General features: G+C 73.8%; 796 protein-coding genes, 2 tRNA genes, 13 pseudogenes and 2 riboswitches (1 of these 813 only partly in view). Of the genes and pseudogenes, 350 read left to right on the top strand and 461 right to left on the bottom strand.

The annotated features are described in order from the left end of the window. Positions 1–417: 417 nt before the first annotated feature. Both QPK52_RS01995 and ptsP read left to right on the top strand, forming a co-directional pair. Entirely contained in the window at positions 418–867 is a 450-nt protein-coding gene (locus QPK52_RS01995) for a PTS glucose transporter subunit IIA (protein WP_410535146.1), read from the top strand. Between the two features lie 111 nt (positions 868–978). Further along, positions 979–2649 (top strand): phosphoenolpyruvate--protein phosphotransferase, encoded by a 1671-nt coding sequence (gene ptsP / locus QPK52_RS02000; RefSeq protein WP_410535148.1) that lies wholly within the window; start codon positions 979–981, stop codon positions 2647–2649. A 67-nt stretch (positions 2650–2716) separates the two neighbouring features. Here ptsP and QPK52_RS02005 read toward each other — a convergent pair whose 3' ends face one another. Next, positions 2717–3643, bottom strand: a complete 927-nt coding sequence (locus QPK52_RS02005; RefSeq protein WP_410535149.1) for a hypothetical protein — start codon at positions 3641–3643, stop codon at positions 2717–2719. Between the two features lie 77 nt (positions 3644–3720). Continuing rightward, entirely contained in the window at positions 3721–5754 is a 2034-nt protein-coding gene (locus QPK52_RS02010) for an acetoacetate--CoA ligase (RefSeq protein WP_410535151.1), read from the bottom strand. Positions 5755–6017: 263 nt separating this feature from the next. Between QPK52_RS02010 and QPK52_RS02015 the strand changes: the two genes are divergently transcribed. The 5 genes and pseudogenes from QPK52_RS02015 (at position 6018) to glpK (ending at position 13530) form a co-directional block, all read left to right on the top strand. Next, complete coding sequence (locus tag QPK52_RS02015; RefSeq protein WP_410535152.1) at positions 6018–8387, top strand: glycoside hydrolase family 31 protein; 2370 nt, start codon at positions 6018–6020, stop codon at positions 8385–8387. 83 nt (positions 8388–8470) lie between these two features. Then, positions 8471–9349 (top strand): M15 family metallopeptidase, encoded by an 879-nt coding sequence (locus tag QPK52_RS02020; protein ID WP_410535154.1) that lies wholly within the window; start codon positions 8471–8473, stop codon positions 9347–9349. Between the two features lie 282 nt (positions 9350–9631). Next, a pseudogene (locus QPK52_RS02025) lies at positions 9632–10798 on the top strand (EAL domain-containing protein); the annotation flags it as partial. Between the two features lie 380 nt (positions 10799–11178). Next, on the top strand, positions 11179–11913 hold the full coding sequence (locus QPK52_RS02030; protein WP_410535155.1) for an MIP/aquaporin family protein: 735 nt from the start codon (positions 11179–11181) through the stop codon (positions 11911–11913). Between the two features lie 96 nt (positions 11914–12009). Continuing rightward, positions 12010–13530, top strand: a complete 1521-nt coding sequence (gene glpK / locus QPK52_RS02035) for a glycerol kinase GlpK (RefSeq protein ID WP_410535157.1) — start codon at positions 12010–12012, stop codon at positions 13528–13530. Between the two features lie 90 nt (positions 13531–13620). Here glpK and QPK52_RS02040 read toward each other — a convergent pair whose 3' ends face one another. After that, positions 13621–14271: a GTP-binding protein gene (locus tag QPK52_RS02040; RefSeq protein WP_410535159.1), complete on the bottom strand. Its 651-nt coding sequence runs from the start codon at positions 14269–14271 to the stop codon at positions 13621–13623. Positions 14272–14480: 209 nt separating this feature from the next. Between QPK52_RS02040 and QPK52_RS02045 the strand changes: the two genes are divergently transcribed. After that, positions 14481–15461 (top strand): Rieske 2Fe-2S domain-containing protein, encoded by a 981-nt coding sequence (locus QPK52_RS02045; RefSeq protein ID WP_410535160.1) that lies wholly within the window; start codon positions 14481–14483, stop codon positions 15459–15461. Positions 15462–15500: 39 nt separating this feature from the next. Here QPK52_RS02045 and QPK52_RS02050 read toward each other — a convergent pair whose 3' ends face one another. Both QPK52_RS02050 and QPK52_RS02055 read right to left on the bottom strand, forming a co-directional pair. Continuing rightward, positions 15501–15956 (bottom strand): DUF742 domain-containing protein, encoded by a 456-nt coding sequence (locus QPK52_RS02050; RefSeq protein ID WP_410535162.1) that lies wholly within the window; start codon positions 15954–15956, stop codon positions 15501–15503. A 59-nt stretch (positions 15957–16015) separates the two neighbouring features. After that, complete coding sequence (locus QPK52_RS02055; RefSeq protein ID WP_410535164.1) at positions 16016–18526, bottom strand: nitrate- and nitrite sensing domain-containing protein; 2511 nt, start codon at positions 18524–18526, stop codon at positions 16016–16018. Between the two features lie 311 nt (positions 18527–18837). On the opposite strand from QPK52_RS02055, the gene QPK52_RS02060 reads away from it, so the two are divergent. Then, positions 18838–19128, top strand: coding sequence for a hypothetical protein (locus tag QPK52_RS02060; RefSeq protein ID WP_410535166.1), 291 nt, complete (start codon positions 18838–18840; stop codon positions 19126–19128). Between the two features lie 196 nt (positions 19129–19324). Here the strand turns inward: QPK52_RS02060 and QPK52_RS02065 are convergent, their stop codons facing one another. The 5 genes from QPK52_RS02065 to QPK52_RS02085 form a co-directional block, all read right to left on the bottom strand. After that, positions 19325–24103 carry a hypothetical protein gene (locus tag QPK52_RS02065; RefSeq protein WP_410535169.1) on the bottom strand — a complete coding sequence of 1593 codons (4779 nt, stop codon included), beginning with the start codon at positions 24101–24103 and terminating at the stop codon, positions 19325–19327. 43 nt (positions 24104–24146) lie between these two features. Next, the gene (locus QPK52_RS02070; RefSeq protein ID WP_410535171.1) at positions 24147–25094 is read right to left on the bottom strand and encodes a hypothetical protein; all 948 of its coding nucleotides are present in this window, start codon (positions 25092–25094) and stop codon (positions 24147–24149) included. Then, a complete protein-coding gene (locus QPK52_RS02075; protein ID WP_410535173.1) occupies positions 25091–26614 on the bottom strand; it encodes a hypothetical protein in 1524 nt (507 codons plus the stop codon). The genes QPK52_RS02070 and QPK52_RS02075 overlap by 4 nt, the downstream gene beginning before the upstream one ends. A gap of 83 nt (positions 26615–26697) precedes the next feature. Continuing rightward, the gene (locus QPK52_RS02080; RefSeq protein WP_410535174.1) at positions 26698–28257 is read right to left on the bottom strand and encodes a HEAT repeat domain-containing protein; all 1560 of its coding nucleotides are present in this window, start codon (positions 28255–28257) and stop codon (positions 26698–26700) included. Between the two features lie 264 nt (positions 28258–28521). After that, the gene (locus QPK52_RS02085; RefSeq protein ID WP_410535175.1) at positions 28522–30030 is read right to left on the bottom strand and encodes a hypothetical protein; all 1509 of its coding nucleotides are present in this window, start codon (positions 30028–30030) and stop codon (positions 28522–28524) included. Between the two features lie 246 nt (positions 30031–30276). On the opposite strand from QPK52_RS02085, the pseudogene QPK52_RS02090 reads away from it, so the two are divergent. After that, positions 30277–31400 (top strand): annotated as a pseudogene (locus QPK52_RS02090) (aminoglycoside phosphotransferase family protein). Positions 31401–31680: 280 nt separating this feature from the next. After that, positions 31681–33684, top strand: a complete 2004-nt coding sequence (locus tag QPK52_RS02095) for an N-acetylmuramoyl-L-alanine amidase (protein ID WP_410535176.1) — start codon at positions 31681–31683, stop codon at positions 33682–33684. Between the two features lie 95 nt (positions 33685–33779). On the opposite strand, the gene QPK52_RS02100 is transcribed toward QPK52_RS02095, so the two are convergent. After that, entirely contained in the window at positions 33780–34277 is a 498-nt protein-coding gene (locus QPK52_RS02100; protein WP_410535177.1) for a hypothetical protein, read from the bottom strand. 279 nt (positions 34278–34556) lie between these two features. On the opposite strand from QPK52_RS02100, the gene QPK52_RS02105 reads away from it, so the two are divergent. The 3 genes from QPK52_RS02105 to QPK52_RS02115 all read left to right on the top strand — a co-directional run bounded on the left by QPK52_RS02105 (position 34557) and on the right by QPK52_RS02115 (position 38391). After that, the gene (locus QPK52_RS02105) at positions 34557–35669 is read left to right on the top strand and encodes a terpene synthase family protein (RefSeq protein ID WP_410535178.1); all 1113 of its coding nucleotides are present in this window, start codon (positions 34557–34559) and stop codon (positions 35667–35669) included. A 26-nt stretch (positions 35670–35695) separates the two neighbouring features. Next, positions 35696–36406: a leucine-rich repeat domain-containing protein gene (locus QPK52_RS02110; protein ID WP_410540162.1), complete on the top strand. Its 711-nt coding sequence runs from the start codon at positions 35696–35698 to the stop codon at positions 36404–36406. 122 nt (positions 36407–36528) lie between these two features. Beyond that, entirely contained in the window at positions 36529–38391 is a 1863-nt protein-coding gene (locus QPK52_RS02115; RefSeq protein ID WP_410535179.1) for a serine hydrolase, read from the top strand. A 67-nt stretch (positions 38392–38458) separates the two neighbouring features. Here QPK52_RS02115 and QPK52_RS02120 read toward each other — a convergent pair whose 3' ends face one another. Both QPK52_RS02120 and QPK52_RS02125 read right to left on the bottom strand, forming a co-directional pair. Beyond that, entirely contained in the window at positions 38459–38758 is a 300-nt protein-coding gene (locus QPK52_RS02120; protein WP_410535180.1) for an STAS domain-containing protein, read from the bottom strand. Beyond that, the gene (locus tag QPK52_RS02125) at positions 38755–42897 is read right to left on the bottom strand and encodes a SpoIIE family protein phosphatase (RefSeq protein ID WP_410535182.1); all 4143 of its coding nucleotides are present in this window, start codon (positions 42895–42897) and stop codon (positions 38755–38757) included. The genes QPK52_RS02120 and QPK52_RS02125 overlap by 4 nt, the downstream gene beginning before the upstream one ends. 296 nt (positions 42898–43193) lie before the next feature. Between QPK52_RS02125 and QPK52_RS02130 the strand changes: the two genes are divergently transcribed. Beyond that, entirely contained in the window at positions 43194–43550 is a 357-nt protein-coding gene (locus tag QPK52_RS02130) for an STAS domain-containing protein (RefSeq protein WP_410535183.1), read from the top strand. A 67-nt stretch (positions 43551–43617) separates the two neighbouring features. Here QPK52_RS02130 and QPK52_RS02135 read toward each other — a convergent pair whose 3' ends face one another. Continuing rightward, positions 43618–44751 carry a serine/threonine-protein kinase gene (locus tag QPK52_RS02135; protein WP_410535184.1) on the bottom strand — a complete coding sequence of 378 codons (1134 nt, stop codon included), beginning with the start codon at positions 44749–44751 and terminating at the stop codon, positions 43618–43620. A gap of 234 nt (positions 44752–44985) precedes the next feature. On the opposite strand from QPK52_RS02135, the gene QPK52_RS02140 reads away from it, so the two are divergent. From QPK52_RS02140 to QPK52_RS02155, 4 genes are all read left to right on the top strand, one after another. Next, entirely contained in the window at positions 44986–45687 is a 702-nt protein-coding gene (locus QPK52_RS02140; protein WP_410535185.1) for a phosphodiesterase, read from the top strand. Positions 45688–45773: 86 nt separating this feature from the next. Continuing rightward, entirely contained in the window at positions 45774–46229 is a 456-nt protein-coding gene (locus tag QPK52_RS02145) for a DUF4383 domain-containing protein (RefSeq protein WP_410535186.1), read from the top strand. Between the two features lie 116 nt (positions 46230–46345). Continuing rightward, a complete protein-coding gene (locus tag QPK52_RS02150; protein ID WP_410535187.1) occupies positions 46346–47209 on the top strand; it encodes an MBL fold metallo-hydrolase in 864 nt (287 codons plus the stop codon). An 88-nt stretch (positions 47210–47297) separates the two neighbouring features. Next, positions 47298–47561 (top strand): hypothetical protein, encoded by a 264-nt coding sequence (locus QPK52_RS02155; RefSeq protein WP_410535188.1) that lies wholly within the window; start codon positions 47298–47300, stop codon positions 47559–47561. Between the two features lie 27 nt (positions 47562–47588). Here QPK52_RS02155 and QPK52_RS02160 read toward each other — a convergent pair whose 3' ends face one another. From QPK52_RS02160 to QPK52_RS02185, 6 genes are all read right to left on the bottom strand, one after another. After that, a complete protein-coding gene (locus QPK52_RS02160) occupies positions 47589–48902 on the bottom strand; it encodes a PP2C family protein-serine/threonine phosphatase (protein ID WP_410535189.1) in 1314 nt (437 codons plus the stop codon). A gap of 7 nt (positions 48903–48909) precedes the next feature. Then, positions 48910–49920, bottom strand: coding sequence for a SpoIIE family protein phosphatase (locus tag QPK52_RS02165; protein ID WP_410535190.1), 1011 nt, complete (start codon positions 49918–49920; stop codon positions 48910–48912). Further along, positions 49917–50363, bottom strand: coding sequence for an anti-sigma regulatory factor (locus tag QPK52_RS02170; protein ID WP_410540163.1), 447 nt, complete (start codon positions 50361–50363; stop codon positions 49917–49919). The genes QPK52_RS02165 and QPK52_RS02170 overlap by 4 nt, the downstream gene beginning before the upstream one ends. 7 nt (positions 50364–50370) lie before the next feature. Continuing rightward, entirely contained in the window at positions 50371–50784 is a 414-nt protein-coding gene (locus tag QPK52_RS02175; RefSeq protein WP_410535192.1) for an STAS domain-containing protein, read from the bottom strand. Then, positions 50781–51653, bottom strand: a complete 873-nt coding sequence (locus tag QPK52_RS02180; protein ID WP_410535194.1) for an STAS domain-containing protein — start codon at positions 51651–51653, stop codon at positions 50781–50783. The genes QPK52_RS02175 and QPK52_RS02180 overlap by 4 nt, the downstream gene beginning before the upstream one ends. A 409-nt stretch (positions 51654–52062) precedes the next feature. After that, entirely contained in the window at positions 52063–52569 is a 507-nt protein-coding gene (locus QPK52_RS02185; protein ID WP_410535195.1) for a MarR family winged helix-turn-helix transcriptional regulator, read from the bottom strand. A 101-nt stretch (positions 52570–52670) separates the two neighbouring features. Between QPK52_RS02185 and QPK52_RS02190 the strand changes: the two genes are divergently transcribed. The 7 genes from QPK52_RS02190 to QPK52_RS02220 all read left to right on the top strand — a co-directional run bounded on the left by QPK52_RS02190 (position 52671) and on the right by QPK52_RS02220 (position 59464). Further along, entirely contained in the window at positions 52671–53840 is a 1170-nt protein-coding gene (locus QPK52_RS02190) for a PP2C family protein-serine/threonine phosphatase (RefSeq protein WP_410535196.1), read from the top strand. A 388-nt stretch (positions 53841–54228) separates the two neighbouring features. Next, entirely contained in the window at positions 54229–55197 is a 969-nt protein-coding gene (locus QPK52_RS02195; RefSeq protein WP_410535197.1) for an anti-sigma factor RsbA family regulatory protein, read from the top strand. 508 nt (positions 55198–55705) lie between these two features. Further along, entirely contained in the window at positions 55706–57085 is a 1380-nt protein-coding gene (locus QPK52_RS02200) for an MBL fold metallo-hydrolase (protein ID WP_410535198.1), read from the top strand. An 83-nt stretch (positions 57086–57168) separates the two neighbouring features. Beyond that, positions 57169–57750, top strand: a complete 582-nt coding sequence (locus tag QPK52_RS02205) for a rhodanese-like domain-containing protein (RefSeq protein ID WP_410535199.1) — start codon at positions 57169–57171, stop codon at positions 57748–57750. A 5-nt stretch (positions 57751–57755) separates the two neighbouring features. Next, on the top strand, positions 57756–58616 hold the full coding sequence (locus tag QPK52_RS02210) for a sulfite exporter TauE/SafE family protein (RefSeq protein WP_410535200.1): 861 nt from the start codon (positions 57756–57758) through the stop codon (positions 58614–58616). A gap of 161 nt (positions 58617–58777) precedes the next feature. Next, on the top strand, positions 58778–59158 hold the full coding sequence (gene trxA / locus QPK52_RS02215) for a thioredoxin (protein ID WP_410535202.1): 381 nt from the start codon (positions 58778–58780) through the stop codon (positions 59156–59158). Positions 59159–59197: 39 nt separating this feature from the next. After that, the gene (locus tag QPK52_RS02220; RefSeq protein ID WP_410535203.1) at positions 59198–59464 is read left to right on the top strand and encodes a metal-sensitive transcriptional regulator; all 267 of its coding nucleotides are present in this window, start codon (positions 59198–59200) and stop codon (positions 59462–59464) included. A 58-nt stretch (positions 59465–59522) separates the two neighbouring features. Here QPK52_RS02220 and QPK52_RS02225 read toward each other — a convergent pair whose 3' ends face one another. Genes QPK52_RS02225 through QPK52_RS02260 form a run of 8 tightly spaced genes read right to left on the bottom strand, consistent with a single transcriptional unit; the run spans position 59523 to position 66760 of the window. Next, complete coding sequence (locus tag QPK52_RS02225; protein WP_410535204.1) at positions 59523–60605, bottom strand: AI-2E family transporter; 1083 nt, start codon at positions 60603–60605, stop codon at positions 59523–59525. A 2-nt stretch (positions 60606–60607) separates the two neighbouring features. Continuing rightward, positions 60608–60961, bottom strand: a complete 354-nt coding sequence (locus tag QPK52_RS02230) for a monovalent cation/H(+) antiporter subunit G (RefSeq protein ID WP_410535205.1) — start codon at positions 60959–60961, stop codon at positions 60608–60610. Then, positions 60949–61206 (bottom strand): monovalent cation/H+ antiporter complex subunit F, encoded by a 258-nt coding sequence (locus tag QPK52_RS02235; protein WP_410535206.1) that lies wholly within the window; start codon positions 61204–61206, stop codon positions 60949–60951. The genes QPK52_RS02230 and QPK52_RS02235 overlap by 13 nt, the downstream gene beginning before the upstream one ends. Beyond that, a complete protein-coding gene (locus QPK52_RS02240) occupies positions 61203–61613 on the bottom strand; it encodes a Na+/H+ antiporter subunit E (RefSeq protein ID WP_410535208.1) in 411 nt (136 codons plus the stop codon). Before QPK52_RS02240 ends, QPK52_RS02235 begins: the two co-directional genes overlap by 4 nt. After that, on the bottom strand, positions 61610–63082 hold the full coding sequence (locus tag QPK52_RS02245) for a monovalent cation/H+ antiporter subunit D family protein (protein WP_410535209.1): 1473 nt from the start codon (positions 63080–63082) through the stop codon (positions 61610–61612). Before QPK52_RS02245 ends, QPK52_RS02240 begins: the two co-directional genes overlap by 4 nt. Beyond that, positions 63079–63432: a sodium:proton antiporter gene (locus QPK52_RS02250; RefSeq protein WP_410535210.1), complete on the bottom strand. Its 354-nt coding sequence runs from the start codon at positions 63430–63432 to the stop codon at positions 63079–63081. The genes QPK52_RS02245 and QPK52_RS02250 overlap by 4 nt, the downstream gene beginning before the upstream one ends. Then, positions 63429–66137 (bottom strand): hydrogen gas-evolving membrane-bound hydrogenase subunit E, encoded by a 2709-nt coding sequence (gene mbhE / locus QPK52_RS02255; protein WP_410535211.1) that lies wholly within the window; start codon positions 66135–66137, stop codon positions 63429–63431. The genes QPK52_RS02250 and mbhE overlap by 4 nt, the downstream gene beginning before the upstream one ends. After that, positions 66134–66760: a universal stress protein gene (locus QPK52_RS02260; RefSeq protein WP_410535213.1), complete on the bottom strand. Its 627-nt coding sequence runs from the start codon at positions 66758–66760 to the stop codon at positions 66134–66136. Before QPK52_RS02260 ends, mbhE begins: the two co-directional genes overlap by 4 nt. A 90-nt stretch (positions 66761–66850) precedes the next feature. Between QPK52_RS02260 and QPK52_RS02265 the strand changes: the two genes are divergently transcribed. Continuing rightward, positions 66851–67537 carry a CBS domain-containing protein gene (locus tag QPK52_RS02265; protein WP_410535214.1) on the top strand — a complete coding sequence of 229 codons (687 nt, stop codon included), beginning with the start codon at positions 66851–66853 and terminating at the stop codon, positions 67535–67537. 500 nt (positions 67538–68037) lie between these two features. On the opposite strand, the gene QPK52_RS02270 is transcribed toward QPK52_RS02265, so the two are convergent. Then, the gene (locus tag QPK52_RS02270; protein ID WP_093659334.1) at positions 68038–68547 is read right to left on the bottom strand and encodes a DinB family protein; all 510 of its coding nucleotides are present in this window, start codon (positions 68545–68547) and stop codon (positions 68038–68040) included. Between the two features lie 358 nt (positions 68548–68905). Next, positions 68906–69799 (bottom strand): universal stress protein, encoded by an 894-nt coding sequence (locus tag QPK52_RS02275; protein WP_410535216.1) that lies wholly within the window; start codon positions 69797–69799, stop codon positions 68906–68908. Positions 69800–70127: 328 nt separating this feature from the next. Here QPK52_RS02275 and dhaK point away from each other — a divergent pair, with 328 nt between their 5' ends. The 3 genes from dhaK to dhaM all read left to right on the top strand — a co-directional run bounded on the left by dhaK (position 70128) and on the right by dhaM (position 72230). Further along, complete coding sequence (gene dhaK / locus QPK52_RS02280) at positions 70128–71120, top strand: dihydroxyacetone kinase subunit DhaK (protein ID WP_410535218.1); 993 nt, start codon at positions 70128–70130, stop codon at positions 71118–71120. A gap of 67 nt (positions 71121–71187) precedes the next feature. Further along, on the top strand, positions 71188–71826 hold the full coding sequence (gene dhaL / locus QPK52_RS02285) for a dihydroxyacetone kinase subunit DhaL (RefSeq protein WP_410535220.1): 639 nt from the start codon (positions 71188–71190) through the stop codon (positions 71824–71826). Next, entirely contained in the window at positions 71823–72230 is a 408-nt protein-coding gene (gene dhaM, locus QPK52_RS02290) for a dihydroxyacetone kinase phosphoryl donor subunit DhaM (RefSeq protein ID WP_410535221.1), read from the top strand. The genes dhaL and dhaM overlap by 4 nt, the downstream gene beginning before the upstream one ends. Before the next feature lie 11 nt (positions 72231–72241). On the opposite strand, the gene QPK52_RS02295 is transcribed toward dhaM, so the two are convergent. Together QPK52_RS02295 and QPK52_RS02300 are read right to left on the bottom strand one after the other, a co-directional pair. Further along, positions 72242–72757 carry a hypothetical protein gene (locus QPK52_RS02295; RefSeq protein WP_410535223.1) on the bottom strand — a complete coding sequence of 172 codons (516 nt, stop codon included), beginning with the start codon at positions 72755–72757 and terminating at the stop codon, positions 72242–72244. Then, positions 72757–73236, bottom strand: a complete 480-nt coding sequence (locus QPK52_RS02300; protein WP_410535225.1) for an ATP-binding protein — start codon at positions 73234–73236, stop codon at positions 72757–72759. Before QPK52_RS02300 ends, QPK52_RS02295 begins: the two co-directional genes overlap by 1 nt. Before the next feature lie 218 nt (positions 73237–73454). On the opposite strand from QPK52_RS02300, the gene QPK52_RS02305 reads away from it, so the two are divergent. The 4 genes from QPK52_RS02305 to QPK52_RS02320 all read left to right on the top strand — a co-directional run bounded on the left by QPK52_RS02305 (position 73455) and on the right by QPK52_RS02320 (position 76467). Then, positions 73455–74315, top strand: a complete 861-nt coding sequence (locus QPK52_RS02305; RefSeq protein ID WP_410535227.1) for a helix-turn-helix domain-containing protein — start codon at positions 73455–73457, stop codon at positions 74313–74315. After that, positions 74316–74552, top strand: coding sequence for a DUF397 domain-containing protein (locus QPK52_RS02310; RefSeq protein ID WP_410535229.1), 237 nt, complete (start codon positions 74316–74318; stop codon positions 74550–74552). Between the two features lie 112 nt (positions 74553–74664). Next, positions 74665–75495 carry an SAM-dependent methyltransferase gene (locus QPK52_RS02315; RefSeq protein WP_410535231.1) on the top strand — a complete coding sequence of 277 codons (831 nt, stop codon included), beginning with the start codon at positions 74665–74667 and terminating at the stop codon, positions 75493–75495. Between the two features lie 291 nt (positions 75496–75786). Further along, a complete protein-coding gene (locus tag QPK52_RS02320) occupies positions 75787–76467 on the top strand; it encodes a lysophospholipid acyltransferase family protein (protein WP_410535233.1) in 681 nt (226 codons plus the stop codon). A 22-nt stretch (positions 76468–76489) separates the two neighbouring features. Here the strand turns inward: QPK52_RS02320 and QPK52_RS02325 are convergent, their stop codons facing one another. Beyond that, positions 76490–77221: a hypothetical protein gene (locus tag QPK52_RS02325; RefSeq protein WP_410535234.1), complete on the bottom strand. Its 732-nt coding sequence runs from the start codon at positions 77219–77221 to the stop codon at positions 76490–76492. Position 77222: 1 nt separating this feature from the next. Continuing rightward, a complete protein-coding gene (locus QPK52_RS02330; RefSeq protein ID WP_410535235.1) occupies positions 77223–77840 on the bottom strand; it encodes an RNA polymerase sigma factor in 618 nt (205 codons plus the stop codon). 402 nt (positions 77841–78242) lie between these two features. On the opposite strand from QPK52_RS02330, the gene QPK52_RS02335 reads away from it, so the two are divergent. Then, positions 78243–78998: an SAM-dependent methyltransferase gene (locus tag QPK52_RS02335; protein ID WP_410540164.1), complete on the top strand. Its 756-nt coding sequence runs from the start codon at positions 78243–78245 to the stop codon at positions 78996–78998. 485 nt (positions 78999–79483) lie between these two features. On the opposite strand, the gene QPK52_RS02340 is transcribed toward QPK52_RS02335, so the two are convergent. Further along, positions 79484–79765 (bottom strand): GlsB/YeaQ/YmgE family stress response membrane protein, encoded by a 282-nt coding sequence (locus QPK52_RS02340; RefSeq protein ID WP_093850170.1) that lies wholly within the window; start codon positions 79763–79765, stop codon positions 79484–79486. Between the two features lie 377 nt (positions 79766–80142). Here QPK52_RS02340 and QPK52_RS02345 point away from each other — a divergent pair, with 377 nt between their 5' ends. Then, positions 80143–80562, top strand: a complete 420-nt coding sequence (locus tag QPK52_RS02345) for a VOC family protein (RefSeq protein WP_410535237.1) — start codon at positions 80143–80145, stop codon at positions 80560–80562. 21 nt (positions 80563–80583) lie between these two features. On the opposite strand, the gene QPK52_RS02350 is transcribed toward QPK52_RS02345, so the two are convergent. Both QPK52_RS02350 and QPK52_RS02355 read right to left on the bottom strand, forming a co-directional pair. Beyond that, the gene (locus QPK52_RS02350) at positions 80584–82050 is read right to left on the bottom strand and encodes an MFS transporter (RefSeq protein ID WP_410535238.1); all 1467 of its coding nucleotides are present in this window, start codon (positions 82048–82050) and stop codon (positions 80584–80586) included. Positions 82051–82092: 42 nt separating this feature from the next. Beyond that, the gene (locus tag QPK52_RS02355; RefSeq protein WP_410535239.1) at positions 82093–82494 is read right to left on the bottom strand and encodes a DUF3291 domain-containing protein; all 402 of its coding nucleotides are present in this window, start codon (positions 82492–82494) and stop codon (positions 82093–82095) included. Between the two features lie 155 nt (positions 82495–82649). Between QPK52_RS02355 and QPK52_RS02360 the strand changes: the two genes are divergently transcribed. Beyond that, positions 82650–83291: a MerR family transcriptional regulator gene (locus QPK52_RS02360; protein ID WP_410535240.1), complete on the top strand. Its 642-nt coding sequence runs from the start codon at positions 82650–82652 to the stop codon at positions 83289–83291. 1 nt (position 83292) lies between these two features. Here the strand turns inward: QPK52_RS02360 and QPK52_RS02365 are convergent, their stop codons facing one another. The 10 genes from QPK52_RS02365 to QPK52_RS02410 form a co-directional block, all read right to left on the bottom strand. Then, the gene (locus QPK52_RS02365; protein WP_410535241.1) at positions 83293–84057 is read right to left on the bottom strand and encodes a 4'-phosphopantetheinyl transferase family protein; all 765 of its coding nucleotides are present in this window, start codon (positions 84055–84057) and stop codon (positions 83293–83295) included. Then, a complete protein-coding gene (locus QPK52_RS02370; protein ID WP_410535242.1) occupies positions 84054–85838 on the bottom strand; it encodes an acyl-CoA dehydrogenase family protein in 1785 nt (594 codons plus the stop codon). The genes QPK52_RS02365 and QPK52_RS02370 overlap by 4 nt, the downstream gene beginning before the upstream one ends. Positions 85839–85863: 25 nt before the next feature. After that, positions 85864–87609 carry an acyl-CoA dehydrogenase gene (locus tag QPK52_RS02375; RefSeq protein ID WP_410535244.1) on the bottom strand — a complete coding sequence of 582 codons (1746 nt, stop codon included), beginning with the start codon at positions 87607–87609 and terminating at the stop codon, positions 85864–85866. After that, the gene (locus QPK52_RS02380) at positions 87606–89216 is read right to left on the bottom strand and encodes a PfaD family polyunsaturated fatty acid/polyketide biosynthesis protein (protein ID WP_410535245.1); all 1611 of its coding nucleotides are present in this window, start codon (positions 89214–89216) and stop codon (positions 87606–87608) included. Before QPK52_RS02380 ends, QPK52_RS02375 begins: the two co-directional genes overlap by 4 nt. Next, the gene (locus QPK52_RS02385) at positions 89213–96463 is read right to left on the bottom strand and encodes a beta-ketoacyl synthase N-terminal-like domain-containing protein (RefSeq protein ID WP_410535246.1); all 7251 of its coding nucleotides are present in this window, start codon (positions 96461–96463) and stop codon (positions 89213–89215) included. Before QPK52_RS02385 ends, QPK52_RS02380 begins: the two co-directional genes overlap by 4 nt. Before the next feature lie 132 nt (positions 96464–96595). Continuing rightward, positions 96596–98698, bottom strand: a complete 2103-nt coding sequence (locus QPK52_RS02390; RefSeq protein WP_410535247.1) for an SDR family NAD(P)-dependent oxidoreductase — start codon at positions 98696–98698, stop codon at positions 96596–96598. A gap of 209 nt (positions 98699–98907) precedes the next feature. Continuing rightward, positions 98908–102666 carry a beta-ketoacyl synthase N-terminal-like domain-containing protein gene (locus tag QPK52_RS02395; RefSeq protein WP_410535248.1) on the bottom strand — a complete coding sequence of 1253 codons (3759 nt, stop codon included), beginning with the start codon at positions 102664–102666 and terminating at the stop codon, positions 98908–98910. 58 nt (positions 102667–102724) lie between these two features. After that, complete coding sequence (locus QPK52_RS02400; RefSeq protein WP_410535250.1) at positions 102725–103615, bottom strand: thioesterase domain-containing protein; 891 nt, start codon at positions 103613–103615, stop codon at positions 102725–102727. After that, positions 103605–103904 carry an acyl carrier protein gene (locus tag QPK52_RS02405; protein WP_245770085.1) on the bottom strand — a complete coding sequence of 100 codons (300 nt, stop codon included), beginning with the start codon at positions 103902–103904 and terminating at the stop codon, positions 103605–103607. The genes QPK52_RS02400 and QPK52_RS02405 overlap by 11 nt, the downstream gene beginning before the upstream one ends. A 151-nt stretch (positions 103905–104055) precedes the next feature. Continuing rightward, a complete protein-coding gene (locus QPK52_RS02410) occupies positions 104056–105366 on the bottom strand; it encodes an NAD(P)/FAD-dependent oxidoreductase (protein ID WP_410535251.1) in 1311 nt (436 codons plus the stop codon). A 1237-nt stretch (positions 105367–106603) separates the two neighbouring features. Between QPK52_RS02410 and QPK52_RS02415 the strand changes: the two genes are divergently transcribed. After that, a complete protein-coding gene (locus QPK52_RS02415; RefSeq protein ID WP_410535252.1) occupies positions 106604–108019 on the top strand; it encodes an FAD-binding oxidoreductase in 1416 nt (471 codons plus the stop codon). Between the two features lie 99 nt (positions 108020–108118). Here the strand turns inward: QPK52_RS02415 and QPK52_RS02420 are convergent, their stop codons facing one another. Beyond that, a complete protein-coding gene (locus QPK52_RS02420; RefSeq protein ID WP_410535253.1) occupies positions 108119–108472 on the bottom strand; it encodes an ArsR/SmtB family transcription factor in 354 nt (117 codons plus the stop codon). A gap of 124 nt (positions 108473–108596) precedes the next feature. Here QPK52_RS02420 and QPK52_RS02425 point away from each other — a divergent pair, with 124 nt between their 5' ends. The 3 genes from QPK52_RS02425 (at position 108597) to QPK52_RS02435 (ending at position 110366) form a co-directional block, all read left to right on the top strand. Next, positions 108597–109040 (top strand): DUF6153 family protein, encoded by a 444-nt coding sequence (locus tag QPK52_RS02425; protein ID WP_410535254.1) that lies wholly within the window; start codon positions 108597–108599, stop codon positions 109038–109040. Between the two features lie 108 nt (positions 109041–109148). Continuing rightward, entirely contained in the window at positions 109149–109799 is a 651-nt protein-coding gene (locus QPK52_RS02430) for a DUF305 domain-containing protein (RefSeq protein ID WP_410535255.1), read from the top strand. A 159-nt stretch (positions 109800–109958) separates the two neighbouring features. Next, positions 109959–110366, top strand: a complete 408-nt coding sequence (locus QPK52_RS02435; RefSeq protein ID WP_410535256.1) for a four-helix bundle copper-binding protein — start codon at positions 109959–109961, stop codon at positions 110364–110366. 151 nt (positions 110367–110517) lie between these two features. On the opposite strand, the gene QPK52_RS02440 is transcribed toward QPK52_RS02435, so the two are convergent. From QPK52_RS02440 to QPK52_RS02455, 4 genes are all read right to left on the bottom strand, one after another. After that, positions 110518–111528: a potassium channel family protein gene (locus tag QPK52_RS02440; protein WP_410535257.1), complete on the bottom strand. Its 1011-nt coding sequence runs from the start codon at positions 111526–111528 to the stop codon at positions 110518–110520. Beyond that, positions 111525–112781, bottom strand: coding sequence for a cation:proton antiporter (locus QPK52_RS02445; protein WP_410535258.1), 1257 nt, complete (start codon positions 112779–112781; stop codon positions 111525–111527). Before QPK52_RS02445 ends, QPK52_RS02440 begins: the two co-directional genes overlap by 4 nt. 606 nt (positions 112782–113387) lie before the next feature. After that, on the bottom strand, positions 113388–114632 hold the full coding sequence (locus tag QPK52_RS02450; protein WP_410535259.1) for a DUF1266 domain-containing protein: 1245 nt from the start codon (positions 114630–114632) through the stop codon (positions 113388–113390). A gap of 81 nt (positions 114633–114713) precedes the next feature. After that, on the bottom strand, positions 114714–117428 hold the full coding sequence (locus tag QPK52_RS02455) for an ABC transporter substrate-binding protein (RefSeq protein ID WP_410535260.1): 2715 nt from the start codon (positions 117426–117428) through the stop codon (positions 114714–114716). A gap of 244 nt (positions 117429–117672) precedes the next feature. On the opposite strand from QPK52_RS02455, the gene QPK52_RS02460 reads away from it, so the two are divergent. Continuing rightward, the gene (locus tag QPK52_RS02460) at positions 117673–118383 is read left to right on the top strand and encodes a hypothetical protein (RefSeq protein ID WP_410535261.1); all 711 of its coding nucleotides are present in this window, start codon (positions 117673–117675) and stop codon (positions 118381–118383) included. Here QPK52_RS02460 and QPK52_RS02465 read toward each other — a convergent pair. The 5 genes from QPK52_RS02465 to QPK52_RS02485 all read right to left on the bottom strand — a co-directional run bounded on the left by QPK52_RS02465 (position 118341) and on the right by QPK52_RS02485 (position 120706). Continuing rightward, on the bottom strand, positions 118341–118889 hold the full coding sequence (locus tag QPK52_RS02465; protein WP_410535262.1) for a copper chaperone PCu(A)C: 549 nt from the start codon (positions 118887–118889) through the stop codon (positions 118341–118343). The genes QPK52_RS02460 and QPK52_RS02465 overlap by 43 nt on opposite strands. Further along, on the bottom strand, positions 118886–119338 hold the full coding sequence (locus QPK52_RS02470; RefSeq protein ID WP_410535263.1) for an SPW repeat protein: 453 nt from the start codon (positions 119336–119338) through the stop codon (positions 118886–118888). Before QPK52_RS02470 ends, QPK52_RS02465 begins: the two co-directional genes overlap by 4 nt. A 104-nt stretch (positions 119339–119442) precedes the next feature. Further along, complete coding sequence (locus QPK52_RS02475) at positions 119443–119973, bottom strand: DUF421 domain-containing protein (RefSeq protein WP_410535264.1); 531 nt, start codon at positions 119971–119973, stop codon at positions 119443–119445. A gap of 74 nt (positions 119974–120047) precedes the next feature. Beyond that, positions 120048–120293 carry a hypothetical protein gene (locus QPK52_RS02480; RefSeq protein WP_410535265.1) on the bottom strand — a complete coding sequence of 82 codons (246 nt, stop codon included), beginning with the start codon at positions 120291–120293 and terminating at the stop codon, positions 120048–120050. Next, entirely contained in the window at positions 120290–120706 is a 417-nt protein-coding gene (locus tag QPK52_RS02485; RefSeq protein WP_410535267.1) for a DUF1622 domain-containing protein, read from the bottom strand. The genes QPK52_RS02480 and QPK52_RS02485 overlap by 4 nt, the downstream gene beginning before the upstream one ends. Before the next feature lie 389 nt (positions 120707–121095). On the opposite strand from QPK52_RS02485, the gene QPK52_RS02490 reads away from it, so the two are divergent. The 6 genes from QPK52_RS02490 to QPK52_RS02515 all read left to right on the top strand — a co-directional run bounded on the left by QPK52_RS02490 (position 121096) and on the right by QPK52_RS02515 (position 126815). Beyond that, positions 121096–121701 carry a TetR/AcrR family transcriptional regulator gene (locus tag QPK52_RS02490; protein ID WP_410535268.1) on the top strand — a complete coding sequence of 202 codons (606 nt, stop codon included), beginning with the start codon at positions 121096–121098 and terminating at the stop codon, positions 121699–121701. 149 nt (positions 121702–121850) lie between these two features. After that, positions 121851–123065 carry an acyl-CoA dehydrogenase family protein gene (locus QPK52_RS02495; protein WP_410535269.1) on the top strand — a complete coding sequence of 405 codons (1215 nt, stop codon included), beginning with the start codon at positions 121851–121853 and terminating at the stop codon, positions 123063–123065. Between the two features lie 94 nt (positions 123066–123159). After that, positions 123160–123912, top strand: coding sequence for an SDR family oxidoreductase (locus QPK52_RS02500; protein ID WP_410535270.1), 753 nt, complete (start codon positions 123160–123162; stop codon positions 123910–123912). Position 123913: 1 nt separating this feature from the next. After that, on the top strand, positions 123914–125014 hold the full coding sequence (locus tag QPK52_RS02505) for a phosphotransferase family protein (RefSeq protein ID WP_410535271.1): 1101 nt from the start codon (positions 123914–123916) through the stop codon (positions 125012–125014). Positions 125015–125081: 67 nt separating this feature from the next. Continuing rightward, the gene (locus QPK52_RS02510; protein ID WP_410535272.1) at positions 125082–125792 is read left to right on the top strand and encodes a histidine phosphatase family protein; all 711 of its coding nucleotides are present in this window, start codon (positions 125082–125084) and stop codon (positions 125790–125792) included. A 48-nt stretch (positions 125793–125840) separates the two neighbouring features. Further along, complete coding sequence (locus tag QPK52_RS02515) at positions 125841–126815, top strand: NADPH:quinone oxidoreductase family protein (protein WP_410535273.1); 975 nt, start codon at positions 125841–125843, stop codon at positions 126813–126815. A 169-nt stretch (positions 126816–126984) separates the two neighbouring features. On the opposite strand, the gene QPK52_RS02520 is transcribed toward QPK52_RS02515, so the two are convergent. From QPK52_RS02520 to QPK52_RS02535, 4 genes are all read right to left on the bottom strand, one after another. Next, positions 126985–129204, bottom strand: coding sequence for an NADP-dependent isocitrate dehydrogenase (locus QPK52_RS02520; RefSeq protein WP_410535275.1), 2220 nt, complete (start codon positions 129202–129204; stop codon positions 126985–126987). 158 nt (positions 129205–129362) lie between these two features. Next, positions 129363–130436, bottom strand: a complete 1074-nt coding sequence (locus QPK52_RS02525) for a transglycosylase family protein (RefSeq protein ID WP_410535276.1) — start codon at positions 130434–130436, stop codon at positions 129363–129365. Between the two features lie 6 nt (positions 130437–130442). Further along, positions 130443–130617, bottom strand: a riboswitch (cyclic di-AMP (ydaO/yuaA leader). Positions 130618–131154: 537 nt separating this feature from the next. Beyond that, the gene (locus tag QPK52_RS02530; protein WP_410535278.1) at positions 131155–131325 is read right to left on the bottom strand and encodes a hypothetical protein; all 171 of its coding nucleotides are present in this window, start codon (positions 131323–131325) and stop codon (positions 131155–131157) included. Next, the gene (locus tag QPK52_RS02535; protein ID WP_410535279.1) at positions 131322–132620 is read right to left on the bottom strand and encodes a zinc-dependent alcohol dehydrogenase; all 1299 of its coding nucleotides are present in this window, start codon (positions 132618–132620) and stop codon (positions 131322–131324) included. The genes QPK52_RS02530 and QPK52_RS02535 overlap by 4 nt, the downstream gene beginning before the upstream one ends. 215 nt (positions 132621–132835) lie before the next feature. Between QPK52_RS02535 and QPK52_RS02540 the strand changes: the two genes are divergently transcribed. Both QPK52_RS02540 and QPK52_RS02545 read left to right on the top strand, forming a co-directional pair. Next, positions 132836–134218: an erythromycin esterase family protein gene (locus tag QPK52_RS02540; protein ID WP_410535281.1), complete on the top strand. Its 1383-nt coding sequence runs from the start codon at positions 132836–132838 to the stop codon at positions 134216–134218. Positions 134219–134522: 304 nt separating this feature from the next. After that, positions 134523–135944 carry an FAD-dependent oxidoreductase gene (locus tag QPK52_RS02545; RefSeq protein WP_410535283.1) on the top strand — a complete coding sequence of 474 codons (1422 nt, stop codon included), beginning with the start codon at positions 134523–134525 and terminating at the stop codon, positions 135942–135944. A gap of 63 nt (positions 135945–136007) precedes the next feature. On the opposite strand, the gene QPK52_RS02550 is transcribed toward QPK52_RS02545, so the two are convergent. The 3 genes from QPK52_RS02550 to QPK52_RS02560 all read right to left on the bottom strand — a co-directional run bounded on the left by QPK52_RS02550 (position 136008) and on the right by QPK52_RS02560 (position 139020). Further along, positions 136008–136763: a spermidine synthase gene (locus tag QPK52_RS02550; RefSeq protein ID WP_410535285.1), complete on the bottom strand. Its 756-nt coding sequence runs from the start codon at positions 136761–136763 to the stop codon at positions 136008–136010. Positions 136764–136826: 63 nt separating this feature from the next. Continuing rightward, entirely contained in the window at positions 136827–138512 is a 1686-nt protein-coding gene (locus QPK52_RS02555; RefSeq protein ID WP_410535287.1) for a ribonuclease J, read from the bottom strand. Between the two features lie 124 nt (positions 138513–138636). Continuing rightward, positions 138637–139020, bottom strand: coding sequence for a MerR family transcriptional regulator (locus QPK52_RS02560; protein WP_410540165.1), 384 nt, complete (start codon positions 139018–139020; stop codon positions 138637–138639). Between the two features lie 369 nt (positions 139021–139389). Here QPK52_RS02560 and QPK52_RS02565 point away from each other — a divergent pair, with 369 nt between their 5' ends. Then, positions 139390–140892: a SulP family inorganic anion transporter gene (locus QPK52_RS02565; protein ID WP_410535289.1), complete on the top strand. Its 1503-nt coding sequence runs from the start codon at positions 139390–139392 to the stop codon at positions 140890–140892. Positions 140893–141031: 139 nt separating this feature from the next. Here QPK52_RS02565 and QPK52_RS02570 read toward each other — a convergent pair whose 3' ends face one another. Continuing rightward, positions 141032–141598 (bottom strand): DM13 domain-containing protein, encoded by a 567-nt coding sequence (locus QPK52_RS02570; protein WP_410540166.1) that lies wholly within the window; start codon positions 141596–141598, stop codon positions 141032–141034. 338 nt (positions 141599–141936) lie between these two features. On the opposite strand from QPK52_RS02570, the gene QPK52_RS02575 reads away from it, so the two are divergent. Next, positions 141937–143115 carry a Cmx/CmrA family chloramphenicol efflux MFS transporter gene (locus tag QPK52_RS02575; RefSeq protein WP_410535291.1) on the top strand — a complete coding sequence of 393 codons (1179 nt, stop codon included), beginning with the start codon at positions 141937–141939 and terminating at the stop codon, positions 143113–143115. Between the two features lie 47 nt (positions 143116–143162). Here the strand turns inward: QPK52_RS02575 and QPK52_RS02580 are convergent, their stop codons facing one another. Further along, positions 143163–144080 (bottom strand): aminoglycoside phosphotransferase family protein, encoded by a 918-nt coding sequence (locus tag QPK52_RS02580; RefSeq protein ID WP_410535293.1) that lies wholly within the window; start codon positions 144078–144080, stop codon positions 143163–143165. An 11-nt stretch (positions 144081–144091) separates the two neighbouring features. After that, positions 144092–145351, bottom strand: coding sequence for an MFS transporter (locus QPK52_RS02585; RefSeq protein ID WP_410535295.1), 1260 nt, complete (start codon positions 145349–145351; stop codon positions 144092–144094). A 106-nt stretch (positions 145352–145457) separates the two neighbouring features. Between QPK52_RS02585 and QPK52_RS02590 the strand changes: the two genes are divergently transcribed. From QPK52_RS02590 to QPK52_RS02600, 3 genes are all read left to right on the top strand, one after another. Next, positions 145458–145988, top strand: coding sequence for an ArsR/SmtB family transcription factor (locus QPK52_RS02590; RefSeq protein ID WP_410535297.1), 531 nt, complete (start codon positions 145458–145460; stop codon positions 145986–145988). A 669-nt stretch (positions 145989–146657) separates the two neighbouring features. Continuing rightward, complete coding sequence (locus QPK52_RS02595; protein ID WP_410535299.1) at positions 146658–148553, top strand: ATP-binding cassette domain-containing protein; 1896 nt, start codon at positions 146658–146660, stop codon at positions 148551–148553. A gap of 273 nt (positions 148554–148826) precedes the next feature. Then, entirely contained in the window at positions 148827–150263 is a 1437-nt protein-coding gene (locus tag QPK52_RS02600; protein WP_410535301.1) for an MFS transporter, read from the top strand. Positions 150264–150300: 37 nt separating this feature from the next. Here QPK52_RS02600 and QPK52_RS02605 read toward each other — a convergent pair whose 3' ends face one another. From QPK52_RS02605 to QPK52_RS02615, 3 genes are all read right to left on the bottom strand, one after another. After that, a complete protein-coding gene (locus tag QPK52_RS02605; RefSeq protein ID WP_410535303.1) occupies positions 150301–152289 on the bottom strand; it encodes a helix-turn-helix domain-containing protein in 1989 nt (662 codons plus the stop codon). Positions 152290–152391: 102 nt separating this feature from the next. After that, the gene (locus tag QPK52_RS02610) at positions 152392–153240 is read right to left on the bottom strand and encodes a 3-hydroxybutyrate dehydrogenase (RefSeq protein WP_410535305.1); all 849 of its coding nucleotides are present in this window, start codon (positions 153238–153240) and stop codon (positions 152392–152394) included. Between the two features lie 55 nt (positions 153241–153295). Continuing rightward, on the bottom strand, positions 153296–153775 hold the full coding sequence (locus tag QPK52_RS02615) for an NUDIX hydrolase (RefSeq protein ID WP_410535306.1): 480 nt from the start codon (positions 153773–153775) through the stop codon (positions 153296–153298). A gap of 193 nt (positions 153776–153968) precedes the next feature. Here QPK52_RS02615 and QPK52_RS02620 point away from each other — a divergent pair, with 193 nt between their 5' ends. Next, the gene (locus tag QPK52_RS02620; RefSeq protein ID WP_410535307.1) at positions 153969–154997 is read left to right on the top strand and encodes an O-antigen ligase family protein; all 1029 of its coding nucleotides are present in this window, start codon (positions 153969–153971) and stop codon (positions 154995–154997) included. 77 nt (positions 154998–155074) lie between these two features. Here QPK52_RS02620 and QPK52_RS02625 read toward each other — a convergent pair whose 3' ends face one another. Next, positions 155075–155866: a glutamate racemase gene (locus QPK52_RS02625; protein ID WP_410535308.1), complete on the bottom strand. Its 792-nt coding sequence runs from the start codon at positions 155864–155866 to the stop codon at positions 155075–155077. A gap of 82 nt (positions 155867–155948) precedes the next feature. Next, positions 155949–157211, bottom strand: a complete 1263-nt coding sequence (locus QPK52_RS02630; protein ID WP_410540167.1) for a TerD family protein — start codon at positions 157209–157211, stop codon at positions 155949–155951. 289 nt (positions 157212–157500) lie between these two features. On the opposite strand from QPK52_RS02630, the gene QPK52_RS02635 reads away from it, so the two are divergent. Then, positions 157501–157965 carry a DUF6643 family protein gene (locus tag QPK52_RS02635; protein WP_410535309.1) on the top strand — a complete coding sequence of 155 codons (465 nt, stop codon included), beginning with the start codon at positions 157501–157503 and terminating at the stop codon, positions 157963–157965. Positions 157966–158002: 37 nt separating this feature from the next. Then, complete coding sequence (locus tag QPK52_RS02640) at positions 158003–158830, top strand: MOSC domain-containing protein (RefSeq protein ID WP_410535310.1); 828 nt, start codon at positions 158003–158005, stop codon at positions 158828–158830. 342 nt (positions 158831–159172) lie between these two features. Here the strand turns inward: QPK52_RS02640 and QPK52_RS02645 are convergent, their stop codons facing one another. Further along, the gene (locus QPK52_RS02645) at positions 159173–160492 is read right to left on the bottom strand and encodes a GAF domain-containing protein (RefSeq protein ID WP_410535311.1); all 1320 of its coding nucleotides are present in this window, start codon (positions 160490–160492) and stop codon (positions 159173–159175) included. Between the two features lie 233 nt (positions 160493–160725). On the opposite strand from QPK52_RS02645, the gene QPK52_RS02650 reads away from it, so the two are divergent. After that, positions 160726–163104, top strand: a complete 2379-nt coding sequence (locus tag QPK52_RS02650; protein ID WP_410535313.1) for a phosphoketolase — start codon at positions 160726–160728, stop codon at positions 163102–163104. 23 nt (positions 163105–163127) lie between these two features. Here the strand turns inward: QPK52_RS02650 and QPK52_RS02655 are convergent, their stop codons facing one another. Then, complete coding sequence (locus QPK52_RS02655) at positions 163128–164111, bottom strand: universal stress protein (protein WP_410535315.1); 984 nt, start codon at positions 164109–164111, stop codon at positions 163128–163130. A gap of 344 nt (positions 164112–164455) precedes the next feature. Here QPK52_RS02655 and QPK52_RS02660 point away from each other — a divergent pair, with 344 nt between their 5' ends. Continuing rightward, the gene (locus QPK52_RS02660) at positions 164456–165040 is read left to right on the top strand and encodes a hypothetical protein (RefSeq protein ID WP_410535316.1); all 585 of its coding nucleotides are present in this window, start codon (positions 164456–164458) and stop codon (positions 165038–165040) included. Positions 165041–165205: 165 nt separating this feature from the next. Then, positions 165206–167677, top strand: a complete 2472-nt coding sequence (locus QPK52_RS02665) for a right-handed parallel beta-helix repeat-containing protein (protein ID WP_410535317.1) — start codon at positions 165206–165208, stop codon at positions 167675–167677. 39 nt (positions 167678–167716) lie between these two features. Here the strand turns inward: QPK52_RS02665 and QPK52_RS02670 are convergent, their stop codons facing one another. Further along, positions 167717–170173: a hypothetical protein gene (locus tag QPK52_RS02670; RefSeq protein WP_410535319.1), complete on the bottom strand. Its 2457-nt coding sequence runs from the start codon at positions 170171–170173 to the stop codon at positions 167717–167719. 246 nt (positions 170174–170419) lie between these two features. On the opposite strand from QPK52_RS02670, the gene QPK52_RS02675 reads away from it, so the two are divergent. The 3 genes from QPK52_RS02675 (at position 170420) to QPK52_RS02685 (ending at position 172527) form a co-directional block, all read left to right on the top strand. Continuing rightward, positions 170420–171298: a DeoR/GlpR family DNA-binding transcription regulator gene (locus tag QPK52_RS02675; protein WP_410535320.1), complete on the top strand. Its 879-nt coding sequence runs from the start codon at positions 170420–170422 to the stop codon at positions 171296–171298. A 239-nt stretch (positions 171299–171537) separates the two neighbouring features. Continuing rightward, a complete protein-coding gene (locus QPK52_RS02680) occupies positions 171538–171897 on the top strand; it encodes a hypothetical protein (protein WP_245770088.1) in 360 nt (119 codons plus the stop codon). 210 nt (positions 171898–172107) lie between these two features. Continuing rightward, positions 172108–172527, top strand: a complete 420-nt coding sequence (locus QPK52_RS02685) for an ATP-binding protein (protein ID WP_410535322.1) — start codon at positions 172108–172110, stop codon at positions 172525–172527. A gap of 51 nt (positions 172528–172578) precedes the next feature. Here QPK52_RS02685 and QPK52_RS02690 read toward each other — a convergent pair whose 3' ends face one another. Beyond that, the gene (locus tag QPK52_RS02690; RefSeq protein WP_410535324.1) at positions 172579–173811 is read right to left on the bottom strand and encodes an ROK family protein; all 1233 of its coding nucleotides are present in this window, start codon (positions 173809–173811) and stop codon (positions 172579–172581) included. Between the two features lie 91 nt (positions 173812–173902). Here QPK52_RS02690 and QPK52_RS02695 point away from each other — a divergent pair, with 91 nt between their 5' ends. Together QPK52_RS02695 and QPK52_RS02700 are read left to right on the top strand one after the other, a co-directional pair. After that, complete coding sequence (locus tag QPK52_RS02695; RefSeq protein ID WP_410535326.1) at positions 173903–174673, top strand: maleylpyruvate isomerase family mycothiol-dependent enzyme; 771 nt, start codon at positions 173903–173905, stop codon at positions 174671–174673. A 108-nt stretch (positions 174674–174781) separates the two neighbouring features. Further along, a complete protein-coding gene (locus QPK52_RS02700) occupies positions 174782–175570 on the top strand; it encodes an AfsR/SARP family transcriptional regulator (RefSeq protein ID WP_410535328.1) in 789 nt (262 codons plus the stop codon). A gap of 41 nt (positions 175571–175611) precedes the next feature. Here the strand turns inward: QPK52_RS02700 and QPK52_RS02705 are convergent, their stop codons facing one another. After that, a complete protein-coding gene (locus QPK52_RS02705) occupies positions 175612–176337 on the bottom strand; it encodes a TetR/AcrR family transcriptional regulator (protein WP_410535330.1) in 726 nt (241 codons plus the stop codon). Positions 176338–176511: 174 nt separating this feature from the next. On the opposite strand from QPK52_RS02705, the gene QPK52_RS02710 reads away from it, so the two are divergent. Further along, positions 176512–177003: a nitroreductase family deazaflavin-dependent oxidoreductase gene (locus tag QPK52_RS02710; protein WP_410535331.1), complete on the top strand. Its 492-nt coding sequence runs from the start codon at positions 176512–176514 to the stop codon at positions 177001–177003. Between the two features lie 37 nt (positions 177004–177040). Here the strand turns inward: QPK52_RS02710 and QPK52_RS02715 are convergent, their stop codons facing one another. Beyond that, the gene (locus tag QPK52_RS02715; protein WP_410540168.1) at positions 177041–178207 is read right to left on the bottom strand and encodes a geranylgeranyl reductase family protein; all 1167 of its coding nucleotides are present in this window, start codon (positions 178205–178207) and stop codon (positions 177041–177043) included. 212 nt (positions 178208–178419) lie between these two features. Between QPK52_RS02715 and QPK52_RS02720 the strand changes: the two genes are divergently transcribed. Beyond that, positions 178420–179784 carry a dipeptidase gene (locus QPK52_RS02720; RefSeq protein WP_410535332.1) on the top strand — a complete coding sequence of 455 codons (1365 nt, stop codon included), beginning with the start codon at positions 178420–178422 and terminating at the stop codon, positions 179782–179784. A 69-nt stretch (positions 179785–179853) separates the two neighbouring features. Here QPK52_RS02720 and QPK52_RS02725 read toward each other — a convergent pair whose 3' ends face one another. Together QPK52_RS02725 and QPK52_RS02730 are read right to left on the bottom strand one after the other, a co-directional pair. Next, positions 179854–180900, bottom strand: coding sequence for an NUDIX hydrolase (locus QPK52_RS02725; protein ID WP_410540170.1), 1047 nt, complete (start codon positions 180898–180900; stop codon positions 179854–179856). A gap of 131 nt (positions 180901–181031) precedes the next feature. Further along, the gene (locus QPK52_RS02730) at positions 181032–181973 is read right to left on the bottom strand and encodes an ROK family protein (protein ID WP_410535334.1); all 942 of its coding nucleotides are present in this window, start codon (positions 181971–181973) and stop codon (positions 181032–181034) included. A 196-nt stretch (positions 181974–182169) separates the two neighbouring features. Here QPK52_RS02730 and QPK52_RS02735 point away from each other — a divergent pair, with 196 nt between their 5' ends. Continuing rightward, positions 182170–183168 (top strand): LacI family DNA-binding transcriptional regulator, encoded by a 999-nt coding sequence (locus QPK52_RS02735; RefSeq protein ID WP_410540171.1) that lies wholly within the window; start codon positions 182170–182172, stop codon positions 183166–183168. 128 nt (positions 183169–183296) lie between these two features. On the opposite strand, the gene QPK52_RS02740 is transcribed toward QPK52_RS02735, so the two are convergent. The 4 genes from QPK52_RS02740 to QPK52_RS02755 all read right to left on the bottom strand — a co-directional run bounded on the left by QPK52_RS02740 (position 183297) and on the right by QPK52_RS02755 (position 186379). After that, complete coding sequence (locus QPK52_RS02740) at positions 183297–184259, bottom strand: electron transfer flavoprotein subunit alpha/FixB family protein (protein WP_410535336.1); 963 nt, start codon at positions 184257–184259, stop codon at positions 183297–183299. Positions 184260–184326: 67 nt separating this feature from the next. Continuing rightward, positions 184327–185124, bottom strand: coding sequence for an electron transfer flavoprotein subunit beta/FixA family protein (locus QPK52_RS02745; RefSeq protein WP_410535337.1), 798 nt, complete (start codon positions 185122–185124; stop codon positions 184327–184329). A 177-nt stretch (positions 185125–185301) separates the two neighbouring features. Continuing rightward, the gene (locus QPK52_RS02750) at positions 185302–185835 is read right to left on the bottom strand and encodes a flavin reductase family protein (protein WP_410535338.1); all 534 of its coding nucleotides are present in this window, start codon (positions 185833–185835) and stop codon (positions 185302–185304) included. A 127-nt stretch (positions 185836–185962) separates the two neighbouring features. Then, positions 185963–186379, bottom strand: a complete 417-nt coding sequence (locus QPK52_RS02755) for a TlpA family protein disulfide reductase (RefSeq protein ID WP_410535339.1) — start codon at positions 186377–186379, stop codon at positions 185963–185965. 142 nt (positions 186380–186521) lie between these two features. Here QPK52_RS02755 and QPK52_RS02760 point away from each other — a divergent pair, with 142 nt between their 5' ends. Together QPK52_RS02760 and QPK52_RS02765 are read left to right on the top strand one after the other, a co-directional pair. Next, a complete protein-coding gene (locus QPK52_RS02760; RefSeq protein WP_410535340.1) occupies positions 186522–186929 on the top strand; it encodes a DUF4395 domain-containing protein in 408 nt (135 codons plus the stop codon). Between the two features lie 135 nt (positions 186930–187064). After that, a complete protein-coding gene (locus tag QPK52_RS02765; RefSeq protein WP_410535341.1) occupies positions 187065–187784 on the top strand; it encodes a lysophospholipid acyltransferase family protein in 720 nt (239 codons plus the stop codon). 16 nt (positions 187785–187800) lie between these two features. On the opposite strand, the gene QPK52_RS02770 is transcribed toward QPK52_RS02765, so the two are convergent. From QPK52_RS02770 to QPK52_RS02785, 4 genes are all read right to left on the bottom strand, one after another. After that, positions 187801–188397 carry a transglutaminase-like domain-containing protein gene (locus QPK52_RS02770; RefSeq protein ID WP_410535343.1) on the bottom strand — a complete coding sequence of 199 codons (597 nt, stop codon included), beginning with the start codon at positions 188395–188397 and terminating at the stop codon, positions 187801–187803. A gap of 70 nt (positions 188398–188467) precedes the next feature. Next, positions 188468–189526, bottom strand: coding sequence for a threonine aldolase family protein (locus tag QPK52_RS02775; protein WP_410535344.1), 1059 nt, complete (start codon positions 189524–189526; stop codon positions 188468–188470). Positions 189527–189561: 35 nt separating this feature from the next. After that, positions 189562–190332 (bottom strand): SDR family NAD(P)-dependent oxidoreductase, encoded by a 771-nt coding sequence (locus QPK52_RS02780; protein ID WP_410535346.1) that lies wholly within the window; start codon positions 190330–190332, stop codon positions 189562–189564. Between the two features lie 29 nt (positions 190333–190361). Further along, positions 190362–191774, bottom strand: a complete 1413-nt coding sequence (locus QPK52_RS02785) for a DUF6421 family protein (protein ID WP_410535347.1) — start codon at positions 191772–191774, stop codon at positions 190362–190364. A 309-nt stretch (positions 191775–192083) separates the two neighbouring features. On the opposite strand from QPK52_RS02785, the gene QPK52_RS02790 reads away from it, so the two are divergent. Further along, complete coding sequence (locus QPK52_RS02790) at positions 192084–192767, top strand: glycerophosphodiester phosphodiesterase (RefSeq protein ID WP_410535348.1); 684 nt, start codon at positions 192084–192086, stop codon at positions 192765–192767. On the opposite strand, the gene QPK52_RS02795 is transcribed toward QPK52_RS02790, so the two are convergent. Further along, positions 192739–193353, bottom strand: coding sequence for a GNAT family N-acetyltransferase (locus QPK52_RS02795; protein ID WP_410535349.1), 615 nt, complete (start codon positions 193351–193353; stop codon positions 192739–192741). The two genes, QPK52_RS02790 and QPK52_RS02795, sit on opposite strands and share 29 nt — an antisense overlap. 85 nt (positions 193354–193438) lie before the next feature. On the opposite strand from QPK52_RS02795, the gene QPK52_RS02800 reads away from it, so the two are divergent. From QPK52_RS02800 to QPK52_RS02820, 5 genes are all read left to right on the top strand, one after another. Next, positions 193439–193831, top strand: a complete 393-nt coding sequence (locus QPK52_RS02800; RefSeq protein ID WP_410535350.1) for a VOC family protein — start codon at positions 193439–193441, stop codon at positions 193829–193831. A gap of 173 nt (positions 193832–194004) precedes the next feature. Further along, positions 194005–194601, top strand: coding sequence for a DUF5134 domain-containing protein (locus QPK52_RS02805; protein ID WP_410535352.1), 597 nt, complete (start codon positions 194005–194007; stop codon positions 194599–194601). A 100-nt stretch (positions 194602–194701) separates the two neighbouring features. Beyond that, a complete protein-coding gene (locus QPK52_RS02810) occupies positions 194702–195646 on the top strand; it encodes a M56 family metallopeptidase (RefSeq protein WP_410535353.1) in 945 nt (314 codons plus the stop codon). A gap of 88 nt (positions 195647–195734) precedes the next feature. Next, complete coding sequence (locus QPK52_RS02815) at positions 195735–196439, top strand: phosphatase PAP2 family protein (protein ID WP_410535355.1); 705 nt, start codon at positions 195735–195737, stop codon at positions 196437–196439. 236 nt (positions 196440–196675) lie between these two features. Then, on the top strand, positions 196676–197335 hold the full coding sequence (locus QPK52_RS02820; protein WP_410535357.1) for a TetR/AcrR family transcriptional regulator: 660 nt from the start codon (positions 196676–196678) through the stop codon (positions 197333–197335). Positions 197336–197445: 110 nt separating this feature from the next. On the opposite strand, the gene QPK52_RS02825 is transcribed toward QPK52_RS02820, so the two are convergent. Beyond that, entirely contained in the window at positions 197446–198930 is a 1485-nt protein-coding gene (locus tag QPK52_RS02825) for an LVIVD repeat-containing protein (RefSeq protein WP_410535358.1), read from the bottom strand. Positions 198931–199131: 201 nt separating this feature from the next. On the opposite strand from QPK52_RS02825, the gene QPK52_RS02830 reads away from it, so the two are divergent. Beyond that, entirely contained in the window at positions 199132–199845 is a 714-nt protein-coding gene (locus QPK52_RS02830) for a DUF305 domain-containing protein (RefSeq protein ID WP_410535360.1), read from the top strand. A gap of 127 nt (positions 199846–199972) precedes the next feature. Here the strand turns inward: QPK52_RS02830 and QPK52_RS02835 are convergent, their stop codons facing one another. Then, on the bottom strand, positions 199973–200332 hold the full coding sequence (locus QPK52_RS02835) for an ArsR/SmtB family transcription factor (RefSeq protein ID WP_410535361.1): 360 nt from the start codon (positions 200330–200332) through the stop codon (positions 199973–199975). 150 nt (positions 200333–200482) lie between these two features. On the opposite strand from QPK52_RS02835, the gene QPK52_RS02840 reads away from it, so the two are divergent. The 4 genes from QPK52_RS02840 to QPK52_RS02855 all read left to right on the top strand — a co-directional run bounded on the left by QPK52_RS02840 (position 200483) and on the right by QPK52_RS02855 (position 204500). Then, positions 200483–201562, top strand: a complete 1080-nt coding sequence (locus QPK52_RS02840; RefSeq protein ID WP_410535363.1) for an NADH:flavin oxidoreductase/NADH oxidase — start codon at positions 200483–200485, stop codon at positions 201560–201562. A 99-nt stretch (positions 201563–201661) separates the two neighbouring features. After that, positions 201662–202339 (top strand): uracil-DNA glycosylase, encoded by a 678-nt coding sequence (locus QPK52_RS02845; RefSeq protein ID WP_410535365.1) that lies wholly within the window; start codon positions 201662–201664, stop codon positions 202337–202339. After that, on the top strand, positions 202336–203352 hold the full coding sequence (locus tag QPK52_RS02850) for an N-acetylglucosamine kinase (RefSeq protein WP_410535367.1): 1017 nt from the start codon (positions 202336–202338) through the stop codon (positions 203350–203352). The genes QPK52_RS02845 and QPK52_RS02850 overlap by 4 nt, the downstream gene beginning before the upstream one ends. Positions 203353–203507: 155 nt before the next feature. Continuing rightward, entirely contained in the window at positions 203508–204500 is a 993-nt protein-coding gene (locus QPK52_RS02855) for a hypothetical protein (protein ID WP_410535368.1), read from the top strand. A 67-nt stretch (positions 204501–204567) separates the two neighbouring features. Here the strand turns inward: QPK52_RS02855 and QPK52_RS02860 are convergent, their stop codons facing one another. Then, complete coding sequence (locus tag QPK52_RS02860; RefSeq protein ID WP_410535369.1) at positions 204568–205623, bottom strand: lactonase family protein; 1056 nt, start codon at positions 205621–205623, stop codon at positions 204568–204570. A gap of 154 nt (positions 205624–205777) precedes the next feature. Next, complete coding sequence (locus QPK52_RS02865) at positions 205778–206200, bottom strand: secondary thiamine-phosphate synthase enzyme YjbQ (protein WP_410535370.1); 423 nt, start codon at positions 206198–206200, stop codon at positions 205778–205780. Positions 206201–206264: 64 nt separating this feature from the next. Between QPK52_RS02865 and QPK52_RS02870 the strand changes: the two genes are divergently transcribed. Beyond that, positions 206265–207407, top strand: a complete 1143-nt coding sequence (locus QPK52_RS02870) for an NAD(P)-binding domain-containing protein (RefSeq protein WP_410535372.1) — start codon at positions 206265–206267, stop codon at positions 207405–207407. 200 nt (positions 207408–207607) lie between these two features. Here the strand turns inward: QPK52_RS02870 and QPK52_RS02875 are convergent, their stop codons facing one another. Together QPK52_RS02875 and QPK52_RS02880 are read right to left on the bottom strand one after the other, a co-directional pair. Next, positions 207608–208627, bottom strand: coding sequence for a LacI family DNA-binding transcriptional regulator (locus QPK52_RS02875; RefSeq protein WP_093659535.1), 1020 nt, complete (start codon positions 208625–208627; stop codon positions 207608–207610). Between the two features lie 174 nt (positions 208628–208801). Continuing rightward, complete coding sequence (locus tag QPK52_RS02880) at positions 208802–209122, bottom strand: L-rhamnose mutarotase (protein WP_410535374.1); 321 nt, start codon at positions 209120–209122, stop codon at positions 208802–208804. 251 nt (positions 209123–209373) lie between these two features. On the opposite strand from QPK52_RS02880, the gene rhaI reads away from it, so the two are divergent. From rhaI to QPK52_RS02915, 7 genes are all read left to right on the top strand, one after another. After that, positions 209374–210534: an L-rhamnose isomerase gene (gene rhaI / locus QPK52_RS02885; protein WP_410535376.1), complete on the top strand. Its 1161-nt coding sequence runs from the start codon at positions 209374–209376 to the stop codon at positions 210532–210534. Positions 210535–210539: 5 nt separating this feature from the next. Beyond that, the gene (locus QPK52_RS02890) at positions 210540–212594 is read left to right on the top strand and encodes a bifunctional aldolase/short-chain dehydrogenase (protein ID WP_410540172.1); all 2055 of its coding nucleotides are present in this window, start codon (positions 210540–210542) and stop codon (positions 212592–212594) included. Between the two features lie 98 nt (positions 212595–212692). Then, positions 212693–214189, top strand: a complete 1497-nt coding sequence (locus QPK52_RS02895; protein WP_410535378.1) for a rhamnulokinase — start codon at positions 212693–212695, stop codon at positions 214187–214189. After that, positions 214180–214971 carry a (Fe-S)-binding protein gene (locus tag QPK52_RS02900; protein WP_410535379.1) on the top strand — a complete coding sequence of 264 codons (792 nt, stop codon included), beginning with the start codon at positions 214180–214182 and terminating at the stop codon, positions 214969–214971. Before QPK52_RS02895 ends, QPK52_RS02900 begins: the two co-directional genes overlap by 10 nt. Beyond that, the gene (locus QPK52_RS02905; RefSeq protein ID WP_410535380.1) at positions 214968–216506 is read left to right on the top strand and encodes a lactate utilization protein B; all 1539 of its coding nucleotides are present in this window, start codon (positions 214968–214970) and stop codon (positions 216504–216506) included. Before QPK52_RS02900 ends, QPK52_RS02905 begins: the two co-directional genes overlap by 4 nt. Next, complete coding sequence (locus QPK52_RS02910; RefSeq protein WP_410535381.1) at positions 216503–217156, top strand: LutC/YkgG family protein; 654 nt, start codon at positions 216503–216505, stop codon at positions 217154–217156. The genes QPK52_RS02905 and QPK52_RS02910 overlap by 4 nt, the downstream gene beginning before the upstream one ends. A 160-nt stretch (positions 217157–217316) precedes the next feature. Beyond that, positions 217317–218606: an exo-beta-N-acetylmuramidase NamZ domain-containing protein gene (locus QPK52_RS02915; protein WP_410535382.1), complete on the top strand. Its 1290-nt coding sequence runs from the start codon at positions 217317–217319 to the stop codon at positions 218604–218606. 55 nt (positions 218607–218661) lie between these two features. Here QPK52_RS02915 and QPK52_RS02920 read toward each other — a convergent pair whose 3' ends face one another. Both QPK52_RS02920 and QPK52_RS02925 read right to left on the bottom strand, forming a co-directional pair. Continuing rightward, the gene (locus QPK52_RS02920; RefSeq protein WP_410535383.1) at positions 218662–219171 is read right to left on the bottom strand and encodes an O-acetyl-ADP-ribose deacetylase; all 510 of its coding nucleotides are present in this window, start codon (positions 219169–219171) and stop codon (positions 218662–218664) included. 68 nt (positions 219172–219239) lie between these two features. Continuing rightward, the gene (locus tag QPK52_RS02925; RefSeq protein WP_410535384.1) at positions 219240–219905 is read right to left on the bottom strand and encodes a ThuA domain-containing protein; all 666 of its coding nucleotides are present in this window, start codon (positions 219903–219905) and stop codon (positions 219240–219242) included. Positions 219906–219954: 49 nt separating this feature from the next. On the opposite strand from QPK52_RS02925, the gene QPK52_RS02930 reads away from it, so the two are divergent. Further along, complete coding sequence (locus QPK52_RS02930; protein WP_410535385.1) at positions 219955–220347, top strand: VOC family protein; 393 nt, start codon at positions 219955–219957, stop codon at positions 220345–220347. Further along, entirely contained in the window at positions 220344–220787 is a 444-nt protein-coding gene (locus QPK52_RS02935) for an NUDIX hydrolase (protein WP_410535387.1), read from the top strand. The genes QPK52_RS02930 and QPK52_RS02935 overlap by 4 nt, the downstream gene beginning before the upstream one ends. Before the next feature lie 260 nt (positions 220788–221047). Here QPK52_RS02935 and QPK52_RS02940 read toward each other — a convergent pair whose 3' ends face one another. Then, positions 221048–222943 carry an ABC transporter ATP-binding protein gene (locus QPK52_RS02940; RefSeq protein ID WP_410535389.1) on the bottom strand — a complete coding sequence of 632 codons (1896 nt, stop codon included), beginning with the start codon at positions 222941–222943 and terminating at the stop codon, positions 221048–221050. A 190-nt stretch (positions 222944–223133) separates the two neighbouring features. Continuing rightward, entirely contained in the window at positions 223134–223895 is a 762-nt protein-coding gene (locus QPK52_RS02945) for a L,D-transpeptidase family protein (RefSeq protein ID WP_410535391.1), read from the bottom strand. A 115-nt stretch (positions 223896–224010) separates the two neighbouring features. Between QPK52_RS02945 and QPK52_RS02950 the strand changes: the two genes are divergently transcribed. Together QPK52_RS02950 and QPK52_RS02955 are read left to right on the top strand one after the other, a co-directional pair. Beyond that, on the top strand, positions 224011–225858 hold the full coding sequence (locus tag QPK52_RS02950; RefSeq protein WP_410535392.1) for an ABC transporter transmembrane domain-containing protein: 1848 nt from the start codon (positions 224011–224013) through the stop codon (positions 225856–225858). Beyond that, positions 225855–227636, top strand: a complete 1782-nt coding sequence (locus tag QPK52_RS02955; RefSeq protein ID WP_410535394.1) for an ABC transporter ATP-binding protein — start codon at positions 225855–225857, stop codon at positions 227634–227636. The genes QPK52_RS02950 and QPK52_RS02955 overlap by 4 nt, the downstream gene beginning before the upstream one ends. A 107-nt stretch (positions 227637–227743) precedes the next feature. Here the strand turns inward: QPK52_RS02955 and QPK52_RS02960 are convergent, their stop codons facing one another. Then, positions 227744–228538 carry a metal-dependent hydrolase gene (locus tag QPK52_RS02960; RefSeq protein WP_410535395.1) on the bottom strand — a complete coding sequence of 265 codons (795 nt, stop codon included), beginning with the start codon at positions 228536–228538 and terminating at the stop codon, positions 227744–227746. A gap of 121 nt (positions 228539–228659) precedes the next feature. On the opposite strand from QPK52_RS02960, the gene QPK52_RS02965 reads away from it, so the two are divergent. Then, positions 228660–231173, top strand: a complete 2514-nt coding sequence (locus QPK52_RS02965; protein ID WP_410535397.1) for a DUF3516 domain-containing protein — start codon at positions 228660–228662, stop codon at positions 231171–231173. Positions 231174–231207: 34 nt separating this feature from the next. Further along, positions 231208–232101, top strand: coding sequence for an acyl-CoA thioesterase (locus tag QPK52_RS02970; RefSeq protein ID WP_410535398.1), 894 nt, complete (start codon positions 231208–231210; stop codon positions 232099–232101). Here QPK52_RS02970 and QPK52_RS02975 read toward each other — a convergent pair. Both QPK52_RS02975 and QPK52_RS02980 read right to left on the bottom strand, forming a co-directional pair. Beyond that, a complete protein-coding gene (locus tag QPK52_RS02975; RefSeq protein ID WP_410535399.1) occupies positions 232032–232958 on the bottom strand; it encodes a DUF6397 family protein in 927 nt (308 codons plus the stop codon). The genes QPK52_RS02970 and QPK52_RS02975 overlap by 70 nt on opposite strands. A gap of 181 nt (positions 232959–233139) precedes the next feature. Further along, positions 233140–233532, bottom strand: coding sequence for a roadblock/LC7 domain-containing protein (locus tag QPK52_RS02980; RefSeq protein ID WP_093663172.1), 393 nt, complete (start codon positions 233530–233532; stop codon positions 233140–233142). Positions 233533–233703: 171 nt separating this feature from the next. Between QPK52_RS02980 and QPK52_RS02985 the strand changes: the two genes are divergently transcribed. Beyond that, positions 233704–234303: a class I SAM-dependent methyltransferase gene (locus QPK52_RS02985; RefSeq protein WP_410535400.1), complete on the top strand. Its 600-nt coding sequence runs from the start codon at positions 233704–233706 to the stop codon at positions 234301–234303. Between the two features lie 106 nt (positions 234304–234409). Next, a complete protein-coding gene (locus QPK52_RS02990; RefSeq protein ID WP_410535402.1) occupies positions 234410–235249 on the top strand; it encodes a hypothetical protein in 840 nt (279 codons plus the stop codon). 43 nt (positions 235250–235292) lie between these two features. On the opposite strand, the gene QPK52_RS02995 is transcribed toward QPK52_RS02990, so the two are convergent. The 5 genes from QPK52_RS02995 to QPK52_RS03015 all read right to left on the bottom strand — a co-directional run bounded on the left by QPK52_RS02995 (position 235293) and on the right by QPK52_RS03015 (position 238925). Next, entirely contained in the window at positions 235293–235478 is a 186-nt protein-coding gene (locus tag QPK52_RS02995; protein WP_093663170.1) for a hypothetical protein, read from the bottom strand. A gap of 269 nt (positions 235479–235747) precedes the next feature. After that, positions 235748–236554, bottom strand: coding sequence for an SGNH/GDSL hydrolase family protein (locus tag QPK52_RS03000; RefSeq protein ID WP_410535403.1), 807 nt, complete (start codon positions 236552–236554; stop codon positions 235748–235750). Between the two features lie 331 nt (positions 236555–236885). Continuing rightward, positions 236886–237725, bottom strand: coding sequence for an SAM-dependent methyltransferase (locus tag QPK52_RS03005; RefSeq protein ID WP_410535404.1), 840 nt, complete (start codon positions 237723–237725; stop codon positions 236886–236888). Between the two features lie 34 nt (positions 237726–237759). After that, complete coding sequence (locus QPK52_RS03010; protein WP_410535405.1) at positions 237760–238050, bottom strand: DUF397 domain-containing protein; 291 nt, start codon at positions 238048–238050, stop codon at positions 237760–237762. Between the two features lie 8 nt (positions 238051–238058). Next, the gene (locus QPK52_RS03015; RefSeq protein ID WP_093663166.1) at positions 238059–238925 is read right to left on the bottom strand and encodes a helix-turn-helix transcriptional regulator; all 867 of its coding nucleotides are present in this window, start codon (positions 238923–238925) and stop codon (positions 238059–238061) included. A gap of 143 nt (positions 238926–239068) precedes the next feature. Here QPK52_RS03015 and QPK52_RS03020 point away from each other — a divergent pair, with 143 nt between their 5' ends. From QPK52_RS03020 to QPK52_RS03030, 3 genes are all read left to right on the top strand, one after another. Then, positions 239069–239548 (top strand): ATP-binding protein, encoded by a 480-nt coding sequence (locus QPK52_RS03020; protein ID WP_410535407.1) that lies wholly within the window; start codon positions 239069–239071, stop codon positions 239546–239548. 136 nt (positions 239549–239684) lie between these two features. Beyond that, positions 239685–242030, top strand: a complete 2346-nt coding sequence (locus tag QPK52_RS03025) for a glycosyl hydrolase family 95 catalytic domain-containing protein (RefSeq protein ID WP_410535409.1) — start codon at positions 239685–239687, stop codon at positions 242028–242030. An 86-nt stretch (positions 242031–242116) separates the two neighbouring features. Continuing rightward, a complete protein-coding gene (locus QPK52_RS03030; RefSeq protein WP_410535410.1) occupies positions 242117–242377 on the top strand; it encodes a hypothetical protein in 261 nt (86 codons plus the stop codon). Between the two features lie 93 nt (positions 242378–242470). Here the strand turns inward: QPK52_RS03030 and xylA are convergent, their stop codons facing one another. Further along, positions 242471–243643 carry a xylose isomerase gene (gene xylA / locus QPK52_RS03035; RefSeq protein ID WP_410535412.1) on the bottom strand — a complete coding sequence of 391 codons (1173 nt, stop codon included), beginning with the start codon at positions 243641–243643 and terminating at the stop codon, positions 242471–242473. A 78-nt stretch (positions 243644–243721) separates the two neighbouring features. On the opposite strand from xylA, the gene xylB reads away from it, so the two are divergent. From xylB to QPK52_RS03055, 4 genes are all read left to right on the top strand, one after another. Continuing rightward, positions 243722–245149 carry a xylulokinase gene (gene xylB, locus QPK52_RS03040; RefSeq protein WP_410535413.1) on the top strand — a complete coding sequence of 476 codons (1428 nt, stop codon included), beginning with the start codon at positions 243722–243724 and terminating at the stop codon, positions 245147–245149. Between the two features lie 109 nt (positions 245150–245258). Beyond that, positions 245259–246497, top strand: a complete 1239-nt coding sequence (locus QPK52_RS03045; RefSeq protein ID WP_410535414.1) for an ROK family protein — start codon at positions 245259–245261, stop codon at positions 246495–246497. 199 nt (positions 246498–246696) lie between these two features. After that, positions 246697–248157 carry an acyl-CoA synthetase gene (locus QPK52_RS03050; RefSeq protein ID WP_410535415.1) on the top strand — a complete coding sequence of 487 codons (1461 nt, stop codon included), beginning with the start codon at positions 246697–246699 and terminating at the stop codon, positions 248155–248157. Next, positions 248150–249592, top strand: a complete 1443-nt coding sequence (locus QPK52_RS03055; RefSeq protein WP_410535417.1) for a carboxyl transferase domain-containing protein — start codon at positions 248150–248152, stop codon at positions 249590–249592. Before QPK52_RS03050 ends, QPK52_RS03055 begins: the two co-directional genes overlap by 8 nt. 60 nt (positions 249593–249652) lie before the next feature. On the opposite strand, the gene QPK52_RS03060 is transcribed toward QPK52_RS03055, so the two are convergent. Beyond that, positions 249653–250684, bottom strand: a complete 1032-nt coding sequence (locus QPK52_RS03060) for an MsnO8 family LLM class oxidoreductase (protein ID WP_410535419.1) — start codon at positions 250682–250684, stop codon at positions 249653–249655. A gap of 140 nt (positions 250685–250824) precedes the next feature. Here QPK52_RS03060 and QPK52_RS03065 point away from each other — a divergent pair, with 140 nt between their 5' ends. After that, positions 250825–251487, top strand: a complete 663-nt coding sequence (locus tag QPK52_RS03065; RefSeq protein WP_410535421.1) for a GOLPH3/VPS74 family protein — start codon at positions 250825–250827, stop codon at positions 251485–251487. Positions 251488–251603: 116 nt separating this feature from the next. Here QPK52_RS03065 and QPK52_RS03070 read toward each other — a convergent pair whose 3' ends face one another. Then, positions 251604–252515 (bottom strand): LysR family transcriptional regulator ArgP, encoded by a 912-nt coding sequence (locus QPK52_RS03070; RefSeq protein ID WP_410535422.1) that lies wholly within the window; start codon positions 252513–252515, stop codon positions 251604–251606. A gap of 70 nt (positions 252516–252585) precedes the next feature. Between QPK52_RS03070 and QPK52_RS03075 the strand changes: the two genes are divergently transcribed. Then, positions 252586–253182 (top strand): LysE/ArgO family amino acid transporter, encoded by a 597-nt coding sequence (locus QPK52_RS03075; protein ID WP_410535424.1) that lies wholly within the window; start codon positions 252586–252588, stop codon positions 253180–253182. Between the two features lie 129 nt (positions 253183–253311). On the opposite strand, the gene QPK52_RS03080 is transcribed toward QPK52_RS03075, so the two are convergent. From QPK52_RS03080 to QPK52_RS03100, 5 genes are read right to left on the bottom strand one after another with little or no spacing between them, the layout of a single operon-like run. Next, positions 253312–253995: an ABC transporter ATP-binding protein gene (locus QPK52_RS03080; RefSeq protein WP_410535426.1), complete on the bottom strand. Its 684-nt coding sequence runs from the start codon at positions 253993–253995 to the stop codon at positions 253312–253314. Continuing rightward, the gene (locus QPK52_RS03085) at positions 253988–254956 is read right to left on the bottom strand and encodes an ABC transporter ATP-binding protein (protein ID WP_410535427.1); all 969 of its coding nucleotides are present in this window, start codon (positions 254954–254956) and stop codon (positions 253988–253990) included. The genes QPK52_RS03080 and QPK52_RS03085 overlap by 8 nt, the downstream gene beginning before the upstream one ends. Continuing rightward, a complete protein-coding gene (locus QPK52_RS03090; protein WP_410535429.1) occupies positions 254953–255864 on the bottom strand; it encodes an ABC transporter permease in 912 nt (303 codons plus the stop codon). Before QPK52_RS03090 ends, QPK52_RS03085 begins: the two co-directional genes overlap by 4 nt. Continuing rightward, positions 255861–256868 carry an ABC transporter permease gene (locus tag QPK52_RS03095; RefSeq protein ID WP_410535431.1) on the bottom strand — a complete coding sequence of 336 codons (1008 nt, stop codon included), beginning with the start codon at positions 256866–256868 and terminating at the stop codon, positions 255861–255863. The genes QPK52_RS03090 and QPK52_RS03095 overlap by 4 nt, the downstream gene beginning before the upstream one ends. Beyond that, entirely contained in the window at positions 256865–258463 is a 1599-nt protein-coding gene (locus QPK52_RS03100; RefSeq protein ID WP_410535433.1) for an ABC transporter substrate-binding protein, read from the bottom strand. Before QPK52_RS03100 ends, QPK52_RS03095 begins: the two co-directional genes overlap by 4 nt. A gap of 285 nt (positions 258464–258748) precedes the next feature. Here QPK52_RS03100 and QPK52_RS03105 point away from each other — a divergent pair, with 285 nt between their 5' ends. Next, a complete protein-coding gene (locus QPK52_RS03105; protein WP_410535435.1) occupies positions 258749–260014 on the top strand; it encodes a sugar ABC transporter substrate-binding protein in 1266 nt (421 codons plus the stop codon). Positions 260015–260056: 42 nt separating this feature from the next. Here QPK52_RS03105 and QPK52_RS03110 read toward each other — a convergent pair whose 3' ends face one another. Next, positions 260057–261037, bottom strand: coding sequence for an acetylxylan esterase (locus QPK52_RS03110; RefSeq protein WP_410535436.1), 981 nt, complete (start codon positions 261035–261037; stop codon positions 260057–260059). Between the two features lie 320 nt (positions 261038–261357). On the opposite strand from QPK52_RS03110, the gene QPK52_RS03115 reads away from it, so the two are divergent. Both QPK52_RS03115 and QPK52_RS03120 read left to right on the top strand, forming a co-directional pair. Further along, the gene (locus QPK52_RS03115) at positions 261358–262554 is read left to right on the top strand and encodes a thiolase family protein (RefSeq protein WP_410535437.1); all 1197 of its coding nucleotides are present in this window, start codon (positions 261358–261360) and stop codon (positions 262552–262554) included. 97 nt (positions 262555–262651) lie between these two features. Further along, positions 262652–264103, top strand: coding sequence for a lipase maturation factor family protein (locus tag QPK52_RS03120; protein ID WP_410535439.1), 1452 nt, complete (start codon positions 262652–262654; stop codon positions 264101–264103). A gap of 16 nt (positions 264104–264119) precedes the next feature. On the opposite strand, the gene QPK52_RS03125 is transcribed toward QPK52_RS03120, so the two are convergent. Beyond that, positions 264120–265439 carry an NAD(P)/FAD-dependent oxidoreductase gene (locus tag QPK52_RS03125; RefSeq protein ID WP_410535441.1) on the bottom strand — a complete coding sequence of 440 codons (1320 nt, stop codon included), beginning with the start codon at positions 265437–265439 and terminating at the stop codon, positions 264120–264122. Between the two features lie 329 nt (positions 265440–265768). Between QPK52_RS03125 and QPK52_RS03130 the strand changes: the two genes are divergently transcribed. Next, positions 265769–265842, top strand: a tRNA-Pro gene (locus tag QPK52_RS03130). Between the two features lie 68 nt (positions 265843–265910). Here QPK52_RS03130 and QPK52_RS03135 read toward each other — a convergent pair. The 5 genes from QPK52_RS03135 to QPK52_RS03155 form a co-directional block, all read right to left on the bottom strand. Next, positions 265911–267185: a tyrosine-type recombinase/integrase gene (locus QPK52_RS03135; protein WP_410535443.1), complete on the bottom strand. Its 1275-nt coding sequence runs from the start codon at positions 267183–267185 to the stop codon at positions 265911–265913. Further along, the gene (locus QPK52_RS03140; protein ID WP_269744182.1) at positions 267185–267382 is read right to left on the bottom strand and encodes a helix-turn-helix domain-containing protein; all 198 of its coding nucleotides are present in this window, start codon (positions 267380–267382) and stop codon (positions 267185–267187) included. Before QPK52_RS03140 ends, QPK52_RS03135 begins: the two co-directional genes overlap by 1 nt. A gap of 219 nt (positions 267383–267601) precedes the next feature. Beyond that, positions 267602–268777 carry a DUF3631 domain-containing protein gene (locus QPK52_RS03145; RefSeq protein WP_410535445.1) on the bottom strand — a complete coding sequence of 392 codons (1176 nt, stop codon included), beginning with the start codon at positions 268775–268777 and terminating at the stop codon, positions 267602–267604. 343 nt (positions 268778–269120) lie between these two features. Next, entirely contained in the window at positions 269121–270014 is an 894-nt protein-coding gene (locus QPK52_RS03150) for a bifunctional DNA primase/polymerase (protein ID WP_410535447.1), read from the bottom strand. Beyond that, complete coding sequence (locus tag QPK52_RS03155) at positions 270011–270715, bottom strand: DNA methylase (protein WP_410535448.1); 705 nt, start codon at positions 270713–270715, stop codon at positions 270011–270013. Before QPK52_RS03155 ends, QPK52_RS03150 begins: the two co-directional genes overlap by 4 nt. A gap of 104 nt (positions 270716–270819) precedes the next feature. Between QPK52_RS03155 and QPK52_RS03160 the strand changes: the two genes are divergently transcribed. After that, complete coding sequence (locus QPK52_RS03160; protein WP_410535450.1) at positions 270820–271755, top strand: HNH endonuclease; 936 nt, start codon at positions 270820–270822, stop codon at positions 271753–271755. Between the two features lie 131 nt (positions 271756–271886). Here the strand turns inward: QPK52_RS03160 and QPK52_RS03165 are convergent, their stop codons facing one another. The 8 genes from QPK52_RS03165 to QPK52_RS03200 form a co-directional block, all read right to left on the bottom strand. Continuing rightward, the gene (locus tag QPK52_RS03165) at positions 271887–272183 is read right to left on the bottom strand and encodes a hypothetical protein (RefSeq protein WP_410535451.1); all 297 of its coding nucleotides are present in this window, start codon (positions 272181–272183) and stop codon (positions 271887–271889) included. Positions 272184–272403: 220 nt separating this feature from the next. Then, positions 272404–274512, bottom strand: coding sequence for a hypothetical protein (locus tag QPK52_RS03170; protein WP_410535453.1), 2109 nt, complete (start codon positions 274510–274512; stop codon positions 272404–272406). A 2-nt stretch (positions 274513–274514) separates the two neighbouring features. Beyond that, positions 274515–276077 (bottom strand): hypothetical protein, encoded by a 1563-nt coding sequence (locus tag QPK52_RS03175; RefSeq protein ID WP_410535454.1) that lies wholly within the window; start codon positions 276075–276077, stop codon positions 274515–274517. Positions 276078–276204: 127 nt separating this feature from the next. Further along, the gene (locus tag QPK52_RS03180) at positions 276205–276537 is read right to left on the bottom strand and encodes an RRQRL motif-containing zinc-binding protein (RefSeq protein WP_410535456.1); all 333 of its coding nucleotides are present in this window, start codon (positions 276535–276537) and stop codon (positions 276205–276207) included. After that, a complete protein-coding gene (locus QPK52_RS03185) occupies positions 276534–277694 on the bottom strand; it encodes a hypothetical protein (RefSeq protein ID WP_410540173.1) in 1161 nt (386 codons plus the stop codon). The genes QPK52_RS03180 and QPK52_RS03185 overlap by 4 nt, the downstream gene beginning before the upstream one ends. Continuing rightward, positions 277694–278329, bottom strand: a complete 636-nt coding sequence (locus QPK52_RS03190) for a GGDEF domain-containing protein (RefSeq protein ID WP_410535458.1) — start codon at positions 278327–278329, stop codon at positions 277694–277696. The genes QPK52_RS03185 and QPK52_RS03190 overlap by 1 nt, the downstream gene beginning before the upstream one ends. Continuing rightward, positions 278326–278661: a hypothetical protein gene (locus QPK52_RS03195; protein ID WP_410535460.1), complete on the bottom strand. Its 336-nt coding sequence runs from the start codon at positions 278659–278661 to the stop codon at positions 278326–278328. Before QPK52_RS03195 ends, QPK52_RS03190 begins: the two co-directional genes overlap by 4 nt. Then, entirely contained in the window at positions 278658–278921 is a 264-nt protein-coding gene (locus tag QPK52_RS03200) for a DUF6284 family protein (protein ID WP_410535461.1), read from the bottom strand. Before QPK52_RS03200 ends, QPK52_RS03195 begins: the two co-directional genes overlap by 4 nt. A gap of 456 nt (positions 278922–279377) precedes the next feature. On the opposite strand from QPK52_RS03200, the gene QPK52_RS03205 reads away from it, so the two are divergent. Beyond that, the gene (locus QPK52_RS03205; protein WP_410535462.1) at positions 279378–280163 is read left to right on the top strand and encodes a GntR family transcriptional regulator; all 786 of its coding nucleotides are present in this window, start codon (positions 279378–279380) and stop codon (positions 280161–280163) included. Beyond that, positions 280163–280822, top strand: coding sequence for a 2'-5' RNA ligase family protein (locus QPK52_RS03210; protein ID WP_410535464.1), 660 nt, complete (start codon positions 280163–280165; stop codon positions 280820–280822). The genes QPK52_RS03205 and QPK52_RS03210 overlap by 1 nt, the downstream gene beginning before the upstream one ends. A 488-nt stretch (positions 280823–281310) precedes the next feature. Here QPK52_RS03210 and QPK52_RS03215 read toward each other — a convergent pair whose 3' ends face one another. Further along, on the bottom strand, positions 281311–282192 hold the full coding sequence (locus QPK52_RS03215; RefSeq protein ID WP_410535465.1) for a hypothetical protein: 882 nt from the start codon (positions 282190–282192) through the stop codon (positions 281311–281313). Beyond that, positions 282189–282596, bottom strand: coding sequence for a RusA family crossover junction endodeoxyribonuclease (locus tag QPK52_RS03220; protein ID WP_410535466.1), 408 nt, complete (start codon positions 282594–282596; stop codon positions 282189–282191). The genes QPK52_RS03215 and QPK52_RS03220 overlap by 4 nt, the downstream gene beginning before the upstream one ends. 474 nt (positions 282597–283070) lie before the next feature. Here QPK52_RS03220 and QPK52_RS03225 point away from each other — a divergent pair, with 474 nt between their 5' ends. The 4 genes from QPK52_RS03225 (at position 283071) to QPK52_RS03240 (ending at position 286757) form a co-directional block, all read left to right on the top strand. Continuing rightward, positions 283071–283688, top strand: a complete 618-nt coding sequence (locus QPK52_RS03225; protein ID WP_410535468.1) for a class I SAM-dependent methyltransferase — start codon at positions 283071–283073, stop codon at positions 283686–283688. Beyond that, the gene (locus QPK52_RS03230; protein ID WP_410535470.1) at positions 283688–284701 is read left to right on the top strand and encodes an HNH endonuclease; all 1014 of its coding nucleotides are present in this window, start codon (positions 283688–283690) and stop codon (positions 284699–284701) included. Before QPK52_RS03225 ends, QPK52_RS03230 begins: the two co-directional genes overlap by 1 nt. Before the next feature lie 226 nt (positions 284702–284927). Beyond that, a complete protein-coding gene (locus QPK52_RS03235) occupies positions 284928–285410 on the top strand; it encodes a hypothetical protein (protein WP_410535471.1) in 483 nt (160 codons plus the stop codon). A 282-nt stretch (positions 285411–285692) separates the two neighbouring features. Further along, positions 285693–286757 carry a protein NO VEIN domain-containing protein gene (locus QPK52_RS03240; protein WP_410535472.1) on the top strand — a complete coding sequence of 355 codons (1065 nt, stop codon included), beginning with the start codon at positions 285693–285695 and terminating at the stop codon, positions 286755–286757. Between the two features lie 282 nt (positions 286758–287039). On the opposite strand, the gene QPK52_RS03245 is transcribed toward QPK52_RS03240, so the two are convergent. After that, entirely contained in the window at positions 287040–288200 is a 1161-nt protein-coding gene (locus QPK52_RS03245) for a tyrosine-type recombinase/integrase (RefSeq protein ID WP_410535473.1), read from the bottom strand. A 1442-nt stretch (positions 288201–289642) separates the two neighbouring features. On the opposite strand from QPK52_RS03245, the gene QPK52_RS03250 reads away from it, so the two are divergent. From QPK52_RS03250 to QPK52_RS03260, 3 genes are all read left to right on the top strand, one after another. Next, the gene (locus QPK52_RS03250; protein WP_410535474.1) at positions 289643–290302 is read left to right on the top strand and encodes a DUF4232 domain-containing protein; all 660 of its coding nucleotides are present in this window, start codon (positions 289643–289645) and stop codon (positions 290300–290302) included. Between the two features lie 359 nt (positions 290303–290661). Further along, positions 290662–295116 carry a DNRLRE domain-containing protein gene (locus QPK52_RS03255; RefSeq protein WP_410535476.1) on the top strand — a complete coding sequence of 1485 codons (4455 nt, stop codon included), beginning with the start codon at positions 290662–290664 and terminating at the stop codon, positions 295114–295116. 1 nt (position 295117) lies between these two features. Further along, on the top strand, positions 295118–295564 hold the full coding sequence (locus QPK52_RS03260; protein ID WP_410535477.1) for a lipoprotein: 447 nt from the start codon (positions 295118–295120) through the stop codon (positions 295562–295564). 239 nt (positions 295565–295803) lie between these two features. Here QPK52_RS03260 and QPK52_RS03265 read toward each other — a convergent pair whose 3' ends face one another. The 7 genes from QPK52_RS03265 to QPK52_RS03295 all read right to left on the bottom strand — a co-directional run bounded on the left by QPK52_RS03265 (position 295804) and on the right by QPK52_RS03295 (position 304334). Then, complete coding sequence (locus QPK52_RS03265; RefSeq protein WP_410535479.1) at positions 295804–296079, bottom strand: hypothetical protein; 276 nt, start codon at positions 296077–296079, stop codon at positions 295804–295806. Between the two features lie 719 nt (positions 296080–296798). After that, positions 296799–297128, bottom strand: a complete 330-nt coding sequence (locus tag QPK52_RS03270; RefSeq protein ID WP_410540174.1) for a tyrosine-type recombinase/integrase — start codon at positions 297126–297128, stop codon at positions 296799–296801. A gap of 603 nt (positions 297129–297731) precedes the next feature. After that, positions 297732–299120: an SMI1/KNR4 family protein gene (locus tag QPK52_RS03275; protein ID WP_410535481.1), complete on the bottom strand. Its 1389-nt coding sequence runs from the start codon at positions 299118–299120 to the stop codon at positions 297732–297734. Positions 299121–299284: 164 nt separating this feature from the next. After that, complete coding sequence (locus QPK52_RS03280; protein ID WP_410535482.1) at positions 299285–299968, bottom strand: SMI1/KNR4 family protein; 684 nt, start codon at positions 299966–299968, stop codon at positions 299285–299287. A 271-nt stretch (positions 299969–300239) separates the two neighbouring features. Further along, complete coding sequence (locus QPK52_RS03285) at positions 300240–300716, bottom strand: hypothetical protein (protein WP_410535484.1); 477 nt, start codon at positions 300714–300716, stop codon at positions 300240–300242. 918 nt (positions 300717–301634) lie between these two features. Further along, on the bottom strand, positions 301635–303695 hold the full coding sequence (locus QPK52_RS03290) for a serine/threonine protein kinase (protein WP_410535486.1): 2061 nt from the start codon (positions 303693–303695) through the stop codon (positions 301635–301637). A gap of 381 nt (positions 303696–304076) precedes the next feature. Then, on the bottom strand, positions 304077–304334 hold the full coding sequence (locus tag QPK52_RS03295) for a hypothetical protein (RefSeq protein WP_410535488.1): 258 nt from the start codon (positions 304332–304334) through the stop codon (positions 304077–304079). Between the two features lie 278 nt (positions 304335–304612). Between QPK52_RS03295 and rpmF the strand changes: the two genes are divergently transcribed. Beyond that, entirely contained in the window at positions 304613–304783 is a 171-nt protein-coding gene (rpmF, locus tag QPK52_RS03300; RefSeq protein ID WP_410535489.1) for a 50S ribosomal protein L32, read from the top strand. Positions 304784–304790: 7 nt separating this feature from the next. Beyond that, on the top strand, positions 304791–306005 hold the full coding sequence (locus QPK52_RS03305; protein ID WP_410535490.1) for a GTP-binding protein: 1215 nt from the start codon (positions 304791–304793) through the stop codon (positions 306003–306005). 626 nt (positions 306006–306631) lie between these two features. On the opposite strand, the gene QPK52_RS03310 is transcribed toward QPK52_RS03305, so the two are convergent. The 17 genes from QPK52_RS03310 to QPK52_RS03390 form a co-directional block, all read right to left on the bottom strand. Next, complete coding sequence (locus tag QPK52_RS03310) at positions 306632–307435, bottom strand: hypothetical protein (RefSeq protein WP_410535492.1); 804 nt, start codon at positions 307433–307435, stop codon at positions 306632–306634. Continuing rightward, positions 307435–308709, bottom strand: coding sequence for a VWA domain-containing protein (locus QPK52_RS03315; RefSeq protein WP_410535493.1), 1275 nt, complete (start codon positions 308707–308709; stop codon positions 307435–307437). The genes QPK52_RS03310 and QPK52_RS03315 overlap by 1 nt, the downstream gene beginning before the upstream one ends. A 278-nt stretch (positions 308710–308987) precedes the next feature. Then, positions 308988–309140 (bottom strand): hypothetical protein, encoded by a 153-nt coding sequence (locus QPK52_RS03320; RefSeq protein WP_410535494.1) that lies wholly within the window; start codon positions 309138–309140, stop codon positions 308988–308990. Beyond that, the gene (locus QPK52_RS03325; protein ID WP_410535495.1) at positions 309140–309412 is read right to left on the bottom strand and encodes a glutaredoxin family protein; all 273 of its coding nucleotides are present in this window, start codon (positions 309410–309412) and stop codon (positions 309140–309142) included. The genes QPK52_RS03320 and QPK52_RS03325 overlap by 1 nt, the downstream gene beginning before the upstream one ends. An 86-nt stretch (positions 309413–309498) precedes the next feature. Next, a complete protein-coding gene (locus tag QPK52_RS03330) occupies positions 309499–310980 on the bottom strand; it encodes an MFS transporter (protein ID WP_410535496.1) in 1482 nt (493 codons plus the stop codon). Between the two features lie 254 nt (positions 310981–311234). Next, a complete protein-coding gene (locus tag QPK52_RS03335; RefSeq protein ID WP_410540175.1) occupies positions 311235–312698 on the bottom strand; it encodes an NADH-quinone oxidoreductase subunit N in 1464 nt (487 codons plus the stop codon). A 72-nt stretch (positions 312699–312770) separates the two neighbouring features. Next, a complete protein-coding gene (locus QPK52_RS03340) occupies positions 312771–314258 on the bottom strand; it encodes a complex I subunit 4 family protein (protein WP_410535497.1) in 1488 nt (495 codons plus the stop codon). 2 nt (positions 314259–314260) lie between these two features. Beyond that, positions 314261–316147 (bottom strand): proton-conducting transporter membrane subunit, encoded by a 1887-nt coding sequence (locus QPK52_RS03345; protein ID WP_410535498.1) that lies wholly within the window; start codon positions 316145–316147, stop codon positions 314261–314263. Beyond that, positions 316144–316449, bottom strand: a complete 306-nt coding sequence (locus QPK52_RS03350; protein ID WP_410535499.1) for an NADH-quinone oxidoreductase subunit NuoK — start codon at positions 316447–316449, stop codon at positions 316144–316146. The genes QPK52_RS03345 and QPK52_RS03350 overlap by 4 nt, the downstream gene beginning before the upstream one ends. After that, positions 316446–317087: an NADH-quinone oxidoreductase subunit J gene (locus tag QPK52_RS03355; RefSeq protein ID WP_410535500.1), complete on the bottom strand. Its 642-nt coding sequence runs from the start codon at positions 317085–317087 to the stop codon at positions 316446–316448. The genes QPK52_RS03350 and QPK52_RS03355 overlap by 4 nt, the downstream gene beginning before the upstream one ends. Before the next feature lie 6 nt (positions 317088–317093). Then, on the bottom strand, positions 317094–318044 hold the full coding sequence (locus QPK52_RS03360) for a complex I subunit 1 family protein (protein ID WP_410535501.1): 951 nt from the start codon (positions 318042–318044) through the stop codon (positions 317094–317096). Then, on the bottom strand, positions 318041–319507 hold the full coding sequence (locus QPK52_RS03365) for a hypothetical protein (protein WP_410535502.1): 1467 nt from the start codon (positions 319505–319507) through the stop codon (positions 318041–318043). The genes QPK52_RS03360 and QPK52_RS03365 overlap by 4 nt, the downstream gene beginning before the upstream one ends. Further along, the gene (locus QPK52_RS03370) at positions 319498–319848 is read right to left on the bottom strand and encodes an NADH-quinone oxidoreductase subunit A (RefSeq protein WP_410535503.1); all 351 of its coding nucleotides are present in this window, start codon (positions 319846–319848) and stop codon (positions 319498–319500) included. Before QPK52_RS03370 ends, QPK52_RS03365 begins: the two co-directional genes overlap by 10 nt. Before the next feature lie 133 nt (positions 319849–319981). Continuing rightward, entirely contained in the window at positions 319982–320404 is a 423-nt protein-coding gene (locus tag QPK52_RS03375; protein WP_410535504.1) for a hypothetical protein, read from the bottom strand. A gap of 180 nt (positions 320405–320584) precedes the next feature. Further along, on the bottom strand, positions 320585–320716 hold the full coding sequence (locus QPK52_RS03380) for a hypothetical protein (RefSeq protein ID WP_410535505.1): 132 nt from the start codon (positions 320714–320716) through the stop codon (positions 320585–320587). Positions 320717–320839: 123 nt separating this feature from the next. Next, positions 320840–321754 (bottom strand): M56 family metallopeptidase, encoded by a 915-nt coding sequence (locus QPK52_RS03385; RefSeq protein ID WP_410535506.1) that lies wholly within the window; start codon positions 321752–321754, stop codon positions 320840–320842. Further along, positions 321751–322119, bottom strand: a complete 369-nt coding sequence (locus QPK52_RS03390; RefSeq protein ID WP_410535507.1) for a BlaI/MecI/CopY family transcriptional regulator — start codon at positions 322117–322119, stop codon at positions 321751–321753. Before QPK52_RS03390 ends, QPK52_RS03385 begins: the two co-directional genes overlap by 4 nt. A gap of 408 nt (positions 322120–322527) precedes the next feature. On the opposite strand from QPK52_RS03390, the gene QPK52_RS03395 reads away from it, so the two are divergent. Further along, a complete protein-coding gene (locus tag QPK52_RS03395; RefSeq protein ID WP_410535508.1) occupies positions 322528–323568 on the top strand; it encodes an NlpC/P60 family protein in 1041 nt (346 codons plus the stop codon). 75 nt (positions 323569–323643) lie between these two features. On the opposite strand, the gene QPK52_RS03400 is transcribed toward QPK52_RS03395, so the two are convergent. From QPK52_RS03400 to QPK52_RS03410, 3 genes are all read right to left on the bottom strand, one after another. Continuing rightward, positions 323644–324933 carry an MFS transporter gene (locus QPK52_RS03400; RefSeq protein WP_410535509.1) on the bottom strand — a complete coding sequence of 430 codons (1290 nt, stop codon included), beginning with the start codon at positions 324931–324933 and terminating at the stop codon, positions 323644–323646. After that, positions 324930–325997, bottom strand: a complete 1068-nt coding sequence (locus QPK52_RS03405; RefSeq protein ID WP_410540176.1) for a PLP-dependent cysteine synthase family protein — start codon at positions 325995–325997, stop codon at positions 324930–324932. Before QPK52_RS03405 ends, QPK52_RS03400 begins: the two co-directional genes overlap by 4 nt. 914 nt (positions 325998–326911) lie before the next feature. Then, on the bottom strand, positions 326912–327901 hold the full coding sequence (locus QPK52_RS03410) for a hypothetical protein (RefSeq protein ID WP_410540177.1): 990 nt from the start codon (positions 327899–327901) through the stop codon (positions 326912–326914). Positions 327902–328096: 195 nt separating this feature from the next. Here QPK52_RS03410 and QPK52_RS03415 point away from each other — a divergent pair, with 195 nt between their 5' ends. From QPK52_RS03415 to QPK52_RS03455, 9 genes are all read left to right on the top strand, one after another. Further along, the gene (locus QPK52_RS03415; RefSeq protein WP_410540178.1) at positions 328097–328378 is read left to right on the top strand and encodes a heavy-metal-associated domain-containing protein; all 282 of its coding nucleotides are present in this window, start codon (positions 328097–328099) and stop codon (positions 328376–328378) included. 198 nt (positions 328379–328576) lie between these two features. Beyond that, positions 328577–330850 (top strand): heavy metal translocating P-type ATPase, encoded by a 2274-nt coding sequence (locus QPK52_RS03420; protein ID WP_410535510.1) that lies wholly within the window; start codon positions 328577–328579, stop codon positions 330848–330850. Positions 330851–330967: 117 nt separating this feature from the next. After that, a complete protein-coding gene (locus QPK52_RS03425) occupies positions 330968–331249 on the top strand; it encodes a metal-sensitive transcriptional regulator (RefSeq protein ID WP_093663396.1) in 282 nt (93 codons plus the stop codon). 62 nt (positions 331250–331311) lie between these two features. After that, positions 331312–331680, top strand: coding sequence for a BlaI/MecI/CopY family transcriptional regulator (locus tag QPK52_RS03430; protein WP_093663397.1), 369 nt, complete (start codon positions 331312–331314; stop codon positions 331678–331680). After that, the gene (locus tag QPK52_RS03435; protein ID WP_410535511.1) at positions 331677–332579 is read left to right on the top strand and encodes a M56 family metallopeptidase; all 903 of its coding nucleotides are present in this window, start codon (positions 331677–331679) and stop codon (positions 332577–332579) included. Before QPK52_RS03430 ends, QPK52_RS03435 begins: the two co-directional genes overlap by 4 nt. A gap of 188 nt (positions 332580–332767) precedes the next feature. Beyond that, positions 332768–333259, top strand: a complete 492-nt coding sequence (locus QPK52_RS03440) for a GNAT family N-acetyltransferase (RefSeq protein WP_410535512.1) — start codon at positions 332768–332770, stop codon at positions 333257–333259. Positions 333260–333428: 169 nt separating this feature from the next. Next, positions 333429–334340, top strand: coding sequence for a class I SAM-dependent methyltransferase (locus QPK52_RS03445; RefSeq protein WP_410535513.1), 912 nt, complete (start codon positions 333429–333431; stop codon positions 334338–334340). Between the two features lie 105 nt (positions 334341–334445). Continuing rightward, on the top strand, positions 334446–335501 hold the full coding sequence (locus QPK52_RS03450) for a helix-turn-helix transcriptional regulator (RefSeq protein WP_093663400.1): 1056 nt from the start codon (positions 334446–334448) through the stop codon (positions 335499–335501). Between the two features lie 109 nt (positions 335502–335610). After that, on the top strand, positions 335611–336039 hold the full coding sequence (locus tag QPK52_RS03455) for a Fur family transcriptional regulator (RefSeq protein ID WP_410535514.1): 429 nt from the start codon (positions 335611–335613) through the stop codon (positions 336037–336039). Here QPK52_RS03455 and QPK52_RS03460 read toward each other — a convergent pair. The 6 genes from QPK52_RS03460 to asnB all read right to left on the bottom strand — a co-directional run bounded on the left by QPK52_RS03460 (position 336030) and on the right by asnB (position 343186). Continuing rightward, on the bottom strand, positions 336030–336242 hold the full coding sequence (locus tag QPK52_RS03460; RefSeq protein WP_093663402.1) for a hypothetical protein: 213 nt from the start codon (positions 336240–336242) through the stop codon (positions 336030–336032). The genes QPK52_RS03455 and QPK52_RS03460 overlap by 10 nt on opposite strands. Positions 336243–336431: 189 nt before the next feature. Further along, on the bottom strand, positions 336432–337847 hold the full coding sequence (mshA, locus tag QPK52_RS03465; protein WP_410535515.1) for a D-inositol-3-phosphate glycosyltransferase: 1416 nt from the start codon (positions 337845–337847) through the stop codon (positions 336432–336434). Between the two features lie 134 nt (positions 337848–337981). Next, positions 337982–339559: a class I tRNA ligase family protein gene (locus QPK52_RS03470; RefSeq protein ID WP_410535516.1), complete on the bottom strand. Its 1578-nt coding sequence runs from the start codon at positions 339557–339559 to the stop codon at positions 337982–337984. A gap of 23 nt (positions 339560–339582) precedes the next feature. Then, the gene (locus QPK52_RS03475; protein WP_410535517.1) at positions 339583–340311 is read right to left on the bottom strand and encodes an SDR family oxidoreductase; all 729 of its coding nucleotides are present in this window, start codon (positions 340309–340311) and stop codon (positions 339583–339585) included. A gap of 86 nt (positions 340312–340397) precedes the next feature. Next, positions 340398–341381: a PrpF domain-containing protein gene (locus QPK52_RS03480; RefSeq protein WP_410535518.1), complete on the bottom strand. Its 984-nt coding sequence runs from the start codon at positions 341379–341381 to the stop codon at positions 340398–340400. Next, complete coding sequence (asnB, locus tag QPK52_RS03485; RefSeq protein ID WP_410535519.1) at positions 341378–343186, bottom strand: asparagine synthase (glutamine-hydrolyzing); 1809 nt, start codon at positions 343184–343186, stop codon at positions 341378–341380. The genes QPK52_RS03480 and asnB overlap by 4 nt, the downstream gene beginning before the upstream one ends. A 144-nt stretch (positions 343187–343330) precedes the next feature. Here asnB and QPK52_RS03490 point away from each other — a divergent pair, with 144 nt between their 5' ends. Further along, on the top strand, positions 343331–344071 hold the full coding sequence (locus QPK52_RS03490; RefSeq protein WP_410535520.1) for a PIG-L deacetylase family protein: 741 nt from the start codon (positions 343331–343333) through the stop codon (positions 344069–344071). Positions 344072–344124: 53 nt separating this feature from the next. Here QPK52_RS03490 and QPK52_RS03495 read toward each other — a convergent pair whose 3' ends face one another. The 15 genes from QPK52_RS03495 to QPK52_RS03565 form a co-directional block, all read right to left on the bottom strand. Then, positions 344125–344838, bottom strand: a complete 714-nt coding sequence (locus QPK52_RS03495) for a maleylpyruvate isomerase family mycothiol-dependent enzyme (protein ID WP_410535521.1) — start codon at positions 344836–344838, stop codon at positions 344125–344127. A 5-nt stretch (positions 344839–344843) separates the two neighbouring features. Further along, positions 344844–346307 carry an adenosylhomocysteinase gene (gene ahcY, locus QPK52_RS03500; protein ID WP_410535522.1) on the bottom strand — a complete coding sequence of 488 codons (1464 nt, stop codon included), beginning with the start codon at positions 346305–346307 and terminating at the stop codon, positions 344844–344846. Further along, the gene (gene metF, locus QPK52_RS03505) at positions 346285–347211 is read right to left on the bottom strand and encodes a methylenetetrahydrofolate reductase [NAD(P)H] (RefSeq protein WP_410535523.1); all 927 of its coding nucleotides are present in this window, start codon (positions 347209–347211) and stop codon (positions 346285–346287) included. Before metF ends, ahcY begins: the two co-directional genes overlap by 23 nt. Further along, a complete protein-coding gene (gene metH / locus QPK52_RS03510) occupies positions 347208–350714 on the bottom strand; it encodes a methionine synthase (protein WP_410535524.1) in 3507 nt (1168 codons plus the stop codon). Before metH ends, metF begins: the two co-directional genes overlap by 4 nt. Continuing rightward, entirely contained in the window at positions 350711–351694 is a 984-nt protein-coding gene (locus QPK52_RS03515) for a carbohydrate kinase family protein (protein WP_410535525.1), read from the bottom strand. The genes metH and QPK52_RS03515 overlap by 4 nt, the downstream gene beginning before the upstream one ends. A 29-nt stretch (positions 351695–351723) precedes the next feature. Further along, positions 351724–352953 (bottom strand): methionine adenosyltransferase, encoded by a 1230-nt coding sequence (gene metK, locus QPK52_RS03520; RefSeq protein ID WP_410535526.1) that lies wholly within the window; start codon positions 352951–352953, stop codon positions 351724–351726. 1 nt (position 352954) lies between these two features. Further along, positions 352955–353197, bottom strand: coding sequence for an acyl carrier protein (locus QPK52_RS03525; RefSeq protein ID WP_410535527.1), 243 nt, complete (start codon positions 353195–353197; stop codon positions 352955–352957). After that, positions 353194–353577: a holo-ACP synthase gene (locus tag QPK52_RS03530; protein WP_410535528.1), complete on the bottom strand. Its 384-nt coding sequence runs from the start codon at positions 353575–353577 to the stop codon at positions 353194–353196. The genes QPK52_RS03525 and QPK52_RS03530 overlap by 4 nt, the downstream gene beginning before the upstream one ends. A gap of 49 nt (positions 353578–353626) precedes the next feature. Beyond that, on the bottom strand, positions 353627–354493 hold the full coding sequence (locus QPK52_RS03535; RefSeq protein WP_410535529.1) for a hypothetical protein: 867 nt from the start codon (positions 354491–354493) through the stop codon (positions 353627–353629). A 54-nt stretch (positions 354494–354547) separates the two neighbouring features. Continuing rightward, complete coding sequence (locus QPK52_RS03540) at positions 354548–355438, bottom strand: diiron oxygenase (RefSeq protein ID WP_093655870.1); 891 nt, start codon at positions 355436–355438, stop codon at positions 354548–354550. 58 nt (positions 355439–355496) lie between these two features. Further along, positions 355497–356576, bottom strand: coding sequence for a methyltransferase domain-containing protein (locus QPK52_RS03545; protein ID WP_410535530.1), 1080 nt, complete (start codon positions 356574–356576; stop codon positions 355497–355499). Beyond that, positions 356573–357412 carry a class I SAM-dependent methyltransferase gene (locus QPK52_RS03550; RefSeq protein ID WP_410535531.1) on the bottom strand — a complete coding sequence of 280 codons (840 nt, stop codon included), beginning with the start codon at positions 357410–357412 and terminating at the stop codon, positions 356573–356575. The genes QPK52_RS03545 and QPK52_RS03550 overlap by 4 nt, the downstream gene beginning before the upstream one ends. A 45-nt stretch (positions 357413–357457) precedes the next feature. Beyond that, positions 357458–357979: a MaoC/PaaZ C-terminal domain-containing protein gene (locus QPK52_RS03555; protein WP_410535532.1), complete on the bottom strand. Its 522-nt coding sequence runs from the start codon at positions 357977–357979 to the stop codon at positions 357458–357460. Positions 357980–358043: 64 nt separating this feature from the next. Continuing rightward, positions 358044–359249 (bottom strand): trans-sulfuration enzyme family protein, encoded by a 1206-nt coding sequence (locus tag QPK52_RS03560; RefSeq protein WP_410535533.1) that lies wholly within the window; start codon positions 359247–359249, stop codon positions 358044–358046. 445 nt (positions 359250–359694) lie between these two features. Beyond that, positions 359695–360087 (bottom strand): ArsR/SmtB family transcription factor, encoded by a 393-nt coding sequence (locus tag QPK52_RS03565; RefSeq protein WP_410535534.1) that lies wholly within the window; start codon positions 360085–360087, stop codon positions 359695–359697. Positions 360088–360182: 95 nt separating this feature from the next. Between QPK52_RS03565 and QPK52_RS03570 the strand changes: the two genes are divergently transcribed. Together QPK52_RS03570 and QPK52_RS03575 are read left to right on the top strand one after the other, a co-directional pair. Continuing rightward, positions 360183–362156, top strand: a complete 1974-nt coding sequence (locus QPK52_RS03570; RefSeq protein WP_410535535.1) for a heavy metal translocating P-type ATPase — start codon at positions 360183–360185, stop codon at positions 362154–362156. Next, positions 362153–362563, top strand: coding sequence for a (2Fe-2S) ferredoxin domain-containing protein (locus tag QPK52_RS03575; protein WP_410535536.1), 411 nt, complete (start codon positions 362153–362155; stop codon positions 362561–362563). Before QPK52_RS03570 ends, QPK52_RS03575 begins: the two co-directional genes overlap by 4 nt. A gap of 96 nt (positions 362564–362659) precedes the next feature. On the opposite strand, the gene rpsN is transcribed toward QPK52_RS03575, so the two are convergent. Both rpsN and rpmB read right to left on the bottom strand, forming a co-directional pair. Beyond that, on the bottom strand, positions 362660–362965 hold the full coding sequence (gene rpsN, locus QPK52_RS03580) for a 30S ribosomal protein S14 (protein ID WP_410535537.1): 306 nt from the start codon (positions 362963–362965) through the stop codon (positions 362660–362662). Next, a complete protein-coding gene (gene rpmB / locus QPK52_RS03585) occupies positions 362965–363201 on the bottom strand; it encodes a 50S ribosomal protein L28 (protein ID WP_093655886.1) in 237 nt (78 codons plus the stop codon). The genes rpsN and rpmB overlap by 1 nt, the downstream gene beginning before the upstream one ends. Positions 363202–363271: 70 nt before the next feature. On the opposite strand from rpmB, the gene rpmG reads away from it, so the two are divergent. From rpmG to rpsR, 4 genes are read left to right on the top strand one after another with little or no spacing between them, the layout of a single operon-like run. Next, complete coding sequence (rpmG, locus tag QPK52_RS03590) at positions 363272–363436, top strand: 50S ribosomal protein L33 (protein WP_093655888.1); 165 nt, start codon at positions 363272–363274, stop codon at positions 363434–363436. A gap of 59 nt (positions 363437–363495) precedes the next feature. Beyond that, complete coding sequence (locus QPK52_RS03595; RefSeq protein ID WP_410535538.1) at positions 363496–363750, top strand: type B 50S ribosomal protein L31; 255 nt, start codon at positions 363496–363498, stop codon at positions 363748–363750. Continuing rightward, complete coding sequence (locus QPK52_RS03600; protein ID WP_410535539.1) at positions 363750–364901, top strand: CobW family GTP-binding protein; 1152 nt, start codon at positions 363750–363752, stop codon at positions 364899–364901. Before QPK52_RS03595 ends, QPK52_RS03600 begins: the two co-directional genes overlap by 1 nt. A 46-nt stretch (positions 364902–364947) precedes the next feature. Then, the gene (gene rpsR, locus QPK52_RS03605) at positions 364948–365184 is read left to right on the top strand and encodes a 30S ribosomal protein S18 (RefSeq protein ID WP_410535540.1); all 237 of its coding nucleotides are present in this window, start codon (positions 364948–364950) and stop codon (positions 365182–365184) included. A gap of 169 nt (positions 365185–365353) precedes the next feature. Here rpsR and QPK52_RS03610 read toward each other — a convergent pair whose 3' ends face one another. From QPK52_RS03610 to QPK52_RS03660, 11 genes are all read right to left on the bottom strand, one after another. Continuing rightward, on the bottom strand, positions 365354–367147 hold the full coding sequence (locus tag QPK52_RS03610; protein WP_410535541.1) for an ABC transporter ATP-binding protein: 1794 nt from the start codon (positions 367145–367147) through the stop codon (positions 365354–365356). Continuing rightward, positions 367144–368910, bottom strand: a complete 1767-nt coding sequence (locus QPK52_RS03615) for an ABC transporter ATP-binding protein/permease (RefSeq protein WP_410535542.1) — start codon at positions 368908–368910, stop codon at positions 367144–367146. The genes QPK52_RS03610 and QPK52_RS03615 overlap by 4 nt, the downstream gene beginning before the upstream one ends. Beyond that, entirely contained in the window at positions 368907–370061 is a 1155-nt protein-coding gene (locus QPK52_RS03620) for a SagB/ThcOx family dehydrogenase (protein WP_410535543.1), read from the bottom strand. Before QPK52_RS03620 ends, QPK52_RS03615 begins: the two co-directional genes overlap by 4 nt. 10 nt (positions 370062–370071) lie before the next feature. Next, positions 370072–371451, bottom strand: coding sequence for a YcaO-like family protein (locus tag QPK52_RS03625; protein ID WP_410535544.1), 1380 nt, complete (start codon positions 371449–371451; stop codon positions 370072–370074). Further along, positions 371448–372929: a CocE/NonD family hydrolase gene (locus QPK52_RS03630; protein WP_410535545.1), complete on the bottom strand. Its 1482-nt coding sequence runs from the start codon at positions 372927–372929 to the stop codon at positions 371448–371450. Before QPK52_RS03630 ends, QPK52_RS03625 begins: the two co-directional genes overlap by 4 nt. Then, positions 372926–373795 carry a hypothetical protein gene (locus QPK52_RS03635; protein WP_410535546.1) on the bottom strand — a complete coding sequence of 290 codons (870 nt, stop codon included), beginning with the start codon at positions 373793–373795 and terminating at the stop codon, positions 372926–372928. The genes QPK52_RS03630 and QPK52_RS03635 overlap by 4 nt, the downstream gene beginning before the upstream one ends. A gap of 124 nt (positions 373796–373919) precedes the next feature. Beyond that, on the bottom strand, positions 373920–374033 hold the full coding sequence (gene amiA / locus QPK52_RS03640; protein ID WP_241270818.1) for a streptamidine family RiPP: 114 nt from the start codon (positions 374031–374033) through the stop codon (positions 373920–373922). A 57-nt stretch (positions 374034–374090) separates the two neighbouring features. Beyond that, on the bottom strand, positions 374091–374912 hold the full coding sequence (locus QPK52_RS03645; protein WP_410535547.1) for an ABC transporter ATP-binding protein: 822 nt from the start codon (positions 374910–374912) through the stop codon (positions 374091–374093). A gap of 20 nt (positions 374913–374932) precedes the next feature. Beyond that, the gene (locus QPK52_RS03650) at positions 374933–375940 is read right to left on the bottom strand and encodes a FecCD family ABC transporter permease (protein WP_410535548.1); all 1008 of its coding nucleotides are present in this window, start codon (positions 375938–375940) and stop codon (positions 374933–374935) included. Continuing rightward, positions 375937–376944 (bottom strand): FecCD family ABC transporter permease, encoded by a 1008-nt coding sequence (locus tag QPK52_RS03655; RefSeq protein ID WP_410535549.1) that lies wholly within the window; start codon positions 376942–376944, stop codon positions 375937–375939. The genes QPK52_RS03650 and QPK52_RS03655 overlap by 4 nt, the downstream gene beginning before the upstream one ends. Before the next feature lie 107 nt (positions 376945–377051). Continuing rightward, on the bottom strand, positions 377052–378029 hold the full coding sequence (locus QPK52_RS03660) for an ABC transporter substrate-binding protein (protein ID WP_410535550.1): 978 nt from the start codon (positions 378027–378029) through the stop codon (positions 377052–377054). Positions 378030–378119: 90 nt separating this feature from the next. On the opposite strand from QPK52_RS03660, the gene QPK52_RS03665 reads away from it, so the two are divergent. After that, positions 378120–379328 (top strand): hypothetical protein, encoded by a 1209-nt coding sequence (locus QPK52_RS03665; RefSeq protein ID WP_410535551.1) that lies wholly within the window; start codon positions 378120–378122, stop codon positions 379326–379328. Positions 379329–379620: 292 nt separating this feature from the next. Here the strand turns inward: QPK52_RS03665 and QPK52_RS03670 are convergent, their stop codons facing one another. The 3 genes from QPK52_RS03670 to QPK52_RS03680 form a co-directional block, all read right to left on the bottom strand. After that, on the bottom strand, positions 379621–381426 hold the full coding sequence (locus QPK52_RS03670; protein WP_410540179.1) for a thiamine pyrophosphate-requiring protein: 1806 nt from the start codon (positions 381424–381426) through the stop codon (positions 379621–379623). Between the two features lie 228 nt (positions 381427–381654). Next, complete coding sequence (locus QPK52_RS03675) at positions 381655–382311, bottom strand: alpha/beta fold hydrolase (RefSeq protein ID WP_410535552.1); 657 nt, start codon at positions 382309–382311, stop codon at positions 381655–381657. Positions 382312–382602: 291 nt separating this feature from the next. Next, complete coding sequence (locus QPK52_RS03680; RefSeq protein WP_410535553.1) at positions 382603–382878, bottom strand: hypothetical protein; 276 nt, start codon at positions 382876–382878, stop codon at positions 382603–382605. Positions 382879–383377: 499 nt separating this feature from the next. On the opposite strand from QPK52_RS03680, the gene QPK52_RS03685 reads away from it, so the two are divergent. Continuing rightward, positions 383378–385072, top strand: coding sequence for a cellulose binding domain-containing protein (locus QPK52_RS03685; protein WP_410535554.1), 1695 nt, complete (start codon positions 383378–383380; stop codon positions 385070–385072). Between the two features lie 114 nt (positions 385073–385186). Here QPK52_RS03685 and QPK52_RS03690 read toward each other — a convergent pair whose 3' ends face one another. From QPK52_RS03690 to ectA, 3 genes are all read right to left on the bottom strand, one after another. Further along, entirely contained in the window at positions 385187–387313 is a 2127-nt protein-coding gene (locus tag QPK52_RS03690) for a SpoIIE family protein phosphatase (RefSeq protein ID WP_410535555.1), read from the bottom strand. A gap of 246 nt (positions 387314–387559) precedes the next feature. Continuing rightward, positions 387560–388828 carry a diaminobutyrate--2-oxoglutarate transaminase gene (gene ectB, locus QPK52_RS03695; RefSeq protein ID WP_410535556.1) on the bottom strand — a complete coding sequence of 423 codons (1269 nt, stop codon included), beginning with the start codon at positions 388826–388828 and terminating at the stop codon, positions 387560–387562. A 78-nt stretch (positions 388829–388906) separates the two neighbouring features. Further along, the gene (ectA, locus tag QPK52_RS03700; RefSeq protein WP_410535557.1) at positions 388907–389416 is read right to left on the bottom strand and encodes a diaminobutyrate acetyltransferase; all 510 of its coding nucleotides are present in this window, start codon (positions 389414–389416) and stop codon (positions 388907–388909) included. Positions 389417–390067: 651 nt separating this feature from the next. On the opposite strand from ectA, the gene QPK52_RS03705 reads away from it, so the two are divergent. Both QPK52_RS03705 and QPK52_RS03710 read left to right on the top strand, forming a co-directional pair. Then, positions 390068–390946, top strand: coding sequence for a lysozyme (locus QPK52_RS03705; protein WP_410535558.1), 879 nt, complete (start codon positions 390068–390070; stop codon positions 390944–390946). 139 nt (positions 390947–391085) lie between these two features. Beyond that, positions 391086–391739, top strand: coding sequence for a peptidoglycan recognition family protein (locus tag QPK52_RS03710; RefSeq protein WP_410535559.1), 654 nt, complete (start codon positions 391086–391088; stop codon positions 391737–391739). A gap of 88 nt (positions 391740–391827) precedes the next feature. On the opposite strand, the gene QPK52_RS03715 is transcribed toward QPK52_RS03710, so the two are convergent. Together QPK52_RS03715 and QPK52_RS03720 are read right to left on the bottom strand one after the other, a co-directional pair. Continuing rightward, positions 391828–392973 carry a GH12 family glycosyl hydrolase domain-containing protein gene (locus tag QPK52_RS03715; protein WP_410535560.1) on the bottom strand — a complete coding sequence of 382 codons (1146 nt, stop codon included), beginning with the start codon at positions 392971–392973 and terminating at the stop codon, positions 391828–391830. A 202-nt stretch (positions 392974–393175) separates the two neighbouring features. Then, entirely contained in the window at positions 393176–393709 is a 534-nt protein-coding gene (locus QPK52_RS03720) for a sugar O-acetyltransferase (protein WP_410540180.1), read from the bottom strand. Between the two features lie 391 nt (positions 393710–394100). Between QPK52_RS03720 and QPK52_RS03725 the strand changes: the two genes are divergently transcribed. The 5 genes and pseudogenes from QPK52_RS03725 (at position 394101) to QPK52_RS03745 (ending at position 396345) form a co-directional block, all read left to right on the top strand. Beyond that, positions 394101–394412 (top strand): STAS domain-containing protein, encoded by a 312-nt coding sequence (locus QPK52_RS03725; protein ID WP_410535561.1) that lies wholly within the window; start codon positions 394101–394103, stop codon positions 394410–394412. 106 nt (positions 394413–394518) lie between these two features. Further along, a complete protein-coding gene (locus QPK52_RS03730) occupies positions 394519–394968 on the top strand; it encodes an ATP-binding protein (RefSeq protein ID WP_410535562.1) in 450 nt (149 codons plus the stop codon). 16 nt (positions 394969–394984) lie between these two features. Next, positions 394985–395416, top strand: a pseudogene (locus QPK52_RS03735) (hypothetical protein); the annotation flags it as partial. Between the two features lie 253 nt (positions 395417–395669). After that, positions 395670–396029: a cupin domain-containing protein gene (locus tag QPK52_RS03740; protein ID WP_410535563.1), complete on the top strand. Its 360-nt coding sequence runs from the start codon at positions 395670–395672 to the stop codon at positions 396027–396029. Positions 396030–396051: 22 nt separating this feature from the next. Beyond that, a complete protein-coding gene (locus QPK52_RS03745) occupies positions 396052–396345 on the top strand; it encodes a hypothetical protein (protein ID WP_410535564.1) in 294 nt (97 codons plus the stop codon). Positions 396346–396634: 289 nt separating this feature from the next. Here QPK52_RS03745 and QPK52_RS03750 read toward each other — a convergent pair whose 3' ends face one another. Next, the gene (locus tag QPK52_RS03750) at positions 396635–397195 is read right to left on the bottom strand and encodes an NAD(P)H-dependent oxidoreductase (RefSeq protein WP_410535565.1); all 561 of its coding nucleotides are present in this window, start codon (positions 397193–397195) and stop codon (positions 396635–396637) included. 109 nt (positions 397196–397304) lie between these two features. On the opposite strand from QPK52_RS03750, the gene QPK52_RS03755 reads away from it, so the two are divergent. After that, positions 397305–397976, top strand: a complete 672-nt coding sequence (locus QPK52_RS03755) for a TetR/AcrR family transcriptional regulator (RefSeq protein WP_410540181.1) — start codon at positions 397305–397307, stop codon at positions 397974–397976. Positions 397977–398048: 72 nt separating this feature from the next. Here QPK52_RS03755 and QPK52_RS03760 read toward each other — a convergent pair whose 3' ends face one another. Together QPK52_RS03760 and QPK52_RS03765 are read right to left on the bottom strand one after the other, a co-directional pair. After that, the gene (locus QPK52_RS03760) at positions 398049–398681 is read right to left on the bottom strand and encodes an MBL fold metallo-hydrolase (protein ID WP_410535566.1); all 633 of its coding nucleotides are present in this window, start codon (positions 398679–398681) and stop codon (positions 398049–398051) included. Beyond that, positions 398678–399763 (bottom strand): S-(hydroxymethyl)mycothiol dehydrogenase, encoded by a 1086-nt coding sequence (locus QPK52_RS03765; RefSeq protein WP_410535567.1) that lies wholly within the window; start codon positions 399761–399763, stop codon positions 398678–398680. The genes QPK52_RS03760 and QPK52_RS03765 overlap by 4 nt, the downstream gene beginning before the upstream one ends. A 227-nt stretch (positions 399764–399990) precedes the next feature. Here QPK52_RS03765 and QPK52_RS03770 point away from each other — a divergent pair, with 227 nt between their 5' ends. Both QPK52_RS03770 and QPK52_RS03775 read left to right on the top strand, forming a co-directional pair. Beyond that, complete coding sequence (locus QPK52_RS03770) at positions 399991–400653, top strand: zinc ribbon domain-containing protein (protein WP_410535568.1); 663 nt, start codon at positions 399991–399993, stop codon at positions 400651–400653. A 131-nt stretch (positions 400654–400784) separates the two neighbouring features. Beyond that, positions 400785–401636: a putative protein N(5)-glutamine methyltransferase gene (locus QPK52_RS03775; RefSeq protein ID WP_410535569.1), complete on the top strand. Its 852-nt coding sequence runs from the start codon at positions 400785–400787 to the stop codon at positions 401634–401636. 77 nt (positions 401637–401713) lie between these two features. Here the strand turns inward: QPK52_RS03775 and QPK52_RS03780 are convergent, their stop codons facing one another. The 3 genes from QPK52_RS03780 to QPK52_RS03790 all read right to left on the bottom strand — a co-directional run bounded on the left by QPK52_RS03780 (position 401714) and on the right by QPK52_RS03790 (position 407359). After that, entirely contained in the window at positions 401714–404317 is a 2604-nt protein-coding gene (locus tag QPK52_RS03780) for a glycoside hydrolase family 9 protein (RefSeq protein WP_410535570.1), read from the bottom strand. Positions 404318–404604: 287 nt separating this feature from the next. Next, positions 404605–405867, bottom strand: coding sequence for an NAD(P)-binding domain-containing protein (locus QPK52_RS03785; protein WP_410535571.1), 1263 nt, complete (start codon positions 405865–405867; stop codon positions 404605–404607). A 31-nt stretch (positions 405868–405898) separates the two neighbouring features. Next, on the bottom strand, positions 405899–407359 hold the full coding sequence (locus QPK52_RS03790) for an ATP-grasp domain-containing protein (RefSeq protein WP_410535572.1): 1461 nt from the start codon (positions 407357–407359) through the stop codon (positions 405899–405901). Between the two features lie 301 nt (positions 407360–407660). Between QPK52_RS03790 and QPK52_RS03795 the strand changes: the two genes are divergently transcribed. Next, positions 407661–408824 (top strand): glycoside hydrolase family 26 protein, encoded by a 1164-nt coding sequence (locus tag QPK52_RS03795; protein WP_410535573.1) that lies wholly within the window; start codon positions 407661–407663, stop codon positions 408822–408824. A 103-nt stretch (positions 408825–408927) separates the two neighbouring features. Here the strand turns inward: QPK52_RS03795 and QPK52_RS03800 are convergent, their stop codons facing one another. The 8 genes from QPK52_RS03800 to QPK52_RS03835 all read right to left on the bottom strand — a co-directional run bounded on the left by QPK52_RS03800 (position 408928) and on the right by QPK52_RS03835 (position 419242). Continuing rightward, on the bottom strand, positions 408928–409860 hold the full coding sequence (locus QPK52_RS03800) for a hypothetical protein (protein WP_410535574.1): 933 nt from the start codon (positions 409858–409860) through the stop codon (positions 408928–408930). Positions 409861–409866: 6 nt separating this feature from the next. Then, complete coding sequence (locus tag QPK52_RS03805; RefSeq protein WP_410535575.1) at positions 409867–411123, bottom strand: glycosyltransferase; 1257 nt, start codon at positions 411121–411123, stop codon at positions 409867–409869. Between the two features lie 70 nt (positions 411124–411193). Further along, positions 411194–412021 (bottom strand): polysaccharide deacetylase family protein, encoded by an 828-nt coding sequence (locus QPK52_RS03810; RefSeq protein ID WP_410535576.1) that lies wholly within the window; start codon positions 412019–412021, stop codon positions 411194–411196. Continuing rightward, complete coding sequence (locus QPK52_RS03815) at positions 412011–413744, bottom strand: lipid II flippase MurJ (RefSeq protein ID WP_410535577.1); 1734 nt, start codon at positions 413742–413744, stop codon at positions 412011–412013. Before QPK52_RS03815 ends, QPK52_RS03810 begins: the two co-directional genes overlap by 11 nt. Beyond that, positions 413741–415087 carry an O-antigen ligase family protein gene (locus QPK52_RS03820; protein ID WP_410540182.1) on the bottom strand — a complete coding sequence of 449 codons (1347 nt, stop codon included), beginning with the start codon at positions 415085–415087 and terminating at the stop codon, positions 413741–413743. Before QPK52_RS03820 ends, QPK52_RS03815 begins: the two co-directional genes overlap by 4 nt. Before the next feature lie 163 nt (positions 415088–415250). After that, a complete protein-coding gene (locus tag QPK52_RS03825) occupies positions 415251–416804 on the bottom strand; it encodes an exopolysaccharide biosynthesis polyprenyl glycosylphosphotransferase (protein ID WP_410535578.1) in 1554 nt (517 codons plus the stop codon). Beyond that, positions 416801–418051 (bottom strand): glycosyltransferase family 4 protein, encoded by a 1251-nt coding sequence (locus QPK52_RS03830; protein ID WP_410535579.1) that lies wholly within the window; start codon positions 418049–418051, stop codon positions 416801–416803. Before QPK52_RS03830 ends, QPK52_RS03825 begins: the two co-directional genes overlap by 4 nt. A gap of 93 nt (positions 418052–418144) precedes the next feature. Then, positions 418145–419242: a hypothetical protein gene (locus QPK52_RS03835; protein WP_410535580.1), complete on the bottom strand. Its 1098-nt coding sequence runs from the start codon at positions 419240–419242 to the stop codon at positions 418145–418147. A 294-nt stretch (positions 419243–419536) separates the two neighbouring features. On the opposite strand from QPK52_RS03835, the gene QPK52_RS03840 reads away from it, so the two are divergent. Then, positions 419537–420061, top strand: a complete 525-nt coding sequence (locus QPK52_RS03840) for a chaplin (RefSeq protein WP_410535581.1) — start codon at positions 419537–419539, stop codon at positions 420059–420061. A gap of 89 nt (positions 420062–420150) precedes the next feature. Then, positions 420151–420348: a hypothetical protein gene (locus tag QPK52_RS03845; RefSeq protein WP_410535582.1), complete on the top strand. Its 198-nt coding sequence runs from the start codon at positions 420151–420153 to the stop codon at positions 420346–420348. A 43-nt stretch (positions 420349–420391) separates the two neighbouring features. On the opposite strand, the gene QPK52_RS03850 is transcribed toward QPK52_RS03845, so the two are convergent. Further along, on the bottom strand, positions 420392–420802 hold the full coding sequence (locus tag QPK52_RS03850) for a hypothetical protein (RefSeq protein WP_410535583.1): 411 nt from the start codon (positions 420800–420802) through the stop codon (positions 420392–420394). 140 nt (positions 420803–420942) lie between these two features. Between QPK52_RS03850 and QPK52_RS03855 the strand changes: the two genes are divergently transcribed. From QPK52_RS03855 to QPK52_RS03865, 3 genes are all read left to right on the top strand, one after another. Then, positions 420943–421824: a DUF72 domain-containing protein gene (locus tag QPK52_RS03855; protein WP_410535584.1), complete on the top strand. Its 882-nt coding sequence runs from the start codon at positions 420943–420945 to the stop codon at positions 421822–421824. A gap of 7 nt (positions 421825–421831) precedes the next feature. Continuing rightward, positions 421832–422521, top strand: coding sequence for an endonuclease (locus tag QPK52_RS03860; RefSeq protein ID WP_410535585.1), 690 nt, complete (start codon positions 421832–421834; stop codon positions 422519–422521). A 270-nt stretch (positions 422522–422791) separates the two neighbouring features. Next, positions 422792–424177: a transglycosylase family protein gene (locus tag QPK52_RS03865; RefSeq protein ID WP_410535586.1), complete on the top strand. Its 1386-nt coding sequence runs from the start codon at positions 422792–422794 to the stop codon at positions 424175–424177. A 69-nt stretch (positions 424178–424246) separates the two neighbouring features. On the opposite strand, the gene QPK52_RS03870 is transcribed toward QPK52_RS03865, so the two are convergent. Both QPK52_RS03870 and QPK52_RS03875 read right to left on the bottom strand, forming a co-directional pair. Continuing rightward, a complete protein-coding gene (locus tag QPK52_RS03870) occupies positions 424247–425788 on the bottom strand; it encodes an FAD-dependent oxidoreductase (protein WP_410535587.1) in 1542 nt (513 codons plus the stop codon). Further along, positions 425785–426447, bottom strand: a complete 663-nt coding sequence (locus tag QPK52_RS03875; RefSeq protein ID WP_410535589.1) for a hypothetical protein — start codon at positions 426445–426447, stop codon at positions 425785–425787. The genes QPK52_RS03870 and QPK52_RS03875 overlap by 4 nt, the downstream gene beginning before the upstream one ends. A gap of 269 nt (positions 426448–426716) precedes the next feature. Between QPK52_RS03875 and QPK52_RS03880 the strand changes: the two genes are divergently transcribed. Next, entirely contained in the window at positions 426717–427925 is a 1209-nt protein-coding gene (locus QPK52_RS03880) for a hypothetical protein (RefSeq protein WP_410535591.1), read from the top strand. Between the two features lie 120 nt (positions 427926–428045). Here the strand turns inward: QPK52_RS03880 and QPK52_RS03885 are convergent, their stop codons facing one another. Next, complete coding sequence (locus QPK52_RS03885; protein WP_410535592.1) at positions 428046–428648, bottom strand: hemerythrin domain-containing protein; 603 nt, start codon at positions 428646–428648, stop codon at positions 428046–428048. A 186-nt stretch (positions 428649–428834) separates the two neighbouring features. Here QPK52_RS03885 and QPK52_RS03890 point away from each other — a divergent pair, with 186 nt between their 5' ends. Together QPK52_RS03890 and QPK52_RS03895 are read left to right on the top strand one after the other, a co-directional pair. Then, entirely contained in the window at positions 428835–429971 is a 1137-nt protein-coding gene (locus QPK52_RS03890) for a glutamate--cysteine ligase (RefSeq protein ID WP_410535594.1), read from the top strand. Continuing rightward, positions 429968–431050, top strand: a complete 1083-nt coding sequence (locus QPK52_RS03895) for an iron-containing redox enzyme family protein (RefSeq protein WP_410535595.1) — start codon at positions 429968–429970, stop codon at positions 431048–431050. The genes QPK52_RS03890 and QPK52_RS03895 overlap by 4 nt, the downstream gene beginning before the upstream one ends. 45 nt (positions 431051–431095) lie before the next feature. On the opposite strand, the gene QPK52_RS03900 is transcribed toward QPK52_RS03895, so the two are convergent. Beyond that, positions 431096–431404 carry a CDGSH iron-sulfur domain-containing protein gene (locus QPK52_RS03900; RefSeq protein WP_410535596.1) on the bottom strand — a complete coding sequence of 103 codons (309 nt, stop codon included), beginning with the start codon at positions 431402–431404 and terminating at the stop codon, positions 431096–431098. Continuing rightward, on the bottom strand, positions 431388–432053 hold the full coding sequence (locus tag QPK52_RS03905) for a HemK2/MTQ2 family protein methyltransferase (RefSeq protein ID WP_410535597.1): 666 nt from the start codon (positions 432051–432053) through the stop codon (positions 431388–431390). The genes QPK52_RS03900 and QPK52_RS03905 overlap by 17 nt, the downstream gene beginning before the upstream one ends. Before the next feature lie 120 nt (positions 432054–432173). Here QPK52_RS03905 and QPK52_RS03910 point away from each other — a divergent pair, with 120 nt between their 5' ends. After that, positions 432174–433355, top strand: coding sequence for a zinc-dependent alcohol dehydrogenase (locus tag QPK52_RS03910; protein WP_410535598.1), 1182 nt, complete (start codon positions 432174–432176; stop codon positions 433353–433355). Between the two features lie 108 nt (positions 433356–433463). On the opposite strand, the gene QPK52_RS03915 is transcribed toward QPK52_RS03910, so the two are convergent. Beyond that, positions 433464–433766 (bottom strand): DUF6343 family protein, encoded by a 303-nt coding sequence (locus QPK52_RS03915; protein WP_410535599.1) that lies wholly within the window; start codon positions 433764–433766, stop codon positions 433464–433466. Positions 433767–433948: 182 nt separating this feature from the next. Here QPK52_RS03915 and ggt point away from each other — a divergent pair, with 182 nt between their 5' ends. Further along, positions 433949–435895: a gamma-glutamyltransferase gene (gene ggt / locus QPK52_RS03920; RefSeq protein ID WP_410535600.1), complete on the top strand. Its 1947-nt coding sequence runs from the start codon at positions 433949–433951 to the stop codon at positions 435893–435895. 15 nt (positions 435896–435910) lie between these two features. On the opposite strand, the gene mnhG is transcribed toward ggt, so the two are convergent. The 8 genes from mnhG to QPK52_RS03960 all read right to left on the bottom strand — a co-directional run bounded on the left by mnhG (position 435911) and on the right by QPK52_RS03960 (position 442672). After that, positions 435911–436309, bottom strand: a complete 399-nt coding sequence (gene mnhG, locus QPK52_RS03925; protein WP_410535601.1) for a monovalent cation/H(+) antiporter subunit G — start codon at positions 436307–436309, stop codon at positions 435911–435913. Beyond that, a complete protein-coding gene (locus QPK52_RS03930) occupies positions 436306–436572 on the bottom strand; it encodes a monovalent cation/H+ antiporter complex subunit F (protein ID WP_410535603.1) in 267 nt (88 codons plus the stop codon). The genes mnhG and QPK52_RS03930 overlap by 4 nt, the downstream gene beginning before the upstream one ends. Next, complete coding sequence (locus tag QPK52_RS03935) at positions 436569–437189, bottom strand: Na+/H+ antiporter subunit E (RefSeq protein ID WP_410535605.1); 621 nt, start codon at positions 437187–437189, stop codon at positions 436569–436571. The genes QPK52_RS03930 and QPK52_RS03935 overlap by 4 nt, the downstream gene beginning before the upstream one ends. Further along, positions 437186–438700 (bottom strand): Na+/H+ antiporter subunit D, encoded by a 1515-nt coding sequence (locus QPK52_RS03940; protein ID WP_410535606.1) that lies wholly within the window; start codon positions 438698–438700, stop codon positions 437186–437188. Before QPK52_RS03940 ends, QPK52_RS03935 begins: the two co-directional genes overlap by 4 nt. Then, positions 438697–439068, bottom strand: coding sequence for a Na(+)/H(+) antiporter subunit C (locus QPK52_RS03945; RefSeq protein ID WP_410535608.1), 372 nt, complete (start codon positions 439066–439068; stop codon positions 438697–438699). The genes QPK52_RS03940 and QPK52_RS03945 overlap by 4 nt, the downstream gene beginning before the upstream one ends. Then, positions 439068–441959 (bottom strand): Na+/H+ antiporter subunit A, encoded by a 2892-nt coding sequence (locus QPK52_RS03950; protein ID WP_410535609.1) that lies wholly within the window; start codon positions 441957–441959, stop codon positions 439068–439070. Before QPK52_RS03950 ends, QPK52_RS03945 begins: the two co-directional genes overlap by 1 nt. Before the next feature lie 132 nt (positions 441960–442091). Then, on the bottom strand, positions 442092–442292 hold the full coding sequence (locus QPK52_RS03955; RefSeq protein ID WP_410535611.1) for a DUF2180 family protein: 201 nt from the start codon (positions 442290–442292) through the stop codon (positions 442092–442094). Further along, positions 442289–442672, bottom strand: a complete 384-nt coding sequence (locus tag QPK52_RS03960; protein ID WP_410535612.1) for a hypothetical protein — start codon at positions 442670–442672, stop codon at positions 442289–442291. The genes QPK52_RS03955 and QPK52_RS03960 overlap by 4 nt, the downstream gene beginning before the upstream one ends. 192 nt (positions 442673–442864) lie before the next feature. Here QPK52_RS03960 and QPK52_RS03965 point away from each other — a divergent pair, with 192 nt between their 5' ends. Continuing rightward, positions 442865–443263 (top strand): hemerythrin domain-containing protein, encoded by a 399-nt coding sequence (locus QPK52_RS03965; RefSeq protein WP_410535613.1) that lies wholly within the window; start codon positions 442865–442867, stop codon positions 443261–443263. Next, the gene (locus tag QPK52_RS03970) at positions 443260–444411 is read left to right on the top strand and encodes an NAD-dependent epimerase/dehydratase family protein (protein WP_410535614.1); all 1152 of its coding nucleotides are present in this window, start codon (positions 443260–443262) and stop codon (positions 444409–444411) included. The genes QPK52_RS03965 and QPK52_RS03970 overlap by 4 nt, the downstream gene beginning before the upstream one ends. A gap of 47 nt (positions 444412–444458) precedes the next feature. Here QPK52_RS03970 and QPK52_RS03975 read toward each other — a convergent pair whose 3' ends face one another. Both QPK52_RS03975 and QPK52_RS03980 read right to left on the bottom strand, forming a co-directional pair. Further along, the gene (locus QPK52_RS03975; RefSeq protein ID WP_410535615.1) at positions 444459–445475 is read right to left on the bottom strand and encodes a polysaccharide pyruvyl transferase family protein; all 1017 of its coding nucleotides are present in this window, start codon (positions 445473–445475) and stop codon (positions 444459–444461) included. Positions 445476–445489: 14 nt separating this feature from the next. After that, a complete protein-coding gene (locus QPK52_RS03980; RefSeq protein WP_410535616.1) occupies positions 445490–445717 on the bottom strand; it encodes a DUF6480 family protein in 228 nt (75 codons plus the stop codon). A gap of 81 nt (positions 445718–445798) precedes the next feature. On the opposite strand from QPK52_RS03980, the gene QPK52_RS03985 reads away from it, so the two are divergent. From QPK52_RS03985 to QPK52_RS04040, 12 genes are all read left to right on the top strand, one after another. After that, positions 445799–446764, top strand: a complete 966-nt coding sequence (locus tag QPK52_RS03985) for an NAD-dependent epimerase/dehydratase family protein (RefSeq protein ID WP_410540183.1) — start codon at positions 445799–445801, stop codon at positions 446762–446764. A gap of 227 nt (positions 446765–446991) precedes the next feature. Next, on the top strand, positions 446992–448629 hold the full coding sequence (locus tag QPK52_RS03990; RefSeq protein WP_410535617.1) for a carbamoyltransferase: 1638 nt from the start codon (positions 446992–446994) through the stop codon (positions 448627–448629). Continuing rightward, positions 448626–449735, top strand: a complete 1110-nt coding sequence (locus QPK52_RS03995) for a glycosyltransferase family 2 protein (RefSeq protein ID WP_410535618.1) — start codon at positions 448626–448628, stop codon at positions 449733–449735. The genes QPK52_RS03990 and QPK52_RS03995 overlap by 4 nt, the downstream gene beginning before the upstream one ends. Then, positions 449732–450469, top strand: coding sequence for a D-glycero-alpha-D-manno-heptose-1,7-bisphosphate 7-phosphatase (locus QPK52_RS04000; RefSeq protein WP_410535619.1), 738 nt, complete (start codon positions 449732–449734; stop codon positions 450467–450469). Before QPK52_RS03995 ends, QPK52_RS04000 begins: the two co-directional genes overlap by 4 nt. Then, on the top strand, positions 450466–451515 hold the full coding sequence (locus QPK52_RS04005; RefSeq protein WP_410535620.1) for a glycosyltransferase family 9 protein: 1050 nt from the start codon (positions 450466–450468) through the stop codon (positions 451513–451515). Before QPK52_RS04000 ends, QPK52_RS04005 begins: the two co-directional genes overlap by 4 nt. Next, positions 451512–452477 (top strand): glycosyltransferase, encoded by a 966-nt coding sequence (locus QPK52_RS04010; protein WP_410535621.1) that lies wholly within the window; start codon positions 451512–451514, stop codon positions 452475–452477. The genes QPK52_RS04005 and QPK52_RS04010 overlap by 4 nt, the downstream gene beginning before the upstream one ends. Next, positions 452474–453694, top strand: coding sequence for a glycosyltransferase (locus QPK52_RS04015; protein ID WP_410535622.1), 1221 nt, complete (start codon positions 452474–452476; stop codon positions 453692–453694). The genes QPK52_RS04010 and QPK52_RS04015 overlap by 4 nt, the downstream gene beginning before the upstream one ends. Before the next feature lie 149 nt (positions 453695–453843). Then, positions 453844–454452, top strand: coding sequence for an SIS domain-containing protein (locus tag QPK52_RS04020; protein ID WP_410540184.1), 609 nt, complete (start codon positions 453844–453846; stop codon positions 454450–454452). Then, a complete protein-coding gene (rfaE2, locus tag QPK52_RS04025) occupies positions 454445–456112 on the top strand; it encodes a D-glycero-beta-D-manno-heptose 1-phosphate adenylyltransferase (RefSeq protein WP_410535623.1) in 1668 nt (555 codons plus the stop codon). The genes QPK52_RS04020 and rfaE2 overlap by 8 nt, the downstream gene beginning before the upstream one ends. Positions 456113–456183: 71 nt before the next feature. Then, entirely contained in the window at positions 456184–457143 is a 960-nt protein-coding gene (locus QPK52_RS04030; RefSeq protein ID WP_410535624.1) for a glycosyltransferase family 9 protein, read from the top strand. Next, a complete protein-coding gene (locus tag QPK52_RS04035) occupies positions 457140–458012 on the top strand; it encodes a glycosyltransferase family 2 protein (RefSeq protein WP_410535625.1) in 873 nt (290 codons plus the stop codon). The genes QPK52_RS04030 and QPK52_RS04035 overlap by 4 nt, the downstream gene beginning before the upstream one ends. A gap of 121 nt (positions 458013–458133) precedes the next feature. Continuing rightward, on the top strand, positions 458134–459006 hold the full coding sequence (locus QPK52_RS04040) for a glycosyltransferase family 2 protein (RefSeq protein ID WP_410540185.1): 873 nt from the start codon (positions 458134–458136) through the stop codon (positions 459004–459006). A gap of 211 nt (positions 459007–459217) precedes the next feature. On the opposite strand, the gene QPK52_RS04045 is transcribed toward QPK52_RS04040, so the two are convergent. Then, positions 459218–459616: a ChaB family protein gene (locus QPK52_RS04045; protein ID WP_410535626.1), complete on the bottom strand. Its 399-nt coding sequence runs from the start codon at positions 459614–459616 to the stop codon at positions 459218–459220. Between the two features lie 184 nt (positions 459617–459800). Between QPK52_RS04045 and QPK52_RS04050 the strand changes: the two genes are divergently transcribed. Continuing rightward, positions 459801–460235, top strand: a complete 435-nt coding sequence (locus QPK52_RS04050) for a DUF2267 domain-containing protein (protein WP_093656032.1) — start codon at positions 459801–459803, stop codon at positions 460233–460235. 153 nt (positions 460236–460388) lie between these two features. Here QPK52_RS04050 and QPK52_RS04055 read toward each other — a convergent pair whose 3' ends face one another. Further along, on the bottom strand, positions 460389–460739 hold the full coding sequence (locus tag QPK52_RS04055) for a hypothetical protein (protein WP_410535627.1): 351 nt from the start codon (positions 460737–460739) through the stop codon (positions 460389–460391). A gap of 193 nt (positions 460740–460932) precedes the next feature. Here QPK52_RS04055 and QPK52_RS04060 point away from each other — a divergent pair, with 193 nt between their 5' ends. Both QPK52_RS04060 and QPK52_RS04065 read left to right on the top strand, forming a co-directional pair. Then, the gene (locus QPK52_RS04060) at positions 460933–461748 is read left to right on the top strand and encodes an SAM-dependent methyltransferase (protein ID WP_410535628.1); all 816 of its coding nucleotides are present in this window, start codon (positions 460933–460935) and stop codon (positions 461746–461748) included. A gap of 20 nt (positions 461749–461768) precedes the next feature. After that, the gene (locus QPK52_RS04065) at positions 461769–463940 is read left to right on the top strand and encodes a putative bifunctional diguanylate cyclase/phosphodiesterase (protein WP_410540186.1); all 2172 of its coding nucleotides are present in this window, start codon (positions 461769–461771) and stop codon (positions 463938–463940) included. Positions 463941–464021: 81 nt separating this feature from the next. Here the strand turns inward: QPK52_RS04065 and QPK52_RS04070 are convergent, their stop codons facing one another. Continuing rightward, a complete protein-coding gene (locus QPK52_RS04070) occupies positions 464022–464366 on the bottom strand; it encodes a DUF3140 domain-containing protein (RefSeq protein ID WP_093656038.1) in 345 nt (114 codons plus the stop codon). Between the two features lie 129 nt (positions 464367–464495). After that, positions 464496–464957 (bottom strand): redox-sensitive transcriptional activator SoxR, encoded by a 462-nt coding sequence (gene soxR / locus QPK52_RS04075; RefSeq protein WP_410535629.1) that lies wholly within the window; start codon positions 464955–464957, stop codon positions 464496–464498. A 144-nt stretch (positions 464958–465101) separates the two neighbouring features. Between soxR and QPK52_RS04080 the strand changes: the two genes are divergently transcribed. Next, positions 465102–465752, top strand: coding sequence for a transketolase (locus QPK52_RS04080; RefSeq protein WP_410540187.1), 651 nt, complete (start codon positions 465102–465104; stop codon positions 465750–465752). A gap of 30 nt (positions 465753–465782) precedes the next feature. Next, positions 465783–466712, top strand: a complete 930-nt coding sequence (locus QPK52_RS04085) for a transketolase family protein (RefSeq protein ID WP_410535630.1) — start codon at positions 465783–465785, stop codon at positions 466710–466712. 84 nt (positions 466713–466796) lie between these two features. Here the strand turns inward: QPK52_RS04085 and QPK52_RS04090 are convergent, their stop codons facing one another. Next, the gene (locus QPK52_RS04090) at positions 466797–467717 is read right to left on the bottom strand and encodes an alpha/beta fold hydrolase (RefSeq protein ID WP_410535631.1); all 921 of its coding nucleotides are present in this window, start codon (positions 467715–467717) and stop codon (positions 466797–466799) included. Positions 467718–468129: 412 nt separating this feature from the next. Between QPK52_RS04090 and QPK52_RS04095 the strand changes: the two genes are divergently transcribed. Beyond that, a complete protein-coding gene (locus QPK52_RS04095) occupies positions 468130–469506 on the top strand; it encodes an acyl-CoA dehydrogenase family protein (RefSeq protein ID WP_410535632.1) in 1377 nt (458 codons plus the stop codon). A 114-nt stretch (positions 469507–469620) separates the two neighbouring features. Here the strand turns inward: QPK52_RS04095 and QPK52_RS04100 are convergent, their stop codons facing one another. From QPK52_RS04100 to QPK52_RS04125, 6 genes are all read right to left on the bottom strand, one after another. Further along, a complete protein-coding gene (locus tag QPK52_RS04100) occupies positions 469621–470196 on the bottom strand; it encodes a GAF domain-containing protein (protein WP_410535633.1) in 576 nt (191 codons plus the stop codon). Continuing rightward, positions 470177–470767 carry a GTP-binding protein gene (locus QPK52_RS04105; protein ID WP_093656048.1) on the bottom strand — a complete coding sequence of 197 codons (591 nt, stop codon included), beginning with the start codon at positions 470765–470767 and terminating at the stop codon, positions 470177–470179. The genes QPK52_RS04100 and QPK52_RS04105 overlap by 20 nt, the downstream gene beginning before the upstream one ends. Beyond that, a complete protein-coding gene (locus tag QPK52_RS04110) occupies positions 470745–471119 on the bottom strand; it encodes a DUF742 domain-containing protein (protein ID WP_093656050.1) in 375 nt (124 codons plus the stop codon). The genes QPK52_RS04105 and QPK52_RS04110 overlap by 23 nt, the downstream gene beginning before the upstream one ends. Before the next feature lie 3 nt (positions 471120–471122). Continuing rightward, positions 471123–471539 carry a roadblock/LC7 domain-containing protein gene (locus QPK52_RS04115; RefSeq protein ID WP_410535634.1) on the bottom strand — a complete coding sequence of 139 codons (417 nt, stop codon included), beginning with the start codon at positions 471537–471539 and terminating at the stop codon, positions 471123–471125. Between the two features lie 40 nt (positions 471540–471579). Continuing rightward, positions 471580–473286 (bottom strand): sensor histidine kinase, encoded by a 1707-nt coding sequence (locus QPK52_RS04120; RefSeq protein WP_410535635.1) that lies wholly within the window; start codon positions 473284–473286, stop codon positions 471580–471582. A gap of 456 nt (positions 473287–473742) precedes the next feature. Beyond that, positions 473743–474384: an alpha-ketoglutarate-dependent dioxygenase AlkB family protein gene (locus QPK52_RS04125; RefSeq protein ID WP_410535636.1), complete on the bottom strand. Its 642-nt coding sequence runs from the start codon at positions 474382–474384 to the stop codon at positions 473743–473745. A 236-nt stretch (positions 474385–474620) separates the two neighbouring features. Between QPK52_RS04125 and QPK52_RS04130 the strand changes: the two genes are divergently transcribed. Continuing rightward, positions 474621–475415 carry a tyrosine-protein phosphatase gene (locus QPK52_RS04130; protein ID WP_410535637.1) on the top strand — a complete coding sequence of 265 codons (795 nt, stop codon included), beginning with the start codon at positions 474621–474623 and terminating at the stop codon, positions 475413–475415. Between the two features lie 81 nt (positions 475416–475496). Here the strand turns inward: QPK52_RS04130 and QPK52_RS04135 are convergent, their stop codons facing one another. From QPK52_RS04135 to QPK52_RS04155, 5 genes are all read right to left on the bottom strand, one after another. Continuing rightward, the gene (locus tag QPK52_RS04135) at positions 475497–476579 is read right to left on the bottom strand and encodes a polyprenyl synthetase family protein (protein ID WP_410535638.1); all 1083 of its coding nucleotides are present in this window, start codon (positions 476577–476579) and stop codon (positions 475497–475499) included. Positions 476580–476607: 28 nt separating this feature from the next. Continuing rightward, positions 476608–478035, bottom strand: a complete 1428-nt coding sequence (gene hpnE / locus QPK52_RS04140; RefSeq protein ID WP_410535639.1) for a hydroxysqualene dehydroxylase HpnE — start codon at positions 478033–478035, stop codon at positions 476608–476610. Then, positions 478032–479003, bottom strand: a complete 972-nt coding sequence (gene hpnD / locus QPK52_RS04145) for a presqualene diphosphate synthase HpnD (RefSeq protein ID WP_410535640.1) — start codon at positions 479001–479003, stop codon at positions 478032–478034. The genes hpnE and hpnD overlap by 4 nt, the downstream gene beginning before the upstream one ends. Positions 479004–479008: 5 nt before the next feature. Continuing rightward, positions 479009–479932, bottom strand: a complete 924-nt coding sequence (gene hpnC / locus QPK52_RS04150; RefSeq protein WP_410535641.1) for a squalene synthase HpnC — start codon at positions 479930–479932, stop codon at positions 479009–479011. A gap of 268 nt (positions 479933–480200) precedes the next feature. Beyond that, positions 480201–480860: a TetR/AcrR family transcriptional regulator gene (locus tag QPK52_RS04155; protein WP_410535642.1), complete on the bottom strand. Its 660-nt coding sequence runs from the start codon at positions 480858–480860 to the stop codon at positions 480201–480203. A 109-nt stretch (positions 480861–480969) separates the two neighbouring features. Between QPK52_RS04155 and QPK52_RS04160 the strand changes: the two genes are divergently transcribed. Beyond that, on the top strand, positions 480970–483186 hold the full coding sequence (locus QPK52_RS04160; protein ID WP_410535643.1) for an MMPL family transporter: 2217 nt from the start codon (positions 480970–480972) through the stop codon (positions 483184–483186). Between the two features lie 90 nt (positions 483187–483276). Here the strand turns inward: QPK52_RS04160 and QPK52_RS04165 are convergent, their stop codons facing one another. From QPK52_RS04165 to QPK52_RS04195, 7 genes are all read right to left on the bottom strand, one after another. Continuing rightward, positions 483277–484110: an ABC transporter ATP-binding protein gene (locus QPK52_RS04165; protein ID WP_410535644.1), complete on the bottom strand. Its 834-nt coding sequence runs from the start codon at positions 484108–484110 to the stop codon at positions 483277–483279. After that, entirely contained in the window at positions 484097–485035 is a 939-nt protein-coding gene (locus QPK52_RS04170; RefSeq protein WP_410535645.1) for an ABC transporter permease, read from the bottom strand. The genes QPK52_RS04165 and QPK52_RS04170 overlap by 14 nt, the downstream gene beginning before the upstream one ends. A gap of 97 nt (positions 485036–485132) precedes the next feature. Then, positions 485133–486005, bottom strand: coding sequence for a glycosyltransferase family 2 protein (locus QPK52_RS04175; protein WP_410540188.1), 873 nt, complete (start codon positions 486003–486005; stop codon positions 485133–485135). Between the two features lie 60 nt (positions 486006–486065). Then, positions 486066–486851: a CDP-alcohol phosphatidyltransferase family protein gene (locus tag QPK52_RS04180; protein ID WP_410535646.1), complete on the bottom strand. Its 786-nt coding sequence runs from the start codon at positions 486849–486851 to the stop codon at positions 486066–486068. Beyond that, on the bottom strand, positions 486829–487890 hold the full coding sequence (locus tag QPK52_RS04185; protein ID WP_410535647.1) for an iron-containing alcohol dehydrogenase family protein: 1062 nt from the start codon (positions 487888–487890) through the stop codon (positions 486829–486831). Before QPK52_RS04185 ends, QPK52_RS04180 begins: the two co-directional genes overlap by 23 nt. Beyond that, on the bottom strand, positions 487878–488627 hold the full coding sequence (locus tag QPK52_RS04190) for a sugar phosphate nucleotidyltransferase (RefSeq protein ID WP_093656070.1): 750 nt from the start codon (positions 488625–488627) through the stop codon (positions 487878–487880). The genes QPK52_RS04185 and QPK52_RS04190 overlap by 13 nt, the downstream gene beginning before the upstream one ends. Beyond that, positions 488624–490534, bottom strand: a complete 1911-nt coding sequence (locus tag QPK52_RS04195) for a DUF5941 domain-containing protein (RefSeq protein ID WP_410535648.1) — start codon at positions 490532–490534, stop codon at positions 488624–488626. The genes QPK52_RS04190 and QPK52_RS04195 overlap by 4 nt, the downstream gene beginning before the upstream one ends. Positions 490535–490823: 289 nt before the next feature. Here QPK52_RS04195 and galE point away from each other — a divergent pair, with 289 nt between their 5' ends. The 3 genes from galE to idi all read left to right on the top strand — a co-directional run bounded on the left by galE (position 490824) and on the right by idi (position 493643). After that, positions 490824–491831 (top strand): UDP-glucose 4-epimerase GalE, encoded by a 1008-nt coding sequence (galE, locus tag QPK52_RS04200; RefSeq protein ID WP_410535649.1) that lies wholly within the window; start codon positions 490824–490826, stop codon positions 491829–491831. A gap of 177 nt (positions 491832–492008) precedes the next feature. Further along, on the top strand, positions 492009–492947 hold the full coding sequence (locus QPK52_RS04205; protein ID WP_410535650.1) for a cation diffusion facilitator family transporter: 939 nt from the start codon (positions 492009–492011) through the stop codon (positions 492945–492947). Positions 492948–493082: 135 nt separating this feature from the next. Then, the gene (idi, locus tag QPK52_RS04210; protein ID WP_093656079.1) at positions 493083–493643 is read left to right on the top strand and encodes an isopentenyl-diphosphate Delta-isomerase; all 561 of its coding nucleotides are present in this window, start codon (positions 493083–493085) and stop codon (positions 493641–493643) included. Between the two features lie 36 nt (positions 493644–493679). Here the strand turns inward: idi and QPK52_RS04215 are convergent, their stop codons facing one another. After that, positions 493680–494339, bottom strand: a complete 660-nt coding sequence (locus tag QPK52_RS04215; protein ID WP_410535651.1) for an ATP-binding protein — start codon at positions 494337–494339, stop codon at positions 493680–493682. 239 nt (positions 494340–494578) lie between these two features. Between QPK52_RS04215 and QPK52_RS04220 the strand changes: the two genes are divergently transcribed. The 6 genes from QPK52_RS04220 (at position 494579) to QPK52_RS04245 (ending at position 501432) form a co-directional block, all read left to right on the top strand. After that, positions 494579–495373 carry an enoyl-CoA hydratase/isomerase family protein gene (locus tag QPK52_RS04220; RefSeq protein ID WP_410535652.1) on the top strand — a complete coding sequence of 265 codons (795 nt, stop codon included), beginning with the start codon at positions 494579–494581 and terminating at the stop codon, positions 495371–495373. A 9-nt stretch (positions 495374–495382) separates the two neighbouring features. Next, complete coding sequence (locus tag QPK52_RS04225; RefSeq protein ID WP_410535653.1) at positions 495383–496246, top strand: SCO6745 family protein; 864 nt, start codon at positions 495383–495385, stop codon at positions 496244–496246. A gap of 103 nt (positions 496247–496349) precedes the next feature. Then, complete coding sequence (locus QPK52_RS04230) at positions 496350–496475, top strand: LPFR motif small protein (RefSeq protein WP_269846161.1); 126 nt, start codon at positions 496350–496352, stop codon at positions 496473–496475. Between the two features lie 90 nt (positions 496476–496565). Beyond that, entirely contained in the window at positions 496566–499010 is a 2445-nt protein-coding gene (locus QPK52_RS04235; protein ID WP_410540190.1) for a Tex family protein, read from the top strand. A gap of 220 nt (positions 499011–499230) precedes the next feature. Further along, complete coding sequence (locus QPK52_RS04240) at positions 499231–500211, top strand: acyl-ACP desaturase (RefSeq protein WP_410535654.1); 981 nt, start codon at positions 499231–499233, stop codon at positions 500209–500211. A 363-nt stretch (positions 500212–500574) separates the two neighbouring features. Beyond that, on the top strand, positions 500575–501432 hold the full coding sequence (locus QPK52_RS04245) for a glycoside hydrolase family 16 protein (RefSeq protein WP_410535655.1): 858 nt from the start codon (positions 500575–500577) through the stop codon (positions 501430–501432). 72 nt (positions 501433–501504) lie between these two features. Here the strand turns inward: QPK52_RS04245 and QPK52_RS04250 are convergent, their stop codons facing one another. The 4 genes from QPK52_RS04250 to QPK52_RS04265 form a co-directional block, all read right to left on the bottom strand. After that, positions 501505–502200, bottom strand: a complete 696-nt coding sequence (locus QPK52_RS04250; RefSeq protein WP_410535656.1) for an ester cyclase — start codon at positions 502198–502200, stop codon at positions 501505–501507. 410 nt (positions 502201–502610) lie between these two features. Further along, positions 502611–503423: an ABC transporter permease gene (locus QPK52_RS04255; RefSeq protein ID WP_410540192.1), complete on the bottom strand. Its 813-nt coding sequence runs from the start codon at positions 503421–503423 to the stop codon at positions 502611–502613. 41 nt (positions 503424–503464) lie between these two features. After that, positions 503465–504286: an ABC transporter permease gene (locus QPK52_RS04260; RefSeq protein WP_410535657.1), complete on the bottom strand. Its 822-nt coding sequence runs from the start codon at positions 504284–504286 to the stop codon at positions 503465–503467. After that, on the bottom strand, positions 504286–505434 hold the full coding sequence (locus QPK52_RS04265; RefSeq protein ID WP_410535658.1) for an ATP-binding cassette domain-containing protein: 1149 nt from the start codon (positions 505432–505434) through the stop codon (positions 504286–504288). Before QPK52_RS04265 ends, QPK52_RS04260 begins: the two co-directional genes overlap by 1 nt. A gap of 201 nt (positions 505435–505635) precedes the next feature. On the opposite strand from QPK52_RS04265, the gene QPK52_RS04270 reads away from it, so the two are divergent. The 6 genes from QPK52_RS04270 (at position 505636) to QPK52_RS04295 (ending at position 512477) form a co-directional block, all read left to right on the top strand. After that, complete coding sequence (locus QPK52_RS04270) at positions 505636–506397, top strand: DUF1206 domain-containing protein (RefSeq protein ID WP_410535659.1); 762 nt, start codon at positions 505636–505638, stop codon at positions 506395–506397. A gap of 163 nt (positions 506398–506560) precedes the next feature. Further along, complete coding sequence (locus QPK52_RS04275) at positions 506561–507934, top strand: glycoside hydrolase family 18 protein (protein ID WP_410535660.1); 1374 nt, start codon at positions 506561–506563, stop codon at positions 507932–507934. Positions 507935–508232: 298 nt separating this feature from the next. After that, entirely contained in the window at positions 508233–508580 is a 348-nt protein-coding gene (locus QPK52_RS04280) for a hypothetical protein (protein ID WP_410535661.1), read from the top strand. Continuing rightward, positions 508577–510382, top strand: a complete 1806-nt coding sequence (locus QPK52_RS04285; protein ID WP_410535662.1) for an alpha/beta hydrolase — start codon at positions 508577–508579, stop codon at positions 510380–510382. Before QPK52_RS04280 ends, QPK52_RS04285 begins: the two co-directional genes overlap by 4 nt. Before the next feature lie 92 nt (positions 510383–510474). Further along, positions 510475–510990: a hypothetical protein gene (locus tag QPK52_RS04290; protein ID WP_410535663.1), complete on the top strand. Its 516-nt coding sequence runs from the start codon at positions 510475–510477 to the stop codon at positions 510988–510990. Positions 510991–511349: 359 nt separating this feature from the next. Next, complete coding sequence (locus tag QPK52_RS04295) at positions 511350–512477, top strand: family 43 glycosylhydrolase (protein ID WP_410535664.1); 1128 nt, start codon at positions 511350–511352, stop codon at positions 512475–512477. Positions 512478–512526: 49 nt separating this feature from the next. On the opposite strand, the gene QPK52_RS04300 is transcribed toward QPK52_RS04295, so the two are convergent. Together QPK52_RS04300 and QPK52_RS04305 are read right to left on the bottom strand one after the other, a co-directional pair. After that, on the bottom strand, positions 512527–513177 hold the full coding sequence (locus QPK52_RS04300; protein WP_410535665.1) for a uridine kinase: 651 nt from the start codon (positions 513175–513177) through the stop codon (positions 512527–512529). Then, entirely contained in the window at positions 513174–513860 is a 687-nt protein-coding gene (locus QPK52_RS04305; RefSeq protein WP_410535666.1) for a nitroreductase family protein, read from the bottom strand. The genes QPK52_RS04300 and QPK52_RS04305 overlap by 4 nt, the downstream gene beginning before the upstream one ends. 433 nt (positions 513861–514293) lie before the next feature. Between QPK52_RS04305 and QPK52_RS04310 the strand changes: the two genes are divergently transcribed. Genes QPK52_RS04310 through QPK52_RS04320 form a run of 3 tightly spaced genes read left to right on the top strand, consistent with a single transcriptional unit; the run spans position 514294 to position 517109 of the window. Next, on the top strand, positions 514294–515925 hold the full coding sequence (locus tag QPK52_RS04310) for an ABC-F family ATP-binding cassette domain-containing protein (protein ID WP_410535667.1): 1632 nt from the start codon (positions 514294–514296) through the stop codon (positions 515923–515925). Next, positions 515846–516367: a class I SAM-dependent methyltransferase gene (locus tag QPK52_RS04315; RefSeq protein ID WP_410535668.1), complete on the top strand. Its 522-nt coding sequence runs from the start codon at positions 515846–515848 to the stop codon at positions 516365–516367. Before QPK52_RS04310 ends, QPK52_RS04315 begins: the two co-directional genes overlap by 80 nt. A gap of 19 nt (positions 516368–516386) precedes the next feature. Then, complete coding sequence (locus QPK52_RS04320; RefSeq protein WP_093656115.1) at positions 516387–517109, top strand: MerR family transcriptional regulator; 723 nt, start codon at positions 516387–516389, stop codon at positions 517107–517109. 49 nt (positions 517110–517158) lie between these two features. On the opposite strand, the gene QPK52_RS04325 is transcribed toward QPK52_RS04320, so the two are convergent. From QPK52_RS04325 to QPK52_RS04380, 12 genes are all read right to left on the bottom strand, one after another. Next, entirely contained in the window at positions 517159–519360 is a 2202-nt protein-coding gene (locus tag QPK52_RS04325) for a 3-hydroxyacyl-CoA dehydrogenase NAD-binding domain-containing protein (RefSeq protein WP_410535669.1), read from the bottom strand. Positions 519361–519448: 88 nt separating this feature from the next. After that, positions 519449–520675: an acetyl-CoA C-acetyltransferase gene (locus tag QPK52_RS04330; protein WP_410535670.1), complete on the bottom strand. Its 1227-nt coding sequence runs from the start codon at positions 520673–520675 to the stop codon at positions 519449–519451. Between the two features lie 29 nt (positions 520676–520704). Continuing rightward, positions 520705–521847 (bottom strand): acyl-CoA dehydrogenase family protein, encoded by a 1143-nt coding sequence (locus QPK52_RS04335; RefSeq protein ID WP_410535671.1) that lies wholly within the window; start codon positions 521845–521847, stop codon positions 520705–520707. Beyond that, positions 521844–522998 (bottom strand): CaiB/BaiF CoA transferase family protein, encoded by a 1155-nt coding sequence (locus tag QPK52_RS04340; RefSeq protein ID WP_410535672.1) that lies wholly within the window; start codon positions 522996–522998, stop codon positions 521844–521846. Before QPK52_RS04340 ends, QPK52_RS04335 begins: the two co-directional genes overlap by 4 nt. Before the next feature lie 238 nt (positions 522999–523236). Continuing rightward, entirely contained in the window at positions 523237–523995 is a 759-nt protein-coding gene (locus QPK52_RS04345; RefSeq protein WP_410540194.1) for a GntR family transcriptional regulator, read from the bottom strand. Positions 523996–524100: 105 nt separating this feature from the next. Next, positions 524101–524817, bottom strand: a complete 717-nt coding sequence (gene deoC / locus QPK52_RS04350; protein WP_410535673.1) for a deoxyribose-phosphate aldolase — start codon at positions 524815–524817, stop codon at positions 524101–524103. Positions 524818–524887: 70 nt separating this feature from the next. Continuing rightward, complete coding sequence (gene rbsD, locus QPK52_RS04355) at positions 524888–525343, bottom strand: D-ribose pyranase (RefSeq protein WP_410535674.1); 456 nt, start codon at positions 525341–525343, stop codon at positions 524888–524890. A gap of 72 nt (positions 525344–525415) precedes the next feature. Beyond that, a complete protein-coding gene (locus tag QPK52_RS04360; protein ID WP_410535675.1) occupies positions 525416–526966 on the bottom strand; it encodes a sugar ABC transporter ATP-binding protein in 1551 nt (516 codons plus the stop codon). After that, entirely contained in the window at positions 526966–527988 is a 1023-nt protein-coding gene (locus QPK52_RS04365) for a sugar ABC transporter substrate-binding protein (RefSeq protein WP_410535676.1), read from the bottom strand. Before QPK52_RS04365 ends, QPK52_RS04360 begins: the two co-directional genes overlap by 1 nt. Before the next feature lie 80 nt (positions 527989–528068). Continuing rightward, positions 528069–529070 carry an ABC transporter permease gene (locus QPK52_RS04370; protein ID WP_410535677.1) on the bottom strand — a complete coding sequence of 334 codons (1002 nt, stop codon included), beginning with the start codon at positions 529068–529070 and terminating at the stop codon, positions 528069–528071. Continuing rightward, entirely contained in the window at positions 529067–529984 is a 918-nt protein-coding gene (locus tag QPK52_RS04375; protein WP_410535678.1) for a ribokinase, read from the bottom strand. The genes QPK52_RS04370 and QPK52_RS04375 overlap by 4 nt, the downstream gene beginning before the upstream one ends. A 695-nt stretch (positions 529985–530679) precedes the next feature. Further along, entirely contained in the window at positions 530680–531096 is a 417-nt protein-coding gene (locus QPK52_RS04380) for an MmcQ/YjbR family DNA-binding protein (protein WP_410535679.1), read from the bottom strand. A gap of 72 nt (positions 531097–531168) precedes the next feature. Here QPK52_RS04380 and QPK52_RS04385 point away from each other — a divergent pair, with 72 nt between their 5' ends. Beyond that, a complete protein-coding gene (locus QPK52_RS04385; RefSeq protein WP_410535680.1) occupies positions 531169–532359 on the top strand; it encodes a saccharopine dehydrogenase family protein in 1191 nt (396 codons plus the stop codon). A 47-nt stretch (positions 532360–532406) separates the two neighbouring features. Here QPK52_RS04385 and mmpA read toward each other — a convergent pair whose 3' ends face one another. Continuing rightward, on the bottom strand, positions 532407–532571 hold the full coding sequence (mmpA, locus tag QPK52_RS04390) for a morphogenic membrane protein MmpA (RefSeq protein WP_177213893.1): 165 nt from the start codon (positions 532569–532571) through the stop codon (positions 532407–532409). 135 nt (positions 532572–532706) lie between these two features. Between mmpA and QPK52_RS04395 the strand changes: the two genes are divergently transcribed. Next, positions 532707–534131: a CoA transferase gene (locus tag QPK52_RS04395; protein WP_410535681.1), complete on the top strand. Its 1425-nt coding sequence runs from the start codon at positions 532707–532709 to the stop codon at positions 534129–534131. 12 nt (positions 534132–534143) lie between these two features. Here QPK52_RS04395 and QPK52_RS04400 read toward each other — a convergent pair whose 3' ends face one another. Both QPK52_RS04400 and QPK52_RS04405 read right to left on the bottom strand, forming a co-directional pair. Continuing rightward, a complete protein-coding gene (locus QPK52_RS04400; protein ID WP_410535682.1) occupies positions 534144–534839 on the bottom strand; it encodes a DUF1707 domain-containing protein in 696 nt (231 codons plus the stop codon). A gap of 53 nt (positions 534840–534892) precedes the next feature. Then, entirely contained in the window at positions 534893–536365 is a 1473-nt protein-coding gene (locus QPK52_RS04405) for a glycine hydroxymethyltransferase (RefSeq protein ID WP_410540196.1), read from the bottom strand. A 219-nt stretch (positions 536366–536584) separates the two neighbouring features. Between QPK52_RS04405 and QPK52_RS04410 the strand changes: the two genes are divergently transcribed. Together QPK52_RS04410 and QPK52_RS04415 are read left to right on the top strand one after the other, a co-directional pair. Continuing rightward, entirely contained in the window at positions 536585–536800 is a 216-nt protein-coding gene (locus tag QPK52_RS04410) for a dodecin (RefSeq protein ID WP_093656151.1), read from the top strand. A 175-nt stretch (positions 536801–536975) separates the two neighbouring features. Continuing rightward, positions 536976–537335: a GNAT family N-acetyltransferase gene (locus QPK52_RS04415; protein WP_410535683.1), complete on the top strand. Its 360-nt coding sequence runs from the start codon at positions 536976–536978 to the stop codon at positions 537333–537335. Positions 537336–537381: 46 nt separating this feature from the next. Here QPK52_RS04415 and QPK52_RS04420 read toward each other — a convergent pair whose 3' ends face one another. Continuing rightward, positions 537382–537645 carry a hypothetical protein gene (locus tag QPK52_RS04420; RefSeq protein WP_410535684.1) on the bottom strand — a complete coding sequence of 88 codons (264 nt, stop codon included), beginning with the start codon at positions 537643–537645 and terminating at the stop codon, positions 537382–537384. A 106-nt stretch (positions 537646–537751) separates the two neighbouring features. Next, on the bottom strand, positions 537752–539098 hold the full coding sequence (locus QPK52_RS04425) for an RICIN domain-containing protein (protein WP_410535685.1): 1347 nt from the start codon (positions 539096–539098) through the stop codon (positions 537752–537754). Positions 539099–539613: 515 nt separating this feature from the next. Between QPK52_RS04425 and QPK52_RS04430 the strand changes: the two genes are divergently transcribed. The 7 genes from QPK52_RS04430 (at position 539614) to QPK52_RS04460 (ending at position 548391) form a co-directional block, all read left to right on the top strand. Next, positions 539614–540663: a LacI family DNA-binding transcriptional regulator gene (locus tag QPK52_RS04430; RefSeq protein ID WP_410535686.1), complete on the top strand. Its 1050-nt coding sequence runs from the start codon at positions 539614–539616 to the stop codon at positions 540661–540663. Positions 540664–540818: 155 nt separating this feature from the next. Then, on the top strand, positions 540819–542495 hold the full coding sequence (locus QPK52_RS04435) for an ABC transporter substrate-binding protein (protein WP_410535687.1): 1677 nt from the start codon (positions 540819–540821) through the stop codon (positions 542493–542495). Between the two features lie 166 nt (positions 542496–542661). Further along, entirely contained in the window at positions 542662–543858 is a 1197-nt protein-coding gene (locus QPK52_RS04440) for an ABC transporter ATP-binding protein (protein ID WP_410535688.1), read from the top strand. Beyond that, the gene (locus tag QPK52_RS04445; RefSeq protein WP_093656764.1) at positions 543855–544835 is read left to right on the top strand and encodes an ABC transporter permease; all 981 of its coding nucleotides are present in this window, start codon (positions 543855–543857) and stop codon (positions 544833–544835) included. The genes QPK52_RS04440 and QPK52_RS04445 overlap by 4 nt, the downstream gene beginning before the upstream one ends. 3 nt (positions 544836–544838) lie before the next feature. Next, the gene (locus QPK52_RS04450; RefSeq protein WP_410535689.1) at positions 544839–545867 is read left to right on the top strand and encodes an ABC transporter permease; all 1029 of its coding nucleotides are present in this window, start codon (positions 544839–544841) and stop codon (positions 545865–545867) included. Beyond that, a complete protein-coding gene (locus tag QPK52_RS04455) occupies positions 545864–546943 on the top strand; it encodes an ABC transporter ATP-binding protein (RefSeq protein ID WP_410535690.1) in 1080 nt (359 codons plus the stop codon). Before QPK52_RS04450 ends, QPK52_RS04455 begins: the two co-directional genes overlap by 4 nt. Further along, a complete protein-coding gene (locus tag QPK52_RS04460) occupies positions 546940–548391 on the top strand; it encodes a GH1 family beta-glucosidase (RefSeq protein ID WP_410535691.1) in 1452 nt (483 codons plus the stop codon). Before QPK52_RS04455 ends, QPK52_RS04460 begins: the two co-directional genes overlap by 4 nt. Positions 548392–548415: 24 nt before the next feature. Here QPK52_RS04460 and QPK52_RS04465 read toward each other — a convergent pair whose 3' ends face one another. Next, positions 548416–549330 carry a lysophospholipid acyltransferase family protein gene (locus tag QPK52_RS04465; RefSeq protein WP_410535692.1) on the bottom strand — a complete coding sequence of 305 codons (915 nt, stop codon included), beginning with the start codon at positions 549328–549330 and terminating at the stop codon, positions 548416–548418. A gap of 46 nt (positions 549331–549376) precedes the next feature. After that, positions 549377–550189 (bottom strand): GNAT family N-acetyltransferase, encoded by an 813-nt coding sequence (locus QPK52_RS04470; RefSeq protein ID WP_410540198.1) that lies wholly within the window; start codon positions 550187–550189, stop codon positions 549377–549379. Positions 550190–550532: 343 nt separating this feature from the next. Here QPK52_RS04470 and QPK52_RS04475 point away from each other — a divergent pair, with 343 nt between their 5' ends. After that, positions 550533–551543 (top strand): DUF3048 domain-containing protein, encoded by a 1011-nt coding sequence (locus QPK52_RS04475; RefSeq protein WP_410540199.1) that lies wholly within the window; start codon positions 550533–550535, stop codon positions 551541–551543. A gap of 144 nt (positions 551544–551687) precedes the next feature. Here the strand turns inward: QPK52_RS04475 and QPK52_RS04480 are convergent, their stop codons facing one another. Beyond that, the gene (locus QPK52_RS04480; RefSeq protein ID WP_410535694.1) at positions 551688–552521 is read right to left on the bottom strand and encodes a PaaX family transcriptional regulator C-terminal domain-containing protein; all 834 of its coding nucleotides are present in this window, start codon (positions 552519–552521) and stop codon (positions 551688–551690) included. A 120-nt stretch (positions 552522–552641) separates the two neighbouring features. Here QPK52_RS04480 and QPK52_RS04485 point away from each other — a divergent pair, with 120 nt between their 5' ends. From QPK52_RS04485 to QPK52_RS04495, 3 genes are all read left to right on the top strand, one after another. Next, complete coding sequence (locus QPK52_RS04485; RefSeq protein WP_410535695.1) at positions 552642–554279, top strand: acyl-CoA dehydrogenase family protein; 1638 nt, start codon at positions 552642–552644, stop codon at positions 554277–554279. A gap of 182 nt (positions 554280–554461) precedes the next feature. After that, a complete protein-coding gene (locus QPK52_RS04490) occupies positions 554462–555025 on the top strand; it encodes a hypothetical protein (protein WP_410535697.1) in 564 nt (187 codons plus the stop codon). After that, positions 555022–556239, top strand: a complete 1218-nt coding sequence (locus QPK52_RS04495) for an MAB_1171c family putative transporter (protein WP_410535699.1) — start codon at positions 555022–555024, stop codon at positions 556237–556239. The genes QPK52_RS04490 and QPK52_RS04495 overlap by 4 nt, the downstream gene beginning before the upstream one ends. 61 nt (positions 556240–556300) lie before the next feature. Here the strand turns inward: QPK52_RS04495 and QPK52_RS04500 are convergent, their stop codons facing one another. From QPK52_RS04500 to QPK52_RS04520, 5 genes are read right to left on the bottom strand one after another with little or no spacing between them, the layout of a single operon-like run. Next, positions 556301–557665, bottom strand: a complete 1365-nt coding sequence (locus QPK52_RS04500) for an ABC transporter substrate-binding protein (protein WP_410535701.1) — start codon at positions 557663–557665, stop codon at positions 556301–556303. Between the two features lie 26 nt (positions 557666–557691). Continuing rightward, positions 557692–558675 (bottom strand): hypothetical protein, encoded by a 984-nt coding sequence (locus QPK52_RS04505; RefSeq protein ID WP_410535703.1) that lies wholly within the window; start codon positions 558673–558675, stop codon positions 557692–557694. Next, complete coding sequence (locus QPK52_RS04510) at positions 558672–560348, bottom strand: VWA domain-containing protein (protein WP_410535705.1); 1677 nt, start codon at positions 560346–560348, stop codon at positions 558672–558674. The genes QPK52_RS04505 and QPK52_RS04510 overlap by 4 nt, the downstream gene beginning before the upstream one ends. Then, positions 560345–562780: a tetratricopeptide repeat protein gene (locus QPK52_RS04515; protein ID WP_410535706.1), complete on the bottom strand. Its 2436-nt coding sequence runs from the start codon at positions 562778–562780 to the stop codon at positions 560345–560347. The genes QPK52_RS04510 and QPK52_RS04515 overlap by 4 nt, the downstream gene beginning before the upstream one ends. Then, a complete protein-coding gene (locus QPK52_RS04520) occupies positions 562777–564528 on the bottom strand; it encodes a trypsin-like peptidase domain-containing protein (RefSeq protein WP_410535708.1) in 1752 nt (583 codons plus the stop codon). The genes QPK52_RS04515 and QPK52_RS04520 overlap by 4 nt, the downstream gene beginning before the upstream one ends. 80 nt (positions 564529–564608) lie before the next feature. Between QPK52_RS04520 and QPK52_RS04525 the strand changes: the two genes are divergently transcribed. Next, positions 564609–564926, top strand: coding sequence for a trypco2 family protein (locus tag QPK52_RS04525; RefSeq protein ID WP_410535709.1), 318 nt, complete (start codon positions 564609–564611; stop codon positions 564924–564926). A 52-nt stretch (positions 564927–564978) separates the two neighbouring features. Beyond that, a complete protein-coding gene (locus tag QPK52_RS04530; RefSeq protein WP_410535710.1) occupies positions 564979–565272 on the top strand; it encodes a hypothetical protein in 294 nt (97 codons plus the stop codon). Here the strand turns inward: QPK52_RS04530 and QPK52_RS04535 are convergent. After that, positions 565256–565504 carry a WhiB family transcriptional regulator gene (locus QPK52_RS04535; protein WP_093656188.1) on the bottom strand — a complete coding sequence of 83 codons (249 nt, stop codon included), beginning with the start codon at positions 565502–565504 and terminating at the stop codon, positions 565256–565258. The genes QPK52_RS04530 and QPK52_RS04535 overlap by 17 nt on opposite strands. 349 nt (positions 565505–565853) lie before the next feature. After that, complete coding sequence (locus tag QPK52_RS04540; RefSeq protein WP_410535711.1) at positions 565854–566450, bottom strand: dihydrofolate reductase family protein; 597 nt, start codon at positions 566448–566450, stop codon at positions 565854–565856. A 170-nt stretch (positions 566451–566620) separates the two neighbouring features. On the opposite strand from QPK52_RS04540, the gene QPK52_RS04545 reads away from it, so the two are divergent. Next, positions 566621–566752 (top strand): hypothetical protein, encoded by a 132-nt coding sequence (locus QPK52_RS04545; protein ID WP_410535713.1) that lies wholly within the window; start codon positions 566621–566623, stop codon positions 566750–566752. A gap of 39 nt (positions 566753–566791) precedes the next feature. On the opposite strand, the gene QPK52_RS04550 is transcribed toward QPK52_RS04545, so the two are convergent. The 4 genes from QPK52_RS04550 to QPK52_RS04565 form a co-directional block, all read right to left on the bottom strand. After that, a complete protein-coding gene (locus QPK52_RS04550) occupies positions 566792–567313 on the bottom strand; it encodes a DUF421 domain-containing protein (RefSeq protein ID WP_410535714.1) in 522 nt (173 codons plus the stop codon). Positions 567314–567420: 107 nt separating this feature from the next. Further along, positions 567421–568272, bottom strand: coding sequence for an ABC transporter permease (locus QPK52_RS04555; RefSeq protein ID WP_410535716.1), 852 nt, complete (start codon positions 568270–568272; stop codon positions 567421–567423). After that, complete coding sequence (locus QPK52_RS04560; RefSeq protein ID WP_410535717.1) at positions 568269–569264, bottom strand: ABC transporter ATP-binding protein; 996 nt, start codon at positions 569262–569264, stop codon at positions 568269–568271. The genes QPK52_RS04555 and QPK52_RS04560 overlap by 4 nt, the downstream gene beginning before the upstream one ends. Before the next feature lie 316 nt (positions 569265–569580). Then, positions 569581–570615, bottom strand: coding sequence for a saccharopine dehydrogenase family protein (locus tag QPK52_RS04565; RefSeq protein ID WP_410535719.1), 1035 nt, complete (start codon positions 570613–570615; stop codon positions 569581–569583). A gap of 109 nt (positions 570616–570724) precedes the next feature. On the opposite strand from QPK52_RS04565, the gene QPK52_RS04570 reads away from it, so the two are divergent. Further along, positions 570725–571717 (top strand): helix-turn-helix domain-containing protein, encoded by a 993-nt coding sequence (locus QPK52_RS04570; protein ID WP_410535721.1) that lies wholly within the window; start codon positions 570725–570727, stop codon positions 571715–571717. A gap of 787 nt (positions 571718–572504) precedes the next feature. Then, a complete protein-coding gene (gene nhaA, locus QPK52_RS04575) occupies positions 572505–573749 on the top strand; it encodes a Na+/H+ antiporter NhaA (RefSeq protein WP_410535722.1) in 1245 nt (414 codons plus the stop codon). Here the strand turns inward: nhaA and QPK52_RS04580 are convergent. Beyond that, complete coding sequence (locus QPK52_RS04580; protein WP_410535723.1) at positions 573703–575019, bottom strand: dienelactone hydrolase family protein; 1317 nt, start codon at positions 575017–575019, stop codon at positions 573703–573705. The genes nhaA and QPK52_RS04580 overlap by 47 nt on opposite strands. Positions 575020–575638: 619 nt before the next feature. On the opposite strand from QPK52_RS04580, the gene QPK52_RS04585 reads away from it, so the two are divergent. Then, positions 575639–577744 carry an N-6 DNA methylase gene (locus QPK52_RS04585; protein ID WP_410535725.1) on the top strand — a complete coding sequence of 702 codons (2106 nt, stop codon included), beginning with the start codon at positions 575639–575641 and terminating at the stop codon, positions 577742–577744. A 58-nt stretch (positions 577745–577802) separates the two neighbouring features. Here QPK52_RS04585 and QPK52_RS04590 read toward each other — a convergent pair whose 3' ends face one another. Both QPK52_RS04590 and mgrA read right to left on the bottom strand, forming a co-directional pair. Beyond that, a complete protein-coding gene (locus QPK52_RS04590) occupies positions 577803–578555 on the bottom strand; it encodes a ThuA domain-containing protein (RefSeq protein WP_410535727.1) in 753 nt (250 codons plus the stop codon). 83 nt (positions 578556–578638) lie between these two features. Next, positions 578639–579631 carry an L-glyceraldehyde 3-phosphate reductase gene (mgrA, locus tag QPK52_RS04595; protein ID WP_410535729.1) on the bottom strand — a complete coding sequence of 331 codons (993 nt, stop codon included), beginning with the start codon at positions 579629–579631 and terminating at the stop codon, positions 578639–578641. A 508-nt stretch (positions 579632–580139) separates the two neighbouring features. Between mgrA and QPK52_RS04600 the strand changes: the two genes are divergently transcribed. Then, entirely contained in the window at positions 580140–581294 is a 1155-nt protein-coding gene (locus QPK52_RS04600) for a cellulase family glycosylhydrolase (protein WP_410535731.1), read from the top strand. Between the two features lie 91 nt (positions 581295–581385). Here the strand turns inward: QPK52_RS04600 and QPK52_RS04605 are convergent, their stop codons facing one another. After that, positions 581386–582666, bottom strand: a complete 1281-nt coding sequence (locus QPK52_RS04605; RefSeq protein ID WP_410535732.1) for a hypothetical protein — start codon at positions 582664–582666, stop codon at positions 581386–581388. A gap of 596 nt (positions 582667–583262) precedes the next feature. Between QPK52_RS04605 and QPK52_RS04610 the strand changes: the two genes are divergently transcribed. Further along, a complete protein-coding gene (locus tag QPK52_RS04610; protein ID WP_410535734.1) occupies positions 583263–585701 on the top strand; it encodes an AAA family ATPase in 2439 nt (812 codons plus the stop codon). A gap of 86 nt (positions 585702–585787) precedes the next feature. On the opposite strand, the gene htpG is transcribed toward QPK52_RS04610, so the two are convergent. Then, entirely contained in the window at positions 585788–587749 is a 1962-nt protein-coding gene (htpG, locus tag QPK52_RS04615; RefSeq protein ID WP_410535736.1) for a molecular chaperone HtpG, read from the bottom strand. A gap of 274 nt (positions 587750–588023) precedes the next feature. Here htpG and QPK52_RS04620 point away from each other — a divergent pair. Further along, positions 588024–589634 (top strand): annotated as a pseudogene (locus tag QPK52_RS04620) (DUF262 domain-containing protein); the annotation flags it as partial. After that, positions 589620–590609, top strand: coding sequence for an MGMT family protein (locus tag QPK52_RS04625; RefSeq protein ID WP_410540200.1), 990 nt, complete (start codon positions 589620–589622; stop codon positions 590607–590609). The pseudogene QPK52_RS04620 and the gene QPK52_RS04625, both read left to right, overlap by 15 nt. Before the next feature lie 75 nt (positions 590610–590684). Here the strand turns inward: QPK52_RS04625 and QPK52_RS04630 are convergent, their stop codons facing one another. The 4 genes from QPK52_RS04630 to QPK52_RS04645 form a co-directional block, all read right to left on the bottom strand. Then, on the bottom strand, positions 590685–591803 hold the full coding sequence (locus QPK52_RS04630; protein ID WP_410540202.1) for a methyltransferase domain-containing protein: 1119 nt from the start codon (positions 591801–591803) through the stop codon (positions 590685–590687). 107 nt (positions 591804–591910) lie between these two features. After that, entirely contained in the window at positions 591911–592069 is a 159-nt protein-coding gene (locus tag QPK52_RS04635; protein ID WP_177213898.1) for a hypothetical protein, read from the bottom strand. Positions 592070–592125: 56 nt separating this feature from the next. Continuing rightward, positions 592126–592320: a hypothetical protein gene (locus QPK52_RS04640; RefSeq protein WP_093656220.1), complete on the bottom strand. Its 195-nt coding sequence runs from the start codon at positions 592318–592320 to the stop codon at positions 592126–592128. Beyond that, positions 592317–592520 (bottom strand): hypothetical protein, encoded by a 204-nt coding sequence (locus tag QPK52_RS04645; RefSeq protein WP_093656222.1) that lies wholly within the window; start codon positions 592518–592520, stop codon positions 592317–592319. The genes QPK52_RS04640 and QPK52_RS04645 overlap by 4 nt, the downstream gene beginning before the upstream one ends. 125 nt (positions 592521–592645) lie before the next feature. On the opposite strand from QPK52_RS04645, the gene QPK52_RS04650 reads away from it, so the two are divergent. Together QPK52_RS04650 and QPK52_RS04655 are read left to right on the top strand one after the other, a co-directional pair. Continuing rightward, a complete protein-coding gene (locus QPK52_RS04650; protein ID WP_410535738.1) occupies positions 592646–593473 on the top strand; it encodes a helix-turn-helix domain-containing protein in 828 nt (275 codons plus the stop codon). Beyond that, positions 593470–593670 (top strand): DUF397 domain-containing protein, encoded by a 201-nt coding sequence (locus tag QPK52_RS04655; protein ID WP_410535740.1) that lies wholly within the window; start codon positions 593470–593472, stop codon positions 593668–593670. The genes QPK52_RS04650 and QPK52_RS04655 overlap by 4 nt, the downstream gene beginning before the upstream one ends. 141 nt (positions 593671–593811) lie before the next feature. Here QPK52_RS04655 and QPK52_RS04660 read toward each other — a convergent pair whose 3' ends face one another. Beyond that, the gene (locus tag QPK52_RS04660) at positions 593812–594381 is read right to left on the bottom strand and encodes a DinB family protein (RefSeq protein ID WP_410535742.1); all 570 of its coding nucleotides are present in this window, start codon (positions 594379–594381) and stop codon (positions 593812–593814) included. Between the two features lie 108 nt (positions 594382–594489). Beyond that, entirely contained in the window at positions 594490–595236 is a 747-nt protein-coding gene (locus QPK52_RS04665) for a restriction endonuclease (protein WP_410535744.1), read from the bottom strand. Positions 595237–595326: 90 nt separating this feature from the next. On the opposite strand from QPK52_RS04665, the gene QPK52_RS04670 reads away from it, so the two are divergent. Further along, entirely contained in the window at positions 595327–595467 is a 141-nt protein-coding gene (locus QPK52_RS04670) for a hypothetical protein (RefSeq protein ID WP_410535746.1), read from the top strand. 315 nt (positions 595468–595782) lie between these two features. After that, complete coding sequence (locus QPK52_RS04675) at positions 595783–596262, top strand: hypothetical protein (RefSeq protein ID WP_410535748.1); 480 nt, start codon at positions 595783–595785, stop codon at positions 596260–596262. A gap of 998 nt (positions 596263–597260) precedes the next feature. Here QPK52_RS04675 and QPK52_RS04680 read toward each other — a convergent pair. Then, positions 597261–598062, bottom strand: a pseudogene (locus QPK52_RS04680) (transposase); the annotation flags it as partial. Positions 598063–599603: 1541 nt separating this feature from the next. Next, positions 599604–600236, bottom strand: a pseudogene (locus QPK52_RS04685) (RHS repeat-associated core domain-containing protein); the annotation flags it as partial. 578 nt (positions 600237–600814) lie between these two features. On the opposite strand from QPK52_RS04685, the gene QPK52_RS04690 reads away from it, so the two are divergent. After that, the gene (locus tag QPK52_RS04690) at positions 600815–601147 is read left to right on the top strand and encodes a hypothetical protein (RefSeq protein WP_410535750.1); all 333 of its coding nucleotides are present in this window, start codon (positions 600815–600817) and stop codon (positions 601145–601147) included. Here QPK52_RS04690 and QPK52_RS04695 read toward each other — a convergent pair. Beyond that, positions 601129–601213, bottom strand: a tRNA-Leu gene (locus QPK52_RS04695). The genes QPK52_RS04690 and QPK52_RS04695 overlap by 19 nt on opposite strands. A 286-nt stretch (positions 601214–601499) precedes the next feature. Here QPK52_RS04695 and fdhD point away from each other — a divergent pair. From fdhD to QPK52_RS04730, 7 genes are all read left to right on the top strand, one after another. Continuing rightward, positions 601500–602420 carry a formate dehydrogenase accessory sulfurtransferase FdhD gene (gene fdhD / locus QPK52_RS04700; RefSeq protein WP_410535752.1) on the top strand — a complete coding sequence of 307 codons (921 nt, stop codon included), beginning with the start codon at positions 601500–601502 and terminating at the stop codon, positions 602418–602420. A gap of 232 nt (positions 602421–602652) precedes the next feature. Further along, positions 602653–604479: an AMP-dependent synthetase/ligase gene (locus QPK52_RS04705; protein WP_410535753.1), complete on the top strand. Its 1827-nt coding sequence runs from the start codon at positions 602653–602655 to the stop codon at positions 604477–604479. A 159-nt stretch (positions 604480–604638) separates the two neighbouring features. After that, positions 604639–605466, top strand: a complete 828-nt coding sequence (locus QPK52_RS04710) for an aldo/keto reductase (RefSeq protein ID WP_410535755.1) — start codon at positions 604639–604641, stop codon at positions 605464–605466. Between the two features lie 55 nt (positions 605467–605521). Further along, complete coding sequence (locus tag QPK52_RS04715) at positions 605522–605815, top strand: hypothetical protein (protein ID WP_410535756.1); 294 nt, start codon at positions 605522–605524, stop codon at positions 605813–605815. Positions 605816–605928: 113 nt separating this feature from the next. Further along, a complete protein-coding gene (locus tag QPK52_RS04720) occupies positions 605929–607137 on the top strand; it encodes a S1 family peptidase (RefSeq protein ID WP_410535757.1) in 1209 nt (402 codons plus the stop codon). 887 nt (positions 607138–608024) lie between these two features. Then, positions 608025–609773, top strand: coding sequence for a protein kinase domain-containing protein (locus tag QPK52_RS04725; RefSeq protein WP_410535758.1), 1749 nt, complete (start codon positions 608025–608027; stop codon positions 609771–609773). A gap of 408 nt (positions 609774–610181) precedes the next feature. Further along, complete coding sequence (locus QPK52_RS04730; RefSeq protein ID WP_410535760.1) at positions 610182–611387, top strand: S1 family peptidase; 1206 nt, start codon at positions 610182–610184, stop codon at positions 611385–611387. 81 nt (positions 611388–611468) lie between these two features. On the opposite strand, the gene QPK52_RS04735 is transcribed toward QPK52_RS04730, so the two are convergent. Continuing rightward, entirely contained in the window at positions 611469–611777 is a 309-nt protein-coding gene (locus QPK52_RS04735) for a 4a-hydroxytetrahydrobiopterin dehydratase (RefSeq protein WP_410535761.1), read from the bottom strand. A 52-nt stretch (positions 611778–611829) separates the two neighbouring features. On the opposite strand from QPK52_RS04735, the gene QPK52_RS04740 reads away from it, so the two are divergent. Beyond that, positions 611830–612675: a helix-turn-helix domain-containing protein gene (locus QPK52_RS04740; protein WP_410535762.1), complete on the top strand. Its 846-nt coding sequence runs from the start codon at positions 611830–611832 to the stop codon at positions 612673–612675. Positions 612676–612725: 50 nt separating this feature from the next. Here QPK52_RS04740 and QPK52_RS04745 read toward each other — a convergent pair whose 3' ends face one another. Next, complete coding sequence (locus QPK52_RS04745; RefSeq protein WP_410535764.1) at positions 612726–613169, bottom strand: hypothetical protein; 444 nt, start codon at positions 613167–613169, stop codon at positions 612726–612728. A gap of 178 nt (positions 613170–613347) precedes the next feature. Between QPK52_RS04745 and QPK52_RS04750 the strand changes: the two are divergent. Further along, a pseudogene (locus QPK52_RS04750) lies at positions 613348–613538 on the top strand (TetR/AcrR family transcriptional regulator); the annotation flags it as partial. 135 nt (positions 613539–613673) lie between these two features. Here QPK52_RS04750 and QPK52_RS04755 read toward each other — a convergent pair. Continuing rightward, on the bottom strand, positions 613674–615752 hold the full coding sequence (locus tag QPK52_RS04755) for a phage holin family protein (protein ID WP_410540204.1): 2079 nt from the start codon (positions 615750–615752) through the stop codon (positions 613674–613676). A gap of 248 nt (positions 615753–616000) precedes the next feature. Here QPK52_RS04755 and QPK52_RS04760 point away from each other — a divergent pair, with 248 nt between their 5' ends. Further along, on the top strand, positions 616001–616777 hold the full coding sequence (locus QPK52_RS04760) for an MBL fold metallo-hydrolase (protein WP_410535765.1): 777 nt from the start codon (positions 616001–616003) through the stop codon (positions 616775–616777). After that, entirely contained in the window at positions 616777–617409 is a 633-nt protein-coding gene (locus tag QPK52_RS04765) for a DedA family protein (protein WP_410535767.1), read from the top strand. Before QPK52_RS04760 ends, QPK52_RS04765 begins: the two co-directional genes overlap by 1 nt. 43 nt (positions 617410–617452) lie before the next feature. Here the strand turns inward: QPK52_RS04765 and QPK52_RS04770 are convergent, their stop codons facing one another. The 3 genes from QPK52_RS04770 to QPK52_RS04780 form a co-directional block, all read right to left on the bottom strand. Continuing rightward, positions 617453–618508, bottom strand: coding sequence for an MBL fold metallo-hydrolase (locus tag QPK52_RS04770; protein ID WP_410535768.1), 1056 nt, complete (start codon positions 618506–618508; stop codon positions 617453–617455). Further along, positions 618505–619914 (bottom strand): hypothetical protein, encoded by a 1410-nt coding sequence (locus QPK52_RS04775; protein WP_410535770.1) that lies wholly within the window; start codon positions 619912–619914, stop codon positions 618505–618507. The genes QPK52_RS04770 and QPK52_RS04775 overlap by 4 nt, the downstream gene beginning before the upstream one ends. Positions 619915–620009: 95 nt before the next feature. Then, positions 620010–620765: an ANTAR domain-containing protein gene (locus QPK52_RS04780; RefSeq protein ID WP_410535771.1), complete on the bottom strand. Its 756-nt coding sequence runs from the start codon at positions 620763–620765 to the stop codon at positions 620010–620012. A 254-nt stretch (positions 620766–621019) separates the two neighbouring features. On the opposite strand from QPK52_RS04780, the gene QPK52_RS04785 reads away from it, so the two are divergent. Continuing rightward, the gene (locus QPK52_RS04785) at positions 621020–622180 is read left to right on the top strand and encodes a PAS domain-containing protein (RefSeq protein ID WP_410535773.1); all 1161 of its coding nucleotides are present in this window, start codon (positions 621020–621022) and stop codon (positions 622178–622180) included. Positions 622181–622319: 139 nt separating this feature from the next. Here the strand turns inward: QPK52_RS04785 and QPK52_RS04790 are convergent, their stop codons facing one another. Further along, a complete protein-coding gene (locus QPK52_RS04790; protein ID WP_410535775.1) occupies positions 622320–623189 on the bottom strand; it encodes a SigB/SigF/SigG family RNA polymerase sigma factor in 870 nt (289 codons plus the stop codon). 237 nt (positions 623190–623426) lie between these two features. Here QPK52_RS04790 and QPK52_RS04795 point away from each other — a divergent pair, with 237 nt between their 5' ends. Beyond that, entirely contained in the window at positions 623427–624398 is a 972-nt protein-coding gene (locus QPK52_RS04795) for a TIGR03557 family F420-dependent LLM class oxidoreductase (protein ID WP_410535776.1), read from the top strand. Between the two features lie 157 nt (positions 624399–624555). Here the strand turns inward: QPK52_RS04795 and QPK52_RS04800 are convergent, their stop codons facing one another. Further along, positions 624556–625074, bottom strand: a complete 519-nt coding sequence (locus QPK52_RS04800) for a DUF402 domain-containing protein (protein WP_410535778.1) — start codon at positions 625072–625074, stop codon at positions 624556–624558. Between the two features lie 621 nt (positions 625075–625695). Next, the gene (locus tag QPK52_RS04805; protein WP_410535779.1) at positions 625696–625959 is read right to left on the bottom strand and encodes a DUF6158 family protein; all 264 of its coding nucleotides are present in this window, start codon (positions 625957–625959) and stop codon (positions 625696–625698) included. 216 nt (positions 625960–626175) lie between these two features. Here QPK52_RS04805 and QPK52_RS04810 point away from each other — a divergent pair, with 216 nt between their 5' ends. The 3 genes and pseudogenes from QPK52_RS04810 (at position 626176) to QPK52_RS04820 (ending at position 628299) form a co-directional block, all read left to right on the top strand. Beyond that, positions 626176–627375 (top strand): Vms1/Ankzf1 family peptidyl-tRNA hydrolase, encoded by a 1200-nt coding sequence (locus tag QPK52_RS04810; RefSeq protein ID WP_410535780.1) that lies wholly within the window; start codon positions 626176–626178, stop codon positions 627373–627375. 91 nt (positions 627376–627466) lie between these two features. Further along, positions 627467–627736 (top strand): annotated as a pseudogene (locus QPK52_RS04815) (methyltransferase domain-containing protein); the annotation flags it as partial. 218 nt (positions 627737–627954) lie between these two features. Continuing rightward, positions 627955–628299 (top strand): VOC family protein, encoded by a 345-nt coding sequence (locus QPK52_RS04820; RefSeq protein WP_093660001.1) that lies wholly within the window; start codon positions 627955–627957, stop codon positions 628297–628299. A gap of 173 nt (positions 628300–628472) precedes the next feature. On the opposite strand, the gene QPK52_RS04825 is transcribed toward QPK52_RS04820, so the two are convergent. The 5 genes from QPK52_RS04825 to QPK52_RS04845 form a co-directional block, all read right to left on the bottom strand. After that, positions 628473–629396 (bottom strand): NADP-dependent oxidoreductase, encoded by a 924-nt coding sequence (locus QPK52_RS04825; RefSeq protein WP_410535781.1) that lies wholly within the window; start codon positions 629394–629396, stop codon positions 628473–628475. A gap of 81 nt (positions 629397–629477) precedes the next feature. Beyond that, complete coding sequence (locus QPK52_RS04830; protein WP_410535782.1) at positions 629478–629708, bottom strand: DUF1049 domain-containing protein; 231 nt, start codon at positions 629706–629708, stop codon at positions 629478–629480. A gap of 47 nt (positions 629709–629755) precedes the next feature. Further along, complete coding sequence (locus tag QPK52_RS04835; protein WP_410535783.1) at positions 629756–630400, bottom strand: 4'-phosphopantetheinyl transferase family protein; 645 nt, start codon at positions 630398–630400, stop codon at positions 629756–629758. 28 nt (positions 630401–630428) lie between these two features. Further along, positions 630429–631136: a class I SAM-dependent methyltransferase gene (locus QPK52_RS04840; protein ID WP_410535784.1), complete on the bottom strand. Its 708-nt coding sequence runs from the start codon at positions 631134–631136 to the stop codon at positions 630429–630431. 43 nt (positions 631137–631179) lie between these two features. Continuing rightward, positions 631180–631314 (bottom strand): hypothetical protein, encoded by a 135-nt coding sequence (locus QPK52_RS04845; RefSeq protein ID WP_410535785.1) that lies wholly within the window; start codon positions 631312–631314, stop codon positions 631180–631182. A 337-nt stretch (positions 631315–631651) separates the two neighbouring features. Between QPK52_RS04845 and QPK52_RS04850 the strand changes: the two genes are divergently transcribed. Continuing rightward, a complete protein-coding gene (locus QPK52_RS04850; RefSeq protein WP_410535787.1) occupies positions 631652–632596 on the top strand; it encodes an aminoglycoside phosphotransferase family protein in 945 nt (314 codons plus the stop codon). 65 nt (positions 632597–632661) lie between these two features. Here the strand turns inward: QPK52_RS04850 and QPK52_RS04855 are convergent, their stop codons facing one another. The 6 genes from QPK52_RS04855 to QPK52_RS04880 form a co-directional block, all read right to left on the bottom strand. Next, entirely contained in the window at positions 632662–633618 is a 957-nt protein-coding gene (locus QPK52_RS04855; protein WP_410535788.1) for an LD-carboxypeptidase, read from the bottom strand. Further along, positions 633615–635639 (bottom strand): prolyl oligopeptidase family serine peptidase, encoded by a 2025-nt coding sequence (locus tag QPK52_RS04860; RefSeq protein WP_410535789.1) that lies wholly within the window; start codon positions 635637–635639, stop codon positions 633615–633617. The genes QPK52_RS04855 and QPK52_RS04860 overlap by 4 nt, the downstream gene beginning before the upstream one ends. A gap of 83 nt (positions 635640–635722) precedes the next feature. Beyond that, the gene (locus tag QPK52_RS04865; RefSeq protein WP_410535790.1) at positions 635723–637051 is read right to left on the bottom strand and encodes a M20/M25/M40 family metallo-hydrolase; all 1329 of its coding nucleotides are present in this window, start codon (positions 637049–637051) and stop codon (positions 635723–635725) included. Beyond that, positions 637044–637880 carry a M55 family metallopeptidase gene (locus tag QPK52_RS04870; RefSeq protein WP_093660017.1) on the bottom strand — a complete coding sequence of 279 codons (837 nt, stop codon included), beginning with the start codon at positions 637878–637880 and terminating at the stop codon, positions 637044–637046. The genes QPK52_RS04865 and QPK52_RS04870 overlap by 8 nt, the downstream gene beginning before the upstream one ends. An 85-nt stretch (positions 637881–637965) precedes the next feature. Further along, positions 637966–638730 carry an SAM-dependent methyltransferase gene (locus tag QPK52_RS04875; protein ID WP_410535791.1) on the bottom strand — a complete coding sequence of 255 codons (765 nt, stop codon included), beginning with the start codon at positions 638728–638730 and terminating at the stop codon, positions 637966–637968. A gap of 169 nt (positions 638731–638899) precedes the next feature. Next, complete coding sequence (locus QPK52_RS04880) at positions 638900–639358, bottom strand: SRPBCC family protein (protein ID WP_410535792.1); 459 nt, start codon at positions 639356–639358, stop codon at positions 638900–638902. A 165-nt stretch (positions 639359–639523) separates the two neighbouring features. Here QPK52_RS04880 and QPK52_RS04885 point away from each other — a divergent pair, with 165 nt between their 5' ends. Then, a complete protein-coding gene (locus QPK52_RS04885) occupies positions 639524–640558 on the top strand; it encodes an Rv2578c family radical SAM protein (RefSeq protein WP_410535793.1) in 1035 nt (344 codons plus the stop codon). Here the strand turns inward: QPK52_RS04885 and QPK52_RS04890 are convergent. Further along, positions 640545–641138: a GNAT family N-acetyltransferase gene (locus tag QPK52_RS04890; protein ID WP_410535794.1), complete on the bottom strand. Its 594-nt coding sequence runs from the start codon at positions 641136–641138 to the stop codon at positions 640545–640547. The genes QPK52_RS04885 and QPK52_RS04890 overlap by 14 nt on opposite strands. A gap of 261 nt (positions 641139–641399) precedes the next feature. Here QPK52_RS04890 and QPK52_RS04895 point away from each other — a divergent pair, with 261 nt between their 5' ends. Next, entirely contained in the window at positions 641400–641639 is a 240-nt protein-coding gene (locus QPK52_RS04895; protein WP_093660023.1) for a hypothetical protein, read from the top strand. A gap of 281 nt (positions 641640–641920) precedes the next feature. Here the strand turns inward: QPK52_RS04895 and QPK52_RS04900 are convergent, their stop codons facing one another. Beyond that, entirely contained in the window at positions 641921–642478 is a 558-nt protein-coding gene (locus tag QPK52_RS04900; RefSeq protein ID WP_410540206.1) for a HEAT repeat domain-containing protein, read from the bottom strand. Positions 642479–642827: 349 nt separating this feature from the next. Between QPK52_RS04900 and QPK52_RS04905 the strand changes: the two genes are divergently transcribed. The 9 genes from QPK52_RS04905 to pssA all read left to right on the top strand — a co-directional run bounded on the left by QPK52_RS04905 (position 642828) and on the right by pssA (position 653810). Beyond that, positions 642828–644612, top strand: coding sequence for a 3-hydroxyacyl-CoA dehydrogenase family protein (locus tag QPK52_RS04905; RefSeq protein ID WP_410535795.1), 1785 nt, complete (start codon positions 642828–642830; stop codon positions 644610–644612). A gap of 107 nt (positions 644613–644719) precedes the next feature. Further along, on the top strand, positions 644720–645538 hold the full coding sequence (locus QPK52_RS04910; protein WP_410535796.1) for a TetR family transcriptional regulator: 819 nt from the start codon (positions 644720–644722) through the stop codon (positions 645536–645538). 399 nt (positions 645539–645937) lie between these two features. Further along, positions 645938–647275: a crotonyl-CoA carboxylase/reductase gene (ccrA, locus tag QPK52_RS04915; protein WP_410535797.1), complete on the top strand. Its 1338-nt coding sequence runs from the start codon at positions 645938–645940 to the stop codon at positions 647273–647275. Positions 647276–647286: 11 nt separating this feature from the next. Beyond that, positions 647287–649299, top strand: a complete 2013-nt coding sequence (locus QPK52_RS04920) for a protein meaA (RefSeq protein WP_410535798.1) — start codon at positions 647287–647289, stop codon at positions 649297–649299. After that, positions 649296–650261 carry an HpcH/HpaI aldolase/citrate lyase family protein gene (locus QPK52_RS04925; RefSeq protein ID WP_410535799.1) on the top strand — a complete coding sequence of 322 codons (966 nt, stop codon included), beginning with the start codon at positions 649296–649298 and terminating at the stop codon, positions 650259–650261. The genes QPK52_RS04920 and QPK52_RS04925 overlap by 4 nt, the downstream gene beginning before the upstream one ends. 136 nt (positions 650262–650397) lie before the next feature. After that, positions 650398–650931 carry a MaoC family dehydratase gene (locus QPK52_RS04930; RefSeq protein ID WP_410535800.1) on the top strand — a complete coding sequence of 178 codons (534 nt, stop codon included), beginning with the start codon at positions 650398–650400 and terminating at the stop codon, positions 650929–650931. A gap of 1 nt (position 650932) precedes the next feature. Continuing rightward, positions 650933–652138, top strand: a complete 1206-nt coding sequence (locus QPK52_RS04935) for an acyl-CoA dehydrogenase family protein (RefSeq protein ID WP_410535801.1) — start codon at positions 650933–650935, stop codon at positions 652136–652138. A gap of 180 nt (positions 652139–652318) precedes the next feature. Beyond that, complete coding sequence (locus tag QPK52_RS04940) at positions 652319–652966, top strand: phosphatidylserine decarboxylase (protein ID WP_410535802.1); 648 nt, start codon at positions 652319–652321, stop codon at positions 652964–652966. After that, on the top strand, positions 652953–653810 hold the full coding sequence (pssA, locus tag QPK52_RS04945) for a CDP-diacylglycerol--serine O-phosphatidyltransferase (protein ID WP_410535803.1): 858 nt from the start codon (positions 652953–652955) through the stop codon (positions 653808–653810). Before QPK52_RS04940 ends, pssA begins: the two co-directional genes overlap by 14 nt. A gap of 398 nt (positions 653811–654208) precedes the next feature. Here the strand turns inward: pssA and QPK52_RS04950 are convergent, their stop codons facing one another. The 6 genes from QPK52_RS04950 to QPK52_RS04975 all read right to left on the bottom strand — a co-directional run bounded on the left by QPK52_RS04950 (position 654209) and on the right by QPK52_RS04975 (position 660663). Beyond that, the gene (locus QPK52_RS04950) at positions 654209–655504 is read right to left on the bottom strand and encodes an ABC transporter substrate-binding protein (protein ID WP_410535804.1); all 1296 of its coding nucleotides are present in this window, start codon (positions 655502–655504) and stop codon (positions 654209–654211) included. Then, complete coding sequence (locus QPK52_RS04955) at positions 655501–656553, bottom strand: branched-chain amino acid ABC transporter permease (RefSeq protein WP_410540207.1); 1053 nt, start codon at positions 656551–656553, stop codon at positions 655501–655503. Before QPK52_RS04955 ends, QPK52_RS04950 begins: the two co-directional genes overlap by 4 nt. A 124-nt stretch (positions 656554–656677) precedes the next feature. Further along, complete coding sequence (locus QPK52_RS04960; RefSeq protein WP_410535805.1) at positions 656678–657568, bottom strand: branched-chain amino acid ABC transporter permease; 891 nt, start codon at positions 657566–657568, stop codon at positions 656678–656680. Continuing rightward, positions 657565–658329 carry an ABC transporter ATP-binding protein gene (locus tag QPK52_RS04965; RefSeq protein WP_410540209.1) on the bottom strand — a complete coding sequence of 255 codons (765 nt, stop codon included), beginning with the start codon at positions 658327–658329 and terminating at the stop codon, positions 657565–657567. The genes QPK52_RS04960 and QPK52_RS04965 overlap by 4 nt, the downstream gene beginning before the upstream one ends. A gap of 74 nt (positions 658330–658403) precedes the next feature. After that, entirely contained in the window at positions 658404–659240 is an 837-nt protein-coding gene (locus QPK52_RS04970; protein ID WP_410535806.1) for an ABC transporter ATP-binding protein, read from the bottom strand. 274 nt (positions 659241–659514) lie between these two features. Beyond that, positions 659515–660663: a glycerate kinase gene (locus QPK52_RS04975; protein ID WP_410535807.1), complete on the bottom strand. Its 1149-nt coding sequence runs from the start codon at positions 660661–660663 to the stop codon at positions 659515–659517. A gap of 151 nt (positions 660664–660814) precedes the next feature. On the opposite strand from QPK52_RS04975, the gene QPK52_RS04980 reads away from it, so the two are divergent. Beyond that, the gene (locus tag QPK52_RS04980) at positions 660815–662530 is read left to right on the top strand and encodes a BCCT family transporter (RefSeq protein ID WP_410535808.1); all 1716 of its coding nucleotides are present in this window, start codon (positions 660815–660817) and stop codon (positions 662528–662530) included. Positions 662531–662712: 182 nt separating this feature from the next. On the opposite strand, the gene QPK52_RS04985 is transcribed toward QPK52_RS04980, so the two are convergent. The 4 genes from QPK52_RS04985 to QPK52_RS05000 all read right to left on the bottom strand — a co-directional run bounded on the left by QPK52_RS04985 (position 662713) and on the right by QPK52_RS05000 (position 667221). After that, complete coding sequence (locus QPK52_RS04985; RefSeq protein WP_093660055.1) at positions 662713–662916, bottom strand: type II toxin-antitoxin system VapB family antitoxin; 204 nt, start codon at positions 662914–662916, stop codon at positions 662713–662715. 106 nt (positions 662917–663022) lie between these two features. Next, positions 663023–664438 carry a phytoene desaturase family protein gene (locus QPK52_RS04990; protein WP_410540210.1) on the bottom strand — a complete coding sequence of 472 codons (1416 nt, stop codon included), beginning with the start codon at positions 664436–664438 and terminating at the stop codon, positions 663023–663025. 45 nt (positions 664439–664483) lie between these two features. Continuing rightward, on the bottom strand, positions 664484–665293 hold the full coding sequence (locus QPK52_RS04995) for an inositol monophosphatase family protein (RefSeq protein ID WP_410535809.1): 810 nt from the start codon (positions 665291–665293) through the stop codon (positions 664484–664486). Between the two features lie 122 nt (positions 665294–665415). Further along, positions 665416–667221, bottom strand: a complete 1806-nt coding sequence (locus QPK52_RS05000) for a gamma-glutamyltransferase family protein (protein ID WP_410535810.1) — start codon at positions 667219–667221, stop codon at positions 665416–665418. Positions 667222–667359: 138 nt separating this feature from the next. Here QPK52_RS05000 and QPK52_RS05005 point away from each other — a divergent pair, with 138 nt between their 5' ends. Continuing rightward, positions 667360–668166, top strand: coding sequence for an SIR2 family NAD-dependent protein deacylase (locus QPK52_RS05005; protein WP_410535811.1), 807 nt, complete (start codon positions 667360–667362; stop codon positions 668164–668166). 16 nt (positions 668167–668182) lie between these two features. On the opposite strand, the gene QPK52_RS05010 is transcribed toward QPK52_RS05005, so the two are convergent. The 3 genes from QPK52_RS05010 to QPK52_RS05020 all read right to left on the bottom strand — a co-directional run bounded on the left by QPK52_RS05010 (position 668183) and on the right by QPK52_RS05020 (position 672739). Then, a complete protein-coding gene (locus tag QPK52_RS05010) occupies positions 668183–670108 on the bottom strand; it encodes a glycoside hydrolase family 15 protein (protein WP_410535812.1) in 1926 nt (641 codons plus the stop codon). Then, positions 670105–671064, bottom strand: a complete 960-nt coding sequence (locus tag QPK52_RS05015; RefSeq protein ID WP_410535813.1) for a TIGR03885 family FMN-dependent LLM class oxidoreductase — start codon at positions 671062–671064, stop codon at positions 670105–670107. Before QPK52_RS05015 ends, QPK52_RS05010 begins: the two co-directional genes overlap by 4 nt. Positions 671065–671341: 277 nt before the next feature. Then, positions 671342–672739 (bottom strand): hypothetical protein, encoded by a 1398-nt coding sequence (locus QPK52_RS05020; RefSeq protein WP_410535814.1) that lies wholly within the window; start codon positions 672737–672739, stop codon positions 671342–671344. A 133-nt stretch (positions 672740–672872) separates the two neighbouring features. Here QPK52_RS05020 and QPK52_RS05025 point away from each other — a divergent pair, with 133 nt between their 5' ends. Together QPK52_RS05025 and QPK52_RS05030 are read left to right on the top strand one after the other, a co-directional pair. Then, complete coding sequence (locus tag QPK52_RS05025; protein WP_410535815.1) at positions 672873–673655, top strand: hypothetical protein; 783 nt, start codon at positions 672873–672875, stop codon at positions 673653–673655. Between the two features lie 179 nt (positions 673656–673834). Beyond that, entirely contained in the window at positions 673835–674590 is a 756-nt protein-coding gene (locus QPK52_RS05030) for a GntR family transcriptional regulator (RefSeq protein ID WP_410535816.1), read from the top strand. 100 nt (positions 674591–674690) lie between these two features. Here QPK52_RS05030 and QPK52_RS05035 read toward each other — a convergent pair whose 3' ends face one another. The 5 genes from QPK52_RS05035 to QPK52_RS05055 all read right to left on the bottom strand — a co-directional run bounded on the left by QPK52_RS05035 (position 674691) and on the right by QPK52_RS05055 (position 679247). After that, a complete protein-coding gene (locus tag QPK52_RS05035; protein WP_410535817.1) occupies positions 674691–675134 on the bottom strand; it encodes a DUF6278 family protein in 444 nt (147 codons plus the stop codon). Positions 675135–675191: 57 nt separating this feature from the next. After that, positions 675192–675980 carry an exodeoxyribonuclease III gene (locus QPK52_RS05040; protein ID WP_410535818.1) on the bottom strand — a complete coding sequence of 263 codons (789 nt, stop codon included), beginning with the start codon at positions 675978–675980 and terminating at the stop codon, positions 675192–675194. A gap of 85 nt (positions 675981–676065) precedes the next feature. Beyond that, on the bottom strand, positions 676066–676731 hold the full coding sequence (locus QPK52_RS05045; RefSeq protein WP_410535819.1) for an MBL fold metallo-hydrolase: 666 nt from the start codon (positions 676729–676731) through the stop codon (positions 676066–676068). A gap of 92 nt (positions 676732–676823) precedes the next feature. Continuing rightward, positions 676824–678140 carry a 4-carboxymuconolactone decarboxylase gene (pcaC, locus tag QPK52_RS05050; protein ID WP_410535820.1) on the bottom strand — a complete coding sequence of 439 codons (1317 nt, stop codon included), beginning with the start codon at positions 678138–678140 and terminating at the stop codon, positions 676824–676826. Positions 678141–678281: 141 nt separating this feature from the next. Continuing rightward, on the bottom strand, positions 678282–679247 hold the full coding sequence (locus QPK52_RS05055; protein ID WP_410535821.1) for a glycoside hydrolase family 6 protein: 966 nt from the start codon (positions 679245–679247) through the stop codon (positions 678282–678284). A 411-nt stretch (positions 679248–679658) separates the two neighbouring features. Here QPK52_RS05055 and QPK52_RS05060 point away from each other — a divergent pair, with 411 nt between their 5' ends. After that, the gene (locus tag QPK52_RS05060) at positions 679659–680672 is read left to right on the top strand and encodes a LacI family DNA-binding transcriptional regulator (protein WP_410535822.1); all 1014 of its coding nucleotides are present in this window, start codon (positions 679659–679661) and stop codon (positions 680670–680672) included. A gap of 270 nt (positions 680673–680942) precedes the next feature. Here the strand turns inward: QPK52_RS05060 and QPK52_RS05065 are convergent, their stop codons facing one another. The 7 genes from QPK52_RS05065 to QPK52_RS05095 all read right to left on the bottom strand — a co-directional run bounded on the left by QPK52_RS05065 (position 680943) and on the right by QPK52_RS05095 (position 687490). Then, positions 680943–681500, bottom strand: coding sequence for a hypothetical protein (locus QPK52_RS05065; RefSeq protein WP_410535823.1), 558 nt, complete (start codon positions 681498–681500; stop codon positions 680943–680945). Then, complete coding sequence (locus QPK52_RS05070) at positions 681497–682678, bottom strand: ROK family glucokinase (RefSeq protein WP_410535824.1); 1182 nt, start codon at positions 682676–682678, stop codon at positions 681497–681499. Before QPK52_RS05070 ends, QPK52_RS05065 begins: the two co-directional genes overlap by 4 nt. A gap of 16 nt (positions 682679–682694) precedes the next feature. Next, positions 682695–683561 carry an ATP-binding cassette domain-containing protein gene (locus QPK52_RS05075; protein WP_410535825.1) on the bottom strand — a complete coding sequence of 289 codons (867 nt, stop codon included), beginning with the start codon at positions 683559–683561 and terminating at the stop codon, positions 682695–682697. Then, on the bottom strand, positions 683528–684568 hold the full coding sequence (locus QPK52_RS05080; protein ID WP_410535826.1) for an ABC transporter permease: 1041 nt from the start codon (positions 684566–684568) through the stop codon (positions 683528–683530). The genes QPK52_RS05075 and QPK52_RS05080 overlap by 34 nt, the downstream gene beginning before the upstream one ends. Beyond that, positions 684565–685533: a sugar ABC transporter substrate-binding protein gene (locus tag QPK52_RS05085; protein WP_410540211.1), complete on the bottom strand. Its 969-nt coding sequence runs from the start codon at positions 685531–685533 to the stop codon at positions 684565–684567. Before QPK52_RS05085 ends, QPK52_RS05080 begins: the two co-directional genes overlap by 4 nt. A gap of 321 nt (positions 685534–685854) precedes the next feature. Further along, positions 685855–687057: a cytochrome P450 family protein gene (locus QPK52_RS05090; protein WP_410535827.1), complete on the bottom strand. Its 1203-nt coding sequence runs from the start codon at positions 687055–687057 to the stop codon at positions 685855–685857. Positions 687058–687175: 118 nt separating this feature from the next. Beyond that, the gene (locus QPK52_RS05095; RefSeq protein WP_410535828.1) at positions 687176–687490 is read right to left on the bottom strand and encodes a DUF5955 family protein; all 315 of its coding nucleotides are present in this window, start codon (positions 687488–687490) and stop codon (positions 687176–687178) included. A 403-nt stretch (positions 687491–687893) separates the two neighbouring features. Between QPK52_RS05095 and aceB the strand changes: the two genes are divergently transcribed. Both aceB and QPK52_RS05105 read left to right on the top strand, forming a co-directional pair. After that, the gene (gene aceB / locus QPK52_RS05100) at positions 687894–689531 is read left to right on the top strand and encodes a malate synthase A (protein ID WP_410535829.1); all 1638 of its coding nucleotides are present in this window, start codon (positions 687894–687896) and stop codon (positions 689529–689531) included. 183 nt (positions 689532–689714) lie between these two features. After that, positions 689715–690455 carry a hypothetical protein gene (locus tag QPK52_RS05105; RefSeq protein WP_410535830.1) on the top strand — a complete coding sequence of 247 codons (741 nt, stop codon included), beginning with the start codon at positions 689715–689717 and terminating at the stop codon, positions 690453–690455. 52 nt (positions 690456–690507) lie between these two features. On the opposite strand, the gene QPK52_RS05110 is transcribed toward QPK52_RS05105, so the two are convergent. Next, entirely contained in the window at positions 690508–690936 is a 429-nt protein-coding gene (locus tag QPK52_RS05110) for a VOC family protein (protein ID WP_410535831.1), read from the bottom strand. 250 nt (positions 690937–691186) lie between these two features. On the opposite strand from QPK52_RS05110, the gene QPK52_RS05115 reads away from it, so the two are divergent. After that, on the top strand, positions 691187–691660 hold the full coding sequence (locus QPK52_RS05115; protein ID WP_410535832.1) for a nuclear transport factor 2 family protein: 474 nt from the start codon (positions 691187–691189) through the stop codon (positions 691658–691660). Between the two features lie 66 nt (positions 691661–691726). Here the strand turns inward: QPK52_RS05115 and QPK52_RS05120 are convergent, their stop codons facing one another. Beyond that, complete coding sequence (locus QPK52_RS05120; RefSeq protein WP_410535833.1) at positions 691727–693196, bottom strand: NCS2 family permease; 1470 nt, start codon at positions 693194–693196, stop codon at positions 691727–691729. Positions 693197–693548: 352 nt separating this feature from the next. Between QPK52_RS05120 and QPK52_RS05125 the strand changes: the two genes are divergently transcribed. The 5 genes from QPK52_RS05125 (at position 693549) to QPK52_RS05145 (ending at position 698898) form a co-directional block, all read left to right on the top strand. Further along, positions 693549–695327 (top strand): PucR family transcriptional regulator, encoded by a 1779-nt coding sequence (locus QPK52_RS05125; RefSeq protein ID WP_410535834.1) that lies wholly within the window; start codon positions 693549–693551, stop codon positions 695325–695327. A gap of 79 nt (positions 695328–695406) precedes the next feature. Beyond that, the gene (locus tag QPK52_RS05130; protein WP_410535835.1) at positions 695407–695604 is read left to right on the top strand and encodes a DUF3099 domain-containing protein; all 198 of its coding nucleotides are present in this window, start codon (positions 695407–695409) and stop codon (positions 695602–695604) included. Positions 695605–695739: 135 nt separating this feature from the next. Further along, positions 695740–696621: a hypothetical protein gene (locus QPK52_RS05135; protein ID WP_410535836.1), complete on the top strand. Its 882-nt coding sequence runs from the start codon at positions 695740–695742 to the stop codon at positions 696619–696621. Between the two features lie 101 nt (positions 696622–696722). Continuing rightward, complete coding sequence (locus tag QPK52_RS05140; protein ID WP_410535837.1) at positions 696723–697580, top strand: (2Fe-2S)-binding protein; 858 nt, start codon at positions 696723–696725, stop codon at positions 697578–697580. A gap of 283 nt (positions 697581–697863) precedes the next feature. Continuing rightward, complete coding sequence (locus QPK52_RS05145; RefSeq protein ID WP_410535838.1) at positions 697864–698898, top strand: DUF2637 domain-containing protein; 1035 nt, start codon at positions 697864–697866, stop codon at positions 698896–698898. 136 nt (positions 698899–699034) lie between these two features. Here QPK52_RS05145 and QPK52_RS05150 read toward each other — a convergent pair whose 3' ends face one another. Beyond that, on the bottom strand, positions 699035–699517 hold the full coding sequence (locus tag QPK52_RS05150) for a methylated-DNA--[protein]-cysteine S-methyltransferase (RefSeq protein WP_410535839.1): 483 nt from the start codon (positions 699515–699517) through the stop codon (positions 699035–699037). Then, positions 699514–701013, bottom strand: coding sequence for an AlkA N-terminal domain-containing protein (locus tag QPK52_RS05155; RefSeq protein WP_410540212.1), 1500 nt, complete (start codon positions 701011–701013; stop codon positions 699514–699516). The genes QPK52_RS05150 and QPK52_RS05155 overlap by 4 nt, the downstream gene beginning before the upstream one ends. A 140-nt stretch (positions 701014–701153) precedes the next feature. On the opposite strand from QPK52_RS05155, the gene QPK52_RS05160 reads away from it, so the two are divergent. Then, positions 701154–701735: a helix-turn-helix domain-containing protein gene (locus QPK52_RS05160; RefSeq protein WP_410535840.1), complete on the top strand. Its 582-nt coding sequence runs from the start codon at positions 701154–701156 to the stop codon at positions 701733–701735. A gap of 41 nt (positions 701736–701776) precedes the next feature. Further along, a complete protein-coding gene (locus tag QPK52_RS05165) occupies positions 701777–701995 on the top strand; it encodes a hypothetical protein (RefSeq protein ID WP_410535841.1) in 219 nt (72 codons plus the stop codon). 126 nt (positions 701996–702121) lie between these two features. Here the strand turns inward: QPK52_RS05165 and QPK52_RS05170 are convergent, their stop codons facing one another. Then, complete coding sequence (locus tag QPK52_RS05170) at positions 702122–702640, bottom strand: hypothetical protein (RefSeq protein ID WP_410540213.1); 519 nt, start codon at positions 702638–702640, stop codon at positions 702122–702124. Positions 702641–702762: 122 nt separating this feature from the next. Beyond that, positions 702763–703863, bottom strand: a complete 1101-nt coding sequence (rsgA, locus tag QPK52_RS05175; protein ID WP_410535842.1) for a ribosome small subunit-dependent GTPase A — start codon at positions 703861–703863, stop codon at positions 702763–702765. A gap of 403 nt (positions 703864–704266) precedes the next feature. On the opposite strand from rsgA, the gene QPK52_RS05180 reads away from it, so the two are divergent. Continuing rightward, positions 704267–704716, top strand: coding sequence for an SPW repeat protein (locus QPK52_RS05180; protein WP_410535843.1), 450 nt, complete (start codon positions 704267–704269; stop codon positions 704714–704716). A gap of 86 nt (positions 704717–704802) precedes the next feature. Here QPK52_RS05180 and QPK52_RS05185 read toward each other — a convergent pair whose 3' ends face one another. From QPK52_RS05185 to QPK52_RS05205, 5 genes are all read right to left on the bottom strand, one after another. Further along, positions 704803–705933, bottom strand: coding sequence for a YihY/virulence factor BrkB family protein (locus QPK52_RS05185; protein WP_410535844.1), 1131 nt, complete (start codon positions 705931–705933; stop codon positions 704803–704805). Positions 705934–706055: 122 nt separating this feature from the next. Beyond that, entirely contained in the window at positions 706056–706865 is an 810-nt protein-coding gene (gene pflA, locus QPK52_RS05190; protein WP_410535845.1) for a pyruvate formate-lyase-activating protein, read from the bottom strand. After that, entirely contained in the window at positions 706865–709141 is a 2277-nt protein-coding gene (gene pflB, locus QPK52_RS05195) for a formate C-acetyltransferase (RefSeq protein ID WP_410535846.1), read from the bottom strand. Before pflB ends, pflA begins: the two co-directional genes overlap by 1 nt. Before the next feature lie 88 nt (positions 709142–709229). Next, positions 709230–711905 (bottom strand): bifunctional acetaldehyde-CoA/alcohol dehydrogenase, encoded by a 2676-nt coding sequence (gene adhE / locus QPK52_RS05200; protein ID WP_410535847.1) that lies wholly within the window; start codon positions 711903–711905, stop codon positions 709230–709232. A 152-nt stretch (positions 711906–712057) separates the two neighbouring features. After that, complete coding sequence (locus QPK52_RS05205) at positions 712058–713113, bottom strand: carbohydrate kinase family protein (RefSeq protein ID WP_410535848.1); 1056 nt, start codon at positions 713111–713113, stop codon at positions 712058–712060. A gap of 88 nt (positions 713114–713201) precedes the next feature. Between QPK52_RS05205 and QPK52_RS05210 the strand changes: the two genes are divergently transcribed. The 13 genes from QPK52_RS05210 to QPK52_RS05270 all read left to right on the top strand — a co-directional run bounded on the left by QPK52_RS05210 (position 713202) and on the right by QPK52_RS05270 (position 723058). Next, positions 713202–713780, top strand: coding sequence for a GNAT family N-acetyltransferase (locus QPK52_RS05210; RefSeq protein ID WP_410535849.1), 579 nt, complete (start codon positions 713202–713204; stop codon positions 713778–713780). Between the two features lie 130 nt (positions 713781–713910). Further along, complete coding sequence (locus QPK52_RS05215; RefSeq protein WP_309471194.1) at positions 713911–713994, top strand: putative leader peptide; 84 nt, start codon at positions 713911–713913, stop codon at positions 713992–713994. Between the two features lie 156 nt (positions 713995–714150). Continuing rightward, positions 714151–715848 (top strand): nitrite/sulfite reductase, encoded by a 1698-nt coding sequence (locus QPK52_RS05220; protein WP_410535850.1) that lies wholly within the window; start codon positions 714151–714153, stop codon positions 715846–715848. 172 nt (positions 715849–716020) lie between these two features. Continuing rightward, positions 716021–716206 (top strand): hypothetical protein, encoded by a 186-nt coding sequence (locus tag QPK52_RS05225; protein WP_410535851.1) that lies wholly within the window; start codon positions 716021–716023, stop codon positions 716204–716206. Beyond that, positions 716203–716925, top strand: coding sequence for a phosphoadenylyl-sulfate reductase (locus tag QPK52_RS05230; protein ID WP_410535852.1), 723 nt, complete (start codon positions 716203–716205; stop codon positions 716923–716925). Before QPK52_RS05225 ends, QPK52_RS05230 begins: the two co-directional genes overlap by 4 nt. 47 nt (positions 716926–716972) lie before the next feature. Continuing rightward, positions 716973–717560 carry an adenylyl-sulfate kinase gene (gene cysC, locus QPK52_RS05235; RefSeq protein ID WP_410535853.1) on the top strand — a complete coding sequence of 196 codons (588 nt, stop codon included), beginning with the start codon at positions 716973–716975 and terminating at the stop codon, positions 717558–717560. Between the two features lie 29 nt (positions 717561–717589). Further along, complete coding sequence (gene cysD / locus QPK52_RS05240) at positions 717590–718525, top strand: sulfate adenylyltransferase subunit CysD (protein WP_410540214.1); 936 nt, start codon at positions 717590–717592, stop codon at positions 718523–718525. A gap of 3 nt (positions 718526–718528) precedes the next feature. Next, on the top strand, positions 718529–719926 hold the full coding sequence (locus QPK52_RS05245; protein WP_410535854.1) for a sulfate adenylyltransferase subunit 1: 1398 nt from the start codon (positions 718529–718531) through the stop codon (positions 719924–719926). Beyond that, positions 719914–720042: a hypothetical protein gene (locus QPK52_RS05250; protein WP_093660142.1), complete on the top strand. Its 129-nt coding sequence runs from the start codon at positions 719914–719916 to the stop codon at positions 720040–720042. Before QPK52_RS05245 ends, QPK52_RS05250 begins: the two co-directional genes overlap by 13 nt. A 176-nt stretch (positions 720043–720218) precedes the next feature. After that, the gene (locus QPK52_RS05255; RefSeq protein ID WP_410535855.1) at positions 720219–721037 is read left to right on the top strand and encodes an ABC transporter ATP-binding protein; all 819 of its coding nucleotides are present in this window, start codon (positions 720219–720221) and stop codon (positions 721035–721037) included. Next, the gene (locus QPK52_RS05260; RefSeq protein ID WP_410535856.1) at positions 721024–721998 is read left to right on the top strand and encodes an ABC transporter permease; all 975 of its coding nucleotides are present in this window, start codon (positions 721024–721026) and stop codon (positions 721996–721998) included. Before QPK52_RS05255 ends, QPK52_RS05260 begins: the two co-directional genes overlap by 14 nt. An 8-nt stretch (positions 721999–722006) precedes the next feature. After that, a complete protein-coding gene (locus QPK52_RS05265; RefSeq protein ID WP_410535857.1) occupies positions 722007–722801 on the top strand; it encodes a sirohydrochlorin chelatase in 795 nt (264 codons plus the stop codon). Between the two features lie 80 nt (positions 722802–722881). Further along, positions 722882–723058, top strand: coding sequence for a CsbD family protein (locus QPK52_RS05270; RefSeq protein ID WP_410535858.1), 177 nt, complete (start codon positions 722882–722884; stop codon positions 723056–723058). Positions 723059–723170: 112 nt separating this feature from the next. Here QPK52_RS05270 and QPK52_RS05275 read toward each other — a convergent pair whose 3' ends face one another. Further along, entirely contained in the window at positions 723171–724451 is a 1281-nt protein-coding gene (locus QPK52_RS05275; protein WP_410535859.1) for an SAV2148 family HEPN domain-containing protein, read from the bottom strand. 217 nt (positions 724452–724668) lie between these two features. On the opposite strand from QPK52_RS05275, the gene glgX reads away from it, so the two are divergent. The 3 genes from glgX to QPK52_RS05290 all read left to right on the top strand — a co-directional run bounded on the left by glgX (position 724669) and on the right by QPK52_RS05290 (position 730703). After that, positions 724669–726783, top strand: a complete 2115-nt coding sequence (gene glgX, locus QPK52_RS05280; RefSeq protein WP_410535860.1) for a glycogen debranching protein GlgX — start codon at positions 724669–724671, stop codon at positions 726781–726783. A gap of 123 nt (positions 726784–726906) precedes the next feature. Continuing rightward, positions 726907–729381, top strand: coding sequence for a malto-oligosyltrehalose synthase (treY, locus tag QPK52_RS05285; RefSeq protein WP_410535861.1), 2475 nt, complete (start codon positions 726907–726909; stop codon positions 729379–729381). 239 nt (positions 729382–729620) lie between these two features. Then, complete coding sequence (locus QPK52_RS05290) at positions 729621–730703, top strand: lytic polysaccharide monooxygenase (RefSeq protein ID WP_410535862.1); 1083 nt, start codon at positions 729621–729623, stop codon at positions 730701–730703. A 41-nt stretch (positions 730704–730744) separates the two neighbouring features. On the opposite strand, the gene QPK52_RS05295 is transcribed toward QPK52_RS05290, so the two are convergent. Then, positions 730745–731287, bottom strand: a complete 543-nt coding sequence (locus tag QPK52_RS05295; protein ID WP_410535863.1) for an FHA domain-containing protein — start codon at positions 731285–731287, stop codon at positions 730745–730747. A 358-nt stretch (positions 731288–731645) separates the two neighbouring features. Between QPK52_RS05295 and QPK52_RS05300 the strand changes: the two genes are divergently transcribed. Both QPK52_RS05300 and treZ read left to right on the top strand, forming a co-directional pair. Continuing rightward, positions 731646–732560 carry a GNAT family N-acetyltransferase gene (locus QPK52_RS05300; protein WP_410535864.1) on the top strand — a complete coding sequence of 305 codons (915 nt, stop codon included), beginning with the start codon at positions 731646–731648 and terminating at the stop codon, positions 732558–732560. Between the two features lie 59 nt (positions 732561–732619). Beyond that, complete coding sequence (treZ, locus tag QPK52_RS05305) at positions 732620–734359, top strand: malto-oligosyltrehalose trehalohydrolase (RefSeq protein ID WP_410535865.1); 1740 nt, start codon at positions 732620–732622, stop codon at positions 734357–734359. A gap of 60 nt (positions 734360–734419) precedes the next feature. On the opposite strand, the gene QPK52_RS05310 is transcribed toward treZ, so the two are convergent. From QPK52_RS05310 to QPK52_RS05330, 5 genes are all read right to left on the bottom strand, one after another. After that, positions 734420–735067 (bottom strand): LysE family translocator, encoded by a 648-nt coding sequence (locus QPK52_RS05310; protein ID WP_410535866.1) that lies wholly within the window; start codon positions 735065–735067, stop codon positions 734420–734422. Between the two features lie 139 nt (positions 735068–735206). Next, positions 735207–735614: a peptide-methionine (R)-S-oxide reductase MsrB gene (msrB, locus tag QPK52_RS05315; RefSeq protein WP_410535867.1), complete on the bottom strand. Its 408-nt coding sequence runs from the start codon at positions 735612–735614 to the stop codon at positions 735207–735209. A gap of 10 nt (positions 735615–735624) precedes the next feature. Beyond that, positions 735625–737037 carry a UDP-N-acetylmuramate--L-alanine ligase gene (gene murC, locus QPK52_RS05320; RefSeq protein ID WP_410535868.1) on the bottom strand — a complete coding sequence of 471 codons (1413 nt, stop codon included), beginning with the start codon at positions 737035–737037 and terminating at the stop codon, positions 735625–735627. A gap of 264 nt (positions 737038–737301) precedes the next feature. After that, positions 737302–737787 (bottom strand): indole-3-glycerol phosphate synthase, encoded by a 486-nt coding sequence (locus tag QPK52_RS05325; protein ID WP_093660168.1) that lies wholly within the window; start codon positions 737785–737787, stop codon positions 737302–737304. A 140-nt stretch (positions 737788–737927) separates the two neighbouring features. Further along, a complete protein-coding gene (locus QPK52_RS05330; protein ID WP_410535869.1) occupies positions 737928–738773 on the bottom strand; it encodes a pyrimidine reductase family protein in 846 nt (281 codons plus the stop codon). Between the two features lie 144 nt (positions 738774–738917). On the opposite strand from QPK52_RS05330, the gene zapE reads away from it, so the two are divergent. Together zapE and QPK52_RS05340 are read left to right on the top strand one after the other, a co-directional pair. Next, a complete protein-coding gene (gene zapE / locus QPK52_RS05335) occupies positions 738918–739985 on the top strand; it encodes a cell division protein ZapE (protein ID WP_410540216.1) in 1068 nt (355 codons plus the stop codon). A 260-nt stretch (positions 739986–740245) separates the two neighbouring features. Then, the gene (locus QPK52_RS05340) at positions 740246–741637 is read left to right on the top strand and encodes an alkaline phosphatase PhoX (protein WP_410535870.1); all 1392 of its coding nucleotides are present in this window, start codon (positions 740246–740248) and stop codon (positions 741635–741637) included. A gap of 27 nt (positions 741638–741664) precedes the next feature. Here the strand turns inward: QPK52_RS05340 and QPK52_RS05345 are convergent, their stop codons facing one another. Next, a complete protein-coding gene (locus QPK52_RS05345; protein WP_410535871.1) occupies positions 741665–742306 on the bottom strand; it encodes a GNAT family N-acetyltransferase in 642 nt (213 codons plus the stop codon). A 135-nt stretch (positions 742307–742441) separates the two neighbouring features. Between QPK52_RS05345 and QPK52_RS05350 the strand changes: the two genes are divergently transcribed. Continuing rightward, positions 742442–743167 (top strand): siderophore-interacting protein, encoded by a 726-nt coding sequence (locus QPK52_RS05350; protein WP_410535872.1) that lies wholly within the window; start codon positions 742442–742444, stop codon positions 743165–743167. Positions 743168–743305: 138 nt separating this feature from the next. Next, positions 743306–744445, top strand: coding sequence for a polysaccharide deacetylase family protein (locus tag QPK52_RS05355; protein ID WP_410535873.1), 1140 nt, complete (start codon positions 743306–743308; stop codon positions 744443–744445). A gap of 34 nt (positions 744446–744479) precedes the next feature. Here QPK52_RS05355 and QPK52_RS05360 read toward each other — a convergent pair whose 3' ends face one another. Then, entirely contained in the window at positions 744480–744698 is a 219-nt protein-coding gene (locus QPK52_RS05360; protein WP_410535874.1) for a hypothetical protein, read from the bottom strand. Positions 744699–744787: 89 nt separating this feature from the next. Between QPK52_RS05360 and QPK52_RS05365 the strand changes: the two genes are divergently transcribed. After that, positions 744788–745564: a peptidyl-tRNA hydrolase gene (locus QPK52_RS05365; RefSeq protein WP_410535875.1), complete on the top strand. Its 777-nt coding sequence runs from the start codon at positions 744788–744790 to the stop codon at positions 745562–745564. Positions 745565–745569: 5 nt separating this feature from the next. On the opposite strand, the gene QPK52_RS05370 is transcribed toward QPK52_RS05365, so the two are convergent. Further along, complete coding sequence (locus QPK52_RS05370) at positions 745570–747291, bottom strand: BCCT family transporter (RefSeq protein ID WP_410535876.1); 1722 nt, start codon at positions 747289–747291, stop codon at positions 745570–745572. A gap of 163 nt (positions 747292–747454) precedes the next feature. Here QPK52_RS05370 and QPK52_RS05375 point away from each other — a divergent pair. Then, positions 747455–748826: pseudogene (locus QPK52_RS05375) on the top strand (DUF692 domain-containing protein). Between the two features lie 59 nt (positions 748827–748885). On the opposite strand, the gene QPK52_RS05380 reads toward QPK52_RS05375, so the two are convergent. Both QPK52_RS05380 and QPK52_RS05385 read right to left on the bottom strand, forming a co-directional pair. Then, positions 748886–749098 (bottom strand): DUF397 domain-containing protein, encoded by a 213-nt coding sequence (locus QPK52_RS05380; protein WP_410535877.1) that lies wholly within the window; start codon positions 749096–749098, stop codon positions 748886–748888. After that, complete coding sequence (locus QPK52_RS05385) at positions 749095–749943, bottom strand: helix-turn-helix domain-containing protein (protein WP_410535878.1); 849 nt, start codon at positions 749941–749943, stop codon at positions 749095–749097. The genes QPK52_RS05380 and QPK52_RS05385 overlap by 4 nt, the downstream gene beginning before the upstream one ends. Before the next feature lie 417 nt (positions 749944–750360). On the opposite strand from QPK52_RS05385, the gene QPK52_RS05390 reads away from it, so the two are divergent. Then, on the top strand, positions 750361–751569 hold the full coding sequence (locus QPK52_RS05390; RefSeq protein WP_410535879.1) for a hypothetical protein: 1209 nt from the start codon (positions 750361–750363) through the stop codon (positions 751567–751569). A gap of 63 nt (positions 751570–751632) precedes the next feature. On the opposite strand, the gene QPK52_RS05395 is transcribed toward QPK52_RS05390, so the two are convergent. Further along, positions 751633–751827: a DUF397 domain-containing protein gene (locus QPK52_RS05395; protein WP_410535880.1), complete on the bottom strand. Its 195-nt coding sequence runs from the start codon at positions 751825–751827 to the stop codon at positions 751633–751635. A gap of 272 nt (positions 751828–752099) precedes the next feature. Here QPK52_RS05395 and QPK52_RS05400 point away from each other — a divergent pair, with 272 nt between their 5' ends. After that, positions 752100–755654: an AAA family ATPase gene (locus QPK52_RS05400; protein ID WP_410535881.1), complete on the top strand. Its 3555-nt coding sequence runs from the start codon at positions 752100–752102 to the stop codon at positions 755652–755654. Positions 755655–755668: 14 nt separating this feature from the next. Here the strand turns inward: QPK52_RS05400 and QPK52_RS05405 are convergent, their stop codons facing one another. Beyond that, positions 755669–756373: a DUF397 domain-containing protein gene (locus QPK52_RS05405; protein ID WP_410535882.1), complete on the bottom strand. Its 705-nt coding sequence runs from the start codon at positions 756371–756373 to the stop codon at positions 755669–755671. Positions 756374–756535: 162 nt separating this feature from the next. Between QPK52_RS05405 and QPK52_RS05410 the strand changes: the two genes are divergently transcribed. The 7 genes from QPK52_RS05410 to QPK52_RS05440 all read left to right on the top strand — a co-directional run bounded on the left by QPK52_RS05410 (position 756536) and on the right by QPK52_RS05440 (position 765527). Continuing rightward, positions 756536–757096, top strand: coding sequence for an ATP-binding protein (locus QPK52_RS05410; RefSeq protein WP_410535883.1), 561 nt, complete (start codon positions 756536–756538; stop codon positions 757094–757096). A gap of 136 nt (positions 757097–757232) precedes the next feature. Next, positions 757233–757664 carry a hypothetical protein gene (locus tag QPK52_RS05415; RefSeq protein WP_410540217.1) on the top strand — a complete coding sequence of 144 codons (432 nt, stop codon included), beginning with the start codon at positions 757233–757235 and terminating at the stop codon, positions 757662–757664. After that, positions 757661–758338, top strand: coding sequence for a hypothetical protein (locus tag QPK52_RS05420; protein ID WP_410535884.1), 678 nt, complete (start codon positions 757661–757663; stop codon positions 758336–758338). The genes QPK52_RS05415 and QPK52_RS05420 overlap by 4 nt, the downstream gene beginning before the upstream one ends. After that, positions 758338–763017, top strand: coding sequence for a putative T7SS-secreted protein (locus QPK52_RS05425; protein ID WP_410535885.1), 4680 nt, complete (start codon positions 758338–758340; stop codon positions 763015–763017). Before QPK52_RS05420 ends, QPK52_RS05425 begins: the two co-directional genes overlap by 1 nt. 467 nt (positions 763018–763484) lie before the next feature. Next, positions 763485–763901 (top strand): Imm50 family immunity protein, encoded by a 417-nt coding sequence (locus QPK52_RS05430; protein ID WP_410535886.1) that lies wholly within the window; start codon positions 763485–763487, stop codon positions 763899–763901. Positions 763902–764043: 142 nt separating this feature from the next. Further along, complete coding sequence (locus QPK52_RS05435; protein WP_410535887.1) at positions 764044–764316, top strand: hypothetical protein; 273 nt, start codon at positions 764044–764046, stop codon at positions 764314–764316. A gap of 518 nt (positions 764317–764834) precedes the next feature. Beyond that, positions 764835–765527: a glycoside hydrolase family 11 protein gene (locus QPK52_RS05440; RefSeq protein WP_410535888.1), complete on the top strand. Its 693-nt coding sequence runs from the start codon at positions 764835–764837 to the stop codon at positions 765525–765527. 56 nt (positions 765528–765583) lie between these two features. Here QPK52_RS05440 and hemQ read toward each other — a convergent pair whose 3' ends face one another. Then, the gene (gene hemQ / locus QPK52_RS05445; RefSeq protein WP_410535889.1) at positions 765584–766300 is read right to left on the bottom strand and encodes a hydrogen peroxide-dependent heme synthase; all 717 of its coding nucleotides are present in this window, start codon (positions 766298–766300) and stop codon (positions 765584–765586) included. Between the two features lie 4 nt (positions 766301–766304). Continuing rightward, positions 766305–767717 (bottom strand): protoporphyrinogen oxidase, encoded by a 1413-nt coding sequence (gene hemG / locus QPK52_RS05450; protein ID WP_410535890.1) that lies wholly within the window; start codon positions 767715–767717, stop codon positions 766305–766307. 178 nt (positions 767718–767895) lie between these two features. Here hemG and QPK52_RS05455 point away from each other — a divergent pair, with 178 nt between their 5' ends. Beyond that, complete coding sequence (locus tag QPK52_RS05455; RefSeq protein WP_410535891.1) at positions 767896–769077, top strand: DUF4349 domain-containing protein; 1182 nt, start codon at positions 767896–767898, stop codon at positions 769075–769077. 76 nt (positions 769078–769153) lie between these two features. On the opposite strand, the gene hemE is transcribed toward QPK52_RS05455, so the two are convergent. Further along, positions 769154–770161 (bottom strand): uroporphyrinogen decarboxylase, encoded by a 1008-nt coding sequence (gene hemE, locus QPK52_RS05460; protein ID WP_245770143.1) that lies wholly within the window; start codon positions 770159–770161, stop codon positions 769154–769156. A 159-nt stretch (positions 770162–770320) separates the two neighbouring features. Between hemE and QPK52_RS05465 the strand changes: the two genes are divergently transcribed. The 7 genes from QPK52_RS05465 to QPK52_RS05495 all read left to right on the top strand — a co-directional run bounded on the left by QPK52_RS05465 (position 770321) and on the right by QPK52_RS05495 (position 777820). After that, positions 770321–770956: a DUF3000 domain-containing protein gene (locus QPK52_RS05465; protein WP_410535892.1), complete on the top strand. Its 636-nt coding sequence runs from the start codon at positions 770321–770323 to the stop codon at positions 770954–770956. 181 nt (positions 770957–771137) lie between these two features. After that, on the top strand, positions 771138–771800 hold the full coding sequence (locus QPK52_RS05470) for a helix-turn-helix transcriptional regulator (protein ID WP_093660214.1): 663 nt from the start codon (positions 771138–771140) through the stop codon (positions 771798–771800). A gap of 194 nt (positions 771801–771994) precedes the next feature. Continuing rightward, positions 771995–773266: an HRDC domain-containing protein gene (locus tag QPK52_RS05475; RefSeq protein ID WP_410535893.1), complete on the top strand. Its 1272-nt coding sequence runs from the start codon at positions 771995–771997 to the stop codon at positions 773264–773266. A gap of 109 nt (positions 773267–773375) precedes the next feature. Continuing rightward, complete coding sequence (locus tag QPK52_RS05480; protein ID WP_410535894.1) at positions 773376–773648, top strand: hypothetical protein; 273 nt, start codon at positions 773376–773378, stop codon at positions 773646–773648. Positions 773649–773882: 234 nt separating this feature from the next. Further along, complete coding sequence (locus tag QPK52_RS05485; RefSeq protein ID WP_410535895.1) at positions 773883–775097, top strand: thiolase family protein; 1215 nt, start codon at positions 773883–773885, stop codon at positions 775095–775097. Then, entirely contained in the window at positions 775094–777223 is a 2130-nt protein-coding gene (locus QPK52_RS05490; protein WP_410535896.1) for a 3-hydroxyacyl-CoA dehydrogenase NAD-binding domain-containing protein, read from the top strand. Before QPK52_RS05485 ends, QPK52_RS05490 begins: the two co-directional genes overlap by 4 nt. 168 nt (positions 777224–777391) lie before the next feature. Beyond that, positions 777392–777820 carry an NTP pyrophosphohydrolase gene (locus QPK52_RS05495; protein ID WP_410535897.1) on the top strand — a complete coding sequence of 143 codons (429 nt, stop codon included), beginning with the start codon at positions 777392–777394 and terminating at the stop codon, positions 777818–777820. A 13-nt stretch (positions 777821–777833) separates the two neighbouring features. Here the strand turns inward: QPK52_RS05495 and QPK52_RS05500 are convergent, their stop codons facing one another. From QPK52_RS05500 to QPK52_RS05545, 10 genes are all read right to left on the bottom strand, one after another. Further along, the gene (locus QPK52_RS05500; RefSeq protein WP_410535898.1) at positions 777834–779417 is read right to left on the bottom strand and encodes an ArnT family glycosyltransferase; all 1584 of its coding nucleotides are present in this window, start codon (positions 779415–779417) and stop codon (positions 777834–777836) included. Positions 779418–779503: 86 nt separating this feature from the next. Continuing rightward, complete coding sequence (gene dxs / locus QPK52_RS05505) at positions 779504–781444, bottom strand: 1-deoxy-D-xylulose-5-phosphate synthase (RefSeq protein ID WP_410535899.1); 1941 nt, start codon at positions 781442–781444, stop codon at positions 779504–779506. A gap of 254 nt (positions 781445–781698) precedes the next feature. Then, positions 781699–783015, bottom strand: coding sequence for a sugar ABC transporter permease (locus QPK52_RS05510; RefSeq protein WP_410535900.1), 1317 nt, complete (start codon positions 783013–783015; stop codon positions 781699–781701). Then, on the bottom strand, positions 783012–783800 hold the full coding sequence (locus QPK52_RS05515) for an ATP-binding cassette domain-containing protein (protein WP_177214031.1): 789 nt from the start codon (positions 783798–783800) through the stop codon (positions 783012–783014). Before QPK52_RS05515 ends, QPK52_RS05510 begins: the two co-directional genes overlap by 4 nt. Before the next feature lie 95 nt (positions 783801–783895). Next, on the bottom strand, positions 783896–785002 hold the full coding sequence (locus QPK52_RS05520) for a sugar ABC transporter substrate-binding protein (protein ID WP_410535901.1): 1107 nt from the start codon (positions 785000–785002) through the stop codon (positions 783896–783898). A gap of 247 nt (positions 785003–785249) precedes the next feature. Beyond that, a complete protein-coding gene (locus QPK52_RS05525) occupies positions 785250–786470 on the bottom strand; it encodes an ROK family transcriptional regulator (protein WP_093660234.1) in 1221 nt (406 codons plus the stop codon). A gap of 298 nt (positions 786471–786768) precedes the next feature. After that, a complete protein-coding gene (locus tag QPK52_RS05530) occupies positions 786769–787737 on the bottom strand; it encodes a carbohydrate ABC transporter permease (protein WP_410535902.1) in 969 nt (322 codons plus the stop codon). A 22-nt stretch (positions 787738–787759) separates the two neighbouring features. Next, complete coding sequence (locus QPK52_RS05535) at positions 787760–788785, bottom strand: carbohydrate ABC transporter permease (protein WP_410535903.1); 1026 nt, start codon at positions 788783–788785, stop codon at positions 787760–787762. Positions 788786–788868: 83 nt separating this feature from the next. After that, entirely contained in the window at positions 788869–790287 is a 1419-nt protein-coding gene (gene ngcE, locus QPK52_RS05540; RefSeq protein WP_410535904.1) for an N-acetylglucosamine/diacetylchitobiose ABC transporter substrate-binding protein, read from the bottom strand. Positions 790288–790689: 402 nt separating this feature from the next. Continuing rightward, a complete protein-coding gene (locus QPK52_RS05545; RefSeq protein ID WP_410535905.1) occupies positions 790690–793545 on the bottom strand; it encodes an aconitate hydratase in 2856 nt (951 codons plus the stop codon). Positions 793546–793888: 343 nt separating this feature from the next. Between QPK52_RS05545 and QPK52_RS05550 the strand changes: the two genes are divergently transcribed. Further along, positions 793889–795418 (top strand): helix-turn-helix domain-containing protein, encoded by a 1530-nt coding sequence (locus tag QPK52_RS05550; RefSeq protein WP_410535906.1) that lies wholly within the window; start codon positions 793889–793891, stop codon positions 795416–795418. A 132-nt stretch (positions 795419–795550) separates the two neighbouring features. Here the strand turns inward: QPK52_RS05550 and QPK52_RS05555 are convergent, their stop codons facing one another. The 7 genes from QPK52_RS05555 to QPK52_RS05585 form a co-directional block, all read right to left on the bottom strand. Then, positions 795551–796810: an ABC transporter permease gene (locus QPK52_RS05555; RefSeq protein ID WP_410535907.1), complete on the bottom strand. Its 1260-nt coding sequence runs from the start codon at positions 796808–796810 to the stop codon at positions 795551–795553. Next, positions 796798–797493: an ABC transporter ATP-binding protein gene (locus QPK52_RS05560; protein ID WP_410535908.1), complete on the bottom strand. Its 696-nt coding sequence runs from the start codon at positions 797491–797493 to the stop codon at positions 796798–796800. The genes QPK52_RS05555 and QPK52_RS05560 overlap by 13 nt, the downstream gene beginning before the upstream one ends. Beyond that, on the bottom strand, positions 797490–798836 hold the full coding sequence (locus QPK52_RS05565; RefSeq protein WP_410535909.1) for a peptidoglycan-binding protein: 1347 nt from the start codon (positions 798834–798836) through the stop codon (positions 797490–797492). The genes QPK52_RS05560 and QPK52_RS05565 overlap by 4 nt, the downstream gene beginning before the upstream one ends. After that, positions 798833–799759 carry a hypothetical protein gene (locus QPK52_RS05570; protein WP_410535910.1) on the bottom strand — a complete coding sequence of 309 codons (927 nt, stop codon included), beginning with the start codon at positions 799757–799759 and terminating at the stop codon, positions 798833–798835. Before QPK52_RS05570 ends, QPK52_RS05565 begins: the two co-directional genes overlap by 4 nt. Positions 799760–799815: 56 nt before the next feature. After that, a complete protein-coding gene (locus QPK52_RS05575; RefSeq protein ID WP_410535911.1) occupies positions 799816–800307 on the bottom strand; it encodes a hypothetical protein in 492 nt (163 codons plus the stop codon). 52 nt (positions 800308–800359) lie between these two features. Then, positions 800360–800758, bottom strand: a complete 399-nt coding sequence (locus QPK52_RS05580) for a hypothetical protein (RefSeq protein ID WP_410535912.1) — start codon at positions 800756–800758, stop codon at positions 800360–800362. Between the two features lie 134 nt (positions 800759–800892). Further along, complete coding sequence (locus QPK52_RS05585) at positions 800893–801630, bottom strand: LuxR C-terminal-related transcriptional regulator (protein ID WP_410535913.1); 738 nt, start codon at positions 801628–801630, stop codon at positions 800893–800895. A gap of 800 nt (positions 801631–802430) precedes the next feature. Between QPK52_RS05585 and QPK52_RS05590 the strand changes: the two genes are divergently transcribed. Beyond that, the gene (locus QPK52_RS05590) at positions 802431–803507 is read left to right on the top strand and encodes a helix-turn-helix domain-containing protein (protein WP_410535914.1); all 1077 of its coding nucleotides are present in this window, start codon (positions 802431–802433) and stop codon (positions 803505–803507) included. A 248-nt stretch (positions 803508–803755) separates the two neighbouring features. On the opposite strand, the gene QPK52_RS05595 is transcribed toward QPK52_RS05590, so the two are convergent. The 3 genes from QPK52_RS05595 to QPK52_RS05605 all read right to left on the bottom strand — a co-directional run bounded on the left by QPK52_RS05595 (position 803756) and on the right by QPK52_RS05605 (position 807642). Further along, positions 803756–805360, bottom strand: a complete 1605-nt coding sequence (locus tag QPK52_RS05595; RefSeq protein WP_410535916.1) for a CAP domain-containing protein — start codon at positions 805358–805360, stop codon at positions 803756–803758. Positions 805361–805480: 120 nt separating this feature from the next. Next, positions 805481–806938 carry a sensor histidine kinase gene (locus tag QPK52_RS05600; protein ID WP_410535917.1) on the bottom strand — a complete coding sequence of 486 codons (1458 nt, stop codon included), beginning with the start codon at positions 806936–806938 and terminating at the stop codon, positions 805481–805483. Continuing rightward, positions 806935–807642 (bottom strand): response regulator transcription factor, encoded by a 708-nt coding sequence (locus QPK52_RS05605; RefSeq protein WP_410535918.1) that lies wholly within the window; start codon positions 807640–807642, stop codon positions 806935–806937. The genes QPK52_RS05600 and QPK52_RS05605 overlap by 4 nt, the downstream gene beginning before the upstream one ends. A gap of 110 nt (positions 807643–807752) precedes the next feature. On the opposite strand from QPK52_RS05605, the gene QPK52_RS05610 reads away from it, so the two are divergent. After that, positions 807753–808322, top strand: coding sequence for a hypothetical protein (locus tag QPK52_RS05610; RefSeq protein ID WP_410535919.1), 570 nt, complete (start codon positions 807753–807755; stop codon positions 808320–808322). A 346-nt stretch (positions 808323–808668) separates the two neighbouring features. On the opposite strand, the gene QPK52_RS05615 is transcribed toward QPK52_RS05610, so the two are convergent. From QPK52_RS05615 to QPK52_RS05670, 12 genes are all read right to left on the bottom strand, one after another. Further along, positions 808669–809532 (bottom strand): ABC transporter permease, encoded by an 864-nt coding sequence (locus tag QPK52_RS05615; RefSeq protein WP_410535920.1) that lies wholly within the window; start codon positions 809530–809532, stop codon positions 808669–808671. After that, positions 809529–810545, bottom strand: coding sequence for an ATP-binding cassette domain-containing protein (locus QPK52_RS05620; protein ID WP_410535921.1), 1017 nt, complete (start codon positions 810543–810545; stop codon positions 809529–809531). Before QPK52_RS05620 ends, QPK52_RS05615 begins: the two co-directional genes overlap by 4 nt. A gap of 179 nt (positions 810546–810724) precedes the next feature. Continuing rightward, complete coding sequence (locus QPK52_RS05625; RefSeq protein WP_410535922.1) at positions 810725–811429, bottom strand: pentapeptide repeat-containing protein; 705 nt, start codon at positions 811427–811429, stop codon at positions 810725–810727. 161 nt (positions 811430–811590) lie between these two features. Further along, entirely contained in the window at positions 811591–812595 is a 1005-nt protein-coding gene (gene argF / locus QPK52_RS05630) for an ornithine carbamoyltransferase (protein WP_410535923.1), read from the bottom strand. A 192-nt stretch (positions 812596–812787) separates the two neighbouring features. Next, positions 812788–814074, bottom strand: coding sequence for an arginine deiminase (locus tag QPK52_RS05635; protein WP_410535924.1), 1287 nt, complete (start codon positions 814072–814074; stop codon positions 812788–812790). 46 nt (positions 814075–814120) lie between these two features. Further along, complete coding sequence (locus QPK52_RS05640) at positions 814121–816745, bottom strand: polynucleotide kinase-phosphatase (RefSeq protein WP_410535925.1); 2625 nt, start codon at positions 816743–816745, stop codon at positions 814121–814123. Next, the gene (locus tag QPK52_RS05645; protein WP_410535926.1) at positions 816742–818244 is read right to left on the bottom strand and encodes a 3' terminal RNA ribose 2'-O-methyltransferase Hen1; all 1503 of its coding nucleotides are present in this window, start codon (positions 818242–818244) and stop codon (positions 816742–816744) included. Before QPK52_RS05645 ends, QPK52_RS05640 begins: the two co-directional genes overlap by 4 nt. A gap of 65 nt (positions 818245–818309) precedes the next feature. Then, the gene (gene mmuM, locus QPK52_RS05650) at positions 818310–819302 is read right to left on the bottom strand and encodes a homocysteine S-methyltransferase (protein ID WP_410535927.1); all 993 of its coding nucleotides are present in this window, start codon (positions 819300–819302) and stop codon (positions 818310–818312) included. Between the two features lie 7 nt (positions 819303–819309). Continuing rightward, positions 819310–820233, bottom strand: coding sequence for an LLM class F420-dependent oxidoreductase (locus tag QPK52_RS05655; protein ID WP_410535928.1), 924 nt, complete (start codon positions 820231–820233; stop codon positions 819310–819312). A 21-nt stretch (positions 820234–820254) separates the two neighbouring features. Further along, positions 820255–820983, bottom strand: a complete 729-nt coding sequence (locus QPK52_RS05660; RefSeq protein ID WP_410535929.1) for a DUF6099 family protein — start codon at positions 820981–820983, stop codon at positions 820255–820257. Next, positions 820913–821308 (bottom strand): nucleotide pyrophosphohydrolase, encoded by a 396-nt coding sequence (locus QPK52_RS05665; protein WP_410540218.1) that lies wholly within the window; start codon positions 821306–821308, stop codon positions 820913–820915. The genes QPK52_RS05660 and QPK52_RS05665 overlap by 71 nt, the downstream gene beginning before the upstream one ends. 506 nt (positions 821309–821814) lie before the next feature. Further along, positions 821815–822450, bottom strand: coding sequence for a DUF4352 domain-containing protein (locus QPK52_RS05670; RefSeq protein ID WP_410535930.1), 636 nt, complete (start codon positions 822448–822450; stop codon positions 821815–821817). 309 nt (positions 822451–822759) lie between these two features. Here QPK52_RS05670 and QPK52_RS05675 point away from each other — a divergent pair, with 309 nt between their 5' ends. Then, positions 822760–823560: an inositol monophosphatase family protein gene (locus QPK52_RS05675; protein ID WP_410535931.1), complete on the top strand. Its 801-nt coding sequence runs from the start codon at positions 822760–822762 to the stop codon at positions 823558–823560. Between the two features lie 102 nt (positions 823561–823662). Further along, the gene (locus tag QPK52_RS05680; protein ID WP_410535932.1) at positions 823663–824052 is read left to right on the top strand and encodes a hypothetical protein; all 390 of its coding nucleotides are present in this window, start codon (positions 823663–823665) and stop codon (positions 824050–824052) included. An 80-nt stretch (positions 824053–824132) separates the two neighbouring features. Here QPK52_RS05680 and QPK52_RS05685 read toward each other — a convergent pair whose 3' ends face one another. After that, positions 824133–825155 (bottom strand): hemolysin family protein, encoded by a 1023-nt coding sequence (locus tag QPK52_RS05685; RefSeq protein WP_410535933.1) that lies wholly within the window; start codon positions 825153–825155, stop codon positions 824133–824135. After that, positions 825152–826504 carry a hemolysin family protein gene (locus QPK52_RS05690; RefSeq protein ID WP_410535934.1) on the bottom strand — a complete coding sequence of 451 codons (1353 nt, stop codon included), beginning with the start codon at positions 826502–826504 and terminating at the stop codon, positions 825152–825154. The genes QPK52_RS05685 and QPK52_RS05690 overlap by 4 nt, the downstream gene beginning before the upstream one ends. A gap of 405 nt (positions 826505–826909) precedes the next feature. Here QPK52_RS05690 and QPK52_RS05695 point away from each other — a divergent pair, with 405 nt between their 5' ends. Then, positions 826910–827365, top strand: coding sequence for a tellurite resistance TerB family protein (locus tag QPK52_RS05695; protein ID WP_410535935.1), 456 nt, complete (start codon positions 826910–826912; stop codon positions 827363–827365). Positions 827366–827411: 46 nt separating this feature from the next. Here QPK52_RS05695 and QPK52_RS05700 read toward each other — a convergent pair whose 3' ends face one another. The 3 genes from QPK52_RS05700 to QPK52_RS05710 all read right to left on the bottom strand — a co-directional run bounded on the left by QPK52_RS05700 (position 827412) and on the right by QPK52_RS05710 (position 830119). Further along, positions 827412–828059, bottom strand: coding sequence for a hypothetical protein (locus tag QPK52_RS05700; protein WP_410535936.1), 648 nt, complete (start codon positions 828057–828059; stop codon positions 827412–827414). A 217-nt stretch (positions 828060–828276) separates the two neighbouring features. Next, a complete protein-coding gene (locus QPK52_RS05705; RefSeq protein WP_410535937.1) occupies positions 828277–828669 on the bottom strand; it encodes a DUF2267 domain-containing protein in 393 nt (130 codons plus the stop codon). Between the two features lie 112 nt (positions 828670–828781). Further along, positions 828782–830119: a wax ester/triacylglycerol synthase domain-containing protein gene (locus QPK52_RS05710; protein ID WP_410535938.1), complete on the bottom strand. Its 1338-nt coding sequence runs from the start codon at positions 830117–830119 to the stop codon at positions 828782–828784. A gap of 345 nt (positions 830120–830464) precedes the next feature. Between QPK52_RS05710 and QPK52_RS05715 the strand changes: the two genes are divergently transcribed. Genes QPK52_RS05715 through QPK52_RS05730 form a run of 4 tightly spaced genes read left to right on the top strand, consistent with a single transcriptional unit; the run spans position 830465 to position 834670 of the window. Further along, complete coding sequence (locus QPK52_RS05715) at positions 830465–831685, top strand: aminotransferase class I/II-fold pyridoxal phosphate-dependent enzyme (RefSeq protein WP_410535939.1); 1221 nt, start codon at positions 830465–830467, stop codon at positions 831683–831685. A gap of 38 nt (positions 831686–831723) precedes the next feature. Continuing rightward, positions 831724–832929 (top strand): GNAT family N-acetyltransferase, encoded by a 1206-nt coding sequence (locus tag QPK52_RS05720; protein WP_410535940.1) that lies wholly within the window; start codon positions 831724–831726, stop codon positions 832927–832929. Continuing rightward, positions 832926–833996 (top strand): NAD-dependent epimerase/dehydratase family protein, encoded by a 1071-nt coding sequence (locus tag QPK52_RS05725; RefSeq protein ID WP_410535941.1) that lies wholly within the window; start codon positions 832926–832928, stop codon positions 833994–833996. The genes QPK52_RS05720 and QPK52_RS05725 overlap by 4 nt, the downstream gene beginning before the upstream one ends. Continuing rightward, positions 833993–834670: a sterol desaturase family protein gene (locus QPK52_RS05730; RefSeq protein WP_410535942.1), complete on the top strand. Its 678-nt coding sequence runs from the start codon at positions 833993–833995 to the stop codon at positions 834668–834670. Before QPK52_RS05725 ends, QPK52_RS05730 begins: the two co-directional genes overlap by 4 nt. A gap of 79 nt (positions 834671–834749) precedes the next feature. Here the strand turns inward: QPK52_RS05730 and QPK52_RS05735 are convergent, their stop codons facing one another. From QPK52_RS05735 to QPK52_RS05745, 3 genes are all read right to left on the bottom strand, one after another. Continuing rightward, entirely contained in the window at positions 834750–835973 is a 1224-nt protein-coding gene (locus QPK52_RS05735) for a beta-ketoacyl-[acyl-carrier-protein] synthase family protein (protein ID WP_410535943.1), read from the bottom strand. Then, on the bottom strand, positions 835970–836227 hold the full coding sequence (locus tag QPK52_RS05740) for an acyl carrier protein (protein ID WP_177214033.1): 258 nt from the start codon (positions 836225–836227) through the stop codon (positions 835970–835972). The genes QPK52_RS05735 and QPK52_RS05740 overlap by 4 nt, the downstream gene beginning before the upstream one ends. Before the next feature lie 235 nt (positions 836228–836462). After that, entirely contained in the window at positions 836463–836705 is a 243-nt protein-coding gene (locus tag QPK52_RS05745; protein ID WP_410535944.1) for a general stress protein, read from the bottom strand. A gap of 246 nt (positions 836706–836951) precedes the next feature. Between QPK52_RS05745 and QPK52_RS05750 the strand changes: the two genes are divergently transcribed. Continuing rightward, positions 836952–837647 (top strand): formylglycine-generating enzyme family protein, encoded by a 696-nt coding sequence (locus tag QPK52_RS05750; protein WP_410535945.1) that lies wholly within the window; start codon positions 836952–836954, stop codon positions 837645–837647. Positions 837648–837776: 129 nt separating this feature from the next. Next, the gene (locus QPK52_RS05755; protein WP_410535946.1) at positions 837777–838148 is read left to right on the top strand and encodes a signal peptidase I; all 372 of its coding nucleotides are present in this window, start codon (positions 837777–837779) and stop codon (positions 838146–838148) included. A 45-nt stretch (positions 838149–838193) separates the two neighbouring features. Here QPK52_RS05755 and QPK52_RS05760 read toward each other — a convergent pair whose 3' ends face one another. From QPK52_RS05760 to QPK52_RS05780, 5 genes are all read right to left on the bottom strand, one after another. Next, positions 838194–839312, bottom strand: a complete 1119-nt coding sequence (locus tag QPK52_RS05760; RefSeq protein WP_410535947.1) for an NADH:flavin oxidoreductase — start codon at positions 839310–839312, stop codon at positions 838194–838196. Between the two features lie 170 nt (positions 839313–839482). Further along, on the bottom strand, positions 839483–841702 hold the full coding sequence (locus QPK52_RS05765) for a SpoIIE family protein phosphatase (RefSeq protein WP_410535948.1): 2220 nt from the start codon (positions 841700–841702) through the stop codon (positions 839483–839485). Positions 841703–841960: 258 nt separating this feature from the next. Beyond that, positions 841961–843895: a molecular chaperone DnaK gene (gene dnaK, locus QPK52_RS05770; protein WP_410535949.1), complete on the bottom strand. Its 1935-nt coding sequence runs from the start codon at positions 843893–843895 to the stop codon at positions 841961–841963. A 407-nt stretch (positions 843896–844302) separates the two neighbouring features. Next, complete coding sequence (locus tag QPK52_RS05775) at positions 844303–845004, bottom strand: hypothetical protein (RefSeq protein ID WP_410535950.1); 702 nt, start codon at positions 845002–845004, stop codon at positions 844303–844305. 140 nt (positions 845005–845144) lie between these two features. Continuing rightward, a complete protein-coding gene (locus tag QPK52_RS05780) occupies positions 845145–845555 on the bottom strand; it encodes a nuclear transport factor 2 family protein (RefSeq protein WP_410535951.1) in 411 nt (136 codons plus the stop codon). A gap of 88 nt (positions 845556–845643) precedes the next feature. Here QPK52_RS05780 and QPK52_RS05785 point away from each other — a divergent pair, with 88 nt between their 5' ends. After that, entirely contained in the window at positions 845644–846084 is a 441-nt protein-coding gene (locus QPK52_RS05785; RefSeq protein WP_410535952.1) for a MarR family winged helix-turn-helix transcriptional regulator, read from the top strand. An 86-nt stretch (positions 846085–846170) separates the two neighbouring features. Here the strand turns inward: QPK52_RS05785 and QPK52_RS05790 are convergent, their stop codons facing one another. From QPK52_RS05790 to QPK52_RS05800, 3 genes are all read right to left on the bottom strand, one after another. Next, positions 846171–847163, bottom strand: a complete 993-nt coding sequence (locus QPK52_RS05790) for an alpha/beta fold hydrolase (protein ID WP_410535953.1) — start codon at positions 847161–847163, stop codon at positions 846171–846173. A 193-nt stretch (positions 847164–847356) separates the two neighbouring features. After that, complete coding sequence (locus tag QPK52_RS05795; protein WP_410540219.1) at positions 847357–847833, bottom strand: hypothetical protein; 477 nt, start codon at positions 847831–847833, stop codon at positions 847357–847359. A 66-nt stretch (positions 847834–847899) separates the two neighbouring features. Beyond that, positions 847900–848967, bottom strand: coding sequence for a MerR family transcriptional regulator (locus QPK52_RS05800; protein ID WP_410535954.1), 1068 nt, complete (start codon positions 848965–848967; stop codon positions 847900–847902). A 336-nt stretch (positions 848968–849303) separates the two neighbouring features. Between QPK52_RS05800 and rox the strand changes: the two genes are divergently transcribed. Then, a complete protein-coding gene (rox, locus tag QPK52_RS05805; protein WP_410540220.1) occupies positions 849304–850734 on the top strand; it encodes a rifampin monooxygenase in 1431 nt (476 codons plus the stop codon). A gap of 91 nt (positions 850735–850825) precedes the next feature. Here the strand turns inward: rox and QPK52_RS05810 are convergent. Both QPK52_RS05810 and QPK52_RS05815 read right to left on the bottom strand, forming a co-directional pair. Beyond that, positions 850826–850921: pseudogene (locus QPK52_RS05810) on the bottom strand (MerR family DNA-binding transcriptional regulator); the annotation flags it as partial. Between the two features lie 99 nt (positions 850922–851020). Next, positions 851021–852829 (bottom strand): flavin-containing monooxygenase, encoded by a 1809-nt coding sequence (locus QPK52_RS05815; protein WP_410535955.1) that lies wholly within the window; start codon positions 852827–852829, stop codon positions 851021–851023. Positions 852830–853027: 198 nt separating this feature from the next. Between QPK52_RS05815 and QPK52_RS05820 the strand changes: the two genes are divergently transcribed. Further along, positions 853028–854050, top strand: a complete 1023-nt coding sequence (locus tag QPK52_RS05820) for an SMP-30/gluconolactonase/LRE family protein (RefSeq protein ID WP_410535956.1) — start codon at positions 853028–853030, stop codon at positions 854048–854050. 36 nt (positions 854051–854086) lie between these two features. Here QPK52_RS05820 and QPK52_RS05825 read toward each other — a convergent pair whose 3' ends face one another. Next, positions 854087–854692 carry a TetR/AcrR family transcriptional regulator gene (locus tag QPK52_RS05825; protein ID WP_410535957.1) on the bottom strand — a complete coding sequence of 202 codons (606 nt, stop codon included), beginning with the start codon at positions 854690–854692 and terminating at the stop codon, positions 854087–854089. A gap of 258 nt (positions 854693–854950) precedes the next feature. After that, positions 854951–855136, top strand: a riboswitch (cobalamin riboswitch). Between the two features lie 29 nt (positions 855137–855165). Here QPK52_RS05825 and QPK52_RS05830 point away from each other — a divergent pair. The 4 genes from QPK52_RS05830 to QPK52_RS05845 are packed head-to-tail and all read left to right on the top strand — an operon-like array spanning position 855166 to position 857937. Then, positions 855166–855876: an energy-coupling factor ABC transporter permease gene (locus QPK52_RS05830; protein WP_410540222.1), complete on the top strand. Its 711-nt coding sequence runs from the start codon at positions 855166–855168 to the stop codon at positions 855874–855876. After that, on the top strand, positions 855876–856322 hold the full coding sequence (locus QPK52_RS05835) for an energy-coupling factor ABC transporter substrate-binding protein (protein ID WP_410535958.1): 447 nt from the start codon (positions 855876–855878) through the stop codon (positions 856320–856322). Before QPK52_RS05830 ends, QPK52_RS05835 begins: the two co-directional genes overlap by 1 nt. A 5-nt stretch (positions 856323–856327) precedes the next feature. After that, entirely contained in the window at positions 856328–857077 is a 750-nt protein-coding gene (gene cbiQ, locus QPK52_RS05840; protein WP_410535959.1) for a cobalt ECF transporter T component CbiQ, read from the top strand. Beyond that, complete coding sequence (locus QPK52_RS05845) at positions 857074–857937, top strand: energy-coupling factor ABC transporter ATP-binding protein (protein WP_410535960.1); 864 nt, start codon at positions 857074–857076, stop codon at positions 857935–857937. Before cbiQ ends, QPK52_RS05845 begins: the two co-directional genes overlap by 4 nt. 87 nt (positions 857938–858024) lie before the next feature. Here QPK52_RS05845 and QPK52_RS05850 read toward each other — a convergent pair whose 3' ends face one another. Both QPK52_RS05850 and QPK52_RS05855 read right to left on the bottom strand, forming a co-directional pair. After that, entirely contained in the window at positions 858025–859569 is a 1545-nt protein-coding gene (locus tag QPK52_RS05850) for a fused MFS/spermidine synthase (protein WP_410535961.1), read from the bottom strand. 256 nt (positions 859570–859825) lie between these two features. Beyond that, positions 859826–862120 (bottom strand): peptidoglycan recognition protein, encoded by a 2295-nt coding sequence (locus QPK52_RS05855; protein WP_410535962.1) that lies wholly within the window; start codon positions 862118–862120, stop codon positions 859826–859828. A 257-nt stretch (positions 862121–862377) separates the two neighbouring features. On the opposite strand from QPK52_RS05855, the gene QPK52_RS05860 reads away from it, so the two are divergent. Next, positions 862378–862836, top strand: a complete 459-nt coding sequence (locus tag QPK52_RS05860) for an RrF2 family transcriptional regulator (protein WP_410535963.1) — start codon at positions 862378–862380, stop codon at positions 862834–862836. A 111-nt stretch (positions 862837–862947) separates the two neighbouring features. Here QPK52_RS05860 and QPK52_RS05865 read toward each other — a convergent pair whose 3' ends face one another. From QPK52_RS05865 to QPK52_RS05890, 6 genes and pseudogenes are all read right to left on the bottom strand, one after another. Further along, positions 862948–863487, bottom strand: coding sequence for a winged helix-turn-helix domain-containing protein (locus QPK52_RS05865; protein ID WP_410535964.1), 540 nt, complete (start codon positions 863485–863487; stop codon positions 862948–862950). 373 nt (positions 863488–863860) lie between these two features. Then, positions 863861–863953, bottom strand: a complete 93-nt coding sequence (locus tag QPK52_RS05870; protein WP_410535965.1) for a putative leader peptide — start codon at positions 863951–863953, stop codon at positions 863861–863863. 276 nt (positions 863954–864229) lie between these two features. Further along, positions 864230–865654: a non-reducing end alpha-L-arabinofuranosidase family hydrolase gene (locus tag QPK52_RS05875; protein WP_410540223.1), complete on the bottom strand. Its 1425-nt coding sequence runs from the start codon at positions 865652–865654 to the stop codon at positions 864230–864232. A 381-nt stretch (positions 865655–866035) separates the two neighbouring features. Continuing rightward, a pseudogene (locus QPK52_RS05880) lies at positions 866036–866848 on the bottom strand (family 43 glycosylhydrolase); the annotation flags it as partial. Positions 866849–867381: 533 nt separating this feature from the next. Further along, a complete protein-coding gene (locus QPK52_RS05885; RefSeq protein WP_410535966.1) occupies positions 867382–868689 on the bottom strand; it encodes a TIGR02679 family protein in 1308 nt (435 codons plus the stop codon). Then, positions 868686–869085 (bottom strand): annotated as a pseudogene (locus QPK52_RS05890) (SbcC/MukB-like Walker B domain-containing protein); the annotation flags it as partial. The gene QPK52_RS05885 and the pseudogene QPK52_RS05890, both read right to left, overlap by 4 nt. Here QPK52_RS05890 and QPK52_RS05895 point away from each other — a divergent pair. The 4 genes from QPK52_RS05895 to QPK52_RS05910 all read left to right on the top strand — a co-directional run bounded on the left by QPK52_RS05895 (position 869080) and on the right by QPK52_RS05910 (position 870777). Further along, a complete protein-coding gene (locus QPK52_RS05895) occupies positions 869080–869502 on the top strand; it encodes a hypothetical protein (protein WP_410535967.1) in 423 nt (140 codons plus the stop codon). The pseudogene QPK52_RS05890 and the gene QPK52_RS05895 sit on opposite strands and share 6 nt — an antisense overlap. Positions 869503–869783: 281 nt before the next feature. Further along, positions 869784–869930: a hypothetical protein gene (locus tag QPK52_RS05900; RefSeq protein ID WP_410535968.1), complete on the top strand. Its 147-nt coding sequence runs from the start codon at positions 869784–869786 to the stop codon at positions 869928–869930. Continuing rightward, on the top strand, positions 869927–870109 hold the full coding sequence (locus QPK52_RS05905; protein WP_410535969.1) for a hypothetical protein: 183 nt from the start codon (positions 869927–869929) through the stop codon (positions 870107–870109). The genes QPK52_RS05900 and QPK52_RS05905 overlap by 4 nt, the downstream gene beginning before the upstream one ends. Before the next feature lie 365 nt (positions 870110–870474). Continuing rightward, positions 870475–870777, top strand: coding sequence for a hypothetical protein (locus tag QPK52_RS05910; protein WP_410535970.1), 303 nt, complete (start codon positions 870475–870477; stop codon positions 870775–870777). 27 nt (positions 870778–870804) lie between these two features. Here QPK52_RS05910 and QPK52_RS05915 read toward each other — a convergent pair whose 3' ends face one another. The 3 genes from QPK52_RS05915 to QPK52_RS05925 are packed head-to-tail and all read right to left on the bottom strand — an operon-like array spanning position 870805 to position 874840. Then, positions 870805–873027: a DEAD/DEAH box helicase gene (locus QPK52_RS05915; protein WP_410535971.1), complete on the bottom strand. Its 2223-nt coding sequence runs from the start codon at positions 873025–873027 to the stop codon at positions 870805–870807. Continuing rightward, positions 873027–874376, bottom strand: a complete 1350-nt coding sequence (brxD, locus tag QPK52_RS05920) for a BREX system ATP-binding protein BrxD (RefSeq protein WP_410535972.1) — start codon at positions 874374–874376, stop codon at positions 873027–873029. The genes QPK52_RS05915 and brxD overlap by 1 nt, the downstream gene beginning before the upstream one ends. Next, complete coding sequence (locus QPK52_RS05925; RefSeq protein WP_410535973.1) at positions 874373–874840, bottom strand: hypothetical protein; 468 nt, start codon at positions 874838–874840, stop codon at positions 874373–874375. Before QPK52_RS05925 ends, brxD begins: the two co-directional genes overlap by 4 nt. A 583-nt stretch (positions 874841–875423) precedes the next feature. On the opposite strand from QPK52_RS05925, the gene QPK52_RS05930 reads away from it, so the two are divergent. Both QPK52_RS05930 and QPK52_RS05935 read left to right on the top strand, forming a co-directional pair. Beyond that, positions 875424–877241, top strand: a complete 1818-nt coding sequence (locus tag QPK52_RS05930) for a DUF262 domain-containing protein (protein ID WP_410535974.1) — start codon at positions 875424–875426, stop codon at positions 877239–877241. Further along, the gene (locus QPK52_RS05935) at positions 877238–878290 is read left to right on the top strand and encodes a CBS domain-containing protein (RefSeq protein WP_410535975.1); all 1053 of its coding nucleotides are present in this window, start codon (positions 877238–877240) and stop codon (positions 878288–878290) included. Before QPK52_RS05930 ends, QPK52_RS05935 begins: the two co-directional genes overlap by 4 nt. A 75-nt stretch (positions 878291–878365) precedes the next feature. On the opposite strand, the gene pglZ is transcribed toward QPK52_RS05935, so the two are convergent. From pglZ to QPK52_RS05965, 6 genes are all read right to left on the bottom strand, one after another. Continuing rightward, entirely contained in the window at positions 878366–881296 is a 2931-nt protein-coding gene (gene pglZ / locus QPK52_RS05940; RefSeq protein WP_410535976.1) for a BREX-2 system phosphatase PglZ, read from the bottom strand. Next, positions 881293–885180 (bottom strand): BREX-2 system ATPase PglY, encoded by a 3888-nt coding sequence (pglY, locus tag QPK52_RS05945; protein ID WP_410535977.1) that lies wholly within the window; start codon positions 885178–885180, stop codon positions 881293–881295. Before pglY ends, pglZ begins: the two co-directional genes overlap by 4 nt. Positions 885181–885310: 130 nt before the next feature. Then, positions 885311–888925: a BREX-2 system adenine-specific DNA-methyltransferase PglX gene (pglX, locus tag QPK52_RS05950; protein WP_410535978.1), complete on the bottom strand. Its 3615-nt coding sequence runs from the start codon at positions 888923–888925 to the stop codon at positions 885311–885313. After that, on the bottom strand, positions 888922–893625 hold the full coding sequence (gene pglW / locus QPK52_RS05955) for a BREX system serine/threonine kinase PglW (protein ID WP_410535979.1): 4704 nt from the start codon (positions 893623–893625) through the stop codon (positions 888922–888924). Before pglW ends, pglX begins: the two co-directional genes overlap by 4 nt. Before the next feature lie 178 nt (positions 893626–893803). Next, positions 893804–894067 (bottom strand): hypothetical protein, encoded by a 264-nt coding sequence (locus QPK52_RS05960; protein ID WP_410535980.1) that lies wholly within the window; start codon positions 894065–894067, stop codon positions 893804–893806. A gap of 258 nt (positions 894068–894325) precedes the next feature. Further along, positions 894326–895147 carry a helix-turn-helix domain-containing protein gene (locus QPK52_RS05965; RefSeq protein WP_410535981.1) on the bottom strand — a complete coding sequence of 274 codons (822 nt, stop codon included), beginning with the start codon at positions 895145–895147 and terminating at the stop codon, positions 894326–894328. 318 nt (positions 895148–895465) lie between these two features. On the opposite strand from QPK52_RS05965, the gene QPK52_RS05970 reads away from it, so the two are divergent. Continuing rightward, positions 895466–896587, top strand: a complete 1122-nt coding sequence (locus QPK52_RS05970; protein WP_410535982.1) for a hypothetical protein — start codon at positions 895466–895468, stop codon at positions 896585–896587. 333 nt (positions 896588–896920) lie between these two features. Further along, complete coding sequence (locus QPK52_RS05975; RefSeq protein ID WP_107425008.1) at positions 896921–897049, top strand: DUF6408 family protein; 129 nt, start codon at positions 896921–896923, stop codon at positions 897047–897049. Between the two features lie 54 nt (positions 897050–897103). Here QPK52_RS05975 and QPK52_RS05980 read toward each other — a convergent pair whose 3' ends face one another. The 6 genes and pseudogenes from QPK52_RS05980 to QPK52_RS06005 form a co-directional block, all read right to left on the bottom strand. Further along, positions 897104–899218, bottom strand: a complete 2115-nt coding sequence (locus tag QPK52_RS05980; protein WP_410540224.1) for a DNA/RNA helicase domain-containing protein — start codon at positions 899216–899218, stop codon at positions 897104–897106. Positions 899219–899413: 195 nt separating this feature from the next. Beyond that, complete coding sequence (locus tag QPK52_RS05985; RefSeq protein WP_410535983.1) at positions 899414–901300, bottom strand: DNA/RNA helicase domain-containing protein; 1887 nt, start codon at positions 901298–901300, stop codon at positions 899414–899416. A gap of 168 nt (positions 901301–901468) precedes the next feature. After that, a pseudogene (locus QPK52_RS05990) lies at positions 901469–901714 on the bottom strand (ATP-binding protein); the annotation flags it as partial. A 75-nt stretch (positions 901715–901789) separates the two neighbouring features. Then, positions 901790–902203, bottom strand: coding sequence for a DUF317 domain-containing protein (locus QPK52_RS05995; protein WP_410535984.1), 414 nt, complete (start codon positions 902201–902203; stop codon positions 901790–901792). A gap of 81 nt (positions 902204–902284) precedes the next feature. Continuing rightward, positions 902285–903664 carry a class I SAM-dependent RNA methyltransferase gene (locus tag QPK52_RS06000; RefSeq protein ID WP_410535985.1) on the bottom strand — a complete coding sequence of 460 codons (1380 nt, stop codon included), beginning with the start codon at positions 903662–903664 and terminating at the stop codon, positions 902285–902287. Between the two features lie 67 nt (positions 903665–903731). Continuing rightward, the gene (locus QPK52_RS06005) at positions 903732–905789 is read right to left on the bottom strand and encodes an APC family permease (protein ID WP_410535986.1); all 2058 of its coding nucleotides are present in this window, start codon (positions 905787–905789) and stop codon (positions 903732–903734) included. A 140-nt stretch (positions 905790–905929) separates the two neighbouring features. Between QPK52_RS06005 and QPK52_RS06010 the strand changes: the two genes are divergently transcribed. Beyond that, positions 905930–907639, top strand: coding sequence for an SDR family oxidoreductase (locus QPK52_RS06010; RefSeq protein WP_410535987.1), 1710 nt, complete (start codon positions 905930–905932; stop codon positions 907637–907639). Here the strand turns inward: QPK52_RS06010 and QPK52_RS06015 are convergent. Next, positions 907536–908066, bottom strand: a complete 531-nt coding sequence (locus QPK52_RS06015; protein ID WP_410535988.1) for a MarR family winged helix-turn-helix transcriptional regulator — start codon at positions 908064–908066, stop codon at positions 907536–907538. The genes QPK52_RS06010 and QPK52_RS06015 overlap by 104 nt on opposite strands. 95 nt (positions 908067–908161) lie before the next feature. On the opposite strand from QPK52_RS06015, the gene QPK52_RS06020 reads away from it, so the two are divergent. The 3 genes from QPK52_RS06020 to QPK52_RS06030 all read left to right on the top strand — a co-directional run bounded on the left by QPK52_RS06020 (position 908162) and on the right by QPK52_RS06030 (position 911760). Beyond that, a complete protein-coding gene (locus tag QPK52_RS06020; protein ID WP_410535989.1) occupies positions 908162–910303 on the top strand; it encodes an MMPL family transporter in 2142 nt (713 codons plus the stop codon). Between the two features lie 108 nt (positions 910304–910411). Then, entirely contained in the window at positions 910412–911080 is a 669-nt protein-coding gene (locus QPK52_RS06025) for a potassium channel family protein (RefSeq protein WP_093662723.1), read from the top strand. After that, the gene (locus QPK52_RS06030; RefSeq protein WP_410535990.1) at positions 911077–911760 is read left to right on the top strand and encodes a potassium channel family protein; all 684 of its coding nucleotides are present in this window, start codon (positions 911077–911079) and stop codon (positions 911758–911760) included. Before QPK52_RS06025 ends, QPK52_RS06030 begins: the two co-directional genes overlap by 4 nt. A 94-nt stretch (positions 911761–911854) precedes the next feature. Here the strand turns inward: QPK52_RS06030 and QPK52_RS06035 are convergent, their stop codons facing one another. From QPK52_RS06035 to QPK52_RS06045, 3 genes are all read right to left on the bottom strand, one after another. Further along, positions 911855–912634: a DUF3159 domain-containing protein gene (locus QPK52_RS06035; protein WP_410535991.1), complete on the bottom strand. Its 780-nt coding sequence runs from the start codon at positions 912632–912634 to the stop codon at positions 911855–911857. Between the two features lie 3 nt (positions 912635–912637). Then, the gene (locus tag QPK52_RS06040) at positions 912638–913048 is read right to left on the bottom strand and encodes an OB-fold nucleic acid binding domain-containing protein (protein WP_093662721.1); all 411 of its coding nucleotides are present in this window, start codon (positions 913046–913048) and stop codon (positions 912638–912640) included. A gap of 185 nt (positions 913049–913233) precedes the next feature. Further along, positions 913234–913382 carry the end of an ABC transporter ATP-binding protein gene (locus QPK52_RS06045; protein WP_410535992.1) on the bottom strand. The gene runs 562 nt beyond the window's last position, so 149 of the gene's 711 nt are visible here — the last part of the coding sequence; the start codon falls outside the window, past its right edge; it ends in the stop codon at positions 913234–913236.

The raw sequence follows: 913382 nt of genomic DNA on the forward strand, positions 1-913382 counted from the left end.
ACATATCTGGCGTTGACTTTTGGCACGCTGTTGAGTTCTCAAGGAACGGACGCTTCCTTCGGCACCCCTCCCGGGGCCCCTCCGGGCGCTTCCCTTCGGTGTCTCCGACTCTATCAGCCCCTCCTCCGAATTCTGAAATCCGGATCTTGTCTGCGAACACACAGAACCGAATCGGTTTCTCGGAGGGAGATGAGGTCGGACGTCACTGGCGCCACTGGCGCCGGACGGAGGTATGAGAGTACAGGCGGGTTGATGCGGAGGCAAATCGGTCCGGCGGCCCCGGACAGGCCGCCACGCGCGCGCTCCCCGGAACCGGAGGTTCCCATGTCATACGCTTCTGATCAGTGCGCCGATTCAGGACAACTCAGGACACACGACGACGGCGACCGCTCGGTCTCCGCGCCCGGGAGGCTTTCCATGACCACCGTGACGTCCCCGCTGGCCGGACGTGCCATCGGCCTCGCGGCCGTGCCGGATCCGGTGTTCTCCGGAGTGATGGTGGGGCCCGGGACCGCCGTCGACCCGGTCCGTGAACCGTCCATCGCCGTGGCTCCGGTCGACGGCATCGTCGTCTCGCTGCACGCACACGCCTTCGTCGTCGTGGACGGTGAGGGGCACGGGGTGCTGACGCATCTGGGTATCGACACCGTGCAGCTGAACGGCCAGGGTTTCGAGTTGCTGGCTGCCAAGGGCGACACCGTGCGGCGTGGTGATCCGATCGTCCGCTGGAACCCGGTCGAGGTGGAGGCCGTGGGGAAGTCTCCGGTGTGCCCGGTCGTCGCGCTGGAGGCCACTCCCGACGCGCTGGCCGACGTGGCCGAGGGCGTCGACGTGCCCTCCGGCGGCACGCTGTTCACCTGGCGGTGATCCATCGCCCCCTCGCCGGCCGTGAGGTCTTCGCGGTCGGCGGGCAGGAGGCGGACGCGTCCCGCCTACGAGACGGAACCGGCCGGAGATCCGGAGACGGGTGAGGGTGAGATGGAGACGACACTTCGAGGGATCGGGGTCAGCCACGGGGTGGCGATCGGCGAGGTGCGGCACATGGGCACCGCCGAGTTGGAGCCGCCGACCCGGCGAATCACCGGGGAGGCGGTGCCGACCGAGCTGAGGAGAGCGCGTCAGGCTGTGGAGGCCGTGGCCGCCGACCTGGTCGCGCGGGGGAACCTCGCGGGCGGCGAGGCGCAGGCCGTGCTGGAGGCGCAGGCCATGATGGCCCGGGATCCGGAGCTGATCGCCGATGTCGAACGGCGCATCGCCGTGGGCAGCACCGCCGAGCGTGCGGTGTACGACGCCCTCGCCGCCTACCGGGCGCTGCTCGCGGGCGCCGGCGACTACCTCGCCGGACGGGTCGCGGACCTGGACGACGTGCGGAACCGCATCGTCGCCCGGCTGCTCGGGGTCCCGATGCCGGGAGTGCCGAACAGCGACAGGCCCTACGTGCTGGTAGCGCGTGATCTGGCGCCCGCGGACACCGCGCTGCTGGATCCGTCGCTCGTCCTCGGTTTCGTGACCGAGGAGGGCGGCCCCACCAGCCACAGCGCCATTCTGGCCCGGGCGCTGGGAGTGCCCGCGGTGGTGGCGTTGCGGGGCGCCGTCGAGCTGGCCGAGGGGACGGTCGTCGCGGTGGACGGCAGTACGGGCGCGGTCACCGTGGATCCGGACCCGGAGCAGCGGGAGGAGATGCTCAGGCTCGCCGAGGAGCGGAGGGCGGCACTCGCGTCCGCCACCGGTCCGGGTGCGACCTCCGACGGGCACAAGGTGCCGCTGCTGGCGAACATCGGCGGTCCGGCGGATGTGGCGGACGCGGTGGAGGCGGGCGCCGAGGGCGTCGGCCTGTTCCGTACCGAGTTCCTCTTCCTGGACTCCCGTGGGAAGGCTCCGTCGGAGAAGAAGCAGGTGGAGGCGTACCGGCAGGTGCTGGAGGCGTTCCCGGAGGGGCGCGTCGTGGTGCGGGTGCTGGACGCGGGCGCGGACAAGCCGCTGGATTTCCTCACCCCGGCCGAGGAGCCCAATCCCGCGCTGGGCGTGCGCGGGCTGCGTACGCTGCTCGGCCATCCCGAGGTGCTGCGCGCCCAGTTGCGGGCGCTCGCCAGGGCCGCCGAGGGGCTGCCGGTGTATCTGGAGGTCATGGCGCCGATGGTCGCCGACAGGGCCGACGCCAGGGCGTTCGCCGATGCCTGCCGGGAGGCGGGGCTGCGGGCGAAGTTCGGCGTGATGGTGGAGGTCCCCTCGGCGGCGTTGAGGGCCCGTTCGGTGCTCCAGGAGGTGGAGTTCCTGTCGCTGGGGACCAACGACCTGGCGCAGTACACCTTCGCCGCCGACCGGCAGGTGGGAGCGCTGGCCCGCTACCAGGATCCGTGGCAGCCGGCGCTGCTGGACCTGGTGGCCATGGCCGCGGAGGCGGCCGGGGCGGAGGGCAAGAGCTGCGGTGTCTGCGGTGAGGCCGCCTCCGACCCGCTGCTCGCGTGTGTGCTGGTCGGGCTGGGCGTCACGAGCCTGTCCATGGGTGCCAAGGCCATCCCCTACGTACGTGCGGAGCTGTCCAGGCGCACCATGGCCCAGTGCGAGCGCGCGGCGTCCGCCGCGCGTGCCTCGGACGGCGGTGAGCAGGCGCGGGCGGCCGCGCAGTCGGTGCTCTCCGGGGAGTGAGCGCCGCCCGCCGGTGTGTGGGGTCCGGCCGTCCCGCGGCGGGACGGCCGGACCTCGGGGGCGGGGGTCAGCGGTCCTCCTTCCCTCGCCCGTGCCGTCGCTCCTCCGCCGTGCGCTCCGGCAGCGGGAAGCCGGCCCGGTAGGTGAGGCCGGGCTCCGGCGGGACCGGGTCTCCCGTACGGCTGTCGGTGCAGTAGGCGAAGAAGACCTCCGCCTCGGTGAGCGGGCGGAGGCGGCCGCCTTTCAGGCCCCAGCCGCGCACCTCCTCGTTCCCGTCGCGGGTGGTGCGCATCACCACTCCCCCGGGGCGTCCGGTGGCCAGTCCCGAGGCGAGCACCGTGCGGAAGGCCGATTCCTGGGCGGTGGCCGGCTCCGTCCCGCCGCGCGGTGTGCGCTCGATGCGCAGGACGGCGACCAGAGGGCCGGTGGCCCCGGTGACGCTGCACACCAGGTGGTGGGCGCCCGGACCGGCTCCGGCGGTGAGCCGGTCCAGGATTCCGGCGGCGGCGTCGAGGGCCTCCTGTCCGAGGTCCTTTCCGCAGCCGGGGCAGGTGCCGAGGCCGGTGAGGGCGTCGGTGGCGCGCTCCCCGGCCTCCTGCCGCTCCCAGCCGTCGAGCAGCAGGGGCAGCAGCCGGTCCAGTGGCTGGCCCCGGTAGCGGACGGTGGCCCCGGTGGCGGCGATCTCGGCCACGTAGCGCGCACGGCTGTCCGGGGTGTCGGGGTCGATCCGCTCCTGGGCGCAGAAGTGCGCGTAGTCGTCCGGTTCGAAGAGGCCGACGCGGGTGTGGACGCCCTGGGCGGTGAGCGAGCGCAGCAGTCCTTCCGTCTGCCGCAGGTAGCGGTGGTGGTCGTCGAAGGCGAACGTGGTGTAGCGGCGCATGACCGCGAAACCGGCCGGGTCGGCCACGACGGCGACCGTGCTGGGCGCCTCGCGGCGCAGGGCTCGTCGCGCCGTCCCCGGCCCGCGGCGGTCGCGCCTTCCGTGGTGTGCCATGCCGTCTCCCCCTCGATGGTGCGTTCATCTGGTGACTCACCGTAATCGAGAGGGCTGACAACGGGTCTTTTAAAGGCTCAGGAGGTGCGGCGCTCCCGGGCCAGGCGCTCGTAGAAGCGGAGGAGGCCGACGTCGTCGACCGAGCCGGGGTTGACCGCCCTGTCGAGGTCGGCGCCCTGGAGGAGGCGCTTGACCGGGACCTCCAGCCGCTTGCCGGTGAGGGTGTGGGGGACGCCCTCCACCTCGATGATCTCGTCGGGGACGTGCCGGGGCGAGAGCTGTTCGCGGATGGCGCGCCTGACGCGGTCGCGCAGGGCGTCGTCGAGGACCGCGCCCTCGGCGAGGTGGACGAACAGGGGCATCCAGTAGCCGCCGTCGGGCTGTTCCGCGCCGATGACGAGGGACTCGCGGATCTCCGGGAGGCGTTCGACGACTTCGTATATGTCGGCCGAGCCCATGCGGACGCCCTGCCGGTTGAGGGTGGAGTCGGAGCGGCCGTGGATGACGACGGTGCCGCGCGAGGTGAGGGTGGTCCAGTCGCCGTGCCGCCACACGCCGGGGAACATCTCGAAGTAGCTGTCGCGGTAGCGGGAGCCGTCCGCGTCGTTCCAGAAGCGGATCGGCATGGACGGCATGGGGCGCGTGACGACCAGTTCGCCGACCTCGTCGACCAGCGGCTTGCCGTGCGGGTCCCAGGACTGCAGGTCGGTGCCCAGGCAGGGGGCCTGGAGTTCGCCGATGTGGACGGGGAGGGTGGGGACGGCGCCGGCGAAGCAGCTGCACACGTCGGTGCCGCCGCTGACGGAGGCGATCCACATGTCCTCGGCGACCTCGTCGTGGATCCAGCGGAATCCGTCGGGCGGGAGGGGGGAGCCGGTGGTGGCGACGCACCTGACGCGGGAGAGGTCGAGGTCGCGGCCGGGGTGGACGTCGGCCTTGCGGCATGCCATGACGTACGCGGCGGAGGTGCCGTAGAAGGTGGCGCCGGTGCGCTCGGCCACGCGCCACTGGGCGTCGGTGCCGGGGTGGCCGGGGCTGCCGTCGTAGAGGACGACGGTGGTGCCGGTGAGCAGGCCGGAGACGAGGAAGTTCCACATCATCCAGCCGGTGGAGGTGTACCAGAAGAAGCGGTCGCCGGGACCGAGGTCGCAGTGGAGGCCGAGCTGCTTGAGGTGCTCGACCAGGATGCCGCCCTGGGACTGGACGATGGCTTTGGGCAGTCCGGTGGTGCCGGAGGAGTACAGCACCCACAGCGGGTGGTCGAAGGGGAGGTGCTCGAAGACCGGTTCGGCCGACGTGCCGTCGGCGGCGGTCAGGGCGTCCCACTCCAGGGTGCCCTCGGGGGCCGGGGTGCCGAGCAGGGGGATGTGGACGACGGCGCGCAGGGAGGGCAGTTCGCGGCGCAGTTCGGCGACGGTGTCGGTGCGGTCGTGCCGCTTGCCGCCGTAGCGGTAGCCGTCGACGGTGAACAGGACGACCGGTTCGACCTGCTGGAAGCGGTCCAGGACGCTGCGGGCGCCGAAGTCGGGGGCGCAGGAGGTCCACACGCCGCCGACGGCGGCGGTGGCCAGCAGGGCGACGGCGGCCTGGGGGATGTTGGGCAGGTAGCCGCTGACGCGGTCGCCGGGGCGCACCCCGAGGCGGCGCAGTTCGGCGGCCAGCGAGCCGACCTGGCGGCGCAGCTCCGCCCAGGTGACGGGGGTCGGCTCGTGGCTCTCGTCGACGTACAGCAGGGCGGGGGTGTCGGCGCGGGCGGGGTCCTCGCCGGCGCGCAGGGCGTGTTCGGCGTAGTTGAGGGTGGCGCCGGGGAACCAGCGGGCGCCGGGCATGGCGGGGTCGGCGAGTACGGTCTCGTACGGGGTGGCGAAGCGTACGTCGAACCACTCGGTGACCGCCCGCCAGAAGGCCTCGAGCTCCTCGACGGACCAGCGGTGCAGCGCGGCGTAGCTCGCGGCCGGGTCGCCGGGTACGGCGGCCGGGGCTCCGAAGCGTTCGGCCGCCCATGCCTGGAAGCGGGTGATCCGGGCGCCCTCGATCCGGTCGGGGCCGGGGCTCCACAGGGGCTCCGGCTGGTCTGCGGTCGTCGGTGCGGCGCTGTGCGCGGCGGTCATGGCGGCTCCCGGGCTGTTTCCCACGCTTCGTGTGCGTTCGCCTCCCCGCACCGCTCGGCCCCTGGGATGGTGGCCGGGGGTGTGCGGGTGCGCGGCGGCTGTAGAGGACTGTGCCAGGACTGTGCCATGTGATCGGTTTCCGCACCAGGGCTGGTCCCCCATACCGGGGGGCCGGACGGTGTGGTGCAACCACGGGGGGACGTTCGGTGAACGGCGGTTGAACGGGGCATCGGCCGCTCGTCGGTAATGGCACTCTGATCAGCATGGATGCACGTGGCCTGGTGCGGTCGGTGAGGTTGGTCGGTGCGGCGCAGGGGTTGCGTGCGGCCCGGTCCGCGTGGCGGGGCCGGCGCATGGACGCCCGGACGCTGCCGCGCGGCGGCCGGGAGCGGGCGCGGGTGCCGGGTCCGGCGCGGGGGGCCGAGCCGCGGCCGGGCGGCGGCGTGGTGCACTTCGAGCGGTCGTCGCTGCGGGTGCGGGTGACGGCGGGCGGGATGGTGTTCTGCGGCTGGGACGGCGCGGGGCCCGAGCCGTCGTACGCGCTGGCGGGCGCGTACCCGCAGGCGGACCCGCGGGCGGTGCTGGAGCCGGACAAGGACGGCGGCTGGCGGGTGGTCTCCGAGCGGGTGCTGGTGACGGTGACCCGGCTGGGTGCGGTGGAGGTGCGCACCCCGGGCGGTGTGGTGCTGCGGCGTGACCTGCCGCCGCGCTGGTGGGAGCCGGCGGACGGTGCGGAGGGGGGTGCGGGGAGCCGCTGGACGCAGCGCTCGGAGGTGCCGGCGGACGCGCGGTTCTTCGGCCTGGGCGGGCGGGCGCCCGGGCCGAGGCTGCGCGGCGGCCCGTACCGGCTGTGGAACGCGGGTCCGGTTCCGTTCCGGACCGGGCGCGGCACGCGGTCGCTGACGATGCCGGTGCTGTGGGTGGTGGCGGACGCGGGCGGTCACCTGCTCTTCCACGACAACTCCTGGGACGGCGTGGTGACGCTGCGCGAGGGCGTGGAGGGGGCGGGTTCCGGGCACGACCGGCCGGGCCGGTGCGAGGTGCGGATGTCGGGCGGTCCGCTGCGCTACTGGGTGCTGACCGGTGCGCCCTCGCGGGTGCTGCACGGCTGGCGGGCGCTGACGGGTGCGCCCGTGCCGCCGCCGCGTTGGGCGCTGGGTCACCAGGCGGGCCTGTGGGGGGCGGGGGGCGAGCACGAGGTGCGGCGGGTGGTGGCGGGGTACGCCGAGCGGGGGCTGCCGTTGAGCGCCGTGCACCTGGGGGCGGGCCACCACCGGGGGCGGCGGGGGTTCACGGTGGACTCCGGGCGGTTTCCGGATCTGCCGGCTCTGGCGGCCTCGCTGCGCGGGGCCGAGGGGGGCGGGGTGCGGCTGGTGTCGTGCGTCGACCCCGCGGTGCGGGCGGAGCCGGGCGACGCGGTGTACGACGGCGGGCGGGACGAGGACGCCTTCGTCCGGGGTCCGCTGGGCGGGCCGGTGCGCGGGCTGGGCCTGGCGGGTGAGGCGGTGTACCCGGACTTCACCGATCCACGGGTGCGCAAGTGGTGGGGAGGGCTGTACTCCGAGCGGCTGGCGCGGGGGTTCGCCGGGTTCTGCCACGAGATGAACGATCCGGTCTCCCTCGCCGTCCTCGGCGATCCGACGCTGCCGCGGTCGGCCGGGCACTGCCTGGAGTCGCGCGGCGGTGACCACCGGGAGGCGCACAACGTCTACGCCCTTGCCATGGCCCGCGCGGGTTTCGAGGGGCTGCGGGGGCTGCGGCCCCATGAACGGCCGTTCCTGCTGTCGCGCTCGGGCTGGGCGGGGCTGCAGCGCTACGGCGGCACCTGGACGGACCAGACCTCGGCCGGCTGGGAGGGGCTGCGGGACGCGCTCGCCCAGGTGATCGGGCTGGGGTTGTGCGGGGTGCCGTACTGCGGTGCGGACGTGGGGGGTCCTGCGGGGGCGCCTCGGCCGTCGCCGGAGCTGTATCTGCGCTGGTTCCAGCTGGCCGCGTACCTGCCGCTGTTCCGCACCTCCGCCGTGCCGGGCTCCGGGCGGCTGGAGCCGTGGGAGTTCGGTCCGGAGGTGCTGGGGCACGCGCGGGCGGCCCTGCGCGAGCGGGAGCGGCTGCTGCCGTACTTCGCGACGCTGGCCCGGCTGGCGCACCGCTCGGGGGCTCCGTACGTGCGTCCGCTGTGGTGGGCGGCGCCGAAGGACCGGGCGCTGCGGGAGTGCGAGGACGCGTTCCTGCTGGGGGACGCGCTGCTGGTGGCGCCGGTGCTGGAGCCGGGGGTGGTGCGCCGTACCGTGCGGCTGCCGCGCGGGCGGTGGTACGACACGGCCACGGGACGGGTGCACAGGGGCCCGGGCCAGGTGGTCGTCGAGGCCCCGCCGGCACGGATACCGGTGCTGGCCCGGGCGGGGTCGGTGGTGCCGGTGGCCGGGCCGGAGGGCGGGATCGAGCTGGAGGTGTGGGCTCCGCCGCCCGGGCGCACGGGCGGCGGGGTGGTCGCCGCGGACCCGGGGGACGGCTTCGGGCGGGTGGAGCTGGAGCGGTTCTCGGTGCGGGTGCTGGGCCGGGAGGTGGTGGTGGCGCGGGAGGGGGCCTCGGAAGTGGGGTACCCGGTGCGGGTGCGCGGCGCGGGGGCGTGAGCGCACGGGGAGCGCAGGGCCCTTGCGCGGGGCGCGTGGGCGCTCTTCCAAGACGCACCGGTCACCTGGTAGACGGAGGGGTCATGCCGATCAGGGAACCGATCACACCGCCGTCCGCGCAGCCGGCCGGGAAGTCCTCCGCCCCAAGGCCCGGGGCGCGCTCCCCGGTGGCCGCGGTCCTCCTCGTGCTCGCCGTGCTCCTCGCTCCCACCGTCCTCGTCGCCGCGGCACCGGCCGCGCGGGCCGAGCCGGAACCGAAGGCGCCGCCGGAGTTCGTGGCGCTCTCCGAGGTGGATCCGACGATCCTCCAGGAGATCCGCTACATCACCGCGCACAACTTCGTCGGCGATCCCGTCGACGGGTACCGCAAGCCGATGTGCCTGCTGACCCGCGACGCCGCCGAGGCGCTGCGCCGGGCGCAGTGGAAGCTGCTGTGGCGGGGGTACTCGCTGAAGGTCTACGACTGCTACCGCCCCCAGCGGGCGGTGGACCACTTCGTGGCGTGGGCGCAGGATCTCGGCGACCAGCGGATGAAGGAGGAGTTCTACCCCCGGGTGGACAAGACGCGGCTGTTCTCGGACGGGTACATCGCCGAGCGCTCCGGGCACAGCCGGGGCAGCACCGTCGATCTGACCCTGGTGCGGCTGCCCGCCTGGCCGACCCGGCCGTACGTGCCGGGTGAGCCGCTGACGCCGTGCTTCGCTCCGCGGGAGGATCGCTTCCCGGACAACTCGGTGGACATGGGGACGGGCTACGACTGCTTCGACACCCTGTCGCACACCCTGGACCCGCGGATCACCGGTGAGCAGCGGGCCAACCGGCTGCTGCTGAAGGAGGCGCTGGAGGAGGTGGGCTTCGTGAACTACGAGGCCGAGTGGTGGCACTACACCTTCCGGCGGGAGCCGTTCCCCGACACCTATTTCGACTTCCCCGTGCACCCCAGGTCGCTCACCGGCCGCTGAGCCCCTCCCCGCCGGAGTGCACCGCCCGGCGCCAGGTGTGCCCGGGTGCGGCGCGGCGGAGCGGCGGTACGGCACCACCCCCGTGGGTCCCGTACCGCCGTCATCCGGTGGTGGGGACGCGGCCCGCTCCGCAGCGGTTCTGGGGCCGCCGCACTGTCACCCGTTCGCGACATTTCCCGGACCTTCCGTCCACGTCCGGGGCAGGGCCCACGGCACGGAAATGCTCGTGAACTCTGCGCGAACAACACCTCCGGGCGCTCGGGCCGGCAGCATGCTGGTGCCGTGCGTGCCTGGATGAGCCAACTCCGATTCGCCTATCAGCCGGTCGTGGACCTGGGGACCGGTTCCGTGACGGCCCTGGAGGTCCTGGCCCGCTCCGAGGGGGGCGATGTCGTGGCCGAGGCGTGCCGCGACCCGGAACTGGACGCCGAGCTGGCCGCGCTGGCCCTGCGGTCCGCCGCGCGCCGGGAGGGGCTGCTGCCCCTCCACGTCAACGTCTTCGCCGCCACCCTCGCCGGTCTCGGCGACCTCGCCGCGCTGCGCCGGGCCGTGCGGGACGCCGGCCGCCGGCCGTGGGAGGTGACGCTCGACATCACCCCGCGGCCGGGGCCGGCGCCCCGTGGGGCGCTGGTGTCGGCGGTCGGCGCGCTGCGCGAGGACGGCTTCCGGATCTGCGTGGACGGGGTCGGCGCCGGGGATCCGTCGCTGCTGCTGCTCGCCGACCTCTCCCCCGACCTGCTCAAGGTGGACGCCGAGGTCGTGGCCGGGCTGCCGCACCGGCCCGCCTACCGTGCGGCGGTCGCCGGGCTGCGGCGGTTCTGCGACGGCGTCGGCGCCCTGCTGGCCGTCGAGGGGGTGGAGACCGAGTTGCAGTACGCGTCCGCGCGTGCGGTCGGCGCGCATCTGGCGCAGGGGCATCTGTTCGCTCCGCCCGCGCGCCGTCCCGCCGTCGAAATCCGCGTGCCGGTCTGCCCGCCCGCCGCTCCGCCGGCCGGGAGCGGCGCGCAGGGGCCGTCGGTCGCCGAGTTCCTGCACCCCGCGGCCCTGCTGCCGCTGTCGGCCTCCGCCTCCCAGGTGCGGGCGCTGCTCACCGGCTCGCCGGAGGTGACCGGGGTGCTGCTGGTGGACCCCGACGGAGTGCCGGTGCGCGCGGTGGACCGGGACCGCTTCCTGCTGGCCATGTCGGGCCGGTACGGCCACGCCCTGTACGCCGACCGGCCCGCGGTCCGGCTGGCGGACCGGCCGCGCACGGTGCGGGTGGGCGCCACCGCCTGGGAGGTGCTCGACGTGGTGGCCGCGGGGGACAGCAGCCGTACGGCCGACGACGTGGCGGTCGTGGACGAGGCGGGGCGCTGCGTGGGGGTGGTGCGGCTGGCCGAGGTGATCAGGGCACTGGCCGACAGCCGTATGGATGACGCCCCGGGACTGGATCGGCTCACCCGGACGCCCCGTCCGGGCGCGGGCTGAGCCGTCTACGGGCGGGGTGCCGGGCCGTCAGGACGCCCGGCCGGGCAGGCCGGTGGCCCCGGCGGCCGCCTGTGAGGCGTGCCGCGGGGTGCGGGATGGGGCGGGCCTCCCCGCCCTGCGGGTTGCCTTGACGGTCCTCCTTACCGGAGGAACACTTCCGATTATCAGACGGTATCGCCGCACGTCGGTCTCCATGGCCGGATGCTCCCCGGGGCGGTTCCGCTGGACACGCACGCTCGTCGCGGACGCCGGGCGGGGCGCGGCCGTGCCGTGCCGTGCCGCCGGGCCCGCCGGCACGGCACAACGCACCCCGCAGGGACGCCCGGGGCCGATGCCCGGGGTGAGGGCACGGAGGAGCGGCAATGAATCTTCCCAGCAGCGACATCTTCATCGGCGAGATCATCGGAACGGCGATCCTGATCCTCTTCGGCGCGGGGGTCTGCGCCGCCATCACGCTCAACCACTCCAAGGCGCAGAACGCGGGCTGGATCGTCATCGCCTTCGGATGGGGCTTCGGAGTGCTCGCGGGCGCCTACACCGCGGCGCCGCTGTCCGGAGGGCACATCAACCCCGCCGTGACCGTCGGCATCGCCACTCAGACGGGTGAGAACTGGGACAAGGTCCCGGTCTACATCGCGGGGCAGATCACCGGCGCGATGCTCGGCGCCGTACTGGCCTGGCTGGTCTACTACTCGCAGTTCGCGGCGAACCGCGACAAGGAGACCGCGATGCCGACCCTCGGCATCTTCTCGACGATCCCGGAGATCCGCAGCCCGGTGGCCAACCTGGTCACCGAGATCATCGCGACCGTCGCCCTGGTGCTGCCGATCCTGGCCTTCGGTTTGACCAGGGGCCTGGGCGAGTCCGGCACCGCGCTCCTCATCGTCGCGCTGCTGGTCGTCGGGATCGGCCTGTCCCTGGGCGGCCCCACCGGTTACGCCATCAACCCGGCCCGCGACCTGGGCCCCCGCATCGTCCACACGCTGCTGCCCATCCCCAACAAGGGCACCTCCGACTGGGGATACTCCTGGGTTCCGGTGGTGGGACCGATCATCGGCGGCGTCCTCGGGGCACTCGTCTACAACCTCGCTTTCTGACCCGGGCCGCGGGGAACGGGAGCCAAGGACGGAGAAGGACCGGGAAGAGCGGGAAGGACCGAGGACAACCAGCAGAAGGGGACCGGAGGGACCGCCATGACGGACACCGCAGCCACCTACGTCGCCGCGATCGACCAGGGCACCACGTCGAGCCGCTGCATCATCTTCGACCACGACGGCGCGATCGTCGCCGTCGACCAGCGCGAGCACCGGCAGATCTTCCCCAAACCCGGCTGGGTGGAGCACGACGCCACCGAGATCTGGTCCAAGGTCCAGGCCGTGGTCGCGGGAGCGCTCGCCAAGGCGGGACTGCGCGGCCGCGATCTGAGCGCGCTGGGCATCACCAACCAGCGCGAGACGACCGTGCTGTGGGACCGCGCCACCGGCAAACCGGTCCACAACGCCATCGTCTGGCAGGACACCCGCACCTCCGCGCTCTGCCGGGAGCTGGGCGGCGACGTGGGGCAGGACCGTTTCCGCGACCGGACCGGGCTCCCGCTGGCCAGCTACTTCTCCGGACCGAAGGCCGCCTGGCTGCTGGAGCACGTGCCCGGGCTGCGCGAGCGCGCCGCCGCGGGCGAGATCGCCTTCGGCACCATGGACTCCTGGCTGATCTGGAACCTCACCGGAGGCACGGAGGGCGGCGTGCACGTCACGGACGTCACCAACGCCAGCCGGACGATGCTGATGAATCTGGAGACCCTCCAGTGGGACTCCTCGATCCTGGAGGCCATGGGCATCCCCGAGGCGATGCTGCCCGAGATCCGCTCCTCGGCCGAGGTGTACGGCACCACCTCGGTGGGGACGAGCACCGGGGTGCCGGTGGCCTCCGCGCTCGGTGACCAGCAGGCCGCCGTCTTCGGCCAGACCTGCTACGACGTCGGCGACGCCAAGAACACCTACGGCACCGGCTCGTTCCTGCTGCTGAACACCGGCCACCGCCCGGTGACCTCCAAGAGCGGTCTGGTGACCACGGTGGGCTACCAGCTCGGCGGCGAGCGGCCCGTCTACTGCCTGGAGGGCTCGATCGCCATCACCGGCGCCCTGGTGCAGTGGTTCCGCGACCAGCTCGGGATCATCAGGGAGGCCGCCGAGATCGAGTCCCTGGCCGCGAGCGTGGAGGACAACGGCGGCGCGTACATCGTCCCGGCCTTCTCCGGCCTGTTCGCCCCGTACTGGCGCTCGGACGCGCGCGGCGTCATCACCGGCCTGACCCGCTACGTCACCAAGGCGCACCTGGCGCGGGCCGTGCTGGAGGCGACGAGCTGGCAGACGCGCGAGGTCGTCGACGCGATGTACCAGGACTCCGGGGTGGAGATCACCAGTCTCAAGGTGGACGGCGGCATGACCGCCAACGGACTGCTGATGCAGCACCAGGCGGATGTGCTCGGGGTGCCGGTGATCCGGCCGGTGATCTCCGAGACCACCTGCCTGGGGGCGGCGTACGCGGCCGGTCTGGCCACCGGGGTCTGGTCGGACCTGGAGGAGCTCAGGGCGCACTGGAAGAAGGACGCCGAGTGGACCCCGCGGATGGACGCGGAGCTCCGTGAACGGGAGCACCGCAACTGGCGCAAGGCCGTCGAGCGCAGCCTCGGCTGGGAGGAGGACGGCGACTGAGCGGCCCTCCCCGGTGGGTCCGGCTCCGGGGCCGGACCCACCGGGCGCCGAGGTCCGGGGCCCGGGGTCCGGGGCCCGGGGCGCGCGAGGTCAGAGGGCGCTCTCGCCGCGCCGGGGGGCACCGGCGGCCATGGCGTGCTCGACGACCGAGGCCAGCACCTCGCGCACGGAGCCGCGGTCGCGCACGTCGCACCGCAGGACCGGCACCGCCGCGTCCAGTCCCAGCGCGGTGCGCACCGCCTCCTCCGACGGCCGGCGGGCGCCGTCGGAACGGTTGACGGCCACGGCGTACGGAACGGCGTGCCGCTGGAGGCGGTCGAGCGCGCCGAGGCAGTCCCGCGGCCGGTGGGTGTCGGCGAGGAGCACCGCGCCGAGCGCGCCCTGGGCCAGTTCGTCCCACAGGGGCCGGAAGCACTCCTGTCCCGGGGCGGCCAGGAGGCAGAGGGTCAGCCGCTCGCTCAGGGTGATACGGCCGAAGTCCATGGCGACGGTGGCGGCCTTCCACGCACCGGGTCCCCCCGCTTCCGCCGCACCCCGCGCCCGCCCGGGTCCGCCGGACGGGGGGAGAACCCCGGCCAGGAACTCCTCGGTGCGCAGCGGCCCGACCTCGCTGGCGGAGCCGACCAGGGTGGTCTTGCCCGCTCCGGGTCCGCCCGCCACCAGCACCTTCAGCGCCATCGGCGCGGCGGTGGCGGCGCTTCCCCGGTGCTTCCGGCAGGCGCCGGAGTCCGCGAAGACCATCGGTTCTTCCTCCGCATCTCGCAGTGCGGCCCGCATCCCCGCGGTGCCGCCCGTCGGAGCAAGAGATCGTTCCGTACCGGCGCGGTGACGACAAGTCCCCGGGGCGGCCGGGGCGGAATCCGGCCAAGTACCGCCGGGTGCCGCCGAGTACGGACCTGCGCCACCTCGGCGGGTCGTTTACGGCCGGTATCGTCAGGGAACTGGGCGGTATGCCTGTTTCTCGGAACGTCCGTACCGTCTTCTCGACCGCCCGTTCCGCCGCCCGTTCCGCGCTTCCGGACCCCGAGCGTCCGGGGCGGGTGCTGACCGCGGTGGAGAGGCTGGAGAGCACCCCGCGTCTCGACGCCGCGCTCGGACCGCTGCGGCGGGCCGTGCGCGCGCTTCCACTGGGCGGCGCACGCGACGCCCTGCACGGCCGCTGGCTGGGCCACGCGGTGCACCCGCTGATGGTGCAGGTCCCCATCGGGACCTGGATGTCCGCCGCCGTGCTCGACCTGCTGCCCGGGCAGCGCCGCGGCGCCGACACCCTGGTGGGACTGGGTCTGGCGGCTGCCGCCCCGGCCGCCCTGGCGGGCTGGGTGGACTGGGCCGAGCTGCGCAAGCCGCAGATGCGGGTCGGCCTGGTGCACGCCGCGGCGAACGTCGCGGCCGTGGGTCTGTACTCGGCCTCGCTGACCGCCCGGCTGCGCGGCCGGCGGGCCCGGGGCCGTCTGCTGGGGTTCGCGGGGCTGACGGTGGTGAGCGTGGGAGGGGCCCTGGGCGGCCACCTGGCCTACCGGCAGGCCGCCGCCGTCAACCACGCCGAGCATGTGCCGGCCGTGGTCGAACCCGGCTGGCACCCCATCGGCGACGTGGCGGACCTGCCGGTGGGCGAGCCGGTGCGGCGGTACGTGGGCGAGACACCGGTGGTCGTCGTCCGCGAGACCGGCGGGCAGGTGCACGCCCTGGCCGACCGGTGCAGCCACATGGCCGGACCGCTGTCTCAGGGCACGGTCGCCGACGGATGCGTACGGTGCCCCTGGCACGGCAGCGTCTTCCGCCTGGCGGACGGCTGGAACGTACGCGGTCCCGCGACGTCCCCGCAGCCGGTCTTCGAGACCCGGCTGGTGGACGGCCGGGTGGAGGCGCGCCTGGTCGCGGATCCGGTCCAGGCGCACCGCTCCGTGGCCGGACCGGCCGGACCGGCCTGAGCGGGCCGCCCGCTGCGCTCCGGACGCCTCGGGAGGGGCTCAGAGCGAACGCAGGCCGTTGATCACATCGCGCAGGATGCGCTCGTCCGGCAGCTCGGCCGGGGGCACGGGGCGGGTGACGCGGACCAGCTCGGCCTCGACGAGGTCTCCGACCAGGACGCGTACGACGCCCACCGGCAGATCCAGCACGGCCGCCAGTTCGGCGACCGGCTGAGGGGCCCTGCGGCACCGGGCGACGATGTCGAGGTGCTCCGGGCCGAGGACGCCGGTGTCGCCGTTGGCACCGGCCGCGCCGGTGAGGGTCGGGAGCCGGGTCCCGGGGGCATCGCCCGGCCCGGCCTCCGAAGGTGCGCCGGGGAGCCCGTCCACCGCCTCGGCGACCACCAGCGCGACCGGGTCGATGCGGCCTCCGGTCGCGCTGCGGGTGCGGCCGCGCGTCATGGCGTACGGCCGCACCACCGGTCCGGCGGCGTCGTCGAACCAGCGGTCCGTCATGGCGGGCTCACCCCGCACCGGTCGCGCCGTGCCGGGGCGGGCCGCCCGGACGTTCCGGCTCACCCGCCGCCCGGATGGCGCCCTCCCCCGTGCCGTGCACTGCGGTCATCGGCCGTCCCCCTCCAGTGTGTCGGTCGCGGTGCCGTGTCGTCCGAACCGTCCCCACCGTCCGAGCCGTTCCCGTCCTCCGGGCCGTCCACACCCGTGCCGCCGGGGGAGTTCGCACTCCGCTGCCGGCCGCGCCGCAGTCCGTGCTGGAGCGAGGCCATCCGGGCGCGCGCCCGGTCGGCGTCCCGTCCCCGGGCCCGGCCCTGGTCCCGGCCCTGGTCGCCGTCCCCGCCCGGGATCCGGCCGGTGCCGGGCCGGAGCTCCCGGACGAGTCCGGTGCCGGCGCCCCCGCCGGACGGGCGGTGGGACGGGGGCCGCGGTGCCGGTTGACCGCGGTGGCCGGCGGCACGCCCGCGCAGAAGGGCTCCTGCGCCCCCGCCGCTCTCCCCGGCCTCCTCGGACTCCCCGGCGGACGGCTCCAGTTCGACGGGGCCGACCCGGCCCGCTCCGATGGCGGGCCGGGCTCCGCGCAGCGGAAGCCCCGCGGCGGTCCGGGCGTGGTCGCCGGCGCGGTGCTCGGCGGTGTCCGCCCCCTCCCCCGCCGCCACGGCGCTCCGGGGCGCGGCCGCGATCTCGGTGAGCAGCGCGCCCGGGATGAGCACGACGGCCGTGGTGCCGCCGTAGGGCGAGGGCTGCAGTGAGACGCGGACGTTCTGGCGCCGGCCGAGCCGGGAGACGACGAACAGGCCGAGCCGGTCGGTGTCGGAGAGCCGGAAGTCGGGCGTCTCGGAGAGCCGGAGGTTGGCCTCCAGCAGCGCGTCGGGGGACATGCCCAGGCCCCGGTCGTGGATCTCCAGGGCGAAGCCGCTGGGGACCCGCTCGCCGAGCACCTGGACCGCGGTGTGCGGCGGCGAGAACACCGTGGCGTTCTCCAGGAGTTCGGCGATGAGGTGGGTCAGGTCGGCGATGGCGGCGCCGTCGACCGCCAGCGGGGGCAGCCGCCGCACCTCGATGCGCTCGTAGTCCTCCACCTCGGAGACGGCGGCGCGGACGACGTCCATCAGCGGGATGGGCTTGCGCCACTGGCGCGAGGGCGTGGCGCCGGAGAGGATGACCAGACCCTCCGCATGGCGGCGCATACGGGTGGTGAGGTGGTCGAGCCGGAAGAGGTCGGCCAGTTCCTCGGGGTCCTCGGTGCGGCGCTCCATCGCGTCCAGCAGGGTGAGCTGGCGGTGCAGCAGCACCTGGCTGCGGCGGGCGAGGTTGACGAAGACCTCGGAGACGCCGCGGCGCATGTCCGCCTGTCTGACGGCGGCCTCGACGGCGGCCCGCTGGAGGGTGTCGAGGGCCTGCCCGACCTGCCCGATCTCGTCGCGTCCGTACTCCAGGCGCGGCGCCTCGGTCTCCACGTCGACCCGCTCGCCCGCGGCGAGCCGCCGCATGACGTCGGGCAGCCGTACCCCCGCCGCCTCCCCCGCCGCCCTGCGCAGGGCGCCGAGGTCGCGGACCAGGCCGCGGCCGATGCGCAGGGAGACGGCCACGGAGACGACGACGGCCGCGAAGCCCAGGATCCCGGCGACCGCGGCCCGCAGCAGCACGGAGGCGGCCTCCGGTTCGACGCGCCGGTGGTAGCGCTCGCCGGTCTCCCGGTCCATGCGCCGCAGTTCCTCCAGGACGGCGCCGGAGGTCTTCTGCCAGCGCTCCGCGTCGAAGGCCTTCACCGCTCCCGCGGCGCCGGCGCCGATGATCTCGTCCTCCGCAGCGCGCAGGGCCCGGCCGTCGGTGCCCGACCAGAACCTCTGGTACCTCTCCCGGTCCTCGGCCGGAAGCATCGACAGGTGCGTGCGGTAGGTGAGTTCGCGTTCGGCCACCCGGTCGGAGACGGCCCGCAGCTGCTCCCCGGTCATCCGGCCGGCGGTGAACGCGGCGGCCAGCAGGGCGTCCTCACGGGAGAGGTACTCGCGGGCGCGGGAGAGTCCGATGAGGGCGCGGCCCTCCCTCTCCAGCCGGACGTCGTCGACGCCGCGAATGCCGGTGAGGAGGGCGTGGCAGGGGTCGACGAGGGCGTTGTACTCGTCGTAGGCGTCCTGGCGCCCGGCGGTGTTGTCCGCGACCCGGGCGCGCACCCTGTCCAGCCGGTCGAGCGCGGCGAGGAGGTCGTCCAGGCGCCTGCGGGCATCGCCGTCCAGCTCGCCGCGGACCTCCTCTCCTTCCGCCCGGGCGCGCAGGGCCGCCACCGCCTCGTCGGTGGCGCGCTGTCCGTCGTGCAGGGCGGTCAGGGAGTCCGAGCGGCGCGGGTCGGCGATGTGGACGAGGGTGTGGCGGCGCTCGGCCTGGAGGGCGAGGACGGCTTCCTGGACCGGTTCGCCGAGTTCGCCCATGACGGCCGCGGCGTCGAGCAGCTGGTCCGCCTCGCGGCCGGTGATCACAGTGGCGAACGCCCAGATGGAGGTGAGCGCCACCAGGGGGACCAGCAGCAGCGCCATGATCTTCCGCCGGATCGACTTGCCGCGAAAGCGCATGGCCTCCCCTGTGTCCGACCCGCCGAGCGGGAGCATGGGTTCCCTCAGCAAACGGCGCGAGCCTACTACTGGCAACGCACCGGCCGTGGTCGCGTCCGGGACATCGGGCATCTGTACGGGCGCCTGTCGTGCGCTGTTGTGACGCTGTGTTGTGATACGCCGGATGCCGCACGGTGCGCGGGGAACGCGCGCACGACAGGGCACGGGGAGACCGCATGGGGCTGAGCAGGGCCGACTGGGGACCGGGTGGTTTCGATCAGTTTCGATCGGACCGGGATGAGGACGAGGTGTACGAGGAGAGTGGAGATCCTGTGGGCGCCGGATCGGGGCTGCCCGGTCCGGTGCGGGCGGCGGCCGTGCGCGCGGTCGTCCTCGTGGCCGTGACCCTGGTGCTGGTGATGGTCGCCGTCCTGTGCTCCCTGGCGCAGGTGTGGCTGGCCCTTCCCATGGTGCTCGCGGCGGTGGCGGGCACGGTGGTCACCACCTGGGGGGTGCTGGACGTGTGGGTCACCCGGCAGATGTGGAACCAGCGCAACGGGGTGGTCTCCACACCGAGCAGCGTGGCGCGCGAGCGCCGCGCCTTCCGCCGAAGACACGGCTAGAGGGGGTGGCCGGAGGGCCGGGCTCCCCGGATCCGGCAGCCCCTCCCCGCACCCGGGGACGCTCGCCGCCGCCGTGTCCGGCCCGCCCGCTGCCGTACCCCGGGGCCGTCCGCGATGAGACGGGCGGACGGTGCCTTCCGTGCGAGGGCCGCCGCATCGCGGGCCTCCGCCTCGCCCGGCCCGGGGAGCCGGGACCTCAGTTCGAGGTGCCGGCGGCGGACGCGGGGGCGTCCGCCGCGGTGGTCCCCTCGCTTTCGCCGGGGGCGGCCGGCGCCGGGACGGAGGGCGGAGTGTCCTGCGCCCGGCCGGGGCCGTCGGGGCGGCGGAACATCCGGGTGGCGGTGATCTCGCCGTGCACCGGTTCGGACTCCGGATCCTGCTTGGGCAGACCGGGCCGCAGGTGCTCCTCGACACTGATGTACTTCAGCCCCGCCCGCAGGTCGGCGTCGTTGCGCAACCGGATGACCAGCGGGAACTCCGCCAGCGCCGTGGTGTCGAACAGGCCGGTGGTGTAGATGAGCTGGACGCCGAGCGCGTCGGCCACCGCGCGCTGGAGCTCCAGCAGATAGGTGGCGTTGGCGCGGCCGATGGGGTTGTCGAGGAAGAGCGTGCCCGCGTGCCGGTGCCTGTCGCGGCCCCGGTCGTTGCTGCGCAGCGCGGCCATCGTGCAGTACAGGGCGATGGCCGCGGTCAGCAGCTGGCCGCCGGAGAAGACGTCCCCCATCTGCCCGACCGGCACCCGCTCGGCGCGCAGCACCGCGTCGGGCTTGAGGATCTCCACCGACACCCCGCGCGGCCGGAGGGCGGCGTGGACGCCCCGCAGCAGCAGCGTCATGCCGTCCCGGCGCAGATCGGAGTTGCGGCGGACGGCCGCCCGGGTGGCCTCGTCGATGACCTCTCCCAGTCGCTCGGCGAGGGCTGCCTGGTCGGGGTCCTCGAAGCGGATGCGCAGGAACTCCTGGCCGGACCACTCCCCCAGCCCTCCGGGGAGCCGGGACAGGCGCTGGGCGGAGCGGAGGGTGGCCAGCGAGGACTCCACCAGGCCGCGCAGCCGGTCCACGATGCTGTCCCGGTTGCGCTCCAGCTGGTCGAGCTCGTCGGTCAGGACGCGCAGCCGGGGCTCGAAGGCGGCGGCCCAGGAGGCGGCGTGGTCGGGCAGGGCGGCGGCCGGGAGCTCGCGGATCTGCTGGCGGGCGGGGGTGCGCACCTGCTCGTAGCGGGTGGAGTTGGCGTGCCGCACCAGGACGTCGCTCGCCTCGCGCACGGCCGACTCGGCGGCGGTGAGGTCGGCGGCGCAGCCGCGCAGGGAGCGGCGGGCCTCGGCGGCCGCCTGCCGGGCCTGGTCGAGGGTGCCGGCGTACGGCTCGGGCCGCGCCCCGCCCTCCTCCGGGCCCGTACCGCCCGTGCCGTGCGGGTCGCGCAGCAGGTCGCGGAGCATGGCGGCCAGCTCGTCGAAGGCCCCGGCGGCCTCCTCGGCGGCGCGCTGGGCGCGGACCAGCTCGGCGTGGGCGGCCCGGGCGGCCTCCAGCGCCTCGGTGCGGGCGGCCAGTTCCGTGTTGGCGCCGCGCAGCAGGGTCTGTGCCTGCTCGGCGTCGGCGGGGACCAGCTCCTCCGGCAGTTCGGTGTAGGCGTCCCGCTCCTCGCCGGGAGCAAGTCGCTCGGCCTCGCCGCGCAGCCGGCCGAGCTGCTCGCTGGCGGCCGAGGCGCGGGACTCCAGCATCTGGACCAGCGCCTCGGCGCGGGCCGCGGCGGCTTGCCGGGAGGGGCCGTCGGCGCCGTCGGGCCCCTCCAGGAGCTGGGCTGCGCGGGTGCGGACCTTGTTGGTGAGCCGGTCCAGGGCGGCGCGCGCGGCGCTCTCGTCACCCTCGGCACGCGCCTGTTCGGCACGCAGGTCGGCGCCGACGCCGACCTTCTCGTAGAGCTGGGAGGCCGCGCGGTACGCCTCGCGCAGGGCGGGCAGGGAGGCCGGGGGGCCTGCGGGCGGCGCGGCGGCGTCCGGGCCACCGGCCGCGTCGAGCGTGTCGGGGGCGCCCGCGATCTCGGCGCGCTCGGCGCGCAGCGCACGGGCGGTACGGCGCGCGTCGTCGGCGGCGCGCTGGGCGGCGCGCCGGTCCTCGTCGGCGGCCCGGGCGCGCTCCAGGCATGCGCCGGCCCGGGCCTCGGCCTCGGCCGCCTCGTCGGCCAGCTCCCGCAGCCGTGCCTGCCACTTGGCGCGCTCGCGCAGCCGGAAGGCCAGTCCGGCCAGGGCGTCGGCGGAACGGCGGGCCTGCTGGGCGCGCTCCTGCCTCTCCTCGCGTACGCGGGCGGCCTCGGCCGCGCTCTCCTCGGCCTCGGCCGCGGCGGCGCGGGTCTCCTCCAGGTGCTGCCGGGCGGTCTCGGCGGCCTCGGCGGCGGCCCGCGCCCCGGCGGCCAGCTCGGCCAGGCGGCCGGGCGGGCAGCCGGTGCGCCAGGAGGCGATCCGGGCGGCCAGGGAGCGGTCGGCGGACAGCCGCGCGGCCAGGGCGCGGATCTCCTCGTCGCGGGCGGCGGCGCGCTCGCGCAGCCGGCGGCGCTCGTCGTCGGCGGCGTGCTCGTCGTGCATGGCCGGGTTGGGCGGCACGAGGAACACACCGGAGCCGTCGGAGGCTCCGCCGTCCTCGCCTCCGGGTGCGGGAACGGGTGCCAGCAGCGCGGCGGCGGTGCCGACGGCGACGGCCGAGCGGGGCAGCAGGGCCGCGCCCGACAGGACCTCCCGGGCGCGGGCGTGGCTTCCGGGGTCGGTGATGACGACGCCGTCGACCAGTTCGGGCCGGGCGGCCAGGACGGCGACGTGGTCGGCCGGGTCCACGGACTGGGCGAGGTAGCGCCAGCCGGGCAGGGCGGGGATGCCGTGCTCGCCCAGGTACTCGACGGTGGCCAGGACGTCGGGGCCGGGCGGCAGCAGTCCGCCGTCGCCGAGGGCTCCGAGGATGCGGGAGTCGTCCGCGGCGGCCGTACGCAGGTCGAACAGCTGGCGCTCGGCGGCCGCGACCGACTCCTCCAGCAGCTCGCGCAGGGTCTCGGCGTTGCGGTCCAGCCCCTCGGCGTCCAGCGCGCCGCCGGGACTGGACTCGGCGGGACCGGGCTCCGGGGAAGCCGCCGACCGGTCGCCGGCGGGCAGACCCAGCAGCTCGGCCAGGCGCTCCTCGGCGCCCAGGGTCTCGGCGGCGCGCCGCTCGGCGGCGTACGCGCTCCCGGCCGCCTCGGCGGCGTCCGCGGCGCGGGCCGCGGCCAGCTCGGCGCGGGAGCGGGCCGCGGCGGTCTCCCGGGCGCGCTCGGCGGTGCGCCGGGCGCTCTCGCGCGCGGTCTCCCAGGCGGCGACGGCGGCCTTCTCCGCGTCACTGGCGGCCAGGGCGGCGCGGGCCGGGTCGGCGTCGGGCGAGGAGCCGTCCAGCCAGCCGGCGCGTACGGCCTCGGCCGTCTCCTGCTCGACCTCGGCCAGGCGCTGGCGCAGATGCTCGCTCTCGCTGCGGGCGCGCTGGGCCTCGGTGGCGGCGGCGGTGGCGTCGCGGTGGGCGGCCTCGCCCTCGCCCTGCAGGGCGGTGGAGCGCTCCTCCTCCTCGGCCGCGAGGTGCTCGGCCTTCTCCGCGGCGGCGTGCAGGGCGCGCACCAGCTCGGTGGCCGCCCGGGCGCGGGCGGCCAGCGCGGGGGCGGCGTCGCGCTCGGCCTCCCGGATGGCCGCGGCGACCCGGGCGGCGCGGTCGGCGGCGGCGCGGTGCGCCAGCACCGTCTCGGCCGCCTGCCAGGCGGCGTGCAGGGTGCGGGCCTCGCTCAGCTCCCGGCGCTGGGCGGCGGCGCTCCTCTCACCGGCGGCCAGCGCCAGGGAGGCGTGGCGGTAGGCGAGTTCGGCGGCGATGAGCGCGGCGCGCCCGCGTTCGCGTTCGGCCTCGGCGGCGGACCCGGCGGCGTGGTCGGCCCGCTCGGCGAGTTCGGCGGCGCGTCCGCGCTCCTCGGTGCCCCGGGCGGACAGCCGCCGGGCCAGGGCGCGGGTGCGCTGCTCGGCTCCGGCGTGGACGGCTCGGGCCTGCTCGCGGTGGCGGGCGGCCTCGTCGATGCGGCGCAGCAGGTCCAGCGACCCGGCGGTGAAGTCCTTCTCGGCGGTCAGTTCGGCGCGGCGGCCGAGCTTGTGGGCGAAGCCGTGCACCAGGTCGGCCAGCCCGTCGGTGTCGCGGGTGTCGGTGACCGCGCGCAGCAGCAGATCGGTGAAGTCGGAGTCGTTCTTGACGGCGAACAGGCCGGCGGCCTCCCCCTCGTCGGCGTTCATCTCCCGCTGGTAGCGGAAGAGCTCGGGGTCGAGGCCGAGGTTGCCCAGGTGCTCGTTCCAGCGTTCGTGGACCTCCTCCCAGACCACGTCGAGGTTCGGGTAGGTCTTGCCCGTCTCCACCAGGACGTCGCGGAAGCCCTTCATGGTGCGGCGCCGGCCGCGGGCGGCGGAGGCGCCCTCGGCGACGGGCCGCAGCGCGGTGGACTCGGCCACCGGCAGGGAGTCCAGGTTCATGCCCGGGCCGGGCCGGAAGCTGTACCAGGCCTCGGCGAACTTGCGCGGGTCGCTGGAGACCTGGCGGCCGCGCCACTCGCTGACCTTGCCGACGACGACGGTCTCCCCGGTGAGGGTGTGCTGCCACTCCAGGGCGACGTGCCCGCAGTCGTCGGCCAGCAGGAACTTGCGCAGCACGCCGGAGCTGGCGCCGCCGAGGGTGTTGCGGTGACCGGGCAGCATCACCGAGAAGATCAGCTTGAGCAGGACTGACTTGCCGCCGCCGTTCTCCAGGAAGAGCACGCCGGCGGGCGCGGGGCGGCGCGGCGGGCCGATCGGCTCGTCCTCGAAGAAGTCCGCCTGGGCGGGGGCGGGGCTGGGCACCGGCTCGCCGACCCCGCGCAGGTCCAGCACGGTGTCGGCGTAGCGCGCACCGGCGGGCCCGATGGAGTAGAGGCGGATCCGGGACAGCTCGTACATGGCGGCGGGGCTCTCGTTGCTCTGGCGTCGCTGGGGACGGGGTTCAGCTGTGGAAGGGCAGTCCGGCGTCGGCGGCCGGTTCGAGGGCGTCGGGGTCGGGGGGAGGCAGCAGGGTGGCGCTGCCGTCGCCGACGGGCACGACGCCCAGCTCCAGCAGCTCGGTCATGGCGGCGCTGCCCGCCATGTCGCGCACCTGGAGCTGGTAGCGGGCGGTGGTGCGGTAGGTGCCCCCGGCATCGTCGCCGGTGCGCTGGAGGAAGCCGGAGTCGGCGAGGAAGGCGGCGGCCTTGGCGACGATCCCGGTGGTGGAGCCGGCCAGCCGGCGGGAGTCCTTGGTGGCCCCGGTGGCGCTGCGCCGGGTGTACACCCGCCAGGCGGCCTCCAGGCCGGGCGCGTCGCTGGCCGGGTCGGTGTTCTCGCCCTCCCGCTCGGCGCGCTCCTCCAGTCTCCGGCAGGCCTGGCGGACGAAGGCGTCCACGCCGTTGACGGAGATCCTGCCGACGTAGCCGTCGTCGGCCAGGTCCTCGGGGCGGGGGAAGGCCAGGGCGGCGATGGCCAGATGGGCCAGGCCGTGCAGGAAGCGGTCGGTGGAGTCGGAGGTGGCGCGGCGGGCGTAGTCGCCCATGCGCACGGCGAAGACGGAGTCCTCGGCGGCGGTGACGGCCATCCCCGCGCGCGGGGAGACCTCCAGCACGACCAGCCCGAGGCCGGTGGCGACGGCGTCGGCGAGCCGGGCGAACGCGGGCTCCTCCCGGTAGCGGCGCAGCAGCTCCGCGTACTCGGCGTCACGGGCGGGCAGCAGCTTGGGCTGGAGGCCGAAGGAGACCAGCCGGGCTGCGTCGGCGGCGTCCGGTGGGGAGAGGGGGCCCCTGCCGGACGCGGCGGGGGCGCCGGACCGCTCGGCGGGCTCCGCGCCGGGCCCGCCGTGTCCGCCCGGCTCCTCCTGCTCGTCGTGGACGCCGTAACCGGTGTACGGGCCGTACTCGTTCAAGATGCCACCTCCGTGCGGTCCGCCGCCATACCCGCGGCGTCCAGCAGGGCCGTCCCCACCACGAGGTCGGCACCGCCGAACTCCGGGTCGTCCAGTTCCGTGCCGTCGTCCACGGCGAACAGCAGGCGCCGTTCGCCCTGCCGGTAGGCGGTGCCGACCGGCGGGCTGGCGGCGTGCACCGCCAGCAGGGCCACCAGGTAGGGCAGCTCCGGGTCGCGGCGGCGGGCCTCGGCCAGCAGGCCCGACAGCCGGCGCGGGGCGTCGGCGGGCAGCTCCAGCAGCTCCCGGGCGGCCTCCATCTGCTCCTCGCTGAACCGGCTGTCGTCGGGGGTGGCGACCAGGTCCGGCTCGGGCATCTCGGCGCCCAGGTGCTCGCGGGGCGCGGGCGGGGTGAGCAGCATCTCGGTCAGGTCCCCCAGCCGTACGGCCGCCGGGGCGCGCAGCCCGGTGCCGCGGGCGAAGAAGGCGTCGGTGACCTTGGTGGCCCGCTCCACCGGCAGCGGCAGCAGGGGGGCGAGCAGCTGCCCGTACAGGTCGAGTCCGACGACGGCGGCGGGTGGGGCGAACGCCTGCCGGTCCTGCTCGGCGCGGAAGAGCGGTCCGGCCTCCAGCAGCCGGGACTGGAGCTGGGTGTGGCGTCGGATGCAGTCCTTGACGATGTCGACCAGTTCGGCGGCGCGCAGCTTGTGGCCGGGGTTCTTGTCGGCGGGGGCCTCGTCCCGCGCCCTGCGGATGTTGGTGAGGATCGCGTTCTCGTGGCGGTAGCGGTCGGCGACGTGGTCGAGCGCCTCGGCGATCATGTCGGGGACGGCGTTGAGCCAGTCGACCGCGCGGACGTTGCGCCGGGTGGCCTCCAGGGTGCGGCGCAGCGTCTCGGCGTACTGCACGGTGCGGTAGCGGGCCTGCTCGGCGGCGAGCTGGGCGTCGGCCAGGCGGCCCCGGCTGACCAGCACCTCCAGCTTGACCTCGGCGGCGATCTGCGCGCTGGTGACGTCGGTGTCGAGGGCGCCGACCAGGACGTTGACCGCCTCGTCGGTGGTGCGCAGGTACACGCCTCCGCCCGGCCCCGGCACCTCCTCGATCAGCTTGAAGTCGTAGTCGCGCCGCACGTACTCGCCGTCGGGGCCGAAGGTGCCGTAGACGGCGCGGAACCCCCGGTCGACGCTGCCGACGTTGATCAGGTTCTCCAGGACCCAACGGGCGACCCGCTCGTGCTCGGCGGCGGGCCGCCGCGGCGCCTGGGCCGCGACCCGCGGCAGCAGCCGGGCCACTATCTCCTCGTGGTCGGCGCCGGTGTCGAAGTCCATGTGCAGGGTGACCAGGTCGATGGCGGCCAGCGCCACCTCCGCCATCGAGTACGTGCCGTACTCCCCGGCCAGGTTGGCCTTGCGCGCGTCCAGGTCGTGCAGGGGCGCGGTGCAGGCCAGCGCCCGCAGGCGCCGGGCCAGGCCCTCGTCGGCGGCCGGGCCCGGTGCGGGCCGCGCGGCGCCGGGGGATGAGGCGGATACTGCTGTGGTCACACGGCACAGATTAGGCGCTGGCACTGACAGAGATCGAAACGGCGGGAACGCTCCCGGGCGGCGCGGGTCCCCGGGCCGCCGGGTCAGCGGGCCGCCGCGCCGCCGGAGCCGAGCCGGCCGCGCACCGCGCTCTGCACGCCCTCCTCCTCGGCGGGATCGGCGGCCAGCCGCCGCAGCCGCTCGACGACCCGGGTGTCGCCGGTGGCGGCGTGGCGGGCGGCGATCTCGCGGGTGGACTCCTCGCAGTCCCACAGGCACTCGATGGCGAAGCCCGCCGCGAAGGCGGGGTCGGTGGCGGCCAGGGCGCGGGCGGCCCGGCCGCGCAGCTGGGAGGAGGAGGTCTCGCGGTAGACGTGCCGCAGGAGGGGGGCGGCGCGGTGCACGGCCAGCCGGCCGGCGCCGTCGACCAGCGGCCACAGGGCGCCGGAGTCGGGCCCCTCGGCGCGGACGGTGCGGCGCAGCGCGGCCAGTACCAGGGGGGCGTCCCGCTCCGCGCCGTGGCAGGCCAGCAGCGTGGCGGCCGCCGTGCCCAGGGGGTCCTCGCGCCGCGCCCAGCGGCGGGCGCGTTCGAGCGCGGCGGTGCCGCGCATCCGGGAGAGGGCGTCCAGCGCGGCCCGGGCGACGGTGCCGGAGGGACCGCCCGCGAGGTCCGCGGGGTCGGCGGCGGCCGGCTCCCCCGCGGCGGCCTCGATCAGGTCCAGTGCGGCCGGGTCGCCTCGCTCGGCGAGGTGGCGCAGGGCGACGGCGCGCGCGATGTCGGGGCCGGACCGGGCGGCGTCGAGCAGTTCGGGGCGGTCGTCGGGCCCGGCGACGGCGGCCAGGCAGCGGGCCGCCGCGGCCTCGCGGTGCCGCGGGCCGGGGCCCGGAGCCGCCATGGGCGCCGCGGACCCCGCGGGCGCGGAGGCGAGCGGTCCGTCGGCGGCGGGACGGGCGGCGGAGAGCAGCGGATCGCCTTCCTGGGCCCAGTCGAGCACCGCGCGCACGCTCCAGCCGGGGCGCGGCCCGGCCGGCCTCATCTGGCGCTGCCAGCGGCCGAAGGAGCCCTGCTCACGGGCGCGCCCGAGGCGTTCGCCCTGCTCGGGGCGGGCCGGGTCCTCGGCCCACAGCCGCCAGGGCCTGGGCTCGAAGGCGTCGCGGACGGCCGCCGCCAGCTCGGCGTCGCCCTCGGGGGTGCGCGGGAAGCGCGCCAGGACGGCGGGGCCCAGCGGGCGCAGTCCGGCGTCGTCGTCGCGGACGGCCAGTTCGTCCAGGGCCCAGCGCCAGTTGGCGCCGCGCGAGGCGTAGCGGCGCAGCAGCAGCAGTGCGCCGCGGTCGCCGTAGGAGGCCAGGTGCCCGAGGACGGAGAGGGCCAGCCCGGTGCGTTCCTCGCCGCTGTCGGTGAGGTCGTCGGGGCCGAACAGGTGCTCCTCGATGTCGTCGAGCCCGGCGTCCAGCTCCACGTGGAGCCGTGCGTAGTACAGGGAGCGGTGCTCGAGCCGCCAGTCGCGCCGGGGGTCACAGCGCAGGCAGTGGCTCAGGGCGGCGAGCGCTTCGGCACGCGGGGCCGCCAGAGCGTGCAGCGTGCCGTCGCCGCGGCCCCTCTGGAGGAGGCCGAGCAGCGTACCGCTGGGCGCTATGTCGGAATCGACGGAATCGGCGAACATAAGGTCAGCATCCGGTGCGGGGTGAGGGACTGGCAACGGGATTTCCGCTCTCCGGAGTTCCGGCCGGTCATCGCGGGTTCCTCCCCCGTTCGTCCCGGGTCCTCCCACGGGTTCCCGGCACCGGCGGAAAGCGGTCACTCCGGCCGCCGAAGGATACCGGGATCACGGCGCCGCGCCGAGTCCGCGCGCACGGGCGGTGCGGAGACGGCGGCCCCGGGCGTCCGCGGCCGCAGGACGGCCGCGGGCCCCGGGGCCCGCCCGCCGCTACACCGCCGCCCCGCCCCCGGCCCGCCGGGGGCGGGGCACCTCGGCTGCCGCGCCGGGGGAGCCGGGCGCCGCGGGGAGGGCGAGCGCGATCTCCTCGCGCAGGTCCTCGACCTTGGGGTACCCGGCGTACCGTCCGGTGAGCCGGTACATCTCCCGCAGCCGGTCCCAGGTGCGGTGGGAGGAGGTGTTGCCGATGGTGACCAGGGCCAGCCGCGCGTAGCGGTCCGCCTGCTCGGGGTCGTCTGCGATGAAGCAGGCGGAGGCGAGTGAGATGTAGTCGAGGATCTTCGACCGCTCGCGGCCCTTCTCCCGCAGCCGCAGCGCCTCCTTGGCGTGCTTCTCGGCCGTCCTCGCAGCCGAGGGGTCGTGCTCGGCCAGGGTGCGGTACGCCAGCGCCTGCATCCCGTGCAGGTCGGCCTCGTCGAACAGCTGCATCCAGCTCGGCGGCGGTACGTCCCCCCGGTCGGAGACGAACAGGTCCTCGGCCCGGCCGAGGGTGCGCCGCATCGCCTGGCCGCGCCCCATCGAGGCGTGGGCCCACGCCTCGATGGTGTGGAGCATCGCGCGGGTGCGCGGCAGGGTCTCCTCTCCGCAGCCGGCCTTGGCCAGCTTCATCAGGTCCAGGGCCTCGTCGGGCCTGCCCAGGTGCACCATCTGGCGCGCGGCCCGGGAGACGGCCTCCCCGGCGCGGGGCCGGTCGCCGCCCTCGCGGGCCGCGTGCGCGGCGATGACGAAGTACTTCTGCGCGGTGGGTTCCAGGCCGACGTCGTGGGACATCCAGCCGGCGAGGACCGCCAGGTTGGCCGCCACCCCCCACAACCGCCGCTGGATGTGCGGTGGGTGGCGGTAGGCGAGCATGCCGCCCACCTCGTTGAGCTGGCCCACCACCGCCTTGCGCTGGAGACCGCCGCCGCGGGCCGCGTCCCAGGCGCGGAAGACCTCCACGGAGTGCTCCAGGGACTCGACCTCCTCCACGCCGACGGGTGCGGCCTCGTAGCGGTCGGAGGAGGCGGGGGCGGCGAGGGCGGAGCCGCCCGGCCGGGAGGCGCCCGCCGAAGCCGGATCGTTCCGGAGCCAGTCGTACAGGGCGCTGCTGAGCGCCGGTCCTGCGGTGAGCGCGGCGCCCGCGCCCACCAAGCCGCGTCGGTTGAGCATGAGGTCCATTCCCGTGAATTCGGTGAGGACCGCGGCGGTCTGTTCGGGGGCCCACGGCAGTCCGTGGACGGACTGCCGTCTCCCTGCCTGCCCAGACCGGCTGAACCCGAGGTCCTCGATGGTCACGACACGGCCGAGTCGCTCGGTGAACAGGGTCGCCAGCACCTTCGGCACCGGGTCGCGCGGGGTCTCCCCCATGTCGATCCAGCGCCTCACCCGGGAGGTGTCGGTCGCCAGCTGCGGGTGGCCCATGGCCGCCGCCTGCCGGTTCACGCGCCGGGCGAGTTCGCCCTTGGACCAGCCGGTGAGGCCGAAAAGGTCCGCGAGGCGGGTGTTGGGTCCCTTGGTCACGTCGTAGCCCCCAGGTTCTCGGCTGTGTCGACAGTAGCCCTCGCGGGCCGCCCCCGAAGGGGCGCGCGGGCATTCGCCAGGGTTCGCCAGGGTCCGCCAGATGGTGTGCCACCCGTGTCCGGGTGTGCTGTAGGAACGCGCCATCCCGTCCGGTCGCCGGGCTTCCGCATTCCCCAGGGTGCGGCACGCCCCGGCCGGCCGGGTGGCGCGGCAATCCGTCGGCGCACGAAGGGATCCGGCTCGTCCATGAATCCAACCCCGTCTCCCGTGCCGGCCCCGGTCCGGCCGCGTCCGCGACCGCAGTACGGCACCGTCCTCCCCGAGCCGGTGCGCACGCCGCCCGCGGTCGTCGGCCTGCCCCGGCCGCGCCGGGCGCCCGGCGCGGGGGCCCGCCGGCCGCCGGGGGGCCGGAGCCGTCCGGCCTGCGGGACGGGCGGCTGCGTACCGCCATCGCCTCGGTGCACCGGGTCTGCCCGGAGTTCCAGCCGGTGCAGGTGCTGCGCCGGGGCGGGCGCTCGGTGCTGCTGGCGGGCACCGTCGGCCGCGTCGGCGTGGTCGCCAAGTGCCTGCTGGACCACTCGCCCGCGCGGGTCGAGCGGTTCCGGCACGAGATAGCGGTCTACCGCGCCTTCGTGCGCCACCGGCCGCCGGTGCGGGTGCCCCGGCTCATCGCCGCCGACCCCGACGGCTGCGTACTGGTCGCCGAGCGGGCCCCGGGCCGCCCGATGGCACTCCAGCGGCATCCGCTGGAGCTCCCGTCGCCGACCGACCTGCGCGCGGTGCTGGGCGCGGTGTGCCGGGTGAACGCCTGGCAGCCGCCCGCGGGCCTCTTCGGGGCTCCGGTCGACCACGGTGTGCGGATCGCCCGCTACCACGGGCTGGGGCTGCTGACGGACCGTGACCTGGGCGATCTGCGCAAGCTGCTGCACGGCCTGGCGCGTGGCGGCGTCCGCGCGCAGTTCTGCCACGGCGACGCCCTGCCGGTGAACGTGCTGCTCTCCCCGGCCGGTCCGGTGCTGCTGGACTGGGAGCACGCGGGCTGGTACCTGCCGGGCTACGACCTGGCCACCTTGTGGTCGGTGATGGGCGACAGCCCGATGGCCCGCCGCCGCATCAGCCGACTCGCCCAGGCCGGGGGCCGCGACGCGCGGGACGCATTCCTGGTCAATCTGATGCTCGTCCTCACCCGGGAGGCCCGCACCTGCGAGACGGCCGTGCAGCGCGCCATGCGGGACCCGGGGCCGGCCCCGGGCGGCGACCGGACCGGTCTGCCGAGCACCGGCGAGGAGCAGCGGCTGCTGCTGCGCCGTCTGCACGACGACTGCGCGATGGTCCGGCGCGCGGTGCGGGCGGCGGTGGGCACACGCTGACGACCGGCCCCTGCGGCGTCCCGTCGCCGGGCCGTTCCCGGACCGGCGACGGGACGCCGCGGGGCGCCGCGGGGCGCCGCGGGGCGTCACCGGGCTGGACCTGTGACGCCGCGCAGGTCCGGGCCCACTCCGAGGTGAAGACTCCCCCGGATGGCCTCTGACGTGCGGAAACCCGTCAGCGACGGGTTCTCGCGCGATCGTTGACGGATCGTCGGCCGGCCGATACCCCTGTGGGCAGTCCCGTGCCGCGCCACCGCGGCGTACCCGTCAGGAGGCCGTCTTGCCAGGAGCCGTTCCAGTCCGCCCGTCAGCTTCCCCGCCCGGTTCCGCCCGCCGGCGGCTGCGGGTGCTCACCGCGGCCTCGGTGGCCGCCCTGCTGCTGCCCCTCCTCCCGGCCACCGCCGACGCCGGCGGGCGGGAGCCGGATTCGCTGCAGGAGGCGTTCGCCCGCGCCGCCGACCGGTACCAGGTGCCCGAGAGCGTGCTGCTGGGGGTGTCGTACCTGCAGTCCCGCTGGGACGGCCACCGCGGCGCGCCCAGCGTCTCGGGCGGCTACGGACCCATGCACCTGACCGACGCGCGCACCGCCCTGGCCGAGGACCCGCACCACAGCCACGGCACGGAGGACCCGCGCGGCGACACCGCCCGGGGCACCAGGCAGGTCCACGACGCGGTGCCCGATCCCGCCGCGCTGCCCGCCCGGCTGCGCACCCTGGAGCGGGCGGCCGAGCTGACCGGGCTGGACGAGGAGGAACTGCGGCGGGACCCGGCGGCCAACGTCGCCGGCGGCGCGGCGCTGCTGGCCGCCGCCCAGAAGGAACTGGGCCTGCCGCTCAGCGACGACCCCGCCCAGTGGTACGGAGCCGTGGCGCGCTACCCGGGCTCCGGGGACGCGCGGGCGGCCGGGGTCTTCGCCGACGAGGTCTTCGACGTGCTCCGCGAGGGCGAGCGGCGCACCACCGACTCCGGCCAGCGCGTGGTGCTGGAGGGCGACCCGGACCTGGCCCCGGACACCGCGCAGCTGGACGGCCCGGACCTGCGTCCGGCGTCCTCCGGGAGCGACGGGCCGGTGGAGTGCCCGAGGTCCGTCTCGTGCGAGTGGCTCCCGGCGCCGTACGAGGAGTACACCAATCCCGACGGATCGCCGAACTACGGCAACCACGACAAGGCGGACCGGCCCGCGTCGCAGAAGATCGACTACATCGTGGTGCACGACACCGAGGCGACCTGGGACACCACCCTGCGGCTGGTGCGGAACCCGAAGTACGTCTCCTGGCACTACTCCCTGCGCGCCTCCGACGGCCACATCGCCCAGCACGTCCCCACCAGGGACGTGGGCTGGCACGCGGGCAACTGGTACGTCAACGCCAAGTCGATCGGGCTGGAGCACGAGGGCTTCCTGACCGCACCCGACGCCTGGTACACCGAGGCGATGTACCGCACCTCCGCGCGGCTGGTGCGGTACCTGGCCCACAGGCACGGCATCCCGCTGGACCGCCAGCACATCATCGGGCACGACAACGTGCCGGGCGTGACGTCCGCCAACATCCCCGGGATGCACACCGATCCGGGGCCGTACTGGGACTGGCAGCACTACTTCACGCTGCTGGGCGCGCCCTTCCACCCCACGGCCGCGCCTGACTCGGAGCTGGTGACCATCCGGCCCGACTACGAGAAGCACAAGCCGGTCTACACCCGGTGCGACGGCTCCGGGCAGCCCTGCCCTCCGCACGGTTCGGGCGCGGTGCGGCTGCACACCGGGCCCAGCGCCGACGCCCCGCTGGTGAAGGACGCCGGGCTGCGGCCGGGCGGCGGCGACTCCACCACCGGGGTCAACGACACCGGCGCCCGCGCCTCGACCGGCCAGCGGTACGCGGTGGCCGAGCGCCGGGGCGAGTGGACGGCGATCTGGTACCTCGGGCAGAAGGCGTGGTTCCACAACCCCGCCGACGCGCCGACCGCGGTGGGCTCCCGGGGCCTGGTCGTCACCCCGAGGGAGGGCGTGGAGTCGGTGCCCGTCTACGGCCGCGCCTACCCGGAGGCGTCCGCCTACCCCGAGGGGATCCCGGCCCAGGCGATCTCGCCGCTGCCGTACAAGGTGGGGGCGGGCCAGGCGTACGCGCTGGGGCTGCGGACGAAGGGCGAGTACTACTACGCCAGGACCTTCGACCCCGCGGGCCACGTGGTGGTCCGCGGCGAGGAGGAGTACTACCAGATCCAGCTCGGGCACCGGGTGGCCTTCGTCAGGGCCGCCGACGTCACGGTGCGGCCCGCCCTGCGGTGAGCTGACGGGCGGTCGCACGGCGTGGGGAGGGGCGCTGCGCAGCGCCCCTCCCCACGGTGTCCCTCATGTCCTCGGCCGTCCGCGCCGCCGGTGCGTCAGCGCCGGAACAGCTCCGCGGGCAGCGGCTTCAGCAACTGGTAGAGGTCCTCGGTGATCGGCCGGTCCCAGCTGGCGATGGTGACCAGCACGCCGTCGCTGCGGTCGAACTGGACGCATGAGATCCGGGTCTCCGAGCACAGGATCCGCCGCACGATCAGGAGGTTGTCGTCCAGCATCACCGGGCTCTCCTCCGTCCCGGTGACGGTGACCTCCTCGTCGTTCTCCAGCGCCGCCAGCAGCTGCGCGACCTCGAAGGGGACCTGTCCCTCGGCCGTCTCGCGGGCCGGGGAGCCCTCCGGCAGGTTCCCGATGACCATGGCCGGTCCGCGCCCGCCGAACAGGTCGTAGCGCAGGAAGACGCCCTGGCAGCTTCCGTCCGGCGCGGGCAGCAGTCCGGCTCCGAGGTTGCCCGGCCAGTCCCCCGGGTCCATGGCCAGCACGTCGAAGTCGGGTCCGGCGGGTGTGGCGGCGCTGCGGCGGCGGAGAAAGGACATGCGGCCATGGTACGGGCCCGGTACCGCCGCGGGGCTCCGGCCCGCGGCGCTCCCGCGGCGGGCGGCGGAGGGCGTACGCGGGTGCGAACCGGGTGCGGTGTTCCCGTCCGTCCCCGGTGGGGCACCGCTTCGGGCGGCGCCGCTTCCCCGCACTCCCCGTACGGGGCGGAGCACGGAGTGTCCCCGGCGCTCTTGACCGGCGACCGCCCCTGCCCAAGGGTGGTCCGGCGTATGCGCCGTCATCCTCACCGCCGCGCCCACCGCCCGCCAGGAGGCGTCATGTCCAGGACTGAGGCCGGTGCCGCCGGGGACACCGCCGGACGGGAGGGCCCGCCGCGGCGGACGGCCCGCCTGGAGACGCCCTTCCGCAGCGCCGCCGGTCCCGGTGCCGGGAAGGCCGGGCTCCGCACCCTGCGGTGGCTGCGGGACCTCGGGCTGTTTACCGGGGGAGCCGCGTTCGAGGAGTACGCCCTGCGGCCGGAGCGGGCGGTGGCCCGCTTCTGTCCACGGGCCTCGGACGAGGACCTGATGCCGGCCACCGACGTCAACGGCCGGTTCCTCGTCTTCGGCGACCGGTTCGGCGGCCCCCCGGGACGGCGGCCGCGGGACGTCGCCCGCCTCGTGGACCGCCCGGCCCGCGCCATGGATGGGCGGGAGCCGCCGGCCGGCGCCCCCGCGGGCCCGCTGGTCGAGGGCTTCTGCGGCCTGTGGCACCGGGTCAACGAGGGGATGCCGCCGGTGTGGCGGGACCGCTTCCGCCGGCACCGGCACGGCTGTCCGCCGGCCCGCCACCGGGAGGCGCTCAACCGCTCCGGGGACCGGCTGCCCACGGTGGGGGAGATCCCGGCGGCCCGGCGGCACACCGCCGGCACACAGCCCTGTCCGGATCCGGCCGAGCGCTTCGGCCGCCGCACCCTGCCGTCCGCGCTGCACGTCGGTCACCCGCTGAAGGGGATGCGGCGGCTCGCCGACGAGGTGGCGATCTTCGTCAACGGCATCGTCTCGCCGGACGAGGAGCCGGCCGCCGGCGACGTCGACGACACCGTCGTCCTCCTGCGGCACGGCACCGGCCGCCCGCTCCCGGACCGCGTACGGGAGATCCGCGCCGCCGCCGACGGGCGGGCCGCCCGCTTCCGGGGGCTCGCCGCGAGCCTGCCCGCCCTGCCGGAGGCCATGGGCGTGCCCGGGGAGACGCGGGCGCACGTGGAGGACTACGTCGACGGCATGCGCAACGTGATGCGGGGCGACCCCGACCGGTCCCCGGAGAGCCGGCGCTACGACGGCGCCGGGGTGGCCGCCGTCGGCGGCGGGCGCCTGCGCCCGTGGGCCGGCCCGCCGGACGAGGCAGTGCCGGAACGCGGGATCGGGGCCGCGGGTCCGGTGCGGCCGTGAGACGGGAGACGGACGGCGGGACGACGGTGAACCTCTGGCGCGCGGGCCTGACCCGCGTCCCCGAACAGGTGTGGGAGCACCGGGAGTCGCGTGTGCTGATCCTCGCGGACAACGCTCTCACCTCCCTCCCGCCGCGGATCGGCCGGATGCGGCGCCTGCGCACCCTCGACCTCGGCCACAACGCGCTCACCTCCCTCCCGGAGGAGATCGGGGAGCTGACGGGCCTGGACGGCTGCCTCTACCTCCACGACAACCGGCTCACCGCGCTGCCCCGCTCGCTGGGGCGGCTGCGCTCGCTGACGTATCTGAACGTCGGCGACAACCCGCTGGGCACGCTGCCCGAGGAGGTCGGCTGCATGGCGGGACTGGTGGAACTGCGCGCCCAGCGGTGCGGGCTGCGGGAGCTGCCCGCCTCACTCGGGCGGCTCACCGCGCTGCGGGAACTCTGGCTGCGCGGCAACGCCCTGGCCTCGCTGCCCGCCACCGTCCGCGGGCTGCGGGAGCTGCGGGAGCTGGAACTGCGCGAGAACGCCCTGACACGGGTGCCCGAGGCGCTGCGCGGCCTGTCGCGGCTGCGCCGCCTGGATCTGCGGGCCAACCGGCTGCGCACGGTTCCGGACTGGCTGGAGCGGGAGCTGCCCGCGCTGGAGAAGCTGGACCTGCGCTGGAACGGGGCGGCGGTCGAGCCGAAGCTGCTGGAGGGGCTGGAGCGGCGCGGCTGCGTGGTGCTCGGCTAGGCACGAGGACCGCCCGGGGCGCTCGTCCGCCGTGCCGCGGGGGTTGACTAATGGCACGCTCCGGAAGAAGGTTTCAGCGTTTTCCCGGTCCGTTGAAAGATATTTTCCCCAGGGGGCACGGTATGACAGATTCGGCACGGGATCGCGCACCGGGCCGGGCGCCCGCATCCGGCCCTGCCACGAGCGAGGGCATCGGCCGGCGGCAGCTCGGCCTCCGGGCCCTCGCGCTCGGCGGCGGCCTGGTCCTGGCCTCGGCGCCCGCCGCGGCGGCCCGCTCCCGGGGCGGGCACCCCTCCGCCGCCGGCCGCGCACCCGTCCTGCGCCGCGGCTCCGCACGGCGCGCCGGGCTGCTGGAGCCGCATCTGCGGCGGCTGGTGGAGGACGCGCGGACCTTCCTCGGCCCCTCCCCCGAGCACCCCTGGTACGCGGGCGCGGTCCTGCTGGCCGGGCGCGGCGGCACCGTCGCCCTCCGCGAGGCCATCGGCCACGCGGTGCGCTACTCGGCCTACGACGAGACCACCGGCACCGGCGTCGAACTCCCCGCCGGCGAACAGGTCCCCGCCACCCCGGAGACCGTCTACGACCTCGCCTCCGTCTCCAAGCTGTTCACCGCGATCCTGGCCGTGCGGCAGATCGAGCGCGGCGCACTGGAACTGGAGGGTACGGTCGCCTCCTACCTGCCGGAGTTCGGCGCGGCGGGCAAGGACGGGATCACCGTGCTGCACCTGCTCACCCACACCTCCGGGCTGGCCGCCTGGCTCCCGCTGTACGCCGAGCCCACCCGGGAGGACCGGCTGCGGCGGCTGTGGCGCGAGGCGCCCCTGAACCCGCCGGGCACGGTCTACCGCTACTCCGACCTGAACCTGATCACCCTCCAGCTCGTGCTGGAACGGATCACCGGCAAGGGGCTGGACACGCTGCTGCGCGAGGACGTCACCGGACCGCTGGGCATGCGGTGGACCCGCTACAACCCGCCCGCCTCCTGGAGACCGCGCATCGCCGCCACCGAGGACGCGCGCCGCCCCTGGTCGGGCCTGGACCGGGGCATGGTGCACGGCGAGGTGCACGACGAGAACGCGTACGCCTTCGGCGGCGTGGCCGGCCACGCCGGGGTCTTCTCCTGTGCCTGGGATCTGGCCGTGCTGTGCCGTGCCCTGCTGAACGGCGGCGCGTACGGCGACGCCCGCGTCCTGCGCCCGGAGTCGGTGGACCTGCTCTTCCGCGACTTCAACACCGCCTTCCCCGGCGACGAGCACGGTCTGGGGTTCGAGCTGTACCAGCACTGGTTCATGGGGGCCATGGCGACCCCCCGCACGGCCGGGCACACCGGCTTCACCGGCACCTGCCTGGTGCTGGACCCGACCACCGACACCTTCCTGGTGCTGCTGGGCAACTCCGTCCACCCGGTGCGCACCTGGCGCTCCGGCAGCGCACCGCGCGTGGCCGCCGCCAACCACCTGGCCCGGGCCGTGCCGGTGCGCCCGGCCGAGGGGCGCGAGGCCTGGTTCTCGGGGATGGCGAGCGGCGCCTCGGCCGTGCTCGCCCTGCCCGAGGTCGCGCTCGGCGACGGCGCGGAAGAGGGCGCGGACGGCGCGGGCGCCCGGCTGCGCTTCTCCGTGTGGTGGGACACCGAGCGCACCTTCGACGTCCTGCGCCTGGAGGCGTCCGGCGACGGCGGCGGCACATGGGAGCCGGTGCCGTTCACCACCTCCCGCCCCGGCCAGGCCCCGGTGGAGCGCCCGGAGGGGGCGCTGCACGGCTTCTCCGGGCGGGTCTGGCACCGGGCTCTGGCGGACCTGGGCGCCTGGCGCGGCCGGGCGGTGCGGCTGCGCTGGCGGTACACCACCGACGCCCGCTACGTGGGGCGTGGCGCGTACGTCGACGGGGTCCGGATCGAGGACGGCGGGCGCACGGTGTTCGACGGCTCGCGGCGCGGGGACGCCGGACGCGTGACGGCCGACGGCTGGTCGCTCTCGGCCGACTGACGCCCGGTCACCGCCGGACTCCGCCGGGCGGTCCGGCGTCCCGGCGGCCCCTCCGCCCGTCGGCCCTTCAGACGATGCGCACGGTGGCCAGGTCGGCGAGTCCCGAAACGGTGAGGACCGGGTCCAGCAGCGGCGGGGCGATCAGTTCCAGGCGGCCGGCGTGGGCGAACAGTGCCGCCAGCCCGGCGCTGTCCAGGTAGCCCACGGCGGTGAGGTCCACCACCAGCCGTCCGTCGCCGCCGGCGGCGGCCCGGTCCACCGAGGCCCGGAACTCACCGACGTTGCTCATGTCGATCTCGCCCTCGGCCACGAGGACCGGGGTGCCGTCGGGACGCCGCTGGTCGGTGAGCGTCAGAGGGGTGGTCAACGTGTGATCCTCACATGCATGTCTACGGTGGTTCCGGCGTCGTCGGTGACGATGTCGACCTGGTCCATGAGCGCGCGGATCAGGATCAGGCCGCGGCCGCGGTGGGCGTTGGCCTCGGGCCGCGGTGGCTTCCAGCTCCCGGAGTCGATGACGGTCAGGCGGAGGCCGTCCGCGGTGGCCGCGGCCCTCAGGCACACGGTACGGCCGGGATTGTGGCGGTGGCCGTGCTCGATGGCGTTGGCGCAGGCCTCCCCCGCCGCGACCAGGACCGCCTGCGTCAGGCGCGGGCCGGCGTCCAGGCGCCCCAGCCAGTCGCGCAGGGCGCCGCGGACACGGGCGAGCTGGGCGGAGTCTGCGGGGAAGGCCACTTCCAGGGGCGCGGGATGGCGGTAGAGCAACAGCGCCATGTCGTCGTCGTAGCCGCCGGCCGGTTCCAGGCCGGTCCGGATGGCGTCGGCCAGCTCCTCCAGGTCCGCGGCGCGCCCCCGCCGGGCGGCGGCCGAGGCCGCGGCGATGCCCGCGTGCAGCGGGCGGCTGCGCCGCTCGATCAGACCGTCGGTGTACAGCAGCAGGACGGAGGCCGGCGGCATGGTGCGCGTTCCCGTGGGCCGGGGGCGGCCCGGCTGCACCGCCAGGGGGATGGAGCGGCCCTGGTCGAGCAGTTCGGTGGCGCCGTCCGGATGGGTCAGGATGCCCGGGGGGTGGCCGGCGCTGCTGTAGGCCAGCCGGCCGGTCACGGGGTCGAGCACACCGCAGAAGACGGTGGCGCACGTCGCGCCGGGGATCAGGGCCGCGAACCGGTCGAGCGCGCTCAGCACCTGGGCCGGGTCGGCGAACTGCAGCAGCAGGGCCCGGCAGGCGCTGCGCAGCTGGCCCATGACGGTGGCGGCCTCCAGGCCGCGGCCGACGCAGTCGCCGACGACGATGCCGATACGGCCGTCGGGCAGCTCGACGGTGTCGTACCAGTCCCCGCCGACCTCCAGGGGCCGGGCTGCGGGTTCGTAGCGGACGGCGAACCCCCGCGGCAGGCGGTCGGGGCCCAGGATGGCCCGCTGGAGGGCCAGCGCGGTCTCGCGCTGCTGCTCGAAGGCGTGGACGCGTTGCAGCATCTGCCCGAGGTAACCGCCCAGCACGGCCAGCAGGGTGTGGTCCTCGGAGATGAAGGGCCGCTCCTCACTGGCCTCGACCCACAGCGCCAGCGGTCCGCCGGGATGTTCCAGGGTGATGCCGATTCCGGCCGGCCGGCCGGTGGCCACCGGGTGCAGGGGGTTGCGGCCGCGCAGGGCCTCGACGGCCTCGCGGGCCGGATCGCCCGGCTCCCCCCACGCGGTGCCGGGCACCGCGGCGACCAGCCGGGGCACCCGGTCCGGGCCGTCCCAGGTGACGGCCAGGGCGCGGGGGGCCCGCCACACCCCGCGCAGTTCGTCCAGCGCGGCCCGCAGGGCCTCGGGGACGCTCCCGGCCTCGGACAGCCGTACGCTCAGCGCCGCCAGGGCGGTCTCGCGCTGGGCGGTGAGGCGCTCGGCGGTGACGTCCCGGAAGGTGCCGACCACCATGCGCCTGCCGGTGTCGGGGTCGCGGACCTCGTTGAAGGAGGCGTACACCCACAGCCGGTGCCCGTCGCGGTGTTTGACGGGGGTGATGTAGCTGCCCTTCTCCTCGCCCACGACCTGGGCGAAGGCCTTCTCGATGGCCCGGTGGGCCTCGGGGTCGGTCTCCTCGTCCGGCCACCAGGGGTGCTTGGGCCGGTAGGGCAGGCCCTCCGGACCGTAGCCGAGGATGTCGGTGAAGGCGGAGTTGATCTCGACGACGGCGCCCTCCTCGTCGCAGACGAAGAACGCCTCCTGGAGCGAGTCGACCAGCGCGGTGCGCCACTGCGCGTGGTGGTTGCGCAGTCGTGACAGCTTCACCGCGGTCCGTACCCGTGCCAGCAGCTCCGCGGCGGAGAACGGCTTGACCAGATAGTCGTCGGCGCCCGCCTCCAGCCCCTCGATGGACGCCTCCTGGCCGGCCCGGGCCGACAGCAGCAGCACCGGCACCCCGGCGGTGCGGGAGTCGGCGCGCAGCGCCTCCACCAGCTCCAGGCCGCCCATCCGGGGCATCATCACATCGCTGACGACCATGTCGGGGGCGTCGGCGCGGACCGCCTCCAGTGCCTCCCGGCCGTCGGCGACCGTCGTCACCCGGTAGCCGGGGGCCAGGATCCGCTGGAGGTACTCGCGCATGTCGGCGTTGTCGTCGGCGACCAGCACCCGGGCCCGCGTCTCCCCGGGGACCGGCTGCGCGGACTCCGCCCGCCCGGCGGCCGGTTGTGCGGATTCCTCCGGTCCGGCCTCCCCGCCCCCCTCCGGCAGCCACCGCAGCGCCTCCTGGAGGTAGGGGTCGGCGGCGGAGGCCGGGAACGGTTCGGCGCCCCGTGCCACCGAACCGGCCGGCAGATGGGCCGACCCGAAGGGCACGCGGACGGTGAGGACGGTGCCCCCGCCCCCGGAGCTGTCGGCGGTGATCGTGCCGCCGTGCAGGCCGACCAGCTCCTTCACCAGCGCCAGTCCGATGCCGCTGCCCTCGTTCGAGCGCGCGCGGACGTTCTCGATGCGGTGGAAACGCTCGAACAGCCGCGGCAGCTCGTCCGGGGGCACCCCGATGCCGGTGTCGGACACCCGCAGCACCGCCTGCCCGTCCTCGGCGCGCAGCGTCACGCCGATGGAGCCGTCGAAGGTGAACTTCAGCGCGTTGCTCAGCAGGTTGAGGACCACCTTCTCCCACATGCCGCGGTCGACGTGGACCGGTTCGGGCAGCGCGGGGCAGTCCACCTCGAAGGCCAGACCGGCCCGTTCCACCGCCGAGCGGAAGACGCTGGCCAGTTCCGCGGTGACGGCCGCCAGGTCCACCGGCTCGAAGCGGGCCTGCATCCGCCCCGCTTCGATGCGGGAGAAGTCCAGCAGGGTGTTGACGAGCTTGCCCATGCGCAGCCCGTTGCGGCGGATGACCTCCAGCTCCTCGCGGACCTGCTCACCGGCTCCGGCCAGCTGCCCGCGCAGCTCCTCCAGCGGGCCCATGATCAGGGTGAGCGGGGTGCGGAACTCGTGGCTGATGTTGGAGAAGAACGCGGTCTTGGCGCGGTCCAGCTCGGCGAGTTCCTCGGCCCTGCGCTGCTGGACCTCGTACGCCACCGCCCCGTTGACCAGCGCGGCGGTCTGCCGGGCCACCAGGTCCAGGAAGGTCCGGTAGCTGTCGTCCAGCACGCGCCCGGCGCTGACGGCCAGGACGATCGCCCCGACCGGTCCCGTTCCGGTCTCGCCCGGCAGCGGCAGGACCACCGCCTGTGTGGGCGGCTTCTCCCACTCTCCGGACGGCAGCCGCCCGAACCGCCGCAGGACGTCCTCGACGACCACCGGCTCGCCGGTGGCCAGCACCTGCTCCAGCGGCCAGTCGCCGCGGCCGCCCGGCGGGCCGGGGGCGGTGCCGGGCGGGCTGACGGCGGCCGGGACCGGCTCGCCGCCGGGGCGTCGCAGGTAGACCGCGGCGAACGGCACGTCCCGCTGCGCGCGGCCCAGCACCCGGGCGACCAGCCGGCACGCCTCCCCCACGCTGCGGGCGGTGCCCGCATGGGCGCCCAGGTCCTGCAGCACGGCGAGCCGCCGCTCCCCCACGACACGCTCGGTGGTCTCGTTGCACGCGGTGAACACCCCGCGCACCCGGCCGTCCTCGTCGTGCAGGGGGCTGTAGGAGTAGGTCCAGTACGTCTCCTCCAGGTAGCCGTGCCGCTCCATCTTCAGCAGCAGGTCCTCCGACCAGGTGGCCTTTCCGGTCTCCGTCACCGACCGCAGCATCGGGCCGATGACGTCCCAGATCTCGCCCCACACCTGCCGGCCGGGCCGGGCCAGCGCGGGATGCTTGTTGCCCAGCAGGTGCTGGTAGGCGTCGTTGTACAGCAACCGCAGGTCATCGCCCCACCACAGGAACATGGGGTAGCGGGAGGTCAGGCAGATGCGGCAGGCCGTGCGCAGACTCGCCGGCCAGCCGGCCGGGTCGCCCATCGGGGTGCCCGCCCAGTCGAAGGCGCGCATCCGCTCGGCCATCTCGCTGTGCCCGGGGAAGAGCAGCTCCAGCGGCCCGGCCCCGTCGGCGTCGCCCATCGCCTCTGCCCTCCTCGCCCACCGCGCGTACCGGTGTTCCGCGGTCCCGCGTCACGGATGCGCATATCCACTGGTACGGCGACGATGCGCCGCAACCGGTCCCGTAGGATAAACGCGGCCGGCCACGGCCTGCGGCGCGGTCGGCCCGCGGGGTTCACTCGCCCCGTAAGCGGGCAGTCGATCAGCGTCCCGGCGGATCCGCGCCCCGGAGCGTTCCGTCTCCGGCCCCGGCGCCGTCCCGCCGCTCCGGCCGTGCCGGGGAACGACCGGACCGACCAGCGCGTACAGGAGAACGGGTGCCCGACCGAGATCTGACCGTCACGCTGCGCCCCCACCCCGCAGGTCCCTTTCTGCTGGAGGTGTCCGGCGAGCTGGACCACCACACCGCCGACAGGATGCGCGAGGCGCTGAACGAGCTGCCCCGCGACCGCGGGACCGCGGTCGTCATCGACCTGTCCGGCCTGGTCTACTGCGACTCCAGCGGCATCACCGTCCTGATCACGGCCTACCACCTCACCCAGTCCCTGGGCGGCAGCCTGGCGCTGGCCGGTCTGGACGACGACATCATGCGCGTCTTCGGGATCGTCGGACTGGATCAGATCTTCGCCTTCCACGACAGCGTCGAGGAGGCGGTGGCGGCCCTCGCCGGGTGATCCCGCCGGGTGGACCGGGACCACGGGCCGAAAGCGCGGACCGGGCCGCGGCTCCGGCGGCCCCGGGTCAGTCCGGCACCGCGGCGGCCGGCGAGCAGGGCCGGCGGGCCGCGGCGGGGTCCTCGCCGCCGGGCGCGTCCGGGACGCTCCGCCCGGTGCCGGCACCCGCACCGGAGCCGGTCCACGGGCCGCTGAGCACCCCCGGGTACCCGGGGGGCACCGAAGGACCGGAACGCGGGGGGCGGCCGGCGACGGCCCTGGCGCCGATGCGCACTCCGTACGCCCACTCCGGCAGCCGCCCGGCGGACCCGGGCGACCCCCGGAGCGGGATCCGCTGCCCGTCCGGGCTCCCCGCGCGGCGCGCCTCGGCGGTGCGGCGGCCGAGTTCCGCCGCGTCCCCGGGCCGCTCGTCCGGCTCCTTGGCCAGCAGGTCGAGGATGATCCGCTCCAGGTCCCCGGGCAGGTCGGGGCGGAGTTCCCGCGGCGGCCGGGGCGCGGTCTCGCGGTGGCCGACGAGGACGCCCCAGGTGTCCTCCAGGTCGAAGGGCGGGGCGCCGGTGGCGATCTCGTACAGCACGCAGCCGAGCGAGTACAGGTCGCTGCGGTGGTCGAGGTGGGCTCCGGTTATCTGCTCGGGCGACATGTAGTGCGGGGTGCCCATGGGGAAGCCGCCGGCGGTCCCGGCGGCCGGGCCCGCGCTGCGGTCGAGCCGGGCGATGCCGAAGTCGCAGATCTTCACGGTGCCGTCGGCGGTGCGCACCACGTTGGCGGGTTTGAGGTCGCGGTGGACGATGCCCCGGTCGTGGGTGTAGGCGAGGGCGGCGGCTATCTGCTCGGCGATGTCGAAGAGGTCGGGCACGGGCAGCGGCCGCCGCCCGCCCAGCTCCAGGAGCCGGCTGAGGTCGTACCCGTCCAGCAGCTCCATCACCAGGTAGAGCACCCCGTCGTGCTCCCCGAAGTCGTGGACGACGGTCACGCCGCGGTGCTGGAGCGAGGCCGCGAGGCGCGCCTCGCGGCGGAAGCGCTCCCGCAGCGCCACGGTCTCCCGGGGGCCGGGCCGGCTCCCCGGCGGCTTGAGGCACTTGACGGCGACCTCCCGGTCCAGCGACTCGTCGTGCGCCCGCCACACCTGGCCCATGCCACCGCGTCCGACGAGGCCCAGCAGCCGGTACCGGCCCTGGATCAGTGTGCTCTCCCTCATCGCGCGCTGCCGCCCCCTCTCGCCCGTGCCGCCCCCCGGCCCGCCCAGTATGGGCCCTTCCCCGACCGTGCGGTAAGGCGGCAGGGCGGTCGGCCGGTGCCGGGTGTGCCGGTGCGCACCGGAGCGCCGCCGCCGGGTGCACCGGGGTTTCGGCACGTGCGATGCGGCAACTGCGGACCGGGACGGTTCGCCCGGAACGTGCCGGCGGGCCCCGCCGGGAAGAGGGAGGCGCCGATGTCCCGACCCGTGCCCCTGCGCGTACGCGGCAGCCGGGCGGGCTTCCGGCAGCTCGCCCGGCTGCGCCACGCCCCCGCCTTCCACCCCGACGGCCTGACCTGCACCGGTGAGCTGGCGATGCCCGGTCCCCAGGGGACCGCCTGGGGCGTCCCCTGGCTGGACGGGCTCGGCCGGTACGAGTGCGTGGTACGGCTGTCCCGGGGCGCCGGCCTGCCGCGGCCGCTGCCCGACTGGCTCGGGCTCGCCGTCCGGGCACAGGACGCGGGCGGCCCCGGCCGGCCCGTGGACCTGCTGCTGACCAGCAGCGCCCGGCCCCCCGTGCTGCGCCGGCTGCCCCTGCCGCGCGGCGACGCGCTGGGCGGCCCGTACAGCAGCCTGCTCACCTACCGGGTCGGCGGGCGCGACATGGTGCTGGCCGCCTTCCCGCGCCGCCGGCTGCGCCCGGTCCACGGCAGCCCTCCCGCCCTGCGGCGGGCGCTCGCGGACGGGCCGCTGGTGTTCGACCTGCGGGCGGCCGAGCCGGCGGGCCGGTGGCGGACCTTCGCGGTGCTCACCGTCCGCTCGCCGCTGCGGGAGCCGTCCCGTTCCACCCCGGGCTTCGACGTCCACCGGAACAGCCTGCCGGGGCTGGCGCCGGGCACGGCCTTCGCGGCGGTGCGGCCCGCGGCGTACGAGGGGTCCCGGGAGGGCCGCGGCTGAAAAGCCGTCACCCCGTGCCGTTTCCGTCCGGAAGGCGGGGGTACTCCGAACCGGCCGGTACCCGATTCGCAGTGGAGATGATGACGATGGCCAGCACAGGTCCGAGGACCGCGGGCACGGCGCACCGGGCGCCCGTGATCACCGCAGCCAAGGTGGTCTCCGCGGTTTTCCTGCTCGTGGGGATCCTGGGGTTCATCCCCGGTATCACCACCGACTACGGCGACATGGAGTTCGCCGGACACGAGTCGGGCGCCATGCTGCTCGGCGTCTTCATGGTGTCGATCCTGCACAACCTGGTCCACCTCGCCTTCGGCGTCGTCGGACTGGTGATGGCCCGCAGCGCCGCCGGAGCCAAGGCGTTCCTGATCGGCGGAGGCGTGATCTACCTGCTGCTGTGGATCTACGGGCTGATCATCGACAAGGACAGCGGCGCGAACTTCGTGCCCCTGAACACGGCCGACGACTGGCTCCACTTCGTGCTGGGCGTGGGCATGATCGCGCTCGGCGTGGTCCTGGGCGGCCGCCGCAACGCGGCCCCCTGACCCGGACCGCGCACCCGGACACCTTCCCCTCCCCGGCGGGGCGGCACAGCGCCGCCCCGCCGCTCACCGGCCTGCCGGCCCACCGGAAACGATGAAGAAGGCGAGGAGGCTCCACCATGCAGCCCGCGCCGCCCCCGGGAGCCGCCGAGCTCCTCTTCGTCGGCAACGCCACCCTCCTGATCCGCTACGGCGAGCTGACGCTGCTGACCGATCCCAACTTCCTCCACCGCGGCCAGTACGCCTACCTGGGCAAGGGTCTGCTGTCCCGGAGGCTGAAGGAGCCGGCCCTGCGGGTGACGGACCTCCCTCCGGACCTGGACGCGGTGGTGCTGTCGCACCTGCACGGCGACCACTGGGACCGGGTCGCCCGCCGGAACCTGCCCCGATCCCTGCCGATCGTCACCACCCCGCACGCCTCGCGGCGGTTGCAGGGGCTGCACGGGTTCAGCCGCGCCACGGGCCTGCCCACCTGGCACGACCACGTCCTGGTGCGCGGTGGCAGCCAGGTGCGGATCACGGCGCTGCCCGGCCGCCACGGACCGGGCCCGGTGGACTTCCTGCTGCCCCCGGTGATGGGCAGCCTGCTGGAGTTCGGCGATCCGGGGGGGACGGTACGGCTGCGGCTGTACATCTCCGGCGACACCCTGATGTTCCCCGGCGTCCACGAGATCGCGCGCCTGTGCCCGGACATCCACCTGGCGGTGGTCCACCTGGGCGGTACCACGCTCCCCGGGGGGCTGCTGGTGACCATGGACGCGCTCCAGGGCGCCGACCTCGTCTCCGCGCTGCGGCCCCGTCGCGTGCTGCCGGTGCACTACGACGACTACACCGTGATGAAGTCCCCCCTGTCTGACTTCCTCCGGGAGGCGGAGCGGCCCGGCTTCCCCTCCGGCGTACTGCACTGCCCCCGGGGGGAGCGGGTGACCGTCGACGCCTCCGGCCCGGTCGGGACCGGGCCCGCGCGGCAGGGAGACCCCTGAGAAGCCCGGCCGCCGGCTCCGCGGCAGCGGGAGTCGGACACCCAGAAGGACCTGAAGACCCCAGAGGACCGAGAGGAAGGCCCACAAGGTGCCGAGCACGAGCACGATCACAGCCCAGCACGTGAGGGAGCTGCTCAGCTCCTCCGACCCCGACCCCCGGCTGGTCCTCCTGGAGGGCAGCCCGCGGGTCGTGTCCGCCGCCGAGGCGGGCGCCGACCGCTACCGAGGAGCCGTGGAGGTCGTCTCCCGCGACGACCTCGCCGCCCGGCTCGGCCCGGGGGCGCCCTCCGACCGGGACCTGGAGGCACTGGCCTCCAGGCTGCAGACCGTGGTCTCCGAGCTGGGCGGCTGAGGGACCGCCCGTGCGCGTCCCGCCCGCTCAGGCGGGCGGGACGCGCACGGCCAGCGCCAGTGTGTCGTCGGGGTGGAGGATGACCGTGTGCATGTCCTCGGCGATGGCGCCGGGAACCTCCGCGATGGGCCTGTCCGAGTGGCGGCGGGCCGCCTCGACCAGCCGCTTCTCGCCCTCGCGCGGGTCCTTGCGGCTCTCGGTGAGGCCGTCGGTGTAGAGGATGAGCATGTCCCCGGGCCCCATCCGAACGTGCAGCAGGCGCTCGCTGCCCGGCAGCGGGTAGCCGATGCCCCGCCCGCGCACCTCCAGGTACTCGGGCTCGCCCCCGGCCGGCAGCAGCAGCGCGGGCGGGTGGCTGCCGTTGGCCAGGAACAGGTCGCCGGTGGCCGGGTTGATCCTGGCCAGCAGCACGGTGGACATCAGCTCGCTGTCGAAGGGCATCAGGATCTCGGCGGTCCGGGCGATGATCGACTCCAGCGGGTGCCCCTCCAGCGCCAGGGTCCGTACCGCGTGGGTGACGTTGAGGGCGCCGCGGGTGCTGGTCACACCGTGGCCGAGGGCGTCGACGACGGTGATGTGGACGGTGCCGTCGGGTAGCTGCAGCCAGTCGTACAGGTCGCCGCCGGTGGGCGCGTCGGTGCCGGCCGGCGCGTAGTGGACGGCCATCTCCAGGCCGTCGACCTCGATCGGGGCGGGCCGCAGCGCGTCCTCCAGCTCGCGCAGGGTCTGGCCGTGGGCCTTGCGCAGCTGCTCGTCGCGCTCCTCCAGCTGGACGTAGAGGGCGAGGGTGCCCCGGTTGGTCTCGGCGATCTCGTGCTTGAGCCGCCGGTGCTCGGCGGTGAGGGAGTCCAGACGGGCCAGCACCGCGCGCAGCTCCTGCTCCACCGCGTGGATCTCCGACGTGGGGCAGCCGCTCCCGGCCGCCGCTCCGCCGTTCTGGGCGGGCAGGACCGTGCCCTCGTCGCTCCCCCTGTCCCCCTTGCCCGCGCTGCCGCCGTCACCACGCCGCCCGGGCAGCGGCATGCGCCAGGTGACCGAGCCCCCGGAGGCGAACTGGGCGGGAAGGGGCAGGTCGGCGATGCCGCCGCGGTCGGCCGTCAGATCGCTGAGGGTGTCGAGCGTGACGACGAGCTGGTCCGCCGTCCCACCGGGGGACGGCTCGGCGCACGCCTCCAGCCGTACCGGCCGTCCCGCCGCGATCTCGGTGCGTGCCAGGTCCACCGCGGACATCACCAGCCGGGCCCTGGTCTCCACCGGCACCCGGTGGACGCGCGCGACCTTGCGCACCGCCTGTCGCAGGCTCAGCAGTGTGTGGTGGTGGGAAGTGGTGTTGTCGGTCATGGAACCTCTACGCCGCTTGGACGGTGAGCACGGTGGCGTCGTCGCGGACGCGCCGGTGCCCGTGGGCCAGGGCCGCCGCCAGCAGGGACGGCGGAAGCCGCAGCAGAAAGGTGGGCGGGCTGTGCGACCAGCGGGACTCGATGCCGTCGCTGTGCAGGACGACCGCCGCCCCCCGCGCCAGGGACACGGTGCGCGGCCGGGGGGTGGGGACGTTCCAGCCCACGATCCCGGGCTGACCGGCCATACGGTGGGCCACCTCGCCGTTCGAGAGCACCGTGGCGCGGATGTTGCCCGTGCCGCAGTACTCGGCGCGGTCCGGGTGCACCCGCACCACACCCGTCGCCGCGCCGCGGGTGTGGCGCAGCGAGCGGTGCAGCGAGGCCAGGATCTCGGCCAGGGGGCGGTCGGGGGCGGTGCGGAAGGCCCGCAGGGCCGAGCGGGCCGCCTCGGCTGCCGCCGCGCCGTGTCCCAGCCCGTCGACGACGAGGCCGGTGAGGGCGTCACCGGTGTCGGCCACGGTGCAGGCGTCGCCGCAGTGCTTCTCGCCGTGGGCCGGCAGGCACACCGATCCGACGCCGTACCGGGCCTTCGGCCGTCCGCCGGGAGCGGACAGCCGTGCGTTGACCAGGGTGCCCGAGCCCGGCTGGGTGCGGATGGTGAACTCGGTGGCGATCCGGCGGACCGCGCCCAGTCCCGCGCCGAGGGAACCGGTCGTGGTGTAGCCGTCGGCCATCGAGCGGTCCAGGTCGCGGATGCCGGGGCCGCGGTCGACGGCGGTGATCTCCACCCCGTCGCCCTGGAGCGCCGGCTGTATGTACACCGTTCCGTCGATGGCGTGCTTGACCTGGTTGCTGGCCAGTTCGCTGGCGAGGACGGCCGCCTGGTCGGGCATGGCCCCGGGCAGCCCGCACCGCTGTGCGCAGCGGCGCGCGGCCGAGGCCGCCACGTGGATCGCGCTCTCGTGGTCGATGCGGATCTCGTCGGTCAGGCTCTCCACGGCGGAGGGCGGTCGGCTCACTGCGTGTTCCAGCGGGTCACGCTGATGGTGGTGCCCCTGCCCGGCTCGGTGTGCACCTCGAACTCGTGCATGAGGCGGCGCGCGCCTCCCAGGCCGTGCCCCAGACCGGAGCCGGTGGTGAAGCCGTCGGCCAGCGCCGCCTCCAGGTCGGGGATGCCGGGCCCCTCGTCCCTGACGGTCAGCCGGACGCCCCGGCGTCCCGCGTTCCTGGGGAACTCGATGGTCACCGTGCCGCCGCCGCCGTGGATGTAGGCGTTGCGCGCCAGTTCGCTGGCCGCGGTGACGACGCGGGTCTGGTCGACGAGCCCGAAGCCGGTCTCGACGGTGGCGGCCCGTACCGCGTGCCGGACCGTGATGAGGTCCTCGTCGGTACGGACCGGGTAGGTCGCCCCGGCGCTCGCGGCGCCGCCGCCCGCTTCGACGGGGGCCGCCGAGGCGCCCATCGTCCTTTCACCCGAGAGTTTCACGCCGGGTCCCCCCTTCCGGGGGCCGCGGGGCGTGGTGCCAGCCCAGTGCGGCCATCCCCTGCTCCGCGTTGAGTGCCGTCTCCACTCCGGTGAGTTGCAGGCCCAGTTCGACGAGGGTGATCGCCACGGGCGGCCGCATGCCGGCCACGATCACCCGGGCGCCCAGCAGCCGGGCCATGGTGCTCAGCTCGGTCAGGGTGCGCGCCACGAACGAGTCGATGATCTCCAGCCGGGAGATGTCGATGAGGACACCCCTGGCCCGCTCGGCGGCGATGCGCTCGGTCAGCTCGTCGGCGAAGACGGTGGCCGTCTTGTCGTCGAGCTCGTTGATGAGCCCGGTGACCAGTACGTCACCGAGCCTGAGGATGGGGATGTCCATGGACTGGCGGTCGGTCATCGGCTCTTCGTCGTTCCGGTGGCCGGTGAGTCCTGTCCGGTCATGTCGACCGCCGCGGCCAGGGCGTCGGCGAGGGTGGCCCGGGTGAGGATGGTGGACAGGTCGATGCCCAGCTGGGCGATGGTCTGCGCGATGGAGGGCCGCACGCCGCTGATGAAGCAGTCGGCGCCCATCAGGCGCACCGCGTTGACGGTCTGCATCAGGTGCTGGGCAACGGCGGTGTCGACCGTCGGCACACCGGTGATGTCGATGATCGCCACCCGGGCCTCGTGGGTCTGGATGGCCTGCAGGAGGTTCTCCATCACCACCTGGGTGCGCGCGGTGTCCAGGGTGCCGATCAGCGGCACGGCCAGGGTCTGCCTCCACAGGTGGACCACGGGGGTGGACAGTTCCAGCAGCTGGCGGCTCTGCCGCTGGATGATCTCCTCGCGGCGCTCCACGTAGGCGTTGAAGGACAGGGCGGCGGCCTCGTCCAGCAGCCGGTTGATCGTCAGGGCCGCCGGGAACAGCTCCCGCGGGTCGTGGTTGTCGCGCTCCACGGCCTCCAGCAGGGCGTCCTTGAGCGCCAGGATCGCCAGGGAGGTGGCGGTGGGGGTCGCGCCGCTGCGCTCCCTGCGCAGGGACAGCTCCATGACCGCGCCGCGCAGGTCCTGGTGGGCGTCGACCACGCTCTCCATCCCGTGGTCGCTGTTGAGGGCCCCGCCCAGCAGGACGAGGAGCGCGTCGGCCTCCTCGCGGAGTTCGCCCTCGTCTATCCCGATCGCCGCACGCTCCTGCTGCAACTGCACCCACCGGTCGGCGATCTCGTCGCCGCGCTCGCGGATTGCGGTTGTCAACCGGTCTCGTACGGCTGCGTCGCTGGCGTTCACTGACAGGCCCTCTCACAGTCGTTCGTCGCCGGCCCACGCCCGTGACGTCGGCGTCCGGCTGGATGTACGGAGTGACGGGACGGCACCGTTCACCCCTTTTGTTGCCGTCCGGCAAATGTTAGCAGCGGCCACGGAGGCTGCCAGCCCCAACTGACGCCGCATCAGAGCCCGGTGGAACTCACCGGCTCTTGACGTGCCCTTCCCTGAAACCGGCCTCCAATGCGTCCCGATCGATTGTTTCCATTTGACAACTGTGTACGCAGCACAACAATCTTTCCCTGTCGCACCCGCCCCGACCGGCCATCACGCCAGGACTCCCCCCGCGGTGCGGCGCTCCGCGGCGGCCATGAGGTGTGTGATGTATCGGTGAGGCAGAATGGCGATGCACATGCCGCCCAGGACGATGGGCTCACGCCGATCTCACATCTCCGTCCGCTCCGGCATCCCGGCGCCTGGGCAGCGTCTCGTCAACCGCCGCCCGGAACCCCCGCAGCCCCTCGGCGAGCGCCCTGCGTGCCGCGGGCGACATCGCCGCCATGGCCGTAGCCAGCGCCTCCTCCCGCAGGCTCCGCAGATCCCGCAGATACGTCCTGCCCCGGCCGGTCAGCCTCAGTTCGAGTTCCCGCCGGCTCGCCGGGCTGGGAGCGCGTTCCACGAACCCGACCGCCTGCAGCCGGTCGCACAGACGGCTGACCGACGAAGGGGCGGAACCCAGGGTCTCGCTGAGCGTGCGCAGATTGATGCCCTCGTCGCGGTCGAGGGTGTAAAGGACCCTCAGCTGGGAGGCGGAGACAGGCGCGGGCGACGCGGCCTCCCGGCCCCGTTCCCACAGCACTTCCAGGAGCTCTATCACCTCGGACGCGGCATGTGCCGCGTCCGCGGAGCGGCGCTGGGAGGGTCCGGGATTCACGACCATAACTGTGACACTCCGCGTCTGTATTGTCAGCCCGAGCTCCGAACGGCACTTAACTTCCCATATCGGCTTTTTCTGCAGAAACAGAAAGTAGTTGTGACACGGTGGACAGATTCACGGCCGTGGAGCGCGCCCTGCGCGATGCCGCTCCCCACGCACTGCTCGACGCACTCCGCGCCTCACTGGCGCGGCACTTCGGGGCGATCACCGTGGACCTGCTGATGGCCGACTACGGGACGACCATACTCCAGCCGGTCGGTCCTCTTCCCTACCCGACGGAGTCCGTTCCGGTCCACTCCACCGAACCCGGAAGGGCGTTCGGCTCCCAGCAGCCGCGCCTCTCCTCCGACGAGCGCTCGGGCGTCGTCACCGCGCACCTGCCGGTCACCGTCCGCGGCGACCGGCTGGGCGTGCTGTCGGTGACCCTTCCCTGCGAGGAGGCCTCGCCCGAGGCTCTGGGAGAACTACGGCAGTTGTGCGAGGTGCTCGGCCGGGAGATCCTCGTCGCCGACCACAACACCGACGTCTATCTGAGGGCACGGCGGGCCGAGCGCCTCACCCTCGCGGCCGAGATGCAGTGGCAGCTGCTGCCCGGCCGGTCCTGCTCCGGCCCCGAGTACGAGCTCGGCGCCCAGCTCGAACCCGCCTACGCCGTCTTCGGCGACAACTTCGACTGGTCCGTCTCGGCCGACCACCTCACCGTGACCCTGACCAACGGGATGGGCGAGGGCGTCGACGCGGCCCTCCTGACCAACCTCGCCCTCAGCGCGATGCGCAACGCCCGCCGGGCCGGGCTGGACCTGGTCGGCCAGGCGGTCCTGGCCGACCAGGCGGTCTACGGGCAGCACCGCGGGGCCGTCCATGTCTCCGTCCTGCTGCTGCGCATCCATCTGGCCACCGGGCGGCTGGAGGCCGTCGACGCCGGGTCGCCGCGCATCTGGCGGCTGCGCGGCGGCGTCGTCGAACCGGTCGAGCTGGAGGCGCAGCTCCCGCTGGGGATGTTCGAGGACACCCCCTACGCCGTCCAGCACTTCCGGATCGAGGCCGGGGACCGCCTGCTGTTCGCCAGCGACGGGGTCTATGAGGTGGCCTCGCCGTCGGGCGAGCGGTTCGGCGAGCGGGCCCTGGCCCGCGCCATGACCAGCACCCGGCTCCTCCCCCCGTCCCAGGTGCCGCGGGCTGTCCTCGCCGAGCTCGCCCGGCACCGCGGCGAGCCGCCCGCGGACGACGACGCCATGGTCGTGTGCCTGGACTGGCACGGCAGGAGGAGCTGACGGCCCGGGCCCGCCACCCCGCCCGGGCCGTGCTCCGGGACCGCTGTACCCTTGTCTCTCGCATTCCCCACGTGTCCCCCGTACGAGCGGGAGCACGTCCGCCTCCGCGCGGCGCGTCCGGCCCCGCCGGTGTCACCGGAAGACGAGGACACCGGTGTACGCCGGGCACCACAGGGCACACGGACCCGTGGAGCAGAGTCGAGGACCGAGCGGAGGTGTTCGCCGACGTGCCGATACCGGCACCGAGCCGGTGTGTCCGGCGCGTCCCCTCCCGGGCGGCCGCTTCGGCGTCTGCCCGCTCACGCGGGTCCGCGACCGGTTTCCGGCCGTCGGCGCGCGTGGTCGGTCCTCTCTCGCACGTTCCCGCCACGCCAGAGGTGGTCCCTCCGTGACCAGAAGCGAACACGCCCTCACCGAACGGGGGAGTTCGGATCCCTTCGTCCATCCCGCGCTGTTCTACCGGAATCCCGGTGATTACCTCGCCGGGGTGGGCGGGTTCGTCGACGGCGCGCTGGAGGCGGGCGACCCCGTTCTGGTCGCCGTCCCCGGCCCGCGGCTGGAGATGCTGCGCGAGCACCTGGGGGACACCGCCTCGGCGGAACGTCTCACCCTGGTGGACATGACCGACTTCGGCCGCAACCCCGGCCGCATCCTCTCGGGCCTGCGCGACTTCGCCGACCGGCACCCGGGCAGGCCCGCCCGCATCGTCGGGGAGCCGATCTGGGCTCGGCGCTCCCCCGCCGAGCTGGTGGAGGCCACCCGGCACGAGGCCCTGATCAACGCCGCCTTCACCGGCCGCGCCGCGACCGTCCTGTGCCCCTACGACGTCTCCGAGCTCCCCGAGCGGGTGTGCGCCGACGCCCGACGCACCCATCCGGTGCTGTGGGAGGACGGCCGGGAGCGGACCAGCCCGCACTACACCGATCCCCGCACCCTCAGCGCCGAGTGCGACGCCCTCCCGCTGGCTCCCGCGCCCGCGCGGACCCCGGCCCTGGCGTTCACCACCGGCGACCTCGGCGAGGTCCGCCACCACGCGGACGCCTGGGCCGGCACGGCCGGACTCGGCATGCCGAGGCGCGGCGACTTCGTCCTGGCCGTGGCGGAGGCCGCGGCCAACTCCATCGCCCACGGCGGCGGGCACGGCACCCTGCGCCTGTGGTCCGACGGCCCCTGCTGCGTGGCCGAGATCCGCGACGGCGGGCACCTCACCGATCTGCTGGCCGGCCGCCGCCGCCCGACGCTGGACTCCGCCGACGGCGGGCGCGGGCTGTGGATGATGCACCAGCTGTGCGACCTGGTCGAGACCCGTGCCACGCCCGCCGGTCTGACCGTACGGCTGCACATGAGGCACTCCTAGGGCCGCCGGCGGGCCCCCCTTCCCCCCTTCTCCGCCACCCGTGCGGCGCGGGTGCGAACGGCGTCCCCCGACCTCGTCCTGACCTCGGCGTGTCCGCTGTGGCCGCCGCCCGGCGAACCCCGGCCGCACCCCTGCGGCCGGGGTTCGCCGCACGAGCGCCCCCGCCACCGCGGCCGGGCCGGCCCGGAGCCGGAAGCCACCCCGCCCCCGCGTGATCGCAGCGGCGGCACCCCGGTCCCCCTCACCGGAGGTCCTGAGCCCGCCCCGACAGCCGCCGCGGGCCCCCGGCTGTGGTCCGGATCACCTTCGTATACCCCCGGGGGCATGTGGAGGATCCTGTTACCGTTGACTTCACACATACCCCCCGGGGTATTTCCCGAAGGCAAGTGAGCAGGAGTCCCCGCATGGTTCCCGAGACCGACCGGCAGCGGTTCGCCGAGGTGTGCGCGGCCGGCGCCCCCGACGTCCCCGCCACCACCGCCACCACCGCCACCACCGAGGAGACCCGATGATCACCGTTCTGCCCATCGAGACCCCCGGTCTGGGCGACCGCACCTACCTGGCCCACGACGGCTCCACCGCGCTGGTGGTCGACCCGCAGCGCGACTACGACCGCGTCACGGCGCCGGCCGAGGCCGCGGGCGTGCGGATCACCCACGTCTTCGAGACCCACATCCACAACGACTACGTCACCGGCGGCCTGGCCCTGGCCCGGGAGACCGGCGCGCAGTATCTGGTCAACGCCGACGACGAGGTCTCCTACGAGCGCACCGGTGTCCGCGACGGCGACATCGTCGAGGTCGGCACCATGCGGGTGCGGGTGATCCACACACCGGGCCACACCCACACCCACCTCTCCTTCGCGCTGGAGGCCGACGGCGAGCAGATCGCGGTGTTCACCGGCGGATCGCTGCTGTACGGCTCCACCGGGCGTCCCGACCTGCTCGGCCCGGACCACACCGACAGCCTGGTGCGGGCCCAGTGGCGCTCGGCGCACCGGCTGGCGAAGGAGCTGCCGGACTCCACCGCCGTCTACCCCACCCACGGTTTCGGCTCGTTCTGCTCCGCAACCCGGTCCGCCGGCCCGTCCAGCACCATCGGCGAGGAGAAGAGGACCAACAGCGCCCTGACCACCGACGAGGATGCCTACGTCGAGCAGCTCCTGGCGGGTCTGGACGCCTACCCGGCCTACTACGCCCACATGGGCCCGGCCAACTCCCGCGGGCCCGGCAAGCCGGACCTGTCCGCGCCCTCCGTCGCCGACCCGGCCGAGCTGCGCCGCCGCATCGAGGCCGGCGAGTGGGTGGTCGACCTGCGCGACCGCACCGCCTTCGCCGCGGGGCACCTGGCCGGCAGCCTCAACTTCGGCCTGGACGGGCAGTTCGTCACCTACCTGGGCTGGCTGATCCCGTGGGGCACCCCGGTCACCCTCCTCGGCGAGACCGCCGAGGAGGTGGCCGAGGCCCAGCGCGAGATGGTCCGCATCGGCATGGACCGCCCGGCCGCCATGGCCACCGGCGGCCCCGAGGACTGGGCCGGCGGCGAGCCGCCGGCCGCCTACGAACGCGCCACGTTCGAGGACCTCGAGGCCGCCCTGGACAAGAGCTCGGACGGCGGGGAGGAGTTCGTCGTCCTCGACGTGCGCCGCGACCGGGAGCGCGGCGAGGCGCACATCCCCGGCTCGGTGCACATCCCCGTCCACGAGGTGCCGGACCGCCTCGGGGAGATCCCCGCGGGCCGGGTCTGGGTGCACTGCGCCGGCGGCTACCGCGCGGGGGTCGTCGCCGCCCTGCTCGACGCCCGCGGCCGCGACGTCGTCGCCGTCGACGACAGCTTCGACAACGCCCGCGGCCTGGGGTTGTGCCGCGCCGCCGACGAGACCCCCTGAGACCTCCGGCGGCCCGGAAGACCCCGGCGGCCCGGAAGACCCGTGAAACCCGAGCACCCGAAGACCTCACAGGAGACCAGCGCATGACCGCCTCCACCACCCCCCGCAGCCTGACCGCCGACGAACTGCGCGCGAAGCTCGACTCGGACCACCCGCCGCGGTTGCTCGACGTCCGCTCCCCCGCCGAGTTCGAGGCCGCGCACATCCCCGGCTCCTGCAACGTCCCGCTGGACACCCTGCGCGAGCACCGCGAGGAGCTGACCGAGCACCTGGACGCCGACGTGGTGCTGGTGTGCCGCTCCGGGCAGCGGGCCGGCCAGGCCGAGCGCGCCCTCGCCGAGGCCGGTCTGCCCGGGCTGAGCGTCCTGTCGGGAGGCATGGCCTCCTGGGAGAAGTCCGGCGCCCCGACCAACCACGGGCAGGAGCGCTGGGACATGGAGCGCCAGGTCCGGCTGGTGGCCGGCTCCCTCGTCCTGGTCGGCGCCCTCGGCAGCTTCCTCCTCCCCGGGCTGCAGGCGCTGTCCGCTTTCGTCGGCGGCGGCCTGGCCTTCGCGGCCGTCAGCAACACCTGCGCCATGGGCGTGCTGCTGTCGAGGATGCCGTGGAACCGCACGCCGTCCTTCGACCCGCGCAAGGCCGTCGCGCAGCTCGCCGGCGGCAGGTGACCGCCATGACGCTGACGCTCGTCCTGGTCCTCGCGCTGCTGGTCGGCGTCTCCCTCGGGCTCCTCGGGGGAGGCGGATCGATCCTGACCGTGCCGCTGCTGGTCTACGTCGCGGGCATGGACGCCAAGGAGGCCATCGCCACCTCCCTGTTCGTCGTCGGCGTCACCTCCGCCGTGGGCATGATCAACCATGCCCGCGGCGGGCGGGTCCGCCGGCGTACCGGCGTCCTGTTCGGAGCCGCCGGCATGGCCGGCGCCTACGCCGGCGGGCTCATCGGCGGCGGCATCCCCGACGTCGTCCTGCTGGCCGCCTTCGCGGTCATGATGATCGCCACCGCGGCCGCCATGCTCCGGGGCCGCCGCGATGCCGGCCCCGGCAGGGCGCACAGGCAGGTTCCGGTGGGCCGGGTGCTGCTGGACGGAGCGGCCGTCGGCCTGGCCACCGGCCTGGTCGGCGCGGGCGGGGGCTTCCTCGTCGTGCCCGCCCTGGCCCTGCTGGGCGGCCTGCCCATGCCGGTGGCCGTGGGCACCTCGCTGCTGGTCATCGCGATGAAGTCCGCCGCCGGATTCGCCGGCTACCTCTCCACCGTCCGGATCGACTGGTCCCTGACCCTGGCCGTCACCGGCTTCGCGATCGCCGGCAGCCTCGCCGGCGCCAAGCTGGCCGGACGCGTCCCCGCGGACGTCCTGTCCCGGCTGTTCGCCTGGTTCGTGCTGGCCATGGGCGCCCTCGTCCTGGTCCAGCAGGCGCCCGCCGGCACACGTCTGCCGATCCTCGCCGCCGTAGCCTCGCTCGGCGCCGGAGCGGGTGTCTGCTACGGCTTCGTCGCCCGCTGTCCGCTGCGGCGCGCCGTGCACGGCACCTGACACCTCCCGCCCCGGCCCCGGTACCCCGGCGCACCGCCCCATCGGTGCGCCGGGGTACCGGGACACCGGCGCTCCGGTGGAATGTTCCGCCCCACCCCGGCGTTGGCTACCCCAGGGGGTATCAACCGCCGCCACCCCGGCGAAACGGAAGGAACCACCACATGAGCACCGTCGCCCTCACCGCCGCCGACTTCGAGAAGACCGTCACCGGCAACGACATCGTCCTGGTCGACTTCTGGGCCTCCTGGTGCGGCCCGTGCCGCATGTTCGCCCCGGTCTACGAGAATGCCTCCGAGGCCAACCCCGACATCGTCTTCGGCAAGGTCGACACCGAGGCCGAGCAGGCCCTGGCCGCCGCCGCCGACATCACCTCCATCCCCACGCTGATGGCCTTCCGCGAGGGCGTCCTCGTCTTCGCCCAGCCCGGCGCGCTGCCGGCCCAGGCCCTGGACCAGGTGATCACCGCCGTCCGCGGACTCGACATGGACGAGGTGCACGCCTCCGTCGCCGCCCAGGAACCCGGCTCCGGCCCGCGCGGCTGAGCCCGCCCACCGCGGAACGAACCGAAAGGACCGACCATCGTGGTCCAGCTTCCTCCCGAGGACGTGCGATCGGCCGTCAACCGCCTCAAGCGCGCCCAGGGCCAGCTCGCGGGCGTCCTGCGCATGCTGGAGGAAGGGCGCGACTGCGAGGACGTCGTCACCCAGCTCGCCGCGGTCAACCGCGCGCTGGACCGGGCGGGCTTCTCCATCGTGGCCGGCGGTCTCAAGCAGTGCATGGCCCAGGAGGGCGGCGCCGACAGTCTCGACGCCCAGAAGATGGAGAAGCTCTTCCTCTCCCTGTCCTGAGGGCTGCGCCCCGGACGCTCCGGGCGGGGCCCGCCCGGAGCGTCCGGGGCGCGTCCGGTCACGTGCGCAGGTGCCGCGCCACGATCCGGGCGCTGGTGGTGAGCGGCACGGCGACCAGCATCCCGAGTACGCCCGCCACGACGCCTCCCGCCAGCACCACCACGAGCACCACCAGCGGCGGCAGGCGGACCACCCGGCCCAGTGCCAGCGGCGCGACGACCTGGCTCTCGACCTGCTGGACGACGGTGAGGGCCAGCGCGGCCCACAGCGCCTGCCACGGGTCGCCGGTCAGCAGGGCGATGAGGACGGCCAGCACACCTCCCACCAGGGGACCGACGAAGGGCACCAGGTTGGTCACCCCCGCGACCACGCCGACGAACAGCCAGTAGCGCAGCCCGACGGCCCACAGCGCCAGCGACGACGCGACCCCCACGAACGCGGCGACCAGCAACTGCCCCCGCAGATAGGCGCCGGTGGCCTGCACGCAGCGGGCCGCCACCCCGGTGATCTCCTCGCGCCGCCGGCCGGGGAGCAGTCCGGCCGCCCAGTTCCTGATCCGGGGCAGGTCGACGAGCGCGTAGAAGCCGATCACCACACCCGCGAACGTCAGCACCAGGCCGAAGCCGACCGCCGCCGCCCCGGTGCCGACACCGGCCAGGAGACCGGCGACGGAGTCGCGGTTCTCCTGCCGCCGCAGCCACCGCGTGACCGCCTCGCCGTCGAACCTCACCCGCACGTCCAGCCCCAGCCGCTCGGCCAGGGCCGCCAGCTCGCGTTCCACCCCCTCCAGCGAGGTCGGCAGGCCGGCGAGCACGCCGGAGACCTGTTCCAGCAGCAGCGGGGCGATCAGCAGGGCCGGCACGGTGACGGCCACGACCAGTGCGGCCACCACCAGGGCCGTGCCCGCCGCGCGGGGGAGGCCCCGCCGCTCAAGCAGGCCGACCGCCGGAGCCAGCAGGTAGACGATCACCACCGCGACGATCACCGGCCACAGCAGCGGCGCCAGCGGCCTGAGCACCCGCAGCAGCCCCCAGACCAGGAGGGACAGGCCCAGCAGCGTCCAGACCACCACCCCGGCACGGACCCACCGGTCGCCGGTCCGGCCGGGGGCGTGGCGCCACTCCGGAACGGAACGGGCCAAGGTCACCACCCTCCGTCGCGCGGGGCGCCGCCCAGGTCGTCACGGTGCGTGGCCCGTGCCAGCGGGGCGCCCGAGCGGTACGCGGAGCGGCCCGCCGCGTACGCCGCGAACGGGGTGGTGACCAGTTGCAGCAGCACCCCGAGGCCGAGGACGACGGCCGTGAACACGCCGGGCATCAGCAGGAGGACGCCCAGCAGTACGCACACCACCCCCAGGGCCGCAGCCTTGGCCACCGCGTTGGCCCGGTTGTACGCGTCGGGCAGGCGGATCAGGCCCAGCGCGGCGACGGCCACCAGGGCGGTGCCGGTGGTCGTGAGGACGTGGCCGAGCAGTTCCAGGACGGTCACGACGGCCACCGCTCCAGCAGATGGGCCACGGCGACGGTGGTCAGGAAGCCGAGCAGCGTGGCGGCCAGCACCAGGATCAGCACCGCGGGGGTGTCCAGCCGCACCGCCAGCAGGGCGACGGCCGCCACGAACACCACGAAGGCGAGGTCCACCGCGACCACCCGGTCGGCGTCCGTGGGGCCGGCCGACATGCGCCACACGGCCACGGCCATGGTCACCGCGAGCACGCCGAGCAGGACCGCGGTCATCGTCATGGGTTCCCCTCCTGTCTCCTCGTCCCCCGCGCCGCCCGGGAGTCCGGGGGGCGCAGGGCCGTCAGCAGCCGGTCCTCCAGATCGCCGAGTTCGCCGAGGAAGCGGTCGGCGTCGGCCGCGTGCATTCCGTGGACGAACAGGGTCGGCGGCTCCGCGCGCACCTCCAGCACGAGCGTTCCCGGCGCCAGCGTGATCAGGTGCGCCAGCACGGTCGTCTCCGCCGTGGTACGGCAGCGCAGCCGCATCTCGACCACGACGGGCGCCAGCCCGCTGCCCGGTGTCACGATCTCCCGGGCCACGGTCACGTTGGCGTGCAGGAACCGCACCCCGTAGTGGCCGAGGAAGGCCACCACCCGTGCGCAGCGGACGGCCGCACGGCGCAGCCGGGCCGGCGGCCGGGCGGTCATCGCGTCACCGCCCGTACGTAGGCGGAGGCGTCCAGCAGTCCGGCCGCCGCCTCCGTCGCCGCGGTGAGCAGCGGCTGCGCCGCGATGCCGAGCACCACCGACGGAACGGCGAGCACCAGCGCGGGCACGGCGAGCGCCGGCCGGACGGCGGTGCGGGCCATCAGCCGGAGCAGGGGCTCCTCCCTGGACGGGTCCTCCCCGCCCCAGAAGGAGCCGGACCAGATCTTGACCATGGAGACCAGGGTGAGGAAGCTGACCCCGACGGCGACCCCGACGGCCAGGTGGTCGGCCTCGGTCGCGGCGGCATCGACCAGGCCCAGCTTGGCGACGAATCCGGACAGCGGCGGCAGCCCGGCCAGGGAGAGCGCCGAGACCAGGAACGCGGAGGCGATCAGGGGTTCGCGGCGGGCGAGCGAGTCGACCCGGTCGGTGCCGTAGGCCGTCTCCACGGCGCCCGCGCACATCAGCAGCGCGGCCTTCACCAGCACGTACTGCACCAGGAAGAAGACCGCGGCGGCGAGGCCGGCGCGGGTGAACAGCGCCAGGCCGAGCAGGATGTAGCCGATCTGGCTGACCATGTGGAACGTCAGGATGCTCCGCATCCCCCGTTCCCCGACGGCGCCCAGCACCCCCACCACCATGGTCAGCAGTGCCGCGGCCATGACCGTCCGGCGCAGTCCCGTCCCCTCGTGGACGACCGCGTAGATCCGGATGATCCCGTACACCCCGACCTTGGTCAGCAGCCCGGAGAACAGCACGGTGACCGCGGGCGGGGCCTCGGGGTAGGTGCGCGGCAGCCAGCCGTGCAGCGGCACGACCGCGGCCTTGGCCGCCAGGGCGACGAGCACCACGCCGCCGGCCAGGGCCGCGGCGGTGCTCTGCCGGGCCGCTCCGGCCAGTTCCCCCAGGTTCACGGTGCCGGTGACCCCGTAGACCAGGCCGACGCCGGCGAGCAGGAGGGTGGAGGCCAGCAGGCTGAAGGTGAGGTAGATCCGTCCGGCGGCCGTCCGGGCGCGGCCGCCGCTCATCGTCAGCAGCGCGTACGACGGCACGAGCATGACCTCGACGAAGACGAAGAGGTTGAACAGGTCCGCGGTCAGGAAGGCCCCGTACACCCCGGCCGAGAGGATCATCGTCAGCGGGGCGAACCGCGGGCTCGCGTCGTCCCCGGTCCCGGCGGCGTAGGCGAGGCCGGCCAGCACCAGGACGGCGCTGACGCACAGCATGAGCGCGCTGAGCGCGTCGGCGGCGAACGCGATCGCGAAGCCGGGCGGCCATCCGCCCATGCTCAGGCTCCGAACCGTTCCGTCCAGGCTCCCGGCGAGCAGGACCGCGGACAGCGCCAGAACCCCGGCGCTGACCGCCGACGTGGTCAGCCGGCGCGTCCGCAGGCCACCGGGAAACGCCACGAGCAGACCGGCCGCGAGCAGCGGAACGGCCACCGGGAGGGCGAGCACCGGGCCGCTCACCGCGGGGGCTCCGCGGTCTCGGCGGGCCCGCCGGGCCCGGCGCCGGAGCGGCTGCCGGAGCCGGCGAGGTGCTCGGCGCGGGCCAGGCCCAGCAGGTACACGGTGATGCCGAAGGTGATGACGATGGCGGTGAGCACGAAGGCCTGAGGCAGCGGGTCGGCCATGCCGGCCGGGTCGCCGTCGCCGATCAGCGGGGGCTCCCGGCGCTCCAGCCCCCCGGCCGCCAGCAGCAGCACGTTCGCCGCGTGGCCCAGCAGCACGAACCCGAACGTGATCCGGACCAGGCCGGGCCGCAGGAGCAGGAAGAACCCTCCCGCCGTCAGGACGCCGACGGCGATCGCCGCGGTCACCGGTGCTCCCCCCGGCCGGCGCCGAGCCGGTCCACCACCGTGACCACCAGCCCGAGGACCATCAGGTAGACGGCGGCGTCGAACAGCAGCGGCGAGGACAGACCGCCACCGGGCACCGGAATGGTGAAGGGGGTGAGGAAGGGGTCCCCGAGCGCCATGGCGGCCAGGCCCACGGCCGCGCCGAGCACCAGCCCCGCGGCCAGCAGCGGCCGGGGGCTCAGCCACCGCGTGCCGGTACGGCCCGCCAGGTAGCCGAAGGCGACCGCGGTGCCCGCGACCAGTGCTGCGCTGAAACCCCCGCCCGGCTCGTTGTGCCCGCGCAGGAACAGATACGCCGAGAAGCCCGCGATGCCCGGGAGCAGCAGGCGGTGGGCCGGGCCGAGCACCCGGCCGTACGGCGCCCGCGGCCCGCCGCCCGTCCCGTCCGGCTGCCCGGGCAGCAGCAGGAGCAGGCCGAGCGCGGCGGCGGCCAGTACGCTCGCCTCGCCGAGGGTGTCCAGACCGCGGAAGTCCACCAGGACCGTGTTGACCACGTTGCGCCCGCCGGTCTCCGGCTCGGCGGCCTCGAGGAAGTACGTGCCCGCGGGCGACAGTTCCCGCCCCCCGGTCAGCGCCAGTGTGCCCAGCGCGGCGACGAGCCCGGCCGCCCCGGCCAGTGCCGCCGCGGCCACGCCGCGGCGGGGCCGCGGGAACCGGGGCGACAGGTCGCTCAGGACGAACGCCGCGGTCATCGCGGTCAGCACCTCCACCAGGAGCAGCGTCAGCGCCACGTCCGGTGCGCCGACCAGCAGGAACCACACCGCCACGATCAGTCCGACCGCTCCCAGCAGCGCCACGGCGGCCAGCGCCGACCGCGTCCGCACCAGGGCGGCCACCGCCACCGCCAGCAGTGCGAGCACACCCCAGTCCACCGGGTCCGACGGCGCCCCGGCCCGGATCCCCGGCCCGTCGGCCGCGAACACCCCCACGCAGCCGAGAACCACCAGGGCGGCCGCGGGGCGGGCCAGGAACGCCGCCGTGGAGTCGCTGCGGTCGGGCCGTCCCACCACCGCGCCCGCGCCCAGTACGGCCGAGTGGACCCGGTCGAAGGCGGCCGCGCCGTCCGGCCGGGGCAGCCGCTGCAGCATCCGGTCCACCCGGTCGCGTTCCGAGAACAGCACCAGACCGCTCGCGATCGTGAGGGCGGACAGGAACAGTTCGGGACTGAGCCCGTGCCAGAAGGCGAAGTACGGCGGCACGGCCCACGGCTCGGCGTCCAGGACGGCCTGGCGCATCAGCGGGTCGAGGACGGACACCGCGGGGCCGAGCACCGCCCCGGCGACCGCCGCCACCGCGGCCGGGGCGATGAACGCCCAGGAGGGCTCGTGCAGTTGCCGCTGCAGCATGGGCCCGGCGAAAGCGCCGTAGAAGATCCGCATGCCGTAGGCGAAGGTCAGCACCGAGGCGGTGACCGCGAGCGCCGCGGCCACCACCCCCGCGCCGGGGAAGGCGTCCGCGCCCGCGAAGCCCTGGAAGAGCGACTCCTTGCTGACGAAACCGATCATCGGCAGGACCCCGGCCATCGACAGCCCGGCCAGACCGGCCAGCGTGGCGGTGACCGGCATGATCCGCATCAGGCCGGACAGCTCCCGGATGTCGCGGCTGCCGGCCTGCCGATCGATGACGCCGACGATCATGAAGAGAGTGGCCTTGAACAGCGCGTGCGCGAAGGTGTGCAGGATGGCGGCGGCCAGCGCGACGGTCGTCCCCACCCCGATGGCGGCGACCAGCAGGCCGAGCTGGCTGACCGTGGAGTGGGCGAGCATGGCCTTGAGGTCGTGCTCGCGCAGCGCCTGGGCGGCGCCCAGCACGGCGGTGAGCAGCCCGACCCCCATCAGGCAGACGCTCCACCCGGTCTGCCCGGAGTACAGCGCGGAGAACCGCAGCAGCAGGTAGATGCCGGCCTTCACCATGGTGGCCGCGTGCAGATAGGCGCTCACCGGTGTGATCGCCACCATGGCTCCGGGCAGCCAGAACTGGAACGGCACCTGCGCCGACTTGGTGAAGGCCGCGAGGATGAGCAGGGCCGCGACGGCGGGTGACAGCGGGGAGTCGAGCACCTCCTCCCGCGCCATCAGCACGGTGGCCAGGTCGGTGCTGCCCGCGGCGATGCCGAGGAGCACCATCGCCACCAGCAGGGCCAGTCCTCCCATGCCCGTCACCAGCAGGGCGCGCACCGCCGGCCTGGCCGCCCTGGTCCCGCCGGTCCCGATCAGGAAGAAGGAGGCGATCGTGGTCATCTCCCAGAACACGAACAGCAGCAGCAGGTCGCCGGCGAGGACCAGGCCCAGCATCGCGCCGCCGAAGAGGGTGAGCAGGAGGTAGGTCCTGCCGTGCCTCTCGCCGGCGTTCAGGTAGCGCGGGCAGTACGCCATGATCAGCGCGCCGACTCCCAGGACCAGCAGGCAGAACAGTGTGGCCAGCCCGTCCATGCGGAGCGTGAAGGAGATCTCGGGCGAGTCGGTCCAGGTGCGGGAGAAGGTGACCGCGCCGCCGTCCAGCGCCGTCGAGGCCGCCGGGGTGAGCACCACGGCCACGGCGAGGAAGCCGACCGCGAGCACATAGCCCGTGTCGCGCCCCAGGCGGCGGTCCAGGACGGGCGAGAGCAGCGCCAGTACGCCCATCGCGAGCAGCGCGGCGACCAGCGCACCCCCCTCGCCGCTCATCGCCCGGACACACCGTGGCGCCCACCGGTCACGAGGACCGGCACCGATCCGTCGCGCAGCAGTTCCTGGGCCACGTTGCCCAGCAGCCGCTTGGACAGCCCGCGACCGTGCCTGCCCACGACCACCACGTCGATGCGGTTCTCACCGGCGAACCGCGCCAGTGCGGCCGCGGGCGGACCCGCCAGGACCTCGCACGCGGTCACACGCCCGCCGGACTCCTCCGCCACGGCGCTGAGACGGCTCTTGGCCTCCACGACCCGCCCATGCCAGTCGAGCTCCGCCGCGTCGTAGTCCACGACCTGGGCGGCCACCAGTGTCTCCGTGCACGGTCCGAGCAGGCCGACCGCGAGCCTGAGCGCCGCCTCGGACTCCGGTGACCCGTCCACGCCGACCAGCACCCGCAGCCGGCCGGGGCCGCGGGGGCCTGCCTCGGTCCGTGCGACCCTCGTCGGCCGGCGCCGGACGCGCTCGCCGGCGATCAGGGCCAGGACGGGGCCGAAGACGACGCCCATGAACAGCCAGCCCGGACCCCCGTGCCCCCGGCGTGCCATCCACCAGACGGTCAGGAGCCCGGCCGCGATCCACACGGCGACGGCGATCAGCACGTACCAGAGGTCACCCATATAGTCCCTTTTGCCGGATTCAGGGAGATTTTGGCAGGATTATGCCATCCAGGGTCAGGCGATCCGGCGACGACACCCGCAGGAGCCCCGATGAGGCAGTGGCACGTACGCGACCTGATGACCGGCGACGTGGTCTCGGTGCGCGAGGACACCCGGTACCGGGAGATCCTCCGGGCACTCGACCGCAACCGCGTCAGCGCCCTCCCCGTCGTCGACGCGCAGGACCGGGTGGTCGGCGTGGTCTCCGAGGCCGACCTGCTGCGGGCCGAGGGGAACTGCGAGGAAAGGCCGCGCGCCCTCCCCCGGCTCCCCCGGCTTCCGCGCCCCCCGCGCGCCCCGGACCGGACCGGGACCGCGGGGGAGCTGATGACCGCGCCGGCGGTGACGATCGGACCGGACGAGCCGGTGGCCCGGGCCGCGCGGCTGATCGAGGACAAGGGGGTCAAGCGGCTGCCGGTGGTCGACGGCGAGTGGCGCCTGCTCGGCATCGTCTCGCGCCGCGACCTGGTGCGGATGCATGTGCGCGCGGACGCCGACATCCGCGGGGACATCGTGGACGGGGTCCTCAAACACACGCTGTGGGTCGACCCGTCCCAGGTGGACGTCGACGTCGACGACGGCGTGGTCGAGCTGCGCGGCCGGGTCGACCGGCGCACCACGGCCGCGTTCGCAGTACGCCTGGCCGAGCAGGTCCCCGGCGTGGTGAGGGTGGTGGACCGGCTCGCCTGGGAGGAGGACGGCACCGCGCCGCCGGACGTGATCGTGCACCCGTCCTAGACGGTCGGTTCCAAGGGGTTCGGTGGCCGCGGACGGCGGGCGTGCGTCCGGTCCCCCGGCCGGTGCGGAGTCCACCACCCGCACACCGCCGGTCCACGGCGTGGTGTCGCGGGCCGGCGTACGGGCGAGGTGCCGGATCGGATCAGCCGCCTTGCCCACTCGCTTGCCGCAACCGGGCTGCTGGGACACGCAGGGAACAGGCACCGAAGGTGAGCGCGGGCGTGCCGCGGTCACCGGGCCCCGGAGGCGAGGCCCAACACGGCCTGTGTCACCGCCGCGCCATCGACCCCCGCGTCGCCGAGCCGCGGCACGGTGCCCCCGGCCGGACGCCAAGGGGCCATTGCGGCGAATCCCTCGGCAGATCGCCGGTCCTCACACGGAGCGCGACGGCGGGGGGAGTCCGACTCTGCTTTCGCACCCCGACCCCGGACCCCCTCTTTCCGGCCGCGGGCGGTTCTCCGGACCGGATCAGTACGTGGGGACAGGCGGCTCCTGCGGGCTCAGGCGCCTACGGTCCCGTCGACGCCCTCCCGCAGAAGGTCCGCGTGCCCGTTGTGGCGGCCGTACTCCAGGAGCACGTGCATCATCACCATTCGCAGCGACACCTCCTCGCCCCATCTCGGCTGATATCCGGCCTGGTCCAGGGACTCCGCCTCCCGCTCGACACGGCGCGAGTTCTCCACCTCGGCCTCCCAGGCCGCGAACGCCTCGTCCCTGGTCGACGCGCTCGCGTCGTACGCCGCCTGGAAGTCGGTTTTGTCGGACCAGACCATGGGCGCGTCGTTGTCCTCGAACACCCGACGGAACCAGGCACGCTCCACCTCCGCCATGTGCCGCACCAGGCCGAGCAGCGAAAGCGTGGACGGCGGCATCGACCGCCGCCGCAGCTCCTCGTCGGCAAGTCCTTCGCACTTCATGGCGAGGGTCGCGCGGTGATAGTCGAGGAAAGCCCGCAGCATGTCGCGTTCGCTTCCAAAACTGGGCGGTCCTGTGCGATTGTCGCCGGTCACTGTCCGCGCTCCTCATCCGTGCCTGCGTTCAGGGGCAGTATCCACTCCCGTCGGCCGCTCCCGGACGGGGGCCGCCAACCGGACCCGGCCGTCACCACGGAGGTCCCTGTCACAGGGATCGGCAAGGCCCGACGGTCACCCGCAGCCGCGGCCACCTCCTGGAAGCGATGATCTGGGCGGAAAGGACGACGGGGCGGCACGGGGCGGGCGCTCCGGCCGCCGCGCCGCCCCGTCCCCCGCCGGGCCGCGATCGGGACCGCTCTCCGGCAGCACGACCTCGTGGACGGAAAGCCCGTGGTGGGCTTCGCCGCGGGCGAGGACGGGGGCCGCGGGGGAGCCGGGACGGCGCGGCACCGCCTCACCCCTTCCTGTCCGTGCCGGAGGCGCGTACCACGGCGACGGGGCAGTGCGCGTGGTGCAGGGCGGCCTGGCTGACGGAACCCAGCAGCAGACCGGAGAAGCCGCCCCGGCCGCGCGCCCCGACCACCAGCAGCTGGGCGCTGCCGCTGGCCTCGATCAGCGCCTGGCGGGCACCGCCCTGGACCAGCTGCCGGTGCACGGTGACGTCGGGGTACTTCGCCTGCCAGCCCGACAGCGCCTCGGCCATCGCCCGCTCCTCCTCGTCCCGGAGCATGTCCACGTCGTAGACCAGGGGCAGCGGCTCGGCGGGGCCGCCGGAGACCGGACCGGTCCAGTTGTTCCAGGTGTGCAGCGCGACCAGGGCCGCGCCCCGCGCCGAGGCCTCGGCGAACGCGAATCCGATCGCGGCCTCGCCGGACGCCGAGCCGTCCACCCCCAGCAGCACGTGCCCCGTCGGGTCCGGCCTGCCGCGCACCACCAGGACCGGGCAGCGGCTGTGCGCGGACAGGTGCACGGCGGTGGAGCCCAGCAGCAGCCCGGTGAAGCCGCCCAGGCCCCGGCTGCCGACCACGACCAGCGACGCGGCCTCCGACCGGGCCTCCAGCACCGTCAGCGCCTCGCCGACGACGACCTCGCCCTCGACCTCGACCCCGGCCTCCGCGTCACGCGCGTGCTCGACCGCCTGAGCCACCAGCCGGTCGGCCATGTTGCGCAGCCCGCCCTCGGGCGGACCCATCGGCGACGGTCCCAGCGGCACGTGCAGGACCGGCCACAGGAACGCGTGCACCACCCGCAGCCCCACACCGCGCAGCCGTGCCTCGTGCGCCGCGGCGGCCACCGCGTCCAGGCTCGACGGCGAGCCGTCCACACCCACCACGACCGGTCCGTTCATCTTCGCTCTCCCAGTTCCGTGCGGGAGCCGCGGTCACGCCCGTGCTGACCGCTCACCCTCTTCGCACCGTGTTCCGTTGTGCACTGATCACACTGATCCTCTTCCATGCTCGCCCATAGGGCCGTACGGCAGGGGGGGCCGGGGCCACACGTCCCTCGTTTCCTCCCGGAGACCGCTTGGCACACTTTTCTGTGTGACGTGTCCGCGGCCATCCGTCCGTACGACGCGGGGGTGACCCGGAGCGCGTCCGCCGCGATACTGATCTTCCAGCCCCTCCGTCCTGTCCCTTCCTCGCCGCGGCAATCGCCGAACCCGTCCGGAGGTAGTCATGAAGATGCTGATCAACGTGCCGGAGACGGTGGTGGCCGACGCCCTGCGCGGCATGGCCGCCGCCCATCCGGAGCTGACGGTCGACGTGGAGAACCGGGTGGTGGTGCGCCGGGACGCGCCGGTCGCGGACAAGGTGGGGCTGGTCTCCGGCGGCGGGTCGGGGCACGAGCCGCTGCACGGCGGGTTCGTCGGCCCCGGGATGCTGGACGCCGCCTGCCCCGGCGAGGTGTTCACCTCCCCCGTCCCGGACCAGATGGCACGGGCCGCGGCGGCCGTGGACAGCGGCCGGGGGGTGCTGTTCGTGGTGAAGAACTACACCGGCGACGTGCTGAACTTCGACATGGCCGCCGAGCTGGCCGAGGACGAGGGCGTGCAGGTCGCCAGGGTGCTGGTGGACGACGACGTGGCGGTGGTCGACAGCACCTACACCGCCGGGCGGCGCGGCACCGGCGCCACGCTGTTCGTGGAGAAGCTGGCGGGCGCGGCGGCCGAGGCGGGCGCACCGCTGGAGCGGGTGGAGGCGGTGGCCCGGCAGGTGGTGGAGTCCTCCCGCAGCTTCGGCGTCGCGCTGAGCGCCTGCACCACCCCGGCGCGGGGCGTGCCCACCTTCGACCTGCCGTCCGGCGAACTGGAACTGGGCGTCGGCATCCACGGGGAGCCGGGCCGCGAGCGGCGGGGGATGATGACCTCCGGCGAGATCGCGGACACGGCGGTGGACGCGGTGCTGGACGACCTGCGCCCGGACCGCCCCGTGCTGGCGCTGGTCAACGGCATGGGCGGCACCCCGCTGCTGGAGCTTTACGGCTTCGCCGCCGAGGTCCACCGCGTGCTCGGCGAACGCCGCGTGGCCGTGGCCCGCACCCTCGTCGGCAGCTATGTCACCTCGCTCGACATGGCGGGCTGCTCCGTCACGCTGTGCCAGGCGGACGAGGAACTGCTGCGGCTGTGGGACGCGCCGGTGCGCACTCCCGCGCTGCGCTGGGGCATGTGACCTCGGCCGGCCGGGCAGGGAACCGGACGCAGCCCCCGAGACACCGCCCGCAGACAAGGAGACCGTGGTGACCGTCGCACTGGACGCCGATTTCTTCCGCCGCTGGTTGTCCGCGGTCTCGGCCGCCGTGGACCGGGAGGCGGAGCGGCTGACCGAGCTGGACTCCGCCATCGGCGACGCCGACCACGGCGCCAACATGCGGCGCGGCCTGGCCGCCGCGGTCGCCGCCCTGGAGGAGGAGACCCCCTCCTCCCCCGGCGCGGTGCTCACCCTCGCCGGACGCCGGCTGATCTCCACCGTCGGCGGCGCCTCGGGCCCGCTCTACGGGACGCTGCTGCGCCGTGCGGGCAAGGTGCTGGGCGACCGGGAGAGCGTGGAGCCGGAGCGGTTGCGGGAAGCTCTGCACACCGGGGTGGAGGCGGTGGCGCAGCTGGGCTCGGCGGCACGGGGCGACAAGACGATGCTGGACGCGCTGTACCCGGCCGTCGAGGCGCTGGGCGACTCGGGCGGCGACTTCGAGGCGGCGCGCAGGGCCGCCGAGGAGGGGGCCGCCGCCACCGTGCCGATGCGGGCGCGCAGGGGCCGGGCCAGTTATCTGGGCGAGCGCAGCGTCGGACACCAGGACCCCGGCGCCACCTCCTCGGCGATGTTCTTCGCCGCGCTCGCCGAAACCGCCGGAACCGCCGAGACCGGGGAGTCCGCATGAGCGAGGCGAGCAGGCAGGTCGGCATCGTACTGGTCTCGCACAGCAGGCAGGTGGCCGAGTCCGTCGCCCACATGGCGCTCGGGCTGGCGGGCGGCGTCGCCGTCCCGGTCGCGCCCGCCGGCGGCGCCGGGGACGGCGGGCTGGGCACCAGTTCGGAGCTGATCGCCGAGGCGGCCCACCGGGTCGACCGGGGCGCGGGCGTCGCGGTGCTGGCGGACCTGGGCAGCGCGGTGCTGACGGTGCGCACGCTCCTGGCCGAGGACGAACTGCCCCCGGGCACCCGCCTGGTGGACGCACCCTTCGTCGAGGGCGCGGTCGCGGCCGTGGTCACCGCCTCCACCGGCGCGGACCTGGAGGCGGTCGCGGCGGCCGCGACGGAGGCGTACGACTACCGCAAGCTCTGAGAGGCGTACGGCTACCGCAAGCTCCGACCGGAGCCCGCGCCGTCCGGCCCCCGCCCGCGCGGGGGCTCCCGTACCGCCGCCGCGTCGTGTCCCTCCGTCCAGACCGGGCGGACGCCGACGGCGTTGCACACGGCGATGTAGAGCACCACGGGGTGGGTGTAGGGGATGCCGTCCTCGGGCCGGTGGGCCAGGCGCGGGCCGCCCCCCGGCGGGTGCGCGGCGACGAGGGCGCCGGCCGCGTAGCGGGCCGCCGACGGCCAGGCCACCCCGATGTCGGCCCCGGAGGGAACGATCCACCACCACCGCTCGGCGTCGGCGAACACGCACCCCGCGCGGGGCAGCTTCCCCGTGATCCGCGTCCCCAGGGCGGCGTCCACTCCTACGGCGTCGTACCCGAGCGGAGCGGGCAGGTCGGCGGGGAGCCGCAGTCTGCCGTGCCCGCCCGTCACGGCGGCCGCGCCCCGCACGACCGGCGAGCACAGGCGGCGTACGAGACGCGCCGGCCGGCCGACGCCCGGTGCGCGCATCAGCGTTCCGCGGCGGCGGCCGGCAGCCGGGCCCACACCGACCAGCCGCAGCCGCGTACGTCCCGGATCCCCCAGGCTTCGCTGACGGCCTCGACCAGCAGCAGTCCCCGGCCGTGCTCCTCCTGCGGAAGGCGGGCCCGGGGGGCGGGGCAGGTGGGCGGGCCCGGCCTGCGGCCGCACACCTCCAGGCGCAGCGGCGTCCCCTCCTGGGCGGTGGGCCCCCTCTCCTCCCGCAGTTCGCACACCACCGATCCGCTGCCGGTGTGCACCACCGTGTTGGTGAACAGTTCCGAGACCACCAGGGCCGCCGTGTCGCAGGTCGCCTCGTCCGCGCCCCACCCGGCCAGCAGGCCGCGGACGAGGCGGCGTGCCTTCGCCACCGACTCGGCGCGCGCCGGCAGCGCGAAGTCCGTTCTGCGCAGCGGGGGCCTGCTCCGGGCGCGCAAGGCCGGGTGCCCGGCGGTCCCGCCGAACGGCACGGCCGGTCCCAGGGGTGGGGGGAGAAGGCGGTCGTGGAGCGCGCAGCACGTCCTGGACCGCGTCGAGGTGAACCGTGTCACACCGTCACTATGCTCACCGCAGAGGACAGTTGGCAAGGGTCACTCTGGAAATTCCAGAGTTGCCGGTGCAGGGTGTTCGCGCCGTCAACTCCGTGGCACACTGCGGGACATGGCCAGGACACCAGGAGGAACACGCGATGAGTGAGCCCCGGTCTGCCCCGACCGTGGGCCAGCTCGTGCTGGGCAGGCGGCTCCAGGACCTGCGCGAGAAGGCGGGACTGAGGCGCGAGGAGGCCGCGAAGGTCCTCCACGTCGCCTCCGCCACCATCCGCAGGATGGAGACGGCCGAGGTCGCGCTGAAGATCCCGTACGTCCGTTTACTGCTGGAGGCCTACGGGGTCACCGGCCGCGACGCCGATACCTTCGTCGCACTGGCCGAGGAGGCCAACAGGCCCGGCTGGTGGCAGCGGTTCCGCGATGTGCTGCCGGACTGGTTCAGCGTCCACGTCAGCCTGGAGAGCTCCGCCAGGGTGATCCGGGCCTACGAGCCGCACGTCGTCCCGGGTCTGCTGCAGACCGAGGAGTACGCCCGGCACATACTGCGCAAGGGCGCGATCGGCCGGACCGTCAAGGGCGAGGCCGAGCGGCACGTGGCACTGCGCATGGAGCGCCAGCACCTGCTCACCCGCGCGGACGCCCCGCACCTGTGGGTCCTGGTGGAGGAGACGGCGCTGCGCCGCCCCGTCGGCCCGCCGCGGGTCATGCGGGCCCAGGTCGACCGGCTGCTGGAGGAGGCGGAGCGGCCGAACGTCACGCTGCAGATCACCGAGTTCTCCTCCGGGTTCCACCCGGGCACCTACGGGCCGTTCGTCCTCTTCCGCTTCGGCCTGCCCGAACTCCCGGACATGGTCTACGTGGAGTACCTCACCGGCGCCGTCTACCTGGACGAGCGCACCGAGGTCGCCTCCCACCTCGAACTCCTGGACCGCATGTCGGCCCAGGCGGCAACGGCACGACGTACCAAGGAGATCCTCCGGGATTTCCGCAAGGAGCTCTGAATGGACCGCATATACAACGGCATGCGCGCCAGCGATCTCGGCACCGAGGGCTGGCACAGGCCGTGGAGCGGTGGGAACGGCGGCAACTGCCTGGAGGCGAGGAGACTGCCCGACGGGCGGGTCGCCATCCGCCAGTCCACCGATCCGGACGGTCCCGCGCTGATCTACACCCCGGGCGAGATCAGCGCTTTCATCCGGGGCGCCAAGGCGGGAGAGGCGGACTTCCTCCTCTCCTGAACCCCGCGGGCCCCGGCCGGCCGGCTCCAGGCCCGCCCGCCGTCCGGGGACCCGCTCACGCACCCGATCCGCACGACCCGACGACCACTCACACAGACGGAGGACGAACCAGATGGCCGACGACATGAGCTGGACACGGAGTCGGTCGGCCCGGGAGCCGGTCGAGATCGACACCTCCGTCCCGAGCATCGCCCGCGTCTACGACGCGATCCTCGGAGGCAAGGACAACTACCCGGTGGACCAGGAGATCGCCGAGCAGGTGGCCAGGGCCTTCCCCGACGGGGGCGAGGGCGCGCGCACCAACCGCAGGCTGCTGGTGCGCGCGGTGCGCTACATGGCCCGCCAGGGCATCGACCAGTTCCTGGACATCGGCTCCGGCCTCCCCACCGCGCAGAACACCCACCAGGTGGCCCAGGAGGTCAACCCCGAGGCGAAGGTCGTCTACGTCGACAACGACCCCATCGTCCTCGCGCACGGCCGTGCGCTGCTGGAGGACGACGACCGCACCGTCGTCGTCACCGCCGACATACGCGAGCCCGACGTCCTGCTCGGCCATCCCGACGTGACCTGCATGCTGGACCCGGACCGCCCGGTGGGTCTGATCCTCAACGCCGTGGTCCACCACCTCCTCGACGAGGAGGACCCCGACGGGCTGGTGGAGACCTACAAGAAGTGGCTGGGTCCGGGCGGCTATCTGCTGCTCACCCACTTCTGCTCCTCCACCCCGGAGGCCCTCGGCCTGGAGTCGGTGCTGCGGCAGGCCCTCGGCCGGGGGCAGCTGCGGAGCATGGCCCGGATCGCCGCCTTCTTCGAGGGCCTGGAGATGGTCGAGCCCGGCGTGGTCTACCTGCCGTACTGGCAGCCCGACGAGCCGGTGAAGGCCCCGCTGGACATCGCCGGCCTGCTGGTGGCCGGCGGCATGGGCCGCAAGCCGGGCCGGTAGCCGCCGCTTCCCCGCGCCTCGGCGCACGCGTCCGTACGGTGCGCCGAGGCGTACGGCCGCGCCCGGCGGGCCCCGCCGCTTCCCCCACGAGCTGCGGGGGCCAGGGGCAGGGGGCCTGGGGCACGAGCCGCCGCGACCGTGCGGGAAGAACCGGGGGCGGATGAGTACGGCTACTCAGGCGCCGCCGGGCGCGCCCGGCGAGTATGGGGTCCGCCGCCCCTCCCGGCGTCCGGCTTCCGGCGTCCGGCGGACGCACCGGAACCGCACAGGAGTCACCCAGAGGAGCCCGCCGTGCTCAGCACCGTCGCCCGTACCGTCGTCCCCGCTCTCGGCCGCCTGCGGGTCACCAGCGACCCCGGCGCCGACCTCGCGCCCGGCAGCATCGTCGCCGCCAACCACACCTCCCTGGTCGACCCCGGCGTGGTCCTGGCCGCCCTGCACCGCCTGGACACCAGGCCCGTGGTGCTGGCGACCGCCGGGCTGTGGCGGATACCCGGCCTGCGCCAGGCACTCGTCCGCGACGGGCACGTACCGGTGCACCGGGGCACCGAGCGGGCCGCCGCCTCGCTGGAGGGCGCCGCCGCCGCGCTCGCGGCGGGGCGGGTCGTGCTCATCTACGGCGAGGGCGGTCTGCCGCGCCGCGCGGACTCCGGCGAGGCCGAGCCCGGTCCGTTCCGCAGCGGGCTGGCCCGGCTGGCGCTGGCCACCGGCGCTCCGGTGGTCCCCCTCGGGCAGGCCGGCTCCCGCCGGATCAGCTCCGGGTCCACCGCCAAGCAGGTCGCCGGATTCGTCACCGCCCCGCTGCGCCGTCCCGGCGTACACGTCCACGTCGGCGAGCCGGTCCGGCTGTCGGGCGACGTGGTCACGGCCACCGCCCGCGCCCGCCGGGCGGTCGTCGCCGCCTGGCGGATCGCGGCGGACCGGGCCGGCCACCCCGTCCACTCCCCCGGGGACTTCACGGCGACCGCCTGAACCGCGCCCGCTTCAGTGCGCCTCAGTGGGGGCGGGGCCCGGCGAGTTCGTCCGGCAGCCCCGGCTCGGGCCGGGGGATCTCGCCGTAGTCCTCGTCGTCCCCGGCGACGCGCAGCCGGTTGACCACCGCCTCCACCGCGGGCGGCAGCCGGGGGTGCCGTCCGCGGTGGCACTGGCTGAGCAGGTCCCGGCGGATGGCGTCGGGCAGCAGGAAGCCGCGCAGGCCGGGCACGGCGGCGGTGTTCCGGGGGGCGCGGGCGGCGCTGCGGGCGCTCCCCAGCAGGGCGGCCTGCCGGCGCCAGTAGTCGGCGTCGCGGAACTCCCCGAGGCGCCGGTGGTGGAGGCAGAGGCAGAAGGCCGCGGTGCGGCTGCCGCCGCCGGCCGCGAACTGCCACCAGAACTGGGCCGCGTCCCGGTGACCGACCAGATGGAGCAGGCAGGCGAAGACCAGTGCGCCCTCGGGCTCGGTGCGCCGGTGGTCGACCAGTCGCGCCAGGCTCTGGGCCGCCCCGGGCGAACCCACCACCAGGGAGATGGCCAGGTCCAGGTCGTGGGCGGCCTGTTCGTGGACGGTGCGGTACCGCCACCCGATGTCCGGGTGCGTGGGCGGCTGCGCGCGGGACGGGACGGCGGTGAGGGCGCGGGCGATGCGCTCCCGCGCGGCGGCCGGGTCGTAGTCGTCGTACTCGCCGCCCAGGATCTCCGCCCCCTCCAGCAGCGCGTCGATCCTCCGGTGCTCCTCGGTACCGCGCACGTCACCGCTCTCCCGTCCTGTGGTTCCTTCTCGGGCCCAGTCTGGCCGCCAGTTTCCGCTTGGCGTGCCGCACGTGCGCGCGCACGGCGACCGTGCCGCAGCCCAGGTACTCGGCCACGTCCTCCTCCGGGCACCCCAGTACATAGCGCAGGACGACGATGTCGTGCTGCCGTTCGGGCAGTTCGGCGATGGCCGTGTACAGGCACAGCCCGTTCTCCAGGGCGGCGAAGCCGTCCGCTCCGTCCGTCCCGTCCAGCAGTTCCTCCAGCAGTCGGCCGCGGCAGGCGGCGTCGAAGGCCGCGGTCTCCGCCAGGGCCGGAGCCCGGTCGTCGCGGTCCAGCCACTCCCGGATCCGCTCCTTGAGCACGGCCCAGGCGTAGGCCGGGACGGACTCCTGTTCCAGTACGTGGTTCCAGTGGGTGAGCAGATGCGCGCAGGCGGCCTCCACCACCGTCTCCGCGCCGGTGCGGCTGCCCACCTGGGTGCGGGCGTACCGCAGCCACACCCGGTGGTGGTACTCGTGGAAGGCGTCGAAGGTCAGGGCCATGCGCCGGTGGGGGGCGGGGGGTTGTGGGGGGTCGGCGTCCACGTCGACGGGGACGTTGTCAGGGGTGTTCACCGCGGGTCTTCCCGGCTCCGTGTGGGTGCTCGTCGGGTCGTCGGTCGCGGGCGTCCCGCCCCACCGGCGCCGCGGCGCTCCCGGTGGAGGCCGCTGCCGGCGCGAGAGGACGGGACCTCGCCCGCCAAGCCAATCGGATCGTGGGCATCGTCGGACAGTGGTTTTCCCAAAAAATGAGCCCAGCGTAATAGTGTGATTACCGCTGTGATGGGTGGAGGGGGCGGTGCGGTACACCACCCTCCCTCAACCACCCTCTCCAGCAGAGGCGTTGAGAAACCGACGGCGAACCGACGAGTGCTCACGAAGGGCGGGGTCAAGGTGTCCCAGACGGTCGACGGCACCACCGGCGGCGCGGACGACAGCGCGGTCGACCTGGAACTGGACCGGGCGCACTCCGCCCGTATGTACGACTACTACCTCGGCGGCCACACCAACTTCCCCGCGGACCGCGAGGCCGCCGGGCGGGCCATGGCCCTCTTCCCGTCCGTCCTGGTCGCCGCCCGCACCAACCGGGAGTTCATGCACCGCGCCACCCGTTTCCTGGCCACCATCGGCATGCGCCAGTTCCTCGACGTGGGCACCGGCATCCCCACCTCCCCCAACCTGCACGAGGTGGCCCAGGACGTGGCGCCCGGGTCACGGGTCGTCTACGCCGACAACGACCCCATCGTCCTCGCCCATGCCCAGGCCCTGCTGCGCAGCCACCCCGCGGGGCGCACCGCCTACGTCCAGGCCGACGCCACCGACCCGGCCGCCCTCCTGGCCGCACCCGAGGTGAAGGAGACCCTGGACCTGGGCGAACCGGTGGCGCTCAGCCTCAACGCGCTCCTGCACTTCGTGCCGGGCGAGCACCGGGCGCACGAGATCGTCGAGTACTTCAAGGACGCGCTGCCGTCCGGCAGCACCCTTGCCATCAGCCATGTCACCCCCGACTTCGACCCGGAGGGCATCGCCCGCCTCACCGAGGCCTACCGCGCTTCGGGGACCCCCGGACAGGCCCGCACCAGGGAGGAGTTCACCCGGTTCTTCAGCGGCTGGGAGCTGTTCGAGCCGGGGATCACCACCTCCCACCGCTGGCGCCCCGACCCCGGCCAGACCTTCGGCAACGTCACCGACGCCGAGGCGGCCTGCTACGCCGCGGTCGCCCGCAAGCCCTGACCGCGGGCCGCCCGGGCACCGGAGCCCGTGTCCCGCCGGGCAGGGTGACGGCGTATTCCTCCGGTGCGGCGGAACGGTCCGTGATGCCGTTGCGTTCCGTTCCGGTTCCGGTTTCCCGGAAAGGGGCTCGTGCCTGACAATTCACCGGCCGGCGCGGGGCCCGGTGGGGAAAACGCACCGCGCTCGATCCTCGCTCCGAATCGCCCGGTTGAATTCTCCCTTTCCCGTCCTCCCAGCCTCCCGGCCCCGGCGGGTCCCGGCCGGAATCGGGGGCGTGTCGAGGTGTGTTCCGGTGATTTCGGCCGCCCCGTCAGCACGGCGCACCCCCGGCGGCCCGCTCTGGTGAGGGGGCCGCCGGGGGTGCGCGGATCGCCCGCGATTCGGCCGGCGGGACCGGTCCGAAGGGCGCGCCGTACCACGCCGGCCGGCCGATGCGGCGACAGGTCGGTCAACGACCACCGCATGTCCGGAAGACCCGTGCCGGGTCAGGCGTGTACGTGGCGGCGGTTGCCGCGACCGGTCACGGCCCGGTAGACGGCCAGAACGATGACCGAGCCGATGATGGCGGCGATCCAGGTGGAGAGATCGAAGAATCCGTCGATCGAATCGACGCCGAATATCACCTTGCCCAGGAAACCGCCGAGAAGGCCGCCCACGATACCGATCAGCATCGTGACGAGGATGCCGCCCGGGTCCTTGCCCGGCATGAGGGCTTTGGCGATCGCTCCGGCGAGCAGACCGATGAGAATCCACGCGATGATGCCCATGTCTGGGTACCTCCTTGTCGTCTTCACAGAAGCGCATTGCCATGAACTCGCCACCCAAACAAGGGAGTTTCCCGGAGCACCGCGAAAAGGCGCTCGGAACAGGGGATTTCCTTCCCGCCCCGGCCGCTCCCCTCCCCCGCCGAGCCCCACGGACCGCGGGCCGCGGGCCGGACCCGGCGCCTCGCCGTGGCTCCGCGCCGTTCCGGGCGGCGCGACCGCCGGCGGGTACCTCACGTCCCGTGGTGACGCGGCCTCACCGCCGAACGCGGGACGTCGGCCGAGCGGCGCGACCGGCGCACCGGGCGACCCGAAGGGCCGTTGCGGCCGGGGCCCCGGCGACGGCCCCGGCGCACGGCTCCTTCTGGGAGCATCGAGGGATGGCAGACATCCACCTGGACATCGGCGCCGTCGTCATCGATTCCGAGGATCCCGAGCGACTGGCGGCGTTCTGGTCCGAACTCCTGGGGCGGCCGGTCGCGGCGAGGACGGGCCCGTACGTGTGGCTCGAGCGCGGCGACGGTCCCGTCCTGGGGTTCCAGCGAGCCGACACCCCGAAGACCGGCAAGAACCGCGTCCATCTCGACATCACCTCGCCGGACCCGGCCGCCGAGCGGCGGCGGATCGAGTCGCTGGGCGGCCGATGGCTGCCGCGGTACGCGGAGGAGGGAGGCTTCCTGGTCATGGCCGACCCCGAGGGAAACGAGTTCTGCGTCATCCCCCGGGGCACCATCGATCTCGACGACGAGGGCCGCGCGAGCTATCTCGGCGAGCACCGCGCCACTCCCCCGCCCGCCTGACCCGCCTCCCGTCCGTCCCGGTCAGACGGCCTGCCGCACCTCCCGTACGTCCGGGGCGGCCGGTCCGGTGCCTTCACCGTCCGGTTCCGGGGGCGCGGCGTGCCGCCTGGGGATGGCGAAGGCCACCAGGCCGCCGAGCGCGGTGACCGCGGCCCCGATCCACAGTGCGGGCCGCACGCCGTCCACGAAGTCCTGCGGGGACAGGTAGCCGCCGTGGGCCGCGAAGACCGTACCCAGGACGGCCACGCCCAGGGCGCCGCCGATCTCCCGGGCGGTGCTGTTGGCGCCGGAGGCCTTGCCGTGCTCCGTCTTGCGCACGGAGGAGAGCACCACCGTGGCGGCGGGAGCGAAGGTCAGCCCCATGCCGATGCCGGCGAGGACCATCGGTGCCACCAGGCGGGAGTAGGGGGTGTCGGTGGTCGCCACCAGATTGATCCAGACCAGACCGCCCGCCTGGAGCAGCAGGCCCAGGCCCATGAGCCGGCCGCCGCCCACCCGCTCGGTGAGCATGCCCGCCAGCGGTGCCACGAACATCGGCATCAGGGTCCAGGACAGGGTGAGCACACCGGCGTGCAGCGGGGTGCGCGGGGGCGCGATCTGCAGGTACTGCGCCAGCAGGAAGATGGAGCCGAAGACCCCGAAGTACATGGCGGCGGAGACGATGTTGGTGAGGGTGAAGGCGCGGATCCGGTAGAAGCGCAGCGGCAGCAGCGGGGCCTTGGTGCGCCGCTCCCAGAGGGTGAACAGCGCGAGCAGCACCACGCCGCCGGCCAGGGCGAGCAGCACCCGGCCGTCGCTCCAGCCGCGGGTCTCCCCGTTGACGATGCCCCAGACCAGGGCGAGCAGGCCGGCGGTGACCAGCAGCATGCCCTCGACGTCGATGCGGGCCCGCTCGCCGCGGCTCTCCTTGAGGACGAGCAGCGCCAGCGGCACCGCGACCAGCCCGACCGGCACGTTGATCCAGAAGATCCACTGCCAGTCGAGGCCTTCCACGACCGCGCCGCCCACCACCGGCCCGAGCGCGACGGCGGTGCCGCTGACCGCGCTCCACAGGCCCACGGCCAGGCCGCGCAGGCGGTCCGGTACCGCGGCGGAGAGCAGGGTCAGCGACAGGGGCATGACCGCGGCTGCGCCCAGTCCCTGAAGGGCGCGGAAGGCGATGAGCTGGCCGCTGGTGTCGGAGAGGCCGCAGCCGACGGAGGCCAGCGTGAAGACGACGATGCCCAGGACGAAGAACCGGCGGCGGCCGTAGCGGTCGCCCAGGCCCGCGCAGACCAGCAGGAAGCAGGCGAAGCCCAGGGTGTAGGCGTTGACGAACCACTGCAGGTCCTGGGTGCTGGCCGAGAGGTCCTGCTGGAGGGTCCGCAGCGCGGTGGACACCACCAGGTTGTCCAGGGCGGTCATGAACATCGGCAGGGAGCAGGCGACGATCGCCGGCCACAGCGGCGTACGCCTGGCGGTCGGCGCGGGTGGTGCGGCGGTGGGCATGGTGTTCTCCCGTCAGGGTGGTCGGCGGCGGGTGCGGGCGGGTCAGGACTGCCGGGCCCGTTCCTCCGCCAGTCGGGCACGGGCGTCCTCCCAGGAGACGGGAAGCCGCTCGGCGGGGACGGTCCAGAAGACGAACTGGGACTCGCGCATGGTGGGCCGCAGCCGCCTCATGATCGAGTTGTGCGGTTCGGCCTTGGCGTAGGCGTACACCGCCTCCCTGCTCTCCCAGGCCGAGAGGGTCCAGAAGACGCCGCGGCCGAGCTGGGCGATGAGCGAGGCCCCGAAGGCCCCCGGCGACCGGCGGGCCTGACGCCACGACACCAGGGAGAGCCAGAAGAAGCGGGGGACGTGCCGCAGGGAGCGGACCTCCAGCCGGGAGGCCATGACGACGGCTTCGGCGGTGGGGTCGGCGGGGTTGATCGTGGTCCAGGGAAGCTTCGGCATGGCGCGGGGTCCTTGACTCGCGGGCAGGGCGCGCGGGCGTCACCTGCGGTGAGCTAATAGTGGCACTATCCACTATCGATAGTGGCACGTTACACTTGCTGTGTCCACATGTGGTACGTGCCGCGTCCGCCGCAGAATCGAGGAACCCCGTGAGGATGTCCGAGCTGAGCCGCCGCAGCGGCGTCCCCGTTCCGACGATCAAGTTCTATCTGCGGGAAGGGCTGCTGCGGCCCGGTCGGGCGACCGCCAGCAACCAGGCCGAGTACGAGGAGGAGCATCTGCGCCGGCTGCGGCTGGTCAGAGCGCTCATCACGCTCGGAGGCCTCTCGGTGGCCGCCACCAGGGAGGTCCTGGAAGCGGTCGGCGAGCCGCTCGGCCGGTACGAGACCCTCGGCGTGACGCACTACGCCCTGCGGTCGCCGGTGGCCGCGGCGCCGGAGGGGGACGACACGGACGGCAGCACGGCCGAGGTGGAACGGCTCGTCGAGCGGATGGGCTGGACCGTCACCGAGCAGTCGCCGCTGCGCGGGGCGCTGGCCTCCGGGCTGCGGGCGCTGCGCGAGGTCGGTGCCGACTACGGCGCCGAGGAGCTGGTGCCGTACGCCGAACTGGCCGCCGCCACCGCCCGGCTGGACCTGGACCAGCTCGCCGGAATCGAGGACCGCATCGACATCGCCGAACGGGCCCTGGTGCTGACCGTCCTGATGGAGCCGGTCCTGGCCACCCTGCGCCGGATGGCGCAGGAGAACGAGGCCGCGCTGCGGTACGCCGGCCAGGACGGCGGCGCCGACGGGTGAGTCACCGGCCGGCACCGGCCACCACCGTGCGCGGGTCGAGGTACCGCGGCCGGGGCGCGGACCACGGGCCGTCCGCGGTGTCGTCCCGCCGCACCGCCACCGCCAGCCGGTACCCGCCGGGCACCGACAGCAGGGCGAAGCGCCAGCGCGCGGCCGCCTCCGGCGGCACCGACGGGTCCTCCAGCACGATCCGGCCGTGTTCGTCCGGGCCGAGCCGGAACCCGTCGAAGCGGTGCTGGAACCCCAGCCCCAAGGCCTTTGTGTACGCCTCCTTCAGCACCCACAGGTCGGTGAACGCCCGCGCCCGCCGTACCGGGTCCAGCCCGGCCAGCAGCTCCCGCTCCGCGGGGGCCAGCCACCGCTGCCCGTACCGGACCGCCGGTCCGGCCGCCTCCGCCCGCTCCACGTCCAGTCCGCACGGCCCCTCCCGGCTCACCAGGCAACCGATGAGACCCTGGGTGTGGGAGACGCTGAACCGCACCCCCCACGGGTTGGGATCCAGCTCCGGCCGGCCCAGCCCGCCGCGGACGAACCGCAGCGCGGCCGGGGGCCGGCCCAGCAGCTCCCCCAGCACCGTGCGGCACAGCAGCCGCGCGCCCAGGAAGCGGCGCCGCCCGTCCGGCGGGCGGAGCCGCTCCAGCCGGCGCCGCTCGTCGGCGCCGAGCAGTGCGGTGGCGTACCGCGCCGCCTCCGCGTCCACCGACTCCTCGGCCAGCAGCCAGAGCTGTGCCCGGTGCTCCGCCCGTCCTGCCCCTCCTGCGGTCACTCGGGCCCCGGCGCGGAGGCACGGACGGGAACGGGCCGGGCGGAGAACAGCCGCGGTGCGGTGTGCAGGTCGCGCAGCACCTCCATCACCCGGTCCACGACCTCCGGGTCGGTCACCGTCTCGGTGGGGTGAAGCAGCCGCCACACCCTCTCCAGGGAGAGCAGCAGCACCGCGCCGTCGGGGAACCCCTCCCCGAACACCCGGGCCGAGCCGACGGCCAGCTGCACCGAGGCGGCGGCCGCGTGCAGGGCGCAGTAGCGCTCGGCCAGCCGGAACAGCTCGGCCGAGGCCCCGTAACCGCGGCCCTGGGCCCGCTTCAGCAGGTCCAGTTCGGCCCGCAGCCGGGCGAACTCCCCCGACAGCCTCACCGCCAGGTCCGCCGCGCGGCCCAGCCACTCGCGCTGGCGCCGATCGCCGTGCCGGGCCGCCATGGCCCGCAGCCGCTCCACGGCCACCGGCAGCGAGACCACCGTGTCGTCGCGGCCGCGGCTGACCAGGAGCTGCCGGTGCGGTTCCCAGACCGGCAGCGGCGCGTCCGCGTCGTACACCCCGGACGCGCGCTCCGCGGCCTCGGCGCGGGTCGCGTCGTCCGCCGAGACCGCCGCCGCCAGCAGTCCGTCGAGCTGGGCGCCGACGCTCTTGAGGTTCACCACCGTGTTGCCGTCGACGAAGTGCACCGCGAGCAGGTCGCGCAGCATCTTCTGGTAGACGCCGTAGTGCGGGTGGGCGCGCAGGTACTGGCGGGCGCCCAGCACCACCGAAAGCTGCGCCATCGTGCGGTCCAGCAGCGTGGGCACGAAGTACTTCACGACCGAGGAGAAGACGCTGGCCTGCTCCGGGACGGCCTGCAGGGAGCGGACCGCCGCCGTGGAGACCGCGTCGGCCACCATCAGGTCGGCGAAGGACTCGGCGAGCTGGCGCCGCGAGTAGGGGATGTCGGCGACCTTCCGGCCGAAGATCGAGCGCTGCTCGGCGAAGTCCAGGGTCACCCGCAGCGCGGTGTCCACCGCACCCAGCGCGATCGCGCAGATCACCGTGCGGGCCACCTGGGCGCCCTGGAGGGCCAGTTCGAGCCCCTGCCCCTCGGCTCCGATCCGGCACTCCTCGGGCACGAACACACCGTCCAGCCGGATGCCGCTCATGTCGATGGCCCGCAGCCCGTGGAGGCGCTCGGCGGGCAGCGGCATCACCGAACCGGCCGGGCAGCGCCGCTTGTCCACCGCGAAGACCGACCAACCGCCCGGTCCGCCCCGCGGGTCGGTACGGGCCTGGACGCTGACCACGTCGGCCACCGTGGCGTTGCCGATCAGCCACTTCTCACCGGTCAGGACATAGCCGCCGGGGACCTTCTCGGCCCGCATCTCGTTGGCGAGGATGTCGCTGCCGTGCTCGCGCTCGGTCAGTCCCCAGGCCATCCTTCCGCCGTGCTTGATCGCGTCGACGGCGGCGCGGCCCTGTTCGTCGGTGGCCGCGATCCAGGTCGGCATGAACGCCACGTTCGTGATCATCAGCGCGGTGGCGGTGGTCGGGTCCCGGCGGGCCACCAGCCGCACGAGCTGGAACCCCACCTCCACGTCACCGGCCCGTCCGCCCCACCGCTCGGGCAGGCAGTAGTGCTGCAGGCCCCAGTCCTGCAGCAGGCTCACCATCCCGTGGGGGTACTGCTCCCGCTCGTCGTGCTCCAGGACGCGGGCGAACGGCATCCGCGACCGGTCGTCGTGCGGGTCGCCCAGGTAGTCCTCCAGCTCCCCGGCGAGAGAGGCGAGTTTCCCGGCGTTCATACGGCTGCTCCTTCCTGAGGGCGGGTCATGCGGACGCTCCTTCCGCCGGCGCGGGCCTTCCGTGCGCCAGGGGCAGGGCGGCGAGGGAGAACAGCCGGTCGGCCTCGTGCAGCGGCAGCACGGTGGCCAGGAGCGCCTCCGCGTCCTCCCCGGGCAGCGGTGCGGGGCGGCCGGCCGCCCGGGCCGTCAGCACCGTCAGGACGGCCGTGAGCCAGGCGGGGTCGCCCCCGGGCGCGCCGCACAGCCGGCGGTCGCGGTTGTGCCACCACAGCAGCAGGCAGCTCGCGGCGGCGTGCACCCAGCACAGCCTCGCGGCCAGGTCCTGGTCGCGCAGCGGGTCGGCGCCCCGGCGGGTGCGCAGGGCGTGCCCCGACCAGGACACGGCCCGCTCCAGCCGGGTGACGGCCCGCGCCGCTCGCAGTTCGCCCGCCTTCTCCAGCACCTCCCTGGCCCCGGCGGCCACCGCCGGCACCGCGTCCAGCACCGGGTCCGGGCCGCGGTCGGACAGCTCCAGACGGTCCAGGCGCGGTTCGGGCAGCGGAGCGTCCAGCGTGCACGTCCGGGCGAGGGCGCCGGGGTCCGCGTCCGCCGCGGGCCGTGCGGCGGCCAGCCGGGCGAAGTGGGCGGCGACCAGGCGGAGGTTGGCCGTGGGGCTGGTGTCGATGTGGCGGACGACGGCGTTGTCCCGCCGCAGCGTGTCGAAGGCCGCGTACGGACCGTCGCGCAGCACCCCGCGGCTGCCGAGCACGTCCGCGCAGCGCGCGAGCGCCTCCTCACAGGCGTCGGTGAGGACCTTCTTGGCCACACTCGACCACAGGCTCTGGGCGGCGGGCAGCACGTGCAGACCGCGAGCAGCGGTCAGGGCCACCGCGTCCCCGGCCAGCAGCAGGGCCGCCGCGGTGGCCAGTTCGCGCCGGGTGCCCGGGTGCGCCAGCACCTCGCGGCCGGCCGCCCGGTGGGCGGCGGCGAAGTCCAGCGCCAGGCGCAGGCCGGTGTCGGCGCAGGCCAGGCCGGCCGCCGTGCTCATGGTGCGGACCACCTGCATGGCCTTCATCGCGGTCTCCAGGCCCCGGCCCGTCTCCCCGACCAGCGCGCTCCGCGGCACGGTGAGGCCGTCGAAGCGGAAACCGGCCAGATCGGCACCGCGCATGCCCGTGGGGCGGCGGGTGCCGCGACGGGCCGCGGCGGCCTGCTCACCGTCCAGCAGCAGCGCGGAGAAGGCGGCCGGGCCGCGCCCGCCGGTGCGGGCCACCACCAGCAGCCCGTCGCACCTCCCGCCGAGTCCGACCAGCCACTTCTCGCCGGTCAGCGCATAGCCGCCGGGGACCGGCTCGGCCCGCGTCTCGTTGGCGAGCAGGTCGCTGCCGTGGTCGGCCTCGGAGAGGGCGAAGCCGAGCGAGCCGCCCTCGTCCAGCAGCCGTACGACGTGCTCGCGCTGCCGGGGGGAGCCGGCGATCAGCACACAGGTGGCCGCGGTGATGCCGAACATGGTGGCGGGCATGATCGCCGCGTCCCGGCGGGCGGCGGTCCTCACCAGCATCAGCGTGGCGTCCAGGGCCTCCAGGGTGCCGCCGAGGGCGGCCGGGACGAAGGCGGTGCGCAGCCGCGGCCCGGCCTGTGCGGCCAGTGCGTGCGGCCGGGCGTCGGTGGCGTCCCGGCCGGCCGCGGCGGCGAACCCGAACGGGTTGCGCGCATCGCGCGGGTCGCCCAGCTCCTGTTCCAGGGCGGTGGCGGCGGCGTACCGCGGCCACCGGTCCGCGCCCGCCGTCATCGCAGCTCCCCTTCCGCGGCCGGCGGTGCGGGCCGGTACTCCGCGCAGGAGCGCGGCAGCCGCACCCCGGCGAGGGCCAACTGGTGCACTCGGGCGGTGTAGGCGGCGCCGCGCAGCAGGTGCCCGGCCACGTCCGCGGCCCGCCGGTTCTCCGGCGCCGCCAGATAGGTGCCGCGCGCCCAGGCGTTGAAGGCGCCCATGGCCGGACCGCACCACACCTGGAAGTCGGCGGTGCGGTCCGCCTCGCCGGTCACCGCCCATCGCGAGGCCATCCCCAGGTACCAGCGGAACAGCAGCGCCATCCGGCGGCGCGGGACGGCCGCCGCGCGCCGCAGCTGGTCGGGGTCGCGGCGGGCGAAGTACGCCTCGACCTCCTGCCAGACCTCCTCCACCGGGCGGCGGAAGATCTGCTTCTCCAGGCGGCGCAGCTCCTCCTCGGGAAGTGCCTCGATGCCGTCGTGGCGCTGGTACAGCTCGTAGAGGCGCTTGGCGCGCATCGGGAACAGGGTGCCCTTCTTGAGCACCTGGAGTTCCACCCCGAGTTCGAACATGTCGGCCGCGGGGGCCATTTCGCAGTCGGCCAGTCCCGCTTCGGCCAGCAGCCGCCGGGCGGGCTCGGAGGTGCCGGCCTCCAGGCACGACTGGTGCACCGAGCCCACCACGACGTAGTCGGCCCCCATGGCGTAGGCGGCGGCCGCCGCGTGCGGGGTGCCGATGCCTCCGCCCGCGCCGAGCCCCACCGGCACCGGGTAGCGCATCTCGCGCTGGATCGCGTCGCGCGTCTCCAGCAGCGCCGGGAAGAGCGCGGTGAGCGGGCGCCGGTCGGTGTGCCCGCCGGAGTCCGCCTCGGCGGTGACGTCGTCGGCCAGCGGCACGTACCGCGCCAGCTCCGCCTGTTCGGCGGTGATCAGCCCGCGGGCCAGCAGGTCGGCGGTGATCGCCTGTGGGGCGGGGCGCATGAACCGCTCGGCCACCTCCGGGCGCGAGACCTTGGCGATGAGCCGGTTGGCGGCCACCGCCCGGCCGTCGCGGCCCCGGCGCAGCCCGGCCACCCGGTAGCGCACCACGTGCGGGGTGAGGTCCAGGTAGGCCGATGCCTCGACGCACCGCACCCCGTGCCTGAGCAGCAGCTCCACCCCGTCGCGCTCCAGGGCGTCCTCGCTGGGGCTGTGGATGAGGTTGACCGCCCAGGGCAGGTCCGGGAGTTCGGCGGCGAAGCGGCGCAGCGCGCGGTCGATGCGCTCGGGCAGCAGGCCGGCCGCGCCGAAGGAGCCCAGGCAGCCGGCGCGGGCCAGGGCGATCACCAGTTCCTCGGAGGCTATGCCGCCGGCCATCGCGCCGCCCATGTAGGCCAGGCGGACGCCGTGCCGCTCGCGGAAGGCGCGGGAGCCCAGGCGCTCGGGTGGCAGCGGGCCGAGTGCGGCCAGGACCCGGGTGCCGGGCCCGGGCCGGGCAGTGGTGGCGCCGGGGCCGTTCGGGGTGTCGACGATGTAGCAGGGCTCCTCCAGCCGTTCCAGGACGTGCTGGATGCCGGCCGGGTCGGTGCGGGGCGTCCGGGGTGCGGTGCGGGCCCGGTGGTGGGCGCCGCCCGTCGTGGGGATGGTCATGCTCCGGTCTCCTTGTCCGTGCCGTCCTCCGCGTGGGCCCGTTCCGCCCGCGCGGCGGGGACGACCTCCACGGCCACGTCGGTGAGTTCGTAGATGCGCAGGCCCGGCTTCCAGACGGCGGCGTCGGCGACGACGACGAGGCGGCCGTCGTCCCGCCGGACCTCCTTGATGTGGGCCTCGAAGGTCATCTCGCCGTCGCCGCGCAGGATCTGGCCGCGGTACTTCCAGCCCATGGCGACGTCGAGGGGCACCCCGAACCGCACCGGCCCCATGCCGTCCGCCAGGCCGGAGTCGATGACGTGGACCTGGAGGGCCTGGATGACGGCCTCCACCCCCAGCGATCCGGGCATCACCGGATCGCGGTGGAAGTGGCAGTCGAAGTACCAGTCGTCGTCGGCCACGGTGCGGCTGCCGTGGATGTAGCCCTGACCGTGGACGCCGCCGCCGTCCACCACGGTCACCTCGTCGACCATCCGCAGGTGGTCGTCGGCCAGGCGCAGCCCGGTGCCGGGTTGGGGCCTGAACCAGCGGTCGTCGGAGCGGACGGCCAGGGTCCGCGTCCGGGCCGGGTCGAGGCCGGCCCGCTCGGCCTCCAGCCACGGCGGGACGTAGGTGCCGGAGTCCAGTCCGACCTGGTTGGAGAGCGCCTGCTCGGTGAAGTACCCGAAGAGCGACTCGCCCTCGTAGAAGACCTCGTCGTCGGCGAGCAGCCGGTAGCGGAACTTCTGGAGGGTGGCGCCCGGCACGGACTGGCTGGACAGCAGCTCCGACTCGTGCCGGACCGTCTTGCCGGCCAGTTCGGGGCGGCGCACGAAACGGGCGCGGCCGTCCAGGTTGCGGATCGACAGCTCCTCGTCCGGGCTGGCCAGGGTGGCGCCCAGGTAGTAGCCGAGCAGGATCGCCGCCTGCAGGGAGGTCTCCATCACCACGCAGTTGGGCATCTCCGGTCCGGCGGTGTCCCGGTAGTACCAGGCCTCGGGCGGGGAGTCGTACTCGGTGGCCATGGTGGCGCCGGGGCGCAGTTCGCCGCGGGTGCCGTCCAGCCGCATGATGCGGTCCACGAACCGGAAGTCGCCGTTGGGGATGTAGGGCGCGCGCCGGCCCGCGTAGATCTCGAACTCCGTGCCCATCGCCGTGCCCAGGTCGCCCTTGGCGGCGTGGGCGAGGTGGAGCTCGTTGATGAAGGCCGCCTCGCCGCGCTCGTTGCGGCGGCCGAGGAAGGCCGGGAGGCCGCCGGCCTCGGGCCGGTAGGCGGTGCCGGGCTTCTCCTGCACCCGCACCCCGAAGTTCCGCATGGCCACGATGGGCTTGTCACCGTCGTAGACGGTGATGTCGGCGACGACGGTGGGCCGCGGCAGCATGGTCAGCTCGGTGATCTCCACCTCGTAGCGGACCTCGCGGGTCCGCGGGGTGATCTGGCCGCGCACCTTGACCTCGGTCTCCAGGCCCGGCACCGCCTGGAACTCGGCGTCCGGGAAGACCAGGTGCATCCCCAGGTACATGGCGTACGTCTGCAGCAGCTGCACCCCGCCCTCGGCGATGAGCGACCCGGCCAGCACCGGGTCCCCGGTGAAGTGGCAGGTGAAGTACCAGCCCTCGGGGTCCAGCCGCTTGACGGCGGTGAGCGCGCCGAGCCGGCGCGGTCCGCCCAGCCGGTCGACGACCGGGATCTCGTCGATCATGCGCAGCATGTCCCCGGGCAGGCGCAGCGAGCGGTTGCAGCCGTCGGCGCTCTGGTCCCAGCGCGGGCCGAACACCTCCCCCGGGCGGCCCGCGGCCAGCAGCTCCAGGTCCTTCCCGGTCAGGGAGGTGCGGTCGGTGCGGGCCAGCGGCTTGAACCAGGCGGGCTCCATCGCCGCACGCCGCCTGCGGTCCGCGGCGTTCTCCACCACGCCCAGGGAGTCGGCGAGTTCGGCGGGGGTGAAGAACCCGGCGCAGGCGTCGAGCAGCTCCAGGATCAGCTCGCCGTCGGCGTAACAGCGGTAGTTGAAGAAGAACAGCAGGTTGTCGCCGTTCCACACGAAGCGGTCGATGCGGATGTCGTAGCGCAGCGTCTGCCCTTCGCGGGGCAGTCCTCCGTGGAAGACCAGGCGGCTGTCCAGCAGCCGGTAGACGCGCTCGCCGCGGGTGCGGAAGTCGATGCCCAGGTAGGCGATGAGGAGCATGTCGCACTGGCCGGCCTCGATGGTCACCGCACACGGGACCAGGCCGTCCACCGTGTACCAGGCGCCGACCGGGACGTCGTACTCGGTGGTGATCTCGGCGGGCTCGAAGCGCCCCGTCTCACCGGTGATCCGGGTGACCCGGCTGACGAAGAGGTACGGCGGCTCGGGCAGGCGGCAGCGCCGCGGGTAGGTGTCGACCTCGGCGAAGGCCGGGCCGAAGACCGGCGCGACCCGGCCGCGTGCGAACTCCAGCAGGTCCCGCTCGTCCCACAGTACGGTCTTCTCCCGCCCCGCGGACGCCGCGGGCACGACGGGCGGCGCGGCGGAGGCGGCGCCGGACTCCAGGGACCGCAGCGTGTTCTCGGTGAACGCGGCCTGCGCGCGCAGCGCGGCGCGGTGCGCGCGGGCGACGGTGGCCGCCATCGCCCGCAGCGGGGGCGCGGCGGGACGGGCCAGAGCCGCCGGACGGTACCGCTCGGGGGCGGAGCGCGGCAGCGGTTCGGGCAGGTGGACGAACGGCTCCTCCTCGATGACGATCCGCTCCGCGGCGGGGTCGGGGCCGGGGGCGGGGACGGGCTCCGGGGCGGGGAGCGGCGTCGCCGGGGACGCGGGTGGCATGGCCGTGGTCACCTCACTGGGCTGGATGTCCGGGGTGATCGGGGGGTGCGCGGGATGCTCGGGCAGGACCTCGGGCGGGTCGGGGGTGAGAACGGCGGCGGCCGCCCGTGCCGTCCGGTCCGCGATCGACTCGCCGCCGCACGGCACGGAGAGCACCGGTCCGGCCGGTGCGGCCGCCCGCGGCTGCGGCGCCAGTTCCTCCAGACCGACGGGCAGGCCGTGGGCGACCAGCCGGGCCAGTGCCTGGGCGAGCGCGGTGGCGGCCGGGGCGCCGCGCCGGTCGACCGAGACCGCCACGTGGTCGCGGCCTTTGAGGGTCTCGCCGATCCACCGGGTGCAGGTGGCGCCCGGACCGACCTCGACGAAGTAGCGGTAGCCGCGCTCGTGGGCGGTCTCGGTGAGCCGGACGAAGTCGATGGTGCTGCGCAGGGTGACCGCGATGCGCTGGGCGATCAGGCCCCGGTCGGTGGTGTCCACCCGGTCGTAGTCGTAGGCGGACAGCAGTTCCAGGGCGGGGTCCGGCGTACCGAGCGGGTAGTCGTTGAGCGCGGCCAGCGCGTCGAGCTCGGGGTCGACCACGGGGCAGTGCATCACGTGGTTGGCGGGCGCCTTCGCCGCCTGGCACCCCACCTTCCCGATCACCTGGGCGACCTGCTTCGGGTCGCCGGCGATCACCACCTCGCGCGGGGTGTTGACATGGGTGAGGAAGACCCGTTCCAGGCCGGCCATGGCCGAGCGCACCACGTCCGGCCCGGCGAGCAGCACCCGGGTCGCCCACACCTCGCCGTCCGGCACGGAGGCGGGGATGCCCCAGGCCTCGCGGACGCGCAGCTTCGGGCCGCGCAGCCGGTCGCGGAACAGCGGAGTGGCCGCAAGCGCCGCGTCGTCCCGGGCCGATTCGGCCCAGACCCCGCCGGCGAAGAGCATGCTGGACTCGCCCAGGCTGTAGCCGAAGCCGCCGTCGGGCCGGATGCCCAGCACGTCGCGCAGCAGCCGGGTGTGCAGCACCGCGAAGTTGGTGCCCGCGGCGAGCATCACCGGGATGTCGTCGATCAGGCGCTCCTCGTGGCGCATCAGGTCCCGGCGGCCGAGCGGGCCCCGGGCGCGGGGGTGGAGCGCGCGGTGCTTCAGCCGCCGGGCGGGGTGGTCGGCTTCCCGCTCGAAGCCGTCCAGGAGCCCGGGGAAGAGGCGGAACAGGTCTCGGCCGGCGCCGGGGTAGGTGGTGAACGCGCCGGGGTAGACGAAGGCGACCCGGCCGCCGGGGCCCATCGGACGCGCGGTGCAGTAGCTCCCGGAGGGCGTGGACCACTCGCCGCCCTCGGCGATGACGCGCGGCAGGTCGCGTTCGGCGGCGGCCAGTTCGCCGGCGAGCCGGCCGGCGTCGGCGGCGACCAGGACGGCGGTGTGGCGGGAGCGGCGGGCGGTCAGTTCCCGTACGGCCCGGTGGGTCACCGCCCGCGGTCCGTGCTCGGCGAGTTCGGCGGCGGCGGCGCGGGCCGCGGCGGCCAGCCCGGGGCCGTCGTCGGCGGTGAGCGGCAGCAGCAGCACGCCGGGGCCGTCGCGCCAGTCGGCGGCGGGACGTGCCGGGCCGGTGCCCTGCGGCATCCCGCGCAGCACCACGTGGGCGGCTGTGGCGCCGGCAGGGCCGGTGTCGCCGAGCAGGCTGAGCGCGGCGACGCGGGCGGCGCCGCGGCGGCGGACGGGCCAGGGCTGCGGCTCCCCCAGCACGGTGAAGCAGGAGTCCTCGAACGCGGGGTCCTGCGGGTCGGGCAGCAGGCCGTCCGGAGCGGCGGGGAAGTCGGCGTGGTGCAGGACCAGCGCGGCCGCGACCAGTGCGGCCAGCGGTGCCGCGCGCTGGGTGTCCCCCACCAGTGCTCCCGTGCTCCCCAGTACGCAGCCGTAGGGGTCGCCCGCGTCCGCCTCCCGGGCGGCCTGCGGGTCGGGCCGGTAGACGGCGGCCAGGGCCGCGGCCTCGCCGTGGCGGGCGGCGGGGGTGGCGCCGCCGAGCTCCAGGTATTCGACGTCGCCGGGGGAAACCCGGGCGTCGGCGAGGGCGGCGCGGGCGGCGGCGGCCACGGCGGGGCCGTGGCCCTGGCCGCCCTCACCGCTGTGCACGCGCAGGGCGTCCACCGTCGCGTACACCTTGCGGCCGGTCTCCCCGGCCCGGGTGACGACCACGGCCGCCGCCCCGTCACCGAGCGGCGGCGGCTCCTGGCCGTCGCGGGCGGCCAGCCGGGCCCGGGCCCGGGTGTTCTCCGCCCCGGCGGCCAGGTCCACCCCGCCCACCAGCACCGCCTCGACGGTCGGGTCCAGCAGCAGCAGTCCGGCCACCTCCAGCGCCCGGACCCCGGCCGTCCCGTCCGCGGCGACGGTGAAGGACGGCCCGGTGAGGTTGCGCGACGAGGACAGCCGGCTGGCCATGATGTTGCCGATGTAGCTGAGCACCTCGTTGGCGCCGATCGGCTCGTGCACGGCGCCGCGCACCGCCTCCTCCAGGCGGTCGAGCTCCTCCCGGCCCAGACGCACCCCGGCACGCTCGCACTCCGCGCGTACGTGGGCGCCGATGTCGAACCGGGCCCGGTGGGTGTGGGTGCGTGGTTCCATCTCCATCGCGACCACCACGCCGACCCTCCGCTCGGGCAGTTCGTCGGCCTTGGTGCCGGGCGGCGGAGCGGGGTAGCCCGCGTCGGTGAGGGCCTGTTCGGCGGCCTCGAACAGGGCCAGGTGCTGAGGGTTGGCCTGGGCCAGCTCGTTGGGCGGGATGCGGTAGACGCGGGGATGGACGTCGATGCGGTCCAGGTAGCCGCCCGGCACGGCGGAGTCCTGGGCGGGCGTGCCGGACAGCGGACCGCGGGTGAGCCCGTCCGCGCCGTACCAGCGGTGCGGCGGACGCTCGGTGAGGGCGGACCGGCCCGGACGCGCGGCGCGGTGCAGCGCGCCGGTGCCGGACAGCGCGCCGAGGCGGGCGCCCAGGCCGGTCACCGCGAGCCTGGCGAGAGGGCGCGGTGCGGGGGCCTGCGCGTCCGTCCCGGCGGAGGCGGACACGGGCGCGGGCGCGGACACGGGCATGGGAGAGGGCGCCGGGAGGGGTTCGGCGGCGGCCTCGGGGCCGGCCAGCACCAGATGGGCGTTGGTGCCGCCGAAGCCGAACGCGGAGACCGCCGCGCGGCGCGGCACCGCTCCCCGGGGCCAGGGCGTGTTCTGGCGCACGATCCGCTCGGCGGCCGCCTCGCCGCCCTTCGGGCGCAGGGGGTCGGTCACACCCGGTGTGGCGGGAACGGTGTCGTGCCGCAGCGCGAGGACGACCTTCAGCAGGCTGGTGAAGCCCGCCACGGTCAGCAGGTGCCCCACGTTGCCCTTGACCGACCCCAGCAGCGGCGGCACGCCGCCGTTCCCGGCGAAGAAGGCGGTCAGCCCGCGCAGCTCGGTGGCGTCGCCCAGCGGCGTGCCGGTGGCGTGGCACTCGATGTAGTCCACGGTGGCCGGGTCGATCCCGGCGTATGCCTGACGGTAGGCGGCCAGTTGCCCGGACTCGTTGGGGCTCAGCAGGTGGCGGCCGGCGCCGTCGTTGCCCAGGCCGACGGCCTCCAGCACCGCGTACACCCGGTCGCCGTCGCGCAGTGCGTCACGGAGCCGTTTCAGGACGACGACCCCGGCGCCCTGACCGGTGACGATACCGGTGGAGCGGCCGTCGAAGGGCTGGCTGACGCCGTTGTCCGGGTAGGCGCGGAGGTCGGAGAAGGAGAGGTGGATCAGCAGCGGGTCGGGCGCGCACACCGCTCCGGCGACCATGGTGTCGGCCCGGCCGGTGGCAAGGTAGTCCCGGGCCAGGGAGACGCCGTAGAGGGCGGAGGAGCAGGCCGCGTCCAGGGCCAGCCGGGGGCCGCCGAGGCCGAGGGCGTCGGCGGTGGTCACGGCGGGTCCCCCGAACGGCCACAGGTTCTCGGGGGCGGGTTCGGGGTCCGCGCCGGCCGGGGCCGCGGGCAGCGGCAGTCCTGCGCGGGAGAGGCCCTCGGTGACGGCCTGCCGCACCGGCGGGACGCACATTCGCACCGACTGCTCGGTGGGGAAGGCGTAGTTGCCCAGGACCAGGCCGGTACGCGCCAGGGCGTCGGGGCGGGTGTCCAGTCCGGCGTCGGCGAGCGCCAGGCGCACGGTGTGCAGGGACCACCGGACCACGCGGTCCAGGCCCGACAGGCGGTCGGCGGGCAGGCGCAGGCCGTCCAGGTCGATGGCGGGCTCGGTGACGAATCCGCCGCGCACGGCGGTGACGCGGTGGTCCGGATCGCCCCAGCCGCCCGGCACGTCGGGGCTGGTTCCGAAGACCTCCGGGCCGCCTTCGGTGCGGTGGTCCGTTCCGGCGAGCAGCCCGGTCCAGAACTCCTCGGGGCTGTGTGCGCCCGGGAGCAGACAGGCCATGCCGACGATGGCCACCGGCTCGTCCCGGTGAGGTGAACGCGACATTTCTCTCCGTGTCTTCCGCTCAGTGGTGGGTTCTGGGGCGGGCGGGAAGCCGGCCGGCGGCGGCCCGGCGGTGCGGGAGGGCGTCTGCCGCCCTCCCGCACCGCCGGCCGTCCGGGTCGTGCGCTCACGCGCTCATCCGGAGGTGGGACGGAACTTCGCCTCGAGGCCGGGGGCGTGGACGGCCTCGACGCCGCGGCACTCCAGCAGGACGCGTCCTTGCGGGGTGCACGCGGTGACGGTGCAGCGGATGCCGCCCGCGGTCTCCGCCACCCCGTCCACGACCACCAGGAACGTCTGCCCGCCGGGCAGTTCGGCGTGGCGCAGCACCTCGCCGATCGCGCTGGGCAGCACCGCCTGGCCGCGGTGCAGCCGGGCCCAGACCAGCACCGCCTGGAGCAGCAGGTCGGTCTGCACCGGGCTGTACCCGGGGGCCTGCCAGGCACCGTCGGCGATCGGCCGCTCGGGCAGCCGGCACGCCAGCACCAGCCTCTGCCCGTCGTCCAGGACCTCGGTCAGACCGCGCAGCCGGGGACCGTGGAAGAGGGTGCCGTCGGTGTACGCGGTGACCGGGCGCCCGGTGCCGGGCGCCGGCAGACCGGCCAGGGCCGGTGCGGGCGCCGGGGCACCGGCCACGGCCCGCGCCCGGTAGCGGGGCCGGCCCTCGCTGTCGTGGATCGCTACGTCCCAGGCCCCCGGTGTGCAGGCGGGCCGGACCGCCAGCCGCAGCCCCGCCGGCCGGTCGTCGTCCAGGACCAGGCCCTTGTGCACCGCGAAGCCGGTCACCCGGCCCACCGGGGTGCCGGGCAGCACCTGGTGGACGGCGTTGAGGACCGCTCCCAGCGCCGCCGTGGCGGGCAGCACCGGGTGGCCGCCGATGGCGTGGTCGGCGAGCACCGGGTCGCCGGCCAGGGGCGCCAGGGAGCGGTGGAGTTCCACTCCCCCGGCCGGGAACCCGGCGGGCTCCGGCGCGGACAGCGGGGTCACCGGGCCCACCACGCACACCGTGTCGCCACCGTGCTCGGCACCGAACTGCTCGGTGAAGTACCGGACCCCCTCCTCCAGGGGGATCAGCGGCACACCCCGTTCGGCGAACATCCGCTCCAGTTCCGGGGTGACCATGCCGCCGGCCCAGGCACCCCAGTTGACGGAGGTGATCCGGGCCCGGGGCGTCTGCCGGCGCAGCGCGCAGGCGAGCTGGTTGAGCGCCTCGTTGGCCATGGCGTAGTCGGACTGGCCGCGGTTGCCGAAGAACCCGGCGACCGAGGAGAACAGCAGCAGGTGACGCAGTCGCCCGGCGGGAAGCGCCTCCAGTACGTGGCGCAGCCCCGTCAGCTTGGTGTGCAGCACCCGGTCCACGTCCTCGCCGCGCTTGGCGGTGATCAGGGTGTCGGCGAGCACCCCGGCCCCGTGCACCACTCCGGTGACGCGGTCGGCGTAGGGGGCCAGGACCCGTGCCACGGCCTCGGGGTCGGTGATGTCCACCGCGGCGTACTCGGCCCGTGCCCCGGCCTCCTCCAGCTCCGCCAGGGTGCGGCGGATCTCCCGCTGCCCGGCCAGGTCGCGGGCGATGCGGCCGACCTCGCGGGGAGTCGGCTTGTGCCCGGCCCGCTTCAGCTCCGCGGCTGCGGCGGCCCGCAGCCCGCTCTCCGGTACCCCTTCGGCCCAGCCGGGCTCGTCGGCCAGTTCGGTGCGGCCGAGCAGCAGCAGCCCGGGACGGTGGGCGCGGGCCAGGCCGACGGCGCAGGCCGCGGTGACTCCGCGCGCCCCGCCGGTGACCACCAGCAGGTCCTGCGGACCGGGCTCGGGGGCGCCGGGCTCGCCGGGCAGGTCGCCGGGTGTCTCGGCCAGGTCCAGGGTACGGCGGGCGCCGTCCGCGGCGAGTCCCACCTGGACGGTTCCGGCGCAGGCGTCGTGCGCCTCGGCCAGGAGCAGCTCCGCGCACCGGTCGGCGGGCAGGTCCGGGTCCAGGTCGACCGCGCGGCACAGCAGCGACGGGGCCTCGATGGCGAGGGTCTTCACCAGGCCCGGGACGCCGCCCAGGACGGCCCGTTCCACACCGGCGGCGCCGGTCATGCCCATCCGCCCGTCGAGCCTGGTGACGGTGAGGAACGCCGCCCGGCCGCCGTCGGCCGCGCTCCGCTCCAGCAGGGGCTGGACGGAGCCGGCCAGCAGCAGGGTGTCCCGCAGCGCGGTGACCGCGGCCTCCTGCCCGTCGGCCTCGACCTCGGCGACCACCAGGTCCAGCCGGTCGCCGTCCCCGGGGGGACGGGTGCCGGTGCGGACCGTCCAGCCGCGGGCGCGCAGCGCGTCCGCGAGGGCCGCCAGGGGGCCGCTGCCGGTGTCACCGGCCAGGAGCGCGCACGGGGCGTCCCGGTAGGCGTCCGGCAGGAGGTCGGGGGCGGGCAGGGTGCGCAGCCGGGCGTGCCGCCGTCCCAGGCCCGGGCTCAGGCTTTTGGGGCGGACATCGCCTCCTCGGCGGCGGTGCCGGCGCCGGCGGCGCCGGAGACGAAGGCGATGATGTCGTCCAGGGTGCGCAGCTCGGCGAGCTTCTCGGGGTCGGCGGAGGCGGAACCGGGGAAGCGATCACGGAGCGAGCCCATGATCTCGACACGCTTGATGGAGTCGATGCCCAGGTCGGCCTCGACGTCCATGGAGGTCTCCAGCATGTCCACCGGGTAGCCGGTCTTCTCCGCGACGCTCTCCAGCAGTGCCTTGCGGACGTCCTCCTCGGTGACGACGGCGGCGGGGGCCGGGGCGGAAGCCGGAGCGGGAGTCTGCGCGACGGGGGCCGGGGCAGGAGCGGCAGGGGCCGGAGCAGGAGCCTGCGCGACGGGAGCCGGAGCAGGAGCCTGCGCGACGGGAGCGTACCGGGGCTCCGTCTCCGCGGGCGCGGCGGGAGCCGGCGGCAGGGCCGGGGCCCACTCCTGCGCGGGGAGCCAGTTCTGCGCCGGGGCGTAGGCGTGGGAGTCGGCGGCGACGGGCGCGATACCGCTCTCCAGCAGCGCGAAGCTGCGCAGCACCTCACTGGCCTGGGCATGGCTCTGCCCGATCGCCACGCCCTGCTGGCTGATGGCGGTGATGCCGGTGAGGACCTTGTCGTCGAGGGAGCCGTCCAGCAGGTTGGTCAGCCGCTCGGCCACTCGCAGCTGGCTGCCGAGGTACTCGCGGTGCATGGACAGGTGCTCCCAGGCGACCGCACCGGTGCCCGGAAGGCCGGCGGCGCGGGGTATGCCGCCCTGCGGGGCGGATGCCGCCGGGGCCGTCGCGGCGGCCGGCTCCTGCTGCGGTGCGGCGGGCTCGGTGCCGATCGCCGGGGCGCCCGCGGCGCCTTCGACGCGGTAGCCGTTCTCCAGGGCCTCCTGGTAGGCCTGCCTGCGCTGCTCGGAAACGTGGTTCACACCGTTCAACGGAATCGTCATCCCCTCTGCCGGACGGGCCGGCTCGATGTCAGCGGTGTAGCGGTTGCAGTCGGTCAGGGGCGCGCCGAGCACGAGGAGCCGTGCGGCGAGTTGCTTGAGCGCGCGGTCGCCGTCCCCCTTGGGGCCGGGGTCCGCGCTGAGGACGACGACGTCATCGCGGTCGGCGAGGGTGCGGCGCACCAGGCCGGAGAGAACCGACTTGGGGCCGAACTCCACGAAGACCCGGAAGCCGTCCTGGTACATCTCGGTGACCCGCGGGGCGAAGTGGACCGGGGCGGTGAGCTGGCCGACCAGCACCTCGCGGTTGCCCGCGATGCGCCGCCCGTAGGAGGCGCCGGGGGCGTCGGCGTACACCGGGAACGCCGGCGGGCGCACCCGGGTGGCCTCCACGGCTTCTTTGAAGGCATCCACCGCATGGGCGACGTAGCGGGTGTGGAAGGCGGCGGCGACGGGCAGTTCGCGGGCGGTCAGCCCCTCCCGGCCGCAGTCCTCGGCGAAGGCGCGCACCGCCTCCGTACCGCCGCCCACGACCACCTGGTCGGGGGCGTTGACGTTGCACACCTCGACGTCCTCGTGGCGGGCGGCGATCTTCTCGACCGTCTCCAGGTCCGCGGAGACCGCGGCCATGGTCCCGGGGTCCTCCGCTCCCTCGGGCCGCAGCGCCATCGCACGGCCGCGGGCCCGGGCCAGTCGGTGGAGGTCCTGGTCGGTGAGGCTGCCCGCCGCCCAGAGCGCGGTCAGCTCGCCGAAGCTGTGGCCGAGCGCTCCGTCGGGGGTGAACCCCAGTTCGTTCAGGTAGCGGTACTGGCCGGCCGAGAGCGCGCCGATGGCGGGCTGGGCGTAGTCGGTACGGCGCAGCGCGGCCTCCTGTGCCGCGCGGGTGTCGTCGTCGAAGGCCGGCGGCGGGAAGACGGTGCGGCCCAGCGGCCGGTCACCGGCGAACTCGGCGGCGGCCGCGTCGTACGCCGCGCGCACCGGGGGCACGGCCATGGCGGTGCGCGCACCCATGCGCAGGTACTGGCTGCCCTGCCCGGCGAAGAGCGCGGCCGCCTTCACCGGGCCGGCGCCGGCCCGTCCCCCCTCCCCGCCCAGGAGCGCGGTGCGCCGGTAGTAGGCGCCGCGCGGCAGGGTGAACTCCTCTGCTTCCGGCCGGGCACGCAGTTCCCGGGCGGCTGCGGCGCGCAGTTCGGCCGCCTCCTCGGCTCCAGAGGCCACCAGCGCCAGCCGGGCGTGACCGGCCGGAACCGGGTCGGTGCCGTCGGCGGGCGCGGCGTCCGACTCCAGCAGGTCCAGCAGCGCCGCCGGCTCCTCGGCGTGCCAGAGGTGGACGCGGGCGGCGGGGGCGAGGACGGCGAGTCCCTCGCCGTGCGGGTCGTGCTCCTCCAGCACGCAGTGGAAGTTGGTGCCTCCGAACCCGAAGGAGGAGACCGCGGCGCGGCGGCGCTCGCGCGCCGGGTCGGCGATCCACGGCTGGGCGAGGGTGTTGACGTAGAAGGGGGAATTGGGGAAGTCGACCGCCTCGCGGGGCCGTTCGACGTTGATGGTGGGCGGGAGCACCTTCTGGTGCAGCGCCAGCGAGAGCTTGATCAGCCCGGCCGCGCCGGCGGCCGCCTTGGTGTGCCCGATCTGCGACTTGACGCTGCCCACCGCCGCGAACTGCCGCTCCTCGGTCGCCGAGGCGTACACCTCGCGCAGCGCGGAGAGTTCGGTGAGGTCGCCGACGCTGGTGCCGGTGCCGTGGCACTCGACCAGGCCGACCTGCTCGGGTCCGAAGCCCGCGTCCTCGTAGGCCCGGCGCAGCGCGGTGACCTGGCCCTCCACGCGGGGGGCGTAGATGGACTTGAAGCGGCCGTCGCTGGAGGTGCCGATGCCGCGCAGCACGGCGTAGACGCGGTCGCCGTCACGCTCGGCATCGGCCAGGCGCTTGAGGGCCAGCATTCCCAGCCCCTCGCCGATCAGGGTGCCGTCGCTCTCCTCGTCGAACGGCCGGATGCGGCCCGACCGGGAGAAGGCCGGGGTCTTGGAGAAGCACATGTACATCAAGATCGTGTTCTCCGCGTCGCAGCCGCCGGTGAGCATCAGGTCGGCACGGCCGGACACCAGTTCGGAGACGGCCATCCGCACGGCGGCCAGCGAGCTGGCGCAGGCCGCGTCCACGGTGCAGTTGGTGCCGCCGAGGTCGAAGCGGTTGGCGATACGCCCGGCGACGACGTTGCCGAGCATCCCGGGGAAGGAGTTCTCCTCCCAGGGGGCGAAGGCCTTGGTGAACTTGTCGGCGATCTCCTCGGCGTCCCGCTCGGTCAGGCCGCAGCTGCGCACCACCTCCTTGAGCACCGGCGTCTGCAGGCGGGTGGCCAGGGGCTGGGTGAGGGAGTTGGCTCCGGTGATGCCCAGGATGCAGCCGGTGCGGGAGGCGTCGTACCAGCCGGAGCCGGGCGCCCCGGCGTCCTTGAGGGTCTGCTTGGCCACCACCAGGCTGAGCAGCTGGAGGACGTCGGTGACCTCCAGGGTGTTGGGCGGCAGGCCGAACTCCATCGGGGAGAACGGGACGGTGGGGATGAAGCCGCCGCGTTTGGCGTAGGTCTTGTCCGGCTTGGACGGGTCGGGGTCGTAGTAGTCGGAGATCTTCCAGTGGGACTCCGGGACCTCCTCGATGCAGTCGTTGCCCTCGGCGAGGTTCTTCCAGAACTCGTTCAGGTCGCCGGAGCGCGGATAGAGGGCGCCCAGACCGACGATGGCTATCGGGGTGTCGGAAAGTTTCCTGGCGGAAGGTTGCTGAACCATGGGGACTCCAACCTGTGTCGGGGAGAGCTCCTGTGTGGCGGGCAGCGGCGGGCGCCCTTCATCCCGGGGCGGGGGCCGTCTCGGGGACCGCCGCGGCGGCGATGCGCCGCAGGGCCTCCGGGTCGCGCAGCATCGAGTAGTGGTCCCCGGGGGTGAGCCCGGTGTCGAGGTCTCCTCCGAGCCCGGACCAGCCGAGCGGTTCGGGGGTGGCGAGGAGGCCTCGCTCGGGGCGCAGCAGGACCAGGGGCAGGCCGACGGGGCGCGGCCGGTGTGCGGCGGCCAGCCGGTTGTTGCGCCGGAGGCCGTCGAGGTAGGTGTCGTAGACCTTGCGCAGGCCCGGGAGGGTGGTGCCGGGCCGCAGGATGCCGCTGTCCAGCCCGGCCCGCAGCACCTGCTCCAGCGCCGCGTCCGGCCGGCCGGCCGGGTCGTCCGGGAAAGCGGTGGGCAGGGCGCCCGGATCGCCGCCGCGTTTGGCGGCCAGGTACATGCAGAACCAGGGCAGGGCCAGTCCGTGCCCGATGGCGTCCTCGGGCTGTACGTAGCCGGGCACCGGCGCGATGCTGTCCAGCAGCACCAGCCGGCGGGGCCGCTCGTCCTCCTCGAGCAGGCCGGTGAGCGCATGGCCGACCACCCCGCCGAAGGACCAGCCGAGCAGGACCCAGCGCTCCGACAGCAGCCCTCGGGCGCGTAGTTCCTCGGCGGCCCGGGCGGCGAGCCGGTCGATCGAGGTGGTGACGCGTCCGCTGTCCAGCGCGGCCCGGAAGTACTCGGGGATCTGCTCGAGGTCCACCACGTGCAGCCCGGTGCCGGGCGGGAGCGCGTCGGCCAGGCCCGCGTAGTCGGCGGTGGGGAGGGCGCCGGGGTGGATCACCAGGACCCGGGCGCGCTCCGGTGCCGAGCCTCTTCGGAACGCCCGGACGAGTTCGGGCCGGGGGCGTTCAGGCCGCATGCTCGGCCTGCTTCTCGGCGATGTAGCGGGACAGCTGCGCGATGGTCGGGTGGTACCACAGCGCGGTGGTCTCCAGTTCGAACCCCAGCCAGTCCTCCAGTTCCCCGGAGAGCACCAGCGCCTCGGTGGAGTCCAGGTCGAACTCGTCGAAGTACTGCTCGGGGTCGACCTCGGCGGGCGCGACGCCCAGCTTGTGGGCGACCTTCTCCAGCAGCCACTCCTGGACGGCCTCGGTGGTGAGCGGTTCCGCAGTGGTCCGGGCGGTCTCGGCGGACGGGGTGTCGGACACGGGTTCTCTCCTTCTGGTCGGCCTCGGGGGCCGGGACGGGGCCGCGGCGTCGGCGGCCTGGATTCCGAGCATCTGGGTCAGTTCCGCCACCAGCCACGCGGCGGCCGGGCGGGCGGAGACCCGGCGGTACGCGTGCTGTGCCGGCACGGGGTCAGGCGGCCGCGTCGCGGGACCTGCGCATCGCTTCACGGATCGCCTCGGCCGCCGCGAGGCCGGAGTCGAACGCGGACTCGTGCAGGCCGATGACGTCCGGGCCGAGTTTGCGCGAGTGGAAGTAGGAGCCGGCGAACATCAGGCGTCCGGCGGGGTCGTTGAGGGAGTAGATCTCGCTTTGGAGCCTGCGGGCCTCCATGGTGAAGACCGGGTGCCGGTAGGAGATCTCCTCGATGACGTGTTCGTCGCGGATGTCCACTCCGGAGTCCAGGGTGAGGAAGTAGTCCCTGGTGCCCTCCAGGCACTGGAGGTCGTTGAGGTAGTAGTTCACCCAGGAGATCTGCCGGCCGTCCTGGTTCCTCCGGCCGTAGTTCCAGCTCCGCCAGGCGGTCCGGTCGTCCGGCATCACCGACGTGTCGGTGTGCAGGGTGGCGCGGGTGGGGTGGTAGGCGAACGCCTCCAGCATCCGCTGCCGCGGGGCGGGGTTCTCCAGCATCCTCAGGGAGTCGTCCGCGTGGGTGGCCAGGACCGCGTAGTCGAAGCGCTCGGCTCCGGCGGCGGTCCGCACCACGACGCCGTCCGGCTCCTGCCGCACGCCCACCACGGGGGTGGCCGGCCGTATCCGGGCGCGGGCCGCGCGCAGCCGGGCGGCCGCGGCGCGGACGTAGGAGACGCTGCCACCGGTCACCGTCCGCCAGGGAGCCGTCCGGCCGCCCAGGCCCTCGGCGCCGTGGGCGAAGAAGAAGGCGATCACCGTGGAGGCGGGCATGTCCCAGATGCGGTCGGCGGGCACCGACCAGGCCGCGGTGGAGATGAGCACGATGAAGCCGTACCGGAACTCCTCCGAGTAGCCGTTCCGGTCGAGGTACTCGCCCAGCGGGATGTCGGCCTGCTTGCGGATGAAGTGCCTGGGGGACTCCTCGAGGAAGCGCCGGGCCTCCTGCCACAGACGGACGAACTCGTCCGGGTACCGCGCCCGCACCTCCTCCTCGGGCTGCTCGAAGTCGTCGGAGACGTAGGCGCTCCTGGCGTCCAGGTCGAAGAAGCAGAACTTCCCCGGGTGGCTCTGGGTCGCCACGCCCAGGTCGGCGAAGAAGCGGGTGATCTTCGGGTAGTGCGGCTCGTTGTAGACGATGAAGGCGGTGTCCAGCCCGAAGGTGCGGCCGGCGTCCTCCACCTCGACCGTGTTGGCGTGCCCGCCCAGCCGCGGCTCGGACTCGAACAGCGTCACCTGGGCGTCCTCGCACAGCCCACAGGCTGCCGATATGCCCGCCGCCCCGCCTCCTATGACGGCGACCTGCGGTTTCATCGATATCTCCTCACGGGACTCAGGGAACCGGACACGGTTGTCCGGCATTCGACGGACAGGGTGAACACAGAGTTCTCCTCGCATTGCTCCCACATCTCCACACGGACGGGGTGTGAGTGGGCAGGCTGCTTCGGACCGCCCGGCAGGAGCCGACGGCTTCATCCCTTAATTCATTTCAGCGCAGGGCAGGGCGGGGCAGCCCGATTCAGGCGGCCGACACCATATGCCCGACTCCCGCCCCGGGGCAGGACGGATTTATTACCGACCGATTCCGGAGCCGGAGGGAGAGGGAAAGGGCTACCCGCGTAGAAGAATTGGCTCGGACACTCCGGTGAAAGTGGGAACTAGAGTGTTGCGACGAGGCACACCCGGCCGCTCGGACCGCCTTCGCAGGAGCCCGGACCCCACCCCGGTCCGGCGGACGCGGACGGCCCGCCGCCGAGTGGAGCGACCGGGGAGGAATGCCTCGACCGGAATTCCGGAAGGGAGTGAAGGGTCCCCCGGCCGGCGGACCGGGGGCCCCGCCCCCGGCTGTCGAACAGCCCGGACCGGCCGACCGAGCCGGCCAACTGGGCCTCGAACGAATGCTTTTGACGCATCGTCACCGATGCGCGAACCTCCGTGCCACCCTTCTCAGAGGCCGGAGGTCCCGGGTAACAGGCCGGGTAACCGGCCTTCGCCGCGAGAGCTCGGAGCGATCCGCACGGGCAGCCGGCGCGAACCGCCGCCCGCCGCCCCACGACACCTCCCGGCCGTCGGCGTCCGGCCGGACACCCCGGCCTCCGCAGCACCGCGGGGAAAGAGCCTCGGGCCATCCCCCGACGAACCGCTCGAACCGAATACGCCAGGAGCCCCCGTGAGTGTCTCGGCGGTCACTGACCTCCACCTCCGCGTTTTCAGAGATGAAACACCACTCCAGGCCCCCGCTGCGTCCTGGAACGGGCATGACCTTAGCAGGGAACACACGAGCCACGCATCAAAAGAACACATTTTTTCTCACGTTGTTAATAATTCGACACAGCGTCAACATGGCGTCATCGGTGCACCTCTGATACACACGCTGACCTCGGGTTCTCCGACAGACGGGCGAGTGTGTCCGCGTTTGCGCCCCGTCCACTTCCCGCTCCCCTGTTGTTTATTTATGAACGTCCCATGATCGATTTCGCACACGGCCTCGGCCCGGCGGCCGGAGGACCGGCCGGGGCGCCGGAGGGACCGGCGCGGAGCTACGGTGGGGATGAGGCTGCCAGTGCCCCGGGAAGGGAGCTGCACGGTGACCCACGGCATGCGCGACACGGCTCTCACCGGCCTCCGCGCCGGCTTCGCCGGCCGTGTCCTCACTCCCGGCGACGCGCCCTACGACGAGGCCCGCAAGGTCTTCAACTCGATGATCGACCGGCGCCCCGCCGTCATCGCCCAGTGCGAGACCGAACGCGACGTGGCCGAGGCGATCCGCTTCGGGCGGGAGAACGGTCTGGAGGTCGCGGTCCGCGGCGGCGGACACAGCGTCGCGGGCATGGCCCTGACCGAGGGCGGCATCGTCATCGACCTGCGGCGCATGCACACGGTCGTGGTCGACCCCGGCAGGCGCACCGTGCGGGTCGGCGGCGGCGCCGTCATGAGCGATCTGGACCGGGCCACCGAGCCGTACGGTCTGGCGACGACCGGCGGCCGGGTCTCCACCACCGGGGTGGGCGGGTTCGTGCTGGGCGGCGGGTCGGGCTGGCTGGACCGCAGGTTCGGTCTGGCGAGCGACAACCTGCTGTCCGCCGAGCTGGTCACCGCGGACGGCCGCACCGTGCGCGCGAGCGGGCAGGAGAATCCGGAGCTGTTCTGGGCGCTGCACGGCGGTGGCGGCAACTTCGGCGTGGCCACCTCCTTCACCCTGCGGCTGCACCCGCTTCCGGTGGTGACCGCGGCCCTGCTGATGTGGCGGCCCGAGGCGGGTCCGGAGGTGGCGCGGACCTACCGAGGCTTCATGGAGTCCGCCCCGGACGAGGTCGGCGGGGGGCTCATCTACCTGACCGCGCCGCCCGAGGAGTTCGTTCCCGCGGACATGGCCGGGAAGCTCGTCTGCGCGGTGCTGGTCACCTACGCGGGCGGGATGCAGGAGATGCGCGACGTCGCCGAGCCCGTGCTCGACATGGACCACGACGCCGAGATGGCCGCCGAGCTGTCCTACGCCGACCTGCAGTGCATGCTCGACGACCCGCCCGGTTACCGGAACTACTGGTCGGCCGAGTACCTGGCCTCCTTCCCGGACCCGGCCGTGGAGGCCTTCTGCGCCCGCGCCGGCGACCTGCTCGTGCCCTCGCCCTCCCAGCACGTGCTCTTCCCCCAGGGCGGCGCGGTCGCGCGGGGCCCGGGGGACCACCCGATCCCCTGGCGGCGGGCGCCGTGGGTGGTCCACCCCTTCGGGCTGTGGGAGGACCCGGCCGACGACGAACGCGTCAGGCGGTGGGCCCACGACGTGCGCGCCGACGTCAGGCCCTGGTCGACCGGCGCGGTCTACCTCAACTTCATCGGCCACGAGGGCGAGGACCGCGTCGTAGCCGGATTCGGGCCGGACAACCACCGGCGGCTGGCCGCGGTCAAGGCCGAGTACGACCCCGGCAACGTCTTCCGGCTCAACCACAACATCAGGCCCCGCTGACACCACGCCACGCTCGCCGGCGTCGGCCCGCGCACGGTCGAGGAGGTCCTCACCGACCGCGACCTCGCCTGTGGCGCCCGGCCGTCCCGGGCAGGGCGGTCAGGTTCCCGCGGAGACGAGGGACCGCCCCAGGGCGGCGAGCACCGACGGATCGACGCGGTAGTACACCCAGGTGCCGCGGCGCTCGGAGGTGAGCAGACCGGCTTCGCGGAGCTTCTTCAGGTGGTGGCTGACGGTGGGCTGGGAGACGCCGACGTCGGAGATGTCGCACACGCAGGCCTCGCCGCCTTCGTGCGAGGCCACCAGGGAGAACAGCCGCAGCCGCACCGGATCGCCCAGCGCCTTGAACATCGCGGCGGTCCGCTCGGCCTCCTCGGCCGTCAGCGGGCGCTCGGTCAGCGGCGGGCAGCACGGCTCCACCTTCGGAACCGACGGCGCCTTCATGTTCGACATGCCCTTATGTTGACACATGTCGAATCAACCGGACCAGGTCGCACGGTCCGCGGGACCACCCCGGTCACCGTCCGCGTGCACCCCGTCCACGGTTCCCGTGGCGGCGTGGCCGTAGAATGCCCGCGTGAACCGGCGACCGCATCCACCGATCCGCCCCCACCGGGCCCGGGTCCGCACGGTGCTGCTGGTTCTGGCGGTGCTGGCCGGAGTGGTGGCCATGCACGGCCTGGGCCCGGTCGGCGCGGTCGCCCCGCCGGACGCACCTCGCACCGCCCTCGCGTCCGCCGGTCACGCGACGCCCGGAGAGGCGGACACCGCCGCGCACGGCTCCCCCGGCGCCGCCGCGGACGATGCCTGCGCGCACCCGGGCCACGGGACGAACGGGCACCCGAACCACGCCGACGCCACCTGCGCGGCCGTGGGCACCTCCGGCCCGCCCGTCCTGCCGACGCTCCTCGCCTCCGCCGCCCCGGCCGCGGATGCGGCCGCCGCGGGGCCGGCGCCCTCGGCGGCCCTCTCCGGCCGCGCTCCTCCGTCACTGAGCGAACTGCAACTCCTGCGCATATAGAAGCCGCCGCGCGGCCCCGCCCCGCCCCGGGGCCCGGTACCGCGCGCGACGCGCCCTTCACTCCCCGCATCCGGGGATTTCCCTCCCACAGCAGGAGTTCGTATCACCATGACCGCACACCGCTCCGTCCTGCGCCGCGCCGCTCTCGCGGTGACCGCCGCGACCGCCGCCGCAGTCCTGACCGCCTGCGGTTCCCAGGAGCCCTCTCCCGCGGGCCACGGCGGCCACGGCGGCAAGCCCGCCGCGGGCGCCTCCGCCCCGACCTCGGCCGGCTCCCACAACGCCGCCGACGTCTCCTTCGCCCAGGGGATGATCCCCCACCACCGGCAGGCGGTGGTGATGGCCGAGATGGCCGAGACCCGGGCCGCCTCGCAGGAGGTCAAGGACCTGGCGGCCGAGATCAGGAAGGCCCAGGACCCGGAGATCGAGACCATGTCCGGATGGCTGGAGTCCTGGGGCGAGCAGGTGCCCCCGGAGACGGAGGGCACGTCCGGGACGGACCACTCCGGCCACGGCTCCCACGGGATGGACGGGATGATGACCCCCGAGGAGATGTCGGAGCTGGAGAAGTCCTCCGGCAAGGCGTTCGACACAGCCTTCCTGGAGATGATGATCGAGCACCACAAGGGTGCGGTGGCCATGGCCGGGGACCAGAAGGAGAACGGCTCCTACGGCCCGGCGAAGGCCATGGCCGACGACATCGTCACCGCCCAGAACGCCGAGATCGACACGATGGAGAAGCTGCTCGGCCGGAAGTAGGGCCGGCCCCGGGGACCGGGATCCGCGTGGCACGGATCCCGGTCCCCGGTTTACCAGCCGCTTCGGGGTGTTACCCGTCCGCACGGTATCGCGGGTTCTCCGGTCGCTGCGTACCGGAAGCCCGCAGGATCGAACAGAACCGCGCGAAAGGGGACAACCATGACGACGATGGTCAGCGAGATGCTGCGCACCTACCCGGCCGACCTCGGCGGTGTGAACCGCGAGGCCATGGAGCGCTGCATCGCCGAGTGCTTCGACTGCTCGCAGGCCTGTACGGCCTGCGCGGACGCCTGCCTGTCGGAGGACATGGTCGCCGAGCTGCGCAAGTGCATCCGCACCAACCTGGACTGCGCGGACATCTGCGAGGCCACCGGCAAGATCCTGTCCCGGCACACCGGCTACGACGCCAACATCACCCGCACCCAGCTCCAGGCCTGCGCCATGGTCTGCAAGTCCTGCGCGGAGGAGTGCGAGCGCCACGCCGACATGCACGAGCACTGCCGCGTCTGCGCCGAGGCCTGCCGCCGCTGCGAGCAGGCCTGCAACGAACTGCTGGCGACCCTGTGAGACCGGGGAGCGCCGTCCTCCGCCGCCCCGGCCCCAGCGGCCGGGGCGGCGCGACGGCTCTGCCGGCGGCCGTCCCGGCCGGCCGCCCGGGCGGTGCGGACGAGGACGGCCGCCAGGGCCTCCCGGCCCGGAGGGCGGTGGGGGCGCCTCGTCACCGGTCGCCGCGCTCGTCCCGCCACCCGTCGCTGTAGAGGAACCCGCGCACGCTGCGCCGCCGCCGGGCGTGCTCCCGGACACCGGCGGCGTACCGCTCCTCGCCGACCACGGGGACGCCCACCTGCCGCAGCACCGACAGCGGGGGCGCGGGACGTTCGTGTTCGGCCCGGCTGAAGAACTGCCCCCGCAGGGTGTCCAGCACCTGGTCCATGGCGGACAGCAGGGGGCCGGTGGCCGCCGGGTCGGGCCGGGCCCCGGGAGCCGCGCCGGCGCACAGCAGCAGCAGGGTGTCGTCGAGGACGGCGACGGCCGGGGCGGGGGCCTTGTGGAGCGAGGCGGAGTGGAAGTAGTGGACGACCGGGTAGGCCAGGTGCTGCTCGCCCATGCGCAGCAGCGGGGCGGTCAGGGAGACCAGGTGCTGGTTGAACATGGAGCTGAAGCCGTCCCCGGTCCATCCCCCGGCGATGACGGCGGCGGCGTCCCGTCCCAGGGCGTGGATCTGCTCGGCCAGGACGCGCTTGTGGACCACCGCCTGGACCACCTGCACCAGGTAGGTGATGGAGAGGGTGACCAGGAACAGTCCCGACAGGGAGGCGACGGTGGTGGCCACCTGGGCCCAGGCGGTGCCGGGGACGTAGTCGCCGATGCCCAGGGTGAAGACGGTGTAGCCGGTGAAGTACACCCGTGCCCAGCCGTCGGCGGGCACGGCGGTGACGGAGGTGACGACGGCCTCTTCGTGGGAGGCGAACACCAGCCACCACCCGGCCCACAGCAGTGCCGTCCAGGTCAGGAAGGTGGCCAGCAGGGTGAGCGTCCCGCTCCACTCCAGCAGTCGTGTCCCGCGCGGCGCCCGGGCCTGGAGGGCCAGGAGGGACCGCCACACTCCTCTGGCCGTCCGTCCGCCGACCGGGCCGGTGCCCGTGACCATCGACAGCGAGGTGATCACCGCGTCGGCCAGCGCCAGGGCGACCAGGGCACAGCCGGCCACCGTCGTCAGCACGTTCATCGCGCCGCCTCACGCCCCCTCTCGCCGGCCTTGGCGTAGAGGGACAGGCCGGGGGCGGTGGTGACGCCGTGCGCGACGGTGCTGGCGGCGATGACCAGAGTTCCGGCCGCCAGTACCACCGGGTCGGCACCGAGCCGGTGGGCCTCCATGGTGAGGTAGAACAGGGCCGAGACGCCGATGGGGCCGAACCAGCCCATGAAGAGGGTGTCGCGCCAGGTCAGTGAGAGCGGCCGCTTCAGGGCCAGCAGGACCGGCAGGCGGCGCAGCAGCAGGACGCCCAGGACCAGCAGGACGCAGCGCCACCAGCCCAGTTCGCCCCACTCGCGCCACGGGATCATGGCGCCGAGCACGACGAACAGCGGCAGGACGAGGAAGCGGTTGACCGCCTCGTCGTTCTTGTCCTCGTCCGCGCGCTCGCTGACCGAGCTCGTCGCGTTGAAGGCCAGTCCGCTGACGAAGACGGCGAGGACGCCGTCCAGGCGCATCAGCCCGGCCGCCCCGAGGACGAGGAGGGCCAGCAGCAGGGTGTAGACGAGCAGGGGGCCGGACTGGACGGTCCGGTGCTCCTCCGCGCTGCGCAGCGCCTTGCCCCCCAGCACGCCCGCCACCGCTCCGAAGGCGACCGCGCCCAGCACCTGCCACAGGGATTCCAGCAGCGCGTCGGTGCCGCTCAGGGTTCCGGCGATCGCCACCGCGGCCAGCACCAGGGGCAGGGCGAGACCGTCGTTGGCGCCCGATTCCAGGGAGAGCACCTGCCGGGTGCGGGCGGTGACCGTCTTCTCGGCCGGTTCGCCGGTGACCACGCTGGAGGCGAGCACCGGGTCGGTGGGGCACAGGGCAGCGCCCAGCAGCGCCGCCGCGCCGAGGCCGATCCCGAGGACGGCGGCCGACAGCGCCGTGGTGATCAGCGCCATCCCCAGCATGGCCGCCACCAGCAGGACGGCCACCGGCTTCACCCTGGAGCGCACGTCGTGGAACGGGTAGCGCAGGGCGATCGCCATCACCGACACCGCCAGGAGCAGCCGGGAGAACTCGTGCAGTTCCCTGTGCCCCTCCACCACGGTGGGCAGGTCGAGGACGCCCAGCACCTCGGGGCCGAAGGCGATCCCGGCCAGCAGCGCCAGCATCGGCCCGCTCAGCGGGGCGCGCTGGATGCGCACGGAGAAGACCGCGAACACCAGGGCGAGGGCGGCGGTGACGGTCAGGAGTTTGTCCAGCATGCCCCTGCGGCTGCCCTGCTCCATTCTTGTCATGCACCGGTAGCCACATCGGCCCCCCGGTGGGCGAGGGCGTCCGGGTGAGCGGACGGCCGGAGCGCCCGGGCGGGCCGCGGAAACGGACGGGCGCCGGGCCGGGCGTTCGGGGCGGAAGCGGTCGCCCTCCGTCCCGGCGGCGCCCTGCGGACGCCCATAGCGCCCTACAAGTGTTCGCCTCCGGTACGGAGGAGCAGCGCCGTCTCACCCGAAGGGGTGGTGTCGGGCGCTCTCCGTCGACACCCGGAGTTCTGACGGTCCGTCAGCGGAAACCCGGTCCGTCAGGAAGCCGCGACGGCGGGTCGCACTGAGGAGAGGAGAAACCCTTGAGGGCAGCCGACTCGAGTGATCGCGCCGCTCACCGGGGCCGCCGCATCCCACGGCAGCGGCGGGGCCCCGGCGGACCCCGCACGGCCGTCTGTCCGCTCCGGCGGGAGCGGGCACGCCACCGGGAAGGCCGGCTCCTGCCTCGGCGGGCCGAGATGTAGGAGGTTCCCGGCACACCAGAACACCACTGCGAGCGACACGCCTCCCCCGAGGACGCGGGCGGGGCCCGGTGACCGGGCCCCGCCCGCACACGCGCCCGCCCACGCGCCCGGCGGGCCGTCACTTCCAGGGAATGGTGCGCCAGGGGCCGGCCGGATCGGTGGTCAGGACCCGGTGGGCGGCCAGCATCTCCTGGTACCAGTCGCCGAACTCCTCCTCGTCGAAGTGCAGGCAGCGGCCGAGGACGTAGCCGGCCGAGAAGGACTCCCAGGAGTCGTAGGCGACCTGGCTGACCCGGCCCGCCCGCACCACGGCCTGCTCGGCCTCGGCCACGTCGCAGAAGCGGGCGCCCAGGCCCCAGCGGGCCATCTTCGAGGCCCGGCCGTAGTCCCAGGCGAGGACGGAGGTGACGTACCCGTTCCCGGCCAGCAGTCCGTCCGCGCGGAAGCGGGCCTCGTAGCGCACGATGCGGCCGATGAGCCGCTGGAGCCGGCGGGTCTCCGCCTCCGGGTCGGGGCGGTCGGCGCCGGCCGCCGCCTGCCCGGCGCGTGCGCGCACGAAGCGGTCGACGGTCCGGCGCCAGTGGTCGATCCCGACCGGCCCGCCGTACTCGCGGGCGATCGCCCGGCGGACCTCCAGCACGAACTCCCAGGCCGAGTCGCTCGCCTCGCCCCGCAGAAGCCGCTGCTGGGCCGACGCCCACTCCTCGCGGGTGGTGATGCCCCACCAGTCGGCCAGCCGCTCCCGTTCGCCGCCGTAGCCCGTGCCGTGCCACCCCATGGCGTTCCACAGGGAGCCGTTGGACACGCACAGCAGGGCGCCGCAGGCCAGGCCGCGCGCCACGGGCCCCTGGTGCACCCCTCCGACCCGCAGGGTGCGCAGCGTGCCCCTCCCCGCGTTCCGGGGGACCCTCGCCGCGTGCTCCGCCCATGTCCGCCGGTGCTCGGGGGTGGCGGCGAAGTACGCCTCGCAGGGGCTTCCCGGGTTGACCGCCAGCCACCGGCCGGAGTCCGGCCACCACTGGGCGTGCCCCTTCAACGGACGCTCCAGGAACACCGGGTCCGGCGCCGGGCAGGGCAGCATCCCCTCCGTCAGGACTGCCACGCAGTGCCTGCGCGCCCTGGGGTCCCAGTAGGGGAAGAAGGCGAAGAACCCCGGATTGGCGTCCGCCCACGACCGGGGTACGGCGTGGAAGAGCCTGGCCCCGGCCAGGACCTCGAGGTAGGCGCTCCAGTCGCCGCGCGTCCTCGCCTCGTACAGCCGCTGCTCGACGTCGGTGGGCGGCTGCCACGGTATGTGCGCCGGCCCGCCCCGTATCTCCCCCGCCGCCCTCTTCCCGGCGGCCGTTCCGCTCCACGTGTCCATCGCGGAATCACTCTACAGAGTGACCCGGTCACCTTCCGGTACGGGGTGGCGCGGCCGGCCGCGCCACCCCGAGCGGTACGCCTAGTCCGCCGCGCACAGCGGTCCCTGGTCCCGGCTCCTCACGTCCTTCTCGTAGGCTCCGCACACCCCCACGACCTCCGGCCCCCCGTCCGTCTGCCTCAGCAGCACCAGCGTCTTGTCCGCCGGCGGCCTGTTCGGGGACAGGGGCCGGTGGATGTAGCCGGTGGCGCCCTCGAAGGAGACACCGCCGCGCAGCACGGCGAGGACCGCGCTGCGGTGTACGTCCCGGCCCGAACGGGCGCCGTCCACCGCCTGGGAGAGCATGTGGAAGGCGTCGTAGGACACCGCGGAGTGCCCGTCGTGGCGCCAGGGGTCCGCCTTCGCCGGTCCGCCGACGAACGCGTCGTACTCCCGGGCGAACCGCTGCGTCCTCCAGCTCGCCCGCTTGTCGGTGGTGGGCAGTCGGTGGGCGGAGTGGTACAGGCGCAGCCACGTCTTGTCGGCGTACTCGCCGGTCAGCGCGACGTTCGTCAGCTCGTTGCCGCCCAGCACCGTCAGGCCGTCCTTCACGCAGGTGCCCTGCTTGTCGAAGGCGTTGACGAAGGCGGTGAAGTCCCTGGCCCGCGCCGACCAGTAGACGATCGGGTCCCCGCCCGCCGAGCCGAGCATCTCGCAGACGGTGCCGGCCAGTTGCGCCGCGGTGGTCACGTTGGGACTGCCGGGCGGGGCGGTCCCGAACGCGCCCTCCTGGGAGAAGTTGACCAGTTGCTCGTCGCCCGGGAACCACTTCGTGAACTTGCCCGCCAGACTGGCGCTGTACAGGTCGTCGGAGTTCTGGACCACGACGGCGTGCCGGGCCGGGACGCAGCCGTCCGCCCCCTCCGGCCTGGCCACGATGTTCGACGTCGTGGCGAACTCCGCCGCCATCCGCGCCTCGTCGCTGTTGAGCGGGGTGAAGGGCCAGTAGGTCTGGCTGACCAGCATCTCGTCCGCGGTGGCGGTGGTGCCCACCACCGGGATGTCCGCCGACTCCAGGATGTCCAGCGCGTCCCTGGTGGCCTCCTTGCTCTGCGCGAATCCCAGGACCCCGACGACCGTCTCGTGGTTCCGGACGCCCCGCCGGTCGGCCTCCCCGACCTCCTCGACCAGTTCGCGGGCCTCGGCGGCCGCGTCCTTGAAGCCCTTCCCGGTGGTGCGGACGTCCACGATCAGGGGCACGAGCGACTCGTCGGCGCCCGCCTCGCGCAGTATCCGGCCCTGCCACATGGCGATGCCGCGCAGCTCGGGGATGGTCCCGTCGAACAGGGTGTCGGTGCGGTCCGTGGGCTCGTCCGAACCGAAGTGGACCACCGTGCGGACGGTGCGGCCCTCCTCCTCGGCGAACCGCACGGCCCTGGCGTTCTGCCGGTCGATCGCCTCGCGCATCTCGTCGTACCACTTCTTGGGCTCGACGGGGACCGGCTCGGCCAGTTCGGTCACCGCGGCGGTGCCGCCGCCGGCGCACCCGGTGTCCCGCTCCGGGCCGGAGAGCAGTTCGACGCCGCCGACGCCCAGCAGGGAGACGGCCAGCGCCGTGCCCCCGGCCAGCGCCGACGTCTGGGTGCGCCAGCTGAGCCGGAAACGCCTCGGGGAGACCCTGCGCACGGGCAGCCCGGCGCGGGAGAAGGGCTCCTCCCGCAGGCCGACCCACACCGGGCGGTGGGCGTCCTCGTGCAGCAGCAGACCGGCCTGGGAGAGGTTGCACTCCTCCGGGTCCAGCTCCGCCCGGAGCGTCCCGGAGATCCGGCCGACCGCGACGACCAGCGGTCCGGGGCCGCCGACCGTGGCGCCCGCCTGCCGGAAGGAGCGCAGGAAGCGTTCGGCCGCCTGGGCCCCGTCCGCCGCGTCCCTGGGCATCTCCAGCAGGATCACCGGGCGCGCCCTGCGTCGTCGGCGCTTGGGCAGGAAGCGGCCGACCGAGGGCCTGCCCAGGTCCTCCAGGAGCGCGCGCAGCAGGAGCCGGTCGACGGCCTGGAGCGCCTCCGCGTGGCGCGGGTGGTCCGCGGGGAGCGCCAGCCGCGGCGCCTGGCGGGCCGCCACCGCGTCCATCACCCCGAAGAGGTCCTCGCCGCTGCGGCGGACGTTCAGCTCCGCGCCGAGCCAGCGGGAGCGGCGGTTGGGGGAGAGGCGCCCCGGTCTGACCAGTCGTGCCGTCTTGCGCCGGGCCCACAGCCACCGGGGCAGCGTCCTGGTCAGGCTCAGCCACCACGTCCTCAGCAGCCAGCCCCGCAGGCCCGTGGCCGGCGGGGCCTCCTTCCCGCCGAGCGACCACAGCAGGCCGGGCAGCCCGCCGCGTTCGGCCCGCCTGCGGTACGCGTGGTCCCGGAGCTCCTTCGCGGCGGGGGCCGTCCAGTCCCCGGGGTGCTCCCGGACGTAGGCGACGGTGTCCCGCAGCAGCTCGAAGTCGGGGAAGCGGTCGGGGGTCATGTTCCCGGGGATGCCGAACGCGAGCTGCTTGCCCGCCTCCCCGGCCAGCAGGTCGCCGTCGGAACCCGCCTGCAGGATGGCGTAGGGAACCAGTTTGCCGCCGTCGCTCAGCGGGTCCACCAGTGCGTTGATGACCCTGCGGACGCGGGTCTCGTACTCCTCCCCGTGCCCCGGCACATGGAGGATGAGCAGCGGCGGCCTGGTGGTCAGATAGCCCGGTGCGTCGGGCACCACGGCGGTGGGGTACTCGCGGACGAATATGTCCGCGCCGGTGTCGTCCGGAAATCGGTTGGGCGCAGGCGTCGCCATGGAGGACCCCCCGGTTTTCGCGTGTCTCCCCCGGTCCGGGGTGTGAGAAGTTACCGACTGTGCTCCACCTGTCACAAGCGCTTTGCCGCAAGCGGTCCGGCCGCCCCTTCCGCCGGCCCCGGGCCCGGGGCCGGCGGAAGGGGCGGTGCGCTGGGCGGTGTGCTGGGCGGTGTGCTGGGCGGCGGGGCGCCCGGCCGGTGAAAGCGGCACGAGTGCGCGGCCGCGCGGGGGGAAGGGCTGCGGTGTGCCTGCTCTGCCTTCCCGTCCGTCCTCCCGTACCCGCTCCGAACGCGAGCGGCTCGCCCAGGAGCTGCTGGACCGCGCGACTCCGGTGATGAGCGCGCTGGGCGTGCTGTTCCTGCTGCTCGTGCTGGGCGAGCGGCTGGCCCGGCCCGGAAGTGCGCTGAGCACGGTCATGGCCGTGGCCGGCTGGCTGCTGTGGGCGGTGTTCGCCGCGGAGTTCCTCGCCCGGCTGCTCATCGCTCCCGATACCAGGGCCTTCTGGCGCCGCAACTGGTGGCAGCTGCTCTTCCTGGTGCTGCCCTTCCTCCGGGTGCTGCGGCTGGCGCACTCGGTCCGGATGCTGCGCACCGGCCGGGTGCTCTCCTCGGTGGTGCGCTCCTCCCGCTCAGCGCGCCGGGTGCTCGGCGACCGGATCGGCTGGCTGGCGGCCGTCTCGGCGATCACCGTCCTGGGCAGCGGCGAGCTGCTGTACGAGTTCGGCTCCTACCGGTCCCTGGGCGAGGCGCTGCACGCCACCGCGCTGGCCACCGTCACCGGAGAACCGCTGGACCGGCCCGGCGCCTTCCCCAAGGTTCTGGAGATCGTGCTGGCGGTCTACTCCGTCGCCGTCTTCGCCACCCTCGCGGGCAGCCTGGGGGCCTACTTCCTGGAGTCGCGCGCCACCGGCGATCACCCGGTGAGGGTGGGCAGCGGAGGAGGCGAGGACTCCTGATCGTAGGTGGGCGTCTGCGCGGGGACCTGCATGGACAGCGAACCGGCGTCCTCGAAGTGGAAGGTCACCCACACGAAGTCGCCGCCCCGGATCTCCTGACGCACGTCGCGCAGCGCCAGGTAGGTCCCCCCTTCCTCCAGGCCGACCGACCTGTCCGGGGTCAGCTCCACCCCGTCCTCGACCACCTCACCGCCCCGGCCGACGATCTCGACGGACCCCGCCGCCGGCGACTCGGCCGAGACCAGCCGGTCGGCGGGCGGTTCCTGGTCGTACAGCTGCGCGTACAGGGGGACGTCGCCGCCGGTCTCCCAGGGGCCGTCCGCCGGTTCGGCGAGATGGGCGTAGCGCACCAGGACCGAACCGACCCGTGCGTTGGCCCCCGGCGAGTCGGCCTCTCCCCCGCCTCCGGTGCCGCATCCCGCGGCCGGGAGGGCGAGGAGGGCCGCCAGGAGCGGGACGAGCGGGCGGCGCGGTGTGCGCGGGGTTCCGGACGGCGCTCCGTTCACCTGGCCTCCTCCGGGGTCATGCGGCGTGCCCGGAACAGCAGCAGCATGCTCACCAGCGCCAGCACCACGAGCACGATGCCCATGACGACCTCGTTGGTCTGGGCCGCCCGGGGGGTGTTCTGCGGACCGCCGTAGTCGACCAGGGCCGGCGCGACCAGCAGCCACAGGCCCATGAGCAGGACGATCAGATCCGACAGCCACCCGCGCGGGCGTACGATCCGGGCGGCTGCGGTGAGCAGCAGCACGATGCCGACACCGGTCTCGTTGCGCTGGGCGTCGACGGCGGCGTCGCTGAAGGGGTACCTGAGGAACCACGCGGCCAGGACCAGCCAGATGCCGGCCAGCATCATCAGGCCGGTCACGAGCTGGTCCCGCACGCCGGTGGGGCCGGGCGTGGTCGCGGCGCCCCGGGCGGCTGCCGGTCCGCGTGGGGAGGAATGACGAGCCATGGGAACTCCTTACGGGGTCTTCCAGACCATCTTGGTGCCGTTCGCGGCGATTCGCCCGGTGCGCACCCCCGCCCCGGCTCCGTTCGGCGGCTTCCTTTCCGGAATCACCCCGCCGTCCGCGCCCCGGCCGCTTCCCCGACGTCCGACAGGGAGCTGCCCGAGCCGGCCCGGGAGCGGGTGATCACGCTGAACTTGCCGTCGGTCTCCAGCACCACCGCGGCGACCTCCTCGACCGAGCCGACCCCCTGGGAGCGGATCGCCTGGAGCACCTCGCTCCCGGTGACGCGCTGCCGGGCCATCGCCTCGTCGAGCATGCGCCCGTCCCTCAGCAGCAGGGTCGGTTCGGCCTTGACCAGCCGCCGGAAGCGGCGGGAGCGCACCGCCGTCCAGGCGCTGACGAACTGGAGGGCCACCAGCAGGGCCAGGGCAAGCGCCCCCTCGGCGAGGGAGACGGTCGCGTTGAGCAGGATGGTGGCCAGCGTCGAGCCCAGGGCCACGGTGACCACCAGGTCGAACGCGTTCATCTTCGCCAGCGTGCGTTTGCCCGAGAGCCGCACCGCCGCGATCAGGGCCGCGTAGGAGCACGCGGCCATGACGGCCACACGCAGCAGGTCGTATCCGGTGTCGAAGAACATCGGGCACGACTACCCCGCGGTTCCGTTCCGCAACGTGTCCGCGCCGCCCTGCGACCGAGCCGGTGTCCGCGGGATCAGCCTGGCTGCGAGGCGCGCAGACCGGCGGTGACCAGCTTGCGGACGGCGATCACGGCGGCGGCCGCCGCGATGGTGCTCCAGTCCGGGTCACCGGCCAGCCGCAGCAGTCCCGCCGCGGTCAGGAAGTCCAGGAGGACGGCCAGCGCCGGCACGACCCGCATCCCCGACGCGAGCGCCATCGCGGCGGCCGCCAGACCGAAGGCGGTGGTGGCCAGCGCCGCCAGGCTCAGGACGGTGGTCATACCGGTTCCGCGGGGGCGCGGGAGCCGTCCGCGTCCTTGCGGCGCTCGCGTTCGATCTCGGCGCGCTCGGCCGCGATCTCCCGGCTGAGGAAGAAGTTCAGGGCGGTGCGGATCGCCGCGATCGCGGCGAGCTGCCCGATCTCGGTGAAGCTCGGGGCGACGGCCGTGCGCAGGACGTCCCCGGCGAGCTGGAACTCCAGGCCGAGCGCCAGGAAACGCCCCAGGGTGAGCCGGATCCTGTTGAACCTGCGGTCCGGGCCGGCTCCGCGGACCATGGTGAGCAGGAAGCGCCCGAACGCCCAGACGGCACCCACGAAGATGATCAGGGCGCCCGCCGCCTCCACCAGCCCCACCAGGAGGTCGACCGCTTCTCTCAGCGCGGACTCGGGCAGCACCTCGGCGGTTGTGTTCATGATCCGCGAGTACCCTCGCCGGTCCGCTCATTCCACGGGGGGCCGACGTGACGCACCTCACCTGATTTGACCCGAATTCGCTCACTCCGGTGCGGAATGTCCGCGGCGGTCGGCCGGTTGTACTCGTCGCGGGCGCCGGAGGGCGGGACAGTGTCCCCGGGCCTCACCCACCGCCTGCGAGGACGATCGTCCGGCTGAAGCCTCGCAGTGCCATTCGCCGCGAAGGCGACCGCCGTCCCCGGCGCCCGCACCTCAGACCGGCGCCGGCCAGGTTCCCCCCCGTCCTGGCCGGCGCCTTGCCGCACCCGCCCACCCCGTACCGGCGCGGACGGGCGTCGCCGCCGGGCGGATGTTTACCGGTTGCGCGGCGGCGGGTTACCGTCGCCTCCATGACCGCCGATCCCGTCCGCGCCCGGGTGCGCCTGAGCGCCGAGGACCGGCGCGGGCAGCTGATCGGCATCGGGCTGAGACTGCTGGCCGACCGCCCCGTCCACGAGCTGTCGATCCACGAGGTGGCCGCCGAGGCGGGCATCTCGCGCGGCCTGCTCTTCCACTACTTCCCGACCAAGCGCGACTACTACGCCGCGGTGGTCCGGGCCGCCGGGCAGCGGCTGCTGCGGCACGCGCGCCTGCCGGAGGAGGGCGGGCCCGAGGAGCGGGTGCGCGCCGTGGTCGGGGGTTTCACCGGCTTCGTGCGGCGCCGCCGCGCCAACTACGTGGCCCTGGTGCGCGCCGGAGCCGGCGGGGACGACCTGGTGGTGGAGGTGTTCGAGGACATCCGCGCCACACTGGCCGAGCGGGTCCTGACGGCGCTGGGCGACCCCTCCCCCGATCCGCTGGTGCGGCTCGCGGTGCGCGGCTGGCTGGCGATGGCGGAGGAGATGGCGATCGGGGCCGGGGAGGGGATGGCGGCCGAGGAGCTGGTGGGCTTCCTCGTGGACGGCCTCGGCCGGCTGCTCGCACCACTGGGTACGCCGCTCGCCCCGCCTCGCTGACCGTCCCCCACCCGCCGGGCGCGGGAGGGAAGGTGATCCGGGCCACCCCGCGCCACCGCTATTGAGTACTGCTCAGTATGTTGGCTACGCTCGCCGTCGCAACGACACCGCCCCGGGCGCCCCGGGCACCCTTCAGCAAGGAGCCGGCCGTGGACTTCGCCCACTCGCCGCGGGCTCGGGATTACGTCGAGCGCGTCGCCGGGTTCGTCGAAACCGAGATCATCCCCCGCGAACGCGAGTACCTCGGCGCCCTGCGCGGCCGGGCCGACCGGTGGGCGGTCCCGCCGCTGGTCGGGGAACTCAAGGCCAGGGCCCGCGAGCAGGGCCTGTGGAACCTCTTCCTGCCCGACGCGCGCCACGGCGCCGGGCTGGGCGTGGTGGAGTACGCGCCGGTGGCCGAGGTGATGGGCCGCTCCCTCATCGCGCCCGAGGTGTTCAACTGCAACGCCCCCGACACCGGCAACGCCGAGGTCCTGCTGCACCACGGCAGCGACGAGCAGCGCGAGCGGTGGCTGGAGCCCCTGCTGGACGGGCGCATCCGCTCGGCGTTCTGCATGACCGAGCCGGAGGTCGCCTCCTCGGACGCCTCCAACATGGAGGCGACCGCCGTCCTGGACGGGGACGAGGTGGTGCTCGACGGGCGCAAGTGGTGGAGCACCGGCATCGGGCACCCCGACTGCCGCTTCGTGATCTTCATGGGGCTGACGGACCCCGGCGCCCACCGCCACCGTCGGCACTCGATGGTGCTGGTGCCCCTGGACACCCCCGGGGTGCGGATCGAGCGGATGCTGCCGGTGCTCGGCTATCTGGACGAGCCCTACGGCCACGGCGAGGTGTCCTTCACCGGCGTGCGCCTGCCGGGCAGCGCGATCATCGGCGGGCCGGGCCGCGGCTTCGAGATCGCCCAGGGCAGGCTGGGCCCCGGCCGCATCCACCACTGCATGCGTCTGGTCGGAATGGCCGAGCGCGCCCTGGAGCTGGCCTGCCGCCGTGCCGTCTCCCGCACCGCGTTCGGCAAGCCGCTGGCCAACCTCGGCGGCAACCGGGAGCGCATCGCCCGGGCCCGCATCGCGATCGACCGGGCACGCCTGCAGGTGCTCCACGCCGCGTGGCTGCTGGACACCGCCGGGCCGCTCGGGGCCCTCGGGCAGCTCTCCCAGGTCAAGGCGGCCGTACCCGCCATGGCGCAGGAGGTCGTCGACATGGCCGTCCAGCTGCACGGCGGGGCGGGGCTGTCCGACGACACCCCGCTGGCCGGCTTCCTGGCCGCCGCCCGCGCGCTGCGCCTGGCCGACGGGCCCGACGAGGTGCACCTGGGCGTCGTCGCGAAGCTGGAGCTCTCCCGCCACCGGGAGCGGCCGTGAGCGGGGAGGCGACGCCGGCCCGGCCTGCCGCCGCCGCGAAGGGCTCCGGGAACAGGGCGGGGAACACGACGGAAGACACACAGGAGCACACGGCATGAGCACCCGCAAGAACATCCTCATCACCGGGGCCAGCGCCGGGCTGGGCGAGCAGATGGCCCGCGAGTTCGCCGCCAGGGGGCGCGACCTCGCCCTGTGCGCCCGCCGCACCGACCGCCTGGAGCGGCTGCGCGAGGAGCTGCTGGCCGCCCACCCCGGCATCACCGTCTCGGTACGCGCGCTGGACGTCAACGACCACGGAGCCGTCTTCGAGGTCTTCCGCGCCTTCCGCGCCGACCTGGGTTCCCTGGACCGGGTCGTGGTCAACGCCGGACTGGGCAAGGGCCGGCCGATCGGCACCGGGCGCTTCGACGCCAACCTCCAGACCGCGCAGACCAACTTCACCGCCGCGCTGGCCCAGTGCGAGGCCGCCGTGGAGGTCTTCCGCGACCAGGGGGCCGGCCATCTGGTCGTCGTCTCCTCGATGAGCGCCATGCGCGGCCTGCCCCGCAACCTCACCGCGTACGCGGCCAGCAAGGCCGGCGTCGCGGCCCTCGCCGAGGGCATCCGCGCCGAGCTGCTGCGCACCCCGATCAAGGTCACCACCCTCTTCCCCGGCTACATCGCCTCCGAGATGAGCGGGTCGGCGGGCCGGACGCCGCTGATGGTCTCCACCGAGAAGGGGGTGCGCGCCATGGTGAAGGCCATCGAGGCCGAACGCGCCCAGGCGAAGGTGCCCGCCTGGCCCTGGGTGCCCCTGGGCTTCGCCATGCGCCGGCTGCCCCTGGGCGTCGTGGCGAGGATGAGCTGAGATGAGCCGCTCCCCCGCCTCCCCCGAACCCCCCGGCCCGCCCGCCTCCCGGTCCGGCCGGCGTGCCGTACGCGCCGAGGACGCCTTCGACGTCGCCCGGGTGGACGCCTGGCTCAAGGAGCGGCTGGACGGCCTCACCGGCACCCCGGAGGTCACCCAGTTCTCCGGCGGCGCCTCCAACCTCACCTACCTGCTGCGCTATCCGGGCGCCGAGCTGGTGCTGCGCCGCCCGCCGGCCGGGCGCAAGGCATCCTCGGCCCACGACATGGCCCGCGAGTACCGCGTGCAGGAGCGGTTGCGGCCGGTCTTCCCGTACGTGCCGGCCGTGCGCGCCCTGTGCCGGGATCCGGAGGTCATCGGCGGCGACTTCTACGTCATGGACCGCGTGCCCGGCCTGATCCTGCGCGGCCGCCTCCCCGAGGGCCTGACGCTGGACCGTGCGCGGGCGCGCCGGCTCTCGGAGACCTTCGTCGACACCCTCGCCGACCTCCACCGCGTAGACGCCCGGGCCGCCGGCCTGGGCGACCTGGGCAGGGGGACGGGGTACGTCCGGCGCCAGGTGGAGGGCTGGACCCGCCGCTACGCCCAGGCCCGCACCTGGAACACCCCGCGCTTCGGCAGGGTGACGTCCTGGCTCGCCGACAACCGGCCCGACGACGTGGCCACCTGTGTGATCCACAACGACTGGCGGCTGGACAACATCGTCCTGGACCCCGGGGACCTGCGTGTGACCGGTGTCCTGGACTGGGAGATGGCCACCCTCGGGGACCCGCTGATGGACCTGGGCAGCGCGCTCGCCTACTGGGTCCAGGCCGACGACGACCGGATGGCGCGGGCCACCCGGCGCCAGCCCAGCCACCTGCCCGGCATGCTCACCCGCGCCGAGATCGTCGAGCGCTACCGCGAGCGCACCGGGCTGCCGGCCGGCGACTGGACCTTCTACGAGGTCTTCGGCCTGTTCCGGCTGGCCGCGATCGCCCAGCAGATCTACTACCGCTACCACCACGGGCAGACCCGCAACCCGGCGTTCCGGAACCTGTGGCTGGCGGTGCACTACCTCGACCGGCGCTGCCGCCACGCCATCGCCCGGGCGGGCCGCTGAGCGGCGCCGCGGGTCCCGGCAGCACCGGCGAGCAGTTCGACGGCACTTCGACGGCAGGAGGGCAGCGATGCCGGTCATCCATCTGGTCCGCCACGGCCAGGCCACGTTCGGCGCCGACACGGCCGAGGGGTACGACGTGCTGTCGGACCTCGGGCGCAGACAGGCGGAGGTCGCCGGGGCCGAGCTGGCCCGGCGCGCGCCGCGCGATCCGGTCGTGGTCTGCGGCACCCTGGCCCGGCAGCGCGACACGGCGGAGATCATCGTGAGGACCGCCGGGCTGCCCGGGGCGCCGCGCGCCGATGCGCGGTGGAACGAGTACGACCACATCGACCTCGTCGGACGCTACGGCGGCACCACTCCGCAGGACCTGCCCGCCGACGCGTCCACCGGCGCATCCACCGACGCCCCAGCCGGCTCGCGCGGTGGTTCGCGAGGCGTACAGGCGCTCCTCGACCGGGCCCTCGGGGCGTGGATGGCGGACACGGACGAGGGCGGCTGGCAGCGGTTCGCCTCCGGCGCCGCCGGCGCGCTGCGGGAGCTGGCCGCCGGACTCGGGCCCGGGCGCGACGCGGTGGTGGTCACCTCCGGCGGGGTGCTGGCGGCGCTGTGCGGGGAGCTGCTGTCCGCGCCGCCCGCCGGGGTCGTGGCACTGAACCGGGTCGCCGTCAACGCGGCGATCACCACCCTCGCCGCAGGCTCCTCCGGCATCAGCCTGCTGACCTTCAACGACCATGCGCACTTCACCGGGGACCGGCGCGCGCTGCTCACCTACCGCTGACCCGCCGCTCCCCGATCGTCCGCTCTCCCGGAAGGAATCCCCGTCCCCATGCGCGCAGTACAGGTGGTGTCCCTGGACGGCCCCGGCGCCGTACGGGTCGCCGAAACCGGCGACCCGCGGCCGGCTCCGGGCCAGGTGCTCGTCGACGTCCACGCCGCGGGCGTCACCTACCCGGACGTCCTGCTGACCCGCGGGCAGTACCAGCTCAGGCCCGAGCCGCCGTTCGTGCCCGGCTCGGAGGTGGCCGGCACCGTCCGCAGCGCCCCCGGGGACAGCGGCCTGGCGCCGGGCGACCGGGTGGCCGCCTTCCCCGGTTTCGGGGGTTTCGCGGAACGGGTGGCGGCCGACCCGTCGGTCGTCTTCCCGCTGCCGGAGCGGCTGTCGTTCACGGCAGGCGCCGGGGTGCCGATGAACTACCTGACGGTCCACTTCGCGCTGGCCCGCCGGGGGCGGCTGCGCGCGGGCGAGACGGTGCTGGTGCACGGGGCCGCGGGCGGCGTGGGCACGGCGGCGGTGCAGCTGGCGCGCGCCCTGGGGGCGCGGGTGATCGCGGTGGTCTCCACCGGGGCCAAGGCGGAGGTCGCCCGCCGGGCCGGGGCCCACGAGACGGTGCTCGCCGAGGGGTTCCGGCAGTCGGTGGCGGAGCTGACCGGAGGGCGGGGCGTCGACGTCGTCCTCGACCCGGTCGGCGGGGACCGCTTCACCGACTCGCTGCGCAGCCTCGCCCCGGAGGGGCGCCTGCTGGTGGTCGGCTTCACGGGCGGGGAGATCCCCACCGTGAAGGTCAACCGGCTGCTGCTGAACAACATCGAGGTCGTCGGAGTGGGCTGGGGCGCCTTCTGGCTGCCCCGGCCGGAGTACCTGCGCGAGCAGTGGGAGGAGATCCTGCCCCATCTGGAGAGCGGTGCGCTCGACCCGCTGGTCGGCTCCGTCCACCCCCTGGAGGGGGCCGCGGACGCGCTGCGCGAGCTCGACGGGCGCGGCGCGGCGGGCAAGGTAGTCCTGCGGGTGCGGGAGGACTGAGCACACGGGAGGACTGAGCGCACGGGCGGACCGGGCGCACCGGCGGCGCCCGCCGGGCTCACCCCCCGGGAACAAGGAAGGCCGCCCCGGCCGGACGAGGAGTCCGGCCGGGGCGGCGGCGTCACGGGAAGGGCACGGGTGCGGAGGAGCAGCCCCCGCGCCCGCCGCGTCAGGCCAGGCTCGCCAGGGCCCGGTTGAAGGTCTCCGACGGGCGCATCACGGCCGAGGCCTTGTCGTCGTCGGGCCGGTAGTAGCCGCCGATGTCGGCCGGGGAGCCCTGGACGGCCACCAGCTCGCCGACGATCGTCTGCTCCTGCTCGGTCAGCTCCTGCGCCAGCGGGCCGAAGGCCTGCGCGAGCTCGGCGTCGTCGGTCTGCTTCGCCAGCTCCTGCGCCCAGTACAGCGCCAGGTAGAAGTGGCTGCCGCGGTTGTCGATGCCGCCGATGCGGCGGGTGGGCGACTTGTCCTCGTTGAGGAAGGTGGCCGTGGCCCGGTCGAGGGTGTCGGCCAGCACCTGGGCCTTGGCGTTGCCCGTGGTCTGCGCGAGGTGCTCGAAGCTGACCGCCAGGGCCAGGAACTCGCCCAGGCTGTCCCAGCGCAGGTAGTTCTCCTTGACCAGCTGCTGGACGTGCTTGGGCGCGGAGCCGCCGGCGCCGGTCTCGAACAGGCCGCCGCCGTTCATCAGCGGGACGACGGAGAGCATCTTGGCGCTCGTGCCCAGCTCGAGGATCGGGAACAGGTCGGTGAGGTAGTCGCGCAGCACGTTGCCGGTGACCGAGATGGTGTCCTCGCCGCGGCGGATGCGCTCCAGGGAGAACTTCGTGGCCTCCACCGGCGCCATGATCTCGATCTGCAGGCCCTCGGTGTCGTGCTCGGCCAGGTAGGTGCGGACCTTCTCGATCAGCATGGCGTCGTGGGCGCGGGTCTCGTCCAGCCAGAACACCGCCGGGGCGCCGGTGGCGCGGGCGCGGGTGACGGCCAGCTTGACCCAGTCCCTGATCGGGGCGTCCTTGGTCTGGCACATGCGGAAGATGTCGCCGGCGCCGACCGTCTGCTCCAGCACGACGTTGCCGTCGCCGTCGGTCACCCGGACGGTGCCGGTGGCGGGGATCTCGAAGGTCTTGTCGTGGCTGCCGTACTCCTCGGCCTTCTGCGCCATCAGGCCGACGTTGGGCACCGAGCCCATGGTGGCCGGGTCGAAGGCGCCGTTGGCGCGGCAGTCGTCGATGACGGCCTGGTAGACGCCGGAGTAGGAGCTGTCGGGCAGGACCGCGAGGGTGTCGTGCTCCTGGCCGTCGGGGCCCCACATGTGGCCGGAGGTGCGGATCATGGCCGGCATGGAGGCGTCGACGATGACGTCGCTGGGGACGTGCAGGTTGGTGATGCCGCGGTCGGAGTCGACCATGGCCAGCTCGGGGCCCTCGGCCAGCTCGGCCTCGAAGGACTCCTTGATCTTCGCGCCCTCGGGCAGCGACTCCAGGCCCTTGAGGATGCCGCCGAGGCCGTCGTTCGGGGTGAGGCCGGCGGCGGCGAGGGTCTGGCCGTACTCGGCGAAGGTCTTCGGGAAGAAGGCGCGCACCACGTGGCCGAAGATGATCGGGTCGGAGACCTTCATCATGGTGGCCTTCAGGTGGACCGAGAACAGCACGCCCTCGGCCTTGGCGCGGGCGACCTGCTCCTTGAGGAACTCGCGCAGCGCGGCCACCCGCATGACGGCCGCGTCCACGACCTCGCCGGCGAGCACGGGCACGGACTCGCGCAGCACGGTGGTGGAGCCGTCGTCGCCCACCAGCTCGATGCGGAGGGCGTCGTCCTTGGCGAGGACCGCGGACTTCTCGGTGGAGCGGAAGTCGTCCACGCCCATGGTCGCGACGTTCGTCTTGGACTCGGCGGTCCAGGCGCCCATGCGGTGCGGGTGGGTCTTGGCGTAGTTCTTCACCGAGGCGGGGGCGCGGCGGTCGGAGTTGCCCTCGCGCAGCACCGGGTTGACGGCGCTGCCCTTGACCTTGTCGTAGCGGGCGCGGATCTCCCGCTCCTCGTCGGTCTTGGGGTCGTCGGGGTAGTCCGGCAGCGCGTAGCCCTTCTCCTGGAGCTCGGCGACGGCGGCCTTGAGCTGCGGGATGGAGGCCGAGATGTTCGGCAGCTTGATGATGTTGGCCTGGGGGGTCTTGGCCAGCTCGCCGAGCTCGGTGAGCGCGTCGCCGATGCGCTGCTCCTCCTTGAGGTACTCGGGGAAGACCGCGATGATCCGTCCCGCCAGGGAGATGTCACGGCTCTCCACGGCGACGCCCGCCTTGGCGGCGTAGGCCCTGACCACCGGCAGGAGAGAGTACGTCGCCAGGGCCGGGGCCTCGTCGGTCTGTGTGTAGATGATGGTCGAGTCAGTCACCGGGTGCTCCGCTCCACGTCTGCAACATTGCTCGACATCAAGATATCCCGTGGAGGGCCTCCCCCCGAAAGGGCCCTGCCCCTTGTGGCGGCGCGTTCGCGCCGCCACAAGGGGCAGGGAGGCGGGGGCGGGGCGCCGGGCCCGCGGGCCCGGCCGTCTCAGTAGGGTCCGTTGACGTTGTCGATCGAGCCGTAGCGGTCGGCCGCGTAGTTGCAGGCGGCGACGATGTTGGCGACCGGGTCGTACTGGCTGTTCGCCGTGCCCGGGACGTGGTAGGCGTCGAAGGTCGGCTTGATGACCTGGAGCAGGCCGATCGAGGGGGTGCCGCGCTGGGCGTTGATGTCCCAGTTGTTGATCGCGTTCGGGTTGCCGCCGGACTCGCGCATGATGTTGCGGTGGATGCCCTCGTAGGTGCCGGGGATGCCGTTGGCCCGCATGATGTCCAGGGCCTCGCGGATCCAGCCGTCGAGGTTGTCCGCGTAGGCCTTCGGCGAGGCCTGGGGCGCGGTCTTCTGCGCGGCCGGGCGGGCCTGTGTCCGGTTCGCGCGCCCGGGGGTGCGCTCCTGCCCCCCGCCGGAGGACCGGGCGGACAGGGTCAGTTCCTGGCCGGGGAAGATCAGGTGCGGATTGCCGCCGACGGTCTCGCGGTTGGCCTCGTAGACGGCCTGCCAGCCGCCCTCGACACCGTGGCTGGTGGCGATCGAGTGGAGGGTGTCGCCGGAGGCGACGGTGTGGGAGCCGGCGGTGGATCTGCGCTCCGCCTGGGACTTCGCCGCGGACTTCGCCCCGGCTCCCACCTTGGAGTCGCCGCGCGTCTGGGTGGCGGTGCCGCCGGCCGGGGTGCCGGAGTCCCGGCCGAGCCCGGCCGCGGGTCCGCAGGTGGGCCAGGCTCCCGGCCCCTGGAGGGCGAGCAGCTTCTCGCCGGCGGCGATCTGCTCCTCCTTGGTGGCCAGGTCGGCGCGCGGCGCGTACTCGGTGCCGCCGGCGGCCTCCCAGCTGGACTGGGAGAACTGCAGTCCGCCGAAGTAGCCGTTGCCGGTGTTGATGGACCAGTTGCCGCTGGACTCGCACTCGGCGACCTTCTCCCACACCTCGGTGGAGGCCGCGTTCGCGCTGCCGGCGGCGACCACCGGCGCGGCGATGCCCGCGCCGGTGGTGAGCGCGAGGGATACACGCGAGAATTGACGGGATATCAGGGGTGTGCGGGGGCGGCGGTGACGACCACGGGACATGGGTGTGCTTCCTCTCCCACGCCTGCGAGGTTAGCTGTCGGATTCGGGCCGGAGTCGCCCGGCCGTTCCCTTCGCCTCAGAGGGCGTCGGGAATCGGCTTCACCCCAAGCCGGGCCGCCGAAGGCGCGGCACGGCGCGTATGTGGTTTCCCCGCTCCTGCCATGGTCAGCTGCTGCCTCTCCCCGGCCGGGCGGCAGGACTCGGCGTCCCGGCGGTGGAGCCCCCGCCATGGGCGGCGAAGGCCAGGCCACATAAACACAGGGAATTCACGGAAGACAAGGCGCCGGAAATCCGACGACCCCTCACTTTGTCACCGATCCGACAAACACGGCCGCCGTGCGTGTCCGGAAACCGGCCGGACACCGGAGCGCGGAGGGCGGCACACGCGTCAAAACGCTTTCCGGCCAGGAATTTCGGCCGCCGGCAATTAAGGATCTCGACGGCGGGCACAGGAGGAGTGCGGAGGTGTGATTCCCGGCACACTTCCCCAACAGACCGCCCATTATGGGGCGTTGTTCACGACAACACCCCTTGGCGAACATGGCGGCCATAAATACTCGGCCGGGGTTTTTGGCCTGAATGGCCGGTTGGGCATTGCGTAGGCGTTTTGCCGTTTTTTCGGCGCGGTCGCGGGGCGGAGACGGACAGCGGAAGCGGCTCCTCGCACGAAGACGCGCGAGGGGCCGCTTTCGTTGCGCGGCCCGTTCAGGCCGCCGCCTCAGGACCTGTCGCCCGGTTCGTGGCGCCGGGTCTCGAACTCGGTGTGGCCGTTGGGACAGCGGGGGATCTCCTCCCCCTGCTCGGCATGGACCCTCTCCGAGCACTGGGCGCAGTAGAAGTCGCCGGTCTTCCGCGCCCTCTCCCCCGCGTGCGCCGCCACCGCGCTCACCTCCTCTCCGTCTCCCCGGTTCCCGCGGTGGTGGCCGCGCCGGTACCGGCCGCCTCACCGAGGCCAGGGGCGACCGAGCCGCGGCCGTCCACGCCGAGGGCCACCTTCGTCCAGCCCGACTCCCGGCGGTCGAACGTCCGGTACGCCTCGACCGCGTCCGCGACCTCGGCCCAGCGGGTCAGCAGCGGGGTGGGGTCCAGTTCGCCGGAGGCGACCATGGACACCAGGCGGGGCAGGTAGCGGCGGTGGTTGCAGTTGCCCATCCGCAGGGTGAGGTTCTTCATGAACGCCTCGCCGAACGGATAGTGCTCCACCTGCGGCGGATAGACCCCGATGGTTCCCACCGTGCCGGCCTTGGCCGCCATCTGCACCGCCCAGCGGGCCGCCAGCGACGGCGCGTCGCCGGGGACCCAGGTGTCGCCGTCGGGCCGCTGCTCGGGGGCGACCTCGTCGCGCTCGCGGTCGAACCCCTCCGCCTGCCCGGCCAGGGCCTCGGCGGCCGGACCGCGGGCGGGGCGCTGCGCGTCGACGCCGACCGCGTCGACCACCCGGTCCACACCGATGCCGCCGGTCAGGTCCAGGACCGCCCCGACGGGTTCCTCGGCGTTGAAGTCGACCGTCTCGGCGTGCTGGTCGCGGGCCAGGTCCAGGCGGTCGGGAACGCCGTCCACCACGATGATCCGCCCGGCGCCCTGCAACCGGGCGCAGGCGATCGCGGCCTGGCCCACGGGGCCGGCGCCGAGGATCGCGACCGTGTCGCCGGAGCCGATCTCGGCCAGCCGCGCGCCGAACCACGCCGTGGGGTAGATGTCGGACAGCAGGACCGCCTGGGCGTCGTCGACGGTGTCCGGCAGCGGCACCAGCCCGACGTGGGCGTACGGGATCCGGGCGTACTCCGCCTGCAGTCCGTCCAGGCCGCCGGCGGCCTCGGGACCGCCGAAGAACACCGTGCCCGCCCGGCGCCCGCCGGGGTTGGCGTTGTCGCACTGGGCGTAGTAGCCGGCCCGGCAGTAGCTGCACGTCCCGCAGGCGACCGTGGAGGGCACCACCACCCGGTCGCCCGGGCGGAAGTTCCGCACGCCCGCGCCGACCTCCTCCACGATCCCGACGGCCTCGTGGCCCAGGATCCGCCCCTCCTTCATGCCCGGCATCGTGCCGCGCACGAAGTGCAGGTCGGTCCCGCAGATCGCCGACGAGGTGATCCGCACGATCGCGTCGTACGGTTCGTGGATCTTCGGTTCCGGTACGTCCTCCACGCGGATGTCGCCCACACCGTGCCATACGACGGCCTTCATCAGCACGCACCCCTTCGCAGGTCGGTCGCGTTCATCCGAACGGGTCGCGGGTGCCCGGGGCCCCGCCACCGGAAACAGCGGGCATCACCCCGCGGACCGCGGACCGCGGGAGGGGTGTTACGCCGTCCGCCCCGGGGTACCGCGGACCGGGCACCGGCGGCCGGGCGGGCCGGGGCCCGCCCGCAGGCACCCGCGCGACCAGGGAGAGCACGGCGATGGCAGTCACCGGGGGTTCGGCCGACGGCACGGCGGCGCGGGAGGTGCGGGAGATACGCGGTGAAGCCCTGCCGCTGACCGGCCCGCGCTCCCTCGATCCCCTGCTGGAGCGGATCGGCGACGCCCGCTACGTGGCCGTCGGCGAGGCCTCCCACGGCACCGCGGAGTTCTACCGGTGGCGGGCGGAGCTGACCCGCCGGCTGATCGCGGAGAAGGGCTTCTCGCTGGTGGCCGTGGAGGGCGACTGGCCCGACTGCCAGTCCCTGCACCACTGCGTCACCGGCGCCCCCGGCACCCCGGAGGACCCCGGGGAGGTGCTGGACGCCTTCGGACGCTGGCCGCGGTGGATGTGGGCCAACACCGAGGTGCTGGAGTTCGCCCGGTGGCTGCGCGGGCACAATCTCGCCCTGCCCTCCGGGGAGCGCGTCGGCTTCTTCGGACTCGACGTCTACAGCCTGTGGGAGTCGCTGCACGCCGTGCTGGACCACGTGCGCGAGCACGACCCCGACCGGATGGAACAGGCCCTCGCCGCCTGCCGCTGCTTCGAGCCGTACGCCCGGGATCCGCAGTCGTACGCGCTGGCCACCCGGGTGGTGCCCGCCGGGTGCCAGGCGGAGGTGGTCTCCCTGCTGACCGGGCTGCGGGAGCGGGCCGGCCGGGGGCAGGCGGCCGGCGCCGACGGCGGCCGGGCGGCGGAGTTCACCGTCCGGCAGAACGCCGAGATCCTGGCGGGCGCGGAACGCTACTACCGGGCGATGGTGCGCGGCGGCCCGGAGTCGTGGAACATCCGCGACCACCACATGGCCGACACCCTCGACCGGCTCGTGGCCCACCGCGGCCCGGGGACCAAGGCGGTGGTCTGGGAGCACAACACCCACGTCGGGGACGCCCGGGCCACCGACATGGCCGACGCGGGCATGGTCAACGTCGGGCAGTTGCTGCGCGAACGGCACGCGGCCGAGGGCGTGGTGCTGGTCGGCTTCGGCTCCTACGAGGGAACGGTGGTCGCCGCACAGCAGTGGGGCATGCCGCCGGAGACGATGGAGGTGCCGCCCGCCCGGGACGGCAGTGTGGAGCACCTGCTGCACCGGGCACTGCCCGGGGACTCGGCCCTGTTCGTCTGGGGCCGCGGGGACGGTACCGGGGGCGGGCGGAAGGGCGTGGGCGCCCCCGCGCCGGCCTGGCGCCGCGAGGAGCGGGACCACCGCGCCGTCGGGGTCGTCTACCGGCCGCAGGCCGAACGCTGGGGCAACTACGTCCCCACCGTGCTCACCGATCGCTACGACGCCTTCCTCTACCTGGACCGCACCCGGGCGCTGGACCCCCTCCACCGCTACGAGCACGGCACGGGCGAGGAGGAGACGTACCCCACCGGGCTGTGAGCGCCCCGGGCCCGCCCCGTCCGCAGCCCTCGCCGTCCGCCCCCGTACCCGGCCCGGGTACGGGGGCGGACGGCGAGGCGGGACAGGACGCGGGCGGCGGGGCGCGGGCATGACCACACAGACATTACTTCGACACGTATCTATCTTGACGTTTGTCGATGCAGCGTGGCAGGCTCCAGGACATCGGCAGCGATCGAAGCGACGGTCCGGGCGGAACGCCCTTCCTCGCGGAGACCGCGGCCCCAGCATCCGCTGATCCGCCTCGCCCCCCGGCCCCAGCCACCCGCACCAGGGAGAGAAAGCCATGAGCGTCCAGCACCACCCGGTCGTCGTCATCGGAGCCGGCCCCGTCGGCCTGGCCGCAGCCGCCCATCTGACCGAGCGCGGCCTGGACCACCTGGTCCTGGAGGCCGGACCGGCCGCGGGCAGCGCGGTGCGGCAGTGGGCCCACGTACGGCTGTTCTCCACCTGGGGCGAGGTCGTCGACCCGGCCGCCGAGAAGCTGCTCGCCCCCACCGGCTGGGTCCGGCCCGACGCCTCGGCCTACCCCTTGGGGGCGGACTGGGCCGAGCACTACCTCCAGCCGCTCGCCGACGTCCTCGGGGAGCGCGTGCGCTACGGCGCCACCGTCACCGGCGTCTCCCGCGCCGGGCGCGACCGCGTCGTGGACGCCGACCGCGAGGCCCGGCCCTTCACCGTGCACGTCCGGTACGCCGACGGCCGCGAGGAACGTCTCCTGGCCCGCGCCGTCATCGACGCCTCCGGCACCTGGACCACCCCCGGCCCGGCCGGCGGCGACGGCCTGCCCGCGCTCGGCGAGCGCGCCGCGGCCGACCGCATCGCCTACCGCGTCCCCGACCTCGCCGACCCGGCCGTCCGCGCCCGCTACGCCGGAAAGCGCACCGCCGTCATCGGCTCCGGCGCCTCCGCCTTCACCGCGCTGGCCCACCTGGCCGACCTCGCCCGCACCGACGGCGGAAAGGGCACCCACGCCACCTGGATCCTGCGCCGCGGCATCTCCGGCTCCACCTTCGGCGGCGGCGAAGCCGACCAGCTCCCCGCCCGCGGCGCGCTGGGCCTGGCCGCCAAGGCCGCCGTCGACGACGGCTACGCCGACGCGGTCACCGGCTTCCGCACCCAGGCCGTCGAGCACGACGGCGACGGACGCCTGGTGCTGGTCGGCGAGGACGGCCGGCGCACCGAGCCGGTGGACCGGGTCGTCGTCCTCACCGGCTTCCGCCCCGACCTGTCCTTCCTGTCCGAGCTGCGCCTGGGCCTGGACGAGCGCCTCCAGGCGCCGGTGGAGCTGGCGCCGCTGATCGACCCCAACGTCCACTCCTGCGGCACCGTCTACCCCCACGGCCACCGCGAGCTGTCCCACCCCGAGCAGGGCGTCTACCTGGTGGGCATGAAGTCCTACGGCCGCGCCCCGACCTTCCTGGCCATGACCGGCTACGAGCAGGTCCGCTCCGTCGTCGCCGCCCTCGCCGGGGACATCGAGTCGGCCGACCGCGTGGAGCTGACCCTGCCGGAGACCGGAGTGTGCGGCGGCGCCGGACTCTTCGACACCCCCGAGGCGGCCGAGGCCGACGGCGGAGGCTGCTGCGCGGCCCCCGCGCCGGAACCCGTCCAGCTCACCGCCACGGCTCCGGCCGCGCGGACCGGCCAGGCCGCACCGGCCGACCGGACCGAGCAGAACCCGGCGGGCGGCTGCTGCGGCGCTTGACCGCCCCTCACAGCAGCGGGGCCGCGACCGGATCGGGGGACCGGTCGCGGCCCCGCGCCGCCTTCACGCTCCGGCGGCCTTGCCGGCCACATAGACGGTGTTGGCCGCCGCTCCCGGCTGGTAGGGGTTGTCGAAGCGGACGACATGGGCTTCGGCGGTGGCGAAGACCCGCGCCAGTACGGCGGTGAAGTCCTCGTCCGGCGGGTCGTTGGACCACAGGGCGAAGACGCCGCCGGGGTGGAGGTGCCCGGACAGGGCGCGCAGCCCGGCCTCCTCGTAGAACGGGGCGTGGCTCGGGTGCAGCACATGGCGCGGCGAGTGGTCGACGTCCAGCAGGATCGCGTGGAGCCGGCGGCCCGGCCGCCGCGGGTCCAGCCCTTCGGTTCCCGCGGCAAGCGCGAAGAAGTCCCCCCGGACGAGCCGGCAGCGCCGGTCCGACACCAGTGCCTCGCCCAGTGGCACCAGCTTCTCCTCGTGCCAGCGGATGACGTCGGGGAGGGCGTCGACGACGACCAGCGAACGCACCCTCGGGTCCTCCAGCACGGTCCGCGCGGTGTAGCCGAGGCCGAGCCCGCCCACGGCGACGTCCAGCCCGGCGCCGGTGCCTGTGCCGCTGCCGGCGCCCCCGTCCGGGAGCGCGGCCAGGCCGAGCCGCGCCAGCTCGGTCTCCCCGGCCGTGAAGAGGCTGGACATGAGGAACTCGTCGCCGAGCTTGACCTCGTACACCTCCTGACCGGTCAGCGGATCCCGGCGGCGGCGCAGGCTGATGTCGCCCATCGGGGTGGGGCGCCAGTCGATCTCCTCGAAGCGCGGACTCATGCGGTCGCCTTCCGGTACGGGCTGGACGGACGGAGTGGAAAGCGGCAGGGCGGTCCGGCCCGGTCAGGCGTCGATGACGACGGGAATGATCATCGGCTTGCGGCGGTAGGTGCGGAAGGCCCAGGAGGCCACGGAGCGGGCGATGAGCTGCTCGAGCTGCTGCGCGTCCCCCACCCCCTCCTCGGCCGCCGAGGCGAGGGTCTTCTCGATCACGGGGACGGCCGACTCGAACGTCTCCTCGTCGTGGACGAAGCCGCGGGCCAGGAAGTCCGGGGGCTCGGCCAGCGCCCCGGTGTCGGCGTCGACGATGGCGACGACCGTCACCACGCCCTCGGCGGCGAGGGTGAGCCGGTCCTTCAGGGAGGCCTCGGTGGCGCCGCCGACCTCCATGCCGTCGACGTAGACGTTGCCCGCGGGCACCTTGCCGGTGATGGAGGCGCGCCCGTCGACGAGGTCGACGACGACGCCGTCCTCGGCGATGACGACCCGGTCGGGGTCGACGCCGGTGCGCACGGCCAGGTCGGCGTTGGCCTTGAGGTGCTTGAACTCGCCGTGCACCGGCATCACGTTGCGGGGCCTGACGATGTTGTAGCAGTAGACGAGCTCGCCGGCGCTGGCGTGGCCGGAGACGTGGACCTTGGCGTTGCCCTTGTGGACGACGTTGGCGCCCCACCGGGTCAGCCCGTTGATCACCCGGTAGATGGCGCTCTCGTTGCCGGGAATGAGGGAGCTGGCCATCAGCACGGTGTCGCCCTTGCCGATGCGGATCATGTGGTCGCGGTTGGCCATGCGGGACAGCGCCGCCATCGGCTCGCCCTGCGACCCGGTGCACACCAGCGTGACCTTGTGGTCGGGCAGCTTCTCCAGCTCCTTCATGCCGACCACCAGGCCGGCCGGGACCTTCAGATAGCCCAGCTCACGGGCGATGCCCATGTTGCGGACCATCGAGCGGCCCACGAAGGCGACCTTGCGGCCGTGGCTGTGGGCGGCGTCCAGCACCTGCTGGATGCGGTGCACATGGCTGGCGAAGCTGGAGACGATGACCCGCCGGGGCGCGGTGCGCATCACCTGCTCGATCGCGGGGTTCAGATCGGCCTCGGCGGTGGTGAAGCCGGGGACCTCGGCGTTGGTGGAGTCGGTGAGGAAGAGGTCGACGCCCTCCTCGCCGAGCCGGGCGAAGGCGCGCAGGTCGGTGATGCGGCCGTCCAGCGGGAACTGGTCCATCTTGAAGTCGCCGGTGTGCAGCACCAGACCCGCGCCGGTGCGGATGGCGACGGCCAGGCTGTCGGGGATGGAGTGGTTGACCGCGACGAACTCGCAGTCGAAGGGGCCGAAGCCCCGCCGGTCGCCCTCGCGCACCCGCACCGCGCGCGGCTTGATGCCGTGCTCCTTGAGCTTGGCCTCCAGGAAGGCCAGCGTCAGCCTGGAGCCGACGACGGGGATGTCCGCCCGCTCGCGCAGCAGGTAGGGCACGCCGCCGATGTGGTCCTCGTGGCCGTGGGTGAGCACCACGGCCACCACGTCCTCCAGGCGGTCGCGGATGGAGGTGAAGTCCGGCAGGATCACGTCCACGCCGGGCTGGTGCTCCTCGGGGAACAGCACTCCGCAGTCGACGATCAGAAGCTTGCCGCCGTACTCGAAGACGGTCATGTTGCGGCCGATCTCCCCCAGGCCGCCCAGGGCGACGACCCTCAGCCCTCCCTCGGGCAGTTCGGGGGCGGGCTTCAGCTCAGGGTGTGGATGACTCATACCCTGACGCTACCGGAGGGTCGCGGAGCCGCTCCACCGCCCCTCCCGGCAGGTCACCTCTCCCACCTGCCGGTTCGCGCCGCGGGCGGGGCGGCAGGCGGGCCGTGCGGGCGGCGCTGCCCGCTCAGTTCCGCGGGTCGAGCCTGCGGCGGAGGGTGGCGGCGAAGTCCTCGGCGGCCATGAGCTGGGCGCGCAGGGTCTCGCAGCGGGCGTCGGCCACCTTGCGGTAGGCGTCCAGGCGTTCGCGCAGCCGCTCGCGCTCGGCGTCCGGCAGTGGTTCGCCGGAGGCGAGCCGGTCGGTGATGGACAGCAGGTCCCGCATCTCCTCCAGGGAGAAGTCCAGCGGCTTCATCCGGCGGATGACCATCAGACGGTCGACGTCGGCGGCGGTGTAGAGCCGGAAACCCCCCTTGGTCCGGGCGGAGGGGACGACGAGACCGACCTCCTCGTAGTGCCGGATGGTGCGCAGCGACAGGCCCGTCCGGTCGGCCACCTCACCGATCTGCATCCGCTGCTCGTCCGTCACTGCCCATTCCCCCTCTGGTCCCCGAACACTTCTCGGATCCTTGAATCCCAACCCTACCGCGTGAGGAGGATCACAAGATCCCGCACGGGAATCACCTGCGATTCAAAGGATCAAGGGTCGCGGTCATCCCTCACGTCAGGGTAGAGTTCGTTTCCGGGCGGAACACCGCCCTCCCCCGATCCCGTCGGGCAATGATGCCCGACCGGCGGCCCCCCGCGGCCCGCCGATCCCCGGTTGCGCCCCCGTCACCGACGACGGCCGCGGCCGACCGGCCCCTCCCGCTCCCACCCGGAGTCGCGCACGCTGCGCGCGCACGCCTGACGCCTGCGCGCCCGATACGGAAACGGATGCATGTCCGCTGACACCTCCGCAGCCCGGCGGCTGCGCCCCTCCCGCCCCGACTGGCTCGCCTCGGCGAAGGTCTTCCGTACCGAGGTGCTGGCCGGCCTGGTCGTCGCCCTGGCGCTGATCCCCGAGGCGATCTCGTTCTCCATCATCGCCGGGGTGGACCCGGCCGTCGGCCTGTTCGCCTCCTTCACCATGGCCGTGGTCATCTCCATCGTGGGCGGCCGCAAGGCGATGATCTCCGCCGCCACCGGCGCCATCGCCCTGGTCATCGCCCCCCTCAACCACGAGTACGGCCTGGGCTACCTGGTCGCCGCCGTCATTCTGGGCGGCCTGATGCAGATCGCCCTCGGCGCACTCGGGGTGGCCAAGCTGATGCGCTTCGTCCCCCGCAGCGTGATGGTCGGCTTCGTCAACGCGCTGGCCGTCCTGATCTTCATGGCCCAGGTGCCCGAGCTGCGGAACGTGCCCTGGGCGGTCTATCCGCTGGTGGCCGGCGGCCTGGCCCTGATGGTGCTCTTCCCCAAGGTCACCAAGGCGGTGCCCGCCCCGCTGGTGTCCATCGTCATCCTCACCGCCATCACCATCGCCGCCGGCATCGCGGTGCCCACCGTCGGCGACAAGGGCGAGCTGCCCTCCGCCCTGCCCGCCCCCGGCCTGCCCGACATCCCCTTCACCACCGCCACCCTGGTCACCATCGCCCCCTACGCCCTCGCCCTCGCCCTGGTGGGGCTGATGGAGTCGCTGATGACGGCCAAACTGGTCGACGACATCACCGACACCCACTCCAACAAGACCCGCGAATCCATCGGCCAGGGCGTCGCCAACGTCGTCACCGGCCTCTTCGGCGGCATGGGCGGCTGCGCGATGATCGGCCAGACCATGATCAACGTAAAGACCTCCGGCGCCCGCACCCGCCTGTCGACCTTCCTCGCCGGCGTCTTCCTCCTCGTCCTGGTCGTCACCCTCGGCCCCGTGGTCTCCACCATCCCGATGGCCGCCCTGGTCGCGGTGATGATCCTGGTCTCCTTCGCCACCTTCGACTGGCACTCCATCCAGCCCAGGACCCTCAAGCGGATGCCCGTCGGCGAGACCGCCGTGATGGCCGTCACCGTCGCCGTGGTCGTCGCCACCCACAACCTCGCCATCGGTGTCGTCGTCGGCGTCATCACCGCCATGGTGATCTTCGCCCGCCGCGTCGCCCACCTCGCCGAGGTCTCAGGCGTCGTCGACCCCGACGGCACCAGCGTCGTCTACGCGGTCACCGGCGAGCTGTTCTTCGCCTCCTCCAACGACCTGGTCTACCAGTTCGACTACGCCGGCGACCCCGACGACGTGGTCATCGACCTGTCCGACGCCCACATCTGGGACGCCTCCTCCGTCGCCGCCCTGGACGCGATCGAGACCAAGTACGCCGCCCGCGGCAAGAAGGTCACCATCGTCGGCCTCAACAAGGCCAGCGCCGCCATCCACGGCAAACTCGCCGGGCAACTCGCCGACAGCCACTGACCCGCGGGGACACGTCCCCCCTCGCCCCGGGATCCGCCGACCGCCCGGGCCCCGCGCCGACCCACGCGGCCGGCGGATCGCCGCCTACCGCACCCCGGCGATGGTGACGACCACGCCGGGCCGGACCACCGGGCCTCGGTCAGACCCGCTCCAGCTCCGCCGCTCCGAACGAGACGTCGAAGCGGTCGCACCAGATGCTCACGCTGGTGAACGCGTCCGGATCGACCCCGGCGGGCAGCGCGTAGTTCTGGTCGCCCTTGTTGCCCTTCAGCTTGCCGAGGCTGACGTACTGCCCGTCGTCGAAGACCCCCCAGCCGGCCCGGCCTTCCTTGACCGGAGCGTCGGTCAGCCAGACGTGCAAGTCGGGGCCGTTGCTGGTGTCGAGGTCCTCCAGGCGTACGACGTGGGAGCCGTCGGCCAGTCGGACCAGCCGCACCTTCCCCGACGTCGCGTGCTCGTGGGAGATCAGGTCGCCGCCGGCCAGCGTCCGCGGTCCGGCCTGCGCGGGCGGCTCGGAGGCGGCGTCCGGGCCTGCCGCCGACGGGGAGGGCGCGCTCGATGCTGCGGGCAGGGCCTCCCGCACGGTCTCGTCCTGCCACAGCTTCCACGGCTGGAACCAGTACAGCCCCACACCGGCGGCCACCACGGCCACCACCGCGGCCGCCGCCACCAACGGCCTGCCCACCACAGCGCGCAACACGCCCACCCCCGTCCGCTCGAAAGGCCCGCCCCCATTCAACTCCGGCAGCGGCTCCGGCGCACCGTCCAGGACGTGACGGAACACTCACCGTCCGCCCGGCGGCGGGTGCCGGTGAAACCGGGGTGCTCCGGCGGGCGCCGGTCGGGTAGCGTGCGGGTCATGTCGAGTCCTGAGTCGGACAGGGTGGGGGCTTTCGGTCACGCCGTCAGCCCCCTGCACCACTGAGTCCGCAGCTCCCCGCCGTCCCGCCGCGCTCCGCGGCCGAACGCGCGTGCCCTCCAGGGGGCCGACCGCGGTGACGAGATGACCTCCCCTCACTCTTCTCATCGCCTCGGAGCCACTCGATGCCTCTCGCGCTGTACCTGCTCTCCCTGGCCGTCTTCGCCATGGGCACCTCGGAGTTCATGCTCGCCGGTCTCCTGCCGGACATCGCCGGCGATCTCGGCGTCACGGTCGGGGCGGCGGGCACGCTCACCTCGGCCTTCGCGGTCGGCATGGTCGTCGGCGCCCCCCTGATGGCCGCACTGGCCCGCTCCTGGCCCCGGCGCGCCGCCCTGCTCGGGTTCACCCTCACCTTCGCGGCGGCCCACGCCGTGGGCGCCGTCACCTCCAGCTTCCCGGTCCTGTTCGCCACCCGGATCGTCTCCGCGCTTGCGAACGCCGGATTCCTGGCCGTCGCGCTGACGGCCGCCGCCGCACTGGTCCCGCCCGGGCGGAAGGGACGCGCGCTGGCCGTGCTGCTGTCCGGCACCACGCTGGCCACCATCGCCGGCGTACCCGGCGGATCGGTGCTGGGCACGCTGCTGGGCTGGCGGGCCGCCTTCTGGGCCGTCGCCGTGCTCTGCCTGCCCGCGGCCCTCGGCATCCTGACGGGCGTCCCGGCCGGGCGCGTGCGGCAGGAGACGGCAGGCGGGCCGGCCCTACGGGCGGAGTTCGCCCAGCTCACCAGGGCGCCGCTGCTGCGGGCGATGCTGCTGGGCGCGCTGGTCAACGCCGCCACGTTCGCCGGCTTCACCTTCCTCGCCCCGGTGGTGACCGGTCCTGCCGGGCTGGGCGCGTGGTGGGTCCCTCTCGCCCTGGTCCTCTTCGGCGCCGGATCCTTCGCCGGGGTCACCGTCGCCGGCCGACTGGCCGACCGGCGCCCCGGCATGGTCGTCGCGGTCGGCGGCCCGCTGCTGCTGCTCGGCTGGCCGGCCCTGGCGCTGCTGGCCGAGGAACCGGCCGCCCTGTTCACCCTGGTGTTCGTGCAGGGCGCGCTGTCGTTCGCGCTGGGCGCCACCCTGATCACCCGGGTCCTGTACGAGGCCGCCGAAGCCCCCACCCTGGCCGGGGCGTACGCCACCGCCGCCCTCAACACCGGCGCCGTCGTCGGCCCCCTGATCGCCGCGGCCACCCTCACCACCGCCGCCGGGGTCCTCGGACCGCTGTGGGCCGGCGGACTCCTGGTAGCTGTCGCACTGCTCATCGCCCTCCCCTCCCGCACCACGACCACACCCGGCCCAAGCACCGAAGCGGTCCGGTGAGACAAGCGCACCTCCTTCGCCGAAGGACCGGGAAGTCGGGGGCGCGGTCAGCGGTGGGCCGTTGCGGTCAGCCGCCCGAGCGCGGCATGGCCGGGCGGGCCCCAGGTGGGTTTGCCGCCGGGGCGGCCGTGAACGCCGGCGTCTGCGATGAGGATGCAGGTGAGGGCCTTCGACACCGCCCAGCCCCGGGCACGGCGCAGGGTGGCCGCGTCCGGGGCCGGCTGGTACGCGGCGTGGAAGCGATCGGCGGCGCCGTCCGGCAGCAGCAGCCACGCGGCGGCGAGGTCGCAGGCGGGATCGCCCGCGCACAGGTCGCCGAAGTCGATCACACCGCAGAAAGCGCCGCCCCTGATGAGGACGTTGGCCGGATGCAGGTCGCCGTGGAGCCACAGCGGCGGGCCCGCCCAGCCGGGCGCGGCGGCGGCGTCCTCCCAGACGGCGCGGACGGCGTCCGGGTCGGGCACCAGCCCCGCCTCCGTGGCCGCGGCGAGCTGCCCGGCGAATCCCTCGGCACGGTCGGCCAGTGATCCCCCGTGGTAACGGCCGGCGGGAGCCCCGGCGGGAGCGGGCCGGTGGAGAGCGGTGAGGAAGGCGGCCAGGGTGTCGGCCGCCTCCGCGGCGTGCGTGACGGGGGCCCGGTCGGCGGGCTCGCCAGGCACCCAGGTGGTGACGATCCAGGGCCGCGGAAACCGCTCGGAGGGCTCACCCAGGCGGTGCGGTACGGGGACCGGCAGCGGCAGGCGCGGGGCGAGTACGGGCAGCCACGCGTACTCCTTGCGCAGCAGCTCGTCCGCGGACCGCGTCGCCCAGGGCAGTCGTACGGCGAGGTCGTCGCCGAGTCGCCACAGCTGGTTGTCCCAACCACGCGCGCCGAGCTTCAACGGGCGGTCGGCCAGGTCGGGGTGCTGGTCGCGCAACAGGTCCCGGACCAACTCCGCGGTGATCTCGATCTCGGTACGGGTCACACGAAGGCACGCTAGCCGCACGGGGATCCGGTGTCGGCTTCGCGCGGCCGGTGATCCTCGTTCGGCCCGGCGGACGGCACGGCGTGGGAACGGCCGGTGACCGCGAGCAGCACGGCCGCCGTCAGGACGAGCGCACCGGCCGCGAGGAGTTGAACCCTGTAGTCCAAGGTGGCCACCAGGGCTGTGCCGGCGAGGAGGGCAAGCGCGGTCGGTGCGAAGACCAGGGTGTTCGCGGTGGCCGCCACCCGGCCGAGCAGTTCGCCCGGCGTCTCCTTCTGGACCGTGGTCAGGGCGCTGATGAGCGGCCAGGGCAGGCCCAGACCGATGAGCAGGCTGCCGGCCACCACCACCGGGAGGAGGCCGGTGGTCCGGGCCAGTGCCCCGAGGGCGAAGAGCGTGAGCCCGAGCACCGACAGGACCCGGGCCGGGACACGGCGCAGGAGCGTCCCGGCCGCCAGGCCGCCGATGACCGACCCGAGCCCTTGGACCGAGGTGAGGACGCCGGCGAACGCCGCGGGCTGTCGCAGTCCGGTGTCGAGGAGCGCGTAGGTGGCTGTGCTGCTGAGACTCGATGCCGCCATGGCGCAGCCGCCTGCGACGACCAGGGCGCGCAGCGTCGTGTGCCGCCACAGGTGGCGGACGCCTTCCGCGGTCTCGGCGGTCCAGTTCCGCCGTGGTCGGCGTGCGGGCGCGGCTTCACGCACGCGGATCAGACCGAAGGCGGCCGCGCCCAGCAGGAAGGACAGCGCGTTCAGCAGGGCGACGGCGGGGCCGCCCAGAACGGTGAACAGGCCCGCGCCGATCAGGGGGCCGAGCAGGCTGGTGCTCTCGATCGCGGTCCGGGCCAGGCCGTTGAAGTCTCCGCGCAGCTCGCCCGGGACGGCGGAGGCGATCAGCGCGGTCTCGGCGGCGTCCATGAGCACGGTTCCCGTGCCCACCATAGTCAGCGCAGCGAAGAGCAGCCAGACGTCCTGCGCAGACCGCACGGCGACGGGTGCCGTCATGACGGCGGCCAGCACCAGGCTCGTGGCGATCAGGAGCGTACGGCGGCGCATCCGGTCGGCCAGGTTGCCCAGGAACGGTCCCGCGAGAGTAGGGGCCCAGGCGCAGAAGCCCACCAGGGCGGCGAGGCCGTTGGAACCGGTGAGCTCCTTCACCCAGACCCCGGAGGCGAGAAGCATTGCCGAGTCCCCGAAGCCGGAGACGACCACTCCCATCAGGTAGACGCGGGCGTTGTGGTCCCGCAGCACCGTGAACAGGCCCACGGCCATGCCCGGCCCCCTTGGAGACGTCGCTTCGCGGACTTCGGCACCCTACCCCCAACAGAATGGTTGGGGGTAGGGTGCCGTGCCGACGGCATGCGCTTTACTGGCTGGCGTGACCGACGCCGATCCCGTTCTGAGGGCGCTCGCCCATCCCGTGCGCCTGCGGATGCTCACGCTCATGTGGCCCGGACCGATGTCCGCCGCCGAACTCGCCCGTGAGCTGGACATCTCGCACGCCCTGGCCAGCCGTCACCTGCGGAACCTGGACGCCGCCGGTCTGGTGGAACTGGCCGAGGAACGCACCCGCCGCGGTGGCCGGGAACGCCGCTACCGAACCGTCCACGGCTCCCCGCTGTCCGACCACCGCGACGGAACCCGGATGCTGGCAGCGACCCTGGCGCACACCCTCCAAGAACGTGCAACGCACCGGGACCCGGACGGCAGAGGGGTGACGGTCGACGCGGAACTGTGGGTGACGCCGGAGGCATGGGAAGCGGCCAGGCGGCGGCTCGCCGACACCGCGGCCGAACTCCACGACGCCGCGCGCCCACCACGCGCACCCGGAACGATCCCCGTGAGCATGAGCCTGATGGCCTTCCCCTTGCGGAAAACACCACATGCCGACACCAACGTGGAACCGTAACGCCCGCCGACGAGAAGTCCGGCGAGAACGCGGAGCGCGCGGGGAACCGCGGAAGACCTTCGGCTACCTCCGCGAACGGGGCACCCTCATCGTCCCCTCGCCCGGGCGGGCAGCCGCAGCCGGGCCCGGCTGTTCCCCGGCCGGCAACCCGGACAGCCGATGAACCGGGTCGGCCTGCTCGGCCTCCCCCGGGACGTCGGAGTGCCCATCCAGCGTGGCCGAGCCTCGGCGGTCCGCCGGCTCGTGCCTCAAGCCCCTGCCTCCGTCGTTGCCCGGCCCCTCGGCCACCACCACCAAGACCGCCACGCCTCTCGTCCACCATCCGGTGGCCGTCGCCCGCCGGGCATTCGCACCGCTGCCCGCCGTCGCATACCGAGTTCCTCACCGGCCGGGCGCAACGGGGGTGTCTCCATGGCCCGGCCCTGACCGCCGACACGCTCTGCCGGACACCGGAGGCCCCGCAGGCCCCTTGCGTTCCGGGCGCCGGCGATTCGGCCAACCCCCGGCGCTCGGCGAGGGCTTCGGCGCGGTGGCCGAGTGGTGGTGCCCTTGCCGCGCAAGGGGTCCGGCACGTCCGAAATCGAGCGCGTTCGGTTCCGTCGCCGCGTCGTTATGCCGTGCACCGCCGGGCCACCCGGGTGCGGTGCCGACCCGCAAGGAGAGACGCAGATGACGGTGACCAACGCCCCGACCACGCACACGGATACGGATACGCCTCCCCCGCCACCACCGGCCACCATCACCTTCGAGGGCAAGCACGGCAAGAACCCCCTGGCAGAAGCCGGTTTCGGGGCGATGTGCCGGCGCCTGCCCGCCGTGCTCGGACACACCGCGCGCATGGCCTGGGCCGTCGACAGATACTGCGTCGTGCTCCTGCTGGCATGCCAGCTGCTGGCCGGCGCCACGGCCGCGACCGTCCTGGCCTTCACCGCGCAGGCCATGACCCACCTTCTGGGCACCGGCACCGCATCCGAACGCCTGCACGGCGCGCTGCCCGCCCTGGCCGTCGTGACGGCCGCCGCGGGACTCGGCCGGATCAGCGGCGCCCTGGCCTCCTACGCCGACGGGCGGATCACCCCGCGGCTGACGACCGAGGCGGACATCGCGCTGGTGGCCGCCGTATGCCGCGTGGAGGCCTCCGCGTACGGCGAGGACGGGTTCGCCGACCGGCAGGAGGCCGCCGAGGTCGGAGTCACCCGTACCCGGCTGATGGTGCAGGACGGCCAGCGGTTCATGGCCGCCCTCGTCCGCATGACCGCCGCCGGCGGCGTCATCACCGCCCTGCACCCGATGATGCTGCCCCTGCTCCTGCTGGCCGTGATCCCCGCCGGCGTCGGCGCCGTGCTGTCCGCCCGCGTCGACTACGAGACCCACTACCTCAACGTCGGCGACCGCAACGTGCGCTCCATGATGCGCTGGTGGGCCACCTACTCCCGCTACGGCGACGAGGTCCGCGCCAACGGCATGACCGGCTACCTCGTCCACTGGTACCGCGCCCTGTCGGACCGGATCGACCAGCGCACCCTGACCGCCGCGCCCCGCATGCTGCGCATCACCCTGGCCACCAGCGCCCTGGGCGGCGTGTTCCTGCTGGGCACCTGGGCCACCCTCGCCTGGCTGGCCACCACCGGACGGGTGGCCCTGCCCGTCGCCGCCACCGCGGTCGTCGCCGTCCAGACCACCCTGGCCGCGCTCTCCCAGTTCGTCGTCCACGGCGCCGCGATGTTCCACACCTCGCTCTACCTGGCCGACATGCGCTCCTTCCTCGACCTGGCCGCCGACCGCGCACCCCGGCGCGGCCAGGCGGCCATTCCCGACCGGGTGGAGGAGATCCGGCTGGAGGAGGTCCGCTACCAGTACCCCGGCAAGGACGAGCCGGCCGTCGCCGGCGTCTCCCTCACCCTGCGCCGCGGCGAGATCCTGGCCATCGTCGGCGAGAACGGCTCGGGCAAGTCCACCCTGGCCAAGCTCATCACCGGCATCCTCCTGCCCGACAAGGGCCGCGTCCTGTGGGACGGCACCGACCTCGCCGCCGCCGACCCCGACGCGGTGTGGAAGCGCACCGCCCTCGTCCCGCAGAACTTCGCCTGCTGGCCCCTGCGCACCCGCGAGAACATCACCCTCGGCCAGCCCAGAACGTACGACGACGCCCCCGTGTGGGAGGCCGTCGACGCCGTCGGCATGCGCGAGACGGTCGAGAAACTGCCCCGGCGGCTCGACACCCTCCTGGCCAAGGAGCTGTGGGGCGGCGCCGAACTGTCCGGCGGCCAGTGGCAGCGCCTGGCCTGCGGCAGGGCGCTGTACCGGCAGACCCCCCTGCTGATCCTGGACGAACCGACCTCCCAGATGGACGCGCGCGGCGAGCACCAGATCTTCCTGGAGATCAAACGCATCGCCGCCGAGCGCATGACCATCGTCGTCACCCACCAACTGGAGAACACCCGCCTGGCCGACCGCATCATCGTCATGAGCGAGGGACGCGTGATCGAGCAGGGCGGATACGAGGAACTGGCCGACGCGGGCGGCCTGTTCGCCGAACTCGTCGCCCTGTCCAAGGACCGGTGAGGAACGCGGCGACCCCAACCTGACCTCCGCCGGACCACCGCGGCCAGGGAAGCAGACGCCACCGCTGCCCTGGCCGCAGCCACGAGAGAAGGTCCTCCGGTTCCGGGTGCCCGGCACCGGGTGCGGCGGCCGCGCGCCCGCCCCGCGGCATGGCGGGCGCGCGCACCGCGGAGCGCGGAACTGTGGTGTCCCACCACATACGCCCGCGACCTGGGCTTTCCTACGGTGTGGCGGCACACGAACGTCCCCGTCGAGTATCAGGAAGTGGTGCCGATGCCGTCACCCGCAAGCGCCCCGCCCGCTCCTTCCAACCTCAGGCGCGTGGTCACCGCGTCCCTGATCGGCACCACCATCGAGTGGTACGACTTCTTCCTCTACGGATCCGCCGCCGCGCTCGTCTTCGACAAGCTGTTCTTCCCCGAGTCCGACCCGCTGGTCGGTACGCTGCTGGCCTTCCTGACGTACGCGGTCGGCTTCGTCGCCCGCCCGGTCGGCGCGCTGGTCTTCGGCCACTACGGCGACCGGCTCGGCCGCAAGAGGCTGCTGGTGATCAGCCTGTTGCTGATGGGCGGCGCGACCTTCGCCATCGGGCTGCTGCCCACCCACGCCCAGCTCGGCTCCACGGCGGCCGTCCTGCTGACCGTGCTGCGGCTGATGCAGGGCTTCGCGCTCGGCGGCGAGTGGGGCGGCGCGGTGCTGCTGGTGTCGGAGCACGGCGACGCGCGCCGGCGCGGCTTCTGGGCGTCCTGGCCGCAGACCGGCGCTCCGGCGGGCCAGTTGCTGGCCACCGCCGTACTGGCGGTGCTGACGGCGGTGCTGACGGAGGAGGCGTTCGTCTCCTGGGGCTGGCGCGTGCCGTTCCTGCTCTCCGGGGTGCTGGTGCTGGTCGGCCTGTGGATCCGGCTGTCGGTCGACGAGTCGCCGGTCTTCAAGGCCGCGCTGGCGAAGGCCGAGGCGCGCAGGACCGCCGAGAACGCCGGGGCCGCGGCGGCGAAGGCGGAGGCCATGCCGCTGCTGGCCGTGCTGCGCCACCACTGGCGCGACGTGCTGATCGCGATGGGCGCCAGGATGGCGGAGAACATCAGCTACTACGTCATCACCGCCTTCGTCCTGGTCTACGGCACCAAGCACCTGGACATGGACAAGCAGACCGTGCTCAACGCGGTGCTGGTCGCCTCCGCCGTCCACTTCGCGACGATCCCGGTGTGGGGCGCGCTGTCGGACCGGTGGGGCCGCAAGCCGGTCTATCTGCTGGGCGCCGCCGGGGTGGGTCTGTGGGCGTTCCCGTTCTTCTGGCTGATCGACACCGAGTCCTTCGGCGCGGTGCTGCTGGCGGTGACGGTCGGGCTCGTCCTCCACGGTGCGATGTACGCCCCGCAGGCGGCGTTCTTCTCCGAGCTGTTCGCGACCCGGGTGCGCTACTCCGGGGCCTCGATCGGCGCGCAGTTCTCGTCGGTCGCCGCCGGCGCCCCGGCACCGCTGATCGCCACCGCCCTGCTGGCGGACTTCGGCGGCTCGACGCCGGTGGCGCTGTACGTGATCGCCGCCGCGCTGCTCACAATGCTCGCGGTCGGGGTGGCCAAGGAGACCCGGATGCGGGATCTGGAGCGGATCGGCGAGCCCGATGAACCGGGGAAACCCGAGGAGCCGGGGGGTTCCGGCATGGCTGCGGCCCCGCGCGGCGTCTCCTCCTCCGCTGACGGCCGCTGAGCGCCGTCGCCCGCCGACCGCCCCTCCCGCCGGGCGGTCAGCGGGCGACGGCGGCGGACATCCGGTGCAGCCGCAGCGCGAGTTGCACCTCCAGGGCCCTCTCCGGGCACTGCCAGTCGCTCCCCAGCAGCCGCCCGACCCGCTCCAGCCGCTGGGCCACGGTGTTGACGTGGACGTGGAGAACGTCCTTGGTGCGGGCCGGGCTGGAGCCGGAGGCGAAGTAAGCCTCAAGGGTGCCCACCAGATCCGTGCCGCGGCGCTCGTCGTACTCCAGGAGCGGGCCGAGGGTACGGCGGACGAAGCCGCCGATGTCCCGGCCGTCGGCCAGCAGCAGCCCGAGGAAGCCCAGGTCCCCGGCTGCCGCGCCCTCGCCGAGGCGGCCCAGCAGCCGCAGGGTGTCCAGGCAGCGGCGGGCCTCGTCGCAGGCGGCGGCCACCGCCGCCGGATCGGCTGCGGGCGCGGGCACCGGCGGGGAGGCCCCGACGGTGACGGGGGCGTGGACGGCCGCGCCGAGCTGGGCGGCGACCTGCCGGGCCGTGCCTCCGGGATCCCCCGGCTCCCTGGGGTCCCCGGGGACCGCGCACCCTCCGGATGCCTCCCCGCCGGCCAGCGGCAGCAGCAGGACGGTGCCGCCCTCGCGGGCGGCGGCCAGTCCGTGCCGGGTGGCGGCCAGGTGGGAGGCGGCCGACCACAGCCGCTGCCGGTCGGTGGTCTCCCGCCGCCCCGTGCCGCCGTCGGTGTCCAGCCGGGCAGCGAGGACGACGTGCGGGACGTCGAGGTCGGCGCCGAGCCGGGCGGCGCGCTCGCGCAGCAGCCGGGGGTCGCGGTCGGCGGCGTCCAGCAGGTCGTCCAGGAGTTCGCCGCGCACCCTCTGCTCGGCCTCGCCCGCCGAGCGGCGGGCGAGCAGCAGCAGCGAGGTGACCATGGCGGCGCGTTCGAGGGTGCGCTGGTCCATGGGGTCGAGTTCGCGGTGGCCGCGCAGCACCAGCGCGCCCAGCAGTTCGCCGCCCGCGGAGACGGCCGCCACCCAGGCGTCGCCGTCGCGCACCGCGTGGCCGTCGCGGCGGGATCGCTCGACGGCCCGGGCGGGCGCGCTCCCGCCCTCTTCGGAGATCTCCGCGAACTCCACACCGCCGTCGAGGACTTCGGAGACGGCGGCGGCCACGTCGCCCACGCCTCCGCCGCGCAGGACCAGTTCGGTGAGCCGGTCGTGGACTTCCGAGGAGCGTTCGATGGCGGCGCTCCGGTCGCGGATGATGGCGTTGGCGGCCTCCAGTTCGGCCATCGCCTCGCGGGTCTCGGCCAGCAGCCGGGCGGTGTCGATGGCGACGGCCGCGTGGGCGGCGAAGGAGGCCAGCAGCGCGACCTGCTCGCGGTCGAAGACGCGGGGGCGGCGGTCGGCCGCGAAGAGCACGCCGATCACCTCGCGGCCGAGCATCAGCGGCACTCCGAGGATCGCCACCAGACCCTCGTCGCTGACCCCGGAGTCGATGTTGCGGGTGTGCAGGAAGCGCTCGTCGCGCATGTAGTCGTCGGTGACGTAGGGGCGGGCGGTCTGGGCGACCAGTCCGCCCAGCCCTTCCCCCATGCCCAGGCGGAGCTGCTGGAAGCGTGCGGAGACCGATCCCTCGGTGACGCGCATGTAGGTGTCGCCGGCCTCGGGGTCGTTGATGGTCATGTAGGCGACCTCGGTCCCCAGCAGGGAGCGGGCGCGCTGGACGATAGCGCGCAGCACGTCGTCCAGTTCCCGCACCCCCGCCAGGTCGTGCGCGGTGGCGAACAGCGCCGTCAGCTCCGCCTCGCGCCTGCGGCGCCCCTCCAGTTCGGAGCGCACCCGCAGGGCGAGCAGCCGGGCGCGGTCCGCCGCGGGGGTGCCGTCCGGCCGGCCGAGCCGCTCGTACTCCTCGGCGGGCGCACCGCGGGCGAGGAGTTCCAGGAACGCCAGGGGCACGGATTCGGCGGCCGGTCGGGCGGCCGATCCGGCGGCGGACTCGGCGGTGGGCTCGGCGGCGTGGTGCTCGGACATGGGCACAGGGATACCTGCCGGTGGTACGGGCGCGCCAGGGTCGGTGCGCGGGCGTGTGCGCCGGGCGCGCCGGTGTGCGGGCCGGTTGCGCCGGTGTGCGGGTCAGTGCGCCGTCCAGCCGCCGTCCATCACCAGGGACGCGCCTGTGACGAAGGACGCCTGCGGGCCGCAGAGGTAGGCGACGGCCTCGGCGACCTCCTCCGGTTCGATCAGCCGCTTGACGGCGGCGTCGGCGAGCATGACCTCGGAGACCACGCGGTCGGCGGGGATGCCGTGCGCCTCGGACTGGTCCGCGATCTGCCGCTCCACCAGCGGGGTGCGCACATAGGCGGGGTTGACGCAGTTGGACGTGACGCCGTGCGCGGCTCCCTCCAGCGCGACGACCTTGGACAGCCCCTCCAGCCCGTGCTTGGCGCTGACGTACGCGGACTTGTAGGCGGAGGCGCGCAGCCCGTGGACCGAGGAGATGTTGACGATCCGTCCCCAGCCCCGGCCGTACATGTGCGGCAGGGCGCCGCGCACCAGCCGGAAGGGGGCCTCCAGCATCACCGTCAGCACGGTGCGGAAGACGTCCGGCGGGAAGTCCTGTATGGGGCGGACCAGTTGGAGACCGGCGTTGTTGACCAGCACATCGGTGCCGGTTGCGGCCCGCTCGGCGGCGTCGAGGTCGGTGAGGTCGAGGTGGACCTGCTTCAGGGCGCCGGGCAGACCCTCCGCCCGCTCGGCCAGCCTCCGCAGTCCTTCGGCGTCCCGGTCCACCGCGCGGACCTCGGCGCCCGCGGCGGCCAGCCGCAGGGCGCAGGCCCTGCCGATGCCTCCGGCCGCGCCGGTGACCAGGGCGGTGCGCCCGGCGAGGTCGAGCGGCACGGCCGGGACGCCCGGAGCCGGGCCGGAGGCAGGGGACGGGGACGGGGACGGGGGGACGGTACGCGGAGTTCGCGGCGCGGTCATGGCCAGCACCCTAGGCAGCGGCCGCTTCCCCACCGATGTGCGTCGCACCCATACTTCACTCCCCCGCGGTGGTCTGGAACCACGTGGGTCCGTCGCTCCCCGCCCGCTCGATGCGCGTCAGCGCGAACTCCTCCAGCGGGGGCAGCTCGTCCGGGCCGAACCACCCCACCTCCAGGGACTCCTCGTCGTTGACCCGCGCCCGGCCGCCCACCGCGCGGCAGCGGAAGGACATGTCCACGAACTGGCAGACGTCGCCGTTGGGGTAGCGGACCGGGGCCAGCGTCTGCACCAGCACCAGCCGCTCGGGCACGGCCCGCACCGCGGTCTCCTCGTACACCTCGCGCACCACGGCGTCGGCGGGTTGCTCGCCGGGCTCGGGGATGCCTCCGACGATCGACCAGTGGCCGGTGTCGGCCCGCCGTACGAGCAGGACGCGGCCCTCGTCGTCGAAGACGACGGCGCTGGTGCCGGGCAGGAAGAGCAGTTGCCGCCCCACGCCGGTGCGCAGCTCGCGGATGAAATCGGGAGTCGCCATACCGTGAGCGTACGGACCCCTCGCCGCCGGCCGCGGGCGGCCTCGCGGGTACGGGGCGGACCCGTTGCCGCCGGATCGTATCCCGGTGTCGGCCCCAGGGGCTACGGTGTCCCCCACGTCACGGCCCGCGGCGGGCGCCCGGAAGACCTCCGGGCCCGGCGCGGCGGCCGTATGTCTCGGGGAGTCGCAGACGATGGCTTCACCGGCGCTCGGATCACTGTCCGCCGCACCGGAGCGAAGCGGCGTGCCGGATGTCGCCGGTGCCGCGGTGCTGGGCTGCTGCGCCGGCTGGGTGCTGCTGTGCGCGGCCGGGCGGGACGCCCGGCCGGAGGGGGTGCTGCTGGCGGTGCTGGCGGTCGCCGCCGGGTACGCCTGCGGGCGGATCGGGGGGTCCCTGCTGCCGGCCGCCGCGCCCGCCGGGGCGGCTCTGGCCGGGCTGGTCTCGCTCCTGCTCTCCCCCGCCTTCCCGCTGCCGGATCCTTCGGCCACCGTGCCGGCCGGCCGGACGGGCGCCGAGGCAGCCCTGGCGGTGCTCACGGCGGGCGCGGCGTGCTGCGCCGCGTGGGCGGCCGGGAGCGCGCGGGCGCGGCGGCTGCTGCACACGCTGGTCCTGGCGGTCGCGGCGGCGGCGCTGGCGACCGGCTCGCCCGCCGGGTGCGCCGCGGCGCTCGGGGTGCTGCTGTGCTCGCTGGCCGCGGGCCGGATACGCCGCAGACCGCCGGCGCTGACCGCTCTGGCGGCGGCCGCCGCGGCCGTGGCGGGCACCGTCTGGGCGGTGGCCGGCGGCGTGCTGCCGGCGGCGCTGGAGAGGCCGCTCCAGGAGCCCCTCACCTCGCAGCGGATCGTGCTGTGGCGGGAGGCCCTGGCGCTCGCGGCGGAGCATCCGATGCGCGGCGCGGGGCCCGACCGGTTCGGCACGCTGAACCGGGCCGCCGAGCAGGGCGCCGCCCCGGACGGCAAGCCCCACTCGGCACCGCTGCAGGCCGCGGCCGAGCAGGGGGTGCCCGGTGTGCTGCTGCTGGGGGCCGCCTTCGGCTGGGTGCTGCTCGCGCTGTACCGGTCGCCGCGCCCGACGCCGGTGGTGCTGGCGGCGGGCGCGGCGCTCACGGGACTGGCCGCGGTGGCGAGCGTGGGCAACGCGCTGAGCTTCAGCCAGATCACCATGGGCGCGGGGCTGCTGGTGGGTCTGGCGACCGCCGGGGAGGGCGGGGAGGTCCCGTAGCGGGCCGCGGTGGCGAGCGGAGCGCGGTGGGCCCGGCGGGGGCGCGGGGCCCGGCCGGTCCGCTCGGTCTGTCCGGCTCAGCCGGCCCGTACGGCGCGGTCCGCCACCAGCAGCCGCCCCTCGGCGTAACCGCGTGCGGGGGCGGGAAGCTCGGTGGGCCTGCCGCTGTGGAGGACGGTCAGACCGCCGGTGGGGGGCGCCGCCGGGTCCGGTTCCGCGCCGATGCGCCGCAGCGCCTGGGCGGCGACCGCGGCGGCCGAGCCGTACAGCACCGGATCGGGGGCCGGCGGGGATCCGACGGCGGCGCGGATGCGCTCGGCGACCAGTTCGTAGTGGGTGCAGCCCAGCACCACCGACCGCACCGCGCGCGGGGTGAGGGCGGCGGCCGCGGCGACGGCGGCGTCGACGGCGGCCTCGTCCCCCTTCTCCACGGCGTCGGCCAGTCCGTGGCAGGGCACCTCGGTGATCTCGGCCCCGTTGCCGAACCGGGCGATGAGGCGGCGCTGGTAGGGGCTGCCGGTGGTGGCGGGGGTGGCCCAGACGGCCAGGGGCCCGCCCGCGGCGGCGGCCGGCTTGACGGCGGGCACCGTGCCGACCACCGGCACCGCGGGCTCGAGCTCGGCGCGCAGCACCTCCAGGGCGTGCACGGAGGCGGTGTTGCAGGCGACGATCAGTGCGTCGGGCCCGTACGCGGCCGCCGCCCGCGCGCAGTCCAGGGCGCGGGCGGTGATGTCCTCGGCGGTCCGCGGCCCCCAGGGCATGCTGTCGGGGGCGGACGACAGGACGAGGTCGGCGTCGGGTCTCGCACGCCGCACCGCGGCCGCGGCGGCCAGCAACCCGATCCCGGAGTCCAGAAGCGCGATTCTCACGGACCACAGCGTACGGGCACGGGCGGGCGCGGCGCCCGCCGGACGGCCCGGTCGGCGCCGTGCGCGCGGCCGCCCGGGGAGGTCACTTGCGGCCGGGAGTCCACTGCATGCCCCAGCCGTAGGCCTGGTCCACCGTCCGCTGCGGGCTCATCCCGCGTTCGGGCACCAGGAAGCGCGACTCGCGCTGGACGACGAGGTCGCCTCCCTGGTTGGTGATCAGCGCCAGGGCGCAGACGGTGGAGGGAAGGGTGCACTCGTCGAGGGAGAAGTCGACGGGCGCGCCGTGCTGCGGGGTGAGCGTCACCGTGGCGTGGAGTCCGGCGAAGCTGCGGGCGCCCTCGTAGATCGTGACGAAGATCAGGACACGCCGGAACCTCTCCTTGTGGTCGAGGTTGACCGTGAGGTTCTCGCCGGTCTCCACGGCGCCGGTGCGGTCGTCGCCGTCGAGGTGGATGTACGGCGGACGGTGCAGTGCCCCGAAGGCGTTGCCGAGGGCCTGGACGACCCCCTTGCTGCCGTCGGTGAGCTCGTACAGGGCGCACAGGTCCAGGTCGAGGTCCGCGTGCATCGCCATGGCCCGGCCCAGCTTGCTCCCCCAGCCCCTGAACTGCTTGTGCGTCTGCCAGTTGAGGTTGACCCGCATCGTGCCGGAGGTGCCGCCCTGCTTGGCGAGGGAGACCGTGGGGGCCTCCTTGGTCAGGGTGACCTTGCTCAGCCGCACCGGCTGCGGCGCGGACCGCGGTGGCGCGGCGGTGACGGGGGACGCCGGGGCGGGGGCCCCCGGCGAGGAGGCCGCGGGTGCGGAGCGGGACGGCGGCGCCTGCGGCTCGTCGACGGTGATCCCGAAGTCGGTGGCGAGGCCGGCCAGTCCGCTGTCGTAGCCCTGCCCGACGGCCCGGAACTTCCAGGCGCCCTGCCTGCGGTAGAGCTCGCCGAGGACGAAGGCGGTCTCGACGGTGGCGTCCCGGCTGTCGAACCGGGCGAGTTCGGCCCCGCTGCCGGCGTCGAGCACCCGTATGCACAGCTCCGGCACCCGGCCGAAGTCCCCGCCGTCCGCGGAGGCGGCGACGACGACCTTCTCGACGGCGGGCTCCAGGCGGGCGAGGTCCACGGCGAGGGTGTCGGTCACGGCGCCGCCCGCGGGGCGCTTGCCCTCGTGGCGCACGGCGCCCGAGGCGTGCCGCGCCTGGTTGTAGAAGACGAGGTCGCCGTCCGAGCGGACCCTGCCCGAGGAGGCCAGCAGCAGTGCCGAGGCGTCCACGTCCGGCACCCCCGGCCCGGTGCGCCATCCCACCTCGACCCGGACCGAGTCCGCGGGAACCGGGACGTTGGCGCCTTTGAGCATGGTCATGCCTCCCCCTCCGTGGCCGGGCCGTCCGCGTCCTCCGCGTTTCCCCGGACCACCAAACCTATTGCAGCGGGCCGCCTGCCGGGACGCGCGGGAACCGGTTTTCCCCGCCGGACACCCCGCCGGCCTCCGCCGGTCCGCTCTCCGGCCCTCTCGCTCCGGAGCAGGCGGGATGACCGTTTTCTTCGCCTTTGACCAAAGCCGCGGCCGATGACCGCGGAGAACCCGTCAAATGACCTTCTTTTCGCTCTCCCCAACCAGCACATCGTGGGCTTAACTTATGAGTATGACGTCCCCCCGCAGCACCTACGGCGGTGGCTACTACAGCGCGCCGTCCTTCGCTGACACCCCGATCTACGACAGCCTGGTCGCCGAGCGGGGCACCCCTCAGATCGCACCCATACGCGTTCCGGCCTCCCCGTACGAGACCTCGGACCATCTGCCCGCCCTCCCGGCCGCGCTGCCCGCACTGCCCTCGGGGCCCTCCTACCAGTCGCAGCCGGCGCGGGGCTACCCGGCCCCGGCCTACCCGCAGCCCGCGCCGGTCCAGCAGCCCGCGCCGCTGCAGCAGGCGCCCGCGCCGTACATCCCGCAGCAGGCCACCGCGCCGCGCGGCGGGTACGGCTACCCGCAGCAGCCGCAGCCGCAGCAGATGCGTCCGGTCGCCGCCCGCCCGGCGCCCGCCCAGAACCCGTACCCCGGCTCGTACGAGGAGCCCTACGGCCACTCGTACCAGGGGCGCGGTTACTGACCCGCCGGCTGTCCGACCCGGGTGGCAGGATGGGCGCATGACCACGTCCACACTGGCCGCGCTCAACGTCTACCCGGTGAAGTCGTTCGCGGGCGCCGGCACCGCCCGTGCCGTCGTGGAGCCATGGGGACTGTCGGGGGACCGGCGCTGGATGGCGGCCGGTCCCGACGGCGCACCGCTCACCCAGCGCGGGCACCCGCGCCTCGCACTGGCCGCCGCCGAGCCGCTGCCCGGTGGCGGCCTGCGGCTGTCCGCTCCCGGGATGCCGCCGCTGACCGTCGAGGTGCCGGATCCGGCCTCGGGCACCGAGGTGTTCGAGGTGTGGCGCACCAAGGTGGAGGCGGTGCCCGCGTCCGGTGAGGCGCACGGCTGGCTGACGGAGTATCTGGGGACGGATGCGCGGCTGGTCCACATGGACGCGCCCGAGCACCGGCGTCCGGTCACCTCCTCGCACGGCCGCCCCGGCGAAACGGTGAACCTGGCCGACTCGTTCCCGGTGCTGCTCACCACGGTGTCGTCGCTGGACGCCCTCAATCTGCTGATAGAGCAGGGGGATCACCCGGACGAGGGTCCGCTGCCGATGGACCGCTTCCGGCCCAACGTGGTCGTCGAGGGCACCGCGCCCTGGTCCGAGGACGCCTGGCGCCGCATCCGGATCGGCGAGGTGTCCTTCCGGGTGGCCAAGCCCTGCGGCCGCTGCGTGGTGACCACGACCGACCAGGCCACGGCCGAGCGGGGCAAGGAGCCGCTGCGCACCCTGGCCAGGCACCGCCGCTCCGGCGACCGGCTGCTGTTCGGGCAGCTCCTCGTTCCCGAGAACACCGGCACCCTGCACACGGGAGACCCCTTGGAAGTCCTGGACTGACCGACTCGGGTGGCACGGCGGGGCCGGATGAGGCCCCGCACACGCGGGGTCCCCACCGGGCGCCGTTCGTCCTGCTCGCCGTCAAGCAGGTCGTGCGGCCCCGCCGTGCCACCTGGCGGTCCGGGAGAGGAGCGCCGCTCCACGCCCCGCCCCCGGGTGCGCCCCGCCCGAGCGGGCGGCCCCTCCCGGCGCCGGCGGCCACGGGGCGATCGGCCCGGGCAGGGCCCGGGCGCCGCCGGGCGGCCGGGAGCCTTTCCGAAGGCGTCCCCATGGAACGGAACACGGAGGCTGCACCGCACCGGCCGCCCATGGGCGGCCGGACGGCGAAGGCGCACCGCCACGTTAGGCAACGGGAGGTTGCGGGAACGTTGCGCCCCGGCTGCGCGGGGCGCCCGCCCCCCGCGGACGTCCGATCCCGTAGGCGTCGCGCAGAGCTTCCAGCCGTGCGCCGGGCACCGCCCCGGCCTCCGGGGGCAGCGCGCCGACCAGGGTTTCCCATGCCTGGAGGTCGTCCTCCCCCCAGGGGGTGCGCACCCAGGTGTCCAGCAGTTCCGGGTCCCGGCGGGCGAGCAGCGCCCGCCGCAGCCTGTCCTCCAGCTGCCGCCGCATCCGCACCACCCCGGGCGCCTCGGACAGCGGCAGCAGCGGACCGCGGTAGGCGGCCAGCGCGGTGGACAGGTCGCCGGCGTCCAGCGCCTCGGCCACCGTGTCGCGGTCGGTGCGCACCCGGGCGGTCAGGCGGTACGGGCGGGAGGCCAGCAGCGGCCCCAGCACCCCGCGCAGCCGGGACAGTTCGGCGCGCAGGGTGACGGGGCTGACGTCGCGTTCGCCGTACAGCTCCAGGGCGAGCCGGCCGCCGGAGAGCCCCTCGGGGTGGGAGGCGAGCAGCAGCACGATCTCGCTGTGTCGCGCCCCCAGCCGTACCGGCGCATCGGACCGGCCGGTGCGGAGCAGGGCGCCGTCGCGGCCCAGGGCCTCCAGGGTGCGGACCGGGGCGGCGGCCGGGAGCAGGGCGGCGAGCTGTGCCTCGGCAGCCCGGGCGGTGGCCTGGACGAGGGCGAGGCTGTGCGGTGAGGCGAGGTGGTCGCCGCCGGTGATGTCCACGACGCCCAGCACCCGGCGGGTGCGCGGATCGTGGACGGGGGCCGCGGCGCAGGTCCAGGGCTGGGCGGGGCGGCAGTAGTGCTCGGCGGCGAAGATCTGCACCGGATGTCCGAGGGCGAGCGCGGTGCCGGGGGCGTTGGTCCCGGCGTGGGACTCGGACCAGCGGGCGCCGGGGACGAAGTTCACCCGCTCCGCGCGCCGCCTGACCTCCGCGTGGCCCTCCACCCACAGCACACGGCCCTGCTCGTCGCAGACCGACAGCAGATGGGCGCCGTCCTCGGCGATGCCTCCCAGCAGCTCCCGGAACAGCGGCATGACCCGGCCCAGGAGGTGCTCCCGGCGGTGGGCGTCGAGGTCGTCGTCGGCGAGGTCCACGGGGGCCATCTGGTCCGCTGCGACCGACGCCCTGGCCGATCGCTGCCAGGAGTCGGCTATCAGTCGGCGCACGGGCGCGCCGACCGCTCCCCCGGCCAGGAACGCCTCGTGGGCGCGGCGCACCGCTCCGGACCGTTCGGCCGGGTCCGCACCCGCCTCCAGCGCCAGCCATTGTCTGAACACGCCGCCATCGTGCTGCCGGGGAGGGCGCCGCGGCAACCGGGCGGCGGACGCGGAGTGTCGCGCGGGCGCTCGTCACGGAGCGCGGCCTCCGCCCCGGCGGCGCGCACGGGTGTGGCCGGCCGTGCGGAGGGGACACGGGGCACAGGCGCCGCGTGTCCCGGAGGGCCCCGAAGCCTCCGGGGGCCGGCCGGGCGGCGGCCCGAGTGACAGCCCGAGCCACGACCGGAGGTTCCATGCAGACGCACCCCCCGCTCACCGACCGCGAGTGCGCCGAGCTGGACGCGCACTGGCGTGCCCTGAACTACCTGGCCGCGGGCCAGCTCCACCTCCGGGGCAATCCGCTGCTGCGCGAGGAGTTGCGGCCCGAGCACGTCAAGCCGCGGCTGCTGGGCCACTGGGGCACCTGTCCGGGCCTGGGCCTGGTCTACACCCATCTGAACCGGGTGATCGGCACCCGTGACCTTGACGTGCTGTGCGTGTGGGGACCGGGGCACGGCGCGCCCGCGGTGCTGGCGGGGAGCTGGCTGGAGGGCACCTTCGGGGAGCTCTGGCCCGGTATGGGGCGCGACGAAGCGGGGATGGCGCGGCTGTTCGAACGGTTCTCCTCCCCCGGCGGGCTGCCCAGCCACACCTCCCCGGTGGTGCCCGGCTCGATCCAGGAGGGCGGGGAACTGGGACACTCCCTGTCCCACGCCTACGGGGCCGCCCTGGACAACCCGGACCTGGTGGCCGTCTGCGTCGTCGGGGACGGCGAGGCGGAGACGGGGCCGCTGGCCGCCTCCTGGCACTCGAACAAGTTCCTGGACCCGGTGCACGACGGCGCGGTGCTCCCCGTCCTGCACCTCAACGGCTACAAGATCGCCAACCCGACCGTCCTGTCCCGCATCCCCCATGAGGAGCTGGACGCCCTGCTGCGCGGCTACGGCCACGAGCCGCTGTACGTGACGGCCGCCCCGGACACCCCGCCCGCCGAGGTCCACCGCGCCCTGGCCGCCGCCATGGACACGGCGCTGGAGGAGATCGCCGCGATCCGGCGGGCGGCGCGTGAGGAGGGGGCGGCCGGGCGGCCCCGCTGGCCGGCGATCGTGCTGCGCACCCCCAAGGGCTGGACCGGTCCGCGGGAGGCGGACGGCGACCCGGTGGAGGACACCTGGCGCTCCCACCAGATCCCGGTCAAGGACGTGCGCGACGATCCCGGCCGGCTGCGCGCGCTGGAGCGGTGGCTGCGCTCGTACCGGCCAGAGGAGCTGTTCGACGGCTCCGGCCGCCCCCTGCCCGGGGTGCTGGCGCACGTACCGCGCGGGGAGCGGCGGCTGGGGGCCTCGAAGCACGCCGACGGCGGCCGGCTGCGGCGGCCGCTGCCGCTGCCCGGCCCGGAGGCCTTCGCAGTGCCGGTGGATCGGCCCGGCGCCTCCTCCCACGAACCGACCCGGGTGCTGGGCGGCATGCTGCGGCGGATCTTCGAGGACACCGCGCAGCGGCGCGACTTCCGGCTGACGGCCCCGGACGAGGCCGAGTCCAACCACCTCCAGGACGTCCTGGAGGCCACGCCCCGCGCCTGGCAGGGCGCCTCGCTGGAGACGGACCGGAACCTCGGCGGCGGCGGCCGGGTGATGGAGGTGCTCTCCGAGCACCTGTGCCAGGGCTGGCTGGAGGGCTACACCCTCACCGGGCGGCACGGGCTGTTCACCTCCTACGAGGGGTTCTCCACCATCGTGGCGAGCATGGTCACCCAGCACGCCAAGTGGCTGCAGAGCGCCCGCGAGGTGCCCTGGCGGGCTTCCGTCCCGAGCCTGAACTACCTGCTGACCTCGCATGTGTGGCGCCAGGACCACAACGGCTTCTCCCACCAGGACCCCGGCTTCGTCGACCACGTCCTCACCAAGAGTCCCGAGGTGGTGCGCGCCTACTTCCCCCCGGACGCCAACACCCTGCTGTGCGTGGCCGACCACGTGCTGCGGACGACGGACACGGTGAACGTGGTCGTCGCCGGCAAGCAGCCCTGCTTCGACTGGCTCGCACCGGAGCAGGCCCGCGACCACTGCGAGCGCGGCGCCGGGGTGTGGGAGTGGGCCGGGACCGAGCGGCCGGGACGGGAGCCGGACGTGGTGCTGGCCTGCGCGGGGGACGTGCCCACCCAGGAGGCGCTGGCCGCGGCCTCGCTGCTGCGCGAGCGCCTGCCCGAGCTGGCGCTGCGGGTGGTGAACGTCGTGGACATCGCCCGGCTGATGCCCGCCTCGCGGCATCCGCACGGGCTGCCGGACGCGGAGTTCGAAGCGATGTTCACCCGTGACCGGCCGGTGGTGTTCGCCCACCACGGCTATCCGTGGCTGATCCACCGGATCGCCCACCGGCCGGGCCTCCACGACCGGCTGCACGTGCGCGGCTACCGGGAGAGCGGGGCGACCACCACCCCGTTCGACATGGTGGTCCGCAACGACCTGGACCGCTACCGGCTGGTCATGGACGTGATCGACCGGGCGCCGGGGTTCGCGGAGCGCGCCGGGGGGCTGCGGAGGTCGGTGCGGGACGCGCGTGAGCGGCACCACGGCTGGATCCGCGAGCACGGCACCGACATGCCCGAGGTCGCCGACTGGCGCTGGCCCGGCTGACGGGCCGGGCGGCCGGGCGGCGGTCAGGCGGCGGTGGGGACGAGCACCACGGGGCAGTGGGCGTGGTGCAGCACCGCGTGGGTGACCGGGCCCAGGCGCATGCCGAAGAGGCGGTGGCGGCGGTGCGCGGCCAGGACGACCAGGTCGGCGGCGGCGCTGGCCTCGACCAGCGCGTGGCCGGGCCCGGCGTACACCGTCTCGGCGCGGGCGTCGACGTTCGGGTACGCCTCGCGCAACCCGGCGACGGCGTCCACCGGCACGCTCTCCTCGTAGCGGGCCTGCTCCTCGGCGATCTCCTCCAGCATCCGGGTCGGCGGCGGCACCATGACACCGGGGTAGACCGGCAGCTCCCAGGCGTGCAGGACGAGCAGTGCCGCCGCCCGCCGCTCGGCCTCCTCGAAGCCGTAGCGCGCCGCGTCGGTGTCCGTCCCGTACTCCACGCCGACGACCACGGCGTGCCGGGGGCGCTCGTTGTCGCCGCGCACGACCATCAGGGGCCCCTCGATGTGCGCCGCCACGCGCAGGCTCACCGAGCCCAGCAGCAGCCCGGTGAAACCGCCGTGGCCGCGGGTGCCGACCACGGTCAGCGCGGCCCGGCGCCCGGCGCGCACCAGCGCGGCGACGGCGTTCTCCTGCGCCGCCGACGGCATCACCTCCAGCCCCGGGGCGCTCTCCCGGGCCCGCTCCGCGGCCGCCTCGGCGATGTGCCGGGACTGCCGGGCCAGCGCCCGCCGGTGCTCCTCGTCGGCCGAGCCGGCCCTCGCGGACGCGTCCGCGCCCCCGGCCGCATCGGCTCCCCCGCCCCCCTCGTCCTCCCGGGCGGCACCGGGGACTCCGGGGGCGGCGCCGGGCGCGAGCCGGTGGGTGGGAGCGCCGCACAGGACCTGCAGGGGCGCGCCCCGCAGCACGGCCTCCTCCACCGCCCGGTCCAGGGCGCGCAGGGAGTGGTCCGAGCCGTCGACGCCGACCACGACGGGGAGCTGGGCGGAGCGGTTCACTGTCCTCACGTCTCCGTGGGCGGGCGGTCCTCGCGGACCGCGGCGGGCGGGTGTGCAGACCAAGTCCCCCGCCACGGGCGGATCAGACCCTCCGCGCCCCTCGAAGGGCGCCGGGCCGGACCGGGGGCGCCCGGGTCCCCTTCCCGCCCCCTCCGTTCACCCCTTCCGGGCCCGTTGAGCGGCTGTGCAGTGCGCTCCGGTGCCGATAAGCTCGGCCGTGGAAGAGGAACGGCGTCACCGGGTTTCCCGGCCTTCGACCTGCCCGGAGCCGTGCCGTCGTCCTCTCCCCGTCCACCCGCTCCCGTGCGAGGCCGGGCAGGCGGCGACCGGCGACGGCAAGGGGGTGAGCGATCGTGCGAGCGATCGCCGGGCTGTGGCGGTGGCGGGGCAACCCGCTGTGCCGGACCACCGACCGTGTGGAGGGCTGGCTGGCGCTGGCCGCCGTCCTGCTGATGACTCTGGCCACCCCCGCCGTCGCGCTGTGGGGCACCCGGACCGCGCACGAGACGCTGATGGGCGTCGTACGCGAGCAGCACCGGCAGCGGCACCAGGTGTGGGCGACGGTGGCCCAGAGCACTCCGCCCGCGGCCGACAGTCCCGAGGCCGAGTCCGGTCACCGGGTGAACGCCACCTGGACGGCGGCCGACGGCCGCACCCACTCGGGCACGGTCGTCACCAGACGCCCGACCGAGCCCGGTGACCGGCTGCGCGTGTGGGTGGACGCCCGCGGGGAGATCGCCGCACGTCCGATGGACGCCGCCGCCGCGTCCTCGCACGCCGCCCTGGCCGGATTCGGTACGGCGGTGGCCGCGGCCGGACTGGTGGAGGCCGTACGGCGGTTGCTGGTACGGCGGTTGATGGCCCGGCGCTACGCGCGCTGGGAGGAGGAGTGGGCCCGGGTGGGCCCCGACTGGGGGCGTGCCGGGCGGTCGAACTGACCCCAATCCGGCCCGAATCCGACCAGGACAGACACGCGGGGGCCCCGCCTCCGCCATGGCGGGCGGACCGGTCATCCCATCGGTCCGGCACACGCTACGGTGGTGCATCCGGATGCGCGCGGCAGCGCGATCGAGGTTCGCACGAGGTTTGGGGCAAGGCGGTCCATGGCACAGGGCTTGGTCCAGGTGACGCACACCAGCTCGTCGCGGTGGCGGCGCCGCACGGGAGACTACGCCACCATCTCCGCCGCCCTCTCCGCCGCCGGCGACGGCGACGTGCTGACCGTCGCACCCGGCACCTACCGCGAGAACCTGGTGGTCGAACGCGCCGTCACCCTGCGCGGCCCCGAGCGCTCCGACGCCGGTTCGGTGCGTCTGGCCCCCGCCGACGGGGTGGCGCTGACCGTACGCGCCGCCGCGGTCGTGCGCGACCTGCAGATCGAGGGCCAGGACGCCGCGGCGCCCGCGCTGCTGATCGAGGACTGCGTGGCCGAGCTGTCCGGGCTGCGGGTGGTGACGCGGTCGGCCTCCGGCATCGAGGTGCGCTCCGGGGCCAGGCCGACCCTGCGCCGCTGCACGGTGGACAACCCGGCCGGGGTGGGCATCGGCGTCGGTGGGGGCGCGGGCGGGCTGTTCGAGGAGTGCGAGGTGGTCGCGGCGGGGCAGTCGGGCATCGCGGTGCACGAGGGCGCCCATCCCCGGCTGGAGCGCTGCCGGGTCCACCACGCCTCGGGCGCGGGGCTCTCGCTGTCCGGGGAGGGCAGCGCGGTGGACGCCGTGGGCTGCGAGGTGTACGAGATCAAGGGCGCGGGGGTACGGGTCGCCTCCCGGGCGGTCGGGAACCTCACCGAGTGCCGGGTGCACCGCACCTCCGCCGACGGCGTCACCCTGGACACCGACGCGGTCCTCACCCTCGCCGACTGCGAGATCCACGACATCCCGGAGAACGCGGTCGACCTGCGCTCGCGCTCGGTGCTGACGCTGACCCGCTCCACGGTGCGCCGCTTCGGCCGCAACGGCCTGTCGGTGTGGGATCCGGGCACCCGCGTGGACGCCAACGGGTGCGAGATCCAGGAGAGCACGGGCGACTACCCGGCGGTCTGGGTCAGCGACGGCGCCTCGGCGCTGCTGGACTCCTGCCGGGTCCACGACGTGCCGGACGCGTTGTTCGTCCTGGACCGGGGCTCGCGGGCGGACGTCCTCGACAGCGATCTGGCGCAGGTGCGCAACACGGCGGTGTCGGTGAGCGACGGCGGGACGGTCCAGCTGGACGACTGCCGTATCCGGGAGGCCGCCACCGGCGCCTGGTTCCGCGACCACGGCAGTGGCGGCACCCTGGCGAACTGCACGGTCGACGCCGTCGGGACGGGCGTGATCGTCACCAAGGGCGCCGATCCGGAGATCGACCGCTGCACCGTGACCGATCCGGCGGAGGCGGGCTTCTACGTCTCCGCCGAGGGCCGCGGCACCTTCTCGAACTGCCGGGTGGCAGGCTCGCGCGGCTACGGCTTCCACGTGATCGACGGCTGCCGCACCACGCTGCGCCGCTGCCGCACCGAGCGCTGCGCGCGCGGCGGTTACGAGTTCGCCGACGGGGGGCCGGTCGTCGAGGACTGCACCAGCGACCAGAGTTCCGCGCCGGTCGCCTCCGAGCCCGGGCCGGCGCTCCCCCCGGCCCCCCCGGCCGTCCAGACCGCGGGTCTGCTGGGCGGCATACCCCAGCAGTCGGCGGCCGCGGCGCCTTCCGCCTCGCCCGCCCCCGCGTCCCCGTCCGGCGGGGGCTCCTCCGGTGAGGTCTCCGGCGGGCCGGCGAAGGAGGCACGGCCGGCGAAGGAGGTGCTGGGCGAACTCGACGCGCTGGTGGGCCTGGAGAGCGTCAAGCGGGAGGTGCGGGCCCTCATCGACATGATCGAGGTGGGCCGCAGGCGCCGCGAGGCCGGTCTCAAGGCGGCCTCCGCGCGCAGGCACCTGGTGTTCACCGGGTCCCCCGGCACCGGCAAGACCACGGTCGCCCGGCTCTACGGGGAGATCCTGCACTCCCTCGGGGTGCTGGAGCGCGGTCACCTGGTGGAGGTCTCCCGGGTGGACCTGGTCGGCGAGCACATCGGCTCGACGGCGATCCGCACCCAGGAGGCGTTCGACCGGGCGCGCGGCGGCGTGCTGTTCATCGACGAGGCGTACGCCCTCTCACCCGAGGACTCGGGCCGGGACTTCGGCCGGGAGGCGATCGACACCCTGGTGAAGCTGATGGAGGACCACCGCGACGAGGTGGTCGTCATCGTCGCCGGCTACACCGCGGAGATGAAGCGCTTCCTGGAGGTCAACCCCGGTGTGGCCTCCCGCTTCTCACGGACCATCACCTTCGGCGACTACACGCCCGAGGAGCTGCTGCGGATCGTGGGGCAGCAGGCCGAGGAGCACGAGTACCAGCTCGCCGAGGGCACGGCCGACGCGCTGCTGGAGTACTTCGCCGAGCTGCCCAAGGGGCCGACCTTCGGCAACGGCCGCACCGCGCGGCAGACCTTCGAGGCCATGGTCGAGCAGCACGCGGGCCGGGTCGCCCAGCTCGACGACCCGGACACCGACGATCTGACGCTGCTCCACCCCGAGGACCTGCCGCGGGGGCCGCGGCACTGAACCGGCCCGCCCGGCCCGGCGGCTGCCCCGGTGCTCGGGTCACCGCTCGGACTGCTGTTCGGGCTGCTGTTCGTGCCGCCGTTCGGGCTGGGCCGGTACGCAGGGCGCCTCGCGCCCCTCGGTCAGCCGGTCCAGCCGGTCCAGCAGCGCCGCGCGTTCGGCGTCGAAAGCGGGGTCGGCCTGGTAGTCGCCGTGCCCCAGGATCGGCGCGGGCAGCGGGTGTTCGGGGGTTCGGCCGTAGTGCAGCGGGTCCCTCAGCGGGCCGCGGTCCACCTCCTGTCCGCCCTCCTCCCCGACCATCACCGGGCCGCCGATCGGATCGGTGAGGCGCCACAGGTTCCGCCAGCAGTCCACCTCCTCGCTCAGCGCGCGCAGCGGAGCGGGGCCGAAGCAGGACGGGAACCAGCGCCCGTAGAGCCGCTCCAGCGGGGAGCCGTAGGTGAGCAGCGCGACCCGTCCGCGGGTGTCGGGGTCGAGCTGCCAGACGGCGGCGGCGGCCAGCACGCTGCCCTGGGAGTGCCCGGAGATCACCAGCCTGCCGCCGGTGCGCGCGGTCCAGGTGCACATCCGCCAGGTGAGGTCCGGCACCGCGCGCTCGGCGTAGCAGGGCGGCGCGAAGGGGTGGGCGGCGCGCGGCCAGAAGGTGCCCACGTCCCACAGGATGCCGACGGTGCGGCGGGCTGCCGCGTCGCGGTAGGCGCGGCGGCCCATCGCCACCAGCAGCACCACCATCGCGCCCATCAGCCAGGAGCCGAGCGCCTGGACGGCCTGGGCCACGGCGGGCAGCGGGCCGGGCCAGGAGGCCGCGGCCGGCCCCGGTGGGAGGCCGGTGCGGGCCGCGCCCGCCAGGGCGCCGGCGCCCAGCAGCACGGTGGCGACGGTGACGGAGGCGATCAGGACCGGCGCGGAGTCGGTCAGCCGCGCCCAGGCGACGACACGGGCGATCTGGCGGCTGCGGGACTCCAGCTCGCGGGGCTCGCCCTCGTATGAGTCGACGATCTCGGGGGTCAGCCGCCTGCGCGTCCGCCCCGCCCGTACCGCCGCGCCCAGCGCGAAGGCCACCACGACCAGCAGCAGGACGGGGATCACCGCGGCCTGCCAGCTCAGCAGCACCGGCGGCCCCGCTATGGCGCCGCCGGCCACGCCCGGAGTGCCGTCCTTGTCCAGCCAGTCCGCCACCCGCTGGGCCACGCCGCCGGTGAGCACTCCGCCGAGCGCGCAGGCCAGTAAGGCGACCGCGGCGCCGCCCAGTCCGCCCATGGCGCACCGTCCGGCGCACGAGCCCGGCGGCGCCGCCCGGTGCAGGACGTACGCGGTGACGGCGATGGCGGCGGCCAGCGCGCCCTGGAGGAGCGCGAGCCAGGCGAACACGCCGGTGCCGGGCAGCTGGGCGGAGGAGGTCCAGCCCGGACGCGGCCAGGCGGCGTACACGGCGGTCAGCACCAGTGCGCCCAGCGCGGCGCCCGGCAGGACCTTCGACGCCCACCGGTCGATCCGCTCGTCCGGCTCGGACTCGGTGCGGCCCTTGCGGACCGCGACCAGCAGGGCCGCCGCCCAGCCGGCCGCGAGGACGACGGTCAGCGCCCGCCCCAGGGCCTCCGGCGCGGTGTCGCCGCCGGGGCGCAGATCGTGGGAGGCGGCCGCGGTCAGCAGGGTGGTGGCGACCGTGAGCAGGCCGGCCGCGGTGTGGGCGGCGCGCAGCCGGGAGACCATGCGGCGGCCGTACCAGAATCCCGGCAGGGAGAGCGCGGGCCGCTCCCCGCCGGGCAGCGGCCGGGCCGGGCCCGGCGGGCGCGGGGGCGGCGAGGCGGACTCGTAGGCGCTCCAGGTGCGGTGCGACAGCCACCACAGCAGGGCGGTCAGCGCGGCGGGCACCAGCGCGGCCAGGACCAGGCGGCGGCCGGGCGAGGCCCACCAGCCCTCGGTGAGCGGCCCGAGCCAGGACTTGCCGCGCGCGCAGCGCTCGGAGGCGGCGCACTGCCAGGCCACCAGGTCGAGCGCGACCTCGCAGGCCGCGGCGGTGAGCAGCACGGTCAGGGAGAGCGCCACCAGCCGCACCAGGACGTCGTAGACGCGCTGGCCGCGGTGGCGTGCGGGAGCGGCCGGACGCATCCAGTGGGCGAGGTTGGCGACCATGAACGGCAGCAGGAGCAGCCACAGGGCGCGGGCGCTGTTGCCGGAGGTGAGGTTGGACCAGCAGTACGCCTCGGGGATCGGCCGCTGCCGGGCGCGGTCGGCCGACGGCTCGGCGAGGGGATCGGCCGACCGGTCGGCGGTCAGGCCGCCGGAGTACTCCCCGAAGCGGCTCTCGGCGTCCGCGTCTTCGGCGCGGCGGTGGATGCCGGCCGTGTCGTCACCGGTGACCCGCACCGTGCGCGGGTCGCCGAGCATCTCCTGCGGTGTGGTGCCGCCGACTCCGTGCACCAGGAGTTCCAGCGCCGGTTCCCCCTGGCCGCGGTGCTGTCCCGCCGGTGTCGCCGGCCGGTTGTCGGGCATGCTGCGCTCCTCCCGATCCGGTGTGCGTCCCCGTTTCCCGCGGCGTCCCCGCGGCGGCATCCAGGATGGCGGCTGCGGGGCCCTGTGCGCAGCCCGACCGGCCGGACCGGGCGTCACGATCGAGCCTCGGAGCGCGCCGCGGCCGCGTGGAAGGATGGGGCCGAACAGATGCCCGTATCCGCGCACACGGCCGCGCCCGCGATCACACGTGCGGCCGCCGGTGGACCAGAAGGGACGGACCAGCAGGTGGGTGACAACCAGAACCTCCTGGCGGAGCAGCGGCGCGCGCTCATCCTGGAGGAGGTCAGGCGCCGCGGCGGGGCGCGGGTCAACGAGCTGACCCGCAGGCTCAACGTCTCGGACATGACCGTGCGCCGCGACCTGGACGCACTGGCGCGGCAGGGCGTGCTGGAGAAGGTGCACGGCGGTGCGGTGCCGGTTTCGGGGGCGAGCACGCACGAGCCGGGGTTCGAGGCGAAGTCGTCGCTGGAGCAGGACGCGAAGGAGGACATCGCGCGGGCCGCGGCGGCCATGGCGGCACCGGGCGGTGCGATCGCGCTCTCCGGGGGGACGACGACGTACGCGCTGGCCCGGTGTCTGCTGGACGTGCCGGATCTGACTGTGGTCACCAACTCGCTGCGGGTGGCGGACGTCTTCCACACCGCGCAGCGGGCGGACGCCTCGCGGAGCGGCCGTCCGGGGGCGGCGACGGTGGTGCTCACCGGCGGGGTGCGCACCCCGTCGGACTCCCTGGTGGGGCCGGTGGCGGACGCGGCGATCGGCTCGCTCCACTTCGACGTGCTCTTCCTCGGCGTGCACGGCATATCCGCCGAGGCCGGGCTGTCCACGCCCAATCTGGCCGAGGCGGAGACCAACCGCCGTCTGATGCGCTCCGCGCGGCGGGTGGTGGTCGTCGCCGACCACACCAAGTGGGGGACGGTGGGCCTGAGTTCGTTCGCCTCCCTGGCGGAGGTGGACACGCTGGTCACCGACGGCGGCATGCCGGAGCGAACGCGTGCGGAGATCCGCGAGGCGCTGCCGGACCTGGATCTGGTGGTGGCGGACGGAGGTCCCGCCGAGCAGGGCCGGAGCCTCGGCGGAGACCGGCAGGAGGCCGACCGCTGAAGCACCGGCCGGGGCGTGCGGGACGGTGCCGGGGCCGGGGTGGTGTTCTCGGGGCGCGCGCCGCCGGGCGCGTACCGCGGTGCGCGCAGTGGGGTACGCGCACCCTGGCGCGTCGGTCCCGGCGGGTGCAGACTTCATGACAGGACAGGACAGGACAGGGCAGCACCCGGTGGGGGTGGCGCCGGTGACGGCCCGGCCGTGAGGCGGGCCGACGGTGACGAGGTGGGAGGCGTTGCGCTGTGGCGGAGCCCGAGTTCAGTGCCACCGGAGTGCGGATAGCCCGGTGGCTGCGGTCCCTCACCCGGGCCGGGCAGGTCGTCGTCCGCGACGGGCGGCTGGTGCTGCTGACCAGTTACGGCCGTGAGATCGACAGTGCGCCGGTGGAGCAGGTCCGCGTCAGCGAGCCGTGGTACGCCGCGCGCGGACGGGCCCTGGCGGCCGTCAACGGCACCTGGTACGCGCTGCGCCTGAAGGGGCAGACGAGCGACGGCCTGGTGGCCGCGCTGCGCGGCGCCCGCGCCCGGGCGAGCGGGGCGCCGGGGAGGTCCGGGGCGGCGAAGGTCGCGGCGAAGCGGCGCGCGGCCCCGGCCGACGGCTGAGGCGCCCGGGACCCGAAACCCGGAGCCCCGGCCCGGCGGGCGCCCACCGGGGTGCGCCTGCCGTGGTGCACCCACCCGGAAAGGTCGCCTGATTTGCACCTTTTCGTCACCTGAATCACGCTGATGTCTATGCCGTAGCGGCCGTCAGAGTGCCCGACGCCCTCCTTCCGTGGTCCGGACACCCCCAACTCTCACCAGGGAGCCGCAGTCGTGATCAGTCACCCCAGCGCGTCCGGCCGGCAGCGGACGGTGGAGTTCCAGGCGCTGCCCTCTCGAACCGGTCAGATCCGCCGCATCGTGTCGGCCCAACTGCGCTACTGGAAGCTGGAGGCGCTCGTCGGCCCGGCCGCCGACGGCGTCACCGAACTGCTGGCGGGAGCCCTCCGGCAGACGGGCCCGGACGGGCGCTGCACCGTGGAGATCGCGCTGCTCCTCGACCGGTTGACGATCTCCGTGCGCGACCACGCGCCGCAGCTCTCCCCCACCCACGCCATGGGGGCGCTCCTGACGGGCGAACGCTCACCGGCCCGGAGCGGCGGTACCGGCCGGGCCGCGCGGATCACCCTGCCGGTGCCGGCGCCCGCCGCGCCGGGCCCCGCGGCCCGGCCCGAACCCCTGCCGCGCGCCTGACGGGCCCGGGCCGGAAGCGGCACCCGGCCCGCGAAGCCCGGTCGGCCCCGGTCAGCCCCGCGCCACCGTCATGGGATCGTCCAGGACCGGCTGCCAGGCGAGTTCGGCGGCGCCCACCAGGCCGCTGTAGTCCAGTGCGCAGGCGAGCACCGGCACCCCGCCGTCACGCCCCCACAGACTGCGCTCGGCGATGACGTTCTGCAGCCGCTCGGCGTCCGCCTCCAGCAGGGCGCGGTGCAGCCCGCCGAGGATGATCCGGTCCGGGTCGAGGATGTTGACCAGGCCGGCCAGGCCCAGGCCGAGCCGGTCGATCAGCAGGTGCGCGGCGTCGCGCACGGCCGGGTCGGTGGAGTACTCCGTGCGCAGCAGCTCCAGGGCGCGCTTGAGCAGGCCGGTCTCCGGACCGGGCTCGCGGCCGGCGGCCTCCAGGAAGGCCAGCGGGTCGGTCTCCACGTCCAGGCAGCCGCGCCCGCCGCAGTGACAGGGCCTGCCGTCCGGGTCCACGGTCAGATGGCCGACCTCCAGGGCCAGCCCCGAACTGCCGGTGTGCAGGCGGCCGTCGAGGACGAGCGCGCCGCCGACGCCGCGGTGCCCGGTGGCCACGCACAGCAGGTCGCGGGCGCCGCGGCCCGCGCCGTGGCGGTGCTCGGCCAGGGCCACGAGATTGACGTCGTTGGCGGCGAAACCGGTCGCGGGCGCGTCGCCGGACGGTCCGGTGACGCCTGCCTCGGCCAGGCAGCGGGTGAAGATCTCCCGCACCGGCGCACCCGGGGGCCAGGCCAGGTGCAGCGGATTGAGGGCGGTGCCCTCCGGCTCGGCGACGGCGGAGGGCACCGCCAGACCGGCGCCCAGGCAGCGCCGCCCGGTCTCGCGCAGCAGCCCGGCCCCGGCGCCGACGACCTCGGTGAGGACCTGGGCCGGATCGGCCTCCACTGTCACGGTGCCGGGCACGGTGGCGACGATCCGGCCGCCGAGCCCGACGAGGGCGGCACGGAACCCGTCGGCGTGCACCTGGGCCGCCAGGACGACCGGGCCCTCGGGGTCGACCGACAGCCGGTGGGAGGGACGGCCCTGGGAGCCGGCGGCGACGGCGGGCCGGGAGTCGACGGTGATCAGCCCGAGCGCCTCCAGCTCCGCGGCCACGGCTCCGGCGGTCGCCCGGGTCACACCGAGTTCCGCGGTGAGCACGGCGCGGGTGGGCGCGCGTCCGGTGTGCACGAGTTCCAGCGCCGGGCCGAGGGCGCCGCGGCCTCTCTCCAGCTTTGTTGTACGCGTCGGGGTCACCGTCCCATTCTGGCTTTGTATCCACCGCGAACAAAGCGGGGTGGTCCGACCGCCGCGAACGAACCGCGGCACGCCCTGGCACACTGCCTCCGTGGACATCGACCGCTACCTCGAAATCCTCCGGGAGGAAGGCGAGTTACTGCTCGCCGCGGCTCTGCGTGCGGGATGGGACGCCGAGGTCCCCACCTGTCCCGGCTGGCGCGTCCGCGATCTGGTGACCCACCAGGGGACGGTCCACCGCTGGGCGGGCCGCATCGTCTCCGAGGGGCGCACCCGCGACGTGCCCGCGCCGGAGGCGGACGTGCCGGACGAGCTGCTGCCGGACTGGTTCGCCCGGGGGCACCGAAGGCTGCTGGCCGCGCTGCGGGAGGCCCCCGCGGACCTGGAGTGCTGGACGTTCCTGCGCGGGGCGCGCTCCCCCCTCCTCTTCTGGGCCCGGCGCCAGGCCCATGAGACGGCCGTCCACCGCGTCGACGCCGAACTGGCCTCGGGCCCGGACCTCTCCCCCGTGGACCCGCTCTTCGCCGCCGACGGGGTCGACGAACTCCTGGTCGGCTTCCACACCCGCCCCACCAGCCGGGTGCGCTCCGCCCGCCCCCGGGTCCTGCGGGTGACGGCACGGGGGTTCGCCCCGTGGACCCTCCGCCTCTCCCCGGAGCCGCCGGTGGTGAGCCGGGAGGGGGACGAGACGGCGGACTGCGCCGTCACCGGAGAGGCCGCGGACCTCTACCTCGCGCTGTGGAACCGGCGGCCGTACGGGGAGCGGGTGTCCGTCGAGGGGGACGCGGGGCTCGCCCGCCTGTGGCACGCCGACTCCGCCGTCCGGTGGAGCGACCCGGCCCCGGAGCACGTGGACCCCTGAGGGGGCGTGCGGCGCCGACCGCGGTGACGCGGATCGCCGGCCTTCGCGGGAAGATCCACTGGAACGCCGTCCAGGACGTAGGCTCATTGGGGCGGCGAGGGAGGGCACATGGCTGAGGGTCTGCGATTCGAACTGCTCGGTCCGCTGCGAGCCTTGCGCGGGGGGAGCGAGGTGCCGCTGGGGCCGCCCCGGCAGCAGGCGGTGCTCGCCGTCCTGCTGCTCCAGGAAGGGCGGCCGATGTCCTACGACGCGCTGGTGAGCGCGGTCTGGGGCTGCGAACCGCCCTCGCACGTGCGGAATCTGGCCCAGAAGTACGTCTCCGGTCTGCGCCGGGCCTTCGCGGCGGCGGGTAAGGGCTGCTCGTCCCCGGAACTGGTGTGGACCGGCAGCGGTTACCGGCTGGAGAACGCCGGGATCGACGATCTGGCGGAACGGCGGACGCTGCTGCGCGAGGCGCTGTCCGCGCGCGAGTCGGGCGATCTGCACCGGGCGGGCGCACTGGCGAGGGAGGCGGAGGAGCTGTGGCGCGGCGAGTTCGCCGAGGGCCTGGCCGGCCCCTACCTGGACGGTGAGCGGCGCCGCTGGGCGGAGAAGCGGCTGATGGTGCTGGAGACCCGGCTGGAGGGCGATCTGGAGCTGGGCCGGTACCGCGAGTGCGTCCACGAGCTGACGCGGCAGGTGGCCCGGCATCCGCTGCGCGAGCGGCTGGTGGGGCTTCTGATGCTGGCGCTGTACCGCTGCGACCGTTCCGCGGACGCGCTGCTGGCCTACGAGGAGGCCCGGCGCCGGCTCCTGGAGGAGCGGGGCGCGGAACCCGGTCCCGCGCTGCGGGAGCTGCACGCGCGGATCGTGCGCCAGGACCCTTCGCTGTTGCCGGAGTCGGCGCTGGCGTCCTGACTCCGGCCCGGCCCCGGGGAGGGAGCGGGCCCCGCCCGTGGTCAGGAGACCTCCCCGGAGCCGGTCAGCCCGACGGCGGCGGCGAGCCGGGTGACGGCGTGATCGAAGAACTCCTCGCGTGCGTCGATCAGTTGGTTGAACTGGCCGAACACCTCGAAGCCGATCAGGCCGAACAGCTGGGCCCAGGCCGCGATGAACCCCGCGGCCACGGGGGCGGGCAGGTCGAGGCCGAGCAGCTCCATGAGCCGGTCGGCGTCCTCGGCGACGGGCCCGGGGACGGCCGGCGCGGACGCGCCGCCGGCGGGTTCGCTCAGGGCTCCGGCCGCACGGGCGTCGCGGACGACGACGATCAGGGCGAGGCCGACGCGCGAGGCGGGGGCGACGGTGCTCCGGGGCGCGGAGTAGCCGGGCACGGGCGAGCCGTAGATCAACGCGTACTCGTGCGGATGGGCCAGGGCCCACTGCCGTACGGCCCGGCAGACCGCTCGCCAGCGGGCGACCGGCGCGTCGCGGTCCGCCGCGGCCAGGGCGCGTTCGGCGGTGGAGCCGATGGCGTCGTAGGCGTCGATGATCAGCGCGGTCAGCAGGTCGTCGCGGCTGGGGAAGTACCGGTAGAGCGCGGAGGAGACCATGCCCAGTTCGCGGGCGACCGCGCGCAGCGAGAGCCGGGCGGCGCCCTCCTCGGCGAGCTGTCTGCGCGCCTCCTCCTTGATGGCGGCGGTGATCTCGGCGCGGGCCCGTTCCCTGGCTCCTCGGATCGCGTTCATGGGGTCAGTCTGCCAGCTTCGGAAGCGCCGCACGGAAAGGAGAGCAGTGCTCTTGTACCGACCCGGACGGCGTGCGACACTGCTCTCCAGGGAGAGCACCGATCTCGTTCCGGAACGCTTTTCTCGCACCCTGTCGTCCCACACGGCCCGGAGCCCTCGCCCAGGAGGCGGATCATGACCGCACAGCCGCACAGCGGATCGCAGCCGACACCCCGCACCGCACCGCACTACAGGAAGGCCGGCGCGCTCACCGACCACGTGCTCAACAGGCTGGTGGCCTGGCTGATCCGGCGGGGCGTCGGCCTCGCCGGATCCCGGACCCTGGCGGTGCGGGGGCGCAAGAGCGGCGAATGGCGCACCACTCCCGTCAATCCTCTGGAGTTCGAAGGCGCCCGGTACCTCGTCGCGCCGCGCGGGCACACCCAGTGGGTGCGCAATCTGCGCGCGGCCGGCGGCGGGGAGCTGCGCATCGGCGGACGTGTGGACCGGTTCACGGCCGTGGAGCTGCCGGACGAGGAGAAGCCGGCCGTGCTGCGGGCCTACCTGAGGAAGTGGAAGTGGGAGGTCGGCGCCCTCTTCGACGGTGTCGGGCCGGCCTCGAGCGACGGGGAGCTGCTGGCCGTGGCCGACCGGCACCCCGTCTTCCGGATCACCCGGGAGGGATGAGCCGGTGACCTGGGTGCCGGGAAGCGGCGCTCGGCGCTCAGCGGTCCATTCTCTCCAGGGCCCGCTGGGCCAGGGGGTGGGTACGGACGAGTTCTCCGAGGGTGGTCGTCCCCCGGGTGATCCGCGCGAAGGCGTTCCACGCCGGGCGGAAGCCGGTGAGCACCGCGTGCAGCAGCTTCGGGCGGCGGGCGAAGACGGCGTGCATCCGGCTTCCCACGCCCATCTCCACACCCAGCCCCGACTTCACGGCGAAGGCGTAGTTGAGGGCCTGGCGGCGGGCGTCCACCGCGTCGTGCGCCTCGGCGACCCGCACCGCCCACTCCCCCGCCAGCCGCCCGGAGCGCAGGGCGAAGGAGATGCCCTCGCGCGTCCAGGGCTCCAGCAGTCCGGCCGCGTCCCCGCAGACCAGGACCCGGCCCCGGGTCAGCGGGGAGTCCGCCGAGCGGCAGCGGGTGAGGTGGCCCGAGGAGACCGCGGGCTCGAAGCCGGAGAGCCCGAGGCGGGCGATGAAGTCCTCCAGGTAGCGCTTGGTGGCCGCGCCCTCGCCGCGGGCGGAGATCACCCCCACCGTGAGCGTGTCGCCCTTGGGGAAGACCCAGCCGTAACTGCCGGGCAGCGGGCCCCAGTCGATGAGGATGCGGCCCGCCCAGTCCTCGGCCACCGTCGGCGGCACCGGGATCTCGGCCTCCAGCCCCAGGTCCACCTGGTCGAGCTTCACCCCGACATGGGCTCCTATCCGGCTGGCGCTGCCGTCCGCGCCGACCACGGCGCGGGCCAGGACGGTGCGGCCGTCGGAGAGGACCACGGCCACGGTGCGCCGGTCGGGGACGGCCGGGCCGTGCTGCTCGACGCGGGTGACGGTGGCGCCCGTCCACAGCTCCGCGCCGGCCTTCTGCGCGGACTCCACCAGCGCGTGGTCGAACTCGGGCCGGTTGACCAGCCCGAACAGCATGTTCCGGGAGCGCCGGGTGCGGGCGAACCTGCCGTCCAGCGAGAAGGTCACCGCGTACACCCGGTCGCGCAGGGGCAGTTCGAAACCGGGCGGCAGGGCGTCCCTGGAGGGCCCGATGATGCCTCCGCCGCAGGTTTTGTAACGGGGGAGTTCCGCCTTCTCCAGGAGCAGGACCCGGCGTCCGGTGACGGCCGCGGCGTACGCCGCGGAGGCTCCGGCCGGCCCCGCTCCCACCACCACCACATCCCACACCGGGTTCTGCCGGTCCGTGTCCTCGGCGCCCTCGACGCTTTCCCTGCTCACGTGTGTTACCGCTCCCGCTCGGCCGCTTCCGGTTACCGCCGCATCCTAGTGTCGCGGCCGTCCGGATCCCCCTGTGGGAGTATCGGCATCACACATTCGCCTGTACGCACGGTGATCCCGCCCACAGGCGCACAACGCAGCACCCCGAAGGAGCGTTCCCCATGGCGCACGACGCATTGGCAGCCACCGTAGCCTCGCTGATGCCCCGGGCCCGTACCGAGCTCGGCGAGCTGGTGGCCTTCAGATCGGTCGCCGATCCGGCCCAGTTCCCGCCCGAGGAGTGCGCGGGGGCGGCCCGGTGGGTGGCGGACGCGCTGCGCGCCGAGGGCTTCACCGACGTGGCCCTGCTGGACACCCCGGACGGCACGCAGTCGGTCTACGGCTTCCTGCCCGGTCCGGCCGGCGCCCCCACCGTGCTGCTGTACGCCCACTACGACGTGCAGCCGCCGCTGGACGAGGCGGCCTGGCTCTCCCCGCCGTTCACGCTGACCGAGCGCGACGGGCGGTGGTACGGGCGCGGTGCCGCCGACTGCAAGGGCGGCGTCATCATGCACCTGCTCGCGCTGCGCGCCCTGAAGGCGAACGGCGGGGTGCCGGTGAACGTCAAGGTGATCGTCGAGGGCTCCGAGGAGATGGGCATGGGGGGCCTGGAGCTCTACGCCGAGGCGCATCCGGAGCTGCTGGCCGCCGACAGCATCGTCATCGGGGACGCCGGGAACTTCCGCGCCGGTCTGCCGACCGTCACCGCGACGCTGCGCGGAATGACCATGCTGAAGGTCCGGGTGGACACCCTGGAGGGCAATCTGCACTCCGGCCAGTTCGGCGGCGCCGCCCCGGACGCGCTCGCCGCGCTCATCCGGATGCTGGACTCGCTGCGCGCCGAGGACGGCTCGACGGCCGTCGACGGGCTGTCCTCGGACTCCGTCTGGGAGGGTCTGCAGTACCCGGAGGAGGACTTCCGCAGGGACGCCAGGGTGCTCGACGGGGTGGAGCTGATCGGCTCCGGCACCGTCGCCGACCGCATCTGGGCCCGCCCCTCCGTCACCGTCCTCGGCATCGACTGCCCTCCCGTGGTCGGCGCCACTTCGTCGCTGCAGGCCAGCGCCCGGGCACTGGTCAGTCTGCGGGTGCCGCCGGGCACGGACGCCGCCGAGGCCACCAAGCTGCTCACCGCCCACCTGGAGTCCCACATCCCCTGGGGCGCGCGGCTGTCCGTGGAGCAGGTGGGCCAGGGCCAGCCGTTCAGCGCGGACACCACCAGCCCGGCGTACACCGCGATGGCCGAGGCGATGGGCGAGGCGTACGACGGCGCCGAGATGGCCACTGCGGGCCTGGGCGGCTCGATCCCGCTGTGCGACACCCTGGGCAGGCTCTACCCCGAGGCGGAGATCCTGCTGATCGGCCTGAGCGGGCCGGAGGCGCAGGTCCACGCGGTCAACGAGAGTGTCTCCCCCGACGAACTGCGGCGGCTGTCGGTGGCCGAGGCGCTGTTCCTGCGCAAGTACGCCGAGTCCGCGCGCGGCTGACCGGTCGCCGGCGCGGCGGCGGCCGGTCGGCGGCGGCCGGGCGGCCGCGCACCGCGCGGGTCCCGGCCGTCACGCGCCGACCGGTGTGCCCGCCTCCAGGTTGAGCGTGACGCCCCGTTCGCGCGCCCGCAGCGCCCAGCGCAGCCGCTCCATCCGCACCGGGGGCAGCATCGCGGCGGCCTCCCGCTCGGTGACGAAGCGCCAGCCGCGCAGCTCCGCGCCGGGCAGCAGCAGGTCGCGGGCGGCCGTGGTGGTCAGCCGGCCGCCGTCGAAGAGCAGCCGCAGACCGCCGTAGCCGGGCGGCCGGGGCGGCTCCCAGTCGACGACGAGCAGCCGGAGCGCGGTGTCCAGCCGCAGCCCCAGTTCCTCGGCCACCTCGCGCAGCCCGGCGCGGGCGGGCGGCTCACCGGGTTCGACCACTCCGCCGGGGAACTCCCAGCCGGGCTTGTAGGTCGGGTCGACCAGCAGCACCCGGTCCGTCTCGTCGAAGAGGAGGACCCCGGCCGCCACGGTCTCCGCGGTCGGTTCCGGGGTCTGCACGATGTCGCAGGCGCCTCTTCCGGCGCGTATCGCCTCCGCCACCTTCTCGGCGGTCTGCCGGGGGGTGAGGGAGGTGGCGTCGACGGTGTGCGCGTCGGCCCGGAGCCAGTCCGGCACCCGGTGGTGGGCCGCAGGGCGCCGGACCGGTTCCGCGCACCGGCCGCGTACGGCTGTGCCGGCCCCGCCGTCCCCGGGCGCCTCCCCGCGCCGGGCGGCCCGCTCGCGGAGGATCGTTTCCTCGACGTCCAGGAGCACATGGCGCACGGGGATGCGGCGGGCCGCGAGCCCGCCGAAGACCTCGTCGCGGTACTCCTGCCGCAGCAGCGTCACCGGCACCACCAGGGTGCCGCCCACCTCACCGTGGACGGCGGCGGCCGTGTCCACCACGAGCCGCCGCCAGGCGGGCAGGTCCTGGCAGTCCGGGACCTCGTCCAGACGCTTGCGCGGCAGGAGCGCGCGCAGTCCCGCGCCGATCAGGCCGGGGTCGAAGAGGTTGCCGTCCGGAAGCAGCTCGACCAGCTCACGGGCCACTGCGGTCTTGCCCGCGCCGAAGGCGCCGTTCAGCCAGACGATCACGGTTCCCCCCATTCCGTCGTCCCCGGTTCACTGCCCGCTCCACCCCGCCCCGGAAACGCGCCCCCGCGCCCCGCCCCGTGCGCCGTCCCGCGGGTTCCGCCCGGCACGCTCCCGTCCACGCGCCGGGACCCTCACACCGGCCGGCCCAGCGCCTCCCGGCAGGCCGCCGCGGCCCCGACGAGGCCGGCCCCGGTGCCCGTTCCCGCGGGGACGACCTCCAGCCCCCGGACGAAGGAGAGCGTGGCGTACTCCCCCAGCGCCCGGCGCAGCGGCGCGAACAGCACCTCGCCGGCCTGGGCCACTCCCCCTCCGATCACCGCGATCTCGATCTCGGCCAGGGTCGCGGTCGCGGCGATCCCGGCCGCCAGGGCCCGCGCGGCGCGTTCGAAGGATGCCGCGGCCACCGGATCCCCGGCCCGCGCGGCGGCGGCCACCCCTCGGGCGCTGGCGTCTCCGTCCGGCCCGGGCCGCCAGCCGTTCGCCAGGGCCCGGCGGGCGATGTTGGGCCCGCTGGCCAGGCCTTCCACACAGCCGCGCGCTCCGCACGGGCAGGGGTCGCCGTCGAGGTCCACACTGATGTGCCCGATGTGGCCGGCGTTGCCGGTCGGCCCGGGGTGCAGCCTGCCGTCCAGGACCAGCCCGCCGCCCACCCCGGTGGAGACGACCATGCACAGGGCGTTGTCACGGCCTCGCGCCGCGCCCTGCCAGTGCTCGGCGGCGGTGATCGCCACGCCGTCGCCCACCAGTGTCACGGGCATTCCCCCGACGAGGGCGCGCACCCCGTCCACCAGGGGGTAGTCCCGCCAGCCGGGGATGTTGACCGGGCTCACCGTGCCCCGCCGGGCGTTCACCGGCCCGGCGCTGCCGATGCCCAGGGCCGCCACGCGCGGCCACTGGGCCGCCGCCCTCAGTTCGCCGAGCACCTCGGCCACCGTCCGCATCACGCCGTCGCCCGGCTCCCGCGCCGGGGTCGGCCGCTGGGTCCGCAGCAGCAGCCGCCCGCAGTCGTCCACCAGCGCGCCTGCGATCTTGGTTCCGCCGATATCGAGGGCCGCGAGAAGATCCTGGTCCATGGGCGGAGAGTCTCACCTATTTCTGACAACGTTGTCCACTCCGTTGACCGGCTCTATGCTCTGAGGCCATCGACGCACCAGGACGTGCCGCGTGCGACCGTGCGTCACCGCCCGCCGACGACAGGACGAAACCGCAGTGGCCGACACCGCCCGCCCCGCCCGCACCTCCCAGCGCCGCTACGGGCTGCGGCCGACGATGAAGGACGTGGCCGCCCGTGCCGGAGTCGGCCTCAAGACCGTGTCCCGGGTCGTCAACGGCGAACCCGGCGTCACCCCCGACACCGAGCGCAGGGTGCAGGAGGCCATCACCGCCCTCGGCTTCCGCCGCAACGACAGCGCCCGCATCCTGCGCAAGGGCCGTACCGCGAGCATCGGGCTGGTTCTGGAGGACCTCGCCGACCCCTTCTACGCCCCCCTCAGCCGCGCCGTCGAGGAGGTCGCCCGGGCGCACGGCGCGCTGCTGATCAACGGCTCCAGCGCCGAGGACGGCGAGCGCGAGAGGGAACTGGTACTCGCCCTGTGCGCCCGGCGCGTGGACGGGCTGGTGATCATCCCGGCCGGTGACGACCACCGCTATCTGGAGCCGGAGATCTCCGCCGGGATCGCCACCGTCTTCGTGGACCGCCCCGCCGCCCGCATCGAGGCCGACGCGGTGCTCTCCGACAGCTTCACGGGGGCGCGCGAGGGCGTCGCCCACCTCATCGCCCACGGCCACCGCCGGATCGGCTTCATCGGCGACCTGCCGCGCATCCACACCGCCGCCGAGCGGCTGCGCGGCTACCGGGCCGCGATGGAGGAGGCCGGGCTGCCGGTGGACGGCTCGTGGGTCGCGCTCGGGCCCACGGATCCCGCACGCGTACGGGCCGACGCCGAGCGCATGCTGGCGGGGCGGGGAGCGGCCGGGGGGCCGGTCACCGCGCTGCTGACGGGCAACAACCGGGTGACCGTCACCGCGGTACGGGTACTGGCGGGCCTGGAGCGGCGCGTGGCGCTGGTGGGCTTCGACGACTTCGAACTGGCCGACCTGCTGACCCCGCCGGTCACCGTCATCGCGCAGGAGCCCGCTCTGCTGGGCCGCAGGGCCGGCGAGCTGCTCTTCCGCCGGCTGGAGGGCGCCGGCGAAGCGCCGCGGCGCGTGGTGCTGCCCACCCGGCTGATCCCGCGCGGCTCGGGGGAGGTGCCCCCGTACTCCTGAGCCGCCCGAAGGCCCGGCCGCCCGCAGGGAGCGGGCCTTCGGGACGCGGCCGTGCGGACGCGGCCGGGGCCGCGCGGATCCACACCGACCGCGCGGCCCCGGCCGCCGTCCGCCTTCCGCGGAGGCTGTCAGCCCTTGCGGGCCTTGACCTCCTCGGTGAGCTTCGGGAGGACCTCGAAGAGGTCGCCGACCACGCCGTAGTCGACCAGGTCGAAGATCGGGGCCTCCTCGTCCTTGTTGACGGCCACGATGGTCTTCGAGGTCTGCATGCCGGCCCGGTGCTGGATGGCGCCGGAGATGCCCGCCGCGATGTAGAGCTGCGGCGAGACCGACTTGCCGGTCTGGCCGACCTGGTGGGTGTGCGGGTACCAGCCCGCGTCCACCGCGGCGCGCGAGGCGCCGACGGCCGCGCCGAGGGCGTCGGCGAGGTTCTCGATGACCGAGAAGTTCTCGGCGCCGTTGACACCGCGGCCGCCGGAGACCACGATCGCGGCCTCGGTCAGCTCCGGACGGCCGGTCGACTCGCGCGGGGTGCGGGAGACGACCTTGGTGCCGGTGGACTTCTCACCGAAGGTCACCGAGAGCTGCTCGACCTGGCCGGCGGCCGGGGCGGCCTCGGGGGCGGCGGAGTTGGGCTTGACGGTGACGACCGGGGTGCCCCTGGTGACGCGGGACCTGGTGGTGAAGGCCGCGGCGAAGACCGACTGGGTCGCCACCGGGCCGGAGTCGCCGGCCTCCAGGTCGACCGCGTCGGTGATGATGCCCGCGCCGATGCGCAGCGCCAGGCGGGCCGCGATCTCCTTGCCCTCCGCGGAGGAGGGGACCAGGACGGCGGCCGGGGAGACGGCCTCGTAGGCGGCCTGGAGCGCGTCCACCTTCGGCACGACGAGGTAGTCGGCGAACTCGGGGGCGTCGGCGGCGAGGACCTTCACCGCGCCGTACTCGGCCAGCGTGGCGGCGGCGCTGTCGGCGCCGGCGCCCAGGTGCACGGCGACCGGGTCGCCGATGCGGCGGGCCAGGGTCAGCAGTTCGAGGGTGGGCTTGCGGACGGCGCCGTCCACGTGGTCGACGTAGACAAGGACTTCAGCCATGGGAGTTGCTCTCCTGCGAGGATTGCGAGGACGGTGGAGGAGTGAGGGGTGCGTCGGGCCTTGGGGCTCAGATGAACTTCTGGCCCGCGAGGAACTCGGCGAGCTGCTTGGCGCCCTCGCCCTCGTCCTTGACGATCGTGCCCGCGGTGCGGGCCGGACGCTCGGCGGCGTCGTCGACCTTGGTCCAGGAGCCCTCGAGGCCGACCTCGTCGGCGTCGATGTCCAGGTCGTCCAGGTCCAGGGACTGAACCGGCTTCTTCTTGGCGGCCATGATGCCCTTGAAGGAGGGGTAGCGCGCCTCGCCGGACTGGTCGGTCACGGAGACGACGGCCGGGAGCGCGGCCTCGAGCTGCTCGGTCGCGGCGTCGCCGTCCCGGCGGCCGGTGACCTTGCCGTCCTCCACGGAGACCTCGGAGAGCAGGGTGACCTGCGGCACGCCCAGGCGCTCGGACAGCAGCGCGGGCAGCACGCCCATGGCGCCGTCGGTGGAGGCCATGCCGCAGACGACCAGGTCGTAGCCGGTCTTCTCGACGGCCTTGGCCAGCACCAGGGAGGTGCCGATCACGTCGGTGCCGTGCAGGTCGTCGTCCTCCACGTGCACGGCCTTGTCGGCGCCCATGGACAGCGCCTTGCGCAGCGCGTCCTTGGCGTCCTCGGGGCCGACGGTCAGCACGGTGACCTCGGCGTCGTCCCCACCCTGCCGGCGGCCTTCGGCGATCTGCAGGGCCTGCTCGACGGCGTACTCGTCGAGCTCCGACAGCAGGCCGTCCACGTCCTCGCGGTCGACGGTCAGGTCATCGGCGAAGTGCCGGTCGCCGGTGGCGTCGGGCACGTACTTCACACAGACAACGATCCTCAAGCTCACGCCGGCTCTCCTACATGCGTCGTCATTACTGGCTGCCTTGTCTCACAGGCAGCATAGGCGCCTGATCGGGCGGAATCCGGTCCGGTGGGGCCGGCTCTCCATCCAGGATATTACTCGTCAGTACACCCAGGCCCCTACCCGGAGGCAAGGCCGGTGAACTGTGACCTTCCCAACGGCTCAGGAGGGCACTGTGCCCTCACGCAGCGCGTTGTAACGCCCCGCGTGGTACAGCAGCGGACGGCCCGCTCCGGAGGAGTCCCCGGCCACCACCTCCGCCAGGACCACCCGGTGGTCGCCGGTCGGCACCCGGGCCACCACCCCGCACACCGTCCAGGCGAGCACGCCCTCCAGCACCGGCACCCCGTGCGGCCCCCGGCGCCACCGGGTGGGCGGCGCGAAGCGGTCCGCCCCGGGGCGGGCGAAGGTGGCGGCCAGCTCGCGCTGGTGCTCGCCCAGGATGTGCACTCCCACGTGCTCCGCCTCGGCGACCACCGGCCACACCGAGGAGGCCGTGGCGATGTTGAAGGAGATCAGCGGCGGCTCGACGGCGACGGAGGCCAGGGAGGTCGCGGTGAACCCGGCGGGGCGGCCGTGCCCGTGGGCGGTGATCACGGCGACCCCGGCGGCGTGCCGCCGGAAGACGGCGCGCAGCAGGGCGGGGCCGGCTTCGGCCGCCTCCGGTGCCCGCTGGATGCCGTTCGGTGCGCTCATATGAGATCCCCTGCCCACAGCAGGCCAGGCTGTCCACCGCGAACGGTCCGCGTCAAGTTCGCCCCCTTGGATGGGACCAGGGTCACGCGGCCGGCGCCCCTCCCGGCCGCCGCGGTTCTCCCGTGCCTCACACCGCCTCCCCGATCGCGGCGATGACGTCGGCCTTGCGCGGCAGGCCGCTCGCCCGCCGCACGATCCGGCCGCGCGCGTCCAGCACCAGGACGGTGGGGGTGCGCATGATCCGCAGCCGCCGCACCAGATCCAGCCGGGACTCGGCGTCCACCTCGATGTGGGCGACGCCCTCCACCAGCTCCGAGACCTCGGCCAGGATCCGCCGGGTGGCCCGGCAGGGCTGGCAGAAGGCACTGGAGAACTGCACCAGCGTGGCCCGCTCCCCCAGCCGCTCGGCGCCCACCTCTCCGGCGGTCAGCCTCTCCTCCGCGTCCCGTCCGCGCACCGTCATCCTTCCGTTCCGCCTGCTGTGCACCATTCCGAAGGCGCCGGCCAGTGCCAGCACCGCCAGACACACGATCAGCCCCGTCATCCCCGCCGTCCCCCCATACCCCGTGCCCGCCGTCCCGCCGCACCTCGTCGCTTCCCGCATCGTCTCCCACAGCGCCCGGGTCCGTGCCGCCGATTCCCGCATCCGGCCGCCACCGCCGCCCCGGATGCGGAATGCTGTCGCCATGAGGGTCGACATACGGGGAACGAGGTTCGCCGCCGCCGTGACCACCGCGGTCCTGGCCGCCGTGCTGGTCAGCGGGAGTTTCCGGCTGCTGGCCGCGCAGGCGCTGGTGTTCGCCGCCGGGGCGGCGCTCGGCGTGGCGCGTTCGCCGTACGGACTCCTCTTCCGCCGTCTGGTCCGGCCCCGGCTGGGGCCCCCGGCCGGGACGGAGGACGCGGCGCCGCCCCGTTTCGCCCAGGGCGTGGGCCTGGTCTTCGCCCTGGTGGGTCTGGTGGGGTACGGCGCGGGGCCCCTGTGGCTGGGCATGGCCGCGACCGCCTGCGCGCTCGCGGCGGCCTTCCTCAACGCCGCGTTCGGCTACTGCCTGGGCTGCGAGGTGTACCTGGCGCTGCGCCGGGTCGCGGGGTGAGGCACCGGACGGCGCCCGAACGTGACGAGGATCTCCTGCCTCCGGAATTGGCCAGGGAAGTTACGGCAGCGTAGGTTCGGGTAGATCCGCCGGGAGAACCCTCCCCAGGCAGCCTCCCAGAAGGGTCCTCCACAGATGGCAGAACTGGTGTATCCACCCGTGATCGGTGCGGCCCGCACCCTGTTCAGGGCGCTCGACCTGCGTTTCGACATCGACGGCACCGAGCACGTCCCCCGGCGCGGCGGCGCCGTGCTGGTCAGCAACCACATCGGCTACCTCGACTTCGTCTTCGCCGGACTGGCCGCCCGGCCCGCCAAGCGGCTGGTGCGCTTCATGGCCAAGGAGTCGGTCTTCCGGCACAAGGTCTCCGGACCGCTGATGCGGGCGATGAAGCACATACCGGTGGACCGCTCGCAGGGCGAGCACGCCTACCGCCACGCGCTGAGGGCGCTGCGCTCGGGTGAGATCATCGGCGTCTTCCCCGAGGCGACGATCTCGCAGTCGTTCACCCTGAAGACCTTCAAGACGGGTGCGGCCCGGATGGCGCAGGAGGCGGGCGTACCGCTGCTGCCCGTCGCGCTGTGGGGCACGCAGCGGCTGTGGACCAAGGGCCACAAGCGGGACTTCGGCCGCAACCACTTCCCGATCACCATCCGGGTGGGCGAGCCGATGCGGCCCGCCGAGGGCGAGTCGGCGGCCGGGCTCACCGAGCGGCTGCGCGACCGTGTGCAGGAGCTGCTGGAGGCGGCCCAGCGGGCGTACCCGGTACGGCCCAAGGGGCCGGAGGACACCTGGTGGATCCCCGCGCACCTGGGCGGCACCGCCCCGACCCCGGCCGAGGCGGGCTCGCTGTAGGGCCGGACGAGGGGCGTCAGAGCCTCTCGGGGAGCAGCCGCTCCAGCCGTGCGCGGTCACGGGCCCGCTTCAGGGCGGTCAGGACGGGCTCGGGCGGGACCGCGTAGAGCGCGGGTATGTCGTACTCCCCCGCGTCCGGGTCCGGTGTGAAGGCGAGCCGCTCTCCGTCGAGCGAGAAGCGCGCGTCCACGCCGGGCTTGTTGCCGCGCGGGTCCTGGCGCGCCCAGGGGCGGCCGGGCAGCTTGAGTGCGATCAGGCCGTGGACGACGTTCAGCTTCTGGTAGCACAGGGCGGCCGGGATGCCCTCGTGGCGCAGCAGCGCCGCCAGCGCGTGCGACTTGGCGTAGCAGATGCCGTTGCGGGTGGCGAGGACGTCGGAGGCGCGCCAGGCCACCCGCTGGTCGCCGCTGTCGAAGGAGTGCGGGACGGCGTCGCGGACGAAGTCGAAGGCGGCCTCGGCGTAGCGCACCAGGCCGCCTTCGCCGTCGGTGCGCCCGCCGGTCCGCTCCCGCAGCCGCGAGGCCGTCTCCGCGACCAGGGGATGCCGGTGGTCGACGGTCTCGCAGGCGGCGAGGTAGGCGGACGGGTCCGGGTCCTGCCGGATCAGCTCCATGCCCCGGAAGCCTAGGGAGGGAGGGGGCGACCCGCCTCCCTTTTTCCGGTCCGGCGGGCCTCCCCCGCGGTCAGCGGGCCATCTCCTCCCGCAGCGCGGCGACGAAGTCGTCGACGTCCTCCTCGGTGGTGTCGAAGGAGCACATCCAGCGCACGTCGCCGGCGGCCTCGTCCCAGAAGTAGAAGCGGTGGCGCTTGCGCAGCCGCTCGCTCACGTCGTGCGGGAGCCGGGCGAAGACGGCGTTGGCCTGGACGGGGTGGAGGATCTCCACGCCGTCGACGGTGCGCGCGCCCTCGGCCAGCCGCCTGGCCATGGCGTTGGCGTGGGAGGCGCTGCGCAGCCACAGGTCGCCGGCGAGCAGCGCCTCGAACTGCACGGAGACGAACCGCATCTTGGACGCCAGCTGCATCGACAGCTTCCGCAGGTGCTTCATCGCCCGCACCGCGCCGGGGTTCAGCACGACGACGGCCTCGCCGAAGAGCATGCCGTTCTTGGTACCGCCGAAGGAGAGCACGTCCACACCCGCGTCCGTGGTGAACGCCCGCAGCGGCACGCCCAGCGCGGCCGCCGCGTTGGCGATGCGGGCTCCGTCGAGGTGGACGGTCATGCCGCGCTCGTGGGCCGTCTCGCAGATCGCCCGGATCTCCTCGGGCGTGTAGACGGTGCCCAGTTCGGTGTTCTGGGTGATCGAGACCACCTGCGGCATCGCCCGGTGCTCGTCGTCGAAGCCGTACGCCTCGCGCTCGACCAGCTCGGGGGTGAGCTTGCCGTGCTCGGTGGGCACGGTCAGCAGCTTCAGTCCGCCGACCCGTTCGGGCGCGCCGCACTCGTCCACGTTGATGTGGGCGCTCTCGGCGCAGACGACCGCGCCCCAGCGGTCGGTGAGGGCCTGGAGGGCCACGACGTTGGCGCCGGTGCCGTTGAAGACCGGGAAGACCTCGGCCGCCGGCCCGAGGTGGGCCCGGAAGACCTCCTGGAGGTGGGCGGTGTACTCGTCCTCGCCGTAGGCGGTCTGGTGACCGCCGTTGGCGAGGGCGAGCGCCGCCAGGATCTCCGGGTGCGCGCCCGCGTAGTTGTCGCTGGCGAAGCCGCGCACCCGCGGGTCGTGGCGGCGCCGGGCGTCCGTCACGGGGGGCGCCGGGGGTGCCTCGGTCGGGTGGGCCTCTACGGTTGCGGGGTCAGCCACAGGCGGTGTCCGTTCACTTCCTCGGCGGGCTTGTCCCAGACGCCGGCGATGGCCTCGGCCAGTTCCCCGACGTCGGTGAAGCCCGCGAACTTGGCGTTCGGGCGCTCGGCGCGCATCGCGTCGTTGACCAGCGCCTTGACCACCAGGATGGCAGCCGCGGCGGGCGGCCCCGCATCCGCCCCCTTGCCCGCCTTGCGGAAGGCGTCGGCCAGGGCCAGGGTCCATGCCTCGGCCGCGGCCTTGGCGGCCGCGTAGGCGGCGTTGCCGGCGGTGGGGCGGGTGGCGCCGGCTGCGCTGATCAGGACGTAGCGGCCGTTTCCGCTGCGGCGCAGGGCTCCCTCGAAGGCCAGCGAGGTGTGCTGCACGGTGCGTACCAGCAGCTTCTCCAGCAGGTCCCAGTGGGACAGGTCGGTCTCGGCGAAGGCCGCCGAGCCGCGCCAGCCGCCGACCAGGTGCACCAGCCCGTCGACGCGGCCGTACTCCTTCTCGGTGCGGGTGGCCCACTCGCGGGTGGCCTCCAGGTCGAGCAGGTCCACGGTGTCGCCGGTGACGGCGGCGCCGCCGTGCGCGAAGCGGGCCCTGTCGACGGCCTGGGCCAGCCGCTCGGGGTCCGCGTCGGCGGCGACGACGGTGGCGCCCCGTTCGGCCAGGCTCAGCAGCGCGGCCTGGCCGGCGGGACCCGCCGCGCCGGCGACGGCGACGACGGCGCCGTCCAGGGGGCCGCCGTTGCCGTTGGATGTGCTGGTCATGGTGATCGCCTCTCTGTGACGTCCGGTGGTCACGCCGCGACCGGTACGGCGGACTCGGCGGTGATGCCCTTGGTCGATGCGATCACGTTGCGCAGCTTCTTGGCGAGTGCTTCGTAGAACATGCTCAGCGGGAACTCGTCGGGGAGCACCTCGTCCACCAGCTTGCGCGGCGGCAGGCTCAGGTCCAGGGCGTCGGGGCCCTTGGCCCAGGTCGAGCCGGGGTGCGGGGCGAGGTAGGTGGAGACCAGCTCGTAGGCCTTGAACCAGTGGACCAGCTTCGGGCGGTCGATGCCCTCGCGGTAGAGGGTCTCGATCTCCTCGCGCAGGTGCACGGTCACCTCGCGGGCCCGCTGCCAGTCGATGCTGAGCTTGTTGTCCGTCCAGCGCAGGGCGTCGTGCTTGTGGAGGTAGGCGAACAGCAGCTGGCCGCCCAGCCCGTCGTAGTTGCGGCTGCGCTCGCCGGTGACGGGGAAGCGGAACAGGCGCTCCAGCAGCACGGCGTACTGCACGTCGCGGCCCTGCTCGAAGCCGTCGGCCTCCAGCTTCACGGCCTCGTGGAAGGCGGTGAGGTCGCAGCGCAGCTCCTCCAGTCCGTACATCCAGAACGGCTGGCGCTGCTTGATCATGAACGGGTCGAAGGGCAGGTCGCCGTGGCTGTGGGTGCGGTCGTGGACCATGTCCCACAGCACGAAGGTCTGCTGGGCGCGCTTCTGGTCGGTGAGCAGTCCCCGGGCGTCCTCGGGCAGCTCCAGCTTGGTGACCTCGCAGGCGGCGTCGACGACGCGGCGGAAGCGGGCGGCCTCGCGGTCGCAGAAGATCCCTCCCCAGGAGAACCGCTCGGGCGCCTCGCGCACGGCGACGGTCTCGGGGAAGAGGACCGCGGAGTGGGTGTCGTAGCCGCTGGTGAAGTCCTCGAAGGTGATGCCGAGGAAGAGCGGGTTGTCGTAGCGGGTGCGCTCCAGCTCGGCCAGCCAGTCCGGCCAGACCACGCGCAGGACGACGGCCTCCAGGTTGCGGTCGGGGTTGCCGTTCTGCGTGTACATGGGGAAGACGACCAGGTGCTGGATCCCGTCGACACGCCGGGACGCGGGCTGGAAGGCCAGCAGGGAGTCCAGGAAGTCGGGGACGCCGAAGCCGCTCTCGGCCCAGCGGCGCAGGTCGGCCACCAGGGCGCGGTGGTACGCCTCGTTGTGCGGAAGCAGCGGCGCGAGTTCCTCGACGCAGGCCACGATCCGCTCGATGTGCCGCTCGATCTCGGCCCGCGCGGGGGCGCCCTCGGCGCCGAAGTCGATGGAGCCGTCCTTGGACTGGGCGGGGCGGACGGCCTCGACGGCCTCCTTGAGCACCGCCCAGGCGGGGTGCTCCACCACACGGCCGGCGAACGGGCCGTCGGCGGTCGGAGCGCCACCCGTCGTCACCGCGGGCGAAAGGATTTCCGTCATTGATACCCCTCCACAGAAGAAACTCTCGTACCAGCACCGTAGCTGCGCAGACTTCCCCGATCAACCTGGGGGCAAGGAAATTCTTCTGCCAGCTACCCGCAATGCGGATGTTTTTCCTGTGGACAACCCCTGAAACGGAAGAGATGGCCATATGTGCGGCGAAGGCACGGATCCGGCACGCTCCGTGGCCGGGCCGCCGGGCCGCCGGGACCACGGGCGCCCCGCGGCTCCGGCGGTGATCCTCCGTGGCTACCCTTGCCGCGCGTACGCACCGCCGCCCCGAACACCGCAGGAAAGCGAGAACGCGCCGTGCCACTGCTGACCGTCGGCCACCGCGGGGTGATGGGCGTCGAGCCCGAGAACACCCTGCGCTCCTTCGTCCGGGCCGACCGCGAGGGCTTCGACGTCATCGAACTGGACCTCCACCTGAGCCGGGACGGCGCGCTGGTGGTGATGCACGACGCCGACGTGGACCGCACCACCGACGGCTCCGGTCCGGTCGCGGAGAAGACCCTCGCCGAGCTGCGCGAGCTGGACGCCGGCCTCGGCGAGCGCGTCCCGGTCTTCGAGGAGGTCGTGGAGGCGGTCTCCGCACCGCTCCAGGCCGAGATCAAGGACCGCGCCGCGGCCCGGGTGCTGGCGGAGGCCGTCGAGCGGCTCGGTCTTCACCGGCGGGTCACGGTGATCTCCTTCCACGACGACGCCCTGCGCGAGACCCGCAAGCTGCTGCCGGACATCCCCATCGCGCTGGTCACCGGCAGGTCGACGCCCACCGCCCCCGAGCGCGCCGTGGAGCTGGGGGCTCCGATGGTCTCCTGCGAGCTGCGCCGGCTGGACGCGGAGGTCGTCGGGCGCTGCCGCGCCGCGGGTCTGAAGGTGATCTCCTGGACGGTCAACACCGACCAGGACCTGGCCCGCGTCCGCGAGCTGGGCCTGGACGGCGTGGTCACCGACCTGCCCGCCGTCAGGAGGGCGGCCGGTCAAGCGGCTTGACCAGCAGCTCGAACTCCAGGTCGTCGCGGAGCGGGACGCCGAACCGCTCGTCGCCGTACGGGAAGGGACTGGTGCGCCCGGTGCGGACGTAGCCGCGGCGCTCGTACCAGGCGATCAGGTCCGCCCGGGCGGTGATCACCGTCATGTGCATCTCGCCGGCGCCCCATCGCTCCCGCGCCACCCGCTCGGCCTCCGCCAGGACCGCCCTGCCCAGCCCGCCGCCCTGGAGGGCCGGACGGACGGCGAACATCCCGAAGTACGCGACGGGCTGCCCCGCCCCGCCCTCGCGGCGCTCCAGCTGGCAGCAGGCGATCGGCTCCCCGTCCCGCTCGGCGACCAGCATCAGGCTGCCGTGGGCGCGGATGACATCGGCGACGCCATCGGGGTCGGTGCGCTGCCCGTCCAGCAGGTCCGCCTCGGTGGTCCAGCCCGCCCGGCTGGCCTCGCCCCGGTACGCCGACTCCACCAGGGCGACCAGCGCGGGGACGTCGTCCTCGCCCGCGGTCCTGAAGCTCAGGGCGGAGGCGGCCGCGGGGGCGGTGGAACCGGCGGAACCGGGGGTTTTCAAGGCGTCCGGGACGTTCATGGGGCCGAGCCTAACCGTCCGCCCGCGCGGTCCGGCCGCTCGGCCCGTATACCGGACGGCGCCCCGGCGGCCTAGGCTCGGTGCCATGGTTCACGTACTGAGCAGCCGGGTCCTGCTGCGCCCCACCGACCCGGAGCGTTCGCGGGCCTTCTACGGCGGCGCCCTGGGACTGGCCGTGTACCGGGAGTTCGGCACCGGGCCGGAGCGCGGGACCGTCTACTTCCTGGGCGGCGGTTTCCTGGAGGTCTCCGGCCGGTCCGAGACCCCGCCCGCGCCCGGTCTCCGGCTGTGGCTCCAGGTGGCCGACGCGGCCGGGGCGCACCGGGAGCTCACCGCACGCGGTGTGGAGGTGCTGCGGGAGCCCAGGCGCGAGCCGTGGGGGCTGGTGGAGATGTGGATCAGCGATCCGGACGGGGTGCGGATCGTCCTCGTCGAGGTCCCCGAGGACCACCCGCTGCGCTACCGGCCCGGCATCTGACGTTCTGACGCCTTCCACACGGGCCTCGGGCCGGTGCCCCGGCGTCCGGGGCGTACGCTCCGGCCCGCGCTCCCCACTGCCCCCGCGCGCTCCCGTACACGCGTCCGGCGCCGGGCATCCTCCCCGCGGAAACGGCCGGGGAAGCCGGTCGGGAAAGCGGTCGGGGAGGCGGGGTGCACGGACCGGAACCGGTCGGCTGGATGCTGGCGGCCCTGTGCGGCGGGGTGGGCGCGTACTGCCTGCGGCGGATGCGCGGCGGCACGCCCGGGCAGCGGCGCGAGGCCGCCGGCGAGGCGGTGATGGCCCTGGGCATGGCCGTGATGGCGCTGCCCGCCTCGGCGGTGGAGCCGCCGCCGGCCGCGGCCTTCGCCGCCCTCTTCGGCGCCGCCGCGGTGTACGGGCTGGCTCTGGTCCTGTTCGACGGGGAGCACCGGTTCCACCATCTGCACCACACCGTCGGCGCCCTGGCCATGCTCCACATGGCACTCGCCATGGCCGCCGCCCCAGCCCACGGGCCGCATGCGGCGCATGCGGCACCGCCCGCCGCGCCTGCCCCCGCGGCGGCGCTGACCGGGGCGCTGCTGGTCTACTTCGCGCTGTACGCACTGCTCGCGGGGGCCCGGCTGGTGCCCGCGCCGGGTCCCCTCCGCCTCCCGGCCGCCGCTGCGGACGGCGGCCGGGGCGCCGGGCCGCCGCGGGCACCGGAGGTGGCCGCGGCCTGCCGACTGGCGATGGGCATGGGGATGTTCGCGATGCTGCTCACCCTCTGAGGTCCCGTGCGGACCGGTGGAACGCCGTGCCGGTGAGGCGTGCGTCACTTCCCGTTTCCCGCCGGCCGCGGGGCGGCCGCCGGCTCATAGGCTGTTCCTCATGATGGTCGCGCTCGCACTGATCGTCCTGGGCGCACTGATCGCGGCGACGGCGCCGCGCGTGCTGGCCCGCGGCTCCTGGCCGGACCGCGAGCCGGTGCTGGCGCTGCTGGTGTGGCAGTGCGTGGTGGCCGCCGTGCTGCTGTGCTGCGTGCTCGCCATGGCCCTGTCCGGCGCGGCGGCCTGGCAGGCCGTGCGCGGCCACGTCTTCGCCCCGGCCCCGAGCCGGGTCGTCGAGGCGTACGGGCTCAGCGCGTTCGGCGAGTCCTGGCCCGCGGTGGTGGCCGTGGTGCTCGCCTGCGGCGGTGTGTGGACCGCCGTGATGCTCACCCGGGAGATCCACCACGCACGCGCCCGGCGGCGCGCCCGGCGCGCCGAACTCCTCACCCGCGCCCCGCTGCTGCCCGGCGAGGAAGCGGCCCCCGGGGAGCGGCTGGTGGTCCTGGAGAGCGAGCGCCCGGACGCCTGGTGGCTGCCGGGCAGCACGCCCCGGCTCGTGGTCACCACCGCGGCACTGCGGCGGCTCCGGGGGCGCAGGCTCGACGCCGTCCTCGCCCATGAGCGGGGCCATCTGCGGGCCCGTCACGACTGGCTGCTGCACTGCTCGTCCGCGCTCGCCGCCGGCTTCCCGCGGGTGCCGGTCTTCCGCGCGTTCCGGGACCAGGTGCACCGGTTGGTGGAGCTGGCGGCCGACGATGTGGCCTCACGGCACTGCGGACGGCTGGAGGTCGCCCTGGCGCTGGTCGAACTCAACGAGGACCGCGGGGTCTTCGACCCGTACGCCTCGCACCCCGGCGCACAGGTGCCGCAGCGGGTCGACCGGCTGCTGAGGGCCGCTCCCCGGCTGACGGTGGTCCGGCGGCTGCGGACGACCGCGCTGGCGGCCCTGGTGCCGCTGGTTCCGCTGCTGGTGGCCTTCGCCCCCGGGCTCAGGGCGCTGGGCTGAGGTACGCGCGCCGCTGCGCGCGCTCCCTCCACCGGCCAACCCGCCGACCGGGCGGTTGGACCGCCCTGCAGTGGCGACCCTTTCCACCATGGCCCCATCCTTCCGGCGTCCCTCCCCGCGTTCCTTCCCGCACCTGGCCGCCCCGCTGTGCACCGCCGTGGCCGCCGTGCTCACCGTGCTCGTCCTGGCGGGATGGGACCCGCTGCTGGAACTCGACTCGCGCGTCACGGCCGAACTGCACCGCACGGCGGTCGCCGAGCCCGGCTGGACACGGCTCAACCGGGTGCTGACCGACTGGGTCTGGGATCCGTGGACGATGCGGGCCGTGCTGCTGGTGACGGTCGTGTGGCTGGTGCTGCGCGGCGCGCGCCGGCCGGCGCTCTGGCTCCTGGCCGCCGCGGTCGCCGGCACCGTCCTCCAGCAGGCGCTGAAGGCGCTGTTCGACCGCGACCGCCCCCGCTGGAGTGATCCGGTGGACTCCGCGGGCTTCGCGGCGCTGCCCTCCGGCCATGCCATGACGGCGGCGCTCACCTGCGGTCTGCTGCTGTGGCTGGCGCATCTGCACGAAGCGGGCCGCCCCGTGCGCCTGGCCGTCCTGTGGGTGGGCGCGGTGAGCGTGGCCGGGGTGGGCTTCACCCGGGTCTACCTGGGTGTGCACTGGCCCACCGACGTGGTCGTCGGCTGGCTGCTGGGCTTCGCCGTGGCCGCCGCCACGGCGGCGCTGTGGAGCGGACGCGGCGCCCGGAGCCCCCGCCCCGAGCGGCACGGACCGGGAGGGCGGGCTCCACGGTGATCCAGGGCGTACTCTTCGGCTTCTCCGGCACACTGCCGCGCGTCGGGCCGACGGCGGAGCCGGGCAAGGACGGCATGCCGTCCTTGCCCGGCTGCGCATGAGGAGGGCCGATCTCGGGCGATCCCCCGCGTCGCCCGAGATCGGCGTCCGACCGGACACCGCCGTGACTCGCCGGCCGGCGTCCGGAGACCGCTGAGTATATTGGCTCTGAGCCAGTCAACGCAGGAGTTAACAGGATGTCCCCTCGCAGCGCATCGGTCAATGAGGAGTTGCGCCGGCGATCCCGCGAGCGGCTGCTGCAGGCGACGGTGGAACTCGTCGACGAGCGCGGATACGAGGCGACGACCCTGGGGGACATCGCGGACCGGGCCGGGTCCGCGCGGGGTCTGGTGTCGTACTACTTCCCGGGCAAACGGCAGCTGCTGCAGTCGGCCGTCCACCGGCTGATGCACCTCACCCTGGCCGAGGCGCTGGAGCGCGAGCCGCGGCCCGCGGGCCCGGACGCCGGGCGGGAGGCACTGGCCCGGGCGATCGACGCGATCCTGGGCCTCGCCCGCGACCGGCCGACGCTGATGCGCACCCACATGGCCGGGATCCTGCAGCACGAGGGCTTCGTCCAGTGCGACGAGCAGCAGCGGCTGGCCGGACTGCTGCGCGACACCGTCGTCCGCTACGGCTCACGCGATCCGGACACCGACTATCCGCTGCTGCGCGCGCTGCTCATGGGAGCGGTGGTGGCCGTGCTGCTGCCCGGGGCGCCGATGCCGTCGGCGAGACTGCGCGCCGAGCTGTTCGCACGGTACGGGCTGGACTGGGAGCTGGGGTTCCCTCCCGAGGCCCCCGGCAGGGAACCGTCCGGGCAGGACCCGCTGCTGCCGCTGCCGGGCCCGCTCTGACGGAGCCGGGCGGGCGGAGCCAACGGCCGGACCCCGGCGGCCGTGCCGCCGGGGTCCGGTGTTCAGTGGTCGGGGCCCTTCCGGGCCGGCTCGGGCCGGCTCGGGCCGGCTCAGCGGTAGTCGGGCTGGGTCTGGGGGTTGAGCTCGTCCAGCCTGACGCGCTCGGCTCCGGCGGTGCGCCGGTCCCGGATCTGCAGGACGTCGAAGCCCATCTGGATGTCGTTCGAGTAGACGTGGCCGTTGTAGTAGTACGCCGACCACGAGCCGCCGATGGAGTCGGGGTCGGAGTACGGGCCGCGCTCGAAGTACCCGATCTCCCGGGGCTTGGTGGAGTCGGTGAAGTCCCAGAAGGAGACACCGCCCTGGTACCAGGCCTGCACCATGATGTCCCGGTCCTTGACCGGGATCAGCGAGCCGTTGTGGGCCACGCAGTTCTCGGTGTCGGCCTGGTGACGGGGGATCTTGAAGTAGCTCTTGAACACCAGCTTGCGCTGATCGCCCTTGCCGGTGATGTGGTAGATGCCGTTGGCGCCGCGCTTGTCGCCGACCTCCGCGTTGCAGGTGGCGCCGACGCCGCCGCCGAGCTCGTCGGTGAAGACGACCTTCCGGCCGTTCTCGTTGAAGGTCGCCGAGTGCCAGAACGCGAAGTTCTCGTTGTCCTGGACGCGGTCGATGACGCGGGGCGCGGCCGGGTCCGAGATGTCCATCAGGATGCCGTCGCCCATGCAGGCGCCCGCCGCGAGCTTCAGCTCGGGGAACGCGGTGATGTCGTGGCAGCCGGTGGTGGGCACCATGGCGACCGGGTTCTCCGGCGGGCCGGGGTTGCCGCCGTCCGGGAAGAGGACGGGGAAGTCGATCACCGACGCTTCCTCGGGAGCCTTGCGAGGCACCTTCACGATGGAGATCCCGTCGTGCGGCGGCTGGCAGTCGGGGAAGGTCTCGTCGGGGAAGTAGGACGAGACGTAGACGTAGACGTTCCCGCGGTCGGGCACCAGCGTGTGGGTGTGCGAGCCGCAGGCGGTCTCGACGGCCGCGACGTACCGCGGGTTCCGCTTGTCGCTGATGTCGAAGACCTTGATGCCCTCCCAGGAACTCTTCTCCGTGGGCGACTGGGCGGTGCTGTTGCAGGAGTCGTCGCTGCGCGAGGCGTCGGTGGACAGGAAGAGCAGGTCCCCGGAGACGGAGATGTCGTTCTGACCGCCCGGGCACAGGACCTGGCTGACGACCTTGGGGGACTTCGGGCGGCTGATGTCGTAGACGGTGAAGCCGTCGTAGTTGCCGGCGAAGGCGTAGCGGCCCTGGAAGGCCAGATCCGTGTTGAGGCTCTTGAGCGCCCCCTTGGGCAGGTTGGTCAGGTGGGAGACGTTCCTGCTGTGGACGATCTCGTCCACACCGGGTATCCCGCCGCTTTCGATGGCGGCCTCGGCTTCCGCGCGGTCCTGCTTCGACACCTTCCCTGACGTGGCCGGCGAGTCACCGGGGTCGGGAATTGCCGCCGCCGGTCCGGCGGCCAGGAGCGTGGACAGCAGGCCGATCACGGCCGCCGCCGCGCCGAGGTGTCTGCGCCGCGCACGGGGTCTGGGCAACGACGTCACTGCGTTCCTCCCTGTCGATCCGCTTGGCGCCGCCCCGAGTTGGGCGGCTCACGGACTCGGGCAGTATGACTCCTTACGCCCCTCCTCCGACAGGGGAATACGAACGCGGTGCCGAGTCCCTCCGTGTCAGGATTCGGCCGTGCCGGAGCGTCCCGTGTCAGGATCGGGGGAACCGGCGTACCCCGTGCCACAGGAGGAAAAGTGACAGACCGTCACAGATCCCGGTTCTCCGCCCGCGCGCTTCCGTCCGCGCTGGCGGCACTGGCCGCACTGACAGCCCTGACCGTGCTGACCGGCTGCGAGGACGGCTCCGACGAGGCGGCCTCCGGCGGCGGCCCCTCCGTGATCGCGCCCGGCAGGCCGGGCGAGGCCGCCGAGACGCTCTCCGCCGAAGAAGCGCGGAAGGCGGGCGAGAGGCGCGAGGAGAAGCCGAACGCGGCGGACTTCTCGTACGTCACAGGGATGATCGAGCACCATCGGCAGGCGCTGGTGATGACCGGCCTGGCCGAGGAGCACGCCGGATCGGGCAAGGTGCGCCGGCTCGCCGACCGGATCTCCGCGGCCCAGGGGCCGGAGATCGCGGCGATGCGGTCCTGGCTCAAGCGCAACGGCCGCGGCGAGGGCGGGCACGGAGGAGGCCACGGCGACCACGGGGACCACGACGGCCACGGGGATCACGGCGACGGGCCGATGCCCGGCATGGCGACCGAGGAGCAGCTCGACGAGTTGCGGCAGGCCCGCGGCGAGGACTTCGACCGGCTCTTCCTGAAGCTGATGATCGCCCACCACCAGGGCGCCGTGACGATGGCCAAGGACGTGGCGGCCGACGGCCGCGACATCCAGGTCCAGGAGATGGCCGGGGACGTGGCCGCCCAGCAGACGGCCGAGATCAACCGGATGCGCTCGATGTCCTGACGGACTGTGACGGGCGGGGGTCACCACGGGGCGCGCGGACGCAGGTTCCGCGCGCCCCTTTCCATCGCTTCCATCGCTCCGCGCACCCCCGGAATCCGCCCGCCCCCGGAACACGGCGGGGCGGCGCTCAGCCGCCCCGCCGCTCCTCCTGCCGGGCCGCCGCGGCGAGCACGCTGTCCAGCAGTCCGGGGAACAGCCGCTCCAGCTCGTCGCGGCGCAGGGCGTTCATCTTCGCGGTGCCCCGGTAGTTCTGGCTGACCAGGCCGCTCTCGCGCAGCACCCGGAAGTGGTGGGTGGTCGTCGACTTGCTGACCGGCAGGTCGAAGAGCGAGCACGCCATCTCCTCCCCGCTCGCCGCCAGGGCGCGGACGATCCGCAGGCGCACGGGGTCGGCGAGTGCGTGCAGGACCTCTTCCAGCCGGATCTCCCGCGCGGCCGGATGCTCCAGCTCTCGGGCGGCGTTCGGGGTCTGGGCTCGGGGTGTCACGGCTCCATACTACGATAGGCATCGTAGTTTGACATCCGCCGTACTACGATGCCTATCGTATAAGCCCGGCGGACCGGGTCGCCCCGCGCCCGGACCCCGGCCTGTTCCGAACCGGTCCCGGACCGGTCCCGAATCCACGAGGAGCCTTCCGTGAGCGCTCTGTTCGAGCCGTACACCCTGCGTTCGCTGACAGTGCCCAACCGCGTCTGGATGTCGCCCATGTGCCAGTACTGCGCCGAGCCCACCGGACCGGACGCGGGCACCGCGGGCGACTGGCACCTGGCCCACTACGGGGCCCGGGCGGCCGGCGGCGCCGGGCTGGTCATGGTGGAGGCCACGGCCGTCTCCCCCGAGGGCCGGATCACCCCCGGCGACCTGGGGCTGTGGAACGACCGGCAGGTCCGTGCGCTGCGGCGGATCACGGACTTCGTGAAGGAGCGGGGCGCCGTGGCCGGCGTCCAGCTCGCCCACGCCGGCCGCAAGGCGTCCACCGACGCCCCCTGGCGCGGTGGCGCCCCGCTGGACGCAGGCCACGGCGGCTGGCGGCCGGCCGCCCCCAGCGCGCTGCCCTTCTCCGAGGGCCACCCCGTACCGCGGGAGATGACCCTGGAGGAGATCGACGGCCTGGTCGGCCGGTTCGTCGACGCGGCACGGCGGGCACTGGCGGCCGGATTCGAGGTCGTCGAGGTCCACGGCGCGCACGGCTACCTGATCCACGAGTTCCTCTCCCCGCTCTCCAACCGGCGCACGGACGCCTACGGCGGGAGCTTCGAGAACCGCACGCGCCTGGCCCTGCGTGTCGTGGACGCGGTGCGGGAGGTGTGGCCCGCGGATCTGCCCCTGTTCTTCCGGGTCTCGGCGACCGACTGGACGGAGGGCGGCTGGAGCCCCGAGGAGACCGTGCGCCTGGCCGCACTGCTGCGCGAGCGCGGCGTGGACCTGCTCGACGTCTCCAGCGGAGGCGCCGTGCCGGGGGCGCGCATCCCCGTCGGCCCCGGCTACCAGATCCCGCTGGCCGCCCGCGTCAGGGCCGAGACGGGGCTGCCGGTGGCGGCGGTGGGCCTGATCACCGAGCCGGAGCAGGCCGAGAAGACCGTCGCGAACGGCGAGGCGGACGCGGTGTTCCTCGGCCGGGAGCTGCTGCGCGACCCGCACTGGGCGCTGCACGCCGCGCGGGTGCTCGGCGCCGGGTCCGTGCGTCTGCCCGACCAGTACGCCTGGGCTCTGTGACGCCCCGGCACGGTGACGCCCCGGCACGGTGGCGGCCCGCTCGGCCGCCGGCCGAGATCGGCTGAGAGACGGCGGGCCGAACCAGTAGAGTGACCGCCCGTGGCAGCACGACCGTTGAACGAGATCGTCGAACCGGGCTGGGCCAAGGCGCTGGAGCCGGTGGCCGGACGCATCGCCGCGATGGGCGACTTCCTGCGCGCGGAGATCGCCGCGGGGCGCACCTATCTGCCCGCCGGACCGAACGTGCTGCGCGCCTTCCAGCAGCCCTTCGACGACGTGAGGGTCCTCATCGTGGGCCAGGACCCCTACCCCACACCGGGTCACGCCGTCGGGCTGAGCTTCTCCGTCGCCCCCGACGTGCGCCCGCTGCCCGGCAGCCTGGAGAACATCTTCCGCGAACTGCACAGCGACCTCGGGACGCCCCGGCCCTCCAGCGGCGACCTCACCCCCTGGACGAAGCAGGGCGTCCTGCTCCTCAACAGGGCCCTGACCACCGCTCCGCGCCGGCCCGCGGCGCACCGCGGCAAGGGCTGGGAGGAGGTCACCGAGCAGGCGATCAGGGCGCTGGCGGCGCGCGGCAAGCCGCTGGTGGCCATCCTGTGGGGCCGGGACGCGCGGAACCTGCGGCCGCTGCTGGAGGCGTACCCGGCGGTGGAGTCGGCCCACCCCTCCCCCATGTCGGCGGACCGCGGCTTCTTCGGTTCGCGCCCGTTCAGCAGGGCCAACGAGCTGCTGGTGCGGCAGGGCGGGGAGCCGGTCGACTGGCGTCTGCCGTGACGGGCACGGCCCCCTGGGTCCTGGGGGTCGACTCGGGCGGATCAGGACTGCGCGTCGCCCTGGCCCGGGCCGGCGGCGACGGCCGCACGGCGGCGCCGGCCCCCGTGGACACCGCATCGTCGGACCGGCCGGTGCGCACCGGCCCGGCCGGCATCGAAGCGGCCCATCTGCTGGAACTGGTGCTGCCCCGGGCCCGCTCCCTGCTGGCCGCCGCCGAGCCGGACTCCGCCGCCGGGGCCGGCGCCTCCCGTCCCCGGATCGACACCGTGTGCGTGGGGGCGGCGGGCATGGCGACGCTCGGCGGCGAACTGCGCGCCGTGCTGCCGGGGGCGCTCGCCCGGGAGCTGGGCGCCCGGCACGTGGCGCTGGCCGCCGATGCCGTGACCGCGTACGCCGGCGCGCTGGGCGAGCGGCCGGGCGCCGTGGTCGCCGCCGGGACCGGGATGATCGCGACGGGCACGGATCTGCGCTCCTGGCGGCGTGCCGACGGCTGGGGCCACCTGCTGGGCGACTGCGGCGGCGGCGCCTGGATCGGCCGGGCCGGCCTGGAGGCGGCGATGCGCGCCCACGACGGCAGGCCGGGCGGCTCGGCCGCGCTGCTCGCCCGCGCCGAGGCCGTCTTCGGCCCGGCGGCCTCCCTGCCGGGGAAGCTGTACCCGCGTACCGACCGCCCGGCGGTGCTCGCCTCGTTCGCCCCGGAGGTGGCCGGATGTGCCGACCGGGACCCGGTGGCGGCGCGCGTCGTCGAGGAGGCGGCCGTCCACATCGCCGAGAGCGCCGCCGCCGTCTGCCCCGCCGCCGAGGGCAGTGTCGTCGCCCTGACCGGCGGGCTCCTCGGGATCGGCGAGCCGCTCCTCGCCCCCCTCCGCCGGGAGCTGGCCGTACGACTGCCGCACGCCCGGACCGTCCCGGCGGCGGGAGACCCGCTGGCCGGAGCCCTGCTCGTGGCCGGCCGGCTGGCCCGGGGCGCGCTGCGGCTGCCGCAGGACCCGGCGCTCCTCCACGTCCGGTGAGGGGGGGGTGCGGGAGCGGGCCCGCCGGGCGGCACGGCCCGGTCACACAGCGGAACTGAGCCGTCACCACGACGCGCGGGATGAAAGGGGACAGACCGGCACTCCTCCGCCCCGCCCGAACAGCCAAACCCGTCAAGGCATTAGCATGCGGCGCCATGAGCACCCCCACTGGGCCCGCAAACGGCCTGCCCGTACGAATGCCGCGTCCCCGACAGCCCGGACGGCACCGCCGGCCTCGGCCGGCCATAGCGCCTGAGGGTGCGCCCGCTCTGGTGCTGGCCGTCCCCGGGGTGCCCTCCGGCACCTCCCGAAGCCTCGCCGAGGAGATCCTGAGCATCACCCGCTCCGAGCTGCCGGGGCTCGACGCCCGGGTCGGTTTCGTGGACGGCGACGACGGTGAGTTCCCCGCCCTCCGGAGCGCGCTGACGCAGGCCGCGGCCGACCGCACCTCCCGTGCCGCCGCGGCGACGGCCGCCATCGAGGCCGCGGCCGCCGAGGCCGTGGAGTCGGGCGCGGAGGCCGCCGAGGTGGAGGCCGAGGCCGAGGCCGCCCGCCGCCGGATCGAGGAGGCCCCGCTCGCGGTGGTCGTCCCCCTGCTGGCCGGGCCCGACGGCGCGCAGATGCGGCGGATACGCCAGGCCGTGCTCGAGAGCGGCTCCGGCGCCGAGCTGACCGACGTGCTCGGCCCGCACCCGCTGCTGGCCGAGGCCGTCCACGTCAAGCTCTCGGAGGCGGGGCTGGCCCGGGCGGACCGCGCCCGGCTGTTCACCGTGGCGACCGCCGCCGACGGCATCATCCTGGCCGCCATGGGCGGCGAGGAGGCCGTGCAGGCCGCCGGGATCACCGGAATGCTGCTGGCCGCCCGCCTGGCGGTGCCGGTGCTGTCCGCGGGACTGGACGAGGAGGGCGCCGTCGCCCGCGCCGCCGAGCAGCTGCGCGAGGCCGGTTCCCGGCAGCTCGCCCTGGCGCCCTGTCTGATCGGCCCCGAGATCCCCGAGGGCCTGCTGGAGTCCGCGGTGCGGGAGGCCGACTGCCAGGCGTCCGAGCCGCTGGGCTCCTACACGGCGGTGGGCAGGCTGGTGGCCTCCACCTATGCCGCCAAGCTCGGCATCGCCCAGCGGGCGCCGCAGGGGGCGCAGGCCCACTGACCCGGGCCCTCCCCCCTGCGGCCCGCCGGGTCGCGGGCCGCACGGCGGCCGGACGGCGGGCCGCCCCTCAGCCGAGGGCGACGCAGGTGGCGGCCGGAGCCTGGATCGAGCCCGCCCGGTGCGGCACCCCGGTGTCCGGGTCGAGGTCGAACCAGGTCACGTCGCCCGACCGCTCGTTGGCGGCGTAGAGCCTGCGCCCGGCCGGGTCGAGGGCCAGGTCGCGCGGCCAGTGCCCGCCGCAGGGGACGGTGGTGACCAGCTCCATACCCTCGCCGTACGGCTCCAGGGCCAGTACGGCGATGCTGTCGTGTCCGCGGTTGGCCGCCCAGGCCCAGCGGCCGTCGGCGGAGATCACCAGTTCCGAGGGATGGTTCTCCCCCTCGGCCCCGGAACCCGCCGGCAGCGTGCCGACCTCTCCCGCGGGCTCCAGCACGCCGCTCGCCCGGTCCCAGCGGCAGCAGACCACGGTCGAGACCAGTTCGTTGACGACGTACGCCCTGTCGCCGCGCGGGTGGAAGGCCAGGTGGCGCGGTCCGCTGCCGGGCCGCATCGGCGTCAGCCCGTGCGGGCGGAGCGCGGCCGCGGCGTGGTCGAGCCGGTAGACCCACACCGAGTCGGCGCCGAGGTCGACCGCCAGCAGCCAGCGCCACGAGGCGTCGGCGACCACGGCGTGGGCGTGCGGCCCCTCCTGTCGCCCGCGCACCGGTCCGCGTCCGCTGTGGGGCAGTACGGCCGGCTGCGCGCCGAGGGTCCCGTCGGGCCGCAGCGGCAGCGAACTGACGCTCCCGGAGGTGTAGTTGGCGGTGATCAGTTGCCCGGCCGCGCAGGTCAGATGAGCGGGCCCGGCGCCTTCGACGGGCACCGGCGCCCCGGCGGGGCTCGGCCGGTCGGGGTCGGCCAGGGAGAGCGCGGCGGCGCGGCCGTCCTCGGTCTCGCTCACCGCGTAGAGCATCCCCCCGCCCGGTCCCGGCACGAGGTAGGAGGGGTCGGGCACCGCGTCCGTGTGGTGCAGCACCGTCAGCGCCCCGGTGTCCGGGTCGACGGCGGCCGTGGTGATGCCGCGTCCGCCCGCCGAGGTGTAGGACCCGATGTACGCCCGCCGTCCGCCGCCCGCACCGTCCACTGTGCCGCCCCTCTTCCGCTCGATCCCGCTCGGTCCTGCTCGAAGCGCTGCCCCCGTTCCGGGCACCGGGGGCGACCGTAGCATTGGCCTGGACCAGACTGGGAGGGCTCCCAGGTCTCCCCGGTCCGGCCCTGCGGCCGGCGCGGTGGGGCGGCTAGCCCAGGAAGGACAGGCGCACCCGCCGGTCGGGGTTGTCGCCGTTGGTGTCCACCAGGCAGACCGACTGCCAGGTGCCCAGCTCCAGCCGTCCGCCGATCACCGGCAGGGTGGCGTGCGGCGGGACGAAGGCCGGCAGGACGTGGTCGCGGCCGTGGCCGGGACTGCCGTGCCGGTGGCGCCAGCGGCCGTCGGCGGGCAGCAGGTCGCGCAGCGCGGCGAGCAGGTCGTCGTCGCTGCCCGCTCCGGTCTCGATGATCGCGATGCCGGCCGTGGCGTGGGGGACGAAGACGTTGAGCAGCCCGTCGCGGCCGCCGGCCACCTCCGCGAGGAAGCCCTCGCATTCGCGGGTGAGGTCGGCGACGGTCTCGTCCGGGCCGGTGGTGATGTGGAGGGTGCGGGTGGTGAAGCGATCGCTCATGACTCCATATTGGGGGCTGCCCCCGCTCCGGGAAGCATCCGGCCCCACCCGTGGTTGGCCGGGTATGGAGTTCTCGGAGGCGGAGGTCGTGGTCGTGGGCGCCGGGCAGGCGGGTCTGTCGAGCGCCTACCACCTGCGGCGTGCCGGGTACGAGCCGGGCCGGGGCTTCGCCGTGCTGGACCACTCCCCGCGCCCCGGCGGGGCCTGGCAGTTCCGCTGGCCCACCCTGACGTACGACCGGGTGCACGGGATGCACTCCCTGCCCGGCATGGAGCTGACCGGCGCCGACCCCCACCGCCCCTCCTCCGAGGTGGTCGGCGGGTACTTCGCGGACTACGAGCGCGCCTTCGACCTGCGGGTGCGGCGGCCGGTGCATGTGCGCGCGGTGCGCGAGGCCGGGGACGGACGGCTGCTGGTGGAGACCGATGCCGGGGTGTGGGCCGCCCGGGCGCTGATCAACGCCACCGGGACCTGGGACCGCCCCTTCCGGCCCCGGGTGCGCGGTCAGGAGTCCTTCGCCGGCCGCCAGTTCCACACCTCCCGCTACCCCGGCCCGAGCACCTTCGCGGGCGAGCGCGTGGTGGTCGTGGGCGGCGGCACCTCCGCCGTGCAGCATCTGCTGGAGATCTCACGGGTCGCCGCCGCCACGGCCTGGGTGACCCGGCGCGAGCCGGTCTTCACCGAGGAGCCGTTCGACGCCGAGCGCGGACGGGCGGCGGTCGCCCTGGTGGAGGAGCGTGTGCGCGACGGGCTGCCGCCGCGCAGCGTGGTCTCCGTGACGGGGCTGCCCATGACCGAGGAGATGCGCCGCGCCCGGGAGAGCGGGGTACTGCGGCGCCTGCCGATGTTCGACCGGATCACCCCCGGCGCGGTGGAGTGGGACGACGGGCGCTCGATCGCGGCGGACAGCATCGTGTGGGCCACCGGCTTCCGTCCCGCGATCGGCCATCTGGCGCCGCTGCGGCTGCGCGAGCCGGGGGGCGGCATCCGCATGGACGGCACCCGTGTGGTGCGCGATCCGCGGATCCACCTGGTCGGCTACGGCCCCTCGGCGAGCACCGTCGGAGCCAACCGCGCGGGCCGGGCCGCGGTCCGCGCGATCCGGGACCTCCTCGGCCACTCCTCCGGAGACGAGCAGACACTCGGGGAACCACCCGCACGCGCGGCGGTCGGGGAGACGGCCGCGCGGTGGCCGCAGGACACGTGACGCCCACGTTGTGCGAGTGACGCGCCGCGGATCGTCACCGCCCCTGCGGCCCTGAGTCCCACCGGGGGACGGGGGACCTGTCCCGGCACGCACAAGGGGAAAGTTCCCGTGGACCTCATCACCGGCCTGCCCGCCGGCCTCGTCCACTTCGCCGGCCGGCCCGTCCGGCCGAACGGCGGGCGAGGACCCGGCGGTGAGCGTCAGTGGCGCGGCGCGGAGATGCTGGAGTCGCGGACGACCAGTTCGGGCTGGAGCACGATCCGCTGGTGCCGGTGCTCCGCGGCCGCCTCCCCGGTCTCCTCGATGAGCAGATCGGCGGCCGTGCGCCCCATCCGGAAGGCGGGCTGCCGCACCGAGGTCAGGGGGACGGCCGCCGCCGCGGCGAACTCGATGTCGTCGTAGCCGACCAGGGCGATGTCCCCCGGCACCGAGACGCCCGCCGCGAACAGCGCCTGGAGCACCCCCAGCGCGAGCAGGTCGTTGGCGCAGAACACCGCCGTCGGCCTGGGCGCCATCCCCAGCAGCCTGGCGCCCGCGTCCCGCCCCGCCGCCACATCCAGCCGCTCGCCCTCGATCCGCCGCAGCGCGTCCTGGGGCAGCCCCGCCTCCCGGAGGGCCGCCAGCGCGCCGGTGTGCCGGTCGCGGCACTGCGACAGATGCATCGGCCCGCTCACGTAGACCAGTTCCCGGTGGCCCTGGGCCAGCAGGTGCCGGGCGGCCAGCGATCCGCCCGTGATGTCGTCGACGGAGACCGAGCAGCCCTCGTCGGCGCTGGCCAGCACCCGGTCCACCACGACGTAGGGGATGTCGTGGCGGCGGAAGTCGGCCAGGTTCCGGCCGGAGGTGTCGGCCGGGGTGACCAGGACGCCGCGCACCCGCTGCTCGGCGAAGAGGGAGAGGTAGTCGGCCTCCTCCGCGGGGCTCTGCGCACTGTTGCACAGCATCACCCCGAGCCCCTCCTCCCGCGCCGCCCGCTCGGCGCCGGAGGCGACGTCGGCGAAGAAGGGGTTGGCCATGTCCAGGACGAGCAGGGCGATGATCCGGCTGCGGCCCGCCCGCAGATGCCGCGCCGACTCGCTGCGGACATAGCCGAGTTGCGCTATCACCGCCTGCACCCGGGTCCTGGTCTCCTCGGCGACCATCTCCGGCCGGTTGATGACGTTGGAGACGGTGCCCACCGACACCCCCGCCTGACGTGCGACGTCCTTGATCCCCACCATGCGCGCCACGAGCCCGACCGTCTCCCGTTTCCTGCTGTCCGCGGCGCCTGGCCCGGGGCCGCGCGCCCATGCTACGCACCCGCTCCCGGGCCGGGGGCACACCAAAGCGCGCGGGGCGCCCGTCCGCCCGGAGGGCCGCTGCCGCCCTTCCGCACCGCGGCCCCGCCGCGCGGGTCAGTCGAGGTGGAAGACCTCGGTGAGGGGGCGCATGGCCTCGTCCGGCCGCGCGCCGTCCAGGGACTCGAAGAAGCCGGCCATCTCCGCCTGCCAGCGGGCGTTGACGTCGGTGGCCTCCATGGCGGCCCTGGCCGCGGTGAAGTCCTCGGTCTCCAGATAGCCGACGAGCAGTCCGTCCTCGCGCAGGAAGAGCGAGTAGTTGCGCCAGCCGCTCTCGCTCAGGGCGCGGAGCATCTCCGGCCAGACGGCGGCGTGCCGCTCGCGGTACTCCGCCAGCCGGTCGGCGCGGACCTTCAGCAGAAAGCAGACGCGCTGCACGCGCTCCTCCTCGTCAAAGCCTGGACGGCCGTGAACGCCCCCATGAAAGGTTTCACGGAAGTCGCACGGACGGTAGGGGCATCGCCCGGCCTCCGTCAATGGGCCGCGGGCGGAAAAGTCCGAATGTCCAGGAAGTGCCGAGGCCCTGGCCTCTGCCCGGCCCCCGCCCCTTGACACCCTCATCGGACCCCCATAGCTTTCCGGCAATGAAACGATTCATGAAGCCGTCCGGACCTCGGGAGCTCTGACGCATGACCGCCGTGTCCGCCGTGAAGGCGGCCCTCAGGAAACAGGCCATCGAGACGCCCTCGTGGGCCTACGGCAACTCCGGAACGCGTTTCAAGGTCTTCGCGCAGCCCGGCGTCCCGCGCACCCCCCGGGAGAAGCTCGACGACGCGGCCCGGGTGCACGCGCACACCGGCGTCGCGCCGACCGTGGCCCTGCACATCCCCTGGGACCGGGTCGACGACTACGCCGCGCTGTCGAAGTACGCCGAGGAGCGCGGACTGCGCCTCGGCGCGATCAACTCCAACGTCTTCCAGGACGACGACTACCGGCTCGGCAGCGTCTGCCACCCCGACGCGGCCGTGCGGCGCAAGGCGCTGGACCACCTGCTGGAGTGCGTCGACATCATGGACGCCACCGGCTCGCGCGATCTGAAGCTGTGGTTCGCCGACGGCACCAACTACCCGGGCCAGGACGACGTCCGCGCCCGCCAGGACCGGCTGGCCCAGGCGCTGGCGGCGGTGTACGAGCGGCTGGGCGAGGGGCAGCGGATGCTGCTGGAGTACAAGTTCTTCGAGCCCTCCTTCTACACCACCGACGTCCCCGACTGGGGCACCGCCTACGCCCACTGCCTGAAGCTGGGCGAGAAGGCGCAGGTGGTGGTGGACACCGGCCACCACGCGCCGGGCACCAACATCGAGTTCATCGTGGCCGTGCTGCTGCGCGAGGGGAAGCTGGGCGGTTTCGACTTCAACTCCCGCTTCTACGCCGACGACGACCTGATGGTCGGCGCCGCCGACCCCTTCCAGCTCTTCCGGATCATGTTCGAGGTGGTGCGCGGCGGCGGGTACGGGCCGCAGACCGCCTTCATGCTCGACCAGTGCCACAACATCGAGGCGAAGATCCCCGCGATCATCCGCTCGGTGATGAACGTCCAGGAGGCCACCGCCAAGGCCCTGCTGGTCGACCGCGAGGCGCTGTCCGCCGCCCAGACGGCCGGCGACGTGCTGGCCGCCAACGCCGTGCTGATGGACGCCTACAACACCGACGTACGGCCGCTGCTGGCCGAGGTCCGCGAGGAGATGGGCCTGGACCCGGACCCGGTCGCGGCCTACCACCGCTCGGGATGGGCCGAGCGGATCACCGAGGAGCGCAAGGACGGCCGCCAGGCCGGCTGGGGGGCGTGAGGGACATGGACGGCGACCGCACGACGGACCGGGAGACGGTCGAGGCGCTGCTGACGCGCTCGCACCGGCTGGGCTCCGATCCGCGCAACACCAACTACGCGGGCGGCAACACCTCCGCCAAGGGCACCGGCACCGACCCCGTGACCGGTGGCGAGACCGAACTGCTGTGGGTCAAGGGCTCCGGCGGGGACCTGGGCACACTGACCGCGGACGGGCTGGCGGTCCTGCGCCTGGACCGGCTGCGCGCGCTGAAGGACGTGTACCCGGGGGTGGAGCGCGAGGACGAGATGGTCGCCGCGTTCGACCACTGCCTGCACGGCCGGGGCGGCGCGGCCCCCTCCATCGACACCGCGATGCACGGTCTGGTGGACGCCGCCCACGTCGACCACCTCCACCCCGACTCCGGCATCGCGCTCGCCTGCGCCGCCGACGGTGAGAGGCTGACGGCCGAGTGCTTCGGCGACACCGTCGTCTGGGTCCCCTGGCGGCGGCCCGGCTTCCAGCTCGGGCTGGACATCGCCGCCGTCAAGGAGGCCAACCCGCGGGCGATCGGCTGCGTCCTGGGCGGGCACGGCATCACCGCGTGGGGCGACACCTCGGAAGAGTGCGAGCGCAACTCGCTGCACATCATCCGCACCGCCGAGGCGTTCCTCGCCGAGCGCGGCCGGCCCGAGCCGTTCGGCCCGGTCCTGGAGGGCTACGAACCGCTGGAGGAGGACGAACGCCGGGCGCGCGCCGCCGCGCTGGCGCCGTACGTGCGCGCCGTCGCCTCGGCCGACCGGCCGCAGGTCGGGCACTTCACCGACACCGGCGCCGTGCTGGACTTCCTCTCCCGCGCGGAGCACCCGCGCCTGGCGGCCCTGGGCACCTCCTGCCCGGACCACTTCCTGCGCACCAAGGTCCGCCCCCTGGTCCTGGACCTGCCGGCGACCGCGCCGCTGGAGGACGCCGTCGCCCGGCTGAAGGAGCTGCACGCCGAGTACCGCGCGGAGTACCGGGCGTACTACGAGCGGCACGCGGCCCCGGACTCCCCCGCGATGCGCGGAGCGGACCCGGCGATCGTCCTGGTGCCGGGTGTGGGGATGTTCTCCTTCGGCAAGGACAAGCAGACCGCGCGGGTGGCGGGCGAGTTCTACGTCAACGCGATCAACGTGATGCGCGGGGCCGAGGCCGTCTCCTCCTACTCCCCCATCGAGGAGAGCGAGAAGTTCCGCATCGAGTACTGGGAGCTGGAGGAGGCCAAGCTGCGGCGGATGCCGAGGCCGAAGGCCCTGGCCACCCGGATCGCACTGGTCACCGGCGCCGGGTCCGGCATCGGGCGGGCCATCGCGCACCGGCTGGCCGCCGAGGGCGCGTGCGTGGTGGTCGCCGACCTGAACGCGGAGAACGCCCGCGCCGTCGCCGAGGAGCTGGGCGGCCCCGACAAGGCGGTGGCGGTGACGGTGGACGTCACCAGCGAGGAGCAGATCGCCGAGGCGTTCGGGACGGCCGTCCTGGCCTTCGGCGGCGTGGACCTGGTGGTCAACAACGCGGGCCTGTCCATCTCCAAGCCCCTGCTGGAGACCACCGCCGGGGACTGGGACCTCCAGCACGCCGTCATGGCCCGCGGCTCCTTCCTGGTCTCCCGCGAGGCCGCCCGGGTGATGGCCGCCCAGGGCATGGGCGGCGACATCGTCTACATCGCCTCCAAGAACGGCGTCTTCGCCGGCCCCAACAACATCGCCTACGGCGCCTCCAAGGCCGACCAGGCCCACCAGGTGCGGCTGCTGGCCGCCGAACTGGGCGAGCTGGGCATCCGCGTCAACGGCGTCAACCCCGACGGGGTGGTGCGCGGCTCCGGCATCTTCGCCGGCGGCTGGGGCGCCCGGCGCGCGGCGGTGTACGGGGTGCCGGAGGAGAAGCTCGGCGAGTTCTACGCCCAGCGCACCCTCCTCAAGCGCGAGGTGCTGCCCGAGCACGTGGCGAACGCGGTGTTCGCGCTGACCGGCGGCGAGCTGAGCCACACCACCGGGCTGCACATCCCCGTCGACGCGGGCGTGGCCGCCGCCTTCCTGCGCTGACGTCCCTCCCAGATCCCCTGCCCGGCCACCGTGCGAACCCTGTCGTGCCACCGCGGTAGCCGGGCAGGTCCAATCCCGTTCCCCCGCGAGGTCCCGCCGTGTCCCCTGCCCCACCGCCACGCACCCCCCTGTCCTTCGCCGCCGTCGACCTGGGCGCCTCCAGCGGGCGCGTCATGGTGGGCACGGCCGGGCCGGGCGTTCTGGAACTGCGCGAGGCGCACCGCTTCCCCAACCGTCCCGTCCGCGCCGGCGGCACCCTGTACTGGGACGTCCTCGGCCTGTACCGGGGGGTGCTGGACGGGCTGCGGGAGGCGGGCCGGGCCGCGCCGCGGGGGCGTCTGGCCTCGGTCGGCGTCGACTCCTGGGCCGTGGACCACGGGCTGCTGGACGCCTCGGGCGCGCTGCTGGGCAATCCGGTGCACTACCGCGACGGCCGTACGGCGGGGGCCGCCGAGCGGGCCGCGGCCGTGCTGCCGCCCGAGGAGCTGTACGCCGCCACGGGCCTGCAGTACCAGCCGTTCAACACCCTCCACCAACTGGTGGCGGCCCGCGGTACGCCCGCGCTGGAGGCCGCCCGGCGTCTGCTGCTGATCCCGGATCTGATCTCGTACTGGCTGACGGGCGAGGCGGGCACCGAGCTGACCAACGCCTCCACCACCCAGCTGGTCGACCCGCGCACCGGCGACTGGGCGCGGCCGGTGGCCGAGGCGTTCGGCGTCGACCTGTCGCTGTTCCCGCCGCTGCGGCGGCCGGGGGATCCGGCGGGCGAGCTGCTGGGCGAGGTGCTGGAGGAGTGCGGGCTGGACGGGCCGGTGCCGGTGACGGCCGTCGGCTCGCACGACACGGCCTCGGCCGTGGCGGGGGTTCCGGCGGAGAGCGGGCGGGCGTTCGCGTACATCGCCACGGGCACCTGGTCGCTGGCCGGCGTGGAGCTGGAGGCGCCGGTGCTCACCGAGGGGTCGCGCGCCGCGAACTTCACCAACGAGCTGGGCGTGGACGGCACGGTCCGCTACCTGCGCAACATCATGGGCCTGTGGCTCCTCCAGGAGTGTCTGCGCTCCTGGGAGGCCGAGGGGCTCTCGCCGGAGCTGGAGGCGCTGCTGCGCGAGGCGGCGAAGGCGCCCGCGCTGCGCTCGGTGGTGGACGCCGGCGATCCGGCCTTCCTGGCTCCGGGCCGGATGCCCGCGCGGATCGCCGAGGCGTGCCGGCGCACCGGTCAGCCGGTCCCCCGCGATCCGGCCGAGACCGTCCGCTGCGTTCTGGACTCCCTGGCCCTGGCCCACCGCCGGGCGGTCGCCGACGCACAGCGGCTGTCGGGGCGGGAGGTGGAGGTGGTGCACATCGTCGGCGGCGGGGCGCGCAACGAGCTGCTGTGCCGGCTGACGGCCGACGCCTGCGGGCTGCCGGTGGTGGCGGGCCCGGCCGAGGCGGCGGCCTTCGGCAACGTGCTGGTGCAGGCGCGCGCGGCCGGCGCCGTGCGCGGCGACCTGGCGGCGCTGCGCTCCCTGCTGCGCGCCACCCGGCCGCTGCGGCACCATGAGCCCATGGGTGACCAGGCAGCCTGGCGTCGGGCGGAGGCCGCGGTATGCGGGTAGCGCTGTTCGTGACGTGTGTGACCGACACGCTCTACCCGGGCACCGGGCGGGCCGCTCTCGCGGTGCTGGAGCGGCTGGGGGTGGAGGTGGACTTCCCCCTCGCCCAGAGCTGCTGCGGGCAGCCCCAGTTCAACACCGGCTACCGGCGCGAGACCGAGCCGTTGGTGCGCCGCTTCGCCGAGGTCTTCCGCGGCTACGACCACGTCGTCACCCCGTCCGGCTCGTGCGCGGCGATGGTGCGCGAGAACCATCCGCGGATCGCCGCCCGGGCCTTCGGCGGCGGGGCGGCGGGGACGGCGGCCGAGGTGGCCGGGGTGGCCTCCAGGACGTACGAGCTGAGCGAGTTCCTGGTGGACGTGCTGGGGGTGACGGACGTGGGCGCGTACTACCCGCACACCGTGACCTACCACCCCACCTGCCACGGCCTGCGGACGCTGGGGCTGGGCGACCGGCCCCGGCGGCTGCTGGAGAACGTGCGCGGCCTGGAGCTGGTTGAGCTGCCCGGCGCACAGGAGTGCTGCGGTTTCGGCGGGACGTTCGCGGTGAAGAACGCGGCGGTGTCGGCGGCGATGGGCTCGGACAAGGCGCGCGGCATCGAGAGCACGGGCGCTCAGGCGGTGTGCGCGGTGGACAACTCCTGTCTGATGCACATCGGCGGCATCCTGGCCCGGCGCGGTTCCGCCGTCCGGCCCGTCCACCTCGCCGAGATCCTGGCCTCGACCGACGCCGGCACGGCGGCGGAAGGCACGGCGGCGAACGACACGGAGGATACGGCGCGATGAGCGGTGGGACGTTCCTGGGCATGCCCGCCTTCCCCGAGGCCGCCGCCGCGGCCGTCCGCGACACACGGCTGCGCGGCAACCTGCGCCACGCCACCGGCACCATCCGCGCCAAGCGCGCGCAGGCCGTCGCCGAACTGCCCGACTGGGCGCAGCTGCGGGCCGCCGGCGCGGCGGTCAAGGACCGCACCCTGCGCCACCTCGACCACTATCTGGAGCGGTTGGAGGAGGCCGTGACGACCGCGGGCGGCACCGTCCACTGGGCGGCCGACGCCGCCGAGGCCAACCGGATCGTCACGGAGCTGGTCCGCGCCACCGGCGAGAGCGAGGTGGTCAAGGTCAAGTCGATGGCCACCCAGGAGATCGGCCTGAACGCGGCCCTGGAGGCGGCCGGGATCCGCGCCTACGAGACCGACCTGGCCGAGCTGATCGTCCAGCTCGGCGACGACCTGCCCTCGCACATCCTCGTCCCCGCCATCCACCGCAACCGCGGCGAGATCCGTGACATCTTCCGCTCGGAGATGGGCGGTTGGGGACGCCCGGCACCGGACGGTCTGAGCGACGAGCCGGCCGAGCTGGCCGAGGCCGCCCGGCTGCACCTGCGGGAGAAGTTCCTGCGCGCCAAGGTCGGGATCTCGGGCGCCAACTTCATGGTGGCCGAGACCGGCACGCTGGTGGTGGTCGAGTCCGAGGGCAACGGGCGGATGTGCCTGACCCTGCCCGAGACGCTGATCTCGGTGGTCGGCATCGAGAAGGTGGTGCCCACCTGGCGCGATCTGGAGGTCTTCCTCCAGCTCCTGCCCCGCTCCTCCACCGCCGAGCGGATGAACCCCTACACCTCGATGTGGACGGGTGCCGCGGACGCCGAAGGCGCCGACGGCCCCCGCGACTTCCACCTGGTGCTGCTGGACAACGGCCGCACCGACGCGCTGGCCGACACCGTGGGCCGCCAGGCGCTGCGCTGCATCCGCTGCTCGGCCTGCCTGAACGTCTGCCCGGTCTACGAGCGGGCGGGCGGACACGCCTACGGCTCGGCCTACCCGGGCCCGATCGGCGCGATCCTCACCCCCCAGCTGCGCGGCACGGCGAGCGGGCTGGACGCCTCGCTGCCGTACGCGTCCTCGCTGTGCGGGGCCTGCTACGAGGTCTGCCCGGTGGCCATCGACATCCCCCAGGTCCTGGTCCATCTGCGCGAGCGCGTCGTGGAGGGCGGCGAGGCGACGGTGCGCGGACGGCGCACGACCGTCCGTCCCGCCCGCGGGCACGCCGCCGAGCGCGCGGCGATGCGGGCGGCCCGCTGGGTCTTCGAGCACCCGGCGGCGCTGCGGGCCGGCCAGCGGCTGGCCTCCCGCACCAGGCGGCTGCACCCGCGCCGTCTGCCGGGGCCCGGCCGGGCCTGGACGGCGAGCCGCGAGCTGCCCGAGGTGCCCCCCGAGTCCTTCCGCGACTGGTGGCGGCGCGAACGGGGGAAGACGGCGGCGGACGGGAAGCCCGGGGGGGAACGGGAAGCCCTGGAGGAACGGGGAGGCGACCGATGAGCGACCGTGATGTGGTGCTGGGCCGGATCCGCCGCGCCCTGCGGGACGTGCCGCGCTCCGAGGCGCCGGACGACGTCCCCGTGCCCCGCGAGTACGCGCGCGCCCACCTCCCGTCCGGGGCCGGGGCGGGCGGGGCGCTCGCCGGGCTGCTGGCGGAGAACCTGGCGGACTACCGCGCCGTGGTGCACCGCACCGGCGACGAGGGCCTGGCCCCGCTGCTGTGCCGTCTGCTGGCGGCGCGCGGCAGCGCCACGGTGCTGGTGCCGCCCGGTCTTCCGCCTCACTGGCTGAAGGCCGCCGGTCCCGTCCGCGTCCACGACCGCGCCGCCGCCACCGCCCGCGAACTGGACTCGGTGGACAGCGTGGTGACCGGGTGCGCGGTGGCGATCGCGGAGACCGGCACGATCGTGCTGGACGGCGGCCCCGGTCAGGGGCGCCGCCGCATCACCCTGATCCCCGACCACCACATCTGCGTGGTGCGCGTCCCGGAGCAGGTGGTGGCGTCGGTGCCCGAGGCGCTGGAACGGCTCGACCCGGCCCGCCCGCTGACCTGGATCTCCGGCCCGTCGGCCACCAGCGACATCGAGCTGGACCGGGTGGAGGGCGTCCACGGCCCGCGCGCCCTGGAGGTGGTCCTCGTCGAGGAGTGAGCCGGGGCACGGGCCGGCACCGGCCGGTGCGCGGATCCGGGAGCGGGCCGCCGGGCGGGCGCAACCGGGGCTGCTCCGTCGGGGCGCCGCCATTGCTCTGTACCTCTGTCACCGTGCGTGGCCCCTTGTCGCTCAGCGCGCCCGCGGCTAGCTTCCCCGCATGCCTTCCCGCCGATCACTCCTCGCCGGCGGCGCGGCAGCCGCGCTGGCCGCCCCGCTCCTGCCCACCGCCACCGCCTCCGCCGCGCCCGGCAGCCGCTCCGGCGGCCGAGGCGTCGTCCCCGGCGCCGACGTCGCGGCCGCCCGCGGCTGGTCCATGCTGCGCGGCCGCAAGGTCGGTGTGATCAGCAACCCGACCGGCGTGCTGCGCGACACCGGGCACATCGTGGACTCCATGGCCGCGCGCAGCGAACTGGAGATCGTCGGGGTCTTCGGCCCCGAGCACGGTTTCCGGGGCAGTGCGCAGGCGGGCTCCTCCGAGCCGGAGTTCACCGACCCGCGCACCGGTCTGACGGTGTACGACGCGTACGGCGCGGGCGCGGCGAAGATGGCCGAGCTGTTCACCAAGGCCGGGGCGGACACGATCGTCTTCGACATCCAGGACGTCGGCGTCCGCTTCTACACCTACATCTGGACCATGTACAGCGCGATGGTCGCCGCACGCTCCACCGGCGCCCGCTTCGTGGTGCTGGACCGCCCGAACCCGATCGGGCGGCGGGCCGACGGCCCGCTGATGACCGAGGAGTTCACCTCGGGCGTCGGCGCCGAAGTGATCATCCAGCAGCACGGGATGACGGTGGGCGAGCTGGCCCGCTACTTCAACGGCGAACTGCTGCCGAAGGAGGGCGGGGGCGGGAAGGTGGCGGAGCTGGAGGTCGTGCCGGTGCGCGGCTGGGACCCGTACTCCACCGCGCACGGCAGCGGCCTGCCCTGGGTGCCGCCCTCCCCGAACATGCCGACCGCGGACACCGCCGTGGTCTACGCCGGGACCGGCTACTTCGAGGGCACCAACCTCTCGGAGGGGCGCGGCACCACCCGCCCGTTCGAGTTCGTCGGCGCGCCGTACCTGGACCACCGCTACAGCGACCGGCTGAACGCCCGGAAGCTGCCGGGGGTCCGGTTCCGCGAGGGCTACTTCGTGCCGACGTTCGGCAAGCACACCGGCACCACCTGCGCGGGCGTACAGATCCACATCACCGATCCGCGCCGCTACGAGCCGATCCCCACCGCGGTGGCGATGCTGGTGGAGGCACGCCGCCACGAGGACTTCGCCTGGCGCCAGGACTCCTGGGACACCAGGCGCCCGTTCTGGATCGACAAGCTCTCCGGCTCCCCCAGGCTGCGGGAGATGATCGACGCGGGCAAGGAGGTGGAGGAGATCACGGCGGCCTGGCAGGCGGAGGTGCGCGCCTTCGAGCGGGCGCGGCGCCCGTACCTGCTCTACACCTGAGCCCCCCGCGGGACGGGAGGCGGCCGGTCCGGTGCCGGGGCACCGGACCGGCCGTTCAGCGGAGCTGCCCGGCGAACGCCCGGTGGGCCCGCTCGTCGAAGAGGACGAACCGGACCTCCTCGACCGCCGTCCGCGCCGCCCGGACCGTCTCCACCGCGATGCGCGCGGCGTCCTCCAGCGGCCAGCCGTAGATGCCCGTCGAGACGGCCGGGAAAGCGACCGTCCGCGCCCCGAGTTCGTCGGCCACCCGGAGGGACTCCCGGTGGCAGGAGGCGAGCAGTTCCGAGCGGTCCTCGTCCGGGGTGAACACCGGTCCCACCGTGTGGATCACCCAGCGCGCGGGCAGCCGGCCGGCCGTGGTGGCCACCGCCCGGCCGGTCGGCAGACCCCTGCCGTAGCGGGAGGCGCGCAGGGCCCGGCACTCCGCGAGGATCTCCGGGCCCCCTCTCCGGTGGATCGCCCCGTCGACGCCTCCGCCGCCCAGCAGGGAGGAGTTGGCGGCGTTGACCACCGCGTCGACGGTCTGCTCGGTGATGTCGCCCTGGACCAGCCGGATCGTGACCATGGGCCCATACTGCCCGGTGCCGCCCCGTTCGCGGGGGCGGCACCGCCCGGCACCGGGGCGGGACGGCGTCAGGGCAGGGGGAGTTCGGCCGCCCATGCCAGGCCGCCGAGCAGATGGCGCCGGAAGGCGGGGTCGGCGTAGGCCTCGGGACTGTGGCCCAGCGCGGTGTAGAAGGAGCGGCCCCCGGTGTTCTCGTGGCACCACGCCAGCGGATGGTCCTCCCCCATCCCGCCGCCCTCGTAGGTGGACTCGTCGGCGCAGAGCAGCACCCGGACCCGGCCGCGCGGACTGGCCCGGAAGTCGTACCACTCGTCGGTGAACGGCCAGGCGGCGTCCAGGTGCGCGGTCGCGGGGTGGTCGCGGTCCTCCACGACCGCCACCCCCGGCTGGAGTTCGGGGTGCCGCTCGAAGCGGGCTCCGAGCAGTTCGCCGTACCAGGGCCAGTCGTACTCGGTGGTGGCCGCGGCGTGCACGCCGACGAAGGCCCCGCCCGCGGCGGCGTACTCCCGCAGTGCCTCGCGGCTCGCGGGGGTCAGCACCTCGCCGCTGGTGGAGAGGAAGACCACGGCGCGGCAGCCGTCCAGGGCGGCCGCGAGGACACCGGGGTCCTCGGTGGCCTCGACGGTCAGGCCCAGGCCGCCGCCGAGGTCGCGGAAGGCCCCGATCCCGTGCGGGATGGAGTCGTGCCGGTAGCCGGTGGTCCGGGTGAAGACGAGGATCCGTTCAGCGCTCATGGCTCCATGGTCCCCCGGCCCGGCACCGCCGCGGACTACGCTCGTCGGTATGCCAGCACGCATCAAGGACCTGGTCGTGGACGCCACCGACCACCAGGCGCTCGCCGACTGGTGGTGCGCCGCGCTGGGGTACGAACGCCGCAGGCCGCTGGGCCATCCTCCCCCGCCGCCGGAGTGGGCGGTGGCCATCCACCATCCGCAGGACGCCGGTCCGGTGATCTGGTTCAACCCGGTACCCGGCCCCAAGGCCGGCCGGAACCGGGTGCGCTTCGACGTGTGGGGCGACACCGGCGAACTCCTCGCGCTGGGCGCCACCATGGTGCGGCGGCAGACCGAGGACAGCGGATGGGACGTCCTGGCCGATCCGGAGGGCAACGAGTTCGGCGTGTTCTCCCCGCGCGCCTCGGGACTGCATCTCTCGGGCGGGGGGACCACGCTGTGACGGGCGCGGCCGACTCCATACCCGGCGCGCCCGGCCCCGCGCGCAGGCTCATCGACACGGTGGCGTGGGTGCATCTGCGCGACGGCACTGTCCTGGGCGCCCGTACCCGCGGCAAGGACCTCTTCTACATCCCGGGCGGCAAGCGCCACGCCGGGGAGAGCGACGAGCAGACCCTGCTGCGGGAGGTCGAGGAGGAGCTGACCGTGGCGATCGTGCCGGGCACGGCCGTCCACATGGGCACGTACGAGGCTCCGGTGGACGCGGACACCCCGGAGGTGGTGGTGCGGATGGCCTGCTACACCGGCGACTACCGCGGCACGCTCGCCGCCGCCGGCGAGATCGAGGAGATCCGCCGGCTGACCTACGCCGACCGCGACCTGGTGCCGCCGGTGGACCAGCTGGTCTTCGACGAACTGCACGCCGAGGGGAGGCTGTCGTGACCGCTCCGGCCGTGGAACCGCGCGGGACCGTGCCCGGCGGCCTGTCCTCCCTCTTCCGCCTCCGCTCGACCCGGAGGCCGACCGGATGGCGGCCTTCACCGTCGCCGGCCCCTCGGACCGCGCCGCCTTCGACGCCCGCTGGGAGCGGTCCCTCGGCGACCCCGGGACCGTGAGCCGGACGGTGCTCTCGGCGGTGAGGTCGTCGGCGGCGCGCGGGGAGACGGTGGAGGAGTACTTGCCGGTGCTGCGCTGGCGGCGGCTCAGGCGGGGGCGGTCTCGACAGCTCCCGGTCCCGAGCCGGCCGGGCCCGCCGGTCCCGCCGGCTCGGGGCCGGCCTGCTCGGGGCCGGACGACTCGGGAAGGACCGCGTCGCGCCGCAGCAGGGCCGCGTAGCGCCCGTCGCGCGCGACGAGTTCGTCGTGGGTGCCGCGCTCGGCGATCCGGCCGCCTTCCAGGACGACGATCTGGTCGGCGTCGCGGATGGTCGACAGGCGGTGGGCGATGGTCAGCGTGGTGCGGCCCGTGGCCAGTGCGTCGACGGCCCGCTGGACCGCCTGCTCGGTGCGGGTGTCCAGGGCGCTGGTGGCCTCGTCGAGGATGAGGACGGGCGGGTCGCGCAGGATGGTGCGGGCGAGCGCCAGGCGCTGCTTCTCCCCTCCGGAGAAGCGGTACCCGCGCTCGCCGACGAGGGTGTCGTAGCCCTCGGGCAGCGAGGCGATGTGGTCGTGGATCTGGGCGGCGCGGGCCGCTGCCTCGATCTCGGCGTCGGTGGCGCCGGGGCGGGCGAAGCGGAGGTTGTCCGCGACGGAGGCGTGGAAGAGGTACGTCTCCTGGGACACCACGCCGACCGTCCGGGCCAGGGTGTCGAAGTCCAGTTCCCGTACGTCGATCCCGTCGATGGTGACCCGGCCGCCGGTGACGTCGTACAGCCTGGGCACCAGGTAGCTCAGCGTGCTCTTGCCGGAGCCGGTGGCGCCGACGACGGCGAGGCTGCTGCCCGCCGGGACGGTCAGGTCGATGCCGCTGAGCGTGGGGGTGGCCGAGCCCGGGTCGTAGGAGAAGCTGACGTTCTCGAAGCGGACCTCGCCGCGCGCCCGCTCCAGCCTCACGGGCCGGGCGGGCTCGGTGATGTCCACCGGCAGGTCCAGGTACTCGAAGATGCGCTGGAAGAGGGCGAGCGAGGTCTGCACCTGCACGCCTGTGCTCAGCAGTGAGACGGTCGGGCGCAGCAGGCCCTGCTGGAGGGTGACGAAGGCGACCAGGGTGCCGATGGAGAAGGCCGGGCCGCCGAGGTGGAGGAGCAGACCGGCCGCCCAGTACAGCAGCGCCGGGATGGCCGCCATGATGATGCCGATGACCGACATGCGCCAGCGTCCGGCCATGTTGGAGCGGATCTCCAGATCCGCCAGCCGCTCCGACTCCTCGGAGAAGGAGCGGGTGAGGGAGTCGGCGCGGCCCATGGTGCGGCCCAGCAGGATGCCGCTGACCGACAGCGACTCGGTCACCATCGCCGACATCGCCGCCATCTGCTTCTGCCGCCGGGTGGCGATCTTCTTGCGTTCCCGCCCCACCCGGCGGCTTATCCAGACGAACAGCGGCATCAGCAGCAGGGAGACCAGCGTCAGCCGCCAGTCCAGCACCAGCATGGCCACGATCGTCGCCACCACGCTGGTGAGGTTGGAGACCAGGGAGGTCGCGGTGGAGGTGACCGTGGCCTGCATCCCGCCGATGTCGTTGGCGATGCGGGACTGGACCTCGCCGGTGCGGGTGCGGGTGAAGAACGCCAGGGGCATCCGCTGGAGCTTGTCGTAGACCCCGGTGCGCAGGTCGTGCATGACGTGCTGGCCGACGGTGGTGCTGATCAGCGTCTGGAGGACGTTGAAGACGCTGGTCAGCACCGCCGTGGCGATCATGCCGAGGGCGAGGAGGGAGAGCAGGCCGGTGCGCTGCTCGGGGATGGCCACGTCGAGGATCTCGCGCAGCAGGAACGGCGAGGCGACCGACACCAGCGAGGAGGCTCCGACCAGCAGTCCCACCACGGCCAGCCGCCCTCGGTAGGGGCGGAAGAGGCGCAGGACGCGGCGGATCTGGGCGGGCGGCTGCGGCTCGTCCTTCCGCCTCTGCGGTGGGGTCCAGTCGGGTTCGTCGCGGTGCAATGCGCTCCTTCGGCGGTCGGCGGTCGGCGGCCGACGCTCGGCGGGCCGGCGGGGGCAGGCGGGGCCGGCCCCGGCTCACCAGCCTACGATCGCCCGCCCGCCGGTCGCCCTCCCGGCGCGGCCGGGCCCGGGCGCGCCGCGCCCGGGCGGTGGCCGGAAGGCCACCGGCCGGCGAGCGGCGGGCCGCCGGTCAGGAGGCGAGGCTCTGCCTGTCGCCCATCACGATGACCGGGTGCTGTGCCGGATCCAGGGTGCGCAGCAGGTACTCCATCGCGGCCCTGGAGAGGCTGACACAGCCGGAGGTCCCGCTGCCGTGGTCCATGTGCAGCCAGATGCCGCCGCCCTTCTCCCGGCCCAGGGGACGGGTCGGGTCGTTGGGCGGGACGCCCCTGACGCGGTTGTAGTCGATGGCGATGACGTAGTCGAAGTCGTGCCGGTATCTCTCGGGCCAGTGGCGCGGCGCGGCGAAGGCGGCGGAGCGGGTGTACGGCAGCTTCGTCCCGGGGTCGGGGAGGACGCCGCCGGAGTCGGAGAGGGTGAAGACGCCGACCGGGCTGCGCTTGTCGTTCTCGCGGTGGTCCGGCGTCCAGCCCCGCTTGCCGTTGTGGGCGGGCCAGCGGCGCTCGCGCGTCCAGGTCTCGCCGCGCCGGATGTAGAGGGCGACCGTGGCGTCCTCGGAGTCCCTGCCCGCGCCGTGGACGGCGACGACCTGCCGGGCCGATTCGGGGATCTCGGCGAGGAGGCGCTCACCGACGCCGGGGATGCGGCGGGCCCCGGCTCCGGACGGGGAGGGCGGCTGCGACGCCTCCTGCCGGGGCCGGGAGGGGGGATCGGTCCCGGCAGGACCCCCGCCTCCGCAGCCCGCGAGCAGCAGGAGCGCCGTCGCGGCGGCGCAGATCGCCGACACCCTGCGCCGGGCGCCGGGTCCGAACCGTGTACCGGGCCTGCCCATGCCGTACATCGTCCCATCCTCCGGGCGGAAAACCCTTTGCCCTCCCGCCGGATATGACGGAAGGCTTGCACGGTCGTTTCCGCTTCTCCGCCATCGAGACCGTTTCCGGGGCGTCATGCGCATTCGCGATCTTCCATATCCCGATCCCGGCGACCCCGACGTACGGTCCGGGTTCCGCCTCATGCTCTGGCTGTGGCGCTCACAGCTGGGCGGCCAGCTGAAGGCGCTGGCCTGGGGGACGCTCCACATGGCGGCGGTGGCCTCCTTCCCCCTGGCCGTGGGCATGGCCGTACAGGCGGCCGCCGAGCGCTCCGGGGACCGGCTGGTCGCCGCGGGCGCCCTGACGGCGGTGCTGGGCCTGGCCGTCACCGTCGGCGACACCATGCTGCACCGCGCGGCCGTCACCAACTGGATCACCGCCGCGGCGCGGGTGCAGCAGCTGCTGGCCCGGCGGACCGCCGAGCTGGGGGCCGCCCTGACCCGGCGGGTGGCGGCCGGCGAGGTGGTGGCCGTCTCCACGGGGGACATCGAGAAGATCGGCTGGTTCGTCGAGGCCGTCTCCCGCTTCGGCGCCGCTTCGCTGACCACGGCCGGGGTGTGTACGGCACTGGTGGTGTACGAGCCGCTGCTGGGTGCCGTGGTGACACTGGGCGTGCTGGTGCTGGTGTCGGCCGTACTGCCCCTGCTGCCGCCGGCGACCCGCCGGGCGGACGCGCAGCGCGCGAAGGCGGGGCGGGCCACCGAGCTGGCCGCCGACACCGTGGCCGGGCTGCGGGTGCTGCGCGGCATCGGGGGCGAGGAGCTGTTCCTCGACCGGTACCGCAGGGCCTCGCAGGAGGTGCGGCGGGCGGCGGTGCGGACCGCGCGGATGTGGTCGCTGATCGATGCCGTGCAGGTGGTGCTGCCGGGTCTGCTGCTGATCGCGGTGGTCTGGCTGGGCACGCGACTGGCCCTGGACGGCAGGATCGCCGTGGGAGAGCTGGTGACGGTGTACGGCGCGGTGACCTTCCTGCTCTTCCCGTTGCGGCTCTTCCAGGAGATCGCCATGGCCTACTCCTTCTCCCGGCCCTCGGCCGAGCGGGCCGCCCGGGTCCTGGCTCTGCGCCGCCTGACGCGGGCGGGCGCAGCGCGGGCGGGCGGTGGTGCGCGGCTGCCGCACGGCGACCTGTACGACCCGGTGAGCGGACTGCTCGCGCCGGCCGGGGATCTGACGGCGGTGGTGTGCGGCGACCCCGACGCGGCCGGGCGGCTCGCCGAACGGCTGGGCGGGCACGGCACCGGCCCCGGAACGGACGGGCCGTCGGTGCTGCTGGGCGGGGTCGCCCTGGACGACGTGCCGCTGGAGGCGGCCCGTACCGCCGTGCTGGTCCAGGACAAGGACCCGGTGCTGCTGTCGGGCACCCTGGGGGAACTGCTCGACGTACCGTCGTCGGGCGCGGTCGCACCCGGACGGGCGCTGGAGGCGGCCCAGTGCGGCGATGTGCTCGCCGCACTGGCACGCGCCGGGGGCGCCCCGGGCGGCGACCCGATGCGGGCCCGGATCACCGAGCGCGGCAGATCGCTGTCGGGCGGCCAGCGCCAGCGGCTGGCGCTGGCCCGGTCGCTGGTCGCCGACCCGCAGGTGCTGGTGCTGGACGAACCGACCAGCGCCGTCGACTCGCACACCGAGGCACGTGTCGCCGACGCCCTGCGCCGACTGCGCGCCGGCCGCACCACGGTGGTGTTCTCCTCCAGCCCTCTGCTGCTGGACCGGGCCGACCGGGTGGTGTTCGTCTCCGGCGGCGAGGTGACCGCCGTCGGCACGCACCGGGAGCTGCTGGCGGACGAGCCCGGATACCGCGCGGTGGTCGCCCGCGAGGCCGGCGGCGATGACAACGGCACCGCAGGCACCGGCGGGGTCACGGCCGGTACGGCCGGGGTCCGGGAGCCGCGGCGGCACGAGCAGATGGAGGAGAACGCATGATCGGCGTCGCACCGCCCGCCCACGATCCCGCCGCGTCCGAGTCGGCCGCGACCCTGCCGGTCGGTGCGCCGGGGACCGTGCGCGCCTACGTCGGCGAGCTGGTCCGGCGCCACCGCGGGCCGTTCGCCGTACTGGTGTCGGTGAACGCCGTCGCGGTGCTGGCCTCCATGGTCGGCCCCTATCTGCTGGGGCGTGTGGTGGAGGACCTCGCGGCGGGGGCCCGTGATCCGCACCTGGAGCGCACCGTCGTCCTGTTCGCCGTCGCCCTGGCCGTCCAGACGGTCTTCGTCCAGCAGGTGCGGCTGCGCGGGGCCGTGCTGGGCGAGCGGATGCTGGCGGATCTCCGCGAGGACTTCCTGGTCCGCTCGGTGCGGTTGCCGCCGGGGGTGCTGGAGCGGGCCGGTACGGGGGACCTGCTGTCCAGGATCACCACCGACATCGACCGGTTGGCGGGCGCCATGCGCGAGGCGGTGCCCCAGTTGTCGATCGGCGTCGTCTGGGCGGCGCTGCTGCTGGGCGCGCTCACGGCCACCGCGCCGCCGCTGGCGCTGTCCGTCGTGATCGCCCTGCCGGTGCTGCTGGTGGGCTGCCGCTGGTACTACCGGCGGGCACCCGGCGCCTACCGTTCCGAGGCGGCCGGCTACGCGGCCGTCGCCGCCGCCCTGGCCGAGACCGTGGACGCCGGGCGGACGGTGGAGGCCCACCGGCTGGGCCCGCGCCGGGTCGCCCTCTCCGAGCACCGCATCGGCCGGTGGACGGCCTGGGAGCGGTACACGCTGTGGCTGCGCACCGTCCTCTTCCCCGTCGTCAACGGCACCCATGTGCTGATCCTCGGCTCGGTGCTGATGCTGGGCGGGTTCTTCGTGCTGCGGGGCTGGATCTCGGTCGGCGAGCTGACGACGGGCGCGCTGCTGGCGCAGATGCTGGTGGAGCCGATCGGCCTGATCCTGCGCTGGTACGACGAGCTCCAGACCGCCCAGGTGTCCCTGGCCCGGCTGGTCGGGGTGCGGGAGATCGAGCCGGAGTCCGGCGACGGCGCACTGCTCCCGGACGGCCGCGAGGTGCGGGCCGAGGAGGTGCGGTTCGGCTACGGCGAGGGCGGCGACGTGCTGCACGGGGTGTCGCTGGACGTCACGCCCGGCACGCGGGTCGCGCTGGTGGGGCCGTCGGGGGCGGGCAAGTCCACGCTGGGCCGGCTGCTGGCGGGGATCTACTCGCCGCGGGCGGGCGAGGTCACGCTCGGCGGTGCCGAGCTGGCCCGGATGCCCGCGGAACGGGTACGCGAGCACGTGGCGCTGGTCAACCAGGAGCACCATGTCTTCGTCGGCTCGCTGCGCGACAACCTGCTGCTGGCGAACGCGGACGCCGGTGACGCCGAGCTGTGGGCCGCCCTCGCCGCGGTGGACGCCGACGGCTGGGCCCGGGAGCTGGCCGACGGCCTGGACAGCGAGGTCGGCTCGGGCGGGGAGGCGATCACCCCGGCCCAGGCCCAGCAGATCGCGCTGGCCCGGCTGGTGCTGGCCGACCCGCACACCCTGGTCCTGGACGAGGCGACGTCCCTGCTGGACCCGCGCGCGGCCCGGCATCTGGAGCGCTCGCTGGCGCGGGTGCTGGAGGGGCGCACCGTGGTGGCGATCGCGCACCGGCTGCACACCGCGCACGACGCGGATGTGATCGCGGTCGTGGAGGACGGCCGGATCAGCGAGCTGGGAAGCCACGGTGAGCTGGTCGCCGCCGACGGCGCCTACGCCGCGCTGTGGCGGTCCTGGCACGGCTGATCCGGCCCCGGTTCGGCTCCGCCCCGGAGTGCTCCGGGGCGGAGCCGAACCGGACGGGACGCCCGGCCGGGGACGGCTCGGCCGACGAGGGCTCGGCCGAGGAGGGCTCAGCCGAGGAAACCCACGGCCCACAGTCCGCTCAGCCCGCCGGCCAGCATGAAGCCGGGCATCAGGACCTGCACCTCGACCCAGCTGCCCGCCTTGAACCGCATGGGCTTGGGCGTGCCCAGCGGATACCAGCGTCTGCTTCCCACGGGGATCGGCCACAGGACCGGGCAGCCGGAGACGGTGATGGCGTCGCCGAGGTCGTGGACCAGGGCGCCCAGCACGATCGGCAGCCCCAGCCACAGGTACTCCTGGCCGGGCGCCGTGAACAGCCAGTCCGCCCCGTTTCCGGGCTTGTTCAGGATGTCCGCCAGGATCCAGGCGCTGGTGGCCCCCAGCAGCCACACCAGGACGTCGCTGGAGACCCGTGCCGCCCGCCACAGCAGGCCCTCGACGGCCAGCACCATGTGGACGAAGAGGATGCCCAGCACCGCCCAGCGTCCGCCGAGCATCGCGAAGGCCGCGAAACCGGCGCCCATCGCCACCGCCCACAGCCAGGTGTGGGTGAGGGTGCGGTGGCCTCCGGCGCGGCGCGGGTCGCCGGACATGCGGGTGGCCTTGTAGACCGCGCACGAGAGTTTCTCGATCACCATGCACAGCCATCTGGAGAGCGGACCGAAGGCACGGGAGATGGTCGCCGACTTGTGGTCCAGGTCGGGCGCGAGGGCCGCGCCCGCGCAGATCAGGGCGCCGACGACCAGGACCGGCCACGGCATCGGCCGGTCCAGGGCGTCCGCCACCGCTCCCACCCCCAGCCACGCCGCCGCTCCCGACAGTGAATGCGCCGGTCCCATCATGTGCGTCCCCACCCCATCGCGCTCGCTCCGCCGTTGTGCCGGTGGCACAGCGTAGTGCCGATGATCTTCGTGCGGTCGGCCGGTTCCCACCGGGGACGCCGCGGCAGGCAGTATGGAGGGCGTGACCCTTATCGATCAGATGCCGAGCACCGCAGACCCCGACACTCTCTACGAGGCCTTCTCCGGCTGGGCCGAGGGGCGGGGCATCACGCTCTACCCCGCCCAGGAGGAGGCGCTGATCGAAGTGGTCTCCGGAGCGAACGTCATCCTGTCCACGCCGACCGGGTCCGGCAAGAGCCTGGTCGCGGCCGGGGCCCACTTCGCCGCGCTCGCCCAGGACAAGGTCACCTTCTACACCGCCCCCATCAAGGCCCTGGTGTCGGAGAAGTTCTTCGACCTGTGCAAGATCTTCGGCACCGAGAACGTCGGCATGCTCACCGGCGACGCCTCGGTCAACGCCGACGCACCCGTCATCTGCTGCACCGCCGAGGTGCTCGCCTCCATCGCGCTGCGCGACGGCGCGGACGCCGACATCGGCCAGGTCGTGATGGACGAGTTCCACTTCTACGCCGAACCGGACCGCGGCTGGGCCTGGCAGATCCCGCTGCTGGAGCTGCCCCAGGCGCAGTTCGTCCTGATGTCGGCGACGCTCGGCGACGTGAGCCGGTTCGAGAAGGACCTGACGCGGCGCACCGGGCGTCCGACCGCCGTGGTGCGCTCCGCCACCCGGCCGGTGCCGCTGAGCTACGAGTACCGCACGACCGGTCTGACCGAGACGCTGACCGAACTGCTCGAAACCCACCAGGCGCCGGTGTACATCGTGCACTTCACCCAGGCCCAGGCGGTGGAGCGCGCACAGGCGCTGATGAGCATCAACATGTGCTCGCGCGCCGAGAAGGACGAGATCGCCAAGCTGATCGGCAACTTCCGTTTCACCACCACGTTCGGGCGGAACCTCTCGCGCTACGTCCGGCACGGCATCGGGGTGCACCACGCCGGGATGCTGCCGAAGTACCGGCGGCTGGTGGAGAGGCTGGCCCAGGCGGGCCTGCTGAAGGTGATCTGCGGCACCGACACCCTCGGGGTGGGCGTCAACGTGCCCATCCGCACGGTGCTGTTCACCGCGCTGACCAAGTACGACGGCAACCGGGTGCGGGTGCTGCGGGCACGGGAGTTCCACCAGATCGCGGGCCGCGCCGGCCGGGCCGGCTTCGACACGGCGGGCCTGGTCGTGGCCCAGGCCCCCGAGCACGTCGTCGAGAACGAGAAGGCCCTCGCCAAGGCGGGCGACGACCCGAAGAAGCGCCGCAAGGTGGTGAGGAAGAAGGCCCCGGAGGGCTTCGTCAACTGGAGCGAGCAGACCTTCGAGAAGCTGATCGCCTCCGAGCCGGAGCCCCTCACCTCCCGCTTCAAGGTGACCCACGCGATGCTGCTGTCCGTCATCGCCCGGCCCGGTGACGCCTTCGCCGCGATGCGCAAGCTGCTGGAGGACAACCACGAGGACCGGCGCAGCCAGCTGCGTCACATCCGGCGGGCGATCGCCATCTACCGCTCCCTGCTGGACGGCGGGGTCGTGGAGCAGCTGGACGTACCGGATGCCGAGGGGCGCCGCATCCGGCTGACCGTGGACCTCCAGCAGGACTTCGCCCTCAACCAGCCGCTGTCGACCTTCGCGCTCGCCGCGTTCGAGCTGCTGGACCCCGAGTCCCCCTCGTACGCGCTGGACATGGTCTCCGTGGTGGAGTCCACGCTGGACGACCCGCGGCAGATCCTGGCCGCCCAGCAGAACAAGGCCAGGGGCGAGGCCGTCGCGCAGATGAAGGCGGACGGCGTCGAGTACGAGGAGCGCATGGAGCGGCTGGCCGACATCGGCTACCCCAAGCCTCTGGAGGAACTCCTCTTCCACGCCTACGGCGTCTACCGCAAGAGCCATCCGTGGGTCGGCGACCACCCCCTCTCGCCCAAGTCCGTGATCCGCGACATGTACGAACGGGCCATGACCTTCGGGGAGTTCGTCTCCCACTACGAACTGGCCCGTACCGAGGGCATCGTGCTGCGCTACCTGGCCAGCGCCTACAAGGCACTGGAGCACACCGTGCCGGACGACCGGAAGTCCGAGGACTTCCAGGACATCGTCGAGTGGCTGGGCGAGATGGTGCGCCAGGTCGACTCCAGTCTGCTGGACGAGTGGGAGCAGCTGGCCAACCCCGAGGACGAGACGGCCGAGGAGGCCCAGGACCGCGCCGACCAGGTCAAGCCCGTCACCGCCAACGCCCGTGCCTTCCGCGTGCTGGTGCGCAACGCGATGTTCCGGCGGGTGGAGCTGGCCGCCCTGGACAAGGTCGAGGAGCTGGGCGAACTGGACGCCGAGGCCGGCTGGGACGCCGACGCCTGGGCCGAGGCCATGGACGCGTACTGGGAGGAGTACGACGAGCTGGGTACCGGTCCCGACGCCCGCGGCCCGAAGCTGCTGCGGATCGAGGAGCGTCCCGAGGACGGTCTGTGGCGGGTGCGGCAGACGTTCGCCGACCCCGAGGGCGACCACGACTGGGGAATCACCGCCGAGGTCGACCTCACGGCCTCCGACGAGGAGGGCCGCGCGGTGATCAAGGTCATCGACGTGGGGCAGCTGTGACGGCGGCAGGGGAACGCTCGAGGAGGCGGGACCGGTGACCGGAGCGAGCAGGCCGGCCGATTCCGGCGGACCGGCCGAGCGTCTGGTGGATCTGCTCGACCTGGAGCGGATCGAGGAGAACATCTTCCGCGGGCACAGCCCCGACGAGCCGCTGCAGCGCGTCTTCGGCGGCCAGGTCGCCGGGCAGGCGCTGGTCGCGGCCGGACGCACCACCGACGGGGAGCGTCCGGTGCACTCGCTGCACGCGTACTTCCTGCGCCCCGGGGTGCCCGGGGTGCCGATCGTGTACCAGGTCGAGCGGGTGCGGGACGGGAGATCGTTCACCACCCGGCGTGTGGTGGCCGTGCAGCAGGGTCGGACGATCTTCAATCTGACCGCGTCCTTCCATCGTGGTGAGCCGGGTTTCGAGCATCAGCTGCCGATGCCCGGGGTGCCCGATCCGGAATCGCTGCCGAAGCTGGTCGACGAGATCCGCGAGCACCTGGGTTCGATGCCCGAGCCCCTGGAGCGCATGGCGCGCCGCCAGCCGTTCGACATCCGGTACGTGGAGCGGCTGCGCTGGAGTGCGCGTGATCTCGAGGGTGTGGAGCCGCGCAGTGCGGTGTGGATGCGCGCGGTGGGACCGCTGGGCGACGACCCGCTCGTCCACACCTGCGCCGTCACCTACGCCAGCGACATGACGCTGCTGGACGCGGTACGTCTGCCCGTCGAGCCCCTGTGGGGGCCGCGCGGTTTCGACATGGCCTCCCTGGACCACGCGATGTGGTTCCACCGGCCGTTCCGTGCCGACGAGTGGTTCCTCTACCAGCAGGAGTCACCCGTCGCGACCGGCGCCCGCGGGCTCGCGCGAGGACAGATCTACGACCGGCGGGGGCGGCTGCTGGTATCCGTGATGCAGGAGGGGCTCTTCCGGAGGAAGCGGGACTGAGCCCCTTCCACCCCCTCCGCCGGCTCCCCGCCCCTGTGCCGGCCGGTGCTCCCGCACCGGCCGGCACAGGGGCGGGCCGACCGCGCCGTGCTCAGGGCCAGCGTCAGGCCCAGCCGGTGCCAGAGGATCTCCTCCTCGCCGTCGGCGGTGAGCAGACCTCGCACGACCCTCCTGGCCGCGAGGGACTCCGGCCGGGCGGTGGTCAGCTGCGGCCGCAGTTCCTCCAGCCGGGCCCGCTCGGCCGGATCCGGCACGGCCTCCTCCAGCACGTCCGGGGTGAGCACCGCGGCGTGGGCGGCGGCCGCCGCCCACGGATCGTCCGTCCGGCGGACCGCCTGGGCGATCCGCCGGTTGCGCCAGTGGCGCGGACGCCAGTCCTCTCCCTCGGCCAGGATGCGCCGCAGCCCTTCGGGCAGCGGGCCGCCGAGCAGCGCCGGCTGGTGCTCGGCCACGTCCCGCAGCTCGCTGGCGAGGTAGAGCCAGACCACCGCCCGGTACCGGTTGAGGGAGAAGCGCACCGGGCCGAAGCAGCCGGCACGGGCCAGTCGCGTGAAACGCAGCGGAGTGACGCCCAGCAGTCCGGCGCCCTCCCGCGCACCGACCAGACGCAGCCGCTCACGCAAAGTGGCCGGAAATCCCTCCTCCGCGCGCACCCGGGCCAGCTCGGCCACCGGTACCCGCCGGCGGTGGTTCTCCCGACGCGGCGCCACCGTCGCCAGCGCGCCCAGCTCCACGGCCAGTTCCAGCTCCCTCGGCCTGATTCCCAGCATCCGGTGCGCCTCGCCCAGCGGCACGGCCTCCGCCGCCTCCGCCTCCTGAGTACCGACCGTCTCCGCCCGTACCAGTCCGACCGGCATGGTGATCCCCCTGCGCATCTCGACGACTACCGTGTGCGACGAAGGTAGCCCGCTGTCGAACCGCTCCGGGGAGCCTGTGGAAAACCTGGAGAAAGCCCTGGTGGGACTGTGTCGGCAACGGCCTGCGACGGCTCGGGCGATTCGGACGGCCCGGGGACGGCCCGTCCCCGGGCCGTCCCGCTCAGCGCCCGTTGCGCATGGCCACGCCCAGGTGCTCGCCGACCCGGTTCACCAGCAGGGTCGTCTCGTAGGCGATCTGGCCCATGTCGGCCTCCGCCTCGGCGAGCACGCACAGACAGCTGCCGTCCCCGGCGGCCGTCACGAACAGCACTCCCTCGTCGAACTCGATCATCGTCTGCCGCGCCCGGCCCACGTGGAAGTGCTCTCCCGTGCCCCTGGCCAGGCTGTGCAGCCCGGACGCGACGGCGGCCAGGTGTTCCGCCTCGCTCCTCTCCAGGCTCTGGGCGGCTCCGGTGACCAGCCCGTCGTTCGAGAGCACCAGCGCATGCCGCACCGAAGGCATCCGCTGCGTCAGATCGTCCAGCAGCCAGTCCAGCTCACTGCTCAGCGCCATCCCCGATTCCCCCTTCTCATGGTCACGCGGTGCCAGCCTTACCCACGACGGGCCCCGGGGCAACCACCGATCTCGGCCGCCCGTGACCCGCCGGAACCGGAAGGAAACCGGAAGCAGGGGTACCGGGATCGGCCACCGGGAAAAGCACCGACAGTGGACGATGACGACCGTATGACGGAGTACGACGGGACGCGCGTGCTGGAATTCTCCACCGAGGGGACCGCCGACTGGGACGCCCGCTTCCCCGACGACGGCCCGGCCTATGACGCCGCCGTGGCCGAGCTGGGGCTGTTCACCGGCGACACGGTGCTGGACGCCGGCTGCGGCACCGGCCGCGCGCTGCCCGCGCTGCGCGCGGCGGTCGGCAGACGGGGCACCGTGCTGGGCGTCGACCTCGCCCCGGCGATGCTGGAGGTCGCCGTCCTGGCGGGACGGCACCGCGGCGCACTGCTGACCGTCGCCGACGCCGCCCGGCTGCCGCTTCGCGACGGAGTGCTGGACGCGGTGTTCACCGCCGGCCTGGTGCCGCACCTGCCCGACCCGGCCGCCGGTCTGCGGGAGCTGGCCCGGGTGGTCCGGCCCGGAGGCCGTCTCGCGCTGTTCCATCCGGCCGGGCGCGCCGCTCCGGCGGCCCGGCACGGGCGCCCGCCGGGGTACGACGGCCTGCGGGCCGAGCCGAACCTCCGCCCGCTGCTGGCGGCCGCGGGCTGGCGCCTGGCCTCCTGTGCCGACGAGGACCACCGGTACCTCGCGCTGGCCGTACGCGCCTGAGCGCCGCGTACACGGGCACCGGCGGGCGCACGGGCCGCGAAAGGCGCCCCGGTGTGTCCCCGGTCTCTCGACGCCGCGCCCCTCCCGTGGCTAGGGTGCGCGGACGATGTCCGGAGAGTCCGGAGAGGAGGCCTGCGTGGCAGAGGCACAGGACACGCGCGGCGGGAGCGACGACGCGCTGTACGTGCTGACCGCGGCACTGCTCACCCCCGCGCAGTTCCCGAGCGTCCTCGGTGACGACTACCCCGAGGCGTGCGCCGCCCTGGGGCTGGAGCCGTACGCGGAGGGCCACGGCCTCGTCCTCGGCCAGGACGGGCAGGGCGCGCGCTGGACGGTCGTCACCGAGGACGTGTCCCTCGTGGCGTGCGCGATCGCCGCCTGGGACTGCGGCGTGGAGTACGACCTGTCCCCGGACGAGCGGACGATCGCCGCCGTGCTGCCCGGCTGGCCGCTGGCGCTGGCGGTGGCCGCGCCCGGCGTCCCCGCCCCCCACGATCCCGAGCCCGATCCGGAGCTGGACGGCGGCCTGGCCCCGCTGTCCCCGCCGGACACCTCGCGCTGGGGCCCTGCACAGCGACGGCTGGGCGCGGACGAGATCGCGCTGCAGTGGGCGAACTGGCGCGCCCGGGTCGACGCGGACGTGACGTTCGTCGAGCCGGGCGAGAACCCCGACAGCAGGGTGCGGCGCGTGCTGGAGGAGGCCCGCGGCTACGTGCACTCCCCGCCGCCGGCCGGCAGGATCCGTTCCGCCTTCGCCACCGAGGAGGCCCGGACCCTGCGCGCGGACGGGCCCGGCTGGAGCCTGGTGGCCCGGACCGACGACATCGCGTTCGTCCTGCTGGACGACGAGCCCGGCGAGGTGCTCCCGGTGGGCCGCGGCTCGGAGCTGCCGGGTCTGCTCAAGGCCCTGGACGAGCTGGCGGTGCGGCCGGACGCGGTGGCCTGAGCCCGCCCGGGCCGGCCGTGCGGGCCGCCGGCCGCGCCCCGGGTCAGCGTCCGAGCTCCTTGCGGCTCACGCGCCGCACCCTGCGCCGCTGCGAGGGGTCGAGGGCCAGGTAGGCGACCGCCGGCACGCCGACGACCACCGCCAGCGCTATCAGGAAACTGCCGGTCAGCGCCCACAGCAGCAGCCCCACCGCCACACCGCCGACGGCGATCTTTCCACGGTTGGTCATCTTCCACGCCTCCTCCGGCGGCGGTGCGACCGCCGCTCACTCAGGGGAACGTGCGTACGGGCCGTCTGGTTCCGCACCTTTCCCACCGTGCCGGAGAGGCCCCGCCGGAGAGACCCCCGCCGGGAGAGACCCGCGCCGGAGAGAGCGGAGAACGAGGCCGGCGGCGGCCCGCGGAAGCCGCGGGCCGCCGCCGCCGCCTCCCCGCCCCGGCCGTACCGGGGTCCGGCCGGGCCGCGTCAGGGCTGTGTCAGAGGTGTGTCAGAGGTGCGTCAGGCCAGGCTCTCCATCACGGGGTAGTAGCCCCCGGACTGGCCGGCCGCCTTGGGGTGGTACGAGTTGGTGATGTTGAGCCAGTCGACGCTGTGCAGCCATGAGTCGCCGGAGCAGATCTCGTGACCGGTGAACCTGCCGCGGACGTCGCCGAAGGCGAAGCCGTGGTTGGCGACGCGCTTGGCGATGGTGTCGCTCAGGTGGTCGGCGGCGTCGTTGATGGCCGCGCGCGACCGCTCGCTGAGGCCCACCACACAGCTGCCGCTGAGCTTGTAGAAGCGGGGGTAGTTGAGGACGACGACCCGGGCGTTGGGCGCCTTGCCGCGGATGGCGTTGTACACCGCGTCGAGCCTGCTCGGAAGGGTGTTGGAGATGTAGGCGCGGGCCTCGTTGATGCGTGCGATGCACGCGCTCTCGCCCTGCAGGACACAGGTGGTCATGGCGTCGGCGAAGCCGGCGTCGTTGCCGCCGACGGAAATGCTCACGAGGGTGGTGCCCGATGTCAGGGGGCCGAGCTGGTTGTTGATGACGTCGGTGGTCTTGGCGCCGGAGCAGGCGGTGAAGTGGAAGGAGGCGGGTGCGTTCGCGTTCTTCCACAGCACCGGGTACGCCTTGGTGCTGCGCTTGCAGGATCCGCTGGAGCTGTCGTAGCTGCCGGCTCCGACTCCGGAGGAGTAGGAGTCGCCGAGCGCGACGTAGGAGGTGGCCGCGGCTTCCTGGGCGGATGCCACGCCCGCGCCGCCGATTCCGAGTCCGACGAGGGCGGCGAGGGTGACCGCCACGGACCCGAGACGGGACAACTTCATGGAGCCTCCTGGGTGTGGAGGGGTGGGGGGGAAGAGATGTGCCTACTACGTAGTAGCAGTGCGGAACGCTTTCAGGAAGTGTCCATGCCAAAAATGATTCGACGTTCAGCTGAACAACCGGCTTGCATCGCCCCAGGTAACGGCCCGTCTCCCGACAAATGGTCAACTGTTCGGCCGGGCGGTCCTCTTGAGCCCATCGGCTCACTCCCGGCCGGGCCGGGCCCCTCGGGGCACGCACGAGGTGAGCGTTCTCGTCGGGAAGGGGAGGAATGTCCCTCCAGGAGGCGGAGCTCGCGAGGCCCCGGCCCCCACCGGCCGGGGCCTCGCCGTTTCAGCGCTTGAGGCCGACCCCGCCGTAGAGCGCGACGCGGCGCAGTTCGCCGGGCTCGGGCACCGGCCCGTCCGGCCGCCACAGCGGGAGCTGCACCAGCCCGGGGTCGATGAGGTCCCAGCCGTCGAAGAACGACAGGATCTCGGCGTGGCCGCGCAGGCTGACCTGGGCGGTGGCGTTCCGGTAGACGCCGGTGCCCTCCTCCACCCGCTGCTCCTCGTGGAAGTCCGGGGTGCCGTGGGTGAGGACGAGACAGCTTCCCGGGGGCAGCGCGCCGCCGAGCGCGGCCACGAGTCCGGCGGGATCCTCCTCGTCCTTGACGAAGTGCAGGACGGCGACGAGGAGCAGGGCCACCGGCCGGCCGAAGTCGATCAGTTCCCGGACGGCCGGATGCTCGATGACGGCCTCGGGCTTGCGGGCGTCGGCCAGGACGAACTCCGCGTTGCCCGCGCCGGTGAGCTTGGCGTCGGCGTGGACGGAGACGATGGGGTCGTTGTCGACGTACACCACGCGGGTGTCGGGGGCCGCGGCCCGGGCCAGTTCATGGGTGTTGGGCGAGGTGGGGATGCCGGTGCCGACGTCGATGATCTGACGGATGCCCAGCTCCCCCACCACCGTCCGCACCGCGCGGCCGAGGAAGTCCCGGTTGGCCCGGGCGCTCACCCGTACGTCCGGGGCCACCCTCATCAGGCGTTCGGCGGCCTCGCGGTCCACCTCGTAGTTGTCGCTTCCGCCCAGGTAGTAGTCGTACATACGGGCCGGGTGCGGCCTGCTGGTGTCGATCTGCTCGGGCGTGAAGCCCTCGTGCGCCTGGTGGATCCGATGGGGCTGGTCGGTCATGCCGTCGCCGTCCTCGTCGTGGTCTCGTCGATCCTCAACACGGGCTCTGCGCGGGGGATACGGGATGTGCGGAACGCGCGGGCTCCTGGACGAGCAGGAAGTCGGCCTCCCCTGCCTTGACACCCTGGATGAACCTCGCCATCGCGTGGTGGGCGTATATCAGAGCGGGTCCGTCGGGGTCGGTGGACTGGCGCAGCGCCACCCTCCCGTCCGCCAGCCGCATGGCCTCCACACAGCTCCCGCCGTTGCCGCCGCTCCACGGCTTGTACCAACCCTCACTCCCCAACTGCCGGGCGGGCATGCCGTTGTAGACGCGTTTCCTCATGGGGTGGTTCACAGCTCCTTGCGCAGGCCGTCCAGGACGGCCTCGGTCCGTCGCACCGGCGCCGCCTGTGCGCACATCCGGTCCAGCGCCTCCTGGAACGCCGAGACGTCATCGCGCTGGTCGAAGTAGACGGCGCCCACCAGGCTCTCGCTGTAGGCGACGTCGGGCAGTTCCGGAATGGGGAACCGGAAGATGTGGAAGGGCCCGTACATGGCCGGGTGCGGCCCGGCGGCGAAGGGCATGACCTGCAGGCGCACCGTCGGCATCGAACACGCCTCGATCAGGCGGGAGATCTGCCCGCGCATGACCTCGGCCCCGCCGATGGGCCTGCGCAGCACGGTCTCGTCCATCACCACCCACAGCAGGGGCGGTTCGTCGCGTGCGAGCAGCCGCTGGCGTTCCAGCCGCAGGGCGATGCCGCGCTCGATCTCCTCCTCGCGGGCGTGCGGCATGCCCGCGCGCAGCACGGCGCGGGCGTACTCCTCGGTCTGGAGGAGCCCGGGCACGTAGTGCGGCTCGTAGGCGCGGATGACGTGGGACTCGCTCTCCAGGCTGACGAAGGCGCTGAACCAGTCGGGCAGCACGTCGCGGTAACGGTGCCACCAGCCGGGCCGGTTGGCCTCGCGGGCGAGGGAGAGGAAGCTGTCGATCTCCGACTGCTCGGTGACGCCGTAGGTGCGCAGCAGCTTCTCGACGTAGGGGATCTTCAGGCCGACCTCGGCCCGCTCCATCCGGCGGATCGTGGCGTGCGTGACGTCGAGCGCCTCGGCGGCCCGCTCGTAGGTCAGCCCCGCCCGCCGCCGCAGGTCGCCCAGCCGTCTGCCGAGCACCACCCGCAGGACCGTGGGGGCGCCGCCCGCCCTGGTGTCAGCCACAGCACCCCTCCGCACTCCAACCGTCCTGCCGGCAGCGGCAGTTTGTCATGCCGTCTGATCACCCCGACAGGATGGCATGTACGTTTCTGCAAACAACAGATTGATCCTTGCCAGATGTTGTCCACACCCCTCACACTGAGGACGTGGCTTACTTTTCCGATGTTCGCCCGCTGGAGCGCACCGGAGGGTCCGTCGACAGGCCCCTGCGGGACGCGTTCCGTCTCCCGGCCATCGGCGCCTCCGTGGCCGAGGCCCGCAGAAGGGTCCTCGCCCGGCTGACGGAGTGGGACATCGGAACGGTGATCCGCGACGACGCGCAGCTGGTCGTCTCCGAGCTCTTCACCAACGCCGTGCGGCACACCGACAGCGAGAGGGTCGACTGCGAACTGCGCGTCACGGGTGTACGGCTCCGGCTGGCGGTCACCGATCAGGGGTCCGGCCACGCCCGGTACGCCGGGGGCGCGGCGCAGGCCCCCGCGGCGGACCCCCGCGGCGAGGGGGAGAACGGACGCGGGCTGCTGCTGGTCAGCGCCCTGGCGGAGGCCTGGGGGATACGGCCGGGCGCCGGCGGCAGGGGCCACATGGTCTGGGCGGAACTGGGCTTCGGCTCCTCCGCCCCGTGACGCGGGACCGCCCGGCCTTGGCGGGGGAGGCCGGGCGGTCCCGTCTCGAACACGGCGCTCCCCCACCAGGGCCACCGGTGTACGGTAAGCGCTTGCCAGGCCGCGCCCGTCCCGCCTCCCCGTTCTGGAGCCCCAAGTGAGCACGGACCACCGCCCCGCCCGCCCCGGCAGTCCGGCCCCCGGCGAGCCGCCGCGCCTGTGGTACCCCCGCCCCGCCGCCGAATGGCTCCAGGCCCTGCCGGTGGGCAACGGCCGCCTGGGAGCCATGGTGTTCGGCGGTACGGACGGCGAGCGGCTCCAGCTCAACGAGGACACCCTGTGGGCCGGCGGCCCGCACGACTACGACAACCCCCGGGCCCTCGCCTCCCTCCCCGAGGTCCGCCGGCTGGTGTTCGAGGGGCGGTGGGACGAGGCCCAGGCCCTGGTGGATTCCGATCTGATGGGCGTCCCCGTCAAGCAGCTCCAGTACCAGACCGTCGGTGACCTGCGCCTGTCCTTCCCCGGGGACGGCGAGACCACCGGTTACCGGCGCGAACTCGACCTCGCCACCGCCGTCGCCTCGGTGGAGTACGCGCGCGGCGGAGTGCGCCACCGCCGCGAGGTGTTCGCGAGCGCGCCGGACCAGGTGATCGTGGTCCGGCTGACCGCCGACGCCCCCGGCGCGATCTCCTTCACCGCACGCCTCGACAGCCCGCTGCGCTCCGCCTCCTCCTCCCCCGCCCCGCACACCGTCGCCCTGGACGGCTCCGGCGACGACGCCCAGGGCATCGCGGGCCTGCTGCGTTTCCGCTGCCTGGTCCGGGCGGTAGCCGAGGGAGGCGCCGTGCGCTCGGTGGGCGGGGAGCTGCACGTCGAGGAGGCGAACGCCGTCACCCTGCTGGTCTCGGCCGCCACCAACCACCGCGACTGGCGCGGCGTGGAGGAAGATCCCGGCGCGGCGGCCGCCCGCGCCGCCGCACCGGTGGAGGCGGCCGCCGCCCGGCCCTACGCCGAGCTGCGCGCCCGCCACGTCCGCGACCACGCCGCGCTGTTCGACCGCGTACGGCTGGAACTGCCGGTCACGCCCGCCGCCGCGCTGCCGACCGACGAGCGGGTGGCACGCTTCGCGGACGGTGAGGACCCGCATCTGGTGGCGCTGTACTTCGCCTACGGCCGCTATCTGCTCATCGCCTGCTCCCGCCCCGGCACCCAGCCCGCGAACCTCCAGGGGCTGTGGAACGACCTGACCGACCCGCCGTGGGGCGGCAAGTACACCATCAACATCAACACCGAGATGAACTACTGGCCGGCCGCCCCCGCCAACCTCCTGGAGTGCTGGGAACCGCTGTTCGGCCTGCTGGACGATCTGGCGGTCGCCGGGGCGCGCACCGCCCGGGCGTGCTACGGGGCGCGCGGCTGGGTCGCCCACCACAACACCGACCTGTGGCGCGGCACCGCGCCGGTGGACGGGGCGTTCTGGGGGATGTGGCCCACCGGCGGCGCCTGGCTGGCACTGTCGATCTGGGAGCACCACCGCTTCACCGGCGACGAGGCGAAACTGAGGGAGCGCTACCCGGTCCTGGCCGGCGCGGCGCGTTTCTTCCTCGACTGCCTGGTCGAGGACCCGGAGACGGGGGAGCTGGTCACCTGTCCGTCGATCTCCCCCGAGAACGCCCACCATCCCGGCCCCGGCGGCTCGTTGTGCGCGGGCCCGGCCATGGACAACCAGATCCTGGGCGACCTGTTCGAGGCCACCGCCGCGAGCGCCGAACTGCTGGGCGTGGACGAGGAGCTGGCGAAGGAGGCGCGGGCGGCGCGCGAGCGGCTGGCCCCGATGCGGATCGGGGAGCTGGGGCAGCTTCAGGAGTGGCGCGAGGACTGGGACGCGATCGCGCCCGAGCGCGGCCACCGGCACGTCTCGCACCTGTACGGGCTGCACCCGGGCGGCCGGATCACCCGGCGCGGCACCCCCGAGCTGTTCGAGGCGGCGCGCACCACGCTGGAGCTGCGGGGCGACGCGGGCACGGGCTGGTCGCTCGGCTGGAAGATCAACTTCTGGGCGCGGCTGGAGGACGGCGCGCGCTCCCACAAACTGCTGACCGACCAGCTCACCCCCGAGCGCACCGCCCCGAACCTCTTCGATCTGCACCCGCCCTTCCAGATCGACGGCAACTTCGGCGCCACCGCGGGGATCTGCGAGTGGCTGGTGCAGAGCCACGCCGGTGAGATCCACCTGCTGCCGGCCCTGCCGCCCGCACTGCCCGAGGGCTCGGTGCGGGGGCTGCTGGCGCGCGGCGGTTTCGAGGCGGCCCTCACCTGGCGCGGCGGCGCGCTGGCCGGAGCGGAGCTGCTCTCCCGCGCCGGGCGCCGGGCGCGGGTGCGCACGGCCGGCGAGGTCGCGGTCTCGTGCGACGGGCGGCCGGTGGAGAGCGTACGGCCGGAGGACGGGGTCGTGGAGTTCGAGACGGCGGCCGGGCGGGTCTACCGGCTGTCCCCGGCCTGAACCCGCCTCCGTGGCGGGCCGGCCCGCCACGGAGGCGGGAACTTTCCGGGAGCCGTCGTCCGTTCTCCATCACCAGGAGGTGCGTTGTGGGCACTGGAGACGCACGACGGGGAGAGGGCGACGGCGCCGGGAGAGACCCCTGGGACGACGTCGTGCTCGACGAGGACTTCATACGCGGCGCCGATGTGAGCGAGCCCGCCGCGCGTACGCGCATGCTGCGGGCCCGCTGGCGGGACAACCCGCCCGAGCCGCAGCCGTGGCGGGCGGACGAGCCCCCGGCGGGGTGGTTCTGGAGCAGGGGCCGCCGCAAGGGGCGCCGGTGGCGCCGCCGCCGCAAGGACGGCTGACACCGCCGGCCGTGCCCCTCGCGGCAGCGGGCGTGCGGAGGCGCGGGCCGCCACCCGCACCCCCGCAGGGGGCCTCGCCGGCTGCCTGCCGTTTCAGCCGCGGACGCCCAGCAGGTGCTCCAGCGCCAGCTGGTCCAGCCGCTCGAAGGCCATCCCGCGTCCGGCCGCGGCCTCCACGTCGAACTCCTCGAAGGCGGCGGTGTCGGCCAGCAGGTCGGCGGCGGTCTCGCCCTCGTTCAGGGTCGGCCGTGCCAGCTCGTCCAGGCGCGAGGCGCTCAGCGCCTCCTGGACCTCGGGGTCGGCGCGGAAGGCGGCTGCCTTCTCCTTGAGGATCAGGTAGTTGCGCATGCAGCCGGCCGCCGACGCCCACACGCCGTCGAAGTCCTCCGTCCGCGGCGGCTTGAAGTCGAAGTGCCGCGGGCCCTCGTAGCCGGCCGACTCCAGCAGGTCCACCAGCCAGAACGCCTGGCGCAGGTCGCCGGCGCCGAAGCGGAAGTCCTGGTCGTACTTGATGCCGGACTGGCCGTTGAGGTCGATGTGGAAGAGCTTGCCGTGCCACAGCGCCTGGGCGATGCCGTGCGGGAAGTTCAGCCCGGCCATCTGCTCGTGGCCGACCTCGGGGTTGAGGCCGACGCGGTCGGCGTGCTCCAGCTCGTTGATGAACGCCAGGGCGTGGCCGACGGTCGGCAGCAGGATGTCGCCGCGCGGCTCGTTGGGCTTGGGCTCGATGGCGAAGCGCAGGTCGTAGCCCTGGGAGACGACGTAGTCGCCCAAGACGTCGAAGGCCTCCTTGAGGCGGTCCAGCGCCACCCGCACGTCCTTGGCGGCGCCCGACTCCGCGCCCTCCCGGCCGCCCCAGGCGACGTAGGTGGTGGCGCCCAGTTCGGCGGCCAGGTCGATGTTGCGGATGGTCTTGCGCAGCGCGTAGCGGCGCACGTCCCGGTCGTTGGCGGTGAAGGCGCCGTCCTTGAAGACCGGGTGGGTGAAGAGGTTGGTGGTGGCCATCGGCACCTTCATGCCGGTGGCGTCCAGCGCCTGGCGGAAGCGCTTGACGATGCCCTCGCGCTCGGCGCCGGAGGAGCCGAAGGGGATCAGGTCGTCGTCGTGGAAGGTGACGCCGTGGGCTCCCAGCTCGGAGAGCTTGTGCACCGTCTCGACCGGGTCCAGGGCCGGTCGGGTGGCGTCGCCGAAGGGGTCGCGGCCCTGCCAGCCCACGGTCCACAGACCGAAGGTGAACTTGTGCTCGGGTGCCGGCTCGTAGCTCATGTCATGCCTCTCGGGTATTTCGTCAGGCCCGTTGACAAATTAGTATGCGCCCAGAAGCCCCAGAGAGGAAGAGGCGACATGGCCGCACCCGAAGGTCCGCTCGTTGTCGGTGTGGACAGCTCGACGCAGTCCACCAAAGCGCTGGTCGTCGACGCCGCCACCGGCGAGGTGGTCGCGCGCGGCCAGGCGCCCCACACCGTCTCGCCCGACCACGAGAGCGATCCGGAGCAGTGGTGGCAGGCGCTGCGGCAGGCGCTGGAGCAGTGCGGGCCGGCCGTCCACCGGGCCGCCGCGGTCTCGATCGGCGGCCAGCAGCACGGGCTGGTGACGCTGGACGGCCAGGGCCGCCCGGTCCGTCCCGCCCTGCTGTGGAACGACGTGCGCTCGGCCCCGCAGCGCGACCGCCTGGTGGCCGAGCTGGGCGGGCCGGAGGCGTGGGTCGAGCGCTTCGGCAGCGTCCCGGCGGCCTCCTTCACCGTCACCAAGTGGCAGTGGTTGCGCGAGAACGAGCCCGAGGCTGCCGCCGCCGTGAAGGCCGTGCGGCTGCCGCACGACTACCTCACCGAGCGTCTGACCGGCCAGGGCACCACCGACCGGGGCGACGCCTCGGGCACCGGCTGGTGGTCGACGGCCGACCAGGCCTACGACGAGGAGGTCCTGGGGAGGGTCGGCCTCTCCCCCGAGCTGCTGCCCCGCGTGCTGGGCCACGGCGAGGCGGCCGGCACGGTACGGCCGCAGGACGGGCTGCCGCTGCCCCAGGGCACCCTGGTGGCCACCGGCACCGGCGACAACATGGCCGCCGCCCTCGGCCTCGGTCTGCGGCCGGGCCGGCCGGTGCTGAGCCTGGGCACCTCCGGCACCGTCTACGCCGTCTCCACGCGCCGCCCCGCCGACCCCACCGGCACCGTCGCCGGTTTCGCCGACGCCCGCACCGACTGGCTGCCGCTGGCCTGCACCCTCAACTGCACCCTGGCCGTGGACCGCGTCGCGGCCCTGTTCGGCCTGGAGCGCGAGGCGGTCGAGCCGGGCGGGGGCGTGACCGTCCTGCCGTTCCTGGACGGCGAGCGCACCCCCAACCTCCCCTACGCCTCCGGCACCCTGACCGGCCTGCGGCACGACACCACCGCGGGCCAGGTCCTCCAGGCCACCTACGACGGCGCGGTCTACGCGCTGCTGGCCGCCCTGGACCTGGTCCTGGACGACGACGCCGAGCCGGACGCCCCGATCCTGCTGATCGGCGGCGGCGCGAGGGGCACGGCATGGCGCGAGACGGTGCGGCGCCTGTCGGGGCGGCCGGTGGTCGTGCCGCGCGCGCGGGAGCTGGTCGCGCTCGGCGCCGCGGCACAGGCCGCCGCCCTGGTGCTGGGCGAGGACGCGGCGGCGGTCGCCCGCCGCTGGTCCACCGCCGAGGGCCCGTCGTACGAGGCGGTGGAGCGCGACGAGGAGGCGCTGACCCGCCTGGCGGCCACCCTGAGCGACGCCGATACGCTGCTGCGGCGGCGCTGACCGGCGACGCCGTCGCGCAGCCCGCCCGGCACAGCCCCGCCGCGCAGCCCCGTGCCGCGGCACCACCGTCCGCGGCTCCGTCCGCACAACCCTGAGGAGTACGCCACCGATGGCAGCACCCGCGCCCAACACCCAGCAGGAGATGCGGCGGCGGAACCTGGCGCGCGTGCTGCACGCGGTGGCCGACGGCGGCCCCCGGTCACGGGCCGCCGTCGCGGCGCGGATCGGACTCACCCGTACCGCCGTCTCCACGCTCGTGGACGAACTCCTGGGCGCCGGGCTGCTGGTGGAGCTGGGGCCGGGCCGCTCCGGTGCGGTCGGGCGGCCGGGCACCGCGCTGGCGCTCAGCGAGCGCGGCCCCTGCGGGATCGGTGCCGAGATCGGCGTCGACCACCTCGCCGTGTGCGCCGTCGACCTGCGCGGCGAGGTCCGCGCCCGCACGGCGATGGACGCGGCCAACCGCGACAGCGAACCCGGCCCGGTGCTGGGCCGGCTGGCCTCCCTGGTGGAGGAGGTCGCGGACGAGGCCCGCGGGCTGGGGCTGCGCCCGGCCGGGCTGGCCGTGGCCGTACCCGGCCTGGTCGCCCGCGGCACCACCACCGTCGTCCAGGCCCCCAACCTCGGCTGGACGGACCTGGACCTCGCCCCCCACCTGGCAGGGAACGCGCTGGGCACCGGCGCCCTCACCGGCAGCGGCAGCGGCACGGCCGTGTGCTCCATCGACAACGAGGCCAACCTCGGCGCCCTGGCCGAACTGTGGCTGGGCGGCCACACTCCGCCGTCCGGCGACTTCGTGCACGTCTCGGCCGAGATCGGCATCGGCGCCGCGATCGTGGTGGACGGGGAACTCCTGCGCGGCACCCGCGGGTTCGCCGGCGAACTGGGCCATGTGCCGGTACGCCCGGAGGGCCGCCCGTGCGCCTGCGGCGGCATCGGCTGCCTGGAGCAGTACGCGGGCGAGGAGGCCGTCCTGCGGGCCGCCGGACTCGACCCGCGCGCCACCGCCGCGGAGCACCCCGGCCCCGGCGCCCGCATCGACCTGCTCGCCACCCGCGCCGGGGAGGGCGACCGCGCGGTGCTGGGGGCGCTGGCCGAGGCCGGAAGCGCGCTGGGTACCGCCCTGACCGGTGCGGTCAACCTGCTCGACCCGCAGACCGTGGTGCTCGGCGGCGCCCTCGCCCGGCTGGCGCCCTGGCTGCTGCCCTCCCTGGAGCACGAGCTGGGCCGCCGCCTGGCCGGCCCCCCGCCGGTGTCGGTCTCCCGCCTCGGCCCCGACGGCCCGCTGCTGGGCGCGGCCCACTCCGTCGTCCGCGCGGTCCTGGACGACCCGCTGGCCCACCGCGCCTGAACCGCCCCCGGGCGCCCGCGTCCGGGGCCGGCCGGGCCGCCGCACAGCCCGGGACCGGCCCGCCGCCCGGGCGGGGTGACCATCCGGGGAACGGAGGCGGGCGACCGAGATCACACCGGGCACCCCGGGCTGCGCGCGGCCGGATGGGTAGGCACCCTGGAGACCGACCGCACGGCCGTGACCAGACGAGGAGCCCCGGGTGCCCGCACTCTTCCCCAGGCTGTACCAGGCGCCGGACAAGCCCGCGCTGCGCTTCGGCGACCGGGTGATCGACTACGGCCGGCTGGCCGGGGCCGCGCACGCGCTCGCCCTGGAGATCGCCGACGCCGGCCGGGTCGCGGTGTGGGCCACCCCCTCGCCGCACACCTGCGTCGGCGTCCTGGCCGCCCTGCTGGCCGCCGTCCCCGCCGTCCCCGTCAACCCGCGCATCGGCGAGGAGGAGCTGGCCCACATCCTCACCGACAGCACGCCCACCCGGGTACTGGCCGCGCCCGGCGACGAACTGCCACCGGCGCTGGACGCGCTCCCGCGCACCGACGTCGCGCTGGAGCCGGAGGCGGCCCCCCGTCCCGACGGCACCACGTCCGCGCCCGACGAGAACGGCCCGGCGCTGATCGTCTACACCTCCGGCACCACCGGACCGCCCAAGGGCGTGGTGGTGCCGCGCCGCGCGATCGCGAGCACGCTGGACGACCTGGCCGACGTCTGGCAGTGGACCGGTGACGACGTCCTGGTGCACGCGCTGCCGCTGTTCCATGTGCACGGGCTGGTCCTGGGCGTGCTGGGCCCGCTGCGGCGCGGCGGCACGCTGCGCCATCTGGGCCGGTTCTCGCCCGAGGCCGTCGCGGCGGCGCTGGAGGAGGGCGGCACCATGGTGTTCGGGGTGCCGACGATGTACCACCGGCTGGCCGAGGCACTGGAGACCGACGGCGAGGACGGCGGCCGGCTGGCCGCGGCCCTGCGCGGGGCCCGGCTGCTGGTGTCCGGCTCGGCCGCGCTGCCCCTGCACGACCACGAGCGGATCACGGCCGCGACCGGGCAGCGCGTCGTCGAGCGCTACGGGATGACCGAGACGCTGATGATCACCAGCGTGCGGGCGGACGGGGAACGCCGCGCCGGCACCGTGGGCGTCCCGCTGCCCAGCGTGGACGTACGGCTGGTGGACGACGAGGGTCGGCGCATCGAGGGAGGCGACGGCGAGACCGTCGGCGAGGTCCAGGTGCGCGGGCCCAACCTGTTCACCGAGTACCTGCACCGGCCGGACGCCACGGCGCAGGCCTTCGCGGGCGGCTGGTTCCGCACCGGCGACATGGCCACCCGGGACGCCGACGGCTTCTACCGGATCGTGGGCCGCAGGGCGACGGACCTGATCAAGAGCGGCGGTTACCGGATCGGCGCCGGGGAGATCGAGAACTGCCTGCTGGGCCATCCCGGTGTCGCCGAGGCGGCGGTCGTCGGCGAACCCGACCCCGATCTGGGCGAGCGGATCGTGGCGTGGGTGGTGCCGGCCGGTGGGCGGCCGCCGGCCGAACAGGAGCTGATCGACCATGTGGCACGGCGGCTCACCCCGCACAAGCGGCCCCGGGCCGTGCGGTTCACCGACACCCTGCCCCGCAACGACATGGGCAAGGTCATGAAGCGGGAGCTGGGCCGTGGCTGAGCGGCCGCCCGGAGGGGGGCCCGAGGGGCCGGGCGGGCGGCTGCCGGCCCGTGCGGTGATCGACGCGGTGGCCGACGGCTTCGCGGAGCTGCCCGGGACAGGCGGCGCCGAGGGCGGGACAGGCGGCGTGGACGGCGACGCGGCCTACGGTGACGCGGCCTACGGCGACGGGCCGATCGCCTGGGAGGGCTACGGACTGGCGCGTGCCCGCGCGTACGAGCGCACCGGCGAGCACGAGTCGGTGGTGTGCGGCACCGGCACGGTCGGCGGCGTTCCCGCGGTCCTGATCGCCTTCGAGTTCGCCTTCCTCGGCGGCTCGCTCGGGCAGCGCACCGGCGACCGGATCGAGGCCGCCCACCGGCACGCCCGCCGGGCACGGCTGCCGGTGGTGTCCCTGACTGCGACCGGGGGCAGCCGTATGCAGGAGGGCATGCGGGCCCTGGTCCAACTCCAGCGCGTGGCACGGCAGTCGGCGCTGACCCGGGCGGCGGGCCTGCCGCAGATCGCCGTCGTGCGGGACCCGACGACCGGCGGCGGCTGGGCGACGCTGGGTGCGGGCTCCGACGTGGTGCTGGCCCTGCCGGGGGCCCAGGTCGCCTTCGCCGGCTCCCGGGTGCGCCCGCCGGACGCCGACCCGGCCGCGTACGGCGCCGAGGAGAAGCTGGCGGCCGGGCAGGTCGACCGGATCGTGGCGCCGGACGAGCTGCCCGGCACCCTGGGCCGCTGGCTGTCCCTGCTCCGCTCCCCCGGCAGCGCCCCCGGCACCGACCGCACCCCCGCCGAGCCGCCGCGCGCCCTGGGCGGCGCGGGCGGCACGCCGGGCCTGCCGGAGACGGGCTGGGAGGCGGTGGAGCGGGCCCGCTCCCCGCGCCGGCCGCGCGCCGACGCCTATCTGGACGCCTACTTCGAGACCCGCGAGGAGATATCCGGCGACCGCTGCGGCGGCGCCGACCCGGGGATGCGCTGCGGTTTCGGGCGCAGGGGCGGCCGTACGATCGCCTACGCCGCCCAGTGCGGCACGGCGACCCTGCCCGCGGGCTTCCGCACCGCCACCCGGCTGATCCGGCTGGCCGACCGGCTGGGCATCCCGGTGCTCACCCTGGTGGACACCCCGGGTGCGGCCAACGACGAGGCGGCGGAGCGCTCCGGCGCGGGCGCGGCCATCGCGGACCTCTTCGCGGCGGTGGCCGAGGCACGGGTCCCGGTGACGACCCTGGTGGTCGGCGAGGGCGGCTCGGGCGGCGCCCTGGCACTGGCGGCGCCGGAGAACACCTGGGTCACCCCGGACTGCTACTTCTCCGTCATCGCTCCGGAGTCGGCCGCGGCCATCCTCAAGCGCGGCCCGGAGCACGTCCGCGCGACGGCCGGCGACCTGCGGCTGCGCCCGCAGGACCTGGTGGACCTGGGGGTGGCACGCGGCATCGTGCGGACGTAGCGCCGGCGTGCCGCCCCCGCCTTTCCCGGGGCGCGGGCCTGACGGACTCCGCGCCCCCCGTCACCGGCCCGCGGGGCCCGTCAGGCCCGCCGACCGGGCCAGCCGGCGGTAGGAGTCCAGGCGCCGCCCGTGGTGGTGGGTGCCGAGAGTGAGCAGCAGTTCGTCGGCGCCGCTGCGCCGGGCCAGCCCGGCGAGCGCTTCGGCCGCCTCCTCCCCGGTCCCGCCGATCCGCGAGTCGCGGGCTTCGGCGAACAGGGCGCGCTCGCGCTCGCTCATCCCCCTCCCCAGCACCTTCTCCGCCGGCTCCAGCGGCGGGAAGACGCCCCGGGTGCGGGAGACGACCGTCGCCCACGCCTCCGGCGCGTGCATCGCCTCCGCCTCGGCGGCGGTGGCGCCCGCCGCCGCACTCACCGAGACCACCACGTACGGCCTGCGGTACGGCTCCGGGGCCGCGGCGGAGGGCCGGAAGGCCGCGCGGTAGCCGTCGATCGCGCGCAGCATCCGCTCCTCGCCGCGCGCCGGGGCGATCACCAGCGGCAGCCCCCGCTCGGCCGCCGCCCGCGCCCCCGAGCCCGTGGCCAGCACGAACACCGGCACCCTCAGCCCCTGGGACGGTACGGCCCGCACCTCTTGCGCGCCGTCGCCGGTGAACCAGCCCAGCAGCTCGTCCAGGTCGTCGCCGAACCGGTCGGCGGCCTCCTTCTCCGCTCCCAGCGCCCGCCGCACCGCGCCGGTGAAGCCGACCGAGCGGCCCAGACCCATGTCGATCCGCCCCGGGAAGAGCGACTCCAGCACCCCGAACTGCTCGGCGACCACCAGCGGCCGGTGGTTGGGCAGCATCACCCCGCCCGTCCCGACCCGGATGCCGGTGGTGGCCGAGGCGACGGCCGCCGCGAGCACGGTCGGCGCGGACCCGGCCACTCCGGGGACCCCGTGGTGCTCGGCCACCCAGAAGCGGTGGTAGCCCAGCGCCTCGATCTCCCGGGCGAAGCGCACGGTGGCGCGCAGCGCCTCGCCCGCGCCCTCCCCCTCCCTGGTCAGGGACCGGTCCAGGACCGACAGCCGGACGGTGCGCAGCGCGTCGTTGACCATGCACCTTCCAACAACCGCGGCCGTACGGGATTCCCGCGCCCTGCCGGGCAACCCCACCCGGGCGCTTGGGCGTCCTGCGTTGAAGAGGCGAACGACAGCGGCATGCGACGCGAGCGGGGAACAGGGAACGGGGGCCGCCGGTGGGTGTCACGCTGGGCGAGGAGATCATGCTGCTGTCGCTGGACGACGAGTCCGGTGCGACGAAGGACTGGTCCTCCACGGGCTGGGGCGTCGCGGGCGGCATCCTGCTGGACCTGGTCCTGGCGGGACGGGTGGCCGTCCGCGACGGACGGCTGGAGGTCGCCGACCGCACCCCGACCGGCGTCCCCCTGCTCGACGGGCGCCTGGAGCGGATCACCGACTGGACCGGGGGCGGGAGCCGGAAGAAGGCGTCCGACTGGCTGGCCAAGGACCAGGCGAAGTCCGTCCGGGCGGCGGTGGAGAGCCTGTGCGGGCGCGGTCTGGTCACCGAGGAGCGGATCCGCGTCCTGGGCCTCTTCCCCGTGCGGCGCTATCCGGAGGCGGACGGTTCGGTGGAGCGGGAGGTGCGCGAGCGGCTGGAGTCCGTGGTCGTCGGCGGCGCGGACCCCGACGAACGCACCGCCGGCCTGGTGTCCGTGCTGCACGCGGCGGGGCTGCACCGGCAGGCGTTCCCCGGTCTGCCCCGCAAGCGGGTCGAGCCGCGTATGGCCGGGATCGCCGGGGGCAACTGGGCGGGCGACAGCGTCCGCCGGGCGATCCGCGACGTGCAGACCGCGGTCGCGGTGGCCACGACGATCACCGTGGTCACGACCGTGTCCTGAGCCGGGGTCCGGGCCGCCGGCCGGGCCGACGGCCCGGAGGGGGTGTCCCACCGCACCGGGGCAGTCGTCCGGCCTCCGCCACGCCCTTCCCGGTGCGACGCCGGGTGTGCCGCCGGTCACGGCCTCTTCGGCGCGGTCGCCCGCCCGTCCCGCCCGGTGGTGCGCAACCGCCGTCGGCTGGCCGCGCGGACGGACGCGGTGATGCGGTTCAGCCGTTCGGACTCCAGCGACCAGGTCTGCCAGTGGAGGGCGACGTCGCGATGGGCGTGCTCCTCGAGCAGGACCAGCGTCCCGTCGGTGAGTTCCGTCCCCAGCTGGATCTCCGGGATCATGCCCCACCCCAGGCCGGCTCTCAGGGCCGCGAGGAACCCTTCGGAGGACGGGATGGTGTGCGTGGGCGGGGGCCGGTCGACGCCTCGGGAGCGGAGTACCTGGCGCTGCAAGTCGTCCTTGGCGTTGAACTCCAGCATGGGCATGCCCGACCAGTCGACGCCGGCTCCGGTGGTGAAGCGCCGGTGCAGCGCGGGGGCTGCCACGGGCACGTAGCGCATGAAGCCCAGCCGCTCGACCCGGCACCCGTTGACCGGTGCGGGATCGGCGGTGACGGCCGCGATGACGTCCCCCTGGCGCAGGAGCCGGCTGCTGTGGTCCTGGTCCTCCACGTGCAGGTCCAGCGTGGTGTCCGTCCAGCCGGCGGCGTCGTGGAGGACGGGCACGAACCAGGTGATCAGGGAGTCGGCGTTGACGGCCACCGGTGTCACCGTCCGGGAGGAGACCCCGTTGCCCAGCGCGTGCCGGGTCTCCGCCTCCAGGACCTGCACCTGGCGGGCCATGCGCAGCAGCACCGCCCCGGCCTCGGTGGGGGCGCAGGGCACGCCCCGGCGCACCACCACCTGCCCCACGGAGTTCTCCAGGGCCTTGATGCGCTGGCTGACGGCCGAGGGGCTGATCTTGAGCAGGTCCGCGGCGGCCTCGAAGGTTCCCTCGTCGATGATCGCGGCCAGGGCGCGAAGGTGCTCGAAGTTCATGAAGCAAATCTAATGCATCCATCATTCCCTTCATTTGTCTGAAAATGGAGGGCTGGCTACCGTCAGGGCCATGTGGCCTATATGGGGTGCCGGGCTGGCGGCCGGCCTGGCTTTGATCATCGCCATCGGCGCGCAGAACGCGTTCGTGCTGCGGCAGGGCGTCCGCCGGGAGCACGTGGGGGCGGTGGTGCTGCTGTGCACGGCCGGCGATGTGGTGCTGATCCTCGGCGGCACCGCCGGGATCGGGGCGCTGGTGTCCCGCTTCCCCGAAGCCCTGGAAGTACTGCGGTGGGCGGGAGCCGCCTACCTGGCGTGGTGGGCGGTGCGCTCCTTCGTCTCCGCTGTGAGGCCCGCCTCCCTGAAAGCCGGGGCCGCCCGGTCGCGGAGGTCGGTGGTCACCACCACCCTGGCCCTGACCTTCCTGAACCCCCACGTCTACCTCGACACCGTGGTGCTGCTGGGCAGCCTCGCCAACCAGCAGGGCCCCGACGCCCGGTGGGTGTTCGCCGCCGGAGCGGTGACGGGCAGCGTGGTGTGGTTCTCCGCCCTCGGCTACGGCGCCCGGGCCCTGTCGGGCGTGCTCGACAGCCCGCGCACCTGGCGGGTTGTGGACCTGGTGATCGGCGTCGTGATGCTCGCGCTGGCGGTCGGCCTGGTCCGGGGGTGACCCCGCCGCGGCGCACAGCCGCGCCCCCGGCGGGCGGCCTTGCCCGCGGCGGGCGGCCTTGCCCGCGGCGGGCGGCCTTGCCCGCGGCGGGCGGCCTTGCCCGCGGTGGGCGGCCTTGCCCGCGGTGCGTCACCGCGGCAGGAGGGTCTCGAACTCCACCGTCCTGTCGCACCAGCGCTCCAGCAGCACCCGGTCGTGGCCGACCGCGAGCAGCGCCGTGCCGTGTTCGCGGCGGTACTCCTCCACGGCGGCGACGAGGGCGGCGGTGGTGGAGGCGTCGAGCATCGCGGTCATCTCGTCGCAGACCAGCAGATGGGGGCGGAGGACGAGCGCGCGGGCCAGGCAGGCTCGCTGGAGCTGGCCGTCGCTGACCTCGTGGGGGCGGCGGGCGAGCAGATCGCCGCCGAGGCCGACGGAGGCGGCCAGTGCGGGCAGCCTTACGCGGATCTCGGCCCGGCGCCCGGTGGCGCGCAGGGGTTCGGCGATCAGGTCTGCGAGGGTCAGGCGGGGATCGGCGGCGAGGCGGGGCTGCTGGAAGACGACGCCGACGGTCGTGCGCAGCTCGCGCGGGGCGCGGTGGCGGAAGCCGTGCGCCGGCCGTCCGGCCAGTCGTACGGTGCCCGACTGCGGCCGGTGCAGCAGGGCGGCGACCCGGGCGAGGGTGGACTTGCCGCAGCCGCTGGGGCCGAGCAGTCCAACGGCCTCGCCGTCGCCCACGGTCAGGGACACCTCGCGCAGTACGGGTGCGCGGCGGTCGTATCCGGCGGTGACGCCGCTCAGTTCGAGGACCGGTCCGGACGTCGGTTCAGGCATCGGCGGTCTCCGGTGCGGGTGAGTGCGCGTGGTGGCAGGCCACCGCCCCGGCGCGTGCGCCGGCCAGGACGGGCACGGTCGCGCAGGCGCCGGTGGCGCGGCCGCAGCGCGGGGCGAAGGCGCAGCCGCCGGGCAGGGCGTCCAGTTCGGGCGGCATGCCGGGGATGGGGGTGAAGGACCGCTCGGGCAGGGCCTCCAGCAGCCCGCGGGCGTACGGGTGCCGGGGTCCGGGTGTGCCGAAGAAGCCTGCTGCGTCGGTGAGTTCGACGATGCGTCCGGCGTACATCACCGCGATCCGGTCGGCGATGCGCTCGGCGGCGGCCAGGTCGTGGGTGATGACCAGCAGTCCGTGGCCGGCGTCCACCTGGCGGCGCAGTTCGTCCACGGTGCGGTCCACCAGGTCGCGGTCCAGGCCGGTGGTGGGTTCGTCGGCCACCAGCAGCGGGGCTCCGCCGACGAGGGCGAGGGCGGTGGCGGCGCGCTGGGCGAGGCCGCCGGAGAGCTGGTGGGGGTACCGGTCGAGGTGGTCGGCGGGGAACGCGGCGCGCTCGGCGGCCCGCTCGGTCTCACCGCGCAGCCTGGGCCCGCGTACGCCGGTCAGCTCCCGCACCGTCTCCTCCGTCTGGGAGCGGACGGTACGCACCGGGGTGAGGTGCGAGGCGGGGCTCTGCGGCACGAGGGCGATGCGGCGGCCCCTCACACGGCGGGCCAGCACCGCCTCCCCGGCGGTGAGCAGGTCCAGGTCGTCCAGCAGGGCCTCGCCGCGCACGCGCGCGTTGCCGGGCAGCAGCCCTAGCAGCGCGGAGGCCAGCACCGACTTGCCGCAGCCGCTCTCCCCCACCAGGGCCAGGCATTCCCCCGCAGCGAGGTCGAAGGAGACCTCCGTCACGGCGGCGACGGTGCGCCCGCCGCGCAGCGGGAAGCGCACGGACAGCTCCCGTACGGACAGTCGTGCCGTCACAGCGCCAGCTCCGATCGGACGCGCGGGTTGATCCGCTCGCGCCAGGCGCCGGCGAGCCCGGCGATGGCGAGGGTGGGGACGACGATGAACAGGCCCGGCCAGAGGGTGGGCCACCAGGCGCCGGCGAGCAGCGAGCCGCGCGCGGCCTCGGTCATGGTGCCGAGACTGGCCTGGTGGGCGGGGATGCCCAGGCCCAGGAAGGACAGGGCGGACTCGTGCCAGATGGCGTGCGGGACCATCAGCACCGCCGCCAGCCCGGCCTGCGGCAGGACGCCGGGCAGCAGGTGGCGTACGGCCACCCGCCACCGCGAGGCGCCGCCCGAGATCGCGGCGTCCACGTACGGGCGGTTGCGCAGGGAGTGGGTCTCGGCGCGGACGATGCGGGCGGTGGAGAGCCAGTGGGTGAGGCCGACGGAGGCGATGACCGGCCAGACGCCGGGCCGGAACATCGCCACGATGAAGATGCCCAGGAGCAGGTGGGGCACGGAGGCGAAGACGTCCACGACCCGCATCACCAGCCGGTCGGTGCGACCGCCCAGCGCTCCGGCCAGGCCGCCGACGGCGATGCCGACGACCGTGGCCACCAGGGCCGCGACCACGCCGACCAGCAGCGATACGCGCAGTCCGTGGACACAGCGCAGCAGCAGGTCGCGGCCCAGCTCGTCGGTGCCGAACGGGTGCTCCCAGGAAGGGGGTTGGAGCTTGGCCGCGAGGTCGACGGCCTGCTGGTCCAGGGGGAAGGCCACCGGCACCAGCAGCGCGGCCAGTACGGTGGCGGCGGTGAGGGCGGCCGAGGCACGGGCGCGCCAGGCGCGGGCGCCCGGCGAACGCCCGGCGCCGCGCCTCGGAGCGGCGGGGACGGGAGCCTTGCCGGGGGATTCGGCGAAAGCCGGGGCGGGGGCGGTCACATCTCCTCCGGGTCGATCCGGGGGTCGGCCAGCACGTAGAGCAGGTCGGCCAGCAGGTTTCCGGCGAGTACGGCGGCGGTGGCCAGAACGGTCACGGCGGCCAGGAGCGGGAAGTCGGTGGCGGTGGCGGCGCGGACGGTGGCCGAGGCGATGCCGGGCCAGCTGAAGACGGTCTCCACCAGCAGGGCGCCGGTGATCAGTTCGGGTATGCGGGTGCCGACGAGGGTGAGTACCGGCAGCAGCCCCGAGCGCAGGGCGTGGCCCAGCAGTACCGTCCGCTCGCGCAGACCGCGGGCGCGGGCGCCGCGCACCGGGTCCTCGTGGAGCGCGTCGGCCACTCCCTGCCGTACGTACAGGGCGAACCACGGCATCTGGGAGAGGGCGAGCACGGCCACCGGCAGTGTCAGATGGCGCGCCAGCGAGCCGGCGGTGACGGTGTCCTCGCCGCTGTCGGTGAGTCCTCCGGCGGGCAGCACACCGAGCTGGAGTGCGAAGAACCAGACGGCCAGCAGTCCGAGCCAGAACGGCGGGGCGGCCTGGAGGACGTAGGAGCCGCCGGTCACGCAGCGGTCGAGCCATCCGCCCCGGCGGCGCGCGGCGGCGACGCCGAGCACGGTGCCCAGCGCCAGCGCGAGGACGAACGCGAGCGCGCACAGCAGCACGGACCAGCCCAGGCGTTCGCCGACCACCTGGGCGACCGGCTGGCGCATCGAGACCGACTGCCCCAGGTCGCCGGTCGCGGCCGAGGTGAGCCAGCGCCACCACTGCTCGGTGAACAGGCCGTCCAGGGCGAGGTTCTCGCGCAGCTGGTCGAGGGTGTCCTGGGAGGCGCGCAGCCCGGCGCTCCCGGCGTACTGGCGCACCGGGTCGAAGGGGGACGCGGCGGCGAGCGCGAAGACGCCGAGGGTCACCGCGGCCAGGACGGGGACGGCGGCCAGCGCCCGCCGTCCCGCCAGCCGCGCCAGCGGGGCCCAGGACGGCCCCGCGCGCAGTGCCGTCTTCACTTCTTGGGCCGCCAGTCCTCGACGTTCCACCAGGGGCCCGCGCCCAGGCCGTGGTCGTGGGGTTCGACCTGGGTGGTGACGCCCTGCCAGGCGTCGTCCATCACGTACACGTGGTCGATGTGGGTGAGGAACGTGTAGCCGGGGTTCTCGGCCAGTTCGCGCTGGACGGTGGCGTACGCCTCGGCGCGGGCGGCGCGGTCGTTCGTGCGGCGCCCCTCCTCCAGGGCGCGGTCGACGTCGGGGTTGTCGTAGGCGGCCATGTTGTTGAAGCCGTCCAGGGCGAGGGAGGAGTGCAGCAGGGGGTAGAGGTCGAAGTCGGGATCGGCCGGACTGCCGCCGCCGGAGAGCACGGCGTCGTCCTTCATGCGCGGCTCGATGACCTCCCAGGTGCCGGACTCGACGGTGATGTCGATGCCGATCTCCTTGGCGTCGGAGGCGTAGGCGAGGGCGTGCTCCTGGCGGAGCCGGTCGCCGGAGGGGTACCAGAGGGTGAAGGCGGCGCGGCGGCCGTCCCTGCGGCGCACTCCGTCCTCGCCTGCCTTCCAGCCGGCGTCCTCCAGGATCTCCTTCGCCTTCCGCGGGTCGTGGCGTCGCTCGGTGCCCTCGGCGAACCAGGGGCTGTCGGTGGGTACGGGACCGTACGCGGCCCGGCCGGCGCCGCCCAGCACGCTGTCGACGATCGCCCGGCGGTCGACGGCGGTGTCCAGGGCGCGGCGGACGGCCCGGTCGCCGGTGACGGGGCCCGCGGTGGGCAGGGTGACGGCACGGAAGTCGGCGGTCCTCGCCCGGACCACGCGCCGGCCGTCGTCGCCCGCGAAGGTGTCGGCCAGGGCGGGCGGCAGGACCGCGGCGTCGAGGTCGCCGGAGCGCAGCCGGGTGGCGCGCACGTCGTCGTCCTTGATGACGGCCATGGTGAGCTTCTCCACCTCCGGCGCGCCGCCCCAGTAGTCGGGGTTGGCCTCGAAGGTGAGCTTCTCGCCGCGGCTCCAGCCGGTGAGGACGTAGGGGCCGGTGCCGACCGGCTCGGTGTTGTAGGGGCCGGTGTTGACGTCCTGCCCGGCGGCGGCCTCCTTGGAGGCGATGGGCAGCACGGTGCGCTCGGCGAAGGGGGCGTAGGGGTACTTGAGGCGGAAGACGACGGTGTCCTCGTCCTTCGCTGTGACGCTGTCGAGGGCGTCCAGCTCGCCCTTGGAGGGGTTGTTGGTCTTCTCGTCGAGGATGGTCTCGTAGGTGAAGACCACGTCCTCGGCGTCGAAGGGGGTGCCGTCGCTGAAGGTCACCCCCTCGCGCAGGGTGTAGGTGTAGGTCCGGCCGCCGTCGCCGATCTCGGGGAGCTCCGCGGCGAGGGCGGGCTCCAGCTCCATGTCGGCGTCGTGCCGCAGCAGGCCGTCGAAGATCTTGGAGTTGCCGTCCTTGCCGTAGCCGAGCAGGGGGCTGAGGGTGTCCGGTTCCTGGGCGATGCCCACGACCAGGGAGCCGCCCGTACCGCCGCCCGCGCCCCCCTTCCCGTCGGACGGCGCGGAGCATGCCGCCGCTCCGGCCAGCACCGCGCCGAACGTCATGGCGGCGGCCGTCCGTATCACCCTCAGTCTCATGGTCCACACCCTTGTTGCCGAGCTGCCGTTGTTGCAAGCAACTCGCAATTAAACCGCAGAGGAGTGCGCACCGCATCACCCCCTCCCGCCCCCGCCCGCCGGCCGGGGTGCGGCACTTCGGTCACCCTTCGATCACCCCGTGATCACGATGAGCCTTCCGAACCGGTTTATCCGACGCTTCTTTGGACTAGACCTTGACTCCCCATTTGGTCTGTGCCAAATCTGTGCAGACCCACGCTCGCTCCCCCCACGCCCGTACCGTCGGCAACCTCCCAGGGGACAGCCATGCCAGTCCGCCGCCCTTTCCGCCTTCTCGCGTCCGTCCTGTCCGCCGCACTGCTGCTGAGCGGGTGCGGCGTCCTCGCCGACACCGGCGACCAGGACCAGGACCGGACCCTCGACGTCTGGCTGATGCGGGGCAGCCTCTCCGAGGAACTCACCGACGCCGCCGTCCGGGACTTCGAGCGGCGCAATCCCGGCGTGGAGGTGAAGGTCACCGTCCAGGACTGGCCGGGGATCGACAGGAAGGTCACCGCGGCCCTCGGCTCCGACGACGCACCGGACGTGATCGAGGTGGGCAACACCCAGGTCGCCCAGTACGTGGAGGCCGGCGGGGTGTCCGACCTCACCATCAGGGTCTTCGACCTCGGCGGCGACCACTGGGTCCCCGGCCTGGAGGAGCCCGGGAAGATCGACGGCTACCAGTACGGCGTCCCCTTCTACGCCGCCAACCGCGTCGTCGTCTACCGCAAGGACCTCTTCGAGCAGGCCGGGATCACGGAGTCCCCCACCACCCGTGAGGAGTGGATCGAGGTCACCTCCCGGCTCAACCGGTCCGGACGGCAGGGCATCTACCTGCCGGGGCAGAACTGGTACGTGCTGGCGGGCTTCATCTGGGACGAGGGCGGCGACCTCGCCGTCGAGCGCAGCGGCCGGTGGGCCGGCACGCTCGACACCCCCGAGGCGCTGCGCGGCATGGAGTTCTACAAGGAACTCCAGTCCCACGGCCGGGGCCCCGTCGACTCCGACGAGTCCAAGCCGGAGCAGCGCGAGTTCTTCGCCGGGAACGAGATCGCCCAGATCATCGACGTGCCCGGCGCCGCCGAGCTGATCGTCGAGAAGAACCCCGCGCTGGCCGGCAAGCTCGGCTTCTTCCCCATCCCCGGCAAGGACGCGAAGGAACCGGGCGCGGTCTTCACCGGCGGCTCGGTGCTGATCATCCCGGAGCGGGCCACCGAGCCGGCCGCGGCGTACTCCTTCGTCAAGCTGCTGACCGGTGAGAAGTGGCAGCGGAAGCTGGCCCGGACGATGAGCGTGGTGCCCAACAGCACCGAGCTGGCCGACGCGCTGAAGGACGACCCCGGCGCCGCGGCGATGGCCGAGGGCGCCCGCAACGGGCGCGCCACCCCCAACTCGCCGCGGTGGGGCCGCCTGGAGGCGGACAACCCGATCAAGAAGTACCAGACGGAGGTGCTGCGCGGCGCCGACCCGAAGACGGCGGCACGCGAGGCCTCCCGGCGGATCACCGCGATCCTGAGCGGGCGCGGCTGACGCGCGCCCGCCTCCCGGCGCCCCCGGGGCCTCCCCAAGGGGTCAGGCGGACGCCAGGCCGTGCCCGCGCAGCCACAGCAACTGCTCCCACTGCTGCGAGGAACGGCCTCCGGCGTGGTCGCCGAAGTGCCACACCCTGATGTCCTTGTCCTCCCCCGCGTAGCGGTGGTAGGCGGCGAAGACCGTCGAGGGCGGGCAGACCGGGTCCATCAGACCCACGCTGAACAGTGCGGGAGCGGTGGCGCGGCGCGCGAAGTGCAGGCCGTCGAAGTAGTTCAGCGTGGTGAAGACGGACTCGGGGTCGATGCGCCGGTGCACCCCGAGGTAGTGGGCGATCTCCGGATACGGGCCGGCCGCGGCCAGTTCGGCGCCGCGCCGGAAGTGGCACAGGAACGGCACGTCCACCAGCGCCGCCGCCACCTTCTCCGGCGCCAGCCCGGCCACGGCCAGGGCCAGCCCGCCTCCCTGGCTGCCGCCCGCGACCACCACCCGCCGCGGGTCCACCGCCGGATGCTCGCGCACGGCGTCCACGGCGCGCACGCAGTCGGTCATCAGCCGCCGGTAGTAGTGGCGGGCGGGGTCGTCCAGGCCGCGGGTCATGAAGCCGCCGACGTACTGCGGGGTGGTGTCCGGGTCCGGGTCGGGGGTGTCGTGGCCCTGGCCCCGGCTGTCGACGACGAGGGTGGCGTAGCCTGCCGCGCTCCACAGCAGGTGCTCGATGTACAGACCGCGGCCGCCGCTGTAGCCGATGTAGTTGACCACCGCGGGCAGCGGCCCGTCCGCACCGCGCGGCAGGATCAGCCAGGCCGCGACGGGCTGGCCGTCCCAGCCGGGGAAGCGGACGTCGAACACCTCCACGGTGCTCAGCGGGGCGTCCTCGACCCGCCGGTACTCCGCCGGCCCGGGCGCCGCCGCGCGGGCGGCGGTGAGCGTCTTGGACCAGAAGGCGTCGAAGTCCCCGGGCTCGGCCACCTCGGGCCGGTAGGCGCGCAGTTCCTCCAGCGGAAGATCGGTCAGCGGCATGCGGATGTCCGTCCCCTCATAGCGACAGCGATAGAAAGCGCTTTCCCGGGAAAGCTACGTTCCGCCGCGGCCCCGGTCAACGGTATCCGCCGCACCGCGGGCCGGACGGCTGGGGCGAGCACCCTTCCGTGCGTCCGGAACGTACTCCTCTGCCCGGTGCCCCGTTTCCGGCCCCCCACCCCGGCCGGTCCCGGGACCGTGGGAGACCGCGGGCCGGGCACGGTGCCCGTGCCCACCCTTCCGGAGCGACGGGTGTGTGATCGGCCATGCCCGCCGACCGCTTCTGGCCATCCGGGTGCGGCCCTGCCAGGATCCATGCCATGGCCAACGATCTCCTGCGTGATGTGTATGTCGTCGATGCGGTGCGCACCCCGATCGGCCGGTACGGCGGCGCCCTGGCCGGAGTGCGCCCCGACGACCTGGCAGCCCACGTCATCCGGGCCCTGGTCGACCGCACCCCCGACCTCGACCCCGCCCGCATCGACGACGTCGTCCTCGGCAACGCCAACGGCGCCGGCGAGGACAACCGCAACGTCGCCCGCATGGCCACCCTCCTGGCCGGCCTCCCCGCCACCGTCCCCGGCGTCACCGTCAACCGGCTGTGCGCCTCCGGCCTCGAAGCCGTCCTCCACGCCGCCCGCGCCATCGCCTGCGGCGACGCCTCCATCGCCATCGCCGGCGGCGTGGAGTCCATGTCCCGCGCCCCCTGGGTGCTGCCCAAACCCGAGCGCGGCTTCCCCGCCGGCCACCAGCAGCTGTACTCCACCACCCTGGGCTGGCGCATGACCAACCCCGCCATGCCCCCCGAGTGGACCGTCTCCCTGGGCGAGGGCGCCGAGCAGGTCGCCGACAAGCACTCCATCACCCGCGAGGCCCAGGACGCCTACGCGCTGGCCAGCCACCGCAAGGCCGCCGCCGCCTGGGCCGACGGCGTCCACGGCGCCCAGACCGTACCCGTGCCCGGCACCGACCTGACCCGCGACGAGTCCATCCGCGACACCACCTCCCCGGAGGCACTGGCCAAGCTCAAGCCCGCCTTCCGCCCCGACGGCGGCACCGTCACCGCCGGCAACGCCTCCCCCCTCAACGACGGCGCCGCCGCCCTGCTGCTCACCGACGAGGCCGGTCTGAGGGCCACCGGGCGCGAGCCGCTGGCCCGCATCGGCGCCTCCGCCACCACCGCCCTGGAACCCAACCTCTTCGGCCTCGGCCCCGTCCGGGCCGTCCGCAACGCCCTGGCCAAGGCCGGCCGCACCTTCGCCGACCTGGACGTCGTCGAACTCAACGAGGCCTTCGCCGCCCAGGTCCTGGGCTGCCTGGCCGAATGGCCCGACCTGGACCCGGCCGTCGTCAACCCCCACGGCGGCGCCATCGCCCTGGGCCACCCGCTGGGCGCCTCCGGCGCCCGCCTGGCCGGCGCGGTCGCCCACCACCTCGCCGCCACCGGCGCCCGCACCGGCCTCGCCACCCTGTGCATCGGCGTCGGCCAGGGCCAGGCCCTGGTACTGGAGCGCTGAGCGGGGGCGCACAGCCGTACGCCCACCCGTACGACCGCCTCTCCTGCCACCGGGGCCCGCCGCATGACGGCGGGCCCCGGTGGTATCCATCTGCGCCATGGAGTGGGAATGGTTCGCGGCACCCGACTACTGGCTGAGCCGCCTGGTCCTCCAACGGGGCCTGGCCGCCGTCTACCTCGTCGCGTTCGTCTCGGCGGCGCTGCAGTTCCGGGCGCTGATCGGCGAGCGCGGCCTGACCCCGGTCCCGGACTTCCTGCGCCGGGTGCCCTTCCGCGCCTCGCCGAGCCTGTTCCACCTGCGCTACTCCGACCGCCTCTTCGCGTCCGCCGCCTGGCTGGGCGCGGCACTGTCGGCGGCGGTGCTGCTGGGCGCGGCCGACCGGGTGCCGCTGGCGGTGGCCATGGCGATGTGGGCGCTGCTGTGGGTGCTGTACCTGTCGATCGTGAACGTCGGCCAGACCTGGTACGCGTTCGGCTGGGAGTCGCTGCTGCTGGAGACCGGCTTCCTGGCCGTCTTCCTCGGCAACGCGGACGTCGCCCCGCCGCTGCTCGTCCTGGTCCTGCTGCGCTGGCTGCTGTTCCGGGTGGAGTTCGGCGCGGGGCTGATCAAGTGGCGCGGCGACCTGTGCTGGCGCAGGCTGACCTGCCTGGACTACCACCACGAGACCCAGCCGATGCCGGGCCCGCTGAGCTGGTTCTTCCACCGGCTGCCGCGCCCGCTGCACCGGTTGGAGGTGGCGGCCAACCACGTCACCCAGCTCGCCGTCCCCTTCCTGCTGTTCCTCCCGCAGCCGGTGGCGAGCTTCGCCGGGCTGGCCGTGGTCGTCACCCAGCTGTGGCTGGTGGCGTCCGGCAACTTCGCCTGGCTCAACTGGCTGACGGTTCTGCTGGCCTTCTCCGCCGTCGACGGCTCCCCCGTCGCCGGCGCGCCCGCCCACGGCCCCACCCCCCTGTGGTTCGGTGTCGCCGTCATCGCCGTGACCGTGCTGGTGGCGGTGCTCAGCTACCGGCCCGCACGCAATCTGCTCTCGCGCCGCCAGCTGATGAACGCCTCCTTCGACCGGCTCCACCTGGTCAACACCTACGGCGCCTTCGGCAGCGTGACACGCGTCCGCCACGAGGTGGTGATCGAGGGCACCGCCGAGGAGCGGATCACCGATGCCACGCGCTGGCGGGAGTACGGCTTCAAGGGCAAGCCGGGGAACCTGCGCCGGCTGCCGCGCCAGTACGCGCCGTACCATCTGCGGCTGGACTGGCTGATGTGGTTCGCCGCGCTCTCGCCCTCCTACGCGGCCCCCTGGTTCACCCGGCTGCTGCGCAGACTGCTGGAGAACGACCCCGACACCCTGCGGCTGCTGCGCACCAACCCCTTCCCCGACACTCCGCCCGCCCACGTACGGGCCCTGCTGTACCGCTACCGCTTCACCACCTGGCGGGAGCTGCGCTCCACCGGCGCGTGGTGGGACCGCGAGCTGATCGGCCCCTACGGGCCGCCGGTCTCCCGGCGCCCCGCGGAGCCGGGCACGGGCACGGACGCGGACGCGTCGTGAGCCGTCGGGGGGACCGTCAGCCGCGCAGCCGGGCCGTCTCGGGCGAGGCGGTGTCCAGCGGCACCGACCATGCGTCCAGCACGCCGAGCTGGACGGCCTGCCGCCGCAGTACGGCGTCCAGCGCCCAGTCTGCGGCCACCCGGATCCGGTTGCCCGGCATCGCGGCGAGGTGGTAGCCGCGGGTGACGAGGTTGGCGATCGGGCCGGACAGCGGGATGCCGAAGGGGTTGGCCGCGGCCTGCACCCCGCCCAGGTCGACGACGAAGCCGAGGTCGCTGTGCTTGTACGGGCGGCGGGTGCCGACGCCGTAGGAGGCCATGATGTTGTTCGCGGCCGTCTTGCCCTGCCGGTGCGCGTGCTGGGCGGTCATCGCCGTGTACTGGCCCGGGTTGGTCAGGTCCGGCACCGCCGCGGCGTCGCCGCAGGCGAACACGTCGGGGTGGCCGGGGACGTTCAGATACTCGTCGACGATCAGCCGCCCCTTCTCGGTCGGCAGGCCGAGCTGCTCCACCAGTGGATCGGGCCGCACCCCGACGCACCAGATCAGCGAGCGGGTGGGAACGAACTCCCCGGTGTTCAGCAGGACTCCGTCCTTGGTGGCCTCCTTCACCGAAGTTCCCGTCCGCACCTCCACACCGCGCTTGCGCAGCACCCGGTCGGCGGTCTGCGCCAGCTTCTCGTCCAGGCCCGGCAGCACCCGGTCCGCGATGTCGAGCAGCATCCAGCGGGGCCGGGCGTCGGCCGGCATCCCTGCGGCGCTGCGGGCGTGCTGGCGGGCGAGGGAGTCGGTGAACATCTTGCCGTGGGCGGCCACCTCGGTACCGGTGTAGCCCGCGCCGACGACCACGAAGGTGGTGCGCGCCCGGCACTCCTCCGGGTCCTCGGCGTTGGCGGCGAGGGCGATCTGCCGGCTGATGTGGTCGCGCAGGTACAGCGCCTCCGGCATGCCCCGGAACCCGACCGCGTGCTCGGCCACCCCGGGGATGGGCAGCAGCTTGTTCACGCTTCCGACGGTGAGGACGAGCCGGTCGTAGCCCAGGCTCTTCTCGGTCCCCTCGGGGTCGGTGTAGGTGATCGAGCGCCCGTCGAGGTCCACACCGTGGACCTCTCCCAGCACCAGCCGCACCTTCGGCAGCGTCCCGGCCAGCGACACCGAGACTCGGCGTGCCTCCAGGAGCCCGGCCGACACCTCGGGCAGCAGCGGCAGGTACAGGAAGTAGTCGTTCGGGTTCACCAGCACGATCTCGGCCGCCCCGCGGAGCTTCCGCGACAGCGTCCTGGCGGTCTGGTAACCGGCGAACCCGGCTCCGACGATCACAATCCGGGAACGGCTCACGTGCGACTCCAGTCCTCGGGACCAACGACCAGGGCAACCGCGTTTCCCGCCTGCGTCCCGGCAAACCCGCTCCGGTGCCCGCCACGGCCTTCCGCCGCCCCTCCCCCGCCGCCGGCTCCGTCCGCCGCGTGGGTTCTTCCCGTACGTCGCTCCGGGCCTGCGATCGCACGACTGCGCACGCTCGGTGACGAAACCGCCACCCAGGGCTCGATCGGGAATGAAAGCGATCTTCCGTCGCCGCCCCTGAGGGGTGAGCGAGCACCTCCCGGAATGCGGTATGGTTTCTGTGCGCGAACGGCGAGGGACAAGATCCCGAACCGGGAGAGCATCGGGACGTGGCGCAGCTTGGTAGCGCACTTGACTGGGGGTCAAGGGGTCGCAGGTTCAAATCCTGTCGTCCCGACACTGGTCAGAGGCCCCCTGGGATCATCCCAGGGGGCCTCTGACATCAGCGGCTGACATCAATCGGGGTCACCCGGGCGGCCGGGCGACGTTGTCTCCCTCTCCCCCGTCCTCCGAACCCAATGCTTCCTCCATGCGCTCGGCCGCGGCCTTGAGCGTCGTCTCCATCACGTGCGCATAGGTGTCCAGCGTCATGGTGATCGTGCTGTGCCCCAGCGTCTCCATGATGGTCCGGGCGTCCACCCCCTGAGCCAGCAGGAGCGAGGCGCAGGTGTGCCGGAGATCGTGCACCCGCACCCTGCGCACGTTCGCGTTACGGCAGAGCACGGTGAGCATCCGGTTCAGGCTCCGCGGATCGGTCGGCCGGCCGGTGGGCGTCGTGAAGACCAGCCCGTTCGGCTGATGCGGGAGCGGATCCCACTTCAGCCCAGCGGCGGCCCTCTCGGTGCGCTGGGCCGCCTGGCGCTCCCTGAGGGCGTCCACGCACCGCCGGGGCAGCGAGATGGTGCGTTGGGAGCGAGCGGTTTTCGGAGTGCCGAAGACCAGCTCTTTCTTGATGCGCTGGAGGTTGCGGCGCACTCGGAGCTGTCGCCTGTCGAGGTCGATGTCGTCCCAGGTGAGAGCGAGCACTTCCCCACGGCGCAGGCCGGTGGAGACGAGCAACAGCCACAGGGCGTACAGCCGATGGAGCCGGGCCGCCTTGAGTAGCATCCGCGCCTCGGTCCGGTCCAGCGGCCGCACTTCCTGCCGAGCGACCGGAGGTGTCTCCACGATGCGCGCCACGTTGCGGCCGACGAGTTCTTCCCGCACCGCCTGTTGCAGAGCCGACCGCAGCACGGCGTGGACGTACTGCACTGTGCGCGCGGACGGCCAGCGGCGGCAGCACCTCCCCTTGGCGCAGCATCTCCGCTCGTCCTCGGCGCGGTTCGCGTCCAGTCCCCGCAGGCAGCACAGGCATCCGTCGCGGAACTCCGCGAGGAAGCAGCGTACGTCGGCGGGGCCGAGCCGATTGAGTTTCTTCCTGCCGAGTGAGGGAGCGATGTACAGGCGGGCCATCACCTCGTAGCTCATGAAGGTGGAGGGCTTGAGTCTCTCGGCAGCCACGGCTGCAAGCCAGTAGACGAGGTAGTCCCCGAACGGCATCGCGGAGGTGGCGGCGGGAATTCCCTGCCGGGTCTTCTCCTGGATCTCGGTGAGCTTCTCGGCTACCTCGGCGCGGGTCTTGCCGTAGACGAATTTGCGAACGCGGGTGCCGTCCGGGCGATAGACGTACGCGGCTGCCTGGTAGCGGCCGTCCTTGCGTTTGGTGATGGTGCCCTCGCCGTTGGCGCGGCGCTTGGCCATCAGGCAGCCTCCTGAAGCTTGGAACGGATGTATGTGCGGAGCGAGTCGGCGGGGACCCGCCGGGAGCGGCCTTCGGTGTAGCTGGGCAGGGTGCCGGAGCGGATCAGGTCGTAGACCTTGCTCCGGCTCATCCGCAGCGCGGCCATGACCTCGGGGACGGTGAGGACTTCGTAGGTGTCGGGCAGAGCTGAGCTCATGCGGGCGTCTCTCCTCAGCAGCGAACGACGGGGTAGGGCGTTGCCCTCTCCTCTGAGGTCCGCTACATCCGCCACGCCGCTACATCGCAGGTCAGCGACGGGTTCGGTGTAGCGGGAAGGGTGCGTGTAGCGGCTACGTCCCCTCTCGGAAGCGGTCCGGCTGCCCCGGGCGATGGGCTCGGGGCAGCCGGACGTAGCCGCTACACCGGGCGGGGTGCGCTACACGGACACGGGCTGTGAGCTGGGGTGTAGCGGCTGGAGCGGATGTAGCGCACTTTCCGGAGGGGGCGGGCAGTAGCGGGTCCAGGCGTCGTGCAGGTCCTCGGCGTGGTAACCCTTGAGAACTCCCCCGGCGGTGCGGATGTTGCGGGAGGCGATCGGGTCACCGTCGGCGGTGACGTACTGGCTGAGCATCCGCGACAGCCGCCGGGAGTCCAGCGGGCGGCCGTCCAGGTCGGCCCAGGGCGCGTCGTCCAGCGCGTTGAGCCGATCCAGAATGGCGACGGTGGGTAGCTTGTCCACCCCGATCAGCACGTGGTCACGCAGATCGGTCAGCAGACGAATGCCGAGGCTGGCCTTGTCGTTGACCTGGGATGCCTTGACCAGCGTCAGGCAGGCTTCCCGCGCCCGGCGCGGCCAGTCGCCCCCGGCCGCGTCCGCCACTGCGATCAGCGGTTCCCACACGTCGGCGGGCCGGTCGGCCACCCCCTCGGGTAGTTCGGGGTAGGCGCCAGCCACCTGCTCCTGGATCGTCTCGGCCCAGGCGGCGAGCCGGTCGCGCAGCGCGTTACCTTCAGCGACGTGTATGCGGGTACGGAACGGCTCCACCTTCTCGTTGCGGGCCCGGCGGCGCATCCGGATGATGACCGAGCGGGTCAGGATCGTGTCCGGCAGCGAGCCGAGTCCGGCGACGGCCACCGCACAGAACGAGGGGAAGCCCTGCACCTGCTGGTTGGCGCCGTCTCCGACGCACCGGTACATCACCCGGCCCCGGGTGTGCCCGGCGTTGAGGAAGCCGCGGAGCTGCTCATTGTCCCCGGCCTTGGGACCGAAGACGGTGTCGATCTCGTCGAAGAGGATGGTGGGCCGGCCGCCGTCGAGTCCGGCCACCGAGCGGAACAGCGCAGCGGCGGAGGCGTCGACGGCGGCCATGGAGCGCGGCACCAGGGTCTCCACTACCTCCAGCGCCCGGGACTTCCCCGACCCTGGCTCCGGGGAGAGGAAGGCCAGTCGCGGGGTGGAGTCGAAGGCGTCGAGCAGGTGCGCGTGGGCGTCCCACAAGGTGACGGCCACGTAGGCGGCCTCGGTGGGGAAGACGTTGAAGCGCCGGTGGAAGCGCTCGACGGCATCCAGCAGCTCGGCCCCGTCGAGGGTGGTGGGTTGGGGGTTGGTCATGCGGCAGTCCTGCTTTCGGTGCGGTGGCGCAGGGGGCAGTTCTCGCGGTGTGCGGTGTGGGCGTCGATGAGGGCGAGGACCTGACGGTGTCCGACGGCGCTGCGGTCGTGGCCGCACGCGCACCACGAGTGGGCGGTGGGCACCGCGCCGCGGCCGGGCGCGGCGAGGTGCAGCCACGCGACCGGGTACCGGCCGTCACCACGACGCGGGTTCGAGCGAGAAGGGGACGGCCTGCGGCCGACGTTCCTTGGGCCGCCTCCGGCTGCCGGGGGTGCGGCTCGGTCGGCGGCGGGCGGCCGGTCGGGGGCGGGGAGGCTCTTCAGGCGGGCAGCGGCAGGGTGGCTCATGCGCTCCTCCGCTGCGGGTTGTGCGCGATGGACCAGTCCAGCCCGGAGCGGAGGGTGGCGCGGCACTCGGCCGGCGGCAGACCGGCCGCCTGCCCCGCCCCCTGAAGAGCCTCCTCCACCACGTGCCGGGGGAGGTCGCCGGATGCGACGAAGCGTCCCAGGGCGCGGGCGGCCCGCAGCAGCGCGGCGTTCCGCCCGCCCTCCTGGGCCGTGGCGACGGCCGTCGTCTCGTTGCGCAGCGCCGCATCCGCGTACCGGGACGCCCGGGTAGTGGCCGCCCCCAGCACCACGGCCGGTGCGGGCCGGGGTGCGGGGCGCAGGGCGGCCAGCAGCCAGGTCGGCAGCGGCGCCACCGGGCGATCGTCCTCGATCTCGTAGGGGCGGCTGCCGACCGTGCTGCCGGGGGCGACGACGTAGCCGCCCCAGGCCCGGGTGTCGATCTTTGCCGCGAGCCTGCCCTTGGTGCTGGGCAGCCGCACCCCGGCCGGGGCGGTGAAGTACAGGTGCCGCCCACTGCTCGCGGTCCGCACCGTGAGGGTGGTGGGGACGGGCTGCCCGGCGCGCTCGCAGAGCGCCGCAAAGGAGGTCACGCCGTCAGGCGTTCCGTCCGGTTCTTCGGGCTTGGGCCGGTCGAGGTCGACGACGACCAGTCCGGAGGGGCCGGTGGCCACCCCGATGCCGTAGGGCCGCTGGGCCCACGCCTGCCGGATGCGGTCGGGGTCGGTGGTGGCGCGCTGCTCGGGCTTGCGGTGCCCGTGCGCGCAGCGGCCGGTGTGCGGGCAGCGGGCCTCGGCGTGCCCGGCGGGGACCTTGCTGCCGGGGCGCAGCGGGAAGACATGCCAGCCGCGCTCGGCGGCGGCCAGGGCGGCGGCGAGCAGGATTTCGGTCATGCGGCCACCGCCCCGGTGCCGGCCGCCGCGGTGAGGAAGGCTCGGCCGATGTGTTGGGTATAGGCGGGTGGGATGGCCTCGGCGATCTCCCGCCGCACGCCGGTCCAGTCGATGCCCATGGCAGCCTGCCACTGGGCGACGGTGCCCTTGCCGCCGCCGTCGCCGTAGACGGCGAAGTACGGGCCCTCGAACCACCGTCCGTGGCGCATCCCGGCCACCCGGCCCCGGTGCGGGCGGTGGGCCGGTTGGGGAGCGGGGACGCCGTGCAGCTCGAAGTAGCGGTGGCGGATGACGGCCAGGGAGAACATCTCCCCGCACAGCATCAGGTCTTTGCGGATCGGGGCGCCGGCGACGTTCTCCATGACGAAGGGCCGTCCGGTGGACAGCAGCGCGGCCCGGCCGGCGGGGATGAGGTCGGGATAGGTGCGGCCCCGGTTGGTGCCCTTAGTCAGCGCACTGTGGTGCTGGCACGGCCAGGAGGCGTGGATGAGGTCGAAAGTGTGCCCGTGCTCGCGGATGAAGGCGACGGCGTCGCCCTGCACGAAGGCGAAAGGGTAGTTCGGCTGCGGGGCGACGTCGACGCCGGTGACGTCGAAGCCGGCGCGGTGGTAGCCCATGGCGGCGCCACCGGCGCCGCAGCAGGCGTCCAGCAGCCGCGGACGACGGCCGAACGCTCGCCGGAAGAGGACGGGTTGGGTCATGCTGGAGACCTCCTGAGTCTCTGAACGGAGATGGGAGAACCGGGGCAGCCGCGATCTTTGGCGAGAGGCGGCTGCCCCGCTGCATGGCGAATTGAGGGGGCGGAATGACCACTGCATGGCTGGTGCTGGCTCTGGGGGACAAGCGAGAGCACGGCGGGAATGACGGCTATGACGATGACCCGGCCGAGCACTACAGCTGGGACAGCACCGTCCAGAACCACGCCCGTGTGGCGGTGGGAGACGTGATCGTCCTTTGGGACAAGAAGAAGTTGATCGGCATCTCTGTGATCGAGGCCATCGACACCGGCACCGCCGAGAAGGCGCTGTACTTCTGTCCCCGGTGCGGAAAGGCCGGTATCAAGCGGCGCCAGCTGCAGAGGCCGGCGTATCGCTGCTACAAGTGCGGAGCACTGTTCGACACCCCGGATCGCAAGATCAAGATGGTGACGACCTACCGATCACGGCACGGCCAAGTCTGGATGGACGGGCGCGGCCTACTCTCAGGCGCGGAGCTGCGAGCCCTGTGTGATTCCCCGAAGTCGCAACTGAGCATGCGCCCCATGCGGTGGGAGAAGCTGCAAGATGCACTCCTGGCCATCGCCGATGAGGCTGAAGCACTGGACGAGTTGGAAGAACGGGCCCGGCTGACCATTCCAGGAGGCCATCGGGAATCGGTGGTCCGGGTACGAGTCGGTCAAGATGCATTTCGCAAACAGTTGCTGCGCGACCAAGGGGAAATCTGCGCCTTCACCGGCCCCGCCCCGGCCACCGTTTTGGAGGCCGCCCACCTGTACAACTACGCCGAAAGTGGCGAACACCACGACTACGGCGGCTTGTTGCTGCGCCGTGATGTCCACCGACTCTTCGACCTCGGCCGGATCGCAGTGAATCCGGAGACCGGCACCCTCGACATCAGCGGTGATCTGCACGCGTACCCGATGTACGCCGACCTCCACGGCAAGCCGCCAGCAGTCCGACTGCGGCCGGAACACCTCACTTGGCTCAGAGCTCACTGGCACGCTCACCGACCACAGACGTGACCAGCGGCGAGCGGACAGCGACGCGGAGCGTGCGTCATGGGTCATGCTGGAGACCTCCCGAGGTCTGTTGAGGACTGGGAGTTCCGGAGCGGACCGCGGATCCTTGGCCGGGAAGCGGCCCGCTCCGGGCGTCACTTGCCCTTGGGGCGGGCGAGGTGGAGGAAGGTGCCGATACCGACCGGGCCCGCCAGGGTGCCCAGCAGGGCGGCGGTGCGGACGGCGAACTCGAACAGCGCCAGGGCGGCGGCGGCCAGGCCGATGAACCCGAACGCGACGGCCAGCCCGACGGCGAGCGGCACCGCGTAGGCGGTGGCCCGGCGCCGCGGGGGCGGGGTGTGGACGATGACGACGGTGCGGTCGTCTAAGCGGTGGTAGAGATCGGCGGGCAGGTGCGGGGCGAGGTGCCCCGGCGGCTCACGGCGGTCCATGACGGCCTCCTTGAGGGGTGGGTGTGCGGAAACGCAGAGCCCCGCCCGGCGGGTGGCGGGGCGGGGCTCTGCTTGTCGTGCGTCTTGTCATCCGGCTTGTCGTGCGGGGTGTCGCTTGTCTTGTCTTGTCGCTTGTCGCGCCGCAGGTCATAAGCCGTTTCCGGCCCTCATCGAGTCGTCTGGGAGGCTACGTGCGGGTGGGGTGACAGGCGACAGGCGGTCACTGCTCGGTGGGGTTGTCGGGTGCGTGGCGGTGGTGGACGTAGCGGGCTTTGGTGCCGGTGCCGACGCGCACGGCGGTGCCGTCCTCGGTCCAGCTCTTGAGCCAGCCGACGACGGTCTGCCGGGTGGTGCCGTACTCGTCGGCCAGTGCGCGGGCGATGGCGGAGGCTCCGGTGCCCTCGGGGCCGGCGGCGAGCAGCAGCGCCAGCGCCGCATCGCGGGCCGGATTGTCTCCAGCCTTGAGGGCGGAGAGGTTCAGCCCGCCCGGTGCGGGCGGCTGCGGCTCGTCCGGTTCGGCCGCGCCTGCTTCGGGGGCGGTGGCGAACTGGGCGTCGATCTGCTCACGGAAGCGCCGGGCGAGTTCCTCCTCGTCCGGCTCTGCGGTGGGCAGCTGCTCGCTACGGAGCGCGGAGAGGTTCAGCCCGCTCGGCTGGTCGGTCTGCTGCCCGTGGCCGGTGGCGGCGGGAGTGCTGGGCTGGTCGCGCATCCAGGCGGTGCGGTCCGCGTCCCAGCGCCGGGCGTAGGCGTCTCCGGCCGCGGTGGCGGACGGGGCGTCGAGGGTGGGGTGGCGGTCGGCGGTGGCGGCGGTGATGTCGCGGATCTGGTTGGGCAGGATCCGCCAGGACTTGAACAGCGCGGCCGGGGACTCGGGAGTGCCCATGAACCCGGCGCCCTTGTAGGGAGCCTGGTCCACCCGCAGGCCGCGGGAGCCGGGGAACTGCTTGGACAGGTCCATGCCCTCGGTCTCTCCGCCGGTGAGCGCGACGCGGACCTTGGCCTCCCGGCGGATCATCAGGTTGCCCAGCACCGCGCCGGTGGCCCCGAGCGCGGTCAGCACGGTGCGGATGCCCATGGCGCGGGCGATCCGGATCACTTCCAGGATCTTGGCCGCGAGCATGCGGGAGGACTTGTCGCTGCCGGCCAGGATCTCCGCACCCTCGTCGATGACCAGCATGATCTGCGGAATCTTCGCGCTGATGGGCAGCAGGTCGGTGTTCGCCTGGGCCATCAGGTCCTGGTAGACGGTCTTGCGGTGCTTGGCGACCCGCACCGCAGTGTCCAGCATCAGGGCCGCTTCCTCGGGGGAGGCGGCCAGCCAGTCCACCCCGGGCCGCATCCCGTCGACCGGCCGCCCCTCGCGGTCGAGGGCGGGGCGCACCCAGGGCAGGCCGGCCGATCCGGCGTTGAGGTCGATGATCCAGGTGAGCACGTCTTCTGCGCGGGCGAACCCGGCCAGGATCGTGTGGACCATGTTGGTCTTGCCCGAGCCGGTGGGGCCGACGACCAGCGCGCACTGCTCGCGCAGGTAGGCGCGGATCTCCTCGGCGTTGGTCCGCAGTCCCCAGGGGATGCCGGTCAGGACCGACAGGGGCCCGTAGTCGGTGGGGTAGGTCACCTCCTGAGCGAGCACGTTGACGGTGGTCACGTCGACCAGGACGCGGCCCTGGTCGATGCCCGGGGAGGCGGTGGCGGTGCAGCCGTGCGGCAGCCGGGCGTCCGCCGACAGCTTGGGCGCCTCCCGCGCGATGCGGTCGTAGGTGGCCCCGCCGGGCGGCAGGTCGGCGTCCAGGGTGAAGCCGGTGCCGGTGGGCCACATCTCCACCGCCCGCACCCGCACGGTGATGCCGCAGACCCGCTGGATCCGGTCGACCCATTCGGCGGCGATGGCCCGGCGTTCGGCGGACAGCTCGGCGGCGACCTGGCGTTCGGCGGCGGCGATGGCCTCCAGCTCGCGGGCCTCCTCGTGCAGCAGGGTGGCGCGGGCGGCGGCGCCGATGCCGACCCCGAGGGTGGCCAGCGAGCCGAGCGCGGCCCAGGACAGCGGGCCGGAGGTCATGGCCCAGGTGGTCCAGCCCGCACCAACCAGCCAGGAGGCGGCCCGCATGCCGATGGTGCGGGCCGACAGGCGGTCGCGGAGGCTGGTTGCGGTGTGGCCGATCGCTCCGGCCGCGCCGATGGCCAGCGCCCAGCCGGGCGGCATGCCGGCAGCTGTACCGGTGGTGGCGACGGCGAGGCATCCGGTGGTGGCGGACAGGGCGCCGGTCACGGGTCCGTGACCGGCCGCCCAGTCCCACACCGGCCCCGTTGAGGCGGTGTTGGTGGTCATGGTCAGACGTTCCATCCCTTCTCGGCCTGGGGCCCGTTGCGCGGGTCCTCGTGGCGGGCGATGTCGGCCTCGTGCACCCTGCGGAACAGCGGGCCCATCTCCTCGGCCTTGTCCATGGCGCCCACCAGCGCGGCGTAGATGTCCTCGAATCCGGCGGCGACCTCTTTCTCCAGTGGGAACTCCTCATCCGCACGCTCGGCCAGGATGCGGAAGGTGCTCGCGATGGAGGTGAGGGCGGCGGGCAGGTTCTCGACCATGGCGAGGATCTCCATGGCGCCGTCAGGGGTGTAGGTGCGGGCGGCCTCCTCCATCTCGGCGGCGGCCTCTTCGAAGCGGAAACCGGTCACGTGCACAACCTCCACAGGGTCGGCGGTGGGGTGGGTGGGGAGCAGGTGGGTGGGCCGCTGTACGCGGTCGGCCATCTCGTTCGGGTCCTCCTCGGCCGCGGCGGCGGCCTCCTCGGCCTCCAACGCGACCCGGATCTCCGCATCGCGGGCGGCGCGCTCCTGGTAGGCCCGGCCGACCAGGCGCCGGTACAGGCGGCGGCCCGGGTACATCAGCCACGCCCAGCCCAGGCGGCGCCCGAGCGGGGTGGAGGCCAGCCCCAGCAGACCGAGCGGGGCAGCCAGCAGCGCGGCCAGCAGTCGGCGGCCCTGGAACCGGGCCGCCGACCGCCACAGCGCTTTCCGTGCCCGCTTGCGGGCCGGTGCCGTGCGCACCGCCTCCCGCTGCCCGTCCAGGTGCCGGGCCGCCGAGCGGTCCCGCGCCGCACGGGCCCGGTCCAACGCCGTGCGGCGGGCCGCGCTCGTTGAGCCCAGCGCCCTGGCCGCGGTCCGTCCGACCGGTCCCTTACCGGCCAGGGAGGCGGTGCGGGCCTGGTGCTTCGCAGCACGGCGGGCATCGGCCACCGCGCGGCGCGCCCCGGTCGTCTCAGCCCGGCGTGCGGCCCGCGTCGGGGCCGCCGCACGGGCCGCCTCCCGCACGGCCCGCGCCTGGGCCGTTCGCCCGCCGGCGCGGCCCGGCCGGGTGCCGGCACTGGCGGATGCTGTGCGGGCCCTGGGCAGCGATCCGGCCCGGCCCGAACCGGCAGCCCGGCGGGCGGCCTTGCTGTTGGCACCGGCCGTACTGATCTGGCGGCCCGCGCCGTTCCTCTTGTTCAGGCTGGTCGGCTGCTTCTGCAGTGGCACCCGGCCGGTCCCGCCCCTGCGGGCACCGCGTGCCCCCGGGGCCGCTCCGCCCGCCGTACGGGCGGTGCCGATGCGGGCGGCCCGCGCCGTACCGCGCCGGCCGCGCCGGGTACGCGCGGCGGCGGCCGTGCCGACGACGACCGCGCCCGTGGCGGCAACGGCCAGCGCCGCCGGTCCGCCGACCAGCGCGGCGGCCCCGAGCAGGGTGGCGGTGGTGTTCGTGCCGGTCACCGCGAGCGGAACGACCGGCCAACCGCCGGGCGTGTGGTCCACCTCGGCGGCCGGCGCGGGCGCCGGTTGCTCGGGTACCTGCTGCGGCGGCGGTGCGTCCGGCGGGGCCTCGGGGCCCGCTACCGGCGTGAGAGTGGTGTCGGTCATGCTGAGTGCACTCCTTGTTCTGGGAGAGCGGGCCCGGCCGAAGCTGTGGAAGGTGGACGGCCGGGCCCTGATCTGGTGTGTGGTCCGGGACGGGTGAGGTGCAGACCTCGCCCGTCCCGGACCGCCGCTAGGCGGCACGGTCATGCGGATAGGCGCAGGGCACGCAGGTGCCGAGCGAGGGGGGCAGGGTGTATCCGGCGTCCCGCCCGCAGACGGGGCAGGTGCGGCGGGCGGTGTTCGCCCGCTCCAGTGCCGCCCACCGGGCGGGCGTCATCGGGCGGACCGGTTTCGCACGGTCGATGCGGTACAGGTAGGCGACCAGCGCCCCGCGCCGCCGTCGCGGACGCCGCAGCACCGCGGCCACGTCTTGTCCGCCGGGGCGCAGTCCCATCGCCCGTAGTTGGCGGCGGGTGGCCAACCCGTCCGGGGCCAGACGCCAGGGATAGACCGGCAGCGTCACGGGGTGTTCTCCTCCTGGGACATCACCGCGCCCCAGGCGGTGCGCACCCGCTTCTCACCGCCCACGTATCCGGCCTCCCGGAAGGCGGCCACCGCCTGCCGGTAGGACATCGGCGGATCATCGGAGTAGCGCAGGTGCCGCAGCACCACCACCAACTGCTCGTCGCTCAGCGGCTCACCCGGCCGCGGAACCGCAACCCTGGCGACGGCGGCCACCTCCGCCAGCGTCACGGCCCGCTCCACCGGCCACCACACCACCTCATCCGGGCCCGGCATGTTCGAGGGCGTCACGGCCGTCACACCCCCTGCCGTCACGGCTTCCGGATCGGGTGGTGTGTCCGGCCCGTCGGTGTCGGTGACCTGCGTGTCCTCGGCGTCACGGTTCTTCGTGGGGCCCGTGTCCCCGGCGGGCCCATCGTCCCGTGCCGGGGGTGGCGTCACGCCCGGCGTCACGGCCGGTGTGGCGGAGGGCGTCACGGGCTCCGCAGCGGGTGTGACGGAGGCCGGAACGGGCGCGGCGGGCACGGTGAACATCTCGCCCAGGGCGGCGTCCGCGCCGGTGGTGAGGCGGTCGCGCTGGACGATCAGCAGCCGCCCGCCCAGCGCGGTGTCTCCGGCGCCGACGGTGCGGGCCAGCTTCCACGCGGTGCGCTCGGCCTTGGCCCGCGCCTTCTCGTCCGGGTGGTTGGCGGCGACCGCGCGGTGATAGGCCAGCTCCCGCACCACCGCGGCGGCCCGCGCCTCGGCCTCGGCGTCGCGGCCGTCGGTGTGGACCACGATGCGGCGGGCCAGGAACGCCATGCCCTCGGCGGCCACGCACATGCCCATCGGGGTGACGGCGTAGATGACGGTGCGGCCCGGCCCGTCGGCGGCCATGGCCGCCATCACCGAGGCGGCGGCCGGCAGCAGCCACAGCCCGGCCCTAATCGGCCAAGGGGAGGACTGCCCCAGCATCGTCAGCCCGAGCAGCACCAGCGCCAGCACCGCGGTGGCGCCCTCCCCGGCCGCCACCGCTCCCAGGGCGGTGCCGGAGCCATAGGCGCGGCTGATGTTGCTGAACGTGCCGATCCCCCCGGCCACCCCGGTGGCCAGCATCGGCAGGAACGCGGCCGTGAGCACGACCTTCTGTGCCGTGGTCAGCGTCCTGGGCGCGGGCATCATGCCGCCCCCTTCCCGGCGGTGCCGGGGCGTCCGGCGCGGCGGCCGTTGACCGTCGCCACCGAAGAGGCGGCAGCGTCGGCGATGTGCCAGCCGCCCCCGGTGCGCTTGGCCGCGTACATCGCCTCATCCGCCCGCCGCAGCGCCCACGACAGCCCGGCGCCGGGGACGGTGGCCACCGCGCCCACCGAGGCACCCACCGCGAGATGCTGCCCCTGGTGGGCGAACGGGGCGGTGATCTCCCCGTGCAGACCGCCCAGCAGCCACGCAAGCGCCACCGGCTCCGGCACGACGGCGGCGAACTCATCCCCGCCCAGCCGGGCCACGACGCTGCCCGGCGACCGCTCCAACGCGTCCTTCAGGCTCGCGGCGGTCGCACGGAGCGCCACGTCTCCGGCCGCGTGGCCGAAGGTGTCGTTCAGCGCCTTGAAACCGTCCAGGTCGATGACGACCACGGCGGCGGCGTGTCGAGCCAGGATCCGCGCGGCCTTGTGCTCGAACTCCTCACGGGTGGCCACCCCGGTCAGCGGGTCACGGCGCGCGGCGGCCAGATGACGCCGCAGCCACACACCATGGGCCGCCCAGCCACAAGCCAGCGGCCCGGCAGCGGCAAGCGCGGTCCAGATCTCGCTCATGCCGCCACCTCCCCGGCACCGGCCGTGGCGGCGGTCCGGCTGTAGCCGACCAACCGGACGCGGGCGCCGGCGTAGTCGACCGATGCGGTCAGCACCCGGGTGCGGCCACCGCTCTGCTCGCCGCAGGCCACGCTGCCCGGGGCGATGCCCAGGGCCTCCCGCCACGCCTCGTAGGCGGCCAGGTCGTCGTGGAGCGCCAGCTCCAGCCGGTCGGGGTAGACATCGGTCACCGTCACGCACGGGGCGGGAAGGTGCGGGTGCTCCGTGGCCAGCAGGCGTAGCGCCCGCAGCGGAGCACCCAGCTCCCGCAGCGACAGGGCGGAGGTGGTCATGCGCCCACCCCCGACAGCCCGGTGCCGCGCTGGTTGGCCAGGGCGCGGCGGGCGGCCAGCACCCGGCGCCGGGCCCGCCGGATCCGGCGGGCGTCCAGCTCCGACATCGGCCGGTCCAGCACCGTGATCTGCGCGTCCAGCAGCTCGACCTCGGCCACGATGAGCGGCATCTCGGCGTCGATCGCGTCCAGCTCGGCCGCCGACGGCTCCCCACCGGCCGGATCGGCGCTAACCGCCTGAAGTGGAACACTGTGCTTCATGGGTCGTGGACTCCTTCAACACGAGGAACGGCCCAGCAAGGCGGCCCCGGTGTGCCAGCACCGGGGCCGCGGCCGTAGAGCAGGAACATCCGGCTCCCCTCGGCGCTGCTCGTACGAGACGAGCAGCGGAGGCAACCGGCCGCAGCACACAAGGTGCTGCGGACAGGTGAGCAGGTGTCTCGCCTTCGGGAGCGCGCTCCCGTTTCAGGCGTGCGAGACGGTGACCTTTCGGTCTCGCCCTCCGGTTGACCAGGGGTCCGGGTCCCTCGCCCCGCTCTGTCCCGGGGCCCTTGGCGTGCTCAAGTAGACCTAAGGTGGACCTGAGATCAGGTCCTCTTTAGGACTTGAGAAGACCATAGACCCTCATCGACAAGTCCTCAAGAGGAGTAGAGGACAGGACTTGTAGTCCTGTGTTGGACCTTGGTGGCATGCTGGAGAGCGAAGAGGAGGACGAACGTGACTGATGCGGTGGCCGGGGTGGCGAAGTATCACCGAGTGGCGAACACGCTGCGTGCCGAGATCCGGGAGGGCGTGTTTGACGAGCGAGAGGGCCGTCTGCCCGCTGAAACCGAACTCGCGAAGCGGTTCGGGGTGAGTCTGCCGACTCTGCGGCAGGGGCTCGGGATCCTGCGCGCCGAAGGACTGATCGAGTCGCGTCATGGGCGCGGGACGTTCGTGAAGCACGACCGCCCTCGCCAGCGACGGTCACGCCATCGGTACGGACGTGCCCGCAAGGACGAGCGACTCCTCACCGACGAACTGCGACATGAGATCGGGTTCGCTGGCCGGGCACCCGCCCCCGCGCACATCGCAGAAGCCATGGGAGTGCCCCCCGGAACGGAGGTCGTGGTCAGGCAGCGGCGCCTCTTCGACAAGAAGAGCCAACGCCCCGAAGAGGTGGGTGCCAGCTACATCCCGGTAACCATCGCGGGCGGCACCTTCCTGGAAGAGCCGACCGTGGTACCGAAAGCCCTCTTTCTCTGTGTCGAGGACTTCTCAGGGCAGCGCTACGCCGCCGTGAGGGACCTGTGGCGAAGCAGGATGCCGACTCCGGAGGAGGCGGCACTCCTGGAGCTCCCGAGTGGCGCGCCGGTCCTCAACGTGGTGCACACGGCGCGCGCGGCCGACGGCACGGTGCTGGAGGTCTCGGAGTCGACATGGCCGGCCGACCGCATCATCGTGGTTGACGAGTACGACGTAGAGCAGGAACCGACTGAGCCCCAATCTCCCTCGGAGGTCTGATGGGATTCGCCGACTTGCCCCCGGGCCAGCACGCGGAAGAGCTGCGGGACCACTGGTGGTGGCGCCCGGGCTGGCACGTGGGGCAGCGCGCTCTCACCTGGCACCTGACATTCGAGGGGCAGACGGATCTGCACCGCCTGGTCGAGCGCTACCACGAAGCACTGGCCCCGTTCCCGGGGCTGGAGCCCGTTCCCATCCCGTGGCTGCACCTGACCATGCAAGGAATCGGGTTCACATCCGATGTGAGCGCCGAGGACACCGCGCGTATCGAGAAGGCCGCCCGCGAGCGCTTGGCCAGTCTCCCTGCTCCAGCTCTCACCTTCGACCAGGTCATCGTCGCGGACGAAGCTGTTGCTCTCCCGCCCGACAAGGAGGGGGAAAAGACGATTCGCGCCGTCAGGGCCGCGATCCGGGAGGGTATCGGAGCGGTCTGGGGTACGGACAACATTCCGGAGAGCAGTAGTCACTACAGGCCGCACGTAAGCGTCGCGTACAGCAACCGCACGCAGGACGCGGCCCCGGTTGCGGAAGTGGTTGAGGGCGTCGGTGAACAGCCGGCCCGTTTGGTCGTGCCTGCCGCATCCCTGATCGTGCTCCACCGGGACCACCGGGTCTACGAATGGGAAACCGTGGCCAAAGTACCGATCGGGCGTACATAGACAAAGCGGGGCCCTGGATCGTCTGCGTGCCGCCAAGAGATAGCCCGGGGCAACTAACAACGATTAATGACGACCGCACGATGGCTGACCATAGCGGCTCATGCAGCGCTTCGCCCAGAGCCGTAGGGTGACTCACAATTTCTTGAGCAACAACCTTCTCCACGGATTCAAGACCAGCGCACGGCGCGGGCGCGCGCCGCCTCTGCGGCGCGGCCTGCCTCCTGTCTTCGTCCCGGCTGGCCGCGCCCGGCGGCGCGCTCGGCGACTGCGGGTATGAAGTGGGAAACGCCCTCTGCGGCTGGGGCGGTCGGCTCCGCAGCTTTAGGCAGCCAATTTGGCGCGAGCCTCGAAGATCATGGCACAAAATCGGGCAATAATGGGCAGACTCACAAACCCGCCCGATCCGCTAGCTAACGTAATGAGCCATGACTCGCGCCAAATCAGCTCCAGCCCAAAGCCGCCACACCGAACTTATTCGCCCTGCCATCCTAGTAGTCGCCCTTCTTAACCCATTCATGACCGTCCGACTCAATTAGCAGTACCGCATCATCGACGTCTTCCGCAGATGCGTCAGGAAAGTGATTCTCAAGCACGTCTCGCGCATCATATGGCCCACCAAATACGTACTGATAGCCACCCTCACCTGAATCGAACGGCACTCCATTAGCAGGGTCTTCATAATTATCAAAGAACCAGTCAACCATCTCGTCCACCGACACATACCGCGCGCCAGCAATACGCTCGGCCAGGGAGGCGACATCCTGCACCATAGAAAGAGACACCGGTGCATCAATGCCGTGGGCGACAGAATTTCGCACCTGCCGAGCCGCATTAAGCCTACTGAAGTCCTCTGGGCTTAGAAGGCCCAAGCTCGCCAGTTCTGCCAGGCCGGGGCGGGGGCGCCGATTCGGCTGCTGTCGCAGCTCTGGCGTCCTATCCACAAGACGCGCAATGGCACCTTCGAGCGCCGCGTACGCCAGCAGCAATCCTGCCGCTTCATCATGCTTCGCCACGACTACGGCACGATGGGCGAATGAATCGACTGCACGTTCCTCTGGAACCGTGGCGTCTTCCCCGATCCACACTACCTCGAAATTCCAATTCTTCCTGGAATCGGCGATAGTAGATAGCTCGGTCAGTGAGCGTTTCGCATTTTCCGAGAGGGTAGAGTTGGACTGCCGTCGCGCGAACTCAACGATGATAACTTCATCTCCGCGTCGGGCGATAAGATCAGGACGCACTGTCGTCTTATCGCCTAGCAGGCTTGAGACTTGCGCCTCCCGTAGGATCTCGAACCCTTGCCGCCGAAGCTCTCGCTCCTTTTCTCGGAGAGCGTCCTCCACTGCATCGAGCATGTGCCTGTCTTTCATGGCAGCTCCTTGTGGTCGGGCGCGAGATCTACCTTGATATGCACGAACGGGCCGTTAGAGATGAATCCGTCTGCCATAACCCGACTCATACCCTTGACGACAAAGGCGTTCGCCAGGTCTCGCTTTCCCCCACGTACGTCGGTCACATGCTTGTCGTCGTCCAGGACAATACCGATCAGCGCATCCTGAATCGGTTTCAGCATGTTGTCGACGTCGAGGGCGCTTCCCTCGTAGAAGTAGGTGATCGTGACCTGAACAGGCACTGCGAGCGGCGCTTCGCCCGTAGGCCACCGCGACGCGGCAGCCGCCGAGACAGCTGCCTTCCAGCGGGTACGGGTCGAGCCCTTAGCTTGGAGTGATGCGGGGACTCCGTGCACCACACATTCCCAAGGCAGTGTCGCCATGGCGTGACGATACCAGGGCAGGACCACTCGAATGGCGTCCCGGCCATACGGCGGAGCCTACGGGCCAAGGGCCAAGTCCGGGCCGTGCCTGGGCCGTACGAGGACGCCCAACGCCGACCGACAACGACAGAAGCCCACGGCATCTGAACTGTTCAGAGCCGTGGGCCTCTTCAGGTCCGCTGATCAACGGAAGGGGTGATCAGTAGACCGGCAAGTCAGGCCATGCACGTTGGCTCTGATCTGTAGGGGGCGGTCCGACATCACCAAGTGACATCAACGCCCCCGGACAGCAGCAGACCACGGCAGCCGGATGAGGATCTGGAGCTGTCGGGAACACGCGAGCCGGGCAAGGCGCACAGCCCAGTGATCGAACTCCTAAAGCGGTTGTCACAGGAGTGTGGCAGCTTGGGGCTGGTTGCCGTAGTGCGCGGCGTACGAAGCTGTCTGGTTGAGGTGCGAGGAGGCGCTACGGGCATGGCTCGACTGCCTGGGACCGTGGGCTACGGGGAGGACGCCGAGGCGCTGGCCCTTCGGTACGAGGGGGTGGCGTTCGAGGGCGTGCACGGAGACCTTCTGCCGTGGCTGCCGCCCGCTCCGGGGCGGGTGGTCGACATCGGTGCCGGCAGCGGTCGGGACGCCGCCGCGATGGCCGCGCGCGGTTATGCGGTGGTGGCAGTGGAGCCCACCCCGGAGCTGCGGCGGATCGGGCAGCGCCTCCACGCCGGCGCGCCGGTCAAGTGGGTCGATGACGCCCTGCCCGCCCTGACCGGTCTGCGCGGACCCTTCGGCTTGGTGCTGTTGTCCGCAGTGTGGATGCACCTGGACGAGCAAGAGCGCGTCGAGGGCATGCGGCGGGTGGCCGAGCTGACCGCGCCCGGAGGATGTGTGGCCATGTCGCTGCGGCACGGGCCGACCCCGATCGGGCGGCGGATGTTCGCGGTGTCCGCGGATGAAACCGTCGCCCTGGCCGAACGGTTCGGCCTGGCGGTGGTACACCGTGGGGAGGGGCCGGACCGGCTGGGCCGGGCGGAGGTGCGCTGGAGCACGCTGGTCTTTCGCTCTGAGTGGCGCACTGAGGTGGGGAGGGGCTGATGACAGTGGAGTTCTACCGGGTCGAGCCGAGCGCCCGGACCTCCTGGCGACTGGCGGTGCTGATGGGCGCCAACACCCGCACCTACAAGTTCGCCCTCGGCACCGCGCTGCTGGAGTACGCCGCCCAGGACCGCACCGAGGTGACGCTGGACGAACTCGCCGTGCCCTACGCCATGGGCTTGGTCGCGCACCTGGCCGAAGCACCCCAGGCACCATCCGGAGCGCCACTGGGAGAGTCGGACTTCCTGACCGTGGCCCGGCAGGAGGCCGAGGAGTCCACCACGTTGGGCCGCCCTACCGAGCTGCTCCTGCATGCCGCGGTGCGTTCCATGCCCGCGATGGTGATGCAGAAGTTCCACAACCTGGGCGGCGGCGCCGAGGTGGCCCACCGCTTCTACGAGTTGGCAGGCGGCCCGCGCCGGCGGATCGTGCGCCTGACTTCCGACCTGCGCCAGGTCGCCCGGTCCGAGCAGGCCGCCGGGCTGCGTGCCGAGCTGGGCGCGCGGTGGAGCATCGTCGAGAGCTCCTTCGCCGCCGGCGTCGGACGCAGCCTCATCACCGAGGGCGTCGCGGTGGACTGGGCCACGCTGAGGCTCATGGACAAGCGCCGCCGCCATTCGGTCACCGGGGTCGCCGACGCCCTGATCGGCTTCCAGCACGGCCGATGCCTGATCTGCACCGACCCCATCACCCCCGACGACGGGACCGCCGTCGACCACGTCTTCCCGCACTCGCTGATGCGGCGCTTCGGTGAGGTGTCCGCCTGGCGCGGCCCCGACTTGGATGTCATCTGGAACCTCGCACCCGCCCACCAGGCGTGCAACGGCGCCAAGAGCGATCGGCTCCCCACACCCGAGGAACTCCACCGCCTCGCCCAGCGCAACGAGGCGATCCTGCGGTCCCCCCACCCGCTCAGGAAGGCCCTGCAGCTCACCCTCCGCGGCGCGGGGTACAGCGGTGTCCCCGGGCAGTGGCCTTACCTCCTCCGTCAGGTCCAGGCAGTCTGCGGCTGACCCGCACTGGCCAAATCGCCTCCTTGCGTGCGTTTCGCGTAGCTGTCACACAGAACGGAGACCAGCGGCCAGGGGAAGGAGCGTGCGTCGCATGCCCGGGTTGGACGGCGATTCGGTGACACCTTCGGCATGGGCAAGGCAACGGTTCGGGAAGCAGGCCAGCAAACTTACCGCCGCGGTGCCGGTACGGCTGACACGCGCGCACGTGCGAGCACACGCAGTACACTTGACCGCCGGCCTGAAGAAGCGAAGTCCTTACGGAGCCACGCTCGCGGAGGCAGTCCGCGAGGAACTGGCGGAAGCAGCGCTCATGCTCGGCGGGGCGGTACGCGACGTGCGAGGCTACGACTACGCGGTCGTCAACGACCACGCGCTCTTCCCCTTCAAGTACGCGAACCGTCCGACCCCTCTCCACCGCGCCCGACTGCCCGCCGATGCGTCCACCACACGCCGACGCATGCTGATCGGGCACGGACCGGACGCCCAGGAGGGGCTCTTCCCCCTGGACGACAGCCTCACCACCGACGAGTACGAGCAGCTCCACGAGATATTCGAAGAACTCGGAGCCACCACAAAACTCGTGTGCGTGTTCTTCACCGCCGACCCGGAGAACGGCATTCACGCCATCCACTGGGGTGAGGCGTATCTGGAGCCGGACCGCACCTTCACCTGGTTGCACACCGAAGCGCTACCCGTCGCCCCGGCCTGACTGTGCCAGCCTCCACGGCCGAGGCTCGGGTCGGGCCACTACAGTCAGGTGAGGAGCCAGCCCGTGCGCATCTGGCGCACGGACCCCGATCTCCCGTCTCATAACAGCTCCCGCCCACGGCCTCTCAGCGCCAGCCACGCGTACCTGCCCCGTTCGTCCTGCTCTTCGCTACCTTTGCGACCTCGGTTAACCACATCCTCTACGAAACTGCGAGTCGAGCTGTCCCTTGCTGCGAACACCAGGCGCCCGGAGTGGCCTCCTGAACTTGGCAGGTCTGGCAGGATGAGACAGAGCACTGGTCACTACTGGGGGAGAATTTTGCCGATCAACAGATGGTGGGTTGGAGATCCCAGCGAGCGGTATTGGTTGGAGATCACGAATAGGCCGGACATTGGCACCAACCTGCACGCACCGAAGGTCAACGACAGTGGTGCCGAGTACTGGTCCTACTCGCTCGTCCAGTACGTACGGCCGGGGGACCTGGTACTGCACTGGGACAAGAATCATGGACCGGGGATCGTTGGCTATTCACGAGTCACTGGTGAACCGTTCTCATCCAGCATTACATGGCAGAGTCGAGGAACATACGGCCGTCAGCGCGCCCCTTCGGGTCCCGAGCCTGCTTGGCAGGCGCCACTCGGCGGCTACCACCAGCTAAAGCGCCCCTTGACGCAGGAACGTTTGCGGGAGCTGGAACCTGAAGTGAGGAAGGTGCGAGACACTCTCGCCGCCTCAATAGAAGGGCCGGTCTACTTCCCGTTCGCTATTTCCGAGTCGCGTCCCATACGGGCAGCTCAAGGCTACTTGACCAAGTGGCCTAGGTTGCTGGTGGAGGCGACCCCGGAACTGACCGAGCTCCGTCAGACCGCAGCATCAGAGCCGCATGAACCCGACTCCCCACCAGTATCCGATAAGCCAACACCTCGCAACCGGAGTCGCAGCGGGTACGGGCGGCAACAGAATGCCGCTCGCCGACGGGCTATCGAACGCTACGCCGTAAGCCTGGTAATGAGTCATTACTCATCACTCGGTTACGAGACCGAAGACGTTGGCGATCGTCAGTCCTGGGATGTAACAGCACGCCGAGACGAAACAGAGCTTCACATCGAGGTCAAGGGCAGCACTACAGAACGCGAAGCCATCGACCTCACCGAGGGCGAGGTGCGTCATGCGGAGGACAACGCCACCTGCCTGGTAGTCATCGACCAGATCAGGATGGACAGCGAATTGCGCTGCTCGGGCGGACGTTGGCGCATCTGGGAGGAATGGAGGCCAACGCGCGACGTGCTGGTCCCGACCGCATACCGGTACCCACTGCCCAGCAACGGTGAGGTCAGCCACCTGTGATCTACAAAACCTCTGGGACCAGTTGGGACCGCACGGTACGCACAGCAGCGAACAACCCCAGCTCAGCCAAACGGCAGGCTGTGTTCCACAAGGTATCTGATCTACAGAAACGCCTACCGCGATGATTTGGGAATCAAGCGCTGCAGGGCGGGCGCCCTGACATCAACGGTTGACATCAACGGACACGTACGTCGGTGAACGTCCGTGTCACAGAGAGCAGAACCCAGGCCGTCCCGGCACAGTCCGCATGCGGTGGCCCGCGGGCTGGCACGCGCCTGGGGGTCAAGGGGTCGCAGGTTCAAATCCTGTCGTCCCGACCAGCGATATCGCAGGTCGCAGGGCCACTTCCGCCGGACGGCGGGAGTGGCCTTCGCCGTTTCCGGGCCCTGGTGGTCGCAGGGTGGTCGCAGCACCTCCGCCGCTTCCTCGGCCGCCGGTCAACCAGGGCACCCGCTCGGCGGGTCGGTCCCGGTCCCGGTCCCATGGTGGTCGCGGGGTGGTCGCAGCCGGCCGGCGGGGTACCGGTCCGGCCTCGTCGAGGACCTGGCCGACGTGGTCCACGGCCTGGCGGGCGGCCTGCGCGGTCAGGTGACCGTAGACGTTCGCGGTGGTCGACAGAGTGGAGTGCCGCAGCGTCTTGGACACGATCACCAGCGGCACGCCGCCGGCCAGGGAGATCGTCGCGGTCAGGTGCCGAAGGTCGTGCAGGGCGATCCTGGACACTCCGGCCCGCTCGCACAGCAGGTGGAAGTGGTTGAGCGCGTGCTGCAGATGCAGCGGCCGGCCGTCGGCGCGGTGGAACACCAGCCCGCCCTGCGAGCCTCCTTCCCCACCCCGCGCGGCCGCGCGACGCCGAAGCGCCTGGACGACCCGGTCGGACAGCGCGATCCAGCCACGGCCGGACCGGGTCTTCGGCGCGGTCAGCACCAGGCGGTTGTTGTCGACCGCCGACAGGGTGCACCGCACCAGCAGCACCCCCTGGTCCAGGTGCACATCGGCCCACCGCAGCCCCAGCGCCTCACCCTTGCGCATCCCGGTGCCGATCAGCACCTCCACCAGATCCGCGAACAGCCCATCATGGGCGTGGCAATGGGCGAGGAAGCGGGCCGCCTCCTCCACCGTCCAGATCCGCCGCTCGGCCGCTGCCGGGCGCGGGATGACGGTGGGCCGCGCCGGATTGGCCGGCAATCGATGGTGCCGCACCGCCTCCCCCAGCGCGCTGGAGAGCGTGGCCAGGCAGCGGTGCACCGTGACCCGGCCCCGGCCGCGGGCCAGTTGGTCGCGGGCGAAGGCGGCGGTGTGCCCGTAGCCCAGATCATCCAGCCGCACTCGCCCCAGATGCGGGAGAAGATCGTTGCGCACGTAGTCGCGGTAGCGCGCGTACGTGGTCGGCTTCAGGCTCATCTCCTTGGCCGCCGGCCAGCCGGTCAGGTAGTCGGCCACCGTCTCGTTCGGATCCGCTCGGAACCCGGCCTCCTCCCCGCCAGGAACCGGCGCAGCGCCACCCGAGCCTCCTCCCGGCCGGAGAACCCGCCTCGCCGCACCGCCGCCCGCCGGCGCCCGGGATCGAAGACATCCACCGCGAACGACCACCGGCCGTGGCCGGGATCGGTCACCAGGCGCGGGCACCGCGCCCCCAGCTGCCGGCGCCGCTCGTCCCGGCACCCGCACCGCCGGTACACCCGCCCCCGCTCACCCGTCCCGCGCATCACGATCACCACCAGCCACCACACGGAAGAACCCTCACCCCCAGTCTCCGCCCCGTCCGGCCGCACCATGCGATCACCCCGCGACCACCACCCCTCCCACACCCGCCCTGACCTGCGGAGATCCCTTGTCGAGGCGACAAGTGCACTCCCCTGGAGGCCCCGATGCCGGACGGCGGCGACGGTCCACCCGAGATGCTGGCAGGCCGCAGTCGAAGGTCCGTCACCGCTTCAGGCGGGTGAAGGTGGCACTGGTAGTGCGGAGGGCTCGGCGCATCGGTCGCGGGCGAACCTACCGGCAAAATGAAGTACCCGCCCCTCCGCGAGCTGGTCGCCGACGCTGGAGTTGTTCCCGAACATCCCGTGCGCCAGGCCGTCGCGGGTGAGGAGACCCTGGCGGGGCCGTGCCTGGTACTTCACGACATTGTCCGACCAGCCCTTCTCCCCGACGGACACATCCCACTCCACCCGTGAGCCCCTCGTAGGTGACCGTGCAGATCGCCGCCGTCTCGGGCTTCGCACCGAGATCCTTCGGGCACCGGCCGGTGGCCTCACCCCGCACTGCCGAGCCGCCCCATCTCCCCCGCCTGTGACAGTGTTGTGACCGGAACTGTGCCCTCCATCACACACGCAGGGGCCGGGCCCTGATCGGATGACCCGATGCGTAGAACCTTTCCGCTCCACCCCCCTACACCAAGGCCGCCCGGCCCGCCCCCTTCCTGGCGGCCCTCGCCATGACCGCCCTGCTGCTCACGGCCTGCGGGACGGAGCGCGCGGGTGTCGGGGACACCGGAGGCGCCGAGGCTCCCGACGCGGCCGGACCGTCGTCCTCCACGCAGGTCGACGATCCGGGGAAGGACTGCGTACGGATCACTTCGCTGACCCTCCCGTCAGCCTCCGCCTCGACCTCTCCCTCTCCCAGTCACGAATATGCGGTCTCCGCTGATCGCCTCATCCCGGACGCGTGGGCCAGCGCCGACTTCGAGGTCGCCAACGAGGGCCCAGGGAGCCTGACTTACATTGTCATCATCACCTTCATGAGCGACGACGGCGGAGCCATGGCCAACGAGACCGCGACCGTGCGCGACGTCGGGCCGGGGAAGACCGTGCGGGGCACGGTCCGGGCAGAAGCGCTGCCGCCCGGCACGCCACGGATAACCGGGGCCAAAAGCGCTCCAAGTGACCAAGGTCCCCGCGAGCGAGGCGCCCGCCGAACCGGGTACGTGCCCCGCCTCCGGCATCCGGGTCAGCGCCGACAAGGGCGACGCGGCCATGGGGCTGCGCGTCGTGGGCATGCACCTGGAGAACTGCGGTACGCGTGACTACACCGTTCAGGGCTACCCCCTGATGAAGCTCCTGGACCACGGCATGAAGCCCGCCGACGGCATCGAGATCCTCGACGGCAGCGGCGAGATCACCACGGGCACCGGGCCCGACGAGCCGCGCCGCCCCGTCACGCTCGGCCCCGGCGAAACGGCGACCGCCGGCCTGGTCTGGCGGAACACCACCAAGTCCGGTACGCCGGTGAACGTGCCCTACGTACAGGTCCGGGCCAAGGCCGGTGCCGCCCCGGTGATCCCGGGCCTCGGCCTGGGAACGACCAGAAAGCTCGGCGTCAGTCCGTGGAAGAAGGCCGAGGAGCAGCAGGGCGGGACAGCGGGTACGAGCGGTAGGGCCGGGCGGCCAGAGCTGAGCCCTCGGGTCTGGCCGTCGGCCCGAAGAGGTGACGGCGCCGTGCGCACCCGCGCCATCACCCGTACAGCCAAGGTGAATCACACCAGCACCGACCCGAAAACGAAAACGGCGGCGACGGTCCTGCGTCGCCGCCGCCTCGCGTGAGACACCGCCTCTCACCAGGCCCGCCCATGAGGCGTGAGTGCCACTCATCCACCGTGCTCATCAGCGCTGTTGGGCTGCACCCTCACCTCGAATTTATATGATCATCCCACTGAAGATACCCGGCTATATGCATTGAAAAGAGCAATCCATTGAAGACGTCCCCTCACGCACCTTCTGGCTCCGCTGGAGAACGGCGAAGACCCCGTCCACCGCGATATACCTGGGTCGCAGCCCTGTTGGCCTGTGCCGTCTGCATCCCCCTGCTGACCTCCGGCGCCTCAGCCAACACCCCAGGTACCCCAGACACCCCCGGTGCCACCGGCGCACCGAAGGCCGCGGCTGCAGATGAAGAAGCCGCCATGCGCACCTCGGAGCAGCGCGTCGAACTGGTCGAGGAGCGCACCGAGTCCACCACCACGTGGGCCAACGCCGACGGGACGACGACAGTTCAGACGTTCACCGGGCCGATCCGGGTGAAGAAGCCCGGTGGCGGCTGGACTCCGGCCGACACCAGGCTCGTTGCCGAGAACGGGGTCGTGAAGCCGAAGGCCGCGGCTGCCGACATCGCCTTCTCGGGCGGCGGCACCGAAGATCCGCTGGCCACGGTCTCCCGGGGCAGCCGGTCGTTCGGTATCGGCTGGGAGGAGCGGCTTCCCGAGCCGGAGCTCGATGGCTCAACGGCCCTTTACCACAACGCCGTCGACGGTGGGGATCTCGTGGTCACCGCGTTGAAGGAAGGGTTCTCCCACTCCGTCATCCTGCGGGAACGCCCCGAGAAGCCGGTGACGTTCCGGCTGCCCGTGAAGGCCGACGGGCTGACGCTGAAGGAGACCGCCGATCACCGCCTGCACTGGGAGGACGGCAGGAGCCGGGTCGTGGCGGCCGCTCCGCTTCCGGTGATGTGGGGCTCCGGCAAGGAGTCCGCCTCCGGGGAGCACCGGGATCTCGCTCCCATCGACGTCGTGGTCGAGAAGGACGCCGAGGGCTCCGGCCAGGTTCTAGTCCTGAAGCCCGACACGTCCTTCCTGTCCGATCCGGACCTGAAGTACCCGGTGACCATCGATCCCACCGACTCGCTCATGGGGCCGGTGACGGACACCTGGATCCAGTACGACGACTATCTCACCTCCCAGCGCGGATCGAGCGAGCTGAAGACCGGTACGTACAACGGCTCGGAGAAGGCGCGTTCCTTCCTGAAGTTCAACGTGGCGAAGTACGCGGGCAAGCGCATAATCGACACCGACCTGCGGCTCTACTCGCACTACTCCTCCACCTGCCAGACCGACAACTCCGGCAACCAGGTGCGCAGGATCACCTCCGACTGGGACCCGGCAGCCGTCTCCTGGTCGACGCAGCCCACCACGACCACCGCCGGGGCGGTGACCTCCAAAGCGGCCAAGGGCTACAGCAGCGCCTGTCCTGCGGGCCACGTCAACTGGGACATCGACGCGATCGTCCAGGCTTGGGCCGACGGGCAGCCGAACCACGGTGTGCGCATCGCGGCGGTCGACGAGACGGACCCGCTGACTTGGCGCCGCTACCACTCGGCGAACCAGACGACCGGGTCGCACAACGCCACGTACGAACCCTCCCTCACCGTCACCTACAACACGGTGCCCGGTACGGCGGCGCTCGTCTCGCCCGCCACCGGTACGGCCACGGCCGAGACCCGGCCGGTCCTCTCGGCCAAGGCGACCGACGCGGACGCACAGCAGCTGACGCTGGCCTTCGAGATCTGGACGGCCAACGGGTCGGCACCTCTGCGGACCGGCACGTCCACGTCCGTGGCCTCCGGCGCGACGGCGACACACCGGCCCGCGGCACTGCCCGCCGGCGGCTACAAGTGGCGTGCCCGTGCGTCGGACGGAACCGACACCGGCGCCTGGTCGGGCTGGCGGACCTTCTCCGTCGACACCACGGCACCCACGGTGCCGGTCATCACCTCCACCACCCACCCGTCGTCCACCGCCTGGTACAACGCCACCACCTTCCGAGGTGCCCTCTCGGCCTCGGACACCAGCGGGGTCACCGGCTACGCGGTCAAGCTCGACCAGAACCCCGCCACGCCCGCCGGTACGACCGTCACCCAGACCGGCACTGCCGTCGAGTGGACCGGCCGCACGGACGGAACCTGGTGGGTGCACGCCGCGGCGCGTGACGGGGCGGGCCTGTGGTCCACCACCAAGCATCTGAGCTTCAACGTCGACACCACCGCGCCCGGCGCACCGGGCAACCTCCAGTCGACCACGCATCCGATCCCGGACAGCCCCTACGGGAGCCAGACGGCGTCCTTCAGCTGGTCGGCGCCCACCGACGTCTCCGGCGTGGCCGGATACGCGGTGACCGTGGACCGCAGCCCCGGGACCCTTCCGCCGACCACCGGCACCGTGCAGACGGAGACCTCCCGGACGGTCACGGTCGATTCCGACGGCACGTGGTACCTCCACGTACGGGCCAAGGACAAGGCGGGCAACTGGTCCTCCACCGCCGCCCATCGGGCCTTCACGGTCGACCGGACCCTGCCCCCCGCCCCAGTGATCAGCTCGTCCTCCCACCCCGACCAGACCAGCGCCTACCGGGGCGGCGCCCTGTCCGTCTCCTGGACCGCCCTGGCCGCCGGAGCCGAGAACGGCTACAGCATCGTCGTTGACCAGCACCCCGACACCGTGCCGGACACCCAGCCCGAGACGACCGGCACCACGCACACGGCAACGCGTGGTGAGGGCGTCTGGTACCTGCACGTCCGCGGCATCGACAGCGCCGGCAAGGGCGGCCCGACCGCCCACTTCCGCTTCACCGTCGACACCACCCCGCCCGGGGCTCCGACCGTCGGCTCGACGGACTACCCGGCCGACGCCTGGTCCGGCGCACCGGGTCAGGTCGGCACGTTCACCGTCCTTCCCGACGGCACGGACTCCGTCAGCCTCTCCTACACGCTCGGCGGCGGCACACCGCGTTCCCTCGCCATCAACGGCGGGGCGACCGACCTGAGGATCACCCCCGCCACGGCGGGCAGCCACACCCTCCTCGTCACCACGACCGACCGGGCCGGGAACGTCTCGGCCCCCCGCGAGCGCCGCTTCCACGTGGGCACCGCCGCGGTCACGGCTCCGGCCAACGGTGAAGTCCTCGTCGGCTCGGTCGATCTCGCGGTCACCGCTCCGGCGTCCCTTAAGAACGTCACCTTCCTCCAGCGCGCCTCGGCCGCCGACCCGTGGGAGGTCATACCGGCCGCCCAGGTGACCTACCCCGCCGAAGGCACCGCGGTCACCTGGCCGGTGCCGCTCACCGGTGGTGTGGCTCCGAAGCTGGTGTGGGACACCTCATCCCTGGCCGGCAAGGGCAGCCGGCAGGTGGGCGCACGCTTCGGGGGCACCCCCACCCCGCCGGAGGCCGAGCCGGTCGCGGTGGTCGTGGACCGTGTCGAGATCATCGACGGCGGGTTCGGGGACGGCAGCGAGGAGTCCACTCCGGCCCAGGCGTACGCCCTGGAGCTGGCCCAGGCCCGCGCCGCGGCGGCGCCCGCGGACTTCGCGCCGCCGTACATCGACCAGACCTCGGGCGACCTGATCGCTCCCGTGGCCGACCCCTCGGCCGTCGCACAGGCGACCGTACCGATCGATGTGCGGCAGGCACCGGCCGATGAGGGCACGGACACCCCGGGCGAGGAACTCCCCGAGCCCGCCAAGCCGGAGGAGGAGAGCGACGCCCCCGAAGAGGTCCCCGCGCTCCCGGCGGACGAGGACGAGGAGACCACGGGCGAGGAGTCGTACGAGATGGAGGACGACGACACACCGCAGGCCCCCGACCCGTCGGCCCCTACGGTGACCCAGCAGGTCGCGCCGAGGGCCGAGATCGTGGAGCGCAGTGTCGAGGCGCTGGAGTCGGTACGCGACGAGGTGCTCCTGCTCACGGAGGCGGAGCTGCCTGGTGTGACGGGGTTGCACGCGGCCTTCGTGGACGCCGAGAGCAACCGCGTCGTGGTGCAGACCCCCGATGCGGGGAGCGCACTCGTCACCGCCCTGGGCGAGCGGTACGGCACCGACACGGTGGCCGTCCACCTCACCGCGGGCGTCGAGACGATCGAGCCGGCCGACCGGTACTCCGACACCTCCCCGTATTACGGAGGGGCCCGGATCAAGTCCTACCTGACGACGTCGAAGACCACCTGGTGCACGGCCGGCTTCCCCTGGCGCAGCGACGGCAAGTGGTACATGCTCACCGCGGGCCACTGCACCACCGGCAACGGCGCCATCATGAACCCCAGCGAAAAGGACTACATCGGCCCCGTGGTCCGCGACAACTGGAACAACAGCAAGGGCACCGTCAAGCTGGCCGGCCAGAAGTACTTCGCCGGCGATCTTGCTCTCTACCGGGTCCTGGGCCCCGAGAAGGCCGCCGCACGCATCTTCCGCGGCGGCGAACGGTCGACGAAGTCACGGGGCGTGCACGACCGGTGGAAGCGCTGGGCCCAGAAGGGCGACAAGGTCTGCACCGGCGGCATGGTCACCGGGGAACGGTGTGGCTGGAAGGTGACGGGAACGCAAGCCACCGTGAAGTACGACTCGGGAACCGTCGCAAGGAACATGGTGGTGGCGAAGAAGACCGAAAGCGCGTGCGTCAGGAAGGGTGATTCGGGCGGGCCCGTCTACACAGTCGATGGAAAGGGCAGGGCGTATGCGAAGGGCATCATCTCCGGTGGAGGTGGGGGCGGAGGTGACAAGAGCGGCGGCCTCCTCGACCCCTGCCACCTCGTCTTCACCGACATCGGGCTCGCCCACTCGGCGCTCCCCGGCACGGTGGCGAGGGGCTGACATGCGCAGGGTATTCCTCTCACTGGTGGCAGTCGCCGCGCTGGCCGGGTGCGCATCCGGGCAGAGCGGAAACTGCACGCTCGCCGACATGGATTCGGAGGTCTCCGTCGTCTGGCGCCCGGCCGACTTCGAGGGCTCCGGCGGGGCGATGATCCGGGTTTGCGTGGACGGCTCGTGCGAGGAACGCGCGTCCGGCAACCCGAGCGATCCGATCGGACGGCTGTCGGTGCGGCTTCCGCAGGACATCGGGGCGAAGAAGCTGCCGGTCGAACTGACCGTGACTCCGGTGAAGGGCGGCAGCCCCGTCAAGGACACCAAGCAGGCCCAGTTGACCGAGGAACACCCCAACGGCAAGGGCTGCGACCCTGTGGCCTGGGTCGCAACCTTCCGCGCCGACCCGGTCAAGGGCCTGGTCTCCCCGGAGGGCCTTTCCCTCCAGGGGAAGTAACGACACGGAACCGACCTCCTCATGACGGAGACCGCCATATGACGGACTGCCCTCGCCGACCTATCGGTGGGGGCGGTCCTTCGGCGAGCCCGGTTCTGTTCGTACGGGCTAGCGCCCGTCTCAGGGCCCCGTCGGGGGCGGCAGCGCCGTCAGCCGCAACCCCGAGTGGTCGCCCGGGTCCGTGACGGCCGTGGGCCGGGTGGCCAGGGGGCGACCGGCGGCCGGGAGGGGCATGCGGATCACCACCCGCACTCCAGGCCGAGTTGCACCAGCACCGAGCCGAACTTGGGATTGTGCAGCGGCATCGAGCCCGCGCCGTGCGCCGCCGCGCCGCTCCCCGAAGCCGAGCCGCCCGCGTTGCCCATGAGCTGGTTGAGCCGGAAATCGTCGGCGTTCAGGACCCCGACACCGAGCAACCCCCTTGCCTGTCTGCCGTGTTCGACCGAGCTCTGGCCGTCCGTCTGGGTGGGGCGGGGCGCCCCCAGGTCGCTCTGGGCCACCCTCTCGAACGCCATCTTGTCCCCAGCCCCCAGCACCCGCCCGCTCCGCAGCCGCGTGTGCACCGAGGCCCGGAGGTCCTAGCCCGCCGCCCCGCTCGCGTGGACCGGCGGCAGCTCCGCCCGAGCGGGGTGAACCGCCGGCAATGCAGCCGTCGAAAGGGTCTGCGACGACTGGCGCCATGGGTAGCCCAGGCACCATCGTTGTGCCTTCTCGACAGCGCGCAGGAGGACCGGCTGGGCCGGGCGCTAGGTGCGCGGTCCCACGCCGCAGCCAGAGAGAAGCAGCCATGGGGAAAAGTAGGCGGCGGGCGGGCCACGTCGAGCGGTGTTCGACCGCGCCATCGCGAGGCGCTCATGCTCGGTTCCAAGTGCGGCAAGCCACAGGGCTTGTGCCTTCCTGGCAACTGGGTGCGTCCTGGAGGAAACCGAGGCAGTGCCGCGAACCGTCCGCGGGCGGGGACCGGCTGGGGACCACACGTCGTGCGCGGCGTGGCACGGCACCCGCGATACCTCGCGATGTGCGCGGCCAATAGTGGCCAAATCACCTGAGAACAAGTGATCTTGCTGGACTGGGGGTCAAGGGGTCGCAGGTTCAAATCCTGTCGTCCCGACACTGTGGCCAGCGGGTCCGCCGGATACGGCGGACCCGCTGTTTCACGTTCGGGCGACGGTGATGCCCGGGTGACGCCGCCGCTCAGGTCGGCCGGTCACCCGTCACCGTCCGGCGCCGCAGCTCACGCGGCCTGAGCCGCTCCGGTCGGCCCGTGGTCGCGGTCGGCGCGCTCCAGTGCACGGCCCAGGGCCCGCGCCGCGTCCCGGGCGGCGTGGGGCAGCAGGTGGCCGTAGAGGTTGACCGTGGTGGACAGCGTCGAGTGCCGCAGCGTCCTGGAGGCCACCGCCGGCGGTACACCGGAGCTGATCATGATCGTGGCGGCCGTGTGCCGCAGGTCGTGCACCCCGATCCCGGGCAGACCGATCTCCGCGGCCCGGCGGCGCAGGGTCACCAGCACCTGCTGGGGACGCAGCGGCGAGCCGTCGAGCCGGCAGAACACCAGCCCCTCCAGCGGAGCCTGCGCCCCAGCACCGCGCGGGCGGCCTCGGTCCCGGTGCGGGCCGCGAAGCCGCTACGGCACCGCCCGCGGCGGCGACCACCGGGCTTCGGTAGAGACACCGCGGACGCCCACGAGCCATGCCTAGCCCCGCGCGCAGCCGCAGACAACGAACTCCCAGTTGCCGGGCGCCCGCTTCCGGGATGCGGGGGCGTACTTCAGCAAGGTTCGGAACAGATCGACGTCCGCGCGGGCAGTGGTCTCCGGACTCCAGGCCCGTAACCACGCCGACCAGCGGAACCTTTCCACCTGAGACAACTCTACGCCACCCAGTCCGGCATCGAAGGCATCGTCTGCGAGTTCGTCAACGGCCACCAGACCTGCGTGGCGAAGTGGAGAGTGAGGACCGCTTTGACCGGGTCGGTGATGCGGGCGTGGGAGCGGTCAGGTTCTGGACTGCACAGGGCAGCGCCGGGGAGGCCCGACACCGAACCCGTCCGCATCACCCGCGGGCAGGACGGCGAAGCCGACTTCGTCGGCGTCCTCGCCCCCTGGCCGGGGGCATCCTGCGTCGCGCGAGTTCCCTGTTCGAGCCGTCTCTGCGCGACCACCAGTGAATCACTCCATGGGGCCGAGGTGGCCCTCCAGGACGGTCCGGGTGATCGGGGGGCGGTCCCACAGGGCGAGGAGTTCGTTGGCCAGGGCCACGACCGGAAGCGGGTTCTGGTCGCCGTGGACCTCGATGGCGGCGGCCGACAGGCCGCGCGGTACGGCCCGGGCGTCGAGGAGGGCGCGCCACTGCCGCGGTCCGAGTTTCAAAAACTCCAGTCCGGTCAGCTTGGCGATCTCCAGCGGGTCGGCGAGCGTGCCGGGGTAGGCGGTCAGGGTCCGCAGGCGCGGCAGTCCGGTGACGGGGGCGAGGCTGAGCGGCTCGCCCTCCCACACGCCGATGGACAGGACCTCCAGTTCCGGGTGGGCGGCGGCCTCGACACTGCTCAGACCGCGGATGTTGACCCGGGCCACGGCCGGCGGCTGGTCCCCGCGCGGGCCGCGGCGCCCTTCGCCGTACCCGTTCACCACCAAATCGGTGAGGGAGTCGGCGAGCAGGTCGGCGCCGATGCTCTGCTCGTGGTCGAGCATGATGACCTGCCCGGTGTGCCCGCGTGGGCCCGGTGTCAGGTCGACGGCGATCAGGTCGCCGCCGCCGCTGTCGCCGAAGACGATCCAGCCGGGCGAGCCGACCAGGCACTGCACTGCGGCGTCCGGTGGTGTGACGGCGGCCTTCACCGCCGCGAACTCCCAGGGGCACGGGCGGGACCGCACGTCGGCGACGCACAGGTGCTCCAGGGCGAGGAGTTCGCAGCCGACCGCCCGGGAGACGCGCTCGGCCGCCTCGTAGTCGCCGTCCCAGTCCTCCCAGCCCGCCCGGACCACCCGGTAGAGCGCCTTGAGTTCCTCGGGCAGCGCGACGCCCAGGCGTGCTTGTGCGGCGGCGATCTCCGCCTCGGTCGCGCCGACGGCGTCGGGGAGCCGTTCGCGGAGCGTCCGCCCCAGTAGCGCCGGGTCCGCCGACGGGGCCGGTGCCGCCCCGGGCACCGGGTCGGGCAGGCGGCGCCAGGGCTCGGGAACGGCGTCCTCGACCAGGAGGAGCGAGCCCGGGTACGGGCCGAGGCCCGCCTCCACCGCGGGGCTGGAACCACGCAGGTGGAGCACCGCCCTTCCGGCCGGGGAGATCTCCGCCACGAAGGAGATCTCCTCGGCGTTGGCGTCCGCGAGCGCGCTGCGCACCCGCTCCACCGCGTCGTACTCGGCCTGCCTGTCCTCGACCTGGGCGGCCCGCCCGGGCGGCACAGGCCGCCACCGCAGGGGCACACTCCACCCGTGGCGGCCGATGCGTCCCGCCACCTGGCCGCCCGGGGCGGCCAGGCGCTCCGCGTTGTCGGCCCGCAGCAGCCGCAGCAGCGGCTCCCAGGTCGCGAGGTCATGGAGCGAGGACGACGAGGACAACGGTTCCTCCAGGGGTGTCGGTGGTCGTACGGAGCACTTCGGGAGCGGCCGGGCCGTGACGGTGCCCATCGCGCCCGGAGCGACGGTGGGAGGCGGACGGACCCGTCGGCCGGCGCACCGCCGGGACGCCGGTGCCGGCGCTCGCGTGGGAGCGGGAACCGGTGTCAGGCATTCGAGGACGCCCGGTGTACCGCGAGTTCGGCCTTCTCCAGCCAGTCGATGTACCAGCGGGCGAAGGTCACCGGCTGCCCGTCGGCATCGAGGAGCGGCGCGAGATCGGCATCGTCCGCCCGCCCGTCCGACCAGACCGTGCCGCGGTGTTCGCCGCTGACGACCAGCCACTGCCGCAGGGCGCAGCCCAGATGGCAGATCACGATCGCGCCGGCGGTGCGCTCGGGAGCGAACATGACGGCGCCCCACCGCTCGTCCCACGCCTCGAACGCGTCGTCGAACTCCTCGAAGTTCTCCTCCTCGGGACGCTCGGCGAGGAGAGCCTCGACAATCTTGGGATCCGGCCCCTGCTCGGGAAACGGCCGGGCGAGCATGGACAGATCCGCCAGGTCGGCGCCGTCGCCCTCCCAGCGCCACCGGCCCTGCACGCGCCGCACCGGGAACAGGCCGTACGCGGGACCCGCACCGCCCGCGCCGACACAGGTCAGGAACGTGCGGTACTCCTCCGGCAGCCGCACACCCAGCTGCGCCTCGAGCTCGGCAAGCTCATCCTCACGCAGCGGCTCCTCCAAGGCCCATCCATGCCCGTGCGCCCCGAACACCTCGCTGTCGGCCGCCAGGTGGGCGCCCAACGCCATGACGCGCCGACGTACACCCGTCCACCTCTGATCCACCATGCGCAGACCGTATGCGGCGCCACTGACACCGAGCCCACCCGGTACGCCCCCTCCGCACCGACGATTCGGAAACCCTCAACCGGGACAGCCGACGTCCCCGTCCCGCCCTGCGCTTCGCCGCCCCGCGAACGCCGGCGCGTCGCCTGCCCGTCCGTCTCGGCTTCGCTCACGTTCGGCGGGGCCGTGCAAGAACTCCGTGAGGGCGAGCAACGGAGTCCGGCCTCGGTGACGCAACGCCGTCCGCGGTCGTGGCCGACGCCAGGACATGGGATTATCGGAGCGGCCCTTGTTCGTCGACGATCACCGTGGGCGTGGAGAGGAACACATCGGCCTCGACCGAGCCGTAGGCGATGTTGAACGTGTCCAGCCAGTACGACCAACCCCGGATACCCAGCGCACTACTGAAGCGGTAGTTGAGCTGCCAGCGCACCCACTGGCCGGGACCGAGCCGCACCGCCGGAGGCCGCCGCGGCCGAGGCGGCAGGGCGAACAGAGGCTGCACCCGCGGGAAGACCCGCAGCCTTCCGCCGGCCTCCCGAAACCGGACATCGACCCTGTCGCGGTCTTCCCACGTGGCATGGGGCGTGAAGCCGTCACGCTCATGCATGCGAACCACGTGTGCGCAGGTGCCGGTCCCGGCAGGAGGGAGAGCGAAGCCGACCGGGGCCGCGTTCCTGCGCGAGGCGGCCTCCCCTCCCCGGGACCCCTTCGTCCAGGACGTCCGTATCCACTGGACGGTGATCTCCACGGCGCACTCCCCCCGTGCCGTCACGGCGATTGCTGAGTCTTCCCGATCTGATGGGTGGCTGGGCCGGCACCGACCTCACACCCAGGACCACGCCAAGGTTCGCAGCCTCGGTGAACGCGCCATGGCAGTTCTGAAGGGCCGGCGGACCCTGCGGAAGCTCCGATACAGCACCACCCGGATCGCCGCCTCACTCGAGCCGTAGCCGCTCTCGAACTCGCCAACTGATCAAGATTAAAAACTCCAGCGAGGCGAAGCAGCCCGCCCTCGCCGGTCAGTTGCAGGCCCTCGGCCTGGGCCCGCCCCACCAACTCGTCGATCAGCTGGTTGTCCACGGCCTTCGACGGCTGCGGCCTACCCGGCTCGGCGGTCTCGGGCTCGGTCACGTTCTCGCTGGTCATCGGCGCATCTTCCTTGATCGGGAGTTACACCGAACGTCTTACAGTCTCCCTTGTGGATACCGCATTCCACCGGCATATCGCAGGGATCAAGGACCGTCAGCCCCTACGACTCCACGAGTTCAACCTCAGTAGTGCACTCTCACCGAGAATCCGGTTGCACAGCCCCACGACGTACGCCTCATCCCTGCCATCTCTCGTTGCCATGAGAAGGCATCCTGCCACCATCCACGGATCGACGGCACCGGCCCGACAAAGTACACCTCGGTAACTCTCGGGTCCTGGAGCGCCACCTCGAAGTGCCGTGCTGCCCATCACATCCGGGTGTGCTCAAGGCTCGGATTTTGGTGTATCGAAGGACGGTCAGCCGCTCGCCACAGGCGATACGCTCCTGGGCGGGGATCGGCGCTCGCTACACGCCGAATTCGGCAGGGCGCACAGCCACTGCGGCGACAACGGACCATCTTGCGGGGCGTGCCCTCGTACTTGGTCAGTGTGCCGCCACCCAGGTGGTTGGCGGCACTCACGACGGGCAGGTACCTGACCCGATGAACTGGCGCGTTCCGGTGTACGCGTCGTAGACGGCGACTGCCCAGCGGGTGTATTCCCGGCTCTTGTTGTTGTGGAATTCGAGCGTGAGCTTGCGGCAGACGGTCTTCTCGACGGCCTCTGTGAGGTTGGACTGGGAGGCGCGGCTGGTGAAGCGGTTATTGGGGTCGTCGGTCCAGATGTAGGCGGCTTTTTCGACGGGGTCGAAGCCGAGGCTGATGCCATCGTTGAGTGCGATGGGGTCGTCGTCCGTCTCGGTGGTGTTGGTGTTCCAGGTGGAGACGATGGCCTTGACCGTGGCCTCGGCGACGCGGATCTCCGCCCTGTCCCTACTGGGTATCTCGGCCGTGACCATGCCGGACTCGTCTCCGTGCCACTGGCCGGCTGTTTCTGAGATGCAGCCGTCAGTGGCCTCGCCATAGCCGAGGGCTGCCGCATCGAGATCGCCGTCGGACGTCTTCCAGTAGATGGCGAAGCGGCCGTACGGCCAGGTGGTCGGGTCGTTCTTGAGGCGGTGCGCGAGGGCGGAGCAGGCCGCCACCTCGCCGGCTCTGCGGAACATCTCCTGATGGTTCTCGGGCAGCTGCGGCATCGGCCCACCGGTCACCATCACGGTCTGTGCACGCTGGTTGAACGTGATTGTGGGCTTCATGAAGTCCATGCCCTTGGTGGCCAGCATGGACGTCATACGGTCCCGAATCGCCTTCTCGGTGTCATGCTCTTCGGGGCTGCCGGCGATGGTGCTCGCACTCCACTCGTCCGGGTGTGGTTGCGTTTCCTCGCCGGCTCGTGTGTAGGCAGGATTGGTGACTCCGGCGAGGGGGTCCTTGGGGATCCTGATGGTCCGCGGATCGACCACAGGAGCGGACGGGGTCTCCGCAGGCGTGCCGGCAGTCGTGGTTCCAGAAGCGCCAATCGGGGCGGATGTCTCGGTGGACGGTGTCGAAGGTGCGGTGCGGCCGGACGAGAGGTCCGCGTCCGTACGGTTGCTGCTGCTGTAGAAGGCGACGATTCCACCCGAGACGGCCGCGATGGCGATTGCGTTGACGGCGGCGGTGATGAGCGCGCGCCTGCGTGCCGGGGGCGTGGGAAGGCTCCAGGCGGGGTCTTCCATGTTGGGGAGGTTCCACGTGGTGGTGAGGCGATCACTGATCCGCGTCGGCTCAGGTTCGGCGGCCGTGCCGAGGATCTGGGTCGTCTGACGGGCGAGGAGTCGCGCGCATTCCTCTGCCGCCGCTTCGGCGTGGATTCGCTCGGCGGGGTTCTTGGCGAGCGCCTTCGTCAGGGGCTCGCGCAGTTCGTCGGGGAGGCCGTCGAGATCGGGTTCTTCGGACATGACGCGGTAGGCGACCACGTCGGGAGCTCCGGTCCCGAAGGGCAGGCGCCCTGTGGCTGCGTAGGCGACGAGAGTGCCCCAGGCGAACATGTCGCCCTCGGGGCCGGCGGTGCCGGTGCGGTAGTGCTCGGGGCTGATCCACCCGGGAGTGCCGGTCATGACACCGGTCCGGGTCACGGAGGTGCCGTCGGCGGCGTGAGCGATCCCGAAGTCCAGGACCCGGGGGCCGGCCGGGGTGAGGATGACGTTCTGCGGCTTCACATCGCGGTGGACGACTCCGGCGGCGTGGATTGCGGCGAGGGCCTGGGCAGTGCCGGTGGCGAAGGTGTACAGGGTTGCGCCGGTGAGTGCTCCGTGGGCGGCGAGATGCTGGTCGAGGGTGTGCCCGGGCGCGTAGGCGGTGGCCAGCCAGGGGTTCTCGGCATCCGGGTCTGCTGAGAGAAGCGGGATGAGGCACGGCCCGTGCACACGCGAGGAGAGCTGGACCTCTCGGCGAAAGCGGGCCCGGAATTCATCGTCCTCGGCCTGTGAGGGGTGGATCACCTTCACAGCGACCCGGAGGCCGGCTGGATCGAGACCGGCGTGGACAGTGCCCATGCCACCCGAGCCGAGACGGCCGATGATCCGGTAGGGACCGACCCGCTTCGGGTCACCGGAGCGGGCAGGCTGGACCCGCCCGTCCACGCGAGCGATGCTCACAGGGTGTTCGTTCCTCTTCTGCGATGGAGCGCCATGAGGCTGACACACACCCATGAATGGAGTCCCCAGCCCAGGATCGGGATGGTATCGGCAGACTGCTTCGACGGGCGGGGTAGTTCGCTGTTTCGAAGTCGCTCGGAAGGATCGCGGAGGCGTATGAGGCTGAGCCCGGACGTGAGTTGGGGACCAGTTGGGGACCATACGCCATGCACGCTGGTGCACGACGGGCCGTCACGTGCACTCACCGTGCCCTGATTAAGTCTGCTATATCCAGAAAATACCCTTGACCCTCACTCCCGGGAGTCAAGGGGTCGCAGGTTCAAATCCTGTCGTCCCGACACTGTGGCCAGCGGGTCTGCCGGATACGGCGGACCCGCTGTTTCACGTTCGGGCGACGGTGATGCCCGGGACCCGCCCCGCGCCCCGGGCGGCGCGGGGCAGCAGGGGACCGTGGAGGCCGACGGCGCCGGACAGGACCGAGCACCACAGCGCCCCGGAGGCCACCGCCGGCGGCACGCCGGAGCCGATCGCGGTCGCGGCGGCCCGGCCCGGCAAGGCACGGACCGGTGAGCGGGAGGCGTAGGCCCGCCGCCCTCCGCGCAGTCCGGCCAGAATCCGGTCGGCGCGGCCGGAGCGCACCTGGGGCAGTCGCCGAGGGACCGGTGCCGAGCGGTGCGCACATCCTCCAGCCGGCCGCCGCCGAGGAGCGACCGGGCCGTCTCCGCGTGAGCGAGCACACGGAGGAGGTACGCGGTGGCGGGGCGGCACTCCAGGGACGAGCACAGGGCGGCGACCGCCTCCGCGCGGTCACCCGGGGCCTCCGGCGTCCTCGTCGCGGCGCGGGTCGGCGAGGGGAAGTTTGTAATGGTATTCATTTTCATATAGCGTCCCGGTAGCCACACACCCGGAGGTTCGCCATGGCCGTACCCAAGCGGAAGATGTCCCGCAGCAACACCCGCCACCGCCGCGCCCAGTGGAAGGCCCGTACCCCGCGACTGGTGCCGATCACCGTGGACGGCGCCTCCCACCTGGTGCCGCAGCACCTGGTCAAGGCGTACCGGCGCGGCCTGCTTCGCCCCGAGGACTGAGAACGGCATGACACACCAGCGGCTGCCGGTGACCGTCCTGTCCGGGTTCCTCGGCGCGGGCAAGACCACCCTGCTCAACCACGTCCTGGCCAACCGCCAGGGCCTGCGGGTGGCGGTCGTCGTCAACGACATGAGCGAGGTCAACATCGACGCCGCCCTGGTGCGCGGCGGCCAGGCGGCTCTGTCGCGCACCGAGGAACGCCTGGTCGAGATGACCAACGGGTGCATCTGCTGCACCCTGCGCGACGACCTGCTGGAGGAGGTCGACCGCCTCGCCCGCGAGGGAAGGTTCGACCACCTGCTCATCGAGTCCAGCGGCATCTCCGAGCCGATGCCGGTCGCCGCCACCTTCGCCTTCCCCCGCGACGACGGCGCCACCCTGGCCGACCTCGCCCGTCTCGACACCATGGTCACCGTCGTCGACGCCGCGAACTTCCTGCCGGAACTGACCGCCGGGGACGGGCTCGCCGAGCGGGGCCTGGACCAGTACGAGGACGACGAGCGCACCGTCAGCGACCTGCTGATGGACCAGATCGAGTTCGCCGACGTCATCGTGCTCAACAAGCTCGACCTCGTCGGCGCCGGGGACGCCGACCGGCTGCGGGCCGCCCTCGCCCGGCTCAACCCGGCCGCCCGGATCGTGCCCGCCACCCACGGGCGGGTGGACCTCGGCCACGGGCGGGTGGACCTCGGCCACGGGCGGGTGGACCTCGGCGAGGTCCTCGGCACCGGGCTGTTCGACCTGGAGAAGGCGCAGCAGGCACCGGGCTGGGTGATGGAGCTCAACGGCGACCACGTACCGGAGACCGAGGAGTACGGCATCTCCTCCACCGTCTTCCGCTCCGAGAGGCCCTTCCACCCCGAGAGGCTGTGGTCCTTCGTGACCGCGGGCCTCGACAGCGGGGCCTTCGGGCAGGTCCTGCGCTCCAAGGGCTTCTTCCACCTGGCCTCCCGCCCGCACGTGACCGGGCTGTGGTCCCAGGCCGGCTCCGTCGCCCGCTTCGAGCCCCCCGGCGCCCGCGAGGCAGGAGACGGCCAGGGGCAGGAACTGGTGTTCATCGGCACCGACCTGCGCCCGGAAGCCCTCGATGCCGCCCTGTCCGCCTGCCTGCTGACCGACGGCGAGGCGGCTCCGCTCCACGATCCGTTCCCCGCGTGGGACGCCTACGGCATCGAGGACGCCTGCGAACACGACCACCCGCAGCCGCTGCCGGCGGCGTGACGGACTCCGGGCCGGGCGGTGGTGCAGCCACGGCACCGCCCGGCCCGGCCCCGGCCGGCGCACCGCGCCCGCACACCCCCGGGGCGGAGGCGGCCCGCCGCCTCCGCCCCGAAGAGGTTTGCCACCACGGCGACTTGGTGACCCCGGGCAGAAACCCGGCGTGGGCCTGCCGCCGCATCCGCACCCGGATACGGGCCACGGGAACACCACCCTCCACCGGCCCGGGGCCGTATCGGTCATCGGAACGGTGAGGAGCGCGTTCGGCGCGGCTCCCACACCCCTCCGCGGAGGTCCGCACACCGCCTCGGACCTCCGCGGTGCTTTTCTGCTCAGCGCCCTGCCCTACGGCGGTCGCGGCGCTGTCCGCCCCGCCGCCGGGCCCCGGCGACGAGGGGGTCGGCAAGCGGGGTGGAACGGTCGCCGTCCGTGCCGGCGCGCAGGGCGTCGGCGGGATTCCGGCCGCGGGACGGCTCCAGGGCGTCGCGGTCGGCCGCCCCCCACGCGCAGACGCCCGGCCGGGAAGTCCCGGCCGGGCGTCTGCGCGAACCGCTCACGGTCCGATCGACACGGCCACGTGCCGCGACGCCCCTGGAGACCGCCGGGTGAGCGGCGGGCCCCGGAGGGGCTCAGGCGTTCGGCGGCACGTGCGGCGGGCGTCCCGAGCCCCGCGTCAGCGCGTATCCCCCGATGCCCGCGAGCGCTGCCAGCACCGCGCCGGAGGCCGTCCACACCCAGCGGTCGGACCACCGGCCCGACGACCAGCCGTCGTCCGGCTCGACGCCCGACAGCACGGCCTGCGCCCGGGAACCGTCATCGTCCCGCTGCCGCGTCACCGCGGCGCCCGGTACCAGCGGCTCGGCCAGCCGGCCGTCCACGGCCGCCGACCCGCCGATCTCCTTGGACTCCACCCGCACCTCGGCGGCCATCGGCTGCCCGAGGTCGGCCGTCCGTACGCCCACCGCCGTCAGCCGGAGGTAGTACGTGCCCGGCAGCGGGTCGTTGGCCCACGGCTCCGACCAGGCCCGCACCGTGCGCAGCACGCACGCCAGCTCCACCGAATCGGTGCCCGCGGCGGCGGTGCGGGTCTGCACGCCGTACTGGCAGGCCTGGCGGCGCCTCAGACCGTCGTAGACGTCGATCTGCCAGGTCTGCGCCGCGTGCTCCCGCGGGAGCTTCACCGTCGCCTTCACGGTGGGGCGTTGACCGGTGTCGGCCGGGAACGACCAGTACAGGTAGTCACCGGCCGAGGCGTTCGCCGTCGCCGTCCGCCCCTGGTCGATCTCCGCCGCCGTACGGAACGACGTGCCCGCCGACGTGGGCGCCGCGCTGTCCCCGGACGGGCTCGCGGACGGCGTCGAGTCGGCCGCGGCGGGGCCCGCCGCGAGGCCGAGCGTCAGCAGCGCGGCGCTCACCACGCGTATGGTCCACATCAGTTGGTCCTCCACACCGCGACACGCCAACGCGACAGCCAGCCCCACACCATGCCCGCGAGGAAGCCGGTCAGCACCAGGACGCCGAGCAGCCACCAGCCGCGGCCGAGCCCGAAGGAGGCCACGTCGCCGGCCTGCGACGGCCCCTCGACCACGTCCACGGTCAGCTCCAGCGGCATACCGGGGCCGGTCTTGACCCCGGACGCCGCCGAGAAGGAGTTCGTCACCCGCAGGCACACCGTCTCCGCCGGAGCCTCCTCGTCGCCGCCGTCCGGCTTCGGGTAGCGCAGACCCGTGGAGATCACGTCCGTACGGCCGTTGCCCGCCGCCTCACCGCGCACGATCTCCCGGCCGTGCACCGTGGCCGCGCGCAGCAGCACCCCGTAGTCCGGGTTCACCGCGCGGTCCGCCGCCACGCTCACCGAGGCGCGCAGTTCCTGGCCGGGCGCCACGTCCACCCGGTACCAGCGTTCCTGGCCGAACTCCTGGCGGTCGGTGTACAGGCCCGACTTCAGGGCCGGCGCATCGGCGCACCGCTCCGCGCCCTCCACGGCCACCGGCGTCACCACCGGATCGGCCGCCCGTTCCACCAACTGGTTGACCTTCTCGGTGAGTTCGTCGGTGTGCTCCACCGAGGTGTAGGTGCCGCCGGTGGCCTCGGCGATGCAGCTCAGCTGCTGCCGCATCTTCGTGTTCGGCACCAGTCCGAGGGTGTCGATGGTCAGGCCGATGCCCTTGGCCGCGATCTCCCGGGCCACCTCGCACGGGTCGAGCGGGGCGCAGGTGTCCTCGCCGTCGCTGATCAGCACGATCCGCTTGGAGCCGTTGCCGCCGTCGAGATCGTCGGCGGCCTTCAGCAGGGCCGGACCGATCGGTGTCCATCCGGTCGGTGTCAGCGTGGCCACCGCCGCCTTGGCCTCGGTGCGGTCCAGCGGGCCGACCGGGTACAGCTGCGCGGTGTCCTTGCAGCCCGCCTTGCGGTCGTCGCCGGGGTAGTCGGCGCCGAGTGTGCGGATGCCGAGCCGGACCTCCTCGGGGGTGGCGTCCAGCACCTCGTTGAACGCCTGCTTGGCCGCGGCCATCCGCGACCGCCCGTCGATGTCCCGCGCGCGCATCGAACCGCTGACGTCGAGCACCAGGTTGACCTTCGGCGCGTCCGCCGTGACCTCGTCGGCGGCCGCCCCGTCCGGGAACGCGATCCCGGACGCGAGCAAGGTCGCGAGCACGGCGAGCAGGGCTCCGAGGCCTGTCGCCGACCGTTGTTTTCTGATCATCGGCGGATCCTATTGATCTCCACCGCCGCGGTCCAAAACAGGCTTGGGGCACAGGGGTTCGGGCGGCGCCGTCCACGGGCCGCCGGTCCGACGGCCGGAAGGTCGTGTGCCGCGTCCACGTCCTGGCCGTGGGGCGTCCCGCGGTCGCGGGTCGTGGAGGAGCGGTCGTCCACGCCCACCACCACTGACCGCATTCCCGGCCTCCCGCGCGGGCCGGCGGCCGTGCCCGCCGCACGGGTGCGGCCGCCGGCCCGCGCCGTCATCGGCGCCGGATGCGGTCAGGAGGAGCAGCCGTTCCTCCGGACGGGGGCGGGGGACGGGGAGGGTGCCTGCGCTCGGCGTGCCATGGCGGCCAGGAGGCAGGCCAGCAGGCACCGGGTGGCCGGATGGTCCGCCACCCGGCGCAGGTCGGCGGTCGTCCGGGGGATCATCACTCCGTCTCTCCCTTCTGTCCGGGGCCGGGCGGCGCGGCGAGGTGGTCGCGGAGCCGGTCGTCGGTGGGCTCGACGAGGACGGTGCCGTCGGGCATGACGAGGGTGGGAACGCGGCGGGTCCCGCGCTGCAGCCGGTAGACGGCCTTGGCGGCCTTCTTGTCGGCGTCGATGTCGTGGTAGCGGTAGGCGGCGCCCGCGCCGTCGAGCCGGGCCAGTACCTCTTTCACCTGCGGGCACCAGGCGGTGCCGTAGACCTCGATCTGCTGCATCGGGAGCTTCCGGGTCAGGGGCGCCGCCGGGCACGGTGCTTCCGTGTCCGGCGGCGCCGGCGGTCGGTTCGGACAGGGGCGGGGCGTCAGCGGGTTTCCGCCGTACGGGGCTTCTCCTGCTCGGTCCCGGCGGGCTCGGCGGCCGCCTCGGGCGCGGGCGCGGGCGCGGGCGCGGGCGCGGGACGCAGGGTGAGCCAGGCGATGACGGCTCCGGCCGCGGCGATGGCGGCGGCTCCCAGGAAGGCCGCGGAGAAGCCGTCCGTGAGGGCGGCCGGGTTGCCCAGCTCCTGTGCGCCTCGCGAGGCGGCCACCGCGGTCATGGCCGCCAGGCCGAGGGCGGAGCCCACCTGGTAGCTGGTGTTGACGATGCCGGAGGCCAGGCCGCCCTCCTCCGGGCGGGCGCTGGAGACGGCGGTGCCCAGCGAGGGGATGAACGCCAGCGACATACCGCCCGCCGCCACCAGCGAGGCGGGCAGCACATCCGCCCAGAAGGTGCCGTCGGGGCGGGCCAGGGACAGCCAGAACATACCGGCCGCGAGCACCAGCATCCCCGCGACGACCAGCGGGTTGGGCCCGAAGCGGGCGATCAGCCGGGGCGCCAGCACGATCATCATGACCATGATCGCGACCGTCATCGGCAGCAGCGCCGACCCCGCGGCGAACTCCCCCAGCCCCAGTACCTGCTGGAGGTAGAGGTTGAGGAAGAACCACATGGGGATCCAGGCGGCGGCCAGCAGGAGCTGGGCGACGTTGGCGGCGGCCAGGTTGGGGGCGCGCCAGATCCTCAGGGGCATCAGCGGCTCCCTGCGGCGCGCCTGGAGGGCGACGAAGGCGACCAGCAGCAGGGCGCCGGCGCCCAGCACCAGCCAGGTCTGCGCCGCGCCCCAGCCGGTCTCGGGAGCACGGACGATGGCGTAGACGGCGATGGCCAGTCCCGCGGTGACGGCGGTCGCGCCCAGGAAGTCGACGGAGCCGCGGCGGGGCGGGGCGGAAGGCATCAGCGCGGGCGTGAGGGCCAGGACCAGCACGGCGATGGGGATGTTGACGTAGAACACCCACGGCCAGCTGGCGTACTCGGTCAGGACGCCGCCGAGGAAGACGCCGGCGGTGCCGCCCGCCGGGGCCGCGGCCCCGTACAGGGCGAACGCCTTGGTGAGCTCCTTGGGGTTGGCACCGAAGAGCATCATCAGCAGGGTCAGCGCGGCCGGGGCGATCAGAGCGGCGCCGGCGCCCTGCACGGCGCGGCCGGCCAGCTCGACCCACACCTCGCCGGCCAGACCGGCGATCAGCGAGCCGGCGGCCAGTACGGCCCATCCGGCGCTGAAGACGCGCTTGGCCCCGAACAGGTCCGACAGCCGGCCGCCGAGCAGCAGCAGTCCGCCGAAGGCGATGACGTAGGCGTTGAAGACCCAGGAGAGGTTCTCCTGGGAGAAGCCCAGGTCGGCCTGCATCTGCGGCAGGGCCACCCCGATGATCGAGGTGTCCATGATGACCATGAACTGGGCCAGCGCGATCAGCCCGAGCGCCTTCCAGCGACGGGGGTTGGGCGGGGACGGGGCAGAGGACATCACACACTCCTATACGGGAGGGGGGTATACATCCGAGCATCGAAAAGGTACCCCCTAGGGGTATGTGTTGGCCAGTCCGGTCGCAGAAAAGTCCGCTTCGGAGGATGCGAACGGATGAAAAAGCGCCCCCCGGGCGCACCCGCCCCCGGGCAACGGCGGGTCGCCGCCTCCGCGGGGCCCGCCGCGGAGGCGGCCCGTCTCCCGCGCCGCGAAGGCGTCCCCTGCACCGCGGAGCCGTCCCCTCGGCGGCCGCCTCACCGTACGAGGGTGTCGGAGAGGGCTCCGAGCACCCATCCCGCACCCGCGCCGAGCACCAGGGTGGCCGACGCGGCGGCCACCGCCGTGCCCGCCGCCCAGCGCCCGGGCTCGGCGGCGGCCGCCCCCTCCCCCTTCCGCTCCCCGCCCCCACCGGACGCCCAGGTGTCCGGTGGGGGCGGACCGGGACGGCTGATCGACAGGGCCGGCGCGATCCAGCGCAGGTAGTAGAAGAGACTGGCGGCGGTGTTGACGGCGGCGGCGACGGTCAGCCAGGCCATGCCCCCGTCCCAGGTGGCGGAGAAGACCGTCAGCTTGCCCGTGAACACCGCCGTGGGCGGAGTGCCCACCAGGCCCAGGAGGCAGACGGTGAGGGCGGCGGCGAGCAGGGGCCGGCGCCGTCCCAGGCCGCGGTACGCCTCCAGGGTGCGCGAGCCGGGCAGTGCGGCGGCGACGGCGAACGCGCCGAGGTTGGTGACGGCGTAGGCCGCGAGGTAGAGCAGCAGGGAGCGCAGGGCCTCGGCGCGCCCGGCGACGGCGACCGCCATCAGCAGGTAGCCGGCCTGGCTGATGGCGGAGTAGCCCAGCAGCCGCAGCGGATCGGTCTGGGCGAAGGCCGCCAGGTTGCCCAGCGTCATGGTCGCCACCGCCAGGACGGCCAGCAGCGCCCGCCATTCGAGGGCCTGTTCGGGAAGGACGGTGAGCACCCGGTACAGGGCGACCAGCGCGCCGATCTTGGGGACCGTGGTGAGGAACGCGGCGGCCGGCACCGTCGCCCCCGACGCGGCGTCGGGCACCCAGAAGTGGGCGGGGACCGCACCGGCCTTGAACAGCGGGCCGGCCAGCAGCGCCACCGTCCCCACCGCGAGTGCCGCCCCGGGCGCGCCGGGAAGCCCGTCGGCCAGGGCCGCGTAGTCGGTGGCGCCCCCCAGCCCGTACAGGACTGCGGTGCCCAGCAGCATGGTGATGCCCAGCAGCACACCGAGCAGGTAGAGCTTCAGCGCGGCCTCGGCGCCGCGCGCGTCGCGCCCCCAGCCGGCCAGCGCGTACAGCGGGATGGAGGCCAGCAGGTAGGCGACGGCCAGCAGCAGCAGGTCGGACGCGCCCGCCAGGAGCACGGCGCCGAGCGAGCCGAGCAGCACCAGGACGCAGAACTCGGTTTCGCGCCGGTCGCCGCGCACCCGCCCCGAGGCCAGCGCCAGGACGGTCAGGGCCGCGGCGGGGACGATGACGCGGACCGCGTCGGTGGCGCCGTCCAGGGCGTAGGTGCCGGCGTAGGCGGTGCGGTCCTCCCCGGGCGCCGAGAACACCGCGGCGGCCAGGGAGGCCGCGAGCGCGGCGGCGGCCCCGGCGCGGGCGGCCCACTGGCGCCGGCGCGGCAGGAAGGAGCCGGCCAGCAGTGCGGCGACGGCGCCGAGCAGCAGCAGGATCTCCGGGAGGAGTGCCAGCGGATCCTTGTGCATGTCAGCCACCGCCGCCTCCCTGGAGCACCGCGTCCGAGGATCCCGTCCGCTCCATGCCGCTCACCACGCCGCTCACCGGGAGACCAGGCCGACGACCGCGCGGGCGGCTGGTTCGACCGTGTCCAGCAGCCACCGGGGCAGGACGCCGATGAGCAGGGACAGCGCCAGCAGCGGTGCCACGGACAGCAGTTCGGCCGGGCGCAGGTCCGCGTCGACCGGCTTCGGTTCGCGCCGGGCCCCGAGGAGGAGCCGGTGCAGCGCCCGCAGGAACAGTCCGGCGGTGACCAGGATGCCCAGCAGGGCCAGGGCGGTGGCCACCGGTACGGCCCCCAGGCTCCCGGCGAAGATCTGGAACTCGGCGACGAAGCCGCTGAAGCCGGGCAGGCCCAGGCCCGCGAAGGCCGCTACGGCCGTCAGCGCGGCGAACCGCGGCATGGGTCCGGCCAGCCCGCCCCAGGCGTCCATCTCGTAGGTGCCGCCGCGGTCCATCAGAACCCCGGCCAGCAGGAACAGGGCCCCGGTGATCAGTCCGTGACTGACCATCTGGACGACCGCGCCGGTGACGGCGGTGGAGCGGGCCTGCTCGTCGGTGCCGGCGATGAACCCGGCCGCGCCCAGGGCCAGCAGGACGTAGCCCATGTGGTTGACGCTGGTGTAGGCGACCATCCGTTTGAAGCTGCTCTGCGCCAGGGCGACCAGGGCCCCGTAGAGGGCGGAGACGACGCCGACCGCGACGAGGACCATCGCGTGGGCGCGCCAGTCCTCCGGCAGGATCGGCATGGCGATGCGCACGAATCCGTAGGTGCCCATCTTCAGCAGGACCGCCGCCAGGACGGCGGATCCGGCGGCGGGTGCGTCGGTGTGGGCCGGGGGCAGCCAGGTGTGGAAGGGGAAGGTGGGTGTCTTGACCGCCAGGCCGACCGCGATGGCCAGCAGCACCAGCGGGCCCGCCGCTCCGCTGCCCTGGAGCGGCGGGTCGGCGGTCAGTTCGGTGATGTCGAAGGTGTGCGGGTCGGAGGCCGCGTACAGGCCGATGAAGCCCAGCAGCAGCGCGAGGGAGCCGACGAAGGTGTAGAGGAAGAACTTCAGCGCCGACCGGGCGGCCTGCTCCCCGTGGCCCCAGCCGGCGATGACGAGGTACATCCCGACGATGGACAGGTCGAAGAAGAGGAAGAACAGGATCAGGTCCAGGGCGGCGAACAGGCCCAGGCAGGTGGTCTGGAGGGCCAGGAAGAGCGCGGCGAAGCGGCGGATGTCGCGCCGGCCGCGCAGCGAGTACACCGCGCAGGCGAGGAAGACGGTCGCGGTCAGGGCGAGCAGCGGCAGGGAGAGCCCGTCGACGCCGATGTGGTAGCCCGCGCCCGCGCCGGGGATCCACGGCCGGTCGGTCTCATGGCCGATGCCCGGACCGCCGTACGTCGCCCACAGCACGGCCACCAGCGCCAGGTCCGCTCCCGAGACCGCCACCCACAGCCACCGCACGGCCGCGTCGGGCAGACCGCGCCAGGCCAGCAGGCCGAGGGCGGCGGCCAGCGGGAGGAAGACGGTCAGCGAGAGCATGCTCACCTCAGCAGCAGGAGCAGGACGGCGGCCGCGGTCAGCAGGACCAGGGCCTGGGCGTAGTACTGGTGGAGCCGCCCGGTCTGCGGGCGGCGCGCCAGCTCGCCCAGGTACCGGGCGCCGTCGGCGACGCCCCGGACGGCCCGGTCCACTCCCGAGCGGTCGGCGGCGGACGCCCAGGAGGCCAGGCGCCGCACCGCGGTGGCGGTACCGGTGGCGGCGCGGTCCAGGTCCTCGTCGTCGAACCGGGCCAGCGCCCGGCCGAGGGCGAGGACCGGCCGTACGGCGACGGTGTGCGCGGCCGTCTCCAGGTGCAGCCAGGCGCGGGCCCAGGACGGCTCCGGCAGCCGGGGCGCCAGGGCAGCCGCGAACGCGGTCGCGGCCAGGGCGAGGACGGCGGTGGCGGCCATGGTGGCCGCGCCGGCCGACGGTTCGCCGGGCACCCCGGCCGCCTGCTTCAGCTCTCCGGTCAGCGGCGGCAGGGCCAGGGCGCCCAGAACGGCGGCTCCGGCGGCGAGAACCGCCAGTGGGACGCTCCGGAGCGGTCCGGAGGTCCCCTCCTCCGGCTCCCGTACCGCCGTGCCGGAAGGCCCGGGAGCCAGCAGCAGGCCGAGCGCCTTCCCGGCGTAGAGGGCGGACAGGACGGCGGCGGCCAGCGCCACCCCGTACAGGGCCGGGGACTCCACCGCGGCCAGGATCTCGTCCTTGGTGGCCCACAGCGACAGCGGCGGTACCCCGGCCAGGGCGAGCGCGCCCACCGCGAACGGCAGGCCGGCCGCCCGGTCCCGGCGGGCGGCCCCGCGCAGGGCGCCCAGGTCATCGGTGCCCAGCGCCGCCAGCCACACCCCGGCGGTCAGGAAGAGCAGCGACTTGACGGCCGCGTGGGCGACGAGGTGGGCGGTGCCGCCCGCGACGCTCCCGGCTCCGGCGGCCAGCACGACGAAGCCGAGCTGGGCGGCGGTGGACGCGGCCAGGAGCTGTTTGAGGTCCCGCTGGGCCAGGGCGACCGCGCCCAGCGCGAGCGCGGTGAGCGCACCGCCCCAGGCGGCGGCCGCCGCCGCCCAGCCGGCGGACTCCAGCAGCGGGCGCAGCCGCAGCAGCAGGTAGCCGCCCATGGCGACCATGGCGGCCGAGTGCAGCAGGGCGCTGACCGGACTCGGGCCGAGCATCGCCCTGGACAGCCAGAAGGAGAAGGGGAGTTGGGCGGCCTTGCCGAAGGCGGCCAGCAGCACCCCGGCGGCGGCCAGGTGCAGCCGGGGGCCGTCCAGCGCCGGCAGGGCGTCCAGGGCGAACCGGTCGGCGGCCGCGGTTCCCGCGGCGAGGGCCGCGCCGGCCGCCAGGTACAGCCCGAGGTCGCCCGCGCGGGTGGTGAGGAAGGCGGTCGTCCCGGCCGCCGCGGGGGCGTCCTCGCGCCAGCGGAAGGCGATCAGGGCGTAGGAGGCGGCCCCCATGACCTCCCAGGCCAGCAGCAGTGCGGTCAGGGTGGTGGCGGTGGCGGTGGCCATGACGGCGGCGACGAACAGCAGCATCAGGCCGAAGAACCGGGGCCGCTCGGCGCGGATGCCGGCCGCGGCGAAGAGCAGGACGAGCAGACCGACCGCCGCCACCGCCACGATCACCGCGGCCGACAGCCCGTCCACCGCGAGCTCCAGCGGCCCGCCCGCCACGAAGCCGGCCCGCGCGGTGGGCCGGACGAGGGCGGCGGCGACCGCCAGGAGGAGGGTGGCCGCCGCGACGGCCACCGCGACGGCGGGCGCGGCGAGGCCCGTGCCGCCGGGCCGGTCGTACGTCCCGGCGGTGCGGCGTCCGCCGCCGGACAGGGCGAGGACGCCCCCGGCCGCGGCGGGCAGCAGCACCAGGGACCACAGCAGCGCGCTCGTCCCGCTCACCGCTTCAGCTCCGCGGCCATGTCGGTCATGTCGGCGTCCTTGGCGCGGAACAGCAGTGTCACCACGGCGAAGCCCATGGCCATGTCCACGGTCATGGCCGCGATGACCACCAGCACCAGGACCTGTCCGTCCGGGACCGCCGGGGCGAGGAAGTACCAGAAGGCGGCCGCCGCCACGATGACGCCGTTGACCATCAGCTCCAGGCCCATCATCACCATCACCACGGACCGCTGGCTCAGCGCCCCGTACATCCCGACGGCGAACAGGGCCGAGGCCAGCAGCAGGAACAGCTCCAGCGTCATGTGCCGCTCCCCTCCGGCCGGGGGGCGGCGTGCGCGTCGGGTCCGCCGTGACCGGCATGGCCGCCGTGACCGCCGCCGTGACCGCCGTGACCGCTGCGCGGGCCACGGCCCTCGCGGTGCCCGTGCTCCGCGCCCTCGTCGTCGCCGTACCGGCCGCGGGCGACGGCCAGTACGAGGGCCGCCACGATGGTGGTGAACAGCACCGCGCTGACACCGATCATCACCAGCATCTTCGAGCCCATGATCGCTTCACCCGCCGCACGGGTCGGATCCGCCGGTGCGGCGCCCGGCCGGTCGGGCCAGGGCACGAGCAGCGCGAGGGCGGCCAGGGCCAGGAAGACCCCGCCGGAGACGGCCGGCGCCGCGCGCTTGCCGTGCAGCATCGACATCGGCACGAAACCGGCCGGGTTCATCATGAACATGATCATGAAGACGGCCATGATCGCCATCTCCATCACCATCATCAGCACCGTCACCACACCGAGATAGGCCAGGTCCAGCAGCAGGAGCGAAACGCCGACCGCGACGAACGACAGGGCCAGGGCATAGGTGGCCCGGGCCATGGAGTCCACCACGAACACCGCGGCCCCCGAGGCGACGGCCACCACGGCCAGCACACAGAACAGCGCGGTCTGCACCCCGCCTCACCCCTCCGCCACCATGACGGCGGCCACCACCAGGACCTGCAGCAGCACCGCCGGAAGCGCCACCAGCCAGCCGATCCGGACGATCCGCTCGGGGCGCAGCACCGGCAGCCGGCGGTGGAGCACCACCAGCACCGCGAGGACGGCCAGCGTCTTGAGCAGCGACCACAGCCAGCCCGGCAGCCACGGCCCCGCGCCTCCGCCCAGGAAAAGCGCGACCGCCATCCCCGAACCCGCCGCCAGCAGCGCGTACCGCCCGGCCAGCAACAGCAGCCGGTCCACCCCGGCCGCCTCCGCGAGCACGCCCCCGGCCGCGTCACGCCCCACCGGGGAGGAGAACGGCCCCCACGCCCCGAAGGCGGCCACGGCCCCCAGGAACACCACGAACGCCACCGGCATCCACACCACGAACCACAGCCCCTGCTGGGCTTGGACCACCTCGCCCACCCGCAGGCTCTCCGCCGCCACCGCGGGCGCGGTCAGCGCGAACATCAACGGCAGTTCGTAGCCGAGCGCCTGGGCGACGAACCGGTAGCCGCCGACCAGCGGATACACGCTGTTCGGTCCCCAGCCCGCCAGCCACAGGGCCGCCCACAGGGTGACGTCCACCGCGTTGAACCACACGACGCCCACCGGCAGGTCGGCCACCACCGTCCCGCCCACGGGCACCACCGCCGCCATCAGCAGGGCCGCCACCAGCGGCCCCGCCGTGCCGATCCGCCACAGCAGCCGGTCCGGTTCCACCGTGGTCCGGCCGCGCTGCCGCATCAGCCGTGCCGCCTCCGCCGGCGGGCGGCTCCACCGGCGGCCGCGTACGGCCTGTGCCGTGCCGCCCGCGCCGACCCCGGTCGTGTCGAGGACGGAGTCGAGTACGGCGGCTGCCAGCGCCAGCGCCAGCAGCACCCCGGCCGCGGGCACCACCGCCCACACCGGCGCTCCGGTGACGGTCACCGCCCACCGCCTCCGCCGCCGTGGCCGCCTTCTCCGTGGCCGTCCCCGTGCCCGTGACCCTCTCCACCCTCTCCGCGGCCCCGGCGCTGCCCGTGGTCCGGGGGCTCTCCGCGGTCCCGGTTTCCTTGGTGGCCTTGGTGGCCCTCGTGCCCGCCGTGGCCGTGGCGGCCTTGGTGCGGCTCCTCCCCCGCCCCCTCCTCCCGCGCCCCGTCCGGCTCCGGTCCGGCCGCCAGTTCGTCCGGATCGGGGTCGAGGCTGGCCACCAGCAGCCGTGCGGAGGACAGTTCCAGACCCGGCGCCAGCTCGACGGCCGCGTCCAACAGGCCGCGCGAGGGCGGGGAGCCGTCCGGGGCCCGGCCGCCGCGCGGGCCGCCCTCGGGCACCTCCTGACCCGCCAGCGCCTCCTCCGCCTCGGTCAGCCACCGCAGCCAGCGCGCGGTCGCGTCGTGGGGCGGCCGGGCCCGTACGGCGGGACCGCTCACGCCCAGCCGCACCGCGTCGGCCGGGGTGAGCACGCCGACGCCGTCCGTCGCCCACCGCAGCGTGCGCGAACGCTCCACCCGCCGCCGCCACGTCCCGAAGTCGGCGTGGACCGCGTCCGCCGGCTCGCCCGCGAGCAGCCGGTCGCGCAGCCGGCGGGCCCCGGCCGCGGCGGCCTCCCAGCCCGCCACCGTGAGCAGCCGCCCCAGCGAGTCCAGGTGGCAGGCGGCCGTACGGGGCCCGGGGGCGGCGTGGTGATCGCCGTCGGCCCGCCAGAACGGCGGAGGACACGGACCCGCGGAGGGAAGCACCCGCCCCTCGGCCCGCTGCACGACGTCTCCCTGCAGGACGGTGTCGATGACGAGTCCGGCCGGCCAGCCCGGCAGCACCGGCCCCAGCGGTACGCGCAGCACGTCCAGCCTCAACCCGTCCCGGTCCTCGGCCCGCTCGGCCGCCGTCAGCCCGCCGGGCATCCGCATTCCGCCGTGGCCGCCGTGGTCACCGTGGCCGCCTCCGTGGTCACCACCGTGTCCTTGGTGGCCGTCGTGCCCACGGCCCCCGTACTCACCGTGCCCGTCCTCCCCCGCCCCTCCGCTCCCTCCCCCGTCCCGCCCCCACTCGTCGTCCCGCCGCGCCGCCTCCGTCTCCTGCCCGGGACCGGCGAGGGCGGGCAGGAGTCCGCGCAGCACCGCGTCGGCGTCCTGCGGCCGCCTCGCCTCCCCCCGCGCCCGCGGCCCCGGCATCTGCCCCCACAGCACATCGGCGGCGTCCGACAGCTCCCTCCCCGGCTCTCCCGCGACGAGCAGGACGTCCGCCTGTGCCGGCGAGTCCGCCGGCTTCCCCCCGAGCCCGGCGACGGCCGCCTCGGCCGCGAGCCGTACGGCCGTGGCCCCGGGGCACGTCACCAGCAGGACGCGGGGCCTGCCCGCGGCGGGTGCGGCCAGACGCTCCGCCAGGTTCCGCAGCGCGGTGCTCAGGCCCACCGCAGGGCCCCCTCGCGCCAGGCGTACAGCACCCCGCACATCAGCAGGCCGAGGAAGACGAACATCTCCACAACCGCCGCCGCGCCCATGTCGGCGACCACGACCGCCCAGGGGTACATGAAGAGCATCTCGACGTCGAAGGCGAGGAACAGCAGCGTCAGCGCGTACCAGCGGGCGTGGAAGCGCGACAGCGCGTGCTCGTCGGGGACGTTCCCGGAAAGGAGGGGCGCGGCGAGCAGCGGCTGGGCGCGAACGGCCGTCAGCCGGTGCAGCAGGCGCAGTGCGGCGACCGCGCCGGCCGCGAGCAGCAGCATCGCCCCGAGATCCAGGAACTCGCGCATGTTCCCCTCGCCCAACGTAGGTACGTCCGTCCGGAGTCGTCCGCCCCGGCTCGCACGGGGTCCGCCGCCTGCCGGTGCTCCGGGAGGAGTGGTTCATTCGGTACGGCGGCCGGCCGTGCGGGAACCGGTGGTGTCAGCGGGTCTGACCGGACAGCCAGGTGCGGAAGTCCACGATCTGCATCTCCTGGCTGTTGATGCCCGAGGCCGCCGTGGCCTTCAGCTGGGAGTGGTTGGCCTCGATGTCGAACCGCTCGCCCGCCGGCGCCTTCAGCGGTTCGGCGGTCATGTGCCGCACTTCCCTCTCCATGGCCGCGATCTCCTGCCGCGCCTCCTGGGAGACCTGCCGCCGGGCCAGCGTCTCCCCGAACCGGTACGCCACGGGGGAGGCCGGCAGCGGCTGGATGTGGGCGGTCTTCCTCTGCTCCGCGGTCGTGGCTCCGGCGGGGACCTGGACGGGGGCGCCCCAGGCGGTGGCCGCGGGCGCGGTCGCGAGGGCCAGGGCGGCGAGGGCGGCGAGGGCGGCCACGGTGCCGCGGCGGGCGATCGAGGTGTTCATGGGGTTCCTTCTGGGAGGATTCGCCGACGGAGGGGCTGCACGGCCGGCGGACAGCCGCGCGATCCCTTTGTCACGACGGCCCTCGGCAATCCCCTCGGCTCCCCCGATCGCCCGTTCGGCCCCCGTACTCCACCGGACCGGCCGGTGGCGGGGCTCCTCCCGCTACTCGCGGCGGCCCGGTCAGGACTTCGCGGAGGGGCCGGAGGAGGGCAGGACCGCCGCGGTGATGACCGGCACCCAGGGCAAGATCGTCCCGGTCGGCGTCGCGAACCGCTCCCAGCCGCCGGCACCGTGGCCGGTCCAGAACGTCATCGTCCGTCACCTCCCGGACCGGCCGGAACAGGCACCGCGCCCGCTCCGGCGTTCCGCCCGCTGCCGGCACGCCTCCACGCCGACCGCGGCGCGGGGGCCGGTGGTCCCCGCCGCCGTGCCCGGTCAGCCCATGACCGGGCCGCAGGCGATGAGCAGCGGCAGCAGCATGGCCCCGAGGGAACCGGCGGCGATACCGAGCCGTGTCGCGCGGTGCGGCTGCGCTTCGGGGGTGAGGAGCCTGCACAGGCGGACCGCCGCGCCGGCTCCTCCCGCGCCGAAGGCCGCCCGGGGCGTCTGGCCCGCCGCCACCTCGTACATGGCGGCCGCCAGGGTCTCCCGGGAGTGGTGGCGCAGTGCCCGGTCGTCCGCGGTCATCTCCAGCAGCAGGGCGGTCTGCTCCCGCGCGTGCCGGGCGAGCGGGAGTCTCGGGAAGGTCCGCTCGAACGCCTCCGCCACCGCGTGGCAGAGGTGGTGCCGCCCGGCGATGTGGGCCCGCTCGTGCGCGAGCACCGCCTGGAGCTGTTCCCGGGAGAGCGCCCTGATCGCCCCTCGGGTGACGACCACCCGGCGGGACCGCCCTGGCAGGCAGTAGACGGCCGGGGTGTCGTGGTCGACGATCACCGCGTCGTACTCGGAGGACGGGCGGCCGAGCACCGCGAGCAGGTCCAGATGGCGGCGCTGGGCGCGGCGGGTGCGCCACACCGTGCGCAGGAACCAGCCCGCCGGGAGCAGCACGACGAGGGCGGGCGGCAGAAGGGCGGCGGGACCGGCCGCGGTGTGCGACGCCGGACCGAAGGCCGCGGGGAACAGGCCGCAGGCGGTGAGCAGGCCGACCAGCCCGTCGTGCACGTGCTCCTCCCGCAGCGCCACGTGGTAGAGGGCCAGCGCGACGGTCACGGTGAACGTCGCCATCAGCCCGTACCAGACGAGAACCGCCAGCCGCGGCGCGCGGTGCGTCCAGCGCGCCCTGGCCAGCGCGTACGGGGCGACGGCACCCACCAGCAGGGCGTATCCGGCGAGGGCCAGGGCCGCTGTCACGTCCCGCTCCCCCGCTTCGCCGCACGCAGGGCCGAGCGCAGTGCCTCCACCTCGTCCGCGGACATCCGCTCGACGAAGCTGAGGAGCGCGCCGGCGGGGTCGGGATTGTCGCCCAGCGCTTCCCGCATCAGCGACGCGGTGTACTGCTGGCGGGTGCAGGTCGGCTCGTACAGCCAGGCCCGTCCCTGCTTCTCGCGGCGGAGCAGGCCCTTGCGGTGCAGGATCTCCGCGACGGTCTTGACCGTGCTGTAGGCGATGGAACGGGTCCTGCCCAGGTCCACGAGGACGTCCCGCGCCGTGGCCGGGCGCCCCCAGGTCCACAGGCGGTTCATGATCTCCGCCTCCAGTTCGCCCAGCGGTCGCACGAACGCTCCCCTCGCCACCGGATCTCCAGCACCGCCGAACCGGCGCCGGTCCATCGTAGTGGCCGGTCGGGTCGCGGCCACTCGTCTTGCGCGGAGCCCCCGCCGGGACGGCATCCGCTAAGCGCCATAGCCCAAGAGTGCGGCACCGACGCCCGAAGGCCTCGCACGGGTTCGGCGGTACCAGGGACGGACCGGCCGTCCCGCGCGCCCGCACGGCCGCCGTACACCCCGGGGGACCTCGATTGAAGCTAAGCCGATTAGCTGGTTAGTATCCGTGCCCGAACCTTCGCACGGTCGGCCGTCCATCCGGGGCGGCGGCGAAGGCACCGCCGAGTCCGCAGCGGAACACGCGGAACCGGGCCGCCTCCCGTGCCCGGCAGGCGGCCGAGGAAGAAGGAGCTCGCCTCCGTGGCGTCCCACCGTCGTCCCAAGCAACCAGGCCACGCCTACACGACCGTGCTCACCACCGCCGCCGCCGCCGCGGTCGCCCTCACCACGCAGACGGCCCACGCCGATCCCCTGCCGGATCCGAACAAGAAGGGCGTCAAGGCCGAGGTCGACCGGCTCTACGAGCAGGCCACGCAGGCCACCGAGAAGTACAACGCCGCCAAGGAGAAGCAGGACAGGCTCCAGAAGCAGGTCGACGACCTGCAGGACAGCGTGGCACTCGGCCAGGACGAGCTCAACGACCTCAGGGACAGCCTGGGCACGCTGGCCACCGCGCAGTACCGCAGCGGCGGGCTGGACCCCTCCGTGCAGCTGTTCCTCTCCTCCGACCCCGACGACTACCTGGCCAAGGCCGCCGTCCTGGACCAGATCGGCGGCCGGCAGCTCAACACGCTCCGGAAGATCCAGGCCAAGCAGCGCACGCTCGAGCAGAAGCGCGAGGAGGCCTCGGAGAAGCTCGGCGACCTCCAGGACGCCCGCGAGGAGCTGAAGGACAAGAAGAAGGAGATCCAGGCCAAGCTCGCCAAGGCGCAGAAGCTCCTCAACACCCTGACCGCCAAGGAGCGCGCGAGGATCGCCGCCGAGGAGGAGCGGGCCAACCGCGCCAGCCAGCGGGTCGATCTGGGCAGCCAGGCCAGCGCGTCGCAGCGCGCCGCCGCGGCCTTCTCCGCGGCGAAGTCCAGGGTCGGCATGCCGTACGTCTGGGGCGCCACCGGCCCGAACTCCTTCGACTGCTCGGGCCTGACCTCCTGGGCCTTCGCCCAGGCGGGCGTCTCCATCCCCCGGACCTCCCAGGCCCAGGCCAGCGCGGGCACCCGGATCAACTCCATGGGCGATCTGCGGCCGGGCGACCTCGTCATCATGCGCACCGACCTCAGCCATGTCGGCTTCTACGCGGGCAACGGGCAGATCCTCCACGCCCCCAAGCCCGGTGCCGTGGTGCGCTACGAGGCGATCAGCACCAGCGGCATGCCCTTCATGTGGGGCGTGCGCATCGGCTGACACCGGCCGTCGAGGATCCGCAGGGGGCGGGCACCGGCCGGTGCCCGCCCCCTCGGCGGGTGGGTGCGGTGCCGCTCAGGCCGTGACGGGACGCGCCCGCACGGCCGCCGGGGCCAGGCGGCCCGTGCGGTGGAGGCGGAGCACGGCCAGGGCGCAGCCTCCGCCGACGGCGCCGAGGACGATCCACGGCAGGGCCGGCGCACCGGCGGCGCGGGCGGTGTCCAGGGCCGCTCCGGTGAGCAGGTTGCCCACGGCGATGCCGATGCCGCAGATGGTGTTGTACAGACCGTAGTGGGTGGCCACGTACCGGTCGCCCGCCAGGGCCACGACGGTGTCCATCTCGAACGGGTAGGCCAGCATCGTCCCCAGGGCCAGCAGCAGGGCCGACAGCAGCGGCGGCAGGACGGCCAGGGCCCAGCGGGCCGGCCCGCCGGCGGGCACCGTGACCGCGGCGGCGGCCGCCGGCGGCAGGAAGGCGACTCCCAGGCAGGCCAGTCCGGCAACGATCGACCGCCCGGGCCCGAGGCGCTTCCCGCACCAGGCGGTCAGCCGGGTCTGCCCGGCGATGGTGGCCAGACCCGAGGCCGCGAACAGCAGCCCGACCCCGACGGTGCCGACCTGCTCGTCCCCGGCCACCCGGCGCACCTCCAGCGGCAGCGCCAGATAGACCTGGAAGGACAGCGCGTAGGAGCCGATCATCGCCGCGGAGAACAGCAGGAACGGCCGGTTGGCCAGCACCGTGCGCCACTGGGACAGCACCCCGGCCGCCGGCTGCCCGCTGTCGCGCCGGGCGGTGCGGGCGGGCAGCGCGACGACCTGCACGACCGACAGCACGGCGAACACACCGGCGGCCACGAGGCAGGTCAGGCGGAAGCTCACCCCGGTGAGGGCCACGCCCACCAGGGGGCCGAACAGGATTCCGGCCTGGTAGTAGACGTTGAACAGGGCGAACGCCTCGACCCGCCGCTCGCCGGCGTCATGGGCCAGGTAGGCGCGGGACGCCGGGTTGAACAGGGCGCCGGCCAGTCCGACGGCCGCCGACGCGGCCAGCAGGGCGGGCAGTGAGTCGACCAGCCCCAGTACGGCGAAAGCGGCGATCCTCAGCACCAGGCCGGCGATGATCATCGGCTTGTAACCGAGCCGGTCGGCAAGGGTGCCGCCGAAGAAGAACATCCCCTGCTGGCTGAGGTTGCGCACCCCCAGGACCAGGCCGACGGCCCAGGCGGCCAGCCCGAGGGTTCCGGACAGGTGCTGGGCCAGATAGGGCATGAGCATGTAGAAGCCGAGGTTGATGGTGAACTGGTTGACCATCAGCAGCCGTACGCCGCGATCGAAGGTGCGGGCCCGGGTCAGTGGGTTGTTCACCGCTCGCCCCCGCCGCCGTGGCCCTCCACCGCCTGCGCGGCCGCCACGGGATCGACGACGGTGGTGCACCTGGTCCAGCGGTCGACCTCGCGGGCCCGGGGGTGGTCGATCTCGTCGGGCTCGTCCGCGGGCCCGGCGCCCAGCAGGCCGTGGGCCGTGCAGTAGGCGTCGTCGTAGACGGTCCCGAGGTACCGCTGCGGCCCGTCGGGGAAGACCGCCGCGATGCGGGTCCCCGCGGGCCGGGTACGGGCAAGCCAGCCCGCGACCAGGGCCACCGCCCCCACGCTCCATCCGCCGGTCGCGTAGCGGGAGGCGGCCAGCCGCCGGCAGGTCCACACCGCCTCGGCCGGAGCGACCCAGTGGACCTCGGCGAAGTGGTCGTAGGCGACGTTGCGGGGGTGGATGCTCGAGCCCAGGCCCCGCATGATCCGGCTGCGGGCCGGCTGGCCGAAGATGGTGGAGCCGACGGTGTCCACGCCGACCATCCGCAGTTGCGGGTAGAGCTGGCGCAGGGTCCGGGAGATGCCCGCGGAGTGGCCGCCGGTGCCCACACTGCACACCAGGACGTCGATGTGGCCCAGTTGGGACGCCAGCTCCAGGGCCAGCGGCGTGTAGGCGGCGACGTTGTCGGGGTTGTTGTACTGGTCCGGGCACCAGGAACCCGGGTGGCGCGCCAGCAGCCGGGCCACCCGGTCGCGGCGGGCCTGCTGCCAGCCGCCGGCCGGGTGCGGTTCGGGGACGACCTCGATCCGGGCGCCGTGGGCGGTCAGCAGTCGCGCCATGGACGGTTCCAGTCCGGGGTCGGTGACCAGGACGACCGGATGGCCGTGGACCATTCCGGCCAGCGCCAGCCCGAGGCCGAGGGTGCCGCTGGTGGACTCGATGATCGTTGCGCCGGGGCGCAGATCGCCGCGGGCGCGCGCCCGCTCGACCATGTGCAGAGCGGGGCGGTCCTTGATGCCGCCGGGGTTGAAGCCCTCGAGCTTGGCCCAGAAACCGCGCCCGGCCGGTGCGAGCGGCTCGGAGACGTACAGCAGGGGCGTGTTGCCGACCAGTGCGGACATGCAGTCGGCGGTCCGGCCGATGCCCGCGAGGGCCGTGCCGTTGCGCGGCCGGCCCGCGGGGGAGGGAACCGTGATGGTCGTGGAGTACATGGGATCGCTTCCGATCGGTGGGTTCGAACACGGGGGTCCGATCTCGCACGGCGACGGGCGCGGGGAACGGGAGGGGTCCCGCGTCCGTGTACGCGGTGCGGCGGCCGGTGCGCACCGGCCGCACCGAAGCGGTCTAGATCCGCCACCTGCAGACGGCGGTGAGCGTCCGGCGGCCCGTCGGCCCGGCGGGTATGGCCCCTCTCCCCCGCGGCGCCGGAGGCCGGACGGCCCGCGCGGTCACGGGCTCGGCGTCGAAGGGCGCGGCGGGCGGCGGCGTTTGGACGAGGGGCGACGGGGACGGCGCGCCCGCCCGGGGGCGCAGGAGATCGGCGCAGTCGGCGCCGGAGTGGGCGTGGTGGGGCGCGGCCGGCACGTCCCGGGCAGCCTCGCCGGTCCGGGCGTGATGCCCCGTCACGCCCCCCTGTGACGCACCGGCGGGATGGACGGCGAAGTGGACGGGGGCCGGGCAGCCGAAGGCCATCAGCACGAGGGCGCCCAGCAGGACGCCCCACAGCCACCTCACACGGTGCCGCCGCCACCGCGGCGGGCGGGCGCGGGCAGAAGGGGTCACTCTTCCTCCGTACGGCGATCGCTCGGCCGAGGTCCGAAAGACCCGGCGCCGAGACGGACCGGCACACAGGGTCCGGAACCTACCGCATTCGACCGGTCACCATCGGTCTTCGCCCCGAGGCGCGCGAGAACCTCGGAACCGCCGGCCCGGCCGTACTCCGGCGCGGTGCCGACGCCGGAGCGGCGGGCTCATCGGTGCGGCACCGGGCCCGCCGCTGCCCGGCGAGAGGCCGCCCGCGGCCGGGGACACCGGTTCAGTGCTGGTGTGCGCCGTCGCCGTGGCCCGTGTCCGCGTCCTCCTCCTGGGCCTCCCCCCGGGTCTTCGCCGTGCCGTCGGCGGTGACGGTGAAGGCGGCGGTGCGGACCTTCCCGTCGTGCTTGAAGTCCAGGAAGAGGCGGTAGGAGCCGCTGCTGGGGGCGGTGGTGGCGAAGGAGACGGTGGGGCCGGGCTCGGTGGTGCCGTCGCCGGGCCCGCCGCCCGGGTGGACGTGGAGGTAGGCCAGGTCGCCGGCGCGCAGGGCGACCAGATGGCCGTAGGCGCCGAGGTAGGGCTGGAGGTCGGTGACGGGGCGGCCGTCCTTGGCGACCTTCAGGTCGAGGGTGCCGGACGCGCCGGGGCGCAGGGAGCCGTCGAGGGTGACGGTGTAGCCGTCGACGGTGGCGGTGCGGGACGGCTCGGGGAGCTCCTCGGGCTCGTACTCGCCGACGGCGGCGAGGTCGGCGCCCAGGGTGAGGGGCTTCGCGTCCTTGGCGGCCGGGACGAAGTCGGCGAAGACGCGGTAGCTGCCGGCGGCGGGCAGGTTCACCGGGACGCTCCAGGCGCCGTCGGCCGCCCGCTTCGGGTGCAGATGGCGGTAGACCGCCAGGTCCCGCGAGGCCAGGATCAGATGGAGCTGCTTGCCGTGCTCGGTGCGGTAGGAGGTGAGCGGCTGCCCGTCCTCGCCCCGGACGGTGAAGCTCAGCTCCGTCTCCTCGCCCGCCTTCACGCGCGAGGTCTCCAGGTCCAGGGTGTAGCCGCCCTCGGAGATCTGCAGGCCGCCGGCCTGCGTCTCCCCGTGGCCGCCCTTTCCTCCCCCGTGCCCCGGCGCGGCGTCCTCGTGCTCCGCGCCCGCCCCGTGGTCGGCGTGCGTCGCGTGGGCGGGTTCGGTGGAGACGGGGTCCACGGCGTTCCCCACCCCGTACGCCGCCCCGAACGCGGCCGCGAGCGCGGCGGTGAACGCGGTGATCTTCAGCCCGGTGTTCATGGTGCTCTCACCCTCCTTGAACGTGCCCTGCCCGATCAGGTCTCGATACGGCAGGTCTCGATACGGAAGCATATACCCCCGAGGGGTATATGCAAGCGAACGGCGGGGACTTGCCAAACATAGGGGCGGGGGGTATACATGACGACACCAGGGATACCCCCCTGGGGTATGGATGAGATCTCTCGGAGGAACACCATGTCGTCCTGCTGCACCCCCGACGGAAGCTGCTCGACCGGCACCACCCGGACCGCCACCGTCGAGGGCACCACCACGGTCTACGCGGTCGCCGGCATGACCTGCGGCCACTGCAAGGCCACCCTCACCAAGGTGATCGGCGAACTCGACGGCGTACTGGCCGTCGAGGTCGACGTGGCGGCCGGCCGCGTCACCGTCACCACCGCCGGCGCGCCCGACGACGCCCGGATCGCCGAGGTCGTCGACGAGGCCGGGTACGAGCTCACCGGCCGGGCCGCCTGACCCTGCCCCCGCCCCGCGCCTCCCCGGTGCCGGGCCCCATCCGGCGGGCCCGGCACCCGCCCCTCCCGTACGGCGAGGGCGAGGAAGGCGACCGCGGCCGGCGCGGCACCGGCCGCGGACTCCCGGCCGGGCCGCCCGGCCTCCCCTCCGTCCCCCGCACCGCACCCAGCACCTGTCACTTCTGTCCGAGGAGCAGTGATGACCACCACCGCCAGCGAAGCAGCTGAGGTCGAACTCGCCATCGGCGGCATGACCTGCGCCTCCTGCGCCGCCCGCATCGAGAAGAAGCTCAACCGCATGGACGGTGTGAGCGCCACCGTCAACTACGCCACGGAGAAGGCCAAGGTCACCTTCGGCGAGGGCGTCGGTGTGGAGGACCTGATCGCCACCGTCGAGGCCACCGGTTACACCGCCACGCCCCCCGCCCCCGAGCGCGAGACGGCCGGCGGCTCCGGCGAGGCGGCCCCCGCCGCGGACGAGGGGGACGAGCTGCGGCCGCTGCGGCAGCGCCTGGCCACCGCCGTGATCCTGGCCGTGCCCGTCATCGCGCTGGCCATGGTCCCGGCCTGGCAGTTCACCTACTGGCAGTGGCTGTCGCTTACCCTGGCCGCCCCGGTGATCACCTACGCCGCCTGGCCCTTCCACAAGGCGGCCTTCACCAACGCCCGGCACGGCGCGGCCACCATGGACACCCTGATCTCGGTGGGCACCTCGGCCGCCTTCATCTGGTCCCTGTGGGCGCTGTTCTTCGGCACCGCCGGAACACCCGGCATGACCCACCCCTTCGAGCTGACCATCGCCCGCACCGACGGCGCCGCCAACATCTATCTGGAGGCCGCCGCGGGGGTGACCGCCTTCATCCTGGCCGGCCGCTACTTCGAGGCGCGCTCCAAGCGCAAGGCCGGCGCCGCCCTGCGCGCCCTGCTGGAGCTGGGCGCCAAGGAGGTCACCGTCCTGCGCGACGGACGGGAAGAGCGCATCCCCGTCGCCGAACTGGCCGTCGGGGACCGCTTCCTGGTCCGCCCCGGCGAGAAGATCGCCACCGACGGCACCGTCGTCGAGGGCTCCTCGGCCGTGGACGCCTCGATGCTGACCGGCGAGTCCGTCCCCGTCGAGGTCGGCGTGGGCGACGCGGTCACCGGCGCCACCCTCAACGCCGGCGGCCGGCTGGTCGTGCAGGCCACCCGCGTCGGCTCCGACACCCAGCTCGCCCGGATGGCCAAGCTGGTCGAGGACGCCCAGAACGGCAAGGCCGCCGCCCAGCGCCTGGCCGACCGCATCTCCGCCGTCTTCGTCCCCGTCGTCATCACCCTGGCCCTGGGCACCCTGGGCTTCTGGCTCGGCAACGGGGCGGGCTGGACCGCGGCCTTCACCGCGGCCGTCGCCGTCCTGATCATCGCCTGCCCCTGCGCCCTGGGCCTGGCCACCCCCACCGCCCTGATGGTCGGCACCGGACGCGGCGCCCAGCTCGGCATCCTCATCAAGGGCCCCGAGGTCCTGGAGACCACCCGGCGCGTGGACACCATCGTCCTGGACAAGACCGGCACCGTCACCACCGGGAAGATGACCCTCCTGGCCGTCCACACCGCCGAGGGCGAGGACGAGGACGAGGTGCTGCGCCTGGCCGGCGCACTGGAGCACGCCTCCGAGCACCCCATCGCCCAGGCCGTCGCCACCGGGGCCGCCGAGCGGGTCGGCGCACTGCCCGCTCCGGAGGACTTCGCGAACGTCCCCGGGCTCGGCGTCCAGGGCATCGTCGACGGCCACGCCGTCCTCGTCGGGCGCACCCGGCTCCTGGAGCAGTGGGCCATCGAGCTGCCCGCCGACCTCGCCCGCGTCCGGAACGACGCCGAGGCCGGCGGCCGCACCGCCATCGCCGTCGCCTGGGACGGAGCCGCCCGCGCCGTCCTGGAGGTCGCCGACGCCGTCAAGCCCACCAGCGCCGAGGCCATCACCCGGCTGCGCGCCCTCGGGCTCACCCCGATCCTGCTCACCGGCGACAACCGGGCCGTCGCCGAATCCGTCGCCCGCGAGGTCGGGATCGACTCCTCCGGAGGCCGGGTGATCGCCGAGGTCATGCCCCAGGACAAGGTCGACGTCGTCAAGCGCCTCCAGGACGAGGGCCGCTCGGTGGCCATGGTCGGCGACGGCGTCAACGACGCGGCCGCCCTCGCCCAGGCCGACCTCGGCCTGGCCATGGGCACCGGCACCGACGCCGCCATCGAGGCCGGCGACCTCACCCTCGTCCGCGGCGACCTGCGCGCCGCCGCGGACGCCATCCGCCTGGCCCGCAGGACCCTGTCCACCATCAAGTCCAACCTCTTCTGGGCCTTCGCCTACAACGTCGCCGCCCTGCCGCTGGCCGCGGCCGGGCTGCTCAACCCGATGATCGCGGGAGCCGCCATGGCCTTCTCCTCGGTCTTCGTCGTCGGCAACAGCCTCCGGCTGCGCCGCTTCCGCGCCCAGAGCTGACAACCGCACCCAGCGATCGCACAAGCCGCACCACGTTCGGGGGCCGGGGCACACCGCCCCGGCCCCTTCTTCTCACTCATGCCCTTTACCGCCGGATTCCCGTGAGACGAGGCGACGATGACCGGTTACGAGAAGCACAAGGACGACATCCTCAGGCGCTTGCGCAGGATCGAGGGCCAGGTGCGCGGGCTGCAGCGCATGGTCGAGCAGGACACCTACTGCATCGACGTGCTCACCCAGGTGTCCGCGACGAACGCCGCCCTCCAGTCGTGCGCCCTCGCCCTCCTCGACGAGCACCTCAACTGCTGTGTCACCGAGGCCATCGGGCACGGCGGGGACCGGGCGAGGGAGAAGGTGACCGAGGCCTCCCGCGCGATCGCGCGGCTCGTCCGGTCGTGACCCGTGGCATGGACGTACGATGTGGCACGGCCGCGACCGCACGGGCCGCAGGAGGGGGAAGGGTGCGCCGGCTAGGCGAATTGGAAGCCGAGATCATGGACCGGCTCTGGCGGTGGCGCAGGGCGGCGACCGTCCGCGAGATCGTGGACGACATCAACCTGACCCGGCCGGTGGCCTACACGACGGTGATGACGGTCGCGGACATCCTGCACCGCAAGGGCATGCTCGGCCGGGAGAAGGCCGGGCGCGCCTGGATGTACGAGCCGCTCCACAGCCGCGAGGAGTACACGGCCGACCTGATGCGCGAGGCTCTGGGACACACCGAGGACCGCCGGACCGCGCTGATGCGTTTCGTCGAGCACATGTCGTCCGAGGAGGTCGAGGCGCTCAGAGCGGCACTGCGCTCCACCGGGCGGGACCCCTCCCTGTGATCTACCACCTGCTGCCTCCGCTGGGGATCGTCCTGGGCGCCGGAGTGGTCGCTCCGCTGCTCCTCGCGCGCGCCCGCTGGGCCCACCACGCACCGAGACTCGCGATCGGCGCGTGGCTGGCCCTGGCGGGCGTTCTGGCGTGTTCGGGAGGACTCCTCCTGGCCCAGTTGCTGCTGTCCCTGGCGGGCGGGCAGGGCGTGGCGGGGCTCCTCGCCGCGTGCACGGCCGAGCCCGAGCGCGTACCGGACGGCCGGTACCTGCCGGTGATCGCGGCGGTCTCGGCGGTCACGGCGGCCGGACCTCCCTGCGGGGCCCTGGTCCGCGAGTACGTGCGAACACGCAGATCGCGCGCCCGGCACGCGCGGGTACTGCGGCTCGTCGGCCGGAGATCGGCGCGGCTCGGTGTGACGCTCCTCGACCACGAGACACCGGCCGTCTACTGCCTGCCCGGCAGGCATCCCGAGATCGTGGTGAGCTCCGGAGCCGTACGCACCCTGAGGGCAGGGGAGTTGTCGGCGGCGGTCGAGCACGAGCGGGCGCATCTGGCCGGGCGGCACCACCTGCTGTTCACCACGGCGCGCGCCCTCGGCTCCGTGTACCGCCGGTTCCCGCTCGGCAGCGGCCTGCGCCACGAGGTGCCCCTGCTCCTGGAAATGGCCGCCGATGACCGTGTGCTGCGGCGGTGCACGCGCCAGGAGCTCGCGGCGGCCCTCTACGAGACGGCTGCCGGGCAGGCTCCGAGGGACGCCTTCGCCCTGGGCGGGCCGTCGGCCGTGCAGCGGATGAACCGCATTCTGGCGACCGACCGGCCGCGCTGCCCCGTGGCACGCGGCGCGTTCACCGTCCTGGCGTCGGCTCTGGCCGTCATTCCCCTGCTTGTCGCATGCTGCTCGCTCTAGATTTCCCCTACTGATTTACTAAGTATTTTCGTAGACCTCTCGGGACGCAAAGCGGGAAACTTTTCAAAACCTCGACAGTCGACCGGGAAGAACCGGGAAAGATTCCATGAGGGCTGTTTGTCCGGCTGCCCGCAGGTCTATTGTGGGCCGATGTCGGGCCGCTTCCGCCCGCGGGAGGGATGAACGTCATGGGCCATGTCGCGGTAAGGCCGGCCGTCGAGTCCGAGGCCCCCTCGGTGTCCAGGGTGATGGCCGATTCGCTGCGGAACGGTTATCTCCCGCTGCTCGGAAAAGCCGAGGTGGAACGCCTGGTCGGCCGCTACTGCTCGCTGTCCCGCATTCGCACGGAAATCGGCGCCCCCGGCAGTGGACCGGGCTGGCTCGGATGGCTTGTCGCGGCGGATCCCGACGGTGACGTACTGGGCGCGGCGGCAGGCGGTGTGGCCGAGGCGGGAGCCGGTGAGGTGTACTGCCTGTGCGTGACCGCGGACCGCCGGCGCGAGGGCATCGGAAGCGCACTGCTGGAGGCGATGAGCGAACAGCAGCGCGACGCGGGCGCCCGTCGCCAGCTGATCTCCCTGCACTCCCCGCGGGACCCGCTTCTGCCCTTTCTGAGCCGGCACGGTTTCCGGCCTTCGGAAGAGGAGTTCGGCGGCATGCGTTACGCGCGCCCCCTGTGAGCCCCGCGCCGCCCCGAGGGTGGCAGATCCACGCCATCGCATGGACACGCAGCGGTTCCGGCTGGCTCCCGGCGCAGCCCGCGGGCCAGGATGCCTTCGAGGCGCGGTCCCGGCGGCACGGGCACCGCCCCCGGACGGCAGGGGTACAGCCGAGAACCCTGGAGGGGCGATGGACACGCAGAGGAGCACCGCCGTGTCGGCTCTGCTCGATCTCTCGGACGACGACATGCGCGCCGTTCTCCCGGAGACGGAGTGCGATGACGCCGGCCCCCTGCCGCCCGCGTCCCCCGAGGACGGCTCCGGCGCCCTGTGGCTGCCCGGCCTCGAGAACGTGTCCGCCCAGGGCCCCGAGGACGTATGGCTGCACGACGCCCTGCTGGGGCCGCACAGCGCCGACATCGTCGGCTATCTGGGCATGGCCCGCATCACCGGCGGCCCGGTGCTCGACCTGGGGTCGGGCACCGGCCGGCTGGCCGTCCCCTTCGCCCGGCACGGTTTCGCCGTGGCGGCGGTGGACCGGGACCTCCACAGCCTGCGGCGGCTGCGGCGGTGGGCCCGGCGGATCGGTCCCCGCACCGACCGGCTGGTGACCACGGTCCCCGCCGACCTGGCCGGGCTGCGGCTGGACGGCCGGTACCGGCTGGTGGTGCTGGCCGGAGCGATGATCACGGCCGTTCCTCCGCAGGCGCGGCCCGTCCTGCTGCGCGAGATAGCCGCCCACCTGGGCGAGGGAGGCGCGCTGGCCCTGGATTATCCGAGCCACGCGCTCACGAGGCTGGCGGAGCGGCCCCGGCGCACGTTCGCGTTCCGGGTGCCGCGTTTCGACGGGGTGACCGAGACGGTCGTGGCCAGGCAGGTCTTCGACCTGGCCGGGATGCGCGAGCGGATCACCTACCACTGCCGGTGCTCCACGCGGCACGACGTCCATCTCCGGACCCTGACCACCCGCAAATGGCTGATCGACCCCGAACACCTGGCACATGACATCCGCAAAGCCGGAATGCATATCGCCGACCGGCGCCCCCACCGGATCGACTCCGTGACCGAACATGTGCTCTTGATTTGCCGCGCCGACGCATGATGGGGTGACCGGGGCCGCAGAACGGTCGGGAGTGGGGCCTACCCCGGAACGAGTGCACGGTCACATCGGAGCGCGGTACGGGTAGACGAGGGGGATCACCGCAACGTGTCCAGATCCGGTTCCGGCGGACGTAGCGGCTCGCAGGACACCGCACTCCGCCTCTACCAGGCGTTGCGGGCACGCGGAGCTGCGGGATTCGCCGCGGTGGCCGCCGACCTGGGGCTCAAGGAGCACGAGGCCGCCCGCCACCGGGACGAGTTGGAGCGCCTCGGCCTGGTCGTTCCCACCGCCTCGCTGCACACCACCGGTCTGGAGGCGAATCCCGGCTGGCGGCACGAGGAGGACGAGGACGCCGTCACGGTGATCGCCCCCGAGGTGGCGCTCCTGCGCGTGATGGCGCACGAGCGGGACATGCTGCGCGAGCGGCTGCGGCAGGCCGACGAGGCGCACACCCGGCTGGAGAAGCTGGCCGACCGCTTCCTGCGGGCCGGAGCCGTCACCGGCTCCGAGGTCGAGGTGGAGGTCCTCACGGACTACCGGCGCATCCAGCAGGTCGTCGAGGACGTCGTGGACCTCGTGCACGACTCCGTGGCGTCCATGCACCCCGGCGCCATCGACACCAGCACCCTCGACCGGTCGCTGGGCCGGGACAAGCGGCTGCTGGACGAGGGGGTGCGGGTGCGGGTGATCTACAACCAGCGGTTCGCGTCCGTGCCGACGCTGGCGGAATTCTTCAGACGCCAGGTCGAGGCCGGCGTCGAGGTCCGCCTCTCCCCCGTCGTGCCCATGAACATGATCCTCGGCGACCACCAGTTCGCGCTGCTTCCGGCCAATCCCGACGACCACACCGCGGGCGCGATCCTGGCCAGGGGGCCGGCGCTGGTGCGGTCCTATCTGGCCGTCTACGAGTACTGCTGGCACACCTCGTCGGCGTTCGGCGAGGAGGAGAACGCCGAGCGCGGCGGCGACGGGCTGACCGAGCAGCAGCGGGCGGCGCTTCGCATGCTGGCCACCGGCATGAAGGACGAGAAGATCGCGCGGAACCTCGGTGTGTCGCTGCGCACCGTCAGCCGCCTGCTGTCCGAGGTGATGCAGGAGTTGGGCGCCGGCAGCCGCTTCGAGGCCGGGGTGAAGGCCACCCGGCTGGGCTGGCTCGACTAGCGCACCGCTCCTGTCCGGCCAAGATGTACGATGGTGGAAAACTTTTGGTCGGATCAGTTGACCTGGATCAGTTGACCGGGATCGGCTGACTGGGATTGGTTGGCGGGACATGAAGCGCGAGGTACTGCCGGAGCAGCGCGAGGCCGCGATGCAGCAGCTGCGTGATGTCGGCCTGCGGGTCACCGGGCCGCGGCTGGAAGTCCTCAAGGTGCTGCGGGAAAACGACCACATGGAGGTCGAGGAAATCACCTCCACCGCGCGCGAAAGGCTGGGAACACTCACCAGCCAGGCGGTCTACGAGATGCTGAAGCACTTCCTCGACACCGGGCTGGTGACGAAATTCGACCGCCCCGGACTGCCCGCCGTCTTCGAGCTGGCCTCCGAGCCCCACCACCATGCGCTGTGCACGCGCTGCGGGCGGGTGGCCAACGTGGACGTGCAGGCCCCCACGCCTTCGCGCAAGGGCCTGCACGGCTGGCACGTGATGGGCGCCGAGCTGGTCTTCAAGGGCGAGTGCCCGGACTGCCGTCAGTCCTGAGGCGGGGCCGGCGGCCAGTCGACGTTGCCGTCGTACGGGGAGACCGGCGGCCAGTCGACCTCGGTGGTGGAGGCCAGGACGCCGAATCCGCCCGGCTGCTCGGACAGGGCCGCCATCGCGGCGGCGCCGGCCACGGACGCGCACAGGATCGCGGCGACGGCCAGGCGGCGCAGGGCGAAGGAAATTCCGCTGTACGAGGGCATGGTTCCTCCAGGGTGATGGACGGGGTTTTCGCCTCCCCCTCTCCCGTGCCGCCGGGAGTTCCTCGGGGTGACGTTTAAATAATCCCGCCTCACAACTGCCCGATCCAGGGATATCCCCGTCGCACACACGCCATGGCACAAGCCTGTCAAAGCCCCGGCGAAGCGGAATCACCGAATTCCACCACTGAATTACTCAGCGATTCCATTCACACCAATATTTGAGCCGGTAAAATCTATGGTAGAATCGTGGATGCGGTTCTCTCCTTTGAGCCGGCGGGGCCCTGGCACCTCCAGGGACAGGTTCCCGCCCGGGCAGGGGCGTGCCGCCGCCCCTGCCCACCCGGGCCGCGCCCTCTCGACCGCGCGCTCGTACACGGCGAGCGTGCGGGCCGCGGCCGGATCCCAGGCCATGCCCGACGCGTACCGGACTCCGGCCTGCCCCATGGCCGCGGCCAGTTCGGGCGCACGGGCCAGGGTCAGCAACTGCCGGGCGTAGTCCCGCGGGCGGTGCCCCCGGACCAGCAGGCCCGTCACACGGTCCCACACGGCGGTCGGCAGCCCGCCCACCTCGGCGGCGAGCACGGGGGTCCCGCAGGCCTGGGCCTCCAGGGCCACCAGACCGAACGACTCGCTGCGCGAGGGCATCACCAGCACATCGGCGGCGCGGTACCAGTGCGCCAGCGTCTCCTGCCGTACGGCGGGCTCGAAGCGGACCACGTCCGCCACGCCCGACGCCGCGCACAGTTCCCCCAGCCGTTCCGGGGCCCGCAGCCCCGAGCCGCTCAGACCGCCGATCACGGGGACCACCAGGCGCCTGCCGAGTTCCGGGTCCAGGCGGACGAGTTCGGCCACGGCCTCGACCAGCACGTCCGGCCCCTTCAGGGGCTGTATGCGCCCCACGAACAGCGGCACGAAGGCGTCCTGCGGCAGGCCCAGGCGGCGGCGGGCGGCCCGCCGGCCCTCGCCGGGATGGAAGGTGCCGAGGTCGACGCCGGGGTGCACGATGTCGGTGCGCTCCCGGGCCGCCCCGTACAGCCGCCGCAGTGCCGCCGCCTCGTCGGCCGTGTTGGCGACCAGGCGTTCCGCGGTGTCGACGATCCGGTGCTCGCCGAGGATCCGCTCCAGGGGCTCGGGGCTGTCGCCCTCGGCGAGCGAGGCGTTCTTCACCCGGCCCAGGGTGTGCATGGTGTGCACCAGCGGAACGCCCCATCTCCGCGTCACGGTCCGGCCCACCTGCCCGGACAGCCAGTAGTGGGAGTGGACCAGGTCGTAGGGGCGGCCGCCGTCCTCGGCCGCGGTGCGCAGCAGCGCCCGGGAGAAGTCCTCCAGCGTGCCGGGGAGCTCCTCCTTGGCCACGGCCCGGCACGGGCCGGCGTGCAGATGGCGCACGGTCGTGCCGGGGGCCATCCGCACACGCGGCGGCAGGCCCTCGCCCCGGCACCGGGTGAAGACGTCGATCTCGGCACCGAGTCGGGCCAGGCTTCGCGAGAGCTGGACGATGTAGACGTTCATCCCGCCCGCGTCGCCCGTACCGGGCTGGTGCAGCGGCGAGGTGTGGACACTGAGCATGGCCACGCGGAGCGGCCGTGCGGTGGTGGCGGACACGTGTTTCTCCTCGGCGGTCGGGCCGCGCGCCGCCCTCGCGGAACCGTGGCGGCGCGCGGCAGACGGAAGGGCTCCGAGGCGTGAGGCCCCGGAGCCCGATGGGGAAGTGCCGGAAAGCGGTGGGTTCGGAGGGTTCAGAAGCCGAAGACCGGGCCCGACGGCGGCGACAGCCGGGTGCCGGCCGCGGGAGCGGTGAGGGCCTCGGGGCCGACGGCGCGTCCCGCAGGCAGCCCGAGTGCGGACGCCAGCCGGTCGGCCCCCTCCGGCATCACCGGGCGGGCCCATGCGGCCAGCGCCCCGGCCACCCGCAACTGGGCCACGATCGCGGGTCCTCTGCGGCCTGGGCCGGCAGGGCCATGCCACCGGTACCCGTTGGCATGGCCGAAGTCGTCGGCGGAGCGGACGACCTCGTCCAGCAGCGCGACGGCGCGGCGGGGGTCGAACGACCGGGGGTCGTACGCCTCTCGCAGTTCCCCGGCCGTGCGGATCAGGCGGTCGTGCAGGATGTCCCAGCCCGCTCCGCCGGAGGCGGCGTCGGGCACCAGGCCCGCGGACTCCTCCCGGACGGCGGTGAAGAGCCTGCCCAGCCAGTCGTTCCAGGTGGAGTCCAGCCACTGCCGCGTACGCTCCAGGTCCGAGTGCCGGAACGGCGCTGCCCCGTCCGTCGGCCGGCATTGCAGCACATGGCGGCGCAGGGTGTCGGAGCCGAACTCCGTGAGCAGGTCCAGGGCCCAGAGCGCAGGACGCCGGCCGGCGGGTCCGTCCTCCTCGACGCGGAGGGTCTCATTCACACGGAACGAGTGCCTCAGCTTCACCCCCTGGGCGAGGACGAGGACGGGCAGCAGCACCGCCTGGCAGAAGACGTGGCCGGCCCCGCAGAAGTGGACGGTCTCCTCCGGCGCCGCCCGGTGGTCCGGCCAGCAGCCGTAGAGGTGCATCGCGACGTCCTCGAAGCAGACGTCGATGCGGTGGCCCTCGAAGTCGTCGCCGGGGACCGGCAGGCCCCACTCGGCCGGATGGCACACGGCTATGTCGGGCAGGCCGTCCTCGGCCAGCCCCTCGCACAGCGCGGCGACCCGCGGTGGAAGGCCGCTGCTCCGCCAGTGGTCGGCCAGCCGGTCGCGGAAGGGCTCCAGCGGCAGGTACAGACGGCGGCAGCGGCGGAGCACCGCCGCGGCGCCGCACAGGGAGCAGCGCGGCGAGAGCAGTTCGCCGCTGTCGTTCGGCCGGGCGCAGGCGTGGCAGACGCCTGCGCGGCAGGGCTGCCCGCAGTGCGGGCAGTCACCGGTCGCATGGGCCCCGTACAGCCAGCGCTCGCACGGTTCGCAGTAGGGCATCAGCCGGGTCCGGGCGGCGATGACGCCGTCGGCGCGGAGACGGGAGAAGAGGTCCTGCACCCACCGGCGGTAGCCGGCGGAGGAGCGCGGGTCGGTGATCAGGTCGAACTCGACCCCGGCGCGCAGCAGGTCGGCGCATATGGCCTGGCGGTACCCCTCCGCGACCTCCTGGGGCTTGCGTCCGTCCCGCAGGGCCCGCAGTTCCACGGAGCTGTTGTGATCGGAAGTGCCGGTGACGAAGAGGACGGACCGGCCGTCGGCGCGCAGGTAGCGGCTGAGCACGTCGGCGGCGACATAGGGTCCGGCCAGGTGCCCGACGTGGAGTTCGCCGTGGGAGGCGGGCGGGGTCGCGGTGATCCAGAGCCGGCTGCTCACGGACGGACCTCCTTTCCCGCTGGTCAGCGGGGCTCGAAGTGGAAGGAGCGGATGAAGCAGTCCCGCGGCTGCTCGACCGCGTAGACGATGCATTCGAAGAGCGCCTGGGTGGTGAGTTTCTCGTCGGGGTCCCCGCCTATCCCCTCCCACTCCACCGACCGGGGGTCGGAGGTGGAGAAGTCGGGCGGGTAGAGCGAGAAGACGCGCACGCCCGAGGACCGCAGCCGGTGGGAGAGGATGTCGGCGAATCCCGCCTGTGCGCTCTTCGCCGCGTAGAAGGCGTCGTGGGCCGTCGACCTGCCCGCCGTGTCCGGGCCCCGGACCGCGACCATGTTGACGATGTCGGGACGCTGGGACGCGCGCAGCAGCGGCAGGAAGTGCTTGACCATCAGCACGGTGCCGCCCGCGGTGGATTCGATGGTCTCCACGATCTGGTCGTCCGAGGCGTCGTCGAGTTCGACGCCGTCGAGCCACCGCGCGCCGTTGTTGACGAGCAGGTCGACCCGGCCGGTGTGCTCGCCCACCCGGCGGGCGAATTCCCGGATCTCCGCCGGGCGGCTGAGATCGCAGCCGAATGCGTGGATGCGCTCGCGGGCCGACCCCATGACATCGGCCAGGGTGCGCTCGGCCGCTTCCACCGTACGGGCCGAGACGAATACCTCGGCGCCCAGATGCGCGAAACCGATGGCGAGCGCACGCCCGAATTCACGGGAGGCGCCGGTGACGACGACACGCAGGTTATCGAATTTCATTCCGCCCAGCTCTCCCCGGTCGGCCAGATGTCCTTGGAAAGCCTGACAGACGGCGGGGAGGATATCCGCACGCAGGAAAGGCAGGTTCACGCAGTGGCGTGGACGCGCCACGGCAGCCGCGGGTCCGTGCGCAGCACGCGGACCCGTCTGCCGCCGATGCCGACACGGCGAAGGCGCCGGAAGCGTCCGCCGGCCGCGACGGCGGTCTCCAGGTCGACCGGCACGGTGCCGGACGGGGTGTCGACGAGAACGGAGTCCGTCCCGCATCCGGCCGATCGCGCCAGGCGGTGCGGAACCGTTCCCTCGATGGCGGAGGCGACCGCCAGGCAGGCGAGCCCGGTGAGCGCGAACGCGGGGTGCCACCCGGGTTCGGTGAGGGATCTGGCCGCCAGCCGCCCCTGCCGGCCGGCGCTCACCACCGCGACCTTGGGCAGCAGGCTGCCCACGGGCAGTCCCAGTACGACGCGCGCCGCGGCCCGCAGCCGCTCCAGACGCGCCAGGGTGGCGGAGCCCGCCTCGAACAGCGCCCGGACTCCGTGCAGTCCCAGGTCCGCGGCGTCGACGAACAGATAGGGGTTGCCGAACCGCACGGCGGAACCGAGCAGCACCCCCTCGTCGGTGATCAGGGCGTCGGTGGCCCGCCCGGTGGGCAGCAGCCGCGGCAGCGGAAGATCCGCGCCCGGCAGGAGGTGCAGGGTGTGGGTGCCGTCCCGGGCCCGCTCGCAGACCGCGTCCTCCCCGGTGTTGAGGACCCGGACCCGCAAGGGGCCCTCCGCCGTTCCGGTGGCGGCCGCGGCCAGCAGGGAGTGGCCGCAGCCGCTGTCGAAGGCGAACTTCCGCGGATCCCGCGCCAGGCCCTGGACGAAGCGGTAGTCCAGGTCGTATCCGGGCAGCGGGGAGGGCCGCACCAGCGCGAACTTCAGGATCGGGCCGTACCCGGCGTCCTCCAGGGACAGGCGCATCCGGCCCAGGGCCGCGCTCAGGCGGTCGCGGTCACCGGGGAGCCGGTCGGCGTCGAGCACCAGGGTGGGTCCCGGCGCCCCCTCGGCCATCGCGATGTGCGAGGTCATGCGGCCAGTCCGGCCAGGGACCGGACGCGGGGCGCCGACGCGCGCAGGGCGCGCAGCTCCTCGCTCCACAGCTCGTGGACCAGCAGGGCCCACAGCGCGGTGGCGGTCACCGGGGAGGGCTGCCGCCGGTGGGCGGCGAACAGGCCGCCCACCCCCTGCGCGCACAGCCGGCCGTCGCGGCGCAGGTTTCCGGAGGACAGCATCTCGTGGGCCAGTGCCATCAGGGGCGTGCCGCGGACGAGCATCGCGTCGACGGGAAGGTGGAAGGGCTGCTTGGGGCGGCGGACCACCGCCTCCGGCAGCAGCCCCCGGGCCGCCGCGAACAGGGCCCGCTTGCCCGTGCGCAGACGGACCGGGAGCCGTCGGGCCAGGGCGGAGACCGACGGCTGGAGGTAGGGCATCCGCGCCTCCACCGCCCAGGCCATGCTGAGGTGGTCGACGCGGCGCAGGTGGTAGGCCGGCAGGCGCTGCAGCGTCTCGAAGGCCGTCAGCGTGGCGTGCCGGCCGCCGGCCGCCGACCGGAGCTGTTCGGTGATCCGCTGCTCGGCCGGCCCCCGGTCGGCGAGGAAGGCGCGGTAGTCGGAGGTGTAGAGCGATTCGCGCAGGCCGCGGGGAACCGCGGCGAGCGAGGCGACGTACGGGGTCACCCAGTCCGCGTCGGCCGGCGCGGCCAGTGCGGCGCGCATCCGGTCGTACCCGGCGAAGAGTTCGTCGGCGCCGTCACCGGTGAGGGCGACGGTGAACCCCTCGGCGCGGACGGCGCGGAACAGTGCGTAGGTACTGAGCGTGATGGGGTCGGCGTTGGGCTGGCCCAGATGCCACACGGTCCGCGGCAGCAGCTCGGCGAACTCCCCGGGGTCCACCTCGATCTGGTGGTGGACCGTGCCGCTGCGGCGGGCGACGGCCCGGGCGAACCCGTCCTCGTCCCCCGGCCAGTGCCCCTTGTAGGTCAGGTGGAAGGTGTGCAGGGGCTCCCCCCTCACCTGCCGGGCGTGTTCCGCGGCCAGCGCGGTCACCAGCCCGGAGTCCAGGCCTCCGCTGGTGACGGCGCAGACCGGGACGTCGGCGCGGGCCAGCGCGCGCACCTCGCGGCCCAGCACGCCCAGCAGGTCCGCGCCCGGGCGCTCCTCGCCGCGGGGCTGCCGGCGGTGGACGCGCAGGCCCCCGCCCGGGTCCGCCACCGCGGTGGCCCCGGGGGGCAGGGTGCGGATTCCGCGCAGCGCGGACTGCTGCCCCAGGCAGGTACGGGTCGTCAGGTACTCGTCCAGCGCCTCCTCCCGCTGCACGGCGGGCACCTGGGAGAACGCGATCAGGGCGGACAGCTCGGAGGCGAAGTACACGCCGCCGTCCGGGGTGGCGTGGTAGTAGAGCGTCTTCATGCCGTGGTCGTCGGTGGCGAGGACGAGCCGGGGCTCAGGGCCGCGCAGATCCACCAGGGCCACGGCGAACATGCCCTCGAGCAGGCCGGTGAAGGCCGCGCCGTACTCGGCGTAGAGGGCCGGCAGCAGGGTGCCGTCGCAGTCGTCGGGGAAGACGTGCCCCCGCTCCCGCAGGCGCCGGCGCAGTTCGCGGTGGTTGTACAGCTCGCCGTTGAAGACGGCGACGACGCCCGGCGCCGTGTCCAGTTCGTAGGGCTGGGCACCGCCGGCCGGGTCGGTGACGGCGAGCCGGTTGCAGCCCAGCGACCACCCCGGCCCCCTCCTCATGCCGTGGGCGTCGGGCCCACCGTGCCGCTGGCGGCCGGCGACGGCAGCCAGGTCGTGGACTGTCGCACCGGCAGCGAACGAGCCGAAGATCCTGCACATGGCGGCCACCTCCGAACACACCACATCGGATGGAATCAATGATTTGAATCTACCAATTCTTTGCCCGGCGCGAAAGTGCCATGGCGCGAACCGGCCATGAGCCGCCACTTGTCGCCCCGGCCCCGCTCGCAACAGGCTGGCCGCATGAGCGACTCCGCCTTCGGCACGGCCACCAGGGGCGCGCCCGACAGCCTGCTGGTCGTGGCCGCACACCCCGACGACATCGAGTTCTGTGTGAGCGGGACCGTCATGCAGTGGATCGACCGCGGCACACAGGTGACCTACTGCATCGTCACCGACGGCGACGCCGGCGGCTACGACGAGCGGCTGCCGCGGCAGGTCATGGCAGACCTCCGCCGGGCCGAGCAGACGCACTCCGCCAAGCTCAGCGGGGTACAGGACGTCCGGTTCCTCGGCTACCCCGACAGCAGGGTGGAGCCGAGCGTGGAACTGCGCCGCGATCTGTGCCGGGTCATCCGCGAGGTCAGGCCGCAGCGCGCCATCATCCCCAGTCCGGAGATCAACTGGGCACGTGTCGCCGATCTCCACCCCGACCACCGTGCCGTCGGGGAGGCGGCCCTGCGCGCGATCTACCCGGAGGCCCGCAACCCCTTCGCCCACGTCTCCCTGCTCAAGCACGAGGGGCTGCGGCCTTGGACCGTCCCCGAGACCTGGCTGATGACCGGTCCCAGCCCCAACCAGTTCATCGACGTCACCGCCGTCTTCGACCGCAAGGTCGACGCGCTGCGCATCCACACCTCGCAGACGGCCCACTTCGAGGACCTGGCCGGACTGCTGCGGGAATGGCTGGCGGAGCACGCCCGTGCGGGCGGACTGCCGCCCGGAAGGCTCGCCGAGGCCTTCCAGGTCGTACGGACGGCATGACCGGCCGCCCCGTCTCGGGGCGGCCGGCCTTCGGCGTTCCTGTCCTGCGGTGTTCAGCCGTAGATGACCAGCTCGCTCTCCTCGGCGCCGTCCAGCACGTACCGTGCGCCGACCACGGGACGGCCGGAGTAGAGGCGGACCAGGGTCGGGACATCCGTTTCCAGACGTGCCGGCGGCCGTCCTTCCACAAGGTTGCCCAGGGAGATCCTCCTCGTCGGTGAGGCCGGCGGGACCGGTGAAGCCGGTGAGCGGGTCTCCGGGACCGGGCGGCCTCCCCCGCCGCCGAGGACCGCCTCCACCCGCGGAGTGGAGCGGACCCGGCTGGCGACGGTGAGGATGGCCAGCGCCTCGGCCACCCCCGGGCCCTCGTAGGCCCCGGGCCGGCCCAGGGCGTCACGGACGTCGCCGGCGTGCACCCACTCCCCCAGCGCGATCACGTCCAGGTCTCCGTCGGACGCGGCGATCACCTTTCCCGCCTCGGTGAACCCCTCCTCCAGTTCGTCCAGGATCCGGGAGACGCTCCAGTCTCGGCGCTCCCGCACGTCGGCCGCGTTCGCCTCGGGCGTGAAGGCGCCCTCGAGCCGGCCCTCCACGATGCGCAGGAGGGCCGCCGAACAGTGCGCGAGCACCTCGCGCACCGTCCAGCCCGGACAGGCGGTGCGGCGCTCGTACTCGCTCTCGGCCGTATGCCGCAGCAGCGGCAGCAGGGCGTCCCGTTCGGACAGCAGCAGCCGGTGCGGCAGCCAGGGATCCCTCGTCTCGGACATCGGTGTCAGTAGCGGTAGTGGTCGGGCTTGTACGGACCCTCCACCGGCACCCCGATGTAGGCCGCCTGCTCCGGACGCAGCACGGTCAGCCTCGCCCCCAGCGCCTCCAGATGCAGCCGGGCGACCTTCTCGTCCAGATGCTTGGGCAGCACATACACCCCCACCGGATAGGCATCCGGCTTGGTGAACAACTCGATCTGCGCGATCGTCTGGTTGGCGAAGGAGTTCGACATCACGAACGACGGATGCCCGGTGGCATTGCCCAGATTCAGCAGCCGCCCCTCCGACAGCACGATGATCGCCTTGCCGTCGGGGAACGTCCAGGTGTGCACCTGCGGCTTGACCTCGTCCTTGACGATGCCCGGAACCGCGGCCAGCCCGGCCATGTCGATCTCGTTGTCGAAGTGCCCGATGTTGCCCACGATCGCCTGGTGCTTCATCCGCGCCATGTGGGAGGCCAGGATGATGTCCTTGTTACCGGTGGTGGTGACGAAGATGTCGGCGCTCTCCACCACCTCCTCCAAGGTGGCGACCTGGTAGCCGTCCATCGCGGCCTGCAGCGCGCAGATCGGGTCGATCTCGGTGACGATCACCCGCGCGCCCTGGCCGCGCAGCGACTCCGCGCACCCCTTGCCCACATCGCCGTAGCCGCAGACCACCGCCACCTTGCCGCCGATCAGGGTGTCGGTGGCCCGGTTGATGCCGTCGATCAGCGAGTGGCGGCAGCCGTACTTGTTGTCGAACTTCGACTTGGTCACCGAGTCGTTGACGTTGATCGCCGGGAAGAGCAGGGCGCCCTCGCGCTGCATCTCGTACAGCCGGTGCACCCCGGTGGTGGTCTCCTCGGTCACCCCGCGGATCTCCGACGCCAACTGCGTCCACTTGGTGGGGTTCTCTCCCAGGGTGCGGGCCAGCAGGCCCAGGATCACCGCGTGCTCCTCGGACTCGGCCGTGGCGACGTCCGGCACGGCGCCGGCCTTCTCGTACTCCACCCCCTTGTGCACCAGCAGCGTGGCGTCCCCGCCGTCGTCCAGAATCATGTTCGGCCCGCCGGTGGGCGCGTCCGGCCAGGTCAGCGCCTGCTCGGTGCACCACCAGTACTCTTCGAGCGTCTCGCCCTTCCAGGCGAACACCGGCACCCCGCGCGGATCCTCGGGCGTGCCGTCCGGACCCACCGCGACCGCGGCGGCGGCGTGGTCCTGGGTGGAGAAGATGTTGCACGAGGCCCAGCGCACCCGCGCCCCCAGCGCCACCAGCGTCTCGATCAGCACCGCGGTCTGCACCGTCATGTGCAGCGACCCGGTGATCCGCGCCCCGGCCAGCGGCCGCGCGGCGGCGTACTCCCGCCGGATCGCCATCAGACCGGGCATCTCGTGCTCGGCCAGCGTGATCTCCTTGCGGCCGAACGCCGCCAGGGACAGATCCGCCACCTTGAAGTCGGTGAAGTCAGCGGTGGGTCGCGAGGACATGCTGGGCACTCCTTGGGGTCTGTGTGCTCTGGATGCTGCGGTGGATGTTGCGGTGGATGTCGAGGGTCGCGGTGGAGCGGTTGAGGGTGATGTAGTGCAGTCCCGGCGCGCCTTCGGCCAGCAGGCGTTCGGCCATGGCGGTGGCGTGGTCGACGCCGATGCGGTGGCCGGCGGCCGGATTGCCGCGGGCGGCCTCCAGACGGCGGGCCAGGTCCTCGGGGAAGGCCGCGCCCGACAGTTCGGCGAAGCGGGCGATCTGCCGGGCGTCGGTGGCGGGCATGATCTCGGGGATGATCGGGGTGTCGCAGCCGGCGGCGGCCACTTTGTCGCGCAGCCGCAGGTAGTCCTCGACGTGGAAGAACATCTGGGTGATGGCGTAGTCGGCGCCGGCCTTGCACTTGGCGACGAAGTGGCGGATGTCGCTGTCCCAGTCGGGCGACCGGGGGTGCTTCTCGGGGAAGGCGGCCACACCGACGCTGAAGTCGCCCATCTCCTTGACCAGGGAGACCAGTTGGTGGGCATGGGTGAAACCCTGCGGGTGCGGGGTCCAGGGCGCATTGGGGTCGCCGGGCGGATCGCCGCGCAGGGCGAGCACATCGCGTACCCCGGCGTCGGCGTACCGGCCGATGATGTTGCGCAGTTCGGCCACGGAGTGGCCGACGGCGGTGAGGTGGGCGACCGGCCGCAGCGTGGTCTCGGCCGCGATCCGCTCGGTGACGGCGACGGTGCGGTCGCGGGAGGATCCGCCGGCGCCGTAGGTGACCGAGACGAAAGTCGGGCGCAGCGCCTCGATACGGCGGATCGCGCCCCACAGGGTGCGGGTTCCGGCATCGGTCCTGGGCGGGAAGAACTCGAACGAGAAGGAGCGCTCGCCGCTTGTGAGGATCTCTCGCAGCGTGGTCATGACCGGCCGCCTCCGGCATTGAAGTACGTCGCCTCGGGGTGGTGGAGGACGATGGCGTCGGTGGACTGCTCGGGATGGAGCTGGTACTCCTCGCTCAGCCGCACCCCGATCCGCTCCGGCCGCAGCAGCTCGGCGATCTTGGCGCGGTCCTCCAGATCCGGGCAGGCCCCGTACCCCAGCGAGAACCGCGCCCCGCGGTACTTCAGCGCGAACATGTCCTCGATCGCCTCCGGATCCTGCCCGGCGAACCCCAGCTCGGCGCGGACGCGGGCGTGCCAGTACTCGGCCAGCGCCTCGGCCAGCTGCACCGACAGGCCGTGCAGCTCCAGATAGTCGCGGTAGGCGTCCGCGGCGAACAGCTCGGCGGTGGCCTGCCCGATCCTCGAGCCGACGGTGACCACCTGGAAGCCCACCACGTCCGTCTCGCCGGACTCCTTGGGGCGGAAGAAGTCGGCCAGGCACAGCCGGCGCCCGCGCCGCTGGCGGGGGAAGGTGAACCGGCACCGCTCGGTGCCGTCCTCGCCCAGCACCACCAGATCATCGCCCTGGGCGTGGCAGGGGAAGTAGCCGTAGACCACCGCCGCCTCCAGCAGGTTGCCGGTGTGCAGCCGCTCCAGCCAGCCGCGCAGCCGCGGGCGGCCCTCGGCCTCGACCAGCTCCCGGTAGCCGGGCCCGTCCCCGGTGCGCGGCGCCTTCAGCCCCCACTGGCCCTTGAACAGCGCGTCCTCATCCAGCCAGGAGGCGTACTCCTGGAGCGCGATGCCCTTGACCACCCGCGTGCCGAGGAACGGCGGGGTGGGCACCGGGTTGTCGGTGGCCACGTCCGAACGCACCGGACCGGCCGGCTCGGCGACCTGCAGTTCGGCGGTCTCCCGCCGGGGCACCCGGCGCTGCTTGAGCTCGGGCAGCCGGGCGCCGGGCACGCCGCGCTTGACCGCCATCAGCGCGTCCATCAGCCGCAGCCCCTCGAAGGCGTCCCGGGCATAGCGCACCTCCCCCTCGTACAGGGCGTGCAGGTCCTGCTCCACATAGGCCCGGGTCAGCGCCGCCCCGCCCAGGATCACCGGATACCTGGCGGCCAGACCGCGGGCGTTGAGCTCCTGCAGGTTCTCCTTCATGATCACCGTGGACTTCACCAGCAGCCCGGACATCCCGATCACATCCGCGGCGTGCTCCTCGGCCGCCTCCACGATCGCGGCCACCGGCTGCTTGATACCGAGGTTGACCACCGTGTAGCCGTTGTTGGACAGAATGATGTCCACCAGGTTCTTGCCGATGTCGTGCACGTCCCCGCGCACCGTGGCCAGCACGATGGTGCCCTTGCCCGCCTCGCCCTCGACCTTCTCCATGTGCGGTTCCAGATAGGCCACGGCCGCCTTCATCACCTCGGCGGACTGGAGCACGAACGGCAGCTGCATCTGCCCGGAGCCGAACAGCTCCCCGACCACCTTCATCCCCGCCAGCAGCGTGTCGTTGACGATCTGAAGCGCCGGACGCTCCTGGAGGGCGGCGTCCAGATCGGCCTCCAGCCCGGTGCGCTCCCCGTCGATGATCCGCCGCCGCAGCCGCTCCTCCAGCGGCAGCGCCGCCAGCTCCTCCGCCCGCGACGCCCTCATCGACTTCGCCGTGGCCCCTTCGAACAGCTCCAGGAGCTTCTGCAGCGGGTCGTAGCCTTCCCGGCGCCGGTCGTAGATCAAGTCGAGACAGGTGTTGACCTGTTCCTCGTCCAGACGGGCGATGGGCAGGATCTTGGAGGCGTGCACGATCGCCGAGTCCAGACCGGCCTTCACACACTCGTCCAAAAACACCGAGTTCAGCACCATCCGGGCGGCCGGATTCAGCCCGAAGGAGATGTTCGACAACCCCAGCGTGGTCTGCACCCGCGGATGCCGCCGCTTCAGCTCACGAATCGCCTCGATGGTGGCCACCCCGTCCCGGCGGGACTCCTCGGTACCGGTGCAGATGGTGAACGTCAGACAGTCGATGAGGACATCCTCCTCCCGAATGCCCCAGTTACCGGTCAGATCCGCGATCAACCGCTCGGCCACGGCCACCTTATGCTCGGCCGTGCGCGCCTGCCCGGCCTCATCGATGGTCAGCGCGATCAGCGCCGCACCATGCTCGGCCGCCAACGCCGTGATCTGCGCGAACCGCGAACCGGGCCCGTCACCGTCCTCGTAGTTCACACTGTTGATCACCGCCCGGCCGCCCAGCCTCTCCAGCCCGGCGGCGATCACGGCCGGCTCGGTGGAATCCAAAACGATCGGCAGCGTGGAGGCGGTCGCCAACCGCCCGGCCAGCTCGGCCATGTCCGCCACCCCGTCCCGCCCCACGTAGTCCACACACAGATCCAGCAGATGCGCACCCTCGCGGATCTGCTCCCGCGCGATCTCCACGCAGTCCTCCCACCGCCCCTGGAGCATCGCGGTGCGGAACCTCTTCGACCCGTTGGCGTTGGTCCGCTCCCCGATCGCCAGATAGGAGGTGTCCTGGCGGAACGGCACCGCCTGATACAGCGACGCCGCCCCCGGCTCCGGCCGCACCTCCCGCTCGGTCGGCGCCAGGCCCCGCACCCGCTGAACCACCTGCCGCAGATGCTCCGGCGTCGTCCCGCAACACCCCCCCACCAGCGACAACCCGTACTCGCGGACAAACCCCTCCTGCGCATCCGCCAGCTCCTCCGCGGTCAGCGGATAGCGCGCGCCCTCCGCGGTCAGCTCCGGCAGACCCGCGTTCGGCATGCACGAGATCGGCACCCGCGCGTGCCGGGCCAGGTAACGCAGATGCTCACTCATCTCGGCCGGACCGGTGGCACAGTTCAACCCGATCATGTCGATGCCCAGCGGCTCCAGCGCACACAGCGCGGCCCCGATCTCACTGCCCAGCAGCATCGTGCCGGTGGTCTCCACCGTCACCGAGCAGATCACCGGCAGATCCACACCCAGCGCCTCCAACGCCCGCCGCGCCCCCAGCACCGCCGCCTTGGTCTGCAGCAGATCCTGAGTGGTCTCCACCAGCAGCGCGTCCGCCCCGCCCACCACCAGCCCCTCGGCATTGGCCTGATAGGCGTCCCGCAGCACGCGGTACTCCACATGCCCCAGCGTGGGCAGCTTGGTGCCCGGCCCCATCGACCCCAGCACCCACCGCGGCCGCCCGTCCCTCCCGGAGAAGGAGTCCGCCACCTCCCGCGCGATCCGCGCCCCGGCCTCGGACAGCTCCCCCACCCGGCCGGCGATGTCGTACTCCGCCAGCGCCGCGAAGTTCGCACCGAAGGTGTTGGTCTCCACACAGTCCACCCCCACCGCGAAATACGCCTCGTGCACCGAGGCCACGATGTCCGGACGGGTGACGTTGAGAACCTCGTTGCAGCCCTCCAACCGCTGGAAATCCTCCAACGACGGATCGGCCGCCTGCAGCATCGTGCCCATCGCCCCGTCGGCCACCACCACCCGCGACACCAACGCCTCACGCAGCAGCTGGGACCTCGGTCCGGCCGCGGTCACGGCAGCTCCCTCAGGTGCGGGACGACCTGGGCCGCTGCCGTTGTTCCGTAGGAGGTGCGCATCCTGGAGAGGATGGACTCGCGGTAGAGCCGGTACTCCTGCGTACCGATGTAGTCGAGGGCGGTCGCGGCGACGGTGCAGCCGAACTGCGCCGCGACCCGGCCCGGGAGGTTCCAGGACATGCCCGCCACGAATCCCGCCCGGAAGGCGTCACCGACACCTGTCGGATCGACGACGCCCTCGACCGGCACCGCCGGGATCTCGATGTCGGGACGGCCCTTCCTCCGGAGGCGGACGCCCGCGTCGCCCAGTGTCGTGATCCAGCACCCGACGCGGTCGAGTATCTGGGGTGTGCTCCAGCCGGAGCGCTCCTGGAGCAGCGCCGCCTCGTACTCGTTGCCGAACAGCCAGCGTGCGCCTTCGAGGAGTCGCCGGACCTCGTCCCGCTCGAGTCTGGCCAACTGCTGGGAGGGGTCGGCCGCGAAGGGGATGTTCAGGGCCCGGCAGGTGTCGGTGTGCCGGGTCATCGCCTCGGGGTCGTCGGGTGAGATCACGACGAGGTCGAGGCGGCCCACCCGGGCGATCACCCGGCGCAGGTCGATGGTGCGGGCCTCCGCCATGGCACCCGCGTAGAAGGTGGCGATCTGGTTCTGCACCCGGTCGGTCGTGCAGACGAACCGGGCCGTGTGCAGGCTCTCACTGATGTGCACCGAGTCGGTGTCGATCCCGTGTTCCTTGAGATGGAGGCGGTACGGCTCGAAGTCGCCGCCTGCCGCGCCGACGAGCACGGGGCGCAGGCCCAGCAGCCCCAGTCCGTAGCAGATGTTCGCGGCCACTCCCCCGCGGCGGACTTCGAGCCGGTCGGCCAGGAAGGACAGCGATACCCGGTCCAGCCGTTCGGCCAGGAGTTGGTCGGTGAAGACCCCGGGGAAGGTGAGCAGGTGGTCGGTGGCGATCGAACCGGTTACAGCTGTTCGCACGGCGCTGTCCCCCTTTTCCGTCGGTTCCGTCAGTTCCGGCAGCCGGCCGCGGCGCGCAGCGGCCGGACCCGGTCGGTGCGCTCCCAGGTGAAGTCGTCCAGCTCGCGGCCGAAGTGGCCGTAGGCGGCCGTCCGGGCGTAGATCGGCCGCAGCAGGTCCAGATCGCGGATGATCGCGGCCGGGCGCAGGTCGAAGACCTCGGAGATGGCCTGCTCGATCCGCTCGGGGTCCACCGTGTGGGTGCCGAAGGTCTCCACGAACAGGCCCACCGGCTCGGCCTTGCCGATGGCGTAGGCCACCTGCACCTCGCAGCGGGCGGCCAGCCCGGCGGCCACCACGTTCTTGGCCACCCAGCGCATCGCGTAGGCGGCCGAGCGGTCCACCTTGGAGGGGTCCTTGCCGGAGAACGCGCCGCCGCCGTGGCGGGCCATGCCCCCGTAGGTGTCGATGATGATCTTGCGTCCGGTCAGGCCCGCGTCCCCCATCGGGCCGCCGATCTCGAACCGGCCGGTGGGGTTGACCAGCAGCCGGTACCCGTCGGTGTCCAGCTTGACGCCGTCCCGGGCGAGGGCGGTCAATTCCGGCTCGACGACGAACTCGCGGATGTCCGGGGCCAGCAGCGCGCCGACGTCGATGTCGGAGGCGTGCTGGGAGGAGACCACCACGGTGTCCAGGCGCACGGCCTTGTCGCCGTCGTACTCGATGGTGACCTGCGTCTTGCCGTCCGGGCGCAGGTAGGGCATCGCCCCGTCCTTGCGCACCTGGGCGAGCCGCGAGGACAGCCTGTGGGCGAGAGTGATGGGCAGCGGCATCAGCTCGGGCGTCTCGTCGCAGGCGTAGCCGAACATCAGGCCCTGGTCGCCGGCGCCCTGCCGGTCCAGCTCGTCCGTCCTGCCGGCCTCCGAGGCGCCCTCCACGCGGGTCTCGTAGGCGGTGTCCACGCCCTGGGCGATGTCGGGGGACTGCGCCCCGATGGACACCGACACCCCGCACGAGGCGCCGTCGAAGCCCTTCTTGGAGGAGTCGTAGCCGATCTCCAGGACGGCGTTGCGCACCAGGGTGGGGATGTCGGCGTAGGCGGTGGTGGTGACCTCGCCGGCCACATGCACCTGGCCGGTGGTGATCAGCGTCTCCACCGCCACCCTCGCCCCGGGGTCCTGGGCGAGGATGGCGTCGAGGACGGTGTCGCTGATCCGGTCGGCGATCTTGTCGGGGTGGCCCTCGGTCACGGACTCCGAGGTGAACAGTCGGGAGGCCATCTCAGCTCACCCGCGCCTTGAAGAAGGTCCGGTCGATGGTCTCGAGGGTGCGGATCGAGTCGACCTCCAGGGTGTCCATGTCGATGGAGCGCCCGCTCACCTGCTCCAGCAGGAAGACGAACTCGACGAAGGACAGGGAGTCGATGAGCCGGTTCTCGATGAGGTCCAGGTCGGGGGCGATGTCGTCACGGTCGGGGTGGCGCTTGACGATCCACGCCTTCACCTGGTCGAGTCCGTCGGTCATGGGGTCTCTCCTTTGGGTTCTGTGATGATGGGCGCGGCCACAGCGACCGCGTAGTCGACGTCGTGGCTGATGCTCACCGTGATCTCCGTGATCCCGGAGGCGGCGGCCATGTGGCGGGCTCCGCCGCGCAGGTGCACCAGGGGCCAGCCGCCGTCGGAGCGCCGCACCACGATGTCCAGCCAGGGCAGGAAGCGGTCGCGCACCCGCAGGGTCTTGAAGGCCGCTTCCTTGGCCGCGATGCGTCCGCAGAGGCTGAGCACGTCCAGCCCGGTGGAGGTGCGGCAGTCCGCTATTTCGCCGGGGGTGAGCATTCGCTCGAAGAACCCCTCGCCGTAGTCGTCGAGGAGGCGTCGGACACGCTTGACGGACACGATGTCCATGCCGAGGTTCGCCCAGCCCGGGCCACTGGGGGCGGGGTGGGCCGGCACGTCAGAGCACCGACCTGGCCCGCGCGACCGCTTCGGCGGCGGCCTCCCAGCCGCCGTGGCGCTGGGTGAGGGCCGACAGCCACCGCTCCAGGCCGAAGGCCACACAACTGGTGAAGACGGGCCCGCCGGTGTCGGCGAGCGTGATGGAGCAGCGGTCTCCGAAGAAGTTGCGGTGGGTGTTGACCGAGGAGATGGCGAGGTCCCCGAAGAGGAACTCGTGCTTGACGGGCGCCAGTCGCTGCATGAGCGCCTTGGAGCCGCCCCTGTCGTAGAAGGGGTCGCAGGCCGCTTCCTTGCGCAGGGGCAGGTCGAGTGCCTCGGCGAACGCGGTGATCTTCTCGCCGAACGTCTCCAGGTGCCGCTGGGCGTGCTCCTTGCTGCCCAGGGCCACGATCTCCCGCATCCGGAAGCCGAGTTGACGGCGCAGGTGCTCGTACCGCTCCTCCTTGCGGAAGCACCAGCCGACCACCGTCACCAGGGTGTCGGAGGGCACCGTCTGCCCCTGGTGGTGGAGGTAGACGCCGTAGCAGGAGGCCGAGGGCAGCCCCAGCGCGGCCGGCTGGAGGGCGTCGCAGGGAAAGCAGCCGGTCTCGCAGCAGAAGGGGGCGGACTCCCGGCGCTCAAGGTCCAGCGGGGCGACGACGACCGCCTGGTGGGGGAAGTTGTCGTAGTAGTCCAGCCGGGCCAGGTCCGCGGTGGGCAGCAGGGGCGGCAGGGTCATCACACGTGCTCCGGCACTGACGCCCCAGCTCTCGAAGGTCTCGTCGAGCAGCCGCAGCAGGGCGGTGCCTTCCGGACCGAGGGCCGGAAGGCCGGCACGGTCGTCGATCGGACCCGGTGGTGTCCGGGTCTCTGCGGGGATGGACATGCGGGCCTCTCAGAGAGGTCGGAACGCGAACGGACTCGGAAAAGGGCCTGGGGCTCAGACGGCCGGGAGGACGTCGTCGCTGAAGATCCCGGTCTTGAGGAAGAAGGCGAGCGGCTTGCGGATCGACCTGCGCTCGATCTCGCGCCGCCGGTCGTCCTCGAGGAGCGCGTTGCGCAGGGCCAGCGGATCGGGGATGCCTGCGTCGCGGTAGACGTGCGGGTTGTAAAGGGAGTTGAGGCTGAACACGACGTAGCGCTTGAGGTAGGCCTCGACCTCGGCGAGCCGCTCCGGGCCGACGGTCTCGCGCATCCGGGTGTGCAGCAGGGAGACGAGCTCGCGGCCGAAGGCGATGTGCCGCGACTCGTCCTGGTGGTGGATGCGGTTGACCTGCCGGATCGTGTCGCAGAGCGTCTCGTCCTGCGCCATGCGGGTGTTGTAGTGGTCGACGAGCTCCTCGAAGAACAGGATCCGCGCGAAGACCAGGAAGTTCTCCACCTCCGGCTCCCAGTCGGAGTCGGCGCGCATCGCGGTGGAGGGGTAGATCTTGTTCCCGTAGCGGCGGCAGAACTCGGCGAAGAACCACATGTGCTCGTTCTCCTCGCCGATGAAGTGGTGGAAGAAGTCCGAGGGGACCTCGAACCCGGGCATGTGGATGCGGCGCACGACCTCGATCAGCAGTTCGCGGATGCCGTGCACGTTGAGGCTGTAGAAGTTGACGCTCTCCCACTTCGAGAGCCGGCGCAGGGTCTCCTCACCGAGTTCGTCGAACAGCGGGGTGCCGTACGGGGTGAGCAGTTCGGGGCTCATCCACATCCGGTTCTCGTCCAGCCGGTCGGGCCAGGTGAACTCCTGGTAGGGGTTGTAGTAGTCCTCTATGGACTTCGTGCTCAGTCTGTCCAGGACTTCCTGGAAGCGGTCGGTGATCGGCAGGGCCGCGGTGGGCATGTTCCCTCCAGTCGTCTTCCGGCGGGTCGTCGGTCACAGGCGGGGCGGGCCCGGCGGCTCAGGGCCTGGCCTCGTAGACGGCGTTGACCGGGGTCTCGGTGGCACGGCGCCACCGGGTGAACCCACCGGCCTCCGCGATCCTGCGGAACGCCTTCTCCCCGGCGTGGTTGCCCAGGGCGTACGGGCCGCGCTGGGCGACGGCGACCGGCAGGCACATCACGGCGGACAGGCTCATGAACATGCGCGCGGCCGGGGTGTCGCCGGTGACGTCGTCGGCGGAGGCGTTGGTCTCCACGAGCATCCAGGTGCCGTCCGCGGCGAGGGTGCTGTGCACATGGGCGGCGGCCGCCTCGGGGTCGCCCATGTCGTGCAGGCAGTTGAAGAACGTCACCAGGTCGTAGTCGCGGCCGGGGTAGTCGTCGGCTGAGGCCGTCTCGAAGACCACCCGGTCGCCCAGTCCGGCGTCGTCGGCGAGCTGGCGGGCGATGGAGATCGCCTCTTCGGAGTAGTCGAAGCCGTACACGGTCGCGTTGGGGAAGGCCTCGGCGATCAGTCGCGTCGTGTGGCCGACGCCGCAGCCCACGTCCGCGACGCGGCCGCCGTTCGCCAGCTTCTCCGTCACCCCGTCCAGGGCCGGCAGCCACTCGGGGACGAGACGGTGCTGGTAGGAGGGCTGGAAGAGGCTGCCCATGCCGGTGTCCAGGGCGGGGTCGTGTTCGGCCCAGCCCACGCCCTCGCCGGTGCGGTAGGCGTCGATGAGCTGGTCCTCGGTGGCGTACAGGGCCTTGAGGGCGGTGAAGAAGCCGGCCGTGAAGGTGACCGCGGAGCTGTCGGCGAGGACGGGGGCGTGCGCCGCGGGCAGGGTGTACTGGTTGGAGCTCGGGTGCCTCTCGACGTAGTCGGCGCTGAGCTGCGCGTGGAGCCACTCCTCCGCGTAGCGGGGGGTGATGCCGGTGTGCTTGGCGAGCTCCTCGGGGGTGAGCGGGCCGTGTTCGGCGAGCGCCCGGTACAGGCCCAGGCGTTCGCCCAGGGCCACGGTCAGTCCGCGGACGGCGGCGGCCGCGTCCACGATCACCCTGCGGTGGAACTCGTCGGTCGTGGCGCCGGCGGACGCGGCACCGGTGGGCGTGGCGTTCACGAGGTGGCCTCCTCGGTGGTTCGCAGGTCGCAGGTGAACAGGAAGGAGCGGGGGACGCCGGGGACCCGGCGCGGCGGCACGGGGTAGGGCCAGCGCCCGAAGTCGGCGCCCTCCTCACCCGGCTGCTTCACCTCGCGCGGCGACCATCCGCTGTCCTCCAGCAGCCGCTCGGGCTCGTCGGTGCCGAACAGCCAGGGGTTGCCGTCCTCGGCGAGGGCGGACAGGAAGGGGCGGGACAGGGGGTTGTCCAGCGCGGCCCGGCTGATCAGGTCGCCGATCAGGACGGAGCCGGCGGCGCTGGTGTCGGACAAGGTGGCCAGCAGGGTCCTCACGGACTCCTCGGTGAGGAAGAACAGCAGGCCCTCGACGACCCACAGGACCGGTTCCTCCGAGCGCCATCCGGCCTCCTTCAGCGCCCCGGTCCACTGGCCGGTGAGGTCGACCGCGACGGCGCGGCGGGTGCGGCCGGCGGGGGCCGGTTCGCCGGCGAGCATCCGCGCCTTGGCCTCCAGCAGCGCGGGGCGGTCGAGTTCGTAGACGGTGACGCCGTCCGGCCAGGGCAGGCGGTGGAAGCGGGTGTCCATGCCGGCGGCGAGGAACACCACCTGGCGTATGCCGCGTTCGGCGACGGTGCGGACGATCGCCTGGTCCATGTACGCGGTGCGGATGGCCAGGAACGGCACGGTGCCGGCGCCCGCGTACCGCTCGAGCAGTTCGAATCCGGTGTCCGCGGCCACGGTGCGGGCGTAGGGGTCGTCGAACAGCCGGTCCTCGCGTTCGGACTCCAGGGCGCGGGCTGCGGCGGTCCACTGGGCTGTGCGGGATACGGCCTCCACGGGAGGTCTCCCTTCGTCTGGTGGTGTGGACGGTCGTGTCCGGCGTCAGCCGTGCAGGCAGGCCGCCGGGTCCATCGCCTCGGGCATCGACACGGGGTGGGCGGCGGAGCGGCGCTTGAAGATGCTGTGCAGGATCATGCTGAACACGACCGTCCCGTCTTCGGCCACCAGCCGGCACCTGGGCTGGACGATGCCGGTGGCGGGGTTGCCCAGTGAGGGGCGGGAGCCGAGGATCTCGACCTGTGCGGTGAGCCGGTCGCCGGGCCGCACGGGCCGGTGGAAGCGCATCTCGTCGATCCCCGGCGATCCCACGCACTCGCTGTAGGCCAGCAGCCCGTCCACGTAGCGCCTCATGAACAGCGCCGCGGTGTGGAAGCCGCTGGCGACCAGCCCTCCGAACGGCGACTGCGCGGCACGCTGCGGGTCGGTGTGGAACGGCTGCGGATCGAAGCGGGCGCCGAACTCCACCACCTCCTCCTCGGACACGGTGACCTGGCCCAACTCGTGCACGTCGCCGGCACGGAAGTCCTCGAAGTAGCGCATGCCGTCCCCTCGTCCTCGGTCCATCACTCCTTGGGCAGAACCAAGCTACGAACGAGTCGTTTATTTTGTCAACCCAAAAAAAAGAGGGTCAGGAGGCCTTCAGCGCCTGCTCGACGTCGTCCCAGAGATCGTCCGCGTCCTCGATGCCCACGGACATCCGCACCGCGCCCGGCGCGATTCCCGCCTCCCGGAGCGCCCGGTCGTCCAGTTCCCGGTGCGAGGTGCCGGCCGGATGGGTCACCAGCGTCTCCACACCCCCCAGTGACAGGGCCAGTCGCGCGATCCGCAGCCCCTCGACGAAGCGGCGACCGGCCTCCCGCCCTCCCCGCAGCTCGAAGGAGAGCATCCCTCCGAAGTCGGACAGCAGCGCGCGAGCCCGCTGGTGGGACGGGTGCCCGGGCAGACCGGGCCACTGGACCCGCGCCACGGCGGGATGCGCCACCAGCCGCTCCGCCAGCACCGAGGCGTTGGCGCAGTGCCGGCTCATCCGCAGCGGCAGGGTCTGTATGCCCCTCAGCGTCAGCCAGGCCGCGAACGGGTCGGCGGTGGAGCCCAGTTCGACCGCCCTGGTCCACACGGTCCCGTGGAGCGCGGGGTCGGCGAAGACGGCGGCGCCGCCGACCACGTCGGAATGACCGCCGAGGTACTTGGTCGTGGAGTGGACCACGATGTCCGCGCCGTACTCGATGGGCCTGCACAGCACGGGGGAGGCGAGGGAGTTGTCGACCACCGTGACGACTCCGCGGGCCCCGGCCGCGGCCAGGAGGCCGGGCAGGTCGGGTATCTGGCCGGTCGGATTGGCGATGGTCTCCAGGAACAGGAGCCGGGTGGCGGGACGGACGCGCGCCTCGAAGTCCGCCGCGTCCTCGGTCCGGATCCGCTCCACGACGACGCCGAACCTCCGGGCGAGGTCGGAGAGCACCGCGTGCGTGCCCCCGTACAGGCAGCTCTGCGCCAGCACATGGTCGCCGGGGCGCAGCAGCGCGAGCAGCGTGCCGCTGATCGCACCCATTCCCGAAGCGGTGGCGATCGCGGCCGCGCCGCCCTCGAGGTCGGTGAGCACGCGCTCCAGCACCTGGACGGTGGGGTTGCCGCGCCTGCTGTAGACGAAGTCGCCGCCCGGTTCCGCCATGGCGGCGGCGAGTTTGTCCACGGAGTCGAACGCGAACGCCGAGGAGCGGACGATCGGCACGCTCAGCGGCCTTCCGTCCCCCTGTGCCGCGGCGGCCGCGGCGTGCACCGCCCGCGTCCGCAGACGCGGCCCGCCGCTCCGCTGTTCCAGCTGTTCCCTCATGTCGGTCGTTCCTTCCGTCGCAGGATGGGAGAGCCGTGGTGGACGCGCGGGGCGGGGCGGGCCGTCACGGTCCGGTCCGGCCGGAGGCGGTTCCGGGAGGGGAGGCGCTTCCCGGCGCAACGGCGGATCGCGTTCCGCGGCGCCGCACGGGACGGCCCGCGCGGGGTGTCCGCGCCTTCCGCGGCCCGGACGCCCCGCGCGGCCGTCCGGGCACCGGCGGAACACAACCGTGCCCACATACCCCTCAGGGGTATGTGGGCACGCTAGCTCACCCCGGGGGGGTATGTGAAGAACCGCTTCCCGGCACCGGGGGCGGGAAGCGGGTGACGGCGGGGACTCCGCTCACGCCGCCGCCGGCAGCGGCGCGCGGACACGGCCGGACGCGGGAGCCGGGGGCGCGGCGGTCGCGCGGGGCCGCACGGCCACACGGAAAAGGCGCGGCCGCTCAGGAGGAGGCGGCGGGCGCGGCCGCCCCGGCCCGGGCGTCGGTCAGCCCCAGGCGCAGATGCTCGACGTGGTAGAGGGCCTGGTCGAGGAGTTCGGCGACATGGTCGTCGTGCAGGGCGTAGACCACGCTGCGCCCCCGGCGGGTGCCGGTGACCAGGCCCAGGGTGCGCAGGACGCGCAGCTGATGGGAGCAGGCGGACTGCTCCATGCCGACGGCGGCGGCCAGTTCGGTGGCCGCGCAGGGGCCTTCGCGCAGCCGGGCCAGGATCAGCAGCCGGGAGGGGGTGGCCAGGGCCTGGAGGGTCTCGGCGACCCTGGGCGCGTTCTGCGCGGTCAGCCGGGTGCGCGGAACCGCGCTGCCGTTCTCGGGGGGTTTCGCTCCGTGGCCCATGCCTTCATCCTACGGAAGCAAATACATGAAAGGCTGTTCAATCGTTCCTGTATGGTGTGGGGCCCGGACTCCACGTCTCCCGAAGGCCGTTGCCCATGACCTCCACGCTGACCACCCCGGCCCCGCCGGGGGAACGCACCACCGCCGCCGCACCGCGCGGGCGCACCCGGCTCCTGTCCCTGCCCGAAGCCCGCTGGGCGCTCGCCTCCCTGGTGCTCTTCCTCGCCGCCCTCCCCCTGTACCTGCTGGGGGCCCCCGCCTGGCTGTGGGGCCCGCTGTTCGCCGCCGTCTACGTCACCGGCGGCTGGGAGCCGGGCTGGGAGGGGTGCAAGGCACTCAAGGACAAGACCCTGGACGTGGATCTGCTGATGGTGGTCGCCGCCCTCGGCGCCGCCGCCGTCGGCCAGGTCCTCGACGGGGCGCTGCTGATCGTCATCTTCGCCACCTCCGGCGCCCTGGAGGCGGTCGCGACCGCCCGCACCGCGGACTCGGTACGGGGCCTGCTCGACCTCGCCCCGGCCACCGCGACCCGGCTGCTGCCCGGCGGCGGCGAGGAGACCGTTCCGGCCGCGGATCTGGCGGTCGGGGACACCGTCCTGGTCCGCCCCGGCGAGCGGGTCGGCGCCGACGGCACGGTCGTCACCGGCGAGAGCGAGGTGGACCAGGCCACCATCACCGGCGAACCGCTGCCGGCCGCCAAGCAGCCGGGTGACGAGGTGTTCGCCGGCACGGTGAACGGTACGGGCGCCCTCACGGTGCGGGTGGCACGGGATCCGTCGGAGACGGTGATCGCCCGGATCGTGCGGATGGTCGAGGAGGCCTCCGAGACCAAGGCCCCCACCCAGTTGTTCATCGAGAAGGTCGAGCAGCGGTACTCCGTCGGCATGGTGATCGCGACTCTGGCGGTGTTCGCCGTTCCGCTGGCCTTCGGCGACGATCTGCGGTCCGCGCTGCTGCGTGCGATGACGTTCATGATCGTGGCCTCGCCGTGCGCTGTGGTGCTCTCCACGATGCCGCCGCTGCTGTCGGCCATCGCCAACGCCGGCCGCCACGGCGTGCTCGCCAAGTCCGCCGTCGTCATGGAGCGCCTCGGGCAGATCGACACGGTCGCCCTCGACAAGACCGGCACCCTCACCGAGGGGACCCCGCACCTCACCGACCTGCGCCCGCTGCCCGGAAGCGGGTTGACCGGCGACGGGCTGCTGGCCCTGGCCGCCGCGGCCGAGCACCCCAGCGAGCACCCGCTGGCCCGCGCCGTCGTCGACGCCGCCCGCGAGCGCGGCCTCCCCCTGGCCGCCGCGTCCGGCTTCGCCTCCGCCCCCGGCCGGGGCGTGAGCGCCACCGTCGACGGCCGTACCGTCCAGGTCGGCTCCCCCGGCCGGCTCCTGCCCGACGGCGCCGGCCAGGCCCGCGCCGCGGCAGGGGAGTTGGAGGACGCCGGACGCACCGCCGTCGTGGTGCTCCGCGACGGGGCCCCGGTCGGCGTGCTGGGCATCACCGACCGGCTGCGGCCGGACGCCGCCGCCACCGTCGCCGCCCTGACCGAACTGACCGGGCGGCCGCCGGTACTGCTGACCGGCGACAACGAGCGCGCCGCCAGGCGCCTGGCCGCCGAGGTCGGCATCACCGACGTCCGCGCCGGGCTCCTGCCCCAGGACAAGGCCGCGACCGTCCAGGCGTGGGAGCGGCAGGGCCGGAGGGTGCTGGTCGTCGGCGACGGCGTCAACGACGCCCCCGCGCTGGCGGCCGCGCACTGCGGCGTCGCGATGGGCGAAGCCGGCTCCGACCTCGCACTGGAGACCGCCGACGCCGTCGTGGTCCGCGACGAACTCGCCACCGTCCCCGCCGTCGTGAGGCTGTCGCGGACCGCCCGCCGGCTGGTGGTCCAGAACCTCGCCATCGCCGGCGTGTTCATCGCCGTCCTCGTGGCCTGGGACCTGATCGGGACCCTGCCGCTGCCCCTCGGGGTCGCCGGCCACGAGGGCTCCACCGTCATCGTCGGCCTCAACGGCCTGCGCCTGCTGCGCGAGACCGCGTGGCGGAGCACCCCCGCGGGAGGCGCCGAGTGAGCAGGCGCTCCCGGTCCGCCGGCTCCACCCCGCCGCCGGGCGCGGCACGGTGCACGGTCACCGTCTGCCGCGGCTGCTGCTGCGGCAGCGCCAAGATCCCCAGCCTCGACCACGCCGCCCAGCTGCGCGGTCTGCGCCAGGCCCTGGACGGTGTCGCGGCCGTCCGCGCCACCGACTGCCTGGACGCCTGCGAGCAGGCCAACGTCATCGTCGTCCAGCCCTCTTCCGCCGGACGCGCGGCAGGCGGCCGGCCGGTCTGGCTCGGCCTGGTCAACGACCTCGACGCCGCCGCCGACATCACCGCATGGGTCGAGCGCGGCGGGCCCGGCCTCGCCGATCCGCCCGGCATCCTCGACCTCTACACCTTCACGCCCTCCCGCCGGATACGCGGCCGGATGGAGGAGTGAGCCCTTCCCCGCCGTCTCGTACCGCGCCCGCGGGTCCCCCCGCACCGGCCTCTTCGGGGCGGAAGCGGCCGGCCGCTTCCGCCCCGGAGAGGTTTCTCACCACGACGACTTGGTGACCCCGGGCAGGAATCCGGCGTGGGCCTGCTGCCGCATCCGCACCCGGGAGAGCCCGAACTTCCGCAGATGACCGCGCGGGCGGCCGTCCACGGCATCGCGGTTGCGCACCCGGGTCGCGCTGGCGTCACGCGGCTGGCGCCGCAGCTCCGCCAGCGCGGCGGCACGTTCGTCCTCGGTGGAGGCCGGACAGCGGATGATCTCCTTCAGCTCCGCGCGCCGGGCCGCGTACCGCTCGACGATCTCCCGCCGCCTGTCGTTCTTGGCGATCTTGCTCTTCCTGGCCATCAGACCTTTCCTCCCCGCGCCCGGATGCGCGCCACGGCGGCCTCGATCCCGATGGCGTCGACGGTCTTGATCCCCTTCGTGCTGAGGGTGAGGCGGACGTGGCGCCCCTCGCTGGGCAGCCAGTACCGCTTGCGCTGGATGTTGGGGTCGAAGCGGCGGGAGGTGCGCCGGTGGGAGTGGGAGATGTTCTTGCCGAAGCCCGGCTTGGCGCCGGTCAGCTGACAGTGGGCGGACAAGGAGGTTCCTTCCTGTCGGTGCGGACGGCTCCCTTTTCGATAATGGAAACCATTGTCATATACTAGCGCCATGGCACGCAGTGAACTCCGCCCGGTCATCAAGCTCCGCTCCACCGCGGGGACCGGCTACACCTACGTCACCCGCAAGAACCGCCGCAACGACCCCGACCGCATGGTCCTGCGCAAGTACGACCCCCTCGCCCGCCGCCACGTCGACTTCCGCGAGGAGCGCTGACCCCGGTCCCAGCCCCAGCCCCAGCCCCGGCCCCGACCGCACGACCCGAGGACACCACCGTGAAACCCGGAATCCATCCCCCGTACCGCCCCGTCGTCTTCCGCGACAAGAGCGCCGACTTCGCCTTCCTCACCCGCTCCACCATGACCGGCGACAAGACGATCGAGTGGGAGGACGGCAACACCTACCCGGTGGTCGACGTCGAGATCTCCTCGGCGAGCCACCCCTTCTACACCGGCACCCAGCGGGTCCTGGACACCGCCGGGCGCGTGGAGCGCTTCGAGCGCCGCTACGGCTCGCGCGGGGCCCGCTGATGGCCTGGGAGCCCCGGCTGCCCGTCGTCATCGTCGCCGGGCTGCACGCCGACGCCCGCCGCGAGGTGGTGGAGCGGCTGCTGCGCGCCGCGCCGGGCGGCGTGGCCCTCCACCACGACCTGTCCGGCGCCGCGGACGGCACGGTGGTGCGCACCGTGCGGGACGCCTCGGGCGAGCTGTCGCGCGGCGAGGCGCCCCTGGTCAACGACTGCGCCTGCTGCGCGCTGCGCGAGGACCTGATCCCGGAGCTGGAGCGGCTGGCCGCCGGCGGCACGGCCCGGCTGGCGGTCGTCGAACTGTGGGACTCCGTCGAGCCGAAGGGCATGGCCGAGGTCATCGACGCCCACGGGGCCGGTGCCCTGGAACTGACCGGCGTCGTCACCGCCGTCGATCCCGCGCTCGTCCTGCCCTGTCTGGCAGGCGGCGACGACCTGGCCGAGGCCGGTCTCGCAGCGGCCGCCACCGACCAGCGCACGGTCGCCGACACCTGGGCGCGGCAGCTGGAGTACGCCCCCGTGCTCGCCCTCGTCGACAGCCCGGAGGCCGACGAGGCCGACCACGCGCTCCTGGCCCAGCTCCACCCGGCCGCGCGCCGGGTGCGAGCCGCCTCCGGGGAGCTGGTCGAGGCCGCGCTCGCCGGCTTCGATGCGGCGATGGCCGCCACCGCCCAGCATCCGGCCTGCTCCCGGCTGCCGCAGGAGGCGGACGAGGCCGGGGTGGCCACCCTGGTCTGGCGCCGCCACCGCCCCTTCCACCCCGGACGGCTCTACGAGGCCCTGGAGGACCTCGCCTGCGCCGCCGCCCGAAGCCGCGGCCGCTTCTGGCTGGCCGACCGGCCCGACACCCTGCTGGCCTGGGACTGCGCCGGCGGCGCGCTCTGCGTCGAGAGCGCCGGGCCCTGGCTGGCCTCGCTGCCCGACGCCGCCTGGGAGATGGTGGACCCCGTCCGGCGGACGGCCGCCGCGCTGGACTGGCATCCCGAGCACGGCGACCGCTGCCAGCACCTGGTCTTCACCTCCCCCGACCTGGACCGCGAGGGCCTGGTGAGCCTGCTCGACTCCTGCCTGCTCACCGACGCCGAGTACGCCGCGGGCCGGGAGGCGTGGAGACGCCTCCCGGCCGCCTTCGCCCCCCTGCTGGGCGCCGCCTGAGCCGGCCCGGCACCCCGATCCGCGAGAACCGAGGAGCACATCCCGCATGCCACGCCGCCCCGACCCCCGCAAGAACGCCAAGCCCCGCCCCAACCCCCTGGACGCCGCCGGGATCACCTACATCGACTACAAGGACACCGATCTGCTGCGGAAGTTCATCTCCGACCGGGGCAAGATCCGCAGCCGCCGCGTCACCCGCGTCACCTCCCAGCAGCAGCGGCAGCTCGCACGCGCGATCAAGAACGCCCGGGAGATGGCCCTGCTGCCCCACGGCAGCCGCTGACCGGCCCCCTCCCGCATGGAGGGCACCGCCCTCCACCGGCGCCAGGCCGGCACCCGCTCCCCCGGGTGCCGGCCTGGCGCCGTACCGGACAGCCCTGCCCGGCGGCCCGTATCGGTACCGGAGGCCCCGGAGGCGGCGCGCCGCGGACCCTGCGGACCCTGCGGAACCCTCAGGGCGCGATGGCGGCGAGGCTGCGGTTGAGGGCGCTGCCGGGGCGGGCGGTGAGCTCCTCCCAGGTACCCTCCTCGGCGATGCGCCCGGCTTCGAGGACGGCGATGCGGTCGGCCCGGCGGATGGTGGCGCGGCGGTGCGCGATGACGATCGTGGTGCGGCCCTCCTCCTCCAGCGCGGCGGCGAGCTGGGCGTCGCCGGCGTTGTCCAGGTGGGCGGTGGACTCGTCGAGCACCAGGACCCTGGGCCGGACCAGGAGCGCGCGGGCCAGGGCGATGCGGGCCCGCTGGCCGCCCGACAGGGTGGAGCCCCGTTCGCCGACCGGCGTGTCCATCGGGGCGATCCGGTCCACGCCGCACAGCCGGGCCGTCTCGGCGAGGAGGCCGTCGTCCGCCTCGGGGGCGGCCAGCCGCAGGTTCTCGGCGAGGGTGCCGTGGAAGAGGGGCGTCTCCTGGCCCACCAGCGCGACGGCGCGCCGGAGTTCGGCGTCGTCCACCTCGCGTATGTCGACGGGGTCGCCGTCGGCGGGTATCAGCTGGACCTCTCCCTCGGACGGATCCCAGAACCGGGCCAGCAGATGGGCGCAGGTCGACTTGCCGGCCCCCGACGCGCCGACCAGCGCGAGGGTCTGCCCCGGGCCGACGGTCAGCTCGACGCCGTCCAGCACCGGTCCGCCGCCGTAGTCGAACCTCACCCGGTGCAGCCGGACCCCCAGCGGGCCGGGGGGCAGCGGGCGGGGTGCGGCGGGCGGCGGGGCGAGGGCGGGGGCCCCCACCGCCGCGCCGACCCGGGCGGCCGCCGCCCGCAGCGCCACGGCCTGGCTCAGCGTTCTGGCCGACTCCGCGACGGGCCCCAGGATCGACAGGGCCAGTGCCATCGCCGCCGGGGCCCACGCCCCGTGCAGCCGCCCGGAGGTCACCGACTGCGCCGCCACGGCGACCACGCCGAGGACCGCCACCACGATGAGGAGGTCGCGGACCGCTGCGGCGGCGGCCTCCCAGGTGGCCTCGGCGCGCTGGGCCTCGCCCGTCTGCCGTCCCCTCTCGGCCAGTCGGCGGCGGCGGCCGGCCAGGGCGCCGAAGGCGAGCAGTTCGCGCAGCCCGTCGACGGTCTCGACCGTGTCGGCCGACAGCCGTGCGGCGGCCGCCCGGGTGCGGCCGCCGCGCGCCGCGCGTTCGCGCGCGTCGGCGAAGGGCGCGGCGGCGAGCAGCGCCGCGACCGGCAGTACGGCCGCCGGCAGCCACGGCTCCACCGTGGCGAGGACCACCGTGCCGCCGGTGAAGACCGTTCCCGCCGCCAGGAGCTGGGCGGTGGTGTGGGCGTAGAAGAACTCCAGCGCCTCCACGTCCGCCATGGCGGTCGCGGCGAGGTCCCCGCTGCGCCGGCCGGCGACGCGGGCGGGGGCGCTGCGGGCGAGCCCGTCGAAGACCCGTACGCGCAGTGCGGCCAGCACCCGGTAGGCCAGGTCGTGCGAGAGGTCCATCTCGCGCCAGGTCGCCAGGGCGCGCACGAGGACGAGGACGGCGAGCGCGGTGACGGTGGCGGCCGAGGGGGCCCGTCCTTCGATGACGGCCGCCCCCACGGTGTGCGCGGCCAGCGTCAGCAGGGCGACCAGGGAGCCCTGTTCGACGAGCGCGGCGGCGCAGGTGCGCACCGCCATGGCGCGGTGCCCGGCGAGGGCGGGGAGCAGGGCGCGCAGCGATCCCCGCGCGGGCGTTTCCGCGCCGGTGGTGCCGGCGCGGGCGGTGTCGGCGGCGGTGTCCGCGGCGGCTGTGTCTACGGCGGTGCTCATGCGGCGATTCCTCCCCGGTGGACGTGGCCCGCCTCGACCAGTCGCGCGTAGACGCCTCCGGCCTCGGCCAGGCCGGTGTGCTCGCCGACGGCGTCCACCCGCCCCTGGTCGAGGACGACGATGCGGTCGGCGTGCCGGACGGCCGAGAGCCGGTGGGCGACCACCAGGACGGTCCGGCCGCTCGCGGCGTTCAGCAGTTCGCGGACGATGTCCGCCTCCCGGCGTTCGTCGACCGAGCTGGTGGCCTCGTCGAGGACGAGCACCGGCGCGTCGGCCAGCAGGGCCCGTGCGAGGGCGAGCCGCTGGCGCTGGCCGCCGGACAGGGTGGCGCCGCGCTCGCCGAGGACGGTGGCGTAGCCGTCGGGGAGTGCGGTGATCTCGTCGTGGACGCCGGCCACGCGTGCCGCGTCCGCCAGTTCGCCGTCCGTGGCGTCCGGCCGGGCCAGGCGCAGGTTCTCGGCGATGGTGGCGTGGAAGAGGTAGGTCTCCTGGGAGACCACGGCGATGCTCTGCCGCAGCGAGTCCAGGGCGTATCCGGTCGTGGGGAGCCCGTCGAGGGTGATCCGGCCCCCCTGCGGGTCGTGGTGGCGCAGGAGCAGGGCCAGGAGCGTGGACTTGCCGGCGCCGGACGGGCCGACGATCGCGGTGGTCCGTCCCGCCCGTGCGGTGAAGGAGACGCCGCGCAGAACGGGGTCCTTCGCACCGTCGTAGGCGAACTCGACGTTCTCGAAGCGCAGTTCGGGAGGTCCCGGCCAGTGCGCGGGCGCCGTTCCGGTGTCGCGGACGGCGGGTTCGGCGTTGCGCAGCGCCGCGATCCCGTCCGCGGCCGAGGCCCCCAGGTATCCGGCGTGCCACTCGCGGGCCAGGTCCCGCACCGGCCGGAAGCACTCGGAGGCCAGCAGCAGCGCCAGATAGGTGCCGGTCGCCGCGGTGGATCCGGTGACGGCGGACCAGCACGCCAGGAGCGCGGCGGCCGCGGTGCCGCCCTGGATGGCGAGGTCGGTGATGCCGGTGTCGGCCAGGGACACCCGCAGCTTGGCGACCGTCGCCCGGTGCAGCGCCGCCGAGCGCTCCTCCAGGCGTTCGCGGGTGCGGCCGACCGCGCCGGCGGCGCGCAGGGCGGGCATGCCCTGGAGGGCCTCCAGGTAGTCGGCGCCCAGTCCTTCGTAGGTGTCCCAGTGCTCCCTGCCGCGCCTGGCCAGCAGCCGGTCCCAGGCGCGCGGCCCGCACAGGGCGAGCAGCAGGGCGGGGACGAGGCCGAGGAGCGCCACCGGTTCCACGGCGGCCAGGACGGCGAGCACGAGGGGCGGCACGGTGAGGGTGACCAGGAGCTGGGGCAGATAGCGGGAGATGTATGCGTCGACGCCCTCCACCCCGTCGACGAGGGTGGTGCGTACGGCCCCGGCCCGCACCGGAGCTCCCCCCGGACCGGGGCCGGAGGAGGCCAGGTGCGCGGGTCCCAGGCGGCCGAGGCGGGCCAGGAGTTCGTCCCGCAGGGCCACCCTCACCCGGGCTCCGGCGCGGGTGGCGGTGCGCCGCTGCCGGACGGCGAGCCCGGCGCGGACGGCGACGACGGCGAGTACGGTTCCCAGCAGCCACGGGAGCCGGCCGGTTTCGCCGCGGGCCAGGTCGGCGAGTGCGACGGCCAGCAGGGCGGCCTGCGCCAGGTGGGTGAGGGTGACGGCAGCCTGCAGGAGGGTGGCCGCCAGCAGGGGGCGCCGGGCGCGCAGTGCGGCGCGGCGCAGTTCGGGGTGGACGATCATGTGGAGTTCTCCTCGTCGGCGTGGCGGGTGCCGAGGGCCAGTCCGTGGACGATCCAGTCCCGGCCCGGCGCGGCGCCGAGGGCGGCGCCGAGGTCCGCCTGCTGCCAGGAGCCGACGGGCCGGGCGGCCAGACCGTGGCGCCTGGCGGCGAGGTGGGCCAGGTGGACGGCGAATCCGGCCCGCAGATGGGTGCGGCGGATGTGCGGCGCGTCGGCGTCCGCGGGACAGCCGTGGGCGAGCAGGACGGCGCCGGCGTCGGCGATCCACGCCTGGCCCGCGGCCCAGGCCGCCAGTGTCGGGCGGGCCTCGCCGGCGGCGTACCGGCGCAGCGCGGTGCCGCCGGCGGCCGGTCCGACCAGGCCGGGTTGGGGTGGGCCGACGGCGGCGCACCAGCGCAGTTCGCCGGTGCCCGCCCCCGCGGCGGTGGTCAGGACGGCCCGCAGCGCGTCCGGAGGCGGGGTGCCGGACAGCGGTGGCGGGTCGCTGCGGCGGGCCAGCAGTTCGGCGGGTGCGGGTGTGTCCCGCGGAGGCCGGGGGCCGGTGTCCGCGCCGGGTGGGGGGATGTGCACCGCGGCCAGCGGGCTCCCGGCCGATCCGTCCAGCCGGGCCTCGGGCTCGCCCGTGCCCAGCGCGCGGGCCGCGAGGAGCAGCGCCGCGGCGGCGTGCCCGGTGTCCAGCAGCAGCAGCGGCCAGGCGCGGTGGCCGTAGTGGGAGGCCGTGCGCCGTGCGGTGACGGAGAGTTCGGCGGTCACGCCCGGTGGCGTGCCGTCGGGTCGCCGGCCGAGGCGGTGCACGCGGTGGCGCAGAGGGTCGTAGCCGTAGCGGCCGGGCGGCAGGGAGGTGCCGGTTCCCACGACCAGTTCGGCGTCCACCGGGTGCAGCGCGCCGGCGGAGGGCGCGGGGCGCAGGCGCCCGGAGCCGTCCGAGGCCGCCAGGGACAGGCGCAGTACGGCCTCCACGTCGAGTTCCCCCGGGGCCGCGTCCGGGATGGTGCGCGGTGGTCCCGGCCAGGCCCGGACGGCGGGCCCGGCGGGCGTGTCGGTGCCGGGGTGCTCCGGGGAGCGGGCGCGGGCGAGGGCGGCGACGAGGTCCACCGGGTGCTGCTCGGAGGTGTGTTCCTCGGGGACGTGTTCCTCGGAGGTGTGTTCCACGGGGCGGCCCTCACATGTGGGGCGGAGGCGCCAGCGTGAAGTCCTCCGGTGAGACGGGGGCGGTCGTACGCCACCCCCGCCCGACGGCGGCCTCGGCCAGCCGCGGGCAGCCGAAGTACCCGAAGGCGGCGGGGGCGTTGGGCAGGAGCCCGGAGACCAGGACGCGGGCGACGCGCAGCGGTGTCTCGGCCACGTCCTCGGTGGTGAGGTCGAACGTCATGACGCGGTGGCCGCGTTCGCGCAGCGCGCGCTCCAGCCTCTCCCGGCTGCCGGGCTCGACCGCGTCGACGGGCACGGTCCCGTGCGCGGGTTCGGTGAAGCGCCGGGCCTGGGGGGCCATCCGTTCGTCCAGCCACACCTGTACGTGCGCCCCCAGGTCCCGCACGTGCTCGAACCGCTCGCCGCACGCGTCGAGGTAGCGGCCGTCGGCGCGGTGGTCCAGGTAGAGCCCGCGGGCGAGCAGACCGGCCTCCACGGCCTGGAACACCCAGCCGCCGGGGTCGGTCAGGCCCTGGGTGAAGACCCAGGTGTGCACGGCCTCCAGCACGGCCTTGCGGGCGGCCTCGGCCGGGTCGTACTTGCAGGCGAACCCGGCCGCGTACAGGCCGAGGCGGGGGTCGTGGACGAGCGCGGCCATGCAGGGGGCGAACTCCGAGGGCATCTCGACGAGATGGAGCTCGAGCGCGGATCCGGCCAGGTCGTCGGTGAGGCCGGGCACGCTGGCCGGGTCGATGCCGCGCGCCGGACCGTCGAGGTGCCACCAAAGCTCCAGGGCGTCGCGTTCGACGATCTCCAGCAGGCCGCGTTCGACCGCGTCGTCGAAGCCCTGGCCGGTGGCGATCCCCGCGTAGTTGAGGTGGTGGGTGCGGGGCAGTGAACGAAGTTCGCCCTGGCGCCAGTTGAGGTGGGTGAGCGCGACGGGCGCCCATACCTCGGCGGCCGTGCCGCCGGGCAGGTGCTCGGTGCCCCGCGTCCACAGGGCCGGGGTGTCGGCGGTGAGGGGGCGGTAGGGGAACTTCTCCCGGGCGTACTGCCACGGAGCGTAGGCCGGCAGGTCGCCCGGCCCGTACAGCCGCAGCCCCTTGTCGGCCAGTTCGGCGGCCGTGGCGCGCAGCGGGGCGTCCGGGTGGCCGGGCGGCGGTACGCGGTTGCCGCAGTAACGCTCCACCCCTTCGGCTATCGCGGCGAGGCGGGCCTGTTCGGGGTCGCCGAAGGTGGTGCCCAGGGAGACCCGGTCGGCGGGCCACAGGCCGAGTCTGCGCGCGTCGGATATCTCGGCCGTGAACGCGGTGTAGCGGGGCGGGGCGCCCGCGGGGTGCTCGACGGGCTTGACCTTGCGGACGATGCCGCAGACGGGGTCGACCAGGGTGTGGAGCGGCAGCGCCGTCATCGCAGGATCTCCTCGGCTGGCTCGGTGGTGGTGGGACGGGACGGCAGTACGTGCAGCAGCAGTGCCGCGCCTTCCGGGGCGATCTCCCGCCGGGAGGGGAGCAGCCGGCCGGCAGTCATCGGATCGTCCCCGGTGTGCGGATTGCGGGCGTGGGCCGGGAAGTGGTGTCCGGCGATCTCCAGGCGCAGCCGGGTGCCCGCCCGCAGCCGGCACGCGAGCCGGCCCAGGCCGATGGCGAACTCCGCTTCCCTGCCGGGTGGTTCCTCGCGCCGGACGACGCCGGCGGCCAGCCGCTCGGCCCTCCCTTCCGGGGTGAGGGCGACGAGCCGTGCGGCCCAGTCGGCGGACGGGGTGTCGGCCGTGGCCCGCAGCCGTACCCGCGCGGGGCCGACCGCGTCGAGCGGGCGGGGCAGCGGCGGGGTGACCAGCAGGCACCGGTCGGGCGTTCCGGCGGTGGGGACGGTGAGGTCGTCCGAGCGTACGGGGCGTTCGGGGTCGGCGGTGAAGGCGGAGCCGTGCAGCGGTCGCAGCCGCTGCGGGCGCGGCTCGCCGTCGGTTCCGGCGGGCAGCCACCGGTCGGCGCCGCCCAGCGCCAGCGCGCCGCGGCGGCCGGGGGCGAGCTCACCGGCGAGGGCGCGGCGGGCCCAGCCCGCGTACAGCTCGCCGAGGTTCACCCGGTGGGCGGGTCCGGCGCCGGGGCCGGGCGCGGCGGTGAGGCCGTGTCCCCACGGGCCCATCAGCAGCCGCGCCGAGGGGCCGGCCCAGGCGCTCCACAAGGCGGTGGTGTCGTCGGCGAAGGGGTCGTGGAGGCCGCCCACCGCGAGCAGGGGCACTGTCGCGTGCGCCGCCCGCGACACCAGGCGGCCCCGGTCGCGGTGCCGCCACAGGTCCGCCCAGGAGGGCAGGTCCCGGCCCAGCCGTTCGGGCAGGCCGGTCAGCGGGAGGTGGTCGAGCAGACCGGGGTCGGCGGCGAGGGCCTTGTCCAGGGCGCTCTCGTCGGAGTCGCTCCGGTCGCCGTGGGCGGCCCACCACCCGGCGCGGGCCAGCAGCCGTTCCACGCCGGAGGGTTCGCGTGCCGTCTCGGCGGCGCCGAGGGCGGGCACGGCGGCGAGGACGGCGTCGGGCCGGGCGTCCTCGGGCGCGTCGAGGGCGAGGACGAGGGCGCAGTGGGCGGCGTAGGAGGCGCCGGCGGCCACCAGCCGGCCGTCGCTCCACGGCTGCCGCCGGATCCAGCGGGCGGCCGCCGCCCCGTCGGCGGCCTCGTCCTCGTACGGGCGCCACCGCCCCGGCGACGCGAACCGGCCGCGTACGTCCTGGACGACGGCGGCGAACCCGCGGCGGGCCCAGCCGCTCGCCTCGGCCCGGTGCCGCAGGCGGTCGTAGGGGGTCCGCAGGAGTACGGCGGGGAAGGGGCCGCGACCCGCGGGGAGGCGGACGTCGGTGGCCAGCCCCTCGACGGTGGCGCCGGGCGGTGTCATCCGTTCTTCCCCGCCGTCGGGGCGGTCTGCGGCATCGGGGCGACCGCGGGCACGGGGAGAACGGGATGCTCGGTGACCGTCAGGGTGCGCAGGTCCACGCACCTGAGCCGGCGCCGCGCCGGGAGCCCGGCCTCTTCGGGGGCGTCGGCGGCCCATCGCAGCAGGTCGTCGGCGAGCAGTGCCGCGAGCAGGGTGGCGGCGGGAGGGGTGGGGCCGGCCGGCGCACCGCAGGCGCGGGGTCCGCTCCAGTAGGCGGCCAGCTCCCGGTGGGCGGGGGTGGCGGCCAGCCGGCGGGCCCTGACATGGGCCGAGGTGACGTCTCCGGGAGCGGCGGCGAGCGGCTCGACGTATGCCTGCCGGCCCTCGCGGTGGCAGCGCAGCCAGGCGACGCCGTGCGCGGGCAGCCGGTCCGCGGCGTCCCACAGCCCGTCGGGCACGGGGCCGTCCAGGCACCACACGACGGCGGCGGGGTCTTCGCGGAGCAGGTCCTCGAGACCGCCCGGCGACGCGCCGGGAGCGGCCGCCGGATCGGTGCGCGGCCGGGCGCCCAGGGCGGTCAGCTGTGCGGCGAGCGGTTCGGTCAGCACCGGATCGCCCAGCAGGCGGACGTTCCGGCGGGCGGCGGGCCACTTCGGGTTCGGCGGGCCGTCCGCCAGGTAGCCGGCCTCCTCGAACGCCCTCACGACGCGGCTCTGCTCCTCGTCCGCCGGGGCTCCGGCGGTGCCGGAGAGCAGGCAGAGCAGGGCGTCCTCGTCCGCGCCCCGTGTCCTGACGCTGAGGAACTCCCCCTCGGGGGTGCGGACGGCGAGGCCTCGCCCGGGCACGGCGACGACCTCGACACCGGGTGCGAGCTGACTGCGGGACACGGCGTTCCTCCTGCGGGCGGGCTGACGGCGGACTGGAGGCCGACTGACGGCGGGGCCTGGGACGGGTGTGGGCCCGCCCGGATGGCGCCGGGCGGACCCACTGTCGGGGGCGACTGGCCCCCGCTTACTCCTCGGTGTCCTCGAAGGGGTTCTCGACGAGCGCGTTGGAGTGGGAGGCCGAGTCGTGGGCCAGCTGGCCCGGGTCGGCGATCGGCGCGAAGACCTGCTCGTTGTCCATGAACTCTCCTTGTTCGTAAGGGAGATACGGCGTTCGGATGAGCGCCGCGCTCACACTCTAGTGAATATGATTTTCATATTCCATAGCTGGGAGAGGGTGATCTGGGTAACACACCGGCCATCCCCCCTCGGGATCCCGGCCGACCCGGCCGGCCACCCTCAGGACATCCGCCAGCAGCCCCGGCGTGACCACGTCCTCCGGCGCCCCGTCGGCCACCACGCGGCCGTCCCGCAGCGCGACGATCCGCTCGGCGAACCGGGCGGCGTGGGCCAGGTCGTGCAGCACCATCACCACGGTGAGCCCGCGTTCCTCGCGCAGCCGGACCACCGTCCGCAGCACGTCGAGCTGGTGGTGCAGGTCCAGATAGGTGGTCGGCTCGTCCAGCAGCAGGACGCGGGTGTCCTGGGCGAGCGCCATCGCCAGCCGCACCCGCTGCCGCTCACCCCCCGACAGCGCGTCGACGTCGCGGTCGGCCCACCCCTCCACACCGACGTCCCGCAGCGCCCGGCGCACGACGGGGTCGTCGCCCTCGCGCAGCATGCCCAGCGGGCCGCGGGCCGCGTACCGCCCCTGCCGCACCAGGTGGCGCACCGTCATCCCCGGCACGGCCGGGGACGACTGGTGCAGCAGCGCCACCCTCCGGGCCGTGGCACGCCGGGACAGCCGGGCGAGGTCGTCCCCGCCGAGCAGTACGCGCCCCTCGTCCGGCCGCAGCAGCCCGGCGGCCAGCCGCAGCAGGGTCGACTTGCCGCAGCCGTTGAGGCCGACGAGGGCGGTCAGCTCGCCCGGCCGGACGGTCAGGTCGACGCCCCGCAGCACGGGCCGCGCCGGATATCCGAAACGGACCCCCTCGATATGGATCCCCACGGAGTCGGTCATGCTCTGTCCTCACATCGACTTCAGAACGTACGGCCCGGCGTGCGGCGCACGACGACCAGCAGCAGCGCGGCGCCGAGGCAGGCGGTGAGCGCCCCGACCGGCAGCGTGAGCCGTCCGGCCTCCAGCGCCGCCGCCAGCAGCCGCGAGGACAGCTGCGCCGCGGCGTCCGCCCCGCACACCACGACCGCGCCCACCGCGGCGGCGCCGGGCAGGCTCACCCTCAGATCGGCGCCGAAGAGGACCACGGCCAGATGGGGGACCAGCAGCCCCACGAAGCCCAGCGCCCCGACGGCGGCCACCGCGCCCGCGGTCAGCGCCACCGCGCACAGCAGGGCCAGGGTCCGGGCCCGCCGGGCGGAGAGGCCGGCGGCCAGGGCGATGTCGTCCCCGCAGCGCAGCAGGGTCAGCGGCCCGGTCAGCAGCCAGGCCGCGGTCCCCCAGGCCAGCGCCCACGGCCACAGCAGGTGCCAGTGCTGCCACACCCGCCCCTCCGTGGTGCCCACCAGCCACTGCACGACGCTGCCGAGCTCGCCCGGCTCCACCAGGAGCACCATGGCCGTGAGCCCGCCGAGCACCGCGGAGACCAGCACCCCGTGCACGGCGGTCTGCGCGGGATCGCCGCGGCCGCGGCCGGCCAGCAGCCACAGCAGCGCCGCTCCGGCGCATCCGCCCGCGCACGCGGCGAGGACGACGGCCAGCGGGGAGTCCCACCCCGCCAGCCCCAGCGCCGTCGCGGTGACGGCCCCGAGCACCGCTCCCGGTGTCACGCCCGTCACCTCGGGCCCGGCCAGGGGGTTGCGCAGCGCGGACTGCAGGACCAGCCCCGCCACCGCGAGGCTCGCGCCCGCGCAGAGGGCCACCAGCATCCTGGGCAGGCGCAGTTGCAGGAGGATGTGGCGCTCGGTCGCGTCACCGCCGCCGCCCAGGACGTCCCAGACCGCGCCCGGGGACATGCCGCGCCCGACCACCAGTTCCACCGCGGCGCACACCGCGGCCAGTGCGGCGAGCACCGCGAAACGCCGGATCACCGCGCTCCCTCCGCCCCGGCCGCCCCGGCCGCGCCGCGCCGGGAACGACCGCGGCCGCGACCCCCCGACCGCGTCAGGGCGACTCCGACCGGCACGCCCAGCAGGGCCGTCCAGGCGCCGACCGGCGTCTCCACGGGCGCCAGCGCCAGACGGGCCGGCACATCGGCGACGGTGACGACGACGGCGCCCCACGCGGCGGACCAGGGCAGCCAGCGCACCGCCCCGGCCGCGGGGGCGAACCACCGGGCCAGGTGCGGTGCGAGGAAGCCCACCCAGGCCACGGGCCCGCACACGGCCGTCACGGGGGCGATCAGCACCACGGCGACGGCCAGCGCGGCCAGCCGGGCCCGCTGGGCGCGCACGCCCAGCGCCTCGGCGTCCTCGTCGCCCAGCCGCATCACCGAGAGCACCGGTGCGCACAGCACGAGGGCGGGGGCGACCACAAGCAGCCACGGCCACAGGCCCGCCACGTCGTCCCAGGTCCGGGCCGACAGGGAACCGAGCAGGTAGCGGTAGATGAGCTGGAGGTCGAGCTGGTCTGCCATGACCATCAGGACGAGCAGCGCGGCCTGCAGCGCGGCCGCGACCGCGGCGCCGGTCAACAGCACGGCGGACGGGCTGCGGCCCAGCCCGGCGGCGAACAGTGTGAGCCCGCCGCCGAGCGCGGCGCCGCCGATGGCCAGCAGCGGCTGGACGGCGGCGGGCAGGGACAGTGCCAGCACCAGGGGCGCGGCCACCCCCAGCGCGGCCCCGGAGGACACGCCCAGCATCTCCGGCACCGCCAGGGGATTGCGCAGCGCCTCCTGGAGCACGAGTCCCGCCGCCCCCAGGCAGGCACCGGCGACGAGCGCCAGCACCAGGCGGGGTACGCGCAGTTCGGTGACGACGATCCCGGCGAGCGTGGTGTCCCCCTCCAGCAGCGCACCGGCGAGCAGGTGCGGCGGGACGTAGGGGGTGCCGAGGCTCAGCGCGCAGACCGACGAGACGACCAGCAGCACGACCACCAGGGGTGCCTGCCGTCCCCGTGCGCGACGCGGGGGCCGGACGGCCCCCGCCGTCGCGCCGTCCGCCGTCGTGTCCTCCGCCTCGGCGGGCGCGGAGACGGACGCCCTCACCGCAGCGCGGCCGTGGCCTCGTCGAGGACGATGCCCAGCGAACGGGTGCCGCGGCCCTTGGCCCAGACCTCCGGGTCCACCTCGTGGACGTCGCCGCCGCGCACCGCCGGGATCTTGCTCCACAGAGGGTTCTCCGCCAGCTTCTCCGAGAGCCTGCCGTCCGCGTCGCCGAAGCTCATCGTCTCGACGAAGAGCACGTCGACGTCCTTGGCGAGGATCTCCTCGAGGCTGTAACTGCCCTCCACACCGCGGGACTTCCAGGGGTACTCGGCGATCTTGGGGAACAGGCTGGCGGCCACGTCGGTCTCCGGGGTGGCGACGCCGAAGTTCTCGTCGCTGCCGTATATGACGAGCGCGGTCTTCCCGCTCGGGGTCCTCTCGGCCTCGGCGAGCTTGGTCCGGAAGGCCTTCTCGGCCTTCTCCCCCTCGTCGGTGCGGCCGGTGAGCGCGGCGACGTCGCGCAGGTAGCCGACGCTGTCCTCCCACGTCTCGGGCTGCATGGCCCAGAACGTGGTGGCGCCCTTCAGTGCCGGGGCGAGCTTGCCGTGGGTGTCCCCCAGCCCGATCACGAGATCGGGTTTGTGGGAGAGGATCGCCTCCACCTCCGGGGCGATGAACCCGCCGGGGATGACGTCGACCTCCTTCGCCTTCTCCTTCCCCAGGAAGCCGGGGTGGGCGAGCAGCGCGCTGTTGGTGGCCGTCGGGACGATGCCCAGCTCGGTCAGGATGTCGTCGCAGAGGGCGAACAGGCAGACGATCCGCTCCGGTTCACCGTCCAGGGAGATCCTGGTGCCGTTCACGTCGGTCAACTCCGTGGCGGCCTTGATGGGTTCGACGGTGACCTCGGTCTTCGCCGTGGGCTCGGCCTTGCCGTCCGCGGTCCCGCCGGACGGCGATCCGCAACCGACCAGGACGGAACCCAGCACCGCTGCGGTGATCCAGCCGCGGGTGGATCTCGACGGTGAACGCAGCATTGACGCCCTCGTTTCTTCTCGGGGAGAGCCGGAACACGCCGAAGATACATGATAATCGTTTTCACGATGTCGTTTCTCCGGAGGAGCCCCATGCCCACCGCCGCCCCCATGCTGCTCGTCTCCGACCACGTGGACGGCTCCCTGTACGCGCTGACCGTTCCGGACGGCGCCGTCACGGGCCGCCTCACCGGTCGTCACATCTCTGAGCACGCCGGGTTCCTGGCACTGCCGGGAGGGCGGGTGGCCTGCGTCGACGACCGCCGGGGGGAGTTGCTGGTGCTCGACCCCTTCGGCGGCGAGCTCGTGGAACTCGCGGTCCCGGTCGCCGTGCCCGCCGAGCACCTCGCCTGCGACCCGTCCGGCCGCCGACTGGCCGTCACCACCGGTCTGGGGAAGAACACCGGGCCGTGGTCGGACCTGCTGACGGTCGTGGACCTGGCCACCGGAGAGGCATCCCGGGTGCGCACGCGCACCGGCGAACCGGGGGTGACGGTGCCGGGCGGCGGCGATCCGCTGGTCGTGCTGCGGCACCGGGAACCGGGCGCGCTGGCCGTCCACCGGTTCGCGGACCTTCTCGCGGCGCCGCCCGGCTGCCCCCCGGCCGCCCCCCGGGCGCTTCTGCCACTGCCGGACGACGGACACGGGGACGCGTACGCGCCCGGCTCGGGGCATGTGTTCGCGGCCACGGGCGAGGGGGTGCACCGGGCCCGGAGGGAGGGCGACGGGCTCACGGCCGAGGCGGTGATCCCCTGGGGGTCGCCCGCCCGTGGCTGGTACCTGCGCCTCGACACCCGCCGGCGGGCGCTGTGGAGCACACTGCGCGGCGGCGCACCGGATCCGCTGAGGTGGCCGGAGTGGACCAACCAGGCCTGGCGCCACGACCTGGACACTGGCCGCACCCACCTCACGGAACTCGGTCCCGGCCTGGTCTTCCGCCTGGCCCTCGCCCGGCGCCACGCGGCCTTCACCCGCATCCACCCCGACGGCGACGAACTCGTCCTCCTGGACGCGGACGACCCGGACGGCGCCATCCACCGCCTCCCCCTCCCCGCCATGGACGGCGCCCCGCGCCGCGGCGGCACCCCCTGGGAGGGCGTCCAGCGCAGAGCCGTGGCCGCCTCGCCGGGTTCCGGCTGGATCGCCGTCACCCGCGGCGGCCACGGCGAAGTGCACGTCGTCGACGCCGAGACGGGCTGCGAGGCGGCCCGTCCCCGGTTGGACACGCCGCTGCACCACGGCGGCCATGTGATGCTGCGCGCCCGGGGCGACGGCGCCGAGGGCGACCCCGTGGGCCGCTGACGGCACGCGCGGACCGGCGCCGTCCATGCGGCCGGTGAGCGGTCACGGACCCGGGCGGCCCCGGCCGTCCCGGCCCGCCGAACGGGCACGGCGGCGTGCCCCCGCCGCCGCCGCTCGCGGCCGCTCGGCCGTCTCGCCGGGGTCGATCAGCGCCGGGCCGACCTCCGGACGCCAGGTCCTGGCCGGCGCGGTGGGGGGAGTTCCGCACCACCGCCGTCGCCCTGGACCGGTGCCGGGGCACGACCTCGGCTCCCTGCCGCGTCCGCCGCGTGGGAGGCGGTGGGTGTCCCGCTCAACGGCCCTGCTCCTCCTGGGGGTTCTTGCCGCCGGGGAGGAAGTCCTGCATCTTGGCCTTGATGCCCTGGCGGACCATCGAGCCGCGGTCGCTGTCCCCGCGCAGGATCGCGGAGGCGGTGGCCTCAGCCTGGTCCCGGGTGGCGTGCGGGGGGATCGGCGGCACGGCCGGGTCGGTGCGGAAGTCGATGACGAACGGGCGGTCGGCCGCCAGCGCCCGCTGCCAGGCGTCCTGGACGTCCCCGGGCTTCTCCACGCGCACCCCGTCCAGGCCGAAGCCGGCGGCGATCTCGGCGTAGTGCAGGTCCGGGATGTGCTGGGACTCCTCGAACTGCGGGGAGCCGCTCATCGCCCGCATCTCCCAGGTGACCTGGTTCAGGTCCCTGTTGTTCAGCACGCCCACGACCAGCCGCGGGTCGGACCACCTCGAGTGGTACTTGGCCGCGGTGACCAGCTCCATCAGGCCGTTCATCTGCATGCTCCCGTCGCCGACCAGCGCGATCACCGGGCGGTCGGGGTGGGCGAACTTCGCGCCGATGGCGTAGGGCACGGCCGGCCCCATGGTCGCCAGCGTGCCCGACAGCGAGCCGCGCACCTCGCCCCGGAAGCGCAGGTGGCGGGCGTACCAGTTGGCGGCCGAGCCGGAGTCGGCGGTGACGATGGCGTTCTCGGGCAGCAGGCCGTCCAGCGCGTGCACCACGTACTCGGGGTTGACCGGGTCGGCGTCCACGGCGGCGCGCCGCTGCATCACCTCCCACCAGCGGGAGACGTTCTCCTCGACGGTGTCCCGCCAGGCGCGGTCCTCCTTGCGGTGCAGCAGCGGCAGCAGCCGCTCCAGGGTGGCGCGCGCGTCGCCGACGAGGTTCACCTCGAAGGGGTAGCGCAGGCCGACCATGTGCGGGTCGATGTCGATCTGCACCGCGCGCGCCTGGCCGAGTTCGGGCATGAACTGCGTGTACGGGAAGCTGGAGCCGATCATCAGCAGGGTGTCGCAGTCGCGCATCAGCTCGTAGCTCGGCCGGGTGCCCAGCAGCCCGATGGCGCCGGTGACGTACGGCAGCGTGTCGGGCAGGGCGTCCTTGCCAAGCAGCGCCTTGGCCACGCCCGCGCCGAGCACGTCGGCGATCTGCTCGACCTCGCTCCGCGCGCCCCGGGCACCCTGCCCGATCAGCACCGCGACCTTCTCCCCCGCGTTGAGCACCTGCGCCGCACGCGCGAGGTCCTCGTCCGCCGGGACCGGAGCGGACCTGCCCAGCCCCAGGCTGGAGGGCACCATCTTGAACTCGTGGCCGGGCGGGGTGTACTCCAGCTCCTGCACGTCCGCCGGGATGATGACCGCGGTCACCGTACGCCGGCCGTAGGCGGTGCGGATCGCCCGGTCGATCAGGTTCGGCAGCTGCTCGGGCACCGTCGCCGTCTCGCAGAAGTCCGAGGCCACGTCCTTGTACAGGCTGCCCAGGTCGACCTCCTGCTGGTAGGAGCCGCCCATCGCGCTGCGGTCGGTCTGCCCGACGATCGCCACCACCGGGACGTGGTCGAGCTTGGCGTCGTACAGACCGTTGAGGAGGTGGATCGCCCCCGGACCGGAGGTCGCCGCGCACACCCCCACCTTGCCGGAGAACTTCGCGTACCCCACCGCCTGGAAGGCCGACATCTCCTCGTGCCGGGACTGGACGAACTTCGGTTCGTCCCCGGCGCGCTCCCAGGCGGCCAGCAGTCCGTTGATGCCGTCCCCCGCGTAGCCGAAGACGTGGTCCACCCCCCACTCGCGCAACCGCTGCAGCACGTAGTCGGCCACCTTCATGCTCGCCACTCGTCTCTCCGTTCCCTGTGTCGCGGAAGTACCCGGCCGCCGCGTCACGGTGAACGCCGGTCCTCTGCGGACGGTGACGGCCCTCACTCCGTCCGTGGGCAGCGGGCCACCGCTTGGGTAACCGTGCCGCCCGGCGCAAAACATCGGCCCGCTCCCCGCCGGCCGACCGGGGAACCCGCTCGGTGGGTTGGTGCCGGCGTGCGGCAGGGTCCGGACCGGTCACCGGTACCGGGCGGCCTCGGCGATGAGGGCGGCGGTGAGCCCGCCGTGCCGGTAGGGGAAGTTGTGCGCCCCCGGGACCGTCATCGACCGTCCGCGCGGGGCGGTGGCCGCCAGCCGGAGGGCCCACTCCCCGGGAGCGAGCGCGTCATGCCGGCCCCGCAGGACCAGCGTGGGGCAGGTCACCCGGGAGATGGTCCGCTCCGGCGAGTCGTGCAGTGCGGAGCGCACGTACCGCAGCAGCTCGCGCATCCCCGCGCGGGCGTAGTAGGGCACGGTGACGCCGAGTTCGCCTGCCGATTCGTGCACCAGGGTGCGGGGAAGGGCCCTGAGCAGGCCGGAGGCGCGGCGCAGTGCGGGCGGGAAGGTGGGCCCCATCAGCACCAGCGTCCGCACCCTGCCGGGGTGCTCCGCCGCCACACGCAGTGCGACCTGGGCGCCGGTGGAATGCCCCACCAGCACGACCGGGCCCCGGGGCACCGCGGCCAGCCAGGCGGAGACCGCGTCCGCCAGCGCGGGGATCCGTGCGGGACAGGCACGGGGCGGCCGGTGGCCGAAGCCGGGGACGTCCAGGAGGAAGGAGTCCGCCCACGCGCCGCATCCCTGCAGGGTGTCCGTGAGGTAGCCCAGCGCTCCCAGTCCGGGGAGTATGACCACCTCGTGTCCCCCCGCGCGGTTCCCGCCGGTGTGCAGGCTCCGTACCCTGTGGCCGGCCACGTCGTCCCAGCGGGCCGTGTGCGGTTGTCGTCCCGTCACGCGCATGGCCGACTCGTTCCCCCTCCCGCCGCCCGTCCACACCGGGCGGCGGAACCACTCGGCGGTACTTCCGGGAAACGCGGGCGGCCCTGCCCGTCACGCCCGTCCGGTCTCCGCCCGGCGCGGGACGGGGCTCACCGGTGCGCACACGGTGCCGCCGGTCGCCGCCGGTCGCCGCGGTGGGGACGCCTGTCAGCCCGGGTCCGGGGGATCCTCCTGAGGGGTTCCGCCGGGCTCCCGGCCGGAGGGCTCCCCCGGTTCCCGGAAGTCCGGTGCCAGGGGGCCGCGGTCGTCCTGCTCCTCGGTGGTGAGGGCCGTGGTGGTGTCGTCGTCGGCGAAGGCTCGCCGTACCGCCGGGTCCTGCTCCACCGGATTCCGCCCGTCGTCCGGCGGCCGGTCCCCGTCCTCGCGCCCGGACCGGTCCGGCGAGTCCGGAGGGCCTGCGGGCGTCGCGTTCTGGTCGGGCATGGGAGTACTCCCTTCTGGTCTTCCGCCGCCCGGGGTACCCCCGCCCGCGTCATGGATGCCGACGGCCGGGCCCGAGCCGGGCGGTCGACGGCCGGGAGGGTGTCGTCCGGACCAGACCCGGGATTCTTCCGAAAAAACATCAACTGAATACCGGAACATGGCTGGAAATTTCGCCGGACGGAACCCCGGGCGACGGCCGACGCGACCGTTTTCCACCTTTCCGCCCGACTGCGGCGGGCGCCGCACCTCCGACGGGAGTGCGAAAACGGCCGACCTCGGCCGGTCCGCTCCCGCCTGTTGCCGCACCCTGACCGCCTTCTTACGCTGGGAGCGCTTCCAACCCCGGTTCCGGCGCTCCGCGCCCCGCGCGGCGTCCTGCCCGGCCGGACCGGCCCACCCCCACGACCCGGCGTGCTCCGGCGGGTGCGCGGTTTCCGTGCCGTGGTCCGGCCGGAACCGCGCCCGGCCGGCGGTGCGCCTTCCTCCGGAGGTACCCCACATGCGCTTCCATCGCCATCGACCCCGGGCGTGGGCAGCCGCGGTCTTCCTGGCCGTCGCGAGCCTGGCCACCACCACCCTCGGCGCACAGGCGGGCGCCGCCGGCACCCTGCCGCCCGCGGCGCCGGCCGCTGCGGCCGTGGAGGACGACGGCTCCGGCTGCCAGGTGGGCCAGGGAGGCTCCACCGGCATTCCGACGCTCCCCGACCCCTTCACGAGGATGGACGGCACACGGGTCACGTCCAAGGCCGACTGGCGCTGCCGGCGAGCGGAGATCAGGGAGCTGGCCGAGCGCACCGTCTACGGCCGGAAACCCGCCAAGCCCGACAGCGTGACCGGGACGGTCTCCTCCTCCCGGATCACCGTCAACGTCAGCCACCAGGGCAGGAGTTCCAGTTTCTCCGCGAACGTGGAACTGCCCAGCGGCACCGGCCCCTTCCCCGCCGTCGTCGTCTACGGCGGCTTCGGCGCGGACACCTCCACCATCAAGGCCTCCGGCGCCGCCGTCATCAGCTACGACCCCTTCAGCGTCGGCCGGGAGGGCACCGCCCGCAACAACAAGCAGGGCGCCTTCTACAGCGTCTACGGCTCCTCCAGCAGCACCGGCCTGCTGGCCGCCTGGGCCTGGGGGGTGAGCCGCATCATCGACGTCATCGAGTCCTCCGGCGGCAGCGTCCTGACAGCCGACGCCACCGGCGTGACCGGCTGCTCGCGCTACGGCAAGGGCGCCTTCGTCGCCGGCGCGTTCGACCAGCGCATCGCCCTGACCATGCCGATCGAGTCCGGCAGCGGCGGCGTCGGCGCCTTCCGCTCCATCGCCAGGGAGAGCGGCGCCCAGCCGCTGAGCAGCGCCTACTCCGAACAGCCCTGGCTGGGCGACGCGTTCGGCTCCTACACCGGCAACCCCGCCGCCCTGCCGGTGGACACCCACCAGATCGTGGGCATGGTCGCCCCCCGCGGCCTGCTGATCATGGACAATCCGCACGTCGACTGGCTGGGCGCCCGTTCCGGGGCCGTCGCCGCCCTGGGCGGGGCCGAGGTCTACAAGGCACTCGGCGCGCAGAACAACATCACCTACTGGTCCGACGTCCAGGACGGCAACCACTGCGCCGTCCGCTCCGAGTGGCGCGCTCCGCTGCAGCAGCACATCCAGAAGTTCCTGCTGAACAGCGGCACCGTCTCCGGGACCTTCAAGATCTCCGGCATGAAGTCCGCCGACCTGGCCGAGTGGCGGAACTGGCAGACCCCCGCGCTCACCGACGGCGGCACGACCGGGGGGACCACGGGCGGCACGACCGGGGGGACCACGGGCGGCACGACCGGGGGGACCACGGGCGGCACGACCGGGGGGACCACCGGCGGTACCGGCGGGACCACCGGCGGCACGGGCGGCGGCGCCTGCACCGCCGAGTACCGCACGGTCAACAGCTGGTCCGGCGGTTTCCAGGGCGAGGTGTCGGTCCGCAACAGCGGCACCGGCCCGCTCGACGGCTGGACCGTCAAGATGACCCTGGCCCCCGGCCAGACCCTCGGCAACGTCTGGAACGGCCGGAGCACCGGGACCGGCGGAACCGTCACGGTGAGCAACACCCCCTGGAACGGCGCCCTCGCGGCCGGCGGCGCCGTCACCTTCGGTTTCACCGCCACCGGCAGCTCCACCGCGGCACCCGGCGGCATCGCCTGCACCAGTCCCTGACCGCCGCCGCACCCACCACCCCGCCATCCCGCCCCGGCACCGCACCACCGTGCCGGGGCGGGATCCCCGCCCCCACCGCCCCTCCCGCCACGTCCCCGGCCGTCCGAACCCCGCTCAGCCCTCGCCGAACACCGTCCGCAGCAGGAGCAGGGCGATGTCGTCGGTGCGCTGCCGGGTGGGGCGCACCTTCCGGACGACGGCGTCGACGAGCCGCTCCAGATCCCCGTCGGGGATGCCGGCGAGATGACGGGCGAAATCGGCGGTGGCCCGGTCGGGGTCGACGCCCGGGGTCTCGACGAGGCCGTCGGTGTAGAGGGCGAGGATCGCGCCCGCCTGCAGGGGGGTGTCGAAGACCTGGTAGTCGGCGTCCGGTTCGACACCCAGCAGCAGGCCGGGCGGGACGTCGAGAGGACGGGTGCGGCCGTCGGGCCCGCGCAGGAGCGGGCGGGGGTGGCCGGCGCTGGCGATGCTCGCGCGCCGCCGGGCCAGGTCGAGGTGGACGTAGAGGCAGCTGGTGAACAGTCCGGGGTCGAGGTCGATCAGGAGCCGGTTGGTGCGCGCGAGCACCTGGTCCGGTGGGACTCCGGCGGTGGCGTGGGCGTGGATGGCGGTGCGGACCTGGCCCATGAGGGCGGCGGCGGCGACGTTGTGCCCCTGGACGTCGCCGATGACGGCGGCCGCGGTGCTGCCGCTGAGGCGGATGAGGTCGTAGAAGTCGCCGCCGATCTCCATGCCGCGGGTGGCCGGCAGGTAGCGGGCGGCCACCCGCAGTCCGGGGACGGCGGGAAGGGTGTGGGGCAGCAGTGCCTGCTGGAGGCCGTGGGCGAGCCGGTGCTTGGTGTCGTACAGGCGCGCCCGGTCCAGTGCCTGGGCGATGAGTCCGGCCAGGGAGATGAGGACCGCGCGCTCCTCGGCGGTGAACGCGTGGGGCCGGTCGTAGGACAGGGTGCAGCAGCCCACGGGCCGTCCGGAGATGCTCAGCGGCAGGTACGCCCACGCCTGTTTGCCGGTCGTCCGCGGCAGGCCGGGGTACTCGCGCTCCATCTCCTCCGGTGAGGAGTAGAAGAGCGGTGCGGCCTCGGCGAGCACCCGCCCGGCCGGGGTGAGGTCGGTCTCCAGCGAGACGCCTTCGAGCCGCTCGATGGCCGCCCTGGAGTAGCCGCGGTGGCCGATGATGCGCAGCCGGCCGGCGTCCAGGACGGACAGCACCAGTCCCCTGGCGTCGAAGGCAGGCATGATCTGGTCGGCGACGAGGTCGACCACGTCCTGCACCCCGACGGTCTCGGTCAGGGCCGCGGCCAGGTGCATCATCTGGTAGAGCTGTCCGACCCTCGCCGGGGCGCTCCCCCCGGTCCACTCGCCGCGCACCGGTGCGGGGCGGGGGCCGGTGCCCGCGGGTTCGATGCGTACGCTGATGCCGCTGGCGTCCGGGTAGAGCCGGAAGTCGAGCCATCGGCCGGGTGGCCGGCGTGCGGTGAAGGAGACGGGCTCGCGGCTGACGACCGCGGCGCGGTAGCGGTCCTCGTAGACCGGATCGTCCAGCCAGGGCAGCGAGTGCCACGGGCGCGTGCCCAGCAGTTGGTCGGCACTGCGGCCCAGCAGTTCGGCGCCGCCCGAGCTGACGAAGGTGATGCGGCCCTCGAGGTCGAGCGCGCAGCAGCCGCCGGGCAGGCGCTCGGCGAAGTCCTCGGCGGCCAGTGCCGAACGCGACCTGCCGGTGCGCGCGGTGCCGGGGCTCAGCACCCGCGGCCGGGCGGCCGCCCCGACCGACCGGCCCGCCGCCTCCTCCTCGTCCAGCAGCCGTGCCAGCCGCCGGCAGTTGGAGACGACGTTGTCGCGCCGCCGCGGGGTGATCCGCTGCGAGTGGGTGCCGGGCCACAGCAGCAGCAGCACGCCCCGGACGCGGTCGGTGACGACGGGAGCGGCGGCCAGGGCGAAGTGGTACGGCATCGCCACCGCCGTGCGCGGATAGGCCCGGGCCATGTCCTCCTGGCCCCCCACCCACACCAGGCGGTTCTCGCGCACCGCGTCGGCCGCCGGTACGGGTGCGGCCAGGCCGACCCTCATCCACGGTGCGACGAAGTCGAGCGGCGCCCCGTACAGCATCGCCAGACGCAGCACGTCCCCGTCCGGGGGCAGCAGGTAGAGGACGCCGACGGACGCGCCGGTGCCGCGCACCACCTCCAGGAACTCCGCCTCCAGCCGGTCGCGCACGGCCGCCGCCTCACCCGGCCCGGCCACCGCGCGCTCCTCGCCGGCCCCGCTCGGGGATCGGGCCGCCGGGCGGCCCCCCGGCCTCTCTGCCCGCGGCGCCGGATGCCGTGCGGCACCGGTGCGCCGCCCCCGTCCGTCCCGGTGGCGGCACCCCACGGCAGATCTGCCATGTATCTTCCATACAAGAACATTATGGCGCTTTCGGGACGGCGGCGCGCTGTCGGTTCAGCGCGCCGGGCCACCCCGGCCGGGAGCCCGGCGTGCGGCGTACGGTCAGGCGGTCTCGTCGACGGCGCGGGCCAGGGTGCGCAGACCCTCGTCCAGTTCGTCAGGGGTCGCGGTGAGCGGCGGGAGCAGCTTGACGACCTCGCTCTCGGGGCCGGAGGTCTCGACCAGCAGCCCCAGCTCGAAGGCGCGGGCGCACACCCGGGCGGCGCGTCCGGCGTCGGTGAAGGTCAGCCCCCAGGCCAGGCCGCGGCCCCGGTATCCGGCCCCGCTCCGGCGGTGCTCGCGGGCGATCTCGCACAGGGCGGCCTCGACCTGTTCGCCGCGGGCCAGCGTCTGCTTCTCCGTCCCGCTGTCGGCCCAGTAGGTGTCCAGGGCCGCGGTGGCGGTGACGAAGGCCGGGTTGTTGCCGCGGAAGGTGCCGTTGTGCTCGCCGGGCTCCCAGACGTCCAGCTCGGGCCGGAACAGGGTCAGCGCCATCGGCAGCCCGTAGCCGCTGATGGACTTGGAGAGCGTGATGATGTCGGGGGTGATCCCGGCCTCCTCGAAGGAGAAGAAGCCGCCGGTGCGGCCGCAGCCCATCTGGATGTCGTCGACGATCAGCAGCATGTCCCAGCGGCGGCACAGGTCGGCCAGGGCGCGCAGCCACTCGGCCCGGGCGACGTTGACGCCGCCCTCGCCCTGCACCGTCTCCACGATCACGGCGGCCGGCCGGCTCAGGCCGGAGCCGCGGTCCTGCAGCAGGCGCTCGAACCACAGGAAGTCCTCGACCTTGCCGTCGAGGTAGTTGTCGAACGGCATCGGCACTCCGTGCACCAGGGGGACGCCGGCGCCGGCGCGCTTGAAGGCGTTGCCGGTCACCGCCAGTGCCCCGAGCGACATGCCGTGGAAGGCGTTGGTGAAGGACACCACCGTCTCGCGCCTCTTGACCTTGCGGGCCAGTTTCAGGGCCGCCTCGACGGCGTTGGCGCCGGTCGGGCCGGGGAACATCACCTTGTGGTCCAGGCCGCGCGGACGCAGGACCACCTCCTGGAAGGTCTCCAGGAAGGCCCGCTTGGCGGTGGTGGACATGTCCAGGCCGTGGGTGACGCCATCGCGCTCCAGGTAGTCCAGCAGGGCGCGTTTGAGCACCGGGGGGTTGTGGCCGTAGTTCAGTGCGCCCGCCCCGGCGAAGAAGTCCAGGTACACATGGCCGTCCTCGTCCTGGAGGCGGCAGCCGTGCGCGTACTCGAAGACCCTGGGCCAGCCGCGGCAGTAGCTGCGCACCTCCGACTCCAGGGTGTCGAAGACGGAGGTCTCGGCTTCGGTGATGGTCATGGCGGTGTGCTCCTCGGTGGGTGTGTGCCGGGCGGGCGGCGGGACGCCCCTCCTCGACGGGCCGGGACGTGCGGTGGATCAGGGCCGGGCGGCGCGGGGCAGCGGCCCGATGCGGTACAGCACCTCGGGGCCGTGGCCGTCCGGGAAGAGCTCCGCGCCGAACAGCGCCTCGCGCTCCAGGGCCGCGCCGTGCCGCCGGGCGAAGACCGTGAACAGCCGGTCGGAGGCGGTGTTCCCCGGTGCGACGGTGGCCTCCAGGTACCGGACCCCCCGCGGGGCCGGGCGGGCGGCCAGGTGGTCCAGCATGGCGCCCGCCAGACCTCGTCCGCGGTGCTCCTCGTCCACCGCGACCTGCCAGACGACCAGCGTGCCGGGCCGCTCCGGGCGCAGGTAGCCGGTGACGAAGCCGACGGGCCTGCCGCGCTCACCGCGCGCCACCACCGAGGTGGCGGCGAAGTCCCGGAACCACAGCAGGTAGCTGTAGGAGGAGTTGAGATCGAGTACGCGGGAGTCGCGGGCGATGCGCCACACGGCGGCACCGTCCTCGATGCCGGGCGCCTCGATCAGGGGTTCCGTCTGCGTCGCCATGGCTTCACCTCCACCGCGGTCGGTATCCGATCTCCCGGCGGCTTCCGCCGAACGGGATCGACCGACAGGAGCCCGAGACTGCCGGGCGCGGATTTCGCGGAGTAATCACCTGCGTTGTCGGACGGTCTTTCCGGTGCGCGGGGCAACTGGCCGGGCCGTCATGCCTGTTCGGCAGGCTTCCCGCGCTTGTCGGCACTCATCGAAAACTACTCCGGTGGCTCCTGGGCGGCCACCGCAGTTTTTCCCGCCTTCTCCCGTGTGGCGCCGGATGAGGCGGAAAACAACGGAAAGGCACGCCCGGCCGGCTCCGAAGCCCACCCCAAAGGTCACCCGAACGGCGGAACGCGCAGGACGCGGCGCGGGTCTTCCGGCCGCCGAACGCCTTCCGTGCGCGGCGCCCTCTTTCGCGCCGTGAAAGTTTCCGCCGGGCGAGGCCCGTCGGCGCACTTCACTTCCCCCGACAGAGGTAGAGACCACAGAGAGTGACTGGAACGTCTTTACAGGGCGGCCACCCTCGTGCGTCACTTATGACGCGTTCACGTCAACACAGGTATGCCGGCACACCCGTGCCGGCACACCCGCCCGTACCGACGGCACCACCCAGCACCTCCTCCCCCCACTCTCGCCTTCTCGAAGCGCCAGGAGGAAGCCATGCTCTCGCACAGATCCCCCACCCCCCACCGGCTGAGAACCGCCGTGGTCGGCGTGCTCGCCGCCGTACTCGCCCTGCTGACGGGCACGGCGGGCACGGCCGCGGCGGCGCCGCCGCCCGCCAAGGAACCCCTCAAGCCCGGCACGGCGTTCATGGGCGCCGGCCACCGGCTCCACGAGGGCGGCGACGCGCAGGAGGACCCGCCGCTGGGGGCGCTGGCCCACACCAGCGGCGTGCAGGGGATCGACGTCTCGCACTGGCAGGGCGCCATCAACTGGACCTCGGTACGGAACTCGGGCATCCAGTTCGCCTGGATCAAGGCGACCGAGGGCACCAGCTTCAAGGACTCGCGGTTCAACACCAACTACGTGGCGGCGTACAACGCCGGTGTGATCCGCGGCGCCTACCACTTCGCGCGCCCCGACGTCTCCGGCGGCTCGACCCAGGCGGCCTACTTCGCCTCCAACGGCGGTGCGTGGTCGAGGGACAACATGACCCTGCCGGGCGTCCTGGACATCGAGCACAACCCGTACGGTGCGATGTGCTACGGCCTGTCCACCACTCAGATGCGCGCCTGGATCACCGACTTCTACAACACCTACAAGGCGCGCACCACCCGTGACGTGGTGATCTACACGACCGCGGGCTGGTGGAACACCTGCACCGGCAACTGGACCGGCATGTACAGCAAGAGCCCGCTGTGGGTGGCGCACTGGACCTCCAGCGAGACCCCGACCATCCCCAGCGGCTTCCCCACCTGGACGGTGTGGCAGTACACCAGCACCGGTTCGGTCGCCGGCGTCTCCGGGAACGTGGACCGCAACAAGTTCAACGGCACCAGGGACAGGCTCCTCGCCCTGGCCAACAACACGCCGTAGCCTCCGGGCCGGCGCGGACGATCGCGGGCCGGCTCCACCGCCCGGCGGAGCCGCCCGCGGCCCCACCCCGCCCCGCACCCCCGCCTCCCGACCCCGCGACCCGCGTGCCCCCCCCCGCGCGACTCCCCGAGGAGCGACCGTGAACGGTGAGAAACCGCTGCGCCGCCGTCTGCTGATCACCGGTACCGCCGGGCTCGTCGCCGCCGGCGCCCTGCCGGGCACCGCCCGGGCCTCGGGCACCGTCGAACCCGATGTCGACAGCACCCAGGCGTGGAACGCCCGGCCGCCCCGGGGGAACGTCACCGTCCTCGGGTACCGGCCGGACCGGATCGTCGTCCACCACACGGTGAGCGCGAACACCTCCGACCTCTCCCGCGCCCAGGCCCACGCACACGCCCACTGGGTCCAGGACCTGCACATGGACGGCAACGGCTGGATCGACACCGGCTACCACTTCGCCGTCAGCCGGGGGGGCTGGATCACCGAGGGCCGGCACGGCAGCCTGCGGACCCTCACCGGCGGCACCTCCTTCGTGCTCGGCGCGCACACCTCCGGGCAGAACGACCGGGCCGTCGGCATCGCCTGCGAGGGCGCGTACCACGCGGGCGCGGTGCCGCCGCAGGCGCAGTGGGAGGTGCTGGTGATCCTGTGCGCGTACGTGTGCGAGCGGTACGGCATCGCGCCCGCGCGGATGTACGGCCACAAGGACTTCAACACCGGCACGCTCTGCCCCGGGGTGCTCCACGACATGCTGCCGCGGCTGCGCGAGGAGGTGGCGGCACGGCTGGGCTGAGGGCAGCGGGCCGGGAAGGCCGCGGGGCCCGGACCGCCTCTGTGCGGTCCGGGCCCCGCGCCGCCCTACGGCATCCGCCGTGCGCGGTTCACTTCACCGTGCAGACGGTGCCGTTGAGGGTGAAACGGGCCGGCTTGGCGAGCGTGCCCCCCGAGTGGGTTCCCTGGAAGCCGAACGACTGGGTGCCGCCCGGCTCGATGTTCCTGTTGTGCTCGACCGGGCGGGCCGTCACCGTGCCTCCGGCGGAGGAGACCGTGGCGTTCCAGGCGCTGGTGATCGACTGGCCCGCGGGCAGGGCGAAGTTCATCTCCCAGCCGTTGATCGCGGTGGAGCCGGTGTTCCTGACGCGGACGTCGGCGGTGAAGCCGTTCGACCAGGAGTTGGTGGTGTAGGTGACCTCGCAGGCGCCCGGCACGGGCTCCCCGCCGCCACCGTCACCGCCGCCGGTGTTGACGGACGCGGAGAAGGAGTTCACGGCCAGGCCGGCGCCGTTCTGCCACGGCTCGAAGCCGGCCTGGACGCTCGTCAGGTACCACGAGCGCTGGGCCATGCCGCGGGCGACCGTCTCGTCGACGAAGTCCATGACGTCGAAGCTCATGCTCGTGATCGCCGAGGGGGCGATGAAGGAGATGACGTCGTTGGATCCGTTGCTGCCGGTCCACACCTCCCAGCTGCGGCCTCCGACGTTCGCCGTGCCGACCCGGGAGCCGATGGGCTGGATCGGGCCGACCCGGTTGAGCCAGATCATGATCTCGGTCCGGTTGACCCCGTCCCTCTTCGGTGTGGGGTCGAGCCAGATGTCGTACGAGGCGTTGTAGACGGCGTTGTTGACGTAGGTGTACGAGACGCTGCTGGGCGCGCTGCCGATCGAGCTGACCTGCATCGGCAGGTTGGTGCCCGGGGAGCAGTTGGTGTAGTGGCAGCCGTAGTAGACCGAGGGGTAGGACTTGGGGGCCCCGTTGGTCGGCACGGAGCCGTCGGCCTGGGCGAGCCGGAACCCGGTGCCCGTCACGTCGATGCACTGGGTGGCGCTGGTACCCCAGCGGTTGTTCTGCACCACGTACTTGCCCTGGATGGTGGTGCTCCCGTACTGGTCGCAGATCCGCTCGTCGGCGTGGGCGGGCCGGGCCGTGGCGGTCAGGGCCGTCATGACCCCCGCGACCATCAGGAGAGCCAGCAGGGCGGCGCGTATCCGGGGTAGGCGGCGGAGGGGGAAGCGCAGGGGGGAAGTCATGCTGTCCTTTCGGCAGGAGCGGGGCAGGGAGGCTCTGGGAGCGCTCCCATCACTGCGCGGCGGACTCTATGACCACCCCAGGGGACATGACAAGACGGGCCGCACCCTAGACTTCCCTCCCACCCCCGGATCTGCGCACACCACCGCTTATCGTGAGCAACCGGCAATTCTTCCTCATTCGGCCCCAGCGGGCCGCCCGGGCTCAGAGTTCGCGGACGACGCGGGCGGGATTGCCCACCGCGACGACGTTCGCGGGCAGGTCCCGGGTGACGACGGCCCCGGCGCCGACCACCGTGTTCTCGCCCACGGTCACGCCGGGGCAGACGATGACACCGCCCCCCAGCCACACGTTGTCGCCGACGGTGACCGGCTCGGCCGCCTCCCACTTGGCGCGGCGCCGCTCCGGGTCGAGCGGATGGGTCGGGGTGAGCAGCTGGACGTTCGGGCCGATCTGGACGTCGGCTCCGATCGATACGGGGGCGACGTCGAGCACGACCGCGCCGAAGTTGACGAACGTGCCGGGCCCGATGGTGGTCCGGTAGCCGTAGTCGACGTACAGCGGTGGCCGGATCTCGGCCCCCTCCCCCAGCCCGCCCAGCAGTTCGGCGAGCACCGCCCGGCGCGCGGCGGGGTCGGCGGCCGGCGAGGCGTTGAACCGCTCGCACAGCTCGGCCGCGCGCCGCAGGTCGGCGGCCAGTTCGGGATCGTCGGCGAGGTAGGGCTCCCCGGCGAGCATGCGGTCCTTGTGGCTGGTCACGTCACCCCTCCGATCGGCGTCACCATCGTGTCCGGACCGGCGGCCCGGCGGGCATACCGTCTGGATGCCCCGGAACCCCGTCGGCGTCACCACCGTGTCCGGACCGGTGGGCTGTGACCCGGCGCCGGTCCCGGCCGGCACACGGCCGCCTCCCGTCCCACCCGGCTCACCCGGACGTGCGCACGGGCCGGTATTTGGGACAGCGATGGTGGCGCGGCGGCTCAAGGTGTGTGACGGTGGGGGGAGCCGCCTCGCCGTCTGGCCGGGGGGCTCCTCCGCCCGCGCCGGCCGGACGTCCCCGAACCGCCCGGTCCAAAAACCATCTCCGGCCGACACGGGCCGATCCACCCCGGAAGGGGGTCGAAGGGCCATGCACACCCTGTCCGTCGCCATCACCCGCCAACACGACACCGTCGTCCTGCACCCCCGCGGTGACGTCGACCACGACAGCGCGCCGGCCCTGACGGGCGTCCTGGAGGAACTCGACCAGCCGTGGCGGAGTCTGGCCGTGGACCTGTCGAGCGTCCCCTTCATGGACTCCGCCGGTCTGCACGCCCTGCTCTCCCTGGAGCGCCGCTGCCGGGACCGCGGGGTCCCCCTGACCCTGACCGGCGTCGGTGAGCAGCCCGGAAGGCTGCTGGAACTGGTGGGTCTGGCAGGGTTCTTCACCGTCGACGGCTGAGCACCCCTTCCCTCCGGGGCCCTTGCCCCGGTCCGTCCCCGGCGGTGGTTGCGGCGAGGCGGTGCGACACCGGCGTATGGTGTGGACAACAGCGGGAAGACGCACCATGGACACCGCTGTGTTGACTGGGGGACCGGCGATGGAACTGCTGAGCGAGGGTTTGGGGGCTCCCCATTTGCGCGCCGACTTCGACGGCCACTCAGGCACCATCGCCCAGGCCCGCGACGCCGCCGACGCCTTCCTGACGACACTGGCGGGCACCGAGCCGCCCGCCGGGGAGCGCTCGCACGACGACGTGCTGCTGGTCGTCTCCGAACTGGTCACCAACGCCGTACGCCACGCCCCCGGCCCGCTCACCCTGTGCCTGGCGTTCGCCGAGGGCCGCGTGCAGGTCACCGTCCGCGACAGCGACCCGGCCCCGCCCAAGCCCCGCCAGGCGGACCTGAACAGCGGCGGGGGCGGCTTCGGCTGGTCCATCGTCGAGCGGATCGCCGACCGGCTCAGCGTCCACCCGCTGCCGGACGGCAAGGAGGTCCACGCCTTCCTGCCGTGGTGAAACCGGCTCCGCCGGTATCCGGCGGAGCCGGCGGGGTGGTTCGAGGGGACGTGCTCGGTGCCTCTGGACGCCCTGCGGGCCGCCCCCTCCGCCCGGCCCGGACGTCCCACCCTCCGCACAAGGTCGGCTTCCGGCGGCGGCGCCGCCTGGAGGCCTCGTACACCGGTGGGACGCCGAGAACGCGCTCGGCACGGCCCGTCCGCTCGGCACGGAGACGGCCGCCGAGGGCGTGGCGGAGGTGTCCGACACCATGGCCCCGCGGCAGTGGGCACGGGGGCGCGCGGTCCCGCCCGGGCAGGCCGTACGCCTGGTCTGCGCCGACACCGGCGCGTCGTGGGTCCACGGCCCCGGCACTCCGGTCGCCACGGCCTCCGCCACCGCCGCGGACCTGCTGCTCATGCCGTGGGGACGCGTCCCGGGCGACGACGGGCGGATCGTGCGGGAGGGCGACCGCGCGACCGGACTCCGGGTCCTGGACGGCCCGCCGGTCCCCTGGTCGGGCCTCCCGCACACGGCGCCGGACCCCGCCGCCGGCAGCGGCCGGCGGCAGGGAACCGGCAGGGAGCCGGGCTCCGCGGTCCGGCGGCCGGTACGGGTTCCGGATGCCCTGCCGGATCTCCGCGGATCCCCGCTCCCTGCCGGTTTCCTGCCGCGCCTCGCAGGCGCATCATGGACATATGGCGTGAAACGGAGGTTCAGCCATGCTGGAAGTCAAGACCACCGAGAAGCCGGACGAGCGGCGCGACTTCCCCCGTGGCCACCTCGAAGCCCTCCACCTCACCGGGCTGGACTTCGCCGTGGCCACGTTCGAGCCCGGCTGGCGCTGGTCGGAGTCGGTGGGCCCGATCGCCGGAACGGACAGCTGCCGGATCCACCACAACGGCTACGTGGTGCGGGGGCGGATGCGGCTGCGCATGGACGACGGCCAGGAGGCCGAGGTCGGGCCGGGCGACGTGTTCGTCTGCCCGCCGGGGCACGACGCCTGGGTCGTCGGCGACGAGACGGTCGTGGTGTACGACTTCGCCGGCGCCATGGCCGAGGAGTACGCCAAGGCCCGGTAGCGACAGCCGCAGGAGGAGTCCCATGACGTTCGTACAGCTCATCGAGTACGAGACGACGCACGACAAGGAGATGATGGACCTCTGGGAGCAGTGGATGCGGATGACCGAGGGCAAGCGGACCCTCTCCCGCGAGATGCACGGGCGGGACCGCGAGAACTCCACGCACTACGTGGACATCGTCGAGTTCCCCTCCTACGAGGAGGCGATGAGGAACAGCGAGCTGCCCGAGACCCGGCGCGTCTCCGAGCAGATCAGGGGGCTGTGCAGCAAGGAGCCCCGCTTCGTGAACCTGGAGGTGGTCGAGGAGAGGTCCTGACCGCGCCGCCGCCGGCGGGCTCCGGGCCCGCCGGCCGTCCGTGCCCGCGCCGTACCGACGCGTGACACACCCCGGCGGCGCCGGACCGCGCTTCGGGCCCGGAAGGCCGGGTCCGCGCCCTCGCCGACGACACGCCCACACCCTTCCCCGGCAGCGGAACCACCGGCTCCGCCGGCCCCCGGGGCAGCGCGCGAGGGGGCCCTCCGAAACCCGGAGGGCCCCCTCGCGCGCCGCCGCGCCGCCGCGCCGCCGCGGTGCGGCCGTGCGCGGTCCGGCCGGCGCGGTCCGGTCAGGCGGCGGACGGCGCGGCGGCGGCCGAGACCTTGCCGAGGACCTCGACGAGCTGCCCCATGACCTCGGCGTCGTCGGCCGGGTGGGCCTCGGCGAAGCGCACGACCGAGTTGGGGATGGAGAGCTTCACGTCCTCCAGCACGCTGGCGCCCGCGATGCCCGCGGCCTTGCGGGCCTCGTCCTGCGCCCACACGCCGCCGTACTGCCCGAAGGCGGTGCCGACGACGGCCACCGGCTTGCCGGACAGGGCGCCGGCGCCGTAGGGGCGGGAGAGCCAGTCGATCGCGTTCTTCAGCACGGCCGGGATGGTGCCGTTGTACTCGGGCGAGAACAGCAGGAAGGCGTCGGCTCCGCCGGCCACCTCGCGCAGCCGCGCGGCCTCGGCGGGCACGGAGCCCTCGACATCGACGTCCTCGTTGTAGAAGGGCAGGTCGCCCAGGCCCTCGTGGAGGACGATCTCGACGCCCTCGGGGGCGTGCTTCACGGCGGCCTCGGCCAGCTGGCGGTTGTGCGAGCCGGAACGGAGGCTGCCGACGAGGGCGAGGATACGGACGGACATGACGTCTCCTGGGGAGTCGGGAAGGAGTGGAGCGGTAAACGGACCGTGGTCCGAATACTTTCTAGCACGCTAACCGGACCGTGGTCCATTTTCTTCCCGCAGGGGTACGCTGAGGTCCGTGACCCCAACCGCGCCGTCCGACGACGAACAAGGCCACCCCGGGCAGACGGCCGAGCAGGCCGCCGGGCAGCCGCTGCTGCCGCTGGCCGGCCAGACGCCCCCCATGCGCGCGGACGCGGCCCGCAACCGGACGCGTCTGCTGGAGGCCGCCGCCCGGCTGGTGGCCGAGCGCGGTCCGGAGCACCTGACCATGGAGGCGGTCGCGGCGGCCGCCTCGGTCGGCAAGGGGACGGTCTTCCGGCGCTTCGGCGACCGGGGCGGTCTGCTCATGGCCCTCCTGGACCACTCCGAGCGCCTCTACCAGGAGTCCTTCCTCACCGGCCCCCCGCCGCTGGGCCCCGGGGCGCCCCCCGTGCGGCGGCTGGAGGAGTTCGGCGTCGCCACGCTCAGGCACCTGGCCGCCCACCGGGCCCTGCTGCTGGCCGCCGAGCCGGAGGCGTGCAGGCGCTTCGAGCCCCCGCCCCGCCGTCTGGTCCTCACCCACCTCACCGCGCTGCTGCGCGAGGCGGATGTCGGCGGCGACGCCGAACTGCTCGCCCACACCCTCGCGAGTCACCTGGACGTCGCGCTCCTGCACCACCTCACCCGGCGGCGCGGCATGCCGCTGGACCGCCTGGAGGCCGGCTGGCTGGACCTGGTCGCCCGCGTCACCCGCACCTGACCCGCCGTACGGCACCGCACCGGCCCGTACAGCACCCCGCCCCACCCGCACCGGCCCGTCCCGGTCACGGCCTCAGTGCCCCCGGTCGATCCACTCCTGGAGGTGGGGCGCCTCGGCGCCGATGGTGGTGGACTCGCCGTGGCCGGTGCGCACCACCGTCTCCGGCGGGAGGGTGAGCAGCCTGTCGCGGATGGAGTCGATGATGGTCGGGAAGTGGGAGAAGGACCGCCCCGTGGCTCCGGGTCCGCCGGCGAAGAGCGTGTCGCCGGTGAAGACCGTGCCCAGCGCCGGGGCGTACAGGCAGACCGCGCCGGGTGCGTGGCCGGGGGTGTGCAGCACCGTCAGCCCGGTGCCGGCGACGGTGAGCGTCCGGCCGTCCGCCAGTTCCCCGTCCGGCGCCCGGCCGGGATGGGTCAGGTCCCACAGCGGCCGGTCGTCGGGGTGGAGGAGGACGGGCGCGCCGGTGGCCTCGGCCAGGGCCGGGGCGGCGTCGATGTGGTCGTCGTGGGCGTGGGTGCACACGATGGCGGTCAGCCGCCGCCCGTCCAGCGCGCGGGCGATGGCGTCGGCGTCGTGGGCGGCGTCGACGACCAGCGCCTCGTCCTCGTCGCCCACGATCCAGACGTTGTTGTCCACCTCCCAGGTGCCGCCGTCCAGGGAGAAGGTGCCGGAGGTGATCAGGTGGTCGACGCGGACGGTGCTCACAGGACCACCACCGAACGCAGCACGTCGCCGGCCTCCATGCGGTCGAACGCCCCCTCCACGTCGTCCAGCGCGATGGTCTCGCTGACGAACGCGTCCAGGTCCAGCCGCCCCTGGAGGTAGAGGTCGATGAGCATGGGGAAGTCGCGGGAGGGCAGGCAGTCTCCGTACCAGGACGACTTCAGCGCCCCGCCCCGGCCGAAGACGTCCAGCAGCGGCAGCTCCAGCCTCATCTCGGGGGTGGGCACCCCCACCAGCACCACCGTCCCGGCCAGGTCCCGGGCGTAGAAGGCCTGCCGGTAGGTCTCGGGGACGCCGACGGCGTCGATGACCACGTCCGCGCCGAACCCTCCGGTCAGCTCCCGCACCGCATCCACCGGGTCGCCCTCGCGGGAGTTGACGGTGTGGGTGGCGCCCAGCTTCCGGGCTGTGGCCAGCTTGCGGTCGTCGATGTCGACGGCGATGATCCGCGAGGCTCCGGCCAGGTTGGCGCCCATCACCGAAGCCCCGCCCACCCCGCCGCAGCCGATGACGGCCACGCTGTCGCCGCGCTGGACGTTCCCGGTGTTCAGCGCGGCGCCGAGGCCGGCCATCACACCGCAGCCCAGCAGACCGGCGACGGCCGCCGACGCGGCCGGGTCGACCTTGGTGCACTGCCCGGCGTGGACCAGGGTCTTGTCCGCGAACGCCCCGATGCCCAGCGCCGCGGACAGTTCGGCGCCTCCCTCCAGCGTCATCCTCTGCGCGGCGTTGTGGGTGGCGAAGCAGTACCAGGGCCGTCCGCGGCGGCAGGCTCGGCACTGCCCGCACACCGCCCGCCAGTTCAGGATCACGAAGTCGCCGGGTTCCACCTCGGTCACGCCCTCGCCGACCGACTCCACCACACCCGCGGCCTCGTGTCCCAGCAGGAACGGGAAGTCGTCGGAGATGCCGCCCTGGCGGTAGTGCAGATCGGTGTGGCACACCCCGCACGCCTGCACCTTCACCACCGCCTCGCCGGGGCCGGGGTCGGGTACCACGACCGTCTCGACGGTGACCGGCTCGTTCTTCCGCCGGGCGACGACCGCCCGCACCTTCTGTGACATGTCTTCGCAGCCTCTCGTGTGCTCAGGAAATCCCCGGGCCCGCCGCGGCGGCGGGCCCGGGTCCACCGCTACCCCGATCCTCCCCCACCGACCCGCCGACCCGCCGACCCGCCGCACGGGCCGGGGGATGTCCCCATGGTCGGGCCGCGGGGGAGCCGTAGCCTCGTCCCGTGACGGGCCCGGACGGGCCGCGACCGGCGAGAGCCACGGGGAATCGGAGGGCATCCATGCGACGGCGGTTACGCGCGCTCGGGACCGCGGCGGCGCTCGGGCTCACCGGCGGCGCTCCCGGCGCGTGCGGCCTGCTGCCCGGGAGGACATCCGAGGACCGGGCCGAACTGTCCGGTGGGGTCACCTCGGTGCGGCTGGAGGGCGGCTCCGGCGATGTCGAGCCGCACGGGCGGGAACGGCGTCGGCGCGTCCCTGCACCGTTCGGTGGAGTACCTCGGCGCCACGGCACCCGCACCATCGTGGCCGACCGCCGGCGCCCCTCCTCCAAGACCTGCTCCGGGTGCGGCGCGGTGAAAGCCGAGCCGCCGCTGCACGTGCGGACCTACCAACGCGACGCCTGCGGCCTGGTCGTCGACCGGGACGGCAGCGCCGCGCTCAACCTCGCCGCGCTCGCGGCAGCCGCAGTAACCGGTACCGGAGTGGCCGGGGACCAGGACACCGCCCCGGCGGTGTCCAAGCCTCGTGGAGCCGACCAGAGGACCCGCGCCACCCGCACCCGTCGCAAGACGGTTGCGGAGCGGGCAGGTGGCGCAATCCCGTCGCGGCAGCGGCAGGGGGAAACGAGAGACCGTACCCAAGCCGGAGCACTCACGCTTTGGCGACGAGACGGACCTTCCATCCCGAAACACCCGGAATGCCGAGAGCCGCTGAGGCTCTGAGCAACGGTGAGACCGGTCGACGCCAGGTCAGGCAGGGCTCCCTCGTCCCGCGGTCCCGTGGTCCCGCGCAGGCGCCGGTCTCCCGGCGCGGGTGATCGCGAGAGCACCCTTCGGCATCCCGAAAGGCCCTCATGTCTCATTCTCCTCCTCCCTCCCCTTCCGCTGTCCCTTCCCCCCTGCCCCCTCCACCCCCTCTGTCCGCCGTCGCCGCGCGGCTCCGGGCCGCAGGCTGCGTCTTCGCCGAGGACGAGGCGCGGCTGATGCTGTCCGCCGCCCGCACCCCCGGTGAGCTCGCCGCCATGGTGGAGCGCCGGGCGGACGGCCTGCCGCTCGAACACGTCCTGGGCTGGGCGGAGTTCTGCGGTCTGCGTATCGCCGTGGAGCCCGGGGTCTTCGTGCCCCGCCGCCGTACCGGGTTCCTCGCCCGGCGGGCCGCGGCGCTCGCCGGACGGCGGCGTGGTGCCGTCGTCGTCGATCTGTGCTGCGGTTCGGGTGCGGTGGGCGCCGCGGTGGCGGCGGCCGTGGGGGGAGTGGAGCTGCACGCCTCCGACATCGATCCGGCCGCGGTGCGCTGCGCGCGCCGCAACGTCGCCTCCGCGGGGGGCCGGGTGTACCAGGGCGATCTGTACGCCCCACTGCCCGCGGAGCTGCGCGGCCGCGTCGACGTGCTGGTCGCCAACGCGCCCTACGTGCCCACCGGCGAAATGGGGCTGCTGCCGGCGGAGGCCCGCGAGCACGAACCGCCGTCGGCGCTCGACGGCGGGCCGGACGGGCTCGGCGTACAGCGGCGGGTGATCGAGGAGGCACCGCGGTGGCTGGCGCCGGACGGGCACCTGCTGGTGGAGACGGGCGGGCACCAGGCGCCGCGGACGGCGGAGGCCGTCGCGCGGGCCGGGCTGGTGCCGCGGACGGCCGTCTGCGGGGAGTTGTACGCCACCGTCGTCATCGGCTCCCCTGGCGGCGACGGGCTGCGGCGGGACTGACGGCGGAGGGCCGGGGCGCCCCGGTGCGGGGCGCCCCGGCCCTCCGGTCGGGTGGCGCGCGGTCGAGGTGTGTCAGGTCACTTGACCGTGCACGCCTTCCCGTTCAGGGAGAAGGCGGCCGGGTCGGCCGCCTGGCCGGCGGAGGTTCCGTTGAAACCGAAGTGCACGGAACCGTTCATCGGGATGGTGGTGTTCCACTGCGCCGGCTTGGCGACGACGTTCCGCCCGGTCTGGACGACCTGGGCGTTCCACGCCTGGGTGATCTTCTGGTCGTCGGCGAAGGCCCAGGTCAGCTCCCAGCCGCTGAGCGTGGCGGTGCCGGTGTTCTTCAGCGTCACATTGGTGCTGAAGCCGCTGTTCCACCGGCTGGAGGAGTAGGTCACCTCGCAGGAGGGCGTCTCGCCCGGGTCCTCGCCGCCCGGGTCCTCGCCGCCGCCCTGGCCGAGGTCGTCGAGGTAGGAGGCGATCCAGGCCAGCGGGGCGTTCCAGTTGATGGTGATCTCGTTGGTGGCCCAGGACTCGATGTGGTCGATGTAGCACATCGCCGGGGCGCAGCCCCGGAGCTTGTCCTGGGCGATCGGGTCCTGGATCTCGACGTTCGGACCGCCCGCGACGGAGCCGGGCGCCGGGTTGGGCAGGTCGGGGTCGAGCTGGTTGGCCCAGAACCGGTGGTGCTGGTTGCGCGAGTCGCGCTCGCCGTAGCCGGTGACGTAGGACTGGTTGAGCGGGTTGCGGCCCAGCAGGTAGTCCATGCCGCGCAGCACCGCGTCGCGGTAGGCGGCCTCGCCGGTCAGGTCGTGCGCGGTGGCCAGGACCACCATGTTGTTGAGGACCTGGCTGTTGGAGCCCCACACGTAGTGGTTGTCCCGCGGGGCGTAGGGCACGCCGTAGGCGGCGCCGCGGGAGTCGGCGGCGTAGCCGTCGGCGGCCTCGGTGACCATGGCGCGCACGCCCCTGAGCTGGGCGTCGGTCAGGTCGTTGGGCACGGTGGCCAGGCTGAGCGCGCCCAGGCCGGCGGTGGCGCCCCAGGACATGCCGCCGCGCGGGAAGACGGCGTCGGTGTCGCCGTGCAGCGGGGAGTTCAGGACCTCCTGGCGGTAGGTGTCCTCACCGGTGGTGACGAACAGCTCGGCCGCGGCCCAGTAGAACTCGTCGCGGACGTCGTTGTCGCTGTAGGCGCCGCCGCCGGTGCCGTCGTTGGGGTCGGCGAGCACGTCCGGGTGCGCCTTGGCGGCGGCCCAGGCGGTCTCGGCGGCGTCCAGGCACTTCGCGGCGAAGTCCGCGTCGTACTCCTCGAACAGGCGGGCGCACTGGGCGGCGGAGGCGGCCACGTTGAGGGTGGCGGCGGTGGACGGCGCGTGCAGCTCGCGCGGCTGCGGGTCCTGGTGCGGCAGCAGCGGCAGTCCGGTCCACTGCCTGTCGTGGATCTTGTGGTGCGCCATGCCGGCGAGTTCCTCGCCCTCGGGCACCATCATCCGCATCATGAAGTCCATCTGCCAGCGGGCCTCGTCCAGTACGTCCGGGACGCCGTTGCCGCGCTCGGGGACGCGGAGCTTCCCGTCACCGAGCTCGGCGCCGTCGGCGCCCTCGGCGGTGAGGGTGCGCTCGTAGTTGGACATCACCTGGGCGACGGAGATGCCGCCGTTGACGACGTACTTGCCGTGGTCACCGGCGTCGTACCAGCCGCCGGAGACGTCGAGGGTGTAGTCGCACAGGCCCTCCTGGCACGGGACCTCGGTGTCGCCCCGGTTGGGCGCGACGCCGACGTGCCCGGCGGGACGGGCGTACTCCTCGCCCACCAAGTCGGCGTCGATCTCGATGCCGCTGCGGTTGTGGTAGAAGTACGCGAGCGCGTCCGAGCGCAGCGAGGAGTACAGGTCGTCGCCGATGTCGAAGGGTTCGCTGGTCTCGCCGTCGATGGTGACGGTGTAACCCTCGCCCGCCTCGTCGAAGTCGCCGAAGTCGAAGGTGTGGACGTTCTGGCGGGAGGTCGGGTCGACCCCCTTGGGGGTGGTGGTGCCGGACGCCTTCTCGGTGCCGTCGGCGTCCTTGAGCGTCCAGGTCAGGGCCGAGGTCTTGTCGGTGACGAAGGTGCCGCTCTTGGGCCCCTCGGTGAGGTAGCCGACCTGGTTGACGCGCACCGGTGAGCCGGTGTCGGGCTCGTAGACCGGCGGCTCGGCGCCGCCGGTGAGCGAGACGTCGTCCAGGCAGAAGGTGTAGGCCTGCTCGCTGCCGCCGATCTGGAAGGCGAGCTGGGCGGCCTCGTGGTCGGCTTTCGCGGTGAAGACGTGGCTGAAGGTCTTCGTCTCCGCGCCGATCTGGTCGGCCGAGGCGTGCTCGGTGGTCCAGGGCTCGGTGGCCATCTGCACGTTGGTGCGGACGGTGACCGGCACGGAGGCGCTGGCGGTGAAGCTCAGCGCGTAGCCCTCGCCCGCGGTGAGCGGGATGCCGTTCTGCCCGACGATGGCGTCCCAGGGGTTCTCCGTGCCGGCGGGCACCTCGGCGCACAGCCGGCCGTCCACGACCTCGCCGGGGCTGTTCTCCGTCCACCACCAGCCGGTGGTGCCGTTCGAGAAGTCGCCGTTGGTGATCAGTTCGGGACCGTCGGCGGACTCGGCCGCGAAGACGGGGGCGGTCAGGGCGCCGGCCAGCAGTCCGGCGGCGGCCACAGCGCCCAGCACACGGCGCCTGCCGCGGCGCGGGCGGCCCGCCGCCCGGGGCTGAGGGGGCGGATGAGGTGTCACAGTTCGGTCCTTCCGGCGTGGGGAAAACGGACGGGGCGACGCGACGGCATGACGGAACGCGCCCCACAACGCCTGGGAGCGCTCCCATAGATCGTGGGGTGCATGACAGACAGCGTCAAGACGTCGGACGCCACCAACGGATTCCCGTGACCGGGCGGACCGCCGGCCGGGCGCGGCGCGTGTCCCCGGGCCCGCGCGGTCGCGCGGGCCCGGGGACACACGGCTCAGCCCAGGGTCACCGGTGCCCGGGAGCCGGCCGAGCGCCGGCTGCCGGGCACCGGGGCGCCGCGGCGCCCGCCCAGCCGGCGCCGGACCCCGCGCACCAGCCGCTCCGCCGTGAAACCGGCCCCGTAGACGAACCGCATGGACGGGCCGAAGGACGGCGCCGTCAGCAGCCCGGCGAAGAACAGGCCCGGCACCGAGGACTCGAACCGGCCGTCCACCTCGGGCGCCCGGCCGGTCCCCGCCAGCCGCAGGCGGTTGCGCACGTACGGGTCCAGCAGGCCCAGCCGCCCGACGTCCGGGACGAAGCCGGTGGCGGCCACCACATGGTCGGTCTCCAGGGTCGTGGCCGCCCCCTCGGCCGTCTCCAGGCTCAGCCGCACTCCCCCGCCGGCCGGGACGGCCGCCCGCAGCCGCTGGCCGAGCAGCACCGGGATCCGGCTCTCCACACGGTCGCGCAGCCACCAGGCCCCGGCCGGGCCCAGCGCCCGGTCCACGATCCGCGTCCGCAGCGCGCCGGGCAGGCGGCGGACCACCCAGGGGGTCTCGGACCACACCCAGCTCGGCCAGCCCGTGCCCAGCCCGCAGTGCGGGTCGATCAGGGAGCGCAGCGCGGAGCGCTCCAGGGGCTGGGGCGGGGTGTTCCAGGCGACGCTGCCGGCGCGGGCCACCACCCGGGGGTGGGCGCCGCACTCGGCCAGCAGCGCGGCGGTCTCCAGGGCGGCCTGCCCGGCGCCGATCACCGTGACGTCCAGGCCGCGGAAGCGCGACAGGTCCCGGTGGTGGCTGCTGTGCGTGACGAGTTCACGGGGCAGGGCCCGCAGCGGCTCGGGGCGGTGGACGAACGGCATCACGCCGACCGCCAGGGCCACGGTCCGCGTCAGGATCGTTTCGCCTCCCTCGGTCTCCACCAGGAAGCCCTCCGTGCGGGGGCGCACGGAGACGACCGTCTCCTCCTCGACCGACGGCACGGCCGAGCGCCCGAACCACAGCCCGTACTCGGTGAAGACGCCGATCGGCAGCGGGGTGCCGTGCTCGGCGCGCAGCCCCCGGGACGCGCAGTAGGCGGCCAGGGTGTGCTCGCCGGAGGGGTCGGACAGGTTCGAGGACCAGGGCTCGGACTTGAGGAACATCCCCTCGGGCATGTGGTCCCGCCAGGAGGCCATCGGGCGGCCGAGGACGCGCACCCCGATCCCGGCCGCCGCCGCGTGGGACGCGATCGACAGTCCGTAGGGGCCCGCGCCCACCACTACCAGGTCGTACATGGTCGGTCACCGTTCTCTCGTCGTGGGGTTGTCATGCCGTCGGGTGTTCGGTGGTGCGCAGGTCCGCCGGGGTCCGGGGCGCGCCGAGGGGCGCCGGGGCTCCGGCGGCCCGGCCGCTCCCGTCGTCCGGGCCCCCCGGTGCCGCGCCGGGGACGGCCGGCCGTCCCCGGCGCAGCAGACGCAGTCCCAGGCGCACCGCGGCCTTGCGCCCGCCCTGCCCGAGCCAGGCCGCGGCCATGGTGAAGAAGGGCGCCGGGTCGTCCGCGGCGAACCAGGCGGTCTCCGTCTCCCGCGGCTTCTTCCTCCCGTCCCCCTCGCTCCCCTCGTCGCCCCCGGCGGACCCGCGACCGCGCCGGGCGGAGGTGAGCGGCAGGCCCTCGGAGGGCAGTGCCGCCAGTGAGGACAGCAGGGCGTAGTTCTCCGCGACGAAGACACGGCCCGGTACGGGGTCCGCCGGAGCGGCGGTACGGCCGGTGAGGTCCAGGTGCAGGGCCCGTACGACGTCCAGCCCCGAGCGGTCGGTGAACAGCCGGAACTGCGCGCCGGGACGGGGGTTGAAGTCCAGCAGCTGGTAGGCGCCGGTGGCGGAGTCGAAGCGGAAGTCCAGGTCGAGGATGCCCCGGTAGTCCAGGTGCTCGGCCAGCAGCCGTGCCGCCCGCTCGACTTCGGGGTTCGGCAGCCAGCGGCCGATCGCCGTGAGGCCGGCGCCCACCGGCCAGGAGCGCTCCTTGCGCCCGGCCCCTCCCGCCAGGCGGACCGCGCCGCCTGCGAAGCAGCCGTGGAAGAACCAGTCGGTGCCCCGGCCGCCGGGCACGAGCCGCTGGAGCAGCAGCCGGCTGCCGGCCTCGCCGCTGCGCCGGTACAGGGCGCGCGCCTGGTCCTCCGTGGTGACCACGGTGGTACTGCGCAGTGTTCCGCCCTGGGGCAGCAGCCAGGGGCGGCTCCACTTGGCGATCAGGGGCAGGCCCAGCTCCCGGGCCGCGGCGGCGGCCTCGGCGGCGCTGCGCGGGCTCGCGGTCGGCGGGTGAGGGATGCCCAGCTCCCCGCACATGGCCGCCAGCCGGGCCTTGTCGGCCACCTGCTGCGGCAGTTCGGGCGGCTGCTCCGGCAGCAGGAAGCGCCCGGCCAGCCGGCCGGCGAGCCGGGCCGCGGCGATGGCGCCCATGTCGTCCATGGGGATCAGGACGGCGGGCCGTCCGATGCGGTCGGAGATCTGACGGAGCATCCGCTCCAGCCGATCGTCCGACGCACCGCCGGCGTCGACCGTCTCCCCCGTCCGGTGGGTGCCGCGGACTCCGTCCGCCGGCAGGTGGTGTCCCTGCCGCAGGTAGCGGGAGCGGCCGATGGGGCAGTGCGGCGACTCGACGACGGCGTGGACCTCGACACCCGCGCGCCCCAGGGACCTGATGGCCCCCAGGGTGCCGTGGTGGAAGGGGTTCCGGTCGAATCTCAGCAGCAGTGCGGGTACCTCGGTGTCGAGCGGTGGCGACATGGTGCGCAGTCCTCGGTGTTCCTCGGGGTTTTTCCTGGCGTTTTTCTCTGGCGTTCTCTGGCGTTCTCCGGACCTCTCCGGCGTTCCGCCGAAGGTCTTACCGGGTGCGGCCTCCTCGGCCCCGTCGGCACCCCTGAATTCCTTCCGGTACTGGGCCGAGCGAGCGACGAAAACAGCGAACGGGTTATCAGAAAGCAGCCCTGCGGATCATTTGAGGGATTCTCCGATTAGTGTCTCGGAAAAGACGCGCAGGGCCGGGGAGGACGAGCAGGCCGTTCTGGCGACGCAGCAAGGAGGCACGATGCCCCATCGACACCACCGACCGGGAGGAACCGGTCGGCACCGGAAGCCCGCGGCGCCCGCCCGGCGCCGCAGACTGACGGCCGCGTGCGCCGGTGCCGTCGTCGCCGGAGCGCTCGTCGCGGGCGGCGCCGTGGCCACCGGCACCTTCGGGGACGACCGCGCCGGGCCTCGTCCGCCTGACTCCTCCGTCGCCGTCGGCGCCTTCCTCGGGTCGGGCTCGGACGGGGTGCGGCGGATCGCGGAGCTGCGGGAGTGGCTCGGCGGCGCGGACCTGCGGGTGGGCCACACCTATCTGCCGGGCGACACCTGGGAGCGCATCGAGAGCGACCCGTACTTCCTGCGCCCCTGGGCCGAGTGGCGGCGCGCCGACCCCGACCGGCTGTTCGTGCTCAACGTGCCGATGCAGGCGCGCAACGAGGCCGGCGTCCCCGACCACGAGGTGCGCGAGCTGCTCGCCCAGGGCGCCCGGGGCCGCTTCGACCACCACTTCCGCACTCTGGCCCGGCACCTGGTCTCCGCCGGGGTGCCCGACACGGTGATCGTGCTGGGCTGGGAGATGAACGGCACCACCTACACCCACCGCTGCGCTCCGGACCCGCAGGCGTGGAAGGCGTACTGGAGACGCATCGTCACCGCCATGCGGTCGGTGGACGGGCAGCGGTTCCGCTTCGATTTCGCACCCAGCCGGGGAAAGGACGCCATCGGCTGGACCGAGTGCTATCCGGGCGACGACGTGGTCGACATCATCGGAATGGACTCCTACGACCAGCCGCCGGGCGAGACGTTCGACGACCAGGTGAACCAGCCCTACGGACTGCGGCACCAGGTGGATTTCGCCGCCGCACGCGGAAAACAGATCTCCTACCCCGAATGGGGACTGTTCCGCAGGGGCGACAACGCCGAGTACATGCGCCGCATGCTGGACTGGATCGACGAGCGGAAACCGCTCTACCACACCATCAGCGACTACTGCCCGCACGGCGTGTGGCGGTGCGGGGAGAACCCGAAGTCCTCCGCGGTCTTCCGGGCGAGGTTGACACCCGGCGCCTCGCGCCCCGGCCGCAGCCGGCCGGAGTTCTGCGTGAACCTGGGCGACTGGCTGGGCGGCTGGCTCGGCGACCGGCGGCTGTGCGTCACCTTCTCCTGGGCGCGGAGGCCCTAGGCCGCCGGGCCCCGGGGCGCCGGGCCCCGGGGCCCGGACCGCGTTCACCGCGCCCCGGCCGGTGTACCCGCCGGCCGGGGCGGTGTACGGGATGTGCGGCGGGTCACCGGGCGGACCGCCGGCCCAGCCTGCGCCGCTCCTCCGGTGTCCTGTCCCCGGCGGTGTCCCTGCCGGGGGCCGCGGAGACGGACGCCACCGCTGCGGCGGCCGCCTTGGCCGCGGCCTTGACGGCGGGTGCGGGGACTCCGGAGTCGGCCGCGGGCGCGGCCTGGGCGGGAGGCGCGGGCTGCGCGGTGGAGGACGCCGAGGCGGAGGGTTTCGCGGTGGAGGGCGCGCCGGCGCCCGGCGCCGGCAGCTCGGCACGGGCGCTCCGGTCCACGGCCTCGGCGGCGGCCGGTACGCCGGCGCGGGCCGGGCCGCGGCGGCCCCGGGGAGCGGCCAGAAGCACGAGGCCGCCCACGAGGCCGCCCGCGCAGACGCCCACCGCGACGGAGAGCGGCACCGAGGGCGAGGCGGGCTCGGTGGGGTCGAACGCCGGGGCGAACAGCGACAGCTGGACCCCCGTGCTGTTCACGGCCTGGTTCCCCGTTCTGGTCAGGGCGTTGGCCACCGCGTTGGAGACGGCGGCGGCGCGGCCGGGGCTGGAGGCGGTCCCGGTGATCTCCACCATGGGCGCGTCCGGGGATGTGGCCGACCGTACGGCGGTCCGCAGCTCGTCCACCGGCATCCTCGCCGCCGTCCTCGCCTCGGCGAGGACGGCGCTGTCGGTGGCGACGCGGCCGTACGCCTGGGCGAAGCCGAGGGCGGTCGCCGAGTCCGCCCCGGCACCGGGCACCACGACCACGTAACTGGTCGCGGTGTAGCGGGGCGTGGCGAGCAGGCCGTACGCCGCTCCGCCGACCAGTCCCAGCAGGACTCCCAGGGCCAGCGGCCACCAGGCGGGCAGGTCGGACGTCCGCCACGGCGGCGGGAAGCGGACGAGCGGGCCGGTTCGGCGCGGCGGCGCGGGGGGTTCGGTCGTGCGCGGCTCGGTCAAGGCGGATTACCTCTTCGTCGTCGGGGTGGTCGGGACGGGCAGGAGCGGTTCGGGCGCCGCGGCGCCCGCGGGGGCGCGTACGGCCCGTGCGGCGGTACGTGCGGCAGTGCCCGCGGCCGGGCGCGCGGGGGCGCGGCCGTGGAGTTCCTCGTACAGGGCCATGAGCCGGTCGGCGCCGCGGGCCACGTCGTAGCGGCGCACCGCCTCGCACACCGGGGCACGCCGCCTGCCGGGCGGTACCGACGACGGCTCGCGCAGCGCCGCCACCAGGCTCGCGACCCCCGGTTCGACGCGGTGCGCCCCGGGGGCGTGGGAGCGGGGCAGCTCGTCGATGGCCGGGCAGGTCACATGGAGCACGGGCAACCCGGCCGCCAGCGCCTCCAGCACGGCCAGCCCGAAGGCCTCCTCGGCCGACGGGGAGACGAACACGTCCATGGCGCTGAGCAGCCCGGGGATGTCCGGGCGGCCCCCGCCCGCGCCCGGATCGCCCCCCACCGCTCCCCCGCACTCCCCCAGCAGCCTTACGCGGTCGGCGATGCCGAGCCCGGCGGCCAGTTCGCGCAGCCGGCCGCGCTCCGGCCCGTCCCCGGCCAGGACCAGATGGGCCCCGGGCAGTTGGGCGACGGCCCGCACCGCGATGTCGAAGCGCTTGCCGGGCACCAGCCGCCCGACCCCGCCGACCACCAGGGCGTGCGCGGGCAGTCCCAGCCGGGTGCGCACCGATGCGCGCACCACGGGGTCGAAGCGGAACCGGGCGGCGTCGATGCCGTTGGGGATGACCCGGATGCGGGAGCCGGGCACACCCCAGCGGCGCAGCCGGGAGGCGACGGTGGTGGAGACCGCGACGGTCGCGGTGCCCATGCGCTCGGTCGCCAGGTACAGGGCGCGGGCTCCCTGGGTGAGCGGGCGGCCCTCGATCCGCCGCTCGCCCAGGGAGTGCTCGGTGGCGATCACGGTCCGCGTCCCGGCCAGCCGCGCCGCGATCCGCCCGTAGACGCAGGCCCGGTACAGATGGGTGTGGACGATGTCGTAGCGCCCGGCGCGGACCGTGTCCACCAGCCTCGGCAGGGCGGACAGGTCCCGGTTGCCGTGCATCCCCAGATGGGTGACGGCGGTGCCGTCGGCCTCGATGCCGTCGGCGACCGCGCCGGGGTTGGTCAGGGTGACGACGTCGCAGCACAGCGGCAGGTGGCGCAGCAGCAGCCGCAGTTGCTGCTCGGCGCCGCCCGCGCCGAGGCCGGTGATGATGTGCAGCACTCTCATCGGTCCTCCTCTCCCACGTTGCGGTTCCGGGTCCGCCTCCGGGGTGAACGGCCTTCCGCGGACGCCCCCTTCACCGTCCGGCCCCGGTGAGGGATCCGGCGGCCGGCGCGGTGGGGCCGCTGGGCAGGGCCCGGCGCCGCAGGGGGTGCAGCAGCCTCTTGGCGTACAGCCGCGGCGAGGTGTCCTCCTCGCCGACGTGGACGCGGGGCAGGGCGTGGAGGCCGGTCAGCGGGCCGGGGTCGATGGCGCAGGCGTACGCGTAGCCCGCCGCGCGCACCGCCCGCACCGCCCGGTGGTCGACCGTGCCGTAGGGGTAGCAGAAGCCCTCGACCCGGCGTCCGGTGATCTCCTCCAGCACCAGGCGGCTGCCCTCGGTCTCCCGGCGCAGGGTCTCGTCGTCGGCCGCCGTCAGGTCGAGGTGGAGCAGTCCGTGGGAGCCGACCTCCATGCCCGCGCCGACCGCGGCGCGGACGCCCGCCTCGGTCAGCAGCGGCTTGCGGGGGCCCAGCGGGTCCCACTCGTTGTCGCCTCCGAGCCGGCCGGGCAGGACGAACACGGTCGCGGTGCAGCCGTGGCGGCGCAGCAGGGGCACGGCCTCCCCGATGAAGTCGGCGTACCCGTCGTCGAAGGTCAGGCCCACCAGTCCGGCGCCCCGTCCGGCCGATCTCTCCCGCAGCAGCTCGCCCACCCCCACGCCGCGCAGACCGCGCCGCCGCAGCCAGCGCAGCTGGCGGTCCAGGCGGCCCGGCGAGACGGTGACGTTGTAGGGGTCCTCGGTGTGCTCGGCCACCGAGTGGTACATCAGCACCCAGGGGCGCACCGGCCGCAGCCGCGGCAGCGAGGCGGTGGGCGCCGTGGAGGGGGCGGGGGCGGGTGTGCGGGCCGGATCAGCGGACATGGCGGAACCTTCGTGTGACGGCGGTCAGGAGCTGCGGTACTTCGGGCGCCCGGACGGCGAGCGCCGCGGTGGTGAAGGCGGCCGGGACGACCAGTGCCCCGGCCAGGGCGGTGGGGAGCGGGGAGGGCAGGAGCGGTGCGGCGGCGAGGCCGGCCGCGGTGGCCGCCGCCGCGGCCAGGGCGAGCCGGCCCAGGCCGGCCGCCACCGGGCGCACCCGGACGGGCAGGACGCGGGTGCGCAGGCCGCACAGGAGCAGCAGCGCGGTGGTGGTGATCCCGGCGGCGTTGGCCGCGGCGATGCCGTGGACGCCCCATCGGGGGGCGGCCAGGGCGCCGGCCGCGACGGTGAGCAGCAGGCCGACGGCCATCGCGCCGGCCGGGTACCAGACGGGCCGGGCGGCGGCGAAGAACGGCCGCACCAGGGCGCCGGCCAGGCAGTGGCCGAGCAGCCCGGTGGCGTAGACGCGCATGACCGAGGCGGTGGCGGCGGTGTCCCCGGCGCCGAAGGCGCCCCGCTCGAAGAGGAGCTGGACGATCTGGGGGGCGTAGGCGATCACGTACGCGGCTCCCAGCAGCACCACCGTCGCGGCCAGCACCAGATCGCGCTCCACACGCCGCCGGGCCCGCTCGGTCCGGCCGTCGGCCATGGCCCGGGCGACCAGGGGGAAGGTGACCGTGCACAGCAGCAGGGAGAAGGTCATGGGGAGTTGGGCGATCTTCTGCGCGTAGTTCAGGTGCGAGATCGCGCCGGGCGGCAGTCCGGAGGCCAGGAAGCGTTCGACGAGCACCTGCGACTGGCGGGAGAGGGCGAAGACGGCCACCGGGGCCACCAGGCCCCAGCCCACCAGCGCCGCGGCACGCGGGGCGCGGGCGGCGCGGCGCGCACGGACCGCGCGGCGCGCACGTACGGCACGGCGCACGCGGACGGTGGGGGCGGTGCGGACGGGCAGGCGCCGCCAGAACGCCGGAAGCTGGACCAGGACCATCGCCAGGCTGCCCGCGGCCACCCCGAACGCGGCGGCGCGCACTCCCCACCGGGCGTGCAGGCCCAGCACCACCGCGATGATGGCGATGTTGTACGCGCAGTAGATCGCCGCCGGGGGCACGAAGCTGCGGTGGGCGCGCAGGGCCGCGCTGAAGTAACCGGCGGTTCCGAAGCCCAGCACGGTGACGGCCGTCAGCCGGGTGCAGTCCACCGCCAGGCCGGGGTCGGCCAGGCCGGGCGCGAGGGCGCCCACCAGCAGCGGTGCCAGCAGCGCCACGGCCGCGGCGGCGCACGCCAGTGCCAGGAGCAGCCGGGGAAGCGTCGCCGCCAGCAGTGCGCGCACCGGGTCGGCGGCGTTGCCCGCCGGGTCCTCCGCGAGGGCGCCGGAGTCCGGCTCCCCGGCCGCGCGGGACGCGGCCCGGCGCGACAGCGCGAGGCTGAACGCCGGGACCAGCACCAGCGCCATGGCGTCCTCGATGAGGATCGTCGAGGCGAACTCGGGGATGGTCCAGGACACCAGGAAGGCGTCCGTGTCGCTGCCCGCGCCGAAGAGGTGGGCGATGGTCTGGTCCCGCACCAGGCCGAAGAAGGAGCCTGCGGCGGTCAGGACGGCGGTCGCCGCGGCCGCCCGGGCGACGAACCGCCCGCCCGGCGCGGAGCCGGAAGCCGGGGCGGCCGGGGGCGCGGAGGGGCCGGAGGGCGGCGGGGGCGCGGTCGGCGCGCCGGTCGCGGTGCTCACCGTACGTCCGCCCCCTTCGCGCCCTGTGCGCGGTCGGCGGCCGCGCACCCGGCCGCCGCCGCGGGCGCCAGCGCCCACCAGGCGGCCAGGCCGAGCGCCACGGCGGTAAGCACCGTGGAGGGGCCTCCGATGTCGGCGTAGAGGAAGTCGACGCAGACCAGGACGAGCAGGCCGGTCGCGGCCAGACCGCAGTCGGCGCCCCGGCCCGCCGTCCGTGCCCGCCGCAGACGCCGCACGCCCAGCACCAGCAGCGCCGCCCACCCGCCTGCGACGGCGGTGGCGCCGACCAGCCCCTGCTCGGCCAGGAGGAGCAGGTACATGTTGTGCGGGGACAGCAGGGGCTGGCGGTGGAAGTCCTGGCCGGCCCCGGCGGTGTCGCTCGCCGAGGACAGCGCCAGGGAGGCGTGGGAGTCGCGGTGTCCGGCGAAGCCCTTCGGGCCCACTCCGGTCAGCGGGTTCTCGCGCCAGATCCCCACGGCGGCGGCCCACATGGTGTAGCGGTCGGTCACGGACCGGTCGGGCTCCCCTGCGACCTCGGTGATGCTGGCGGCGCGCTCGGCGACGAGGTCGCCGCCCACGCCGAACCCGCCGACCAGGACCACCCCGGCGGCCATCAGGACCGCCAGGGTGCGCAGGGCCGTCCGCAGGCCGGCCAGGAGCAGCACCGCCGTGCAGGCGGCGGCGGTGGAGATCCACGCTCCCCGGCTGAAGGAGAGGACCAGCGGCACCAGGAGCGCGGCGGCGGTGCCCAGCGCCGCGGGCCGCAGCCACCGGGGGGCTCCGGCGGGCGGGGCGAGCCCCGCCGCGAGGGCGACGACGACGCCGCAGGAGACGGCGGAGGCCATCCCCATGACGTCCAGCGGGCCGAAGGTGCCCACCGCCCGGATGTCCTCGCCCCGGTAGGAGGCGCCGGTGCCGGTGAGGTACTGGTGGACGCCGACCGCGCCCTGCACCACTGCGACCGCCACCAGCGAGGCGGTGACCAGCCGGGCGTGCCGCCGCGAGCGCAGCGCGAGCACCAGGGCGGCCGGCACCAGGACGAACACCTGGAGCAGACGGACGAAACCGGTGAGGCCGGCCGCGGGATCCTGGGCCGTGGCGGCGGCCAGCGCCAACCCGGCGGCAGGGGCCGCCAGTACGGCGGCGGCCGTGGTGTCCAGCGGGCGCGCGCGGGTGCGCAGCGCCCACGCGGCGCAGCACACGACCAGGACGCCCGAGGCGGCGTCGGCGAGGGTGGCGCCCGCGCCGCCCCCGCCGGGCGCGCGGTGTGCGGGCACGCACACCAGCAGGACGGTGGCGAGCGCGGGCAGCACCGGCAGGTGGGAGGCCACCGCCGCCGGCAGGCGGGTCCTGCGGGGCCCGGGGGCCGGGGCCTCCCCGTAAGCCGTGCCGTAAGCCGTGAGGGCCGTGGGAGCCGCGGGCTCGGTGGGCTGTACGGCCGCCCCGCACCGCACGTCGGCCGCGGTGGCAGCGGTGGCAGCGTCGACCGTGGTGGCCGTCGTCACCTCAGCTGCCCCCGAGCCGGAGGACGGAGCCCGCGGTGCGCAGCAGGATCGAGACGTCCTGCCACAGCGACCAGGTCTCGATGTAGTGGTTGTCGAACCGCGCCCGGTCCTCGATGGAGGTGTCGCCGCGCAGGCCGTGCACCTGGGCCAGCCCGGTGATCCCGGCGGGCATCCGGTGGCGGGCCGCGTAGCCGGGGTGGAGCCGGCTGAACCGCTGGACGAAGTAGGGTCGTTCGGGCCGCGGCCCGACCAGGCTCATGTCGCCGCGCAGTACGTTCCACAGCTGTGGCAGCTCGTCGAGCGAGGTGCGGCGCAGCACATGGCCGACCGCGCTCATCCGGCGGTCGTCGGCGACGTTCCAGCGCGTCGCCGACTCGTGCTCGTCCCGGGGGCGCAGGGTGCGGAACTTCAGGACGGTGAACGGGCGTCCGCCCAGTCCGATCCGCTCCTGACGGAAGATCACCCCGGGCCCGTCGGCGATCCGGACGGCGAGCGCGCAGGCCAGCAGCACCGGCGCGGCGGCCACCAGCGCCACGGCGGCGACCGTGACGTCCAGGGCCCGCTTGCCGCGCAGTCCGGCCCGGTGGTGCCGGGGCCGCGGATCCAGGCGGTGGCAGGGGAAGCCCCACAGGTGGTCGGCCGGGCGGCCGGCGCGGGGGGCGGCCGGGTGCGCGGCCGGGCCGGCCGCGCCGACCACCCACACGGTGCAGTCCAGGTCCGTGAAGAGCGGCACGAGTGCCGCGGCCTCCGGATCCGCTCCGGGGTCGCGGGTGAACACCGCGTCGCGCACGGCGTTCTGGATGGCGGCCCGGACGATGTCCTCGCGTCCGGTGAGCACCGGTACCGAGACGCCTTCGGCCAGTGCCGCGTCGGCGGGTTCTCCGCCCGGCTCGACCACCCCGACCGGGCGCATCCCGTACTCGGGGTGCTCGTACAGGGCGGCGGTGATCCGCCGCCCCGCCTCCCCGGCGCCGACCACCAGGGCGGAACGCGGCCTGCGGCGGCCGGCCCGGCGGCACGCCAGGTGGACGGTGCCGCGGGCGGCGCAGGCAAGGACCGTGTGGGCGGCCACCGCGGCCGCCAGAACCGTCCAGCCCGGGTTCCTCCCCTCCCAGACCGTGGCCGACAGCGCGACGGCCGCGCACCAGGCGGCGGCCGTACGGCCGAGCAGAGCGGGCAGCTCACCGAGCACGGCCGGCGCCAGGGTGGTGCGGTAGAGGCCGGCGCGGGCGTTGAGCGGCGCCAGGACGGCCAGCAGGACGGCGCACAGCACCACGGCCGCGAGCACACCCCCGCCTCCGTCCGCTCCGGGCGTCGCGGTCACGACGGTCGCGGTGGTCACGGCCGCGACCACCGCGACCGCCGCGAGGCAGTCGGCGGCGGCGAGGAGGGCGGCGGCGCGGCGCCGGTACGGGTTCCCTCGCAGGCTCTCCGGCAGCGGCCGGTGCGCCGGTCCGCGCGGCGGTCCGACGTGGCCCGCCGCGGTGCGGGCCTTGGGCTCCGGCAGGGGCAGGACCCGGCTCGGGTTGGATGTCCCGGTGTTGTCCGTGGTCATCGCCTGGTGTGCTCCCTGGTATCGGGGTGGGGATGGGGGTGGGATGGGGGTTCGGCGGCCGGCCGGGGAAGGGGGCCGGCCGCGGCGGGGGCCGGCGGGCGGGTCCGCCGGCGGACGGGCGCGGCGGCGGACCGCTCGGCCAGCACCTCGGCGTACAGCCGCGCGACCCGCTCGGCCGTGTGCCGTACGTCGTGGAAGGCCCGGACGTGCTCGGCGGCCAGCAGCCCAAGGTCGTGCCGGAGCGGGGGGTCGGCCAGCAGCGCGGCCAGCGCGCGGGCCAGGGCGCGGGGATCCTCCGGCGGGACCAGGAAGTCGGCGGCGCGGCCCGGCGGGAGGCTCTCGGCCGCACCGGTCACCGCGGTCGCCACCACCGGGCGGCCGCAGGCCATCGCCTCCAGGGGGACCAGTGCCATCCCCTCCCAGCGGGAGGGCAGCACCACCGCGTCGGCCGCCGCGTACCAGGCCGCCGTGTCCTGTGCGGGCCCGGCGAACAGCACCCCCGCGGGCGCCGCCCCGGCCAGTTCCCGGCGCCATGGGCCGTCGCCGACCAGGACCAGCCGGGCGCCGGGGACGCGGGCGGCGACCTCGGGCCAGGCCCGCAGCAGCACGTCCTGCCCCTTCTGCCGGCACAGCCGGCCGACGCAGACGGCCAGGGGAGCGTGCGGCGGCACCCCGGCCAGCACGGGCAGGGTGGTGCGCGCGCGGGCGCGGGCGGCTTCGTCCGCGGGGCTGAAGCGGCGGGTGTCCACGCCGTTGTGGACCACCGCCCAGCGGGCGCGCACCCCCGACGCCTCGCCGTGCCGCAGTTCGTCGCCGGCCACGCACAGCACGCGGTCCGCCCAGCGGGCCGCCAGCCGTTCCCAGCACAGGGCCAGCCGGGCGGTCGCCCCGCCCACGGCGTCGAAGGACCAGGCGTGCGGCTGGTGGACGGTGGGAACGCGGCCCCGCAGGGCGAGCCGCAGGGCCAGTCCGGCCTTGGCGCTGTGCGTGTGCACCAGATCGGGGCCGATACGCCGCACCAGCCGGGCGGCCCGTACGGCCTCGCCGTACAGGCCCGGCCCCGGTTCGCGCCGCGCGGGCCAGTCGGCCACCTCCGCGCCGGCCGCGGCGGCGTCGCGGCCCAGCGCGCCGCCGGGTGGGCAGGCCACCACGGCGCGCGTTCCCGCGGCGGTCTGGGCGCGGACCAGGTCGGTGACGACCCTGGCCACTCCGCCGTCCACGGGCTGGGACAGGTGCAGCACCGTCATGCGAACCGCTTCCCGGTCTTTCTGGAACACGTGTGAACTCCCCATCCACCGAACCGTTCTGACGTCGAGCCGAGCGCGCCGGGCGCACGGCCCTCAGCGGCGCGCGTCGACCTGCAGGAAGAGCGCCCCGAGCTGGTAGCCCTCGTCACGGGTGGTGAAGCGGAACGTCAGCGAGTCGCCGCCACGCACCAGCGCGGGGGTGATGCCGTGGACGTCGGAGTCGTAGCCCAGCGTGTCGGGGTACGCGGGCAGGCGGCGGGGCGCCGGGCGGCCGTGGTCGGTGATCGTGGAGTTCATGGGGTCGTCGGCGGGGTTGGCGGCGTCGCGCACCCGGTGGGCGGGCGCGGTCCCGGTGCTCACCGTCAGCGTCTCCCCGCCCCGGCCGCGGTCGCCGTCGTAGGCCACCACGCCGGCGGCACCGGACGCCCCGGGCGGCACCGGCAGGGCCTCGGCGGTGATGTCGAGGACCCTCCTGGAGGGGGTCATGGCCTCGTAGCCGTCCATGAGCACCAGGTGGCGCAGCGGCTCCTTGGGGTGGGCGTAGGCCGCCACCAGCGTCCAGCCGCCCCAGGCGCCGGCGGGCGAGCGGCCCGCGGCGACGTTGAGCTGGGCGACGGTGTAGGAGCCGCCGCCGGACCGCGCGACCAGGCCGGTGACGTCGGCCGAGGCGGTGTACCCGTCCATGACGCCGGTGCGGCGGTGGCCGATGACGGTGTCGGCGAGGACCTCCTTGTACCGGCCGCGCGGTTCGGCGATCAGCACCCGTCCGTTGTCCTCGGGGGGCTTCTGCTCGCCGACCCGGAGGTTGCCGCCCCAGTACAGCCGGGCGTAGGTGACGCGCGCCCCGGTGGGCAGGCGCAGTTCCGCGCTGCTGGAGTTGTAGGTGTTGGGATCGTCGTCGACGTCGACGTAGGTCATCTCGTAGTCGCCGTTGTTCCCCTTCGCCTTCCCCTCCCGGGCCTGCGCGCACGGCGGCGCACCGGTGGCCGCGGGGGTGAGGCAGGTGGCCGCGGAGTTGGCGGCGCGGACGATGCCGCCGTGCTGGGTGGCGCGGTACCGCTCCCCGAACGGGATGCGCGGCGCCTCGCCGGGCGCGGGCGCGGCCGCGGTCGGCGGCAGTGCCATCGCCAGGGCCGCGGCTGCCAGTGCGCACAGCACTCCTCGGCTGGTGAGCCCCAGGGAAACACGCATGGACCTTCTCCGATCGATACCGTTCAAATCGGAGCAAACCATGACAGACGCTTATGCCTCCCCCGGAGGTGACGCGCGGGGGTTGCGCCGAGCGTGTGACCGCCCGGATCAGAACCGGGCGGGTACGGCATCCGCTCGCGGCGGTACGGCCCACAGGAGGGAACCGGAACGGTGATCCCGCTGGGCCCTCCGGGTGGTCCTGCGCATCATTCCTGTTGGGCCGCCGCCGGACCGGACAACCCATTCACAGCCCGGATCGACCACGGTTCGAAGAATCCCGAAAGGAGAACGGCGATGATCCGTATCGCCAAGACCGCCGCGATCGCCGCGGCCGCCTGCGCCCTGGTTCTCGGCGGCGCGGGAGCCGCGTCGGCCTGCGGAGACCACCACGGCGGTCACAAGGGCGGCCACCACCAGGGCCACCACGGCGACGGCCACAAGAAGGACCGGAAGAAGGACCACGGGAAGGGCCACGGGAAGGGTCACAAGAAGGACCACGACAAGGGTCACGGCAAGGGCCACAAGAAGGACCACGACAACGGCTACGACAAGGGCCACAAGAAGGACCACGGGAAGAAGGAGCACCACAGGGGCGGCCACGGGGACGGATACGGGAAGGGCGGGGACGACCACCGCGGAGGCGGTTACGGCGGAGGCCACGACGCCTACGCCGGGGCGGTGGCCTTCGGATCCCCCGGCGTCCTCAGCGGCAACGTGGTCCAGTTCCCGATGGACTTCGACCTCAACGTCTGCGGCAACCAGCTGACCGTCCTCGGCGCGCTGAACTCCTCCTCCGGGAACGTCTGCGTCAACAAGTGACCCGGCGCCCCCGTCCCGCTCCGCCGGCGGGGCGGGGGCCGTTTCGGCTCCGGGAGCGGCGGGCACCCGCGCGCGGCGAGGTGATGGACATGCCCGAACCCGGAAGCAAGGACTACGACAAGCAGCGCGCACGGCGCCGCAAGGAGGCGGAGCGCGGCGGCGTACCCGACCGGCATGCCGACGAGGAGGCCAACGAGTCGCTGCAGCAGGACCCTCGCCGGCGCTCCTCCGGGCCGCGCACCGAGCGCGGCCGCGGCCCCAAGGGCGAACGCCCCGGGGGCGGCTGAACGGTGCGGCCCGCCGGGCGGCGGGCCGCACCCGTGAGGGCGCTCAGGGGCCGCCTTCCTCCTCCTGCCCGCGTACGGCGTCCCGTTCCCCCGCCGCGTCACGGGGCAGGTTGCGGCCCGCCGGCGGGTCCACCTCCACCGGCGGGGTCCAGGGGCCGCGCTCCACGGTCTCGCCCGGCTGCATTCCCGGAGTCGGCCCCGCGGCGATCTCGGGCTGCTCCATGTCGTCGGCGGCCACGGCGTGGACATCGCCCTTGCCCAGCGGGGACGCGCCCGGTTCCTCCTCGCTGCCGGGCTCCCAGTGGTCCTCACCCGTGCCCACGTCCTCGCCGCTGCGGGGCAGCTCCTCGCCCGGGCCGTACGTGGCGTTGCCCGGATTCCGCGTCCGCTCGGCCTCCTCGGCGATCTCACGGGCGCGCCGCTCCCTGTCCGTACCCTCGTCCTCACCGGACATGGTCTGGCTCCTCTCCGTGGGCCCCGGGGCCCCCGGGACACCGGGGCGCTCCGGACATCCCGCGCGCCCCGGGCGCCCCGAACGCCCCGAGTGCTTCCTGACGGCGGATCTCGCCGACGCGGCGCGGGTACCCGGCGACCATGGGAAGCATTCTGGTCGGCACCTGCTCGTGGACGGATCCCGCACTGGTCGGCAGCGGGTGGTACCCGCCGTCGGCCAAGGGGGCGGAGGGGCGGCTGCGGTACTACGCCGGGCGCTTCGGCCTGGTCGAGGTGGACTCGACGTACTACGGGCTGCCCAGCACGCGCAACAGCCGGCTGTGGGCCGAGCGCACCCCCGACGGGTTCGTCTTCGACGTCAAGGCGTTCTCCCTGCTCACCGGCCACTCCACGCGGGTCGGCTCGCTCCCGGCGGAGCTGCGCCCGGCCGGTGCCCCCGCGGGCGCCCGGGTACGGCCCGGAGCGCTGGGGCCGGCGGCCGTGGAGGAGGTGTGGCGGCGCTTCGCCGACGCGCTGGAGCCGCTGCGCGCGGCCGGGCGGCTGGGCGCGGTGCTGATGCAGTTCCCGCCGTCGCTGCGGCCCGGCCCCGAGGCGGAGGCGTTCGTGGAACGGTGTCTGGCACGCGCGGGCGCGCTGGGCCGGCACACGGCGGTGGAGTTCCGCGACCCGCGCTGGTACGCGCCCGAGCGCTCCGCGGACACGGCCGACCTGGCCAAGCGCCACGGCGCGGCGCTGGTCGCGGTGGACACCGCGCAGGGCCTGCCCGCCTCCGTGCCGCCGGTCGCCGCGGCGACCGCGCCGGAGCTGTCGGTGGTCCGCTTCCACGGCCGCAGCCCGCACTGGGGCACCGGCTCCAAGGAGGACTCCTACCGGCACCGGTACACCGTGGAGGAGCTCGCCGAGTGGGTCCCGCGGATACGGGCGCTGGCGGAGCGGACCGACCGGGTGCACGTCCTGTTCAACAACTGCTGCGGCGACGCGTCCGTCCGCGCCGCCGAGACGATGAGCGGACTGCTGGGGTGATGCGTTCATGAACGGGCCGGACGGGACGAGGAACACGGGCACGGACCGGCGCGCGGGACCGCGGGAGCGGGACGCCGCCGTGGTGCGCGCACTGCTGGAACTCCACGGGCGCACGTACGCGCAGGAGGCGGGCATCCGGCTGCGGAACACCCCCGTGCCGCTGTACCGGCTGCTGGTGCTCTCTCTGCTGCTGAGCGCCCGCATCCGGGCGGAGACCGCGGTGTCGGCGGCCCGCGCCCTGTTCGGCGCCGGGCTGGGCGACGCGCGGAGCATGGCCGAGTCGGCCTGGCAGCGGCGGGTGGACGCGCTGGGCGCGGGCGGTTACCGGCGTTACGACGAGCGGACGGCCACCCAGCTCGGCGACGGCGCGGAGCTGCTCCTCCAGCGCTACCGGGGGGACCTGCGCGGGCTGCGCGAGGAGAGCGGGGTGAGCGAGCGGCTCCAGCGCTTCCCCGGCATCGGGCCGACCGGGGCGGACATCTTCCTGCGCGAGGCGCAGGGCGTCTGGCCGGAGTTCGCCCCGTACCTCGACCGCAGGACTCGCGAGGGCGCGGGGCGGCTGGGGCTGCCCGCCTCGTCGCGGGAGCTGGCGCGGCTGGTGCCCGGTGAGGAGCTGCCGCGGCTGGCCGCGGGGCTGGTCCGCGTCTCCCTCGACCGGAAGGCCGCCGACGAGGTGCTCGCCGCGGCGCGGGTGTGATTCCGTTTCCGTTTCCGTGCCGTTTCGGCGCCGTTTTCATGCCGCTGCGCGCTGTTTCCGCGCCGTTGTGCGCGATGCCCGCGCCGCGTTGCACCGCGAGGTGCCGCACTGTGCCCCGCCAGGGGTTTTCACGGCGGGCGCCGTTGGGCGCCGGATGCGGGCTCTTGCCGTCGTACGGAAAGCGCGTCTATCTTTGGCGCGCTCGCCAACGGAATTGCGTGAGAGCTCAACTGACGGACCGCCGGATACGGCGTAGGGGAGGGACCGGCTGTGGCCGGAAGAGGGCGTCATCGCCGATACAAGCCCAACGCGGTTTCCCGCGCGTCGCTGACCGTCACCGCGGGAGGGGCCGGAATCGCCATCCCGCTGATCGGGGCCACCGCCGCCCACGCCGCGCCCGAGGAGATCTGGAACAAGGTCGCCGCGTGCGAGAGCAGCGGGAACTGGAATATCAACTCCGGAAACGGTTTCTTCGGCGGATTACAGTTCAAGCAGAGCACCTGGCAGGAATTCGGCGGTACCGCCTACGCCCCGCGCGCCGACCTCGCCACCAGGGAGGAGCAGATAGCCGTCGCCGAGCGGGTGCTCGACGGGCAGGGCCCGGCCGCCTGGCCGGTGTGCTCGACCCGGGCCGGTCTGGCCTGGGAGCACCAGGGCTCCGGCACCGCCGCCGAGGCCGCCGAGCCGGAGGGCAACCAGCCCCGCACCCAGACGCGGGCGGAGACCGGGGCCAGGCTGTCCGCCGCCCCCGCCAAGGCCGCGAAACCGGGCGGGAAGCCCGGCGACAAGCCCTCCGGCAGCGGCCGGACGTATGTGGTGGCCGGCGGTGACACACTCTCCGGGATCGCCGACGAGCACGATGTGCGCGGCGGCTGGCAGGCGCTGTACGAGCGCAACCGCACGGTCGTGGGCGGTGACCCGGACCTGATCTTCCCCGGGCAGCGGCTCAGTCTCCAGCAGGGCGGCGCGGCCCGGACGCGGCAGGACGACGCCTCCGGCCGAAGCGTCACCGTGCCCCGGCAGAAGAGCGCGCCGAAGGCCGAGGAGAAGCCGAAGGAGCAGGAGAGACCGAAGGAGCAGGCCGGGTCCGAGGTCCGGGAGAAGCCGAAGGAGCAGGCGAAGCCCCGGGAGAAGACCGGCCCCGAGGAGAAGACCGGCCCCGAGGAGAAGGCCGAGCCCCAGGAGAAGATCCGGGCGCAGGCCGAGCCCGGGCGGGCCGAGCGCAAGAGCTCCGGGGCGGAGGCCTCGCCCGGCTACGCCTCCCCCGTCAGCGGCGTCTCCCCCACCACCGCGTACCGCCAGTCGGGCAGCGGCTGGTCCAGCGGCTACCACACCGGCGTCGACTTCCCCGTCTCCACGGGCACCTCGGTGCAGTCCGTCAGCCGCGGCCAGGTCGTCTCGGCCGGCTGGGGCGGCGCGTACGGCTACCAGGTGGTCATCCGGCACTCCGACGGCCGCTACAGCCAGTACGCCCATCTGTCGGCGATCTCCGTGCGCTCCGGCCAGCAGGTCAACGCAGGCCAGCGGATCGGGCGTTCGGGTTCCACCGGCAACAGCACCGGCCCCCACCTGCACTTCGAGATCCGCACCGGCCCCGGCTACGGCTCCGACATCGACCCGCTGGCCTACCTGCGCGCCAACGGCGTGCGCATCTGATCCCGTACGCCACCGCCTCGCTTCCCGTGCGTTCCGGTGCCGCGGCACCGGAACGCACGGGAAGCGGTGTCACTCGATGTCGCGCCGCTCCAGCGGGTGGGTCGCCGGGCCCTGGATCACCGAGCCGTCGGGGGCGAAGCGCGAGCCGTGGCAGGGGCACTCCCAGGCCAGTTCCGCGTCGTTGAAGTGGACCAGGCAGCCCAGGTGCGTGCAGCGTGCCGAGACGGCGTGCAGCCGCCCGTCGGCGTCGCGGTGGACGGCGCAGCGGCTCCCGCCGATCCGTACGACCGCGCCGCCGCCCGGGGCGATCTCGTCGACGGAGTCGGCGTGCGAGGGGCGCAGCCGGTCGCCGACGAAGTGCTTGGCGACGGTGGCCTGCAGGCCCAGCAGCGAGGGCGCCTCGCGGAAGCCGGGCAGCCGCCGGGGGTCGTACAGCTTCGCCCAGGCCGGCAGGTCCTCGCCGGTGACGTACCGGGCGAGCAGCCGGCCCGCCAGCACCCCGCTCGCCATGCCCCAGCCGCCGAAGCCGGTGGCGACGTAGGTGTGGCGCGCGCCGGGGTGGAAGGGCCCGATGTACGGCACCCGGTCGGTGGAGCTGTTGTCCTGGGTGGCCCAGCGGTGGACGACCCGGGCGTCGGGGAAGCGCTCGCGCGTCCAGGCCTCCAGGCTCTCGAAGCGCTCGGTGACGTCGGCCGTCCCCGGCAGGAACTTCTCGCCGGTGACGATGAGCAGCCGCTGTCCCTCCCCGTAGGGCGCGGTGCGCACCGAGCGGGTGTCGTTCTCGGGGGTGAGGTACATCCCGGCCGGGTCCTGTGCGGCGGGGATCGAGGCGGCGACGACCAGTTCGCGGTGCGGCTCCAGCCGGGAGAACAGCAGCGCCCGGTCGAAGACGGGGTAGTGGGTGGCGACGACGACGGCGTTCGCGGTGACCGTGGCGCCGTTCTCGGCGGTCACCCTGCACGGCTCGCCCTCCTCCAGGCCCACCACGCGGGTGCGCTCGGCGATCCGCCCGCCGCGCCGCACCAGGTCCCCGGCGAGCGCCATCAGGTACTTGCGCGGGTGGAACTGCGCCTGGTCGGCCACGCGCACCGCGCCCCGGACGGGGAACGGGAGCCCTGTCTCGGTGACGTAGACGGCGGGCAGGCCGGCCTCGGCGGCGGCCTCGGCCTCGGCCCGCAGTTTCTCGGCCGTCTCCTCGGACTCGGCCCAGGTGTAGGCGGGCACGCGCTCCAGCTCGCAGTCCACACCCAGCTCGGCGGCGGTCGCGGCCAGGTGCCCGATCGCGTCCTGCTGGGAGAGCGCGTACATCCGGGCGCCGTCGGCGCCGTGTTTGCCGCGCAGCTCGTCGTAGATCATGCCGTGCAGGGAGCTGACCTTGGCGGTGGTGTGGCCCGTGACCCCGGCGGCGATCCGGTCGGCCTCCACCACGGTGACCCGGCGGCCTGCGCGGGTCAGTTCCCAGGCGGTGCACAGGCCCGCGATGCCCCCGCCGACGACCACGACATCGGTGTCGGTCTCGCTGCCGGGCTCCAGCGGCGGGTGGGTGACCTCGGGGGTGACGGGGGCGGTCGCCAGCCAGTACGACTCGTTGTCGGCGGGGGATGCGCTCATGACCTGCGGTTCCCTCCGCGCTCGGGCCGTACGCCGGTCCCCTCGCCCTCGCCGGACGGGCCGACCTCGCCCACGCCCTCGGGCGGGCCGAACCGGTCGGCGTCGTCCTCGCCCCTGAGCTGGCCGATGTCGCGGCCCTCCTCGACGGTGTGGACGGCCGACTCCTCCGGGGCCAGCCCCTCGGCCGCGGACTCGTGGGAGAACACGTCCTGGTTGGCGGGCCGGTCGCCCAGCGGGTCGTCGCTGAGCTGGCCGGTCTCTTCCTCCGGGGGGCCGGAGGCCCGGGAGGTCTCCCCCACATCGGGTTCCTCCTCGGCCAGCCGGTCGCCCAGGGGCTTGCCCTCCAGCTGCTCGGAGTAGGTGGTGCCCCACTCCTCGGCGGCCACCGGGCGCTCGCCGGGGACGGGCATCTGCTGCGGATCGTTCATCCACTCCTGCTCGGGCATGCCGTTCTGCAGGTCGGGGATTCCCTCGTCCTCGGGGCGGCCGCCCGGGTCGTAGGGGGCGTCCAGTGCCGAGTCGCCGGGGCTGGGACCGGTGGCGGGTTCCCCCTCGGGCGGCAGGCCGGGGGTCTCGTCGTCGTTGACGGTGGCGTCCTCCTCCGCCAGCGCGGGCCTGCTCTCGTCGCCCGCGGCGGTGGGCTCGTTCTCGTCAGCCATGGTCGGTCTCCCTCCGGGTCCCGGTGTCGGTCAGGGGCGCGCACGCTTCGGTGATCCGGTCGGCTCTCATCGACCCGCCCGGTACCCGCCGGTACCGGGCGGAAACGCGCGGTGTGCCCCGTCCGGGCCCCGATCGCGCGGTTTCGGGGGTGGACGCAGGGGTACCCCGGCGCATCGCGTCCGGTGCCGGGGGAAGCAGGGCCGCGTGGCAGCCGTGGTGCGGTCGCGCCCCGGACGCGTCAGCGCAGTGGACGAGCAGGAGGAACCAGGTGACCTTCAACCCCTTGGAGCAGCGCGGCATCCCGCTGGACCGGCAGCTCCGCAACTGGCGTGAACTCGACGTCGAGCCGATCGACCCGAACCACGCCGACCCCTACACCCGCTGCCGCGTCATCACGATGAACGGCATCGAGGTGGAGGCGATCACGTTCAGCCACCACTTCGCCCGGGTGTGTCCGGACATGGACGTCAAGCGGCAGCTCGCCGAGGTGCGGTACATCGAGCAGCAGCAGCAGAAGACGGTCAACTGGCTGCTGCCGGGCCTGTCCTCGGTGCTGGAGACGACGATCGCCTACGAGCAGGTGGCCGTCGACCTCACCGCCTGGGTCGCCCGGATGGAACCGGACCCGTACCTCAAGCAGGCGTACCAGTTCGGCGTCCTGGAGGACTTCGACCACCTGTACCGGTACTCGAACCTGTACGAGATGATCGAGCACCGCAAGGCCGAGAAGATCGTCGACCAGCTCACCGAGGTCATCCCGGGCCGGCCGACCAAGTACCACCACCGCCACCCGGCCGACAACGTGCGCGACCCGTACGACAAGGACCGCACGGACCCGCTCTCCAAGCTGCACGCGCTGACGATCATGTCGGCCGAGCAGCAGACCATGAACTTCTACATGAACGTCGGTCCCCAGTACATGGAGCCCATCGCCCGCCAGCTCTACCAGGAGATCGGGCTCATCGAGGAGGAGCACGTCACGCACTACGAGTCCCTGGTGGACCCGGGCGAGACCTGGTGGGAGCGCCTGGTCAACCACGAGTACAACGAGTGCTACCTGTACTACTCGTTCATGCAGCAGGAGAGCGACCCGAAGGTCAAGGCGATCTGGGAGCTGCACCTGAACATGGAGCTGGAGCACCTGCGCATCGCCTGCGACCTGATGCGGCGGCACGACGGCCGCGAGCCGGAGGAGGTCCTGGCGCCGGAGCTGCCGAACGTCCTGACCTTCGAGCCCAACAAGGGCTACATCCGCGAGCTGCTGGCCACCCAGCTGGACCTGACGACGCTGGGCGCGGGGTACGTGCGCGAGGCGCACGAGCGTTTCGAGCGGATGCAGGAGCAGATCCACGGCGGCGAGGAGCCGCCGAGCGAGCGGGTGATCGACCGGCACCGGGAGATGTTCGGGGGCGAGTACCGGCTGAGCACCGAGGGCGAGCACCCGGACGCCTCGCTGCGCGAGCGCCAGCGGGCCTGAGCCCTTCCTCCCGCGCAATGCGGCCGGGCCGTCCACTCCGCGCGGAGTGGACGGCCCGGCCGCATTGCGCGGGAGGCCCCGGCGGCCCGTTCGGCGGCCGTCCATGGCCCGGCGTCGGCCTCAGTGCCGGCCCATGGCCTTGCGCACGGCGTCGCGGGCCCGGTCGGCCACGGCGGCCAGCGGGCCGACGGCCAGGTTCTCGGCGGCGGTCTCCACGCCGGGGTGCGGGCGGGTGGGCGCGGTCGCCTCCGCCGCCTTCAGCGCCCTGGCCATGGCGCGCAGCCGCTCGGGTTCGGTCTCGCGCGCGATGTGGATGAACTCGTAGCGCTCCTCGGCGCGGGCGTGCGCCTCCACGTCGTGCCGCAGCGTCTCCAGGCGGGTCATGAACTCGGGGCTGTCCGGGTCCATGTCCTCCAGGTCCTTCAGGACCTCCTTGGCCTTCTTCTCCTCCTCCAGGCGCTCCTCCACCACGCTCTCGCCGCCGTCGATGCTGCGCCGGGCATAGGGGTGGATCACCTCCTCCTCGGCGGTCTCGTGCACCGCCAGAAGCCTCACCAGGCGGTGGAAGGCGTCCCGCCGGGCGTCGCCCTCGGTCGCCTCCACCTCGTCGAAGAGGTTGCGGATCTCGCCGTGCTGCCGCATGAGCAGCGCCACCGCGCTCTCACCGTTCCCGTCGTGCCCGCCGTGTCCGCTGATGTCCGTCGTCTCCTGCCGTCCCGCCATGTGGGGGGTTTCCTTCCGTGAGCTGTCGTCGGCCGATCGCCCCGGGGGTCCGTACCGGATCCCGTCGCGCCACCGGGCCCTGCCGTCGGCCCGGTGGCGCTCGGTGCGAACGGTCGCGGTACCCGTGACCCCCACCCGAAAACCCCTGCTCGTTTCGCCGGGCCTGCCGGGGGTACCCACACTGCCGTGACCAGGGATGGAACCGCCGGGGGACTGACCATGGGGGTCGAGGAGGAGTTCCTCCTGGCCGACCCGACCACCGCCCGCACCGTGCCCGGTGCCCGGGCGGTGCTGCGCCGCGCCCACCACGAGGCGTCCGCCGCCGACGGCTCCGGCTACAAGGCGGAGTTCCTCTCCAGCCAGGTGGAGTCCGCCACCGGGGTGTGCACCTCCCTGGACGAGGTCCGCGGGGAGCTCGCGGAGGACCGCGCCCGGCTGGTGGACGCCGCCCGGGAGGAGGGCCTGCTGCTGCTGTCCTCCGGGGCGGCCGTGCTGAGCGACGGGCGGCCCCCGGTGGCCGAGGGCGAGCGCTTCCGCCGCATCTCGGAACTCTTCGCCGACATCGTGGACGACTACCAGGTGTGCGGCTGCCACGTCCATGTGGGCGTGCCTGACCGGGAGACCGCGGTGGCCGTGGTCAACCGGGTGCGCCGCTGGCTGCCGACGCTGCTGGCGCTGTCGGTGAACTCCCCCTTCTGCGAGGGACGCGACCGCGGCTACGCCAGCTGGCGCATGATGGAGCAGCTGCGCTTCCCCGCCGCCGGAATGCCTCCCCGCTTCCCCGACGCCGCCTCCCACGACGCCGAGGTGGAGCGGCTGGTGTCCTACGGCGCGCTGATCGACGACCGGATGAGCTTCTGGCTGATGCGCCCCTCGCCGTGGCTGCCCACGGTCGAGTTCCGGGTCGCGGACGCGGCGGCCACCGTCGACGACGCGGTACTCCAGGCCGCGCTGGGGCGCGCCCTGGTGCGCCGGGCCCTGGCGGAGCTGGAGGCCGGGGTGCCGGAGCCGGAACTGGACGAGCGGGCGGCCAGGGCCGCGGTGTGGGCCGCGGCGCGGTACGGGCTGCGGGGTGACGGCATCGACCCGGTCACCCGCGCCCGCGTGCCGGCCGGCGAACTGCTGGAGGCGCTGCTGCGGCACGTCGCGCCCGCCCTGGAGGAGACCGGCGACACCGAGGCCGTACGGCGGCTGCTGGACGCGGTGCGCGAGAACGGCACCGGGGCCGACCGGCAGCGGCGCGCCTGGGCGCGGGGCGGCCCCCGGGCGGTGGTGGAACTGCTGGCCGCCCAGACCGACGCGAGGGAGCACAAGCGAGCATGACGACCACCACCGGTACGGCCGCGGAGCAGGCCGTCAGCGCGTCCGGCGCCGCGTCCGGCATCCCCTCGGGCGCGGTCACGGCCCCACTCCCCTCACCGCGGGGCGCGTTGAGCGCAGCGGTGCTGGAGGCACTGGCCGCCCCGCCGCCCGCGCGGCTGCCGTCGTCCCTCGGGGCGGCGGTGGAGGAGGCCGATCCGTACGGCGAGGACCTGCAACTGGCCCTGTACGTCTGCTACGAGCTGCACTACCGGGGCTTCGCGGGCGTGTCGGCCGAGTGGGAGTGGGACCCGGACCTGCTGCGGCTGCGCGCCGGTCTGGAGCGGGTCTTCCTGGCCGCCCTGCGCCGCGACACCCTCACCGGCACGGCCTCGGACTCGGACGTGACCGCCGCGCTGGAGCCGCTGCTGGTGGAGCCGGCCGAGGGCGGCGGGGTGTCGGACTTCCTGCTGCGCGAGGGCGAGTGGTGGCAGATGCGCGAGTACATCGCCCACCGCTCGGTCTACCACCTCAAGGAGGCCGATCCGCACGCCTGGGTCATCCCCCGTCTCGACGGCCAGGCCAAGGCGTCGCTGGTGGCGGTGGAGTACGACGAGTTCGGCGGGGGCCGCGGGGAGCGGGTGCACGCGCGGCTGTTCGCGGACCTGATGGCGGGCGCGGGCCTGGACCCGTCCTATCTGCGCTACCTCGACGACGTGCCCGCCCCGATCGTGGCCGGGGTGAACCTGATGTCGCTGTGCGGGCTGCACCGGGCCCTGCGCGGTGCGCTGGTGGGCCACTTCGCGGCGGCCGAGATCAGCACCGCGCCCAGCGCCCGGAAGATGGCCAGGGCGCTGGAGCGGATGGGCGCCGCTCCCGAGTGCGTGCTGTTCTTCACCGAGCACATCGAGGCGGACGCCGTGCACGAGCAGGTGATGCGCCGGGACGTCATCGGCGACCTGCTGGCGCGCGAGCCGGAGTTGGCCGCCGACGTCGTGTTCGGCATCCGCGCCACCGAGCTGCTGGAGGAGCTTCTGGCGGACCGCCTGCTGGACGCCTGGCGCCGCGGCGCCACCTCGCTGCGGCGTCCGCTGGACGCCTGAGCCGGCTCCGGGGCGGAGCCGGGGCGGGGCGGCGGCGGCCGGCGGTCAGCCCCGGTCCGCGCCCCGGCCCTTTTCCGGGTCCGTCTCCGACTCCGTGTCCGGGGCCGAGTCCGAGTCCGTGTCCGCCGCCGTGGGCCTCGGGCGGCGCTCCTTGCGGCGGTGGCTGGTGTCGCACCACGGGTAGCGGTGGCTGCGGCGGCAGGCGCACAGGGCGACCGTGAAGCGGTCCGACCGGGCGACGCGGCCGTCGGGGAGGACGACCTCCACCGGTCCCTCCACCAGCACCGGGCCCTCGGGGTCGATCACCACGCGCCGGGCACGGCCCTCCCCCGCGGGCTCAGGGACGGTCGGCACGGACCACCACCAGTTCCTCTGTCCGCTGCCCCGGCGCGATCAGGCCCCGCTCCTCCAGCCAGGCGGCGCGTTCGCGCAGCACCGGGCCGAACGGAATGGTGGTGCGGGCCACCACCGAGGACTTCAGCCCCTGCTCGCGCAGCAGGTCGAGCGTCACCCGGGTGCCGCACAGCGCGGAGTGGACCATCAGCATCGTGCCGCCCCGCGCCAGCAGCGAGGGCGCGTACGCGCACAGCCGGTCCAGCACCGCGCGGCCGTCCGGCCCGCCGTCCCAGCACATCGCCGCGCCCCTGCGGGGCAGTTCGCGCCGCGGGGAGGGCACGTACGGCGGGTTGGTGAGGACCACGTCGAAGGGGCGCCCGTGCTCCGCCTCCGCCAGGGCGTCGGTGAGATCACCGCGCCGCACCGTCAGCGGCAGCCGGTGCAGCCAGGCGTTGCAGCGGGCGGCGAGCACGGCCCGGGGCGAGGCGTCCAGCGCCACAGCCTCGGCCGCGCCCATGCGCAGGGCGGTCATGGCGAGCACTCCGGTGCCCGTGCAGAGGTCCAGGACGCGGGCGCCGGGGGCGAGCGCGGCGTCGTGCAGCGCCTGCCTCAGCAGCCAGGTGTCGTCCTGCGGCGCGTACACCCCGGGGGGCCTGAGCAGCAGCATGAACACCGGATACCTCGTTTGCCGCTCCCCTAACGTGCCCGTCCCGGGCCCGCGGGCCGGTGACTGGCCCGCGCGCACCGGGGTACCCGGCCGTCTCCCTGTGGAAAGAGGTGGAGAGCGATGAAGGCAGTGGTCTGGCACGGTCGGCGCGACGTACGGGTGGACGAGGTCCCCGACCCGGCGGTTCGCGAGCCGACGGACGCGGTGGTGCGGATCACCTCGAGCGGGCTGTGCGGCTCGGACCTGCACCTGTACGACGTGCTGACCCCGTTCATGACGGAGGGCGACATCCTCGGGCACGAGCCGATGGGCATCGTGGAGGAGGTCGGCCCCGAGGTGCCGAACCTCTCCCCCGGCGACCGCGTGGTGATGCCGTTCCAGATCGCCTGCGGCACCTGCTTCATGTGCTCGCAGGACCTCCAGACCCAGTGCGAGACCACCCAGAACCGCAGGTTCGGCACCGGCGGCTCGCTCTTCGGCTACACCAAGCTCTACGGTCGGGTACCCGGCGGCCAGGCCCAGTACCTGCGGGTGCCGCAGGCGCACTACGGGCCGATCAAGGTGCCCGAGGGCCCCGCGGACGACCGCTTCCTGTACCTGTCGGACGTGCTGCCGACGGCCTGGCAGGCGGTGGCGTATGCGGACGCGCCCAAGGGCGGCTCGCTGGCGGTGCTGGGCCTGGGCCCCATCGGGGACATGTGCTGCCGGATCGCGCTGCACCTGGGGGTGGAGAAGGTGATCGGCGTCGATCTGGTGCCCGAGCGGCTGGAGCGGGCCCGGGCGCGCGGCGTGGACGTGCTGGACCTCACCGAGCACGACGACGTCGCCGACGCCGTCCGGGAGAAGACCGGCGGGCGCGGCGCGGACGCGGTCATCGACGCGGTGGGCATGGAGGCCCACGGCAGCGCGGTCGCCGAGGTGGCGCAGAAGTCGGCCGGGCTGCTGCCGAAGAAGATCGCCGAGAAGCTGATGACCACGGCGGGCGTGGACCGGCTGGCCGCCCTCCGGCTCGCCATCGACGCGGTGCGGCGCGGCGGCACCATCTCGATCATCGGCGTCTACGGCGGGATGACCGACCCGCTGCCGATGCTCACCCTGTTCGACAAGCAGATCCAGCTGCGGATGGGCCAGGCCAACGTCCGGCGCTGGGTCCCGGAGGTCCTGCCGCTGCTGACGGACGAGGACGTGCTGGGCGTGGACGACTTCGCCACCCACCACGTGCCGCTGGAGAAGGCTCCCGAGGCGTACGAGATGTTCCAGAAGAAGGCCGACGGGGCGGTGAAGATCATTCTTCGGCCGTAGGCCCGGCCGCCCTCCTCCAGCCCCCTCTCCGCGGGCCCGCCCGGCCTCGTTCGGCGAGGTCTTCCGCGGGGCCTTCGACGGGGCGGCGCGGGCCGGAAGACCGGACCCTCACGGCCCGCGCCGCCCTCCCCCTCCCATGCTCCCCCGGCGCTGGCGCCTGCGGCGCACCAGGACCACGACCAGGTCGATCAGCCCCACCACGGTCAGCACGGCGCAGATCCAGGCGATGGTGCGCAGCGAGCCCGCGCTGGGGCTGTCGCCCGGCCCGGAGTCCGCCGCCCAGAGGGCGAAGAACACCGTCCCGGCCAGGAAGACCGGGGTGTACAGGACGGACAGCAGCAGCCGCAGGCCCAGTGGGCTGCGGGCCGTCACGGGCTCGGTGCCGGTGCGCGACCGGCCGGGGATCCGCATACGGGTGCACCTCCTCGGCTCGGGGGTCCTTCCGGGCCCTCCCGGGCCCTCGGCCGCGCCGGGTACCCGCCACCGCTCCCGGCCATGCAGCCGCGGCGGGCGGCGCGGCGCTGTTGCCCCGGGCTCGCGCCTGCTGACAGGGTTTCCGGGGTCCGAGCGTCCCCGGATACCACGGAGGCTCCATGCCCGTCCGGCATTTCCGCAGCGCCCGTAGTCCCCGTCTTCCGCGCTCCCCGTTCCGCCGCCGCGCCGGTGCCGCGGCGGCCTCGGCTCCGTCGCCGTCCGCCTCCCCCGCCCCGGCGCCGGTTCTGGCCCTGGCTCTGGTTCTGACACTGCCGGCCCTCCTGCTCGCGCCGCCCGCCGCCGCGGCGCAGGCCGCCGACACCGGCCGTGAGCCGCCGGCGAAGCGGCCCGTCGCCACCGGGTACGGCGGTGCGGTCTCCAGCGTCGACCCGTACGCCTCCCGCGCCGGTCTGGAGGTGCTGCGCGCGGGCGGCAACGCGGTGGACGCCGCCGTGGCCACCGCGGCGGCGCTCGGTGTCGTCGAGCCCTACTCGGCGGGTGTCGGGGGCGGCGGCTACCTCGTCCACTACGAGGCGCGCACCGGCCGCGTCCACACCCTCGACGGCCGGGAGACCGCCCCGGCCGCCATGCGGCCGGACTCCTTCCTCGACCCGGCCACCGGCAGGCCGATCCCCTTCGACGAAGCGGTCAACTCCGGTCTGTCGGTGGGCGTTCCCGGCACTCCCGCGACCTGGGAGGCGGCCCTGGACAGGTGGGGCACCGTCTCCCTGGCCAGGGCCCTGCGGCCCGCCGTCCGCCTCGCCGAGCGCGGCTTCACCGTCGACGAGGAGTTCCGCGCCCAGACGGAGCTGAACGAGGACCGCTTCCGCGACTTCACCTCCACCGCCGAGCTGTTCCTGCCCGGCGGTGAACTGCCCGAGGTCGGCTCGCGGTTCCGCAACCCCGGCCTGGCCGGCACCTACCGGCTGCTGGCCCGCGAGGGCGCGGAAGCGCTCTACCGGGGGCGGCTCGCCCGCGAGATCGCCGGCACCGTCCGCAGGCCGCCCGTGGCGCCGGACGCCGACCGCAGGGTGCGGCCGGGCCTGATGACCGCCGGCGACCTCGCGCGGTACCGCGTACTGCACCAGCGGCCGGTGAAGGTGGACTACCGGGGCCTGGAGGTGTACTTCATGGCCCCCTCCTCCTCCGGCGGCACCACCGCCGGCGAGGCGCTGAACATCCTGGAGGGCTTCGACCTCGCCGGGGCGGACCGCGTCCAGGCGCTCCACCACTACCTGGAGGCCGGCCGGATCGCGTACGCCGACCGCAACCGCTGGGTGGGCGACCCGGCGTTCTCCGACGTGCCCACCGAGGAGCTGCTGTCGGAGCGCTTCGCCAAGGAGCGGGCCTGCCTGATCGACCCGGACCGGGCGCTGACCAGCCCGCTGGCGCCCGCCGACCCGCGCGACCCGGACTCCTGGGAGTGCTCCGCGGGCAGGGGCGGCGGCGAGGACCACGAGGGCCCGTCCACCACCCACCTGGTCACCGCGGACCGCTGGGGCAACGTGGTGTCGTACACGCTCACCATCGAGCAGACCGGCGGCTCGGCCATTACCGTGCCGGGCCGGGGCTTCCTGCTCAACAACGAGCTGACGGACTTCGACTTCACCCCCCTGTCGCAGGAGGTGGCCGGTCCGAACCTGCCCGGCCCGGGCAAGCGGCCGCGCAGCAGCATGACGCCCACGATCGTGCTGGAGGACGGCCGTCCGCTGCTGGCGCTGGGCTCGCCGGGCGGCTCCACCATCATCACCACCGTGCTGCAGACCCTCGTCAACCGGCTCGACCTGGGCATGACGCTGCCCGAGGCGGTCGCCGCGCCGCGGCTGTCGCAGCGCAACACCACGGCCACGCTGGCGGAGCCGGCCTTCCTGGAGTCCGCCGCCGAGCGGGCGCCGCTGGAGCGGCTGGGCCACCGGTTCGCCCTTCCGCCGTCGGCGTTCACCCCGTCTCCGGAGATCGGCGCGGTCGCCGCGCTGGAGGTGCTGCCCGACGGGCGGGTGCGGGCCGTCGCCGAGCCGGAGCGGCGCGGCGGGGGCTCGGCGATGGTGGTGCGCCCCTCCCGCTGACGGCCCCGGCGCAGCTCAGGTCTCGCGCCCCCGTCCGCCCCCGCCCTCACCGGTGTCCGGGGCGTCCGGGGGCGCGAGCCGCCGGGCCAGCTCGTCCACCGTGAGGGTGTGCCGCTCCACCGCGCCGGTGCGGTAGGCGATCCGGCCGACGATCTGGCCGAGGACGGGCACGGTGGTCAGCTGGAAGACCGCGATGAGCAGCAGCAGCCCGGCGTACGGCAGGGGCACCCGCAGGGCCGCTCCGATCAGGATCAGCAGCAGACCCAGGTTCTGCGCCTTGGCGGCCGCCTGGAGCCGGGTGACGGTGTCCGGGAAGCGCACCAGTCCGACGCCTCCCAGCAGGCAGAAGACGGCACCGCACAGCAGCAGGACGGCCGTGGCGGCCTCCAGGGCCGTCTGGACGAACCCGTTCACCGCATGTCCTCCCGCTCCTCGGCGAGCCGCGCCGCCGTCACCGACCCGATGAAGCCGAGCAGCGCCAGCACCAGCAGGACGAGTACGGCCGAGGTGTACTCCCACACCGCCACCGCCACGGCGGCCCCGGCGACGACCGTCGTCACCAGGATCTCCACCGCCACGATCCGGTCCAGCGCGTGCGGGCCGCGTACCAGGCGGTGGACCACCAGCACGGCGGTGACTCCGAGCAGGGCCAGGGCGACGGTCGCGACCACGCTCACCTCCGCTCCTCCTCTCCCCCGTATCCCCGCTCCCGCCGGTCCGGGTCCTTCCGCATCCCGGCGGGGCCGATGGTCCGCACCACCCACCGCTCGGCCGTCGCGACCTCGCCGCGGCGGCGGTCCACCTCCCGGGCGTCTCGGGCGGGCAGCGCGTGGACGTAGAGCCGCCGCCGGTCCCGGTCGATCTCCAGCACGAGGGTGCCCGGCGTCAGCGAGGCCATGTTGGCGGTGGCGGCGATCATCAGGTCGCTCTCCGACCGCAGCGGGACCTCCAGCACCGCGGCTCGCACCCGCGGGCCGCGCCGTACCGCCTCGAGGGCCACGGCGACGGCCGATCCGACCAGTCCGACCAGCAGGTGCGCGGGCAGCAGGAGCAGCCACAGCGGGTGGAACCTCGCCCGCCGGGCGATCGAGGGCAGCGGGAAGAGGACCACCACCAGCAGGGCCACCACCGCCCCGCCCGCCAGCACGACCGGGCTCACCGAGCCCCACAGCACGATCCACAGCACCCACAGCCACAGGGCCAGGGACCACTGCCGGGATGTCCGGCGCGGAGGGCCGCCCCGGGCCCCCGGGGTGCTCGCGGTCCCGCGTGCCTGCTCGTCCTCCGGGCTCATCCGCCCCTCCTGTCCGGATCACCGAGTACGGCCTCCTGGTACGTACTGCGCTCCAGGAGGTCCACCGCCGCCCGTTCGCCGAGCCGTGCCAGCGGCCCGGCGCCCGCCGCCACCACCACGCCGATCAGCACGGCGCCGGCCGTGGCTGCGAACATCAGCCGCAGCCCTCTCATACGTCCGCGCGCGGCGGGCGGGCGCTCCCCGCCGGCCGCGAACGCCGCCCGCCACACCCGGGCCATCACGTACAGGGTGAGGAGACTGGTGAGCAGGGCGGCGGCCAGCAGTGCCAGGACGGCCGCGCCCCCCTGCTCCACGCCGGCCTGGAGCAGGGCGAGTTTGGCCACGAAGCCGGACAGTGGCGGGATCCCGGCCAGGCTGAGGGCGGCGAGCGCGAACAGCCCGGCCAGCAGCCCGGGCGCCGGCGCCGTCCGGGCCAGCCGGGACAGCTTGGCGGTGCCGCTCCAGCCCACCACCAGTCCTGCGATCAGGAACAGCGCGGCCTGGGCCGCGATGTGGTGGACGGCGTACAGGACGGTTCCGGTGAGGCCGCCGACGGTGTACAGCGACAGCCCGAAGAGCATGAACCCGATGTGGCTGACCAGCACGAAGGACAGCAGCCGGTTGACGTCCTGCTGGGCGACGGCGCCCACGATGCCCACCAGGAGCGTCAGCGCCGCCGCGATCAGCAGCGGGGTCCAGGTCTCCGAGCGCGGGAAGAGCAGCGTCTGGGTGCGCACCATGGCGTACAGGCCGACCTTGGTCAGCAGCGCCGCGAGCACGGCGGTGATCGGTGCCGGGGCGGTCGGATAGCTGTCCGGCAGCCAGAAGTGGAGCGGTACCACGGCCGCCTTGATGCCGAAGACGATCAGCAGCAGCAGGCTGAGCACGCTGCGGATCCCCTCGGGGAGGGCCGGGACGCGGTCGCCGAGGTCGGCGAGGTTGACCGTGCCGGTGGCCGCGTAGATCAGCCCGATGGCGGTGAGGAAGAGCAGCGAGGACAGCAGGCTGGTGATGGTGTACGTCATCCCGGCCCGGATGCGGCCCTCCCCGGCGCCCAGGTTGATCAGCACGTAGGAGGAGGCGAGCATCAGCTCGAAGGCCACGAACAGGTTGAACAGGTCGCCGGTGAGGAACGCCAGCGCGACCCCTGCCACCAGCAGCAGGTAGGCCGGGTGGAAGGGGGTGCGGGGCAGGTCGCCCTCGGCGGTGCCCTGGCCGATGGCGAAGACCAGCACGGCCAGGGACACCGCCAGCGCCACCACCAGCAGCAGTGCCGACAGCCGGTCCGCCACCAGGGAGATCCCGGCCGGTGCCGGCCAGCCTCCGACGGAGAGCACCAGCGGACCGCGCCGGTCGGCGAGCACCAGCAGTGCGGCGGAGACGGCCAGCACCGCCGTCAGGGTCCCGGTGCCCAGCAGCCGCTGGGCGGCGGCGCTGCGCCACACGGCCTGGGACAGGCCCGCCGCCAGTACGGGCAGCAGGACGGGGGCGATCAGCAGCCAGTCGGTCACGACTCCAGCGCCTCCTCCCCCACCCTGCGGTCCTCGACGTCGTCGCGGACCTCGTCGTGGCCCTGGATCCGCCAGCTGCGGTAGACGAGCGCGAGCAGCAGGACGGTGACGCCGAAGGTGATGACGATGGCGGTGAGCGCCATGGCCTGCGGCAGCGGGTCGGCGAACGTCTCCGGTGCGTGCCCCTCCCCGGTGATGGGGGGGTCGCCCGGCGGGCCCGCGGCCATCAGCACCAGCAGGTTGGTGCTGTGTCCCAGCACCAGGAAGCCGAACAGCAGGCGCATCAGGGAGCGCTGGAGCAGCAGGTGGAAACCGATGGCGAACAGGCCGCCCACCACCAGGGCCGTCGTCAGGTCGAGTGCTCTCATCAGGCGCGGCTCCCGGTAGCGGTGGCTGGGGTGTCGGGTGTGCCGCCGGACTTCCCGGCGGCCTCCTCGGGGGTCTCCTGCGCGGGGCCGACAGCGGACAGCAGTTTCAGGCAGACGCCGGTGACCAGCAGGTACACCCCGGTGTCGAAGACCAGGGTGGTGGTCGCCTCCAGGTGTCCCAGCACCGGCAGCGTCACGCTCACCAGCGCGCCGCCCAGCGGTTCGCCGCCGAAGGCCAGCGGGGCCAGTCCGGCGGTCGCCGCGAGGGCCAGTCCGCCGCCGGCCACCAGCCGGGGGTCGAGCGGGACGGCGAACGCGCTGTCGGCGCGCCCGCCCACCAGATAGCGCAGGGTGAACGCCTGCCCGGCCACCAGCCCCCCGGCGAAACCGCCGCCGGGGCGCAGGTGCCCGGAGTAGAGCAGGTAGAGCGAGAGCACCAGCACGGACGGGAACAGCAGCCGGGTCAGGATCTCCAGCAGCAGGGACCGGTCGTGGGCGGGCAGCTCCCGTGCCTCGGGCAGCCACTGCTCGTGCGGCAGGGCCCACCGCGCGGTGGGCTCGTAGCGGTCCGCGGCCGGCGGCCGGGCCCGGATGGTCGCGGCCCTGCCGCCGAGCACCCCGATCAGGGCGCCCACCCCGATCGCCGTCACCAGCAGCACGGCGATCTCGCCGAGGGTGTCCAGGGCCCGGAAGTCCACGATGACGGCGTTGACGACGTTGTGGGCCCCGGCCTCCTCCACGTGGTCGGTGTAGAACTCGGAGACGGCCGGCTCCCGGCGGACGGTGGAGACGGCGAGGGCGAGGACCGCGACGAGCGCGCCGGCGGCCGTGGCCACCGCCAGGCGCAGCCGGCGTACGCGGCGGGAACCGGTGCGGGCTCCGAGCTCGGCAGGCAGTCCGCGCAGCACCAGCACGATGACCACCAGGGTCAGCGTCTCGATGAGGAACTGGGTGAGCGCCAGGTCCGGGGCGCCCTGGACCAGGAACAGCCCGGCGACCCCGTAGCCGACCGCGCCGGCCAGCAGCGCGGCCGCCAGCCGGTGCCGGGCGGCCGCGAGCGCCAGTGCGGTGATCAGCACGACGGCCGCCAGCGGCACCTGGACGGCCGAGTTCCACAGCGGCGGGGCGGGCAGCGGGACGTCCCTCAGCAGCAGGGCGGCCCCGGGCACCAGCAGCACGGTCGCCAGCAGCACGGTGAGGTAGACCGGCAGGGAGCCGACCTGGGTGCGGCGGGTCAGCCACGCGGCCGCCCCGTCGAGGCCGCGGACCGCCTGGCGGTAGCTCCCCTGCGCGTCGGGGGCGCGGGGGGACCTGTCGCGCACCGCGGACAGGGCCGGGCGCAGGCGGTACAGCAGGAGGCCGGCGGCCAGTGCGGCGGCGGAGAGCAGCAGGGCGGGGCTCGGCCCGTGCCAGAGTGCGAGGTGGTACGGCTCCTGGGGGGACGGCAGCAGCGCGGCGTAGGGCTCGGTGAGGGCCTCGGTGCCCGTGTACCACACGCCCAGGCCCAGGGTGGCCGCCACCAGGGCGGTGATGGGCACGGCCATGCCGAGCGCCCGGTCGCCGGGGTCCTCCTGCGGTGTCGGCTCCACGCCGGGCAGGCTCGCGAAGGCGCCCCACAGGTAGCGGATGGCGTAGGTCACCGTGAGCGCGGAGCCGGCCGCCAGGGCGGCCAGCACCCACTCCTCGCCCGCCCCGGGGCCGTTCCGGGCCGCGTTCCAGAAGGTGTCGAGGTACGCCTCGTGGCCCAGGTAGCCGGCCAGCGGCGGCAGTCCGGCCATGGAGGCGGCGGCGAGCGCGGCCAGGGTCAGCAGGACCGGCCTGCGGCGGCCCAGGCCGGAGAGCCGGCCGATCTCGCGGGTGCCGGTGTGGTGCTCGACCAGGCCGGTGATCAGGAACAGCGACGCCTTGAAGGTGGCGTGCGCCAGCAGCATCACCTCTCCGGCGAGGGCGGAGTCGCGGGTTCCGTAGCCGAACAGCGCGATGAGCAGGCCGAGCTCGCTGATCGTCCCATAGGCCAGGACTCGTTTGAGGTCGCTCTCCCACAGTGCCCGCCAGGCGCCGACGACCAGCGACAGCAGACCGACGGTCAGCACCAGGGGGCGCCAGGGCTCGGTGTCGGCGAAACCGGGCGCCAGCCGGGCCGTCAGGTAGACGCCCGCCTTGACCATGGCGGCGGCGTGCAGATAGGCGCTCACCGTGGTGGGCGCGACCATCGCGGCGGGCAGCCAGCCGTGCAGGGGGAACTGCGCCGACTTGGTGAACACGCCCACCAGGACGAGCACCAGCGCGGCGGGCACGTATCCGCCGTCCGGCGGATCGGCGACCAGTTCCGAGATCCGGTAGGTGCCGGCCGCCTCCCCCAGCATCACGAAGCCGAGCAGCATCGCCAGGCCGCCGCCGGTGGTGACGACCAGCGCCTGCTGGGCCGCCTCGCGGTGCTCCCGGGTCCTGCCCCGGCCGGCGATGAGCAGGAACGACACCACGGTGGTCAGTTCCCAGAAGACGTACAGGACCAGCAGGTTGTCGGCGGTGACCAGGCCGAGCATGACGCCGGCGAAGGCCAGCAGCAGCGCGGACTCGCGGCCGTGCCCCTCGGAGGTGTAGCGGGCGCCGTAGACCAGGACGGCGGCTCCGACGCCGCTGATGACGCCCGTCATCAGCAGTGAGAGCGCGTCCAGCCGCAGGAAGACCTCGAGGCCCAGCGAGGGCGCCCAGCCGAAGTGCTCCACGGGCGTGTCCCCGTCGAGCACGGAAGGGGCGAGGGCCGCCGCCCAGACCAGTGTGGCCAGCGGCACCAGGGCGGCCACCCACCACACGGCACGCCCGGCGCGCGGCGCGAGGGCGGGGAGGAGGGCGGCCACGGCGGCGTGGGCGGCGATCAGAACCAGCAAGGGCACTCCCGGGTGAACCACGCATGACCGAACAGAGCGTACATAAAGGAACATCTACCGCGTGGCCGTGCACCCTTCAGCGGTGCGGTCGCGCCGGGCCCGGGCCGGGACGCGGGCCTGGGTGACGCCGTGTCAGCCCTCCGCCCGCTCGCACACCTCGCACAGCGCCCGGCGGGCCTCCGGTGTCTGGGTGACCTGGCCCATCCCCCGCGGCTCCCTGACGAGCTGGGAGTCGATCCGCAGGTGTTCGGGGCACAGGCCCAGATGGCAGCGCGAGCACACCGCGACGGCGGTGGTGGTGCGGTCCCGTGTCAGGCACTCGTAGCAGTTCATGGCCTCGGTCCGTTCTCGTCCAGTGCGTGGCCGCGCAGCCCCAGCGACTCCTCCAGTTCGCGGATGCGCGCGTCCAGCCGTTCGGCCCGGTCGGCGCGCTCGTAGGGGGTCAGCGGGGGCCTCCCCGTGATCACCAGCGTGGCGCAGCGGTAGAAGAGGTAGGCCGGCACGACGACCGGCCAGGCCATCCCGTACAGGAACGCCGTCGACACGGTGGCCGACTGGCCCTGCCGCCGGAATCGCTCGACCGGATCCTCGTCCGCGTGCCAGTCGCGCTCCAGCGCGATGACTCGGGCCCGCTCGATGCCGTACACCACACGGGCCGTCAGAAGAGCGACCGACAGATAGGCCGCTAACAGCAACAGCAGACCGACCAACACGCCGCACCGTCCCTCCTTCCGCACTCCGCGCAGTACCCGGGACGGAGGGGTGGAAACACCGGGTGTGTGCCCGTTTCGGCCCCGGTGGGCAGAGCCCGGGACGGGGGTGGCGTGACGGGCCGGACCGTTTCCCCGGGGGGGCGCGCGGGTACTCCGCGCCGGGCCACAGCACCTGTCGTGAGGAGGAGCGAGATGGCTGGACGGGGCACATCGCCCGGCGCCGCCGCGGAGGAGGACGTGGTGGCCCTGCTGATGCGGCGGCACGACGAGATCCGGGAGCAGTTCGACGCCGTGGAGGCGGCCGCCGGTGACGACGGCCGCCGGGCGGCGTTCCGGCGGGGGTTCGCGGCACTGCGCGAGGAGGCGGAGTCGCACGCGCGCGCCGAGGAGCGGTACGAGTTCCCCCCTCCGGAGGCCGGGAGCGGCCCCGATCGGCGCAGGGCGACGGCACGGTCCGTGCGCGCCGCGGAGTCGGCGGCGCCCACCCGCCCGTACCCGGCGGCCGTGCCGGACGGCGAAGACGCGGGGGCCGGCCGGTTCGCCGCCGTGGTGGACCGGGCCCGGGACGCGCGGCACGGGGAGGGGCTGTGAGCGGGGCGCTGGCCGGGAGCGGCGCGGGCAGGGGCGCGGACAGCCGCGCGGGGGACGGTCTGCGCGTGGTCGTCCTGGGCGCGACCGGCAATGTGGGCACCTCGGTGGTGCGGGCCCTGGGCGACGACCCGCACATCGGCTCGGTGCTCGGCGTCGCCCGCCGCACACCGCTGTGGACGCCGCCGAAGACCGAGTGGGCGAGTGCGGACATCGGGGCCGGCGGCGACGGCGAGGACCCGGCCGGGCGGGCCGCCGAGGAACGGCTGACGGATCTGTTCCGGGGCGCCGACGCCGTGGTCCACCTGGCCTGGCTGATCCAGCCCACGCGCGATCCGCTGGTCACCTGGCGCACCAACGTGCTGGGCACCGCCCGGGTGCTGCGCGCGATGGCGGCCGCCGAGGTGCCCGCGCTGGTGTACGCCTCATCGGTGGGCGCCTACTCACCCGGCCCCGTGGGCCGCGCGGTGGACGAGACCTGGCCGACCCACGGCGGCCGGCCGGACGCCGCGTACTGCCGGGAGAAGGCGTACGTGGAGCGGCTGCTGGACGGCTTCGAGCGCGACCACCCCCGGGTGCGCGTGGTGCGGATGCGGCCGGGCTTCCTGTTCAAGCGGGAGGCCGCGAGCGAGCAGCGCAGGCTGTTCGCCGGCCCGTTCCTGCCGCAGCGGCTGGCCGGACTCGGCGCGGTGCCCGCCGTACCCGCCCTTCCGGGGATGCGCTTCCAGGTGATGCACACCGACGACGCCGCCGAGGCGTACCGGCTCGCGGTCCTGAAACCGGTGCACGGCGCCTTCAACCTGGCGGCCGGTCCCGTGGTGGACGCCTCCGTGCTGGCCGACGTACTGGGCGCCCGTGCGGTGCGGATGCCGCTGGGGCCGGTGCGGGCCGCGGCGGGCCTGGCGTGGCGGCTGCGGCTGGTGCCCTCGCCGCCGGAGCTGCTGGACGCGTTCCTGCGGCTGCCGGTGATGGACTGCGCGCGGGCCGCCGAGGAGCTGGGCTGGCGGCCCCGGCGGTCGGCACAGGAGGCGCTGCGGGAACTGCTGCGCGGGATGCGCGAGGTGGCGGGGGCGCCCACCGCTCCGCTGGCGCCCGTCGTGGAGGGCGGGCGGCGGCACGAGATCGCCACCGGGGTGGGCGGGCGGCCCTGACCCGGCCGCCCGCTCCCGGCCGCCGCCGCGGGCGGGTGGCCGGGCGGCTACCGCCGCCCGCTCCGCCGTACGTGTCCGGCACCGGCGCCGTACGTCCCGGGGCCGGTGCCGGTTCCCGGCAGCAGCAGTCTCGCCAGCGCGCCGCCCTGGTCCCGGTCAAAGGCGCGGCGGAAGGCGTGCCGGCGGCGCCCGGCCGCCGCCCGGCCCTCGGCCAGGCACCACCGCCACCAGCGGTCCAGCTCCTCGTGGGTCAGCCGCTCGGCCGGGACCAGGGCCGGCCACCGGTGCACCCGCGCCTGGGCGGTCACCTTCGCGCCGCCGGCCACCGGGTCGACGGCCAGGGCCGGGACCCCGGCCCGCAGGGCGAGCACCAGGCCGTGCAGCCGGTCGGTCACCACGACGTCGAGCCGGGCCAGGACGGACTGGAGCTGGGCGGGGGTGCCGCACAGCCGCCAGTCGCCGTCCGCCAGGCGGGTGTCCAGCTCCACCCGGGCGCAGTCGGTCCGCGCCAGCCACCCGGTGACCCGGTCGGCGACCTCCTCGTGGCGGCGGCGGCCCCCGTACTCCCCCTGCCCGCGGGTGAGGATCACGCCGGCCACCGGGGCGGCGGGCGCCGCGGGCGCGGCGGCGGCCAGGTCGGCGGTGGGCCGCACCCCCTCGGCGTCGCGCGGCAGCACATGGTGGAAGCCGCGTACGGCGGGGTCCCCGGGGTCGATGACCGACACGCCCACGGCGATGCGCACGCAGTCCGGGTAGCGCTCGTGGAGCCCTGCGACCTGGGGTCCGTGCAGCGGGCCGCAGACGAAGACCACATGGGTGTACCGCGCCGGGTCCGCGTCCTCCAGATGCGGCCCGTCCGGCCGGAAGCCCGGGCTCCAGGCGGTGTCATGGGGTATGCCGGAGCGGTCCAGCACCTCCCGGACGCGCTCCAGCGCCAGCACGTCGCCGGCCGTGGCCTCGCCGTGCAGGAAGGTGAACCAGCCGGTGAGCAGCGCTCTGGGCCCTCCCGCCGTCCCGGCCGTTCCGGGTGTTCCGGCCGCTTCGGGTGTTTTCGGCTTCGCCATCCGGGGACTCGGGGTCACAGCGCCACTGCGTAGGCGATGAAGAACCCTGCGACGAGCACGGTCAGGACCAGCAGCAGGACCAGTGGCACCGGCCCCCAGCCGCTGGGCGTGTTGGCGTTCTGGTCCGGGGCGCCCGCGGGCGTGCTGCTCTCGCCGGGCGGCGTCTCGCCCGGCGGCACCCCGCCGCCGTTCTCGAGACCGGGCGACCGCCGGGGGTCCGGGTCCGGATGCGTTTCGCTCATGGTCTCCGAGTGCGCAGCAGGACGCCCCCTTACACCAGCTCCGGGCAACAAAAGCGGGGAACGAGAGGGAGAGTGCCGATGATGGGTGAACGTGACCGGCGGCGGGCCGTGGTGACCGGCGGTGCCGGGTTCGTGGGTTCGCACCTGTGCGAGCGCCTGCTGGACGACGGCCTGGCGGTGACGGCCGTGGACAACCTGCTCTCGGGGTCCGAGAGCAACCTCGCGCACCTGCTCGGCCGGGACGGCTTCGCCTTCGTGCGGCGCGACGCCTGCGCGCCGGGCGCCCTGGCTGACCTGCCCGGCGGCCCCTTCGACCTGGTCTTCCACCTGGCCTGCCCGGCCTCGCCCGCGGACTACCTGCGGCTGCCGCTGGAGACCCTGGAGACGGGCAGCAGCGGCACCCGCAACGCCCTGGAGCTGGCCGAGCGCGACGGCGCGCGGATGGTGCTGGCCTCCACCTCCGAGGTCTACGGCGACCCCCAGGAACACCCGCAGCGCGAGGACTACTGGGGGCACGTCAACCCCGTCGGCCCGCGCAGCGTCTACGACGAGGCAAAGCGGTACGCCGAGGCGCTGGTCACCGCCCACCGCGGGGCGCGCGGCACGGACACCGCGATCGTGCGGATCTTCAACTCCTACGGCCCCCGGATGCGCGCCGGGGACGGCCGCGCCGTGCCGACCTTCGTCCGGCAGGCCCTGGCGGGCGAGCCCCTGACGGTGGCCGGGGACGGCGGCCAGACCCGTTCGCTGTGCTACGTCGACGACACCGTGGCGGGCATCGTCGCACTCGCCGCGAGCGATCTGCCGGGACCGGTCAACATCGGCGGCGAGGAGGAGACCACCGTCCTTGACATCGCACGCCGGATCGTCAAGCTCACCGGTTCCGCCTCGCCGATCACCTTCGTCGAGCGGCCCGGCGACGATCCCGCCCGGCGCTGCCCGGACACCTCCCTGGCCAGGGAGAAGCTGGGCTGGGAACCGCGTGTGGGCTGGCAGGAGGGGCTGGAGCGGACCATCGACTGGTTCGCCGGCCGGACCGCCGCCTGAGCCGCGGCCGGCCGCCGTCCCGCCCTCCCGGGCGGAGTGGCGGCCGGCCCTTTCCCGGGCCCTTCCCGGATCTTCCCCGGCACGCTTCCGTCACCCGTTGGAGTCAGTTCCCCCGTAAAGAGTCGACATGCGGCGTTTGGCATCACCGCCGCCGGTAACCACGGACGCCACAGCGTTCCCAGGGGCACCTGGACGTCATCGGGACCGACAGCACGGAGGCACCCCTCATGCGCATCCTCGGCATCAACGCCGTCTTCCACGACCCGGCGGCGGCACTGGTGATCGACGGCCGCACCGTCGCGGCGGCGGAGGAGGAGCGGTTCAGCCGGCGCAAGCACGGCAAGCGGCCGGTGCCGTTCTCCGCCTGGGAGATGCCCGAGCGGTCGGCGGCCTGGTGCCTGAGGCAGGCCGGTCTCACCCCCGCCGACCTGGACGCGGTCGCCTACTCCTTCGACCCCGGCCTGGCGGCTCCCGCCGAGTCGCTGGGTCTGAAGGACCCCTGGGACCACCTGCGCCAGGAGTACGCCCGCCGCGCCCCGTCCTTCCTTGCCGAGGCGCTGCCGGGTCTGGACCCCTCCGTCGTCCGCTTCGTGCCGCACCACATGGCGCACGCCGCGTCCGCCGGGATCGCCGGGCCGCACCGCGACAGCGCGGTCCTGGTCCTCGACGGGCGCGGCGAGTGCGCCTCCCACCTGTCCGGCCGCTACCACGGCGACCGGCTGGAGGTGCTGGCCACACAGAAGCTGCCGCACTCGCTCGGCCTGGTCTACGAGGAGCTGACCGAGCACCTGGGCTTCCTGCGCTCCAGCGACGAGTACAAGGTCATGGCGCTGGCCTCCTACGGCAAGCCGCGCTTCCTGCCCCAGCTGCGCCAGTGGGTGCACAGCGACGGCAGGGGCGGTTTCGCCGCCCACGGGGTGGAGTGGGCGGCGCTGGCCCCCGCGCGCCGGGCGGGCGCCGAGTGGAACCAGGACCACGCCGATCTGGCCGCCAGCGCCCAGGCCGTGCTGGAGGAGACGCTGCTGGACCTGGCGAGCTGGCTGCACGCCGAGGGCGGCGGCCGGGAGCTGACCCTGGCCGGCGGGGTGGCGCTGAACTGCGTGGCCAACTCCCGTCTCGCCGCCGAGGGCCCCTTCGAGCGGGTGTGGGTGCAGCCCGCGGCCGGCGACGCGGGCACCGCGCTGGGCGCGGCCCTGCACCTGGCCGCCGCGCACGACGAGTCCCCGCTGCCGATGCCCGGCGCGGACCTGGGCCGGGGCTGGTCGGACGAGGAGATCGAGGACTTCCTGAAGGAGGCGGCCGTCCCCTACGAACGGCCCGCCGACATCGCCGAGGCCGTCGCCGAGACGCTGGCCGGCGACGGGATCGTGGCCTGGTTCCAGGGCCGAGCCGAGTACGGCCCGCGCGCGCTGGGCCACCGCTCGCTGCTGGCCCACCCGGGCCGGGCGGAGAACCTGGACCGGCTCAACCGGGTGAAGGGCCGCGAGGAGTTCCGCCCGGTGGCTCCCATGGTCGCCGAGGGGCGCGCCGCGGAGATCTTCGACGGGCCCCTGCCCAGCCCGTACATGCTGTTCGTGCACGACGTGGCCCGCGAGTGGCGCGACCGCATCCCCGCGGTGGTGCACGTGGACGGCACCGCCCGCATCCAGACGGTGAACTCCGGCGACGAGCCGCTGGTGGCGCGGATGCTGGACGCCTTCGAGCGCCGCACCGGGCTGCCGGTGGTGGTCAACACCAGCCTCAACACCGCCGGACGCCCGATGGTGGACTCCCCGCGCGACGCGCTGGAGTGCTTCGGCTCCTCCCCCGTGGACCTGCTGGCCATCGGGCCGTTCGCGGTCCGCCGCGGAAGGTTCTTCGCGTGAGCGCCCCGAACCGGGCCGCCGTCGACTACTCGGTGGTCATACCCACCGTCGGGCGACCCTGCCTGGCCGACTGCCTGGCGGCGCTGGGCCGGTCGGCCGGCCCCGAGCCGCGCGAGGTCGTGATCGTGGACGACCGGCCGCAGCCCGAGCCGCTCCGCGAGGAGCTGCCGCTGCACGCGCTGGGGCCGCTGCGCGAGCGCGCCGTCGTGGTGCAGACCGGCGGCCGGGGGCCGGCCGGTGCCCGCAACATCGGCTGGCGGCTGGTCACCGCCCCCTGGGTGGCCTTCCTCGACGACGACGTACGCGTCGGCGCCCGCTGGCGCGAGGCCCTGGCCCGCGACCTGGGCGAGGCCGATCCCACCGTCGCCGGGGTGCAGGGCGTGCTGGACGTGCCGCTTCCCACCGGGCGGCGGGCCACCGACTGGGAGCGCAGCACCTCCGGACTGGCCCGCGCCCAGTGGGCGACGGCCGACATGGCCTACCGCACCGAGGCGCTCAAGGCGGTCGGCGGCTTCGACGAGCGCTTCCCGCGTGCCTTCCGCGAGGACGCCGACCTGGCGCTGCGGGTGCTGGACGACGGCTGGCGCATCCGGCGCGGCGGCAGGCTGACCACGCATCCGGTGCGGCCCGCCGACCGCTGGGTGTCGCTGCGCATGCAGCGCGGCAACGCCGACGACGCGCTGATGCTGCGGTTGCACGGCCCCTCCTGGTGGCGGCGGGCCGCCGCGCCCCGGGGGCGCATCCGCCGCCACGCGGCGGTCACCGCCGCGGGCGCCGCCGCCCTCGTCCTGGCCGCGGCGGGACGCCGGCGGGCCGCGGCCCTGGCCGGGGCGGGATGGCTGCTGGGCACGGCCGAGTTCGCCCGGGCCCGGATAGCGCCAGGACCCCGCACCCGCGAGGAGGTCACGACCATGCTGGTGACCAGCGTGCTCATACCGCCGCTGGCGGTCTACCACCGGCTGGCCGGAACGCTGCGCCACCGCGCCGCCGCTCCCTGGGAGGCGGGCCCGGGCGGCGCGGGCCCGGGCGGCGCGAGCCCCGTCGAGCGTCCCACCGAGCTCCCCACCGCGGGCGGCGGGCACGGCGGAGGAGGAGGCACGGTATGACGGCTGTGCGCGCGGTGCTCCTCGACCGGGACGGGACCCTGGTGGAGGACGTCCCCTACAACGGCGATCCGGCGCTGGTGCGCCCGATGCCGGGCGCCGCCGAGGCGATGGCGCTGCTGCGCTCCCGCGGAGTGCCGGCCGCGGTGGTCACCAACCAGTCCGGCATCGCGCGCGGTCTGATCGGCTGGGACGACATGGGCCGGGTGCACGCCCGGATCGACGAACTGCTGGGCCCGTTCCACGCATGGGCCGTCTGCCCGCACGGCCCGGACGACGGCTGCGCCTGCCGCAAGCCCGCCCCCGCCCTGGTGCTGGACGCGGCCCGGCGGCTGGGCGCGGCCCCCGCCGAGTGCGTGGTGATCGGGGACATCGGTTCCGACATGGACGCCGCACGCGCCGCCGGCGCCCGCGGCATCCTCGTCCCCACCCCCGTGACCCTTCCGGAGGAGGTGCGGGAGGCGCCCGCGGTCGCCCCCGACCTGCTCACCGCGGTGCGCGCGGCGCTGGACGGGCCGTGGCCCCGCCCCGCCGGTGCGGACGGCCGCACTCCGGCGCGGGTGCCTGCGCACGCCGCCCGGCGCGCCGACCGGGCCGCGACCGCCGCCGCCCAGACCGCCGCCCAGTCCGCCCAGACCGCTCAGGCCCCCGGACCCGCCCGCGCCGCCGCCCGTACCGCCGGCCGCGCGGCCGCCCGCACAGCCGCCCGCACAGCCACCGCCCGGAGGCCGTCATGAGAGCACTCGTCGCACGTCTGGACAGCTTCGGGGACGTGCTGCTGGCAGGCCCGGCGGTTCGGGCCGTGGCCGCGCGCGCCGACCACGTGACGCTGCTGTGCGGTCCGCGCGGCGCGCCCGCCGGGCGGATGCTGCCCGGAGTGGACGAGGTCGTCGTCTGGGACGCCCCCTGGGTGGGCCTCGACCCGCCCCCCACCGGGCGGGACGGCGTCGAGGAGGCCGTGGAGCTGATCGCCGGGCGGCGCTGCGAGACCGCCCTGATCCTGGCCTCGGCCCATCAGAGCCCCCTGCCGACCGCCCTGGTGCTGCGGATGGCGGGTGTGTCCCGGATCGCCGCCGACAGCGTCCACTACCCCGGCTCGCTGCTGGACGTCCGCCACCGGCGCGACGAGCACGCACACGAGGCGGAGGCCGCCCTGGCGCTGGCCGAGGCGGCCGGCTTCCCCCTGCCCGAGGGCGACGACGGGCGGCTGCGGGTGCTGCCTCCGCCCGGGGTGGAGGAGCTGGCCGGGCCGCCGGGCTATGTCGTGATGCACCCGGGGGCGAGCGTGCCCGCCCGCCGCTGGAGCCCCGAGCGGTCGGCCGAGGCCGTCGAGGCCCTGGCGGAGGCCGGGCACCGGGTGGTGGTCACCGGCGTGCCCGAGGAGCGCGAGCTGACCTCGTACGTGGCCGGCCGCGCGGGGCTCGACCTGGGCGGGCGCACCTCGCCCGCCGAACTGGCCGGAGTGCTGGCGGGCGCGGCGGCCGTGGTCACCGGGAACACCGGCCCGGCCCATCTGGCCGCCGCCGTGGGAGCGCCGGTGGTCTCGCTGTTCTCGCCGGTCGTCCCGGCCGAGCGCTGGGCCCCCTTCCGCGTGCCCCTGGTGCTGCTGGGCGACCAGCAGGCACCGTGCGCCGGGACCAGGGCCCGCGTCTGCCCCGTCCCCGGGCACCCCTGTCTGGACCGTGTGACGCCGCAGGACCTGGTCACCGCGGTGGAGAAAGCCGCCGCCGAAGGCGGCCGGCAGAGCACGGCCGCCGAGGGCGGCCGGAAGGGAGCCGCATGAGGATCCTGCTGTGGCATGTGCACGGCTCCTGGACCACCGCGTTCGTCCGGGGCCCGCACACCTATCTCGTGCCCGTCACCCCCGACCGGGGTCCCGACGGGCTCGGCCGCGCCGTCACCTTCGACTGGCCGGACAGCGTGGTGGAGCTGACCCCCGAGGAGCTGCGGGAGGCGGACGTCGACCTGGTGGTGCTCCAGCGCCCCCACGAGCTCGGTCTCGCCGAGCAGTGGCTGGGCGGCCGGCTGCCGGGCCGCGACGTGCCGGCCGTCTACCTGGAGCACAACGCCCCGGACGGGAACGTACCCGACACCCGCCACCCGATGGCCGGGCAGCCGGGCCTGACGATCGTCCACGTCACCCACTTCAACCGGCTGTTCTGGGACTGCGGCCCCTCCCCCACCGCCGTCGTCGAGCACGGCATCGTCGACCCGGGGCCGCTGTACACCGGCGACCTGGAGCGGGCGGCGGTGGTGGTCAACGAGCCGCTGCGCCGGGGCCGCACCACCGGCACCGACCTGCTGCCGCGCTTCGCCGAGGCCGCGCCCCTGGACGTCTTCGGCATGCGGACCCGGGGGCTGGCCGGACGGCTCGGCATCCCGGAGGAGCGCTGCCGCGCCCACGAACTCCCCCAGCGGGAGCTGCACCGGGCCATGGCCCGGCGGCGGGTGTACGTGCACCCGATCCGCTGGACCTCGCTCGGCCTCTCCCTGCTGGAGGCCATGCACCTGGGCATGCCCGTGGTCGCCCTGGACACCACCGAGGCGTCCGCGGCCGTGCCCGAGGGGGCCGGAGTGCTCTCCAACCGGCTCGACGTCCTGACCGACGCCGTCCGCGGTCTCCTCGCCGACCCGGCGTACGCGCGCCACGTCGGCGAGCAGGCGCGCACGGCCGCACTGGCCCGTTACGGGCTGCCGCGCTTCCTGGACGACTGGGAGCGGCTGATCAAGGAGGTGGCCCGATGAGGATCGCCATGGTGTCCGAGCACGCGAGTCCGCTCGCCGCGCTCGGCGGACCCGACGCCGGGGGCCAGAACGTGTACGTCGCGCAGTTGTCGAAGGAGCTGGCGCGGCGCGGCCACCAGGTCACCGTCCACACCCGCCGGGACTCCCGCGAGCCTCCCGACCGGGTGCCTCTGGCACCGGGCGTGACCGTCGAGCACGTGCCGGCCGGGCCGCCCCGTCCGGTGCCCAAGGACGACCTGCCGCCGTACATGACCGCCTTCGGCGACCATCTGGCGCGCCGCTGGTCGGCGCGGCGGCCGGACGTGGTGCACGCGCACTTCTGGATGTCGGGCACGGCCGCGCTGCTCGGCGCGAAGGGCCCGGGCGTACCGGTCGTGCAGACCTTCCACGCGCTGGGCACCGTCAAGCGGCGCCACCAGGGCGCGGACGACACCAGCCCGCCCGAGCGGATCGACGCGGAGCGGCGGATCGGCCGCGAGTGCGCCCGTGTGCTGGCGACCTGCGCCGACGAGGTCTTCGAACTGACCGCGATGGGCGTGCCGCCGGAGCGGACGTCGGTGGTGCCGTGCGGTGTGGACACCCTGGAGTTCAGCCCCGCCGACCCCGCCGGGCGGGACGCCCGCCGCGGCGGCCCGCACCGGCTGCTGGCGATCGGCCGCCTGGTGCCGCGCAAGGGCTTCGACCAGGCGATCGCGGCGCTGGCCCGGATCCCCGGCGCGGAGCTGCTGATCGCCGGCGGCCCCGAGCCCGCGCTGCTTGACACCGACCCCGAGGCGGTGCGGCTGCGGCGGCTGGCCGGGGATCTGGGGGTGGCGGACCGGGTGCGGCTGCTGGGCGCCGTGCCGCACGAGCGGATGCCCGAACTGATCCGCGGCGCCGACCTGGTGCTGTCCACGCCGCGCTACGAGCCGTTCGGCATCGTCCCGCTGGAGGCCATGGCCTGCGGTGTGCCGATCGTCGCCACCGGTGTCGGCGGCCATCTGGACTCGGTCGCCGACAGGGTCACCGGGCGGCTGGTGCCGCCGGGCGATCCCGGCGCGCTCGCCCGCGCCGTCAACGAACTGACCGGCTCGCCCGAGCTGCTGCGCCGCTACGGCGATGCCGGTCGTGAGCGCGCCCTGGCCCGCTTCTCCTGGGAGCGGGTCGCCGACGGCGCCGAGCAGGTGTACGCCCAGGTGGTCGCGCGCCACCGCGTTCCGACGGGGGCGATCCGTTGACGACGGCCAAGACCACCGACAAGGCGGCCAAGACGGCCGCGAAGACCGCGAGGGGCACCGCCGGGGCCGCCGGGAACGGCACGAAGGTCCGCCGCACCCGGACCGCCCCCGCCCCGGCTCCGGCGACGGGGACGGGGACGGGGACGGCGATGAGGCCGGGGCCGGTCGCCGAGCACTGCGACGAGCTGCTGCACGCGCTGGCGCCCTTCCGCGACCAGGCCGGCACGGCCCAGAGCTGGGGCGAGCGCCTGGCGCGGGTGCTGGCCGGCGGCGGACGGCTGCTGGCGGCCGGGAACGGCGGCAGCGCCGCCCAGGCCCAGCATCTGACGGCCGAGCTGGTGGGCCGCTACCGCGACGACCGTCCGCCCTTCTCCGCCATCGCCCTGCACGCCGACACCTCCTCCACCACCGCGATCGCCAACGACTACGGCGTGGACGAGGTGTTCGCCCGGCAGGTGCGGGCGCACGGGCGCGAGGGCGACGTGCTGATGCTGCTGTCGACCAGCGGCGCCAGCGCCAACCTGCTGTCGGCCGCCGAGGCCGGGCGCGAGGCGGGGATGTCGGTGTGGGCGCTGACCGGGCCCGCGCCCAACCCGCTGGCCGCGGGCAGCGACGAGTCGCTGTGCGTACAGGCGGGCTCCACCGCCACGGTGCAGGAACTCCATCTGGTGGCGGTGCACATGGTGTGCGCCGCGTTCGACGCCGCCCTGGAGGACATCCTGGAAGGGGGGAGCGCGGACGATGCCGCCGATGCCTGACCCGATGCCCGACCCGCTGTACGGCCCGGCACCCGGCGCGTCCGCCGCGCCGGGCGGCGCCGCCGCGCCGCTGGTCGTGGTCGGCGACGCCCTGCTCGACCGCGATCTGGTCGGCCGCGCGGACCGCCTGGCTCCGGACGCCCCGGTGCCGGTGCTGGAGGACTGCGAGGAGCGGCTGCGCCCGGGCGGCGCCGCCCTGGCCGCCTATGTGGCGGCGCTCGGCGGCCGTCCGGTCACCCTGGTGACCGCCCTGGGGGAGGATCCGGCGAGCGTGCGGCTGCGCGAACTGCTGGCCCCCTGGGTGTCGGTCGCCGCGCTGCCCCTGGACGGCGCCCTGTCGGAGAAGACGAGGGTGCTGGCCGGGGGCCGCCCGGTGGTCCGGATGGACCGGGGCGCCGGCCGGGCCCCCTCCGGCGGGGGCCCGGCCGTGCCCGAGGAGGTCCGCGAGGCGATCGCCTCGGCTCCGGCACTGCTGGTCTCCGACTACGGCCGGGGCACGGCGGACGCCGTGCGCGGGCTGCTGGCGGAGCGGGCCGCCCGGGTGCCCCTGGTGTGGGATCCGCACCCGCGCGGCCGCGAGCCGGTCCCGGGCACCCGCCTGGTGACCCCGACGGCGGCGGAGGCCCGGCTGTTCGCCGGACGGCTGGAGGGCGGCTCCGGCGGGCCGTCCGGCCCGGCGGCCGGAGCCGGCCGGGCGACGGACCCGGCGAAGGCCCCCGGGGCTTCGAAGACCCCGGGGGATCCGGGCACTTCGGCGACTCCGAAGGCTTCACGGACCTCCCAGGTCTCACAGGCCTCGCACACCTCGAAGGCGCCGGGGCCCACGAGGCCGGCGAAGCCGTCCGGTGAGCCGGAGAGCCTGCACACGGCGGCCCGCCACGCCCGTGCGCTGGCCGAGGCGTGGGGGGCGGCCTCGGTGGCCATCACCCTCGGCGACCGCGGCGCGCTGCTGTCCTACGGCGACCATCCGCTGCTGGTGCCCGCCCCCGCGCGGCACAGCGGCGACTCCTGCGGCGCCGGCGACCAGTTCGCGGCCGCCGCGGCCGGGCTGCTGGCCGACGGCGCGTTGCCGGAGACCGCCGTACGGGGCGCGGTGGCGGCCGCCAGCGGCTATGTGGCGGCCGGGGGCGCGGCGGCGCTGGCCTTCCCCGACCGGGCCGCGCCCCGGCCGCCCTCCGCCGCCCGCGGCGAGGACGCGGAGCGGCTGGTGGCCCGGGTCCGGGCGGCGGGCGGCACCGTGGTGGCCACCGGCGGCTGCTTCGACCTGCTGCACGCCGGCCACGTCGGACTGCTCCAGGCGGCCCGCCGCACCGGGGACTGCCTGGTGGTCTGCCTGAACTCGGACGCCTCGGTGCGCCGCCGCAAGGGCCCGGGCCGGCCCATCAACCCGCTGGCCGACCGCGTCCGGGTGCTGCGCGCGCTGGAGTGCGTGGACGCGGTGGCGGTCTTCGACGAGGACACCCCCGAGGAACTGCTGGAGCGGCTGCGCCCGGACGTGTGGGTCAAGGGCGGCGACTACGCGCTCGCCGATCTGCCCGAGGCCGCATTGGTGGAGAGCTGGGGCGGGCAGGCGGTGCTGCTGCCGTACCTCGACGGCCGTTCCAGCAGCCGTATCGCCGAGCGTGCCGCGGTGTCCGTGGCCCGGAACGGGACACAGTGAACAGCCCGGAACGGGACACAGTGAACAGCCCGGAACGGGACGCGGCGGGCGGCCGCCGGCCGGACATCCCCGTGAACGGTTCCGCGGGCGCCCCCCACCGGCCCCGGCTGCTGGTGCTGCGCGCGCTGGGCCTGGGCGATCTGCTGGCCGGTGTGCCCGCCCTGCGGGCGCTGCGCCGGGCTTTCCCCGGCCACGAGACCGTACTCGCCGCCCCGGCGGAGCTGGCCCCCCTCGTCCGCGCGAGCGGTGCCGTGGACACCCTGCTGCCCGCCTCGGCGCCGGGCCGCGCCGTCCCCGGGATCACCGGCTGGCACGGGCCGCCGCCGCAGATCGCCGTCGACCTGCACGGCAGGGGGCCGGAGAGCATGCGGGCGCTGGCGGCGCTGAGCCCCGGGCGCCTGCTGGCCTTCGCCGCCGAGGACGGCCCGCAGTGGTACGCCGAGGAGCACGAGCGCGACCGCTGGTGCCGCTTCCTGTCCTGGTACGGCATCCCGGCGGACCCCGCCGACCTCCGTCTGCCGCCGCCCCCGGTGGCCTGTCCCGCCCCGGGCGCGGTGCTGCTCCACCCGGGCGCGGGCTCCCCGGCCCGCTGCTGGCCCGTCGAGCGGTACGCGGCCGTGGCCGCGCGGTTGCGGCACGCCGGGCGCCGTGTGGTGGTCACCGGCGGCGCCCACGAGTACGACCTGCTGGCACGGCTGGCCAAGCTGGCCGGCCTGCCCGACGCCGACGTCCACGGCGAACCGCCGCTGGAGCGGCTGGCCGCGCTGGTCGCGGGGGCCTCGGCCGTGGTGAGCGGCGACACCGGTGTGGCCCATCTGGCGGTGGCCCACGGGACTCCGTCGGTGACCCTCTTCGGGCCGGTGCCGCCCGCCCTGTGGGGTCCGCCGCCGCTGGAGCGCCACCGGGTGCTGTGGCATCCGGGCCCGCCCGGCGACCCTCACGGCCGCGGTCCCGATCCCCTGCTGCTGCGCATCCGGCCGGAGGAGGTACTGGAGGCGCTGTCCCTACTGCCGGAGGTGCGTGCCGCGTGAACGGCTCGCCGATAGGCGTGGTCATCGCCACCCGAGACCGCGCCGACAGCCTCGCGCGCACGCTGCGCGCGCTGACCGCGCTGCCCGAGCGCCCGCCGGTGCTGGTGGTCGACAACGCCTCGGCCGACCACACCCGCACCATGGTCTCGGCCCTCTTCCCGCAGGTGGCACTGATGCCGCTGCCCGAGAACCGCGGGGCGGTGGCCCGCAACCTGGGCGTGGCGGCGATGGACACGCCGTACGTGGCCTTCAGCGACGACGACTCCTGGTGGGAGCCCGGGGCCCTGGGGAGCGCCGTCTCGCTGCTGGACGCCCATCCGCGGCTGGGACTGATCGCGGCCCGCACCCTGGTGGGCCCCGAGGAGGATCCCGACCCCCTCGACGACCTGCTGGCCGGCTCCCCGCTGGGCACGGTCCCGGATCTGCCGGGCCCGCAGGTGCTGGGCTTCCTGGGGTGCGCCTCGGTGGTGCGGCGGTCGGCGTTCCTGGACGCCGGGGGGTTCCATCCGCTGCTGTTCTTCGGCGCCGAGGAGACCCTGCTCGCCTACGACCTGGCCGCCCGGGGCTGGGGGGTCGCCCACTGCCCGGAGGTCGTCGCCCACCACCATCCGGACCCCTCGCCGCGGTCCGGGCGCGGCTCCCGGGTGCTGCGCAACGAACTGCTCACCACCTGGCTGCGCCGTCCGCTGCCGCTGGCCGCACGCCGCACCGGGGCGCTGGCCGCGCGGGCCCGCCGCGACCCGGAGGCCCGCCGCGCCCTGCTCGGCGCGCTGGCCCGGCTGCCGTCGGCGGTGCGCGCGCGCAGGCCCCTGCCGCCCTACATCGAGGAAGCCGCACGCCGTGTGGAAGGACAGCACCGTGGCCCCTGAGCCCACCGGAACCACCGGAGTCACCGGAACCGACGAGGCCGCCGGACCCGGCGGGGCCACCCGGCCCTCCGGGCACGCCGGCGCGGACGAGGCCCCGGACGCCGGGGCCCGGGTCTCGGTCGTGGTGATCACCCACAACCGACGCGAGGAGCTGCTGCGCACCCTGGGCCGGCTGGCCGGACTGCCCGAACGCCCGCCGGTGTTCGTCGTCGACAACGCCTCGGCGGACGGCACCGCCGAGACCGTCGCACGCGTCCACCCGTGGGTGCGGCTGCTGCGGGCGGAGCGGAATCTGGGGGCGGTGGGGCGCAATGTCGCGGTGGAGCGCGTGACCACGCCGTACGTGGCCTTCTGCGACGACGACTCCTGGTGGGAGCCGGGCTCGCTGGAGAGGGCCGCCGGCCTGCTCGACGCCCACCCGCGGCTGGCGGCGGTCACCGCGCGCATCGTGGTGGAGCCCGGCGGCGCCGAGGACCCGATCGTCGCCGAACTGCGCGGCTCCCCGCTGTCCGGCCCCGAGTGGCTGCCCGGCCCGGCCCTGGGCTCGTTCCTGGCCGCGGCCACGGTGCTGCGCACCGGCGCCTTCCGGGAGGCGGGCGGTTTCTCGCCCCGGCTGTGGCTGGGCGGCGAGGAGGAGCTGCTGGCCACCGATCTGATGGTGCGCGGCTGGTGGCTGGCCTACGCGGAGGAGCTGACGGTCCACCACGCCCCCTCGGCGGTGCGGGACGCGACCGCGCGCCGGGAGGACGGGCTGCGCAACACGCTGTGGTTCGGCTGGCTGCGCCGGCCGCTGCCCGCGGCGCTGCGCCGCACCTGGCGGCTGGCGCGCACGGTGCCGCGCGACGCGGCGTCGGCGCGGGCGTTCGGCCGGGCGCTGGCGGGGCTGCCGTGGGTGCTGCGCGAGCGCCGGGTGGTGCCGCCGGAGGTCGAGGAGCGACTGCGGCTGCTGGAGGAGGAGCAGCGCCGCTCCGCCGCCCGCCGCTACGTCGGCTGAGGCGGCCGGGGCGGACGGGGCGGGCCCCTGGAATCGCGGGACGAGTCCTCCAGCGGCTCGTCCCGCGGCCGTTCCGCTCCACGTCGACGGCGGCCCGGTGGCGAGGGCGCCCTACGGGAAGCCCGTTCCCGAGTCGTTCCGTCAGACGCGGGACGCCGACACGGCGCGGTGGCCGTGTCGGCGCCGTGTTCGGTGCCGTGTGGGCACGGCCTCAGCGCGCCCGGCGGGTCTCGGAGCGGTTGGCCTTGCGGATGGCCCGCAGCAGCTCGTCCTTGGTCATCCGGGAGCGCCCGTTGATGTCCAGCCGCTGTGCGATGGAGTACAGGTGCTCCTTGCTGGCGTTCTCGTCGACGCCCTCGCCGCTGCGCCCGCCCCTGCCGCGCGGGCGGGCGGCCCGCTCGTCGGAGGGCCCCTTGCGGCCGCCCTCCTTGCGCTCCCAGTGGTCGCCCACCTTCTCGAACTTGTGCTTCAGCGCGCTGTAGGCGGTCTGGTGTGCGCGCCGGCCCTCCCCGTACTCCTCCACAGCGGAGTCGTGGGCCTTGATCCAGGTGCGCTGCGCCTCCTCGGGGGAGCGCTCCAGGGTCGACGGAAGCTCCTTCCGTGCGGGCACGTTCCTCACCTCCGATCGGTCTGATCCACTACGGGTTCCCGGCCGCCGGTCACGGAAACGGCAGGTGTCGATGCGCACCGGCAGGGTCACCCGCCCCAGAGGGGCCGCGGCCGGCGCGGAGGCGGGCGAGGGCCGCGGCGGGCCCCGACGAGACGCCGACGAGACGCCGAGAGGAGTGCCGACCATGCGGTACGAGGAACTCACCGGCCAGGTGCAGGCGCACGCGGACCTGCCGGACCGGCAGGCGGCCGAGCGGGCCCTGCGGGCCACGCTGGAGACGCTGGCGGAGCGGATACCGGACGGTGTGGCCGATCATCTGGCCGCCCAGCTGCCCGGGGAGGCGGCGGAGTCGCTGCGCCGGGTGGTGGCCGGGCACGAGACCTCGCCGCAGCGGCGGGCCGACGCCCGCACCCACGGCGAGCCGTTCGACCTGACCACCTTCGCCGGGCGGGTGGCCTGGCGGTCCCACGCCACGGAGGACACCGCGGTGCGGGAGGCCACGGCGGTGCTGGAGGTGCTGGACGCGGCGGTCTCGCCCGAGCTGATGACCAAGGTGGGCCACGTGCTGCCGCCGGACATCCGCGAGCTGCTGCCGTCCACCCGCGCCGAGGAGTACTGAACCGGTCCCGGCTCCCCCGGCACTTCGCTCCTGCCCGCGCCCGGCCGCCGGAGAGGCGGCCGGGCGCGGGCAGGACCGGTGCGGGCAGGGCATGCGCAGGGCCCCCGGGAGCGGGGACAGGCTCCCGGGGGCCTCACACCTGCCGGGCGGCCTCTACCGGAAGCGGTTGCCCACCGGCTTGGCGCGCTGGTCGGGGGTGCCGTGCGGGGGCGGGTTGTACGGTTCCGGCGAGGTCGCCGGGCTGACGGGGGATCCGCCGGGCTCGCCCTGCGGGCCCGAGGGCGGCTCGGCGCCGCCCGGGGAGCGCGGGCTGCCCTCCTCCAGCTGGTGCATACGGGCCGTCAGCAGCGCGATCACATGGGTACGGCCGGCGTGTTCGCGCTCGTAACGGAGCAGCCGCTCCAGGTCGTCGTGCGACAGGGCCCGGATCCGGTGCTCCAGCTCGCCCGCGGAGAGGTGATCGTAGTCGGGGAACGGGAGTTCGTCGTGATCGGTGGTACTCATCCGTTCCGGGTGTCCGGGAAGGGGGGCGGGAAAACCCGGTGGCCGCCACGATTATCCCGACGGAGGAACCGGGGCAAGCTATACGTAGCGGTCCGGTGCCGGAACGTCGGCGTCCCGGATCCGTGTACCTGTCAGCCTGGGATCAGTAGCCTCAGGAGTCCCTGTCATATTCACCGACCGGTTGGAGACATCGATGGAGCGTCCCGCCTGGGCTCCGCAGGACATAGACCTGTCCGTGCCGAGCGTTTCCCGCATCTACGACTACTACCTGGGCGGGTCGCACAACTTCGAGGCCGACCGGGAGGCCGCCCGGCGGGCCATCGAGGTGTTCCCGGGGCTTCCGAAGATCATGCAGGCCAACCGCGCGTTCATGCGCCGGGCCGTCCGCTTCGCCGCGCAGCAGGGCATCACCCAGTTCCTCGACGTCGGCTCGGGCATCCCGACCTTCGGCAACGTCCACGAGGTCGCGCAGGCCGCCACGCCGGAGGCGAAGGTGGTCTACGTCGACAACGACCCCGTCGCCATCGCCCACAGCCGGGCCGTGCTGGAGGGCCAGGAGGACCGCACCGGCGTCGTCGCCGCCGACTTCCGCAAGCCCCAGGACATCCTCGGCAGCGCGGAGGTCGGCCGCCTGCTCGACCTGGAGCGCCCGGTGGCCCTGCTGCTGGTGGCGCTGCTGCACTTCCTGGAGGACGGCGACGACCCGTGGGCGAAGGTGGCCGAGCTGCGCGACGCGCTCGCCCCCGGCAGCCTGCTGGTCCTCACCCACGCCTCGGTCGAGGGCGGCCCGCGCAGACCCGAGCAGGGGGACGAGGTGGAGGGGGTCTACCGCAACATCGGCTCGCCGCTGATCATGCGCTCGCGCTCGGAGGTGGAACGCTTCTTCGACGGTTTCGAGATGGTCGAGCCCGGTCTGGTCTCCATGCCGAACTGGCGTCCGGAAGGACCGGTCGACCAGGAGGACCCCGTGGTCTTCACCGGCTTCGGTGGAGTGGGACGCAAGGCGTGAGTCCGACGCCACAGGGGCCCATCGCCTCCGGCCGTCCCCTCGCGCCGGAGGCCCCCGGCGACCCTTACGACGGATACCGCCGCTTCGCCCGGATCTGGAGCCGCGCGGTCTACCCCGCCACGGCCACCTCGATGACCCGCACCGAGTTCGAGGACTACCTCCTCCCCCTGGCGCGCACCCTCGGCGAGGCGCTGCACGCCCGCCCCTTCGACCCCTCGCCGGGGCGCGACGTGGGGGCGGCGCTCGTCGAGGCGCACTGCACCGCGCCCGAGGCGCTGCCGCAGGTGCTCGGCGTGGTGGACGCGTACCTGCTGCTGTACTGCAGCGACCCGGCGGTGCTGCCGACCGAGGAGGGCCGGGCCCGCTGCGCCCGCCTCCAGCACGCCGTCTCGGCCGGGTTCGCCCGCGCGCTGCAGGAGCGCACCCGCTCCGAGCAGGAGGCGCTGGCCCGTTCCGCGCTCGCGGCGCGGGAGAGCGCCGAGAAGGCCCTCCACGAGAGCGAGACCCGTTTCCGGGCGGTCTTCGAGGGGGCCACGGTCGGCATCGGGATCGCCGACATGGACGGGACCGTCCTCGACATCAACAGCGCGCTGGCGAAGATGTTCGGCGGCTCGGAGCAGCATGTGCGCAGCCGCCGCGTCTCCGACTGGGTCCACCCCGACGACGCCCCGGGCGTCTGGCGGATCCACGAGGAGCTGGTGCGCGGCGAGCGCGACCACTACCGCATGGAGAAGCCGTACACGCGCAGCGACGGCACCGTGCTGTGGACCAACCTGACCGTCTCGCTGCTGCGCGGCCCCGACGGCGAGCCGCGCTACATGCTGGCGCTGATGGAGGACATCACCGAGCGGCGCCTGCTGAACCTGCGGCTGCGCTACGAGGCCACCCACGACGCGCTGACCGACCTGCCCAACCGCACGCTGTTCTTCGAGCGGCTGGAGCACGTCCTCTCCCCCGGCTCCGGCACCGCCCGGATCGGCCTGTGCTACCTGGACCTGGACGGCTTCAAGACGGTCAACGACAGCCTGGGCCACTCGGTCGGCGACCAGCTGCTGGTGAACGTCGCCGAGCGGCTGCAGAGTTGTGTGGCCTCGCCGCGCCACATGGTCGCGCGGATCGGCGGCGACGAGTTCGTGGCCCTGGTCAGCGACCCCGCCTCGCGCTCGGAGGTGACCGACCTGGCCCAGCGGGCGCTGGACGCGCTGTCCTGCCCGATCCCGCTGGCCGGCCGGGAGCTGCCGGTGCGCGCCAGCATCGGCGTCGTGGAGGGTCCGGTCGGGGAGCTGACGCCGGCGGAGGTGCTGCGCAGCGCCGACATCACCATGTACCGGGCGAAGGCCAGGGGCGGCAACCGCTACGAGCTGGCCGACCCCGACTGCGACGCCCGCACCATCAGCCGCCACATGCTGACCACCCACCTGCCCGCCGCGCTGGAGGACGAGGAGTTCTTCATCGAGTACCAGCCGCTGGTGCGGATGGAGGACGGCAGTGTGGAGGGCGCCGAGGCGCTGGTGCGCTGGGCGCATCCGCTCCACGGGGTGCTGGGTCCGGACCGCTTCATCCCGCTGGCCGAGCACACCGGACTGATCGTGCCGCTGGGGCGCTGGGTGCTGGAGCAGGCGGTGCGGCAGGCGTGCGAGTGGCAGGTGCGCGGCATCGGCGGCACCCGGCCGCTGCGGGTGAACGTCAACCTCTCGCCGCGGCAGCTGCACCATCCGGAGCTGGTCCCCGAGACCGTGGCGGTGCTGGAGGACGCCGGGCTGGACCCGGCCTCGCTCTGTCTGGAGGTCACCGAGAGCGCCCTGATCCGCGCCGACGACGCGGAGCTGAAGCCTTTACGCCGACTCGCCGACCTGGGGGTGCGGATCGCCCTGGACGACTTCGGCACCGGCTACTCGAACCTGGCCAGTCTGCGCAGGCTGCCCGCGACCACCCTGAAGCTGGACCGCTCCTTCACCCGGGGCCTCCAGCAGGATCCGGCCGACCCGGTCGACCTCAAGGTCGTCGAGGGCATCGTCTCGCTGGCGCACGCCCTGGAGCTGGCCGTGACCGTCGAGGGCGTGGAGACGGCGGCCCAGGCCGACCAGTTGCGGAAGCTGGGCTGCGACTCCGCCCAGGGCTGGTACTACGCCCGGCCCGGCCCGCCCGAGCGCCTGTCGTCGCGGGCGCTGCCGCTGGCCGCCGGTCAGTGACGGGCGGCGCGGGCCGGGCGCACGGCGCGGGCCGGGCCGGAGAAGGGCGGCGTACGGCACGGCACCCGGCGCGCGCCGCGGTCAGGACGCCCTGACGGGGTCGTGCCCCAGGGACATCATCCGGTGGCGCCAGTCGGAGTCCCGCACCGCCTCGGCCACGCGCACCCGCTCGCGTTCGGCGCTGACGGTGTCGACGACCTCGCGCATCACCGCGACGTCGTCGTCGGTGAGGTCCGTGCGGCGCTTGCGCAGGATCGCCAGCACCTGCCGTCCCCGCTCGGATCCGGCCTGCTCGGGCAGTTCCTCGGCCCGCTCGCCGGCGACGCTCGTCCTGAGCCAGGCCTCCAGTTCGTTCGACGTCATGTTCACCACGGCGTGGAACTCGTCCCACAGGGCGTCCAGCTCCAGCTCGGAGATGTCGGCCATCGTCAACCTCCCGGATCTCTCGCGCCGCGCGAGTGCCCACGGCGGGGCCCGGGAAACCCGTCCGGCACCGGACGGGTTTCCCCGGGCCCCGCCGTGGGCCGGGAGCCGCGCTCGCGCACCGGCCGTGCCTCAGGCCTCCGGCAGGGGGTCCCCCTCCAGGTAGCGCGCGCCCGGGCCCTGCGAGCCCGCGACGTCGTCCGGGTTGTACAGGCCGCACTTGCGCAGGCTGAGGCAGCCGCAGCCGATGCACCCGGTCAGCCGCTCCCTGAGCCGCTCCAGTTCGCCGATCCGCGCGTCGATCCTCCGCTGCCAGGTACGGGCCACGGCGTTCCACTCGGCCGCGCCGGGCGCCCGGTCCACGGGCAGCCGGTCCAGCGCGGCCCGGGCCTCCTCCAGGGACAGGCCGACCACCTGGGCGGCCCGTACGAAGGCGACCCGGCGCAGGGCGGTGCGCGGATAGCGCCGCTGGTTGCCCGTGGTCCGCTCGGAGTGGATCAGGCCCATCTCCTCGTAGTAGCGCAGGGCGGAGGGGGCGAGCCCGGAGCGGGCGGCCAGCTCCCCGATGGCGAGGCGTCCGTCTCGGTCGGTCATGGCTGCGAGCATATCGCTTGACCTCAAGCCGACTTGAGATTGCAGCCTCTTGGCATGACGATCTCGACACCACCTGACACCCCCGTGTCCGCGCCTTCCCCCGCACCGGGCAGGAGCCTCGGATTCGGCGCCCTTCCGGCCCTGATGTCCCTGATGACCGGCGACGAGAAGCACGACGCCGCCGCCACCTCCACCCTGGACGCCCTGTGGGTGCTCTACGACAGGGCGCTGAGGGTCTCCCCGGACCGCCCCGGCGACCCCGGCCGGGACCGCTTCCTGCTGTCCAAGGGGCACGGCCCGATGGCGTACTACGCCGTGCTCGCCGCCCGGGGCTTCTTCCCCGCCGACTGGCTGCCGGGCTTCGGCTCCTACGACTCGCCGCTGGGGCACCATCCCGACCGCACGCTGGTCCCCGGCGTGGAGATCGGCAGCGGCTCGCTCGGGCACGGGCTGCCGCTGGCCGTGGGAACCGCTCTCGGGCTGCGCGCCCGCGGGCGGTCCGGCCCGCGGGTGTGGGTGCTGGTCGGGGACGCCGAGCTGGACGAGGGCAGCAACCACGAGGCGATCGACTTCGCGGGCGCCGCCGGGCTCGACCGCCTGCACGTCCTGGTGATCGACAACTCCTCCGCCTCCCACCCCCCGCCCGGCGGCATCGCCTCCCGTTTCACGGCCGCGGGCTGGTCGGCGCTGACCGTCGACGGCCGCGACCACGAGGCTCTGCACGCGGCGTACACCGGCCGGCACCCCGGGCGCCCGCACGCCGTGGTCGCCCGCGTCGAACCCAAGCACGCCTGACCGGCACGGAAAGCACGAGGAGATCCCCGTATGGACACCATGCGCGAGCGCTTCGCCTCCGTCGTCTCCCGCCTGCTGGACGAGGACCCGCGTCTGGCGGTCGTCCTCGCCGAGATCGGCGCGGACGGCTTCCGCCGGGCCGCCGAGCGCCACCCGGACCGGGTGGTCAACGTCGGCATCCGCGAGCAGCTACTGGTGGGCGTGGGCGGCGGACTGGCCCTCACCGGCATGCGCCCGGTACTGCACACCTTCGCCTCCTTCCTGGTGGAACGCCCCTTCGAGCAGCTGAAGCTGGACTTCGGGCACCAGGGGACGGGCGGCGTGCTGGTGAGCGCCGGAGGCTCCTACGACTGGCCGGCCGGCGGCTTCACCCACATGGCGCCCGGTGACGTGGCCCTGCTGGACACCCTGGACGGCTGGACCGTCCACGTGCCCGGCCACCCCGACGAGGCCGAGGCGCTGCTGCGCCGCGCCTGCGCGGGCGGGGACGGGGGCGGGGACGACCGGGTGTACGTCCGGCTGTCGGCGCAGACCAACGCACGCCCCCTGCCGGTCACCGGCGAGGGTTTCCTCACCGTGCGGCGCGGCGGCCCGGGGGCTCCGGCGGTCGTCGCGGTCGGCCCGCTGCTCGACGGCGTCCTCGACGCCGTGCGGGGACTGGACGCGACGGTCCTGTACGCCGCCACCGTCCGCCCCTTCGACGCGGCCGCCCTGCGGGCGGCCGTCGCCGGCTCCGGCGCCCCCGAGGTCGTCCTGGTCGAGCCGTACCTGGCCGGCACCTCCACGGCGGCGGCCGCCGAGGCCCTGGCCGACGTCCCGCACCGGATCCTCGGGCTGGGGACGGCACGGGCCGAGCTGCGCCGCTACGGCACGGCCGCCGAGCACCTGGCGGCCCACGGCCTGGACCCGCGCTCGCTGCGGGAGCGGATCACCGGCTTCACGGCGGGCGCCGCGGTCTGACGGCGCCCGCCCCGCGCGGCCCGCCCGTCCGCGCGGCGGTCCCGCCGGCCCCGGACCCCGCGCGCCGTCTCGCACGCGGCCCTCTCACACGTGGTCGTCCAGCCAGGCCAGCAGGTCGGCCTGGACCTCGTCGCGGTTGGTCTCGTTGAGGATCTCGTGCCGGGCGCCCTCGTAGGCCCGCCAGGTCAGGTCGCGCAGCCCCAGGTAGCGGAAGTCCTCCAGGAGTTCGTACACCAGCGTCATGCCCTGGTGGCAGGGGTCCCGGTCGCCGACCGCGACGTGCACCGGCAGGTCGCGCGGCACGCGGTCGAGCTGCCGCGGGTCGTTGGCCTTGCGCACCCCCAGCACCCAGTCCAGCGCCAGGCCGGCGCTGAAGGGGAAGCCGCACCGCTCGTCGGCGACGTACCGGTCGACCTCCGCCTCGTCGCGGGAGAGCCACTCGAATCCGGTGCGGTGCTCGTAGGGGTCGTTGAAGGAGCCGAAGAGGGCGGGCACGAAGTCCGAGGGGGCGGCGCGGCCGCCGCGGTCGATCTCCTCCCGCAGCCGCTCCACCGCCCCCTGCGGCTCCGCGCCGGGCAGAGAGCGGAAGGTCCCCGACAGGATGAGCCCGGCCAGCCCGCCGCCGTACTCCTGGGCGAAGTCGCGGGCGAGCTGGGAGCCCATGCTGTGCCCGAGCAGGACGTGGGGCACACCGGGCAGCTCCGCGCGCAGCCGGTCGCCGACCGCCTTCAGGTCCTCCACCACGGCCCGCCAGCCGCTCTCCCCCACCACGCCGTATCCGCCGGTGTGTTCGGCGGTGGCGCCGTGGCCGCGGTGGTCGGAGGCGACGACCGCGTAGCCGTGCCCGGCCAGGAAGCGGGCGAACCGGTCGTAGCGCAGGGCGTGTTCGGCCGCGCCGTGCGCTATCTGCACCAGCGCGCGGGGGGTTGCGCCGGCCGGGAGCCAGGTGTAGGTGGCGACGGGCAGTCCGTCCTGGGCCGGGGTGGTGTCCGCTCGCAGGGTCACGTTCTCTCGCTCCTCGGTGTCGGCGGGTCGGGAGGACCCTTCCCCACCGCGCCCCCGGCCGAACAGACCTCAGCCCTTAGCATGACGGAGCGTCTGATCGCACGCGGTCGACGCGAACGGCACTGTGACGTCGGTTACACGCGGGGGTCGTGTAACCGGGCTATGCCACTGGGTAGTGCTCCCGGGTAATCCGCTCAGGGCTCATCATGTCCAGATCAAATCAACACCCCCCGCGAAAGGCACTCCGCATGACCCAATGGCATATTTTCGGCCATAGTCATGGAGTGATCTTGAAATGATCCGCACGCCGGAGACGATGTTGGTGGTGTCGGCCGAACGGGACGGGACCACCGCAGACGCTCCACCCCCGCCTGACAGGCAAGCGGGGGCGTACCGCAGAAGAGGGCTCGTCATGGATGGTTACTTCGCCGACCAGCGGCACAAGGACCTGCGTCTGCAGGTCAGGGAGTTCGCGGAACGGGAGGTCCGGCCCCGGATAGCCGAGATGGAGGCGTCACGCGCGGTCTCCCACGAGCTGTCCCGGCTGATCGCCCGTCAGGGGTGGATAGGCGTGACCGTCCCTCGTGAGTACGGCGGCATGGGGGCGGGGCACCTCGCCAAGACCATCGTCATCGAGGAACTCGCCCGGGTGAGCGGGGCCATGGGCGCCATGGTCCAGGCATCGCAGCTCGGCGTCGCCAAGATCCTCCACTTCGGCGGCGAGGAGCAGAAGAAGCGGTGGCTGCCCGCGGTCGCCTCCGGCGACTGCCTGCCGACGATCGCCGTCACCGAGCCGGAGTCCGGCGGCCACGTCCTCGGCATGACCAGCAGCGCCGTCCGGGACGGCGACGACTACATCCTCAACGGCCGCAAGGTCTTCGTCGGCAACAGCCACGTCGGCGATCTGCACGGCGTCGTGGTGCGCACCGGGCCCGGCTCCAAGGGGCTGTCCGCCTTCCTGGTGGAGTCCGACCGGCCCGGCTTCTCCCTGGCCCCGCAGAAGCCCTCGATGGGGTTGCACGGCTTCAGCTTCGGCGAGCTGATCTTCGACAACTGCCGCGTCCCGGCGGCCAACCGGCTCGGCGAGGAGGGCGACGGCCTGTCCGTGGCCTACTCCTCCAGCGTGCTGTACGGGCGCGCCAACCTCACCGCCGTGTCCCTCGGCATCCACCAGGCCGTCCTGGAGGAGACGACGAAGTTCTGCGCCGAGCGGCAGCGCTACGGCGCCCCTCTGGGCGAACTGGGCTCCATCAAGCTGAAGCTGGGGCAGATGCAGTCCCGGCTGATGACGGCCCGGCTGGCCGCCTACCACGCGGTGCACCTGCTGGACCGCGGCGTGCCCTGTGACGCGGAACTGATGAACGCCAAGCTGGTGAACGTGGAGTACGCCCTGGACTCCGCACGCGAGGCCATGGAGATCCACGCCGCCGCGGGCCTGTTCACCGACCGGCCCGTCGAGCGCTATCTGCGCGACGCCCATCACATCTTCGCCCCCGCCGGGACCTCGGACATCCAGCGGCTGAGGCTGGGCGAGGTGGCGATGGGCACCGCGAAGGGCCAGTGGTCGGAGCGGCTGTCGGACCTGGTGCGGACCGACCCCGCCGACCTCGCCGGCCCCGGCGACCTCACCGCCCACGCGGACCTCGCGGCCCACGCGGACCTCGCGGCCGGGATACCCCCGCAGACCGCGGAGACCCCGGAGACGGCACCGGAACTGTTCCCCGAGGCCGCCCCCCAGGAGCCCGCACGCCGCGCGGGGCTGCTGGAGACGCTGCTCAACAGGCGCTGAGCGGCGAGCGCGGGCTCCTGGGGGGCGGCCCGGGCGCCGGACCGCCGAGCAGCCGCCGGACCGCCGGGCGGATCCGTTCCGTGGGTGCCGGAGCACTCACGGAACGGACGCCGCTCAGGCGCCCTGCTCCCGGCGGTGGATCTCGTCCACCAGCTCGGCGGCCATCGACTTGATGGTCTCCAGACCCTGGCGGCCCCACGGGCGGGGCTCCTGCGCCACCACGCAGACCGTCCCGAGCGCCGTGCCGGTGCGGTCGATGAGCGGAGCGCCCAGGTAGGAGCGGATGCCGATCTCGTCCACGACCGGGTTCCCGGCGAAGCGGGGGTAGTCGCAGACGTCCTCCAGGACCAGGGCCTTGCGCCGCACCACGACGTGCGGGCAGTAGCCGTGGTCGCGGGCCATCACCCGGCCGACCTGCGGGGAGGAGGTCTGCGCCGGCCCCAGCTCCACGGCCCGGTCGGAGCCCGGCGCGTACAGGCCCGCGAAGTACTGGCGGTGCTCGTCTATGAAGTTGACCATCGCGTAGGGGGCGCCGGTGGTCTGCGCCAGCCTGCGGGCGAAGTCGTCGAACTCCGGGATGGGGGCGTCCCCGATGCCCAGCTCGCGCAACCGCGTCACCCGCGCCGGGGCTTCGCTGTCCTGGGGCGTGAGGAGCAGGTGGCTGGTGGGGTCATACGACGTGGGGGACATGGCCACTCCTTGAGTCGATCAGGTGCTGGACAAGGGATACGAGGACCTGCGTGCCGGAACTGGCGTGCCGCGCGTCGCACATCACCACCGGCACCTCGGGCTTGAGGTCGAGGGCGACCCGGACCTCGTCGGGGTGGTAGCGGTGGGCGCCGTCGAACTCGTTGACCGCGACGATGAACCCCATGCCGCGCCGCTCGAAGTAGTCCACGGCCGCGAAGCACTGGTCCAGGCGCCGGGTGTCGGCGAGCACCACGGCGCCGAGCGCGCCGCTGGACAACTCGTCCCACATGAACCAGAAGCGCTCCTGACCGGGGGTGCCGAACAGGTAGAGCACATGCCGGGCGCTGAGGGTGATCCGCCCGAAGTCCATCGCGACGGTGGTGGTCGTCTTGTCCTCCACCCCCTCCAGGCTGTCCGTGGCGGCGCTGACCTGGGTGAGCAGCTCCTCCGTGCTCAACGGCTCGATCTCGCTGACGGCTCCCACGAAGGTCGTCTTGCCGACCCCGAACCCGCCCGCGATCAGGATCTTCAGGGCGGTCGGAAACGGATCAGAGTCGTTTACGGAGTCCATGCAGCACCGCCTCCAGCAGTTCTCGGTCGGTCGGGTCCGCCCCCATCTGCATGGGGGCCCGTGTGGTCACCGCGCCGCAGTCCACCAGGTCGGAGAGCAGCACCTTGGTCACCACGGCGGGCAGCCGCACATGGGCGGCGATCTCGGCGACGGTCATCGGCCCGTCGCACAAACTCAGCACCTGGGCGTGGTCGGGTCCCAGATAGCTCTGCGGCTTGGTCCCGGTGGACCGCACCATCGTCAGCAGGTTGAAGTCGGCCGTCGGCCGCGTCCGTCCGTTGCTGACGGTGTACGGCCGGACCAGACGTCCGGCCGCGTCGTCCAACCACAAGTTCTCCTCGGGTTCCGGCATCCGTCAGTGCCCCGCCGGCTGCCGCGCCGGTGTGGCCAGATACGGGCGGACGCTCTTGACCAGCATCGCCATCTCGTATCCGAGTACGGCCGCGTCCGCCTCGCTCTCGGCGAGGACGGCCAGGCACGCGCCGGAGCCCGCGGTCGAGACGAACAGCAGCGCGGTGTCGAGTTCGACCACCACCTGCCGCACCTCTCCTCCGCTGCCGAAGCGGATGCCGGCGCTGCGGGCCAGCGAGTACAGGCCCGAGGCCAGCGCCGCCAGGTGGTCGGCGGTGTCGGTGTCCAGTCCGTGAGCAGCCTTCACCAGGCCGTCTGAGGACAGCAGCAGTGCGCTGCGGGTGTTCGGGACGCGCTGGACGAGACCGGTCAGCAGCCAGGACAGGTCGGTCGTCTGGCCGATGGGGGCATCGCTCACCATGATCGCGTTCTTCTCCTTGGGGTGAGAGCCGTGCGCGGGACTAGCTTGGCTGGCTGGGGGTGTTGTCGTCGGTTCCCTCCGCGAGGCTGGCGCCCCGGCGGAAGGCGGCCATCAGGCCGGGAGTGTGCTCGGCCTCGGGCTCGCCCGACGCCCCCGGGGCCCGCGGAGACTGGCGCAGTTCGGGAACGAGGTGCTCCTGGCGGCGGCGGCGCGGGAGCTGCGGACGGTCGCCGCCCGCCGCGCCCTCCGGCCCGCCGTGGCTCTCCGGGAACGGCGGTGCCGGTACGGCCCGGGATGCGGACGCGGACTGCGCGGCGGGAGCGGCGGGCTCCGCCGCGGAATGCTGGTAGTGGGGCCGGGGCTGGGCCGGGCCGTACTCCGAAGGCGCCGCGGGGGCGGTGTGGGGCAGGGGCCGGGCGGCCTCCTGCTCGTACATCTGCTGCCCGTAGGCGTGCTGCCCGTGGTCCTGCTGCCCGTAGGACTGCTGTGCGTAGGACTGCTGACGGGGCGCGTCCTGACGAGGCGCCTCCTGACGGGGGGCCTCCTGACGGGGAGTCTCGGGCGGCAGCGGCCGGTGTCCGCCCGCCTCCGCCTCCGCCGCGGCACGCCGCTGCGCCTCCTCGCCCTCGTCGCCCAGGACCGCGTCCGGCACGACGAGCACCGCCTGGGTGCCGCCGTAGATGTTGGTCTGCAGCTGCACGGTGATGCCGTGCCGCCGGGCGAGCGAGGAGACCACGAAGAGCCCGATGCGGCCGTCCTGCAGCAGTTCGGCGACGTCGATCCCGTCGGGGTCGGCCAGCAGCCCGTTCATCCGGTGCTGCTCGGCGGCCGTCATGCCCAGTCCGCGGTCCTCGACCTCGACGGCCAGACCCGCGGTGACGCGCTGGGCGCGCAGCAGGACCTGGGTGTTGGGGGCGGAGAACACCGTGGCGTTCTCGACCAGTTCGGCGAGCAGGTGGATGACGTCGGCGACGGCGTGGCCGCGCAGGGTGCCCTCGATCGGCGGCACCAGCTTGACCCGGGAGTACTGCTCGACCTCGGCGATGGCCGAGCGCAGCACCTCGGTCATGGTGACCGGGCGGCTCCACTGCCGGCGGGAGACCGCGCCGCCGAGGACGGCGAGGTTCTCCGCGTGCCGCCGGATGCGGGTGGCCAGGTGGTCGACGTGGAAGAGGCCCTTGAGCAGGTCCGGGTCCTCGACCTCGTTCTCCAGCTCGTCCAGCAGCTCGATCTCGCGGTGCACCAGGGACTGGAGCCTGCGGGCGAGGTTGACGAAGACCTCGACCTTCTCCTCGCTGCCGCTGGCGTTGCTGCGCACCAGCGCGACCGCCTGGACCAGAGCCAGTTCGGCGGCGCGCTGGGCCTGGCTGACATCGTGGACCACGAGGCCGAGCGAGTCGTCCTCCGGCTCGGGCAGCGGGCCGTGCACGGGCGGCCGCAGCCACTCGCCCTTCTCCAGCCGGCGGAGCATCGACTGGAGTTCACCCTGGCTGTGGGCCGCGCCCTGCCGCAGCCGGGCGTGGCGCTCGGCGGTGGAACGCGCCTCGGAGGAGGCGGAGAGCGCGGCACCGACCACCACGGCGCAGCCGAGCAGCAGCGCGCCGCCGAGCACGCCCCAGACGGTGGCGCCGTCGGGCCCTGCGGACACCCCGTCCCGCACACCGTCGAGCGCCCGCAGCACATAGGCGACGACCGCCGCGGCGATGACCGCGACCAGGGCCGCGGGCAGGACGGCGAGGCGGATCATGCGGCGCCGCAGCGCGGTGTCGGCGGCGGTGTCACGGGCGGGGCCCCTGCGGTGCCCCGTGTCGTGTGCCGCGCCCGCGCCCCGCTTCCTCCTGCGCCTTCCCGGTACGGAAGGGGCGCTCGGGGCACCGTCGTACGCGGGAGGGGCCGGGCGGCCGGGGGGAGAGGGCACGGAAGGCGGGGAGGCGACGGACATGGGAGCGGAACTTCCCCTTCCTTGTTGCACCGCGCGGCTCGGGGGCTCAGGCATCGCAGTCCTCGGAACGTTGAGGTCGTCTCAGCGGGCCGGTGCGTCACCGGCTCTCGTGGCACCGCCGCAACGCTAATCGTCACCCAGCGGGGGCGCGGGCGAGGTCGGCGTATTCGCCACCCTTCGCCAGCCCCCAACGAGTGAAAGCATCGTCGCGCCCCGTGGGGAAGGGCGGCACGATCATAACCCTCGTTTGCCAGGGGCAAGTTACCGTGCCCGGACCGTCACGTTAACCCGCCCCCGCAGTCCGGTTCCAAGCGGCGCGGTGCCCGGGTGGACGCGTGGGACGCCGTGGTAGGCCAGTCTGGAGGGACCTCCGAACACGAAGGCGTCCCCGCTGCGCAACTCGACGTCGGCCCAGGGTCGTCCACGGCCGTCCGGATTCCCGAACCGGAAGACGCAGGTGTCGCCGAGGCTGAACGAGACCACGGGGTCGCGGGATCGCTCGTCGCTGTCACGGTGCATCCCCATACGGGCCTTTCCGTCGTAGAAGTTGACGAGCGCGATCTCGTACGGGACCGCACAGGGCCCGTCCCCGTACGCCTCCTCCACCGCCCGCCGCGCCCACCGCCCCAGCCAGGCCGGGAACGGCTTGACCGGCGCCTCGTCGCCGTCCACCGCGGTGCGGGCGTAGCCGTACGGGTACCAGTGCCAGCCCAGACCGACCTGGCGCACCGACATCTCCCCGCCCCGGGGCATGCGCACGGTGCGCAGCCCGGCGGGCGGCCGGGCCCAGGCGCGGCAGGCGTCCAGCAGCTCACTCTGCGCGGCCGCGTCCAGATGGCCGGGCAGGTGCACCGCGCCCGGCGCCACCTCGACCGCCGGGAGCCGGAACAGTGCGTCGTTCACGCCTCCCACCTCACCTCCGGGCGCCAGATCGACACCGGATCCGGCACCGTAGTTCCACCGGATCTCCACGCTTCCGCCCCATCCTGGCGCAGCCCCGGCCCTTCCACACCCCCATGCCGTAGGGTCGCAGTGGCCGGTGCGGGGCTGTGCGGCGGGCGGCGCCCCGGCCCCGCCGTCCCGGTCGCCCAGAGCAAGGCCGGAGCAATGCCGGAGTCAGGCCGGAACAAGGAGTGTCCATGACATCCGAAACCGTGGAGCCAGTGCTGACGGGGGTGCGCAACTTCCGCGACGTCGGCGGTCTGCCCACCACCGACGGCCGGCGGGTGCGCCGGGGCGTGCTCTACCGCAGCGGGCACCTGGCACACGCCACCGAGGAGGACGCCGCCTTCCTCGCCCGGCTCGGCCTGCACACGGTCTTCGACTTCCGCAACTCCGCCGACCAGGCCCTGGAGGGCCCGGACGTGGAGCTGCCGGGCGTGCGCAACGTGAACATCCCGCTGTCGGACCCGGCCGAGGGCGCCGAGTTCTGGACGATGGTGCGCGAGGGCGACCTGGCGCTGCTGCGGTCCCTGCTCGGCGAGGGGCAGGCCGAGGCCCGGATGGTGGCCTCGTACCGGATGATGGTCCGGCAGCGCACCTCCGAGCACGGCCGGCTGCTGCGGGAGCTGGCCGGCGAGAGCGTGCCCGCCCTGATGCACTGCGCGGCGGGCAAGGACCGGGCCGGGCTGTCGATCGCGGTGACGCTGCTGGCTCTGGACGTGGAGCGGGACGCGATCGAGGCGGACTACCTGGAGTCCAACGCCCCGCACCGCCGCTACCGGATCCACCGCTCCCCCGACGCGGGCGGCGGGATGTCGCCCGAGGTCAGAGAGCTGATCGCGCCCCTCTTCGAGGTCCGCCCCGCCTATCTGCACGCGGCGTTCGACACCATCACCGAGACCTGGGGCGGGGTGGAGCCCTACCTCTCCGAGGGGCTCGGCCTCACTCCCGGCCTGCGCGAGCGGCTGCGCGACCGCCTCCTGGAGCTCTGACCGCCGGAGCCCCGGCGTCCCGGCTCCGGCGGCGCCCGCCGGCCGGCCGCGGACGGACCCGGCCGGCCTCCGCGGTCGGGGTCAGCCCTCGCGGACGACGACGAAGTCCGCGAGGGCGGCGAACTGCTCGCGCACCCGGTCCGGCATGTCCACGCCGTCCAGGGCGGCGAGGGCGGTGGCGTGCCGGCGGCGGGCCTCCTGGGAGGTCCACTCGCGGCCGCCCGCCTCCTCGATCAGCCCGGCGCGGGTCGCGAACTCCTCCTCGCTGAAGTCCTCGAACTCCCGCTGGCTCTTGGCGGCGTCCGCGGCCAGCAGCTCCCCGAGCCGCTCGGCGGCCGGTCCGCCCCCGGCCAGGGCGGCGACCACCGGCAGGGACTTCTTGCGCTGCCGCAGGTCGCTCCAGGGCAGCTTGCCGGTCGCCGACGGGTCGCCCCAGATGCCCAGCAGGTCGTCGACGGCCTGGAAGGCCAGGCCCAGGTGGTGGCCGTAGGCCTCCAGGGCGTCGGCGGTGGCCTCGTCCGCCCCGCCGAGGACCGCGCCGATGGAGGTGGCGCAGGCCAGCAGCGCTCCGGTCTTGTTGCCCTCCATCTCCAGGCACTCGGCGACGGTGACCTTCTCCCGGTGCTCGTAGGAGATGTCCTGGGCCTGCCCGTCGATGAGCTTGCGGGTGGCCAGGGTCAGGCGGCGGGTGGCGCGCGCTGCCTCGGCGGTGCCCAGTTCCAGCAGCACCTCGCCCGCCAGCGCGAACAGGGCGTCGCCGACGAGGATGGCCTGCGCCGGGCCGTGCACCTTCCACACGGTGTCGCGGTGGCGGCGCTGCTCGTCGCCGTCCATCAGGTCGTCGTGGAGCAGGGAGAAGTTGTGGACCAGCTCCACCGCCACCGCCCCGGGGACGCCGGTGGCGGGCTCGGCGCCCGCGGCCTCGGCCGACAGCAGGGCCAGCGCCGGGCGCACCGCCTTGCCGCCGTCGCCGCGGGCCGGGTTGCCCTGTGCGTCGATCCAGCCGAAGTGGTAGGCGGCGACGGAGTCCATGGGCGGCGCGAGCCGCGCCACGGCGGCGCGCAGCATCGGCGTGGCGAGGGTGCGGCCGCGCTCCAGCAGCTCGATGACGCTCGCGGTGTCGACGGCTGTGTCCGTCAGGGTCCTCGGGGTCGCCGGGGTCACGGGGTCTCCTCTGCGTTCGATGTCGTGCTCACGCCGCCTCCTGGAAGACGTCGTCGTGCGGGCGGCCGAGGGCGGCCAGCGCTTCCCGGGCGGCGGTCAGCCCGCTGCGCACGGCGCCCTCCATCGTCGCGGGCCAGCCGGTGGCGGTCCACGCCCCGGCCAGCCACAGCCCCGGTGCCCCGGTGCGGGCGGCGGGACGCAGGCGTCCGACGCCGGGCACGGGGGCGAAGGTGGCGGTGCGCTCGCGGGTGACGAAGAAGTCGCGCACCTTCGCCTCCCGGGCGGCGGGCAGCAGCCGGGCCAGTTCGGGCAGGTAGCGGTCGCGCAGCGCGGCGACCGGCAGGTCGATCTCGTCCTGCGCGGCGGACTGGGACACCGCGACGTACTGGCTCGCCGCCCCTCCCGGCTCGCCCCGCAGCCCGGAGGCGGCGGTGCGGTCGAAGACCCACTGCACGGGGGTGCCGAGCGCGGCGAGGAAGGGTCGGTGGAGCACCTTGCGGTCGTAGACCACGTGGACGTTGAGGATCGGCGCGTCGCCGATGCGCAGCAGCCGCTCCGGCTCCTCCAGTGCGCCCTCGGGGAGCAGCCGGTGGGCCTCGCGCTGGGGGACGGCGAGGACGACCGTGCCGGCCCGCAGCGTCCGGCCGGTCCGGCGTGCGCCGGTGTCCACCGCGATCCGCCAGGCGCCGTCCGGCTCCCGGGCCAGCTCCCGGGCCCGGCCCTGCCGGACCACGCGTACGCCCGCCTTCTCCAGCACGGCGGCGGCGAGCGTGTCGTGCAGGTGTCCCAGCGGGACCCGCGACCAGCCGATGTCGGCCGCGCCGGGTTCGCTGAGCAGGCCGGTGGTGAGGACCATCGCGGCCAGCCCGAGCGAGACGTCCGGTGCGCGGGCGTTGAGGGTGGCGACGCCGACGAGGTCCCACAGCGCCCGTACCGCGCGCGGCGACTGGCCGTGGCGGCGCAGCCAGCTCCCGAAGTCCTGGGCGTCCAGGGCGGGGTCGGAGGGGTCGACCCTGCCCAGGCGCCCGAGCGCCAGGGCGGCCCGCCCCACGCGCAGCCGCTCGGCCGGGGAGAGGTGGGGGTAGCGCGCCAGGGAAGGGCCCAGGTGCAGCGGCGCGGGCAGGGCCGCGCGCCGCAGCCGCCCCGTCCTGCCGCGCGCGGCGTCGTGGACGGGGATGTCCAGACGGGGCTGGAGGGGGGCCAGCGCGCTCGCGCCGATGCGCTCCAGGAACCAGCGGTAGGCGGTGCAGCAGCGCAGGTGGACGTGGTGGCCGTTGTCGACGGTCAGCTCGCCGGCCGCGCCGGAGCGTCGGAAGGAGAAGGCGAGCCCGCCGAGCCGGGGCCTGCTCTCCACCAGGGTGGTGGCCACCCCGGCGTCGGCCAGGCGCAGTGCGGCGGCGGTGCCCGCCAGCCCTCCTCCGACGACGACGGCGCGCGGATCGGGTGCGCCGCTCATGTCGCGCTCTCCCCGGGGGCCGTGCGGGCGGCCAGCCGGGCGTCGAGCCCGGACAGGCCGCGCAGGGCGACGTACGCCTTCTCGCGCGCCGGCAGGGAGACCCTGCCGCGCAGTACGGCGTGCGGGTCGCGGGCGATGCGGGCCAGCAGGCGGTGGTAGATCCCGGCCATGGCCGCCACGCAGGCGGCCGAGCGGCGGTCCAGCAGCGGCAGCAGCCGCAGCCCCTCGGCGAACAGCGCGCGGGCGCGGCCCACCTCGAAGCGCACCAGCCCGGCGAAGTCCCCTCCCGCGGGAGGCGCGTGGCGGTCCAGCGAGGTGTCGCAGCCGAACGCGGCCAGATCCTCGCGGGGCAGGTAGGTGCGGCCCTCCGCGGCGTCCTCGCGCACGTCGCGCAGGATGTTGGTCAGCTGCAGGGCGAGGCCGAGGGTGTCGGCGTAGTGGGGGGCGCGGTCGGCGCCGGGTGCGCCCGGCACGGTCCCGAAGACCCCCAGGGAGAGCCTCCCGATGGCGCCGGCGACGCAGCGGCAGTACTCCCTCAGCTCGTCCCAGGTCTCGTAGGCGCGGCCCCGGACGTCCATCAGGACTCCGTCGATCAGCTCGTCGAGCCCGCCCAGCGGGATCGGGAAGCGGTCCGCGGCGTCGGCCAGGGCGACGGCGACCGGGTCGGTGGCGTCGTCGGGGACCTTTCCGGCGCGGACGAGGTCGAGCAGGTCGCGGGTCTCCTCCAGCCGGGCGCGCTTGACCTCCGTCTCCAGCGGGCCGTCGCCGATGTCGTCCACCCGCCGCGAGAAGGCGTACAGGGCTGACATCGCCCGGCGCTGCGCGGTGGGCAGCAGCCGGATGCCGTAGGCGAAGTTGCGCGCCTGCCGCCCGGTGACGGCCTCGCAGTAGCGGTAGGCGGCGAAGACCTGCGGGGAGGGCGGCGCCTGCCGCGCGGCCCGCTCCGCGTTCGCGGTCCGCCTCTCCACCGGGCTCACCTCGCCCGCCCCAGGACGGCCGCGGTCTCGCGCAGCACACCGGCCGGGGTGGGCCGCAGGGCTCCGCCCAGGACGTCGTACCGGGCGGAGCGCAGGGCGCGCAGGGCCGCCCGCCCGCCGCCGGTGAATCCGGCGATGAGGATCTTCGGTATGCCGGGGACGCTGGCCACCAGCGAGACTCCTTCGTTCAGCAGTTCGTGCGCGCGCCGCGCCTCCCAGGCGACCAGGGCGCGCACCGAGGCGTTGGCGGTGGGCGCGGCGAGATCGGCCTCGGTGACGCGGAAGCGCTCCAGGTCCTCGGCGGGGAGGTAGACCCGGTCGCGCAGTGCGAGGTCCTCGGCGACGTCCTGGAGGTGCTCGACGATCTGCAGCGCCGTGCAGACGGCGTCGGAGCGGCGGACGCGCTCGGGGGTCGTGGTCCCGGTGACGGCCAGGACGAGCCGCCCCACGGGGTTGGCGGACAGTTCGCAGTAGCCCAGCAGCTCCTCCCAGGTGCCGTACCGGCGGACCTTCTGGTCCAGCCGGTTGGCCTCGACCAGGGCGAGGAACGGCTCGGGGGTCAGCGCGTGGCGGCGCACGGTCGGCACCAGGGCGTACAGCAGGGGATGGCGGGGGACGTCCCGGCCCTCGGCGCCCGGGTCCCGGGCGGTGCGGAAGACCCGGTGCAGATCGGTCTCGAAGGCGTCCAGCAGGGCGCCGCGGTCGCCGGCCCGGCCGGGGTCCACTCCCAGCAGCGCGGCGTCGGCGCCGCCGGGCGGCAGGTCGCCGTCGCCGATGTCGTCCAGGAGGCGGACGCAGCCGTACACGGCCATCAGGTCGTCCCGCCAGGCCCGGGGCAGGAAGCGGGGGGCCACGGGGAAGTTCTCGCGCGCCGCCTTGTCGAGGACGGCGCGGCTCCGCGCGTCCCGCGCAGGGGTCACCGGGGGCCGCCCGCTGCCATCGCCGTCACCTCTCCGTCCTTCCACCGACAGCATCCGGGCACCGGCACCGCCTCGTCGTCCGCGTCCGTGGCCGCCGGTCACCGCCCGCTGCAGGAGCATCATATTTCGGGCATGCCCCGACTTCGGTCCGGTACTCGGCCGACCGGGTGCCGGACCGCCCGGTGCGTCGTCCGCCGGGACCGGCTCAGCTTACGTCGTGCCCGGGGGGATCCTTCGCCGCGGGTCCGGCGGGGCGGGTCGCCGACGGTCACTCCGGCGCGGTGAAGCCCCGGATGACCGTGGCCAGGGCACCGGCGGTGAAGGCGTCGCGCTGCTCCGGCGCGAGCCGGCCCAGCGGCCCGTCCAGCAGCAGGACCGCCAGGCCGTGCACCGCCGCCCAGGCGGTGATCTCGGCACCGGGACGCCGTCCGGCGGGCATCCGGCCGGTGGCGACGAGCCCGTCCAGGGCCTCGGCCAGCAGCCGGAAGGAGCGGTACATCCAGCGGGACGGGTCCTCCTCCGGTCCGGACCCGTGGCCACCGTCCGGCGTCTCGGGGGTGCGGCAGAAGGCTGCGCGGAACAGGCCGGGCTCGGCCAGCGCGAACTCGACGTAGCCGGCACCGAGCGCCCTGACCCGCTCCTCGGCCGCATCTCCGGCACTCGGCGACCCGCCACCGGCGCCGGCCGACCGCTCCATCGTCTCCGCGAGCCCCCGCTGCCCCTGCTCCTTGACCGCCATCAGCAGGTCGCCCTGACCGGTGAAGTGGCGGTAGGCGGCCGTCGGCGAGACCCCGACCCTGCGGGCGGCGGCGCGCAGCACGACGGCTTCCGGCCCGCCGTCGCGTGCGAGGTCCGTCGCCGCCTCGATGAGCGCGTTGCGCAGATCCCCGTGGTGGTAGCCGCTCTTTCCGGTGCCTTCGGTCCGCATCATTCGATACTGCCTGATGTTGACATCATTAACATCCCTCTGCCAGAGTCCAAGTTAACGCCGTAAACATCCTATGGCGCGCGCCCGCAAGTGAGCGAGAGGGAAGACCATGCTGTCGTGGATCGCCGACCTGGTACTGCGCCGCCCCCGAACGGTGCTGGTGGCCGCACTCGTCTCCGTGCTGGCCATGGCGGCCGTCGGCATCGGCGCCTTCGGCAAACTCCAGAGCGGCGGTTTCGACGACCCCGACGCACCTTCCAGCCGCGCCACCGCGCTGATCGACGAGAAGTTCGGCGGCGAGACCAACCTCGTCCTGCTGGTACGGGCGGACGACGGCGGCCGGCTGGACTCCCCCGCCGCCGAGCGGGCGGGCCGGGAGATCGCCGACGGGCTGAGGGACGAGCCGGGCGTGTCCGGTGTGGTCTCCTACTGGGACACCGGCGGCTCCGCGCTCACGTCCCGCGACGGCGGCCAGGCGCTGATCCTCGCCCACATCGAGGGCGACGACACCGAGCGCACCGACCGCGCCGGCGAGCTCTCCGAGAAGTGGTCCGGCGACCGGGGCGCCGTCACCGTGCGCACCGGCGGCCAGGCGGCCGTCGCCAGCGACATCACCTCCCAGATCTCCAAGGACCTCGCCATCGCCGAGGCGATCGCCGTCCCCATCACCCTGATCCTGCTGGTGATCGCCTTCGGCAGCGTCGTGGCCGCGCTCCTGCCGCTGGCCATCGGGCTGATCGCGGTCATGGGCACCTTCGCCGAGCTCTACGTGCTCGGCAGCATCACCGACGTCTCGATCTTCTCGATCAACCTCACCACCGCCCTCGGTCTCGGCCTGGGCATCGACTACGGCCTGCTGCTGGTCAGCCGCTTCCGCGAACGGCTGACCGAGGGCGACGACGTACCGGAGGCGCTGCGCACCACCGTGGCCACCGCGGGCCGCACCATCGCCTTCTCCGCCGCCACCGTCGTCGCCGCGCTCGCCGCACTGCTGCTCTTCCCGCCCTTCTTCCTGCGCTCCTTCGCCTACGCCGGGATCGGCGTCGTCGCGATCGCCGCGGTCGGCGCGCTGGTGGTCGTCCCCGCCCTGCTGGTGGTGCTGGGCCACCGCGTCAACAGCGGCCGACTGCCCTGGGCGGAAGCCGTACGGCGCCCCGACGCGCCGGTGTGGGGCCGCCTGGCCTCGGTGGTGATGCGCCGCCCCGCACTCACCGCGCTGCCGGTCCTGGCCGTGCTGCTGCTCGCCGCGAGCCCGCTGCTGGGCGTGTCCTTCGGCAACCCCGACGAGCGGGTACTGCCCGACAGCGCGCCCAGCCGCCAGGTGGCCACCGCCATCGACGAGGACTTCGGCCGCGACGACACCTCGGCCGTCCAGATCGTCACCACCGGCCCGGTGGACGCCGCCGGGCTGGACGCCTACGCCACCGCGGTCTCCCGCATCGACGGCGTCACCCGCGTCCAGGCCTCCTCCGGCACCTACCAGGACGGCGAGGCCGCCCCGCCCGGTCCGGTCAACGCCGCGCTCGGCCGGGACGACGCCCAGCGGCTGACCGTCGCCACCGAGCCGGAGTCCGGGTCCGGCGAGGCCGAGGACCTGGTGCGCGACATCCGCGCGGTGCCGGCCCCCGACGGGGTGGAGGCCCTGGTCGGCGGCCCGGACGCCCGGCTGGTGGACACCAAGGCCGCCATCGGCGACCGGCTGCCCGCCGCGATCGCCTGGGTCGCGCTGACCACCTTCGCCCTGCTGTTCCTGTTCACCGGCAGCATCGTGCAGCCGCTGCGCGCGCTGGTGCTCAACACCATCAGCCTCACCGCCGCGATCGGCGCGATGGTGTGGATCTTCCAGGAGGGCAACCTGTCCTCGGTGCTGGGCTTCACCCCGATGCCGATGAACACCTCGATGACCGTGCTGCTGTTCTGCATCGTCTTCGGGCTGTCGATGGACTACGAGGTCTTCGTGACCAGCCGGATCAAGGAACTGCACGACGCGGGCGAGGACACCGGGACCGCCGTCACCCGCGGGCTGTCGCGCACCGGGCGGATCGTCACCATGGCCGCCGGCCTGCTGGCGGTGAGCCTGTTCGCCTTCACCACCAGCGAGATCAGCTTCATGCAGATGTTCGGCCTCGGCAGCGGGCTGGCCATCCTGATCGACGCAGTCGCGGTGCGCGGTGTGCTCGTCCCGGCCGCGATGCGGCTGCTGGGCCGCGGCGCCTGGTACGCGCCGAAGGCCCTGCGCCGGCTGCACGGCCGGGTGGGGCTGTCCGAGGCCGCCACTCCCCCTGCGGCCCCCGCCGAGCCCCGGCGTGAGCCCGCCGGAATCTGACCGGCCTGCGGCGGACCGCCCGGACGCGGACCGGCCCCGCCCCTTGTCAGGGGCGGGGCCGGTCCGCGTCCGGGCTCGGCGGCACGAGCGTCACTTGCGGGTGAACTCCTCGTACGCCTTCATCACTTCCTCGGTCGGGCCGTCCATGCGCAGCTCGCCGCTCTCCAGCCACAGCACCCGGTCGCAGGTGTCCCGGATGGACTTGTTGTTGTGGCTGACCAGGAAGACCGTCCCGGCCTCCTGGCGCAGCTCGCGGATGCGGGCCTCCGAGCGCCTCTGGAACTTCTTGTCGCCCGTCGCCAGCGCCTCGTCGATCATCAGCACGTCGTGGTCCTTGGCCGCGGCGATGGAGAACCGCAGCCGGGCCGCCATGCCGGAGGAGTACGTCCGCATCGGCAGGCTGATGAAGTCGCCCTTGTCGTTGATGCCGGAGAAGTCCACGATGTCCTGGTAGCGCTCCTGGATCTGGGCCTTGGACATGCCCATCGCCAGTCCGCCCAGTATGACGTTGCGCTCGCCGGTCAGGTCGTTCATCAGCGCGGCGTTGACGCCCAGCAGCGAGGGCTGGCCGTCGGTGTAGACCCTGCCGCGCTCGGCCGGCAGCAGACCCGCGATGGCGCGCAGCAGCGTGGACTTGCCCGAGCCGTTGGACCCGATCAGCCCGATCGCCTCGCCGCGGTAGGCGGTGAAGCTGACGCCCTTGACCGCGTGCACCTCGCGCATGCCCGCCGGGGCCTTGCGGCGCAGGATGCGGCTGAGGGCCGCCGTGGCGCTCCCCCGGCCCCGGCCACCGCCGTTGACGCGGTAGACGATGTGCAGGTCGTCGGCGATCACGGTCGGCCGCCGTTCCACGGGAGCGGCCTCCGCCGCCCCCTCGCCCTTGTGCGCCGACGCTGCGGCTGCGCTCTTCTCAGCCACGGCCATAACGCTCCTCCGCCTTCCAGAAGTACACGAACCCGCCGATGCCGACGACCACGGCCCAGCCCGCGGCCAGCAGCCACACGTGCCCGTCCAGACTCTGGTGGTGCGGTCCGTCGATCAGCGCGTAGCGCATCAGCTCCATGTAGACCGCCGCCGGGTTGGCTTCCAGCACCCCGGCCAGCCAGCCCGGGGCGTTCGCCTTCTCCAGCATGTAGGCCAGCGGGAACATCACGCCGGAGGCGTACATCCAGGTACGCAGCACGAACGGCATCAGCTGGGCCAGGTCGGGGGTCCTGCTGCCCAGCCGGGCCATGGTCATCGCCAGGCCGGTGTTGAAGAGGAACTGCAGCAGCAGGGCCGGCACCACCAGCAGCCACAGCGGACCGGGGTAGTGCCCGAGGCCCACCAGGATGACGACCAGGACGATCATCGAGAACAGCAGTTGCTGGAGCTGCTGGAGGGAGAAGGAGATCGGCAGCGAGGCCCTCGGGAAGTGCAGGGCCCGCACCAGCCCCAGGTTCCCCGAGATGGACCGCACGCCCGACATCACCGAGGTCTGGGTGAAGGTGAAGACGAACACCCCCGTCACCAGGAACGGGATGTACTCGTCGTTATCCATGCCGCCGCGTCCCCCGAGCAGCAGGCCGAAGATGAAGTAGTAGACGGCCGCGTTGAGCAGGGGCGTCAGGACCTGCCACACCTGGCCGAGCTTGGCCTGGCTGTACTGGGCGTGCAGCTTGGCCCGGGAGAAGGCGAGGATGAAGTGCCGCCGCGCCCACAGCTGCCGGACGTACTCCGTCAGGGAGGGCCGGGCGCCGCTCACCGTCAGCCCGTACTTGGCGGCGAGTTCGGCCGGGGACAGGCCGTCGTCTGGTGAACGCGGGGGCTCGCTCGTCACGATCGCACCGCCGTGCGTTGTGTCGCTCACGTTGAAACTTTCGTCCTCACAGTGCGCAGCCGGGATGGAATGAGCGCAGCGGGAGCCCGGCCCTGTCACCGGACCCGATGCTCTCAGACAGAGCTTGTCAGATGACGGGAGGGCGGCCCAGCCGGGTCAGACGCCACACCGTACGCCACTTCATGGGACGGCGGGGGCCGCACGGGGTCGTCCAGCCCTCCCGGAAGCCGCCCAGCCAGGCGCGCAGAGCGGGGCGCGAGGGGCGCCGGGCGAGGGTCAGCAGCAGCCATACGCCCAGGTAGAGGGGGATCAGCGGCAGCGGCAGGTTGCGCCGGGCCAGCCACACGCGGTTGCGGGCGACCATGCGGTGGTAGACCGCGTGGCGGCTGGGGAGGGTGGTGGGGTGGTGGAGCACCATGTCCGCGCGGTAGTCGATCATCCATCCCGCGTCCAGCGCCCGCCAGGCCAGGTCGGTCTCCTCGTGCGCGTAGAAGAACTCGTCCGGCAGCCCGCCGACCTGCCGGAAGACCGCCGTGCGCACGGCGGTGGCGCCGCCGAGGAAGGTCGTCACGCGCGAGGAGCGCATCGGGTCCGAGGCGCGCAGCCGCGGTACGTGGCGGCGCTGGGTGGCCCCGGTGTCCGGGTCGGCGATGCGGAAGCTGATGATGCCCAGCTCCGGGTCGGCGGCGAACGCCTGCCGGACCAGCTCGGCGGTGTCGGTGTTCGGCAGCAGCCCGTCGTCGTCGAGGAAGAGCAGGGCGTCCACCTCGCTCCCGCCGGGCCCGAACGCCTCGATGCCGACGTTGCGGCCGCCGGGGATGCCCAGGTTCTCCGGCAGCTCCACCGTCCGCACCCCCTCCGGGAGCTCCGGCAGCGGGGCGCCGTTGCCGACGACCACGACCTGGACCGGGTCGCCGTCCTGCTTGGCGACCGAGTCCAGCAGGGCGCGCAGCTCCTCGGGGCGGTTGCCCATGGTGAGGACGACCGCGCCCAGCGTCAGGGGCCTGCCGGATGCGGACTCCGCGCCCTCCGTCATGTCACTCAACGTCGTTCACCGCCCTCACCGCAGCCGGCTCGAGGCCAGGATGGACACCAGGTGCAGCAGCGTCTGCAGGACCGCGATGGCCGCCAGGACGGCGACGCCCAGCCGGGTGAAGAACAGGCCGCCGTGCAGTACGTCCGCCACCGCGACCAGCAGGATCACCAGGGACGCCTCGACGCCGCCGACCAGCCGGTGGAACTTCAGCGCCGCGGCCGCCCGGCGGGCCAGTGCCAGCCCCGAGGAGCGGGGCACGGCCGCCTCGTCCTTCACTGCGGGCAGGCCGCTGCGGGAGCGGGCCACGTCCACCAGGTCGGTCTCGGCCTTGATCAGGATCGCGCCCAGCGCGGCCACGGTGCCCAGGAAGGCCCACAGCCAGTTCGCGGAGGCCCCCTCGGTGCGGAAGACGTCGGCGGCCCGCACCCCGAAGCCGACCAGCAGCGCCGCCTCGGCCAGGTAGTGGCCCACCCGGTCGAGGTAGACGCCGGTGATGGAGGTCTGCTTCCGCCAGCGGGCGACCTCGCCGTCCACGCAGTCCAGCAGCAGGTAGAGCTGGATGAGGAGGGCGGCGAGGACGGCCCCGGCCGGGCCGGGCACCAGCAGTACGGCGCCGGCCGCCACACCGGCGACGACCATCAGGTAGGTGAGCTGGTTGGGCGTTATCCGGGTGTTCACCAGATGCCGGGTCCAGCGCAGCGAGATCTCCCGCATGTACAGGCGCCCGGCCCAGTGCTCACCGCTGCGCCGGTCCTTCACCCCGGCGGGGTGGACGACCGGGCGGAGTTCAGCTACTGACGGCTTTGACATAGTCGGCGTACGCGTCCCTGATCTGGTCGGTGGACAGGTCCAGGTGCTCGATGATCGTGTAGCGCCCGGGCCGGGTCTGCGGCGCGTACTCCACCGCGCGCACGAACTCGTCCTCGTTGAAGCCGATCTCGCCGGGCAGCACGGGCAGGCCGTGGCGGCGCAGCACGTCGACGATCAGCGCCGTCTGCTCCTCCGCCCCGCGCAGGTGCATCGCGAAGGCCGCCCCGAGCCCGCACTGCTCGCCGTGGGCGGCGGCGCGCTTGGGGTAGAGCAGGTCGAAGGCGTGGTTGATCTCGTGGCAGGCGCCGGAGGCGGGGCGGCTGTCGCCGGCGACCGACATGGAGATGCCGGTGAGCACCAGCCCCTCGGCCAGCACGGTGAGGAACTCGTCGTCGCCGCAGCCGCCCGGGTGGCGCAGCACCGCCTCGCCGGCCTGGCGGGCCATGGCGGCGGCCAGGCCGTCGATCGACTCGCCGGTGACCTTGTGGGAGAGTTCCCAGTCGGCGACTGCGGAGATGTTGGAGATCACGTCGCCGACACCCGAGCGCACGAAGCGGATCGGGGCCTCGCGGATGACGTCGAGGTCGATCACGATCGCGATCGGGTTCGGCACTCCGTACGAGCCGCGGCCGGCGTCGTTGTCGAGCGTGGCGACGGGGGAGCACAGGCCGTCGTGGCTGAGGTTGGTGGCGACGGCGACCAGCGGCAGGCCGATGCGCGCGGCGGCGAACTTGGCGCAGTCGATGATCTTGCCGCCGCCCATGCCGACGACCGCGTCGTAGTGGCCTGACTTCATCGCGTCGGCCAGCTTGATCGCGTCGTCCAGCGTGCCGCCGCCGACCTCGTACCAGTCGGCGCCCGGCAGGGCGGGCGCGAACCGTGCGCGCAGGGCCGCGCCCGAGCCGCCGCTGATGGCGATGGCGAGCTTGCCGGAGGCCGAGATGCGCTGGTCGACCAGGAGACTCGCCAGATCGTCCAGCGCACCGGGCCTGATGTCGACGACGACCGGCGACGGAATGAGCCGGGTCAGTACTGGCACGCGATCTCCCGCGCCTTGTTCAGATCGTCGTGGTTGTCGATCTCGACCCACCTGACGTCGCCGATCGCGGCGGTGTCGATGGTGAGGCCGCGGTCGACCATCTCCTGGTAGCCGTCCTCGTAGTAGAGCTGCGGGTCGCGCTCGTAGGTGGCCTTCAGCGCGTCGGCCAGGTCGGCGGCGGCGTCGCCCTCGATGAGGGTCACACCGATGTACTCGCCGGTGGCGTCGGCCGGGTCCATCAGCTTGGTGATGCGGCGCACGCCCCTGCCGGGCTCGGTGACGACCTTCATCTCCTCGTCGGCCAGCTTCTTGACCGTGTCGAGGGCGAGGATGATCCGCTGCCCCTTGCCGCGGGCCTCCAGCAGCGTCTGCTCGACGGAGACGGGATGGACGGTGTCTCCGTTGGCCAGGATCACGCCCTCCTTGATGACGTCGCGGGCGCACCACAGGGAGTAGGCGTTGTTCCACTCCTCGGCCTTGTCGTTCTCCACCAGGTGGAGCTTGACCCCGTACTTCTTCTCCAGGGCGGCCCTGCGCTCGTGGACGGCCTCCTTGCGGTAGCCCACGACCACGGCGACGTCGGTGAGGCCGACCTCGCGGAAGTTGCCGAGGGTGAGGTCCAGCACGGTGGTGGTGCCCTCGCCCGCCGGGTCCACCGGCACCAGGGCCTTGGGCAGGGTGTCGGTGTAGGGGCGCAGACGCCGTCCGGCGCCGGCGGCCAGCACGAGGCCGATCATGCGGGTTCTCCTGTTTCGTCGTGTACGGCGGGTGCGTGTGAGGACACCCAGAAACGGACGCTCTCGGTGATCACCGTGAGCGCCAGGGCCCCGGCCAGGGCCGTGAGCGCGATCGTGAAGCCCTGCCCCGCGGCCCAGAGGGCGGCGGCGGCCGTGACCGCCACAGCGCGTCCCTCGTGCCCGCCGATCGCCCGCACCAGCAGGCGCGGGGGGGCGCCGGTGCCGCCGCGGATGCGGTACACCGTGTCGTAGTGATGGTAGGCGACCGCCGCGACCAGCCCGAACGCGGCGGGCAGGGCCCCCTCCGCCTCCGAACGGGCGGCCAGCGCCAGGACGGTGGTGTACTCCGCCGCGCGGAAGAGGGGCGGGACCAGCCAGTCCAGCGCGCCCTTGAGCGGGCGGGCGACGGCCAGTCCTGACAGGGCGGCGTAGCCGAGCGCGGCGGCCGGCAGCCAGGGTCCGACCGGCGCCCACAGCGCGGCGGCCACCAGGGCGGCCGAGCCGAGCAGGGCGAGGGCCGGGGCGGCGAACCCGGACGGCCGCCCGCCGCGCCGCCGGAACGCGGCGGCCCGCGCCACGCCCTCGGCCAGCGGTCCGGAGTCGGCCAGCTCGGCCAGGGCCCGCGCGGCGCCGTCGGTGCGCACGTCCTTGCGGCTGAGGGAGCGCAGCACCCGCCCGGCGGTGGTGTAGCAGGCGGCGAACGCGCATCCGGCCAGCAGCACGACGAAGGTGGTGCGGGGCGTGGTGAGCGCGGTGAGGAGGGCGATCAGCGCCCAGCGTTCGCCGATGGGCAGCACGATCATGCGGCGGGCCCACACCGTCCAGCCGACCCTGTCGAGCCTCCCGGACAGGGCGGCGGCGGGGTTGGCGCTCCCGGCCGCGGGCTCCCCCCCGCGCTCTCCCGTGTGCTGCCCGCCGGCCTCCCTCTCGTGGCGGTCGGCCTCGTTGAAGGAGAAGTCCACCACGTGGCGGCAGGTCTGGAGCACCATCGCGCCCAGCGCCAGGGCCCATACGTCGTCGCCGCCGCGGGCCGCGCCGAGGGCCAGGCCCGCGTAGTAGGCGTACTCCTTGGCCCGGTCGAAGGTGGCGTCCAGCCAGGCGCCGAGCTTGGAGTACTTCAGCGCGTAGCGGGCGAGCTGGCCGTCGGTGCAGTCCAGCACGAACGAGGCGATCAGCAGCACCCCGGCCGCGACGAAGCCGCCGCGGGTGCCGGTGGCCGCGCAGGCGGCGGCGATCAGCGCGGTGAGCAGCGAGGCGGTGGTCACCTGGTTGGGGGTGAGTCCGCGCCGGGCGCACCAGCGGGCGAGGTGGCGGGAGTAGGGGCTGACGAAGAAGGTGGTGAAGAAGCCGTCGCGGGACTTCACCGCCGAGCGCAGCCGCACCCGCTCGTCGTCGACGGCCGCCACGGCCCGTTCCGCCTCGGCACGCTCCGCGCCGTCGGCGGGCACGGCGGCGACGAGGACGCCCAGCTCGGGCCGGTGGACGGCGGGCGCCCGGCCGTCCTCGTCCAGGGCCGCGGCCACCCGGTCGGGCAGGCCGGCGGGACCGCGGGCGGCGGTGCGCACCGCGGCGGCGGGCGCGGTCCGCGCGGACGGGGCGGCGGCCGCGGAGACGGCGGCGGACACGGCGCGGACCAGGGCGGTGCGCGCCCCGGGCCGGACGGCCAGCGCGCCGGGGATCGCGGCGGCGGGGAAGCGCGGGTCGGTCAGGGCCAGCCGCAGGCTGTGCACGTGCCCGACGAAGCGGGAGTCGACGAGGGCGACGCGCTCGCCGGCCGGTACGGCCGCCAGCGCCGTCTCCACCCCGGCGGCGTCCTCCGCCACCCGCACGTCGAACCCCAGCGACCGCAGATCGCCCTCCAGGGGCGCCCCCGCGACCGGCGGACCGGTGAGAATGGCGGTCGACAAGAACGAACTCACTCCTTGGAAGCCGTACCGTCCGCGGCGCGGTCCGTAACGAGCGGCATCCGGGCAGCGGTCACCGTGCTCCATCACCCGTTCGGGGGCAGGCAGCACGTGGCCAGAGGTTATCGGATAGGTGGAAGCGTCCGTTCACCCCGCATTCACCGGACGAGAGCGCCCGGCCGTCACGAAAGGTGACAGAACACCACGGACCGCGTTCCAGGATCCTCGATCCCGGTGGCTCGCACAAGGAGCGCGTCCGCGGCGGTGTCCGGCCGGTGGTTAGGCTGCGGCCATGACGTGGCTGGTGACCGGAGGAATCGGATACGTCGGCGCACACGTGGCGCGGGCGATGGCGGAGGCCGGCGAGGAGGTCGTCGTGCTCGACGACGTCTCCAGCGGCCTGCCCGAGCGGTTGCCGCCCGGCGTGCCCCTGGTGCGCGGATCGGTCGCCGACCGCGGGCTGCTCGACCGCACGATCGCCGGGCACGGCGTCACGGGCGTGGTGCACCTGGCGGCGAAGAAGCAGGTGGGCGAGTCGGTGGAGCACCCGCTGACGTACTACCGGGAGAACCTGCACGGGCTCACGGTGCTGCTGGAGGCCGTGGTCGCGGCCGGGGTGCGGCGCCTCCTGTTCTCCTCCTCCGCCGCCGTCTACGGCATGCCGGACGTGGACCTGGTCACCGAGGACACCCCCTGCGTCCCGCTGAGCCCCTACGGCGAGACGAAGCTGGCGGGCGAGTGGCTGGTGCGCGCCGCCGGGCGGGCGCACGGGCTGTCCACCGCCTGCCTGCGCTACTTCAACGTGGCGGGGGCCGCGCGGCCGGAGCTGGCCGACGTCGGCGTGTTCAACGTCATCCCGATGTTCTTCGACGCCCTCACTCGCGGTGAGGCCCCGCGGATCTTCGGCGACGACTACCCCACCCCCGACGGAACCTGCGTCCGCGACTACATCCACGTCGCCGATCTGGCCGAGGCGCATCTGGCCGTCGCCCGCCACCTGGCGGAGCGCCCGGCCGGCGGGGACCTGACGGTGAACGTGGGCTCCGGCGAGGGCGTGTCGGTGCGGGAGCTGGCCGACCTCGTCGTCGAGACCACCGGCATCCGCGAGCCCACCCCGGTCGTCGCCCCGCGCCGCCCCGGGGACCCCCCGCGCGTGGTCGCCTCGGCCCAGCGGATCGGCGAGGAGCTGGGCTGGAGCCCCCGGCACGGGGTGCGCGAGATGGTGGCCTCGGCCTGGGAGGGCTGGCGCCTGCGCCACGCCGATGGCCTCCGGCGGGACGCGGCCGCACTCCCCGAGTGATCCGGGCCGGACCCCCGAACGGGCGGGCGCCATCCGCCAGGCGACTGGAAAGCGCAGGTCAGGGGGGATGACAACGGTGTTCAGTGCCGCGTTGCCCCATACCCCCCGCCCGTAGTTCACTGGGATGGTCCGCACCGGTCGTACGCGGCGCCGGCCGCTATACGGGAGGCATCATCCATGGGCGCAGGGCACAACCACGGCGGGCCGCGGCCGGCCGGGCCGGGTACGGCGGGAGCCGCCTACCGGGGGCGGCTGCGCGCCGCGCTGGCCATCGCGGTCGTCCTGCTGCTGGCCGAGCTCGCGGGCGCCGCGCTGACCGGTTCGCTGGCGCTGCTGGCCGACGCCGGCCATGTGGCCACCGACGCGGTCGGCATCGGGATGGCTCTGCTGGCGATCCACGTCGCCAACCGGCCCGGCAGCGAGCGGCGCACCTTCGGCCTCGCCCGGGCCGAGATCCTCGCCGCACTGCTCAACGCCCTGCTGCTGCTCGGGGTGGGCGGCTACATCCTGGTGGAGGCCGTCGAACGGCTGCGCCACCCCCAGGAGGTGCCCGGGGGCCTGACGGTCCTGTTCGGCGTCGTCGGCCTGGCGCTCAACGGCCTGTCCCTGGCCCTGCTGATGCGCGGGCAGCGCGAGAGCCTGAACGTGCGGGGCGCCTTCCTGGAGGTCGCGGCGGACGCCCTGGGCTCCCTGGCGGTGATCGCCGCCGCGCTGGTGATCATGTTCACCGGCTGGCGGCAGGCCGACCCCGTCGCCTCGCTGCTGATCGCGGTGCTGATCGTGCCGCGGACGGTGCGGCTGGCCCGCGAGGCGATCGACGTCCTGCTGGAGGCGGCGCCCCGGCATGTGGACATGGCCGGGGTGCGGGCGCACATCCTGGGCGTGCCCGGAGTGGAGGACCTGCACGACCTGCACGTGTGGACCATCACCTCCGGCATGCCGGTGCTCTCCGCGCACGTGGTGGTCGGCCGGGAGGCGCTGGAGGCCGAGGGGGGCCACGACAGGATCCTGCGGGATCTCCACGGCTGCCTGGGCCGGCACTTCGACGTCGAGCACTGCACCTTCCAGCTTGAGCCGCACGGGCACGCGGCGCGCGAGGGGCGGCTGTGCCACTGACGCCCCCACCTGCGCCGTGACGGACCGAGTACCGCACGCCCGGCGAGCGGCCCCCGTCCGTGTACGGCACACTGGAGCGGACAGTCGGAACATCGGAGAAATGCCGTTCCGACGCATTCGCGGTGAAGGGCGGACATGACCAACGGCACGGCGGACCCGATCATGCTCGAGCTGGTCGACGAGGACGGCAGGACGATCGGGACCGCGGAGAAGCTCTCCGCCCACCAGGCCCCCGGTCGGCTGCACCGGGCCTTCTCCGTCTTCCTCTTCGACGACATGGGCCGGCTGCTGCTCCAGCGCAGGGCGCTGGGCAAGTACCACTCCCCCGGTGTGTGGTCCAACACCTGCTGCGGCCACCCCTACCCCGGCGAGCAGCCCTTCGCCGCCGCGGCGCGGCGGGTCGGCGAGGAACTGGGCATGGCCCCCTCGCTGATGCGGGAGGCGGGGACGGTGCGCTACAACCATCCGGACCCGGCCTCCGGCCTGGTCGAGCAGGAGTACAACCACCTCTTCGCGGGACTGGTGCGGGACATGCCCCGGCCGGACCCGGAGGAGATCGCGGAGACGGCGTTCGTGACGCCCGAGGAGCTGCTCAAGCGGCACGAGGCGGAGCCGTTCTCGGCCTGGTTCATGACGGTGCTGGACGCGGCGCGGGGCGGCATCCGCGAGGTGACCGGGGTCTCGGCCGGCTGGTGACGCACACGCCGCCGGCCCGCTGAGCCGCGGCGCGCTTCAGCGGGCCGGCGGCGGTGTCGAGGGCTGTGCCGACGGCGATGTCGAAGGCGGTGCCGAAGGCGGCAGGGGGGCCAGCCGCATCTCGACCCGGACCACCTTGCCGCCGGAGGCGGTCCGGTCGGCCTCGCAGAACCCGCCCGCCTCGGCGGCGATGGCCCTGACCAGGAGCAGCCCCCGCCCCCCGGTGTGCTCCCGCCCCGGGGCGGCGGCCAGCGCCGCGGGGCGGTAGGGGTGACCGTCCTCGACCCCCAGGCGCACCCGGCCGGCGTCGAGGGAGATCTCGACGCCGATCTCCTCGGAGAGCAGGGCCGCGTGCCGCACGGCGTTGGTGACCAACTCGGAGAGGATCAGCAGCAGGCCGTCCATCAGCTCGCCGGTGACCGGGGCGCCCCTGCGGCGCAGGAGGTCCCGCACGGCGTGGCGCGCCCGGGGCACGGAGGACTCGTGCACCGGGACGGTGAAGCGCCAGGCGCCCTCGTACGGCCGGGGGTGGGGCTGTGGCCGGGCGTACGGCTGCGTCTGTCGCCGCGTCTGCTCCTGCGGCTGTTCCTGCGGCCGGGGACGCGGTTGCGGCCGCGATGGCGCGGCCGGCCGGTCCGGCGCGGCCACGGGCGCCCGTCTGTCCCGGTCAGGAAGGGAATCCCCGCGGATGTCCATCTGCCGCACCCCGCTCTCGGCTCTCGCCGGCCGCCTCGGCCCGGACCGGTTCCGGACCGGTTCTCCCGTCGAGTGTTGGCCCGCCGTGCGCGCGATCCGGCACTGTGACCGCAACTTGGCACTTATCGATGGCAATTGACAGAAGACTTGCGCGCCGTTCGCGACTGTGACCGACCCTGCGCGATCGTTTCTGCGCCCCCGAAACGGCCCCCGCACCCGCTGCCGTTACGATCCGGCCCATGCCCGCGCAAACCCCTCCGGCCGGCGGTCCGGCCCTGCCGGTCTCCGTCCAGGACGGCGTCGCCACCCTGACCATCCGCAACCCGGCCAAGCGCAACGCGATGACGCCGGACATGTGGCGGCGGATGCCCGCCGTGCTGGAGCGGCTCGCCGCCGACCCCTCCGTACGGGCCCTGGTCCTCACCGGCGAGGGCGGCACCTTCTGCTCGGGCGCCGACATCTCCGCCCTGCGCGAGGGCGACGAGGAGTCCCGCGGCCTGGCGGTGGCCGCCGAGGAGGCGCTGGCGGCCTTCCCGCGGCCCACGCTCGCGGCCGTGCGCGGGCACTGCGTGGGCGGCGGCTGCCAGCTCGCCGTCGCCTGCGATCTGCGCTTCGCCGCCGAGGGAGCCCTGTTCGGCATCACCCCGGCGAAGCTGGGCATCGTCTACGGCGCGTCCTCCACCCGGCGCCTGGTCTCCCTGGTCGGCCCTGCCACCGCCAAGTACCTGCTGTTCTCCGGCGAGTTGATCGGCGCCGAGCGGGCCCTGCGCACCGGGCTGGCCGACGAGGTGCACCCGGAGGACGAACTGGACGGGCGGGTCGCGGCGTTCGCGCGGCTGCTCGTCTCGCGCTCGCAGCTCACCCAGGCCGCCGCCAAGGAGTTCGCGAACGGCGCCGGGGCCGGCCCCGTACCGGCGGAGCGGGTCGCGTACTGGGAGGAGCGCGCCCGGGAGAGCGGTGAACGGGCCGAGGGGGTGGCCGCCTTCCTGGAACGGCGTTCTCCGGTCTTCACCTGGCCACTTACCGACGGGTAGCGTGCGGGTATGACGTCCCTCCCCGCCAAAGCCGGGCGGCGCTGCCACAACGCCGTCAACCCGCTGCACTCGGCTCTCTACTTCGCCCCCGACCTGGCCCGCGAGCTGGCCCCCTACGGCATCGAGGACCCCTCCGCGGTCTACTTCGCCGGCCGTGCCGCGGCGCTGGGCCGGGTCGGGCCCGGAGTCGTCACCGCGACCTTCCACAGCTTCCACCACGCCCTCGTCGCCCGCCACCTGCCGGCCGTGTGGGAGCTGGCCGCCCCCGAGACCGTGCTCGCAGCCCGGCTGCGCGCCGCCGACTCCATGCTGCGGCGCCTGCTGGGCGAGGAGGCGGCGGCTTCCAAGGAGATGGCCGAGGCCGCCGAACTGGCCCTGCGCGCCGCCGAGGGGTGCACCCGCCCGGGCCGCCCGCTGTACGCGGCACTCTCCGACCTCCCCGTGCCCGAGGCCCCGCACCTGGCACTGTGGCACGGCGCCTCGCTGCTGCGCGAGCACCGCGGCGACGCCCATGTCGCCGTCCTCCAGCACGCCGGGCTGGACCCGATGGAGGCGCTGGTCAGCCACACCGCCAGCGGCCGCGGCATGAGCCCCAGGTGGGTGCTGGCCACCCGCGGCTGGAGCCGCCGGGACTGGGAGGAGGCCCAGGAGCGGCTGCGCGGGCGCGGACTGCTGGACGGCGACGGCGAGTTGACCGAGGCCGGAACCGCCCTGCGCAAGGCGCTGGAGGAGGAGACCGACCGGCTCGACGCCGCGCCGTACGAGCATCTGGGCGCGGCGGGCACCGAGCGGCTGACCGAGCTGTGCGGCGCCTTCACCGGCGCGGCCCTCGCCTCGGGCGCCTTCCCGGCGGACCTGTTCGGCAAGGGGTGAACCGCTGTCCGGACGGGTCCCGGACGGAGTCCTGGAGGGGCGGAAACCGGCCGGTCCGGACGGAAGGTTGTTTGTCCGGCGTCCGAGCGGTCACGCGTACAGCATGTTCCGAGCCATAGCAGACGCACTCCGTACCGTCGGCGGCGCCATCGCGACCGTGGTGACGCTGCCCTTCCGCCTTCTCGCCCGCCTCTTCGGCGGGGCTTCGCACGCCGGACGCCGCGTCTGACCGTCCGCCTGTCGGTGCGGCCTGCAACAATGCGGGCTACCGGGGGAGCACCCAGCACCGAGTGAGGCGGAACGGATCGTGACACAGTCCATCGGAGAGACGCCCGTCGAGGGCGCGGCACCGGCCGGCACGTCCGGCGCGGCGTCCGTCGAGGGCAGGATCGCCGAGGAACTCGGCGTACGGGAACGACAGGTCAGGGCCGCCGTCGAACTGCTCGACGGCGGCTCGACCGTGCCGTTCGTCGCGCGCTACCGCAAGGAGGCCACCGGCGGCCTGGACGACGCGCAGCTGCGCGCCCTGGAGGAGCGGCTGCGCTACCTGCGGGAGCTGGAGGAGCGGCGGGCGGCGATCCTGGAGTCCGTACGCTCCCAGGGGAAGCTCGACGCCGAGCTGGAGGCCCGCATCCGGGCCGCCGACTCCAAGGCGCGCCTGGAGGACGTCTACCTGCCCTACAAGCCCAAGCGGCGCACCAAGGCGCAGATCGCCCGCGAGGCGGGCCTGGAGCCGCTGGCCGACGGACTGCTCGCCGACCCGTCCGTGGAGCCGGCCGCCGCCGCGGCGGCCTTCACCGACCCGGACAAGGGCGTGGCCGACGCCTCCGCCGCGCTGGAGGGCACCCGCGCGATCCTCACCGAGCGCTTCGGGGAGGACGCCGACCTGATCGGCGAACTGCGCGAGACGATGTGGCGGCGCGGCCGGCTCGTGGCGAAGGTGCGCGAGGGCAAGCAGGAGCAGGGCGCCAAGTTCGCCGACTACTTCGACTTCTCAGAGCCCTTCACCGAGCTGCCCTCGCACCGGGTGCTGGCGATGCTGCGCGGTGAGAAGGAGGAGGTCCTCGACCTCTCCCTGGAGCCGGAGCCGGAACCCGCCGGAGAGGCCGCGGAGGGCGGCGCCCTGCGCGAGACCACCGGCCCCTCCGAGTACGAGCGCGCGATCGCCCGCCGCTTCGGCATCGAGGACCGCGGCCGCCCGGCCGACCGCTGGCTGGCCGACACCGTGCGCTGGGCCTGGCGCACCCGCATCCTGGTGCACCTGGGCATCGACCTGCGGCTGCGGCTGCGCACCGCCGCGGAGGACGAGGCGGTCGCGGTGTTCGCGGCCAACCTGCGCGACCTGCTGCTGGCCGCCCCGGCCGGCACCCGCGCCACCATGGGCCTGGACCCGGGCTTCCGCACGGGTGTGAAGGTCGCCGTCGTCGACGCCACCGGCAAGGTGGCCGCCACCGAGACGATCTACCCGCACGTGCCGCAGAACCGCTGGAAGGAGTCGCTGGCGACGCTGGCTCGGCTGGCGCAGGAGCACCGGGTGGAGCTGATCGCCGTCGGCAACGGCACCGCCTCCCGCGAGACGGACCGGCTGGCCGCCGAACTGTGCGCGGCGCGGCCGGAGTTGAAGCTGACGAAGGTGATGGTCTCGGAGGCGGGGGCCTCGGTGTACTCCGCTTCCGCCTTCGCCTCCCGCGAACTGCCCGACCTGGACGTCTCGCTGCGCGGCGCGGTCTCCATCGCCCGGCGCCTGCAGGACCCGCTGGCCGAACTGGTCAAGATCGACCCCAAGTCGATCGGGGTGGGCCAGTACCAGCACGACGTCTCCGAGGTGAAGCTGTCGCGCTCGCTGGACGCGGTGGTGGAGGACTGCGTCAACGGCGTCGGCGTGGACGTCAACACCGCCTCGGCGCCGCTGCTGTCGCGGGTGTCGGGCATCGGCGCGGGCCTGGCGGAGAACATCGTCGCCCACCGCGACGCCAACGGCCCCTTCCGCAGCCGCAGGGCGCTCAAGGACGTCCCCCGGCTCGGCCCCAAGGCGTATGAGCAGTGCGCGGGCTTCCTGCGCATCCGCGGCGGGGACGATCCGCTGGACGCCTCCGCCGTCCACCCCGAGGCGTACCCGGTGGTGCGCCGGATGGTGAAGACGACGGGCAGCGACGTCGCGGCCCTGATCGGCAACACCAAGGTGCTGCGCGGCCTGCGGCCGCAGGAGTTCGTGGACGACACCTTCGGCCTGCCGACGGTGACCGACATCATCAGGGAGCTGGAGAAGCCGGGCCGCGACCCGCGCCCGGCGTTCCGCACGGCCACCTTCAAGGAGGGCGTGGAGAAGATCGGCGACCTGGAGCCGGGCATGGTCCTGGAGGGCGTGGTCACCAACGTCGCCGCGTTCGGCGCCTTCGTGGACGTCGGCGTGCACCAGGACGGCCTGGTCCACGTCTCGGCGATGTCGAAGGCGTTCGTGAAGGACCCGCGCGAGGTGGTGAAGTCCGGCGACGTCGTGCAGGTCAAGGTGCTGGACGTGGACGTGCCGCGCAAGCGGATCTCTCTGACGCTGCGGCTGGACGACGAGACCGGCCCGGGTGCGGGCGACGGCGGCCGTCCGGCGCGCGGTCAGCGCGGAGGCGGGCAGCGCGAGGGCGGCCGGCGCGCCTCCGCTCCGCGCCCGCGCCAGGGCGAACGGCGGGGCGGGGGCGGACGGGGGCGCGACGCGGCTCCGGCCAACAGCGAGATGGCCGAGGCCCTGCGCCGCGCGGGCCTGCTCTGACGTCCGGACGACCCAGCGGAGGGGCGGCGCACAGCGCCGCCCCCGCCTCCGCTGATTTCCGCCCCGCGGCTTCCGGGGTTCCCGGGCCTGCCCGCCCTCGGGCACACACCGTCCCCATCTGCTCACGGAACCGATATTGCCTTTTACTGGTCCATCAACCTACGGTTTCGTAACCTACGCTATCGTAGGTAGTGTTTCCCCCCATCCCCGTGGAGCCTTCATGACCCTCGCCACCCCGTACGCCCCCGGCTCGGAGCAGTGGACGGACGCCCGTCTGCTCTACGCCCTGGAAGAGGTGGTGGAGAAGGAGCTCAACCGTCATCTGCAGGTCGCCAAGGACTGGATGCCGCACGAGTACGTCCCCTGGAGCGACGGCCGCAACTTCGACGGTCCGCTCGGCGGCGACCCGTGGGAGCCGGAGCAGTCCAAGGTCACCGACATCGGCCGCATCGCCCTGGTGGTCAACCTGCTGACCGAGGACAACCTCCCCAGCTACCACCACGAGATCGCCACCCTCTTCGGCCGCGACGGCGCCTGGGGCACATGGGTGCACCGCTGGACCGCCGAGGAGGGGCGGCACGGCATCGTGATGCGCGACTACCTGCTGACCTCCCGCGCCGTGGACCCGGTGAAGCTGGAGGAGTTCCGGATGGCGCACATGTCGGAGGGCTTCGAGTCCGACAACCGCCACTCGATGCTCCACTCCGTGGCCTACGTCGCCTTCCAGGAGCTGGCCACCCGCATCTCCCACCGCAACACCGGCCACCAGTCCGGCGATCCGGTCTGCGACCGGATGCTCGCCCGCATCGCCACCGACGAGAACCTGCACATGGTCTTCTACCGCAACCTGCTGCGGGCGGCCTTCGAACTGGCCCCGGACCAGACGATGTCGGCGGTGCGCGACGTGGTGGTGAACTTCCGGATGCCCGGGCACGGCATGCCCGGCTTCGAGCGGGCCGCCGCGCAGATGGCGATCGGCGGCATCTACAACCTGCGCATCCACCACGACGACGTGCTCCAGCCGGTGCTGCGCCATCTGAAGGTCATGGAGATCGGCGGGCTCGGCCCGGAGGGCCTGAAGGCCCAGGAGGAGCTGGGCCTGTACCTGGACGGCCTGGACGGCGAGGCCCGCAAGCTCGACGAGCGCCTGGCCGCCCGCCGCGCCCGCATCGAGGCCCGCAAGGCGGCCGCCGGGGCCTGAAGCCTTCGCCGCGCCCCGGCCCCCGGCGGGCCGCACCCAGCCCTGCCGCCGTGCCCAACCCTGCCACTGTGCCCGCCCCGTGATCCGCCACGGGGCGGGCACGGCGCTGCCGGCCCGGAACGGGGCGGCAGGTCCGGACCATTGACACGGATGCCGCCGCGGCCGATCCTGAGAGCGCTCTCATACCGTCCGCCGCCGTTCCGCCTCCGGACGACCGTCCGGCAACCGCCCGGCGGACCGGGCCGGACACCCCCCGTACGAGCCCCTCACGATGGAGAGACCTTGCCCCACACATCGTCTCCGCCCCGAACCCGCCCCGGAATCCGGCGCCTGCGATGGCTCACGGCCACCGCGGCGGCCGCCATGTGCGGTGTCCTCTTCGCCAACTCGGCCGCGGCGGCACCCGTCACGGAGCACTGGACCGGCGACTCCCCCCACTTCTCCCGTACATCGGCTCCCGGCGGCACCGTCGGCGTCGTGTCGATGAACGGCCCCGACGACGGCCGCGCGCTCCAGCTCAGGCTCGGCGCCCGCCCCGGCGCCGGCCCGGGCAGCGGCGTGGAGATCAGCAGCAACGACACCACCTACCGCTACGGCACCTACGGCACCCGCATCAGGACGGCGGACTGCACCGGCCAGGGCCGCCTCGGCGTGGTGACCGGCACCTTCACCTACTCCACCGACCACTCCGACGGCAACGGCAACGGACTGCCGGACAACGACGAGATCGACATCGAGGTCCTCTGCGCCCAGCCCCACGTCGTCTGGCTGACCATCTGGACCGACTACGACGGTTCGGTGGCGCCGGGGCAGCCCATCCCCGTGCGCAAGATCTCCCGCGCGATCGACATGCGTACCGGGAAGGTCCTGCACAACTGCTACATGGTGCGGCTCGGCGGGGACTGCCAACCCGAACTGCCGGGTGAGAACAGCCCCGCGAGCGTCACGCCCGTGCCCGGCTTCGACTCCTCCACCCAGTTCCGCACCTTCATGTTCGACTGGCAGCCGGACTCGGTGACCTTCTGGGGCTACGACGACAGCGGGCGCAGGAACGTGCTGTGGGACTACCGCGGCCCCGCCTCCCGCATCCCGGACAAGCCGTCGGCCTTCATGCAGAACGTCTGGCACACCAACGAGTGGGACCCGCTGGACGGACCGGCCCGCGAGCAGCCCCAGGCAGCGGTCTCCGCCTACGTCGACTCCACCACGCTCCCCCGCTGATCCCGGCGGCCCGGTGGCGCGCGGGGAGGGCCGGGCCCTCCCCGCGCACCGCCTTCCCCGCACCGGCCCGGGTCAGATGTCCACGGCGCCGACCTGCCGCAGCAAACCGAGGTCGTCCCAGTTCCACCAGCTCTCCGCGATCTTCCCGTCCACGAGGCGGAAGGTGGCGTGGCCGGTCCCGGTGATCTCCTTGCCGGTGGGCTCCAGGCCCTGGTACGGCCCCGAGTGGCGGCCGGTGTAGGACAGCCGCGCACAGACCTTGTCACCCTCGGCGAACAGGTCCTCGATGCTCATCACCGGCTGGAACGCCTCCAGGATCTCCTGGTTCTCCTCCTTGGCCTGCGCGAGCCTGACGTCGTAGGAGGAGAGCGAGGGGTCGTGCTCGCGGTAGTCGTCGGTGCACAGTCCGTCCGCGACGTCGAGGTTCCTTCCGTTGATCACCTCCTCGATGAAGGTGCGGACCACGCCGGTGTTGAGCTGCTCGTCCCGGGAGACCTCCAGGTCCGTGAACGTCGGACCCTCGTCACAGGCGGCCGCCAGCCTCTGGAAGATCCGGTCGGTCTCGGGCAGATGGGAGTTGCGCATCGCCTCCTCGTAGGAGGGGAACTCCACGATCTCCACCACGTGGTCGGGGTCGGAGCGGTCCCGCGCGACGATCGAGTGGGTGGCCGTCCGCTTGCCCTGGGTCGCCCGGACCCAGTCGTCCATCAGCCGGTCCAGCTCGTCGGCCTGATGGGTCCTGCAGTCGATGACCTGGATGAACGTCATGATGTCGCCTCCCGCCGCTGGGAAAGTCGAGGCATTTCCAGGCTATAGCCGTTATGCGCCCTATGTCCCGCCCGCTGGGCGCGATCCCCCCGGGGCCGGACTCGGCCCGGACGGTCTTCCCGCGGCACAGCCGGCCGGCCACGCAGCCGGGCGGGACGGTGCCGGCCATCGGGCCCGGCCGACGGGCCGCGGGCCCGGTGCGGCCCCGGGCCGGCGGCCCCCGACCACGGCGAGCAGACCTGGTCGGGCAGCCGGGCGGAGTCCGCGCGAGGTCTCGCGTCGTCTCCCCTCCCCGTTCTGTCCGCGGTCGGGCCGGCGTGCCTGACCGGACAGCCGGAAAGGCCAACCGGTAACGCCCCGTCGGAAGGCGGAACCCGCTGTTCGCAGCGGTGGGCGCTCCGGGCCGGTGGTCAGCCGTTGACGCCGGTGTAGTGCCGCAGGCTCCGGTTCCACAGCAGGCGCGCCGCGGCGAAGAGCGCCAGGCCCACCGCCGGGGATGCCGCCGCCAGCCAGAACGGGACGCCCAGCGCCGCGCCGTGCCCGGTCAGCACACCTGCCGGGAGATAGGCGACGAACGCCAGCGGCAGCACGAAGGTGAACACCCCGCTCACCGCCTTCGGCAGGATCGACAGCGGGTAGCTGCCGAAGGTCGCCATCAGCTCGTCCGCCCAGGTGCTCCAGTAGAAGGCGGACGGGAAACGCAGCGCGGCGCAGGAGACGGCGGTGAAGACGGCCGCCTCCACCAGCATGCCGCCCGCCACCCCGGCCGCCAGGAAGACCGCCCGCCCGGCCGTCCAGGGCTCGGCGGCCTGCTGGACGGCGAAGGCGAACATGGTGGCACCCACCGCCAGGTCCCCCAGGCCGTGGGTGGGGAAGACGGTGAGCTGGATCTGCCGGTAGACGGGCATCGGGCGCAGCAGGCAGGCGTCGAGCCGGCCCTCCTGCACCAGGAACGACAGGCTGTGGACCCGGCCGAAGAGCAGCACGTACAGGGCGTGGGCCAGCATCCGCATGCCGACGATCAGCAGTACGTCCGCGCCGCTCCAGCCGCCCATGCCGGGAAAGCGCTGGAGCAGCACGGTGGCGAAGACGATGACGGACGACTGCCAGGCGACGCCCATCCCGACGGACATCAGGAACTCGGCGCGGTACTCGAGCTGCGCGCGGAAGTTGAGCCGGGTGATCCGCCAGGCGACGCACCAGGCGCGGGCCCACCGCCGCAGCCGTCCGGCGGCGGTTGGGTCGACGGCGAGGGACACGGCGGTCACCCTCCCTGGGAGACGACGCGAAGGGCGGCGCGGTGCCACAGCCACCGGGTGAGCACGGCCAGCCCGACCGCCCACGCCGCCTGCACCAGCAGCGCGTGCGGGGCCTCGGAGGGCGGGATGCGGCCGATGTAGAGGGACAGCGGGGTGTTGAGCGTGGCCTGGAAGGGCAGGAAGTCGCTCATCGTGCGGAACCAGCCGGGGAAGAACCACAGCGGCGCGAAGGCGCCGGAGAGCAGGTTCTGCGCGAACTGCACGATCCGCAGGGCCGCGCCGTCGCGCAGCGTCCAGAAGCACAGCAGGTCGACCAGGAGCATCACCCGGTACAGGACCAGTTGCCCCAGCACCACACCGGCCAGGAACGCGGCGCCGGCTTCGGCGGAGGCGGGCGGGGGCAGCACTCCGGCCGAACGGCAGAGCAGGTAGCCGGCCGCCACCCAGGCGAAGCCGTAGAGCTGGTCGCCCAGGGCGCGCAGCGCGTGGTAGCGGCGCGGCGCCACCGGGCGCAGGAACCAGTAGACGATGGTGCCGTGGTGCAGATGTTGCTGGACGGTGTCGCGTCCCGAGTGCCGGTCCAGTTCCCGGATGCGCAGGGCCAGTACGGCCAGGACGGCGTAGGCGACGGCCTGCTCGCGGTCGAGTCCGGCGACGGCTCCGTCGGTCTGCGCGTACAGGCCCCGCCACAGGAAGACCACCAGGAAGACCTGCACGGTCAGGCGCAGGGCGGTGGCGGTGAGCCGGGGCGGGGAGAGCAACTCGCCCCGCGGGGTGATCCAGGCCGTCCGCCAGGGCCGGTGCGGCGCCCGGGCCGGTGCCGCCATCAGGCGCTCCGCCCGGCGGCGGGCGCCGTACCGTCCCCGGCCGCGCCGCCCGCCGCCGCGCCATCCTCGGCCGCGCCATCCTCGGCCGCGCCGTCCTCGGCCGCGTCCCGCGCCGGACGCTCCTCCCGCCGCAGGTAGGCGGCGCGCATCACGTCCTCCAGGTCGTTCTCCTCCAGCGCCAGATCGGTCACCCGGTAGCGCTCGACGATCGCCCGCAGCGCCCGGTGGACGGTGGGCGGGGCGGCACCACCGGAGCCGTCCGGGCCGAACACCACACGCGGCCCCTCCCGGCGCACCACCCGGATCCCGGGCGGCGGCGCGCCCTCCAGCTCCACCGGGTCCAGCGTCGCGTGCACCTGCCAGGTGCCGCCGAACCGTCCGCGGATCTCCTCCAGCGAGCCGTCCAGCACGATCCGGCCGTGGTTGATCAGCACCACCCGCTCCGCCAGCCGGGCCACCTCGGTCATGTCGTGGGTGGTCAGCAGCACGGTGCGGCCGCGCCGCTCCACCTGGTGCCGCAGGAAGCCGCGGACCTGCTCCTTGACCACCACGTCCATGCCGATGGTGGGCTCGTCCAGGAAGACGACCGGCGGGTCGTGGAGCAGCGCCGCGGCCAGGTCGCACCGCACCCGCTGGCCCAGCGAGAGGTGGCGCACACGGGTGTCCCAGAACTCCGACAGCTCCAGCAGGGAGTCGAACTCGGCCAGCCGGGCGCGGTGTTCGGCCTGCGGCACCCCGTAGACGTCGCGCAGGACGGCGAACGACTCGCGGGCCGGCAGGTCCCACCACAGCTGGGTGCGCTGGCCGAAGACGGCCCCGATGTTGCGGGCGTTGCGCTCCCGCTCCCGGTAGGGCACCACCCCGGCGACCCGGGCCTCCCCGGAGGTGGGGGTGAGGATGCCGGTGAGCATCTTGATGGTGGTGGACTTGCCCGCGCCGTTCGGCCCGAGCAGGGCGAGCAGCCGGCCGCGCTCCACGCTGAAGGAGACGTCCCGCACGGCGGTCTTCTCCACCCGCAGCGGGTCGACCAGCGATCTCAGCGCGCCGACGAGACCGGGCCGCCGTACCGCGGTGTGGAAGGTCCTGGTGAGGTTCCGGGCGACGATCCCCTCCGCCGCCGTGTCCGGTCCGGCTGCCAACGTTGCCAAAACACGTCTCCGTCCGTCGGTCCCCGACGAGGCTGCCGGACCCCGCGGAGCGTCGGCAAACGATTTCCCGGGTCCCCGTCCGCGGGCGTCGGTGCGCCCGCCCGGGGCAGACGGGGCGGTATGAGGACACCGACGAGGACATCCGCACCGGCACCGGCGTCGATACGCGGGGGTGCCAGACGGGCGGCGAACAGCTCCGCCATGACGACGGCCGCCCGCTGGGGACTGGTCGCGTACGGCGTGATCTACCTGCTGATCGGTCTGCTGGCCCTGCGGATCGCCTTCGGCGACCGGGAGGGCCAGGCCGACAGCGGCGGCGCGCTGCGGGAGCTGGCCCAGCAGCCGTTCGGACGGGCGCTGGTGTGGGCGGTCGGCATCGGGCTGGCCGGGCTGGCCCTGTGGCGGCTGTCGGAGGCCCTGCTGGGCGCGGCGCGCCCGGAGGGGCACACGGCGAAGGAGCGGCTGCGCTCGGCCGCGCGGTGCGCGGTGCTCGCCGTGCTGTCGGCCTCCGCGATCGCCTTCGCCACGGGGAGCGCGAACGGCGGGTCGAGCGACCGGCAGTCCCAGGACCTCACCTCCCGGGTGCTCGACCTGCCCGCCGGGCGCTGGCTGGTCGGCGCGCTCGGTCTGGCGGTCGTCGCGATCGGCGTGTGGAGCGCGGTGCGGGCGCTGCGGCACGAGTTCCGCCGGGAGCTGGGCCCGGTGCCCGCGCGCCTGCGCCGCGCCGTGGACTTCCTGGGCGTGGCGGGCGGCCTCGCGCGCGGGCTGGTGTTCGCGGTGGCGGGCGGCTTCGCCGTCCTGGCGGCCGTGCGGTACGACCCGGACCGGGCGAAGGGCCTGGACGACTCCCTGCGCGCCCTCGCCGCCACCCCGGCCGGCCCGTGGCTGCTGGCGGCGGTCGCCGTGGGGCTGGCGCTGTACGGGCTGTTCTTGTTCGCAATGGCCCGTTGGCACAAGGGTTAGGAGGCGGGCGCCGCCGCCTTGCCGGCGGACCGCTGCCTCTTTCGGGGGACATGCGTACGGGCTGTTGCGGTGGTTCGGGTGATGATCCGACCGGCGTGCCGCCGGATGGAGCCTCTTTCTCCCGATCATGGTCCGGCCAACGAACCGGACCCCGGGGAGCCCCATGACCGCCGCATCCCGTAACGCCCCTCCCCCACGGCCCCGCCGGCCCGGGGCCGTGCCGCTCCTCGCGGGCGCGCTGGCGGTGCTGCTCGCCTCCGCGCCGCCCGCCCCGGCCTCCACCCCGGCCTCCGCCGCGCCGGCCGGGGCCCCGGCCACCTCCGGGCGGCCCGGCGGGGAGCGCGTCGGCTACTTCCCCTCCTGGGGGCCCGGGGACGGTTTCCACGTCAGGGACATCGACCGGGCCGCGGCCAGGCTCACGGTCGTCGACTACGCCTTCGGGCAGGTCTCGGACAAGGGTGTGTGCGTGGAGTCCGACGACAACCCCCGCAAGGACGCCTGGAGGGACTACCGGCGCCCGGTACCCGCCTCCGAGTCCGTCGACGGTGCGGCCGACCGTCCCGGGCAGCGCCTCAAGGGCAACTTCAACCAGTTGCGCAAGCTCAAGAAGCGCCATCCGCATCTGCGGGTCGTCATCTCGCTGAAGTCCGCGCACTTCTCCGACGCCGCGCTGACGGCGAAGTCCCGCGCGGAGCTCGTCTCCTCGTGCGTGGACCTGTTCATCGGGGGCGATCTGCCCAAGACCCCGGACAGCGGCGGACCCGTGGGCGGGCCGGGCGCGGCGGCCGGGGTCTTCGACGGCATCGACCTCGACTGGGAGTACCCGGCCCACCCCGGCTCCGGCGGGCACCGCCACCGCCCGGCGGACACCCGCAACTTCACGCTGCTGATGGCGGAGTTCCGCCGGCGGCTCGACGGCGCGGAGCGGCGGACCGGACGCGAGCTGCTGCTGACCGCGGCCGTTCCGCCGGACTGGCCCAAGCGCAGCAGGATCGAGGCCGGTGAACTCGCCCGGCACGCCGACTTCCTGAACGTCATGGCGTACGACTTCGCCGGGCCGTGGTCCCCGAAGGGGCCGACCGACCACCACGCCAACCTCCGCCTCGGAAGGACCCGGAACGTCACCAGCGGGCGGCTGAGCGCCGAGCAGGCGGCCCGCGCCTACGTGGCGCAGGGCGTGCCCGCGCGGAAGGTGGTGCTGGGCGTCCCGTTCTACGGCTACGGCTGGAAGGACGTGCCGCCGCACGGCCACGGACTGCACCAGCCGGCCGGGGCGGCGCTGGACAGCCGGCCCTACCGGTTCGTCGCCGGGCAGCCGGGCCGGGTCTTCCGCGACCGGGCCGCCGGGGCGGTGTGGAAGTACGACGCGAGCAGCCGGACGTTCTGGACCTTCGACGACGCCTCGACGATGCGGGCCAAGGCCGCCTTCGTCCGCGAGCACGGCCTGGGGGGCGTGATGGTGTGGTCGCTGGACGGCGACGACGCACGGGGAACCCTCCTGTCCGCCCTCGACGCGGGCCTGCGGAAGGGAAGTTGACCGGCCCGTCCGGCCGGGCGCGGCAGGCGGGTCGCCCGAACGGGTGGAGATGAGTACGTGTACTCATGAGGCGGCACCGCGCAGCCGCCATGCTGACCACCGGAATCAGGTGTGCCCTGCCCCCTCGACGCCCTTCCGTACTTTCGCGCGGCACGGGGGCAGGGCAGCATGACCTCGGTGATCGCATGGAGCGGGGCGCGGAATGGCGGAAGACCGGCAGTCGGATGTCTGGCAGCAGTTACTCGAGCTCGCGGAGAGGCCCAGGGGCGTGGGTTCCCCTGCTGCCGACAGCCCACGTATGACGCTGGCGTCCACCGACGCCCCGGGATCCGATCCCGGCGGCACGGGTGACCTCAAGCAGAGCAACGGCCCGTGGACATCGGCCGCCGGTGTGGCCGACGATCTCGCAGGCAGCATGCGGACCGCGGAGGAGCGGCTCGGGACCTCCCACGGTGACGTGGGCGTCGAGGGGGTCGGGCTGGCGAGCATCGCGGCCCTGCACACCGTCCGCCGGTCGTGGGAGCGGCGTCTGGAGGACGCCCGCAAGGAGTGCGAGAGCCTCAGCGGGAAACTGCGGCAGGTGGCCAAGGACCATGACGAGAACGAGACGGCCACCAAGTCGTCCTTCGAGCGGCTCGGGGGATGACGGTGGCGAGCACACTGACCTGGCGGCAGCTCAGGGATCTGGACATCGCCGGAATCGAGGAGGCCGCCGACGGCTGGGCCGGGGCGAGCAACCGGTCGGGATCGGCCCGCGACCGGGTCGACAGCGAGATACTGGCCGGACTGAAGGACTCACAGGAGGGAGAGGGCGCACGGGCCGCGGTCCGGAGGCTGGACCGGTTGAGTGAGAACTTCCACTACATCCATGTGGAGTGCGGGCTCGCACGCACCGCCCTGGACGGCCTGGCACACGAATTCAACGTTTTCCAGAAGAAGTTGAGGGACGCCCTTGACGACGCCGAGGCTCTGAAGTTCACCGTCCACGCCGACGGTACCGTCAGTTACCCCTCGGCGGGTGAGGAAGTGGGCGGTGTCAAACCACCGGGCGGGACCGTCACCGGCTCGCACGACCTGCTGAAGCCCACCACCGACCCGTCCCTGAAACTGACCGACCGCAACCCGAACCGTGCAAGGGCCCAGGAGATCGCCGACCGGATCGCGCGCGTGATGAGAGACGCACGGACCGCGGACGGCGACTACGCGGAGGCGATCCGGAGGCTGAGGACCAAGCCCGGGATCGACGTCAGCGACGCGATGTGGGCCGACGCCCACCGCGACTCCGCCATCGCACGCGACGCGGCCTACGACTACCTCGGCAAGGAGATCCCCCGTGACCTAACCCCGGCCCAGCGCAAGGAGTGGTGGGACGAGCTCGGCAAGGAGGAGCGGGAGCAGTACCTCACCCTCTACCCCCGTGAGATCGGTTCCCTGGACGGTATCCCCGCGGAGGTCCGCGACAGCGCCAACCGGACCTACCTGCCGCTGCTGATGGGCAAACTGGAGGGCGAGGGGACGGAGAGCGCGGCCACCAAACTCCAGGGACTCCGGGTCATCGACCGGAAGCTGGACGAGGACAGTGAGCCCCCGATGTTCCTCCTCGGCATCGGGGACGAGGGCAACGGGCGCGCGATCGTCAGTTACGGGAACCCGGACACGTCGAAGAACGTGTCCGCTTACGTGCCCGGACTCGGAACCGCGCTGGACGAGGATTTCGCCAACAACGACCTGGAGCGGGCGCGGGACACCGCACTTTCCGCTCAGAAGTACGATCCCTCGAGCGCGTCGATCGTCTGGCTCGGCTACGACGCACCGCAGCTTCCGGCAGAGAAGTGGCTGGACAACGCCGATGTCATGAGCAAGAGCCATGCCGCCGGCGGGGCACCCGCGTACAACGAGTTCATGGGTGGCCTGGCCGCGACCAACCGGCACCCCGACCCCCACCTCACCGCGATCGGTCACTCCTACGGCTCGCTCACCGTCGGCCTGGCGGCTCAGAAGTCGGGCGGGATTCCCGGCGCCGACGACATCATTCTGCTGGGAAGCCCCGGAGTGAACGCGGAAAGAGCAGAGGAGTTGGGGGTGGGCAGAGGCCACGTCCACGTCGGGGCGGCGGAGAACGACCCCGTGACGAAACTTCCCTCCAGGAAGGAAACCCTGAGCGGCGCGCTCGGTCTCGGAACCGGACCGTTCGGCACCTACCTCCACTCGAAGTCGGCAGACATCGAAGACGACGACATCTGGTTCGGGAAGGACCCCGCCAGCGAGGCTTTCGGCGCCAACCGATTCAGAGTGGACGACGGCCCGCGCCCCCTCATTGATGGCGAAGGCCCCACCCCGGCACACTCCAACTACTTCAACCCCGAGAAAGACCCGGAATCGAACGCCAACATCGGCGCCATCGTCGCCGACCGGCCCGACCTTGTCACCTCCGAGGAGCACCGGTGAGAGCCAGATCGGCAGCGGCAGTACTGATGGTGCTGGCAGTCTCCAGCTGCGGGATCGCAAGGGAAACGGGGAAGAGCGTGGAAGAACCGGCCATGAGCATGCAGGAAGCGGCCGAGGAAGCCGACAAGATCGTCAGCAGCACCATGCGGGCCGCCAAGCCGCCCGTCGCATGGGCCCACAGCGTCTCGTCCGAAAGCTCTTGCGGCGCCTCCGGCGAGGGCACCAGGACAGGATCGGTCACCCGGCGTGCAGCCGTCCTGACCGTCATCTCCGACGAGCGGAGAGGGAACTTCCTCGGTGTCCTGGAACGCCACTGGAAGAACAGCGGATACGAGATCACCAGCGTACGGAACCACCCTGACAACCCGGCGATATTCGCGGCGACTCCAGATGATTTCCGCATGTCTCTGGAAGTCGGCTACAAGGGACAGGTCTTCCTCGATGTCACGACTCCCTGCGTGGCGGAATCCGAGGTGGCACCGCCCAACCCGGAGCCCGGCGAGCCCGAGTACACAGGAAAGAAACCACCGCTTCCCGACAGGCACTCCGATTTCTGGTCCGCACGGACCCCCATGACGTCCGGCGGGTCGGAATCGACCGCGGACTGACCGGACGGGCCATGTCCTTGGCACAGGCAAGCCATTCCGAGCCGGGCTGCGGGGGCGCGCCCTGCTCGGAACCGGGGCTTCGCCGGGGCGGTACGGGAGAGCGTCGCGCCGCTGGAGCGGGGACGGTGGGCAGACGGCACGGAGGGGCGCCCCGGAACGCCCCGGTGGCCGCCGAGCGCGGATTGCGGGTCCCGGGCCTCGTACCGGTCGGCCGTTCCGCAGGCGTCTCGAAGAGGTGTCTCGAAAGCCACCGGCGCTCCCGCCGATTCCACGCCGGAAGCCTTGACGAGTGCGTACGGCGGGCCTACGTTCGCCCGGAATTACGAATGGCGTTCGATATATCGAACCTGGAGTCGCCCATGCCCCCCACACACACCCCACACCCGCGTCCCGGCGCCCGTACCCGGGCATTACCGCTTCTGGTCGCGGCGCTCCTCGCCCTTCTGGTCCCGCTCCTGCCGGGGTCCCCCGCGCCCCGCGCCGGGGCCGCCCCGCAGAACACGGCATCGGCCGCGGCGGCCCCGGCGGCGGCCGGGACCTTCACCAACCCGGTGGTCACCGCGAACGGCGCGGACCCGACGATCGTCCGCTACGCCGGGTACTACTACCACCTGGGCACCACCTGGGCCTCCCACTGGGAGATGCGCCGCTCCCCCACACTCGGCGGGCTGCGCGACGCGGCCCCCACCACCGTCTACCGCGAGACCGTCGCCTCCCGGTGCTGCAACTTCTGGGCGCCCGAACTCCACCGCATCAACGGCCCCAACGGCCTGCGCTGGTACCTGACCTACAGCGCGGGCGTCTCCGGGAACATCGACCACCAGCACGTGCACGTCCTGGAGAGCGCCGGGAACAGCCCCCTGGGCCCCTACACCTACAAGGGCCAGGTCGACCCGTACGGCGACAACCGCTGGATGATCGACAGCACCTATCTGTCCATGCCGGACGGCCGTCTCTACATGCTCTACTCCTTCTGGGAGGGCGGCACGCAGAATCTGTACGCGGTCCGGATGAGCAACCCGTGGACGCCGACCGGCCGCGCGGTGCGCATCGCCTCCCCCACGCACTCCTGGGAGAGGCAGGGCGCGAGCGTCAACGAGGCGCCGGTCGTCCTGCACCACGGGGGCCGGATCTTCCTCACCTACTCCGCCTCCTACTGCAACACCCCGGACTACAAGCTGGGGCTGATGGAACTCACCGGTGGCGACCCGCTGGCCGCGGGCGCGTGGCGGAAGTTCTCCAGTCCCGTCTTCCAGCGCAACGACGCGGCCGGCGTCTACGGGCCGGGGCACAACTTCTTCTTCCCCTCGCCCGACGGCAAGGAGGTCTGGATGGCCTACCACGCCAACTCCAGTCCGAGCGAGGGCTGTAGCGGCACCCGCACCACCCGCGTCCAGAAGGTGAACTGGAAGGCCGACGGCACCCCCGACTTCGGCACCCCCGTCTCCACCTCCACGGTGCTCCAGGAGCCCTCCGGCACCCCGTGACCCGGCATCGCGCCTGCCGGCGCCCCCGCCCGTCCGGCCCGGTGCCGGGTCAGCCGGTCCAGGCAGGGCGGCGGGGGTCGTCGGCGCGGACGACCACGTCGGCGGCCTCCCCCGGCCGCACCTCCTCCTCGTAGCGGGCGAAGGCCGGCAGCTTCCAGTGGTCCTCGGCCGGGGTCCGGCGGGCCAGGGCGGCGGGGGTGAGCAGCAGATGGACCGCCAGGTCGAAGGGGAAGCCGCGGCCGAGCAGCAGCGGGCCGTCCATCACCAGCACGCCGCCGGGCGGCAGTTGGACGTACGGGCTGCGGGTGGCGCGGTCGGCGGCCGGGTCCCACAGGTCGGGCAGCACCCGGCCGGTGCCGCCGGGGCCCAGCGGGCCGAACACCTCGCGCCACAGGGCGCCGTCGTCCAGCCACAGGTCGTAGTACGCGTCCGGGTCCCGGTGGCCGTACTCCAGGCGCAGGGAGGCGGGCCGCAGGAAGCCGGCCGCGCTCACCCGGTGCACCGGGCGGCCGCGCAGCCGCAGCGCCTCGGCCAGGTCGTCCGCCCACTCCCGCGGCCGGGCGGCCGGGGCGCCGTCCACGGCGGCCCGCAGCCAGGGCGAGCCGTCGGCGGCCTCGGCGCCCGCGAGGCGGTCGGCGAGCGAGGCGGTCGCCCGCTCCCGGGTGACAGGCGTGAACGCGCCGCGGGCCGGGGGTGTCACAGCCGCACCATGACCTGCTCCAGGTCCTTGCGGCGGATGTCGGGGACCTGCGCGTCGTCGGCCGGGTAGCCGACCGGGATGACGTACGCGGCGCGCTCCTCGGGCGGGCGGTCGCAGATCTCGTTGAGGAAGCGCATCGGGCTGGGGGTGTGGGTGAGGGTGGCCAGGCCCGCCTGGTGGAGGCCGGCCAGCAGCAGGCCGACGGCGATGCCGACCGACTCCTTGGTGTAGTACGGGCGCGGAGAGCCGGGCCCCTTGTGTACCTCGAAGACCACGATCACCGCGGGGGCGGTCTCCAGGAACGGCTTGCGCCAGTCGGTGCCCAGCGGCGCCAGGGCGTCAAGCCATTCGGCGGACGCGCGGCGGCCGTAGAACTCGCGCTCCTCCGCCTCGGCCGCCGCGCGCAGCCGCGCCTTGCGCTCGGGGTCGGTGAGGACGACGAAGCGCCACGGCTGGACGTTCGCCCCGCTGGGCGCGGTGGCGGCGGTGCGGACCGCCCATTCCAGGACGCCCTCGGGCAGGGGGCGTCCGGAGAAGTCGCGCACGGTACGGCGGCGGGCCATCACGTCGTGGAAGGCGCGGGCACGGCTCTGGGCCTCCTCGGCGGGGACGCGCAGCGGCCGGTGCGGGACGGTGGGGCAGGCGGCGGACGGCTCGTCGGCGAGCCCATCGGTACGGTCCATGTGCCGCAGCACAGCACACCCGCGGGCGGCGGTAAACACCGCGGTGCGTCCGTCCGCGTGCCCGTTCACGCCTACGTTCGCGCGTCCGGCGGTACGCCGGCGGAAAACCGTTTGCGGCCCCGGCCCGCCCCTCCTAACGTCTTACCCGGCCCTGTAGTCGTCGATCGGAGAAGGCCGTTGCTCGCCTGAGGTCCTGAGGCACCGGACCGCGGGACGCGTGTGCGTCCGCGCGGCATCCGCTTGTGCGACGACCTCGGGCTGTGAGCCGCCCTCCGGACCGACCGGGCCGTACCGGCCGGCCGGACCGTTCCCGTCCCCGTCCAGGGGTTCCGGCTCCGCGTCTCCCACGTGCTCCCCCACCGTCGTACGGGTCCCTTCCCGGTGTCTCCCGCATGTCGCTCCCCTTCCACTCCGAGAGCAGCAGGAGGCCCGTATGGCGCTTTCCCCTTCCCACTCCCCCGCACCGTCCAGTCCGTCCGTCGTCTGCACCGGGGTGCACTTCGCCTGGCCGGACGGCACCCCCGTGCTGGAGGACTTCCAGTTCTCCGCGGGCCCCGGCCGCACCGGGCTGGTCGGCCTCAACGGCGCCGGCAAATCCACGCTGCTGAAGCTGATCGCGGGCGAGCTGACCCCGGTCAGGGGCTCGGTGCGCACCACGGGCGAGGTGGGCCACCTCCCCCAGACCGTCCACCTGGACACCGCGATGCGCGTGGACCGGGCCCTGGGCATCGCCGGGACCCGCGCCGCGCTGCACGCCATCGAGGCCGGGGACGCGAGCGAGGAGAACTTCGCGGCCGTCGGCGACGACTGGGACGTGGAGGAGCGCGCCCGCGCGGTCCTCGACCAGCTCGGCCTGGGGCACATCGGCCTGGACCGCACCATCGGCGAGGTGTCGGGCGGTGAGGCGGTGCTGCTGCGGCTGGCCGCGCTGCTGCTGGCCCGGCCGCGGATCCTGCTGCTGGACGAGCCGACGAACAACCTCGACATCACCGCGCGCGGACGGCTGTACGAGGCCGTCCGCTCCTGGAGCGGGGTGCTGCTGGTGGTCAGCCACGACCGCGAACTGCTGCGGCACATGGACCGGATCGCCGATCTGCGCGGCGGCGGGGTCCAGTGGTACGGCGGGAACGTCGACGCCTACGAGGAGGCCCTGGCAACCGAGCAGGAGGCGGCCGAGCGGGCGGTCCGCGCGGCGAGGGCGGACGTGAGGCGGCAGAAGCGCGATCTGGTCGACGCGCACGACAAGCTCGCCGGGCGCATGCGCCAGGGCCGCAAGGCCGCCGCCACCGCGGGCCTGCCGAAGATCGTGGCGGGAGCGCGCAAGCGTGCGGCCCAGGTCTCGGCGGGCAAGCACCGCATCCTGCACGAGGAGCGGCTGGAGGAGGCGCGGGGGCGGCTGGACGAGGCCGCCGAGGCGTTGCGGGACGACGACGAGATCCGCGTCGACCTGCCGTACACCGCCGTGCCGCGCGGCCGCACCGTCCTGACCCTGCGCGGTCTGGAGCTGCGCTGCGGGGCCCGTGCGGAGCTGGAGTTGCGCGGGCCGGAGCGCGTGGCGCTGGTCGGGCGCAACGGTGCGGGCAAGACCACGCTTCTGCGCACGATCGCCGGGGAGCTGGAGCCGGCGGCGGGCGAGGCGGTGGCGCACGTTCCGGTGCGGTATCTGCCGCAGCGTCTGGACGTGCTGGACGACGCGCTGTCGGTCGCGGCGAACGTGGCGCGCTTCGCGCCGGGGGCGACCGACAACCGGGTCCGGGCGCGGCTGGCCCGCTTCCTGTTCCGGGGCGCGCGGGCGGACCGCCCGGCCGGGACGCTCTCGGGTGGCGAGCGCTTCCGGGCGGCGCTGGCGGCGCTGATGCTGGCCGAGCCCGCACCGCAGCTGCTGATGCTGGACGAGCCGACGAACAACCTCGACATGGCCAGCGTGCGGCAGCTCACCGGCGCCCTGGCGGGCTACGAGGGCGCGCTGGTCGTGGCGAGTCACGATGTGGCGTTCCTGCGGGAGATCGGGATCACCCGGTGGCTGCTGCTGGACGGGCGGCTGTCCGAGACCGATCCGCTGTAGCCGCCCGGGGCGGAGGACCGGAAGGCGGGGGCAGGAACCGGGGGCGGGGCGCGCCTCCGGTTCAGCTCCCGGCCGTCCCCGGGCGCGCGCCGCCGGTGAGCATGCGGCGGGTCGGCTCCGCGAGCCCGTTCTCCGGTTCCGCCCGGGACGCCCCGGGCAGGGCGGTGCCGCGGACGGCTCGTTCGACGCCGTCGTCACCGGCTTCGCCGTCCACCACGTTCGCGCCGACCGGTACGAGCACGCCTTCGCCGAGACGTTCCGCGTGCTGCGGCCGGGGGCCGCCTGCTGGTGGCGGACTTCCGCGGGCCCTCCGGGCGGCACCGGGAGACGATCGCCGCGGCCGGCTTCACCGGCCTGGCCCGGGGACGGGAACTCCCCTTCGCCCACTGGATCACGGCCGCCCGCCCCCGAGGCGCCGGGAGAGGTTTCACAACCACGGTGAGACAGCAATACTGTCCGACATGGATCCGGCTGCCTCACTGACCGTCGACGAGCTGGCCGCGCGCGCCGGCGTCACCGTCCGCACGATCCGCTTCTACTCCACCCGGGGGCTGCTTCCGCCGCCGGAGATCGGGCCGCGGCGCGTGGGGCGGTACGGGCCCGGCCATCTGTCGCGGCTCGCGCTGATCGAGGAGTTGCAGCACCAGGGGATGACGCTGGCGGCCATCGAGCGCTACCTGCGGCAGCTGCCCCCGGATCTCAGCCCCGAGGATCTCGCCCTGCACCGGGCCCTGGTGGCCTCCTGGGCGCCGGACGCCGAGGCGGAGGCCACCAGGGAGAAGCTGGAGCGGCGGGCCGGGCGGCGTCTGACCGAGGACGACCTCGACCGGCTCGCGGCGATGAACGTCCTGGCCCGGACCGACGACCCGGACGTCTTCCGCATAGACCCGGTGATCCTGCACCTGGGGGTGCGGCTGCTGGAGGTGCCGGTCTCGCTGAAGACGCTGCTGGCGGCGCGCGAGGTCGTCCTGGAGCACAGCCGCGAGGCGGCCCGCGAGCTGAGCAGGATGTTCAAGGAGGAGGTCTGGGAGCCCTACCGGCGGCGCGAGTCCGACCCCGAGCAGGTGGAGACGATGCGGACGCTGTCGGCCCATATGCAGCCCATGATCGTGCAGGCGCTGGTGACCGCCTTCCAGCGCTCCATGCGCGAGGAGCTGAAGGCGTCCTTCCCCGACGAGGGATGACCCGCGCGCACCGGGCGGGGGCGCCTGCGCGGCCCCCGCCCGGCAGGGCCTACGCGGCGGGCGCGGCGGGCGTGTCGGTGAAGGTCTCGCCCCTCTCCGCCTTCTCCACCAGCAGCGCGGGCGGTGCGAACCGGTCGCCGTACAGCGCCTGGAGCTCGCGGGCCCGCGCCGTGAAGCCGGGCAGGCCGCCCTCGTAGCCGTTGATGTACTGGAGCACGCCGCCGGTCCAGCCGGGGAAGCCGATGCCCAGGATGGAGCCGATGTTGGCGTCCGCGACCGAGGTCAGCACGCCCTCCTGAAGGCAGCGCACGCTGTCGAGCGCCTCGGAGAAGAGCATCCGCTCCTTCATGTCCGTGAAGGGGACGGCCGCGTCGGGACGGGTGAAGTGCTCGCGCAGCCCCGGCCACAGACCCGCGCGCCGGCCGTCCGCGTCGTACTCGTAGAAGCCGGCGCCGCCGCTGCGGCCGGTGCGGCCGAACTCGTCGACCATCCGGTCGATGACCGCGTCGGCCGGGTGCGGCTCCCAGGTGCCGCCCGCGGCCTCCACCGCGCGCCGCGCCTCGTTCCGGATCTTCCGCGGCAGGGTCAGGGTCAGCTCGTCCATCAGGGAGAGCACCTTGGCGGGGTAGCCGGCCTGGGCGGCGGCCTGTTCCACGGAGGCCGGGTCCACGCCCTCGGCGACCAGCGCCACGCCCTCGTTGATGAACCGGCCGATCACGCGCGAGGTGAAGAAGCCGCGCGAGTCGCCCACCACGATCGGGGTCTTGCCGATCTGCCGCACCAGGTCGAAGGCGCGGGCGGTGGCCTCGTCACCGGTCCGCTCACCGCGGATGATCTCCACCAGCGGCATCTTGTCGACGGGCGAGAAGAAGTGCAGTCCGATGAAGTCCTGCTGCCGCTTCACGCCCTCGGCCAGCGAGGTGATCGGGATGGTGGAGGTGTTGGAGCACAGCAGCGCGTCGGGGGCGACGACGTCCTGGATCTCGGCGAACACCTTGTGCTTGAGGGCGGTGTCCTCGAAGACGGCCTCGATCACCGCGTCGCATCCGGCGAGGTCGGCCGCCTCCGCGGTGGGAGTGATGCGGGCCAGCAGCGCCTCGCGCTTCTCGGGGGTGGTGCGGCCCCTGGCCAGCGCCTTGTCCAGCAGGCCGGCGGAGTACGCCTTGCCCTTCTCGGCGGCCTCGGCGCTCACGTCCTTGAGCACGACCTCGATCCCGGCCTTCGCGCAGGCGTAGGCGATGCCCGCGCCCATCATCCCGGCGCCGAGCACGGCCACCTTGCGCACCTTGCGGGGCTCGACGCCCCGGGGGCGGCTGCGGCCGGAGTTGACGGCCTGGAGGTCGAAGAAGAACGCCTGGATCATGTTCTTGGCGGTCTGCCCGGTCGCCAGCTCGGTGAAGTAGCGCGACTCGATCGCCTGGGCGGTCTCGAAGTCGACCTGGGCGCCCTCGACGGCCGCGGCCAGGATGTTGCGCTGGGCCGGGTAGGGGGCGCCGCCGAGCTGCTTGGCGAGGTTGGCGGGGAAGGCCGGGAGGTTGGCGGCGAACTTCGGGTTGGCGGGGGTGCCGCCGGGGATCCTGTACCCCTTGACGTCCCAGGGCTGGACGGAGGAGGGGTTGGCGTCGATGAACGCCCGCGCCCGCGCGAGCATCTCCTCGGGGGTGCCGGCGACCTCGTGGACCAGGCCCTTCTCCATGGCCTGGCGGGGGCGGTACTGCCTGCCCTGGAGCAGTACGTTCAGCAGGGCGTCGGTGATGCCCAGCAGCCGCACGGTGCGCACCACTCCCCCGCCGCCGGGCAGCAGGCCGAGGGTGGCCTCGGGCAGGCCGATCTTCGAGCCCGGGGCGTCGAGTGCGACGCGGTGGTGGCAGGCCAGCGCGATCTCCAGGCCGCCGCCGAGGGCCGCGCCGTTGATCGCGGCGACGACGGGCACGCCGAGGGTCTCGACGCGGCGCAGGTTCCGCTTCATGGCCATGCCGCGCTCGTAGAGTTCGCCGGCCTGCTCGGGCCGTACCGCCAGCAGGTCGTTGAGGTCGCCGCCGGCGAAGAAGGTCTTCTTGGCGGAGGTGACGATGACGCCGCGGACGCTCTCGCGCTCGGCCTCCAGGCGGTCGGCGACGGCCGCGAGCGAGGCGGCGAACGCGGCGTTCATGGTGTTGGCGGACTGACCGGGGTCGTCCAGGGTGAGGGTGACGACACCGGTGTCGTCCTGCTCCCAGCGGATGGTGGAGGGGGCTGCGGGGGCTGCCATGGTGGGTTTCGGTCTCCGTTGAGGTCTGGCTGCGTCGGAAGGTTCTGGGTGGGTGGGGCGGGGCAGGTGCCGTCGGGCGCGGTGGGGGTCAGAGCCGCTCGACGACGGTGGCGATGCCCATGCCGCCGCCGACGCAGAGGGTGGCCAGGCCGTAGCGCAGGTCGCGGCGCTCCAGCTCGTCCACGAGGGTGCCCAGGATCATCGCGCCGGTGGCGCCCAGCGGGTGGCCCATGGCGATGGCTCCGCCGTTGACGTTGACCTTCTCCATGGGCAGGCCCATGTCCCGCACGAAGCGCAGGACGACGGCCGCGAACGCCTCGTTGATCTCCACCAGATCCAGGTCGTCGACGGTCAGCCCCGCCTTGGCCAGCGCCTTGCGGGAGGCCGGGGCCGGGCCGGTGAGCATGATCGTCGGCTCGGAGCCGGAGACGGCGGCCGAGACGATCCGGGCGCGGGGGGCGAGGCCGTGGCGCTCGCCGACCTCGCGGCTGCCGATGGCCACCAGCGCGGAGCCGTCCACGATGCCGGAGGAGTTGCCCGCGTGGTGGACGTGGTCGATCCGCTCCACCCAGTGGTACTTCTGCAGCGCCACCGCGTCGAAGCCGCCCGCCTCGCCGATGGTGGCGAAGGACGGCTTGAGGGAGGCGAGGGAGTCGGCCGTGGTGCCCGGGCGCATGTGCTCGTCGCGGTCGAGGACGACCAGGCCGTTGCGGTCGGTGACGGGGACGACCGAGCGGTCGAAGCGGCCCTCCTTCCAGGCGGTGGCCGCGCGCTCCTGCGACATCGCGGCGTACTCGTCCACGTCACGGCGGGAGAAGCCCTCGATGGTGGCGATGAGGTCGGCGCCGATGCCCTGCGGGACGAAGGCGGTCTCGAAGCTGGTCATCGGGTCCATGGCCCAGGCGCCGCCGTCGGAGCCCATCGGCACCCGCGACATCGACTCCACACCGCCGGCCAGGACCAGGTCCTCCCAGCCGGAGCGGACCTTGGCGGCGGCCAGGTTGACGGCCTCCAGGCCCGAGGCGCAGAAGCGGTTCTCCTGGACGCCGGCGACGGTGTCGGGCAGCCCGGCGGCGATGGCGGCGGTGCGGGCGATGTCGGCGCCCTGGTCGCCGACGGGGGTGACGACGCCGAGCACGATGTCGTCGATGGCGGCCGGGTCCAGGCCGGGGAAGCGGCGGCGCAGCTCGTGGATCAGGCCGACGACCAGGTCGATCGGCTTGGTGCCGTGCAGGGCGCCATTGGCCTTGCCGCGCCCGCGCGGGGTGCGGATGGCGTCGTAGATGTACGCGTCGTTGCTCGCGTGGGTCGTCACGGTCGAAGATGCCTTCCGGAAGGGGTGGGTCAGGAGAGCAGGGAACGGCCGATGATCTCCTTCATGATCTCGGTCGTGCCGCCGTAGATGGTCTGGATGCGCCCGTCGGTGAACGCCCTGGCGACGGGGTACTCGCTCATGTAGCCGTAGCCGCCGTGGAGCTGGAGGCAGCGGTCGGCGGTGCGTTTTTGCAGTTCGGTCGCCCACCACTTGGCCATCGAGGCGTGGACGGCGTCCAGCTCGCCGCTGACGTGGTCCTCGATGCAGCGGTCGACGAAGGCGCGGGTGACGGCGCACTCGGTGGCCATCTCCGCCACCTCGAAGCGTACGTGCTGGAGCCGGGCGAGCGGCCGGCCGAACGCCTCGCGCCCGGTGACGTACTCGCGCGTGATCTCCAGCAGGTGCTCGGCGCCGGCGATGCCGGCCACCGCGATGGCCAGCCGCTCCTGGGCGAGCTGCGTCATCAGGTGGACGAACGCGCCGTCCCGCTCGCCCAGCAGGTTCTCCTTGGGCACGCGCACGTCGTGGAAGAACAGCTCGGCGGTGTCCTGGGACTTCTGGCCGATCTTGTCGAGGTTGCGGCCGCGTTCGAAGCCGGCCGTGCCGCGCTCGACGACCAGCAGGCTCAGCCCCTTGGCGCCGCCCTCGGGGGTCGTCCTGGCGACGACGATCACCAGGTCGGCCAGGATGCCGTTGGAGATGAAGGTCTTGGAGCCGTTGAGCAGCCAGTGGTCGCCGCGGTCCTCGGCCGATGTGCGGATGCCCTGGAGGTCGGAGCCCGCGCCGGGCTCGGTCATGGCGATGGCGGTGATCGTCTCGCCGGAGCAGAAGCCGGGCAGCCAGCGCTTCTTCTGCTCCTCGGTGGCCAGGGAGGTCAGATACGGGCCGATGACGTCGTTGTGCAGGCCGATCGCCAGGCCGGGCGTGCCCGCCCTGGTGAACTCCTCGGCCAGCACGGCGCCGTAGCGGAAGTCGTCCTGCCCGCCGCCGCCGTACTCCTCGGGGACGGCCACCCCCAGCAGGCCCTGGCGTCCGGCGGCGCGCCACACCTCGCGGTCGACGGCGCCCTCGCGCTCCCAGCGCTCGTAGTGCGGCAGCACCTCCCGCTCCAGGAAGGCCCGGACCGTCCGCCGGAAGGCCTCGTGGTCCTCGGTGAAGATCTTCCGCTTCATCGTGAGCCTTCCTGTCGCGGGCCGGGCATGAGTGCGGGCAGGTCCCATTCGCGGGCCACCTCGGCGGCGTCCGCGCCGGGCGTGGCGGGCGGGCGGCGCAGCGCGCCGGGGGTGGCGGAGAAGCGGGGGGCGGGGGCGGGCTGGACGGCTCCCGCGTACTCGGTGTAGGTGCCGCGGGCGGCCAGGTGGGGGTGGGCGGGGGCCTCCCGCAGGGAGAGCACGGGGGCCACGCAGGCGTCGGTGCCCTCGAAGACCTCCGTCCACTCCGCCCGGGTGCGGGTGCGGAAGCGGGCGGCGACGGCCCCGCGCAGCCCGTCCCAGCGGGCGGGGTCGTCGCGGTCGGCCGCGGTCCGCTCGTCCAGGCCGACCAGCCGGGCGAACTCGTCGTAGAACGGCCGCTCCAGCGCGCCGACCGCCATCCAGCCGCCGTCCGCGGTCTCGTAGACGCCGTAGAAGGGGCAGCCGCCGTCCAGCAGGTTGGCGCCCCGGCGGTCCTGCCAGGCTCCGGCGGCCAGCATGCCGTGGATCATTGCCGTGAGGTGGCTGGTGCCGTCCACGATGGCGGCGTCCACGACCTGGCCGCCGCCGCCCTCGGCGCGGGCGTGGTGGAGGGCGGCGAGGACGCCGACGACGAGGTAGAGGGAGCCGCCGGCGTAGTCGCCGAGCAGGTTGGCGGGGATCGCGGGCGGTCCGCCGGCCGGGCCGATCATGCCCAGCGCGCCGGTGACGGCGGTGTAGCCGATGTCGTGTCCGGCGCTGGTGGCCAGGGGGCCGTCCTGGCCCCAGCCGGTCATCCGTCCGTAGACCAGCTTCGGGTTGCGGGCCAGGCACGGTCCGGGGCCGACGCCCAGGCGTTCGGCGACCCCGGGGCGCCAGCCCTCGACCAGCACGTCGGCGCGTTCGGCCAGGTCGAGTACGGCTGCGGGGCCGCCGTCGGCCTTGAGGTCGACCACCACCGAGCGCTTGTTGCGGCCGGTGACGTCGAGGGCGGGGTCGATGCCGAGGGCCTGCCCGCCGGGCCGGTCGACGCGGACGACGTCGGCGCCGAGGTCGGCCAGGAGCATCGCGGCGAACGGGCCGGGCCCGATGCCCGCCAGCTCCACCACCCGCACTCCGGCGAGCGGGCCGGGGCCTGTGCCTGCCGCTGCCATCCGGTCTCCAACCGTCCGGGCCGCCGCGCCGCGACCGTATGACACCAATGATGTAACACCGGCGATGCTAAGAACGCGTTCCACTTTCCACAACCCCTCGCGGGGGCGCACGCGGAACGTTGTGCCCGTGCCCTGCGCCGTACCGGACCCGGCCGTACCGGAAAGCCCCGTATGCCGAAGGCCTGTCCTCCGGGGGACAGGCCTTCGGCATACGGGGCGGGGCGGCGCGCGGCCGTCCTCATCTGCGCTGCAGCAGGGAGGTGACGCGCAGGCGGCCGCTGTGGATCCACACGTCCGAGTACTCCACCGGGCGGTCGTCGGCGAGGTAGGTGACCTGCTGGAGGTACTGCACGGGGGCGCCCTCGGCCAGCGACAGGGCCTCCGCGACCTCCCGCGAGGCGGCCTCCGCGCTGAAGGTGCGGCGGGCCGAGGCGATCTTCAGGCCGTAGGCCCCCTCCAGCGCCCCGAAGAGGCTGGAGGCCGTGAAGTCCACCTTCTCGATGCCGGGCGCGAGGTCGGCCCGCACGAAGTTGAACAGCAGGGCGACCGGCCCCTCCTCGGTGCTGCGCACCCGCACCAGGCGCAGCACCTGTGTGCCGGGGGCCGCGTCCAGCAGGGCGGCGACCGGACGGGGCGGGGTGATCAGGGAGCTCTCGCGCACTCTGGTGGAGATGACGACGCCCTGGCTGGCGAAGTCCTCCGACAGGGTGCTGAGCTTCTGGGCGATGGCCGGCTCGATCACCGTGGAGGTGACGAACGTGCCGCGTCCGCGCACCTGCCGCAGCAGCCCCTCCTCGATGAGGGTCGCCAGGGCCCTGCGTACGGTGCCGCGGCTGACGCCGAACTCCTGGGCCAGTTCGGGTTCGCTCTTGAGGCGGTAGTGCGGCGGCCACTCGCCGCCGGCGATGCGCAGCCGGATGTGCTCCGAGATCTGGGCGTGGATCGCGGTGGGAACGTTGCGCTTGATGTCCGGAAGACCTCCCTCGTCGGCCGTCACGGTCACGCGTCTCCTCTCCGGTTGCGAAGTGCTCGGTCACCGTGCCCCGCCCGCCCCGCGCCGGGCGGGCGGGCGGGGCGGGCGGGGAACGGCGGCGGCCGGCCGTCAGTAGCTGGTGGTCGAATCGTCGGCGGCGTCGGTGACGATCGCCACGCCGGCACTGGTGCCGAGCAGCGAGGCCCCGGCGCGCAGGAGTTCCAGGCCCTGACGGTAGCTCTTGATGGACCCGGAGGCCTTCACCCGAACGCCGTCCCGTGCCCGGTCGACAAGGTAGCGAACACTCGTCGGATTCGCGGTCTCGATCTGCCCGCTGCTGGCGTTCTTCAGGTAGGCCGCGCCCGCCTCCATGGCCAGTTCGACGGCGGCCTCCTTCTCCGCGTCGGTGAGCAGCGGCAGTTCCAGCATGACCTTGACGGGCAGGCCCGAGGCCCGTACGACGCCGGCGATGTCCTCCCGGAACTCGTCGTACATACCGCTCTTGAGCCAGCCGATCTGCACGCCGATGTCGAGCTGCGTCGCGCCCAGGCGGGCGATCTCGGCGGCCTCGGCCGCCTTGCCCGCGCTGGTCATGACGCCGACGGTCGGAAAGTCCAGGGCCGAGGCCACCTCGATGCCGGTGCCGCGCAGTTCGGCGGCCACGACGGGGACCCAGGAGGCGGGGACCATCGCGGCGTTGAAGCCGTGGGCGACCGCTTCCCGGGCGTGGGCGACCATGTCGTCGCGGGTGGCGTCCGGGTCGATTCTGGTGTGCTGGATGTAGGGCGCCATCTCGGCCGGGCTGAGCGTCGGTTCGGCGGTGGCCGTGGTGGTGGTGTCGGACATTCGGGGTCTCCTGTGGTGGAAGCCGTGTTGGAGGCTGTGGGTCGGCGCGGCGGGCGGGCCGCCGCGAGGGTCAGAGCTTGGACGCGTAGTGGTCCGGGACGACGACGCCCTCCCCGCCGAACCACCGGGGGACGTCGACGCCGCAGAACAGGCCGATGTTGCCCCACGGTTCGAAGGCCCCGGTGCGCACGACGACCTTGGCCTGGTGGGCCAGTTCGCCGAGCACCTCGGCGTGCGGGCGCGTGGTGAACTCCGCGTCGGCGAAGCGTTCGCGCAGCCACTGGTCGAGCCGCGGGTTGTTGGACGGGACGTCCTCGGCGCGCACCACGCCCTCGACGACCAGTTCGTCGGCGATCAGGCCGAGCACGGTCCGCAGGTCCGGCAGGTTCTCGGCGATGGCGAGGTCGATGCGGTGCGCACCGCGGGGGACGGGGAAGCCGGCGTCCACGACCATCAGCAGGTCGGTGTGGCCGAGCGTGGCCAGGGCTCCGCTCAGTTCGGCGTTGAGGATGCCGGAGCGCTTCATGACGGGGTCCTTTCCGGAAGGTACGGGGGCATGGGTGGGAGGTGCGGCAGGAGTGGGGAGCCGGGGCGGGTGTCAGGCGGCCGGCACCGCTCCGGTGGCCAGGGCCATGACCGATTCCTCGGTCGCCTCCGCGGCCTCGACGGTGCCGACCAGGCGGCCTTCGCTCATCACCGCGATCCGGTCGGTCAGGGTGAGCAGTTCGGGCAGGTCGGAGGAGGAGCACAGGATCGCCAGGCCCCTCTCCGCCAGCTCGAAGAGCTGCTCGTAGATCTCGGCCTTGGCCCCGACGTCCACGCCGCGCGTGGGCTCGTCGAGGATCAGCACTCCCGGGTCGATCGCCAGCCAGCGGCCGAGCACGGCCTTCTGCTGGTTGCCGCCGGAGAGGCTGGTGATGGGCTGGCTCATGGTGGCGGTCTTGACCCGCAGCCTCCTCGCCTGCTCGGCGGCCCGCCGGTCCAGGGCCCGGCGGCGTACGAGCCCGAGGCGGCTGAGCGGCTTCGTCATCAGCGCGCCGACGTTCTCGCCGACGCTCATGGTGGTCAGCAGGCCCTGAGCGCGGCGCTCACCGGGGACGAACGCCAGGCGGCGCTCGACGCTGGCGATGGGGTCGCGCCGCTCGTAGGGCCTGCCCAGCAGCTCCACCGTGCCGCCGGTCCCCCTCTCGCCGCCGAAGATGTTGTGCAGCATCTCCACCCGGCCGGAGTCGGGCAGTCCGGCCACGCCCAGGATCTCGCCGGGGCGCAGGTCGAAGGAGACGTCGGTGTGCCGCCGCCCGCTCAGTTCCCGCACCCGCAGGGCGGGTTCCCCGGCGGGCCGGGCGGGGCGCTCCGCGCGGCGGGTGAGCTGCCCCAGTTCGCGGCCGACCATGGCGGCGACCGCCTGGTCGGGGGTGGTCTCATCGCTGCGCCAGGAGGCGACGTGGGTGCCGTCCCGTAGCACCTCGATGCGGTCGGCCAGCCGGAAGACCTCGGGCATGCGGTGCGAGACGTAGAGCATGGTCGTCCCGTCCGCCTTGAGCCTGGCCATCAGTGCGAACAGCCGCTCGGCCTCGGCCGGGGTGAGCATCGCCGTCGGCTCGTCCAGGATCAGCACGCGGCAGCCCCGGGCGACGGAGCGGGCCACCACGACGAGCTGCTGGGTGGCCAGGTCCAGCGACCGCACGGGGGCGGCCGGGTCCAGCCGGAGGTCCAGCGCTTCGAGGAGTTCGGCGGTGCGCTCCAGCATCCGGCGCCGGGAGGGGAACCAGCGGCTCCCCGGCTCGACGCCGCTGAGGACGTTCTCGGCGACGCTGCGGTCGGGCAGCAGCGACAGCTCCTGGGGGACGATCGCGACGCCGTGCCGGCCGAGCATGGTGCTCGGGTCGAAGGAGGTGACCTCCTCGCCGAACACGGTGACGCCGCCGTCGCTGGGCGGCTGGAGGCCGGCCAGGATCTTGAGCAGGGTCGACTTGCCGGCACCGTTCTCCCCCAGCAGTGCGGTGACCTCACCCGCGGGGACATCGAAGGAGACGTCGTCGAGGGCGCGCACCGGGCCGAAGCTGCGGGACAGACCGCGGACGCTGACGGCCGGGGCGGTCTCGCGGGAGGCGGTGGCCGGGGCGGTCTCGCGGGAGGTGGCGGTCATCAGTCCTCCACGGCCGCTTCGTCGAGGTTGTCCCGGGTGATGAACTGAGCCCCGGTGTCCATGCCCTCGATCTCGGTGCCCTCGGTGAGGAAGTCGTGCAGCACCTTCACGGCCTGGTAGCCCTGCTCGGTGGGGTTCTGGCTGATCGTGAAGTCCAGCACCCCCTCGTCGATGTACTCGGCCGTCCGGGTGAGGAGATCGAAGCCGCCCATGGCGATGTCACCGGCATCGCCGGACTGCGCCACCCACTTGGCGGCGGCGGTCGTCGAGCAGCAGTCCAGTCCCGCGACCGCCACGACACCGGACTGGCCGGACATGGTGGACTCGACGGTGTTGTAGGCGGCGCTGGGCTCGTTGCCGACGTTCACCGGCCCGACGATCTCCAGGCCGCTGCCGTCCAGCCCCTCCTTGAAGCCGCCGAACCGGTCGTGCGACCAGCCGGCCCCGGTGTCCACGGAGAAGACGACGACCTTGCCCTCGTTCGTCCCGTCCAGTTCCTCGAGCAGCCGCTCGGCCTGGGCCTTGCCCGAGCCCTTGAGGTCCTGGCCGACGAAGCCCATCTGCTTGGAGTCGGGGTTGTCGGTGTTGAAGGAGATGATCGGGATGCCCGCGTCGTAGGCCTGGGCGATGACCGGCTTCAGGGCGTCGCTGGAGGCGGAGGAGACGGCGAGGCCGTCCACGGCCTTCTGCTGGATCAGCGTCTGTATCTCGGACACCTGCTGGGCGGCGTCGCCGCCGGTGGGCCCGATGAGGGCGACGTCGGCCCCCAGCTCCTCGCCCGCCTTCTCCATGCCCGCGCCGATCGGCGTGGCGAAGGCCAGGGAGGGGTCGTGGTAGCTGAGCTTGATCCGCATCGGCTCGCCGTCGTCGATGCGCTGCTGGATGTGGGAGGCGAGTTCGAAGGAGCCGTCCTCCGAGCCGCCGGAGTCGGCGGGGGTGACGGCGCCGCACGCGCTGAGGGTGAGGGTGGCGGCGGCGGCCGTGGCGGCGGCGATGCCTCTGAGGAGAGTGCGAGCAGACATGGGCGTTCCTTGGTGGTGTTCGGGGATGTCTGGGGTGTCCGGGGGCGCGGGCGTGCCCCGGGGGCGCGGTGGCCGGGCCGTCAGGCCCGGGTCTTGCGCCTGCGCTGCCAGGTGTCGGCCGCGACGGCGGCGACGATCACGAGGCCGGTGACGACGGTCTGCCAGAAGGAGGAGATACCGTTGATGTTGAGGATGTTCTGGAGCAGGCCGATGAAGGCGACGCCGATGACGGTGCCCCACATGGTTCCGGAGCCGCCGAACAGGGCCGCGCCGCCGATGATGACGGCGGAGATCACCGTCAGCTCCAGCCCCTGGCCGGTGACGCCCTGCACGTAGGAGAGGAAGGACAGGCCGAGCACACCGGCGAGGCCGGCGGCGAAGCCGGAGAGGACGAACGCGGTCAGCTTGACCCGCTTGACGTTGACGCCGACCAGCCGGGCGGCCTCCTGGTTGCCGCCGACGGCGTAGGTGTTGAAGCCGAAGCGCGAGCGGGACAGCAGCACCACTCCGACGGCCGCGACGGCGACGAAGAAGACGAACTGCATCGGTATCAGGCCGAACAGCCGCCCCTGACCGAGGAGGCTGAACTCCGCGACCCCGGGCTGGGAGGAGCTGAGGGAGATCGGGGCGCCGTCGGAGATCAGCAGGGCGACCCCGCGGAAGACGCTGAGCGTGCCGAGGGTGACGATGAACGACGGCACGCCGAGCACCACGACGGCCAGCCCGTTGAGCAGCCCGGCCAGCGCTCCCACGGCGAGTCCGGCGCCCATCGCCAGGGGCCAGCTCCAGCCGTCCGAGATCAGCATTCCGGTCGAGATCGCCGACAGCGCGTAGGTGGACCCCACCGACAGGTCGATCTCGCCGTTGAGGATCACGAACGTGGCGCCGACGGCCATGATGCCGATCTGCGCGATCTGCTGGCCGACCGAGAGCAGGTTGTCGGACTGGGCGAAGCTCGGCGAGAGGGCGGTGCCCAGCAGGAAGAGCAGCACGAGAGCGGCGAAGACACCGGACTCACGGGCGTGGAGCAGTCTGCGCAGCGGGAGGGAGAACTCCCGTGCCGGTGCGGTGGTCGAGGTCATGGGACGTTTCCAATCCAGGCGTTCAGCTGGTCTCTGGTGGGCAGGGCGGGGATGACGCCGGCGATCGTGACGGTGTGGGCGCCCGCCGCGGCGGCGAACTCCGCCGCCTGCCGCATGTCCCGCCCCTCCGCGAGGGCGACCGCGAGCGCGGCGGTGAAGGAGTCGCCCGCGCCCGTGGTGTCGACGACGGCGCCGGCCGGGTAAGGCGGCACCCTCGTCACGCCGGAGTCCTGGGCGATCAGCGCGCCCTCGCCGCCCCGGGTGAGGACGGCCGCGCCTTCGGTGCGCTCGCACAGGGTCCGGACGAGGTCCTCGTCCCCGAGCCCGTGCTCGTCGCCGAGGCCGAGGAGTACGGGGGCCTCGGTCTGGTTCGGTGTGATCACGTCGATGAGCGGCCAGGCGTCCTCGGGCAGCGGCCGGGCGGGCGCCGGATTGAGCAGGGTCGTGGTGCCGGTCTCGCGGCCCGCGCGCAGCGCGGCCACGACGGCCTCCTCGGGGATCTCCATCGAGACGACGAGGACGTCGGCCGAGGCGATCTCGGCGCGGAACGGCTCGACGGCCGCCGCGTCCAGTTCGTCCAGGGCTCCCGGGGCGATGGCGATGCGGTTCTCGCCGGACGGCTCGACCAGGATGAAGCCGACCATCGTGGGGGCGCGGGCCGTCAGCACGTGCCCGGCCTCGACACCCTCGCGCCGCCACAGCTCGCGCGCGGCGCGGCCGAAGTCGTCGTCGCCCACGGCGGTCAGCAGGGAGACCTCGGCGCCCAGCCGGGCGGCGCCCACGGCCTGGTTGCTTCCCTTGCCGCCGGGGCCGGGATCGAACACGCCTCCCGACACGGTTTCGCCCGCCGCGGGCGCCTTCGGTACCCGCATGGTGAGGCCGGCCCCATAGCTTCCGACAACTGCGATCTTCATCGACGCACCACGCTTTGTATGTGAACAACCATGAACAAGCGCGAGCGTAGGTACAGGGATGTCCCTAGTCAATAGGTTGCCGAGAAGTGAACGTCCGTTACGTTTCCGTGTCATTCGCCCGGGCCCGGCCCCGGCCCCTGCGCCCAGGGCCGGGCGGGCACCCCGCCCCGTCCACCCGTCGGGCTGCTCCGGCGCGGCGCCCTCAGCCTCAGCGGGTTCGGTCGGCCCGCGTCCTGCGGCAGCGGACCACACCCACACCCGGGGCCGGTCCGACGGGAACGGCCGCGGACGCCTCCCACGACCTGTCGCCCAGCGAGGTCATGACGGCTCCGGCCGCGGTCCCCGCCGCCCCGACCCCAGCCCGCCTCAACCATCGCTCCATGAAAGGCGGTTGCCCCAGCACTCCCCGGCCGCCTGCGTCCGAAGCCCGCTCCTGCGGACTCGCCGTCGCCCGGTCGCCGAAGGCCGTTCCGGCGACCGGGCGTCCAGGCAGCCGGGACCACCGCGGTTTCCCCGGGGAGCCCTCGACAAGCGGTAGGGCTGGGGCACCGTCTCGGTTCGGGGTGGTGCTCGCCCCGGAGGCGTGGAGGGACTTCCTCGCCCACGCGGCCCGGAGCTGACCGCTCACGCAGTCGAACGCCTCACACCGGAACGCCCCCGGTGCGAGACGTTCCGCTCGGGACGGCGGCGGGCCGTCAGCCGGCTGCCCGCGCGTCGAGTCGGGCCACCAGGCGTTTGGGCGCGATGGTGCGGTAGCTCTCCTCCACCCAGTCGCACAGCAGCTCCGCGTCCGGCGCGTCCGGCTCGCCCAGCGGGATGGTCACCCAGCCCGCCCGGCCGAGCCCGTAGCCGGTGGGGACGGCGCCGGGGGCGGACATCGCGTGGGCGTGGGCCTCGGGGTCGGTGAGTTTGACGGTGACAGTGGGCGGGGAGTCGCCCTGCCCCGCCACGAGGTGCCCGAGGAAGAGGAAGACGAAGATCTTCCGGTTGACCTTGACCACGGACTCGCCCCAGGGGAAGTCCTCGTACGCGCCGGGCAGTTCGAGGGCGAACCCGCGCACCCGCTCCCGTACCGCCTGCGCGTCGCCGCGCCCCTTCGCACGCTCGTCCATGCCCCCACCGTAAGGTCGGGCACCGGCAGACGTTTCCATCCGCTTCCCCCTCTCACCCTCAGGAGGTCAGGAGTGCCCCGCAACGACCGCGAGTACGACGTGGTGCTGTTCGGCGCGACCGGTTTCACCGGCGGACTGACGGCCGAGTACCTGGCCGCCCACGCCCCCGACGGCTGCCGCTGGGCGCTGGCCGGGCGCAACCGCGACAAGCTGCTGCGGCTGCGCGGGCGGCTGGCCGGGACCAATCCGGCCTGCGCCGAACTGCCGCTGCTGCACGCCGATGTCACCGATCCCGGCTCGCTGCGCGCGGTGGCCCGGAGCGCCGCGGTGGTGGCCACCACCGTCGGCCCGTACGTCGAGTACGGGGAGCCGCTGGTGGCCGCGTGCGCCGAGGCCGGGACGGACTACGCCGACCTCACCGGCGAGCCGGAGTTCGTCGACATGATGTACCTGCGCCACCACGACCGGGCCCGCCGCACCGGTGCGCGGCTGGTGCACGCCTGCGGTTTCGACTCGGTGCCGCACGACCTGGGCGTGCTGTACACCGTCGAGCGCCTTCCCGAGGGGGTGCCGCTGCGGATCGACGGCTATGTGCGGGCCTCCGCGGCCTTCTCCGGAGGTACGTTCGCCTCCGCGCTGACGGCGTTCTCCCGGGGCCGGCAGATGCGGGCCGCGGCACGGGAGCGGCGGCGGGTGGAGTCCCGTCCGGCCGGGCGCCGCGTCAGCGCGCCGCTGGACCGGCCGCGCCGCAGCGGGAAGGCGGGGGTGTGGGCGGTGCCGCTGCCGACGGTCGATCCGCAGATCGTGGCCCGGTCGGCGGCCGCTCTGGAGCGCTACGGCCCCGACTTCCGCTACCGCCACTACGCCGCCGTCCGCACGCTGCCCATGGCCGTGGGCGGCATGGCCGGGGCGGGGGCGCTCTGCGCCGCCGCTCAGCTCCCGGCCGTGCGCCGCGCGCTGTCGGCCCGGCTGGCGCCGGGGGACGGACCGAGCCCGCGCAAGCGCGCGGAGAGCTGGTTCAAGGTCCGCTTCTTCGGCGAGGGCGGCGGTCGTCGGGTGGTGACGGAGGTGTCCGGCGGCGATCCGGGCTACGACGAGACCGCGAAGATGCTGGCCGAGTCGGCGCTCTGTCTGGCGCTGGACGACCTGCCCGCGACCTCGGGTCAGGTCACCACGGCCGTGGCGATGGGGGACGCGCTGATCGACCGGCTGGTGCGGGCCGGGATGGGCTTCCGGGTGGTCTCCTCCACGGAGCGCCGCTGAGCGTCGCGGATGGGCCGGGGCCGGGGAGCCGGGCGGTGGGCGGGCGGTCAGCCCGTCACCCAGGAGGCTATGACGTAGAGCATGGCTATCACCCAGCCCACGGCGAGCGTGCCCGCCAAGGCGAACGCCAGGGCGGGGCCGCGCCCGAGGTCCGAGGCCAGGGAAGGGGCCATTTCAGGGGTTCCGTGCATGTTCTCCATGATCCGCTCCATGCCCTCAGGGTGCCGTGCCTGCACGACTTCCAAACATCCGTACGCGTACTCATCCGCGTCGGAGATCAAGCTAGTTGCGGGTACTGACAACCCGATCTCCGTGCGGGCGCACGGGACTGCGGGCACAATGCGCGCATGGATCAACGGTCTTGGGCCCGGCTGTGGGCCGCACTCGGCGGCGATCCCGATCTGTCCGAGCGTGTCCGCCTCGTCCCCCGCACCTCCCCCGACGGGGCCGGCGGCGTGCTGCCCGCCCGGCTGCCGGTGCGGGAGCTGGCGCGTTCCACCGTGGCGGTGTGCGCGCTGGCGGCGGCCGAGTTCGAGGCGCGCTGCGTCACGGGGGGCGCGGGGACGGCCGTGCCCGGGGTCGGGGTGGACGACGGGGCGGTGGCCACCGCGTTCGTCAGCGAGCGCCGTCTGCGGATCGACGGGCGCGCGCCGGCCACCTTCGCACCGCTGTCGCGTTTCTGGCGCACCGACGGCGGTTGGCTGCGCACCCACGCCAACTACCCGCACCACCGGGCCCGGTTGCTGTCCGCGCTCGGCGTGCCGGACGACGGCGACGACGAGGCACTGGCCGCCGCCGTCGCCGCCGTACTGGCGGAGCGCCGCGCCGAGGACGTCGAGGAGGCGGTGTACGCGGCGGGCGGTCTGGCCGTCGCCGTCCGCACCCCCGGGCAGTGGTCGGCGCATCCGCAGGGCTCGGCCGTGGCCCGGCTCCCGCTGGTGGGGATGGAGCGGCTGGACGACGCGCCGGCGCTGTCGCTGCCCTCCCCCGGCTCCGGCCCGCGCGTGCTGGACCTCACGCGCGTCATCGCCGGTCCCGTGGCCACGCGCACCCTCGCCCTGCTGGGCGCCGACGTGCTGCGGATCGACTCGCCGCACCTGCCCGAGAGCGCGGACGCGCACGCCGACACCGGGTTCGGCAAGCGGTCGGCGCTGCTGGACCTGGCGTCCCGCTCCGGCCGCGCCTCCTTCGAGGAACTGCTGGGGAAGGCCCATGTGGTGGTCACCGGCTACCGTCCCGGCGCGCTGGACCGCTTCGGGCTGTCGGCCGGGGAGCTGGCCGGGCGGCGGCCGGGTGTGGTGGTGGCGGAGCTGAGTGCCTGGGGCGGTCCCGGTGTCGGGCCGTGGGGCGGCAGGCGGGGCTTCGACAGCCTGGTGCAGGCGGCGAGCGGCATCGCCGTGACCGAGGGCGGGGCGGACGGCGGGCCGGGTGTGCTGCCCGCCCAGGCCCTGGACCACGGCACGGGTTATCTGCTGGCCGCCGCCGTGCTGCGTTCGCTCACCGACCAGCGGAGCGGCGGGGGTTCGCGACTCGTACGGTCGGCTCTTGCGCGGACGGCGCACTGGCTGCAGCACGAGCTGGAGGATCCGCAGGCTCGGGAGGAGCCGGACGAGGCCGGGGAGCCGTACGACCCGGCCGACTGGCTGGACGAGACCGGCAGCCCGCTGGGCCGGCTGCGGCACGCCGTATCCCCCGTGGCCTACGACGGCGGACCGGGTGGCTGGGCCCGGCCGCCGGGGCGGCCGGGTGCGGACGCGCCCGTGTGGGAGTGAGGAGGCCGCGGGTCAGTCGTCCCGGTCGTCACGCCGCCTGTCGTGGCCGTGGCCGTGGCCGTACGTGTGACCGTGGCCGCCCTCCAGGCGCTTGCGCTCCCGGCGCTCCTCGCGCCTGCGCTTGCGCTCGACCCCGACTCCGCCCCAGAAGGCGAAGCCGCTGACCACCACGCGCGGCGCGCCCGGCTCGCCCCGGCCCGCGGCACTGTGGTCGAAGCCGCCCATGACGCCGATGCCGCGTACGTCGACCTCGGCCTCGTCCGGGACGATCACGTTGATGCCGCCCATGATCGCGAAGCAGCGGATCTCCACCTCGCGGTCCTCGAAGTACGCCTCGCGCAGGTCGATCTCGCCGCCGCCCCAGAAGGCGAAGCCGGTGAAGCGGCGGGGAGCGGTCCACGGCCCCTTGCGCACGAAGCCGCCCATGATCGCCACTCCGCCGCGGGAGGTGGCGCTGCCGCCGAAGCGGTCGGCCCAGCCGCGGCCGGCCCGGGCGGGCTCGGCCGGCGTGGCCGGCGCGGTGGTCTGGGGCAGGTCCCTGACCAGGGGCGCCAGCTCGCCCTGGGTGCGTGCGGCGTAGGCGGAGTCCAGCCGTTCCTGGAACTCCTCCATGTCCAGGCGCCCCTCGGCCACCGCTTCGCGCAGTACCTCGGCCACGCGTTCCCGGTCGGCGTCGGAGGCCCTCATCTCGGGCAGGTCGTCGGTCATGGCGGCAGGCTACCGGCCGGGCCCGCCCGCGGGTCGGTCCGCGGGCGGGGCGGTCAGGCCAGGTCGATGCCGGGGTAGAGCGGGTGCCCGGCCAGCAGGTCGGCGGCGCGTCCGGCGACGGCCTCGGCGACCTTGGGCTCCAGCAGGTACCGGGCCCTGGACGGGGCGCCGGCCGCAGTGGTGCCCGGCTCGGCGGCGGTCAGGACGGTGTGGATCAGGTCGGCGACCTCGTCCATCTCGGCCGTGCCCAGGCCGCGCGTGGTCAGGGCCGGGGTGCCGATGCGGATGCCGGAGGTGTACCAGGCGCCGTTGGGGTCGCGCGGCACCGCGTTGCGGTTGGTGACGATGCCGGCGTCCAGCAGCGCGTCCTCGGCCTGGCGGCCGGTGAGGCCGTAGCCGGTGACGTCCACCAGGGCCAGGTGGTTGTCGGTGCCGCCGGTGACGAGGCGCGCGCCGCGGCGCATCAGGCCCTCGGCGAGGGCCGCGGCGTTGTCCACCACCTGCTGTGCGTAGGTGCGGAAGGACGGCTGCCGGGCCTCGGCCAGCGCCACGGCCTTGGCGGCCATGACGTGGGGCAGCGGGCCGCCGAGCACCATGGGGCAGCCGCGGTCCACGTGCTCGGCCAGCGCCTCGTCGCACAGCACCATGCCGCCGCGCGGGCCGCGCAGGGACTTGTGGGTGGTGGTGGTGACGATGTTGGCGTGCGGCACCGGGTCGAAGTCGCCGGTGAACACCTTGCCCGCGACCAGCCCGGCGAAGTGGGCCATGTCGACCATCAGGGTGGCGCCGACCTCGTCGGCGATCTCCCGCATGATCCGGAAGTTCACCTTCCGCGGGTAGGCGGAGTAGCCGGCGATCAGGATGAGGGGGCGGAACTCGCGGGCGGCGTCGCGCACCGCGCCGTAGTCCAGCAGGCCGGTGGCCGGGTCGGTGCCGTAGCTGCGCTGGGTGAACATCTTGCCGGAGATGTTGGGCCGGAAGCCGTGGGTGAGATGGCCGCCGGCGTCCAGGGACATGCCCAGCATCCGCTGGTCGCCCAGCGCGCGCCGCAGCTGTGCCCAGTCCTCCTCCGACAGGTCGTTGACGTGCCTGGCCCCGGCCCGCTCCAGGGCCGGGCTCTCCACGCGCTGGGCCAGGACGGACCAGAAGGCGACGAGGTTGGCGTCGATGCCCGAGTGCGGCTGGACGTAGGCGTGGTCGGCGCCGAACAGCTCGCGGGCGTGCTCGGCGGCCAGCGCCTCGACGGTGTCGACGTTGCGGCACCCGGCGTAGAAGCGGCGGCCCACGGTGCCTTCGGCGTACTTGTCGCTGAGCCAGTTGCCCATGGCCAGCAGCACTGCCGGGGAGGCGTAGTTCTCGCTGGCGATCAGCTTGAGGGAGGCGCGCTGGTCGGTGACCTCGGCGCCGATTGCGTCGGCGACGCGCGGCTCGACGGCGCGGATCACGTCCAGGGCGCTGTTGAACGCGGCCGATGCCGCCGATGCGGTGGCGGCGCTGCCGGTGTGCGGGGTGGGTGCGGTGGCCATGGGCCCCTCCTTGACGTCCTCGACGACGGTGCGGGCGGCCCAGGCGCGCGGCTCTCGGCGCGGCGGGCTCGTCACCCGGTGCGCGGGCCGCTCCCCGATGGTCGATCCCATCCCTACGCGCCAGTCACGGCCCGCTCGGAGCCTAGCACTCGCGGACCGCCCCGCCCTGGGGCACCGTGGAGACGAGAACCGATCGCCCCACCCTTCGCAGGAGGCACCATGACCAGCCACACCTACCGGGTGACCGAGATCGTCGGCACCTCGCACGAGGGCGTCGACCAGGCGATCCGCAACGGGATCGCCCGGGCCTCGGAGACACTGCGGAACCTGGACTGGTTCGAGGTGACGCAGGTGCGCGGCAACATCTCGGACGGCGAGATCGAGCACTATCAGGTGGGGCTGAAGGTCGGGTTCCGCCTGGAGGGCGAGGCGTAGGCGGGGAGCGGGACCGCCTCGGCGCGCGTCCGCCGGAGCGCTCCTCCCGGCCGGTTCACCCGTCCTGCCGGGGGCGGGAGGGATAGGAACGCCGTCGTGTGGCACTCGGACGCCCGGACGAATGCCCCTGTATCGCACGTTCTGCGCGATACGGCCATTCCGGGAGGAACGCAGCATGCCCACGGCAGCCACCAACAGCCAGGTCACGATCACCGACGCCCCGGCCCACGGCCGGTTCGAGGCCCGGATCGGCGCGACCCTCACCGGCTTCGCCGACTACGTCCGCGACGACGGTCTGGTGACCTATCCGCGGGTGGTGGTGTCCCGGCCCTTCCTCGGCCGGGGCATCGGCGACCGGCTGGTGCGCACCGCACTGGACGACGCGCGGCGGCGCGGCCTGCGGATCCGGCCGGCCTGCGCCTTCGTCGAGCAGTGGCTCGCCATGCACCCCGAGTACCGGGATCTCGTGGCGGAGGAGGCCGGGGGCGGCGACCCCGGGACCGGCTCCGGCGGTGCGGGACGGGTCGGCGGATAGCCCGTCCGGGCGCGCCGGTCCGGGCCCGCGTCCTGGGCCCGTGCTCCTACCGCCTGCCGGCCTTCTTCCTCTGCAGCGCCAGCCGCCGCTTGCGCAGTTCGGCCTGGCGCCGCCGGCTCTCGGCGCGCGCCCTGGCCCGCTCCCGCGCCTCGGGGTCCCGGCGGGGCCCGGTGTGGCGCGTCTTCAGCAGGCCCCAGAAAAGGAGTGCCATGAGGAGCAGTGCGAACACGCCGAAGGCGCCGGCCACCGCCGGCGGGAGGTCCTGGAAGTCGATGTCCCAGTACCTGATGTAGTCCCTGCTGTGGTACATGGCCCCTCCGCCCCCCTCTGCCCGCACAGGAGGTCCATACCCTACGCCCCGGCCCTGCCCGGACCGTCCCCGAAGGGGGCGGTCCGGGGTGGAGGGGGTGGCTGGGTCAGGGCGTGTTCCACTTCTGGTTGGCGGTGCCCGAGCAGGTCCAGATCTGCGTCTTCGTGCCGTTGGCGGAGTTGTTGTCCTTCACGTCCAGGCACTTGTCGGCATTGGGGTTGACGATGTCCCGGGCCCCGGTGACGACCCACTGCTGGGCGGCCGTGCCGTTGCAGTCCCAGATCTGGACGGGGGTGCCGTCCGCCTTGCCCGCGCCGGAGACGTCCAGGCACTTGCCGAGCGCCCGTATGGTGCCGTCCGTGCCGACGGTCCACCGCTGGGCGGCGTTGCCGTTGCAGTCGTGGATCTGCACGGGGGTGCCGTTGGCGGTGTCCGCCCAGGCCACGTCCAGGCACTTGCCCGCCAGACCGGTGATGGTGCCGGTGCGCCCGCCGCCGCTGTCGCCGCCGCTGGTGACGCGGACGTAGTCGACGACGAGCTTCTGCGGGAAGACGGTGCTCGAGTCCGGCAGTCCCGGCCAGTCGCCGCCCACCGCGAGGTTGAGGATCAGGAAGAACGGCTTGTCGAACACCCAGCGGTCGCCGCCCAGGTCGGCCGGGGTGCGGCGCTGGTAGACCTGGCCGTCGACCGACCAGGTGATGGAGTTCGGGGACCAGTCGACGGCGAAGGTGTGGAAGTCGTCGGCGAACGCCCGGCCGCCGGGGAGGGTGTAGCCGGCGCCGATGCCCTCGCCGCCGGAGTAGCCGGGGCCGTGCAGGGTGCCGTGCACGGTGCCGGGTTCGTAGCCGACGTTCTCCATGATGTCGATCTCGCCGCTGTTGGGCCAGCCGACGCTGCCGATGTCGTGGCCGAGCATCCAGAACGCGGGCCACATGCCCTGTCCGCGCGGGAGCTTCATCCGGGCCTCGATGTGGCCGTAGGTGGTGGTGAACTTCCCCGCGGTGTTCATCCGGGCCGAGGTGTACTCGCAACGCCCGTACCAGCACTGGTAGTTGCCCGGGTTCTCCTTGCGGGCGGTGATCACCAGGTTGCCGTTGCCGTCGAGCGCGGCGTTGGCGTTGCCGGGCGTGTAGTACTGCCTCTCGTGGTTGTTGCCGCTGTTGTCGCCGGTCTCCAGCTGCCATCTGCGACTGTCGACCGCCGAACCGGCGGGGCCGTCGAAGTTCTCCTCGAACAGCACCGCCGCCGGGGCGGCCTCGGCGCCCCGGGCGGCCTTCTGGACGGCTCTCCCGGTGGTCTCGCCCGCCGGGCCGGCGGCCGCGGTGCCGGTGACCGCCATGGTCGCGGCCAGCGTCAGCAGTGTGGCCGCCGACGCCCAGCGGCGGGACCGGCGACGCCGGGCGGGCTTTCCGCGGGGAGGATCGTGGGGCGCGTGGGAGGTTGTCGGGTGCATGACCATCACATCCGTCTGTCGTCCGGAGGATCCGGCGGTGGGGTGCCGCTCCCCGGGGCACGGGCGGCGGGTACGTGACCGTACGGCGGCCGTGGCGGCGCCGAAGCCGCCTCGTGCGCGCGGGACGCGGCGCGGACGGGACGCGGGCGGCGCTCGGCACACCAACCGCCCGCTTTGCAGGCTTGGTTCGGGCAGTGAGTCAACTCCTGGGGAAACCCGGTCGTCAAGGGCTTGGACGAGACCAATTGGCTTCAAGAGGTGAACAAGAGAGCGCTCTTGAGAGCGTTCTCAAACAGTGACACGCAATTTTGACGTGAAGTCTTGACGCCCTCGCTCGCTGCCGTTTGACTCCGTGCCCATGCCCGGCACCGGTCCCGGGACCGGTGCCGCCGCCACGCCACTGCCGTGCCGCCGCCGTCCCGTCGCCCGTCCGCCGGCCCCGTCCGTCACCCCGTCCGCCGTCCCACCCCCGCCGCAGCCGAACCGGGCAGCGCCGAGCCGCCGAAGGAGTGCCCATGCGCGTCACCATCGCCGATGTCGCCCGTGCGGCCGGCGTCAGCAAGTCGACCGTCTCCCGGGTGCTCAACGCCAAGGGCGATGTGGACGGCCGGACCGCCGAGCGGGTGCGCGACGTCATCGGCAGGCTGGGCTACGTGCCCAGTTCGCGCGCCGTCGGGCTGGCCCGGGGCCGCAGCCGCACCGTCGGGATGCTCGCGCCCTCCCTGGCCTGGCCCTGGGTGGCCGAACTCGTCCAGGGCGCGGTGGACGCCGTCGAGGCGGCCGGATACGGGCTGCTGCTGTTCACCTGCGGCCGGGGCCGGGAGTCGATGACGCGGCTTACCGCGCAGGTGTCGGCGAACGCGTTCGACGGGCTGCTGGTGGTGGAGCCGGAGACCGAGACCGGCGCCGTCGCCGCGATGCACCGCTCGGGCCTGCCGGTCGTGCTGATCGACGACCGCGTCCGCCATCCGGGGTTCCCCTCCGTCGCGACCACCAACACCCTCGGCGGCACGCAGGCGGCGCACCGGCTGCTCGGCCTCGGCCGCAGCAGGCCGCTGGTGGTCACCGGCCCCCGGCGGTTCGACTGCGTGCGCGAGCGGCTGGAGGGCTTCGTCCGGACCCTGGAGGAACACGGCGTCGGACACGATCCGCGCCGCACGGTGGAGGGCGGCTTCGGCGAGCGCTCGGGCGAGGAGGCCGTGGCGCGCCTCCTGGCCGAGGGCGCCGGCTTCGACGCCGTCTTCGCCCACAACGACCTGAGCGCGATGGGCGCCCTGCGCGCCCTGCGCGCCGCCGGGCGGCGGGTTCCCGACGACGTCGCGGTGATCGGCTTCGACGACATCCCGCTGGCCGCCTACACCGACCCGCCCCTGACCACCGTCCGCCAGCCGCTGCGGGCCATGGGCGGGGCGGCCGCCGCCCTGCTGCTGGCCCGGATCGGCGGAGACCCCCCGGACGGCCTCCCGGGCGGCCTCCCGGGCGGCCCTCCGGACGGCGATCGGGTCGTCCTGCCCACCGAGCTGGTGGACCGCGCGTCGGCCCCCGGCCCGGTCCTCACCCCCTAGAACCCGCCCCCGCCCTGCTCGCACCCGCCGCAGAACCTCGATGAGAGCGCTCTCAAGCGCAGAGTCCCAGCCGACCTGAGAGCGCTCTCATGAACCAGTCCAGATCGCTCCCTCATCCACCGCGATCGAAAACGGAAAGACCAGGAGGAGACACCATGAGAGTCCGGACCCGGACCAGAACCGCCATCGCGGTGGCCCTGGCCGCCACCGCCCTGCTCGCCGGCTGCACCGCGGGCGCCCCCGGTGCGGGCGGCGGGCAGGCCAAGGGCGACAAGGGCGTGCTGACCGTCGGCATGCCCAACGGCCCGCAGACCGACAACAGCAACCCGTTCCTGGGCACCTCCGCGGGCGCCTCCCTGGGCTACCGCCACATGATCTACGAGCCGCTGGTGATGGTGAACGGTGTCCGCCCCGCCGAGAAGGGCACGCCCTGGCTGGCCAGCGAGTGGAAGTGGTCGGACAACTACAGGAAGCTCACCCTGACCGTGCAGGACGGGCCCACCTGGTCCGACGGGAAGGAGTTCAGCGCGGGGGACGTGGAGTTCACCTTCCGGCTGCTGAAGGAGAACGAGGCGCTCAACACCAACGCCATCCCCTACGACGGCATCAGCCGCAAGGGCGACACCGTCGAACTGACCTTCCCCGAGCCGCAGTTCGTCAACCAGAGCAAGATCCTGACCACCTTCGTCGTGCCCGAGCACATCTGGTCGAAGGTGGAGAACCCCGAGACCTGGCCCAACAAGAAGCCCGTGGGCACCGGCCCGTACACCCTCAAGACCTTCACGCCGCAGACCATCACCCTCACCGCCCGCGACACCTACTGGCAGGAGAAGCCGAAGGTCGAGGAGCTGCGCTACACCTCCTACAACGACAACAACGCGCAGACCACGGCCCTGGCCAACGGCACCTGCGAGTGGTCCTTCGTGTTCACTCCGGACTACGAGAAGATCTACGTCTCCAAGGACCCCGAGCACCACAAGCTCTGGTTCCCCTCCGGGCTGGGCGTCCACGGCCTGTGGTTCAACACCGCCAAGAAGCCCTTCGACGACCCGGCGCTGCGCCGCGCCATCAACCACGTCGTCGACCGCGAGGCCATCCACGTCCGGGCGCAGGCCACGCTCTACCCGGAGATCGAGAGCGTGACGGGCATCCCGCTGCCCGCCGGCGAGCCCTTCATCGCGCCCGAGTACAAGGGCGAGAAGCAGAAGGTGGACGTCGAGGCCGCCAAGAAGGAGCTGAAGAAGGCCGGTTACACCCTGTCCGGAGGCGTCCTGAAGGACCCCTCGGGCAAGCCGGTGACGATGACGCTCACCGACCCGGCCGGCTGGTCCGACTACCTCACCGGTCTGTCGATCATCAAGGACAACGTCAAGCAGATCGGCATCGAGGCCAAGGTCAGGACCCAGACCGTCGACGCCTGGACCACCGCGATGAACGAGGGCGACTTCGACGCCAGCCTGCACTGGACCAACAGCGGCGCCACCCCGTACGACATGTACCAGCACGTGATGGACGGCGAGCTGTACCAGCCGCTCGGCAAGGCGGCCCCCGGCGGCAACTTCGGCCGCTTCCGCAACGAGGCGGCCACCAAGGCGCTCAAGGAGTACGCGAACGCGAGCGACGAGAGCACCCGCACCGAGGCGCTGAACGAACTCCAGCGGATCATGGTCGAGGAAGTGCCGCTCATCGCCACCGCCGCCGCCCCCATCGGCGCCGAGTACAGCACCCGCAACTGGGTCGGCTGGCCCTCGGAGTCCGACCCGTACGCGCCGCCGCAGCCCACCCAGCCCAACTCCCTGGACGTCGTCCTGCACCTGCGCCCCGCCTCCTGACGGCACACCGGGCGCCGGACGCCGGGCGGGCCGCCCGCCCCCGCCGCACACCTCATCCCATCCCCGCACAGCGGCGGGGCGGGCCCCGCCCGGCACATCCCGGCATACCCGCGCACACGGCACAGGCAGCCCGACAGCCATGACCACAGGGACGACAGGAAGAGCCATGTCCGAAGAACGCTCCGAAGAACACCCCGCACCACCACCCGGCCGCGCGGCCGACCGTGCGGCCGGCCCCGTCGGCCCGGCCTCCGGCGCCGGCGCCGGCACCGACGAGCGCGTGGTGCTGGAGGCCGAGGGGGTGAGCAAGCACTTCCCCGTGCGGCGCGGCGCCCGCGCGCTGCTGGGCGGGGAGCGCCGGGCCGTCCACGCGGTGGACGACGTGTCGCTGCGGCTGCGCCGCGGTTCGGTGACCGCGCTGGTGGGCGAGTCCGGGTCGGGCAAGTCCACCGTCGCCCGGCTGCTCGCCCAGCTCCACCCCGCGACCGCCGGGGAGATCCGGCTGGACGGCAGGCCGGTGCGGGCCGGGCGGGGACGGGCGTTCCGCGCGTACTGCCGGCACGTCCAGCTGATCTTCCAGGACCCGTTCGCCTCGCTCAATCCGGTGCACACCGTCCGCTACCACCTCACCCGCGCGCTGCGCATCCACGGCCGGGCCGGCAGCGGTGCGGCGGAGCTGGAGAAGGCGCTGGCCGCGCTGCTGGAGCGGGTGCAGCTCACCCCGGCCTCCCGCTACCTGGACGCCTTCCCGCACGAGCTGTCCGGCGGCCAGCGCCAGCGGGTTGCCATCGCCCGCGCGATGGCCGCCGATCCGCGGGTGCTGCTGGCCGACGAGCCGGTCTCCATGCTGGACGTCTCCATCCGCCTGGGCGTGCTCAACCTGCTGCGCGACCTCAAGGAGCGGCTGGACCTGGCGATCCTCTACATCACCCACGACATCGCCTCCGCCCGCTACTTCGCGGACGAGACGCTGGTGATGTACGCGGGGAGGATGGTCGAGGGCGGCGACAGCGAGACCGTCACCCAGCGCCCCGCCCACCCCTACACCCGGCTGCTGCTGGCCTCCGCCCCCGACCCGGACCGGGTCACCGGGAGCGGTGGGGACGGCGGGACCGGCGAGGGCGGCGGGGACCCGGCCGATCCGTCGGCGAGCGAACCACCGAGCCTGATCTCGCCGCCCGAGGGCTGCCGCTTCCACCCGCGCTGCCCGCTGGCGATGGAGCGCTGCCGCGACCGGACCCCGCCGCGCTTCGACCTCGACGGCGGCCAGTGGGCGGCCTGCTGGCTGTACGACACCTCCCCGGACGTACCGGCCCCCGGGGACACGCGGGCCGCCGGGACCGGGCGGGGGGCCGCGTCGTGAAGTTCGTCCTCCAGCGCCTGGCCTTCTACCTGCTGACCGCCTGGGCGGCCATCACCATCAACTTCCTCATCCCCCGGCTGATGCCCGGCGACCCGGTGCAGTCGCTGCTCGCCCGCTACCAGGGCCAGCTCTCCAGCAAGTCCATCGCCTCCCTGGAGGCCCTCTTCGGGCTCGACCGGGACCGCTCGCTGTGGCAGCAGTACACCGACTACTGGGCCAGCCTGTTCCGCGGCGACCTGGGGACGTCGTTCACCTTCTTCCCCACCCCCGTCTCGGAGGTCATCGCCCAGAGCCTGCCGTGGACCCTGGCCCTGGTCGGCACCACGACCCTGATCAGCTTCCTGCTCGGCACCGGCATCGGCATCTTCGCCGGCTGGAAGCGCGGCTCCTGGCTGGACGGGCTGCTGCCGGTGACCACCTTCATCTCGGCCATCCCGTACTTCTGGCTGGGGCTGATCGCCATCGCGGTGTTCGCCGTGCAGTGGCCCCTCTTCCCCGCCTCCGGCGGCTACGACACCTCCCTGGTGCCGTCCCTCAGCGGGGCGTTCGTCTCCAGCGCGCTGTACCACGCGGTGCTGCCGGGCGTGACCGTCGTGCTCAGCGCGATGGCCGGCTGGGTCCTGGGGATGCGGAACATGATGGTGACCGTCTCCTCCGAGGACTACGTGATGGTCGCCCAGGCCAAGGGCCTGCCCGAGCGCCGGGTGATGTTCTCCTACGCCGCCCGCAACGCGATCCTGCCCAACGTCTCCGGCTTCGCGCTCTCGCTGGGCTTCATCGTCGGCGGCACCCTGCTGGTGGAGATGGTCTTCTCCTACCCCGGCATCGGCTACGTCCTCTTCCAGGGCGTCGGCGCCAAGGACTACCCGCTGATGCAGGGCGTCTTCCTGATCATCACCCTCGCGGTGCTGGCCGCCAACCTCCTGGCCGACCTGCTCTACATGATCCTCGACCCGCGCACCCGGAAGGAGGGCTGACCCATGGCCGTACAGGCGTCCGAAAGCACCGCCCCCATCGGCACCGTCCCCGCCGCCGCCCCGCCCGCGGCCCGCCGCGACCGGCTGCGCTTCCTGCGCAACGGCAAGACCGCCACCGGGCTGGCGATCCTGGGCCTGTTCGTCCTGCTCGCCGTCGCCGGCGAGTGGCTGGCCCCGTACGACCCGTCCGCGATGAGCGACGACGTGCTCCAGCCGCCTTCCTGGGAGCACCCGTTCGGCACCACGCAGACCGGGCAGGACATCTTCTCGCAGGTGCTGGTGGGCACCCGCGGGGTGCTCGTGGTGGGCTTCGTCGCGGGCTTCTTCGCGACGCTGCTGTCGGTGCTGGTCGGGGTGAGCTCCGGCTTCCTGTCCGGCATCGGCGACGAGGTGCTCTCCGCGTTCACCAACATCTTCCTCGTCCTGCCCGGACTGCCGCTGATCATCATCATCGCCAGCTTCCTGCCGGACTCCGGCGACGTGATCATCGCGGTGGTCATCAGCCTCACCGCGTGGGCCTGGGGAGCCCGGGTGCTGCGCGCGCAGACCATGTCGCTGCGCGGACGGGACTACGTCCAGGCCGCACGGGCCACGGGCGAGTCCACCTGGCGGATCATCGTCTTCGAGATCCTGCCGAACCTGACCGCCGTCATCGCCTCCGGATTCGTCGGAACGGTGATCTTCGCGGTGCTGTCGGAGATCACCCTGGCCTTCATCGGCGTGGCCGACATCTCCCACTGGAACTGGGGGACCATCCTGTTCTGGGCGCAGAGCAACCAGGCGCTCGGCCAGGGCGCGTGGTGGTGGTTCGTGCCCGCCGGACTGTGCATCGCGCTGCTGGGCACGGCGCTGACGCTGATCAACTTCGGCATCGACGAGTTCGTCAACCCCCGGCTGCGCACCGCCGTACGCGTCCGGGGCGGGGCCCGGATGCGGGTCGGCTTCACCCCTGTCGCCCGCGCCCCGCGCGGCGGGGCGGAGCCCGCGGGGAAAGCGGGCGGGGCGCGCGAGACCGAGGAGACCCCCGTATGAGCACATCGGCCACCTCCCCCGTGAGCGCCCCGCCGCACGCCTCGACGCGGCCGCCCGTGCTGGAGATCGGCGGTCTGTCCGTCGACTACGGCGTCGGGGACGGCGCGGTGCGGGCCCTGCACGACGTGGACCTGACGCTGCGCCGCGGCGAGGTGCTGGGCCTGGCCGGCGAGTCCGGCTCGGGCAAGTCCACCCTGGCCTACGCCGTCACCCGGCTGCTCTCCCCGCCCGGGGTGATCACCGGCGGGGACGTGCGCTACCACCCGCGCGAGGGCGGGCCGGTGGACGTGCTGGCCATGACCCCGCAGGAACTCCGGGCGTTCCGCTGGCAGGAGGTCTCCATCGTCTTCCAGGGGGCGATGAACTCCCTCAACCCCGTCCACACCGTCCGCACCCAGCTCACCGACGTCCTGAAGGCCCACCGGCCGCGGATGTCCCGGGAGGAGCGCACCGGGCGGGCGCGGGAGCTGCTGTCGCTGGTGGGGATCTCCCCCGACCGGCTGGGCGCCTACCCGCACCAGCTCTCGGGCGGGATGCGGCAGCGGGTGATGATCGCGATGGCGCTGGCCCTGGAGCCGGAGATCGTCGTCATGGACGAACCGACCACCGCGCTGGACGTGGTGATGCAGCGCCAGATCCTGCGGCAGCTCGTGCGGCTGCGCGAGGAGCTGGACTTCTCGGTCGTCTTCATCACCCACGACATCTCGCTGCTGATCGAGTTCTCCGACCGGATCGCCATCATGTACGGCGGCCGGGTCGTGGAGCAGGCCGGGGCCGCCGACATCTACCGCGACCCCCGCCACCCGTACAGCCACGGGCTGCTGCACTCCTTCCCCGCGCTGCACGGCCCGCGCCGCGAGCTGACCGGCATACCCGGCTCCCCGCCGGACCTGCGGGCCATGCCGTCCGGCTGCGCCTTCCACCCCCGCTGCCCGAAGGCCTTCGAGCCCTGCGGGCTGCACACGCCTCGTCTGGCGCCCGTGACCGACACCGGTACCGACACCGGTACCGACACAGACACCGGCCGCAGCGTCGCCTGCTGGCTGAACGACGACCGCCGATCTGGAGAATCATGACCGCCACCACTTCCGCGCCGACCTCGACCGCCACCTCCCCCGCCGCCGAGCCGGTCGCCGGGCTGCCCGCGGACTTCCGCTGGGGGGTGGCCACCTCCTCGTACCAGATCGAGGGCGCGGTCGACGAGGACGGCCGCACCCCCTCCATCTGGGACACCTTCTGCCGCGTTCCCGGAGCCGTGGCCGGCGGCGAGAACGGCGACACCGCCTGCGACCACTACCACCGGATGCCGCAGGACGTGGAGCTGATCGCCTCCCTGGGCGTGGACACCTACCGCTTCTCACTGGCGTGGCCGCGCATCCAGCCGGGCGGCCGCGGGAAGGGCAACCCGCGCGGCATCGCCTTCTACGACCGGCTGGTCGACGAGCTGCTGGACCGCGGCGTCACCCCGTGGGTCACCCTCTACCACTGGGACCTGCCCCAGGAGCTGGAGGACGCGGGCGGCTGGCCGGAGCGCGACACCGCGTACCGGTTCGCCGACTACGCGGAGATCGCCCACGACGCCCTCGGCGACCGCGTCCGGCACTGGACGACGCTGAACGAGCCGTGGTGCTCGGCGGTGCTCGGCTACGACCAGGGGGTGCACGCGCCCGGCCGGAGGGACTTCGGCGACTCCATGCGGGCCGTCCACCACCTGCTGCTCGGCCACGGGCTGGCCGCCCGGCGGCTGCGCGCCGCCGGGAACCCGCCCGAGGAGCTGGGCATCACCCTCAACCTGGGCACCGCCACCCCGGCGAGCGACAGCGAGGCCGACCGGGCCGCCGCGCGCCGGGCCGACGGCATGGGCACCCGGCTCTACCTGGACCCGCTGGTGCACGGGCGCTATCCGCACGACGTGGTGGAGGACCTGGCCGCCAGGGGGGTGACACTGCCCGTGGAGGACGGCGATCTGGAGGCGATCTCCACACCGCTGGACGTGCTCGGCGTCAACTTCTACTCCGGCCACGTCTTCTCGGGCACCGCCGAGGACGGCTCCACGACCGGTGAGGACGGGCTGCCGGTGACACGGGTCGTCCCGCAGGGCCGGCCGCGCACGGCGATGGACTGGGAGATCGTCCCCGAGCGCCTGACCGAGCTGCTGGTGCGGCTGCAGGAGGACTACGGGCTGCCGACGGTGATCACCGAGAACGGCGCCGCCTTCGACGACGAGCCGCCGGCCGACGGGGCGGTGCACGACGCCGACCGCACCGCCTACCTCGCCGACCACATCCGCGCGGTGGCGGCGGCCCGGAGCGCCGGGGCGGACGTGCGCGGCTACTTCGCCTGGTCGCTGATGGACAACTTCGAGTGGGCCTACGGGTACGCCAAGAGGTTCGGTCTGGTCCACGTCGACTACGAGACCCAGCGCCGGACCGTCAAGGACAGCGGACTGTGGTACCGGGACACGATCCGTCTGACCCGCCGGGCCGCGGGCCGGGCCGGCGGGGACCAGGCCGCCGCGGGCTGACGCGCGGGCGGCGGCGGGCGGGGATCAGGCCGCCGGGGACCAGGCCGCCGCCGCCCGCGCGCCCGTGCCCAGGGCCGCCTCCACCGCCTCCCGTGCGGCGGAGGCCAGCGCGCGGCGGTCGGGGTGGGCGCCGGGCGGCAGCGGCGGCAGTACGGTCACCTCGGCGACCAGGCCCCGGGCGGCGGCCACCCGGCGCAGCGAGGCGGCCAGTGCGTCGTCGCCGACGAAGGCGGCCCGCGTGTCCACCGCCTCCGCCGTGTCCGTCACGCCTGGCCCGCCCGCCGTGTCCGCCGTGTCCGCCGTGCTGTGCGCCCGGTAGCGGATCGCCACCGGCTGTACGGGGACCCCGGCCTCCAACGCGGCCTGGAACAGCGCTCTGTGGAACGGCCCCAGTTCCCTGCCGCACCGGGTGCTGCCCTCGGGGAAGGCCACCACGGTCGAGCCCGCGCGCAGCGCCCCGGCGACCTCCGCGACCGTCCCCGGCAGGGACCGCAGCCGCTCGCGGTCGATGAACAGGGTCCCTCCGCGGGCGGCCAGCCGCCCCAGCACCGGATACCGTCCGACCTCCCGCTTGGCCACCATCCGGCCCGGCGCCACGGCGGCCAGCAGCGGTACGTCCAGCCAGGAGACGTGGTTGGCCACCACCAGCGCCGGACCGGCGGCGGGCCCGCCCGTGACGCGGACCCGCACCCCCAGCGCGGTGGCGATCGCACCGCACCACCGCCGCACCAGCACCGCGCGGCGGGCCGGCGCGAGGCGGCGCACCATCGGTGACAGCGCCACCCCCGCCGACAGAACGGCGGCCAGGGCCGCCCAGCGCGCCGACCGCCGCACCGTCCCGGCAGCCGCCGGGCGGCGGGGCAGGCAGCCGGCCACGGTGCACGGCGAGAACGGGAACCAGGGGTTCGCCCGGGGCTCCGCCCGCTCCGGTGCGCCCATCGCTCCTCCTTCCCCCACCCTCCGGTTCATTCCGCCGCCGGTTCCGTCAGGCCGGGAGGAGGGAGAGGAAGTGCCGCAGGTAGCGCGGGTTGGTGTCGCGCAGCGACAGCAGCACGTACAGATCGGCGACGCCGAAGTCCGGGTCGTGGGCGGGTTCCCCGCAGACCTTGGCGCCCAGGCGCAGATAGCCGCGCAGCAGCGGCGGCAGCGCGGTGCGGGAGGCGGCGCCCGGCGCCGGCTCCACGTCCCCGGCGCGCCAGGGCAGCCGGGGGCGCACCCGGTACTCGGCGGGGGCGAGGTGCCGCTCGGCGACCGCCGCCCACACGGCGGCGGCCGTCGCCCCGCCGTCGGCCAGCGGCAGGGAGCAGCATCCGCCGAGCCAGTTGTGCCCGCTGCGCTTCAGGTAGCGGGCTATGCCCGCCCACATCAGGGCGATGACGGCGCCGTCGCGGTGGTCGGGGTGGACGCAGGAGCGGCCCGCCTCCACCAGGTCGCCGCGCAGACCGGCGCCGTCCAGCAGACCGTCCAGCTCGAACTCGCCCTCGGCGTACAGCCGTCCGGCCACACGCGCCCGCTCCGGCGGCAGCAGCCGGTAGGTGCCCACCACATCCCCGGTCGCCCGCTCACGTACCAGGAGGTGGTCGCAGTAGGCGTCGAAGGGGTCGGTGTCCAGGCCCGGTTCGGGGCCGGCGAGGCGGGCTCCCAGCTCGCCGGCGAAGACCTCGTACCGCAGGCGCTGCGCGGCCCGTACGTCCGCCTCGTCGCGGGCGAGGGAGACGGTGTACCCGTCGCCGGAAGGCGCGGGTGCGGGGGCCGGCGTGGGTGCGGATGCGGGTGCGGAGGAGGGCTGGGCGGGGATGCCGGGGAGGGTGGGAAGGGTGGCGGGTACGGCTGGCACGGCGGAAGCGGACACGGCGGGTCCTCCTGGTCCGGGCGGCAGTGGATCGCCGGTCCGTCGTACGGCGGGACCGGCTCTCCCCCTTTCTTCGCCGGGTCGGCTGGACTCCGCGTGACCACTCCGGGGAGCGGGGATGTGCGCCGACTGAACACACGCCCCCGGCGCGTACGGAGCGCGGACGGTGCCGCGTCACCCGCGCGGGGCAGAGGGACATGAAACCGCCCGTCCCGGTCAAGGGATGGAGTGAGAGGTCACCAGGCGGCGCGGCGGCGCCCGGCCGGAGGGACGGCGAGTGATGCGGACGATGCGGACGGGGCGGGCCTCGGGCGGCGGGCCGGGCACCGGGCGGCGGGCCGTACGGGCGCGGGTCCGGGCGCTGGCGGCGGCGGTGGCGTGCGCCGCGCTGCTGACGGGCTGCCCGGGGGCCGGAGACGGTGACGGCGGCGGGGAGCAGAACGGCCGCTCCCCCTTCACCGGTGAGAGCGTGGCCGACGCCTCGGCGCCGGTGCTCGCCGTGAAGATCGACAACGTGGCGGCCGCGCGCCCCCAGACGGGGCTGGAGCGGGCCGACATCGTCTATGTGGAGCAGGTCGAGTCGGGGCTGACCCGGCTGCTGGCCGTGTACTCCTCCGACCTGCCGCCCACCGTCGGGCCGGTGCGCAGCGCCCGGGAGTCCGACATCGAGCTGCTGCGGCAGTTCGGCGAGCCGGCGCTGGCCTACTCCGGGGCGCAGTCGAAGCTGGTGCCGGTGCTGGAGGCGTCCCCGCTCCACCTGATGCCGCCCGGCGAGGCGCCCGGCGCCTACTCGCGCAGCGCGGACCGCTCCGCCCCGCACAACATGTACCTGGATCCCCGGGCCGCCCTGCGCGAGGCCCCCGACGGAGTGAGCGGCGCCTCCGACATCGGCTTCCGCTTCGGCGCGGCGCCGCAGGGCGGCCGGGCCGACACCGAGGAGGCCGTCCGCTTCCCGGCCGTCCGGTACGCCTTCACCTGGTCGGCCGAGCACGACCGCTGGCTGGTGTCCATCGACGGCCAGGAGGCGACCACCACCGACGGCGGCCGGCTCGGGGCCCCCACGGTCGTCGTCCAGCGCGTGGAGATCCGCGACTCCCGCTTCAGCGACCGCGGCGGCAGCGTCAGCCCGTACTCGGAGACGGTCGGTTCCGGCGAGGCGACGGTGCTGCGCGGCGGCCGGGCGTACGAGGCGCGCTGGTCCCGGCCGTCGGCGGAGAGCGGCACGGGGTTCACCACGCCGGACGGCGATCCGATGACCTTCGCCGAGGGGCAGGTGTGGGTGGTGCTCGCCCCGCGCTGAGGCGCGCCGGGGCGCCACGCGCGGACGTCAGGCCCGGGCGGCGGGAGCCGGCGGCCGAGCGGTGCGGGCACCCGCCGTGCCCTGCACTCCTCCCGTGCCGTGCCGTGCCGTGCCGCACCGTCCGATCCGGTGCGGTGCGGTGCGCTAGCCCGGTGCGATGTGGCGCCGCAGGACGGCGCGGAGATCGGCCTCGAAGGCGTCGTAGCGGGCGCGCAGCGCCGCGCCCGGCCAGTCGCCGGGCAGCAGGGCGGCCGGGAGCAGGGGATCGGCGAGCAGATGGCGCAGGACGGCGGCCGAGACGGTGAAGCGCCGGGCCGGGTCGCCGGCCTCCGCCGCGGCGTCGGCGGCGGCCGTCAGGGCGCGGGCCCGCGCCGCCCAGCCGTCCAGGTCCCACAGCGCGGCGGCGAGTTCGGCCGGATCGCCGTCGGGGGCGCCGGTCAGCAGGGTGCACTGCTCGGTGACGACGGGCGGGCGGGGCCGCAGCAGGTTGGCGGGGCGCAGCCAGGTGCCCTCGCGCAGTTCGGCCAGGCGCAGGGCGGCCATCGCCTGGCGCAGGGCGCCCCGGTCGGCCGCGGCCCGGCGCTCGGCGGTGACGACGGCGATCTCCCACTCCCCCCGCCAGTCGCGGGTGCGGGGTGCGCGGCTGTCGTCCTGGCGGGCCTGGCGTTCCAGCAGGCGCGCGGTGAGGCCGTACGAGCCGTCGGCGGTCTGGGCCAGGTCCCCGGCCGCGACCATCCGCGACAGCGCCACCCGTACCGTGCCCTCCGCGATCCCGAAGAGTTCGCCGACCCGCACCAGGGCTCTGGCGGGCAGGGCGGGCGGGTGGTGGCCGAGCAGGGTGCTGAGCACGATCGAGCGGGCCGTCAGGGGACGCAGGGCGAGCGCCCGGGCGCCGCGATCACCGTGGGCTCCGGCGCGGGTGCCGTCGCGGGTTGCGCGGGTGCCGCCGGGGCCTTCCGCGTCGTCTGTGCCGTTCATGGTTTCCGTGATCCTAACCGCCCGGCGCATTACAGACTTCCGTCACGCATGTGGAATCTGTAATGTCGGTGTGCCGGGCACCGCCCGTCCCCCGCCGCCCCGCCGCCTTCGGAGGCCGCCGTGAGCGCCACCCATGAAGTGATCAACCAGCCCCCGCCGCTGACCGGCTTCACCGCGGCGGACGACCCCGCCGTCTTCGAGGCCCTGCGCCGCCACGGCGCGCAGTGGGGCGAGGCCGAGATCCGGGAGCTGGGCGCGCTGGCCGGTGCCCCGGAGGTGCAGGACTGGGCCCGGGCGGCCGAGGAGGCCCCGCCGCGCCTGCGCACCCACGACCGCTACGGCCACCGCGTGGACGAGGTGGAGTTCCACCCCGCCTGGCACCACCTGATGGCCACCGCCGTCGAGCACGGGCTGCACGCCGCGCCCTGGGCCGACTCCCGCCCCGGCGCCCATCTGGTGCGCGCCGCCAAGTTCCACCTGTGGTCCCAGGCCGAGGCCGGGCACGGCTGCCCGGTCTCCATGACGTACGCGGCCGTCCCCGCGCTGCGCGCCCAGCCGGACCTGGCCGCCGTCTACGAACCACTGCTGACCGCCCGCTCCTACGACTTCGGGCTGCGCCCGCCGCTGGGCAAGTCCGGGCTGATCGCGGGCATGTCGATGACCGAGAAGCAGGGCGGCTCGGACGTGCGGGCCAACACCACCGAGGCCGTCCCCGCAGGCGACGGCGGCTACCGGCTCACCGGCCACAAGTGGTTCACCTCCGCGCCGATGAGCGACGTCTTCCTGGTGCTGGCACAGGCTCCCGAGGGCCTGACCTGCTTCCTGCTGCCGCGCGTGCTGCCCGACGGCACCCGCAACGCCATGCACCTGCAACGGCTGAAGGACAAGCTGGGCAACCGCTCCAACGCCTCCGCCGAGGTCGAGTACGACGGTGCCGTCGCCTGGCCGGTCGGCGAGGCGGGCCGCGGGGTGCGCACCATCGTGGAGATGGTCAACATGACGCGCCTGGACTGCGTCCTGGGCACGGCCGCCGGCATGCGCGCCGGACTGCGCCAGGCCCTGCACCACACCGCCCACCGGCGGGCTTTCGGCGCCAGGCTGGCCGACCAGCCCCTGATGCGCTCGGTCCTGGCCGACCTGGCGATCGAGTCGGAGGCCGCCACCACCCTGGGGCTGCGGCTGGCGGCGGCCGTGGACGCCGCGCACGCCGGGGACGAGTCGGAGGCCGCCTTCCGCCGGCTGGCCCTGGCCGTGTCCAAGTACTGGGTGTGCAAGCGCGGCAGCACGCACGCCGCCGAGGCGCTGGAGTGCCTGGGCGGCAACGGCTACGTCGAGGAGTCGGGCATGCCCCGCCTGTACCGCGAGGCGCCGCTGCTGTCGATCTGGGAGGGCTCGGGCAACGTCGCCGCCCTGGACGTGCTGCGCGCCCTGGCCAGGGAGCCGGCCGGTCTGGACGCCGTCCTGGCCGAGGTGGACGCCGCCTCCGGAGCCGACGCCCGCCTGGACTCGGCCGCCGCCGGGGTGCGGGCCATGCTGCCGGAGCTGAAGGACCCGGTCGGCGCGCAACTGCGCGCCCGTGCCTTCGCCGAGCGCCTGGCGCTCGTCCTCCAGGGCAGCCTGCTGGTGCGCCACAGCCACCCGGCGGTCGCCGACGCGTTCTGCGCCTCCCGGCTGGGCGGCGACTGGGGGTACGCCTTCGGCACGCTCCCGGCGGGCGCCGGTCTCGGCGCGATCCTGGAGCGTGCCCGGACGCGGTGACGGAGGCGGCCGCCGCGACGCACCGCCCCCGCGGCTGGACTCCCCGCCCCTCTTCCTGCCAACCTCTGTGCCTGCAGCGGCCGTTGCCGCCGGCCGAACGGCCGGCGCCGCTCCGGCCCGGTTCCGGCACGGCCCGCACCGCAGCCGCGACCGCCCACGACGGACGAGGGGGACCGCTCACCGTGAAGGAACGGGAACTGCGCCGGCGGTGCAGGCGGCTGCTCAACGAACTGGACATCCGGCCGCCCCTGGACGTGACCGAACTCTGCCGCCGTGTGGAGCGGCGGCGCGGCAGGCCCCTGAGACTCGTACCCCACCCGATCCCCGTTCCGGGCCCGTTCGGCATGTGGATCGGCGCTCCCGCGGCCGACTACATCGTCTACCAGCAGCAGACCAGCGGCGCCCATCAGCGCCACATCATCCTCCACGAGCTCGGCCACATGCTGGCCGACCACCACGGCGGCCGCCCCGACCGCCACGAGGAGGAGCTGCTGACCGCGCTGCGCCGCGGCACCGAGCACCTCGCCCCCGGCGAGATCCCCGAACTCGACCTCGACCCGGACGCCGTACGGCGGGCGCTGCGCCGGACCGCCTACGACAGCGTGCAGGAGCGGGAGGCCGAGACGGTGGCCACGATCATCCTGGAGTGGGCCTCGGTACTGGACCAGGTGGTCCCGCGGTCGTCCGCCGATGCCACCGCGGAGCGCATCGGCGCCGCCCTCGGCGACCGGCTGGGGTGGCTGTGAGCCTGCTGCTGACCCTGTACGGAGTGGGCTCGTTCCTGGTGCTGGCCTGGATGGCCCACCGGCTGACGCGGGCGCCGCGCGACGTGCCGCTGTGGGCGGTGACCGGGCTGATCGCCTGCTGGGCCGCGGCGTACCCCTTCGGACTGGCCGCCGACCGCGAGGAGGTGTTCCTGGGGCTGGCGCCCATGACGTCCCGGCTGGTCCAGCACATCCTGGTGCTGGCCGCGGTCAACTGCATGGTCTGCTTCTACCTCTTCTCCGCGCTGGAGCCCGCCCGGGCCCGCAGGCGCGCCGGCTGGTACGCGCTGGCGCTGATGGGCGCGGTCGCCGTCCTCATCGCCGCGGTGGCGGCCACCCCCGCGGGCACCCGCACCCGGGACCACACCGTCACCGGCGTGGCGGTGTTCTTCGTGACGGCCGACCTCTACCTCGCCGTCGGCTTCGCCCTGGGCTGGATATGGACCCGGCGCTACGCGCGCATCGCCGAGCCCCGGCTGGCGCGCGGACTGCGGATCACCTCCTGGGGCATGGCCGCCGTCGTCGTGGCCGACGCCTTGTTCGTCCCGGCGGTGCTGATGCGCTGGGCCGGCGGCGACGGCGCGCCCGGGTCGCTGGACACCGCGGGCGCCGCGGAGACGACGCTGGGCTGGTTCGGGGCGGTGTTCTTCCTGCTGCCGGGCATCGTGCTGATCCTGGCCGGCATCACCTATCCGGCCGCGGTGATGCGGCTGGCCGCGCTGCGCGTGTGGTGGCGGCACCTGCGGGCGTACCGCGGGCTGGAGCCGCTGTGGACGGCGCTGCACCGGCAGTTCCCCGAGGACGCGCTGCACCGGGTGCCGGCGCGGCGCTGGCGCGACGCGCTGAGCCCGCGCGGGGTGCACCGCCGCTACTACCGGCGGGCCATCGAGTGCCGCGACGGCCTGGTGCGCGTCAGCCCCTACCTCGCCGCGCTGGACGGCGGAAGCGGCGACGAGGGCGGGAGCAGTGGCGTCGACGGGGACGGTGCCGGGGCGGAGGGTGCGGTGCCACCGGAGCGGCTGGCGCCGCGGCTGCGGGAGGCGCTGCGGGCGCACGCCGCGGGCCGCCCGGTGGACACCTCCGCGGTGCCCGTGGCCGTACCGGCCGAAGGCGGCCTGGACGCCGACGTGGAGCGGCTGCTGGCGCTGTCGCGGGCGCTGCGGGCCGTGGAGCGCGCCGGGCGGGACGCGGTGTGAGGGACGCGGCGTGAGGGAGCGGCGCGGTGCGAGAGGCGGCGCGGTGCGAGGGTGCGGCCGGTCACCGGCAGATCCGGTCCAGCCGCTCGGGCTCCCGCCGGAACCGCTGCCGGAACTGCCACTCGGACTCCTCCTGGACCTCCTGGATCCGCTGCAGCAGCCCGGCCGGATCCTGCCCCGGGTCGGCGAGGAACTCCAGGGCCTTCTCGTAGAAGAGGCGGCGGATCGTGGGCGGCATGACGTCCGAGGCGTCCAGGCAGAGCCTTCCGGCCCTCCCGAGCTCCCGCACGATACGGCGGCTGACGGTGTCCCTGCCGCCGGCGGGGTAGCTCTCCTCGCCCACGTCCTCGTGGGCGGAGAAGAAGGGGATCTCGCCCCTGGCCCAGCCCTCCTCGTCCTTCGCCCAGACCCGCTGCGCCTCCAGGGAGGCCAGGAAGCGCATCAGCTCCTGGGCCTCGGGGCTCTCGCGGAACATCGCCGCGAAGTCCGCGGAGACCTCCCGGTCGCGGCCGTCGCGGTCGGCGGCCCCGGGCAGCAGCCGGGGTGAGGGGACGAAATCCGCCTCCGGGGCCCTGGGCCCGTACAGATGGCGGGCGAAGCTGCCCTGGTGCTCCAGTTCGCAGCCGCCGCCCGGGCCCGTGCCGAAGAGCAGCCCGTTTCCGCCCTCCGGGCCCCGGTGGTCGGTGGTCAGCGCTTCACGGGCCGTCCTTCCTCCGTCCCCGGACATGAACTCGCCCCAGGTCCGCCAGGCCCGCACCACGGGGCCGTCCGTCCACGCCATCTCACCGGCCGCCCACTCCTCGTAGGCATCGGGGCCGGACTGCTGGAGGAGGATGTCCTCGATCCAGTCGCTGCCGGGCCAGCCGGAGGTGGCGTCGGAGCCCATGCCGACGCACCAGCGCTCCGCGTCCGCGCGCGAGGGGTCCGGCTGCCTGCCCTTCTCGTGCCAGACGATGCTCTTGAGGTCGACCTTCACCGGGATCCAGTGGCGTTCGTCCATCCCGGCGGGCTGTGCCAGCCAGGGTCCGCCGTCGTACTTCTCCTCGTCGACGACCCCTTCCTCCAGGGGCTCCAGGAAGCCCTCGCGCTCGTAGTCGACCAGATCGCCGAGGACGGGCAGGACGGCGACGTCGGGAGGGTCGCCGGCCAGCAGGCCGGAGAGCAGCACCTCGCGGGTCGCGGTGGTGCCCTGGTACTCGACGGAGACGCCCTGCTCGGCCTCGAACAGGTCGAGCAGTTCCTCGAAGGATTCCTGTTCCCCTCCCGTCCACGGGCCGAGGACGGTCAGGGCGCGGCGGGGTTCCGCGGCGTCGCGGGCGCAGCCCACCGGGCCCGCCAGGGCCAGGAGCAGGGACAGCGCGCCGAGGGCGGCCGTACGCCCCCCACGCACAGGCCTGCCGGTCCGCGCCCCGCGCACGCTCCTCACGCGCCCTCCCCTCCCACGTACCCTCCTCACGACCGGAACCTGTACTGGCTCAGATGCCGTTGCAGCCCTGCCCAGGACAGCAGCGCGACCGCGGCGCCCCCGAGCGGTATGAGCACCGCCCTCCGCTCGCTCCCGGACGTCGCGTCCAGGACCTCCTCCACCCCGGTGCGCGCGCCGGTGACGGCGGCCCTGGTCTCCTCCGGCTCCCCCCTGGGCGCCTCCCCGTGCGCCTTCGTCCCCTGCTGCGGCCCGGCGACCGCCACCAGCTCCCGGCGGGCCTCGTCCAGCCCGTTCTGGGTGTCCTGCGCCCAACTCACCGGCAGCCAGGAGGCCAGCAGGACCGCGCAGGCCAGCAGCAGGAAGGGGTTCAGCCGCTGGGGGAAGCGCCGCTGGAGCTGCCACTGCGCCACGGCCAGCGCCAGCAGCGGCAGGAGCGGGGCCGCGACCGCCGCCCGCCACAGCTCACGCCGGGCGTCGGTGAGCTCCGTCTGCTCCCGCAGCCTCCTGAGCTGGTCGCGCTGGAGGTCGTCGAGCCTGGAGAGGATGCCGGTCCCCCCGCGGTTGATGATGGTGTCGGCGCTCGCGCTCCACGCCTCGCTCAGCACCTCGTCCTCCGCGTGCTCGATCGCCCGGGCGACGGCCTCCTGGTAGACCATGAGCAGGGCGATGACGGTGCTCAGCTCCCGCTTGCCCTCCTCCCCCGCGACCTGCCGGTCGGCTATCTGCGACAGGCTCTGGGTGGCCGCCGCCATGTAGGTGCGGTACCTCTCGTCGGTGCTGGTGCCGTCGACCAGTTCGGAGGCCAGGTACTCGCGGGCGGCGAGGTGGGCGTCGACCAGTGCGCCGCGGGCGGCGGCGACCTCCAGCACGGCCGGCGCGGTCCGGTCCCGGACGGCGGCGGGGCGGCGGTGGGTGTCGTCGTAGGCGGCGAACAGCACGGCCGCCGCGAGCAGGGCCAGCACCACCAGCGAGACCAGCTGGGCCACCAGCAGCCGCCGGGTGCCGATCACCGCTCCTCCTCCAGGGGGTGCCCGCAGCTCTCGCAGAACCTGTCCGGGCGCACCCACTCCGCACACCGGCGGCAGCACACGGGCGGCTTCTCGCTGTGCCCGCCGCCCTCGCCTCCGGGGACGTCCCGGGGCGTCCCCGGAGGCGAGGGCGCGGCGCCGCCCGCCCGCGGCGGGGGCGCGGTGCGGCTGCTCCTGGCGATCAGCTTCCGCAGATGGCCGGGGTCGACGGCGTCGCGGACGCGCACCAGGCCGACGGCCGCGTTCTCCACCGTCACCAGCGCGCGCAGCCGGGCGAGGTGCGCGGCGTCGTTCAGCTCGTACGCCAGGCGCACCGCGCGGCCCAGCTCCCGCTCGGCCGAGGGGACGTCGTGCCGGCCCAGGGCCGCGCAGCCGGCGCGGGTGGCCTCCTCCAGCTCGGTGTAGCGCCGGAAGTGGCGTCCGGCGGCGCCGAGGTCGGTCGGCGGCGCCTCCGCGACCCACCGGACGGTGATCTGCTCCTCGCGCGGCAGCACCACGCCCGCGGCGTCCTCGGTCTCCAGCCGCAGGGAGGCGATCCGCGCCTCCCGCATCCCACGGACGGACGGGTGGCCGGGGTCCACGCGCAGCCGCAGTTCGTACCACCGGGTCTCGTCGCCCCACGCCCCGGTGGGCAGGAGCGTCCGGCCGCCGTCGCGCACGGCGGTGCCGGTCAGGTCCAGCACCGTCGGGTTGACCTGGCGGAAGAGGGCGACCGACGCCTGCGGCCCGGTGTGCACGGCCAGGGTGAGCCCGGCCAGCGTCCTGCGCGTGGAGGCTCCGACCAGTTCGCGGAAGAGCCGGGTGAGCTGCTCGCCGAGCCCCTCGCCGTCCGTGCCGGCGCCGTCCGGGCCGGAACCCTCCGCGTCGGGGGAGCCCGCGCCCGGGAGGCCCGCGTCCGGTGGGTCGTCGACGACCGCCTCCACCCGCCCGTGCAGCCGGTCGGCGATCCCCCTGAGCTGCTCGGCGTCCCAGCCCTCGCCGATGCCGAGCGCGTCGCAGACGAACTCGCCCGCGCAGTCGTCCAGTACGCGCCGCAGCTCCTCGGCCCGGCCGTGCTGGTCCATGCCGTCGGTGAGCAGCAGGGCGTGCCGGAAGGCGGCGCCGGGGCGCGCGGTGAGCAGTCTGCGGGTCAGCGACAGCCAGGAGGAGATCCGGGTGCCGCCGTGGGCCTCCAGCGCACGGGCGGCGCGGGCGCCGTCGGCTCGGGAGGCGGGCGAGGCGGCGACGGTGGCGGGCGAGGCCGGGTCGCGGCGCGGATGGACGACCCGGGCGGTGTCCGTCCCCTCCACCAGGGCGAAGTGGGTGCCGTCCGGAAGCATCTCGATCGCCGCCGCGGCCGCTCTGCGGGCGGCGGCGATCTTGCGGACGGAGGGGTGTCCCATGGAGCCCGAGCAGTCGATGACGATGACCTCGGAGCGCTCCGGGGGGCGGCGCGGCACGGTGGCGTCCAGTCCCTCCGCCCTGAGCCTCACCAACACCTGCACCTCGTGGCCGCCGCCGGGCGCGCCGCCGGCCCGGTCGGCGACGTACTGCTCGTGGGCGGTCTCCACCGACATGTCGACGCGCGGGCGGCCGGGGGCCGCCGCCCCGGTCCGCGGCCCGTTCTCCGGCCCGTCCGCCCTCCCCTCGGTGGGCTCCCGCCCGGTGCCGGTCATCGGGCCGGCTCCCCGCTCGTCCTGGGGTTCGTCCGCGGAGCCGTCCGGGGGCCGGCACGGCGGTCGCGGCGGCCGCCCGGCCGGACGAACCAGGTGCGGGGGAAGACCGCGTTGGAGCAGTCCTCGAGGTGCTCGTGCTGCTCGGCAGTGGTGCCGGGCAGCCGTGCGAGGTCGTGGAAGGACCACGACAGCAGCGTGCGCAGCCCCCGCTCGGTGGGCGGCTCCCCCGGGCCCCCGCCGAACAGCTCGCCGGTCAGCTCCGCCAGGTGCGCGCGGTCCTCCTCCCAGACGCCGCCCGCGCCGGTGCCGCCCGCCTCCCGTACGCCGCCGGCGACCCGCTGGATCCAGTCCAGCGCCCACTCGCGGATCTCGGCGGTCAGCCGGGTGCGTTCGGGCCCGACGTCGGCACCGCCGTCGAGCTCCAGACCGGGCAGCTCCTCCCGTACGGCCGCCAGTCCGCGCCAGTCGGGCAGGCCGCCGGACCGGTCCCCGGGCCCCGGCGCCAGCCGGGCGGCGCGGATGCGCACCGCCGCGATCCGGGCGGCGTCGTAGTGCCGCGAGGTGGACGCCACACCGTCGAGCACCTCGGCCGCGCGCTCGCGGTCGCCCCGGGCCAGATGGACCCGGGCCAGACCGAAGGCGGCGCTGCCCTGCTGCGGGTTGCGCCGCCACACCGCGTGGTAGAAGCGCTCGGCCCGCTCCGGTTCGCCGCGGTGCTCAGCGCAGTAGCCGAGCGCCAGCTTGGGGGCGTACTCGCCCGGCAGCGCGCCGTAGACCTCGGCGAAGTGCCCCTCCGCGCGCTCCACTTCCTCCCGGGCGAGGCGGAGCAGGCCGCGGTGCCAGGCGATGCGCCAGTCGGGGGCCGGCCGCGCGTCCGGCGCCACCCCCAAGGCCGCCTCGGCCTCCCGCAGCCGCCGTTCCGCCCCGTCCAGCTCCCTGCCGCGGTCCCTGGTGTGCTCCGGCGGCAGCTCCTCCCGCGCCGCCAGATGGGCCCGGCACAGCCGCAGCCGGACCTCCGCGCTCGTGCCCGGGCCGTCCCCGCCCAGAAGTCTCTCCAACTGCCGTACGACCGCCCGCGGATCCGTGGGCCCGGGCATGCGCAGCTGGACGGCCGCCGGGTCGTCGGGGCGCGGCAGCGGGGCGGGCAGTCCGGCGGCGACGGCGGAGGGGGCGGGCCGGCCCGGGCGCAGGACGGGTGCGGTGACGGTCCGCCGGTAGTCCCGCACCCGGCGGTCCCGCCAGCTCTCCAGTCCGGGCACGGTGCCGAGGCCGGCGTCCAGCAAGGTGGGGGTGGGCTCGAAGACGTCGGAGGGCCGGTTGTACGGGCGCCCTGTCCGGAGCGACAGCAACTCCCTGAGCACCCCTTCCAGTTGGCCGGACATCTCGGCGGCGGAGGAGAACCGGCGCGCAGGGTCCCGGTCGGTGGCGCGCTCCACCAGCCGGTGGAAGGAGATGTGGCCCAGTCCGGTGCCCTGAGCTCCGGGAGCACCGTCCACCGCGGCCCCGGCCAGCTCCTCCAGCGTCCGGCCGACGGTGTGGATGTCGTGCGCGACGGTGGGCCCGCCCCCGGAACGCACCTCGGGCGCCGCGTAGTCCGGGGTGATGACGGGGGCGCGGCGGGCGGGGCCGTCCGGCCGCCGCGCGCCGCCCAGGTCGATGAGGACCACGCGGGTGCCGCGGTGGATGACGTTGGCGGGCTTCATGTCGCTGTGCACCAGGCCCTGTTCGTGCAGTGCCGCCAGGGCGTCCAGGATCTGGCACCCGTAGCGTGCGACGTGCTCCAGGGTCAGGGGCTCGTCGGGGCCGAGCGGGCGCAGGCCCCGCGCGGTCTCGTCCAGCACCTCCTGGAGGGACTTGCCGCCGACGTACTCCATCACGATGTAGTCGGCGTCGATCCCGCCGTCGCCGGGCCGGTGGTGCACGTAGTCGAGGATGCGCACGATCGACTCGTGGCTGACGGCGATCATCTGGTTGCGTTCCTCCAGCATGCTCTCCCGCGCCTCGTCGTCGTGCGGGTTGAGCACGCCCTTGAGGACGATGGGGCGGTTGCGCAGCCGGGTGTCGACCGCCAGGTAGACCCAGCCCAGGCCGCCGTGGGCCAGCGGGCCGCGCACCTCGTAGCGCCCGCCGTCGAGCAGTTCCCCCTCCCCGAGCTGGGGGCGCAGCGAGTAGCGGGTGCCGCAGCGCGGGCAGTAGCCCTCCTGCCGGGCGGGCATGCCCCGGTAGGGCCTGCCGACCGGGTTTCCGCACTTGCCGCAGGGGCGGCCGTCCAGGGGCGGTACGGGGTCGGTCAGGACGAGGGCGGCCGGATCGCCGGGCGGTGGCAGCGGAGGCAGGGCCAGCAGGCGGCGGCGCTCGTCGGCCGGCCCCCCGTGGCCGGTGCCGTGGCCCGCCCCGTGGTCTGTGCGGTCGGCCGTGCCGCGTCCGTTCACCGTACGCCTCCCTCCGCCTCCCGGGCGCCCTCCGGGCCCCGCTCCCCCGCCTCCGGACCGCCGGCCTCCGGACCGCCGGCCTCCGGCGGCCAGCCCAGCACGCGGCGGACCGCGCCCGTGTAGCCGGCCACCGCACGCGCCGCGCTCTCCGCCTCGAACGGGCCCGTGTGCAGCGCCTCGTGGGCCGCCCGGTACTCACGGTCGAGCGCGATGTCCTCGATCCGGCCGTGCCGCACGGCCAGCCGGCGGTAGGCCCGCAGCTCCCCCCTCAGCTCCGCCCGCCGCCCGTACCCCCGCTCGGCCGCCTCCCACGCGCTCTCCACCGCCCTCTCGGCCCGGCTCGTACGGCGCCGCAGCCCCTCCAGCGCACCGGAGAGCCGCCGCCGGTCCAGGTCGGCGCCGGTGCGGTGGGCGTGCCGCAGCCAGGCCAGGTCCATGTGCAGCCGGGTCACGGCCGGGCCGGGGTAGTCCACCCCCGACAGCCGGGCGCCGGCGCGGGCCAGGTCCCGCAGCCGCGCGTCGAGCGCCTCCAGCCGGCCGGCCAGGGCGCCCATGCGGTGCCGCAGCACCAGGTCCTCCTCGGCCCGCTGGTCGATCCGGGTGCCGGCCCGGTGGAAGACCAGCAGCAGCCGGCAGCCGCGTTCGGCGAACTCGCCGCACAGTTCCAGCAGCCGGGCCGGATCGGCGCACCCGTCCACGCCCAGCACCGCCACGGTCAGCGGCGTGCGCACCTCCCTCAGCCGCTCCAGGACCCGCGCCGGGTCGCTCCCCTTGAGGTTCATGCGCTCGGCGATCCGGACCGCCGCCTTCTCCGGTGCCTCGTTCCGTACGTCGACGGCCAGGTCGAGGCTGCCGACCGGGGGCACGGTGGACTCGGGGTCGGTGGAGCCCGCGGCCGGCGCGTCCGCCGACAACTCCCGGTCGGCCAGGGTCAGGGCGCGCCGCAGGGTGCGGTCGCGGCCGGAGCCCGGCCGGACCTCGGTGACGTAGACCGGGGGACGCCCGTCCCTGTCCGCCAGCCAGGCGGCGAGCCGCTCCGCGTAGTCCGGCTCGTCCAGCCTCGCGGGCGGGCCGCCCCGGACCACGGACGGCTCCACGCCCGGCGGGCCCTGGACACAACCGCCCAGCCGGGGCAGGTAGTTGAGGACGGTCTCGACGGGGATCATGTGCGCCATCGTCAGCGGTGCGAGCCGTCCGGACTCCGCGGAGGCGGTGACCGTGATGCCCAGCACCCCGGGCGGGTCCTGCATGTCCAGTACCGGGCCGCCGCTGAACCCGCGCCGCGGCAGGTGCTCGGGGGCGACGTTGAGCTGTACGCGCTCGCCGAAGGGCAGGCTCACCGTGGCCGCGAGCGCCGCGCCCCGGGCGTGCCGCACGGAGTCGGCGTAGCCGCACATCTCCACCCGCATGTCCCGCATCGCCGCCCGCAGCAGCGGCGCGGAGTGGCCGCCGGGCGGCGGGCGGTGCACCCGCAGCAGGGCCAGGTCCGCGCGGTCCTCGCCGCGCCGGGGGAACCAGCAGCCGTCGGCGACGGTGGCGGTGGAACCGGCCGCCCCCTCGATCTCGGGGAACTCCACGACGACCGGGGAGGTGCGGTCGGGCAGCACATGGGCGCACGTCAGCACCGTGTCCCCGCCCAGCAGCACGCCCGAGCCGATGACCGCGCGCGTGTCCTGCGAGCGGATGCGCACCAGCCACGCCATCCCCCGCGTCCCCTGCGCGACACCGTCCCCCGTGCGGTCCCCCATGGGGCCGCAGCATACGCCCGGGTCGCGTCTCTCTGTAGTCTCTCGGTGTCAATCGGTGAGAGCGGCAAGGGGGTTGGGGCATGGTGGGCTCGGACGACCGCGGCAGCGACATCGGTCTGGCCGATGTGATCCGGCAGGTCCGCGCGGATCTGGCTGCGGCGCAGCGCGAGGGCGACGCCGCCGGCGACGGGCTGCGTTTCGCCGTGGACAGGGTGTGCCTGGAGATGGCCGTCCAGGTCCGCCGCGAGGGCAGTGGCCGCGCCGGCGTGCGCATCGGTGTCGTCACGGCCGATCTGGGCGGCGGGCTCAGCCGGGACACCACGCACCGGGTGCAGGTGGAGCTGACCCCCCACCGCGGGGGCGGCACCTATCTGGTGGGCGGGGAGCCGGACGACTGATCCGGCCTGCCGCGCGCCCCGCCGGGGTTTCCCCGCGGCAGCGACGCACCTCGTGGTCATCGGTGACCGGGACGCTCCGAGCTGGGTCGTCACCGCCCGGCGCATGGCCCCCGGCCGGTCCGCCGCCCCGGCCGGGGGCGACGAGGTGCTGCTCCACACCACGCGCGGCTGTTTCCGTAACCCCACCCGCGACCTCGGCCGGGCCATGGCGAGGGCCCGCGTGGCCGGACCGGTCCGCAGCCTGGACGGACCGGTCCGGTTCGGCGAGCGCGCCTTCAGTGAAGGATGCGACCTGCGCACCGGCTGCCTCGCCCCGTTCCGCGCGGACGTCAGGCGCTGCGCCTGAGTCTGCGCCGCTCCTCCTCCGACAGCCCGCCCCACACCCCGTAGCGCTCGTCGTTGGCGAGGGCGTACTCCAGGCACTCGATGCGCCCCTCGCACGACTGACAGATCTTCTTGGCGTCCACGGGTGTTCTGCCCGGCTCCGGGAAGAAGGGCTCGGAGCCGATCTGCGCGCACAGCGCGCGCTCCCACCATCCGGTCAGCTGTCCGACCGGACCGGAGTAATCAATTGCCATGCCAGGGAGCCTGCCCGGCGCCGATCAACGTTCCGTCAACGTCCGATCAACGAGCGCTGACAAGCCCTCGCCGGCTCTCACCCTGCCACTTCCCGCACACGTGCGCCCCAGGGTTCGCCCACCGGGCGTGTCCGCCCGCCGACGTGTCGTGTACGGGCTGGGTCGGGTCCTGTCCGGGTGCGGGCCGTGACCGGAAAGCCCCCTCGAATTCGCCGTCGGCCCGGGGAAGCCGGCCGCGAGGGGGGCATGCGGGCCTCAGCGGTTCGATGGTGCTGCCGGAGACCGGCGACCGCCGGCGGGCGCCCCACGTCGACGCGTTCATCGCGCACACGGCGAAGCGCCGGGCGTGTCAGCCCGCGGCACGCGTGTAGGTGAGGATCACCGCGCCGCTGCCGAGGACGGTGTGGTCGGTGAGTGTCCAGGCACGCGGATCGAAGGAGGCCTTGCGGGAGAACATCGGGATCCCGTCGCCGATGGTCAGCGGAGCGACCTTGAGGATCAGCATGTCGATCTCGGTGTAGAGGGAGCCGGCCAGTTCGGCGCCGCCGACCAGCCAGATGTCCTTGCCGTCCTGCCGTTTGAGCTCCCGGACGGTCGCCACCGGGTCGTCGGCGACGAGTTCGACGGCCGGGTCCGGGCTCTCGGTCATGCTCCGGGAGAAGACCAGGTGACGCAGGTGGGGGTAGGCGTCGGTGACCCCGGCCGCCAGGCCGATCTCGTAGCTGCGCCTGCCTTCGAGCACGGTGTCGAAGCGCGTGCCCTCCGCGGTGACGGACAGCGCCTGCCGGGCCTGCGCGGGCAGTGTCTCCGGGTACTCGGCCACGAGGTGCTGGACGTAGTCCTCCGCTATGGGCCAGAAGCCGTTCGGGCCGGTGGGGTCCGCGCCGTCCGGGCCCGCGATGAAGCCGTCGGGGGTGATGGCGACGTGGTAGACGAGTCTGCGCACACTGGTTCCCTTCTGTCGGTCCGCTGCCGCGGTGCGGCCCGGGCCGCCGGGTGGCGTGCCGGGGTTCGGGGCCGCTCGGCGATCATCGCACCGGGCCGGTCGCGCGGGTGCCGTTCCGCCGAATCCCACGGGCGTTCGCGCAGCCGTCGGCCCGGCGCGGCGGCAGAGCCGTGAACGACCGGCCTGTGGCGGTGCTCACGGCCGTACCGGCCTTCCGGGTGAGGGCATGGATCGCCTTCACCGTCCAGACCCTGGTCCTCGGCGGCTCGGCCCTGTTCTCCGCCCTGCTCGCCGTGCGGTGAACTTCCTGCCGGCTGGAGCCCCGGCGGCCCTCCGCCGTCTCACAGCCCTGCGGGGCGGGGCGGTTCGTCGGGTTCCCCGCCGCCGCGGCGGAGGATGCTGATCATCCCGTTCGGTTCGAGGTAGGCGCGCCGGACCTGTGAGACGTCCTCGATCCCGTGCAGCCGCAGCTGGGTCATGATCTCGCCCTCGGTCATCATCTCGCGCCGCATGACCTTGCGGCTGAGGCGGCCGTCCTCGATCAGCGGCCGGGGGCGGGACTTGATGACGCGGGCCAGGCGGGGCCACCGGTAGGCGGCGGCGTCCAGCACCAGGCTCCAGCAGACGACCGTGGCGGCCAGCAGGACGCCGTCCGCGATGGAGCTGCTCTTCCCCACCAGGCCGGGGGCGACCGCCTGGCCGACCAGCACCACGAGGAAGACGTCGGTGATCCCGAGACCGCCGGCCTCGCGCTGTCCGGCGACGCGCACCATCGCCATCAGCAGCAGGAAGGTGACCGTGCCCCGCAGGAAGAGCTCCAGAAGGGGGACGCTGGGGGCGAAGAGGGTGTTCCAGTCGGGCATGCACCGAGACAACCACCGTCGCGGCGGCCGCCCCGTCCGCGACGCGCGGCGGTCCCGCCCTCCGAGCGGAGGACGGGACCCGCTGACCCGTCGTGCCGGGGCTCCCGTCAGACGACCCGCTGCATCGCCTTGCGGTGCCGCTCCGCCATCGCGGCCCCGGACTCCCGGCGGGCCATCCTGCGCAGGACGGGTGGCGCGAGGAGCAGTCCGGCGACCGCCCAGGCGCCCAGTACGCCCGCCGTCTCCAGGTACCGCCATGACTCGCCGATCTCGGCTGCGACCGCCTCGGCGGGCAGCAGCGCGGCGCGGAGGCCGAGACCGAGCCAGTAGACGGGGAAGACCTGCGCGACGAGCTGCAGCCAGTCGGGCAGCTCCGTCAGGGGGAAGTAGATCCCGGAGATCACCACGAGTCCCATCACCGGGAGCATCAGCAGCCCGACGGTGCGCGGGCTGGTGACGAGCGAACCGATGACGGCGCCCGTCGGCAGGGTCGCCAGGAGGCCCAGGGGCACCACCCACACCAGCGTCAGCAGCGCCCCTCCGCCCCGCTGGGCGACCCCGTCGACCATGAACACGCCGACGGCGAAGGGGAGCGCCATGGAGACCACGGCCGTGCCCGAGACCATGACGACCTTGCCGACCAGATGGCCGACCATGCCGTGTGGCACGGCCTTGGCGCGCAGCAGCGTGCCGTCCTCGCGCTCGGTCGCCAGGAGCTGCGCCGTGGTCATCATCCCGGTGAAGGCGAGCGTCATCCCCAGCATGCTCGGCAGCATGAACGCGCCCGCCGAGATGCCCGCGCCCTCCAGGGGATCGTCCCCGACCAGGAACAGCGGCACGATGAGCAGGACCGTCCAGAGCACGTACCCGAACACGTCCTGGCCGCTGGTGAAGGTCTGCTTGAATTCCGTCCAGCCGCGCCGCAGCCCCGTCCTCGCCGCGTACCACACCGGGTTCATCGCGCTCCCTCCCCGAAGACGTGTGCCGTCCGCCCGCCGCCGGCGCGGCCCGGCTCCAGCTCCCGCTCCAGCTCCAGCTCCCGCACCATCGTCAGATAGGTGTCCTCCAGGCTCGCCCGGCGCACCTCCAGCCCGCCGATCGCGTCACCGTGCTCCTCGAACAGCCGGCGGACGAACCGCGTGGGCTCGGCCGTCGCCTGCTCGAAGGGCCGCCCGTCCCGCGTCCAGCGCACGGTGGCCTCGGCCGAGGCCTGCCGGGACAGCTCCGCGGCCGGGCCGTCGGCCACGATCCGGCCGCCGGCCAGGATGAGGATCCGGTCGGCGAGCTTCTCCGCCTCGGCGAGGTCGTGCGTGGTCATCAGCACGGTGGTGCTCTCGTCCGCGAGCCCGCGCACCAGGCCGTGGAACTCGTTCCTGGCCTCCGGGTCCAGGCCGGCCGTCGGCTCGTCCAGGAACAGCAGCTCGGGCCTGCCCACGATGCCGACGGCCACGTCGAGGCGCCTGCGCTGCCCGCCCGACAGGGTCGCGACCCGCTTGTGCGCCTGCTCGGCCAGGCCGACGGCGGCGATGAGCTCGTCGGTGTCCCAGGGGCGCCGGACGAGGTCGGTGGAGTACGGCGCGTAGTAGGCGCCCAGGTGCTCCAGCAGCTCCCGCACCCGCCACTTGCCGTGGTCTCGCCAGGACTGCAGCACGATGCCCAGTCGCGCACGCCACCGCTCGTCCCCGTGGGCCGGGTCGGTGCCGAGGACGGTCACGTCACCGGCCGAGCGCATCCGGAAGCCCTCCAGGACCTCGATCGTGGTCGTCTTGCCCGCGCCGTTCGGGCCGAGCAGTACGACGACCTCGCCCCGGCGGGCCGTGAACCCCACGCCCTTGAGCACGTCGTGGCTGCGGTAGCGCATCCGCAGGTCCCGCACGTCGATGACCGTGTCGCCCTCCGGCGGCGGGCTGCCCCCGGTTCCGGCTCCGGGTATGGCGTGGTCGGCCGTCATCGGCTCTCCCCCGTCTCTGTGGTGGTCCGCTCTACCGGGTCGGGGCCGGAGGCCGTGCCCGCGTCCGTGGTCATGGGACGCGTCCTGCCGCTGTGGCCGCCGCCGTCCGGCGGCTGCCGTCCGGGCCCTCCCCGGACGGGCACCCTACCGAACCGGCCCGGCCGCACCTCTCGGCGAGCGGTACGGCCGTACGCACACGCCGCGGCCGGGCGGGAGTGGCCGCGGCGCCCCCGTGGCCGTCCCGGGCCCGCCGGGAGTCCGGGTCCTCCCCCGAGGCGCCGGGAGGCACCGGCTCACGCGGAGGGCGACCCGCCCGTCACGGGCGCGGGTCCAAGGTGATGTGCGGGGACAGTGCGCGCAGGAAGTCGGGCGCGTCGAATACCGCGCCGGCGGAGGCGACACCGGCCGTCCTGGTCCGTCCCGTGAGGATGCGGTCGACCGCTTCCACGGCGAGCGGCGCGGTGACGGCGTAGATGTCCCGGCCCCTGGCCACGGCGCGCCGTTCGACGCCGCCGGAGCGTACGACGGCGTCGACGAGGAAGGTCTGCGCGGACCGCCCGCGCTCGTCGGCCGCGGTCGGTGCGGGGGTGTCGGGAGCCGACACGTCCCTGGCCGCCTCGACCGTCATGTACGTGCGCACCTCGGGGACGGACAGGTGGCTGGGAACGGTGACGACGTCGGCCATCGTGAACTCACCGATGACGGAGCGGGTGCCCATCGGCTCGGGGAAGGGCCACTCCAGGGTGGGCGGGCTGTCGTGGCGGTACTCCAGCCGCCCGTTCGCGTAGCGGACGCGCCGGCCGCCGCGCCGCTGCCGGGAGACCGCGCCCGCGGCACGCGTCCCGGCGGTGGGGTGCCAGCCGCTCAGCCCGTACGCGATGTGCACCTCGTCGGCCGCCGTCCAGTCGCCCATCGCGGTGGTGGCCAGCAGGTCGCCGAGGCCGCCGTAGAAGGCCATCGCGGGGACGACCACCGCTCCCGCGGCGCGGGCGCGGTCGGTGAAGTGCGCGAACGTGTCGGCGTTGGCCTCGATCTCGGCCGCCACGTCCACGTACGGGACCCCGGCGCGCAGTGCCGCCTCGATCACAGGGGCGGCGGTCGTGGCGAAGGGCCCGGCGCAGTTGATCACGGCCGCCGCGCCGGCCAGCGCGCGATCGAGCGAGGCAGGATCGTCGACCGAGGCCGGGCGGGCGTCCGGTCCGGATCCGGACTCCCTCGCCATCGTCCTCAGCTTGCCGGCGTCACGGCCGGAGAGGACCGGGACGAACCCGCGCTCCCGCAGCCGCTCCACCACGAAGCGTCCGGTGTGCCCGTACGCGCCGTACACCGCCACCTCGGGTCCCGATCCCATGGGTTCCCCCCGTACTCGAATGATCCGCCGTGTTCCGTCGTGGCCATCCTGTCGGGGGCGGACACCCCGCACGAGTGTCCGGAACGACACGCCCCGTACAATTCCGGACGTGGACACTGTCGCACTGGCCGTCACCGACGGAATGCTTCACTTCGAACTGGCCCTGGCGTACGAGGTCTTCGAGGCCGCTCCGGCCGGTGTGGCGGAGCCCTGGTACGACTTCGCCGTCTGTGGACCGGGCCCGGTACGGGCGGGCCGTTTCCTGCTGGAGCCCGACCACGGCCTCGACCGGCTCCCCCTCGCCGGCACCGTGATCGTCCCGGGCTGGGCCGACGTCGACGAGGAGCCGCCCGCCGATCTGGTCGACGCGGTGCGCGAGGCCCACGAGGCGGGCGCGCGCCTGGTCTCGCTGTGCACGGGCGCCTTCGTGCTGGCCGCCGCCGGTCTGCTGGACGGACTGCGCGCGACCACGCACTGGGCCCACACCCGGGCTCTGGCCGCCCGCTACCCGCAGGTCGAGGTGGACCCGGACGTCCTCTACGTGGACAACGGCAGTGTGCTCACCTCCGCCGGCAAGGCGGCGGCCATGGACCTGTGCCTGCATCTGGTCCGCCTCGACCGCGGCTCGTCGGTGGCCAACGCGGTCGCCCGCCGTCTGGTCGTACCGCCGCAACGGGACGGTGGACAGGCCCAGTTCGTCACCACACCGGTGCCCGCTCCGGCGCACCACCCCCTCGCCGGACTGCTCCCCTGGGTACTCGAACGGCTCGACCGGCCGCTGACCGTGGAGGATCTCGCCCGCCGGGCGCGGATGAGTTCGCGCAACCTGGGCCGTCACTTCAGGGCCGCGACCGGCACCACGCCGCTGCAGTGGCTGCTGACCCAGCGGATCCGCCGCGCCCAGGAGTTGCTGGAGACGACCGACGAGAGCGTCGAGGCCATCGCGGCGGCCACCGGCATGGGCACCGCCACGACGCTGCGCCGGCACTTCAACCGCACGATCGGCGTGCCCCCGGACACCTACCGCCGTACCTTCCGCTCGCGGCCCCGGTCCGGCCCGGACGGCGGCGGACGGCCTCGGGCGGTACCGCGAAGGCCCTGAGCCGCGAGAGGTCTTCCGGCGGAACCCGGTGAGCGGGTGCTCCGCCGGTCCCGTCCGCCGCGCCACGTTCCGCGCCGCCGCCGCGGGCACCGGTCTCCCGCCGGCCGTAAGCGCGCTCGGGGCGCGCCTCAACTCCACGCCTCATGACGCCCACTCCTCTTCGGGGCACCGGATGGGAGCGAAGCCGTACCGCGGTTCCCGCGTCGCGCCAGTTGACCCGAAAGCATGTTCCCCGAACCGTCTCCCCTCACTACACAGTTGCCGCTTCTCCGCCGCTCAGCATGGCAGGGCACCGGGGCCGGCCGGAGGGGGAAGTCGTGGGCAGGCCCTGGGAGGCCGGTACCGGAACCGACTTCAGGAGGAGGACCGGCAAGTCCCCTCGGGAATTGGGGTGATGACCGGCGACGCCGGCTGTCCCGGCATCCGGGAGCCCGGCTCCGGGACGCGCGGGTCGACGTCGGCGCGACCCCCGGCCCCCTCGCGGGGCCGGGCACCTGCCGTTGTTAGGCTTGCCGCAAGACCGCGGGCAGCGAAGGAGGATGGGGTCCGATGTTTGCTCGTCCTCTCTCGCTTCCTCTGAGGCGTCTGCCTGCCCGCCCTCGGATTCTCGAGTCGTTGGAGCGGCGGCCGGTCGGTACGAACGGCTACGTCAGCACGTGGGGCGCGATCACGGGCGTCTGTCCGCCGAAGGGCCGCTGAGCCCACCGGCCCCGCCCGGAGGCATGTCACCGGCCACGCGCCGGTGCGCTGTCACGCACCCCTTCGTACCGCTGGAGACGTCTCCCTCATGTCTGCTGTATCGCGGATAACTGCTGCTCTGCGCTCGGACGCGGTCAGCGGCTCGCTGCTGATCGGTGCCGCCGTGGTGGCCCTGGTCTGGGCGAACTCGCCCCTGTCCCACGCCTACGAGTCGCTGCGCTCCTTCACCTTCGGCCCTGCCGCCCTCCACCTGAACCTGTCGGTCGGGGCGTGGGCCGCCGACGGCCTGCTCGCGGTGTTCTTCTTCATCGTCGGCACCGAATTGAAGCAGGAACTCGTCCACGGCGAGCTGCGCGACCCGCGCCGCGCCGCCCTGCCGATCGCCGCCGCGATCGGCGGCGTCGCCGTGCCCGCGCTGATCTTCCTGGCCATCAACGCCACCACGGGCGGGGAGGCGATCGGCGGCTGGGGCATCCCGATGGCCACCGACATCGCCTTCGCCCTGGCCGTCCTGGCCGTCGTGGGCAGACACCTGCCCACACCGCTGCGCACCTTCCTGCTCACTCTGGCCATCGTTGACGACATGGTCGCCGTCCTGGTCATCGCCGTCGCCTACACCACCGGCCTCGACTTCGCAGCCCTTGCCCTGGCCGCTGCCGGGCTGGCCGTGTTCGGCTACCTGCAAAACGGATCCGGCCGGGCCGTCACCCGCCTGCGCGCCCGGGTGCCGGGGTGGCTGCTGTTCGCGCCGCTCGCCGTCGTGATCTGGGTCCTGACGCACGCCTCCGGAGTGCACGCCACGGTCGCCGGCGTCGTGATGGGCCTGCTGATGCACACCCGCCCCCGCGACGGCGAGAGCCACTCCCCCTCGCACCGGGCCGAGGAGATGCTGCGACCGTTCTCCGCCGGGATCGCGCTGCCGGTCTTCGCCCTCATGGCAGCCGGGGTCTCCCTCTCCGGCGCGGGAGGCTTCTGGACCTCCACCGTCACCTGGGGCGTCCTCGCCGGACTCCTCGCGGGCAAGCTGCTGGGCATCTTCGGCTTCTCCTGGCTGGCCAGCCGCTTCACCAGCGCCCAACTCAACCCCCGGCTCTCCTGGTCGGACGTTGCGGGTATCAGCGTCCTCAGCGCGATCGGCTTCACCGTCTCCCTCCTGATCGCCGAGCTCTCCTACACCACCGAAGCCCATCTCACCGACGCCAAGGGCGCCATCCTGCTCGCCTCCGCCACAGCCTCACTACTGGCCGCCGTGGTCCTCGGGCGACGCAGCCGCCACTACCGCCGTCTCACGCAGCACCATGGCGATGTGGAATCAGCGGGAACACGGGAGTGATAGCCGCGGTCACCCGTACCGCCCCTGGCCGAGCGGGTCGTACACCAGTGGAACGCGCCGCGTGAGTGCGGCCCTTCGCGGGCCGCACGACGGATAAGGGCCTCTCTGTCCGCCCGCCACGGCTGTTCGGCCGCCCCGCCCAGGCGTCCAGCCAGGCGAAGGCGTCGTCCTGCGCACCGGGGGCGAAGACGTGGCCGAGCCCCGGCCGGATCTCCGTGTGGAGGCGGTCCTCCGCGTGCTGGGAGCGCCAGACGGCGCGCAGCCTGCGGTACGCCTTCTCCACTGCGGCGGCGGTGAACAGCGGGTCGTCCGAACCGCCGGTGAGGTAGAGCGGTTTGGGTGCTGCGATGCTCGCCACGTCGGGGAGGTCCAGATGGCGTGCCAGTCCGGGGTGGAGCATGAAGTAGGCGGACTGGCCGCGCAGGGCGTTGTCGCCCGGGACCATCATCTCCTTCAGGCCCGTCATCCAGGAGGCGGCCACCGCCGCGCGGACGTGGTCGGAGAGGGCGGCCGTCTGCCAGGCCCGGTAGGCGCCCATCGAGAAGCCCAGCGCCGCGACCCGTTCCCCGTCCACCTCGGGGAGGGAGGCGAGGAAGGCGGCGGTGCGCTGGTCCTCGCGGGCCATGAGGCCGGCCGGTGAGGAGCCGAGGTTGAACAGGTTGGCGGCCAGCGCCTGCTGGCTTTCGTAGGTCAGCCCCGAGCGGTCGCCCCAGCCGGGGGCGTCGACGGCGAGTACTGCCCAGCCGCGGCGGGCGAGTTCGTCGCCGACGAAGCGCCCGCCGAAGCATCTGTCCGCCCAGGCGCGCGCCGAGGCCAGGCGCTCCCGGCCGTACCAGGGCCGTACGAGCTTCTCCTTGCCGATGTCGAACCGCGAGCCGTGGTCGTGCAGCAGGAGCACCGCCGGGTGGGGCCCCTCTCCGTCCGGCACCAGCATCAGCGCGCGCACCCGGCTCAGACGCGTCACGTTGAACAGGAGGATCCGGCGGCGGTAGCCCTCGGCCCGCCGCTCGTCGGCGATCTCGGGGGCGAAGGGGGTGTCGTCCGGGGGCTGGAGGAGGTGCCGTTCGACCGTGGCACGGGCTGCCTCACGCCAGGTGGGGAAGTCCCGGATCGGGGAGGTTCCCCAGGCCAGGGGGAAGGTCAGCTCGTCCTTGAGGCGCTCGTGGAAGACCGGCAGACCGCCGTCCACCACGGCCGGGGACTCGAATCCCGAGGAGGTCGGGGCGGCGGGGATCGGGGCGGCGGGCTCCCGTCCACCGGGGTGTGTCATGTGTGCGTCCCTCGGCCGTGCGGTCCCGCCGTGGATCGCAGCGGGTCACGGCGGAACCTAGCGAGCGGGCGCGTCTTCGGGCAAGGGCCCCGCTCCCGCCGGTCCGGGAGGGACCGCCCCAGCGGGGAGCCGGTACGGGGAGCGTCAGGTGCGGGCGTCCAGGCGGTGCAGCAGTGAGCCGTCCCTCCCGAAGACGTCCATCAGGCATCCCCGTTCCAGCGAGACGCCTTCCACCTGCACCAGGAAGAAGACGAGCGAGTCCTTCGGCCGGTCGAACCTCCCGGCGTCCGATTCCGTGGCGCGGCTAGGGCATCGGCCGACCCTGACGTTTCCGGGCGGCGGCGTACGCGGCCTGTCCCGTCCGGTCGCCGGCTGCTCCCGTGAGGAACGCCCGCGCTCCGCGGTGACCACCCTCGGCGCACACCTCGGGGTGACCCCTTCTCCGCCCCCCTTCCGCGGGACCGCCGCGCATCGTTCTGTGAACGGTGTCAAACGCCGTAGTAACCTGCCCGGTGACACCGATTGTTCGAATCCCGGCGCTCTCATCGGAGCTTTGGATTCGAACAGCCGCCTGCGGCGCCCCGGCCCGACTCGACCCGACCCGACTTCGGAGATCTCGATGCCTTCAACACGCGCAGTGCCGGTCACCCTCGCGGAGATCGCGCGGATCGCCGGGGTGGGGCGGGCGGCCGTCAGCAACTGGCGGCGCCGGCACGACTCCTTCCCCGCCCGGATCGGCGGCACCGACGCCAGCCCCCAGTTCTCCCTCGCCGAGATCGAGCAGTGGCTCCGGGAGAACGACAAGCTCAAGGAGATCGGGGGACGCGAGCTGCTCTGGCCCGGCTTCGAGGCACTCGGCAGCCGGGACGAGACGGGGCTGGCCATCGCCGAGGCCGGACGGCGGATGCGCGACGGCGAGGTCCCCGCGTCCGTTCCGCCCCTGTCCGATCAGGCCGGGGAACTGGTCGACGAGGCCGTGGCACTGGGACGGCGCGAGGGAGGGCGGGAGGTCTTCGAGTTCCTGCTGCAGCGCTGGCTGGACGCCCACGTACGCCAGGTCAGCGCCAGTCCCCGCCCCCTGGCGGACCTGATGGCCCAGGTCGCCCTGACCGCTCGCCCGGCCCCGTCCGCGGACGGCGGGACGACCGTGCTCGACCCGGCCTGCGGTGCCGGCCATCTGCTGGAGGCCGCCGCACGGACGCAGACGCGCGCGGGGGCGGCCCGGGTCACCCTGCTGGGCTGCGACAGCGATCCGGCCCTCGCCGCACTCGCCGCCGCGCGGCTGGCATTCGTCGTCGACGAGGCGGGCGGGGCCGGCGGGGCCGGCGGGACGGGCGCGGCGGAGAAGCCGGGCAAGAGCGGCAGGACCGGTACGGGCGGGGCGCGGGTGACGGCGGACGTACGGGAGGGCGACTCCCTGCGCGCCGACCCGCACGAGCACGCCGCCGCGGACGTCGTCCTGTGCAACCCGCCCTTCAACGAGCGCGACTGGGGCTACGAGGAGCTCTCCACCGACCGGCGCTGGGTGCACGGCCTGCCGCCGCGCACCGAGTCGGAGCTCGCCTGGGTGCAGCACGCCCTGGCCCGGCTGCGGCCGGGCGGCACCGCCGTGCTGCTGCTGCCGCCCGCCGTCGCCTCCCGCCGGGCCGGCCGCAGGATCCGCGGCGCGCTGCTGCGCTCCGGGCTGCTGCGCGCCGTCATCGCCCTGCCCCCGGGCTGCGCGCAGCCGCACAGCGTGTCGCTGCACCTGTGGCTGCTGCGCGCCCCCGAGGGCACCGGGCCCGCCGAGGACAACGGGGTCCTGCTCGCCGACGCGGCGGCCTCCCGGCGGGCGGCGGCCGGACGCGAGGGCGGGGTGGACTGGGACGCGCTGGGCGACTTCGTGCGGACCGCGGTGGCCGCCTACGGCAGCGGGGCGGCCGAACTGCCGGACTGCGCGCGGCGCATGGCCGTCATCGAGCTGCTGGACGACGAGGTCGACCTCACCCCCGGGCGCCATGTCTCCCCCGCCCCGGGCGGCGAGGAACTCGACCTGGAGGACGCCTGGAGCGGCTTCGGGGAGGCCCTGGCCGGACTGCGCGCCGCCGGGCGGGCGCTGTCCGCCCTGGAGCCGGCCGGGGACGGCGGGGGCGGGCAGCCGAAGACGACCGTGGGCGACCTGGCCCGGGCCGGGGCGCTGACCCTGCGCGGCGGCCAGCAGCCGCCGGACGGGACGGTCCGCAGCGGCGGGCCCGGCGAGGGCGGCCTGCCCCTGCTGACCGTGCCGGACCTGCTCCAGGGCGGCGGGCCGACGGGCTGGCTGCACCCCTCGGACGTCTCCGGCCGCGGGATGCTGGTGGCCATGCCCGGTGACGTGGTGGTGGCCGGAGTGATCCGCGCCTTCGCCGCCTGGGTGCACCAGGGTCCGCCCACGGTGCTCGGCGCCCAGCTGTACGCGCTGCGCGTGGAGCCGGAGAAGATGGACGCCTGGTTCCTCGCGGGCTGTCTGCGCGCGCCCTCCAACGGCCGCCAGGCGGGCACCCACGCCTCCAGCGCCTCGCGGGTGGACGTGCGCCGGCTCCAGGTCCTCCAGCTCCCGCTGGCCGAGCAGTTGCGCTACAGCGAGGTGTTCCGGCGGCTGACCGAGTTCGAGGAGTTCCGCGGGCGCCTGGACGAGCTGGCCTCGCGCCTGGCGCGCGACATCAGCGACGGGCTGGCGACGGGCCGGCTGTCGGCCGGACGCTGATCCGTACGCCGGGGCGCCGGGCCGTACGCCGGGGCGGGCGCCGGGCCCGTCCCGCCCGTCACCGCTCGTACCAGCCCCTCTCGCGCGGCCGCGACGTCCAGGGCACCCGCGCCTTCGCCCGGGCGGCGGCGCTCCCGGCCGGACCTGCCGAACCGGCCGCCCAGAAGGCCGCGTTGGCCAGGACGGTGCGCACGTCCTCGCGGCGGTAGACCGGGTACTCCTCGTGGCCCGGGCTGAAGTAGAAGACCCTGCCGAGCCCGCGGCGGTAGGCGATCCCGCTGCGGAAGACCTCCCCGCCCTCGAAGGAGGAGACGAAGACCAGCTCGTCGGGGACGGGCACGTCGAACGGCTCGGCGTACATCTCCTGCTCGCCGATGACCATCGGCTGCGGCACCCCGGCGGCGACCGGGTGCGTGACGTCGACCGTCCAGACCACCTCGCGGTCGCCGTGGCGCCAGCCGGAGATCCGGCCGCTGGTGCCCGTCAGGGCGCGGAAGACCTTCGACTCCGCGCTGGAGTGGAGGGCGACCAGCCCCATGCCCTCCAGCACCCGGGCGCGCACCCGCGCCACGATCCCGTCGTCCACCTCGCCGTGCCGCTCGTGGCCCCACCAGAACAGGACGTCGGTCTCGTCCAGCGCCGTGCCGCCGAGTCCGTGGTCCTCCTCGTCCATGGTGGCCGTGCGCACGCGCAATTCCCCGTGGGGGGCGAACGCGCCGGCGATGGCGTTGTGCATTCCCCCCGGGTAGACGGCGGCGATCGCCGCGTCGTCCGGCCCGCACTCGGTCCACACCGTCACGGAGATGCCCATGCCCCGCTCCTCTCCCGGACTCCCCCTGGCGCCCGGACTCCCGGGCCGCCGACGGGAGCCCGGGTCCCCCGGGGCGGCCCGGCCTAACGGGCGAGGTGGCTCTCGATCTCGGCGAGTTCGTCGTCGGTGAAGTCGAGGTTGCCGACGGCCGCGACGTTGTCCTCGAGCTGCTTGACGCTGCTGGCGCCCACGAGCGCGGAGGTCACCCGCCCGCCGCGCAGGACCCAGGCGATGGCCGTCTGCGCCAGGGTCTGGCCGCGCCGCCGCGCGATCCCGTCGAGCGCGCGGACCGTGGCGAGGGTCTCCTCGGTGATGCCCTCGGCGTTCAGGAACGGGCTGGCGCCCGCGGCCCGGGAACCGGCGGGGATGCCGGACAGGTAGCGGTCGGTGAGCAGGCCCTGGGCCAGCGGGGAGAAGGCGATCGAACCGGCGCCCACCTCGTCGAGGACGTCGAGCAGGCCGTCCTCCACCCAGCGGTTGAACATCGAGTACGAGGGCTGGTGGATCAGCAGCGGGGTGCCGAGGCCGGCCAGGATGCGGGCGGCCTCGCGGGTCTGCTCGGGGCTGTAGTTGGAGATGCCCACGTAGAGCGCCTTGCCCTGCCGGACGGCGGTGTCCAGCGCCCCCATGGTCTCCTCCAGGGGCGTGTCGGGGTCGGGGCGGTGGGAGTAGAAGACGTCGACGTACTCCAGGCCCATGCGGCTCAGGCTCTGGTCCAGGCTGGCCAGCAGGTACTTGCGCGATCCCCACTCGCCGTACGGGCCCGGCCACATGTCGTAGCCCGCCTTGGTGGAGATCACCAGCTCGTCGCGGTAGGGGCGGAAGTCCCGGGCGAGGTGGCGGCCGAAGTTGGCCTCGGCCGCTCCGGGGGGCGGGCCGTAGTTGTTGGCCAGGTCGAAGTGGGTGACGCCCAGGTCGAAGGCGCGGCGCAGGATCGCCCGCTGGGTGTCCAGCGGCCTGTCGTCGCCGAAGTTGTGCCACAGGCCGAGCGAGACCGCCGGCAGTTTCAGCCCGCTGCGTCCGACACGTCGGTAGGGCATGGCGTCGTAGCGCGCGTCCGCGGCGGTGTGGGTCACGGTGCTCCTCTGCGGGGTGGGCGGGGCCGGCGGGCCGGGTCGGCGATTCGTGATCCGGGTTTCGGAACTCGGGATTCGCAACGCTACACCGCGCCGCCGCCGCACCGGACGGCCGCTCGGGACGCGGGCCCGCCGCGGGCACACGGCACCGCATCCGCCCGTCCGTGGCGAAGCCCCCTGCCGACCCGGGCCGCCGGGGAGGGGGGTGGAACACGGGTGACGCGACTATTGACATGTAGGGAACAACCGGGGCGTCATATGGGGGCGATGTTCGGCGGCCCGTCGAACCGCGCGGGGCCTCGCCGTCGAACGGCGGAGGTCGGGACCACATCCGGAACGATGTGTCCGCATGTGGTTGGACAACGTTGTCAGAAGCTCTGACAACGTTGTCTCACCGGTCTTCCATCCTCAACGGGATCTCCCCGCCCCGCCCGCGGCCACCGGCCCGGGCACCCCCAGGGGCCCGCCCCCATGGGGCCCCTGGGGCAGGCACCTGCCAAGGAGGGACATGCAGAAACGACCCAGAAGGAAACTGCTGGCAGTCGTCACCGCGGCACTCGCCGGCCTGGCCGGCGTGCTGCTGCCGGTGTTCGGCCCGGCCGACGAGGCCGAGGCCGCCACGGGCATCCGCGTCAGCAACGGCCGGGTGTACGAGGCGAACGGCAACGAGTTCGTGATGCGCGGCGTCAACCACGCCCACGCCTGGTACCCGAACCGGACCGCCTCCATCGCCCACATCAAGGCCAAGGGCGCCAACACCGTCCGAGTGGTGCTCGCCAACGGAGACAGATGGACCCGCACCAGCGCCTCCGAGGTCTCCTCGATCATCGGCCAGTGCAAGGCCAACCGGCTGATCTGCGTGCTGGAGGTGCACGACACCACCGGCTACGGCGAGGACGGCGCCGCCACCTCGCTCTCCCGCGCGGCCGACTACTGGATCGGCGTCAAGAGCGCGCTGGAGGGCCAGGAGAACTACGTCGTCGTCAACATCGGCAACGAGCCGTTCGGCAACAACGGCTACGACCGCTGGACCTCCGACACCAGCGCCGCCATCCGGAAGCTGCGGAACGCCGGGTTCGACCACGCCCTGATGGTCGACGCCCCCAACTGGGGCCAGGACTGGTCGAACACCATGCGGAACAACGCCTCGACGGTGTTCAACTCCGACCCCAGGCGCAACACGATCTTCTCCGTCCACATGTACGGGGTCTACAACACCGCTTCCAAGGTCCAGTCCTACCTGAACCACTTCGTCGGCAACCGCCTGCCGATCGTGGTGGGCGAGTTCGGCCACGACCACGGTGACGGCGATCCGGACGAGAACGCGATCATGGCGACCGCGCAGTCGCTCCGGGTGGGCTACCTCGGCTGGTCCTGGAGCGGCAACGGCGGCGGCGTCGAGTACCTGGACATGGTCAACGGCTTCGACCCGAACTCCATGACCGATTGGGGCCGGCGCCTCTTCAACGGCGCCAACGGCATCTCCGCCACCTCCCGGGAGGCGACCGTCTACGGCGGCGGTTCCGGGGGCGGTTCCGGAGGGACCGCGCCGAACGGCTACCCGTACTGCGTGAACGGCAGCGCCTCCGACCCCGACGGCGACGGCTGGGGCTGGGAGAACCAGCGCTCCTGCGTGGTGCGCGGCAGCGCGGCCGACGGCTGACGACTGACGGCCCGCACGCAGGCGGCGTCCTCCCGCCCCGCTTCCGGGACGGGAGGACGCCGCGCGGTTCTCTCCGCGTCCTCGTCCGCTCTCAGCAGGTGTTCCGGCTGGTGTTGTTGAGGGTGAGGTTGCGGTAGGTGATGTTCGTGCCGCAGGGGCTCTCCCTGAGCGAGGTGTTGCTCAGCGTCAGATTCTGCAGGGTGATGTCCCTGTTGCCCGGGAAGTCGCTGCGGGCCGCCAGCCTGACCTCCCCGCCGCCGCTGACCGTGCCGCCCTGGGAGGCGATGGTCACGTTGTAGCAGTTCTCGATCAGGATGGCGTTGCTGCCGGTGTTGGTCAGCGTCACCCGGTCGATGACGGCGCCGCCGCTCTCGGAGACGCAGAAGACCCCGCGCCCGCCGCCGCGGGCGATGACCTCGCCGACGCGGATGTTGGTCGGGTAGCTGCTGCCGACACGGCCGTTGCGGTTGGCCATCCGGAACGCCGCGTAACCGGTGCCGGTGGCGGTGTTGTCGGCGTCGACCCTGCCCACCGTGGCGTTGATCGTGTCATTGAGCAGCAGGCCGGAGTAGCCGACGTTGCGGGCGGTCACCGTCCCGATCGTCAGCCCGTCCACCCCGTAGGTCTCCACACCGTGGTTGCTCGTGCCCGAGACGTAGACGTTGTCGATGCGGATGTTGCGCGAGCGCACCGAGCGGTCGCCGTGGTTGTCGATCCGGACGCCCAGGCCGCCTGAGACACGCATGTCGATCTGGCCGAGCACCACGTTGCTGACGTTGCGCATGAAGATGCCGTACAGCGGGCGGCCGGTGACGGTCAGATGTCCGACCTCGACGTTCGTCGCGCCGCGGGAGTAGATCGGCGCCTGGTCGCCGGAGCCGGAGCCGGTGACGTCGATGGTGCCGCACACGTCGATCGCGGTGTTGCTCGGCAGCGACACCCTGGTCCCGGCGCTGATCGAGCCCGAACCCCGCACCACCACGCGCTCCTTGGAGGAGCGGTTCGGCGTCAGGCTGCCGATCGCGGCCTGCATCGCGTCGCGCATGCTGCTGCCGGTGTAGACGGTGCTGCCGCCCCGGCGCGCGGTCCAGGTGCTTCCGCTCTTCACGGCCTCGGCCTGGTACGAGCCCTCGCCGCAGGCGGCCGCGGCGGCGGCCGGCGCCGCCTGGGCGCTCCGGGACTTCTGCGCGGCCCCGGCCTCCTGCGCCGTCCGGGCTTCCTGGGCCGCCTGCCCGGGATGGTCGGCCCCGGAACGGGGCTCCACCGCCCCGGCCGTGGTGGCCACCGTCGCCAGCATGGCCGCCGTCAGGGCGCCGGCCGCGACCGCGGCGAGTCTGCGCCTCCTGGCGGAGGATGCGGCTCCGCTTCTCATCGTGGACTCCTTCCGTGGGGGGACACTCACCGCACACGGCACGGGGCCGCTCGCGCCGGGCCGGAGGGGGTGACCCGGCCCGGGACGTCCGTCCGGGGGCGGCATGAGGGCCGCACCGGGACGGGAATTCGCGAGAAAAGTACAGTAAGCGCTTTCTAAGTCCGCCAGTATTGCAACGTTTCATTCAGGGGGTCAAGGGGCGTGCGGCCGTTCCCGGAAACGACCACATCGCGGTCTTTTCCCGGAACGAGTCACCGAAGTTCCCGACAGACCACCTCTGACCTGGGGCTCTTTCCGCCCCCTTATCAGGGCCCGCCCGAAGATCCCGCATTTCCGGAACTCCCGCACCGAATAGCGGGCGGATACGGGCGCCCGGAGCAAGCACATTCTTCCGCCGGTTCTCCCGCCGATTCGCCGCATATGCGGTGAACCGAACGGAAAGCGCCCGGACCGGGAAGCCGGCGCGCGGAGGGAGCCCGGCGGCCCCGTGCCGAGTCGCGGATCCCTCCGCCCCGGACCAGACTTGGCGGTGGCCGGGCCCGCGCCGCCCGGCCCCGACCTCTGCCCCCACCCCCGGCACCGCCCAGGTGATCCCCATGCCGATGCCCGTGTTCGGACCGCGGGAGCCGTTCGCCGAACCGCTCAACCGCCTCCTCGGCACCGGCCCCCAGGACCCCCGCCCGGCCGACCGCCCGGTGTCCGCCGGCACGCTCCCGGACGAGTCCGCCCGGGAGCTGCTGTCACTGGCCGCCGGGCGGGCGGCCGCCGACGGCGGCGGGCTGGACACCGGCCACCTGCTGTGGGCCGCCACACGGGTGGGTCCCTCGCGCCGCGTTCTGGCGGACGCCGGGGCGGATCCGGACCGGCTCGCCTCCGACCTGCTCCCGGCCCTCGCCAAGGGCGGCGGCGCCGGGCCCTCCCTGACACCCGCGGCCGAACGTGCCCTGCTGGCGGCCCGTGCGGGCGCCCGCGCCGCCGGCGCGTCCCTGTTCGGCCCCGAGCACCTCCTGGCCGCCCTGCTGGAGGACCCCCGAAGCGGCGCCGGACGGGCGCTGCGCGCCGCGGGCGCCGCGCCCGAGCCGGTGCGCAGGGCTTTCGCCGGCCCGTCCCGTCCCTCCGGCTCGTCCCGCCCGTCCGGCCCCACCCCCGTGCTGGACCACTACGGCCGCGACCTGACCGCACATGCCCGCGAGGGCCGGCTGGACCCGGTGGTGGGGCGCGCGGAGGAGATCGACCAGATCATCGAGGTGCTCTCCCGGCGGACCCGGAACAACCCCGCCCTGATCGGTGAGCCGGGTGTCGGCAAGACCGTGGTCGTGGAGGGCCTGGCCCGGCGGATCGCGGCCGGCGAGGTGCCGCCGGACCTGCGAGGCCGCAGGATCGTCGGCCTGGACCTAGCCGCGCTGGTGGCCGGCGCCCGCCACCGGGAGGAGGTCGAGGAGAGGCTGCGCGCGATCGTCGGGGAGGTCGCCTCCGACGAGCGGATCGTCCTCTTCCTCGACGAGTTGCACACCCTCGTCGGCGCGGGCGCGGGCGCGGGCACGGGCACGGGCATGGGCACGGAGGGCTTTTCCGGCCTCGGCGGCGTCCTGCGAGCCGCGCTCGCCCGCGGCGGGCTGCGCGTCGTGGGCGCCACCACCATCGACGAGTACCGCCGCCACGTGGAGCGGGACATCGCCCTGCACCACCGCTTCCAGCCGATCCTGGTGCCCGAGCCCACCGTCGAGGAGACCGTGCGCATCCTGGAGGGCCTGCGCGGTTCCTACGAGGCCCACCACCAGGTCCGCTTCTCCGACGAGGCGCTGCGCGCCGCCGCCGAGCTCTCCGCACGCCACCTGCCCGAGAGCTTCCTGCCCGCCAAGGCCGTCTCCCTGCTCGACCAGGCCGGCGCCCGCGCGCGGCTGCGCGCTCTCGGCCGCAGCGGCGAGGTCCTGGAGGTCGAGGACCGCCGCGACCTGCTGCGGCGCGAACTCGACCAGGCCCTGGCCCTGGAGGATCTGGAGCGGGCCGCGACGCTGCGCGAGGGCATGCGGGAGCTGGACCTGGAGCGGACCGTCGTCGCCGAGAAGCGCGAGAGTGCCGCCCGGGTGACCGTGGCGGACATCGCCGAAGCCGTCTCCCGCCGCACCGGCGTCCCCGCCGGCCGCCTGGCCCGCGACGAGCGCGAGCACCTGCGGCGCCTGGAGGAGAGGCTGCGCGACCGGGTGGCCGGCCAGGACGAGGCCGTCTCCGCGGTGGCCCGGGCCGTACGGCGGGCGCGGGCGGGGATGAGTGCTCCCGAACGGCCCGCCGCGGCTCTGCTGTTCGCAGGGCCGCCCGGGGTGGGCAAGACCGAACTGGCCAGGGCCCTGGCCGCCGAACTCCTGGGTGACGCGGGCCGATTGGTGCGCTTCGGCACGGGTGCCCTGAGGGAGGGGCGGGGGGAGGCGGGCCGGCTGGACGAGGCCGTACGGCGCAGGCCGCACTCCGTCGTTCTGCTCGACGGGATCGACCGGGCCCACCCGGACGTCCTGGACTCGCTGACGCGACTGCTGGAAGGCGGCCGGCCGGCGGGTGCCCGAGGCCCTGCCGCCGGCTTCCGCGAAACCGTGGTCGTCCTGACCGTCACCGTCGACCCGCGCAGCGTACTGGCCCACTCGGGCGACCCCGGCGCGCTCCGCGCGGAGACCGTGGCGCATCTGCGCGACCGGGTGCGGCCGGAGCTGCTGGAGCGGGTCGACGAGACCGTCTTCTTCCACCCCCTGGCCCGAGGGGACCTGCTGCGCGTCGTCGGACTGCTGCTGGAGGACAGCCGCCGGCTGCTGGCGGCCCAGGGCATCGGCCTGGAGGTCGACCGCAGTGCCCGCGAGTGGCTGATCAACCAGGGCTACCAGCCCGACTCCGGCGCCCACCCGCTGCGCCGCACCGTCCGCACCCACCTGGACGACCGCCTCACCGACCTGATCCTCGACGGGGCCCTGCGCGCGGGCGACACGGTGCTGGTGGGCATCGACGAACACGGTCTGACCTGCGAGGTCGCCGACCGGCACGGGTGAGGGAGCCGTGGCCGGGAACGGCGCCGTGGCCGGGAACGGCGTACGGCCGCCGCCCCGGCCACGGCGCCCGGGCCGTCAGCGGCGGGTCACAGGGACCGCTCCAGGCGCTCGGCCATCAGCCGGGTGAAGCGGGCCGGGTCGCCGGGAAGGCCGCCCTCCGCCAGCAGCGCCATGCCGTGGACGAGTTCGGCCATGCCGTCCAGGTCCGGCGCGGAAGCGCCGTCCGCATGCGCCTTGCGCAGGCCCGTGATCAGCGGATGGTCGGGGTTGATCTCCAGGATGCGCTTGCTCTCGGGCATCTCCTGGCCCATGGCGCGGAGCATGCTGCGCAGGCCGGGCGTCATGTCGTCGGCGTCCGAGACGACGCACGCGGGCGAGACGGTCAGCCGGGAGGACAGCCGCACCTCCTTGACCTCGTCGCCGAGCCGCTCGGTCAGCCACTCCAGCAGTCCGGCGTACTCCTCGCGCTGCCGCTCCCGCTCCTCCCGGGCCCGCTCCTTCTCCTCCTGGGTGCCGAGCTCGGCCTCCCCCTTGGCGATGGAGAGCAGCTTCTTCCCCTGGAAGTCGGGCACCGCGTCGACCCACACCTCGTCGACCGGGTCGGTCAGGACGAGCACCTCAAGTCCCTTGTCCCGGAAGGCCTCCATGTGCGGGGAGCTCTCCACCGCGCTCCGGGACGGGCCGGTGAGGTAGTAGATGTGCTCCTGGCCCTCCTTCATCCGCTCCACGTACTCCTGCAGCGTCGTCGTCTTCTCCGCGTCGTGGGTGGAGGCGAAGGAGGAGGCCGCCAGGATCGCGTCGCGGTTGTCGGGGTCGTTGATCAGGCCCTCCTTGACGACCGCGCCGAACTCCCGCCAGAAGTCCGCGTACTTCTCGGGCCGCGCCGTCCTCATCTCCTTGAGGGTGGACAGCACCTTCTTCGCCAGCCGCCGGCGCATCAGCTGGATGTGGCGGTCCTGCTGGAGGATCTCGCGGGAGATGTTCAGCGACAGGTCCTGGGCGTCGACCACGCCCTTGACGAAGCGCAGGTAGGTCGGGACCAGCTCCTCGCACTCCTCCATGATCAGGACGCGCTTGACGTAGAGCTGCACGCCGCGCCGGTCCCGGGAGAGGACGCCCTGCGGCGGCCGCGCGGGCAGGAAGAGCAGCGCCTGGTACTCGAAGGTGCCCTCCGCCTGGACGCGGATGGTCTCCAGCGGGTCGGTCCAGTCGTGGCTGATGTGCCTGTAGAGCTCGTGGTACTCCTCGTCGGAGACCTCGCCGCGGGGCCGGGCCCACAGGGCCTTGCGGGAGTTGATCGTCTCCGGCTCGGGCTTCCCGCCGCCCCCGCTCTCCCCGTCCCCGTCCCCGTCCTCGGCCTTCGCACCCTCTTCGGCGCCCGCCTCGACCAGGCGGATGGGCCAGGTGATGAAGTCGGAGTAGCGCTTGACGATCTCCCTGATCTTCCAGGGGGCCGTGTAGTCGAAGAGGCGGTCGTCGGTGTCCTCGGGCTTGAGCCTCAGGATGACCGACGTGCCCTGGGGCGCGTCGTCGACCGTCTCGATCGTGTACGTGCCCTCGCCGGTGGACGTCCAGCGGGTGCCCGACTCCTCCCCGGCGCGGCGGGTCAGCAGCGTGACCTCGTCGGCCACCATGAAGGCGGAGTAGAAGCCGACGCCGAACTGCCCGATCAGCGCCTCCGCCGAAGCCGGGTTCCCTGTCTCCCCGGCCTTCTGCGCCTCCTCCAGCTTCCGCACGAACTCCGCGGTGCCGGACTTCGCGATCGTCCCGATCAGCCCCACGACCTCCTCGCGCGACATCCCGATGCCGTTGTCGCGCACGGTCAGCGTGCGGGCGTCCTTGTCGGTCTCGATCTCGATGTGCAGGTCGGAGACATCGGCCCCCAGCGAGTCGTCGCGCAGCGCCTCGATGCGGAGCTTGTCGAGCGCGTCGGAGGCGTTGGAGACCAGCTCTCTCAGGAACACGTCCTTGTTCGAGTAGATCGAGTGAACCATCATCCGCAGAAGCCGGCTGGCCTCCACCTGGAACTCGAACGTCTCGGCCGTCATCGTCGTGGATTCCCCCACCAGTCGTCGTCCGTGCCCGGCGGGCCCCGCGCCGCCGGACGGCGCGGGGCCCGCCGGGAATGCCTTTCCCTGCGATGTTATGCCGGACGGGCCGCCGGTCCACGCACACCGGATGGCGCCGGACCGGCCGCCGGCTCAAGCACCGGACGGGGTTTCCGTGGAACCCTGACGGGATTCCGTGAACCGTGGGTGAGGAACGCCTCGCTGTCGGCAACATGTCCCTCTAACGAACGAGGCGAGGAGACGCATCACCACCATGCAGGCCAAGGAGACCCTTTTCGTCGGGCTCGTGCAGGGACGGACACAACAGTTCCAGGTCCCTCTCTACCAGCGGACGTACTCTTGGACGGAGAAGCAACTGACGCAGTTGTGGCGGGACATCGTCGAGTAGGCCGAACTGCTGGGGGAGGGAGACAGGGCGAGCAAGCACTTCCTCGGCTCTGTCGTACTGGCGCCGTCACCGCAGAACGAGGCGACGTTCCCCCGCTGGCTCGTCGTGGACGGCCAGCAGCGGCTGACCACCCTCTGCCTCGCCCTGGCCGCGATCCGCGACCACATCGCCGGTACCCAGCCGGACGAGGCCGAGCGAATCAACGAGGACTATCTGATCAACAAGCGCAAGAAGGGCGATGACCACTTCCGCCTGCTGCCCACCCAGGCCGACCGGCCGCAGTTCGCCGCCCACATCCACGGCACTCAGGCCGAGCACGCCGCCGGTGACCGCATCGCCGCTGCCTACAGCTTCTTCCGGCGCAAGCTCGTCGAAGCGGCCGATCCCGCGGCTTCCCAGGATGTGTTCCGCATCGAGCAGGCGATCACCTCCCGGCTCACTCTGGTGTCGGTGACCGCCGACCACGGCGACAACGTGCACCGCATCTTCGAGTCGCTCAACAACACCGGGCTCAAGCTCAGCCAAGCGGATCTACTGCGCAACTACCTGTTCATGCGGCTGCCTGAGCGCGGGGAGCACGTCTACGAGACCCACTGGCTGCCGCTGCAGGAGAGCCTGAGCAACGACGAACTCGAACAGCTCATGTGGTTGCAACTGGTACTCGACGGAGACGACCGGGTTCGCCGCCAGGATCTTTACGCCGCCCAGCAGAAGCGCTTCGAGAGCGAGAAGGCGGGTGAGGCGGAGATCGAGGCGTACATCAGGGAACTGCACCGCCGCAGCGCCCACTTCCGCAGGCTGATCCATCCCGGGGAAGAGGCTGACGCGTCGGTCCGCGCCCATCTGCGGCGGCTGGACGCCTGGCAGGCCGTCGTGACCTACCCCGCGCTGATGCTCCTGCTCGACCGACGGGAGCGCGGGGAGATCGACTCCGCCGAGACGGCGCGCGCCATGTCGTACGTCGAGAGTTTTCTGGTGCGCAGGATGATTTGCCGGGTACCGACGAACAACCTCAACCGGATCTTCCAGTCCGTGCCCGCGCAGCTCCCGCTCGACCTGCCGGTGGCCGACGGCCTGCACCAGCTCCTTTCCGCCGAGAACCGGTTCTGGCCCGATGACGACGAGTTGCGCGGGAAGATCCGGACGGCGCCCTTCTACCAGTACGGGCGCTGGGATCAGCGCAAGCTGGTGCTGCAACGGCTGGAGGAGAGCTACGAGCATCCCGAGCCGGTCGATTTCGCCGCCGCGCAGTTGACCATCGAGCACGTGATGCCGCAGTCGCCCGGCGACGAGTGGCTGCGGATGCTGGCCGATGATGCGGCCGATGAGGAAAGCCCGGAGGAGCTGCACGCGAGGCTGCACCATACGCTCGGGAACCTGACCCTGACGGCTGTGAACGCGGAACTCTCCAACCGTCCCTTCGAACGCAAACAGGACCTGCTGCGGGGCAGCCATCTGGAGATGAACCGCCGCATCGCCGCCACCGGACGCTGGGGGGCGAAGGAAATCCTGGCCCGAGCCGACGAACTCGCCGAACGCGCGATCGCGCTGTGGCCGGCCCCGTTGCAGGGCGTCGGCCGCGCGGAGCGCAGCCGCGACTGGAATCTCGCCCACCAAGTCCTCGCCGCGCTCCCGCACGGCACCTGGACGTCCTACGGCGATCTGGCCGCGTTTCTCGGCTCCGGCGCCCAGGCCGTAGGCAACCACCTGGCCAACACTCCCGGCGTGGTCAACGCGTACCGGGTGCTCAACGCCGACGGCAAGGTCTCCGACAAGTTCCGCTGGACCTCACAAGACGAGAGCGGCGAAGTCCAGTCCCGGCTGATCGCCGACGGCATCCACTTCACCGCCAGCGGCGCCGCCGACCCGGCCCAACGGCTCACCTCCGACGATCTCGCCCTCCTGCTCTCCGGCACCGAGGGCCGGGAGGAAGAGGAGGAGACGGGAGGCGGCGAAGCCGTGCGGCACCCCACCGAGAACCGGGGCGGGGAGACCCGCGCCGAGCGGTTCGCCCGCCAACTCGCGGCGAACGACACCCCCGAGACCGTCACCGCCGTGCGCTCGGTGCTCGCCCGCTGGGAGGAACTGGGCGGCTGGGTCGGCCACGGCTCAGGGCGCGTCACCACCAGCGCATTTCTCATGCTGGGTGAGCAGGGCAATCCCGGCTATGGTGTCTGGCCGATGACGCTCTACCCGGGCGGCGGGCGCGGCGGTACGGCGGAAGTGGTTTTCCAACACCTCGCGTCACGCGAGCCGTTCACCGACCGGGCACTGCGCGCCGAGTTCCTCAAGCGCCTCAACGAGTTGGAGGGCGTCGACATCCCTGAAGGCAAGTTGGAACTGCGGCCCAGTTTCCGGCTCGCGGTACTGGAGGACGACCACAACCGCGAATTGCTCTGCGAGACACTAGCCTGGTTCCGTCAGTGCTGGGAGAACAGGGAAGCGGTCTGAAGACCTCGCCGGAGGTTGCCCCAGGAGCCGCCCACCCGTCCGCCGGGGAGCGGACGAGCGGACGGCTCGCTCCGTTCACACCGGCCAGGAGTCGGCCGGGTCGTCCAGCCAGGCCCGCTGCCCCTGCGGCGTGACGGTCAGGCCGAACCGCTCGTACCCCGGCCTGCCCCGCTCCCGCCACCAGCGGTGGGCGGCCTCGACCTCGTCCCACAACCGGCGGGGCCCGGACTGCCACACGCGCGCAGCCCCTCCGTCGCGGAACATCACGCAGGCCCAGGAGCGGTCGGTCAGCCCGTACCACCACACCGGCCGGGCCCCGTCCCGCTTGTCGGCGACGACGCACCGGCAGTCCGGCACCCGGAGCCCGAGCGCGAAGTGTCCCGGCTCGAACCGCTCCCCGGCGAACTCTCCCTCCGGCAGCGCGGTGGACGACTCCTCGCCGTCGGCCACGCCGCCCGTGACGTACTCGGAGTGGGCCGGGGACGGCGGACGCTGGGAGCGCAGCTTCATGAACTCCACCGGCCCGGTGAAGAAACCCGACGCGCTCTCCCCGTCGCGGGAGACGGTCAGCCGGGCGACCGCGTCGCCGTTGCCGTAGTGCGTCCCCCACGGGGCGACGACCAGGCCGCCGGGACGGCACTGCTCCACCCAGGCGTACGGGACGGACCGCAGCCCGCACGTGGCGATGATCCGGTCGTAGGGCGCACCGTCGGAAAAGCCCCGCGAGCCGTCGCCGTGGACGACGCGGACGGGCAGGCCGAAGATCTCCAGCGCCCTGCGCGCGGCGGCGGCCACCGCCTCGTCCACCTCCACCGTCACCACGTTCACCGTGCCGAGGCGGTGGGCCAGGAGCGCCGCGTTCCAGCCCGTGCCCGCGCCGATCTCCAGCACCCGGTGGCCCGGCCGCACCTCCAGGTCCCGGAGCATCCGGAAGACCACGGACGGCATGGACGCCGAGGAGGTGGGCTCCCGCCCCGGCGCCGTGCCGGTGTGCCGGCCGTCGTCCCACTGGATGACGACGGGTACGTCGGCGTCGGCGTACCGGGCCCAGGCGTCCGGGTCCTGTGCCATCGACACGGCGACGCTGCGGCCCGCTTCCATGTCGTAGGGCCAGATCAGCTCCGGCAGGAACGCCGGCCTGGGCACGGCCGCGAAGGCGGGCGCCCAGTCCGAGGAGAGGACGCCGCCCGCCATGAGGGAGCGTGCCAACTCCAGGCGGCCGGGTCGCTGCCCGGCCGTGCCGGTGCTTTCCGCGTCCCCCGCGCTCTGCGCGCTCTCCGCGTTTTCGGTGTGCTCGGTGCTCATCGGCCGGTGACCGCCTTGGGCGGATTGGGGACGCCGGGGCCGCCATCCGGAGTGGGCGGCTGGTGCGGGCCGGGGTACGGCTCCCCCGGCAGCTTGTCGCCGCCGCCGTCGGCACCGATGGCGGCATGGCCGTTGTGCTGCGTCCGGTTCGTCATGTTCCCTCTCCTCGCTGTCATGTGTTTCCGGACCCGGCCCCGAACGAGGCCGGGGTCTATCGGGCAGGGGCGCGGTCCCGTTGCCGCAGGGCCTCCCACACCAGGGCGTTGAGCTTCCGGACGCAGTCCTCGCAGGCGTACAGCTCGGCCTGCTGCCCCTCGGTTTGCACCGGCCCGAGCCACACCACCGGCACCTGCGGCCGGAGGCAGTAGAGCCAGCACCGCCCGGTGGTCCAGGTGCGGGGCCTCACCGGCAGCGCTGCTCGCTGTGCCGGTTCGCCGCCCGCACCCCCGCGCTCAACTGCTCCTCGGGCGTGGGCAGGCGGGTGTTCTCCGGCAGGCACTCCCACTCCCGGCCTCCGCCGGGCGGGCGGAGGAAGTACCGCCCGCCGCTCCTGCCCATCAGCTCGCCGATCCGGTCGCGCGTGGTGTCCACGAGGTACGTCGCCATGCCTGCTCCTGTGCTGTGTGCGGTGGCTTTCCGTATCCACCCACTCACAGATTGCTGCCGCGGCGGTACGCTCAACAGGGCTTCCAGCTCTCCAGAGAGAGCTGGAGAGAAGGGGTGTTGAGCACATGCGACGCGGCGGCGGGATCGACCGTCCTTACTCGCCACAGGAGTTCTACGGTGCGGAGCTTCAGCGCAAGCGCGAGAACAAGGGCCTCACGCAGGCCCAACTCGGCGAGATGGTCGTCATCTCGCCGCAGATGATCGCCCACTTCGAGGCCGGCAGGCGCAAGCCCCGGCCGGAGGACGCCTGCCGGATCGACCAGGCACTGGGCACGGACGGCTTCTTCGAACGCATGCGCCGCTCACTGGACGAGGGGCGCTTCGCCGATCACTTCGCGGCTGCCGCCGAGATGGAGAAGCTGGCCTGCGTGATCAAGACCTACGGAGCGTCGCTCGTCCCCGGCATCCTCCAGACCGAGGCGTACGCGCGGGCCGTCTTCCGTGCTGGTACCCCGGTCTATACACACAAGGATGTAGAGCGACGGGTCGCCAACCGGATGGAGCGTGCCCGCATCCTCGACGACCCCAACTCCCCGGTTCTGTGGACCCTGCTGGACGAGTCGATCCTCCGGCGTCCCATCGGCGGACGCGGCGTGATCGCGGAGCAGTTGGAGCACGTCGCCGAGATGGGGCGCAGCGGACGGGTACGGGTCCATGTGCTCCCCTTCTCCGCAGGTGCGCACGCACTGCTGGAGAGCATGGTCACCCTTATGCGGTTCACCGACGCCCCTCCTGTGGCCTACGTTGAAGGCCTGCGCACCGGGCGTGTCATGGATGACCCGGACATGGTCGAGGCCTGCCAGTCGGCCTACGACCTCGCCCTGGGCGATGCCTTGTCGTCGGAGGAGTCACTGGCCCTGCTAGAGGCCGTGTCGGAGGAGTACAAGCGATGATCAACGAGCACAGCCTGATCTGGCGCAAGTCCAGCTACAGCGGGGCGAGCAACGGCGACTGCGTCGAGGTCGCCGACGGGCTTCCCGGCGCGGTCCCCGTACGGGACAGCAAGAACCCCGGCGGCCCGGCACTGGTCTTCCCCGGGCGGGCGTGGGACGCCTTCGTGGAAGGGATAAAGGGGCGCGCGCGTCTCTGACTCCTGAGCCGCCGGCGGAGCGAGCACCTCGGCTAGGGCAGACGGGTTCGATTCCCACCCGCCCTGGCCGTCGGTGTCCGGCAGCCGGGGCGCAGCCCTGTCAACCGCACCGGGCCGGCCCCCCGCCGCCATCGGCCTGCGTCACTGGCCCACCCGCCCGTCGACGCACTCGCGCAGCAGGTCCGCGTGCCCGCAGTGGCGGGCGTACTCCTCGATCCTGTGCACCATCAGCTCCCGGACCGCGATCTCGTCCTTGCCCACGCGCTCGCCCAGGTCCGGGTGCTGGGCCAGCGCGGCGTCGGTGGCTGCCTGTTCGCGCTCCAGGTCGGCGTACGCGGCGTCGACCACGGCCTGGTCGGCGACGGCTCCGTCGAAGTCCGCGTCCTTCTCGCCGTACAGCTTCGGCAGCGGCTCGCCGTCACCGATCCAGTTGCGCCAGTCCCGTTCCACCTCGGCGAGGTGCCGGAGCAGACCGAGCAGCGACATCGTCGACGGCGGGACCGAGCGGCGGGCCAGTTGCTCGGCGTCCAGGCCCTCGCACTTCATCCGCAGGGTGGTGCGGTAATCCTCCAGGAACTCCCGCAGTGTCGCGAGTTCACCTTCCGGGCCGGGGCCTTCTCTGTCGCGGGGGTCGTCGTCCGGGTCGGCCCACATGTCGGGGTGGACGGTCGCCTGGGTCCATCGCGCGGGTTGGTCGCTCATGCTCCCCATGCTCGTCCGTGACGGCCCGTGCCCGCCACCGAGTTCTCTCCGGGGCGGCGCCGCCGTGGTCTTCCGGACCGGGACGCCGACGTCGCCCCGCCGCCGACCGCTCCCGCTCTACGCCCCGTAGGTCTTCCTCCAGCGTGCGCGGTGTTCCCGGTCGCCCTGACCCGCGCCGTTGACACCGGCCAGGGCGGGCAGGGAGGTGCCGTTGTTCCACAGGCCCAGGTGATCGCGGTGCACGGCGAGGATGCCGTGTTCCACTGCCAGCGCCTGGGAGGGCCCGCTGAAGCGCGAGGTCGTCACGAAGACGGCCACATCGGCCCCGAAGTGCACCTTCGCTCCCATCAGGTCGCGCATCTCGCGGCTGGCGACGGTGCGGGTCGGCGCGTACCGCTTGCACTGGACGACCATCGTGCGGCCGTCCGGGAGCCGGCCGACCACGTCCGCGCCGTTGTCGTGGGAGCCGCCCACGCGCCGGACCTCGGTGCAGCCGTCCCGGCGGCACAGCCCGGCCACCAGTTCCTCGAACTCGGTGCCGGACATCGCGTCCACCTCGGCCAGCGTCCGGCGTCCGGCGGCCACCGCGTCCGCCCGGCGCCACTCCCGGTCCCCGCCCCGGACGATCCGGTCGGTGCGCCACAGCCACCACACCAGGCCGCCGAGGCTCGCGGCGATCGCGGTCCCCAGGAGGTACGGCCAGACGGCCGACCAGGAGGCGGCGAGCAGGAGCAGCACCGCCGCGCCACCGGCGACCGCCGCCTTCCGCCTGGCGGCCTCGCGTCTGCGCCGCGCCGCCGAGCCGCGTCCGCGACCTCCACGGCCACCACGGCCCCCACCGCCGCCTCCACTACGAGCAGCCATCCCGGCCCCCTCTCCCCCGCGATCCGCGCAGCAGTCTGGACAGCGGGGAGGGCGGGTTGGAAGGGCGCCCCTCGGCCATGGCCGGAAACCGTGCGGCCGCACTCGGCCTCGGGCGAGCCGGGCGACCTGGAGGGCGGGACCGTACGCGTCGAGGTCTGGAGCGCCCCGGGCAACGGCCCGTCCACCGTCCAGGTGGGCTCGGGCTCCGTCCTGGCCATCCCCTTCGCCTGACCGCCGACCGCTGACCGGGGCGTCCGGCGGCGCGGCGCGTCCCTCGCGCGCCGCGCCGCCGGACGCCCCGGGTTCCGTCTCTCCGGCCGGCGCCCTGCCCGGACGAGCATGGCGGCGAGGTGGAGCACGGTCCGGGAGGTGAGGGCGAGTCCGCTCACGCCCGGTCGTGGGCTGGGATTGCCGCCGGGGCGGGGCGGCGTCAACATGGGAGCCGGGACGGAGGCGGGGATCACAGGGGAGGGGATGGCGGTGGGAGACGACCGCTCGTGGTGGCGTGCCCTGTCAGGTCGCAAGAAGCAGCGGGAGGAAGGCGCTGTGGACGCCGACGAGCGGGAGCGGTCCTCGGCCGGTGCCTCGGGCTCACCGCTGAACACGGCGCGGGAGCTGATGAGGCGGGGGGCGGAGACCGGCGAACCGCGGGCCATGCTGCTGCACGGCATGTATCTGAGGGACCTGGACGAAGACTACGCCGAGGCGGAGCGCTGGTTACGCGCGGCCCTGGACGGTCGGTCGGCGGGTGCCGCGGGAGAACTGGGCAGGCTGCTGCTGCTCCAGAACCGTGACGAGGAGGCCGAACCACTGCTCAACTCGGCTGTGGAGGCGGGAGACAAGGCAGCCATGGTCCCACTCAGCCTCGTGCTCCTGCGGAACGGCGACCGGGAAGGGGCGCGTGCCGTGGCCTCACGGGCCGCCGACCATGGACGCGAGCACGCACGGGACCTTCTCGCCCGCATCGATGCCGGCTGGGACGGCTGGACAGATGATGCGGAGGATGCCACCGGGCCCGCCGGGTAGGAGTGTCTCTTCGGCAGGTCGCACCGACACCGCCCCGGCGGTGTCGGGACGCTCCGCACACGACCGCGCGAGCACGTTGAGCGCATGGGCGAGACCCGCCTGATGTGTGACGCGAAGGGTCGTGTGGACACGGCGGATCAGCATGCCGGCCGACAGCCGTTCCAGGACTCGCATGAGCGCGTCGAGCCGGGCCGGGTCGTTCTCGTGGTGGCGCAGCGCAGCCCGCGTCCCGGCTCCACCAGGAGAGCCGCCGCCGACCGCGGGCGCCAAGCGCGGTTTCCGCAGGTCGGTCCACGATGTGCCAGGCGAGGGGCGGTCGTCGTCCGGAACCGCCGCCCGTTGGATCACCGGGCCGAACCCCGCCGGGCCGCCACCATGGCCTGGTCGTGGGCACGTAGGCGGACCCTCCCCTCACCCGGACGGCGGGCCCTCGATCCGGTGCCGGACATCGCCGAGACGCTCCACGACGCCGGCGGAAGTACCGTCTGCACCGGAGGATCGAGCGGCGTACGTCCTGCGAGCCCGGACAACACAGAGTGCGGACCGGGATGGACCCCGACCCGCACTCCGTTGCTGGATCGCTCGTGTCCGAGGGGGAATTGGACGGATACCCCACGGGCGGCGCCGCTTACCACCGAACTGGAAGAGGACAGCGAACCTCCCGCTTCAGGGGAAACCTGACGCCCATCGCTCCCATCCCCGACCGTCTTGCGAACTGTTCCAGACTTCAAAGTCATCTCTCGTTGTGCATGCACCGACCGGCGCATGCTGAAGCTGCCCAAGCAGTCTGTTCTCTACCAGCCACCGCGCTGGTCACTCATCGTCTGTGTCATTAACCTCGAAGTTTCGTGACGGGCCGCCGACGGAGTCGGTGGCCCGTTTTCGTGCCGTGCGCTGAGGGTGGGCAGGCCGAGGGCCCGAGTGTCGTCTCGGGGTGGCGCCGGGTTCCACTGCTCCGGGTGGTGAAGGGCTGCCGTAGGGATGGGTGAATCCGCTGGTCAGACGGAGTTCGGCAGGAGTGCGAGCCGTTCGAGTGCGGCGGTGATGTAGCCGGTCCAGGGCCAGTGCCGGGCCAGGAGGAGGATCCGCCGGCGGCCGGTGGTGACGAGTTGTCCGGCCGCGGTGAACAGGCGCAGCCGCAGGCAGCGGGGCTCCCAGAGCCTGGCCTTGCCGGTGAGCGCGAGCATGAGCATCCTCCCCCAGACTTCGTCCGGGGATACCCCCAGCCAGCAGGTCGAGGGCGAGCTGCACGATCTCCAGCCAGATCTTGTTCTGGACTGTGGTGTGGAGGGGCAGGTTACGCAGGCCGGTGGCCCGGATCCGGTCCTCCACCCGGGCCCGTAGCCGGTGACGGAGCTCGAGCTCGGCGATCGGCCGGCCGACGGTGTTGGTCGCGAAGCACGTGATCCGCATGCCGTCCGCATCCGTAATTCTCAACTGGGCGCCGGGATGAGGCCGTTCCTTTCGGACGATCAGTCGCATGCCCGTGGGCCAGCCGTCCTGCAGCTTGCCGGTGAGCTCGGCGACCCAGGCCCTGCCACGGACCTCACCATTGGTCTCGACGGCCGCCGTACAGGCCGAGGCGGGGACCTTCAGCACGTGTTCGTGGATCGCCTCGGTGACCGTCATGCCGACCGAGTAGGACAGCCATCGTCCTCACCTGGCGAGCCAGGGCACGAAGCCGTGGGTGCCGCCGGCGGAGTCCGTGCGGATCAGCGTCTGCCGCCCGCGCCGGTAGGTCTTCGGCAGTTGGGCCAGGGCGAGCTGGGCGGTGGTGATGTGGTCGGCTGCCGTACCGGACTGCCTGGACTCAGGGACAGAACGCGTGATGGTCCGCCGACTCCGTCGGCGGACCATCACGAAAGATCGAGGCTAGACCGAAAGGCACTGAGGAAACTTCACTGAGTCAATCCTCATCAGATCGACCATCCTGATGATTTTGCGTCGAATTATTCAATAGGCAAGCCCTTCATGTTTCAATAACCAGAAGGCGAGCAGAGATCCTCCGAGTGACACGGCGAGCAAGGTCGACTCCCAAGCGCCTGACACGAGAACCCCTTAATTAAGACCTACTCCGCACCCTCACGGATGGTGACGTCAAATTCAACTGCATCGAATTCCATCGCCCCCGGCCCATCACTACAGAAGAATTTATAACGGCTGCGACTGCGGGTTTCACAAACGAGCCCCGCACTACCAAGCCATGCCTCCCTTTCACCGAATCGACCACGCCAACAATTCCACACAGAAAGACCGACTCCCCCTCTTCCAGTGACCCGAAAATCAAGTTCCCTAGGAGCTGAATCCATCCAGAGGGCAATTCCGGAGTGACGCACGCTGTTAACCTCCAACTCGCCTCCCTTGACTTCCAGACAAATTCCCTGCACTGGTTCACGCTTAAAGCTCCGAACGAAAATAGACCCAGAACCCTCCCCCTCTTCAATTGGAATTTCGTACGCCATTCGAACGGTTCGCCCGCCGACATTGACAGGCTTCCCCTCCGATGCGCGAAACAATTCATCCAATCGGGGGAAATCTCCCTCGCTCATCATTACCTCTTTTTCAGTTGGCGGTATGGGTCAAAGAGTGCATGTTCATCGGGCCAACGCAGCGTCGACAGCATTCCGCCATCTCGGTTCGGTATCAGCTCGTGGTTCAACTCCATAGACTCCTTGGCGCCGTCTGGTGTCATACGCTGCGGAGCTGAACCACGCTTATACGAGCACGTTTGCTGCTTCCCACTGATCCGCTGCATCCGGCTCTGCAGCCTCATTCTTCCAGAACCGATTCAGCATGGTCGAGAGCGTTGGAGGCTTTCCGTTTCTACCAGGGAGAGAGTGGTCATCACCGACACGCCACCTCTTGCGTGATCCTGCACCCCTTGCGCCAGCCCCGGCTATACCCGCCCCTGCAACAGGGCCAGCCGTGATGCCTCCGCCATCATGCCCCACTAGGGATTCAACAAATCCAGGGGGAGCATGAAAGAGTTCAAAAGCAAAGAAAGCGCGCCGCTCTTCAGTGCACTCCAGTACGGCATAACAAACATCAGTCCCCGCTATAGCAGTACGCTGGATAGGGGCTAGACCAGCGTAAGCGTGACCTACCGAGATAGCCTTGCAAGCACGACTGAAAGCCTACTCGAAACCATCCGGTTCGGGACCAGGAATTTGCAGGGTTTCGAACCAAGTCACACCAGCACTAGAGAAGGAGTTTCCGCCGCCGCAATTGCTGTTGCATGGGTGGTTTCTTGTGGGGGCTGGTGCGTTCCCGAGGGTTTTTCCGTTCCCGCCATGGTGGGGAGGCTCGGGCATAGGGTCACCGTCGTCGGGACATGCCTATCTGCCTCCGCCGCAGTCAAGTCCGAGTCCGGTGGGGTCGGTGAAGGTGAGGGGGTTGTTGATGCTGTAGCTGTAGCCGTTGAGGGTTTGGGCCTTGTCGGTTTCCAGGAGGGGGTCGGCGCTGATGAACTGGCCGATGGTCGGGTCGTACTGGCGGGCGCCGATGTGGGTGAGGCCGGTAGTGGCGTCGTCGGTTTTGCCGAGGAACCCCTTGTCGTCGGGCCAGGTGCCGCCGGTGGGGGTGCCGCGTTCGGCCCCGAAGGGGGAGGTGTAGCGCTTGGTGAATTTCTGGGTGCCAGGTGTGATGGCCAGGCTGGAGGTGTTGTGGTGGTCGCTGACGAGGTAGGTGAGTTTGTTGGTGCCGGAGGCGTTGGTACGGATGGCGACGGTCAGGTCACCGGCTGCGTAATGGCGCTGGGCCCAGGTGGTGCCGTCAGCGCGGAGGTGGAGTTCGGTGGCGCCGGCGTACAGCACCCGCTCGCCGTCCTCGGTGTCGCGGATGAGGAGGGTGCCGTCGGCGTCGTAGAGGTAGTCGGTGGAGGTGGTGTCCTCGGTGAGCTGGGTAAGCCGGCCTTCGCCGGACCAGGTGAGGTCCTGAGCGACGGTCCTGCCGGGGCGGGTGCGGGTGGTGCCGGTCAGGATTCGGGGTCGAGAGCCATCCACGACATCTCCCTCGGCTACACCACCTCGATGCGATGGAACCACCCAGGACAAGTGGATCATCCCCAAGCGGATCGTCCACACCCCGCTCATCGACGACGACACCTTCGCCCGGGTCCAAGAGTCCTGGGCACCCGGGCCCGCACCGGCACCGCTCACGTCGTTCACCGCACCCGCAACCCGTACCTTTTCCGCGACCGCATCGTCTGCGAGGCGTGCACGCGACGGATGCAGGCTCAGTGGTCTCACGGCGACGCCTACTATCGTTGCCGTTTCCCCGAGCAGTAAGCGCTGGCCAACCGCGTGGCCCACCCGCGCAACGTCTATCTGCGCGAGAAGTGGGTCCCCCCCGCTCGACGACTGGCTGACCAGAGTGTTCCAGCCTCATCGTCTGGACGGGACCATCGATCTGATGGCCTCCGCCGAAGCCCCCCCCCGCCCGCGCCCGCGCCGAGGTCGCCGCCGCGGAAGCGGCCCGCGCTCGGATCGCCTAGTGCGACTCGAAGCTCACCCGGTACCGCACCGCGCTGGAGGCGGGGGCCGACCCCGTCGTGGTGGCCCGGTGGATCACCGAGGCCCAGGCTGAACGCGCACGCGCCGAATCCCAGCTGCACACGGCCACCCAGGGCACCGGCACTCGCATGTCCCGCGACGACATCGCCGCCCTGGTCCACTCCGTCAGTGATCTCGCCGCTGCCGTCCGTCAGGCCGACCCCGAGGACAAGGCCGAGCTCTACCGCCGCCTCGGGCTTCAGCTCGCCTACGCCCCCTGCCGGCAGACCGTACGGGTGACGATCAGTCCCGTACCCGGCGTCCTTCGAAAGCAGAAACCCCGCGGGCTCGACGAGGCCACGGGGTTTTCGATGTGTGTCCGAGGGGGGACTTGAACCCCCACGCCCGATAAAGGGCACTAGCACCTCAAGCTAGCGCGTCTGCCATTCCGCCACCCGGACCGGTGTGCGACCAGCGGCCTCACGGCCGCGGCGACGGGGAACACCATACCAAGTTTTCACGGCGCCTCTCACATGCATAAGCCGTGGTCCGGTGGGGTGCCGGGGCGGCCGGGCCAGGGTCGTCGGAGCCGGGTCCGGCAGCCCGGCGGCCCGCGCCCCGCTTACGGACGTGGACGGCCGGGCGGCGGGTGAGGGTACGGCGGAAGCGGTGCGGCAGCACAATGGGAACGGCCGCGGCGGAGGGCGCCGCGGCCGTGAAGCGTCGACCGAGGCAGGACTGATTTCCATGGGCCGAGTCACCGAACGCCGCCGTGTCGTCCGCCTGCGCGACGGCGTGGTGAGCGAGCGCCCGGACACCCTGGTGGCCGAGGAGCCGCTGGAGATCCGCCTGAACGGCAAACCGCTGGCGATCACCATGCGCACGCCCGGCGACGACTTCGCCCTGGCCGCGGGCTTCCTGGTCAGCGAGGGCGTGCTGGGGCGCCCGGAGGAGCTGGCGAACATCGTCTACTGCGCCGGCGCCACCGAGCAGGCCGACGGCACCACCCGCAACAGCTACAACGTCGTCGACGTGCGCCTGGCCCCCGGCGTGCCAATCCCCGACATCACCCTGGAACGCAACGTCTACACCACCTCCTCGTGCGGGCTGTGCGGCAAGGCCAGCCTGGACGCGGTACGCACCACCGCCCGCTGGCCCATCGGCGGCGGGCACGAGGACGGTGACGGGGACGGGAGCGGGGAGGGCGGGGGCTTCCCTCCGCTGGAGCCGGAGGTGCTCGCCGCGCTGCCCGACCGGCTGCGCGCCGCCCAGCGGGTGTTCGACCGCACCGGCGGCCTGCACGCGGCCGCCCTGTTCTCCCCGGAGGGGGAGCTGCTGGACCTGCGCGAGGACGTCGGCCGCCACAACGCCGTCGACAAGCTCGTCGGACGCGCCCTGACCCGGGGGGACCTGCCGCTGTCGCGCACCGTGCTGCTGGTCTCGGGGCGCGCCTCGTTCGAGCTGGCGCAGAAGGCGGTGATGGCCGGGGTGCCCGTACTGGCGGCCGTCTCCGCGCCGTCCTCCCTGGCCGTCGACCTGGCCGCCGAGACGGGGCTGACCCTGGTCGGCTTCCTGCGGGGGGCGTCGATGAACGTCTACGCCGGTGAACACCGCGTCGCGCTCGGTGTGTCCGGCGCGCCCGGCGCGCCCGGCGCGCGGCGTGCCTGAGGGCGGCGAAACCGGCGCGCCCGTGGGCACGTCCCACCGGAGAGGAGGGGGCACCGCACGGGAGATTCGGTGGAGAGGGCCGGGATGAACGGTGACGGCCCGGCACGGACTTCCCGAAACGACCGCATTCACACCGTCAGGCCGTATCACATCCCTTCCCGGGCGGCCCGCGCATCCGATACGGTCGGCCCGCTGTGAGTCCCCCACGCCACAGCGCGACGAGGAGCGGCACGTGCGCGAGTTCACCGTCCCGGCCCTGGCGACGGAGCCTCAGATCGGAGGGCTGGCCGACACCGTCTTCGACCGCGCCGACGCCGACCCGCGCCAGGTGGTGATGGCGCGCAAGGACGCCTCCGGCGCCTGGCGGGACGTGACCGCCGCGGAGTTCCGCGACCAGGTGCTGGCACTGGCCAAGGGGCTGCTCGCCGAGGGCGTGCGCTTCGGCGACCGGGTGGCGATCATGTCCCGCACCCGCTACGAGTGGACGCTGTTCGACTTCGCCCTGTGGTCGGTCGGCGCCCAGCCGGTGCCGGTCTACCCCACCTCCTCGGCCGAGCAGGTCCACTGGATGCTGCACGACGCGGAGGTCTCGGCCGCCGTCGTGGAGCACGAGGAGCACGCGATGACCGTCGGCTCGGTCATCGACCGGCTGCCGCGCCTGAAGCGGCTGTGGCAGCTCGACGCCGACGCCGAGGGCGCGCTGGCCGCCGCCGGGGCGCACATCCACGACGACGTGGTGCACCGGCACCGGCTCGCACTGACCCCGGACACCCCCGCCACCGTCCTGTACACCTCCGGCACCACCGGCCGCCCCAAGGGCTGTGTGCTGACCCACGGCAACTTCATGGCCGAGTGCGACAACCTCGTCCGGCGCTACGAGGCCCTCTTCCCCTCCGGGAGCGGAGGGCAGGCATCCACCCTGCTCTTCCTCCCCCTCGCCCATGTCTTCGGGCGGATGATCGAGGTCGGGGCGGTACGCGCCGGGGTCAGGCTCGGCCACCAGCCCAACATGACCGCCGCCGCCCTCCTGCCCGACCTGGAGACCTTCCGTCCCACCTTCCTGCTGGCCGTGCCCTACATCTTCGAGCGGATCTTCCACACCGCGCGGCGCAGGGCCGAGGCGGAGGGGAGGCTGGAGCCGTTCGACAAGGCGGTGGACGTCGCCGTCCGCTACGCCGAGGCGATGGAGGACAGGGCCTTCGGAACCGGGCGCGGCCCCGGCCCGGCCCTGCGGATGCAGCACCGGTTCTTCGACAAGGCCGTCTACTCCCGGCTGCGCGCCGCGCTCGGCGGCCGCTGCCGGTACGCCGTGTCGGGCGGCTCGGCGATGGAGCGGCGCCTGGGGCTGTTCTACGACGGCGCCGGCATCCGCGTCTTCGAGGGGTACGGGCTGACGGAGACCACCGCCGCGGCCACCGCCAACCCGCCCGAGCAGACGCGTTTCGGCACCGTCGGCGTCCCCGTCCCGGGCACCACGGTGCACATCGCCGAGGACGGCGAGGTGTGGCTGCGCGGCGGCCAGGTCTTCGCCGGCTACCTGGGCGACGCCCGCGCCACCGCCGAGGTGCTGCACAACGGCTGGCTGGCCACCGGCGACCTCGGCTCGCTGGACGAGGACGGCTACCTGACGATCACCGGGCGGAAGAAGGACGTGCTGGTGACCTCCGGCGGCAAGACCGTCTCGCCGACGGTCCTGGAGGACCGGGTGCGGGCGCACCCGCTGGTGGCGCAGTGTGTCGTGGTCGGCAACGACCGGCCCTACGTCGCCGCGCTGGTCACCCTCGACGAGGACGCCGTGCACCACTGGCTGACCATGCGCAACAAGCCGCTCCTGGGCCCGGCCGAGCTGGTGCGCGACCCCGATCTGGAGGCCGAGGTCAGACGGGCGGTGGTGGCCGCCAACACCCAGGTCTCCCAGGCCGAGTCGATCCGCACCTTCCGGATACTGGGATCGCGGTTCACCGAGGAGGACGGGCTGCTCACCCCCTCGATGAAGCTGAGGCGCAAGGCCGTGGAGAAGGCCTACGCGGCCGAGATCGACGCCCTCTACCAGCGCTGAGCTGGCCGGACCCGGGGGCGGGCGGGGCGGGTGCCGCGCCGCCGGGCGCGGAGCCGCGCGACGGGGGGAGATGCGGCGAAGCGGGAATGACAACGCTGCCATGATCGTTGGGACCCCGGGTACACGTGTCGCCAACCGACTGACAAGGACCGATCGCTCGTGAGCAACGTCCCCAACATCATCCTCAACAACGGCGTCCGGATGCCGCAGCTCGGCTTCGGCGTGTGGCAGGTGCCGGACGAGGAGGCCGCCGCCACCGTCGGGCACGCGCTCGCCTCGGGCTACCGCAGCATCGACACCGCCGCGATCTACCAGAACGAGAAGGGCACCGGGAAGGCCATCGCCGAGTCCGGGCTGCCGCGCGAAGAGCTCTTCGTGACCACCAAGGTCTGGAACAACGACCAGGGCCGCGACGCCACGCTGCGCGCCTTCGACGCCTCGCTGGAGCGGCTGGGCCTGGACTACGTCGACCTCTACCTCATCCACTGGCCCGCGCCGAAGCAGGACAGGTACGTCGAGACGTGGAAGGCGCTGGAGGAGATCCACGCCGACGGCCGGGCCAAGGCCATCGGCGTGTCCAACTTCAAGCCCACCCACCTGCGGCGGCTGATGGAGGAGACCGAGGTCGTCCCCGCCGTCAACCAGATCGAGCTGCACCCCAACTTCCCGCAGGCCGAGGCCCGTGCCTTCCACGCCGAGCACGGCATCGCCACCGAGGCCTGGTCGCCGCTGGGTCAGGGCAAGGACCTGCTGGACGACCCGGTGATCGCCGAGATCGCCCGCAAGCACGGCCGCACCCCCGCCCAGGTGGTGCTGCGCTGGCACCTCCAGACGGGGAACGTGGTGATCCCCAAGTCCGTCACCCCCTCCCGGATCGAGGAGAACATCGACGTGTTCTCCTTCGTCCTGGACGAGGACGACATGACGGGCGTGTCCACCCTGGACAACGGCACCCGGCTGGGCCCCGACCCCGACGAGATGGGCTGAGCCGGGCCCGGCACCGTACGCGCACGCGCGGCGCGCCCACTGCGGCGCGCCGCGCGTGCGCGCTTCCTCCCCCCGGCCCCACCCGGCGCTGCTGGAGAAGAAGGAGCCGACCGTCTCCGGCTCCGAGGGGTCCTACACGGTCAACGACGCCTCGAAGGTCGCCTGCGGCAACGTGCCGGCCGCCAACGCCACCGTCCGCTCGTCGACACGGCGCCGATGCCCGAGCGACCTCCTGAACCAGGGAGCCGCCCAGGACCCGGTGGGCCCCGGCGTTCCGCCCACCGGACGCCGGGGGCCGCGGTGCGGACGGCGGTGTGACGGTCCGCTGGAGGCTGTGGCCCTTCGGTGAAGGCGGCCCCGTTCCCGGTTCCGCCGCGCCGCGCGGTGGACAGCCTCCAGGTGCGCCGGGCGGCCGACGGCGGCCCGGCGCCCGATCCCCCCACACAAGACGTAGGAGTCCACATGCGGCACAGCCGTGGTGCGTCAGCCGGCTCGGCCCTCGCGATCGGCGCCCTGGTACTGACCGTCCTGCCCGCCGCCGCCGAAGCGGCCGCCCCCTCCCCCACCGGGGTGCCCGCCGCGATCATCGCCGGCGACGCCGGACAGGACGCCGGCCGGTCGCCCGCCGGCGCGTTACCCAGCGGCGCGCTGAAGGCCATGCAGCGCGACCTGGGCATAACCGCCGAGCAGGCCCGCGAGCGCGTCGCGAACGAGTACCGCGCCGGAAAGATCGTCCCCGTCCTCGCCAAGGACCTCGCCGGCGACTTCGCCGGCGCCTGGACCACCGGCGACACCTCCACCCTCGTCGTGGCCACCACCGACCCCGCCCAGGCCCCCGCCATCACCGAGGCCGGCGCCCGGGCGAAGGTCGTCGAGCACACCCTGGCCGGACTCGGCGCCGCCAAGGAGGCCCTGGACCGCGCCGCCCGGCACGACGCCCCCGCCTCCGTCTCCCAGTGGTACGTCGACGTCAGGACCAACTCCGTCGTCGTCCGCGCCTCCGACACCGCCAAGGCACGCGCCTTCGCCGAGGCCGCCGGAGCCGACACCGACCTGGTGCGCGTGGTGAAGTCCGCCGAGAAGCCCCGCCCGTACGCCGAACTGCGCGGCGGCGACGCCTACTACATCAACGACACCAGCCGCTGCTCGGTCGGCTTCGCCGTCACCGACGGCACCCGGCAGGGTTTCGTCACCGCCGGCCACTGCGGCGTCCCCGGCGACACGACCGCCGGGCACGACCGCTCGGCCCAGGGCGTCTTCCAGGGCTCGTCCTTCCCCGGCGACGACTACGGCTGGGTCGCCACCGCGGACGGCTGGACGGTCACCCCGTACGTCAAGGGCTCCGGCGGCGCCGACGTGGCCGTCGCCGGCTCCGCCCAGGCGCCCGTCGGCTCGTCCGTCTGCCGCTCCGGCTCCACCACCGGCTGGCACTGCGGCACCATCGAGCAGCACGACGTCACCGTCCAGTACGGGCAGGGCGACGTGGACGGGCTGACGCGGACCACCGTGTGCGCCGAACCCGGCGACTCCGGCGGCCCGTACATCTCCGGCGACCAGGCCCAGGGCGTCACCTCCGGCGGCTCCGGCAACTGCACCACCGGCGGCACCACCTTCTACCAGCCGGTCGAACCGGTCCTGGAGGCGTACGGCCTCACCCTCGTCACCGGCTAGGACTTGCCCGGTCGGTCATGTGGCTGCCGCGTGGTCGTGTCGTCGATGTGGACATGGGGCGGGGCGATCTGACGGATGTCGAGTGGGGACGGCTGCGGCCGTTCCTGCCGGTCAGCAACAGGCGCTGCGGCAGGTGGAGGGATCACCGGCAGGTGATCGACGGGGTTCTGCACCGGGTGCGGGACCGGCGTTCAGCGGCGTGACCTGCCCGAACGGCTCCGCCCATGGAAGACCGTCTGTGAACGCCACCGCCTGTGGTCGGCCGACGGAACCCGGGAACGCCTGCTCCGGCAGGTCCAGGCCGAGGCCGGCGCGGCCGGGGGGGGATCGACCGGGACGTCTCGGTCGGCTCCACCATCGTGCGGGCGAAACGCCGTGGCAGGGCCTCGTCGTCCGCTTGGTGGAGGTGGCGCAGGAGGTAAGGGCCTGGGCCGCCCGCTGTCCCTGATCGTCACACCGGGACAGCGGGCGGACTGCGCTCAGTTCAAGCCCGTGCCGGAAAGGATTCACGTCCCGCGGATCGGGCCGGGCGGGAAACCTGACAGCCTCGCGGCGGACAAGGCTTACAGCAACGGCCCGGTGCCGCGAGTACCCGCGGCACCGGGCCATCCGGCACACGACTCCGGAGAAGGCCGACAGCCAGACCGCCCGACTGCGCGGAGGGTCGCGCGGCGGACGGCCGCCCGGCTTCGGCGAGGAGCGGTACAAAAAACGCGACACTGTCGAGCGAGCCATCAACCGACTGGAACAACACCGGGCGGTGGCCACTCGCTACGACAAGCGCCACTACGTCTACCCGGGCACCATCGTCGCAGCAGCCCTCGTCACCTGGCTCCGCACGTGATCACCCGAATCGCCCCGGAAGTCGACATGTACATTGTCTCGTCGTGATCGAAAGTGTGGGCGGGCGAGTCGTCGCCGACAGGTACGTACTCGCCGACCGACTGGGCAGCGGCGGGATGGGCACGGTGTGGCGTGCCTGGGACCATCTATTGCAGCGGACGGTGGCCGTCAAGGAGGTCCACGCCGTCGGCGGTGGGTACGAGCAGCAGACGGCGATGCGGCGTGTGCTGTCGGAGGCCCGGGCGATCGCCCGGGTGACGCACGCGCATGTGATCGACATCTACGATCTGGTGGAGTTCGACGGCGGTCTGTGGATCGTCATGGAACTGGTGCCAGGTGGCTCGCTGAGCGAGAGAGTGCGATCGAGCGGGCCCCTGTCACCGGTGGAGACGGCCCGCGTCGGCCTGGAGGTCCTGTCCGCGTTGAACGCGGTCCACGCGGCCGGTGCGCTGCACCGTGACGTGAAACCGGCCAACGTGCTCCTGCGCGCGGACGGCAGCAGCGTGCTCACTGACTTCGGTATCGCCGCCCTGTCCGGTCACACAGGTCTCACCGGCACGGGGGGCGTGGTCGGATCGGCCGAGTACATGGCCCCGGAACGCCTGCGCGATCAACCCGCCGGACCGGCCAGCGATTTGTTCTCCCTCGGCGTCACCCTGTGTTTCCTCGCCTCCGGCCAGACTCCCTTCGCCCGCGCGGACCTCACGGCCACCTCGTTCGCCGTCGCCTTCGAACCGCCCTCCGTCCACGTCCAGGGCCCGCTGGGCGACGTCATCGAGCAGTTGCTGGACAAGGACCCGGCCAAGCGCCCGTCCGGCGCGCACCTCGCGGACGCGCTGCAGTCGATCGTTGACGGCGCTCCCCGAACAGCGCAGGCAACACTGCGGCAGCCGGTGCCGCCCGCACGCGCGAACAGGCGCCGCACGCCGGCCGCAGGGGCGAACCGGCGCCGCACGGCGATCACGGGGATGATCGCCGCGCTGGTGCTCCTCGGCGGAGCGGGCGTGACCGCATACGTCGCCGGAGACGACCCCGGCTCTGGATCGTCCAACCGGCCCGGGCAGACGTCCGCCGGTGCCCATGCAGGCCTGCGTGTGGATGCGGTGATGCCGGTTCCGGGTGTGCGGGGCAGGTTCTGGGTGTTCTCCGGCAGCGAGTACATGGTCGTCGAGACAGGTGCGGACCCGGCGTCGGCGCGGCGGATCAGCGGGCCCGCCCCGATCGCGCAGTGGCGCAAGACGTTCGGCGGGCTGGACCGCTTCACGGACAGGATCGACGCGGTCCTGCCGGTTCCCGGCGACGACCATCGCTTCTGGGTCTTCTCCGGCGACCAGTACCTGCTCGTCCACATCGCGGGCGACCGCTCCGGCAAGGGCCGCCTCCAAGAACCACGCCCCCTCACCGACTGGAGCGACAGCATCGGAGGGGCCCCGGGCTTCTCGCATCGTGTGGATGCGGTGATGCCGGTTCCGGGTGTGCGGGGCAGGTTCTGGGTGTTCTCCGGCAGCGAGTACATGGTCGTCGAGACAGGTGCGGACCCGGCGTCGGCGCGGCGGATCAGCGGGCCCGCCCCGATCGCGCAGTGGCGCAAGACGTTCGGCGGGCTGGACCGCTTCACGGACAGGATCGACGCGGTCCTGCCGGTTCCCGGCGACGACCATCGCTTCTGGGTCTTCTCCGGCGACCAGTACCTGCTCGTCCACATCGCGGGCGACCGCTCCGGCAAGGGCCGCCTCCAAGAACCGCGCCCCCTCACCGACTGGCCGTCAATGAGGCCGTTCCGAACGGAGTGAACCAGCCAGGCTGGACACTTGACCGGAACGCGGCGGTCACAACGTCGCCGACACGGGAGGAAGAACACCCTCCGCGAGTCATCCGGCAGTCACATGGTCGGGCGGGCAGCTCCCAGCCCCCGCGGGCCGGCCGTCCCCGGGCCGCCGTGAGTCCTCCGACGCGAGTTCACCACCAGGAGTTCACCGCCAGGAGTTCACCGCCAGGAGTTCACCGCCACGCGTCCGCCACCGCGGCCCGGTGCAGCACTTGTGATCACGCGTGAAGTTCTTGTGACCACTTTCCCGTGGTGTCCGGTATGCGACACCGGCACACCGCGAAACGTCTAGCTTGACAGGCGCACGCCACCTTCATGAAAAACGGCGTGCCGTTCACCCCCACCCTCTTTTCCCCACAACAGAGGAGAACGAATGCGCCACAGCCGTGGTATCGCGACCGGTGCGGCACTCGCCGCCACCGCACTCGCCCTGACCGCCCTGCCCTCCATCGCCGGCGCGGTCACACCGCCCCCCACCGACACCCCCGCCAAGACCGCCGCCGGGACCGCCCTCACCGCCGAAGCCCTCCGCGCCGCCGAGGAGATGCCCGCCGGCGCGCTGAAGGCCATGCAGCGCGACTTCGGCATAACCGCCGAGCAGGCCCGCGAGCGCGTCGCGAGCGAGTACCGCGCCGGAAAGATCGCCCCCGTCCTCGCCAAGGACCTCGCCGGCGACTTCGCCGGCGCCTGGACCACCGGCGACACCTCCACCCTCGTCGTGGCCACCACCGACCCCGCCCAGGCCCCCGCCATCACCGAGGCCGGCGCCCGGGCGAAGGTCGTCGAGCACACCATGGGCGAGCTCGAGGCCGCCAAGGCCAGACTGGACCGCGCCGCCGAGAAGAACTCCACCACCGCCGCGCCGGTGTGGTACGTCGACGTCAGGACCAACTCCGTCGTCGTCCACGCCTCCGACACCGCCAAGGCCCGCGCCTTCGCCGAGGCCGCCGGAGCCGACAGCGACCTGGTGCGCGTGGTGAAGTCCGCCGAGAAGCCCCGCCCGCTGTACGACCTGCGCGGCGGCGACGCCTACTACATCAACGGCTCCGGCCGCTGCTCGGTCGGCTTCGCCGTCACCAAGGGCAGCCAGCAGGGCTTCGTCACCGCCGGCCACTGCGGCCGTACCGGCAGCTCCACCACCGGCTACAACCGGGCCGCCCAGGGCACCTTCCAGGGCTCGTCCTTCCCCGGCAACGACTACGCCTGGGTCGCGACCAACTCCAACTGGACCGCCACCCCGTACGTCAAGGGCTCCGGCGGCGCCAACGTGACCGTCGCCGGCTCCACCCAGGCCACCGTCGGCGCCTCCATCTGCCGCTCCGGCTCCACCACCGGCTGGCACTGCGGCACCATCCAGCAGCACAACACCAGCGTCACCTACCCCGAGGGCACCATCACCGGCGTGACCCGGACCTCCGTGTGCGCCGAACCCGGCGACTCCGGCGGCTCCTACATCTCCGGCAACCAGGCCCAGGGCGTCACCTCCGGCGGCTCCGGCAACTGCCGCACCGGCGGCACCACCTACCACCAGCCGGTCAACGAGATCCTGTCGGCCTACGGCCTCACCCTCAAGCGGTAACCCTCCGCCGCGGACGAACAAGCGGAGCCGCCGCCCGGCCGACCGGGCGGCGGCTCCCGCCGTACACGTACGGGCCGCGGGCTACGGGCGCGCGCCGTGCGACGGGGCGATCTCCTCGATCCGCCGCGCCAGGCGCACGTCCAGCTCCGTCACCCTCCCGCCCACGCTGTGGGTGTTCACCGACACCCCCACCGCGTCATAGCCCAGCAGCAGATCCGCGTGGTGGTTCATCTCCTCCTGGATCTGCGCGACATGGAGCACCATCGCCGCGGCCGGGAAGTGCCCGGCGAAGGAGTACGTCCTCCTCAGCCGGTCCTCCTCGAACTCCCAGCCGGGCAGATCCGCCAGCGCGGCGTCGATCTCCTGCGAGGTCAGCGGTCGGGGCGCCATGGCACGAATATCTCACTTCCCGTGGACGACCCTCCCAGCCTAGGGTCGCGGCATGGGATCCACTGCGGCCGACACGAGCACGGGGGCGAACAGATCGGCGAACGGGGTGGGGCCCCTGCTGCGGCACTGGCGGGAGCGCGCCGGGCTCAGCCAGCTCGAACTGGCCCTGCGCGCCGACTCCTCCACCAGGCACATCAGCTTCGTCGAGACCGGACGCACCCGGCCCAGCCCTGAGATGGTGCTCCGGCTGGCCGAGCACCTCGGCGTCCCCGTGCGCGAGCGCAACGCGCTGCTGCTGGCCGCCGGACACGCCCCGCACTACCCCGAGACCCCCGTGGACGACCCCTCACTGGCCGCCCTGCGCGAAGGCCTGGAGCGGATGCTGACGGCGTACGAGCCATTCCCCGCCCTGGTGGTCGACGGCCGGTACGAGGTGGTGGCCGCCAACCGCGGTGTCGCCGCCCTGCTGGAGGGCGTGGCCGGACACCTCCTGCGCCCCCCGCTGAACGCCATGCGCCTGACCCTCCACCCCGAAGGCCTGGCCCCGCGCATCCGCAACCTCCCCCAGTGGCGCGGGCATCTGCTGGAGCAGATGAGGCGGCAGCTCGCACCGCTGCGGTCGGCGCCGTTGCGCGAACTGTACGAGGAGGTCGCCGCCTACCCGCTGCCCGGGGCGGACACCGGGCGCACCGAACGGCGCGGCTCCGAGGGCGCCTGCGCCCCGGGCCCCTTCGCCCTGCCGCTGGTGATCGGGCACCGGGGGCACGTCCTGTCGTTCTTCTCCACCATCACCACCTTCAACACGCCCATGGACGTGACCGTCTCCGAGCTGGCGATGGAGACCTTCGTCCCGGCCGACCCGGAGACGGCGGCCCTGCTGCCGGAGCTGCTCGGCTAACCGTCCGGTCCGGGGCCCGCGGGGGCCCGACGGATCCCGGTCGGCGCCGGTCATGACCGGCCGGGGCCGCGGAGCACCGCGCGGAGCGCCAGGTGCTGGGCCACGGCCAGGGCGGCGACCACCGCGGCCTGCAGCGGGATCCACACCCATCCCGCGGCGGACGGCTCCAGCACGCCGAGCGCGAGGACGGCGGCGCCGGCCAGCGCCCACAGCAGGTTCCCCTCCACCACCACCCGCACCCAGGGCGCGGGCGGAACGGGGCGGCTCGCCAGGAGGCCGACCCCCGCGCCGTACAGCAGCAGGAAGGCGCCGGCGCCCAGCAGCAGGCCGTCGCCGACTCCCAGCAGCCTTCCGAGGAGACCGGACAGAGCCAGGTAGGCGACGGCGTTGGCGGCGGTGACCGCCGCGTCCAGGGCGAGGAGCCGGCGCAGCAGGGGCAGCGCGGAGCGGGCGGGGCGGGCGGTGCCGAAGGTCTCCGGCGAGGTAGCGGACATGGCGGATCGGCCTCCGTCGTCTCGGGCGCGGTACGGAACGCTCCGGCCGTACGCATGGGCCGGAGGCCGGGTTCCGGCCGGAGTGCGCCGGCCGGGACCCGGTGCCCCCACCCTGTCGCCGGTCCGCGCGAGGGTCGATTACCGCCGAGGTAATACAAGACGCTTGGCACACTTTTTGGTGGCCCTGCGCGTGCGGGAGGCGCTCGGCCGGCAGCCCCGGCTCGCCGCGGTCTGGGGACGGTACGCGTCAGGCGGCGCCGGTTCCCGGCCGGTCATGGGAGAGGTGCTGCAGGCCCTGCAGGCGTCGGGACCGCCCGACGAGGAGACCCGAATCGCTACCACCGGCTCGCGGTCCTCATCGCCGCGTTGAGGGACATGGCCGCGGTCCTGCCATGCATTCCACGCGGGTGACGGCTCGTCCCATGCCGTGGTGATCTCGGTGTGGGAGGAGGTGATCTCCCGGATGGACAGCGGGCGGTGCTGGGGGGTTGCTGTCCGTACAGGTCAGCGCAGGTGCGCGCGGGCCGGGACGAAGGGCGTGGTCACCGCCTGGGCGGCCTCCGCCTCGCGCAGCCAGCCGCGCAGCACCCGGTGGATCTGCTCGGCGCCGACCGGTTCGCCGTCCGCGTCCGGCGGGGACAGCAGACGCGGGTAGAGCAGGAACGCCCGGGACTGCTCACCTCCCAGGCCCCCGTGGGAACCGATCTGCTCCTCGAAGGCGTGGACGGCGCCGGTGGTCCGGTCGAGGGCCGAGTTGACCATGATGTCGGCGGCGTGCGGGAAGCGCGCGGTGCGCCGTACGAGCGCGGCGGCCCGCGGCCCGTAGGGCTCCAGGGGGTCGGCCCGGACGATCTCGCCGGTGTCCAGGCGGTGTTCGCTGTCGCCGGGGCCGAGTACCACCGGCCCGTGGCGCTCGGTGTCCACCAGCAGGAAGCCGATGCCGGGGTGGTTGGCGAGGGTGCGCAGCAGGGCGGGGTGGCGGCGGTCGATCTCCTCTCGGGTGGCCCTCCCGGGGATGCCGGGGAAGGAGATCAGTCCGAGGTTGCCCGAGCCGAGCACCACCGGGTCGGAGGTGGGGGCGGGCCAGTGGGGCTCGGCGCCGTGTCCGTCCTCGGGCCGGTGCAGGGCGGCGCGTGCGGCGGCGCGGGCCTCGGCGCCGCTGGCCGAGTGCCTGGCCCGCCGGGAGACCGGCAGCCCGCATCCGGCGCGGACCAGGTCCTCCAGGGTCAGCCCGTAGTGGGAGGCGAAGGTCTCCCCGGGGCTCTGCCCGTGGTCGGACAGGAGCACCAGGCGGTAGGGCCGGGGTGCCTGGGCGGCGACCTTGGCGATCAGGCCGACGGACCGGTCCAGCCTCCGCAGTACCTGATGGGTGTCGCGGCTGCGCGGCCCGGAGTGGTGGGCCACCTCGTCGTAGGCGACGAGGTCGGCGTAGACGGCGGTGCGCCCGTTGAGGATGTCGCCGAGGACGGAGGCGACCACCACGTCCCGCTGGACGACGGTGGCGAAGGCCCGGATGAACGGGTAGAGCCCGCCGCGCGGCACCCGCGGGCTGTCCCCGCGCAGCCTGGCGCGGGTGGACTGGACGATCTCGCGGACCACCTCGGCGACGAAGGAGGCGGCCGTGCGGGTGGCGTTGGCCGGGTCGGAGAAGTACGCGAAGTACCCGGCGCGCGACCGGTTGTGCCGACCGCGCCGGGCGGAGACGGAGAGCACCAGGGCGGCCTGGGCGGCTCCGCCGCTGAAGAGGTTGCCGCGGCTGGCGCCGTCGTGGGCGAGCAGTCCGGGCTCGCCGCTGTGTTCGGCGGCGCGGCGCTGGAGCCGGGCGGCGCTGGAGGGCCGGTTGCTGATCACCACCTCGCCGGTCTCCTTCTCGTACCAGCGGAAGGCGGGCACGTCCTCGTTGGAGCCGTGCAGGATGCCGAGCTGGCTGGCGCCGGTCTGGCTGGACCAGTCGGTGTGCCAGGGGACGAGGCGGTGGGTGTCGCGGAGCATGGCGGCGATGACCGGCATCAGCGGCTCGCCGCCGGCCGGGGCGGTGGTCGCGTCGCGCAGTACGTCGTAGCCGATCCCGTCGAGCTGCAGGAAGACGGTGCCGGGGGTGGCCGGTGTCAGCCAGCGTCCCGAGCGGCGCCAGCGGCGGTCGGCGAGCCGGGCCAGACGCCGCCGGTAGGCCCGGTCGTCGCGGACGGCCAGGAAGGTGTTGGCCGCCGAGGAGGCGGCGGACATCGCGGCGGCGACGACCACGGCGGTCTGCGGGCCGGCCTCGCCCCGGTAGTCGGGCAGGAGGGCGAGCGCCAGCAGCAGCAGCGAGCCGTTGAGGAAGAACACCAGCAGGCCCAGTACCAGGGCGGGCACCAGCAGCAGGGCTCTGACCAGCAGGGGCCACACCAGGGCGCTGAGCAGGCCGAAGGCGCCGGCCCCGAGGGCGGCGGTGATCCCGACGCTGGTGGCGCTGTCGCCGTCGGCGGACTGGAGCCGGAAGTCGGGGAGCACGGCGGCCAGCACCAGCATGGTGAGGGTGCTCACCGCCCACACCACCAGGACGCGCAGCACCGCGCCGCCCGCCCTGCGCCAGGCCGCCATCCGCACGCCGTCCGCCCTTCCTCCTCCGGGGCCCGGGACCGGCCCCCGCCGTCCGCCTTCTCCGCGCCGGGCACGTCCATGCGTCCGCGCGCCGGCAACCGCCGCACCCTGCCCGGCACGTCCCACTTTTCCACAGTGGCTCCCCCGGCCGGGGGCGTGCCCGGTCTCCTGGCGAAGGCTCCCGGAAGCACGGGGGCGGGATGAGAGGATCGGTACGGGGAAGGGGCGAGCGGACGGGAGGAGGGCCGGTGCCTGCGGAGATCACCTGGTGGGGCCATGCCACGGCGACGGTGCGCGACTGCGGGGTGACGGTGCTCACCGACCCGGTGTTCGTCCGGCGGCTGGCCCATCTGCGCAGGCGGCGCGGACAGCCGCCGCCGGAGTCGGCGGCGCGGGTGGATCTGGTGGTGGTCTCCCATCTGCACGCCGACCATCTGCACCTGCCCTCCCTGGCCCGTCTGGCGCCCGGCACCCGTGTGGTGGTGCCGCGCGGCGCGCTCGCCTCGGTGGCGGGGCTGCGGCGGCTGGCGGGGCGGCTGCGGATCGAGGAGGTGGACGTGGGCGAGCGTGTGCGGGCCAAGGACGTGGCCGTCCGCGCGGTGCCCGCGGAGCACGACGGGCGGCGGCTGCCCTACGGGCCGCGCCTGGCGCCCGCCCTGGGCTATGTGGTCGAGGGGGAGTCCAGAACGTACTTCGCCGGGGACACCGGGCTGTTCGACTCCATGGCGGAGGAGGTCGGCCCCGTCGACGCGGCGCTGCTGCCGGTGGGCGGCTGGGGACCGAAGCTGGGCGACGGGCACATGAACGCGCGCCGGGCCGCCGAGGCGCTGGCCCGGCTGGGGGCGCCGCTGGCGGTGCCGGTGCACTACGGGACGTACTGGCCGATCGGTCTGGACGCGGTCCGGCCGCACGAGTTCCACTCCCCCGGCGACGAGTTCGCGCGGCTGGCGGCGCGCTCGGCCCCCGCCGCGGCGGTGCACCTGCTGGGGCACGGCGAGAGCGTACGGCTGGAGGCGGCGGGGTGATGGAGGCGCTGCTCGGCGCGGTGCGGGAGATACCGGCGCAGGTGGCGCCCGGCGCGGTGGGCTACCCGTCGCTGTTCCTGCTGGTGGCGTTCGGCGCGCTGGTGCCGGTGGTGCCGACGGGGGCGCTGGTCAGCGCGGCGTCGGCGGTGGCGTTCCACCGCAGTCCTCCGGCCCTTCCCCTGCTGCTGGTGTTCGCCGTCGCGGCGCTGGCCGCGTTCCTGGGCGATCTGCTGCTGTACTGGCTCGGGCAGCGCGGCGGCCGCTCCAGGAGCGGGTCGCGCTGGCTGGAGCGGATGCGCGAGCGGGCCGAGCCGGACCGGCTGGAGGCCGCGCGGCGGAAGCTGGACGAGCACGGCGTGACGGTGCTGGTCGTCTCCCGGCTGGTGCCCGCCGGCCGGATCCCGGTGATGGTGGCCTGCCTGCTGTCGCGGGTGCCGGTGCGGCGGTTCGTGCGCGGTGCCGCACCGGCCTGCCTGGTGTGGACGGCGACCTACCAGGTGATCGGGGTCCTGGGCGGTTCGCTGTTCCCCGAGCCGTGGCAGGGCGTGGCCGCGGCGGTCGGCCTGACGCTGCTGGTCGGCGCGGCGCCCTCGGCGTGGCGGTGGCTGCGCCCGGTGCAGGTCCCGCGGTAGGGCGCGGGCACGGGGGCCGGTGCGGGCCGGGGGGGCGGTCCGGTCAGTCCAGGATTCTGGAGGCCCCGACCGGCATGTCCCACAGGTCCTCGCGCGGGCGGCCCGCCGCGGCCCACGCGGCCCGTACCCGGCTCAGCGGCTCCAGCGGGGGCTCGGCCGAGAGCAGGAAGGTGGCCCAGTGCATGGGGGCCATACGGCGGGCGCCGAGATCCAGGCAGGCCTGTACGGCCTCCTCCGGGTCGGTGTGCACCGGGCGGAGCATCCGGCGCGGCGCGTAGGCGCCGATCGGCAGCAGGGCGAGGTCGATACCGGGGTAGCGGTGGCCGATCTCGCCGAACCAGTGGCCGTACCCGGTGTCGCCGGCGAAGTGGATCCGCTGCCCGTGGCGGTCGGTGAGCACCCAGCCGCCCCACAGCGAGCGGCAGGTGTCGGTGAGGGTGCGCCGGGACCAGTGGTGGGCGGGCACGAAGTCGAAGCGGACGGCGCCGCCGCCCGGTGAGGGCAGTTCGGCCGCCTCCCACCAGTCCAGCTCGGTGACGCAGGTGAAGCGGCGCCTGCGGCACCAGGCGCCGAGCCCGGCGGGTACGAACAGCGGGGTGTCGCGCGGCAGGCGCCTGAGGGTGGGGGCGTCGAGGTGGTCGTAGTGGTTGTGGGAGATCACCACGGCGTCGACGCGCGGCAGGTCCTCCCAGGGGACCCCGACCGGGGTGACCCGCGCCGGGGTGCCCAGGATACGGCGGGACCAGACGGGGTCGGTCAGTACGGTGAGGCCGCCGATGCGCACCACCCAGCTGGCGTGCCCGGCCCAGGTGACGGCGGCGGTGTCGGCGTCGACGGGCGGCAGGGGGGCCGGTTCGCAGGGCAGCAGGGGGATCTCGCTCAGCGTCTCGGGGTCGGGGCGCGTGCTGCCCTCCCTGGCTATGCGGGACAGGGAGCGCAGGCCGGGCAGGGGTTCGGTGAGCCGGTGGGCGAAGTTGCCCGGCCAGGTGCGCCGCTCGCCCAGGGGGCGGGGCGCGGGCAGGGCGGGAGGCCGCCGGGGGGAGCCGGCGGCGGGGGCGTCGAGCACGGCCTGGGCGGGCTTCTCCGTCTGTTCGGTCATGCGGGGCTCCCATCTGCGTCCGGGGACTTCACGGGGTGGAAGGCCGCCGGACCGCCGGCCGTCAGCTCCCGCAGGGCCGTCTCCAGCGACGCCCGCGCCCCCGCGGGGCCGGCGGCGGCCGACGTGCCTGCGGCCGGCACGTCGGTGGCCGGCACGTCGGTGGCCGGCACATCGGTGGCCGACACGCCGGTGGACAGCCGCACCCGCAGGGCGCGCGGATCGTCGCCGAAGCGGTGGCCGCCCAGGGCGCACGGCCCCAGCCGCCGCACCAGTTCCGCCTCCAGCCGGAGGGCGTCCTCGATGCCGCGGGCGGCCAGCGCGGGGCGCAGCGCCTCGAAGTCGGGGTAGAGGTGGCGTCCGGCGTGCGGCGGCCGGCAGACCGCGCCGGCGGCGGTCAGGACCTGATGGAGCGCGGCGGCGCGTGCCGCGTGGGCGCGGTTGCCGACGGCGCGGTGCTCGCGCAGCGGTTCCGCCTCGCCCAGCGCCTCGGCGGCGGCGGTGACGTCGCGGCCGCGGGGGCGTGCGCGCAGGGCGGCCAGGACCGCGCGGGCGCGCTCGCCCAGTTCCCGCCCGCGCCCGGTGGCCGGCAGCCGGGCCACGCCCGTGGCGGTGCCCGGCCGGAAGGCGTACTCCGGGTCGGCGCCGAGGTCGACGAGGACCACGACGCAGTCGTGGTCCCCGCCCTCGTCGGTGGCGCCGGGCGAGCGGCCGTACGCGCCCCGCACCCCGTGGGGGGCGCGGGCGCGGAGGGTGTGGGCGGCGTGGACGGTGTGGGCGTGGGTGCCGGCGCCGGTGTGGCGGGCCGGACGGTGCAGGATCTCGGCGGGGCTGACGATCACCGTGTCGTGGGGATCGTGGGAGGTGTCGCGCCAGCTCTCGTCGCTGATGATCAGCAGGTCCTCCTGGACTGCCGCCTCGCACACCTCGTGCAGCAGCTCGGGCGGTGCGGCCGTCCCGGTCAGCCCGTCGGCCACGGACAGCAGCAGCACCCGCGGGTCGCCGCCGGCCGCGCGGGCCCGGCCCACGGTCTCCAGCAGCGCGAAGGGGTCGGGCACCCCGCCGCACTCGGCGGGTACGGGCACGGGGTGCAGCGGCCGGCCCAGCAGCCGGGCCTGGTCGGCGTGCCAGGCCGGGCCCGGGCGGGGCAGCACCACTCCACCGCCGTCCTGCCTCCCGCCTGGTTCGGTCTCGGGCTCGGCCGCGGCGAGCAGCGCCAGCAGGAGCAGGGGCGCGGTGGGGGCCGCCACGACCTGTCCGGGCTCGGTGGGCAGGCCGCGCCGCCCCCAGTACCCGCAGGCCGCCTCGGCCACGGCGCCGTACGCGGCGTGGCCGTCCCCGGTGTCCCGGGTGCCGCGCGGGTCCGGTGCGGGCACGGCCGCGGGGCCGTCGGGTCGGGTCTGCTGCATCCGTGCCTCCGCCGTGTCCGGGGACGGCCCGCCGGCCGCCCCTGCCTGGTTCCGCTCCTGGTCGTCGCTGCGCTCCGGCCCCGCCGCCGGGCGGGTCAGGGCCGCCGGGCCCGCTCCCGGAACCGCCGCAGCTCCTGCTCCAGGCCGTGGCCCCGGGTGCGCACCAGGGCACCGGCCAGGTCGGAGAGCTTGCGGTTGGTGTGCTGCGAGATCCCGCGCAGCAGGGCGAACGCCTCCTCCGCGTCGCAGCCGAGCACGTACATCACGATTCCGCACGCCTGGTCGACGACGGGTCTGCTGCGCAGCGCGCCCCTGAGCTGCTCGGTCTCCACCAGCGCCGCACGGTGGCGGCGGTCGCGGGCCAGTCCGGTGGCGGCCAGGTCGCCCAGGAGCGCCGCCGGACAGCGGACGGTCTCCTCCAGCGGGCGCGGCCGGAAGCCGTGGACGGTGACGGTGAGGGTGAGGCCGTCCCGGCGGTACGGCAGGGCGGCGCCGGAGCGCAGCCCCATCTCCAGCGCCCGGGCGCGGTAGCCGGGCCAGCGGTCGTCCAGCAGCAGATCGTCGGAGCCGGCGGGGCGTCCGGTGCGCAGGGCCTGCGGCACGGGGCCGTCCCCGTCCTCCCACTGGACGGCGATGAGCGCGGACAGGTCCGGATGGGTGACGGCCGTGGTTCCCTCGGCCGGGTCGCCGCCGGTGTGGGCGGTGGCGGTGGCGCCGCAGCAGCCTGGGGTGGAGTGGACGACCTGTTCGGCCAGCCGGGCGAGGCTCCGGGCGGGCGAGGCGGCGTCGAGCTCCGGCTCCGGCCGGGTCGGAGCGGACTCGAACGGCATCGCATCGCATCGGTCCGGCATGGCGCTGTCCGGTCCTTTCCCTGTTCTCCGGCCGGTTCCGGCCGGTCGTCGAACGTCCGGTTCCGAGAGATCGGCTGCCCCGCACGACGACCGGGAAACGGCCGGCGCGACCGGCCGCCCGGGCGGGCACGGGCCGCCCGGGATCACTCCCGCGCGCCCTCTCCCGCCACCATCATCCCAACAAAGAGTGATGAGTAATATTTTTTCCGTGCGACCGGCGAGACCTCCGGCTGCCCGCGGGTTACGTTGAGTACATGGCGCAGGCGGAGGAGTTCGGGACCGAGCTGGCGGACTTCCGCCGACGGGTGGAGGAACTGCGGTCGGCGCGTGCTCTGCCCGAGGCCGACCGGCTGCCCGCCCTGGAGGCCGCCCTCCTGGAACTCCGGTACGCGGCCGAGGTGCTGTGGCCGCGCTTCGAGGAGCTGGCCGCCGAACGGGACCGCGGCGGCCGGGAGGAGCACCACGAGCACCGGCTGCTGCGCACCCTGTTCCAGCGGCTGCCGGTGGCGGTGGCCCTGCTGGACCGGGACGCGGTGGTGCGGCGGTGCAACCCCGCCGCCGGGCAGTTGCTGGGAGTGCGTGCCGGGTACGCCACCGGGCGGGCGCTGACCGGTTCCCTGGCCCACGACTCCCGGGCGGCCTTCCGCTCCCAGGTGGCCGCCGTCGCCCGCGGCGAGGGCGACCGCGGCCTGACCGTCCGCCTGCCGGGCCCCCCGGAGCGGTCCCGGCAGGGCGGCGGCACGCTGCGGGCCACCCTGACGGCGCTGCACCCCCCGCACGAGCCGGGCACGATCGTCCTCGCCGTCCTCCAGCCCGCCGGGCCCGGCGCCCACGCAGGCGCGGGCCCCGCCGGGCCGCTGCCGGCCGCGGAGAGCCGGACGCCCCGCCCCGACCTGTCCGAGGCCGCCCGCGGCGCCGAACTGATGGACCTGCTGGACGGGACGACGACGGCGCTGCTCGCGGCGGACTCCCCCAAGGAGGTGCCGCAGCGGGTGGCGGAGGTGCTCTACGGCCGGTTCGCCGACTGGGTGGTCGTCGACGCCGCCGTGCCCGGCGGCGCGCTGCGCCGGGCCGCCGTCCTGGCCCCGGCCGGACGGCTGCGCGACACGGTCGCCGAGCAGGATCCGTCCTCCTGGCCGCCGGTGGTGGAGGCGGTGCGGCACGGCGGCACGTCGCTGCGGGTGCGTCCGGAGGATCCCGGGCTCCTGGGCCGGGACGCCGCCGGGACCCCCGTCCTGGTACGGGCCGAGGTCGGCTCGCTGCTGTGCGTGCCGCTGTCCGACGGCACGGAGGGCCCGGTGCTCGGCGCGCTGACGCTGCTGCGCACCGGTGGCCGCCGGGCCTTCGGGCTGGCGGAGGCCGGCGCCGTGGAGCGGATCGCACGGCACATCGCCCTGGCGCTGCGCGGTCTGTGAGGCGCTCCGCGAGCCGGGCCGCGGAACGCCGGGCGCGTCCGGCGTGCCGGGCATGCGTCCGCCGTACCCGCGCGGCCTGGGCGGGTACGGCGGACGCCGGAGGTGCGGAGGGTCCGCCACCGGTCCGGCCGGCGACGCGTCAGGCGGCCCGGGAGCCCGCGTAGGCGCGCTCGCGTTCGCGCTCCCTCTCCGGGGCGGCCTGCTCCCGCTCCAGATCCGCCTCGACCTCGGCGTGCAGGCGGTTGCAGGTGCGGCTGATCAGCCGGGAGACGTGCATCTGGGAGATGCCGAGCTGCTCGGCGATCCGGCTCTGGGTCATGTCGCAGAAGAAGCGCAGGTAGAGGATCTTGCGCTCGCGCTCGGGCAGGTTGCGCAGCCGGGGCTTGAGCGACTCGCGGTAGACGACGAGGTCGAAGCCGGGCTCGGCGCTGCCGAGGGTGTCCACCAGCGCGTAGCCGTCGTCGGCGCCGGGCAGCTCCGCGTCCAGGGAGAGGGTGCTGTAGCTCTCCAGGGCCTCGGAGCCGATGCGCACCTCCTCCTCCGTCAGGCCGCTGTGTTCCGCTATCTCCCTGATGCCGGGGGTGCGGCCGTCGAGGGAGTGGCTGAGCTGGCGGCTGGAGGCGCGTACGCGGTTGCGCAGCTCCTGCACCCGGCGAGGCACGTGCAGGCCCCACATGTGGTCGCGGAAGTGCCGCTTGATCTCGCCGACGATGGTCGGCACCGCGAAGCTCTCGAACGCGCTGCCGCGCGCCGGATCGTAGCGGGTGACCGCCTTCACCAGGCCCAGGGCGGCCACCTGCTCCAGGTCCTCCAGGGACTCGCCGCGGTTGCGGAAGTGCCGGGCGAGGCGCTCGGCCATCGGCATCCAGGCCCGCACGACCCGCTGCCGCAGCTCCTCTCGCTCCGGGCCGTCCGGAAGCTCGGCGATGCGCTGGAACTCGGCGGTGGTGTCAGGGGCGTCGTCGTGCGGGTGCCGCGCGTGCTTTGCTCGTGCTCGTACGGGGGTCATGTGCGGTCTCTCCCGAACTGTGGACTGTGGCTCTGTGGGGATTACCGCGGGACCGGGCACAGGGGGGACCGGGGCTGAAGCACCCGGGGGGGGGAATGTCACCGCTCCCGCGGATGTGCCTGCGGTCCGAAGCACGAGGGTTCGGATGCCCGGGGCCCACCCCTTCAAACGATGTTTTTCACACCGGCACCCGGTTACCCGGTGCCCGCACCGGCGCACCTGTGGAGGACCTCTTCGATGACCGAGTACGGCTACTTCCTGGCCTGCGAGGACCACGGACCGAACGAGCTGGTGGAACAGGCCCGAATGGCCGAGCAGGCGGGTTTCACCTCGCTGTGGATCTCCGACCACTACCACCCCTGGAACGGCGTCCAGGGACACAGTCCGTTCGTGTGGTCCGTCATCGGCGCGATCTCCCGGGCCACCTCGCTGCCCGTCCAGACGGCGGTCACCTGCCCGACCGTGCGCCTCCACCCGGCGGTGGTCGCCCAGGCCGCCGCCACCAGCGCGGTGATGCTGGACGGCCGCTTCCGGCTGGGCGTGGGCACCGGCGAGGCGCTCAACGAGCACATCCTGGGCGACCGCTGGCCCCAGGCGTCGGTGCGGATGGAGATGCTGGAGGAGGCCATCGGCGTCATCCGGCGCCTGCTGACCGGCGAGGAGGTCAGCCACCACGGCAGGCACTACACCGTGGAGAACGCCCGGCTGTACGACGTGCCCGACGAGCCGGTGCCGATCGACGTCTCCGGCTTCGGCCCGGCCGCCATCGAACTGGCCGGGCGGGTGGGCGACGGGTTCATCACCACCATGCCCGACGTGGAGGGCCTGGAGCGCTTCCGCCGCAGCGGCGGGGGCCGCGGCTCCGGGCAGGGCCCGGCCTTCGCGGGGACGAAGGTCTGCTACGGCACCGACCGCGACGAGGCCGTGCGCACCGTCCACCACCGCTGGCCCAACATGTTCCTGCCCGGCGAGCTGGGGCAGATCCTGCCCACCCCCGCCCACTTCGAGCAGGCCTCGCGACTGGTGACCGAGGATGCGGTGGCCGGCTCCGGGCTGCCGTGCGGGGACGACCCCGACGAGCACGTACGCGCCCTGCGGGAGTTCGCCGACTCCGGGTTCGACGTGGTGCACGTCAACCAGATCGGCCCCGATCTGCGGGGCTTCTTCGACTTCTACCGGACCGACGTCCTGCCGCGGCTGAAGGACTGACCGGGCGACCGCCGGGCCGGCGGCCCGGGAGGGCGCGGGAACCGGCGGCGGGCGGGCCCCATGGACGGGGGCGCGGAGAGGGTGCGGCTCTCCGCGCCCCCTTCGCCCGCCCCGGGCCCCGGCCAGGGGCCGCACCGGACCCCCGCGAAGACCGGGATCAGCTCAGCAGGGCGTCGAAACCACCCTCGTGGACGAGCCGTTCGAGCTCGTCCAGCGCACGGCGGGCCCTGCCGGCCGTCTCCGGATCGCTCTCGGGCAGCCCGCTCTCGGCGAACTCGTCCTCGTCCAGGCGCAGCACGGCGGACCGGTCGGACGACACCCACAGGTCCAGTTCCAGGTCCCATGTGGTCAGCGTGCTCCCCGCGACGGCGGCGGGGCGGGTGACGTCGCAGTACCAGCCCTTGAGGGCGCCGTCCGGGCCGCGCACCTCCTTCACCGAGAACCAGCGGTCGCGCCAGTAGTGCTCGGTGAACACGTCGCCGCTCTCGAAGCGCACGAAGCCGAAGTCCCGCACCGGCGGGCCGGCCCAGGGCGCCCGCACGACGGCGTGGACGCCGTCGTCGCGCTCCACCGTCGCCGGGTAACGGACCTGCCGGCCCCGGGACTTGAGCAGGACGACGGTCACCGTGCCGCCTGGCGGCAGGGGGGTTCCGGGGCGGGGGCGCGGATCGCTCATGGGCCCACCCTCCCCGACGCGCGAACGGGGCGCACCCGGTTTTCGGGTGCGCCGCTGGTGTGGTCGCGCGGCGGCGCTACCGCCCTTCGCCGGCCGCTCCCCCGCCGTCCGTCCCGTGCGCCTCCTCGTCCGCTTCCGGGCGGCTGCGGGGCCTGGTGCCGCCGACGGGCCCCGGCGGGCGGGACCCTGGGCGGGGTCGCGGGCCGGCCCGGGACCCCGCCGGGGATCAGGTCCGCGGCCGAGACGCGCTCCTCGCGCCCGCTGCCGCCGCGCGTACCGCGCTCGTCGCGCTCGTCTCGCCCGCCGTGCTCGTGCGCTTCGCCGCCCATGCGTTCCGCGTGCCCGGGGGCGGCGGGCCCTGACGGCCTTGCCGGCGGCCACGGGTACCGCCCGGAAAAGGGCGGTACCCGGGTTCGGGAGCGGCTCCGGGCACGGTCCCTGACCTCCGTGCCCGGAGCCTTCTCACTCCCCCACAGGGCCGCTCGCTCGGCCGCGGTCCGGGTGCCCCCGCCCCCGGTGGGCAAACACCCGCTCACCCGGCCGTCACGGGGTCGCCACCATGCCGCCACCGCACCGCCGCCGCACCGCCGCCGCAACCGGCCCGCTCCGCCGGAGCGTTCCTCACTCGGTGCGCGCCCGGGCGCCCTCCCTCGTCCGGCCCGCCGAGACGGCCCGGTCGGGGTGGCGCCGCAGGTACTCGCCCTCCAGCTCGGCGGTGCGCCGGGTGTGCGCGGCGAGCGCGTCCGACGAGCCGTGCAGCAGGGTGTCGTGGCGGGTCCGGTGCAGGGACTCCAGCTCCTCGATCAGCTCGGTCTCGGACAGCTTCTCCGGGTCGACTCCCATGCCCATGGTCCGATCGCCTCCTTGGTCGGCGCTCTCCGTCATCGTCCTGTGTCTTTTGCACCGGTTCGGGTACCCGAAAACCGGCGATTCCAAGGAGGGAGCCAGTGACTCCGCTCCCCCGCCCGGAGGGGGAGCCTCCGCCCCGAAGGCTGCGGTCCGGTCCGAACCGGTCCCTTGCGGGAGAAAAGGAAGTCACCACAAGCCAGGGAAGCGATTCCCCCACCGGCCGGAACCGGTGGTCCCCTCGTTAGGAGACTGATGGAACTCGGATTCCTGAGCCCGATCTTCGACCGTCCCGGCCCCTGGGCCTCGGTCTACTTCGACACCTCGTGGAGGACCGAGGACGCGGCCGCCCGCCACGAACTCGCCGCCCGCGAGGTCCACGATCTGCTCAAGAGCCAGGGAGCGGACGAGCGCACCCGCAAGGCGGTGTACGACGCCCTCCTGGCGCTGCCGCGCAGTTCGGCCTCGCCGGGGCGGGCGCTGTTCGCCACCGCGGGCGAGGTGGTGCTCGACCCGGCGCTGGCCCGGGTGCCCGGCGGCGGCCCGCACGCCACCTGGGGGCCGCTGCCGCACACCACGCCACTGCTGGAGCTGATGGACACAGCCCCCACCTGCCTGCTGGCCCGCATCGACCGCACCGGTGCGGACCTGGAGCTGCGGGGTTCGTTCGGCAGGCGCGAGGCCGGCCAGATCCAGGGGGAGGACTGGCCGATGCACCGCACCCCGAACGCCGACTGGTCCGAGCGGCGGTTCCAGAACTCGGTGGAGAACACCTGGGAGCACAACGCCGCCCTCATCGCCGAGAGCCTGAGGACACGCCAGGCCGAGACGGGCGCGGAGGTGCTGGTCCTGGCCGGCGACACCCGCGAGTGCCACGCCGTGCACGACCGGCTGGCCCCGGAGTTCCGGGGCACGGCCGTCATCGCCGAGCACGGGGTGCGCGCACCGGGCCGCAACGCGGCGGCCGGCGAGGAGAAGCTGGAGAAGGAGGTGGAGGCGGCCCGCGCCTCCCACGCGCACCGCCACATCGCCGAGGCCATGGAGCGGTTCCAGGCCGGGCGGGTGCCGACCGACGACGGAAGGGTGGGCGCCGCCGAGGGGGTGCCCGCGCTGGTGGACGCCGCCCGCGAGCACCGCATCTCCACCCTGCTGGTCCGCCCCGACGGGCCCGATCTGCACCGCGAGGTGTGGGTGGGCGACGAGCCCGACCAGGTGGCGGTGCGCCGCACCGACATGCAGTACCTGGGCGAGACCCGTCCCGTCAGCGCCCGCGCGGACGACGCGCTGCTGCGGTCGGCGGTGGCGACCGGCGCCGAGGTGATCTCCGTGGGGCCGCTCGCGGAGGAGCCCGGCACCCCCGAGGGGCTGCCGGTGGGCGGGCTCGGCGCGCTGCTGCGCTGGCCCTACGGCGGGCCTCCGGCGGAGGGCTCGACCGGCGGCTCGGCCCCGTCGTAGAGCACCGGGACGGCGGGCCGCCCGCACCGCTTGGTTCCATATTCCGGAACAGTTCTGCTCACGTGGCAAGACAACGCGGCACGGTGCGCGCATGCCGGGACCGGACGCCGTGTACACCCACGGCCACCACGAGTCCGTTCTGCGCTCCCACCGGCGGCGCACCGCCGCCAATACCGCCGCCCACCTCCTGCCCGCCCTCGCCTCGGGCCCGTCGGTGCTGGACGTGGGCCGCGGCCCGGGCGCCGTCACCGCGGATCTGGCCGCCCTGGTCGCGCCCGGGGAGGTGGTGGGCGTGGACCGGGCCGAGGACGTACTGGCCGAGGCCCGGTCCACCGCCTCCGCCCGCGGTCTGGGAGCCGTCGAGGGCGGGCACACGGACCGGGCGGGGCTGGAGCGGATCGCCGCCGCCCGGCACGAGTGGGGCGGGCGCCCCGGCGGATGGTTCTCGGTCTCGCACGGGGAGATCCTGTGCCGGGCCTGAGGCGGTCCTGACACGGATCCGGCGCGGCCCTGAGCCGGGACGGGATGCCCGGCGGGGCGCGCCTGACTCCGTACGCGCTCCCAACTAGGCTCCCCCGCATGGAGATTCTGGGTACTGCGCTGCGCGTGTGTGTCGACGACCTGGACGCGGCGGCGGGCGTGTACGAGCGGCTCACCGGTGCCGAGGCCATGCGGTTCGCGCAGGGCCCCGTCTCGGCGGCCGCGGTCGGCCCCTTCCTGCTGATGAGCGGCCCGCCCGGGCCGATGGAGGTCCTCAGCAAGGTCACCGCCACGCTGGCGGTGCGGGACGTGGAGGAGGCGGCGGCAGACCTCCGGGCCGTCGGGGCCGAGATCATCGCCGGCCCGCAGTCCACCCCGATCGGCCGGAACCTGGTGGCCCGCCACCCCGACGGCTCGGTCTTCGAGTACGTCGACCGCCGGTAGGCGGGCGAAGAGAGGCAGCCCGCCGGTAGGCGGGCGAAGAGAAGCAGCCCGCCGGTAGGCGGGCGAAGAGAAGAGTCCGCCGGTAGGCGGGCGAAGGGCGAAGAGAGGCAGCCCGCCGGTAGGCGGACGGGAGGGGAGCCCGCCTACCGGCGGGCTCACCCCGGGAAGCCGCGTCAGGAGACGTCGATGACTACCTTCCCCCTGGTCCGCCCGGACTGGCTGAGCCGCCACGCCTCGGCGGTCTCGGCCAGCGGCACCGCACGGTCGACGCCGACCGTCAGCTTCCCGGCGTCGGCCAGGTCCGCCAGGGCGGCGAGGTCGGCCGGATCGGGCCTTACGAACAGGTAGTGGCCGCCCTTGGCCATCACCTCGGCGTCGACGACCGACAGCACCCGCGTGGAGTCCTTGAGCACCTGCTGCGACACGTCGATCGACTCGCCGCCGACGAAGTCGAAGGCCGCGTCCACACCGCCGGGCGCCAGTTCGCGCACCCGGTCGGCCAGCCCCTCGCCGTAGACGACCGGCTCGGCTCCCAGTTCCCGCAGGAAGTCGTGGTTGCGCTCGCTTGCCGTGCCGATGACCCGCGCACCCCACGCGGCCGCGATCTGCACCCCCAGCGAGCCGACGCCGCCGGCCGCGGCGTGGATCAGCACGGTGTCGCCCTCGCCCACGCCCAGCCGCTTCAGCGACTGGTACGCGGTGAGCCCCGCCAGCGGCAGTCCCGCCGCCTGCTGCCAGCTCAGCGCGGCGGGCCTGCGGGCCAGGGTGCGCACGGGCGCGGCGACCAGCTCGGCGTAGGTGCCGTTCTGCGCCCAGTCCTTGCGGACGTACCCGATCACCTCGTCGCCGGGGGCGAGCTCCTTCGCGTCCGGGCCGGTCCGCTCCACCACGCCTGCCACGTCCCAGCCGGGCACCAGCGGGAAGTGGGCGTCGAGGACCGGGTCGAGGTAGCCCGCCCCGACCTTCCAGTCCACCGGGTTCACCCCGGCCGCCTTCACCCGTACCAGGACCGCGTCGGGCCCCACCTTGGGTTCGGGCAGGTCGGTGAGGGTCAGGTCGTCGGGTCCGCCGTACTCGTTCAGAACGATTGCCTTCATACCCCGCACAACTTCCCCGCCCGAGAAGATCATTCCCCCGTCCGCCCGGCAGGCGCGCGAACGGCGGCACCGCGCCGCCCGCTATCTGCGCCGCACCAGGTACATCCCGGACAGCAGCCCGATCACACCGGGGATCAGCAGCGCCACCCACAGCGGCATGGTGACGATCGGGACCAGCAGCCTGATCTCGGTCCGCGCGGTGTTCTGGAAGACGAAGACCAGGGTGGCGGCCAGCAGCAGCAGTACCAGCACCCTGCCCGGGGACGGAAAGCCGCGCGCGCCCCCGTCGCGCGTTCTCCTGTGTGTGCTCATGCCACCACCATGGGCGCGGGGGCCGCGGCCCGCCCGGCGGGCCGTCCCTAGGGGGTGCCCTCCTCCCCCGTACGGGGGAGGGCGAGCGCCACGGCCGCCGCGTAGCCCTCGGGCGCGGCCACGTCCGCGAGCTCCCAGCCGGGGATCCCGGCAGGGGTCGCGAGGCTGCCGACGTAGGTGGCGCCCGGGTCCTCGCCCAGGCCGGCGCCGGTGCCCTTGAGGTACGCCTCCTTCCGCGTCCAGCAGCGGGCGAAGGCGGCCGGGCGGTCGGCCGGTGCCAGCCTGCCGATCTCGGCGCGCTCGCGCGGGTGGAGGGCGGAGACGGTCTCCGCGACGACAGCGGCCGTGGGGTACGCCTCCACGTCGGCGCCGACGGGAGCGCCGTCCAGGGCGATCAGCACCACGTCGCCGGCGTGCGACAGCGAGAAGTGCACCGGGTTGCCGGGCACGGCCGGGCGGCCGTGCGGTCCGCCGCACAGCGGGCACGGCTCGCGGGTGAGGGGGACGGCGGCGGGGTCGGTGCCCAGGACCGCGGCCAGTTCCAGACGCAGGGCCGTGTGGGCGACCCGGTAGCGGTCCCGGTCGGCCTCCCGGACGAACGCCGCGCAGCGGGCGCGTTCCTCCTCGGACAGCACCGCCCCGTCGCGTACGCCGGCCGCGTGCTCGGACACGCGCAGTACGTGCAGCTTCAACCCGCCTCCTTGGGTGTCGCGCCGCCCGTCAGGGACGTCTGACGCAGGTGTAGGCGCCGAAGAGGCGCCTTTCGTACTCCGCCTCCACTATCTCGAACCCGGCGGCTTCCAGCATCGGTTCCAGCAGCCAGCGGAAGGTGCTGTACTCGGTGCGCAGGTGCTCGGCGTAGTCCCGGCGGGTGTAGCCGAGCGCGGGATCGCCGGCCGCGCCCGCCATCCACTCCTCCAGCACCTGCCCGGCCTCATCCGGCCGGAAGTCGAAGACGAGGTCGCGCAGGCGGAGCACACCGCCGGGCCGCAGTGTGCGGGCGATGCGCTCCAGCGCCAGCGCCTTGAAGAAGTCGGGCAGCTGGTGGAGGGCGTGCCGGGTGTGCACGGCGTCGGCGGGCGGCCCGGTGTGCTCGTAGGTGAGGAAGCCGGCCCGGACGCACTCCAGGTTCGCCGCCGCCTCCCGCCCGGCCCGCGCCCGCAGGTGGTCCAGCATCGCGGGCGAGACGTCCACGGCCACCACCCGGGTGAACTCACGGGCCGCGGCCAGCGCGAACCGCCCGGTCCCGGCGCCCAGATCGACCACGGCGGCGTCCCTCCCCACACCGTGGCGGCGCAGCGCGTCGATGTCCGGCGCCGGGTCGGGGTGCCCCTGCTTGCGGTCGAACCCGGCCACGAAGGCGGGGTCCAGGTGCTCGGGACCGGCATGGGCGAGTTCGTCGATCATCCAGGGCTCGGCGGCGGTCATGGACCGATCGTGGCATGCGGCGCGTACGGTCCGCCCCGGGTTTTCAGCGCGGCCCGCCGGGCGCGTGGCGGGCGGTGTGCTCGGCGAAGGGCGCGATGCCCACCTCGGCGCGCAGGGCGTCCACCCGGGCGGGGCCGGGGTCGGCGCACGGCCAGGGGACGGGGGCGCCGTCGCGCACGCCCGCGATCTGTCCCGCCCCCTGCCGCCCGCCGCCGGTTCAGGCGGTGAGGCCGCCGTCAACGGCGATGGAGGCACCGGTGATGTACCGGCCCCGGGCGCCGGCCGGATGCGCCACCGCCGCCGCGATCTCCTCGGGCCGCCCGTGGCGGTCCAGTGCCGTCAGCCCGCTCCGGTACTCCGCGTCCGGCCCGTCGGCGGGGTTCCTCCCGGTGTCGGCCGGGCCCGGGTGGGCATGGATCGATCCTGGCGCGGCACGGCCCGGGAGTCCGGCGGCGTTCGGACGTCGCGTTCGGTGGTGGGGGCGGCGGGGCGGCGGCCCGCCTATGCTCGCCCCCATGACGCCCGCCGACCTGGTGCCGCCCGGCCTGCCCGTGGTGAGGACCGTCTCCGGTTACCCGGGCGGGCCCGAGTGGCTGGGCCGACTGCCCGCCCTGATCGGGGAGTTGGCCGAGCGGTGGGAGCTGGTGCCCGGTGAGCCGTTCGCCGGGGGCAGCGTCTCGTGGGTGGCGCCGGTGCGGCGCGCGGACGGCTCCGACGCGGTGCTCAAGGTGAGCTGGCCGCACCGGGAGGCGGCCGGGGAGGGCGAGGCCCTGCGGCTGTGGGACGGTCGGGGCGCGGTGCGGCTGTACGAGCACGACGCCGGGCGGTACGCGCTGCTGCTGGAGCGCTGCGCACCGGGCACCGAGCTGGGCCGGGCCGCGGAACTGCCCGCCGAGGAGCGGCTGCTGGCCGGGGCGGAGGTGCTGCGCGAGCTGTGGAGCACGCCCGTTCCGCCGGATGCGGGGCTGGAGACGGTGGCGGAGGTGACCGCCGGGTGGGCGGACCTGGCCGAGGGGCGGATGGCACGGCTGCGGCCCGCCGGCTTCGATCCGGCCCTGGTGGCGCTGGGGGTGCGGCTGCTGCGCGAGCTGCCGGGGACGGCCGCCCGCGAGGCGGTGGTGCACGGCGACCTCAACCCCGGCAACGTCCTGTCCGCCGGACGGCGGCCCTGGCTGGCGATCGACGCCAAGCCGATGACCGGCGATCCGCTGTACGACCCCTGGCCGCTGGTCGAGCAGATCGGCTACGCCTTCGGGCGGCCCGTCCCGCGTGACGTGGTCGCCGCACGGTGCTCGCTGGTGGCCGGCGCGCTCGGCGAGGACGCGGGACGGCTGATGGCGTGGGCGGTGGCGCGGCGCGTGGAGTCGGCGCTGTGGGCCGTGGCCGAGGGCGGCGACCTGGAGGCGGGCACGGCGATGATGGCCCAGGTGCGCACCCTGGCGGACCTCGCGGGGCTTTGAGCCGCGAGGCCCGGCGGGAGAGCGGGGCGCCGCTCGGGCCGGGCGCCGCTCGGGCCGGGCGCCGCTCAGACCAGGGCGGGCTCCTCGAGCGTGAGCGTGCGCGCGTCGGCGTCCAGGGTGGCACGGACCCCGAGCGGCAGGGTCAGGGTCGCCGGGCCGTGTCCGAAACCCAGCTCCTCCACCACCGGCACCCCCAGCGGGGCGAGCCGGTCCAGCAGCACCTCGCGGACCCTCTCGTACGGGCCGCAGTCGTGCCAGGAGCCGAGCACCACGCCCGCCACACCGTCCAGTTCGCCGGAGCGCAGCAGATGGGTGAGGTAGCCGTCGAGGCGGTACGGCGGCTCGCCGACGTCCTCCAGCAGCAGGATGCCGCCGTCCGGGCGGGCGCCGTCCCGCCCCGGCACGCCGGCCTGGGCGGCCAGCAGCGACAGGCAGCCGCCGTAGGTGGTGCCGGACGCCCGGCCGGGCACCAGTGTGCGGGCGGCCGGGGAGGTGATCCGCGTGACCGTCTCCGGGGCGAAGAGGGTGGCGCGCAGATGCTCCTGGGTGGGGCCGTCCTTGAGGAAGGAGACGGTGGCGGGCATCGGGCCGTGCAGGGTGGCCAGGCCCAGCCGGGTCGCGAACGCCTCGTGCAGCACGGTCAGGTCGCTGTAGCCGACGAAGGGCTTGGGGCCGGCCGCGCGCATCGCGTCCCAGTCGGCCAGGTCCACCATCCGCTGCACGCCGTAGCCGCCGCGGGCGGCGAGGACGGCCGCGACGGACGGGTCGCACCAGGCCTCGGTCAGGTCGCGGGCGCGGTCGGCGTCGGTGCCGGCCAGGTGGTCCAGGCGCGGGTGGACGTCCAGGACGTGCGGCATGACCTGCGGGTCCAGGTCCCAGCCGCGCAGTACGTCCACCCCGGCGTCCAGCCGCTCGCGCTCCACCGGTCCGCTGGGCGCCACGATCGCCACCCGGTCGCCGGGGCGCAGCCGCCGGGGCCGGGTGAGGGCGGGGCGCGGTGGTGAGGGGGATGCAGATGTCACGTGGTGAGCTCCAGCCTGGGGACGTCCGGCCGGTCGAAGCCGAAGACCTGCGCGTACAGGGAGAGTTCGGCCTCCACGGCCCGGGTGATGGTCTCCGCCCTGCGGAAGCCGTGGCTCTCGCCCTCGAAGGCGAGGTAGGCGTGCGGCACTCCGCGCCCGGCGACCTCGGCCAGGAAGCGGTCGCACTGGGCGGGCGGGCAGATCACGTCGTCCAGGCCCTGGAGCAGCAGGAAGGGGGCGGTGACGCGGTCGGCGTGGTGGACGGGCGAGCGGTCGCGGTAGCGCTCGGGGTGCTCCTCGGCGCGGCCGACGAGGGAGACCAGGTACTGCGACTCGAAGTCGTGCGTCTCGCCGGTCGCCCAGCCGGCCAGGTCGAGGATGGGGTAGCTGATGGTCCCGCAGGCGTACAGGCCCTCGGTCAGCGGCGAGGTGAGGGAGACGGCGGTGGTCCAGCCGCCCGCGCTGCCGCCGCGTATGGCCAGCCGGGCGGGGTCGGCGGTGCCCTCGGCGGCCAGGGCGCGGGCGACGGCGGCGCAGTCCTCGACGTCGACCACGCCCCAGCGCTCCCGCAGCCGGTCGCGGTAGGCGCGGCCGTAGCCCGCCGAGCCGCCGTAGTTCACCTCCGCCACGCCGATGCCGCGCGAGGTGAAGTAGGCGATCTCCAGGTCCAGTACGAGGGGCGCCCGCCCGGTGGGCCCGCCGTGGGCCCACACCACGTACGGCGGCAGTTCGCCGTCGGGGGCGACGGCGGCGGGGTGGCGCGGGGGGTACAGGTGGGCGTGGATCTCGCGGCCGTCCGGGCCGGTGAAGACGCGCTCGGCGGGTTCGGGGTAGTAGGCCGGGTCGACCAGGTCGCTGTGGGCGGAGCCGACGACCAGGGCGTGGCCGGTGCGGGTGTCCAGCTCCACGACCTCGTAGGCGCTGCGCGGGCTCGCGGCGATGCCGATGACGCGGGTGCCCGCGGCGGCCAGGGCCGGGGCCCACTCCGTCCACGGGCCGGGGGCGTCGGCCAGTTCGCCGGTGGCCGGGTCCAGGATGCCCAGGCGCAGGGAGCCGCGGCCGTGCAGGACGGCGACCGTGCCGTCCTCCAGCGGCTGGAACCACTGGTGGCCGATCTTCCACAGCGGTCCGCCGAACTCCTCCTCGCGCGGGCACAGGGGGGTGGCCGCGCCCGCGGCGCCCGTCCCGTCGGCGGCAGCGGCGTCCAGTCGGTACAGGTTCCACCAGCCGCTCGCGTCGCCGCTGTACAGCAGCGAGCCGTCCGCCGCCCAGTCGGCCTGCGCCACCGACTCCCGGGCGCCGCCGGCGACGGCGCGGACGTTGTCGAAGGAGCCCTCGGCGGTGACGTCGGCCAGGCGGACGACCGTGCCGTCCCAGGGCATCCGGGGGTGGTCCCACACCAGCCACGCCGCCCGCCGCCCGTCCGGGGAGAGGCGGGGGCCGGTGGTGAAGCGGTCGGCGTCGCCGGTCAGTTCGCGGATCCGGGAGCGGTCGGAGGCCGCCGAGCCGTCCAGGGGCACGGCCGCGATCACCCGGCGCACGTCGGTGGGCCGCTGCCCGGTGAACTCCTCCAGCACGCACCACACCTCGCCCCGCTCCGGCAGCACCACCGGGTCGGCCCAGCGCAGGCCCTCGCCGACCGCCGAGACGGGGGTGAGGGGACGCGGCTCGGCTCGGGGGGCGTCCGGTTCGAAGGCGTACATCCGCTGGTCGGCGTGGTGGACGAAGACGACCAGCGGCCCGCCCTCCGCGCGCGCGGCCCCGGCCCAGGGGCGCCCGCCGTACTCGATCACCCGGCTGCGGACGTTCCACGGCTCGGGCAGCACCGACTCGGCGGGGCCGGTTCCGTCCGGGCGCAGCCTCATCAGCGCCCGCCGGCCGCCCTCGGCGGGGCGGGGCTCGGTCCACCACACCTCGGCACCGACGGTGCCCGCGTACTCGGGGTGGCCGTCGTGCGCGGCGACCAGGCGGGCGTCGATCGGGGACTCCCAGGTGCCGTACGGGGTGGTGGCGTACGTCATCGTGCGCGGCTCCTCGCGGGCTCGGCGGGTTCTTCGGGGAAGGCAGGGGGCGGTGGGGCGTCGGGCCGGAGGCGGGCCCGGGCTCAGAGGGTGAACAGGGCGCGGTCCATGACCCGGACGCCGAAGTGGAGGGCGTCCACGGGGACGCGCTCGTCGACGCCGTGGAACATCGCCTGGTAGTTCAGCCCCTCGGGCAGCCTCAGCGGGGTGAAGCCGTAGCCCACGATGCCCAGCTCCGCGAACTGCTTGGCGTCGGTGCCGCCGGTCATGCAGAACGGGATGACGTGGGCGTCGGGGTCGAAGTGCTCCAGGGACTCGCGCAGCACGGCGAAGGTGCGCGAGTCGACCGGCGCCTGGAGGGCCGGGCCGCGGTGGTAGAACCTCCAGTCCACGTCCGGGCCGGTGAGTTCGTCGATGGTGGCGGTGAACTCCTCCTCGGTGCCGGGGAGCATCCGCCCGTCCACATGCGCCTCGGCGGTGCCGGGAATGACGTTGATCTTGTAACCGGCCTTGAGGCCGGTGGGGTTGGTGCTGTTGCGCACGGTGGCCTCGACCAGCTTGGCGGACGGGCCCAGCTTGGCCAGCAGGGCGTCCACGTCGAAGTCGGGGGCGTCGAAGTCGGGGGCGTCCAGCCCGTTGAGGCGGGACAGCTCGGTGAGGGCGGCGCGCACCGTCTTCGACAGCCGCACCGGCCAGTCGTGCTCGCCGATGCGGTGCACCGCGGCGGCCAGCCGGCTCACCGCGTTGGCGCGGTTGACCTTGGAGCCGTGCCCGGCCCGGCCGGTGGCGGTCAGCTCCATCCAGGCGGTGCCGCGCTCGCCCGCCGCGATCGGGTAGAGCTGCAGGCCGCCGCCGGCGTGGAAGGTGTAGGCGCCGGACTCGCTTATGCCCTCGGTGCAGCCCTCGAACAGCTCGGGGTGCTCGCGGGCGAGGAAGTCCGCGCCGTACTGGCCGGTGTCCTCCTCGTCGGCGGTGAAGGCGAGGACGATGTCACGGCGGGGGCGCACCCCGGCCCTGGCCCAGGCGCGGACGACGGAGAGGACCATCGCGTCGGCGTTCTTCATGTCGACCGCGCCGCGGCCCCAGACCACGCCGTCGCGGACCTCGCCGGAGAAGGGGTGGACGGTCCAGTCGGCGGGCTCGGCGGGCACCACGTCCAGGTGGCCGTGGACGAGCAGCGCGTCGGCGGAGGGGTCGGTGCCCTCGATGCGGGCGACGACGTTGGTGCGGCCGCGGACCTTCTCCAGCACCACCGGCTCGATCCCGGCGTCGGACAGCTTCCCGGCGACGTACTCGGCGGCCTTCCGCTCGGTGCCGTCGCCGTTGCCGAGGTTGACGGAGTCGATGCGGATCAGCTCCGAGGTGAAGGCGACCGCCTCGTCGAGTGCCTGGTTGTCGATGCGCTCAGCCATACTGCTCCTCCACTGCGGCAGAGACGACGGTGGTGACCGCCTTGAAGGTGCGGATCCCCTCGTACATGGACGGCGATGTGTACGCCACCCGGCGCTCACCCGTCTGCTCCACGCCGGGCACGACGGTGGCCGCGCCGGCCAGGTGCTCGGCGTCGAACTCGATCTCGACCGTGCGGGGCCGGGGCCCGGTGGGCTCGTGGCGCACCGCCAGGGCGACCGCCTCCTTCGCCGCCGCGCGGATGTCGGCGGCGGTGCGGGCGGGGGTGCGGCAGACGGCGGCGTAGCGGGAGACGTAGTCCTTGACGGCGACGCCGCGCGCGGCGGGGGCGTAGCCGCGTGCGTCGTCGCAGGTGCGGTCGTCGCCGGTGACCAGGACGACGGGGACGCCGTACTCGGCCACCACCGCGGCGTTCAGGCGGCCCTCGCTGGCCCGCTCGCCGTCCAGCCACACGCCGGTGAGGGAGTTGGCGAGGTAGGTGTGGGCCAGGACGCCCTCGGCTCCGGCGCCCGTGTGGTAGCCGACGAAGGCGATGCCGTCGACGTCGCCGTGCTGGACGCCCTCGACCATGCTGAGCGACTTGTGGCGGCCGGTGAGCATCTGGGCGCGGTCGTCCAGCTTCTCCAGCAGCAGGTTGCGCATGGTCCAGTGCGCCTCGTTGACCAGCACCTCGTCCGCGCCGCCGTCGAGGAAACCGGCGATCGCCGCGTTCACGTCGGAGGTGAACATCGGACGGCAGCGCTCCCACTGCGGGGTCCCCGGCAGGACGTCGGCGGGCCAGGTCACCCCCGTGGCGCCCTCCATGTCGGCGCTGATCAGGATCTTCGTCATGGAAGGCCACGTTACGCGCAGCCCCGGCGGCGTCCAAGACCAGGGTGGGCCGCCGGGCGGGTGTCACCGGTCCGAACCTGTGGCGTCACTCGCCGCGGCCCACCACCAGCCAGTTCGACGGCAGATCGAGGCGCGAGCCGTCGGGTTCGAAGTCGGTCGTGGACAGCGGGAGCGAGCCGCCGGCGAGCACCCGCAGCCCGGCCGCGACGAACGGCCCGGCCGGTTCCGCCGGTTCGGCCGGCTCCCGTCCGGGGCCCTGCGGGGCGCCCGGTCCGGTGTGGTCCCGGGGGGCGTTCGACATGTGCGGCAGATCGGAGAGGCCGGGTGTGTCGAGGGGGCCGGGCAGCTCGGCGGGGTGGGCGGCCCCCGCCCCCTGCGCCAGGGCCGCGCTGGCCTCGGGCGCGGCCTCCACCACGAAGGCGCGGCCGCGCTCCCCGACGAGCGCGGCGACGGACTCGGCGACACGGGCGCGGCCGGCGGGTCCGCTGCGCCGGAGGACGCCTCGCAGGTAGACGTTGGCGTCGCCCAGTTCGTCGTGCAGGCGCCGCATCGCGTCGGGGTCGGCGGCGTCGAGCTGCCGGAAGTCCGGGGCACTGCGGCCGCCCTCCCCCTCCCCCACCACCGTCCGGGCGCGTTCCAGTACGGCGGCCGAGCGGTCGATCCCGACGCAGGGGCGGAAGCGGCCGGCCAGGAAGACCGTCTGGGCCCCGTTGCCGCAGTCGGCGTCGACCAGCGGCAGGTCCGGGGCGAAGTACTTCTCGAAGATCGGCATGTGCACGGCGGCCGTGATCGCGGGGTCGGTGCTCCAGATGCCCTGCGAGGAGCCGCCGTCTTCGAGCGTGGCGTTCACGGGGTCTCTCCCTCGTCCGTCTGCGGGCCGCGGGGTCACGGCCGCCGGGAGAGCCCGCCTACCCCGTCCGGCGCGGTTCGTGCATCCGGGCGCGTCCGGTCCGGGCGGCGGGCGCCGGGAGGGTGCGTGCGCCGGGGTGCTCGCGGTGTGCGCGGGGCGAGCCGGGCGGTCAGGCGCCCGCCCGGCCCTCGGTCTCGGCGGCGAGGTTGGCGAGCAGCTCGTCGTAGATGCGGGCGAGCCCCTTGGGCGCGAAGGCGCGCTCGAAGAAACCGCCGACGCCGCCCGCGCCCTTCCACGCGGTGGCGACGGTGACCCGCGAGGTGCCCTCGGCCGAGCCCGGGGTGACGGTCCAGGTGGTGACCATCGAGGAGTTGCGGTCGCGTTCGACCAGTTGCCCCTCCATGGGCTCGTCCACCTCCATCAGGCAGTCGCGCACCCGCTTGGAGGTCGCCCGGAGCTTCCAGTGGACGAGCGTGCCCTTGCCGTCGCCGCCCTCGCGCACCTCGTACTCGCCGAACTGCCCGGGCAGCAGCCTGCCGCGGGTGCCGCTGTAGTCGGCGAGCGCGTCGAACACGTCCTCCGGGCGGGCCGCGATCTCGCGCTGCGTGGTGGCCTCGACCTGCGCCATGGCTTCTCCCTGGTGGTTCCGGTGGTCCTGGTGTCCCGGCGCTCCGCCGACCGTCGCGGCGGCCGCTTCCGCCAGCCAACCACCCGCGACGCGCCCGCCCAAATCGGGGTTACCACCGACGGGAACACATGTTCTATTCTTGTGCGGGCGGAACGAGGAGGTCGCATGCGCTGGGACAATCTGCACCGGGACGGACCGGACGCGAGCGGCACGGCCGCCCTCTTCGGCCCGGGCGTGGTCACGCGTACGGTCGACACCCCGGAGTTCGCGGGCATCACCTTCCACGAGGTACGGGCCCGTTCGATCATCAACCGGGTGCCGGGCGCCTCCCGGATGCCGTTCGAATGGACCGTCAACCCGTACCGCGGCTGCTCCCACGCCTGCGTGTACTGCTTCGCCCGCCGCAGCCACGGCTATCTGGACCTGGACACCGGGATCGGCTTCGACACCCAGATCGTGGTGAAGACCAACGCCGACCGGCTGCTGCGCCGGGAGCTGTCCTCCCCCCGCTGGCCGGGCCACCACATAGCCATGGGCACCAACGTCGACTGCTACCAGCGCGCCGAGGGCCGCTACCGGCTGATGCCCGGCATCCTGACCGCCCTGCGCGACCACGCCAACCCGTTCTCCATCCTCACCAAGGGGACCCTGATCCTGCGCGACCTGGACCTGCTGCGCTCGGCCGGCGCGGTGGCGGACGTGGGCGTCTCGGTGTCGGTGGCCTTCCTGGACGAGGAGCTGTGGCGCACGGTGGAGCCCGGCACCCCGGCCCCCGAGCGGCGCCTGGACGTGGTGCGCGCCCTCACCGACCACGGCATCGGCTGCGGTGTGCTGATGGCCCCGGTCATCCCGTTCCTCTCCGACGGCCCCGCCCAGCTCCGCGCGACGGTGCGGGCGATCGCGGCGGCGGGGGCGACCTCCGTCACGCCGCTGGCCCTGCATCTGCGGCCGGGCGCGCGCGAGTGGTTCACCTCCTGGCTGGCCCGGCACCACCCGGGCCTGGTGGGCCACTACGAGCGGCTGTACGCCGACGGCGCCTACGCCCCGAAGTGGTACCAGCGCCAAATCACCCGGCAGGTGCACGAGCTGGCGGAGGAGTACGGCATCGGGCCGTCCCGGCCGGGGGCGCACCGGGGCGTCGGCGCACCGCGGTGCGCCCCCGAGCCCGAAGCGGGCCCGACCCAGCTCACCCTGCTGTGAGGTCCGCCCCACCCGGCCCGCGCGAGTAGCGCACCTCGGCCACGGGCGTCCCTCCCGCGTCGGAGAGCGACCTCACCCCGTCCGGGGCGAAGCCCGCCGCCTCGTAGAAGCGGCGGGCCCGCGCGTTGCCCTCCACCACCCACAGCCGGAGCCGGCGCATCCGGCGCGCCTCCGCCCGCCGCACCACCTCCGCCAGCAGCGCGCGCCCGAGGCCCGAGCCGATGCGCTCCGGTTCGACGTACAGGGCGTACAGCTCGCCGTCGCGGCAGCCCTCGCCGTCCCCGCCCTCTCCGCAGTCGCCCCCGCCGCTGCCGCCGCCCCCCCGGCACGGCCCGAGGGCCGCCCAGCCGGTGATGCGGCCTCCGCCGTCCACCGCGACCAGGTCGGTGACCGTCTCGCGTGTCGCGGCGAAGTCCGCCCGGCGCCGGGCGGCGTACGCGGCGGCGTCCATCCCCTCCAGGTACTCACGGGGCATCAGGTGGCGGTACGCGCACCGCCAGCCCCGCACCCGCAGGGCCGCCACCGCCTCCAGATCCGCCTCGACCGCTTCCCGCACGCACACGGACTCCCCTGCGCTCACCGGCGCTCCCTCACTTCCCGTTCCACTGCTCCGTTCGGACGCCTCCACCGGGGTGCGAGGAGTCGGTGCAACCCTCCCCCTGCGTTAGAGTAAAGCCGCTCGCCGACATGGTCGGCCTGCTTCCACGCCACCTCCGGGGCCACCGCTCCGTCGTCGTCCGGAGCCTCGGGGGTGGCCCGCCCCCAACCACACCGCAGACACCGGAAGACCCGCGGTCCGCCGCCACCGTACGGCGGTCCCGCCGGGGGAAAGGCATCAGGGATGGCCGTCTTCAAGCTGCAACTCACGGATGGCCGGGAGAGACTGGTCGAGGCCGGGCGCGCCGGGCGCACCGCCGACGGCCAGATCGTCATCGAGGACACAGACGCCCTGGGCGTGTGGGACTGCCTGGAGGAGTATCCGGCCGACCGCGTGAGGGCGGTGTGGCGGCGCGGCCCCGCCGAGAGCGGCATCTACACCTGGATTCCGCAGCCCTCCGAGGGAAGCTGGTGGAGCTACTGAGGACCTCCTCGGCCCGCGCTCCGGCCCGGGCCGCGGGACCGGGCGCCCGGAGCACACCGCGCACCCGCCTCCACCTTCGAAGCGACATCTCCTAAACCCTCTGTGGCGCACTTCACAAGGCATGACGCGGAGGCGGCCTGCGTTTCGCAGCCCGAAAGCCGCGCCATCCCTTACGCCGGGGAAGGGTTCCACCGCTCCGGAAAGGCCCCGGGGCACGGCGGGGGGCAGCCGGGAGCGATGCCGCGCACCCTCCGTCCGGGCCGGCGCCGGCCCCGCCGCGGTCAGAGCCTGCGCAGCGCCTCGTCGGCCGCCGCGCGCAGCTCCTCGCGCTCCCGGGCGGCCAGCAGCACCAGCCTGGCCCGCGGGTCGCCCAGCGCTCCGAGCCCCTCCACGCAGGCGCGGGCCACCTGCCAGTGGTGGACGGGGCCGGCCAGCAGCCGGTCCAGGACGCGGATCAGGGTCGGCGCGGACTGCGGCGCGCGCAGGGCGGCCAGCAGCCGTACGGGGTGTAACGCGTAGGAGGTGCGCAGCTCGTTGGTCGCCAGCGCCGCCGCGGCGCGGGCGGTACGCGGGTCGCCCAGGCGCAGCAGGGCGCGGGCCGCGGCGGCGCAGCGGGCCGGGTCGCGGTGGTTGAGCAGGAACACCAGCGTCTCGAAGGCCCGGGGGTCCCCGGCCCGGCCCAGGGTGCAGGCGGCCAGCTCCCGGGCCCACAAGGGGCGGGCGGGGGCGGTGAGTTCGGCTGCCAGCGCGTCACGGGCGGCGGCCGTGTCCCGCCGGGCCAGGGCGAGCAGCCGCCCGTACTCCTCCGGATCCGCCTCGGCCCGCAGCCGATCCACCATTTCGCGGTCCACCGTGCCCGCCCTGCCCACCGGCACGTCACCTCCCTGTGGTATGTGCCACATTCCTGGAAGCGGTCTACCCTCTGGCATTCGGGTTACCCGCAGGTTAGCCTGCTCATCGGAGCGGTACCCCCGCTCAGTCGGACGGCCTGGTGACGCAGCCGTCCGGTGTGCAGTCGGTTCAGCACGCGTACACGCAGGTCGAGCACGGCCCCGGGACAGGGCCGCTCTCGCTCGTTCCACACCTGTGTACGACGCGGGCCCGGCGCTCTCGCGCCCTCGCCCGCCCCTCTCCCCTCCTTCTCCCTCTCAGTCGTCACCCTCTCTTCCTCTTCCCTGGAGTCCCGTGATGGACCGTCCCACCCTCACCACTGTCGCCGTGGTCGGCCTCGGCACCATGGGCACCGGCATCGCCGAGGTCCTGGCCCGCGCCGGCCGCGAGGTCATCGGCATCGACACCGACGAGAACGCCGCCCGCCGGGCCGTCGCCGCGCTGGAGGCGTCCACCGCCCGCGCCGTGGAGCGCGAGCGGATCACCGAGCAGGAGCGGCGCGACGCCCTCGCCCGCTTCCGCACCTTCTGCGACCTCCAGGCCGCGGCCGAGGCCGATCTGGTCATCGAGGTGGTGCCGGAGGACTACGGGCTCAAGCAGCGCGTCATCAACGAGCTGGACGGCATCGTCAAGCCGGCGGCCGTCATCGCCACCGGCACCAACGCCCTGTCGGTCACCCGGCTCGCGGCCGACTCCGCGCACCCCGAGCGCGTGCTGGGGATGCACTTCTTCAACCCCGCGCCCGCGATGAAGCTGGTGGAGATCGTCTCCTGCGTGCTCACCTCTCCCGAGGCGGTCGCCGCGGTCACCGATCTCGCCGTCGACCTGGGCAAGGAGCCGATCCCGGTCGGCGACCGGCCCGGCTTCGTCGCCGACGGGCTGCTGTTCGGCTACCTCAACCAGGCCGCGGCGATGTACGAGTCGAAGTACGCCACCCGCGAGGACATCGACGCCGCGATGCGCCTGGGCTGCGGTCTGCCGATGGGCCCGCTCGCCCTGCTGGACCTGATCGGCGTCGACACCGCCCGCACCGTGCTGGAGGCGATGTACGCCGAGTCCCGCGACCGGCTGCACGCCCCCGCCCCGATCCTGGGCCAGCTCAGCGCCGCCGGTCTGACGGGCCGCAAGGCCGGGCGCGGCTTCTACACCTACGAGGCGCCGGGTTCGGCGACGGTGGTGCCGGACGCGCTCACCCCGCGCGAGGGCGGACTGCGGGGCACCCCGCGCCAGGTGCGCTCCGTCGGCGTGGCGGGCTCGGGGACCATGGCCGGCGGCATCGCCGAGGTGTTCGCCAAGGCCGGCTACGACGTGGTGCTGGTCGCGCGCAGCGACGAGAAGGCCGGGACGGCCAGGGCCCGGATCTCCTCCTCGCTGGAGCGGTCGGTGAGGAAGGGCCGGATGAGCGCCGAGGCCCGCGACGAGACGCTCGCCAGGATCACCCCGGCCGGCTCGCTGTCCGCGCTGGCGGACGTGGACCTGGCGGTCGAGGCGGTGGCCGAGGACCTGGAGGTCAAGAAGGGCCTGTTCGCGACGTTGGACGAGGTGTGCAAGCCGGGCGCGGTGCTGGCCACCACCACCTCCTCGCTGCCGGTGGTCGCCTGCGCCCGCGCGACCTCGCGCCCGCAGGACGTGATCGGCATGCACTTCTTCAACCCCGCGCCCGCGATGAAGCTCGTGGAGGTGGTGAGCACCGTCCTGACCGGCGACGACGTCCACGCCACCGTGCGCGAGGTGTGCGCGAGGATCCGCAAGCACCCGGTGGACTGCGGCGACCGCGCGGGCTTCATCGTCAACGCGCTGCTGTTCCCGTACCTGAACAACGCCATCAAGATGGTGCAGGAGCACTACGCCGACATGGACGCCGTCGACGCGGCCATGAAGCTCGGCGGCGGCTACCCGATGGGCCCGTTCGAGCTGCTGGACGTGGTCGGCCTGGACGTCTCCCTGGCGATCGAGAAGGTGCTGCACGAGGAGTTCCGCGAGCCGGGCCTGGCCCCGGCTCCGCTGCTGGAGCACCTGGTCGCGGCGGGCTGCCTGGGCCGCAAGAGCGGACGCGGCTTCCGCGAGTACGCGAGGCGGTGAGCGCGGCGAACCCGGCGTTCCCGCCCCGGGCGGACTCCGGGTGGGGTGGGCTGCTGGACCCCGGCGGCCCGCCCGCCGGCGGCGGTGCGCCGTGTAACGTTCCACACATGTCGCAGTCCGTACGGTCCGCCCGTCCCAACGTGCCCAGCCAGCGCCTGAAGATGCGCCGTGAGTTGGCCGCCGCCGCGATGGAGCTCTTCGCCACCAAGGGCTACGAGGAGACGACGGTCGACGAGATCGCGGCCGCGGCCGGGGTGGCCCGGCGCACCTTCTTCCGGCACTTCCGCTCCAAGGAAGAGGCGATCTTCCCGGATCACGACGACACCCTGGAGCGCGCCAAGGCGGTGCTGGACGCGGCGCCCGCGCACGAGAACCCGCTGGACACCGTGTGCCGTGGCATCAAGGAGGTCATGAGGATGTACGCGGCCTCCCCGGCGGTGTCGGTGGAGCGCTACCGGCTCACGCGTGAGGTGCCCACGCTGCGGGAGCGGGAGATCGCGTCCGTGGCCCGCTACGAGCGGCTGTTCACCCGGTATCTGCTGGGCCACTTCGACGAGTCCGCCGTGGCCCACCGGGACGGCGACGAGGACGGCCTCGACGAGCCGCTGCTGGCCGAGGTGGCGGCGTCGGCGGTGGTCACCGCGCACAACCACGTGCTGCGGCGCTGGCTGCGCGCGGGCGGCCAGGGCGACGTGGAGGCCCAGCTGGACCGGGCCTTCGCCACCGTGCGGCGGACCTTCGGCACCGGCTTCGTCGCCGGCCGGGCGGCGGCCGACCGGCCGGCCGCGGCCGCCGGGGCGGGCGGAGCGAACGGGGCGAACGGGGCGGCCGAACGGGAGCGCGGGGTGCTGGTGGCGGTGGCACGCACCGACGCCCCGCTGGACCAGGTGATGCGCACGATCGAGGAAGCCCTGCGGCAGGACTGAGCACCGCGGCGGGCACCTGGCGGGCACGCAGGGAACGAACCTGAGACCGCACAGCCGTACAGCCGCACAGAAGGAAAAGGAAACGGCCGCCTCCCGAAAGGAGGCGGCCGTTTCCGTGCGCGCACCCCGCTCATGCGTGCACACCTGGTGACAACTGAGAGAAATTCTTGGCACGCAGTGTCTTGTGTGCTGGCACGCAGTGCCATAACGTGAGCGGTGTCCGGGCACTGTCCCCGCGGTCACTGCCGTGCGTCCGGACGCCTGCGTCACAGGCACCTTCAGCGCTACCGCGCCGAGCCGCAGCATCACCGCCGAACCGACGGCACCAGCAGCTCACACAAGACCGAAGAAGACCCCAGCGACCCCTCAAGCGTCCCCGAACGCTCGCCGGAGGCCACAGTGAAGGAAATCCTGGACGCGATCCTCGCGTCGGACAGCAAGCCCGCCGACTTCGCCAACCTGGCGCTGCCCGAGTCCTACCGCGCGGTGACCGTGCACAAGGACGAGGCCGACATGTTCGAGGGCCTGCCCACCCGGGAGAAGGACCCGCGCAAGTCCCTGCACCTGGACGAGGTGCCCCTGCCGGAGCTGGGTCCCGGCGAAGCCCTGGTGGCGGTCATGGCCTCCTCGGTGAACTACAACTCGGTGTGGACCTCGATCTTCGAGCCGGTGTCGACCTTCGGCTTCCTGGAGCGCTACGGGCGCACCTCGGAGCTGGCCAAGCGCCACGACCTGCCGTACCACATCATCGGCTCCGACCTGGCGGGCGTGGTGCTGCGCACCGGCCCCGGCGTCAACGCCTGGCAGCCCGGCGACGAGGTCGTCGCCCACTGCCTGTCGGTGGAGCTGGAGAACGCCGACGGCCACAACGACACCATGCTCGACCCCGAGCAGCGCATCTGGGGCTTCGAGACCAACTTCGGCGGCCTGGCCGAGATCGCGCTGGTGAAGTCCAACCAGCTCATGCCCAAGCCCGCCCACCTGTCCTGGGAGGAGGCCGCCGCGCCGGGTCTGGTGAACTCCACCGCCTACCGGCAGCTGGTCTCCCGCAACGGCGCCGGCATGAAGCAGGGCGACAACGTGCTGATCTGGGGCGCCTCCGGCGGTCTGGGGTCCTACGCCACCCAGATGGCCCTGGCCGGCGGCGCCAACCCCATCTGCGTGGTCTCCTCCCCGGCCAAGGCCGACATCTGCCGCTCCATGGGCGCCGAGGCGATCATCGACCGCAACGCCGAGGGCTACCGGTTCTGGAAGGACGAGAACACCCAGGACCCCAGGGAGTGGAAGCGCTTCGGCAAGCGCATCCGCGAGCTGACCGGCGGCGAGGACGTGGACATCGTCTTCGAGCACCCCGGGCGCGAGACCTTCGGCGCGTCCGTCTACGTCACCCGCAAGGGCGGCACCATCACCACCTGCGCCTCCACCTCCGGCTACATGCACAGCTACGACAACCGCTACCTGTGGATGAGCCTCAAGCGCATCATCGGCTCCCACTTCGCCAACTACCGCGAGGCGTGGGAGGCCAACCGCCTGATCGCCAAGGGCAAGATCCACCCCACGCTGTCGAAGACGTACTCCCTGGAGGAGACCGGCCAGGCCGCCCACGACGTGCACCGCAACGCGCACCAGGGCAAGGTCGGCGTGCTGTGCCTGGCCCCGCGCGAGGGCATGGGCGTGCGCGACGCGGAGATGCGGGCCAAGCACATCGACGCCATCAACCGCTTCCGGAACGTGTAGAGGGCACCCCCATGGCTGAGCGCCAGAAAGACCGTCCGTGGCTGATGCGGACGTACGCCGGGCACTCCACGGCCGAGGCGTCCAACGAGCTGTACCGGCGCAACCTCGCCAAGGGGCAGACCGGCCTGTCGGTCGCCTTCGACCTGCCCACCCAGACCGGTTACGACCCCGACCACGTCCTCGCCCGCGGCGAGGTCGGCCGGGTCGGGGTCCCGGTCTGCCACCTCGGTGACATGCGCCGGCTGTTCCAGGACATCCCCCTGGAGCGGATGAACACCTCGATGACCATCAACGCCACCGCCATGTGGCTGCTGGCGCTGTACCAGGTGGTCGCCGAGGAGCAGGGCGCGGACATCTCCAGGCTTTCGGGGACGACGCAGAACGACATCGTCAAGGAGTACCTCTCGCGCGGGACGCACGTCTTCCCGCCGGGCCCCTCCCTGCGTCTGACCACCGACACGATCGCCTACACCGTGGCGCACATGCCCAAGTGGAACCCGATCAACATCTGCAGCTACCACCTGCAGGAGGCCGGGGCCACGCCGGTGCAGGAGATCGCCTACGCGATGTCCACCGCCATCGCGGTGCTGGACGCGGTGCGCGACTCCGGGCAGGTTCCCGCCGAGCGGATGGGCGACGTCGTCGGGCGCATCTCCTTCTTCGTCAACGCGGGCGTCCGCTTCGTCGAGGAGATGTGCAAGATGCGGGCCTTCACCCGCATCTGGGACAGGATCACCCGCGAGCGGTACGGAATCGAGGACCCCAGGCACCGCCGCTTCCGCTACGGCGTCCAGGTCAACTCCCTGGGGCTGACCGAGGCCCAGCCGGAGAACAACGTCCAGCGCATCGTGCTGGAGATGCTGGCCGTCACCCTCTCCAAGGACGCCCGCGCCCGCGCCGTGCAGCTGCCCGCCTGGAACGAGGCGCTCGGCCTGCCCAGGCCCTGGGACCAGCAGTGGTCGCTGCGCATCCAGCAGGTCCTCGCCCACGAGAGCGACCTGCTGGAGTACGACGACCTGTTCGCCGGATCGCACGTGGTCGAGGCCAGGACCGCCGAACTGGCCGAGGGCGCCCTCGCCGAGATCGAGCGCATCCAGGAGATGGGCGGCGCGATGGCGGCGGTGGAGTCGGGCTACCTCAAGGCGCGGCTGGTCGCCTCGCACGCCGAACGCAGGGCCCGCATCGAGTCCGGCGAGGAGAAGATCGTCGGGGTCAACTGCTTCGAGTCCACCGAGCCCAACCCGCTCACCGCCGACCTGGACACGGCCATCATGACCGTGGACCCGGCGGTGGAGCGGAACGTCGTCGCCGCCCTCCAGCGGTGGCGCGACGAGCGGGACGAGGCCCGCGCCCACCGGGCGCTCGCCGAGCTGAAGCGGGCCGCGGCGGGCAGGGACAACCTGATGCCGGCCACCATCGAGTGCGCCCGGGCCGGGGTGACCACCGGTGAGTGGGCCTGGGCCCTGCGCGACGTCTTCGGCGAGTACCGGGCCCCCACCGGCGTGAGCTCCGCGCCGGTGGCGACCCCCGCCGAGGAGGGCTCGCGGCTGGCCGAGGTGCGCCGGAAGGTGGAGGCCACCGCCGCCGAGCTGGGCTGCGGCAAGCTGCGCCTGCTGGTGGGCAAGCCCGGTCTGGACGGGCACAGCAACGGGGCCGAGCAGATCGCCGTACGGGCCCGCGACGCGGGCTTCGAGGTGGTCTACCAGGGCATCCGGCTGACCCCCGAGCAGATCGTCTCGGCGGCCGTCGCCGAGGACGTGCACTGCGTGGGGCTGTCGATCCTCTCCGGCTCGCACGCCGAGCTGGTGCCCGACGTACTGGACCGGCTGCACCGGGCCGGCGTCGACGACGTTCCGGTCATCGTCGGCGGCATCATCCCGCGCGCGGACGCCGACGCACTGCGCGCCGCCGGGGTGGCGGCGGTCTTCACCCCGAAGGACTTCGGCATCACGGAGATCATCGGCCGTATCGTCGACGAGATCCGCACCGCGAACAAGCTCGACCCCCTGGAGGTCCCCGCATGACCACGCCCGTCAACCGGCTGCGTCCCCGCCGCTCCTGCCTCGCGGTGCCGGGCAGCAACCCCCGCTTCCTGGAGAAGGCCCAGGGGCTGGCCGCCGACCAGGTCTTCCTGGACCTGGAGGACGCCTGCGCCCCGCTGGCCAAGCCCGAGGCCCGGCACACCATCGTGAAGTTCCTCAACGAGGGCGACTGGACGGGCAAGACCCGGGTGGTGCGCGTCAACGACTGGACCACCCACTGGACGTACCGCGACGTGATCACGGTCGTCGAGGGCGCGGGCCAGAACCTGGACTGCATCATGCTGCCGAAGGTGCAGGACGCCGCCCAGGTCAGGGCGCTGGACATGCTGCTGACGCAGATCGAGACCACCATGGGCCTCGAGGTCGGCCGCATCGGCATCGAGGCCCAGATCGAGAACGCCAAGGGCCTGGTGAACGTCGACGAGATCGCCGCCGCCTCGCCCCGGCTGGAGACCATCATCTTCGGCCCGGCCGACTTCATGGCCTCCATCAACATGAAGTCCCTGGTCGTGGGCGAGCAGCCGCCCGGCTACCCGGCCGACGCCTACCACTACATCCTGATGCGGATCCTGATGGCCGCCCGCACCCACAACCTGCAGGCCATCGACGGCCCCTACCTGCAGATCAAGAACGTGGACGGCTTCCGGGCCGTCGCCGAGCGCGCCGCCGCCCTCGGCTTCGACGGCAAGTGGGTGCTGCACCCCGGCCAGGTCGAGGCGGCCAACGAGGTCTTCTCCCCCTCCCAGGAGGACTACGACCACGCGGAGCTGATCCTGGACGCCTACGAGTACTTCACCTCCGAGGCGGGCGGCAGGAAGGGCTCGGCGATGCTCGGCGACGAGATGATCGACGAGGCCAGCCGCAAGATGGCCCTGGTCATCGCGGGCAAGGGCCGGGCCGCCGGCATGGAGCGGACCTCGAAGTTCGAGCCGCCCGCCGCCTGAGCCCCACCACCGCGGGCCGCTCCCGGCTCCCCGCCCCCTCCTTCCGCTCCCCCTCCACGGGGCGAAGGGGGAGGCCGGGGAGGGGGGCGGCCCGGTCCGGTACCCGTTCGTCCACCACACCACGGAGAGTCACACCATGCAGTTCGGCCGCACCTACGAGGAGTTCGAGGTCGGGGACGTCTACCGGCACTGGCCCGGCAAGACGGTCACGGAGTACGACGACCACCTGTTCTGCCTGCTGACCATGAACCACCACCCGCTCCACATGGACACCAACTACGCCGAGAAGACGACGGACTTCGGCAGGAACGTGGTGGTCGGCAACTACATCTACTCGCTGCTGCTGGGCATGTCCGTGCCGGACGTCTCCGGCAAGGCGATCGCCAACCTGGAGATCGAGTCGCTGCGGCACGTGGCGCCCACCTTCCACGGCGACACGATCTACGGCGAGACCACCGTCCTGGACAAGACGCCGTCGCGCTCGAAGTCCGACCGCGGCATCGTCCACGTCGAGACCAAGGGCTACAAGCAGGACGGCACCCTGGTGTGCGTCTTCCGCCGCAAGGTGATGGTGCCCACCGCCGAGTACATCGAGGCGCGCGGAGGTGAGCAGCCCGGCCGCCCCGAGCTGCGCACGGACGGGCGGGACTCCGGAAAGGGAGGCGAGTGACATGGGGCGCCTGGCGCAGACCGAGGGCCTGACGGACATCCAGCGGGAGATCGTCTCCACCGTCCGCGACTTCGTCGACAAGGAGATCATCCCGGTCGCCACCGAGCTGGAGCACCGGGACGAGTACCCGACCCGGATCGTGGAGGGCCTGAAGGAGCTGGGGATCTTCGGCCTGATGATCCCGGAGGAGTACGGCGGTCTCGGGGAGTCGCTGCTCACCTACGCGCTGTGCGTGGAGGAGATCGCCCGCGGCTGGATGAGCGTGTCCGGCATCATCAACACCCACTTCATCGTCGCGTACATGCTCAAGCAGCACGGCACCGACGAGCAGAAGGAGTACTTCCTGCCCAGGATGGCGGCCGGCGAGGTCCGCGGCGCCTTCTCGATGTCCGAGCCGGGCCTGGGCTCGGACGTGTCGGCCATCACCACCAAGGGCGTGCGCGACGGTGACGAGTACGTCCTGACCGGCCAGAAGATGTGGCTGACCAACGGCGGCACCTCCTCGCTGGTGGCGGTGCTGTGCCGCACCGACGAGGGCCACCCCGAGGGCACCGCCCCGCACAAGTCGATGACCACCTTCCTGGTCGAGAAGGAGCCGGGCTTCGGCGAGGTCAAGCCGGGGCTGACGATCCCCGGCAAGATCGACAAGATGGGCTACAAGGGCGTCGACACCACCGAGCTGATCCTGGACGGCCTGCGCGTCCCGGAGAACCGGGTTCTGGGAGGCAGGACCGGCCGCGGCTTCTACCAGATGATGGACGGTGTCGAGGTCGGCCGGGTCAACGTGGCCGCGCGCGGCTGCGGTGTGGCCCAGCGCGCCTTCGAGCTGGGCGTCTCCTACGCCCAGCAGCGGCACACCTTCGGCAAGCCGATCGCCCAGCACCAGGCAATTCAGTTCAAGTTGGCCGAAATGGCCACCAAGGTGGAGGCGGCGCACGCCCTGATGGTCGGCGCCGCACGGAAGAAGGACTCCGGGCAGCGCAACGACCTGGAGGCGGGGATGGCCAAATACCTCGCCTCGGAGTACTGCAAGGAGGTCGTGGAAGACGCGTTCCGCATCCACGGCGGTTACGGTTTCTCCAAGGAGTACGAGATCGAACGGCTGTACCGTGAGGCCCCGATGCTCCTGATCGGCGAGGGCACCGCCGAGATCCAGAAGATGATCGTGGGGCGCCGACTCCTGGAGGAGTACAAGATCCAGGGGTAGAATGCATTATTCGGGGCGTTTTCCCTCCAAAGGGACAACACCCCGAACCAAGGCCTTCCGGGTAGCCCACGGTCCCGACAGGTGCTCTGGCTTGCCCAGTTGCCACCGGTAACCGATAGCATCCCGGGAAAGCCGCCGTCCCCCGTGTTTACGCGGCACCCTCCGCTACGAAGGTCATCCATGCCCCACAGCCCATCCTCTGCACAACGCGGCCGTATCCGTCTCGCGCGCGGAGCATCGCCGTGGCTCCTCCCGACCGTCGCCACCGCAGCCCTCAGCCTGGCCCGCGCCAGGCGCTCGAGAGGCGCAGCGGTGGCGGCAGTGCCCGCCACCGCCCTGGCGGCGGGCATGCTGTGGTTCTTCCGCGACCCCGAGCGAGAGATCGCCCAGGGCCGCGTCATCTCCCCGGCCGACGGCGTGGTGCAGAGCATCATGCCGTGGAAGGACGGGCGCACCCGCGTCGCGATCTTCATGAGCCCGCTGAACGTCCACGTCAACCGCGCTCCGCTGGCGGGCACGGTGACGTCCGTCGAGCACGTGCCCGGCGGCTTCGTTCCGGCGTTCAACAAGGAGAGCGAGAACAACGAGCGGGTCGTCTGGCACTTCGACACCGAGCTGGGCGACATCGAGATGGTCCAGATCGCCGGCGCCGTGGCCCGGCGGATCGTGCCGTACATCGAGCAGGGCGCCAAGGTCGAACAGGGTGAGCGGATCGGCCTGATCCGCTTCGGCTCCCGCGTCGACCTCTACCTCCCGGAGGGCGTCGAGGTCGCCGTCGAGGTCGGCCAGCCCACGACCGCGGGGGTGACTCGCCTTGACCGTGACTGACCCCAAGACCCAGTGGGTCCCCGAGGCCGGTCCGGAGGACGACGGCGACGAGATGGGCGACATGCCGCTGTCCATGCGGCTGTCGATAGCCGACGCGCTCACCCTGGGCAACGCCACCTGCGGCTTCCTGGCGGTGTACTTCACCACCACCGGCGTCCTGATCCCGCATCTGACGGGCAACGGCGACGGCGGCATGGCGCGGCACAGCGCCGCGACCGCCGTGATGCTGATGCTGCTGGCCTCGGTCTTCGACCTCTTCGACGGACTCGTGGCACGCAAGCTGCGCAGCTCGGCGATGGGCGCGGAGCTGGACAACCTCTCCGACCTGATCAGCTTCGGGCTGGCGCCCGCGTACTTCGTGCTGGTCTGGGGGATGGTGGCCAACGACGCGTACCAGGGCGTCTCGGCGCTCGCCGGCGTCGTGGTGCTGCTGGCGGTGGTGCTGCGGCTCGCCAGGTTCTCCTGCGTCACCCTGCCCAACGGGGTGTTCCAGGGCATGCCCAGCCCCTTCGGGGCGCTGACGGTCGTCTCGATCGTCCTGCTGGAGCTGCCGTTCGTCCCGACGCTGCTGGCCATCGTCGGTGTGGCCTGGCTGATGGTGAGCCGGGTGGAGTACCCCAAGCCGCGCGGGCTGCTGGCCGTGGCGATGCTCGGCTGGATCGTGCTGAGCATGGGCCTGCTGACGGCCTGGGCGTTCGACGCCCCGGGCGGTGAGCTGCTGCTGCAGACCGGCTGCGCGCTGCAGCTGGTGCTGGGCGCGGTGATCCCGCTGTTCGCCACCGCGCGCCGGGTCAACACCTTCCGCGACAACCGCCGTGAGGCACGGGCCGCGGCCCAGCCCTAGCCGGCGGCGACGGCGACGGCGACGGCGACGGCGACGGCGACGGCCGGTTCATACCTCGGGCGCCGGACGGATTCCATGGAATCCGTCCGGCGCCCGGTGTTTTCCCGCCTTCTCCTCCTTTTCCGCGCCTTCCCGGCCCGCGCCGGAATACACCAGCGGATTTGCCGGGAGACACCGGCGGGCCGTACCGGGGCCCGGCGCGGGCGGCCGGAAGGGGGACGGAGCCCCGGGAGCGCTCCGGGCAGGGCGGGCACGGCGCGGGCGAGCGGTACACGGCGCGGGCGGCCTCGCGCCCTGAAAACGCCGCGGGGCCCGGACTCGTAGGAGTCCGGGCCCCGCCCGCACCGTCCGGCCGCCGCCCCCGTCACGGCGGGCACGGACGCCCGGTCAGCGCGCGGTCACTCCCCGAAGGAGAAAGCCTGGGCGTTCTCCGAGGCCTCCGCCTCGCGGTACACCTTCAGCCCGCCCTCGGTCTTCCCGTCCGGCTTGAGGATGAAGCTCTCCCGCGTCGAGGGCAGTTCGGGGTCGGAGAAGTCGTGCCGGATGCCGAAGCCCCCGTCGTGGTCCTCCATGGACGTCAGCGCCTTGACCACGCCCTCCCGGGTGAGGTCCTTGTCGTCGCACGCCTGCTTCAGCGCCGCGCCGAAGACGGAGGCGGCACTCCAGCCCGCGGCCACGCCGTTGTCGAGGATGTCGTCGGGGTAGGCCTCGGCGTACTTCCGGGCCAGCCTGGCCGGCTCCGGCTCCTCCGATCCGATGGGCAGGGTCGAGGCGGCCACGTAGTAGTCCTTCTGCAGGACCGGGCCGGCCTGGGTCTTCAGCAGTTGCGGCGCGAACGCCGAGTTGTTGCCGATGATCGGCACGTTCAGGCCGGCGGCCGCCGACACACCGACCAGGGAGGCCGCCTGGCGCGGCCCGGCGCTGATCACGATGGCCTTCACACCGGCCTTCTTGAACGCCGCCACCTGCGGGGACATGTCCTCGTCGGTCGGCTTGATCTTCTGCTCCACCAGGGTCAGTCCGGCCTTCTGGGCCGCGTGCTCGGCGCCCTTCAGGGCGTTCTCGCCGTAGTCGCCCTCGAAGTAGACGTGTCCGATCGTGTCGCCCTCGGCGATCTTCCCCTCCTTCAGCAGGAAGTCGATCGCGTTGACCGTCTCCACGTCGTAGGTGGCGCCGATGACCCGGATGTACTCGCTGCCCAGCAGGTCCGCGGACCAGGCCTGCGGCAGCACCAGCACCTTGTGCTGGCCGTCGATCCGCTCCTTGACCGCGCTGACGAACGGCGAGCCGAGGAACTGCACGAAGCCCACCACCTTGGGCTGCAGCTCGGTGTAGGCGGGGATCGCCTTGCCCGCGTCGTAGCCGTGGTCGCGGACGGTCAGCTCCAGCTTCCGCCCGCAGATCCCGCCGTCGGAGTTGATCTGGTCGATGTAGAGCTGCTGCGCCTGGGTGACGCTCTTGCCCAGGGAGGCGTAGACACCGGTCATGTCGGTGAGGGCGCCGATCCGGATGGTCTCGTCCGTCACGCCCTTGTCGGTCCGCACGCCGTCGGCGCCGGTGCCGGTGCCGGTGCCGCCGGAGTCGCCACCGCCCGCCTTGGAGCTGCATCCCGTGGCGATGAGGGCGAGGGCGGTCGCGGCGACCACCGCGGCGGCGCGTGCCGTGTGCTTCTTCTGCGTCTTCACAGTCTTCATGCCTCGTCTTTCTGAGTGTGACCGCGGCGGGCGGCGAGCCGCACCAGGCCGCCCGGCAGGAACAGCACGATCGCCACGATCGCGGCGCCGTACAGGTAGCGGGACATCTCCCCCGGTGCGACCCCGCCCGTTCCGGGGGCGGAGACCAGGGGCAGTGCCTCGCTGTAGCGGGTGAGGATCTGGGGCAGCAAAGTGACGAACACCGCCCCGGTGACGGCCCCGGAGACCGAGCCCAGACCGCCGATGACGATCATGGCCAGGTACTCCAGGGCCAGCACGATGCCGAAGTACTCGGGCACGGTCTGCTGGAAGACCAGCGCCAGCAGCACCCCGGCCAGGCCCGCGTACATCGAGGACAGGACGAACACCCCCGCCCGCTGGCGGGCCACCGGCACGCCCATCACCCCGGCCGCGATCCGGTGGTCGCGGATGGCGTTCAGCGCCCGGCCCGGGCGGTCGCGCAGCACCCCGTGCGCGAAGAAGGCGCACACCGCCAGCAGGACCAGCCCGGCGTACCAGAGCTTCTCCATCGACTGGAACGGCACGGCGGCGACCACGGTCTCGGTGTCGTCGAAGCTGAGACCGAACAGCGACAGCGGCGGGACGGGGCGGCCGTTGTAACCGCCCGTCAGATCGTGGGCGTTGAGCAGCACATGCTGGCCTATGAAGACCAGCGCCAGGGTGGCGATGCCCAGGTACGCGCCCCGCAGCCGTCCGGCGATCGGGCTGAACAGCCCGCCCGCCAGACCGGCCAGGGCCACCGCGCCGGTCACCGCCAGCCAGCCGGGCAGGCCCAGGCCGGTCAGCTCCCCGTCGCGGTCGCCGGCCAGCACGCAGTAGCCGTACGCGCCGACTGCGAGGAAGAAGGAGTGGCCCAGGGAGAGCTGGCCGGTGGCGCCGGTCAGCAGGTTCAGCCCGATCGCGCCGATGGCGGCGGCCATGGCCAGCAGTCCGGCCTGGAGCCAGAAGCGGTCGAGGTAGAAGGGCAGGGCGAGCAGCAGCAGGCCCGCAGCGGCCGCCGTGTAGGCGGTGGTGCGGCGCGGCGGCAGGACACGGGCGCGTGCGCGGCGGCCGTGCCGCCCGCTGCCGGAGCCGGCGGATGTGGACGAAGGGGCCGTGGAGGCCGCGGGCCCGGCGGGTGCGGGGGCGGCGGAGACGGAGGTCTCGGCGGGCTCAGACACGGGACAGCTCCCTCGTTCCGAACAGGCCCGCCGGGCGCACCAGCAGGACCAGGAGCATCACCAGATAGGGGGCGAGGTCGCCGATGCCCCGGCCCAGGAAGGTCAGGTCGCTCTGGTAGCCGGCGGCCATGGACTGGGTGACTCCGATGATCAGCCCGCCGGCCAGGGCTCCGGTGGTGGAGTCCAGTCCGCCCAGGATCGCGGCGGGGAATGCCTTGAGCGCCACCAGGGAGGTGCCGCGCTCCAGGCCGGGGGTGGGGAAGACGGTCAGGAACAGGGCGGCGACCGTGGCCAGTCCGCCCGCCACAGCCCAGGCCGAGGAGGACACCCGCCCCAGCCGGATGCCCATCAGCGCCGCTGTCTCGGGGTGTTCGGCCACCGCCCGCATCGCCACGCCCCAGGATGTGAAGCGGAAGGCCAGCAGGAAGGCGCCGATGATGAGGGCGGCGGTGACGAAGGCGGCCACCCGGGTCTGCGGGATGCTGACCGCCCCGAGAGTGAGCACCTCGTCGCCCCACGGATCGCCCATGGGCAGGACGCGGGCGCCGATCTGCCGGGTCAGCTCGGTGACCAGCACGATGTCGACGCCGATGGTGACGATGGCCAGCACGCTGTGGTCGTGTCCGCGGTAGCGGCGGATCACCAGGAACTCCACCAGCGCGCCCACCGCCGCCGCGCCCGCGACGCCCACCAGCAGGGCCGCCCAGAACCCGATGTCGTCCCGGAGCACGGCGGTCAGGTAGCCGCCGGCCAGCAGCAGGGAGGCGTGGGCGAAGTTCACCACCTCGGTCGCCTTGAAGATGATCACGAAGCCGAGGGCGATCAGCGCGTAGACCGAGCCGATGGACAGCCCGCTCAGCAGCAGTTCGACGAAGGTCGTCATGCGCTCGCCGCCTCCTGTCCCAGATAGGCGCGGACGACCGCGGGGTCGCGCTGGACCTCGTCGGGTGTGCCGTCGGCGATCCTGCGGCCGAAGTCGAGTACGGTCACCGCGTCGGCGAGCCGCATCACCATTCCCATGTCGTGCTCCACCAGGACGATCGAAATGCCGAGCCCCTCGCGCACGCCCGCGATCAGGGACGCGGTGCGGCGGCGCTCGTCGGCGGTCATGCCGGCCACGGGCTCGTCCAGGAGCAGCAGCCGGGGTTCCATGCACAGCGCGCGGCCGAGTTCGACGAGCTTCTGCAGCCCGTACGGCAGCGAGCCGGCCGGCTGGTCCAGATAGGGCTCCAGACCGGTGAACTCGGCGATCTCCAGCACCCGTTCGCGGTGCCGGGCCGCCTCGCGCGCGGCCCTCGGCAGACGGAGCCCGGCGGCCAGGTAGCCGGTGCGGGTCAGCCGGTGGCGGCCGAGCATCAGGCTGTCGGCGACCGTGGTGTACGGGGAGAGCGCGATGTTCTGGAAGGTGCGGGCCACACCGAGGGAGGCGATCGCGTGCGGCGCCAGCCCGGTCAGCTCCTCGTCGCCGAAGCGGACGCTGCCGGATGTGGCGCGGTAGACGCCGGACAGGACGTTGAAGGTGGTGGACTTCCCCGCGCCGTTGGGGCCGATGACCGCGTGGACGCTGCCCGGCTCGACGGTGAAGGAGACGGCGTCCAGCGCGGTGAGTCCGGCGAAGCGCACGGTGAGGTCGTTCACGCGCAGCGCAGGGACCTCACCTTCCGCCGGTGCCGCTTCCGGTGCCGGTCCCGATGCCGGTGCCGGGGTGCCGGAGGCCGTCACGCCGACCACCTGCGCAGGGGAGCGGCCGGGTGCAGGGCCCCCTCGGAGACGCCCTCGGCACCGGCGCCCTCCGGCGCTCCGGGGTGCCCGGGGTCGTCGGTGATGCCCAGGTAGCGGCGGCGCACCTCGTCGGAGGCGGCGAGTTCGTCCGCGTCCCCCGCCAGGACCACCTCCCCGACCTCCAGGACGACCGCGGAGGAGGCCAGCCGCAGCGCGATCGCCGCGTTCTGCTCGACCAGCAGCACCGAGGTGCCCTGGGCGTTGATCTCCCGTACGGTCTCGGCGATCCGGTCGGCCATCAGGGGGGCGAGGCCGAGGGAGGGTTCGTCCAGGAGCAGCAGTTTCGGACGGGCCATCAGGGCACGGCCCATGGCGAGCATCTGCTGCTCGCCGCCGGAGAGCAGTCCGGCCCGCTGGTGCGCCCGCTGCGCCAGCACCGGGAACAGTTCGTGGACCCGCGCCTGCGCCTCGGCGGCCGCCCGGCGGCCGCCGGCCGCGCCGAGCGCACCGGCGCGGAGGTTGTCGGCCACGGTCATCCGGGCGAACACCTGCCGCCCCTCGGGCACCTGCACGACTCCGGCGGCCACCACCTGGGCGGGGGTGAGGCCGTCCAGCCGCCGTCCGGCGAAGGAGACCGTGCCGGAGCCGATCGTCCCGCCGTGGAAGCGCAGGGTGCGCGAGACGGCGCGGAGCAGGGTGGTCTTGCCGGCGCCGTTGCCGCCGAGGACGGCGACCACCGCGCCCTCGGGTACATCAACGGAGACCGAGTTCAGCGCCCGTACCGGGCCGTAGCCCACGGACACCCCCCGGACCTCCAGCGAAGCGGCCGTCATCGGCCCTCCTCTTCTTCCGTCCTGTCCCCCGGTGGGCTCCACCGGGATCACGGCGCTCACCCCAGCACCGGCCGCGAAGGGCCGTCCACGGCCGGTGGGCGAATCGCTGCCGGTGACCAGAGGTGCGGGGGCCCGGCTGTGCACGGGCACAGCGGATCCGCGGCCTCCGCTCCCGGGCGGACGGTGCGGCGTCACGGAGGAGGGCGGGAGGGGGGCCGCGCCGGGCAGGCCGAAGGCCCGGACCGCGCGGTGCGGTCCGGGCCTTCGGGGCAGGTCACAGGCGGTCGGCCGCCAGCCGCTCGGCCGCCCGCTCCAGCAGCGGCCCGGCCTGCGCCATGCAGACGGCCGGGTCCGGTTCGAGGTCGGTCAGCGCGTACGCCGCCTCGATCCCGGCGGCCCGCAGCTCGTCCTCGCCGATGGCCAGGCGCCCGCACACCGCGACCACGGGCCGGCCCGCCCGGCGGGCGGCGGCGGCCACCCCGGCGGGTGCCTTGCCGCGCAGGGTCTGGGCGTCCAGCGAGCCCTCGCCGGTGATCACCAGATCGGCGCGCTCCAGGGCGCCGGCGAAGCCCAGCACCTCCAGCAGCACCTCGATGCCGGGCCGGAAGGAGGCGTCGAGCGCGGCCAGGGCGGCGTAGCCGACGCCGCCGGCCGCGCCCGCGCCGGGCCGCCGGGCCAGGTGCGCGGCGCGCGGGCCGAGGACGGTCTCCAGCACGCGGGCGTAGTGGGCGAGCGCGGCGTCCAGGGTCTCCACGTCCGCTTCCCGCGCTCCCTTCTGGGGTCCGTAGACGGCCGCGGCTCCGTGGGGCCCGGTGAGCGGGTTGTCGACGTCGCAGGCCAGGACGACCTCGATGTCCTTCAGCCTCGGGTCCAGTCCCGACAGATCGGCCGTCGCCAGGTGGCGCAGCGGTCCGCCGCCGGGCTGCAGTGGCCTGCCGCCGGCGTCGAGGAAGCGGGCGCCGAGCGCGGTCAGCATGCCCGCGCCGCCGTCGGTGGTGGCGGAGCCGCCCACCCCGAGGATGACGGTGCGCGCTCCGGCCTCCAGCGCCGCGAGCAGCACCTCGCCGGTGCCGTAGGTGGTGGCCGACAGCGGGGCGAAGACGCCCTCGGGCATCTTCTGGAGGCCGGAGGCCTGGGCCATCTCCACCACGGCGGTGTCGCCGCGCAGGGCGTAGGAGGCGGTGACCGCCTTGCCCAGCGGCCCGGTCACCGCCGTCCGGCGCAGCGCGAACCCTGCGGCGACCGCCGCGTCGACGGTGCCGTCGCCGCCGTCGGCGACGGGCAGCGCCTCGATCGCGGCGCCGGGGCGGGCCCGGCGGATCCCGGCCGCGGTGTGCTCGGCCACCTGGGCGGCGGTGAGCGACCCCTTGAACTTGTCCGCGGCGATCAGCACGCGGCCTGTCTCGGTGTGTGTCGTATCCACGCGGTCTCTCTTGTGTCTCGAACAGGCTGTCGCGCCGTCTAGACCCTACCGATGGCGGGCATGTGGGACCACGGCGTACCGTCGGGCGTCCCCCCGCCCGCACGGCGCGTCCGTGCATGGAACCGTATGAACCATTTCATAGTTGGGTGATATGAGCACCGATGTGACCAAGCCGCCCCGAGAACCCGCCCCGGAGACGGCCCGCGAGGACCCTCCCCCGGACACCGGGATGATCGCCATCGGAGTGACGGTCGTGCTGGTCGTGGTGGCCTGGGCGGCCATCGGCACGGACGGTTTCTCCTCCGTCTCCACGACCGCGCTGAACTGGGTGCTGGGAAACTTCGGCTGGCTGTTCACTCTGGCCGCCAACCTCTTTCTGGTCCTGTGCGTGGTGATCGCGGTCAGCCGCTTCGGCCGGATCAGGCTCGGGAAGGACTCCGACGAGCCGGAGTTCTCCAACCTGGCGTGGATCGCGATGATGTTCAGCGCCGGCATGGGCATCGGCCTGATGTTCTACGGTGTCGGCGAGCCGCTGACGTACTACGTCGACCCGCCGCCCTTCGGCGACGTCCAGGGCGGCAGCGGCGCCGCCGAGCGCGTCGCGCTGGAGTACTCCTTCTTCCACTGGACGCTGCACCCCTGGGCCATCTACGGCGTGGCCGGCCTCGCCCTGGCCTACGTCACCTTCCGCAAGGGCCGCGGCAACCGCATCAGTTCGGTCTTCGTCCCGCTGCTGGGCGAGCGCCGCGCGAACGGCTGGCCCGGCCGGATCATCGACCTGCTGGCCGTCTTCGCCACGGTCTTCGGCACCGCCACCAGTCTGGGCCTGGGCGCCCTGCAGGTGGCCAAGGGCCTGAACCTGACGGTCGGCTGGGAGGACACCCGGGAACTGGAGCTGCTGGTCATCCTGGTGCTGTCGGCCGCGTTCGTGGTCTCGGCGTTCTCCGGGCTGCACCGGGGCATCAAGTGGCTCAGCAGCATGAACGTGGTGCTCGCCGCCGCGCTGATGGGCTTCGTCTTCCTGCTGGGCCCGACCGTGTTCATCCTCGACGCGATCCCGGCCGGAGTCGGCGCCTACCTCCAGGACCTGCTGGTGCTGTCCAGCCGGACCGGTGCGTTCGGCAACAAGGAATGGCTGGGCACCTGGACGATCTTCTACTGGGCGTGGTGGCTGTCGTGGGCCCCGTTCGTGGGCACCTTCATCGCCCGCATCTCCCGCGGCCGCACCATCCGCGAGTTCCTGACCGGCGTCCTGCTGGTGCCCGGCGGCGCGACGATCGTCTGGTTCTGCGTGATGGGCGGCAGCGCCATGCGGATGGACGACACCGGCGAGGCCGACCTGGCCGGAAGGCTGGAGGAGGGCGTGGAGGCGTCGCTGTTCGGCCTGCTGGAGGCCCTGCCGCTGGGCACGGTCACCTCGGTGATCGCGATGATCCTGGTGATGACCTACTTCATCACCAGCGCCGACTCCGCCTCCCTGGTGATGGGCTCGCTGACCTCCCGCGGTGCGCTGCACCCGCGCGAGTGGCTGGTCGTCCTCTGGGGTGTGCTGATGGCCTCGGTGGCCGCCGTGCTGCTGCTGGCGGGCGGCCTGGACGGGCTGAAGACCGGGACGATCCTGGTGGCGCTGCCCTTCGTGCTGGTGATGCTGGCGCTGTGCTGGTCGCTGGTGAAGGAGCTGCGCGAGGACCCGGGCGCCGGGCCGCCCCGCCACCATCCGCTGCACGGGGCGCGCGAGGCCATCCGGGCGATGGTCGGCGAGGCCGTCAGCGAGCAGCGCAGCGCCCGCCGCCATCCGCGGCTGCGGCGGGCGGCCGAGGGCGGCAAGGCGTCGGCGCGGGACGGGGAGGACTCGCAGGGTTTCTGACGCTCCTCACGGCCCACTCCAAAGAGGGCCGGCGTACCCTCGGCCTCCGGCCGGGCGGCTCGCCGGCCTCGGCGCCCCGGCCGCGGCGGGGGAAGCGCTCGCAGCGGTCCTGCCGCGAGCGCTTCCGGCCGTCCCCGGTCGTCGGGAAGGCCCCGCGCGCCGGCGGCGGCCCGCTCCGGGCGTCAGCCCTCCTGGATCCTGGGCGTCGTGTCGATCTCCCGCAGCCGGACCTCCGCCTCCTCACCCGTGCGCGTCTCGGTGCGGTGACCGCGCGCGACGTAGTCGCGCACGACCGCCTCGATCGCGTCGCGGGGGTTGCCGATCCCGCTCAACACCATGACCTCGACGACCAGTTCGGTGTCGAGTGCGATCTCCGTCTTCGCCATGGCGGCACTCTAGCCCCCGCCCGCCGGGGCGGGGAGCCCGTCGCACGGGCCGGCGGCCGCCCCTCGCACCACTCCCCGGAAGCGCCTTCCCCCCGCCCGCGCCGCGCTACGCGCGCTGCCGCAGGCGGCGCCAGACCGCCTTCGCCGCGTTGTGTCCGGACATGCCGTGAACGCCCGGGCCCGGCCAGGTGGCCGACGAGCACAGGAAGACGGCCGGGTGGGCGGTGGCGTACGGGATGCGGGCGAGCCCCGGGCGCAGCAGGGTCTGCAGCCCGGTGAAGGCGCCGCAGGCGATGTCGCCCCCGACGTAGTTGGCGTTGCGGGTGGCCAGCTCCGGCGGGCCCGCCGTGGCGCGGGCCAGCACCCGGTCGCGGAAGCCGGGCGCGAAGCGCTCGATCTGCCGCTCGACCGCCTCGGTGGCGTCCCCGCTCCAGCCGCGCGGCACATGGCCGTACGCCCAGAACACGTGGCGGCCCTCCGGTGCCCGGCCCGGGTCCACCACGGTGGGCTGGGCGGTGATCAGGAACGGCGGGTCCGGCTGGACGCCCTCGGTGGAGGCGGCGCGCAGCGCGGCGGCGATATCGCCGCTGGAGGGGCCCAGGTGGACGGTCCCGGCGCGCCGGGCGGCCTCGGAGGTCCACGGGACCGGGCCGTCCAGGGCGTAGTCGATCTTGAAGACGCCGGCGCCGTAGCGGAAGCGCCGGTAGGCGTCGCCCAGCCCGGCGATCCGCGCCAGCGCGGTGGGCGAGGTGTCGAAGACGTAGGCGCGGGCGGGCGGCAGTTCGTCCAGCCGCCGCACCTCGACCCCGGTGTGGATCCGCCCGCCCAGGTCGCGCAGGTAGGCGGCGAGCGCGTCGGACAGGGACTGCGAGCCGCCGCGCGGCATCGGCCAGCCGACCTCGTGCGCGGCCAGCGCGAAGACCAGGGCGATGCCGCCGGTGGCGGGCGAGGTGGTCGGGCCGATGGCGTGGGCGGCCAGACCGAACATCAGCGCGCGGGCCCTGTCGTCGTGGAAGCGGCGCGCCAGCCAGTCCACCGGCTGCAGCCCCAGCAGCCCGAAGCGGGCCAGCGTGACCGGGTCGCGCGGCAGCCCGTCCCACGGCACCTTGAAGAAGTCGCCGACCAGGGTCTTCCAGCGCCCCAGGAACGGTGCCACCAGCCGTCGGTACGTCCCCGCGTCGCGCGGCCCGAACGAGGCGGCCGTCTCGGCCGGCGAGCGGGCCAGCACCCCGGCCGTGCCGTCGGGGAAGGGGTGGGCCAGGGGCAGCTCGGGGTGGAGCCACTCGAGGCCGTACCGCTCGGTGAGCGGCATCGCGGAGAAGGCGGGCGAGCCGACGCCCAGCGGATGTACGGCCGAGCAGGGGTCGTGCCGGAAACCGGGCAGCGTCAGCTCCTCGGTGCGCGCCCCTCCCCCGACCGACTCCATCGCCTCGAACAGTTCGACGGAGAAGCCCCGCCGGGCCAGTTCCACCGCGGCGGTCAGCCCGTTCGGACCGGCTCCCACCACGACCACGTCCCGCATCGACGCCACGTCGGATTCTCCCCTCGGCGCTGAGGTCTGACCGGCTCAGGCCAGCAGGGAGAGGATACGACGCACCGTCAGGGCGTCGCGGGCCGCCGTGAAGGGCAGCGCGTTGCCGCCCGCCAGGCGGAACGGCCTCCCCTCCAGCGTGGCGTGGCCGCCGCCCGCCTCGGCCACCAGCAGCAGCCCGGCGGCGTGGTCCCAGGCGTTCTCCCAGGTGAAGGCCACCGCGTCGAGCGCGCCGCGCGCCACGTTCAGATACTCCAGGCCCGCCGAGCCGCACGGCCTGGGCCTGATCCCCTCGGCGCGCAGGCCCTCCAGGGAGCGCTTCTGCGCGTCGGTGGTGAAGTCCGGGTGCGAGTGGGCGACCTCCAACGGCGCGTCCGGCGCGGGGCTGCCGGAGCGGATCTCCTCGCCGTTGAGGCGCGCGCCCTCGCCGCGCAGGGCGACGGCCAGCTCCTCGCGGGCGGGCGCGTACGTCCAGGAGGCCAGCAGCTCGTCACCGCGGGCGAGGGCCACCAGGGTGCAGAAGCCGGGGTCGCCGTGGACGAACTGGCGCGTGCCGTCCACCGGGTCCACGATCCACACCGGCGCCTCGCCGCCCAGCGCGCCGTAGACCGCCGGGTTGTCGTGCACCGCCTCCTCGCCGACGACCACCGAGCCGGGCAGCAGCGCGGTCAGGGCCCCGGTCAGGTGCTCCTCGGCGCGCCGGTCGGCGATGGTCACCAGGTCGTGCGGGCCGCTCTTCTCGGTCACCTCGTGAGCGGCCAGCTGCCGCCAGCGCGGCATGATCTCGGCGGCCGCGGCCTTGCGCACGGCCTCCTCGACCCCTGTCAGCAGTTCGTCGTCGATCACCACTCCATGGAAACACGCCACCGGGGGTTCCCGCCGGACGGCGGATGGCCGCGGGGTGAACGGATCCCCCGGTCCGCCCGTCCGTCCGCCGCCGTCTCTGCCGCCGCCACCGCCGGAGGCCGTCAGCGGCCCACCGCGTAGCCCTGCATGCCGCGCGGGTTGGCCGCCGCCGACAGCACACCCGTCTCCGGGTCGCGGGCGACCGCGCACAGCCGCCCCTCCGTCCAGGGGCCGCCGACGGTCACCAGATGCCCGCGCCGCCTCAGCTCGCGGACGGCCTCCTCCCCGGCGCGGGACTCCACCGTGACGGCGCCCGGCCGCATGGCGCGCGGCCAGAACGAGCCGGGGAAGCCCTCGTGGTGCCAGTTCGGTGCGTCGATCGCGCCCTGGAGGTCGTATCCGCCGCGCACCGGCTCCCGCAGGGCGACGGCGAGGAGGAAGTGGGTCTGCCACTGGTCCTGCTGGTCCCCGCCGGGCGTGCCGAAGGCGAGGACCGGCTCCCCGCCGCGCAGCGCGAGCGAGGGGGTGAGGGTGGTGCGCGGGCGGCGGCCGGGGGTGAGGGTGTTGGGCAGACCGGGCTCCAGCCAGGCCATCTGGAGCCGGGTGCCGAGCGGGAAGCCGAGGGCGGGCACGACGGGGTTGGACTGGAGCCAGCCGCCGCTGGGCGTGGCGCTGACCATGTTGCCCCAGCGGTCCACCACGTCCAGGTGGCAGGTGTCGCCGGCCGTCGCGCCGTCGCGGGCCACGGTGGGCTCGCCGGTGCCCGCCGCCCGGTCCCCGGCCCGTGCGGCGGCTTCGGCGGCGTGGGCGCCGAGCCGGGGGGCGCGCCCGCCGGGGCTGCCGGGGCGCAGCTCGTGGGAGGCGTTCTCGCCGATGAGGGCCCGGCGCCGCGCGGTGTAGGCGTCCGAGAGCAGGTCCTCGACCGGTACGGTGCCGTCCCCCTGCGCGTCCCCGTACCAGGCCTCGCGGTCGGCGAAGGCGAGCTTGCTCGCCTCTATCAGGGTGTGGAGGTACTCCCCTGTGCCGTACTCCGGTCCGCTTCCGGGCAGGTCCGCCAGGAGGGCGAGCTGCTGGAGCAGCACCGGGCCCTGCGACCAGGGGCCGGCCTTGCAGACCGTCCAGCCGTTCCAGTCGTAGGTGACGGGCTCCTCGTAGGAGGCGGACCAGGAGGCCATGTCGTCGCCGGTGAGGGTGCCGGCGTGGCGCTCGCCGGAGGTGTCCATGGCGGGGCGGGCGGCGAAGTCGGCGAGCGCCTCGGCCACGAAGCCCTCGCGCCACACCCGCCGCGCGGCCTCTATGCGCCCCTCGCGTCCTCTCCCGGTCGCCTCCGCCTCGGCCAGCAGCCGCCGCCAGGTGGCGGCGAGGACGGGGTTGCGCAGCAGCGCGCCGGGCGCCGGGGAGTGCCCGGCGGGCAGATACAGCTCGGCGGAGGTCGTCCACTCCGTCTCGAACAGTTCGCGCACCCGCTCCACCGTCGCCCCGATCCCCGGTACGGCCGGGTGGCCGTGCTCGGCGTAGCCGATGGCGTACTTCAGCACGTCCGCGGGCTCCCGGGTCCCGTGGTCGCGCAGCAGCGTCATCCAGGCGTCGAACGCGCCGGGGACGGCGGCGGCCAGCGGGCCGGTGCCGGGCACCAGCTCCAGACCGAGCGAGGTGTAGTGCTCCACCGTCGCGCCGCGCGGCGCGGGCCCCTGCCCGCACAGCACCCGTACCGGGCCGCCGGCGGGCGCCAGGATGACCGGCACCTCTCCGGCGGGGCCGTTGAGGTGCGGCTCGACGACCTGGAGGACGAAGCCCGCCGCGACGGCCGCGTCGAAGGCGTTGCCGCCGTCCTCCAGCACCGCCATGGCGCAGGCGGAGGCCAGCCAGTGGGTGCTGGAGACCATGCCGAAGGTGCCCTGAAGGGTCGGGCGGGTGGTGAAGGTCATCGGCTCGGCTCCCGGGGGCAGGCGGTCGGCGGGTGGGCACGGTCCGCGGGCGCGGCGTGTCCGGGCGCAGTGTGCCACCACCGCAGCCGGACGGAAACGCGGTCGAGGTCCGGGGCCCGGGTGCGTAGGCTCGAAGCCATGAGCACGCAGGGCAGGCGGAGCGCACAGCGCTCCGACGGGAAGAGCGGGGACGGGAAGGGCGGGGCGGGCGGGAGGCCGCTGGTGGCCATCCTCAGCGGCGCGGGGATCTCCACCGACTCCGGAATCCCCGACTACCGCGGTCCGAACGGCGTGTGGCGCAAGGACCCCGAGGCCGAGAAGCTCGTCACCTACGAGTACTACGTCAACGACCCGGAGATCCGCCGCCGCTCCTGGCGGATGCGGCTGGACGGCCCGGCGCTGCGGGCCAGGCCGAACGCCGCGCACGAGGCCGTGGTGCGGCTGGAGCGGTCCGGGGTGCCGGTGCGGGTGATCACCCAGAACGTGGACGGGCTGCACCAGATGGCCGGGATGCCCGAGCGCAAGGTGCTGGAGCTGCACGGGACCGCGCGGGCCGTGGTGTGCACCGGGTGCCGTGCCCGTTCGGAGATGGAGCGGGCGCTGGAGCGGGTGCGGGCCGGGGTCGCGGACCCCGAGTGCCTGCGGTGCGGCGGCATCCTGAAGTCGGCCACCGTGATGTTCGGCGAGGCGCTGGACCCGCAGGTGCTGGGCGAGGCACTGGCCATCGCCAGGGCGTGCGAGGTGTTCGTCGCGGTCGGTACCAGCCTGCAGGTGCAGCCGGCCGCCTCGCTGGCCGGGATCGCCGCCGAGCACGGTGCGCGGCTGGTGATCGTCAACGCCGAGCCCACGCCGTACGACCCGCTGGCCCGGCGGGTGGTGCGCGAGCCGATCGGACGGGCGCTGCCGGCCCTGCTGGAGGAGCTGGCGGCGGGCCGTATGCCCTGAGGACCCGGCCGGCGCCTCAACCCGGCCGGCCGGCGCCGCGCGTGGCCCAGGCGTGCAGCGACTCCTCCTGGCCCGCCTCGTCCAGGTTCATCGCCGCCTCGATCAGCGCGAGGTGAGTGAACGCCTGCGGGTAGTTGCCGAGCATGGTGCCGTCGGCGGCCTGCTCCTCGGCGAACAGCCCGAAGCGCCCCGCCCGGGCGCACAGCGCCTCGAAGCGCTCCCTCGCCTCCTCCAGCCGCCCGGCCAGGACGAGCGCCGAGACCATGTCGAAGGAGCACAGCAGGAAGCCGCCCTCGGGGCCGCCGATCCCGTCCGCGGTGGCCCGCGGGTCGTAGCGGTGGACCAGCGGGCCCTCCCCGAGGCCCTCCGCGATCGCGTCGAGCGTGGACAGCACCCGGGGGTCGTGCCCGGGGAGGAACCCGAGCAGCGGGATCCGCAGCAGGGAGGCGTCGAGGTTCCGGGAGCCGTAGGACTGCACGAAGGCGCCCACGCCGTCGTCGTACCCGTGGGTCAGGATGCTCTCGCGCAGCTCGTCCCGCTGCGCGCGCCACTTCTCCAGCGGCTGCCCCCGGTCACCGGCCAGCTCTGCCAGGCGGATGCCGCGGTCCAGGCAGACCCACAGGTAGAGCTTGGAGCTGGTCCAGTGCCGGGGTTCGCTGCGGATCTCCCAGATGCCGTGGTCCGGTTCCCGCCACAGCTCGCACGCGGTGTCCACCACCCCGTAGACGGTGGCGCGCTCGTCCTCGTCGAGCCCGGCCCCGGCCCCGGAGCCGTCGCCGGAGCCGGCGGTGACCTGCTGGAAGACGAGCACCGCGTCCAGCACCTGGCCGTACACGTCCAGCTGCCTCTGCTCGTGTGCGGCGTTGCCCACGCGTACGGGGCGGGAGCCCCGGTAACCCTCCAGGTGGTCCAGCGTCCGCTCGGTGCTGTCCGTGCGGCCGTCGATGTCCAGCATGGGCGTGAGCACGCCGCGCGAGGCGGTGCAGTGCCGCAGCAGGCCGCGCAGGTAGGCCCCGGCCTCCACCCGGTGGCCCAGCCGCATGAGGACCAGGACCACCAGGGCGGCGTCCCGGTGCCACATGTAGCGGTAGTCCCAGTTGCGTTCGCCGCCCGGCCACTCGGGGAGGGAGGTGGTGGGCGCGGCGACGAGGGCGGCGGTGTCGCTGGACATCAGGGCGCGCAGCACCATGGCGCTGCGCCGCACGTGGTCCGCGCCGTATCCGTCGTACGGGACCGGCGAGGACCAGGCGTGCCAGGCGTCGCGCGTCTCCCGGAGCAGCCGGCGGGCGTATCCGGGGTCCAGCGGGCCGCTCCGCCGCCCGTCGTAGGAGAGGAGGACCGCCAGGGTCTGCCCGGCGCCGAGTTCGGCGGTCACCTCCGCGTCGCCGTCCGCGGTGACGTGCGGGCGCGGGCCGTTCCCGCCGTCGGGGCCCGCGGCGGCGAGCCACAGAACGGCCCCCTCCTCGGCGAGACCGCCGGTGTCCGGGGCCTCGGTCCACTCGGCGGCACGGCGCGCGTAGTCGGGCCTGGCCGACAGCCGGTGCCGTACCCGCACCCGGCCGCGCTCGCACCGCAGGAGCCGGACGAGGAAACCGGTGGGCACCAGGCCGCGGTGCTCCTCTCCACCGGGCGGGCGGACCGCCAGGAAGTCGTGGCCCACCGCCGTGCCCGCCGAGGACTCCCAGCGGGTCTCCAGGATCGGCGCCGTACCGGCGTAGTGCCGCTCGGACGGACCCTCGTCCGCCACCCGCAGCTCCCAGGCCCCGCCCGCGGCCCGGTCCAGCAGCCGTGCGAAGACGCCGGCGGCGTCCACCCGCGGGGCGCACAGCCACTCCACGGCGGCGTCCGGGCCGATCAGTGCGGCGGTACGGCAGTCGGAGAGGAAGGCGTACTCGCCGATCGGCGGGTACGCCCCCGTGTCCGCCCCGCTCCGGCCCGTCACGAGGTCAGCTCCGGGAGGACGCGGGCGCCGAAGGCCTCGACGAAACCGTCCTGGTCCAGCCCCACCTGGTGCAGCATCACCTCGTCGAACCCCGCTTCGGCCTGGGCCGCCAGCCAGGCGGTGTGCCGTGCCAGGTCCTCGGAGACGTGCACATGGGGTTCGACCTGGTGGGGCTCGATGAACCGCGCCGCCTGCTCGAAGTGTTCGGGCAGCGGGATCTCCCAGCCGACGTCGCTGCCGAGCACCGCCTCCCGCCACTGGTCGTGCGCGGCCTCCAGCGCGCTCCGCCGGTCCGGGGCCCAGGACAGGTGCGCCTGGAGCACGGCGGGGCCTTCACCGCCCGCCTCCCGGTAGGCGGTCAGCGTCTCCCGCTGGGCGTCGTCCGGCTGGTTGACGGTGATCAGCCCGTCCGCCCACCGCGCCGCCCGCGCCGCGGTGGCGGGGCTCACCGCCGCCGCCAGCAGGGCGGGCGGCCTCTCCGGCAGCGACCACAGGCGGGCGCGGTCGACGCGGACCAGGCCGTCGTGCGAGACGGTCTCCCCCGCGAACAGGGCGCGCATGACGTCCACGCACTCCTCCAGGCGGCGGACGCGTTCCTCCTTGCCGGGCCAGGGGGCGCCGGTGATGTGCTCGTTGAGCGCCTGTCCGGTGCCGAGCGCCACCCACAGCCTGCCGGGATGCATCTGCGTCAGCGTCGCCGCCGCCTGGGCGAGGACGGCCGGGTGGTAGCGCTGGCCGGGGGCGGTGACCACGCCCAGCGGGAGCGAGGTGGCGGCCAGCGCCGACCCCAGCCAGGCCCAGGCGTGCCCGGAGTGCCCCTGCCGCGAACTCCAGGGTGCGAAGTGGTCGGAGCACATGCCCGAGGAGAACCCGGCCTCCTCGGCCGCTTCCAGCAAGGAGAGCAGCCGCGCGGGCGGGAACTGCTCGTGGGAGGCGTGGAAGCCGTAGCGGGTCATGCGGGGCACACCTCCTGTCCGGTGTCCGGGCGCCGGGCTCGCCTTCGGCCCCGCGCGGGCGCCGTCGGCTCACGGTCGGTGACGCCCGCCCCGCACGGGGGGCGTACGGTTGCGGTCTGCGCTGCGTCCATGTGCGAACCTCCCGGCACAGCGTGCCCCGGTCGAGGGGTCGGCACACAGTGCTGTTAGGCCGTGCGGCGGCGGAGGCGGGGCCGTGGAGGCGGGGCGGCGCGGACGCGCCGGGCGTCCCGGACGCCGGCGGGCTCGGCCGGGGCGGTCACCGGCCCGCGGCGGGGCGTCCCCGGGCCAGCACCCCCTCGATGTCCCTGCGGCGGCGGTCGGAGACCCGTGCCGCGGCCGCCAGCAGCAGGGGCGTCAGGGCGGCCGGGTCGGCCGCCACGGCCTCGGCCGCCTCCTCCGGGCGCCGGGCCCGGACCACCGCCGACAGCAGCTCGACGGCCCCGGAGTCGAGGCCCGCCCCGTGCAGGGCGAGCGCGGCTGCGGCAACCTCCTCCGCCGGGCGCGCGGCCGCCTGCCGCAGCAGCCGTCCGCAGTCCTCGGCCCGGCCCGCGGCGGCGAGGGCTCCGGCGGCCCCGGCCAAGGGGCCGGGCGGCAGGCACGCGGCTTCCCACAGCAGGTCCGCGACATCGGCGTCCATACCGGCCTGCTCCAGACGTTCGACCAGCACCGGCAGAAGGGCGGCGGGACGGCCCGCGGCCTCGCACAGCAGGGCGTGCGCCTCCCCGGTGCGGCCCCGGGCGCGCAGCCCGGCCAGCCGGGCGACGGTCTCGTCGCACTCCCTCCGGACCCGGGCCGCCCGGGCCGCGGCTTCGGCCGGGTCCTTCGGCCGGGCCGTCCTCCCGCCCCCTTCGTCCCCCGCCCCGGCGAACCGGGCCCCGCGCGGGGCGGGTACCGCCGGGGCCCCGGCGAGTACGGGACCGGCCGGCGCGGCGGCCGGGTCGGCCCGCGCTCCGGTCTCCAGCCCGGCGAACCGGGCCCCGCGCGGCCGGGCGCGCACGGGGCCGGACGGCGGCGGGGGCGAGGGGACGTGGCCGGATCCGTGGCCGTGCTCGTGGCCCGGATCGGCCCCGGTACGGGCCGCCAGGGCGGCCAGGGCGGCCAGGCGCTCGCGCAGTTCCCGGCAGCGGGCCGTGGCGCGGGCCCGGTCGTCGCGTGCCCAGGCGAGGTCGGCGGCCAGGCGGCCGGCGCCCGCCGGGTGGCCGCCCGCCACCAGCGCACGGGCCAGGGCCTGTTCGCGGTGGGCCGCGTGCCGCTGCTCGCGCAGCGTCCGCATCAGCACCTCCCGCAGTTCGGCGGCCCGCCGCCGCGGGTCGCCGGCCGCCTCGTCGCAGGCGGTGAGCGACGCCAGGTACAGCGTCCTCAGCCATGCGGCCCGGGAGCGGGCCCGCCGGGGGCCGCGGCGCACGGTGAGGTCGTCCAGCAGGGAGGCGACCACGTCCCACGGCGGGATCCGGCGGCCCGCCAGGCAGGCGGCCAGCCCCTCGGGGTCGCGTCGGGCGAAGACCCCGTACCATCCGGCGGCCGGGTCGAGTTCGGCGGTGAGCGCGGTGAGCGCGGCCGCGAACTCGGCGGCCTCGGGCACGTCCGGACCACCGGGTACGTCGAGGCCGGCAGCGGCCCGGTGGATGCTGCCGGTCGGTTGCGGCACTGGCATGGGGCCATGGCACACCGGCCGTGTTTCGTCGGCCGTCACCGCCGCGCTACGAACGGGTTTCGCGTCTTCCCCGCTTCCCACTCCCTTGTCATGTCTCGAACAGATACGGCATCCGGCTATACGCTTCCGCCCCATGGATGACAACCTGCGCGAGATCGTGCTGGGCGTGTTCGCGGCCGGCGTCACCACATCGCTCGGCTGGTTCGGCCGCACCTACCTGTGGCGCCGAAGACTCCGCCGCAAACAGCGCTTCTTCGGCCTGCCGGAGCACTCCGAGTGCCTGCTGGTGGTCGGCCGCAAGGCCGCCACCGGGGAGGGCGCCGTCTCCCGCGACGATGTGTTCGCCCTGCTGGAGCTGTCCGCCCTGATCAAGGACTGCGGCGCGAACGCGCAGGTGCTGTCGCACGAGAACGCCCGCCAGGGCTTCGGCGAGCGGACCGAGTTCTGCGTGGGAGGCCCCGCCTCGAACCGGCGGACGGCGGCCCATCTCCACTCCCTGCTGCCGGGGGTCCGAATCGACACCACCCCCGAGCCGGGCCCGGACCAGGCCTCGTTCACCATCGGCGGCGAGCGCTACCGGATGGAGCGGGGATCGGTGGAGTACGTCCTGCTCGCCCGGCTCACCGCGGGCGAGGGCTCCCATCCGGTGTTCGTCTTCTGCGGCCAGCGGGCCGTCACCAACCAGGCCGCCGCCCGCCACCTCGCCCGCCACCACGTCCGGCTGGCGCGCAGGTACGGCACCGACGGCGACTTCTGCCTGCTGCTGAAGGTGGTCAACTCCCAGGCGTACGGACCCGATGTCGTCGAACTGGTCGCGGACGTCACCCGGGCCGCCACCACCGCGCCGTCCGAGCCCGCGCCCGTGCCCCCGCCCGCCCGCCGCCAGCACCGGGCGCGCAGCCGGACCGAGGGCTGATCCGGTCAAGTATCTGATTGCGCAAGGAGTTTGCGGAACCGGGTACCGATGTCGCCGAGGTGTTCCCGATGATGTTGCCCACGACGCCTCATGCGGCGGAGGCCCTCCTCCTACCCTGTTGACCCAGGTACGGAGACGTTCCCACCCCCCGCAGGCGGCAGCACGGAGAGGAGTCCCGGATGGGCGACAGCAGACCGGTCTACCAGCGGATCGCCGACGATCTGCGGCAGCAGATCGACGAGGGGGTCCTGGCCGTGGGCTCCCGCATCCCCTCGCGTTCGGAGCTGAAGCGCACCTACGCCGCCAGCGACCAGACCGTGGACCGGGCGGTGCGCGTGCTGAAGGCCGCCGGCTACGCGGAGGGGCAGTTCGGGCGAGGGGTGTTCGTCACCGACCGCAGCCCCGTCGGCAGCCTGCTGCGCACCGGCGAGGTGGTGGACTCCCCGTTCGCGGCCCGGCTGCTGACCGGTTCCTCGGCCGCTCCCCCGCTGCTGTGGGAGGCCACCTCCACCGCCACCGGGGCCCCGCCGCGCATAGCCGAGCGGCTGGGGATCGGCGCGGGCGAACGGGTGATGTGCACGCGGTACGAGTACCTCGCCGACCGGCGCCCGCTCCAGCTCGCCACCAGCTGGGAGCCGCTGGCGCTCACCGAGGGCACCGAGGTGGTCTTCCCCGAGCGCGGCCCGTACGCCCGGCGCGGAGTGCGCGAGCGGTTCGCGGCCATCGGCCTCCCCGTGGCGAAGGCCACCGAGCTGGTCGGCTCGCGGTCGGCCACCAGCACGGAGTCACAGGCCCTGGGCTGCTCGCCCGGGCAGTGCGTGACGGTCATCGAGCGCACCCACCACACGGCGGACGGCCGGGCCGTGGAGACCTCCGACATCGTGCTGCGCGCGGACCGGTGGCGGCTGGAGTACCACATCGCCTTCCCCGGCTGACGGACCGGCCGCGACCGGGGCCCCGGCCCGGCCGCACCTCGCCCGGCGTCCGCCGCCCATCGCCGCCGATCCGCCCGGCGCCGATCCGGCCGCCGCCCGCTCACGCCTCGGAGGCCTCCGCGTACACCTGCGACAGCTCCGGTGCGCCGTCGAGGGCCCAGTCCAGGCCCGCCCCGACCACGTCGATCTCCCGGCCGGAGGCCAGACGCACCACCGGCCGGCCGCTCGGCCACACCTGCCACACCGCGCCCGGCACCGTGCGGACGACGACGGTGCCCAGATACAGGCCCGCGTCGTTGCCCAGCCGGGCGAGCGCCTCGGGGCCGTCGTCGCGCCAGCGCGGCAGGAGCTGGTCGAGGGCCGCCAGGGACTCGGGGGTGTCCGCCAGATCGATCCCCGCCGACTCGGCTTGCCTGCGCAGCAGTTCGCACTCGGACAGCAGCTGCGCCACTCCCTCGGCGTCGTGGGGGGCGGCCTCCATCACCGCCGTCCCCCGGGACCCGCCGTGCCTCTTGCGCCAGTTGTCCAGGAAGGGGATGTTCATACACCTCAGCGTGACATCACCGGCGCGGCGAACGGCACAAGGCACGCGGGCGGACCCTCACACCTCCAGGTCGACGACGACCGGTGCGTGGTCGGACGCGCCCTTGCCCTTGCGCTCCTCGCGGTCGACGTAGGCGTCCTTCACCGCCGCCTCGAAGGCCGGGTTGCCGTAGACCAGGTCGATGCGCATGCCCTTGTTCTTGGGGAAGCCCAGCTGGCGGTAGTCCCAGTAGGTGTAGGGGCGGTCGTACTTCAGCGGGCGCGGCACGACGTCGGCCAGGCCCGCCGCGCGCAGTCCGGCCAGCGCCTCGCGCTCGGCCGGGGTGACGTGCGTGGCGCCCTCGAAGACGGCGGGGTCGTAGACGTCCTCGTCGGTCGGCGCGACGTTGTAGTCGCCGAGGATGGCGAAGGGCCGCCCTCCCGCCTCCCCCGCCGTCTCCCGCACCGCCAGCTCCCGCAGCGCGGCGAACCAGCGGAGCTTGTACTCGAAGTGCGGATGGCCCACCTCGCGGCCGTTGGGCACGTACACCGACCACACCCGCACTCCACCGCAGGTGGCGCCCGCCGCGCGGGGCTCGGTGGCGCCCTCGTAGTCGGGTCCCGCGGGCAGGCCGATCACCGGGTCCTCCAGGCCCACCCGGGACAGCACCGCCACCCCGTTCCACCGGCCCGAGGCGTTGACCGCGGCCTCGTAGCCCAGCTCGCGCAGCGGCTCGGCCGGGAACGCCTCCGCCGTGCACTTCAGCTCCTGCAGGCACAGCACGTCCGTGCCGCTGCTCTCCAGCCAGGCCAGCAGCCGCTCGAGCCGCGAGGTGATCGAGTTGACGTTCCAGGTGGCGATACGCATGGCAGCGAATCTACCGCCCGGCGCCGACAGCCGGCGGACGGCGGGCGGCAGCCGGCTGCCGGCGGGGCGCTCCTTCCGGTGGGGCTCAGCCCTCCCGCAGCGCGACGCTCTGCCCGGGTTCCAGCCGGGTGTGCTCCGCACCGGCGGTACCGGGGCCGTTCGGCCCGAGGAGCCGGCCGTAGACCAGGTGCCCGAAGTCCGACAGCAGCCCGTCGTGGATGTCGTGGGCCACGCGCGGCCGTACCTCGCGCACGTAGTCGACGACCTCGGCGACCTTGCTCCAGGGCGCGTGCACCGGCAGCAGCAGGGTGTCCACCGGGCGGCCCGGGACGGTCAGGGCGTCGCCGGGGTGGAAGACGGTGCCGGCCCCGGCCGCGGTGACGGCGTAGCCGACGTTGGTGACGCGCGGGATGTCGGGGTGGATGACGGCGTGCAGCTCCCCGTGCACCTCCACCTCGAAACCGGCGGCCGTGAAGGCGTCCCCGCCGCCGACGGTGTGGACCCGCCCGGGGAAGGCGGCCGAGATCCGCTCGGCGACGCTGCGCAGGGTCCAGATCTCCGCGGCCGGGTTCGCCTCCAGCGCGGCGCGCAGCCGGCTCTCGTCGAAGTGGTCGGGGTGCTCGTGGGTGACCAGGATCGCGTCCGCGCCGACGGCGGCGTCCGCCTCGCTGAAGCCGCCGGGGTCGATGACGAGCGTGCGTCCTTCGCGGTGCAGGGCGACGCAGGCGTGGCCCTTCTTGGTGAGCTTCATGGGGCCATTGTGCTCTCCGCGGCGCCTGTGCCGCCGGTGCGCCGGCGCCGTCCGCCGTGCGGGCCGCGCCGCGTCCGCCGCCGCCGGCCGCGTCAGTCGCGGGGGGCCGTCTCCTCCGCTATGACGCGCCGGGCGACGGCGAACGCGGCGCCGGCGGCGGGCATCCCGCAGTAGACGGCCGTGTGCAGCAGGACCTCCTTGATCTCCTGCGGGGTGAGCCCGTTGCGCAGCGCGGCGCGGGTGTGGGAGGCCAGCTCCTCCAGGTGCCCGCCGGCGGTGAGCGCGGTGAGGGTGACCACCGAGCGGGTGCGGCGGTCGATGCCGTTGCGGGCCCACACCTCGCCCCAGGCGTAGCGGGTCAGGAGGTCCTGGAAGTCACCGGTGAAGTCGTCGGTCTCCTCGGCCACGCGGTCGACGTGGGCGTCGCCGAGCACGTCGCGGCGGAGCCTCAGACCGGTGTCGTACGCGGCGCCGGGGTGGTGCCTGTGCTGCTCGCCGGCGGTCAGGGCGGCGACCGCGGCGCCGGCGGGCAGGGCGTCCGGCGCGCGGTCCGTGGCGGCGGGCGCCTGGGCGGGGACCGGGACGGCCGCCGGGGCGTCCCGCCGGCCGGCGGGGAGGGCGGCCGAGAAGTGCCCGGTCAGCAGCTCGGTGACCTCGCCCGGCCGTTCCACGGGGGCCATGTGGCAGGCGTCGGGGACGAGGGCGAGCCGGGCGTCGGGGATGCCCGCGACCAGGGCGCGGGCGTCGGCGGACGGCGTGACCCGGTCCTCGGCCCCGGCGACGACCAGGGTGGGCACGCCGATGCGGGCCAGTTCCTGGCGTATGTCGAAGGAGACCAGCGCCTCGCAGGCGGCTATGTAGCAGCCGGGGTCGGTGGTGCGGACCATCTGGACGGCCCACTCGACGATGGCGGGCTGCGCGGCGGCGAAGGCGGGTGTGAACCAGCGTTCGGGGGTGGAGCGGGCGATGGGGTCCAGCCCGTTGGTGCGCACCACCACACCGCGCTGCCGCCAGGTGTCGGGGGTGGCGTAGCGCGGGGCGGAGGAGATCAGCGCCAGGGAGGTGAGCCGGCCGGGCGCGTCCAGCGCGATCCGGGCGCCCACGGCGCCGCCCAGGGAGCAGCCCGCGTAGGCGAAGCGGTCGGCGCCGGCGGCGTCGGCGGTGGCCAGCAGCCGGGCGGCGAGGTCGCCGACGGAGGTGGCGGGGTGGGCGGGGGCGCCGCCGTGGCCGGGCAGGTCGTAGCGGAGCACCCGCCAGTGGCGGCTGAGTTCGGGGACCTGGCGGTCCCACATGTGCCATGTGGTGCCGAGCGCGGGTCCCAGGATCAGGACCGGGGCGTGTTCCGGCCCGTCGACGCGGTACTGCAGGGTCTTGACTTCCGTCTCGCTCACCCGTTCACGTTCCCACATCTCACAATCTTCACAGGCGGGGGGTGGGCGGGGCGGAAGGGTTTCCGGCCGGTGGGACGAGCCGGTGGCGGGTGCGGGAGACGGCCGGTGCCCGTGGCCCGGCCCGGTCGCGGAGCGGGCACGGGCCACGGGGTCAGAGGGTCAGTAACCGTAGATCATCTTGTAGGCGACCTCGGGGAGGAACTGGCCGGCCGAGGAGCCGGCCCCGACGCCGCAGTTGCCGTCGGACTCGCCCGGAACCTTGATCCACAGCAGCATCTCGGCGCCGCCGCCCAGCTGGGTGGGGGTGCCGATGCGGCGGCCCGCGGGGTTGCACCACTGGCCGTTGGAGCCGTTGCCGTTGCGGCTGGTGTCCACGACGAACGGCTTGGTGTAGCCGTAGCGGGTCCTCAGTTCGTTGTTGACGGCGTTGCCGTAGGAGGTGTTCTCGGACGTGGTGAAGTAGTTGGAGACGTTGAGCGAGAAGCCGTGGGCCTGCCGGAGGCCCGCCCCGTGCAGGCGCTGGGCCATGGTCGCCGGACTGGTCCAGCCCGGATTGCCGGCGTCGAGGTAGACCCAGGTGTTGGGGGCCTGGCGGTTGAACTCGGCAAGGGCCCCGGTGAGCATGCGCTCGCGCTCGCCGATCTGGGCCTGCGTCATGCAGCCGTAGTCCCCGAGCGAGTCCGGTTCGAGGATCACGACGGCCGGGCGGTTGCCGATTCCGCCGGCGAACTGCGCGATCCAGCTCGCGTAGGCGGACGGCGAGGAGGCTCCGCCCGCGGAGTGCCCGCCGCAGTAGTCGCGGTTGTAGATGTTGTAGGCGACGAGCAGGGGCAGTTTGTCCGCGCGGTCCGCCGCCCCCGTGTACGCGCCCGTGGCTGTGTTGATGGCACCGCTCCACGAGCCGAACCAGCGGGCCGTGGGGGTGTTGGCGATGGAGGCGTTGATCGCGGACGCCCGGCCGTCGCCGGGGTTGGCGGCGACCCACCGCTTCGCGCTGGAGTCGGGGTCCACGTAGAACCCGTTGGTCATGGTGGTGGGGTCGGCGGCGTGGGCGGACGGTGCGACGGCGAGCGCCAGCGGCAGGGCGAGGAGCGCTGCTGTGAGGGCGCGGATGCTGCGACGCATGACGGTACCTCGGTTTCCTGGTGGGGGGTGCGTCGTGCGCCCTCGTCCCGGGCGTGCGACGCGCTGGAGGAAGTGCGGTGGTACGCCTCCCCGCCAAAGACGGGCTCTCCGGCGGGGAGAACACGCGCAAGGGATCGGCAGGGTCACTGGGACCGCTCCCATTGGAAGCGGTCCCAGCCGCTGAGAGCCCCGAGGTGTGACAGGTATCGTGTGTTCGTGCTCGCTGGACTGTCAAGTGCCCGAGCGGGCAACGCCGTTCGCGCGGCGGAGAAACCTGTCCCGGGCTGGAAGCGCTTCCAGTGCCTGGCCGGGGCCTTCGCCCCTGTCCGCCCCGCCCGCCGGGCGGGTGGCAGCCGCGCGGGCGGGGATGAGACGCTTCCCGTCCGGTCGGCAGGGGGAGGCTCGAGGCCCATGGCAGAGGACGCGCCGCGTCGGCGGTCGACGCTCGACGAGGTGGCCGAACTCGCGGGCGTGTCCCGTTCCGTGGCCTCCCGCGCCCTCAACAACGCGCCGCACGTCAGCCGCGCCAAACGCGAGGCGGTCGAGCGGGCCGTCCGGCGACTCGGTTACGTCCCCGACACGACCGCCCGGGCGCTGGCCACCCGCCAGACGGGGGTGGCCGCCCTGGTCGTCTCGGGAGAGGATCCGTCGATCTTCGCGGATCCGTTCTTCGCCCAGGTGATCGTGGGGGCGTCGGGCGCCCTGGAGGAGGCCGACCTGCACCTGATGCTGTGCCTGGCCGCTTCCGACCGGGGCCGCAAGCGGGTGGAGGAGCTCCTTCGGTCCAAGGGCGCCGACGGCGTGATGCTGATGGCGCTGCGCGAGGACGACCCACTGATCCGTACGGCCGGGGAGGCGGCGATGCCCGTCGTGTTCGGAGGGCGCCCGATCGGTCCGGCTCCCCGGTGGTACGTGGACATCGACAACGTCGGCGGGGCCCGCGAGGCGACCGAGTACCTGGTCTCGCGCGGCCGGACCCGGGTGGCCGCGATCTGCGGGCGGCTGGACACCGAGGCCGGGCGCGCCCGGTACCGCGGCTACCGGGACGCCCTGCTGGCGGCCGGCCTCGATCCGTTCCCGCCGTACGAGGGGGACTTCACCGAGTCCAGCGGGGCCGCCGCCATGGCCTCGCTGCTGGCGGACCACCCCGGGGTGGACGGGGTGTTCGCCGCCAACGACAACATGGGGGCGGGAGCGCTGCGCACACTGCGCGAGGCCGGGCGGGCGGTCCCCGGCGACGTCGCCGTGGTCGGTTTCGACGACCTGGCCGTCGCCCGGATCGCCGACCCCCCGCTCACCACCGTCCGGCAGCCCATACAGGCCCTCGGTCGGGAGATGGCGCGCATGCTCATCGCCCTCGTCAACGGGCAGGACCCCACCCCGCTGCTCCTGCCCACCCGGCTGGTCGTCCGCGCCAGCGCCTGACGCCCGGGCCCGGGGGCAGGGGCCGCGGGCCGCGGGCGAGGCGGCCGGCGGGCCGTGGCGGCCGGACCACCCCCTTTCGACGCCGGAGCGGAGCCGGTTCCGCGGGCGGCGTTGACACGGTCGGCCGCCTCTCCGGCATCCGTGGCATTCCGGCATCCCGAACCGCATTCGACATGCCGGGCCCCGCCGGGCTCCTACACCCTCAACGGCACCGCCTGCGCCGCTCCGCCCGCTCCCGCCCGGTCCTCCCGGACCGGGCGGGGGAGGCCGTCAGAACTCGACCGTGGAGACCGCGTAGACCCGCAGCCGGTCCTCGCTGGTGACGTCCACGGTGACCACCAGGTCGGGCCGCTCGCCGGGCCGCTCGATCCTGGTGCCCGCGTAGCGGCGGCCGGGGGCGTCCAGGTCCCAGCCCACCGTCTCCGCCTGCCGCCGGGTGACCCCGGGGGCCCCCTCGCGCAGGGCGCGCGGATCCCCGCCGGCCTCCTCGATGAACCTCTCCAGGCCCTGCCGGGAGGTGCGGAACTGCACGTAGAAGGTGCTGCGCTGCCAGCTGTTGGCCTCGTAGTGCGCCACATAGGTGGACCCGCCGGGCACGGGCACCTCGTAGATGCGGCTCTCCAGCTTGCTGGGCCACTGCCACACCAGGCCGGTGGCGGCGGCGGCGCGCTGCTTGTCCTTGCCGCTGTCGCGGCTCTGGTAGGCGGAGAGCACCAGGTAGCCGGCGGGGACCGCGATCAGCAGCACCACCACGATCGCGGCCAGCCAGCGGTGCCTGGGCCGGTGCGGCGGGGTGCCGGGCTGCGGCAGGGACGTCAGGGCGGTCAACGGCCCGCCCCCCATCCGCGCGACGGCAGCAGGCCGATCCCGGCGCGCTCGTACCGCTCCACCCGGCGGCGGTTGGCGCGGCGGAAGCGGCGGGCGACCAGCCGGGCGAGGTCGGCGGCGCCGACCATGCCGGCCTCCGGGCCGAGCTCGGCGCGCACGACACGGGCCTCGGGACGGTAGCCGCGGCCGGTGAGATGGCGGCGGAAGGCGTCCCGGGCGGGGCCGATCAGCAGTTCGTCGGCGGCACTGACCCCGCCGCCGACGACGAAGCAGGAGGGGTCCAGCGCGGCGGCCAGGTTGGCGATGCCGACGCCGAGCCACTCGCCGATCTCCTGGAGGAGCTCGGTGCACATCGCGTCGCCCTCGCGGGCCAGCTCGGTGATCAGCGGCCCGGTGATGTCGCGGACGTTGCCGCCGACGCGGTCGATGATCCCGTACGCGACCGGCGACTCGGCCGCCGCCAGTTCGCGGGCCTCGCGGACCAGCGCGTTGCCGGAGCTGTACTGCTCCCAGCAGCCGCGGTTGCCGCAGGGGCAGCGATGGCCGCCGGGCACGACCTGCATATGGCCGAACTCCCCGGCCACGCCGTACCTGCCCCGCTTGACCTGGCCGTCCTCGAGTATGGCGCCGCCGATGCCGGTGCCGAGGGTGATCATGACGAGGTGGTCCTCGCCGCGGCCGGCGCCGAAGCGCCACTCGCCCCAGGCGGCGGTGTTGGCGTCGTTGTCGACCATGACGGGCACGGCCAGGCGGGCGGTCAGCGCGTCGCGCAGCGGCTCGTCGCGCCAGGCCAGGTGGGGGGCGAACAGCACCCGGGAGCGGTCGGCGTCCACCCAGCCGGCCGCCCCGATGCCGACGGCGTGCACGTCGTGGCGGTCGGAGAGGTCCAGGACCAGCTCGGCGATGGTGTCCTCGACCACCTTCGGGCTCTTGGACTTGTCGGGGGTCTCCGCCCGGACCTTCTCCAGGATGCGGCCGTCGGCGTCGACGACGCCCGCCATCACCTTGGTGCCGCCGATGTCGATGCCCACCGTGGGCACGCGCGGCGCGGAGACGTACGAACGCCGCTCGCGCATGGCCACGGTCCTGAACACCGTCGCTCTGGCGGTCGCCCTGGCGGTCGTTCCGGCGGTGGTTCCGGCAGAGCCGCGGTGCGTCCGGTCACGGTACGTACTCATCACCGTCGATTGTGCCCTACGAAGCCTCGCGGCCCGGCTCCGAGGGACGGGTGCGCGCCAGTTCGTGGCCGAGCTCGTCCAGTTCGCTGCCGCCCGCCATCTGGCGGGTCAGCTCGTCCAGGCCGATCTCCTCGCGGGCGTGGCTGCCGGCCATGGAGCCGCGCTTGAGCAGGACGAACCTGTCGCCGACCAGATGGGCGTGGTGGGGGTTGTGGGTGACCAGCACGACGCCCAGCCCCTCGTCGCGGGCGGCGGCGACGTAGCGCAGGACCACCCCGGCCTGTTTGACGCCCAGGGCCGCGGTCGGCTCGTCCAGGACGACCACCCGGGCGCCGAAGTGGACGGCGCGGGCGATGGCGACCGACTGCCGCTCGCCGCCGGAGAGGGTGCCGATGGGCTGGTCCACGTCGCGCAGGTCGATGCCCATGCGCAGCAGGGCCTCACGGGTGGTGCGGCGCATGGCGGCGGCGTCCAGGCGGCGCAGGGGGCCGCGTCCGGTGACGGGCTCGGAGCCGAGGAAGAAGTTGCGCCACACCGGCATCAGCGGGACGACCGCCAGGTCCTGGTAGACGGTGGCGATGCCGCGGTCGAGGGCTTCGCGGGGCGAGGTGAGGCGGACCTCCTCGCCGTCGATGCGGAAGGCGCCGGCGTCGTGCCGGTGCAGCCCGGAGATGATCTTGATGAGGGTCGACTTGCCGGCCCCGTTGTCGCCGAGCACGCAGGTGATCTCGCCGGGGCGGACCGCCAGCGACACGCCCTCCAGCGCGGTCACGTTGCCGTATCGCTTGCCGACGCCCTCCAGCTCCACCAGTGCCGCGGAGGAGCCGGCCGGCGCCGTGGGTGACTCGTTCACGAGGATGCCTCCGCCCGCCTTCGGATCCATGCGTTGAGCAGTGTTGCGAGCAGCAGCATCGCCCCGAGGAAGAACTTGAACCAGTTGGGGTCCCACTGCGCGTAGACGATGCCCTTGCTGGTCATGCCGAAGATCAGGGCGCCGACGGCGGCGCCGGCCGCCGAGCCGTAGCCGCCGGTGAGCAGGCAGCCGCCGATGACGGCCGCGGCGATGTAGATCAGCTCGTTGCCCACCCCTTCGCTGGACTGCACCACGTCGTAGCTGAACAGCAGGTGCTGGCCGGAGATCCAGGCGGCCAGGGCCACGCCCGCGTACAGGCCGATCCTGGTGCGGTCGACGGGGACGCCGACCGCGCGGGCGGCCTCAGCGTTGCCGCCGACGGCGAAGACCCAGTTGCCCGCCCTGGTCCGCAGCAGGATCCAGGTGGCCGCGGCGACCAGCGCGAGCCACCAGACGATGGTGATCCTCAGCTGGAAGCCGCCGACGGTCAGTTCGGAGGCGAAGACCGCGCGGGCGGAGGCGAAGCCCTCCATGTCGCCGATCGCCTTGGTGGAGACCGTGCCGCCGATCAGCTTGGTGAGGCCGAGGTTGAGGCCGGTGAGCATCAGGAAGGTGCCCAGGGTGATGATGAAGCTCGGCAGGCGGGTGCGGGTGAGCGTCCAGCCGTTGAAGACGCCGATCGCGAGGGTGACCAGCAGGGACACCGCGACGCCGACCCACACGTTCGCCGTCATCTGGTAGCTGAACATCGACGACACCAGTGCCGAGCTGGTGACCATCACGCCCGCCGACAGGTCGAACTCCCCGCCGATCATCAGCAGGGCCACCGGCACCGCCATGATGCCGATGGTGGAGGAGGCGTACAGCACGGTGCCCAGGCCGGCGGGGCGCAGGAAGTCGTCGGCGGCGACGGCGAAGAAGACCAGGACGGCCACGGCCCCGACCACCGCGCCCAGCTCGGGGCGGGCCAGCAGGCGCCGCACCACCGGTCCGCGCGCGGCGGCGTCCCCGGCCAGGGCCGCGGGGGTGGCGGTCACCGGGTGCCCCGCTCGGTGTACTTCTCCAGGTCGGCGGCGTCGTCCCGGGTCACCAGCTGCGGGCCGGTGAGGACCGGCCGTCCGCCGCCGAGCATGTTGCCGTTGTAGCGGTGCAGCCACAGCAGGTCGACGGCCTCGTAGCCCTGGAGGTAGGGCTGCTGGTCGACGGCGAAGCCGATCGTGCCGTCCCGCAGGCCTTCGGCGACCCGGGCGTTGAGGTCGAAGGTGTTGACCTCCGCGCCGCTGCCGGCCTGCTTCACGGCCTTGGCGGCGGTGGCGGCGAAGGGGGCGCCGAGGGTGACGACGGTGTCCACGTCCCGGTCGGACTGGAGCTCGGCCTCGACGGAGGACTCCACGGAGGGCATGTTGGTGCCGTCCACGTAGAGGTTCTCCACCTTGCCGTCGAAGGCCTTGCGCACTCCGGCGCAGCGCTCCTCGTGGCCGACGTTGCCCTGCTCGTGGACGACGCACAGGGCCTTGGCGTGGCCGCGCTCGTTCAGCTCCCGGCCGACCGCCTCCCCGGCGACGGACTCGTCCTGGCCGATGTGGGCGAGGGCGCCGAGGCCGGGGGACTCGTCCTGACCGGAGTTGATCGTGACCACCGGTATCCCGGCCTTCACCGCCTTGCGCACCACCGCCTCCATCGCCTCGGGCTTGGCGAGGGTGACGATCAGCCCGTCCACCTTCTGGTCGATGGCGGTCTGGACGAGCTGGGCCTGGCGGCCGGCCTCCTTGTCGTGGGAGTAGAGGAACTCCACGTTGTCCTTGACGGCCGCCTGCTCGGCGCCGCTGCGGACGATGTCCCAGTAGGTGTCGCCGTCTCCCGAGTGGGTGACCATCGCGAACGTCCAGCGCGGGGTGTCCACCGCGGCGCGGCCTCCGGCGCGCTCGCGCTCCTCCTCGGCCCGCTTCCCGCCGGTGCTGCTGCATCCGGCCAGGGCGAGCGCGAGGACCGTCGCCAGCACCGCGCCCTTCGTCCGTGTGCCGGCCCGTATGCCGGTAAGTACGCCCCTGCGTACCCCTCCTGCCGTGGTCACGCGGTTTCCGCCCTCTCGCTGCGTGAGTGCCGGCCTGGCGGCCGGTTCCGTGCCGTGCGGGGCGCGGGCGGTGCCCGGCCCCGGCCGCACAAGTATCCGTCACCGCAGCTCGCGGGGGGAGCGGGGGTGCCGGGGAGGACCCGTGGAGGTGCCCGCGGAGGGTCCGTGGAGGGCTGGACGGAGGGCGGGGCGGAGGGTGTGGGGAGGCCGGAGGGGACGGACCGGCGGGCGGTGTCCCGGAGCGGTGCCTCAGAAGCGCACCGGCAGGCGGTGCGGGCCGCGGATGAGCATGCCCTGCCGCCAGGAGACGGCCGCGGGGTGGATGTCGAGGGCCAGGTCCGGGCAGTGCTCCAGCAGCGCGCGGACGGCGACGCGGCCCTCCAGCCGGGCCAGCGGGGCGCCCAGGCAGTGGTGGATGCCGTGCCCGAAGGCGAGGTGGCCCCGGGATCCGCGGCGGATGTCGAAGCGGCCGGGGTCCGCGAAGCGCCCCGGGTCGCGGTTGGCGTCGGCGAGGGCCGCCAGCACCAGCTCCCCACCGCCGGGGATCACCGTCCCGCCGATCTCGACGGGCTCGGTGGTGAAGCGGTAGGTGGGCGTCTCGACCGGGCCGTCGTAGCGCAGCATCTCCTCGACCGCGCCCTCGGTCAGGGAGGGGTCCGAGCGCAGCAGCGCGAGCTGGTCGGGGTGGGTGAGCAGGGCGAGGGTGCCGTTCGCGATCAGGTTGACGGTGGTCTCGTGGCCCGCGATGAGCAGCAGCCAGGCCATGCCGAGCAGCTCCTCGGCGGACAGCCGGTCGCCGTCCTCGTCGGCGGTGTGCAGCAGGGCGCTCAGCAGGTCCTCGCCCGGCTGCCGCCGCTTCTCCTCCAGCAGTCCCGTGAGATACGCGGTGACGGCCTCGTTCGCGGCCCGCTTCTCCTCGAAGCCCGCGTCCCCGACGACGGTGGCCGACCAGGCCCGGAACGCCTCCCGGTCCAGGAACGGCACGCCCAGCAGCTCGCAGATGACCGTGATGGGCAGCGGGAAGGCGTAGGCGTCCACCAGATCGGCCCGCCGGTCCGGCTCCTTCAGCATCGCCTCCAGCAATCCGTCGGCGATCTCCCGCACCCTCGGCTCCAGGGACGCCACGCGCCGCGCGGTGAACTCGCGGGCGACGAGCCTGCGCAGCCTGGTGTGGTCCGGCGGGTCGGTGCTGAGCATGCTGACCCCGGCCGCCGGGGGGCCCACCGGCAGGGCGGGCGAGGCGTTGCTCCAGTGCTTGGACAGGCGCGGGTCGGCGAGGACGGCCCGCGCCTCCTCGTATCCGACGACCAGCCACGCCTCGGCGCCCTCGGGCATCCGCACCCGGTGCACCGGGCCGCGGGCCCGCAGCCCGGCGTAGACGGGGTAGGGGTCGCGGACGAAGTCCTCGCCCAGGGCCACCAGGTCGACCGGTGCCCGCTCGTCCGTGCTCATCCGCGCCTCCCCCTGTGTGGCCCTCCGCCGCCGATGATGCCGGCGGGGGGTCCCGCGGTGACATCGTTATCCGGCCAGGCGGGCCGACGGCCGCAGGTGGGCCGAAACGGGCCGCCCTTCAGGGCGTCGGGCCGCCGAACAGCTCGACGGCCTTGCGCACCTCCGCCAGCGCCTCGGCCAGCGCGCTCACCGAACCGATCGCCCCCGCGATCAGCAGCAGCGAGTGGCGCAGCCGTACGACCTCGGGAGCGCCCGCGCGGAGCGCGGCCTCCACGGCGGCCAGTTCGTCCTCGGCTATCTGCCGGTCCGCCAACTGTGCCCGGTAGCCGGCGAGTTCCCGGTGCAGCCGGGTCACGGCCCGGTGCAGTGCGATGACCCGCGGGTCGTCCTGTCCGTGGACGACCGCCCGGCGTCCTACCGCTTCCCTCCGCAACGCAGCTCCCCCCACACGGATGCTGTGTTCCTCGTCGTCTGTCGTCGTGCTCCGTCGTGCTCCGTCTTCCCGTTCCCGGTTCTCCGCGGCGCCGTCGTGCCGTTCGGCCGCCGCTCCCCAGCCGTGCGGGCTCCCGGCCCGGCCCCTCCCGGAGCCGCGCGGCCGGGGAGGGGTGCGCACAGTAAACGCCACTCTCCGCACATCGCGCTACACGGAGGGCGAGACCCGGGGCATGGTTCAGGCCACCGGAACCCGTCGGCCCGGCAGACGGACGGCGGGTGGCGGACGGTCCCGGGGCCCGGCGGACCGCGGGCCCCGGCTACGGGGAGACTGGTCCGCGGCGGCGGAACGTGCCGGTGGCAGCGGCCCCTGCCCGCCGCCCCGACGAAGGAGTGACACGCCCATGTCCGCAGCAGCGCCGCCCCCGCCCGCCGTCGTCACCGGCGCCGACCCCGCCCGGACGCCCGACGGGCACCGGGGGCGTCACGGAGAGGTCCTCACCGATGCCGCCCTCGCCTTCCTCGGTGAGCTGCACCACCGGTTCACCCCGCGCCGCGACGAACTGCTGGTCCGCCGGGCCGGGCGCCGCGCCGAGATCGCCCGCACCGCCACCCTGGATTTCCTGCCCGAGACCGCCCACGTCCGCGAGGGCGACTGGCGGGTGGCGCCGGCCCCCGAGGCGCTCCGGGACCGCCGGGTGGAGATCACCGGTCCGGTCGACCGCAGGATGACGGTCAACGCCCTCAACTCCGGCGCCCGCGTCTGGCTCGCCGACTTCGAGGACGCCTCCGCCCCCACCTGGGGGAACGTGATCGGCGGCCAGATCAACCTGATGGACGCCCACCGCCGCCGCATCGACTTCACCGCGCCCGGGGGCAGGCGCTACGAGCTGCGGCCCGACGGGGAGACGGCCACCGTCGTGGTACGGCCGCGCGGCTGGCATCTGGACGAGCGCCACCTGCGGGTCGGCGACCGCGCCGTGCCCGGCGCGCTGGTCGACTTCGGCCTGTACTTCTTCCACAACGCCCGTCTGCTGCTGGAGACGGGCCGGGGCCCGTACTTCTACCTGCCCAAGCTGGAGTCGCACCTGGAGGCGCGGCTGTGGAACGACGTCTTCGTCTTCGCCCAGGACCACTGCGGCATCCCGCGGGGCTCCGTCCGCGCCACCGTGCTGATCGAGACGATCACCGCCGCGTTCGAGATGGAGGAGATCCTCTACGAGCTGCGCGACCACGCCTCCGGTCTCAACGCGGGCCGCTGGGACTACCTGTTCTCCATCGTGAAGAACTTCCGGGACGCCGGTGAGCGGTTCGTGCTGCCCGACCGCAACGCGGTGACCATGACCGCGCCCTTCATGCGCGCCTACACCGAGCTGCTGGTGCGCACCTGCCACAAGCGCGGGGCACACGCCATCGGCGGCATGTCCGCCTTCATCCCCGACCGGCGCGACCCGGAAGCCAACGAGCGGGCCTTCGCCAGGGTCAGGGCCGACAAGGACCGCGAGGCGGGGGACGGTTTCGACGGCTCCTGGGTGGCCCACCCCGACCTGGTGCCCGTCGCGCGGGCGTCCTTCGACGCGGTGCTCGGCGCCCGGCCGCACCAGAAGGAGCGGTTGCGCGAGGACGTGCGCGTCACCGCGGCCGACCTGCTCGCCGTCGACTCCCTGGAGGCCAGGCCCACCCGCGAGGGGCTGGTGGGCGCCGTCCGGGTCGGCATCCGCTACATCGAGGCGTGGCTGCGGGGCCAGGGCGCCGTGGCGATCTTCGGGCTGATGGAGGACGCCGCGACCGCCGAGATCTCGCGGTCGCAGATCTGGCAGTGGGTCGACGCCGGCGTGGTGCTGGACACCGGGGAGAAGGTCACCCCCGGACTGGTGCGCTCGCTGGCCGCCGCGGACCTGGCGGACATCCGCGCCGAACTGGGCGAGGAGGCGTACGCGGCGGGCAGGTGGCGGCAGGCGCACGACCTGCTGCTGCGGGTGGCGCTGGACGAGGACTACGTGGAGTTCCTGACCCTGCCGGCGTACGAGCTGCTGGACTGAGCCGTGCCGGGCGGCGGGCCGCGAGGCCGCCGGGGGAATATGACCGGAAGTCGCCCCTCCGCTCCGCCGCCGGGTGACACGGCCGCGCGAACCCGTTCCCGGCGGCCGCGCGCATCGGGGACGATGAGCGCGCGAAGCCCCCGTTCCCGTGGCCTTCGGCCCGATCCTCCGCCTGGAGCCGAGATGGCAGAGACCGTGCCCGTGCGGTGCCCCCAGTGCCGCCGTGAGCACCTCTACACCGTGCCTTCCTACCCGTGCCGCTGCGGCGCCCCGGTGGCGCCCGAGCTGCTGCGCGGCGGGATTCCCGTGAGGGTGCGGCACCGCGCGTGGGCCGACTCCTGGCTGACGCTGCGCTGCGCGGCCTGCGGACGGCACGACGAGTGGCCGCGGCCGGAGCTGGGCTGCCCGTGCGGCGCGCTGCTGCGGCCTCCCCTCGCCCAGCCCTCCGACCCGTCCTCCGGGGTCGCCTGCCCGTCCGCCGTGCCGGCGGGCGGGCAGGCGGCGGACGCGCCCCGGCCGGCCGCGGTCCGCGAGCGGCCCGATTTCCAGCCGGTCGCCATCCGCACCGCCCGGGACGCGGTGACGGCCGCCGCGCTCTATCTGGACTGGCTGGGCTTCGAGCGGGTGCGCCCGGTGATCGGGGCCCATCCGGCCTCGGGCGTCGATCTGCGCGGGCCCGACGTCCTGGCCGGTGTCGACCCCACCACCTCGCCGACCGGGCCTGAGGCCGTCGAGACGCTGTGGCTGCACGGCCTCAACGAGTCGGCCGTGGCCGTCTGCTTCTCCCTGGCGGGTTACACCCGCGAGGCGCTCGGCCGCGCGGACGGCCTGGGTCTCCCGCTCTTCACGCTGGATCTGGCGGGCACCCCGCAGCCGGTCAACGAGGCGGCGCACGCGCTGCTCGGCGCCGGGGGCCCGCGCTGACCCCGCGCTCCCCGACGGGGCCGCCCGCCGGGGGCACGGGGTCGGCGCGGTGTCAGTCGCCGGTGAAGAGGCAGAACACGTGCCCGACCGGGTCGGTGTAGACCCGTACGTCGTCCTGGGGCTGGAAGTCGGCGAGGGTGGCACCGGCCGCGACGGCGTGCTCGTGGGCGGCTTCCAGGTCGCCGACCTCGAAGTCCAGGTGGAGCATCATCTGCTGGCGGTCGTTCCTGCCCGGCCAGGTGGGCGGCCGGTACTCCGGCTCGGTCTGGAAGGAGAGCTTGGTGGTGCCCGGGCCCTTCAGGCTCACCCAGTCGGGTTCGTCCTCGACGGTCTCCCAGCCCAGGAGCCGCCGGTAGAAGGCGGCGAGGGCGCGGGGATCGGGCGCGTCCAGGACGACGCCGGAGAGCGCCCTGGGGACGCCGTCCTTCCGGGCCGTCTCGTGCGGGCGCTGCGGTGACCGGCCGTGCGGGATCTCGCTCATGCCGCCTCCGTGGAGAAGTGGGCGTCGGTCGGAGGGACGGATGCCCGCGCCGACCGCTGCCCACTCGCGTCGGCCCGTGTGCCGCGTGCGGCGCGCGCAAGGTCCGCGGCCGCCGGGAGGCGGCGGCCGGCGGGGACGGAGCCCGCCGGTGTGCGCGGGATGCGCGGAGGCTCACCTAATCAAGTTTGACTAGCGAGATCCCGGGCATTACCCTCCTCTGCGACTAGTCAAGTTTGATGAATGGAGAGTCTTGCTGCAGAACACCGAGACCGCCGCGGCCCTGACCGGCTACACCCCGACCGAGGAGGACCTGCGGAGCCTGGAGGAGTGGTTCGCCGCCTACGACGGACTCGCCTCCTCGCCCACCCCCGAGAACATCGAGCGCATGGCCGACATGGCCGTCTTCCCGCTCAATCTGGTGACCGACGGCTCCGACGGCGACGGCCGGACGGCCCAGTGGGACCGGCAGCGGTACACCGGGACGATGAACGCGGTGATGGGCGGCGGAGGGGAGGAGGGGGTCCGCTTCGAGTCGGCGCGCACCCCGTTCCTCCTCTCCCCCTGCCTCGCCGTGGTGTTCACCGACTCGGTGATGACGACGGCCGGCGGCGAGGAGCACCGCATGCGCTACGCCGACATCCTGGTGCGACGGGACGGTGTCTGGCGCTTCCAGACGATGGTCCAGGGCGGCTGGGCCGGGATGCTGGAGGAGCGGCGGGACTGACGGCGCTCCCCTCGGTGCCGGACCGGGCCGGGCCGGATGCTCCGGTCCGGCCCGGCACCGGCCGGCTCACCCCTCCGCCCCCGTGCCTCCCACCGCGAAGTGGACGAGGAAGACCGCCGTCAGCAGCCACATGAGCAGCCCCGGTTCGCGCCAGCGCCCCACCGCCGTCCGCACGGCGGTGTAGGCGATGACGCCCGCGCCGATGCCGGTGGTGATGGAGTAGGTGAAGGGCATCAGGACGACGGTGAGGAAGACCGGGATCGCCGTGGTGCGGTCGGTCCAGTCCACGTACCGGGAGTTCTGCATCATCATCGCGCCGATGACGACCAGCGCGGCGGAGGCCACCTGGCCGGGCACGATCAGCGCCAGCGGCGTGAACAGCAGCGCCGCCGCGAACAGCAGCCCGGTGACGACGGCGGACAGCCCCGTGCGGGCGCCCTCGCCCACACCCGTGGCCGACTCGATGAACACCGTCTGGCCCGACGCGCTCGCCACGCCCCCGACCACCCCGCCCGCGCCGTCCACCAGCAGCGCCCGGCCCAGCCCCGGCATCCGCTCCTGCTCGTCGGTGAGCCCCGCCTCGTGGCCGACGGCGATGATGGTGGCCATCGCGTCGAAGAACCCGGCCAGCACCAGAGTGAAGACGATCATGGTGAAGCCGGTGACGCCCAGGCCCGCCAGGCCGCCGATCTCCACGTTCCCCAGCAGGCCGAAGTCGGGGGCGGAGACCAGCCGTTCGGGGAGTTCGGGAACGGCGCCGCCCCACTCCTCGCCGCCGATGCCGAGGGCGGCGGTGGCGGCCATCGAGACGGCGGTGCCGGCGGCGATGCCGATGAGGAGGGCGCCGGGCACCCCGCGGGCCAGCAGCATGAAGATCAGCAGCAGGGTGACGCAGAAGGCCAGCACCGGCCAGCCGGTCAGCCGGCCGCCCTGGCCGAGGGTGACCGGGGAGCCCGGCTCGCCCAGGCCCACGAAGCCCGCGTTGACCAGGCCGACCATCGCGATGAACAGGCCGATGCCGATGGTGATGGCGTGTTTGAGCGCCGTCGGGATCGCGTTCATGATCCGCTCGCGCATCCCGGTGACCACCAGCAGGATGATCACCGAGCCGTAGATCACGCACATCCCCATCGCCTGCGGCCAGCTCACCTCGGGGGCGACCTGGGTGGCCAGGACCCCCGAGACGCCCAGCCCGGCGGCCAGGGCCAGCGGAGCACGTCCGATCAGGCCCATGGCGACGGTGGTGACGGCCGCGGCCAGCGCGGTCGCGGTGATCACCTCGGCGGGGTCGAGCCGGTTCCCGTAGCGGTCGGGGACGGACAGCAGCACGGGGTTGAGCAGCAGGATGTACGCCATCGCCATGAAGGTGGTGACGCCCCCGCGCACCTCCCGCGCGACCGTGGAGCCGCGGCGGGAGATGTGGAACCAGCGGTCGACGGGCGACCCCCCGGAAGGCGTGGGGCCGACCTCCCGGGGGTCCTCGGGGGGTTCCGGCCTCCCGGGGCGTCCGGGTTCGCCGGGGTCCTTCGGGCTCATGGGCCGCTCAGGCGCTCGGCGCCGGCGGCGGGCGCCGCCTCCCGGTCGGCGGGGCGCGGGAAGTCCATGGCGTCGGCTCTTCTCGGTCGGTCGCGGGGCTCCCCCGCCGCCGGCCCGCGGCGGGATCCGGTGCCGGGCGGGCGGACGGCGGGGGATCGGGCGGCTATCCCCGTACTACACCGCGTGCCCGCGGCGTACCGGCCCGTCACCCGGCCGGTGCGGTCACCGGAGGCGCGAAGCACCCGTACGGCCCACGACCGGTTCTTGTAGATTCGAACGAAGGCCCGTCGGGGCCGGGGTGCCGTACGCGCGCCCCACACGAGCGGTACGGAAAGATCGGCGGACGACGACGATGCGGTTGCGCGCACTCCTGGACAGCCCCTCCCTGGGGCTGCGGCTCCTGAGCGGCGAGGAGGGGCTCGACCGGCCGGTGCGGGGCGTGATGACCACCGACCTGCGCGACCCGAGCCGCTATCTGTCGGGCGGCGAGCTGGTCCTGACGGGACTGGCCTGGCGGCGCGGTCCCGAGGACTCCGAGCCGTTCGTCCGCATCCTCGCCGCCGCGGGCGTGGCCGCGCTGGCGGCGGGCGAGGCGGAGCTGGGCCCGGTGCCCGCGGACCTGGTGGCGGCCTGCGCGCGGCACAGGATGCCGCTGTTCTCGGTGGACGAGAAGGTCGCCTTCGCCACCGTCACCGAGCACGTGGTGCGGCAGGTCTCCGGCGAGCGGGCCGGCGATCTGGCCGCCGTGGTGGAGCGGCACCGGCGGCTGATGTCCCCGGGCCCGGCGGGCGGCGGCCCGGACGTGGTGCTGGACCTGCTGGGCTCCGACCTGGACCTGCGGGCGTGGGTGCTCTCCCCCACCGGCCGCCCGGTCGCCGGGGCCGGCGCGGACCGGCTGCCGGCCTCCGTCCGCACCCGCCTGGCGGGCGAGCACCTGGCGGCGGTACGGGCGGGGCGTCCGGGCCCGCACCGAGCCGTGGCGGGCGAGACGGTGTACTCGCTGTTCCCGGTGGGCGGCCCGCCGGCCGGTGCGGAGGGGGCCGACAGCCGGGAGGCGGTGCTGTCGGCGCTCTCGGGCTGGCTGCTGGCGGTGGAGGCCGACGCGGACGAGTGGCCGGCCGAGCGGCTGGACCTGCTGCACGGCGTCACCCGGCTGGTCTGGGCCGAGCGCGAACGGCGGGACGCCGCCCGCTCGGTGGGGCGCCGTCTGGCCCGGGAGGTGCTGGAGCTGCTCCGCGCCGGCGCGCCGTCGGCCGAGGTCGCCGCCCGGCTGCGGGTGACGGCCGCCGCGCTGCTGCCCGGGGCCGGGGCCGCGCCCCTGTGGCAGGTGGCCGTCGCGCGGCTGGACTGGGAGGGCGGCCCCGGCCTGCCCGAGGACGAGCGGGCCCGGGCCGCCGGGGCCCTGCTGGAGGAGGCACTGGCCGGCCCGGACGGCGGCAGGGCCCCGGCGGACGGGGTCGCGGTGGTACCGGCCGGCGGGGAGGCCGTCGCGCTCGTCCCGCTTCCCGCGTCTCCCGGGCAGGAGACCGCCGAGGGGAAGGCCGCCGGCGAGGAAGCCGCCGACCGGGCGGCCGGTGGGGAAGCGGCCGGTGAGGCGGCCGGGCCGCCCGCCGGGGCCGAGGGCGCGTTCGCCGCCACCGCTCTGCTCGACTGCCTGCGGGCCCCGCTGGAGCGCGGCCTGGACGGCCTCGGCGGGCCCGACGGACGGCTGACCCTGGGGGTCAGCGCCGCCGTCCACTCCCCCGAGGGCCTGCGCGGGGCCCTGGAGGAGGCCCGCCACGCCCGGCGCGTGGCCGCCGCCCGGCCGGGGCGGGTCTGCGCGGCCGGGCACGAGGAGCTGGCCTCGCACGTCCTGCTGCTGCCCTTCGTGCCCGACGACGTGCGCCGTGCCTTCACCGCCCGGCTTCTGGACCCGCTGTACGAGTACGACCGGCGCCACCGCGCCGAGCTGGTGCCCACCCTGGAGGCGTTCCTCGCCTCCGACGGCTCCTGGACGCGCTGCGCCGCTCTCCTCCATCTGCACGTCAACACCCTGCGCTACCGGGTGGGCCGCATCGAGCGGCTCACCGGCCGCGACCTGTCCCGGCTGGAGGACAAGGTGGACTTCTTCCTGGCCCTGCGCATGCGCTGAGGCCCCGCCCGGTCCCCGCCGCCCGCCCGGCCGCCCTCTCCCGCCCCGCCCGCGGCGGGGCCCGCCCTACCCTGGAAGGGTGTACGCGCGCAGGCGGCGCCGCTACTTCGCGCTGATGGGTCTGTGCCTGGCCCTCTTCGTCGGCGCGTGGGCCTTCGTGCGCCTGTGGTCGGTCCCGCTGGCGATCGCGATGTGCCTGGTGGCCATGGTCATCCCACCGGTCGCGGCGGTCGTCGCCAACCGGCGCGAGCCGGACGACCGCTGGTGGGACGAGTGACTCCGGCAGTCGGCCGAGCATGCCGCCCGGGGCGTGTCAAGAGCTGACCAAGATTGTGAAACCGTTCACACTTACCCCTTGGCGGGGCCCCGGTGTTCGTGCTGGGATTCGCTCACATCCGGCTCGACGGCGCGCTTGGTTGGGGAGGGCACTGTGGCGGAGACCGCCATGTCACGTTCGGTACGGCTGGAGGGTGCGGGGTCGGGCGCCGGGTCGGGCGCGGATGCGGAGGGCGGTCCGCTCGACCACGCGGTGTGGCGGCTGAGGTCGCGCGGCTGCTGGGAGGACGCGGCGGCCCTGCTGGAGCCGGGGGTGGCGCGGGAGGACGCCGGGGCCGCGCTGCGGCGGGCGGGACTGCTGGTGGAGCGCTGCATGTTCACCGCCGACGGCTGGGAGCGCGCCGAGGAGGCGCTTCGGGTGGCCGAGGCCCTGGCCGCGACGGACGAGGAGCGGGGCGCGGCTGCCTGCGAGCGCGGCCATCTGGCCTACGCCGCGACGGTGCTGGCCGTACGCGACCGGGCCGACGAGGCCCGTGCCGCGCTGGGGCGGGCCGCCGCGCTGCTGCCGCCCGACTCCCCCCGGCGGGCGATGCTGGACTTCCGGCGCGGCCTGATGACCGAGCACTTCGGCGACAGTCCCCAGGCGGCGCGGGCGGCGTACCGCCGGGCGCACGCCGCCGCCACCGCCCAGGAGGACGCGCTGCTGTGCTCCTTCACCTGGCGGCATCTGGCCGGGCTGGCCCTGCGCGGCGGGGAGCTGGCCGAGGCGCGGCACGGCTTCGCCGAGTCGCTGCGGCTGCGCGAGGAGCTGGGTTACCTGGTGGGCATGGCACCGGCCCTGGTGGCCCTGGCGGACGTCCAGCCGGAGCCGGAGGCGGAGCGGCTGCGGGCCGAGGCGCGGCGGCTGTTCCGCCTGCTGGGCGGGGTGCCGAGCTGGCTGGCCGACCGGCTGGTGGGTGAGAGCGGGGAGCCGTCCCCGGCGCCGGGTCCGGGCCCCGCGGGAGACTCGGCGGAGTGACGCGCGCCACTCGTACGGGCGGGTGCTGTCCGGCACCGATCACGTGAGCTAAGGTAAGCCTTACCTGTTATAGCCGTCGATTCGGTGGTACCCGCATGGCCATGAGCACCCTCGCCCCCGCCCCCGAGGCGCCCACCGCGCCTTCGCCGCTGGCCGCGGCCTACGACCGCCTGGCCGAGGTCCTCCCCAGTCTGCGGGTCACCGAGGTGCGGGAGACCGGCGACCTGCCGCGCGGCGGCGGCTGGGTGCGGTCTGCGGAGCTGGCCGGGGGCGGCGCCGTCCTGGACGCCTTCCTGGCCTGGGACGACGAGCAGGTGCGGCGCGACTACGGGAAGCAGGCCCGGCCCGACGTGGTCGCCGGCTTCGGTCTGCACCGCTACGCCTGGTCGGCCTGCCTGCTGGTGACCCTTCCCTGGTTCCTGCACCGCCGGGTGCCGCGCGTCCCGGTGGGCTCGGTGGCCTACGACCGCGCCTCGGGCCGGCTGGCGGTGCGTGCCGGGGAGTTCTCCTGCCTGCCCGGCGATCCGGCCGCCGCCCTGCCCGGAGCCCGGGTCGTCCACGGCGAGGAGGCGCTGCGCGCGGCCGTGCGGGAGGCGGTGGCCGAGCACCTCGGCCCCGTCCTGGAGGCGTTCGGGCCGCGGATGCGCCGCGGGCCGCGCGCGCTGTGGGGCATGGCGACGGACGAGATCACCGAGGGCCTGTGGTACGTCGGCCACCTGCTGGGCGAGGAGCGGCGCGCGATGGCCGAGGCGGAGCTGCTGCTGCCGGGCTCGGTCGCCCCCTTCCCGCGGGGCGCCGCCTTCCGGGAGCTGTCCGGGCCGGACGGCGAGAGGTACCCCACCCGGGACCGGGCGAGCTGCTGCATGTTCTACACGCTGCGCCCGCAGGACACCTGCGTCACCTGTCCGCGCACCTGCGACGCCGACCGGGTGGAGCGGCTGAGCGCCGCGCGCGCCTGACCCGCCGCCCGCCCCCGGACGGGGCGGAGCGGGGCCTTCGCACGGGCCGGGCGGGACGGGCAGGACGAACTTCCCCGGGGATTCGATCGCCTGACCGGTTATCGGCGGTGATTGCGGCTCGCTACACTCCTGTTCGCACGTTCTGGCCACCATCGGCGGTTTTCAGGCTCAAAGGGCCTGCCACACAATCTTTTTTCCGCCAGGATGCTGCGGGTCAACGAAGCCAACGCGAGCACGGCGGGGCCGTCTTCACGGCATGCCGCCAGGCAAGGGACACCCCCGGATGAGACTGACGGACATATCGATGAACTGGGTGCTGGCGGGTGCCGTACTGCTCGTCGGCGCCCTGGTCGCGGTCATGTTGATGGGCCGTGGAAAAGGCCGCCACAGGACCGAGGAAGACCAGAACGCGGACTCCTGGGAGCGGATGGAGGAGCGCCGCCGCCGCAAGGAGACGGTCTACGCCATCGCCTCCTACGTCCTGCTCTTCTGCTGCGCCGGCGTCGCCGCCGCACTCTCCTTCCACGGCCTGGTCGGCTTCGGGCGGGAGAACCTGGGACTGTCGGGCGGCTGGGAGTTCCTGGTCCCCTTCGGCCTGGACGGCGCCGCGATGTTCTCCGCCGTCATCGCCGTGCGCGAGGCCAGCCACGGTGACGCCTCCCTCGGCTCGCGGCTGCTGGTGTGGCTCTTCGCGGGCGCCGCGGCGTGGTTCAACTGGGTGCACGCCCCGCGCGGCGACGAGCACGCCGGCGCCCCGCAGTTCTTCGCGGGCATGTCGATCGCGGCGGCCATCCTCTTCGACCGGGCGCTCAAGCAGACCCGGCGCGCCGCCCTGCGCGAGCAGGGCCTGGTGCCGCGTCCGCTGCCGCAGATCCGGGTGGTGCGCTGGCTGCGCGCGCCGCGCGAGACCTACGCCGCCTGGTCGCTGATGCTGCTGGAGGGCGTGCGGACGCTGGACGAGGCGGTCGACGAGGTCCGCGAGGACCGCCGCCGCAAGGAGGAGGAGCGCGCCCGCAAGCGCGAGCAGCGGAAGCTGGAGCGGGCCCGGCTGCGGGCGATCAGCCGGCTGGGCCGCGGCGCCGAAGCGCAGCAGGTGGAGCTGGAGGTCAGCGCGGGCTCCCCGCAGCCGGCCCGGCCGCGCGCCGCGCTCCGGGCCGGCTCGGACGACGCCGGCGGCGGCGCGCTGGGCGCGGACGGGTTGCGCAAGGTGGACCCGCCCCGCCCGGCGGACCCGTTCGGCTCCGACGAGAGCCTGACCAGTCCCCGGCTGGACTCGCTGGAGGCCAAACTCGCCGCCATAGAGAAGCAGTTCGGCTGATCCTCACGGTTCTCCCCGCGGCCGCCGCGGTCGGTGCCCACCGACCGCGGCGGCCGTACCGTTTCACCGGCGCTCACCGGCGGCCCACGGCACGCAGGCCCGCGGCACCGCGGATCGCAGCGCCCTCAAGACGCCCTCACAGCACCCCTTCGAGGGTGAGCAGCAGCTTCTTGCGCTCCAGCCCGCCCGCGTACCCCGTCAGCGACCCGCTCGCGCCGATGACGCGGTGGCAGGGGCGCACCACCGTCAGCGGGTTGGCGCCGACCGCTCCCCCGACGGCCCGCACCGAGCGCGGCTCCAGGCCCGCCATGGCGGCCAGTTCGCCGTAGGTGACGGTGGCGCCGTAGGGGATGCGCTCCAGGGCGGCCCAGACCCGCTCGCGGAAGTCCGACCCCCTGGTGGCCAGGTCGAGGTCGAACTCCTTCAGCTCCCCGGCGAAGTAGGCGTCGAACTGCCGCACCACATCGGCGAAGGCCGCGTCGTCGCGCCGCCAGCCGGGCAGCACGCGGGCGCCGCCCTTCTGGCCGGGCACGCTGACCGAGGCCAGTGCGCCGGGCTCGGGCCCGGCGATCAGCAGCTCGCCCAGCGGGCTGGGGCAGGTGGTGTAGAGGGTGCTCATCGCTTCTCCGCGGTCTCGGTTCCGGATGGGGTGAGGGTGGCGTTCCACAGGTGGTGCAGGGCGTAGGAGCGCCAGGGCCGCCAGCGCTCGGCGTCCCCTGCGCGGGCCCCGATCCGCTCCAGCCCGTGCCGCACCCCCGCGTCGCCGGGCAGGAAGACGTCGGGGTCGCCCAGTGCGCGCATCCGGACGTAGCCGGCCGTCCACGGGCCGATGCCGGGCAGGGCGAGCAGGGCCCGTTCGGCCTCGTCCCGGTCGGCGCCGGGGTCGAGGACGAGGGCGCCGTCGGCGAGGGCGGCCGCGACGGCGCGCACCGCCCGGCGGCGGGAGTCGGGCATCCGCAGTTCGTCCAGGGGCGCCCCGGCGAGGGTCCCGGGGTCGGGGAAGAGGTGGGTGAGACAGCCGTCGGGGGCGGGCAGCGGCTTGCCGTACGCCGCCACGAGCGCGCCCGTCAGCGTACGGGCCGCGCCCACGGTGACCTGCTGGCCGAGTACGGCGCGCACCGCCGCCTCGTGCGGGTCGGAGGCGCCCGGCGAGCGCAGCCCCGGCAGCCGGTGGACCAGGGGCCCGATCAGCGGGTCGCAGCCCAGGCGGTCGGCGACGGCGTACGGGTCTGCGTCCAGGTCGAACAGCCGCCGCATCCGCTGCACGGCGGTGGTCAGGTCCCGCAGGTCGGTCAGGTGCAGCCGGCACGGCAGCCAGCCGCCCGGGCCGCCGCCCGTCCCGTCCGCCCTCTCGCGGACCTCCGCGACGCCGTGGCCGTGGGGCAGGGCGAGGGTGCGCCGGTAGGTGCGGTCACCGGTCTCCCCGGTGACCTCCTCGATGCCGGGGACGGCCCGCCGCCGGAGGAAGCCGAAGATCTCGGCGGCGGCGTACGGGCCCCGGTGGGCGAGCCGCAGCGCCACTCCCCCGCCCTCGGCAGCCGCCCGGGCCGCCTCCTTGGCGCGGCCTCGGGCGCGCAGTTCGCGCGGGGTGCAGGCGTGGGCCTCGCGGATCGTGTCGTTGAACTGCCGCACGCTGGCGAATCCGGAGGCGAAGGCGATCTCGGTGACCGGCAGCGCGGTGGTCTGGAGCAGCACCCTGGCGGTGTGCGTCCGCTGGGCGCGGGCCAGGGCGACGGGGCCGGCGCCGAGGTCTGCGGTGAGCCGGCGGTGTATCTGGCGGACGCTGTAGCCCAGCCTGCGGGCGAGCCCCTCGACACCTTCGCGGTCCACGACCCCGTCGGCGATCATCCGCATCGCACGGCCGGTGAGGTCGGCCCGAGCGTTCCACTCGGCCGAGCCCGGCACGGCGTCGGGGCGGCAGCGGCGGCAGGCCCGCAGGCCCGCCCGCTGGGCGGCGGCGGCCGAGGGGAAGAACCGCACGTTGCCCCGTTTGGGGGTGACCGCCGGGCAGCTTGGGCGGCAGTAGATGCCGGTGGTGAGCACACCGGTGAAGAACACGCCGTCGAACCGCTCGTCGCGGCTGCGGACCGCCTCGTACCTGGCCTCGTCGTCCATCACGTGATCCAGTGTGCGCCGCGCGGCGGGCCGCCACTGGCGGAAATCGGACGCAGTGGTGACGGTCCGCCCGCTCCTTCCAAAGAAACCATTGCAAAGAATGCGTTGCAAAGGATCTTTTGCATTGTTACGGTCGCCGTATGACGGACGCCCGGCGCCCCATCCGCTCGCTCGACCCGCGCTCCCTGCGGGCTCTCGCCCACCCCCTGCGCATCCGCATCCTCGACGCCCTGCACGAGTACGGCCCCGCCACCGCGTCCCGGCTGGCCGGCCGGCTCGACGAGTCCAGCGGGGCGACCAGCTACCACCTGCGGCAGCTCGCCGCGCACGGTTTCGTCGAGGAGGACACCGCGCGCGGCACCGCGCGCGAGCGCTGGTGGCGGGCCGCGCAACGGGGCACGCGGCTGGACGGCATCGGGGAGATCGACCGGCACCCCGACCCCGAGGTGCGGGGAGCGCTGTCCCTCCTCATGCACGAGACCGCCACCCGCCACGCCCGCGATCTGAGCACCTGGCTCGGCACGATGCGGGACTGGCCCGAGGAGTGGCGCGAGGCGTCCGACCTCAGCAGCTTCACCCTGCGGCTCACCCCCGAGCTGGCGGGCGAACTCAACACCAGGCTCCACGAACTGGTCGAGAGCTACCGGGAGAAGGCCGCCGGCGACGAGCGGGCCGAGCGCGTCCGCGTCCATCTGCACTCCTTCCCCCGCGCCGAGGACTGACCGAACCGCCGGCCGCGCCGGCCCGAACCCCGGAGGCATCCGTGCACCCTCCGCACCCCGAGATCCGCCTCCGCCTCGCCCGGGACCACGCCGCCGCGTTACGGCGCGAGGTGGACGACCGGCGCCTGGCGCGCTCCGCCCGGTGTACGGCGCCGCCTCCTCGCAGGGCCGGCGCGGTACGCCGCCGGGTCGGCTGGGCCCTGGTGGAGGCGGGGCTGCGCCTGGCCCTGTCGGGCCGGAGCGCGACGACGGCGCCGTGACCGCCGGACGCCCGTGCCCGCGCCGGGGTGCGGTGCCTCCGGCGCCTGCGAGCCCCGACGGCGCTCGGCGGTCCGCCGCACGCCCCGGGCGCGGGCACGGCGGACGGCACACGGCCGTCGGCGCCGTCAGCGCTCCGGAAGCCTCTGGAGCAGCCCCCAGGTGAACTCGGCGATCACCTCGTGCCGCTCCCCCGCGCGGTCCGGGGCGGTGAAGGCCAGCCGCCACCGGGTGGGCGCCGAGCCCTCCATCGGGCGGGCGGGCGCGAAGGCGCGGGCGACCTCGTCCACCGTGCACGTCCACGGCAGCAGGTCCCCCACCGTGCGCGGTTCGGGGCCGGGTGCTCCCGGAGCGCGCACCAGCCACTCGTTCCACACCGCGCCGCCCGGCGCGGTCAGCACCTCCAGGCGCAGGTCCGGCCAGAGCGGCACCGGCCAGCGCAGCGCCCGGCAGTCCAGGTCGCCGACGCGGCGCGGCTCGTCCGCCTCCGGTTCGCCGAGCGCCGAGCGGTACCGGCTCGCCGCGCCCCGGGAGCGCGGCGAGCGGCAGGCCGCCTGCCAGCGGCGGTTGGCCTCGCGCATCTCGGCCCGGTCGGCGCCCAGTTCGCGCAGCGCGTCGAGCACCAGCTCCGGCTGGAAGTCGGCCATCCGGCGCAGCAGGACGAGCTGGAACTGCCGGGGGCCGAACGGCTGGGCGGGGGCGTCGTTCCGGTTGGGCACGGGACGACGTTAGCAACCGGCCCCGCCGCCCCGTGCCCGCCCGGTGCGGGTCAGCGCGGGCCGCGTTTGCGCTCCGCCGCATGGCGGCCCAGCGCCTGCTTGCGCTTCCAGTCGCGCCGCAGCTCCGCCCGCAACCGGGCGTCGGTGCGGGCTTCGAGGTACCGGTTCTCGCGCAGCAGCTTCCGGTAGCTGTCCAGCCGGCGCGGCGGCAGGGTGCCGTCCTCGGCGGCGGCCAGTACGGCGCAGCCCGGTTCGGTGGTGTGCGCGCAGTCGTGGAAGCGGCAGGCGCGCGCCAGTTCCTCGATGTCCGCGAAGGCCCGGTCGACGCCCTCCCCGGCGTCCCACAGCCCGACGCCGCGCAGCCCCGGGGTGTCGATGACGACCCCGCCGCCGGGCAGTGCGAACAGCTCGCGGGTGACCGTGGTGTGGCGGCCCTTGCCGTCGCTCGCGCGGGTCTCGCGCACCTCCAGCACCTCCTGCCCGACCAGCGCGTTGACCAGGGTGGACTTGCCCGCCCCGGATTGCCCGAGCACCACGGCGGTGCCGCCGCCGAGCACGGCCGCGAGCACGTCCAGCCCTTCACCGGTGACGGCGCTGACGGACAGCACCGTCACACCGGGCGCCGCGGCCTCGGCGTCGGCGGCGGCATGGGCGGCGTCCGGGGCCAGGTCGGTCTTGGTGAGGACGACCAGCGGCCGGGCGCCGCTCTCCCAGGCCAGTGCGAGGAACCGCTCCAGCCTTCCGGGATCGAGCGGGACGGCCAGCGAGACGGCGACGACGGCGTGGTCGACGTTGGCGGCCAGCACCTGCCCCTCGGAGCGCTTGGAGGAGGTGGAGCGCACGAAGGCGGTACGGCGGGGCAGCAGGGCCCGGACCGTCCACGGCGTCCGGCGCCCGTCGGGTTCGAGGGCGGCCCAGTCGCCGGTGCAGACGGTGAGCAGCGGGTCCGGGGAGGTGACGGGCGCGGTGTCGGCCCGTACGTGGCCGTCGGCGGTCACGGCGTCGCACCGCCCGCGGTCCACGCGGACCACGCGGGCGGGTGTCAGGCCCCGGCGCCCGTACGGGGCGAAGGCCTCGGCGGTGTGCTCGTCCCAGCCGTAGCGGGCGAGCGGGTGTGCGGGGTGGTGTGCGGATACGTCGAGAGGACTCAACGCGGATGGCCCTTCGGGAAGGGCGGCCCCGGCGTGGTGGCCCGGAGGACGGGCCGGACGTGGTCAGCCGGAGGCCGCGGAGGCGGGACGGACTGGCTCGTTGCCGCGGGCTGCGCCCGCGGCGGCGGTGTTGGCGGCCATGGACCCCACCTCCCGTTCCCGAATCGTCGACGGCTTCTCCGGGGCCGTGTCCTCAGCCCCTTCCAGGGCCTCTCAGGCCTCGCGCCGCCGACCCTAGGACGCCGGAGGGCTCGCGTGCCACCGGTTTTCCCGGGCCCCTTCCGCTCCGGGCGGAGGCGTCGCGGACCGCGGGGAACGCGGGCGCCCTCCAGGGAGACACAACGGGTCATTTGGTGGAAAATTAGAGCATAAGGGTGAAAGTGTCCCAGAGGAGGTGGCTCAGATGGCCACACCGACGTCACGCATCGAGGAACACCCTGACCTCATCGGGATGCGTGCACGCTACGCGGAGGCCTCGGCGTCGCCGACGACGCAGGGAATGGAGGCGCTGACCGTGCTGGCCGGCATCTTCCTGCTGGCCTCGCCATGGATCGTCGGGTTCAGCCAGTTCAACTCGCTGACCGTCAACAACTTCGTCACCGGCATCGCGCTCGCCGTGATCGGCCTGGCGCTCGCCGTGGCCTTCGAGCGGGCCTACGGTCTGAGCATGGCCGTCTGCGCGATCGGTGCCTGGACGGTGATATCCCCCTGGCTGGTGGCGGGCAACGTGGACACCGCCAGGACGATCCTCACCAATGTGATCACCGGAGGAATCGTCTTCCTCCTCGGCCTGGCACTGGTGGCCATCGGCAGGAGGAGCGGCAAGGGGAGCCGTGCGCACAAGAGGGGGTGACCCGGCTCGGGACCGCTGACGCACGGCGGGCCCGGGACGCCGCGAGGCGCCCGGGCCCGCCGTCAGTCCCGCCGTCAGTCCCGCCGTCAGTCCCGGCGGCGGGAGCGCAGCCGGGAGCGTATGTCGGAAGGCGGCAGGAACTTCGTCCAGCGCTCGGGGAACTCCGCCGGCGGTTCGACGGGTTCCCCGTCGTCCCCGCCGCCCTCGGCCCCCCGCATCGCGCGCCGCGCCGCCGCCGCGGCGACGACCTCGGCGGCGGCCTGCTCACGGGCCCGCTCGCTGGCACGGCGGGCGGCGGCGGTGGTGACCGAGGGCCACACATGGTCGATGGCGGCGTTGACGGCCGCGCCCACCAGGACCGCGAAGGCCGAGACGCCGATCCACAGCAGCACGGCCACGGGCGCGGCCAGCGACCCGTACAGCGACGGCCCGTCCACCGTCCGCGTGAGGTACAGGCGCAGCAGGAAGCTGCCCGCGATCCACATCAGCAGGGCGACCAGCGCGCCGGGGACGTCCTCCACCCAGGGTGAGCGGACCGGTACCGAGACGTGGTAGAGCGTGGTGAGGAAGGCGATCGAGACGACCACCACCACGGGCCAGTAGAAGGCCTCGACCAGTGGCTCCAGTTGCGGCACCCAGCCGATCACCGCGTCCGGCCCGACGATCAGCAGCGGCAGGGCGACCGCGCCCAGCGGCAGCGCGACCAGGTACAGCCCGAAGGCCAGCAGCCGGGTGGCGACGATGCCGCGGTGGCCGTCGAGGCCGTACATGACGGTGATGGTGTCTATGAAGACGTTCATCGTGCGCGAGCCGGACCACAGCGCCAGTGCGAAGCCGAAGGAGATCACGTCGGGCCGCCCGCCCTCGATCACGTCGTCGATCAGCGGCTCGGCGATCTGGCTGACGCCGCGGTCGGACAGGACGGTGGCGGAGGCGTTCAGGATGTTGGCGCGGACGCTGTCGATGGTGTCGGTGCCGATCCAGGCGTCGAGGTAGCCGAGCAGCCCGATCAGACCCAGCAGCAGCGGCGGCAGCGACAGCAGGGTGAAGAAGGCCGCCTCGGCGGCCAGCCCCAGGATCCGGTACTCCATCGCGGAGTTGACGGTGTCCTTCAGCAGCAGCCACGCGAGCTTCCGCTTGGGGACGTTGCGGTACAGGGCGCGTGCCCTGCGCAGCGGGTTCGAGGGCTGCTTCGGGGAGGAGGGGGCCGGTTGCACGTCCTTAACGTATCCGGCCCCGCGATCCCGACTCACACCGTGGCCTGCGGGGCGGCCTGCCGGTTTCCCCCGCGGGCCGCGCGGTTCGCACACCGGTGCGGACGCGCGCTCCGGCACGGGGCTCACACCGCGTACAGGCCGTGGGCGGCGAAGACCTCCCGGGCGCCGGCCACCTGCTCCGGGGTGGGCACCGGGGTGCCGGCCAGGGGGAAGGTGCGGCCGACCGCCTCCCACTTGGCGGCGCCCAGCTTGTGGAAGGGCAGCACGTCGACGCGGGAGACGTTGCCGAGGGAGGCCGCGAAGGCGGCGACGCCCTCGATGTTGTCGGCCCCGTCGGTCAGGCCGGGGACCAGCACGAACCGCACCCACACCTCTTTGCCCAGCAGCGCCAGCCGGCGGGCGAAGGCCACCGTGGGGGCGATCTCGCCGCGGCCCCCGGTGACCTTCCGGTACAGCCCCGGCTCCCAGGACTTGACGTCCAGCAGCACCAGGTCGGTGTCGGCCAGCAGCGCGTCGGAGGCGCGGGCGCCGAGGAATCCGGAGGTGTCCAGGGCCGTGTGCAGGCCCAGCTCGTGCCTGAAGCGGTGCAGCAGCTCCCCGGCGAAGACCGGCTGGAGCAGCGGCTCGCCGCCGCTGAGGGTGGCGCCGCCGCCCGCCGCCCGGATGAAGGCGGTGTACTTCGCCGCCTCGGCGACGAGCTCGTCGGCGGTGGTGCGGCGGCCGTTGCGCAGCCGCCAGGTGTCGGGGTTGTGGCAGTACAGGCAGGCCAGCGGGCAGCCGGCGAGGAAGGCGGTGAAACGGGTGCCGGGGCCGTCCACGCCGGTGGACAGGTCCCAGGAGTGCACCGATCCGGTGACCGGGCGGCGGGTGGCCGCCCCGGCGGGGGTGGCGGCCCCCGCCGGCGCGGCCGCCCCGTGCGTCGGGCGGCCCATCACAGCGCCCCGTGGAAGGTGCGGGCGATGACGTCGAGCTGCTGCTCGCGGGTGAGCTTGACGAAGTTCACCGCGTAGCCGCTGACGCGGACGGTGAGCTGCGGGTACTTCTCCGGGTGCTCCATGGCGTCCACCAGCGTCTTCTGGTCCAGGACGTTGACGTTCATGTGGAAGCCCCCGGCGGCGGTGTAGCCGTCCAGCACCCCGGCGAGGTTCCCGGCGCGCTCGGCCGGGGTGCGGCCCAGGGCGTCGGGGGTGATGGTGTTGGTCAGCGAGATGCCGTCCTCGGCGTCGTCGTAGTCCAGCTTGGCCACCGACAGGGCCGAGGCGATGTAGCCGTGGCGGTCGCGGCCGTTCATCGGGTTGGCTCCGGGGGCGAAGGGCGTGCCGGCGCGGCGGCCGTCGGGGGTGTTGCCGGTCTTCTTCCCGTAGACGACGTTGGAGGTGATGGTGAGCACCGACTGGGTGTGGACGGCGCCCCGGTAGGCGGGGTGGCGGCGCACCTTCTCCATGAAGCCGTGCACCAGCCCGCGGGCGATCTCGTCGGCCCGGTCGTCGTTGTTGCCGTACGCCGGGTAGTCGCCCTCGACCTCGTAGTCGACGGCCAGCCCGGTGGCGTCGCGGATCACCCGCACCCTTGCGTACTTGACCGCCGAGAGCGAGTCGGCGGCGACCGACAGCCCGGCGATGCCGCAGGCCATGGTCCGCAGCACCTCGCGGTCGTGCAGGGCCATCTCCAGCCGCTCGTACGCGTACCTGTCGTGCATGTAGTGGATGACGTTGAGGGCGTGGACGTAGGTCCTGGCCAGCCACTCCAGCATCGCGTCGTAGCGCTCGGCGACGGTGGCGTAGTCCAGGTACTCGCCCTCGATCGGACGGAACCCGCGCACGACCTGCTCGCCGGTCATCTCGTCACGGCCGCCGTTGACGGCGTAGAGCAGGGCCTTGGCGACGTTGACGCGCGCCCCGAAGAACTGCATCTGCTTCCCCGCGGCCATCGCGGAGACGCAGCAGGCGATGGCGGTGTCGTCGCCGTACTTGGGGCGCATCAGCTCGTCGGACTCGAACTGCAGGGCGCTGGTGTCCACGGCGGTCTTCGCCGCGAACTCCTTGAAGCCCCCGGGCAGCGCCTGCGACCAGAAGACCGTCAGGTTGGGCTCCGGCGCGGGGCCGAGGTTGTACAGGGTCTGCAGGGCGCGGAAGGCGGTGCGGGTGACCAGCGGGCGGCCGTCCTCGCCGATCCCGGCCAGCGACCAGGTCACCCAGGTGGGGTCGCCGGAGTAGAGCTGGTTGTACTCGGGGGTGCGCAGGAAGCGGACGATGCGGAGCTTGATCACGAAGTCGTCGACCAGCTCCTGGGCCCCGCTCTCGGTCAGCAGCCCGCGGTCGATGTCGCGCTGGAGGTAGACGTCGAGGAAGGCGTCGATGCGGCCGATGGACATGGCCGCGCCGTTCTGCTCCTTCACGGCGGCCAGGTAGGCGAAGTACAGCCACTGGACGGCCTCGCGTCCGGTGGCGGCCGGGCGGGAGACGTCGTAGCCGTAGGAGGCGGCCATCTCCTTCAGCTCGCGCAGCGCCCGGATCTGCTCGGCGTTCTCCTCGCGGTCGCGGATGACGTCCTCGGTGGGCCGGCGTTCGTCCAGCAGTGCCCGGTCGGCCTGCTTGTCGGCGATCAGCCGGTCCACGCCGTACAGGGCGACGCGGCGGTAGTCGCCGATGATGCGGCCGCGGCCGTAGGCGTCGGGCAGGCCGGTGATGATGCCGGCCGAGCGGCAGGCCCGGATCTCGGGGGTGTAGGCGTCGAAGACCCCGTCGTTGTGGGTCTTGCGGTAGGTGGTGAAGATCTTCTTCACCTCCGGGTCGGGCTCGTGGCCGTAGGCCTTCAGGGCCGCCTCGACCATCCGCCAGCCGCCGATCGGCATGATCGCCCGCTTGAGGGGGGCGTCGGTCTGCAGGCCGACGATCAGGTCGAGGTCCTTGTCGATGTAGCCGGGCCCGAAGGCGGTGATGGTGGAGGGGGTCGCGGTGTCCACGTCGTACACGCCGCGCTCGCGCTCGGCGGGGAACATCGCCAGCAGCTTGTTCCACACGGCGGTGGTGCGGTGGGTGGGGCCGGCGAGGAAGGAACCGTCGCCCTCGTAGGGGGTGTAGTTGTGCTGGACGAAGTCGCGGACGTCGATCGCGTCCCGCCACAGGCCGCCCTTGAAGCCCTGCCAGGCGCCGGTGCCGGTGCGGTCCGGCGAGTGGGGGGTCTGCGGCTGCGGGATGGTGGTCATGGCTGGTCTCCCTTGGGGTTCTGCCGTGCGGGGCGGTCGGGCGGCGGTGCTCATGCCCTGGCGGCGTGGCCGTAGTAGGCCTGGCGCATCAGCAGTAGGCCTGGCGCATCAGCGCCTGCATCTCGTCGAGCATCGGCATCCGGGGGTTGGCGGGGGCGCACTGGTCGGCGTAGGCGTTGCGGGCCTGCTCGGGCAGGGCGGCGAGGAACTCCTTCTCGTCCACGCCCGCCTCCCGGAAGGAGGCCGGGACACCGCACCGGGCGCGCAGCTCCTCCACGGCGCGGGCGTAGGACTCCACGCCCTCCTCGGGGGTGGCGGCCGGCAGGCCGAGCATCCTGGCGATCTCCTGGAAGCGCTCGTGGGCCCGGTAGGTCTCGTACTTGGGCCAGCCGGTCAGCTTGGTGGGGATGCGGCCGTTGTGGCGGATGACGTGCGGCAGCAGCAGCGCGTTGGTCCGGCCGTGGGTGATGTGGAAGGTGTTGCCGAGGGTGTGGGACATGGCGTGCACCAGGCCGAGGAAGGCGTTGGCGAAGGCCATGCCGGCGATGGTGGAGGCGTTGTGCATCCGCTCGCGGGCCCTGGGGTCCTCGGGGCCGTGGGTGACGCAGCGCTCCAGGTTCTCGAAGATCAGCCGGATGGCCTGCAAGCACAGCCCGTCGGTGTAGTCGTTGGCGTAGACCGACACGTACGCCTCGGTGGCGTGGGTGAGGGCGTCGAAGCCGGAGTCGGCGGTGACGGCGGGCGGCAGGGTGGCGGTCAGGACCGGGTCGACGATGGCGACGTCGGGGGTGAGGGCGTAGTCGGCCAGCGGGTACTTGCGGGCGGCGGCCGGGTCGGAGATGACGGCGAAGGGGGTGACCTCGGCACCGGTGCCGGAGGTGGTCGGGACCGCGATCAGCCTCGCCCTCTCCCCCAGCGGCGGGAAGGTGAAGGCGCGCTTGCGGATGTCGGAGAACTTCTCCTTGGTGTCGGCGAAGGCGATCTCGGGGTGCTCGTACATCAGCCACATCACCTTGGCGGCGTCGATGGGCGAGCCGCCGCCGAGGGCGACGATGGTGTCGGGCTCGAACTCGCGCATCTTCGCGGCGCCCCGCTCGACGGTGGCCAGCTCCGGGTTGGGCTCGACGTCGTCGATGATCTGGAGGTTCACCGGCTCGCGGCGGGAGCGCAGGATGTCCTTGACGCGGGTGAGGTAGCCCAGCCGGTCCATGGTGCGGTCGGTGACGACGGTGACGCGCCGCATGCCGCGCATGTCGCCGAGGTAGCGCAGGGAGTGGCGTTCGAAGTAGATCTTCGGCGGGACCTTGAACCACTGCATGTTGGTGTTGCGCCGCCCGATGCGCTTGATGTTGAGCAGGTCGACGGCGGTGACGTTGCCGGAGACCGAGTTGTGGCCGTAGGAGCCGCAGCCCAGGGTCATCGAGGGCAGGAAGGAGTTGTAGACGTCGCCGATGCCGCCGAGGCTGGAGGGCGCGTTGGCGATGATGCGCACGGCCTTGACTCGGCGGCCGAACTCCTCGGTCAGCTCCTCGTCGTCGGCGTGGATCACCGCACTGTGGCCCAGGCCGTCGAACTCGACCATCCGCGCGGCCAGTTCGACGCCCTGCTCGGTGGTCTCGGCGCGCAGCAGGGCCAGCACCGGGGAGAGCTTCTCGCGGCTGAGCGGCTCGGCGGGGCCGACGGCCGCGATCTCGGCGAGGATGACGGAGGTGTCCTCGGGGACGGTGAAGCCCGCCTGCTCGGCGATCCAGTGCGGCGGCCGGCCGACGGCGTCGGCGTTCAGCCTCGCCCCGGCGCAGTTGGCGCTCCGGGCGGTGGTGCCGAACAGGAACCGCTCCAGCTTCTCCTTCTCCTCGGCGGTGGCCAGATGGGCGTGGAGCTTGCGGAACTCCGCGACGGCCTGCTCGTAGACCTCGGCGTCCAGGACGGCGGCCTGCTCGGACGCGCAGATCATGCCGTTGTCGAAGGCCTTGGACAGGACGATGTCGTGCACCGCGCGGGGGACGTCGGCGGTGCGGTGGACGTAGGCGGGGACGTTGCCCGCGCCGACGCCGAGGGCCGGTTTGCCGCACGAGTAGGCGGCCCGGACCATGGCGTTGCCGCCGGTGGCCAGGATGGTGGAGACGTCCGCGTGGTTCATCAGCAGGCGGGTGGCCTCCATCGACGGCTCCTCGATCCACTGCACGCAGTGCTCGGGGGCGCCCGCCTCCACGGCCGCCTCCCGTACGATCCGGGCCGCCTCGGCGCTGCACCGCTGGGCCGAGGGGTGGAAGGCGAAGACGATCGGGTTGCGGGTCTTGAGCGCGATGAGCGCCTTGAAGATCGTGGTGGAGGTGGGGTTGGTCACCGGGGTCATGGCGCACACCACGCCGACGGGCTCGGCGATCTCGGTGATCCCGTTCAGCTCGTCGCGGCGGACGACGCCGACCGTCTTCAGCCCCTGCATCGAGTGGGTGACGTGCTCGCAGGCGAAGAGGTTCTTCATCGCCTTGTCCTCGAACACCCCCCGGCCGGTCTCGGCGACGGCCTGCTCGGCCAGCTCGCAGTGGTTCGCCAGGGCCGCCAGGGATGCCTTCCGCACGATGTGGTCGACCTGCTCCTGGGTGAAGGAGGCGTACTCCTCCAGGGACTTGACGGCGTGTGCGACCAGGGTGTCGACGGCGTGCCGGGCGGTCTCGGCGCGCTCGGCGTCCGCCGGCGCGGCGGAGCGTGCGGCAGGACGTGCTGCGGAGCGTGCTGCGGGACGTGCGGTGGCTTCTGCCATGGGGATCACCTCTGGATGGGGGCCTCGGTGACTCCATTGCACGCCGCCCGGGGCCTCCGGCGCAGTCGCCGAAGGGGCCCCGCCCGGCCGCCGAAGGTCCCGCCCCGGCAGGGGGTGCGGGCCGAAGGTCCCGGTACCGGCCGGTACGGCGCTCACCCGGGCGTATGGCGGCCCATCCGATGCGCCCGGGGCGGGTTGGCGCCCCGTACCGCACAGGTGGCGGCGGCGACGGCGGCGCCGGTGGCCAGTGCCTGCTCCAGGACGCCGGCGGTCAGCCCGTCCAGGCGCCCGCCGAGGGCCCCGGCGCTGTGGAGGGAGTGCAGCAGGCCGCCCGTGAAGGCGTCGCCCGCGCCGACGGTGTCCACCACGGCGGTGGGCGGGGCGGGCACTCTCAGCCGTACGCGCCCCGCGCCGCCCGCGCCCTCCAGCGAGGCGTACGCGCCCGCCGCTCCGAGCGTGACGACCACCAGGGCCGCGCCGTGGCCGTGGAGGACGCCGGCGGCCTCCTCCACGCCGGCGCCGGGCAGGAGGTGGCCGAGGTCGTCGTCGGACAGCCGCAGGATGTCGGCCGCGGCGCACCAGCGCGGCAGCCGCTCGCGGTAGACGGCCGGTTCCACCAGCAGCGGCCGGACGTTGGGGTCGACGGAGACGGTGGCCCGCCCCCGCACCCTCTCCAGCAGCCGTTCCACCGCCTCGCCGCCCGGCGGCCGCACCAGTGCCAGCGATCCGGTGTGCACGCAGGCCGCGGGGCCGGACGCGGCCGCCGCCAGCTCACCGTCCGTCCACTGCCAGTCGGCGGTGCCCTCGGCGTGGAAGGAGTACTCGGCGCGGCCGGCGGCGTCGACGTCGGCGACGGCCAGGGTGCTGGGCTCGGCCGCCTCGACCGCCGCGCCGAGGTCCACGCCGGAGGCGGCCAGGTGCTCGCGGAAGAGGCGGCCGAAGACGTCCCGCGACAGCCTGCCCAGGAATCGGGTGGGGGTGCCGAGCCGGGCGAGGGCCACGGCGGTGTTGGCGGGTCCGCCGCCGGGCAGGACCTCCAGTCCGATCGACGGGGCGGACGGCTGTGCCCCGCCGCCGGGCGGCGGGACGGTGAAGGCGTCGGCCACGCACTCGCCGAGCACGACGACGGGCGGCGCGGCGACGGGAGCGGTGGGTTCGGGGGCAGTGGGTTCGGGGACGCCGCCGGGGCGGCTGCTGGTCGCGGCCATGGGTGGCATTCTGGTACGGCGCGGTGGCCGGGGGCGGTCCGCGGGGCCGCCTCCCGGCCGCCGGCGCCGTCGTGCTTCACTGCCCGGCATGAGCACCACCGTCGCCGTCACCACCTGGTCACTGGAGCAGACCTCCCCCTCCGACCTCTCCCCCGCCCACGTTCCGGACAGCGGGTCCGGCATCCGGATCGTCCGGGCGGAGGTGCCCAGCCCGGAGTTCAGCCGCTTCCTCTACACCGCCGTCGGCGGGGACGTCACCTGGACGGACCGGCTGGAGTGGACGTACGAGCGGTGGCGGGAGTTCCTGGAGCGCCCCGGCGTGGAGACCTGGGTGGCGTACGAGCGCGGGACCCCGGCCGGGTACATCGAGCTGGAACCGCAGCCCGGGGGGACGGTGGAGATCACCTACTTCGGTCTGATCGCCGCCTTCCGCGGCCGGCGCATCGGCGGGCACCTGCTGTCGTACGGGACCGCGCGCGCCTGGGACCTGGCGGAGCGCTGGCCGGAGCGGGAGCCCACCCGGCGGGTGTGGGTGCACACCTGCAGCAAGGACGGCCCCCACGCGCTGGCGAACTACCGGCGGCGCGGCTTCCGCCTGTTCGACACCAGGACGGAGGACGAGCCGGACGTTCCCGCTCCGGGCCCCTGGCCGGGAGCGGGGGTGTGAGCCCCGCCGGGGCCCCCGCGGCTCCGGCGAGTCCGTGACCGATATCACTGCGTCTCGCAGAGCGGGACACCTTTGTCCGAACTGTGGATAACGGTGGACTGCCGCGAGATGCTCATGCCACGCTTCTGCCATGTCTCGAGCTGGAATTGCCTTGGTGAGTCGGCGGCACGTCGACCTCGGCCGCATGTCCAGCGCCATCTGTCCGGCGGGCTGACAGTCCCAGCACCGCCGCACATCCGCCGCCCCCGTCGTCGCGGGCAGGCGGCTCCACTTCCCGTTTTCCGCACGGATCCGCGCACGTCAGCGCGCCCGGACGGAATCGGGCCGCTTCCCGCGCAGCCGAGTCCAGCAGAAGGACGAACACACCGCCATGGCCGACACCCCCAAGCCAGCCAGCGCTGCCCCGACCCGCCGCAAGGCCGGCCGCCACCGCGGCGAGGGCCAGTGGGCCGCCGGGCACTTCACCCCGCTGAACGCCAACGAGCAGTTCAAGAAGGACGATGACGGTCTCAATGTGCGGACACGCATTGAGACGATCTACGCCCACCGCGGGTTCGACTCCATCGACCCCAGCGACCTGCGCGGCCGGATGCGCTGGTGGGGCCTGTACACCCAGCGCAGGCCCGGGATCGACGGCGGCAAGACCGCCGTCCTGGCCCCGGAGGAGCTGGACGACGAGCACTTCATGCTCCGGGTCCGCATCGACGGCGGACGGCTGACCACCGGGCAGCTGCGCGTCATCGGCGAGATCTCCCAGGAGTTCGCCCGCGGCACCGCGGACATCACCGACCGCCAGAACGTCCAGTTCCACTGGATCCGGATCGAGGACGTCCCCGAGATCTGGCGCCGTCTGGAGGCCGTGGGCCTGTCCACGACCGAGGCGTGCGGCGACACCCCGCGCGTCGTCCTGGGCTCGCCGGTCGCCGGGATCGCCGCCGACGAGATCGTCGACGGCACGCCCGCGATCGAGGAGATCCAGCGCCGCGTCATCGGCAACAAGGCGTTCTCCAACCTGCCCCGCAAGTTCAAGACAGCCGTCTCCGGCTCCCCGCTGCTGGACGTGGCACACGAGATCAACGACGTGGCGTTCGTGGGCGTCCGTCACCCCGAACTCGGCCCCGGCTTCGACGTGTGGGTGGGCGGCGGCCTGTCCACCAACCCCAAGCTCGGCGTCCGCCTGGGCGCCTGGGTGCCGGTGGAGGAGGTCGCCGACGTCATGGAGGGCGTCGTGTCGATCTTCCGCGACCACGGCTACCGCCGGCTGCGCAACCGCGCCCGTCTGAAGTTCCTCGTCGCCGACTGGGGCGCGGAGAAGTTCCGCCGGGTGCTGGAGGACGAGTACCTGGGGCGGAAACTGGCCGACGGCCCCGCCCCCGAGGCCCCCGCCCGGCGCTGGCGCGACCACGTCGGTGTCCACCGCCAGAAGGACGGCCGCTACTACGTCGGCTTCGCCCCCCGCGTCGGCCGCGTCGACGGCGCCACCCTCACCAAGATCGCCGAGCTGGCCGAGGGCCACGGCTCGGGCCGGGTCCGCACCACCGTCGAGCAGAAGATGATCATTCTCGACGTGGCCGAGGACCGGGTGGACTCCCTGGTGGAAGGGTTGGAGTCGCTGGACCTGACGACGCGTCCGTCGGTCTTCCGGCGCGGCACCATGGCCTGCACCGGCATCGAGTTCTGCAAGCTGGCCATCGTCGAGACCAAGGGCCGCGGCTCCGCCCTCATCGACGAACTGGAGCGCCGCCTGCCGGAGTTCGACGAGCCGGTCACCATCAACATCAACGGCTGCCCCAACGCCTGCGCCCGCATCCAGGTCGCCGACATCGGGCTCAAGGGCCAGCTCGTCACCGACGCGGACGGCAACCAGGTCGAGGGCTACCAGGTCCACCTCGGCGGCGCTCTGGGGCTGGACCCCGGTTTCGGCCGCAAGGTGCGCGGCCTGAAGGTCACCGCCGCCGAGCTGCCCGACTACGTCGAGCGCCTCCTGACCCGCTACCGCGAGGAGCGGCAGGACGGCGAGCGCTTCGCCCAGTGGGCGGCGCGGGCCGACGAGGGTGCCCTGAAGTGAGCGACGCACACGCGGCCACCACCCCGCACCTCACCACAAACCCGCACCGCCGCCGCGTGGGCGGAGAAGCTCACAGGAAGGCAGTGAGCGACGCACACGCGGCCACCACCCCGCACCTCACCACAAACCCGCACCGCCACCGCGTGGGCGGAGAAGCCCGCAGGGAGGCACCGTGAGTGAACGCGCCGCGCCGTTCTACTGCCCGTACTGCGGCGACGAGGACCTGCGGCCGTCCGAGGACGGCCACGGCGCGTGGGAGTGCGCCTCCTGCAACCGCGCCTTCAAGCTCTCGTTCCTCGGACTGCTGGCCGACGGCCTGCGGCGGTCCGGTTCCACCGAGGGAGACAACACACGATGAACGCCGCCGAGGACCGGCACGACCTGCGGGCGGACGCCGGCGAGCTGCGGCGGCTCGCCGAGAAGGCGGGCCGCGAACTGGAGGACGCCCCGGCGCTGGAGATCCTGCGCTGGGCCGCCGGCACCTTCGGCCCGCGCTTCTGCGTGACCTCCTCCATGGAGGACGCCGTCGTCGCGCACCTGGCCTCGCGCGTGGCGCCCGGTGTGGACGTGGTGTTCCTCGACACCGGCTACCACTTCCCGGAGACCATCGGCACCCGGGACGCGGTGGCGGCGGTGATGGACGTCAACGTCGTCACGCTCACCCCGCGGCAGACCGTGGCCGAGCAGGACGCCGAGTACGGGCCGCGCCTGCACGACCGCGACCCCGACCTGTGCTGCGCGCTGCGCAAGGTCAGGCCGCTGGAGGAGGGCCTGCGCGGGTACGACGCCTGGGCCACCGGGCTGCGCCGCGACGAGTCCCCGACCAGGGCGGCGACTCCGGTCGTCGGCTGGGACGAGAGGCGGGGCAAGGTCAAGGTCTCGCCCATCGCACGCTGGACGCAGGGTGACGTGGACGCCTACGTTGCCGAGCACGGTGTCCTCACCAACCCTCTGCTGATGGACGGTTACCCCTCCATCGGGTGCGCGCCCTGCACTCGGCGGGTGCTGGAGGGCGAGGACGCCCGCTCCGGCCGCTGGGCCGGACGCGGCAAGACCGAGTGCGGACTGCATGGCTGATGGCGAACCCGAAGGCCGTACGGGCCCAGACAGTTGAGGAGCGTCAGATGAGCGGGGCGACCGCCTCCGGCACGGACAGAACCGGCAGTACCGACGGCACCGGCACCGGAGCCACGATCTGGCTCACCGGCCTGCCCAGCGCGGGCAAGACCACGATCGCCCACGCGCTGGCCGGGCGGCTGCGCAGTGAGGGGCACCGGGTGGAGGTGCTGGACGGCGACGAGATCAGGGAGTTCCTCTCCGCCGGCCTGGGCTTCTCCCGCGAGGACCGCAACACCAACGTGCAGCGGATCGGCTTCGTCGCCGAACTGCTCGCCTCCAACGGGGTCAAGGCCCTGGTTCCGGTGATCGCGCCGTACGCCGACAGCCGCGAGGCGGTCCGCAAGCGCCACCAGGCGGAGGGCACGGCCTATCTGGAGGTGCACGTGGCCACGCCCGTGGAGGTGTGCTCCGAGCGCGACGTGAAGGGGCTGTACGCCCGACAGGCCGCGGGAGAGCTCTCCGGGCTGACCGGGGTGGACGACCCGTACGAGGCGCCGGCCGATCCGGACCTGCGGATCGAGGCGCACACCGAGCCGGTGGACGACTCCGCCGCCCGGCTGTACGCACTGCTCGCCGAGAGGGGACTGGCGTGACGACCTCGACCGAACCGACCACCGGGCACGTGACCGCGCCGGACCGGGCCGCCGAGAGCCCCGGTGCGTCGTACGCGCTGAGCCATCTGGACGCGCTGGAGTCGGAGGCGGTGCACATCTTCCGCGAGGTGGCGGGCGAGTTCGAGCGGCCGGTGATCCTCTTCTCCGGCGGCAAGGACTCCATCGTGATGCTGCACCTGGCGCTGAAGGCCTTCGCCCCGGCGCCGGTGCCCTTCGCGCTGCTGCACGTGGACACCGGCCACAACTTCCCCGAGGTCCTCGACTACCGCGACCGGGTGGTGGCCGAGCACCGGCTGCGCCTGCACGTCGCCTCGGTGCAGGAGTTCATCGACCGCGGCGAGCTGCGCGAGCGCCCGGACGGCACCCGCAACCCGCTGCAGACCGTGCCGCTGCTGCACGCCATCGAGACGAACCGCTTCGACGCGGTCTTCGGCGGCGGGCGGCGCGACGAGGAGAAGGCCCGCGCCAAGGAGCGGGTGTTCTCCCTGCGCGACGAGTTCGGCGGCTGGGACCCGCGCCGCCAGCGCCCCGAGCTGTGGCAGCTCTACAACGGCCGCCACGCGCCGGGCGAGCACGTGCGCGTCTTCCCGCTGTCCAACTGGACCGAGCTGGACGTGTGGCAGTACATCGGGCGGGAGAAGATCGAGCTGCCCGCCATCTACTACGCCCACACCCGCGAGGTCTTCAAGCGAGACGGCATGTGGCTGGCGCCGGGCGGGTGGGGCGGCCCCAGGGACGGCGAGACGGTCCAGGAGCGCCAGGTGCGCTACCGCACCGTCGGCGACATGTCCTGTACCGGGGCGGTGGACTCCGACGCCACCACCATCGAGCAGGTCATAGCGGAGATCGCGGCCTCCCGGCTGACCGAGCGGGGCGCGACCCGGGCCGACGACAAGCTGTCGGAGGCCGCCATGGAGGACCGCAAGCGCGAAGGGTACTTCTGACCGATGACCACCGCTGCCACCACTTCCACAGCCGGTGCCGGCGCCGCTGCCGCCGGCGAGGCCGCCGGCCGGCTGCTGCAGGACACCTCGCTGCTGCGTTTCGCCACCGCCGGGTCGGTCGACGACGGCAAGTCCACCCTGGTGGGACGACTGCTGCACGACTCCAAGTCCGTCCTGGCCGACCAGCTGGAGGCCGTCGAGCACGCCTCCCGCAGCCGCGGCGCCGAGGGCCCCGATCTGGCGCTGCTGACCGACGGGCTGCGCGCCGAGCGCGAGCAGGGCATCACCATCGACGTGGCCTACCGCTACTTCGCCACGCCGCGGCGCCGGTTCATCCTGGCCGACACCCCCGGCCACGTGCAGTACACCCGCAACATGGTCACCGGCGCCTCCACCGCCGAGCTGGCCATCATCCTGGTCGACGCCCGCAACGGCGTGGTCGAGCAGACCCGCCGCCACGCCGCGGTCGCCGCCCTGCTGCGCGTCCCCCACGTGGTGCTGGCCGTCAACAAGATGGACCTGGTCGGCTACTCCGAGCCCGTCTTCGCGCGGATCGCCGAGCAGTTCACCGCCTACGCCGCCTCGCTCGGCGTGCCGGAGATCACCGCCGTGCCCATCTCGGCGCTGGTCGGCGACAACGTGGTCACCCCGTCCGAGCACATGGACTGGTACAGCGGCCCCACCGTCCTGGAGCACCTGGAGACCGTCGAGGTCGACCACGACCCGGCCGGGGACGTGGCCCGCTTCCCCGTCCAGTACGTCATCCGCCCGCAGACCGCCGAGCACCCCGACTACCGCGGCTACGCCGGCCAGATCGCCTCCGGCGTGCTGCGCGTGGGCCAGCGGGTGACGGTGCTGCCCTCGGGCCGCACCTCGGTGATCGAGGGCATCGATCTGCTCGGCCAGTCGGTCCGGCAGGCCTGGGCCCCGCAGTCGGTCACCGTCCGCCTGGCGGACGACCTCGACGTCTCCCGCGGCGACCTGATCGCCCCGGCCGACGACGCCCCGGCCACCGGCCAGGACGTCACCGCCACCGTCTGCCACCTGCACGACACCCCGCTGCGGGTGGGGCAGCGGGTGCTGCTCAAGCACACCACCCGCACGGTCAAGGCGATCGTCAAGGAGATCCCCTCCCGGCTGACCCTGGACGACCTCTCGCCCCACCCCGAGCCGGGCGAGCTGGTGGCCAACGACATCGGCCGGGTGCGTGTCCGCACCGCCGAACCGCTGCCGCTGGACCCCTACGCCCTCTCCCGCCGCACCGGCTCGTTCCTGCTGATCGACCCGGCCGACGGCTCCACCCTCACCGCCGGCATGTCCGGCGACGCCTTCACGGGGGCCGCCGGGGCGGTACGGGCCGCCGCGGGCGACACCGCGCAGGAGGACGGATGGGACTTCTGAGCGCGGCGGGCGCCGCCGTGCACGACGCCTTCTCCACCTTCGACCACACCGGCGGCCGGATCGGCAGCGGTGTCCGGGGCAGCGGGCAGGGCGGACTGGCGGGATGCCGCCGGTGACGCCCGACGCCCGGCCGCGCCACCCGCAGGTCCGGCGCCTCCAGCACGACCCGTACGACCCGCGCCTCCGGGACGCCCCATATGTCCCACAAGCGCGGCACGTCCCCGCCGCACACGCCGGCTCTCCCCCGCCGTAGCCGCCCGAGCAGGGTGGCGAACCACGAGAGGACCCCGCTGTGTCCACCGAACTCGCCACCCCCGCCCCGGCGCCGTCCGTCACCGGTGCCGGGGCCGGGCAGGCCCGCCCGTACGCGGTGCGGCTCGACCGCGTCTCGAAGTCCTTCGGCTCCTCCCCCCGCACCCGCCAGCAGGTGCTGGACGGCATCGGCCTGACGGTGGCGCCCGGGGAGTTCGTCTGCCTGCTGGGCGCCTCCGGCTGCGGCAAGTCCACGCTCCTCAACCTGGTGGCCGGACTGGACCACCCGACCTCCGGCGAGGTGCGGGTGCCGCACGGCCGGCCCGCGCTGATGTTCCAGGACCACGCGCTCTTCCCCTGGCTGAGCGCCGGCCGCAACGTGGAGCTGGCCCTGAAGCTGGCCGGGGTCCCCCGGCCCGAGCGGCGCGGCCGGGCCGAGGAGCTGCTGCGGCTGGTGCGGCTGCCGGACGCGTACGGCAAGCGGGTCCACCAGCTCTCCGGCGGGATGCGGCAGCGCGTGGCCCTGGCCCGCTCGCTGGCCCAGGGCAGCCGGGTGCTGCTGATGGACGAGCCCTTCGCCGCGCTGGACGCCATCACCCGGGACCTGCTCCACGAGGAGCTGACCCGGGTGTGGCGCGAGCGGGAGCTGACGGTGCTGTTCGTCACCCACAACGTGCGCGAGGCGGTACGGCTCGGCCAGCGGGTCGTGCTGCTGTCCTCGCGCCCGGGGCGCGTGGCGCGCGAGTGGGACGTGGACCTCCCCTACCCCCGCCGTATCGAGGACTCCGGAGTCACCTCCCTCGCCCGGGAGATCACCGGCCATCTGCACGAGGAGATCGTCCGACATGCCCGCCACTGACACCGAGGACTCCCGGCGGGGTCCCCGGCACGAGCCCCCCGGGCTCCCCGAGCCCTCCGGGCAGGACATCGGCCGGACCGCGGGCCGGACCGCGGGCGGCGCGGGCGGTCCCGACGACTCCGACGAGATGGCGTCCGGTCTGGACGCCCTGGAGTCCCCCGCGTCCGCGACCGCCGCCACCTCGCGGCGGCTGCTGGCCAAGGCCGCGCCGCCACTGGCGGCCGTCGCCCTGGTGCTGGCCCTGTGGCAGACGGCGTACGCGCTGAACTGGTCGGCGACGCTGCCCTCCCCCGCCGCCGTGTGGGGCGAGCTGGCCGGCGCCTGGTCGGACGGCACCCTGCTGCCCGCCCTCGGCCACAGCCTGCTGCGCTGCCTGGTCGGCTTCACCGCCTCCGCGGCCATCGGCGTCCCCCTGGGGCTGCTGCTCACCCGGATGGCGCCGCTGCGCACGGTCCTGGGTCCCATCCTGTCCGCCGTGCAGTCGCTGCCGGCCGCCGCGCTGGTGCCGGTGGCGGTGATCGCGCTGGGCAACTCCGAGGGCGCGGTGTACGCCGTGGTGCTGCTCGGCGCGGTGCCCTCCATCGCCGTCGGGGTCACCACCGCCGTCGACCAGATACCGCCGCTGCTGCTGCGGGCCGGCCGGTCGATGGGCGCCGGCGGGCTGCGCGGCGCCGTCCACGTCCTCGTCCCCGCCGCGCTGCCCGGCTTCGTGGCGGCGCTGCGGCAGGGCTGGACCTTCGGCTGGCGCGCCCTGATGACGGCCGAGCTGATCACCGCCACTCCGCTGCCCGGCATCGGCCGGATGCTGGACGCGGGCCGGCAGGGCGGTGAGCTGAGCCTGGTGCTGGCCTCGGTGGTGCTGATCCTGGCGGTCGGCGTGCTGGTGGAGTCGGCGCTGTTCTCACCGGTGGAGCGCCGCGTGCTGCGCAACCGCGGCCTGGCGTCGGCGGCCGGGCGGTGAGCCGGCCCGTGCGCGCCCTCCACCCCCCGGCCCCCTGTGGCCGTCCCGCCCTGCTGGTCGTCGCGCACGGCAGCCGCGACCCGCGCCACGCGGCGACCGTGGCCGCGCTGTGCGCCCGGCTGCGCGGGCTGCGCCCGGAACTGCGGGTCGAGGTGGGCCATCTGGACTTCAACGCCCCCTCGGTGCCGCAGGTGCTCGCCCGTCTCCACGCCGACGGCGTACGGCGTGTGGTGGCCCTGCCGCTGCTGCTCACCCGCGCCTTCCACGCCAAGGCCGACATCCCCGCGGTGCTGGGCGAGGCGGTGTCGCGGCTGCCGCGGCTGGCGGTGCACCAGGCCGACGTCCTGGGCCCGGACCGGCTGCTGACGGCCGCCCTGGAGCGGCGGCTGCGCGAGGCCGGGCTGCGGCCCGGCGACGAACGCTCGACCGGGGTCGTCCTGGCCTCGGCGGGCTCCTCCGACCCGGAGGCGATCGCGGTGATCGCAGATATCGCGCGGGAGTGGCGGCACATCTCCGGTTGGTGTGCCGTGCGGCCCGCGTTCGCCTCCGCATCCCTTCCCCGCACCGCGGATGCGGTGCGGGAGCTGCGCGCGCGGGGGGCGCGGCGGGTGGCCGTCGCCCCGTACGTCGTCGCGCCCGGCTTCCTCCCGGACCGCATCGCCGCCGGCGCCCGCGAGGCGGGCGCGGACCTGCTGGCGCCGGTGCTGGGCGACGCCCCGGAGCTGGCCCGCCTGATGGCACGGCGCTACGACGAGGCGCTGGTCCGGTGGGCCGGGCGCGCGAGCGTGCCCGTCGGCGCGTGAGGGCGGCCGGGTTTCCCTGTGGTACCTCCGGGTAGCCGGAAAACGACTTACAGGGCATTCCGAAAGGAAGTGACCACGGTATGAGCGCCGCGGACAAGGCCAGGGCCAAGGCCGAACAGGCGATCGGCCGGGCGAAGAAGAAGGCCGGGCGCGCCACCGGCGATGCCGACAAGGCCGGCGAGGGGCGTCTCCAGGAGGCCAAGGGAAACGCCCGCCAGGCCAAGGAGAAGGGCAAGGACGTCCTCAAGGACGAGTGACCCGCCTCTGCTCCCGGCCCTCTCGGAGGCACCCCGGCCGGGGTGCCTCCGAGAAGTCGGGACACCGTCTCCAGCAGCCTGGTGACCATGCGCCGGCTGCGGCCGGGGCCGGTCAGGACACCGGCCGGGAGTCGGCCCACACCGACTCCATCTCCTCCCGGTAGAGGTGGAACAGCCCGCCCTCGGCGCCCTCCGCCGGCGGGCTCCCGCCGGGGGCGCCCGCCCGGGCTCCTCCCTGGATGATGTCCCGGCCGCCGCCGCGCAGCACGAAGACCGGCGCCTCCATCCCCCGGATGCGGCGCAGGTAGGACTGGACCACCGCTATGCCGTCCGGCCCGTCGCCGTCCACGAGGTAGGCGGTGAAGCGCGGGGTCTCGTCGAAGACGTGGATCTGGAAGGCGTCGGCGTCCCGCAGCCGGGAGCGCACCCGCCGCATGTGGAGGATGTTCATCTCCACCGAACGGCTCAGCTCGCCCTTCTTCAGCCCCAGCTCCCGCTCCCGGCGGCGCACCGCGCTGCTGGCCGGGTTGAGGAAGAGCAGCCGCACCCGGCAGCCGGACTCGGCCAGCCGCACCAGACGGCGCCCGGAGTAGTTCTGGACCAGCAGGTTCAGGCCTATGCCGATGGCGTCCAGCCGGCGCGCTCCGCCGAACAGGTCCTCGGCCGGGAGCTGGCGCTGCAGGCGCACCCGGTCCGGGTGGACGCCGACGACGTCGGCGAAGCGGTCGCCGACCAGCTCCTCCACCGCGTCCACCGGCAGCCGGTGGGCGGAGGGGATGTCGCGGCCGGCGCCCAGCAGGTCCAGCAGCCTGGCCGAGATCCGCTCGGCCTGGGCGAGGACGGCCGGGGACAGCGCGCGGTTGCGCGCCACCGCGCTGCGGGCGACCTCCAGCTCGTCCAGTGCCAGCTCCAGCTCGCGCCGCCCGTCGAAGTAGGGCTCGAAGCAGGGCCAGTGCTGCACCACCAGCTCGCGCAGCTGCGGCAGGGTGAGGAAGGACAGCAGGGTGTCGTCGGCCGGGTCGAGCAGATAGCCCTTGCGGCGGCTGACCTCGCGTACGGCCGCGGCCCGCTGGACCCACTCCTGCCCGGTCGGGCCGGCCGCGGCCACGACCCACTCCTCGCCGTGCACCGGCTCGTAGATCGGCCGCAGCACCGCCGCGACCACGGCGCGCAGCCGCTGCTCGACGAGGTTGAGCCAGATGTAGGCCCGTCCCGCCCGCTGGGCGCGCAGCCGCACCTCGGCCCACTCCTCCGCGCCCCAGGCCAGATCGGCGCCGATCTCCATCGGCCGGGCCAGGGAGACCGTGCCGGGCGGCACCGCTCCGGGCGCCCCGGCGGCACCGCTCTCGCCGCCCCCGTCCCCCGAGGGGAGCTCAAGCCCTCCCGAGCCCACCTGTGCACCGCCTTCCGGACCTGCTGTTCGATCAAGGAGCCTACTGCCCTCCCGGGAGGGGATGCAGCAGTATCCCGCCACCAAGTTCCTTTGCCCGTACGCTCATCCGGGGGAAGATGGATGCTGTGCCCAGCCGGTGGCCGCCTCCCGCACCAGTACTGCGCAAGGATGCAGCGAAAACGGGTAACGGGTAGAGACCGCGACAGGAAGAGTCGACATGCAGGTCTGGCCTGGACGGGCTTATCCCCTCGGCGCCACGTACGACGGGGCCGGGACGAACTTCGCCGTGTTCTCGGAGGCGGCGGAGCGCATCGAGCTGTGCCTGCTGCACGACGACGGGTCGGAGACGGCGATCGAGCTGCGCGAGTCCGACGCGTTCGTGCGGCACGCCTACCTGCCGGGCGTCATGCCCGGCCAGCGCTACGGCTTCCGCGTGCACGGGCCGTACGAACCGGAGAAGGGCAAGCGCTGCAACAGCGCCAAGCTGCTGCTGGACCCCTACGCCAGGGCGATGAGCGGCGCCATCGACTGGGACGAGGCGGTCTACGGCTACCACTTCGACGAACCCGAACGGCGCAACGACCTGGACTCCGCCCCGCACACCATGGCGTCGGTGGTGGTCAACCCCTACTTCGACTGGGGCGACGACCGGCCCCCGCGCACCGACTACCACCAGACGGTCATCTACGAGGCGCACGTCAAGGGCCTGACCATGCTCCATCCGGAGCTGCCCGAGGACCTGCGCGGCACCTACGCGGCACTGGGCCACCCGGCGATCATCGAGCACCTGACGAGGCTGGGGGTGACCGCGCTGGAGCTGATGCCGGTCCACCAGTTCGTCACCGACCACCGGCTGGCCGACGCCGGGCTGGCGAACTACTGGGGCTACAACACCATCGGCTTCTTCGCCCCGCACAACGCCTACGCCTCCTGGGGCGACCGGGGCCAGCAGGTGCTGGAGTTCAAGCAGGCGGTCAAGGCGCTGCACCAGGCCGGGATCGAGGTCATCCTCGACGTGGTCTACAACCACACCGCCGAGGGCAACCACCTGGGGCCGACCCTGTCCTTCCGGGGCCTGGACAACGCCTCGTACTACCGGCTCACCGACGACCCCCGGTACTACATGGACACCACCGGCACCGGCAACTCGCTGCTGATGCGCTCCCCGCACGTCCTGCAGCTGATCATGGACTCGCTGCGCTACTGGGTCACCGAGATGCACGTGGACGGCTTCCGCTTCGACCTGGCGGCCACCCTGGCCCGCCAGTTCCACGAGGTGGACCGGCTGTCGTCGTTCTTCGACCTGGTGCAGCAGGATCCGGTGGTCAGCCAGGTGAAGCTGATCGCCGAGCCCTGGGACGTGGGCGAGGGCGGCTACCAGGTGGGGAACTTCCCGCCGCTGTGGACGGAGTGGAACGGCCGCTACCGCGACACCGTGCGGGACCTGTGGCGGGGCGAGCCGCGCACGCTCGCGGAGTTCGCCTCCCGGCTGACCGGCTCCTCCGACCTGTACCAGGACGACGGGCGCCGCCCGCTGGCCTCGATCAACTTCGTCACCTGCCACGACGGCTTCACCCTGCACGACCTGGTGTCGTACAACGACAAGCACAACGAGGCCAACGGCGAGGGCAACCGGGACGGCGAGAGCCACAACCGCTCGTGGAACTGCGGGGTGGAGGGGGCCACGGACGACGAGGACGTCCTGGCCCTGCGGGGCCGGCAGATGCGCAACTTCATCGCCACCCTGCTGCTCTCCCAGGGCGTGCCGATGCTCTCCCACGGCGACGAGTTCGCCCGCACGCAGAAGGGCAACAACAACGCCTACTGCCAGGACAGCGAACTGTCCTGGGTGCACTGGCCCAAGGCGGGCGAGAAGCATCCGCTGTGCGAGTTCGTGCAGGCCATGGTGGGGTTGCGCCGCGACCACCCGGCCTTCCGCCGGCGCCGCTTCTTCCACGGGCGGCCGGTGGAGGGCACCCACGACGAGCTGTCCGACATCGCCTGGTTCACGCCCGAGGGCGAGGAGATGACCCAGCGGGACTGGCAGGAGGCCCAGGCCAGGGCGCTGACGGTGTTCCTCAACGGCAACGCGATCTCCGAACCCGGCGAGCGCGGCGAGCGGATCACCGACGACTCCTTCCTGCTGATGTTCAACGCGCAGCCGACCCCGCGCAAGTTCACCGTGCCGGCGGACCACGGGCGGGAGTGGCAGGTCGTGGTGGACACCTCGCGGGAGGACGGGGTGCCGCCGGGCACCGGCCCCATGGTGAAGGCGGGTTCCCGGATCACCCTGGTGGACCGCAGTCTGACGGTGCTCCAGCGCCCCGCCTGAACCGCCTGGTCCGCCTGACCTGCCCGGTACGCCCCCGCGGCCGGTCCGGCACGCCTCCCCCGGGCGGGGGCGTCGCCCGACAGGCGGCGGGTTCGGCGGGCACCCGGAGGGAACATGCACCACATGTCCCCTCAGCCCCCTTCCGCGTCCGCCGCGCCGTCGGCGCCGCTCCCGCCCGCCGTGCCGACCGCCACCTACCGGCTCCAGCTCCAGCCCGGCTTCCCGTTCTCCGCCGCCGAGAAGGCCGTGCCGTACCTGGCCTCGCTCGGTATCTCGCACCTGCACCTGTCCCCGGTGCTGGAGGCCGCCCCCGGCTCCGCCCACGGCTACGACGTGACCGGGCACGCCCGGGTCCGCGAGGAGCTGGGCGGCGAGGAGGGGCTGCGGTCGCTGTCGCGCGCCGCACGGGAGCACGGCATGGGCATCGTGGTGGACATCGTCCCCAACCACATGGGCGTCCCCGTCCCCGAACGGCTCAACGAGGCGCTGTGGGAGGTGCTGCGCGAGGGCCCCGCCTCGCCGTACGCGCGCTGGTTCGACATCGACTGGGAGGCGGGCGGCGGGCGCGTGCTGCTGCCGGTGCTGGGCGGGCGGCTGGGCGAGGAGCTGGGTGCGCTGTCGGTCAAGGGCGGCGTCCTGGCGTACCACGACCACCGCTTCCCGCTGCGCGAGGGCACCGAGCACCTGCCGCTGCCCGAGCTGCTGGACGCCCAGCACTACCGGCTGGCCTGGTGGCGGCTGGCCCGCACCGAGCTGAACTACCGGCGCTTCTTCACCATCGCCGATCTGATCGGGGTGCGCGTGGAGGAGCCGGAGGTCTTCGCCGCCACCCACGCGTGCGTGCTGCGGCTGCTGCGCGAGGGCGTGGTCCACGGCCTGCGGGTCGACCACCCGGACGGACTGGCCGATCCGGGCGCGTACCTGCTGCGGCTGGAGGAGGAGACCGGCGGCGCCTGGACGGTGGTGGAGAAGATCCTCGGCCCCCGCGAGCGGCTGCCGGTGTCCTGGCCGGTGGCCGGGACGACCGGATACGACGCGCTGCACCACGTCGACGGCCTCTTCGTCGACCCGGACGGGCTGGCGGAGCTGGCCGCCGTCTACCGCGGCTTCACCGGCGCCGCGCCGGACCTGGGCGGCGAGTGGGGGCCGACCGTGCGGCGGGCCGCCCGGGAGGTGGTCGCCCACGACCTGGCCGCCGAGGTCGGGCGGCTGACCCGCGCCGCCGCCGCCGTGTGCGAGGCCGCCCCCGGTCTGGCGTTGCGCGACCACGCGCCCTGGGCGCTGCGCACCGCGATCGAGGAGGTGCTGGTGCGGGTGCCGGTGTACCGGCCGTACGTCACCGCGGGCGGCCCGGTGGGCGCGGAGGACCGGGCGATGCTGGAGGAGGCCGCCGAGGGCGCGCGGGCGGCGTTCGCGGTGCCGGAGGAGGCCGCGGCGGTGGACGTGGTGCGGGACCTGGCGCTGGGGCAGCTGGGGGACGGCGGGGCCCAGCGGGACTTCTGCGCGCGGTTCGCACAGGTCTGCGCGGCTCTGCGGGCCAAGTCGGAGGAGGACACCGCCTTCTACCGCTACGCGCCGCTGCTGTCGGCCGCCGAGGTGGGCGGGGACCCGGGGAGCCCGCAGGTGGCCCCGGAGGAGTTCCACGCGTACTGCGCCCGCCTCCAGCGCGACTGGCCGGCCACCGGCACCGTGCTGTCCACGCACGACACCAAGCGCAGCGCGGACGTGCGGGCGGCGCTGGCGGTGCTGACCGAGTGCCCGGAGCGGTGGGCGGAGCTGCTGGACCGGGTGACGCACGAGACGCTGCGCGCCTCCGGCGCGGAGGCCCCGGACCGCCATGTGGCGTGGGTGGCCTGGCAGACGGCGTACGGCATGGGCTTCCCCTACCAGGAGCGGCTGGTGCCCGCGCTGCTGAAGGCGGTGCGGGAGGCGGGGCTGCGCACGACGTGGACGGAGCGGGACGCGGCGTACGAGGAGGCCGTCGAGCGCTTCGCGGTGGCGGGGCCGGGCGGGCCGCCGCTGTACACGGTGGCCGCCTTCGCGCGGGAGCTGGCCCGGCCGGTGCGGGCCAACGTGCTCGGCGCGGCGCTGCTGCACCTGACCATGCCGGGCGTGCCGGACCTCTACATGGGCACCGAGCGGGTGTACGCCGCGCTGGTCGATCCGGACAACCGGCGGTTGCCGGACTTCCCGCCCTTCCGCACGGGCGTGCCGGAGGAGACCGCCGAGGCCCGGGAGGAGGCCGCGGCCTGGCTGCCGGAGTCCCTGCCCGAGGAGAAGCGGGCCCTGACCGAGGCGGCGCTGCGGCTGCGGCGGGAACACCCGGCGTGGTTCGGCGCGTCGGCGTCGTACGAGCCGCTGCGGGCCGCCGGTCCGGCGGCCCGGCACTGCGTGGCGTACGCGCGCTCGGGTGCGGTGGTCTGCGTCGCGACGCGGCTCTCGCTGCGGCTGGCCGGTGCGGGCGGCTGGCGGGAGACCGCTCTGGAGCTGCCGCCGGGGCGGTGGCGGGATCTGCTGGGCGGCCGGGAGGCGGAGGGGAGCGTGAAGCTGGCGGAACTGCTGGCCGAGCGGCCGGTGGCGCTGCTGGTGCGCGGCTGAGGGCACGCCGCGAGGCGCCGGACTTCGCGGTGGCGGTGCGCCGCCCCCTCGGCCGCGCGGCCCCTCGGTAGGGAATTTCCGTCGTGATGTGAACGGAGCATTTACACACGTCGGGCCCCGCGCTACCTTCACCGGAGATGGGAGCGCTCCCATCGATTGCAGCCCCACCCCCACACGTGCTTGAAGGGACCTCCGGCACGATGACATCACGCTTAGGCGGCACGCCCGTCATGAATGGCATGTCCACACCAAGTCCGAGCCGCCCCCGCAGAGGCGCCCTGCTGACGTTGCTGGCCGCGCTGCCGGCCCTGTGCCTGGTGTTCCTCCTCCCCGCGGGCGAGGCACAGGCGCACGGCGCCCCCATGAACCCGGGCAGCCGCACCTACCTGTGCTGGGAGAACGCGCACACCTCCTCCGGCGCGCTCCAGCCGGACAACCCGGCCTGCAGGGCCGCCCTCGACCAGGGCGGGTCCACCCCGTTCTACAACTGGTTCGCCGTACTCCGCTCCGACGGCGCCGGGCGCACCAAGGGCTTCATCCCCGACGGCCAGCTGTGCAGCGGCGGCACCGGCGGCCCGTACGACTTCACCGCCTTCAACCAGCCGCGCTCCGACTGGCCGTACACCCGGCTGACCTCCGGCGCCCAGATGCGGTTCGCCTACAACGCGTGGGCCGCCCACCCGGGCACCTTCCACCTCTACGTCACCAAGGACGGCTACGACCCGAACCGGCCGCTGGGCTGGGACGACCTTGAGGACCGGCCCTTCGCCTCGGTGACCGACCCGCAGCTGTCCGGCTCGGTCGGCACGATCGACGGCAAGTACACCTGGACCAGCGCCCTCCCGGCGAACAAGAGCGGCCGCCACATCATCTACATGGTGTGGTCGCGCTCGGACAGCAACGAGACCTTCTACAGCTGCTCCGACGTCGTCTTCGACGGCGGCAACGGCGAGGTGGTCTTCCCCGGTACGGACGGCGGCGAGGGCCCGGGCGGCCCGGGCGAGGAGCCCACCGACCCGGGCACGGCCTCCTGCGCCGCCGTCATCCGCAAGGTCAACGACTGGGGCAGCGGCCACCAGGGCGAGGTGACCGTCACCAACCGCGGTGACACGGTCCTGCGCGGCTGGACCGTCCACTTCGAACTGGCCTCCGGCCAGCGGGTGGACAGCCTGTGGAACGCCACACCCACCTACGACGGCGCCAACGTCTACGCCCAGAGCCTGCAGGGCTCGACCCTGGAACCGGGGAGGTCGGCGACCTTCGGCTACGTGGTGAACGGCGGAGCGGGCGGGCCCTCCGCACCGCACTGCATGCCGCGCTGAGCCACGGCACCCGCCTTCCACGGGCATCCGGTGAGGGCGGGTCAGCGACTGCCGAGGCGGAAGCCGACCTGCCCGAACCGCACATGGTCCCCCGGACGCACGCTCACCGATCCGGTCACCCGGCGGCCGTTGACCCAGGTGCCGTTGGAGGAACCCAGATCGCGCAGTGTCCAACCCCGCGCCGAGCTGTGCAGCTGGGCGTGCGTCCGGGACACCGTCTCGTCGTTGAGCCGCAGCACCGAACCGGGCGCGCGGCCGATGCTCATCGGATACGGGCCGGGCGCGGGCAGCATCAGCTCCGGCAGCCGGGCCGTCCGCCAGGCCCGCCGCAGCCGGCCGGGCAGCGCCGAGACCGCGCCGACGAACCTGATGAGGGCCGGCTCCGGCGGCAGGGGGCGCAGATCGTGCACCGCCGCCTCGATCTCGTCGAAGCGGCGCGCGGTGAGGAGCAGCTCCATCCGGTGCTCGAACGTCCGGTGCGACACGCGGCCGGCGACCGCGCTCTCGCGCAGCAGCTCCATGGCCCGTTCCCGGTCCTCGTCCGACGGACGCGGCGGGACCGCCCGGGACTCCGCAGATGCCATGACCCGTCATTCTGCGGACCCGCGCCGGGGCTGTCCAGCCCGCTCCGGGCGAGGACCCCGGGCGGGGCCGCGCGGCGGACCCGGGCTTGCCGGGGCCCGGCCTACGGTCTCCCGCCCTCCCGTCACCCGGGCCGGGCCCCACGGCCGTGGAGCGGCCCGGCGGGAGGCCGGGAAACGTGTGGACGCCCGCCGGTCCGCCGGGCTACGGTGCCGTCACGCCCCTGGACCGGAAGAGGAGGTGAGAGCCGTGCACGCCGTACGTACCCCTGCCGTCACGCGCTCCCGCCCCGTCCGCCGGGCGTTCCTTCCCTGACCGGGAGCGCGGCGGTGTCCGCGTCTTCCGCGAAGGAACCACATCATGACCTCCACGGTCGTCCGCGCGCTCGCCGAGGGCGAGGCGCGCGAGCTGTTCACCTCCCTGCCCGATCCGACCGCGTCCCTGCTCGGCCGCTCCCTGCTGGGGCGGCCGTACGCCACCGTCGCCGAGGGCGGCGAGTACCGTCCCGAGTGGACCTGGGTGGCCCTGCGCGACGGTGAGGTGGTCGCGCGCGCCGCCTTCTGGGGCGGGCCCGGCGACACCGAGCCGGTCGTGCTCGACTCGTTCGACTTCACCGACCGCGACGCCGCGGTGGATCTGCTGCGGCGCGTTCCGCTGCGCGCCGAGTACGAGTTGATACTGCCGCCCGACTGGCGCGGCCGGGACGAGGTGCGGGCCGCCGCCGAGGCCCGGATCTCGGCGGCGGAGGCCGCCGGGTACGCGTTCCTGGTGGAGCGCCTGCGCTATGTGTGGACCCCGCAGTGCGGGCTGCCCGAGCGCCCCGGCCGCCTGGAGTTCCGCCCGGTGCCGGAAGGCGACGAGGCGGTCCTGGAGGTGCTGCGCCGCATCCACTCGGCCACCCTGGACGTACACGCCCGCCGCGCGATCGCCGCCGGCGGTGTGGAGCAGGCGGCGCGGGAGGAGCTGGACTTCTTCCGCTGGTGCCCCTCGCCGCGCGACTGGTGGCGGCTGGCGTACACGCCGCGGGGCGAGCTGGTGGGCCTTCAGGTACCGGCGCGCAACCCGTCCGGCCCCTGCGTCGGGTTCATCGGGGTGGTGCCCGAGCAGCGCGGCCGCGGATACGCCTACGACCTGCTGGTGGAGTGCACCCGTCAGCTCGCCGCCGAGGGGGCCGGGGCGGTCGCGGCGGCCACCGATGCGGGCAACACCCCGATGGCCGCCCACTTCGCCCGAGCCGGGTATCCGGTGGTGCAGCGCCGCGTCTGCATGGGCTGACACGCACCAAAGCGGGCATGCTGGAGCCCTGAGGTGCCGTCGGCCGAAGGAGATCTCCGGTGTTGTTCGAGGTGTGGGCGCCGCAGGCGCGACGGGTCGCGCTGCACGCGGGGGACGAGGAGCATCCCATGCACCGCGACCCGGAGCGCGAGGGGTGGTGGCGGGCCGAGGCGTCCGCCGGGCACGGGACCCGCTACGGCTTCTCCGTCGACGACGGGCCCGTGCTGCCCGACCCCCGCGCCCGCCGGCTGCCCGACGGCCCCGACGGGCTCGCCGCGGTGGTGGACCAGGGGGCGTACGTCTGGCGGCACGACTGGGAGGGGCGCGGCCTGGACGGCGCGGTCCTGTACGAGCTGCACGTCGGCACCTTCACCGAGGCCGGGACCTTCGACGCGGCGGCCGGCCGGCTGGGCCATCTGGCCGACCTCGGCGTCACCCACGTCGAGCTGATGCCCGTCAGCCCCTTCCCCGGCACCCACGGCTGGGGCTACGACGGTGTGGCGCCCTGGGCGGTGCACGAGCCCTACGGCGGGCCCGAGGGTCTCAAGCGCTTCGTGGACGCCGCGCACGGCCACGGGCTGGGCGTGGTCCTGGACGTGGTCCACAACCACCTGGGCCCGTCGGGCAACCGGCTGCCGGAGTTCGGCCCGTACTTCACCGAGCGGCACCACACCCCGTGGGGCTCGGCGGTCAACCTGGACGCGCCCGGTTCGGACGAGGTGCGCGCGTACTTCATCGGCAGCGCGCTGGCCTTCCTGCGCGACCACCGGCTGGACGGGCTGCGGCTGGACGCGGTGCACGCGCTGATCGACGAGCGGGCCGAGCACTTCCTGGCCGAGCTGTCGGCGGCCGTGGACGCCCTGTCGGCCGAGCTGGAGCGTCCGCTGTTCCTGATCGCCGAGTCCGACCGCAACGACCCGCGCACCACCGCGCCGCGCGGGGAGCACGGGCTGGGCCTGGACGCCCAGTGGGACGACGACATCCACCACGCCCTGCACACCGCGCTGACCGGTGAGGCGCAGGGCTACTACGCCGACTTCGCCCGCGCACCGCTGGCGGCCCTGGCCAAGTCGCTGACCGGGGCGTTCTTCCACGACGGCACCTACTCCTCCTTCCGGGGCCGCCGCCACGGCCTGGCGGTGGACCGCACCGCCGCCGAGGCGCACCGCTTCGTCGCCTACGCCCAGACGCACGACCAGATCGGCAACCGGGCCCGGGGCGACCGGCTGGCCTCCCACCTCTCCCCCGGCCTGGCGGCCTGCGCGGCGGCGCTGGTGCTGTGCGGGCCGTACACGCCGATGCTGTTCATGGGCGAGGAGTGGGGGGCTCGCACCCCCTGGCAGTACTTCACCGACCACCAGGACCCGGAACTGGCCGAGGCGGTACGGCGGGGGCGGCGGCGGGAGTTCGCCGCGCACGGCTGGTCGGAGGCGGACGTGCCGGACCCGCAGGACCCCGCCACCCGGCTGCGCTCCTGCCTGGACTGGGACGAGCCGCACCGCGAGCCGCACGCCGGCCTGCTCGCCTGGCACCGCGCGCTCATCGCGCTGCGCCGCGCCCACGTCTCGCCCCGCACCCGGCTGGTGGACGTCCATGTCGCCTACGACGAGGAGCGGCGCTGGCTGTGCATGCGCCACGGCGGGCTGCACGTGGCGGTGAACCTGGCCGAGGAGGGCACCGCCGAGATCCCCCTGTCGGTGCACACCGCCGCCGAGCTGGCCTCCTGGGGCGAGTGCGAGGCCCCCGAGGGCGACGGCCTGCTGCGGCTGGGCCCGCACTCGGCGGCGGTGCTGCGGTAGTCCGGCCGGGCCGCCGGGCCGTGCCCGGCCGCCGCTCGGGGCCGGGCACGGGATGCGCTGTCAGCCCTCCAGTGCCATCCGCAGGCCCAGGGCTATCAGCACGCCGCCGGAGACCTGCTCCAGGCGGCGGCGTACGGCCGCGCGGTCGATCAGGCGCCGCATCCGGCCCACGCCCCACACGTAGCAGGCGTAGTAGCCGGTCTCGAAGAGCGCCCACACCGCCGCCAGCGCCACCATCGCGGGCAGTTGCGGGGCCCCGGCGGGGACGAACTGCGGCAGGAAGGACAGGGCGAAGACCGCGGCCTTGGGGTTGGCGAGGTTGAGGGCGAGACCGGCCCGGTACGACCGCCACGCCGACTCCCGTACGGGTGCGGGTGCGGGTGCGGACGCGGGCTCGCCGCCGTCCGCCACCGCCGCGCCCCGCGTCCGCCGGGCGGCGCGCAGCGCCTGGAGGCCGAAGACCACCAGGACCACCGCGCCCACCACGCGCAGCGCGTCGTAGGCGAGCTGGGAGGCGGCCAGCAGCGCGGTGAGGCCGAAGGCGGCCACAACGCCCCACACGAAGACCCCGGTCTCGTTGCCGAGGACCGTCGCCATGCCGTGCCGGTGGCCGATCAGCGACCGGCGGATGATCAGGACGGTGCTCGGCCCCGGGGAGGCGGCGATCAGCAGGCAGGCGCCCAGGAAGGGCAGCAGCGTCTGGTACATGGCCGCCATCATCCGCCCGTCCGCGCCGGGCGCGGCGGCGGGGTGCCGCGTTCGGCCCTCCGGACCTCGCGGGGCCCGGAGGGCGGGCGCGGCGGGGTGCCGGAGGGCGGCGCGGCGCGCGGGGCGCCGGTGGTGCCGGTCAGCCCTCCTCGGGCACGAGCTTCAGGGAGATGGAGTTGATGCAGTAGCGCTCGTCCGTCGGGGTCGGGTAGCCCTCGCCGCGGAAGACGTGGCCCAGGTGGGAGCCGCAGCGCGCACAGCGCACCTCGGTGCGGACCATGCCGTGGGAGCGGTCCTCCAGCAGCTCGACGGCCGAGGAGTCGGCCGGGTCGAAGAAGCTGGGCCAGCCGCAGTGGGACTCGAACTTGGTGTCGGAGCGGAACAGCTCGGCCCCGCAGGCGCGGCACTGGTAGACGCCGGTGGTCTTGGTGTGGTTGTACTCACCGGTGAAGGCCGGCTCGGTGCCCGCCTCGCGCAGCACGTGGTACTCGGCGGGGCTGAGCTCCTGCCGCCACTGCTCCTCGCTCTTGTCGATCTCGTAACCCATGGGTGCCTCCTCAGTTCGCCGGGCGGGCGGCCAGCCGCTCCAGCACCGTCGCGCCGAGTTCGGTGACGTCGCCCGCTCCCATGGTGAGAACGAGATCGCCGGGCTCGGCCATTCCGGCGATCAGGGCCGCGGCGGCCCTCTTGTCGGACTCGGGCCGCACCTGCGCGCCCGCGGCCAGGGCCGCGTCGGTGATGACGGCGCTGGTGACGCCCGGGATCGGGTCCTCGCGGGCCGGGTAGATGTCCAGGACGACCGAGGAGTCGGCCAGCGCCAGCGCCTGCCCCATCTCCGCTCCCAGCTCCCGGGTGCGGCTGAACAGGTGCGGCTGGAAGAGGACCAGCACCCGGCCGCCCGCGGCGGCGCCCCGGATGGCCTCGATGTCGGCGGTCATCTCGGTGGGGTGGTGGGCGTAGGAGTCGATGACCCGCACCCCGCGCGCCTCGCCCTTGGGCTGGAGCCGGCGGTTGACGCCGGTGTAGGAGGCCAGCGCCGCGGCCAGGGCGCCGGCCGGGACGCCCAGCGCCGCTCCGGCGGCCAGGGCGGCGACGGCGTTGTGGGCGTAGTGGCGGCCGGGGACGGAGACGGTGAAGGTGTGCTGCGTGCCGTCGAGGACGGCGGTGACCTCGCTGGCCAGTCCCTGCGGAAGGACCTTGGCGATCCGTACGTCGGCGTCCTCGGCCTCGCCGTAGGTGGTGATCCGCAGGTCCCCGGCGCCGCGGGCGCGCAGGCGGGCGGTGAACTCGCGGGCGCCCTCGTGATCGGCGCCGACCACCAGGGTGCCGCCGGGGCGGACGCGGCCGGCGAAGGTCAGGAACGACTCGTGGATCTCCTCCATCGAGGCGTAGTTGGCGTGGTGGTCCAGCTCCACGTTGAGGACGATCGCCACCTCGGGGGCGTACTTGTGGAAGCTGCGGTCGCTCTCGTCGGCCTCGGCGACGAAGATCTCCCCGCCGCCGTGGCGGGCGTTGGTGCCGGGGCCGTCGAGGTCGCCGCCGATGGCGTACGAGGGGTCCAGGCCCATCGCGTCCAGGGCGACGGCGAGCATCGAGGTGGTGGTCGTCTTGCCGTGGGTGCCGGCGACGGCGATGGGGCGCAGGCCCTCCATGAGGGCGGCCAGCGCGTCGGAGCGGTGCACCACGGGCACGCCGCGCTCGCGGGCGGCGGCCAGCTCGGGGTTGTCGTCGCGGATGGCGCTGGAGACGACGACGGCGGTGGCGTCGGCGGCGAGGTGGCCGGCGGCGTGGCCGATGTGGACGGTGGCCCCGAGGGCGCGCAGCGCCTCGGCGGTAGCGGACTCCCTGGCGTCGCTGCCCGCGACCTTCGCGCCGCGCTGGGCGAGGATCTTCGCGATGCCGGACATTCCGGCTCCGCCGATGCCGATGAAGTGCGGTCGTTCCATCGCGGTCGGCAGGCCGGGCGCCATGCGGTGTCCTTTCGAAGGGTGCTCCGGGCGGTGTGTCCGCCGGTGTCGTGTCCTGGAGGGTCCCGGGGGACCCAGGGGGACCCGGGACCCGGGAGGGTTCCGGGGTGTCCGTACGGCGGTGCGGCCGGGCCGCGCGCGCCGTCCGCGGGCACCCGGCCCCAGCCTATGCGAGCGGGCCGGGTGCCCGCGGACGGCGTGCGGCGGCGCACCGGGGCCGGTGCGCCCGGAGGCTGCCCCGGCCCCCGCCCGCCCGGTCTGCTCGCCCTACTCGCCGTGGGCGAACAGCTTGAGCACGGGGACGCCGACCTTGTGGCGGGCGCGGGAGGCCCAGTCGCGGTGGAAGAACTCCTCCACCAGGTGCGGCGCGGTCAGCACGATCACCTCGTCGGCGCCCGTCTCCTCCACCACCGAGGTGAGCAGGTCCAGGGGGTGGTCCTGGACGATCTGGCCGACGGCCTCGGCCCCCGCCGCGCGCAGCGCGCCCAGCGAGTGCTCCAGCGCCCGTTCGGCCGGGGAGACCGGGCTGTCGGACCGGTCCTCCTCCTCGTCGTCGCGCCCGGTGGCCTCGCGGACGGCGTCGTCCAGCTCGCCGAGCGCCACGTCGTCCAGGGCGCGCAGCAGCCGGTCTTGGTCGCCGCGCGGCTGCATGAGCACGACGAACGAGACGGGCTCGTCGCCGTGGAGCGTGGTGACGAGTTCGACATCGGTGGGCACCAGCGGCTTCTCGATCATCAGTACGGACGTGAACACGGCAGGTGCCCTTCCTCCTGACGGGTCGGCGACCCGTACGACGACTATCCCGTCCCGCTCTGGTGCGGGACTGCACATTTCACTCTGCGTATCTCATTCTGTGCACGTCACACCTTGTTGGCGCAGACAAACAGATCCGGTCATTTCCGAACCGCCTCGCGGGGGCGGCGGTAGCGCGAGAAGAGGAACCCGTCCTCCTCCAGCAGGGAGGTCAGCTCGTACTCCACGGGGGTCTCGAAGCCGGGGCCGTCCAGGATCCGCGCCGCGTTCCCCGCCGTGATCCGGGGGGAGACGGTCAGGCACAGCTCGTCCAGGACGCCGGCGGCCGCGAAACGGCCCAGCAGGCGCGGCCCGCCCTCGGTGAGCAGACGGGTGTGGCCGTGCCCGGCCAGCAGGCCGGGCACCCGCGCCGGGTCCACCTCGGCGCCCTCCCCCGCGTGCAACACCACCGCACCCGCCTCGCGCGCCGCCTCCTGGCGGCCGGCCGGGGCGGCGGCGCCGGTGAGCACGAGGGTGGGCACCAGCGGCTCGGTGAACAGCGGCAGGGAGAAGTCCAGGTCCAGACTCGCGCTGACGACCGCGATGGCCGGGGCCGGCCCCTGCCCGGCGGCCTCGCGCCGGGCGGCGAACGCCTCGCGGCGGCGGGCCGGCCGGTACCCCTCCCGGCGTACCGTCTCGGCGCCGACGACCACGGCGTCCGCCAGGGCGCGCAGCACCCCGAAGATCCGCATGTCGGCGTCCGAGGACAGCGGCTGGGAGCGTCCGCCGTGGTGGGCGGCGCCGTCGAGGGAGGCGACCATGTTGCCGCGCAGCCAGGGCCGCGCGGCCTCCCCGGTCTCCCCGGTCTCCCCGGCCGTCGCGGCGGGGTAGGCGTACGCGTCGGCGATCTCCTCGAGCGTCCAGGGCCGGTCGGCTGACGACGGCTCCCGCCGTCCGGGGGCCGTGGGTGCCGCGGGGTAGTCGAAAGGGGGGAACAGGCGTCGCATACGGCGCAGTGTGGCACGTGCCACCGGCGTGTTTCGTGCCCCGCCACGCCACGTACAGTGATAAGGGTGTCGTCCTCTCCCGCCCAGAAGCCCGACCCGAACGCCGGACCGAAGCGTCCGGCGGCCGGCGACGCCGCCGCCCCGCTGTCCCTGTGCGCCCGCGAGCCGCACGTCCCGGCCGACCGGCTGGTCGCGGAGATGGTGCCGCCGCCGCGCTTCGACTCGGTGCGCTTCGACAACTACATCCCCGACCCGTCCCAGCCCAGCCAGTCCGAGGCGGTGAAGGTGCTGAGCGGCTTCGCGGACGGGCTCGGCGGGGAGCGGGCGGACGGCGAGGGCGGCGTCATCCGGCGCTGGTTCCGCCGCGGCGGGCGGCAGGCGGCGCCGTCCGGGCCGCGCGGGGTGTACCTCGACGGCGGCTACGGCGTCGGCAAGACCCATCTGCTGGCCTCTCTGTGGCACGCCACCGACGCCCCGCCCGAGCGCAAGGCGTTCGGCACGTTCGTGGAGCTGACCAATCTGGTGGGCGCGCTCGGCTTCCAGCAGACGGTGGCCACGCTCGGCGGGCACCGGCTGCTGTGCATCGACGAGTTCGAGCTGGACGACCCGGGCGACACCGTGCTGGTCTCCACCCTGCTGAGCCGTCTGGTCGAGGAGGGCGTGGCGCTGGCGGCCACCTCCAACACCCTGCCCGGCAAGCTCGGCGAGGGCCGGTTCGCCGCCGCCGACTTCCTGCGGGAGATCCAGGGCCTGTCGGCGCACTTCCGCACGCTGCGCATCGACGGCGAGGACTACCGCCACCGCGGTCTGCCCGAGGCCCCGCCGCCGGCCGGCGACGACGCGGTGACCGCCGCCGCGCACCGCACGCCCGGCGCCTCCCTCGACCACTTCCCCTCCCTCCTGGACCACCTCTCCCGGGTGCACCCCAGCCGCTACGGCGCGCTGTGCGACGGCGTGGAGGCGGTCTGCCTCACGGATGTCCGGCCGGTGCCCGATCAGTCCACCGCGCTTCGCCTGGTGGTTCTGGCCGACCGGCTCTACGACCGCGAGGTGCCGGTGCTCGCCTCCGGGGTGCCGTTCGACCGGCTCTTCGGGGAGGACATGCTCAGGGGCGGCTACCGCAAGAAGTACTTCCGGGCGATATCCCGGCTCACCGCGCTCGCCCGCGACGCGCGGCGCCTGACCGGGGAGAGCGGCGGGGACGGGGCCTGACGGAGGCGGCGCCCCACCGCGCCGGGGCCCGGCGGAAGCAGGGCCCCGGCGGCGGGGCGCGACGGCGGGGCGCGACGGCGGGGTGCGACGGCGGGGTGCGACGGCGGAGCCGGTCTCCCGGAAACGGCCGGATCCGTACGCCGGGAGGGTCGCGGCGCGGCACGGACGGGACCCGTCCGTGCCGCGCCTGGTTCCCGCCGAGCGGGCAGCGTGGTACACACAACCGGGTCATCAACCTGTCCGCCAGCAGGGAGTCGCCCATGTCAGCAACGCGACGCCGGGTCCTGGGAAGTGCCGCCGCCGTCGGGGCGGGGGTCGCCTTCGCCGGATCCCTCTCCGAGCTGTTCGCCGGTACGGACGCCGCCCACGCCGCCCCGGCCGGCGGCCGGGGCGGGTACGGCCCCCTCGTGCCCGACCCAGACGGCCTGCTCGACCTGCCGAAAGGTTTCCGCTACCGGGTGCTGTCGCGCGAGGGTGAACCCATGCTCTCGGGCCAGGGCCCGGTCCCCGGCAACCACGACGGCATGACCGCCCTGCCCGGTCCGCGTCCCGGGCACGTACAGCTGGTGCGCAACCACGAGAACCGCCACAACGCCCCCCGCCGCGTCCCCGCCGTGCGCGGGCTGACGTACGACCCGCAGGGCATGGGCGGCTGCACCGTGCTGGAACTCTCCGGCAGCGACCGCGTACTGGACGAGCGGGTGGGCATCGCGGGCACCGCGGTGAACTGCGCGGGCGGCCCGACCCCCTGGGGCACCTGGCTGACCTGCGAGGAGACCGAGGACAAGGCCGGCACCAACGGGTACACCAGGGACCACGGCTTCATCTTCGAGGTCGGCCTGCGGCCCGGCCACCGCACCGTCCCCGAACCGCTGACCGCGATGGGCCGCTTCCAGCACGAGGCCATCGCCGTCGACCCCCGCGAGGGCGTGGTCTACGAGACCGAGGACGCCTTCGACCACCCCTTCGGCCTGTTCTACCGCTTCCTGCCGCACCGGCCCCGCGGCGGCTTCGACTCGCTGCGCGCGGGCGGGAGGCTGGAGGCCATGCGGGTACCCGGCGTCCCCGACCTGTCGGCCGTGACCGAGCCGGGCACGCACTTCGACGGCGTCGAGTGGCTGCCGGTGCCCGATCCGCTGGCGAAGCGGACGCCCATCCGCCTGCAGGACTTCGGCCGCGGCGGCGCCACCCACGCGCAGAAGCTGGAGGGCTGCTACTGGGGCAGCCACCGGGGCGAGGGCGCGGTGTACTTCGTCTCCAGCTACGCGCGCAGCTCCGAGGGCTCGGCGGCCGACCACTTCGGCCAGGTGTGGCGGTACGAGCCGGGCCGCCGCCGGCTGACGCTGGCGGTGATCTTCGGGCCGGACACCGGTGTGGACACCCCCGGCGAGTCGCCGGACAACATCTGCCTCGCCCCGGGCGGCGGTCTGATGCTCTGCGAGGACGGCGGTGGCGCCCAGCACGTCTACGGCCTCACGCGCCACGGCGAGATCTACGCCCTGGCGCGCAACGCCCAGAACACCGGCACCGCGCGGGAGCCGGAGTACGGCGAGTTCGCGGGCGTCACCTTCTCGCCCGACCGCCGCACCATGTACGTCAACTGCTACGAACCGGGGACCACGTTCGCCGTCACCGGGCCGTGGCGCCACTGAGGCCGGCGGGACCGCACCGGCCAGGGGTCAGCCGGCTGCCGCCTCCCGCGGCAGGAAGGCCAGCCGGGCGCGCTTCTCGGGGAGGCTGACCTCCGGCAGCTCGACCGCGGGGAGCACCACCTCGGGCCCCTGCTCGAACCCGGTGCGCAGCATGCGCGCGATCGCCTTCCCGTTGCGGGCGTCCGGCTCGACGACGATCCGGCGGCAGTCCGGGTCGGCCAGCAGGTACTCCAGGATCGCGGACGCCAGGCGGCCGGTGAACCCCGGCTCGCCGGCGTCCGCGGCGGGGGCGAGCAGCAGGTGTGCCCCGACGTCGCCGGGCCGGACCTCGTAGCACAGCCCCACCCGGTCCTCGGCGGGGTCGTACGTCTGGAGAAGCGCGACGGGCTCTCCGTCGCGGCGGACGAGGAAGGCGTGGTGGGTGGCGAGGGCGTCCATGTGGGCGTAGACCTCGCGGACCTCCCGGACGTCCATCCCGCCCATCCCCCAGAACGCGGCGCGCTCCCCGGTGACCCAGCCGTGGATCACGACGGCGTCGCGCTCGGGGTCCACGGGGGTGATCCGCAGGGTCCCGAAGCCCTCGACGGTCCGCTCGTGGACAGGTCCGCGCGGGGCGTCGGGGGTGCCGGGGGCGGTCGGGACGGCGGTGGCGCCGGTGGGTCTGGACACGTTATCTCCGAAGGGGGACGGGGTCGGGCAGGTCGGAGCAGGGGGCGCCGCGAGCACCCCCCGATCTTTAGGTTAGGCTAACCTAACCAAAGTGGCGGCTGTCCGGGGACACCCCGGGACCGGGGAGGAGAGACCGTGGGGCATGGCTGGGAGGGTGTGGTCCTCAGACTGCTGCGGGGCAGGGACTTCGAGTTCACCGTGACCGGAACCGAACAGGTCACCGAGCACTATCGGAGGATCCGGATGACGGACGGCGGGATGCTCGCCTCGACCGGCGTCCACCCGACGATGTGGGTCCGCCTCTGGTTCGGGAGCGGGGGCAAACCGCACCAGCGCGCCTACACCCTGGTCGATCCCGACCCCGCCGCCGGGACGTTCGCCCTGGAGTTCGCGCTGCACGAGGGCATCGCCTGCGACTGGGCGCGCGGCGCGCGGCCGGGCGACACGATCGAGGCCACCGTCCAGGGCACGGGGTTCACCGCGCCGTCGCCCGAGCCCTCCCGGCTCCTGGCCGTCGGCGACCCGGCGTCCCTGCCGGCGGTCAACTCGCTGCTGGACGCCTTCCCCGGCACGCCCGCGACCGTCTGGCTCGAAACCGCGCATCCGCAGGACGCCGGACTGCCGCTGCGGCTCGGGCCCGGCCCGCGCGAGGCGCGGTGGATCCCGCGCCGGGACTCCGGCGCCCATCTGGTGACCGAGGTGACCGCGGCCCTGCCGAAACTGCTGGAGGACGAGCCGGCCCCCTACGTCTGGATCGCCTGCGACACCGCCACGACCCGCGCCCTCGCCTCGTACGCGCGCAAGGAGCTCGGCGTGCCGAAGGACAGGGTGCACGCGCTGGGCTACTGGCGCGCGACCTGACACGCGGGCCGGTGCGCGGGCCGGGGGCGAAGCCGACGCGCCGCCACCCGGCCGGGTGTCACCCGGGCCGGGGGTGGCGGTAGTCCGACAAGAGCAGCATCCCGAGCGGTCGCCCGGGAACGTCGTTACGTTCCGATCATGACCGTCTCCGTGCGCCGTACCGCCCGTCCCCTGACCGCTCTCGCCCTGGTCGCCGCCGCGGCGGCGGGCTGCGCGGGCCCGGGTGGCGATACCACCCGGGCCGGCGCCTCCCCGGCCGCGCCCTCCTCACCGGCCGCTTCGGAGGAAGCCGGTGAGGGATCGGGGCAGGAGTCGGAGGAGAAGACCTCCGGGAAGGGCGACTTCTCCGCCTCCCCCCGCTCCTCCGTCTCCCGCCCCGAGGGCGACGACCGGGACGCGTCGTCCTCCGGCCGGTACGCCACCCTGCCCGCCTCCATCAGCGGCCGTGTGCCCGTCTTCCGGCACGGCCCGCGCACCGAGGCCCCGCGGGACGCCCGCGGGGAGGAGAAGGCCGAGGAGGACGGCGAGAACCGCGAGAAGCGGGAGAAGAGCGAGAACGCCGAGAAGACGGAGAAAGCCGAGAAGGCCGAGAAGGCGGAGAAGACCGAGAAGAGCGGCGACAAGGGGGACAAGGTGGTGGCGCTGACCTTCGACGCCGCCCTGTCCGCCGAGGACCGCGAGCGCGCCGAGGGGGACGGCAAGCGCCACGACAACCCCGGGCTGATCGCCGCGCTGCGCCGCGAGAAGGTGCCCGCGACCGTCTTCATGTCGGGCCTGTGGGCGCAGACCTACAAGCACCAGGCGCGCTCCATCGGCCGTGACGACCTGTTCGAGGTCGGCAACCTCTCCCACTCCCACCGCGCCTTCACCCGCGACTGCCGCGACCTCCCCGCGCTCTCGTCCGACAAGCAGCTCGCGGACGTGCGCAAGGGGCAGAAAGCCATCCGTGCGGCGGGGGTGAAGAACCTGACGCCCTACTTCCGCTTCCCCGGGGGCTGCTTCGACGACCGCTCCCGGCGGGCCGTCGCCCCGGCGGGGGTGACCGCGGTGGCCGGCGACGTCGTGGCGCCGGACGCCGGGGAGAAGGATCCCGGGAAGGTGGCCGAGCGGGTGCTGAAGGACATCAGGCCCGGTTCGGTGGTGGTGCTGCACTGCGACCGCGAGAAGGCGCCGGTCACGGAGAAGGCCGTCCGCCGGATCGTCCCGGAGCTGCGGGAGCGCGGATACCGCATCGTGCACGTCTCGGAGATGATCGCCTCGGCCATGGGCCGGGACTGACCCCCGGCCCCCGGGCGGTCCTGTTCGGCTCCGTTCAGCAGGAGCAGGCCACGCGCTCGGCCTCGTGCCACTCGCACACCGGGCACAGCGTCGCGCCGCGCGTGCTCGCCGGGTACTCGGTCGGCTCGCCGCACTGCACACACACGGCCCGCTCCTCGCGCCCGGCGCCGTCGGGGGTGCCCTCGACTCGCTCCGCGCCACCGTCGCGGACGGCCGCCGTCTCGGGTGGGGCCCAGCCGGATACGAACTCCATGGGGCCGAGGGTACTCCCGGCCCCGCACGCCCGGGACCTCGTACGGAAGCGGGCGCGGACGCCGGTGCGCCGGCTGGCACACTGGCCCCGTGAGCACCTCCGACTCCTCCTCCGACGCCTCCTCCGACCCCGCCGCCACTCGCGGGGCGGCCGCCCGGGACGCGGCCCCGCAGTACGTCCTGCCGCTCGTCGTCCGGATCGAGCGGTCCGCTCCCCCCGGACCGCCCGCCCGCACCGACGCCCTCCGGACGGCGGCGCGCGCGGTGCTGGTGATGCTGTCGGACGAGCGCGCGACGGACCCCGGCGGTCCCTGGCACCAGGCGGTGCGCGACTGGCAGGACGGGCGCATCCGCAAGGTGGTGCGCCGGGCGCGCGGCGCGGAGTGGCGGCGGGCCTGCGCGCTGCCGGGTGTCACGGTGACCGGCGATGGCGGGCATCCGGCCGAGGTGCGGGTGTTCCCGCCCGTACCGCTGGACGGCTGGCCGAAGGACCTGGCCCGCCTCCAGGTCTCCGGCACCGAACTGGAGGACCCCGTACCGCCCGTAGCGCCGGAGCCGGGCACGCCCGTGCTGTGGCTCAATCCGGAACTGGAGATGTCCGCGGGCAAGGCGATGGCCCAGGCCGGCCACGGCGCCCAGCTCGCCTGGTGGGCGCTGGACGGCGCGGCACGGGCCGCCTGGCGCGCGGCCGGCTTCCCGCTCGCGGTCCGTACCGCCCCGCGTGGGCGGTGGGAGCGGCTGACGGAGTCGGGCCTGCCGGTGGTGCGCGACGCCGGCTTCACCGAGATCGCCCCGGGCTCGGCCACGGTCGTGGCCGAGCACCCGGCGCTCCCGGCGCGCCCGGTCCGTCCGGCGCCGCGCGGCTGACAGGGCTACCGTCCGCCCTCGGAGGCCCCTCCCCCGGCGCCCTCCGGGGCCACTCCCCCCGCGCCCCCGGCGCCTTCGCCGCCCCCGGTGCCTTCGCCGCCTTCTGCGTCCTCACCGTCCCGCTTCCCCGCGCCCCACTCCCGCGTCCTGCGCTCGCGCTCCATCCGCCGCCGCAGCGCGGCGGGCGGGCCGGTGAGCTCGGGAAAGTCCGTCCGCAGCGCGCGGACCAGCGAGTACATCATCAAGAACGCCAGGACGAAGAACGGCAGGCCGAGCACCGTGATCACCTCGGCGAGCGCGTCCAGGCCGCTCTTGCCGGTCGCCGCGATCAGCGTTCCCGCGACCACGCCCTCGGTGATCGCCCAGAACACCCGCTGCCGCGTCGGCCCGCCCTCCTCCCGCTGCCCGGCACTGAGCATGTCCACCACCAGGGACGCCGAGTCCGAGGAGGTGGTGAAGAAGATGACCACGATCAGCACCGAGAGGGCCGAGGCGAGCGTGGTGAGCGGGTAGTTCTCCAGGAAGGTGAAGAGCGCGCCGGGGATGTCCCCCTCCTCCACCACCTCCCGCACCAGCCCGCCCGCGCCGTTCAGCTCGATGTCGATGGCGGACATCCCGAAGACGCTGAACCAGACGATGGTGAAGGCCGTGGGCAGCGCGAGGACGCCCAGGACGAACTCCCGGATCGTGCGGCCCTTGGAGATACGGGCGATGAAGATGCCCACGAACGGCGACCAGGTGATCGTCCAGGCCCAGTAGAACACCGTCCAGGTGCCCTGCCAGCCGGTGTCGGCGAAGGTGTCGTTCCAGAAGGCCAGCGACACCAGCGAGGACAGGTAGACGCCGACGTTCTCGATGATCCCCTTGGCCAGGAACAGCGTCGCCCCGGTGGCGAGGACGAAGAGCATCAGCCCGACGGCCATGACGATGTTGATGTTCGACAGCCGCCTGATGCCCTTGTCCAGGCCGTAGACCACCGAGGTGGTGGCGATGGCGGTGATCACGGTGATCAGCAGCACCTGGACCAGCGAGTTCTCCGGCAGGCCGAACAACCGCGCCAGTCCGCTGTTGATCTGCATCGTCCCCAGGCCGATCGAGACCGCGACGCCGAAGAGCGTGCCCATCACCGCCGCGATGTCCACGATCCGGCCCGCCGTGCCGTACACCCGGTCCCCCAGCAGGGGGTACAGGACCGAGCTGACCCGGAACGGCATCCCGCGCACGTAGACGAAGTAGGCGAACGTCAGCGACGGCAGGCAGAAGATCGACCAGGTGTGCAGGCCGAAGTGGTACAGCGAGTAGGCCATCGCCATCCGGGCGGCCTCGGTGCTCTGCGGCTCGACGCCCTGCTGGGGCGGCTCGGCGAAGTGGCTGATCGGCTCGGCCACGCCCCAGAACATCAGGATCGTGCCGATCCCGGCGGCGAACAGCATCGCGAACCAGGTCCGCCTGCTGTACTCCGGGCGGTCGTCCTGGGCGCCCAGGCGGATGTGGCCGTAGCGGCTGACGGCGATCCAGAGCAGATAGACCAGGAAGGTCGTCACGCCCAGGATGTAGAACCAGCCCAGATTGGTGAGCAGCCAGTCCGAGGCCGCGGCGAAGATCCGGTCCACCTGCTCCGTCAGCGAGATCGCCGCCACCACGAACAGCACGGTGAGCCCGGCGGAGGTGAAGAAGATGACCGGATCGGTACGGAGCCCCAGTAGGCGCTGCAGCTTTTCCAGCATGTACCTCTCCCTGGAGGACTGGTCCGATCTTCGTCGTTCCCCGGCCCGATACGGGCGCGACACACGGGCGGCGGCCGCGAACGGACCGGGGCGTGGCCCCGGCGAAAGCTCAGGTGAAGCTCTGAACTCCACCGCGCGGGATTGGTGATCCCTCTGCCCGGAGATGACAACCCCACACGGGGAGGAGCCGTCGAGGGGGGCGGGCGTGGCACGACTGGGTACGGGGATCGGCTGGCGGCCGGAGATCGCGGACGCGATCGAGTCGCTGCCGGACGTCGGCTGGGTGGAGGTGGTCGCGGAGAACGTCTGCCCCGACCACCTGCCGCCGGCGCTGGTACGGCTGCGCGAGCGCGGCACCACCGTGGTGCCGCACGGGGTGGGGCTCGGGCTCGGGGGCGCGCAGCGGCCCGACCCCACCCGGCTGGCGGCGCTGGCGCGCCGGACCGAGGCGCTGGAGGCGCCGCTGGTCACCGAGCACATCGCGTTCGTACGGGCCGGGGGGCCGGGGACCGGGGGGCCGGGAGTCGAGGGGCCGGTGATGGAGGCCGGGCACCTGCTGCCGGTGCCGCGCACCCGCGACGCGCTGGACGTGCTCTGCGAGAACGTGATGATCGCCCAGGACGCGCTGCCCGTGCCGCTGGCACTGGAGAACGTCGCGGCCCTGTTCACCTGGCCCGGCGAGGAGTTGACCGAGGCGGAGTTCCTGACCGGGCTGGTGGACCGCACCGGCGTCGGCCTGCTCGTCGACGTCGCCAACCTCCACACCAACCGCGTCAACCGCGGCGAGGACCCGCTGGCCGTCCTGGACGGCCTGCCGCTGGACGCGCTGGCCTACGTGCACGTGGCGGGCGGCGTGGAGCGCGACGGGGTGTGGCACGACAGCCACGCCCACCCGGTGCCGGAGCCGGTGCTGGAGCTGCTGGCCGAGCTGTGCGCGCGCACCGATCCGCCGGGCGTGCTGCTGGAACGCGACGACGACTTCCCCGCGACGGAGGAGCTGGCCGCCGAACTGGCCGCCATACGGGGTGTGTTCGAGGGCTCGGCGCGGGACGCGGGAGGTGCCCGTGTCTGACACCGGCCCCGACGCCCGCCCTGTCACCGACCCCGGCTCCGGCACCGACGCGGCACGCCGCCGCCTCGCCGCCGCCCAGGCCGCCCTGCTGGGCGCACTGGTCGCGGACGGCCCCGTGCCCGCCGGCTTCGACCCCGAGCGACTGGAGGTCCAGCGCCGGGCTCTGGTCGCCAAGCGGGCCTCCGTCATCGCCGGCATCGCGCCCGAACTGCCGGACGTCCTGGGCGATCAATACCGCCCGGCATTCGCCGCCTACGCCCGCGGCCGCCCCATGACCGGCGGGTACCGCCCGGACGCCATGCGCTTCGTGGCCCACCTGCTGGACTCCGACCCCACGCTGTCCCGGCGCCGGCGGCGCCGCCTGCGCCGCTGGTACCGCGAACGCTCCGGCCGGGCCCCTCGGGGGTGGGGCCTGGCCGGTCTCCTCCCCCGCCGCCTGCACCGTACGCGGCCGGGAGCGTAGCGGGCGGCCCGCAGTCCCGTACCGCCCCGGCCGTCACCGGCCGGGGACAACGGCTCTGATCAGCTCTGCTCCGCCGCGAGCACCAGGAACGCGGCCCACTCGTCCCGGCCGACCCGGAGTATGGGCCCGTCGCCCGCAGCCTTGGAGTCACGTACGTACACGGCCTCCGGCCCGGCGGCCACCTCGACGCAGTCCCCGCCGTCCGATCCGCTGTGGCTGCTCTTGAACCAGTGCAGCTCGCCCATGTTGTCGGTCACCTGTTCCGCGCTCATGTCTCTCCCACCAGCCGCTCGATGAGTCGTGCAGACTCCTCGACGTTCAGGGCCTGCGATCGCAGCTTGCCATAACGCAGGGAGAAGGCTCTGACCTCGGAGACATCCGATACGACGCACCCGACACCTTGGGACTCGAAGTAGCCGATGTCGCGGTGCTCCTTCGTCTCCAGGATCACGAACGGACCGTTCTTCCCCGGGTGGAATCCGCGCCCGGCGGGCATGACCTGCACCTCGACGTTCCGCAGTGCGTTGACCTCCAGCAGACGTCGCCACTGCTCGCGCATGACCTCCGGGCCGCCCACGGGATCGCGCAGCGCCTCCTCGCTGATGATGAACGACAGCTCCGCCATCGGTACGCGCGTCAGCAGCTTCTGGCGGCTGAGCCGGGCCTCGGTGTGCTGGTCGATGGTCTCCTCGCTCAGCGGCGGGCAGTGCCCGCCGAAGACCGCCCGTGCGTAGCCCTCCGTCTGCAGCAGCCCCGGCACCAGCAGCGGATCGTAGGAGAAGCGGCTCAGCGCCTCCGATTCGATGAGCGCGAAGTTGCGGAAGAAGCGCGGCAGTTTGGCCCGTTCCACGTCGTCCTGGAGGACTTCCAGGACGCCCCGCGCCTCCAGCGCGCGGTCCGCCGCGATCGTGAACGCGGCCTTCGCCGGCCGCCGTCCCTGCTCGACCGAGGCGACCTGCTCCAGCGAGTAGCCGATGGCGTCCCCGAGCTTCTGCTGGCTCAACCCGGCCTGCCTGCGCAGGTGCTGGAGCAGCCTGCCGTAGGCCGACCACACCCCCGGCGGGTCGCCGCTGTCCTCCTTCACCCGTACCGCGCGACCGTTCCGCGTGTCCCGCACCACCCTCACGCCCCTTCGTCCCCGAGTGCATCCCGCTCGTCCGAGCCCCCGGCGGCTTCCGCCGTCCGTCACCGCCGGGGCCATGTCCAACGCGGCCCGCGCGGGCCGGGGCACGGCCCGGGACCCGTACAACACCCGTACAAGAGGCCGTTGTACGGGTCCCCGTCGACCGGCGGAGCCCCGGCCATACGTCCGCCACCCGCCGCCTTCCGCTTCGCGGGATCGGGAGGAAGGCTCGGGGCACATATGTCCAGGCAGTCACCCCTCCGGGGGTGCGAGAACGGAACCGCCCAGCGTGAGGCCGTCCGTCCCGTGAACACCGGCGGCACGAACCGGTCCTGGCCGGAAAACGCCTGCGTCGCCCGATCAGGCCCAGGGAAAGGATGCGCTCGTCACTCAAGGCGACAAGGGGGTTGCGTGCGGTTCACGCTGTGGCGGAAACAGCCGCTCGAAAAGGAGTCCGGCGCCTGCGACGAGAGGCTCGGCGTTCTCGGCGAGGGGATCGGCCGGATCAGCCGCGAGATCGCGGAGATCCGCACCACGCTCGCCGAGGCGGCGGAGAAGTCGCCGTCGCAGGCGATGAGCGGAGAGCTCCACAGACTCCGGAGAACCGTCTCCGACGGGACCAGGATCCTCCAGGAGGAGAACCAGACGCAGCTACGGCGGCAGGAGGAGATCCTCGGCCGCCTGGGCGAACTGCGCCTGGAGATCACCGACGGCCGTACCGAGGCACACCCGCCACCCGCCCCGGGCTCCCCCGGCGCCGACGAGCCCGGCGGGGCGGACGACGCCGGTGAGGCGGGAGGTGAAACGGCGGAGACGGCCGAGGCCCCGCCGTTGGCCCCGTCGAGCGAAGCCCCCGAGACACAGGACAACCGAAGGCAGGAGGAGCGCATGGAGCGGGAGCAGGACGGCGTACCGGGGTCCCCGGACGGGGCGGCTCCCTCCCGGGAGGCCGAGGAGACGCCGGAAGAGCGCGTGAGGAAGGTGAAGGAGGCCGCCGAGCAGGCCCTCCGGAACCGTTCCAGAGACTCCCGCGGCCGTACCGACCGCACCGCGGCGTCCCCGGCAGCGGACGGTCGGCGGCTCCACGGCGTACACGCGGACGGCGGAGACGGGCAGCGGCCGGGACGGCAGGGCAGCGGCCAGGGGGCGCCGCGCGACCCGTTGGCCGAGCACGCGGAGCTGCTGCTGAACGCCGCCGGGGTGTCGCGCGCCGAACTGGTCTGCCACCGCGACACCTGGGAGTTCCTGCTCGTACAGGCCGCGCGGCACCCGCGCTTCCGCGTTCCCGGGACGGTCGAGGAGGACGCCGAACACGGCCTGGTGTGGACGCACCTGTCCGGGCCGTCCCTCATCGCCGCCCTGATCAGCCTCTGGAAGACCCGCGAGGAGCCGAGCGAGGAGGTGGACGCGGACTGGGCGATGGCCGCCGTGCTCTACGACCGCATCCGCGACCGGCTGACCGAGGCCGGGCCCGGCGACGGACGCCGTACCGTCCGCATCGTGCTGGACGACGGGGACGGGCCGGAGGAGACGGCGGTGGCCGCCGAGGCGTCCGCGGACGGCACCCCGGAGGGCACCGGGGACTCAGGGGCCTCCAGGGAGGAGCCGGAGGCCGCGTAGCCCCGCCCGCTCACACCGCTGCGGCCCGGACGGCGTCCGGGCCGCAGCGGTACGGGACCGGATTCAGCGCCCCGCCGCGAGCGCGACGAAAGCGGCCCATCCGTCGCGGCCGACCCGCAGCACGGGACCGCCGGCCGCCTTGGAGTCCCGCACGTACACGGCCTCCGGCCCGGCGGCCACCTCCACGCAGTCCCCGCCGTTCGGGCCGCTGTGGCTGCTCTTGGTCCAGACGCGTCCGTCAGGCTGGTCGGTGGTCATAGCTCCCCTGCCACTCGCTCGATGAGACGTGCGACTCCTCGGTGCTGAGGGCCTGCGTCCGCAGCATGCCATGCGGCGCGGCGGCGGTGGCCGGTTCTGCCCTGCCTTGTTGAAACAGGCTTGAGCACCCCCTGATGATGTTCGGGCACCGCAGCTGCCCGCTCCGTCCACCTGTCACGGACGCGGCGGCGGAGACGGTTCGGGACGCAGGCGATACGGGGGGCGCTGGTGCCGCGGAGACACGGAGACCGCCGGTTCGGAGGCGGGGCGGCGTGAGGAACCGCATGCAGGTGATGCTCCAGATCATGCTGGCGCTGGTCGCCTGTTTACTCGGCATCGCCACGAACTACGCCACCAGCACGGACGACGCGCCCTGGATACTGGAGGTCATCCAGCGTGTCTCAGTACCGGCCATCGGGCTCCTGGTCCTGGCCATGGTGGTCGGCCAGATCGTCGTGTACCGGCTGGAGAACCCCGCGCCGCCACAGGTCGACTGGCCGCGAGACCGCACCCCGTACCCGGGGCTGGACGCCTATGACGAAGACGAGGCGACCGCCTATTTCGGCCGGGAGGCGCAGGCCGCCGAACTGACCCGCAGACTCCACGCCACAGCGGCACGGCCCGCCGACCGCTTCCTCCTCCTGGTGGGGGCGTCCGGCAGCGGGAAGTCCTCGCTTGTCCGGGCGGGGGTGGTGCCCCGGCTGCGCAGAAGGCGCTGGAAGGTCGTCCCGGCGTTCTCCCCCGGACCCGACCCGCTCGGCGCCCTGGCAGCCTCCCTTGCCGCCGCAACTGGGGGGCAGGAGCGGACGGGTGCGATCCTGCGGCGTCTGCGGCACGGACCGGACGCCCTGCGGGAAGAGCTGGCCCGACTGCGCGGTACGGGCTTCCGGCGTGTGCTGCTCGTCGTCGACCAGTTCGAGGAGATCGTCACCCTCACGGGAGAGCGGGAACGGGACCAGTTCCTCGACGCGTTGCGCATCTGCCTGGAGCGTGAGCCGTCGGTCCGGGTGCTCGCCACGCTCCGCGTGGACCTCTTGGGCCGACTTCTGAGCACCGGACACGCCGAACTCGTCCAGCATCCCATCGCCATCGGCACCCTGAGCAGGGCCCAGCTCGCCGAGGTGGTGGAGCGGCCCGGGGTGCTGGTGGGCCTCTCCTTCGCCCCCGGTGTGGTCGACACCATCGTGGACGAGACGGGGACGGACGACTCCCTGCCGCTGCTGGCCTACCTCCTCCAGGAGCTGTACTTCACCTGCGGCCCCGGCGGAACGGTCACCGAGGAGGCGTACCGCCGGCTCGGCGGTGTTCCAGGCGCCCTGGCACGGCAGGCGGACAGCACCGTGGCGGCTCTCGGTGCGGCCGACGGCATCGACTCCGTCCTCCGCGTCCTGCTGAAGTTCGTCACCGTGGAAGGGCGGGAGGTCGCCCGCCGCCGTGTGCCGCTGTCCGAACTCACCGACCGGGAACGGCGCGTGGTGGAAGCGTTCATCGACGCCCGGCTGCTGCGATCCGATGTGCCCGGGGGCGCGGCGGCCCACCAGGAACCATACGCGCAGGTGACGCACGAGGCCCTGTTCCGCCAGTGGGCACCGCTGCGGCAGGAGGTCGAGGCCCGTGCCGAGCGGCTGCGCGAGCGCGCCGAACTGGAGAGGTGGGCCGAGGACTGGGAGCGGTCCGGACGCAGCACCGACTACCTCCTCACCGGCGAGCGGCTGGCCACCGCCCGGCGCCGCCTGGAAGCCCTGGAGGAAGCCGGGCAGGCACCGGCGCGGGTCCGCGCCCTCGTCGAAGCCTCGCAGCGCCGTGACATCGCTTTTCTGAGCCGTGTCTCCGACAGTATCGGGCGGCAGGTCCTCCGCAGCGCGGAGAGTGAGCCGGAGCGCGCCCTGTTGCTGTCACTGGCAGCACTGGGCGAGTGCGTGCCGACCCCATCGGCGCGGCGCGGGCTGATGGCCGCGCTGGCCGCCTCTCACCAACGGGCCCGGCTCGACGGACACACCGACACCGTCCGGGACATCGCCTGGTCACCCGACGGCCGGTTGCTCACCACGGCCTCCCGGGACGGTACGGCCCGCATCTGGGACGCCGGTTCGGGGCGGTCCTTACTCGTCCTGCCGTGCGACGGGGTGATGGTCGAATCGGTCGCTTTCTCGCCCGACTCGGCCCGAGTGGCCACTACGGGCCGCGACCAGGTCGTACGGATCTGGAACGCGGCCACTGGTGAGCCGGAGCGGCTGCTCAGCGGGGCCGGGGACATCGGCAGACAGGTGGCCTGGTCACCGGACGGGCTGTATATCGCCGCCACCTTCAAGGACCGCGTCGTGCGCGTATGGGAGGCCTCCGGCACCGGTCCGCCCCTGCGGGAGCTGCGCGGGCACGGCGACGATGTCTGGGGGGTGGCCTGGTCACCGGACGGCAGACGCATCGCCACCGCATCCCACGACCAGACGGTGATCGTGTGGGACTGGGAGGCGGGGACGGCGGCTCTGACCCTGACCGGGCACACGAACTTCGTCGAAGGAGTCGCCTGGTCACCGGACGGGCGTTCCCTGGCCACCGGTTCGGGCGATCACACCGTGCGCATCTGGGACGCGGAAACAGGCGGGCTCCGCCTACTCGTGCGCGGACACGACGACTACGTGTGGAACCTGGCCTGGTCTCCGGACGGCCGGATGCTCGCATCCGCTTCCTCCGACAGGACGGTGCGCATCGTCAGCGCCTCGGACGCCGAGGTGCTGGCCGTACTGCGCGGTCATGCGGACACCGTGTGGGAAGTCGCCTGGTCACCGCCGGGTACTCGGCTGGCCACCTGCTCGACCGATGGCACCGGCCTCGTATGGGACCTGCGGCCGCGCGGCGCGGAGACTGTACTCGCCGACGGACACGACGGCCCGGTGAACCAGGCCGCCTGGTCCAACGACGGCAGTCGTATCGCCACTGCCTCCGACGACGGCACCGTACGGCTCTGGGACGCGAACTCCGGAGCCCCGGTCGGCCCCGTGACGACGCTCGGCGAGCGGGTGTGGAGCGTGGCCTGGGCACCGCACGGCGACCGGCTGGCTCTGAGCACCAACGACGGCTTGTTCCGCGTCATGGAGGGACACGGCGGCACGCTGTTCGAGCAGCGCGGTGAGGTCGTCGAGGGATGCGCCTGGTCTCCGGACGGCAGGCGGATCGCGACCGGCGGGCACGACGGCACCGTACGGGTGCTGTCCGCGCTCGACGGGACCGAGCTGGCCAAACTGGCCGAACACCAGGATTGGGTGGGGCGAATCTCCTGGGCACCGGGGGGCCGTCTGCTCGCCAGTTGCTCCGACGACCGCACCTGCCGCCTGTGGGACACGGCCGAGAACCGTCAGCTCACCGTCCTGCGCGGGCACGACAATTACGTGGAGGACGCCGCCTGGTCCCCCGACGAGGGGCGGGTCGCCACGGCGTCGGGCGACTGGACAGCCGCCGTGTGGGACGCGGCCACTGGCCGTCGCGTCGACGTCCTGAAAGGGCACGAAGGCCGGGTCCGCGCGGTCGCCTGGTCTCCGGACGGCAGACACATCGCCACCGGGGCCGACGACCGGACGGTACGGGTGTGGTCTGCGGAAACCCTCGAGGAGGTGGCGGTCGTCGGCGTCCACCAGGGCAAGGTGACCTCGGTGGCCTGGTCCCACGACGGTGCACGGTTGTTGACCGGATCCGCCGATGGAACGGCTCGGGTGTGGGAGGCGGGGCCTGACTACGACAGCCTTGAGGCACGGGCGCGCAGCAGGGTCTTCCGCACGCTCACGGAGGAGGAGCGACGGCACCACCTGCTGCCGCTCGAAACCCAGTGATCGGTAGGGAGTAGTCAGTAGGACCGCTCGACCACGCGTTCCTCGGTGTGGGTGAGGTAGTCGCCCGGGTCGAGGCCCATGGCCTTGCGTCGGGGCGAGGCCCAGTACGCGGCGTTGCGCTCCGCGAACGTTTCAGGGCCGTCGTAGGAGATCAGCCAGATGAACTGGTTGCTTCCCCTGTCCACCCAGGCCCCGTCGATCGTGAAACCCAATTCCAGGCGCAGTGGGACGATCTCCTCGCGCCACCGTTCCACCCACTCGTCCAGCATCCCGTCCCGGACGGTATACGTACGCAGTTGTGTGGTCTTCGCCATGGCAGACATCCTCCCGGAACGAGGACTGCGGCACCACATGATCGGCCAACCAGTGGTGAACGCCAGGAAAGCGGCCCGTCCGTCGCGGCCGGCCCGCAGCACGGGACCGCCGGCCGCCTTGGAGTCCCGCACGTACACGGCCTCCGGCCCGGCGGCCACCTCCACGCAGTCCCCGCCGTTCGGGCCGCTGTGGCTGCTCCTGGTCCAGGACAGCTCACCGGGCGCGTCCCCGCCCTGCCGTTCGATGCTCATGTCTCCCCTGCCGATGGCGTCCGCCAGGGACTGCTGGGTGAGGCCCTCGCGTTCGCGGAAGAGGCGGACGAGTTTGCCGTAGGCGCTCCACGCACCGGGCCGGTCCCCACCGCCGTCTGCGGCGGGCCTGGCACGCTCGTTGTTCCTGCCCATCGTTCCCCCTGGTCCGTCGCGGGTGCACCTCCATGGCGAACCACGCCGGTGCCGGACCGGTCACGGGCACCGGCCGTACAGCCGCCGTACAAGGGGCTCGCGCAGGGGCGTGTACGGCGGTCCGACCTGGCCGCGCGCCCCGCGTGACGAGACGGTTACGGCATGCGACACCAGAGTTCCGCCGCCGGGCGGCCCACCACACGCCCCGACGACCGTCCCGCCGGACAGACCGCCGAACAGGCCGTCGGCGTACCGCGGTTCACCGCCCGTTTCAGCGGTACCCGGCGGGGCGCGCGGCTGGCGCGCAGGCTCGCCGTGCAGCAGTTCGCCGAGTGGACCGGCCTGCCGCACGGCTGCGACACCGCGCACGCCGTCGCCCTGGTGACGGCCGAGTTGGCGGCCAACGCCGTCACCCACGGCAGCCTCCCCGGCCGGGACTTCCGGCTGACGCTGCTCCTGCCGCCCGAGCCCGTCCCGCAGGAACCGGCCGTCATGCGGATCGAGGTGACCGACACCCGGCCCGAACGCCTCCCCCGCCACCCCGCGGCCGATCCGGGGCCGCCCGGCGAGGTGTCGGGGCGGGGGCTGCTCCTGGTCGCGGTGTACGCCCGGCACTGGGGGTGCGAGGTGCGGGACGCGTTCACCAAGACCGTCTGGGCGGAGGTGCTGTTGCGGGTGGCGGACGGCCCGGCGCAGGCCGCCGGCCGGGCCGACGAGGCGTAGGGAACCGGCCTGCGAGGCGACGGCCTTAGCAGTGCTGTCGTATTCCGATCGATCAACCGCTTTGCAGAAGTACAGTATTGGCCGACCGGCCGGGGTGGGAGTCGAACGGGGGTACGGGGTGGGGCTCGTCGGGGAGATGGCCGCGGTGCGCGCGGGGCGGGGGAACCCCCGCGCGATGGTGGGCGAGTTCCGCCGTACCGCCGTGCTGGTGCCGCTGGTGGACGGCCGGCTGACGACGGCCGTGCACGGCGGGATCCGCTGGATCCACACGTTCACCGACGAGGCGGCCATGGCCCGCTTCGCCCGCCTGAAGGGCGCCGCGCCCGGCGAGGAGTGGGAGTACGCGGCACTGCTGGGGGCCCGGCTGCTGGATGTGGTCGTGCCTCGGATGGACGGTCCGGCCGGGGTGGCGGTCAACGCCGCCGACGAGGACGGCTCGATGCTGTTCCCGCCGGTGAGGGGCATCGTGCCGGACGCGGCGGCGGTGGACACGGACGCGGGTGGCGCGGACGGCGCGGGTGGCGCGGGTGGCGCGGGTGGCGCGGAGCGGGACGGGGGCGCGCGATGAGCGGCGACGGGGATCTGAAGTTCTCCAAGGAGGCCCTGGACCTCATCGCCAAGGGCCTCAACGGGGCCATCGACGAGCTGAAGCAGGTGGGCGGCTCGGAGACCGACTCCCTCCAGGGGGCGGGCTTCGACGGGATGGTGCTGACGGCCATGGAGGCCGGCCACCCGGGTCTGGCCGGGGAGTTCGAGGGCTTCTGCGAGGACTGGGAGTGGGGCGTACGCGCCCTGGTCATGGACGCCAACGCGCTGGCTGCCCGGCTGGATCTGGCGGCGGGCATGGTCCACGCCGAGGACCGGTACTGGGACGGCACCTTCAAGGTCGCGGCCAACGCGTTCGCCGGCAACCCGCACCTGTCCGAGCAGGAGATCGCCCAGCGGGAGTGGGACGAGCTGATCTCGCTGGACAACTACCGGCCCGACTACAGCGCCGAATCGTTCCGCACCGCCCAGCAGGAGATGGCGCAGACCTGGAAGGACACCGCCCGGAACGTGACCGGCCAGGGCCAGGGCGGCTTCCTGAACGACCTGGCGATGGACGCGGCCGGGGTCGAGGAGCACCAGCGCGAGACGGTGCGGGACGTGATGTTCGGGCCCTCCCCGGAGGAGCGGGCCCAGCAGCAGGCACAGCAAGCGCAGCAGCAGGGCGGGCGGCAGGGTGACGGGGGCGAGGGCTGATGGGCTGGGACCTCATCCCCGACGGCATCGAGGACGGCTTCGAGAAGGGTGTGCAGAAGCTCGGCGACGGCGTCGAGTGGCTGGGCGGCAAGACGGCCGACGGGCTGGACAAGGCCGGCTGGGAGTCCGGCGCGGACTGGGTGCGCGACAAGTCCCGCTCCGCCGCGAACGCCATGGGCGCGGACACCGACGAACTCCAGCTCGGGCAGACCGAGGATCCCGAGAAGCTGGTCTACGGCAGCGCGGGCAAGCTCCGCTCGACCGCGGGCCATCTGAAGGACTTCGCCAGGGCCTTCGACAACGTCGGCAAGGGCATCAAGGGGCTGGACTCCTCGGGGATCAGGGGCGAGGCGGCCGACGCCTTCCGAGCGAAGGCCGCCAAGGAGCCTCCCCGGTGGTTCGAGGCGGCCGACGCGTGCGAGAAGGCCGCGGGCGCCCTGGAGGACTTCGCCGACACCGTGGAGTGGGCGCAGGGCCGGGCGAAGGAGGCGATCACCAAGTACAAGGCCGCCGTCAAGGCCTCCGAGGACGCGCGGACGGCGCACAACGAGAAGGTGGACGCGTACAACAAGGCCGTCGACGCCTACAACGCCAAGCTGAAGGCGGGCGACGACCCTGGTACGCCGCCGGTGTGCCCGGCCGCCTTCAAGGACCCGGGTCCGGCGAAGGCCGAGGAGGCCGAGGAGATCCTCGCCGAGGCGCGCAGGCAGCGCGATGCTGCGGCGGAGAAGGCCCGTTCGGCCGTGAAGGCGGCGCGGGACGCGGCGCCGCCCAAGCCGTCGTACGCCGAGCAGGTCAAGTACGGCATGGCCGGGATGCACCTGGAGAACTCGCATGTGCTGGGCGGGATCATCAAGGGCACCACCGGACTGGTCTCCCTGGCCCGCAGCATCAGCCCCACCGATCCGTACAACATCGCGCACCCGGGCGAGTACGCCACCACCCTCAACAGCACGGTCGCCGGGCTGGTCCAGGCCGCCAACGACCCGTGGGGCACGGGCCGGCAGATGGTCACCGACTTCATGAAGGACCCGGCCGAGGGGCTGGGGCGGCTGGTGCCAGACGCGGCGCTGGCCGTCGCGACCGGAGGCGCCGGGGCGGGAGTCAAGGGCGTCCGGGTCGCGGCCGACGCCGCCGACGCGGCCGCCGACGCAGGCAAGGCCCGCCGCGCCCTGGAGAACGACGGCCCGGAGCAGCACGGCAGCAAGCCGGAGGAACGCAACTCCGGCGGCACGGACCCGGTGGACCTGGCCACGGGGAGGATGTTCCTGCCGCAGACGGACGTCTCCCTGCCCGGCGCGATGCCACTGGTCTTCCGGCGGTACGTGGAGTCCGGGTACACCGCCGGGCGGTGGTTCGGGCCGTCGTGGGCCTCCACCGTCGACCAGCGGCTGGAGGTGGACGCCGAGGGCGTGGTGTTCGTCGCCGAGGACGGGCGGCTGCTGGCGTACCCGCACCCGGCCCCCGGCGTACCCACGCTGCCGTCGGCCGGCTCGGCGCGGATGCCGCTGGAGCGCACCCCGGACGGCGGCTACACCCTCACCGAACCGGACACCGGACGGGTGCGGCACTTCGCCCCGCCGGCCGGGGGCGAGGGCGGCGGGGCGGACGGTGTGGCGCGGCTGGAGCAGATCACCGACCGGGCCGGGCACCAGATCCTCTTCGTCCACGACGAGACCACCGGCGCCCCGCTGCGGATCGAGCACAGCGGCGGCTACACCCTGCACCTGGCCGTCGAGGAGGGCCGCGTCACCGCCCTGTCGCTGGGCGACCGGGTGATCAAGCGATACGGCTACACCGACGGCCACCTCACCGAGGTCGCCGACTCCTCGGGGCGGCCGCTGCGGTTCGAGTACGACGACGAGGCCCGGGTGACCGCCTGGGTCGACTCCAACGGCCGGCGCTACGACTACGTCTACGACAACCTGCACCGGTGCGTCGCCGAAGGCGGCACCGAGGGCCACATGCAGGTCCGCATCGCCTACGACGGGACCGACCCGGACACCGGCCACAAGGTCACCACGCTGACCACCGCCGCCGGGCACGCCACCCGCCACGTGATCGACGACCGCTGCCGTACGATCGCCACCACCGACCCGGGCGGCCACACCACCCGCTACACCTACGGCGACCACCGGCAGCCGCTGACCGTCACCGATCCCCTGGGCCGTACCACCGCCTTCGCCTACGACGAGCACGGACGCCTCACCGGCCTGACCCGCCCGGACGGGCGGCGGGTCGCCGTCACCCGCGACGGCCTCGGACTGCCTGTCGAGGTCCGCGAGGCGGACGGGGCGGTGTGGCGGCACGCCCACGACGAGCGCGGCCTGCGCACCGCCACCACCGACCCGGCCGGTCACACCACCCGCTACGCCTACGACGGGCGCGGCCATCTGGCCTCGGTCACCGACGCCCTGGGCCGGATCACGTCCGTGCGCTGCGACGCGGCCGGGCTGCCGGTCGAGATCACCGATCCCCTGGGCACCGTCACCCGCTACACCCGCGACGCCTTCGGCCGTCCCACCGCCATCACCGATCCCCTCGGCGCGGTCACCCGCCTGGAGTGGACGGTCGAGGGCAGACTCGCCCGCCGCACGGGCCCGGACGGGGCCGAGGAGTCGTGGGAGTACGACGGTGAGGGCAACTGCGTCCGCCACACCGACGCGGCCGGCGGGGTGACCACGTACGAGTACACCCACTTCGACCTGCTCGCCGCCCGCACCGGCCCGGACGGGGCGCGCCACACCTTCGAGCACGACGCCGAGCTGCGCCTGACCCGCGTCACCAACCCTCAGGGGCTGAGCTGGTCGTACGAGTACGACCCGGCCGGGCGCCTGATATCCGAGACCGACTTCGACGGCCGTACCCTCTCCTACGCCTACGACGCGGCCGGTCAACTGGCCGCCCGCACCACCCCGCTGGGCGAGACCGTCGCCTTCGCCCACGACGAGCTGGGCCGCCTGGTCCGCAAGGAGGCCGGGGGCCGGGTCACCACCTTCGCCTACGACGCGGCCGGACGGCCGGTGGAGGCCGTCGGGCCCGACGCGGAGGTGCGCTGGCACCGCGACCGGCTGGGGCGGGTGAAGACCGAGCTGGTGAACGGCCGGGCTCTGTCCCTCTCCTACGACGCGCTGGGCCGCCGCACCCGCCGCACCACCCCCACCGGGGCGGTGTCGTCCCTCGCCTACGACGCGGCCGGCAACCGCACCGCCCTGACCGCCTCCGGCCGCACGCTGGACTTCACCCACGACGCCGCCGGGCGCGAGACCGCCCGCCGCATCGGCGAGCACCTCACCCTGGCCCAGTGGTGGGACCCGGCCGGGCGCCTGACAGGCCAGACCCTCACCGCCGGTCCGGATGCGGCCACCGTCCAGCAGCGCACGTACCACTACCGGCCGGACGGCTACCTCACCGCCGTCGACGACCTCCTGACCGGCCACCGCGCCTTCGACCTCGACCCGGCCGGCCGCGTCACCGCCGTCACCGCGGCCGACTGGAGCGAGACCTACGCCTACGACGCGGCCGGTAACCAGACCTCCGCCTCCTGGCCCGCCGGGCACGCCGCCGCCGACGCCACCGGCGAGCGCGCCTACACCGGCACCCGCCTCACCCGGGCCGGGCGCTTCCGCTACGAGTACGACGGAGCCGGCCGCACCGTCCTGCGGCAGCACGTCCGGCTGTCGAAGAAGCCCGACACCTGGCGCTACGAGTGGGACGCCGAGGACCGCCTCACCACCGTCACCACCCCGGACGGCACCGTCTGGCGCTACCTGTACGACCCACTGGGCCGCCGCATCGCCAAACAGCGCCTGGCGCCGGACGGCTCGACCGTCACCGAACAGGTGGACTTCACCTGGGACGGCCCGGTCCTCGTCGAGCAGACCACCACCTCACCCGATCTGCCCCACCCGGTCGCCCTCACCTGGGACCACGACGGCCTCACCCCCCTGGCCCAGACCGAGCGCCTCCTCGGCCCCGGCGACCAGGCCGAGATCGACCGGCGGTTCTTCGCCATCGTCACCGACCTCGTCGGCGCCCCCACCGAACTCGTCGACGACACCGGCCGCATCGCCTGGCACACCCGCACCACCCTGTGGGGCACCACCACCTGGAACCGCGACGCCACCACCTACACGCCCCTGCGGTTCCCCGGTCAGTACCACGACCCCGAGACCGGCCTGCACTACAACTACTTCCGCTACTACGACCCGGCCACCGCCCGCTACACCACCCCCGACCCCCTCGGCCTGGCCCCCGCCCCCAACCCGGCCACCTACGTCCACAACCCCCACACCTGGACCGACCCCCTCGGCCTGGCGCCGGACTACCCTCGGCGGTCACTGAAGGACGCCAAAGCCCAGGCGCTGCGGGACGCCGGCATTCCGGAGGGGACGGAGCCCATCGAAGTGAACGACTGGGTGCCGGCTACCAAACCTGACTGGCAAGGAGGCAAGCAGCTTCTGGACGACAACCACCAACCGATCTTCTACCGCGAGGAGTACTACGAGACGCCTTCCGGTGACCTGATCGTGTACCAGGACCACTGGTTCGGTCACCAGAAGCCGGGGGAGCCCGGTTACCAGCCGTCCCATGTGCACGTAAGGCCGTTCGACGACCCGCGAAACGGCCAACTCCCGGGCTGCGAGGAACACTACTATTATGATCCAAAAATTGAGTGAGTTCATCAGGAACGCGAACGCACTGACCGAACTCTATCCCGACGGATTCCCCTCGGACCCCGTGGTCATCCGTTCGATCAACCTCAACCGACGAGGCCCTACAGCCGTATTCCGCCTGGACATGGCAAAGCCGCCCACTTCTCCGGATCCGGATTGGGCCAAGGCCGAATGCGATCGACTTCAGTGCCATGTCGCTTTCCTGGATACGAGGGAATTCCGGTTGGAGTACTGGCTCGGGTCGGGGGAGGCAGAGACTGCGGTGGCCCCCATCATGGATAAGCGACGGCTGAAGGTTCACTTGGAAGGACCAACGGTACGATGCGGATTCACTTGCAGCGACTCCGTTACGGTCAGACATGTGAGCGCTTATCGCTCTTCCGAGGGGCAGGGTAGGCAATTCTTCGCCAGCCCATTGGACCGCAAGAGGTTCAACGGTGAACTACCGTGGATCGACGAGAGGACCTTCTATGGATGACAGAGAATGGCGGAGAATCCTTGAGGATTCTGATGCACCTGGAGAAATTATCGAAAACATCCCTGAGCTGGACGGAACAGCCCTCTCCTATCTCCATATCGATGATCGACATGAAGGGGCTGTCGCAGCGATGGGGTTCGACTTCAGAGTGCCACCCGAGGAAGCCCCAAAGAAATGGAGGGAGCAAGATTTCAACGCATTCGAGGTCTCACTCGAATTCACCCGCGTGCGAAACGTAAAAATCGACGGGTGGGCAAGGAGCCTGGAGTGCCTCATCACGTTGTCGCGGAGTCCAGAGGGAGCGATCGACGTGGAGGTCTTTGGAAACGGGGAAAAAACCTCTTTCACCGCCGAGCGAGCCCGAATCTCCCGCTTTCGACCGTATCGGGCATCAGCGTCCTCGCCGTGAATCGCGCGGTGCTGCACTGCGACACCGAGGCAGCCGAGCTGGTCTGCCTGCGGGACCTTGCGGTCCCGGACGCGTCCCTGGAGGCGCGCATCGGCATCGCCCCCGGACTGGCGCTGCTCGTTCAGGACGGCGCCGTCGTGGGATGGACTCCGGCCGACCGGCGCGCTACCTCACCAGCGGGTACACGGCCCCCGATCAGTCCCCGCCCTCCCCGGACACCCGGCGGCGGCCGGCCGAGTGCCCGGCCCTGTTCACCCGGCCCCTGGTCGACGAGGTGACGGACAAGGAGCCGGGCGCCTGGCACCGGCTGCGTACGGCCGAGCGGGTCCTGCGCAACCAGTGGGAGGACCGGCGCAGAGCCGAGCTCCCGCACCGGCTCGTCATCCGCATGATCGAGGACTACGGGAACTGGTGACGGACGCCGCTGTCGCTGGAGTGGGCAGGGCAGACAGGTCCGCGCGGTGGCGCGCCCTGCTCCCCGGCACCGGCTGGACGCAGGCTCGTCGCGCCATGATCAGCACCCCGGAAGATTTCCGGAACTTTTTAAGGCGATGGCCTTCCTGTTGCCTCTACGCCTCAGGGATTCGTCGAGCGGACCCGGAGGCGAGACGCCAGCAAGCCCGATTGACCAGGCATGACTCTCCCCCTGCGAGGACTCGGTGGATAGTCAACTCCCGTAAATTTTCCGGGAACTGTTGACAACCCAAGGGCGTCGGACCAACCTATCGGCATCGACAGGCCCCACCGCTGTCGAGCCGGGTCACCCGCCGTGTCCCGGACCTTCCGGTCGCCACCCCCACGGCGGCCGGCCGTCCCCCCACCGTCGTCGACACGACACAGGCGCACGGTGGCCGCCCCACGGCCGCCGGCGGTACGCCGGGTCGTGTCGCGCTGCCCGGCCCCAGGCCGGCCTTCGCGAGGAGGAAGCGAAGCATGGACAGGATCGACGCCCCCACCCCCCAGCCGATGAGCCGCCGCGGCTTCATCGGCCGCGCCGGCGCCCTGGCGGTGGCCACCTCCGGGCTGATGCTGCCGACCACCGGCATCGCCCACGCCCAGACCGTCACCTCGAACCAGACGGGCAACCACAACGGCTTCTACTACTCGTTCTGGACCGACGCCCCGGGAACGGTCTCCATGACCATGGGCTCCGGCGGCAACTACAGCACCTCGTGGCGCAACACCGGCAACTTCGTCTGCGGCAAGGGCTGGGCCAACGGCAGCCGCCGGACCGTGCGCTACTCGGGCAGCTTCAACCCGTCGGGCAACGGATACCTGTGCCTGTACGGCTGGACGTCGAACCCGCTGGTGGAGTACTACATCGTCGACAACTGGGGCACCTACCGGCCCACGGGGGAGTACCGGGGCACCGTCAGCAGCGACGGCGGCACGTACGACATCTACAAGACGACCCGGTACAACCAGCCCTCCGTCGAGGGCACCAGGACCTTCGACCAGTACTGGAGCGTCCGCCAGCAGAAGAAGACCGGCGGCACCATCACCACCGGCAACCACTTCGACGCCTGGTCCCGCGCCGGGCTGCGGATGGGCAGCTTCAACTACTACATGATCATGGCGACCGAGGGCTACCAGAGCAGCGGAAGCTCCAACATCACGGTGAGCTGACGGCGGCGTCCCGGCCCGGCCGGGACGCACCGAGCACCCCGCTCGTGGCGCGGGCGCTACGCCAGCCCCGCCACCAGCTCCGCCAGGTCCTTGCGGCGGCCGGTGTAGAAGGGGATCTCCTCGCGGACGTGGAGGCGGGCGCGGGAGGCGCGCAGGTGGCGCATCAGGTCGACGATGCGGTGCAGTTCGTCGGCCTCGAAGGCCAGCAGCCACTCGTAGTCGCCCAGCGCGAAGGAGGCGACGGTGTTGGCGCGCACGTCCGGGTAGCCGCGCGCCATCTTCCCGTGCTCGGCCAGCATCTCGCGGCGCTCCTCGTCCGGCAGGACGTACCAGTCGTAGGAGCGCACGAACGGGTAGACGCACACGTACGCGCGCGGCTCCTCGTCGGCGAGGAAGGCCGGGACGTGCGAGCGGTTGAACTCGGCGGGCCGGTGCAGCGCCATGTTGGACCACACCGGCTCCATCGCGCGGCCCAGCTTCGTGCGCCGGAAGAGGTTGTACGCCTCCTGGAGCGCGTCGGCGGTCTCCGCGTGCCACCAGATCATCACGTCGGCGTCCGCGCGCAGCCCGGAGACGTCGTAGGTGCCGCGCACGGTGACGTCCTTGGCCGCGAGCCGGTCGAACAGCTCCCGGACCTCCTCGGCGTGGCCGGCGCGGTCCTCGGGGAGCGCCTCGCGCAGGCGGAAGACGGACCACAGGGTGTAGCGGATGACCTCGTTGAGGTCCTTGGCCCTCTTGCCCGCGTTGGGCGTCTTGCGGGGTTCAGCAGTCATGGCCTCATTCTCGCGCGGCGTCCGGGGCGGCCGGTGGCCGGGCCCTCGATCCGGAGTGGAGCACCGACTCGGCGGCGGTACGGGCGCTCGCGATGCACGCCGGGATGCCCACCCCGTCGTACGCCGCGCCGCACACCGCCAGACCGGGCAGGGCGGCGAGGTCGCGGCGCACGCGGGCGACGCGGTCGAGGTGGCCGACGGGGTACTGCGGCAGTCCGCCGTTCCAGCGGGTGACGGTGGAGGCGACGGGGCGGGCGGTGAGCCCGATCGCGGTCCGCAGGTCTCCCAGGGACAGTTCCACCAGGTCGGCGTCGTCGCGGCCGAGGACCTCCTCCTCGCCGTAGCGGCCCAAGGAGGTGCGCAGGACGAACAGGCCGGGGTCCTGGGCGGCGTTCCAGCGCCACTTGTTGGTGGAGAAGGTGGATGCCTTGATCGCCCGGCCGTCGGTGGCGGGGACGAGGAAGCCCCGGCCCTCGGGCACCCGGGCCAGGTCGCGGCGGCGGAAGGCCATGGTGACCAGGGCCATGGAGGCGTACTCGATCCGCTCCAGCTCGGCCGCGGCGGCCGGGGAGAGGTCGGCCAGCAGCCGTGCGGCGGCGGGGGCGGGTACGGCCAGGAGCACCGCGTCCGCCCCCAGCCGGCGGCCCGCGGCGACCGCCGTCCAGCCGCTCCCGGTGCGGCGCAGTTCGCTCACGGGGGCGCCGGTGCGGATGTCCGCGCCCGCGGCGCGGCAGGTGTCGGCGACGGCGCCGGGCAGCCGTCCCATGCCGCCCTCGATGCCCATGAAGACGGGCCCGTCCTGCCGGCCCGCCGCGGCGCGCTCCTGGACGCCGCGTACGGCGGCCAGCAGCGAGCGTTCCCGCCGGGCCGCCTCGAACAGGACGGGCACGGAGGCGCGCATCGAGATCCGGTAGGCGTCCCCGGCGTACACCCCGCCCAGCAGCGGTTCCACGAGCCGGTCCACGACCTCGCGGCCGAGGCGGGCGGCCACGTACTCGCCGACGGCCACGTCCTCCCCGACCTCGGTGCGCGGCAGCTCGGCGTCCTCGGCGGCGCGGGCCAGGCCGTCGGGCGAGACGACCCCGGCCAGGACGGCCGGGTCGGCGGGTACGCCCATGACGTGGCCGGTGGGCATCGGGCGCACCTCATCGCGGGTCCAGACCGCCGCGGTGCCCGTGGCGGGCGGCTGGAGGGCGTCGCCGAGACCGGCGGCGCGGGCGAGGTCGAGGCCCTCGGGGCGGCGGGCGAGCATCGACTCGGCGCCCAGGTCGACGGCGGCGTCCGCGATCCGTCCGGCGTACAGCTTGCCGCCGAGGCGGGGGGAGGACTCCAGGACGGTCACGCGCGCGCCGCCCTCCAGCAGGCGGTGGGCGGCGGCGAGCCCGGAGATGCCGCCGCCGATGACGATGACGTGCATGGCTCCACTCTCGCAGACCGCCGCCGGCTCCCGCGCGCCGCCCCGGCCGGGAGGGCTCCGGCCGTGCGGTGGCCTTCCCGAGTCCCGACCGTGACCGCTTCGCTACCGGGGAACGGCAACCGGCCCGTACGGCAGGCCGTCCAACTCCCGACATCCACCGATGTGTTGGGGGGCATTGATGTTCACACGCAGGTTCACGTCCACGGCCGGCGGCGGCACGCCGGCGCGGCGCGGGGCGTCGGCCGCGGTGCTGCTGGCCGCGGCGCTGGCGGTCGCCGGCTGCGGCGTGGCGGGGGACGGCGACGGTGGTGCCGGCGCCAAGGCGGACCGGGGTGTCGCGGCGCCCGAGGCGGCCCGCCAGGAGGCGGGACAGGGGGCGGAGCAGGAGGTAGGGGCCCATGAGCAGGGCGCCTCGCAGGCGGACCGCGAGGAGGCCGGTGACCGGAGGGCCGCCGACGACGCGCCCGACCTCGCCGCGACCCATGTCATCCGTACGGCGTCGCTCACCGTCACGGCCGAGGACGTGCCGGAGAAGCTGGCCCGGGCCCGCGCGGTGGTGGAGACCGCGGGCGGCTACGTGGCCGGTGAGGACACCGACAGCGACTCCGAGGGGCACGACCGCTCCCGTATGACGCTGCGGGTGCCGCCCGAGGAGTACCAGGGGGTGCTGGACGAGCTGGCCGGGCTCGGCGAGCAGGTCGAGCGGAAGGTCTCGGCCAAGGACGTCACCGACCAGGTGGTGGACGTCGAGAGCCGGATCAAGACGCAGAAGGCCAGCGTGGAGCGGGTGCGCAAGCTGATGGACGAGGCCGAGGCGCTGTCCGACGTGGTGACCCTGGAGGCCGAGCTGAGCAGTCGGCAGGCGGATCTCGAGGCACTCCAGGCGCGTCTGAAGTCCCTGGAGAGCCGCACCGGGATGGCCACGATCACGCTGGTGCTGCGCGAGCCGGACGCGGAGCCGGCCGAGGGGGAGGACGACGGCGCGCCGTCCTTCCTGGACGCCCTGGCGGGCGGCTGGCAGGCCTTCGTCTCGACGGTCCGCTGGATCACGGTCGTCCTGGGCGTGCTGCTGCCCTTCGCTGCGGCGGCGCTGCTGGCGGCGCTGCTGTGGCGGCTGGTACGTCCCTGGCTGCCGCGGCGGCCGGAGGGGGCGCTGCCGCGGCGCACCGGGCCGGCCGTGCCGCCCCCGGTGGCGGTTCCGGGGCCCGTGACGGCGCCGGGCGCACCGGGCGCGGCGCCGGGCGCCGCACCTGGCGCGGCGCGGGAGGACGGCGGCCGTGCGGAGGGTCCCGCGGAGGACCGGGGGACCCCGGCGGGTCCGGAGAACCCGGAGGTCCCGGGGGCTTCGGAGAAGGGGTGAGGGGAACCCCGGCGGGCCGGCCCCCTGCCCGAGGGCCGGCCCGCCGGGGCCCCGCTCCCGCTCCGTCCCGGCGGTCTCAGCGCGCGGTCTGCTCGTGCACGTACTCCACCAGGCGGGTGAGCGCGTCGGGGTCGGTGTCGGGCAGCACGCCGTGTCCGAGGTTGAAGATGTGCCCCGGCAGGCCGCGGGCGGCGTCCAGCACCCGCCTGGCCTGGGTCTCGACGGCCTCGCGCGGCGCGAAGAGCACCGCCGGGTCGAGGTTGCCCTGGACGGCCTTGTCCGGGCCGATCCGGCGGGCCGCCTCGTCCAGCGGCACCCGCCAGTCCGCGCCGACGACGTCCGGTCCCGCCTCGGACATCGCGCCCAGCAGCTCGCCGGTGCCGACGCCGAAGTGGATGCGGGGGACGCCGTGGTGGGCGACGGCGTCGAAGACCTTGGCGGAGGCCGGCAGCACCGAGGCGCGGTAGTCGGCGGGGGCCAGGGCGCCGGCCCAGGAGTCGAAGAGCTGTACGGCGCTCGCGCCCGCCTCGATCTGCACCTTGAGGAAGGCGGCGGTGATGTCCGCGAGCCGGTCCAGCAGGTCGGCCCACAGCTCCGGGGCTCCGTACATCATCGCCTTGGTGTGCTCGTGGTTGCGGGACGGCCCGCCCTCCACGAGGTAGCTGGCGAGGGTGAAGGGGGCGCCGGCGAAGCCGATGAGGGGGGTGGCCCCCAGCTCGGCGGTGAGCATCCCGACGGCCTCGGTCACGTACGCCACGTCGTCCGGCTCCAGCGGGCGCAGCCGCTCCAGGTCGGCGCGGGAGCGGAAGGGCCGCTCGACGACGGGGCCCACCCCCGGCCTGATGTCGAGGTCGACGCCGATGGCCTTGAGGGGTACGACGATGTCGCTGAAGTAGATGGCCGCGTCCACCCCGTGGCGGCGGACGGGCTGGAGGGTGATCTCGGTGACGAGGTCGGGGCGCATGCAGGAGTCGAGCATCCCGATGCCCTCGCGCACCTTCCGGTACTCCGGCAGGGAGCGTCCGGCCTGCCGCATGAACCACACCGGGGTGTGCGGCACGGGCTCGCGGCGGCACGCCCGCAGGAAGGCGGAGTCGGCGACTGCGGGGTCGGCGGCCGCGGGGGCGGCGGATCCCGCGGCGGAGGGGGGCTGGGCTGCGGTTCGGTCGTCGGCGGTCACAACCAGAAGTCTCGCACGTGTCCCTACCCGTCCGGAGCACCCGTTCCGCCTACGCTGCCGCCCATGGCAGCGGCGCGAGCACACCAGGCGGACGGTACGGCGGGTCCCGGCGGTGAGGAGGCGCCGCGGCCCTTCCGGCAGGCCGTGGCGGCACTGGCGGGGGTGCGGCCGCGCCCGGAGGTCCGGCTGGGCCCGCTGCCGCCGCCGCGCAGGCTGGCGCCGTTCGCGCACGCGGTGGAGGCGTCGGTCGAGGCCGAGGGCGAGGAGCTGGCCGACGGGCGGTTCGTGCTGCTGCACGATCCCGCGGGGCAGGACGCGTGGCGGGGCTCGTTCCGGGTGGTGACCCTGGCCCGCGCCCAGCTGGAACCGGAGATGGCGGCGGACCCGCTGCTGCCGGAGGTCACCTGGTCGTGGCTGACGGGCGCGCTCGACGCGCGGTCGGCGGGGTACGCCGCGGAGGGCGGCACGGTGACGCGGGCGGACTCCCACTCCTTCGGGGAGCTGGCGGGGCGGGCGGTGCGCTCGGAGCTGGAGATCCGCGCCTCGTGGACTCCGCGGGACGGGCTGGGGGAGGCGGCGGCCGGACATCTGGCGGCCTGGTGCGACCTGCTGTGCCAGTGCGCGGGGCTGCCGCCGGAGGAGGGCGAGGGGGCGGCCGTCGTACCACTGCCGCAGCGCCGCGGCCCGCAGCCACTCTGATGGTTCCCCGGATCGAGCCCCTGTCCGATTTGCCGGAATTTTCCACTCACTCATTCGTGATCATTCCCTAAAGACGGACCGGCGGAGTGCCGAAGGATTCTGTGACCCCTCACGGGGCTCATCCCATCCCGACTTCCCCCATAGTCGGCTTCCGTCCGCTCTCCACTCCCCAGGAGGCCCGGTGTCCGTTCTTCTTGAGCACCCCACAAGCCTGGTCGCCTACCGCCCGAACAAGCCGACGGCCATGGTCGTCGTCGCCGACCCCCGGGTCCGTTCCACCGTCACCCGCCACCTGTGGGCGCTCGGTGTCCGGGACGTGATCGAGGCGTCTTCGATCGCGGAGGCCCGCCCCCGTGTCGCCAACCCGCGCGACATCTGCGTAGCCGAGGTCCACCTGCCCGACGGCTCCGGCCTGACCCTGCTGTCCGAGACCCGGGCGGCGGGCTGGCCCAACGGCCTCGCCCTCTCCGCCGCCGACGACATCGGCGCCGTGCGCAACGCCCTCGCGGGCGGCGTCAAGGGCTACGTCGTCACCGGCACCCGCGGCACCCCCGGCCACCCCGGGCGCCCCGGCACCGCACCCATCGGCGCCGCCGCCGCCCGTATGCACCGCCGCCCGCCGGGCGCCCCCGGCCAGTCCGGTGGCTACCGCGAGCTCTCCGGCCGGGAGATCGAGGTGCTGCGGCTGGTGGCGGAGGGCCAGTCCAACAAGGCGATCGGCGTGTCCATGGGCCTGTCCGCCCTGACCGTCAAGAGCCATCTCGCCCGGATCGCCCGCAAGCTGGGCACCGGCGACCGCGCGGGCATGGTCGCGGTCGCCCTGCGCACCGGCATCATCCACTGACCGCCCGCCGGCCCCGGCTGCCCGCGGCGCTCCCCCGCCCCCACTCCCCCCACACACCGCGATCCCCTTCCCGCTCCGACCCCACCCGCCCGCCCGGCCGGCTCCCGGCCGGGCGGGCGGGCGCGCGTCGTCCGCCGACGTGACGTTCCGTAGACGGACGACGCGCACCGCGTGCGCATGGATACCCTTGTCGCGTGACCGACGCCCAAGAGACCTCCATAAGCAACGCAGCTCGGCCTCCCGCACGGGAGGAAGGTCCGGCGCCGGTCCCCTTGCTGGAACCGCGCGGGGGCATCCCGCCCGTGACCGCCACCCCCGAGGCGCTCGCCGGGGTCGTGGAGGCGTTCGCCGCGGGCCGCGGCCCCGTGGCCGTCGACGCCGAGCGGGCGTCCGGATACCGCTACGGCCAGAGCGCCTACCTCGTCCAGCTGCGCCGCGCGGGCGCGGGGACCGCACTGGTCGACCCGGTCGGCTGCCCGGACCTGACCGCCCTCGGCGAGGCGATCGGGGACGCCGAGTGGGTGCTGCACGCCGCCACCCAGGACCTGCCCTGCCTGCGCGAGACGGGCATGCGCCCCACGCGGCTGTTCGACACCGAGCTGGCCGGACGGCTGGCGGGCTTCGCCCGCGTCGGCCTGGGCGCGATGGTCGAGAACGTGCTGGGCTACTCCCTGGAGAAGGGCCACTCCGCCGTGGACTGGTCCACCCGTCCGCTGCCCGAACCCTGGCTGCGGTACGCGGCGCTGGACGTGGAGCTGCTGGTCGACCTGCGCGACGCCCTGGAGGAGGAGCTGGAGCGCCAGGGCAAGCTGGAGTGGGCGCGCCAGGAGTTCGCCGCCATAGCGGCGGCCCCGCCGGCCGCCCCCCGCAAGGACCCCTGGCGCCGCACCTCGGGCATGCACAAGGTGCGCAGGCGGCGGCAGATGGCGGCCGTGCGGGAGCTGTGGACGGTCCGCGACCAGGTGGCGCGGCGCCGCGACGTCTCGCCGGGCAAGGTGCTCACCGACGCGGCCATCGTGGAGGCCGCGCTGGCGATGCCCGCCACCGTGCAGGCGCTGGCCGCGCTGCCGGGGTACGGGCACCGGATGGGGCGCAGGCAGCTCGAGCAGTGGCTGGCCGCGGTCCAGCGCGCCCGCGCCCTGCCCGAGTCGGAGCTGCCGCAGCCCGCCCTGACCCCGGCCGGACCGCCGCCCCCGCGCGCCTGGGCCGACAAGGACCCGGCCGCCGCGGCCCGGCTCGCCGCGGCGCGGGCGGCGGTGACGGCGCGCGCGGAGGAGCTGAACCTCCCCCAGGAGAACCTGCTCGCCCCCGACACGGTGCGGCGGCTGTGCTGGGAGCCCCCGGGCGAGGCGTCCGAGGCCGCGGTCGAGCGGGCGCTGCGCGCCCTCGGCGCCCGTCAGTGGCAGGTCGAGCAGACGGCGCCGCTGCTGACGGCCGCGCTGTCGGCCGTCCCCTCCGACGTCTGACGGTCCCCGGTCCCCTCCCCCGCCCGGCGGAAGGAGGGGGGCCGGGCTTCCGCTCGCACACGGGTCCCACATAGGGTGATCCCCGTTGACAACCCAGGGGGGATGAGGAATGTCCTATCCGAACTATCCGAACCAGCCGTACCCGCCGCAGCCGCAGCCGCCGAACCCGTCCAACACGCTCAGCATCGTCGGCATCGTGCTCGGCTGCGTCGCCTTCCTCTTCTGCCCGCCGCTCTTCGGCATCGCGGGGATCGTCTGCGGTGTGATCGCCAACTCCAAGGGCGAGCGGCTGGCCAAGACCGCCATCGGGGTCTCCGCCGCGGGCCTGGTCGTCGGAGTGATCCTGGGCATCGTGGCCTTCCAGGGCATGTACGGCGTCTGAGTTCCCCGGGCGCGTACGGCGTCCGAGGCCGGCCGCGCACCGCCTCTCCGGGCCCGCCCCCTCCGGGGCGGGCCCGTGCTTCACCACCCGGCGGACCGGCCCACCGGACACCCGGGAGTGTGACGTGCGACTCCCTGGGAGAGGGGCTGTCCACCTTGGGGTTACCGGCAAGTAGCATAAGCTCCGGGAAGCGCGCCGTACGGCGTACCACCGCACCCCTGGAGGAGAGCCAACGTGCCTCGTACCGCTAGGGACGTCGTCTTCGTCGACGGCGTCCGGACCCCGTTCGGCAAGGCGGGCCCGAAGGGCATCTACCACGAGACGCGCGCCGACGACCTGGTCGTCAAGTGCATCCGTGAGCTGCTGCGCCGCAACCCGGACCTGCCCCCGGAGCGCATCGACGAGGTCGCCATCGCCGCGACGACCCAGATCGGCGACCAGGGCCTGACCCTGGGCCGCACCGCCGGCATCCTGGCCGGACTGCCGACGACGGTGCCGGGCTACTCCATCGACCGGATGTGCGCCGGCGCCATGACCGCCGTGACGACGACCTCCGGGTCGATCGCCTTCGGCGCGTACGACGTCGTGGTCGCGGGCGGTGTCGAGCACATGGGCCGCCACCCGATGGGCGAGGGCGTGGACCCCAACCCGCGCTTCGTCTCCGAGAAGCTGGTCGACCAGTCCGCCCTGTTCATGGGTATGACGGCGGAGAACCTCCACGACCGCTACCCGCACATCACCAAGCGGCGCGCCGACGAGTACGCCGTGCGCAGCCAGGAGAAGGCCGCCAAGGCGTACGCCGACGGCAAGATCCAGGCCGACCTGGTGCCGATCTCCGTGCGCCGCACCAACGAGGAGGCCGGGGAGACCGGCTGGGGCCTGGCCACCGCCGACGAGCCCATGCGCCCGGGCACCACCCTGGAGCAGCTCGCGAACCTCAAGACCCCCTTCCGCGCCCACGGCCGGGTCACCGCGGGCAACGCCGCCGGGCTCAACGACGGTGCCACCGCCTCCCTGCTCGCCGCCGAGGACGTGGCCCGCGAGCTGGGCCTGCCGGTCAAGATGCGCCTGGTCTCCTACGCCTTCGCCGGTGTGGAGCCGGAGGTCATGGGCGTCGGTCCGATCCCCTCCACCGAGAAGGCGCTGGCCAAGGCCGGTCTGTCGATCGGCGACATCGGCCTGTTCGAGATCAACGAGGCCTTCGCCGTCCAGGTGCTGGCTCTGCTGGACCACTACGGCATCGCCGACGACGACCCGCGCGTCAACCAGTACGGCGGCGCCATCGCGTTCGGCCACCCGCTGGCCTCCTCGGGCGTGCGTCTGATGACGCAGCTCGCGCGGCAGTTCGAGGAGCAGCCGCACGTCCGCTACGGCCTGACCACCATGTGCGTCGGCTTCGGCATGGGCGGCACCGTGATCTGGGAGAACCCCCACTGGGAGGGCAAGTGAACAACACCGCCGAACTGCTGAAGGGCGCAGCCGAGCTCTTCCCCGACGAGGTCGTCACCAGCGCCCACGTACGCCACCTCGACCTCCCCCAGGGCGCGGGCCGCTTCGCGCTCATCACCCTGGACAACGGCCTGGACCACACCAAGCCCACCACGCTCGGCCCGCAGTCGCTGGTCAACCTCGACAAGGCGATCGACCAGGTCGAGGCCGAGGCCGCCAGGGGCGAGATCGCCGGCGTCGGCGTGACCGGCAAGCCGTTCATCTTCGCCGTCGGCGCCGACCTCAAGGGCGTCGAGGTCATCAAGCGCCACGAGGACGCGCTGGCCATCGGCAAGGGCGGCCACGACGTCTTCAAGCGGCTGTCCTCCCTGGCCGTGCCGACCTTCGCCTACTACAACGGCGCCTCGATGGGCGGCGGCGTCGAGGTGGGCCTGCACTGCACCTACCGCACCGTCTCGCGGGCCATCCCGGCCTTCTCCCTCCCCGAGGTCTTCCTCGGACTGGTCCCCGGCTGGGGCGGCTGCACCCTGCTGCCGAACCTGATCGGCGCCGACCGCGCGGTCTCGGTGATCATCGAGAACTCGCTCAACCAGAACAAGCAGCTCAAGGGCGAGCAGGTCTTCGAGCTCGGCATCGCCGACGCGATCTTCGACGGCGCCGACTTCCTGGAGCAGTCGCTGATCTGGACCGCCTCGGTGCTCCGCGGCGAGCTCGAGGTCGAGCGCCCGGACGTCGACCGCGGCGAGGCCTGGGACCGGGCCGTCGCCCGCGGCCGCTCCATCGCCGACTCCAAGGTGCACGGCGCGGCCCCGGCCGCCTACCGCGCGCTGGACATCATCGCGGCGGCCAGGAACGGCGACCTGCGGCAGGGCTTCGACGCCGAGGACCGCGCCCTGGCCGACCTGATCATGGGCGACGAGCTGCGCAGCGGCCTGTACGCCTTCAACCTGGTCAACAAGCGCGCCAAGCGCCCGGCCGGCGCGCCGGACAAGAAGCTGGCCCGCCCGGTCACCAAGGTCGGCGTCGTCGGCGCCGGTCTGATGGCCTCCCAGCTGGCGCTGCTGTTCGCCCGCCGCCTGGAGGTGCCGGTCGTGCTGACCGACATCGACCAGGAGCGGATCGACAAGGGCGTCGCCTACGTCCACGAGGAGATCGACAAGCTCCTGCTCAAGGGGCGCGTCAACCAGGACAAGGCCAACCGGCTCAAGGCCCTGGTCACCGGCTCGCTGGACAAGGCCGCCGCCTTCGGCGACGCCGACTTCGTCATCGAGGCCGTCTTCGAGGAGATGGGCGTCAAGCAGCAGGTGTTCGCCGAGGTCGAGGCGGTCGTGCCCGAGCACGCCATCCTGGCCACCAACACCTCCTCGCTGTCGGTCACCGAGATGGCGGGCAAGCTCAAGCACCCCGAGCGGGTCGTGGGCTTCCACTTCTTCAACCCCGTCGCCGTGCTGCCGCTGCTGGAGATCGTCCGCGCCGAGCAGACCGACGACGCCTCGCTGGCGACGGCCTTCGCGGTCGCCAAGTCGCTGAAGAAGACGGCCGTACTGGTCAAGGACGCCCCGGCGTTCGTCGTCAACCGCATCCTGACCCGCTTCCTGGGCGAGGTGCTGCGCTCCATCGACGAGGGCACCCCCGTCGAGGTCGCCGACCGGGCGCTGGCTCCGCTGGGCCTGCCCATGTCGCCGATCGTCCTGCTGGAGCTGGTCGGCCCGGCCGTCGCCCACCATGTGGCGGGCACCCTCAACGCCGCGTTCCCCGACCGCTTCGGCGTCTCGGAGAACCTGGGCCGCATCGTCAAGGCGGGCAAGCGCAACCTCTACGTCTATGACTCCGGCAAGCCTGAGCTGGACCCGGAGGTCGCCGCCCTGTTCGAGACCGGTGACACGGTGCTGACCGAGGAGCAGGTCCGCGAGCGCGCGCTGAACGCGATCGCCGGGGAGATCCGCCTGATGCTCGACGAGGGCGTCGTCGCCGAGGCGCAGGACATCGACCTGTGCCTGATCACCGGCGCGGGCTGGCCCTTCCACCTGGGCGGCATCACGCCGTACCTGGACCGCGAGGGCGTCTCCGAGCGCGTCGCCGGCAAGCGGTTCCTGGAGCCGGGCGTGGCGAGCGTCCCGAACTGACGCACCGGGGCGGCTCCCCGCTGCCCCGCCCCACGGCGCCCGTCCGCACCCCGAGTGCGGGCGGGCGCCGCCGCGTGCGCGGGGGTCAGGCGCGTGGACAGGGCTCCGGGACGGTGGCCGGGCGGTGTTCAGGCCGTGGCCGGGCGGTGGCCGTGGCACCCTTGGGCCATGCCCGAACGCCTGCGCCCCCTGCTCGTCGTGGACGCCGCCAATGTGGTCGGCTCGGTGCCGGACGGCTGGTGGCGGGACCGGCGCGGCGCCGCCGAGCGGCTGCGGGACCGGCTCGCGGCACGGGCGGCGGACCCGGACGGCGCAACGGGCGAGGTCGGGGAGGGCAGAGACGGCGAGGGCGGGGACGGCGAGGGCGGGGACGGCGAGGAGATCGTGCTCGTCGTGGAGGGCGCCGCCCGCGGGGTGGCCTCCGTGCCCGGGGTACGGGTGGTGGAGGCGCCCGGCAGCGGGGACGACCGGATCGTCGAGCTGGTGGCGGCCGAGGGCCGCGGCAGACGCTGCACGGTGGTCACCGCCGACCGCGGGCTGCGCGAGCGGGTGGCGGCGCTGGGCGCCCGGGCGGCCGGTCCGCGCTCGGTGCGCTGACTCCCCTCGCGGCTCAGCGGGCGCCGGCCGCGCCCCCGCCTCCGCGCTCCTGACGCTCCCCGGTCTCCCTGCTCTCCCCGCGCTCCGGTCGCAGCACGTACACCACGGCCCCGTCCACCCGCTCCACGCGCTCGTAGTGCGCCGCGAGCAGGTAGCGCAGCGTCGGCATCCGGGAGGGGGCGTACGGCTTGCCGCGCGAGTCGTCGACGATCACCTTCGGCGGGTCCTCGGACAGCTCCGCGTGGAAGGTGCGCCAGCCGCCCTCGACGCCGTACCGCTGGCCCACCCGGTGCCCGTCCCGGCCGCCGCTGAAGTTGGTGAGCAGACCGGCGGTGAGATAGCGGCTGGCCGGGGTGCGGTCGGCCAGCCAGTAGCCCTCCGGGTGCATGCCCCACAGCAGGACCTTCTCCTGCGGCCCGGCGTGCCGCCGGGCGGCGTCGGCCACCTTCCGGGCGTGGTCCAGCTCCCCGCTGCCGGCGACCGCGCTCCAGCCCAGGAACAGCGCGCACGACAGCGCCGCGCACAGCGCGGACCGGAGCGCCCACCGGCCGCCCAGCAGATGCAGGGCGCCCGCCCCCAGCAGGGCCAGCGGCGGCAGCAGCTGGAGGTAGTAGTGGCCGAAGAAGTGGAAGCCGGAGACCACGGCGACCGCGGAGGCCGCCAGCCAGGTCCACAGGTCGGCCGTCAGGACCTGCCGGCGTCCCGGCGGGCGTCGCCGCAGCGCCGCCGCCAGCGGCACCAGCAGCCCCGCGGACCCCGCCGCCGCGATGGCGGTGTTGCCCAGGCCCCGGCCGAGCACGTGCAGCTCCGAACCGGTGAAGGAGGCGTACGCGCCGGAGCCGGTGACCGTCCAGAACAGGAAGCGGGACCAGCCGCAGGCCGCGGCCACCGCCGCCACCGGCAGTACGCAGCCCGCGCCCAGCCGGAGCAGCGCCGCCCGCCGCGGGTCGCCGGACGGCACCGAGCGCCACAGCAGGAACAGCACCGGCAGCAGGACCGCGCCGCCCGTCTGCTTGACCAGGAAGGCGCCGGCGACCGCGAGGCCCGCGGCCGTCCAGCGCCGCCGGTCGGCGCACCAGAAGGCCGCCGCGGTGAACGGCAGCATGAAGACCTCGAAGTTCGCCGCCTGCGCGTCCTCGGGGTTCAGGCCCACCGAGGCCAGGACGAACAGCACGCCGGCGGCCCAGGCGGCCCGCTCGCCCCAGCGACGGCGGGCCAGGGAGGCCAGCAGCGCGGCGGTCGCCGCCACGGCCGCCACCGCCGCCGCCTTGACCGGCCACAGCGAGGCGTCGCCGAAGAGGGCGAAGGCGCCCTGGTACAGCCAGGGCACCAGGGGCGGTTTGCGGTCCACGACGGTGTCGTAGAGCACTCCGCCGTCCGCGAGCATCCGGGCCTGGGTGGCGAGGAAGCCCTCGTCGGGGTTCCACAGCGGGCGCAGGAAGGACGGGAGGCGGGTGAGCGCGGCCAGCAGCACCAGCACGGGCAGCAGCCGGGGCCACAGCGGCCGGGGACGGCGCGCGGCCGCCGGCCGCTCCGCCCGCGGGGCCGGGGGCCGCGCGGGCAGCGTGGACCGCGGCGGTTCGGGGGCGGTCGGCATGGGCTCAACCTATCCGGATCCGCCCGGCCCGCTCCCGCACGGCGGGAGCCGTGCGGGAGCGGGCCGGGGATCGGTCGCGGGCGGGGTCAGTCGCGGGTGCTCTCCGTGCCGAGGCCGGCCGTACGCTCGGTGCCGTAGCGGCCGTCGAGCTTGGCCACCAGGCCGGTGACCTGCCGGGCGATGTCCGGCGCGGTCAGGCCGATCTCGGCGAGCACCTCGCCGCGGGAGGCGTGGTCCAGGAACTTCGGGGGGATGCCGAAGTCGCGCAGCGGCACGTCCACGCCCGCGTCGCGCAGCGCCTGCGCGACGGCCGAACCGACGCCGCCCACCCGGCTGTTGTCCTCCACCGTGACGACGACGCGGTGGCGGTCCGCCAGCGGTGGCAGCGCCTCGTCGACCGGCTTGACCCAGCGCGGGTCCACCACGGTGGCGGAGATGCCCTGCCTGTCCAGCAGGTCGGCGACCTCCAGGCACATCGGGGCCAGCGCGCCGACCGAGACCAGCAGCACGTCCGGCCGCTCGCCCTCCTCCGTCCGCGCCTCGCGCAGCACGTCCATGCCGCCGACGGTGGAGACGGCGGGTACGGACGGGCCGACGGCGCCCTTGGAGAAGCGCACCACCGTCGGGGCGTCCTTCACCTCGACGGCCTCGCGGAGCTGGGCGCGCAGCTGCTCGGCGTCGCGCGGGGCGGCGATCCGCAGCCCGGGGACGACCTGGAGGATCGACATGTCCCACATGCCGTTGTGGGAGGCGCCGTCGGTGCCGGTGACCCCTGCCCGGTCCAGCACGAAGGTCACGCCGCACCGGTGCAGGGCGACGTCCATCAGCACCTGGTCGAAGGCCCGGTTGAGGAAGGTGGCGTAGACGGCGAAGACCGGGTGCAGTCCGCCGGTGGCCAGTCCGGCCGCCGACACGGCGCCGTGCTGCTCGGCGATGCCCACGTCGTAGACGCGGTCGGGGAACGTCTCGGCGAACTTCTGCAGGCCCACCGGCTGGAGCATCGCGGCGGTGATGGCGACGACGTCCGTGCGCTCGCGGCCGAGTTTCACCATCTCGTCGCCGAAGACCGAGGTCCAGTCGGCGCCGGAGGCGGCCACCGGCAGCCCGGTGTCGGGGTGGATGACGCCGACGGCGTGGAAGCGGTCGGCCTCGTGCTGGACGGCGGGCTGGTAGCCGCGGCCCTTCTCGGTCAGGCAGTGGACGATGACCGGGCCGCCGAAGCGCTTGGCGCGGGTCAGGGCGGACTCCAGGGCCGCTATGTCGTGGCCGTCGATGGGGCCGAGGTACTTCAGGCCCAGGTCCTCGAACATGCCCTGCGGGGCGATGACGTCCTTGATGCCCTTCTTGGCGCCGTGCAGGGTCTCGTACAGCGGCCTGCCGACGACCGGGGTGCGGTTGAGCAGCTCCTTGCTGCGGGCGAGGAAGCGCTCGTAGCCGTCGGTGGTGCGCAGGGTGGCCAGGTGGTTGGCCAGGCCGCCGATGGTGGGCGCGTAGGAGCGCTCGTTGTCGTTGACGACGATCACCAGGGGGCGGTCCTTGGCGGCGGCGATGTTGTTGAGCGCCTCCCAGGCCATGCCGCCGGTGAGCGCGCCGTCGCCGATGACCGCGGCCACGTGGTGGCCCTCGCGGCCCAGCACCTGGTTGGCCTTGGCCAGTCCGTCGGCCCAGCCCAGCACGGTGGAGGCGTGGGAGTTCTCGATGACGTCGTGCTCGGACTCGGCCCGCGAGGGGTAGCCGGAGATGCCGCCCCTGGCCCGCAGCCTGGAGAAGTCCTGCCGCCCGGTGAGCAGCTTGTGGACGTAGCTCTGGTGTCCGGTGTCGAAGAGGATTCTGTCCCTGGGCGACTCGAAGACCCGGTGCAGGGCGATGGTCAGCTCGACCACGCCCAGGTTGGGCCCGAGGTGACCGCCGGTCTTCGAGACCGCCTCGACGAGGAAGGTCCGGATCTCCCGGGCGAGCTGGTCGAGCTCTTCGGGGGTGAGCCGGTCGAGATCGCGCGGTCCCGTGATGCGGGTCAGCAGAGCCACCCGTGCCTCCTTGCTGGTCGAGCCGTACGGGCTTGTGCCGATCCGATGAGTCTAATGTTCCGATCCTCCGGCCGTGCGACGGCCACCGCGTTGCCGCCGTCCGGGTGTGTCGCGGCGTGTCGCGGTGCGGCACGGGGAGGTGCGGGGATGCCCGGGGCGCCCCGGGCCCTCGCGGGACCGGGGCGCGTACGCCCGGTGCCGGGCCCCCGGAGCGGGGGCCCGGCACCGGGCGGAGCGGGAGGGCGGGCGTGCGGTCAGCTCCGGCCCGCCGAGCGCTGGGTGCGCCGGGAGACCGAGTCGATGACGACCGCGGCCAGCAGCACCGCGCCCGTGATCATGTACTGGACGGCGGCGGCGATGCCCAGCAGCGCCATGCCGTTGGCGATCGAGCCGATCACCAGCATGCCCAGCAGCGCCGACCACACCGAGCCGCGTCCGCCGAAGAGGCTGGTGCCTCCGATGACCGCCGCGGCGATGGCCTCCATCAGCAGGTTGCCGCTGCCCGCGCCCTGGTTGGCGGCCAGGATGCGGGAGGCGATCATCAGTCCGCCGAAGGCGGCCATGGTGCCCGCGATGGAGAAGACCGAGATGCGCACCAGCTCGACGTTGATGCCGGCGCGGCGCGCCGCCTCGGTGTTGCCGCCGAGCGCGAAGACCTTGCGGCCGTAGGAGGTGCGCTTGAGGACGAAGTCCAGCGCCACCAGCACGACCAGGAAGATCAGCAGCGCCAGCGGCATGCCCCGGTACTGGTTGAGCATGTGGGCGGCGCCGAAGGCCAGCAGCGCCAGCACCGCGGTGCGCACGGCGATCTCGCTCACCGGGCGGGCGGGGATGCCGGCCGCGGTGCGGCGCCGGGCGCCGAGGAACTGGACGGCGAAGAAGACGCCGACCGCGACCGCCGCAGTGCCGTAGGCGACCGCGATGTCGGTGAAGTAGTGGTTGGAGAGGGTGCCGACCAGGCCGTCGCGGTCCAGGTTGATGGTGCCGTCGGTGCCGAGCACCCGCAGCATCAGGCCGTTCCAGGCGAGCAGGCCCGCCAGGGTGACGACGAAGGCGGGGACGCCGATCTTCGCGAAGAAGTAGCCGTGGAAGGCTCCGACCATCGCGCCGGTGAGCAGCGCCAGGACGACCGCCAGCCACTCGTTCACCCCGTTGTTCACCGCGAGCACGGCGAAGACGGCGGAGGCCAGGCCGCTGACCGAGCCGACCGACAGGTCGATCTCGCCCAGCAGCAGCACGAAGACGATGCCGACCGATATCAGGCCGGTGCCGACGATGTAGACCGACAGGTTGGAGAGGTTCTCGGCGGACAGGAAGGCCGAGTCCTGCATCTGGAAGATCGCCCAGATGAGGATCAGGCCGACGACGACCGGGACGGAGCCCAGTTCGCCGGTGCGCATCTTGCGCTTGAAGTCGGTCCAGTAGCCCGCCAGGCCCTCCTCGCGCACGAGCAGCCGCGGGTCGACGGCGGGCGTGGCGCCCGCGGCGGCCGCGCCGTTGCCGGAGGCCGGGGCTGTGTTCCTGGCGTCCTCGGAGTTCTCGGAGTTCTTGGAAAGCTTGGTTTCACTCACGGTCGGCTCCCCGCGGTACGCGCCTTGCGGCGGGTCACGGCGTTCTCCGTGGCGCCGGTGATGGCGGAGATGATCTCTTCCTGGGATGTGCTGGCGACGTCGAAGACGCCGTTGTTGCGGCCGAGCCGGAGCACCGCCACCTTGTCGGCGACCGCCTTGACGTCCGCCATGTTGTGGCTGATGAGGATGACGGCCAGGCCGCGTTCGCGCAGCCTCTCGACCAGGTCGAGGACCTGGGCCGTCTGCTCGACGCCGAGGGCCGCGGTGGGCTCGTCGAGGATGACGAGCTTGGGCTCGCCCAGCATCGAGCGGGCGATCGCGACGACCTGCCGCTGTCCGCCGGAGAGGGAGGCGACGGGGATGCGGACGCTGGGGATGCGGATCGACAGGGTGTCGAGCAGTTCCCGGGCGCGGCGCTCCATCTCGATCTCGTCGAGGACGCCGGAGCGCAGGATCTCGCGCCCGAGGAACAGATTGCCGACCACGTCGAGGTTGTCGCAGAGCGCGAGGTCCTGGTAGACGGTCGCGACGCCCAGCTCCTGGGCGTCGTGCGGCCGGTTGACCTCGACGGCTCTGCCTTGCCACTCGAAGACGCCCTCGTCGGCGGGGCCGACGCCGGCGATCGTCTTCACGAGGGTGGACTTTCCGGCGCCGTTGTCGCCCACCAGGGCGACCACCTCGCCGGCGTGGACCTCCAGATCGACGTCGGTGAGCGCCTGAACGGCACCGAAGCGCTTGGAGATTCCGCGCAACGCCAGTACAGGCGTAGCGGACACGTGAACCAACTCCTAGGACGGGACGGGGTGGGGACCGTCCGGTGCCCGCGCCCGGCGGGGTCGAGGGGGCGCGGGCACCGGTGGGCCGGCGGACTGCCGGACCGTTACTTCAGGCCGGCCTTCTCGCACGCCTTGGCGTACTTGGCCGTGCAGATCTCCTCCACCGAGTAGAGGCCGTCCTTGACCACGGTGTCCTTCAGGTTCTCGACGGTCACCGCGATCGGCTCGATCAGGGTCGCGGGAACGTCCTTGGTGGTCGCGCTGTCGACGGTGGTCTCGGTCTCCGGCTCCTCACCGCGGGCCAGGGCGACGGCCATCTCGGCGGCGGCGTAGGCCTCGGGCTGGAAGGGCTTGTAGACCGTCATGAACTGGTCGCCGGAGACGATGCGCTGGACGCCCGCCAGCTCGGCGTCCTGGCCGGTGACCGGCGGCAGCGGGTCGACGCCGGCGCTCTTGAGGGCGGTGATGATGCCGCCGGCCATGCCGTCGTTGGCGGAGTAGACGCCGACGATGTTCCCCTTGCCCAGGGAGGCGATGGCGCCGCTCATGTTCTTGTTGGCCTCTTCGGGCTTCCAGCCGGTGGTGTCGTAGGACTTGCCCACCTTGACCTTGCCGTCGAGGACGGACTTGGCGCCCTTCTTGAACATGGCCGCGTTGGGGTCGGTCGGCGACCCGTTCATCATGACGATCTGGCCGTCCTCGGCCTTGTCGCCGAGCTCCTCCAGCAGCGCGGTGCCCTGGACCTTGCCGACCTGCTCGTTGTCGAAGGAGGTGTAGGCGGAGATCGGGCCCTCGGCGAGGCGGTCGTAGGCGACGACCGGGATGCCGGCCTCGTCCGCCTTGGTGACCGAGCCGGCGATGGACTTGGCGTCCACCGCGTCCAGGATGATCGCGTCCACCTTCTTGGTGATCATCGAGTTCATCTGCTGCTGCTGCGTCGACGCGTCCTCCTTGGCGTTGACGTAGCTGACCTCGCAGTCGGAGCAGAGCTCCTTGATCCTCTTCTCGATGAGGGGCTTGTCGAAGTTCTCGTAGCGGGCCGTCTGGTCCTCCGGCAGCAGCAGGCCGATGGTCAGCGGGCCGTCCTTCTTCTTGTCGTCGCCGCCCGAGCCGTTGCCTCCGGCTTCCTTGGCACTGCCGCAGGCGGCGAGCGAGACGGCCATGGCGGTGGCGGCCACGGCCACGGCGGCACGGCGCAGTTGCGTGTTCATCCAGAACCTCCCTGACGAGGCCGCGTCACTGCGGCCGAGGTGGCAGGAAGTCAACTCGTAGTAACACCTGCCGTCAAGAAGTAAATTCTTAACGAGACAGCAACGATGCCATGCGTGAACAAAGTGAACGCAGAGTGGCAACGAGAGCGCTCTCGCCCTCATGACACGGGTACGGCGGCGCATCCGGCCTCCATCCGTCCCGTCCTTCTCTTCGTTTGTTTTCCGCGTCCCCCGACCCGGAATCGGCTCAGGCCCCGGCGGACGCCGCGACGGCCGGCACGCGCCCGGCGCCGTTCAGCGAACCGTCCAGCAGCGTAGAGTCGCCCATCTCGCTCAGCACCAGCGCCAGCGCGCCCAGCACCTCCGCACGGCCGCCCAGGGCGCCGGGCACCACCGTCAGCTGCCGGGCCGCGCTGGGGATGGCGTACCGGGAGACCGAGTCGCGGATCGGGCCGAGCACCAGCTCGCCGGCCTCGGCCAGATCACCGCCGAGCACGACGCGGCTGGGGTTGAGCAGGTTGCACAGGTTGGCGACGCCGCTGCCCACGTGCCGCCCGATGTCGGCCACCACCCGGCGGCAGCCGAGGTCCCCGGACCGGGCGAGCCTGACCATCTCGGGCATGGTCAGGTCGGGCCCGTGGCTGGAGTGCAGCAGCGGCAGGACGTAGCGGGCCGCGGTGAACGTCTCCAGGCAGCCCCGGTTCCCGCACCGGCACACCGGGCCGGACTCGTCCAGCGTGATGTGGCCGATCTCACCCGCGGTGCCGCCCGGGCCCCGGTAGATCTGACCGTCGATCACCAGGCCCGCGCCCACACCGCTGGCGACCTTGATGTACGCCAGGTCCCGCGCGCCGCGCCCGCTGCCCCACACCAGCTCGCCCAGCGCACCGAGGTTGGCGTCGTTGTCGACGTGGACCTCCACACCGAGGCGGGAGGCCAGCTCCTCGCGCGGGTTGGTCCCGGCCCAGCCCGGCAGGATGGTGCTGGAGCCCAGTACTCCGGTCTCGACGTCGATCGGGCCGGGGACGCCCAGGCCCAGCCCGATGACCTTCTCCCGGCAGAAGCCGGTCACCTCGATCAGCCGCTCCACCAGCCGCTCGGCCCGGTCGAAGCCCTGGGATGCGGAGGCGTCCACGTCGATCGGCTCGGACTCCTCGGCGAGCACCTGGTGGGCCAGGTTGCCGACGGCCACGCGCAGGTGGGAGTGGCCGAAGTCGACGCCGACGACGATGCCCGCGTCCCCCGACAGCGAGACGCTGCGGGCCCGGCGCCCTCCGGCGGAGGTCGGGGTGACCTCGACCGTGCCGTTGTCCTTCAGCTCCCGGACGATGTTGGAGACCGTCGCGGCCGACAGCCCCGTGGTCCGCGCGATCTCCGCCTGGGTGAGCGAGCCCGCGATGCGCACGGCCCGTACCACCCGCTCCAGATTGGCCCGGTGCAGAGAGGACTGCGACCCCGGAGTCTCCACGACTCATCCACTCCCGCCTCGACGGGCGGCTCGACGACCTGCCCGTCGGCCGCACCACGCCGACGAGGTGCGGCTTGTCTCCAATACGTGAACCATAAGCACAGCCTGAAGCGTTATCTCCCGTCAAGACCTTGAGCGGGGTGGGCGCTCGGATGTTACCTGCGCACGGACGGTGACGCCCTCGGCGCAAGGAGACGCGAGGAGGGGCGGGAGAGGGGTGGGGGAGGCGAGGAGGCGGCCACCGGGATGCGGTGGCCGCCTCAAGAGGACGGCGGGGCCGGCAGTGGCGGGCGGGCGCCTACTTCAGCGCGCCCGCGGTCAGTCCCGCCTGCACCTGGCGCTGGAAGACGACGTAGACGACGAGGATGGGCAGCACGGCCAGGGTCAGGCCGGCGAAGAGCCCGCCCCAGTTGCCGCGGTAGCCGGTCTGGGCCGCCAGGTTGGCCAGGCCCTGGGTGAGCACGTACTTGTCGGCGTCGCCGACGTGCACCACCTGGGGGATCAGGTACTGGTTCCACTGCCCCAGGAAGTTGAAGATCCCCACGCTTATCAGGCCGGGCTTGGCCATCGGCAGCATGACCTGGAAGAAGATCCGGCTGTGCGAGGCGCCGTCGATCTCCGCCGCCTCCGCGATCGAGGAGGGGAGGGTGCGGAAGAAGGCCGACATGAAGAAGACGGTGAACGGCAGCGAGTAGGCGATGTAGACCAGGATCAGGCCGTGGTAGGTGTCCAGCAGCGCGAAGTTCTTCATCACGAAGAACAGCGGCACCAGGGCGACGATGATCGGGAAGGCCATGCCGCCGACGAACAGGAAGTAGACCAGCCGGTTGCCGGGGAAGTCGTAGCGGGCCAGGACGTAGGCCACCATCGAGCCCAGCAGCATGGTGCCGACCACCGAGCCGCCCACCACGATCACCGAGTTGATCGTGTACTGGCCGATGTTCGCCTCGTTCCAGGCGAAGGACCAGTTGTCCCAGTGCAGGCTCTTCGGCAGCGACCAGGGGTCCTCCAGGATGGCGCCGGAGGACTTGAAGGAGTTCATCACCGCCCACAGCAGGGGCCCGGCGGCCATCACGGCCCACAGGACCAGGAAGGCGTGCGAGAAGGCGTTGAGGGTGCGCCCCTCCGTGCCGTCCCCGGCCCGCCCGGCGCCCGTGCCGGGCGGGTTCGCGGGCCGCTGCGGGCCGGCTGTGCCCTTGGTGAGGGCCACGGCGGTCTCCTCGGGGTCCCCCGGCCTCAGGGACGGCGACGGTTCGGCAGTGGTCATGGCTGGTTCTCCCGCTGGCCTGTCAGAACTCGATCCGGTCCTTGCTCCGCCCGAACGCCATCGCCGCCACGGAGAAGACCATGGTGACGATCAGCAGGGCCACGGCGACGGCGGTCGCGTAGCCGGCCTGTCCGTCCTGGAACGCCTTGTTGTACAGGTAGACCGGCGCGACGATGGTCGAGTAGGCGGGGCCGCCCGCGTTCACCGTCAGGATGTGCACCACGGCGAAGGCGTCGAGCGCCATGATGCCCATGTACACCCAGCCGGTCTGCACGGTGTCGCGCATCAGCGGCAGGGTGACGCGGAAGAACGTGGTCGTCCGGCCGGCGCCGTCCAGCAGCGTCGCCTCGTAGATCTCGCGGGGGATGGAGCCCATGGCCGCGGAGAAGAGCACCACGTAGAAGCCGACGTTCGCCCACACCATCACGACCACGACGCACCAGAAGGCCAGCCGGGGGTCGCCGAGCCAGCTCTGCTGCCACTCCCCCAGGCCGACGGCCGACAGTATGCCGTTGAGCAGGCCGCCGGCGGGGTTGAAGATGTACTTCCACAGCACCACGACGATCGCGATCGACAGCGCCTGCGGGAAGAAGTAGACGATCTTGTAGAAGCGCGAGCCGCGCACCCCCGCCACCGCCTCGCCCCGCCGGTGCCGGCCGCCGACGTTGAGCATGAAGGCGAAGAACAGGCCCAGGCCGAGGGTGATGACGGGCAGGACCAGCAGCAGCAGGACGTTGTGCCACAGCGCCTTGCGGAAGATCTCGTCCTCCATCAGCCGGCCGAAGTTGTCCAGCCCGACGAAGGCGAAGTCGCTGCTGAGGCCCGTCCAGTCGGTCAGCGAGTAGTAGAACGTCTGGAAGAAGGGCGACACGACCAGGACGCCGTAGAGCACCAGGGGCACCGCGAGGAAGCCCGCGACGAACCGGTACTTCAGATAGGTCCGGTGGTGGGGGGAGACGCGCCGCTCGCCCCGGCCCCCGCCGGGCCCTCCCGGCGGGGGCTCCGCTTCCTTGGTGGCCTCGGCAACCGCCGGGCTGTCACTGGCCATGCCGCCCTCGTCCCAATCTCCGTGTTCCGGTTGTTCCGGCTGCTCCCGGGGCCTGCCGGGAGCCGACCCTCAGCGGGCCCGGCTCACGCGTGCTTGTACTTCCTGACGGAGTCGTCCTTGGCCGTCCGGTCGGCGTACTCCTGGCACTTGTTCATGGCCTCGGCCGGCTTCATCCGGCCGGCCAGCAGCTCGGCGAGCACCGAGCCGATCTGCTCCTTGTGGAGGGTCTGGTACCAGTCGAAGATGCGCGGGTTGACCACGTTGTCCCCGGCGTCCTTGAGCGCCTGGCTGGAGGAGGCCAGACCGGGGGACATCTCCATGCCGTCGGTGGCGCCGGCCACACAGGTCAGCGACTTCACCAGCCGGGAGAAGTTCTGCGCCGACTCCTTGCTCAGCATGATCCGCAGCAGTTCCATGCCGCCGGCCGGGTTCTTGGCCTGCGCGGGCACGATGAACGGCTCGCCGGCCTGCGCCCACAGGGTGCCGAAGGGCATCTTGTCGGAGTCGTCCAGGCCGGTGACCGCCCCGCAGGCCATGTCGAAGTCGGCGGGCGTGGTGTCGGCGGCCTCGTTCTCCACCCAGGAGCCGTTGGGGATGAAGATGCACTTGCCCTTGGTCCACTGGGTCTGGGACTGGATGTGGTCCAGGCCGGGGGTTCCCCGCAGGATGTAGCCCTTGGCGGACAGCTCGTGGTAGGCCTCGAACGCGCTCTTGACCGCGCCGTGCTTCCAGGCGTTCGGCTCCAGGTTGTCGATGGCGTCCAGGACCTCCCTGCCGCCGATCTTCCCGATGAACGGGTAGAGGGTGAAGGGGATGTAGTACGGGTGCTGGCCGGCGTACGTCCAGCCCGCGATGCCCTTCTTCTTGGCCTTGGCGCACAGGGCCAGCATCTCGTCCCAGGTCTTGGGGTACTCCCAGTCGTTGTCGGCCAGCAGCTTCTTGGAGTACCACTGGCCGTAGACGGTGTAGGCGTAGTTCAGGCGCCAGACCTTCTCGTCGCCGTACTGGCCCATCTCGATGGTGCCCGGCAGGAGGGTGTCGCGGACCTTGGTGTCCGGGTCGTCGACGGAGGGGGCGTCCAGCAGGGGGCTCAGCTCGGCGAGCTGGTCCTTGGCGATCAGGGTGGCCGCGTCCATCTGCTCGGCGCCGGAGTTGTCGATGAGGTCGGGCGGGTTGCCGCCGACCATTCTGGGCTGGAGGACCGAGCGGATCTTCTGGGTGGCGGTCAGCTTGACCTTGCCGTAGCTCTTCTCGTAGATCTCGGCGGCGTCCTTGCCGTACTGGGTGCCGAAGCCGCCGTCGAAGATGACGAAGTCCAGGCCGGCGTCCTTGTTGACGCCCAGCGGGTTGTCCTTGGTCTTCTGGCCCTTGGCGACCTCGGTGTCGCTCCCGCTGTCGCTGCTGGCGCAGGCGGAGAGCGCGCTCATGGCGGGGACGGCGATCAGGCCGGCCGCGGTGGCCCGCTTGATCAGATCACGACGGTTGACATCGGTGGATCCCATGCTCAAGTCCTCGCCTTCTGTAAAGGACTCAGGCGGTGTGCCGGAACCTCGGACACCGCTTGTGAGTTGAAGCTGAGTTGTGCGGGATGTAACGCCGGGTCGTGCGGAGCTGCGCCGGGTCTCGCCGATGCCCGCCCTCCCCCGGTGCCACGACCCTCCGGCCTTCGTCTTCTCATATGACCGCTCGGACGCCGACAGGTATAGTCCACTTTCCTTCCGGTGGGCAAGATCGGTGCGCGTTCGGGTGCCAGTCTTTCCCGAGTTGAGACCTCCGGGAAACGCGGCGGGGCCGCACCTCCCACCATGGGAGGTACGGCCCCGCCGTCACCGCTTGAACGCTGCCCGCCGCCCGGTCACCCGGGTGGCGGGCAGCGGCCTCTCACTCGCGGGTCACCTTGCGGATCACTTGCGGATCAGCGAGCGCAGCACGTACTGCATGATGCCGCCGTTGCGGTAGTAGTCCGCCTCGCCGGGGGTGTCGATGCGCACCGTGGCGTCGAACTCCACGCCGGTGTCGGTGGTCACCTTCACCGTGCTCGGGATGCCGCCCTCGTTGAGCGCGGTGATGCCGCTGATGGAGAAGGTCTCCTCGCCCGTCAGGCCCAGCGACTCGGCCGAGGCGCCCTCGGGGAACTGCAGCGGCAGCACGCCCATGCCGATCAGGTTCGAGCGGTGGATGCGCTCGTAGCTCTCGGCGATGACGGCCTTGACGCCCAGCAGCGCGGTTCCCTTGGCCGCCCAGTCGCGCGAGGAGCCCGAACCGTACTCCTTGCCCGCCAGGACGACCAGCGGGATGCCGGCGGCCTGGTAGTTCTGGGAGGCGTCGTAGATGAAGGAGACCGGCCCGCCCTCCTGCGTGAAGTCGCGGGTGTAGCCGCCCTCGGTGCCCGGCGCGATCTGGTTGCGCAGGCGGATGTTGGCGAAGGTGCCGCGGATCATGACCTCGTGGTTGCCGCGGCGCGAGCCGTAGCTGTTGAAGTCGCGGCGCTCCACGCCGTGCTCGGTGAGGTACTTGCCGGCCGGGGTGTCGGCCTTGATGGCGCCGGCCGGGGAGATGTGGTCGGTGGTGACCGAGTCGCCCAGCTTGGCCAGGACGCGGGCGCCGGAGATGTCCTGCACCGGCTCCGGGTCCATGCCCATGCCCTCGAAGTACGGGGGCTTGCGGACGTAGGTGGACTGCGGGTCCCACTCGAAGGTGTCGCCGGTGGGGACCGGCAGCGCCTGCCACTGGGCGTCGCCCGCGAAGACGTCCTGGTAGGAGGTGGCGAACATGTCCTCGCCGATGGCGGAGGCGACGACGTCGTTGACCTCCTGCTCGGAGGGCCACACGTCCTTCAGGAAGACCGGGTTGCCGTCCTTGTCGGTGCCCAGCGGCTCGCGGGTGATGTCGGTCTTCATCGAGCCCGCGATGGCGTACGCGACGACCAGCGGCGGGGACGCCAGGTAGTTCATCTTGACGTCGGGGTTGATGCGGCCCTCGAAGTTGCGGTTGCCCGAGAGCACCGAGGTCACGGCCAGGTCGTTGTCGTTGACGGCCTTGGAGACCTCCTCCGGCAGCGGACCGGAGTTGCCGATGCAGGTGGTGCAGCCGTAGCCGACGAGGTTGAAGCCCAGCTTGTCCAGGTACGGGGTGAGGCCGGCGCGGTCGTAGTAGTCCATGACGACCTTGGAGCCCGGGGCAAGGGTGGTCTTGACCCACGGCTTGCGGGTCAGGCCCTTCTCCACGGCCTTCTTGGCCACCAGGGCGGCGGCGACCATGACGTACGGGTTGGAGGTGTTGGTGCAGGAGGTGATCGCGGCGACGGTGACGGCGCCGTGGTCCAGCTCGTAGGTCGTGCCGTCGGGGGCGGTGACGGTGACCGGGTTGGAGGGCACGTCGTCGGCCGGGCCGTCGGCGTGCTGCGGGGCGCCGGCCCCGTTCTCCTGGTGTCCGTAGGCCGGGGCGTCGGAGGCCGGGAAGGACTCGGCGCTGGCCTCGTCCACCGGGGAGGCCACGCCCGCGGGCCGCTCCTGCTGGGGGACGCCCGGCTTGCGGTCGTCGCCGCCGGTGACGCCGGCGGAGACGTAGTTGCGGACGTCCTTCCTGAACTGCTGGGCGGCCTCGGCCAGGACGATGCGGTCCTGCGGGCGCTTGGGGCCGGCGATGGAGGGCACGACGGTGGAGAGGTCGAGCTCCAGCTTCTCGGAGAAGTCCGGCTCGGCGGCCGGGTCCAGCCACAGGCCCTGCTCCTTGGCGTACGCCTCGACCAGCGCGATCTGCTGCTCGGAACGGCCGGTCAGGCGCAGGTAGTTCAGGGTCTCGCCGTCGATGGGGAAGATCGCGGCGGTGGAGCCGAACTCCGGCGACATGTTGCCGATGGTGGCGCGGTTGGCCAGCGAGGTGGCGGCCACGCCCTCGCCGTAGAACTCCACGAACTTGCCGACCACGCCGTGCTTGCGGAGCATCTCGGTGATGGTCAGCACCAGGTCGGTGGCGGTGGTGCCGGTGGGCAGCTCGCCGGTCAGCTTGAAGCCGACCACACGCGGGATGAGCATGGAGACCGGCTGGCCCAGCATCGCGGCCTCGGCCTCGATGCCGCCGACGCCCCAGCCCAGCACGCCGAGGCCGTTGACCATGGTGGTGTGCGAGTCGGTGCCGACCAGGGTGTCGGGGTAGGCCTGGCCGTTCCGCACCATGACGGTGCGGGCCAGGTGCTCGATGTTCACCTGGTGGACGATGCCGGTGCCGGGGGGTACGACCTTGAACTCGTCGAAGGCGGTCTGGCCCCAGCGCAGGAACTGGTAGCGCTCGCGGTTGCGGCCGTACTCCAGCTCCACGTTCTGCGCGAAGGAGTCCGGGGTGCCGAACTTGTCGGCGATGACGGAGTGGTCGATGACCAGCTCGGCCGGGGCGAGCGGGTTGATCTTCGACGGGTCGCCGCCGAGCTCCTTGACGGCCTCGCGCATGGTGGCGAGGTCCACCACGCAGGGCACACCGGTGAAGTCCTGCATGATCACGCGGGCCGGCGTGAACTGGATCTCCTGGCTGGGCTGGGCCTGGGAGTCCCAGCCGCCCAGGGCCCGGATGTGGTCGGCGGTGATGTTCGCGCCGTCCTCGGTGCGGAGGAGGTTCTCCAGGAGAACCTTCAGGCTGTACGGCAGCCGGGCGGAGCCCTCGACCTTGTCCAGCCGGAAGATCTCGTACGACTCGTCGCCCACCTGCAGCGTGCTGCGGGCGTCGAAGCTGTTCGCCGACACGACAGTCTCCTTCAAGTGCATGGGTTCGCGCGTACCACCGCGATCCTGCCGCCCCGGGCCCCGACCGCTTCGCTCAGGCTCACCTAAGTCGGGGGTCGCCCGGCGAAGCCTCGGCGGACGCGGCGGCGGTACGTCTCTCGGTAGATATCTCGATGTCGAGATAACTCTAGTACATGGCGGCTCCACGGTCATGCCCCGCCCCGCTCCGGGTACCCGTGCAAGCGGCCCCAAGCGTCGGCACGGGCACGAGTCGGCCATGGAGCGGACCGGCGCATGCCCGATAAACGAGTGAAAGTACGAAGAAAACAGGAAGACACCCAAGCCCCAGATGTTGACATCTCATATCTGAGATAACATCACCCCCATGACCGACGACTACCTCATGCGCATCGGCAAGCTCATCCGCGACGCCCGCCAGCACCGAGGCTGGACCCAGGCCCAGCTGGCGGAGGCCCTGGCCACCAGCCAGAGCGCGGTCAACCGCATCGAGCGCGGCAACCAAAACATCAGTCTTGAGATGATCGCCCGTATCGGTGAAGCCCTGGACAGTGAGATCGTCTCACTGGGCTACTCCGGTCCGATGCATCTGCGGGTCGTCGGAGGCCGTCGTCTGTCCGGCGCCATCGACGTCAAGACCAGCAAGAACGCCTGCGTCGCCCTGCTGTGCGCCTCCCTGCTGAACTCCGGCCGCACCGTGCTGCGCCGGGTCGCCCGGATCGAGGAGGTCTACCGGATCCTGGAGGTGCTCGGCTCCATCGGGGTGCGCACCCGCTGGATCAACGACGGCGCCGACCTGGAGATCGTCCCGCCCGCCGAGCTGGACCTGGAGGGCATCGACGCCGACGCCGCCCGCCGCACCCGCAGCATCATCATGTTCCTCGGCCCCCTGCTGCACCGGATGGACCACTTCCGCATCCCCTACGCGGGCGGCTGCGACCTGGGCACCCGCACCGTGCAGCCGCACATGAGCGCACTGCGGCACTTCGGCCTGGAGGTCACCGCCACCGAGGGCACCTACCACTCGGTGGTGGACCGCTCCGTCCGCCCCACCCGCCCGATCGTGCTGACCGAGCGCGGGGACACCGTCACCGAGAACGCCCTGCTGGCCGCCGCCCGGCACGACGGCACCACCGTCATCCGCAACGCCTCCTCCAACTACATGGTCCAGGACCTGTGCTTCTTCCTGGAGGAGCTGGGAGTGCGGGTGGAGGGGGTGGGCACCACCACGCTGACCGTCCACGGCGTCCCCCACATCGACCGCTCCGTGGACTACTCCCCCTCCGAGGACCCGGTGGAGGCGATGAGCCTGCTGGCCGCGGCCGTGGTCACCGAGTCTGAGCTGACGGTGCGGCGGGTGCCGATCGAGTTCCTGGAGATCGAGCTGGCCGTGCTGGAGGAGATGGGGCTGGACCACGACCGCGGCGCGGAGTACCGCGCCGACAACGGCCGCACCCGCCTGGTCGACCTCACCGTGCGGCCCTCCAAACTGGAGGCGCCGATCGACAAGATCCACCCGATGCCGTTCCCCGGCATCAACATCGACAACGTGCCCTTCTTCGCGGCCATCGCCGCCAGCGCCCAGGGCAAGACCCTCATCCACGACTGGGTCTACGACAACCGCGCCATCTACCTGACCGACCTCAACCGGCTCGGCGGACGCCTCCAGCTCCTGGACCCCCACCGCGTCCTGGTCGAGGGCCCCACCCGCTGGCGCGCGGCCGAGATGATGTGCCCGCCCGCGCTGCGCCCGGCAGTGGTGGTGCTGCTGGCGATGATGGCGGCCGAGGGCACCTCGGTGCTGCGCAACGTCTACGTCATCAACCGCGGCTACGAGGACCTGGCCGAGCGGCTGAACTCGGTGGGCGCGCGCATCGACATCTTCCGCGACATTTGATGACCGAGTGCCGCCGCACCCGTTCTGACCTGCGATGCAATGGGTCAGGAAGGGCTGCGGCGGCATCCCTGGGACTTCTCCGGGGCCGTGCGCCCGCGCCAGGGCCCGGCCCCGGCTCGCGACACCGGCCGTTCAGCGCTGCAGCGCGGTCACCGGCTGGATCCGTACGGCGCGGACCGCGGGCAGCAGCCCGGCCAGGAGCCCGGCCACGACACCGCCCCCGGTGGCGGCCAGGGCGCTCCACACGCCCAGCACGGGCTGCCAGGAGTTCAGGAGCGACACCGACACGGTGACGAGGACGCCGGTCAGCGCCCCGATGAGCCCGCCGACTCCGCCCAGCATGGTGGTCTCGGTCATCAACTGCGCGAAGACGTGGACGCGCCTGGCCCCCAGCGCGCGGCGCAGGCCGATCTCGGGGACCCGTGCGGTGATCCCGGCGGTCGCCGCGTTCCCGATGGACACCGCGCCGATCGCCAGCGCGACGGCCGACAGCACGACGGCCATGCGGGTGACGCTGTCCTCCACGTCCCTGCGCAGGCTCTGCGGGTCCGGGGGTGCGAGGGCTCGCAGGTCCGTCGGGGCCGCCGGGGCGAGTGCGAGCGGCGCCTGCCGTCCGATCAGCTGAGCGGCGCCCGGTGCGGTCCGCACGATCACGTCCCGCTCGGGGGGCTGGCCGTCCGTGCTCGCGGCGAGCGGCTGCGCGGGGTCGAACGGCACGAGCGCCGCGGGCAGCATCTCCGGCCTGCGCTCGATGTCGTCGAAGATGCCGATCACGGTGAACGCCCTGTCCCCGATGAACACCGCGCCCCCGGTACGGGTGACACCGAGCCGGTCGGCCATCCCCGCGGGCAGCAGGACCACCCGCGAGCCCGTGCGGTCGTGGAAGGCGTCGAACGTCCTGCCCACGGTGATGTGCGGCTCCACCGCGCCGAACGCGCCGGAGTCCATCCCGATCACGGTGCCGCTCACCGACGGGGCGGCGGGGTCGGCGCCGGCCGCGACGGCGCGTCCCTCCAGCAGGACCCGGCGGCCGGCCGCCTCCACCCCGGCCAGCGGCAGGAGGCGCCGCAGCGCCCGGTCGCTCTGCCACTCCGGTACCCCCTGCGCATCGCCGCCCGGCGGGCCGGGAGTGTCCGAGGCGGTGTCGTCGCGGTACGTCACCGTGACCTCGGTCGCGCGCTTGACGTCGAACGTCGCCGTGACCTGCTGGGAGAGGGTGGACGACAGGCCGAGCGTCGCCACGAACGCCGCCGCGCCCAGAACCGTCCCCATCGTGGTGAGCAGGGACCGGACGGGATGTCCTCCGACGGAGCGGAACGACTCCGTGAGCAGGTCCCGGAGCCGGAACCTGCCCTTCGCCAGCCCCGTTCCGCCGCGCTTCACCCTCCGCATGCCGGGCTCTCCAGCACGGTCCCGTCCCGGACGTCGAGTCCGCGCGTGCCCCGGGCGGCGACCTCGTCGTCATGCGTCACGACGACGACGGTTATCCCGTCGCGGTGGAGTTCGTCGAGCACCGACAGCACGTTGGCCGTGTTGACGGAGTCCAGGTTTCCGGTGGGCTCGTCGCAGAAGAGCACGGCGGGCCGCGCGGCTATGGCCCGGGCGATCGCGACCCGCTGGCGCTCTCCTCCGGAGAGCGTGCGCGGATCCGCGTCCCCGCGCGCCGACATCCCGATGCGGTCCAGCGCCTCGGCCGCGCGCTTCCTGCGCTCCTTCACCGGCCAGGGGCCGTAGACCATGCTCAGTTCGACGTTCTCCCTGGCGGACCGGCCGGGCAGGAGGTGGAAGGCCTGGAAGACGAAGCCGAACAACTGGCTGCGGATCGTGACGCGTGTCCGCTCGTCCACGTCGGTGGTCTCGACGCCCGCCGCCCGGTAGCTGCCCGTGGACGGGCTGTCCAGCAGCCCTAGGACGTTCAGCAGGGTCGACTTCCCCGCTCCCGAGGGCCCGGTGATCGTCACGTAGTCCCCGGAGCGGACCACGAGGTCCACCGGGTGCAGGGCGTGCACGGGAACCCCGTCGTCGTACGTCCGGCTCACGCCGGTCAGTTCCAGTACCGGCTGTCCGGCGCTCACGGTGTGCTCCTCTCCCCCGTCGTCCCCCCGGCCACGCCGACGACGACCCTGGTCCCGGCGGGCAGCGATCCCCCGACGGGGGTGACGGCGACCCACCCGTCGCCCGCCGCTCCGGTGCGCACCTCGACGTCGGCCGTGGCGTTCCCGTCCAGCACCGTGACGTACTGCTTGCCGTCGTGCCGCGCGTAGAGGGCGGTCACCGGTACGGCGAGGGCCTTCTCCGGTGCGGAGGTGCCGCCCACCGAGATCTGCACGGTGTGGTTGGGCGTGGCCGCCAGCGGCCTGCCGGTGAACTTCAGCAGTACGGGGTGGCCTCCGCCCGTCTCCCCGCCACCGGGCCTGTCTCCCACCGACTTCACCGTGGCCCGTGCGGTCCTGCCGCCCGACACCTTGTCGGCGATCTCGGCCGTGGCGCCGACCGGCACGCCGGGAAGCTGGTCGGCCGAGACCGTCGCCCTGACGACGTTCCGGCCGGCGTCCAGCGACAGGATGGTCGCGCCCGGCCGGTCGACGGTGTCCCCCACCCGCACCCGTACGGCGGAGACGGCGCGGCCGGGCCGGTCGATGCGCGCGAGGTGCCGCTTGGGCAGGAACGGTTCGGCGGTCGCCGCGGGAGGGGGCTCCGCGGCGCCGCCGTCCGCACCGGCTTCCGCACCGCCGTCCGCGCCGTTCCTCGCGCCGTCCCGCCCGTCCGCGTCCCCGGAGGCGGGACCGCCCCGCGGCGCGTCCCACGCGGGGACGGGATAGCCCCGGTCCCGGTAGAAGCGGCTCACGGCGGCCTGCGTGGCCTGGTCGAACACGCCTCCCCGCGGCACGGTGTAGCCCAGTCTCGCCAGCACGGCCTGGACCTCCCGCACGTCCGGCCCCGACATCCCGGCGGTGATGTCCCGGTACATCGGGAAGTCCGTGACCACCGCGAACACCGGCTCACCGGCGATCTCCAGCACGACGGCCCCCTCCGCCAGCCGGGCGCCCGGCCGCAGCGGGGCCGCCGTCACGACCGCCGGATCGCCCGGAAGCTCGACCGGGGCCCGTACCGGCTCCGAGGGGCCGGGCTCCACCTTCCCCCGGAGCAGCACCGAGGTACGGATCACCCGCCGCTCCACCTCGGTCGTCACGAGGGACGCCTCGGGCGGCCGTGCGTCGGCCACGGCCTGCTCCGGGGACTTCAGCCCCGAACCGGTCATCACGCCGGTCAGGCCGGCCACCACCGTCACCGCGGTGAACCCGACGACGCCGACCACCCAGGTCCGGCGGCGAGGGCGGGGGCGAGCCGTGTCCGGGGGCCCGCCCAGGACTTCGTCCCGGTCCTCCCCCGCTCCCATCTCCACGGGCCCGGTCATCCGTCCAGCGCCTTCGCCGCGCGCTTGGCCGCCGCCTTGATCTTCGGATTGAGCTCGCCGAACTCGACGGCGTGGTCCTCGACGATCTTCTGCTGCGCCTCGCGGTTGACCCGGTCGATCTCCGTGAAGAAGCCGGTCTCCTTGCGGCACCGCACCATGGCGACCGCCAGACGGGACTCCCCTTCCGTCGGTACGTACCTGCGGTCGGGGTCCGGCGGTCCGACCGCGACGGTTCCCGGCTTCCGGCGCGGCTTCCACCGCGGGGCCTCCGGTTCGTAGGCGCCGAGGGGGACGTCGAAGCGCTCGTGGGGGTTGGGGTCCTTCTTGTACGCGTCCCGGCTGTCCGGTTCGAAACCCTTGGCGGCCAGGCAGTCCAGAAGGCGGTCGGCGGTCTTGACCTCGACCGGTTGCAGCTTCTGCCAGATCTCCCTGTTCAGGGAGTTGCCGAGCTGCTCGACGTAGGTGGCGAGCAGGTCCCGGCTCGTGCCGAGGGTGCGTTCGCCCCGGGCCCTGCAGGCGTCCAGCGCCCGGTCGAACCCCACGTCGAAGCTGACCACCGGCGCGGGCGCTCCGGGCACCGGACCGTGGAAACCGTTCGCGCGGGCCTCGTCCTCGGTTCTGGGACGGAACGGCGGCTTCACCAGATCGGCGAACATGTTCTCCCCGAGCCGGTCCCCGGTGTCGACGAACTGGGGGTAGCCGGCATCCTCCATGCAGCTCGCCTGGAGTTGGCGCTCGGCGTACAGGATGAAGGTGACGTCCTGCCCCAGGTAGAGATCGAACGGCATGGTCGATCCGGGCGAGGCGGCAGGCAGCGGGGCGGCTTCGCCGCCGTCGTCGGCAGCGCACGCCGACGACGCCACGAGCGTCGCGACGGCTCCGGCGATGAGCAGCCTCTTCGGAGTGCGTGGCTGAGGTGACATCTGTTCTCCCAGGTGAGGGGGCCGGCGGGCGGTGCCGCCGGCCCCCGTACGGCTCGTCAGCAGCGCTTGTGCGAGGAGTTCTGCTCGTAGACCCCGTCGATGAGCTTGCGGACGCCGTAGTTGTTCGGGTCGTTGGCGACCCAGTCGGAGTTGCCCCAGTAGCCCACCTCCGCGTACACCCGCACGTAGCACGCGGTGTCCCGGTTCGCGATGGCCTCGGCGCAGTCCCAGAACCCGGTGGTCCTGTTGAGTTCCCTGCAGGTGCCGATGTGGCCCTGCCCGCTGCTCCACTGGTCGTCGTGGTGGCTGGAGTCGTCGTAGTAGTAGTGGCGCTGGTGACCGCACGCCTTGGTCCAGACGTTCTCGTAGTTGCCCGAGCCGTAGCAGTAGTTGCTCCAGGTGGAGGAGTAACAGATCTCCCCCGGAACGCAGTTGAGCCAGCCGTTGCCGGTGTCGGCTTGTGCGGGTGCCGCCCCGCCGATCAGCATGGCGGCGAACGCGAAAGCGGCCGCCACAGTGGCGGTCAGCTTTCTCAGGAGGCGACTCATCGAAATCCCTTCGGAAAGACGGATGGAGCGTTTGCGGACGCTTCCGGGCCGGTCAGCAGATGCGCTGGTGCGCGGAGTTCTTCTCGTACAGCCCGGGCAGGAAGTGCTCGTAGTTCACCGGGTAGTCCTCGTTGCCCGGCTTCGGCAGGAACGTCTGCTGGTAGCCGCCGTACCCGACGTGCTCGTGCACCCGGACCGAGCACTGTGTGTCCCGGTTGAGGATGTACGTGGCGTCGTCCCAGAACGCCCCGCCCTTGTGCCAGGAGTCGTCGTGGTGGTTGGAGTCGTTCCAGTAGAAGTGCCGCCTGCCGGGCCCACCGCTGTCGTGCGCCCATTCCTTGAAGCAGATCTCGCCGCGATTGCAGATGACGTATCCGTCACCCTGGTCGGCGGAGGCAGCCGGTGCCATGCCCATGGCCAGCCCCGCCACGGCGCTGAAACTGACGATCACCGCCGCTGTTCTTCCCGTTCCTCTTTTCACGGGCCGCTCCCTGAGAATGAGGTGTCCCGAATCCATCGGGCCTGCGATCGGCAATCCTTGTCCGTGGGCGTTCAGATGTCCCCGGTCGACCGGCCATACTCGGACTAGTCGTTCGAACAGGTCACGGCCCTTCTCCTGGCCGACTGTCCGGCCAGGTGGACCAGGTGCGTGCGGTTGCGGGCTCCCCACTTGGAGAGCAGGTTTCCCACGTGGTACTTGATCGTGCTCTCGCTCACATGGAGCCGCCGCGCGATCTGGGCGTCGGTGAACCCCTCGTTGATCAGGGGCAGAACCGCCTGCTCGCGCCCGGTCAGTTCCATGAACTGCCGGCTTTCGTCGACGGCCGCCCGGCCGGCCCGGGAGCCGGACCGGTGGCGCAGGAGCGCGGCGCCGACCGCCGGGCTCACCCAGCCGGCGTCGGACCGCAGCATCCTGACCACCGCGACAGCGTCCCAGCGCAGGTCGTCGCCGCAGACGAAGGACCGTACGCCCGCCTCCGCCGCGTACTCCACCACCTCGACCGCAGGAACCGTCAGGCTGAACAGGGCCAGTTCGGCCGCCGTCGCCTCCGTGAGCCCGCGAAGCCCGCCGAGCCAGTCGGTGAAGTTCCCGGAGCGCAGCGCGATGTCGGCCACGGCGACGTCGACGGCGCGGGTCCGGAGCAGGGCCGTCAGTTCCCCGGGACGGCCCACGGCCCCGACCACCTCGATCTCCGCGTTCACGCAGAGGTCGGCCCGCAGCCCCTCCCGTACGGCACGGTCCCGGATTCCGAAAGCGATGCGCGTACGCCCGGTACCGGACCGGGCCGCCCGGACTCCGGGCAGCGCATGTGATGCGTCCATGCAATCCCCCAAAACGGTAAGAACCTCAGGCGTCCGCAGGGACGCGCGGAGGGTCGGACTCGTGACGGCGGCTGACGCCGTGGCGCCCGCTCGCGGACGTACCGCCGCGCCGGGCCGGGAGCGTGCCGAGGTCCGGCCACGGCGCGGTGCGGGCAGGGCAGGAAGTGCAGGCAGGGCAGGAAGTGCGGGCAGGGCAGGAAGTGCGGGCAGGGCGAGAGGGAACGGGGGCCGGGCGGAGCGGGAGACGCCCGGCGCGTCGCCGGGGCGGGCGCCCACCGGATGTTCCGGCACCGCAGGTCCGGGCCCGCTGTCCCGGGCACCTGCGGCGTGGTGCGCCGCCCGCCGGCCGTACCGCGGTCGCGACGCGGTCCTCGCCGGCGCGGCCGGAACCGCTGCGGGCACGGTCGGCCCGGCGCCGGGGCGGGCGGAGGCGGTCTTCGGGATCAGGGACCGCGGCGCGTTCGCTCCCCCGCGCGGAGGTCCGTCAGCCTCCCGGCGCGCAGGCCACCGCGTCGACGCTCGCCACCGGTCGGCGTGGCGAGTCCGCGTACGCCGCCGGCACCGCCGCGGCTCTCCCCGTCGTTCTTCGCCAGACTCTCATTCCGCGTCTTCCCCCCGTGAACAGAAAGCGGAGACGGCCTCCGGCCGCCGCCGGATCGCCCGACCCCAGCGGCGACAGACCCATGAAACCCCAACGGCGGCGCGGAGAAGGCCGGTTGCCGCCCCGCAGACAATCGATGGACAATCCGCAGACATCGCCCACCGCGGCAGGCGGCGGGGTCGACATTCGAGGGATGCACATGGGAAGGCGCGAGAGGCCTATTGATCCGCGTGGCGGACCACTGGAGCAATTCGCCCATGACCTGCGCGCGCTGCGCCGGTCCGCCGGATCACCGTCGTACCAGGAACTCGCACGGCGCACACACTTCGCCGCGTCCACGCTGGCCGCTTCGGCGTCGGGGAAGAGGCTTCCCAGCGCCGCGGTTCTCGCGGCCTACGTCTCCGCCTGCGGAGGCGACACCGAGGAATGGGAGAAGCGCCGTCTGCGGACGCGCTCGCAGCTCGACACGGGGGAAGCGCCTTCCGGGAAGGCGGCCGCCGAGCCGGCCGCCGACGCCGTGCGCCAGGAGCCGGGGGCCGCCGTGCCCCGGCAGGGGACCGCCGGCGCAGCCGACGCGCCGGGGTCCCACCCGCCGGCCGGGACGGCGCGGACGGCGGGCGGAGGTTCGCGGCGCCGCTCCCTCCTCCTGCGACTGGTCGCCGTGGCACTGCTTCTGACCGCGGGCACGGCATCCCAGTCCCGCCACACGCCCGCCGCGGCGGAGAAGGACTTCTCCGCCTGGCTCCACCCCGCCGCGGACGTACCGCACCGCTACCGGTCCGTGATCGTCGAGGCGGGCACCATGTGCACCGCGCCCCAGGTGACGCCGGCACTCGTCGCGGCCATGCTGAAGGTGGAGAGCAACTTCGACGCCGGCCTGTACGATCCGGCAGCGCAGGAGTACGGAATCGCGCGCTGGACACCGCGGGTCCTCCGGTACTACTTACCCGAGGACCAGCAGCACCGGGTACCGGTGCCTCCCCTGGACCCCAGGGAGTCCATCCTGGCCCTGGGGCGGATGCTGTGCACACTGGCCCCCCAGCTCGAGGGCGTGGCGGGCGATCCCGTGCTCAATCTCGCCGCGGCGTACCGGACCGCCACGTTCGTGGTGCAGAAGGAGAACGGCGTCCCGGGCCGCATCCGCCCCTACACCGAGCGCGTGCGGGCCCACCTCATGGCGTACGCGCCCGAGAAGAAGGCGTGCCTGCCGTACGCGGCGACCCGGAGTTCGTACCCCGCGCCCTGCCCGCGGCCGCCGGAGCCGGCTGCGCGGTGACGTCCCGCCCCTGCCGGCTTCGGTGACCTCCGCGTGCGCGCCGCCCCCGCCACCGCGTTCGGCCGGCCGGGAGCCCGGGCCGTGCGACGGCGGCTGCCGTCCGTCCCCGCACCCGGGAGCGCCGGGGCGGGCCTTCGGTTGTACTGGACGGCCGCGGCACCCGCCGCGAAAGCCCCGGCTCCGGCCCCGGGCGCGGTGGCACCGGGGCCTGGGGCGGGACGAGGCGGGGCGGCGGCGGGATCAGCGGGTCAGCGGCGCTTGCCGAAGTTCTGGACCCACCAGGGCCCCCCGGCCTTCTCGCTCACCCCGACGCCGATGTCCTGGTAGGCGCAGTTGAGGATGTTCCTGCGGTGGCCGGGGCTGTTCATCCAGCCGTTCATCACCTGCTCGGGGGTCTCCTGCCCCCTGGCGATGTTCTCCGCCAGCGCGGACCAGGGGTATCCGGCGGCCTCGACCCGCGAGGCCATGGTGGAGCCGTCGGGGCCGACGTGGGAGAGCACGCCGCGCTCGGCCATGGTCCCGGCGTAGGTCCGGGCGGCGCGGGCCAGCCTCTCGTCCGCCGTCAGCGGCCGGCAGCCGGCCTTCGTCCGCTCGGCGTTGACCAGCCGGAGCACCTGCCGCGCGGCCGTACCGCCCGTCTCCGGCTCCGGCTCGGCGGGCCGGGAGGCGGTCGGTTCGGGCGCGGGGGTCTGCTCCGGCGCGGTGGGCCGCGGGGTGCCGGCCCCGCCGTCCGCCGGGGGCCGCGAGCCGAGGTCGACGGTCAGGCCGAACTTGTCCAGGACCTCGGTGACGGGCTGGAAGAAGGTGGTGCCGCCCCTGCCGCAGTCGCCGTTTCCGCCCGAGGTGAGGCCGACGGCGACGCTGCCCGCGAAGAGCGCTCCGCCGCTGTCGCCGGGCTGGGCGCACACGTTGGTGCGGATGAGGCCGTGGACCCTGCCCTGCGGGTAGTTGACCGTGGCGTTCAGCCCGGTGACGGTGCCGCCGTGCAGGCCGGTGGTGCTGCCGCTGCGCTGGACGCGCTGGCCGACGAACGCCTCGCCGGCACTGGTGATCTCCTGGCTCCCGCCGTTGTAGAGATTCACGGCGGCGGGGCGCGGGACGCCGGGGTCGTCGTACCGGATCAGCGCGTAGTCGTCGCCGGGGAAGCTGCTCTCCACGGCCTTGCCCACCCGCTGCCGCGAGGAGTCCCCGCTGCTCCAGGTGGCGCCCTTCCGCGTGCAGTGGCCCGCGGTGACGATGAAGTACTCGTCCCCCCTGCGGGCGTTGAACCCGGCCGAGCAGCGGGACCCGCCGGAGGTGATGGCGTCCCCGCCCGCGACGAAGGGCTCGAAGACGCCCTCCACCCGCTCCATCCGCGCCTTGCCGCCCAGCTTCGCGACCTTCTCGCGCAGCTCGCGCCACTTGTCCCCGGTCACGGTCGAGTCCACCGTGACCAGCACCTTGTTGGTGCGGGGGTCCACGGCCCAGGAGGTGCCCGGGGTGCGCGTGCTGCGGTCCAGCGACGACTTGGCCCTGATCAGCTCCTCGGTGGTGCTGTCGACCTCCTTCGCGACCGCCCCCGCCCCGCGGACCGCCGTCAGGTCGCCGCCGTCGACGACGTTGACGACCAGCTTCCTGGTGGCGGGGTCGTAGTAGGACCCGGCCGCCTCCCCGCCCAGCTTCGCCTCCAGCCGGTGGGCCAGGGCGCTCGCCTGGGCCGCGCTGAGGAGCGAGGGCGCGGGGATGGCGTCCGCCTCGGGCTGCAGCACGACGATCGCGGTGGCCGCCACGGACGCGGCGGCGGCGCCGATGGCCGTCTTCAGGACCATCGGCCGTCTGCGCGCCCGCCGTCCTCGCCGCTGCTTCACCTTCACAGATCCGCTCCGTTCATTCGTGGGGGGATCGCCCTGCGGCGACGTCCGGGGGGACGCTATCGCCGCAGATCAGCGAGGTGAGCGGGTTTCAAGGAGCCCTTAGGGGCAGCTGAGGAACAGCTAAGGCGGGCCACCCGCCCCCGGCTTCCCCGCCTGCGCTCCCCGCGGTCTTCCGGGACGGGGGGAGCGCAGGCGGGGAAGCCGGGGGAGGCGGAGCCAGGCACGGCGCCGCCTCCCGTGGGAGGCGCGCTCGCCGCCGGAGGCACGTTCGGGGGCCAGTTCCAGCTCCATCAGCACCCGCGCCCCGCCCAGCGGCGCGCGGCCGACCTCCAGCCGGCCGCGGCCGGTGTCGGCGGCGCGGTGGGCTATGTCCAGGCCCAGGCCGGTGGAGCCGCCGACGCTCGCGCCCCGGGCCAGGGCCCGCTCGGGATCGGGGATGCCGGGGCCGGCGTCGTCCACGGTCACCACCACCGCGTGCGCCGTGCGGTGCACTCCCACCGCCAGTTCCGTGCCCTCCGGAGTGTGCCGGAAGACGTTGCCGACCAGGGCGTCGACGGCCGCGGCCAGGTCCTCCTCCGGCAGCAGGACGGGGGTGGGCTCGTCCGTCACCGTCACCGCGCACTCCCGGCCCTGCTGCGCCGCCAGGACCGACCAGAAGTCCATCCGTGCGGACACCACGCGCGCCGCCTCGCACGGCGCCTTCGGCCCGGGTGGGGCCGGAACGGCCAGGGCGGCCGACAGGGGGGTGCGCGCCGCCTTGATGATGGAGTCGAGTTCCTCCTCCAGGTGCGTGACGGCCGCCTCCAGCCGGTCGGCGTCCTCCCGCCGCAGACCGGAGGCGATGCGCTCGGACTCCAGGTGCAGCGCCGTCAGGGGGGTCCTGAGGCGGTGCGAGAGGTCGGCCACCAACTCGCGCTCCATCGCCAGCAGTTCGACGACACGGTCGGCCATGGTGTTGAACGCCGCCCCCGCCTCCTGTAGTTCGGGAGGACCCTTCGGCTCCAGCCGCCTGTCGAGGTCCCCCTCGCCCAGGGCGTTGGCGGCGCGCGAGAGGTCCCGCGAGGCGCGGACCACCCGTGCGCCCAGCCGGTCGGCGACCAGTACCGACCCCGCCACCAGGGCCAGCGCCAGGGCCGACATCACCAGCCAGGAGGTGCCCACGCCGCGCTCGAACTCGGCGCGCGGCACGAAGGACTCCACCACCGCCACCCGGTCCCTGGCCAGCACCACCGGCTGCAGGTGGACCCAGCCGTCGTCGGTGCCCAGGGCGAAGGTGCGCTGCTGCCGGGCCGCCCGCCGCCATGCGTCGGCGGGCGCGTACGCGGTGCCCACCAGCCGTCCGCCGGGCAGGTGGACGCCCAGCCGGCCGGTGCCGTCGAGTTCGGCCACGGCCTGCTGGACCTCGTCCGGGCGGGTGGTCAGGGCGAGCACGGGGGCCAGCGCCGCCGCCCGCTGCTCGGCCACCGTGATCGCCCGGGACCTCACCTCGGACTTGACCAGCAGGGCCAGGGGGATCAGGAAGGACAGCGCGACCATGGAGGTGACGGCCAGCGCGACGCCGGCCAGCGTCCGTCTCATCGGGGCGTCACCAGCTTGATGCCCACGCCCCGCACGGTGTGCAGATAGCGGGGCCGGCTCGCCCGCTCGCCCAGCTTGCGGCGCAGTGAGGACACGTGCACGTCCAGGGTCTGCTCCTCGACGTAGGACTGCCGCCACACGTCGGCCAGGACGCGGCGGCGCGGCACCACCCGGTCCGCGCGCTCGGCGAGGTAGGCCAGCAGGTCGAACTCGCGCCGGGTCAGGCGCAGTTCGTGACCGTCCAGGGAGACCGACCGCGCCTGCCGGTCGATGGCGAGGCCGCCCACGCGTATCGCGGCGTCCCGGGGCTCCGCCTCCGGCGCGGCGGGGCGTTCGGCCGCGGCGGAGGAGCGGCGCAGCACCGCCCCGAGCCGGGCCGCCAGCTGGCCGCCGGAGAAGGGCTTGACCAGGTAGTCGTCGGCGCCGGCGTTGAGCAGCCGGATGATCTCGGCCTCGTCGTCGCGCGCGGTGGCGACCAGCACCGGCACCTGCGAGATGCTGCGCAGCATGCGCAGGACGTCGACGCCGTCGAGGTCGGGCAGCCCCAGGTCGAGCACCACCGCGTCCGGCGGCTGCCGCGTCACCTCCCGCAGGGCCTCGAAGCCGTAGGGGGAGCTGCGCACCACGTGGTCGTGCCGGGACAGGACGTCGATGAGCCTGGCCCGTATCACGGGGTTGTCCTCGACCAGAAGTACCGATGCCATGGCCAGGGACGGTAACGGGTGCCGCCGCCGCGTCCGCAACCAGCGTCCCGCCGAGGGGTCTTCACCGGCCCTCGCACGGGCCGTCGCGGGCGGTCGGGCAGTATGGGGCGGTGCCCCGCTACCTGCGTTACGTACTGCTGTGGCTGTCGTGCACGTCCCTCAGCGTGACGACGGTGAGCCTCACCGTCCAGTTCGTGGTCGGGACGACCCGGCCCACCCCGCCCGTCGCCCGCGACACCCCGGGGACGGTCGTCTCCTCGCCGACGGCGAGCGCCGAACCGAGCAGGTCCCCCACCCCCTCGCCCACCCCCTCACCCACCCGGCGCGCCTCCTCCCCCGCTCCCCCGCCGAAACCGACCGCCTCCCCCACCACCCGTCCCGCCGCCCGCCCCACCCCGTCCCCCTCCGCGAACACCGGCGGCGAGCAGGGCTGCCACACCGCCGGCGCCGAGGTGCGCACCTTCCAGACCACGGGGGGACGGGCGTCCATACGGTTCGGCGGCAGCGGCGCCTGCCTGGTCTCGGCGCTGCCGGCCGGCGGTTTCACCGCGGCGATGCAGCGCGGTGGGCCGCGGGAGCTGACCGTGGTCTTCACCGGCGAGTCCTTCCGCTCGCAGATCGAGGTCACCTCGCCCACGCCCTCCAGCTACAGCGTGGCGATCAGGGAGTCGACCGTCTGAGGGCGGCCGGGGGACGGTCTTGCCGGTGCCTTCTCCGGCCGGGTCGTTTCGGTGCCCGCCGAAACGACCCGGCCCGCATGGTGGGCGTCATGGACTCCTCCGACCGCACCCGCCGAACCCGCCCGTCCCCTGCCGCGCGGCGCCCCGGGCACGCCTGGAGGACGGGCTGCCGGGCGGGCGCCTGGCCGACCCTGCGCACCACGCGGAGAAGGTCGCGGCCGTCAAGGAGGCCGCCCCGGCGGCCCCGCCCCCGCCGCTGCCCATCTGCGACGAGACCTGCGCCCCGGGCGGCCCCTGGGCGGACGGGGGCTGATGTCTCCCCTCCGCCCAGGGGCGGCACGAGCGCTCACTTGCGGTTGTACAGGCGCATGGTGGCCGTTCCGAAGACGGCCACCAGCGCCGCGCCCCACCCCAGCGACCAGGCGATCTCGGTGGCGGGCCAGTCGCCGGCCATCAGGCCGCGCACCGCCGAGGCCAGATGGGTCACGGGGCTGTTGTTGACGAAGGCCTGGAGCCAGCCGGGCATGGTGGCCGGGTCGACGAAGACGTTGCTGAGGAACGTCAACGGGAAGATCACCATCATGCTGACGCCCATCACCGACTTCTCGGTGCGCAGCATCAGGCCGAACATCGTCCAGATCCACGAGAAGGCGAACGCGAAGACGATCAGCAGCGCCACTCCGGCCGCCACCCCGGTGACGCCGCCTGCCGGGCGGAAGCCCAGCACCAGGCCGAGGGCCAGCATCACCGCGCAGGCGATCGTGTAGCGCAGCATGTCGCCGAGCAGGTAGCCGACCATCGCCGAGGGGCGCCAGATCGGCAGGGTGCGGAACCGGTCGAAGACGCCCTTGGCGATGTCGATGTTGACCGCCACCCCGGTGTACATCGTGATCATCACGATGTTCATCACCAGGATGCCCGGCAGCAGGAACTGCACGTACTGGTCGGCCGACCCGGCCAGCGCACCCCCGAAGAGGTAGGTGAACATCAGCACCATCATGATCGGGAAGACGGTGACGTCGAAGAGCTGCTCGGGCACGTGCTTGATCTTCAGCACCGCCCGCCAGCCGAAGGCGGCGGATGCGGCCCAGGCGCTGGGGCGGGGCGGGCGCTCCCCGGACACCAGCAGGCCGGCCAGGGCGTCGGCGGCCGCGGGAGCCTGCTCGCCGGTCTCGTCGGTGCGCTGTCCGCGGGTCGTGGCGGTGCTCATGCCGGGATCTCCTCTTCCTCGTTCGCGGGGGCGCCGGTACGGGCGGCGGGGCGGTCGGTGAGGGCGAGGAAGACCTCGTCCAGGCTGGGCTGACCGAGCGAGAAGGTGTCGACGGTGATGCCGGATCGGGCCAGCTCCGCCAGCGCCCGGGAGGCCTGTTCGGCCGCGCCCGCACCGTCGCCGTGCAGGCCGACGCGGGCGGTCAGGGCGACCGGGTCGGGGTCGAGCTGGACCCGCGCCCCCAGGACGCGGGCGAGCAGCCGCTCGGCCTCGGGCCGCCGGTCGGCGTCCCGCAGCCGCAGGTGCACCGCGCCGGCGCCCACCGAGGCCTTCAGCTCGCCCTTGGTGCCCTCGGCGATGACCTTCCCCTGGTCGATGACGGCGATGCGGGAGGCGAGCTGGTCGGCCTCGTCGAGGTACTGGGTGGTCAGCAGCACCGTGGTGCCACGGGCGACCACCGCCCGCACGATGTCCCACACCTGGTTGCGGCTGCGCGGGTCCAGGCCGGTGGTCGGCTCGTCCAGGAAGAGCAGGTCTGGGGTGTTGAGGATGGACGCGGCGATGTCGATGCGGCGCCGCATGCCGCCCGAGTAGTGCTTGACCTGCTTCCCCGCCGCCTCGGCGAGCCCGAACGCCTCCAGCAGTTGCTCGGCCCGGCGCCGGGCCGCGGGCTTGCGGTGGCCCAGCAGCCTGCCCAGCAGGACCAGGTTCTCCACCCCGGTCAGGTCCTCGTCCACCGACGCGTACTGCCCGGTCAGGCTCACCCGGGCGCGTACGGCGTCGGCCTCGTGCAGCACGTCGTGCCCGAAGACCCGGGCCCGGCCGCCGTCGGGGCGCAGCAGGGTGGCGAGCATCCTGACCGTGGTGGTCTTCCCCGCCCCGTTGGGGCCGAGGACCCCGTAGACCGTGCCCGCCGGAACGGCGAGGTCCACTCCGTCCACCGCGCGGGTCTCCCCGAACACCTTGACCAGCCCCGATGTCTCGATCGCCAGGCCGGATGCGTTCTCGCCCATGTTCCGTCGTCCTCGTCGCTCGGCAGTTCTGCGGTTTCCCTCGACCATCGGACCGTCCGGGGGCTCCGGACTCATCGCTTCCCGGGGGTTTCTCCCACCGGGTCTCCCGGATTCCCCGGGAGACCCGGGTCCGCCCGGTCTCCGGGCTCGTAACGGATGTGCCGGCAAAGTGCGCCTCCTCAGTCGTCGCGGACCTCGATGCCGAGCGCCCGGGCGAGCGCGGGAGCGAGGTCCAGTAGCTGCGCCGCGCCGACGATCGCACCCCTGAGCGAGTCGTGGCCCGCCGTGATCCCCAGCCCGGCCGCGCCGCGCAGGTCGACCCGCGCGAGCCTCGCCTTCTCCAGCCGCACCCCGTCCAGGACCGAGCCGGGGAAGGCGACACCCTCCAGGGCCGCCTCCCCGAAGTCCACGTCGCGCAGCAGGCAGTCCGCGAAGCACACGTCGCGCAGGCGCGCGGCACGGAGGTTGACCGAGTCGAACTTGCAGTTGAAGAACGTCACGCGGCGCATCCGCGCCTCGAACGCCTCAACCCCGGCCAGCGCGCCGGAGACGGCCTCGGCGTCCGTCCAGTCGGTCTCGGCCAGATCCGCGCCCACCCAGCGCACGGTGTGCAGCCACACGTCGTTGAAGCGCGCCCGCCGGTAGCGGCCGCCGTCGAACTCCACCGAGGTGAAGGCGGACTCGACGAAGCCGGCGCCGCCGGCGTCCGCGCCCCGGAAGCCCTCCCCGTCGAAGTGGACGGTGTCGTAGGTGCGGTCCCGCTCCAGCCGCCCGCCGCCGTCGAAGGGCCGGAGGTACTCCGCGTAGGGCAGGTCGGCCAGTTCGCGCGGGGCGGGCGGGGTCGGCGGGATCCGTGAGGTCCGCGGGCTTCGCTGGGCGGGCATGGGGGCCTTTCCGGTCCGGGCGGAAGGTGTCGTCCGCAGCCTAGGCGCACCCTCTGACAACGCCCGCCGACAAGGCCCCGTGCCCTCCGCGGGGGCGGCCCCGCCCACGCCCCCCGCGGAGGGCACGGGGCGGGCCTACGCCCCCGCGAGGGTGGCAGCGCCTACGCCCCCGCGAGGGTGGCGACCATGACGGCCTTGATGGTGTGCATGCGGTTCTCCGCCTCGTCGAAGACGACCGAGTGCTCCGACTCGAACACCTCGTCCGTCACCTCCAGCGACTCCAGGCCGTACCGCTGGTGGATCTCCCGGCCCACGGCCGTGCCCAGGTCGTGGAAGGCGGGCAGGCAGTGCAGGAAGCGGACGTGCGGGTTGCCGGTGGCGCGCAGGACGTCCATGGTCACGGCGTACGGCCGCAGCAGCTCGATGCGCTCCTCCCAGACCTCCTTGGGCTCGCCCATCGACACCCACACGTCGGTGGCGACGAAGTCGGCCCCCAGCACGCCCTCCTCCACCTTCTCCGTGAGGGTGATGCGGGCGCCGGTGCGCTCGGCCAGGGAGCGGGCCTCGGCCACCACGGACTCCTCCGGCCACAGGCCCCGCGGCGCGGCGATGCGGACGTCCATGCCGAGCAGGGCTCCGGTGACCAGGTAGGAGTTGCCCATGTTGTTGCGGGCGTCGCCGAGGTAGGCGTAGGCGGTCCCGTTCAGCGGCTTGTCGCAGTGCTCGGTCATGGTGAGCACGTCGGCGAGCATCTGTGTGGGGTGCCACTCGTCGGTCAGCCCGTTGTAGACGGGGACGCCGGCGTGGGCGGCCAGTTCCTCCACCGCCTCCTGGCCGCTGCCGCGGTACTCGATGGCGTCGTACATCCGCCCCAGCACCCGGGCGGTGTCCCGCACCGACTCCTTGTGGCCGATCTGGGAGCCGGACGGGTCGAGGTAGGTGGTGTGGGCGCCCTGCTGGGCGGCGGCGACCTCGAAGGCGCAGCGGGTGCGGGTGGAGGTCTTCTCGAAGATCAGCGCGATGCTGCGGCCGCGCAGCCGCTGCTCCTCGGTGCCCGCCCGCCGGGCCGCCTTCAGCTCGGCGGCCAGCTCGACCAGATGGCGGAACTCCTCGGGAGTGAAGTCCAGCTCCTTGAGGAAGTGGCGGCCCGTGAGATCGATCGCCATGGGGGCTCCTAGGGACTGTCGCGTCGGATACGGCGGGAAAGCCGGAAGTATATACACACCCTCGCATCACTATGCAGACAGGGTGCCCCCCGGCCGCACCATACGCCGCCGGACGCCCCCGTACGCCTCAAGACCCCGGACTCTCCGCGACCGCGGCCCGCGGTCGCGGTCGTGCCCGCACCCGTGCCGCGCCTACACCGCGTCGCGCTCGACCGGGCAGCTCATGCAGCGCGGCCCGCCCCGGCCCCGGCCCAGCTCGCTGCCGGGGATCGTGATGACCTCGATCCCGCATTTGCGCAGATGGGTGTTGGTGGTGACGTTGCGCTCGTAGGCGATGACCACCCCCGGCTCGACGGCCAGCACGTTGCAGCCGTCGTCCCACTGCTCGCGCTCGGCGGCGTGCACGTCCTGGGTGGCGGTCAGCACGCGGATGCCGTCCAGGCCCAGGGCCGCGGCGATGGCGCGGTGCATGTGCTCGGGCGGGTGGTCGGTGACCTTCAGCTCCGACTCGGCCGCCCCGGGCTCGATGGTGTAGGAGGGGAGCATGCCCAGGCCCGCGTACTGGGTGAAGGTGTCGCCGTCGACCATCGTCATCACGGTGTCCAGATGCATCAGGGCACGCTTCTTGGGCATGTCCAGGGCCACGATGGTGCTGGCCGAGCCCGCCGCGAACAGGCCGCGGGCGAGCATCTCCACCGCCTGCGGGGTGGTGCGCTCGCTCATCCCGATGAGCACCGCGCCGTTGCCGATGACCAGCACGTCCCCGCCCTCGATGGTGGAGGGGTAGGCGCCCTGGCCCTCGGACCAGATGTGGAAGCCCTCCCGCGAGGGGCTGGAGCCCGGTGCGACGGGGCCTGGTGCGCCGGGGTCCGGTGCGCCGGAGGACCGGGCGAACAGCGGGTGGTGGTGGTAGATCGCCTCGAAGTGGATCGTCTCGCGCTGCCGGGCGGGCCAGCGCATGGCGTTGATGGAGACCCCGTCGTAGATCCAGGCGGAGGTGTCACGGGTGAACAGGTGGTTGGGCAGCGGGGCGACCAGGAAGTCGTCCGGGTCCATCACGTGGAAGCGCACCGAGACCGGCTCGGGATGCCGCTCCAGGTACTCCCGCTTGGTCATCCCGCCCACCAGCGCCTCGGCCAGCTCCGCCCCGGACATCTCGTCGAAGACGGCCCGCAGGTGGTCGGCGGCCAGCGGCCCGTACTCCTTCTCGTGGAAGGTGCGGTCCAGGACGAAGGCGCGGGCGGCGGGGATCTCCAGGGACTCCGCCAGCAGGTCGCCGAACAGGTGGACCTCCACGCCCCGGTCGCGCAGGACGTCGGCGAAGCCGTCGTGCTCCTGGCGGGCCCGCCGCACCCACAGCACGTCGTCGAAGAGCAGGTCGTCCCGGTTGGTCGGCGTGAGCCGTTTCAGTTCCAGGTCGGGGCGGTGCAGGATGACGCGGCGCAGCCGCCCGGCCTCGGAGTCGACGTGGAATCCCATGCCACCATCCTCACCCCGAGCCGGGCGGCTACACCCGGGGACGCGGTCACAGCCTGGGGTCGACCGGCTCCGACTCCAGGGCCAGGACGGCGAAGACCGCCTCGTGCACCCGCCACAGCGGCTCGCCCCGCGCCAGCCGGTCCAGCGCCTCCAGACCGAGCGCGTACTCGCGCAGCGCCAGGGAGCGCTTGTGGCCCAGGTGGCGCACCCGCAGCCGCCGCAGGTTCTCCTCGCGGACGTACTCCGGGCCGTAGACGATCCGCAGGTACTCCCGCCCCCGGCACTTCACACCCGGCTGGACCAGCCGCCCGTCCGGGCCGCGCACCAGCGCCTCCAGCGGCTTGACGACCATGCCCTCGCCCCCGGCCGCCGTCAGCTCCAGCCACCAGTCGGTGCCCGCCGCGACGGACGCCTCGTCGCCGGTGTCCACCACCAGCCGCCCGGTGCGGCGCAGCAGCCCGGTGCCGTCGGCGTCGGCCAGCCGGTCCAGCCAGGCGAGCTGGTCGCCGTGCGGTACGGCGGCCAGGCTGCGGCCGCGGCAGGCGAGGATCTGGAAGGGCGCGAGCTCCACGCCCTCCAGCCCGTCCACCGGACGGCAGTACCGGCCGTACGCCTCGGTGAACGCCGCCGCGTCCGCCGCGCGCTCCCGCTGCCGCGCCAGCAGCCCGTCCACCTGGGCGCCCCGGGCGGCCGCCGCCTCCAGCGCGGCCAGCGCGCCGGGGAAGGCGGCTCCCGCGGCGGCGCCGACCGCCGCGTACTGCCGGCGCAGCAGCCCGGCCGACTTCAGCGACCAGGGCAGCAGTTCGGCGTCCAGCAGCAGCCAGTCGGTGTCCAGTTCCCGCCACAGCCCGGCGCCGTCGGCGGCGGCGCGCAGGCGGGCGAGGACCTCCTCGGTGAGGGCCCGGTCGTCGAAGAACGGGCGTCCGGTGCGGGTGTAGAGCGCGCCCGTCTCCCCGCCGGTCACGCCGAACCGCTCGGCCGCGGCGGCCTCGTCGCGGCAGACCAGGGCGACGGCGCGCGAGCCCATGTGCTTCTCCTCGCACACCACCTTCGCCACGCCCGCCGCCCGGTACTCGGCGAACGCCTCGGCCGGGTGCTCCAGGTAGCCCTCCAGCTTCGAGGTCGCGCAGGGCGCCATCGTCGGCGGGAGGTAGGGCAGCAGGCGCGGGTCGATCGCGAAGCGGCTCATCACCTCCAGCGCGGCGGCGGCGTTCTCCTCGCGCACCGCGACGCGGCCGGCGTGGCCGGTCTCCACCACGCGGCGGCCGTGCACGTCGGCCAGGGCGAGCGGGCGGCCCTCGTGCCCGCCGGGCGCGTCCGCCGTCAGCGGTCTCACCGGCTCGTACCAGACCCGCTCGGCGGGGACGTCCACCAGTTCGCGCTCGGGCCAGCGCAGGGCGGTCAGGGCTCCGCCGAAGACGCAGCCGGTGTCCAGGCAGATGGTGTTGTTGAGCCAGGTCGCGCGCGGGGTGGGGGTGTGGCCGTAGACGACGGCGGCCCGGCCCCGGTAGTCCTCGGCCCACGGGTAGCGCACGGGCAGGCCGAACTCGTCGGTCTCACCGGTGGTGTCGCCGTACAGGGCGTGCGAGCGGACCCGGCCGGAGGTGCGGCCGTGGTACTTCTCGGGCAGCCCGGCGTGGCAGACGACCAGCGCGCCGCCGTCGAGCACGTAGTGGCTGACGAGCGAGCCGATGAACTCCTCCACCCGCGCGGGGAACTCCGGGTCGGCGGCGGCCTCCCTCTCCAGTTGCTCGATCGTCTCGGCGAGTCCGTGGGTGTGCCGGACGTTGCGGCCCTTCAGGTACCGGCCGAGCTTGTTCTCGTGGTTGCCGGGGACGCACAGCGCGTGCCCGGCGGCGACCATGCCCATGACCAGGCGCAGCACCCCGGGGCTGTCGGGGCCGCGGTCGACGAGGTCGCCGACGAAGACGGCGGTGCGCCCCTCCGGGTGGCGGGCGTCCACCGCTCGGCCGGCCGCGTCCCGCTCGATCGCGTAGCCGAGCCTGCCCAGCAGGGCCTCCAGTTCGGCGCGGCAGCCGTGGACGTCGCCGACGATGTCGAACGGGCCGGTCAGGTGCCGTAGATCGTTGTAGCGCCGCTCCAGCTCGATCCGGGCGGCGGCCACCTCCTCCACTCCGCGCAGGACGTGCACCTTGCGGAAGCCCTCGCGCTCCAGGGAGCGCAGCGAGCGGCGCAGTTCGCGCCGCTGGCGCGGAATGACGTGGGCGGGCATGTCCGCGCGGTCGGGGCGGACGGCGTTGCGCCGGGCGCAGACGTCCTCGGGCACGTCGAGGACGATCGCCACGGGCAGCACGTCGTGCTCGCGGGCCAGCTTCACGAGCTGCCGGCGGGCCTCGGTCTGCACGTTGGTGGCGTCCACCACGGTCAGGCGTCCGGCGGCCAGCCGCTTGCCGGCGATGTAGTGCAGCACGTCGAAGGCGTCGGGGGTGGCGCTCTGGTCGTTCTCGTCGTCGGCGACCAGGCCGCGGCAGAAGTCGGAGGAGACGACCTGGGTGGGCGCGAAGTGGGTGCGGGCGAAGGTGGACTTGCCCGCCCCGGTGGTGCCGACCAGCACCACCAGGGACAGGTCGGGCACGGCGAGGGCCTTCGTACGGGCCGGGGCGGGTTCCGTCGTACCGGCCGGGGCGGGCGCCGGGATGCGGTCCGTCATGCGGCTGCCTCCTTCTCGGTGTTCGGGGCCCCGGTGTTCGGAGCCCCGGTGGCCGGCGCCTCGGTGGCGAGGCGGAACAGGGCGAGCTGGGTGGGCGGGCCGACCTCGGGGTCGTCGTCGCCGACGGGCCGGAACTCCACCGTGTAGCCGTGCCGTTCGGCCACCGCGCGCGCCCAGGCGCGGAACTCCTCACGGGTCCACTCGAAGCGGTGGTCGTGGTGGCGCACCTCGCCCGCGGGCAGGGTCTCCCAGCGCACGTTGTACTCGGCGTTGGGGGTGGTGACCACGACCGTCCCCGGCCGGGCCGCGCCGAAGACGGCGTACTCGGCAGCGGGCAGACGCGGCGGGTCGATGTGCTCGATCACCTCGCTGAGCACGGCCGCGTCGTAGCCGGACAGCCGTGGGTCGGTGTACGTCAGCGAGCCCTGGGTGAGGGTGACGCGGGCGGCCTGCCGCTCGGACATCCGCTCCGGGCGCAGTCTGCGCCGTGCCTCGTGCAGAGCTCGCATCGACACGTCCACGCCCGTGATCCCGGTGAAGCGGGCGTCCTTCAGCAGCGCCCGCACCAACTGGCCCTGTCCGCAGCCCAGGTCCAGGACACGGGCGGCACCCGTCTCGCGCAGGGCGGCCAGGATCGCCTCGCGGCGCAGGACGGCCAGCGGTGCGGGGCGCTCGTCGGTGTCGGCGCTCTCGTCCACGGCGTTGTCCAGTTCCTCGGGCTCGCTGCCGTCGGCCTCGGCGAGACGGGCGAGCTCCAGGCGCTCCAGGGCCTCGCGGGTGAGGCTCCGGCGGCGGCTGAGGTAGCGGCCGGCGATGAGCTCCTGTTCGGGGTGGTGCTCCAGCCAGCCCTCGCCGGCGCGCAGCAGCTTGTCCACCTCGTCGGGGGCGACCCAGTAGTGCTTGGCGTCGTCCAGCACCGGCAGCAGGACGTACAGGTGGCGCAGCGCGTCGGCCAGCCGCGCCTCGCCCTCCAGCACCAGCGACACGTAGCGGGAGTCGCCCCACTCGGGGAAGCGGGCGTCCAGCGGCACCGGTTCGGCGCCGACGGTCCAGCCCAGCGGCCGGAAGAGGCGGTGGACCAGCTCGGGGCCGCCGCGGGCGGGCAGCGCGGGCACCTCGATCCGCAGGGGCAGCTCGCGCCCGGGCAGTTCGGGGCGGGCCCGGCACTGGCCCTTGAGCGCACTGGAGAACACCGCGCCCAGCGCCACGGCCAGCAGCGAGGAGGCCGCGTACGGGCGGTCGTTGACGTACTGGGCCAGGGCCGAGTCGGGTGCGCCGCCGCGTCCCTTGCCCCGGCCGCGGCGGACCAGGGCGACGGGGTCGACCTCCAGCAGCAGCGCCGCGGTGCATCGCCCGGCCTCCGCCTCGGGGTAGAAGACGTGCGCGGTGCCGTGGGAGGTGGAGAACTCCTGCGCCCGGTCGGGGTGTTTGTGCAGCAGGAATCCGAGGTCGGTGGCGGGCCGCTCGGCGCTGCCGGTGGTGGTCATCGTCAGGAACACCTGAGCGAGTATGGCCCGTTCGGGTGTGCCGCCCCACCGGTTTTCCGGCGGGGCGGAGCGCCCGGCTACCCTTCCGGCTCCGCTCCCTGCCCCTCGCCCGGTTCGGTCTCGCGCCCCGCCCCCGTCCCGGCTTCCGCCGCCAGGGCGGCGATCTCCGCCGGGCCCACCCGGCAGCAGCCGCCGACCAGCCGGGCGCCGTCGCGTACCCACGTGCGGGCGGCGGCCGGGTCGAAGGCGGCCTCGCCCGTCCAGGCGCCGCGCGCCGCGTCCCAGCCCTCGCCGCTGTTGGGGTAGACGACCACCGGCTTTCCCGTGGCCCGCGCCGCCAGGCGTACGGCGGGCGCGGCGTCGCGCGGATCGCAGCAGTTGACGCCGACCGCGATCACCTGGTCGTTCCCCGCGGCGACGGCGAAGGCGTCCGCCAGCGGCTGGCCGGCGCGGGTGCGCCGGCCGGCGACGGTGTACGACAGCCACACCGGCACCCCGCAGCCGGCCGCGGCGCGCAGCAGGGCCTCGGCCTCGTCGGCGTCGGGCACCGTCTCCAGTGCCAGGACGTCCGGGGCGGCGGCCGCCAGCGCCTGGACGCGGGGCCGGTGGAAGCGCTCCAGCTCGGCGACCGTCAGCCCGTACCGGCCGCGGTACTCGCTGCCGTCGGCGAGCACCGCGCCGTACGGGCCGACCGAGGCGGCCACCCACACCGGCTCGCCGGCCGTGCCCGCGGCGGCGCGGGCCAGGGACACGCTGCGGCGCAGCAGGGCGTCGGTCTCCTTCCGGTCCAGCCCGCGCCGGGCGAAACCGGGATGGGAGGCCTGGTAGCTGCCGGTGATGAGCACCCGCGCCCCCGCCCGTACGTAGGCGGTGTGGGCCGCCCGGACCTGGGCGGGGTCGTCGGCGAGCAGCCGGGCCGACCACAGCTCGTCGGACAGGTCGCAGCCCTGTGCCTGGAGCTGGTTGGACAGCCCGCCGTCGAGGACGAGGGGGCCGCGTGCCAGGGCGTCCGCGAGTGGAAGCCCTGGCGCGGGCACGGGCGCGGGCGCGGGCGCGGGCGGCGTGCTCATGCCGGGCTCACCCCAGTTGGCTCTGCACCTGGGAGGAGATCAGCTCCAGGTGGTCCAGGTCGTGCAGGTCAAGGATCTGGAGGTAGATCCGGGAGGAGCCCGCCTCGGCGTAGCGGCCGATCTTGTCGACCACCTCGGCCGGGGAGCCGGCCAGTCCGTTCTCCTTCAACTCCGCCACCTCGCGGCCGATGGCCGCCGCGCGCCGCGCCACCTCGGCGTCGTCCCGGCCCACGCAGGCGACCAGGGCGTTGGAGTAGATCAGATCGCCCGCGGCGCGGCCGTGCTCCTCGGCGGCGGCCCGCACCCGGCCGAACTGCCGCTCGCTGTCCTCGACGGAGACGAAGGGGACGTTGAACTCGTCGGCGAAGCGCGCGGCCAGAGCCGGGGTGCGCTTGGCTCCCATGCCTCCGATGAGCACGGGGACCTTGGCCTGTGCGGGCTTGGGCAGCGCGGGCGAGTCGGCGAGCTTGTAGTGGGCGCCGTCGTAGGTGAACGTCTTGCCCGGCTCGGTGGCCCACAGCCCGGTGACGATCTCCAGCTGCTCCTCCAGCCGGGAGAACTTCTGCCTGGGGAACGGGATGCCGTACGCGGTGTGCTCTGCCTCGAACCACCCGGCGCCCAGGCCGAGTTCGACGCGTCCGCCCGACATGGCGTCGACCTGTGCCACCTGGATGGCCAGGACGCCCGGCAGGCGGAAGGTGGCCGCGGTCATCAGGGTGCCCAGCCGGATGCGCCTGGTCTCGCGGGCGAGGCCGGCCAGGGTGATCCAGGCGTCCGTCGGGCCGGGCAGCCCGTCGGCATCGCCCATCTTCAGGTAGTGGTCGGAGCGGAAGAAGGCGTCGAAGCCCAGGTCCTCGGTGGCCTTGGCGACCGTGAGGAGGGTGTCGTAGGAGGCGCCCTGCTGGGGTTCGGTGAAGATGCGCAGATCCATGCCCTCCATCCTGCACCTTCGCTACGCGCCCTCCCGTACCGGCAGGCCGTCCCCGCACACCGGCGCGGCGCCCTCGCCCACGGGCGGGGCCGGGGCCCCGCCCACCGGCGGGGCCCGGCGGAACGGCCGGGGCCTGAGGGCGAGCCGTCTGAGGATCGCCGTCACCCTGTCACCGCACTCGTCGGCGGCGTCGATGCCCTCTATGCACCTCCAGTAGAGCCCCTCCTCCTCCGCGTCGACCGCCACCCGCACCAGGGCGCCCCCGGCCTCGCCCAGCAGATCGCCCAGTTCGTGCAGGGCCGACAGGGGGTCGCTCATCTCCGTCAGGTGAGCGGCACGCGCCCCGTCGGACCGCTGCCCGGGGCCGCGCAGCGAACCGCAGGCGCGTCCGCTCGCCTCGCGCAGTCCACCGGCCTGGGCCCGCACCTCGGGCGGGCCCGTCATGGCCAGGTGGACCCCTACCGCCTCCGCGAGCGCCTGCGCCTGCCACGCCTCGGTAACGACGTCAGCCGCTTCCTCACTGTGTGCGAGCGCTCGCCGCGTGATCTCAATGAGTGGTACCGCATCCATCCACCTTTTCCCTCCGCGATAATCCGCTACCCAGCGTGATACCCGCAGTCGCGTTTGGCTAGGGGGTTCGGGAAAACTGTGGAAAAACTCGACACTGTGGAGAACGCCTTCACTCCGAAGAGTGACGATTGGCCTTCCCCTGCGCGCCGCCGGGGCCGTCCGTCTCGCCGACTCCCCCATCGGTCCGCCCGTCACTCTCCGCAACGGGAAAGCGTTGTTGGTTCCGCTCGATCTTGGCTTCCAGCGCGGCCAGTGCGTCGATCCCCAGCACCTCGCAGAACTGCAGCAGGTAGGCGAGGACATCGGCGACCTCGTCCGCGACCCGCCCCGCCGCACCCGGGTCGTCCATCACCCGTGCCGACTCCTCGGGTGTCATCCACTGGAAGATCTCGGCCAGTTCGGCGGCCTCCACGCCCAGCGCCATCGCCAGGTTCTTCGGCGTGTGGTACGGCTCCCACCGTCGCGCCGCCGCGAACTCGGCCAGCCTGCGCTGGAGTTCGCCCATCCTGCCCCCGGGCCGCCCGTACGGCGCCGGGTGGCGCGCCTCCTCCCGGCTGTCTCCGGCGTTCCCGCCGGTCCCGCCGCTTCCGTGCATCTGTCCGTCGTTCACGCCCCCAGGTCTACCAGCCGGGCCCCGGGCGCCCCCCGTCCCCGGGGCGGCCCCGGGGGGCGGCCGGCGCGGGTGCGGGATCCGGGAATGTTGATCACGCTCTCCACCGTGGCTCCCGCCACCGGGAGGGACAGGCGACCACGCACGTCCAGGCGGGTGGTGTACGCATCCGCGGGCGGCGCTGTACGCGCTGTCCACCGCAGCCGTCCGCCCGGCGCCGGGCGGACGGCCGGCCGGCGCCGTCCTCCCGGGCGGGCCCCCGGTCGAGCGCTCCCCCCGGGGCGCCACACCAGCGTGTCCACCGCCGGTTCCCGCACCACTTCTCGCACCACTTGCCCGTCACCGCCCGGGACCGGGCTCGGTTCCGGTCCCGGCTCCGCGCTCGTGGCGCGGCTCGGCCGCTATCCGACGTCCGCCCTGACCGAGTCGCCGAAGAGGCCGTTGGTGAAGGTGACCGTCTTCGGTTCGATCTTCCCTTTGACCGTGACGGTGCCGGTGACCTTCTCCCCCTTGGCCAGTTCGACCGTGTCGATCTGGCGCTCGTCCGCGGCGAGTTCGGCGTCGTACTTGGAACCGTCCGAGGCTGTGACGTCGAAGTACAGCGGGTTGACGTCGACCTTCTCCGCGCTGTTGTTGACGACCGTGACCAGCACGGAGGTGTGCTCCTCGCCGTTGGTGAGGATGGTGGGCCGGAAGTCTGTGGTCTCCGCCGTGATCCGGATCGGCGCGGGAGCCTCCTCCTCGGGCTCCTCCTCGGGCTCCTCCCGCGGCTTCTCCTCGCCCTCCCCCTTCCCCTCCTCGCCACCGGGCTCCTTCGGGGCCGACGACGCGGGAGGCTTCCCCGCGTTCTCGTCACCGCCCGCGCCGAGAGCCGCACCGATGACGCCGATCACGACGAAGAAGGCGACGACGCCGAGGCAGCCGAAGCCGATGATCTTCCCCGCGCCGGACTTCTTCGGTGGCGCCTGCGGCACCGGCTGCTGCGGCCGGCCGGGGCCCCACTGCTGGTACTGGGGACCGGGATTGTGCTGGGCCATCAGACCCCCCTCTTCTCATGCTGCTGCCTCCGGACCTCAGAGGCATGGCGCTCGGCCGGGCCGGACCCCGGCACGCCCCACCCGGCCGGGTCGACCGACGGGCCATGGGCGCGCGCTCCGCGAACAACCATATGACACGGAAACTGAGTTCACAACTCACTTGTAAGCGCGCTTCATCAACCACACCTCGATGGGATCGGCGCGCGCACGCAGAACCACGCGCCGGGCCTCCCTCGCTCATACGGCCCGCCCGCCGCGGATGGGAGACGAGTCCGCGGAAACACTGGGGGAATGCGCACCGAACCTGTTGTGGGATCCGACCGTGAGCCGCTCGCCCGTCTGCTCGGCGTCGCCGAGGCGGCCGTCGACGCCGGGGTCCGGTGGCTCGCGGAGGCGGGGGACGAGTGGTCGCGGCGGCGGTTCAAGGCCTCGGGCGAGGAGGTCACGGCCGCCGACGCCGAGGTGGAGCGGCGCATCACGCGTGTGCTGCGGGAGCACGCGCCCGGCATCCCGGTCGTCGGCGAGGAGACGGACCGGGAGGAGGGGGGTTCGGTGCCGCCTCGCTGCTGGCTGCTGGATCCGATCGACGGCACGATGAACTTCACGCGCGGCGCCCCGCTGCACGCCGTCTCCCTGGGGCTGGTGGACGGCGGCGAGCCCGCGCTGGGCGTGGTCCACGCCCCGGCCCTGGGCCGCCGGTGGAGTACGGACTCGGCCCCGGACACCGACACGGTGGGCCCGGACGTCCCGGAGCCGTCCGGCGCCCGGGAGCTGTCCCGGGCGGTGGTCGGCGTCACGGGGGCGGGAGGGGGCGGCTCCCCGTCCGGGAGACTGCTGGCCGCCCTGCTGGAGCGGGCGTACCGGGTGCGGATGCAGGGCTGCATGAGCCTGGACCTGATCGGAGTGGCCGAGGGATGGCTGGACGCCTGCGTATGCGTCGGCGCCAAGCCCTGGGACGTGGCCGCCGGGGCGGCACTGCTGCGCCGCCGCGGACGGACGGTGCTGGACGGGGACGGGCGGCCGTACGCCTTCGGGGCCCCGGTCCTGGTGGCGGGGAGCGGGCCGCTGGCCCGGGAGCTGGCCGCCCTGTGCCGGGCGCGGATCCGGTAGCCGGGCGCCGGCTCGGGCAGCCGGGCACGGGCTCGGTGACGGTGCGATACGGATGAGGGCGTTCCCGTGGCGGAGCGCGCGGCGACCCCTTACCGTACGCGCATGCGCCACCCCGCCGAGTTGTACTACGCGCCCAGTCTGCCGCCCGACGAGGTGCGGGCGCTGCTCCGCCGCGACCAGTTGCTGCTGCGTACCTGCCAGGCCGCACTGGGCCGTGTCGGCGGGGACGTCCTGGGGTTGTCGGTGGAACCGCGCCCCGGCGAGGTGGTCATCCACGCGGCGGTGGCCAGGGAGACGCCCGAGGTGGCCGAGGACCTGTGCGACATCGCCTCCGAGCTGGAACTCCTGCTGATGGGCGGGCCCGACGACCGCTCCGACATCACCGTCCAGGTCCATGTCGGGCCGCCCTGCCCCACCGACTGGCCCGGTTACGGTCACGCGGTGATCCACCTGGCGAAGACCGGGGAGCCGTGGGAGGGGGAGGACGGCTGACGGCGGCCGGTACGGGCCGGCCCGGAACCGGCTCGGGACCGGCCCGGAACCGGCTCGGGACAGGGCGCCCGGACGGCCGCTCAGTGCGCGGCCGGGGCCGGGCCGACCAGCTTCTCCAGGACGTCCTCCATGGTGACGAAGCCCAGCAGCTCGCCGCGTTCGCCGGTGACGGCGGCCAGGTGGGTGCCGGCGGCGCGCATGGTGGTGAGGACGTCGTCCAGCGGGGTGCCGGCCCCCAGGCGTACGACGGTGCGCAGGGCCTCGGGCGGGAAGGGCCGGTCGCGGTGCACGACGCCGATGGCGTCCTTGACGTGCAGGTACCCCAGCACGGTGCCGCCGGGGCCGGTGACCGGCAGCCGGGAGAAGCCGACCGTGGTGGCGGTGCGCTCCAGTTCGTCGGGGGTGACGGTGTGATCGACGGTGTGCATCTCGGCCAGGGGCACCAGCACCTCGGCCGCCGGGCGGCTGCCCAGTTCCAGCGCCTCGCGCAGCCGCTCGTGGCCGCCCGGCTCGATCAGCCCGGCCTCGCTGGCCTCCCGTGCCATGCGGGCGAGTTCGGCGTCGGTGAAGATCGAGGCGACCTCGCCCCTCGGCTCGACCCTGAGCAGGTGCAGCAGGGCGTTGGCGAAGGCGTTGACACCGAAGATCACCGGTCGCAGGGCGCGGGTGAGTGCGACCAGCGGCGGCCCCAGCAGCAGGGAGGTGGGCACGGGGGCGGCCAGGGCGATGTTCTTGGGCACCATCTCGCCGATGAGCATGTGCAGATAGGTCGCCAGGGCCAGCGCGATGACGAAGGCGATCGGGTGGACCAGTGCGCCGGGGACGCCGACGGCCTCGAAGGGCGGCTCCAGCAGATGGGCGATCGCCGGTTCGGCGACCGCGCCCAGCACCAGGGAGGAGGCGGTGATGCCCAGCTGGGCGGTGGCCATCATCGCCGACAGGTGCTCCAGGCCCCACAGCGTGGTGCGGGCCCGCCTGACGCCCTTCTCGGCGTGCGGCTCGATCTGGCTGCGGCGCACCGAGATCAGGGCGAACTCGGCGCCGACGAAGAAGGCGTTGACCAGGATCATCAGGGCGCCGATGGTCAGTTGCAGGGCGGTCATCGGGCGTCCTCCCGGTGGGCGCGGCCGGCCGCTCCGGCGGAGGCGGCCCCCGCGGGGGCGGTGATCCGTATGCGGTCGGCGCGGTGGTGCTCGACGTCGAGGACGCACAGCTCCCAGTCGGCGACCTGGACGGTGTCGCCGGGTACGGGGATGCGCTCCAGGCGGGCGGCGATCAGGCCGGCGGCGGTCTCGTAGGGGCCTTCGGGCGCGGCCAGTCCGATCGCGGCCAGCACGTCCAGGCGGGCGCCGCCGCCGGCCTCCCAGCGCGCCCGCCCGTCGGGGGCGGGGGCGGCGGGGCGCAGGTCGGGTTCCTCCAGCGGGTCGTGCTCGTCGCGGACCTCGCCGACGACCTCCTCGACGATGTCCTCCACGGAGGCGACTCCCGCGGTGCCGCCGTACTCGTCGATGACGACCGCGATGGTGCGGCGGGCGCGCAGTCGCTCCAGCAGCCTGTCCACCGGGAGGGTCTCGGGCACCAGCAGCGGTTCGCCGAGCAGTTCGGTGACGGGGGTGGCGGAGCGCCGGTCGGCCGGAAGGGCCAGGACGTCGCGGATGTGGACGGTGCCGATCACCTCGTCCAGGGTGCCGCGGTAGACGGGGAAGACCGACAGGCCGGTGGCCAGGGTGAGGTTCTCGGCGTCGGCGGCGGTGGCGTGCGCCTCCAGGGCGCGTACGTCCACGCGCGGGGTCATCACGTTCTCCGCGCTCAGCTCGCTCAGGTGGAGGGTGCGCACGAACAGTTCGGCGGAGTCCTCCTCTATCGCACCCTCCCTGGCGGAGCGGCGGGCCAGGGAGACCAGTTCGTCCGGGCTGCGCGCGGAGGCCAGCTCCTCGGTGGGCTCCAGGCCGAAGCGGCGCACGAAGCGGTTGGCGGTGCCGTTCAGATGGCGGATGAAGGGCCCGAAGACGGCGGTGAAGCCGCGCTGCGGCCCGGCGACGACGCGGGCGACCGTCAGCGGGCTGGAAATCGCCCAGTTCTTGGGCACCAGTTCACCGACCACCATCAGCACCACCGTGGAGACGGCCACGCCCAGCACGGTGGCCACCGAGGAGGCGGCCGGGCCCAGCCCGACGTCGCGCAGCGGTCCGCGCAGCAGTGCGGCCAGGGACGGTTCGGCGAGCATGCCGATGACCAGCGAGGTGACGGTGATGCCGAGCTGGGCGCCGGAGAGCTGGAGGGTGAGCTGGCGGACGGCCTTGAGCGCGCTCCCGGCGCCGCGCTCCCCCTGGCGGGCGGCGCGTTCCAGCTCGCCCCGCTCGACGGTGGTCAGGGAGAACTCGGCGGCCACGAAGACCGCGCAGGCCAGGACGAGGGCCATGGCAGCCAGCAGGAGCAGTACCTCGGTCACCGTGCCACCCCCGCTCCCGGACTCGTCGCGGAGCGGCCGCGGGTGACACGGCTGGTACTGGGAGGTTCGCCCATGGTGGGTGTGCTGCTCCTTCTGGGTCGGTCGGGGGCCGGGTACCTCGGGTCGGGCCGAGGCCTCCCGATGAAGTGTAAAGGATTGGCAAAGCGCCGCTGCCGCGGCCGGAACCCCGACCCGGCTCCGGTCCCGGCCCCGCGCCCCCGGGCGACCCCGGGCGCGGGGGCGCGCTCCACCCCCTCCGGACCCCGCGGCATCGGGGCGCTCCAGTGATTCTACAATTTTGTAGAAACATTGGAAGCGGGGACGACGGGGCGGACCCGGGCCCTTACGATTTCCGTCCGGGCCGCGTCGGCACGGCCCGAGATCCTCCCGACACCCGGAGTGTTCATGGCCCTGTGGAACCGCCTCGCGGAGTCCGCCCGGACGGTGCGGGGCCGGCTGGCCGCGAAGAGGAACGAACTCAGAGGCGGCGCGTTCCGCGACGCGAGCATGGCGATGTGCGCGCTCGTCGCAGCGGCCGACGGAACGATCGAACCGGCCGAGCGCCGTCGCGTCGCCCAGCTGATCGAACACGACCAGGTGCTCAGGGCCTTCCCCGCCGGCGAGCTGTGCGGCCGCTTCGAGGGCTGGCTGGACCGGCTCACCACCGACTTCGACCTCAACCGGGCCGAGGCCCTGCGGGAGGTCGCCAAAGCCGCGCGCAGACCCGCCGAGGCGCGCGCCGTCGTCCGGATCGGCATAGCCGTCGGCGCGGCCGACGGCTACTTCGACGCCGCCGAGCTGGTGGTGGTCCGCGAGGTCTGCCACCTGCTCGACCTGCCGCTCCACGAGTTCGGGCTCTGACCGGCCCCCCGCGCGGTCCGGGCGGCGGACGCCGGGCCCGCCCCGGTCACCGGGGCAGGGGGTGCGAGCCCGCCCCCCGATGCGGGGAGGCCGCGGCGGGACGGGGCTCCGGCGACCAGGGCGGGAGCTGGTGCGGCCAGCGCACATAGGTGAGCGGCGACGTGCCCGAGCGGGGGACGACCACGCCGACGGGCCACACCCGCAGCGCGTAGCTTCCGGTGTGGTCGGCGACGGTGAGCCGGAACGAAAGCCCCTCGGCGAGCCGTTCGGCCGCGGCCCGCTGCCGCTCCTCGTCCGCGCACCACCGCCGCAGCTCCGCGGGTACGTCGGCACTGCGCCCGGGCCGGTCCGGCACGCGGCCGAGCGTGCCCTCCGCCGCCCAGCGGGCCGTCACCGGGTCGGGGTCGAGCCCGTCGGCGATCCGGCGGGCCTGACCGCGCAGCCACCGCAGCGCGAGGCCGCCGCTGGGACCGGTGTACCTGCCCAGCAGCACGGCGACGGGGACGCCGTCCACCGGCCCCTCGGCGGTGACGTCGGCCCGGTAGGCGCGCACCCGCCCGCCCCACCGGCCCGGGCGGAGCACGGCCCGCGCCGGGCCGGGCACGGCGGGGCGCGCACCGGGGCGCGGCAGGTGCCGTACGGGCCCGGCGGGGCGGTCGGAGCGGACGGAGGCGGTCGCGGGTTCGTTCGTCACGCCCCCACGGTGACCGTGATAGCTCAGCGTTACAAGTGATTACGCAGAGCGAATGAGGTTGTTGTGTGCGCCGGGAGGTGGCGCGGTACGCGCCGCGCGCCGTCGCGCCGCGACTCCGCCGCCTCTCACCTCCCGCCGCCGCGGCCCGGGCGGAGAGCCCGGGACCCGGTGCCCGGCGGGTCCGGTGCCCGGTGGGTCCGGTGGCTCGACCGCGGGCTCAGTCGCTCAGCTCCGGCTTGCCGAACAGCGCGGCGTAGCCGGAGGGGAGCTGGCTCAGGACCTGGTTGAGCTCGCCCCCGGAGATCGCCCCGGCGGTGGTGGACAGCACGGCGCTGGCGTCCCACTCCGCGGTCCTGGGCCGCGACCCGGTCCGCTCGCCCACCCGTCGGCAGAACTCCTCCACGCCGTACGTCTCGGGCCGGTCCGGGCTGCTCTCCACCAGGAAGTCGCCCAGCGGGCCGGGCAGCTGGGCGGCCAGGTCCTCGGTCTCCCCCGGGGTGATCCGGGAGGCGAGCACCTCCAGCACGGCCGTGGTCACCTCCTCGGCCTCCTGCCGGTCCCTGTACTCCCCCAGCTCGCGGACCCGGGCGAGGAACTCGTCGTACCTCATCGGCCACCCCTCCTCATCGGTCGGCGGACATCACCTCGGCGGCCCGTTCCGCGTTCCACGGATCGCGCCGGCGAACCGCCCGGCGCGGAACGTTCGGCCCGGAGCGGGGCCGTCAGCGCCCCGGCGCACCGGGCGCGTGCGCGGGCTCGGGCTCGGGCGGCCGGGCGAGGCCGGTCAGTTCGCGGGCGAGTGCGTCGGCCAGCGGCCGGGCGATGCCGGGGAGGGTGTGGGTGACCGCGGTGAGGGTGTACGCGCCCGCGTGGTCGGTCAGGGCCAGGCAGACGCTGCCGGGAGCCAGTACGGGCGGCAGGGGGACGATCCGCTCCAGCGGCCGTCCGTCCAGGGACCACGGGCCGCGCGGCCAGCCGAAAGCCAGGCAGGTCACGGGGCAGAAGCCCGGCGAGCAGCTCAGCGCGGCCAGCAGGCGCACCGCCCAGGGGCCCAGCAGCGCGGCGGCGCCGACCGCGCGGCGGACGGTGTCCGCGCCGCCGCGGAGCGGCCCGAAGGCGGCCAGCGCGCCCCGGCAGGCCGCCAGCCGCTCCCCGGGGTCCGCGGCCGTCACGGGGAGCGGTACCCGCACCGCCGAGACGGCGGTGCCGAGCATCCGGTCCTCCCGCGGCGCGCGCAGGTCCACCGGGAAGGCCCCGTACAGCGGGCGCGGTGCGCCGGGCCAGCGCTCCGGGTCCCCGTGGACGGTGCGCAGGGCGCCCGCGGCCGCGGCCAGCAGCACCTCGTTGAGGGTGGCGCCCAGGCCCGGCAGGGCGCGGCGGGCGGCCCGTACCGCGTCCGCGTCCACCTCCGTCCAGGCCAGGTCCGGCTCCGGGCGGCGGCCGCGGGGCAGCGGCAGGGCCCGTCCCGGGCCGAGCGCCGCGGAGGGACGGGACAGGCCGGGGCGGGCACGGTCCGGGTGGGCGGCGCTGAGCGCCTCCACCGCCCGCACGCCGGTGCCGCTCCGGCCGCCGCGCCCGGGGGTGCCGTCGAACAGGGAGCTGAGCAGGATCTCCAGGGACCGGCCGTCCAGCAGGGCGTGGTGGGCGGTCAGCACGACGGCGAACCGCCCCCGGTCCGCGCCCGCCACCAGCGTCAGCCGCCAGGGCGGCAGTCCGGCGGGCAGGGGGCGGGCGACGAGCCGGCCGAGCAGCGCGGTGAACGCCGCGCGGTCGCCGCCGCCACCTCCGTCGGCGGCGTGGACGACGGTGACGTGGCGGCGGGCGTCGAAACGGTCGAGCGGCAGCCAGCGGTGCCCGCGCAGCCGGGCCGGCGGCGCCGGGGCCAGCAGTACCCGCCGCAGCCGGGGAAACCCGCCCCAGCGCTCCCCGACCCGGGCGCGCAGCGCGTCCGCCCCAGGCGGCCGGCCGGTGAACAGCGCCGCCATCCCGACCGTTTCGGGAACTCCGCGCGCACCGCAGTGGACTTCCTCCACCGGTGACAGGGCGATGCTTCTCTCCATACGCCTTCTCGCTCACTCATCGAGAACTCGCGCAGATCTTCGACGGCTCGCCCGGAAAACGCACGAGTCACCTGTCCGCGCCTTTTCTGATCCTGTGTCAGTATTCTGGCGGAACGTCCGGCGAGAAAAGGACCGACGCCCCTCCGGCCCCGGACGGCTCAGCGATCGGACCGGCGAACGCGCGGCCGGGAGCGCCCCGCGAAAGCCGCCCGCCGCCGCACCGGCCCCGGTCCACGGATCCATCGGAGGGAATCCGGGGCCGTTTCCCCGTGGAATCGCGGACGCCGGTCGCACAAGAACACGAAAACCTGTCGGATAACCGACGCAACCTCCTCGGGGAACAGCATGGCGGATGTCTTCGGCAAAGAACGGTCGGCTCTCCACCGCCTGGTGGCGCAGAGCGCCTCCCGGCCCTACTACCGCCCCCTCACGGCCCGGGGCGCGGAGGTCGAACTCGACGGCCGCACGGTGGTCATGGCCGGGTGCAACGACTACCTGGGGCTGTCGGCCGACCCCCGGGTGACCGAGGCCGCCGCCCGCGCGCTGCGCCGGTACGGCGTCTCCTGCTCGGGTTCGCGCGTGCTCAACGGCACGCTCGCGCTCCACGAGGAACTGGAGGGCCGGCTGGCCGCATTCGTCGGCGGCGAGGCCGCGCTGGTGACCACCACCGGCTTCCAGGCCAACCTCGCGCTCGCCGCCCTGCTGGACGAGCGCGACGCCGTGTTCGCCGACATGTCCAACCACGCCTCGCTGGTGGACGCCGTACGGCTGGGCGGCGCCGCCCACCACCGCTACCGCCACCGCGACCTCGGTCATCTCGGCCGTCTGCTGGCCGCCTCCGAGCCCGGCCGCGGCAGGCTGATCGTCACCGACGGCATGTTCTCCATGGAGGGCGACCTGTGCCCGCTGCCGGGCATCGTGGAACTGGCCCGGCGCCACGGCGCACGGCTGGTGGTGGACGGCGCCCACGACATCGGCCTGCTGGGCGCCCGCGGACGCGGCGTGAGCGAGCACTTCGGGCTGACCGGCGAGGTGGACCTGGTCACCGGGACGCTGTCGAAGTGCTTCGGCTCCGTCGGCGGAATGCTGGTCGGCCCCGCCTCCGTCGTCGAGCACCTGCGCCACAGCGCCCGCTCCGTCCTCTTCTCGGCCGCGATGCCGCCGGCCTCGGCGGCCGCCGCCCTGGCCTCGCTCCGCATCATCGAGTCCGAACCGGAGCGCCGACGGCGGGTGTTCGGCCACGCCCGGCGGCTGCTCGCGGGGCTGCGGTCGCTCGGCTGGGACACCGGCGACTCCACCACACCGGTGGTGCCGGTGTACGTGGGCGACTCGCGGCTGTGCCTGCGGGTGTGGCAGGAGCTGCTGGACGCCGGGGTGTTCACCAACGCCGTGGTGGCGCCGGCCGTGGCCCGCAACCGGGCGCTGATCCGGGTGACCCCCCAGGCGATCCACACCGACGACCACATCAGCCGCGTACTGGACGCCTTCGCCCGGGTACGGCGCGGGCTGGGCCCGCTCCCGCCGGCGCCGGGCGTCCCGGGGCGACCCGAGGCGGTGGTGGCGTGAGCGCCTCCCCCGCGCGCCCTGCGCGCCCCGCGTCCACCGTGAGCGCCCCTCCCGTCTCCTCCGCGCCCCTCACCGTCCGCCCGGTGCGCGGCCGTGCGGACACCGCCGCCTTCGCCGCCCTCCCCGACGCCCTGCACCGCGGCGACCCGTACCGGGTGCCGTCCGCCAGGAGCGGCCGGCGGGCTCTGGTCGACCGGCGGCGCAACCCGTTCTTCGAGGTCGGCACGGCCGAGCTGTTCCTCGCCCGCCGGGGCCGGAAGGCGGTCGGACGGATCGCCGCCGCGGTCGACTCCCGCTACCAGGCCCTCCACGACGCGCGCGGCGGCCTGTTCGGCCTCTTCGAGTGCGCCGACGACCCCCGCGCGGCGGCCGCCCTCTTCGACGCGGCCGCCGCCTGGCTGCGCGAGCGCGGGCTGGAGACGATGCTCGGCCCGCTGGGCTTCTCCGTCCACGACGAGTGCGGGGTCCTCGTCGAGGGCTTCGACGGCCCGCCCACCGTGATGATGCCGTACAACCCCGCCTACTACCCGGCCCTGTACGCCGCCTGCGGTCTGTCCAAGGCCAAGGACCTGCTGTCCTGGCGCGTCCCGGTGCCGCCCGGCGGCGAGCCGCCCGAGGCCGTCGCCCGCGCTGCCCGGTGGGCCGCGGACGCGCCGGACGTAAGGCTGCGGCCGCTGGACCCCTGCCGCCGGGAGGCCGACCTGGCCGCCGTCCGCGACATCTACACCGACGCCTGGTCCGGCAACTACGCCTCCGTCCCCATGACCGGCCGCGAGTTCTCCCACGCGATGGAGCGGCTGCGGCCGCTGGTACGGCCGGAGCTGGTGTGGTTCGCCGAGGTGCGCGGCGAACCGGTCGCCTTCACCTTCTGGCTGCCCGACGCCAACCAGGCGCTGCGCGCCGCCCGCGACATGCCCCTGGGACGGCTGCGCACGGCCCGGGCCGCCCGCCGCATCGACCGGGCCCGGGTGATCCTCACCGGTGTCAGGGCCGCCCACCGCGCCCGCGGGCTGACCGCCGCGCTGCTCGCCGAGGCCCAGCGGGCGGCCTTCCGCCTGGGGTACACCGAGAGCGAGTTCTCCTGGCTCCTGGAGGACAACCGCGACGCCAACCGATACGCCGAGGCATTCGGCGGCGTCCTCCACCGCAGGCACCGCCTCTACCGGCGCGGTCTCGCCCCGCGTCCGGCCCCTGCGGCCGTCCCCGCGCCGACCGCCCCGCACGTACCCGGAGCCCGCCGGTGAGATATCTGGTCACCGGCGCCACCGGCTTCGTCGGCACCCGTCTGGTGTGCCGGCTGCTGGAGGAGGGCCACACCGTCGCCGCACTGGTACGGGACCCCGCCCGGGCCCGGCTCCCGGCGGCGGTGGAGCCGCTGGACGGCGACCTCGCGGACGGCCGCGGCCTGAGCCGGGCCGCCGCCTGGGGCGCCGACCGCGTGATCCACCTGGCCGGCGCCGTCCGGGCCGCTCCGGGGGGCGGCTGCGGCGGTTACGCCTCCGTCAACGCCGGCGGCACCCGCCGCCTGTGCCGGGCCCTGGCCGCCCTGCCTCGCCCGCCCCGCCTGGTCTACTGCTCCTCCCTGGCCGCCGCCGGGCCCTCCCCGCCCGGCCGGCCGCGCCGCGAGGACGACCCGCCCGCACCGGTGTCGGCCTACGGCCGCAGCAAGCTCGCCGGCGAGAAGGAACTGCGCGCCGTGGCCGCCGCCGTGCCCGGCACCGTCGTCCGCCCGCCGATCGTCTACGGCCCCGGCGACACCGACTTCCTGCCCGCGCTGCTCGCCGCGGTGCGCGGCGGCGTGCTGCCCGTGTGCGGCTTCGGCCCGCGCCGCTGCTCGCTGATCCACGTCGACGACCTGTGCCGCGTCCTGCTCGCCGCGGCCGACCGCGGCTCCGCCGTCGCCCCCCGCCCCTCCTCCCGCGGGATCTACCACGCCGGCGACGGCGCCGGGCACCGCTGGCAGGACCTCGCGGCGGCCGTGGCGAAGCTGACCGGCCACCGCCCGCCCGCCACCGTCCCCCTCCCCCGCCCGGTGGCGTACGCCGCCGCCTGGGGCGCCGAGGCGGCCGCGCGGGTACGGGGGCGGCCGTCGGCGCTCTGCCGCGACAAGGTCCGCGAACTGGCCCGCCCCTTCTGGATCTGCGGCCACGAGCGGGCCGCCCGCGAACTCGGCTTCACCCCCGAGAACCTCTGGCCCGCGGGCCTCGCCGACGCCCTGCGTCCCGCGCCCGGCGCCCTGCCCGTCACCGTGCCCGGCCCGCCCGGCACCGCCCCCGCACCGGTATCCGTCCCCGAAAGGAACCAGCGTTGACGCCCCAGCACCGCACCACCCGGCCCCGCACCGGCCGAGCCGAACACCTGCGGGCCTCCCCGCCCCTGTTCCGCTCCCCGTTCCTGGACCGCCTCACCCGCGTCCACCCGGCCGTTCCCGCCGCCCTGTACGGCCCCCTGGCCGTCCTGCTCGCCGTCCTGGCCGCGCCCCGCCTGGGCTGGGCGGCCCTGGCCGGGTACGCCCTGCTCGGCTACGTGCTGTGGACGCTGACGGAGTACTGGGTGCACCGGGCCCTCTTCCACCTGACCCCCCGCAGCGCGCGCGGCAGGCGGCTGCACCGGCTGGTGCACGGCGTCCACCACGACCACCCCGACGACCCGCGCCGCCTGGTCATGCCGCCCCTGGCCAGCCTGGTGCTGACCGGCATCCCCTTCGCCGCCCTCCACCTGGCCCTGGACGGCGGCGCGGCCAACGCCGTCGCCGCCGGATTCACCGCCGGATACGTCCTCTACGACGAGCTGCACTTCCTCCTGCACCGCCCCGGCCCGCCCACCGCGCTCGGGCGCCGTCTGCGCAGGCACCACCTGCGGCACCACTTCCAGGACGACAGCCGCGGCTTCGGGGTGAGCTGCCCCTACTGGGACCACGTCTTCGGCACCGCGCCGGGGCGTACGGCGGCGGGCGGACCGGCGGGCGGGGCGGCGGCGAGCTGACGCCGGGCCCGCGCCCGGCGGCGGACGCGGGCCCGTGACGGAAGCCGGAACGAGGAGCGGGACCGGGGACCGGACGGCCTCAGGCCGTCCGGAGCACCACGGACACGTTGTGGCCGCCGAACCCGAAGGAGTTGCTGACGGCCGCGCCGACGCGCTGCTCGCGCACCGCCTTGGTCACCAGGTCGATGTCGAACTCCGGCGCGGGCGCGTCGGTGTTGGCCGTCGGCGGCACGGCGGACCGCTCGATGCTCAGGACCGTGAGCACCGCCTCCACCGCGCCCGCGGCGCCCAGCGAGTGCCCCAGGACCCCCTTGGCCGACGTCACGCTCGGACCGTGTCCGAAGACCCTGGCGATCATGCTCGCCTCCGCCGCATCACCCAGCGGGGTGGAGGTGGCGTGCGCGTTGACGTGGTCGACGTCCCCCGGCCCCAGGTCCGCGTCCGCCAGCGCCGCGGTCACCGCCAGCTCCGCGAACCGGCCCTCGGGGTGCGGCGCGGTGGGGTGGAGCGCGTCGGTGCTGGTGCCGCAGCCGGCCAGCAGGGCGCGCGGGCGCACACCGCGCGCCCGCGCGTCCGCCGCCCGCTCCAGCACCAGGACGGCGGCGGCCTCGGCCATGACGAACCCGTCGCTGTCCGCCGCGAACGGCCGCGACGCCGCCGCCGGATCACCGGTGCGGGCGGACAGCGCCCCGGCCCGCTGGAACCCGGACACCACCAGGGGCGTGACCGCGGCCTCCGTACCGCCCGCCAGAACGACGTCGCACAGACCGGCGGCCAGCCAGTCGCGCGCCACCGCCAGCGCGCTGGCCCCCGAGGCGCAGGCGGTGGAGACCGCCAGGCTCGGCCCGCGCGCCCCCAGGGCGAGCGCGACCTCCCCGGCCGCCATGTTCGGCAGCAGCCTCGGGATGACCACCGGCGACACCGCCTCGGCCCCCTCCCGCCGCATCCGGGCGAACTCCGCCTCCCAGGTGCCGGCGCCGCCCAGACTGCACCCGACGGCCGTGCCCACCCGGACACCGTCCCAGGCGGACGGGTCCAGCCGCGCGTCCCGCAGCGCCTCGTCGGCCGCCGCCAGCGCGATCCGCGTGAACCGGTCCTGGCGCCACAACTGCCGCCGCCGCGCCCGGTCGGCGACCTCCACCTCGGGGGCGCGGCAGCTGAAGTCGACCGGCAGGCCGACCAGTTCGGCGTCGCGGGACGCCGTGGGAGCGGCGGCGCAGACCCGGCGCCAGGTCTCCTCCACCCCGGCCCCGGCCGGGGTGACCGCCCCCAGGCCGGTCACCGCGATGTCCGCGCGGGTCACCGCGGAGCCACCGCCGTACCCGCGCCCCACGCGGCCTCGACCGCGTCGGCGATCTCCCCCAGCGTCGTGTCCAGGGTGATCTGGTCGTCACCGAACGGCACGCCGGTGCTCTCCCGCAGGGTCAGGGCGAACTCGACCCGCCCCAGGGAGTCCAGATCGATCTCCTCCAGCGTGGCGCCGGGCGACAGCTCGCCCTCGGTGAACTGGAACTTGCCGACCAGGATGTCCGCAACGACGCCGTATGCCTTGCCCATCGGGCCTCCTCGCGCGCTCAACTCGGGCCGGCCGGAACCGGCCCCCTTCCGCGCCCCATCCTTGTGGCTCGGCACGGCCCGGCCGGGAGCGGAACGGCCCGGTAAGCGCATTTCACCCGTACGAGGCAGCGGGCCGCGGCGGACAACGCTCGGGCCCGGCTCCTCCGGTCTGCCGGAGGAGCCGGGCCCGTGGTGCGCGTCCGCGCCCGCGGGCGCGGTTCGAGCGAGGCGGGAGTTACCGCTGCCCGCCGCCGCTGTTCTGGCCGCCCTTGCGGCCGGCCTCGGATGCCTTCTCGCGGTCGTTGGCGAAGTTGCCGCCGCTCTCGTGACCACCCTTGCGACCGGCCTCGGCCGCACGCTGCGGGTCGTTGGCGAAGTTGCCGCCGCTCTCGTGACCGCCCTGGCGGCCCGCCTCGGCCGCGCGCTCACGGTCGTTGGCGAAGTTACCGGGGTTGTTGGAGTTGCTGGACGCAGTCATGACTGCTCCCTTCACTCGTTGTCCTGCAGGTCCCTTCGCAACATCGGGTGCCCGACCCGCCCTGACGTAATCACCACAAACCACATCAAATATGCCCGCGTTCAGAACCGTCGCCCCTCACATGCCGCCAACTCCCGCGCAGTGCACGGAATCCTGGGTTCCGCAGCAAGCTGTGACCGAAACCGTCGCACGCGGCATCCGCTGGGACACCGGCCCCCGGCAAGGCCTTGCTAGGCTCGCTGGCCCATGGACACCGACACGGAGGAAGGCGCGCCGATCGCCGTACCGCCGGGGCGGGTGACGCTGTCGGACCGCCGCACACAGCGCAGTTGGCCGGTCGACCTCGCGCCCTACCGGATCGCGCCCCTTCCCGTCACCCGGGCCCGGTACGCGCAGGTCACCGGCTCGCCGCCCGACGCCGGGCACGACGGCCGCCTGCCCGTCGAGGGCGTCTCATGGCTGGACGCGGTCCGGTTCTGCAACGCCCTGTCCCTGCGTGAAGGGCTGGCCCCCGCCTACCGCCTGCCCCCGGACGGCGACGACGACGGGGACGGCACGGGCGTCGAGTGGGACGAACGCTCCGACGGCTACCGGCTGCCGACCGAGGCCGAGTGGGAGTACGCCTGCCGCGCGGGTACGGCCGGTCCGCGCTACGGCCCGCTCGACGAGATCGCCTGGCATCGCGGCAACTCCGGTGAGCGCGTCCACGCCGTGGGCGGCAGACGGCCCAACGACTGGGGTCTGTACGACATGCTCGGCAACGTCTGGGAGTGGTGCTGGGACCGCTACGACCCCGAGGTCTACGGCGCCTACCGGGTGCTGCGCGGCGGCGGGTGGTTCGACGAGCCCTGGAGCTGCCGGGCTTCGGTGCGCCGCCGCAGCCACCCGTCCCTGCGGATCGACGACGTGGGCTTCCGCCTCGCCCGCTCCCTTCCGCGCTGACGCGCGGCGCGGGAGGACGTGGCCGCTGCCCGCCGGGAGATCCTCAGAGTGTCACAAGCCGCTTGGCACACTTTTCTGGAGAGTGGCGGAGAACCGGCCCGCCCGGCGCGGGTGTTAACGTCCGAGCACATGGACGGCAACGTGTACACGGGCAAGGCCGGGCCGGACGCGGCGATGGACCGGGGCTGGCTGCTGGGCCACTTCAAGGAAGCGGGCGACCTCCGGCACAGCGGGGCGCTGGAGATCAAGTGGGGCGTCCACCCGCGCGGCGAGCGGCGGCGGCAGTGGGTGCGCGGCGAGGAGCGCACGACCTTCCAGGTGCTGATCGGCGGCCGTTTCCGCGTCGAGTTCCCCGGCCGCAGCGTCGTCCTGGCCGAGCAGGGCGACTACGTGGTGTGGGGCCGGGGCGTGGACCACTCCTGGGTCGCCGAGGAGGACTCGACGCTGCTGACGGTCCGCTGGCCGTCCGTCCCCGGCTACGCGCTGCCGCCGCAGGAGTGAGGACCTTCCCCCGCCCGGCCGCCGCCCGGCCCGCGCCCGCGGGCCTCAGTGGAGGACGGCGAGCCCGGCCGCGTCGAAGGGACGCAGGTCACCGAAGCGGCCGGCCAGCACCTTCGCCGCCCACTCCGGGTCGCCGAGCAGGGAGCGGCCGACCGCCACGAGGTCGAACTCGTCGCGCTCCAGCCTCTCCAGCAGCGCTTCGATGTCCGTGACGCCGCCGTCCGCTCCCTGGAACGCGGCGAAGAACTCGTTGTCCAGACCGACCGAACCGACGGTGATGGCGGGGCGGCCGGTCAGCTTCTTCGCCCAGCCCGCCAGGTTGAGGTCGGATCCCTCGAACTCCGGCAGCCAGTAGCGGCGCGTGGAGCAGTGGAAGACATCCACCCCCACCTCGGCCAGCGGGGTCAGGACGGCCTCCAGTTCCCCGGGCGTCTCGGCGAGTCTGGCCTGGTAGTGGCCGGCCTTCCACTGGGAGGTGCGGAAGCTGATCGGGAAGTGCGGGGAGACGGCCTCGCGGCAGGCTGCCACGATCTCCGCGGCGAAGCGGACGCGGGAGACCGGGTCGCCGCCGTAGGCGTCGGTGCGCCGGTTGGTGTGCGACCACAGGAACTGGTCGACCAGATAGCCGTGGGCGCCGTGGATCTCGACACCGTCGAAGCCGCGGGCCTCGGCCGCGGCGGCTCCGGCGGCGAACGCGGCGACCACGTCGTCGATGTCGGCGCGTGTCATCGCACGGCCGGTCTCAGTGCCTTCCAGGGGGATGCCGGAGGGGCCCGTTCTGGGAGCGTCGGGGAACGGCGGCGCCCCGGCGGCGCGCACCATGCCCACGTGCCACAGCTGCGGCATGACCGCCCCGCCCGCGCGGTGGACCGCGTCGGCCACCTTCTCCCAGCCCGCGAGCGCGTCCTCGCCGTGGAAGCGGGGCACCCGGTCGCTGGTGCCGGCCGACGGGTGGTCGACGTAGGTGCCCTCGGTGACGATCAGGCCCACCTCGGCGGCGGCCCGGCGGGCGTAGTACTCGGCCACGTCCGGGCCCGGTACGCCGCCGGGCGAGAACTGGCGGGTCATCGGTGCCATCACGACGCGGTTGCGGAGGGTCAGACCGCCCAGGGAGAAGGGGCGGCCGAGTGTGTTCCGGGCGCGCGCGGACGGGCTGTCGGTCATGGGGATCCGCCTTCGGTCGTCGGAGGGCTGCGCCCGGGTGCGGCGCGGCACGGCTCGTGCAACCGATGCCGCACCCCGCCAATTCCCCTGCGAGGAAAGGTTTTCCGGCATCCGTGCGCGGCCCCGGCGACACGCCGGGGACGGCCGCCGGCGGGGCGGTCGGCGGGTGGTCAGCGGGCGGTTATGACCAGCGCCGCGCTGTCGTCCTCGCTGGGGGCGGCGTCGTCCGAGAACCGGTCGACGGAGGCGACCACCTCCTCGAGGAGTTCCCGGGCGCCCGCGCCGCCGTCGCGGCCGGCGCGGGCGAGGGCGGCGGCGAGGCCGTCCTCGCCCAGGAACCGGCCGTCGGCCGACCGGGCCTCGGTGAAGCCGTCGGTGACCAGGAACAGGGTCTCCTCCGGCCGCAGGGCCAGCCGCACCGTGCGGACGGCCGGATCGGTGGCGACGCCCAGCAGCATGCCCCCGGCCGTGACCTCCTCCACCCGTCGGCCGCGCCGTACCAGGGGTGGGACGTGGCCGGCCCGGATGAGTTCGACGTCAAGCCCGTGCTCCCCGGGGGTCATCCGGCCGTAGACGAGGGTGACGAAGGCGCTGCCGTGCCGGACGCCCTCCAGCAGGGCGGTGTTGACCTCCGCGACCACCCTGGCGGGGTCGTCGACGAGCCGGGCGACGGCGCGGGCGGTGTGGCGGACCAGTCCGGTGACGGTGGCGGCCGGCGCCCCCCGCCCGCACACGTCGCCGATCATGAAGGCCCAGCGGCCGCCGCCCAGCGGGAAGACGTCGTAGAAGTCGCCGCCGACCTCCAGCCCCTCACCGGCGGGCCGGTAGTAGGCGGCGACCTCGACGCCGGGGACGGCGGGCGGCTCGGGCGGCAGCAGGCCGGCCTGGAGGTCGCGGGCCATCCGCACGCGCTCGGTGTACTGGCGCGCGTTGTGGGCGATGACGGCGGTGCGGCGGGCGAGTTCCTCGGAGAGGGCGACGGCGCGCCCCTGGAGGGGGTGGTCCTCGGTGAACAGCAGGGTCAGCACGGCGAAGGGGCCCTCGCGCCAGCTCAGCGGGACGCACACGTAGCCGGTGACGCCCAGCTCCCGCCAGGGGCCCGGGGACGGCGGGACGCGGCGGGCGACCTCCGTCGCCCCGGTGGCCAGCACCCGGGCGACGGTCTCGTCGTCCGGGCAGACCGCGGTCCGCTCGGCCGCCTCCGGCCACCGCTCGCCGCGGCCTTCGGCGACGGCCGCGGCGACCCTCGTCAGCCGCCCGCCGTCGAGTACGTCCACCGCGCTCATCGGCGCCAGCGCCGGGACGCTCAGTTCGGCCAGCCGGTGCAGGCTGTCGTGGAGGTTCAGGTCGCGGCCGATGCGGGTGCTGGCCTCCAGGACGAAGGCGAGTTCCTGCCGGGCGGCCCGCTCCTTGGCCTCGGCCCGCTCGCGGGCCTGCTTGGTCTCGTGGCGCTCCAACGCCAGGGCGGCGGTGCGGGCGAAGGCGGCGGCCAGGGCCAGATCCGTCTCGCGGGGCATGAGCGGGACCCGGTGGTACATCGCGAAGGTGCCCAGCAGCCGTCCGTCCGTCCCCGTGATCGGGGCGGACCAGCAGGCGGCCAGCCCCGCCCGCAGGGCCGTCTCGCGGAACTCCTCCCAGTACGGGTGGGTGGCGATGTCGGCGACGACGACCGTCTCGCGGCGGTGGGCCGCGGTGCCGCACGAGCCGACGCCCTCCCCTGTGGCGATGCCGTCGATGGCCCGGTTGTAGAAGTCCGGCAGGCTCGGCGCGGCGCCGTGGCGCAGGTGGCGGCCGTCGGGGTCGGCGAGGAGCACCGAGACCAGGACCCCGGGGTTGAGCTCCTCGATGGCGGTGGTCATGGCGCGCAGGACGTCCTCTATGGGCGCGTCCAGGGCGATCTGCTCCAGCAGCGCTCGCTGCTCGGCGGCGAACTGCCGGGCGTGCCGGATCGCGGTGGTGTCCACGCCCAGGACGGTGACGCCGACCACCCTCCCGTCCGGCTCCCGGCGCGGTTCGTAGGTGAAGTCGTAGTACGCCTCGTTCATCGCCTCCGGTGGGCCCAGCAGGACCCTGGCGTCCTGGGCGGTGTAGGGGCGGCCGGTGCGGTGGACGGCGTCCAGCAGGTCCATGATCCCCTGCCCGACGAGTTCGGGGGCCAGCTCGGCCAGGGGGACGCCGGTGTTCTCCTTCCGGCCCAGGGCCCGGAAGAAGGCGGGGTTGGCCGTCTCCACGACATGGCGCCGGCCCGACAGCTCGGCGAAGACGGCGTCGGAGGCGCGGAACAGGACACGCGTCTCGTCGTCGCCGGGCGGGCCGGGGCGCGGACCGTCCACCGGCTCCGCGGCGGCCCCGCCCATCGCGGTGGTCCTCCGCGTCGCCTGCCCCTTCATCGGCGCTCCCCACTTCGCTGCGAGCCCGGGCCCACCCGTACAGGCCGGCCCCGCGGCCCGTTCCGGCCCTGGCCGACGGCCGGGTCCGGCCCGGACCGCGGCCGCCTCGAACGGGCGGCACTTCGATCCTCCGGCACGGGCTGCGGTAAGTCCAGCAAGCGCCGGAAGCCCTCGATCCCCCGTGCCGCGCACCCCGCGCCCGTTCGGGCGGGCCGGCGGGTTCCGGTCCGCCCGGCCACGGGCGCGGGCGGGGCGGGACTAGGCGGCCTTGCCCCTGTCGTCACGGTCCTCGTCGACGATCTCGGCGTCCACCACGTCGTCGTCCGCGCCGCCGGCCCTGGCACCCTCGGCACCGGCACCGGCACCGGCACCGGCATCGGCATCGGCATCGGCTCCGGTTCCGGCTCCGGCGCCGCCCGCGGCCTGCCGGCCCTGGGCGTCGGCGTACAGGGCCTGGCCCAGCTTCTGGCTGGTGGCCGCGACCTTCTCGGAGGCCTCGCGGATGGCGGCTGTGCTGTCGCCCTCGGCGGACTCGCCCTTGAGCTTCTCCTTCAGGTCGGCCACCGACGCCTCGACCTCGCTCCTCACCTCACCGGGCACCTTGTCCTCGTTGTCCTTGAGGAACTTCTCGGTGGTGTACACCAGCTGCTCGGCCTGGTTGCGGGTCTCGGCCGCCTCCCGGCGGCGGTGGTCCTCCTCCGCGTACTGCTCGGCCTCCCGCATCATCCGCTCGATGTCGTCCTTGGGCAGCGCCGAACCGCCGGTGACGGTCATCCGCTGCTCCTTGCCGGTGCCCAGGTCCTTGGCCGAGACGTGCATGATGCCGTTGGCGTCGATGTCGAAGGTGACCTCGATCTGCGGCACCCCGCGCGGCGCCGGCGGCAGCCCGGTCAGCTCGAACATGCCCAGCTTCTTGTTGTACGCGGCGATCTCCCGCTCGCCCTGGTACACCTGGATCTGCACGCTGGGCTGGTTGTCCTCGGCGGTGGTGAAGATCTCCGAGCGCTTGGTCGGGATCGTGGTGTTGCGCTCGATCAGCTTGGTCATGATGCCGCCCTTGGTCTCGATCCCCAGGGACAGCGGGGTGACGTCCAGCAGCAGGACGTCCTTGACCTCGCCCTTGAGCACACCGGCCTGCAGCGAGGCGCCGATGGCGACGACCTCGTCCGGGTTGACGCCCTTGTTCGCCTCCTTGCCGGTGAGGTCGCGGACCAGGTCCGTCACCGCGGGCATCCGCGTGGACCCACCGACGAGGACGACGTGGTCGATGTCGGAGACCTCGATCCCCGCGTCCTTCACGGCCTGGTGGAAGGGCCCCTTGCAGCGCTCCAGCAGGTCGGCGGTGAGCTGCTGGAACTGGACGCGGGTGAGCTTCTCGTCCAGGTGCAGCGGACCCGCGTCCGACGCGGTGACGTAGGGCAGGCTGATGGTCGTCTCCGTGGCGGAGGACAGCTCGATCTTCGCCTTCTCCGCCGCCTCGCGCAGCCGCTGGACGGCCATCTTGTCCTTGGACAGGTCCACGCCGTACGCGTTCTTGAACTGCTTGACCAGGTGGTCGACGACCCGCTGGTCCCAGTCGTCGCCGCCGAGCCGCGTGTCGCCGTTGGTGGCCTTCACCTCCACCACGCCCTCGCCGATCTCCAGCAGCGAGACGTCGAAGGTGCCGCCGCCGAGGTCGAAGACCAGGACCGTCTGATCCTCCTTCTCCAGACCGTAGGCCAGGGCCGCGGCCGTGGGCTCGTTGATGATCCGCAGGACGTTCAGGCCCGCGATCTCGCCGGCCTCCTTCGTCGCCGTGCGCTGGGCGTCGTTGAAGTAGGCGGGGACGGTGATCACCGCGTCGGTGACCTTCTCGCCCAGGTACGCCTCGGCGTCCCGCTTCAGCTTCTGCAGCACCCGCGCGGAGATCTCCTGGGCGGCGTACCGCTTGCCGTCCACGTCCCCCGTCGCGGGGAAGCGCCAGCCCTCCTCGCCCATGTGCCGCTTGACCGAGCGGACGGTGCGCTCCACGTTCGTCACCGCCTGCCGCTTGGCGACCTCGCCCACCAGCACCTCGCCGTTCCTGGCGAACGCCACCACCGAGGGCGTGGTCCTGGCGCCCTCGGCGTTGGCGACGACCGTGGGCTCGCCGGCCTCCAGCACGGACACCACGGAGTTGGTGGTGCCCAGATCGATGCCTACCGCTCGTGCCACCTCTGGTCCCTCCTCTCGCCACCGCCGCCCACTGGCGCGCGGATACGGGAACCGGGCATCTTCTGCCTACACTTCCTGCATAAAACTTGAGTCGACCCAAGTCAAGCGAAGCCCGGCGCGGCCGGTTCACCCGCTGCGGAAGCCGTGACGGCCGGAGGCCGTCGCGCAGGGCCTGGGCGACGGCCCCGAAGGTGCGCAGACCGCTCCAGGGCTCGACTCCCTCCCAGGTCCGCTTCCTCCGCGGCGCAGACGTCACCCGTGGTCACGGGCAGCCCTCCCGCTGCTGCGCTGTACGCACGGCCCCCTCCGCGGCCGAACCCGCCCAGGCTGACCGAAAGGGCCGCATGACTTCCACCCGGAGTGCGCCTACGGTCACCCTTCGTACACGTCCACCGGGGCACGGGCGGTCAGCGCAGCGGCTCGAAGGGGGCCTCGCCCTCCTGGCCGTAGTAGGCGTGCAGCAGCGAGATCCGGGCGACCCGGCGCCCCTCCGCCACCGCGTCCCGCGCCGCTTCCCGCCCGGTGAAGTCCCGCCGCTCCCGCTCGTGTTCGACGAACGGCTCGATGGCGGGCGGGGCGTACAGGAGCGGCAGGTCGGCGCCGTCCCGGACCAGTGTGACGACGAGACGGTCGCGAGTGCGCGCGTCGCGGTACCCGTACCGTTCGGCGGAGGAGGCGTGGTCGGGGTGGAACGGCTCCCGCGAGCCGGTCCACCGGTCCTCGCCGAGCGCCTCCGTCCACTTCTCGCCGACCTCGTCCGGGTCGCCGTCGAGGACGACGTACCGCTCCAGCCGCCACTGGCAGCTCAGCGGGCCGGGCGGCTCGCCCTCGAAGGCGGGGTGGCGCAGGCAGTGGTCCTTCGCCGCGGTGCCGAGCTGCCGTGACACGCCCGGCAGACCGTCGACGATCTCCTCCAGGCGGCGTTCGCCCTCCGGCCCGGCCTCGCGACTGGCCGCGTCGACCTCGCCGGCCCGTGACAGGACGTCCATCGGAGCGGCCAGCCACACATAGCCGTACCACCCCGCCGTGGCCAGGACCGCCAGTACGGCCGCCGCCGCTCCCGCGCCGGCGATCCTGCGCCGCGCCCGCGCTCCCGCCTTCCCCGTCACCTTCGAATCCCCGCATCCCTCGCCGCCGGGCGGTCGCGGGTCCGCCCGCGCCCTCGTTCACCGCACCACGCTAAGCCCCGGTCCGCTCAGCACCCGAGTCGGGAGAGTGGAGGGGCGGGCTCCGGGCCCGCCCCCTCCACTCAACTCCCCTGCGTCCAGGCGAGAGTGATCCGCATGCCGCCGAACCGCCAGCCCGCCGGGGTCCGCACGGCGGTGCCCGCCACCCGCAGGCCGCTCGTGCGGTGGGGCGGTTCACCGTCGCGGTGGAAGTAGACGATCTGGTTCGCGGTGGCTTCCGCGCGGTCGCCGTCCACGTGCACCAGTACGTCCCCGTGCACGTGCTGGGTGCGCTCCCCCTCGACCCGGCTCCGCCGCAGAAGGGCGGTCACCTCGTCCAGGCCGCGCAGCTCGCCGCGCGGCCCGCGCACCACGACGTCGTCGCTGTAGACGGTGTGGGCGTCGTCGTGGCGGTGTTCGTCCAGAAGGTTGGCCAGGCGGGCGAACAGGTCGGCGATCTCGATGCGGTCGGCGGTCCTGGTGGCATCGGACACGGCATCCCCCTTGCGGTAGACCCAATATTGGTGACACCAACACTAGGGCAGTGTGTTGGTTCGACCAACACCGTTTAGAGTGGCCGCCATGGACGAGCCCCCCGAACGCCTGACGACGAAGCCGAGCTGGCTGATCAGCCAACTGGCCGTGCACGCACGCCGGTTGGCATTCGAGGGATTCGCCGCCGCCGGGGCGCGCGGATACCACTACCGCATCCTGGCCGCCCTCCACGAGTTCGGGCCCGCGAGCCAGGCCGAACTCGGCCGCCGGTGCCGCGTCGACCGCAGCGACGTCGTGGCGGCCGTCGGCGAACTGGCCGGGCGGGGCTTCGTCGACCGGACACCGGACCCGGGCCACGGGCGGCGCAACAGGGTGACGCTCACCGAGGAGGGCCTGCGGCAACTGCGGCGCATGGACGAGGTGCTCGACCGGGTGCAGGACGACCTGCTCGGGCCCCTTCCGGCCGAGGACCGGCGGACTCTGACCCGCCTGCTGGGCCGGGTCCTCGCCCACCACGAGCCGCACTGACCCGCCTGCCCCCGCCCGCGCGGAGGCAAGGGCGGACGGGGGCGCCGCCCAGGTGGTGCGGGCGGAGGTACGGCAGGAGGCGCGGGTCAGGCGGGCAGGGTGGCGAGCCAGTCGGTCAGCAGGCGGTTGACCTCGGCTGGGCGCTCCTGCTGGATCCAGTGGCCGCAGCCGTCGAGGATGTGGGAGGAGACCAGACCGGGCAACGTGACCGGGTACGCCTCGATCGCGTCGGCCAGCCAGGTCGTGGAGGCGTCCAGGCCGCCGCCGATGAACAGCGACGGCTGGGTGACGGGGGCGCCGTCGAAGGTGGCGAGGTCTTCCCAGTCGCGGTCCATGTTGCGGTAGCGGTTGAGTGCTCCGGTGAAGCCGGTGCGCTCGAACTCCCCGGCGTAGAAGTCGAGTTCCTTCTCCCCCAGCCAGGCGGGCAGCCAGCCGGCGGGGAACCGCTCCCGCATCGTCGCGCCCCTGCCGACGAAGTGCGGGTCGGGGGCGCCGGGCGCGGGCATGGTGTCGGCGGACAGGGCCGCGTAGAGGCCCGCGAGCCAGCCGCGCACATCGGGCTCGATCTCGGCCTCGGCGCGACCGGGCCGCTGGAAGTAGGAGACGTAGAGCTCCTCCTCCCCTCCCATCCGCGCGAGGACGTCGCCGGGGCGCGGCCCGCCGCGCGGGGTGTAGGGGACGCTCAGCAGCCCCACGGCGCGGAAGACATCCGGCCTGAGCAGCGCGGAGTTCGCGGCGATGGGCGAACCCCAGTCGTGGCCGACGACCACCGCCGTCTCCTCGCCCAGGGCGCGTACCACCGCGACGTTGTCCTCCACCAGATGGAGCATCCGGTAGGCGTCCGTCGCGACCGGTTTGGAGGAGCGGCCGTAGCCGCGCACGTCGATCGCGACCGCGCGGTATCCCGCCGCCGCGATGGCCGGCAACTGGTGGCGCCAGGAGTACCAGGATTCCGGGAAGCCGTGGACGAGCAGCACCAGCGGTCCGCTTCCCTGCTCCGCCAGGTGGATCCGGCCTCCCGGCGAGGGCACCGACCGATGGGTGGTCTCCGTGGTGTGTCGCCCGTCGTGCTGCGGCATGGGGCCTCCTCCAGCGCCGTGGGGCGCCGCCGCGGTGCGGGTCGGTCTTCTCCGGCCCTCCGGCGGCTCGGCTCCGATCATGTGGGAGACCCGGCCCTGAGGGCGAGTCCGTTTGCCGGTCCGGCAAGCCCTGATCCGGCGACGTTCGGCGGAGCGGCGTCTCCCCGCGTGGCGGGGGCGCGTTGCCCGTGCGTCATGCGGTGGGGCCCGGGGCGGAGGACCGCCGGGTGGTGTCCCGCCGGGTGACGGCCTCGGCCACCTGCTCGACAGCGGTGCGCAGGAGGTCGCCGTAGGCGCCTTGGGGGAGGTCGGGGGTGTGCCCGCGGGCCGCGTCGATGTGCTCGGCGGCGGCGTCGAACGACCCGAGCCGGCGGTAGCCGTCGGCGAGGTTGAGGTGCAGGGACGGGTAGAAGGCGGCGATGCGCAGACCGGCGTGGTGCTCTTTCAGGCGCTGCTCGGTCACGGCGTCGGCGGCGTCCAGGGCCCGGACGTCCCAGGCCAGGGCCTGGGCCGGGTCCTCGTGGAGGTCCGCCAGGTGGTGCGCGAGGGTGCAGCGGTGCAGCGGGTCGCCGGTGGGGCCGATCGCGGACCACAGGTCCAGGAGTTTCCGGCGGGCGGCCTCCGCCTCGCCGGTCTGTCCTTCGGCGACGGCGGCGCCGATGGCCTCCATCGTCGGGTCGGGGGTGGTGGAGGTGGTGGAGGTGGTGGTCACTGGGGTTCTCCTTGTCGTTCTCGGTCAGGCGCGGTGGTCGGGGTTGACTGGCATGGCCCAGGTGGTGAGGTCGCCGCGGTCGGCGGAGCGGACCGTGACGGGCAGGTCGGCCCCGCGCAGGTCGAGCATCACGTCGGGGCCGATGGCGGTGCCGACGGCCGGGTAGAGGGTGGTCAGCTCGAAGGAGATCCGCACCTCCCGTCCCGTCACGGTGGCCGGAAGCAGGGTGCCGGGGTGTTCGCCGGCCCCCGGAAGGGTCAGGCCGTGCCGGGTGGCGTGCAACTCGACCCGCTCGCCCGGATGTTCCTCCAGGGCCCGCAGCAGCGCGTCCTTCGCCGCCGTCGCGCGGGTGGTGGCCTCCGGCAGCGACGCGAGCATCAGATGGTGGTCGGGGAACTCCTCCGTCAGCAGCCGGCAGTGACGGTCCTCCCGTCCCGCCATGCACAGCCGGACGCCGTGCGGCGTCGCCTCGATCCGTACCAGCGCGCTGCGGCGCATCTCGCCGGTCGCGGCCCGCAGTTCGTCGCCGTCGATTGTGGCGGCCCAGGCCGTGGCCGCCGGTTCGGCGGGGACGAGCGTCCGGGTCGAGAGCCGGTACCGGTCGGTCGCGGTCAGCGTGACCGCCTCGGCGGTCGCCTCGACGCGCAGCCCGCCGAGCACCGGCATCCCCGGATCGCACGCGGTCGCGGTCAGGACCTGCTCGACCGCGTCGGCCAGTACGGGCCCCTTCAGCGCGGCGACCGGCCGGCTCGGCACGCCGCCGAGCGACGACCTGAGCGCGGCGGCTCCCCTCCGTACCGCCGCCGCGTCCCCGAGGACCTTCGCGACGTGCTCGTCGATCAGCCGGGACGCCTCGTCGGGCCCGGCGTCGAGCACCGCCCCGGCGGTGGTCAGCGGCATGGCGATCCGGCGGAGCCGGCGGAGGGTGGTGGCCCGCGGCACCTGGTGGACGCTGTAGTAGCGGTAGCCCGAGGCCGGATCGGTCTCGGCGGGCGGCAGCAGCCCGGAGTCGGCGTAGAACCGCAGCGCGCTGGAGGTCAGACCGGTGCGCTGGGCGAAGACCCCGATGGGCATCAGCTCGGAATTCGGCACCCCGTCATCGTCGGGCTTCAAGCAGGTCGAAGGTCAACAGCGGCCGGTGTGACGGCGATGACCGACGCTTCGCGAGGGGACGTCCGCCCGCATGGACGGTCGGGGCGGACGGTCGGGGCGGACGGGGTCGGAGCAAGGAGGAGATCCACTCTCCGCCACTCTCAACCTATAGCGCATGGGGGGCCTTGCGGCAAGACCCGGGTCCTGCCGCAGAATCGTCGCCCTGGGCCGGAACCTGCGCAAACGACGGGTTCAACACGGTACGTGCGCTTCTGCATGCCTATGGGGCGCACGGAGCGTCCGGCCCGGACCGACACTCTTCACATGGGGGAATCCGTGATCGACGTGATCATCGCCGGCGCCGGGCCGACCGGTCTGATGCTGGCCTGCGAGCTGCGGCTGCACGGCGTGCGCGTGGTGGTGCTGGAGAAGGAGACCGAGCCGACCGGGGTCGTCCGCGCACTCGGCCTGCACGTGCGCAGCATCGAGGTGATGGACCAGCGCGGTCTGCTGGACCGGTTCCTCGCGCACGGCAGGCAGTACCCGGTCGGCGGCTTCTTCGCCGGCATCCCCAAGCCCTCGCCCGGCCGGCTGGACACCGCGCACGCCTATGTCCTGGGCATCCCGCAGCCGGTCACAGACCGCCTGCTGGCCGAGCGCGCCGCCGAGCTGGGCGCCGAGATCCGGCGCGGCTGCGAGGTGACGGGGCTGGAGCAGGACGAGGACGGGGTGACCGTCGAACTGGCCGACGGTGCGCGGCTGCGCTCGCGCTACGCCGTCGGCTGCGACGGCGGCCGCAGCACGGTGCGCAAGCTGCTCGGCGTCGGCTTCCCCGGTGAGCCCGCCGGGGTCGAGACACTGCTGGGCGAGATGGAGGCGACCGAGGACCCGGCGGTGATCGCGTCCGTGGTGGCCGATGTGCGCAGGACCCAGCTGCGGTTCGGCGTCGGGCCCGTCGAGGAGGGGGTCTACCGCGTCGTCGTGCCGGCCGAGGGGCTGGCCGAGGACCGCACCGTACCGCCGACCCTGGAGGAGGTCAGGGAGCGGCTGCGGGCGGTGGCCGGCACCGACTTCGGCGTGCACTCGCCGCGCTGGCTCTCCCGCTTCGGCGACGCCACCCGGCAGGCCGAGCGCTACCGGACAGGCCGGGTGCTGCTGGCAGGCGACGCCGCCCACATCCACCCGCCGGTCGGGGGACAGGGCCTCAACCTCGGCATCCAGGACGCGTTCAACCTCGGCTGGAAACTGGCCGCCGAGGTCGGCGGCTGGGCACCGGACGGGCTGCTGGACAGCTACCACGCCGAACGGCACCCGGTGGCCGCCGACGTGCTGGACAACACCCGCGCGCAGATGGTGCTGATGTCCACCGAGCCCGGCCCCCGGTCGGTACGCCGGCTGGTGTCGGAGCTGATGGACTTCGAGGAGGTCAACCGGCATCTGACCGAGAAGATCACCGCGATCTCGGTCCGCTACGACTTCGGCGGGGGCCACGGGCTGCTCGGGCGGCGGCTGCGGGACATCGGTCTGAAGCGGGGCCGCCTGTACGGGCTGATGCACGGCGGGCGCGGGCTGCTGCTGGACCAGACGGGCCGGCTGTCGGCCGAGGGCTGGACGGACCGGGTCGACCATGTCGCCGACGTCAGCGAGGAGTTGGAAGCGCCCGCGGTGCTGCTGCGGCCGGACGGCCATGTGGCGTGGGCGGGTGAGGACCAGGCCGAGCTGCTCGACCACCTGCCCAGGTGGTTCGGGCCCGCCACCGCCGGCTGAGCCCGGGAGCCGGAGCGGGGTGCGGGGCGGGAGCGGGACCCGGGGCGGCCGCCGCCTCAGCCGTCGGGTGACCCGCCTCCCGCCACCCTTTGGCGGTGCGGTGGGCTCGCAGCAGCCCCTTCTGCTCGTAGTACCGGATGGACCGGCGGCTCGCACCGGTCCGCTCGGCCAGCTCCCCGATCCGCACGACTTCTCCCTTTCACGGCGAAGGCCCACAAGGCGGCGGCACCGGCCGCGTCGCGGCCGGTGCGAGGGCGGTCCCGGGTGCTGCGGGCGTTGCGGCGGCTCAGGCCCGGGCGGTGGTCCTGGGCCGGAGGACCTCGCCCATGGACTCCTCGCGCCACCGGCGCAGCAGGTCGTGGAAGGCGACCGCGCTGCGGGGGTAGGCGGTCGGGCCGTTCGGGCGGCCGAGCCCTTCCCTGTTGTAGTAGCCGGGGGTGCACTCGGCGTGGAACCACTCGTGGTCGGGCGCGCCTTCGGCCAGGGCGGCGATCCAAGCGTCCTCGGCCTCGCGGGCAGGCTCGATCAGGGCGCCGGCGGCCTCGGCTGCGGCGACCAGGGCCGCGGCGTGAACGGCCTGCTCGTCCAGAACGTGGGTGAAGTTGACGCTGCTGGCGTTCTGCAGGGAGCCCATCTGGATGAGGTTGGGGAAGCCGTTGGCGGTGAAGCCGTGCAGGGTGCGCGGCCCGTGCTGCGCCCAGGCGTGCAGCAGTTGGACGCCGCCGCGGCCGTGGACCGGGAGCTTGCCGGAGAGGACGCCGGAGACCCCGACGGAGAATCCGGTGGCGAAGACCAGGCAGTCGAGTCCGTACTCGGTGCCGCCGACCACGACGCCGCGTTCGGTCATCCGCTCGATGCCGTGGCTGTCCGCGGTGTCGACCAGGGTGACGTTGTCGCGGTCGAACGCCTGGTAGTAGCTGTCGGAGAAGGTGGGGCGCTTGCAGGCGTACCGGTACCAGGGCTTGAGCTTCTCCGCCGCGTCCGGGTCGGTGACGGTCGCCTCGACGCGGGCGCGGATCTCGTTCATCTTCGCGGCGTCGGCGATCTCGTAGGCGGCTTCGAATGCCTCCCGGTCGCCCTGGCGGCGGAAGCTGGGCAGGAGCTTCTCCAGGAGGACGGCGGAGGAGGTCCAGCCGTCCGCCACCAGGTCCTGTTCGGCTCCCTCGCCCGAGACGATGCGCAGGAAGTTCTCGCGGCGCTCGCGCGCCCAGCCGGCGCGGCCGGCGCCGACGTCCCTCCCGGTGGTGCGGCGGTTGGCGCGTACGTCCACGGTGGAGGGGGTTCGCTGGAAGACGTGGAGGTGGTGGGCGTCCTCGGCCAGCATCGGGATGACCTGGACGCCGGTGGCGCCGGTGCCGACGATGCCCACCCGCTTGTCCGCCAGGCCGGTCATGCCGCCCTCGGGGGTGCCGCCGGTGTAGGCGTAGTCCCAGCGCGAGGTGTGGAAGGTGTGGCCCCTGAAGTCCTCGATCCCGGGGATGCCGGGCAGTTTCGGCTCGGAGAGGGTGCCGGTGGCCGTGATGACGTACGCGGCCCGGAACTCGTCGCCCCGGTCGGTGGCCACGATCCACACCTCGGATGCCTCGTCCCAGGTCAGCGAGGTGACGGCGGTGGAGAACAGGGCGCCCGAGTAGAGGTCGTACTGCTCGGCGATCCGCATCGCGTGGCGGCGGATCTCCTCGCCGGGGGCGTACTTCCACCGCGGAACGTATCCGGTCTCGTCGAGCAGCGGCAGGTACACGTGGGACTCGATGTCGCAGTGGACGCCCGGGTACCGGTTCCAGTACCAGGTGCCTCCGAAGTCGCCGCCCTTCTCCACGATCCGGATGCGCTCCACGCCCTGCCGGCGCAGCCGCGCCCCGGCGAGGATGCCGCCGAATCCGCCGCCGACGACGGCGACGTCCACGGTGTCGCGCAGCGGTTCGCGCTCGGGGGCCTGCCCCGCGTACGGGTCGGCGGCGTAGTAGCCGAACTCCGCTTCGGCGCCGCGGTACTGCCGCGCCCCGTCGGGCCGCACACGCCGCTCGCGCTCGAGGCGGTAGCGCTCTCTCAGTTCGGCGAGCTCCTCGGGGGACGGCGCCTGCGAAGTCGTCATGCGGGGGAAACCTCGATCCTGTGGGTCCGCTGCGGCCGGCCGCCCTGTACGCACAAATCCGTTCAGGGGAAAGGGAGTTGGCCAGCCCTTCGTTACCGTACCCTCTACCGGACAGTGGTGTCCGGTTGGATGGCGGGGGCGCTGCGGCACCCGTGCACGGCGGACAGCTCACAGCGGACAGGAAGAGTGGTCTCCCCCATGCAACGACTCCCGATCCGGTCTCTCGCCGGGCTCGCCGCGATCGGCGTGCTCGCCCTCACCGGCTGCGGCACGGGCACGGTCGCCTCCGCCGACGGCCCGGCGGCCACCGGCGCGGGCCGCACCATCCCCGCCCAGGAGGTCATGCGGCTGACGCAGGTGCACGAGGAGACCGGGATGACCCTGCTGGAGGGGCCGGTTCTCGACGAGGACGGCAACCTGTTCGTCGTCGACGTCACCGCACCCGAGGGCAAGCCGAAGGTGATGCGCGTCGACATCGGGAACAAGACCTCGCGGAAGGTCCACACCGACGGGCGCGGCGCCTACACCTCGGCGCAGTTCAGCCCGTACGACGGACGGCTCTACCTCACCGACTTCGCCCACGGCGAGATCGTGAGCCTCGCCCCGGACGGAGGCGACCCGCGGACCTTCTTCTCCCGCAAGGTCGCCGGAGCGCGGATGAACCCCGACGACATCGCCTTCGACGAAGAGGGCAACCTGTACGTCAGCGACTCGCGCGGCCTGACCGAGGGCCGGGAACTGGGCCGCGTGGTGCGGATCGACCGCGACGGGAAGAAGGCCGCCGTCCTGGCCGACAAGCTGGCCGCGACGAACGGGATCTCGTTCGACGAGGACCACCGCGGGCTGTGGATCAGCGAGCTGACCCGGAACCGGATCTCCTACCTCCTCCTCGACCGGGAGGGCGGCGTGGCCTCACGGCACACCGCCATCCGCTACGACGGCGGCGTCGCGCAGACCGACTCGATCGCCGTGGACGCGGACGGCAACCTCTACCAGGGACTGCACGGCCGACCCGCGATGGCGGTGTTCGACCGGTACGGCGAGCACCTGGCGACCGTCGAGGTACCCGCCGGCGCCGCCGAGGGCCTGGAGTCGGCGACGAACGTGGCGATCACGCCGGGCGGGACCACGGCGTGCATGACCGTCAGCGGGCCCTCCGGCGGCTACCTGTACACCTTCGAGGCGCTTGCGGAGGGCATCCGGCAGTCGAACGGCGGCTGATGCCGCGCCCGCCCCGCCGTGCCCGTCCCGCCGCGCTCACTCCTCGAAGGGCCGCACCGGCCCCACCTCGACGCCGAGCAGCCGCCAGGCCTTGAGGGCCCGGCGCTCCCGCTCCTGCCGGGTTGGTCCGGTGGCGGCGCCGGAGACCATGGCGACGGCGAGCATGACGTCGTCCGCCGCGGCCGGCCGGCGAGCGTCCGGCGGACGGCCGCCGGGCAGATGCCGCAGCAGGGCGCGCTCGACCCGGCCGGCCAGGGCCAGGGCGTGCGCGCGGACGTCGGGGCGGACGCTCGCCTCGTCGGCGCGCAGGAAGGCGATGAAGGCCGCCGACTCCGTCAGGTGCCAGGTCAGCACACCGAGGACGTCCTCGAAGCCGGCGTCCTCGGCCGTGGCGGCCTGCTCGATCTGCCGCACGTTCTCCTCCAGGACCACCGCGACCACGGCGGCCCGGTCGGGGAAATGCCGGTACAGACTGCCCTGTCCGACCCCGGCCCGGCGCGCGATCGCGGAGAGCGGTGCGTCCAGGCCGTGCTCCGCGTAGATCTCCCGGGCGGCGGCGACGAGGGCGGCCCGGTTGCGGGCGGCGGACCGCGGCCCGTGGTTCACGGGCCGCCGTTCCTCCTGCGCGGCTTGCTGCGTCACCCCGGCAGGGTAGCCCGCGGGCGAGTCGGGCGCTCCCCGCGCGGTACGGGCCCCCTCCCGTCCCGCCGTGTCGATCACGTCACGCCGCCGGCGAAGCAGCGGGCCGCCTCCGCGTGGACGCCCCGCCCGGGGAACACCCGGTGTGCGGCCCGTCACCGGCCGGCCGTGCGGAGGAAGGGGCCCGCGGGGGACCCACGCGGAGCCCGTGTGGGGCTCATGTGCGGAAAAGGCCTGCTTGCCAATGCTTCCGCCCGCGCACTACTGTCGCCACGCCTTGGTGAACGGGAAATCCGGTGCGATACCGGTGCGGCCCTCGCCACTGTGATCGGGAAGTCCGGCTCCAGCCCTCGCGGGCGGCCACTGGGTCCTCCGGGACCCGGGAAGGCGGAGCCCGGGCGGTGTCACCCGTCAGCCAGGAGACCGGCCAAGGCGCGTCAACCATCCACGAGGTGCTGGAGAGGGTCTGTCCGGTCATGCACATAGCCGAGGGCTTCCTGCCCCCCGCGCACGCGGTCGCCTGGGGCGTCGCGGCCGCGCCGTTCATCGTCCACGGAGTCCGCAGTCTCACCCGTGAGGTCAGGGAGCACCCCGAGAGCACTCTGCTCCTGGGCGCCTCCGGTGCCTTCACGTTCGTCCTGTCGGCCCTGAAACTGCCCTCGGTGACCGGGAGTTGCTCGCACCCCACCGGCACGGGGCTGGGCGCCATCCTGTTCCGGCCGCCGATGATGGCGGTGCTGGGCACCATCACGCTCCTCTTCCAGGCACTGCTGCTCGCGCACGGCGGCCTGACCACGCTGGGCGCCAACGCCTTCTCGATGGCGATCGTCGGCCCCTGGACCGGATACGCCCTCTACAGGCTGCTGCGGCGATACGGCGCGCCGCTGATGGCGGCCGTCTTCTTCGGCGCCTTCGCCGCCGACCTGTCCACCTACTGCGTCACCAGCGCGCAGCTCGCGCTGGCCTTCCCCGATCCGGTCAGCGGGTTCTGGGGCGCGCTCGGCAAGTTCGGCTCCATCTTCGCCCTCACCCAGATCCCCCTCGCGGTGAGCGAGGGGCTCCTGACGGTGTTCGTGATGCGGCTGCTGGTGCAGTCCAGCCGGGGCGAACTGGTCCGGCTGGGCGTGCTCCTGCCCGGCAGAAGGGCCGGGACCGGGAAGACGGCCGACAGCGAGGCGGTGGCGTGATGAAGAGGAACACCGCGGTCAACACCCTGCTGCTGCTCGCCGTGGCCGCGCTCGCGGTCCTGCCCCTGGCCCTCGGTCTCGGAGACCACAAGGAGGAGCCGTTCGCCGGTGCGGACGCCGAGGCGGAGACGGCGATCACCGAGATCGAGCCGGACTACGAGCCGTGGTTCGCGCCGCTGTACGAGCCGCCGTCCGGTGAGGTGGAGTCGGCGCTGTTCGCCCTGCAGGCCGCGCTCGGCACGGGCGTTCTCGCCTACTACTTCGGCCTGCGCCACGGGCGCCGCCAGGGCGAGCGGCGCGCCACGGCGGCACAGCCGGACGCACAACCGGGAGCGCACCCGGGAGCGCACCCGGGAGCACGGCCCGGAACGCGGCCGGCAGCCCGGCCGGGGGAAGCCGGGAGCGCCGCGGACGCCACCGGGGACCTCGAGACCCGGGAGGCCTGAGCCCCGTGCTGCCGATCGACGCGGCGGCGCACAGCAGTCGCTGGCGCCGCCGCCACCCCGCGGACAAGGCCGTGCTCGGTTTCGGCCTCACCGCGCTGGCGCTCTGCCTGCCGCCCTGGCCGGGCGCGGCCCTGGTGGCCCTCACCGCGCTCGCCGTGCTGCTGGGCCCGGCGGGCGTGCCCGGCCGCAGGCTGTGGCGCGCCTGCCGGGTGCCACTGGGCTTCTGCGTGACCGGCGCGGCCACGCTGCTGTTCCAGGTCGCCGGCCCGGAGGGCTTCCTGTCCCTGGCCGACGACGGCCCGGCCCGCGCCGGGGAGGTGCTGCTGCGCACCTCGGCGGCCTCCCTGGGCGTGCTGCTGTTCGCCTTCACCACCCCGATGTCCGACCTGCTCCCCCGGCTGGTGCGGGCGGGCGTACCCGCGCCGGTCGTGGACGTCGCCCTGGTGACGTACCGGATGAGCTTCCTGCTGCTGGATTCGGTGCGCCGCGTACGCGAGGCACAGGCCGCCCGGCTCGGGCACACCACCCGGGCCGCGGCCTGGCGCTCCCTGGCCTCCCTCGGCGCCACCGCGTTCGTCCGCGCCTTCGGCCGGGCCGCCCGGCTCCAGGACGGACTCGCCGGACGGGGCTACGACGGCGCCCTGCGGGTGCTGGTGCCCGAGGCCGGCGTCTCGGCGCGCTTCACCTGCGGCAGCGTCGCGCTCCTCGGCTCCGTGACCGCCCTCACCTTCGTTCTGGAAGGGCCGCTGACATGAGCGAGCCGGCACTCGTCGCCCTGCGGGACGTGTCCTTCTCCTACGAGGACGGGCCGCTCGTGCTCAGCGGCCTGGACTTCGAGGTGCGCGAGGGGCGCGCGCTCGCCCTGCTGGGCCGCAACGGCAGCGGCAAGACCACGCTGATGCGGCTGCTGAGCGGCGGACTGCGGCCGGACACCGGCGAGTTGGCCCTCCGGGGGCGGCCCGTCGCCTACGACCGCAAAGGGCTGACCCGGCTGCGGACGACCGTCCAGCTCGTCGTGCAGGACCCGGACGACCAGCTCTTCGCCGCGTCCGTCGCCCAGGACGTCTCCTTCGGGCCGCTGAACCTCGGACTGCCGGACGCCGAGGTGCGGGCGCGGGTCGACGAGGCCCTGACCGCCCTGGACATCGGCCACCTGGCCGACCGTCCCACCCATCTGCTCTCCTACGGCCAGCGCAAGCGGACCGCGATCGCGGGGGCGGTCGCGATGCGGCCGAAGGTCCTGGTCCTCGACGAGCCGACCGCGGGGCTCGACCCGGACGGCCGGGAGCGGCTGCTCGCCACCCTGGACGGACTGCGCGAGGGCGGCACGACGGTGGTGATGGCCACGCACGACGTCGACCTCGCCCTGCTCTGGGCCGACGACGCGGCGCTGCTCACCCCCGAGGGGGTGCGCTGCGGTCCGGCGGCCGCGATGCTGGCCCGCACCGGACTCCTGCGGCAGGCCGGGCTGCGGCTGCCCTGGGGCGTCGCGGTGGCGCGGCTGCTGCGGTCGCAGGACCTGCCCGCCGCCGCGGCCGCGCCCCGCACCCCGGAGGAACTGGCCGCGCTCTTCGCCCCGGGCACGGAACCGGAGGGACCGGAGGAGCCCCGGTAGGCGCCGGAGTCGGGGGCGGGGAACCGTACGCGGGCGCGGGACGGCCTGTTCGAGCGCGCCGGCAGGGCGGCCCTGACGCGCCTTCCCTCACCGGCCGCCCCGTGAGCCGTAGGGCTGGAGGAGCTGGTCGACGGGTGCGTAGTCGTCGGTGAGCACTCGGGCGTCGCCGATCCAGGAGGCGAGGTCGTCGCCGGAGGCGATCTTCCAGCCGGTCCGCCGGGCGTCCAGCGCCTCCTGGGCCGCACGCAGGTCGACCGGCCGGTCGGAGGCGAGCACCACCAGATTGCCGCCCTCGGGGACGGCGGCCGGGTCGAGGCCGATGTCGGCGGGTTCGCCGACGAGGGCGACGTGCTCGAAGGTCTCGGCGAGGGTGGCCGCTTCGGCACGTGCGAAGGCCAGGTCACCGTGGTCGATGAGGTTGGCGACGTACAGACCGTCCTCGTCGAGCACCCGCCGCACCTCGGCCATCGCCTCCGCCGTGGTGAGGTGCCACGGCACGCTGACGCCTCCGAACGCGTCGCCGACGACGAGGTCGAGACTGCCGGTGTCCAGTCGCCGCAGGCCGAGCCTGCCGTCCTCGACGCGTACGTCGACGCCGGCTTCGGAACCCAGACCGAGCCGGTCGCGGTCGATGCGCACGACCCCGCTGTCGATCTCGGACACGACGCTGTGCGTCCCGGGCCGCGTGGCCGCGAGGTAGCGAGGAAAGGTGAGCCCGCCGCCGCCCAGGTGGTGGGCGGCGAGTGGCTCGCCTTCGGGGAAGGCGGCGTCGACCACCGACGCGATGGCGCGCACGTACGTGAACTTCAGGAAGGTCGGGTCCTCGATGTCGACGTAGGAGTGCCGCACTCCGTCCAGGAGGAGTGTGCGGCCGCTGTCCCGGTCGGGGTCGGCGACCACCCGTGCGCAGTGGTACCGGGTCTCCGCGTCGCAGCCACCGGGCACGACCGCGGTGGCCAGGCCGCCGGCGACGACCGCGAGCGCCAGGGCGGGGGCGCCGCTCCACCCGCGCGTTCGCCACTCGACGAGCGCCGAGCCGGCCACCAGCAGTGTCCCCAGGCCGATCAGGATGCCGCTGACCGGCAACCGCGACACGAGGACGAAGCCGGTCAGGACGGTGCCGACGATGGCGCCGACGGTGCCGACGCCGGACAGCCGGCCGACGACCGTTCCGGTCTCGGCGAGGCTGGTGAGACGCAGCTTGGTCACGATCGGCGTCACCGCGGAGAGCAGCGCGCCCGGCACGAGGACGGTCAGCGACGCGATCGACAGGAGCACCGCCGGAGCCCACTCCGCGGTGGCGCGCAGCACGGCGGGGGTGAGCGCCACGACCGCTCCCGACACCCCGAGCGAGGGGCCCAGGAGCCGGCGCGGATCGATCCGGTCGGCCATGCGCCCGCCCAGCCAGGAGCCGAGGGCGATCGCGGTCAGGGCGATGCCGATCACCATGGTGCTGGTCTCGAGGGTGAGGCCGAGGTAGGGGGCCAGCAGCCGCAGGGCGACGATCTCGACCACCAGGACCGCGGCCGAGGACCCGAACACGAGCACAGCGGCGGCACGGGGCCCCAGACCGCGGTCGCGAGGCGCTCCCTGGACGACAGGCGAGGGGGACGGTTCGGTCACGGGCTCCATCCTCGCATGCGGCACACCGGCCGGACGCGGCGGCGAGAATCCTCGTCACCTCGGTCACCCGCTCACCGCGGACGGGCCGAGCGGTGAACCCGCTCCGGAGGTTCGAGGCACCGACGGTCTCGTCCTCCCCGCGGTTCGGCCCGGCGGCCCCGCCGCGGGCGGGGTCCGTGGGCGGCGCCCACGGCCGGGGCCGGGGCCCTCCGCCTCGTGCGGAGGGCCCCGGCCCCGGGGTGTCGTCCTTGCGGCCGGCCCGTGCCTACTTGAGGTAGACCAGGCCGTCGGTGGTGACGGTGGGCCGGCCGCTGGTGCCCACGACGACGATCTTGATGGTGTGCTTGGCGCTGCCGGCCCAGGTCTTGGTCCAGATCGCCTGGCGGTACTTGGTCGTCGAGGACTTCAGGTCCACGGTGGCGGTCTTGGTGCCGTCGACGTAGATGTGGGCCTGGCCGGAGCCGGTGGCCCGCGAGACGATCCAGGCGGCCGATCGGCCGGTGAAGGTCCAGCTCAGCGAGGCGTTCTTGGCGGAGCTGGAGTAGGACTTGCCGCCCAGGTAGCTGGTGGAGGACTTGGTGGTCCAGGTGCCGGTCCTGGTGGCCGAGGTCTCCTGGAGGATCACCGGGGTGCCGGCCACCGAGGCGGTGGCGGTGTTGCCGGCCTGGTCGCGGGCGGTCAGCGACCAGGTGGTGGCCGTGCCCGAGGCGGCGGTGTGGGAGGCGCTGGTGGTGGTGGGCCCGTAGGTCTTGGCCACCGGCTTGGTCAGCTTGACCTCCTTCAGGGCGGCGGCGTCGGTGGCCTTCCACTTCAGGGTGACGGGGACGGCGCCGGTGTCGACGGTGCCGGTGCGCAGGGCCAGGTTCGGCTTGGTGGTGAAGGTGGGGGCGGTGGTCTCGGCGACCACGGTCGCGGCCGCGGTGGTGGCGGCCTTGCCCGAGATGTGGACGGCGCGGACGGCCACGGTGTGGCTGCCCAGGGCCAGGGTGGTCTTGGCCGAGGTGGCGGTGTTCGCCGCGGTGGCGGCGACCTTGCCGTCGACCAGCAGCTCGTACCGGGAGATCAGCGCGGTGGGAGTGCTCGCCTTCCAGTTCACCGTGACGGCGGCCTTGGTGTAGTAGGTCGTCCCCGACTGCCCGGCGCCGGTGACCGAGGTGATCGCCAGGCCGCCGACCGGGCCGGCGGCGTAGGTGCGGACGGTGGCGAGCTGGTCGTAGAGCCGGTTGCCCGGGCACTGGGTGTTGTAGCCGTCGCGGTGCCCGTGGATGGCGGGGAAGGACAGCTGCGCGCCCTTGGCCCAGGTCTTGCCGAAGTAGTTGCGGCCGGCGTCGCCGGCGGTGAGGGTGGCGGTGCCCTTCGGCGCGACGCCGTACTGGCCCAGCTTCCAGGCGGCCACCTGGGCGACCGAGGTCAGCGCGGCGGTGGAGGCGGCGGTGTCGGTGTAGGTGCCCAGGATCGAGATGCCGGTGGTCTCGGCGTTGAAGCCGTAGGCGTGCGCCCCCATCACCGGGCGGTCCACGCCGCCCTTGCGGCCCTCGTAGATCCTGCCGCACTTGTCGACCAGGAAGTTGTAGCCGATGTCCCGCCAGCCCAGCGTCTTGACGTGGTACGCGTAGATGCCGCGCACCACCGCCGGGGCCTGGTCGCAGGTGTAGGAGTTGGACTCGGCGGTGTGGTGCACCACCACCGCCTTGATCTTCTCCCCGGGCAGGTAGACCGGCTCCTCGGGACTGGCGGACTCGTCCGCCCCCCAGCCCGCGCGGTCGGTGATCGGCGGGCGCGGCACGGTGGACGGCGGAGCCGGCGGCCCGCTCACCGAGGGCGACGGGCTCACCGAGGCGGACGCGCTGGGAGGCGGTGGGGTGGGCGGGGCGGACGCGGTGGGCGGCGTGCTCACCGGCGCCGGCTCGGTGGCCGGATCGCTCTGCGTCGCCGGCGGCTCCGGTGCCGGCTCGGTGGCCGGCTGAGACCCGCCCGGTTCCGGTTCGGACGGCTCCGGGGTGGGGGAGGGATCGGCCGCGGGGTCGTCCTCGGTGAACGCGGCCGGTTCCATGCCCGTGGCGGTGCCGCCGGGGTCGATCATGTCCAGCCGCAGCCCCGCGGGCAGACCGGCCGAGGACTTCCCTCCGGCCCGCACCCGCACCTCGACCCCGTCCGAGGGGCCCACCCAGGCCGGTTCGGTACCGCCGCGCTCGGCGCCCCGCTCGCCCTGCCCGCTGTCGCCGTCCAGCACCAGCCAGCGCGACCACCGGCCCGTCGCCGTGCTGCGGGTGCGGGCCTCCACGGTGCCCTCCACGCGGGCGGCGGGATCGGTCCAGGTCACTCCCAGCAGACTGAACGGCTCCACCTCCCGCCGCCCCGACTCCGCGGCCCGGCCGCCGTCGGTCACCTTCAGCGCGGCCGAGTGGACACCGGCCCGGACCGGCTCCCCCGAACCCGCGGACTTCCCGTCGTCACCGGCACCCCCCACGGGAGAGCCGATCACCCCCTGGAGCACCAGCACCCCCGATACCCCCGCCGCCACCGCGGCGGTCGTGCCCCATATTCGACGCGATCTCATACCGCACCCTGTTTTCTTGTGTCCTTGTCGGATCAGAGCGACCAATCAGCCCATCGGACCGGAACGGTAGCCGATGCGGCGTCAAGTTGCCGAAGGCGGGACAGGGCGGGGGGCCCGGCGGGTGCGGGCCTCGCGGGGGCCTCGCGGTTCGCGGAGTGTCAGCACAGCCGGCGGGACCTGCGGGAGCACGCGTGAGAAGGAGCAGGCGGCGGAGGCCCCCGAATCGCTCGGCGCGCCGGGTGCGGGATAATACGGCCATGAGGATCTCGGCGAAGGCGGACTACGCGGTGCGTGCCGCCCTGCACCTCGCCGCGGCCCGGGATGCCGGTCCTTTGAAGGCGGAGGCCATCGCCGAGGCCCAGGAGATCCCGCACAAGTTCCTGGAGGGCATTCTCGGTGACATGCGCCGCGGCGGGCTGGTGGTGAGCCGGCGCGGCTCCAGCGGCGGCTACCGGCTGGCCAGGTCGCCGGAGTCGATCAGTGTCGCCGATGTGATCCGGGCCGTGGACGGCCCTCTGGTGTCGGTGCGCGGGGTGCGCCCGCCGGAGCTCTCCTACACGGGGGCCGCCGAGTCGCTGCTGCCGTTGTGGGTCGCGCTGCGGGTCAACGTCCGCCGGATCCTCGACGGGGTGTCGCTGGCGGACGTCGCCTCGGGTGCGCTGCCCGGAGAGGTCTCCGGGCTGGTGGACAACCCCGCCGCCTGGCGGAACCCCTGACCTGTCCGGCATGCGGCGCCCGGCCGGGACGACGCGGTGCCGGTCCCGCACGCCCTCGGCGGTAACGGCACCGGGGCGGTGAACGGGCGCGGTGCGGTCGCCGTACGGGCTCTACCGCGCGTCGGGCACGTACTTGTAGCCCACCCGCCGCACGGTGACGATGCGGTGCCGGTGCGCTTGCCCGAGCTTGCGGCGCAGCCGTGCGACGTGGACGTCGACGGTGCGTCCGTTCCCGACGTGGGCGTGGCCCCAGACACCGTTGACCAGGTGTTCGCGGGAGTGGACGCGGTGGGGGTGTGTGACGAACCGGGCCAGCAGTGCGAACTCCAGGTAGGTGAGGTCGAGTTCGCGCCCGTCCACCTCGGCGGTGTGCCGCTCCGCGTCGATGCGGACACGGTCGTCGCCCCGGAACGGCGAGGGCCGCCCGGTGTCTTGGGCGGCGGGCTGGATGCGGGGCCTGAGCCCGCTCTCGCCGAAGAGCGCCGCGGGATCGACGTCCTCGGGCAGGAAGAGGAGGTAGCCGATGAGCGGCGCCGTATCGCCGTCCTCCGTGCTGTCGGGGCTCTCCTCCCGGACCAACCGCAGGTGCTGGTGGGACGGGAGGAGGGGGACATCGGCGTGGAGGGCGCGGGCCTGCGGTGCCACGGTCATGGGAGTGGTCCTTTCGTTGTGTGCGGGGGCGGGGGCGGGGCAGGTCCACCGAGCGGGAGGAGGCATGGGGGCGGACGTCGTCCGGTCCCGGAACGCGGCACGGTGGCAACGGGCACGACTGGGGGCCCGGAAGGGAGGGAGTGAGAAAGGGAGGAGAAGCGGCGCCGCCGCCCCGACGCCCTCCCGCCGTCAGGGGCCGCCCTGCCGCGACGGCGGGCGGAGTGCGCTCCTGGGCACCGAGGCCGGTGGCACACCCGCGGTCGCGCCGGCCGGGAGAACAGGCAGACCCCCTACGGACGCTTCCGGCCACCCCGCGGCCACATGCGCCGGACACCGGTCCCGGCGGGCGGGCCCTGCCCGGTCTGGGCGCCGGCTAAGCGCGCCGACAGGCAGCGCTGGCCACGCGGTGGAGGTCCACGTGCCGGCGGCGTACGAGCGGTTGCTGCGCGCGGGACATGCCCATCATCCTGCTGGCTCCCGGGACACGGCGTCAAGCATCCCTAGTAAATCTCTTGGAAAAGTAGGGGAGTTCGGCGCGGAGTCTCGCGATGCACGGGGCGGAGGCATCCCGGAGGTTTCCCGCCTCGGGCACCTTCGGTGACCACGGCGGCATGCCTTGCGGGTTGAGTCCCTCCACAGAGGAACACCCGGAAAGGGTGCCCGGGAGGGCCCCGGCCGCGCGGCCGGGGCCCTCGATCGGCGGATGCCGGTCACCGGGAAACGGGAACCGGGAATCGGAAGGTCAGCGCCGCAGGGTGAGGACGCCCGGCCGCCACGGCAGCCGGTTGTAGTCGCCGCCCGCGCCCGGGTCCTTGCCCTGGTAGAGGAACTGCAGGTTGCAGGGGTCGATGGTCATGGTCTGGTCGGGGTTGTCGCGGACCAGGTCACCGTGGCTGATGTCGTTGGTCCAGGTGGCGCCGCTGTTGGCCTTGCCCGCGAAGGGGCTGCTCTCGCCGGCGGCCTGCGGGGTCCACGAGCCGTTCAGGCTGGAGGCCGTGAAGGAGCGGAAGTAGCGCCCGTTCGCGCCCATCGCCTCGACGATCATGAGGTACTGGCTCTGGCCCTTGACCTTGTAGACCTGTACGCCCTCGAACAGGTTGGCCTTCGTGTCGCTCATGATCGTCGTGTACGACGAGCCGAAGTTCCCCGGGAAGTTCCCGATCGGCATGCTCGCCCGGTAGATCTTGCCGTTGTCACCGGCGAAGAACAGGTACATGTTCCGGTCGTCGGCGATCAGGGTCTGGTCGATCGGGCCGGTGTCGGAGTCGGAGATGCTCCCGGTGAACAGCGGCTGCGGGGAGGACCAGCCGTTGGGATTGGTGAGGTCGCTCGACGTGCGGTAGATGAAGGGCCACTGGCCCCACTGGTACGCCAGCACCCAGATGTTCTTGGGCGCGAAGTAGAACAGCGTGGGCGCCACCGCGGCCTGGTTCATCCCGATCTGGCCGGCCGACGCCATGTCCGACCAGTTCGTGAAGGGACTGAACATCATCGAGCCGTACGACGACCCCGAGTAGTTCGTCGCGTAGACCAGGTACCTGCCGTTGTGCTTCACGGCGGTGAAGTCCTTCACCGCGGCCCACCCGTGCGCCGGCTGCGCCAGCGCCCCCGTCGACGTCCAGCGGTACGTCGAGGGGAGGGAGCACGTGCCGTCCGTCGGCGGCGTACCGGACAGGCCCGTCCACTTCTGGTTGCTGCCGCCGTTGCACGTCCAGATCTGCACCGCCGTGCCGTTGGCCGTACCGGCGCCCGCGGCCTCCAGGCACAGCCCGGACTCGACGCCGACGACCGTGCCGTCGGAGTTCACCCGCCACTGCTGGTTCGCGCCGCCCGAACAGGTCCAGATCTGCACCCGGGTGCCGGCCGTGGTGGAGTGGCCCGGAACATCCAGGCACTTGTCGCCGTACACGGTCAGCCGGTTGTCGTCCGTCAGCGTCCACTGCTGGTTGGCCCCGCCCCAGCAGTCGTAGATCTGCAGTTGGGTGCCGTCGGCCCGGCCGGCACCCGACACGTCGAGACACCGGTTCGAGCCGACACCGCGTAAGGCGCCGCTGGTGGCCGCCTGCGCCGAGGGGGCGACGAGCATCGCCGCCAGCGCGGCCAGGGCCGCGACCGCTGCGGCCAGCACCGCGGACGGATGCCTGCGGATGGAACTTCCTCTGTGCATGGGGACTTTCCCAACCTTGAGTAGGCGGTTCCGGTCGGCCTCGTCAGAGGTCGCCCGGACTGTCGGTGTGGTGAGGTGTGCTGCGGTCCGCGGGCACCGCGGCAGACCGCTCGTGACCTGCCGGTCCTCCGCTGCCCTCCGGAAGACCGGTGGCGCCCGGCGCCTTCGGACCGCATGGGCGCCCGCGGCAAAGGCCCGGACGGCGCCGGGTGAGTCCGTCGCGGTCCCGGGTGTCGTCGGGACCGTCTCGGCCGGCGGGTCCGGGACCGGGGCCAGCACGGGCATCCGGCCGCCGGGGCAGACGTCGACGAACGCGAGGCAATACCAGGCGCCGTTCTGCGCCCGGACCAGGCCGCCCCGGTGCGGGACGCCTCCGCCGGGGATCGGCTCCCGCAGGTCGAGGAGCACCTGCCGCATCGTGTACGGGTCGAAGGGGCCGCCTGACGGCTTCAGGATGTACTGCCCGTTCGCTGGTCGGGTCAGGAAGACGTAGTACTGACCGTTGATCTTGTAGAAGCGGGCGCCCCCGAGGGTGCCGACGCTCGGCGGGGCCGTGGACACCTCCTGCGCGCGGACCCGGGTGCGGCCGCCTGGGGAGAGCTGAGCCACGCTGATCGTGGTGTTGCCGTACGCCGCGTACAGGGTGTCGTCGCTGTCGACCAGCAGCCCCGCGTCGTAGTAGGGCGTGCCGATCGCCGTCAGCCGACTCCGCGGCCCCTCGACGGCCGTCGCGGTGTAGATATACGTCCGGGCGAAGTCGATCTGGCCCAGCCAGTGGAATGTCCTGTTGCTCGGAAGACAGGCCGGCGACGACGCCCAGACCCCCCTGACGTAGCCCCGGACCCCGTTCAGGTCGTACTTGGCGCCGAAGTCCAGGACCGGTACCGAGCGGCCGGTGATCTCCCAGTGCACCAGGTCGTAACTGCGCAGGACGGGCGCGCCCGGCGAGTAGTGCAAGGTCGAGGCCGAGGCGTAGTAGGTGTCTCCGACGCGGATGACGTCGATGTCCGCGAAGTCCTGCCAGATCACCGGGTTCGCGTGCTCCCCGGCGGTGGCGCGGGTCGCCCCCTGGGCGGGAGCGGCCGAGGCGTGGGGGACTCCCGTCACAGGGAGGACCGCGCCAGCGGCGAGGCCGGTGGCGTTCGCCGGCGCGCGACGACGGGACAAGGGCTCATGAGGCCATGGCATACGCATGCGGCAGGCTCCTTGCGGCTCGGCGTTCGGGGGCGGCCCGGAGATGCCCTGCTGTGCGATGAAGTAGCCCAATGTGTTCGTAATATCGAACAACGGTCGGATTGTCGGGCAACCTGAATGATAGGGAGCCGGCGGGCGGCGTCAATACCTCTGGCGGGTGCCGCCACCGACACCGAAGCGTTTCGCAGGGCCGCGGACAGGAGGCGGAGTCCAGCCTTCGGCGGGTCCCACGAGGGGATCCACCGAAGGCCGGGGTATCGGGCCGCAGCAAGCCAGAGGTCCTCGAAGTGGGTCTGAGGAGTTTGGAGTTGCAAGAACCCGGGCGATGCCCTCGTGCCAGGGTCGGCACGGGGCCGCTTCACCGCAGAAGCACAGGTCAGGAGTACTCCTCGATGGATTTGAGAACCAAGACGCGCTCAACGTGGTGGGCCATCGAGAACAGGCCACAAGATACGGGAAGGAGAACGGCAGGTCAGAAGGCCGTTCTTAAGCTGTCACGCAGGCGCTCGGGCGCCCGGAGTCTCGTCCGAGCGTCACAGCGTCCGGAACTCCCACCGGGCAGCTCGCAGTCGGCCCCCGCGTGCTGTGCCGCCGAGTGCAGCAACGGCCGGGTCCTCCAGGAGCGGATCGGTGACCAACTCCTCGACCACGGCGGTGCCATGGCTGGCCATGGCGGCAGTTAGCTCCGGGTCCCACGGCGCCCCGGTGAGACGGCCGAGCGGAGGGCCTTCGGAGGTGCGGACGAGAGCGCCACGGTAGTCCGCCGCTGTCATGCGCCATGGGCGAGCCAGCGTTTTGTCGAACGCATACGCAGCGATGCGGATGCCCTCACCATCGAAGTCGCCGTGGTAGAGGAGGGTGGTGCCGTGGTCCGCGAGCAGACGGAGGAGGTGAACGGCCGCGTTGTTGGGCCAGCCGGATGTGCAGCCCAGGAGCGGGCAGTGCGTGCCGAAACGCCGTAGCGCCAGCGCCATGACACTGGTGTTCTCTGCGACATGAACGACGGACGCGGGCTCTGCCGGAAGTATGAACGCGCCCGGGGCCCGCACCTGGGCGAGCGTCAGGCTGGCGGCCTGACCGGCGTCGGCGCACACGCGTGCCACGCGGGCGAGCGGGCTGCTGCCGCGGGGGCGCAGTCCGGCGGCGAGGACGGCGGAGGACAGCTCGTCGTCCGCGATGCCCGCGCGGGCCCACAGTGCGCGTCTTTCCAATGCGGACTGCGGCGGGGCGGTGTCATGGAGGGCCGCAAGGGCACGCAGGACGAGGGAGGGCAGACGGGTGCCGTCGTCGAGCGCGTGGGAGTCGCCTTTCAGGACCCGGGCGGCGAAGATGGGCAGGGGGTCCGCCTGCGCGGGGAGCGCCGCCAGCACCGCAAGTGCGTCCGTGAGCAAAGCGCGGGTACGTCTCGGTGAGCCACCGACCAGGCCGGCAGACCTGCGGGAGACGACCCAGTCGGCGAGCGCGGGCCGGGCCCGTACGGTGTCGTGAGTATCCAGCCAGTTCCACAGCTCGGCTCGCTCTTCCTTTTGGCGGCACCGCTCGGCAGTACGGTCGGCCGACGGGCCCACCGGTTCGGTGACGGCTTCGCGTACCGTGCGGCCGCAGAGTTCGATGACCGCCTCCTCCGGGCGGGCCAGGCTGGCAGAGGGCCGGACGTCCGGTAGGAGGTCCAAACCGAGGAGATCGGTGAGAGCCTCACGCTGGGTGCCGTCGAGCGGCCAGAGGCGCACTCGGGTAACGGGTCGGCCGGACGAGAGACGGTCGTGGACCACCTGCCGGAGCGGACGCAGCTCGGGGCGGCGCAGGGCTCGATCGCCCGAGGTCGGTCCCGCGTGCGTCATTCCGCCTCCAGGTCGGTGCCGTTCCATACGAGGCGGGCGCTGGTGACCGCGGCATCGTCCGTGCCGGTGAGAAGCTGGTGGGCGGCGATGCCGGGCAGCTCCCCGTAAGTGCACCATTCGTGGTCGGAGGTGAGCATGAGGTCCAGGTCGAGCGCGGCGAGCAGGGCGAAGACCTGCCTGCGGTTGACGGTGTCGACCCCGACGAAGACCTCGTCCAGCAGGATCAGCCGGGGTGCCTCGGGCACGGCCCCGTAGTGGGCGGATACGGTGGCGAACAACGGAAGGTGACAGGGCGATGGCCTTCTCCCCGTGGGAAAGCGCGCCGTGCGGTTTCTTGGTGAGCGGCTGCCATCCAGCCCCGCTCCCGCGGTCGAGCCGGACGGTGAACTGGTGCCAGCCGCCACGAGCTTCTGGGCGGATCACCCCTTCGTCCTGGTGCCGTTGACGCTCGCCGGGGAGGCCTGCGCCCCGTTGGCCGCCCTCGCCGGCACGGACCCGGACGGCCCCGTGCTGCTGACGGTACGCCGACCGCGTGACCGGGCCGAGCGCTTCCTCTTCGTCGAGCGCCTCGCCGCGCTGCCGCTGCCGTACATCGAGCGGTGCCGCACCCCGGAGACGGAGGCGTACACCACCGGCCGCGGCAAGGCCAGGGAGGAGCGCCTGCGCTACCTACGTGCGCCACAGCCCCTGGTGCCGGGTGGCGAGGGCGTCGCCTACCTCCGGCTGCCCGGCCGGCTGACCAGGCTGCGCGCCGTCGAGGGACCGTACGCCGTGGACCCGTCCGTGCCCGCCCTCGGCAAGTGGCTGACCTGATTCACCGACCGGGCGGAGTTCCCAGGCTCCTGCTTGCTGCAGGCCATGACACGGCTGCTCGCCGCCAACTGGGCTACCGGGCAGAGCCCATCGACCGTGCGCAGCGCGCTGCCGGTACGCCTCACCGCGGGCAATGAGGTCAAGAGCCCGGTGCGCCCCGGCCAGAAGGCGGAAATCCTCGAGGTGGTGCCGGACGGCGAGGGCCATACCGTGGTGATCCAGCTGAACGGCGGCTTCGGCAGCAAGCGCAAGCCACCCGCCCCGCCGGGCACGCTCGCCGAGTGGGCGAGACCGTCACGTACACCTCCGTCGCCCCCAAGGCCATGCCGTCCGTGCTGCCCGCCGAAGAGGACACGCCGTGGACCCACGGCGGCCCGCCCGAACCCTGCGAACCGACCGACGAGGACGCGGAGGAGACCTGGGAATGACGGCGGCCCCGGACACCGATCCCCCCGGCGTGCTCGCCGACCGCACGGTCGCGGGCATCCTGTCGAGCCTGGACACGGCCACCGGCCGGGGCGTGGTCGTGGACCCCCGCCCGGCACCGGGAAGTCCACGCTCGTCAAGCGCGCCGCCGACCACCTCACCGCGGCCGGCCACCATCTGATGGTCGTCGCGCAGACCAATGAGCAGATGGACGACCCGGCCACAACATCGCGCAGGAGTACCCCGGTCTCGCGCTCGGCCGTCTGCACGCGAGCACCCTCACCCTCCCCGAACGCAGGACACCGCTCTGGCCCGCGCCGCGGAGTCGGGCTGGGGCCTGCTGGAACTGCCCGCCCGCCACACCCTCGACGACGACCCCGAGGTCGCCGACGCCCCGGCGGCGACGGCCGTGCGCTTCCTGGAGCGCGGCGCCCTGGTAAACGGAAAGCCGCTCGCCGAGGACCCCATCGCGATCGGTGCCGCCCGCACCGTCCAGGCGGGCGCGGTGCGGCCCGGCTCGCCGCGCGCGGGCTCACCGCCGTCACGATGGACACCGCCAACCGCCTCCAGGGCCGTGAGTTCGACGTGACCCTCGTCTGGCATCCGCTCTCCGGCCGCCAGGACGCCTCCGCTTTCCACATGGAGACCGGCCGCCCGTGCGTACTGCTCTCCCGCCACCGCTTCGCCTGTGTCGTGGTGGCCCGCGTCGGCATCACCGACCTGCTGGACCGCCACCCTCGCAACAGCCCGGTTTACCTGGACGCGCCGCCGAAGTTCCCGGACGGATGGCGGGCGCACCAGATGGTGACGGAGCACTTGGAGCGCGGCGAGCACGAAGTCCACTTCTGATCTCCCCACCGCCGGGTGACGGCCGCTTCAGGTGGAGCCGCTCAGGTCGGCCAGACGCACAGGCTCCGACAGCACCGCACGGGCGCTGTCGAAGTCGGCCAGGCGTGCCGCGACCGTGGCGGCGGCGAGGCGTTCGGGGAGGGCGACGGAGAACTTCAGTCCGCGTACGGCCCGGCGGTCCACGTCGGGCAGGACGAGGCTCTCGCCGACGCTCTCGCGGGCCGTGCGCCAGTCGGCCGGGGTGAGGTCCTCGCGCAGGCGCAGCCAGCAGTCGGTGGGGCGCTGCAGGGGGTCGGCGACCGACTGGAGCGTGGCCGCGAGGGTGGCGTTGGCCCGGTAGCCGGCCCAGGTCCACCAGCGCACGTCGCTGCCGACGCGGATGATCAGTGTGCCGTCCGGCCATACGGTGTCGGGTGCGTCGGTCTCGCGCTGCCCGGCCAGGCACGCCTCGGCGCGCCGGGTGAGGGTGACGGGCGGGTCCGCGCCCAGCAGCACCTCGCGCATGGCGCGGGTGAGGGCGTACGACAGCCCGGCGATGCCGCCGTTCGTCCACTTGGCGACGCCGCCGCCGTCGGCGGGTTCGACGAAGACGCGTTTGCGTTTCCAGTCGATGTAGGCGACCTGCCAGCTCCGCCCGCCGAGCAGCAGACGTCGCGGGCCGGGGCGCTCCTCGGTGAGCACACTCGGATCGGTGCGGCCGATCTCGGTGCGGCCGGACAGCACGGTGAACTGCGGCGGCGCGGTGAAGGACGCGGTGAGTTCGATGAAGTGCCGTCTGCCGAAACGGCGTTCCGCCTCGGGACCGACGAAGAGCATGCCGCCGTCGCTGTCGAGGAAACCCTCCTCGGTGAGGTGGCGCAGGATCGGAGCGGCGGACCGGTCGAAGGGGGCGAGGCCGTTCCACTGCCGGTCCCACGACCGGTCGCCGAGCTTGTGCCGCTGCAGGGTGACGGCGAGGAGCTGCTGGGCCACGAGGTGGCGCGGCTCGGGTGGCGGGAGGACCGGCTCGACCCAGCCGCGCGACCACAGCAGCAGCAGTCCCGCCGCCTGCAGCAGGGTGTCCTCGCGGGTGGTGAGGAACAGGCAGTTGCGCACGGTGCCGGGGCGCCGGCCGGTGCGGCCGATGCGCTGCAGGAAGGAGGCGACGGAGGCCGGTGAGTCGATCTGTACGACGCGGTCCAGGTCTCCGACGTCGATACCGAGTTCGAGGGTGGAGGTGGAGACGATGACGCAGTCGCGCGCTTCGGCGAACGCCTGCTCGGAGCGGGTGCGTTCGTCGACGGAGAGGGAGGCATGGGACAGGAAGACCGTCACTTCGCGGGCGCGGAGCGCGGCGCCCAGCTCCTCGACCTGGCGGCGCGAGTCGCAGAAGACGAGGCGTTTCTCTCCGCGGTGCAGGGCGGCGATGAGCTTGGCGGCGTTGTCGAGAGAGCCCACGTAGTCGAGCTCCACCTCACCGGTGGGTCTACGGGACGGGTCTTCGGCGGCCCGCTCCCGGTGTCCGGCCGCGCCGGTGGCGGGCAGGTGGACGCCCGGGGCGACGACCTGCCCGGTGCGGCTGCCGGCTCCGGCCCCCTGCAGCCAGCGCAGCAGCTGCCCGGGGTTGCCGACGGTCGCCGAGAGCCCGACGCGCTGGATTGGGCGGCCGGTGATCCGCTCCAGCCGCTCGAGTACGGCGAGCAGGTGCCAGCCGCGGTCGTCGCCCGCGAAGGCGTGCACCTCGTCGACGACGACGGCCCGGACGCTCCCCAGCAGCCGCGCGTGGTCGGTCCTGACCCCGATCAGCATCGCCTCGAGCGACTCGGGTGTGGTCAGCAGGATGTCCGGAGCCTCGGTGCGGATGCGCTGCCGCTGCGACTCCCTGGTGTCGCCGTGCCAGAGGGCGGCGCGCCGCCCCAGCCACTGGGCGTAGGCGTCGACACGGCCGACGAGGTTGTTGAGGAGCGCCTTGAGCGGGCACAGGTAGAGCACCGAGGTGCCGGTCCACCGTTGTGCGGCCATCGCCGACAACAGCGGGAAGCAGGCCGCCTCGGTCTTGCCGCCGGCTGTCGGGGCCAGCAGGACGGCGTCCTGCCCGTCCATGAGCGGGGCGATCGCCGCCCGCTGGAGGGGACGCAGGTCGGGCCAGCCGAGGGTGTTGACGATGTGGTGCAGGACGACGGGGTCGAGCCGGTCGAGCACGTCGGCTCCTCCCCCGGCCGATCCCTCCCCGCCCTCTTCCTCCCCGTCCGGGCTGCCGGCGTCTGCCATCACAGCTCCAGGTCGATGTCGTCGGCGGACACGGGACCGCCGCTGACCGCGGTGGCCAGGTTCCGCTCCACGTCGGTGAGTTCACTGCTCGCGACGGTCAGCCTGTAGTGCAGGCGGGGGTCGAAGTCGTCGAACTGGTCCACGCGGTCGAGCACGTCCCCCACCAGCTTCTTCAGGAACAGCCGCGGCGCCACCCCGACCTTCCCGCCCAACGCCCCGCCGACGGCCCGCGCGAGGTCCGCGACGTATGCGTCGTCGACGACCGTCCGCACCCGCTCGGGCGACACGGCTGCATCGGCATACAGGTCCCGGATGGTCCGGCCGAGGCCGACCAGGGACTCCTGGGTGAAGCCGGGCAGCCGGATCTGCACGGCGCGGGGGTTGTCGAAGCGCGGATCGGTGGTGAAGTCGGTGGCGAGCCGCTGGGCGAGCGGGGCCAGGCGCTGGACGCCCTGCTGGCCGTCGTAGAAGGCCGGGGTGCCGGTGATGACGAGGTACAGACCGGGGAAGCGGCCGGAGTGCACCTCGTCGATGAGTTGCCGCAGCGCGTTGAGGGCCTTGTCCCGGGCGTCGGAGCGGACCCGCTGCAGCGTCTCCACCTCGTCGAGGACGACGAAGAGCCCGGTGTGCCCGGAGTCGCGCAGCACGGTGAGCAGGCCCTGCAGGAAGCCGAGCGCCCCGAAGTGGTCGAGGTCGCCGCGCACCCCGGCGGACCTGCGGGCGGAGGCCGCGACGTGCGGCTGACCGCCGAGCCATGCCAGGACGGCCGCGGCGGTCGCCTCGTCACCGTCGGCGAGGGCGGCCCGGTAACCGCGCAGGGCGGTGGCGAAGGACGGGGCGTGCCGGGAGACCTCGGCGAGCCGCGCCACGAGCAGCTTCTCCACCTCGCCGGGCAGCTCGTCCTCGGTCGCACCGGCCGCGAGCGCGTCCTCCTCCAGGGCGTAGAACCAGGCGTCCACGACCGGGCGCAGGGCGCTGGGCGGGAAACTGGAGGTGGTGAGGCGTTCGGTGAGCCGCCGGTAGACCGTCTCCAGCCTGTGCAGCGGCGTCTCGTTCTCCGACACCTGGATCTCGGCCACGGCGAAGTTGCGGCGCTTGGCCCTCTCCCCCAGCCAGCGGGTGAAGAACGTCTTGCCGGAGCCGTACTCGCCCCGCACAGCCTTGAACACGGATCCACCGGACGCGACGGCGTCCAGTTCCGCGTCAAGGGCCGCCTCGAACCGGTCGAGCCCGGTGGCGAGCAGGTCGAGCCCGCTCTCGGGCACGGCCCCGCGGCGCAGGGCGTCGACGACGGTACGGCGGCGGGCTGCGCTGACCTGTGCGGGGCCCTTGGATCCGGTGGTACTCACGGGGACCAGTGTTTCATCCTCCTGCGCACCGGAGCCTCGGCGAAGGGGCACGGTGCCCGGTTCACGACCATGGGGTCGAACACGGCGCCTTGCACACCACCGCTCTCGCTGTTCAGGACGATCGCTCCCAGACCGACACCACAGCCGTCGTCGTGCTGCCAAGCGGTGCGGGAAGCGTCGAGTTCGGCGTCGTCAAGCGACCTGTCAGTGAGCTCGATTCGCAGGGAGGACACGATCCCGAATCGAGACCAACCTCGCCCCTGGGGATCCGGCTCACCCTGATCGGCCACGGGGGCCTCTTCCTGCGGGCGCGTGTACCCCAGCAGGTCCGGCGGTTCCGTCGAGCGTCCCGGCAGCAGGCCCGGGGGCCGGCCGGAGACGTACCCGACTCTTTTCGAGACCGAGGTCAACCGGAACCTGTACTGCTGGACCGGTACGCCACGCTTGCCCACGAACTCGGCCACCTGTTCTGCGGACACCTCGGCGCGGGCCCCGGAGAGACTTGTGGCCCAGCCGGTTCCTGCCGAAGACCGCGGAGGTCCATGCGCGCAACGAGGTCGAGGCCGAGGCCATCGCCTACACGGTCCTCAAGCGTCTGGACCCAGATGTCCAGATGGGCGACTACATCACCGAGCACCTCGGCTCCGGCCGACAGGTTCCCGAGACCGTCGCTCTCAACCACACGTTCAAGGCCGCCGACCTGATCATCGAGATGGGCAAGAAGCACGTCCCTGCCGCCAACGACGCTCACGGGCAGCGGTGGTGCGTTCATCGCCGTCCTCAGCGTGGGGATGAACGTGCTTCACCACGTGTAGCGCGACGTGTAGCGCTTGCGGGGCGGCCTGCCGAAAGAGCAGGCCGCCCTGTCCGCAGCGTTCGGCGCAGGACGCATCGAGCCCGCCCGTCGCTCTCCGAAGCAGTGACCTCGAAACCCCGGCCGGACGGCGGTCGCAGTGATCAGGTTCTTCGGCGAACCGGTTGACGATCACCGGAAAGCACTGCTGAAATCACTCTCCGTACGGATAACAGGGTGGGAAGTGGAGTCACATGGCGGCCCTCGACAACGTGAAGCTGAAGGACGTTCTGGCGGATGTCGCCTCGGGCTCCTTACAACTGCCCGACTTCCAGCGGAGTTGGAAGTGGGACGACGACCGGATCCGGGCGATCATCGCAACGGTCACGCTGGACTATCCGCTGGGTGTCGTGATGACGCTGCAGACCGGCGGCGCCACCCGGTTCCGTTCCCGAACCCTCACCGGCGCCCGGCCTGACGGAGATCCGGCGGCCGACCTCCTGCTGCTGGACGGACAGCAGCGCCTCACCTCCCTCTTCCAGTCCCTTTGGGTGGACGCCCCGGTGGAGACGGCGGACGCCCGGGGCAAGCCCATCCAGCGGTGGTACTACGTCGACATCGCGAAGGCCGTCGGACCGTCCGCGGACCGCGACGAGGCCATCGTGTCCGTCCCGGCCGACAAGGTCCTCCGGACGGACTTCAACCGCACCGTGGTGCTGGATCTGAGCACCACCGAGGCCGAGTGCGCGGCCGGTCTCTTCCCCCTGCACTTCGTTTTCGACGCCCAGCGCGTGAACGAGTGGAAGAAGGCGTACATCAAGGCCGACGAGGACCGGAACTGGGACCTGTGGGGCCAGTTCGACGAGGCGGTCCTCCAGCAGGTCCGCGCCTTCCAGGTCCCGATGATCCGGCTGGCCGCCTCCACCTCGATGGACGCAGTCTGCGCGGTGTTCGAGCGGGTCAACACGGGCGGCGTGCCCCTGAACGTCTTCGAGCTGCTCACCGCGACCTACGCCGGGGACCGCGACTACGTGGAGCGGACCGGGGACTACTATCAGCTGCCCGAGGTGTGGCGGGAGATCAAGCAGGGTCTGGCGAGCAAGTACCCGGTCTTCGGCCGCGTCGAGAGTGGTCTCGAGAACGGGCTGAGCAGCATCGACTTCCTGCAGGCCATCGCGCTGGTACGCACCTGGGAACGGAAGCAGGAGGGCATCGGGGCCACGGTGTCCTGCAAGCGCCGCGACCTGCTGGATCTTCCCCTGGCCGATTTCGTGCGCCTGGCGCCCAAGCTCGCCGACGCCTTCGCCTGGGTGGGCGACTTCCTGGAGCGGCAGTGCATCGTCCGACCGAACGACCTGCCGTACAAGACACAGCTCGTCCCGCTCGCAGCCGTCCGCGCCATCCTCGACACGGCGACCGACGGCCTGGGAGCGGAGGAGAAGATCGAGCAGTGGTACTGGTGCGGGGTGCTCGGTGAGATGTACGGCGGCTCCACGGAGACGCGCTTCACCAAGGACGTCGAACAGCTCGTCCCCTGGATCGGACAGGACGAGAGGCCGCCCGAGACGGTCACGGAGGCGTTCTTCTTCGCCGACCGCCTCGACACCCTCACCACCCGGAACAGTGCCGCCTACAAGGGGATCTACGCTCTGCTGATCAAGCAGGGGGCAGTGGACTGGCACCACACGGACGCCCCCCTCAGCCCCGGCAGGCTGGACGAGTACGGCGTGGACGTGCGGCAGATCTTCCCCAGGACGTGGTTCCGGCGGGGCGATAGCCACGGCCTGCCCACGAACTCGATCGTGAACAAGACCCCCTTGTCCTACCGTGCCGCGATGGACATGACGGGGGCGCCGTCGTCGTACCTGTCCACGATGGTCGCCGCGTCCGACATGCGTCCCGAGTGGTTCGACGATGTCTTGACCACGCATCTGATCGATCCGGAGGCGTTGCGCGAGAACGACTACGAGCGCTTCTACCGCGACCGCTCAGTACAGTTGCGGGACCTGGTGCATTCCGCCATGGGCAAGAAGACGATGCTCCGCGATCTGCCGGAGGACGACGCCCGATGACGGCCAGGCCGCATGAGCGGGACATCGCCTCCCTCAAGGGCAGGACCGTGTCCGTGCAGGAGATCCTCGACCTGTTCCAGGTCAGGGTCCGCGACCACAGGACGGTGCACCGGATCTCGCAGGCGCTGACGGACGCCGGGCTGACCACACTGCCGGACTTCGCCGTCTGCGGTCAGCGCAGTACCGTCGACGTCGTGCCGCTGGCATCCGTTCCCGCGCAGAGCACACCTGCCGGCACGGAGGACGGGGCCGACGCGACGGACGAGGCGCTGCCCTCGCACGCCCTGCCGCAGCGGCTGCTGCTCGGCGACATTCCGGCGGCGCGGCGCGGCCTGGTGTCCGTCGGCCCCGGCACCCCCTTGTCCCAGACGACCTTCCTCATGCGCACGAAGGGCATATCCCAGGTGCCGGTGACCACCGGCATGGCGCAGGTCCACGGGGTCGTCACCTGGGGGTCGGTGGCCAAGATGTACGAGGCGGGGAAGCCGGCCACGCTGGACAACGCGATGGAGAAGGACTCACTGCCCGTAGCCGACGCCCGTCAGGAGTTCTTCGCCGCCCTCCCGGTCATCCGTGAGCACGGCTACCTGCTCGTCCGCGGCGACGACGGCTGCCTGTCGGGCATCGTCACCGCGGCGGACGTCACGGAACGCTTCGAGGGGGCGGCGCGCCCCTTCTTCATCGTGGGCGAGATCGAGTCGTTGCTGCGCCGCTGCCTGGGCGCGGCACTGGACAAGGAGGCCATCAGGGCGGTGCAGACGAACAAGAAGCCGGAGCACCGCACCGGCCAGGTGTCGGACCTGATGTTCGGCGACTATCTGAGGCTTCTGGACGGCGACCAGGCCAAGCAGTCCCTCGCCGAGCGCGCCGACCGCAACTGGGAGGCGCTGAGGTGGCCCAACATGCCCCGGGAGCAGTTCGTCGGCCTGCTGAAACGGGTGAAGGACATCCGTAACCGGATCGCCCACTTCGACGAGAAGCCGCTTCCGAGGGAGATGATCGACGAGCTGACGACCTTCGCGAAGCTGCTGCGGGCGTTCGCCTCGTGACGCCGTCCGCGCGACGGTGCCCCGGCCGACGCCTGCCGTGCCACATGCGACAGGCGTCGGCCGGAGTGCCGGCCGTCAGCCCGGCCCGAGGCCGAACTGTTCGCGCAGCAGTGCCTCGTGGAGGCGCAGGGTGCGGCCGTCGGGCAGGGTCTCCAGGACCTGTACGCCGTCGTAGTTGAGGAGCTGCCGCAGGACGGCGGCGAAGCCGTCGCCGCGGGTGGTGGGCATGCCCGCGCGCTGGGCGAGAGCGGTCACGGGCAGTGTGCCGCCCGCCTCCAACAGGGCGGTGAGCGCCTTGCGGACCTGCTCCTGCTGCGGTTTGCGGGCCAGTCCGCCGAGCTGCGCCCGGTACGCCTCGGAGTCGAGCAGTGCCGTCACCAGCGCATCGGTACGGGAGACGAGAGCCGGGGTGAGGAGGGCGTCGTCGCCTCCGGCGGTCAGTCCCACGTCGAAGAGCGCCTCGTGGGTCTGCGCGATCTCGGCCTGCTTCTTCTGGGCCTTCGCCGTCGTCCTCCTGGGGGCGGCGGGGGCTGCGGGAGTGGCAGCCGGCGGCCGGCCGGTGCGGTCGTCCGGCGCCGGTTTCCCGCTCTCCTGCGGGGCCCACCACACGGGCCGCTGGTCGCCCAGCTCCCGCCAGCCCCTGGGCGGTTCCGCGCCGAGCCGCAGGAAGGCGAGCACCGGGATGGCGACCTCGGCCAGGGAGGCCCCGCCGTGGTAGCCGGCCTTGAGGGCGGTGTAGCGGGAGTCGGCGTCCCACAGGGCGACGACGGCCGCGCCCGGCTCCGGCCACACCACGCGCGGCCCGGACAGGGCGATCTCCCGCTCTGCGGTGGGACCGCCGGGCAGGCGGTGGCGGGCGGACGCGGGATCGGTGGCGGGGCCGACCTTCGTGCCGTGCCGGTCGACGACGTGGCCGTGGTCGCTGGTGAGGACGACCGCCATGCCCTGGGTGGCGGCCGCCCGCAGCAGGTCGCGCAGGCCGGGCACGTCGTCGATCCGCCAGGCGCCGTCGCCGAGCTTCTGCTCCTTGGCGAGCCGGTCGTCGATGGCGTTGAGGACGACGGCGACATGGGTCATGCCGTCGGCCAGCGCCTCGGTGAGCGCCGGGCCGAAGGTCTCGCCTGCGGTCTCGGTGCGCAGGTCGTCCTTGTGGAACACGGCGGCCGGGGCTCCGCCCCACAGCTTCAGCGCGGGGAAGAGCCGCTTCTCGTCGGCCTGGGTGCCCTTCATCAGCCTGCCGGTGAGGAGCGAGGTGCGGGACACGGCCGTCACCGTGGGCAGGGCTGCGGCCATCGCCCGCCGGCGCGGGGCGCCGCCCTCGGGCAGCGGGTCGAACTCCGCCCAGGAGCCACGCAGTTCCTCGGCGAGTTCGTTTGCGATGGCCGCGCTCATGCCGTCGAGCACCAGCAGCAGCACCCGTCGTGCCTCCCCGCGCCGGACGACCGGCCCGACCACGCGATCGAGGAAGGTCTCGACGGTGAGCATGGAGCCGGGCTGGGTGCCGGCCTGCGTCCAGGAGGCCAGCGATCGGGCGAAGGAGGCATCGATCAGCCTGCGCCGGTCCCTGACGCGCGCGCCGAGGGCGTCGTAAGCGGCCTTCAGGACGGGGTCCGGGTCGCCGCCTGCCTCGACGTGCTCCAGGGCGAGGTCCACCCAGCCGGTCTCGGCGACGTGCCGCTGTATGGCGTCGGCGACGGTGGGGGCGTCGGCGGGCGGGTCGGTGGCCAGCCAGCGGGCCAGTCGCTGGCCCATGCGGGCGCGTTCGATGCGGGCGGACTCCTCCGGCTCGGCGGCCAGCCGGTGCTCCTCCAGGCGGCGTACGGCGTCCGCCGACGCGGCCGTGTCGCCCGCCGTGAGGGCGTGGCCGACGGCGGTGAAGCGTGCTTCCAGACCGTCGCGCAGGACGGGGCTGGCCTCCACGGCCTGCTCGGCGCCGAACTGGCTGGCCAGGGCGGATGCCCGGTCGAGCACGGCGCCGGTGGTGCGGCGTGCCTCGCGGGCCTGGTCGGCGTCCGCGCCGCCGGTGCGGTGTCCGGCCGCCAGCAGCCCGGTCACGTACTCCTCGGCGGCCCGACCGAAGACGGTCACCAGGGCATCGAGCTGCTCACCGGCCGCCGGGGGCTGTTCGCCGAAGTAGCGTTCGGCCCGGCCCCGGGCCCGGTAGGTCTCGGGGGTGGGTTCGGCGTGCTGCCACAGCACCGCGCACACCAGGCCGAAGGCGGCGGCGTCCGCGCCGCGCTCGGCGTCGACGAGGGCGAGCAGAGCGCGTCCGGCGAGGCCCGCCTGTTCTTCCTCGGCGAGGAAGGCGGCCAGTCCGGCGCGTTCGGGGCCGCGCAGGGCCAGGAACCGTTCGGAGGCGCCGGGCCGGGTCGACCAGTGCAGCAGTGCCTGGGCGTCGAGCCGGTCGTCGCCCGGGCGGCGCCGGCCGCCCTCGGTGTCGTAGCGGCCCAGGCGCAGGCGGCGCTGGGCGAGCGCGGTGAGGGCGTGCTGCCTCGACAGCCAGCCGCCGGGCACCGGCGGCCAGCCGCCCGCGGTGGGCGGGGTGGCGTCCAGGAGTGCCTCGGCGGCCCAGTCGGCGTCCCTGAGCCGGGGGTCCGTCTGCCGGGCACCGAACGCCTCGCGGACGACGTCCCAGCCGCCGACCGTGTCGATGCGCTGCTTGTGGACACGGGCGAGGACGGCCGGGTCGAGTTCGTTCTGCTCGCGGTCGGTGAGGACGACCAGGACGGCGGGGCCCGGGCGGCGGCCCGCCAGGTGGTCGAGGACGAGTTCGTGGACGGCCAGCGGGGAGGGCGCCGCCGCGATCCCGGCCGTGCGGCCCTCCCCCCAGGCGGGCTCGGCGGGGCCGTCCCACCGGGGCTCGGAGCGCAGCAGCACGACCCGCCGCCTGCCCCCGCCACCGCCCGTCAGGGAGGCGGCGAGGGAGGACTGCGAGGACAGGTACTGGGTGACGGTCGCGGTGTTCAGCCGGACGGCTCCGGGGACGGCGACAGGGGTGTCCGTCATTCGACGACCCGCCAGGTGATCTCGATGGTGGCTTCGGGGTTGCGGGCGGCCAGTTCGGCCAGTTCCGCCCGGAGATCGGCGGCGGCCCGGGCCGCGGTCGTGCGGCGGCCCCCGGACTTCCCCGCCGCGGCGCCGCCCGCCGGGGAGGGCGTCTCCCGCGGCTGGGTGTAGGGGATGCGCGGGTCGCTCGTCGGCGTGTCCAGGGACTGGCCGTCGGCCGTGGAGGGCGGTGTCGCGGCGGGCGCGGGCGGCGGGGCGGCGGCGGCCTGGCGGCGCTTGACCAGGGCGACGACCTCGCGCTGGGTGCGGGCCAGGGCGTCGCGCAGGTCGGCGGTGCGCTGGTCGTCGCGGGCGACGTTGCGCAGCGAGTCCAGCAGCGCCTCGCCCTCGGGGCCGAGCCCGGCGGCGAGTTCCAGGGTGCTCCAGGGCGCGGAGGCGACGGCCTCGGCGACGGCGCGGGCCTTCTTGATGGAGGTGCCGTACCGGTCGGCGCTGGTCTCACCCAGGTCGAAGGTGGCCAGCGCCTCCACGGTCCGCTTCGCCCCGGCCGCGCCCTTGCCGGCCTCCGCCGTGAGGGCGTCCAGCAGTTCCAGGGCGCGGCGGGCGAGGGCGAGCCGTCCGGTGTCGGCGGTCTGGTCGAGACCGAGGAAGGCGGCGTGTGCCTCCAACTGGTGCACCAGGTCGGCCGCGTGGTCGCGGTGGGTACGGGCGGCGCCGATGATCTGGTGGGCGAACTGGTTGACCATCCGGCCGCGCCGCAGAGCGGGCGGCTTCTGCCCGAAGATCGTCTCGAAGCGCTGCCGCGCGGCCTCCCAGTCTGACTCGGCGGGCAGCGGCTGGCTGCGCAGCCCGTCGTGGTCCTTGATCGCGTTCAGTTCGGGCGCGGGGTCCAGGACGGTGCCGCCGCGCACCCACACCCGGTCGTCCATCTCGGCGAAGGCGGCGACGACGAGCCGGACCAGGAAGTCGGGCAGGCCGCGCGGGTCCGGCTCGTCCGTCCAGTCGGCCAGTTTCACCAGGGACAGGTCCCCGGTGACACCCCGGGAGCGGGCGAGCTTGCGGAAGTGGTCGGCCCAGTAGCGGGACAGCTCGAAGTACGCCTCCTTCTGCTGCCCCAGGCGCAGGGGCCCGGCGATGCGCTGCATGAGCCCGCGGTCGCCGGCCGGGACCTCCACCCGCCCGTCGCGGGCCTCGGCGGCGGCCCGGACGTGGGCGAACACCCTCCTGGTGTCGGCGGGCCTGACGGCGGTGCCGGTCTCCTCGGGGTCGAGGTCGGGGTGGGCCGGGTACTGGTGGGCGAGCAGCTTGCCGGCGACGTGCCGGATGCCGTCGTACATGTTCTGCCCGAAGGACAGGGTCAGGTCGTCCACGTCGGGCAGGGCGACCAGATGGTCGTCGAAGTCGGGCACCACGTCGGCGGCCTGCTTCTGGGCGAGCCCGTAGGCCTGCTTGAAGGCGCCCTTGACCTGCTTGAGCAGGGCCTCGCGCTGGGTCTCCAGCAGTCCCTTGGCGCGGCTGCGGTTGTCGGCGTTGAGGTGGCCGGCGTACTGGGTGTCGAAGCGGTGCTCGTCGGCGAGGGCCTTGTCGATGACGACCAGGCGCCGGAAGTCGGCGAAGCGCTGCGCGGACAGGTGCGCGGGCAGCCAGGCGACGGTGCGGGACCGCTCGCCCTGCTGCCGCTCGCGCAGCCGCTGGATGCGGTTGGCGTCCTCGACCGGGCCCCATTCGCCCTCGTCGAAGGGGAGGTCTATGGCGATGCGCCACAGGCCGTCCTGCTGCGGCATCAAGTCGTGGTCGGGCACCTCGTCCTCATCGGCGACGTTGCCGAAGACGACCTCGGCGGTACGGGCGGTGCCGCGCCAGGTGAAGCCGAGCTGGTCGCTCAACTGGCCGTGCTCGACGCCCAGTTCCTCCGACAGCAGGCGCCTGGCGAGCGCAGCCCGGTTGCCGGGGTTGTCGTTGACCTGGGCGTTGGCGATGACGGAGTCCACGTCGACGCCGGACAGCTCCAGCCGCACACCGGGGTTGGCCTCGGTGCCGGTCTCCTTGATCTCGGGGAACCGGGCGGCCCACTCGGCGACCTTGTTCTTGATGATGCCGACCTCGGCGCCCGGGATGGGGGCGAGGACAGAGCCGTGGTTGAGCGCGCCGAGCCGCCGGATGGTCAGCTCCGACAGCGCGGGCACGCTGGGCGCGAGCGCCGACAGCAGCAGCGTGCACACCAGCCGGTTGTCGCCGGTGAACATCCGGCAGCCGGCCAGCCGCCTGGGGTCGGTGATGGACTCGGGCCGGTTGCGGTACTGCTCGACGTCGTCCTCGGTGATGTCGTAGGAGCTGAGCAGATAGGGCCGCAGCTTGGTCCTGTAGAGCTTGTCGGCGGCCTCGAAGACGACCTTGAGGCTGTCGGTGAACGGCTTGTCGCCGCCCTCGGCGATCACCGGGTAGAGGTCGCCGACGGGGACGAGTTGTCCGAGGCGGATCTCGTTGCGGTGGTCGGCCAGGAGCTGGCCCATCAGCTTCAGACCGGTGCGGGAGCGCTGCAGCGCGGACGAGATGTGGACGAGGGTGTCCATGAAGGCGGGCGAGAACGGGTACGTCAGCCGGAACGACTCCTCGTCCGCGCCGGTGGTGCCCTTGTCGGAGCCCAGGAGGGTGTCCCAGACCTGCGCACCGGCCCTCTTGGTCTGCGCGAACGCCTCGTCGACCAGCCTGGCCGCCTCGGCGTCCTTCGGCTTCAGCAGGCGGGCGTGGGCGATCTGCGGGAGGTTGCGGTCCTCCAGAGTGATCTTGTCGAACCGGCCGGAGGCCAGGTTCAGGGTGTCCTGGATGGACGACTCGGCCGCGCCGGACACCTCCTCGCCGACCAGCTCGCGCAGGTCGCGCTGGCGGGCGATGAACGACACCACGGGGATGGCGCGGCGGGCGTCGCCGCCCTCCACGAAGTTCGTGATCTTACTGGCCTCGCGGGCCACGAACTTCTGGTCGTGGATGAGAGTGGCCAGCCACAGGATCAGCTCGTCCATGAACAGGATCAGGCCGTCGTAGCCGAGCGACTTGGCGTGCTCGGCGATCACGGACAGGCCGGCGTCCAGGGAGATGAAGCCGTGCTCGTCCTCGGCGGCGTTCTTCGCGAAGCCGGGGAAGAGGTTGGTGCTCGCGTCGTTGACCAGTTTGGCCCGCAGCTCGGCCGGGGTGGAGGGGTTGAGGAGGTTGAGCGGGACACCCGCCTCGTGGTCCTCCTCGGCGGCGAGCGCGATGTCGAGGAGCTGCGGGGTCCAGGCGAAGCCCTCGCCCCACTCGTCCTCCTCGCCGTCGCCCGCATCGCTACCGCCCAGACTCCGGATGACGGCTTCGTCGCCGTAGCTGGCGCGGTTGGCACGGATGTCGTCGAAGAGGGAGTCGGTCCGGTACACCTGCGGGGTCGGCGCGTCCGGGTGCAGCTTCTTGACGTGGTGCACATAGCCGCCGAGGACGCGCTGCTCCAGGGCCTTCGCGCCGAGCATGTGGTACGGCACCAGCAGGAACTTCTTGCCGTCCGTGCCCAGCCACTCGTGCCGGGTCAGCACCGGGTCGAACTCGGTGCGGGCGCGGGCGGCCGGGTTGCCGCTGAGCAGCGCGTAGAGGACGGCCATGAAGTGCGACTTACCGGAACCGAACGAGCCGTGCAGATACGCCGCCTTGGAGCGGTGGCCGTCCAGCGCGGACTTGATGAGGGCCAGCGCCTCGTCGAAGTTCTCCAGCAGCCGCTCGGTGACGACGTAGTCCCTGAGCGCGTGCCGGGCGCCCTCGGGCGTCGTCGCCTCGGCGAGGGACAGCACGAAGTCCGAGGTGGAGATGGACTCCTTGATGTCGATGACATCGCGGAGGAGGGGCTGCTGGGCCATCGGGTTTTCTCGCTCTCCTTGCGGACGTGCGGTGTGCGGCTCTGCGGTGTACGGGCGGGCGTCGGGGGTGGGCCGGGCCGGAGGTCCGGCCCCGGCTCGCCTCCGGTTTCTGTTGTTCCTGCTGCTTCCGCTACTTCTTCGCGGCGGCGCGGCGGCCTCGGGTGGCGGCCGGAGGCCGCCAGGCGCGCAGGTCGTCGTCGGTCAGACCGTGCTCACCCTGCTTGGTCTGCCGGTAGCCGGCGAAGAAGTCCGCCGGGGAGCCGCTGTAGAGCATGTCGAACTCACCGTGCCACTGGTTCAGCCACGGCTGCAGCTCCAGCAGGCCCGCGAGGAACGGGGTGATCTCCTCGGTGGACAGCGCGGTGTTGGTGAAGTACGTGGCCAGCGCCTGGGCCTGCTCGCGATGGTCCCAGCCCGCCCAGCCGTACAGCTCCGGGGTGGCGGCGTTGGTCTGACCGTAGGAGATGAACCGCTCCTTGGGCACATCCAGCTTGCCCCGCGCCTTCCAGTAGGAGGGGCGCAGGAAGTCGGCCGAGGTGTACTTCGGCGGCACCGGGATCGAGTCGCGGATCTTCCGCTTGGCAGGCTCGTCCGGCGCGGCGTCCTCCTGGCGCTGCAGTTCCCACACGTGCTCCCAGTCGGCGCGCTTCTTCAGCCCGCTCGGCTTGTAGCGCAAGGCGGCCAGGAACGGCACATGCTCGCCGCTGACCAGCTCCGCCACCACCGCCGCCAGCTCCTTGCGCGGGGCGTAGAGCTTGGCGACGGAGGTGAAGTCCTCATCCCGGGAGAGCGCGTCGGTCAGCCGGACCAGAGTGAGGATGGTGGGCTGGCCGCTCTCGTCGAACCACAGCTCGCGGGCCTCCATCCGGTCCAGCAGCCAGGACCGCAGCGCCTTCTCCTGCAACGCGTCCCAGCCCTCGGTGGCCCACCGCCGCTTGTACTCCGGCCGCTCGATCATCCCGATCGCGCGGGAGGACTCGATGACCTCGATCCGCTTCTGCACGATCTCGCGGTAAGCGGCTGGCCAGTGGGCGGGAATCTCAGTGATGGGCGTGGAGCCGTGCCGCCGGAACCACTCGTCGGATGCCTCGCCCTTCTCGACGCGCCGGGCGAGCACGATCTCAAACGCCCGCTCCCCAAGAGTAAGTTCTGGGATGTTCGGGTCGTCGGGGTCCTCGGAGACCCGCAGATCCTCATCGTGCAGTTTGTAAAGAGCGTAGACCTGCCAGTCCAGCTCTTCTTGAAGGGCGATCATGCGAGCGCGGCTTGATTCCCACTGGCTGCGAGCTTCACGAAGGAATCCGGCATTGGGTGTCCCACGGCATACCACAGCAGACGGACTGGCCTCGGACACTTCTCCGGCGAGAATGTCGAGCGCGCCACCAAGCGCAACAGGATATTCCGCAGGGATTGGGAAATCCTTGAGTGGCGTACTATTGTATTGATAGAAGTCTTCAAATGGAAGCGTGCTCTGACGGGCCCCCTTCGAGTCCACCGTGCTTCCCATATTGTGACTTACCTGCTTCATCCAGAAGCCGGCTACGGAACTGTTCAGAAGACCAAGCAGGCGCCGATATTCTTCCTCACTAGCACCCTCGTGCAATTTGATCACAGGCGCCGACTGCTTAAAAGCTTTACCGCCTCGATCAAGAGCAAAATGATTATGGGTGGCCACGAAGGCGAACGTAATCGACAATGGAACTTGGTGGCGCTCATAGAAAAACATGGCAAGGTCGAACCAACGAAGACCACGCTCTTCAGGAGCCTTGCCGAAGTAAAGGCGTGTCCGTAGCGTGGTCCGATAAGGCCAAACATACTCCATGGCCGCCTGGCTCAGATCCCGTGCACTGCCACGCCAGTCACGCGGCATAAGCACGTACTGGGGGGAGCGGATCGAATAATCACGAACCTCGTCCCCATTCACCAGATAAGCGCAATCACCATCAAGGCCACGCCTCCTAGAGAATGACTCAGGGAGCAGGAATACCTCGTCCTCACCGGTGAGAGCCGTCATACCAATACTTGAAGATTGACCGGATAGATTACCAGAGGAACCGTTCGAAAGCCCCTCAACAATCTCCAAACCGCCATCCGCGAGCATCCACGGCTGCTTACTGAAATATCGCTTTCGACTCAGGTCGTCGACTGACACCCACTGGCCAATGGAGCCCGGGTTGTCGATGTCGGCCAGAATAGCCTGCCAAACCAGACCCTCTTCTCCGCGACTCGGCACTCCTGGTTCGCCCTGCACGCTGCGCACAGCACGAACGATCTCGGAGCGCAGGCTTCCCTCACGCCTCCTCCCGATCAGAATCACCGTGGGAGTCCCATGCCCTGGAATGTAAGCTCCCGAGGTATCGATCACCTCAGTGAGTTCTACTCGATGGCCGAAGTAGTCCTCGATCAGCTTCTGTCCGAACTCTCTCTTCGTGAACGAACTCGCAGTAATTTGGCCGACCATGCCGTAGCCGCTGCCGTCGGGTTCACCGGTCTTGGCCAGTTGGAAGAACCGCTCGGCGAACGGCACCGACAGCGCGTACTTGCCCGCGCAGGAGGCGTACAGTTCCCGGTACAGGGCGTTGAGGTTCTTGTCCTTGACCGTGATGTAGGGCGGGTTGCCGACCACCACGTGGTAGCGGCCCGGCTCCAGGATGCCGGGGTGTTCGTGGATGTCCTCGGTGGTGTAGGCGAAGGAGGCCAGTGGGTCGTCGGTGCCGTCCTCGTCGCCGCCCAGGGTCAGCTCCAACTGACGGGCCTTGATCAGAGAGTCGCCCACCGCCAGGTGGATCGGCCACTCGTACTTGGCCGCCTCCTCCAGCGTCCGCATCCCCGCCGCCGCCATAGCGGCGACCAGCAGGCGGAAGCGGGCGATGGCCACGGCGAAGGGGTTGATGTCCACGCCGTGCACGGAGTCCAGCGCGGCCCGGACCCGCTCGTGCACGTCACGCCCGGGCTGCCCCTCAGCCCACAGCCGCACCAGGCGGCGGAAGGCACCGAGCACGAAGTGGCCCGACCCGCAGGTGGGGTCGATCATCTTCAGGCCCTCGTACCCAAACTCCCGTACCGCCGGGTTCATGGTGCGGTCGAGGATGAACTCCTCGACGAACTCCGGGGTCTGCAGCAGCGCGTACGTCTTCCGGGCCGTCTCACTGAGGTCCTGGTACAGATCGCCCAGGAAGCGGGTGTCCCAACCGGACGTGCCGTCCTCGCTGAGCGGGTCGGCGAAGTCGTGGACGAGGACGCCCGCCTCGTTGCGCTGCCGCCAGAAGTCCACCAGCTCCCGCGCGCCGTCGTGGGAGAGCGGGATCTGGTACAGCGGGTTGTGCCGCCGGTCGAACAGCAGGCGGCCCGCCTGCCCGGCGCCCAGCTCCTCGAAGGCGCGTTCCAGCCAGCCCCGGTAGGTGGGGTTGTCGTCCGTCTCCACGTAGTGGTCGTAGCGGGCCTCGGCCAGCTCGCGCCGGTCGGCGTCCGGACCGGTCAGATACGGCTCGGGGATGAGGTGGTTGTCCTCGCAGAACCGCACGAACACCGTGCCCAGCACCCACGCCACCGCCACCTGCGTGACGCGCTCGTCCAGCCAGGAGATCCACGTCGCCGCCGTACGGCCTAGCTTGCGGGCCTGGTCGTACTCGGCCCGCAGCCGCGCCCCGACCTCACCGAGCGCCTTAACCTGTTTGCCGAGGTCGGTCTCGACCGCCTTGACCTGTTGCTTCAGGTCGTCCAACAGAGCCTTGCGGTCGATCACTTCGCGTCTCCCTCGACACCACTCGCCACGATTTCGCCGGATCCCCTGTGGGCGTTGCCCACCCAGGTGTCCGGAAGCTGGATCCACTCCCCCAGGCCGGCCTGGTACGGCACGGCCACCTGCCCGAGCCTGGGCTCGCGCGAGGGGTCGGCCTGCGGGACCAGGAGCCACAGGCCCCGCCCGCCCCGCCGGGCCGTCGACGCCAGCCGGTCCAGGACGCCCATCGCGTCGTACCGGGCGAACGCCCCGGCCTCCGTCAGCAGGACCGGGCCCGCCGCGCCGCCGCTCCCGTCACCGCCGTCGCCCAGCAGCTCCGCGATCCGCGGCTCGACGAACCCCCAGGCCGTCCGCGCGTACTCCGCGAACCGCACCGCGCCCTTCGAGCCCGGCTCGGCGGCGTCCGCCTTGAGCAGGGTCTCCCAGGTGGGCTTGGTGCCCGGTGTGACCTGCGCGCGCAGGCCCTGAAGGAACAGTTCGGTCACCGAGACGACCCGCGCGCCCAGGCGTACGGCGCTCAGCTCCCGCACCGCGTCCCGTACGAGCTGCTGCCGGACCGTCAGCACCCGGTAGCCGTCCCGGCGGGCCGAGGCGGTGAGCCGTTCCTCCGCGCGCACCGCGCCCGCGAGCTGCGGGTCGTCCGCGTACCGGGTCACGGTGCCGATGCGGGTGGACTGCCGCCAGACGCCCGTCGTGAGGTAGCTGGAGGCTTCGTCCACCCGCGTCGGCAGGTAGCGCAGCGTGCCCGTGTCCTCGCGCGTCTTTAGCGACAGCTCGAAGCCCGCGTCGCGCAGCGCCCTGGTGAGCGGGCCGCCGGCCGGCAGGTCGTGCGTCGTGCCGCCGCGCCCGTCGGGGGCGACCAGCTCAGGGAAGCGGGCGCGGATCCGCTCGTGGATCTCCTCGCCGGTCAGGCCGGGCTGCCTGCCCTCGGGCACTCCCGGGATCCAGCGGACGAGTCCGGCCTGGGTCAGCCGCAGGGCGCGGACGAGCGGCAGGTCACGCGGGTAGATCTCCAGGCGCGGGGTGGCGGCTGCGTTGACGGAGGCGGCGGCGGCCAGTTCGACCATGCGCCGCTCGTCCCAGTCGACCGTGCCGGGCGGCACGGTCACCGCGCCCAGTTCGGCCAGCACGGTCGCGGCCGTCGGCAGGGTGTCCAGCTTGGCGAGGCGGTCGGCGGTCCTGCCGAGCCTGGTCGCGTAGTCCAGCAGGCCGGGCGCGGTCGGGGTGTCCGGCGCGTCGTCCTCGCGCACGTCCAAGGCCAGCAGGCCCGCGCCGAGGGACTCCTCGGTGGCCTTGCGGTTGGGCTGGTGCTGGAACTCAGCCTCATCGGGGGCGAGTTGCTCGGCCTCGACCACGGCGCGCACCGCCGCCAGCGCCAGCGCACGCCGCTGCTCGCGCTCGGAGAGCTGGCTGCCGCGCCGCACCGCGAGGGCGTCGGCTATCTCGACGGCGGAGGCGACCCGTCCCATGCCCGCGAGCAGGTCGAGGATCTCGTCGCGCAGGGCGCGGACGGCCGCGTCGCCCTTCCAGCGCTTGCGCTCCTCCTTGAGAATCTGCGGGATGCGCCCGGCGCTGAGCCCCAGCGCCTCGGCGACGTCCTTCTGCTTGGGCCATACCCCGATGTCCGGCAGGACGCCGTGCTCGTCGGGCAGGCGCAGCAGCAGCCGCACCATCTCGGCCTTGTTGCGGTTGGAGCCGTTGTTGTTGACGACCGGCACGAAGATCGTGGCGAGGGCGTCGAGGCTGACCGAGCGCAGGGCGCGGGCCGACAGCCCGCCGGCGGCGTCGGCCGCCGCCAGGTCGCCCACGAGGGCGGACTCGGCGGCGGTGAGCTGGTCCAGCTCCTCCTTCGCCTCCGCCCGGCCCTCGGGCGTGAGCGGCGAGACGGGTGTGCCGCGCAGCCTCTCGCCCCACTCCCGCTGCCGCCGCTGCACCTCGTTGCGGGTCTTGGCGCCCAGGCCCGGGGCGTTGACGAGCTTGCGGCGGCTGTAGTCGAGGAGTTCGCCGACGGTGCCGATACCCAGGCCGTAGAGGAAGGACTGGGCCGCGCCCGTGAGACCGGAGACGGTCAGCGGGGTGTCGCGGGTGACCTCGGCGGCGAGGCGGTCGCGCTGCTGCTCGGCGCTCTCCGGCTCGGCGTCCGCGATGACGCCGAGAGGGGCCGCCCCGGCCGTGCCGGGACCCGCGGCGGAGCCGGTGGCGGCCGGGACGGGGTGGCGGGTGCGGTGGCTGGAGGGGACGGTCTGCGAGGCGTCGAGGAAGACCTTGCGCCAGGCGTCCCGCATCGGCTTGAGCTCGGGGAACCGCTTGCTCACGTCGCGGTGCAGGGCCTTCTGGAAGAAGGCGACCAGCCCCTCGCGCACGGCCGGGTCGAACGCCTCGGCCGCGATGGTCGGGTACGGCCACTCCTCCGGGTCGGTCATGCGCGGCGGGACGCTGCCGTCGCCCCACCTGGGCAGCTCGCGGGAGGCCATCTGGTGCAGGGTGACGGCCACGGCGTACCGCTCGGCGTGGGAGTCGTAACTGCCGCGCGTGATGACGTCGACGAACGGGTCGAGGTAGCCGTCGGTGCCCGCGTCGGTGTTCTTCGCCGGGTATCCGGCGAGCGAGAAGTCGATGAGGACCAGTTCGCGGGTGCGGTTGGGGCGGATGCGGATGGCGATGTTGTCCGGCTTGATGTCGCGGTGCCAGACGCCCTCGCCCTCCAGGAAGTCGACCGCGCCGAAGAGGTAGTCGCCGTACGCCTCGAGCTGGTCGACCGGGAGCCGGCCGTCGTCGCGGAGCTGGCGGGCGACGGTCTCCTCGCGGCGGCGGGGGGTCTTGCGCTCGCCCGGCTCTCCGGCGTCGTCGCGCTCGTCGCCCACGTACTCCAGCGCCAGGACGGTGCGGCCCGCGATGCGCAGCGGTTCCGGTTCGACCAGGCGGATGATGCCGGAGTGGGGGCGCAGGCGGCCCATTACCTCGGCCTCCCGGACGAGGATGTCGCCCCGGCTGTCGGACAGTGCCACCTTCAGCACGGCCAGCGGGCGGGTCCTGCGCGCCTCCGCCTGAAGGTCACGGACGAGGAAGGCGCGGCTGGTGGAGCCCGTGCCCAGGCGGCGGCGGACCTCCCAGCGGCCGTCGAGCACATCGCCGGGGACGGCCTCCAGCGGGTCCTTCTCGGGCACGGCGGCTTCGGAGGCGGTGTCGGCCGCGGCCTCGGAAGCGGGGGCGGTGAGGGAGTCCTCGACGACCTCCAGCATCTCCAGGAAGTCGTCGACACTGGACAGGCGCCGGTCCGGGTTGTACGCCGTGGCCGCCTGCACCAGTTCGTCGACGTCCTCCGACAGGCCGTCCACCAGGGAGCTGGGCCGCAGCCCCTCCCCGGTCTCCAGGCGGGCGCGCAGCTCGGCCTGGCTGGCGGCCGGGGCCCGGTCGGTGACCAGCAGATAGGTGAGGACGCCGAGGCCGTAGACGTCCAGGGAGACCGGGTCGGGGCGGAGCGCGGTCAGCTCGGGCGCGAGGTAGGGGTCCTCGTCGTCGGCCAGGTTCATCGCGGACAGGGCCGTCGGCGCCAGGCGCGTGGCGCCCCCGCCCTGGGAGGAGTCCGCGCCGCGCTGGGTGGCGATCTGCCAGTCGGAGATCTGCAGCCTCGGGCTGAGCCAGGCCGCCTCCTCACCGACCGCCTTCCCCGGCCCGCCGTCCGGGCGGGGCAGGACGTGGACGGAGCGGGCGGCCAGGGCCCGGTGGTGGATGCGCCGGGCGTGCGCGGAGCGCATGGTCTCGGCGAGCTGCCTGACCAGCGCCATCCGGCCGAGGATGTCCAGCTTCGCGCCGTACTGGACCAGGTACTCGTCCAGCTTCATCGTCCGCCGGTCGTAGTCGAAGACCAGCGCGGGGCCCGCCGGGTGCCCGGTCGGAAAGTACTGCCGGTAGGGGACGACGCCGGGGTGCCGGAAGCGCTGCAGGACGGCCGCCTCGCGGCGGGCGGCGTTCTCCACGGACTGCCGCAGCGAGGAGTCCGAGCCGCGCTCGCTCAGATAGACGCGGACCCGGGCGCGCTCGGGCAGCTCGCTGTGGCGCGCCTCGTAGTCGGCCCAGGTCTGGCCGGAGTCGAAAGGGCGGCGCTCCAGCTCGTAGGGGCCGACCTTGTACTCGGCGTCGCTGCGGCGGATGCCGATCTTCTCCAGCGCGGCCTTGATCTGCCGGGAGTCGCCCGGGGAGATCCTGCTGCGCTCGTCGCGCGGGGGACGCTTGAGCAGTTCGACCAGCTCGGCGACCGTGTGGACACCGTTCCGGTCGTGGGCGGGCAGTCGTACGCGCAGCGAGTCGTCGGTGAAGCAGACGGCCTCGCCGACCCAGATCCGCCTGCCGAGCTGTCCGGCCTGCCTGAGCAGCCCGGACAGTTCCTTGGCCTTCTTGTTGACCAGGTGCAGGGGGTTGGAGTGGGTGCGGCGGTGGCCGCCGGGCGTGGTCTGCACCCAGGTGCCGCCGACGGAGGTGACCGAGCCGTGCCAGTCCTTCAGCTCGATCATGTAGACGCCGCCGGGGGCGACGACGAGCAGATCGACCTCGCGGACGTGCCCGGTGCCCGCGGTGAAGGTGAAGTTCGACCAGGCCCGCCACGGATCGGCGTCCGGCAGCCTCTCCCGGACTGCCTCCAGGCCCCGGCGCTCGTGGTCGAACTCGGACTCGGTGACCGTGGTCCACCGGCCTTCCCGCATGCGCTGTCCTCGCTCGTCGTCTCCACTGCCCCGGCCTGCCGGGACTGTCCGTCCCGCGGGCCGGTCCCCGGGCGGGATCCTAACGGGTCGGTCCGACATGGGCGGAGGAATCACGGATCACACCTATGGGACGTTCGCCCTGGCCGGCAGAGGTGACGGGCCAGGGCTCCGGGCAGGGTCAGCGGCGGCGTCCGAGGGTGGGCAGCCCACCCGAGACGGTCCGCACACTGCTGCCGCGCTCCGTGATGTCGCGGAGCTCCTCCCGGAATTCCTCGGCCGCGCGGTCGTCGCCGTAGTCGCCGTACGAGAACGCGTCGTCCCTCGGCGGGCGGGCGGAGTTCGGCCGCTTCCCGCCCTGCCGGGCCTTGGACTCCGGGGTCCGCCGGACCGTGACCGGCTGCGTCTGCCGCCTCTTCTTCAGAGAGGGACAGGTGCATCCCATGCCGATCAGAAGCTCACACCGCGCACACCTGGTTCCGTTCACTCAGCCCCACCCCCGAGACGCCGTTGACGCCGACATCACGTCGACCGCCACCAACCAGCCTACGCAGGCGCCAGCGAACGTCAACAGCTTTGACTGAGTTTTCAACAGGACTCTCGTCGGGTGCGCTCACCGTCTGGGGCGACGGCCGGGGCCGTCCCGGCATGCCTGTGCAGCGGAGCCGGGGCCCCGCCGCACAGGCGGTTGGGCACTTGCGGCTCAGTGGGCGGCGCGGCCGAGGAAGTCCGCCCAGGCGGCCGGGGACACGGACAGCGGCCGCCGCTGGACGTCCCTGGGCGCGGTGAGCAGGTTGCTCGGCCGCTGCCCTTCGGTGTAGCCGACCCGTCTGTGGCCCTGAGTCGCCGCCAGGTACATGTGCCCGTCGACTCCGCAGTGGTCCTCCTGGCGGAGAGGCATGATCTGGATCTCGGCATTGCGCCGTCTGCTCACGGTCAACAGATGATCGATGACGGCCAGCGTCACCTGATCACCGCCCACGTTCCGTTCCAGTACGGCCTGCTCGATGACGAGGCTGAACTCGGTATTCGGTCTCTGCTCGACGATCCGCTGCCGGTCGAGCCGAGCGGCGACCTCTCGCTCGAGCCGATCTTCGGTGACGGGTGGCAGGCGGCGCTCGAAGATCGCCCGGATGTAGGGCTCGGGCTGCAGCAGCCCGGGAATCGCCCTGCACTCGTACGCGTACAGCGACAGCGCCTCCTCCGCGATGCCCGCCCACTGGTGGAACCACGAGGCCAGCCCCGTCCGGCGGGTCAGGCTGCGGTAGGCCGCCGCCAGGACGCGGGAGGCGATGTGGCCCAGGGGCTCCTCCGCGCGGCCGGGCAGGTCCTTCGGCGGATACCGCCTGCCCTGCTCGATCTTGGCGATGTAGTGCGCCGAGTACCGCATGCGTGGGGCGAGTCCCTCCTGCGTCAGCCCCGCCTCCTCGCGCAGCACCTTCAGTACCGCGCCGAACGTCTTCAGGCTGTCCGACAGCTCCGCGCCGCCGTTGTCGACAGCACCGTTGTCCGCCGTCGTGGCCACCGCCTCCCCCCCTCCGTACCGCTTCGTGGACCTGCCCCCTGCCCAACGGCACAGGCCCGTCGCCGTCACGCCGCGCACCGGCCCAGTCCACGGCCCCCACTCGCACAACGCGTTCTGCAACGGCGTCGGCCCTGTCGCCCCGGGCTTGGAGGAGGAACAGTGCGCGAGAAGACGGTGAAGGCGCTCGGAACGGAGATCGGCGCAACGGGCCCCGCCCGCATGGCCAGCCGCTAGGGTTGCGGCCCACGGGACACCCGTCGACAGCCGTGCTGGTCACCGGGTCACCGTTTCGAAACGTCAGCGAGGGGGGAACTCGCCATGGTCGAAGATCCGATCAACGCCGCCGATACCGACGGCGACGACGATGCCGCCCGGAAGGCCGTCGAACAGGAGCGGGCCGAACTCAAGGAGTTCATCAAGGGGCTGAGCACGGACGACATCAAGTCGGGCGGCTGGTTCACCAAGCTCAGCGCCGAGGCCATGAGCTCCTACACCGCCAAGGTCGACTGGCAGTACTTCCAGGAGCGGTACGCGGGCGTACCCGCGGACGCCGTCATCGATCAGCGGATCAAGATGGCGGCCCGGTACGCCGCGCTCGAAGGCGGACTCTCCGCCGGGGCCTACACGGCGACCGTCGTCGCCACCCTCGGGAGCCTCGGCGGCGCCTCGGCAGCGACCGTCCCGGCCGCCGTCGCGACCATGATGGTCGACGTCGCGTTCGTCACCCGGCTCCAGCTCCGCCTGGCCTACGACATCGCCGTCCTCTACCGGGTCCCGCTCGACCTGTCCGACCCCGAAGATATGTGGAAGCTCATTCGTGTGGCCTTCACGATCAAGAGCGGGGAAGCGGCCCGGGAAGGCGTGGCCAAGGCGGTCCCGGCCATCGTCCGACCGTTGATCAAGCGTTTCTACTCCGGAGATGTCCTCAACGCCGCGAAGGCACTCCCCGTCGTCGGGAAGTACCTCCTGCAGAAGAACGTCATCAAGATCGGTATCCCCCTGATCGGCGTCCCCCTCGCGGTGGTGCTGAACCGCTACACGACGCTGCTCGCCGGGCGGCACGCGCAGGCAGTCTTCCGGAACGAGGCGCGGGTGATCGAACTCGCCGGGAACCTGAGCGAGCGGAGCCGGCACCCGCAGCTGATGCTGTGGGTCGCATGGCTCGTCATCAAGGCGGACAAGAAGATCACCGACGACGAGACGCTGCTGATGCGGCATCTGGTGAGGCTGGTCCGGGAGCAGCACCAAGTGGTCGACGAACAACTCGCCCACCTTGTCGACATCGATCCCGCCGAGGTGTGGCGGCGCATGGACGCCGAGCCGGGGGATCTGAGCGACGTGCTCGACGCGGCCGACCGGGTGGCCGCTGTGGACGGTGACGTCAACAAACTCGAGAAGGCCGTCATATCCGAACTTCGGGATCGCTGCAGTCGAGTCTGACACCGCCCCGCGCCACCGAGGACCGCGGTGGCTCTGTGGCTCCACCGGCCACCGCACTCTCCGCCGGTGTCTCGCGCGGAACCGCGCTCACCCGCCGGCAAGACGGTCCGGCCGGGGATGGGTCCTCGCCCAGAGGGCCGTACAACTGTGCGTGAAGTAAAGTGACTTGTGCTGCGCATCCACCCGGAGGGGTACGAGTGCGGAGTTCATGCGGCCCTCGGCGGCATGTGAGCAGTGATGGTGAATCGCCGTGCGCGTGCGTGCGGTGTGTGAGCGGATGCCCGGTGGGTCGTCCCCCCACCATTCCTGCTCACCACCAAGGAGTGGTCACCCATGGACCCTGTCGAGTACCAGCCCGCGCGTTACGCCCGGTTCCGCAAGATCCTGGCGGACGTCGCCGTCAATGTGGTCGCCAACCTGTTGGTGGCCGCCATGATGTCGGCAGCGCACCTGCTCTTCTGAAGCAGGCCGGTGGCGGGCTTCCGGGAGCCCGCCACTCCACTTCGAGCCGAAGGCTCAGAACAACGTCATCTCGTTCTTCCGCTTCGCCCTGTTCCGCGCCCGCCGTGCTCTGCGGCTCCGCGCGCCCCCGCCGTGCCGAGTGGTCCTCAGTTCGGGCGGGATGGACTCCTGCGTCGGCCGAAGCCCGTGCACGTCGGTCTCCCCGACCAGTTCCCTGAGATGGCACCGGGTCTCCTCGTCGGTGGAGTAGAGCACGGTCGCCCGGCTCGCCCGGGTCAGCAGAACGTGGTAGGCGTGGCGGACGCAGCGGGCGAAGTCGTCGTCGCCGAGCGTACTCGCGCGGACCTTTGGGTCGAGCGATCCCGGTTTCGCCACCCGCATCACCCCGTTGTCCGGGTCCTTGCGCTGCTTCCCCCGCTGGAAAACCCAGCGGTCGGTACGCCAGACCATGTCATCGCCCATGATCACCCCGCACCAGTCCCACTCGAGCCCCTGTGCCGTGTAGACACAGCCGATCTGTCCGATACCGGCGTCGTGCACGGGCCAGATCCTCGACGGCGGCTCGCCGTTGGCGCAGAAGGACTCACTCGAAGCGTTCCAAGGGCGGTGCCAGTCACCGATGCGCACATCGTTCTGGAGGTTCTTGTCCTTGTCCGGTTTGCTCCAGGGCCAGCAGTATCCCGCCACCATCCGGGCGGTCGCACCGGCGTCGAACTCGGTGCGGACGATGCGCTCCATCTCGTCGGGCGAATCGACGACCTCGATGTGCATGAGTCCGTCCGGAACCCACTTGTGCGCCTCCTGCGGCGACACACCGAGCAGTGCGCGGACCCAGCGGATGTAGGCGTCACTGCCTCCGCACCGGTACTGCTCCACCAGACTGTAGCGACGGAAGAGAGCACCATGCCGTTGCGCGGCGTCCTCGATGAGCTCCGCCGTTCCCACCTCGGACGGTCGCACGGTCTGGGCCCCGTCGAGGAAGAACACCGTCAGGCGGGACGCCTCGATGAGTTCGTCCACCTGCGGTTTGGTACCCCGCTTCTCCGCGGGCAGCCGCCAGTGCGTGGTCCTGTCCCGCAGCCGGTGCGCCTCGTCGCAGATCAGTACGTCCAGCGGTGGCTCGGGCGGATTCACGAAGTTGCTGAAGTACGCGAAGCGCTCACGGAACTCGGCTTCGGTGTATCCGACGTTCTCCTTGATCGCGGCGTTGAAGGCCCGGGATCCGCTCGCGTACTTCACCCTTCGGCCGGCGGCCTCGAGGTCGGCTCGCAGTTGCAGTCCGATGGCGCTCTTGCCGGTTCCGGCTCCGCCGGTGACCAGGAAGACCGCACGCTGCGGACGGGGGACGAGCGCCTCCCTGTGCGGAGGGTCCAGGATCAGTTCCGAGGCCTTCAGAACGTCGTCGGCGACCTTTTTCTGCCGGCCTCTCAAGGTGAAGACCGTGTCCTCACCATTCGACTTGACCATGGCGTCGAGCAGCGGCGTGTTGCGCAGGTTCATCCGATGCAGGATGTACTCGGCAGCGGAATGGTCGTCCTCGTCGGTGAAGTGACGCTGCAGATCCTCGAGGAGCCTGGCCCGGGTGTCTTTGGTGTAAGTGTGGGCATAGGGCCCCGTGGGCGCGTCGGCACCGAGCAGTGGCCGGACGGATTCGTCCGTGGCGTTGTGCAGGTAGGCGAATCCGCCGCATTCGAACCGCAGTCCGCTCAACGGACCATTAGGGCCTGTGAACAGCGCGTGGTACTCACCGAGCTGAAGGGCGGGATGGGTGACGGGGTCCTCGATCCCCGGCACATACACGAGGTCGGCCGTGGCGGCCTCCACCCTCGTCACCGACGACCACTGCTTCAGCTCGACGAGCTGAACTGAGAGGGTGCCCTCTGCCGGGTGCCTGCCCACGAGGACCACATCGATCTGGCCGTGGGTCCTCGCCGCCCCTTCCGACGCGTCCACGGTGGGCGAACACTCGACGATCATTTCGACGTTGCCGCGTTCGGCAGCGACCAGGTCTTCCGCCAGTGAGACGAGGCTGTGCGCCCACGCGGAGCGCTCGCCGTCGGAGGAATCGCCCCGCTGGAAATGCACCCAGCGGGCCGCCAAGTGAGGCACCAGGCGGTGCCGGGCGTTCAGAGCAAGCAGGTCCCGTGCTGCTAACCGCAGCAGGAGCATGGACACGAGGAGGATCCCCCAGGGCACGAGTGACTCGTGCGGGTGGGGGCGTGTCCTTGCGGGAAGCCCGTCGGGCCGCAACCGTTTCCGGGGGATCTTAGACAGGCTCCGGCTCGGACCGAAAACGACGATCGGGTTTCGGCCTGCCCATGGGAGGGTCTGTCCGGATCCCGAACGGGTTGGCTGTCCGGCCGCTCAGACCGAAGCCAACTCCCGCACCGGACCTCCCGCGATCTGGCGTAGCTTCTCCTGCGTCTCGGGGTCCGTCGAGTACACGATCGTGCCGACCATGCCCCGGGTCAGCAGCACCTTGTAGGTGTTGCGGATCAGGCGGTCCACGTCGTCTTCCGGAGTGGACTTCTTGAAGACCGGGTCCTTGGAGGCCGTGCGGTCGGTGACCCACCGGTCACCGCGCCAGACCAGATCGGGACCGATGATGACGCCCGACCAGTCGTACTCGAATCCCTGGGCGGTGTAGACGCAGCCGACCTGCCCGAAACCGGCCGGGTCGGTGGCCCACAGGGCGGCCGGGGGCGCGCCGGAGACGGCGCGGTCGCCGCGCAGGTTCCAGGGGCGCGCCCAGTCGCCGATCACCACGTCCGGGGGGAGGGGCTCGCCGGGTTTGGGCTCCGGGGACCAGCGCCAGCAGTAACCGGCGGAGATGCGGGCACCGTAGCCCTGGGCACGACGGTCCTCCAGGAACGCCTCCATCTCCTGCGGGCTGTCGGCGACCAGGAGTTGCATGCGGCCGTCGGGTTCCCAGACGACCGGCCCGCCCGGCTCCAGACCGAGGAGGCGGACCACCCAGCGCAGATATGCGTCGCTGCCGCCGCAGCGGAACTGGCTGTCCAGCGGGACGACGTGACAGGGGATGTCCCGCTTCGCCGCCGCCTCCTTGATGTCGGCCACGGTGCCCATCTCGCCGGGGCGCACGACCTGGTGCTCGTCGAGGAGGAAGACGGGCACGTGGGCGACGTCGATCAGTTCGTCGATCTGCGCCCTGCCGGTCCGGTGTTCGGCGCGCGTGTAGCGGTTGGCCGAGGTCTCCCGGATGCGATGGGCCTCGTCGCAGACCAGGACGTCCAGGCTGTTCTTCTCAGCCTTCATGAAGCTGTTGAAGTACTTGAACAGGTCCTGCACCTCCCGCTTGCGGAATCCGGCGACCTTCCTCATCGTCTTGGTGAACGACTGGGAGCCGGTGGCGTGCAAGGCAGGCATCCCGCGCCGGTACAGCTCGCCGAGCAGTTGGAGGGCGATCACGCTCTTACCGGTACCGGGGCCGCCGGTGACGACGACGACCTCCTTGCGGTCGGCGCGCTTCGCCCTCTCCACCGCGTTGAGCACCATGCGGTAGGCGACCTGCTGCTCGTCGAGGAGCACGAACTGCCGGCGCTCCCGCACCTCCTGGGCGGCAACGGACATCAACTGCTTCGACGGCGCCGTGGTGCCCGAGAGCAGTTCGTCCGCCGCCCCCGCGCCGGAATGCTCCCCACTCAGCTTCGAGCGGAGATGCGCGAGGAACTCGCCGCGGCGCTGTCCGGTGAAGAGCAGGCCACGGCCGTCACGCTCGATCTCCCGCAGGCCGGCCACGCCGGGCTCCGTGGCGTTGTGCAGGAACGCCACTCCGCTGATCCGGTGCCCGTGCCCGGCCACCGCTCCGTTGAAGTTGACCAGGTAGTCGCAGTAACGGCGCACCTGCTCGATGGGATTGAGAACCGGATGGGCGTAGCGCTCGACGTGGCACAGCGTGGGATCGTCCTCATGGGGCAGGACCTCGCTCCACTGCTTCAGTTCCACCACGACGTACGACGGCTCTCCGGTGGAAGGGTGGACGCCTGCGAGCACGGCGTCGGCGCGTTTGCTGTTCAGCGGCAGCGCGTACTCCAGCATGATCTCCACGTCGCCCAGGCCCGCCTCGACCAGCGCGCTGGCCAGGACGGGGATGCTGCGCTCCCAGGAGCGCACCTCCGAGGCGCCGGGCCGGTGACCGTGCATATGGGCGAACTGGTCGGTGAGGTGCAGGAACAGCGAACCGTCGAGCGCCATGGCGGCGACCGTCTTCGCGGACGCGCGGAACAGCAAGGACTTCCCCCAGGCAGCACGAAGGGACTCGTGCGGGTGGGGGCATGTCCTTTAAGACTCCACCGGGGTGGAGCGGAAGCCCGTCGGGCCGCGTTGATGACGTGTCCGAGACTACCCGGCGGCACCGACAGCCGTACGGGCCACGGGGGCGGTAGCAGCGGGAGGCGGGCGGCGGCAGGGGGTGGCCTTGACCTCGTCGATCAGGGCGATCCGAGCGCGCGGCGCCTGCGGACGCTCGCCCGGGGCGAGGGCGATGACGTCAACCTCGTGCTTGGTGCAGGCCGCCGGGTCGGCAACCTCGGTGGTACCGACCGGACCGGGCAGACCGCCGGGGAGCAGGGTACGGGCGTAGCGGCGGGCGAAGGTGCAGGCGAGGTCCTCGAAGTGCGGGCCGAGGATCTTGGATCGGTATGTACGAGTCCGGGTGAGGCGCGTGGTCAAGCCTTCCCCCGCAGCGCAGAAATCCTGGTTGCGGAGGGAAGTCGAGGATCACGGCAGGTCTCCTTCACAGGGGAGTGGTTTCGCACAAGGGACAGAGCAGGAGGGGGGGAGGTGGGGTGCGCGCTCAGGAGGCGTGGTACGGCAACCGGGAGGCGACACCTCGGCCGGAGTCTCGGTGTCGAAGAAGACGTGGTAGCCGGGGACCGCCGCAGTCCCGGCGACGGCGATTCCCCAGCCCTCTCGTTCCGCACCGGGGCGGCCGCCCGGGAACCAGCCGAGGTAGAAACGTCCGTCCTTGCTGTTGATGTGGACGTCGGCGCGGTCGTCGACGACCAACTTGAAGTCCTCGTCGCCGAACCGGTCCAACACGAGGACCGGCTGATCGGCACCGAGTGACCAGTTCCGCAACCACAGCGCCTCCACAGTGGTGGAGAAGCCGGGCTGAGCGAGGCCCGCGGTCATGGGCGATCCCTTCTGTGACCTGCGGTTTCCGCAGAGAGTAACGCCCACACCGCACATAATGCGCACGCACAAAACCGCAGGTCAGGAGCGCTTCGGGGCGGGCTTGAGGATGGCGACGCACTCCACGTGGTGGGTCATCGGGAACAGGTCGAAGGCCCGCAGGAAGTGCGGGACGTAGCCCTCCTCGCGGAAGTAGGCCAGGTCGCGGGCGAGGGCGGCCGGGTCGCAGGCGACGTAGGCGATCCGGCGCGGGCCGAGGGAGGCCACCTGCCGCACCGTCTTGCGCCCGGCGCCGGAGCGGGGCGGGTCGAGGACGACGATGTCGGCCTCGGTGATGCCGGTACGCGGCAGGACCTGCTCGACGTTGCCGCGCTCGATGCGGACGCGGTCGAGGTCGGCGAGGTTGTGGCGGGCGTCCTCCACCGCGCGCTTGAAGGACTCGATACCGAGCACCGCGCCCTTCTCCCCGACGCGCTCGGCCAGGGCTCCGGCGAACAGCCCGGCGCCGCAGTACAGGTCGAGGGCCATCTCGCCCCTGCGCGGCGTCAGGCCGGTCATCACGGCCTCGACCAGCAGGTCGGCTGCCTTGGGGTGGACCTGCCAGAAACCTCCCGCGCTGATCCTCCAGGTGCGGTCGGCGGCGCGCTCGCGGACGAAGGGCCGGCCGTGCACCCGGTGCACGGCCCGCTCGCCGCCGCGCTCCGCGCCGCGGCCGCGGTGCTCCTCGCCCCGCAGCACCGACACCGGCCGGTCCAGCTCCACCAGGGGCAGGCGCCCGCCGGGGCGGGGGGTGAGCACGACCTGGCGGTCTCCGGAGCCGGTGGCGGCGGTCGCGTCGACGGTGGCGATCTGCGGCCACCGGCGCTTCTCGACGCCCAGTTCGCTCACCCCCGGCGCGGCGATCAGGCAGCGGTCGATCGGCTGCACCTCGTGGGAGCGGTGGCGCAGCAGCCCCGCGCGGCCCTCGTCGTCCACGCTGTAGTGGACGCGGGTGCGCCAGGCCGGGACCTCGCCCTTGGGCACCTTGTCGCCGGGGGCGGGCTCGACGGTGCCGTCCCAGCCGGCGTCCTCGGCCGTGAGCCCGGCCAGCCGCGCCAACTGCTCGGCGATGACGGAGGCCTTCAGCCGCCGCTGGGCTCCGGGGGCGGCGTGCTGCCAGTCGCAGCCGCCGCACAGTCCGGGGCCGGCGAACGGGCAGGGGGCCTCGACGCGGTCCTTGGAGGGCTCCAGGATCTCGACCGCGTCGGCGCGCAGGAAGCGGGAGTCCTCCCGGCCCTCGGTCACCTTCGCGACGACCCGCTCGCCGGGCAGGGCGTGGCGCACGAACAGCACCCGTCCCTCCTCGGTGCGGGCGATGCAGTGGCCGCCGTGCGCGACGGGGCCGATCTCGACCTCGTACTCCCGGCCCACCAGCGACGGTGCGGTTTCGGAGGACGCGGCGGGGGGTGTTGCGGGGGGCATGGGGAGCGGCTCCAACGGACGGCGGGGCGCATGGACGGCAGTCCTCCAGCCTACCGGTCCGTCCGGGTCACTCCTGCCGCCCGTCGCGCTCCCCCCGGCCCGCGGGCCCGGCGGGGCCGCGGCGCACCGCGCCGGGCGCGCTCCACTCGGAGCGCCTGCGCGCCCTCAGCCTGGCGCGCTCGGAGGATTCCAGCTGGTAGGGCACGGAGGTGACCATCACGCCCGGGGTGAACAGCAGGCGGCCCTTGAGGCGCAGGGCGCTCTGGTTGTGCAGCAGCTGCTCGTACCAGTGGCCGACGACGTACTCGGGGATGTAGACGCTGACCACGGTGCGCGGGTCGCTGCGGCGCAGGCCCTTGACGTACTCCACGACCGGCCGGGTGACCTCGCGGTAGGGGGAGTCCAGGGTCTTGAGCGGGATGTCGATGCCGCGCCGGTTCCACTCCTCGAACAGGGCGCGGGTCTCCTCGGGGTCGACGTTGACGCTGAGGGCCTCCAGGACGTCGGAGCGCATCATCTTGGCGTACGCCAGCGCCCGCAGCGTCGGCCGGTGGACCTTGGAGACCAGGACGATGGAGTGCACCCGCGAGGGCTTGGCCATCTCCTCCCGTCCGGCCTCCGCCGGCAGCGCCAGCTCCTCGGCGACCCGGTCGTAGTGGCGGCGGGTGGCGGTCATCATCGCGTAGAAGAGCGCCATGCCGATCAGGGCGACCCAGGCCCCGTGGCTGAACTTGGTGACCAGCACCACGACCAGGACCAGGCCGGTGAAGAAGGCTCCGAAGGCGTTGATGGCGCGTGAGCGCTTCATCCGGTGGCGGGCCGCGGGCTCGCTCTCCTGGGCGAGGTGGCGGTTCCAGTGCCGGACCATGCCGGTCTGGCTGAAGGTGAAGGAGACGAAGACGCCGACGATGTAGAGCTGGATCAGCCGGGTGGAGTCGGCGTCGTAGGCGTAGACGAGCACGCCCGCGAAGACGGCCAGCAGCACGATGCCGTTGGAGAAGGCCAGCCGGTCGCCGCGGGTGTGCAGCTGGCGGGGCAGGTAGCGGTCCTGGGCGAGGATCGAGCCGAGGACCGGGAAGCCGTTGTAGGCGGTGTTGGCGGCCAGGAAGAGGATGAGCGCGGTGGCCGCGGAAACCAGGAGGAAGGGCAGGGACCCGTAGCCGAAGACGGCCGCGGAGACCTGGGCGATGACCGGATCCTGGTGGTAGTCGGGCCCGGCGGGACGGCCGTCGATGAGGATGTCGGTGGCGGGCGTCTCGGACATCTTCACGCCGGTGGCCAGGGCCAGGGCGACGATGCCGCCGAACATGGTGGCGGCCAGGCCGCCCATCAGGGCCAGGGTGGTGGCGGCGTTGCGGCTCTTGGGGCGGCGGAAGGCGGGGACTCCGTTGCTGATGGCGCCGACGCCGGTGAGGGCGGCGCAGCCGGAGGAGAAGGCCCGCAGGAGCAGGAAGAGCAGGGCGAAGCCGGTCAGCTCGGCGGTCTCGGCGCTGACCTCGTATCCGGCGCTGGGGGCCGACATCTCGTCGCCCAGGACCAGGCCGCGGAAGGCGCCCCAGGCGATGGTGGCCAGTACGCAGGCGACGAAGAGGTAGGTGGGGGCGGCGAATATCGTGCCGGACTCGCGTACGCCGCGCAGGTTCAGCACGGCCAGCAGCGCGATGATCGCCACCGCCGTGCCGGTCTTGTTCTCGGAGACGAAGGGGATGGCGGAGCCGAGGTTCTCCACCCCGGCGGCGACCGACACCGCCACCGTCAGGACGTAGTCCACCAGCAGGGCGCCCGCGACGGTGAGTCCGGCCCGGGGGCCGAGGTTGACGGTGGCCACCTCGTAGTCGCCGCCGCCGGAGGGGTAGGCGCGGACGTTCTGCCGGTACGACGCCACCACCGCGAACAGGAGCACGACGACGGCGAGGGTGATCCACGGCCCGTAGCGGTAGGCGGAGAACCCGGCGATGGACAGCACCATCAGGACCTCGCCCGGGGCGTACGCGACCGACGACAGGGGGTCGGAGGCGAAGACCGGGAGGGCGATGCGCTTGGGCAGGAGCGTCTGGGTGAGCCGGTCGCTGCGCAGCGCACTGCCGATCAGGATCCGTTTGGACACGTCGGTCAGCTTGGACACGCAGAGGATCGTAAGCCTCCCCTGCCCGGCCCACCCAACCGCCGCCGGGCCGGAGTGCGGCAGGTCACGGCGGGAAGGCGCAACCTCGGCACCCGTCCCCGCGAGTTGCGGCCGATGAGGGCGGGGCCAAGCATGGCCGTATGGCGGAGAGGACGGGCCGGCACATGGACGGCGGCAGCGGCGGCGGTACGGGCGCTTCCGGGAAGGAGAGCGGGAGCACGGGCGGGGAGGGGGGAGGGCGGGCGGGCAGGCCGCTGCGCTGCCTGGTCACCGGGGCCACCGGCTACATCGGCGGCCGGCTGGTGCCCGAGCTGCTGGCGGTCGGCCACACCGTGCGCTGCCTGGCCCGCACCCCGGCCAAGCTGCGCGACCACCCCTGGGCCGGACGGGTGGAGGTGGTGCGCGGCGACGTCACCGACGCCGCGTCGGTGCGCGCGGCGATGGAGGGCGTGGACGTCGCCTACTACCTGGTGCACTCCATGGGCGGCGGCTCCCGCTTCGAGAGCACCGACCGCGAGGCCGCGAGGATCTTCGGTGAGCAGGCGCGGGCGGCCGGGGTGGGCCGGATCGTCTACCTGGGCGGGCTGACTCCTGCCGGGGTGCCCGAGGGGGAGCTGTCGCCGCACCTGCGCTCCCGCGCCGAGGTGGGACGGCTGCTGCTGGCCTCCGGCGTGCCGACGGCCGTGCTGCGGGCGGCGGTGATCATCGGCTCGGGTTCGGCGTCGTTCGAGATGCTGCGCTACCTGACCGAGCGGCTGCCGGTGATGGTCACCCCGAGCTGGGTGCGCACCCGGCTCCAGCCGATCGCGGTGCGCGACGCGCTGCGCTACCTGGTCGGCTGCGCCTCCTTGCCGCCCGAGGTGAACCGGACCTTCGACATCGGCGGCCCGGAGATCCTCACCTACCACGACATGATGCAGCGCTACGCCGCGGTGGCCGGGCTGCCCCGGCGGGTCATCGTCCCGGTGCCGGTGCTCTCCCCCACCCTGTCCAGTCACTGGATCGGCCTGATCACCCCCGTTCCGCGCGCACTGGCCCGGCCGCTGGCCGAGTCGCTGCGGCACGAGGTGGTCTGCGCCGAGCACGACATCGCCCGCCACGTCCCCGACCCGCCCGGCGGCCTGCTGGGCCTGGACCGGGCGCTGCGGCTGGCGCTGAAGCGGATCAAGGACGCGGACGTGGTCACCCGCTGGTCCTCGGCCTCCGTCCCCGGCGCGCCCAGCGACCCGCTGCCCACCGACCCGAACTGGGCGGGCGGCAGCCTCTACACCGACGAACGCGAGCGCACCGTGACCGCCTCGCCGGAGGCTCTGTGGCGGGTGATCGAGGGCATCGGCGGCGAGAACGGCTGGTACTCCGCGCCGCTGGCCTGGGCGGTGCGCGGCTGGCTGGACCGGCTGGTGGGCGGGATCGGGCTGCAGCGGGGGCGGCGGGACGCCGAGCGGCTGCGGGCGGGCGACTCGCTGGACTTCTGGCGGGTGGAGGAGATCGAGCCGGGGCGGCTGCTGCGGCTGCGGGCGGAGATGCGGCTGCCGGGACTGGCCTGGCTGGAGCTGATGGCGGGCCGGGGGCCGGAGGGGGAGACCGTCTACCGGCAGCGGGCGCTGTTCCATCCGCACGGCCTGCTGGGGCAGGCGTACTGGTGGGGCGTCTCGCCGTTCCACGCGGTGGTGTTCGGCGGGATGGCCCGCAACATCGCCTCGGCGGCCGAGGCGGGCGCCGCGGGTGTCGGGCGGCGGCGCGCGGTCACCTCCGGGCCGGGTCCCCGTCGGGGCGGTGGCGCAGCGCGGCCAGCTCCTCGTTCATGGCTGCCAGGAAGCGCACGACGGCGCGGAGTTCCGCGTCGCTGAAGCGCTGCCGCACGGTGTCGGTGGCGCGCGCGAGGGGACGGAAGTACTCGCGGGCCACCTGGCGGCCCCGAGGGGCGTAGTGGAGGTGGACGATCCTGCGGTCGGCCGAGTCCCGGGTGCGCCGGATGTGGCCCGCGCGCTCCAGGCGGTCCAGGCATGCGGTGACGGCGCCCGAGGTGAGCTGGAGGCGTTCGCGCAGCATTCCGGGGGTGACGGGCCCGTCCCGCTCACTGTCCAGGATCTCCACCAGGGCCTGGACGTCGGTGGGGTGCAGTCCCTGGGAGTGGGCGAAGTCGTGCGCGGTCCGGCTGAACTCGCCGTTCATGCGGCGGAGCAGCACGGCGAACGCCTGGAGCCCGGTCGGGTCGCCGCCCGGGGCGTCGGAGGGCTCGGCGGGGCCGCCGGTGGGGTCGTCTGAGTCGCGCACTCCCCCACGATATACAATCTCGATCGCCAAGTTTCTCAACGAAAAAGATTCCTGCCCGCGCAGGCGGTGCCCACGTCCTTGTTCCAGGGGAGTCGATGAAACCCACACCACGTGTCCTCAGGTGGCTGGTGCCCGCCGCGCTGATCGTCGTCTGGCTGGCGGTCGGCGGCGCCTTCGGCCCGTACGCCGGGAAGATCAGCGAGGTCTCGACCAACGACCAGGCCTCCTTCCTGCCCGAGAACGCCGAGTCGACCAGGGTGATCGAGGCGCAGGAGGACTTCCGGACCTCCGAGACCGTGCCCGCCATCGTCGTCTGGGAGGCCGAGGAGGGCGGCATCGGCGCCGGCCAGCGGCAGCAGGCCGAGCAGGCGCTGGCCGAGCTGGCCCAGGCCCCCGGCGTCGCCGGCCGGCCCTCCCCCGTGCAGCCCTCGGAGGACGGCGAGGCCCTGCAGGCCGTCATCCCGCTCTCCTCCGACCTCGACGAGGGGATGGGCGACGTCATCGACGCCATCCTGGAGACCGCCGGGCAGGTGGAGGGCGCCGAGGCCCACGTCGCGGGCCCGGCCGCCACCCAGGCCGACCTGTCCGAGGCGTTCGCCGGGATCGACGGGCTGCTGCTGGGCGTGGCGCTCAGCGTGGTGCTGCTGATCCTGCTGCTGGTCTACCGCAGCGTGCTGCTGCCGCTGGCGATCATCCTCGGCTCGGTCTTCGCCCTCGCACTGGCCACCGCGATCGTCTACCTGCTGGCCGAACGGGACGTGGTACGGGTGGACGGCCAGGTGCAGGGCATCCTGTTCATCCTGGTCATCGGCGCCGCCACCGACTACGGACTGCTGCTGTCGGCCCGCTTCCGCGAGGAGCTAGCCCACAGCGGCGACCGACTGGGCTCCGCGCGTACCGCGCTGCGCCGCTCCCTGGGCGCCATCGTCGCCAGCGGTTCCACCGTCGCCCTGGGCCTGCTGGCCCTGCTGCTGAGCGATCTGCGCAACAACCGCGCCCTGGGCCCGGTCGGCGCCATCGGCATCGCCTGCGCGATGCTCAGCGCCCTGACCTTCCTGCCCGCGGTGCTGGCGGTGCTCGGCCGGTCCGCGTACTGGCCCGCCCGCCCCAAGCCTCCCGCGGACCCGTCCGACCCGTCCGCCGCCCGGGGCGTGTGGGGCCGGGTGGCGGCCCTGGTGGACCGCTCCCCGCGCCGGGTGTGGGCGGTGTCGCTGGCGGGTCTGGCCGTCGCCGCCGCGTTCTTCCCGACCCTGTCGTCCACCGGTGTGCCGACCAAGGAGATCTTCGTCGGCGGGGCCCAGTCCGTCACCGCCCAGGAGAAGCTCAACGAGCACTTCCCCGGCGGCTCCGGCAACCCCGCCGTGATCATCGCGGACGCCGACCGGGTACGGGAGGTCACCGCGGCCGCGCAGGACACCGAGGGGGTCGCCTCGGCCGCCCCGGTCACCTCCTCCGGCCGCCCCGGCGGGGGCGAGCCGCTGGTCGTCGACGGCCGGGTGAGCGTCCAGGCCACCCTGTCGGCCGGGGCCGACTCCGACGAGGCCCTGCGGGCCGTCGAGCGGCTGCGGGAGTCGGTGCACGCGGTGGAGGGCGCGGACGCCCTGGTCGGCGGCTACACCGCCCAGCAGCTCGACAGCCGCGACACCGCCCGGGAGGACCGCGCGCTGATCATCCCCGTCGTCCTGGTGATCATCCTGATCATCCTGATCGGGCTGCTGCGGTCGGTGGTGATGCCCGTGCTGCTGGTGGCGACCGTGGCCCTGAACTTCCTGGCCACCCTGGGCATCGCCGCCCTGGTCTTCGAGGGCCTCCTCGGCTACAGCGGCACCGACCCCTCCATCCCGCTGTACGGCTTCGTGTTCCTGGTGGCCCTGGGAGTGGACTACAACATCTTCCTGATGACCCGGGTCCGCGAGGAGACCCTGCTGCACGGCAACCGAATGGGCGTGCTCAAGGGCCTGACCGCCACCGGCGGGGTGATCACCTCGGCCGGGGTGGTGCTGGCCGCCACCTTCGCGGCACTGGTGGTGATCCCTCTGTCCTTCCTGGTGCAGATCGCCTTCATCGTCGCCTTCGGCGTGCTCATGGACACCGTCCTCGTACGCTCCCTGCTCGTCCCGGCCCTCGCCAGGGACATCGGACCGGCCGTGTGGTGGCCCAGCGCGCTGAGCCGCCGCGGTGAGGAGACACGGCCCGGAGGGGACCGGGAGGGGCACCCCGCGCCGGATGCCGGGTAGCGTTACGGCGCAGGACAGATCGGCAGGGGCCCCGGTCGGGGCGGGAAGGATGACGCGCGATGCGGGCCCGGGTCGTCACGGCACAGGAAGGCACGGGGTAGCGGCCTCATGCACATCGTCATCATGGGGTGCGGGCGCGTGGGCGCCGCGCTCGCCCGGACCCTGGAGCAACGGGGTCACACGGTTGCGATCATCGACCGGGACGAGGCGGCCTTCCGCCGCCTGGGCTCGTCCTTCGGCGGACGCCGGGTGGAGGGGATCGGCTTCGACCGCGACACCCTGCGCGAGGCGGGCATAGAGGAGGCCGGGGCGTTCGCCGCCGTCAGCAGCGGCGACAACTCCAACATCATCGCGGCCCGCGTGGCGCGCGAGATGTTCGGCGTGGAGAACGTGGCCGCCCGCATCTACGACCCCCGCCGCGCCGAGGTCTACCAGCGGCTGGGGATCCCGACCGTCGCCACGGTCCGCTGGACGGCCGACCAGATGCTGCGGCGGCTCCTGCCCTCGGGCGCGGAGCCGCTGTGGCTGGACCCGACCGGAGGCGTACAGCTCGCCGAGGTGCACGCCTCCACCGCCTGGGTCGGGCACCGGGTGAGCCGCCTCCAGCAGGAGACGGGCACCCGGGTCGCCTTCATCACCAGGCTGGGCGAGGCGATGCTGCCCACCTCCGAAACGGTGATCCAGGAGGGCGATCTGGTGCACGTGATGATGCGCTGCGACCGGGTCGGCGACGTGGAGGCCGCGTTCTCGCGCGGTCCCGAGGGAGAGACACGATGAGGGTCGCGATCGCCGGGGCCGGCGCGGTGGGCCGTTCCATCGCCGGAGAACTGCTGGAGAACGGCCACGAGGTGCTGCTGATCGACAAGACGCCCGGCGCCATCTCGGTGGAGCAGGTGCCGCAGGCCGAGTGGCTGCTGGCCGACGCCTGCGAGATCACCTCGCTGGACGAGGCCGCGCTCCAGCGCTGCAACGTCGTGATCGCCGCGACGGGCGACGACAAGGTCAACCTCGTGGTCTCCCTTCTGGCCAAGACGGAGTACGCCGTGCCGCGGGTCGTGGCGCGGGTGAACCACCCCAAGAACGAGTGGCTGTTCAACGAGTCCTGGGGGATCGACGTGGCCGTCTCGACCCCGCGGCTGATGTCCGCGCTGGTCGAGGAGGCCGTCAGCGTCGGCGATCTGGTGCGGCTGCTGCGCTTCAGCCAGGGTGACGCCAACCTGGTCGAGCTGACCCTGCCCCCCGAGTCGGCGCTGGCCGGCACGCGGGTGGGCGATGTGCAGTGGCCCGAGGACACCGCGCTGGTGACGATAATCCGCGGCAGCAGGGTCCTCACCCCGGGCCCCGAGGACTCCCTGGAGCCGGGCGACGAGCTGCTGTTCGTCGCCGCCCAGTCCCGTGAGGAGCAGTTGGAGGAGCTGCTGTCGGTGCGGCGGGAGCCGGAGGGGGAGTCCCGGTAGCGGCGCTCCGTACGTACGAGGGCGGCGGCCCCGGCCGGTCGGCCGGGGCCGCCGCCCTCATCGTGCGCCCTACGGCCGCGGGGCCGTACCGGGCTCAGGAGTCCGTCCGCGCCTCGCCCGCCACGCGCTCGCGTTCCCGCTCCCCGGCCCGCTTCCTCTCCGCCTCGGCGGCCTCCTCCGCCTCCATCTCCGCGATCACGTCGATCGGCGGCGGGGCCTTGGCCAGGAAGACGTAGGTCAGGTAGACGCACAGCAGCAGCGGCGGGATGCCGAGCGCGACCTTCACCCAGCCGAGCTGGGTGGCGTCGCCCCAGAAGTAGATCGGGAAGAGGATGGCCGACTTGGCCAGCAGGACGATGCCCCAGGCCCAGGTCGCCTTGGTGTAGGCGGCCAGGCGGCCGGGGTTGCGGGTGCGCCAGGAGAGGTTCTCGCGCATCAGCGGTCCGAGCAGCACCCCGATCAGCGGGAAGCGCACCATCGCCGAGACGCAGTACGCGACCGCCAGCCCCAGGGTGTAGAGCATGCCCGGCAGGTAGAAGTTCTTGGCGTCGCCCGACATCATCGCGAAGACCGCGCCGATCCCGACCCCGAAGACGCCGCTGAAGGCGTGCTTGAGGGTCTCGCGCTGCACCAGGCGGGACAGCGCGAGCAGGACGCTCAGGCCCAGGGCGGCGACGGCCGCGAGGTGGATGTCCCGCTTGATCGTGTAGACCAGTACGAAGACCAGCCCGGGCACGGTGGTGTCCACCATGCCCCGCACTCCGCCGAACGCCTCCATCAGCGCCTTGTCCGTGACCGTCGGACCGGACGCGCCGGCCTCCGCCCCGGACCCGGTTCCGTCCACGCCGGCGGCCGGCTTGTCGAGAGAGGTCACCCGCTACTCCTGTCCGCTGTCCTGTCCGATGGGTCGCAACTCGTACTTGGGGTTGAACAGCACCGGGCGGCCGCGGTTCATCGCGATCCGCCCGTGGGCGATCAGCCTGCGGCCCGGTTCTATGCCCGCGATGGACCGGCGGCCGAGCCACACGACGTCCAGCGGGGCGGACCCGTCGAACAGCTCCGCCTCCAGCGCGGGCACGCCCGCCCTGGGGCGCTGCGTCACCGTGCGCAGCGTACCGGTCACCGTGACGATCTGCCGGTCGCCGCAGTCGCAGATGCGGGTGCAGCCGCTCTCCTCGGTGTCCTGCCGGAGTTCGGCGGAGAGCAGATCCTCCTGGGAGGAGGCCAGACGCCCGAGGAGGCGCCGCAGCCGGCCGCCCTGCCTCTCGAGTCGGGTAACGCCACTCATGCGGCCAGCCTACCCGCGCCCGTCACCCCCCGTAATGCCCCTGAGGGCCCCGGAACCGGATGTGACCGAAGGCTCTCCCCCGGCGCCCCGGAAGCCCCAGGAATCACCGGCGCCCCGCGATGCACAGCGGGCTCAGAGTCCACGGCACGGGTCCACGGCACGGGTCCACGGCTCGGGGCCAGGGCTCAGGGCCGGGCCGGCAGCGGGCGGAGCTCCGGGCCGGCCTCGCGCAGCCGCCCGTCGCGCAGTTCCAGGACGCGGTCGGAGCGGGAGAGCAGCCAGGGGTCGCGGGTGGCGACCAGTGCGGTGGCGCCGCGGGTGCGGACTGCGGTGT

It is taken from the genome of Streptomyces sp. KL2, from assembly GCF_046529545.1.
GTDB classification, from domain to species: Bacteria; Actinomycetota; Actinomycetes; order Streptomycetales; family Streptomycetaceae; genus Streptomyces; species Streptomyces radiopugnans.

Bases quoted from the DNA above. Each gene is read 5' to 3' on its own strand.
- QPK52_RS05495 (WP_410535897.1), top strand. From the start codon at position 777,392: ATGCCCGAACGCCTGCGCCCCCTGCTCGTCGTGGACGCCGCCAATGTG.
- QPK52_RS04660 (WP_410535742.1), bottom strand. From the start codon at position 594,381: ATGGGGAGCATGAGCGACCAACCCGCGCGATGGACCCAGGCGACCGTC.
- QPK52_RS04655 (WP_410535740.1), top strand. From the start codon at position 593,470: ATGATCAACGAGCACAGCCTGATCTGGCGCAAGTCCAGCTACAGCGGG.
- QPK52_RS02900 (WP_410535379.1), top strand. From the start codon at position 214,180: ATGCGGGTAGCGCTGTTCGTGACGTGTGTGACCGACACGCTCTACCCG.
- QPK52_RS04865 (WP_410535790.1), bottom strand. From the start codon at position 637,051: ATGGCTGAGCGCATCGACAACCAGGCACTCGACGAGGCGGTCGCCTTC.
- QPK52_RS02455 (WP_410535260.1), bottom strand. From the start codon at position 117,428: ATGGCGACGCCTGCGCCCAACCGATTTCCGGACGACACCGGCGCGGAC.
- QPK52_RS03195 (WP_410535460.1), bottom strand. From the start codon at position 278,661: ATGACCACCTCCGCCCTGTCGCTGCGGGAGCTGGGTGCTCCGCTGCGG.
- QPK52_RS03935 (WP_410535605.1), bottom strand. From the start codon at position 437,189: ATGAGCCCGGAGGACGAGCAGGCACGCGGGACCGCGAGCACCCCGGGG.
- QPK52_RS04550 (WP_410535714.1), bottom strand. From the start codon at position 567,313: ATGCCCGACTGGAACACCCTCTTCGCCCCCAGCGTCCCCCTTCTGGAG.
- QPK52_RS04250 (WP_410535656.1), bottom strand. From the start codon at position 502,200: ATGACGTTCATCCAGGTCATCGACTGCAGGACCCATCAGGCCGACGAG.
- QPK52_RS04105 (WP_093656048.1), bottom strand. From the start codon at position 470,767: ATGGACTCCGTAAACGACTCTGATCCGTTTCCGACCGCCCTGAAGATC.
- QPK52_RS05440 (WP_410535888.1), top strand. From the start codon at position 764,835: ATGGACAGGATCGACGCCCCCACCCCCCAGCCGATGAGCCGCCGCGGC.
- QPK52_RS04320 (WP_093656115.1), top strand. From the start codon at position 516,387: ATGGATCCGGCTGCCTCACTGACCGTCGACGAGCTGGCCGCGCGCGCC.
- QPK52_RS05755 (WP_410535946.1), top strand. From the start codon at position 837,777: ATGGACGGCAACGTGTACACGGGCAAGGCCGGGCCGGACGCGGCGATG.
- QPK52_RS05935 (WP_410535975.1), top strand. From the start codon at position 877,238: ATGACGGCCAGGCCGCATGAGCGGGACATCGCCTCCCTCAAGGGCAGG.
- QPK52_RS02565 (WP_410535289.1), top strand. From the start codon at position 139,390: ATGTCCGCTGACACCTCCGCAGCCCGGCGGCTGCGCCCCTCCCGCCCC.
- pcaC (WP_410535820.1), bottom strand. From the start codon at position 678,140: ATGTGGGAACGTGAACGGGTGAGCGAGACGGAAGTCAAGACCCTGCAG.
- QPK52_RS03680 (WP_410535553.1), bottom strand. From the start codon at position 382,878: ATGCCCGACCAGAACGCGACGCCCGCAGGCCCTCCGGACTCGCCGGAC.
- QPK52_RS05715 (WP_410535939.1), top strand. From the start codon at position 830,465: ATGGCGGATGTCTTCGGCAAAGAACGGTCGGCTCTCCACCGCCTGGTG.
- QPK52_RS03045 (WP_410535414.1), top strand. From the start codon at position 245,259: ATGGCAGCACCCGCGCCCAACACCCAGCAGGAGATGCGGCGGCGGAAC.
- QPK52_RS05930 (WP_410535974.1), top strand. From the start codon at position 875,424: ATGGCGGCCCTCGACAACGTGAAGCTGAAGGACGTTCTGGCGGATGTC.
- QPK52_RS05910 (WP_410535970.1), top strand. From the start codon at position 870,475: ATGGACACCGCCAACCGCCTCCAGGGCCGTGAGTTCGACGTGACCCTC.
- QPK52_RS03810 (WP_410535576.1), bottom strand. From the start codon at position 412,021: ATGTCCGCTGATCCGGCCCGCACACCCGCCCCCGCCCCCTCCACGGCG.
- QPK52_RS05620 (WP_410535921.1), bottom strand. From the start codon at position 810,545: ATGGGCGAGAACGCATCCGGCCTGGCGATCGAGACATCGGGGCTGGTC.
- QPK52_RS04335 (WP_410535671.1), bottom strand. From the start codon at position 521,847: ATGAAGCGGAAGATCTTCACCGAGGACCACGAGGCCTTCCGGCGGACG.
- QPK52_RS03555 (WP_410535532.1), bottom strand. From the start codon at position 357,979: ATGGACCGAGGACGAGGGGACGGCATGCGCTACTTCGAGGACTTCCGT.
- QPK52_RS04895 (WP_093660023.1), top strand. From the start codon at position 641,400: ATGGCCGTCTTCAAGCTGCAACTCACGGATGGCCGGGAGAGACTGGTC.
- QPK52_RS02235 (WP_410535206.1), bottom strand. From the start codon at position 61,206: ATGACGATGACCGCGGTCCTGCTCGGCGTGCTCGCGGTGACCATGGCC.
- QPK52_RS04810 (WP_410535780.1), top strand. From the start codon at position 626,176: ATGGAACTCGGATTCCTGAGCCCGATCTTCGACCGTCCCGGCCCCTGG.
- QPK52_RS02185 (WP_410535195.1), bottom strand. From the start codon at position 52,569: ATGGTCGTGAATCCCGGACCCTCCCAGCGCCGCTCCGCGGACGCGGCA.
- QPK52_RS02630 (WP_410540167.1), bottom strand. From the start codon at position 157,211: ATGCTCAAAGGCGCCAACGTCCCGGTTCCCGCGGACTCGGTCCGGGTC.
- QPK52_RS03830 (WP_410535579.1), bottom strand. From the start codon at position 418,051: ATGACGGTGCTGCACCTGTCCCAGCCCGTGGACGGCGGAGTGGCCAGG.
- QPK52_RS04365 (WP_410535676.1), bottom strand. From the start codon at position 527,988: ATGTCTGCTCGCACTCTCCTCAGAGGCATCGCCGCCGCCACGGCCGCC.
- glgX (WP_410535860.1), top strand. From the start codon at position 724,669: ATGCAGGTCTGGCCTGGACGGGCTTATCCCCTCGGCGCCACGTACGAC.
- QPK52_RS05090 (WP_410535827.1), bottom strand. From the start codon at position 687,057: ATGAGCACGGACGAGCGGGCACCGGTCGACCTGGTGGCCCTGGGCGAG.
- QPK52_RS05215 (WP_309471194.1), top strand. From the start codon at position 713,911: ATGTCTCGAGCTGGAATTGCCTTGGTGAGTCGGCGGCACGTCGACCTC.
- QPK52_RS04830 (WP_410535782.1), bottom strand. From the start codon at position 629,708: ATGAGCACACACAGGAGAACGCGCGACGGGGGCGCGCGCGGCTTTCCG.
- QPK52_RS03670 (WP_410540179.1), bottom strand. From the start codon at position 381,426: ATGAAGGTGGCCGACTACGTGCTGCAGCGGTTGCGCGAGTGGGGGGTG.
- QPK52_RS03790 (WP_410535572.1), bottom strand. From the start codon at position 407,359: ATGTCGCCACCGCTCGACACCGAGGTACCCGCACTGCTGCTGAGATTC.
- QPK52_RS03480 (WP_410535518.1), bottom strand. From the start codon at position 341,381: ATGACCTCGCACATCGCGATGGCCGAGGGGGCGCCGGGACCCACCCTG.
- QPK52_RS03600 (WP_410535539.1), top strand. From the start codon at position 363,750: ATGGCCTGGGAGCCCCGGCTGCCCGTCGTCATCGTCGCCGGGCTGCAC.
- QPK52_RS04905 (WP_410535795.1), top strand. From the start codon at position 642,828: ATGGACCGTCCCACCCTCACCACTGTCGCCGTGGTCGGCCTCGGCACC.
- QPK52_RS05020 (WP_410535814.1), bottom strand. From the start codon at position 672,739: ATGCCAGTGCCGCAACCGACCGGCAGCATCCACCGGGCCGCTGCCGGC.
- treY (WP_410535861.1), top strand. From the start codon at position 726,907: ATGTCCCCTCAGCCCCCTTCCGCGTCCGCCGCGCCGTCGGCGCCGCTC.
- QPK52_RS02400 (WP_410535250.1), bottom strand. From the start codon at position 103,615: ATGCGGCCTGAACGCCCCCGGCCCGAACTCGTCCGGGCGTTCCGAAGA.
- QPK52_RS05370 (WP_410535876.1), bottom strand. From the start codon at position 747,291: ATGCTGGAAAAGCTGCAGCGCCTACTGGGGCTCCGTACCGATCCGGTC.
- QPK52_RS02490 (WP_410535268.1), top strand. From the start codon at position 121,096: ATGACCGCCGATCCCGTCCGCGCCCGGGTGCGCCTGAGCGCCGAGGAC.
- QPK52_RS02485 (WP_410535267.1), bottom strand. From the start codon at position 120,706: ATGAACACAACCGCCGAGGTGCTGCCCGAGTCCGCGCTGAGAGAAGCG.
- QPK52_RS04770 (WP_410535768.1), bottom strand. From the start codon at position 618,508: ATGACCGAACAGACGGAGAAGCCCGCCCAGGCCGTGCTCGACGCCCCC.
- QPK52_RS02550 (WP_410535285.1), bottom strand. From the start codon at position 136,763: ATGAGTCCGCGCTTCGAGGAGATCGACTGGCGCCCCACCCCGATGGGC.
- QPK52_RS05455 (WP_410535891.1), top strand. From the start codon at position 767,896: ATGTTCACACGCAGGTTCACGTCCACGGCCGGCGGCGGCACGCCGGCG.
- QPK52_RS04055 (WP_410535627.1), bottom strand. From the start codon at position 460,739: ATGAGTACCACCGATCACGACGAACTCCCGTTCCCCGACTACGATCAC.
- glpK (WP_410535157.1), top strand. From the start codon at position 12,010: ATGACGGACACCGCAGCCACCTACGTCGCCGCGATCGACCAGGGCACC.
- ahcY (WP_410535522.1), bottom strand. From the start codon at position 346,307: ATGTCCTCGCGACCCACCGCTGACTTCACCGACTTCAAGGTGGCGGAT.
- QPK52_RS02170 (WP_410540163.1), bottom strand. From the start codon at position 50,363: ATGGGCGCCTCGGCGGCCCCCGTCGAAGCGGGCGGCGGCGCCGCGAGC.
- QPK52_RS02500 (WP_410535270.1), top strand. From the start codon at position 123,160: ATGAGCACCCGCAAGAACATCCTCATCACCGGGGCCAGCGCCGGGCTG.
- QPK52_RS03660 (WP_410535550.1), bottom strand. From the start codon at position 378,029: ATGCTGCGTTCACCGTCGAGATCCACCCGCGGCTGGATCACCGCAGCG.
- QPK52_RS03570 (WP_410535535.1), top strand. From the start codon at position 360,183: ATGACCTCCACGCTGACCACCCCGGCCCCGCCGGGGGAACGCACCACC.
- QPK52_RS03425 (WP_093663396.1), top strand. From the start codon at position 330,968: ATGACCGGTTACGAGAAGCACAAGGACGACATCCTCAGGCGCTTGCGC.
- QPK52_RS04535 (WP_093656188.1), bottom strand. From the start codon at position 565,504: ATGGCAATTGATTACTCCGGTCCGGTCGGACAGCTGACCGGATGGTGG.
- QPK52_RS05295 (WP_410535863.1), bottom strand. From the start codon at position 731,287: ATGGCATCTGCGGAGTCCCGGGCGGTCCCGCCGCGTCCGTCGGACGAG.
- ngcE (WP_410535904.1), bottom strand. From the start codon at position 790,287: ATGGGATCCACCGATGTCAACCGTCGTGATCTGATCAAGCGGGCCACC.
- QPK52_RS04270 (WP_410535659.1), top strand. From the start codon at position 505,636: ATGACGACGGCCGCCCGCTGGGGACTGGTCGCGTACGGCGTGATCTAC.
- QPK52_RS04825 (WP_410535781.1), bottom strand. From the start codon at position 629,396: ATGAAGGCAATCGTTCTGAACGAGTACGGCGGACCCGACGACCTGACC.
- QPK52_RS02700 (WP_410535328.1), top strand. From the start codon at position 174,782: ATGGCTGAGGGTCTGCGATTCGAACTGCTCGGTCCGCTGCGAGCCTTG.
- QPK52_RS03765 (WP_410535567.1), bottom strand. From the start codon at position 399,763: ATGTCACAGAAGGTGCGGGCGGTCGTCGCCCGGCGGAAGAACGAGCCG.
- QPK52_RS02380 (WP_410535245.1), bottom strand. From the start codon at position 89,216: ATGACCATCCCCACGACGGGCGGCGCCCACCACCGGGCCCGCACCGCA.
- QPK52_RS02815 (WP_410535355.1), top strand. From the start codon at position 195,735: ATGGCCCCATCCTTCCGGCGTCCCTCCCCGCGTTCCTTCCCGCACCTG.
- QPK52_RS04650 (WP_410535738.1), top strand. From the start codon at position 592,646: ATGCGACGCGGCGGCGGGATCGACCGTCCTTACTCGCCACAGGAGTTC.
- QPK52_RS04635 (WP_177213898.1), bottom strand. From the start codon at position 592,069: ATGACGAACCGGACGCAGCACAACGGCCATGCCGCCATCGGTGCCGAC.
- QPK52_RS02795 (WP_410535349.1), bottom strand. From the start codon at position 193,353: ATGAACGTCCCGGACGCCTTGAAAACCCCCGGTTCCGCCGGTTCCACC.
- QPK52_RS05125 (WP_410535834.1), top strand. From the start codon at position 693,549: ATGCGGTTGCGCGCACTCCTGGACAGCCCCTCCCTGGGGCTGCGGCTC.
- QPK52_RS02735 (WP_410540171.1), top strand. From the start codon at position 182,170: ATGAAGGACGTGGCCGCCCGTGCCGGAGTCGGCCTCAAGACCGTGTCC.
- QPK52_RS02555 (WP_410535287.1), bottom strand. From the start codon at position 138,512: ATGAGTCATCCACACCCTGAGCTGAAGCCCGCCCCCGAACTGCCCGAG.
- QPK52_RS02560 (WP_410540165.1), bottom strand. From the start codon at position 139,020: ATGCAGATCGGTGAGGTGGCCGACCGGACGGGCCTGTCGCTGCGCACC.
- QPK52_RS03980 (WP_410535616.1), bottom strand. From the start codon at position 445,717: ATGAGCGAAACGCATCCGGACCCGGACCCCCGGCGGTCGCCCGGTCTC.
- QPK52_RS05055 (WP_410535821.1), bottom strand. From the start codon at position 679,247: ATGCGTCGCAGCATCCGCGCCCTCACAGCAGCGCTCCTCGCCCTGCCG.
- QPK52_RS03560 (WP_410535533.1), bottom strand. From the start codon at position 359,249: ATGAGGGAACAGCTGGAACAGCGGAGCGGCGGGCCGCGTCTGCGGACG.
- QPK52_RS04325 (WP_410535669.1), bottom strand. From the start codon at position 519,360: ATGGCAGCCCCCGCAGCCCCCTCCACCATCCGCTGGGAGCAGGACGAC.
- QPK52_RS02750 (WP_410535338.1), bottom strand. From the start codon at position 185,835: ATGAGCGCACCGAACGGCATCCAGCGGGCACCGGAGGCGGCCGAAGCC.
- QPK52_RS02370 (WP_410535242.1), bottom strand. From the start codon at position 85,838: ATGAACGCCGGGAAACTCGCCTCTCTCGCCGGGGAGCTGGAGGACTAC.
- QPK52_RS04220 (WP_410535652.1), top strand. From the start codon at position 494,579: ATGCCCGCGCAAACCCCTCCGGCCGGCGGTCCGGCCCTGCCGGTCTCC.
- QPK52_RS03175 (WP_410535454.1), bottom strand. From the start codon at position 276,077: ATGACCGACACCACTCTCACGCCGGTAGCGGGCCCCGAGGCCCCGCCG.
- QPK52_RS05170 (WP_410540213.1), bottom strand. From the start codon at position 702,640: ATGGCCGACTTCCAGCCGGAGCTGGTGCTCGACGCGCTGCGCGAACTG.
- QPK52_RS03405 (WP_410540176.1), bottom strand. From the start codon at position 325,997: ATGTCCGCACTGGTCGGCAACACGCCCCTGCTGTACGTCTCCGAGCCG.
- rpmG (WP_093655888.1), top strand. From the start codon at position 363,272: ATGGCACGCAGTGAACTCCGCCCGGTCATCAAGCTCCGCTCCACCGCG.
- QPK52_RS03420 (WP_410535510.1), top strand. From the start codon at position 328,577: ATGACCACCACCGCCAGCGAAGCAGCTGAGGTCGAACTCGCCATCGGC.
- QPK52_RS05975 (WP_107425008.1), top strand. From the start codon at position 896,921: ATGGACCCTGTCGAGTACCAGCCCGCGCGTTACGCCCGGTTCCGCAAG.
- QPK52_RS02610 (WP_410535305.1), bottom strand. From the start codon at position 153,240: ATGACCGCGCCGCGAACTCCGCGTACCGTCCCCCCGTCCCCGTCCCCG.
- QPK52_RS05395 (WP_410535880.1), bottom strand. From the start codon at position 751,827: ATGACCACCGACCAGCCTGACGGACGCGTCTGGACCAAGAGCAGCCAC.
- argF (WP_410535923.1), bottom strand. From the start codon at position 812,595: ATGGCGATCGATCTCACGGGCCGCCACTTCCTCAAGGAGCTGGACTTC.
- cysC (WP_410535853.1), top strand. From the start codon at position 716,973: ATGAGCGGGGCGACCGCCTCCGGCACGGACAGAACCGGCAGTACCGAC.
- QPK52_RS03375 (WP_410535504.1), bottom strand. From the start codon at position 320,404: ATGAACACCTCGATCGCCCGCCGCGGCACCGTGGCCGCCCTCGCCGCC.
- QPK52_RS04630 (WP_410540202.1), bottom strand. From the start codon at position 591,803: ATGGCGGGCGGCGTCCTCTCCTCGGACTGGGCGCCCGCCTTCGCGGCC.
- QPK52_RS04930 (WP_410535800.1), top strand. From the start codon at position 650,398: ATGCAGTTCGGCCGCACCTACGAGGAGTTCGAGGTCGGGGACGTCTAC.
- QPK52_RS05785 (WP_410535952.1), top strand. From the start codon at position 845,644: ATGGACGAGCCCCCCGAACGCCTGACGACGAAGCCGAGCTGGCTGATC.
- QPK52_RS06040 (WP_093662721.1), bottom strand. From the start codon at position 913,048: ATGAGTGGCGTTACCCGACTCGAGAGGCAGGGCGGCCGGCTGCGGCGC.
- QPK52_RS05155 (WP_410540212.1), bottom strand. From the start codon at position 701,013: ATGGACGACGAGGCCAGGTACGAGGCGGTCCGCAGCCGCGACGAGCGG.
- QPK52_RS03185 (WP_410540173.1), bottom strand. From the start codon at position 277,694: ATGCCCGCGCCCAGGACGCTGACCACGGCACAGAAGGTCGTGCTCACG.
- QPK52_RS04455 (WP_410535690.1), top strand. From the start codon at position 545,864: ATGAGCACATCGGCCACCTCCCCCGTGAGCGCCCCGCCGCACGCCTCG.
- QPK52_RS04280 (WP_410535661.1), top strand. From the start codon at position 508,233: ATGACGCTGGCGTCCACCGACGCCCCGGGATCCGATCCCGGCGGCACG.
- hemG (WP_410535890.1), bottom strand. From the start codon at position 767,717: ATGCACGTCATCGTCATCGGCGGCGGCATCTCCGGGCTCGCCGCCGCC.
- murC (WP_410535868.1), bottom strand. From the start codon at position 737,037: ATGGCGCCCGGCCTGCCGACCGCGATGGAACGACCGCACTTCATCGGC.
- QPK52_RS04625 (WP_410540200.1), top strand. From the start codon at position 589,620: ATGAACCGCCGCATCGCCGCCACCGGACGCTGGGGGGCGAAGGAAATC.
- QPK52_RS02980 (WP_093663172.1), bottom strand. From the start codon at position 233,532: ATGGCGCTGAGCAGTGAGCTGGACTGGCTGCTGGACGATCTGACGCAG.
- QPK52_RS05045 (WP_410535819.1), bottom strand. From the start codon at position 676,731: ATGAAGCTCACCAAGAAGGGCCACGCCTGCGTCGCCCTGCACCGCGAA.
- QPK52_RS05340 (WP_410535870.1), top strand. From the start codon at position 740,246: ATGTCAGCAACGCGACGCCGGGTCCTGGGAAGTGCCGCCGCCGTCGGG.
- QPK52_RS04315 (WP_410535668.1), top strand. From the start codon at position 515,846: ATGTGGCGTTCCTGCGGGAGATCGGGATCACCCGGTGGCTGCTGCTGG.
- QPK52_RS05790 (WP_410535953.1), bottom strand. From the start codon at position 847,163: ATGCCGCAGCACGACGGGCGACACACCACGGAGACCACCCATCGGTCG.
- QPK52_RS05205 (WP_410535848.1), bottom strand. From the start codon at position 713,113: ATGGCCGCGACCAGCAGCCGCCCCGGCGGCGTCCCCGAACCCACTGCC.
- QPK52_RS03835 (WP_410535580.1), bottom strand. From the start codon at position 419,242: ATGCGTGTTTCCCTGGGGCTCACCAGCCGAGGAGTGCTGTGCGCACTG.
- QPK52_RS02275 (WP_410535216.1), bottom strand. From the start codon at position 69,799: ATGAACGGACCGGTCGTGGTGGGTGTGGACGGCTCGCCGTCGAGCCTG.
- QPK52_RS02545 (WP_410535283.1), top strand. From the start codon at position 134,523: ATGAGCGTCCAGCACCACCCGGTCGTCGTCATCGGAGCCGGCCCCGTC.
- QPK52_RS05570 (WP_410535910.1), bottom strand. From the start codon at position 799,759: ATGTCACCTCAGCCACGCACTCCGAAGAGGCTGCTCATCGCCGGAGCC.
- QPK52_RS05300 (WP_410535864.1), top strand. From the start codon at position 731,646: ATGACCTCCACGGTCGTCCGCGCGCTCGCCGAGGGCGAGGCGCGCGAG.
- QPK52_RS03320 (WP_410535494.1), bottom strand. From the start codon at position 309,140: ATGATCCCCCGGACGACCGCCGACCTGCGCCGGGTGGCGGACCATCCG.
- QPK52_RS05660 (WP_410535929.1), bottom strand. From the start codon at position 820,983: ATGGGGGAGTCGGCGAGACGGACGGCCCCGGCGGCGCGCAGGGGAAGG.
- QPK52_RS04410 (WP_093656151.1), top strand. From the start codon at position 536,585: ATGACCAGCCACACCTACCGGGTGACCGAGATCGTCGGCACCTCGCAC.
- QPK52_RS04205 (WP_410535650.1), top strand. From the start codon at position 492,009: ATGGGCGCAGGGCACAACCACGGCGGGCCGCGGCCGGCCGGGCCGGGT.
- QPK52_RS02710 (WP_410535331.1), top strand. From the start codon at position 176,512: ATGACCGCACAGCCGCACAGCGGATCGCAGCCGACACCCCGCACCGCA.
- amiA (WP_241270818.1), bottom strand. From the start codon at position 374,033: ATGGACAACGAGCAGGTCTTCGCGCCGATCGCCGACCCGGGCCAGCTG.
- QPK52_RS02305 (WP_410535227.1), top strand. From the start codon at position 73,455: ATGAGTGAGCCCCGGTCTGCCCCGACCGTGGGCCAGCTCGTGCTGGGC.
- QPK52_RS05530 (WP_410535902.1), bottom strand. From the start codon at position 787,737: ATGACCACTGCCGAACCGTCGCCGTCCCTGAGGCCGGGGGACCCCGAG.
- QPK52_RS06025 (WP_093662723.1), top strand. From the start codon at position 910,412: ATGCACATCGTCATCATGGGGTGCGGGCGCGTGGGCGCCGCGCTCGCC.
- QPK52_RS04340 (WP_410535672.1), bottom strand. From the start codon at position 522,998: ATGGCAGCGGCAGGCACAGGCCCCGGCCCGCTCGCCGGAGTGCGGGTG.
- QPK52_RS04305 (WP_410535666.1), bottom strand. From the start codon at position 513,860: ATGGACCGTACCGATGGGCTCGCCGACGAGCCGTCCGCCGCCTGCCCC.
- QPK52_RS04120 (WP_410535635.1), bottom strand. From the start codon at position 473,286: ATGATCCGCCTCGCCGTCCTGCCCGCGGCCCTGGTCGCGGTCATCGCC.
- xylB (WP_410535413.1), top strand. From the start codon at position 243,722: ATGGCCGCACCCGAAGGTCCGCTCGTTGTCGGTGTGGACAGCTCGACG.
- QPK52_RS04285 (WP_410535662.1), top strand. From the start codon at position 508,577: ATGACGGTGGCGAGCACACTGACCTGGCGGCAGCTCAGGGATCTGGAC.
- QPK52_RS04010 (WP_410535621.1), top strand. From the start codon at position 451,512: ATGAGGATCCTGCTGTGGCATGTGCACGGCTCCTGGACCACCGCGTTC.
- QPK52_RS03440 (WP_410535512.1), top strand. From the start codon at position 332,768: ATGGGCCATGTCGCGGTAAGGCCGGCCGTCGAGTCCGAGGCCCCCTCG.
- QPK52_RS03315 (WP_410535493.1), bottom strand. From the start codon at position 308,709: ATGATCAGAAAACAACGGTCGGCGACAGGCCTCGGAGCCCTGCTCGCC.
- QPK52_RS05695 (WP_410535935.1), top strand. From the start codon at position 826,910: ATGGCCCTGTGGAACCGCCTCGCGGAGTCCGCCCGGACGGTGCGGGGC.
- QPK52_RS04475 (WP_410540199.1), top strand. From the start codon at position 550,533: ATGCGGACGGGGCGGGCCTCGGGCGGCGGGCCGGGCACCGGGCGGCGG.
- QPK52_RS04240 (WP_410535654.1), top strand. From the start codon at position 499,231: ATGACCCTCGCCACCCCGTACGCCCCCGGCTCGGAGCAGTGGACGGAC.
- QPK52_RS04990 (WP_410540210.1), bottom strand. From the start codon at position 664,438: ATGCGGGACGTGGTCGTGGTGGGAGCCGGTCCGAACGGGCTGACCGCC.
- QPK52_RS02650 (WP_410535313.1), top strand. From the start codon at position 160,726: ATGCAGACGCACCCCCCGCTCACCGACCGCGAGTGCGCCGAGCTGGAC.
- QPK52_RS05250 (WP_093660142.1), top strand. From the start codon at position 719,914: ATGGGACTTCTGAGCGCGGCGGGCGCCGCCGTGCACGACGCCTTCTCC.
- QPK52_RS03135 (WP_410535443.1), bottom strand. From the start codon at position 267,185: ATGGCCAAGCGCCGCGCCAACGGCGAGGGCACCATCACCAAACGCAAG.
- QPK52_RS05625 (WP_410535922.1), bottom strand. From the start codon at position 811,429: ATGCCCGCCCAGCGAAGCCCGCGGACCTCACGGATCCCGCCGACCCCG.
- QPK52_RS02450 (WP_410535259.1), bottom strand. From the start codon at position 114,632: ATGGACACGTGGAGCGGAACGGCCGCCGGGAAGAGGGCGGCGGGGGAG.
- QPK52_RS05430 (WP_410535886.1), top strand. From the start codon at position 763,485: ATGGATGACAGAGAATGGCGGAGAATCCTTGAGGATTCTGATGCACCT.
- QPK52_RS04605 (WP_410535732.1), bottom strand. From the start codon at position 582,666: ATGAGAAGCGGAGCCGCATCCTCCGCCAGGAGGCGCAGACTCGCCGCG.
- QPK52_RS02430 (WP_410535255.1), top strand. From the start codon at position 109,149: ATGACCGCACACCGCTCCGTCCTGCGCCGCGCCGCTCTCGCGGTGACC.
- QPK52_RS02855 (WP_410535368.1), top strand. From the start codon at position 203,508: ATGAGCACCCCCACTGGGCCCGCAAACGGCCTGCCCGTACGAATGCCG.
- QPK52_RS03160 (WP_410535450.1), top strand. From the start codon at position 270,820: ATGACCACTGCATGGCTGGTGCTGGCTCTGGGGGACAAGCGAGAGCAC.
- QPK52_RS02605 (WP_410535303.1), bottom strand. From the start codon at position 152,289: ATGTCCGAGCACCACGCCGCCGAGCCCACCGCCGAGTCCGCCGCCGGA.
- QPK52_RS03665 (WP_410535551.1), top strand. From the start codon at position 378,120: ATGCCCACCGCCGCCCCCATGCTGCTCGTCTCCGACCACGTGGACGGC.
- QPK52_RS04765 (WP_410535767.1), top strand. From the start codon at position 616,777: ATGGAGGCGCTGCTCGGCGCGGTGCGGGAGATACCGGCGCAGGTGGCG.
- QPK52_RS02785 (WP_410535347.1), bottom strand. From the start codon at position 191,774: ATGACGGAAATCCTTTCGCCCGCGGTGACGACGGGTGGCGCTCCGACC.
- QPK52_RS03230 (WP_410535470.1), top strand. From the start codon at position 283,688: ATGACAGTGGAGTTCTACCGGGTCGAGCCGAGCGCCCGGACCTCCTGG.
- QPK52_RS02135 (WP_410535184.1), bottom strand. From the start codon at position 44,751: ATGAGGGAGAGCACACTGATCCAGGGCCGGTACCGGCTGCTGGGCCTC.
- QPK52_RS04520 (WP_410535708.1), bottom strand. From the start codon at position 564,528: ATGGGGGACCGCACGGGGGACGGTGTCGCGCAGGGGACGCGGGGGATG.
- QPK52_RS02065 (WP_410535169.1), bottom strand. From the start codon at position 24,103: ATGTACGAGCTGTCCCGGATCCGCCTCTACTCCATCGGGCCCGCCGGT.
- QPK52_RS02205 (WP_410535199.1), top strand. From the start codon at position 57,169: ATGACCGCCTCCACCACCCCCCGCAGCCTGACCGCCGACGAACTGCGC.
- QPK52_RS02410 (WP_410535251.1), bottom strand. From the start codon at position 105,366: ATGAAACCGCAGGTCGCCGTCATAGGAGGCGGGGCGGCGGGCATATCG.
- QPK52_RS04360 (WP_410535675.1), bottom strand. From the start codon at position 526,966: ATGACCGCCACCTCCCGCGAGACCGCCCCGGCCACCGCCTCCCGCGAG.
- QPK52_RS04005 (WP_410535620.1), top strand. From the start codon at position 450,466: ATGAGAGCACTCGTCGCACGTCTGGACAGCTTCGGGGACGTGCTGCTG.
- aceB (WP_410535829.1), top strand. From the start codon at position 687,894: ATGTCCGCAGCAGCGCCGCCCCCGCCCGCCGTCGTCACCGGCGCCGAC.
- QPK52_RS03795 (WP_410535573.1), top strand. From the start codon at position 407,661: ATGCCCCATCGACACCACCGACCGGGAGGAACCGGTCGGCACCGGAAG.
- QPK52_RS05565 (WP_410535909.1), bottom strand. From the start codon at position 798,836: ATGACCGGGCCCGTGGAGATGGGAGCGGGGGAGGACCGGGACGAAGTC.
- QPK52_RS04080 (WP_410540187.1), top strand. From the start codon at position 465,102: ATGTCCCTGATGACCGGCGACGAGAAGCACGACGCCGCCGCCACCTCC.
- QPK52_RS04435 (WP_410535687.1), top strand. From the start codon at position 540,819: ATGAGAGTCCGGACCCGGACCAGAACCGCCATCGCGGTGGCCCTGGCC.
- QPK52_RS03070 (WP_410535422.1), bottom strand. From the start codon at position 252,515: ATGAACTTCGAGCACCTTCGCGCCCTGGCCGCGATCATCGACGAGGGA.
- QPK52_RS04780 (WP_410535771.1), bottom strand. From the start codon at position 620,765: ATGCCGGACCGATGCGATGCGATGCCGTTCGAGTCCGCTCCGACCCGG.
- QPK52_RS05035 (WP_410535817.1), bottom strand. From the start codon at position 675,134: ATGAACATCCCCTTCCTGGACAACTGGCGCAAGAGGCACGGCGGGTCC.
- QPK52_RS04580 (WP_410535723.1), bottom strand. From the start codon at position 575,019: ATGACACACCCCGGTGGACGGGAGCCCGCCGCCCCGATCCCCGCCGCC.
- QPK52_RS04415 (WP_410535683.1), top strand. From the start codon at position 536,976: ATGCCCACGGCAGCCACCAACAGCCAGGTCACGATCACCGACGCCCCG.
- QPK52_RS04795 (WP_410535776.1), top strand. From the start codon at position 623,427: ATGACCGAGTACGGCTACTTCCTGGCCTGCGAGGACCACGGACCGAAC.
- QPK52_RS04440 (WP_410535688.1), top strand. From the start codon at position 542,662: ATGTCCGAAGAACGCTCCGAAGAACACCCCGCACCACCACCCGGCCGC.
- QPK52_RS03075 (WP_410535424.1), top strand. From the start codon at position 252,586: ATGTGGCCTATATGGGGTGCCGGGCTGGCGGCCGGCCTGGCTTTGATC.
- QPK52_RS02985 (WP_410535400.1), top strand. From the start codon at position 233,704: ATGACGGAGTACGACGGGACGCGCGTGCTGGAATTCTCCACCGAGGGG.
- trxA (WP_410535202.1), top strand. From the start codon at position 58,778: ATGAGCACCGTCGCCCTCACCGCCGCCGACTTCGAGAAGACCGTCACC.
- ectA (WP_410535557.1), bottom strand. From the start codon at position 389,416: ATGGCGACGCAGACGGAACCCCTGATCGAGGCGCCCGGCATCGAGGAC.
- QPK52_RS05875 (WP_410540223.1), bottom strand. From the start codon at position 865,654: ATGCACAGAGGAAGTTCCATCCGCAGGCATCCGTCCGCGGTGCTGGCC.
- QPK52_RS04245 (WP_410535655.1), top strand. From the start codon at position 500,575: ATGTGCGGTGTCCTCTTCGCCAACTCGGCCGCGGCGGCACCCGTCACG.
- QPK52_RS05410 (WP_410535883.1), top strand. From the start codon at position 756,536: ATGCGACACCAGAGTTCCGCCGCCGGGCGGCCCACCACACGCCCCGAC.
- QPK52_RS05145 (WP_410535838.1), top strand. From the start codon at position 697,864: ATGAGACTGACGGACATATCGATGAACTGGGTGCTGGCGGGTGCCGTA.
- QPK52_RS05465 (WP_410535892.1), top strand. From the start codon at position 770,321: ATGGCAGCGGCGCGAGCACACCAGGCGGACGGTACGGCGGGTCCCGGC.
- QPK52_RS03610 (WP_410535541.1), bottom strand. From the start codon at position 367,147: ATGAGCACCGCCGTAGACACAGCCGCCGCGGACACCGCCGCCGACACC.
- QPK52_RS02755 (WP_410535339.1), bottom strand. From the start codon at position 186,379: ATGACGGGGCTGATCGTGTGTCTGGCGGTGCTGGCACTGGCCGGCGCC.
- QPK52_RS02510 (WP_410535272.1), top strand. From the start codon at position 125,082: ATGCCGGTCATCCATCTGGTCCGCCACGGCCAGGCCACGTTCGGCGCC.
- QPK52_RS04785 (WP_410535773.1), top strand. From the start codon at position 621,020: ATGGCGCAGGCGGAGGAGTTCGGGACCGAGCTGGCGGACTTCCGCCGA.
- QPK52_RS05795 (WP_410540219.1), bottom strand. From the start codon at position 847,833: ATGGAGGCCATCGGCGCCGCCGTCGCCGAAGGACAGACCGGCGAGGCG.
- QPK52_RS04275 (WP_410535660.1), top strand. From the start codon at position 506,561: ATGACCGCCGCATCCCGTAACGCCCCTCCCCCACGGCCCCGCCGGCCC.
- QPK52_RS03150 (WP_410535447.1), bottom strand. From the start codon at position 270,014: ATGACCGAAATCCTGCTCGCCGCCGCCCTGGCCGCCGCCGAGCGCGGC.
- QPK52_RS03850 (WP_410535583.1), bottom strand. From the start codon at position 420,802: ATGTCCGGTGAGGACGAGGGTACGGACAGGGAGCGGCGCGCCCGTGAG.
- QPK52_RS04110 (WP_093656050.1), bottom strand. From the start codon at position 471,119: ATGCCGGAACCCGAGGAGAACTTGTGGTTGGACGACGCGGCCGGACGT.
- QPK52_RS04610 (WP_410535734.1), top strand. From the start codon at position 583,263: ATGCCGATGCCCGTGTTCGGACCGCGGGAGCCGTTCGCCGAACCGCTC.
- QPK52_RS04860 (WP_410535789.1), bottom strand. From the start codon at position 635,639: ATGACGTACGCCACCACCCCGTACGGCACCTGGGAGTCCCCGATCGAC.
- QPK52_RS04510 (WP_410535705.1), bottom strand. From the start codon at position 560,348: ATGACCGGCACCGGGCGGGAGCCCACCGAGGGGAGGGCGGACGGGCCG.
- pglW (WP_410535979.1), bottom strand. From the start codon at position 893,625: ATGCGGGAAGGCCGGTGGACCACGGTCACCGAGTCCGAGTTCGACCAC.
- QPK52_RS02600 (WP_410535301.1), top strand. From the start codon at position 148,827: ATGCCGTCACCCGCAAGCGCCCCGCCCGCTCCTTCCAACCTCAGGCGC.
- QPK52_RS05555 (WP_410535907.1), bottom strand. From the start codon at position 796,810: ATGCGGAGGGTGAAGCGCGGCGGAACGGGGCTGGCGAAGGGCAGGTTC.
- QPK52_RS03215 (WP_410535465.1), bottom strand. From the start codon at position 282,192: ATGAAAGACAGGCACATGCTCGATGCAGTGGAGGACGCTCTCCGAGAA.
- QPK52_RS03220 (WP_410535466.1), bottom strand. From the start codon at position 282,596: ATGGCGACACTGCCTTGGGAATGTGTGGTGCACGGAGTCCCCGCATCA.
- QPK52_RS05915 (WP_410535971.1), bottom strand. From the start codon at position 873,027: ATGGCAGACGCCGGCAGCCCGGACGGGGAGGAAGAGGGCGGGGAGGGA.
- QPK52_RS04130 (WP_410535637.1), top strand. From the start codon at position 474,621: ATGACATCCGAAACCGTGGAGCCAGTGCTGACGGGGGTGCGCAACTTC.
- QPK52_RS04525 (WP_410535709.1), top strand. From the start codon at position 564,609: ATGGTGGGCTCGGACGACCGCGGCAGCGACATCGGTCTGGCCGATGTG.
- QPK52_RS03305 (WP_410535490.1), top strand. From the start codon at position 304,791: ATGACACACCAGCGGCTGCCGGTGACCGTCCTGTCCGGGTTCCTCGGC.
- QPK52_RS02635 (WP_410535309.1), top strand. From the start codon at position 157,501: ATGACGTCCCCCCGCAGCACCTACGGCGGTGGCTACTACAGCGCGCCG.
- QPK52_RS02960 (WP_410535395.1), bottom strand. From the start codon at position 228,538: ATGATGGGACCGGCGCATTCACTGTCGGGAGCGGCGGCGTGGCTGGGG.
- QPK52_RS04820 (WP_093660001.1), top strand. From the start codon at position 627,955: ATGGAGATTCTGGGTACTGCGCTGCGCGTGTGTGTCGACGACCTGGAC.
- QPK52_RS05435 (WP_410535887.1), top strand. From the start codon at position 764,044: ATGGACTCCGGCCGACCGGCGCGCTACCTCACCAGCGGGTACACGGCC.
- QPK52_RS03775 (WP_410535569.1), top strand. From the start codon at position 400,785: ATGTCTCATTCTCCTCCTCCCTCCCCTTCCGCTGTCCCTTCCCCCCTG.
- QPK52_RS02475 (WP_410535264.1), bottom strand. From the start codon at position 119,973: ATGTTCTTCGACACCGGATACGACCTGCTGCGTGTGGCCGTCATGGCC.
- QPK52_RS05745 (WP_410535944.1), bottom strand. From the start codon at position 836,705: ATGACTGCGTCCAGCAACTCCAACAACCCCGGTAACTTCGCCAACGAC.
- QPK52_RS03060 (WP_410535419.1), bottom strand. From the start codon at position 250,684: ATGGTCAACGACGCGCTGCGCACCGTCCGGCTGTCGGTCCTGGACCGG.
- QPK52_RS04165 (WP_410535644.1), bottom strand. From the start codon at position 484,110: ATGGCCGTGGCTGAGAAGAGCGCAGCCGCAGCGTCGGCGCACAAGGGC.
- QPK52_RS04290 (WP_410535663.1), top strand. From the start codon at position 510,475: ATGAGCATGCAGGAAGCGGCCGAGGAAGCCGACAAGATCGTCAGCAGC.
- QPK52_RS05605 (WP_410535918.1), bottom strand. From the start codon at position 807,642: ATGGCATCGGTACTTCTGGTCGAGGACAACCCCGTGATACGGGCCAGG.
- QPK52_RS05760 (WP_410535947.1), bottom strand. From the start codon at position 839,312: ATGACCGACAGCCCGTCCGCGCGCGCCCGGAACACACTCGGCCGCCCC.
- QPK52_RS04100 (WP_410535633.1), bottom strand. From the start codon at position 470,196: ATGTCCCCCACGTCGTATGACCCCACCAGCCACCTGCTCCTCACGCCC.
- QPK52_RS05535 (WP_410535903.1), bottom strand. From the start codon at position 788,785: ATGGCCAGTGACAGCCCGGCGGTTGCCGAGGCCACCAAGGAAGCGGAG.
- QPK52_RS05995 (WP_410535984.1), bottom strand. From the start codon at position 902,203: ATGACCGCGGGCCTCGCTCAGCCCGGCTTCTCCACCACTGTGGAGGCG.
- QPK52_RS04960 (WP_410535805.1), bottom strand. From the start codon at position 657,568: ATGACGACCTTCGTCGAACTGCTGCTGAGCGGGCTGTCCATCGGCTCG.
- rpsN (WP_410535537.1), bottom strand. From the start codon at position 362,965: ATGGCCAGGAAGAGCAAGATCGCCAAGAACGACAGGCGGCGGGAGATC.
- QPK52_RS02375 (WP_410535244.1), bottom strand. From the start codon at position 87,609: ATGACGGCGGGCGCGGACCGGTGGCCGCGGTACGCCGCCGCCACCGCC.
- QPK52_RS04370 (WP_410535677.1), bottom strand. From the start codon at position 529,070: ATGACCTCGACCACCGCACCGGCACGGGAGTTCTCCCTCCCGCTGCGC.
- QPK52_RS03000 (WP_410535403.1), bottom strand. From the start codon at position 236,554: ATGAAGTTGTCCCGTCTCGGGTCCGTGGCGGTCACCCTCGCCGCCCTC.
- QPK52_RS02055 (WP_410535164.1), bottom strand. From the start codon at position 18,526: ATGCGCTTTCGCGGCAAGTCGATCCGGCGGAAGATCATGGCGCTGCTG.
- ectB (WP_410535556.1), bottom strand. From the start codon at position 388,828: ATGACCATCACCGAAGCCGAGACCTCCGTCTTCGACACCCTGGAGTCG.
- QPK52_RS05870 (WP_410535965.1), bottom strand. From the start codon at position 863,953: ATGATGGGCATGTCCCGCGCGCAGCAACCGCTCGTACGCCGCCGGCAC.
- QPK52_RS02005 (WP_410535149.1), bottom strand. From the start codon at position 3,643: ATGGCACACCACGGAAGGCGCGACCGCCGCGGGCCGGGGACGGCGCGA.
- dhaM (WP_410535221.1), top strand. From the start codon at position 71,823: ATGAGCGAGGCGAGCAGGCAGGTCGGCATCGTACTGGTCTCGCACAGC.
- QPK52_RS05005 (WP_410535811.1), top strand. From the start codon at position 667,360: ATGAGCACGCAGGGCAGGCGGAGCGCACAGCGCTCCGACGGGAAGAGC.
- QPK52_RS03100 (WP_410535433.1), bottom strand. From the start codon at position 258,463: ATGAGACTGAGGGTGATACGGACGGCCGCCGCCATGACGTTCGGCGCG.
- QPK52_RS04465 (WP_410535692.1), bottom strand. From the start codon at position 549,330: ATGGGCGCACCGGAGCGGGCGGAGCCCCGGGCGAACCCCTGGTTCCCG.
- QPK52_RS02340 (WP_093850170.1), bottom strand. From the start codon at position 79,765: ATGGGCATCATCGCGTGGATTCTCATCGGTCTGCTCGCCGGAGCGATC.
- QPK52_RS04450 (WP_410535689.1), top strand. From the start codon at position 544,839: ATGGCCGTACAGGCGTCCGAAAGCACCGCCCCCATCGGCACCGTCCCC.
- QPK52_RS04925 (WP_410535799.1), top strand. From the start codon at position 649,296: ATGACCACGCCCGTCAACCGGCTGCGTCCCCGCCGCTCCTGCCTCGCG.
- QPK52_RS04920 (WP_410535798.1), top strand. From the start codon at position 647,287: ATGGCTGAGCGCCAGAAAGACCGTCCGTGGCTGATGCGGACGTACGCC.
- QPK52_RS03540 (WP_093655870.1), bottom strand. From the start codon at position 355,438: ATGCCCACCGCGGCCCTGCCGATCACCGACCGCTTCCAGGAAGTCCTG.
- pflA (WP_410535845.1), bottom strand. From the start codon at position 706,865: ATGGGCCGCCCGACGCACGGGGCGGCCGCGCCGGCGGGGGCCGCCACC.
- QPK52_RS02115 (WP_410535179.1), top strand. From the start codon at position 36,529: ATGACAGATTCGGCACGGGATCGCGCACCGGGCCGGGCGCCCGCATCC.
- QPK52_RS03350 (WP_410535499.1), bottom strand. From the start codon at position 316,449: ATGACGCTGGAGCTGTTCCTGCTGCTGGCCTCGGCCCTGTTCGCCGTC.
- QPK52_RS03860 (WP_410535585.1), top strand. From the start codon at position 421,832: ATGAACGGGCCGGACGGGACGAGGAACACGGGCACGGACCGGCGCGCG.
- QPK52_RS02770 (WP_410535343.1), bottom strand. From the start codon at position 188,397: ATGGAGCTGATCCGGCAGGACCCGGACCCGTCCGCCTACCTCGCCGCC.
- QPK52_RS04720 (WP_410535757.1), top strand. From the start codon at position 605,929: ATGCGGCACAGCCGTGGTGCGTCAGCCGGCTCGGCCCTCGCGATCGGC.
- QPK52_RS05590 (WP_410535914.1), top strand. From the start codon at position 802,431: ATGGGAAGGCGCGAGAGGCCTATTGATCCGCGTGGCGGACCACTGGAG.
- hpnE (WP_410535639.1), bottom strand. From the start codon at position 478,035: ATGAGCGGCGCACCCGATCCGCGCGCCGTCGTCGTCGGAGGAGGGCTG.
- QPK52_RS05585 (WP_410535913.1), bottom strand. From the start codon at position 801,630: ATGGACGCATCACATGCGCTGCCCGGAGTCCGGGCGGCCCGGTCCGGT.
- QPK52_RS03825 (WP_410535578.1), bottom strand. From the start codon at position 416,804: ATGACCACGGACAACACCGGGACATCCAACCCGAGCCGGGTCCTGCCC.
- QPK52_RS03335 (WP_410540175.1), bottom strand. From the start codon at position 312,698: ATGCACAAGGATCCGCTGGCACTCCTCCCGGAGATCCTGCTGCTGCTC.
- QPK52_RS04050 (WP_093656032.1), top strand. From the start codon at position 459,801: ATGCGGTACGAGGAACTCACCGGCCAGGTGCAGGCGCACGCGGACCTG.
- QPK52_RS04880 (WP_410535792.1), bottom strand. From the start codon at position 639,358: ATGGCGCAGGTCGAGGCCACCACGCAGCGCGAGATCGCGGCCCGCCCG.
- QPK52_RS03080 (WP_410535426.1), bottom strand. From the start codon at position 253,995: ATGCCTGAACCGACGTCCGGACCGGTCCTCGAACTGAGCGGCGTCACC.
- QPK52_RS03945 (WP_410535608.1), bottom strand. From the start codon at position 439,068: ATGAGAGCACTCGACCTGACGACGGCCCTGGTGGTGGGCGGCCTGTTC.
- QPK52_RS04400 (WP_410535682.1), bottom strand. From the start codon at position 534,839: ATGACCGACGACCTGCCCGAGATGAGGGCCTCCGACGCCGACCGGGAA.
- QPK52_RS03170 (WP_410535453.1), bottom strand. From the start codon at position 274,512: ATGACCACCAACACCGCCTCAACGGGGCCGGTGTGGGACTGGGCGGCC.
- QPK52_RS02665 (WP_410535317.1), top strand. From the start codon at position 165,206: ATGGCACAGGGCTTGGTCCAGGTGACGCACACCAGCTCGTCGCGGTGG.
- QPK52_RS05330 (WP_410535869.1), bottom strand. From the start codon at position 738,773: ATGCGACGCCTGTTCCCCCCTTTCGACTACCCCGCGGCACCCACGGCC.
- QPK52_RS04800 (WP_410535778.1), bottom strand. From the start codon at position 625,074: ATGAGCGATCCGCGCCCCCGCCCCGGAACCCCCCTGCCGCCAGGCGGC.
- soxR (WP_410535629.1), bottom strand. From the start codon at position 464,957: ATGACCGACCGAGACGGACGCCTCGCCATCGGGGAGCTGGCCGCCCGC.
- metK (WP_410535526.1), bottom strand. From the start codon at position 352,953: ATGGCCTCCCGACTGTTCACCTCGGAGTCCGTGACCGAGGGCCACCCC.
- QPK52_RS02435 (WP_410535256.1), top strand. From the start codon at position 109,959: ATGACGACGATGGTCAGCGAGATGCTGCGCACCTACCCGGCCGACCTC.
- QPK52_RS02870 (WP_410535372.1), top strand. From the start codon at position 206,265: ATGGAGTTCTCGGAGGCGGAGGTCGTGGTCGTGGGCGCCGGGCAGGCG.
- QPK52_RS04295 (WP_410535664.1), top strand. From the start codon at position 511,350: ATGCCCCCCACACACACCCCACACCCGCGTCCCGGCGCCCGTACCCGG.
- QPK52_RS02350 (WP_410535238.1), bottom strand. From the start codon at position 82,050: ATGCCCACCGCCGCACCACCCGCGCCGACCGCCAGGCGTACGCCGCTG.
- QPK52_RS04985 (WP_093660055.1), bottom strand. From the start codon at position 662,916: ATGGCGAAGACGGAGATCGCACTCGACACCGAACTGGTCGTCGAGGTC.
- QPK52_RS02260 (WP_410535213.1), bottom strand. From the start codon at position 66,760: ATGGGTGACCTCTGGTACGTGCTGATCGCCGTCGCCGTGTGGATCGCG.
- QPK52_RS02175 (WP_410535192.1), bottom strand. From the start codon at position 50,784: ATGACCGACCGCCAGTCCATGGACATCCCCATCCTCAGGCTCGGTGAC.
- QPK52_RS04935 (WP_410535801.1), top strand. From the start codon at position 650,933: ATGGGGCGCCTGGCGCAGACCGAGGGCCTGACGGACATCCAGCGGGAG.
- QPK52_RS03870 (WP_410535587.1), bottom strand. From the start codon at position 425,788: ATGAGCGCATCCCCCGCCGACAACGAGTCGTACTGGCTGGCGACCGCC.
- QPK52_RS03630 (WP_410535545.1), bottom strand. From the start codon at position 372,929: ATGACACCGCCCGGCGCCACCGTCGAGGGGCTGGCCACCGACGTCCGC.
- QPK52_RS02420 (WP_410535253.1), bottom strand. From the start codon at position 108,472: ATGTCGAACATGAAGGCGCCGTCGGTTCCGAAGGTGGAGCCGTGCTGC.
- QPK52_RS03615 (WP_410535542.1), bottom strand. From the start codon at position 368,910: ATGATCGTCCACCCCGAACTGCGCCGCGCCGCACTGCGCGCCCGGCGC.
- QPK52_RS02030 (WP_410535155.1), top strand. From the start codon at position 11,179: ATGAATCTTCCCAGCAGCGACATCTTCATCGGCGAGATCATCGGAACG.
- QPK52_RS03370 (WP_410535503.1), bottom strand. From the start codon at position 319,848: ATGCGCGAGTTCCTGGATCTCGGGGCGATGCTGCTGCTCGCGGCCGGC.
- QPK52_RS04900 (WP_410540206.1), bottom strand. From the start codon at position 642,478: ATGGTGGATCGGCTGCGGGCCGAGGCGGATCCGGAGGAGTACGGGCGG.
- rfaE2 (WP_410535623.1), top strand. From the start codon at position 454,445: ATGCCTGACCCGATGCCCGACCCGCTGTACGGCCCGGCACCCGGCGCG.
- QPK52_RS04940 (WP_410535802.1), top strand. From the start codon at position 652,319: ATGCCCCACAGCCCATCCTCTGCACAACGCGGCCGTATCCGTCTCGCG.
- QPK52_RS02640 (WP_410535310.1), top strand. From the start codon at position 158,003: ATGACCACGTCCACACTGGCCGCGCTCAACGTCTACCCGGTGAAGTCG.
- QPK52_RS05210 (WP_410535849.1), top strand. From the start codon at position 713,202: ATGAGCACCACCGTCGCCGTCACCACCTGGTCACTGGAGCAGACCTCC.
- QPK52_RS05670 (WP_410535930.1), bottom strand. From the start codon at position 822,450: ATGGCCCAGCACAATCCCGGTCCCCAGTACCAGCAGTGGGGCCCCGGC.
- QPK52_RS03750 (WP_410535565.1), bottom strand. From the start codon at position 397,195: ATGTCCGTCCGTATCCTCGCCCTCGTCGGCAGCCTCCGTTCCGGCTCG.
- QPK52_RS04155 (WP_410535642.1), bottom strand. From the start codon at position 480,860: ATGCGGACCGAAGGCACCGGAAAGAGCGGCTACCACCACGGGGATCTG.
- QPK52_RS05960 (WP_410535980.1), bottom strand. From the start codon at position 894,067: ATGGGATGCACCTGTCCCTCTCTGAAGAAGAGGCGGCAGACGCAGCCG.
- QPK52_RS05820 (WP_410535956.1), top strand. From the start codon at position 853,028: ATGCAACGACTCCCGATCCGGTCTCTCGCCGGGCTCGCCGCGATCGGC.
- htpG (WP_410535736.1), bottom strand. From the start codon at position 587,749: ATGACGGCCGAGACGTTCGAGTTCCAGGTGGAGGCCAGCCGGCTTCTG.
- QPK52_RS03380 (WP_410535505.1), bottom strand. From the start codon at position 320,716: ATGACGTTCTGGACCGGCCACGGTGCCGGCGGCTGGGAGCGGTTCGCG.
- hemQ (WP_410535889.1), bottom strand. From the start codon at position 766,300: ATGACTGCTGAACCCCGCAAGACGCCCAACGCGGGCAAGAGGGCCAAG.
- QPK52_RS05425 (WP_410535885.1), top strand. From the start codon at position 758,338: ATGGGCTGGGACCTCATCCCCGACGGCATCGAGGACGGCTTCGAGAAG.
- QPK52_RS04775 (WP_410535770.1), bottom strand. From the start codon at position 619,914: ATGCAGCAGACCCGACCCGACGGCCCCGCGGCCGTGCCCGCACCGGAC.
- pglZ (WP_410535976.1), bottom strand. From the start codon at position 881,296: ATGACGGACACCCCTGTCGCCGTCCCCGGAGCCGTCCGGCTGAACACC.
- QPK52_RS05520 (WP_410535901.1), bottom strand. From the start codon at position 785,002: ATGAACACGCAACTGCGCCGTGCCGCCGTGGCCGTGGCCGCCACCGCC.
- QPK52_RS05550 (WP_410535906.1), top strand. From the start codon at position 793,889: ATGACCGACGACTACCTCATGCGCATCGGCAAGCTCATCCGCGACGCC.
- rpsR (WP_410535540.1), top strand. From the start codon at position 364,948: ATGCCACGCCGCCCCGACCCCCGCAAGAACGCCAAGCCCCGCCCCAAC.
- QPK52_RS03445 (WP_410535513.1), top strand. From the start codon at position 333,429: ATGGACACGCAGAGGAGCACCGCCGTGTCGGCTCTGCTCGATCTCTCG.
- QPK52_RS02765 (WP_410535341.1), top strand. From the start codon at position 187,065: ATGGCAGAACTGGTGTATCCACCCGTGATCGGTGCGGCCCGCACCCTG.
- QPK52_RS02730 (WP_410535334.1), bottom strand. From the start codon at position 181,973: ATGGACCAGGATCTTCTCGCGGCCCTCGATATCGGCGGAACCAAGATC.
- QPK52_RS02865 (WP_410535370.1), bottom strand. From the start codon at position 206,200: ATGAGCGATCGCTTCACCACCCGCACCCTCCACATCACCACCGGCCCG.
- QPK52_RS02525 (WP_410535276.1), bottom strand. From the start codon at position 130,436: ATGTCCCGTGGTCGTCACCGCCGCCCCCGCACACCCCTGATATCCCGT.
- QPK52_RS05355 (WP_410535873.1), top strand. From the start codon at position 743,306: ATGACCGTCTCCGTGCGCCGTACCGCCCGTCCCCTGACCGCTCTCGCC.
- QPK52_RS04095 (WP_410535632.1), top strand. From the start codon at position 468,130: ATGGATGGTTACTTCGCCGACCAGCGGCACAAGGACCTGCGTCTGCAG.
- QPK52_RS02720 (WP_410535332.1), top strand. From the start codon at position 178,420: ATGGCGCACGACGCATTGGCAGCCACCGTAGCCTCGCTGATGCCCCGG.
- QPK52_RS03145 (WP_410535445.1), bottom strand. From the start codon at position 268,777: ATGACCAACCCCCAACCCACCACCCTCGACGGGGCCGAGCTGCTGGAT.
- QPK52_RS04645 (WP_093656222.1), bottom strand. From the start codon at position 592,520: ATGGCGACGTACCTCGTGGACACCACGCGCGACCGGATCGGCGAGCTG.
- QPK52_RS05000 (WP_410535810.1), bottom strand. From the start codon at position 667,221: ATGACCTTCACCACCCGCCCGACCCTTCAGGGCACCTTCGGCATGGTC.
- QPK52_RS03855 (WP_410535584.1), top strand. From the start codon at position 420,943: ATGGGAAGCATTCTGGTCGGCACCTGCTCGTGGACGGATCCCGCACTG.
- QPK52_RS03310 (WP_410535492.1), bottom strand. From the start codon at position 307,435: ATGTGGACCATACGCGTGGTGAGCGCCGCGCTGCTGACGCTCGGCCTC.
- QPK52_RS02020 (WP_410535154.1), top strand. From the start codon at position 8,471: ATGCCGATCAGGGAACCGATCACACCGCCGTCCGCGCAGCCGGCCGGG.
- QPK52_RS03105 (WP_410535435.1), top strand. From the start codon at position 258,749: ATGCCAGTCCGCCGCCCTTTCCGCCTTCTCGCGTCCGTCCTGTCCGCC.
- QPK52_RS02295 (WP_410535223.1), bottom strand. From the start codon at position 72,757: ATGCGCGCACCGGGCGTCGGCCGGCCGGCGCGTCTCGTACGCCGCCTG.
- QPK52_RS03840 (WP_410535581.1), top strand. From the start codon at position 419,537: ATGATCCGTATCGCCAAGACCGCCGCGATCGCCGCGGCCGCCTGCGCC.
- QPK52_RS04850 (WP_410535787.1), top strand. From the start codon at position 631,652: ATGACGCCCGCCGACCTGGTGCCGCCCGGCCTGCCCGTGGTGAGGACC.
- QPK52_RS03785 (WP_410535571.1), bottom strand. From the start codon at position 405,867: ATGTACGACCTGGTAGTGGTGGGCGCGGGCCCCTACGGACTGTCGATC.
- QPK52_RS05270 (WP_410535858.1), top strand. From the start codon at position 722,882: ATGAGCGCCGCGGACAAGGCCAGGGCCAAGGCCGAACAGGCGATCGGC.
- QPK52_RS05070 (WP_410535824.1), bottom strand. From the start codon at position 682,678: ATGAGTACGTACCGTGACCGGACGCACCGCGGCTCTGCCGGAACCACC.
- QPK52_RS02955 (WP_410535394.1), top strand. From the start codon at position 225,855: ATGATCGGCGTCGCACCGCCCGCCCACGATCCCGCCGCGTCCGAGTCG.
- QPK52_RS05360 (WP_410535874.1), bottom strand. From the start codon at position 744,698: ATGGAGTTCGTATCCGGCTGGGCCCCACCCGAGACGGCGGCCGTCCGC.
- QPK52_RS03455 (WP_410535514.1), top strand. From the start codon at position 335,611: ATGAAGCGCGAGGTACTGCCGGAGCAGCGCGAGGCCGCGATGCAGCAG.
- QPK52_RS03280 (WP_410535482.1), bottom strand. From the start codon at position 299,968: ATGGTGGATCAGAGGTGGACGGGTGTACGTCGGCGCGTCATGGCGTTG.
- QPK52_RS05835 (WP_410535958.1), top strand. From the start codon at position 855,876: ATGAAGAGGAACACCGCGGTCAACACCCTGCTGCTGCTCGCCGTGGCC.
- QPK52_RS04180 (WP_410535646.1), bottom strand. From the start codon at position 486,851: ATGTCAAAGCCGTCAGTAGCTGAACTCCGCCCGGTCGTCCACCCCGCC.
- QPK52_RS04745 (WP_410535764.1), bottom strand. From the start codon at position 613,169: ATGTCCGCTACCTCGCCGGAGACCTTCGGCACCGCCCGCCCCGCCCGC.
- QPK52_RS05075 (WP_410535825.1), bottom strand. From the start codon at position 683,561: ATGGATCCGAAGGCGGGCGGAGGCATCCTCGTGAACGAGTCACCCACG.
- QPK52_RS04375 (WP_410535678.1), bottom strand. From the start codon at position 529,984: ATGAAGATCGCAGTTGTCGGAAGCTATGGGGCCGGCCTCACCATGCGG.
- QPK52_RS05415 (WP_410540217.1), top strand. From the start codon at position 757,233: ATGGCCGCGGTGCGCGCGGGGCGGGGGAACCCCCGCGCGATGGTGGGC.
- QPK52_RS05685 (WP_410535933.1), bottom strand. From the start codon at position 825,155: ATGACCGCCCTGCAACTGACCATCGGCGCCCTGATGATCCTGGTCAAC.
- QPK52_RS02760 (WP_410535340.1), top strand. From the start codon at position 186,522: ATGAGGGTCGACATACGGGGAACGAGGTTCGCCGCCGCCGTGACCACC.
- pglY (WP_410535977.1), bottom strand. From the start codon at position 885,180: ATGGCCCAGCAGCCCCTCCTCCGCGATGTCATCGACATCAAGGAGTCC.
- QPK52_RS06020 (WP_410535989.1), top strand. From the start codon at position 908,162: ATGAAACCCACACCACGTGTCCTCAGGTGGCTGGTGCCCGCCGCGCTG.
- QPK52_RS05180 (WP_410535843.1), top strand. From the start codon at position 704,267: ATGGCCACACCGACGTCACGCATCGAGGAACACCCTGACCTCATCGGG.
- QPK52_RS02925 (WP_410535384.1), bottom strand. From the start codon at position 219,905: ATGAGCGCTGAACGGATCCTCGTCTTCACCCGGACCACCGGCTACCGG.
- pflB (WP_410535846.1), bottom strand. From the start codon at position 709,141: ATGACCACCATCCCGCAGCCGCAGACCCCCCACTCGCCGGACCGCACC.
- QPK52_RS03915 (WP_410535599.1), bottom strand. From the start codon at position 433,766: ATGCGGATCCCCGGCCGGTCGCGCACCGGCACCGAGCCCGTGACGGCC.
- QPK52_RS05765 (WP_410535948.1), bottom strand. From the start codon at position 841,702: ATGAAGGGGCAGGCGACGCGGAGGACCACCGCGATGGGCGGGGCCGCC.
- QPK52_RS04480 (WP_410535694.1), bottom strand. From the start codon at position 552,521: ATGAACGGCACAGACGACGCGGAAGGCCCCGGCGGCACCCGCGCAACC.
- QPK52_RS03905 (WP_410535597.1), bottom strand. From the start codon at position 432,053: ATGCTGCTGCTCAGGCCCCCCGGGGTGTACGCGCCGCAGGACGACACC.
- QPK52_RS03460 (WP_093663402.1), bottom strand. From the start codon at position 336,242: ATGCCCTCGTACAGCGGAATTTCCTTCGCCCTGCGCCGCCTGGCCGTC.
- QPK52_RS02990 (WP_410535402.1), top strand. From the start codon at position 234,410: ATGTCCGGAGAGTCCGGAGAGGAGGCCTGCGTGGCAGAGGCACAGGAC.
- QPK52_RS03525 (WP_410535527.1), bottom strand. From the start codon at position 353,197: ATGACCGACGGACTCGACCAGGTGAAGGCGTGGATCGTCAAGCGCCAC.
- adhE (WP_410535847.1), bottom strand. From the start codon at position 711,905: ATGGCAGAAGCCACCGCACGTCCCGCAGCACGCTCCGCAGCACGTCCT.
- QPK52_RS05060 (WP_410535822.1), top strand. From the start codon at position 679,659: ATGGCAGAGGACGCGCCGCGTCGGCGGTCGACGCTCGACGAGGTGGCC.
- QPK52_RS04115 (WP_410535634.1), bottom strand. From the start codon at position 471,539: ATGGTGAGCGATGCCCCCATCGGCCAGACGACCGACCTGTCCTGGCTG.
- QPK52_RS04460 (WP_410535691.1), top strand. From the start codon at position 546,940: ATGACCGCCACCACTTCCGCGCCGACCTCGACCGCCACCTCCCCCGCC.
- QPK52_RS02050 (WP_410535162.1), bottom strand. From the start codon at position 15,956: ATGACGGACCGCTGGTTCGACGACGCCGCCGGACCGGTGGTGCGGCCG.
- QPK52_RS04590 (WP_410535727.1), bottom strand. From the start codon at position 578,555: ATGGGCATCTCCGTGACGGTGTGGACCGAGTGCGGGCCGGACGACGCG.
- QPK52_RS05030 (WP_410535816.1), top strand. From the start codon at position 673,835: ATGGGCGACAGCAGACCGGTCTACCAGCGGATCGCCGACGATCTGCGG.
- QPK52_RS02780 (WP_410535346.1), bottom strand. From the start codon at position 190,332: ATGACCAGCACATCCAACGGCAACGGCGGCCCCCTGGACGGCGCCGTC.
- QPK52_RS05545 (WP_410535905.1), bottom strand. From the start codon at position 793,545: ATGCACTTGAAGGAGACTGTCGTGTCGGCGAACAGCTTCGACGCCCGC.
- QPK52_RS04085 (WP_410535630.1), top strand. From the start codon at position 465,783: ATGGACACCATGCGCGAGCGCTTCGCCTCCGTCGTCTCCCGCCTGCTG.
- ptsP (WP_410535148.1), top strand. From the start codon at position 979: ATGGAGACGACACTTCGAGGGATCGGGGTCAGCCACGGGGTGGCGATC.
- QPK52_RS04225 (WP_410535653.1), top strand. From the start codon at position 495,383: ATGACGTCCCTCCCCGCCAAAGCCGGGCGGCGCTGCCACAACGCCGTC.
- QPK52_RS04805 (WP_410535779.1), bottom strand. From the start codon at position 625,959: ATGACGGAGAGCGCCGACCAAGGAGGCGATCGGACCATGGGCATGGGA.
- QPK52_RS02345 (WP_410535237.1), top strand. From the start codon at position 80,143: ATGGCAGACATCCACCTGGACATCGGCGCCGTCGTCATCGATTCCGAG.
- QPK52_RS02385 (WP_410535246.1), bottom strand. From the start codon at position 96,463: ATGTCGCGTTCACCTCACCGGGACGAGCCGGTGGCCATCGTCGGCATG.
- QPK52_RS03565 (WP_410535534.1), bottom strand. From the start codon at position 360,087: ATGGGCCACGGAGCGAAACCCCCCGAGAACGGCAGCGCGGTTCCGCGC.
- QPK52_RS03265 (WP_410535479.1), bottom strand. From the start codon at position 296,079: ATGGCGTTCGAGAGGGTGGCCCAGAGCGACCTGGGGGCGCCCCGCCCC.
- QPK52_RS03155 (WP_410535448.1), bottom strand. From the start codon at position 270,715: ATGACCCAACCCGTCCTCTTCCGGCGAGCGTTCGGCCGTCGTCCGCGG.
- QPK52_RS02160 (WP_410535189.1), bottom strand. From the start codon at position 48,902: ATGACCGACAACACCACTTCCCACCACCACACACTGCTGAGCCTGCGA.
- QPK52_RS03685 (WP_410535554.1), top strand. From the start codon at position 383,378: ATGCGCTTCCATCGCCATCGACCCCGGGCGTGGGCAGCCGCGGTCTTC.
- QPK52_RS05655 (WP_410535928.1), bottom strand. From the start codon at position 820,233: ATGGATCTGCGCATCTTCACCGAACCCCAGCAGGGCGCCTCCTACGAC.
- QPK52_RS02670 (WP_410535319.1), bottom strand. From the start codon at position 170,173: ATGCCCGACAACCGGCCGGCGACACCGGCGGGACAGCACCGCGGCCAG.
- QPK52_RS03720 (WP_410540180.1), bottom strand. From the start codon at position 393,709: ATGCTCGCCGGGGAGCCCTACCTCGCCGACGATCCCGAACTGGCCGCC.
- QPK52_RS03645 (WP_410535547.1), bottom strand. From the start codon at position 374,912: ATGACCGACTCCGTGGGGATCCATATCGAGGGGGTCCGTTTCGGATAT.
- QPK52_RS02145 (WP_410535186.1), top strand. From the start codon at position 45,774: ATGGCCAGCACAGGTCCGAGGACCGCGGGCACGGCGCACCGGGCGCCC.
- QPK52_RS01995 (WP_410535146.1), top strand. From the start codon at position 418: ATGACCACCGTGACGTCCCCGCTGGCCGGACGTGCCATCGGCCTCGCG.
- QPK52_RS03740 (WP_410535563.1), top strand. From the start codon at position 395,670: ATGCTGGAAGTCAAGACCACCGAGAAGCCGGACGAGCGGCGCGACTTC.
- QPK52_RS05420 (WP_410535884.1), top strand. From the start codon at position 757,661: ATGAGCGGCGACGGGGATCTGAAGTTCTCCAAGGAGGCCCTGGACCTC.
- QPK52_RS03325 (WP_410535495.1), bottom strand. From the start codon at position 309,412: ATGCAGCAGATCGAGGTCTACGGCACCGCCTGGTGCCCGCAGGTGAAA.
- QPK52_RS02335 (WP_410540164.1), top strand. From the start codon at position 78,243: ATGTACGACTACTACCTCGGCGGCCACACCAACTTCCCCGCGGACCGC.
- QPK52_RS04015 (WP_410535622.1), top strand. From the start codon at position 452,474: ATGAGGATCGCCATGGTGTCCGAGCACGCGAGTCCGCTCGCCGCGCTC.
- QPK52_RS02945 (WP_410535391.1), bottom strand. From the start codon at position 223,895: ATGGGCAGGCCCGGTACACGGTTCGGACCCGGCGCCCGGCGCAGGGTG.
- QPK52_RS02905 (WP_410535380.1), top strand. From the start codon at position 214,968: ATGAGCGGTGGGACGTTCCTGGGCATGCCCGCCTTCCCCGAGGCCGCC.
- QPK52_RS04585 (WP_410535725.1), top strand. From the start codon at position 575,639: ATGCCTTCAACACGCGCAGTGCCGGTCACCCTCGCGGAGATCGCGCGG.
- QPK52_RS04020 (WP_410540184.1), top strand. From the start codon at position 453,844: ATGAGGCCGGGGCCGGTCGCCGAGCACTGCGACGAGCTGCTGCACGCG.
- QPK52_RS04755 (WP_410540204.1), bottom strand. From the start codon at position 615,752: ATGGCGGCCTGGCGCAGGGCGGGCGGCGCGGTGCTGCGCGTCCTGGTG.
- mmpA (WP_177213893.1), bottom strand. From the start codon at position 532,571: ATGGAGCGGATCATGGAGAACATGCACGGAACCCCTGAAATGGCCCCT.
- QPK52_RS02920 (WP_410535383.1), bottom strand. From the start codon at position 219,171: ATGGTCACGATCCGGCTGGTCCAGGGCGACATCACCGAGCAGACCGTC.
- QPK52_RS05710 (WP_410535938.1), bottom strand. From the start codon at position 830,119: ATGGAGAGAAGCATCGCCCTGTCACCGGTGGAGGAAGTCCACTGCGGT.
- QPK52_RS05600 (WP_410535917.1), bottom strand. From the start codon at position 806,938: ATGAGACGGACGCTGGCCGGCGTCGCGCTGGCCGTCACCTCCATGGTC.
- QPK52_RS06010 (WP_410535987.1), top strand. From the start codon at position 905,930: ATGGCGGAGAGGACGGGCCGGCACATGGACGGCGGCAGCGGCGGCGGT.
- QPK52_RS03210 (WP_410535464.1), top strand. From the start codon at position 280,163: ATGGGATTCGCCGACTTGCCCCCGGGCCAGCACGCGGAAGAGCTGCGG.
- QPK52_RS02015 (WP_410535152.1), top strand. From the start codon at position 6,018: ATGGATGCACGTGGCCTGGTGCGGTCGGTGAGGTTGGTCGGTGCGGCG.
- QPK52_RS05140 (WP_410535837.1), top strand. From the start codon at position 696,723: ATGAGCACCCTCGCCCCCGCCCCCGAGGCGCCCACCGCGCCTTCGCCG.
- QPK52_RS04380 (WP_410535679.1), bottom strand. From the start codon at position 531,096: ATGGACGAGCGTGCGAAGGGGCGCGGCGACGCGCAGGCGGTACGGGAG.
- QPK52_RS02615 (WP_410535306.1), bottom strand. From the start codon at position 153,775: ATGGCGACTCCCGATTTCATCCGCGAGCTGCGCACCGGCGTGGGGCGG.
- QPK52_RS05905 (WP_410535969.1), top strand. From the start codon at position 869,927: ATGACGGCGGCCCCGGACACCGATCCCCCCGGCGTGCTCGCCGACCGC.
- QPK52_RS03010 (WP_410535405.1), bottom strand. From the start codon at position 238,050: ATGAGGAAACGCGTCTACAACGGCATGCCCGCCCGGCAGTTGGGGAGT.
- QPK52_RS05615 (WP_410535920.1), bottom strand. From the start codon at position 809,532: ATGAGCACCGCCACGACCCGCGGACAGCGCACCGACGAGACCGGCGAG.
- QPK52_RS02810 (WP_410535353.1), top strand. From the start codon at position 194,702: ATGATGGTCGCGCTCGCACTGATCGTCCTGGGCGCACTGATCGCGGCG.
- QPK52_RS05885 (WP_410535966.1), bottom strand. From the start codon at position 868,689: ATGACGCACGCGGGACCGACCTCGGGCGATCGAGCCCTGCGCCGCCCC.
- QPK52_RS03240 (WP_410535472.1), top strand. From the start codon at position 285,693: ATGAGACAGAGCACTGGTCACTACTGGGGGAGAATTTTGCCGATCAAC.
- QPK52_RS04600 (WP_410535731.1), top strand. From the start codon at position 580,140: ATGCAGAAACGACCCAGAAGGAAACTGCTGGCAGTCGTCACCGCGGCA.
- QPK52_RS05480 (WP_410535894.1), top strand. From the start codon at position 773,376: ATGTCCTATCCGAACTATCCGAACCAGCCGTACCCGCCGCAGCCGCAG.
- QPK52_RS02210 (WP_410535200.1), top strand. From the start codon at position 57,756: ATGACGCTGACGCTCGTCCTGGTCCTCGCGCTGCTGGTCGGCGTCTCC.
- QPK52_RS04160 (WP_410535643.1), top strand. From the start codon at position 480,970: ATGCTGTCGTGGATCGCCGACCTGGTACTGCGCCGCCCCCGAACGGTG.
- QPK52_RS04565 (WP_410535719.1), bottom strand. From the start codon at position 570,615: ATGGGATCGGGACCCGAGGTGGCGGTGTACGGCGCGTACGGGCACACC.
- QPK52_RS04730 (WP_410535760.1), top strand. From the start codon at position 610,182: ATGCGCCACAGCCGTGGTATCGCGACCGGTGCGGCACTCGCCGCCACC.
- metF (WP_410535523.1), bottom strand. From the start codon at position 347,211: ATGACCACGCTGCGAGAGATCCTCACAAGCGGCGAGCGCTCCTTCTCG.
- QPK52_RS04070 (WP_093656038.1), bottom strand. From the start codon at position 464,366: ATGGCCGACATCTCCGAGCTGGAGCTGGACGCCCTGTGGGACGAGTTC.
- deoC (WP_410535673.1), bottom strand. From the start codon at position 524,817: ATGTCCGACACCACCACCACGGCCACCGCCGAACCGACGCTCAGCCCG.
- QPK52_RS02200 (WP_410535198.1), top strand. From the start codon at position 55,706: ATGATCACCGTTCTGCCCATCGAGACCCCCGGTCTGGGCGACCGCACC.
- QPK52_RS03110 (WP_410535436.1), bottom strand. From the start codon at position 261,037: ATGCCGCTGACCGATCTTCCGCTGGAGGAACTGCGCGCCTACCGGCCC.
- QPK52_RS05380 (WP_410535877.1), bottom strand. From the start codon at position 749,098: ATGAGCGCGGAACAGGTGACCGACAACATGGGCGAGCTGCACTGGTTC.
- QPK52_RS04430 (WP_410535686.1), top strand. From the start codon at position 539,614: ATGCGCGTCACCATCGCCGATGTCGCCCGTGCGGCCGGCGTCAGCAAG.
- QPK52_RS06000 (WP_410535985.1), bottom strand. From the start codon at position 903,664: ATGCCCCCCGCAACACCCCCCGCCGCGTCCTCCGAAACCGCACCGTCG.
- QPK52_RS02105 (WP_410535178.1), top strand. From the start codon at position 34,557: ATGTCCAGGACTGAGGCCGGTGCCGCCGGGGACACCGCCGGACGGGAG.
- QPK52_RS02240 (WP_410535208.1), bottom strand. From the start codon at position 61,613: ATGACCGCCCGGCCGCCGGCCCGGCTGCGCCGTGCGGCCGTCCGCTGC.
- QPK52_RS04230 (WP_269846161.1), top strand. From the start codon at position 496,350: ATGTTCCGAGCCATAGCAGACGCACTCCGTACCGTCGGCGGCGCCATC.
- QPK52_RS02620 (WP_410535307.1), top strand. From the start codon at position 153,969: ATGGCTTCACCGGCGCTCGGATCACTGTCCGCCGCACCGGAGCGAAGC.
- QPK52_RS05815 (WP_410535955.1), bottom strand. From the start codon at position 852,829: ATGACGACTTCGCAGGCGCCGTCCCCCGAGGAGCTCGCCGAACTGAGA.
- QPK52_RS04970 (WP_410535806.1), bottom strand. From the start codon at position 659,240: ATGACGGCCGCTTCGCTGGAGGTCCGGGGGGTGTCCGTGGGCTACGGC.
- QPK52_RS03330 (WP_410535496.1), bottom strand. From the start codon at position 310,980: ATGTCCTCTGCCCCGTCCCCGCCCAACCCCCGTCGCTGGAAGGCGCTC.
- QPK52_RS04740 (WP_410535762.1), top strand. From the start codon at position 611,830: ATGGGATCCACTGCGGCCGACACGAGCACGGGGGCGAACAGATCGGCG.
- QPK52_RS02445 (WP_410535258.1), bottom strand. From the start codon at position 112,781: ATGACAAGAATGGAGCAGGGCAGCCGCAGGGGCATGCTGGACAAACTC.
- QPK52_RS02415 (WP_410535252.1), top strand. From the start codon at position 106,604: ATGAGGCTGCCAGTGCCCCGGGAAGGGAGCTGCACGGTGACCCACGGC.
- QPK52_RS02150 (WP_410535187.1), top strand. From the start codon at position 46,346: ATGCAGCCCGCGCCGCCCCCGGGAGCCGCCGAGCTCCTCTTCGTCGGC.
- rpmF (WP_410535489.1), top strand. From the start codon at position 304,613: ATGGCCGTACCCAAGCGGAAGATGTCCCGCAGCAACACCCGCCACCGC.
- QPK52_RS03260 (WP_410535477.1), top strand. From the start codon at position 295,118: ATGCGCAGGGTATTCCTCTCACTGGTGGCAGTCGCCGCGCTGGCCGGG.
- msrB (WP_410535867.1), bottom strand. From the start codon at position 735,614: ATGGGTTACGAGATCGACAAGAGCGAGGAGCAGTGGCGGCAGGAGCTC.
- QPK52_RS02930 (WP_410535385.1), top strand. From the start codon at position 219,955: ATGCCAGCACGCATCAAGGACCTGGTCGTGGACGCCACCGACCACCAG.
- QPK52_RS04215 (WP_410535651.1), bottom strand. From the start codon at position 494,339: ATGGACATCCGCGGGGATTCCCTTCCTGACCGGGACAGACGGGCGCCC.
- QPK52_RS03705 (WP_410535558.1), top strand. From the start codon at position 390,068: ATGCTCTCGCACAGATCCCCCACCCCCCACCGGCTGAGAACCGCCGTG.
- QPK52_RS02100 (WP_410535177.1), bottom strand. From the start codon at position 34,277: ATGTCCTTTCTCCGCCGCCGCAGCGCCGCCACACCCGCCGGACCCGAC.
- QPK52_RS03415 (WP_410540178.1), top strand. From the start codon at position 328,097: ATGTCGTCCTGCTGCACCCCCGACGGAAGCTGCTCGACCGGCACCACC.
- QPK52_RS04980 (WP_410535808.1), top strand. From the start codon at position 660,815: ATGAGCACCGATGTGACCAAGCCGCCCCGAGAACCCGCCCCGGAGACG.
- QPK52_RS05850 (WP_410535961.1), bottom strand. From the start codon at position 859,569: ATGGAGCCCGTGACCGAACCGTCCCCCTCGCCTGTCGTCCAGGGAGCG.
- QPK52_RS04000 (WP_410535619.1), top strand. From the start codon at position 449,732: ATGACGGCTGTGCGCGCGGTGCTCCTCGACCGGGACGGGACCCTGGTG.
- QPK52_RS02125 (WP_410535182.1), bottom strand. From the start codon at position 42,897: ATGGGCGACGCCGACGGGGCCGGGCCGCTGGAGCTGCTCTTCCCCGGG.
- QPK52_RS02045 (WP_410535160.1), top strand. From the start codon at position 14,481: ATGCCTGTTTCTCGGAACGTCCGTACCGTCTTCTCGACCGCCCGTTCC.
- QPK52_RS04555 (WP_410535716.1), bottom strand. From the start codon at position 568,272: ATGAACCCGGTGTGGTACGCGGCGAGGACGGGGCTGCGGCGCGGCTGG.
- QPK52_RS02575 (WP_410535291.1), top strand. From the start codon at position 141,937: ATGCCTCTCGCGCTGTACCTGCTCTCCCTGGCCGTCTTCGCCATGGGC.
- QPK52_RS03885 (WP_410535592.1), bottom strand. From the start codon at position 428,648: ATGGCGGGACGGCAGGAGACGACGGACATCAGCGGACACGGCGGGCAC.
- QPK52_RS05025 (WP_410535815.1), top strand. From the start codon at position 672,873: ATGGATGACAACCTGCGCGAGATCGTGCTGGGCGTGTTCGCGGCCGGC.
- dhaK (WP_410535218.1), top strand. From the start codon at position 70,128: ATGAAGATGCTGATCAACGTGCCGGAGACGGTGGTGGCCGACGCCCTG.
- QPK52_RS05040 (WP_410535818.1), bottom strand. From the start codon at position 675,980: ATGCGTATCGCCACCTGGAACGTCAACTCGATCACCTCGCGGCTCGAG.
- QPK52_RS04885 (WP_410535793.1), top strand. From the start codon at position 639,524: ATGCGCTGGGACAATCTGCACCGGGACGGACCGGACGCGAGCGGCACG.
- QPK52_RS02395 (WP_410535248.1), bottom strand. From the start codon at position 102,666: ATGGTTCAGCAACCTTCCGCCAGGAAACTTTCCGACACCCCGATAGCC.
- QPK52_RS04395 (WP_410535681.1), top strand. From the start codon at position 532,707: ATGGATCAACGGTCTTGGGCCCGGCTGTGGGCCGCACTCGGCGGCGAT.
- QPK52_RS02515 (WP_410535273.1), top strand. From the start codon at position 125,841: ATGCGCGCAGTACAGGTGGTGTCCCTGGACGGCCCCGGCGCCGTACGG.
- QPK52_RS03910 (WP_410535598.1), top strand. From the start codon at position 432,174: ATGAAGGCAGTGGTCTGGCACGGTCGGCGCGACGTACGGGTGGACGAG.
- QPK52_RS03965 (WP_410535613.1), top strand. From the start codon at position 442,865: ATGGCTGGACGGGGCACATCGCCCGGCGCCGCCGCGGAGGAGGACGTG.
- QPK52_RS02265 (WP_410535214.1), top strand. From the start codon at position 66,851: ATGAGGCAGTGGCACGTACGCGACCTGATGACCGGCGACGTGGTCTCG.
- mbhE (WP_410535211.1), bottom strand. From the start codon at position 66,137: ATGAGCGGCGAGGGGGGTGCGCTGGTCGCCGCGCTGCTCGCGATGGGC.
- QPK52_RS05860 (WP_410535963.1), top strand. From the start codon at position 862,378: ATGAGGATCTCGGCGAAGGCGGACTACGCGGTGCGTGCCGCCCTGCAC.
- QPK52_RS04950 (WP_410535804.1), bottom strand. From the start codon at position 655,504: ATGAAGACTGTGAAGACGCAGAAGAAGCACACGGCACGCGCCGCCGCG.
- QPK52_RS04420 (WP_410535684.1), bottom strand. From the start codon at position 537,645: ATGTACCACAGCAGGGACTACATCAGGTACTGGGACATCGACTTCCAG.
- QPK52_RS02915 (WP_410535382.1), top strand. From the start codon at position 217,317: ATGCCTTCCCGCCGATCACTCCTCGCCGGCGGCGCGGCAGCCGCGCTG.
- QPK52_RS05150 (WP_410535839.1), bottom strand. From the start codon at position 699,517: ATGAGCACCCTCTACACCACCTGCCCCAGCCCGCTGGGCGAGCTGCTG.
- QPK52_RS03495 (WP_410535521.1), bottom strand. From the start codon at position 344,838: ATGTCCGAGACGAGGGATCCCTGGCTGCCGCACCGGCTGCTGCTGTCC.
- QPK52_RS02535 (WP_410535279.1), bottom strand. From the start codon at position 132,620: ATGAAGGCCGTCGTATGGCACGGTGTGGGCGACATCCGCGTGGAGGAC.
- QPK52_RS03805 (WP_410535575.1), bottom strand. From the start codon at position 411,123: ATGAGAGTGCTGCACATCATCACCGGCCTCGGCGCGGGCGGCGCCGAG.
- QPK52_RS02995 (WP_093663170.1), bottom strand. From the start codon at position 235,478: ATGACCAACCGTGGAAAGATCGCCGTCGGCGGTGTGGCGGTGGGGCTG.
- QPK52_RS04910 (WP_410535796.1), top strand. From the start codon at position 644,720: ATGTCGCAGTCCGTACGGTCCGCCCGTCCCAACGTGCCCAGCCAGCGC.
- mmuM (WP_410535927.1), bottom strand. From the start codon at position 819,302: ATGAGCACGCCGCCCGCGCCCGCGCCCGCGCCCGTGCCCGCGCCAGGG.
- QPK52_RS02740 (WP_410535336.1), bottom strand. From the start codon at position 184,259: ATGGCTGAAGTCCTTGTCTACGTCGACCACGTGGACGGCGCCGTCCGC.
- QPK52_RS05245 (WP_410535854.1), top strand. From the start codon at position 718,529: ATGACCACCGCTGCCACCACTTCCACAGCCGGTGCCGGCGCCGCTGCC.
- QPK52_RS02040 (WP_410535159.1), bottom strand. From the start codon at position 14,271: ATGGTCTTCGCGGACTCCGGCGCCTGCCGGAAGCACCGGGGAAGCGCC.
- ggt (WP_410535600.1), top strand. From the start codon at position 433,949: ATGCCCGTCCGGCATTTCCGCAGCGCCCGTAGTCCCCGTCTTCCGCGC.
- QPK52_RS03005 (WP_410535404.1), bottom strand. From the start codon at position 237,725: ATGACCGACCAGCCCCATCGGATCCACCAGGCGCACGAGGGCTTCACG.
- QPK52_RS02910 (WP_410535381.1), top strand. From the start codon at position 216,503: ATGAGCGACCGTGATGTGGTGCTGGGCCGGATCCGCCGCGCCCTGCGG.
- QPK52_RS03410 (WP_410540177.1), bottom strand. From the start codon at position 327,901: ATGAACACCGGGCTGAAGATCACCGCGTTCACCGCCGCGCTCGCGGCC.
- QPK52_RS04260 (WP_410535657.1), bottom strand. From the start codon at position 504,286: ATGGCGGCACCGGCCCGGGCGCCGCACCGGCCCTGGCGGACGGCCTGG.
- QPK52_RS04560 (WP_410535717.1), bottom strand. From the start codon at position 569,264: ATGACGGCCGACCACGCCATACCCGGAGCCGGAACCGGGGGCAGCCCG.
- QPK52_RS02705 (WP_410535330.1), bottom strand. From the start codon at position 176,337: ATGAACGCGATCCGAGGAGCCAGGGAACGGGCCCGCGCCGAGATCACC.
- QPK52_RS03115 (WP_410535437.1), top strand. From the start codon at position 261,358: ATGGCCAACGATCTCCTGCGTGATGTGTATGTCGTCGATGCGGTGCGC.
- QPK52_RS05310 (WP_410535866.1), bottom strand. From the start codon at position 735,067: ATGTACCAGACGCTGCTGCCCTTCCTGGGCGCCTGCCTGCTGATCGCC.
- QPK52_RS02310 (WP_410535229.1), top strand. From the start codon at position 74,316: ATGGACCGCATATACAACGGCATGCGCGCCAGCGATCTCGGCACCGAG.
- QPK52_RS04735 (WP_410535761.1), bottom strand. From the start codon at position 611,777: ATGGCGCCCCGACCGCTGACCTCGCAGGAGATCGACGCCGCGCTGGCG.
- QPK52_RS05290 (WP_410535862.1), top strand. From the start codon at position 729,621: ATGTCCACACCAAGTCCGAGCCGCCCCCGCAGAGGCGCCCTGCTGACG.
- QPK52_RS05830 (WP_410540222.1), top strand. From the start codon at position 855,166: ATGCACATAGCCGAGGGCTTCCTGCCCCCCGCGCACGCGGTCGCCTGG.
- QPK52_RS06030 (WP_410535990.1), top strand. From the start codon at position 911,077: ATGAGGGTCGCGATCGCCGGGGCCGGCGCGGTGGGCCGTTCCATCGCC.
- QPK52_RS05500 (WP_410535898.1), bottom strand. From the start codon at position 779,417: ATGCCGACCGCCCCCGAACCGCCGCGGTCCACGCTGCCCGCGCGGCCC.
- QPK52_RS03955 (WP_410535611.1), bottom strand. From the start codon at position 442,292: ATGAACTGCTACGAGTGCCTGACACGGGACCGCACCACCACCGCCGTC.
- QPK52_RS03895 (WP_410535595.1), top strand. From the start codon at position 429,968: ATGACGACCACCACCGGTACGGCCGCGGAGCAGGCCGTCAGCGCGTCC.
- QPK52_RS02890 (WP_410540172.1), top strand. From the start codon at position 210,540: ATGGACGGCGACCGCACGACGGACCGGGAGACGGTCGAGGCGCTGCTG.
- QPK52_RS03255 (WP_410535476.1), top strand. From the start codon at position 290,662: ATGCGCACCTCGGAGCAGCGCGTCGAACTGGTCGAGGAGCGCACCGAG.
- QPK52_RS05015 (WP_410535813.1), bottom strand. From the start codon at position 671,064: ATGACCCGCTACGGCTTCCACGCCTCCCACGAGCAGTTCCCGCCCGCG.
- QPK52_RS03530 (WP_410535528.1), bottom strand. From the start codon at position 353,577: ATGGACATCGTGTCCGTCAAGCGTGTCCGACGCCTCCTCGACGACTAC.
- QPK52_RS03625 (WP_410535544.1), bottom strand. From the start codon at position 371,451: ATGACGGCGCTGCCGCTCCACACCCTGGTCGACCCCGTCTGCGGCATC.
- QPK52_RS03225 (WP_410535468.1), top strand. From the start codon at position 283,071: ATGGCTCGACTGCCTGGGACCGTGGGCTACGGGGAGGACGCCGAGGCG.
- QPK52_RS05750 (WP_410535945.1), top strand. From the start codon at position 836,952: ATGGACACCGACACGGAGGAAGGCGCGCCGATCGCCGTACCGCCGGGG.
- QPK52_RS04310 (WP_410535667.1), top strand. From the start codon at position 514,294: ATGGCGCTTTCCCCTTCCCACTCCCCCGCACCGTCCAGTCCGTCCGTC.
- QPK52_RS05110 (WP_410535831.1), bottom strand. From the start codon at position 690,936: ATGAGCGAGATCCCGCACGGCCGGTCACCGCAGCGCCCGCACGAGACG.
- QPK52_RS02505 (WP_410535271.1), top strand. From the start codon at position 123,914: ATGAGCCGCTCCCCCGCCTCCCCCGAACCCCCCGGCCCGCCCGCCTCC.
- QPK52_RS02010 (WP_410535151.1), bottom strand. From the start codon at position 5,754: ATGACCGCCGCGCACAGCGCCGCACCGACGACCGCAGACCAGCCGGAG.
- rbsD (WP_410535674.1), bottom strand. From the start codon at position 525,343: ATGAAGCGCTCCGGCATCCTCAACGCCGAACTGAGCGGAGCCCTGGCC.
- QPK52_RS04060 (WP_410535628.1), top strand. From the start codon at position 460,933: ATGGAGCGTCCCGCCTGGGCTCCGCAGGACATAGACCTGTCCGTGCCG.
- QPK52_RS05575 (WP_410535911.1), bottom strand. From the start codon at position 800,307: ATGAGTCGCCTCCTGAGAAAGCTGACCGCCACTGTGGCGGCCGCTTTC.
- QPK52_RS05680 (WP_410535932.1), top strand. From the start codon at position 823,663: ATGCGCCACCCCGCCGAGTTGTACTACGCGCCCAGTCTGCCGCCCGAC.
- QPK52_RS03190 (WP_410535458.1), bottom strand. From the start codon at position 278,329: ATGAGCGAGATCTGGACCGCGCTTGCCGCTGCCGGGCCGCTGGCTTGT.
- QPK52_RS05105 (WP_410535830.1), top strand. From the start codon at position 689,715: ATGGCAGAGACCGTGCCCGTGCGGTGCCCCCAGTGCCGCCGTGAGCAC.
- QPK52_RS03200 (WP_410535461.1), bottom strand. From the start codon at position 278,921: ATGAAGCACAGTGTTCCACTTCAGGCGGTTAGCGCCGATCCGGCCGGT.
- QPK52_RS03730 (WP_410535562.1), top strand. From the start codon at position 394,519: ATGGACACCGCTGTGTTGACTGGGGGACCGGCGATGGAACTGCTGAGC.
- QPK52_RS03715 (WP_410535560.1), bottom strand. From the start codon at position 392,973: ATGACTTCCCCCCTGCGCTTCCCCCTCCGCCGCCTACCCCGGATACGC.
- QPK52_RS05230 (WP_410535852.1), top strand. From the start codon at position 716,203: ATGAACGCCGCCGAGGACCGGCACGACCTGCGGGCGGACGCCGGCGAG.
- QPK52_RS04870 (WP_093660017.1), bottom strand. From the start codon at position 637,880: ATGACGAAGATCCTGATCAGCGCCGACATGGAGGGCGCCACGGGGGTG.
- QPK52_RS03990 (WP_410535617.1), top strand. From the start codon at position 446,992: ATGCGCATCCTCGGCATCAACGCCGTCTTCCACGACCCGGCGGCGGCA.
- QPK52_RS02875 (WP_093659535.1), bottom strand. From the start codon at position 208,627: ATGGTGGGGATCAAGGACGTCGCACGTCAGGCGGGGGTGTCGGTGGGC.
- QPK52_RS03875 (WP_410535589.1), bottom strand. From the start codon at position 426,447: ATGGCTGACGAGAACGAGCCCACCGCCGCGGGCGACGAGAGCAGGCCC.
- QPK52_RS02140 (WP_410535185.1), top strand. From the start codon at position 44,986: ATGTCCCGACCCGTGCCCCTGCGCGTACGCGGCAGCCGGGCGGGCTTC.
- QPK52_RS04425 (WP_410535685.1), bottom strand. From the start codon at position 539,098: ATGCACCCGACAACCTCCCACGCGCCCCACGATCCTCCCCGCGGAAAG.
- nhaA (WP_410535722.1), top strand. From the start codon at position 572,505: ATGTCTGCTGTATCGCGGATAACTGCTGCTCTGCGCTCGGACGCGGTC.
- xylA (WP_410535412.1), bottom strand. From the start codon at position 243,643: ATGAGCTACGAGCCGGCACCCGAGCACAAGTTCACCTTCGGTCTGTGG.
- QPK52_RS02315 (WP_410535231.1), top strand. From the start codon at position 74,665: ATGGCCGACGACATGAGCTGGACACGGAGTCGGTCGGCCCGGGAGCCG.
- QPK52_RS02595 (WP_410535299.1), top strand. From the start codon at position 146,658: ATGACGGTGACCAACGCCCCGACCACGCACACGGATACGGATACGCCT.
- QPK52_RS05640 (WP_410535925.1), bottom strand. From the start codon at position 816,745: ATGACGGACCGCATCCCGGCGCCCGCCCCGGCCGGTACGACGGAACCC.
- QPK52_RS02800 (WP_410535350.1), top strand. From the start codon at position 193,439: ATGGTTCACGTACTGAGCAGCCGGGTCCTGCTGCGCCCCACCGACCCG.
- QPK52_RS04840 (WP_410535784.1), bottom strand. From the start codon at position 631,136: ATGACCGCCGCCGAGCCCTGGATGATCGACGAACTCGCCCATGCCGGT.
- QPK52_RS02080 (WP_410535174.1), bottom strand. From the start codon at position 28,257: ATGTTCGCCGATTCCGTCGATTCCGACATAGCGCCCAGCGGTACGCTG.
- asnB (WP_410535519.1), bottom strand. From the start codon at position 343,186: ATGTGCAGGATCTTCGGCTCGTTCGCTGCCGGTGCGACAGTCCACGAC.
- QPK52_RS05705 (WP_410535937.1), bottom strand. From the start codon at position 828,669: ATGAGGTACGACGAGTTCCTCGCCCGGGTCCGCGAGCTGGGGGAGTAC.
- QPK52_RS02360 (WP_410535240.1), top strand. From the start codon at position 82,650: ATGTCCGAGCTGAGCCGCCGCAGCGGCGTCCCCGTTCCGACGATCAAG.
- QPK52_RS03140 (WP_269744182.1), bottom strand. From the start codon at position 267,382: ATGAGCTCAGCTCTGCCCGACACCTACGAAGTCCTCACCGTCCCCGAG.
- QPK52_RS02470 (WP_410535263.1), bottom strand. From the start codon at position 119,338: ATGGCTCGTCATTCCTCCCCACGCGGACCGGCAGCCGCCCGGGGCGCC.
- QPK52_RS05970 (WP_410535982.1), top strand. From the start codon at position 895,466: ATGGTCGAAGATCCGATCAACGCCGCCGATACCGACGGCGACGACGAT.
- QPK52_RS02540 (WP_410535281.1), top strand. From the start codon at position 132,836: ATGGCAGTCACCGGGGGTTCGGCCGACGGCACGGCGGCGCGGGAGGTG.
- QPK52_RS05260 (WP_410535856.1), top strand. From the start codon at position 721,024: ATGCCCGCCACTGACACCGAGGACTCCCGGCGGGGTCCCCGGCACGAG.
- QPK52_RS02975 (WP_410535399.1), bottom strand. From the start codon at position 232,958: ATGCCGGTCGGACTGGTACGGGCGGAGACGGTCGGTACTCAGGAGGCG.
- QPK52_RS02440 (WP_410535257.1), bottom strand. From the start codon at position 111,528: ATGAACGTGCTGACGACGGTGGCCGGCTGTGCCCTGGTCGCCCTGGCG.
- QPK52_RS03725 (WP_410535561.1), top strand. From the start codon at position 394,101: ATGCACACCCTGTCCGTCGCCATCACCCGCCAACACGACACCGTCGTC.
- QPK52_RS02950 (WP_410535392.1), top strand. From the start codon at position 224,011: ATGCGCATTCGCGATCTTCCATATCCCGATCCCGGCGACCCCGACGTA.
- QPK52_RS05980 (WP_410540224.1), bottom strand. From the start codon at position 899,218: ATGCTCCTGCTGCGGTTAGCAGCACGGGACCTGCTTGCTCTGAACGCC.
- QPK52_RS05635 (WP_410535924.1), bottom strand. From the start codon at position 814,074: ATGGGATTCCACGTCGACTCCGAGGCCGGGCGGCTGCGCCGCGTCATC.
- QPK52_RS03165 (WP_410535451.1), bottom strand. From the start codon at position 272,183: ATGGACCGCCGTGAGCCGCCGGGGCACCTCGCCCCGCACCTGCCCGCC.
- QPK52_RS03535 (WP_410535529.1), bottom strand. From the start codon at position 354,493: ATGTCCATCCCCGCAGAGACCCGGACACCACCGGGTCCGATCGACGAC.
- fdhD (WP_410535752.1), top strand. From the start codon at position 601,500: ATGGGCCGAGTCACCGAACGCCGCCGTGTCGTCCGCCTGCGCGACGGC.
- QPK52_RS05120 (WP_410535833.1), bottom strand. From the start codon at position 693,196: ATGAGCCCGAAGGACCCCGGCGAACCCGGACGCCCCGGGAGGCCGGAA.
- QPK52_RS02480 (WP_410535265.1), bottom strand. From the start codon at position 120,293: ATGACCACCGTCCTGAGCCTGGCGGCGCTGGCCACCACCGCCTTCGGT.
- QPK52_RS05855 (WP_410535962.1), bottom strand. From the start codon at position 862,120: ATGAGATCGCGTCGAATATGGGGCACGACCGCCGCGGTGGCGGCGGGG.
- rhaI (WP_410535376.1), top strand. From the start codon at position 209,374: ATGACCGCCGTGTCCGCCGTGAAGGCGGCCCTCAGGAAACAGGCCATC.
- QPK52_RS03475 (WP_410535517.1), bottom strand. From the start codon at position 340,311: ATGAAATTCGATAACCTGCGTGTCGTCGTCACCGGCGCCTCCCGTGAA.
- QPK52_RS03975 (WP_410535615.1), bottom strand. From the start codon at position 445,475: ATGGCGAAGCCGAAAACACCCGAAGCGGCCGGAACACCCGGAACGGCC.
- QPK52_RS03120 (WP_410535439.1), top strand. From the start codon at position 262,652: ATGGAGTGGGAATGGTTCGCGGCACCCGACTACTGGCTGAGCCGCCTG.
- QPK52_RS05740 (WP_177214033.1), bottom strand. From the start codon at position 836,227: ATGGGCAAGGCATACGGCGTCGTTGCGGACATCCTGGTCGGCAAGTTC.
- QPK52_RS03745 (WP_410535564.1), top strand. From the start codon at position 396,052: ATGACGTTCGTACAGCTCATCGAGTACGAGACGACGCACGACAAGGAG.
- QPK52_RS05665 (WP_410540218.1), bottom strand. From the start codon at position 821,308: ATGGGCGAACTCCAGCGCAGGCTGGCCGAGTTCGCGGCGGCGCGACGG.
- QPK52_RS05865 (WP_410535964.1), bottom strand. From the start codon at position 863,487: ATGACCGTGGCACCGCAGGCCCGCGCCCTCCACGCCGATGTCCCCCTC.
- QPK52_RS05405 (WP_410535882.1), bottom strand. From the start codon at position 756,373: ATGGGCAGGAACAACGAGCGTGCCAGGCCCGCCGCAGACGGCGGTGGG.
- QPK52_RS03340 (WP_410535497.1), bottom strand. From the start codon at position 314,258: ATGCTCTCGCTGACCGTCTTCCTCCCGCTGGCCGCCGCCCTCGGCCTG.
- QPK52_RS04405 (WP_410540196.1), bottom strand. From the start codon at position 536,365: ATGGCCACCGCACCCACCCCGCACACCGGCAGCGCCGCCACCGCATCG.
- QPK52_RS02585 (WP_410535295.1), bottom strand. From the start codon at position 145,351: ATGGCCGTGGGCCTGTTCACGGTGCTGCGGGACCACAACGCCCGCGTC.
- QPK52_RS05160 (WP_410535840.1), top strand. From the start codon at position 701,154: ATGACGGACGCCCGGCGCCCCATCCGCTCGCTCGACCCGCGCTCCCTG.
- QPK52_RS03770 (WP_410535568.1), top strand. From the start codon at position 399,991: ATGCGACGGCGGTTACGCGCGCTCGGGACCGCGGCGGCGCTCGGGCTC.
- idi (WP_093656079.1), top strand. From the start codon at position 493,083: ATGACCAACGGCACGGCGGACCCGATCATGCTCGAGCTGGTCGACGAG.
- QPK52_RS04665 (WP_410535744.1), bottom strand. From the start codon at position 595,236: ATGGCTGCTCGTAGTGGAGGCGGCGGTGGGGGCCGTGGTGGCCGTGGA.
- QPK52_RS04790 (WP_410535775.1), bottom strand. From the start codon at position 623,189: ATGACCCCCGTACGAGCACGAGCAAAGCACGCGCGGCACCCGCACGAC.
- QPK52_RS03845 (WP_410535582.1), top strand. From the start codon at position 420,151: ATGCCCGAACCCGGAAGCAAGGACTACGACAAGCAGCGCGCACGGCGC.
- QPK52_RS05845 (WP_410535960.1), top strand. From the start codon at position 857,074: ATGAGCGAGCCGGCACTCGTCGCCCTGCGGGACGTGTCCTTCTCCTAC.
- QPK52_RS03985 (WP_410540183.1), top strand. From the start codon at position 445,799: ATGGGTGAACGTGACCGGCGGCGGGCCGTGGTGACCGGCGGTGCCGGG.
- QPK52_RS04190 (WP_093656070.1), bottom strand. From the start codon at position 488,627: ATGATCGGCCTCGTGCTGGCCGCCGGCGCCGGACGGCGTCTGCGCCCC.
- QPK52_RS02820 (WP_410535357.1), top strand. From the start codon at position 196,676: ATGTCCCCTCGCAGCGCATCGGTCAATGAGGAGTTGCGCCGGCGATCC.
- galE (WP_410535649.1), top strand. From the start codon at position 490,824: ATGACGTGGCTGGTGACCGGAGGAATCGGATACGTCGGCGCACACGTG.
- QPK52_RS02355 (WP_410535239.1), bottom strand. From the start codon at position 82,494: ATGCCGAAGCTTCCCTGGACCACGATCAACCCCGCCGACCCCACCGCC.
- QPK52_RS05220 (WP_410535850.1), top strand. From the start codon at position 714,151: ATGGCCGACACCCCCAAGCCAGCCAGCGCTGCCCCGACCCGCCGCAAG.
- QPK52_RS03490 (WP_410535520.1), top strand. From the start codon at position 343,331: ATGAGCGACTCCGCCTTCGGCACGGCCACCAGGGGCGCGCCCGACAGC.